The organism is Bacteroides graminisolvens DSM 19988 = JCM 15093, assembly GCF_000428125.1.
Taxonomy (GTDB): domain Bacteria; phylum Bacteroidota; class Bacteroidia; order Bacteroidales; family Bacteroidaceae; genus Bacteroides; species Bacteroides graminisolvens.
Genome location: NZ_ATZI01000001.1, coordinates 57,672 through 980,417, shown reverse-complemented (window position 1 = coordinate 980,417; position 922,746 = coordinate 57,672). Strand labels below are relative to the sequence as shown.

Genomic DNA, 922,746 nt, shown 5'->3' with positions numbered 1-922,746 from the left:
ACAGTAGCTTCAGCCATTTAATGGCTAATAGTTTCCCGCTTTTATTTCTTACGTGGTGTTTATTTTATTTCTATCATTCCATAGCAATCCAGATACTTACTGCCTTATGGATAAGCAGTGGTTGTTTTACTTTCATCATAGGAAGTCCCGGTTGGCATATCGGTGCTAGCGGACTCATTTACGGGTTGATCTTTTTCCTTTTCCTTAGCGGTGTAATCCGCAAGTACCCTCCATTGATTGCCATTTCGCTCCTGATTACATTTCTATATGGCGGCATTGTGTGGAGTATGTTTCCGTTTTTTGTGAAAGCCAATATTTCTTGGGAAGGCCATTTAAGCGGAGGAATAACCGGAATGATACTCGCATTACTTTTCAAGAGCTACGGTCCACAAAAAAGGATCATAACCGATGATGAAGAAAGTAACACTGACATTGAAACGGAAGAAGAAAGTGACCGAAATGAGCAAGACGCTACATGAAATGCATGAAAAAAAGTATCACCAAGTATCACCAACCTTATAACAGATTGACAATCAGAGCATTCCGTGTGACACTTGGCTAAAAAAAAGTGTCACCAAGTATCACCAAGTGTCACCAACTTTTCGGCAGTGATTCCTTACAAGTATATCACTATTTAGCTCTTATATATAAGAGTTTTAATCGGCATGCTTCGGCGATTTATTTTGCAGGTGAGTAATTCTCATCTCCACCCCGGTGTACACAGTTTGTACACCCCCATGTAGAGCCTTTGTACACCCCGGTCTACAAATACCCTACACCCGGGTGTATAAAGAATTTCTTGACGTGGGAAAAAAAAATCTATTTGTTAAGAGCCTCCATAAGCAAGGTTATGTTGGCAGTAAACAGTCTGACAGAGATAGCTAACAAAATAATTCCAAAGAATTTTCGGATAATATAAATACCTCCTTTTCCCAGAAATCGTTCCACCCGGTCAGTCATCTTAACCACAAAATAAACCCAAACCATGTTAAGTATCAAAGCCAGAATGATATTAAAGCTAGCATACTCGGCCCGAAGTGACAAAAGAGTTGTAAATGCACCAGCCCCAGCCAACAAAGGAAAAACCAACGGCACCAATGTTGCTTCTTTAATAGGTCCTTGATTCTTGAAAATCTCTACATCGAGCAACATTTCCAATGACATCAGGAAAATGACGAAAGCACCTGCAACAGCAAACGAGGCAATGTCAACATGAAAAAGCTTCAGCATCATATCTCCCGCATAAAAGAAGCCAAGCAGAAGAAGAAATGATATAACCGTAGCTTTCATGGCATTAACTCCCTTCCCTCTTTGTTTGAGATTAATGATAATAGGAATTGAGCCAATAATATCAATTACGGCGAATAATACAATAAAAGCACTGACAAGCTCCTGAAGATCGAATCCTACAAACATATTACCTCCTTTTTGATTGCAAATATAGGTAATTTTTATGCAGAAACAATACAATATAGCTGCAAACTTAAGAAATGATAAAAAAAACAAAAAACTGAACTTAATAATAACAAAAGGAATCTATTTTACTTACATTTGTCTAAAATAAAAAAAACCTTTATGGAAACAATGTACGACACACTTCTTCAGTTGCCTTTATTTCAAGGCCTTTGCCACAATGACTTTACGGAAATACTTGAAAAAGTAAAGATACACTTTGCCAAATATCAGGCAGGAGACACAATCCTTACTCAAGGTGACGTTTGTGATAAATTGGTTTTCCTGGTAAAGGGAAAAATTTCTTCGAACACTATCTCGGCAGATAAAGTATATACATATATAGAGTATATTGAAGCACCCTACCTTATTGAGCCCCATTCGCTTTTTGGAATGGAAGTGGCGTATAACTCTACTTATATGGCTGAAGGCGAGGTCAATATCATTAGCATTGATAAACCTTTTGTTTTAGAGGAACTTTCAAAATACGAAATATTCCGAATCAATTACCTGAACATAATTAGTAGCAGGGCACAGTTGTATTATAAACGGACTTGGGAATCAAGTGTTAAAAATGTGGCTCAACAGATTTTAGACTTCATTGTAATGCGCTCTGAAAAGATTATGGGCGAGAAGTTATTAAAAATACGCATGGAAGACTTTGCCGAATACATTGATGAAACGAGGTTAAGCGTTTCCAAAGAGCTGAGAAAGTTTGAAGAAGCCGGATTGCTTACCATTGGCAGAGGCACCATTCAGATTTTTGATTTAGAAAAATTGGTCTTATGGGTTGAGGAGCACAAAGACGAGTGATTGAGTACTTGGTAGCAACATAAAAAGAGACCGGATCTTTTCGACATACGAAAGAATCCGGTCTCTTTATTATATTCTATACGTTTTCACTTACTCCCATTCAATGGTTGCAGGTGGTTTTGAACTAATGTCATACGTTACACGATTAACGCCTTTCACCTTATTGATGATGTCATTGGATACTTTCCCCAGAAATTCGTAAGGAAGGTGAGCCCAATCGGCCGTCATAGCATCGGTAGATGTAACTGCACGAAGAGCAACCGCTCTTTCATACGTACGTTCATCGCCCATCACTCCAACTGATTGGACGGGCAATAAAATGACGCCGGCCTGCCATACCTGATCATAAAGGTCCCAATCACGCAAGCCTTGAATGAATATATCATCGGCATCTTGCAAAATACGCACCTTTTCGGGCGTAATATCTCCTAAAATACGTACTGCCAATCCGGGTCCGGGGAACGGATGGCGTTTAATGAGATGCTCCGGCATACCCAACTCACGTCCAACTCTTCTGACCTCGTCCTTAAACAGTAAACGTAAAGGTTCGCATAACTTCAAATTCATCTTCTCGGGCAAACCGCCTACATTGTGGTGGCTTTTAATAACCGTACCGGTTATTGAAAGAGACTCAATGCAATCCGGATAAATGGTACCTTGTGCAAGCCATTTTACATCTTTTATCTTGTGAGCTTCCACATCGAAAACATCGATAAAGCCTTTGCCTATAATCTTTCTCTTCGCTTCAGGCTCGGACACTCCTGCCAATTCACTAAAAAATTTCTCACTGGCATCAACTCCAATTACATTTAGTCCCAGACAATTATAGTCATTCAATACATTAGCATACTCATTCTTACGCAACATACCGTGATCTACGAAGATACAAGTCAGATTACTACCGATGGCTTTATGAAGCAAAACGGCAGCTACGGATGAATCAACACCGCCGCTTAGCCCTAAAACAACTTTATCATCACCTAATTGCGCTTTCAATTCAGCCACTGTGCTTTCAATAAAAGAAGCAGGCGACCAGTCCTGTTTACACCCGCACACATCAACCACAAAGTTTTTTAAGATTTGCGTTCCGTCTTCCGTATGAAAAACCTCGGGATGAAACTGAACTCCCCACACCTTTGCATCGGTTACTTCATAAGCAGCAATAGCAACTTTGTCAGTCGAAGCAATAATTTTGAAATTATCGGGTATGGCAGTAATCGTATCACCGTGACTCATCCAGACTTGTGAATTGTTTCTCACCCCTTTTAACAGAATATTACCGGAATCAAGACTTGCCAAGTGAGCACGACCGTATTCACGTGTTCCGGCAGGCTCTACTTTGCCTCCATTGACGTACGAAATAAATTGCGCGCCGTAGCAAATTCCCAATATAGGGTATTTTCCCCATATCTCTTCCATATTAACTTTAAACGCTGCATCGTCATAAACAGAGAAAGGACTACCCGACAAGATAACCCCTTTTACGCTCGGATCTTCTTTGGGAAACTTATTATAAGGTACAATTTCGCAATAAGTGTCGAGCTCGCGAACCCTGCGTCCAATAAGCTGTGTAGTTTGAGAACCGAAATCAAGTATAATAATTTTTTCTTGCATATAGAAGATATGTTTTGAAGTTTGCGCACAAAAGTACGCAAAATATCACGATTTTACTTCTTTTCTTTCAGTAAATCGCGAATTTCAGTCAACAATAGTTCTTCTTTACTTGGCGCTGGAGGCGGTGGAGGCGTTTGTTCGACCGCTTCCTGTTTGCGTGACATCTTATTTATAAGTTTAATAAACATAAAAATGGAGAATGCGATAATGATAAAATCAAAAGTTGCCTGCAAAAAGTTACCATAGTTTAACGTAACGGCTGCTGCTTCTTTTCCATCGGCACCTATTTCGGCCGCTTTCATTACCCACTTCAAATCTGTAAAGTTAACACCTCCAACCAGCAAACCGATAGGCGGCATAATCACATCTGCAACAACAGAAGATACTATTTTGCCAAATGCACCGCCAATGATTACACCGACTGCCAAATCAATCACATTGCCCTTCATGGCAAAAGATTTAAATTCCTGAAGCAAATTGTTTTTTCCCATTTTTTTTGTTTTTAATATTAATTTGTGCACTAATATAAAAACATTTTTTTAATTTTGCACCGCATTAAGTTGAAATATGAAGTCTTTCTACATATTTTGAATAAATATTATTAGAACCCTTAAAAGTTTAAACAAAATGATTAAAGTAGGTATTAATGGATTTGGCCGTATCGGACGTTTCGTTTTCCGTGCTGCTCAAACAAGAAATGACATTGAAATCGTAGGTATTAATGACCTTTGCCCAGTTGATTACTTGGCTTACATGCTGAAGTACGATACTGTACACGGTCAGTTCAAAGGTACAATCGAAGCTGACGTAGAAAAAAACCAGTTAATCGTTAACGGTAAAGCTATCCGCATCACAGCTGAAAGAAACCCTGCAGATCTGAAATGGAACGAAGTTGCTGCTGAATACGTTGTAGAATCTACTGGTTTATTCTTATCAAAAGAAAAAGCACAGGGTCACATCGATGCAGGTGCAAAATACGTAGTGATGTCTGCTCCTTCAAAAGACGATACCCCTATGTTCGTTTGCGGTGTTAACGAAAAGACTTACGCTGGTGAAACATTCGTTTCTAATGCATCTTGTACTACTAACTGTTTGGCTCCTATCGCTAAAGTATTGAATGACAAATTCGGTATCACAGACGGTTTGATGACTACAGTTCACTCAACTACTGCAACTCAGAAAACAGTTGACGGTCCTTCTTTGAAAGACTGGAGAGGTGGACGTGCTGCTGCTGGCAACATCATCCCTTCATCAACTGGTGCTGCTAAAGCTGTAGGTAAAGTAATTCCTGCTCTTAACGGTAAACTGACAGGTATGTCAATGCGCGTTCCTACTTTGGACGTTTCTGTAGTTGACTTAACTGTAAACTTAGCAAAACCTGCAACTTACGCAGAAATTTGTGCAGCAATGAAAGAAGCTTCTGAAGGCGAATTGAAAGGTATCCTTGGTTACACAGAAGATGCAGTTGTTTCTTCTGACTTCTTAGGCGATCCTCGTACTTCTATCTTCGATGCTAAAGCAGGTATCGCTTTAACTGATACTTTCGTTAAAGTTGTATCTTGGTATGACAATGAAATTGGCTATAGCAACAAAGTTCTTGACTTGGTAGCTTACATGGCTTCAGTTAACAACAAGTAATTATACGCTGTATTACTTATAATGAAACTGCTTCGGAGCTTCCGAAGCAGTTTTTTTTTGCAACTTACCTAATACTTTGTTAAAAAACTATTCTTATCAGCTTAAATAAAGCACAATTTTAGTATGTTTGTATCTTGAAAATAAGTATAAACAATTAATCTACGGATTATATGAGACGAATAGCACTATCTCTTTTTTTATTTTGCACTGTAAATATGATAAATGCCCAAAATCCTTTTTTCGAAAAGTATAATACTCCGCATCAAACCGTACCGTTTGATAAAATAAAAAATGAACATTATGAACCGGCCATGCTCGAAGGAATAAAACTTCATGAAGCAGAGATTGAGGCCATCATCAATAACCCTGAAGCACCCACTTTTGCCAACACAATAGTAGCTTATGAAAAATCCGGAAAATTCCTGGATAGAGTCACTACGGTATTTGGAAATCTTCGTAGCGCTGAAACGAATGATGATTTGCAAAAGATTGCTCAAAAAATGATTCCTTTATTAAGCGAGCACAGCAATAACATCAGCTTGAATGAGAAGTTATTTCTACGCGTAAAAGCGGTTTATAAGCAAAAAAGTAAATTGTCGCTGACCATTGAGCAAGCTAAATTGTTGGATGACATCTACGATGGTTTTGTGCGGCGGGGAGCCAACCTGCAAGGAGAAGCACGCAATAAATACAGAGAGTTAAGTAAAAAACTCAGCACATTAACGCTTCAATTTGGAGAGAACAACCTGAAAGAAACCAACAACTTCCAACTGGTTCTCACACAAAAGGAACAACTAGCCGGATTACCCGAGGGGATTGTTGAAGCAGCCGCACAAACAGCCCGCGAAAAAGGAGTTGAAGGCTGGGTCATCACTCTTCATGCACCTAGCTATGTTCCTTTTATGACTTATGCAAGTAACCGTGAGCTACGAAAAGAACTCTACATGGCATATAATACCAAATGTACTAAAGACAATGAATTCAACACGCTTGAAATCGTTAAAGATTTAGTGAACACACGTATGCAAATAGCCCAATTGCTGGGATATAAAAGCTATGCGGATTATACGTTGAAAGAGCGCATGGCCGAAAACAGTAAGAATGTTTATAAGTTATTGGATCAGCTACTCGATGCCTACACTCCTACAGCTAAGGCAGAATACAACGAAGTACAAGAGTTAGCGCGTAGCACTCAGGGTAAAGAGTTTCGCCTCATGCCTTGGGACTGGTCATACTATTCTGATCAATTAAAAAATAAAAAGTTCAGCCTAAACGACGAGATGCTTCGCCCTTACTTTGAATTGAGTAATGTAAAAGAAGGTGTCTTCGGACTTGCCACTCGATTATATGGTATTACTTTCCGTAAAAATAGCGAAATCCCGGTTTACCATCCGGATGTAGACGCTTACGAGGTATTAGATAAGGACGGAAGTTTCTTAGCTGTTTTATATACTGACTTCCACCCGCGTGCCGGTAAACGTGCCGGTGCATGGATGACCAGCTTTAAGGGTCAATGGATTGATGACCAAACAGGAGAAAACAGTCGTCCGCACATAACATTGGTCATGAATTTCACTAAACCCACCGAAAGTAAACCAGCTTTATTAACATTCGATGAGGTCAATACTTTTCTTCATGAATTCGGCCACGGTTTGCATGGTATCTTTGCCAACACTCATTATGAGAGTCTGAGCGGAACAAGCGTTTATCGTGACTTTGTGGAACTTCCATCGCAAATAATGGAGAACTTTGCAGTTGAAAAGGATTTCTTGAGCACTTTTGCCAAACATTATCAAACTGGCGAGATAATTCCCGACACTTTGGTGCAACGCATTATAGATTCATCTAACTTTAATGTTGCTTACGCTTGTCTGCGCCAAGTTAGTTTCGGCTTACTCGACATGGGCTGGTATACCCGAACTACACCTTTTACCGGCGATGTGAAGGCATACGAACAAAAGGCATGGGAGAAAGCGCAGATTTTACCCGTAGTTGAGGGCACTTGCATGAGCGCCCAGTTCTCACACATATTCGCCGGAGGATACTCTGCCGGGTATTACAGTTACAAATGGGCTGAGGTTCTGGATGCCGATGCTTTCTCTCTTTTTATGCAAAAAGGAATATTTAATCAGGAAGTAGCACAGTCATTCCGTAACAACATTCTATCAAAAGGAGGAACAGAGCATCCGATGACGCTTTACAAGCGATTCCGCGGACAAGAACCTACTATTGACGCTCTCCTGATTAGAAATGGAATAAAGAAATAAAAAAATGAAAAACAGGTGTTTGTTCATATTGTTATGTATACTTCCCATGCTCTGCGGATGCAATGAGAGTGACGATGTAGTCAGAATCTTCACTGGGAAAACCTGGAAGTTAACGGATGTGTTGGATGGTGGCACATATCCAATTATTGGTAATTCGTACGATGCTTCAAGCAACCCCGGTTATTGGAGTAGCAACGAAGCCAAAGAAGCATCTATCAAGTTATTAGAGGCTGAGAATAATTTCACCATAACTTTCACAGGCGTTCTCACAAATAAGACAATAAGTGGTGGTATATCCGGAAGAGCAGCTAGTACTTCTTTTACCGGTTCATGGAGTGCAGACGCTGAAAGCAACTATTTTACTGCTAAACCATCTTCCACTTCAGATAATGATGCACTGGGTAGAGCCTTTTTAAATGGTTTGAACAACGCAACCTCTTACAAAGGTGACGAGAACAACCTGTATATTTATTTTAAGGAAGGACAAAGAACAAGATGCTTATTGTTTCACGTCCAAGAATAAAGTGAGAATACATGGAAGCACCAAACAAACAATTAGAATTAGACATGCGTTATATACGCATGGCCAAAATATGGGCAGAAAACTCTTATTGCGAGCGCCGCAAAGTTGGTGCGCTAATCGTCAAGGATAAAATGATCATATCCGACGGATACAATGGAACTCCGTCGGGTTTTGAAAACATCTGTGAAGACGAAAACAACGTAACCAAACCTTACGTATTGCATGCAGAGGCTAATGCCATAACCAAAATAGCACGTTCAAACAACAGTAGCGATGGTGCTACCATGTACGTGACCGATGCCCCATGCATTGAATGTGCCAAATTAATCATTCAGGCAGGCATCAAAAGACTTGTGTATTCGAAGGAGTACCGGGTAGAAGACGGAATTAATTTATTAAAAAGGGCTGGCATCGAGGTTATTTACCTGAACCCCGATAAAAGTGACTCCATAACCGACTAAGTAATCAGGGACAAACGTTCAAATTATATTAAGGACATGCGTACAAAAAACTCTTCACGGTTTATACCCATTGTAATTGCAATCAGTGTAGTTATTGGAATTCTTATTGGAACTTTCTATGCAAAACATTTTGCCGGAAACCGATTGGGCATCATCAACAGCTCGTCAAACAAACTAAATGCTTTGCTTCGAATCGTTGACGATCAGTATGTTGATACGGTAAACATGACCGATTTGGTTGAGAAAGCACTTCCGCAAATATTAGCAGAACTGGATCCGCACTCTACTTACATACCGGCTAAAGATTTGGCGGAAGTCAACTCCGAATTAGAGGGAAGCTTTAGCGGTATTGGCATTCAATTTACCATTCAGGATGACACCATACATGTAAACAGTGTTATTCAGGGTGGTCCTTCTGAAAAAGTGGGGCTCATGGCAGGCGATCGTATTGTATCTGTGAACGACACGGCATTTGTGGGAAAGAAAGTAACCAATGAACTTGCCATGAGAAAGCTCAAAGGGCCTAAAGGCAGTGAGGTTAAATTGGGTATTAAACGAATGAGCGAAAAAGAGGTTCTTCATTTTTCAATTATCCGCGGAGAGATTCCTCAAAATACAATTGATGCTGCTTATATGATTTCCGATAATTTTGGATACGTGCAAATAAGCAAGTTTGGACGAACCACACACGTTGAACTGTTAAATGCAATAGCCCAACTCAGTCACAAGAACTGTAAAGGACTGATTATTGACTTACGGGGCAATACGGGCGGATACATGGAAGCTGCCATTCGTATGGTGAACGAATTTTTACCTGAAGGACGCTTGATTGTATATACGCAAGGGCGTAAATATCCACGAACCGACGAATATGCTAACGGCACAGGCAGTTGCCAGAAAATGCCTATTGTAGTACTCGTCGATGAAGGTTCTGCTTCTGCCAGTGAGATATTCGCAGGGGCTATTCAGGATAATGACAGAGGGGTTATCATCGGAAGACGCTCTTTTGGTAAAGGATTGGTTCAGCAGCCTATAGATTTCAGTGACGGTTCAGCTATACGCCTTACGATAGCTCGTTATTATACTCCCGCAGGTCGTTGCATACAACGTCCTTATGAAAATGGAAAAGATCAGAATTATGAAATGGATTGGCTAACTCGTTACGAACACGGTGAATTCTTCTCCAGAGACAGTATCAAACTGGATGAGAAATTACGGTATTCAACCACTCTAGGCCGTCCTGTATACGGAGGTGGAGGCATTATGCCCGATATTTTTGTTCCACAAGACACAACAGGGGTCAGCTCTTATTTAACAAGTGTATTGAACAAAGGATTAACCATTCAATTTACCTTCCAGTACACAGATAAGAACAGAGATAAAATGGCCCAATTTGAAGATGAGACAACCTTACTGTCGTATCTTCGTCGCCAAAACATAGTAGAACAATTTGTGCGTTACGCAGAAACGAAAGGGATTAAAAGAAGAAATATCTTGATACAGAAATCCCATAAACTATTGGAAAGAAATATCTATGGCAATATCATTTACAATATGCTAGGAAAAGAATCTTATATTAAGTTCTTCAACAACAGCGATGCAACTGTAAAAAGAGCGATTCAAATTCTTGAAAAGGGAGAATCATTCCCTAAAGCACCAGCTAATGCCAACCAACCAAAAACAAAAAATGAAGGAAAGAAAAAAAGAACTGCGCAAGCTGATAGCAGAGGAGAAAGCCAAGTACTCCGCCTCTATGCTGAAAGATCTTTCTGCTGATATACTTTTGCATCTCGAAAAGCACCCCGCTTTTCGAGATGCAAAAACCGTACTTCTCTATCATTCAATGAAAGACGAAGTATACACTCACAGCTTTATTGACAAATGGACAGATAGCAAACAAATAGTGCTTCCCGTAGTAGTGGGTGACACATTGGAAATACGTCGTTACGAAGGAATTGGTAGCATGAAACCTGGTCCTTACGGCATTCTTGAACCTATAGGTACTGTTTTAGATAATTATTCATCTATCGATTTAGTGGTTGTTCCCGGTGTGGCTTTTGATCGGGAAAAGAATCGTTTAGGGCATGGGAAAGGATATTACGACAAAATACTGCCTCAACTAGCAGCCTATAAAATCGGAATCTGCTTTCCTTTCCAATTGGTAGAGAAAGTACCAGCCGACTCATTTGACGTAAAAATGGACGCTATCATAGTTGGAGCGTCTGAGATATAAAGCTCAAAGGTTTAACGAAAGATGATGTTTGTGATAACAGTTGCCCCTACGTGATTATTTAAATTGCGAATAAGAATTTCCCTCCCCATCATCAACTCCTGGCGAAGTACTGAAGAAGTCAGATGAACATACAATATCTGATTTTTTATAAACAATTCTTTGGTATAGAAATTTATGGTAGGACCCAAAACCTCTTTCCAAGCGGCCATGAGTCGCTGTTCATTCAACGGAGCCTCCAAACTCTCCTGTCTTAGAAACTGCTGAATTAATTTTCCAATCTGTTCTGCGTCATTTCTTTTCATGTCAGTTCTCCTTCATCAATTGAACCTCACCCTTTTCAACTAAAAACATGCTATGATCACTCTCCAAGTTCAAAAGAATTTGATCTAAATGCTCCCGGTTCGTATCTGTTATAAATATTTGTCCAAAACTGTCACCCGATACTAGTTTCACAATTTGTTCCACTCGTGAAGCATCCAGCTTATCGAATATATCATCGAGCAATAATAAGGGAACAGAGCCTCCGGTTCTTTTTAAAAAATCAAACTGAGCCAGTTTCAGAGCCACAAGATATGTTTTATTTTGCCCCTGCGAACCTTCCCGTTTTATAGGAAAATCACCGAGCAACATATTTAGTTCGTCTTTGTGGATACCCTTAAGAGAGTAGCCCATAATTTGGTCTTTCACTCTGCTTTCCTTAATGACTTCTAACAACGAGTTGCCAGAGGCGTGTGAATCATACGACAAACCCACCTTCTCTTTGTCTTGTGAAATAAAAGAATAGAAAGTCTGGAAGATGGGAATAAATTCACGTATAAACTGCTCACGTTTACGACATACCATTTCACCGGCTGTAGCCATTGCTTCTTCCCAAATAAGAAAAAGTTCTTCCTCAACCGGGAATTCACTTTTCAACAACGTGTTACGTTGCGCCATGGCTTTATTATAACGAATCAGATTTTCCAGATAATCTTTGTCATATTGAGAAATAACCACATCCATAAACCTCCGTCTTTCTTCGCTGCCACCAGCTATCAAATCGGCATCGGCAGGCGAAACCATAACCAATGGCACAAATCCAATGTGATCCGACAAACGGGAATACTCCTTTTTATTTCGCTTAAATTGCTTTTTTGATCGTTTCTTCATCCCACAATAAACTTCCTCAGGAGATCCATCTTCGGCTTCATAAAAACCTTGGATAACAAAAAAGTCCTGCTCATGCCGGATGTTCTGTGAATCAACCGGATTAGCGGCACTTTTACAGAAGGATAAAAAATAAATGGCATCGAGCAAGTTGGTCTTCCCCATTCCGTTCTGTCCGAAAAAGCAATTTAGCTTAGCAGAAAAGTTCAACTCAACCTGTTCCAGGTTTTTATAATTTAAGATAGAAATTCGTTTCAAAATCATAAGCAACATAAACTTAGGTTACAAAAGTAGCAAGAATTTCGAGGTTTTAGGTTACTAAAGAAAAAAAGATGGCTCTAAATTTCCTTTATATATATAAAAAAACTACTTTTGCTGACCGAAATATCTGGTTTGAAAAACAACAAAAAAATATTAAAATAAAATGGCAGATAAAAAGAACCACCACGAATCCTTAAATGTAGAAGAGGCATTGAGCGTATCTGAAGCATTTATCGTTAAACACAAAACCGCAATTATTGGCTTTGTTGCAGGCGTTATTATTTTAGTAGCCGGTGCTTTAGCATACAAACACTTATATGCTGAGCCTCGTGAAGAAAAAGCTCAAGCCGCTATTTTCAAGGGTCAGGAGTATTTTGAGCAGGATGCTTATGATATGGCACTGAATGGTGATAGTTTGGGTTACCAAGGTTTCCTAAAAATTGCAGATCAGTTCAGTGGAACATCCACAGCTAATCTGGCCAAAGCCTACGCCGGCATCTGTTACAAGAACTTAGGTAAATATGATGAAGCATTGAAACAATTGGAAAGTTTTGACGGTGATGATCAAATGGTAGCTCCTGCTATTCTTGGTGCAACAGGTAACTGCTATGCCGAACTTGGACAATTAGATAAAGCCTCTTCTATCTTGCTGAAGGCAGCAGATGAGGCAGACAATAACACATTGAGCCCTATTTTCCTTATGCAGGCTGGTGAAATATTGGTTAAACAAGGCAAATTTGATGATGCAGTAACTGCTTATACAAAGATAAAAGATAAATATTTCCAGTCTTATCAGGCTATGGATATTGATAAGTACATTGAACGTGCTAAACTTCTGAAGAAATAAGAAGCAAGTTCCATTACTTATTGTGTAGCGCAGATTTCCGCAGATACTGAATCTACGAAGATCTGCGCTATTTATTTTAAAACATACTCATACAACTAATTAAATTAATATAATTCATATTATGGCAACAGCATATCATAACTTATCAGATTACGACTTTAGCTCGGTACCTGATGCTTCTGAAATGAAATTCGGCATTGTAGTATCCGAATGGAATAGCCAAATAACAGGCGCTCTGTTAAACGGTGCAGTTTCAACACTGAAAAAGCACGGAGTCAAGGAAGATAACATTCTCGTAAAAACAGTACCCGGAAGCTTTGAATTAACTTTTGGCGCCAATCAAATGATTGAGAGCACAGAGGTCGATGCGGTTATTGCTATCGGATGCGTTATTAAAGGAGACACTCCACATTTTGATTATGTTTGCATGGGCGTAACTCAAGGCATTACTCATTTAAACGTAACTGGCGATATACCAGTCATTTACGGATTGATAACGACTAACACCCTAGAGCAAGCTGAAGACAGAAGTGGTGGAAAGCTAGGAAACAAAGGGGATGAATGTGCAATTACTGCAATAAAAATGATCGATTTTGTTTGGAGTTTAAATAAATAATCGTATCTTTGCACCGCATTAGAAAACAAAGGGCAAATACCAGAGTGGCCAAATGGGGCAGACTGTAAATCTGCTGGCTTACGCCTACGGTGGTTCGAATCCATCTTTGCCCACTTCTAATTGCGGAAGTAGCTCAGTTGATAGAGCATTAGCCTTCCAAGCTGAGGGTCGCGGGTTTGAGCCCCGTCTTCCGCTCAAAAGAGAATCTGAAAACAGATTCTCTTTTTTTATATCCACAATTAACGTTTCACGAAGATTCGTCTATCGCTAACCCACTCAAAAGCCAATGGCTTAGATAAAAAGCTTTTCACCTTATCAGCAATTTCCTGACTCAAGTAATCAGTAGTAGTCATACTAAAGGTTAGCGTATCATCTTCTTTATTCAAAGAAGCCTTCATTAAGAATAAGTCAGCTGCATCTCTGGCCTCTGTGTATTCCAACTGTTTAGTAGAATCTGGGTATATAAAGAAATCATCCATAACAGGCAATAGAATAAATTGTGATGCGGGTAGTTCTTGCCAATCAGTTGTATAAAACCTTATTTCACTATCACAAGCCGGTGCGCACGCTGTAGAAATCGCGCAAACAATCTTTGTTGAATCTGTGGTAGTCAACAACTTCATTTGCCAATCACTCTGTTCTGTCATCTTCATACGAATGTAATCAACAGATAGATCTGTCATTTCCGACGTATTACCAAACTTGTTTTTCACCTGCGCTCTCATTTTGCTATCAAGAAAATCAATGCAATCTTCTCTATTCACTTTCGTGAGCAAAGGCATCAGCGAATCGGGCATGTTAATAAAAACAGTTCGTGCATCCTGCGCCTGCGCGAATAAAGCCAGAAACAAAAGAAATGATCCTAGTAAGCTCTTTTTCATATCTATTTTTTATTTTGATCCCAAATATAAGAATATCATACCGATTAGTACCAGTATAAGGTCAACTGCTTTACTTTTTAAATTCTTTTCACGGAAGAACATCGCTCCAAACAAGAAAGATACAACAACGCTTCCACGTCTCACCATGGAAACAATGGAGATCATCGAATCGTCGAAACTAAGCGCATAGAAATAAACGAAATCGGCAGCTGAAAGAAAAATTGAAATAAGCAAGATGGCCCAGTCCCATCTGAACGGAGTGGTTTCCTTTCGTTTAGGCCACCACAATAAAGCCAAAATAGGGCACATAATAAATACCTGATATACATTGTACCAAGACTGCACCACCATCGGATTAAACTGTCTCATCAAAAACTTATCATACAGTCCGCTAATTGCCCCTGTTATGGCAGCCATGACAATAAAGAAGATCCATTTGTTATGTGCAAAATCGATCCCTTCTTTCTTTCCTGATCGACTCAACATAAAAAACGAGAGAATAGCAAGCATCACCCCAACCCATTGATAAAGATTAAGACGTTCACCAAACAGCAGCATGGCGCCCACTAAAACCATTACAGGACGAGTAGCATTAATAGGCCCCACAATGGTAAGTGGCAAATGTTTCATCCCAAAATAACCAAATATCCAGGAAGAAAGTACGATAAACGATTTGATGATTATAAACTTATGCACATCCCAGCCAACTAGCGGTACATGAAACAGGGTACCTTCAAGTATGGAAGGAGCGATGGCGGATAATCCGATAAAAGGCAAGAAGATAAGACTTGAGAATAAAGTATTGAGAAACAAAACCGGCAAAACGGCATTCTCTTTCAGCGAATGTTTTTTAAAGACATCGTAAAAGCCTAGTAGAACAGCCGAAAGAAAGGCAAATAATAACCACATTTTTACTATATTTATTTATATAAAACGAAAATCAGTCAATAAACAAATTTTCAGGATACTCCACATTAACCAAAAAAAGAGCCTGACCGGGAGCTGAAGTGCCCGCTTTACCGCGATCTTGCAGTTCTATTACCTGCTTAAAATCTTGAACGGTCATTTTACCTCTGCCCACTTCAAGCAAAGTGCCCACAATAGCACGAACCATATTACGCAAAAAACGATCGGCCCGAATTGTAAATACCCAAGTCACTTCGTCGACCTGAGTCCACTCAGCCATCGTTATGCGACAAATGTTTGTTTTTACGTCCGTATGCAATTTGCTAAAACTGGTAAAATCGGAGTAGCCAAATAACTCTTGAGCAGCTTCATTCATCCTTTTAAAATCAAGGTTTCCATGAATACGGCAACGATATTGGCGATTAAACGGATTCTTAGAAGTGGTAATATAATACTTATAGGTACGTGCAGTAGCATCAAAACGTGCATGTGCGTCAGATTTCACTCTTCGAACCTGGTAAACTGAAATATCAGGAGGTAATAAACGATTCAGTTTATCTGCAACCAACTCTACATCCAAAGTATCTCCTTCAAAGTCAAAATGTGCAACCATCAGAGTAGCATGTACACCAGCATCCGTTCTTCCGGCACCAATCACCTCAATTTCACGTCGCAGGAAAGTGGCAAGTGCTTTCATTAAACATTCCTGCACACTAATCCCATTAGGCTGAATTTGCCATCCGTGATAGTTTGCTCCATCATACGCCAAATATATAAAATATCTCTGAGTTGCCATTTCTTCAGGTTAAGGAGAATAAATAATCAAGAAAGAACTGTCAGACTCTTATCTGACAGTAATATGAAAACATCCTTGTTTAAGTTCGTACTTTACGTAGCATTTATTGGCTTCGCGCATATCTCTCAATACTTCTGAGAGTACCAATTTTAAGGTATCGGCACTCACATCCTCAGAAGGGCGGCCATCAGTATCCTCCACTTTTCTAAAACGTTTCCAGCTAACGTCAAAAGTAGTTCCATAAAAATGAGCTGAGTTCTCAGATGCATTACCATTACGACGACGTAATTTCTTAACGTCATCTTTAGTTCTTAAAACCGAAGTTACAACTATTTTATTCGGATTTAAGCCTTTTGATTCAAGTGAATCAAGAAAAACAAGACCGATTGAATCGAGTAAGCTGCTAGCACGAGGAACTAAATAAGGCAACGAGTGAGTCAACGAATCAAGTGAATAATGCTCATTGTCTCTTATTTCCATCAATTGGCCTTTTAAATTTTCTGCCTCTTCTCTTGAATTAAGAGGTATTATTCCATGGGTACGCGCAGCAACCAGTTGAATATCATTCAAGTCGCCGAAAGAGCGCTTATAGCTGATTACACCGTGAATATTCCGAGGATTGTTCACCTTTAGTGACATATCTTTTTTCCCACTCGGAAAAACCAACAACGCAATCAGTCCCAAAAACAAAAATAAAAGAAGATAGCCTATCCGGCGATATTTTGGTTTCAATTTTCGCATATCACTATTACTGTTTTCTTAGCGCAAAGATAAGGAAAATGCCATTTATCAGAAATAAGCCGGCAAATTAAATCGATTGTAAATAGATAAAATGTGCCGACGATTGCTTAAATTTGCAGACGTTTTGGCCGAGCATAATCTACAACCCGGCAAATTATTGTTCGCCGAGCAAACAAATCAACCCTTAAACTCATTTAATGATAGAAAAACTAATTGTTCTTGAGGACATTGATCCTGTTATTTTTTACGGTGTGAATAACGCTAACATACAATTGCTAAAGGCGCTCTACCCCAAATTGAGAATCGTTGCCAGAGGAAACGTAATCAAGGTATTGGGAGATGAGCTTGAGATGTGTGCTTTTGAAGAAAACATTCAGGCTCTGGAGAAATATTGTGCAGAGTACAATTCTCTGAAAGAAGAAGTAATCATCGATATTGTTAAAGGTAACGCGCCGCAAGCTGAAAAAACGGGCAATGTCATTGTTTTCAGTGTAACAGGAAAGCCAATTATTCCACGAAGTGAAAACCAATTAAAGCTAGTTGAAGGCTTTGCCAAGAATGACATGATATTTGCAGTAGGGCCAGCCGGGTCAGGCAAAACCTATACAGCAATAGCATTAGCCGTAAGAGCATTAAAAAACAAAGAAATAAAAAAAATAATCCTTAGCAGGCCAGCCGTTGAAGCTGGAGAAAAACTTGGTTTCCTGCCGGGAGATATGAAAGAGAAAATTGATCCGTATTTACAGCCATTGTATGATGCATTACAAGATATGATTCCGGCAGCTAAGCTGAAAGAATATATGGAATTAAATATTATCCAAATAGCACCTTTAGCATTTATGCGCGGACGTACTCTGAATGATGCAGTCGTCATTTTAGATGAAGCACAAAATACAACGGTTCAACAAATCAAAATGTTCCTCACCCGTATGGGGATGAACACTAAAATGATTGTAACAGGTGATATGACGCAGATAGACCTTCCTCCGTCTCAGACTTCCGGTTTGATACAGGCCATGAAGATACTAAAAGGAGTAAAAGGAATCAGCTTTGTTGAATTGGGTAAACGAGACATTGTGCGCCACAAACTAGTAGAGCGTATTGTTGATGCTTATGAGAAATTCGATAAAGAACAAAAAGCTGCGCGGGACAAAAAAAGAGAAGAAGAAAAGAATGATAACCAGAATGGGTAAATCCTAATTGTAATTGAATATGAAAGCATTAGTAAAAACCGATTTCAACTTTCCAGGACAACAAAGTGTATATCACGGTAAGGTACGTGATGTGTATAACATTAATGATGAACTTCTAGTAATGGTAGCAAGTGACCGAATTTCGGCATTTGATGTAATATTACCTAAAGGCATTCCTTTCAAAGGACAGGTTTTAAACCAAATTGCAGCCAAATTTCTTGATGCAACTGCAGATATTGTTCCTAATTGGAAAATAGCGACTCCCGATCCGATGGTTACGGTTGGTATCAAGTGTGAAGGATTCCGCGTAGAGATGATTATTCGCGGTTATTTAACCGGAAGTGCTTGGCGAGAATATGAAGCAGGATGTCGCAATTTATGCGGTGTAGCTCTGCCCGACGGAATGAAAGAGAACCAAAAGTTCCCCACTCCGATTATCACACCAACAACCAAGGCAGATGCCGGACATGATGAAAACATCTCAAAAGAAGAAATAATCAGCCAAGGTTTAGTAAGCAAAGAAGACTATGAGCTTATGGAAAAATACACCTATGCGTTATTTCAACGTGGCACCGAGATGGCTGCAGAAAAAGGATTGATTTTGGTGGACACAAAATATGAATTTGGGAAAAAGGATGATAAAGTTTACCTGATTGACGAGATACATACGCCAGACTCATCACGTTATTTCTACGCAGAAGGCTATGAAGACAAATTCGCGCAAGGAGAGCCTCAAAGACAACTCTCAAAAGAATTTGTTCGCCAATGGTTGATTGAGCGCAACTTCATGGGTAAAGAAGGGCAAGTTGTACCCGAAATGACCGATGAATATGTAGAATCGGTATCTGAACGTTACATTGAGCTTTATGAACACATTGTTGGTGAAAAATTTAATAAAGCCAATGCCGAAGATGTTGCAGCACGTATCGAAAAAAATGTAACTGAGTTCCTGAAAAAATGAATTATCCACAAGAAAACATCAAACCTTACGGAAGCGAAGGCAGAAAAGCTCCGCAAGTAGAGCGCATGTTTGATAACATCGCGCACAAATATGACTTGCTCAATCACATGCTCTCCATGGGCATTGATAAATACTGGAGACGCAAAGCCATAAACTGGCTACAGCCTTTTGCACCAAAACAGATTATGGATGTAGCAACCGGAACAGGTGATTTTGCTATTTTGGCGTATCGCATGCTACAACCGGATAAAGTAATCGGTACTGATATATCCGAAGGAATGATGAATGTGGGTAGAGATAAAGTTGAAAAGTACAATCTTTCGGATAAAATACATTTTATCCGTGAAGATTGTACTTCACTATCATTCGAGTCCGGTAAATTTGACGCTATAACGGTGGCATTTGGTATTCGAAACTTTGAAGATTTAGATAAAGGGTTAAGAGAAATGCAACGAGTACTGTGTCCCGGAGGACATTTGGTGATTCTTGAACTGACAACCCCAGAGCGCTTTCCAATGAAGCAACTATTTGCCATCTATTCTAAAATAGTTATTCCCACTCTGGGTAAACTATTATCAAAAGACAAGAATGCCTATTCTTATCTTCCGCAAACCATAAAAGCTTTCCCACAAGGAGAGGTTATGAAAGAAGCAATTGCTAAAGCGGGTTTCAGCGTTGTTAGTTTTGAGAGACTTACCATGGGAATTTGTACTCTTTACACAGCTACTAAATAATTTATAAAACATATAGTCATGCAAAAATACGGTTTGGTTGGTTATCCATTGAAACATTCCTTCTCAATTGGATATTTTAATGAGAAATTCTCTTCTGAAAAGATTGAAGCAGAATATATTAACTTTGAGATTCCTGATATTAATAATTTTCCGGAAATCATCGAAGCGAACCCAAATTTGCATGGACTAAATGTCACTATACCCTACAAAGAAAAAGTGATTCCCTATCTTGACGAACTGGATAAGCAGACTGCTGCTATCGGGGCTGTTAACGTAATCAAAATCATTCGAAACAAAGGAGGAAAGCCCAAACTGATAGGATACAATTCAGACATTATCGGATTTACTCAATCCATACAACCTCTTCTGCAGTCACACCACAAGAAAGCCTTAATACTGGGAACAGGTGGAGCTTCCAAAGCTGTGTTCCACGGTCTTAAAAACTTAGGTATTGAAGCAAAATTCGTTTCACGAACCGCACGTTTTGGTATGTTGACCTATGAAGAACTTAACGCGGAAATTATCAAAGAATATACCGTCATAGTCAATTGCACTCCTGTGGGCATGTATCCCAAAGTAGATGCCTGCCCTGACATTCCTTATGAAGCTATAACTTCCGAACACTTATTGTATGACCTCCTTTACAATCCCAATATAACTCTTTTCATGAAAAAGGGAGAGGCCAAAGGAGCTGTTACTAAAAACGGATTGGAAATGCTCTTACTACAAGCATTTGCTGCTTGGGAAATCTGGCAAAAATAAACCCAAACAGCCTCGACTATGAAACGCCGCAATATTCTTTTCATACTAAGCGCACTCATCTTACTAATAGTTGGCGGACTAACTTGGGGAAGTTTCTACATGTTAAATTATTCTCTTCGTCCTGATAAAAACAAAGAGACTAAGGAAGAATCTCTCGCATATATGTTCCGTGAGTATCCTTACATAAAACCTTGGATAGATAGCTTACAAGAAGTTGGTGCATTGAGAGATACAAACATTTACAGTCCGGCAAACAATGTCAAACTACACGCTTATTATATAAAAGCCTCAAGGCCTACTACACACACCGCTGTTATTGTACATGGGTATACAGACAACGCCATACGAATTATGCAAATTGGCTATATGTATAACCATGATTTGGGATTCAACATCTTATTACCTGACCTTCAGTACCATGGACAAAGTGAAGGGAACGCCATCCAAATGGGTTGGAAGGATCGCTTAGATGTGCTGCATTGGATGCAAACCGCAGCACATATTTACGGTGATTCCATCCGTATGGTAGTTCATGGAATTTCGATGGGAGCCGCCACAACCATGATGGTATCGGGAGAACCTCAACAAAATTATGTAAAGTGCTTTGTGGAAGATTGCGGATATACAAGTGTATGGGAGCAATTTAGTAAAGAACTTAAAGAACAGTTTAATATACCGGATTTTCCTTTGTTGTATGCAGCTAGTTGGCTTTGTCAGCTAAAGTACGGATGGAGTTTTCAGGAAGCCTCAGCCCTTGATCAAATAAAACATTGTCATCTACCCATGCTTTTTATACACGGTGATGCAGATAAATATGTACCAACCTACATGGTAAACAAACTTTTTGAGAACAAACCTGCCCCCAAAGAATGTTGGATTGTTCCCAACGCTGAACATGCAGTTTCTTATAAAGAAAACAAAGAAGCATACACCAAAAGAGTGAAAGAATTTGTAAGCAAATACATATTCTGATTTTTTATTGGCCTAAACTTCCTGATTACATGTTTTTTGAGTAGGTTTGTGTTATTAAATAAATAAAGATGAAACGACTCTTAATCATTCTTACATTTTTCTGCTTATGGCTGCAAGTTCAGTCACAGGAGAACAAGATATATACAGTAGATAACATCCCCAAAGTGCACTTGCAAAATAAAACAAGGTATGTTTGTAACCCCGAAGGAATACTTTCGGAAGCAGCCGTTGATTCTATTGATCGGATGCTGTATCATTTAGAAGAACAAACCGGTATTGAGTCGGTCGTTGCAGTTTTACCGTCCATCGGTGAAGTTGATTGCTTCGACTTTTCTCATCAATTGCTTAATTCATGGGGTGTAGGAAAAAAAGGAAAAGATAACGGACTCGTTATTTTGCTTGTTACCGATCAACGCTGCATTCAGTTTTATACCGGTTATGGACTGGAGGGAGTGCTACCCGATGCTATCTGCAAAAGAATACAAACCAAAGATATGATTCCGTACCTGAAAGACCAAGATTGGGATAAGGGAATGGTATCAGGCATAAAATCTACCGTATCGCGGTTGGATGGTTCCATGCCTAATGATGCGCAAGAAGAATCTGAAGACGGCGGTGTTTTCTTTTTGTTCATTGCCATTGCCGGTGTGGTACTGGTAGGCGGACTAACTAGCTTATGGGCTATCTGGATTAGTACCAAATGCCCTAAATGCGGAAAACATAAACTTCAGCGAAGCAGTACACAACTCATATCTAAACGTAACGGAGTAAAAACAGAAGATGTTATTTATACTTGCATGAATTGTGGACATAGCATTGTCAGACGTCAACAATCGTATGACGATAACTATCGGGGAGGCGGTGGCAGTGGCGGCCCGTTCATCGGTGGTTTTGGTGGTGGCAGCTTTGGCGGTGGCGGCGGTTTCAGCGGCGGTAGTTTCGGAGGGGGCTCCGGTGGTGGCGGTGGAGCAGGATCACGCTTTTAAAAAATAAATAGTAATAATTAAAACGAGAAGAATATATGAAAAAGTCAGTTATCATTTTAATAGCTGTTATAGCAGTCATTGCCATTTGGGCAGTATCTTCCTATAACGGTATGGTATCCATGGAAGAAAATGTAAGTAACCAATGGGCCAATGTTGAGACACAATATCAACGTCGTTCCGACCTGATTCCTAACTTGGTTAATACAGTAAAGGGATATGCTTCACATGAAAAAGAAACACTGGAAGGAGTTATTGCAGCGCGTTCACAAGCTACGCAAATGAAAGTCGATCCATCGAACCTTACTCCCGAAGCTATAGCTAAATATCAAAAAGCACAAGGAGAGATAGGCGCTGCATTAGGTAAATTATTGGCTATCACCGAGAATTATCCTGATCTAAAAGCCAATCAAAACTTTTTAGAGCTACAAGCACAACTTGAAGGGACAGAGAATCGCATAAATGTAGCCCGTAAAAACTTCAACGATGCTGCTAAAGAGTACAATACGGCCATTCGCAGATTCCCCAAAAACATCTTTGCCGGAATGTTCGGATTTGAAAAGCGTCCCTACTTCGAAGCTGAAGAAGGAGCAGAAAAGGCACCCAAGGTTGAGTTTTAAAAGAATAATCTTTTCTTAAGGTACAAGGAAATGGAGGCCGGTTATTATAATAACCGGCCTCCATTTCCTGCATTTATGCATTCCTAAAATGAGTATCTGACAGAAATAGTTGCCTGTAAACGAAAAATGAAGTAATTTTGCGGCATATACATTAAAAATGTTCCATTCATGAGTAACCAACGATACATGCAACGTGGCGTATCAGCATCTAAAGAAGATGTACACAATGCCATAAAAAACATCGATAAAGGTATTTTTCCTCAAGCTTTTTGCAAAATTATTCCCGACATACTGGGAGGCGATCCCGATTACTGCAACATTATGCATGCCGATGGTGCAGGTACAAAATCAAGTTTAGCCTATCTTTACTGGAAAGAGACCGGTGATCTCTCAGTTTGGAAAGGCATAGCTCAGGATGCCCTTATTATGAACATTGACGATTTACTTTGTGTAGGTGCCGTAGACAATATTCTGGTTTCTTCAACAATTGGCCGCAACAAATTACTAATCCCCGGAGAAGTTATTTCTGCTATCATAAACGGAACGGATGAACTTCTGGCCGAGCTACGCGAAATGGGAGTTGGAGTTTACGCCACCGGAGGTGAAACAGCAGACGTAGGCGACTTAGTTCGAACCATTATAGTTGACAGCACAGTAACGTGCCGCATGAAACGAAGCGACGTTATTGACAACGCTCAAATTCGTCCGGGAGATGTCATTGTTGGTTTAGCTTCGTATGGTCAGGCCACTTATGAAAAGGAATACAACGGTGGTATGGGAAGTAATGGTTTAACTTCAGCCCGTCACGATGTTTTCGCTAAATACCTGGCACAGAAATATCCGGAAAGTTTTGACGCCGGTGTACCCGATGAGTTAATTTATTCTGGAGGGCTCAGGTTAACAGACGAAGTAAGCGGTTCCCCATTAAATGCCGGGAAACTGGTTCTTTCACCAACACGTACCTACGCTCCTGTAGTAAAGCAATTATTGGATCAACTTCGCTCCAAAATACATGGAATGGTACATTGTTCGGGTGGTGCTCAAACTAAAATTCTTCATTTCGTAAACGATGTGAGAGTCATTAAAGATAACCTTTTCCCTGTTCCTCCCCTATTTAAAACGATTCAGGAACAAAGTGGAACCGATTGGGCTGAAATGTACAAGGTATTCAATATGGGACACCGTTTGGAAGTATATCTTTCACCCGAAGATGCTGAGACAGTAATTGATATCTCGAAGTCATTCCGGATAGACGCTCAGATTGTAGGCCGTGTCGAAGAAAGCGATAAAAAAGAGTTAATTATTAGAAGTGAATTCGGCGAATTCAGATATTAAAATATGGCAGGAAATAACAGTTTGCTAGAAAAGCTGGAAGGATTAGTAAGTCGGTTTGAAGAGATTTCTACCCTCATTACAGACCCGGCAGTAATAGCCGACCAGAAAAGATATGTAAAGCTCACCAAAGAGTATAAGGATTTGAATGGTTTAATGAAAGCGAGAAATGAATACATTCAAGCTATCAATACCATTGATGAAGCCAAAGAAATTATATCTAACGAAACAGATCAGGAGTTACGTGACATGGCTCGCGAAGAGTTAGATATATGTCAGAACAGACTTCCGGAGCTTGAGGAAGAAATAAAAATATTGCTTGTACCTGCTGATCCACAAGACGGCAAGAATGCCATACTTGAAATTCGTGGAGGTACAGGAGGTGATGAAGCCGCTATATTTGCAGGCGATCTCTTCCGCATGTACGCAAAATATTGCGAAAACAAAGGATGGAAAATGGAAGTTTCGAGCTGTAACGAAGGAGCAGCTGGCGGTTATAAAGAAGTCATTTGCAGTATTACAGGTGATAATGTATACGGCATCATGAAATATGAATCAGGTGTACATCGCGTACAACGGGTTCCGGCAACAGAAACACAAGGGCGAGTTCATACATCGGCCGCATCGGTAGCCGTCTTACCGGAAGCTGAAGAATTTGATGTAGTCATCAACGAGGGAGAGATCAAATGGGACACTTTCCGTTCGGGAGGTGCTGGTGGACAAAATGTGAATAAAGTAGAGTCGGGCGTACGCCTTCGTTATGTATGGAAGAATCCGAACACCGGCATACCCGAAGAAATTCTAATTGAGTGTACAGAGACGCGTGATCAACCTAAAAACAAAGAAAGAGCATTAGCTCGTCTGCGTACTTTTATATACGACAAAGAACATCAAAAATACCTTGACGACATTGCATCAAAACGCAAAACGATGGTATCAACCGGAGACCGCTCAGCCAAGATTCGTACTTACAACTACCCGCAAGGCCGCATCACCGATCACCGCATTAACTATACCATCTACAACCTCGCAGCATTTATGGAAGGAGATATACAAGACTGTATTGACCATCTAATTGTAGCCGAGAACACAGAACGAATGAAAGAAAGCGAATTATAGGACTATTAAAAGTACAGAGCAATGAATAAACAGCAATTATTTGAAAACATCAAACGTAAACAATCTTTCTTGTGTGTAGGACTAGATACTGACATAAAGAAGATTCCTGAGCACTTATTAAAAGAAGAAGATCCTATTTTTGCTTTTAACAAAGCCATTATTGATGCCACTGCTGATTTGTGCATCGCTTTTAAACCCAATTTAGCTTTTTACGAAAGTATGGGAGTTAAAGGCTGGGTGTCTTTTGAAAAAACAATAAGATACATCAAAGAGAATTATCCCGATCAGTTCATTATTGCTGATGCCAAACGAGGAGATATTGGGAATACAAGTGAAATGTACGCTCGCTCATTCTTCGATGAACTGAATATTGATTCGGTAACCGTAGCTCCTTACATGGGTGAAGACAGCGTAAAACCGTTCCTTATCTATCCGGAAAAATGGGTTATATTGTTAGCGCTGACTTCTAACAAAGGCTCACAAGATTTTCAACTTACGGTAGATAGCAACGGAGAACGACTCTTCGAAAAAGTACTTAAAAAGTCACAAGAATGGGCCAATGACGAGCAAATGATGTATGTAGTGGGTGCCACTCAAGGCGAAATGTTCACTGAAATCCGCAAGTACGCTCCCAACCATTTCTTACTCGTACCCGGCGTTGGTGCACAGGGAGGTTCCTTAGAAGAAGTTTGCAAATACGGCATGAATAATATGTGCGGACTGATAGTCAACTCCTCCAGAGCAATCATCTATGCTGACAAGACAGAGCTTTTTGCAGAAGCAGCCCGAAAAGCCGCAAAAGAAGTGCAGGAACAAATGGCAATAGAGTTGAAACGACTTGTTTGAGCCGTAGTCTCAGATACTTAATCCGAGTAGCAGCATAAAAGACAATGAACAATAAACGAAAGATTATCAACGACCCGGTATTCGGGTTTATAAACATCCCAAAAGGATTGTTGTACGACATTGTGCGACATCCTATTGTGCAACGCCTCAACCGCATCAAGCAAATGGGACTTTCGTTTGTTGTTTATCCGGGCGCCCAACACACACGTTTTCAGCATTCGCTGGGTGCCTATCATTTAATGCAGCAAGCCATCACGCAACTCACTGCAAAAGGAAACTTCATATTCGACAGCGAAGCAGAAGCTGTTAAAATAGCCATTCTCTTACATGACATCGGACACGGTCCCTTTTCTCATGTACTTGAAAACACGTTGGTGCACCATGTTTCTCACGAAAAAATATCTTTGATGCTCATGGAACGCATGAACAAGGAAATGAATGGTCAGCTCAGTTTAGCCATTCAAATATTCAAAGATGAATATCCAAAGAAGTTCCTGCATCAAATGGTTAGCGGGCAACTTGACATGGACCGTCTGGATTATTTAAAACGTGACAGTTTTTACACCGGTGTATCCGAAGGCAGTATCGGTTCTGCACGTATCATTGAGATGCTTCAGGTGAAAGATGATCAGCTTGCTTTAGAAGCCAAAGGAATTTATTCCATTGAGAATTTTCTGACTGCGCGTCGCCTCATGTATTGGCAGGTTTACCTGCACAAAACATCAGTGGCTTATGAACGTATGTTGATTAGCGTACTGCTTCGTGCCAAAGAATTGGCTGCGCAAGGAACTGAACTATTTGCTTCACCGGCCCTTCGTTTTTTCTTGTACAACCATATCGGACCTGAAGAATTTCACAACAACCCCAATTGTCTGGAGCACTTTATTCAGCTCGACGACAATGACATTTGGACCTCTTTAAAGGTATGGGGATCACATCCAGACAAGGTATTGTCAACATTAAGTAACGCCATCATAAATCGGAACATATTCAAAGTGGAAATATCAACCGATCCTATTAGCCCAGAACGCAAAAAGGAATTAACTTATCACATCAGTCAAAAACTAAATATCAGCTTGAAAGAAGCCGGTTATTTTGTCTCTACCCCCAGCATTGAGAATCACATGTACAATCCGGATGATGATAGTATTGATATCATATATCCAGATGGAACGATAAAAAATATAGCAGAAGCATCAGATATGCTCAATTTTTCTATGCTTTCTAAAAAAGTAAAGAAGTATTATATTTGTTACTATCGTTTTGCCTAGGTACTGTAAAATATTCAATGAAGAATAAGGTAATATAAAAAAAAAATCCGTTATTTGCGCCCTGATATGCTGTCGTGAAACAATATGTCTCCGACCCCGAACAGCAAATATAAGGATAGAACTATACAACAAGAAAATATAAAATGGAATTTTCAGCTAAGCAAATAGCAACATTTATACAGGGTGAAATTCTTGGCGACGAGAATGCAACCGTGCATACATTTGCTAAAATTGAAGAAGGAATACCGGGTGCCATTTCTTTTTTGGCTAACCCCAAATATACCTCTTATATATATACAACACAGTCAAGCATTGTGTTAGTAAACAAAGATTTCATCCCCGAACATGAGATAAAAGCTACCTTAATTAAGGTAGATAATGCCTATGAGAGTTTGGCAAAGCTACTTAACATGTATGAAATGAGCAAGCCCAAAAAACAAGGAATACATTCATTGGCATACGTATCATCAACAGCGCAGATAGGCAAAAACGTATACATTGGCCCCTTTGCCTATATTGGTGAAAATTGTATTGTGGGAGACGATACATTAATTTATCCACATGCATATCTTGGCGATGGAGTTACTGTAGGGAACCATTGTACTGTTTACTCCAACGTAAGCATATACCACGATTGTCGCATAGGTAATGCATGCATACTACACTCAGGAGTCGTTATTGGAGCCGACGGATTTGGCTTTGCCCCTACTCCCGATGGATATGAAAAAATCCCTCAAATAGGAATCGTCATTCTGGAAGATAGCGTAGAAATAGGTGCCAATACTTGTGTCGACAGGGCTACCATGGGAGCTACCGTCATTCGCAAAGGAGTCAAACTGGATAACTTAATACAGATTGCTCATAATGACGAGATTGGTTCACATACCGTGATGGCCGCGCAGGCTGGTATAGCCGGTTCAACCAAAGTGGGAGAATGGTGTATGATTGGCGGTCAAGTAGGACTTGCCGGACATGCCAAGATTGGCGATAAAGTAAGTATTGCTGCTCAATCGGGTATACCGGGAAATGTAGCGTCGGGTTCTCAGATAATGGGTTCGCCTGCATTTGATGCCAAAAAGTACTTCAAAGCATCTGTTGCATACAAGAAACTACCTGAAATGTATACAGAAGTCCATGCACTACGCAGAGAATTAGAAGAATTAAAACAACAATTAAATAAGTAAACGATGTTGAAACAAAAAACACTGAAAGATAGCTTTTCGCTAAGTGGAAAAGGTCTTCACACCGGGCTTGAACTCACCGTAACCTTCAACCCTGCTCCAGACAATCATGGGTACAAAATACAACGTGTTGATATGGAGGGGCAACCAATTATAGATGCTGTGGCTGATAATGTTGTGGAAACAACCCGAGGTACAGTATTGGCAAAAGGAGAAGCTAGAGTCAGCACAATAGAGCATGGTATGGCTGCCCTTTATGCTTTAGGCATAGATAACTGCTTGATCCAGGTGAACGGTCCTGAATTTCCTATTCTTGACGGAAGTGCACAATACTACGTACAAGAGATTGATCGCGTAGGAATAGAGGAACAGAATGCGGTGAAAGACTTCTACATCATTAAATCTAAAATAGAGTTCCGTGATGAAGCAACCGGCTCTTCCATCATTGTGCTACCCGATGAGAATTTTAGCTTGAATGTACTTGTTTCATATGATTCAACAATCATTCCTAATCAGTTTGCTACATTAGAAGACATGAGCAAATTCCCTACAGAAATAGCGGCAAGCCGCACTTTTGTTTTTGTTAGAGAAATTGAGCCGTTACTGTCTGCCGGACTGATTAAAGGTGGCGACTTAGATAACGCCATCGTTATCTACGAACGTAAAATGTCTCAGGAAAGTTATGACAAACTGGCCGACGTTATGGGTGTACCCCACATGGATGCCAGTGAGTTAGGATATATCAATCACAAACCACTTGTATGGGCTAATGAATGCGCCCGCCATAAGCTACTCGATGTAATTGGTGACTTGGCACTTATTGGTAAACCCATCAAGGGAAGGATTATTGCCACCCGCCCGGGACACACTGTAAACAACAAGTTTGCACGCCAAATGCGCAAAGAAATCCGCTTGCATGAAATACAGGCTCCAACCTATAATTGCAACGAAGCACCAGTTATGGATGTCAACCGCATACGCGAATTACTGCCCCACCGTTACCCATTCCAATTGGTAGATAAAGTAATCGAAATCGGAGCGAACTATATTGTTGGTGTAAAAGGAGTAACAGTTAACGAGCCCTTCTTCCAGGGACACTTCCCAGAAGAACCTGTTATGCCCGGTGTACTGCAGGTTGAGGCGATGGCGCAGGTTGGAGGACTTCTTGTTCTCAACTCGGTCGATGATCCCGATCGTTACTCTACTTACTTCATGAAGATTGACGGAGTTAAATTCCGCCAGAAAGTAGTTCCCGGTGATACGCTCATCTTCCGTGTTGAGCTTCTGTCACCTATCCGCAGAGGAATTTCTACCATGAAAGGATATGCTTTTGTAGGCGAAAAAGTGGTATGTGAAGCAGAGTTCATGGCACAAATAGTAAAAAACAAATAAAATTATAGCATGATAAGTCCCTTAGCGTATATTCATCCCGAAGCAAAAATCGGTGAAAACGTAGAGATTGGTCCTTTTGTATACGTTGACAAGAATGTGATTATTGGTGACAACAATAAGATTATGCCCAATGTGAACATCTTGTACGGATCTCGAATTGGTAGTGGTAACACCATATTTCCAGGTGCCGTCATTGGTGCAGTACCGCAAGACCTAAAGTTCAAAGGAGAAGAAACAACAGCAGAAATCGGTGACAACAACCTGATTAGAGAAAATGTAACAATCAACAGAGGTACAGCCGCTAAAGGCATTACCAAAGTAGGTAGTGGCAACCTCCTGATGGAAGGCGTACACGTAGCTCATGATGCACAAATCGGAAACGGATGCATTATCGGCAATGCAACTAAAATGGCTGGCGAAATTGTGATTGATGACCATGCCATCATTAGTGCAGCTATTTTAATGCACCAGTTCTGTCACGTAGGAGGTTATGTAATGGTACAAGGCGGAAGTCGCTTTAGCAAAGACATCCCACCCTACATCGTTGCCGGTCGTGATCCTATCGCTTACTGCGGAATTAATATCATTGGCCTTCGTCGCCGTGGTTTTTCAAACGAAATCATAGAGAACATCCACAATACTTACCGTATTATCTATCAAAGCGGTTTGAATATATCGGATGCACTTCAAAAGGTTGAAGCGGAAGTGGAAATGACACCCGAGATTCAATATATTGTTGATTTTGTACGTTCATCAGAAAGAGGAATTATCAAATAATAACAACTATGATATACAGATTTACCATAATATCCGATGAAGCCGATGACTTTGTCAGAGAAATACAGATTGATCCGGAAGCAACGTTTTTCGAATTGCATGAGGCCATACTGAAATCTGTTGATTATAAAGCAGATCAGATGACATCCTTCTTCATCTGTGATGATGATTGGGAAAAAGAAAAGGAAGTCACCCTTGAAGAAATGGATGATAACCCCGAAATCGACAGCTGGGTAATGAAAGAAACCCCGTTGAGTGAACTCATTGAAGATGAAAAGCAGAAACTTCTTTATGTATTCGATTACATGACAGAGCGTTGTTTCTTTATTGAACTTTCTGAAATCATCACAGGAAAAGAAATAAAAGCAGCCAAATGCACAAAGAAAGAAGGAAATCCTCCCAAACAAACGGTGGATTTTGAGGAAATGGCTCTCACCAACAGTTCTATGGACCTGGATGAAAACTTCTACGGTGACCAGGATTTTGACATTGATGAGTTTGATCCGGAAGGATTTGAAGGTTTGAACGGAGATACTGCCGGAGGTTCATTCGAAGAAGATCGTCTTTAATGGCAAAAAACCTGCTTGTTATAATAGGCCCTACAGGTGTCGGGAAAACAGAACTCAGTTTACGTATCGCTGAAAACTTCGGTACCGAAATTGTATCTGCAGATTCCCGGCAGCTGTACGCCAATCTCAAAATAGGTACAGCCGCCCCAACACCTGAGGAGCTGCAACGGGTTCCTCATCATTTTATAGGCACACTGCAATTAACAGACTACTACAGTGCCGCCCAATACGAAGAAGACGCTCTAAAATTACTTGATCATTTATTCCAAACAAAGGATGTAGTCATTCTGACAGGAGGCTCCATGATGTACGTTGATGCCGTTTGCAAAGGTATCGATGACATCCCCACTGTAGATGAAGAAACCCGCAAGACTTTGCTTGAACGATATGAAAAAGAAGGCTTGGAGCAATTGTGCGCCGAGTTAAAATTGCTTGATCCCGATTATTATAAGATTGTAGACCTTAAGAACCACAAGCGCGTTATTCATGCGTTGGAGATATGCTATATGACCGGAAAAACATATACCTCATTCCGCACACAAGAAAAGAAAACACGTCCTTTCCGCATGATAAAGATTGGGCTGACCCGCGATCGTGAAGAACTTTACGCCCGTATCAACCAACGTGTCGACATCATGATGGAACAAGGACTGCTTGATGAAGTCAAACAAGTATACCCCTACCGACAACTTAATTCACTGAACACCGTAGGATACAAAGAGCTATTCAATTACCTTGACGGTGAATGGGCACTCCCTTTTGCCATAGATAAAATCAAGCAAAACTCACGAATCTATTCACGCAAACAGATGACCTGGTTTAAACGCGACGAAGAAATACGCTGGTTTCACCCGAATCAGGAAGAAGACATCCTGACTTACATCAAACAGAAGATTCAATTATAAATCAAACAACTCCTTGTATTTGAGTGCAATAAAATCATCGAGCTCCCTGTACAAGAGAGCCTGATCCGCTGTATCAACGAATCCGTTTTTGCGCCAACCTTCGAGTTTGGTTGCCACCCGTTGAAAAACAGCATCCTCAACTGGCTCCAACAACTGCATATATCCCTTGCCTGCCTTGTTAAAAATCAGTTCCCAATTAAAATAACGTTCGCTTCCCAGACCCTGAGTATATGAAAAAGCCCGATCCCTCAGTGTAACCGCCCTGTCACACAAAGGCGACAGTTTCGTTCCGGCATTACGAGCCAGCAAAGCAGGCAACTGCTCAGAAGCACCTTTTACCCAAACCGGTACCACAACACTAGCCGGCGGATACCCTAAAACCGTCCACATGGTAGTAAGCTCCGCATTCTCGCCAACCTTCACACCTTGAACAACCACCGAACAAGAAGTACTTTTACGTGCAATAAAGTCCTGATCAACAAACCACCCTGAAGTCTTAGGACGGTTAAAATCTCCACTTTTGAGATCAATGCCAAGCAATGAATTAGTAAACGAACGAGCTAATTCTTTAAATATCCACGAAGGCGTTATCTGTTTCGTTGCCGAAGCCGGCATTAATATCTTATCTTCCTGCATGTAACGAACATACCCAGCACCGTTGTTCACCTCGCCGGCAAATGAGAAATTGGTTCGTGCTATGTATCCGTAAGGCGCGTCCTTGGGATTATTCACATCATACATCGTATATTTGTAGTACCCCGTTTCAAACATAGCCGCCCCCCCTTTGGCGTCAATCACCCCAAAATTAGCTTCCGTAAGTGAAGGCTTCTTGATTGAGTCAAGGAAATGTTTAAAATCCTCTACTGTAGCACATACCTCCAATGCCAGTTTCATGATCCGGCCGTTGTCCGATCCTCTATCCTCCCCCTTCTTAACCTTTTCCAGATTGTACGACTGAGTGTTCATAATAGAAAAGCCAGCAGAATTGGTACCAATCCATATATCCCTGGGATTCTTTTCATTGCTGTTTATAATTGCAACAAAAGAGAAACGTTTCCCCGAAAAATACATCACACTGTTTTGTGCCGTATCCGTATCCCTTTGTTTCCACAACAGCGGTCGCCCGTCGGGAGTAATCTTACCGGATATAACAGCCGATGTACATGCCCACGTGTGATTGCATACAAAAGCCAGCAAAATGAAAAAAGCCACAAACAAATTCCGTTTCATAAATAAGCATTTTTAAAAATTAAACGTAGCAGGAAAATTTATTTAAGAAGTCCGGTTACCACCCAGCAGGCAACATCGTTCATCACATAAGCAGGAATAGAATCAGGCTTCATGTATTCGCCGGGCGTTGATTTTCCTACGCCACGCTGGTATAAGTGATTCAGTTCAGGATACGATTTCAGGAAAACATTCCTTCTTTTCTGCAAGGCCGACTTCCATAATGAAAAGTCGTTCATAGTAACCTGATAGTCGCGCTCACCTTGCAACAACAACATCCTTAACCGCAATTTGGCAACCGTTTTAAGCGGATTATAATTGTGAGCAAACACCCAATAACTTTCAGACGCATTCATGGGGCCTCCCAACTCAACATTAAACTTTCTGGTACCCGCCACTTTCACATTATCAACCTGCTTCTTCAGCTGTTGCAGCTTATCAGCCCCGTATTGATCATTCCCCGGCAAAGTCGATAAATAAGTGACCTGTTCCCAAATTAAATCCTCCATCGGACGGGCGGCTGCCGAAAGCATGATAACGCCCGCCAACCGATTGTGAGCTTGTTGAGCAATTAACGGAGCCAAAGTAGCCCCCAGACTATGTCCCAGAATATATACCTTTGTCGAATCAACCGACGCATGCCCTCGTACCCAATCGATAGCCGCCAAAGCATCCTCCACCGTTTCATCCATGAAAGTACCCTTTCCCGCAACCGATTCCCAAGAAGAAGGATAAACCAATGTACGCTTATCGTAGCGCAGCACCGCCACTCCCCTTAACGCCAACTCATGCGCTAACTCCCTGAATGGTTTATTGGGACCTATCGATTCATCCCGATCATTCTGTCCTGAGCCATGCACTAAAATCACCACAGGCACCTTCTTGCCCGCTTTAGGCAAAGTCAACACAGCAGGCAACTTATACTTTCCGGAAATCAGTTCGAAAGAAGACTCCGCCATCTTATCATTGTTGAACAGATTATCGGTAGTGGATTTAGCAGCCGGAGTAGCCGGAACAAACCGAACCGTATTAACCCTACCGTCCTTGTTGAAAACGGTAAAAAATCGCAGAGCCGAACGTTCAAACCGCACATCACAATAATAAACCGTCATGTCGCCGTTCGTGGAAGTGCCCCAAGGACCTTTTGATTGAAACGATCCAAATTGCGCCTCCAGCTGTTTAGGTGTTTCACTAAATACAGCCGGTGCAATTTTAGAACGAATATCTTCCGTCAGACGAACATGCACACTATCCCCTTTGCCATCCATCAAAAAGCGAAACAATTCCTCAGCCTTGGCCTTTCCATCCTGAGCCATGACACAGCCACAACCTCCAATCAGCAAAGCAACCGAGAGCAGCAACCTAAACAAATAGTTTTTTTTCATATACGTCAGAGATTAAACTTAACACCAGAGAAATACAAATATAGAAAAATCAACCAAGAGCCTGCTTTATATCTTCTAATAAATCATCCGGACACTCAAGTCCCACAGAAAGACGAATCGTTTTATCGCTTACATCCATGCTCAGACGTTGTTCGGGCGAGAACGAACCATAAATAGTACTAGCCGGATGAATGGCCAAGGTTTTGTTATCGAATAAGTTCGTTGCCCGGCGAATCAGCTTCAACCGATTCATGAAACGAAAGCAATCCTCACGTGAAGCCAGATCGAACGTAAGCATCGCCCCCGGTAAGCTACCAAACTGCTCTTTGCTGATCAGATAAAAAGGATTCGACTCCAATCCCGTATAGTTAACCGACTCAATACCGTCCAAATCTTGCAAGCCGCGGGCTAGTTGCAAACAAGAACCAGCCTGTCTGGCATACCGCACCTCCATTGTTTCCAATCCCAGCGTTTGCATGTAAGCCACCTGCGGAGTCATATAAGCCCCCAAATTCCGGTGAATTTCCTTTCTTAATTTCGTAGCAAAAGCCGCCTTACCAAAATCACGGCTCATGCCCGCCAATTTCTGCGAACGGCTCCAATCAAATGAGCCATAATCAACAATTAGTCCACCGATGCTGGTCGCCCCACCCGAAATATACTTCGTGCTCGACACAATTTCAATATCTACCCCAAACTTATCGGCCTGAAACACATGAAAAGGCACAACCGTTGTGTCGGCAATCAACGGCACCCCTTTCTCGTGAGCAATGGCAGCCAACTTCTTCAAATCCGCCACTTCCAGTTGAGGATTGGTAATCACCTCCAAAAAAAGAGCACAAGTATGTTCATCTACCTGTGCCCGTACCTCGTCCATATTCGTTAAATCACAACAACGGCATTCTACGCCAAATGCAGCCAATGTATTCTTCAAAAAAGAATACGTATTGCCAAACAAGTGAGACGAAGTAACCACATTGCTTCCTGCATAAGCCACCGTAATAAGCGCATTACTGATGGCTGCCATGCCCGAATTCAGAGCCGTGACCCCTAAAGCCCCCGTTACGCTGCGTATGCAATTCTCAAAATGTTGTACTGTAGGGTTTGTGATGCGTGAATAAGCATGATCTGCCGTACGGCCACAAAAAGCAGCCTCCATAGCCTCAGCTGTTTCAAACTCATAAGCCGCCGTGTTATAAACCGGCATAGCCAATGCTCCATACACATCCTCCCTTTCATAAGAAGTATGTAAAACCCGTGTTTCAAAACCTTGTTTCTTCATTCCGTATAATCATTATTTTTGTCGTTCGTTACAAGCTTTTTCCAATTGTTCCAAAGCCTTCTGCAGCACACTGCGTGGCGTTGCCACATTCAGCCGCATAAAACCGGTACCCTCCTTACCAAATATAGCCCCATCGTTCAATGCCAAATGCGCTCCCTCCACAAAGAGAGAGACTAATTCAGGTTGCGACAAACCCAGTTCCCTGCAATCCAGAAAAACCAGGTAAGAAGCCTGTGGTAATATGGCTTTAATAGCCGGAATACGCTCTTTCAGAAAACGATCCGTGAAGTCAATATTACCCTGAATGTAAGCAATCACCTGGTCAAGCCATTCCGTACCGTTACTGTAAGCCGCCGCCACCCCGATAAAAGAAAACACATTCCCTTCAGCATACTCGCTGCCATTGATGTAAGCCGTAAATGTGCGACGTATCGATTCATTTTCGATAATACAATAAGAGCTTGCCATGCCCGGCATGTTGAACGCCTTACTGGGCGACATAAAGACAATGGAATTGCGCCTTGCCTCCTCAGAAACAGTAGCAAAAGAACAATGCTTGTTGGGAGGTAACGTCAGGTCGGCATGAATTTCATCAGACACCACAATGGTACCGTTTTCATCACAGATGCGGGCCACCTCAATTAATTCCTCTTTTGTCCACACCCTGCCTCCGGGATTGTGCGGGTTGCAAAGAATGAACAGTTTGCACCCCTTTACATCCTCTTTGAAACGCTCCATATCCATACGGAACTGACCGTTTTCAAGCACCAGCGGATTGTACACCACCTCACGGTTATTGTGCTGTGTGATCAGAAAAAACGGATGATACACCGGGGGTTGCACCATCACCTTGTCGCCGGGGCGAGTCAGACTCTGAATCAACATAGCCAATCCCGGCACAATGCCCGGTGTAAAGTTCATCATTTCGCGGGAAACCTTCCAGCCATAACGCTGATTAACCCAATTTATAATGGAATCATACCAGCTATCCGGTTTTACCGTGTAGCCTAATATTTCATTTTCCAGTCTGTCACGCAAAGCTTTGATTATAAACGGAGGCGTACGAAAGTCCATATCCGCCACCCATAAGGGAATCAAATCCGTTCTTCCCCAACGAGGTTGCAATGCCTCCAGCTTCAGCGCATCCGTGTTGCGACGATCAATCACCTCATCAAAATTATATATCATATCCTTATTCTTTTAAAGATTACATTCACAAAGGTAAGATTCATCTCGTTGATAATAAAAACAAATGTTATTTTTTAGACTAAAAAGCCATAAAAATACCATATCTATGGTACTAAGTTCGTATTTTTGCAACAAACGAAAAAGAATAATAATTATGATAAAAGCCCTGTTTTTTGATATCGACGGGACACTTGTTAGTTTTAACACCCATACCATACCGCAATCTACCCTCAACGCCATAGCCGAACTCAGAAAGAAAGGAATCAAACTGTTCATCTCCACCGGCCGCCCCCGGGTAGCTATTAACAATCTGGGCAACCTACAGTTTGACGGTTACATAACCATGAACGGAAGTTATTGCTTTGGCGAAAACGATGAGGTCATTTACAAAAGCCCCATTCCGAAAAGCGATGTAGAAACGATGCTCGGCATACTGAAAAAAGAGAGAAACTGTCCGTGTGTTATTGTGCACGAGAAAGAAATGTCTTTTTGCAATCCCAATGCACAGACGGCATCCTTCATACAAATGTTGAAGTTTCCCGATGTGCCCGAAATCAGTGTGGAAGATGCCGGTAAAAAAGAAATCTTCCAATTATCACCCTTCTTCACGTTGGAAGAGGAAGAAAAATACCTGCCCCTCATGCCCCATTGTGAGTCGAGCCGCTGGTATCCTACCTTTACCGACATCGTTTGTAAAGGCAACAGCAAACAACTCGGCATGGATAAAATCATGGAACGTTTCGGCTTCACGTTAGAAGAAACCATGGCCTTCGGAGACGGAGGAAATGACATCAGCATGCTTCGCCATGCCGGTATCGGAATAGCGATGGGCAACGCCAACGATACCGTAAAAGCCTCGGCCAACTACGTAACCGATTCTGTTGACGAAGACGGCATCTGGAACGCATTGAAACATTTCAACTTAATATAAAAATATCATGGCAGATAACTTAACAGTCGACACCCAAAACCAAGAATTTCAGGACGCACTGAATTTGATTCAGTACACCCGCCAGTCGGTATTCCTTACCGGTAAGGCAGGTACGGGTAAGTCGACTTTCCTAAAATACATCTGCCAAAACACAAAGAAGAAGCACATTGTGTTGGCTCCTACGGGTATTGCCGCCATCAATGCAGGCGGAAGCACCATGCACAGCTTCTTCAAACTACCTTTTTACCCGTTGCTGCCCGACGATCCGAACCTCAGTTTACAGAAAGGACGCATACACGAATTTTTCAAATACGCCAAGCCTCACCGCAAGCTCATTGAACAAGTTGAACTAGTTATTATCGACGAGATTTCCATGGTACGCGCAGATACGATTGATGCCATCGACCGTATTTTGCGGGTATATTCACACAACTTGCGCGAACCCTTTGGCGGCAAACAGATTCTTTTGGTGGGCGATGTGTTTCAGCTGGAGCCCGTAGTTAAAAACGATGAACGCGAAATCATCAACCGTTTCTACCCCACTCCCTATTTCTTCTCGGCACGCGTATTTGCAGAAATAGACCTCGTATCCATTGAGTTGAAGAAGGTGTACCGGCAAACCGACAAAGTTTTTGTGAGCGTATTGGATCACATCCGCACCAATACCGCAGGAGCGGCCGACCTCCAACTACTCAACACGCGTTACGGCACAAGCCTCAAGCAATCAGAAGAAGACATGTACATCACACTCGCCACCCGTCGTGACAGTGTGGACTTCATCAACGATAAAAAACTAGCCGAACTGCCCGGAGATCCCATCACATTCCCCGGCGAAATAACCGGCGAGTTCCCTGAAAGCAGTCTGCCTACCCCCAAAGATCTGGTCCTGAAGCCCGGAGCACAGATCATCTTCATTAAAAACGATTACGAAAAGCGCTGGGTCAACGGTACCATCGGTGTAGTGAGCGGCATTGACGAAGAAGGAACCATTTACGTTTTAACGGATGACGGTAAAGAGTGCGATGTGAAGAAAGACTCGTGGCGAAACATACGTTACCGGTACAACGAAGAAAAGAAACAAATTGAAGAAGAAGAACTGGGAGTATTTGTACAATACCCTATCCGTTTGGCTTGGGCCATCACCGTACATAAAAGTCAGGGCCTTACCTTCAGCCGGGTAGTGATTGACTTTACCGGAGGCGTGTTTGCTGGCGGACAAGCCTACGTGGCACTCAGCCGTTGTACTTCACTGGAAGGTATACAATTGAAGAAGCAAATCAGTAGGGCCGACATCTTTGTGCGCCCCGAGATAGTGAGTTTCTCGGAACGGTTCAACAACCGCGTAGCCATAGACAAAGCCTTGAAGCAAGCTCAGGCCGACGTGCAATATGTAGAGTCGGTGAAAGCTTTCGATGCAGGAAACTTTGCCGCATTTCTAGAGCAATTCTTCAAAGCCATCCATTCTCGTTATGACATTGAAAAGCCTGTTATTCAACGTTTCATCCGCAAGAAGCTGAACATCATCAACCAGCTTCGCGCCGAAAACAAAGAATTGAAGGAGCAGATGGCGCAACAAAAGCAACGGCTGCGCAAGTATGCACAAGAGTACTACCAGATGGGAAATGAATGCATCACCGTGGCTCATGACAATCGCGCCGCATTGGCTAATTACGACAAAGCCCTCGATCTGTACCCCGAATATGTTGATGCATGGGTGCGCAAGGGAATCACTCTTAGCAACGAAGGCAAATACGGCGAAGCAGAAAATTGTTTCAATACTGCCATCAAGCTATCACCAATTGATTTCAAAGCCTTTTATAACAGAGGAAAGTTACGCCTGAAAACAGAAAATAACGACGGCGCTTTGGCCGACCTCGACAAAGCCACCACACTAAAGCCCGAACATCCCGGTGCTCACGAACTCTTTGGCGATGCCTTACTTAAAGCAGGGAAAGAAGATCTTGCCAGTTTGCAATGGCGATTGGCGGAAGAATTAAAGAAAAAGAAGAAGAAAAAATAGCTCCCTTTGAGTAACTAATCTTATTCCAAATCAAAGATTCAAATAAAACAATTTTCCAACTTTAAAGTTGGAAATAAGTCATTATAACAACTTTATTATTAACTTTGCAAAATAAAAACGAATGGTGACAAAAGAAGTTGTAGAAGCATTTCTCAAAGAATTTCATCAAAAGCTAAAAATATTCAGTATTATTTTTAGAGATGATAGAGGAAAAAATGCTCAAACACTTGCAGAATTAGAGATTACACCTAAATATCGAGAAACAGTTATCAAAGAAATTAAGGTTGAAGATTACTGTCAAGGTCCCATAGTTGATACATTAAACCACATGGGAGACATGTGGGTATTTGGCAAAGATATAAAAGGGCAAGAGGTTTATATTAAAATATCACTAGGTCAGGAAAACACTAATACCATTTGTGTATCATTTCATATTGCCGAATATAAAATGAATTATAAATTTAAAGGAGAAAAACAATGAAAAGTCCTTTTACAGGAGGAAATGTTGCCCTCCAACAAGAAAATTCAGAATTGATGTTTCGCAAAGAGAAATTTCAGTATGTTCATCTGTATTATCAATGCGAAGACACTAAGGAGCGTTTCACGACAACGGAGATTGACGAACTCAATCTATCGCAAGTGTACAACCAATATCGCGTAAAGTATGGAATCCCATTTCCCGATGAGATCAAACGTATTCGACAAATGTACGAGCTCTCGGCATCCAAGATGTCTGAGATATTAGGATTTGGTGATAATCAATATCGATTATACGAAAATGGAGATATGCCAAGTGAAGCAAACGGAAAGATACTTAGCTCCATAAAAGAACCATCTATTTTTAAAGTATTTGTTGAAAACGCGAAAAATCAATTTGAAGTCAAAGATTTTGAGAAAATACTTTCTAAACTCAAAAAAGCGATGGAATATGAGGGACCTCACATCAAAGAAGAACTTATTTTTGATTCATATTCTAGAGGAGTATGCAACGGATATGCTACCCAATCATACAGCAAATTAAAAAATATCATACTCTTCTTTATAGAAAAATGCGGTAACACATTTAATACCAAAATGAATAAGCTACTCTTCTATACAGATTTTCTATCATATAAGACATACGGATATGGAATGAGTGGTTTGGCATATAAAGCAATTCAGTTTGGACCAGTCCCGGTAAGATGGGATAGAGTTTATAGTTTAATAGACGATGTCTATCCAGAAATTATTGAATTTACGTCTGGCAATTGTGGAACAAAACTATGTTCTACACTTTCACCTGATTATAATTGCTTTTCGACTGAAGAAATTGCGGTTTTAGAGATGGTACTTGACAAATTTAAAGATTTCTCCGCATCGGAAATATCAGATTTAAGTCACAGAGAAAACGCTTGGATAAAGTTCAATAATAGCAATCAATTAATAGACTATAAGGAGGCATTTACACTTCATGCATTTGATTCCTAACTTTATGTTTAGGCTACCATTTCTTAGATTGGTAGCCTAAATCTAAAGTTGAATATCTCTATTCTTTGATTATCTGCCAATAGCCCGATATGTGTTAATCCAGCTTTAAAATGGTGCTATTCATATTCGTGTTAATTTCGTTGTTAGCACGAGACGTTTTCCGGCCAAAGTCAAAAGTATAAGTTACTTTGACATAGCCACTTTGCTGATAAAGTTTACCCGTAGCCACATTGTGGAAACTGTAAACACTCCGATTCATAGACGATTCCTTTTGACCATGTTTTGAAAAAGGATTCTTCCACCCACCTTCTAACTGCCAGCCGGAATGGCTCCAGCCAATATAGCAACCATATTGAGCCGGTTCAGTGATGTACATCAGGTTATAGTTTAGCGATTTATTCTTCGTTCGGGAAAACACTCCCGCCGAAAAATCATTTAAATAGTAGTCAGCTTGCACCATACCCGAAAAATGACGTAACGTTTCCGGCGTATCTTTATGCCTGATATACAACCAATTACCAACACACTTAACACGAAAATTATCTGTCACCTTCCATCCGCCCGACAGTTGGCTTGAAAGCATTCTACGTTTCCCCTCACTTTGATAACTTCTTATCAATTTATCATTTTCAATGTAAAAACCTTCAGAAGGAACATGATTAATCCCATCATACCACAACTCAGCACCTAGATTAAACCGACCAAATTGTCCGCTGTATGATGCAATGATTTTATAAAGAAAAGCAATCTTTTGATTCAAATTGCCCCGCCTTATCTGCAAAGAATCAATTTGTTGCTCTACTTCATTTAACTCATTAATTTGCAGCTGACTGTTACCTACATGGTATCTTAACTGAAGCTGCTGATTTTTGGCAAAAGAATAAATCAAGCGGGAACGCAAGCGAGGAGTCAACTGGTCTTCTCTGTCACCACCGTGCAAACGATATTGTACGTATGATAAGCCCGGACCAACTTTAAGCGTCACTTTCTTTCCTATTTTCTGGTTATATTCTAGGAATAAAATACTCTCACCATTCCAAAAATGCTGCCAGGAAGGGTTAGTTCCTTTGTAATCCACAGAACTGATTGTTTGAAAATGAAAAGCCTGAGCTGTTAGTGAGCTTTGAGGGTTGAATTCAATGCCATAATTCACATTCACTGAAAAATCGTATAAATCTTCTTTGCTATCGGTTAAAGTCAAATAATTTGGCTCCTTGTATCCATAAGTATACGAGTTATTAGTATAGTTAGCCCCTAGGCTCGTTTCCAAAAACTGATTCTTATTCAAATGAAAATAACCGTATAGTTCCATGTCTGTTTTCCATCCGGACTGATCTGTACTTTTAAAGTTCTCTATCACCTGTTCCGTATCATCATATTTCAATAGGTTTCTGCTAAAATTATCGGGAGCATCATTACGCACCAAAGATAATTTTCCAATAAGTGTACGTTTGGTACTCTCATTTGCAACATTGAACTGAGTATATTGGCTGTTATTCTTTACCCTATTTTCCAACGTGCCCGATTGGCGATCTGTTTCATGATCTGAAAAAACAAAATGCTCACTCGTTTTGTCTTTTGTGCCATCATATTTTTGCATGGCATGCCCGGCAAACAAGGTGTAACTGGTGTTATCGTGCGATAGTTTAGCCACGACATTGTAATCTCCGTTCAAATAACCAATTCGTTGTTCTGCATTTACTGACACGTATCCGCCTGTTTTATATTTCTTGGTAATAAAGTTAACAGCCGCCACATCATTCATATATTTTCCGCTAGGAACATCATAATACTCAACCTTATCAATATCTTTAGGATTCAGGTTTTTCACTTCTTTAGAGTCAACCTTACGTCCGTCAATATAAAGCGTAGCTTCGCCGCCCAAAGTCGATACTTTTCCATCCATTCTGTCTACGTCCAGCTCCGGAATCATCAATCTATAAAGCAAATCATATCCTGAAGATGAGTGCTTCACTTGTTTTTTATCCGGATAGACCAAAAGCTTATCGGCTTGCCGAACAAAGGAAGAAGCCTCAACGGTGACCTCGTTGAGAACCACATTGTCGGTCTCTAAAATGACCGTGGGAAATGTTTTAGTAGTTTGTGCCTGCACTTGCAACAGGTGTGTTTTGTAACCGATGCAGCTTAAGCTCAATAAATAATTCCCTTCGCGTTTCATATCCATTGAGTAAACCCCTAAACTATCAGTATAAGCACCTTGAACGAAAGTTGAATCAGTTTGGAGTAAACGAACTGTTACGTAAGGTAGCGCCTGATGATTAGTATCTAAGACAGTGCCTTTTATTGTTTGTGCTGTAACGTGTTGGATAGACACAATAAATAGTAAAAACAGTATTATTTTTTTCATATACATTGATTTGTTTCATAGTCTTTTGTCGCATAGAAGCAAAAATGTGCTCAATCAGTTCGCCAAAGGTACAATAAAAAGTCACAAAAACAGAAGTAACTTATAAAAATCACTTTATTGGAATTATATAAATAAATTATAAACTATAAGAGAAATAAAATAATACTTTTGTGCTAAAGAAACATCATGCATTAGTTAAGTCAACCGAATATGTTGAAAAAAGGTATATACGAGCATATCATTAATGAGGAGACCGAACGCAATATCCAGAAAACCGAACAACAAGATATGGTTTGTGTTCGCAAGAATATAGATACAGCAGAATCACCACAAATGCTTGCTAACTATTTGGCACAGATTATTCGTGAAAAGTTAGAAGATACTGATAGTCAGCAGGAGCGAATAAATTTAGTCAATAATATATTGCAAGAAGCAGGACTTGTAAAGGACATGCAGATTGTTGAACCTTCTCATCTGTTAGCTGAAGTAATGAGCAAGCAGCAAAATGTATTGCAAACTGAAAGTCATACAGAAACAGTACGTCCTTTATCCGGTTTTCGGGTAAGCAATTTATTTGTAGGGGGCAACAGTCCCATATCTCTAGGTGAAGAAATGCGCCGTGAAATAGCAAGCGCAAATCAAATCTGTTTAATTGTATCTTTCTTAAAGGTATCAGGAGTACGTATTTTGCTAGATGATTTGAGAAAATTCAGTCAAAAGGAAGGAAGTCGCCTACGCATCATTACTACTACTTATTGTGGGGCAACACAAGCAAAAGCTATTGAACAGTTAGCAGCACTTCCAAATACAGAAATACGTATATCGTATAATACTGACATCGAACGTCTACATGCAAAATCTTATATATTTGTACGCAACTCCGGCATGCACACGGCATATATCGGCTCATCTAATCTCTCCAAGTCGGCTCAAACAGAAGGTTTGGAATGGAACATGCGTGTAACAAGCGTTGAAAATCCGCACATCATAAAGACTGCTCTTGACACTTTTGAGATGTATTGGAATAGTCCCAATTTTGAAGATTTCAGCATTGGCGGTATTGAGAAGTTAAATAAGGAGCAGACACATTCATGCAATTATACTAAATCGTAGATACTGCAAAGAAAAATCAAACATCAAGATATAAGAACTTATTGGCAATTACTAAAATGCACGTAGAGGAAAATTCTATACTTAAAAAATAGCCTAAGTAGTTACCAATATATTAAAATTAATCACTATTTTTGCAAATAAAATCATTATAGATATACAAAAAAAATGAATATTACTACTTTCAGACAGTATTACGATTCTTATTATGATCAACTATATCATTTCTTGACATTCTACACCAAAAATTCAATTATCATTGAAGATGTATTACAAGAAATATTTCTCAAATTATGGGAAAATAGAGAAAAAATAGAAGTAAAGTATATTAAAACTTATCTTTTTCACGCTGCCAAAAACAAGGTTCTCAATCATCTAAGAGATGAACAAAGTCGTCATTATCTACTAGAGAATTGGTTTAACCAACAACAATATGAAAGTAAAGGTAAAGACTGTTTTGACTTGGAGCTATTCATCTTACAATTAGACAAAATAGTAAAACAGCTCCCAGAGAGATGTCGCGAAATTTTCTTATTAAGCCGCGAAGAAAAACTAACTTACAAACAAATTGCAGACAAACTAAACCTCTCTGTAAAAACAGTAGAAGTGCAAATGGGAATTGCATTAAAGCGAATAAGGGAATCATTATCTAGCAGCACTTTTTTAGTTTTAATAGCAATGGGGCAAATTATTCATAATTAGATCTTAACATTCCACATAAAAAACAAACTTAAGCACATTATATACATTTAATAAATTAGACTAAAAGTCTTTTATTTATAAAATATTCCCCACAAATATCACAACATAAATATAACAAATTTTAATATTTAGACTAGTTACTATATCTATTAGCATAATTTAAACATAGTAACTAGTATTTTTTCATAATTAGCTTACAGACATATTTAATTCAAAGTAAATTTTGCAAATTTAGTATCTTTTGAGTTTGCTCCACACATCACTAAAAAGTTTCCCGGTTCTACCACAAAGTTCAATTGTGAGTCGTAAAATCCCAAATCATTCATTGAGAGTTTGAAAGAAACACTTTTCTCTTCACCTGGCTGTAACAATACCTGTTCATAGCCACGTAGCTCTTTCACCGGACGAGTAATAGAAGCCACTAAATCACGAATGTAAAGTTGTACCGTCTCCTTGCCTGCATAACTGCCCGTATTCTTCACCTTCACAGTCACCTCAACTACATCGCCCATAGTGTAAGTCTCTTTCGAAAGGACTGGTTCACTGATCTCAAAGGTGGTATAACTCAATCCGTATCCAAAAGGATAAGCCGGTTCAAAATCAATATCTTGATAGCAACAGGTATAGCCTTTGTTCTTACTTTCAGGACGTCCCGTGCTCTTGTAATTGTAATAGACAGGCACTTGTCCTACGTGCAGCGGAAAGCTCATCGGTAATTTACCACTGGGATTATAGTCACCAGCCAATACATCGGCAATTGCATTCCCGGCTTCTGTGCCCAGCCACCAGGTCAGTAAGATAGCATCTGCATAGGGAGTCATCTCATTAAAAATCATAGGTCGTCCACCCATTAACAGCACAATCACCTTTTTACCAGTCTGCTTTAGCTCTTTTACCAATTGTTGGTGCGATTGAGGAATATTTATGTCTGCTCTCGATTTTGCCTCACCACTACTGAAATAGCGTTCGCCTACAGCAACGATCACAACATCGGACTGTGACGCTACACGTAAGGCATCTTGCAACTTCAGTTCGTTTGTTTCTAAATCGTACCCTTCGGCGTAAAGCAAAGAGGTGTCAGGGTATTTGGAAGCAAGTCCCTCACGCACTGTAACCATCTCTTCAACAACCCCTTCATTCGCCCAAAAACCACGCATATCCACTTTCGAATCGGCCAAAGCCCCTACAACTGCTATTCTCTTTGGAGCCTCAGACAAAGGCAAGGCTTGTTTTTCATTCTTTAATAAAACGATGGATTTTACACCTGCTTCTCGTGAAAGATTGCGCAATTCCTCCGACAAAACAGTCTCCTTCTCACGCTGCTCATTACAATAACGGTATGGATCATCGAACAATCCCAGTTCAAACTTCTTTAGCAGCACGCGACGAACAGCATCATCAATATATTTCTCGGAGACTTTACCCGCTTCGACCAGTTCCTTTAGGTGACCTACGTAAGCCCTTGACTCCATATCCATATCACTACCAGCCAGAATAGCACTTTCGGCAGCACCTTTAAGATCGGGCACGTAACCGTGAGCCACCATTTCGCCAATAGATCCCCAGTCGGATACAGTCAGGCCATTAAAGTTCCAGTCACCCTTCAATAGTTGACGTTGAATATATTGATTTCCGGTAGCGGGAATACCATTTATGTCATTGAAACTATTCATAAAAGAAGCAACACCCGCTTCGACCACCGCCTTGAAAGGAGGCAGATACACTTCGTGCAGCGTTTGTTCCGACATGTCCACAGTATTATAGTCTTTACCGGCTATACAAGCCCCATAAGCAGCAAAATGTTTGGCACAAGCCATGACTGTATGCACATCTGCCAGATTATCTCCCTGAAATCCTTGCACACGGGCCACAGCTGCTTGTGTACCATACCAAGTATCCTCTCCGGCTCCCTCCATCACGCGTCCCCAACGGGCATCACGACTGACGTCCATCATGGGAGCAAATGTCCAGTGTACGCCTTGTGCAGCTGCTTCTTTGGCAGCACCGGCTGCTGTGCGTCGCATCAGATTGAGGTCGAAACTGGCAGCTTCACCCAACGGAATAGGATAGATAGTACGAAGTCCATGTATCACATCCAGACCAAAGAGTAAAGGAATGCGCAAACGTGACTGCATCGCATATTCTTGCAATTCACGCGTATTCTTCACTCCCTTTATATTCAGCATGGAGCCTACCAACCCCAGTTTTATTTGTTCTATTTTGGTCGTATCTTCCACCACAGGTCCCGTGGCTTGAAAGTTACCTGTATATTGATTGAGTTGCCCTATCTTCTCATCTAGTGTCATTAGCTTCAATACAGAATCTACCTTCTGAGCATAAAGAGCCTGAATGCTTACTTCCTTCAGGGAATGAAGTGAACCGTTGGAGGAACACCCACACAGGCATCCCACCAACATTCCAAGTATTATTTTGCCTGCTTTCATTGTTTTTTGGTATAAACACGTACATAGTCTATTTCAAAACGGTGAGGCAATAATGTCTCATCCACTCCTCGAGCACCTCCCCAATTGCCGCCAATAGCTAGGTTCAGTAAGAGATGGAAGCGTTTATCAAAAGGCCACTCTTTATAACTAGCCTTTTCGTTCTTGAAAGTGAAGTAATGAATATCATCAATATAAGCACGATACTCATCCGCTTCCCACTCTAATGTATATGTGTGGAAATTCTTGTAAGAATCCGGACAAGCAATACGTGCATTTTTCTGAGTGCCGATGACGTGATTGTAAGTTTGGGTATGTGCTGAAGCAATAATCGTATCGGGATCATAACCTACATTTTCCATGATGTCAATCTCACCACTTGCAGGCCAACCTCCATATTTCCAGTCGGTAGGCAACATCCATATAGCAGGCCATGTGCCGAGACCAGTGGGCAGTTTGGCGCGTATTTCAAAACGGCCATACAGCCAGTCGCCTTTCCCTTTGGTAATGAGTCGCGCCGATGTAAACTCTTTGCCTTCCATTTGTTTTTTGAGGGCGGTGATGGTGAGTATACCGTTACTTACCCAGGCATTGCTCTTGTCGGCTTCGGTATAATATTGCGCTTCATTATTTCCCCATCCTGTAGCGTTGCCTTTGGTATCATAGCTCCATTTTGTAGAGTCGGGTAATCCTTCGTAATCAAATTCTTCATCCCAAACCAATTCCCATGTTCCGGTAGGGGTAGTAATGGTTTGATAAGCAGGTTTCTTGTCTGCACAAGAGACAGCAACTGCTCCTAAAGCCAAAAGGCATAAAATCAAATGTTTCATTGTTTTCAATGTTATTAAATTAATTGTTATTTCAAACTTTCTAAAAAGCCGGCTATATATGCGGCTTGCAACTTACGATATTTGGCAGAATAATGCACGTGATCTATATAAGCGTCCAATGGAAAGCGCAATGAAAAAGAATACATATCTATAATAGGTACTCCTTTGGAAAAGAACAGACTATCGGCTACTGCATTATAACACTGCACGTCCCGATTGTAACGATGAAAAGCAACTCCTTTGCCATTATGAATAGAGTCATTGACAGGAGTGCAATTCACCCAGACTAGCTTGGCCTTCATCTCTTGGGAAAGTCGATAGATCGTGTCCAGATTGTGACGGTATTCTTCCAAAGAGATTTGTTTGTCGCCAGTTATAGGATGAGTTTTCACATCGTGCAGTCCGCAATTTACCAACAATACATCAGTATGAAAACTCCTGTTGGCTGAAAGCTTTTTCAAATACTCTACTACCATACGTGAATCACCGCCATTGGCTCCAATAGGATTATCTAAATCCTCCATAGCCTCGCCTTTGTCTCTTTTCCGATCATATTCATATTTCCCTTCTACATATTGCTTTAAGTAAGGGCCATAGAAGATAGATATGCTATCACCAATAACAAACAGTCTGACTTGACCAGACATGAAAGAAAATAGACATGCAACAACCGCTAAAAGAATGGTCAACCTTATATACTTTTTATTCATCGGGTTACTTTGTTTAAATATTGGTTTATTATTGAAGCTGCCTTTAAAGATCCTTCTTCATTCAAATGTATTCCATCCGAATTCAATCGTAAATAATCCGTAGCAAGCGAATCATGAATATTGAGAAAGAAGCATCGATGCTTCCGCACTATTTTTTCTAAATGGGGAACCAACCTATCCAATCTCTCTTTTCCTCCATGATACTTTGTTTCCAAAAGAGAATCGGCAGCCATTGGAGGAGGTGCTATGAAAATGACCTCTGCTTCCGAAGAATATGTAGACAACTTTATCCGACGAAGTAATTTATCCAGATTATTAGGAACTTCAGCTTGCAAAGAAGAGAAATCAGCTTTACAATCATTCGATCCCAACCAGATGAGTACCTGATCGATTCCTCCCATCTGTTGAACTGCACGAAATAAATAACTGTCTATATTCTTCAGAGTATTCAGAGTGTCATTTTTCAAGTTATCAAATCCAATTGTATTTCCATAAATGGCTAAGTTACAGAACGTATCTTCCGGACGCAATTTCTTTAGTTGCATAACCCACCCTTGCGGGGCTGCTCCATTGGAATCACCTAATACCAATATTCTGTTTCCCTCATGGAAAGAGAAAGAGCAAAACAGGAGGAACAACACGCTGAATAATACTAAAAAGAAAGACTGTGCTCGATACATTATTCGTTCTTTATTTCAAAAATGGTTTTTTCATATTTGTCTGCCGTATAATATGCAGAAGTTATCCGACTCTCTTGACTGAAATAGGGTAGAACTGTTCCATTACAAATAAGGCTATCCACCTTTTTTGCACCATGTACACATATTCTCCAGGTGCGTTTGGGTTGAATGCCATCATAATATCCAAGCATAGGTGCAATCTCAATCTTCTGCGAATTTTTACCTGTTTTGGAGGTAATCTCTGTCTTGGCATAAATACCCTTCAGATAATCGTTGCTACTACCATCGTCTTCTATCAATGTAAACTCCGAGTCGGCTCCCGGATACACATGCAAAGTCAATGTATCGTTGGTTCCCTTCTCAATAGAACGGGCATATGCACGCATCGGAATAATTGCACCTTGACGAACCATTAATGGAATCTGTTCCAACGGAGCTGCTACTTTATGCTTTCTGCCCCCTTCGAGTATCTCTCCCGTCCAAAAATTTACCCAACTGCCTGCAGGCAACTGGAATTCTCTGTCCACAGCCCCCTGCTCATATACAGGAGCTACGAAAAATTCATTACCAAACAAATATTCGTAAACTTGTCCGGCTATCTTGCGCATCATTAGTTTTCCTTCCAAACGTGTCAGGTGTGCATATGAATATATGTAAGGAAAAAGTCCCATACGTAGATGTGAATAGTCACGAAATAGTTTATCTGCTCGTTCCGAATAGCGATAAGGCAGATTTGCCGTAGGGTTTTCCGGCTGGGAAAAGATTTCTACAATGGGGTTGAATTGAGAAAATTGCATCCATCGGATAAAAAGTTCTTCGTCTAGTTGATCAGTAATCCCCATATCAAAACCTCCCAAATCATTGGCAAGGAAAGGTATGTTGCAACTACTTCTACGCATAGTGTCATTGAACATGGCTATATTTTCCTTCAAAGCAACAGCAGGTACCCATGAATTGAAATTCTTGTTAGGTTTCTCAACTGTCCAGTCCGAACGAGTATCATCAGTCCACTTTCCAGGATATCGTTTATACTCTTCTGTCTCCTGACCACCGGTATGAGAGAATAAGAATCCGCGTCCTTTCGTTTCTTTCCCAAATTCTTGTGACATTTCAAACATAACCTTGCAAACTGGGATAGCGGATGTACGATCCAACTTGATAAAGTCGGCTCCCTCCTCAAAGAAATGTTTCATCTGCTGCTTAAAGTAGTTTACAGCTTCGGGATTGTTAAAATCAATATTGCCACACAAAGTACCTTTCTTATTGTCTTTTTCTGTCTGAAACATAGCTGTAGTAGTACTGTTATTGTGCCATGGATTGGACTCTACATACGTATTTCTGAAATATCCCTTTTGCTGAAAATCTTCAAAAGCAGCTTCATTTCCGGTCTGAAAGATACAATCCCATGCCCAAAAACCACCTTTGATGTTACGCTGCTCTAAATGATTCCACATCGCTTTTCTATCCGGATAGCCTATTGTATCTGCTATAAAGTCCATATATCTGTGTGGCCCCTTCCCTTTATCATCATAACTCCAAAACCAGGAATCAATCCAATATGCGTCAATGGGATAATCGTGATCAATGATTTCATCGACACGTTTCATCGTTTCATCTTGGTTGGTATAACCGCCATACATCACACCGAAAGCCCACAACGGGGGTAATACTACGTTTGTATCAGCCTGGGCTGTCAGAGGGTGAACAAAGGTTCGATTATTTGATATCCGGGTGCATTGTGTAAAGAATATGCACAAAAACACCCATAAATATGTTCTATTTATTGTTTTCATTGTTTTTCTTTTCTGAGATAGTTCGAGTGTATTTTTGTCCAAATCGATCAGTTACTACCACTTTTATCTGTGAGTGCTCGTCAGCGGGAACAGCTTTAAACAGATGATTGGTGTGATCGTAACTCAACCATGAGTATTTTTTATTCTTTCCGGGTGCGTAAAGACTCTTTGCCAATGGATCTACTCCCCAATACTGCTCCATATCACCTTTCAGTACATCATTTTCATACCATTCTACCTTCCAAAGCGGATCATAGTTGAATACATTTGCAACAAAAGCCGTAGGATGTTCGGCGTCGGTACCCACTGGATAAATTTTTAATTGTTCATCTTTGTCGATCCCTACACCTTTGAAATACCATTTTATATCGTTACCATCTACTTCATAAACAGTATAGCCCTTAGGAGTTCCATCAAGCCCTACCTCGCCTTGCCACCAAGCTGCAGAAGCTGCAGCATGTGTATGCTCCGTAATTGAGTCATTGATTACAGTATTCCACTGTGTATGGCTATGCCCTGCTAGAATATGCACATTATATCCCTTCAAGCACTCATAAAACGCCTTGTTGTTTATGAGAGAATTCTTTTGTCTCTTCTCCATATTGGGCCGGGTATCAGCATCTGTATACATAGTGGGAATATGCAAGGCAATCATCACTGTTGTACCTTTCGCCACCTGCGCTAAGTCTTTTTTTAGCCATTCTAGCTGCTGACCATCAATATAGCCCATATAATGGTACGCATAGCCGTAGTAGAATACATCGTTTAAAACGATATAATGAATATTTCCTATATTGAAAGAGTAATAGTCGGGACCAAAAGCCTTCTGATACGACCGTCTTGACGACTCATGTGTTTCATTCGAATAGTCCATATCATGATTTCCCAGCACCTGATAGAAAGGAAAGTCAAACCGACCAATAGAATTCTTATAGTTATCAAAAAAGTTCAGTCGGTCAAAAACAATATCCCCGCAACTTATACCATGAAAAGAGGTATTATAAATATCTTGAGTTCCCTTTATATCATCTATTACTTTCTCTAATAACTGAAATTCTTCAGGATCAATGATCTGTGGATCTGCCCAAACTACAAATGTATGTTTATGTTGTTCCCTAACTGATTTCTTTATTTCAAAATCATAGCGATCTACATGGGGGACTATTTCTTTGTAAAATACCGGTATGCCATTTTTTAAAGGCGATTCATAGTGTTTAGGCAGTGAGTAGTAAACATAGCTTTGAGCCCCATCTACAAAAAGTTTATAATAACCTTTCGAATTTGTCTTGGTCACATTCCTGCCATCGGTTACAACAACCTCCGCTATACCTTTATTCTCACAATGAATTCTACCATTAATAAGTTGCTGAGCGTATAGAAAGTTAGCGGTCAAAGAGAGTAATAATAAAGCATATAACTTTTTTCTCATACTTCCATATTGTTTAGGAACTGACTAAAAAGTCTACAGTGATTCTATCAAGGCTACATCAAAGAAAATGGGGGAATTGAAGCAGTCTCAATTAATAACAGTCGACCTTTTAGTCAGTTTTTTTTTCTATTCAGCTTCTATTTAAGAATCCACATTAATTTGTTTACCTCATCATATCCATCAAACTGATTATTCAAAGCTGTCTCCAGATTCTCTCTGTTATAATTGGTTTCAGATGAAGGATAGAGCCATCTCATAGGAATAACAGAGGCATTCTCCAAATTTAGATTCGTATTGGGGTTAATGGGGAAAACAGGATATTTATTTCTACGATATTCAAAATAACTTTCTTCTGCATCTTGCATAAAGTTAAGAATATAGTGTTGAATCCAGATTTGTTTCAACTGTTCACTACTAGTGCTTTTGAAAGCAGCTTCTCCTGTAAAATAGTTGTTGATATAGTCTGCAGTTATTTCCATACCATGAGCATATTTATCGCCTTTAGTATTCATTTGAATGCCCAAAGCCCATTTTACTGCTGATTTATAATAATCTTCTGCACTTCCGGTAGTAATCCATCCATATATACGTGCCTCAGCCAGGATTAGCTGTTGTTCCGCATAACTGATCACCATTCTTGGTTCACTTGAAACATCTTTCAGATACCTGGAATTCAAAAGTGAGTAATCACCTTTTAGATAATTATTTGTCATTTCGGCATAATCCATAGAGACATCTACACCTTCATAGGCATCCATTACCGATTCATTATTACCCGTAGCTATTTTGATACTTGCTGGATCGGCAAAATAAAATAATCTACGATCATTCAGTTTTTTGAGTTCATCAATCAACAATGAGCTAATCACTGTTCGACTTGTGAACAAGTCGTTTGTTCCAGCCATAGGATGCATGTTGACAGAAGTATATACTAATCCTAAATATCCATCCGCTTCGCTCAGTAGCTGACCTGCATTAACAATTTCGGCAAAACGTTCTTTGATTCTCAGAGAAGCATCCCCTTCCTTTTTACTCATACTCATGAGGACTCTCAACGCTAAAGCATTGGTTGCCTTTCTCCACTTTTTAGGGTCTCCGGCAAAAGGGGTAGGGTCACCATCGAACTTAATACCATTTGCGAAATAAGTATCTGCCTCTTTCAGTTCATCGAGTACTCCCAATAATACATCTTTCTGGCTGTCGAATATAGGACGATAACTTCCTGTAGCCCCCTGGTTGGTTTGGCTATAAGGAATGTCACCTACACGCATCGTTGTTTTATAGAACATATAAGCTCTGGAAAACTTAGCAATTCCTCTATAGGAGTTCTCCATTGCTGTACCAGTAGCATACTCTACCATTTTTTCAATATTAGGCAGAATCGTCATTTGTTCGAAACTGCTATTACCAAAGCTGTTGTATTGTTCAGGCATTTGACTCTCGTTGGCAAATCCCAAATATTTTGCAATTGCATTTGGCTGCAAATATGCATGCGAATCTCTTCCGTTGAATTTTACATTACTCAGTACAATATTGGTACAGAGCATAGAAGCACTCGCTTTGGTAATAGAATCAGGATTGGTGTTGATTTCTTCAAAATTATTACAAGCAGATAGGCAAGATAAACAAATAAACCCCGCTGTATATACTATTCGATATATATTTTTCATACAATGTTCTTATTTAACAAGTTAGAAACCTATTTTTACATTAAATCCAAGATAGCGCTGTGACGGATCCGAGAAATTTTCGCTTCCTCCATCAGGGTCGGAATATTTAAAATCTTTTGCCCAAAATAGGACATTCTGCCCAATAGCTGATACAGACAAAGACTGGGCTTTTATCATCGAGCAAACTGTTTTGGGAACATTATAGGTTAATGAGACTTCTCTCAGTTTGAAAAATGTACCGCTTTTAATATCTGATTTTGAAGGAGCGCCCCCCCAAGCTGTACCCTTGTGATATGATTCAATATAAGATTTATAAGTAGTAGCAATATCATTGGGAACAAACACGCGAGTATCAGTGCCTTCTATAATATTGCCATACGTATCATACTGAACGGTACCAGAAACAATCTTCACACCTTGTCCAACATAGTTTTTACTACCTGGGGTTTTCATATCCAAATAACGTTCAGGCGTTACAGATTCGGGGTGCCCACCGGAACGCCACATATACATCTCTGTAATTGATGAGATATTACCACCTACGCGACCATCAAATGACAATCCCAGTTGCCAGCTTTTATACTTCAATGTAGTATTAACACCCCAAATCCAATCGGGACCTTTATTTCCATATTTTGATTGATATTTTGAGTATTCAGGCAAACCTGATGAGTTATGAATAATGCTTCCTTCCGAGTCTCTCAAATAATCATTGAAAACAAAAGCGTCTGCTCTCTCGCCAACTCTCACCCAAGGTTTGTCTGCAGAATATGTAGGATCCAATTTGGTGTAATAGTCAGCATATTTGGACCAGTTGAATGATAGCTCCCAGCGAAGATTTCTAGTTTCAATCGGAGTACCATTAATTGTTAATTCAACACCTTTGCGAGTGATTTCCTCTTGCGTGTTTATAAAGTTAGATGAATAACCTGATGAAGGACTGATGCTGGCACTCTTTATAAAGTCGTAAGCTTTCTTATTATAGTAAGCAAAGTCAAAAGAAAGCCTATTCTTCAGTAGATTGACGGCAGTTCCGAACTCGTAAGTACGGGTAGACTCGGGCAGAATGTCTGTACCGCGTATAGTAGTAGGCAATACAGCCGAACTCAAAGTTCCCCACACACTACTGTTTACACTTAATACAGAATTAATAGCATAAACATCAGCTGCTTTTTTCGAAGTTACCCAAGAGCCTCTCAGCTTCCACAATGATAGCCATTCCCACTCTGGAAGTAATTCGGATACTACAAAACTTCCGGAAAAAGATGGATAAAGATATGAACGGGTTGTCTCTGGAAGTGTAGATACCCAGTCATTACGAAGAGTCATTTCGGCAAATGCCAGACTACGCCAAGATAGGCCTAAACGACCATACAAACTGTTTGTCTGCTTCTTGTACATGCGCGATGCTACCTTAGCGGGGTCAACAGAGGCCTTCAGTGAATAAAATCCAGGTATGGAAAGTCCGCCTTTGGTGCGAGCCTCTATTCCTTCATCCTGAGTATACATAATAGAACCTCCCACAAAGCCATCTACTCCAAAATCTTTATAACGATAGTTGGCTGACGTAATAAAGTCACCATTGATACTATAGCCACGACCAATACCTGTGTTATAAGATCCTTTCTGAGATTCTCCCCATACTTCCTCTCCACCGGATATAACAGTTGAATTACCTCCACCTTGGAAAGAGCCTTTAGAGATTCTGACATCCTGACGATTGCTGTATGTATCGTATCCCAAACGTACTAATGTATTCAGCCACTTGGTAGGCTCATACTTCATTTCAACAGACCCGTTGAAAATATCTTTATTCAATGAATGTAGTCTTTCGTAGCGGTCAAAGTATGGATTGTTGTTTCCTGCTGTATAGCTATTATTTTGCACTTCATTCGGAGTCAACCAATAGTCTTTATAATCTCTCAAATCCCAATCGGGAGAAGCCCAGATAAGCAGACTGTACATAGGATCGTAGCCAGTATAACCACTAAATCCCAAATTGGGTGATTCATGTTTGTTATAAGCTAAGTTTGTAGTGAATGAGAATTTGTCGAACTTAATATCACCACCTAATGTATAAGTATATTTATCGTAAGTAGAATTAGGGTACTGCCCTTTGTTATTGATCCACGTTGCAGAAGCACGAACATTCCCATATTTTCCTTTCTGCGAAATACTTACGTTATTGTTGAGGATATAGCCCTGCTCCAAGAAGTTTCTGAAATTATTCTTTCCTCGTGCAATGTAAGGCATTGCCTTCATTGTTTTAGAAATGGGGTCCCATTGAATCACTTCCTGTCCTTCGAGTGGAGCTCCCCATGAGCCGTCACCAGAGCGTACATATTCCAAAGATCCATCTACATTTTGCTTCACTACACGTCCGTAAGTTGATTGCAATTCTGGAATAGCCAGATAGCCGGCAGAAAACATTGTTCCACTATTAACCGCAATACTAATACCTTCCTTCTCAGCTCCGCGCTTGGTAGTAACCATGATAGCACCACTCTGCCCACGTGAACCATAAAGAGCGGAAGCGGTGGCACCTTTCAATACACTTAGCGATTCAATATCATCCGAAGCCACTTCGCGAAGAGTCATATTGGCATAAGGAATACCATCAATAACCAACAAAGGTTGCTCGCCACGCACTAAGATGCTAGGTCCTTCACCGAATTCACTAGAGTTCAATACATTCACACCTGCAATTTTGCCAGTCAGAGAAGACCCAACATCAATACCCTTCACCGTTTGTAAATGATCGCCTTTTAAATTCTGAACCGCATATCCTAAGGCTTTCTCTTCACGCTTGATACCTAAAGCCGTTACAACAACTTCTTCCAATGCTTTTGCATCTTCCTTCATCACTATCTGAAGTACTTGTTTAGCTCCCACTTTTACCATCAGAGGTGTGTATCCTACAAAAGTTATTTCAAGTTCTCCATTTCCAGGCACCATCAAAGAAAAAGCACCATTTGCATCAGATATAGTACCTGTATTTCCATTCTTAATACGAATACTCGCCCCAATAATAGGCTCACCAACCTCATCAGTAATTGTACCTGCTATTTTTTTTTCTGACAGATTATTTTGCGCTGTCTTTTTTAAAATAATCTGCGTACCTACTATTTCGTAAGCAATCTCCCGCCCATCAAATAGCTGTTTTAAGATAGAATTAATATTCTTGGTTTCACCTTTTATTTGTACTGTTTTATCTAAATTGATTGAGTTGTCAAAAACAAAAGAGTAATCTGTCTGTTTTTCAACTATTTGTATCAGATTCTTAATTGTAATTTGTCCTACTGGAATATTAATATTGCCAGAGTTCTGTGCCCATATTGTAGAGCAAAAAAACAAGCAGAACAAAATAAAAATACTACTTAATATTTGTTTAAGCTTTAACATTGTAAACTCATTTAAGGTTAAATAAAAAACTATTATTATCTTTGTCTGCAAAATGCAAGACTTCCCTATATTACTCGCTTAGCGAATAATATATATATCTCGGGTTTTGTATATAGGACGTAGAAGATAGCCGTCTTCTACGTCCGTTTTTATATATTTATCTACATGTGATGGTAACCTCCTCTCCGTTTATAGAATAATCAATGGGTGTAATACGGTTAATTATCTCAAGCATTTCCCTAAAGGACTCTGTTTTCACAGTCATCCAATAGCGTTTTGTAGTATTAATATTATTTACGGCTATCTTCACACCATACCAACGCTCCATCTTACGTACCAAGTCCGTAAGTTCTTCTCCATCGATTTTCAATTTGCCCAAACGCCAGATGACCTCTTCCTGAGCATTACAATTAGCTAAAATGCATTTATCGGTATCATACAAAGGAATAATGGCTTTCTGATTGGGTTGTAATTTAGCCAACAGTTTATTGGATGAGGAAGAAAACACACTAACACTTCCGGTCAACAAAGTGACGGATATTTCTGCCTTATCTTTATAAGCATTGACGTCAAACGAAGTGCCGTGGACTACCACTTTTAAATTATCTACCATTACATCAAACGGATGATCTTTGTCTTTTGCTACATCAAAGAATGCTTGTCCTTCCAGTTTCACCGAACGTTTGGTGCGGCTATAATCGGTGGAATAAGTAAGTACTGACCCCGAATTAAGTAAGACACTAGTTCCATCAGGCAAACAGACTTCCGCTTTCTGCCCCAATGGCGCTTTAAAACAAACCATCTTATTTTCCTCTTCTCTGGAAAATAACAGAGGGATTGAAATGCCTATTAATAAAGCTACGGTTGCCGCAACAGCAATGGTACGGTAAAGTACAGTACGCGAATACATTTTGATGGGGTGCATACGGTTAATATTGCTTATAATCCTGTTCCATACTTTTTCTTTATTAGAATTGTCAAATAAGAAATCCGTATGAGCCAAACTCCAACTTTCCTTGAGTTCTTGAAGCTCACGTTCATTTTTGGGATCGGACTTACGCCAAGCAGATAACTCTGCTTTATCCTCAGCGGTCGCTTCTCCCGCCAAGTATTTCGATATAAGAGAATATAGTTCCATAATATTGTGTTTTCTATAATAGACACATAAGAAAATAAATACCCCTAAAAAACATTTGCTTTTTCTAAAATAAAACAAGTAGAAATGTATTTAGAATAATAATAAAAGTATTAAATTAAAAGACATGAATGTAATCCTTTTGCATAAGAGATTTTGCTTTATACACTTCTAAGTGCTATCATTTTCGTAATCTCACGAAAATGATCACCTACATTGAATTATTTAGCAAACTATATTCAACCAATTCATGGAGAAAACAAACCGCAAAAGGAAAAATTTTACTACATCAGAGATCATTCACCTCAAACATTTTCCCAAGCGAATAAATAGCCATCTGTTGTTCAACCTGATAAACAGTGTCAGCAACCTCAACTAAAACTCTTTCATGATTATAGTATCAGGATTCTTCGAAAGATTATCTTTCCCACTCTTAATTCTATTTATACGAGTTTCGGACATACCGCTAAAAATACGCAGCAAGTCATAGCCTAATTCTTGTGCGGAAGTAGTTTCGTGCAGTTCTCGTAAACTGGATTCTATAGATTGGTATGATATGGTAGTTTACATGTTTATAATTGAATTTGAAATTATCTGAATTTAAACAAAAATAGACAATTATTCAAAAAAGGAATCTTGTAAAAGAAAAGTTTTTCTAAAAACTTAGCCAAACTTCCTTTTCATAAATAATCAGCCAACAATATTCAAAACATCCGAGGGATGAACCAGTTCATATTTACAAGGTATTTCCTTTTTACCATTGCTCCAGGTAGCCAAAGCGAAGTCAACGTGAGAGTTGGCGGCACAGGCACTATCATACGCGGCATCTCCTATATACAAACAGGTTGACGGAGTAGCACCTGTCTTTTCAAAGTAAGCAAGTATCGGCTCTGCCGAAGGCTTGGGCTTTACAGTATCCGTTACGCAAATGGAAACATCGAAGAGATGAAATATTTCACAGAGAGCATCATCGTTATTCAATTCACTTCGTATTCGTGAAGTAATTAATCCCAATCTGAATTGCCTTTCTTTCAGGGTATTAACAAGTTTATCAATCCCTTCAAACAAAGCTATCTCGCTTCTATATTTTTGGAAATTACGGCTCCATAATTCAAACGCTTTATCCGGATTCTCTATTCCTAACTTCTGCATAGTAGTAACGCCTGGTATGCCTAACACAAAATCCAGTTCCTTTTTCTCGAAATGTTTACCCAGCAACTCTTCAATGGTTTGCTGCCATGTGTTTATTACAGCACTTTCGTTATCAACCAATGTGCCGTCAACATCAAGACATACTAACCCCTTTCAACAGACAAACTAAGCAATTTCTTCTTTATATACAGTTCGTCCCCGCTACCTGTGACGAACGTCCCCGCATGCGGGGCTATGAGTCACTGCATGCGGGGACGAATGGAACGGGTATGCGTGACGAACTAGTTGTCGGCAGAAAAGGACTTAGTATCCGGTAAGCAATGATTTAGGTTGCGGCAGTCAAGTACATGGCACAGCCGTTAGATTATTTATGAATGAATATAACGCTTAGAGGGCCAAATTGCATATTATTGCATTTAGAGCACCTTTCTTCAGAAACAAATCAACTCAAAAACGCATCGAAGCAACCAAGTATGTGCCTAAAATGAAGAGTTATGAGTCCATAAAAGGGCTTTTTTCATCGCGAAAGGCCTCGAATGGGCCAAACATCGACGAATCTATAGTTAATTTATGGTTAACGAATCTATATACTTAGTTAAAAGTGATAGATAGTGAGGGTAAAAATGCTGTTTTAGTGGTAGACATTTTTTACTATCACTCTTCTGTAATTCTTTTCAGCAAGGAGTTTCCGTTCAGTTAGTGAGGGTAAGTGATGGTAAACCACACTTTTTTTTCTCTAGGAGGAGAGCAGCGCATAAACATGCAATTGGCTTTATCTATAAGGAAATTTGTACTCTTATTAAAAAACAGTATATTTGTGTTCGAATAGACGTTGACAACTAACTCACTTAAACTGACTAATTATGAAGAAAGGTCTTAAAATTACCGCAATTACCGTTGGGAGTATCTTGGTTTTGATGCTCCTATTGCCTTTTGCGTTTCAAGGAAAAATGGAGAAAATCATTAAAACGGAGGGAAACAAGATGTTGAATGCTCAGTTCGACTTTGAGAAACTGGGCATTAGTCTTTTCCGCAACTTCCCCAAAGCGTCTGTTACTCTCAATAATTTCTGGCTAAAGGGTACCGGTGAATTCGAAAAGGATACGCTGGTGCAGGCGGGAGAGGTTACCGTTGCTCTCAATTTGTTTTCGCTGTTCGGAAACAGTGGTTACGATATTTCAAAGATTACACTCGAAGATACGAAGTTACATGCCATTGTTCTGCCCAACGGAAAGGTGAACTGGGATGTCATGAAGCCCGACTCGGCTGCAACGGATGCTGCTGCCGCAGAAGAGGCCCCGTTCAAAATGAAGTTACAGGAGCTCACGGCCAGCAACCTGACGATTATTTACGATGACCGCCAGGCGGGTATGTTGGCGCAAATAGATAGTTTGGAGGCTACTTGCTCGGGCGACTTAGGCAGTGACCGCACGCTCTTGAAGGTGGAGGCTAAAACGCCGGGACTTTCTTTCAAGATGGGTAACATTCCGTTCTTAAGCAGGGCGGTGGTGACCACGCGGATGGATTTGGATGCCGACTTGCTCAATAGCCGCTACACGTTCAAGGAGAGTGAGTTCAGCCTGAATGCCATCAAAGCGGGAATCGATGGTTGGGTGGCTATGAAGGATCCGGCCATGGAGATGGATTTGAAATTGAAGACCAGCGAGGTTGGGTTCAAGGAAATTCTTTCTTTGATTCCGGCTATCTACGCGAAAGATTTTGAAAGCATCAAAACCAACGGCAAGGCTACCTTGTCGGCTTTTGCAAAAGGTACGTTGCAGGGCGATACATTGCCGCAGTTTGATGCGACGCTGGATGTGAAAGATGCCATGTTCCGCTACCCATCGTTGCCGGCAGGGGTCGATCAGATCAACGTACATGCCAACATGAAGAACCCGGGCGGCAGTGCCGACCTTACAGAAATTACGGTCAGTCCGTTCAGTTTCCGGTTGGCGGGAAATCCGTTCAGCATCACGGCCGCTGTTAAGACTCCGGTTAGTGATCCGGACGTAAAGGCTTCAGCTAAAGGTACGCTGAATTTGGGCATGATTAAGCAGGTTTATCCGCTGCAAGACATGGAACTCAACGGGGTGGTGAATGCCAATATGGAGATGGCGGGCCGCTTGTCTTATGCCGAGAAGGAGCAGTATGACAAGTTCTACGCAGCAGGTACCATCGGACTGAGCAACATGAAGTTGAAGATGAAGGGGATGGATGATGTGGATATCAAGAAGTCGTTGCTCACTTTCACTCCGAAGTATTTGCAGTTGAGCGAAACAACGGTCAACATCGGTAAGAATGATGTGACTGCCGACAGCCGTTTCGAGAATTACATGGGTTATGCCTTGAAAGATAAAACATTGAAAGGTACGCTCAACATCCGCTCTAATCACCTCAACCTGAACGATTTTATGGGTAGTGCGGACACTACCGCAACAGCAACTCCCGCCGATAGCACGGGAATCATTGTCATTCCCAAGAACATCGATTTCCAGATGGAGGCTAATCTCAAAGAGGTGTTGTTCGATAAAATGGCTTTCAGAAACATGAACGGTAAACTGGCCGTGAAGGAGGGAAAAGCAGACATGAAGAATCTGTCAATGAATACCATGGGCGGACAAGTAGTGATGAATGGATATTATTCTACGCAGAACGCTGAGAAGCCCGAAATGAACGGGGCGTTCAAGTTAACGGGTATTCAGTTTGCGCAGGCGTACAAGGAGCTCGACATGGTGCAGAAGATGGCGCCTATATTCGAGAATTTAAAAGGAAACTTCTCCGGAAATATGGATATACGCACGGAACTCGACCCAACCATGAGTCCGGTAATGGAGACGATGAAGGGGGCGGGAAGCCTCACAACACAGGACATCAGCCTCAGCGGGGTGAAGGCGATCGACGGAATTGCCGACGCTTTGGGTAAGCCGGCACTGAAGGATATGAAAGTGAAGAACTTGAAGGTGGACTTCACCATCGACAAGGGGCGGGTGTTTACCGAACCGTTCGATGTGAAGTTGGGTGAGTACACCATGAATTTATCGGGCAGCACGGGACTGGACCAGAGCATTGCTTACGCCGGTAAGGTGAAGTTACCCGCTTCGGCAGGTAGTTTGGGACAGTTGTCTACACTCGACCTGAAGATTGGCGGTACGTTTACCTCGCCCAAGGTGTCTATCGATACCAAGAGTATGGCTAAGCAGGCAGCGGAATCGGTCAAAGACAAAGCAATTGACAAGTTGGGTGAGAAACTGGGACTCGACTCGGCCACACGTGCCAATACGGATACGTTGAAGAAAAAAGTAACAGAGAAGGCCACCGAGAAGGTATTGGACTTCTTGAAAAAGAAAATAAAATAATGTTGTTGAAGTTATACGAAAAGAATAACAATCCCAATGATTTGCAACGAATTGTGGATGTATTGAATGATGGCGGGTTAATTATTTATCCCACAGATACGATGTATGCCATCGGATGCCACGGTTTGAAGGAGCGGGCTATCGAACGCATCTGCCGGATAAAGGATATTGATTCCAAGAAGAATCATCTTTCCATCATCTGCTATGACATGAGCAGCATCAGTGAGTACGCCAAGTTGGATAACAATACGTTCAAACTGATGAAAAGAAACCTGCCCGGCCCGTTTACATTTATTCTGGGTGCGGGAAGCCGGTTGCCGAAGATATTCAAGAACCGCAAGGAGGTGGGTATCCGCATGCCCGACAATGACATTTCACGGGAGATAGCTCGCATGCTCGATGCTCCCATCATGACCACCACCCTACCCTACAACGTGAAGGATGATGTGGAGTATCTTACTACGCCGGAACTGATTGAGGAGAAATTCGGAAACATGGTCGACTTGGTGGTCGACGGCGGCATTGGTGGTATTGAACCGTCAACCATTGTGTATTGTGTAGACGGTGAGGCGGAGATTACCCGTCAGGGAAAAGGCATCTTACAAGAATTTTAAATAAAAAAGACCGGCTCAGTTACTGAACCGGTCTTTTTTGTATCTGTACGTAAGCCGAAGGCCTTAGTCGGCCAGCAAGGATTCGGGATCCAGGTTGGCTGCTTCAATATCTTTGAAGTAACGGTACGTACCTACTTTCAATTCAAAGGTAGCAGCGTCATCGCAAACAATAATGCCATGCTCATGCATCTGCAAAGCACTGATGGTCCACATTTGTGTAATGGGGCCTTCAACAGCATGATACAAAGCGCGGGCTTTGTTGTGACCGTTCACAATGATAAGCACTTCTTTAGCAGCCATCACGGTTCCTACTCCTACTGTGAGCGAAGTCTTCGGAACTTTGTTCACATCGTTATCAAAGAAACGCGAATTAGCAATAATCGTGTCTGTTGTCAACGTTTTGATGCGTGTACGCGACGAGAGGGAAGAGCCCGGCTCATTGAACGCAATGTGTCCGTCGGGACCAATACCGCCCAAGAACAAGTCAATGCCACCGTAAGAAGTTATCTTAGCCTCGTAATTGGCACATTCTTCTTCCAAGTCGTTTGCATTACCATTGAGAATGTTCACGTTTTCACGCTTCACATCCACATGGCTGAAAAAATTATTCCACATGAAAGAGTAATAGCTTTCCGGATGTTCTTGCGGCAAGCCTACGTACTCGTCCATGTTGAACGTTACTACATTTTTAAAAGATACCAGGCCTTTCTTATTAAGGTCGATTAATTCTTTGTACATGCCCAGCGGAGACGATCCGGTAGGTAAACCAAGTACGAAAGGTTTGTCCGCAGTAGGCTGTGCCTTGCGGATACGGGCTGCCACATAACCGGCTGCCCATTTGGAAATTGCCTGATAATCGGGCTGAATAATGAGTCTCATGTCAGATTGTATTTAAGATGTTAATAAATTGGGGGAATTTCTATACATAGTGTTATCTGTCTTTCTTCAATCTGTCGGCCATGGCTCTACCTAGCTTTTCGCATTGCTCGTAGATGTTGTCGTCGATAGCCATTTTCATGTCCACAGGATCACCTACAATCTCGAACTTGCTCTTTTCGGCAAACTCGGCCAAGCGTTTCACTGCGGCACTCGACCAGCAGAATGATCCGAAGTAACCCAGGTAACGGTCTTTCATGTCACGAGTCAGAATCTTTGAAATCAACGAATCAATTTCAGGGAAAAGGTGATTGCAGTATGTGGTACTACCAATGATGAGACCTTTGTATCTGAATATATCGGCTATGATATACGAATGATGACGTTTGTTGGCATTATGCAAAATGATGTTCTTTATGCCTTGTGCAGAGAGTTCCAACGCAATGGCTTCGGCCATCTGTTCGGTGTTGCCGTACATGGTTCCGTAAACAATAACCACGCCTTCTTCTCCTTCGTAACGGCTCAATTTGTCGTATATGCCAATTACTTTCTCAATCTGATCAATCCATACCGGTCCGTGTGTAGAACAGATAGCTTTGATGGGAAGAGGTGCCAGCTTTTCAAGGGCTTTTTGTACAGCCGAACCATACTTGCCCACAATATTGGCATAGTAGCGTCTCATTTCATCCCAGAAGATTTCCACATTCATGTTGCTGTCTATGAAACCACCGTCGAGCGTACCGAATGCTCCGAACCCATCGCCCGAGAAAAGCAATCCTTCCGTTTCGTCGAATGTCATCATCGTTTCCGGCCAATGTACCATAGGTGTAAGGTAGAACCGGAGTTTGTGATAACCCAAATCGAGCGAATCTCCATTCTTGATAAGCAACTGATGATCCGGCGAGATGTTGTAGAATCCTTCTACCATGCCGAATGTTTGCTTGTTACCCACAATGGTTATGTTGGGATAGTATTTTTTAATCAGCGATATAGAACCTGAATGATCGGGCTCCATGTGGTTAATAATAAGATAATCAACCGGTCTGTCGCCGATAACGGCTTTTATTTTGTGCAGAAATACCTCAAAATAACAAATATCTACCGTGTCTATTAAAGCAACCTTACCATCATCAATCAGATAGGAATTATATGACACACCATAAGGAAGGGGCCACAATCCCTCAAACAAATGTTTGGTGCGGTCGTTTACCCCCACATAATGTACTTTACCCCTGATTATTGTTTTCTGTTTCATACTTCTTTTTTTTTATAAAGCAAAAATAATCCTTTTTTTTCAATCTTTATATAACTTACCCTGATATGAGCCTCTTTCCTGCATCCTTTTCTGAACCCGGGCGGTAAATTCATAGTTCTTCAATCCCCAGTCGGGCGCAATAAGCAACTTCTTGGGCGATTGCGAAATGAAACGTTCCAGTACGATGTCCGGACGAAGGTGTTCTACATAATCAATCACTAAATCAATGTATTCGTCAACTCCGAACAGATGAAACTCTTCGGGGTTCTTGTAATATTCATAAGCCATGCGGGTACCTCGTATGAGTTGCAGCTGATGCAGTTTCAACGTGGTAAGCGGCAAACGCGAAAGGGTGCCGGCCTGCGACACGATTTCTTCCGGACTCTCACCCGGCAGTCCCAATATAACATGACCGCCCGTAAGAATGCCTCTCGAAGCAGTTCGCTCGATGGCATCAACGGTTTCGGCGAACGTATGTCCGCGGTTGATCCGTATCAACGTTTGGTCATTGGTACTTTCAATTCCATATTCAACCAATAAAAAGTGCTGTTTGTTCAATTCCTCCAGATAGTTGAGCAATTCATCGGGCATGCAGTCGGGCCGTGTACCAATAACAAGTCCCACTACATCTTCGGTTTGAAGGGCTTCCAGGTATTTGTTTTTCAACTCCTGCAATTCGCCGTAGGTATTGGTGTAAGCCTGAAAATAGGCCAAATACTTCATATCGGGATATTTATACGAAAAGAATCGTTTCCCTTCTTCCAACTGGGTGCGTACCGACTTGTCGGTGTGGCAGTATTCGGGATTAAAAGTCTGGTTGTTGCAGTAAGTGCAGCCTCCCTGACCTTTGGAACCGTCCCGATTAGGGCAGGTAAACCCGGCATTTATGGATATTTTCTGAACTTTGCAGGTGAAATGCTGCTTCAAGAAGGCAGCAAAATCATTATATAGTGGGTTGTGAACCATCATTCAACTAATTTTAGCTGCAAATTTACGAATTAAGTAATTACAAATTCTTAAATTTGCGGGATAATGCGTAAATCAAAACTATTAAAAGATGAAAAAACTTAGCATACTCTTTCTACTTTGCCTGTTGGTGCAGGTAGTACCGGCACAGGGAAGCAAGGCTCTCGACTTGAAGGAAATCACATCCGGCAAGTTTCGTGCCGAAGGTATTCAGGGTGTAATTCCAATGGCCGACGGAGAACACTATACTCAGATGAATGCCGAAGGTACTCAAATCATTAAATATTCGTTCAGAACCGGGCAGCAAGTGGAAGTTGTATTCGATGTGGCCAAAGCGCGTGAGTGTACCTTCAAACGTTTTGACGGTTACACCTTCTCACCCGACGGCAGTAAGATTCTGATCCGCACGGAAACGCAACCTATTTACAGGCATTCATACAAGGCAGTACATTACCTATACACCATCAAACGGAATATCGTTGAAAAGTTGTCGGAAGGCGGTCCGCAGCAATCGCCCGTGTTCTCGCCCGACGGTAACATGGTGGCTTTTGTCAGAGACAACAACATTTTCCTGGTGAAGATGCTTTACGGTAACAGTGAATCACAGGTGACAGAAGACGGCAAGTTTAATCATGTGCTGAATGGCATACCCGACTGGGTGTATGAAGAGGAGTTTAGTTTCGCTACGGCTTTGGAGTTCAGCCCGGACAACACCATGCTGGCTTTTATCCGCTTCGACGAATCGGAAGTAGCGTCTTTCACGTTCCCTATCTTTGCCGGACAAGCTCCGCACTACAGCGCACTCGAAACCTATCCGGGTGCCTATACATATAAGTATCCCAAAGCAGGTGAAGCCAACTCAAAGGTTTCCGTGCATACATTTGACATCAAGTCGAAAGTAACCCGCAAAATGAAGTTGCCGTTGGATCCCGACGGATATATTCCTCGCATCCGTTTCACGCAAGATGCAGCCAAGTTGGCTATCATGACGCTGAACCGTAACCAGAACCGGTTCGATCTTTATTTTGCCGATCCGCGTTCCACACTCTGCAAGCTGGTGTTGCGTGACGAGAGTCCTTACTACATTAACGAAAGTGTGTTTGACAATATAATGTTCTATCCTCAAAACTTCAGCTTCATCAGCGAGAAAGACGGATACTCACACCTATATTGGTACAGCATGGGTGGTAATCTGATTAAGCAGGTTACGAAAGGTAAGTTTGAGGTGAAACGTTTCATCGGGTGGGATGCTGCTACGAATACATTCTACTTCGAAAGCAATGAAGAAAGTCCTCTACGTACGGCTGTATACAAGACCGACAAGAAGGGCGGACGCATCAAGCTGTCTGAGAAAGCGGGTACCAATTCTGCCATCTTCAGCAGCAATTTGAAGTATTTCATGAACACCTACTCGAACCTGCAAACGCCTGCCGTTATTACGCTGAACGACAATACGGGAAAGGTGCTGAAAACTTTGGTGACTAACCAGAAACTGAAGGAAACGCTGGCGCAGTATCAGCTGCCGAAGAAGGAGTTCTTTACTTTCCGTACTTCGCAAGGCACGGAACTCAATGGATGGATGATTAAGCCGGCCGACTTCAACGAATCGAAAAAATATCCGGTGTTGTTGTATCAATATAGCGGTCCGGGCAGCCAGGAAGTGGTCGACAAATGGGGTATCGGTGGTGATCGCGGTGGCATCGGCTGGGATGCATACATGGCTTCCAAAGGCTATGTGATAGTATGTGTAGACGGTCGCGGAACAGGCGGCCGGGGCGCTGAGTTTGCCAAATGTACGTACCTGAATCTGGGTGTGAAAGAAGCACAAGATCAGGTAGAAACAGCCAAGCACATGGCTGCACAGCCTTATGTGGATAAGAGTCGCATTGGTATCTGGGGATGGAGTTTCGGCGGATACATGACCATCATGAGTATGAGTGAAGGTACGCCGATATTCAAAGCAGGTGCGGCCGTAGCGGCAGTAACCGACTGGAGATTCTACGATACCGTGTATGTAGAAAGATTTATGCGCACACCGCAGCAAAATGCAGAAGGCTACAAAGCAGGATCGGCTTTCACCCGAGCTGCCAACCTAAACGGTCGCTTGCTGTTGGTGCACGGCATGGCCGACGATAACGTACACTTCCAAAACTGCGCGGAATACAGCGAATGCTTGGTGCAAGCCGATAAGCAATTCGACATGCAGGTGTACACCAACCGAAACCACGGTATTTACGGCGGTAACACCCGTTACCACTTATTCACCCGGTTAACGGAGTTTTTCCTAAATAATCTATAAAAAAGGTTGCGGCGGAGGGTTTTACCTTCCGCCGCAACAATAAATATAAAGAGCAATCAGAACTAATTGTGCCATCGGTTGTTTTTAGATGTAGAAACGATAGATTATGCGAAGATGAGTCACCGAAAAATTCTTTCCGTAGCTTTTAATATGTCATTGGGGTATGCCCCCGTTATTTTAACCATATTACTTAGCGAATTAATGGCACAGGATGTTGCGATATACATAGGCATGGCAACAGCTCTCACTTATACATACTTCACCTTGTATATAAACAAGGCGAGGATGCACAATTACATTCTATACCTGTCAACCTTTGTTTTATCGGTACTAGCTCTGGCTACATTGCTTCCTATCGATTACTGTCCGAAAGGAAACTTGCCCATTACATTGGAAATGTCTATTGTAGTTCCGTTACTCATTCTGCATTTGCATCGCAGGCGTTTTGTCAATTACTTCCGACGTAAGAAAGGGGCCTGTGACAAGCCGAACCTGATTCAAAGTGCGGAGTCGACTGTAGTAGCGGGTAAGGTTATTCTTATTTTATCGGGGCTTCAGTTCCTTGCTTTGACGTTAGGCATCTTATTTTGGCATCCACTCGCGGAAAGAACGATGTGGGTGTACTTCAACTTACTGCCGGGACTAATCTTTTTATTCAGTATCTTGCTCAACCAAGTAGTCATCAATTTTTTCAATTCCATGATGGCCTGTTTGGAATACGTTCCCATCGTAAACGAAAGAGGAGATGTGATTGGTAAAAGCTTGAAGGTGGAGGCCATTAGTTATAAAAACACATACATCAATCCGGTTATCCGTATCGCAGTGGTGAGCAACGGACGTTTGTTTCTCTGCAACCGCTCACAAGAGTGTATTCTCGACAAAGGGAAGACGGATATTCCAATGGAATGTTATTTGCGCTACCGCGAAACACTTAAAGAAGGTGTGGCGAGGGTAGTTGGGCATGTATTCCCCAACCTGACCGATATAGAACCGACCTTTAGCATCATGTATCATTTTGAAAATAAAATCACCAACCGTTTGATTTATTTGTTTGTGGTGAACATGGATGACGAATCAGTTCTATGCAATCCCCGATTCAAAAACGGAAAACTGTGGACTCTGCAACAGATGGAGCAGAATTTAAAAGAAAACTTCTTCTGTGAATGTCTGGAGGTAGAATACGAATACCTCAAAGACATTATTTATACAACAGAAAAATACAAGGGATCTTAGACAGATCAGGAACCTTGCCTTTCCATTCACTGATTGCACGTGTTTTAATGTACTCGCCCTCACAAGTGAGATTGGCTGCTATACAGAGTTTAGTCTGCGGACGGCAATTTTGCAGCAGGTCGTCAATCATTTTATGGTTGCGGTAAGGTGTTTCAATAAACAGTTGTGTCTGATTCTCGGAATAGATGCGCTGTTCGAGTTGCTTGATTCTTTTCACCCGTTCACCCGGTTCGATGGGCAGGTATCCGTGAAAAGCAAAACTTTGACCGTTAAAGCCCGAACCCATAACGGAAAGAATAATAGATGACGGCCCCACCAACGGAACTACTTTCAGATTCTTACGCTGCGCGATGGCTACCACATCGGCACCCGGGTCGGCTACTGCCGGACAGCCTGCCTCGGAAATAACTCCCATCGATTGCCCAGCCAACAAAGGTTTCAGATAGCCCGAAATATCCTCGGCAGAAGTGTGCTTGTTCAACGGATAAAAACTAAGTGAGTCAATATCGAACTCGCGATCTACCTTTTTCAGGAAACGGCGTGCCGAACGAACATCCTCTACTATAAAATGTTTGATCCCTTGAATGATCTCTATATTATAAGCCGGCAAAACGGTGTTCAACTCGGTGTCGCCAAGTGTAACCGGCAACAGATAAAGGGCTGTATCCATAAATGATTAAAATTTAAACTTATCTGACGTGTATTGTGATTTGGCTAATACCAAATCATAGTCTGTCGTATTGAGTAATTGTTGGATGGTCACTTTCTTATTGTGTTCGATATAGGAAGAGATAATTTGCATACCTACCCATATACCGATTAGCGGAGGTGAGTCATCTCCAAAATAAACCGGATCGGGTGCCGGCTTTGTATAGTTGCGAATAATTTGAGGGTCGGTTGCATGCAGATGTCCGTTGGCCAACATATATTCCCACACCGTTTTACGATGACTCTCACACCACGCCTTTTCACGCTTGGAATATCCCAAAAGATCTTCAGCTGAAGATATGTTCAAAATCTCCTGTACGATGTAGTTTAGCTTGCCGAAATGAAGAAGCGTATGTAATAAGGTGCGCTTGCTGTTAGCCGGCAAAGGATATTTGCTGAAAAGATAGAAGAAAAAACAATCGGGCACTATGCGTTCAGGCGACATGGAACGACATTGATAATCGTAATAGAATTTTTTGTAAAGTGGGTAATCAGCACCCATATATTTATCAAGACTGATTCCAATCAGACTGTCTTGAACGATAATCGACTCATTGAACGCAGAAATCTGGGTGTACACATGCGGAACAGGTAATTGAGGAACCTCCTTCGTTAACCGGGCAAATCCTTTGTTTATCTGTTTTTCTATTTTCCCAATATCTTCATATTTGGCTTCCACATCAGCCATGAGTTGCAACAAAGTGGTATCTGAGTAGAACTCCTTGAGCTTCTGATGAATGTTATCGTCGTTAACCCGACCGATAGAGAGCACATCTTCTATCAGGATTTTAGTCTCCTGCATGCTCTCGGTATTCATCTTCTGAAGAGCAGAAAAACTATTGAATTTTACATATTCGGTGAGCAGCCTATCATAACGGGTTATGTGAACGGCTGCACTATCTGAACGTTCTAAAGGCTTACTGTCGCCGCCAAATTTACAAGCGGAGAGCAGCAAGCCTATTAGAATAAATATGTAGATTCTCTTCAGACTCATTTAACGATTAACCGTAAATGATATGACCATCTTCATCTTTGTACTCATCAAGTCCTTTTTCGTAGGTAGCCATTGCACGAAGGCTCATGCCCACGCTAGAGAATCCTCCATCATGGAATAAGTTCTGCATCGTCACTTTACGAGTAAGATCGGAGAACATCACAATACAATAGTCAGCACATTCATCGGCAGATGCATTACCCAGTGGTGCCATGCGATCAGCAAAGTCAAACAGCTTATCCATTCCTTTCACTCCCGATCCGGCAGTAGTCATGGTAGGCGACTGAGAAATGGTATTGATACGTACGTTGTGCTCACGACCGTAAATGTATCCAAAGCTGCGAGCGATAGACTCAAGCAATGCTTTGGCATCGGCCATGTCATTGTATCCGAAGAAAGTACGCTGTGCAGCCACATAGCTTAACGCCAATATGGATCCGTATTCTGATATGGCATCTAATTTCTTAGCCACCTGAATCATTTTATGGAAAGAAACAGCTGAAATATCAAGTGTTTTATCCAGCATATCGTAATCAAGATCATCATACGTACGTCTTTTGCGCACATTGGGCGACATACCAATAGAGTGGAGAACAAAGTCTACTTTCCCACCGAAAATTTCCATAGAACGTTTAAATACAGTTTCCAGATCTTCAACGCTGGTAGCATCAGCGGGTATTACCTCACAGTTCAGTTTTTCAGATAAAGCACTTACTTCACCCATTCTAACTGCAATAGGAGTATTTGACAATGTAATGGTTGCACCTTCTTCAACGGCTTTTTCGGCTACTTTCCAAGCTATTGATTGCTCGTTCAACGCACCGAAAATAATGCCCTTTTTTCCTTTTAATAAATTGTAACTCATACCTATATTATAGTTAAATTAGACGGCAAAGATAAGAACTTTCGCAATAAAAGCAGACAATAAGGGCAAAGAAAAACCCTAATCAACAAAAAATCCACCTAAACTAACAAATTGTACACACAGAGATGGATGTTCTGAAATATTTTTGCACTCAGATAGTTAGGAAGTTTTTCCCGATATTTTTAAAGTTTAAAAATTAGGTTAACATGAATCCTATTACCATCTTCGCAGGCCGCTTGCGAGAGTAGCCTGCGAATGGGTAATAGCTTCCGCAACTGCTATAATCCCGAGTGAATTACCATATTATATAATCTTAGAATATTCATAGCGAATGAACACACTTGCAAAAAGGCTTTTATTGGTAGCTACACTTTGTTTGCCCCTAACGGCAAATTTAGTGCAGGCACAACACAGAGAGGTAATAGACAATAGTATCTATAACGACGTTCCTTTTGAAATGCCAAAGGTACAACAACCCAGCTTCCCTGCTTTGTCGGTCAACATCAAAGACTTCGGAGCAAAAGGTGATGGTGTAACTCTCAATACCCAAGCTATCAACGATGCTATTAAAGAAGTAAACTCAAAAGGCGGAGGAACCGTTGTTATTCCCGAAGGCTTATGGTTAAGCGGTCCGATTGAGTTATTAAGTAACGTCAATTTGTATACCGAGCGTAACTCATTGGTCTTATTTACCGATGATTTCGATGCATACCCCATCATAAGCACTTCTTTTGAAGGTTTGGAGACCCGTCGTTGTCAGTCGCCTATTTGGGCACGCAACGCTGAAAACATAGCAATAACCGGCTACGGTGCCTTTGATGGTGCCGGCGACAGCTGGCGTCCAGTCAAAAAAGAGAAGCTAACAGCATCTCAATGGAGCAAGCTGGTGAAGTCGGGCGGAGTACTCGATGAAGCCAAGAAGATATGGTATCCCACTGCCGGCTCATTAAAAGGAGCATTAGCATGCAAAAACTTCAATAACCCCGAAGGCATTGAAACGGACGAAGAATGGAACGAAATCAAACCATGGCTCAGACCGGTACTTCTTAACATTGTTAAAAGCAAGAAAGTATTGCTGGAGGGAGTAACCTTTAAGAACTCGCCCAGCTGGTGTTTGCATCCGCTATCATGCGAAGACATCACAATCAATAATGTAAAGGTGTTTAACCCATGGTACTCGCAAAACGGTGATGCACTTGATTTGGAATCTTGCAAAAACGCATTGATCATCAACAACATATTCGATGCCGGTGATGATGCTATCTGCATCAAATCGGGTAAGGATGAAGACGGAAGAAGAAGAGGTGAACCTTGTCAAAACGTACTTGTAAAGAACAACGTGGTATTACACGGACACGGAGGTTTTGTGGTAGGAAGTGAAATGTCCGGAGGTGTGAAAAACATCTATGTGGCAGATTGTACATTCCTCGGAACCGATGTAGGTCTTCGTTTCAAAAGCACACGCGGTCGCGGCGGTGTAGTTGAAAACATCTTCATCAACAACATCAACATGATCAACATACCGAACGAGCCGCTCCTGTTCGACTTATTCTATGGTGGTAAAGCACCCGACGAGCTGACTGAAGCAGATAAGAACAGAAAACCGGCGCTTATGCCTGTGACCATTGAAACTCCTGCTTTCAGAAACATTCATATATCTAACGTTACCTGTAAAGGTGCAGGAAGAGCTATGTTCTTCAACGGACTTCCGGAAATGCCTATTCAGAATGTAACCGTGAAAGACGTAGTGATTACTGATGCTGCCGAAGGTGCTGTCATATCACAAGCAGACGGTGTAACATTAGAGAACATACACATTCAGGCAGCCAAAGGTGCAACTGTAGAGCTGAAAAGCGCAAAGAATATCAAGGTAGAAGGTGTTTTTTATAAAGAGATTGATGCAAAAGGAAAATCGATTAACAAGAAATAAACATTCGGATTCTTTCAATTAATCGATAAGCTTGCAAATTTCGGGCAGTATTTACCACCTGAAGTTTGCAAGCATTGTTTTATACCCGAGCCGCCTTTCAGGGTTATACCAAGTTCTTGTTCAGCATCAAAACAAAGAAGCTAGTGATTCAATCAAATTGTGTATCAGAAATAGGCTCAATTAACCTATATTTGTATCAAATATAAATAGACCAATTCCATGAAAAAAGTAGTAGCAAGCATTTTCCTTCTTTCCATTTGTACGACAGCACTTATGGGAGCAGTAAAAGCATCGACCAAAAGTGTGGTTGTAGAAGTAGAAAATAACTGGAACAAAGCAAAAAGCGACGAACCGGTAGTACTGAAGATAAGCGATCTGAAAACCGGCTTCGTAGTTAAATCAGCCACCGTATGGGATGGTGAGAAAGAAATCCCGTCACAGCTCGATGACCTCAATTCAGACAGAAAAGCCGATGAGCTGGCATTTTTGATCAACATCGATCCTCAAACAAAGAAAACATTCAAGGTGGTTCTGTCCGACCAAAAGTCAGACAAGAAATATCCTTCGCGCGTTTTTGCCGAGATGTTAGTAAGCGACAAGAAAGGAAAGCACGTGCCCATTCATTCACTCACCATTCCGGGTACCAGCAACATTTACAATCAATTACATCATCACGGTCCGGCATTCGAATCGGAGCTGGTAGCTTACCGACTATACTTTGATCAGAAGCAAACGGTAGATATCTACGGCAAATTCAACAAAGGATTTGAAATCGAAGCCTGTCAGTTCTACCCCAACGACGACCAGCTGGCCAAAGGGTTCGGTGATGACGTACTTCGAGTGAGTGGAAGTTGTGGCCTGGGTGCATTGAAAGGATGGAACGGCAAAAAAGCAACGCACATAGAACCCGTACTGCAAAGAACAGAACGGATATTGGCCTACGGTCCGGTAAGAACAATCTGCGAAATTGAGGTGAATGATTGGGAGTATCAAGGTTCGGCCTTAAACATGATCAACCGCTATACACTTTACGGCGGACACAGAGATGCCATCGTGGAAACTTTCTTTGAAGAGCCTCTGAAGAATGAGCTATTTTGCACCGGAGTGCAAGACGTAAAAGGATCCATTTCTTATTCGGATCACAAAGGACTGATTGGATGTTGGGGTACCGACTGGCCTGTTAACGACACCGTTAAATACGCCAAAGAGACAGTGGGGTTAGCGACTTACATTCCTCAGAAATACGTAAAAGCGGAAGTGAAAGACAATGCCAACTATTTATACACCATCGGTGCTGAAGGACAAGCTTACATCCGCTATAACATCATGTTCACTTCCCTGAAAGAAACCTTTGGGTACAAAACACCCGAAGCATGGTTTGCTTACATGCGTGAGTGGAAAGAGGAAATTGACCATCCCGTACTAGTCAAAATATTATAATTATTCACCAATCAATATTACATGAAAAAGTTAGCACTAATTATTGGTTTAAGCTTATTCGTTACATCATCAGTAACAGCACAGAAAAACTATGTTTCTGAAGTGTGGGTAGCCGACAAAGGTGATGGTACCTACCGCAACCCCATTATTCATGCAGACTATTCTGATCCCGACGCATGCCGTGTAGGAGATGACTACTACATGACCTCTTCCAGTTTCAACTGTTTACCTGCCTTACAGATTTTGCATTCAAAAGATTTGGTAAACTGGACCATTATTGGAGCTGCCGTACCTTACAAATTATCGCCCGTTGAGTTTCCCGAGAAACCTCAGCACGGTAGCAGAGTATGGGCGCCAAGCATTCGTTATCACAAAGGAGAATTCTATATTTTCTGGGGAGATCCGGATCAAGGAGCTTTCATGACGAAAGCCAAAGACCCCAAAGGACCTTGGAGTGAGCCCGTGCTGGTGAAAGCCGGTAAGGGAATTATCGATACAACCCCGCTGTGGGATGAAGACGGTAAAGTCTACATGGTTCACGGATATGCCGGAAGCCGTTCGGGCATTAAGAGCTTATTGGGAATTTGCGAACTGAATGCAGATGCTACCAAAGCAATCACACAGTCGCGCATCATCTTTGACGGTCACGATGAGCACCCCACTGCAGAAGGACCCAAATTCTATAAACGCAACGGTTATTACTATATCTTTGCTCCTGCCGGAGGTGTTGCTACCGGATGGCAGCTGGTGCTTCGTTCTAAAAACGTATACGGACCTTACGAAGAAAAAGTAGTTCTCAGCCAAGGAAAAACAAATGTAAACGGACCTCATCAAGGTGCGTGGGTTGACACTACTACCGGTGAAGATTGGTTCTTGCACTTCCAAGACGTAGGTGCTTACGGCCGCTTGGTACACTTGCAACCGATGAAGTGGGTGAACGACTGGCCTGTTATCGGCGTTGATAAAGACGGCGACGGATGTGGCGAGCCTGTTTTAAGCTACAAGAAACCCAACGTGGGCAAGAATTACCCCATCTGCACTCCGCAGGAAAGTGATGAGTTTGATGGCTACACCTTGTCGCCTCAATGGCAATGGCATGCCAACATCAACGAAAAATGGGCTTACTTTGCCGGCCACAAAGGTTATGCAAGGCTTTACTCCTATCCGGTAGTAAAAGAATATAAGAACTTATGGAACGTGCCCAACCTGATGTTGCAAAAGGCTCCTGCCGATAACTTTGTTGCTACCATCAAACTCGATTTCAAACCAACAACCAAGTATAAAGGAGAGCGTACCGGTCTGGTTGTCATGGGATTCAGTTATGCCGGTCTCGTATTGGAAAACACGAACGACGGCATTGTGCTTTCACAATTGGAATGTAAGAATGCCGATAAGGGCACTGCGGAACAAATAAACGAAACCACTAAATTAAAGAACGGTGCTATCTATCTTCGTGTTGAGTTCAAAGCCGGCAAGAAGAAGCTAAAGGAAAGCGAAGGCGGATCGGATGTACTGGCCATGTGTAAGTTCAGCTACAGTCTCGATGGCAAGAAATTCAAGTCAATGGGCAATGAATTCCAAGCCAAAGAAGGTATGTGGATCGGCACGAAGGTTGGAACCTTCTGCACTCGTCCGGCTATAACCATTAACGATGGCGGATGGTCTGAAGTCGACTGGTTCAGAATCACTAAGAAATAAAAGAGAATGATATTTCTTTCAGAAAACGTATTTCCCCAAGGAGATACGTTTTTTTTATGTTTAAGCAAAGAACAAAAAGCGTATCTTTGCAGAAACTAAGATACTTAAAAGATGAAAAGACTGATTATATTCGATTTGGACGGAACCTTATTAAACACAATAGCAGACCTGGCTCAAAGTACGAATTATGCATTAAAGGAAGCGGGCTTCCCCACGCATCCTGCCGATGAATATAAATTTATGGTAGGCAACGGCATCAACAAACTCTTTGAACGAGCATTGCCGGAAGGAGAGAAAACAGAAGCCAACATACAACTGATCAGAAAACTATTTGTGCCGTTTTATGATAGTCACAACACCGATTTAAGCACTCCCTACCCCGGGATTACAGAGCTTTTAAACGAGTTGCATCAACAAGGGAAGGTGCTGGCTGTTGCCTCCAACAAATACCAAAGCGCCACAGAAAAGCTTGTCAGTTATTTCTTTCCAAACATTCCTTTTGTTGCCGTATTGGGACAACGGGAGGGTGTCAACGTAAAACCCGATCCGGCTATTGTATATGACATAGTAAAACAAGCAGGAATAAGTCAAGAGGAAACCCTTTATGTAGGTGACTCGGGAGTAGACATGCAGACGGCACACAACAGTGGCGTAGAGGCCTGCGGAGTAACTTGGGGGTTTCGTCCGCGCACGGAACTGGAACAATTCACCCCCAAACACATAGTGGATGTTCCGCAGGAAATCATCCATTTTATCTAATCTAAAAGCGGCAACTTCTTATTCAAAAAGAAATACAATATCAAATTAAATGTTGTAACTTTAGATACATTAACAAGGCATTAACACAGCAAAAAGGGAGGCATACGCCTCCCAAAATCTGACTAAAACCAACCAATTACTAACGGACTATACTACGTGCAACCCTACGGACATATACCGCACTCAAACTTACATTCCGAAACTCAAAAAGAGCTAATTCGTCTATAAACTTCCTATTCGCAACTGCAATGATACCAATCTGTAAACGCTTTAAGCTGAACAGAATGATAATTCGTTGTGCAATGCGCCCAAAGCATATAACAAAAATTACCATCGTAAGAACAAATATTGCACACAGGGCACTTAAACCCGTCTTATTTTTGTATTGATGAATTAACAGAAACGTTATACTTAAAATTTTTTAATCAGTGAACATGCAAAAAATGTCTAACAAGATGAAAAACATGCGCACGGTATTGCTTATGCTTTTTGCAACAATATCGCTTAGTTTATCAGCGCAGAGTGTTACCTTGAGTGGTAATGTGAAAGACAAGACAGGAGAACCGGTAATCGGGGCGTCTGTTGTTGAGAAAGGAACCACCAACGGTACTATTACCGATTTTGACGGAAATTTCAGTCTGAAGGTGTCAGGCAAACATGTTTTGGTTATTTCCTATATTGGAATGAAAACCAAAGAAATAGACGTTAAAGGTAAAAGTAAGTTGGAAGTAACACTGGAAGATGATGCACAGGCATTGGATGAAGTGGTTGTCATTGGTTACGGAACCGTAGCAAAGAAAGACTTGACCGGTTCTGTGGCTTCCGTAAGTGCCAAACAACTAGAGTCAGTTCCTGTGTCAAGTGCTTCTGAAGCATTGCAAGGGAAAATGGCCGGTGTGCAAATCACAACAACCGAAGGCTCTCCTGATGCAGACATCAAAATCAGAGTAAGAGGTGGTGGTTCTCTTTCGCAAGACAACTCGCCCCTTTACATTGTTGACGGATTCCCTGTTTCAAGCATTTCGGATATAGCACCTACGGATATTCAATCTGTTGATGTATTAAAAGACGCTTCTTCTACCGCTATCTATGGTGCCCGCGGTGCCAATGGTGTTATCATCATTACCACCAAATCGGGTAAAGAAGGAAAAACTCAGGTAAATTTCGGAGCTTCGTTCGGTCTAAGGAAAGTAACGAAACAGGTTGGAGTGCTTAACCCTTATGAATACGCACTGTACCAATACGAACTGGATCAGACCGGCACTTCATACGGAGTGTATGACGACTTGGAAATCTACAAATCAGTGAAAGGTACCGATTACCAGGATGAGATATTTGGCCGTACCGGAAACCAGCAATCATACAATGTAAGCGTGAGCGGTGGAGCAAAGTCAACCAAATATAGCGTAAGCTATGCACGCAACGATGAAAAAAGCATTATGAGGGGTTCCGGTTTCTCAAAGAACAACATCAATGCTAAAATCGATACCGAGATCAACAAATGGTTAAACTTGGACTTCAATGCCCGGTTAACTTATCAAACAGTTGATGGTTTAAGTGGCGGAGCCGACAACGAGACGAGTGCTGCTAACTCACTTGTGGCCAAATCGATTGTTTACAAGCCCATCAGTCAGCTCAACGAAGACAGTGAAGACGGCGAAAACACCCTGAATGCTCAGTACTCTCCATTGGAACGTTTGAACGCAACCTACAAAAAACAAACCAAGTTCCAACAAAACTATAACGCCGGACTGAATTGGAAGCCAATGGCAGGACTTACTTTCCGTTCCGAATTCGGTTATGGATGGAAATACCAAGACACGGATCAGGTGTGGGAATATCAGGCTACTTCAAACTCTAAATACGGATATGCCGGATTACCACAAGCCTACATCTCCAAAGTAAATAACAAGAACTGGAGAAACGCCAACACGGTTACTTACGATACAAAACTCTTCAATAAAAGAGACAGGCTGAACGTATTAGTTGGTCAGGAAGTAACTTCCAGTCAGGATACCAAGACCTACCTTACGGCTGTTAACTTTGCCAAAGAAACAACTGTTAACGAGATTTTGGCCGCATTAGGAAATGGAACTTCATTACCTACCACAACTTATATCGGAATCAAAGACAACTTATTGTCATTCTTCGGACGTGTAAACTATACATTGAACGATAAATACCTGTTTACTGCAACAATGCGTGCCGATGGTTCCAGCAAATTTGCAAGCGGAAATCGTTGGGGTTACTTCCCTTCTGCTGCTTTTGCATGGAGAATGTTCGATGAACCTTTTATGGAAGGAACAAAAGACTGGTTATCAAACCTGAAGTTCCGCTTAAGCTATGGTACGGCAGGTAACAACCGTATTCCCGATGGTTCTATGTATACTACTTTCTCTGTAGCAGGAACCGGCGACAAGAGTATTTATTTCGGTGATCAGACAGCTACCGTACTGAAACACGGTGACATTTTATCGAACCCTGAACTGAAATGGGAAACTACCATTTCAAGAAACTTAGGTTTCGACTTTGGCTTTTGGAACAACAGACTGTCGGGTTCTCTCGACTTCTATTGGAATACCACCCAAGACTTGCTCATGAAAACAACCATTGCAGCAAGCTCCGGTTACGGATACCAGTACAAGAACCTGGGACAGACTTCAAACAAAGGTGTTGAGTTACAACTCGACGGAGTTATTTTGGATAAGAAAAACTACGGTCTGAACTTCAACTTCAACATTTCATACAACAAAGGTAAGATTGATAAGCTAGATGGCAATAGCAGCTGGCAAAGCAGTAAGTGGGGAGGTAGCGCAGCAGCCGGACTGGAAGATTTCTTAATTGAAGAAGGCGGACGTCTGGGTGAGGTTTACGGTTACAAGACCGACGGTTTCTATACGGCCGATGATTTTAACTTCAACGAAACTACAGGAACTTACTCACTCAAAAGCGGTATCACAAACAGTGCTTCGCTTACCGGAGGTAATGTGTACCCGGGTAGCATTAAGTTGAAAGCCGATGCTGATGGAAACATCAAGAAAGTACGTTTGGGTAACACCATCGCACCCGTATCGGGAGGATTCGGATTGAACGGACGCTTCAAGAACTTTGATTTCACAGCATTCTTCAACTACAGTTTAGGCAACAAAGTGATCAACGCTACCAAACTGGGTTCTAGTTTCTATAGCGGATCATCAAAGAATTGGAATATCAATGATAACTTCACCATCGATAAAAGATACACATGGATTGATCCGGCTACAGGTAACAGTCTGTTAAGCAGTTCATCCATCAAAACATTGGGAGCCGAGGGAGTGAAGAATCGTTTAAATGAGCTGAATGCCAATGCTTCGATCTGGAATCCGGCAGCAGCAACCGTTATGCCGCTTATTGACTGGGCTGTTGAAGACGGATCATTCCTGCGCGTTAACAACATCAGCATAGGGTATACCTTACCCAAGAACCTGGTTCAAAAGATGCTGATGCAAAACGTCAGACTATATGTTACAGGATATAACCTTTATTGCTTTACAAAATACAAGGGCGCAGACCCCGAGGTTGATAGTGCTACCAGCACACCTATGACTCCGGGTGTAGACTACTCTGCATACCCTAAAAGCCGTTCTTTTGTAGGTGGTATTAATGTTACATTTTAATTTAGAAGCCATATAATGATGAAAAATATATTTAAACTATTTATTCTGGGAACAGGAATAGCAAGTTTAACGGCTTGTTCCGATTTTCTGGATCAGACCTCACCGTCTGAAATGACTGATGAAACAGTCTTCAACTCCGCCGCATACACAGAGAATGCACTCAATAAAGTATATGCAGGCCTAACCCTTGACCACACTTACGGAGCACGTATTCCATTGAACTTCTCAACCAATTCGGACATTGAATTAGTTGACGGACTTGATAACACCGGTTCCGGAAATTCAGTGGCCGTTAACGAAAGAGGTGCAGGTAACTTTAACCCGAGCTCAAGCTGGACTAAGCTGGATGACAATTGGAGCGAATGCTATGAGATCATTGAAAACGCTAATATCGTTGTAGAGGGAATAGAAAACAGCAGTTTGATTGCCGAAGGTAACTCTTCAAGAACCAAGATGCTGAGATACAAAGGTGAGGCATTGGCTCTTCGTGCTATGATCTATTTTGATCTGATAAGAAACTACGGAGACGTACCGATGAAATTCGAAACGACTAAGTCGGACGGATCAAACATTTACCTGCCCAAAACAGATCGTGATGCCATTATGGAGCATCTCATTACCGACTTAGAAGAAGCCATTGATTACTTGCCATGGGCCGGAGAGTCATCATACACAACAGAGCGCATCACCAAAGGTTTTGCTCACGGACTATTGGCTCGTATAGCGATGAGTTACGCCGGATATTCTATTCGCGAATCATCCAAAGCCGGTGAAGGTTACGAAACATTGGCAAACAGTGATGCCACTTACCCTACTCAAAGACCAGGTGCTGCCAAAAGAACGGAGCTTTACACGAAAGCACTGACTCATCTGGACGCTATCATTGCCAGCGGTACGCATCAGTTGAACCCAAGCATTGAAAACGAGTGGTACTTGATTAACCAGCAATCATTGGATCAAACGTACAGAGAAAACATCTTTGAGGTGGCTCACGGATTAAATTATTCAGGTGAAATGGGATACACAGTGGGCGTACGTTTGTCGGGTGTAACCACCACTTACGGATACGGAAACTCATCCGGTAAAATCAAGCTGACCGCACCTTTCTTGTGGTCGTTTGACAAAGACGACTTAAGACGCGACCTGACTTGTGCAACCTATGAAATTAAGCCGGGCAGCAGCAACGAACCCGTTGAAACCATGCAAAGCAACTCACCATTTGCCATCTACGTGGCTAAGTGGGACCCTCGAAAAATGAGCGACTCATGGCGCACGGCATCAAAAGCCGCAACAACTAAGTTTGGTTACGGTATTAACTGGATAGTACTTCGCTATGCCGACGTATTATTGATGTACGCAGAAGCATTGAATGAATTGCAGGGAGCCGACGTGGTTGGTCCTACCTGCGGACTCACCGCCCGTGAAGCCTTGTTGAAAGTTCGTTCCAGATCTTTTGATTCAAGCAAGCAAGCAGCCGTAACGGCTTATGTAAACGCAATAAGCAGCGGAAGTGATTTCTTCAACGCGCTGGTTGATGAAAGAGCATGGGAGCTTGCCGGAGAAGCGGTTCGCAAGTACGACCTGATTCGTTGGGGATTGCTTGACAGCAAAATAACAGAATCAAAAGAGCAATACATGGAATTGATTACCAAAGCACCTGCTTCACTATATTATAAGATGAAGAGCAGTGATGCTAACGCCATCGACATGTCGAGCATCTGCTGGTATGAAGCTCCCGCTAATGTAGCCGATTATAAGAGTGTAACCGGATGGGGAGGCGAAGATCCTACAAACGGTAAAAACGTAGCTTATCTTCCTTACATCAGCTGGGGATTGAACAGAGTGGTTAAGAACAGACATTTATTGCCTCTGGGAGCAACCACCATCTCCGACTCAAAGGGATCACTAAAGAACTCATATGGATTTGAATAATTTATATACAATGAATAGCATAAAGAAATTAAAAAACATAGCAGTCGCGGGAGGATTATTCCTCCTGACTGCATGGGTTAACACATCGTGCGATACCACAAACGACTGGTCGGTTGACGAGAGTTACGACCGCTTATTCCGTACTACTTCCATTAGCGTCGTTCCGACTGCCACTGAGGCCGAAGTAACTTGGGGAACAGGATCGAAAGCCGATTTCTATATCATTGAAATCAGTAAGGATTCTCTTTATCAAGATGACATTCAAACCGGATCTATTGTTTTCGGTGAAGACAAGTCAATCACCAAATCACCGTTTACATTAACCAATCTGGATAGCGATACGAAGTATTACCTGCGTATTAAATCTTGTTCGAACGAAAAGATTAGTTCGAAGTGGGCTTACCATGAAAAGTTCTCGTTTAAAACAAAATCAGAACAAATCATGTCGCCCGTAGCGTCTGAAGACTTGAAAGCCACCTCGGCTACTTTGCGGTGGACAGCCGGCAAAACCGTTACCAACATGGACATTCTGACTCCAGATCTCGCGGTAATTAAGACAATCAATTTAGATGCCAATGCAGTTGCTAACGGATACGTAACCGTTACCGGTTTAACACCTAACACTTCGTACACGGCCAACTTGTATAACGGTACCGTAAAAAGAGGATACATCAGCTTCACAACCTATCCGGAAGTGCCGGAAGCCGATAAGATGATTTACCTGAATGCTAACGACTCAATTAATCAAACTCTATTTGATGACCTGGCCGGTAGCTATTCAACCGTCACATTGGCTATTCCTGCCGGAGCCGTATTTGCAAACAACAATACACTGACTATCCCCAACGGCATGTCGGTGAACTTCTTTGGTTTGCCGGGAGCCAGCAAAGCCGTACTATCAATCAAACAGATTACGTTAAGTGCCAACCACTCCTTCATCAACTTTACAAATGTTGATATAAGCGGATATGTGTACGAGAATGGAGTGGCAACAAGCTCGCTGAACAGTTACCTCTTCAACCAGCAGGCTGCCACTAACGTAGGTGCCATTACGTTTGACAATTGCTTGATTCACGATTTAGCAAATACACCTTTCAGGTTGCAAGGTTCGGAAGCCAAAACCATTGGTACGCTGACATTCAATAATTGTATCGTAACGAATCTGAAGGATAGTTATTACTTTATCAATGCTGATGCCAGCGGTAATGGAGTAATAAGCAACATCAATATTACCAACTCAACCTTCAACACGGTTGGCCGCTTTATTTTGAGTAAGAGTACCAATACAAACAGCATAACGCTGAGCGACTGTACTTTCTATAATATGATTGCAAGCGGAAGATACTTCATTGATTTCGGTTCAACCAGCTACGGTCCGGCCAATGGCATCAGTATCAAGAACTCAATCTTTGCACTGAGTCAGGCTGCTACTGCGAAAGGAATTCGTGCTTCGGGCACAGTGACAGTAGAAAACAGTTATGCTACATCTGACTGGCAGCTAGGTTCACCCTCCATTTCAGGATTGATAAGCTATAGCGGTGCTTCTTCTGCCTTATTTACTTCACCGACGACAGGCGATTTCAGCTTCCTCGACAAAACATTTGCAGGAACAGAAACAGCCGGTGATCCTCGCTGGAGAGAATAATAGTGATGAGGGTATGCTATGCCCAAAATAATTGGCCAAACACTTGACTTTGGTAATATAATGTATTATCTTTGTCAGCATAATCCTATAGTACATTCAAATTAATATAGGCGCAAAGGCAGGAGTTCAAACTCCTGCCTTTTTTGTTTGCTGCCGGTTCATTTTTGATCGGAGACGGTTGCTTATGCCGGTTTGCACGGTAGCAAATGGTCCGCGACAAACCGTCTCTTGGCCGTGAGACGGTTTGTCATGACCCAAGAGACGGTTTCTCTTTTCAAATTGCTCGTTATCTTTTTCCAATCGGCCGTTATGTTTTTCAAAAAGTTGGTTATGTTTTACCCAACTCTTGCCAATCATTCGCCGAAGCCTCCTTACGAGTTAATAATCTATAAAACTGCTCTTGACAAGATTCCACTGAAAAGAGTGTAGAAGTAAAGCTATTTCATGGAAACAGCCAGGTACGTGGGGATAAAAGCCATAGTCCGTTGAGTGAACTGCTCAGCGAACTACAGCTTACACGACTTGCCATACGTGTCGCGATACTCGGTTGGGGTCATGTTAAACCGTTGTTTAAAGCACTTGCTGAAGTAACGCGGGTCATTGATGCCCACCATATAAGAAATCTGCGTCATATTGAACTCGCCCGTCTCAATGAGTTGAGCGGCGCGTTTGATTCGCATCTCTTTAATAAACTCAATAGGTGCAAGCCCCGTAAGTGTCTTCAGCTTTTTGAAGAACACGGAGCGGCTAACGGCCAGCTCGCTGACCAAATCGTCGACAACTAATTCGCCGTTATCCATATTCTTTTCCATGATTTCCACCAGCTTATCCATAAACTTACGGTCGTGCGAAGACATTTCAGGTTGCTCGTCATCCTTACGCTCCTCGTCGGCCTGCATGTTCATCAGGTTGCTGCGATACAAACTCTGCAACTTGGCACGTTGCGCCAGCAGGTTATCCACTCTGGCCTCCAGGTAGGCAGCACTAAAAGGTTTGGTAATATAGTCGTCGGCACCGTATTCCATGCCCTCGAGCTTGCTTTCGATGGAGTTTTTGGCGGTGAGCAATATCACGGGAATGTGGCTGGTTGTCATGTCGGCCCGCAAATCTTTGGTCAGCTCCAATCCGTCTTTCTGAGGCATCATCACATCACTGATAATGATGTCGGGCAGGTACTTCAACGCTTTGTTCCAACCGTCAAGCCCGTCAACGGCCTCAACCACACGGAACTTGGACACGAAGATGGAGCGCAAAAACACTCGCAGCTCCGAGTTGTCTTCAACGATAAGCATCGTTGCCTGCGCCTTTTGCCGAGGAGTGGTTTCCACCGTTCCGTCATCCGGAGCATCTTGCTTCGAATCATCGTGGCGTGCTTCTGCAAATTCGCAAGGCAAAGAAGTTGTGTCTTCGGCCTTGACCGAATCGTCGAGAATAAATTCCACCGTTGCCTCATAGTGTTCTTTTCCTTTCAGGAAGGTCGTTTTGAAACAACTGCCCTCACCCAGTTTGCTGTCAACGGAAATGGTTGCCTGATGCATTTCAACCAACTCCTTTACCAAGGCGAGTCCGATGCCGGTGCTGGCCTGCTGGTTGAAAAGGTTCTTATCTACCAGGTTTTCAAAACGCATGAAGATGGAGTTCTTTTTGTTTTCGGCTATACCGATGCCCTGATCTTGCACACCTATGGAAACCGTATTTTCTTCCTCCCTGATAAACACGGTAATGCTCTTGCCCACGGGCGTGTATTTAAACGCGTTGGAAAGGAGATTAAACAGTATTTTCTCAAACTTATCGGCATCTACCCATAAACACAACTCATCTTTCTCGGTTTCGAAAATGAAGTCTATCTGTTGTTCCTCGGCCAATGACTCGAAGTTATTCATAATGTTTCGGGTGAATGCAACCACGTTGATGCGTTGCACCTGCATCTTCATCTTCTTATTCTGAATCTTTCGGAAATCGAGAATCTGGTTGACCAGCCGAAGCATTCTATTGGTGTTTCTTTCTACCACCAGCAGTTGCTCTCTTACGTCGGCCGACAATTGGTTGTTCTTCAGGATGTAGCCCACCGGACCGGCAATCAGCGTTAACGGTGTGCGCAACTCATGCGATATGTTGGTAAAGAAGCGCAACTTAATATCAGAAACTTGCTGTTCTACGGACACCTCGTGTTTCAACCGGTAGATCGTAAACAAAATGTAAACCGTGATGAGAATGATCAGCAAGATAGCAACCACATAAAGGAAGTAGGCAAAGGGTGTTTCCCAAAAAGAAGGCAGCACTTCAATATCGAGCGTACGCACATTGTCCACCCACACACCGTCACTGTTGGTGGATTTCACCTTAAACACATAGTGTCCTTTCGGCAAATTGGTGTACGTGGCGTTTCTTAGTTTATCGGCATACGTCCACTGCTTCTCAAAGCCTTCCAGTATGTATGCGTACTGAATATTAGCAGGGTTTATGTAATCGAGGGCGGCATACTGAATGGCAAAAACATTTTCCTTGTGAGAAAGAACCAGTTCACGCGTATCGTCAAGAATGACTTTCAGCACCGATTTATCTCCCGGTATAATGTCTTCGTTGGCTATCAGGAGTTTTGAAAACACAATGTGAGGAGTGAAAGTGCTTTTCCTTATCTTCTGCGGATTGAAGTAGAAAATGCCTCCGCTTGCTCCGAAAAAGATTTGTCCGTTCGCTGTTATTTCAGAGGCCGCCTCATTGAAACGCACCCGGAAGGTGAAACTTCTGTCATCATAGTTCTCGAACGTCTCTGTAGAGGGAATGAACTTGCTTATTCCGTTCTCCGTGCTCATCCATAAGTTACCTTGTTTGTCTTCACGAATAGAGAGTAAAATGTCCGACGGCAGCCCGTCGGCCACGCTATAGGCACGAAAAATCGCTTCCTCTCCTTTACCGTAGCCCGTTAACTTGTTCAACCCTCCGCCGAAAGTGGCCAGATACACCTCGCCTTTACGCGTGGCCAGAATCCAATGCACATCGTTGTTACTCAAACTATGAGGATTGGTGGATGATCTTGAATAATGATGGAAATGTATGGCCTCAGGGTTCTTAAAGTTCTCATTGAAGGAGATGGCCCCCGTAGTCGTTCCCACCCAGATGTTTCCTTTCCGGTCGGACGTAATAAAACGAGCCCGGTGACATTTGTCGATGGGGTATCCTTTCAGGTTGTTCCGGTGATTGATAAAAAGCAGCTTACCCGATTTATCTTTTTCAATGTAATTGATGCCTCCGCCGTAAGTTGCTATCCACAACCTACCTTTGCTATCTTCAAACACACTGTACAGGTTGTCGTTACTCAGACTGTAAATGTCGTCGGCACTGTATTTATAACGGGTCAGCAGGTAACGGTCGCCCCGTTTTTCGGCGCGGACCAATCCGTCGCCCTTTGTGGCAATCCACAAAATTCCCTGGCGATCTTGCGTCAAAGCATACGTGCTGCCTTTGAGGGGAGTGCCCGACTGAGCGATGGTTCCTTGTTCGGTGAGGTAACCCAGGTACTGTTGTTTCGAGTTATACACCCTTAGCATTCCGTCTTTTAAGCCTGCCCACAGGTTGCCTTCCTTGTCTTGAAACAACGCACGCACGTCGTTACTCAACGATTCGTAGTTATGCTTAACGGGCGTATTCAGATGAAACTGTGTGGTGAGGAACGTTACTTTTTCCAATCCTTTGGAGTGCGAGCAGAGCCACAAATTACCCTGACGGTCGGAGAAGGCGGCATGCATTTTATTTGAGAACCGCCAATCGGGTGAGTCGAGGTCATCATAAAACGGAATCAGGCTATTGCTTTTGCGATCGAAATAAGAGAATCCGCCGCCGTAAGGGTGCACCCACGTGGTTCCGTGGCTGTCTTCGTGAATGTGAAAAGCCGGATGTCCGCGATAAGCGCTACCGGGCTCCACACGCATCTTCTCAACTTTCAGTATCTTCGAGGAAGGATTGAAATGGGCAACGGTACCTACCAGTTCCTGTTCAAACCACACTTCCGATTTCTTATCAACGTATATGGAGCGCACGGGTACATGAGGGAAATCGCTGCAAACAATGTGCGAATAGTGCGTTGCCTTCTCCGTTTTCAGGTTGTAGGTAAAGAATCCGTCGGTTTCTGTTGCGGCAACCAACTCCGAAGAGTGAACGACTGCTATATCGGCAACAGCCGATTTCGTTGGTAATTCCAGTAAAGTAAAACGTTGCGCTTTCTTATTGTAACGCCACACACGCCCCCTGTCGGATGCGAAAAAGAGTTCGTCCTGACTCTCGGCGAAACCATAAAAGGCCTGATCAGCATGTTCGCGCCCGTCTTTGGCATCAACGAAGTAAGGAGTCATTTTCTTCTCCCCTTTCTTGATCAAGCCCAGACCGTTGTCGGTCAGTATCCATTCGTTGCCGCTTTGATCCAGTTCCGCCTTGTACACCCGGGTTGCAGGAAAGAGTCCCGACTTCACCGAATACGTATCGGTAGAAAGCCGGTAAGTGTCCGCATCCGTGCGAACTCGGATGGCTCCGTCGGCTTCGGTGAGCAGCCACACCACGCCGTTGGGTAGCACCTCAATGGTCAAAACGTTATAAGTACTCGCCTCTCCCGTGGCCGGCACCTGTTCAAACGTCTCGGTGCGCGGGTCGAAACGATGCGCCCGGTTGTCGTAAGTCAGCACCCACAAGTAACCATAACGATCCTCGTACATCCGGTCCACCCGGTTGTTGGTCAGACTGATGAGATTGCCCTGACGGGCTTTGTATGTTTTAAAGGAATAGCCGTTGAACTTATTAATACCATCCCAGGTAGCAAACCACATATTCCCTTTGTGATCTTGCAGAATACTCATTACCGTATTCTGCGACAGTCCATCTTCGGAAGAATAATGGGTAAAGAAACATTTATGTTGAGCAAAAGAAAACAGACTGGTAAAAACTAGTAAGCAAAATAGGCCAAATTTCTTCATATAATAGGTGGCGTTTTTTAATAATAAGGTTCAAATATACGAATTAAAGAGAGATTTTGCTATCTTTGTTACAAATTTTAAAGTTTTCGAACCATGAGAAGATTCGCATTTATATTTGTTTGCATAGCACTATTGCAGTCATTAAACGCTCAAGAAGCAGCAAATGCCTCGTACGAAGTGACAAAAAACATGCCTGTTTTTTATGATCAGATAAAACAGCAGCTCACCTACCCTGAGGCATGGGGAAAATCACCCGTCAAAAAGTTCGCCAAATGGCGCACGGAAGCCCGGAAAACGCTCATGGAATGTATGGAAAATATTCCTCCCACAGCCAAAGCCTACAACATGGTGGTAGTAGGCAGTGAGAAGCGAAAAGGATATGAAGCCCGAAAAATACTATTTAACTTATCGGAATGGAGCCGGGTGCCCGCCTATCTGCTTGTTCCTGAGGGGAAAGGGCCGTTTCCGGCTATCGTCATGCTGCACGACCACGGTGCACCCTTCTCCATTGGAAAGGAAAAAATGATCAGACCCTTTGGTGTGTCTGCCGAAGTAATGGCCGATGCTGATGACTGGGCACAGAAATGTTATGACGGACAGTATACCGGTGATTACTTTGCCGCGCACGGGTATGTCGTTTTATCCATCGATGCTTTGTATTGGGGGGAACGTGGACGAAAAGAAGGGGTTAATTATGAGGGCCAGCAGGCATTGGCTTCCAATCTGCTGCAAATGGGAACCTCCTGGGGGGCTTTGATCACCATGGATGATGCGTATAGTGTTGACTTTCTGTCGACTTTACCCGAGGTTGACTCGGAGAGAATCGGTACGCTCGGCTTTTCAATGGGTGCATACCGTGCCTGGATGCTTTCTGCTGTGACCGATCGTGTAAAGGCGGCTGCCGCTATTTGTTGGATGAACACAACCGACTCGTTAATGACGCTTACTAATAATCAAAACAAGGGGGGCTCTGCTTACTCCATGATCATACCGGGCATACGGCGGTATCTGGACTATCCGCATGTTGCCTCCATTGCGTGTCCCAAGCCCACGCTGTTTTTCAATGGAACGAAAGACAAGCTCTTCCCTGTTCAAGGGGTGGAAGATGCGTACAAAACCATGCGTGCCGTGTGGAATAGTCAGGGAGCCGACGAGAAACTGGTCACCAAGATATGGGACGAGAAGCATTTTTTCAACCGGGCCATGCAGCAAGAAACGCTTGACTTTTTTGACCGTTGGTTAAAGAAGTAAGGAAGAGCATTAGAGACTGTAATCTAAACTGTGTCAGTAAATTAAAAAAGTATTAACTTTACTAACACTGTTTAGATTACAGTCTCGCACCCTATTTATATTTTTTCATCTTTTCATCTTTTATGTTACATCTCTTTTTCTCTTTTTCGTCTTTATCAATTAGTCTTTTCCAAGAAAATGCAACTATTTTCCATAAGCCTGACAATAATGCAAGTACTAATCCAAGTAAAATCGCTCCGCGTGCAGAACTATTAAAAGAATCAATATACTTAATAAATTTATAAGGATAATTATATTCCCAATCTTCATTTGAAAACATGAGATAAATGCAAAAACATAGAAGTGCACCAATTAACAAAAGCCAATAAGCTTGTTTTTGCCATTTCCGGAAATCCTCGTTGACTTCCTTTGCTATGAGTTTCTCTTTCAACACTTTGTTTTCAGCTTCCTTTTCTGACAACCTACTATTAATTCCGTTCTTATCATCTTTCAACTGATTTATATCCTCTAAAACTTTAGCTTTATGTTCTTCAAAATCTGATGATATCTTTTCTTGCTCTTTGATTAATTTTTCATTCTGCACACTTAACAGTTCAACACGCTCTTCCAGTTCATGTTTAGCATAGTTTTTAGCATTTTCAAATATTTCATTATTGCTAATTCCTTTATGAACAACACCGTTGAATTTATTCTCAATCAAATTATTCAACAAGGTTCTTTGTTGAATAATATCCTCGGTCATTTCACTGATGCCAGCAAGTACAATATGAAGTCTTTCACTTGTGATTAGAACTTCATTGTTTTTTAAGTTGAGAAAATTCACAAAGCTTTTAAAATCATCGTCTGTTCTATCTAAATAACGAAGCAAAATACTTAGCCATTGACTTGGTAATAAGACAGTTGGCACTGAATCTTTTCTCTGATAATCCCATCTTCTTAAACCTTGGTCGGTAGAAATGAGAAAATATTTTGTATCAAAAATATTTTGATTATTACTACCCCTTTTGGCTTCAACCCAAAGAATATTCTCCGCATCAATAGTAGCACTTCCAATAGTTTCGTGACCTTCATTTGCTTTAAAAGAAGAAATTTTTGAAGTATAATCATCTAATACTTCTTTGATATTTTTTCTCTCTACATCATAAGGCATTAAAGTCTCTGTTTCGATTTTAAATTCTTTCTTAAAATTATCATATAGGCTCAATACCTCAGCTAAAAATTTATCAAGGTTATAATTTGATTTACCAATTCTCCACTTGTGATAAAAGTTATAAATATCTTGTTGAACCTTAACTTCCTGATAAACAATTGATTTTATACGAGGCGTATTATACTTGCTAATTTTGTCAATATGCCCTTTTAATCCTTCTTTAAATTCAAAATCTGTTGATTTAGATATTATCAGTTTTTCTCCTGCATCATTGAACTTTTTAAGAAATGTTTGAGACCTCTTTTTTCTGTCCTCACCATTAATTCCTAAAGTCCTATAAATGATATTTGTATCAAGATAAAAACTTTTATTCTTTAAGTTAGTTAAATGAATGGATGAAACTCCGTTTTTATTGGTCAGCATACAATATTCAAGTGCATAACTTGAAATATCAAAGATTGCTTTGTTTTTGTCAGCATTATCCCAAAACAAAAAGTTATTAATTATTTCCTTTTCTTTTTCAGTATAGTTTGTTGATTCAAGATTAATTAAGCCAGTAACACCCTTCTTACTATTAATTAATTTTTGAAAGCTTGATGTGTTTGAGCTAAAAATCTCATACAAGAAGCGATGTATCAATAATCTCGCATCAACATCACCGATTAATTGACTATATTTGTCATGAAATTCAGCAATAAAATAATCAATGTTTCTCGCTTCGATCTTTGAAAGCAAAGTTTGTTTCCTTGATTGAGTTAGACAAACATACAAATTACCATCTCTAAAATCAGTTAGAAACCTATCTTGCTCGTTATTGACAATTTCTTTAATTACTTCTTCTTCAAAAAGAAGATTGTAATTGTCATGAATAAAATCAATTATTTGATGCACTGTACATTCTACTGAATTACTTTCGAGTAAAACCGATTCAATAATCTTCCGATGAATCGTTTTGGGAGTTACTTCATAGTTGTTATCTGCATATAAAACAGCAGCTAATCTAAATAACTGATTTGCATATTCTTCTGACATAATTTCCACTTTCTTTTATATTAAACACTCAGTTCGGATGACATACCAGAAATAACTTCCGATTATTTGACTTATACATATACAATATAACATAAATAATAACCAATTTCAGGGTTCATAAAATTATTTATATCGTCTTTGATCATTAAAAAGAAGCCTTGTAAAATAGAGCAAATCAATTATTATCTATCATTACAATTTCTATCATCATGTATGACATTTAATTCATATTTCCGTTTCAATCTTCCGATCTTTCCACCTAACGATTACGAATGTGAAACGTTCGACAACCCACTTTATATATGATGTTAGACTATGCTAAAAGCGACCAAACTCGAAAGAATGTTTTTTTTTGCTATATCTTTGGATTAATCCTCACTATCTAATTTACAAAATTAGAAAAAAAACGTTATCTCGTATTGAAAGCACCATAAAAATACGGTAAGCTTTAAAATCTTTACTACTTAATAGAACGTAGCATATTGATAAACGTCAGAAACGAAAACACTTTAAGTCATTATAGACGTTGTCTGACCACAATGAACCTCAATTATGAAATCTGTTCTGTTGAGTTAGCGATAGTTTCGAGATTGTCGTCATTAGCTTCAGATTCAAAAGGCAACGCTTCCAAGTTCTTATTTCAAGCATATCCTTTACTGTTTACACTTTGCTTACAAGGTTACTTAGAAGAGAATCTTTTGCCTAAGTTCGCTTTGTTAATCAAAGAACAAGAGACTACGGGTATTCCCAGTGTATCAGAAGTATCCAGAGAAATAGAAATCCTAACACTTACCAAACATAGAATGAACCGATCCTTTACATTATAAATGTTGTGCCACACGAATTGTTAAGCCAACGTATTCAAGCTACCAATCTTGAACGAAGATACCTATATCTTAAATAATAATGGGGAAACCACTACATTGGTGCAATTTTCTCGAAAAGGCGTACGGTGTATTTGACAAGCGTATAGGAAATTTTGTATTGCTAAAAAGTCAGTTCACACGTGCGACGACACACTTATATCACACATTTATGGAGTTGGGATTGTACATTATGAGCCTAAAATATCTTTTGGGATACATTGATATTTAAACCACGTTTATTTACACGTTTCAATCTTGGGAAGACAAATGGCCTTATCTATAATGGAAAGCCATATAAATTAAATAGATTTTCGGCTAGTTAGTTCAACACAGCCTCCAAATGGCTTGAGATGGCCAATTTGAAGGCTGCATTGTTACCTTATCTTTTTATTTCAAACACAGCGTTTCCGTTTTTCACGGGATTCCAGCCATCATCACCTGCCAGTACAGTTGAGATTTCGTATCCCTTTGTCGTTTTCAGCTGATGCGAGAAACCTGCACGTGCTTGGGGATTTGCTCCGGGACCTTTGCTTTGGTATTCAGCATAAAAAGCAGTTTTCTCGTTTTCTTTCTTTCCCCAGTTATTCCAACCCACCGGCAAAATGTGGCTGCCCAGTTCACAGCGAATATATACGGCCTGCGCGTAAGGTCTCCACGGGCGAGATAAATAGACGTTCTTAACGCCTTCATCTGCCGTCAGCTTACAATCATAAAACACATAACCGTACTTTTTCCCCTGATCGGTTGAAGGCGCCGTTACGTATCCGTCACGTTTGCTATGAATAGTACAACGATTAAAGACAACCGTTGACCATCCGAAAATGAAATCAACCGTACCCTCTATGTAGCAGTCCTCGTAATATTGACGACTGTGCTTACCGTAGGTGTAAAGTGTATCTTGAAATCCCAAGAAGCGGCAATGCTTGAAATAAGCCCTGTCTCCGTTTACGAAACAAGCAACAGCTTGTCCCACCGGGCCCGCCGTATTTTCAAAAGTGATGTTCTCCGCGTAGAAATCGGGACCATAAATGTAACAGGTAGAAGAGCCCGATGTGCCCATCTTCTCTCCCAACCGGTTGAGTTTATCGGCATAATCATCGTTGGATATAACTGCACCCTCCTGCCCGATCAACGAAACATTGATTTTGCTTTCGGGAACCACCAACTTCTCTTTGTAAACCCCTTTTCTGATCAGAATGGTAGTGCGTACACCTTTGCGGAAATCGGGAACAGCATCAATAGCCTCTTGTACGGTAAAGAAGTCGCCGCTACCGTCTTTCGCCACTACATAGTCATAGTAACGAACATACCCGGCCAGCGCAGGAACTTCTTTGGCTATGGCCTGCACAGCCAGTTTGGCAACCACCCTCGCACCGTATACATTTAAGTGTGTATTGTCTTCACGTCCTTGAGGAATGGCGGGAACCGTTTGAGGCTGAACCCACATAAACAGTTTCTTTGATTCTACCGGACCCATGCCTTGAACCAGATCATGCGTTATTTTATTCATATCCACGAATGCCACACCCAACTCTTTGGCTACGCGACGAGGCGATTCAAGATACGCTCCGTGCGTGTCATACAGCACATTGCCTTCAACCGGTTTGGTCGCAGCGCCGGGCACCTTTCGGGCATCAACCTTCATATCCTTGTCGTCCGGACTGATAAAGTTGCGACGAACAATGGAATTGAATAGAACAGGGATACCTCCTTTGGCACGAGTTTCGTTGACAAATCGACGAAGATTATCATCAAACGAACCACCGGGAACGGTGTAACGTGTGGAATCCTTCTTCTCGTCGTTGTGTCCAAATTGAATAAAGACATAATCGCCCTTCTTCACTTGGGAAATGACTTTCTCCCAACGTCCCTCATTAATAAAACTTTTTGAGCTTCTGCCATTTTGGGCATGGTTATCAACTACGATGTCTTCGGAAAAGAAGCCGGCAAGTACATGCCCCCAACCTCTTTCGGGATTGCCTCCGTCTAACTTCTTGTTAGCCATGGTCGAATCGCCAATCATGAAAATAGTTATTGCCGGTTTATCTGCTTTAAAAGCCGAAAAAAGGAAAAAGGTTACCAAAAGTAACGCTAATTTATTCTTCATCTTTCTACATATTATGGTTTATACTGCAATATTACAAAGAAACATCCGGTTAGAAGTGCAAAAACAGGTGTAACAAGTGGAAAAATTAATATCTTGTTATTTGGTCTTCTTGCTTTCGAGGAATTGGATGCACTTCATCATATTTGACACATAGACAGCTGTTGATATGCCCATAACGGGCTCTTCACTCGTATAACAAGATGTATCAAATTCGTCGCCTACAAAAGTGGATGCATACTTCGTTTCCTTGCTAGGCTCCATGTCCAGACATTCTTTATAAGGGTTGGAAATTTGTTGTAGTGGAGTAAGCCAGTATCCTTCTTTTGTCAGTGAACGCACAACTTGCATCACATCTCCTCCCTTATCACCGCCCCGAGAAAATATACGCGTATAAAACCGGGGTAATGGAACTTGTTCGGTACTCAGTAGCGGAGAGTCTTTTATTAACTCTTCCACCGGCTTTGTCCGTATCTCGTTGTAAGCCGATTTTAAAGATGCTATATCAATAAAAGCACCCGAACTGTAATGAGCAATCGTATTGGTGATATTCTGATCCGTATAATAATGACCGTTTGCTACATTGCTTCCTACCCTGTGTACATAAAGAGGTTTGCCGGTATCGGGATCAACAAAGCGGGGAACCAATATCCCTTGGCGGCCGTTTCCGGTATGACCGTACTTCCGTGCTTCTTCTGCAGGTAGTTCCATCGATTCCAAATACTGAATAGCAGCCGGTATGCCTGCCAAGAACTTGGTTTCACCCGTCAGCCGATAATAATCCATTAATAAATGAATGGCACGAACTGTGGTTCCGGCATTGATACTTCTGGGTTCGTAAGAGCGTGCATGTGCAGGTTTCATGTCTTCTACGTAGTATTGATCGGCCCAGCCGGCATAAGGAGCACCCTGTTGCAGTACAATAAGCTGATTCATTGCCCTGTAAATGGGTTCTTTCACGTTTTGTAAGCCAATTGCCTGATAACATTGAATCAGAAATTCGATGTTCTCGGGAGTTACATCATCATTCAAGGTTATAAATGACGAATAATCTTTCTTCCCTCTAAATGGATGATCGTGCATCAATGGGAATCTTTGCGGCCACCCTCCCGAAGGATATTGACTCTGCAAAACAAAATGGATTACTTTTTCCAAAGGGTATCGATAAACCGGATCGTCTTTCTCGACATACATGCGAAGTAAGAATTTGGCCGCCTGCATAGTACCCGAATCATCAAAGGTTGCATTCCCGTAATAATGCTGAAACTCTTCCAATCGCCAAGCGTTTTTGCCAATCGTAGCATACCATTGCTTCAATGAATTCTCTCCGGCAAAATCAAAAACGTAGTTCCATCCGCCACAGGGTAGTTGTCCCCAAATCAGAGCGCTGGCCACTTTTTGTGCAGCCTCATAGTAGTATTCATCACCGGTAGCGTGGTAGGCATCCAGAAGCAGATGTCCAACTGTAGGTGTTCCGGGAGGTTGTATCCAGACCATGGTGCGTTTTGCTTCCAATTCGCCCCAACTTCTAGATAGGTCGGGCAAATAACTCCAAACAAATCCTCCATTGTAACTAACAGTTTCCATCATGAATCGGGTGGCTGTTTTCATCACTTCCAAAACTTGCTGTTCATTTTTGGAAGCATGTGCCGGCTGTGTAAAGATTGCAAGAAGCAAACAAGCCAGACACGAAGTCAATTTCAGGGGTAGGTTTCTCATCATTGTGTTGTTGGTATTAGAATTAAATGTGTATATTTGAACTATATAATTACAAAAGAAATAATCAAAATATTGAATTTATGAAAACATGTAGCGAGAAGTTTATTTTTGAAAGTAACAAAGAATGGGAGCCTGCCGGTGAAGGTGTAACACGGCAGATTATGGGGTACGATGGGCAAGTGATGCTTGTCAAGGTTAAGTTTACCCAAGGAGCACAAGGTTACGCACATGCCCACTACCATACACAGACAACCTATGTGGCAAGTGGTAAATTTGAATTTACCGTAGATGGTGAGACACGTGTTGTTGAAGCAGGTGATGGCATTTACATTGCCCCCGATGTAGAACACGGATGTAAATGCCTCGAAGCAGGTGTACTGATTGATTGCTTCAGTCCTATGCGTGCCGATTTTATCGGGAAATAAACTTTGCATACGCTTCAAAAACTTTTTTTGGCCAATATCCATACCAGTCGTATCCGGTACGTCGTTCCGGATCGACATCGGCCAAACGCCATACCTTCTCTCCGGCACGTGTACACATAAACGGTTTATTATTCGTCACTTCGTAAAAGCGAGCCCAAATAGGTTCCGCTTTTAAATCTTTCACCACCACTAAATCATACGGATATTCATGGTTAATGATCTGGTCAGGAGCCAAAGGAACACGCTTCAACTTAACACCCTTAATCTGAACTTGGCGAAGCCATTTCACTCCGCAATGAATAGCCTCAACTACTTCTGGCGATGGGTTCTTAATTCCCATGAGGAAAAGAAGTATCTCGCAACTCTCGTTCGCTGTTATGGCCGGCAGTTCAAAAGTACGGGCCTTGACCGGTTGTAGGGTTATATTGTCATGTTGTTGTGCCCATGCCGTCTTCACCCCTTGCTGACTTACCTGACAGTCGAGCACCATCTTCAAACCTCTTTCAAAAGCAGCATGAATCTGGTGGCGCACGGAATCATTAAGCCAGGCAAAGCTTTTATCACCCTGCACTATATTACGAAACAACTCCAACGCTCCCGTTGTCACATCATCATTAAACGTGATGGCATCTACATCCCAACCTCGCCAGCCACCGTTTTCTTTCTGTGTATTCAGCAAATAAAAGAGTCCTTTCAGGGCAGCCTCTTTGTACGCCGGTTTACGATACAAACAATAAGCATCGGCCAGATACTCTATTTGCGGAAAGGTGTTACGATTATCGAGTGTACTTCGTTTATATGATTCTTTTAGTTTCTGATAAACCGAGTCGGTATTTAACACACCCAGCCAGTCTATGTTTTTAGGCCAACCACCGTCTTTGTTCTGATAAGCCATCAGATTCGAGGCTATCTCGTGTACCTGATCCGGTGTAAAACGTTGATAGGTTCTCTCCCTGTGCTCAAGATTCCAATGGTGAATGCCATCGCTGAATCCGTCCAAAGAAGGACTTTTGAAATCAATCATATTACAAACTAACTTTTGAGCGACCAAACCGGCTGAAGATGGATTCACAATATTACCATAAATATCTAATGTAGAAAAAAGCACCTTTCCTTTGCCCACAGGGATTATTCCCATAGAAGTTCCTAAAGCCATGGGATAAGTATGGTAAGCGCCGACCAAGAGTTCTTCTCCCTCCATCACAATTCCCATGCGTTCAACTCCTGTGTGAATCAACGCCTGATAAGGCCAGTTCAATGCTCCGTCTGCCGGAAGTTCATTGAAAACCGGGTGTGATTTATTAAACATCACCCCTCCCAGCCAATTGGTTCCGACAAAAAATTTGTCTTTAAACACAGCGCGGCTATTCCTAGCAATATACTCCGTCCATTCCTCGGTATTTTCTAATATAAAAATACGCGTTCCGTCATTTTGAGCTCGTTCAAGCAAACGCTGCGGATTGGCTAAATTGTTGTTGGGAACAGCCCATTCCAATCGGCATCTGGCATTACTTCGAGGATGTTTGAATCGAACTTCAATCGTTGCTTCATCAGATGCATTTAAATGTACTTTGCCATTGCCCAAATGAGTTTTATTGGCCAACACTTCATAAACCACCTGGCCGTTGACCAGCAGTTCAATGATACTTCGGTCATTACTTTGAACATGAAAAGTATATTCTCCACTAACGGGAGGTATCACCTTGCCTTTCCACACAATACCATATCCGGCAATAGTAGGAACCGATGGATTGGGAGTAGCTCCTTCAATAGCACTCAGGTTAACCACTTTAGAAGTCTCTCGGTGAACTTCTTGTTGAAAATCCATATCCATATAATAAACTGCCTCCAGACCGTGTTCACCTTGTGGAGTGCGCAAAGATTCTGAGGGAATCATGGTTAACTGTTCTTTTCTGGGAGGGCGGGTAACAATCACCCAGTCGAGCTTACCCAAATCATCACGATATTTTTCTACCGGCTGCGCTGTTCGTCCTTTTAAGAATGAAGTCATAGCGGTTCCATCTTCCCATACGGATCCCTCCCCTTCTAATTTATTCGTTGAAAGATCAACTACCAATACCTCATCATAACCAGTAGTTACCGACGTACCATCTTCGTTGAGTAGTCTGGCAGATATTCGGCACAGGCCTCCCACCGAGGGGAGTTTCAAACAAACACTATCGGCTATTAACTGACCATACGTTTCTCCACCAATCACTTTCACTTGCCGGTTCGTTTCAGCACATACTCCTCCAGCCACACTTTGAAGATTGATAGATAAAACAAAATGGCCTTTCACGTCATTCTCGTTAATCAAATAAAAATCGGTGACCACTGTTTCACCTGCCTTTACGATTTGTTGCCTCGGTTTCACAGCTACGTAAAGAGGTTTATTATACCTCGCTATAATACTAGGGTTTGATTTGGGGTAACGAAAACAATCGACTATACCCGAATAGTTCTCTATCAACTCTGACTCCCAGCCATTTACCACATAAGCATCCGTGTAATTGTTTATGCGAGCCAATTCGATTTTTCGTCCTTGGTGTTCAAAAGAGACAGCCCCCATGGCTACAGTCAATGAATCGACCGACGGATATACCTGCCTCAAACCTTTGTTGTCGACAAAGCGGTTGAACTCATCATACCAGCGCAGATATTCGCGTCCATCCCATCCTTTGTATTCCATTTTGTCGAGTTCTTCCTTGTTCTTAGCTAGTCTGGGTGGGGCTGACAGAGCACCTTCCTCACCAAAAAACACTATTTCTTTGGCATTTGTAGTATTGTTATAATAATCTGCCGGACTTTTATACAATGCTTCATTCCAAACAGCCGGACCGCCCGCATGATGATAGTCGTACCAACCATTCCAATAAACAGTCGTATCATTTGGCCGAATATGGATTTTGGCCTGATCATCTATATCATAGCCTTTAGCCCAAGCCGAAGTGCGAAGAACGTATCGTGAAGGATCCATTTTATGGACATCCTTCATCGTATTTATTTCAATCGCTAACTGCTCAGGAGATGCATCTCCCGATTCATTCATCATATTATAAATGACTAAACTAGGGTGACTGCGGTCACGCCTGACCATTCGCATCACTTTCTCATGCAGATTCTTGTTCAGAAAATCATTACCCGCTTTCACACGAAATCCACCAGGCTCTTCGAAATACAAAAGACCTAGCTCATCGGCATAATTTAAAATATTGGTAGAACCAATAAAGCGATGAAAGTTCAGCATATTTAAACCCAGTTCCTTAGCTATGCGAATTTGTCGCTCGGCCAACTCATCGGATGGGTAAATTCCATTAACCGGCCAAAATCCCCAACTAATAGCCGAACGCAAAACAATTCGTTTGCCATTCAGACGAAAAACTGCATTTTGTCCGATACCTGATACCTCAAACCATCGGAAGCCAAAACGTTGTTCAGCTACATCACGATGATTTTTATTCCCTAATAATTCGACCTTACATACATATAAATTAGGTTGATCTATATCCCATAATTTAGCTGCAGGAGCCGCAATTGAAAGCTTGACATTGTTGAGGCCAGACGATAAATCAACTGACTTTAATTTCTTTTTAAACAAAATTTGCGATGGATTATTCCACTCATATATCGTGAAAAGCACATCTCTTTTGTCTACCCTATTTAATTGATTGTCTATGCTAACAATAGCATTCACCGTAGTTAATTCGGGTGTATTTTGCATGTAAATATCGGCAACATGAACAGCCGGACGTACTTCCATACATACCTTACCAGTTATTCCGCCAAAAGCATGTCCGGGGGGGAGTGTTTTATCGCCCCACCTAATCAAAGCGCCGTCTCTCCAATCATAATTGCCGCCGGCATCGGTAATTCTAACAGCTAATTCTGCCGTAGTGCCTTTCTGTACATAAGGAGTTATGTCAACCTCAAATGGCGTATTATCTACAATCTGATAATCGACCAGCTGCCTGTTAATGAAGATCTCCGCACGCGAGCGGATAGATTCAAACTTCAAATAAACCTTCATTCCCTTATTAAAAGAGGGAATCTGAATCACTCTGCTCCACCAACTAACCCCGTGAATATCGCCCTCCGGCCCCGAGATGGTCTGCAAATATTCTTCGGCAGTACCAGGAACCTCTACTTCAAGCGCATCATTAGTAGAAAAGATATTCCATCCTGAAGAAGGAATAGCCACAGGCAACGTTCTGACATCAAGCGGTGGCATAACTAGAGATTCACTCTTCCAATTGGCCTCTTTGTCGTACCAAAGTTTCCAACCTCTTCCCGAAAGATCTATAGAAATTTTTCCCGACTGAGCATAAAGTGTAAAAGAGAATAATATGCATGCTAGAAACAGCAGTATACTAAGTATATTATGTTTTGGCTTCATGAAGTATAAGATTAAATCAGTGCTTTGAAGGGGTTCATGTGGTAAAGTGTGTGAAAATAAAAAAGGAAGAGGATAGTACTTCGATTATCCCCTTCCTCTTTTTATATCCTCACTACTTACTCTTGCTTAAATCCATAACCGTTGGTAAATCCGCCCGTTGATAAAATATTAGGAGTAAACGGCCATAAATAAATAGGCGCTTTCTTATAATCATAATCGTAGAATAAATACTTATTGTACTCATCTGCAGCGCCCCTCAAATCTGCTCCCCAATTCGTTTTCTGATAGCCTGCAGCTTCGAGCGCTTTGGCTTCATCACTACCCGGGATGATATTCTCAAAGAGTCCCTTGATGGCAAGGTTGGTTTTACCATTGTTACCAGTCAAACCAAGACCTTCCCAATTATCATTTTGTCCACGCCATCCCGGATAAAGTACCGGATCAGTTTCTTTTCCTTCAGGACATTGTGCAGTAAGCCGGAAACCATATTCTGTTTTTGCGTCGACCAACTTCGTCCACACGTAATCAGAAATAATATTTCCATTGTTAAAGCGATAGTATCCATTGGTTTTCAAACCTTCAATCATTTCATTGGTAAGATCCTTAATGCGTTTAATTGCTTCAGGTAAGAATCCCGAACGGATCAGTGTCCAGCGACGGTCTCCCTCACCTGCAAACTCGAAACCACGTTCTTCAATAATCGCTCTCAGCAGACCTCCCTGTGATGTGATGAAAGCATCTGTATTTGCTTTACCAGCAGGGAAGGAACGTTCACGGATAGTTGCTAAATATTGCTTAGCTGTCACCTGATCACCTAATGCAGCACATGCTTCAGCATATCCTAAATAGATTTCGGCAATACGCATGTATGGGCCATTAATACCCGACTTACGTTGCTCAGCTGTCCACGGACTCACTTGACGATTCTCATCCCATTTATTAAGACTCGGGCCACCACCATCAGCTTTTGAATTCGGTTTAAAGGAAATAAGTTTTTCTACACCTTTACCTGTTGAACCGGTTAGTACAACACTCACGTCGCGACGTTTGTCCTGAGGATCGAACACCCCATAATAATAAGCAGGATTGATACGCGCTTGTCCGTAAGCCTTGCAAGGATAAGCTTGCTTGCTACCTCCACTGGAAGGACGGCCCATTGAGTAAGATCGTGCATCGTTACCTCCACTCCGCTGCATAGGATATTCATAAATTGATTCATCTGCATAAACCGCATCATCCATCATCATCTGTTGAAAGAAATACTGATAAGGATTGTTATAGACACGTCCGTTTTCAGCCGAACGCGGATCTGTTAGCACAAGACGTGCAGAACCAGAGTTATCCAATACCTTCTTAAAGTAGTCTTTCGCTATTGTGTATAGACTTTGCCAATCACTGCGTCTGCCATAAACAGCATTATTATTTTCTGTTCCCTTGTTCTCGAAAGTAAGTACATTGCCTTTACCGTCTTTGTAGAAAGACGCCCCAAGATCTGTACGCCTTGTGTGATATCCGCCGGCTTCAAGCGCTATGCGCCCAATCAAGCCTTGTACATAAGTACGTGAAAAATAGTTCTTACTAGCAGCTTTAAATCCCGGAGCTTCACCCACACGATACATTAAAGGCTCTACGCGAATAAGGTCTTCCAACACTTTGTCATAGATTGAATCACGTGGAGCCAATCCTTTAGCAGGTGAGCCAAAAGCAGCCTGATAAGGTACATCACCATAATACCTGATCAGTTCACGATACATAGTGGCCCTCAACGCAATGGCCTCACCATATAATTGTCCTAACTCCGATGGCTGACCAGTGCCAGTGATATCGGCAAAGTTACTGGCATTTTCCATAGCCGTTATAATAGCATTTGCTTTTCCTACAACGCTATACATTTTATTATACGGACCGGTAGCATCATCCTTGTTATAAGAAGTTAGCGTATACTGTGATGCATAAGTTCCATTTTGATAAAAAGTTTCCGGATAATGACGACCGGGTTGGTTAGTAAATGATTCGGGGTGACGCTCTATGTCTGAACCTGCCGCATCAGCAGCATAATATAATCCGTCACCAAACACTTGATTCTGTGCACAATCGCGCCAGGCTTCATAGGCGCCATCCATAGCTGCGCGAGCGGTTCTTGTATTAGAGAATACAAAATCAGCATCCACCACCGATGGAGAACTTGTATCGAGATAATCGCTACATGCTGTGGTAGTAACAAGGCCTACGGCAGCAATTAATAACTTATATTTTTTCATATTGTTTTCCTCCTTTAATATTAGAATGATACGTTAACGCCGAATGTATACGACCGAGTTTTAGGATATGCTTGATAATCATAGTTAGGTGTTGGGAATCCGTTTACACCATCAGTGTCAGTATTGACATCCGGATCAAGACCAGAATAGCCAGTCAAACAGAAAAGATTGCTCCCTGTAAAATAAAGACGTACGCGTTGCATACCGGCTTTCTTTGTCCAATTCTTAGGTAAAGTATACCCCAAAGTTAAAGTCTGTAAGCGTAAATAAGAAGCATCTTCCACAAATTCAGAAACCGTAATACCGTACTCTGAATAATTAAGAGCATATTTAGCATTCTGATTCAAAGCATTCAATGCATTAGGCTCAGTTACCAAGAATAAATCTCCATTGCTATCAACATCATATACTTTATAGCAATCTTTCACAATATTCAAACGATTAGCTCCCAAAGCATTATCTTTATCTCCCATCATGCTGTGCATAGCATTGGCGTTATACACATCTCCGCCAATCTGATAAGTAAAGCCAAGAGAGAAGTCGAAGTTACGATAGTTACCTGTAAAATTAAAACCTCCGGTATGCTCGGGCAATGTTTTACCTATTACAGTTGCATCACCTAAGTCAACAGTCTCACTACCGTCAACATCCTTGAGCTTCAACATACCGGGAAATGCAAGCTGACCGTCGGCGCGTTTAAAACCTGACATGCCTGTGGGGTAATTAACCACATTCTTAATGTCGGGAACTCCTTGTTTTAAAGTATACACACCATTAGCATAATCAAAATCGTCAACAGTATAGAATCCGTCAGACTTGAATCCCTGAATCAACCCCACCGGTTGTCCTTTACGAATAATATAGTCATATTGAGGTAAACGCATAGAAGATCCCCATCCAGTATTGGTATCTGCAAGTGTGTTTTCGTCTAAATCATCAATGTTATTCTTATTAAAGTTATAAGTCAAGTTCATTGACAAATTGAAATCTTTCGAACGAACCAAGTCGGTACCCAATGCCAATTCAATACCTTTATTAGACGTTTGACCTACATTTTGGAATTGATAGCTATATCCGGTAGAAGAGTCTACAGGAACTTTCATTAATAGATCTTTTGTTGTATTCCAATAGAAATCTAAACTACCACGAATGCGGCTATTAAAGAAACCAAAGTCCAAACCAATGTTGCGCGATATCGTTGTTTCCCACTTCAAGTCAGGATTTCCTTTCATTGAGCCCGGTTTATAGATTGTTACTGATTCACCGTCTACCTTGATTAATTCTGTTGTCCAGGTTTCTTTCCACAAAAGCGCATCAATATTATCAGCACCCGTTGATCCATAAGATGCACGTAATTTCAAATTATCTAACCACTCCTTCTGTGCTTCCATGAATGGTTCGTCAGATATTCGCCATGCAACAGCCGCTGCAGGGAAGTATCCCCAATGATGATTGGGTGCAAATTTACTTGAACCATCGGCGCGGAATGTAGCTGTTAACAAATAACGTCCTTTGTATGAATAATTACCACGACCAAACCATGATTGAGTGTGATTAGGAGTACCGATTGTTGACCCAAATTCATCTTTTCCCAAACTAGGAGTTGTCATATTAATCATACCGAATGCATCTTCCTTGGTAAAACCATCAGGATATCCCGACCCGGTGATATAACTTGAATTAGTTTTAGAAGAGAGCACTTCGTTACCAACCATGAACGACAGATTATTGTCAGCTCCCAAACCTTGCACCTCATAGTTCAAGGTCGTAGCCCAACGTATAGCATAACCATTTTTATTAGTCAGTTCCGCCGTGTTGTAACCAGCCTCCAAACCGCCATCCCATTCTTTTGTTTCTTGCCAGTGACGGCTGAGTGACAATTCTGATTTGGCTGTCAAGCCTTTCATTACATTCCACGTTAATCCACCTTTAGCACGGATACGTTGCATCTTGCTATTGTTATCATAATTATTAATAACAGAAACAGGATCTCTTCCTAATTCGACATAAGAGCTACCATTACCAAATGCAGTTGTAAGTTCAGCATCACCCAACGGATTATCTACCGGGCGGTATTTATAAGCAGAAGTAGACACATCATATTTGGTTCCTAAATATTCGGTTTCAGTATAACGCAAGTCAGCATCAAAACTCAATGATTTATTAATCTTCTGATCTATTTTAAAGCTACCGCTCCAACGACTAAATCCTGTATTAATACGAGCGCCTTCTTCATCCGTATAGTTAACAGAGGCATAATACTTGGTCTTATCGTTACCTCCACTCAAAGAAAGGTCATGGTTCCAAGCGCCGGCACTACGCATAATATCGTTAACATAATTATGAGAAGCAACACCTTTATATTCATTTAAATGATTTCCATATTTGGATCCCAGTCCAAAATATTTAGCAATATTATCACCATAAGTACCACCGTAAGCGGTTCCGTAAGCCCAAGTTGAATAAACATAATCATAAGCATTCAGCACATCCAATGTTTCGGGTTTCTCTTTCATCTGGTAATACATGTTGTAATTAACAGAAACCTTTCCTTCTTTACCCGCTTTAGTAGTTACCAAAATAACACCATTTGCACCGCGTGCACCATAAATAGCTGTTGAAGCAGCATCTTTCAACACATCGATACTTTCAATGTTATCGGCTGGAATATCATCAATACCACTCACTTGAACACCATCAACAATAAACAAAGGATCATTGCTTTGAGTTATAGAGCCACCTCCACGTACACGAATAGACATGGTAGCTCCCGGACGACCATCCTGAGATGTCACAGACACACCCGGCAGCTGACCTTGTAGCGCCTGGGCCACATTAGAAACCGGATTTGCAGCCAATTTCTCACCCGAGACAGATGCTACAGCACCTGTTAAATCTCTTCTTTTTACTGTACCATAACCAATTACCACCACTTCATCGAGGTTCTTGGCATCTTCCACCAACTTAACATTGATTTGTTTTTGGGTACCAACTTCAACTGTTTTGCTCAGATAGCCAATAAAAGAAAATTGAAGTTTAGCATTAGATGCTACGGATAGTGAATAGTTTCCATCGATATCGGTTATTGTTCCGTTGGTTGTTCCAACCACAGTAACATTCACTCCAATCATCGGTTCACCATTAGCATCAGTGACCAATCCCGTAACTTGTCGGGTTTGTGCATAAGAAAGCAAACATAGCATACTCATAAACAGAGACGCAATTGCCTTTCTGGCAAGTGTTTTTCGATTCATAGACTTTTGTATTTTTTATAGTTATTAATAGGCGACAAAGGCTAATAAAGACCCGTTATCGAACACAAAGATACGTTTCTTAACGAAACGGCAATGGGATTTATTGATTTTTTATGTGGAAATGTTATTCATTTCGAGGAAACAACTAGTTTCTTATATACATAACACAGGCAGCGGTTAAGCCGCTGCCTGCAGGTAAATAACTGATTATTAAAGAATTAGATGTGATTAATAACCAGTATTTTGCCAGAAACCTTGTCCTTCAGTAGTAGAAAAATTAGTAACCGCGTCAATTTGCGACTGAGGTATTGGACGATAATAATGCATCTCTTTAATCTGGCTAGAAGCTTGCGCATTATATTTAGTCACATGATCAACAAGTTTGTGAGTACGTTTTAAATCAAACCAGCGTTGTTGTTCTCCACATAACTCAATTGCGCGCTCTTCCAGAACGGTCTCTAACGTAGCAGCACCACTCAATGTATTATCTTTACCTGATTTAGCACGTACTTTTCTTAATTCATTGATTGTTGACATAGCCGCATTTCCATTTTCAGTATAAAGCTGACATTCTGCTTTAATTAAGTACATCTCGGCTAAACGGAGCACTATCGCATCTCGGCTCGATATATCATGTGTTGGATAAGCTGAATTAAATACATTATCCAAAAACTTCTTTATGCCCGGATAAGAACACCAACCTCCAATTTTATAGGAATTATACCTCTTGTCGCTATAGACATCTGAGGAAGCTTTTGCAGCTTCAGTAGGTAAAGCCGTAGCTTCAGCTAATGACGTAAATACTGGAATATCACCACCGCTTACAAACTGAATTCTATAACGGTTTTTGGCCCAAGCCTGCATAGCCTTACCTTCGGCAGAAGCACCATCTTTAAAGCAATAATAAATAGCAGTATCTTGCATTAACGGATAATTTGTAGAACTATGCTCCAACCCTTTAGCTATTTTATACGCATCAAGCAAAGTGGCTTCGGTGCGCTGGTCGGTAGCACGATTTTTCTCAAGTAATCTCCATAAATAAAGTGATGGCAAATAACGAGTAAATCCTCTTCCATAAGGAGAATATGAGTCGGCTACATATACTTTTTCCTTAGTTACTGTGTTTGTTACATAATACGTTGATTCTCCTAAAGGACGAACAAAGACTTCTTTTCCATTTCCTCCCAAATCAGTCGCTCCATTATTCCACATTGAGACGAACATCAATAACATCGCACTACCACCACGACTATATCCCGTGCGCGTAATTAACGAATTATATTCAAGCGGATCACCGTCTGAATCTGTTTTATACCGATAAGGTATACAGTTTACATTTGTGCTGATGTCCGAAGAATAAGCAACACCCCAGATAGCTTCTTTATTAGCTGTAACATCTTCGTTATTCATTGACCATGTATCTTCATAATTGTTATAGAAAGAAGCAATTCCACTTCCCATAACAGCATCGGCCTCTGTTTGAGCCAGCGCATATAAATCTTTGCCGGCGTAAGCAGTATTGGTTGTTATACTATTTTTGCCCAACCAAGATGCTGCATACAACAAGACCCTTGACTTTAATGCCCTTGCAGCCCAATAATTAGCACGTCCATCTGTTTTAATTTTATATCCAGCTGTTTCAAAAGCAGCAATTGAACTATCCAAATCAGCCAATATGTTACTATAAATTTGTTCTTCGGGAACTCTGGTAGGGTCGGTTACTATTTGTGTAATCGGAGCATTATTATAAGGTACTGGTCCCCAAATATTTACCATGTGAAAATAATAGAAAGCACGAAGAAAATAGGCTTCTCCCATATATTGTTGACGAGTATTATCACTTATAACACTATTCAAAGGAACGTAATATAGTGCATTGTTACAAACATCAACCGCACTGTAAAATAGCTCCCAATAGTGGTCCAAACAGGCGTTGTCACTGGAGTTTCCATCCAAGCTCTCTGCTGCGATATTATAAGAAGTCAATGATTTTTGCTTATTGTCATAACCGTAGTAAAACAAATCGGTGCCCATTTCCGAAAGTCCCAAACCTGCTTCTTTACCATACCATCCCCTAGCAAAACTATAACAAGATGAAACCAACCCTTGTATACCTGATGAGGTAGAATAAGTCAGGTCGGCAGTTTCACCGACTTTATTTTCTTCATCAAGAAAATCTGAACAAGATGACGTGCTAAAAGTAAAAGCCAAAGCCATCACAAGCAATATATATAATTTATTTTTCATATCCTTATTGAATTAAAATTGAACATTAACACCAAATACGACTTGTTTTGCCAATGGGAAAGCGATAGAACCTCCACGCTCAGAGTCATAATTATCAACGCTACTAAAAGTGAAATAATTCTTCAAAGAACCATACAGTTTAACTTTTTGAATTCCTACTTTTGAAATCAACTTATTGGGTAAATTATAAGCCAGTGTCACATCTTTTATTTTTAAATAATCAGCTTTTTCATACTTTATAGAAGTTGCATAAGTAGAATAGATAGTACTTGCCGCTCCCGGACTTGGAAATTTAGCATCCACATTATCGGGCGTCCAATAATCAAGATCGCCCCAGTTAGCCGTTTCATAGTTAAGCTGAGAGTTCATATCATATGACATATATCCACCTAAACGAGCATATAGAAGAACAGACAAAGAGAAATCCTTATAAGTAAAGGTGTTATTCATGCCTAACAAATGCTTGGGTGAGCGTTTATAAACTTTCTTATCATCATCATCTAATTTACCATCATCGTTACGATCTATTAATTTCATAGTACCCGGAACACCGTAAGCCGACAAATATCCTGTTGATTCACCAGGATGACGTTCTTTCCAAGCGGTAACATACTCGTCATATTCGCCTACATTCCAACAACCATCCGTTTCGTAATCATAAAAGATTGAAACAGGCTGTCCAACTATCTGACCAGTAACACCATTGATATTCCTATCCACACCATCTACTAGTTTGGTAACTTCATCCTTTGATGTTGAATAAGACCAGTTAACATCCCACGAAAAATTCTTAGAACTAACAATTAATGTATTCAAAGCAACCTCTAAGCCACTACCTTTTGTTTCACCAATATTAGCCAATACACTAGGGTATACTGAAGAGGCTGGCGCACTTTTATAGTAAAGTAAATCATAAGTATTACTTATGTAATAGTCAATGCTTCCCGAAATACGGTTATTGAAAAGCCCAAAGTCAATACCAAAATCCAAAGCTGACGTCTTTTCCCAAGTCAGTTCATTATTTCCCATGGTACTTGGGACTTTTCCGGCAAGACTCTGTCCACCCAAATAATAATAAATATTATTTTCACTCAATGCAGTCAACGTGCTGTAAGGATCGATAGCTGCATTACCAGACAATCCCCACGATGCGCGTAGTTTTAAATTAGAAAGCCAATCATGTGTATTCTCCATAAATGCCTCGTCGCTAATTCTCCACGCAGCAGCTACTGATGGGAAATAGCCCCATTTATGTCCCTTAGCCAGAGCAGAAGAACCGTCAGCACGTACAGAAGCAGTCAATAAATATTTTTCATTAAACTTATAGTTTAAACGTCCAAAGAAAGAGAGCATAGACGATTTAATATAGGAGCTAGTAGTAGTGGGATCCGATATTTTCGATAAATCATAGAATGTGCTAGCATAATAATGTTCTTTTCCGCAATCACCAACTGTGGTATTTTGCTCATATACACTCTGATTCATACTATGACCCAACAATGCCGATAAGTCATGTTTACTGCCACCAAAATTGGTATTGTAATTCAGGGTATTCTCCCATGTAAAACCTGTACTATTTTCATATTGAGATGAAATATAACTAGTTCCCGGAGATTGATATCTTGCTACACTCTGATAATCTTGATAAATACCGGTACGCGTATTCTTACGGTCTAGCGCAAACATAGATTTGAAGAACAAATTCTTCATCGGATTAATTTCCATGTACGTATTACCAAAGAAGCGAGTTGTTTCTATGTTCTTCACATAAGCGCCGTCAATCTCGTCTAATAGCGGATTACAATGAGCTGCATACCGAGGATTTGGTGTAGCAATGATGGTCCCATCCTTTGTATAAGGGTGAGTAATAGTTGTCATTTTCAGGGCTTGTGAAAAGACACTTGACTGACGGGCATTGTGATCCTTATAGGTGTAGAGCAAACTAGTTCCTATTTTGAATATTTTATTAATCCGGTGATCAACATTAGCTTTCACATTATAGCGATCCAAGGCATCGTTTTTCAGCAAACCTTCTTCGTATATTGCTCCAAGAGAAAGATTAAAATTAGTTTTTTCATTTCCTCCCGAAACCGAAGCGTCATAATTTTGAGTCAAACCATTTTTAAGTATTATGTCTGCCCAATCTGTATAAGAGCCATCCTGATAGATTTCATATTCCGTAAAATCCTCAAGACTTTCAGTAAGCACATCTTCCGGAGTCAGATTGCTCCCTCCCCAATTGCCCGAAGCCAAATCGGCCTGATAATTGGCTTTATCAATTAAACGCTGCACTTCTTTTCTTCCATACATAACCTGTGGCACATGCGTAGGGGTGTTTGAAGAAACATAAGCATTCAGGTTTACCTGAGTTTTACCAGCTTTTCCACGTTTAGTTGTAATAATGATAACTCCATTAGCGCCTTTTGTTCCGTAGATAGCAGTTGATGAAGCATCTTTCAAAATTTCCATTGATTCAATATCCGAAGCACTTATGTCCAATGTTGATCCGTATTCAATACCGTCTACAAGTATAAGTGGACTGTTAGCAGCAGAAATCGAACGATTTCCGCGTAGAGTCATAGAAATACCGGCACCGGCCTCACCATTAGATTGTTGAATATCTAAACCCGGCACTTTTGCCTGCATAGCCTGAATAGCATTACTTGAAGAAACCTTCGCTATTTCGTCGGCTTTAACAGACGAAACCGATCCAGTCAAATCACGCTTCTTCACAACGCCGTAGCCAATAACCACAACTTCATCAAGTTTCTTTGTATCTTCCAACAAAGTTACATTAATAACAGATTGATTTCCAATAACAATTTCTTGTGTCAGATAACCAATGTATGAAACAACAAGAACTGATTTTTCAGAAACACTAGTTAATTTGTAGTTGCCGTCAATGTCCGTAATTGTTCCATTGGTCGTTCCTTTAATAAGAACATTAACACCAATCATTACTTCTCCTGCATTGTCTTTTACAACGCCAGAGATTGCACGTGTAGTTTGTGAAAAGGAAAAAAGACAATAAAGACTCATAAAAAAAGTCATAATCGCCCCTCTTAGAAGTGTTTTTCGATCCATAAATTTGTATTTTTTATAGTTATAACTTAAGGAATAAAGGTTTATTAAGACCGTTACCGAACACAAAAATATGTATTCTAATCAATTATGTACTGCAAAATTTTAGTTATTTATGTGTGTTTTTTGGTTTTATCGACAAAAAGCCGATAACCTTGCATAAACAATGAATAAGTTTATGCAAATTGTTATCGGCTATGTTGAGCAGACAATATAAGAACCAAAGTTCCTTATATTTTTTACTTATTTAAACGGATACCAGTCCGAACAATTCTTAAATATATTTTCAATAGTATATTTCAAGGCTTCTTTCTTGGTCAACTTATGGCTCCAATTAACGCGGCCAGCTAAGCTTGAACCTTCACCTCTATTATCAAATTCGGCATAGCGGGCTGTTTTCTCATTCTCCGGATTGCGCCAGTTTTCCCAACCAGGTGCACAAATGTGCTTACCCATCTCGCAATTAATAAATGCAGTGGCTGCATAAGGACGCCAAGGACGTCCCAGGTACACCTTGTCAACTCCATCGGCAGCGGTTAGCTTGCAATTTTTAAAAACATAACCATACTCAACATCCTTGGGAGTAGAGGCCGCCGTGATGTATGAATTCCGTTTGCTATGAATAGTGCAATACTCAAAAAGGGCTGTTGAAGGGCCAAAAATAAAATCAGTAGTACCTTCAATGTAGCAATGTGAAAACAACAAACGTGTGCCTTCGGCACCGGTATAAATTGTATCTTGATTACCTAAAAAACGGCAACCAATAAAGATGAGCTTATCACCTTCCGTATGCAGAGCAACTGCCTGCCCCAATTGGGCTGCATTATTTTCTATTGTCAGATTCTTAAAGGTAATGCCACTGCCTTCCACTTTTACCGTATAAGTACGGAAAGTTCCCATCTTATTAATATTAGCATGGTCATCATAGGTAATAATGGTACCTTCAGCACTTTCACCCACAATTTGCACATTTTTAAGCCAAGAAGGAATCACTAATTTTTCCTTGTACAGTCCGTTCTTAATATAAATGGTAACGGTGTAATCCATAAAAGCACGGACAGCCTCCACCGCTTCCTGAATGGTACGGTATTTACCGGTTCCGTCACGCGAAACAACCAACGTATCTTGCTGCTGAGCCAAGATGGAAATGCTAACAGAAGTCAGCATAAATATCGATAAAACAATACGTTTCAACATGCTCATCATTATTTAGCCAGTTTACATCCTAACCGTTGAAGGCGTTCCCACTCCAGACTGGCCATGATAAACGGACCAACAGCCTTGGGATCGTTGCTGCGAATAGTTTCATTTATATAATAGTTATAATCTCCCGAACGGTAATTCTTTCCGCCCAATCCGGCCACTGCACAAGCTTTGGTGATGCTAACCAGTCCGTTCTTGTCAACCTCAATAAAGTTATTCAAAATCCCTTTGTATCCTTTTATTGCCACTTCCAGATAGGAAGGATCAATGTAGCCCATGCGTACAGCTTTAAAGAGTGTATACACAAACATGGTTGAGCATGAAGATTCAAGGTAATTGCCTTTATCACCGCTTCTATCGAGCACCTGATACCACAATCCGGTTTTGGGATCTTGAATTTTCTTCACCTGAGTAGCGATATTATTTAAAATAACAAGCATTGAGTCTCTTCCTGCTTCATGTTTTGGAATAAAATCGAGTGCATCGACAAATGCCATGGCATACCACCCCATTGCCCTACCCCAGCTATGAGCCGATTGTCCGGTAACGGGGTCCGACCATCGTTCTTTTTTGCTCACATCGCAAGCATGGCGGTACAATCCGTTTTTGGGATCGTACGTATGTCGTGCCACGGTAATGAATTGGTTGACTACATCTTTATAATCTTGCGGACGGCTATTTCTGAACGCATACTCAGCGTAGAAAGGTGCTCCCATGTAGAGTCCGTCGAGCCACATTTGGTTAGGATATATTTTTTTGTGCCAAAAACCTCCATCGGCATTCCGTGGATGTGTATCGAGCTGACTTCTAAGTAAATCAATGGCTTTCTGGAATTTCTCTTCTTTTGATTGTTCGAAGATGCGAAATAAAAACTTGCCCGAGTTTAAACGGTCAATGTTATACTCACTTAATTTGTAGGTTTTGATACTCCCGTCGGCCTGAATCATGGTATCGGCGTAGGCATAAGCATAATCATATATCTTCTTGTCACCGTAAGCATCATACACATCAAGCATGGCCTGTAATTCAAGTCCGTGACAATAATCCCACTTCAAACTAGGTTGAAAGTCGAGCTGCCAAGACTCCGGACAACGAATCATTTCCGATTCGGTCATACGCACAGACCACGGAAGCTGTTCGTCAACTTTCTGGGCGCTGACTTGCAAAGAGCTAACCACAGCTCCCATCATAAGTAGGTTACAAATTAGTTTATTCATCTTTTCTTTAAATTAATTAGGTAATAGATTTCTTGCCATTATACAAAGATAATACCTTGTTTATACACATTTGTGTATTTTTCGTTTTAAAAGGTGTATTAATTACATTTTCTCGTGTACGCTAACGATTATCTTCGTTATCGCGAACGATTTTGCACTACTTCGGTCAATTTATACACTAAATTAAGCAATATTTATAGTTGATTTACATCAAATTATAACTAATTTTGGCAACAGATAAAAACTATATAATTTTAAATTAACTATCATGAGTACATTTCAGAAAGTAAATGAAAAAATGACGAACTACAGATGGACCATTTGCGCCATGTTGTTCTTTGCCACTACAGTTAACTACCTGGACCGACAAGTCTTGTCGCTGACATGGAAAGACTTTATCGCCCCCGAGTTCCATTGGACAAATGATGACTATGGTAATATTACGGCTCTTTTTTCAATTTTCTATGCTGCCAGTATGCTTTTTGCAGGTCGCGTAGTCGATTGGTTGGACACAAAAAAAGGCTTCTTATGGGCAATTGGTGTTTGGTCTGTCGGTGCATGTCTTCATGCTTTTTGCGGTATAGCAACGTCTGGTGTTACTACAGGCCAATGGCTCGTAGGTTTTGAAGGCGCCAAAGAAGCGATTGCAACCGTAGGAGATGCTTCCATGGTAGTATCTGTCAGCGTTACACTGTTTATCTTCGCTCGTTTTGTACTTGCTGTGGGTGAAGCCGGTAACTTTCCTGCTGCGATTAAAGCTACTGCCGAGTATTTTCCCAAGAAAGACAGAGCGCTTTCAACCAGTATTTTCAATGCAGGTGCTACCGTAGGTGCTCTTGCTGCACCTGTTACCATTCCGGTTATTGCGGAGCATTTCGGTTGGGAAATGGCTTTCATCATCATTGGTGCATTGGGCTTCATCTGGATGGGATTCTGGGTATTTGTATATAAAAAACCCGAAGATCACCCCAAAGTTAATGCTGCTGAGCTCACTTACATTCAACAAGATAAAGACGATACGCAAGCGGCTTCTGTTAACGGTGAACCGGCTAAGGCACAACGCAAGCTCACTTTTGCCGAATGTTTCAAATTCAAGCAGACATGGGCGTTTGCCTTTGGTAAATTCATGACCGATGGCGTTTGGTGGTTCTTCTTATTCTGGACACCAGCCTACCTGAGCTCGGTATACGGAATGAAATCTTCTGATTTCGAAAGCCAGTTGGCTCTATTTGTTCTATACGCCATCACCTTGCTTTCAATCATTGGCGGATGGTTGCCTACTTACTTCGTTGATAAGAAAGGAATGAACCCCTATGCAGGCCGTATGCGCTCTATGCTTATCTTTGCATTTTTCCCCCTATTGGCTCTTGCAGCACAACCATTGGGACACATTTCTTATTGGTATCCGGTTATCATCATCGGTATTGCAGGTGCAGCCCACCAGGCATGGTCGGCCAACATCTTCTCAACCGTAGGTGATATGTTCCCCAAATCGGCTATTGCTACCATTACAGGCATTGGCGGTATGGCAGGTGGTGTTGGTTCTTTCCTTATCAATAAAGGATCGGGTCTTTTATTTGACCATGCAGAAACAACCAACATGAAATTCATGGGCTTCGAAGGAATTGAGTCGGGCTATTTCATTATTTTCTCTATCTGTGCGGTAGCTTATCTCATTGGATGGATCGTAATGAAAACATTGGTTCCTCACTACAAACCAATCGTGGTAGAATAATACTTCTCCATAAAGAATCATAAAGTCCTCCGGCTATTGCAGTTCGCTGCAAATAGTCGGGGGATTTTTTATTTGCCATATAGCTCCAATAAATTTTGCTGGTTGCAAATCTCAGTGTAGACCCGGGTGTAGGACGCTTGTACACCCGGGTCTACACAATCTATACATGGGGGTGTACAAACTGTGTACATCGGGGTGGAGACGAGAATGGCTCACCAGCAAAATAAATCGCATAAGCAGGCTGATTGAAATCCTTTATGTGAAAGATTTAATTAGTGTTGTACTGTAAAGAATCACTGCAAAAAAGTTGGTGATACTTGGTGATACTTGGTGAGGCTTTTTTTTAGCCAAGTGTCACACGTAATGGTCTTATTTTCAGATCTTTACAAGATTGGTGATACTTGGTGATACTTTTTTTCATACTTTTTATGTAGCGGTATGATTCGGAATGGCATATATCAATAAAAAAGCCCTTTCTCACGAAAGGACTTTTTGAGCCCCCTTCAATCTATGAAAGAAAGAGGAGGCTTAAGGCAAAAAAAAGGGAAGTCTCACGACTTCCACAATTCTTCTAACCTTAAATCTAAATCTCTATGAAAAAAACGTAGTGCAAATATAGAGGTTTTGGCAATACGAAAGTGTTAACAAACCGCATAAAGACAGAATAAAACCTAATTACTCCGTATTTATGTAAAATCTGCTTTCATTTTGATAAAATTGAGCAGCTTTTTATAGATCGGATTCAGAGCCAACAATTGAGGCACGCCCATTATGAACATTTGTTTTCGGGCACGCGTTAAAGCCACATTTAATTTTCTGTCAACCGCTACACCGTCTTCTTCCATCAGGTTCGACAAGAAACGAAGCTGATAGGGTTGATTCACACAGAAAGAATAGATAATAACATCGCGTTCGCTTCCTTGAAATCGTTCTACCGTATCAACCAATATGGAGTTCAGCTGAGGGATGCCCATCAGACAAAGCTCTTTTTTGATTAGTGCAATCTGACTGCGGTAGGGTGTAATAATGCCCAGCGTAAAAGAAGGATTGAATGTGTTTTGATACTGCTCAAACACTTTCCGTGCCAATTGAGCACACAAACGGGCTTCACAGTAGTTCACCTTAACAGATGCTCCTTGTTTATTGGGCTCTGAGGGAAGAAAAGCAACGCGATGAGTTATTAGTGCGTTGAGTTTATCGTCTGTCAGCGTATCGGCCGGCAAAATTTCATCAACTTGATGCGGAAGGCCTATTGAGACCAATTTTCCACCATAAAAAGCCTCGTTCGGAAACAGAGCAACCTCCGGATTCATTCTGCCTTGTCGGCACAGCTGGTCAACCGCCTGCTCCTTTACCGGTGCAGAGAGGCAGGCACGGTGAAGCCGCTCAAACAAAGATTCTTTGAGATTCACAAGTCCGGCCGAACGCAAACTGTCTTCGTGTATTTCGGAGTGAACATCGCTTTGCTGAACCACGGCCGGCAACTGTTTGTAATCGCCTATGAGGATAAATTTGCCAATTGCATTGGAGCCGGCTGCGTTGCGAGCGCACAGTATGCCCAGCAAGTGAGGTTCCAGTATTTGAGTAGCCTCATCAACAATTGCCACGTCAAAGGTTTTAAGGCGGAACAATTCGGGTTTGGCGGCTATGGAAGCCACTGTCCCCACAAATATCCGACAGGATACCATGCGCTCTACTACTTCCGATCGACGGGTGCAAAGCGCCAGCTCATTCTCCATCAGGTGATTTCTGTAAGCGGCATCACAAGATAATTCGCTACCAACACGGATGAAGTCAACAGCAGGTGTGATGGCCGACAAGGCCTTACATATTTCATCAACGGCTCTATTGGTATAAGCCATTAGCAGAATATGTACCTCAGGATTTTCCCGAAAGCGTTCAACCATCAAGCGCAAAGCTCGCGATGTTTTGCCCGTTCCCGGAGGACCAACCAACAGGAAATAATCTTGGGCAGCCAATGCTTTCCACGCAACACGATCAAAGTCGGTCGAGGCATTTACTATCTGTTCATTATAAGCCGTGCTAAACTGAGGCAGGCGCTGAAAGAGAAGCAAGTCACGCCTTTCTTTCGTGGCACGTGCAAAAGCCGACAGTCCCATATACATGCTTCGGAAAGTGGTATCCATGACGTCGTGTTCCAGCGCATAGAGACTATCGGCCGGAATCACCGAAGGATTTTGTTGCGAAGCACGCAGCCGTACTTTCACACAATGTTCGTCAATGTATTCAATATTACCTTTAAAAACCATTTGATTGGTAACCTTATCGGCATCGTTGTTTCGCTGATACAAAACAACAGCATCTCCTTGCCTGAAATTAGGCAACGCCACCTCTGCTTCAACTTCACAGCAGTCGGCTTCGGGAATAGCTAGAGTAAGCGATGCTTTGTGTTCATCGGCAGCATGGTTCTCAACAATAGTTAAACGATGCAGAATTTCGCCTGCTTCCAGCTTCTCAGACAATGAGGCAAGCCACAACGCAGCTGCTCCGGCACGACCTTCGTAATCAATATCACCCGATTTTGCGGTATACTGTTCTTTGGTGATGAAATTATAAACGGTTAGGTAATAAGCTTTTTCGATGGAGGTAAGCTGTTGCAGTTCTCCACGAAAGCCATCAATAGAAGGTGCCAGGTATTGTTCCCAGAACCGACCTGAAAGATGTTTCTCATTCAATGTGTTCGCATTGATTTGCTCCAACAGGTTACCGGTGTATTCTATATTATTATGCAACTGTACACCGAATTCATTCGCAACAATACGGTTTCTCAGGTTAATGGCACGTCGCACCAGCGCCCAGGAGGTACGTGCCGGATAGAGCAACGGATAGCGTGTGTAGAGTAAATAAGGACGCACTTTACGGTGATCTACTCCCATGGAATATTGCAGCACCGCTTGGTATAGCAACATTTGTACCAAGTTATTTTCTTTTGGCTCTATCTTTCCTTTTATAGCATATTCATCGGCCTTGCCCGACTTCATCTCAATAAACGAACGCATATCACGTTGCATATAATCGAGGCGTCCCTGCAGCCCCAAAGCTTCACAAATATAGGCCGGCTCGAGCACAGCATCTTTTTTGTTCAGGTCGTAACCGGGCGAAGCAAACGTATCGGTCACCATGCGGCGAATGTTTTCAAAATGCATCTTGCAATCATCAAAGAATTGACGCTCACGCTCTTTGTCTGTCAACTCACTACAAGCAGCCAATTCAATGGGGTACCGGCGAAACGCCTTTTTCATGCTGCTGATGTAGTCAACCTCTCCATCCGCATGTATCCATTCATCCAGAAAGAGGTTGGCGATATTTCCCAGCAGCAAAGGCCGCGCATTGTCTATGGGTTGAAGTCTGCTTAACAGGTAATTGGCCGGGTGATGACCGTAATCTCGAAAGCATTCTGCCAATGAGCTGATATCTATCAGGTAATCGGGTTCCAAAACAATAAAAGCAGGAAGCAATACGCCATCTTCACCAACACGTACATCCAGCAGATTCAACTGCGCATGCGTCCACAATAACTTGCAGGTTTCAGCAAATTCTTCATTTACCTGCGGCTCATTATAACGCACACGAAGACATTCGTCGGATACTTCATCAACAGGCATCACATACAGAAAAGTGTCATCGGCATATTGAAAACACACCCTCATTCTGCTGAATTGCTTGCGTGTTGAGGTCTGTTTAAAAGAAGCCGGCTGTAGCTTAGGTAAGAGGTTGTAGAGTTTGGATGGAATATCTTGACTCGTCAATTTCCGAAGCAGGTAGCTCAACGTTTTTACATCACGAAGGAAGAGTTCTTTGGTTGGAGCCAATTCATGGTTGAGTATGGCATTGGATGTAAGCCTGAACGTGTGTAGCTTGTTTTGTTCTGCACTATCTAACGACACGCAAGACGACAGAAAACTGATTCGTGCAGCTAAATCGGTCATCTGAAGACTTTCGTCTTTCATGTATAAACGACAAATACGTTCCAGCATGTCACGCAACTGTCGGTAGCGAGCACTCAGCGAAGTTTCCTCTGCCTCACAAAGTGCCAACAATATGTCATAGTATTCTTTTACTTCATCAATCATTTGGCAAAGGTAGCGAATCTTTGTCTTTTATCAACAGAATGCTTAGTTCATATAAAATGATTAGGGGAATAGAAACCACACTCAGGGTAAATGGGTCACCGGTAGGAGTAATAATGGCAGCTACCGCAACAATAATAATAATGGCGTGCTTGCGGTATTTGCGAAGAAAGGTTTTGTTCACTAACCCCAAGAGGGAGAGCAACCAGGTCACAAGTGGCAGTTCAAACGCTAGTCCCATGCACAGCACCAATACCATGAAATTGTCAATGTATGAGTTCAGCGATATTTGGTTTACTATTTCGGCACTCAGCTCATACGTTGTCAGGAAGCGCAACGTCAACGGATAAACCATAAAATAACCCATCAACACGCCAATAAAAAACATCATGGCGCCTAAAATCAATGTTTTGCGCACACCCTTCTGTTCATGGGGATACAGAGCCGGACTAATAAATTTCCAAATTTCCCAGAAAAGATAGGGCATGGCTGTGACAACCGACATCCAGAATGCGGTAGACATGTGGATAAAAAATGGAGCGGCCAGGTTGATGTTAACCAACTTGACGGAGAATTCTTGCGTAAAGAAATCATCCGTCAGGTTAAGCGATTCTCCGATAGACCGTAACAATGAGTAAAAAACAAAATCATTGTGGCAGGGAGCCAGTATCACATGGTCAAACAACCAAGGCATGGCAATGAAATAACCAATTGCCAGAACAAACCAAACTCCCAAGATGCGAAACAGTACTTTCCGCAATTCATCCAAATGATCCCAAAAGGTCATTTCTGCCATTGCTAGTCTTTCTTCTCGTTCGTCGTATCATCAGCCGGTTTCTCAACCTCTTCTTTCGCTTTGTTGATTTCTTCTTTGGCCTCGTTGACTCCTTCTTTGAAACTCTTTACGCCTTTGCCCAATCCCTTCATCAACTCAGGAATTTTTCTTCCTCCAAAGAATAACAAAATCAGCAGTGCCAGAATCAGAAACTCCGACCCACTGGGAATAAAGCCTAAAATCACTAATTCATTAACCATACATTCAGATTATTAGGTAGATACATAAGTTATAATCACACAAAACTAGGTAAAAGCAAGCATGTCACCAAGTTTTTTATTTCCTAAGTTTAACGCCCAGAATATTAATCTTGGAAATAGATTCGTTTCACCCTCGACGACACGCTGGTGAGCACCTCGTACGGAATGGTTTCCAGCAAATCCGAAAGTACCGTTATGGGTAATTCGTCTCCGAATATAATAACCGGATCACCTTCCTTGCAATCAATTCCGGTAACGTCAACCATGCACACATCCATACAGATATTGCCTACATAAGGGGCTTTCTGACCGTTAACAAGGCAATATCCTTTTCCATTTCCCAAATGTCGGTTCAGTCCGTCGGCATAGCCTATCGGAATGGCAGCAATGCGCGAATCACGGGTCAGATGACCTTTACGACTGTAGCCCACCGTATCATCGGCCGGCACGTTGCGTATCTGCAGAATGGTTGTTTTCAATGTGCTTACGTTATTTATAACGGAATTATCGATGGGACTAACGCCATATAAACCGATACCCAAACGCACCATGTCATACTGTGCTTCCGGAAAGCGTTCAATACCGGCTGAATTGCAGATATGACGAAGTATTTTATGCGGAAAGGCATTTTGTAAAAGTGTAGAGGCTTCTTCGAACGCAGCAATTTGTTTACGGGTAAATGCATCAAACTGTTCACTGTCACTGCCCACCATGTGCGAGAAGACAGAACGTGGAATTACAGCATTCTGACCTTTCAAACGTTTAATCAAAGCCGGCACATCCTCCGGAGCAAAACCGAGCCTGTGCATACCGGTATCCAGCTTAATATGTATCGGAAAATTAGTTATACCTTCTTTTTCGGCCTCTTTAATTAGAGCATCGAGCAAATGAAAACTATAAACCTCGGGTTCCAGTTTGTAATCGAACAACGTTTTAAAAGCTGTCATTTCGGGGTTCATAATGATGATTGATCCGGTAATGCCAGCTTTGCGAAGTTCGGAACCTTCGTCGGCTACAGCTACTGCTTGATAATCAACCCTGTGTTCTTGCAAAGTTTTAGCAACTTCGTACGAACCGGCGCCGTAAGCAAATGCTTTAACCATGCAAACTATTTTCGTTTCGGGTTTCAGTTTAGAACGGTAATAGTTTAGATTACCAACCAAGGCATTCAGATTTATTTCCAGAATTGTTTCATGCACCTTCAGTTCTAATCGTTCGGATACGGTGTCAAACTCAAAGTTTCTAGAACCTTTAATCAGAATAATTTCATTACGGAGATTCTTAATTACATCCGAGTGCAACAATGATTCTGTATCCTGAAAGAAATACTTCTCCACATCAAAGCGGTCTGCACACGAAGAGATATCCTCTCCCACACCTATTATCTTTTCTATGCCGCGACTATGAACCAACTGTGCCACCTTACGGTAAAGGGTAGTTACGCTTTGTCCCGTTTCAAGCATATCCGACAAAATCAAGGTACGTTTGAGCCCCTTCGACAAAGAACGTCTATAGACAAAATCAAGTGCAATATCCAGCGAAGCCAAGTCTGAATTGTAACTATCGTTAATCAGCACACAGTTATTCTTTCCTTCCTTTACTTCTAGGCGCATGGCAACAGGTTCGAGCTGTTGCATACGTTCCGTAATTTGTTCGGGAGATAGCATGAGGTATAGACAAACGGCTAAGCAGTTCAGTGAGTTTTCTATTGACGCATCATCAATAAAAGGAATGGTGAAGGTATTATCCATCTCCAGATAACGATAGGAGATAACCGTGCAGTCGGCTTCCTTTTTGATACTACTGATGTAGAGCGGCTTCTCCATGTCCACACATGACCAAGCAATTTCACGGGCAGTAAGCATGGATTTGGCAACACAATTGCTCAACAGTTCATTGTCGCCGTTATAAACAACGACCTCGCAATCTTTAAAAAGCAAGAGCTTCTCCATGCACTTTTCCTGCAACGAGAAGAAGTTTTCCTGATGAGCACCGCCTATATTGGTCAACACTCCTATGGTAGGTCTGATGATATTTTGCAATGCCCGCATCTCTCCTACTTCAGAGATGCCCGCCTCAAAGATTCCCAATTCGGTAGATTCGTTCATCTGCCACACGGAGATGGGTACCCCTATCTGCGAATTATAACTTCGGGGTGATCTCACAATAGTACGTTCCGGACTAAGTAGCTGATGAAGCCACTCTTTCACAATGGTTTTACCATTGCTTCCGGTAATTCCGATAACGGGAACCTGAAATTTCTGGCGGTGTAACTCTGCCAGTTTTTGCAAAGCTTTCAGCGGATTGCTCACTACCAGAAAATTAGAATCCGGGTATTCATCCTTGTTCTCAGGCAGTTTGCTTACTACAAAGTTACGTACTCCACGAGCATACAAATCGGGAATATACTTGGAGCCATCGTTACGTTTCGTTGATAAAGCGAAAAACAAGGTAGTCTCCGGAAAACATAAAGAGCGACTATCGGTAAGTAACCAATCAATGTGTGCCTCGGCATGAACCATGCACTTGGCGTCAATCAGTTTTGCTATTGATTCAATTGTATATAACATTGTTCTAATTCTTTTTTCAAATCTAAGTACGGGTATTTTTCGTTAAGTTGCTCGATTTTTAACACTATTTGTCCTAAAAATCTTTTATACTCTGTCGAATCGGGCTTCAGAGGTCTGTGAGCTAATGCTCGAGCCAGATTGCTACATTCCTTCATTAATTGAAGCGTGTCAGCCGAAAAATACAATTCACAAAAACGCTCCCATATATATTGAATTGCTAATGCAGAAGGATGAACCATATCATCGGCGTAGAAACGATAATCCCTCAGTTCATCCATTACAATTTCATAAGCAGGGAAGTAAGAAATTTGTTCGGGAAACCTTCTTGTTAATTCGTCAACCGCTAAAAGAAGTGTTGCCTTGCTTAATTGATTTTCATGCAAGCCGTCTTTCACATGCCTGATAGGGCTCACCGTAAACAATAGGCGCAGATTAGGAGAACATTGCTGCAGCTTAGCAATCAGCGAAGAATAGTTTTCCACAATGTCGTTTACCGTTAACTTTTCTCTTACAAATTTTTTTGCAGGCATCTTATGGCAATTTGACACAACTTCCCGAGTGCTTTGCAGATAATACACCCATGCTGTGCCAAACGTGATAATAAGCACTTCTGTTTGTGCCAATCGTTGAGATGCTTTGCTCAGACGGGTATTGATAGTATCAAGTACTATTTCCTGATTGGTCGCCGAGAAACTTCCATGGTGCATATAGCTATGGTAACATTCTTGGTGAAAGAACAAATCATCGGGTCCGTAGTGCTTACACGCAATAATATCGTCAAGAGCTTTCGACACAGATAGCGGATTGTATAGAATACCAAACGGATTGACATCGCAGTCGAACTTATTCTCCCTCATCAGGCAACCTATATTTTCGGCAAAACATGAACCCAGTAACAAAGATTTCGACAAGTGACTGATTTTGAAAGGCGCTTTACCGTACTCAACTTTTGTAATTAGTTCCATTCTATAGGCTATTTATCATTTTCGTGTGACAAAAATAAGGCAATAAATTCAGAACAATGCATGAATTCATTTAAAATGCAGGATTAGGAATGACAGTAAGTCACATTGCTATAAAATTATGCCTTAAAAGAGCATACTTCGACTTATTTATACTAATTTTGCAGTAAATTTTGGCCATATAATGGAAAACGAGCAAATACATAACTTGCTAAAATTCATTTCATATCCGGAAGACTTACGTAAACTGACCCTGAATGAGCTTCCTTTGGTATGTGAAGAACTTAGGCAAGACATCATAAAAGAACTGTCCTGTAACCCAGGACATTTTGCAGCCAGCCTGGGAGTCGTAGAACTCACAGTTGCTCTGCATTACGTTTACAATACCCCTTACGACCGCATCGTATGGGATGTTGGGCATCAGGCATACGCACATAAAATTCTAACAGGCCGACGAGAAGTCTTTTCAACTAATCGTAAATTCAAAGGCATTCGTCCTTTCCCCTCACCCGAGGAAAGTGAATATGATACATTTACATGCGGACATGCATCAAACTCTATTTCTGCAGCTCTGGGCATGGCAGTAGCCGCTCAGAAAAAAGGAGATCGTAAACGGCATGTGATTGCTGTTATTGGTGACGGTTCCATGAGCGGCGGACTTGCTTTTGAGGGTCTCAACAATGCTTCATCAACTCCCAACAACTTATTGATTATACTCAATGATAACAATATGTCTATCGACCGCAGTGTTGGAGGGATGAAGGAGTATCTGTTTAACCTCACTACATCCAACCGTTATAATCGGTTACGATTTGAAGCATCTAAGATGTTATTCAAAATGGGGGTTTTGAACGAATCACGAAGAAAAAGCCTCATACGCTTTGCCAACAGCCTCAAGTCTATGTTGGCTCAGCAACAAAACATATTTGAAGGCATGAATATTCGTTATTTCGGTCCTATTAACGGGCACGATGTAAAGAACCTCACCCGGATACTTCATGATATAAAAGACATGCAAGGACCCAAAATATTACACTTGCATACTATTAAAGGAAAAGGATTTGAACCGGCAGAGAAGCAGGCTACTTTATGGCATGCACCCGGCAAGTTTGATCCACAGACGGGAGAACGTTTTGTGGCTAACACAAACGGAATGCCCCCTCTCTTTCAGGAAGTGTTTGGCAATACGTTGGTTGAGCTGGCATCTATGAATGACAAAATCATCGGAGTAACTCCAGCCATGCCTACAGGTTGTTCCATGAATATACTAATGGATAAAATGCCTGATAAAGCATTTGATGTCGGTATAGCCGAGGGACACGCTGTCACTTTCTCAGGAGGAATGGCCAAAGACGGACTAATACCTTTCTGCAACATATATTCTTCGTTCATGCAACGGGCATACGATAATATTATTCACGACGTGGCAATTCAAAAGCTACACGTAATTTTTTGTCTGGATAGAGCGGGACTGGTTGGAGAAGACGGACCTACGCATCACGGCGTGTTCGACATGGCTTACTTAAGACCGATACCCAATTTGACTATTGCATCACCTCTTGATGAACATGAACTCAGAAGAATGATGTACACCGCTCAACTACCCGATAAAGGGCCGTTTGTGATCCGTTATCCGCGAGGAAGAGGATCACTCACTGATTGGGAATGTCCATTGGAAGAGATTCCGGTTGGTAAAGGTCGTAAACTCACAGATGGCAACGAAATTGCCGTCATAACAATCGGTCCAATCGGTAAAGCAGCAGCAGAGGCTATTGATATGGCAACAAAAGAAGGTATTTCAATTGCTCATTACGATTTGAGGTATCTCAAACCACTCGATGAAGAATTGTTGCACGAAGTTGGCCGACAATTCAAGAAAGTAATTACCGTAGAAGATGGAGTGATTAAAGGAGGTATGGGTAGTGCAGTACTTGAATTTATGTCGGACAACAATTATTATCCGCATGTAAAACGCATCGGTATACCGGATCTGTTTATTGAGCACGGAAGTGTACAAGAACTGCATTCGTTGTGCGAAATAGATGCACCCGCTATCTGCAAAGCAATTATACAAATGCACAATCAAGAGGTGTGAACCTCCTGACAATATAAAACAATCGTTTGGAAAACGAATTAAAAGAAAAACAGGTATTGCGATGAAAATTATTATTGCGGGTGCCGGAGCTGTAGGCACACACTTAGCCAAATTACTATCCCGTGAGAAACAGGATATTATTTTGATTGATGACAATGAAGAAAAGTTGAGCGCATTGGGTTCTAACTTCGACCTGATGACTGTATGTGCTTCGCCCTCTTCCATCTCCGGATTGAAAGAAGTAGGTGCCAGTGAAGCTGATTTATTCATTGCAGTTACACCCGATGAAAGCCGCAATATGACGGCTTGCATGATTGCCAGTAATCTGGGGGCTAAAAAGACAGTAGCCCGTATTGATAATTATGAATATCTGCTGCCCAAAAATAAAGAATTCTTCCAAAAATTAGGTGTCGATTCACTCATCTATCCTGAAATGCTTGCTGCAAAAGAAATTGTTTCATCTATGCGAATGAGTTGGATCAGACAATGGTGGGAGTTTTGCGGAGGCGCCTTGATTCTCATTGGAACTAAAATGAGAGAGAGTGCCGAAATATTAAACATTTCGCTTCAACAATTGGGTAGCGGCAACAACCCCTATCACATCGTAGCCATTAAAAGAGGAAACGAAACCATTATCCCACGAGGTAGTGATGTGATAAAGTTACATGATATTGTCTATTTCACCACAACCCGTAAATACATTCCTTATATTCGGAAAATTGCCGGCAAAGAAGATTATGCCGATGTACGCAATGTTATGATCATGGGCGGGGGCCGCATCGCGGTAAGAACGGCTCAATACGTACCCGACTACATGCAGGTCAAAATAGTAGAACAAGACGTCAACCGGTGCAACCGATTAACCGAACTGTTGGATGACAAGGTCATGATCATCAATGGAGACGGAAGAGATCTCGACTTGCTTACTGAGGAAGGATTGAAAAACACAGAAGCATTTGTGGCACTTACCGGTAATTCTGAGACAAATATTCTGGCTTGCCTAGCTGCCAAACGAATGGGTGTAAGCAAAACCGTGGCAGAGGTTGAGAACATTGACTACATCGGAATGGCAGAAAGCCTGGACATCGGTACTGTGATCAATAAAAAAATGATTGCTGCCGGACATATCTATCAAATGATGCTCGATGCTGATGTATCGAACGTGAAAAGTTTAACCTTCGCTAATGCAGATGTTGCCGAATTTACAGTGAAGGCAGACTCTAAAATAACCCGCCATCATGTTAAAGATCTCGGCCTCCCCAAAGGTACTACCATCGGAGGGCTAATCAGAGACGGAGTTGGTATTGTGGTTACCGGTGATACGTTAATACATGCCGGAGATCACGTCGTTGTGTTCTGCCTAAGTATGATGATAAAAAAAATAGAAAAATTCTTCAACTAAAAGACTGTCATGCTTAACACCAAAATGATCTACCGAATCATGGGGTTTCTGATTCTTATTGAAACAGCCATGTTGTTATCGTGCATCGGAGTCTCTCTATATTATCAGGAAGATGATCTGAATAGTTTTCTGCTGACTACAGGTATCACATTTATTACGGGTAATTTATTGCTCTTAATGGGCAGGAACGCCGAAAAAAGTCTTAGCAAGCGAGACGGATATGTAATTGTAAGTATAGTATGGGTTGTCTTTACTATCTTTGGTATGCTACCATTCTACCTAAGCGGTTACATTCCCGATATAACAAATGCATTTTTTGAAACCATGTCGGGCTTCACGACTACGGGAGCAAGTATTCTCGATAACATTGAATCCTTACCCCACGGATTACTATTTTGGAGAAGCATGATTCAATGGATCGGCGGACTTGGTATTGTCTTTTTTACCATAGCTGTGTTACCCATATTTGGGATAGGTAGCATGCAATTATTTGCTGCCGAAGCGACCGGTCCTACGCACGATAAAATTCATCCTCGTATTGGAGTCACGGCAAAACTCTTATGGAGTATCTACTTGGTACTTACCATCAGTGAAACCATTCTGCTGATGTTTGGCGGCATGAGCCTCTTTGATGCAGTTTGCCATTCCTTTACCACAACAGCAACAGGCGGTTTCTCAACCAAGCAAGCCAGTATTGCCTACTATAATTCTGCCTACATAGAATACGTCATTTCTATCTTCATGATTTTATCGGGGCTCAACTTTACACTCTATTTCTTCATGATTAAAGGCAAGGTACGCAAGTTCTTCAGTGATGCTGAAATGAAATGGTTTCTATACTCAATCGGTCTCTGTACGCTTTTCATCACAGTAAAGTTAATACAGAATTCACCAATGGGCATGGAAGAAGCATTCCGAAAAGCACTCTTCCAAGTAGCATCTTTGCATACTACTACCGGATTTGCGACTGCCGATTATATGACTTGGGAACCTATTTTATGGAGTATTCTTGCTTTTACCATGGTAGTAGGAGGTTGTGCCGGATCTACCAGTGGAGGTTTAAAAGATATCCGTTTAGTAGTACTGGCTAAAATTATTAGAAATGAATTTAAGCACTTGATACATCCCAATGCCGTATTACCCATTCGAGTAAATAAACAAGTTATTTCACCGTCAGTTAAAAATTCAGTTTTAGCATTTACCTTTCTATATATATTAGTACTTGTCGTCGGACAGCTTATTATGATGTTACTAGGCGTAGGATTTATTGAGTCATTCGGAACAGTTGTTTCAAGTATGGGAGGCGTAGGACCCGGATTAGGGACTTGTGGACCCGCATATAGTTGGAACCATCTTCCAGACGCAGCCAAATGGCTGTTGTCTTTCCTCATGCTTGCCGGCCGCCTAGAAATATTCACTATCTTGCTGATCTTTACTCCTGGTTTTTGGAAGAAGAATTGATCTGCGACAAAAAAGAGTGCTAAAAAAGCTTTTTTTGATATATAGAGATTACAAAATAGCCAAATTAAGTTCTATATTTGCAGCCGAAAAGGGGTAGCATGAAAAAAATACTTAAATACGGCATCTTTATTTTATTCGTTGTTATGCTTCATTCATTAGTAATGACAGCAGCAAAGGTGTCGTCTTCAGCCCCAACCACTGGCCATGCAGAAGAAGTTGATAGTGCTCAAAGCATGCAAACCGTCTTATTAAGACAGTTTTGTTACCTCTATTCCCATCTAGCATGTGACGCAGCTCATATAGACAAATGCTACACGCTACAGTACAAAGTACTCATACGCTTTGTCAATGGCTATTGTGCTTACAAGCCGGAATCTCTTTTTTCGTGTTATCATCCTCCTCACCCCTCCCTATTCAGCTCAACGAGCCTTAAGACCTACTATGTATTTGGGTTGAGGAAGATACTGATTTAGCACCCAACCTCCCTCTTTTTCGAACAGTATTGTTACACCGGCCAAAGGTCTGTGTAACCTAGCATTATATCATTCAATCTTAAGTACATTGAATTATGAATTTCGTATTATTAGTTGTTGTATTATTAACGGCAATAGCTTTAGTTGCCGTAGCTTTAGGCATAGCAAAAGCCATTTCTCCGCGCTCTTACAACGCACAAAAAGCTGAAGCGTATGAATGCGGTATACCCACACGCGGTAAATCATGGATGCAATTCCGAGTAGGATACTACCTATTTGCTATTCTATTCCTGATGTTCGATGTAGAAACCGTATTCTTATTTCCTTGGGCAGTCATTACCAAAGACTTGGGTGTTGCCGCACTGGTTAGCATCCTATTCTTTTTAGTAATCTTAGTTCTGGGTCTTGCCTATGCCTGGAGGAAAGGAGCATTAGAATGGAAATGAAAAAGCCAAAAATCAAATCGATTCCTTACGAGGATTTCGTTGATAACGAATCATTGGAACAAATGGTCAAAGAGCTCAACGAAGGTGGAGCCAACGTTTTTCTCGGTGCATTGGATGACGTCATTAACTGGGGACGTAGCAATTCATTGTGGCCGCTTACTTTCGCTACCAGCTGTTGCGGTATTGAATTCATGTCATTGGGCGCGGCCCGCTATGACATGGCCCGCTTCGGATTTGAAGTAGCACGCGCCAGTCCGCGACAAGCAGACATGATTATGGTTTGCGGTACCATTACCAACAAGATGGCTCCCGTGCTGAAGCGACTTTACGACCAAATGGCCGACCCCAAATACGTAGTTGCCGTAGGTGGTTGTGCAGTAAGCGGCGGTCCATTCAAGAAGTCCTATCACGTACTGAACGGAGTAGACAAGATACTACCCGTAGATGTATACATACCCGGTTGTCCTCCCCGCCCCGAAGCATTTTATTACGGATTAATGCAATTGCAACGCAAGGTCAAGGTTGAAAAATTCTTTGGTGGTGTTAACAAAAAAGAGAAAAGAGATGAATGAGATCATAGAAATACCTTTGGAGAAGCTACACGATGAAGCTTTAAGATTATACAACGACAAAAAGATGGACTTCCTTGAAAGTCTCACCGGTATGGACTGGGGAGACAGCCTGGGAGTAGTTTATCACCTCGAGTCGACCGTGACAGGTGAAAGAATGACCATCAAAACATTGACTACCGACCGTGAGAATCCGGAAATACCTTCCGTATGTGATATTTGGAAAGCCGCAGAGTTTAACGAACGCGAAGTCTATGATTTCTACGGCATACGCTTCATCGGGCATCCTGATATGCGCCGCCTCTTTTTACGCAATGATTGGGTAGGATATCCCATGCGTAAAGACGACGATCCGATGGATGAACGCAATCCGCTACGAATGGATAACGAAGAAACGATAGATACCACCACCGAATTGGAATTGAACCCCGACGGTAGCATAAAGGACAAAGAAAATATTATTTTCGACGACCGCGAATATGTGGTGAACATAGGACCTCAACACCCCGCAACGCACGGAGTTCTGCGTTTTCGTGTATCGCTAGAAGGCGAGAATATCAAAAAGCTAGATGCTAACTGCGGATACATACACCGAGGTATTGAGAAAATGTGCGAAAGTCTCACTTACCCGCAAACACTGGCATTGACAGACAGACTCGACTACCTTGGTGCACAACAAAACCGCCATGCCCTGTGCATGTGTATTGAGAGAGCTATGGGCGTAGAAGTTTCGGAACGCGTACAGTATATCCGTACCATTATGGATGAGCTGCAACGAATCGACTCCCATTTACTATTCTACTCCTGCCTTTGCATGGACTTGGGAGCTTTAACTGCATTCTTCTACGGTTTCCGTGATCGTGAAAAGATACTCGACATCTTCGAAGAGACCTGTGGTGGCCGCTTGATTATGAACTACAACACCATTGGAGGTGTACAAGACGATATACACCCTAACTTTGTAAAGCGTGTAAAAGAGTTCATCGTCTATCTGAGAGGCATCATACACGAATACCACGATGTATTTACCGGTAATGTGATTGCACAACAGCGTTTGAAAGGTGTCGGCGTGCTCAGTCGTGAAGACGCCATCTCATTCGGTGCTACCGGCGGAACCGGACGTGCATCGGGTTGGGCGTGTGATGTCCGTAAGCGTATGCCATACGGAGTGTACGACAAAGTTGACTTCAAGGAAATAATATACACGGAAGGTGACAGCTTTGCCCGTTACATGGTGCGTATGGATGAAATCATGGAATCGATGCGAATTATCGAGCAACTCATTGATAACATCCCCGAAGGTAACTTCCAAGAAAAGATGAAACCTATTATTCGCGTACCCGAAGGCTCGTATTATACAGCTGTAGAAGGCAGTCGCGGCGAGTTCGGCGTATATCTGGAAAGTCGGGGCGACAAAACACCGTATCGTGTACATTTCCGTAGCACCGGTCTTCCTCTGGTTTCCACTGTCGACACCATCTGTCGCGGAAGCAAGATTGCCGACCTCATTGCTATCGGCGGAACACTCGATTATGTAGTGCCCGATATAGACAGATAATTCATACAGGTAGTAACACAAATCATCAAACGTAAATCAATTATATGTTCGATTTTAGTATAGTAACCAGTTGGATACACCAGACACTTACCTCGCTTATGCCCGAAGGACTGGCTGTGTTCATCGAATGTGTAGCAATAGGCATCTGCATCCTGCTCATGTATGCAGTGCTGGCCGTTATTCTCATATACATGGAGCGTAAAGTCTGCGCTTTTTTCCAATGCCGCTTGGGGCCGAATCGTGTAGGTAAATGGGGAAGCATCCAGGTTTTTGCCGATGTAATCAAAATGCTGATCAAAGAAATTATTGAGTTAAAGCATGCCGATAAGTTCTTGTACGAACTAGCCCCTTTCATGGTCATCATAGCTTCTGTTATGGCATTCTCTTGCATACCTATTAACAAAGGAATGGAGATACTCGACTTTAACGTGGGTGTGTTCTTCCTCTTGGCAGCTTCATCAATCGGCGTGGTAGGTATCTTGCTGGCAGGTTGGGGAAGTAACAACAAATTTTCATTGATCGGAGCTATGCGAAGCGGTGCTCAGATTATCAGTTATGAACTCTCTGTCGGACTGTCCATCCTCACGATGGTAGTACTCACAGGCAGCATGCAGTTTTCGGAAATTGTAGCCAACCAGGCAGACGGATGGTTTATCTTTAAAGGACACATCCCCGCTCTGATTGCATTCGTCATCTACCTCATTGCCGGTAATGCCGAAACCAACCGTGGTCCGTTCGACTTGCCTGAAGCAGAGAGTGAACTCACCGCCGGATACCATACCGAATACAGTGGTATGCATTTCGGATTCTTCTACCTGGCTGAATACCTTAACATGTTTATTGTTGCCTCTGTTGCAACCACTATCTTCTTAGGAGGATGGATGCCTTTCCACGTAGTGGGACTCGACAGCTTTAATGCAATCATGGATTATATACCCGGATTCATCTGGTTCTTCGGCAAGGCATTCTTTGTTGTATTCCTGCTTATGTGGATCAAGTGGACGTTCCCCCGTTTGCGTATTGACCAGATACTCAGTCTGGAGTGGAAATACCTTGTCCCCATCAGCTTGGTCAACCTTATCATCATGGTATTAATCGTAGTCTTCGGGCTGCATTTCTAATAAGGAGGAAAAAGAATGAAGAATGAAAACAGCTATTTCGGAGGCTTGATACAAGGCATCTCATCCTTGTTAGTCGGTATGAAAACCACCATCAAGGTATTCTTTCGTGCCAAAACAACCGAGCAATATCCCGAAAATCGTGCCGAACTGAAAATGTTCGACCGTTTCCGTGGTGAACTGATCATGCCCCACAACGAGAACAACGAACACCGTTGTGTAGCTTGCGGACTCTGTCAAACAGCCTGTCCCAACGACACCATAGAGGTAATCAGTGAAATGATTGAAACAGAAGAAGGGAAAAAGAAGAAAATACTGAAAACCTATCGATATGATTTAGGTTCCTGCATTTTCTGTCAGCTCTGCGTCAATGCTTGTCCGCATGATGCCATAACTTTCGGTCAGTCATTTGAGCATGCAGTCTTTAACCGCGACAAACTTGTTAGAACGCTCAACAACGAGGGTAGTAAAGTAATCGATAAAAAATAAGTTATGGAATTCTTTGAAACAATTATATTCTACGCACTAGCTATATTCATCTCCGTATTCTCGGTGATGACCGTAAGTACCCGGCACATACTCCGTTCGGCTACCTACTTGCTATTCGTGCTATTCGGAACGGCAGGTATCTACTTTTTGCTCGGTTACACTTTTCTGGGTTCCGTTCAAATCATGGTATACGCCGGTGGTATCGTGGTGTTGTACGTGTTCTCCATCCTGCTCACCAGTGGAGAAGGCGACCGCGCCGAACGCCTGAAACGCAGTAAGTTTCTGGCCGGGCTCGTTGCAACTTTGAGCGGTGCAGCCATCGTTCTGTTTATCACCCTGACGCATAAGTTTACTCCAACAACAGACATTGCGCCGGTTGAAACCAGTATCAAAACCATTGGCCACGCACTATTGGGCAGTGACAAGTACGGTTACATATTACCTTTCGAGGCAGTGAGTATTTTACTGTTAGCCTGCATCATAGGCGGATTATTAATTGCACGTAAACGATAAGATTATGAGTATACACATGGAATATTACCTGATAGTATCCGCTATCATGTTTTTTGCCGGCATTTACGGTTTCTTTACCCGCCGCAACACACTTGCCATTCTGATATCCATTGAGTTGATTTTGAACGCAACAGACATAAACTTTGCCGTGTTCAATCGCTTCCTGTTTCCGGCCGGATTGGAAGGACATTTCTTTGCCCTGTTTTCAATCGCCATCTCGGCTGCCGAAACAGCCGTTGCGATTGCCATCATGATCAACATTTACCGAAACATCCGCAACATTCAGGTGAAGAACCTGAACGAGATGAAATGGTAGTTTTAATTGCTAACAGAATAAATTCAGAACAATGGAATTAACAATATTGATACTCATCTTTCCTTTACTCTCATTTCTAATATTGGGAATAGGAGGGAAATGGATGAAACCTGCACATGCAGGACTGTTGGGAACGCTGTCACTATCACTGGTTACCCTGTTGAGCTACGCTACTGCCTGGCTCTACTTTACCAGTCCCCGTACGGCCGAAGGTGTTTATGAAACCCTGCTTCCCTACAACTTTACCTGGTTACCCTTTACGCAAACCCTGCATTTTGATCTGGGTATCTTGCTAGACCCGATCTCTGTTATGATGCTGGTAGTTATCTCTACCGTATCATTGATGGTACACCTGTATTCATTCGGCTACATGAAAGGAGAAAAAGGATTTCAGCGTTACTACGCTTTCCTTTCCCTCTTCACCATGTCGATGTTGGGATTGGTAGTAGCAACCAATATCTTCCAGATGTATCTTTTCTGGGAATTGGTAGGCGTCAGTTCATACCTGCTCATTGGGTTCTACTACACCAAACCTTCGGCTGTAGCAGCCAGCAAGAAAGCCTTCATCGTGACTCGTTTTGCCGACTTGGGCTTTCTGATTGGTATCTTGCTATACGGTTATTACGGTGGTACTTTCGCCTTTACGCCCGACAGTATGACTCTGCTCACCGGTGGAGCAGCCATGTTGCCGCTGGCTTTGGGATTTATGTTTGTGGGTGGTGCCGGTAAAAGTGCCATGTTCCCGCTGCACATCTGGCTGCCCGATGCCATGGAAGGACCAACTCCCGTCAGCGCCCTCATTCACGCCGCAACCATGGTTGTAGCAGGTGTATACTTGGTAGCCCGTATGTTCCCGCTGTTTATCGCCTATGCTCCACAAGTGCTCGAGGTGATCGGTTGGGTAGGTGCATTCACCGCCTTCTTTGCTGCCAGCATTGCCTGTGTGCAGACCGACATCAAACGCGTGCTTGCATTCTCTACCATCTCGCAGATTGGTTTTATGATTGTAGCATTGGGCGTATGTACCGATATGAACCCGCACGAAGGCGGTTTGGGTTACATGGCATCCATGTTCCACCTCTTCACTCACGCCATGTTCAAGGCGCTCTTGTTCTTGGGTGCAGGTAGCATTATCCACGCAGTGCACAGCAACGAAATGAGTGCGATGGGAGGATTGCGAAAATACATGCCCGTTACACACATCACCTTCCTGATAGCGTGTCTGGCCATTGCCGGAATACCTCCTTTCTCCGGATTCTTCTCGAAAGACGAGATACTGGCAGCCTGCTTCCACTACAGTCCGGTAATGGGCTGGGTGATGACAGTGATAGCCGCCATGACAGCCTTTTATATGTTCCGTTTATACTACGGCATCTTCTGGGGAAAAGAGAACAAAGAACTACACGCACACCACACCCCGCATGAAAGTCCGCTGGTAATGACCTTCCCACTGATCTTCCTGGCAGCAGTGACTTGTGTAGCAGGTTTCATACCTTTTGGCACCTTGGTAAGCAGTAACGGTGAAGCCTATCACATCCATCTGGATGCCACAGTAGCGATAACCAGCGTATTGATTGCTATCCTTTCAATAGCTATCGCCACATGGATGTACGCCCGTTCTTCACAACCCGTGGCCGACAAGCTAGGTAAGCGTTTCAAAGGCTTACATACCGCCGCATCACACCGCTTTTACATTGACGAAGTGTATCAGTTTGTAACACACAAAATCATATTCCGTTGCATATCCACCCCTATCGCCTGGTTCGACCGCCACGTCGTTGACGGCTTCTTCGACTTCCTTGCTTGGGGAACCCATGCCACGAGTGATGAGATACGCGACTTCCAGAGCGGACAAGTGCAGCAATATGCTTTTGTGTTCCTGTTGGGAACTCTGGCGCTGATTGTAACCCTTTTATTGACATTCTAAAGTATTAACGATATGAACTTCTTATCTTTATTCGTACTAATCCCTTTAGTCATGCTGGCAGGCCTCTGGTTATCCAAAGGCATTAAAGCCATCCGCGGTGTGATGGTTGCGGGCAGTACGGCATTGCTGGTATTGTCTGTAGTGCTTACCGGCATGTATCTGAGCGAACGCAGCGGGGGCAACACGGCCGAAATGCTCTTCCGGGCAGATGCCGTTTGGTATGCACCGCTCCACATAGCCTACTCGGTAGGTGTAGACGGTATATCGGTAGCCATGCTGCTACTGAGTGCTGTCATTGTATTTACCGGAACATTTGCTTCGTGGCAGATGAAGGTACAAACAAAAGAATACTTCCTCTGGTTTACCCTGCTTAGCATGGGCGTATTCGGCTTCTTCATCTGCATTGACCTCTTCACCATGTTCATGTTCTACGAAATAGCGTTGATTCCGATGTACCTGCTTATCGGAGTATGGGGAAGCGGCCGGAAAGAATATTCGGCCATGAAGCTGACTCTGATGTTAATGGGAGGTTCCGCCTTCTTGCTTATCGGCATTCTGGGAATCTACTTCGGCAGCGGAGCAAGCACCATGAACTTGCTGGAGATTGCAGCTTTGCATAACATCCCCTTCGAACAACAATGCATCTGGTTCCCGCTTACCTTCTTGGGATTCGGTGTATTGGGAGCACTTTTCCCTTTCCACACCTGGAGTCCCGACGGTCATGCTTCGGCACCAACTGCCGTATCTATGTTGCACGCCGGTGTGTTGATGAAACTCGGAGGTTACGGATGTTTCCGCATCGCTATGTACCTGATGCCCGAAGCAGCCAACGAACTAAGCTGGATCTTCCTGATCCTGACCGGTATCAGTGTTGTGTACGGAGCTTTCAGTGCTTGTGTGCAAACCGACTTGAAGTACATCAACGCCTACTCGTCAGTTAGTCACTGCGGACTCGTGTTGTTCGCCATCCTGATGATGAACCAAACCGCCAGCACCGGTGCCGTACTGCAAATGCTCAGTCACGGACTGATGACCGCTCTTTTCTTCGCCCTGATCGGTATGATCTACGGCCGCACACATACGCGTGACGTGCGCCAGTTGGGCGGACTGATGAAAATCATGCCCTTCCTCAGCGTGTGTTACGTCATTGCCGGTTTGGCCAACCTCGGTTTACCCGGACTCAGCGGATTCGTAGCCGAGATGACCATCTTTGTCGGATCGTTCCAGCACTTTGACGCGTTTCACCGCACCATGACCATACTAGCTACCACCTCTATTGTAATCACAGCCGTGTACATCTTGCGACTGGTTGGAAAAATTCTGTATGGCACCCCGGTGAATGAAGAGCACCTCAAGCTTACCGATGCTACGTGGGACGAACGTTTTGCCGTGATCTGCCTCATTGTTGCGGTAGCCGGATTGGGACTCGCTCCGTGGTGGATCAGTAACATGATCGGTGATAGTGTATTACCGGTTGTTTCACAATTAATGCGATAAACAGTCACCGTCTAATCATAAAACAAGCATATGGATTACTCACAATTTTTATATATGAAAGAAGAACTGTCACTCATTGCCGTGATTGTGATTCTTCTGGTAGCAGACTTGTTCATGAGTCCCGACGCACACAAACGCGACGGTAAAATAACACTGAACACCATACTGCCCGTAGCGCTAATGACCATCCACACCCTCATCAACCTGGTGCCGGGTGCGGCAGCCGATGCTTTCGGAGGTATGTATCACTACGTGCCGATGATGACCATTGTCAAGTCGGTACTCAATATCGGAACCCTCCTGGTCTTCCTGTTGGCACATGAATGGCTGGCACGTGAAGACACCGCCATCAAGCAGGGAGAATTCTACGTACTTACCCTGAGCACCTTGCTGGGTATGTATTTCATGATCTCGGCAGGCCACTTCCTGATGTTCTTCATCGGATTGGAAACCGCTTCCATCCCGATGGCTGCATTAGTAGCGTTCGACAAATACCGCCACCACTCCGCCGAAGCCGGAGCCAAGTACATCCTCACCGCCCTATTCTCGAGCGGATTGTTGCTGTACGGCATCTCCTTAATATATGGAACAGTAGGTACACTTTACTTTGACGACATCGTTGCCGGCATCAACGGCAACCCGATGCAAATCATGGCTTTCGTATTCTTCTTCGCCGGCATGGGATTCAAGATATCGCTAGTTCCCTTCCACTTGTGGACAGCCGATGTATACGAAGGAGCACCTACAGCCGTAACCAGCTACCTCAGCGTTATTTCCAAGGGATCGGCCGCATTCGTGCTGATGGCTATTCTCATCAAAGTATTTGCTCCCATTGTAGCACAGTGGCAAGAAGTACTTTACTGGGTGATCATTGCCTCCATCACCATTGCCAACCTCTTTGCCATTCGTCAGCAAAACCTGAAACGCTTCATGGCCTTCTCGGCCATCTCGCAGGCAGGTTACATCATGCTGGGAGTTATTGGCGGCAGTGCCGACGGCATGACCGCACTGGTGTACTACGTACTGGTGTATCTGGCAGCCAACATGGGCGTATTTGCTGTGATCTCTATTATAGAGCAACGCAGCGGAAAGTTGGAGATGGACGACTATAACGGTCTGTACCAAAGCAACCCCAAACTGGCATTCCTCATGACACTGAGTTTGTTCTCACTCGCCGGAATTCCACCGTTTGCAGGTTTCTTTAGTAAGTTCTTCATTTTCATGTCGGCATTCCGCAGCGGCTTCCACCTGTTGGTATTCATTGCGTTGGTCAACACCGTTATATCCTTGTACTACTACCTGCTCATTGTAAAGGCCATGTACATTAACAAAAATGAAACACCTGTTGCGACATTCCGCAGTGATGTGTACAGCAAAGCAGGCATGATTATCTGCCTCATCGGCATCATCGGTTTAGGGATAGCCAGCATTGTTTACGAAACGATAAACCAGTTTAGCTTCGGCATCTAACCACATACAACCAAACCTAAAGTCAGAAGGCCCGGAACAGACAGTACCCCTGTCGGCCGGGCCTTTTTTGTATTCGCACCCTCCTCGTTCTTAACCAAACTGTAACACATCTGTCAATTAAACGTATAAAACCCGTCTTACTGTTGTAATCTCATACCCGCATCTTTGCATCGAAAAAGAAACGCATTATAGTTAAGTATGAAAACAGTTAGAAAAAAAGTTTTATTCATTGTCACATTACTTAGTCTGCTATCCACTCAACTGATGGCAGAAAACATCAAAGGAATTATTCGTGATAAAAGCTCCAAAGAACCCCTCACCGGAGCCACCGTACAAATCGTGGGTACCAACATCGGTGTAATAGCCGACTTAGATGGTAATTACAACTTAGCCGGACTCAAAAACGGAACGTACAATCTGGAAATCAAGTACGTATCTTACAAAACCATCCAGATTAGAAACATTAAAGTATCGGGCAGCACCCCAACCGTTCTGAACTTCGAGATGGAACCCGAGTCACAAGTCTTGGGCGACGTAACCGTTGTGGCACGTAAAAACCTTGAAGGCGAGAAAGCCCTCTTGCAGGAGCGCCAGAAAGCGACGTTGGCCATTGAGAACATGGGAGCGAAAGAAATGAGTTTGAAAGGCGTATCGAGTGTGGCCGACGGTGTGAAGAAAATCACCGGCGTATCACTAGCCAGCGCAGGACAGCTTATTGTTCGCGGATTGGGCGACCGCTACAGCACAACCACCCTCAACGGGCTACCTATTGCTTCACCCAACCCCGACAACAAGCTCATCCCCCTCGACATCTTCCCTACCTCAACCGTAAAAAACATCACCGTGAGTAAGGTGTACGAAGCCGGAGCATTTGCCGATTACTCGGGAGCACACGTTGACATCGGTACGCGTGAAAATACCGGAGAAGACTTCTTCTCTATTTCCATCAATGCCGGAGGAAAGATAAACACACTTTTCAAAGACTTCTACAGCAGTGATCGCAAAGGCTCTTTATTCAGCACAGGCAACCTCAACAAAAGCCTGCTTACCATGAATAAAAGCGAGTTCGAAGACAGCTACGTAAAAAACAACGACCCGTTCGGTACCAACTTCTCCATTTCAAAGAACACCTCACTACCCGTTATCGGCGGATCATTGGGAGTAGGTAAAAGCTGGAAATTGAACAACGGACAAAGACTTAGCCTCTTGGCATCCGTAGGTATCAGCAACGACAGTCAGATTTTGAAAGACGCCTACGTAACCACCCTCACCGCACAAGGCACCAACCTCAACGAATTCAGTTATGACAAATACACATCCGAGTTGAAAATGGCAGGTCTGGCCAGCGTGGGTTACACTTTCCGCAAGGCCGACCGCATCAACTACACCCTGTTCTATGCCCGCAACGCTGTTGACAACTACATGCGTCGTGAAGGCTATGATTCAGAAGGTGTAAACCTCATCGGTAGCAACAGCGTGTTTCACGCCTACACACTGCTCAACAATCAGTTGTTGGGTCACCACGAATTCGGCAAGCAATGGGATTTGAACTGGAGCGCCTCATACGGCGAAACCGGAAGTGACGAACCCGACCGCCGTCAGGTGATGTTCCGCAAAGACGATGCCGGTGCATTGAGCCTCTTCAAGCTCAACAAGCAAGAAACCATGAGATACTATGGTGAGTTGGACGAAAAAGAAGTAGTAGGCGATCTTCGCCTGAACTACAAGTTTGGCGAAAGCAACAAAATCAAGGTGGGCGGAACCTATAAAGACAAAGACCGCGACTTCACCTCTGCTCGCTTCTATTACAACCTCAACGCCATCAACCCTACCATCACCGATATTTATGATACAGACGGCTACCTCAACCAGTCGAACCTGGCCAACGGTACCATCTCCATCACACGAGATTTTCAGCCGAAGTACACCTACTACGCAGGCAGTGAAATAGCAGCCGCCTTTGCTGAGGCCGAATACTACCCCATTCAGTCGCTCTTAGTAAGTCTGGGCGTTCGTTACGAACACTCTACCCAATGGGTACGCTACTGGGACGATGCTTCCAACGAGAAACGTTCCGAACTGAACACGGACGACTTCTTCCCTGCCCTGAATATGAAGTACAACTTCAACCCCGCCAACAGCCTTCGCTTATCGGCTTCCAGAACCGTAACACGTCCCTCATTCATTGAGATGGCACCGTTCCTCTACAAAGAGTCATACGGAAGTTCAGAAATACGCGGTAACGAAAACCTGAAGAACGGATACAACTACAACATCGACCTCCGTTACGAGTTCTTCCCGCAAAACAGCAGCGACATGTTCTCTATCACCGGTTACTACAAGAAATTGGAAAGCCCTATTGAACGCGTACAAGAATCATCGGGCGGATCGGCCGTACACTCCTTCCGCAATGCCGATAACGGTATGGCAGCCGGAGTAGAAATAGAAATCCGCAAAGAAATTATCAAGAACCTTCGCTTCGGCATCAACGGATCATACATGTATACCGACGTGAAACTGCCCGAAGGAGAAGGTATCTACACCGACAGTCAGCGTCAGCTACAGGGAGCATCGCCTTACCTGATCAATGCCGACCTGAGTTACACACCCAGCTTCGGTGAAGAAAGACGCATGTCACTCGCTATGATGTACAACGTGCAAGGTCCCCGCATACATTCAGTGGGTATCTACAACCTGGGAAATGTGGAACAACAAGCCTTGCATACATTCGACTTTGTAGGCAACTACGAATTCAACAAACATTTCAGTGCCAAAGTGCAACTCAAAGACCTGCTGAACAGTACCGTACGCTTCAAGCAAGACGTGCCCAGTACAGGCAAGGTAATTGAGGTAGAATCTTTCAAACCCGGAACAAGTGCTGAGATTGGATTCACTTACAAATTCTAAGCATAGATTATTAAAGTAAAAAATTAAAAAGTAACACTAACTTTTATTCGTATGAAAATGACAAATTGGAAATTAGCAACACTGGCCATGGCAGCCACCCTGTTCGCTTTCACTTCGTGCAGCGATAACGATGAACCCAATAACGGGGGCGGAGTGGATGCAGGATCAACCTTAACCGGCGAACTCACCAAAGACCTCACGCTGAAAAGCGGTAACACCTACTACCTGTCGGGCGGTTACCACGTGAAGAGCGGTACTACACTGACCATTCAGCCGGGCGTAAACATCATAGCTAAAGACGATGACATCGTTGATTACATCCTCATTGAACAAGGAGCTAAAATCGATGCGCAAGGTACTGCCGGTTCACCTATTATCATGACTTCCGAAAAGAAAGAAGCCGGAGCATGGGGCGGTTTGCACATCTGCGGATATGCACATACCAATGCCGGAACCGGAGCCAAATCAGAAATTGGTGACGCTGCTTACGGCGGAAGCGTTGAGAACGACAACTCAGGAACACTTCGCTACATCCGTTTGGAGTACACCGGTTATGCTTTCAGCGAAGAAAAAGAAGCAAACGGCGTATCATTCTACGGTGTAGGTAACGGTACAACTGTTGAATACCTGCAAGCTTACAAAGGTTCTGACGACGGATTTGAATTCTTCGGCGGATCGGTAAACGTGAAATACCTCGTGGCAACCGACTGTAGCGATGACTCATTCGACTGGACAGAAGGCTGGAACGGTTACGGACAATTCTTGGTTGCTTATCAGGGCGACAAAACGACCATCGGTTACGACTGCGACTGTCTCATTGAAGCTGACAACAACGGCAAGAACGCTGCTGCAACTCCTGTTTCAGCACCCGTATTGGCTAACATGACATTGGTGGGTAACTCATCCACAGCCAACAAACGCGGTATCCGTCTGCGTGCCGGTACTCAGGCTAAAATATACAACACGTTGGTAAAAGGAAAAACCAGCTGCTTGACCACTGAAACTGCTGAAACAGAAACGGCATTGGTTAACGGTACTTCCGTGCTCGACTATGTGTATCTGGAAAGCGGTGTAGGCACTAGCGGCAACGGTTATACAGAAGCACTTTTCACCGGCAATACCAACAACGGCATCAGCAAAATTATTTCGTTGACCGGCAACTACATCGGTACCATTGACGGTGGTAAAGACATGAGCACCGTAAACAGCTTCTTCACCAAAGCCACTTATAAAGGAGCCGTAAGCAGCAGCAACGACTGGACAGCCGGTTGGACACTAGCCAGCAACGCCGTGCAACAGTCGGAAACACTGGAAGGTTCACTAACCAGCGGTACCAAAACACTGACAGCCAACAAGGTGTACTACCTCACAGGCGGATATACCGTGAAGAGCGGTGCTACACTTAAAATCGAAGCCGGCGTAACTGTTATTGCCAAAAACGATAATATAGTAGATTACATCCTTATTGAACAAGGCGGTAAAATTGATGCACAGGGAACAGCCAGTTCACCCATCGTGATGACTTCTGAAAAGAAAGAACCCGGAGCATGGGGCGGCATACACATTTGCGGATATGCACACACCAACCTGGGAGCTACCTCAAAATCAGAAATCGGTGACGCAACTTATGGCGGAACCAATGATGCCGACAACTCAGGAACACTTCGCTACATCCGTTTGGAGTACACCGGTTATGCTTTCAGCGAAGAGAAAGAAGCTAACGGCGTATCATTCTACGGCGTGGGTAACGGTACAACCGTTGAATACCTGCAAGCCTACAAAGGATCTGATGACGGATTTGAGTTCTTCGGCGGATCGGTAAACGTGAAATACCTTGTGGCAACCAGCTGTAGCGACGACTCGTTCGACTGGACTGAAGGTTGGAACGGTAAAGGTCAGTTCCTCGTTGCTTACCAGCAACCAAGCACCACACTAGGTTATGAGTGCGACTGTCTGATTGAAGCCGACAACTTGGGAAGCAATGCAGCAGCAACACCTATCTCACAACCCACATTGGCCAACCTCACACTGATTGGTAACGGATCAACAGCCAACACACGCGGCATTCGTTTGCGTGCAGGTACCTATGCTAAGATATATAACGCTTTGGTAACAGGTAAGACCAATAACCTGACCACAGAAACCAAAGAGACTGAAGAAGCATTGGTAGGCGGAACAAAATCAATTTTGAACTACATACATGTAGCCAATGACATCAAGGTAAGCGGTTTAGGCGGATACACATCGGCTTTATTCGCAGCAGCTACCGGCAATGCCATTAATCAGACGCTGACATTTACAGATACGTTCTTCGGAACTGTTGACGGAGGTGCAGACCTGAGCGCCGACAGCTTCTTTACCAAAGCTACTTACAAAGGAGCCATCAGTACAGCTAATAACTGGACAGCAGGTTGGATTCGTTAATCATACAAATTAGTTTGTTGATATCATTATAATAGCGTTTCTTTTCAACTAACTTGCTTAAGCCGATGGTGAACTGTTTCCCATCGGCTTTCGTTATTAAATAAAAACGAGATGAAAAAATGGACTTATGCCATCCTGGCACTTACACTGACTGCCGGCCTTGCCGCCTGCAACGGCAGTAACGACGAAACAGACAACAACATTGTTTTTGGTGATAACCAGATAGGTAACGGTGAACAAGAGTTTATCATTACCCACAACCAGACAATTAAAAAAGGAGTTTACCTGCTCAAAGGCTGGTGCTACGTAGCAGACGGTGCTACACTAGTCATTGAGGCGGGCACCGTTATCAAAGGCGACAACGAAACACGTGCAGCCCTCATTGTGGAGCCGGGCGGACAAATCATAGCCCGCGGAACAGCCGAACTTCCTATTGTATTTACTTCCGAGAAAGCTCCGGGACAACGCAAGCCGGGCGACTGGGGCGGCCTTATTCTCTGTGGCAACGCCCGCAACAACCAAGGCTTTATGCAAGTTGAAGGCGGTCCGCGAACCATGCACGGCGGCATCAAAGACACGGACAACTCGGGCATACTAAGCTACGTACGCATAGAGTTTGCCGGATCACCCCTGCGAACCAACCAAGAAATTAACGGACTAACACTGGGGTCAGTAGGCAGTAACACGCAGATAGACCACATACAAGTATCATACTCCAACGATGACGCCTTCGAATGGTTTGGCGGAACAGTAAGCCCCAACTACCTGGTGGCCTACCACACATGGGACGATGACTTCGATGCCGACAACGGATACCGCGGTACCGCAACCAATCTGCTGGGCATTCGTCACCCACGGATAGCCGATGCCTCCACCTCACATGGTTTTGAGTGCAGCAGTAGCAGCAATGCCGAACCGCAGACGGCCCCTACCTTCAGCAACGTAAACCTGTACGGCCCCTCCTCCACCGATACCGAATTTGAAAACACCACGACCTACATCAACGGAGCCGGATTGCTGCCCGATAATCAGAGTCTGCTAGGTCTTTACGGGGCAGCCATTGCTTTGAGCAGTAACACAGCGGTCAGCTTCAAGAACGCAAACATCAACGGATACCCGCTGAATTGGGAAGGTACTGCCGCTACTCAGGAAAACGTAACCTTTGGCACGGCAACAGTTTCTTTCCCTACCTGGACCAACGGTTGGTGTAACTTTGACCCACAGAATACTGTATATTAATACACCACTTTCCTCCTAAAGAAAAAAAAGTGTGGTTTACCCTCACTTACCCTCACTAACTGGAAAGAAACGGCTTACTGTAAGCAGTTACAGAGGAGTGATAGTAAAATATGTCTACCACTAAAACAGGCATTTTACTATCACTATCTCTCACTTTTAACCATGTATACAGATTCGTTAACTACAATTTAACTATAAATTAGTCGACGTTTTGCTCATTCAAGTCCGTTTTCGATGAAAAACACTCTTTTTTCGCTTCATAACTCTTCATTTTGAGAGCATATTGGGTTGGCTCAACGCTTTTTGGGTTTGATTCGCTATTAGAAAAGACAGGGTAAAGCGTAATAATATGCAATTTAATGGTTTAATATTCTATTCGTTCAGTTGGCAGCAAGTGGGTTAGAAGCAGTTAAGATAAGACAAAGAGTATATTTAGCGGTGATCCTTCGGAGTTGCCGCAAAACATTCTATTCATAGTGAAATAATGAACAACTCATTTGACAGTATTCGCATAATTACTATATTTACATAGTAATTAAGTCCAAAGCATCATGAGAGACAAGCGGGGCTAAAGTAGTCCCCTTGTTCTCTAAATCTAAAATATAGGAGGTTAATATGAAGACAGTAGAAGTGATTGTAGAGCACGTAGGAAAGAACCTGAGTGCTTATATCGAAGGTGCTCCGGTGATTACAGTGGGCAATGATATGAGAGAAATAGAGGATAATATGAAGGAAGCAATCGAATTGTATCTCGAAGATAATTCTAACCCTTGCGAATTGCTGTCAGGAGAGTTTGAATTAAAGTTCAAGATAGATGCAGCTACTTTTATCAACTACTATAGCAGTATCTTCACTAAGGCTGCTTTGAGCCGGATTACAGGAATTAATGAACGCCAGTTGTGGCATTATGCGGCAGGGGTTCATAAACCTCGTAGACAACAGTTGGAAAAGATTCAGAAAGGCATTCAAGCATTAACAAAGGAATTATCTGCAATTAATCTTTTGTAATATGGCAAAAATAGAGTTACATTCGGAAGTACGCAGTTTGTGCCCTAATAATAACCTAATAAAAGAACCACAATGATTTGGAATTGACAGGATAATGTATTATCTTTGTACTTATAATCTTATAGTATATTCAAATTATTATAGGCGCAAAGGCAGGAGTTCGTACTCTTGCCTTTTTTTATGTCTTGACGGTTTATGATTGCATTAGCACGGTGTCTCGCGCCGGTTCGCACGGTAGCAAAAGGTTCCTGAGAAACCGTGTTATGGCCGTAAGACGGTTGCTCATGACCCAAAAGACGGTTTATGATTTAAAATTGCTCGTTATCTTTTTGAAAAAGTCGGTTATGTTTTTCAAAAAGTTGGTTATGTTTTACCAAAGTCTTGCCGCTCTTTGTTGCTTCCCTGTTTACTCGTTAATAATATATAAAACTGCTCTTGACAAGATTCGTCTGATTCATGATGTCAAGGGGTTGATTTGTAAATATGCGCAACTTCACAAGCATAAATCTCTTAACTTTTTAATCCCGCCAACGAGTACTATAAGTGCTTTTAGATCACTGAATTGCAAATTAATAATTTAATATTCATACAGCATGAAAGAAAATAATGATAGCGGTGCAATAGGTACGCTATGGCATCTGTAATTTCCAATTGCAAACGTAGTTGTTTCTTCTATCTTTATACGCTTACACACTTTGTCATCTAATAAGATTTCCATAACTTGCACTGTTTATTAGTCAGGCTATAATACATACGCAAATGAATTTGGAAATTCAAAAGTACATAAAAGAGTATGTGGATAGGATGCAAGCGAAGGGAATAACCCCTACCATAGAGCAGATTAACGCTCATCTTGCCAATCTTATTCACAACATGAACAACGCTCCTAAAGAAGGTTTTGAAGGATACTCCTCCTCGGAAATATCAAAAGTGCTATACGAGCCTTTTGACAGTGATTCTGTATTGCAATTCAATCCGCTCACATCAGAACAGTACAATCAAATGCCGATTTTCAGGCAAGTAAAGTATCTTCTGCAAACACTTGCCGAACATGAAATAAAACTGACGGCGGCCGGCTTCCTGCCTCCTTCCCTGGTAAAGGTACTTTATCCTTTGGGAGTCAGCGAATATCATATTGACAATGGTCTCTCTAAACTATCCAAAGAGGCCGATTCAAACTCGGTCACGTTAGCAAGGTATATAACCACAGCGGCAGGGCTGATAAAAGTTCGTAAAGGGGTTTTATCCCTAACGGCCAATGGTTTCAAGATAATGAATGACGATGCAAAACTGTTCAAGCATATATTCGAAGCTTTCTGTCTCAAATTCAATTGGGGCTACTTCGATGGATATAAGTCAGAACAAATTGGAAGATTCGGCTTTGGCTTTACCTTTATATTACTAAGTAAATATGGAAATTTGAAACGAGAAGATACGTTTTATGCTCAAAAATATTTCAATGCCTTCCCCCTGTTGATGGACGGTATTGATCCCGGCTACGGAACAGTAACCAATTATTGTGAAAGTTGTTATTCGGTACGCACTTTTGAGCGATTCATGCTTCATTTCGCATTAGTAGAGATGCCTCTTGAGAGAAGATATAATATTTCGAAATTCATCACAAAAACGGTTTTGTTCGATAGTCTTATACAAATTCTACCGCATAAGGAGTCCAAATAATACATCAAGAAGATAATAAACATAGTATCTATGAATAAAGAAGCATTATTAATCATCGACATGCAAAATGATTACTTTCCGGGTGGTGCTAACGAACTGGTAGGTGCTGAGAAAGCAAGTCAAAATGCAAAAGCAATTCTTGAACGATTTAGAAGTTGCAACAAACCGGTTGTTCACATTCAACATGTTTCAACCCGACCGGAAGCCACATTTTTCATTCCAAATACGCATGGAGTAGAAATACATTCCAACGTATCTCCGGGCGAGAACGAGCTGGTTATAACGAAAGGCTTTCCCAACAGTTTTATAAATACTCCTTTATTGGAAAAGCTGAAGGAAAAGGGAGTTGACAGTCTCGTTATTGTTGGAATGATGACGCACATGTGTGTTGATGCCACTACGCGAGCTGCAAAAGATTTAGGTTTTACTTGTACCATCATTGGTGATGCATGTGCAACGAAAGATTTGTTCATTCATGATCAATCGGTTAAAGCCCAGGATGTTCAAAATGCTTTTCTTGCTGCTTTAAGTTATTTCTATGCAACCGTTGTTACTACTGAAGAGTATTTAAAATTATAATCCATGAACGTACTTCCTTCTCCGTTACTGGCACCTTACGTAAAGTATTACTGGATAGTGAAAGCGGATGAAACAACAGCCATTCAGACCGTACCGTCGGGATGTATTCATTTGGTGTTTCACAGAGGAGGAAGTATGTACTTTTCTGATGGAGAGCAACAGCCGCAGTCTTTTATCAGAGGACAGCTTTCGGGTCCAGGAGTTCTTCAATCAAAAGGTGGAATAGACATGGTTGCCGTGATTTTCCATCCGCTGGGTTTCAATGTATTCTTTTCATTACCCTTGCAACTTATTTACAATCAATATGTGGATGTTGATTCCATGGAGGATGCCGGACTAAAGTGAGACATTTCAACAGGGAATTTTCTAAATACATAGGCACAAGTCCTAAAGAATATTTGCGCATTGTTCGTTTTCAACGGCTATTGCATCGATTGCAAAACAATCCCGGCACAGAATTAACAGAACTGGCCTATGGTTGCGGGTTCTGCGACTCTTCTCATCTGGTGAAGGAGTTTAGAAGCCTCACCGGATGCACTCCTACTGAATATCTGCAATCAAGAAAGCCACACTCCACTTTCTTTTCTAAAGGAAGCAAGCTCAATATTATTAAGTTACACAGATAACAATACAAAGTCCGATTTTTACAACTCAGATGGCATTAATCGCTTTACTTTTGCAAAAGTATGAATAAGTTAAAGTTGTTGAATCATAAAAAAGAAGACTATGGCAGCGTATATTTTTGAGGATGTTATCAAGGAAATTGAGCAAATGATTGAGAAGGAGGAATTATTCCTGAATGGGTTAGATGAAGAAACAATCTCTACCCGTTTGAATAGTCAGAATCGTTCCATGATTTCCATGCACATGCGACCGTTGTGATAGGGGCATTTCCAGAACCCCGCTTTGTCATCGGTGTGGTTTATGGTGCCATCGGCACGAAGGCTCCAAAACCATTCTCCGTTGACACGGTCAATCAGATGCGATTTGGTAAATTCCCAACAGGCAAGTGCTTTATCAAGTGAAGCCTCATCGGCAAAGTGCTGGTACAAATTAATATATCCTACTACGGTTTCGGCTTGTACCCACCAATGGCGGTCGGCATCAACATGCCCGTTAGTGAGATTGCGTTCGTAAATCATTCCTCCTTCGGGTGTAAATCCTTCGGTAGCAGCCTCAGCAATTTTCTGTACTAACGGCTCAACGTATTGCAATACGGCTGGGTCTTTCAACTCCAGAGCTGCCTCGTGAATCAACCACGATGCTTCAATGTCATGCCCGTAAGATACGATGGAGTATTTACTGTTCCAATCGTCATCAAAGAATAGCTCCAGGTGATGGGTTTCTTTATTGAGTATCTTATCTGTAAAAAGAAAAATGAGATTACGCAACTGGTTCTTCAAGCGTTCGTCTTTCCACACGCGGTACAAATTGGTATAGGGTTCCAATATGTGCAGGTGTGTATTCATGGTCTTTCTTTCGTTGGCATCTTTTTCACTCAAACGCATATCGGCAATCTCGCCCCACTCACGAGTCAGGGCTTCACAATAACCGTTCTTTATCTTGTCAAAGCTATGAGTTTCTATGCTCTCAAAAAGATGAATGGCATAAGTAAGTGCCTCGGCATCTGCCGTGGCACGGTAATATTCGCTCAACCCGTAAATGGCAAAGCCAATAGCGTAGATTTGCTTTTTGGTATCCAACGGGTCGCCCTGGTGGGTAAGCGACCAATAGATTCCTCCGTACGTTTTATCATAAAAAGAGTCTATCATATACCGTTTGGCGCGTGTGGCCATGTCTAGATATTCTTCTTTTTTCAGCAAACGGTAAGCGGCTGAGAAGGTCCACAACATTCGGGCATGGAGTATCGCACCCTTCTCAGCTTCGGGGCGGCACACTTCTGTTCCGTCAATACGGCCGTAAAAGCCACCATAAGTGGTGTCGACCATTTTATTTATCCAATACGGAAGTATGTTTGTGGTAAGTACTTCGGTTACTTCTGCCTTTAAGTGAGTTATCTTTGTTTTCATTGTTGTTTTCTCTTTGCTTCGAGTTCTTCGGTTATGACTTTCATTTTCTTTTCACTGAGGGGATACATGCTAATAAATATAACTGATAACACGGTACCCACAGCCGGTAAGAAACTCAAGAACATTTTAATGCCGTGAATGGCTTCTTCGCTTTGTATTTCGTTGGCCCGGAATCCGAAATAAGCTAATAGCCAACCGGTAAGTGCACTGCCTATGGCCCAACCGAACTTCTGACTCATGGAGGAGGAGGAGAAGATAAGGCCGGTGGCTCTATTGCCTGTTCTCAGTTCTGAATAATCGGCACAATCGGCATACATAGACCACAATAACGGGAAGATGCTGCCGGCACACACACTGATCAGTATCTGGAACACAAAGATCAGCGCAATATCATCTTTATCAAACCAGTAGAAAATAATACTAAGAACGGTGGCAATAACCATGGCGCCCATGTAGGTCATCTTCTTTCCAATGCGATTGCTTAACGGAGCGGCCAGTATGACTCCAACAATGTTGGCCGCTTGCCCCACTGCCAAATACAATCCGCTCAACACAAACGACACGCCAAAAAGGGATACGGTTGCATAGTCGGCTTCAACAACAAAATATTTAAAGTAATACACAGTGGCTCCGTCACGAATGGAGTTGAACACCAGTGCTGCTACGCCGGCACCCAGCAGAATCCACCACGGCCCATTACCAAGCAGGTTTTTAAGGTCTTCTTTCAGCGGACTTTGTTTTTCTTTGATGGGCTTTACCCGTTCGCGTGTTAAGGCAAAGCAGAAGTAAAACAGCACGGCGCACATCACCGCAATCACGACTACTGCCAGCATCCATCCGCGCTGTTCGTGCACCGCGTCTGCTTCGCTGCCTGCAAAGAGATTAGCCATCGGCATAAAGAGCAACAGGGCTATGAAGCTACCGATGTAGGCAAAAGTCATTCGGTAGGTTGAAAGTGTGTTGCGCTCTTTCGGGTCGGGACTCATCACGCCCAGCAAAGATGCATAGGGAACATTGATAGCCGAGTAAACCATCATCATCAATGAGTAGGTGACGTAGGCATAAATCAGTTTTCCGGTATCACTTAGTGCCGGTGTAGTAAAGGTCAGAATGCCGATAAGTGCAAAAGGCACAGCCAGATAGAGCAGGTAAGGACGAAATTTCCCCCAGCGACTATGGGTTCTGTCAGCCACAACTCCTACAATGGGGTCGAAAGCCGAGTCCCAGACGCGGGTAATTAAAAACATAGTACCTACTACCGCAGCCGGTAAACCGAACACGTCTGTATAAAAAATCATTAAGTATGACCCGAAAAGTTTCCAAAACATAGACGAGGCCATATCACCAAAACCGTAACCAATTTTTTCTTTGAGTGATATTCGTTCCTTATCTGCTACTATCTTACTTGCTGTGTTTCCCATCTTATTCATTCATTATAATACAAATCTGCTATTTTTTCAGTGAAAACTGATTAAGTACGGCCAGATTTTTTTCAATCAATTTACTTAATGTGGCTACAGATGCCGAAGAGCTTAAACCGTCTTCCGGCGTATGGAGACAATAATCAACTAATTTGTCGACAGTTGAGGTAGCTACGTGCATGCGTGTGTCTGAGGATGCATAGTAAATAAACACGGTTCCGTCTTCATCGGCAATCCAACCATTGGTGAAAAGAACGTTAGACACATCGCCGATACGTTCTTCTCCCTGGGGTGCCAAAAAGTAACCGGCAGGTGAAGCGATCAATCGGGCCGGGTCTTCCAAAGAGGTCATATACATGTAGAGCACATAACGTAAACCGGCTGCACAACCGCGTACGCCGTGCGCCAAATGCAACCATCCTTTAGGTGTTTTTATGGGATGCGGACCTTCTCCATTCTTCACTTCCTTAATGGTGTGATAGTAACGCGGATCGATTATTTTTTCTTCCTTTACCACCGCATGGGTTATATCGTCAATCAATGCCCAGCCAATACCTCCGCCACTGCCCGCATCAATAAATCCGTCTTGGGGACGGGTGTAAAGAGCATATTTACCGTCAACAAATTCGGGGTGTAACACCACGTTGCGTTGCTGACTCTTGGTCTTTAAATCGGGCAAGCGCTCCCAGTGAAGAAGATCTTTGGTACGTGCAATAGCAGCTGTTGCTGTTGCCGATGACAAGTCGCCCGCCGGAGCATTATCGTCGTGACGCTCTGCACAAAACACTCCGTATACCCAGCCGTCTTCATGGGCTGTAAGCCGCATGTCGTATATATTGGTAGCAGGAATCAGATCCTCGGGCATTTGTACCGGATAGTCCCAGAATCGGAAGTTATCAATTCCGTTAGGACTCTCGGCTACAGCGAAAAATGATTTCCTGTCGGATCCTTCCACACGTACCATCAGTACGTATTTTCCATTCCACTTGATGGCTCCCGAATTCATCGTTGCATTCATCCCGATGCGTTCCATTAAGTACGGATTGGTTGTTTCGTTTAAGTCATATCTCCAGAATACGGGGGTGTGCTCTGCTGTGAGCACAGGGTTCTTGTAACGGGTTACCACACCGTTGTCTACCGCAAGAGGTTCGTTCTTCTGTGATAAAAAAGCTTCGTGGTCAGTCAGTAATTTCGCCACTTTATCTTTAAACAAGCTCATAATTAGGTTATTGATTTCGTTATTGAATTTCGTTAGTCATATAGCTTCTTTATGTCTCGGACGAATAAGGTTTTGGAGTTCTGGTAGAACTTCACAAAATCGGGTGCCGAAACCTGTCCGGGGTACGGAGCGTAATAATGGTTATCTTTCTCACGGGCATTGCGCCACACCAACACGTATGAGATAGGGTATTGACTGATAACGGGCAACAATGTTTCTGTCCACCAAGTTGCATCGGGAATAGTCTCAAACCCTGTTTCGGTAATGGCAATAGGTTTGCCCAGTTTCTTACCAACTTCAGTCAGGATGGTCAGTGATTTGTTTAATTGATCGATGTATTTCTGACGTTCGAATTGATACGTATCGAAACCCACCAAGTCAATGATGTCATTACCCGGATACCGTTCCAAATATTCTTCTACTGTTTGTGGTTCCGTTCCGGGAGAGTATGCATAAAGCAGGTTATTTACTCCCTTTTCCTGCATACGGTCATAAGTCATCTTCCACAAGGCTTTGTACTGGGCAGCCGTGCAAAGATTCTGTCCCCACCAAAACCAACTGCCGCTGTGCTCATGCCAGGGGCGGAAAAGTACAGGAACTTTCACACCTTTGTCGGTAGTAAGCGAATTCATAAAGTCGGCCACCTTATCCAACCAACCCAAAAACTTTTGATGATTAGCGCCGCCGGATAATACAGAGGCCACAACAGTTGTATCACTCACATCCCAAGAGTCCTTACCTGTAAGAGGGTTATCGACATGCCAACTCAATGAAACCATACCACCCCGTGCGTATTGGGCCAGAATTTCTCGCCTAATCTTATCAAAAGGTACTTTATCCAGGTTTTTATCGCCTCCCAATTCTATTCTTCCCAAATCAAAAGACATCACGGCCGGATAATCTCCACATACGCTTTTCACGTCGCTTCTGTCAGCATCACCTTCCCAACCAATGCCGTAAACCGGATCATCGTGGTGACCAAACATAAAACCTTTTTGATGGATTGTCCCTAGGTTTATAAGTAAGTTTTTGGTCTCAACTGTTCGTTCCGATGATTGCATTTTCATTGTATCTTTCTGTCCAAACAGGTTGCAAGAAGATAGCCCCGCAGCAATTAGCATGCTTGCGGTCATAAACTTAATATGTCTCATAAGGCGACTTATTTAAGGATGAATGTTTCTTTTAATAATGATTCGTCGGCAGAGGAAGCACCCGCCATCACCACAAATTCTCCCGGTTCAACTATCCATTTCATCTTTTTATCATAAAATGCCAGTTTATCGGGCGTGATGGTAAAGGTGACGACTTTACTCTCTCCGGCTTTCAGTGCTACCCGCGCAAAATCTTTCAGTTCTTTGACCGGACGAGTTACAGAACTGTATTTGTCTCGTATATACAGTTGTACTATTTCAACTCCATCACGCTGGCCGGTATTGGTTACTTTCACACTTACTTCAACGTTTTGGTTTTGCGACACCTCTTTGGCAGAGAGTTTTAAATCATCGTATTTGTAAGAGGTATATGAAAGCCCATAACCAAACGGCCACAAAGGAGTGCTGGGTTTAACGACATACGGGTGAAAGTATTGCGACGGTTTATGATTGTAAATCATCTGCAATTGACCAACGCTCCGTGGGATAGTGATTGCCAACTTAGCCGATGGATTTACTTTTCCATATAGTATTTCGGCCACTGCCTGACCGGCATACATGCCCGGTGCCCAAGCTTCTACGATGGCCGGAAGATGTTCAGCAGCCCATTCCACACCCAACGGGCGACCGTTGACTAGAATAAGAATTGTAGGTTTTCCCGAAGCAGCAACTTTACGGATCAATTCATTTTGAAGCCCCACAAGATCAAGATCCGAACGATCGGTATCTTCACCGTCGGTACGATCCGTCCAGCGAAAACGCATCATGTATTCTCCGGCAACAACAATATTTAGGTCGGACTCCTTGGCACGTTTCTCAGCCTCAGCCACCTTGGCAGGATCCATATTACGAGGATCCCAACCTTGATCTACAAAATCAAATGCCGTACCCGGTGCCACCTGACGAAGACCTTCCAGTATGGTGGTAACATTTTCTTCTTTCTGCACCGCACTCCAATCGCCCAACACATTCATGTCATTGGCGTTGATGCCTGTAACCAATACTTTTTTATATTTTGAAGCGTCTAAAGGAAGTACGCCTTCATTTTTAAGTAATACGATACCGTTTCGGGCTGCTTCCAAAGCTGTTTCACGATGTTCTTTGGATAAACGCACTTTCATGCTTTTAGAAGTATCGGCAAGAGGTTGTTCGAACAGTCCTAAACGGAATTTGATGTCCAATATCCTACGCACCGACTCGTCGATACGTGATTCGGGAATACGTCCTTCTTTGACTAGTTCAACGACCATCTCATTCCAGTGAATGCCGTGCATGTGCATATCCATGCCAGCCATAATGGATTGATAAAAAGCCTCTTTGATGTTTTCCGCTGTGGCATGTAAGTCATGAATGTGTTCAATATCCATCCAGTCGCTCACCACAAAACCAGGGAACTTCCATTCACCACGAAGCACATCCTGCATCAACCATTCATTGCTGTGACACGGAATGCCGTTGAGCTCATTGTGCGCAGTCATCAATGACATGGCACCGGCTTCTACTCCTGCTTTGAATGGTGGAAAAAACACCTCGCGCAAGGTGCGTTCCGACAGATCTGTCGGTGATCCGTTTGTTCCGTTAATAGGTTCGCTACCGCCAACGAAATGTTTAATGCATGCCAAAACATCTTCTTTGCCGTTTAAAGCTCCTTGATATCCTTTTACAGATTCAACTCCCATCAAAGTTACCAGATAAGGGTCTTCACCATAGGTCTCACCAACTCTTCCCCAGCGGGCATCGCGTGCTACCTCTACATTGGGATTAAACGTCCAGTGCATATTCATAGCCCGCATTTCCTTTGCAGTTTGCCGGGCTATTTTGTAAGCCATGGCTGTATCAAAGGAACAAGCCAGATTTATATTGGTCGGATAAACCGTGTTATCGGGAGCATTTGCATTGCCGTGAATGGCATCGATACCAAAAATAATAGGAATTTGCAGGCGGCTTTTCATTGCCAGTGACTGCAAATGGTTGGCTTCTTCAATGGTAAGCACATGCAGGAAAGAACCGATGAGTCCTTGTGCTGTCCATCGTTCTACATCCTTATCGGTCACTCCCGGATAAAATGCATTTGCGGTATTGTTTTTCAATTCATCCGCAGTCATCACAGCGCTATTTGCTTTGATGTGTTCAATACCAACAAATTGATTCATCTGCCCCACTTTTTCTTCCAAAGTCATCCGACTCAGCAAGTCTTCCACACGATCTTTCACCGGAACTGAAGGATCTTTATACATTTCCTTTTTTTCGGCGGATCCACTTCCCACCGTTGCCGCAATTGCCATTGTCATTAAAAAGTTTTTCATGGTTTATATCAGTTTCAATGTAACGCATCATTCTATTCGACAAAAGTACGAGTGTACGAGGAATCAAACAAATACAATTTTATCCAAAGATAATATTATCTCAAATCTGGCATCTCGTCTCGTGAAAGCACGGCTTCGGTGTTGAGAGCATCGTTTTACTTACGCACTTCAACTTGCACCCTTTTATTAGAAACGATTTCACGTTCTAACTTCCTTGGTTCTATCTTGACAGGGCTATTAGTAAATTCTGGTACGTTATAAGAATACAATAACTTATCATAATAATTCATAGGGTTTTTCTGAGGCAGCAAAAAAGGCTTGCTAACTTTACCTTCCTTATTAATACATGCTAAATAAAGACGAGTATATAAACCATCTTCTCTGCGACTGCTAAAAACGAACCAATGCGAATTACTGCTCCAATTGTGAAAGCTCTCAGTATTATCACTATTAACTTCATGAATAGTACGTAAACTACCATCTTGCAAGTTTAGCAGCCATAAATCTGCTTCTTTGTGCCAAATGGAGAAGTTGCCATAATCAGATAAAGTAAACATGATGTATTTGCCGTCATAAGATGGTCTAGGAAAGGAAATACTTTTTTTCATTTTCTCGGCATCAATCAATGTGTCAATCCGGTTTCCAAACGTTCCCTTTTCTTTATCAAAATCAATACTGCATAAGCTATAACGTATTTCCTTATATTTTTCTGGAATTGGCATTTGTTTTGCCGCACAGAAATATAATTTATTACCGTCTGGTGAGAAAACAGGAAAAGTTTCAAAAACTTCTTTTTTCTTCAATAACGGAGAAAGCAATACTTGATGAGTGGAAGGGTGATATACCAAAACATCTGATTCTAAATCAAGTACTTCCACACGTTCGTCTTTAACCGCATGAAACGACTGACGCGTATTATTAACTGAATATGCTATGTATTTACCACTTGGATGCCAGTATGGATAAACGCATGCTGAAAGAGTAGAGTCTGTTTTGGTATTTAAAAGCTCACGCTCCCCCTCTATTTGCATCAAAGTTGCCCCATGAGCGCCACGAATATGAAGACTCATCTGATTAGAGTTCGTTTTGTTAAAAGAGTGACAATTAACACACATGCCAGGCACCATTGTATTTTCGACCAAAGCGCGTTCGTTGAAAGTAGAAAGATCACGTTCGTAAATACCCATCTTACTATACACTTCATATCCAGGCGCAATTCTACGATACACTAATCCGTAATCAATTGGGTATGAGCTTACATACATTGAAAAAGATCGGTATTGTATCCATTTATTCTTTTTTTGCACACTAAGAGTGAATACAATACTGTCTCCCACATTATCTTGCAACAATTTTTTCCATTCGCTATCAGGAAAGGATATCTTATCATCATTAAGATGGATTTTCCCAGATTTTGATCCAACCACGTTAACATCCAGACATTCATAATCACCCAGATAATTAAAGTTCATAGGCGCAATACCAACAGGTACGGTCACTCCAATATAATCAGGATATATAGCAGGCAATTCGTTGATCTTCTCTGGTGAAGTAACCGGATTATTACAAGCCATTAAATACAATCCAATCCATATAAAAGTAATTATTTTCTTCATATACATTATTTTTTCTTAAACAATAAATAATACCAGAATGTATCACCATACTGCGTGTGCAAAATGGGCTGACTGTTTTGTTGAGACATATAAATTCTAGCAAAATCAGTAACCTCGTGTGCAACATCAGGTGAAATGCTCCAAGGCATTCCATCAAAATTCCGATGTGTCTGAGTCCACACATAGACTAATGCTTCCTGATAACTACGAGGAATATGATCATAGCCTGCATACTTCCCCAGAGGATAGTATTTCATGAAACGTTCCAAATCACGTTCTTGCAAAACATAAGCTAGCATATATTCAAATGCCATTCGGTTTTGATAATTATGTTGGTACAATAGCCCTAGCATCATATCTATTTCACGATCACTAAATAAAAAATCATCAGCATATCTAAGTTTCCTGAGCCACCCCCATTCTTTATGATTACTAATTTTTTTCTCATTATACAAGTAAGTCATGGCTTCTTCTGCCCAATCTTTATAGAATACTGTTTTACGAAGGATTCTTATATATTTTGCCGCTACTTCGTATTGACCATTTATCAGATTTGTTTCAGCTAATCGTTTAAAACATCTGCCACTTTTATTATAATTAGGAATGGCTTCCATCGCTTCAAAGGTAAAACGCTGAGCAGTATTGATCATTCCCAAATAATAAAAAACTTCGCTCGTTGGAAGAGGAGATATAAAGTCTCTCTGAAAATGCGGTAACAAACCCTCTGTTCCATTTTGATAGAATTGAAACATGCGATCACCTAATTGCCCTGTTTTTCCTAAAGCCAGATTTAAGCAAGTCACTCCGAATGGCGAAGTCGGAGATTTAGCCTCTGCCTTTTCTATTATTTTTTGCCATTCTTTATTTCGCACTAACCAATCATACTCCATAGCTTCTTCCTTATTCATGTCGGCACCTGATGAGAGTAACACATATCCACTCATTATCAAAATCAAGCTTTGAAGGATTATAGCAAAATGTACATTCTTCTTAGGAGGAGACAAAGAGGAAATCAAAAACGGAAAGAATAAGAAAAGCGCTTCTACGATGAATACCGTTAATGGTATATAAGAAGGAAAACGGTAGAAATTAATTCCTCCCATTAACCTGAATATAGGATATTGAAGCCATAAGCCAGAGATTAAAGGACATGCTAATCCCATCAATATTAGTGCAGCAATACTTCCCCCAATAGCCAATTTCTTGTTATTTTGGTACAACAGTTTTGCTTCACAAATGATTGCCCAACCTATAAATAGAAAATGTGCTGCACCAGCAAACCAATAGAGTAATGGAGCAAAGAGAACAACACTTAACACACGTCTCCATTGACTGTTTAAACTAACATGCAAATACATGGTTCCAAGCGCAAATAAGATTGAAACAGCAAAAGCAAGCATGGCATTCTCATCTGTCATAAAATACCACATAGAAATTATCGGCAAGAAGCTTAAAAGATAATAAACATCAGCAGCCTTATGTTTTTGAGCCAATAACCATACGAGGAGTTGCAGAACAACAAAAAGTGTCGCTAAAATAGCTGCACCTATCCATCTATGATAATAGAACTGGACTAGGAATTCGGAAATATATTCCGCTAATCCTCCCGGAATAATTAAATGTTCAATCAAATAATCTGTATCAAAGAGAAAAAGCTGTAATTGCTCTTGGTATGATAGATGTGACGGATAAAACCTCCCCCAAAAAAGAAATACACTCAGCCATAAAATGACTGAAAATCCTATTTTCCACCTTCTTTGTGAAAGCATTGTTATTTTTCTTTCCATATTTATATGTATTTTATTCATCTAAAAGAAGTCATCTTGTTTTTATTTGAACTTTTCTGCAACCACTTCATCATATACTCGTTTAACGTCATGTGAATCAAAAGGCATAGGCATCGCTGACAAATCAGGTATATTGTAAGATTTAAGATTTAAATCATCCATTTCAGGATCTTTTTGAGGTAAAACAAAAGGTTTATGTACTTGTCCCATTTCATCAACATAAGCAAAATAAACACGACCGTATTGACCATCTCCCCTCTTGCTTGCAAAAGCAAACCAACGACTATTAGAAGACCAGCTATGATAAGTTTCTGAACGATTAGAATTGACTCTTTCTAGTTTATCGATTTTACCGGTAAGCAAATCAAGCAATTGCAGGTCAGTCTCTCTATGCCAAATAGGGAAGGTTCCACATCGGGCCACAGTAAATAATAAATACCGTCCATCCGGTGAGGCCTTCGGGTGACATACTGAACCTTGCATTAACCTTGCATTCCAAAGTGTATCTACACGAGAACCCCATTTCTGTTGTTCAGCTTCAAAAGCGACACGACACAAAGAATAACGCAATTCATTTATGTTTGATGGTAGGTCAACCAATGGTGCAGAGCAATAAAACACCCACTTACCATCTGCCGAGAAGGTAGGAAACGTTTCTAAAGTTAAAGAATCGGCCAGCAAAGGAGATGCTATCATTTTGTTTCTATCAAAGTCTGCAATAACTAAATCAGAAACAGTGTCATATACTTCCAAACGATGATTACCCTGTGCATGCAATGCCGGAATTATTGTATTAGTAGAGAAAACGGCATAACGTCCATCGGGATGAAAATCCCCGTACACAGCAGCAGAGTTCATTTGAGATGTTTTCAACATTAGTTTACGTAACTTCCCATGACGATTTAACAGAGTTCCTCCCTTGCTTCCTCTTATGTGGAACATGGAACTATTTCCTTTGCCATGAATATGACAATTCATACATTGCCCATTTGTTTGGCTGTTGTCCGCCAAGACCCTTTCATCAAAATTCTCAATACAACGTTCGCGGAGTTGGAGTTTGTTCCAAACCTCATAACCGGGTTCAATCAAGCGATAAGAGACGTAAGCATCCAGACGGTCTGCAACAACTTGCCAAGTAAAAGATCGATATTGTAACCATTCACCGTTTATACGTGCAATCACTTTTATTACAAGTTTATGACCTCTTTCCTTGGCTATAAAAGGTGTCCAGTCTTTCTGTGAAAAAACGGCCTTATTGCCTTTCGCATTAACTTGTAAACAGGTAGAAACACCTTTGACCTCAACAGACACGGCATCAACCCCTTCGTTTCTGATAAGGAAATTAAGAGGGGCCACATTAAACGGAATAGTAACATCCTTATATTCTGGATAAATAACTAACAAATCATTTGTCAGCCTTACATTCTTAGGTGAAGGTGTACATGCTTGAATGATCACCAGAGCACAAAAAAATATAGTTATATTAAAAACTCTCATCTTTCTATTAATGCATTGTGAAAATAATACCAATAAGTGTTTCCAAATGTAGCTTTAAGTAAACCAGCATTTCCATTACTAGTTTGATATAGTTTACTATAGTTCTTGAATTCGTTCAGAATGAAAGGGGAGATTTTCCATTCTTTAATTTCTTCAGCAGAAGTTTTCTTTTCTGCAAGATAAATAAGAAGAGCCTCTGCGTAAATTCCTGATGGAACCATATTCTTTGCAAATTCTTGATAGTGATCCACAAAAGAAGCAATGTCTTTATTTAGTAAATCAAAACAAAGAAGATAGTCTCGCGCCATAAAATTATCTCTGTTGTTATTCAGCAAATGTATTAGGGAAGCTGAAACATCTGTTGATAACCTTAAAGTATCAGTTTGAGAGATTAATTCACGCTTGCGTTTTAGCCATTGCTGCACATCGGGACTCAGGTTTCCCGGAATACGCCGTTCTGCCCAGCGTTTATAGCACAATGTTTTCTGAAGAAGTCGTAAATATTTCAATGCGGCAGCATCATCTCCATTTATTAAATTAATTTCGGCCAAACGTTTAATGGGTCTTGTTCCTTTTTGATATGGAGAAAAAATCATTCCCAATATAGCTGCATGTTCAGCCATAGTCATGTCACCAATAGCAAACCAAGCTTCATTAGCAGCATATATCATAATGTAATTTGAGGAGGGAGAAATAGGTAAGAATAAGACTTGGGAGAGAGGCTGACTATAACTCATTAATTTATCTGGTAGCTGATTTCTTTGGGCATTATATAAATTTCGGTAATAGGTAGACAGCAAACTCGCCTGATTATCTTCATCCAATAGTTTCTGAGCTTTTTGCCAATGTCCAAAATAGAATTCAGAATCTATTGCTAACATTTTTTCTCTTCTTAAATCGGGCGTGTTATACCAAGAACTTGACCAATTTCCATAACCCCAAAGCCAATATCCAAGGCTAATTACAAATACGCTTATAGGTACCCCCCACTTAAGAGGTTTTCTGATAAAAAAACGACAGAGTAAATAAACGAGACCAATACCAATTAATGAAATCGTTCCTGACAAGGGATAATTTAGCCCACATTCTTTTCCCGTCTCCCATATAACAGCCAATATTACCACAAACCATGCCCACCGGCCTAAATAAGGAAAAGATAATTTATACACAACGACTCCCCACGAGACCAATACCACAGCCATAATCAAAGGGCCCGCTCCTTTGTAACAGAAAAATTGAGTTAAGAAATCTCCAGATAGACGAGCTAATCCTCCTGAATTATTAAAATATTGAATTAATTCAATGGGTGAAAATAAAAATAGTATCATCTGCTCTCTATGTAACAGATGGTAAGGTAGTACTTCATAGAAAAAAAAGAAGAGTATCAAACCTCCCATACCAAGAAGTAACCAATTTACAAATTTGCTATTCCATCTTTTCATCCAACTGTTTCTTCTGTTCATTCGTAAGAGATGGTAATATAATTCTCTGCATAAATTGACCTAATGTAGTATTTTTATGATTCATCAACAAAAGGAAATTAGCTTCTTTCTCTTGCACCTTTAGTGTATCAAAAGCTTGAATTAATCTTAATGAATCGTCACCCTTCGCTTCTTTAAGTCCGTCATAAATAAAATGATAAGCAGCTAATCTTTTCTCATGCTGAGCTTTCCATATTTGAAGCGCATCATTTTGAGGAGTTCCACTAACACAGCCTATCGAATCAGCTGTCACTTTAATTACACCTGGCTCGGTTATCACTAATAACTCCTGAACATAATAACGAAGAGCCGGGCGTAACCTAATCACTCTCATCTCTTCACCTTGACCTTCGAATTTAAAAGAAGCATTAGATATCTTGACAGAATCAACTCTTCCTGGAGCATTTTCCATTGGAACTAAAAAAATCCATTCACCATCGTATCTTACAGATGGAACTGTTCCTTCAATAACAAAAGTACGATCTGTTTTGGTACAACCAATTCCTAAGAATATAAATACTAAAAAGAAAAATATGCGTGTTTTCATTTTCTACATTTTTGGAGTTATTGTAAAGCCAAAAATAAAAGTTTATAATCAGTTAAACCAATAGTAGATTAACAAAAGATGATACTTTACAACGCCTTAACAGCCATGCATTCCATTTCCACTAGCCAGCCCGGTCTACAGACAGAAGCTAACGTAATTATTGTAGGAATATTGGGGAAACTTTTTTCAAAGAAACTTTTTATAATAAGATAATCAGCCGTGTCACGTAAATATACAATAATATATTGCAATTCTTCAAAGCATGAATCGGCTTCTTTTAATAATGCTTCAACATTTTCGCACATACGCTCTGCCTGCCGAACAACATCACCAGGAAAAACTATTTCACCATGGTTATTAATACTTGCCGTACCCGAAATAATAATTTGTCGGCGATCTTCAAAATCAACTGCCGTACCTCGTTCAAAACTAACACCATATTCATACGTCGGATTTAAATGAGTACGAGCATATAGATACTTGATTTGATCGGGTTTTATTCCTTCGATAGCATAAGCATCGAGCATAACAAGAACTTTTGGATCTGCATGTCTTCCTTCTATTCCTGTACTGGCAATATAATGAGTCTTTTCGGTCAAATTCTGAGTGGCAAAGACTTCATTACGAGCTTTCACAGCTCCTGCATAATTACAGTCCACGTTTTGAACAAAAATCCATGTACGCAAACAATTTGCTTCCAATGTGCAATTTTCTTCCATTAGTTGCATAACATAATCATTCAGGAGCAAACGCATCTGGTACTCTGAATTTGCAGCTTTATTAGAACAACCTCCTAACCAAAGCTGACGATATTTTCCATACTTTACTTCGAAAAGTCCATTGGGTAACATATTCGTTTTGACATTAGTCAACAGATGTGCCCATAAAGCAATTTTGGTCCCGTCAAGTGGAGGCTGTTGCACCACTGATAGGGCACAATCTGAATCCTCAATCATTCTAGCAAGCAATAAATCAGTTTGATTAGCAGCATCGCTGAGAAAAAAACGTTTGAAGATACTTGACGCACCATGAAGTTCATTTTGTAACAAAGAAGTGTAGATCTTAAAAACAGCCTCCATCTGTTCATAATAAGATAGCATGGGATTAGTAACATGTAACATTATATGGTATTCAGTTACTCCATCTTCTATTATAAAAGCAGAAACCTCAGCACGAACACAGTGATAAGTATATGATGTGTATTTCATAAGTTCGATTTCATAATTGTTTCTCCACAAAGATAGATAATATTCCAGATGAGAAGAGCAAAATAAGAAGAAAAAGTCTAAATCATTCAATCAAAAAGGCAAGTCTCACGACTTGCCTTTCCTTTATTTAACCATTAAACAATTGTACTATAGGTTGTATTTTATTTCTTACGCCCAATGCTACGAACAATTTAATAAATCTCAGTAGCGACAATTGTTTTCCTCAAAATTTCTAATTTATCATTCAGACTTAAAAACCCAGAACCAACCTGTACTCCATGAAGACATGTTAGCATCTTCTGACCAAGATAAAACCATCTTATCATCTGTAAGCGATATTATCTGATATTTTTTAATCTGACTACCTTTGGCTATATACGTTTCATTTAATGCATAACCTCCTAATACACCACAAGAAGAGGTCAGCGTACCATACCAATTTCCAAATACGGCATCTCCTGTACTAAAGTCTAAGGTACCAGTCTTGCCATTGCTTAACTTAATTTGCTTACCTGACATGGTAAATGTCATAGTGGCACTGTTGCCTTCACCGGCAAATTGTCCTTCAACACCATCTGCACCCATAGTCCACCATTGAGGCCCTGCTGCTCCATCATAAAAGCCACCATTACCAAAACATGAACCATCGGCCCATTTCCAGACTTTTTCGCTACCATCAAATAACAAACCATATATTTCGGGCACAGGATATGCCAGTTCTTGAACATTAACGGTAAACTCTTTCGTCACAATTTCCCCGGTTTGATCCATAGCAGTTAATGTAATCTTTTGATTCCCTGTCCCCATTAGCTGAATCTTACCACTGTTTGAAGCGAGTTTACTGATACCATCTGTCCATTGGCAAGTCACAGGACTCTTGCAATTTAAGATTGCCATATTAGCCGCTTTTCCATTAATAATCTCTAATTCACAAGTTGCATCTAGTTCTCCTGAGAATGCTTGTGCTGTAGAACCTTCAATGGTTTCCGGCTCGCATGATGCTAAAATTGCACCAAATGCTATAAGGAATATATATATTATCTTATTCATAATAACTTTTTATTTAAATCAATATAGAAATCCAATTATCTTGGCCAGCCACCATATTCACTATCAGTTGTTCCCCAGCCTTCATTTTGCTTGAACTTATATTGTTCTCCGGCTTGAGCAGACAAAGAAATTTGATCAGTTGGTAATGGTGCAAATCCTTTGGTTTGAGTATAACGACTTCCGTAACCACCATTAATGCTGCTCACGTTATTTTTCCCAGGCGTTCCTGATAAATAAATATTCACATTATTTTGTTTATCAAGTGCTGTTTTAGCATAATCATCACCATAACGACGCAAATCATTCCACCGAACACCTTCAAATGCTAATTCCCATCGTCTTTCATTTCTAAGTGCCTCTACAGAATATGCTACTGCCGGCAAACCAGCACGTGCCCGTACTTTATTCATACCGGTTGCATCACCAGTTAGTTCGGATTGCATTAACAATACTTCAGCAAAGCGAATCAACACCATATCATTTATGCTATTTAACTGGAAGTTATCCTCATTACCACTTGACCATGTAAGGTTAGGGTCCATCGCATTTGAGAATGAAGCCCAAAATGAAGTTCCATCATCTTTACGCGCAACAACTGGCATAATCTTTTTCTGAAGATAATCCGTTTCTTGTGCAAAATCATTCCACCCACCGGCACCATAAGAATAACCCGGAAGATCATTAACTTTCTGAATAGAAGCATCCCTACGTGGATCATTTGGTTCTGCGGCATTCCAATCAGAATACAAATTAGGAGCAACCGGACCTGCTCCCCATCCTTGACCAAATGGGAATGTTTTTGCATAATCCTGTCCACCACGAACACCAAAATGAAGTGCGTAACCATTTACATATCCAATGGTGGTGCTCCAAGACGGTTGCGTATTATACTTCACCATAAACATGGCTTCAGGGTTTGTTCCATAATCGTTCTCAACCCACACCAAGCCCTTGCCTTTATAAGCAGAAAGCTCATCATTAACAGTACAACGATTTGTATAAGCCCATAGATTGTAATAATTAGGAACCAATGAATATCCTGAATTTGCAACACAATCATTAATTTCATCAATTACATTTTGTTTGGTTATTTCTGTTCCATCAGGACATGTTACGGTTTCGTCGTTATAAAAACCTGAATAAAACAAGTATGCGCGACCGAGCAAAGCTTGTGCACAATATTTATCTACGTGGCCAGTTCCCATCTGCGCCTTTGCTGGCATCAACTTAATGGCAGCCATTAAATCTTGTAATATTTGCCCCCAAAGTGGCTCACCAGATATCTGGGGCAATGTAGGGTCAGCTACAGAAGAAACCGGGCAGGGTATGTTGCCAAACATAGAAGCCAATTCATAATAATAGTAAGCTCTCAAGAAATAAGCCTCTCCCTTATACTGATTCAAAGCTTCTTCAGTTACCCCTTTGCAGTTTCCTAATGTTTCTATTGCCATGTTAGCTCTAAAAACACCTTTGTAACGATCTTGATAAAACTGCGTGTACATGGTTGAACCTGTATTCAGCATTAAGTCTTCAGCTTGCATCAATTGGTCATTGAAACCACCACCACCCAAACGGTCGTCTGAGGCTAATTCCGAGTAATAAAAGAAAGAGTATTGCGGATTAGCATTAACAATATTCAAATTGTTATATATTCCCGTAATTACCTGTTCGGCATCTTCAGCTGTTAACGGATAGTTGCCTGTATTCTTCTGAGTATAACTTTCCGAATCAAGAAAATCATTACAAGAAGAAAACATCATGGCCGCAACCACAAAATAAATTATCTTTTTCATACTAAATAATTCTAATTAAAATTTAAGATTAACACCTACCAAAAATGTTCGTGGACTCGGATAGAATCCCAAATCAATACCTGATCCCCATGAATAGTTTGTCTCATCACCAGAAGCACCAACTTCAGGATCCATACCAGAGTACCCTGTTATGGTAAACAAATTCTGAGCAGTTACATAAAGACGTGCCTGTTGAAACGGTGCTCTGGGGAATAGCTTTTTAAAATCATATCCCAAAGTAATATTTTGCAATCTGAAGAAATCAGCATCTTCCATGTAGATATCAGAAATATTAAGGTAATTATAATTATTACCAGGAACTAAACGAGGCAATTTATTGGAAGTTCCTTCTCCGTGCCAAGTATCATAAACATCTGTTGTATAGTTATCATATTGGCCGTCTCCAAATTTACGATATGATTTGGCAATCTGATGACCAAACGCCCCGTAGCCAGCAATAGTCAAATCAAATCCTTTATAACCGAAATTCAAATTCAAACCGGCAGTTACATCTGGGTGTGGATTACCAATATTAGTTTTATCGGCATCAGTAATTGCTTTATCACCATTCAAATCGACAAAAATCAAATCACCCGGAACCGGATTTGATGACATCGTAGCATTTCCTGCAGCTTTCCATGCATCTATTTCAGCTGTATTCTGAAAGACTCCTGCTGTCTTATACCCCCAGAAGTAACCAATAGGTTGACCTACTTCTGCGCGATACATTTCAGTTGTTCCTTGTGATAAAACATTAGATGGACCGTGAAGTATACCTTCAGCATTAGCAATTCGAGTTACCTCATTTTTATTGTACGCCATGTTCACTCCTACAGTGTAAGTAAATTCTTTACCTGCCTTATCATTCCAATTCAATGCTAGTTCAATACCTGTATTTTCAACATCTCCACCATTGATATCCGGGGCTCCAGTTCCATAATGCCCAAGAACAGGCGCATTAACTAACCAATCTTTCGTTGTCTTTTTATACCAATCAAACGCTACGCCCAAACGGCTTCTGAGCAAGCGTGCATCAAAACCGAAGTTTAGCTGTTCAGATGTTTCCCACGTTATATCTGCATTAGGTAGTTTATTAGCGTAACCACCCGTCTGAGGATTATTTACCTGATTATTGAAAGCATAAGCAGCGGTTTTATCAAAAGAAACAGTTGCCAAATATTGGAATCCAGCGACATTACAGTTTCCGTTTTGTCCCCAGCTTGCACGAAGTTTCAAAAAGTCAAGCCAATTGCTTGAATCTTTCATAAACTCTTCATTTGTCATGACCCAACCGGCCGAGAATGAAGGGAATGTACCCCAACGATTACCACTAGCAAAATTTGAAGAACCATCGTGACGAACAATAGCGCTAAACATGTATTTTTCCTTATAATCATAGTTCACACGACCGAAAAAAGAGGCCAAGCCACCTTCACCCCAAGGAGAACCTGTAGCAGAAGCCGTACCAACATCCTTCATGTTATCTAACCAAGCATGATCCCAATCACTCCATAATCCTCCCGAATTTGTAGCTTCCATACTTTCACCCATGCCCCACTTCTCTATAGATGTACCGGCAAGAAGATCAATATTATGGCTAGTGTCTATACTAAACTTATAGTTTAGCGTATTTTCCCATGAATAAGACCATCCCTGGCTAGCTGATTGCTGGGTCCTATCACTTTGGGCTTGTGAATTAACAGAAGGGTTGATCTTATATTTAGGCACATACTGACGATATGAGCTTGAAGACATTTTGTAATTAAATTGGCTTCTCCAAACCAAATTCTTAATAGGTTGAATTTTCAAAGTTGCTGACATATTCAATGCATGACTCTTGGAAGTATTATTTCCGCGGTTGTATATCATGTCTCCAAGAGGATTTCCGGCCCCTGGAATTATTCCAAAAATACCACTAGCCAATAAATCATCGTACGCAAAAATATCACCACTTTCATTATAAGCAGGAGTAATGGGATTAGCACGCAACACATTAGAAATGTCATTCCAATATTGATTGCCAATACCAATACCCGATTTCGTCTTATAATTATATGTCATGTTCTCAGATAACGATATCACATCTAAGTCACCTTTCTTCCAAAGCACGTGATCAGAATTTAGACGAACAGAAGTTCGTTCAAAATCAGATTGAACGGGCTTTCCGTAAATACCTTCTTGAGAGGTGTAAGACACACCCAAAGAGAACTTAGACATATCATTACCACCTACTACATTCAACGCATGGTTGGTGATTGGTGCATCATCATTATGGATCAATTTTAACCAATTCGTTCCTTGATAAGATCCATCCATGATACTATTATATAGTCCAGATGATAATTTCCCTTCCCAGTCAATTGCTTGTCCACCCTGATTGAACATAATCAGGTCCTGCACTTCCATATATTGTTTTGCATTCAGCAGTTCTGGCATCTTGGGTGAATTTTGCCATCCAAAATAGCCATCGTACGTTACTTGTATCTTACCTATTTTTCCTTGTTTCGTTGTTACAAGAATGACACCATTGGCACCGCGAGCACCATAGATAGCACAAGAAGCCGCATCTTTCAACACATCAATACTTTCAATATCAGAAGGGTTTAAAGAGTTGATATCTCCACCGGTAATACCATCAATAACATATAGAGGAGCATAACTGCCTACTGTTCCTAAACCACGGATATTAACCTTAAATCCTTCACCAGGCTGCCCTGAGGATTGAGTGATATTAACACCTGGAGACATGCTTTGCATGGCAGTCAAGGCACTAGTTGTATTTAGCGCTGCTAGTTGTTCTCCCTTTACTTGAACCGTAGCACCAGTTACTAATTTCTTTTTTTGAACGCCATAACCTACTACTACTACTTCTTCAAGAGCTTTAGAGTCTTCAACTAAAACAATTTTAATAGTAGGACCAGTTACTTTTACAGATTGGGTAACATAACCTACAAAAGAGACCTCAAGTGTTGCTCCTCTTGGTACATTTAATACGAAGTTTCCATCAATGTCTGTTATGACACCATTCGTAGTACCTTTTTGAAGTACGTTAGCTCCAATAACGGATTCACCGTATTGGTCAACTACTGTTCCTGTTACTTTACCGTTCTGCTGAGTCGTTTCAACAGCAACAGGTAAGGTTGCAAAAGCCGAAGGAACGCCACCAATCAGGAAAGAAAGACAAATCTTCGCAATTAGTGCTGTTTTTCTAGAATTAAGATTCATGCTTTTAAAAGTATTAAAAGATTAAACGACTATTCATTAAATAATAGTCAAATTACTGATTAGATAATAGTGTCTGTTAGAACTTAGAACAGAAGAGTATCCCCCTACTTCTATTCTACTAAGGAGTTTTCCAACTTTTTTTCATGCATTTAAATTTAAGTTTATAATAACATTAACAAAGGACAATTCATCTACTATTCTCCTAGATTAACTAAGCTAAGAAATATTATTTCTCTTCAAAAAACAAAAATACACAATTATATATAAGTATAACCTTTTTTAAGATTTTTATTCCCTGAATTACTGAAATCAAATATCTAAGAATAGAATAATATCAAAACACCAATATTTATACATAAATACAACAAATATGTCTATTAGATATTAAATAAAAGTAATAGCATGCATCTATCTAAAAAGAAAAATACATATTAATTTGCTTCAATCACAAGACATACATATTTACGATACAAAAGTAAATAAGCTAAAACATCCTAACAAATACAATTTTATCATAAACCAATACTTTATAAACAGTCGATGAGATTAATTCAACCCCATCTGCCTCCAAAGCCATTGGTTCCACTCATCGTATTGTTCCTGATACCAGTAGTGTCCCGTTTCAAGATACGGGTGCAATTCTTTAAATGATGGAACTGAGTTATAAGCAGCATACATAGAACTAGGTGGACAAACATCATCGTTATACCCCCAGCTAAACCAGGCAGGAACTGATAATCGGCTAGCAAAATTAACCGCATCGTAATAGCGACTAACCTCCAATTGATTCTTATCCGGATTGCTTTGTTTATAAAAATAATGTGGCCATCCACAGGCTCTATCATACTGAGCCGCCATAAAGTCGCACATAGCAGGATGCACCGCAGCCAAGCAGGTAACCCGTTTGTCTAGTGCAGCGGTAATGATAGACAAGGCTCCACCTTGACTGGAACCACTTACACCAAGTGCCTTCCCGTTATACTGGGGTAAACTGCAAATGAAGTCGACTGCGCGCAAAGCTCCAACCACAACACGCTTGTAATAAAAGCGGTCCTTATCATTCGCATTCATTTCCCAATAGTTCCACAAAGCTCCATTAAATAACTTATCGTAATAGCTTTGTTCCATGGTTACAGGAATGCCATGAATTCCTATTTCTAATGTAATAGCACCTTTAGAAGCCGTTGTTATATCACCATAATAAGGGCGAATACCGGCACCCGGCACACGTAAAAGTGCCGGATATTTACCACCGGCCTTAGGCATACACAAAATACCGTATGTTCGCGAACCCCATCTTATATTCTGAAAACTTACTTGATACACATCTACCTTATCCGTACATCTTTCGGGTATTAATTCCATAGTAGGCTCTAATGGAACATTCCTAGATTCAGCCAACGCGTTGGCCCAGTATGCATCAAAATCGGCAGGAGCTGTTGTATAAGCTTTTATTTCTTCAGGTGCATAGCCGGCCGTAGCCATTCCCTCATATACACGTTCACCTACATAGGCTTTCACTTTACAACGAAGAAAACCCGGTTTTTTGAGCGAGGAAGAAACTTGTATCTTGCCATCCTTTAATAATATGTTCTTTTTTTGTACATCAGGATACATCTCAGGGCCTAATTCATAATCAATTCGCACATTCTGAAGTAAATTCTGTGCTTTGAATACTTGTATAGTGAATTCACACTTTTCATTCAATGCATAACGCCAATCATTGTGATTGGGAGATACGACCACCCTCACTTCATTTCCTCTGATCTGAGCAAAAGTCGTACTAAATATGACTTGCCCAATCAGTATTGCCAAAACAAATACAATTTTACGAACCATGTTAACTACAATTTATTTTTTCTTTTTGGCGACCGACAAGCGGTACATAACAACGTCATGCCCCGGAATAGTAACCGGCCTTACTTTCTTAGTATCTCCTTCATTTTGGTTGGTCCAAAGATTTCGAATGGTGTAAACTTTCGAATCAAAATCAGTAAAGCGCTTCGAAACCTCATCATACAAATTAAACTTCTGCCAGTCAATGACATACTGTTTATCCGTTGTCGAACGGTTCAAAACACAAAAAGCCCAATCATTATCAGCCAATGGTTTGAACCAAAATTCAAGACCATCTTCCGCAGCAAACTTCAATCCTTGAATACCCAGTTTATCTTGATTTACAGCAATAACCTCTTTATTCATCAAAATATCTTTTGTTTGCTGAGACATGCTGCGAATATCATTTCCCAAAATCAGCGGGGCAGCTAACATACTCCACATAGAGAAATGTGCACGATCTTCATTCACACTTTGTCCGTTACCAACCTCCAACATATCCGGGTCATTCCAATGTCCAGGACCGGCATATTGCCTAAGACCGTTTTGCATATCTAAAATTTGCAATACCCCATAAGCAGCCCATCCCGGGTGCTGATCTACGCAATCGAAGCAATTAAAGATATCACCTGTTGTGCGCCACATGTGACCGGTTTCCTTTGCCCAAGTCCAAGGTTTACTATGTCCCCATTCACACATACTGAAAAGTATAGGACGACCGGCTGCCCGTAAAGCATCCCTCATTAAATTGTAAGCTCCTACCGGATTGATATCTTCCGTTTCACACCAATCATATTTCAAATAGTCAACACCCCATTTGGCATACTGAAGGGCATCCTGATATTCATGACCGAAACTTCCCGGGCGGCCACCACAGGTTTTCCGGCCAGCGTCTGAGTAAATACCAAATTTGAGTCCTTTACTGTGAATGTAATCACCCAGAGCTTTCATGCCAGATGGAAACTTAAGAGGGTCAGCCTGAATAAAGCCTAAAGAATCTCTCTCACCATGCCAGCAGTCGTCCAAGTTAAGATATACATACCCGGCGTCGCGTAAGCCGCTCTCAACCATGGCATCGGCAATGGTTTTAATCAAATTCTCATCAATATTACAAGCAAACTTATTCCAACTATTCCATCCCATGGGAGGTGTCTGGGCCAATCCCTCAAATTTCTGAGCATTTAAAGCTAAGGGCAAGCAGAACAATAAAACTGCTATCCATGTCTTTTTCTTCATCTTTTTTTGTTTATCTGATTATTTCAATTTATTGTTAGCCTCCTTGATTATAGTCACTGTACTGTCCGTTGCGAAAACAGAATTCAGCCCCTGCTCTTCCTGAGCCGGATCGCCCGTGTAATCATCTCCTTTTCTCCAGTTTACATGTTCTGCAGATGGATTAGCAAAACCACCCCAAGCCCAGAAATTACAGCCGGCCAACAGTTTATAAGCTTCCGTTTTATCGGCTACCAGATCAAAAATAAACCGATAATAACTATCACGTGCCCGAGTGGTAACATCCTTTGAAAATTGAAAGCCGTCACGCGGATACCCAAATTCCTCCAGAGCTATGGGCTTATTGTATTTACGAGCTACCACCAAGTGCTCGTCGATGTATTTCTTGGTATTGACTTTGGCTTTTTCCAAATTCTCTTGCAGGCTGTCTTTTGGAGCCCATCCCCAATTATACGGCCAGATATGAATGTTCATATAATCAATATGGGTATCTGCATGAATCTGTTCAAACAACTTTATATCTTGCTCGCAACCGTGCTTTCCTTCGCTGCCGGTTGACACCAGGTGATTGCTGTCAATCGACTTAATGAGCGCAGCGACCTCTGCTATCCATTTAGCAAAAGGTTCCTTGTTTTCCTCGGAAAAAGCGCGCGGTTCGTTGCCAATCTGCCAAGACATGATTGTCGGATCATCTACATATTTTATATGTGTATACCTATTGACTCTCGAAAGGATGTCTTTCACATAATTGGCAAACAAAGCCTTTGCGCTATCCGATTTTTGATATTGTTTCACGTATTCCATATAAGCAGGCCATCCATCGACCGCAGGTACCGGCGCTTTACCATGCCCGGCCCACTGAAGGTATTGTCCATATCCTCCACTCCATTCCCAAGAGTTATTCAGGTAAAGTACTGCTACCATCTTTCGTTTACTCATTTCAGCCAGCAAATAATCCAAACCGGCTAAAATAGTATCATTATACACACCGGGAGCTATTTGTAACGTAGGTTCCACCTTTGCGGTTATTCCTCTTTCACCATCGGATCCTACCAGAATTCTCAGGTTATCCACTCCTATGCTTTTTAAAAAATCGAGTTCTTTGTTCAAACGGTCTCTGTTGCCTCCTTCACCTTCGGATGCTAAAATAGCACCATACCAAAAGTTGGCTCCTACAAAATGATAAGGCTTACCGTCTCTCATAAAATGACCGTCGTTGACTTGAATGAAAGAAGATGCAGATGTTGACTTGCGCGCCATGCACCCTGTGAATAGAAATAGCAGAGAAATAAAGAGTGAAATAAATTTCGCCATAATATCAGATTTTTTGTTTCATGGCAAAAGTAATACTCTTACGTTAAAGTATCTTGTATTATTTTATCTATTCATTGTACAAATAACTATATTTGTCGCATAGTAACCCCAAAAGTATTTTTAATATGATGACAGACACTGTGTACTCAGCCAGTCCGGAACGTTATAGTAGCGGCATGAAATACCGTCGTTGCGGACAAAGTGGTATCTTGCTTCCCGAAATCTCATTGGGATTGTGGCACAATTTCGGGAGTGTCGATACATTTGACAACAGTCAGAAAATGGCGCATTACGCATTCGATAACGGTATTATTCACTTCGATCTGGCCAATAATTACGGTCCGGTTTATGGTTCAGCCGAGGAAACATTCGGGCAAATCATGAAAAAATCATTCGCTCCCTATCGTGACGAACTATTCATTTCAACCAAAGCCGGACATGAAATGTGGCAAGGTCCTTATGGTGAGTGGGGTTCGCGCAAATACCTCATGAGCAGTCTGGACCAGAGTCTAAAGCGGATGAATCTCGATTACGTTGATATCTTCTATTCTCATCGTTTTGATCCGAATACTCCGTTGGAAGAAACACTCCAAGCGCTGGTCGATATCGTACGCCAGGGCAAAGCTCTTTATGTGGGTATATCAAAATACCCGTATGAAGCAGCTCGGTTTGCCTATCATTACCTTAAGCAGAGAGATGTACGTTGCCTACTATACCAAGGGCGATACAATATTTTCAACCGTGAACCCGAGCAAGAACAGATTTTGCAGCAGGCAAAAGAAAACGGAAGCGGATTCATTGCCTTTTCACCTTTGGCACAAGGCTTGCTCACCAACCGTTATTTACAAGGTATTCCAGACGATTCACGCATAGCGCGGGGCGGATTCTTGAAGAAAGAGCAACTAACCAATGATGTTCTCCAAAAGATTGAGCAACTCAATAAAATGGCGCTCGAACGCGGACAAACGCTAGCTGAAATGGCATTGGCCTGGGTGTTGAAAGATGATTTGGTAACCTCTGTCATCATTGGAGCAAGCTCCGTTCAACAGATGAAAGACAACCTTAAGGGTCTTGAAAATTGTCAATTTACGGCCGAAGAGCTACGTTTGATCAATCGGATAATTCTTTAGTAAACCACAATTCACAGAAAATAAGTACGGCTGCATGTATTCGTTAGGAATATGCAGCCGTACCTGTTTCTTGCAGAATCAAATTAATTTCTTTTTCTTTCTATAGTTATCGCGAAACTCTTTGGGAGAGCATTCTTTCTTTTTCTTGAATATCCGGTTGAAGTTCGACAAATTATTAAATCCGCATTCATAACAAATCTCAGCAACCGACATGGTTGAGTCCACCAGCAAGCGCGCCGCATAGCCCAAACGAATATCAATAATGTAGTCAGACAAGTTCTTTCCTGTTCGTAACTTAAAGAAACGGCTAAAAGAAACAGATGTCATTCCAACCATATCGGCAAGCTGATTCAGTCTGATTTCCTCTTTGTAATGCGCATTAATAAACTCCTGCACCTTTTGAACCCGGCGGCTGTCAGAGTGAATGCCTATCTTAGCAAAAGAAGAACTTGACAGCGTGCGGGCTTCATCACTGTGCAGAGACAATTCATACAAGATAGTGAGAAACTTGATCACAGCGTAAAACCCCTGTTTTTCAGAGGCCAATGTATCCAATAACGGATAAACCTTCATAATAGCCTGCATGGGAAAGCAAAGTCCTTTCTGAGCACGGTCCAGCATGGACCTGATGGAATCAAACTGGTTTTTATTGATGAAGCTCTTGAAAAACAGATCGGAAGAGAACTGAATGGTTATTTCACGAATCTCTTTCGAACAACAGTCGTGTTGCTCCCACACATGTTCCAAATCCTTTCCGGTGATCAGCACCAAGTCATAATCACTGATAATCTCAGCCGAATCGCCAACGATGCGACGCACTCCGGCTGCTTTCTCAGTAAAGTTCAATTCGAATTCAGCATGGCTGTGCATCGGATAAGTAAATTCCGTTTTATACCGCTCCGCGATGTAAAAACAATCTTTGTCCGATAAAGGGGTAATTTCACGAATAATCTGGTTTTGTGCTACATTCATATCGATAGAAGGTTAATATAGTATTATCGTCACAAATATAGCACATTATTTTAAATCTGGTGTCAAGCAATACTTTTTTATCAATTAGTGCGTAATTCCCTGAAATCACTTCCCGTAGGATTTTGAAAAACACGTAGTTCAAATTCAGGTATGATAGCTAACACATGATCAAACACATCAGCCTGAATACTTTCATAAACCACCCACTCTTTGATAGCAGAAAAAAAGTATAACTCAATCGGTATGCCCTGCTCCGTTGGTTGCAATTGTCGCACCATGCAAGTCATCTCCTGATTCACCGCATCCAGGTTTTTCAGATAATTATTCAGGTAAGCTCTGAAAACCCCTAAGTTAGTCTGCCTCCTTCCGTTGACCAGCAGACTGTTATCGATGTGGTGCGTTTCATTGTATTCGGATACAACCCGTTCCGTTTCATCAATGTAGTCAGCAAGCAGATGTATTTTACGGTATTTATCAAGCATTTCAGGCGTGCAGAATTTAACACTGTTCATATCAATCCGGATAGAACGCTTCACTCGTCGGCCACCCGATTCCTGCATGCCCCGCCAGTTTTGAAACGAATCGCTCACCAAAGCATAGGGCGGAATGGTCGTAATGGTATTATCCCAATTACGAACTTTAACCGTATTGAGTGTCACCTCAATCACCGTACCGTCGGCTCCATATTTGGACATCACAATCCAATCGCCCACACGCAACATATTGTTGGCCGACAACTGAATGCCCGACACAAATCCCATGATACTATCCTTGAACACCAACATCAGGATGGCTGCCGATGCACCCAGTCCGGTAAGCAACACCGCAGGCGATTTATTCATCAGGATACTGACAATAGCGATACCCCCGATAAAGAACAGAGTAACCTGAGCCGTTTGCAGCAGTCCCTTTAGCGGACGATCTTTAAACTGCTCCTTTTCGCTATAGACATGGTAAATAGCCAGAAGGAAAACATTGATAAACCGCAAGAAAGTGGCAATGATGTAAATCATGCAAAGGCGCTGCAAAAAAGAAACGACATCCGGTTCACGCGGGAAAACCACCGGAAGCAACACATAAATCAGTACCGGAGCCACCATTCGGCTAAGGTTGACCAATACTTTTTTATCAAACAGAACATCATCCCACGTTACTTTCGTATTCTTCACCAACTTAGTCACCACATGCAGCAGCACAGTGCGACAGATAAAGTTAGCCGAGAATGCCAGCAGCAACAGCAAGCCTACGGCAATAAATTGGTCCAGACTATCGGCCAAGCTCTGTCCCGTTCCTAAAGTTACCAGATATTCATTAATGTTTTCTACAATTCTGTAATCACTCAACATTTCCTTTGTCATACACACCTATTTATTTTTCCTTCATAAACTCCCTTACATCATCACGGAGCCATTTATACAAATAAAGTTCCTTGTAACTCTGCGCCCTGCGCAACATCACCTCTACGTTGACCTGACTATTTTCATAGCTCGTCAGTTCGTTCCGGTATTGTTCCTCGTGTTCAGCCAGTCGTTTAATCTCCTCTTCCCTTTCCCGCCTCAACACGGCACAGACAGGATTCAGAATCTTCATCACCACATTATCCATGATGTGGTGCCCCTGAATATACAGATAAGTAGTTTCCGGATTCAGTCCCAGCTTCTGCAAATCCTCGCCTAGTTTCTCCACCTCAGGCGTGAATTGCCCGAAACGCTTTTTCAGTTGAAACAACTTAGCACTTACCTCCTTCTGCATTCTTTCCAAAGCCACTTCCGGATGATGAAAGTTCAAGTCGCGCACCCGTACACAAGCGTGAAACTCATTCATCGGAAACGAGTGCGTATCATACTGCCGGTAAAAGAAAACCGTCCACAAGAAAAGCGGATAAGCTATTTCCGAGTACCTCTTCATGAAAGCATTAAAATCAAAGAGACGCTTGTCATTCAAAGTCGACTGCACACATACCTCGTGCAAACCATCGGCATAACAATGATAATTTTCAATGGCATAAGCATACGTTTGAAACACATACTTGTTTTCGTTCAGCTTGCGCGAAGTAGCCGTAGCTCCTTGCAACAAGAAATCGAAATCACTGTCCACACAAGCAATGAGACTCTTGCCCAGTTCCTCCACCCGAAGCGTATTCATGAGTACCATCTTCTTGCCTTTCGACAAAGACGTGTTCGAAGGCAGCATCACTTCAAAATAATACTCCTCCGTTTCGAACTCCTCCAGCAGATTTCGCCAAAAAGCAATGTCATCATAACTCTCCACATACGCCACAATCTTTTTTCGGGTTTTCTTCGGATAAAGCTGTTGTGCCGCACCGATATATGACGAACTCAGGTTGTCAACCAATCTTTTCCCCATATCTATTTCGCGTGCACCAAGGTCGATATATCACTTACTTCAGTCACCGCATCGAGCCAGCCTTCCATAATCACCGCGGGCGAGTGAGTGGTGAGCACAATCTGCACATTCGGGTTGAGCTCCCTGATCATCGAAATCAGCTTTTGCTGCCATTCAATGTGCAACGAAGCCTCCGGTTCATCCATGAACAGCACATAATGCCGGTTATCCTGCACCAATGTAGTCAACAAGATAACAAGCATCTGCTTCTCACCCGACGATAGTTTGTACGGGTGCAGCAGCTCATCGTCCTGATAAAAAGCAATATCATTACGCTTACGATCAATCTTTTTACGCGTATAGCTAAACAAATGATCAATTAAGTCCTGAAACCTCTTCTTGGGACAAGAAAGTGTGGAAGCTTTGCTTCGTAACTCCTCATCATCACTAGCCAACATCTCAATCATCCGGTTGCCAATGTTCACCTGATAGTCCAGGTACCTGCGTTGCAACAGATAAAGTTGCCAGTCGAGCTCAGACTTCACATTCTTATCTGCCATGTGCGCGGTAAAATCGCCCATAATAAGCGGCCGGTCATAACTTCTAATCACATCATAAGGAATAAAAGTAGCTTCAGGGTCATCAAAGAAAACACGTACCCCGTTCTTCTCATCACTCTTCATCTCACCCGACAATCTTTCGAGATAGCTCACCGAACGATTCAGAATAGTTGTTTTCCCCACTCCATTGATGCCGGAAAGAATATTCACATCCGGCCTGAGATCCCAGGCAATGTTGAAGCGTCCCCAGAGACCATCCAGTTCAATCCGCTTGATATAATTCGCTTGCTTTTCCATCTTGTTTCTATTTAATTCGGATAGCATTCCGTACCACAAAGATAAAAATATTCTTCATTAACCCGTAACGACATACTTTTTTTCTACCTTTGCAACAGGTTTTATTTAAGGATAACAGGATGACAAACGATAAAAATATTTGGGGACACGCAGCCATGTTCACTGCCAACCTCATGTGGGGACTAAATGCCCCTATCGGAAAAGCCGTTTTGGCAGAGTTCACACCCATGTCGGTAACCACCTTCCGTATGGTGGGTGCCGCTGTAGCCTTCTGGGCACTTTCATTTTTCTGTAAAAAGGAAAATGTAGAGAACAAAGACCTCTTGAAACTTTTCTTTGCCGCTTTGTTTGGCGTTGTGTTTAATCAGGGAGCCTTCATCTTCGGCTTGTCACTCACCTCACCCATCGATGCCTCCATTGTGACCACCACCTCGCCCATCGTTACCATGATTGTGGCGGCTATCTACCTCAAAGAACCGATAACGAATAAGAAAGTGCTGGGTATATTCATCGGAGCATTGGGGGCGCTCACACTGATTTTGAGTGGTCAGGCCGCTGCCAGCGGTCGTCCCGGCAGCATGTTGGGCGACCTGTTTTGCATGATTGCACAGTTCAGTTTCGCCATTTACCTTACCGTATTTAAAGACCTCATTACCAAATATTCGGCCGTGACCATCAGCAAATGGCTGTTTATCTATGCGTCTATGTGCTTCATTCCCTTCTCTTACCATGACGTAGCCGCCATTGATTTTACCAGCATCCCGTTTGATATGATACTAAAGATAGGCTATGTCGTATTCTTTGCCACCTTCCTGGCATACATACTCACTACCTCTTCACAGCGCGTGCTTCGCCCTACGTTAGTAAGTATGTACAACTACGTGCAACCCATTGTAGCCTCCTTTGTGGCCGTAGCCATCGGCATGGATACATTTGGCTGGCAAAAAGCCATAGCCATAGTCCTGGTATTCTTGGGGGTATTCATTGTGACACAAAGCAAGTCGAAGGCACAGTTGGAGGCAGAAAAACAGCGGAACCCTTGAAAAGAGTTCCGCTACTATGATTATTTTTTCAACTCGGCAAAATAAGCATCCAGTAAATTTCGTGCAGCGACAAAAGAAGTCAGGTTCGCTTCCAGCACCTGCCGCTCTTTGTCGGCCAGCATAGACTTCACCACTTCGTTGTTATAAAAGCTATCGCGCAAATGTTCGTTGATAGCCTCGTACATCCAGTACTTGCTCTGTTCGTTGCGGCGATAGTCAAAATACCCGTTCTCCTTTACAAAAGCAATGTACTCATCAATCATGTCCCATATCTCTTTCACACCCAAGTTATAAAAGCCGGAGTAAGTCAGCACGCGAGGTGTCCAGCCCGAATCCGGAGCAGGAAACAGATGCAAGGCATTGCGAAATTGCGTAGCAGCCAGCTGCGCTTTATCTACGTTGCTGCCGTCGGCCTTATTGATCACAATACCGTCGGCCATTTCCATGATCCCCCGTTTGATGCCTTGCAGCTCATCACCCGTACCGGCCAGCTGAATCAGTAAGAAGAAATCCACCATGGAGTGAACCGCCGTTTCACTCTGACCTACCCCCACCGTTTCTACAAAAATCTTATCGAAACCGGCCGCTTCACACAGAATAATAGTTTCCCGCGTTTTGCGGGCTACCCCTCCCAATGATCCGGCCGAGGGACTAGGGCGTATAAAAGAATCAGGGTGAACGGATAGTTGCTCCATGCGGGTTTTGTCGCCCAGAATACTTCCTTTGCTGCGTTCACTGCTGGGATCAATGGCCAACACAGCCAGTTTGCCTCCCTTTTGCAACTCATGCAAGCCAAACACATCTATCGAAGTACTCTTCCCGGCGCCCGGCACCCCACTGATGCCCACCCGCACAGAATTGCCCGAATACGGAAGGCACTTTTCAATCACCTCCTGCGCAATGGACTGATGTTCGGGTTTTACACTTTCTACCAGCGTAACAGCCTGACTGAGTATGGTGACATTACCCTGCAAAATACCTTCCACAAATTCGGCAACCGACAACGTACGCCTTTTGGCCTTGCGTTGCGCTTTCAGGTAAGGGTTAACAGATGCAGGTTGTTCGATGCCCCGGTTCACTGCCAGGCCTTTATATTCTTGATTGTTTTCAGGATGTTCCATGTTTCATTCGTTTCGTTTAAGCCACCGCGTCAGTTGGCCTTCAGATTGATTTCCACCTTGGGCTGCACGGGGTCGTTGGTTATCATTAATATGCGTAAATGTTTCTTCTTGTTGAGCCCTTTGCGCGTCAACGTAATGGTCAGGCGCGTTTGCTCACCGGGCAGAAGCACCGTTTTCTTCAAACTCACACCCACCGCCGGGTTAAAGACTTGAAGCTTGCCGATGGTGAGAGGTGATTTACCCGTATTGGTGATAACAACCGCATGAGTCGCTTTGTTCTTCTTCAGCAGATGAGGAACAAAATCAACCTCCGTTTGCGACAAGCGAATGACAGGAGCCTTGGCTTTTTCCTGCGCGCTCATTTTAGAGAAGTCGGGCAAAAGTACGGCCGATACCGGAATCTCATTCTCCTCACTCACCTTATCGCCCGCAAAGCGAGCCAGGTACACCGAACTTTGCGTCAACCCGAAATCATTCAGTTTTTTAGAATCCAGTGTCAGCTTGATGGTACCCTTCTTACCCTTCAACAGCACATTGGGACTCTTTTCCATACGCAGGTAAGGCGGCAAATGCATCAAGACCGGTTCGTACGGACGGTCCGACAAGTTCACCACACCGATGGTAATTTCGGGACGATCACCCGCATTCACATCCGGAAAATCAATGGTATTTCTATCCAAACGAATCTGACCGATCTGGTACGGATGCGAAGTCGTGAAATCCTTCACCTCACGCACCACCTCCCCTTTGAAGGTGAGATACACCAGTGACGGATCCGCGTTACTGTAAATGCCCACCGTCTTCTCAAAGTGTCCCAGCGCCTGAGCGTCAAACGTAGCCGTTACCGTTCCCTTCTCACCCGGTGCAATGGGCTGTTTGGTCCACTCGGCTACCGCACATCCGCATGAGGTAGTCACATTGCTCAGCACCAACGGTTTATTACCGGTATTGGTAATGGTATAATCCACCGTTACCGGCTTTTTCCATTCAATCTGGCCGAAGTTATGCGTTTCCTTATTCGAAGAAATGTGCGATTGCGCATAAGCCGACAAGCTGAAGGCCAACAAAGAAAAGAGAGCAGTCATATTGCGTTTCATCCGTATCTATTTTTAATCATTACAAATTAAGCTGCACAAAAATAGCCCTTTTTCATGAATTAAGGAACATGAAACAGCGGTTAATTTGCAACCTCCAGTGTGGTCGATGCCGAATGTGCCGAGTACTCGGGCGTGTAAGCCCCCTGTACAGTGGCAATTCCCGCTTCATACGTACCGGGGCGACTCACCACATACGTGTTCTCCCACACATGCACACCCTTACTCATCGAACTAAAAAACATCTGCGTAGAAGCATCTTTCACCTCCACATAGCAGCCACCCCCGGCCGACCACCGGTAACCCGAAACAGGGTTGAGCGGTTCCATGCAAGCAGCCAAACGATCCTTGATCTGCACAAAATCCATGTCACGATCCAAACGGATGGTCAGGCGCACCACTACCCGGTCGCCCACCTGTAGCGGATTAGCCGTCGTAACCAGTTGCAACTGCTTCTTACCGTCCGCCACGCGTTCAGCATAAATCACCTTGTCGACCGATAAGCCGGCCGTACCGTAGCGAGTAATCTTTCCGAATTCCTCATTAAACTGAGCATACACGCCACCCCACGCCAAGCCTTTCCCCTGCTTGCTCACGCGGATGTTTTTGGCACGCTTTACCGTTGCGGCATCGGTTATCACCTCTTTTCGGTACCCCATTACATTGGTGACCGACGAGCCGACGCTCCACTCCTTGCCCCCTACCTTCACGTTCAGTGAAGCATCCGCAGTCAGCACATCCTTACCGCGAAGCAACAAAGCATAAATAGCATCAACGGTAGCCACCGGCGAATCCCACTGCTGCGTGCGCTTTTGATTCAGCACCCACACCTTCATTTCATCCGTCAACACCGTATCGTTTGATAAGGTTTCAAAAGCCTCAATGGCAGCCACCTGCGTAGCCATGCGGCGCATATTCCACGTTTGGGGAGCCGATCCGAATGCAAAGAAGCGCCCCTCTGCCGGTCTGTACACCGTGTGCTCCTTCAAAGAAGCCAAAGCCTCTGCCGATGCCTTTTCCTTACCGGCCGCATGCAACACCAGTGCAGCCCGAGCCTTGTCGGCCAGCGACAAACCCGCTACCGAACGCGATAATTTTTGCAGGAAATACCCATACGCCTTTTGGTTGGCAGCAGGTACCCCCTTGCCCCACAAATACACCAGATACAAATACTCCGTCTGCCCATACGTGATGCCCGGTTCCGTTTGCCCCTTCTTCAGAGCCTCCTGTTCAAGCTGATACACCTTCAGCATCTCCGCATGCAGATAATTCAGCGCACCGACCACCATCTCTTCAGTTTCAGCAGGAAGCTTCACCTCCTGATTCCTGCCGAGGCGGAGCAACGTTTCCAACACATACGTTGTGATGTATCGGCTGCCCGACATGCCGTTGTACCAGCTCCACGAGCCATCGGGCAACTGCAAAGCCTTCAACTTCTGCTGAGCCACAGCCAATTTATTATTCATGTTATTGAGATCAAACAACGTAGCCAAGCGCTCCATCTGTGCCGTTTCACTCTGCGCCTCGAGCAACCAGGGCGATTCCTCTGCCAACAGATCCTTCAGTTCCTGATTCTTCAGCAAGTTACTTACCCACGTATCCTTGTCGCCCCCCATCATCTTCCAGGCATCCATTGCCTGACGAATACAAGGCTGCTGCTCCACGAGGTAAGACGCCATGGCATTGGCATAATACGCCGTTGCCCACGAAATGGCATTATCCGACTCCGGGTTGCTCACCGAAGGCAACGCCTGAATGGCATACCAAGCCGGGTTAGAAGAAAACTCCACCGTCAGCTTGCGCGAAGTAGCTGTTTGGCTACCCTTGTTAAACAAATCCGCCAAACTATATTCTTGTTCCTTGCCAGGCAGCACCGTAATGGGCAACGCCTCGGTCACATACTCCTTATTGGGAAGCACCGGAATCACATGCTGTTCACCGTCGCTAAAATCCTCACTCTCGGCCACCAGGCGACAGCCCAGCAAGTCATACCGATCCGTTGCCGTGAAGGCGAACTGCACCGCCACACTCTGCTTGGCTTCCGTGGCAAACGGCTTCTTCTGCGTAGCAACCACCTCATTCGTTAACGGGTTGAACCAAGTCAGCGTCACCACGCCCGCCAGTGCACGCTCCGTACGGTTGTCCACCGTAGCTGCCAACATCGTATGGTCACCCACCCGCACAAAACGCGGTAAGTTAGGCGTCAGCATAAAATCCTTGCTGGTAACTACCTCTTCGTCCAGCTCCGCCAGCAACATATCTTTCGTGTGCGCATACCCCCTGAAGTTCCAGGTCGTGAGACTCTCGGGCATGGTAAAGCTAAACACAACCTCCCCTTTCTCGTTGGTCAGTAACTGCGGATAGAAGAAAGCCGTTTCCGCGAAGTTCGTGCGCACCTGTCCGGAACCAACCGTTTGCACACTGCCGCTAGTTTTCGATTCAGCCGCATCACTAGCCGCATACCCCACAACGGCCACCTCCCCAAGAAGTTCCTCCGAGTTCTTGGTCATAATCCCTGCCGCTTTGCTCGCCATGCCACGTATCATAATGGGCGACCTTTCTTCAAAACTATAAAAGATCCGATCCCCATCGGCTACTCCATATAACGAGTCGAAAATCAATTCAGGAACCTTGATGGCCCGCTGCGGAAAACTGAACGAGCCGAAAACCCCTTGCATATAAGGAGAATACCACTGCACAGTAGGGATCAAACGATTATAATAAAGATTCCACTCCTGCTCATTGTCCCATATCTTATCGAGTGACGCATCATACATGGTTGCCAGCATCTCCGCATTCGCCGGCTTACCCTGAGGCGTAGTCAGCGTGAGCCTCCATTCCTCCTTCTTGCCCGGTTGCAACTTATCTCTGAACACCTGCCATTTTGCTTTTAGCCATTTCTCCGGTTGCTTCTTCGTCAGCCTCACACTCTGCTGATACACCTGCCCGTTCTTCACGAAGCAGAACTGCACATTCACCCCGTCACCGTATTTCTCCAGATACGGAAGGCGGAACGTCTGTACAGAGTCCGACCAATGCAACAACCGGCTTTCGGGCTTTTGATCACCGTAAAGCACATCCATCAGTACATACGCATCAGCATGCGAAGTACCTACCACAAACACAGCCGGGTGCGTGGCATCAAACTCCGTATTCACCGGATGATACCATAAATCAGTTGTTTCAGCCGGACGCGTGTCACGGAGCGAGAACAGCACCACCTTCGTTGAGAAAGTCACCTCCCTGCCCTTTGCATCGTGCGCCTGCAATACCAACTTGTAAGCCCCCGACGGCAAAGCCTGCCAATCAGCCAAGAACATCTTTTCATTGGCAACAAACGATCCCTGCGCCACAGCGACAGAGTCCACTCGATCCGCCTTCACATCCGTGTAGCGCAGCAACCGGTACACCCCGTTCACCGCCACCTGCTTATCCGAAAGATTGCGAGCCTCAAACGTAGTCCAAATAGAATCATCGCGACACACCATCTCTTTGAGAGTCGTACTTAAAACCAGCGACCGCTCACCCGCATGGATATCAAACGTTTCCGTTTGCGTTTCGCCCGCATCACTAGTCACCGCCGCCTCCACGGCATACCTGTAATAACGCCCCTGAGGCATATCCTCCTTGCCGGGCGTTAACTTCACGGGCACTAGAAAACTGCCGTCTGCCGCCGTTTCCGTTTCACCGCTCCCGATAACCTCCGATTGCATACGCCCCATGCGCCACCAACCACCAGCCTGGCGAGTCACCGTGTAACGAACCTTCGCCTTCATCAGCGGCACCGCACTATAGGTACGAACAGTGCCCCTCACCCCGACCGAATCATTGAGCTGAAACTCATCCTTCACCTCATCAAATGCCACAAAGAACGTAGGTCGCTTGTACTCCTCCACCCTGAAACGACACTCCGTATCATCAACAGACAGCCTGTACACCCCATTCAATCCCGATGCCGGTAACACAAACTCCAGATGAAAAGAACCAAATTCATTCGTAGGTAACCTGCGTGTATCTATTCTTTGCCCGTTGGCACCAAACAGCCTCACCTCATACGTCTTGTCGGCCACCACCCGGCTGCTGTCCTCCATCTGCTCATACGCCACCCCCTTTACATACACCGTTTGTCCCGGCCGGTAAATGGTTCGATCCGTAAACAATTGCACCACCTCCTTGTATCGGGCCACTTCCTGATAATAATATCCCGCTTGCCAATGCTGATAAGGCATGGACTCATCGCCCGCAGCACTCACCCTAAAAAAGCGGAACGTAGCATCCCAGGGAAACACCACCTTGCCCTGCTCATCCGTAGTCAAAGCCTTTGCCAACTTCGTATCTTCCTTTTCCTGATTGTACAGCAACACCTGCGCACCCGCTACCGGATGCCCGCTTTGCGCATCGACCACCACCACTTCGCAATCCTTACCCGGCAGCCGGCGCGACAACGTCTTCAACTTACTCACATAAACCAGTGAAGACCGATCCTGCACCCCCGACCCATGCGATGCCGTGATCAAGTACACCCCTTCGGCAGGCATCTTCACCCGCAAAGTCGTGTCGGCCTCCACATAATCCGCAGTGCGCTTCAACACCAAGTCCTTAGTCAACACCCGGGTACCGTGTCTCTTGATGAAATCCGCATCCAAACGCTCCTTCAATAACGCAGATGTAGCCGGAACATTCAGCTTGTAAAACTGCAACCGGAAACCGTCCACATTGCGGTGATTCACCTTTACCGACACCTCCGCCCCCGGGTACACCACCTCGTTCAGGCTGAAAGACAACGAAGACGCCAGAATCTCTTGGCGCACCTCCTTCAATGCATTGATGCGATTGTATTTGGGATAACGAGCGATGCCCTCGTTGCACAGCGCCAACGCCTTCACCCTTTGATTCATGCTCCGTGCCCGGTTGGCCTGCTGCAAATAAATCTCCGCTGCCACGGCACTCTTGCCGTACTGCTGCAACAACCCGTTAAGCGCCAGCACATAAGCATCCTTCTCAAAGCCCTCCGTCGTTTTTTGCTCCTCGTCAATGCCACCATTCACTTCCGTGTAATGCCAGTTCAGGCTGTCGAGCGTCGCCAGCACCACCCCGTCTATATTCTTTTGTACTTTGTACGCCTTTATCAGGTTGGCATACAGCTGCCTTATCTTCGGTCGAAAAAACTCCCCATGGAGCTGACCATCCACCTGCTTCATCACCTGCATATTACACATCACCAGCAGATGATACAAGTTATGCCCATACAGCGCACTGGTACTACCCGGTTCCACAAACGGCACATAGCTGCGTGCCGATGTAGCCAGCAAGAGCGCCGAGTCACGTAGCGCTTGCTCCACGTGGCTGTTCACCTTCTCTTTAAAGAGGTTGGCCCCCCACTCGTCCATATCATCGGGCACTACCCCCGGTTCCGTTTCCGTTCGTTGATTGATGTTCCAACTCTTGGCGGACACATACCGGTTGTAAGCCTGAGCCATCAGTGTGTGCAGCACGGCCCTGTCTGTTGGTTTCTGGGCGCGCTGCGTCCATTGCTCCAGCTCGGCGAGACACACCCGGACACTATCGGGTGCCTTTCGTTGCAGGTAATTCATTCGCCAAACAAACGCCTTGAGCATCTGTGGAGAATTCTTCTCGGCTTCCGCCTTGGTAAAAATACTTTTTGAAATGGACAGTGCTGTTTGCGGTAAGCTTTTCTGCTCTGCCGTTTTCAGGTTCTTCCAATAGGTGTTATACGTTTGTGCGCTAGCCGGTATCAGCGTAACGCAAGCCAGTAACAAGGTGAGAATCAATGCATTCTTTTTCATACTTGTGGGTTTAAGTCTGAGTTGAATGGCAAAGTAAAGAAATTATTTGTGATTTTTGTATGGGTTGGAGGGGAATTATATAAAAATAAAAATTATCTTTGTTGCGATATAACCAATTTATAATTATTTAAATTAATCCTATGAAGAAAACACGGCTCGTCCTTGTGGGAGCATTGGCATGCTTTCTCTTCTTTTCTTGTGTGAATGAAATTAGTGATAACAACGACAAAAGTAGTAAAACTGTAATTAAGATTACATCGAGTATTACAGGTCCTCAAACTAGAGTAAAAAACAATGATTTTGAATTTAAAGATTCCGTCGGGCTCTTTGTTTTAATCCAACCCAACCTTTTTTCCGAAGAAAGATGTATTAACAACGTCTGTTTTTACTACTCTTCAAATTCTGAATTTATGTCTGAGAAAGAACAATACTATCCTACAGGAGATTACAAATGTGACTTCATCAGCTACTACCCCTATCAAAAAGTTGGAATCAAAGCAGGAAAATCAGAAATTGGAGTATCTGTTAATAAAGATCAGACAAGTACAGGAAGTTTTTCCTCTTCAGATTTCTTGGTTGCTTCTCAAAAAAACATAATAACCAGCACTGCACCGGTAGATCTAAATTACAAACATATTTTTTGCAAAATAAAAATAAAACTGAAATTAAGTGGAAACGATAGCCCCTCATCAATACTAACTAAAAGCCCGATTATTCAGATTAATCATCTAAATACTAAAAGTAGTTACAATTTTGAGACAATGAACTTAGGAGTATCTTCGTCTCCTCAAACAATGATTCCAAATGGTAGTTGGAATATATCCGGTGAATATTTAGTAGGAAAAGAGATGATTGTTATTCCACAAACAATTAATTCAAGCATTGACAATATTACAGTAAAAATAGGAGATAAGATATTCTATGGATCAATAAATACTATTTCATTAACATCGGGAAAAGCTGAAGAACTAATTATTACATGTAATGAATCAACAAATTCACTAACGTCTAGTTTCAGTCACAGCATTACTCCATGGGAAGAAAACACTCCTACAGAGATACCTGCTGCTGAAATAACTAATTTATTAGATCTTTCAACTATTTCTTTTGAAGAATCATCCGTATATAAAGTCTATTCAAATGGAGTAGAAATTGGGCAATTATGCAAAGAATACCTTTTATCAGACAACATTAATTCTCAAGCTATTGTTTATTATCCGGTCTCAGACAACAAAGTGAACTTTGCTGCAGGAAAGGTCATGAGGCTGATGGATTGCACAGAAAGCGTACATGGAGGAACTGCAAAATGGGACACATCTACAAATACCTTAAGCTATATAACAGGGAGTTGGACAGACACAAACAAGTTTTATATTAACGCGAATAACCAACTAGTCCAAACAGGGGCATCAAATTATCCCAAGATATCCATTTCGGCTGATGTATTATCTGATAAAAGAGGGGATGAAAACATTGCTTACCCAATTATAAAAGTAGGTACTCAATATTGGCTCAGAAGCAATTTTAAAGCAACCTTTTATAATGACGGAACTCCTATTACTCTTAAAACTGACTTCTCTACCGAAAGTGCTGGATATGGAAAACCAACTTCTACCTACTGTTTTTACAATCAGAAAGTTGTAACAAGCGGGAAAATAGCACCAAACGGATGGGCCATTCCGTCATCTCAAGATTGGCAAAAGCTTATTACGTACATTCAGAATGATGCATCAGTACTTAAAGGTGGCAGTACATCATGGACTGAATCTGAGTATCTTGTAAGCAATTTAAGCGGCTTCTATGCTGTGGGTGCAGGTTACTTTGATAGTACTTATATATACAGAAAAGAACAAGTTAGATTCTGGATGGCAGGAGACACACAGACCAGCGTGGCCGATAAGGTTGTTTGTTTACAACACTATTCAAATAAGGTGACAGAAGAATTTCATAAAACAACAAACGCTCTTTCATTACGAATGGTAAGAAAATAAATAAAATAGCTTCCTGCTAATTCATTCCAAGATGAACGGGCAGGAAGCTATTCGTTATTTACAAGAGAAGCTTACTCTTTGAACGCATCGAGCGCCACAGTTGGCTTTCCGGTGTTGTCAAAAGCACCTAGTGTATAAGCATTCCATCCGCTGTATGCTTGTGGCTCCCAATAAAAGATGCCCAGGCATTGATCTATGTCTTTGGTCTTTGCCAATAAATCAGACAGAAAGTTCTTGCAGCTCTCTGCATCATCCCAGGGCATGCCTACTTCGCACAGCATGATTTCTGAACCGTAACGGCTGATCATGTCTTGTATATTAGCCACGCATTGGGTATTCATGGTTTGCCAGGTATCGGCCTGCGGATAGAGTGACATGCCAATGACATCCCACTTTCCACCGTTTGTCTTCAGTCCGTCGAAAAGCCAGCGGAACAAGTCGTTTTTGTTTCCTTCCTGAAGGTGTACAATGACTTTGGCATTGCTGAAGACTGATTTCACGGCATCGTAACCGGCATTGTTCAGAGCTGCATATTGTGCCATGTTATCAGAAGCCTTGCCTTCGTCCCATAGCATGCCGTTTCCTGTTTCATTGCCCACTTGCACCCATTCGGGGGTAATGCCTTTGTCTTTCAGGGCATTCAGCACCTCTTTGGTATGGTTGGCAACAGCCACTTTTAACTCATCCATTGTATAATCGGCCCAAGCTGCCGGCTTGGTTTGTTGAGAGGGGTCTGCCCATGAATCGCTGTAATGAAAGTCAATCATAAGGCGCATGCCCAGTTGGTGTGCCCGCCAGGCCTTGGCAACGACATCGCTTTTATTGCACCAACCGTTGGCGGGGTTTACCCATACTCGTAACCGGATGGAGTTAACTCCCAAGTCGCGAAGGAGGGTCATACACTCGCTTTCTTTGCCGTCGGCATTGTAGAATTTGCTGCCCGACTTTTCCATCTCTGTTAACCAGCTTACATCGGCTCCTTTGGCGAAACCGCTCATGTCATACTGGGGCTTCTCCGGGAATTGTGGCTTGTCGTCATTGCTGCAGGCTGCCGTGATACCCATCAGGAGGCAGCCCATTAATATTGCTTTTATTTTCATTGTATTCATTATTTGGTAAGAGCATAAGTTCCGTTTATCAGATCAACCGTGAGGGTGTATGTGCCGGGCGACAAGGTAGCATCGTCTGTTATGTTGCTGCCTTTGTAGCTTAGTTTGCCGTTGCTTCCCCCGTATTTATAGGTCCACGCAGCATCGAGAATAATCTGAAATCCCCATTCGGATGCTTTCTCAATGGTAACGCTACCGCTGAAAACTCCTTTGGTGGCTGTGGCATTCAGATCGTGCAGGTCCCAGTTGTCATTGACACCCGAATAGTAAATCTTGTTCTCTAGGGTCACTAGCTTATAAGTAAGTGCCTTGAGCGATACATCGAAGAAATAAAGTCCCGTGGCAGGTGCTTTCAGGTTACCGCCCTGTCCTTTTAACTCCATTGTTCCCTGATAGGCGTCGCCACTCGCAAAGGTGTACTTATCGTCCCAGTTATCTGCTTCCAGGAAGATGTTGTATCCCCACTCCGAGGAAGCATAAGCTACTCCGGCGTACGCTTGGTTATCTTCATCGTAAAGGTACAGTTTATTATTAAAATTCCAGTTTCCGGTGATTAAATCATCAATGCCCGATAAATAAATCTGTTGTCTGACTTCGGTAGGTGTATCGCTACCTCCCACTACCTTAGCGACCCATTGCTGCGGATTGCTTAAGTCGATTACCAGCGTGTTGGTACCGGTGGATGTTACCTGAACCGTAATGTTTCCGCTTTGTTGACCAAACGCCAGTGACTCTCCGTTTTGCGTAAAGCCTACAGCGGTAGTTTTGGCCGCATCATCGGTGGTACCCGTTGAATAGTCATATTGCTTACCACTACCCGACACTTGCAAGGTGATATTTCCTGTTTGAGTGGCGTTGAACACCAACGTCCATTTCAAGTTGGGACGATCGAATGTAAGGGTGCCCGTGAGGTCTCCGCTTACCGTGAGTTCCGGAATGTAAAGTGCCGACCATACTTTCTTGGTAGTGTTCAGGTTTACAAAATAACATCCGCCGAACTGCGGGAACCACATGTTCCATTTGGTATCTTCGGAAGAGATTAGGAACGGACTGCCATCTACTCCGTCATTTCCCCAGATGGTGCCGTCGCCCTCTCTCAAATAGTAGTTGTACCAGCCTGTAGCTCCCATGAACCCCGTATACACCCCATCGGATGCTGCCGAATAGAGTTTGGCACCCGTTTCAGCCTGTTTGCTGTCGAGTACATAGCCGATGCTCATGTCAATGAAATACGAGGTGATTTGAACGGTTACGGTATTGGTGTAGACGGGCTCCATGTTGTTCCCGGTTACTGATTTTAACCGGAAATAGACCGGAACCGCTACGTCGGGAGTTAAACCCAGGTTTTTGGCAAGGGTGTTGAGCTCGCTGCCGGTATAAGCTTTTGATAAAGAGGTTTCTACCGATTCAAGCACATTCTCGGCAAATGTTTCCGAGGTGGATGCCTGCAACGTGGCAGATACCAGATTGGGGGCCTGCATGCTGGGGTCGCTAACCGACAAGTCACTGTTGTTCCAGGCTAGGGACAGAACTATTTGTTTACTGTTTGCCATGGATAGAGCCACTTCACTTTCGGACGAAACGAGTTCTCCTTCTTCCAGGCTGCTCAGGTATATTTTATCTCCTTGTTTCTCGCAGGCGGTGATGCACAGTATGGCTGCCAGTAGCAGGAGTTTATTTATGATTGCTTTCATGGAATGTTCTTTTAATGTTCAACTTAATAATTCTCGTTATACAAGTTCGGATTTGCAGTCAGGTCAGTAGTGGGAATGGGGTACACGTTGTACTTGCTGTTGACTGCCGCTCCTGCTTTGACTCCGCCTTTCCATTGCCAGAGATAATTGGCTGTTGTAAACTTGTCGTAACGAATGAGGTCGGTGCGGCGGGTACACTCCCAATATAATTCACGAGCACGTTCATCGAGAATGAAGTCGGGTGTCATTTCTCCGTCTTGTATATTGCCCGAATCATTGCCAAAAGCCCGCTGACGTAACAGATTGACATATCCCAATGCTGTTGCGCGGTCACTTCCTTGTCCGCCACGTACCACAGATTCTGCCAGCATCAGGTACACATCAGCCAGTCTGAATAGGGGGAAATCAGTATCAACGCCACCGTCAACCGTGTTTGAGGCTGCCTCTCCGGCATCGGTCAGGTTGGTCCACTTCTCAACGAAGTAGCCGTTGCTTTGGTCGTCGATAACATCCAGATACTGTGACTGTCCTTCGGTAAAGAACATGGCACGCCCGTCTGCCGTTTCAAAAAGGGCAGGCACCTCGCCTCGGATGCGGAACATGCCCCATCCCTGAGTTACACCGTATGCTTCGGGCTTTTGATAATCGGACGTATTACTTACCTCTCCGCAGATGATGTAAGTGGTTGCTCCCCATGAAACCGTGTGTTCCGCATCTACAGTGAGCGGCAATATGATTTCGTTGGTGCGCTTATGATTGTCGGCATTGAACAGTTTGGCGTACTCCGGTTCTAGGGTATATCCTTGGGCAATTACCTTTTTACAATACGTAATGCAATCGGTGTATCGTTCCGTGCCGGTGTAAACCTTTGCATTGAGGTACAGTTTGGCCAGCAAGGTATAAGCAGCAGCCTGCGACACGCGGCCGTATTCTGCTTCACTGCGAGAAGGTAACACTTCTTCAATAGCAGTCAGTTCCGATTCAATGTAGCTGAACACTTCTGTTCCTGTGTAACGCGGTGGTATGAACGAACCTACCGGATCATTTTCGGTAACAAAAGGAATGTTCCGGAACAAGTCGAGTGCATGGTAATAGGCCAATGCTCTCAGGAAGCGAGCTTCTGCACGGTATGTACGTATATCAGCCTGATCGCTCTCTGCAAACTTGCTGATCTGCTCATCGCCTGCATTACGCAGAAACTCGTTACACAAGGCAATGGTATAATAGATGTGGTAATACATGTCAGACACCCATGTGTCGTTAGCATCCCAGCTCAGGTAGGTTAAGTCGCCCACCTTGTCACCCTCTAACCAGGTAGAAGCTAGTTCATCTGTTCCACACTCCTGAAGGTTGAAGTAGCAACGCATGTAATCTTGTCCGTTGTTGCTGCTCAGGTCGGCATTGCCGCCGCCCTTTTCTTGTCCGTTAATAACAAACGAAGCATACAGCTTAGCCAGTACCTGTTTGTAGTTGGCCGGTTCATTGTACACGTTAGCCGAGGTTGTTTCAATGTGAGGAATTTGGTTTAACTCATCCGTACACGATGAAAACACGAACGTACCGGCTAGCAAAAGTGTATATAGTATTCTTTTCATATTCGTAAATCTTTAAATAATTAGAATTCAAGTCCCACGCTAACAGAGAAAGTACGCGGACGCGGATAGAACGATACGTCCATGCCGTTGGGCACTTCAGGATCTACCCCCTTGTATTGGGTGATACAGAACACATTTTGTACCATGGCACTGGCATTCAGATTGAAACAGTTAAGTACCCGTCCGAAGTTATAACCCAGCGTGAGGTTGTCCATTTTCAGGAAAGAAGCATTCTCTACGTAGTAGTCCGACAGATATTGGCGGTTCTTGAATCCGGTATTCAGGAAACTGTGGTTGAGGTTATTCAGCTGATACGAGTTGTAGCTCACGGTGCTCCATGCACCTGTGTTCATTGCCATACCGTTGTACACGTAGTTGCCCACGTTGGCACGGAAGCTCATTCCCAAATTCCATTTTTTGTAGCGCAGTGAAGTGCTTAGTCCGAAGATATAGTCGGGTGCGGGAGAGTTGTACCGGTATAGATCCGACGAATTGATTTGTCCGTCTTTGTTCAAATCAGCATACGCTCCTTCTACGGGTTTACCTGTTTTTTCATCATACAATTGGTGGTACACGTAAAACATATAAGGCTCATACCCTTCACTCAACACCTGAAATTGATACCCGTCAATACTAGGTCCTACCAACGTGTTGGTTTTAGCGCTGCTTTCTACGAGCGACAGGTTTTTCACCTTCATCTTCTGCCAAGTCATGTTGTAACTGATGTCCCATGTCCAGTCTTTAGTTTGAATGGGCGTAGCGTTTAGTGTGAACTCTATACCGTTGTTGTCTACATTACCCACGTTGGTGGTGATGGTTTTGTTGAAAGTGGTTCCGGCTGGAGCAGGAACGGTAGCAATCAAATCTTTTGTTTGCCGCGTATAGTAGTCGAAACTACCGGTGATACGGTCTTTCAGAAAGCCGAAATCGAATCCGATGTTATATGCTGTTGTTGTTTCCCATTTCAACAGTTTGTTGTACGACTGCGGACGGTATGTATAATAATATTCGTTGCCGAACTGATACTGTGCACCGTCCTGTCCAATGGTGTAAACAGGCAGATGACCGTAATTACCGATACCGTCTTGTTGTCCAGTGATACCGAAGCTGGCACGGATCTTCAGGTTACTTAGCACGGCATTGTCTTTCAGGAATGACTCTTCCGTTACCCGCCATCCAAGCGCTACCGACGGGAAGGTACCCCAACGGGTCGACGCATCGAAACGCGAGGTTCCGTCACGACGGATGGTGGCGGTGAGCATATAGCGTGAATCGTATGTGTAGTTCAAACGAGCATAGTATGATAACAGAGTGTGGCGCTGATCGGATGCAGCAATACTGGTCTGTGTCTCTCCCAATGTGTTCAGCTCAGCGTAAGCCGGACTGGTACTCTTCCAATACTGATAATCGTAACCTACCGTGGCATCTATGTTACTTTTCAAACCTTCCAGGTATTTGTTGTAGTTCAGGTAAGCCGTGAGCAGTCGGTTCGTATTTTTTTGCGGACCATACTCGTAATTGCGGCCGGCCGTTGTGTAGTACTGCATGGCTTCTGCGGGCACATAAATCTTTCCTTCGCCCTCGGCATAATCAACTCCCAGAGTTGTGTGGAATTTCAATTCGGGCAGAAAGTGCATTTTGTAATCAATGTCGGCATTACCGATGAAACGTTGTACCTTACTGGTCGACTTGTTTTGTTTCACCCTTCCCAGCGGATTAAGAACGGCGGCATTCACCGGTGCACCCGTATTATCGAGTGTTTCATAATATCCGCCAAAATTAGTGTTTCCCGAATAAACGGGCAAAGTAGGGTTGAATGTAGATGCAGCCCAGATGGCTCCCGTTTCTGCAAAACGGTTGTTGTTAACAGACCCTTTCGCATTCAAATTAATTTTCAGGTAGCCGTCAAAGAACGAAGGACTTACTGATAAGCTACCGGTAAAACGCTCGGCTTTGTCGGTCTTCAAAATACCTTTCTGGTTGTAATATCCCAGTGAAGCTCTGATCGGAAAATCTTTGGCTATTTTTCCCGATAGACTGAGGTTATTATCTGTGCCGAACGCCGATTGGTAAATCTGATCGTTCCAGTCGGTACTCTCATTCCCCAGCAATGACTTCTGAGCAGAAGTTCCGTACGTGTTAATCACATCCACAAACTCATCACGCGAAAGCATATCGGCTAGTTTGGTACGTGTTTGTATGGAATTGGTAGTGTTGAAACTCACTTTGATTTTCTCATTGCTTCCTTTCTTGGTGGTAATGATGATTACACCGTTGGACGCACGCGAACCGTAGATAGCTGTTGAAGAAGCATCCTTCAGAATAGTCATGCTCTCAATATCGCTCGGGTTAATCAGACTGAGGAAGTTACCGCTGTTGCCGCTTATTCCCCCTGTTTCCAACGGAACACCATCGAGCACAATCAACGGATCGTTGCTGGCGTTGAGCGACGCTCCTCCACGAATGCGGATGGTACTTCCCGCTGTGGGTGAACCACTGGCCGACATAATCTGTACGCCCGATACCTTTCCGTTAATCAACTGTTCCGGAGAAGAAATCAGTCCGGCGTTAAACTCCTTGCTGCTTACGTTTGATACCGAACCCGTCAAGTCACTTTTGCGGGTAGTACCATATCCGATAACCACCACATCACTCAGCACCTGAGCATCGTCACTCAACTGAACGTTGACCACCTTCGTTGTGGCAGGAACGGTGATTGTTTTTGATTTGTATCCAACGTAAGAGAACTCCAGTGCGATGGCACCCGTGGGGACCGACAACACAAAATTGCCGTCAAAATCCGTTATGGTTCCAACCGTGGTTCCCTTTACAACAACACTGGCGCCAATTAACGGCTCCTTTGCTTCATCTGTAACCAGACCGGTAATGGTTCTTGTTCTTGTTTGCTGTGCCAAGGCCGGAAACATGCTCCCCAGCGCACACAGTAGTAACAACATCATCCAAATACGCGGATTTAATTTTTTGCTGTTCATAATTTCTGTTTTTATGGTATTATTGGTTATTTGTTATTCTATCCATGCTTTTTCGAGCACCAGATTCTCGGTGAGATGAGAAACCTCCAGCGATTCAATCTGCTGCACTTCGAACGGAATATTCGTAGTAGGCTTAAACTGTTTATCCAGAAAAACGGGATAAGCATGAGGAAGCAATGTGGTGGCCGTTTGCTGCAAGGCCGACAAAGGTAACCTGAGTATTCCCTCTTGCGAAGTGTTTCCTTTGGCTTTGTACGTAAATCCATCGGATGTGATGAATCCGGCTTCCACTCCGTTGACCTTTCCTTTTAATTGCACGCAAAGGTACTGCACTTGTTGCAGCTTGCTTTCACGTCCTGCCACCTCATCGCGGATGTACTTCCGTAAGAAACAAGCACCCCCTTCCTGTGGAACGGTGTACTGTTCCACACCGTTCCACTGCGAAGAAACGGAAGGAGCAACCAACGATATTTCGGCTGATGGATTGACAACACGGGTTTCCCAATATTGGTCCCCAATGTAATCCCAGTCGAGCGGTGTACCCTCCATTCCTCCGGGGAATGTTTGTCGCTTTCCTTTGTTGAATGCAACGATGTTATACCTGAAAATGCCCTCTTTCACCTCCGCGGCAGGCACAGCTACTTCGTAAATAGCACCCTGCTTCCGCGTCATCTTTTTATATGGATTGTGTTCGTTCCAAAATGAAATCTGATCTGTGTACACAATCAGCGAATCGGGTTGTTCCCATCCCGCCAACTGTACTTTCAAGGTCAGCTCCTTACCTGCTTCGTAAATCTTGGGAGTATAGTTAACCATGCGGTAAGAGTCGCACTTCTTCTCTGCCGGAGCAACAAATTCTCCCAGTTTGATGTTCTTCCATCTTTTTTCGGCTGTCCAGTTGTCCGAAGGTTTGGTGTCTTTTCTCACCAGCAAGTAAACACCCGGTGTGAGATTACTCAATGTACCGTTGGTCGCAGTGAACGAACGCGTATTTCCGGCATTCAACGCTTGTGCACTAAAGCGCTCGCTCAAATCGGGCAGACTCAGTTTCATATCCCAGGCACGGCTTATCACCGCCACGACCTCCTTCTTCAATGAAGGTTTGGCAAAAGGGTCACTGACCTGTACGGCATCTGGCATAACCTCCAGTCGCCAAACACCCTCTTCCAGCTTGTCGAGGAAATAAGCGCCTGTTCCTTCGTAGCTCACCACCGGCGAACTACCGCATCCGGCAACAGCCTGTAGCTCACGAGGAGCAACCGGTTGTGTTTGGGTGTTGTTGGAATAAAAGAAAGCAGTAGGTCGGTTCAGTTCACTTAAATCTTGTGAATAGCTAACCCGGAAATCTTTAAATAGCGTGTCGGCAGGATAAGACCCGAAAGAGTCGCCCTTGCGCACATTTTGTGCAACCTCGGCGGCAATCTTCATGCTGATAGCCTTACCCGGCGTATAAGCCAGATTCAGGAAATGAGTCTGGTATTCCGTGTTGGCATACGCCATGTCAATAGGATCATAGGCGAACTGCGTAATCCATTGAAAACCGGTGGAGCGCAACGTGCGGCTCACGGCCGGATACAGATGCGAATACATCACATCGGCCGGATCAAATTCGTATATCATCAATGCTTTCTTTCCGAAATTCCGAACGTTGGAAAACGGAATGTGATACGCATCTACATGAGGCAGGAAATTCCCTTTGCGAGTGTGCCCCGCTACCAGTCCGGTAGGATACCATTGATAGGTTGTTCCCTGAACAGCCGTGTCATAATACGCCTCAACCACGTGCTGGTTGTGACTTACGTTGTAGAACACCGGCTTTTTATTGCCCGCTTTCTTGAGCGCACCGAGCATTCGGTTGATGTAACTCTTTGTCTGCTCTTTTGTGCCGGGGTGACAAGGCTCGTTGTTAATCTCAAACCCGATGATGTAAGGATCGTCTTTGTAACTCACCCCCGTGTACGGATTCACATGATTTACCAGCGCAGCGATGTACTTCTCTTGCGCGGCAATGGCTTTGGGATTTTGGTGAACATCGCACTTATCGTAATCATAAGAATAACCACCCGTGGGCTGATTCCGTTCCGGGTAACCATTGCCGAAATTGGTTTGTGCTGTCACAACAATGCGTATTCCCCGCTCACGCAAACGCATGAACAAGTAATCCAGTAAACGGAGGTGATCGTTCTCTTTCAGGTTTCCGATGGAATCGCTGATTTCAACATCCCACACATGAATACGGTATGCATTGAAGCCCAGACGGGCAAAGTGATACACATCACGGTCTATAGCCTTTTTATGATCTATTCCCAAATAATTCATTCCCCTGTAGGCGTGCGCAAAAGGCAGCGTGTAATTGACTCCGTAGAAAACGGCTTCCTTACGACTGTCACTCCACCTCATGGTTCCTTTGGAATCAATGAAAACGGTAGGTGTTTTTTGTGCAAAGCCCTGAGCGGCGAATAGGGTAATAAACAAGGTAAGAAAATGCTTCCTCATAATATATAAATTCTTTCGGTTTATAACGAGGACAAAAGTAAAGATGCGTTTTCTTACCTCAAAGTAGAAATCGGACATAAAAGGACAAAAGTAGGACAATGCCCTGTTTTGTCGGTTAACAGGCGGTTTTTAACTCTTTTCCATGTACTGTTTGGGAGTTACACCGAACTCACTTTGGAAACATTTGGAGAAGTATGATGAGCTGGAGAATCCAACCATGTACATCACCTCGGCAATGGAGAATTTTTGTTGTTCAAGCAACATGGCAGCTTTCTTCATGCGGATGTTTTTGATATACTCCACAGGCGACAAGCCGGTTAGTTGTTTTATTTTGCGGTACATTTGTTTGTTGCTGATGTCTGATAACTGACAGAGCATGTTCACATTCAACCCTGCATCATCCATGTGATCCTCAATCATTCGCGTTACATCCGCCAAGAACTTCTCATCAAAAGAAACCGCATCCGATTTCTGAGGAACCGACAGCGTTTCAATACGCGTTTGAGCTTCCAGAATCTGTTTCTTGCTCAAGAGCTGTTCCACCCGTGAGAGCAGCATGCTGGCTTCGAAAGGTTTGGTGATGAAGGAGTCAATGTGATGCCGTATGCTTTCCAGCTCCGTTTCCTTGTTGCTTACGCCGGTCAGCATGATAATTGGAATGGCACTGGTGGGCAGGTATTTCTTGATGTGGTTACACATCTCCATGCCATTCATCAGCGGCATCATGAAGTCGGTAATAACCAAGTCGGGCACCTCCTCGATGCAATGTTTCAATCCCTCTTTTCCGTTAGATGCTTCGCTGTACCGGTATCGGTTACCTAGCACCTCTTTAATCATCCGGCAGATTTCCGGTTCATCTTCAACGATGAGGATTAACGGTTGCAAAGCCCCTTCGTCGGTTGCCGGTCCGCCGGTTGCATCCGGTAAGCCGGAGGAAGCAGGAACAACCCCGCTTGTTTCGGTATCTGCTGTTATTGGCATGGTGAGTGTCACGGTAGTTCCTTTGTCTTCCTCAGAAGCAACCGTTATGTTCACCCCGTGCAATTCTGCATACCTTTTTACCAGATAAAGTCCGATACCCGTTCCTTCTTTCTTCCCTTTGGTTCTGGACGATTGGAAGAAACGCTGGAAGATGTACGGTACGTCTTGTTGCGAGATGCCGATACCCGTGTCGCTCACACTGATGGCAAGCTCCTGTTCAGTTTCCTTGTAGTTCAGCGAAAGAGAGATGCTGCCACCGGCCGGTGTATACTTCAGTGCATTGGAAAGCAGGTTGTGAAGTATGGACTCCCACTTGATGATATCAATGTTGACAAACAACTCCTCCCGGTTTGTTTCGTAACGAAGCGTGATGTTCTTCTCTTTGGCCAGTTCTTCGTAAGATTGAAACTGGTTGCGTGTGAAAGATACCATTTCCGTGTGCGACAAAATGAGAAACGTGTTAGCGTTGCCGTCAATTCTGCTGAAGTCGAGCACCTGATGCACCAAAGAGTTGATCTTCATGGCATTGCGCTGAATACCCTCCAATACCTTCTTCTCCTGCGGATTGCTGATTTCGGGCAACAGCCTGCTTACCGGAGCAATGATGAGGCTGAGCGGAGTTTTGAAGTCATGTGACAGGTTGGTAAAGAAGTCAATCTTCTGTCGGGACTGCTCCATGATTTTGGCTTTCTCCATTCGTTCCATCCGCAGACGGTTCTTCATGCGGAAGAAATTAACAGCCCACAAAATGAGTCCCACGCCCAGCAGGAAATAAAACAATTTAGCCCATGTGGTGTAATACCACGGCGGACTGACGTGAACGTTCAGCGTGTAAGCCTGTTCGGCCGGATTTCCGTTGGCATCAATCTTGCTGATGTGCAGCACATAACTGCCCGGGTTGAGGTTGTTGTAGGTAATCCGGTTGCTGTTAGGATCAAGCAAATGCCAACCGGCATCGACCCCTTTCAGCTGGTAAACAAACTTATTCTTCTCTTCGAGTGAAAAAGGAAGATCGGAAAACTCAATAGCCAGGTTATTCTGTTGATGATTGAGACTGATGTTACGTGCATAACGAATGCTTCCTTCGCCGGTTTGCTCGCTGAGAAGCCCGTTGATATAAAGCGCGGTGGCTACAATGGAACGAGTCGTGGGGTGCATGTTAAGCACATCGGGCGAAGTAATGGCTATTCCGTCAACATCTCCCAAATAGATTTGCCGCAGTTCCCGATCATAAAACATACTGGTGAAACGTCTGCTCGTAAAGTCGAGCCGGCGCGGGGCCAGTGTTTTCTTGTTAACCACCCAAAAACCATTGGATGCCGAAATCCAGATGTTATTCTCCACCTCGAGCATCGACAAAATCTCGTTGTTACTGAAACTACCCAGATACACCGGCTGAATCTCGTTGCTACGCGGATTCATGCGAAGCACGCCACCCCGAAAGCCCGCCCAGATATGACCCTCTTTGTCGGCCAGCAGATAATTCGGTTTATTATTTCTGGTAGGCAAGTCCGTTTTTACATGCGTAATTTGACGAGTCCGGATATTGATTTTGTCAATTCCGTTGTTGTATAACAAAGCCCATACATTTCCTTCTTTATCGGGCAAAAGCTGATTGATGAACATGCCCGATAACCCGTCTTTGGTGGTGAAGTTATATTCGGCTACGTACGTTTCCGACTGACTTTTCATCAGCTTCTCTTTGTTGACAATGAAAATACCTCCCAGACAAGTGGCAACCCACAAGTTACCCTGCCCATCTTCCATCAGGTGATACGCCCAGTTGGCATTGTACTTGCCCGTTTTATCGGTTATGTTATAATGAATAAATCTTTTCTGCCGGTAATCATAGCGGTTGATGCTACCGTCTGTTGCAATCCACAAGTCGTTACTGCTGTCCTGATAGATGTGCCTGATGCGGTTGTGCGGCAGGTGATAAAGCGCATCGCCCATGTTATACCAGATGGCATCCGGTAGGTTGTCGGCCGGACTCTTGGTACGGATAATTCCGTTGCTTCCCCCCAGCCAATACCAACCCTGCACATCTTTGTAGAGTGAAAAAAACTGGTTCCCTTCTCCCGTACCGGTTATTTGAGCGATGGGAATGTATTGGAACGCACTGTTGTTGCGTGACAGCGATATGCCGTAATTGGTGCCCAACCAAATGTTATGCTCCCGGTCGGCAAAGATGTTCCAAACAATATTATCGGCCAATGACTGCCTGTTGCGCGAATCATGCAAGGCATGCAGCACAGCCTTCTTTTCGTGGTACACATACAGTCCGTTGTCCGTTCCGATGAGCAAATCTTTTTTGGCATCGAGCGCAAGTGATTTGATGGAATTGGCATGCACACTCTCAATTTGCTCCGCCTGCCCGTTACTTGGTGAATATTTAAACAGACTGCCTTCCGTGCCAATCCAGATACACTGACGAGACACATCTTCCAGCAACGAATTGATAAACAGATTCTTTTTGCCCGGAGCTGCCGGAAGATTCACCGGTTCAAAACGATCCTCGGCAACAATGTAGCGCGACAGACCGTTGTACGTGCCCACGTAGATGTGATTATCGGTGGTATGTATAATCGAATAAACGGCCGAGTGCGTGAGCCCTTTGTACCTCTTTGTATCAAACTGCTTCAACGTATGATTCCTGATGTGATACACAAACAGTCCGTTGAGCGTGCCAATCCAGAGATGATCGCCCTGCAGTGCCATGCTTCGGAAATCTTTCGGGAAAGAGATGGCAGGCGTTTCATACTGGTCGGTTTTGTAGTTATAAATAAGCATGCCGTTGTCGGTTCCCAGATACAGATACGTTTGGTCGATGATGACCCCGCAATATATCCATGCATTGTTGGCCTTCCCCGCCCCCAGATGAGCCTGTACGGAATAACCATCGTAACTGAATAAACCTTTGTTGGACCCAATCCAGATAATGCCCTGCCGGTCTTGCAGAAAACAGTTCGTGACAGATGCCTCCGGTCCCAAACCGATGTTTTCAAACAGCTGGTAACTGTTTCTTTGCCCGTGCAGATGGGGCAGAAGCATGAAGCAGAGCAGAAACAATATGTAATAACCCTTTTTATTCATAAGCAGTGCATATTCCTAGTACCACACAAAGATACATTTATTTTGGAAATATGCTTTTTCCCTCATAAAATGATAGAAATAAAGTATCACCAAGTATCACCAATCTTGCAATGAATTGATTATCAGTTTTTTATGTGTGACACTTGGCTAAAAAAAAGCCTCACCAAGTATCACCAAGTATCACCAACTTTTTTGGCGATGTTTCCTTATAAGCATATATCTGTTTATTGTTTGTATATAGGGATTTTTGTTGGTTCCTTTATGTATTTATTTTGCGGATTGGCTATTTTCGTTACATTCGAAACACCACGGTTTGTGCCCTAATAATAACCTGATAAAAGGACCACAATGATTTGGAATTGACAGTATAATGTATTATCTTTGTACTTATAACCTTATAGTATATTCAAATTATTATAGGCGCAAAGGCAGGAGTTCATATTCTTGCCTTTTTTTATGTCTTAACGGTTTATGATTGCATTAACACGGTGTCTTGCACCGGTTCGCACGGTAGCAAAAGGTTCCTGAGCAACCGTGTGATGGCCGTAAGACGGTTGCTCATGACCCAAAAGACGGTTTATGATTTAAAATTGCTCGTTATCTTTTTGAAAAAGTTGGTTATGTTTTTCTAAAAGTTGGTTATGTTTTACCAAAGTCTTGCCGCTCCTTGTTGCTTCCCAGTTTATTAGTTAATAATGCATAAATCTGCTCTTGACAGGATTTGTCTGATTCATGATCTCAAGGGATAAATTTGTAAAATTAGTTCTACTACGTGACCATAAGCATACTCTAGTCACATATCCGCCCATTGTGCGTGGGAAATCGAAAGCTGATGAAAGATATGGGAATTGAGGGCATGGGGAAGCCATTGGGTAGGCCGCCCAAAGAATTGACAACGGGGGAGTATCAAGTTCTCAAGGGACTTCTTTGTATCCTGTTTGGGATGCTGGAATTAATAGCAAATCCCGGCAGTTATTAGAGAAAGTGTCTGCCGATGCCGAGATTTGCCAGCTGAGCAACTTTGCCCGATTGATTTATTCAGGGAATCCTATTTAAGCAAAAGATCTATTAAGTATATAATATTTTTCATCGATACGCTTGTTATATTAGAAATATGAGTTACTTCACTGATAGATATAAAATGATAATCCGTAGATATGTCGGGAAAGAATAAACTAAAACGATAAAAGATATGAAAAAGTATATATTAATTTTTTGGATTTTACTCCCATGTTGCTCAGCTAAGATAGAAAATCACAATCCTAAAACAAATAAAGTTCATGAGATTTTTCAAGTTATTTCGGGCAAGATGCAAGCTCATAATGATTACATGGAGAAGAACAGATTGTTTGAAGAACTTATAGGACATACTATGCATTTCTTTAAAGTCGTCAACACAGTAGCACCTCAATTTCTGACAGATACTAAATTATATAAAGACGACATTTTGAATCTATTAACAGATAAATCTTTTAAAAGGTATGACTTAATTGATTATGACATTCCATATCTCTTATATAATTTACATATTGATGATTATGTTGATTTGTTATACTCTGTAGTGCCATTATTTAAAAATGGCGATATAGACCAAGAAATTTTTGAACGATTTATCTTCCCGGATGACTTTGTATCAACCTCTTTATATAAAAACTATCAAAATGAGAAATTACAACTTTTCTTAAAAAATCTATTAAAAGATCAGGATTTGATTTCAAAAGTAAAAATTCAAAAACCATATCAGAATGATTCTTTTTCAGAAAGAATATTGTCTTTAAAAAATGGAACTATGTGGGAGGGAAATAGTGAATATATGGGATTAAAAAAAATGTACGCAAATGGAGCTGCAATATTGGATGGTTTAAAAGCAAAGATGGGATATTAGTTCAATCAAAAAAGAGGGATACCGCATGGTATCCCTCCATATTGAAAATATAACATGTGGGTAACTATACTTAGAAAGTTGAGATATGAGACACACAATAATCTGGAGCATGCATTTATAGGAAAAACTATGGCATAAATATAAAGAAAGCCTAGTCTTTAATAATACTCCAAAAACTCTTTGCTATTTCGAACTGTTATTTATTGTGACATAACAATCTGATATGATATTTCTGAAGGTAAATTGATAATAATAACTGAAGCATGTAATGAATCGTTTTATTATAAACATTTTATAGATATTTGAATCTTTTTCTTAATACTGTGGAACAATAGAAGCAGTGCTTGCAAAGTTAATAAAAATGCTGTTGGTCATGTATTTTCAGGATTAATGCTTAGGAACTTCATTTATTTCAGATAGCTTTGTAAAAATACAAATAAGATTATAAACCTTTAATCTGAAATATATAAATAACATGAATCATATTAAGAGCCTGTTAGGTCTGTTATTACTTTTGGTTTTGGAAAGCTGTGCGAATAGTACAAAAACAGAAATATATCAAAAAGAACGTGATGTTATTACCAATGTACATTCATTAGGCACAGAGATCCAGACAGATCCTGTTTTAATAGGTTCTATTGCCAGACCTTGTGTTTTGGGGAACTATGTAATTATTGCTGATTTTAATTCTCCTGATAGGTTGATACACCTATTTAGAAAAGATAATTTTAAGTATTTGGTTAGTACGGCGTATGCGGGTCAGGGACCTGGTGAAATTACAAGAATTGGACATATTGGTACGGATGAGAATAGGCATAAATTCTATGTATCCGATCATGGGAAGCAGAAAATATTTAGTTATGACATAGATAGTGTCTTATCATTTCCCAATTATATGCCAACGGTTAAGATTGAAATGAATACGGTTCAGTTTCCTAGTGAGTATCAATATGTAAATGATACATTATCTTTTGCTTTGGCGATAGAACCCACAAGTACATCTACATTTAAACAATATATTGCAAAATGGAATATGCAATCCGGGCAGTTTGCGCGCATGAAATACCAGCATCCCGATATAACAAAAAAAAGGATAAGTTTCGCTGTCTCTATTGAAAATGATATATATGTTGAATGCTATACATTTCATGACTTGATGTCTATTTGTAACCTAAACGGAGATTTGATTTGCAATGTTTATGGGCCTTCATGGGACAGTAAAGAGTCAAACAGAGTTCATCATTACGGAGATGTAATATTTTGCAAAGATAAGATACTAGCTTCGTATTCTGGTGGCGCTAATTTTTCTGATGAATACAATCCTACAAAGATATTGGTTTTTGATTTACATGGTGACTATTTGAAAACGTTAGATGTTGGTTATAAAATAGTAGACTTCTGTTATGATGATGATAATAATAGAATCATAATGAATTTGAATGATGAAATTCAATTTGCTTATTTAAGCTTAGAAGGATTAATTTAATTATAATGAAATAGCTAACTTTGTCCAGACATTGAGTTAAGCATAAAAGTTTAACGCTATCAAATAAAAAGCCCTAAACATAAAAAATAGGAGGAAAACAACGCAGCTTTCCTCCTATTTATGTTATAATTTATCTCCTTCTTACTTCAAAGGTACTTGTTCCAAAGTGGCTACCAAGAACTCATAGAACTTGGGAACAGAAGGAATATAAGCTCTTTCGTCAGGTGAATGAGGTGAGCGCAATGTAGGACCAAAAGAAATCATGTCGAGCCCCGGCACGTTAGCCCCAATAATGCCACACTCAAGTCCGGCATGAATCACTTTTACCGCCGGCTCTACACCAAACTGCTGTTGGTAAGAAGCTTTCATCGCATGAAGAATAGGGGAGTCAACATCGGGTTGCCAACCGGAATAACCACCGGAAAGCACCACCTTCATTCCTGCGATGGAGAAACATGACTCCAAGCTGGTAACGAGATACTCTTTCATGCTGTCACTAGAGCTACGGGCAAGTATTTTCACTTCGGCTTTCCCGTCTTTAATGCTAATAATAGCCAGGTTGGAAGAGGTTTCCACCGTATCGGGTACGGAAGGAATCATACGCATCACGCCGTTTTGACAAGCAAAGATAGCTCCAATAAGGTTGTCTTGAATTTCCTCGGGTACTTCTCCTTGTGGTAGTTCAACACGCTCGGCGGTGAAGCTTATTGGGGTTTCGATAACTGAATATTCTTCGTTAAAGAGGTCTTCGCAGTATTTGACCAGCTCCAGAAGTTCTTCTTCGTTTTCGGCTGGGATAGTAACTACCGCATGGGCTTCGCGAGGAATGGCGTTGCGCATATTTCCACCTTCCCAGCTAGCTAAACGGGCTTCGTAGCTGGCAACGGCTTCGCGGAGGAAGCGTACCAGTAATTTATTGGCATTGGCACGGCCTTCATTGATTTCCAAACCGGAATGACCGCCTCTGAGACCTTTTAAAGTCACTTTAACGGCTACATCTCCTTCTTCGGGAGTTACTTCTTTGTACTCCAGACTGGCGGTAACATCCATACCTCCGGCGCAACCGATGTATAATTCACCTTCGTCTTCGGAGTCAAGATTCAGCAGAATGGTACCCTGCAAGGTGCCGGCTTTCAAACCGAATGCACCGTACATGCCGGTTTCTTCGTCTTTGGTGATAAGTGCTTCCAGTGGACCGTGTTTCAGAGTGTTGTCTTCCAAAATGGCAAGTATGGCTGCTACTCCCAAACCGTTGTCGGCTCCCAATGTGGTGCCGCGAGCGCGTAGCCAGTCGCCGTCAACATAGGTTTCAATGGGGTCTTTCTCAAAATCATGAACGGTGTCGTTATTCTTCTGAGGCACCATGTCCATGTGGGCCTGAAGAATGACTCCTTTTCTGTTCTCCATTCCGGCTGTAGCCGGTTTGCGAATAATAACATTGCCTACCTCGTCAGTAAATGATTCCAAACCTAACTTCTTACCGAAGTTGAGCAAGAAATCTGTTACGGGCTGCATGTAACCCGAAGGACGGGGTATTTGAGTCAATGAATAGAAATGCTTCCACACGTTTTGTGGCGCTAATGACTGAATTGTTTTCATACGTTTTGCTTTTTATTTGTAAACGGCAAAGCCGCCATACCATATACTCCTAACAAAACTACTAAAAAAGTTTGAATACCATGTACTAACAAGGCAAATATTCCCGCATTTGTGGCATCGACTCCGTAAAGCATCATCATGGAAATAACGGCGAAATGCCACGGTCCGGCTCCGTTGGGGGTGGGAACAATAACGGCAAAGCTACCGCCCACAAACATAACCAGTCCTGCCAGAATACCTAAATCGGCGGTAAAGTCAAAGCAGTAAAAGGCTACATAGAATTGCATGAAGTAGCAAAACCAAATCAAAAAGGTATAAAGAATGAATAATGGGATGTTTTTTACATGTCGCAAAGACAGAATACCTTCCCATACATTGAGAACGATGCCTTTTACTTTCTCAAAAAAAGAAAGGGTGCGTACCAGATAGTATAACAAAACGGCAATTCCTATGAGACAAAAAAGTATGATATACAAATGCACGGAGGTAAAAAGTTCTCCGATGGAATCCATATTGGTACCTGTTTCTTCAAAAAAACGTTTGAAAACAGGGAGCTGGAGCATGAAGGTTACAGCGGTAATCAAAATAACACATAAAGAGTCAATGAGCCGCTCCGTAACAACAGTACCCAACGATTTGGAAAAGGATACTCCGTCATATTTAGACAGTACACCGCAACGTGACACTTCGCCTACTCTTGGCAAAACCAAATTGGCTGCGTAAGAAATAAAGATGGCATTAACGCAGTTGCTTGTCTTGGGATAGGCTCCCAACGGTGCTAAGGTTTGTTTCCAGCGCCAGCCACGAAAAACATGACTGAATACGCCGAATATAAGAGAAACGAGCATCCACCACCAGTTCATTTCAAAAATTAGTACATTACCTGCTCTGGCAAAATCAAAATCACGGTATACCCAGAAGAGTATGAACCCTCCCAAAAGAAGCGGTAAAATCAGCTTCAGGCTCTTTTTTATCAGTTTATTCATTCTTAGCTTTCAATTCTTCATTTAAAAGAATTACCTTTGTCGGCTGCAAAGATAGTACTTATCTGCAAACCCGGTATGAATAAACATTAAAATGTGAAGGAATGAGATTAGTCAAACCCAAAAAGTTCTTAGGACAACATTTTTTGAAAGATTTAAAAGTAGCGCAAGACATTGCCGACACAGTTGATTCACAACCGGAACTTCCTATTCTTGAAGTAGGACCGGGAATGGGAGTGTTGACCCAGTTTCTGGTAAAGAAAGAACGAACTGTAAAAGTTGTGGAGGTTGATTATGAATCGGTAGCATACCTGCGCGAAGCATTCCCCAGTTTGGAAGATCACATCATTGAAGATGATTTTCTGAAAATGAACCTCAACAGAACTTTTGATGGGAATCCGTTTGTCCTGACGGGCAATTATCCTTATAATATATCCAGCCAGATTTTCTTTAAAATGCTAGATAACAAGGAGTTGATTCCTTGTTGTACCGGTATGATTCAAAAAGAGGTGGCCGAACGAATTGCTGCCGGACCGGGAAGTAAGACTTATGGTATATTAAGCGTTCTGATACAGGCTTGGTACGAGGTGGAGTATCTGTTCACCGTGAGCGAACATGTCTTTAATCCGCCTCCCAAAGTGAAAAGTGCTGTTGTCAGAATGACCAGAAACCAAACCCGCGATTTGGGATGCAATGAAAAACTTTTCAAACAAGTGGTTAAAACGACTTTCAACCAACGACGCAAAACGTTACGTAACTCCATAAAACCCATTCTAGGGAAGGAAAGCTCGATTTTGCAAGATGAAATATTCAACAAACGTCCAGAACAACTTTCCGTACAACAGTTTGTTGAATTAACCAATATGGTTGAAAATGAGTTGGTTTTAATGAACAGCCAACAACATTAAGCAAAGAAAACTTGTTTATCAAAAGTAGTAATTCAAGCAAGCGTGAACGAGGAATACATTGATAAAGTAAAATCTCTTATTGAACAGAAAGAGGCTGATCAGGTAAGGGAATCGTTACTCGGTCTTCATCCGGCCGACATTGCCGAGTTATGCAACGAACTGAGCCTTGACAATGCGCGTTTTATTTATCGGTTGCTCGATAACGAAACGGCTGCCGATGTATTAATTGAAATGGACGAGGAGGCTCGTAAGGAGTTTCTTGAAATTCTGCCTTCTGAAACCATTGCCAAAAGGTTTGTTGATTACATGGATACGGATGATGCTGTCGACATCATGCGTGATCTGGATGAAGATAAACAGGAAGAAATTCTGTCGCACATTGAAGATATTGAGCAGGCGGGTGATATTGTCGATCTGCTTAAATATGACAAGGATACGGCCGGTGGATTGATGGGTACCGAAATGGTTACCGTTAACGAAAACTGGAGTATGCCCGAATGTCTCAAAGAGATGAGGCAACAGGCTGAAGACTTGGATGAAATATATTACGTGTATGTCATTGATGACGATGAACGTCTCAGGGGGGTATTTCCACTGAAGAAGATGATAACATCGCCTTCTGTCTCCAAAGTGAAACACGTTATGAAAAAAGACCCTATCTCTGTAAGGGTTGACACGGCGATAGACGATGTGGTTCAGACGATTGAAAAGTATGACTTGGTGGCTGTTCCTGTTGTCGATAGCATAGGGCGATTGGTGGGACAAATTACTGTTGACGACGTTATGGACGAGGTACGTGAACAGTCAGAACGTGATTATCAGTTGGCTTCCGGACTTTCTCAGGATGTGGAAACGGACGATAATGTGTTGCGGCAAACAACCGCGCGACTTCCGTGGCTACTTATCGGCATGTTGGGTGGTATTGGGAATTCCATGATACTTGGAAACTTTGGTACTACCTTTGCTGCTCACCCGGAGATGGCATTATACATTCCTCTAATTGGAGGTACGGGGGGAAATGTGGGAACTCAATCGTCAGCATTGGTTGTACAAGGATTGGCCAACAGTTCGCTCGATACCAAAGATACATTTAAACAAATATTAAAAGAAACAGTAGTTGCCTCTATCAATGCCACCATCATTTCATTGTTGGTTTATTTGTATAACTTCATTCGCTTCGGAGCAACTGCCACGGTGACCTATTCGGTTTCTATCAGTTTGTTTGCAGTGGTTATGTTTGCATCAATCTTCGGTACGTTTGTACCCATGACGTTGGAGAAACTCAAAATAGATCCGGCTATTGCAACCGGGCCTTTCATCTCCATAACCAATGACATCATTGGCATGATGTTGTACATGGGAATCACTGTTCTTTTATCATAAAATCGGGCTGCAACAAAAAAATATCTCAAAAAAGTATGAAGTGATTGTTTTATTTCATTAATTTGTGTCGTAATGTAACCATAGGGTAAAATCCTGTTCCTAAATGAAATATACAATGATGGACTCTCATGACACTAATCTGCCTTTAAATCAAGGCGATCCCGAGGAAATAAAAGATGTAACCGAGGTATCTGATAAAACTGCTGAAGATGCAACGACTGATACTACATTGGAAAAGCAAAGTGAACCGGTTGAGAAACCAACCAAAGAAAGCGTGCTTAAACGTCTGAATGATTTAGCAAAAGATCCTGAAAATGCAAGTAAACTTGAACTTGACACGCTCAAACAATCATTCTATAAATTACATAATATAGAGTTAGAAGCACTCAAAAAAGAGTTTGTTGATAATGGTGGCAAGGAAGAAGACTTTGTGCCACAAAACGATGAACTTGAAAATGAGTTCAAGAATGTCATGTCTGTTATCAAAGAAAAAAGGAACTCTTTACTCGCTGAGGTAGAAAAACAAAAAGAGCATAATCTGACACTTAAGCTTGGTATATTAGACAAGCTGAAAGAGTTGACCGAATCACCCGATAATGCTAACAAATCATATAACGATTTCAAGAAACTTCAGCAGGAATGGAACGAAATAAAACAGGTTCCGCAAGCTAAAGCCAATGAAATATGGAAAACGTATCAACTGTATGTTGAAAAGTTTTATGATATTCTGAAGCTAAACAATGAGTTTCGCGATTATGATTTTAAGAAGAATCTGGAAATAAAAACTCGTTTGTGCGAAGCTGCTGAAAGGCTAACAGAAGAATCGGATGTTGTTTCAGCGTTCCATCAGCTGCAAAAATTACATCAGGAATTCAGGGATACAGGACCTGTTTCGAGAGAACTTCGTGATGAAATATGGGCTCGGTTCAAAGCTGCGTCTACCGTAGTTAATAGAAATCATCAGCAACACTTTGAGGAATTAAAGGAGGTTGAACAACACAACCTTGACCAGAAAACAGTGATTTGCGAAATTGTTGAGGCCATTGAATATAACGAACTGACAACGTTTGCCGGATGGGAGAACAAGACGCAGGAGGTTATTGCACTTCAAAATAAATGGAAAACCATTGGTTTTGCTCCTCAAAAGATGAACGTCAAAATATTTGAGAGATTCAGAAAATCTTGTGATGACTTCTTTAAAAAGAAGAGCGAGTTTTACAAGCAACTGAAAGATAATATGGTGCAAAATCTTGAAAAGAAAAAGGTTTTATGCGAAAAAGCCGAAGCTTTGAAAGATAGCACCGATTGGAAAGAAACGGCTGACGCTTTAGCTAAATTGCAAAAAGAGTGGAAGGCTATAGGACCCGTATCCAAAAAACATTCTGATATGATTTGGAATCGTTTCATTTCTGCATGTGATTATTTTTTTGAGCAGAAGATGAAAGCCACTTCTTCTCAACGCTCGGAAGAAGTTGAAAACTTGGAGAAGAAAAGAGCAATTATCAATCAATTGGCAGAATTAAAGGGCACTGAGAATACTGAAGACGCAGAAAAGAAATTGCGTGATTTGATGCAGGAATGGAACTCTATAGGACATGTTCCTTTCAAAGAGAAAGATAAAATATACAAGCAATATCATACTGCTGTAGATGGTATCTTTGACAACCTGAATACAAATGCGTCTAATAAGAAACTGAATAACTTCAAATTTGCTATCAACTCAATGCAAGGAGGTAATCAGTCTTTGTATAGAGAAAGAGAGAAACTTTCTCGTCAATACGAAAACATGAAAAATGAACTATTGACCTACGAAAACAACTTGGGTTTTTTAAGCTCATCTTCTCAAAAGGGAAATAGCTTACTCACCGAAATTAACCGTAAAGTTGATAAGTTGAAAACGGATTTAGAAGTGGTATTACAGAAAATTAAAATGATTGACGAATCACTTCAACATGAAGAATAAAATATAAAAAAAGAAAGGATGACAGGCATTAGGCTAGTCATCCTTTTTTTTATGGAATTACAATCTTTACTCTTGTTTATATCAAATAAAAAAGCAAAGAACGTTAAAATACGTCTTTGCTTTTTTTAGTTGGGCTACCAGGATTCGAACCTGGAAAGTCAGGACCAGAATCTGAAGTGTTACCATTACACCATAGCCCAATCATTTCGGGTGCAAAGATAGAAAATATTTGTATATTCAAAGCTATTTAGCTTTTTTTTCTTCTTTTCGATAAGAAAAAAAATAGGTTATAGCCCTCATTATCCCTAAAAAAACACAAAAAAAAGAGGAGAAATAGCAGCCTATCTTCATTCATATTATAATTCGGTGTATATTTGTAAAATATATCGAGATTTCGATGCAAAACAAAGATTGTGTATTTCTTGTTATAGTTACAAAATAGAAACAAAATATTAAATTCATTGATAAATGAACGAAACCAAATTATTATTAGAAAAAATTAAAGAGGGAATTCAAGAAAAAAAAGGTAAGAATATTGTTATTGCTGATTTAACGGGAATCAGAGATACTATATGCAACTATTTTGTTATTTGCCAGGGAAACTCCCCTAGTCAGGTTGGTGCAATTGTTGACTCGGTCAAAGAGTTTGCCCGTAAAGGAGCGAATGTTAAGCCTTCTGCTGTTGACGGATTGAATAACGCAGAGTGGGTAGCGATGGATTACGCTGATGTGTTGGTTCATGTTTTCTTACCGGAAGCCAGAAATTTCTACAACTTGGAGCACTTGTGGGCTGACGCTCAACTTATTAACATCCCAGATATTGACTAATTAACAATATGGAGAACAAAAAGAAACCTAATAAAGTAAATATGCCCCGCTTTAACATGAGCTGGATGTATATGATTATTGCATTGATGCTTTTGGGACTGTACTTTACCAATGAAAGCGGCTCAGTCAACAAAGAAACTTCGTATGATCAGTTTCAGCAATACGTGAAAAGCGGCTATGTCAGTAAGGTAATTGGCTATGATGACAATTCCGTAGAAGCTTATATCAAGCCTTATTTTGTGAAAGATGTATTCAAACAGGATTCCAATCGCGTTGGTAAGAACCCCATGATTACAACGGAAGCTCCATCCAGAGAAAGCTTGGGCGAGTTTCTGCAAAAAGAAAGGGATGAAGCGCATTTCGACGGTGCCGTTAGTTACGAGAAGAAAAAGGATTACTTCAGTGTTATTCTTTGGAACGTACTCCCTATCGTATTCCTGATAGGTTTGTGGATGTTCTTTATGAGAAGAATGAGTGGTGGCGGCGGATCTGCCGGTAATGTGTTTAGCGTTGGAAAATCAAAAGCACAACTTTTTGAAAAAGGCGGATCTATTAAGGTGACGTTTAAAGATGTGGCCGGTCTTGCTGAAGCCAAACAAGAAGTAGAGGAAATTGTGGAGTTTCTGAGAGAACCGCAAAAATATACTGATTTAGGAGGAAAAATACCTAAGGGCGCATTGTTGGTAGGCCCTCCGGGTACGGGTAAAACGTTATTGGCTAAAGCTGTTGCAGGGGAAGCTGACGTTCCTTTTTTCTCGTTGGCAGGATCAGATTTCGTTGAAATGTTCGTTGGCGTAGGTGCTTCACGAGTTAGAGATCTTTTCAAACAGGCCAAAGAGAAAGCTCCTTGTATTGTGTTTATTGACGAAATTGATGCTGTAGGTAGAGCCAGAGGTAAAAACCCAAGCATGGGAGGCAATGACGAAAGAGAAAATACACTCAATCAGCTTCTCACCGAAATGGATGGTTTCGGTTCCAATAGCGGCGTTATCATTTTAGCTGCGACTAACCGGGTGGATGTACTTGACAAGGCGCTGTTAAGAGCCGGACGTTTTGATCGTCAGATTCATGTTGACTTGCCTGACTTAAATGAAAGAAAAGAGGTTTTTGGGGTACACTTGCGCCCTATTAAAATAGACGAATCTGTTGATGTTGATTTATTAGCGCGTCAAACTCCGGGTTTTTCGGGCGCTGATATAGCCAATGTATGTAACGAAGCGGCTCTTATTGCGGCACGCCATGGCAAGAAATTTGTCAATAAGCAAGATTTTCTGGATGCTGTTGATAGAATTATCGGCGGATTAGAGAAGAAAACAAAAATTACGACCGAGCAAGAGCGTAGAACAATTGCGCTGCATGAAGCCGGACACGCCAGTTTGTCTTGGCTGTTGGAACATGCCAACCCTCTGATTAAAGTAACCATTGTACCCAGAGGACGCGCGTTAGGTGCAGCATGGTATCTGCCCGAAGAAAGACAAATTACTACAAAGGAACAAATGCTCGACGAAATGTGTGCTACATTGGGCGGAAGGGCTGCTGAAGATTTGTTTGTGGGTAAGATTTCAACCGGTGCAATGAATGATTTGGAACGGGTTACCAAACAAGCGTATGGCATGACTGCGTACTTGGGCATGAGTGAAAAGTTGCCCAACTTGTGCTATTATAATAATGATGAATATTCGTTCAACAGACCTTATAGTGAGCGCACGGCAGAAGTGATTGACGACGAGGTGAAAACAATGGTAAACGAACAGTACGACAGAGCCAAACAAATTTTATCTGAGTATAGTTCGCAACATAATCAGTTAGCAGATTTGCTTATTGAAAAAGAAGTTATATTTGCAGAAGACGTAGAACGGATATTCGGTAAACGTCCATGGGCTTCACGTTCTGAAGAAATCATGGCTGCCGAATCTAAAAAGAAGACTGATTCAAATGATGTTCCTGAAGTTCAATCGTCCGAGTCTGAGGTTTCAGACCAACCATTGGAAGCAGAAGTTGCGAGCAATTAATTTTTTAGACATTGAAAAGTAATTTTATCAAAAGAGCAATAACAGGAGTATTCTTTGTTATTATATTATTGGGTTGTATTTTATACAGCCCAATATCATTCGGTATTCTTTTTTCGATCATCAGCATGATGACAATCAAGGAATTTGCCACTCTCTTTAATCAATCGGGAACCGACATACACATAAACAAACACATTTGTATGCTTGGGGGAATGTATCTATTCCTATCCATTATGATTTATTGCATGGACATGGCAGATGCCAAAGTTTTCATTCCTTATTTAGTTCTGTTGATATATCTAATGATCAGTGAACTTTATTTGCAGAGAAAAAGTCCTTTAAATAATTGGGCTTACGCCATGTTTAGTCAGCTATACATCGGTTTGCCTTTTGCCATGCTTAATGTTCTGGCGTTTCAAACTAACTCCTTAACAAATAGTGCAGAATACAATCCAATATTGCCTCTGTCTATTTTTATATTTATCTGGCTAAATGACACGGGAGCCTATTGTGTTGGAAGCTTATTTGGTAAACATCGCTTGTTTGAACGGATTTCTCCTAAGAAATCATGGGAAGGATCTTTGGGTGGCGGAACAATCGCAATAGGATCTTCTATTGCAATGGCATCGTACTTTACTTTTTTGAATACCGTTGAGTGGATAGGACTTTCGCTGGTCGTTGTTGTATTTGCAACCTGGGGGGATTTAACAGAGTCTTTGTTAAAGAGACAGCTGGGAGTTAAAGATTCCGGCCAAATTTTGCCCGGTCATGGAGGTATGCTCGATCGGTTTGATAGTGCACTGATGGCGATTCCTGCTGCGGTAGTCTATCTTTATCTGATAGAGTTAGTCTAAAAAATATAAAAGCCAGGTTTAGAATTCAAATTCGCCTGGCTTTATTTTTTCTCATTCTACAAGTTTATTCATCCTTTCCGACTAAGCAACTCAATCATAATGCGGGCGGCATGATTGGGTGCTCCGGCACCACCTAACTGATCATTCACCTCTTGATAACCGGCTAGCATATTCTGCCTGTAGGCTTCATTGCTGGTAATGGCTTTCAACTCGGCTTTCATATTGTCAACGGTCATGGTATCTGCTACCAGTTCACGCACAATTTCTTTATCTGCAATGAGATTGACCAAAGAGATAAAGCGTACCTTGAGCAAATGTTTCTTTAAAAATGCGATGAACTTGGCCAACGGGGTGTGATAACACACCACTTGCGGGGTATCGAATAAAGCGGTCTCCAAAGTGGCAGTGCCCGAGGTGACCAAAGCGGCTTTGGCATGAAACAACAAAGGATAGGTTTGCCCGGAAACAAGTTTCACGGGGGTTCCACCAATGAATTGCTCGTAATGGGAGGTATGGATACCGGGTGCTCCAGCCAGCACTAACTGATAATCGGCAAAGGCCGAAGCTGCAGAAATCATATCGGGCAGGTTGTCTTTTATTTCTTGCTTACGACTACCGGCCAAAAGGGCGATTATGGGTTTGTTCTCGAGATTATTGCGCTTGCAGAATTCTTCCTGCGTTTCGCTGTAATGAGATTTGAAAGAGGTAACCTCGTCTAAGGTAGGGTTGCCAACGTAATGAATGTGGTAGTTGTGCTTGCGAAAGAACTCTACCTCAAACGGAAGAATTGAAAATAGTTCGTTCACATCTCGCTTTATATTTTTAATCCGATACTCTTTCCATGCCCATATTTTAGGAGAAATATAGTAATAAACAGGTATGTCTGAGTTTTTATGGATATACTTGGCTATATTCAGATTGAACCCCGGATAATCAACCAGAATAAGAACATCAGGACTCCACTGCATGATGTCTTTCTTGCACAGTTTCATGTTCGACAAGATGGTAGGCAAATGGAGTAAAACGGGAACAAAACCCATGTAGGCGAGCTCTTTATAATGTTTAACGATCTCTCCTCCCTCACCTTTCATTAAATCGCCTCCCCAAAAACGAAACTCTGCATGGACATCTTGTTCTTTCAGTGCACGCATTAAATGAGATGCGTGCAGATCTCCGGATGCTTCTCCTGCTATTACGTAATATTTCATAATCTGCAATTTGTTTTATTGAACGATTATTCTGCAGCAAGCGTTGTCTTCAACTGATTGATGTAATGGTATGCAGTCACATCAACTGTTGTAGGCGTAACCGCCACATAGCCGTTTCTAAGGGCCCAATTATCGCTATTCACATTGTCGGAATCTACAATGGTAAATTCACCTGTAAGCCAAAAATATTTCTTCCCGTTTTCTCTGGGACATGTTTCCCACTCTTTCTGCCAAAATCCTTTGGCTTGCTCGCACACTTTGATTCCTTTATAAGATGGCATGTCGGGGAAGTTGACATTCAAACAAACCAGCTCTGGCAAACCGTCTTTCAACACAGCCGAAACAATTTGCTGAACATAACGGTGGGCAGGAGAGAAATCGGCATCCGCCTGATGGTTACACAAAGAAAAGCCGATTGACGGAATGCCATTGAGACAACCTTCTATTACCACTCCCATAGTGCCCGAGTAATGAACGCTTGTAGCTGAATTATCTCCGTGATTAATTCCTCCAATCACTAAATCAGGATTTCTCTCAAGAATTGCATTTCTGGCTAATTTGATGCAATCCGCAGGTGTGCCCGAACATTTATAAACGGTGAGGCCAACCTCTTTCCGAACCAGTTGATAATGAATTGGAGTGGTCACTGTCAGCGCGCAACCACTACCGGATCTGGGAGCATCGGGAGCTACAACCACAATTTCACCCAAGGGGCGAAGAAACTTAATAAGCTCACTAATACCTTTTGCCGTAAAGCCATCGTCGTTAGAAACCAGAATAAGGGGTCTTTTATTTTCCATTCAAAAATCTTTCTTAATATTGATACCACAAAAATAGCAAAAAACATAGGAATAATGAAACTCTGGTTCATAACTGCTTACTGATAATTACAATTAAGGTTTAGTAACCCATATCTATAATAATAAGGGTATAAGCCGTTTATAAATCTTAATGTTCTGCAAGTGAGTAAAAAAAAGACTGTTAATTCAACTAAAATATTTATATTTGCGTGCTTAATGAGTACTAAAGAAAAATGTGAGTAACAGAAGTTATTAACAGAAACAACGTTTTATCAACAGTTTGAGAAAAGTTTCATTTTTTTAGTAGGCTCTCTGAGTTTTTATGATTTATTTCGCTGCCATAAATTAAAGGCATATGGGAAAAATAATTGCTTTGGCTAACCAAAAAGGTGGCGTTGGAAAAACGACCACTACGATAAATCTTGCAGCATCGCTCGCCACACTTGAGAAGAGAGTTTTGGTTGTTGATGCCGATCCGCAGGCTAATGCTTCTTCCGGATTGGGAGTTGATATCAAACAATCTGAATATACTATCTATGAGTGTATAATTGACCGGACTGATGTAAGAAAGGCCATTCATGATACTGAGATCGAATCATTAAAAGTGATATCTTCGCATATAAATCTGGTTGGAGCTGAGATTGAAATGTTGAATCTTAAAAACAGAGAGAAAATATTGAAGGAGGTATTAGAACCTTTAAAGAGTCAGTATGACTATATACTGATTGATTGTTCTCCTTCATTGGGATTAATTACAATCAATGCGCTCACAGCCGCCGATTCGGTCATTATTCCGGTACAGGCAGAGTATTTTGCATTGGAAGGAATCAGCAAACTCCTTAATACGATTAAAATTATAAAGTCAAAACTGAATCCGACTTTAGAAATTGAAGGATTTCTATTGACCATGTATGACTCGAGGTTACGACAGGCTAACCAAATATATGATGAGGTGAAGAAACACTTTCAGGAACTTGTCTTTAAAACGGTTATTCAACGTAACGTAAAATTAAGCGAAGCACCCAGTTATGGTTTGCCCACAATTTTGTATGATGCAGAATCAACCGGTGCAAAGAACCATTTGTCATTAGCAAAAGAACTTATAAGCAAAAACAAAAATAAATAGTATGGTACAAAGAAGAAATGCGCTAGGAAGAGGACTCGATGCCTTACTATCTATGGATGAGGTGCAAACCGAAGGTTCTTCTTCTATCAATGAAATTGAATTATCGAAAATATCCGTAAATCCCAATCAGCCGCGTCGTGAATTCGACGAAACAGCATTAAGTGAGCTGGCCGACTCTATTTCAGAAATAGGAATTATTCAGCCTATCACTCTACGTAAGATCAACGAAGACGAATATCAGATAATTGCCGGAGAAAGACGTTATCGCGCTTCTTTGAAAGCAGGACTCAAATCAATACCTGCTTACATCCGTACCGCTGATGATGAGAATGTCATGGAAATGGCATTGATAGAAAACATTCAACGTGAAGATCTTAACTCTGTTGAAATAGCATTGGCTTATCAACATTTGATTGAGCAATATGACTTAACACAAGAACGCCTTAGCGAAAGAGTAGGTAAAAAACGTACTACTATAGCCAACTACCTGCGTTTGTTAAAACTGCCCGCACCTATACAAATGGCCCTTCAAAACAAACAGATAGATATGGGGCATGCACGCGCTCTGATCACATTGACTGATCCTAAACTACAGATTAAAGTGTTTGAGGAGATTATTCAGCATGCTTATTCTGTTCGTAAGGTTGAGGAAATCGTTAAGTCGTTAAGTGAAGGAGAGACCATTACAAGTGGGAATAAAAAAATAGTGCCTAAAAGAAAGAAACTACCGGAAGAATTCAACTTACTAAAAAAACATCTTTCGGGTTTCTTTAATACGAAGGTCCAATTAACCTGCTCCGAAAAGGGTAAAGGCAAAATAAGCATTCCTTTTAATAACGAAGAAGAACTAGAACGTATTATGGGAAAGCTTGATTCATTAAAGAAGTAAATGATAATTAAGAATCAAAAATATTACTGGAAAATAATATGTCTGCTTGTTTGCTTAACGCACACCGGGGTAGGTTGCGTATATGCACAGGAAGCTGCTGCTCGAAGAAAAAGATTATCAATCAACGAAGTCTCGGAAACGGATATTCGCAGAAATGATTCGATAGCCATCTCGGATAGTTTGGCACTAGCAAACCAGCGCAATATTAAGAAGTTGTCTTCACCGGTGTTACTGGCAGACAGCCTGAAAAATGACAGTGTTAATTTTGCGAAGAACAAAAAACAATGGATACCCAATTCGGGCAAAGCAACCTGGTTGGCTGTTATTTTTCCGGGAGGAGGACAGATATACAACAAGAAATATTGGAAACTCCCCATTATATACGGAGGCTTTGCCGGATGTGCCTATGCGTTGAGCTGGAATAATAAGATGTATAAGGATTATTCACAGGCGTATATGGATTTAATGGATGACAATGAAAATACAAACAGTTATTTGGATTTATTGCCTCCCAATGCTAACTATACCGATAGTCAGCTACAATCTGTACTAAAGAAAAGGAAAGATATGTATAGGCGTTATCGGGATATGAGCATCTTTGCATTTATTGGCGTGTATCTTGTGTCAATCATTGATGCCTATGTTGATGCAGAATTATCAAGCTTCGACATCACACCGGATTTAAGCATGAAGGTAGAACCAACTATAATTAACAACCGGACTCAAGCGGGCAAATCAGTCGGATTGCAATGTAGTTTCCGTTTCTAAAAAAAGTAAATATGAAGAATAAAAACATGATAAGCGAACTTCTCAAAACAGTTAATGGGGGTGTATACAGAATTCTGTTTCTGGTTATTACGGTAACCGTAGCAGAGAATTTAAATGCACAAAGCGTTGACGTTGTGGTTCGTGACAACGGAGTAGAGAGACAGGAAAGTATTGACTTACCCAAAAGTATGACTTACCCGATAGACAGTCTACTGAATGACTGGAAGGCTAAAACGTATCTCCAATTGGGTAAGGATTGCAATACCTCCGAAGAGAATCCGTACTTCAGTGATTCCATATATGTAGACCGGCTTTCAAGGATTCCCAGTGTGATGGAAATGCCTTACAATGACGTCGTAAGGAAGTTCATTGATATGTATGCTTCACGTTTGCGCGAACAAGTATCCTTCATGCTCAGCGCTTCAAATTTTTACATCCCTATCTTTGAAGAAGCTTTAGATGCTTATAACCTGCCTTTGGAACTCAAATATTTACCCGTTATCGAATCGGCTTTAAACCCGTCGGCAGTGTCACGTGCAGGTGCTTCGGGATTATGGCAATTTATGATAGGCACCGGTAAAATATACGGTTTAGAGGTTAACAGCCTCGTTGATGAAAGAAGGGATCCTATCAAAGCAACATGGGCAGCAGCCAGATACTTAAAAGACTTGTATGAGATATACCAAGATTGGAATTTAGTGATTGCAGCCTATAACTGCGGACCGGGAAATATCAATAAGGCTATACGTCGCTCAGGGGGCAAGAATGATTATTGGAGCATTTATAATTTGTTGCCGAAAGAGACCAGAGGCTATGTTCCTGCTTTCATTGCCGCTAATTATTTAATGACGTATTATTGTGATCATAATATCTGCCCCATGGAGACAGATATTCCTGCTAATACAGATACCGTGCAAGTAACGAAAGCACTGCATTTTGAACAAATAGCCGATATCTGCGGTATCAGTATGGAGCAAATTAAAAGCTTAAATCCACAATACAGAAAGAATATTATTCCCGGCAACATAAAGCCATATACCCTCAGATTGCCCTACAATCAGGTCAGCACGTTCATTGATAGCCAGGACACTATTTACAAACATCGTGCTGAAGAACTTTTCAGCGACAGAAAGATCGTCGAGGTAAAAAACGAACCTGCTACTGTACGTAAATCAACTCCCCGAGGTACAGCTACGTATCATAAAATAAGAAGTGGAGAGACTTTATCTACTATTGCTGAGAGATACAATGTGCGTATCAGTGATCTCAGGAAATGGAATAACATTCGAAATAATAGGATTACTGCAGGAAAGCGTTTGAAAATATATAAATAAGAGGCAGTCGGATCGTATTTTCGAAAAAAAAGTTTTATATTTCCGCATATTAGATTGAAAGTAGAATCAACCTAATATGCGGAAATATTGTTGTATTTACAATATGATAAGAAAAGGGTGCACAGTGCTTGTATGCTCTTGATTTTTGATTATTTTTGCAAACCAACGAACAAAAAAGTGCATGATGGAGAATGTGATATATAACGAGATGTCTGATGAAGAGATGATTGACCAATCATTTCAGGAACTTCTGAATGACTATTTGGCGACTAAGCATCGTAAGCGTGTTGAAGTAATCACCAAAGCATTCAATTTTGCTAATCAGGCGCATAAAGGAGTAAAACGTCAATCAGGAGAGCCCTACATTATGCACCCGTTAGCTGTTGCAAAGATTGTATGCAATGAAATTGGCTTAGGTTCCACATCAATCTGTTCTGCACTGCTGCATGATGTGGTTGAAGATACCGATTACACGGTTGAAGATATTGAAAACATATTCGGTCCCAAGATTGCTCATATTGTTGACGGGCTGACAAAAATATCGGGCGGCATTTTTGGTGATAAAGCATCGGCTCAAGCCGAGAACTTCAAGAAACTGCTTCTCACCATGTCTGACGATATACGGGTGATTCTTATTAAAATAGCCGACCGCTTGCACAATATGAGAACACTCGGTTCCTTGCTACCCAATAAGCAATATAAAATAGCCGGAGAAACACTATACATCTATGCCCCTTTGGCTAATAGGCTGGGCCTGAACAGAATAAAGACCGAGCTCGAAAACCTGAGTTTCAAATACGAACACCCCGAAGAGTACCAGGAGATTGAAGAAAAGCTGGCAGCTAGTGCCGCTGAACGCGAAGAAGCCTTCCAATCTTTCACCGCTCCTATCAGAGTACAACTTGATAAAATGGGGCTTAAATATAGAATTATAGCACGCGTCAAGTCCATTTACTCCATCTGGAACAAGATGCAAACCAAACACGTTCCTTTCGAAGAGATCTTTGATTTACTCGCTGTGCGTATTATTTTTGATCCTCGAAATGAGGAAGAAGAATTGAACGACTGTTTCGACATATATGTATCCATATCCAAGATATACAAACCGCATCCCGACAGATTGCGCGATTGGGTAAGCCACCCCAAAGCCAATGGCTATCAGGCCCTTCATGTTACGTTGATGGGAAACAACGGCCAATGGGTTGAAGTGCAGATACGTAGCGAAAGAATGAATGATGTAGCCGAGCAAGGATTTGCCGCACATTGGAAATACAAAGAAGGAGGAGGCAGCGAAGATGAAGGGGAACTTGAAAAATGGTTGCGTACCATTAAAGAAATACTAGACGACCCCCAACCGGATGCCATCGATTTTCTTGATACCATTAAGCTAAATCTTTTTGCTTCTGAGATATTTGTATTCACCCCTAAAGGTGAAATAAAAACCATGCCTCAAAATTCAACCGCGCTTGATTTTGCTTTTTCGTTGCACACAGATTTAGGAAGTCATTGCATTGGTGCCAAAGTAAACCACAAACTGGTTCCCCTTAGCCATAAATTAGAGAGTGGTGACCAGGTTGAAATCCTGACTTCCAAATCTCAACGCGTACAACCTTCATGGGAAGTGTTTGCTACAACAGCCAAAGCAAGAGCTAAAATTGCAGCTATACTGAAGAAAGAACAAAAGAGCTTTCAAAAGGAGGGCGAACGTATCTTACATGACTTCTTGCTCGAAGAAGAGCTTCAGGCGGATGAGTCAAATATAGAAAAACTCTGTAAGCTTCACAATATGAAGACTGCTGATGATCTGTACATGGCTATTGGCAGTAAGAATGTTATATTAGGAGACACGGATAGAAATGAATTAAAAGAGAAAGCCAGCAACTGGAAGAAATATCTGACGTTCTCTTTTGGTACCAACAAAGAGAACAAAGACCGTCCAGAAGAGAAAGCCAGTCAAGAGAAGATTAATCCTAAACAGATACTCAAACTCACAGATGATAGTATTCAAAAGAACTATGCAATAGCCGATTGTTGTCAGCCAATACCGGGTGATGATGTATTGGGTTACATGGATGAAAATGAAAAAATTACCATTCACAAAAGACAATGCCCGGTTGCTGTTAAACTAAAAAGTAGCTTTGGTAATCGTATCATCGCTACCACGTGGGATACCCACAAAGCACTATCCTTTCTTGTTTATATCTACATTAAAGGAATTGACAGTGTAGGTTTGCTCAACGAAATCACTCAGGTTATTTCACGTGAATTGAATGTGAACATCCGCAAACTAAACATTGAAACGAACGATGGCATTTTTGAAGGAAAGATTCAATTGTACGTTCACGATGTTGACGATGTGAAAAAGATATGCAATAACCTTCGTAAGATCAATCAGATTAAAGCAGTTACCCGTGTCGAATCATAAGCGGGTAACAGCTGTTTAAATCTCGTCGAGCTCCTTTTTCATGGCCAACAGTTCCTCCTTTATTGATTTTAAATGCTCCACAATCTCAAAATTGCGGATTGTATTTTCTTTATTGTCTTTCAACTTTTGTCGCGCTCCGGGTAAAGTCATTCCTTTTTCTTTCACCAAATGATAGATGAGCTTAATGGTCTCAATATCCTCCTTCCGATACTGCCGGGTGCCACCCGACGTTTTACGCGGTTTGATCTGAGGAAATTCCTTCTCCCAAAAACGTAGTAAAGACTCGTTTACATCAAACATCTCTGCAACCTCGCTAATTGAATAATATAATTTCAATTCTTTATTCGTATTAAGAGCCATATTCATTAAAAGCTAACTAATTAATTTAATCAAATACTTTACCATGATTCGCTGCTATTTGAATCATTTTGTCATAATCTTCAGCACTTAAATCCATGAAGTAATAGTTGACCGGATTCACTCTTTGGCCTTTTACATGCACCTCATAGTGCAAATGCGGCCCCGTACTTCTTCCTGTACTACCCACACCCCCAATCACTTCACCTCTTACCACTTTCTTACGGAGCTTCGTCCTAAAATCTTTCAGGTGTGCATACACTGTTTTGTATCCGAAACCGTGATCAATAATAATTGTATTACCATAAGCACCATCCCAGCCCATTTTAACGACTACCCCGTCGCCCGTTGCGTACACATCCGTTCCCGGATGAGCCGAGAAATCCATTCCCCCGTGAAACTTAGCACTACCATAAATCGGATCAATGCGCACCCCATATCCCGATGCCGTCTGCCGCAGTTTCTTGTTAGCCACCGGTTGAATGGCAGGAATACACTTTAACATCTCATCATGATTCTTGCACATGGCAACCACATCATCAAAAGAGCGTGACTGCACATAAAGTTGTCTGCGCAGAAGGTCCATTTTCTTTGTTGTACTCACCACCAGTTCAGCATTCGCCATTTCCATTAGCTCTTCATAGCGATTGGTTCCACCGTAGCCAGCCTTCCTTATCACCTCGGAAATAGGATCAGCCTGAAAAATAACCCGGTAAAGATTATCATCACGTTGTTGAATATCCTGCATGACCCCCAGCGCTTCATCCAATCTTTTTGAAAGCACATGATACTGCGCAGTGAGCTGACTGTTCTCCATTCTAAGCTCCTTTTCAGACGGTGATCCAAAAATGATAAGTAAAAGAATAAAAGCGCCCGCACCCAGTCCCATACCAATAAAAAGTCTGCGGGCTATACTCAAAGCTCGTTGACGAACGGTGGGATAAATGCGGTCATACGTCTGTGTCCGTGGGTTATAAATATAGTAAACTTTACGCATCAGGCAAAAATATTTCACGTAATAATAGGGCAAAAATAATAAAACGAGCTATCTTTGCACATCTTTTTTTAGAATATTAACCTCAAAGATTCCAAGTTGCATAGATCAATATATTTGAGGCGATTGATGAATCTGAATAATATAAGCGAATAAATAGTATGTTAACTGCAAAAGAGATTAGAGAATCATTCAAGAATTTTTTCGAATCGAAAGGACATCAAATTGTTCCTTCGGCTCCAATGGTGATTAAAGATGACCCTACGCTCATGTTTACGAATGCGGGGATGAACCAATTTAAAGATATTATTTTAGGTAATCATCCGGCAAAGTATAAGAGAGTAGCCGATTCACAGAAATGTCTTCGTGTAAGTGGTAAGCATAACGACTTGGAAGAAGTAGGTCATGATACCTACCATCACACCATGTTTGAGATGCTAGGTAACTGGTCATTTGGAGACTATTTCAAGAAAGATGCCATAGAGTGGGCCTGGGAATACTTGGTTGAAGTATTGAAGCTGGATCCTAATCGTTTGTATGCAACTGTATTCGAAGGCAATCCGCAGGAAAATCTGGAGCGCGACAATGAAGCCGCTGCTATCTGGGGACAATTTCTGCCGGCCGACAGAATTATCAACGGAAACAAGCACGATAACTTCTGGGAGATGGGTGATACCGGTCCCTGCGGTCCCTGTTCGGAGATTCATATCGACTTGCGTAGTGATGCCGAGCGTGAGGCAGTTAGCGGACTGACACTTGTTAACCAAAGCCATCCGCAGGTTATTGAAATATGGAACCTTGTTTTCATGCAATACAACCGCAAAGCCGACGGTAGTCTGGAAGGCCTCCCTGCCAAAGTGATAGACACCGGTATGGGCTTCGAACGCCTTTGCATGGCTCTGCAACAGAAAACATCAAACTATGATACCGATGTTTTCCAGCCCATTATTAAAGAAATAGCCCAAATGGCAGGAATCCAGTACGGAGCCGATGCGCAAAGCGACATTGCCATGCGCGTTATTGCCGACCACATACGTACCATTTCATTCTCCATAACAGACGGACAGCTGCCCTCGAATGCCAAAGCCGGATACGTAATCCGCCGCATTCTGAGACGCGCGGTGCGTTACGGATATACCTTCCTCAATCAGAAGCAAGCGTTCATGTACAAGCTCTTACCCGTGCTTATCAGCAACATGGGCGATGCCTACCCCGAGTTGGTGTCACAAAAAGGACTGATTGAGAAAGTAATCAAAGAAGAAGAAGAATCCTTCCTTCGTACGTTGGAAACAGGTATTCGTTTGCTCGATAAAACGATGAGCGATGCCAAGGCCGCAGGTCAAAACGTGATTAATGGTAAAGACGTGTTTACCCTATATGACACGTTTGGATTTCCGCTTGACCTCACCGAGCTCATTCTGAGAGAAAATGGAATGACTCCGGATATTGAAGAGTTCCATGCCGAAATGCAGAAGCAAAAAGAGAGAGCCCGTAATGCAGCAGCCGTTGAAACGGGCGACTGGATTGTGCTCAAAGAAGGAACCACCACATTTGTTGGTTATGATTACACCGAGTACGAAGTATCCATTCTGCGCTATCGTCAGGTAAAACAAAAAAGCCAAACCCTGTACCAGTTGGTGCTTGACTACACCCCATTCTATGCAGAGAGCGGAGGTCAGGTAGGAGATACCGGTGTGATAGTAAGTGAGTTCGAAACCCTTGAAATAATAGATACCAAGAAAGAAAACAACCTGCCGGTACACATTGCCAAAAAACTGCCCGAGCAACTAGATGCTCCCATGATGGCATGTGTTGATACCGATAAGCGTGCAGCTTGTGCAGCCAACCACTCGGCAACCCACCTGCTCGATGAAGCATTGCGTGAAGTATTGGGCGACCACGTAGAGCAAAAAGGCTCCTTGGTCACTCCGGATTCGTTGCGTTTTGACTTCTCACACTTCCAGAAAGTAACCGATAAAGAAATTCGCGAAGTAGAACACCTGGTAAATGCCAAAATACGTCAGAACATACCGTTAACAGAATACCGCAACATCCCCATAGCCGAAGCCAAAGAGCTGGGCGCCATTGCCCTTTTCGGTGAAAAATACGGTGATGAAGTGCGCGTCATTCAATTTGGCAAGTCCGTAGAGTTCTGCGGAGGCACACACGTGAAGGCAACCGGTCACATCGGCATGATGAAGATCGTATCAGAAAGCTCAGTAGCAGCAGGTGTACGCCGTATAGAGGCCTATACCGGTGCACGTGTGGAAGAGATGCTTGACACCATTCAAGATACGCTGACCGATTTGAAAGCCCTTTTCAACAATGCTCCCGATCTGGCTAATGCCATCAGAAAGTACATTGACGAAAATGCCGGATTGAAGAAGCAAGTCGATGAGTTTATGAAAGAGAAAGAAGCTCAGATCAAGCAAACCCTTCTGAAGAACATCCAAGAGATTAACGGCATCAAAGTGATAAAAACCTGCATGCCCATACCAGCCGAAGCCATTAAGAATATAGCCTTCCAGTTGCGTGGTGAAATAACAGAGAACCTATTCTTTGTTGCAGGTACTGTTGACGCTCAGAAGCCGTTGCTTACCGTTATGCTCAGCGACAACCTGGTAGCCGGCGGACTCAATGCCGGTAAGCTGGTTAAAGATGCTGCGAAGCTTATTCAGGGCGGTGGCGGCGGACAAGCCCATTTCGCTACGGCAGGAGGCAAGAACGTTGACGGTTTGCATGCAGCTGTTGATAAAGTGATAGAGCTAGCCGGCATTTAATATATTCGGTATTTGAATAGCCGAAGTTATTTAGGCTTGTGTAACACAATGAGGGGCTGTCCTGGAAGTAGGATAGCCCCTTTTTTGCTTTACTAATTTCCACAGGACGGCAATAAATTTTATTATCAGGCATAAAAGTATTATCTTTGTCCACAACATAATCTAAGATTCTACAATTATGCTCGAAACACTTCTTCAATCATCTTACTTCTCACTCTTTTTAATTATTGCACTGGGCTTTATGCTGGGCAGAGTTAAAATTATGGGACTTTCGCTGGATGTATCGGCGGTCATCTTTATCGCTCTTTTATTCGGTCATTTGGGAGTAGTCATTCCCAAAGAATTGGGAAATATCGGTTTGGTACTGTTCATCTTTACCATCGGTATACAAGCCGGACCGGGTTTCTTTCAGTCGTTTCGCTCCAAAGGTAAAACCTTAATCATACTCACCTCTATATTGGTGGGATCAGCATCATTAATAGCTGTTATCGCTAAATATATCCTAGATATTGATACGCCTAGTGTCGTGGGACTTATTTCCGGTGCGCTGACCAGTACCCCGGGACTGGCGGTAGCCATTGATACGACCAATTCGCCCGCGGCTTCCATTGCCTACGGAATTGCTTATCCTTTTGGAGTTATCGGTGTTATTCTATTCATTAAACTACTTCCGAAAATGATGCGGATTGACATACAAAAAGAAGCACAATTGGTGGAGGAACAAAGAAGAGATATGCATCCCAAACTATCAACGGCTTCATTCCGCGTAAGCAATGCCAATGTATTCGGCAAAAGTCTGGCACAACTCAACGTACGCAGCATGACGGGAGCTGTTGTGTCCAGAGTCAAAAGCGGCAACAAAACCATTATTCCGGTAGCCTCAACCGTTTTGCTGGAAGGCGATCTGATTAAGGCCGTGGGCAATGAGCAGTCGCTGGAACAACTTGCCATATTAATGGGCGAACGCGTTGATATTGACTTGCCATTGGGAACTACACAGGAGCTACAATCTTTGTTGCTTACAAATAAAGAAATAATCAACAATACACTAGGTTTCTTAAATCTTCAAGGAACATTTGGCTGCACCGTGACACGAGTTCGCCGAAGCGGTATTGATCTTTCTCCGGAACCAAATCTGGTACTCAAATTCGGCGATAAACTGATGGTAGCCGGAGAACGTGAAAGCGTAAAACAACTGGGACATTTCATTGGTAACGATGAGAAACGATTGTCGGATACAGACTTCTTCCCCATTGCCGCCGGCATTGTTTTAGGCATTTTATTCGGCAAGCTGAGCCTCTCCTTTTCCGATTCATTCAGCTTCTCTTTCGGCCTAACGGGAGGCATCTTGATGGTTGCCTTGATTCTGAGTGCCATCGGCAAAACAGGTCCCATAGTATGGACCATGTCGGGTGCAGGCAATCAATTGTTGCGCCAACTGGGACTGCTTCTCTTCTTAGCCGAAGTAGGGACATCGGCCGGCGTTAATTTGGTTTCTACTTTTCAGGAAAGTGGCTTAACCTTGTTTGGCGTAGGTATTGCTGTCACCTTACTACCCATGATTATAGCAACATTAGTTGGACATTTTATCTTCAAAATTAATATCCTCGACTTGATAGGAACCTTAGCCGGAGGAATGACCAGCACCCCCGGACTGGCAGCAGCCGATTCGATGTCGGACAGTTCGGCACCGAGTGTGGCTTACGCCACGGTCTACCCCATCGCCATGGTTATCCTGATTCTTTTCATTCAACTGATTGCCAATGTGGTTTATTAGTACTTACATGCTATACGTATGTACACTCACCCCTTGTGCCGAAGGCAGGTAGTTAATACCATACCAAGCCATTTGCAGTAAAAGAAAAGAGATAAGTAGCATGATCAGTGCAATTGAATATGAAGTCTTGCGATGTAACCGATAATGAATATAACTTAGGTAACAAAACCAAGTAATGGCCGCCCAGGTTTCTTTGGGATCCCAGCTCCAATAATGTCCCCAAGCCTCTTTTGCCCATAACGCACCGGATAAAAGTCCTAACGTCATAAAGGAGAATCCTATCTGCACCAAGTTATCACACATATCCATTTCCATTGCTGCCGGACGTTTGTTTTTTCTCAAAAGCAGGTACAGCGCCATAACAGTAGCCGCACCCAGCATCGCATAGGCAAACATATAAACAATTACATGAGGCACAAACCAAGGACTTTGCAAAGCAGGCATCAAAGTCTTGTTATGGATATCGGGTTTTAACAAATTCACGCCAATAAAAACCAGTGCCAGCACAGTGCTGAAGGAAAGAATCCATTTATACCTCCAGCGCAGGTACGTCATAAGACCCACCAAAGGAAGAAAAAAAGAATACCACAAACGGGTCTCACCCATCGTACGCATGGGAGGACGTTCCAATGACACCCACAATCCGATGATAAATGCCGCAAAAATCAATAAACCCGCCAAGGTAAATCCACAGGCCTTCGCAATCCTATTTCCTCGCCAGGCAAACCATGCACCCGCCAGCCAGCAACAGAAAGCCGGTAAGGCAAACATCCAAAAATCAGTCCAGCTTATCATGAACACCCTCCTTCCTTTTTTGAAAAACAAACAAAGCCAGTGCACCGGCAATCATCATGAGTATACCCGTATACACCACGGGCAACCATGGATCTCTCACCAGCTGAAACACACTGACATCACTCCAGCGCCCTTTACTTTCATCATAACCCAATTGATAAATCTTCCATCCGTCTACCTGTACGGGCTTATTGACTTCAATCACTTCACGAATGGTTTTGCCCGATTCCGTGTAGACCGTCACATCCGAATAAAAACGCTTAGGCTCAGGTTCCGGCATTACCAAACTGACTTTATCATTTAAACGCATGGCTTTATAGGGAAACATATAATTACCGCAACTAACCCATCCTTCATGTGTATCGCCTGTTTTTCTATGACTCACCCGAATATACAAAGCCATTGTGGCCCCCACAGAATGAAACTCCACGTATTTCAACGTATCACCCGTAGGCACACCAGCCGCCATGGGCAGTTTAGTAATAACTGCCACATCCCAGTCGAGAAGCTTTCCTACAGCAGCACTATCTTCTACCAAAAAATGATCCGGCTTCCCCTTGGGTAACATATCGCCGGTTTCATTGTCTATCAGCATCAGCTTAGGCGGATATTCTTCTATGGAAAACTCATGTAATTCAATAGCCAAAGGTAGTTCCAACACATCCCCCCGTTCATTAGTTGCCATCCACTGGGGACGCCCCACTAACGTATTCATCTCAAGTTGTTGAATATCTGCGCTGCCCAAAACCGCACCGGTAAGGGCAATAAGCAACCCCAAGTGATTAAGTACAAAAGGGATGTCCTTCCATTGGGCAGAGAAAAGCCGTAGAAAAACAGTCATGCCCAACACCGCAATGAACCAAACGAATAGAAATGCAAAAGCCCAGTTAGATAACATCTGTGCAAAGCCGGGCCAGGCATCTCCTTCGTGCATGTAACCGGGTAGTTGTTTCACTAATCCCATAACCAAGGTCAGTAAAGCCAAAGAAGAAATGGAAGAGATGGCAGCCTGATAACTGCTCAGCCATCGCAAAGCAGCAAACTTTCTTCGAAAAAAGTGCAACAGAAGTAACAAGAGAAAAAAGACAACGGCAGCCAATAAATTGATCGGATAAGCCAGTGTTTCGAGGTGAAAGCCTCCTACGGCAGCCTGCAATGACAAACCAGTCAGAAATAGTCCTCCACAAATGACGTAACCTTCTTTATACCCCCAGGGTTGTTTCCACATACTATCAGATATTTAATTAAGAACCACCGTCACGACGCGGGCAACGGTGGTTCTGCAAACATAGCTATTTTTATTATATCTGTGCCAATCTTCCTTTGGCTTTTGCTTTTTCAAGCCATTTGGGAACAGTCACTTTCAGGAATTGTTCTTTTTCCTGATGTTCCTTTTTCATATCCAATCCGATGTATTGCTGTGCCTTCTCTTTGGTTGAAATATCGGGCATCGGCACATCACCGGTGAAACCGTTTTTAGCTAGTACTTTGGCAATAGACAAGCGAGCCTGTAATGCCCTGTCTAAACCATGTCCCAGAATACGTTGTATTTCCTGAGGAGCATGGAAAGAAGCCCCATGCGAAGCAACGGAGAAATCCCAGCGCCACTGTGCCTGACGAATCAGCTTGAGTACATCCTTCATTTGTGCTTCGGTAGCACCTTTGTCCCAAGCGAATTTGGCTTCTATGTGAGCTTTAGCCAGTTCTTGCTCCAACCTGTTACGAGCCTCATTGGCTTTACGCTGACGTTCGTACACATTGTTACGCAATGTCTCTTCACTTTCTCTGTGGCACACCAGACAAGTGCGGTCAATCTTAGCCAGCGGACTTTGCACATGGTGATCGCTGTACTTAATGCCTCCTTCCGCCATATAAGGCATGTGGCAATCGGCACAGGAAACGCCCCGTTGTCCGTGAATACCCATCTGAGCAATTTCAAAATCAGGGTGTTGCGCTTTGATGACAGGCGTCTGACTCAACGCATGCTTATAATCATAAAATTCGGCCTCATCGTAATACTCTTCAATTTTCTCGGCGGTAATACCTTTATCCCACGGGAAAGTCAGGTAATTGTCACTTTTACGAAAATAATATTCTACGTGACATTGAGCACACACCAGTGAGCGCATCTCCTGCGGAGTAGCCTCATCGATATTCTTTCCCTGACGGGCAAATGCCTCACGCAGAGCCGGTCGACTGATATGCAGATTCATCGTTTCCGAATCGTGACAGTCGGAACAACCGATAGGGTTCACGATTTCGCTTCCCCAAAACGCCCATTTCTTGTTATAAAAAGAATCAACTCCTACAGCCTCCATCATCCGTGGTACGTCCGGACTTTTGCAAGTCCAGCAGGTAGCCGGTTGCGGACCATCATGATCACCAGTAGGTGCACCGGTACGGAGCGTGCGATGCACATCCTCAATGGCATGCATGTGTCCGCGAGGCGTTGTGTAGTCTTTAGAAAAAGCATATCCGGCCCATAGAATGACCATTTCCGGTCGTTGAGCCAGCACATCAACAGCTTCGCTGCCGTTGAACTCGCTTTTAAAGTCAGTCTCTGCAGTACGCAGCCACGTGGCATATTCTCTGGGATAATTATCCTTGAATATTTCATTGCGCGGTTCAATGCCTTTAATATCCACCTTCTTGTTATTAAAGACACTTGCCACCTCAGCTCTGTGTTCCAGCATAGAGGCAACTACCAGACCAAGTACAAATACAACAACCATTGTTCCGGCGAACAACAGCCACCCTTGCCAGGTTTTGAGTTTTCTTTCCATATCCGCTATATTATTTTTTCATTATTTTCTTCAACCATTGAGGTACCGGTGATTCCGGGTAAGGAACCAACGCATTGGGAGTTGTCGAAAGACTCACCTTGCCATGCCCAACTTCCTTGTGACAATCCCAACAAGCCTTGCCCTCACCAACCTGAGTCTGCATGTAAGAAAGGCGTCCGTCTTTTACAAATTCAGTATTCAGCTGAGTATGGCAACGGATGCAGTTGTTCATAATAACCTCTGAACTTTGAGGAATTGCCTGAATAACCTGAGGTTCCGTATTCGTAAGGAACACAGCAGTATGGCGCGTACCGTCCATCGCCTTGAACAAATACTTCCGAAACATATTTTCATGAGGAACATGGCAATCATTGCATGTGGTGTTACGACCGTGTGAACCGTGTGCCCACGTATCATAGTAAGCGCCCATGAGGTGACAGTTAACGCAGGCCGACGGATCATCTCCCAAGTAGGTATGAGCCCTTAGCAGATACAGGAAAAGAAAACCACCACCGAAAATGAATCCTGCGGAAACAACAAGAAACAGCTTCAACCTGTATGAAAGAGTTATAGGTACTTTTTTCATAAAACTATTAGATTCCGTAACGGTGCTAAAATAAAAAATCTATTCCGTAAAAACAAGTAAAGAGTAAAAAAAATAATTAGTTTTGCAAAGAATCCACAAAAAAGGACACTATGCACCTCTACCCTATTATTCTTGTTGCCATAAGTTGCTTATACTGCCAACCAACCCGGAGGCAGTCAGCAACACCCCGTGTAATCATTACAGCTCCACAAGGTTATGCCCAACGGTTGGAAAAAGCACTGCAAGAAAAGGATATTGCAACTTATTCTTGTCCCATGATAGAAACAAAAGTACTACCTGAAGAAGCCAAGATGAATCAATTCCTGAAAGAGATGCAGAACTATGACTACATCGCCTTCTCGAGCCGCAAAGCCATTGAATCTTTCTCCATTGCATTGGCAAAACATCCGGAGGCTAAACTGTATTTGCAACAAATAACGCTCTGCGCCATTGGTAAAGATGCCGAATATCTTAAAAAGGAATTGGAAATAAGCGATGTATTATTACCCGACGAAGCCAGTCCCATGGGCATCGTTGCCAAACTAAAAACCCGGCCGGACATCAGCGGAAAGCGAATAGCCGTATTGGCTCCTTGGGTAAAAGACATACCCGAACCCGATGTGGTACCCGATTTTATGCGTGCACTCGAAGCCATTCAAATGCAAGTAACACGCATTGACGCTTACACAACCTGTGCCAGCGAAGAGAACATACAAAACCGGTTTGCCGAACTGATCCGGACAAAGACAGCAAGCTGCCTTGTGTTTACCAGCGGAGCCGAAATTGAGGTCGCCTTGCAAACGTGCAAGAAGCACCACCTTTCAACCGACAGCCTTGAGATTGCCTGTTTCGGCCCTTACACAGCCGCATACGCAAGAAAAAAAGGGCTCAAAGTAAGCATTGTAGCGCAAGACTTTAGTGCTTTTACAGGATTGGCAACGGCCATCCATCAATATTATCAGAATAAAAAGTAGACTTATTTATCCAGATACTCCCTTTTATAAATATCAAAACAGAGAATAAACACCGAGATCAGAAGCGGGCCAAAGATAACTCCCATAAAACCAAACAGCGGTAAACCGATGACCACACCGAACACAGTTATAAGCGGATGAATGTTGGCCATTTTCTTTTGCAGCATGAAACGAATAAGGTTATCAACATTGGTGATGATAATCAACGCGTAGGCAGCCAGTCCGGCAGCATTTACCCAATCGCCCAACAGCGCCATGTATACAACAAGGGGCAGCCAGATAAGAGCAGTACCAACCAGCGGAATAACAGTAGCGAAACAGGTTAGGAAACCAAAGAGCAGTGCATTGGGTGCCCCGAAAATAAAGTAACCCGCCATAGCAATTCCTCCTTGAATAACAGCCAGCAAAGGAATTCCGATAGCGTTGGAAGTCACTATACGATTCATTTCCTTGAGAACCGATTTCCTGTCGGCTTCTCCAAAAGGAAGAATGCTGTACACATACTCCTCCATTTTAGAACTACCTATGAGCATAAAGAAAAGGATAAAGACCAATACAAAAAGATTCATGATCAGTCCACTGACATTGCCTAGAAACGATTGAGCCAGCTTCGTAAAAAACGATGCAGCGGCCGACATATTTTCTTCTTTGAACAGTTCATAACCTGTTTTTTCACGAATAACCTGCACGGCATCTTCTACAGAAGACATGAGTACGGCAGGATCCAGATTCAACGTCTGCAACTCACCAATGAGAAGCCAGACAAAAAGAGACAACGGAATCAGGAAAAACAAAACAGTTTCGCCAATCAATAAAATGGCAGCCAAACTGCGTTTCATCTTTTTCTTTTCGGAAAGATATTTCATCTGTCCCCTTAACAGCGCATAAATGGTTACCGCACCCAGAATGCCACTCAGAAAGGGAATCAGACGAACGAAAAGAATTCCTCCCAGTAAAAGGATAATAATGATTAGTGAATATTTCGTATAGCGTTCTTTCTCATTCATAGAATCAAGTTTTTAGTTTCACAAATTTATAAATTATCACTTTATTCGTATCAATACCATCCGATTATTTTAAAAAGCTTCGATTTTATTCCTATTTTTGCAAACAGATTCATTTATTACCAAACTGAAATTATGCGCTACAAACTTTCTGCGCCTTTGCAACCGAAGGCCGTCATAGAACTCCCCGCTTCAAAAAGTATCAGTAACCGAGCACTTATTATTCATGCGCTGGGACGCGGAACAACTGTGCCGGCTAACTTGTCGGATTGTGACGATACCCGGGTAATGATTCAGGCACTCACAGAGAATCACGATGTAATTGACATCTTGGCGGCGGGAACGGCCATGCGGTTTCTTACGGCTTACCTCTGCGTAACGCCTGGTACACGCGTCATCACCGGTACGGCGCGGATGCAGCAACGCCCCATTCAGATATTGGTAAATGCTCTTCGCGAATTGGGTGCGCAGATTGAGTATGCCGGCAACGAAGGGTTTCCGCCTTTACGCATTACGGGCGGTGAACTAAACGGCCAAGAGGTTACGCTGAAAGGAGATGTCAGTTCACAATATATTTCGGCTTTGCTGATGATAGGACCTGTGCTGAAAAACGGACTCACGCTTCATTTAACCGGAGAGATTATTTCTCGTCCTTACATCAACCTGACGTTGCAACTCATGACCGACTTTGGCGCAAAGGCTGAATGGATCTCGGAGAACTGCATTCGCGTGGCTCCTCATCCTTATTCGGATACGGCTTTCCGGGTGGAAAGCGATTGGAGTGCAGCCTCTTATTGGTACCAGATTGCAGCGTTGAGTTCGCAGTCGTCCATTAAGCTAAAGGGACTTTTCGAAAAGAGTTATCAGGGCGACAGCCGAGGAGCAGCGGTGTTTGCCAAATTGGGCATCGCAACGGAATTTACCGACGGAGACGTCATACTCCGCCAAACCAGTGAATATCCCGAACGACTGGACGAAGATTTTATCGACATACCCGACTTAGCACAAACGTTCGTGGTAACGTGCGCCTTGCTCAATATTCCTTTCCGCTTTACAGGCTTGCAAAGTCTGAAGATAAAGGAGACCGACCGCATTGCTGCCCTCATAACCGAAATGGCTAAGCTAGGTTATGTTCTGCGCCACGAAAACAATTCCGTATTGATATGGAATGGTGAACGATGCGAACCGCATGCCACAGCTGTTATCAGCACATACGAAGACCATCGCATGGCCATGGCATTCGCTCCTGCAAGCATTGTCTTTCCGCAGATACGCATAGACGAACCTCATGTGGTAAGCAAATCGTATCCCAACTATTGGAACGATCTTCGTCTGGCCGGTTTCGGAATAGAAGAAGAGTAAAATCAAAAAAATGAAAGACAAACGTTACACAGTAAATTGGAGTCGCTCTGTAAAGGCACTAACCATAACATTGAGCATTATATTCGTGTTAACGGAGTTATTTCTCCTGATTGCTTCTTTCAATTTTACTGATGATTGGCATGATAGAGCTTGGTGTTTGTTTACCTTCATCGTTATACTTTCTGTTAGTGCGTACACGATGGCACTAACACCGTTATCCATATCATTAACTCCAGCTGAACTGATTCTTTATAGACCAATCGGTAAAAAGATGTTTCCGATAGATTGCATTCAGCATATCGATGTATACAATGAAGAAGCAGGAATCAGGATATTTGGGAGTGGTGGTTTTTGGGGATTCGTCGGCTTGTTCTACTCTAAACAACTAGGCAAACATTCCGCTTATGTAGGTGATTACCATGAAGCTTTTTATATCATTTTAAATTCAGGAAAGAAGGTGGTTTTAAGTTGTGAAAACAGAGATTTCATTATCTCTTCAATAACCAAACGCAACGCACCTAATAGTCCCAAACAACCCACTAACTAAGTCATTTGCTACTTATGACTATTTCGTCACAGGTACCTATGCCATTCGTCCCCGCATGCGGTGATTTACGTCCCCGCATGCGGGGCCATTCGTCACAGGTAGCGGGGACGAACTGTTTATAAAGAAGAATGACCTTAGTATACAGGCACTTTGGCCTTATATACAGGTCATTCTGATGTTAGCATATACAGAAGCCGGGGATTGACCGGCGGCTTTTATTTTTTGCGTGCAATTTGCAAGTTCGACTGGCGTGCGTATCCTATGCGGAAGTTCAGCGGTTTGGGATCGGCTTGCTCGTAGGCTTCACGCAATTCGGGTTGTGCATATTTGCCAAACATCGAAATGGGTTTCTCAAAAGTACCGTAAAGTGTTACGTCCCACTTCTCTGTATCGTAAAATGGTAAAGGAATTCCGGAATCATCTTGAAGTACAGCCGAAGTATGGTTCAGTATGCCTTCACGAATTCCCGAGAAATAAGTCATGTGCATCAGGTAAGAGGCCGATTTGATAAACGTAACCGTTGTGCCTGCATCAAACTGATTAACATAAGCCGTAAGCGCTTTGTTGCGGGGGAAACCACCGTTGCTCAAATCTGCCTTGAGGTAATAAAGCGTTTGCAGTTTGTTGGTTCCGTGACGAAAGTACTTAAACTCAACCATATCGCTTTGTTCGATGGGCTGTCCGTCTTCTTTCGTATCAGTGATTGCGCCTTGTTCGGTGAGGCGCACATTACGGATGCTTACAATTTCCCTGCCCGAGCGCACCATCAGCACAGAGATAATAGGTATTACTCCGTCAATGGTGTCGTTAAACAGTTCTTGTTTCATGTCGTCCGTGCGGAAGAAGCTGAGATTCAGAATGTCCGATACGGCATTTTGGTAGAGCTTATAAGTTTCTTTAGAAGGTTTTTCTATTTTTGTCGGCGAACCGGTTTTCTCCAGTCCGATCAGGAAATAGGTATTCATCTCGGGGAAAAAGGTGTTGGGAAAGAGGTAATCCGGACCGCCAAAGGGATAAAATACCGTACGGCAGTTTTCATTGATGTCACTCAACTCCTTCTCCGTGAAAGCAATGAGCCGTGGGGCAGTTTGCTGAAAAGCATTCCATATCTGCTCCATGTTACGGGCGTGAGCCTTCCACGTATCCGATTGCGAGAGTTCATATAAACGACCCGTTTCGTTACGCACCGGCAATCCGGCAACAAAACGCGCAGCATCAGTCAGAGCCTCATCGGCAACTAATTTGGTTGTGTCCGCAGGCAGCGTATCGGTCTGCTCAACCGATGCACTCACCGGCACAGCAGGTTTCTTTTGTCCGCAGGCTGCCACAAGCAGCAAGGCGAAACTCCATGTTAAATAGTTCAGCGTAGATTTCATATATACGTATTGTTTTACTGTTTTTTATAATGTACTATCAATTGATTCATCACGTAAACCATCATTCCCGAAAGCAAAGTGCCGGCGCTCATCAAACTCATCCACATCACCGTTTGCGTATGCTCCACAAACGTATTGTAGTAATCTTCATGAATCAGGTACACAACCGACCAGAGAATGAGCGCAATGAAAAGAAGCGGCACTACCGGATAGCCCCATGTGCGGTACGGGCGAACCACGTGAGGGAAACGATGACGATGAACAAAGAGTCCGGCTACCGTCATCAAAGCAAAGAACGACAAGGTAACGCCGGTATATTTGGTAACCAATTCAAAAGAATCGGTAATGATAAGTAATGCACTGATGCCATACTGTACCCAAATGGCGACAAAAGGCGTACCACCTGCCGATTTACGGGCCAAGGAACGTAGAATATACGTATCTTCTCCCATGACTTGCGACACCCTGGGCCCCAGAAAAGCCATGGAGCTGATGCTCGACACCAGCAGCAAAGCAATGAGCAATCCCATCAGGTTGCCACCCCATTCGCCAAAGATATAACGAGCGGCAATCAGTCCCACTTCCACTTGTCCTTGCATCGCCTCCACCGGAGCGGCAAACAAAAACACGGCGTTGAGCAGCAGATACAAAATGGTAACAATAACCGTACTGATAAACAGAGAGCGGGGAATGGTACGTTGGGGTTCGCGAATTTCGTTAGCCATGTAAGCTGAGGCGTTCCAGCCCGAATAAGCGTAATAAACCCAGATGAGCGACACGGCAAATCCTGTTGAAAAGACATCGTCGAAAGAGAACGTTGCCGCAGAGAAACCGTCGACTTGTCCGTGAGGCGGCAAACAAAAACCGCAAATAATAAAGACGATGATGATGAGTATCTTGAAGAAGGTAAACACCCGTTGCAGGGTCCCTCCCATTTTTACATCGTAAGCATGAATCAGTGTTACCGCGGTGAGCACAGTGATTGCCGTTGCCAACGGGTCAAAAGCCGGAAACATTTTATGCAGATAAGTGCTTAATGCCATGCACGCCAGAGCAACCGGAGCAGCGAAGCCCACAATCAGTGAGGCCCAACCCGACATGAATCCCAAAAGCGGGTGATAAATTTCGCGCAGATAATGGTACTCTCCTCCCGAGCGAGGCATCACCGCACCCAGTTCTCCGTATACCAGCGCGCCGCACAAGGCAATGATGCCACCAAGCAGCCACAACAACATCAACGAAAAGAAGTTCGTGGTGCCCAACAGTTGAAATCCCAACGAGGTAAATACACCGGTACCAATCATATTGGCAATAACAAAAGCCGATGCCGTAACCAATCCGAACTTATATGTGCCGTATTTGTTCTTATTCATGTTTTAACTCTGACAAGGTGCAAAAATACAATTAAATAAGTAACTTTGCAGAAATTTCTTGATTAATTATGTGGATACTGATCATTGGTTTACTGGTACTTGCCATCGTAGCGATGACTGCCGGCTATATACGTAACAGAAACATACAAAAAAAAATAGAAAAAGGTGAGCTGAACGACTTCCCCGATATTGTGGAAGCAGATGCCGAATGTTGCGGTCAGCACGAAATATGTGAAAAGGATAGCTTACTGGCTGCTGTAAGCACACAGATTGAATATTATGATGACGAAGACCTGGACAAATACATCGGCAAGGATCCCGATAGTTATTATCCGTATCAGGTAGATCAGTTTCGTGATATTTTTTACACCATGCAAGATATCGACGTGGCCGGCTGGGTAAGGAGTCTTCAGTTGAGAGGAATCAACTTGCCCACGGAACTGAAAGACGAGATTTTTTTAATCATTGGTGAAAGAAGACACTAATCACTGTATATGACAGAGCTGATTCAATATACTTTTTTTCAACATGCTTTGCTGGGCGGACTCCTGGCAAGCATTGCCTGCGGCATCATTGGTACTTACATCGTGACCCGCCGATTGGTTTTTATTAGTGGCGGCATCACGCATGCTTCGTTTGGCGGCATCGGAATCGGTTTGTTCACCGGAATTTCTCCGCTGCTCTCTGCCGCTGTTTTCTCTGTCTTATCGGCCTTTGGTGTAGAGTGGCTCAGCAAGCGCAAAGACATGCGTGAGGACTCGGCCATTGCTGTGTTCTGGACACTCGGCATGGCGCTGGGTGTTATGTTTAGTTTTCTTTCGCCCGGCTTCGCACCCGATCTTTCGGCTTATCTCTTTGGGAATATCTTAACCATTACCGTAACCGATCTGGCTATACTAGGCGTTTTGGCATTGGTGCTCATCGTGTTTTTCACTCTGTTCATTCATCCCATCATTCATGTGGCTTTCGACAGGGAATTTGCACGTTCTCAAGGTTTGCCCGTGGCATTCTTTGAATACACTCTCATGCTTTTCATCGCATTGACTATAGTAGCCTGTTTACGAATGGTAGGCATTGTGCTTGCCATATCGCTGCTCACCATACCGCAAATGACGGCCAATCTATTTACTTATAAGTTTAAACGAATTATCTGGCTATCGGTTATCATTGGTTTTCTGAGTTGCATGGGCGGTCTTTTCATTTCTTACTTTCTGAATGTGCCTTCGGGAGCTTCCATCATTTTCTTTTCTATTCTGATTTACGCTGTCTGCAAGGTAGCAAAAAGCATTTCAACCAGAATACAGAGAGAAGAAAACAAGAAGTTATAAACAGGACTAAAGGAAGTTATTAACAAGAATCCAACAGTTATCAACAAGCAATAAACATTAAAAGCATCATATATGGAAATAAAGATTCAATCACTCGATCAGATACATGAGGCAGCCAAAGAATTTATCGCTGCAATGGGCGAGAACACTGTATTTGCTCTTTACGGTAAGATGGGAGCCGGTAAAACAACGTTTGTAAAGGCTGTATGCGAAGAGCTGGGCGTAACGGATGTGATTACCTCGCCAACCTTTGCCATTGTCAATGAATACCGTTCTGAAGATACGGCAGAATTAATTTATCATTTCGATTTCTACCGCATCAACAAGCTGGAAGAGGTTTACGACATGGGTTACGAGGATTATTTCTACAGCGGTGCGCTTTGCTTTATTGAGTGGCCTGAGTTGGTTGAAGAACTACTTCCGGGAAACACCATTAAGGTAAGCATTGAAGAGCAGAAAGACGGAACCAGGACTGTTACGCTGAACCAATTATGAGCCCGCAATATTTTGTTCAGGGTTTGTTTGCCTTAGCCGGCATCGTATCTATCCTAGCTGCTGTTTTGAATTGGGACTGGTTTTTCAATACACAGAACGTGCAGTTTATTGTAAAGAACGTAGGGCGCAAACGCGCCCGACTGTTCTATGGCATACTGGGATTGATACTAGTTGCCACGGCCATATTTTTCTTTTTTCAGAAAGAGTCTATCTGATCCGTCACCTTTATTTCCTGAGACTTTACCGAAGCATGTCCAAATTGATAGCCCATTCCGCTATATATAAATAGGAGTCCGATAGCCTGTCCGAAGAACAGAAACAATGCCATGAAGCCTGATAGAATGTTGAAGCCGACACTCGCAGACTCTGTCGCTGCGTTTTCACTTAACGAAAACACATATTCCACCATGGTAACAATATACCAGGGAGCACTGGCAGCCAACTGTATCAAACCGGCTATGATTGCCATCACCAAAAGGACTGCAAAAACGCCACCCCAGGTAATGAAACCCATGCGGTATGACGAGGCAAGTGTTTTGAAGAAGGATTGTTTCTCGAGCATATAAGCCGGCATAAGCAAAGCAAGAGGCAACATAAATATAAATAAGAAAGGTATAAAAGCCAATACAACCCAAGGAGAAATACCGGCCAAAAGCCCCATAAGCAAGGCTATAACAAGACCCAGTAAGATATGAAACGCGAACAAACGCAGTCCCTTAAACACATTGCTTACGTAAAGAGGTTTCAGTTCTTGGAAACGAAGTCCGGCCAATCCGCCTTCTCTTTCGTGATTCAACTTCAACAGTGAGAAAAACAAAGCGATAAGACAGGTACCGGCACCAACAGAGACCAGCATCATGCCTCCGTACAAAAGCAGGTGTTTTACACCCAGCAGACCGGCTATTGCAACCACGTCAGTAGAATCAGCGATGGCGGCAAAATCAATTAAAGCTCCCGAAAGCATCCACATTAGGATGGCTTGAATAACATTCCAGGGTAATATAAGCAGTGCCATGAACTTCAACAGACACTTCAGGTTGTTTTTCACAAAATCTACAGAGTAATTCAGCGTATCACCCAACGAACGTTTGGCGTAGAAAAGTCTTGCAGTTTCTTTTTTTTCCATGTTTTTAAAATATAAGTAAAGGTTAGTATAAGAAAAAAGGGAGAAATAACCTTTAGCTTACACTAAAAGTAATTCTCCCTTTATTATTCGTAATCTGTGAAACCGGATTATTCCACCTGCCCCAATGATTCACCAAACTCCATCTCTCCCTGAACGACAAAGAGGATTTCTTCGGGATCATATTCTCCCATTTCATCTTTCTTTGCTTCAGCAACAATGTAGTTGGCTACTGCTTCAAGATCAATTTCCACGTAACCGTCAGCATCGGGTTCTCCTTCGAGGACTCCGCTTTCAATGTAATACTCGTCAATCAGGTCAATGAAATAATGCAATTCATCGTCCGAGAATTTAGCTTTCAATTCTTGCGGTAAATACGCCTTGATAAATTCAATAGTTTCTTCATCATCTGCGTATTCCGGCAGAATGTCTTCTTCCTGTTTCATGTTCTTTTTATTAAATTAATGCTTTGATTTTTGCATCGAAAACTGCTTTACTCACAGCACCTACCTGCTTATCGACAATTTCGCCGTTCTTAAAAAACAAAACGGTAGGAATGTTACGAATACCATATTCCGCGGGCAAATCTGCATTCTCGTCTACATCACATTTACCAATAACAACCTGTCCTTCATATTCCTTTGCCAGTTCTTCAATGATTGGGCCAACCATTTTACAAGGACCACACCAAGGAGCCCAAAAGTCAATCACAACAGGTTTTCCCTCAGATAACACGCTTTTTGCATTAGCGTCTGTAATTTCTAAAGCCATATTCTTATAAATTATATTAGTTAAAATAGTATTCTTTCATCAATAGCATAACACCGATAAAGTTACTAAAGTTTCGAGAACCGTGTAATAATACACATAAAAAAATCAATTTATGCTAAAACTTAATTCCGGATTCTCCTCCAGATACAACACCAGCTCTTTGCCAACCGACAGTTTAACCGGGCGCGATAGAAACTCTACGTGCGAACGATTTTCCGGATCGGTTACCTTGAAATATAACTCCGTATTACCCGGATGTTCCTTGGTCAGCACACTCAAATCGGCAATCATTTGTTTGTTTAACTCGGGCAACGGAATGGTAATCGTTATCTTATCAATGAGCCTTTCCTTTACATCGGGCAACAACTCCATGGATGTGATCTTTAATTCCAGCTCTTCCTGACGCCATTGTTTGGGCTGGCAACGAGCTTTCATGTAAAGAAACGTACCTTCATTCAGATATCCCTGATAGGTTATCCAGTCGTTACCGAAGAACGGTATTTCAGTTGAGCCCGAATAGTCTTCTATCCGTGCAATGCCGTAAGGATTGCCGTTTTTACTGGTTCCCCGCCGCACACTAGTCACAATGCCTCCCATCGTAATTTCTCGTCCGGCTAGTGCTGGTTTATTATCCAATTCGTCCATGTGCGTATTACATACATGCTTCAAAACAATGGCATATTCATCCAGCGGGTGAGCCGACAAGTAGATGCCCACCAACTCTCTTTCCTTGTTCAGTCTCTCCAAATCATTCCAACGAGGAGCCAACGGAATTTCGGGAGTGGCTACGTCTACCACATTATCTCCGCCGAAAAGCGAATTAGTAGCTGTTTCTTTGTCAACGTTATTATGGTTTTGGTAGTTCCTTATCGGTTGAATCAACACTTTTGGCCTGCTGTTTTTAGTCCATTTGTTCTCGCGCTTTATTTGGTTGAAATTCTTTTTGCCCCCTTCTGCGGTCAGTTTTTGTTTGTTCTTTTTTTTGCAGGCCTTGCGGTTGGCTTGTTTTCCAGAATTGCGTGTCCCTTTGGTGGGGTTGTTATCTTTGCGTTTCTCAACAATATTTTTCACCGCCCCTTTGGCCACTTTCTTTATGGCTTCCTTTCCTTCCGGTATGTTGTCCACTTCTTTTTTTTTATTTTTTTTCTTAGTCTTGTTTTTCTGCGTTCGTTCTACTTTTCTTTTGATTGCCTTTCATTCTTTTGTCAGGTTAGTGGTTTTTGTGTTGTTTGCCTTTTTGTGCTTCTTGTCTGTGGTTCTATACTTGGCCTTGTAATTTTCTTTGAGGTCTGTTGTTTGTTGTGCCACCGATGCGTGTTTGGTGTTTTGGTTTTTTTTTTTTTTTTAAGGAGCAATGTTCTTCCCTTCTTCTGCTATCTTTTTAATTCCCTTTGGTTTTTGTTTGTTGTTTTGTTCGCGTTCCGTCTTCTTCGGTTTTTTTTGTTTTAGCTTATCTCTTTCCTTGTTTTGTATTTTTTTTTTTAGTGCTTCCGTTTCGGCATGTGTAAAGTTTGCCGCCTTTCGGGTGTAGTTCATGTTCTGTTCCTGCTCCCCCGTTCTTCCGTTTGTTTTTTTTTGTTTGTTCTCCATGTCGGTTCTGTTGTTTTCTTTTTTCTTCTTTCTGTGTTTAGGCTCCGTTTTGTTTTGGCTTTTTTCGCTTGGACCCGGTTTGTTCTATTGATTCCTTTCTTTTCGGTCCTGATCATTTTTGGTCTCTTTTTTTTTTAGATTTTTTTTCTTAGTAGCCGATTTAGCGTTTTTGTTACCGTTGGTTGGAGCTTTCCTTTACAACTTTTATGTAGGCGGGTCTGTTGTGTTCATTGTTTTTATATCGATTGTTCTGTCTTTTTTCTTGTTATTTTTCTCGTCTTCTTGTTTTATCTCTGTTTGTGTTTTCAGCCCCTGAAGGTCTGTTTTGCTCATTGTCTTATCTTCCATGTCGGGACTTTCTTCGTGGGTTGGGAGCGTGTTTTCGTGCTTTTCGTTGTCGTCTGCCGTATTTGCAGGCAGCGGTTGCGTAATGTTGTGGCTTGAGTTTATTTTTCCTCAGTTCTTTTGAGCCTTGCTCTTCCCGTTTCCTTCCAGTGTTTTGGTTTATTTAATTGTTTCGGGTGCTTGCGGGTTTGGCGGCATTTGAGCCGCTTTTAGTTGGGGTGCCTACGCGCTGTCGTTCTTTATTTTTAATTTTTGGTTGGGAATCTTCTCTGGCACTCACTTTGGTAACCTTTCGGTTTTTGGGGGTGGACGTTTGTTCTCTTTCGTGGGATCCTTGATGGGTAGCTTGGGTGTTTTGGTTTGATCCTTCGTTTTTTGCGCCAGGTTTTGCTTTTGCTCTTTTTCCGTTGTCCATCGCTTCTCCTCTTCTTGGGCGTCATCTTCCGTGTCTTTGTGATTATGAGGCACTTTATTACGGTCTGGGTTCAGTGATTGCTGATTCGTTGCCTGATATTTGGTGGGGTTCTTTTTTTTAGTTCTTGCTGCGTGATCCTCATCTGTTCCCGCTGCCGATGCGTGTGGTGGTCCCCCTTTCTTTTCTTTGTTGTGGGGCGCTGGGATGATTTGCTTCTGTGTCTGGTCGTAACTTGGGGGATCCCTTTTTTTTTTGGTTTGCTGTTCAGACGTTGTCTGCTTTTTCCCATCATGTTCTAAAGGATCGGGATGTCTTTTTTTTGCTTCGTGAAAAGTTCGTTTTTTGGGGTGGTTTGGTTCTGATTTGCTCCTGTCCGGGTTGTCATCGCCTCCTGGCTTTTGTGTCTTTTCTTCCGGGGCCTGGTGTGGTTGTTTTAGGTTTCGGTTTTCTTCCGGGGTGATTTCATTATTATGTTCTTCCTTAGGATGGTTTTTCGTGTTGTCTTTCTGCGTTCTTGGGTTCTGTGTATTATCGAATGTGGGTGTATTCGGTGCTTGATCTGTTGCCTTCTTCTTTACGTTCTTATGTTTGTGTACCGTATTTCTTTATGCTTCGGTTCGATCGGGAAGGATATGAGCCATTTCTTCCGGGGTTTTTGTCGGCTCTTTTTTGGTGTAGTGCTTGCTGTTCGGATCTTTTTTGTGTTTTTCGGTGGTTTAGTCTTTCTTGTGGTGATGGTCGTCCGCATTTTCTTCGCTTGGTTTTTGTTGTTCGTTGGTGTAATTTAGCTTGCCATTCTATTTTTTTGTCCTTTTGCTTGAATGTTTGTTGTCTTTGTCGTTTATCTGCTGGGTTTGATTTTTGGTATTGGGTTGAGTTGCTTTGTGGTGTTTCTTTTCCCGGTCGTTCTTTTCCCCTAACCGGTTCTTGTGCCGCTTTTTTTCTTGTTGGTTTTGGTCGTGTTGGCCCTGATTTCTCTTTTTGGGATTTTCTTGTCTTGATTGATCCGTTTTACCACTCCGTTGTTCATTTTGTTTCTCCTGTTCGCTCCTTTCGGTTTGCTGGCGCGTTTATTATCCTTCTTTCGGGGGATTTTATACCAGTTTTGTCCTTTTTTTGTTTCTTTCTTTTTTGTTGGCACGCTCCTTTCTTTGATTATCATTGTTTTTGTGTTTTTCTTCCTTTTTCTTGATCGTGGTGCGTGCTAGTTTCTTTTCCTTGTTTTTAGTCGTTTTGAAGTTTTTGCTTTTAGGTTTTTCTTGTTTCGCTTTTGCTTCTGCATTTGGTTTTTGTTTTTCGGCACTATCTTCTTCTTTCTCCAGTGTTGTCGTCTGTTTTTTCTGTTTTTTGATTTCACGATTGTGGGGATCCTTCTTTTTGTTCTCGTAGTTTCTTCCCTCTTTGGTGGGATCCTTTTTTCTGTGATCCGTCCGCTCTATTCCCTTCGTACGTTTGTCTTTTTCCTTGTTGGTTATTGCTGTTACTTTGGCTTGGTCGTCGGGCCTTGTATCTTGCGTGTTGGTTTGCAATTGTACAAAGTTTCTCATCTGTTATTGTTCTCGTATATAGGGTTCTTCAGTGTTAATTTCCTTTGTTTTTTCGTGCTATGCTGCACATTTGTTTTCATGTTATGCTCCCGTTTGTTTTCTGTGCTTATTTACTTTCTTGTTTTTTAGGATAGGGATGCTTTTGCGCTTTGTTTTTTTTGTTTGCGTAGGTTGTTCTTTTGATCTGGGTTCCTCTGCTTTGTTTATTGGTTTTAGGTCCGCATCTTCTAATTTGTTGGTTTCTGGTCTTGTTGGGGGTGTTTTCCGCTTTCTACTATTTTTTTGGGTTTCTACTACTATTTTGTTTGGTTTTTTCTCTTTGCGTTATTTTCTAGTTGTTGGTTGTGCTCTTCTTGTTTTGTCCCTTATGTCTTTTTGGTCTTTTACCCGCTTTCTTCTTTGTTGCGCCTGCTGGTGGCACTCTTGTTGCTCTTGACTCGTTGTATTCCCGTGGGTATTTCGAATTTTATGGTTTCCTGGTTTTTTTTTTCGTGTGGCTCCTTGGTGTTGTTGCGATTTGGTCTGCTGTAGTTTTTCCTGTTCCTTTGGTAGGCTGTTTAAATGGTTGTTTTGTGGTTGCTTGGTTGCGTCAGGCCTGTAGTGTGTATTTACGCTCTACGCTTTTTATTGACTCTCTTTCTTGAACGTACGTGTTTGCCCTTCCGGTTTCTGGTGGTGTGTCCTGTCGCATCGTGCCTTCTTGCTAGGCTGGTTTGGTATGGTCTCTCGTTGATGCGATTTTTTTCATCTATTTGGTGTGGTGTGTTTTTTTTTTTCTGCCGTTGTCTTTTGTGCTGTTTGTTCGTGTGTGGCTTTTCCTCTCTTGTATGGTTTCTTTTCTAGCTAGTTTTGCGTGGTATCTCTCTGTCCAGTGTCTTCGTTTGGTCTTTTTTGTTGTTCGTACTCTTTCTGAGCTTCTTCTTCGGCTTTGTTGCGCGTGTTCTGTCTTTTGCTGTTCCCTTTGATTTTTCCCTCTTGTTTGTCATTTTTTGCGTCGTCTTTGCTTTTTTTGATTGTATGCTGGGATGTGTGTTGAAAGCTCTGTGGCTTCTCGGTTCGTTTCTTGCTTCTCTGGCTGACGTTGTCGTTTTTTTCGTCGTTCGGGCTTTCATGTTGTTTTGACTTCTTTTTGTCCTGCCGTTTCCCGATTTTTTGTTTTGCCTTTCTCTTTTTGTTCCTTACGTCGCTTTTTTTGTCTGTGTTTTCTTTGTTTTGTTGTTGGCTATATTCTTTGTTGTCTATATTTGGACTTTGTCTTTGGTTGGTTTTTTGTCTCTTGCCGCTGCTTTTTTTTTGTTCGCCGTGATTGTAAGCGAGCGTGGCTATGTCCCTTCCGGTCTTACGGGTGTGTTCTTTGTGATTTTAGTTTTTCTGTTGTTTTCTTGTTTGCTGATTGGTTAATTCCCTATTTTCTCGCTCGGCTTGGTGCTCCTCTGATTTTTCGTTAATAACTTCCGTTTTCTTTTCGTTATTGTTGTCGCTCTGTTCTTTTTGTTTTTTGGCTTTTGTGGTTTCTGTGTCTTTTTTGTGTGGTTCATTGTTTTGTCTTTCTTCTTTGGCCTTTTGAAGTCCTGTTTCTTTTTGGTCCTCTTCTTGCTTGGCGCAGTATTGACCCAGTTGGTATTTGTATATATTTTTCTTTTTATTTATCCTCGTGTTTTTCATTCTTGTTCTGTGTTTGTGTATTGTCTTTCGTGTTGTAGGATTCATTTTTTTTTTCTGTAGTGTCATCTTTTCGTGCATTAATCATTTTTTTGAATGATCGTATTATTTTTTGCCGTTTGCGGTTTGATGGGCTTGCGCCTATCTTCTTCATCTTTTCTGCGAAGTTGCAGGCTAGTAGGTTTTTTCGGTTTGTTTAGTATCTACGTAATTTTTTTTTTTTTGTTTTTCAAATTGCTTTCATCTGTGCTGTTTCTTGTTCCTCTTTTATTTTCTTTCCCCCTTTTGTTTTCGTTTTTCACGCCTTAGCTGCTTGTTGGTTCTTTTCTCTTTTTTGATCCTGCTTGCGATTGACTCGGTTTCCCGTTTGATCTCCTGGTTTGGCTCGTGCGCTTCTGGTTCATGGTTGCGCGGTTACCTTTCTCGTTCTTTTTTTCCTTTCTTTGTTTCGCGTGACTTTTGGGGCTGCTGTTTTCTTGTGGCTTTGGGCCTGCGTGGTGGCATTTTTCCGCGTCTGGGTTTGGTTGTGGGTTTGTTCCGTGCTGCGCGGGTGTTTGACCGGCTTCTTTTGCTGAGGTACCTGTTGTCTTTTGTCAGGGTTATTTGGTTCTCGCATCTCTTGTTTGTTGGCTTTTGTTTCGTTCATCTCGTTTTTTCTTGTCTCTTCTCTTGTTTTTTGTCGAATGTTTGTTCTTCTTTTTCCATTTTCTTTTGTTTTAGCTTGAGCCTTGTTTCGCGGTCCGCATGCGATTTTTTGCTTTTCTTGTATTTTTGCGGCTATTTGTCAGCACTGCTCTTTTCTTCGTGGCTTTGCGACCGGGTGCTATGCTGTGTACGTTTGTTTTCGTGTGGTTTTGTTTTTCCGTCGTTTTTTTGTCTCTTTCTCCTATTGTTTGTTTGATTACTTTTCTTTTTTTTGTTTGATCGCCTTTCATTAGTTCTTTTTCATTCACCCACCCTGGCTGCTCTTTGTATTTTGGGTAATGTGGTGTACGTTGCGGCTTTTGGGTCTCTAGTTTGCCATGTCTTCATCATTCGTTGCCGTGCTTTTGGCGTGTGCGGTGTGGCAGTCGGGCTGGTTTGTTTTACTTGGTTTGGGTTGGTTGTATTGGCCGTTAGGCCTCGCGGGTATCCCGGTTTTTTTCTTTCGGCAGCTGTTGTTTCTATTCGGCGGCTACGTCGTAGCGTTTCGGCTGCGGCTGCTTGCCTACGTTTTTTTCGGTTGGATCGTCTTGTTTGGTTTGGTATTCTTCCTGTTGTTTTAGCGACAGGCCATTTCTGCCTTGTTCTTGTTCGGTTAGGCTTTTTTTCCCTTCTGTGTTGAAGCTATTGACCGTTTTGTCTTGTTCCTGGTCGCGTTTCTTGTTTGCCTCATAGAGGGGCTGCTGGATGTTTCTCTTTTTTGTTATCTGCTCTTGTTTTGCCTGTCATGGACGGCGTTTTTGCTTTTCTTTCTTTTGGAGGTCGTTCCTCTATTTTTTTGTGTTTTGCTCCGGTGTGTTCTGTTTCACTTTGTGGATGATGCGCGGTTTTTGGTGGTGGCGGGCCTTTTGTTCCACAATGCTGGATTCGGTTTTGTTTCCCGATTGCTGTTGGTGTTTTGCTGTTTATTCCTGTTTTTGCTCATTCCGTTTCATCGGTTCTTCAATCGTTTCCGCTTTTATTGTTCGTTGGATGTTAGGCCATGGGTTTGTTTTGGTCCTTTTATAATTAGGTGTGTTTGTGCGGTTGACTTTACTGATCTGTTCCTTTTTTCTTGGTGTTGCGAGGGTGCTGTTGGCTTGTTTGCTTCTGTTTTAGCCTGTTTTCTGTTGTGTGGCTTTTTGGTGCGTTTTGTTTAGTTGGATTCGGTTGCCTGCGTTGGTTTCCTTTTTTTGCTTGTGGTTTTTTGTTTATTCGTTGTGGTGTAGCTGTGTTTTCTGTTTTTATTTCTCATTTTGGTGGCCGTCTTTGATTTTTTTGTCAGTTTTTCGGTCGTCTTTTCTCTCAAATGGCGCGTTGAGCTTTTTCTCTGTGGTTTTCTTTTCGTCTGCATTCTTTTTTATGCGGCTTTGGGTGTCGTTATGTTTCTTCTTTTCATTGTTGGCTCCGGCTTTAATCTTTCTCACGATGCTTTTGTCCGTTTTGCGGCTTTTCTTCTTTCCCTCATGGGAATAGCTGGACGCGTTGACGTTCTGTATGTGTTCGTGCTTGCTGTGATGCTTCGCTTCCTGGAGTTGTATCTTTATTTGGGCTGGGTAGAGCCAGTGTGAGTATTTTCGTGGTATCTTTTTTCCCTCTTCATTTTTAGAGGGATGCATACGTGTTTCGCTGCTTGTGTAGGATTCCAATGGGGAATCTTTTCTGTTAGTCCGGTTGGTTATTTTTGTTTTCATGCTGTCTTGTTTGCTTTTATTACTTTGGTTTTTAAAGAGGTGCAATGTTTTCTTTCCATTCTGTTTGACCTGTGTCTAAAGAGCCCGATCCCTTATCGGTTAGCGGTCTTTTCTTGTTCCTATTTTTTTTTCAGCGTCTTCTGTGCCTCCGCCGAGTTATGCTTACGCCATGCATTTTGCTTTTGCTCTTTCGTTTTGTGATGGTTACTTGGATCCTCTGCTTGGTTTGGATTTCGGTGAGGTGGGTCTTGTTTGCGTGTAGGTGTTGTTATTTTCTGGAGGTTTGTTTTTCTCTTTTGTTTTTCTTTTTCTTGTTCTTGTTCATCGTGTTTCCCTATGCTTTTATTGTGTGGCGGGTTGTCACGCTGTTGTTCCAATGTTTGCTCTTCCAGGCGCTGCTCTTTTTGTTCTTTTGCTTGCATCATTTGCTTGTGGTCGCCAGCGTTTGGGTGCTTTGCTTTGTTAGTTTGCCGTTGGTTTAGTTCTTTGTGATAGTGAGAGTGCTTCTGGTAATTCGTTGTTTTTTTTTGATTTGGATCGTTCTTTTTAGCCTAGCGATTTCGATTAGCGCTGCTTTTTTTTACTTGCTTTTTTTCTTATTTGTCCGGTTTTATATTTTTGGGCTTATTCGTTTTTGCGTGTCGTTTTGCGTCCCTATGCCATTTGTTTTTTTTTCTTTCCGTTTTTCCTTGGGCTGATTACTCTCCCCCTGTCTGTTCTTTCGTGGTTGGCGTTAAGAGTGTTTTTGGAAATTTCCATGTTGAGGTTTTGCTTATGTTGGGGATGTTTTGTGTTCCTTTTGTGTTAGTGTTCTGGTTAAAAATTGTCGTTTTGCACAATGTAATACTTTTTAATGGTCTGGCTATTTGTATTGGAATTTTATTACGGTTGAGTTGCGTGGGCCTCTTGTGTGCAAATTCGTATGGCGTTGCTGATAGTTGGTTGATGGGGTTCGCTGAGCGTTTCAGGGAGTTTTGCGCTCTGTGCGTTTGAATGTGTCTCGTTCTTGGTGGTGGGTGCCTCTTTCGCGGTCTTTTTTGTGCCCGCAAAGGTTTGGATCGTGTTTAATGCGAGCGGTTGGGTCTGTTTTCCAGTGTTATTTTCCGTTTTGCCTTCAGTTGGGCATTTTGCTGTGCCGGAGTTTTTTGACATGTTCTCAGTGGTGTTCGTTTTGAGCGCCTTGGAGAATTTTACTGCCGATGGACAGCCATTGATTGTTTGGAAAATTGCTTCTTCGTAATTGTTTGGGCAGGTACCTGAAGTGCTTTTTTCATTTCTTGTCCCGTTTCGTCTCTTCGCTGCTTTGGCATTGTTGCCTTGGTTTTGTTTCAGGTCTTCCGGTTAGTCGTTCTCTATACTGGTTTGCGCGAGATAGGGACTTGTGCGACCATTTTCGCCTTGATCTCTTTCGATTGACTTTATCTCTTTTGATTGAATTTTCTGGGCTTGATTGCTCCCTTTTTGTGTCCAGCTTAGACCTTGCCTATTGTTTTTTTCGAGTTGGCCGCTCTTTGCGGTTTTCAAAAGGTTATGGAGGTTGCAGCTATTGTTTCTTTATTGTTTTTTTCACGGCTTACTCTTGGCCATGCGCGGCAGGCTATTTTCTTTTTTTCTAACTTGGGTATTGTTCGGTTGTTTGTGGATTTTTGTTATCTGCTCGTGGTTATTTGCTGTATCTTCGTCTCGCAATTGATTATTGATTTGGGGATTTTGTCTCTGTCTTATTCTCTTTTGCATTTCCGTGCCGGTTTCGCTAGTGCCTGCCTTGTTTTGGGTATCTTTGTAGACTGTTAGTTGGGTATGGTGCGCCTCATCCGTGTGGCTGCCTTCTGGACCTGCGAGGCTTTTTCCCTCACGATCCGCTTATTGGCCAGGTATTTGTTTGTCGCGATTGTATTAGCCCTTTTTTGTTCTTTTTTGGGTCTTCTGCCCGAATTCTTGGGTGCGTTTATCCGTTTGTTTATTCTGCCGCGTACAGAAGCCCGACGCGCTCAGTTGGTGTATCAATGCTTTGGCGGTTGGTGCGTTGTTGAACTTTTTATTCGTTATGCACGTTGGTTTTGTCTTGACGGGCTGGTGCTTGGCTTTGCCGACGGTTTGCTCTACGTCGCCGTTAGGTGTGCGGTTGGTCAACTCCAGATGGTCTACTCCATGTTTATCAAGCATGTTGTATGTATTGTTTTTTTGACGGAGTAGGGGCTGCTGTCCTTATGCTTGTTGGCGGATTTTTCCTTGATAGTATCGTAGGCTGGTATTCGGTAGTGTCCGGTTACGGTCGGTTCGTTTAATGTATTATCTATGTTACTTTGGGTTTGGGGGGTCTCGTTGGTCTTTGCCCTGTTTGTGTTTGGTCTTCTGTACCCGTCTTCTTCGGTGAGTTTTGTCCGTCTTTGATCTGTTTAGTATCTGCGCGGCGTCATTAGTTGATCGGTTGCTTTTCATATTTTTTTGGACAATCGCTCCTATTGGCTGCTTGCTTCTTGCAATGCTTGTTTGTTTTCTGGGTGCATTCTCGGTTGTCCTCCAGGATTTTTTTTTTTTGCTTTTTTGCTTTGGCCGTTTGATGCAGAGTTCGAGTTACCATCTTTTTTTATAAAGCTTATCTTTATCATTAGGAGTGATTTGCTTATCTTTTGTCATTAGTTTGCCTTTTTGATCGTCTTGTTTGTCCTTGTTTTTGATTATTCTGCTTGTTTGTTGGTGTTTTTTCTCCGGTAGGTGTCGCTTTTGTTTTACTTGTTCCTCTTTTCTGCTGTTTTTCGGGTTTTTGCGTTTTCATTTTTTTCCTTCGTATTTTGCCTTTGTCTTGGGTCTGATCCGCTGCTATGTCTTTTTATGATGTATCTTGTATGGTCCTTTGTATCTTTTCTGAGCTGTTTCGGGTATATGGTAATGGTTTTGTTCTTGAGGGATTGGGTTTCTTGGGGTTTGGTCCTTTTTGTATGGTGTTGTTAGAGTTTGGGCATTATTTCCTTGCGCTTTTCTGTGGTTCAGGTCATTGGCTTTACCACCACTTTTCTTTCTGGGATGCTTCGGGCTGTGCAGTGTTGCAAGCCATAGGGGAATGTTCGTTGAGTGAATCTCGTTCTTCTTTTTTTGTATGTCTGCTTTGTTAGTTGTGCGTTTTTCAGTATCTTGTTTCTTCTTATTGAAGGCTTGTTTTGCATCATTTTTGTCTTCTCGTTTTCTTACTTTTTTCTTATTTTGCCTTTGTTTTCGTTGAGCGTGAGGTTATTTATCTTGATTCATTTGCCTTCGAGTTCTTGGTCTGCCTGGCTCTCAATTTGGTCGTCGGTTTTTTCCATCCTGTTGTAGCTGTCTGTATTTCCGTTATTTTATTGCTTTATTTGTTTACTTTAGGTGGATGTTCTTGATCCATTTCCATGCTTTTGGAGTTCAGTGCTGTCGAGTACATTGTGTTTTTGGTTTGCTCTACAGGCGATATCGGGCGTACAGTTTTTCTTGGGGCTCTCCGCATTGTGCTTTCTTAGTTGGTCTGTCTGTACACTTTGTTTATGGCCTCTTGTTACAAGCCATTGGTCATTTGGGGTTTTGCATTCCTGTTTTAGTTTGTCTTCGCCTCTGGTTGATGGTTTCTTTTTTATCCTCGTTCTTCAGGTTATTTCTCTTTGCTGGCTTGTGTCTACTACGCTGTTGTTTCTGTGTTTCTATTCGTTCTTTCTTTATTCGCGCAGGCTTTGCCTTGCTCTTTTTTGCCTGAGAATCTGGTTGATACTTCTGGTAGATTTTTTGCTTTGTGCATTGTTTGTGTTCTTCGTTGACAGTTGCCCGTCAGCGGTTCATTTGCTGTGTGGTTTGCGTCTCTTTTTGTTTTTCCTCTTTTGGCGTCTTCTGCTCGCGCCTATGCTTTACCTTCTTTTCGCGGTTCTGGTTGGTTGCTCCTTGTTTTGTTTGTCTTGTTTTTACCTAAGCCATTTGCTGCGCTTATGATTGCTGTTTATGGAGTTTTCGGCTGGTTTTTTCTGGCCACTCTTTTGGGATTTGTTTGCGCGTTGTTTCGCGACGGCGACGGCTGTATTTTTTCCCGTCTGGTGTGTTGCTTTTCTTTCGATCCCTTGTGTGCCCGTTTTTGTGGTTTGGTAGCTTTCTTTTCTTTTTTCTTTGATTGCTCCGGTGTGTCTTTTTCCTGCGTATGCAATATGGTATAGGTTTGTGTCGTTGGTTTCCGTTGGTCCAGCGTTTTTGGTAGTTCTTTGATTCGTTATTCTGTGCTGTTTGCTGAGATTCATCGTTTCTCGTTTCTGTGTTTATCTCCTTTTTGTGTGGCGTCTTTTCGGGTATTTGGCTCTTTTTTTTTATTTCTTTGTTTTTTTGGTTGCATTCTCCCGTTATGGAGACGTGTTTCATCTGTTTGGGGCCGTCGTTTCTTTTGTGATTAATCCGGGTGAGTGCGGGTTTATTTTTCTCTTCCCTTTTCTCGCTGTTTTCTGTTGTTTGTTTCGGCTCGTCTGCCGCTTCAGTGTTCTTGATATTGTTCTGAGTCCGGCTCGCAGCGGTATCTCCATTGCTTCTCTTGTATTTATCAGCTTGTTTCTTGCGAGCTTCCTTTTGCTGCTGCGTAGTTTTTCCCTTGGGGCGCGTTGTGATGCTACCGGTATTGCTTTGGTGCTGATCGTTGTACGACTGGCTCGGTGTTTCCTTTTTTGTTTCCGTGGAATTGTCAGCCGTGGTTTTCGGTGTCTTGGTCGGAGGTTTGTTTTCCATAGTCTGATTCTTCTTTTACTGTGGCATATGTTCTCCTTTGTTTAGTCGTTCTTTTATTTTTGCGTGAGTTATTTTACTTCCTACATTGTTTTTTCTTTTGGGTGATGCACTCTTTGCTACCGTATATTTTGGTTTGTCTTTCCGTCTCTTATCTCTTTGTTGGTTTGGGTTGTTTTTTTCTTCTTTTCGTTGGCCCGCTTTGTTCTTTTTTTGCGTAGTATTTTTTTCTTGATTTTTTTTTGTCTTTTCTCCCCAGATGGCATGTTTATTGCTTTTTCACTTATTGTTCCGGTTGGGTGAGCCAGTACCTCGGATTTGTGCTGGACTAGAGGTCGTTTGACGGTGCAGACGGATAATTCGGTTATCGTGTGCAACCTGTTTGTGGTCGGCCTGGGTGGCTTATCCGCTGTTCTTTGCTTCCAGTAATATTTTCTTTTGGCTTTTTTCATGATGGAGCGCTTTTTCTCCTTGATTTTCCTGTGTGGGTGGTGATTGTTCATTCTTGGCTTTATCCCCTTTTATTTTTTTGAGGTTTGTTTCGGCGGGAGTATTGCTGCTGGCCTTTGTTGTGTTATGCTTTGGACCATTTGTTGTGGCTTGTGTTTTGGTGTTTTCGTTTTGTTTCGGCATGGGTGTGTTGGGTTTTATGTAGGCCTTTTTTTCGTTAATTATTTCTGTTTTGTTGGCAGGTCTTTTTTTCTTTGTCGTTCTGTTGAATTTATGTTCGGGCTTGTTTCTCGCATAGAAATGAGTCTTTGCTTGTAGGTTTCCGCCGGTTTTCTTGTTATTTTTTGTGTTCTTAGTTACTTTTTGAGAGTAATTGAGCTTTTGTTCTGTTTATGTTTTATATTTATTTTTTGCTAGAGTTTTTTCGTCGCAGCCCTTTGTGTTTTTGTTTTGGCCTTTTTTTTCTACGATTTTTTCCTTACCGGTTTGTTGGCTACACGGTTGGTTGCCGTTTGTTGCATCTTTGGCGTTGCTGGTGAATTTGTTGGGCACCTATTTCTCATTTTTACTGGTTTGGTGGTCCTTCTAGCTCTTAGCTACGTTCTTTTGGTGTTCTTGGTGCTTGAGGTATGGTACGTTGGGGCCTGCGGTGTTTTTGTTTTGCGTATTCCCTTTTGTCTGGGCTTTTTGAATTTGTTTTTCTTTGAGTTCACTTACCGCGTCATAGTCCTTTTTCTGGGATTGGTAGTCGGTAGTCTTTTTTCCCGTGGGTTAGGGGTCCTGTTCCTTATTGGGTTTTGTTGTTATATCTTTGATTTCTTGTTTCATGTTTGTTTGTGTGGCCACGTTATCTGTTTCGCTGCCGTATACATATTATTGCTTGCTAGTAATTCCTCCTTTCTTTTGGTTGAGGTTTGTTTTTTTCTTAATTATTTGATTTCTTTATGCCGTTTTCTTTTTCATTTGTTTTAGCCCAGTTGTTACACTGGGTTTTGTTTCCAATTTATGGCGTGCGTGCTTGCCGTGGCTGTTGTTCTGTTGCTGAGTTGCTTCGGGGCGACAGCCTGTCTTGGGTGATTGCGATCGGTCTTTGCGTGCGTGATCTTACGGCTTTCTTTCTGGTTCTTTACCAGACTCCTTTGTTTGCTGCAGCATCGGCATCCGGTGCGGCGGGTTTCTTTTTTTTGTTTCTTGTGGATGGTTCTGTTGTATTTTTTTCTGTGGCCGTGTGCTTTCATTCGTGTCCTATTTCCTGTGTTTCTTTTCACATTGCGGGTTGCTTTTTTTCGTGGTGTTGGTTTTTCTGTGTTTGATGTTGCGCACCCTTTTCTCTTTTTTACTTTTTGGTGCACTTTTTCTTTTTAGATCCTCCGTCTGACTTTGTCCGATTTCTTTTTTGTGTTTCTTTGTTTGTTTTGTTTGTTCTTTATTCCGAACTTTATGGGCTTTTTGAGGTTTGGTGATGTCGTTTGCCGCTAATTTATGTCTGGCCTTTTTTTGTTTTTTGTTACGCCCTTTTTCGTTTGGATTCTTTTTTTTCGCCGTTTTTTATTTGTGGTGTTGTTGTGTTTGGCTCGTGCCCCTTTTCCGGTCCTTCTTTTCCGCATTTCCTTTGGGCTTTTTTTTTCTTTTTTCCGGGCTCATCTTATTGTGATTAATGCAGTCTTTCTTTTTATCGTTCTTTGGTTTTTTTTGTTTAGGCTGTTTCTGTTCATCGCGTTTTTTTCCTTGTCTTCGGTTGTTAATTCCCTTCCGTAGGTGCGTGGTTTTTCCTTGTTCTTTGAGGTGTTTAGAGGTATGATTCTCTGTCTCGGCATGATTCCCTTGGCTGCGTTTTTCATGCGAGGAGGCTGCTGTCTTTGCCGTCCCCGGGATGTGAGAATTTTGTGTTTTTTTCTTTCCACGCTGCCTGGTTTCTTGTTGATTTGGTCCCGGTTTCTTCATGTGATTACTTTTGTTATCGGGCGTGTCTTTCTTCGTAAGCTTAATCCTTTTTGTTCTGTGGGCGGTCTCTTTCTGTTGATTCTCTGTCGACGGCCCTGCTTTTATATCAGTTGGCTTTTCGTTCTTCTCTTGACTGTTACTGACGGTCGGAGAATCTTCTTCAGTCTTTTTGTGTTCGTTCTTACTCTCGTGTTCCATGAATGTAGTGCTTATCTTGTTACCATCCTCTCCTTTAGAGTTTTCTGCTATGGTAGAGTCCTCTCTATTTTGTTTGTGTCCAGTGTGTACCGGCGTGGTTTCTTTGCTATTGCTATTCGCGTTTTTCTTCCGTCGGTTCCTTTCTATGCGGGCGCGGTCGCCCGCTTTTCCATTCTTCGTTGCTGCTTTATTAGGATTCATTTGCTGGTTCCGTTTATACCCTGTCTCTGCTTCTTGCTTTTTTGTATAGTTCTCCGTATTCTGTCTCTTGCGGTTATCCTTTTGGGGATGGTGTTGCTACCTGGTCATTATCTTAGCCTTTTGAGGTGTCTATTTATTTTTATTTGGTACTTCATTCCCTTCTGTTTGTTTGATCTTTTCGATTTCCGCGCTCTTTCTATACTTCGCATCTTTGTCGTCCTCAATTGTATCAGCGTTGTGTTTCTTTGGTTCTTCGCCACTATCATAATTGTTCCTTTCTTTCTGGCTTTTTTGCATGTCACAGTTCTCAGCCTGAGTTTCCTTTTTTCGATTCTCTTGTTTCCGTCCCTCATGTTTTTTGTTTCCTCCGGGTAGTGGGATATGCGTGTTTTTCTTGCTTAGTTTTACTAGCTGTGGGGAGCGTTTATTTTGTGCTTTTTTCGTCTCTAGCTGTTCTGTCGGCTCAGTTTTTCCTGTTTTGTGTGTCCGACAGTCCTGCGTTTTCTTTTTAAGGACTTCATGTTTTGTCTGTTTTGGATTCTTTTTTTTTCTATTTCGTTGTTTTTTTTGTATGTTTTGTTGTTCAAGTCGTTGTGTGTGTTGTGTTGCTTGTGTTTTGTTTTCCTTCTGTTTTTTTTTTTGCTTTTGAAGTTCTCGATTTTGCTTTTTTTTGGCGCGGAGATATAAATACACTTTTCTTCGCTCTTCGCTCTTTACTTATTCATTCGTTCTTCTCGTTTTCAGTTTTCTTTGTTTCTTGGGGTAAGGTCGTCGGTATTTTTTTCTTTTTCCGTTTAAGGTTTCATTTTTTTCATTTTAAGTTTTCATGTTTTCTGTTTGCCTTTTCTTTCTTCGAGTGTTTTGTTCATCATTTCCATTTGTTTTTCGAATCTTTTGTGGTAGATGTTTACGTTTTTTAGGGATATCTCTGGTTGTTTGCCTTCGTCCATCGTCTCTTTTGGGGTCTCTACCAGTTGTGTTGGCTTTTTGGGTATGTATCTTCTCTTATCTGTGGGCTTGACGGGGAAGTTTTTCATTTTCACTTTTCGGACTGTTGTTTTCTGTGTGGTTATTAGTTTCTTCTGCGTAAGCTCGTGGCTCTTTGCGATTGTTTTGTTCATGGTCGACTTCTCTTTGTTGGTATTTCTCCCGCATTTTATTCGTTTTCTCTTGTGCTTGTTCTTGTGTTGCTTCGCCTTTTTCTTTTGCCTGTCTGTGAGTTTCTTTTTGTGGAGATATTTCCTTTCTAGAATGTTGCTGGGGTTCATTTGGTGGTGCGTTTCGTGCGGTGCGCGTAGTTTCACTGACCGTCCCTTTCCGCTTCCTGATCTTGGCCCTTTCTTTTCCAGGTGCTTTCCCTATCTCGTCATTCTTGGCTCCTTCTTCTTCTGTTTCTTTATTTGCTCTTGTGTTTTGGTCTGCGCCGTTTGCGGGCGTCTGTTTGTTGTATGCTTCTTCAGCGACTTGGGTTCTTGTATTTTCTTCTTTAGTTGTGCTTCTATGTTTCTCCTCTTTTTTGTCTATGGTTTATCGTCTATGATTTTTTTTTTTGCTTTTTTTTTCTTTAGATGTTCTTTTTTCTCCTTCAGCTTTCTCTTTCCTACGTGCTTTACGGAGTTTGTCATTTTTCGTCTGTTGGTGCCCTTCTTCATCGCTTCCGTTCGGGCTGTCTCTGTCAGAATTGGCTTTTCGTTGTGATCTTGGTTTGTTTTTCGCTCCTCGTGTGTTTGCGTGTTTTATGCTCGCAATTTTGTGTTGTTTGCTTGTGCTTTGTTAGTTACTGATTGTTTGATATATAGTTCCTAGTCTTTTTTTATTAATGGGAGCACATTTAGTTGTTTTTTTGCTAGTGTGATCTTCCTTCTCTCTTTGCTATGGCATTGTATGTAGAGGAGGTCTTCCTCTGTCTGTTATCTCTGCTTATTTCCATTTGTTTTTGGATTTTTCGGTAGTTTTATTCATTGCTCCTGTTTTGGTGCACACAACTGTAGTGCTTTGTATAGCGGATTTGTGCGGTTCTTTTGCCGGTTTTCTTTTCCGTGCTTTGGCTTTGGTGTTTTCTGTAATGGTTTTTTGGTTTTCGCCCGTGTCTGCGGTTTTTCCTCTTTTCGTTTCTTGATGCGATATACCTCTGGTCGTATACACCTTGTTGCTTTTGTTTGCACATGTTTTTTTGGGCTTGTTTTAGTTATGTTTTTGGAGCTTGGTTCTTTCGTTTTCTTGTCCGTCATTACTAGGATATTGCCATTTCCGATTTGTTATCCTTATTTTCTTCTCGTTTCTCTTTGGGTTATTGCCTTGGCTCCTGGCATCTCAGGTTTTTTCTTTAGTGTCGGTCTTTTTCTTGTGATTTACTTTATAGGTGTTCGCCTTACCGTGTAATTGAGGGATTTTTTCAAGGAATCTTTTGGTGGTTTCGGTAGTCTGTTTTCTGTTTTGTGCTTTAGTACGGAGACATCCTGCACGTGTTTTTAATGCTGTAGCTTTGCTTTTGTCTTTGCAGGGTATGTTATTGCGCTTTACGGCTTCTTTTCTTTTTTTGCCTTTTCCGCTTAGTTTATCTTTCGTCCCTTGGGCTTTCCTTGTAGGTTATGGCGTACTCGCGCTGATTTTCTTTAAGGCTTTGTTTTGTTATATGTCCTTTATTTCTGTTCGCTCTGTATTTTCACGGACTTCATTAATAATGCTACTGTCCTTCCCACATTTTGTTGCGTGATTTGTCCCGTTTGCCGTTTCAGCTCCTCTCTTTTTGCCCTGTTTAAGTACCTGCCAGAGCTTCTTTCTGGTTTTCACTGTAGTTTTATTCTTATTGATTTTTTATTTTTTCTATTTTTGTTTTTTAAACCGTTTGTTGTTTTCCTCAATGTTTGATTTTTGGCTTATTCAGAACTTAATATATTGTTCTTTTGGTCTTCCCGTCGACCGGTGCACTTTGGCCATTCGGGTCGTTTGCCATGCGTTTTTTTCTTGGTATCTTGTTTTCCTCCAACCCGCCTCTTCTCATTATTCTTGATATTTCCTTTTTTTTTTGGTGCCTATACTATCAAGCTTTTTGAGTTTTGCTAGGGGCTATTTTTGGATTTCGAAATCTATTAGTTGGAATTCTGGCATATATCGTGATTTTTTCATTAAGAGTTTCGTGGGCTCCCATTGCTTGTCACATCCTTTTAATACTGCTAGTCTTCTGGATTTTTGGGTTTACGCTGTGTATCATGATGGCCCCCACCACTCTTCTTTTTGTGCGTAATATCTGTTACAGTTTTTTTGCGTTGCTCGCCTTTGTTGTTTTTATCCTCGTACTTTCCCTTAGCTTTTTTGTTTTTGTTGTGTTAGTTTGTTCTTGACTTTGCAGTTGTCTTCTCATATGTGGAGTTGGATGTTAGCTGTGTGGTCTGCTTAATAACGGCCTGTATTGCTTGTTGGTAGCTGGTCGTTTTTCTTGTCTTTTCTTTTGGCTTGCTGTCATCTTTAGTCTATCCTTCGTGATTGTGTGTATTGCCCTGTATGTTCAACACAACACTGGCTGGTCCATTTCGGAATGATTTCTTGTTTGCGTGATTTCCGATGTGTCAATGTTTTGTGTTAACACTGGAGCAATTGCTTTTTTTTCTTTACCTAAGTTTGCCTTGCTTGTTTCTTTGTTTGTGTTCACTATATTTGTAGGTAAGGGCTTTTTTGCTGTTTGGGTCAATGTCTTTCCTTTTTCTATTTATTCTAGTTTTATTCGGATGGTTACTAAGTTGTCTTCTATCTTTTGTTTCACTATTGATCAGTTTTTCCCTCGCTTGCTGTTTGATTGTGTCTTTTTTCGTGTTGTGCGGTTTCTTTGTTTTTTTGTGGTTCCGGAATGCCTTTGTTATTATTGGTTTCTGTTTGAGGTATATGTATTGGCTTGTGACTGTGTTTTGTTTTGATCTTCTTTTTGATTGTTTGAGGCAATTTCTATTCTTTCTTCTTATGCTATCGCACAACAGGTTTGCCTGGTCGGCTGCTGTTTGGTCTGGAGAGACGTTTTTCCCCTTTTTCTACTCTTTTTTTTCTCTTTTTTTCATTTTGATGTGTTTTCGGTTCATTTGGTTTGCTTGTATCTTCGGGGTTTCGCTTTGCTTTTGCTGCGCTTTTCAGGTTCTTTTTTGCTTCTGCGATTTTACCTTGCATTGGCACGGTTTTCACCCGAATTTTGAGTATTTGTTTTGTTCTTATTCTGCCGCATTTTTCTTCTTTTTTGGTCTTTTCCGGGCGCCCTTGTTGCGGATGTTTCTTCTTTGTTTATTGGTTTTATTCCTCTTTTAGTTCGGTCCTTGTCGGTTTTGTTCTCGCTTCAGTTGTAATCCCTTTCCACCTTTTCGCCTCTTGATTTGAGGAGTTTGAATTTTCTTCCTTCTGCGTTTTTTTTTTTACTTGTTTTGTCGGTCTTTTATTTTCCGGTATTATCTTCATTTCGTTTTTCGAGCTTATGCTTGTGGTCTACTTTTCACGTGTATTTGATGCTAGTTTTGTTTGTCAACTTTGATATTTCTGGGTAAGGTTTTCCTTTTTTATATTTTTCCCCCCTTTCTGTTTAGCGTGAGTTGTCTCGTTGTACTGCGTTTGCGCTGCTTTCTTTTTGTGTTGGTACGTCTTTGGCGTCTTTGCTTTTTCTGCTTCTCGTGCTTGTTCTGGCGCGTTTTTCATGTGTATTTTTGCACGTGCCCGTTGCGTATTGGTCTTTTGTTGGTTTCTTTCTGTTTTTGCTCTTCTGTTATTGCTTTCCAGTCTTCTTCTTGTCGCATGTTGCTCTTTCATTTTTTGTTGCTGAGCCTCCTTTTGTTTCGCGCGGGTTTTTTTTGCAGGGTCGTCCGCCCTTCATTAGTTCAGTACCTTCGGTAGGTATTTCTTATCCTTCTTGCCTTTCTCTTTCGCCTGCTTGTGCGGCTTGTCCTTTACGTAATCTACTTTGCTAGGTGCTTTCTTTTGAGTTAGGTGCAGTTTAGGTCTTGGTTTCTTGTTTTCCGGCTCGTTTGATTTTCTTTCTTTTTTTGGTATTTTGCTCTGATTCTTTTGGATGGCGGATCTCGTGTTGTGTTTAGGTTATTTTTGGATTCTGTGCGTATTTTTTCTATTTTTTTTCGTTCTGTTGTCTTTATTCTTTTCTCTGCTCTTGTCGGTGGCTTTCTGATGTTTAGTTAGGCATGCTGTTGGGTGCCCTGCATCCTGCTGTCTTTTCTTTGTCGCCGCCACAAGACCGACTTGATTTGGTCTCCCAGGCATCTTGCGTTTTGGCTCTGGGTTGATGTTCTCTGGTATTGCGGTTGGTATTTGTTGTTTTTGCTCTTTGGTTATTTTCTGAGATTGCGGCATAGTGTTTATATTGCTCGACGAAATTGTCTTTTTGCTTTTTATCCTCCATTTCTTTTGTTTCTTTTTTCGTTTCATACTGCGTTGTTATTTGTTATTCCGGTGTGAGTTTTTCGCGTTTAGCTGTATCACGCTTTTTAGAATGTTTGATCTTGTTTGCACCCGTAGTCGTATTAGCTCTACGTTGTGCTTTCCTTGGATGTGATTTTTTATGAGCCGCGGACAGGTCCAGTTTATTTCCTTCATCGTTCTTTCTTATTTTGCTGCTTGCCTTCTTGGTTCGCACCTCTTTATTGTGCGTATTTCTCTATATTTTAGTCTTTGGAGTCGGCTCTTCTGCATTCGTTAGGAGCCGTTTTTTTTGATTTTGTTTTTGTTCTTTTGTTTGTGCCTGGCGCGGATGGTTCGTATTTCTATTCTGATTAGTTGCCTGTTTTGAAATCTCTTTCTGGGCATTCTGTCCTGTATTTTCAGCATTCTTTCTTCTTGCTTTGTGTGAACCATCTTTTATTTTTTTCCTTTCTTGGTAGGTGTTCTGTTTATTATGTTTTTCTGTGTTTCCAGTATTCTCTGTTGCATACGTTGTGTCTATCTTTTTTGTTTTAGTTCCTATTTTAGTTTTTTTATCTTTAGACTAATCTGTAGTTGTCTTGTCTTTTTTTTTTGATTGGTCTAGATACTATGGTGCTTTTCCTTTTTCAGTTTTCATTTCTTCTTTTTTACGCATGTCTGTCTCTTGCTTTGTTGCTTTTTTTTTTTAGATTTTATTGTTTCGTTTGCTCCCTGTTTTTTTTACCTTTTTGTCTGGATCTACTTTTTCATTTTTCTACTGTTTCTCTTTATAATTATTTGTGCTATTTTTTTTTTTGTTTTTCTTTATTATTGCTTTTCTCTCTAGTTCCTGACTTTTTTTTTTTATATCATGTATTTTTCTTGGTTTTGTAGATTCGGTTTGTGTAATCGGCTTTGTCTTTTTTTTTAGCCACTCATCTGTTTTTCTCTTTGCATATTGTTTTGTTCTATTTATTGTGCGCCGGGGTGTGTCATAATTCGCCCTCTCTTTCTCTGATTATTCCTTTTCCTTCGTTTTCTTTTTCTTCCCCTTTTATGTTTCTTTTGTTGTTGTTCTCTTGCGATTTTTTTCTACCCTTTTTTTATTTTGATGAGTCTGTGCCGTGGACTAATGACCGTCCGTTTTTCTCTGCTTTCGTTGGTGTTTTTCCTTTCCTTGTGTTCTTTTTGTAGCTTTTTGTTTTATTGTATCGTTCCTTTTGATTTTTTTCTTATGTTTCTCTCTCGTTATTCTCTGAGCCGCGCTTACTTTTTTCCATTCTTTTCATCTGTTTTGTGGTTGCATATTTGAGGGTGCTTCCTTGTGTTAATCCGCACTTTCGTGTTCTTTCTTCTTGTTGTCTTATTGTGTGTGCGCCTTATCTCCTTGCGTTTTCTGGTTCTTTGTGCGTGGCTCCTCTTTCGGTGTTGTTTTTACCGGATTGCTTAGGTCTCCATCCCCCGGTTTATCGATTATTGTGTTCGTTCGGTTTTTTTCTTGCATTTTCACCGCGTGATTCTCGTAGCCTTTCATGGTCTTTATGTTATGTTGTTGCGTTATTTTTTTTTTTTGGTTTGCTTTGGTTTGTTTTTTTTCCTTTGATTTATTGTAGTTTGTGTCTGTCTGCGTGCTTTTGTTACTTGCTTTGCTGCCATCAATTTGGTTTTTTGAAGAGTTCTGTCGATTCTTCGTAACGTTTGCACCTCATTTTGCTGTATTCGTTTAGCTGTTCCTTGTTTTTCTTATTTGTTGCGGTTTGTTCTTCTTGTCCTCTTTTTCCTTTTTTTCCTGTTGATGTTTGGCTGTGATAGTTGTGTTTTTCTTCTTCGTACACGCAGGGGTCGCGTTAGTGCTTTTTGCTCTATCGTTATATGTCGTCTTTCCGCTAGAATGTACGTTTCTTGTTCCATGTTTTTTTCTCAGATGCTTTGGCTTACTTTGCGCGCTGTTCTTTCTTTGATGGGGTAGGTTGCTATTTGTTCCCTGTTTCGTTGGTGTATTAGATTTGGTCTTATGGTTTGTATATGGTACTTTCGGTTCTAGTTTCAGCCTCGTTTTTTGTTGGTCCTCCGCCTTTTCTCGTTTCGTCTATTGGGTTGTTTGAGGGCGCTTCCTTAGTCCTTACTGCTCCTGTTGTGTGGTAGGTGTGTGCTTGTTTCGTTTGTTTGTCGTTTCGGTACCTGATCTTTTATTCTTTTGCCTGCGGTTCTTATTTTTGCATCGTTTGTCCTACCTATCCTCCGGTTTGTTTTTATTGGTTCTGTCTGTTTATGGTATTTTTGGTTTCGAATTTAGTTTTGGTTCTTTCTCAGTTCTTTTTTGTTCTTGCGGGATCGTTTTCATCTTTTCTGCTGCTGCACGATTTCCTGATTCGAGCAGCGCGTGTGTGTGAATTTTTTGTTGTTTTGATGTATTGGTTTTATTTTCCGGTTTTGTATTCTATTGCGTTTTTTGTCAGTTTTGCTACTTTGTCGTGGTATTTTTCCTTCGATGCTTGTTTGGCGTTGGTCTAGCGTTTGTGGCCTCTTTTGCCTCTACTTTTGCTGCTTCCTCTTTAGCCTTCGGCTTGTTCTTTGTTTTCCGCGTTAGGCCCTTCGCTCCCCTTGCCCCGTTCATCGCCTTCGTGGTTGGTTCTTTATGCTTCGTTTTTGTCTTAGTCTCCGCAGTCTTTATCGATGTGCTATTTTGCTGTACTGTTGTTGGTTCGGTAGCCTGTATCGGATGTTTAGTTGTTTTTCTTTTTCCCGTTGTTCGTCGTCGAATTGTTGTAGAGGGTGTGGGAGTTGTGTTTTTGGTTGTTGCCTTTCCATGCGCCGCCTGTTCTTTCACTGGATTTTTCTGATTGTCCCCAGCGGTTTTTTGTGTTTTTTCCGTTTTTGGTAGCGCCGCAGTTGGTGTCATTGTAGGTTTCTTCGCTGTTCCGTAGGCGGTTCCTGCCATTTTTTTAAGGGTTTTTGCTTTTGCCTTATGCACTGCTTTCTGCGTGGGTTTGCTTTTCGCTTTTTTCCTTTTTGTCGCTGTCTCTGTCTTTTTGCGGATTTTAGCTGATGATTTTGTGTTTGCTCAGGTCTACTTTTCCTGTCTGTCCGTCTTGGTATGTGCTGTAGTGCGTTTTGGTAACATTGTTGCTCCTCCTGGTTGCCGCTTGTTTTTCTTCGGTATTTCGTTCCTTTTCTGTCTCTGCGTTTGCTCCGTCTCCGGCGCTCTGTGTATCGGTCGGGATGTTCGTTACCGTATTAGTTTTGTTTTCGTTGTTTTTTTCTTCAGTTTATTTTATAGGATTACTTAATTTCTTTGCCTGTCTGGATGTGTGTATTTCGATGTTTCCTGTGGAAGTTTTATTGTGCTTTACCGTATTTTTGATCTTGGCTTATTTTGGCACTGGTATGGTTATGGTTCGTTTAGGCTGTTCGATCACTTCTGTATATGTGTCATTCAGTTTGCAGGTTCGTCTCCGTGTTTCTTCGTGCTTGTTTTTGACTTTATTTTTTAGGTATACGTTTTCATTATTCACTTTTATGCCTTTTGGTATTGTTATTTTTAGCACATTGCCTGTTTTTTCATATTCTTTGGCACCTTCGGGTTTTTTGATATCGGTGCCTTTCTTTGTATCAGTTTGTTATATTTCGGGTTCTGTTTCTGTTATGGTCTTGTTGGTCCGGTGTTTTACTCTCCTATTGGTGTTTTTCTGTTTAACGGCTTTAGGCCTTGTGTCTTTGTCCTTTTTCGGTTCGGGTGTATTATCATGGCTGCATCCCGGGATTGTTTGCATTTTTACGTTTCTCATTTGACTCAGTTTTTGTTTCTTCTGTTTTGTTTTCCTAGTGGTGTTTTTTTTTTGGTGTTACCTGTTCCCCTTTTTGTGCGTCTTATTCCCGTTTTTGGCACTCATCTGTGCCTTTTTCATAGGGATATCTTGGTTTTTTTTTTTATTGACCGTGTTTTTGTTGTTGATGGTGCGTTTTGCGGTTTTTTCGGGGTTTCTCTTGTTCCTTTTGTTGGCGTGTTCACCGGCTCTTGCCAGGTTGTTGATTCGTTCTGATTGTGGTTCTTTTTTTAGGCTGTTTTTAGGGTTCAGCCCTTTGTGTTTTTCTTGTTGTGAGTAGGTCTCCTTCTCGGGCTGAATGTTTAAAGGTACTCCCTATTCGCTTTCTTCGTCGGCAATCATGGGTTTCCTTTTTTTGGGGCGTTTTCGTCCTTCGTTTTTGTGGTTGTTGGTTTTGGTTGTTGGTGCTTTTTTTTGTTGGATTGTTGCTTCTGCAGGCTTGATCATTACGTTCTTGTAGGGTTGTTGGTTCTTGTTGATTGTTGTTTTTCTCCATTTTCTGTTTGTCCGGTGGTGTTTTTTCTGTTCTATCTTGTTTTTTTGGTTTACGTTGTTTCCGTCATGTGTTTTTTTACGAGTTGCGTTGGTTGTGTGCTTTATCTTGTAGTTTTTTTTGTGTTTGTCAGTGCCTTGTGGTCTGGTTATTTTGGGTTCGCGGCTTTGGTCAGTCTTATGTGATTGTTTCTTGTCCTCCTTCTTGTTTGAGGGGTCCAGGTGGGGTTTTTCGTTGGCGTGTTTCCTGACTGCGTTCTCTTGGTTCTGGCTCGGTTTTTTGAAGTCGCCATCACTGTCTGTCGCTTGCGTCTTGTTGGGTTGAATTTGGCGGTAGGCGTTGTTCCAGTTGTCGTTGTTGTTATGGTGGTTCATGTATTCTTGCATTTCTTTGGGGTGTTGTATCCGTTTTTTTTTTTTTGGTTTCGGGTGGAAGTTGTTGTGGGTGTCGGTTTGTGGCCCGTTTTCGTCTGCCGCCCTGATGGTCTTGTGCGTGTATTGCACTCGTTTCTTGTTGTGTTGTTTGTTGGTTCTTTTGCCTTCGTGGTTGTCTGCCTTTTCCTTCTGATTGGTTTTGTGCTGGTTGGTGTTTGCCTGATGGGCCGCTTCTGCGTCTTTGTTGGGTTGATCTTTGTGTTCCTTTTTTTCGGGCGTGTTTTGGTCATTCAGCGGGAACTCGTCTGGCGTTTGTTGCCGGTCTTCGTCCTTGTTTTTATTCTTGTTTGTGAGATAGTTGTATTCTTGGTGTGCTCATTTGGGTTCGTTGTCCCGGGTGTTTTTCTTGTCCGGTTGTTTCTTTACTTCATGTGCATGTGTACGTAGTTATCTCCTTTCGGCAATTCTTTGGTGTTTGAGTTGCTAGGTGTGTTCTTCCCCTTGTTGTCCTTGTTGCGTGTGTGTGTTGTTGCGTGGTGTTTGGTTGTCGCTTCTGTGCGTTTTGTGTCTGGTTTTCCCTGTTTTGTTGTTCGTACCTTGCTCTGTGTCCAGTGGTTGTTATTCATCTCCGTCTTCTTTACTGTTTCCGCGTTTTTCAGCGTCTTCTGAGCGTTCGTTTTCGTTTTGGTTGGAGACGGATGCGTTGCTGTCTTCGTGGGTTTTTCTTGTTGCGTAAGCGTTTTTGCTTTGGTTTTCTTTTTCTGCGTGGTTTTTTCTTTGTTGGTTGTTGGTGGTTTCCTTGGTTCGTTGATCTTCTGGATGGTTGTTTTCTTTGCCGCCCGTTCGTGCTGGACCTCTTCTTTGTGTTTATTTTTGGTTTTTCGTTCGTCTGTGATTTTTTTGTTCGCTTTCTTCATTTGTGCCGAATTTTTTTTTTTTTTGTTTGGGGTAGCCTTCGTTTTCGTTTTCTGTGTCTTGTTCTGTTCCTTTGTTTTTGTTGTTGGTTCATTCTTTGTGTGCATTTGGTTTTTGGCGGAGGCGGTCTTTTTTGTTCTTGTTGGTCTTTGTTTTTGGACCGTTGTTTCGGCGGTGTTTATTTGGTGGCTTCCTTCCTGAACTTTTTTGAATGTACTCATTGTCTCGTCGCTTTTTGTTTTTTGTTTTGTTGCTTGGCTCTGGAGTGATTGTTTTTTTGGTGTTGGTTGTTGGTTGTTTCTTGCTTTGTTGTTTCCCTTTGTTCAGGATGCTGCTGTTGTGTTTACTCCTACTGTCTTTTTCTTTCTTTTTGTTTTTGCTTTTGTTTATTCCGTTATTTTTTTTCGTGTATTTGTTGTGGTCTAATTTCTTTTTTTCCAGGTGGCTGTTTTGCGGTTAGGTGTTGTCTGGTTTGGTCTCATGTGTCTCTTGTTGTTTTTTCTTGTTGTTTTTGCCTTTGTGGTGCAGGTGGCGCCTGCGGTTCCGGCCTGTTCTGTTCCCTTCCTTGGTTGCGTGTTTTTCACTCTCTTTGTGTTGTTTGATGATGGCGTCTGGTACGTGGTTCATTTGTGAGCGATTTTCGTTTCGTCTTGCGTTTTTTCTTCTGTTGCCTCCGACCTTCCCATTGGCTGCTTTTGTTGTGTGCCGTTTTGTCCTTTCGTTCCGGTACGTGTGTATTTTGGCCTTGCGGTCATTCTTCATTCCTACTGTTGTTTGCTTACTCTCGTCGCGCTTCAGTTCCCGGCTCGGGTTTTTCCTTTGTCCCGGCTTGCTCGATTGGCTGCTTCGTTTGCCCTTCTTTTCTTTTCTTGCCATCTGTCTCTAGCTTTTTGTTTTCTTTTTGTTTATGGTGTGGCTTGATGGGTTTCTTTATTTTTTGATGCTTGAGCAGTCTAGGCGCTGTTTGTTTTTTGTGGTTGTTTCTCATTTGATGTTCTTTTTGCCCCTTTGTTTCGGTTTGGGTCCTGTCTTCCGGATTTTGTCGCGGTTTGTTCCGTCCATGTCGTTTTCCGTTGTGTTTGTTTGTTCTCGTGTTTCTTTCTCACCTTCGTTGGGTCGGTCAGTGTTTTTTCGTGCCATTTTTGATCTTTGGTGGTTGCTGGTTTTGTTCTTTGTTCCTCGGCCTTTGAGGTCGTCTCTCGATGTGGGGCTGTTTCTTTCCTTTTCTCGGTTTCGGCGCCGTCCCGTTGTGTCGGAAGGGGATGTGTCTTGTTGGTTCTTCTTGCCTTTCGGTGGCTTCCCGTTGTTTTGTTCTTTTCTGGCGAGCTGATATTTGTCCTTGTTTGTATAATTGGTTTTTCCGGAGCAAGAACCTCTTGAGTCACCTTCGGCTGAGCTGTTTGCTTGGGTTGTACCGGAACCGGCTTTTGGCCTGCTGTTTTTTGTGGTGTGGCTGGTATTTTCTTCTTTATTTGTTGCGCCATTGCTTTCGTGTTCGCGTTTCTCTTGCGTATGGTCCGTGGTGTCACGTCTTTGTTTGGCGATTTCGGGTTTGTCTGTATGGTTTGTATTCGATATTTCTTTTGTTTTGTGTTGTTTTTTGTCTTCTTCGGTATTGTTTTCATTTGTTTTTTTTCTTTGGGTGATGGGGTAGGTGTAGATGTGTTTTGTTTTTTGTTCTTTTTCCGCTCCGAAGGTTGTTCTTTTTTTGGCTCCTTTTAAGGGATTTTGATTTGTTTCTGTTTTCGGAAGCTTAGGTCCGTGAGTCTAGCGTTTGTGGGAGTTTTGATGTAGTCTTGGGCTGGGTTTTTTGCGGTCAGGGTGTCGACCTCCTGGGCCGGTTTATTCTCGCTTGGTATGCTAAACCGGGGGTTGAGGTTTTCATTGCGGTCCTTTCTGTGGGCTTCTGGGCGGTGCCTGTGGTTTCGCATTACGGTTCTGGGTTTGCTTTTCTCCTGTTTTCTTGTTTTTCCCGTTTTGTTTTTTTTCCTTGTTCATTCGGTGTTGTGGGCGTTGACGGTGGCTGTTTTTTTTGCTACGTATTTTTTTATGTTTGCCCTGTGTTGGGCAAGAAGGTCGTTTTTGTGATCCTTTGCTTACTTGTCCTTTGTTTTGCTGGTTAATCTTTGTGCGGGTTGTTTGGTCTTTGTGGTCTTTCTGGGGAGGTGTCTCAGTTTTGTGGGATTTGCGTTATTTGGGGATGGTTTTGTTGTTTCTTTGAGGGTACCGTTTTGCGTGGTAACCCGGTTTTTCTTTGTGACCCCGTGGATTGGTATTGGGTTTGTGGCCTTTGTTTTCGTCGGGCTGTCGCATGGGATGAGCATATTCTTTTGCCTTTCGTACTTTGCTCTTGTTGGTATTCATGTTCGCGGGTTTCGTAGTGTTGGTGTTGATCTTTGTCTTCCTTTTTTTCCTTTTGTTGTTGGTGGTGCTGCTGAGCGGGTTTGTGGTGCGGTTCTTCTTTGTTTGGGTCGTTGCTTCGTTGTTCTATCCCTTGGTTGATTTCTTTTCATTTCCGTTCAGTTTGTGCATCCGCGTTTTGTTCGTTTTTGCTTCATTTGTCTCTATAGGTTCCTTGTTGTTCGGTGTTGCCTTCCTGCTGGTTCGTCCTGTGGTGTTTGCGTTTGGCTTCGTGTCGGCTGTGCTGTTGATGTCCTTTACTGGTGCTTTGAATGCTTTCATTGTATTTTTTTCCTTTTGTTTGTTCATTTGATCGATTCTTGCTGCGGATGTCGTTCCGGTCCTGTTTGGTTTGGGTTGCGTGGTGTAGCTTGTTACTACCATTTTGTGTAAGCTCTGGGCTTTTTTTTCTGATTCGATCTTTTTTGTGTTTTTGCTCTTTGCGTTGTTTGTTTTGCTGCTTTTTTTTGTGTTGGTTCTTTTCGCCTCTTGGTTTATAGCTGACGTTTGTTTTCCCTTGTTGTCGGTAATCTTCCGGTTGTTCGTGGGGTTTTTTTTCATTGCCGTTGCACCAGTGATGGGTTCTTCTTTCGTTTTAGAGGCCTTTTTGGCATTTTGTGTCGGCCTTTTGTTCTGTATCGGTTTTCTGCTGATAGCTTTCCGTGTGGCTATTGGTTTTTTTTTCTTGCTTTGTGTATTTTAGCTTTTTCTTTATCTTGAGTTTCTTGGTTTCCTTCCCGCTCTTTTCTTTGCCATTTTGTATTGTGGTGCGGTTGTAGCACAGTTTTGGGTGTTCTTGGTTCTGGGGTTAGTTTTTTTCGGCGTTTTGCTTTTCCTTGGATTCGGTTTGTTGGTTCGGTGGTTCCTGTTAAGGGTTGCCGGATTAATTTGCGCCGTCTTCTTCTTATGTTTTTCCATTTGGTTATGTTTTTTGGGGTTGCTCGGTATTCTGTTTTTGCTCCCCATAGTGGGTTTTGTCCTTTGGTATTGTCGTGGTTATATTCTTTGACGTGTATAAGAAATTTTTTCACTTATGGGATTCTTTGTTCATGTTCATTTATTTGTTTATCCTTTAATGTTAATGTTGTTTTTCTGCGTCAAATTCTTTCATTTAAAAGCAAATTCCCTGTTTTTTTTCCCGGTTAAGGGGCATAGCTGTTTGATTGGCTAGCTCTGTAGTTAGCGCATAAGACTTTTCATTTTTGTTTCTTTGGTTCGTTCCTTTGGCGGTTCATTGAAGGCAGTGATTTCTTTTTTGCGCTCCTTTTTTTTTTTTTCTTTACTTTTACTTGTTTTTGTCTTCTACTTTTTTTAGTTCAGGCACTTTCATTTTTTTGCATTGGCTTATGCCAGCGGTCATTTTATTTCTCTCTCTTTTTTTTTCAATCTTATATGTTGTTCCTTTTTGTTTTAATGTTTCTGCTTTTTTGTTTTTTGTATTGGTCAGAACTATTGCAGTCCGCCCTCAATTTTTAAGTCTTATAGTGGAGTTTGTTATTAACCTGGATAGGGAATTGTGCCGTTTTAGTTCTTAAGAGAATATTTTTTTCGTGCTCTTTAGGTTATTTGCCGTCTTTCGTTTGTACGATTCTGCTTCTTTTGTTTTTTATTGCAAGGAGGGGTTTGCATTTGTCATCCCCATAGATTTATGTTCCCGCATAGATGATAGCCTGTTTGATATGGCCGGTCTCTTGGGCTTAGTTGTTATGTGCGTAGGTGGAATTGGCATGTTAAGTTTTTTTCATGTGTTTCTCCTGGCAGGCTACCTTCCTTCTTCTTATTTGCATTTCGATGGCGTACTGTTTTGTTTGTTGGCCTCTTATGCCTTTACTTCTCTATTGGAAGCATTATATATTGTGTACGGTGATTTTTACTGTGTTTTTTTTTTTTTGGTCCATAATATTGCTGGCTTGTTTTTTTTCGTTATCCGATTGGTTCGGTAGAATGTTCATGTTGTTTTTACTGGTTCTATTGCTCTGCTTTTAAGTTGTGTGCTGCGTACTTTTTTCGCTGGGCGGTATTTTGCCATATTGGTTTATCCTTTTTCGTTTTCTTATTTCTTCCGTTACGGCACGGTAGATGTGAAGGATTTTTTGATTCTGTGTGTAGTCTTCGACATGGCATCCTTTGTCGGGTATTTTGTTTCCTTAGGTTTTCTTGCGTTGTTTGTGTTTTATGATGGTGGTGTTTATATTGCTTGCTTCTTTGTTTCTCTCTTTCTTGATGATGTTGTGTTGTGTTTTGCACTACTATGCATATTCTCATTTCGGCTGCTTTTTCCTCTCATGATCGATACTTTTGGTCAAGAAATTGTCTACTCTGACCTTGCTGTGGTCTTTGGCTTTGTTTCTTTGCGTATTGTTTCTCTTTTTTTTTTCTTTTTGGTGTTCTCTTTTTTTTTATTAGTGATTCGTGTGTTTTCTTTTCGTCGTGAAGTGCTTATCGGCAATGAGCGATTTTATGTGTTTGATGCTGCCTTTATTTCATCGAGTGATGATTTCATGGACGGGCACAACATCGTTTGGGAATTTTCGTATTTTACTTATGTTTATTTCTTGCGATGTATTGATCCTTTTTTTTTTTATGTTTTCTATTTTGGGGAGTACTGTGGTTTTTTTTTTGTAGTTTGTGCGGGGGGTTATGTGGGGGACTTCTTTCAGGTTTTTGTTTCTATTTCTTTTGTAGAAGCTTATCTCCGGTATTTCTCTGCTTTCTTTGACGCTGCCTTTTTTTTATTATTTCCTACTTTTGTGGTGGTTTTCATTTCTGTTTTTAGGGTTATCGAAGAGATTCATTTTACGGTACACGTTCTTTTGATTATGGATTTGCTCCTTTTTTTTTTTTTTGGCTTTGGGGTTACTGATTGCATCGATTTTTCTTTTTTCTTTTGCTTTTCTCTTATTACTATTTGTTATTGCGTTTTTAGATTTTTTTGTAGATCAGCTGGAGGTCGTGTTGTTTTGGTTGTGTACGTCATGCAGCTTGGTAGATGGTAAAGTGTTTTCGTGTGTTGGTGTTGATCTTCCGTTTATTTTGCTGGTACTTTTTTACATGGCATCTGCCGTTGTATCTATTTATGAATCTCGCACTTTCTTGGTCGGTTGTGCTTTTTATCTGTGTTTTTTCATTGTGTCTTTCTGTTTTGGTTGTTGTTATTTGATTTTTTTGGCTTGCTCCTTTTCGTTCTATGTCGTCGAGGGTTTTTCTTTTTTTTTTGTTTATATTGTCTTTGATTTGTTAGTTTTCTGCTTGGGTAGCGAATGTTGTTTGGGTTTGGATTTTTTGTTTTTCTGATGTGCATGCTCCTTGGTGTCGGTCTTTTGGGCTGGCCAGTTGGAGTCTCAGGTTTCGTTGGCTTTTTGTGTTTTTGCACGGTTCTTGGAGGTTGTGTTCTGGATAGGGGCTGCCCTTGCGTTGCCATTATTGGGATATACGTTCGGTTTTGTTTAGTGGTTTCGTTTGATCGTTTTTTTACGTTCTTTTGTGTGTTGTATCGGGGGTTTGATGTACTGGTTTTTGGCGTGCTTGATATTCTTTTTGTTTTTTTGTTTGACCCTGAGTTGCTGGTTGTGTTGGTTGTTTTCGTTTCTGGTTTGCTTGACCCGGTCGTATTCGCATGGGCGATATTTGTTTTCTGCCTTTCGGCTTTCCTTCATGTGTTCAGTCTTGGTGCCTCTATTGTGATTTTGTGTGTGTTTTTTTTTGTTTCGTTTTTCACTGCTGGTGCTTTTGTGCTTAATGGTTGGTTCCTTGTTCATTTGTGTGGTGTGTTCTGCCGTTGTGTGGTTCTTGGTCGTGTTATTGTTGTTGACGTTGTTCTGGGTGTCGTTCTGGTCCTTCTTCATGCTCTTGGCATTGCGATCTTTGCTTTTTTTGATGATGGTGCCGTTTCGGTTGTTTCGTTGTTGCGTGGTTTGCCTGGCTTTCTTTTGCTACGGATTGGGATCTTTTACAAAGATGTCGGAATTCATGCCTGTTTTTGTGGATTTTTTTGTTTTGATTTTATGATGTCCGTTCTGTTTGTTGTGTATGGGCAACTCTACCTTGTTCTTTTTTGTTATTCCCGCGTTGTCTATGTTTTGTTTGGTATTTCGACTTTGCTTGTTGCCGTGCTTGGTGCCGGGTTTTCCCTTGTGCCTTCGGTTCCTCTGATTGGGGGTCATTGATGTTTTGACTATCGCGTTCGTTTTGCTTATGGGGCTTTCATTGTTATCGACTGGTGTTGGGGACTTGGAGCTTATTTCGCGCGTGCTGCTTTGGTTCTTGTTCCTTCTTGCGGATTTTTTGGTTTTCTTGTTGTTCTTTCTGTTGTTTTTGCCTATCGTGCTCTTTGTGTTTGGGTTGTTTTTTGCAGTTCCATTGGTTCTAATGCTACTTCTCTTCTTATTGATCTTGCTGTTTGTTTTTGGTACTTTATTTTTCAGGGACATACGGTATGCTCTGTTTTGTTTTTCTTGTTTTAGGTAGACTTGTGTTCGTTGTAAACGGGGTTCTTTGATTTTGATGTTCCTGGGTCCTTGTTTGTCTTTCGTCTGTTTTTGAGTCATTAGGCGTGCGCTCTATCGTTGTTTATTCTTATTGTTTTTGTCGCTCATCTGTTTGTTATCTTTTCCTTTTGGTTCGGTTCCTTTGGCAGTGCGTTTGCCTTCACTTGTGGTGTTGTTGTTGGCGCTTTTCGGAGCTATTCCATTTTCCTTCAGTCGCTCCTTGGTTGTGTGGGCTATTGTCCGGTTGGCTTTAAGGGTTGTACGGTCGGGGGTTTGTTTTGTTGTTTCTGTCCGTCTTGATGTTTTTCTGGATTGGTTTGTTCTAATGCGGCTTTCTTTGTTGCTGGCTTTGGCTCTGACCTCTTGGGTCTGGTTGGGTATGTCCCAGCTGATGGTGCCTTTTTTCTGGTCGTTTGTTTTCATTTTGCCCACCTCTTTTCTTTTTTGGGTCGTTTGTGTTTTTGTTGTATTGGTGTATCTCTGTTTCCGGCTTGGTTGTGTGGTTTCGTTTTTTCTGCTTTCGGATGCATTGATAGATGGGTTATTTTGTTTGGGGTATGTTCTGGTTTGCGTATCTGGTTTGTCTGATTCGTGAGGGGTGTGGAATTGTTTGCTGGGTTTGGTGTACGTGGCGAGTTTGGGGTGACCTGTATTCAGTCCTTTTGCAGTTCTATTTCGTTGTTTCCGCTGGTCGTTTTTTGCTGTTCTTTTTATCTTGGTGAATATTTCTTGTTTTTGGGGCCTTGTACGCCTGTGTTTCTGGTCTTGCCGTTTTTCGCTGGCGTGAATTGTACTTTTGGTGTTGGTTTTTTGCTGTTGGTTATTCGTGTCTTTGGTTTGTTTGTCTCCTTCGACCTTCGTCGGTTGGGTCTACTCGGTGTTTTTTGAGTTTCTGTTTCTTGTTATCTGTTTGGTCATCGTTTGGTCAGTGTCTGTTGCATGTAGACTTGTTGCTTTTCGTTTGGCCTTAATTGGAGTTCGGTTGGGGTTGGGAGTTTTGGTTTTTTGTTCTGTGTTGTTGGGTTGACTGTTGGTTGTCCCTTCTTATGTTTGGTGCGTTTGCGGTTTGTTGGTCTGGTTTATTTTGTTGTTTGTGGTCCCCATGATCCTTCTGGGTTGCTTGCTTTGTCTGGTTTTGATATCGGTCACCTTGTGGTTAATTTCTTTTTCTTGGAGTTTGCAGGTGTTGTTGCCAGTGGGCTTTGGTTTGTTTCTTCCTTGGATGGTGTTGTTTTTAGGGCTGTTCCATTTATCTGTGGCGTTCTTCATGTCGTGGGATCTGGTTTTCTGACATTTCTCGTATCCCTGAGGTGCTTTTTGGTTTTTGCTCATTTTGATGTGGTTTTGTTCTTTTTTTTTGCTTTTTTGTATGCGATGTTTCCTCTCGTCGTTTTGTATTACGGTTCCTAGTGTTTCGTTGTCGTTGTGCTTACAAACGCTTTTGACTTTCATGCCTCTGTTATTGCGCGTCCGGCGGTTGTCGGTTTTTTTCTTGAACGTTGTGATTCCCTCTTTGTTTTCATTTTGATTGTTGGGTTTTCGTTTGCTACAAAGTTCTGTTTTCTGTGTGTGGTTCTTGTTTGCGGTTCTGTCCCGTCTTTGTTTTTTGTCGCTTTTTTCTGTGGCGTTTTTTTTTGTTCTTCTTTTTTTACCGTCTTGCCCGCTGGTGCGTTTGGTTGCCGTCTGTTTTCTCTGTGGATCCGCCAGTTTGTTCTTTGCTTTTAATTGGGCTTTTGTTTCTTGATGCTTTTCTAGCTGGATGTCGTTCTGCACTTCTGCCATTTTATCTTTTGTTGTGTTTTGGTGCCAGCTTTTTTTCCATTTTGTACAATGTTTGTCGGGAGGTTTTATGATCCGTTTGTTCCGGTAAATTCTTGTGCTGGTATACTGGCTTTGGTCGGCGTCACGTTTGTTCTTTTTGCGCATGGTTATTGGATTGTTTCGTTCTTTGATGTCCTGAGTGATGTTTTGGCTGACCGGTTTATTACCGTTGGGCGTGTTGGCTGGTGGGTGTCTGTTGGGGTTTGGTTCCGTTTGCTTTTTCATCGCTTGGCTGTCGATGTCGTTGCTGGCGGGTTTGTCTGGTATGTTTGTTTGTTTGGGATTCTGTGCGCTTCCTCTGTGCTGGTAGCTTTTAGCACTCTTTCGCGTGGTCGATTTGTGTTCTTTGACGGAGCATTTGTTTGGTTGTGGGCGTTTTGTCGTTTTCTTGTTGTCTGGTTCTGTGTGCGTTTGCTTGGTGTCTTCCGCCATGTTCCATTGGCCGTGTTCTTTAATTAGTTTTGTCTGTCTTCTTGTGGCCTGGTGGTTCCTCGGGCTGTCTTTGATTTTATCGGCTCTGAGCTGGGCGATAGCGTCGGGTTGTTTCTTCCTAAAGGTTTATTTGTAGGTTATGGCTTTCGTTAGTGCCACTTGCGTCGTGTCGTAGCCGCGGCTGTCTTGGTATGTCTTTACCTTCGTTGCGGTTCTTATTTTGGGTAGTAGTATTATTTTTGTTTTGTTTTGTCTGCGCTTTCTATTGTTGATGTGTTTTATTGAGCTTTTCGGTTTTGTGCGACATGTTGTTCTCTTTTTTTTTGGCCTGATGACCTTTGTGATGAGGTGATTTTTGGCTTTTGCGGCTGTGCGGTTTATTGATTTTGGTATTATTGCGGTGATATTTGTTGGTGGTGTGTCGGTTCTCGTTCCCGTTTTTCTTTGGCTTATGGGTTGGCTGGAGCGTTTGTTCCTGTTTTCTATTATGGTGGATTGCCCCTTTAGGCTCTTAGGGGCTATGTGTATGGTTGTTTTTTTGTTCTGCGTGTGCCGCGTTTCTGTAGGTCTCGTGACTCTGTGCGTCTGCACCTTTCTCCGTCTTTTGGTTATGTCTAGCGTTCGGGCTTTTTCTTGTGTTGTTCTTTTGAGTGTCGGGATTGTAATGGGCAAATTCGTAAGATTTGTTCTCCTCACCGTGCTTATTCTCTTTGCTTTGGTGTTGCTGTGGGCCATTTTGTTGGTCTGGTTGCGGTTCTTTGGTGCGTACGTCAGGCTTGTCATCTGATTTTGGGTGTTTCTAGTTCGTGTTTGCGTTTTTGCGTTTCTTCTTTTTGTTGCGTTGCTGTCCCTGAGCAGATGCAGTCGGGTTGTAGTGTGCTGCGTGTTGCTTGGTTTGTTTGTTGTCTTTCTTAGTGTTATTTCCGTACTGGCCATGTGGTTGCTGCTGCCGTATTGTTGCGTTTGGTGCGTTGCGGGGTTTATGTGCTTTGTCGTTGTTCCGGGCATCTTTATGCTCTTGGTGGTTAGTTCCACTTGTTCGCTCTTGACTTGCTTGCTGGTTGTGGTGGTGTTTTTTTTTCGGTGATCTGTGTTTGACTGGATTTGCTTGGTTTTGGTAAGTTTGCTCCCGGTCGTTGGTGTGTTAAGTGTGGTGATCCTGATACTCGTGGTGTGATTTTGGCCCTCTGCCGTGTGGTGTTGATTGTTTGTTGTTATTTGTTTCCTGTTCCGGGTTCTTGTTACTGATTCGTTTTTTATTTTTACTTCTTAATTGCTTGGCTGGTTTGAGACCATTATGTTGTTTTTTGCGGCTGGTCCTGTTGTTTGTTGGTTTGCTGGTTGGTTGTTGTTCTGGGGTGCGTGATTTGTTTGTTATTGCAGTGGCTTTTCCTTTTTCGGCTGAACCCCTTTCTATGTTGGGGGGTGCTATTGCTGGTGGGTTGCCTTTTGGTTTCCCTGCTTCATTTTCTGCCTCGCAGGGCGATTCTTTGGTTTTTTCTTTTGCTGGGGTTCTGTATTTCGGTGCATTGGCCTGTGCGTTGCAATCCGGTGCTTGGGGAGGTGTATTTGTGTTGCCGGTTTGTCCCGGGTGCATCCTATCTACCTTTTGAATTGTTGCCACTGTTTTTTGCTTTGTTCCTGGCGTTTCTCTGGCCGGTGCGTGGTCAGTGGAAGCTGCAGGTAGGTATAAGTTGGTTTTTTATCTTCGCTATTTTTTTTTCTTTTTCCCTTCTTTCAGTGAATTGTCTGGGTTTTTCTGGGTAGTTTCCGCTATGGTGTTTTGATTGATCTCTTTCTGGCTTCTTTTAGTGGGGGTTTTGTTGCCTTTTCCGGCTCGCGATGGTCATTTTATTCGAAGGTGTTGGGGTGCGCTGTTCTGGATTTTTTTTGAATGTTTTTCTCTTCTTGCTAGGTTTGTTTTGGTTTTTCGTTTTATACGGATTGTTGGTTGTTTTATTGGTGTTTTCTGGGACTACGGTTCTGTTGTGATTTGTGCTGTTGGTTGTATTTTTCTTGCCGTTATGGTTTGTCCGGCGGGGTAGGTTATCGATTCTATGGTTTTCTGGAGTCATTTTTTCGCTTCTTTGAGTGCTTATGTCTTTGGGAAGTTCATTACCTTTGGTGTGTACTTTAGTCCGATTTGGCTTTTTCGTTCCGTGTTTGAGGGGGGTTGGTGGGTTTAGGTCATCTTTGTTTTCGTTGCACGGCTTGTCGTCGATCAGTGCTTTATCGGCGTCTTTTATTGTGTGGTTATTGCTTGTTAGTTTGGGTTGCTTTTGGTTTTCGGGTCTTTTTGTCTTTTGCTTATTCTTGTTTCGGTTTATTTGTGCCTAGTTTTTTTTGGGTGTTTTGAGCGTGTCTGTTGTTTTTCTATTTTTGTCGCGTTGTTTTGTTGGATTCTGTGCGAAGTGGTCTTTGCCTTCTTTTTCAGTTTGGTCATTCTTAATTGTTTTCGCCTTGGAGCGTTTGGCATCCCTTGTTTTGATATGATTCTTGTCCGGATTGGTTGCTTTGGCTGCGGCTGGGCTTTTGTCTTTGTCGGTACCCGGGGTGTTGGGGGTTACGATTGGCCGGCTTCTGCCCATGTCTTTGGTTTGTTTATAGGGTTTTTTGATCTCGCATCGCGCTTCTTTGTTGTTTTGGGCGTTGATTTTCTGTGTATGACTGCAATGGGCCATGCTTTCGTATTGTTTTTTGTCTTTTCCCTTCTGGTGTTTGGTGTTTGTGTCTTCGCTTTTTTCGTGCTGTATGTTAGCCTTGGGGAGGATGCCTGGGTTTGTTCGACTAGTGGCCTTGTCGATTTGAGTTGTGTCGGTTTCTCTGCGTTGCGGCTGTCTGGTGGTGTCCTCCGTCGGGTCTTTTTCCGTTGGCTCGTCTAGTTTTTCGGTTGTAGTTGGTTTGTTGGCCTTTTTCTTTTTGGGGATGTTGCGTTCGTCTATACTGTTTATTTTTCCAAGGTTTTTGGCTTGTTTGCTATTCATGTTGGCACTTTGGGGTTTTTGTTGGGCGATGAGTCGTTTGTTTTTATTTTTATTGAGTATTGCGTGTTGTTTTCTCCTTTTTGTTGCAATATTGTCTGTCTAGATACCTTTCTGTGGGTTTTTTCATGGTTTCGTGATATTTTCTTTGGTTTTTCGAATTCCCTGGTAATGAGCTGTTGTGATCTATCGGCTTTTATTTTTTGTGGTGTTTCTCTTGGTGATTTTCTTGGTGCTCTTCTTTGTCAGTTTCCAGAAATTTTCTATCTGTGACGGGCCGTGTTAAGTAGTTGCTTTGTGGGGTGCGGTGGGAGACGCTTTAGCTTCTTCTTCAGTGTGTCTGTATTTGTGCGTGTTTTCTTGTTGTTTGACATTGTCGTCGCGAGGATTTTCTCATGACGATATGGTTATTTTGGCACAGGGTTGGGATATAATGATTGACTGTTTGGTAAGAGATTTGAATTTTTATTGCTTTGCCATTATGTGTGTGGGCGGATTTGTTTCTGTTATCGCTTCCGTTGCTTTGTGCTTCATGCTTGGTTCTGGCTGTGTGGGTTTGGGGTCCCTTGTGGCATAATGTGTGGTTGTAGGAGTGTTCTTTGGCGTTTACGACAGTCGGCTTTTGGTGTTTGGCCCCGATTTTTTGGTTATTGTGTGACCTGCTTTAAGTTTTTTTGAGTTGAAGTATGAGGCGTGTTCCGCCTAGGTTGTCGATCCGGGTGTGTAGTTTCTTTTGTTCTGTTTGGTTGTGGGGCGAGGCATGTGGTTTCTGGTTTCTTTTGCGTGTTTTTTCTTATTTTTCTTCGCGGTGTGCGTGTTGTTGCTCTTTGTGGCCTTTTTTAGGTTGTGTGTTGTTTTTTCCGTCTGCTTTTTGGGTGTTGTGTGGAGATTTTCTGTGCGGTCCGTGTTCTTATAGTTGTTGCCCTTTTTCTGCGCGTTCGTCCAATCGTGGTGGGTGTTCCCTTTATTGGTTTTGTCTTTCTTTTTTGACGTTGCGTCATTGTTGAGATCTTTCGGGCGTATGTTACGCGTTTTTGCCTTTGCTTGTGACGGGTTTTGGTGTTCATTTTTGTGTGCCGGTAGCTGTGTCTTATTTTGTTCCTGGCCCTCGGGCATGTATCTGTTTGATGGTTTCATTTCTTGGTCGTCTTTGTTCGGGCTTATGTGGTTTGTTTTGGATGGTGCCTTCTTTCTCGTTCCCTCGTTTGTTAGTTTTGCAGCCTTGTTTTTTGTTGTTTCTTTGTTCTTGCTGGCGTTTTGGCCGGTTTCTTTGGCCGTTCTGTCTTTCCCGTTAGGGGTTAGTTTGCAATTCTTTGCTTTTGTGGTGCTGCTTTTTCTGGTTACGTGTCTGTTTGTTTTTGGATCATTTTCATCCAGTATTTTCTGTTTAGCATATCGCATTTGGTGTGGTTTGTTGTGATATGGTTCTTGGGTTGTCTGTCTTTTCGATTTCGGTAGTTTCGTATCAAGTCGGTGTTTGTAGTTTTCTGCTTTGTGTCTTTTCGGTGTTTTGTTGGTGCGTGATTTGTTTGTTGATGCTGTTGGAGGTTGCTGGTCTGTTTTGAATGTGGCATTTTCGGTTTCTGGTTGTGTGATTTTAGGGGTGTTTGAAGTGGTTTGGTTATGTGCGCGTCTTCGTTTTTTTCTTATTTTAGGATTTTCGAGGTCTTTTTGTCGTTCTTTGTTTTTTTTGTCTTTTTTATGGCCTGCTGTTTGGCGGGAAGGGCTGAAGGTGTTTTTTTTCCGTTTGGGAAGCTTAGGCTGACCTTCGGCGTGGCGGGGAGCGGTCTGGTTGTCTCTGTTGTGGTCTTTATGCATCACGCTGTGATTATGCGCGGGCAGCTTGTTGTGGCTGTTGTTGCTGTGTGCCTTTTGCTTGATGGTTTCTGGCTGATCTTCCTGTCAGTTTTCGGGTTTGTTTGGAGTTTGCTCCCGGTCTGGGGTGAGCCTATATTTATCGGCACGTTTTGTTGTGAATTGCTGGTTGGTGTTGAGCTTGTGGTTTTCCGCCGTTTTTTTCATGTCCGTTTCCGTGTTTGTGCCGTTGGAGTCGGTTTCTTCTGTGATTTTGCGCGACAGATTGCTCTGGTTTGTTTTGTCGTGCTGGTCGATTTTACGTTGTTTGGTATGTTTGTTTCTTCTGCGGCTTTGTGGATTTCTGGCGATTTTGGTACGCAGGACTATTCTTTTCACTGGTGTTACTTGTCTGTAATGCTTGGTTTTTTGTCGGTAGTCATGACTGTGCGTGTTTGCCCGTGTGCTTTCTGGCCGCGGGTTGTGTGTTTGTTTCTTGTGTTGACGGGCGTGGTTGTTTTCTTTATTATCTTGCCTTTGTGATTTTTGGTGGACTATTGGTGTATTCGGCTGCATCTTGATGGCGCTTCCTTTGTTTTTGGGTGTTTGCTCCCTTGCTTTGCCCCGGGGGGTAATGTGTACCTGCATTTTCCCTTCTTTGTTGCGTGTGTTTTGGTTATTGTGGGTGACGTTGCTCTTGTCCTTCTGGCGTCCATCTTGTTGTTGATTCTTACGGATCTTTGCTAATCTGCGGTTATTTCGTGGCTTTTCGTTTTGACCTGCATTGGTTTATGGTTGGTTTTGATTGCGGGCTGTTTTCTTTGGGCCTTTATTTTCGCCGTTCGTTCCTTGTGCTTGGGTGATATTTTCTTTACTGTTGTGCACCGGTGTGGGTTTTTTCTTGGTATTACGTGTTTTGTGAAGTTTTTCATTTTCTTTGGCGTTTGCCATGTTTTTGTTCCTGTTTTTGTGGAAGGCTGGGGTATTGGTTGGGTTGACTGGTTTGGTCCTCGTTGGTCCTTTTTTTTTGGTTTTCTTGGTTCTTCTGTTTGTTTCGCGTTTACGGTAGTTAGTGGGTGTGGACGCTTCTTTGGTGTCCTTCTTTTGTTGCATCTCGCTGCTTTTTCTTCGGTTCGTATTTCTGCCCGTCGTCTTGCCGTGGCCTATCTATTGCTGATCGCTTCTGTTTACGGTGGTTTCACCAGTGGTTACGTCTTTGGTTTGTTTCCGCGTTGCGCGCCTCCTTATGGCCTGTGGTTGGTTTACTTTTCCCTGTATTGCGTCCCTGGCGTTGCCGGTTGTAGTCTTATTGTTTTTGTGTCTGTTTCTGTTCGTCCTTGAGGTGTTTGGGTCGCTTTTCTTAATTTCATCGTCACTGATTCCGCCCGCGTCATCGAGTACTTCGGTTTTTTCTTTCGTCGCCCCTTTGATAGTGGTATTTTTGTTTTTTGCTGTTTGTTGGGTTTCCTAGTGGATTATTGTCCGTGGCTGTTTGCGATTTTTATGAGTGTTTTTTATCGAATCATCGCTGTCTATTTTGGTACTCGTTTGGTTCGCCGTTTCTTTTTTTTGTTTTGTTTTTCCTGTCTGTTGTTGTTTGTTGGCGGTTTACGTGACTATTCCTTTTGCTTTATTGTTGGTTTCCCTTTTCTTAGAGATGTGGCCGTGGATTGTGATTATGGTTCGTCTCTTGTAGTTGACGCTTTTAATTTTATTATTTTTGTTCGTTCGGCGGAAGTAGCTTAGCCCTGGTTTGTTGGGTGTCCTAGTAGCGCTTGTAGTTATCCTTCCGTTTTGCATTTTGTTTTTCTCGATTCTGCTTAGCAGTCTGTCGGCTCGATTTCTGCTTCTGCCACTGATGCTCATTATCGAATTTTTCCGGTTGCGTATTGTTTTCTGCAGGGCATGTTTACTTCTTCCACTCTTTTTCAGTTTGATAGCTTTTCCTGTTGCGGTTCTTGTTTTTGTCTGCTTCCAGTTCCAGCGGATTTTCCATTTAGAGGATTTGAGGATTTGTTCGGTCTTGTCTAATTCGTGTAGGTTTTGTCGTTGCGCTTTTTGTCTAGTCGATCTTTATTTTCGTACGGTCTGTATTGTTTTTAGTATTGATCCATTGTTTCTTTCTTTTTGTTTCTATTTTTTGTGGAATGGGGTCTATTGTGTCTGGTATTTGTTGCTTGTTTTGTGTATTCGCCTTTGTCATTTCTTTGAATGTTATTTCTTCTTTTACGTTGGCTTGGTTGTGTCCCTTTGTTTTTTCCTTTTCTTGTTCCTTCGTTTGTTTGCTTTTTTTTTTATTGTGTATTTCCATCTTTATTGGTGAGTATTTTTTCTTCTGAGGTTATGACTGCATTTCTGTATTTGCTTTTTGGCTATAGTTGTTGTTTTTGTGTTTGTCTTCGCTTTTTTGTTTAATAATTTTGGGGTCACTCATTATGTTCTTCTTAGTTTGGTTAGCCGTTTGGGTTTCTGCTGAATTCTTGGTTGCACGGTGGTTGTTGGCCGCTTCTTTGCTACGGGTCGTTTGTCTGGTGTTCTTACCTGCGTTATGCTTTGGTTTTCTGGTTGGCGTATGTTGTTTCAGTACCTTCGGCACGGTTATTTTCTGTTTGGTGTCTTCTGTTTTTTGATCATTCGCTCTGCTTGTTGCTTGATTTATCTTCTTGGTTTGGTGATTGGGTTGCGTGCCTTTGTGGAGTGCCCGGTCGTGGTAAATATCTTGTGTGGGGTTGATCTTTGTGTCCGTTTTTCTTGAGCTCGTGTTATTGTTATTTTGTGGCGTTGTGCCTTTGGGTTTTTCATCGTTTTTTTCCATCGTTTTCTCTATGTCTTTTGAGCCGTCACGTCGGCCCAGATCGGTGAGTGTTATTTTTTTGGTATCTTTATCATCTGTTTTGTTTTTGTGTTTGTTTGCCTTGTTAGTGTATTCCTTGGTTTCTTGCTTTTTGTCATGACTGTGCTTCAGCTTGATTGTTTTTTTCATCTTGTTGTGGTTCTTTTCCGGCTTTGTCGATTGAGTATCGTCTTTATGTTTATCCGTCCTTGTACTTTTGCACTTTCTGCCTGCTCCTTTCTTGTTATGTTCGTTTGCGAGCGGTTTATTTTTGTTCTTCCGGTGTTCATTGGTATCCGCATCGTCCTGGGTGGCGCCGTTGTCTCTTATTGTTAGCCCTGCACTTGCCCCGGCCGTCTAGTCGTTCAATTGATGGTTCTTCTTTTGTGTTTTTTTTGGGGTTTTCTCCTTCGGTTTGTTTCTTTTGTTGTTTTTTGCCTTCCCCGATTTTTTTTTTTGGTTTATTTGTTGCATATTTATTCTTTCCGGGTCTTGTCCTTGTTCCTTTCTCGTGCGTTTGTATTTTCTGTATTTATTGATGCTCTCTTTATTCTCCTTCGCTTACTGCTTTCTTTGTATTTTTTCTGCAGTTTCTTCTTGCTGTGTTTTCTGATGAGCCGGTTGTGTGGCATTTTGTTTTGCTTGCTCCTTCTTGTTGCTGTGCATCGTTATTTCGTTGTGTTTTTGGTCATCAGGGTTGGTTTTTCGAATGCTGTTGTGTTCTGTCTTGTTCGCGAGATTTAAGTTTTTTTGTGGTTTTGGTCCGGTGGTGGTCTTTATCCGTTGGTCGTTCTAGGTTTTATCCTTTATTTTGATGTGGTAGTAGAGTCCGGGGGCTGCCTTGCGTTTACTTTCGTGGTCTGGCTGGTTGCTGCTGCTGTGGCCTCTGTTTTTTTGGTAGGGACTTAGTGTGCCGTCCTGAGTGCGTGTGATTCCTGCATCGTCATCTTGCTGATCTTCAGTCATGATGGCCCCAAGGTGTGTTGTTTTATTTGCGGTTTTTTTATCGAGTTTGTTTCTGCTTTTGCGGTGACTGTCTGTCTTTTTCTTTATTGTTTTGGTGTTGTTTGTTTCATTGCCTGCTCCGGTTGCTTCATCGCTTTTACTTCGCGTACCGTTCGTGGTGTTGTTTTCGTCTAGTTTTTTTCGTTCGCTGCTTTTGGTAACGGACTTCTTTAGATGGTTCGGGTTCATTGCGTCTTCCGTTTGGTTTCCCTTATCTTTGCGAGTGCCGTACTCTTTATGGGTACGTCTGATGGTTTCGTGGTGTTTGGTTGTCATGACGTTACCTGTCTCTTCGGCGACCTTAGTGGCAAGGTGTTGGTCTTCATTGATCCGGGTTTGGCCTTTTTCTGTCCAGAGATAGTTTGTTTTGTTGCGCTAAAGGATTTCGAGAATCTTGTTTTATGCTTTTTGGTTGATGTTACCGAGATGTGTGTTGCCCCGTTTTGGATAGGTGTGGCGTTCGTCGTTGTTGCTTTTTTTGCGTTATTTCACGGTCTGTTTGCTTTGAGTGTATTGGTTTCTTTTCACTTTTTTACGGTCGTGTTTGGCGATTGTGGTCTCTGCCGTTCCGTTCTGTGGTGTCTGCTTCATGTTTCGTTCGAGTTTATATGTATTGTCTCTTGTGGCGGTGTTATCGGTTTTGTCAGTCATGAGTTTCTTCTTTTCAGTTGTTATGGTTTTTTTTTTCTTTTTTCGTTTCATTGCCTTATTTCTTTTGGCGTTGGACTTGGTTTGGTTGTTTTTACCGACGGTACCATTTGGGTTGTTGGCGTTGTCGGAGGCGTTAATTTGTTTGAGGTCGTTTTGCGTGTTGCGGTTTTGAATTTTACCGCTTTCCGTTTCCTTGCCATCGTAGTTGATTGTGTGCTTTGTTGGTCGAAGGGGGGAGTTTTGTTTGGTTTTTTTAATTGATGTGTATCTTTTTGCAGCCCGAGGGGTCGGCGAATACGTCCTATCTTTCCCAAAGCTGAATCCTATACAGGTGTTTGTTCCTTTTTCGTTTAGTTTAGCTGTTTTTTGTGTACTGGTACTCGCTAAGTCTTTTCCCTGTTTTTTTTGGGTTGGGTTTCTGTCTTAGTGCGTTCTTGTGTTTTGTCTTTTCTGGCGGGTTGTGTTCTATCGTATTTTTCGGTTTTTATTTGGGTGGTTTTTTTTTTTCGTGTGTTGTTGGTTTACTTTGCTAGGCTGTCTTCTCTGAAGCTGTTGAACTTATTGGTTTTGTTTTCTTCAACCCCCGTGTATTTGATTTGTCAGTCCCGGTCGGTTTTATTGTGTGTCTGTATCGGTTAAGTGTTATTGTGCTTTTCCTGGGTCTCTCGCTTTAATTCTTCATTTTTCTTTCGGGTGAACGGGTTGTCTGTTTCTCTTTTGTGATCGGTTTGTGGTTGTTGTTCTGGCGGTTTCTGTTTCTGGATGGTGCGCGGCTTCAGTTGTTTTCTTTCTTGCTCCTCCTTGTTCTGTTGTTCTGTGTATTGCTTCTATTTCTTCTTGGTTAGCTTCAGCCGTTGTATCATTTTGCGCGTGTGGTGTGTCTCTTTGTTTTTTTGCTCCTTCTTCTGTCTGTGTTTCTTCATGCGGGTAGAGGTACTGAAATGCAGCGTTTTTCCGTGTGTATTGGTGGGCTGTGTGGCAATATTCTCTTTGTTGTTCTTTCTTAGTTTCGGGGCTTTGTTTTTAGTTAACTTGTTGCCAGCGGTCTAGTTACCGTATCGACTGTCGTGGTTCACGATGTGTTTTAGTTTTTCGGTGTCGGTTTTCGTTCCTCGGGTGGCATGTGCGTGCATGCTGGCAGTGTTTTGCGGCGTGTTTTGCAGATTTTTTGTGCTTTTGTGTGTCGGGTTTGTTACTTTTCCGCCCTGAGCTTTTTTCTTTTTGGTCTCTATGCGTATGTGTGATGAAGGATGGTTGGTGGGTGTTACTTGCTTTCGATTCGCGCTTGCTTTTCCTTTGTGGGTTTTCTGGTGGGCCGGATCGCTGTCTCTTTGTTTGGCTTTTGGTTTTTTTTTGTTCATGGTTTTTTTCTTTGTTTCGTGGTTTGGCGCTGCTGTTTTCTGCCGAATAGCGACACCTTTTGCCTTCCAATTACGTTCTGTGGCTGTCGATCGTTTCCGCTTTTATGCCTCGTTGCGGGATGTGTTGCTTACTTGTTTATCTTTTCTATTGTTTTCGCTTGCCGTTCTTTTGCAGCGCCGCATGTTTTCTTTGGGAGCTGCTTAGTTGCTATCCTTTCTTGGCCGGGGTGGTGTGAGGTTTTTATATTTTCTGTGTTCCGTTTTGTGGTTTGGAAGGATGTGATTCCAGGTTGCGAGTTTGTGTTTTTGGGCATATCGGGTTTCTGGGTTGGTTCTGTGAATATGTTTGGTCTACTTCGACTTGTTTTTGGTTTTGCGTGTCTCTGTCCGCTTGCTGTTGTTGGTGGAGTCTGTGCTTGTTTCTTTTGTTGGAGAGTTCTTGCGACTTGTGTTGGCGCCTCTGGTTTGTGACGGTTTTCCGTTCACGGTGTCCGGGTCGATTGCGCTTGGAGTATGCTCTTTTTCATGTGGCGTCAGTTCGTCTATGGGTTTTTGGGTAATTGCTTTTGGTCCTTGCGTATTGGGCTGCGTGTTGTCACGTCTCTTTTGCCGCTGTTATCTGGGAGTAGGGAGTTTTTTGTGATCGGGTCGTTTGGTCGGGTTCTTGTTGTTTTTATGTTTGGTAATTGTTTATGCATGGGCAATTCCCTTTTTGATTCCTCCCTGCTCGTTGCGTAGTTTTTGTTTTATTTTTTTCTCAGTCAATGGTTATGTGATGTTATTAGCTGCTTCCTTGAACTCAAGGGAGGGTTTTTTTGTCTGTTCGTTTCTTCAGTAGAGGGAGGCATCACGCAGTCCGGCGTCTATTTTATTAGTATTCTAGGACGGTGCCGATGTCCGAAATTATGTTGCTGAGTTTTTTGTTTTGAGCTTTGAGGTGCTCTTGTCGGTTTGCGGGAGTCGGGGCATGTAAGCGTTGTTGCGCTGGGTCTGCTTTTTCTTGTTTTCCTCTGTACTTTTGGCGGTCTTGGCCGTCATGTATTTGTTCCGTTTGCTACACTCTTCTTTGCCGGTCGGCGCGTTGCTCGTTATGTTTGTGAGTTCCTGCGCTCCGCTTTGCGCGTCCGAGGCATGCTATTTTGTATGGGTTTTTTCTTTCGTCACCAGGCCTTTTTGCTTGCGTTTGTTGGGTAGCAGGCTTTCCCATTTGTTGTGCTCCCGTGTCTTATTGTTCGAATCTTTCGGTTTTTTAGGGGGCCCATTGGGTGATGTTGCATCTGTTGTAGGCCATTCGTTGGCTTAGATCTTCTCTTGTTTTATACTTGGGGTTGACCTCCTGATAGAGGCAGGTCTTTCCTTAGTTTTCTTCTTCATGGGTTTTTTTGTCGTTTATTTTTTCTTGGTTGTCTCTACCTTCTACTTCAGCATGACCTTTTTTATCGGACTTTGTTTTTCTGCTTTTGTTCGTAAGCTGATGATGTAGCACTGTGAGGGGTTTCTTCTCGGCGGCTTCTTTTCCTTTTTGTTTTTCGCGTTGACGGTTGGCTTGCGTGATGTGTTTTATTTCTGGGTATGTTTTTCGGTCGAGTTTCTTGTTTTTTCTTCGGAGTGTATTGAGACGTTGGACTGATTTTCATTGCCCTATTCTTTTTTTTAGGTTTTGAAAGTCGGCTCGTTCTTTTTGTTCTTTTCTTCCGAGGTTTCACCTGGCTTCTTTCGTTTTACTACTGTGCTCTTGTCTTCGTCGTCTTTTTGCTTTTGCCAGGTGGCTGGTTTGGCCATGGTCTTCTTCCAGTGGAAATGCGTCGTGGTTTTGACAGTGATGACTAGCTGTTTCGTGGCTCTTTTTGTTTCCGTTTCTGAGATGGTCACTTGAGGCATCCCTTCTTTGATTTCGGGCCTTTTATCGGCTTTATTTTGTTGCATCATGTCCTCTTTTCTCCTGTTGGGGGCTTCTTTCGGGTTCAGAGTTTGAGTATTTCTTTTCGTGTATCATGCTTTCTCTTTTACGTTTTTGCTTTTGTCCCTTCTGTTATTTTATTTTTTATTGAGGCGGGCTCTTTTTAGTCTGTTTATCTGGCCTTTTGCTGGTGCTTCCCTTGTTTGTTCGTTTAACTGTTGCTTTTCCGTCTCCGGATAGTTTTCGTTTTCTTTTCTTACTGGGTTATTTCGTTTTGTTTTTGGTCCATTTTTTTATTGTGCCCTGCTTTTCTTGCTTGTGTGCCGCAGCCGTCTGGTGTTGGTTTTTCTCTTTTTGGTTTACTTGTATTTCTTTGGGAGTCGGGTTGTTGTCAGTTCGTTCGTTGTACTCTTTCGCCTTGATGGGTTCTGTTTTTTGGGGTCTCGGTCCCTTTCCGTAATCTTTCTAGGGGCGAGTTTCGCTACTGGCTTCTTTTTTGCCTGTCATCCTCTTTGGGATGTCTTTTATTCTTGCTTCTTCTTTTTCCTTAGTTGTGCGCTGTGCGCTTGAGGGTCGCTTCCGTAGCAAGTTTGGTTTTTTTGTCCGGCTTTCCCCTTATTCTTTCCTTCCATCTGGTGCGTGTTTTTGGCGGTGTCTTTGGTCTGTTGAGGTATTCTCGTGCCCTCGATCATTTTCTTCGCTTGGTTGGCTCTTCTTTTCTCGGTTCTTGTCTGGTGCTCGCTGTTGCGCTTCCTGGACTGTCGGTTTCCGGTTCTGGCTTTCTTATCTTTTGGCCCCCGTGTGTGCGTGGGTTCGTTGTTTATTTGTAGCCTTGTTTTGATTTTATTCTTTATCTGCGGTTTTTTGGCTGGCATGTTTCACCGGGTGGGCAGGGGTTTCTGTTAGTTCTCGCTGACTGCAATTTTTTTTGTGGCGGTTGCTGGCGTGGGGTTTACGATTTTTAGTGTTTTTGATGTAGTCTTTTTTGGGCTGGGAATCACTATTTTGTCGTGCTCCTTTTTGATGCGTGCTTCCGTCACTCGTTCTTGTTTTTCTTAGCGGATTGTTTTGTTCCTCGTATTCTTGCTGCTCTTATGCTTCCCGTGCTTTTGCTTTCCCTTCGGTTTTGGTCCGGGTTCCTTCATCTGGTCTGTCTGGCTTTTGTTGTAATTTGTCGTACCGGTTTGATGGTTGTTATTCCATGCATTCTTGTTCGGCTTGGGGCTTTATGTCTGGGGGCAGTTGTTCTTTTTGTGGATTTTTCTTTTGTTCTTCTTGAATCTCTGTTTTGGTACCGTTGTTTCCGGCATTGCCGGTTTGTTATTTGTTGTTTCTTCTTTCGGTGTTGTTGTGTTGTTTTTGTGAGGTTCTTCTGTTCTGTGCGTTTTTTTTTTTGTGTATGGCCTTCGCCTTCTCCGTATTCGTTTTTTCTGGTTTAATCTGGGGTTTGGTTTCTTTGTATTTTATTTCTGACGGTTTGCCCTTGTGCTCCTGGTGATATTTGTCTTCGTTTGATGCTTCTTTGTGTAGCGCATTTGTTTTGTGGTGTTCCGTTTGTTGTTTGTTTTGTTGCCTCTGGTTCGCCGTATTTTCCATTTTTGCGTTCCGGGACTTTTTTGTGATTTTGTTCTTTTTTTTCGTTTGGCGAGTCTGTTTTCATTTTTGTTGTGTCATCTTTTTCTCTTTCTTCGATCTCGGATCCTTATCGTTGTGTGCTCTTGTTATTTTTGCAAGTTATAAGTGTGTGTTAGCTAATATTCGTTGTTTTTTTTTTATGGTATTTTTCTTTTATCTGTTTTTTTTTTTTGTATTTTTGCAGGATATGAAGCAGGACAAGCTGATGGTAGTATCTCGGCGCTCTTCTTTATTTTTTTTTTGATTTTATTTCTTATAATGTCTTCATGACTATGCTTAATGGGCTTTCGACTCTGAAGATATTTACTCGTACTTTGATATTTGTGAGCGGTGTTTTTTTTTTTGATTTGCCTTGCTCTCGTTTATTGTCTAGTTGCACCTGTTGGTTCTTCTTTTCGTGTTTGTCTTTGTCGCGGCTTATTGTAATTTTCTCGATATACTGTTTGTTTTTTCCTGTTTTTTTTGTGTTCTGGTAGGGGTTGTTTATTTTTCATTATTCTTGGGGTACGTCGATTTCCATCCTTATCTTTTTTACCTTCTCTTCTCATTTACATCTTATAGTTCTGTTTGTCACTTGGATTTTGTTGATTTTTATCTGCCTCTTTCTGCTTATGATGCGTTCGCCTCACTCATTTTGGATGCTTGGAATTTTTGTCTCGAGCTTGCTTCTTTTGCGTTTTAGTTGTTCCTTGTTTTCTGTTTGTTCGGGCTGCCCTTCATCTTGTATGTCTGTCTTTCGGCTCCTCTCTGCTTTGATCACTCTCCGACGGTTTTTGTCTCCTTTCTCGACGACTCGCTGCTTATTTTTTCGTTTCCAGTTGGTTCTGGGGGTCTTGTTTACGATCTGGTCGTTGTTTTTCTTTCTGTATGATCGTCTGAGCTTGTTTTGTTTGACATTCGGTTCCTTCTATTTCTTTGTTTTATTCGGTTTCACATCTATCGACCTTTGTACATTGTGCCTTTTGCAGATTTGTTTTGTTTATTAATGGCTCATTTTATTTGTGTTTTGCTTCGAGTAGTAGTTCTTACTCTTTTGTACTCTCTCTATCGTAAGGTTCTTGTTGGGGTCTAGCTTGTTTTCTTGCCGGAGTACGTATTGGTGAAGGTTTTGTTGTACTTATTGTCGTATTAATATGGTTCCTTTTTTCACATTTTTTTTTCATATCTAATTGGTTTTGCACCACCCTAGTTTTGTGTGGTGTATCATTTATACCGGTTTCTGTGTTTTTTTTGATCGTTTTTTTTAGGCGCTGCTCCATTCTCGTTTTCGTGGGCGCTTTTGGTGAATTTTTTCTCGCAGTTCCTTTTTGTCGTTTTTCTGAGGTCCTTTTTTTTAAGTTTGATCTATTCGGCTTCTTTTTTTCTGGCCTCTCTTTTTCTGTTTCTTTTGGCCTTTTTTTTCTGTGAATTTTTTATCTTGTTGCTGATCTATTTTTTTTCTCTGTTTTGGTTTGGTACCTCTCCGTGTCAGGGGTTGGTTTGAGTTCCTCAGTTTTGCTTTGATTGATTCCTTCTTTCGGATAGCGTTGTCCGTTTCTGTTATTTCCATTTCTTGGTGTTCTTTTGTCAGGCTTATGTTCACGGTTTGTTGTTTAGGTGTTAGGTTTTTTGTTTTTGAGAATACCTTTCTTTATCTTGTTTGTTCTTTGTTGAGATCCGGACTTATCCGATGTTTTTGTGGCACTTTCTATTGCATTTGCCTCTGTTTTTTTTTTTGCTGTGATTTTCTTTTTTCAGTTTTTGTTTGATGTGCTTCTTGGTGCTTTTGTCGTTTGGGAGTAGCGGTCTGTTTTCCTTTTTTCGGATGCGCCCAAAGATGAAGGTCTTTTTGTAGTTTGTAGTTTTTTTATTTTGTTTGATTGCTGTCCGTTTTCGTTTTTTTTAGATTTTGTTCGTTATCGTCGTCTTGCTTCTGAGGCTCTTTTTCTGTGGATCCGGTTGATTCATCTGTGGGATTTTTCTGGTCTTGTTCTTTTTTTGGAAATTATTTCTTTTTAGCTGTATTGTCTTGCTTCGTCCTCTTTTTTTTTTTGTTATTGTTTATCTATGTTTTTTGCATTTTTTTTTTTTTTTTTGTTCACTCAGGTTTGTAGTTATTCGTCTGGTGTTTTCTTAATCTCTTCGATTTTTTGTGAGTTTTTTTCTTGTTTGTTTTTTTATTTCTCATGTTCCGTCCTGTTTCTTTTTTTGTCTAGGGTTGCGGTTCTGTGGTGATGTTGTTGTTTTTTGCTTTTTGTGGATGTGTTCTGTGGGTTTTATCAGTGCTTTTCTTCGTCACTGGTTCATGAATCTGTTTTTTGTATCGCGGATTTATTAACTCTTTTTGCTATGGGCTGGTTTACCTCTCTTCTTTCGCTTTGTTGGGCGATTATACTGTGCTTTTTATTGTGTAGTTCGCTGTATAACTTGATTGATTTTCAGCTGAATCGATTTGGGTCTTTTCTTCCCCTTGTTTAAGTGGCTTTCTGTTTGGGTATTTTTTCCTTTTTTTTTATTGTTATTGTTTCCCTTTTTGTTTAGTGGGTTCTGTAATGCATAGCTGTGGTGCATGTTGTTTCTTTGTGGATTGCTCAACTACGGATTGCGCTTGCCTTGTGTCGATTTCTGTCTCCCGGCGAGTTTGTCTTTGTTTTGGATCTTTGCGTGGTTCGTTTTCGGGTTTTGCACCAAGTCCTGCAACTTTTAGTACAGGCTGCTTTCAATTCCTTTTATTTCCGCCTTTCTGGTGTGAGTATAGTCCATCCGTTTGGAGGCATGTGGATTGGCCCGTCGGCTGATAACGGTCCTTGTGTTTTTGTCCATGCTATCGGATCGTCTTTTTCGCGCGCTGTGGTGATCTTCATTAGTTCGGCCGGCTGTTGGTGTGTTGTTTTTTATTTTTATATGTGTGTGGTCTTTTCGGTATATTTCATTGGGTTGATTTTGGGTGTTTGCCGAATGTTTCTGTTTTGCTTGGCTTGTTTTTTTCTGTGTTTTCCGGAGATTTCCCATTTGGTTCCGGGTTTTCTGGATGAGATGTTTTTTAATCTGTTCTGGTTACTGAGTATGCTCGAGCGTTTGGTTGGCTGTGTGTATCCCAGCTTGTCTATTCCCTTTTTGTAAGTGTTTTTTAAATTGTTTGCTTTCAGTCATACTTGCTACGTGTTGGATTTATTGGTTTCGGTTTCGTTTTATTTTGGTGCTGTTATGTCACAGTTTTGATGTCTTTTTGCCGCTTTTCAGTATGTTTCTGCAGGCTTTTCGGATCGTGTTTTGCAGGCTTTTATGTATGCTTTTTTTTGGGCTCGAGCGCATTTTGATGGCTTTTGCCGACGAAACGAATTAATCGGATTGTGGGTTGCCGCTATTTATACGTGGTTGTATGGTTCTTTTCTTTTTTCTGATGTGTTTTTCTGGTGGGCCTCTGTGTTTTCCCTCTGTGTTTGATACTGTGATTTTTTGTGATTGGGGCTGTGTTCTGCATGTCCGGCGTTTGCCGTTCCTTGTTGGGTTTCCGTTTTTGTAGTGTTACTCTTTATTTGGTTCTCTTGTGGTTTCTCTGTTATTGCTTCGGTTGTTTTCTGATCGTGGGTCCTTGTTTTGTGCTTGCTTGCTTCTTTTGGGTCTTCATTGTGCTGTGTTGCGGATTTTTTTTTTTTTTTTTCTTTCTGTAGCAAATCCGCTTTCTTTTTCTGTGGCAGTTTATCGTTTTTTTTTGCTGCTGAGGGGTTGTTTTTGTTTCGGGGGTGTGTTTTCACGGGTATTTGCGACTATTTATGTCCCGGCTTTCGTATTTTGTGTTCTTTGCTGGGGCGGCTTTCTTCTTTTTCCTGTTTCGTTACTGTTTTGGTGATACAGAGCCTGATTCCCTTAGCTCCCTGTTTATCGGCTTGTGGTTTTGTTATTTCTGTTCTTCGTGGTTTGTTGGTGGGCTGTTCTCTTGTTGGGTAACAGGCTACGGTGTTAGTAAATTTTGCCTCAAATTCTTGAGACTACTGTTCTTTTTCCCCCGGGGTGTCGTCTGCATCCAAGGCAATTGCTTTTATTTGGTCTGTTTTTCTTTCTGCTTTGTTTTCTTTATTTGTTGGCATATTGGTCGATCGATTAGAGCTGTTCTTACGTGACTGATGTCCTTATATTCTCTTTGCTTGTTTTAGGTATTATCTTAGTTTCGCTTCTAGGCTCGGTTTCCGCAGCTGTGTTTTTCTTTACTTTTTTGTTGAACATGTATTTATTATGTGTTTTCATCTTCGTTTTCTGGCTGCTCCTTCTGCCTGTTTTGGTAGTACCTTTGGGTCTGGTTAAATTTTTGTTTTTCGAATCAACGTGTTTTGCGTTGGTTTTTTTTTTCCTAGGTTTTTGCGATTTAGTCTGTTCATTAGTTGGTATTGGGTTTTTTGTCTGTTTATGTAATTTTCAGGCAGTAGCCTTTGTTGGTGCCTCTTGTTTCTTGTCTTTGTGTTTTTCTTCTTTTCTATCACAGGCTCGCGTATTTATCGATGTTATTTTGGGTGAACTAGTTTTCCTGTTTTTTTCAATTTGTCTGAGTGCTTCTTTTCGTCTTGTATCTTCTGCTACGTCTTTATTTGTTTCGCTGCTTGCTTTTCCGATCTCTGTATTCCTTGTGTTGTTCAGTTTAGCGATGGTTTTTTTCTTAGGCTTTGCCTTTATGAGTCTGTTCATTTTTTTGTTTTCCTAGTTCGACTATGTCTTTTTATTAGTTTTTTATACAATTTGAACCACTGTCGTCCATACTTTTCCAGTCCTTTGTTTACGGTATGTTTTTGTTGACTCCCGTTTTTTTTATCGATATTTATTGTCGTTTTATTCTTTTCTTAAACATTTATTCGTTTCTATTTTGTTCCTCATTAATTCGTTTTTTGAATAGAGCTTTGTATTTTTTCGTGTTTTACTGGTGTCTGCATTATTGCTGTGTGGTTCACGATGGTACTGTTTACGAATCTTTTGTGATAACCAAGTTCTGTTGCCCACGTAGTAGAACTAATTTTACAAATTCGCCCTTTTGCATCATGAATCAGAGGAATCTTGTCAAGAGCAGTTTTATATATTATTAACGGGTAAACTGGGGAGCAACAAGGAGCGGCAAGACTTTGGTAAAACATAACCAACTTTTTCAAAAACATAACCGACTTTTTCAAAAAGATAACGAGCAATTTTAAATCATAAACCGTCTTTTGAGTCATGAGAAACCGTCTCTTCGCCGTAAGACGGTTTCTCAGGAGCCTTTTGCTACCGTGCAAACTGGCGCGAGACACCGTGTAAATGCAATCATAAACCGCTAAGACATAAAAAAAGGCAAGAGTATGAGCTCCTGCCTTTGCGCCTATAATAATTTGAATATACTATAAGATTATAGGTACAAAGATAATACATTATCCTGTCAATTCCAAATCATTGTGGTTATTTTATCAGGTTATTATTAGGGCACAAACTGCGGAGTTTCGACGAGTTATGAAGTCGCTTTCTGCCGTTTTTAATCAAAAAGCACTCGGAATAGCTCAAACGTCGTCGCTTTTTTAGTTAAATTGGAGTTAATGAATCTATAGTCTTAGTTAAAAGTGATAGATAGTGAGGGTAATACTGCCTATTTAGTGGTAGACATATTTTACTATCACTACCCCGAAACGCCTTTCAGCAAATAGTTTTAGCAAGTTAGTGAGGGTAAGTGAGGGTAAACCACACTTTTTTATCTCTGGGAGAAGGGCTTAGAAATACACAAAGGAAATCTCTACGCTTTTTAAAACGAGGCAAACAATCAATATTCTGTATAACAAAAAACAGAAGTGGCCGCGTTACCACAACGCAGCCACCATCCAACAAAAACTAATTAAGAATAATGCAATTTATTTGGAGAATAGCAGTTCCCTGTATTTAGGCAACGGCCATATCTCATCGTCGACTTCAAGTTCCAGATGATCCACATGATCACGGATTTGCTCAAAGTACGGTCTGACGTTCTCTTCATAAGAAAAAGCTTTTTCTTCCTGACTGCTCAAATGATTGGCTGTTTTACGAGCTTCAATCATTTCACGAACCAGTCTTTTTATTTCGGTTACCCTGCGTGATATTTCACGAATCAACTCCTTGCGGTCGTGGCTCAACTCGTTGAACTCTTCCTCGGAGAATACTTCTTTCATTCCGCGCAGGTTATCTAGTAATCTGTTTTGATAGGTAATAGCAGTTGGCACAATGTGGTTGATGGCCAAATCGCCCAACACGCGGCTTTCTATCTGTACTTTCATGGTGTACTTTTCCAATTCCACTTCTACCCTGCTTGCCAACTCGTTTTCGTTGAACACTTTCTCACCGAGCAATACTTTGCGGGCTTGTTCGTCGTTGTACTTCATCAACGCTTCGGGCACATGGCAGATGTTGGTCAATCCGCGACGGGCAGCTTCCTGCTTCCATTCATCCGAATAGCCATCACCTTCAAAGCGGATCGCTTTTGAAGCCAGAATATTTTCTTTCAGTATGCGGAAGATGGCCTCATCACGTCCCACTCCGGCATCAATCAGCTTGTCTACCGCTGCTTTAAACTCATTCAGTTGATGAGCCATTGCGGCGTTAATGGCAATCATGGCAGCCGCACAGTTCGACGAAGAGCCTGCCGCACGGAACTCGAAACGGTTTCCGGTGAAGGCGAAAGGCGAAGTGCGGTTACGGTCGGTATTGTCGAGCAAAATCTCGGGAATACGACCGATGCCTAGTTTAAGAATCGTCTTTTCTTCGGGTGTCATCTTGGTATTGCCGGCTTGTTCAACCTGCTCAACCAACTCATCGAGCTTATTGGTAAGGTGCTTCCCTAAGAAAATGGAAAGAATGGCGGGCGGTGCTTCATTGGCTCCCAAGCGATAGCAGTTGCTGGCACTGGAGATTGACGCACGAAGCAGGTCTTGATTCTTATAAACCATCATCAGCACGTTGACAATAAAGGTAATGAAAAGCATATTGCCTTTCGGATTTTTACCGGGTGCAAAGAGGTTGATGCCGTTGTCTGTACAAAGCGACCAGTTGCAGTGCTTACCGGAACCGTTAATGCCGCTGAAAGGCTTTTCGTGAAACAATACGTTAAATTTGTGTTTCTGAGCAATGCGTTTCATCAAATCCATGACCAACTGGTTATGGTCATTCGCTATGTTGGCATTCTCAAAGATGGGCGCCAACTCAAACTGATTGGGCGCTACTTCGTTGTGGCGGGTTTTAACCGGAATACCTAATTTGTGGCACTCCAGTTCCAGTTCTTTCATAAAGGCGGTTACGCGGGGTGGTATAGAACCAAAATAATGATCTTCCAACTGCTGATCCTTAGCCGACGAGTGTCCCATCAGCGTTCTGCCGGTCAGACAAAGGTCGGGACGGGCGTTAAACAGGGCACTGTCTACCAAGAAATATTCTTGTTCCCAACCCAAGTTGGTATAAACACGGGCTATGTTTTTATCGAATAGCTGACATACATCGGTTGCCGCCTTATCAACAGCTGCCAAAGCCTTAAGCAGTGGTGTTTTATAATCGAGTGCATCACCCGTATACGATATAAATACGGTAGGAATACACAAAGTAGAATCAACAATAAATGCCGGAGAAGAGACGTCCCAAGCGGTGTAGCCACGCGCTTCGAATGTATTTCGTATTCCTCCGTTTGGAAAGGAAGAAGCATCGGGTTCTTGCTGAATAAGCAGCTTGCCCGAGAAGCGTTCAATCACTTCGGTGTCATCACCAAACTCAATAAAACCGTCATGTTTTTCGGCTGTTCCGTCGGTTAGTGGCTGAAACCAGTGTGTGTAGTGAGTTACATTGAAACTTTTAGCCCAGCTTTTCATGCCGTTAGCAATCAAGTCGGCCATTTCACGACTAATGGGGGTACCTTTCTCTACAGCATTCAGCACGGCGTTGAACGCTTCACGAGGAAGGTATTCCTGCATCTTTTTACGGTCGAACACGTGTGACGCATAGTAGTCAGACAGTTTGTTCGATGGATTGGTTACCTCTGCGGGTTTTCTGTTTGCCAGCTCTTGAAGAGCAAAAAAACGCATTTTAGACATATAGGGTCTCTTTTTTATTGGTTGTTGCCGCAAAATTATATGTTTTTCCCAATACACCCCTAATTTTTAGGGGGTTATTTTTATAAATACATAAATTTAATAGAGAACACCCCCTAAAAACAACCCACGACATCTCATTGACATATAAATATGTAATTACCATGCTTGGGGAACTATTTATCATCATAAAATAACTTTTTATGTTTTTTTAGTTGGATATAATGAATCTATCTTCTATCTTTGGCCGAAACATATAATTATTTTTGTTTAACCTATTGCATGTCATTGTAGTATGAAAAAAATAGCTCTCATACTTTTACTTCTCGCCGGCGGATGGAAACTATCCGCTCAAGAGCCGTCTGGCAATGGGTTAGTAGCTGCAAGTGGTTTCAAGAGTTCCTTCCTGATTATTGGCAATACTCCCAATGAGAATATGGCAGAAACCGGTGCTGATATTCGAATTTATTCCAATCCTAAAACTGATCGTATCTGCATAAAAGCCGAATCTTGTATTAAATCCATCTACATATCCGACACAAACGGACGTTTGGTACTGGTTAACAAGCCCATGGTAGCGGGCGAAATTACCATACCGATGAACGGCCTCAAGAACGGAGTCTATCTGGTTCGCGTTAACTCAGAAAAAGGATGCATGGCTTATACATTCAACAAGTTATAAGGATGTTGAATCGTTAAAATTGCAGTTACATAGAACCATTCTAACTTAAAAGCGTTACTTTTGCAGTAGATTTCAATAAGAGGGGTGCCTTAATAAAACGGGCTGAGATCATACCCATTAACCTGATCCGGATAATGCCGGCGGAGGGATAAAATAGAAAAGTCCCCTTTTCTGTTTAATTTAATTTTTTATTTAAAATGAAAAAGAGAGCTTTAATGCTGGTCGGGATAGCTATTTCCGGCTCCATGAGTTTTGCACAGAAAGTACAAAACGACAGTCTCAAACAAGTGAACCTCCAGGAAGTGGAGATTGTATCAACGCGTGCCACCGCCAAAACACCGATGGCTTTTACAAACATCAGTAAAGACCAAATAAGTAAGCAGAACTCGGGTGTAGATATTCCCTATCTGCTGAGTCTGACACCTTCCGTTCTTACCACCTCGGATGCAGGAGCGGGTATCGGGTATACATCGTTACGTATTCGCGGAACGGACGGTACACGTATCAACGTAACGGCCAACGGTATTCCCATGAATGACGCCGAGAGCCACACCGTGTTTTGGGTGAACATGCCCGACTTTGCATCTTCACTTAAAGATATTCAGGTGCAACGTGGTGCCGGATCGTCAACAAACGGTGCCGGAGCTTTTGGCGGTAGTGTAAGCATGCAAACCGAAGGGGTTTCCATGCAGCCGTATGCGGAATTTAATGGTGCGTATGGTTCATTCAATACGCACAAGGAAACCGTAAAAGTGGGCACGGGACTAATCAATAAGCATTTTGCTTTCGATGCACGTTTATCGAACATCGGAACCGATGGCTACATTGATAGAGCTTCGGTGGATTTGTATTCGTACTTCCTTCAGGGAGCATATTTCACTGATAACACGTTAATCAAACTGATTACTTTCAGCGGATTGGAGAAAACATATCATGCTTGGTATTATGCTTCGAAAGAGGATATGAAGAAATACGGACGCCGCTACAATCCTGCCGGAGCTTATACAGATGCCAATGGTAAAGCGGCTTATTATGATGATCAGACCGACAATTATCATCAAACGCATTACCAGTTATTGGTTAATCACACGATTTCTCCTTCGTGGAGTTTGAACGGAGGTTTGCATTACACTCCCGGTAATGGGTATTATCAGGAATACAAAACCGGACGAAAGTTAGTTGAATACGGACTGAAGCCATACATCGTAGATGGAGTAACAATAGAAAAAAGCGATTTGATACGTCAAAAGAAGATGGACAATGACTTTTACGGGGCTATCTTTTCGCTCAATTATAAAACGGATCAGCTGAATGCTGTTCTTGGCGGAGGATGGAATAAGTATGACGGTGATCACTTCGGAAAGGTTACTTGGGTAAGGAACTACGTCGGTGCATTGGACCCGGAACAGGAGTATTATCGTAATAACGGGAAAAAGACCGACGGGAATCTGTATTTGAAGGCTGATTACAGTCTCAATAAACACCTCAGCTTGTATGGTGACGTACAGTATCGTCACATCAATTACCAGATAAAAGGAGCAAATGATAACTGGGATTGGAATACGGCAGCAATGCAGAAACTAAATGTTGATGAAACATTCGATTTCTTGAACCCAAAAGCTGGTATCAACTGGCAAATCAATCAGAACAACCGGGCTTATGCTTCATTCTCTGTTGCTCAGAAGGAGCCAACCCGTAACAATTATACGGATGGTAAAGCAGCTGAACATCCCCAAGCGGAACGTTTGCTCGATTATGAATTGGGATACACCTTTGCTAACAGCTGGCTCACCGCAGGTGCTAACTTGTACTACATGGATTACAAGGATCAGTTGGTACTGACCGGCGAACAGAATGAGATAGGAGAACCAATGGCAGCCAATGTACCCAACAGTTACCGAATGGGTGTTGAGCTAATGCTGGGAGTGAAATTAGGTAAATATCTACGATGGGACATCAACGGAACGTTAAGCAAAAACCGGGTACAAAACTTTACCGAGCTATTGTACGAAAACGAAGAAAAGAATCCTATTGAGATAAAACACGGCGATACACCAATTGCCTTTTCACCTGATTTGATTCTAAATAATTTGTTCAGCTTCAACTATAAGAACCTGGAAGCCGGTTTGCAATCACAATACGTGAGCAAACAATACATGAGTAATGCCAAACAGGATGAGCACATTCTTGATGCCTATTTTGTAAGTAACCTGAATGTGGCTTATCGTTTCAAACTGGCTCACACCAAATCGGCCAGTGTAGGTTTTACCATCTACAACTTATTCAACGAAGAGTATGAAAACAATGGGTATGCAGGTAGCGGATATTATATGGATAACAACCAAGCCATACGTTACAACTACGCAGGTTATGCAGCTCAGGCGGGTACTAACGTAATGGCCAACTTAACTCTTCGTTTTTAATGGACTACCTTGAAATAGCAGGAACGGTTATCGGCTTACTCTACTTATGGCTGGAGTATAAAGCCAGTATTTATTTATGGATAGCAGGCGTCATCATGCCTGCTATCTATATCTTTGTTTATTACGAGGCGGGACTGTATGCCGACTCAGGCATTAATGTGTATTACTTGCTGGCAGCTGTTTACGGATGGATTATCTGGCAACAGGGCGGAGGTAATAAAAAAGAGCTACCTGTAACGTATACACCGCTACGTGTGTACTTACCACTTGCATTGGTTTTTGTAGTAGCATTCTGGGTTATCGGATGGATTTTGGTGAATTTCACTGACAGCACGGTTCCCTGGCTGGATAGTTTCACCACCGCACTCAGCATTGTAGGCATGTGGCTGCTGGCAAGAAAGTATGTGGAACAATGGTTGGCTTGGATTGCTGTTGATGTGGTAAGCTGTGGATTGTACGTTTACAAAGGACTTGATTTTACGGCTTTTCTGTACGGTCTTTACGCAGTTATAGCTATCTTTGGCTACTTTAAATGGAAGAAAATGATTTTAGCATGAAATACTATCCTTTACTTCGTAGCCATTCAGCCATTGAAACAGTTATTCTGGCCAATGGCGAGTATCCTTCTCATCCGCTTCCGGTCGGATTGTTGCAGCAGGCAAGCTTTGTAGTTTGTTGTGACGGTGCAGCGGACGACTATATCTGCCGTGGCAACACCCCCTCTATTATAATTGGAGACGGTGATTCCATATCGCCCGAAAATCGTGAACGGTTCAAAGAGATACTTATCACGAGTGCTGACCAGGAAACAAATGATCAGACAAAGGCGGTCGCTTATTGCCTGCAACAGCAAAGGAATCATCTTCTGATTCTTGGAGCTACCGGCAAGCGCGAAGATCACACGCTAGGAAACATCAGTCTGCTAATGGATTACATGCATTTGGGGGCGGATGTACAAATGGCTACCGATTACGGTGTATTCACCCCGGTTCAGGGTGATGCTTGTTTTGAGTGTGTACCCGGTGAGCAGATCTCTCTCATTAACTTTGGCGCAACAGGCATTAAAGGTGAAGGATTGGTATACCCGCTCAGCGATTTCAGTAACTGGTGGCAAGGAACTTTGAACCAAACAACTGGCGATAGCTTTACCATACAGGCTAAAGGGGAATATCTTATTTTCCGCACCTATTAAGCAGACTATTTAAAGGCTACAATGGTTTTCCTAAAACCAGCATGGAACGGAAAGCGAATGATAGCAGTCCGATAAGACAAAGCAGAAGGCCTGAAATGATAAACATATTACTCAATCCGATGGCATCTGCTATGGCTCCGGCAGCCACCAGCCCGATCATGGATGGCAATAGAGCCAGACTGAGGTAAACGGAGAAAATCCGTCCGAGTATATGGGGTGGTATTTGTATCTGAATAACAGTAATAAAGCATGCGTTATAGATGCTACCCGCTACTCCGCCTGCCAAAGTAAGGAACACAAACGTCCAGAAACCGCTTTCGGGTAATATGCCTGAAAAGTAAAAGCTTAACCCGATCAGTACATACATCAGATTGATAAGGATGACTTTATTTGTTTTAATAGAGAATACGCCCATCACCGCACCACCCAACAACATACCTGCACCCCAAGCAACCTCAACGACACTCATCTGAAAAGCATCTCCCGAAAAGTGCTTCAATGTCATCAAAGGGAAAAGGACTGCTACCGGCATAATGACAAAGGTAGATAAGACCGAAAACAGTACCAGTGGTGTGATGCCTTTTATCTTTTTTACGATGTGTAGTGCTTCTTTTAATTCGATCCAGATACCGGTGCGTTTATTTTCGTCCTGCTCGGGATTGGGCATGCGGACGAAAAGGAGTGATAAGCATGCCATCAAAGCTCCTCCTACATCCAACAACAAAATATAGCTAATGTCCATCAGTCCGATAAACAAAGCTCCCAAAGCCGGACCGGCAATGTTACACACCGATTCGAGCATCTGGTTTATACCGGCAATACGGCCCAGCTGATCGGCAGGTGCCAATAGAGGAATAGAGGCTTGCATAGCAGGCATGTGAAAAGCTGATCCGACAGAACGCAAAGCCAACAGTACATAGATATGCCAGATTTCGGCCATATTCAGGAAGAAAAGCATCGCAAGAAGGAGTGTACAAAATGCAATGAAAGAATCGGCTGCAATCATGGTTCGTTTCCTGTCCCACCGATCAATATAGACTCCCGCAACCAAACCAATAACCGATTGGGGAAGCAAGGCGGCCAAAGCTGATAAAGCCAATACTTCAGCTGAACCTGTTTCAAAGCTTAGCCATAAAATTAATGCAAAACTAACGATAGAGCTACTTAGAATGGAGAATAATTGCCCCGTCCATATAATGCCAAATACATTTTTCCAGTTACTCATACCTGCTAGTCATAAAAAAATCTCGCCCGGCAATATGCCGAACGAGATTCCAAAGATATTTGATTTGTGCTTAAAGTTTCAATAAATAAGCTTTAAAATCTGCAAATTCTTTACTCAACGGCAAGCTTTGCTTTTCTCCTTTCATAAATTCCTGCAACTTGGCGGGAATAGTTACCTTGTCGGCAATGATGTCCTCTACTGTTTCAAGGAACTTGGCCGGATGAGCTGTTTCCAGAAATACGCCGACTTCTCCTTCCTTTAATCCCTCTTTCAAAGCACGGAAGCCACATGCTCCGTGCGGATCAAGTAAATAACCCGTTTGCAGATAAGTGGTTTTCACCGTTTCACGAATTTGCTCATCAGTATAGGTGGTTCCCGAAATATCACGGCAGATAGCTTCGTGAGATTCTTGATACAGATCGAGTACACGAGCAAAGTTACTGGGATCACCCACATCCATTGCATTGGCTATCGTAGCAACCGACGGACGAGGGTTGTATTTTCCGGTTTGCAGATACTGGTAGAATATATCGTTCTTGTTGTTGGCTGCAATGAAGCGAGACACAGGCAAGCCCATCTGCTTTCCAAACAAGCCGGCCGTAATATTACCAAAGTTACCACTTGGCACACATACCACAACCTTTTTATTGTCTGCTTGTCCCATCTTTTTCAGTTGCGCATAAGCATAGAAATAGTAGAATGCCTGCGGTAGGAAGCGAGCCACATTGATGGAGTTGGCCGAGGTAAGCAACAAGTGATCGTTCAGTTCTTTATCCATAAAAGCCGATTTCACCAGTGCCTGGCAATCGTCAAACGTACCGTCAACTTCCAGAGCAGTGATATTTTGTCCCAATGTAGTAAACTGCTTCTCTTGTATTTCACTTACTTTTCCTTTGGGGTAAAGCACGTAAACGTGAATGCCTTCTACACCGAGGAAGCCATTAGCCACTGCACTGCCGGTATCTCCCGAAGTGGCAACCAATACGTTCACATCTTTCTGACCTTCTTTGCGGATAAAGTAGCTCAATAACCGGGCCATAAAACGACCGCCAACATCCTTGAAAGCAAGAGTGGGTCCGTGAAACAACTCAAGCGAATAGATGTTTTCTTCCACCTTCACCAAAGGAACATCAAAATTGAGCGTATCGTACACAATGTCCTTCAATGTGTCTGCCGGAATGTCTTCACCAAAAAAGGCATCAGCTACACGATAGGCTATCTCCTGAAAAGACAGGTCTTCAATGTGATCGTAGAAACTTGATGGAAGAGCTTTGATCGCTTCGGGCATGAAAAGTCCGCGGTCTGAAGCCAATCCTTTCACTACCGCTTCTTGCAAGGAAACCGACTGACTTTGTTTATTTGTACTGTAATATTTCATAGCTGTTATTTGTTTGCAAGCATAAACGTTTTCATAAATTCATCCTCCTTCAACAATCCGTAGCTTCCTTCACAAGCAGCCACTTCATCATAAGTCTGCACGCTGTCGGCTTCAATTCCCGGATACCAAATCAAGAAAGGAATCGGATCTTTAGTGTGTGTTCTAAGTTCGCAGGGAGTAGGGTGATCGGGTAAGACGGCAATCACAACAGGTTCATCCCAGTCTTTAACAGCTTCGTAAATGGGTCCGACTGCCCGACTATCCAAATTCTCAATCGTTTTAATTTTCAAGTCCACATCTCCTTCGTGGCCGGCCTCATCACTGGCCTCAATGTGAAGATAAACAAAGTCGTCCTTTTTCAAAGCATCCAGTGCAGCAGCCACTTTGTTTTCGTAGTTTGTATCGTACAAACCGGTTGCCCCTTCTACCTCCAATCGGCGAAGTCCGGCATAATAACCAATCCCCCGAATCAGGTCGACCGCCGAGATAACCGCTCCCGACTTTATACCGGGAAAAGTGTCCGACAATGTTTCCATTTGAGGACGGTAACCCGGCGACCATGGCCAGATACTGTTAGCCGGATCCTTGCCATCCGCTATTCGTTTCTGGTTGATCGGGTGGCTTTTCAAAAGTTCCTGAGACTTCAAGATCAGCTCGTTAATCAACGAAGCCGTATCTTCAGCCTCTGCCTGCAAAGGTTTTACCAGTAGCGGGCGGAACGGTTGCAACGGCACATCATGAGGCGGTGTGCAGTCTAACTGCTTATTTCCACCTTTGATAACCAATAGATGCCTGTAAGAGACTCCGGTATGAAAGCACACCTTGTCACTCCCCAACTCTTCCTGCAAATATTGAATAAGCACATCAGCCTCTTCCGTCGAAATATGACCGGAAGAGTGGTTTTTAATAACCTCTCCATCTATGCAGATCAGGTTACAGCGCATGGCCATCTCTCCCGGTTTGAGATCAATACCAATACTTGCCGCTTCAAGTGCTCCCCTGCCCTCGTACACTTTAGGCAGGTTGTAACCCAGAACTGATAAGTTAGCCACTTCGCTGCCCGGATGGAAGCCATCGGCTACGGTTTGCAGCCTACCGTTGCGTCCCATCCGGGCGAGCATGTCCATATAAGGCGTCTTCGCATATTGCAGGAGCGTCTTGTCTCCCAGAGACTTCACAGGCCAGTCGGCCATGCCATCTCCCAATATAATAATATGTTTCATCTCATTAAACATTAGCTATACTCATAATATCTGCAAATACGCCGGCCGCTGTAACGCCTGCACCGGCACCATATCCGCGAATCATCATCGGATATTCTTTATATCTTTCCGTTGTCAGTAAGATGATGTTGTTGCTTCCCTCCAGTCCGTAGAACGGATGAGAAGCATCGACTTCCTGCAAACCAACAGACGCTTTGCCATCTTCCAAACGGGCTACGAAACACCAATGTTTCTTCTCGCTTTCAAGCAACTTGCGTTGTGCTTCAAAGTTGGCGTCAAGCGTGGAAACCCGTTTCCAAAAGTCATCCAGCGAGCCTTCAAAATATTCGGCAGGTACAAACAGGTGTTTTTCCACATCCTCCTGTTCCAAACGATAACCCGCCTCACGCCCTAAGATCACTAATTTGCGAATAACATCTTTACCGCTCAAATCAATGCGGGGATCGGGTTCGGAGTAGCCTTCTTCTTTCGCCATCTGAATGGCTTTGCTGAAAGGAATATCAGCACTGATCTTATTAAAGATGTAGTTGAGTGTACCCGAAAGAACCGCCTCAATCTTTAATATTTTATCACCGCTATTGATTAAATCATTGATCGTATTGATAATAGGCAATCCGGCTCCCACATTGGTTTCGAAAAGGAACTTTACTCCCCTGTGACGTGCCACTTGCTTAAGTTCACGGTAATTGTCATATTTCGAAGAAGCCGCAATTTTATTAGCAGCCACCACCGATATATTGTGTTGCAGGAAGTCTTTGTATAAAGCTGCAACTTCAGCATTAGCCGTACAATCAACAAATACCGAATTGAAAATATTCATTTTTATCACCTCATCGTGAAATATCTTGGGAGAGTTCTTGATACCCTTCTCTTTCAGTTCAACACGATAATTGGAAAGGTCTAGCCCTTCTCGGCGAAACATAGCAAATGAACTATTGGCTATACCCACCACATTCAGTTTCAACCCGTTTTCCTGCATCAACTTCTGTTGCTGGCAACGTATTTGTTCGATAAGACTATCACCTACAGTACCTATTCCACAGATAAACAGGTTCAAAACCTGATATTCGGAAAGGAAAAAAGAATCATGAATCACATTCAGTGATTTGCGCAGCGATTTGGATTCGACTACGAACGAAATATTGGTTTCCGAGGCTCCTTGTGCACAAGCAATCACATTGATACCGTTACGTCCTAACGTACCAAATAGTTTACCCGCAATACCGGGGGTGTGTTTCATATTCTCACCGACAATGGCTACGGTAGCCAAATCTTTCTCAGCGCATACGTGACCAATTTCGCCCATTTCAATTTCTTTGGCAAACTCTTCGTTTAATACCTCACAAGCTAAATCGGCATCGGCATTTCGCACACCGATAGAGGTACTATTCTCCGAAGAGGCCTGAGATACCAGAAACACACTGATTCCACTCTTTGCGAGAACTTTGAAGATGCGATAGTTTACACCGATCACTCCAACCATTCCCAAGCCTTGCACAGTAATAAGACTTGTATCGTTAATGGAAGAAATACCCTTAATGGCCTTACCTAGCGGACTGCTCACTTGTTGTTTGATGATAGTACCAACTGCTTCGGGGTTGAATGTATTCTTTATCAGAATAGGAATGTTTTTGTGACAAACCGGATAAATTGTTGGTGGATAAACCACTTTGGCTCCGAAGTTACACAGTTCGGTTGCCTCCACATAACTCAGTTCGGTTATTGTATAGGCAGTACTGATCACGCGAGGGTCGGCAGTCATGAAGCCGTCAACGTCTGTCCATATCTCCAGACCCGAAGCGTCAAGCGCAGCAGCAATGATAGCAGCCGTATAATCAGAACCTCCACGTCCTAAGTTAGTTACATCACCAGTCACCTTGTCGGACGAGATAAAGCCGGGAACCAATGACACGTTGGGTAATACTTTAAACGTTTCTTTAATCAATTTATTGGTAAGTTCCGCATCAAGCATGTGTCGTGCATGTTTTCTTTCGGTTTTAACGAAGCTACGCGAATCAAACCATACCGCATCCTGAATTAATGCTGCCACTATAATAGAAGAAAGCCTCTCACCGTAGCTGACAATCATATCAGAAGTTTTCGGAGAGAGGTCTTTTATAAGGTAGATACCCTGAAAGATATCTTTTAATTCATTAAGAAGTTCACCCACACGGCGCTGCAAATCCTGCTGCTGCTCTCCGGACGGAATAACGGCTTTTATCATTTCCACATGGCGGAATACAATTTCGCGGAACTCTCCTTCATAACGAGAATCACCGGCAGAAGCCATTTTAGAAGTATTGATTAATTGGTCGGTCACACCACCCAATGCTGAAACGATCACGATTACAGGCTCTTCTGCTGCCTCTACTATTTTCTTTACGCTTAAAATGCTGTTCACGGAACCTACGGATGTTCCGCCGAATTTCATTACTTTCATGAAGATGCTAATTTAAGTACACTAATTCCCTCAAAAGGAAATTCAATGACGATTAAAATAAGATTTATTGAAATTGCCTGCTATTGCAAGCGTGTATCACGTAGAAACACAAATACTATCCCTAACCCCTAAGGGTTGTGGTGCACATGGATGTGGTTGTATGTGGATAGTAATGAACCATTCTCTTTGTTTCTATTATCGTTTTTGATAAGTGTTGCAAAAGTAAGAATAAAAACAATCAATTTATAACTTTTTGCCTTATTTTTCTTATAAAATAATTTTAGCTTTACAAAATGTCATTAATAACAAGAATAATACTATATTTGCAAGCCAGAAAACAGTACAATTATGCAAGAAAAAGCACAAAATACTTCCGTATTGCTAATTTACACCGGTGGAACCATCGGTATGATTGAAAATGAAAAAACCGGAGCACTCGAAAATTTCAACTTCGAGCAGCTCAGACATCATATTCCTGAGTTGAAACAACTCAATTTCACCATCGATTCTTTGCAGTTTAATCCTCCTATGGACTCATCCGACATGGACCCGGAGATCTGGAAAAAACTGGCACAGATCATTGGCGAGAACTATGACAACTATTTCGGTTTTGTGATTCTTCACGGTACGGATACAATGGCTTATACGGCATCGGCATTGAGTTTTATGCTGGAAGGGCTCAATAAGCCTATCATTTTCACCGGTTCACAGCTTCCCATAGGCGTACTGCGTACGGATGGCAAAGAAAATCTAATGACCAGCATTGAAATTGCAGCCGCACATGATGCCGAAGGCAATCCCATTGTACCCGAAGTATGCATCTTTTTTGAAAATCACCTGATGCGTGGTAACCGTACCACCAAGATGAATGCCGAAAACTTCAATGCATTTCGTTCTTCCAACTACCCCATACTGGCCGAAGCAGGTATTCATATCCGTTTCCACCGCATGCATATTCATCAATACGAAGAAGGCAGGCAGTTAAAGGTGCATACCTGGCTCAACAGTAACATCGCCGTATTGAAACTCTTTCCGGGCATACAAGAAAACGTAATGGCGGCTACCTTGGCTATCGACGGACTAAAAGCATTGGTACTGGAGACTTACGGATCGGGTAATGCTCCCAGCAAACCGTGGTTTATCCGGTGCCTGAGTGAAGCCTGCGCCAAAGGCATTGTCATAGTCAACGTAACGCAATGCAACGCCGGCACGGTGGAAATGGAACGCTACAATACCGGTTACCAATTATTGCAGGCAGGGGTTGTTAGTGGATATGACAGCACCACAGAATCGGCCGTAACTAAACTGATGTTTCTAATCGGACACGGATACTCTCCCGAGGAAATCAGAGAACGAATGAATCACTCGCTAGCAGGTGAAATCACAGTTTAACAGATTCAAGGCAAGTACCCATCTTCATTCTGATTATTTTCATTACTTTTGTCATTGTTCTACAAATAAAGAAATTGAATGGCAAAGGAAAAGAGCGTTTATGTGTGCAGCAACTGCGGACAGGAATCACCTAAGTGGATTGGGAAATGTCCCGGTTGTGGAGAATGGAATACGTATGTGGAAGAAATCATCCGCAAAGAAAGCGGACCGAAAAAGGTTTCAACCGGTATGGAAAGCGTAAAAACCCGCCCCATTACGCTCAACGAAATCGAAGCGGCCGATGAGCCTCGTATTGATATGTACGACGAGGAGTTGAACAGGGTTTTGGGAGGCGGACTGGTGCAAGGTTCGCTGGTGTTGATAGGTGGTGAACCGGGCATCGGAAAATCGACCTTGGTTTTACAAACCGTGCTTCGCATCCCCGAAAAACGCATTCTGTACGTATCCGGTGAAGAAAGCGCGCGTCAGCTTAAGCTCAGAGCCGACCGTTTAGGAAGTGCTTCGGGTGAATGCCTCATTGTTTGCGAAACATCACTGGAGCAAATATATGTTCACATTAAGAATACGCGTCCCGACCTTGTTATTATCGACTCCATACAAACCATTTCGACAGAGATACTTGAATCTTCGCCCGGGAGTGTAGCGCAGGTTCGTGAATGCTCCGCGTCCATTCTCCGCTTCGCCAAAGAGAGTCATACACCCGTTATCCTGATCGGGCACATCAATAAGGAAGGAAGCATTGCCGGTCCCAAAGTGCTGGAACACATAGTCGATGCGGTCCTTCAATTTGAAGGAGATCAGCATTACATGTATCGTATTCTCAGAAGCATCAAAAACCGATTTGGCAGTACGGCCGAGCTAGGCATTTATGAAATGCGGCAAGACGGGCTCCGACAAGTAAACAATCCTTCCGAATTATTGTTATCACAAGATCACGAAGGGATGAGCGGCGTAGCCATTGCATCTGCTATTGAGGGCGTTAGGCCTTTTCTGATAGAAACACAAGCTCTTGTTAGTTCGGCTGTTTATGGGAACCCGCAACGATCGGCAACAGGCTTTGATCTGCGAAGGATGAATATGCTATTGGCCGTTCTTGAAAAGCGGGTGGGCTTTAAACTGGCTCAGAAAGATGTATTTTTAAACATTGCCGGAGGTATAAAGGTGAATGATCCGGCCATTGACCTGGCAGTTATTAGCGCCATACTGTCTTCCAACATGGATACAGGGATAGAGAGTGGCATGTGCATGGCCGGTGAGATAGGATTATCAGGAGAGATAAGACCCGTAAACCGTATTGAACAACGCATTGCTGAAGCCGAAAAATTAGGTTTCCGTCAGTTTGTTCTTCCCAAATATAATTTGCAGGGCATTGACACCAAACGGATTAAGATTGAGCTTATTCCTGTTAGAAAAGTAGAGGAAGCATTCCGGGCTTTATTTGGATAAACCGGAATTTTATTTCATATATAAATTTAGAATGATACAAGAATACCAACTTAGAATTCTGCCAGAGCAGGCAGCCAACGAGCAGGTACTGAAGCAGTACATTGCCCGTGAAAAGGGTGTGAAACCAGATACGATTTATGCCATTCGCATACTAAAGAGAAGCATCGATGCCCGACAACGAACCATCTACCTCAATCTGGGTGTACGTGTTTACATCAACGAAATGCCTTCGGGGGATGAATTTCAAATAACCGAATACCGAAGTGTCGAGAATAAACCGCAAGTGATCGTAGTAGGTGCAGGACCCGGCGGACTCTTTGCAGCGCTGCGTCTTATTGAGCTAGGGTTGCGTCCTATCGTAGTGGAACGGGGAAAGAGTGTACGCGACCGGAAATCGGATATAGCCCTTATCAGTAGGGAGCACATCGTTAACCCTGAATCGAATTATAGCTTTGGAGAAGGCGGTGCCGGTGCGTTCTCGGACGGAAAGCTCTACACCCGCAGCAAGAAACGAGGTAATGTTGATAAAATATTAAATGTGTTCTGCCAACACGGAGCCAATCCTGCTATCCTGGCCGATGCACATCCGCATATTGGGACTGACAAGTTACCCAAAGTCATTGAAAACATGCGTAACACCATTCTGACCAACGGAGGTGAAGTGCACTTCGAAACACGTATGGATGCACTGATTATTAAGAATAACAGAGTGGAAGGGATTGAAACCAATACCGGCCAAACATTTCTCGGACCGGTTATACTGGCTACCGGACATTCAGCGCGCGACGTATATCGCTGGTTAGCCGAAAACAACGTTCCCATTGAAACCAAAGGACTGGCAGTAGGTGTTCGCTTGGAGCATCCTTCCGAACTGATAGATCAGATTCAATACCATCGGAGAGAAGGCCGCGGCTCATATCTTCCGGCTGCCGAGTACAGTTTTGTCACCCAAGTAAAGGAAAGAGGTGTATATAGTTTCTGCATGTGTCCGGGTGGCTTCGTTGTACCGGCCGCAAGCGGTCCCGAACAAGTTGTTGTCAATGGCATGTCGCCCTCCAACCGAGGTTCTAAATGGAGTAACTCGGGAATGGTGGTTGAAATACGACCCGAAGATACAGAGGTAGACCAATGGCTCGTGGCCAATGGCAAGGCCGATAAAGTAGAAAGTGTTTTAAAACTGATGCACTTTCAGGAAGAATTGGAAAGGCAAAGCTGGCTGCAAGGAGGCATGAAGCAAACGGCACCGGCGCAACGTATGGTCGACTTCACCAACCGCAAATTGGGAGTCGATTTGCCGAAGTCTTCGTATAGCCCCGGCTTACTTGCCTCACCGCTTCATTTCTGGTTGCCCGATTTCATCTCAAAAAGGTTGGCACAAGGATTTTTGCAGTTCGGAAAAAGCTGTCATGGCTTTTTAACCAACGAAGCTGTAATGATGGGTGTTGAAACACGAACTTCATCACCCATACGAATTGTGCGCGATAAAGAAACGATGCAACACATCACTATTGCAGGCCTATTCCCTTGCGGAGAGGGTGCGGGATACGCAGGAGGTATCGTATCTGCGGGCATGGATGGGGAACGATGTGCAGAAGCCGTTGCTGCCTTCCTGAACAATCCGGCTTAAATAGAATGCTCTTATGGAAATAGCAATCATCAACCCCGATACATTATCGGCTATCGGACTCAAAAAGTTGCTCAGTGAAATAAGCGAGGAATTTATTATCCGTACGTTTGCCGACTACGGTACATTTGCCGATGATACCCCTGATATGTATACGTGGTACTTTGTTTCTTCGCAAACCTACGTACTGTATAATTCATTTTTTCTCCCTCGCAAAGAAAAAACGGTTATTCTGATGCACGGCATAGGACTCAATACCGCATCGGGCGGAAATCATATATTGAATATTTTCCTTCCGGAGAAAATGATGAAAGCTGAATTAAGCAAATTCTTCTCCGATAGCATTCCACTCCCTCCTCCGCACGAGGAGGCTGAGCTATCGGCACGCGAAATAGAAGTGCTTGTTCTCATCACCAAAGGGTATATAAACAAAGAGATAGCCGATAAGCTGAACATCAGTCTCACGACGGTTATCACTCACCGCAAAAACATCACTGAAAAGTTGGGAATCAAATCGGTTTCCGGACTTACGATGTATGCCGTGATGAACGGATATGTAGAAGCAGACCGTATATAATCCTCATAAATTAGGATTGTATAGCCCAAATATAAACTGTTTCTTTGCCCTCGTTACAATCAATACGGCGTTTCCCGGTCCCGGTCATACAGAAAAAGGATCCAAGGATGCTGTATTCACTAAATTCTGGTTTATTATGAAGAAAAATAAATTTCTATTAAGCCTGGCGTTGCTGGGCTGTGTTCCAGTTTGGGCCGAAGATTTGCCCAAAGATACTGTTCGAGTGATTGATGTAGAAGAAGTGGTCGTCATTGCTACGCCTAAAGAAAGCCGAAAGCTACGTCAACAACCCTCTGCCTCAACTATTTTGTCACAAAGAGACATGCAGAATAGTCAGGTCACCTCTCTGAAAGGCCTTTCAGCACTCGTGCCAAACCTCTTCATTCCCGATTATGGTTCTAAGCTGACTTCAGCCATTTATATACGAGGCACCGGCTCGCGTATTAACAACCCTTCTGTAGGTTTGTATGTTGACAATGTACCTTTTATGGACAAATCGGCATTCGATTTCAACTATGCTGATATTGAGCGAATTGACGTATTGCGTGGACCTCAGGCTACTCTATACGGCCGCAGTGCCATGGGCGGACTGATCCGTGTATTCACCAAATCGCCGTTTAGCTATCAGGGTACTGATCTCCGTGTGAGTGCCGGAACTTATAATCAGTATAATACATCAGTTACGCATTATCATCGTGTATCCGATAAATTTGCATTTTCGGCAGGGGGGTTCTATGAATATGCAGGTGGCTTCTTTGAGAACAAGGCACTCGACAAAAACATCGATCACATCCATTCAACCGGAGGCCGTATCCGTAGTATATTCTTGCCTACGGCTAATTTAAAGTTAGACTTGAATGTGAATTACGAATACAACGATCAGGGCGGATATCCTTATGGGTTATATGATAAAAGTACGGGGAAAACAGCCGATCCGGCTTACAATTTGGAGTCGACCTACCATCGCAACTTGGTTAATACCAGCCTGAATACCGAATACAACGCCAGAAACTTCACGTTAACATCTGTAACCGGTTTCCAGTATTTGAAAGACAGACTGATGATGGATCAGGATTTCTCTGTAGCCGATAAATATAGCATCATGCAGAAACAGAAACAGCAAACCTTCAGCGAAGAGCTAACGCTCAAAAGCAAAAACAACAAACGTTGGGAGTGGCTGTTTGGAGGATTTGCTTTCTACCAGGCATTGGATACCGAGGCACCTGTTACCTTCATGGCCGACGGAATGGCAATGCTTCAAGGATACATGGACGCAGCCATGGCATCCAGTCCGGTAAAAGTAAAATTGCTAGATCAAACCATGCCGGTTTACGGATTCTACGACACCCCTACTTTGGGAGCAGCTTTATTTCATGAAAGCACGTTTAATGACCTGTTGTGGAAAGGTCTGAGCCTGACCGTAGGTTTACGTGCCGATTATGAAAAAATGGATATTACACATGACACGCACACCACCATGAGAGCACAAGCCTATATGATGGGCAACCCTATGGGAGGTGTTGTGTCAAACACCTACAGTGTTGATGGTAAGGAAGACGATGATTATTGGATTCTGCTACCTAAGTTTGCGTTGAAATATAGTTTCGATCCTAAAAACAATCTGTACGCAACCGTGAGCCGCGGATACCGCAGTGGAGGGTACAACATTCAAATGTTCTCGGATATTATTCAGGCTCAAATGATGAGAACCGGAGGCAATACGACCGATATCAGCAAGGTGATAAGCTACAAACCCGAATATGCATGGAACTATGAATTAGGAAGTCACCTTACCCTACTCGACGGTACCTTGTGGGCCGATTTGGCAGCCTTTTACATGGATACGAAAGACCAACAGATTGCTCAGTTTTCCGGCAGTGAAATGGGTAGAATGATGGTCAACGCAGGCAAAAGTCGCAGTTATGGAGCGGAAGCAGCCATACGGGCCAACGTAACCGATGAGCTTATGCTAACAGCCAACTACGGTTACACCCATGCTAGCTTTGCCGACTTTAACGACGGGAAAGCCGATTACAAAGATAACTTCGTTCCCTTCATTCCTCGTCACACACTGAATATAGGCGCTCAATACACTGTAAAATGTGACAAAAACTCTTTGTTTGACGAAGTGCGTTTCGTGGCCAATTATTCGGGAGCAGGCAAGATATACTGGACGGAAAAGAATGACGTGGCACAGAATTTCTATGGCACTGTAAACTGGAAAATATGTACTTCCATTGGTCGTGCGGAGATTGATTTGTGGTCACGCAATTTCCTTAACAAACGCTATAACACCTTCTACTTCGAGTCATCGGGTAACGGCTACGCTCAGTTGGCACGCCCCATGCAGTTTGGTGTAGACATGCGTTGTCGCTTCTAAGAAATCATTGATTGATAGCACCGCAGTATGGGCACTCCCCTTTCTCTTTTATCTTTCGGCCGCAATTACCGCATCGATATCTATAACCCATACTGTGGCGCATTCGTTGGAAACAAATGCCCGTAAAGACAGCCAAGAAAAGATAGCCCACATAAAAATGAGTTGTCAGAATAAAAAAGAAATAGCAGAAAATACAGCAAGACATCAGCCCCAGCAAATAAAAGACCGCAGCTGAAGGCGTTAATTGCCTGAACAAATCATCAAGTACCGCTAAAAATACAATTATAAACACCCAGATACTGAGTAAAAAGACTGATAGAATAACCGGTACATTGAAAGGTGATAGAGTGGGATTGAAATAATAATATTGCCAGGTTTCGGGAACAAATACCTGCATTGATTCATAAAGAGTGGCACTATAGGCCATTAATAAACAGAGAAACAAAGGATATACGCTATCAATATCATTAAAATAAACCAGTTGAAGCTGTTTCTTACGGAACACCCTAAAAAGCCATACTCCTACAAACACGAAGAAAATAATGACAAAGTAAGAAGCGTGTGTATCACTGAAAAAATGAATGAATTGCGATATGCTGTCGGACGGTACAAAGTTCTGAACCAATTCGCTCTGCCGAATCCAGCCCTGCACTTCCTGTGAATGAGCCACTTTCACCCAAATGCTGTCAACGCTGTCGGTAGCATGTACATTTAATTCTGCAACCACTACCCTATCGCCTTTATGTAAGTAAGTAAACGAGTTTTTTACCGGTAACCGTTCCAGTGCAACCGAATCAGCAAACACCTCCAAATTGGTGTTCTCTTTCAATGCACTTATCTGCCCCTCTTCCCGGGGATACCGACAAGAAACCAACAATAAGAGAAGAACGAGTAAACCAAGCAAGTTTTTCATACGGCACTTACCTTCATCTGACAGTTTTTACAATCAAAACTTAAACGGAATCGTTTTCCATCGGAAGAGACCAGGTAATACGGTTCCTTATAAGGTGAACGGCCTTTTTGATGTACCGGACACCAGCCCATGCTAAAGCGCAGGCAATGCTTGCAGAACATCAATACCGCATCTTCAACCGGTTGTTTTTCAAACGCCGGAGCAATATTCTTCACCCCGTGAGCCGCATAGAAAGAATGCGCTTTGGAGTTCATGACATTACCCAAATACGTAAGTTCCGTTTGCGGATAGGCATGTGAGGTCGATTTCCATACAGATACCTCGCGCTTATAATTGATGCTGCGTAGGGTTAACAATTCGTCCACCGCTTTACGACGTAAATCGGCTAAAGCAGACACCGGGATAAACCAGTTATCGGAGAAGCGAACCTCTACCTTAATTGCCTCAAAAGGTGTATTGCCTAACTTGGCCAACTGTTCCTCCAGATTCTTAGTTTGTGGCGAACGAGCCAATTCTTTGTCACGGGGCAAAGCCAATGTCACCAAGTTACGATCCTCATCCGTTAGCGCAAGGGAGAATCCGAAAACATGATCCTCTAAAAGCAATTCAACCGCTATTTTTCGCTTGGCCGATTCACGTGACAGTATTTTTTCAAACTCCTGATCATAGTTACGATACAAAACAGTTCGTTGTTTAATTTCGGGCATCTCCTGCAAAAACAATTTATTGCCATCCACCCTGTTAATTCGGAACCCTTGCAAGGTTCCTTTTTCATCAAGATAACAAACCCCGTCGCCGTTGTTAAATGACTTCAAACCGGCTACAGTCAAGTAATTGCCTCTTATCTCTTTCACTGTTCCCATCTCCTCGCCCAGTGATTTAGGCGTATCAAAAGAAGCGATATCACGATCACGTCCATTCACAAAATAATGAGTAAAACCTCTGCTGAAACTCTTATCCAGCTGGGGTTTAAAGTCAAAGTAGCAAGTCCCCGAGGAAGCTCTTATCAGGTCGGGCCGGCGATTCAGTATTTCATCCAGTTTCTGGCGATAAGCCGCTGTTACATTCTTCACATACGAAACATCCTTCAACCGTCCCTCAATCTTAAAGGAAGACACACCGGCATCGATTAACGCCTCCAGCTGGTTTGACTGGTTCATATCTTTTAATGACAACAAATGCTTGTTACTCACCATGACCTGATTATCGGCATCGACCATGTTGAAAGAAAGACGGCAAAACTGAGCACATTCGCCCCGGTTTGCGCTTCTACCGAAACAAGCCTCACTAACGTAGCACTGACCGCTGTAACTAACACAAAGAGCACCGTGTACAAAGGCTTCCAAAGCCACATCGGGATTTTCGCGATGAATGCGGTCAATCTCCTTCAAAGACAGTTCACGCGCTAACACTACCTGACGAAAACCTGCATTAGCTAGAAATTTGACTTTATCAGATGTTCTATTATCGGTTTGCGTACTAGCATGCAAAGGAATGGGAGGCAGGTTCAAACCCGTTATGCCCATGTCTTGTACGATGAGAGCATCTACACCCATGCCATATAGCTCCCAAATCATCTTTTCGGTTTCTAACAATTCTTCTTCTTTCAAGATTGTGTTTACCGTTACATAAATGCGGGCATTATACAGATGTGCGTGCTTCACCAGCGTTTGTATGTCGTCAAGTGAGTTGCCTGCTGCCGAACGGGCACCAAACTTGGGTGCGCCAATATATACGGCGTCGGCACCGTGATTAATAGCTTCCAAGCCACACTCCAGATTCTTAGCCGGTGCCAGCAACTCTATGTTACGCAGTTTCCTCATTATTTAATATCTTCTATATTGTAAGGCGTTTCTTGGTATACGAAATAGTTCAGCCAATTGGAGAACAAGAGATTGGCGTGTCCTCTCCAACGCACAAGCGGTTCTTTGGTCGGGTCATTATCTCTGTAGTAGTTTTGAGGCAACTCTATGGGCAAGCCTTTTTCTTTGTCTCTGCGGTACTCCACATCTAAGGTGAAAGGAGAATACTCTGAATGCCCGGTCACGAAAAACTCTCTGCCTTCACGACCTTCTACCATGTACACACCCGCGCCTTCAGATTCAGAAAGCAACTTCAGCTGGGGCACATTCAATATATCTTCTTTTCTCACTTCCGTATGGCGACTATGAGGAACGTAAAACACATCATCGAAACCACGAAATATAGGATGAAGCGGGTCGAGTGCCAAATGCTCGTAAACGCCAAACTTCTTTTTCTCGAGCGGGTACTTCGGAATTCCATAATGATGGTACAACCCTGCTTGTGCCGCCCAACAAATATAAAAAGTGGAAGTAACGTGCGTGCGTGCCCAGTCGAATATTTCGGTAATTTCGTTCCAGTAACTAACTTCTTCATAATCCATCAGTTCCACCGGAGCACCGGTTATAATCATACCATCGAACTTCTGATGACGCATTTCATCAAAATCATTATAAAAAGTCTGCATGTGCTCTATGGGTGTATTCTTAGAGGTGTGGCTTTTTATTTTCATGAATGAAATTTCCAACTGAAGCGGTGTGTTTGAAAGTAAACGCACCAGATCTGTTTCCGTTGTGATTTTAAGCGGCATCAGGTTCAACACCACCATGCGTAGTGGACGAATGTCCTGTTGATTGGCACGCGAAGAATCAATAACGAAAATATTTTCTCCTTTCAAAATTTCTATTGCAGGAAGCTTATCGGGTAAGTTTAATGGCATAATATCCTCCGTTGTTACTTGTTTCGGCTGCAAAAATAGCAAAAAAAGAAGTTAGTAAGCACAGAATCAGCGACAAAGCTTGTTTATGTCAAAGCATTTAACGATTGTTCTTATTTAGAAAAGATACAAATTAAAACAAATTAAAGGGCAAACATGGGTGACTAATCAATAAAACTCTTATTTTTGCGCAACTAATTAGTACTAATATTTAAAATTTTGACAAAATGGCTTACGTAATTACTGATGACTGTATTGCTTGCGGAACTTGTATTGACGAGTGTCCGGTAGAAGCTATCTCTGAAGGAGATATCTATTCAATCAACCCTGACGTATGTACTGATTGCGGTACTTGCGCAGATGTTTGTCCTTCTGAAGCAATTCACCCTGCAGAATAATTCCTGTAAGGTAGAATATAAAAAAAGACTGTCTCCACAAGAGGCGGTCTTTTTTTATATATACTCTCCCCCCATTTCCTGCCCAGCAATTTAAAATTGCAGACCAACTTTTTAAAATTATAGGCGTAGAAATAAAAATCGCAGACCAACAATCTCGCTTTTGTCTAAAGAGAAGTCTTTAGCCCTACAGTCATGTCAACTATTGCAACTGAAACCATATTAACAAAATAAAAAACAGCTCATCTATCTCTTAAAAACAGTACATTGTTCTCCTAAGAACAAATACCCAAACCTTGGGAGAAATGTCCACTTACCACACATCAGAAACAGCTCTACCACTCTCAAAAAAACGACAGTTCAAAGGAACAAATCGCCTTACTAAGAGAAATCATGACAGTGCAATCGCAAAACTCACCCAAAACTCAACCCAAATCTTCTTATCTATATTTTTAATATAATATTAATATATTGGGGTGAAAAGAGAGGTGAAAACGATTTTTCATTACACCCACAACGAGCTGATTTTCAATAAATTAAAAGCATAATTTTAGGGGTGAAAAGAGGGGTGAATAAATTTCGGTTATTTATTTCAACAAACGAAAGAACCCGCCAAACACCGCTTATTCAAGGTGTTAACCGCCAACTAAAGGCTGCAAATACAGGGCATCAAACTCAAATCACCGGAGCTTAAACCAATAAAATCACAGCCTTGCAACAGGCAAGTAGTTAAGAACTGTTTTAGGCACAAACACAACACCATGCAATTTAGGCTTTAAATCTCTTCTATTGAAAAATAACACAAAAACCAAAGCCGAGTACGCCAAGATAACTAAAACATAACAGAGAGCCTTAAAAAGACATCCTTGAGCATTTAACAAACAAGAAGCAACCATACTTTTGCAAATAAAGCAATTATGAGGAGATGAATTGATTCGAGCGCATCTGGTAACACATTGAGGAAATTTAGTCAGAGAAAGGTCGTTAACAATCAATTTGATAACTATACACAAGACCAATAGAGAGTTTCCACAAACACTTGTATGTATTTAAGAATAAAACAATAACTTCCTGCCTGCCAAACAAAAAAGGAGTCGGGCTTGTCGCCTGACTCCTTTTTCTTTGCTCAGCAAATGTCGGGGTGAGAAGATTCGAACTTCCGACCACACGCCCCCCAGACGCGTACTCTAACCGGGCTGAGCTACACCCCGAATTCGGAGCACAAAGTTACAACTTCATTTTTAAAGTCCAAACTTTGGGCGCTCTTTTTTTTAGCTTTTGGCGTTTTTCAGGTTCTCATCAAGAGCCCATGCACTCTCTGTAGAAGTCGAGCATCTCGAAGATTTCGTCCTTAGTGGCTGATTGATTGATACTTACGTCGCCTACCTCTTTCAACAGGGTGAAATTAATGATGCCCGAAGAATTTTTCTTATCATGCAGCATGTATTCGTATAACCGGTCGTAGGTTTTACAATCAATAAAGAACGTTCCGTAGTTTTCTTTAATGAACTGAATGGTTTGACGCATCTTATCAGTAGGGAACCCGGCTTTGACGTTCGACAGGTAGAGCTCGCACACCACTCCCCAAGCCACGGCATAGCCGTGTAGCACATGGCGGTTTTCTGCCAATGCCAGACTCTCAAAGGCGTGACCTACCGTATGCCCCAGGTTAAGGGCCTTGCGGATGCCGTGCTCAAACGGATCTTGCTGCACAATGTCCTCCTTCACTTGCACAGACCGACCTACCAGCTGTTTCAGTTCGCTGTAGTCAATGTGCTCAGTGTTGAAGGTAAGCAGCTCGCTCCAATGGGCAGGGGTACTTATTAATCCGTGTTTCAGCATTTCAGCATAACCCGACAGGAAGTTGTAGCGGTCAAGGCTGCGCAGGAATTCGGTTTCAATCAGTACGCTGGAAGCAGGAAAGAAGGAACCTATTTCATTCTTCAATCCGTTGAAGTTAATTCCGGTCTTCCCTCCTACCGAGGCATCGACCATAGCCAACAAGGTAGTGGGAATATTTATATAGGCTATGCCTCGCTTGAATGTAGCTGCCGCGAAGCCGCCCAGATCGGTCACCATGCCTCCGCCTACATTGATCAGCAGGGAATGACGACTGGCTCCTTTTTCACTCAATGCCTGCCACACGCTGGCAAGGGTATCGAGGGTTTTATGGGTATCTTCGGCACCAATAACTATTTCAACAGCATTTTTTAGCGGACTTAGTTCACGAAGTGCGGGCATGCACAAGGAGGTGGTATGCTCGTCGGTTAACACAAACAGCTTGTCGTGCGGACACTTTTCAATGGCTTGCTCCAGACTGTGTTCCAGACTTTCGCACAGAATGACATCTTGTTTACTCATATTGCAAAAGGGTTTCTTTACGATGCAAAGATAGGACTTCCGCACACAACTGAAAGCGCAGAACTTAAAAAAGTGAAATCAAGGGGCACTTAACGGGTGGTTTCACCATGTGTTTAGGCAAAATTGGTATCTTTGTACGAAACTATATAATGTGATTTGTATTATGAAAGCCATGTTGCCTTTATTTTGTCGTCCGTTGGGCTACGTAATTTTACTTGTGTCGTTGTTTTTACCCTTTATGATGGTGATGCAGGGCGCTATTACGGATAGTAATTTGTTGTTTTACAAAGAATGCATCAAACTGCTGATGATGGTGGGTGCATTGATGATTTTAATGGCGCTGACCAAAAATGAATCGGAAGAGACAGAAGCCATACGGATAAAAGCTATGCGCAACGCTGTTTTTATCACCATAGCGGTTATCTTCGGAACCATGTTGTATCGTGTTTCTAAAGGCGATTTGGTTACGGTCGATACGTCTTCTTTTCTTTCGTTTTTAATTATTCATGTGATTTGTTTGGAGTTTGGTCTTAAAAAAGCGGCTGTTGATCGATTTTTCAAAAGATAAGTTGCATTTTGATTAAACCTTTTGGGCTGTAGCTTGTCAAAAAGGCATTGTTATCACTCAATGCAACACTAATGAAAAAAATTCTGATTGGGATGACCATGCTTTTTGTTGGCTTGTTATCCGTCTATGCGCAAAACAAAAACATTACAGTATCGGGAATTGTCGTAGAGGCCGAAACAAAGGAACCGATCTTGCAGGCTACTGTAAGATTGCTCTCTTTACCCGACAGTACGTACGTTGCCGGTGCGGCTACGCTGGCAAAGGGTGCTTTTACGCTTCCTAAGGTGAGCGCGGGCAAATATGTATTGTCCGTTTCTTACATCGGGTTCAAAACCCGAAACGTTCCCGTACAGTTATCTTCGGCCAACACAAGCAAAAACGTGGGTACGGTGGCGTTGAAAACCGATGCTATATTATTAAAAGAGGCTGTAGTCACAGCCGAAGCTCCTCAGGTAACAGTAGCGGAAGACACGTTAGTTTATAATTCGTCTGCTTACAGGGTGCCGCAAGGGGCCATGTTGGAGGAGTTGGTTAAGAAATTGCCCGGCGCACAGATAGCCGACGATGGTTCTATCACCATCAACGGCAAGACAATTAAAAAGATCATGGTGAACGGCAAGGAGTTCTTTTCGCAGGACACGAAAGTGGCCATGAAGAATCTGCCCGTTGAAATGATTGAGAAGGTGAAATCGTATGATAAGAAGTCCGACTTGGCACGTATCACTGGTATTGAAGATGGTGAGGAGGAAACGGTTCTCGACTTGTCGGTCAAAAAAGGCATGAATCAGGGTTGGTTCGGTAACATGGACCTGGGCTATGGTAGCGAAGAAAGGTACATCGGCAAGGCTATGTTGAACCGTTTTGCCGACGGTGACCAGTTTAGCGTCGTGGCCAATGCCAACAACATCAACGACCAGGGATTTCCCGGCGGCGGTGGCTTCCGCATGGGCGGAGGATCAAACAACGGGGTGAATGCACTCAAGACTACGGGTCTTAACTTTGCGACAGAATCGAGTAAACTAGAACTTGGTGGCGATGTGACTTATAGTTATTCGGACAAAGACATTCAGACAAAGAGTTTGTCGGAGAGCTTCTTACAAAACACTTCTTCTTTTTCCAAAAGCCTGAGGTCGCAAATTAATAAATCGGAAACGGTCAACGCTGATTTTCGTTTGGAATGGAAACCGGATAGCATGACGAATATCATTTTCCGCCCGTCGATGTCGTACTCTTCCGGCGACAATTTTTCGAACTCTCTTTCTCTCACTTCCGACGCCGATAATCTGGCTCAGTATATGCTGTCTGATAATCTATTTCAGGATGACTTAGACGATGTGAATCTGGTTAACTACAACATGCGCAAAACATCAAATCTGAGCAAAGGATTCTCTACCGATGGCAATTTGCAGATTAACCGCAAGCTGAATAGCAAAGGGAGAAATATTACCTTAAGGCTTACTTACGGATACAACGATGACGACTCCGACCAGTATGCTGAATCGAAGGTACGCTATTTTAAAAAAGATTCCACTTCACTCACCAATCAGTATATTGAAAATGTAGGTAGCGGCTACAATTACCGGATTCAAACAACGTATAGTGAGCCGGTCTTCACAAACCGTTTTTTGCAGTTCAGCTATAGCTATCAGCATAGGTACCAGAAGACGGATAAGGACACGTATGACTACATGAACCCGGACGATTACATGAATAATAGGCTGGACTCGCTAAGTAAGTTTTATGAAAATAAGTACAATACGCACGAGTTCAACGTGTCGTTAAGAACGATCAGGGAGAAGTATCAATACAACATTGGGTTCAGCGTTCAACCGCAGCAATCGACAACCAGTTATGAGCAAGGAACCATCAAAGTAGATACCACACGCAACGTGGTGAATTTCTCTCCTACTTTTGACTATCGTTACCGTTTCAACAAACAGAGTATGTTACGAATCAATTACCGGGGACGTACTTCGCAACCCAGTATGACTGATTTGTTACCTATAACCGACACGTCAGATCCGTTGAATATCAGCAAGGGTAATCCTTCACTGAAGCCTTCGTACACCAATAGTTTCATGTTGTTTTATAATACTTTCTTGCCTGAGAAGCAACAGAGTATGATGGCTCGACTGACATTCTCGAATACCATAAACAGTGTAAGCAACACGGTGACTTATGATGAAGAAACAGGCGCACGCATTACGCAGCCTAAAAATATTAACGGCAACTGGTCGGCCAGCGGAGGTTTTGTTTTTAACACGCCGCTGAAAAACAAAAAGTTCACCGTCTCTACTTTCTCAGACGGATCGTATAATAATATGGTTGGATTTACAAGTTTGTCGGGACAAACTGATTCGCAGAAGAACACAACACGTAGCCTGAACTTATCGGAAAGACTCAATGGTACATTCCGAAACGATTGGTTTGAGTTTGGTTTGAATGGAGGTATCCGTTACAATGTGTCCAAGAGTACATTGCAGCCTCAAAGCGACAAGGAAACGTTTGATTATTCGTTTGGAGCCAGCAGCAATGTAACACTGCCATGGGATGTAACTGTATCTACAGATGCTTCTTATAGCATGAAACGAGGATATAGTGAAGGACTCGACAGAAACGAACTGATTTGGAATGCACAAATTGCCAAAAACTTCCTCAAAAAGAAACAGGCTACCATCAGTTTGCAGATTTATGACATCCTGAAAGAGCAGAGCAATTTATCAAGAAGCATCTCTGCCAGCATGAGACAGGATACTGAATACAATGCTATAAACAGTTATTTTATGGTGCATTTTGTGTACCGACTGAATGCGTTTGGCAAAGGAAACTCCAGAGGAGGATTTGACGGACCTCGCCCGGGCGGACGCGGCGGTCGTGGTGGCTTCGGAGGAGGTCGTCCGTTTTAAAAACGAACAAACCAGTTAATTCAATAGATAAATGCCTACGGGCGTTTATTAAGTTCCAACACGGGCAAACTGTGTTGGAACTTTTTTTATCATGACTGCTTATTGTTTTATTCGTATTGTTTTTTGTATATTTGTTTGAAGAACATAAATCATACGTATTCCATCATGGCCGACTTGAATTTATTTGCCGGAGAAATAGCCGGAGTGATCTTTAAACTGATCTACTTCGGAGCAATTATCGGAACCATCACTGTGGTGATTCTGGATAATAGAAATCCTGTGAAAACAATGGCCTGGATACTGATTCTGATGTTCTTGCCTCTTGTGGGACTTGTCTTTTATTTCTTCTTTGGCAGAAGCACTCGCCGAGAACGCATCATCAGTAAAAAAACTTATAACCGTTTAATGAAGAAGCCTATTGCCGAATACCTGGCGCAAGAGAATTCTTCATATCCGCAAATGTATGCTCGACTCATTGAGCTTTTCAAAGAGACTAATCAGGCGCTTCCCTTTGAAGGCAATCGAATGGAGATATTTACCGAAGGCTATGCTAAGTTGCAGGCATTGATACAGCAGCTCTATCGGGCTAAGCACCACATACACATGGAATATTACATCATTGAAGATGATGCGGTAGGCCGCTTAATTCGCGATGTGCTCATTGATAAAGCACGCGAGGGAGTTGAGGTGAGAGTGGTATATGATGATGTGGGGTGCTGGCATGTACCGGGTAGCTTTTTCGAAGAGATGAAGAATGCAGGCATTGAGGTTCGGGCCTTTCTTAAAGTTCGTTTCCCTCTGTTTACAAGCAAAGTAAACTATAGGAATCACAGAAAGATAGTGGTGATTGACGGCCGAATAGGTTTTGTGGGTGGAATGAATCTTGCTGAAAGGTATCTGAGGGGATTTGCTTGGGGAGAATGGCGTGATACGCACATCATGATAGAAGGTAAGGCCGTGCATGGTTTGCAAACAGCTTTTCTGCTCGACTGGTATTTTGTAGACAGTACCTTAATCACTTCTTCACGTTATTTCCCACGTATCGAGTCTTGTGGAGACTCCATGGCACAGATTGTAACCAGTGACCCCATCGGTCCCTGGAAAGAAATTATGCAAGGGCTTGTGATGGCTATATCGCAAGCTCAGAAATACTTTTATATACAGACTCCGTATTTTTTGCCTACAGAACCCATTTTGGCTGCCTTGCAAACAGCGGCATTGTCGGGCGTGGATGTACGTTTAATGTTACCTGCTCAAGCCGATAACCGAATTACGCATCTGGGGTCATTCTCTTATTTGAAAGATGTGATGAGCGCGGGAGTCAAGGTTTATTTTTACAGAAGAGGGTTCCTACATTCCAAATTAATGGTTGCCGATGATTATCTTGCAACGGTAGGATCTACCAATGTCGATTTTCGTAGTTTTGAGCACAACTTTGAAGTGAATGCTTTTGTGTACGACACACAAACGGCATTGGCCATGAAGGAGGTTTTCCTCAATGACCAGCGCAAATGCAGTCAGGTGTTTCTGAAAAACTGGATCAAACGTCCACTAAAACAGCGGGCTGCCGAATCAGTCGTCCGACTTCTCGCTCCGTTGCTCTGAAGAGAAAAAGGAAAAATTCACACTTCCGTAAACTCTCTTTTCAATGAAATGTGGATGGTCTTCAAAATGGCTGGTCTTTCCATGCTCTAAAACAAACAGGCCGTCTTCCTTTAAGAGGTTATTCTGAAAGATAAGATCCGGCAAGGTTTCCAATTCACGCAAGTCATAAGGAGGATCGGCAAAGATAAAGTCGAATTGTTCTTTGCTTTTGCTCACAAACTTAAATACGTCTCCCCGGATAGGTATGCATCTGTCTGTTTTGACTTCCTGCATCACCTTACAGATAAAGCTATAATGCGCACTTTCTTTTTCGATCGAGATGACTTTGTCACATCCTCTGGATACAAGCTCCAGACTGATACTTCCGGTACCTGCAAAAAGATCGAGTGCGGTTACACCATCCTCGAAATCAATATAATTACTTAATACGTTAAACAGGTTTTCTTTTGCAAAATCAGTCGTAGGCCTTGCTTTGAATGTATGTGGAACGTCAAATCTTCTTCTTTTGTAAATGCCGCTTATAACTCGCATGATATGAGTGTTTGAATGTCTGTGAATGTACTTTGGGGAATAATAAAGACATGGGTTAAGAAACGTCTGAGCTCAAGCGCAAAACGTTCTTTATCTCTGATAGTTCCGGTCAGATGGAGTTCGTCTCTTTCCTGACTGAAATTAAGCTGTTGCCAAATGTGCAACAAATAATAAATAAGGTCTTCGGACAGCTTGTAATCGAAAGAATTAGCAAGCAAGAGCTGTCCTCGTTCAAAGCAATAGATATCCACACTCTGCTGACGAACGGTTGCATACATCTTTTTGCTGTTACCCAACTTACTCTTGGCAGAAAAATATTCTGTCATCGGAGAGGTCTGCGAATAGAATTTACCCTCGGGGAACTGCTCTGTCAGAAACAGGTGTGCGCTTTTATCCATACCGAAGATGATTACAATATTATTTTTCTTCAGTACGTTATAAAGAACCACTTCGTTTTCTTTGGGAGTGTGGTTATGATAGAAAAAGGCTTCAGCCTGTTCGTCTTCGAAAAGTTCGAGCGGAACGGTCGTGAATCTTTTACTTGTTATAATTAGGTTGACCCGTTTATAGGCATGCTTCAGCAATTCCGACTCCTGAAAGACTCTTTTCAAATTGGCTGTTAGTGAAAGCGATGTTTCAATAGACCATTCTGATAAGAAAGATTCTCCTTCCTGAAGCGGATTATATACAGAAAAAGAAAATCCATCCGTACTAAGACGGATGGATAGTGTGTACTGTTCTGTATTAGTGAAATCTATATTTTCAATTGCACCTTCGGGCATGATAATACGATTATTTATTCCCAGTTTCCTGCGTTGTTATTTGGCGTTTCAAGTGAACCGACCATTAAACCCGGATATTTATTCAACTTAATTTGAAGGTCTTTCATGTTAGCAATTTCTTGCTGGTCAAGGCCATTCAAATATACATCATACGGAGTTTTTACTTCTAACAAGTAGATAGGAGCTCCAGATTTTGTGGTACTGTTCTTTGTGGCCATTTCAAACTGAGCGCCATTACCGAAAGGTACATATCTCAATGAATCAGCATCGAAACCTTTTGGGAAGATGGTATCCATGATAGCAACCCACATGGTGTCGCGTTTGAAGTTTTCCAGACCAGCAGCCTTAGCTTCCGCCCAGTTTCCGGTTTTTCTGGCTTTGTTAACAATAGCCATAGCTTTTCTTTCGTTTAACCCATCTTCCAATTGCTTGTCATTCAAAACTCCTTCTTTCATGATAAAAGGAATTTTCTGTGTTTTAACAAACTCAATCAAAGTGTCAAAGCTGGCAGTATACTTGCCTTCATTGCGCATACGATACTCCTGTTGTGCTTTACGGATATCCATAAGGCGCGCAATAACCTTTTTTTCTCTAAACTTTTGTTCTTGCTCAAATTCAATAGGACCCATGATGCTGGCATAGCAAATATATACTAATGCGCAAACGCAAAGGCCTAATAAGATATTAATTACAGCTTTCATGATAAATATGTTTTTTTTAGTTTATATTCGTAGCGCAAAAATAAAATAAATAAATCTAATTAGCCATAGTTAAGGAGACTTTTTTCTTATAACGAAATGATAAATAACTATTTAGAAAGACAAATTAAGGAAAATTTCCCTTATGAACTGACTTTTGAGCAGAATAAAACAGTTGAATTATTATCCGTTTTTTTATTATCGGGTAAAAAGGACACCGTTTTTGTGCTCAGAGGGTTTGCCGGTACAGGTAAAACATCACTGATAGGAGCTTTGGTAAAAGCGATGACTGCCTTGCAGCAAAAAGTAGTTTTGCTGGCTCCTACCGGGAGAGCCGCAAAGGTATTTTCTGGGTATGCCGGACATCCGGCCTATACCATACATAAAAAAATATATCGTCAGCAATCTTTCTCAAATGAAGTATCGAACTTTGTCGTCAACGATAATTTGAATACACAAACGTTGTTCATTGTCGATGAGTCTTCTATGATAGCCAATGAAGGGCTCTCGGGCTCAATGTTCGGCACGGGGCGTTTACTCGATGACTTGATTCAATTTGTTTATTCAGGCGTGCAATGCAGCTTATTGTTAATGGGAGACACCGCACAGTTGCCTCCAATAGGTGAGAATGAGGCTCCTGCCCTTATTTCCGACGTACTGAAAGGGTACGGTCTGGAGGTTGATGAGGCTGATTTGACTCAAGTGGTCAGACAGGAGATGAACTCGGGAATATTATTTAATGCCACCCGACTCCGTCAGTATATTACCGACGAAGGTCCTTTGTCTTTACCTAAAATCAGAGTAACGGGTTTTGCAGACATACAGGCTGTTCCCGGGGATGAGCTGATTGACAAGATAACAGCATGCTATAGCAACGACGGTATGGGTGAGACTATCGTTATTTGCCGTTCGAACAAGAGGGCTAATATTTATAATAAAGGAATTAGGAATACCATATTATATAGAGAGGATGAACTCAACTCCGGCGATTATTTAATGGTAGCCCGCAATAATTATTTCTGGACGGAGAAGTATAAAGAAATGGATTTTATAGCAAATGGGGAAATTGTTTGTGTTCGAAGGGTTCGACGAACGCGTGAACTATATGGTTTCCGCTTTGCCGATGTGGTTCTGTCTTTACCCGACCGCGATGATTTTGAAATGGAAGCCAGTGTCTTGCTTGACACACTACATGCCGACGCACCTGCTTTGCCAAAGGCCGACAATGATAGATTGTTCTATGCAGTTTTGGAAGATTATGCGGAGATTAGCATGAAGCGTGAAAGGATGAAAAAAATGAAGCAGGATCCTCATTACAATGCTTTGCAAGTGAAATATGCGTATGCGGTTACTTGTCATAAAGCACAAGGTGGGCAATGGAAAAATGTGTTCCTAGATCAGGGCTATGTGAATGAGGAGCAATTAACGCCCGAATATTTCAAATGGCTTTATACGGCTTTCACACGAGCTACTCATACGTTGTATCTGGTAAATTACCCAAAGGAACAGACTGAATAGCCGTAACAATAAAACAACGGTTTTGCCTTTTATAACATAAAAAAGGCTGCACAGAGTTGTGCAACCTTTTTTATGTGTGCTAATATATTAATCTTAAGCCAGCTTGCTTAAAGCTTCTTTTATTCTACGCATCGCCTCAACGATGTTTTCATCTGAGGTAGCATAACTCATACGAATGCAATCGGGTGCACCAAATGCCGCTCCGCCTACACAAGCCACATGACCCACCTCGAGCAGATACATAGCTAACTCGCCTGAATCGGTCACCTTTCGGCCTTCTGCAGTAGACTTTCCAAAATAAGAATCACATTTTGGGAAAAGATAGAAAGCACCTTGGGGTACATTCACTTCAAATCCGGGAATCTCTTTAGCCAACTTAACAATCAAGTCCCTTCTACGTTCAAAAGCCTGACGCATGTCTTCCACCGGCTGTTGATCACCTACATAAGCAGCTTCTGCTGCCTTTTGAGAAACCGAACAAGGTCCCGAAGTATACTGTCCCTGTAACTTATTGCAAGCAGAAACAATCCATTGTGGACCAGCAATGAAACCAATTCTCCAACCCGTCATGGCATAAGCCTTAGAGACGCCGTTTACAATTACCACTCTATCACGCACTTCCGGAAATTGAGCAATACTTTCATGTTGACCAATGTAATTAATATGTTCATAAATTTCATCAGCAATAATCACTACTTGCGGATATTTGGCCAACACTGCAGCCAAACCGGCTAGTTCCTCTTTACTGTACACAGAACCGGTAGGATTAGAAGGCGAACAAAGAATCAATGCTTTTGTCCTAGGTGTAATAGCTGCCTCAAGTTGAGCAGGAGTGATTTTAAAATCTTGTTCTATTCCTGCAGAAACAATTACGTTAGTGCCTTCGGCCAGCTTTACCATCTCGGGATAGCTCACCCAATAAGGAGCAGGGATAATCACTTCATCACCCGGACCAATAAGTGCCATCAAGACATTACACACAGATTGTTTTGCACCATTCGAGCAAAGAATCTGAGCCGGCGTATAATCCAGACCATTTTCTTTTTTAAGTTTGGCTACAATAGCATCACGAAGAGCAGGATATCCCGGTACTGGTGAGTAACGAGAAAAATTATCATCAACGGCCTTCTTCGCAGCTTCTTTAATGTGATCAGGAGTATTAAAGTCGGGTTCTCCAACACTCATGTTAATAACATCAATGCCCTGAGCCTTCAGCTCATTACTTTTTTGCGACATCGCAAGTGTCTCTGAGGGAGACAAACTGTTCAAACGGTCTGATAATTGATTCATTTCGTATCTCTTTTATTGTTGTTGAGTAAATATCGTTGCAAAATAAACGATAATATTTGATATATGAAAACAAAAAGACAGTTTACTTATTAAAATGTAGCGTATGACCCATTCTATCTTTCTTGGTTTTCAAATAACGTACGTTATATTGATTAGGCGTAACCTCAATGGGTACATTTTCTGTAATTTGTAAGCCGTAAGCTTCGAGACCTATTCTTTTAACAGGATTGTTCGACATCAGTTTCATTTTAGTCACCCCTACCTCACGAAGAATCTGAGCACCCACACCATAATCGCGTTCATCAGCATCAAATCCTAAGTGGATATTGGCATCAACCGTGTCATAACCCTCTTCTTGCAATTTGTATGCAGCAATTTTAGCCATCAAACCAATACCTCTTCCCTCTTGATTCATGTAAACGATAACCCCTTTACCGGCTGCTTCAATCATTTCCATGGCTTTTTGCAACTGCTCGCCACATTCGCAACGGCAAGAACCAAAAATATCGCCCGTCATACAAGAAGAATGTACCCGTACCAAAACTGGTTCATCTTTCTCCCACGTACCTTTGATTAAAGCCACATGTTCCAGTCCGTTTGACTTCTGACGGAAAGGAATGAGGCGAAAATGTCCGTGATGGGTAGGCATGTCAACTTCCACACCCTTATCAACAATCGATTCCATTTGAGCACGATACGCAATAAGATCTTTAATAGAAATGATCTTGAGATCGAATTTTTTTGCGATTTCCACCAATTGAGGCAAACGCGCCATGGTGCCGTCTTCATTGATTATTTCAATCAACGCACCGGCCGGATACAGTCCTGCAAGTTTGGCTAAGTCGACAGTTGCCTCTGTGTGACCGGCACGACGAAGTACACCTCTGGAGCGCGCACGCAAAGGATTTACATGTCCGGGACGTCCTAAATCGGTTGGCTTCGTATGGGGATCTGCTAACGCGCGAATAGTTGCTGCACGGTCATGCATAGACACTCCCGTAGTACATCCTTCCAACAAGTCAACCGTGACGGTAAAGGGAGTTTCGTAAATTGATGTATTAGCGGAAACCTGCATATTTAAGTCTAACTCTTCACAACGTTCTTCGGTAATAGGTGCACAAAGTACGCCCCTACCGTGTGTAAGCATGAAGTTCACCTTTTCGGGAGTAATTTTCTCAGCAGCTATGATAAAGTCGCCTTCGTTTTCACGATCTTCATCGTCGACCACAATCACAAACTTACCCTCTTTGAAGTCGGCAATTGCCTCTTCAATCGTATTCAGTTTAATATCTTCCATACCTTATTATTTATTATTCTTTATAATGGTAGTAATTTCTTCACTTGTTTTAATAATCTTATCAATATCCTTCTGCAGACGAATTCTGAAAGCCCATATCCTGAAATAGAAGAATAGCCCTACAGGAACAAATAAACCGGCGAGTATGTTCAGCCAATAAATGTCAAACGGGCGCACGTGTGCATGCACCGGAATAAGGGGATAATTATTCAGCTGATTAAGTAAAACGATAGAGCGTGTATTAGATAACTCATCAACCAGCGCCTCCATCCGATCATTTAATTGCTCAATTTCATGATCATTCTTATTCACCATCCATAGCGTAAAATAGTTGGGTGCTTTCGTCAGCTTTTTCTTTTGAGCATAAGCCTGACAGTCGGCAGATAATTTCTCCAAATCGCCCACAATCCTTTCATAATCGGGATCAACAATGATAACTTCTTTACGGAACATGTGGCGAACGCTCCTTATTCCAGCCACTTTTTTAAACCAATCAACATAAGCATCGGCATTGAGCACCACAGAATCATTATTTGATTTATAAGTAAGAAACGCGCCTAACGGAGCCAACACGGCTGTACTGGTCCACATACCCATCCACACAACCCAGTTGCCGTCACGCGCCATTTTATAGCCCGTATTGTTAATGATGTAATAAATAATAAAGATAAGAACTGAAGCGATAACCGGCATTCCCAATCCACCTTTTCGAATAATACCTCCCAGAGGAGCACCTATAAAAAAGAAGATAAGACAAGCGAGCGACAACGTAATTTTGTTATGCCATTCCGTTTGATGCTTCCTTATATCCTGATCATTCTGCTTAATATTAAAGCTTTTAAAATTCCAGTCATTGGCCAAATTCCCTACCGTACTAGATGCCGAAGAGATGATTCGTTGTTTTTGCATCAATGTGGAGGACTGAAAAAGACTATCAACGTTGTAGCCTCGGGGATTCTCAGCCTGCATTTTTACCGTATCTTGTTTGGTTAATGATGGAGTTAACCGATAAGTTCCTATATTATTCACTTCCCGGTAATAAGATCGCCCCACACTATCGCTAATGGCAGTCATGGAGTCGACAGATGCCTGTAACTTCTTCATATCTTTACTACGTGACTGGTTACTCATGATACTGGCATCCACCATACTGAAGTCAGAGTTAAACTCAATAATAGTATGTTTTTCTCGGAAAGTTTCTCTTCTGTACGGAACATTTTCCGCGCTCATGCTTTGCGCCTTTAGATTCTCGAACATTTCACCGTGATACAGATGAAGGAAAAGATGTTTCTTATCCGCTGTCATTTCCAACTTTCCGGAATCGGCTACAATAATATGTGCATTCTCAAATCCATCGGAAAAATTATAAATCATCACATTATAGAGTACACCGGTTTCTCTGTTCTTCTTTTTAACGTAAAGATTATACCCATCAATGGCATCATAAAAAACACCTTCCGGAATATCCAATTCTGGTGATTTTTGTTTCATTGAAATAAGTAAGGTCCATAGCTTGACCTCAGCTTTGGGACCTATTACATTTTGAAAATAGAAGGAAATTCCGCATACAAAAGCGATAAAAACGATGAGCGGTCGCATGATTTTGAGCAGTGAAATGCCTGCAGCCTTCATGGCAAGCAATTCATAGCGTTCACCAAAATTGCCGAAAGTTATGAGCGAAGCCAATAAAACAGCGAGAGGTAAGGATGCCGGAACTAAGCTTACTGCCGAATAGAAGAAGAATTGCACCAACACTTCCATTTCCAGACCTTTACCCACCAGTTCGTCTACATACTTCCACAGAAACTGCATCATAAAGATGAAAAGGCAGATAAAGAAAGTGCCTAGGAAAAGCATTAGGAAGCTCCTAATAACAAAAATATCTAATCTTTTTATGCGTAGCATCTCAATATGTAATATAATTAAGACACAAAATTAGCACAAAAAAAGCACAGCAAAAAATTTTTAGGCATTAGAATCCGCACGTCCTTCTGAGCGTCTCTATCTGAGAATCCCACAATTCTTTGAAGTCGTCAACCTCATCGTGATAAGCAAAGTCAGTAATCTCTAAAACATAATCATTAGTTAGTTCATTATTTGTCATCTTTAATTCAAAATAATCACGATCATCATTGTCATCTTTCCATCGGAAACGGATATACGAAAAAGCTCTTATTGCAATTATTTCGGCTTCTCTTTTTTCTTCTTTTCCCCAATAAAAAGATACTGTTTTGTCGTTTGAAACTACTCTATCGGCAAACCATCCTTCCAGTCCGCTAGGCGTACTGATTGCCGACCAAATTATATTCCTGGAAGTTGCATTCAGAAGATACTCTAAATGTATTTTCTCCTTTTTCATAGCTATCGTATTAAATTGCGTGCGCCAAGATAAACACTTTTTTTTAAATGCGCTATGCTTTTAACTCTCTTTATCTATGTACTTCATTTTGAGATCAAAGTTTAGTCGACAAAACTACTTTTCGAGGTATCTGAGGTAGGATCACTACAAAAAGTTTAATTTTGCCGACCATAATTTTGGAGTTTTCAGAAAAAGCTCTATCTTTGCACCCGCAATCAAGAAATGATGGCGCGATAGCTCAGCCGGTTAGAGCGCATGATTCATAATCATGAGGTCCCCAGTTCAATCCTGGGTCGCGCTACTTCTTAAAGAATAAGCATTTGGGAGGCTTCCACTCTCGGGTGCTTTTTTTTATGTCCATCAGTATTCAATGTGCACAGTTGCTTTCTTTTTGAGAACAAGATTCAATTCAGCCTCTTCGTCGGTAGGCTCCCAATGCACCACACGCAAGCTATCAGCCGAGACGCGACCACCTTTGTTTCTGCCCGAACAATGAATCGTATTCATGGTTGAGTGCTCCGTCGCCCATTGCTCAACAAAGTCTAAATTCAAATACGCATCTTCAATTTGACTCTTTATAATCTTCACATTCGTATAACAGGCATCCTTTCCGGTAAACGAAGCTTTTTCGAAACGACAAGAGTCAACCAAAATTACATCTTTTCCGCTAAAACAAATATCCTTCTGAACAATTCCCTTAGCGTGTATTGACAAGCCACCCACATAGCTCAACACATCTTTCAATGCAGAATCGGCAACCAAGATCATCGTCACCTTATCGACGAAAATGTCTCTGGTATTACTCTCTGCCTGAGCCTTTCCTTTCGTAAAATCAACCTCAACAAATAGTGTATCCTTCCTGATTGTATGTTTTATGTAGCCTTCCAAATCTTTAGGATAGTAAAGCGTATTGGGTTTATGTTGAGCATCCGGTGCCACCACCTGCAAAGTGCCAAAAGCATAAACTCTATGAGGAGTGTTGGCCTGCATTAAAGCAAGAGCACGAACCCCGGCTACGGACAGCTCTTTGTATTCAGCAGACAATTCTACCGCGTATTTCTTTGTTTTGCTCCGTTGCACAACGAAAAAAATGCTCGATAACAATGCGAAGAGAGTCAGCGTCAACATGGCGATAATAATATAGGTAGTACGTTTCATTGTATGTCTTGTTTATGATTATTAGTAATATATTCGTTGTACATGGCCGACAGCTCAACGACAGAAACATTCATGCTGCAAAGCTGTTTGAAGAAATACTCCAATTCATCTTTAAGAAACATCTCTTTTCTAAGCTTTAAGATAGCCCCTTTGGCACCAACAGCCACAAAATACCCGATACCACGTTTATTATATATGACTTGTAGCGACTGCAAATAATCAAATGCCCGCATCGCTGTGTTAGCATTTACCTCCACTACCGAGGCGTACTCTCTGACAGAAGGAATTCGTTCTTCTTCGCCATACGTACCCAGAAGAATTTCATCGCAGATTCTGTCTGCTATTTGCAAATAAATTGCCTTGTAATTCTTAAAATCCATAATTACATACGGTTAATGATTTCTGATTCCTTGAAACGAAAATAAGCCAAGATCCAATTGAACAAGGCTAAAACAAAGAAGATACACGAAGCCACGTAGGCATTCTCGGCATCAAGTAAGTTGAAATTCCAATTTACATTTGTACTTCCTTGCATCAATGCTTTAACTAATAAGGTACTTATAAATAGGAACGTAAAAAACAATCCCAGTCCGGTGGCAAATGTTTTTAGAAACGCGTTCTTAGGCCAAACAGTACTTCCCAAAACGAAAAACGACTGCAAGAACAAGTACGAACAAACAGAGATCAGCACGTCCGATGCCGACTGATAAACGATTTCATTTCCGTCATTCCATAAGAAAAGAAGTCTCAAACTAGTAGGAGTTATGCCTTTAACATCGGGAAAAGATAGCGAACAAACAACTACCCGCGTGTAATCAGCCAATTCAAAAGCAACCAGATAAGCCACTACAAACACCACAGTGAACACCAACCAGCGGGCAACGTACTTTTCAAAAGAAGTAGCCGGAAGCATTAAAAACGAAAAACGTCCTGCTTTGGTCTTCATTCGCTCCATTATCAAAGATGCGCTGATGCAGCCATAGATACAGCCTGCCACCAGAAAGACTCTCAATGACCCTTCCACAACCGGATCCTTCATCAATGTTGTTGCTCTTTCATAATCGATAAATCCCATAAAGATAAAGAACACGGTAAGCGCTCCATACATTAACAACATGCGAAGTAAATTCACTTTCCAACCTTCTACCATCTCTTTGCGGCAAAGATTGATAAACCGATGTAAATCGAAAAAAGTATTCTTGCTCATCATTTATCGTTTTTTAGAAACAACTCAATCAACAGCTTGGGCTGTGACAAAGTAGCGTTAAACAAAAGTTCCAGGTTGATATCCGACTCTTCGTCTTTCAAATTGCGCAGCATCAAGCTGTGCCCCTGTACACTGGGCAAAGAATAAATAGCATTTGCCAGCAGACTTGCATCATCAGTTTCTTTAAATAGCAAACACTTCTGTATGTTCACAGTGGACTCGTTGAGCAACACCCTACTGTTGTCCATTATCAAAACATGATCTAAAATACGATCAACATCTCTTACCTGATGAGTCGATATGATAATGATCTTATCCTCGCTCATTTCCGAAGCAATAAATTTACGGAACTGGCTCTTTCCGGGTATATCGAGCCCGTTAGTAGGTTCATCCATCAGCAACACTGAAGTGTTTGAAGCCAAAGCAAAGCTCATGAACACTTTCTTCTTCTGTCCCATGGAAAGCGTTTTCAGATTGAGGTCCATATCCATCTCAAAATAATGCAGATACCTCATCATATCTTCCTTGCTGAATTTGGGATAGAAAGGACTATTCAACTCGATAAAGCTGACTAAGGAAACAGGAGGCAATTCAAACTCTTCGGGCACCAGGAAGATGTCCTGCATGGTAACAGGCAAACGTTTTCTAACATCTGTTTCTTCAAACAGCACACGTCCGCTGCGAGGCGTGAGTAATCCCGTCATCAAGTAAAGCAACGTAGATTTCCCCACGCCGTTTTTGCCAAGCAGTCCATAAACTTTTCCCCTTTCCAGATTCAAAGAAAAGTTCTGGATAACTGCCGGCTTCGAGCGCTTGTAAGCGAACGACAAATTATCAATTTCAATCATAGTTTGAGCAAATAAATAGATTCAACATATAAAACAAAGTGTATTATTGTACTAGTACACTGCAAATATATGTATCTTTCTTAAAGAAACAACTATGAAAGAAAAAAAATAATTTATTTATTTAATTCATTCTTCAGAATGTTTGTTATAACACTTGATCCTTCGAAACCTGTCTTGGAATACACTTGTTCTCCTTTCTTATTAATAATTAGGTAAGAAGGCACTCCCCGATAATTGAATTTCTTTTTTAACTCATCAAATTGAGAAGGTGTTAACCGGTAATGTTCGCCGGGAATATTAGAAATCATGTTTTGCCATGCGTTGATTGGAGAAGACTCATCGGTAAGGTAAACAAAGACCACTCCCTTTTCTTTTAATCCTTTCTTGGCTTCTTCAAATGATTTGATAGCCGAACGGCAAGGAGAACACCAGGTAGCCCAGAAATCAATCATCACAACCTTTCCTTCAAACGGTTTCATGATGTCGGCAAGTAGTTGTTCGCCTTTTGTTTGAGGAACTTCGTGAATGGTATACCCACCTTTAAGCTTGTTCTTCTCGTTGATAGCAACTATTTCTTTGCTTTTATCCGATAAATAAGTGTAGAAAAAAGGATCTTTTAGTTCGGACACAAAATTCAATTCTTCTTCGGTAAGTGGAGTAAACTCTTGAAATTTACCGGCAAACGATTGGGCCGTCATCAAGTCAAACAATATACCCTCCGAGCTACCAACTAAATCGGCCACAAAAAGTTTGATTCTTTCATTTAGCGCTTGCATCATCTTGAAAAGTTCCAGCTGATCTTTGTATTTATTATAGAAGGGTTGCAGGTTGGCAACTGCAGATTGAGGCAACGTATCGTTCTGAGCAAGCCCCTGATTGAATATCACTTGTGAGACTAATTTATCTAGGTAATCATTGGTATATCTTTTGGAGATAGCAAATGCTGCCTGAAAATTCACTCGTTCTTCAATGACATCTTTGATTTTAGACTCAGGAGAAAGACATAAACCCATTGCTTTTTGGGCAGCCACACTATCTTCCTTTGTTAGAGACAAAGAATCAATCAACAACTGTACAACATTGGCTTCGTACAATTTGCGAGAAGCAACCAATTCTTTGCTCCAGTTCTCCATGCAATTTTTTTTCAGAAACTGAGCGATAACAAGTTCCTCGGCAGTGAGCTGTCCCGAATCAATCAGCTTTTGATACGCTTCTGCAGGAGGATCACTCAAAGTCACCGGCTTGCTATGGTGCACGGCGTATTTGCAAGAATTAATGTTGTTATAATACATATTATCATAAAGCGATAAAGCGTTATTCACCCCCATCTCTTTGACTAAAGAATAATACTCTTTATTAATAATAGGCGCCTTATAACCGGTTAACGGTGCATCCCAATTCAATTTGTTCGCTGTACGATATGCATTTTCAAGATAGTAATCTGCAGACAGAAGATAATAGCACGCCATTCCCCGCAACCTAATACCAGCAAACTGCTGTACCTTTTGCGATAGTCCCAATGAAGCCAAAGAACTGATTCCTTTGTCTAGTTCACCTAATATATAAGCCTTGTATTGTAAAGCTGTCATGCCTGCCACTTCATTAGTTAGCTTATTCTGAGTAAAAACGCCTTCCATGCATTTAGTAACTTCAGGAAGGAGCATTTGATTGTTAATTTCCGCATTCGCTCCCTCGAAGAAGATAAACTGTTCGTCCGGACGTTTTATGGCGCTATTAACGGTTTTCTGACTACTCATTTGCTGCATATCAACATAGATCGATGTTTCCTTACCGGGAGACAACAACATGTAATCGTTAAAGAACTGAGTCCTAAACAGAACAGATTGAAAAGTAGTAACCAACGGAATCTCTAATTCAAAAGTCCCATCATCCTTTATTTTGGTATTATATTCTTCCTGAGTTCCTATTACCGGGTTATTGACATACACATCTATACCTCTATTCATGTCTGTTCTGAAAGCCAAAAACTTCCCTTTCAGCAGTGCCTTGCCCGATTTAAATGCCGGAATCTCCAGCGATTTTCCGTCGTCTTTCACCTTTGCCTGTTTGCGGATATGCGCCGGCACATCCTGACGATCGGTGAGGTTCTTAGACTGTAATTCAACGCCCCATATTTTAAAGCAGTCTTCACAGTCACTCTCTATAAAATCAAGGCGTTCAGTCTTGGGGTCTATTGAAGGAAACGTCAAAACGAAATAGGTTTTATTCGTTTGATCAGAAAAAACTTCTTTATCCAGTTCAATGCCTTCGGATGAGAGCACAATGAATTTGCTGTCGCCAACCCGAATGTAAGTTTCTGAACTGATACGCATCCAGTGTCGGGGACTGTGCATCATCATCATGTGAAGTTTTGTTGACTGTGGAGTGATTTCAACTTTTTCAATAATCACATTGTTATGAGAAGCAACGCTAAACGAAGGATTCTCTACCACTTTTTCCTGAGATTTTACTCCAATTGAAGTAAAGACAATACAAATAAATAAAATAAGGTTTTTCATGGAACATTAGGAGTTTGGTATATAATACGAACATGTTAGGCATTCATACAAGCAACTAATAACAGAAGCCAATACACGTTTTTAAAGACTGATTTTTGTGTCATAATATAGTTTTATAAAATTAATGCAATATCTATTTAATAATAACTACAGGGAAACGTTCATCAGTATCTGACTTTTCCCAAATCAACTTATCATTAAAGAATATCTTCATGAGTAGGCAAGAAGCATTTCCATACAAGACATCACCTTTCTGCACATCATTCTTATGTATGTAAATCTGATAATGCGCTTTCAGCACATTCCGATCCTTCTTTCCCAAATTGAGATAAGTATGAGTAACGCACTCAACAATTTCATCGGTAGGTATGTTTACTGCATTATTTGGAAGCTCCAATAAAAGTGATAAAGCAGTTTCACCCTGAGCCTCTTCAACAGAGAATGCATCCCTCGGTTTTGAAATATAGTTTCTAAAAGAAGGATGTTCATATTCTATGGAAATATTGCTCTCTTCTACAAAATTAGGCGTAGAAGAATCCAATAAATTATTACCATCTTTATCTTTTAAGATAAGCTGTAAATGATTTCCATTGTTATACGAACCGAAGAAAGCCGAATAATTTTCGGTTTCAGTGTCTTTATCGCAAGCACTAAATAATAGTAAGAAAGCTGCTGCTATTGTAGATATATATTTTTTCATATTTAAATATTTATAGTGAAACGCATGAAAGGGTCTTATTGAGATTTCAAATTTACATTAGTAAAACAATGTTTCTATAATTCTGTAGAGGATCACTAAATAGAGTATAGCACTTTTCTAGAAATGCAAATAACAAACAGATTACCGACGAACGTGTATTTCCCATTATATTCAAATTATTTTTCCGTAAATCTAGGTATTAATATCAGTAAAAGCCATTTTTATTTGTTTCAAAAATATGTTATCATGTTACATCTTTCTGTCAAAAACTCATCAAAATGCCGTAACACCACACGTTTCCATTCATGCGATGCATATTCGTATTCCATCAGAGCAACGGTTGTTGTATGTCAACAACCCACACAGACTAACACGTTTCAATAAACAAACTAAGTAATTTCTTCTTTATAAACAGTTCGTCCCCGCTACCTGTGACGAATGGCACTGCATGCGGGGACATGAGGCACAGCATGCGGGGACGAATGGCACCCATATTGGTGACGAACTATTTCCCCTTAAGAAATGACTTAGCATCAGGTAATGAACAGCTAAGGTATCGCACCATTTATAGTTAAATAGTAGTTAACGAGAGGAGATAGACTAGTATATAAAACATTTCTTTCCTACATTTGTTATTTCCATTAGAAACTATTTATATCTTAAAATAAAGGAGTAGAATGAAGATTGTAATTATTGGAGGCGTAGCCGGTGGAGCAACCACGGCAGCACGCATCCGCAGAGTAGACGAAACAGCAGAAATTGTTTTGCTGGAAAGGGGTAAGTACATTTCTTATGCGAACTGTGGGTTACCTTATTATATTGGGAACACAATTAAAGAGCGCGAAAAACTTTTCGTGCAAACTCCCGAGGCGTTTTCAAAGCGCTTCATGGTGGATGTAAGAACGGAAAACGAAGTAGTGGCTATCGACAAAGAGCAAAAGCAGGTGATCATCAAAAGAAAAGATGGCAGCCAGTACAACGAAACGTATGACCGACTGGTCATTTCTACCGGTGCTGCCCCTGTGCGTCCACCCTTACAAGGTATCGACTCGGAAGGTATTTTCACTTTGCGCAACGTAAACGATACCGATAAGATCAAAGCTTTCATTGATTCGCACGAAGTGAAACGCGCCGTTGTTGTGGGCGCCGGGTTTATCGGTTTGGAAATGGCCGAGAACTTGCATGCTTTGGGTGCATCGGTTTCTATCGTCGAAATGGCCAATCAGGTAATGGCGCCTATTGATTTTTCAATGGCGGCATTGGTGCACCAGCACTTGATGGAGAAAAAAGTAAATCTTTACCTCGAAAAAGCTGTAGCATCGTTTCGCAAAACAGCCAAAGGCATCGAGGTCGTTTTTGCCGACGGACAAGTTATTGAGGCCGATGTGGTGATTCTTTCCATTGGTGTTCGGCCGGAAACGTCTTTGGCGCAGGCTGCCGGACTCACCATCGGTAAAGCCGGAGGTATCTATGTAAACGAGTTCCTGCAAACATCCGACGAGCATATATATGCCATCGGTGATGTAATTGAGTTCCCCCACCCCATAACCGGAAAGCCTTGGCTCAACTACCTGGCCGGACCGGCTAACCGACAAGGGCGCATCGTGGCCGAAAACTTGTTGTATGGTAACCAAAAGGTTTACGAAGGTTCTATCGGAACATCCATAGCCAAAGTGTTTGACATGACGGTGGCTTCAACCGGCTTGCCGGCAAAGAAACTAAAGCAAGAGGGCATTGTTTTTCTCTCATCCACCACGCATCCGTCTTCTCACGCGGGGTACTACCCCAACGCCTTGCCCATGAGCATTAAGATCACCTTCGATCCGCAAACGGGCCGATTGTATGGCGCACAGATTGTGGGATATGACGGAGTCGACAAACGCATTGACGAAATGGCGCTCGTGATCAAGAAGAATGGCACTGTTTATGATTTGACGGAAGTAGAACAGGCGTATGCACCACCTTTCTCTTCGGCAAAAGACCCCGTGGCGCTGGCCGGCTATGTGGCTGAGAATATATTAAAAGACAAAGTGAAACCGGCTTATTGGCGTGATGTGCAGAACGCAGATCCAAATACTTCTTTCTTGCTCGACGTCAGAACAGTCGATGAGTATTCGCTCGGTTCCATTCCGGGGGCGGTGAACATTCCGCTCGATGAGCTTCGTGAACACCTCAGTGAAGTACCGACAGATAAAACGGTGTACATTTTTTGTGCCGTGGGTCTACGCGGATATTTGGCGTATCGCATTCTGGCACAACACGGTTTCACTAACATTCGCAATGTGTCGGGCGGATACAAAACATATCTCGCAGCCACTTCACCGGTCACGTTGCAGAAGCAAACAATAAAAGAGGTGAATGATGACGGTTCGGCAAGAGCCGCCTTTAAAGTGGTGCAGGTCGATGCGTGCGGATTGCAGTGTCCCGGTCCTATTTTAAAGATGAAGAAGGTGGTCGACAAGCTGACTCCGGGCGAACAAGTGGAGATTATTGCCACTGATCCGGGCTTTTTACGCGATGCCGCAGCTTGGTGTAACTCAACGGGCAACCGACTGGTTTCTCAGGAGTCAAGCGGTGGCAAATCGGTCACAGTCATTCAAAAGGAAGAAGCCAAAGCGTGCAAGCTGGTTAGCTCGCAAGACAGCAAAGGGAAAACTTTTATCATGTTCAGTGATGATCTTGACAAAGCTTTAGCTACCTTTGTATTAGCAAACGGCGCTGCGGCTACCGGACAAAAAGTGACCATATTCTTCACTTTCTGGGGCTTGAACGTGATTAAAAAGCTTCATAAACCTCAGGTTGAGAAAGATATATTTGGCAAAATGTTCGGCATGATGCTACCGGGAAGTTCCATGAGTTTGAAGCTTTCAAAGATGAGTATGGGTGGCATAGGCGGCCGAATGATGCGTTACATTATGCATCGCAAAGGCATTGACTCGCTGGAATCTCTTCGCGATCAGGCATTGGAAAACGGAGTGGAGTTCATCGCCTGCCAAATGTCTATGGACGTGATGGGAGTTAAACGCGAGGAATTGCTCGACGAGGTGACGGTAGGTGGCGTTGCGACTTACATGGAACGTGCCGATAATGCCAACATTAATTTATTCATTTAAAACAAGAGAAAGATGAAATCAATATGCACCATGCGAGACATATACAAAGCCATCTCCACTTTCGAGGAGGAGTTTGAAGGCGTATATGGCATTTCGCTCAATGAGGCAATGGTTCTTTGCACCCTTCACGATGCAGGGAAACCTTTAAGTTCAACAGAAATAGCGGAACGTACCCAGATGAAAACATCACATACATCGAAAGTTATCCGCACTGTAGAAGAAAAAGGTCTGATTGAACGGGCATTGGGTGAGGTTGATAAAAGACAGATGTTTTTCTCACTCACTGCAGCAGGCGGCAAGCGTTTAGAGGAGTTACAGTGCGACAAGGTGGTTATTCCCGAATTGCTCAAGCCTTTATTCGTTTCATAAACTCATCTGCGGTTGAATGTTATAAAAGTAATTCCCGGTTTGCCATTGCAAGCGCGGGAATTACTCTTATATATAAGGACACTATTCAACGGGAGCCGGTTGCATCAATGCCCTGTAAAGCGTTTCTTGTATATGCTCGCGAATCTCTAGATTGGAGAGTTTATTGACCCACGCATCGGGATAGGTGCGGTTGCTAAGGAATACATACACCAATCCGTTGTCGGGATCAGTCCACGCACACGTGCCCGTAAAGCCGGTATGACCGTAAACGGAAGCAGGTGCCGACGGGGCACATGGACTGCTGCCCACATCTTCCGCATCGGGTTTATCAAAACCGAGTCCGCGACGACTGATCTTGGATGTCTCGGTGGTAAATAGCTGACAGGTTTCTTTGCTCAAGTAACGCTGCCCTTCGTATTCGCCTCCGTTAAGCAGCATCTGGTATACTTGCGATACTTCATAGGCGGTAGAAAAGAGTCCGGCATTACCCGAAATACCACCTAAGAAAGCAGCCGATTCGTCGTGCACAAATCCTTGCAACGTTTCTTTTCTCAGGAAACGATCAACGGATGAAGGAACGATGTTTTCCTTTCGGAAATACCGAAGTGGCAAATAGGCTGTGCGAGACAAATTCATGGGGCGATAAAATTCGTGCGTCAGGAACTCATCCATCGGCACGCCTGCTAACTGTTCAACAAGCTGTTGCAACAAAATAAAGTTCAGACAACTGTACACGTATTTCTTTCCTTTCAGTGGCGCATCGGCAATTTTCTTAAGCATCACATCGCGGAACGATTTATGCAACCACAAACTGTCGGCCACATGAAGGGTATAGTCACCTCCGCCAACCGCTGAGGTTAATCCTTCTTTGAACCGGAAACCGGGTTGTGCAAAAGTCTTCGGTCCTATCTGCACCGTATGCAGCGCATCTTTTGATCCTTTAAAGAGGCTCCCTTTGTAGCTCTTCTTATCAATGGCATCCTGATAAAACACCAAGCCCGACGGCAGTCCCGATTGATGCAACAGCAACTCGCGGATAGTGATTTTAGCTTTATTCGTTCCTTTAAGGAAAGGCAGATAATCACCTATCGGATCAGAGAGATTAAAACGTCCGTTATCATATAATTTCATCACCGCCAATAAAGTTCCGGTTGTCTTCGACAAGGAGGCAAGGTCATATATATCATTGGTACTTACAGCCTTTTCATCTTCATAGGTAAAGGTGCCGAAACTCTTATTATACATGGTTCTGCCATTTTTAAGAACCACAATCTCACAACCCGGATAGGCTCCGGCGTGAATGCCCCGCATAGCAATGGTGTCTATGCTTTGAAGAACTTCGGAACGCATGCCATACTCTTCGGGCACAAAGTGATAAGGGGTGGATGTTGTAACCGTCAATCCTGCGCCTGCACGGAACAATCCGCCTATCCCGGCAGAGAGTCGTCCGTTGGCCGCTGCCTTGCCAAACAATAAAGCAGCGATCTGTTCTTGCACCTCATCACTATCTGTATGCCCCAACACAACGGAAGAGGCATTGGAGATAGCCCGATGTATTTGCAACATCAGTTTGGCCGGAGTAAAGAAAGCGTAAACCACCGGAACCTGAGGGGTGAATTTAGCAAAGAATGACTGATAGGGCGCCAAACGGATTTCGTTAACCGGAACAATGATACGACGATAGGCAGAAAGTGAATCGCGTAACTTCTGCTGCAAGGAATCGGGCATTTGTTTTCCCAGCTCAAAAGTATGAACCTCTACGTACTTTTTTAATTCATTCGTAAAAGCTTCCAGCTCTTTGGCCTTACCAACAGTCAGCACGGCTACTTTTTTCACATCAGGGTGAATGGGAAGAACACCTTTTTCATTATTTAAAACCGTAACAGCTGCTAGGTTGAGCCGGCGTATCAAATCACGCGTATGCGGCGTATTAATACGTCTTTCAAGTCCCGAAAGACGAACAACCGGTTTACGGTTCAGCCCCATAGCATATTTAAAAAGAAGTACTTTGCGACAACGTTCGTCAATTTCCTCCTCACTGAACTCACCCTTTTTAACCGCTTCGACAACATAATCAATTTCTTTCTTCACATCACGCGGTGCCAATACCACATCATTGCCGGCTTTCAACGCTTGCAAACAGACTTTCTGAGCAGACGAAACACCTTTCATGGCTAAAGCATCAGTAAAAATGAGTCCTTTGAAAGCCATTTTCTCGGTGAGAAGTGTGTAAACTACGTTGCGGGAAAGCGAAGAAGGCAGTTTACCGACCGGCTCAAAGACGGGTACTTGCAGATGACCTACCATGACACCGCCCAAGCCGGCATGAATCAATTTTCTAAAAGGATAAAGCTCTACGCTGTCTAATCGTTCGCGCGTAAATGGAAGTACCGGCAATGCTTTGTGCGAGTCAACATCCGTATCACCGTGACCGGGAAAGTGCTTAGCAACAGAAAGCACCCGTCCGCTTTCCAATCCGGAGGCATAAGCAATGACTTTATCGGCTACCAACAACGGATTCTCACCGAAGGAACGCACATTGATAACCGGATTTTGGGGATTGATATTGACATCGGCAACCGGAGCAAAGTTAACCTGCACACCCAGTTCCCTACATTGGCGTGCCATCTCCTGTCCGTATTCATAAATCAAACGATCATCTTGAATACAACCTAGTACCATGTTTTTCGGAAAAACAGGCGTGCCGCGCAAACGCATGGATAACCCCCACTCTCCATCAAAGGTGATCATCAGCGGAACATCAGCCATTTTTTGTGCCTGATTCGTTAATAAAGCCTGATTATCGAGTTTTCCGCCCGAGAAAAGCAATCCTCCCACTTTGTGGGTATGTACTACATTCTTCAGTAAAGCCAAGTTGCGTTTACTACGATCGGGCGCAATGGTATAGATAAACAGCTGACCTATTTTCTCTCTCAGGTTCATTTGTTTCATTTGTGACTCCACCCAGCGGTTGCAAGCCTCATCACGACTAATTTTATAGGTAAAAAGAGGTTCTACCTGAGCCCTTGCTTGTAACCCCATGCCACACATCAACCAACCTGTAAGCAGGTAAACCAGTTGTTTCTTCATCACGCTCAAAACTTATATCCGATCCATTTATTTTTTAAATTTCAAATCCATTCTCCCTACGTAAGCTCCGTTCTTCCACATCTGAGAAACGGGAACATCCTTGCCTACTGCATTCTTGTAAATCACAGGTTCTTTAAGGAAGGTATGAGAGTGACCTCCCAGAATTACATCTATATTGGATGTTTCTTTTGCAAGCCTTACGTCACACGAAGTATCTTCCTTGGAAGAAGGAGTATATCCTAGGTGCGACAAACAAATAACGGCATCGCACTTTTCCTGATTCTTCAAGTAAGCCGCCACTTTATCGGCAGCGCGAATCGGGTCGTTATAAATAATACCCTCACATTTATTGGCCTGTACCAGTCCTTCCAACTTAGGCCCTAGCCCAAAGACCCCAATCTTCAGTCCATTGCGATTCAGTATAACGTACGGCTTAACCAATCCTTCAAGCACGGTTCCTTTCACGTCATAATTAGCACAAACAATGGGGAATTTAGCCATTTTGAACAAACGAGCCATATTATCCAGGCCGAAATCGAACTCGTGATTGCCAATAGTTCCTACATCATAACCCATCGTATTCATGAGCCTAATCTCCACTTCCCCTTTAAACAAATTGTAATAAGGAGTTCCCTGTGAGAAGTCGCCACAATCAAATAACAACAAATTCGGAATTTGCTGACGCACCTCGTTTATATAAGTAGCCCTCCTTACATAACCGCCTTTATCTGCTAAGTCTTTATCAGGAGAATTGATTTCTACCGGTTCAATGCGACTATGCGTGTCATTTGTATGCAGAATAGTTATGGTTTTGACCGACTGTGCAACGACCGGCGATAAAAAAGCCGGCTGGCCCAAAGCACATAGCAATAAAACAAAGAGTGTATAACTATTTATTCTTTTCATCTTTTTATTTTTTCGTTATTGATCCTATTAAATACAGTTCTCACTTCACAACAATGCGCCCCTCTATCGAAGAGGTTATCTCCTTGCCCGCCGCTGTTTGCTGTTTTACGTATTCCAGAAAGATGTCACGCATGGTTGCACCCTCCGGACAGATTTTCTTTTGTCCTTTCAGGAAAGCGACCATTTTGTCGTTTCCTTCGGCCAGATAGTCAAGTGTAGCAACTTCATATGTTTTATCCGGATCAATCGATTTCCCATCAACAAAAGCACTTAACAATTTCCCGTCTTTGGTTATTTCCAGTCTGGCATTGCTGACTCCTTCCCCCCGCGCCAAGGCTATATTTTCCATTAAACTTTGCAGGTCACTGCCCTTCAGGGTAACAATGCAAAGAGAGTTTTCAAAAGGTAGTATCTGATACACATCGCTAAAGGTAATATTTCCTTTGCTAAGTGAACTACGCAAGCCTCCCACATTAGTTACCGCCATGTCGGCCGGTTTGCCGATATAGTTGGAAGCTGCCTGACGCAGCACATCGGCCACAAGATTGGATAACAGACTTTCGGGTCTGTCGGCCTTCATGTCCATGGCACTCTTGCCGATAACCGGAGTCATAATACTATCTATTTGTGCTTTATAAGGTGCCAACACACTTATCGCCTCTTCATTGGGGTTACGGTCCCACTTCGATGAGATTTCCGTTTTACTGCCTTCAACTGCTACCAAACGATACGCCGATTTACATCCCGAAAAGAGCAATACGGCAGCCAGCATGGTAGCAGAAAGACCATTTACAAAATACTTCTTATTCATAATCCTCATTTATATTGCTACAAATATAATATTTATGAACTTAAATCATTTGGTCATATCATAAAAAATTCGTTCCTTTGCACCGCTTTCGCGCAATCGCTGTCACAGAAGAGTTACTTGATATGTTGCGTTGTATCGATGAAACAATTTAATAATAACAACAATGGATTTAATTAAAATTGCAGAAGAAGCATTTGCTACCGGCAAACAACACCCAAGCTTTAAAGCTGGTGATACTGTAACAGTAGCATATCGTATCACTGAAGGTAACAAAGAACGTGTACAGTTGTACCGTGGTGTTGTTATCAAGATTTCAGGCCATGGAGAAAAGAAACGTTTTACAGTTCGTAAAATGTCTGGAACAGTTGGAGTAGAAAGAATTTTCCCAATCGAATCACCTGCTATTGATAGCATCGAAGTGAACAAAGTGGGTAAAGTACGTCGTGCTAAACTGTACTACCTTCGCGCTCTTACTGGTAAGAAAGCTAGAATCAAAGAAAAAAGAGTTATCAAGTAAATTTCGATTTAACGACCTCTTATTCGAGATAAAAAAAGGAAATGCAAATGCATTTCCTTTTTTTATTTGATTTATTTAATTTCTTTCAACTCCCAAGCCAAAGCGCTAGCGCCAAGAACCGCCGCATCCGAATCTTTTAATTCAGAAACAAGTAGTTTGGTTTTTCCTTTGAAAATAGTCAGAACATTTGCATCCAAAGCTTTTTGAATAGGATTCATAATGTAATCACCCGATTTAGCCAGACCTCCAAAGAGCACAATAGCTTCCGGACTGGAGAATGCCACAAAGTCAGCCAAAGCTTCTCCCAACAAAGTTCCCGTGAAATTAAAGATTTCCTGCGCCAACATATCTCCTTGCACAGCCGCATCATATACGTCTTTTGAAGTGATACTTTCTGCAGGAATATTACGAAGCAAACTTGAGTCTGTACGCGCAGCCAATAATTCTCGGGCCGTACGTGCAACACCTGTTGCCGAACAATAAGCCTCTAAACATCCGTGACGACCGCAACCGCAGACACGACCATTATCACGACGCATAATAACGTGTCCCAATTCACCCGCAAAACCATCATGACCATAAACAACCTGTCCATTAATAACGATTCCGCTACCCACACCGGTTCCTAAAGTAATCATGATAAAATCTTTCATACCACGTGCAGCCCCGTAGGTCATCTCTCCCACAGCTGCGGCATTCGCATCATTGGTCAATGCAGTAGGAATACCCAGCTTTTCTTCAAACATAGCAGCCAAAGGAATAATTCCTTTCCACGGAAGATTGGGCGCAAACTCAATGGTTCCGCTATAATAATTGCCGTTCGGTGCTCCAATACCAATACCTTTGATTTTTTCGATACCTCCTTGCGCAATAATAAGTGGGAGCAGGTTTTTGCATACTTCGTCCACATATTCGGTAGCCGTAGCATACGTTTGTGTCTTCACTGCTCCGCTCGAAAGAATTGTTCCTCGTGTATCAACAATGCCGAAAACAGTGTTCGTTCCGCCAATGTCAATTCCTACTACGTAGGGCTTTTCCATTCCTAAATTCATGATAATATATTAAAAGGGTTAGTTAATTAAACGTTTATAGCACACAAATTACGCAAAGAAGATTGAGTTCACAAAATCTTTTTTTAAAAAAGTTTGTGTACTCTGCAACTTTTAGCCAATAGCTTGCGTCTAATAGATTAATAATACGAGAAACAAAAATTTAAAAGCTACACAAGTGATACATTTAAAAGACATTAACAAGACCTATTACAACGGGGCGCCGCTGCATGTGCTCAAGGGTATCAATCTAGATATCAATAAAGGTGAGTTCGTATCCATCATGGGTGCTTCCGGATCGGGAAAATCAACCATGCTTAACATCCTTGGTATTCTGGATAATTACGATACAGGGGAGTATTTCTTAAACGATGTGCTTATTAAAAACCTGAGTGAAACCAAAGCAGCCGAGTACAGAAACCGTATGATTGGATTTATATTTCAATCATTCAACCTGATTTCATTCAAGAACGCTATGGAGAATGTAGCTCTGCCTCTCTTCTATCAAGGAATAAGTCGAAGAAAAAGAAATGTGTTAGCAATGGAATATCTGGATCGTCTGGGATTGAAAGATTGGGCTCACCACATGCCCAATGAAATGAGTGGAGGTCAGAAACAACGCGTTGCCATTGCAAGAGCACTGATTTCTCAACCTCAAATTATTCTGGCCGATGAACCTACCGGCGCACTCGACAGTAAAACATCTGTTGAAGTAATGAATATCCTTAAACAACTGAACGAGGATGGAATGACTATTGTTGTGGTGACTCACGAAAGTGGAGTTGCCAACCAAACAAACAAGATCATACGCCTCAAAGACGGTATCATTGAGCGAATAGAAGAAAATCATAATCATGATGCATCTCCGTTCGGACAAAACGGCTTCATGAAATAAACACAATATTACTTTTATGATAGATATTTGGCAAGAAATATACGGAACGATCAGGCGAAACAAACTGCGTACTTTTCTCACAGGCTTTGCAGTGGCATGGGGGATTTTTATGCTGATTGTGCTGCTGGGTGCAGGCAATGGTCTTATCCATGCATTCGAAGCTTCTTCTTCGGACATGGCAATGAATTCCATCAAGATATTCCCGGGTCGTACCAGTAAATCATACGATGGTTTAAAAGAAGGCAGAAGAATCAGACTCAACAATGAAGATGTGGACATCACTGCTAAAAACTTCCGTAAAAACGTAATCACAGCAGGTGCTACCGTTGAACAGGGAAGTGTAAACATCAGTCATGGAAAGGAGTATGTGAATGTAACCTTGAACGGTGTTTACCCTGATTATACAGAGGTAGAAAGAGTTAAATCGGCCGGCGGTCGATTCATAAATCACATTGACATTCAGGAAAGAAGAAAAGTGATTGTTATCAATAAGAAAACAGCCGATATTCTATTTCCTCGAGGACAGCAAGCAATGGGACAGTTCATAAACGGCAACGGAACTGCTTATCAGATAGTAGGTTTATATGAAAATAAAGAAGATCGAGACACCCGTGAAGCGTATGTACCTTTCACTACTTTACAACTTATATATAACAAAGGCGATACCCTGAACGATATTATTTTCACGACCAAAGAGCTAAACACGGAAGAGGCTAACGAAACATTCGAAAAAGATTATAGAAAGGCAATTGGAGCACACCACCGTTTTGACGCTACAGACGACGGTGCTATTTGGATATGGAATCGCTTTACGCAATACCTGCAACAACAAAAGGGAATGAACATTCTGCGTACCGCTATCTGGATCATTGGTATTTTTACATTGCTCAGCGGTATTGTTGGAGTAAGTAATATTATGCTTATTACTGTAAAAGAGCGCACTAGGGAATTTGGAATTCGAAAAGCTCTAGGGGCTAAACCATCTTCTATCTTATGGCTCATCATCATTGAGAGTGTTGTTATTACAACTCTGTTCGGATACATTGGCATGGTGGCGGGTATCGGAGCAACCGAATATATGAATATGGTAGCAGGAAGTCAGACCATGGATACAGGAATGTGGACTGAAACTGTATTTCTAGATCCCACCGTTGACGTAAAGATTGCTATTCAAGCAACTCTGACACTTATCATAGCCGGTACTCTTGCCGGATTTTTCCCGGCAAAGAAAGCAGTCAGCATAAGCCCCATTGAGGCGTTAAGAGCTGAATAAACATGTAATAACAAACAATTCTGAATAGTTATGAAATATGATATAGATACGTGGGAGGAGATCTTTCTCACCATTACCCGAAACAAAACCCGAAGCTTATTAACAGCCTTCGGGGTATTCTGGGGCATTTTCATGCTTATCGCATTGATTGGCGGTGGAAACGGAATGCAAGACATGATGAAGGCTAACTTCGAAGGATTTGCAACCAACTCGTGTTTTGTTTGGCCCCAACAAACCGGAGAGGCTTACAAAGGTTTCCGAAAAGGCCGCTGGTGGAGCATGGACAATAATGATGTATTACGATTACGTCGTGAAGTAGAAGGAATAGAAGTCATAACTCCGACCATCAACAAATGGGGAGCCTCTGCAGTGTACGGCGACAAGAGCAGCTCGTGCATTGTCAAAGGATTATACCCGGAATATGACAAGATCGAAGTGCAAGAGATGTTATACGGACGTTTTATAAATGATGTTGACATTGCTGAAGGACGCAAGGTCTGTACCATTGGTAAACGTATATTCGAAGAACTGTTTCCTAAAAAAGAGAATCCGTGCGGACAGTATGTGCGGGTAAACGGTATTTATTACCGAATCATAGGCGTTTGTGTTTCAGAAGGGAATATTAATATCAACGGACGTGCATCCGAAAGTGTAGTTTTGCCCTTTACAACCATGCAGCAAGCTTATAATTTCGGTAAAAACATAGATATGGCTTGTATTACAGCTAAACCCGGAGTGAAAATAACTGATTTGCAAGACCAAGTTGAGAAAATTATAAAAGAAGCACATTATATCAATCCCGATGACAAACAGGCAGTAATGCTATTAAATGCTGAAGCGATGTTTTCCATGATTGATAATTTATTTGCAGGAATTCGCATGTTAATCTGGATGGTTGGTCTCGGTACATTGTTAGCAGGTGCTATTGGGGTAAGTAATATCATGATGGTGACAGTTAAAGAACGTACTACTGAAATAGGAATCCGCCGTGCGATAGGCGCTCGTCCTAAAGACATACTTCAGCAAATTTTGTCTGAGAGTATGGTGCTCACTTCTATTGCAGGAATGGCGGGTATATCATTTGGTGTACTGGTATTACAGGTAGCCGAAATTGGGATTAACGCTTCCGGTGAAAATCATGCGCATTTCCAGATTAGTTTCTGGTTGGCCATCGGAACCTGCTTACTATTACTCACTTTAGGCATGCTTGCCGGACTAGCGCCTGCATACCGGGCCATGTCAATCAAACCGATTGAAGCCATACGTGATGAATAACATAAGACCTTAAAAACGAAGCAAAACAGGCGTTTATGTTTGCACAAACAATGAAAAATAATTAATAGAATAAGTACAATGAAAAAGTATGTAAAAATTGCATTAGTAGTGGTGGTAGCAGCCATCTTCGTGGGAACATTTGCTTTTTTGTATAGCAAATCAAAACCCCAAATCAAACAATATGAAATTGTGACTCCCGAGATAACTGATTTGGAGAAGACAACAGTTGCCACGGGAAAGGTTGAACCACGTGATGAAATCCTTATTAAACCACAGATTTCGGGTATTGTTGATGAAGTGTACAAAGAAGCCGGACAAACAGTAAAGAAGGGTGAAGTCATAGCTAAAGTAAAAGTCATACCGGAACTGGGACAGTTAAACAGTGCTGAAAACCGTTTACGCCTTGCCGAAATTAACTCTAAACAAGCTGAGACGGAATTTGCCCGTATGAAAAAACTGTATCAGGACAAACTGATCAGCAAAGAAGAATATGAGAAAAGCGAAGTAAGTGTTAAGCAGGCCAGGGAAGAGAAAGCCACTTCCAAAGATGCTCTCGACATCATTAAGGAAGGTATCACAAAGAAAAGTGCTTCTTATAGCAATACAATGATTCGTTCTACCATTGACGGCCTTATATTAGACGTTCCCGTGAAAGCAGGTAATTCAGTGATTATGAGTAACACATTCAACGACGGTACTACCATTGCAACAGTTGCCAATATGAATGACCTCATTTTCCGTGGTAACATTGATGAAACGGAAGTAGGACGTATTCACGAAGGCATGCCTATCAAGCTGACGATCGGTGCTTTACAGAACCTGACCTTTGATGCTACATTAGAATATATCTCTCCTAAAGGAGTTGAACAGAACGGTGCCAATCAATTCGAAATTAAAGCAGCAATTAAGGTTCCCGATTCTGTTAATATCCGGTCAGGCTACTCAGCCAATGCAGAGATTGTACTCGACAAAGCATCAAAAGTTCTTGCTATACCCGAAAGCACAATTGAATTCAGTGGCGACAGCACATTTGTATGGGTGCTAACAGACAGTGTGCCTGAACAGAAGTTCATCCGCCGTCAAGTTACTACCGGTTTGAGTAACGGTATCAAACTGGAGATCAAGAAAGGTTTGACAATGAAAGAAAAAGTACGCGGTGCGGAGAAAACCGACAAGAAGAAATAAAAGCAAAAGGAACAGAATATGAAGAAAAAAATAATAACTCTTTGGATGGCTGTCGGTGTAATACCATTAGGTAGCATGGCGCAAGAGAGCTGGACACTCCGCCAATGCATCGACTACGCCATCAGCCACAACATCAGCGTGAAACAAAGCGAGAACGCAGCTGAACAGAGCAATGTGGATGTAAACACTGCCAAATGGGCTCGTTTACCGAATCTGAACGCCGGAGCAGAGCAAAGTTTTAATTGGGGACGTACCAGCAGACCGGTACAAGATACCGTCACAAAGGTATATAGCAGCGTATATGAAAATGCTAGTAGTAGAGGAACTAATTTTTCATTAAGCACCAACGTACCGTTGTTTACAGGTTTCAGTATACCCAACCAATATACTTTAGCCAAGTTAAACCTAAAAGCAGCCACTGCTGACTTAGAAAAAGCGAAGGAAGATTTAGCTGTAAATGTAGCATCTGCCTATGTACAAGTTTTGTATAATCAAGAGCTAAGTAAGGTTGCAGAAGAACAAGTGCTATTAAGCAAAGAGCAACTTTCACGCATTGAGAAAATGAATGAAGTAGGAAAAGCATCTCCGGCAGAGGTTGCAGAAGCCAGATCTAGAGTGGCACAAGACCAGATGAGCGCTGTACAAGCAAAAAACAATTACCAGCTATCACTTCTGGAGTTAACCCAATTACTTGAACTTTCCACCATGGAAGGTTTCAGTATTGCTGCGCCCGATGTGCAACCAAAGTTTGAGGTATTAACACCTCCAGATGAGATTTTTCTCACAGCAGCTAGTAATAAGCCCAGTGTAATGGCAGCTCAGTACCGGTTGGAAGGAAGCAAAAACAATATAAAGATTGCTCAAAGCGGATACTATCCCAAACTATCGTTAAACGGGAGTTTAGGTACAAACTATTATTCAACCATAACAAGCAGCTTCAGCAAGCAGATGGAAGATAATTTCAGCAAATATATCGGACTTAGCCTAAACATTCCTTTATTTGATCGTTTCGAGACTCGCAACAGGGTACGCGCAGCCAGGCTGCAACAACAGAATTATTCTTTGCAACTGGACAATGCAAAAAAAGTGCTTTACAAAGAAATTCAGCAGGCATGGTATAATGCTTTGGCTGCAGAAAGCAAATATCAATCCAGTGATGTAGCCGTTTCTGCTAATGAAGAAGCATTCAAGCTGATGACACAAAAGTTTGAGAACGGCAAAGCCACTGCCATTGAATTTAATGAGTCAAAACTAAACTTAATGAAGTCTGTATCTGATCGTATACAAGCCAAGTACGAATATATGTTCCGTACTAAAATACTTGATTTCTACAAAGGAAAACCAATCGAGTAACAGTTTCTATAAATTAAATGTGTGTCAATTAGTAACCGGCGATCGATAGAATTTATCATCGCCGGTTTTTTATTTCACATGAGGCCTCTGCTAAAATGAAAATAAGTAAATTTGTACCGCTTTGAAGAAACAATAAAAAAGAAATGAATACTGCACTCAAGAAAAAATTGATAAAAACCATTGGAATAATTTCCGTGCTACTTGTTTTAACTGTATGCGGATTATACATAGCAAGAAACAGTCTGCTCAAAATATCAATGGATAGAAGAATTGCCAAAGCCAAAAGAGAACAAGGTCTTTCCATCAGCTATCAATCACTTGAGTTAAAGGGGGTATCGCATATAGAAATGAATGGACTGACAATCATTCCTGAGCAGCGCGACACGCTACTCCAGCTGCAAACACTCCGTTTGGAGTTTAACTTCTGGAAGCTTTTCGGCGGACACCTGGAAGTACAAGATGTACAACTCGACAAATTGAAGATCCAACTCATCAAAAGAGATTCCATTGCCAATTATGACTTTCTCTTCCAGAAAGAGAAAAAAGAAACTCCTTCAAAAAAAGAAGAATACAATTATGCCAAACAAGCTGATGAATTATTGGAATTAGTATTCGATTTATTACCCGAAAACGGAGAGATACGTCATCTGTCAGTCACTCATCAGCGCGATACAAACCTTATTGAGGTAAAAGTGCCACTACTGACAATCAAGAACAATCAGTTTTCATCAGAAATCACTGTTCGAGAAGAGAACCAGTACCAGCGATGGACAACCCGCGGAGAACTGAATCGTTCAAGCCATACCATAAAAGCTGAATTATACAGTCAAAAGAAACAGAAAGTATACTTACCTTATCTAAAGAAGCATTTTGAAGCAGAAGTCATGTTTGATTCGCTCTCCTATAGCCTTACCAAAACCAACATCGGTAGTGGTCAGATTGCATTAAGCGGAGTTGCTGCCATTACAGGGTTGCAAGTTTTGCACCACGCATTATCTCCCGATAGGATCAATCTTGACAGAGGCAAATTCAGCTATCACATCCACATGGGGAGCAATTTCGCAGAGCTTGACAGTAGTAGCCATGTACAGTTCAACAAATTAGAGTTTCATCCTTATTTATATATAGAAAAGAAACACGACAAGTGGCATATCAAATCCACCATTAACAAACCGTGGTTCCCTGCAAACGAGCTATTCGGTTCACTTCCCAAAGGGCTGTTCAGCAATTTAGAAGGAATACAGACCAAAGGAATGTTATCTTATCATTTCTTGTTCGATCTTGATTTCTCACAATTAGACAGTTTAAAACTAGAATCCGAATTAAATCACAAGGATTTTCATATCATAAAATACGGAGCTACCAACCTGGCAAAAATGTCGGAAGAATTTAGTTATACAGCCTACGAAAAGGAACAACCTGTAAAAACATTCAATGTAGGTCCTTCTTATGAACATTTTACTCCGCTCGATAGTATATCACCTCTGCTACAGATGTCTGTGCTACAAAGTGAGGACGGAGCATTTTTCTATCACAAAGGTTTTTTACCTGACGCACTACGCGAAGCACTGATATATGATTTGAAAGTCAAACGCTTTGCACGTGGAGGCAGTACAATCACCATGCAACTGGTAAAAAACGTATTCTTAAATCGCAAAAAGAATATTGCCCGCAAGCTTGAAGAAGCCCTTATTGTCTGGTTGATTGAAACAAAGTGTCTCACCTCTAAACAGCGTATGTATGAAGTATACCTCAATATAGCAGAATGGGGACCCATGGTATACGGCATCTATGAAGCCGCCGACTATTACTTCAGCAAACGTCCTTCGGAATTAACCACAGAAGAAAGTATTTTTTTAGCCTCTATCATACCCAAACCGAAACATTATAAAAGCTCCTTTACTACCGAAGGTCAGTTAAAAGACTATATGAAAGGTTACTACCATCTGATAGCCAATCGTTTAAAGGTAAAAGGACTTATCAGCGAGTTAGATGCCGATAGCATCAAGCCCGAAATCACTATCAAAGGAGCGGCATTGAACCATCTTAGAGCGAAACACGACAGCATACAGACTGTTCCTGTTGAATAGAAAACAAACATCTATCACTTAATATAGGTATTTTGAACTTCATTATGATTATTTGTGGTTATTGTGGGCGGCAATAGGTGTATCTACCTTTGCCGCATCATATTTAACCAAGTTTGAAACACGTAAACATTTAATCGATGAAGCAAAAATCAGGATTCGCTAAACGGCTTTGGTTGTTAGCGCTTATAACACTATGCAGTGCTACTTACATGTATGCCCAAACAGGCAAGATAACAGGGAAAGTCGTATCACAAGACGATGGATCACCAGTGGATGCAGTGGCTGTTAGTATTAAAGGGAAAAGTACCGGGAGTTACACCAATGAAAAAGGAGAATTTTCCTTTAACGCCAACCCGGGTAACTATATTATCCTCTTCTCGTACATGGGAAGTAAACCGATAGAGAAAGCAGTTAATCTGGCCTCAAATCAAACAGCTAACCTAGGTACTATAAGAATAGATGTATCTGCACAAATGCTTGAAGAAGTTGTTGTTGACGGAATGATAAAGAAGTTTGCACAAAAGAAATCAGACTTCGTAGCCAGAATGCCTATAAAAAATCTGGAAAATCCACAAGCATATACCGTTGTACCTAAAGAGCTGTTTACCGAACAAGTGGCCGTTGATTTTCAAAGCGCACTTATGTCATCACCAGGAGTTGGGAATGTCTCACAAGGGCCCGGTTCTGGCGGAATCGGTTTGGGTATTCGCATGCGCGGCTTTTCAAGTTTGAATGGTGCCGGAGCCATCAGAAACGGTATGGCTACCAATTTTGTTTCGTTATCAGATCCGGCAAACCTTGAAAGCCTCGAAATCATCAAAGGACCTTCAGCTACTTTGTTCGGGTCAACACTCATATCATACGGAGGCCTAGTTAATCGTGTCACTAAAAAAGCATTTGCCGGCAAGGCAGGTGAAGCAGGATTAACAACCGGCGCAGGTGGTTTGGGGCGCTTAACTTTTGATTATAACACACCATTGAATGATGATAAAACGTTCATGGTACGCTTAAACACTGCAATACATAGAGAAAAGAGCTTCCAAGACTATGGAATTAATCGTTCCATTATGATTGCTCCCACGTTCACATACATTGTAAACGACAAACTAACCGTAGATGTAGATTTTGAATATTTCCAGACTGAAAGAACAGCAACATACGTAAGAGTTGGATCTGCTGCAGGTATCACCAATATTGATCAACTGAATTGGGACTTCAAGAAATCATATACATCAAACGAATTGTTGTGTGAATCTAAAGTATTCAATGTTTTTGGTAAGGCAACTTATAAATTATCAGATAGCTGGACTTCTCAAACTCAGTATTCATATGCTAATACGGAAAACAATGCCAACTATCTGTTCCTTACAGTGAATAAGAAAGACACCATTACTCCAAGCATCATGAATATTCCAAGCACATTTACAACCAATCAGGTACAGCAAAATTTCATTGGTGATTTTAAGATAGGCAACATCCGCAATCGTCTTCTGTTGGGCGTTGATTATACACAACTAGTCAACACAAACGATAGAGCTACGGTAGCTTACAGCAATATTCCTGTTAGCGGCACTTTTGCCATTAACATTTACAAATATCAGCAATCATTGGCTAGTGCAAAACGTGCCCAAGCCCTACGTTCAGAACGGACAGTCAGCGCCTACGCCTCCGATGTAGTTAACCTTTCGGACCGTTTTACATTCATGGCAAGCTTGAGGGTAGACAGATTTCATGATGTAGCCAATGATTATACTCAAACGACGCTCTCCCCTAAAATGGGACTCGTATATCAACTCCTCAAAGATAAAGTTTCCGTTTTCGGTAATTTTATGGATGGTTTCCAAAACGTAGCCCCTGCTTTATCAGAAGATAACCCCGATAAGCCAACTAGCTTTAAGCCCGAGCACGCGAATCAATGGGAAGGTGGTTTGAAAGTTGAACTGTTTGATGGCAAATTGAATGGAACACTAAGCTATTACGACATAAACGTGAAAGACAGAGTCCGAACCGTTGCAGGAACCGATGGAGTAACATACAGCATTCAGGACGGAACTCAAAGAAGTAAAGGTTTTGAAGCGGATCTTATAGCCAATCCTATCAAAGGCATGCACATTATTTTAGGATATGGATACAATGACAGCAAATACACAAAAGGAGATCCGTCTATTGTAGGTAAGCATCCTTACGCAATACCTCATCATATCGCCAACTTCTGGGTGAGTCACAAATTCCAGCATGGTGTGATAAATGGTTTCGGATTAGGATTAGGTGGTAACTACTCGAGTGATCATTTTCTTGACTCTGACAACAAGATAACTGTACCGGGATATTTCAAACTTGATGCAACAGCATTCTATGAACAAACCAAGTATCGTATCAGTCTTAAACTGAATAATTTAACTGATAAGGAATATTGGACATCGAGCTTTAATGCAACACCGCAAGCGACTCGTCAGTTTATTGCCAATGTAACTTATCGCTTCTAAATAACCAAACTCATACATTTTTACAAGGTGTGTCGATGAAATATTTATCGACACACTTTTTATTATCCTAAAAACAATGAAGCATATTTTATCTCTATTCATAGTTATCTTTCCTTTGCTCATTTCAGCACAAGAAAGTATTGTAATAGGTCACAAAGAAAAGCTGTATTCTGAAACATTAAACGAAGAGCGCAATTACTGGATTTATTTGCCTCCTTCTTATCAGAATAATAATTATGGTAAAGCCTCGTATCCGGTTATTTATCTACTTGACGGCGACACACATTTTATAACAGCTGTAGCTATCCAAAAAACATTCACTAGAGGAATGTACAACAACATGCCCGAATGTATTATTGTTGGCATACTCAACACCGATAGATCAAGAGATCTCACACCGTCAAAATCATCTTTCAAGCATAACGGCAAAGTTCTTTCTGAAAATAGCGGCGGTGCTAATCAGTTCAGCACTTTTATACAACAAGAACTTCGGCATCAAATTGATTCCCTCTACCGGACTAACGGATACAACATACTAATAGGACACTCTTTTGGCGGGCTATTTACCATAAACACTTTATTGGACCACCCTCTTTCTTTCAATGCATATATAGCTATTGATCCCAGTTTGTGGTGGAACAACAGTGAGACATATATAAAGGCTGAATCAAAATGGAAAGAGACCCAATTTTTAAATCGTTTTTTATATATAGCAATGGCCCAGGAAGACCAAGCAGAAGACAAACAGCAACATTCCAGTACCATTAAGCAATTTTGTACTCATTTGATAGATTCTAAACAGACAAACAATTTAACGGCAGCATGGAAATATTATGCCACCGAAAATCATGGAACGGTAATCATGCCGGGCATATTTTATGGATTGAAAACATTATTCGAAGGTATGGAACTACCGGTAAAAGAAATTCCAAACAACCCAAAACTAATAGAGGAACAATATAGAAAACTATCCCGGAAACTTCACTTTAACTTTATACCCGATGAAATATTAATAGAAAATCTTGCTAAATACGCTATATCAGTAGATCGTAAAGACAGTGCGTTAGAACTTTACGAGTATAACTGTAAGAACTATCCGGATAGTCATAACGCTCAAAAAAATAAATCCAAAATCACTTCACCACTAACGACTAAGTAATTGAAAGTACAAAAACAGAGAGCACCCTGATTTTCACAAACCGGGGTACTCTCTTGGCTTTGCTAAAATATTCAGTTAAGCCTCAATAAAAAATGCTCAAATTAAATTAGAGAGAATAGTTAAGTTAAGGGTAAGTGAACAATCAAAACGATTGTAGATTACCAACTATTTTTATTTACCTTAAAAAAAACTGTTATCTTCTTTCTGATCGTGAGCTCCGGCTATCTCTTTCGTTATCGGAGGAACTTCTTCTTGATGAATTACCTGCAGAACTACGGCTTTCACTTCTTGTATTCGAAGGTGCGGAGATACTGCGAGTCTCGTTATTACGACCGGAATTCTCAGTGCGAACGTTTGATGGAGCAGAAGGACGATTCATGTTTGCACGTCTGCCAGAAGAAGATGACTCACTTCTAACACCCTCACTCCTACCCTCATTAATGGAGGGACGACTATCAGACCGAGATTCAATTGTACGTCTGCTGGATTCACTGCGGACCTCTTTCACCGGAGTGAAGCGAATGGAACTACCGTTTGAACGTACCTCCGGAGCATTATGGCGTCGGCTGTTATCACGTTCCCGGTTCTCTGTTTCAATTCTTCTGCTATCCTCACGACGAACATTCTCGTTTCTGCGGCTATTATCATTCTCTGTACGGCCAGTTGTTACATTGGCACCTTCAATCCGAATTCGGTTCTCTACAGAAACGTTGTTTCTTCTTGATGAGTTACCCTTACGATTTGAATAAAGATCATCCATATTGCGGTGTTCAGGACGTCTGTGTGAATCAGAGCGGAAAGTAACCTTGCCAAAATCTGAACGTCTGTGTGAGTAATACACTCTGTCATTGCGTACACTATGAACTCCTACAAACACGTTATGATGGTAACGTCCACGATAGAAACTAACGTCGCCGTAATAAACCCTACAATGAGAACCCGTATAAGTATGATAATGAACCGGTAAGCCGAAATAGAACAAGGTTGGATTCGAGTAATTCAGATATATTCTGAAAGACCATCCACCGCGATCAGCGTAAATGGGGCGATAAAAATATTCCCGGCTCATAAAGCTACGATATTGCCAATCATTCAACACCCAGCGCAAGTCATCATTTCTTAAATCAAGATAGTAATAATAATCGTCGAGTGCCCATTCTTCACCTCGAGTAACATCATCCAAGATATTCCGGACAGCATACAAGAAGTCGAAGTTTATTTCATAAGCATCATTATACTGACGTGTATTGAGATTTAGCTCGTAAGCCATTTTATCTGTGAGAAAACGAGTTTCTTTGCGGACTCTGCTCGTGCTCATGGCCATACTTGTGCTGCTCATGGCAACCATTCCGATGGCAAATAAAGTAATCATCATTCGTTTCATAATTCAAGTCCTTTAGTGGTTTAACATATAGCGTCTATTCAATCTCTTAATCTTATGCAACAAAAATAGGGCAAGGAAATTCCCTGCCCTAGTGATTCTATCTATTCCTTTATAGGATTTTTCCTATTCTTAAAGGGGATTCTCCGCCAGCCCGGTTTCAGGCAAGCTTTAATCCGTTGTCAGTCAGCACAATCAAATGTTTCTTATACAAATCGCCAACTGCTTTTTTGAAGGTTTTCTTGCTCACACCAAAGATCTGATAGATATCATCGGCCGGAGTTTTATCGTTTAATTTCACTGCTCCTCCATGTTCCTTTATATAATCGAGTAAAGAAGATGCAAAATCATCTACTTTTGCAGCGCCCGGTTTTTGAAGAATCAAATCAATTTTCCCATCAGGACGCACTTGTTTCACAAAAGCTTTCAATGTCATTCCCGTGCGTAAAGACTGAAAAATTTCACTATCATATAATAAGCCGGGGAACTGTTGATCAATAATTGCTTTGAAGCCCAGATCCGTTTTCTGCCAAATCAAAATATCCACTTCTGCGCCCGCCTGATATGTAGGTGTTTCTTTAGACAGATAACGTTCAATTTTGGCAGAAGCAACGATTCGATAACTTTCCTCATCAATATGAGCATGAACCACATAGCTCTTGCCAACCTGCATTTTCATCTTCTGTTCCCTGAAAGGCACAAACAAATCTTTCATGAGTCCCCAGTTAAGAAATGCTCCGAACTCATTGACCCATGCCACTTCCAGACAAGCGAATTCGCCTACTTGCACTAAGGGAGTAAGCGTAGTCGCAATTAGTCTCTCTTCATTATCCAGATACAAGAATACATTTAAGAGATCGCCCGGCACACAATTTTCTGGAACATAACGAGTGGGGAGTAATATTTCTCCTTCTTCCTTTCCGTCCAGATAAACGCCGAAATCTACAGTTTTAACCACCTCCAGGGTGTTGAATTTGCCTAACTCAATGCTCATACTTTTGTATATTAGTATGCAAAGATAGAGAAAAACAGCGTATATTTGCCCTTGGATAGATAGAAATGTATATACAACCCAAACAAGTCCGCATTAGGCAAACAAAAATGAAGAACTTTTGGTATCACACCATGGCCCTGATAACCGTTATTATATGGGGAACAACCTTTGTTTCCACAAAAATACTGTTACAGCAAGGCCTCAGTCCGACTGAAATATTGCTATATCGTTTCATCCTTGCTTATGTAAGTATATGGTTCTTTTGTCCGCGAAAAATATGGGCAGACACCAAACGCGATGAACTTTTATTGCTTGCTTCGGGCGTATGTGGAGGCTCCCTCTATTTCATTGCTGAGAATACAGCATTACAATACACATTGGCATCCAACGTATCACTTATTCTATGCACCACTCCTATACTAACCGCCTTTGTGTCTCGTGTTTGGGGTGATAAACAAAAGCTGAGGTCCCGACTTTATTACGGTTCTTTAGTGGCACTCATCGGCGTTGCACTGGTTGTCTTCAACGGCAATTTCATACTTAAGTTAAGTCCGGCCGGCGATCTGCTCACCATAGCGGCAGCATTGATGTGGGCTTTCTATGGAACGATACTAAAGAAACTAGATAGCAAATATGGTGTACTTTTCATTACCCGAAAAATATTCTTTTACGGCATTGTCACCATGTTGCCAGTCTTTGCATTTGATCCGTCACAACTACATGTAACAACTATAACAGATCCCATTGTATTAAGCAATCTCGTCTTTCTGGGACTCATTGCCTCTATGCTTTGTTACATTATGTGGAACCTCACAGTCAAACAACTGGGTGTGGTCCGAACAACCAACTACATCTACATCATTCCCCTTATCACCCTGGTAACCTCGGCTATGGTTATTGATGAAATAATTACTCCCGTAGCATTGGCCGGCTCCGTATTCATCCTTTTTGGAGTGTACTTCGCTGAACAGGGAGGCGATTTGCAGAAACAGCTGGCAAATATCCGAAGAAGAAAACAAAGGTTATAACAAGAAATTTGTGTTGCCATGAAATTACTTATAATAGAAGATGAACATGATTTATCACAAAGCATAGCCGATTTCCTGAAATCAGAAGATTATCTTTGTGAACAAGCATTCAATTATCAGGAGGCGCTGATGAAGCTTGATTTATATAGTTATGACTGCATTTTGCTCGATTTAATGTTACCGGGTGGAAATGGACTTGACATTCTACGTAAAATTAAAGACCAAAACAATCCGGCAGGTGTTATCATTATTTCAGCTAAAGATTCCTTAGATGATAAAGTACAGGGATTGAAAATAGGTGCCGATGATTACCTTGCCAAACCGTTCCATCTCCCTGAATTAAGTATGCGCATCTACGCATTGGTACGCCGACGACAATTTTCCGGAGGCAATGTGCTACACAGCAACGGCATAGAGATTGACCTGCTAAGTAAAGAAGTCACCGCTGGTAATAAATCGGTGATACTAACCAAGACAGAGTACGATTTACTTCTCTATTTCATTGGCAATAAAAACAAAGTAGTATCCAAAGGAGCGTTAGCCGAACATTTGAACGGAGACCTAGCCGATATGTTCGATAACTACGACTTCCTTTACTCGCACATTAAAAACTTGCGTGCCAAATTATTTGAGGCTACATCGTGTGACTATATCAAAACAATTTACGGAATCGGTTATAAATGGCCCGAATGAAAAGTTTACTATATAAAAGTCAACTACAGTTTATTCTGTGTACTGTGATCATATTCACATTAGCAACGCCGGTGTTTTATTTTCTCACCGAGCACTATTACGCAGAAGATTTAATTGAAATAACCAATGCTATCAAGCAGAACAAACCGTTACCTACACTCGATTTGGAAGAAGATGTACTTCAGGGAGTAATGTTACAGTTTCTTGTTATTTCTTTTATTCTCAGCATATCATCCATCTTCGTGATGTTCTTCATTTCAAGAAAGCTGTGGACACCCTTTGATGACACACTAAAGAAGATAGAACGATTTAATCTGGAAGGAGGAGCATTGCCTCAATTCTCAGAATCTGATATAAAAGAGTTTAAACGACTCAATAACTCACTGACACATCTCATAGAGAATAATTTAAAGAGTTACAGATTGCAAAAGGAATTCACAGAGAATGCCTCTCATGAATTACAGACCCCGCTTGCCGTCATACAATCCAAGCTGGATATGTTATTACAGCTTCCGGAACTAAATGAAAAACAATCTCAAATCGTTCAGTCGTTGTACACCGTATCCAAACGAATGTCGCATCTAAACAAAAATCTTTTATTGCTTTCTAAAATAGACAATAATCAATATGAGGAAAAAGCATCTGTAAACGTAACCACAACAGTGGACAATGTTCTTCAAACATTAAGCGCCATGACAGCTTCTCTGCGTATAAAAAAAATATACGAAGAGAAAGAAGTTTGCGTGCATGCCAATCGCTTCCTGTTAGAAAGTCTCATCAACAATCTGATCGTGAACGCTATCCGGCATAACATACCCGACGGAGAAATTAGTGTATCGGTTTCGCCGGATCGACTGATTGTGTCCAATAGTTCCAACGAAAAACCGATGAATGAAAACATTCTTTACAAACGGTTTCAAAGCAAAGCAGGGAAGCAGGAAAGTAACGGACTGGGACTGTCCATTGTCAAATCAATTTGTGACTACCACCACTGGAGAATCAACTATCGCCACGAGAACAACAAGCATGTTTTTATCGTTTCATTTGCGTGACATCTAAAGGCTCAAGCTACAATAAATACAATATTTCTACAAAAACATGTTTTTACTTTGTGCCTAAACAAAAAATAGGTTATGCTTGAATCAATTTTAAATTCAGACTCCAGATTATTGCTGTTTCTTAATCAATTTCATTCCCATTTTTGGGACCATTTCATGTGGTTAGTTGCTAATAAATGGACATGGATTCCTTTGTACATACTGATACTGTACATCATGCAAAGAGGGCAAGGATGGAAAAAAGCCGCCATTGCATTGGTGGCATTCGCACTAGTTATAGCATGTACGGATCAGTTGTGCGGCTCCGTATTAAGACCTTTTTTCCATCGGTACAGACCTTCGCAAGTGCAAAGCGGAATTTCCTCTCTATTACACTTGATTGACGGTTATAAAGGGGGTAAATACGGATTTCCCTCATGCCATGCCGCCAATTCTTTTGGACTGGCATTCTTTTTAGTTTTGTATTTCAAAAGTCGGATATTAAGTATTTTCATTATGGTATGGGCCGTATTAGTGTCCTATTCACGCATCTATATGGGAGTTCATTATCCGTCAGACATTGTTGTAGGAATGTTGGTGGGCTTTGCCGTTTCCACTCTTATTTACTTCACCTTGAAATGGCTGTATGCATCCAGACTTCAAATCGCTGCTCAATATAACATCATACATCCGTGTTGCACGCAACAGCACATGCTTTTTCTATCGTTTGGAGGCATACTCCTGATCTTCGCCATGCTGGTAACCTGCTTCTTCATTTAGAACGCATGAATAGTATACACCTCCCTTGAAATGTCTTTCCAAATGCTCATTCAAACGAGTATGTTCCATTTCTTTATTCTCTTAGTGAATAACAATTTCCTGCACAAACACCCCTTCATCAACGGCAGTGACGGTCAGCTTGCACTCTCGTTTCTTGTTATGAAGAGGCAACTTTACCATACGACTGGCATAATTAGACAACACATTCCGTTTCCACTCTTCACTACGTCCCTCGGTGTGGAAGTCAAGCTCAATGGGCTGTTCGTTGTCCAACTGCAAGCGATAGCGAACAACATTTCCGTTCGTGGGATGAACCGGTAACGTACGTATTTCCACCACTAACGAGTCGGCATTGGCCGTTTCAACCAAACAACTGATGTCCTTACCGGGCAACAACTCAGTACCGATGCACAAATCACTTTGAAAAACCAACTTCCCATTGGTGCGGGCAGTTAGCGGAGCATCAACGTATTCCTCTTTCACAGGAGCAAAAACAGGCAAGTTACGCGGTTGCCAACTCATAATGCCCTCCCACTTACCATCTTTCAAAGCATTGTATTTCTCCGTCAATGTCACAATGCGGTTAAACGCCTCCAGCGGTTTGTCCCAGTTAGCCAGACGATGGCGCGCCAACTGTGCACCCAACATCTTTTCATTCATGGCAGCCATAGCCGACAACGGATATTCCACCAACTGAAACCAAGCATCCAGTCTGGTTTGAGGAACCCGCTTTTCCAATCGGTTCATGGCATCAATCATCTCCCGGCATTGTGAAAGCCTTTCCGTGATTTCCTTTTCATTCATCGGAACATCACTCACCAATTTATATTTCGGGTCTTTCTCCTCCGTTCTGGTCCCGCCAAGAAATTCGGGACGAAGTTTGAACGAAAGATCATAATATGTTTCCCATAGCGGTAAGAGCTCCTTGCCTTCCATGCCCAACTGCTCTTCATACCAACGCGCCATGTAGGCACCGAGTTTGTCCTTCCCAAACCTACTGCCCTCCCAAGCCATATCAACAAACAAAGAGATGAGGTACTCGGCCGGTTTTATATCACCTACATTCAGCACCCATACCTTATCTACACCGTGGCGATAAGCACGCTGCATCTCAGCATGAATCAGTTCGGGGGGAGTAGTAGCCAGCCATAAATAATCGTGCGGTCGGCCCCAGTAACTGGCATGGTAATACATACCGTGACCACCCTTGCGGGTTCTCTCCTGCTCGGTTGGGAAATGGCGGATGTATCCATAATTGTCGTCGCACCAGATGAGAGTCACATCATCCGGAACCTGTAAGCCCGAGTGATAGCAATCCAGCACCTCTTTGTAAGGGATGAACTGCTGCGGAACCTTATCGACTTGCGCATTAACATGCATGGCGAGCAGATCACGTTGCACCTTCAACACATCCGTGAGCACCTTCACCTGTTCGGGTATGGTTTTAGCACCCTCCATAGCACTGTCGTGCACACCGCGCATGCCCAACGTATACAGACAATCCGATCCCGATAACTCTTTCACCCGTTCCTCCCAGAAATGAACAACCTGCTTTGCGTTCGTCACAAAATTATAATCACCTAGTCCGGCTTTTCTCCATTCACCATTGGTATTACGCATCATGGGTTCGCAATGCGAAGTACTAATCAAGATACCATATTTATCGGCCACCTCTTTATTGCCTTTGATCAGATAAAAAGGCACCGTGCATTCGTGCATAGCCGGCCAAAAGATATTAGCACGCAAACGAAGCAATAATTCAAAGATACGCTCGTGCGTATAAGGGCCTATCTCACCGTTTCGCGGAGTAGAATCCTCACCGTTTCGTTGTCTCATCTTAGGTTCGTAGTTATTGCTGCTCCACGGATTCAGACCCCAATCTTCGTCATTGATAAAGATTCCCCGATAAGCCACCGAAGGAACTTCCAACCTTTCAAAGTCGGCCTCAAGCTGAAACACCTCCCTCGGTGTCGGTTCACAATCAGCCCACCACTGCCACGGAGAAACTCCCATCATACGCACAAGAGTCATCAGCCCGTAGGCCGTTCCGCGTTTATCGCTACCCAACACAGCCAACCGGTATTTATTCCCCACGCCCAAAACCTTCAGCAGAAACCCCTCGTGCTTTCCTTGCAAACGATCCAAACAGATGCCTTGTTCGGCAGCCCAAGCTACAATTTCAGGATTGTCGATCGTTCCCACCACAATCCGCGCCTTTTTCAATGATTCCGTTCGAGGCGATGCCGCCAGCACTTTTACGTAATCTTGTCTGAACAAATTCAAGGCCGTTTGCACAACCAAGGCTTCGTTCTTATGGCAATAAAGGGTGACTGCATCATTTTTCGTGAGCAGAAATGCTTTAGCATCCTTCGCTTGCATCGCCGTGGCAAGGAAAAGTAAGTAGATGAAAATAAAAAGCTGTTTCATGTGTTTCTGGTATATCTGATTGAAAGCAAAAGTAATTGTTTAGGGCGGGATATTCAAATTTTATCATATATTTGCATTTAGTAAACTTAATAGAATGAAGCTATGATTACTAACAAACAGCTCCCATGTATCAAACGAATGAGTGCGATACTGATGCTCCTGCCTCTATGTCTCTCAGGCTATTCGCAGTTTTTGCGAACTTCTTATTTTATGGAAGGTGTTACCTATCGACTTCAACTCAATCCGGCTTTAACTCCCACTCGTGGATACTTCAATTTCCCGGTTGCAGGAGCCATCAATGCGGCTGCATCTTCTAATTCGCTGGGTTACAATGACATTGTTGATGTCATTGATAATTCGGACGATAACTTTTACTCCGATGAAAAATTCAGGAGTCGCTTGTCGGATCAGAATCGGATAAACGTAACGGCCCATACCGATATTTTGTCTTTCGGATGGTATAAGGGCAAGAATTTCTGGTCTGTCAATGTAGGTGCACGAGTGGATTTAGGGGCGGAGGTTCCCAAAAGTATGTTCGATTTCCTGCGTGACATGGATCAGCAAGATGCCGTTGACTATCAAAACATGGACTACCTGATAAAGCATGAAAATCTTGAAATTAACTCTTATACCGAGCTGGGACTGGGTTATGCCCGCCCCATTAACGAACGCTTAACCGTGGGAGGAAAATTCAAAATTCTGCTTGGCGCAGGCAATCTGAAGTTGCGGGTAAATGAAATTCAGGTTCGGTCGAGCATTAACGATGATCCCGATGTACCCTACACTTGGTTAAACAGCACCGCTTCCATTCGTGTTGATGCCAACCTTGAAAGTTCATATAAAGGAATGAAGCTGCGCGAAAACGAAGAAGGCTATATTGACGAATTCGACTTTAACGGCTTCGGCATTGCCGGTTACGGAGCGGCTGTTGATATGGGCGTATCTTATCGATTGCTTCCTAAGCTCACGTTTTCGGCTTCCGTACTCGATTTGGGATTTATTTCTTGGACAAAAGGGAGTACCAATTACGCCCGTTCTGAGACTAACAGAACGTACTATTACACTAATTATCATGAGTTTGAAGACATCGTGCAATCAGGCGATGTGCTTAATTATGACTTATTGGGACTTAAGATTGACGACTCTCAAAGCAAGTCGCGCACCACCTCTCTGCATTCAACGTTGGTATTTGGCGCAGAGTATAGTCTGCTGAACAATTGGTTGGTTTTGGGCGCTCTTTCAACAACACGAATGGTGGAACCGAAAACCCAAAGTGAGCTAACACTGTCGGCCAATATTCGTCCTCGAAACTGGTTTAACCTAGCTGCCAGTTATTCCATTATCCAGAGTGCCGGCAAATCATTTGGTTTAGCGATGAAGCTAGGCCCTTTGTTTGTGGGAACAGACTACATGTTTTTAGGATCGAACACCAAAAGTGTGAATGCATTTTTAGGGATTTCGTTTCCGCTAGGCAAGAAAAAAGCATCAGGAACTTAGCCCTTTCGGCCTACATAAAATGTATGAAATAAAGTATCACCAAGTATCACCAACCTTATAACAACTTGATAATCAGACCATTTCGCGTGACACTTGGCTAAAAAAAAGCCTCACCAAGTATCACCAAGTGTCACCAACTTTTTTGCAGCTATTTATTACAATTACATTTTAAAAACATAAGTAATAAAAAGACAAAATAGACACGTTTGTGCATTTAGTTTGATGGTGTACAAAACCCATATACACCCGGGTGTACAGAGCCTATACATGGGGGTGTACGTGATTTGTACATCCAGGTGTACACCACTTATAGACCCGGGTGTACACAAACATCGTTCACCTAGAAATTAAAATACATACAGTACGTTATTAATATGGATGTTATTCGTACAATACTCTTTTTTAGAGAGCAACAGAAAAGAGCAAATATTATGGTGTATTTTGTTTGATTATGACCATTTTCTTTATAACTTGCCGTCGTTTATCAGTAACATTACAAAACTCAAAACAAATTCTATAATCTGCTTATGAAAACAACGCTTTATCGGTTCTTTTGGACTTCTTATAAAAATAGACGCTCCCCGGCTTGCGCATAAGCCAACTACCAATATGCAGTTCAAAGGGGAAACCGACCGATACATTCCTTTACTTCACTACGCATTCAAAGATTGTCCTAGCTTGAATGCCCAAATAGATCAAGCCAAATTCAATCGAAAGGACCTCATAAATATCACTAAGAAATATCATGAAGAGATGTGTACCAGCCAAATGGACTGTATTGAATTTGAAACCCACGAAGCCAAACGCTCCATACAACTGGATGTAACTCCTTACATAGGCATTATACAATATAAGATACCATCTGGAAGTTCAATAGGGCTATACAGCTCACCCGATTTATCTTTTCTGGCGGGCGTCACATTTGCTATAACCAATAAACGTTGGATGAGTGCATTCAGCGGATGCTTCGATGTTTCGCTTTCGCGTATCACATCGTCTGCCCAATCACTAAATGAAGACAACTCGATCAATGTATTCAAGCACAGCGGAACAATGCTTTCGGGTAAACTGGGAATTCGCTATACTTACCCCAAAGGAATGATACGACCATTCGCCGAACTTGGAATAGATATCAGTAGCATACTCAATGGCAAAGAAAAACGAAACGAGCGAAGTGAGAAATGGATGGATGGTATATTTCCTGGATATTACGCAAATGCAGGGATAAACTTCAAACTTTCAAGAAAGAACAAACAGATGATATCTGTCCGTGCTCAATTCAAAAGTCTGAGAGACGTTGTGGAAAAATGCAGTTTCTTAGACGGTTGGTCTAGTGTGATAGGGTACACTTTTTAATAAAGAAATCAATATAGAGATAAAAAAATCCTCCGTAAACAGTTAGTTTACAGAGGACTAATCGTACTCGAAGCGGGACTTGAACCCGCACAGCTGCAATAGCCAAAGGATTTTAAGTCCTTCGTGTCTACCATTCCACCATTCGAGCAACAATTCAAAGATCATTGGAGCGAAAGACGGGACTCGAACCCGCGACCCTAACCTTGGCAAGGTTATGCTCTACCAACTGAGCTACTTTCGCGTTTTTTCAACGGGTGCAAAGATAATAGCTTTTACCGTATCTGCCAAACTTTTTTATACCAAAATTAGCAGGCAACAAACATTTATTAAGCAACACCCGTCTATCAGCCTCACTTTCAGAGGGTTTATTCTCCCGTAGCCAACAAAGCTTTCTCGGCCTCAGCCATGGAACAGAAGTTAAACCCTTCAATGACTTCCTGCATCAGCAAGTTAATGCGATCGTTGCAAAGGTTTCCTATGCTACCCTCGTGTGTGTGGTGCACCTCTTTGCTATGGGTAAACTTACCGGCCTCAATATCCAAGCCAACTTTCTTATATGCGTCACGAAAAGGCATTCCTTCGCGCGCCAGGCGGTTCACCTCTTCCACGCTAAAGATAAGCAGGTAACGATCATCATCCAGAATGTGCTCGTTGACTTTGATCTCATTCATGATGTAAGTAGTCATTCGCAAACAGTCCTTCAGCTCATCAAAAGCCGGGAGGAAGACTTCCTTAATAATCTGCAAATCGCGGAAATAACCCGATGGCAGGTTATTGGCAATCATCATAATCTGTTGCGGAAGTGATTGTATTTTATTGCATTTGGCTCGCGTAAGTTCAAATACATCGGGATTCTTTTTGTGGGGCATGATGCTGGATCCTGTGGTACATTCGTCGGGCAATTTAACGAAACCAAAGTTTTGGCTGTTAAACAAACAAGCATCGAAAGCCAATTTCGACAGGGTTCCGGCTATGCTGGCAAGTGCAAATGCCACGTTACGTTCCACCTTTCCGCGTCCCATCTGTGCATATACCACATTGTAATTCATAGAATCAAAACCCAACAGACCGGTGGTCAGGCTACGGTTTAGCGGGAAAGAGGAGCCATAGCCGGCAGCCGAACCCAACGGATTTCGGTTGCACATCTTAAAAGCCGCCTGAAGAAACATCATATCGTCCACCAAACTCTCGGCATAGGCACCAAACCAAAGACCAAAGGAAGAGGGCATGGCAATCTGAAGGTGGGTGTACCCCGGCATCAGTATGTTTTTAAACTTTTCGCTTTGATTGATGAGTACATAAAAGAGTTGCTCAGTGAGTTCGGCTACTTCTTTAAGCTGAGCACGGGTAAAAAGCTTCAGATCAAGCAGAACCTGATCGTTACGGGAGCGTCCGCTATGTATTTTCTTACCTACATCGCCCAAACTCCGAGTCAGCATCAATTCAACCTGCGAATGAACATCTTCAACTCCTTCTTCAATCACAAAATTGCCTTGTTCTACCTGAGCATGTATCTTTCTCAACTCAGTCAATAATTGTTTCAACTCATCTTCAGTGAGCAGGCCGATGCTTTGCAGCATGGTAATGTGCGCCATCGAGCCTAACACATCATGTTTGGCTAGATATAAGTCCATTTCACGGTCACGACCTACGGTAAATCGTTCAATTTCCTTGTTTACCTGAACTGATTTTTCCCAAAGTTTCTGCGCCATAGCTATGTTGATTAGTTGTTAATTACCTGTTGATTTCTTGTTAATACTGTATCATAGCCAACATGTCGGCCATCTTCTCAATGCCTTCTTGCAAAGGCTTTTGAACCATTGCTTTCATAAACGGATTGATATCAACACGGATGGTTAATTTCATTTTGCACCCCTGTTCAGAGTCGGGCACTAACTGAATCCACAAATTAAAAGGTAGTGGCGACTGTGTTGTTTCAAATTTAATACATTTGAACGGCTCGCGTTCTATAACTTGAAGGGTAATCTTACCAACCGGGTCCACGCTAAAGGTAAGCGTATCCGAGTCAAAGCTAATGTCTTTCACTTTGTCTTGAGGAATACGGTCTTTCATCGACTCCAGATTACTTAAATCGGATAACTTGGCATACACGCGTTCCTGACTGAAAGGTATCTGCTTCACGCTGCTTTCGAATTGACTCATTGCTTTTGTTGATTTAGGATGATAAAAAATAATTCAGACACTCTCGCGCCCGAATTACATATTTTATTCTTAGTTACGGGAATACTCCCGAAGTTCAATTATTTAGGCTCCCAATGAGAAGGGTCTTTGCGCCATTCTTCAAGCACAGCCACATCGGGTTCGTCAATATACTCCGTACGAAGAGCCGCTTCAATCACTGCTTCATAATTTGTCAAAGTAACCAAAGGAACCTTGGCATCTTTGAATGCTTTAACCGCTACATCAAATCCGTAAGTAAAAGCGGCAATCATTCCTATGACTTCACATCCGTCGCGACGAATTGCTTCAACCGCTTTAAGACTGCTACCTCCTGTTGAAATCAAATCTTCAACAACCACAACCTTCATTCCGGGTCGCAATTCTCCTTCAATCAAATTCTCCAACCCATGATCTTTGGGAGTTGAACGCACATAGACAAAAGGTAAGTTCAGTGCATCAGCAACCAAAGCCCCTTGCGGAATGGCACCGGTTGCCACGCCTGCTATAGCGTCTACCTGCCCAAAACGTTCAAGTATGAGGCGGGTAATTTCAATCTTAACAAAATTACGGAGAGAAGGATAAGAAAGCGTTTTACGGTTATCGCAGTAAAACGGAGATTTCCAACCTGAAGCCCACGTAAAAGGATTGGCGGGCTGTAGTTTAACTGCCTTGATCTTTAGCAATTTCTCTGCAAATAGTCTCTCTAACGTTTTCATAACTAATAGCTACTATAATTATATGGCACAAAAATAAGGAAACTCAATGAGAATGAAAAGAAGAATTCAAATATTTTTGGATAAAATACAGAAATCACTCAAAAAACTCATCATCTTGTTTGCCTACACACTGGTAAATATCTTTTAAATGAAAGCCTCTACTCAAAGCAAACCGTATGAGCTTGCCCTGTATTTGATACTCATTACCGCCTTTAATCGTTCTCTTTTTTTCGGCAATAAGATGGCGCAACATCGCTTTATATTCATCTTCATCAATCTGCAACAAATACTTCTGAATAATTTCATCATCTATTTTCTTCAGGGATAATGCCCTTGATATTTTCATTTTACCCCACTTGGCAAAGTTTATTTTATCGGCAACAAAAGCGCGGCAGTATCTGTCATCATCCACGTATCTTTCTGACTCTAGTTTTTGCAGTATCCGCCCAATGGCTTGTTCGTCGAGCGACCATTTTCTCAATTTCTCTTCTACTTCGTAACGGCAATGTTCGGCAGAAGAACAATAGAAAGCCACACGGCTCAAGGCTTCACTTTCCGTTATTGTTTTCATATACAGGCTTTAACAAATCTCTTATTGTTAAACATATCTTTTATTAAACGCACACGGCTGTAACCCATATCATTCAACATCTCACAAACCTCTTTACCGTAGGCTTGGTTTACCTCAAAATACAATTTGCCTTCGGAAGAGAGTAGAAAGAATCCGAGTTCTGCTATACAAGAATAGAATAACAGCGGATCATCATCGGGAACAAACAGTGCAGTAGCCGGTTCCCACTCCAGCACATTCGGATCCATTCCTGCTTTCTCGGACTCGGTTATATAAGGTGGATTGCTAACTATCACATCCAGATTAAGCATTTCCTCCAGATTGGCCGGAAATTTGTATTTCAAAATGTTTTGCTTTTCAAAACAAACAGATGCACCTAAGCGCTTGTTGTTCCGGCGGGCAACCTTCAAGGCTTCGGCCGAAATATCACAGGCCCTTACCTCACAATCAGGCAGTTTTTTAGACAATGAGATAGCAATGCAGCCGCTCCCGGTACCCATATCAAAAATCAACTTCGCTTTGGGGTTTTCCTTGGCAATGAGTTCAACAAGTTCTTCCGTTTCCGGACGGGGAATCAGTACATGTTGATTGACCTCAAAAGAATGACCGCAGAAGGGAGTATGCCCTACTATATACTGAATTGGTTCGTGATTGATTAATCTGTGAAGAATTGTTTCGAGCTCTTTCTGTTTATTTTCAGATAAATGAATATCTTTGCGAACATAAAAGTCGAGCTCACTGATTTCCAACAGGTCGCAACAGATTATTTTCGTCAGGCTTTTTAATTCGGCAGGCGGGAAATGACTCTCGAGCGTTTTTTTAATATACGAAAGAAGATGATTCATGCTTTAAATTTTTAGTGTGCAAAAGTACTAATTATATTGTTACAAGCCTAAGAGATGACAGAAGAAAAATACATGAGGCGATGCATTCAGTTGGCCAAAAACGGCCATGCCAATGTTTCGCCCAACCCCATGGTAGGAGCAGTAATAGTATGTGATGACAAAATCATAGGTGAAGGCTACCACATACGTTACGGAGAGGCACATGCCGAAGTTAATGCCATTCGATCCGTAAGAGACGAATCACTCCTGAAACGGTCAACCATTTATGTAAGTCTGGAGCCTTGTTCACATTACGGAAAAACACCTCCCTGTGCTGATCTGATCATTTCCAAAGGTATTCCACGAGTTGTTGTAGGCTGCGAGGATCCGTTTGTTGAGGTTGCCGGTCGCGGCATACGCCGCCTAAGAAATGCCGGTTGCGAAGTTATAGTGGGCATGCTCCAAGAAGAATGTAAAAAGCTCATCAAACCTTTTACCACGTTCAATCTATTGAAACGACCTTACATCATTCTTAAATGGGCCGAATCTGCCGATGGTTTTATTGATTTGAACCGCACGGAAGGAACACCCGCTATCTTATCTACGGAGCTAACTTCCATGCTTGTACATAAAAGAAGAGCAGAAGCAGACGCCATTATGATAGGAACACGTACGGCAAAATTAGACAATCCGTTCCTCACCGTGCGCAATTGGGAAGGCAAACACCCTACACGCGTGGTGTTGGACCGTCACCTCACGTTACCCGATGACTTGCATCTTTTTGACGGAACAGTATCTACGCTGGTCTTCACAGCCAAAGAAAGAAAATCAACTTCCGGTGTAGAATTCATCACGCTGGATTACACAGAAGATATCCTCCCGCAAATTTTAACGGCTTTATACAAAAAGAAAATCGAATCGTTATTTGTCGAAGGAGGCAGCCAACTGCTACAGTCATTCATTGACAGTGGTTTATGGGATGAAATTTATATAGAGAAAAGTCGTAAGCAATTGGGTTCGGGGGTAAAATCTCCGGAAATAGACGAGAGAATAAGCCATTCCGTCGATAAAAAGTTTGGCATACCCATCTGGCATTTCATTCGTAATAGACAACAAACTCAGAAAAAAGATGATTTATAAAGCTTTTAAAAAGAGGGCGATTATCTATAATTTTATATAAAACTTGCCCAAGATGTTCAATATAGAGAAATTTGTTTCTATTTTTGCAATTTGTAAATAAACACCAAGCTCCAAATGAAAATAAAGTTTTTATCAGTAATTCTTTGCTCCTTTGCTACGGCTATTATTGTCAGTTCATGTTTGAGCTCCGACGAAAAGAACATTGAATACAGTTCAGACGACACAATTCACGCATTTGCCATTGATACGATATATGGCGAAAACTACGCTTTTACTATTGACAACGCCAATAATAAGATATATAACGTTGACTCGCTCCCGGTAAGTTCCGATACGATTATTAACAAGGTATTGATTAAAACGTTGACGGTATCCGGTTATGTGACTTCAGCCGACACCCTGTTTAATGTGGCCGACTCTCTGGATCTGTCTAAGACCATGGAGAAGCCACTCGAATTAACCGTTCACTCGGCCGATGGTAAATACACTCGCAAGTATAGCGTGGAAGTACGCAGACACAAGCAAGATCCTGATTCTTTGAATTGGAACAAAATGACTGATTCTTTCTCTGCCGGAGAAATTACCGGAACACAAAAATCAGTTGTACTCAATAATCGCATCTGGACATACGGAAGTTATTCTGTTGCTTTCAGTGCATCTGTGAACGATGGCAAATCGTGGACGAAAAGCGCTGTTACCGGTCTGCCCGCCGATACTAAGATGCATTCTTTAATGGTGTTTGGCAGCAAAATATTTGCAGCAACGCAAAGCGGAAAATTGTTCTACAGTGAAAATGGGACCAGCTGGTCGGAATGGACTGCATTAAGTGGCCATGTGGTTGCACTGACAGCTGCATTCCCCAATAGCTTGGCTGCTGTTGTTGAAGCAAACGGAAAGAATCTATTTGCCATTTCAGACAACGCTCTAACTTCTTGGCAAACAGGTGTAGAAGTCCCTGCAGCATTCCCGCTTGAAAACATTTCGACCACGGTATTCACCAGCAGAACTCAAATGACAACTGCATTCATTGCCGGAAAATCAACGACTAAAACCACTCCTTGGTTCTCTTTTGACGGATTGGAATGGAGTGATTCCGAAACGACTTCATCTTATGCTTTGCCGGCTATGACAAGCCCGCACATCATGAGATACAGTAATAAATTCTATGCTTTCGGAGGTGACTTCAGTGCCTTGTATGTATCAGAAGAAGGCATCGTATGGAAACCTGCCGAAACCAAAACGCTCTTGCCTTCTCAATTTAAGGGAAGACAAAACTGCTCCGCAGTTGTAGATGCAAACAATTACATCTGGATTATGTGGAGTAAAACAGCTGGCGCAACAGATGAAGTTTGGCGCGGGCGAATTAATAAACTAGGTTTTATAATCAACAATGATTGAATATAGCATGCTGATAAGGCGTGCCTAAGTATACTTAAACAGTTACAGTAATGGACAATAAAGAGCAAATAGATATTAACCGGATACCCGAACATGTGGCTATAATCATGGACGGAAACGGACGATGGGCTAAGCTCCGCAACAAGGAGCGTAGTTACGGCCATCAGGTTGGTGCAGAGACTGTCCATGTCATTACTGAAGAAGCAGCCAGGTTGGGCATTAAATTTCTCACGCTGTACACCTTCTCTACAGAGAACTGGAACAGACCCACAGATGAAATCGCCGCCCTCATGAGCTTGCTCATTGACTCCGTAGAAGAGGAAACTTTCATGAAGAACAACATCAGTTTCCGAATCATCGGTGATATAGAAAAGCTACCGGCCAGCGTGCGAGAGCGCTTACAACAATGCGTTTCACATACGGCCAACAATACGGGTATGTGTTTGGTACTTGCTCTCAGCTACTCTTCGCGCTGGGAACTAACAGATGCCATGAAGAAGATAGCCGCACAGGTGCAAAAAGGGGAATTGAAACCCGAGGACATTGATTGCGACTGCATAAACAGGCACCTAAGTACACACTTCATGCCCGACCCCGATTTACTCATACGTACCGGAGGAGAAATACGTTTAAGCAATTACCTGCTGTGGCAATCTGCCTATTCGGAACTCTATTTTTGCGATACCTTCTGGCCTGATTTCAGGAAGGAAGAATTTCATAAGGCAATTCTCGACTATCAACAAAGAGAACGCCGCTTCGGAAAAACCAGTGAGCAAATCAGTTAACTTTAGAACAATAACTCAAAATAAATAAGTAAATGCACAATCGTATTTCTGCTATACTCATCGCGTTTGTAGGCTTATGTAGCCTAACAACTTCAGGTTACGCACAAAATGTAAGCACAGACGACTCCTCAAAGCCGGTGATTCTTTATTCGGGTACTCCCAAAAAATATGAAATTGGCGGTATTGAGGTTACCGGTGTAAAAAACTACGAAGATTACGTTCTGATTGGTCTTTCCGGACTATCCGTTGGCCAAACCATTACCGTACCGGGTGATGATATAACAGGGGCTATTAAGCGATATTGGCGGCATGGACTTTTCTCTAACGTGGCCATTACTGCCGAGAAGATAGAGAATAATAAGATATATCTGAAAATATCTCTGACACAACGTCCGCGTATCTCTGAAATTCACTATTATGGAGTGAAGAAATCTGAGAAAGAAGACTTGGAAGCCAAGTTGGGCTTGGTGAAGGGTAGTCAGATTACACCTAACTTGGTTGACCGCGCCAAAACCCTCATCAAAAGATACTTCGATGACAAAGGCTTTAAGAATGCCGATGTAATCATTGGACAACGAGATGATGCTTCGGCCGAGAATCAAGTTATTGTTGATGTTAAAATTGACAAGAAGGAAAAAGTAAAAGTGCATAAAATAACCATCGTGGGTAACGAGGCTCTTAAAGCGTCCAAGTTGAAAAGAGTCATGAAGAAGACCAACGAGAAGAATAAACTGCTGAATTTGTTCCGGACCAAAAAGTTTGTAAACGAGAATTATGAGGCCGACAAGCAGTTGATCATTGACAAGTACAACGAGTTAGGCTACCGTGATGCACGCATTGTGGAAGATAGCATCAGTCCGTATGATCAAAAAACAGTGAACGTGTTCATGCGTATTGATGAAGGTCAAAAATACTTCTTACGTAACGTTACTTGGGTGGGTAACACTTTGTATCCGTCCGAACAGCTCAACTTCCTGTTGAGAATGAAAAAAGGCGATGTTTATAACCAGAAGTTGCTCAACGAACGTGTTACTACTGACGATGACGCTATTGGTAACTTGTATTACAACAACGGTTATTTGTTCTACAACCTAGAACCCGTTGAAGTAAATATTGAAAACGACTCCATCGATTTGGAAATGCGTATTTACGAAGGTCGTCAGGCTACAATCAGCAAAATAAAAATCAACGGTAACGACCGCGTGTATGAAAACGTTGTAAGACGTGAGTTGCGTACTCGTCCGGGACAATTGTTCAGCAAGGAAGACCTGATGCGTTCTATGCGTGAAATTCAGCAAATGGGCCATTTTGACCCTGAAAATATCAAGCCAGACATTCAACCTGATCAGGTAAACGGTACGGTTGACATTGCTTATGACCTCGTATCAAAGGCCAATGACCAGGTAGAATTCTCTGCCGGCTGGGGACAAACGGGTGTCATCGGTAAGCTTAGTTTGAAGTTCACTAACTTCTCACTGCCTAACTTATTGAAACCGGGAGAAAACTACCGTGGTATTTTGCCGCAGGGCGACGGTCAGACACTGACCATCAGCGGACAAACCAATGCTAAGTATTACCAGTCATACAGTGTGTCTTTCTTTGATCCCTGGTTTGGCGGAAAACGCCCTAATTCATTCTCTGTTTCAGCTTTCTATTCTGTGCAAACAGATATCAGTAGCAGCTATTACAACACCGGCTACATGAACAACTATTACAATAGCCTTTACGGTGGCGGATATGGCAATTACAACTATAATAACTACGAAAATTACCTTGACCCCGACAAATCGATCAAGATGTATGGTCTTTCTGTAGGTTGGGGTAAGCGTTTAAGCTGGCCGGATGACTACTTTACTTTGTCGGCCGAGCTTTCTTACCAACGCTATATCTTGAAAGAGTGGCAGTATTTCCCTGTAACAAACGGTAGATGTAACAACATCAGCCTGAACCTTACACTGGCTCGTAACTCTACTGATAACCCCATCTACCCACGTCAGGGATCTGATTTCTCACTATCTGTACAGGTTACACCGCCTTACTCTCTGTTTGACGGAGTTGATTACGGTTCATACAATCTGAGCAACCAAGACGATGTAAACAAGATGCATAAATGGGTTGAATACCACAAATGGAAGCTGAAATCAAAAACATATACCGCCTTCACCAGCGGTGCCAAAGCTCCGGTATTGATGACGCGTGCCGAGTTCGGTATCTTGGGTCATTTCAACAAAAACAAGAAATCTCCTTTCGAGACATTCGATATGGGAGGTGACGGTATGACCGGATATTCAAGCTACGCCACTGAAAGTGTTGCACTTCGTGGTTACGAAAACAGCTCACTGACTCCTTACAGAGGAATGGAAGGATATGCCTACACACGTTTGGGACTGGAATTAAGATACCCGTTAATGCTTGAAACAAGTACCAGCATCTATGCATTAGGATTCCTCGAAGCAGGTAACGCATGGAACGACATCAAAGACTTCAACCCGTTTGAGCTAAAACGCTCTGCCGGTGTGGGTGTACGTATCTTCCTGCCTATGATTGGTATGATGGGTATCGACTGGGCATACGGATTTGATAAGATATTAGGTTCCAAACAATACGGTGGCAGTCAGTTCCACTTTATTTTGGGGCAAGAATTCTAACTTATGTATAATCATTTAAAGCTAAACGTCATGAGAAGATCTGTTCTGTTATTTGTTTTGCTGCTCACAACAGCTGTTGCAGCCAATGCACAAAAGTTTGCATTAATTGATATGGAATATATTTTAAAGAATATTCCATCGTATGAGAGAGCCAACGATCAGTTGAATCAGGCTACCACCAAGTGGCAGTCGGAGATTGAAAACTTATCGAAAGAGGCACAGAACATGTATAAAAGTTATCAGGCAGATGCCAAAACATTATCTGAAGCTCAAAAAATAAAAAGAGAGGAAGATATTGTAGCCAAAGAAAAACAGGCATCCGAACTGAAACGCGCATATTTTGGTCCGGAAGGGGAAGCCATCAAACTCAGAGAGAAACTGATTAAGCCCATTCAAGACCAAATCTATGAAGCAGTTAAGCAAGTGGCTGAGTTGAAAGGATATTCTGCTATAGTTGACAGAGCGTCGGCAAATAGCATAATATATGCTAATCCACGTATCGATATCAGCAATGAAGTATTGGCGAAATTAGGATTTTCAAATTAATTTCATACATTTGCATCCAAGAAAAAATAATTATTTAAATAAAGAATAGAATTATGCTTAAAAAAATTGCAATTGCTCTTATGCTTATCTTACCGATGGGTGTAGCTGCTCAAACCTTGAAATTCGGTCACGTTACATCGAATGAAATCATCATGGCTATGCCTGAATTCACAAAAGCTCAGACCGACTTACAGGCTCTTGAGAAAAAATACACGGACGAAATCAAAAGAACCAACGACGAGTTCAACAAAAAGTACCAAGAGTTTCAACAAGCTATGGCGAAAGATTCTTTGCCACAAAATATCGCTGAAAGAAGACAAAAGGAATTGCAGGATATGATGCAAAGAAGCGAGCAATTCCAACAAGAAGCTGCTCAGAACATGCAAAAAGCGCAAACAGAACTGATGGCTCCTATCAGCAAGAAGGTAGAAGATGCAATCAAGGCTGTGGGTGAAGCTGAAAATCTGGTTTACATCTTTGATTTGGCCAGAACTTCTATTCCTTTCGTTAATGAAAAACTTAGCGTAAATGTAACACCGCTGGTTAAAGCAAAACTGGGGTTGAAATAATAACAATATTGTTAACGCGGATAACGCGGATGAAGCGCCAATTCGCTTCATCCGCGTTTTTTTTAGTATAACTCTTATGATGAAGAAACAGTTACCCGAAGCACCAGGCCCCATCGGAGTGTTCGATTCCGGTTACGGGGGACTAACCATTCTGCAACAAATCAGAAAAACTTTGCCCCAATATGATTATATCTATCTGGGCGACAACGCACGTACTCCTTACGGTACGCGTTCTTTCGAAGTTGTATATGAGTTTACCCGGCAAGCAGTGACCAAATTGTTTGAGATGGGTTGCCATCTAGTCATTCTGGCTTGTAACACAGCATCGGCCAAGGCTCTTCGTAGCATACAAACCAATGACTTGCCTCAATTGGATTCATCGAGAAGAGTTCTTGGAGTTATCCGCCCCACGGTAGAAAGGATTGGCGAAATGACTCGTAGCCGGCACATTGGAGTGGTTGCAACAGCCGGAACCATCAAGTCAGAGTCTTACCCGCTCGAGATTCGCAAGCTGTTTCCGGATATCACCGTGACCGGAGAAGCTTGTCCCATGTGGGTGCCTCTTGTTGAGAACAACGAGGCAACGGGTGACGGGGCCGACTTCTTCATTCGCAAGAACCTCAACAGTCTACTCGGTAAAGATCCTCAAATAGATGCGATCATTTTGGGCTGCACCCACTATCCACTCTTACTTCCTAAAATAAATCAATACGTACCTCAAGGAGTACAAATCATCACACAAGGTGAATTCGTGGCTGTCAGTTTGCAAGATTATCTTAAAAGACACCCCGAGATAGCCGATAAATGTACGCAGAACGGAGTTACCCATTTCTATACCACAGAAGCAGAAGAGAAATTCTCGGAATCGGCCAAACTTTTCCTGAATGAGGAAATTGAAGTGAAGAGAATATCACTGGAATAAAACTTCATTCGTCGTTAACTTTTCGCCGGTTTACTTTGTTCTATCATAAAGAAACAACTAAAGAGAAATACCATGAAAGAGAATGATGCCAATAAATTAACGGAAGTTTTTGTCGGAACGCCTTGGCAAGCCGAACTAGTCAAAGGGTTATTAGAGAGCAACGGAATACAAGCAGCGCTCAAAGACGGAATCATGGGAACCTTGGCGCCTTACATAAGCCCGGAAGTAGCGGTTTTTGTAAGCGAAGAGAACTATGAATCGGCTGTGACCCTGATCAATGAAAACGAAGATAAAAAAACCGACTAAAGTTGTTTTAAGAACCGCTCCAAGCGGTCAAGCCCTTCCTTGATATTCTCCAGCGAGTTGGCATACGAAAACCGGATGAAACCTTCGCCACAAGTCCCGAAGTCGATACCGGGAGTGACACCTACTTGTGCCTCCTCCAAGATTCGGAATGCAAACTGATAGGAATCTTTCGTGAATTTACGGGCATCGGCAAAGACATAAAAGGCTCCCATCGGTTCCACATCGATACCAAAACCCATCGCTCTGAGGCGTTCAATCATGTACAATCGTCGCTCATTGTAGATGCTACACATATTCTCCACATCGGGAGCCGCTTCACGCAAAGCAGCTATCCCCGCAGCCTGAGCCATAGACGGAGCACAGATAAACAAGTTTTGCTGCAACGTTTGCAAAGCGCGCATGTAGGGCTTGGGCGCAATAAGATACCCCAAACGAAAACCGGTCATGGCAAAACGTTTGGAAAATCCGTTGACCACGAAAGCCTTGTCGGTAAACTCCAATATGCTTCTTGCTTTACCGTCATAAACCAGTCCGTGATATATTTCATCCGATATAACGGGCACTCCCAAAGAAGCTATTTCTTTCAAAAAAGAGTCGGGCAACAAGTTTCCCGTGGGGTTCATGGGTGAGTTTATAAAGACAGCCCGTGTGCGCGATGAAATGGACTTACGGATGTCGTCCATGTGGTACTCCATTCCTTTGCGCAACGGTACCAATACCGGATTGGCCTGAACAGCCAGCAGGAAATTACGGTAACAGGCATAACCCGGGTTCGAAAGAATAACCTCACAATCGGCCTCGCAGAGTAACATTAAAGCCAGTAAAATGGCAGGTGAAGAGCCCGAAGTTACCACAATGCATTCGGGGTCGACCGTCACATCGTATTCATCTTTGTAAAACCGGGCAATTTCTTTCCTGAGCTGCACATCGCCCAAAGAATGGGTGTAATGTGTGCACTGATTATCCAACGACAACTTAGCCGCTTGTAACACACAAGCAGGCGTGTCAAAGTCGGGTTCCCCCACTTCCAAATGAATAATGGAAACTCCTTCACGTTCAAGTTCTTTGGCTCTTTCGAGTACATCCATTACAATAAAAGGAGTCATTTGCTCCACCTGGGGATTGATATGCTTCATGAATTATTTTGTATTAAAAGGATGCGCAAAAGTACAAAAAAGAGTGCGAAAACGTATCAACAAAATCAAGAAAGCAGAGCGGTAAAATACTATTTGATGACTTTTAATGGGCTCCTAGCTTACAGATTAGCAAAAATAGGCTATATTTGTAATTCAAATCGTAATAGAAATGGAGCATCAGTTTACACGCATCGCTGTTAAAATAGGGAGCAATGTGCTTACACGAAAGGATGGCACACTGGACGTCACACGCATGTCGGCCCTGACCGACCAGATTGCCGGGTTACACAAAGCGGGAATCGAAGTGATTCTCATCTCTTCGGGGGCGGTTGCCTCGGGAAGAAGTGAGGTGAAAACCAACAAGAAGCTCGACAGTGTGGACCAACGACAGCTTTTCTCGGCTGTGGGACAAGCCAAATTGATTAACCGTTACTACGAATTATTTCGCGAACACGGCATTGCGGTGGGACAAGTTCTTACCACGAAGGAGAATTTCGGAACCCGCAGGCATTATCTCAATCAGAAGAACTGCATGAGTGTGATGCTGGAGAACAAGGTGATTCCCATTGTAAACGAAAACGATACCATCTCGGTCAGCGAACTTATGTTTACCGACAACGATGAGCTATCGGGCCTTATCGCTTCGATGATGAATGCTCAGGCATTGATTATCCTCAGTAACATCGACGGTATCTACAACGGGGTACCAAGCGACCCTTCGGCCTCAGTAATCAGAGAAATAGATCGGGGGAAAGACTTGTCGAACTACATTCAGACGAGCAAGTCAAGTTTCGGACGGGGTGGTATGCTTACCAAGACCAACATTGCCCGTAAAGTGGCCGATGAAGGTATTACCGTTATCATTGCCAACGGCAAACGAGACGACATATTGACCAACCTCATCAATCATCCCGACACCACCTTGTGCACTCGTTTCCTGCCCTCCGAGCAGCCGGTATCCAGCATCAAAAAATGGATTGCTCACAGCGAAGGTTTTGCCAAAGGAGAAATACACATCAACGAGCAAGCCACTCAGGTACTTACATCCGACAAAGCAGTAAGCATACTGCCCATCGGCATTACCCGTGTGGAAGGAGAATTTGAAAAAGATGATATTGTGCGTATCATCGACAACCAGGGAAACGCCATCGGAGTGGGTAAAGTAAACTGCACCTCCCGACAGGTAATCGAAGCACTAGGCAAGCACGGAAAAAAAGCCGTAGTACATTATGATTACTTATACTTGGAATAACGCTTAAAACAAAAATATGATGGAACAGTTAAACGACACGTTTGCTGCCGTACAAGCGGCCAGCAGAAAACTGGCATTGTTAACCGATGACCAAATTAACAGTGTGTTACTGGCCGTTGCCGATGCAGCAGTGGAACATACCGCATTCATTCTGTCAGAGAACCAAAAAGATCTGGAAAGAATGGATCCGGCAGACCCGAAGTTCGACCGGTTGAAGCTGACTGAACAACGAATCAAAGACATTGCAGCCGACATACGCAACGTGGCTTCCCTACCCTCTCCGTTGGGAAGGATATTGGCAGAGACAGTGAGGCCCAACGGCATGAAGCTCACCAAAGTCAGTGTGCCCTTCGGCGTGATCGGTATCATCTACGAAGCTCGCCCCAACGTGAGCTTCGACGTATTTTCCCTTTGTTTTAAGAGTGGAAATGCTTGTCTGCTGAAAGGCGGAAGTGATGCCGAATTCTCCAACAAAGCCATTGTAAGCGTTATTCACAGCATATTGAAACAACATCAGCTCGACACACATATAGCTGAACTGCTGCCGGCAGACCGTGAAGCAACCAACGCCTTGCTTCACGCCGTGGGTTATGTAGATCTTATCATACCTCGCGGCAGTTGCGGACTTATTAATTTCGTCCGCCAAAATGCGTCTATCCCCGTTATTGAAACCGGTGCAGGTATTTGCCATACCTATTTCGATGAAGACGGCGACTTGGAAAAAGGAACCCGCATTGTGAACAATGCCAAGACCAGACGTGTAAGCGTATGTAATGCGCTCGACTGTCTGGTGGTTCACCGCAAACGCCTGGCCGACTTACCTACCTTGTGTCAACTGCTTCCAGCCAGTAACGTACTGGTTTACGCGGATACCGAGGCTTACAACGCACTACAAGGACATTACCCTGCCGAGTTACTGAAACATGCTACAGATGAAAGTTTCGGTACCGAATTCCTGTCGTATGCCATGGCTGTGAAAACAGTTGGCAGTCTGCCGGAGGCATTGGAACACATACACATGTACAGTTCCAAGCACAGCGAATGCATCATCACTGAAAACAAAGAATCAGCAATCCTTTTTACCAAAGTGGTTGATGCGGCTTGTGTGTACACCAACGTATCCACGGCCTTTACCGACGGTGCTCAATTCGGATTGGGTGCTGAGATCGGCATCAGCACGCAGAAACTGCATGCTCGGGGACCTATGGGACTGGAAGAGATTACTTCCTATAAATGGATTGTTGAAGGCGACGGGCAAATAAGAGTATAAACCAACTAAATAAAGTGAACATGAAACAATTTACATGTGTACATGACTTGGGCGATTTGAAAAGTGCCCTCGATGAAGCTTTTGAAATAAAGAAAGATAAATTCAAATACGTGGAGCTGGGTCGTAACAAAACCCTGATGATGATATTCTTCAACTCCAGTCTGCGCACCCGTTTAAGTACGCACAAAGCCGCAATGAACCTGGGCATGAACGTCATGGTACTTGACATCAACCAGGGAGCCTGGAAACTGGAAACAGAACGAGGCGTGATTATGGATGGTGATAAGCCCGAGCATTTGCTCGAAGCCATACCCGTCATGGGATGTTATTGCGACATCATCGGCGTACGTTCTTTTGCCCGTTTTGAAGATCGCGAATATGATTACAACGAAGTAATCATCAATCAGTTCATTGAACATTCCGGTCGCCCGGTCTTTTCTATGGAAGCAGCCACACGCCACCCCCTGCAAAGCTTTGCCGACCTTATTACCATTGAAGAGTATAAGAAAACGGCACGTCCCAAGGTAGTAATGACTTGGGCACCTCATCCTCGCGCACTTCCTCAGGCAGTGCCCAACTCATTTGCCGAATGGATGAACGCAACCGACTATGAATTCGTCATCACACACCCCGAAGGTTACGAGCTTGCTCCCGAATTTGTGGGCAATGCGCGGGTAGAATATGACCAGATGAAAGCCTTTGAAGGAGCCGACTTCATATATGCCAAGAACTGGGCTGCCTACACAGGCGACAATTACGGCAGAGTTCTGAGTAAAGATATGGACTGGACCGTGAGCAACAAACACATGTCTGTTACCAACAACGCCTATTTCATGCACTGCTTACCGGTACGTAGAAATATGATTGTTACTGACAGCGTGATTGAGGGTCCTCAATCTATTGTTATTCCCGAAGCTGCCAACCGCGAAATATCGGCTACCGTTGTATTGAAAAGAATGATTGAAGGGTTGAAATAAAAACCTTTCCCCTATAAGTAAAAGAGCTGCAACCCTGAAAGAAGTTGCAGCTCTTTTGTCATTTATCTACCGGTTTACCAGCCTGTTGCCAACCGTTGAATCCTTCAGCCAGTTCGTAAACCTGAAAGCCTTGCTTTGCCAAAATAGAGGCAGCCTTTTTGCTGCGATGCCCGCTGCGACAATAAAGCGCTACCGGCACATCCTTCTGCAACAGCGAATCGGCTATGGCCTGAAAAGATCCGTCGAGCACATTGATATTAATGGATTTGGCAATGTGGCCTTCCGAGAATTCGAGTGGTGTGCGCACATCAAGACGTTGCACAGACTCCTCTTTAATCAGCGATTCGAACTCATTAGTGGGAAGAGTTGTATAGTTTTTTGGCTGCTGACAACCAAACAAAGACGACAATATAAACATGGTAGTTACAACTAAGTGATACATTTGGTCAATTATTAAAGTTAAACTAATTCGACGAAGGCGCAAATTCGTACCGATAGGTCTTCACCCCTTCATCGTACGTGTTAACGCTAAAATAAACAACCACCCCATTCGTATTGTTTAGAAGATACCCGTTCAAAGGCACAGAAACATAAGCCCGGCGGGTAAACGCCTGCAAGTCGTCCCCATCATCGTGATACAGTTTGAGGTACACTACCGTTCTTCCCTCACCGTCAATAGCAAGCGCCTCCTCCACAAAGTGAAACAGGTGTTTGGCACTGTGCATTTTTACCAGCAGCACAGCATTCAGGTAAGCATTTCCTTTCCACACACTCTGTATGGCCACCGGATCAGTGAATACCCCATTCTTAAAGGCAGAAGCCGGTTCGGGCTTCGGTGAAATGGCTTGCAGTAAAGCATAAATCTTCACCCGGGGTACTCCATTCTGACTCACCTCTTTCGTTTCATAATTGGCTACCAAACGCAACGTATCACCCGGCGATGCCGTGGTGGCCGATGCATCCTCCGCTACCTCCAACAACTGTCCGTTGTCTCTGGTTAACGTAGCCAAACTCCCATTGACTCCTGCTCTTCCGGTCAGAAATTCCAGTTGAACCGAAGGATAAACATAATCGTCATCTTCCTCACAAGAAGACAGACAGCAGATGCTCAGTAGACTGATTAGAAAGAGTCGGAACGGTTTCATCGACTTGCGGCCAGGTAATTAATTACAGGATTGGCATACATTACTAATAACTTCTCACGCAAAAACTCCACATCTTTATTGGGAATAGAAATTTTGTCGAGCTGTCCTGCAATATAATCCTCGAATGTTTGCTTCTCTTCAGCCGAATAATTACCGGCAAAAGTGGTCGTTCCATCGAGTAAATCACACGCCACATAATTGCCGGGATACAAACGATAATTGGCATGAATCTTCCGGTCAATCAAAGCTGAGACACAAGCAAAAAGTTCCGTTTTCGGCAAAGAAGCATCCAGTTTCAAGAGGTCGTCGTTGATCAGCTCCGCCACTTGGAAGTGAACCCTTCCCTTGAAACCGAATAACCCGGTTTTCATGTTCAGCAAATCATCCTGAGTTGATTTCTTGTAACCCTCAACATCTCTTTTCAGTTGAAATTCCTGCGCTTTGAGGTAATCACACGGATCATACTCATACGAAAGAGACAGCGGTGCGATGTTCATCTCCGCCAGTCGCTCCAGCACAGAACCCTCACCACCCATGGCCAACATCTTGAGTACACTATCTTGCGTGCGGTCGTTGGAATCTTTTGCACGTCCCTCGCGCTGCGCAATCCAGATAGATTGTTTCTTGTCGCGAATGGTGTAATGCATGTAGTTCGACATCAGTGCCGATGCTTCCAACATCTGGCGCATGGTGAGCGCCCGTTGCACAATAAATGATTTGTTGATGCGCACCACCTTTTTTATCCACGGATAAATCAGCAGATTGTCGCCAATGGCAATCTCCACCGTACTCATACCCAAATCGAGCAACAAGATCGACAAGAAACCCGAGTCGAGAATAATATCGCGGTGATTGGAAATGTACGTATACGGCTTCTCCTTATCGGGCAAAGCAGAGTGGTCAATGGTAAGTCCGCTGGCACACTCCTTTACGATATTCCAAAGTAAACCATAACAAAAAGCCTTCTGAAACTCCAGCTTAGTACGGCAAGAACGCATTTTCTGCGCAATAGCCTCGAAAGGCACCCCCGGCATAATAGACGAAACAGCCTTTTGAAAGGCAGGATCGGCAATCAGCTCCTCATAAACGGCAGGAAGCTCCTCGTCATGATAAGGTCGGATGTCATCAAAAGCAGTCGGATTCATAATTTATCTTCAATAATATCAGTCATTACATCTTTAATATCCAGTCCGGCAGCACTAATCTGCTGTGGAATAAAGCTGGTTGGTGTCATTCCGGGCGTGGTGTTAATCTCGAGCAGATTAATTTTTTGCGACTCGGTAATGATATAGTCAATGCGTATAATACCCGAACAGCCCAAGATATCATAAATGGCCGAAGTGAGCAGTTGCACCCGTTCGGTCAACTCGTCAGGCAAACGTGCAGGCGTAATTTCCTCCACCTGTCCGTTATACTTCGCATCATAATCAAAGAATTCATTTTTAGTAACTACCTCCGTAATAGGAAACACTACCTCTTTTGATTTTGTTTTGTAACATCCGCAGGTAATTTCTATTCCGTCCATAAACGCCTCAACAATTACCTCATCGGCTTCGCTAAATGCTTTCTCAAGAGCCGGTTGAATTTGCGATTCCTCCTTCACCTTCGTCACGCCGAAGCTAGAGCCACCCAAGTTGGGCTTAATGAAACAAGGTAATCCCACCTTGCCGGTAATCTCCTGATTGAGCACCTCGTGCCCTTTGCGAATCATGAGAGATTCTGCCACCCGTATGCCAAACCCTTTGAGGTACTGGTTGCAGGTAAACTTGTTGAATGTAATAGCGGCAGGCAATACCCCACAGCACGAATACGGAACGCGTAACATATCGAAATAGCCTTGTAGCAGACCGTTTTCACCGGGTGTACCGTGAATGGTGATATAGGCAAAATCAAACTTCACCTTATCCGTTCCGTTGTGGAAGCTAAAATCGTTACGGTCAACAGCAGCCTTTTCGCCACCGGGCAGTTGCACTTCCCAGCGAAGTCCCTGCATTTCAACAATGTACAAATCATATTTTTCCTTATCTATAAAGGAATAAAGCCCCTGGGCGCTGCGAAGGGAAACAGGCAGTTCAGAAGAATCTCCACCTGCTACAATGGCAACAATTGGTTTCATACTAAATCTCTATTACTAATATAGCCTCTCCATCTGTCGATAAGCTGCGTCATGTCATCGGGCATTTCAGAGGTAAAATACACCTCCTCACCGGTGTGAGGGTGTACAAAACCCAATGTCATGGCATGAAGCGCCTGTCGGGGACAAATATCAAAGCAGTTGTTTACAAATTGTTTGTATTTACTAAAGTGAGTTCCTTTGAGAATTTCGTGTCCGCCGTAGCGTTCATCATTAAACAGCACGTGCCCAATGTGTTTCATGTGCACGCGTATTTGGTGTGTTCTTCCGGTTTCGAGCACACACTCCACCAGCGTAACATAGCCCAGCCTCTCCAGCACCCGGTAATGCGTAACGGCATGTTTGCCTATCTCCGGGTCTTCGAAAACCGCCATCTGCATGCGGTCTCTGGGGTTACGGGCGATGTTTCCAACGACTGTGCCCTCGTTTTCCTCAACAATACCCCACACCAGCGCGCGGTATTTGCGTTTGGTTGTTTTATTAAAGAATTGCAATCCCAGATGCGTCTTGGCATCGGGAGTTTTGGCTATAACCAGCAAACCCGACGTGTCCTTGTCAATGCGGTGCACCAGTCCCACTCTCGGGTCATTGGCATCGTAATCGGGATCATCCTTCAGGTGCCAAGCCAAAGCGTTGACCAGTGTACCGTGATAATTACCGTGCCCCGGATGCACTACCAGTCCGGCAGGTTTATTCACCACCATCAGATACTTATCCTCGTACACAATGTTGAGCGGAATATCCTCGGGCACCACCTCATTTTCGTAACGCGGACGGTCCATCATGACCGTGATTACGTCCAGCGGCTTCACCTTGTAGCTGCACTTCACCGGCTTACCGTTTACCATGACGAATCCCGCCTCAGCTGCCTTTTGAATGCGGTTGCGCGAAGCATTGACAATGCGGTCGAACAAATACTTGTCAACCCTTACGAGCGCCTGCCCTTTGTCGGCCACCACCCGGAAATGTTCGTAAAGCTGAGCCTCGTCGCCAATGGCTTCTATCTCATCAATATCGTTATCTTCTATCTCTTCTGAAAAGTTTTCTATCATCTGACACTCAAAAACGGATGAATTATTTAGAACCAGCTATCCTCAGATTTCGAGGGCGCCTGCTCCGCCCCGGTGTCATCACCGCTATCGTCGGCACCGATGCTGTCGGTACCCATATCCAGACTCTCCTCCGTTCCATCGCCCACCATGAGAGTAAGCGTTGAACCGGCCGGAACCTTCTCGTCGGCCATCAAGCGTCTGCCGCGGTACTTCACTCCATACACCCAGTCCTTCTCACCGCTCACATATTCGTTCTCGGTGAGTTTGAATCCTACAGCCGACAAGCGTGCCTCCGCCTGACGTACCGAACTGTTATCGGCCACATCGGGCACCGGTTTCAGCGGCACGTTCAACGTGTTTATGGTCAGATAAATGGTTCTGCCCTCCTTCACCTTTTGTCCGGCAGCCGGAGTATAATCGAGGATACACCCCGCAGCTTTATGTTTATCGTAACTAGAGTCCGTTACCATGCAAAGCAAACCCCTGTCAGCAAAGATTTTGGCAGCCTGCTGCACCGTCATGTTGCGCACATCGGGCACGGCAACCGATTCACCGTGGCGCGTGTAGAGATCAACTCCCGTGAGTGCACCGAATACGAGCACCCCGGCTACAACCACCATCACAATGATGTTTACCCAAAAGTATTTATTCTCCCTGAAAGAAAAAAAATCTTTTATTGTCATAATTACCAGTCATTATTTGGGGCCAAAGATAGTATATTTAGTTGATAAGATGCATACGCTTTCGGAAGAATCGGTTATTTGAGGTGACAATTCCGTACAAATAATCCGTTTTAATAACTGATTTTGATTCCGGCAAAATAGCTTCGAGGCATCGAAGGACCGTAAATGTAGCCTGAGTCTCGCTTCCTGCCTTTATCGAAATCATTCTGATAAGCATTAAACAGATTCTGCACACCTGCATTCAACTGTAACTTTGTTGTTTTATAAACATCAAAATCATAAGCCAGCTTGATGCCCAAATCTAAGAAGTCACGGGTAGTAACCGCAACATCCTTTTCCACATAGCCGGCCATGTGCTGAACCAGCATGGAGCCCGTGTAAGTGCCCGTATCTTCGAGTACAAATACATCGGCTAACTTGGTATAGAAACCTTCCACCAAGAAATTAGTTTGAAAAGCGCCAAACCGGTGATATCAATCGGCCGAGGCACTGAAACTTTGTGATTTCTCCTCTTTCAAATCAGAAGCCAGTTCGATCATGGAAACAGTTCCCCCCCACATTATCAATATGCAAATCTTCATCAAAAGCCTGCGGAGCGCGGAAGCCGGAAGCATAACTCAGTCGGAAGTTCAGGTTCTCCGTGGGGTTGAAGCGCAAATTAGCCCGCGGACTCACAACGGCATCATCCATCAGGTTATGCTTGTCGATACGAGCCCCAATCAGTATTCCCCACTTGGCCGTTTTCCATTCGTTTTGCAAAAAAGCACTGGCTATGTTGATGGTCTGTTTCGTGTACCTGTTGTAGCCCCACATATTATCTTCCAGACCGTCACGGTTATACTCCACGCCCGACGTCAAATCAGACGGCATAAACAACAATAGATCAAACCGGTACACATACTGCGCACCCGCCATAAAGGTAAGATCGGTTGTTTTTCCATAAGCATTCAAGTCCTTTCCACCACCATAATAACTGTCCCTGTCGGTATGCTGAGCTGAAGAAAACACACTCAGGCGATGCTTCTCATCGGGAGAAAAATAGTCGAACTTCAGTCCACCGCCATTGATGGAATGCTCCAATTGTTCAGCAATATCAGCTTCGTGCGGCGGGCGATTGAGCAAGTTGCCCCCTCTGCGAAACTCCTGCATGTGGTGGTATTCAAAAGTCAGCTTGGTATACGTACTCGTCTTGAAGTACGAACGGAAGCCTACCGTTTGATTCTTCAGTTTAGGCATTTCCGTGTAGCCGTCGTCGTCGTGGTCATAACCCGAACGATAGCGGTTCTGACCAAACACATACAATCCTGCCCGCTGATCATCCGTCACCAACGAAGCATTCAAGGTCGTATTATTATCGAAAGCCGACGCATCGCCCACAGCAGTCAGCGTATGCGCTAGCTGGCCGGAGTTTCTCAGCGGCTCCTTGGTGATGATATTGATGGTACCTGCAATGGCCGAAGAGCCGAATAAAGCTGAGCCACCGCCACGCATCACCTCCACCCTTTCAATCATATTGGCCGGTATTTGTTCCAAGCCGTACACACCCGACAAAGCACTGAATATGGGGCGCGAATCTATTAATATCTGCGTATAAGGTCCGTCGAGTCCATTAATACGTACCTGCTGGAAGCCACAATTCTGGCAATTCGTTTCCACCCTCACACCCGGCTGAAAATTAAGTCCCTGCGACAGCGTGGCCGAGTTGGTCGTTTCAAACATCTTAAAATCAACCACGTTGACCAGCGTAGGCGCCATTCGGCGGGTCGTTTCACTACGGTTAGCCGAAATAACCACCCCGTCGAGCGCCACCAAGTCTTCCTCAATCTCAAAATCTTCTTCCAACGTACGTCCCTTCTTGAGACTTACATTTCGTTTAACCGTTTTGTAGCCCACCGCGCTAACCTCAAGCACAAAATTTCCTTCGGGTAAGTTCTTCAAGAAGTAATGCCCCGTAGCATCTGTTACAGTACCAATGGTAGTGCCTTTTAGCGCCAGTGTGATGTAGGGTAAATGTTCTTTGGTTGCTTTATCGAGCACATGGCCGATTATGTTTGCATCTGATTTTTTTAATTCCGGTACCTCCGGAGAGACAGCCTGTGCCGACAAATAAAAACAGCACAAAGCGACTATGGATAATATATATTTCATTTTGCTTTTAATTTTAATACGTGAAACACATGCGTTGCTCCTCATGGGGCAAAGCACATCAATGCCTTCCGCTCTATACTATAGCAGAAGGGTAGAAAACTCTATTCTCAAATCAATCAAGAAATATCAAAGAGAGTAAGAAGGAGGTGCACGCAACTGAATGCCTGTTAGCCTGGAAGACACAATGACTTGCAAGCGAGCATCAGGCAGCAGTTCTAAAAAGAAAAGCAGTAATGGGGTTACCAACAAGGAAAGAACAATGGCTCCGGTAACCCAAATTTGCGACAGATGATTTATCAGCTGAAACTCTGCAGAAGAGTGCGTATGCTCTACATCCTTATTGAACGGATGGGAATGCACAATTGTGACTCCGTTCACCACATGCGAGTGAACAAATAAACTGACCAGCCCTACGTAAGATATAAACAAGGCCGGCAAGAAATATTTGAGTATGCGAAGCAACAATCGTTTCATGTTTCACTGATTAACCGCAAAAAATAGGTTTATAATCGACTACCCCTAATTAAACATCTTAACACCAAAAACATGAAGATTGTTTTTATAATTATAACTTACCTCCCATCCATGCATGATGCATATTTGTTGAACAATGGCTAATCCAAGGCCATTACCTTTCTTCTGTTCCGAAGAGCGGCTAAATCGCCTGAATACCTTGTCTTGATCAAGCGCATGATCTATCCCAGTATTTGAAACCTTAAAACAATTGCTGTCTACTTTTATATTAATAATTCCCTCTTTTACATTATGGCGAATCGCATTCACCACCATATTATTTATCAGACTTTCAACAAGCAATTTATTGGCCTTTAGGTTAAGCGAGTTCCCTGTTTCTACATGAACAGTGAGACCTTCACTCTCTGCCAGCTCACGTAAATACATTAGTTGATCGTGTAGTATTTTCACAAAATCAACAACTTCCATATTTGACAATTGAGCATTATCTATGCGTGCCAGAAACAGCAAATTCTTATTTAAGCGGGTCATCCTAGCCGATACTGCATACAAAGATCGTATTATTTCCGTATTTGACTGTGTCAATCCTGGTTGCTGCAAAAGAATATCCAATTGCGATTTAAAGACAGCCAATGGTGTTTGAAGTTCGTGAGAAGCATTTTCTATAAACTCCTTTTGCTGTTTATAAATAGTAATATTGTCAACCATCAACCCGTTCAATTTCTCATTAAGGCGAGAAAATTCAATCGTAGTTGTCTGCTCAAAATCAGGCTTTTGCCCCGATTCCAGCTTAAAACCTTCTATCTTATCTAACGTATCATAAAATGGTTTCCATAGCTTCTTAGACATCATACGTTGAAGTATGGTCAATGACACCAACAAAGCCAAAAACAAAAGACCATATTGCGAACCCATCGTGGCAAGCAGATCTTTGTTTTCTATCATCGGGATGTGTGACATCAAGACAAAAGGTTTTCCTTCAATTTCAATTTTACGATAGAATACCCGGTAATCTACCGGATACCCTTCCGCACTATTAAAAAAGGCTTCTTTCACGGGCTTGTCAAACACATATAAATCACTATACGGCACAATAGCTACATCTTCATTGTATTTATTCCAATGGTCAATATCCTCCTTTGAGAAAGAGGGAAGCCGTTTCGAAATAAATTCATCACTTCTAAAGATAATAAGTTCATCCAGATCTTCCGCATAAAAATGCCTCATTAAAAAAAACAGCAATGGCGCACAACACAACAGTACTAGTGTTGTGTATATAAAAAAGCCTCTGAGATTTTTATCTGCCAGTGTTCTCATTCTACCCATTGATATCCGGTTCCATAAATCGTTTTAATCATACAATCACAACCTTCTTCTGAAAGTTTTGCCTTCAAGTTTTTAATATGAGCATAGACAAAATTATAATTATCAAACATATCAGCCATGTCACCCGAGAGGTGTTCTGCTATAGAATCTTTAGATACAATTCGTTTCTTGTTTCCTATGAGAAATAATAGAAGATCATATTCTGACCTGGTAAGATTAATAATCCGATCTTTTACTTTTGCGGTTTTTGAAAGCAAGTCAATTTCCAGATTTCCAGAAGTTAGCAGATTACTATGTGAGAACTGTTGACGTCGCATAAGCGCATAGATCCGAATGCTTAATTCGGAAAGAGAAAAAGGTTTTGAGAGATAATCGTCAGCGCCTATTTTCAAGCCCTCAATCTTATCATCCAGAGAGCCTCGGGCTGACAAGATAATAACGCCACTATTTATATGCCGAATCTTTATTTCTTTGAGTACCTCAATGCCATCGCCACCGGGAAGGTTTAAGTCAAGCAAAATACAATCATAGGTGTACAAAGAGATTTTTTCTATTGCACTATCAAAGTCATAAGCCTGTTCGCAGAGATAATTATCATCTGAAAGAAACTTTGCTATGTTATTCGATAATTCTTTTTCGTCCTCAATAATCAATATTTTCATGTCACTTCCATGTCTTTTGGTTATTAACAAAATAACGGTATGTTTTTATTGCCCACCTTTAGCCCATTTAGCATTTTTTCTTCTTTGAGTGTATTTGTAAATTTCAAACCACGTAATCGTTGCCGCTCCGGACACCACTGAGACAAGGATTTCCCAAAGATTGATAGATGAAAACTGAAACAACCGTTGTAAAAATGGTACAGTAAGTGCAAGGGTTATAAATAAGGTAGCTCCTCCTGCAACCCATTTCACTGTAGAATTGGGAGTCCGTAAGATGGTAATGATAGACTCTGTCCACGAACGATTAGTCAGAATGGTAAATATATTAGCCGTAATAAGCGCCACAAAAATCATGGTACGCACTTCGGCCGTGGGATACCCCAACGCCAATGTAATAAAGTAAACCGCCAGCATAGCAATCAGTATCCAGAATCCTTGAAAACACCCCACAAATAATTTTCCGGAGCCGAAGAAAGGCTCATTTACACTTCTTGGAGGGCGAGTCATAACACCTTTCTCAGCACTCTCAGCTTCAAAAATAACAGAGCAGGCAGGATCAATAATCAGTTCCATAAAAACAACGTGCACCGGCCACAGTATGAGAGGAAAATCGACAAAGAGCACCGGTATCAGTGATAAGCCCGCAATTGGCATGTGAATGGCGAAAATATAGCCCAAGGCCTTTTGCAGATTGTCGAATATTCTGCGTCCCATTTCTATAGCTCCCACAATAGAGCCAAAGTTGTCATCCATCAAGACCAATGCCGAAGCCTCGCGCGCTACATCCGTACCTTTCTCACCCATAGCTATACCTATGTTGGCCGCTTTAAGCGCGGGAGCATCGTTCACCCCGTCGCCGGTCATCGCAACGATATCTCCATTCCTCTTCAGAGCATTCACAATTTTGAGTTTTTGTTCCGGAATAACTCGTGCAAAGACATCCGTATACTTAATTTTACTTTGCAGTTCCTCTTCACTCATCTCGGCAAGTTCTTGTCCGGTAATGCAGTTATTATAGTGTGTCAAGCCTATTTCCCGTGCAATATTCTGTGCCGTAACAGGATAATCTCCGGTTATCATGATTACCCGTATCCCGGCCTGATGGCACTTATGAACCGCATCGGGAACTTGTCGGCGGATAGGATCAGATAATCCAATCAGTCCTACGAATTCAAAGTCAAAATCATGTTGACCGGAAGGTAGCACATTTCCGGTAATGTACGCTTTCGCCACTCCAAGCACCCTCAGTCCAGCAGCAGCCATCTGTTGGGTAGCCGAAGCGTAATCAGTAATCTGTTCTTTTGAAAGGTGGCAGAGATCAAAGATGGCCTCGGGTGCTCCTTTAGCCGCAATCACCCTATTTTCGTTTTCCCGGTTTTTAAATGCTCGAGACATGGCTAACATTTCACGGGAAAGAGGATACTCCTTTACCATTTCCCAACTTGTGTGAATATGTTCCGTGTTAGCAAGATAATCTACTCCCAGCTTATTGATGGCTTTTTCCATCGGATCGAAGGGGTTTGTCTGGCTAGACAAAATGGCATATTCAATGATATCGTGATATTCCTCCGGAAATTCCGTTTTATCTTTGGCAGTCCAAAAATCGCTTTTGTTATATAGCTGAGTCACCACCATTTTATTTTCCGTCAGTGTACCTGTTTTGTCCGTACAAAGAACAGTAGCCGAACCCAAAGTTTCTATTGCCGACGGTTTGCGGGTCAGTACATTCCTTCGTGAGATACGCCAAGCACCAATTGCCATAAAGATAGTCAGCACTACCGGAAACTCTTCTGGTAACATGGCCATGGCCAATGTTATTCCGGCTAAGAATCCTTGTAATAAATCGCCACGCGTTAAGGTATAAACGATGACAACAGAAGTACACAAGATCCCGCCAATAATCGTAAATAGTTTAACGAGCTTACTGATTTCTGCCTTCAGTTTAGTGGGTGTCTCTTTGACCTCTTCCAGTGCCTTACCAATTTTTCCAATTTGAGTACCCATACCAATACTCGTAACTCGGGCCAAACCATTGCCTTGAACAACGAGTGATCCGGAATACACAAACGGAAGATCATCTCCTCCGGGCTGCAAATCAGTAGTCTCACCTTCATATTCATGTTTGCGCACAGGTACTGACTCTCCGGTAAGCAAGGATTCATCAACAAGTAAGCTCACACATTTTAAAATTGTAGCATCAGCCGGAATGCGATCGCCCTCTTGCAATACAATGATGTCATCACAAACCACTTCGCGCCCCGGAATACGTATTTCTTGGCCTTCCCGAATAACAAGGGCTCTTGGACTTGCCATGTCTTTCAATGCCTCCAATGCCTTCTCGCTTTTCCGTTCCTGATAAAACTCAATACCCATCACAACAAAAACAAAACTCAGTAACATGATGCCTTCCTCTGTGTCACCCAATATCATATACAAAGCGCCACAAGCCACTAATAAAAGGAACATAGGTTCTTTTATCACTCCCAGCATAATGGTATAAAAATTGCGCGAGTTACTTCCATGCAACTCGTTATACCCTTCTCTCAGTAACCTATCCTGAGCTTCTTGCTGAGTCAATCCATTGAATTTATCCGTTGATTCCATACCGATGCTATTTCTTATGATTGTATAATTTATCCAGTAGTGAAACGAACTGTGCCTGTTCTTCGACAGTGAGTGATTTTATAATTCTTTCAGCTAAATATTCATGGGCATATTCATGTCGTTGATTCACCTGATTGCCAATATCAGTAAGATGAAGATGCGAACTTCGCCTATCGGCATCGGAACTGGTTTTATAGATGCACCCCTTTGTTATAAGTCTCTCAACGGCTACGGTTACCGAGGGCTTTTTCACACCAAGAGCCTGAGACAATTCCGTGATGCTGGGATTGCCCAATTCATTGATCGTTTCAAGATAATTAATTTGTGAAGAAGATAAATCTTTCACATCGCAAAGTTCTTTTGCCTTCGATTCAGCTTCCGTAATAAAACGCGAGAAACGAGATATGGCCAATTTTATTTGTTCTTTCATGTCTACTTATGTTTTATTAAAATAAATGCTGCAAATATAATTAGTTAGACCTAACTAACAAAATAGATTGCATTTTATTTTTTGATATAAGTACTTATTATTCATTACCACGTGCAGGAAGATGAACAAGCTTATCGGTATTCTTTTGTTCAATCAGATACCAGCTATATTCGTCAGTTTTTCCAACCGGCGAATATCTGCCTATCCACTTTATAAGCTCTTCATCATGCAACAATTCTTTCTTACGCACAAATAATATCGTCTTGTTCCAGTGATGCGCCATGGAATCTAATTGAGATACAGTCTCCGTTTGCTGAAGTTCTGAGTTCAGGTACACATCCATATTAGATGCTGTATTGAACTTATAACAAGCGTAATGAACCACCTTTTTTTTCTTCGCCAAAACTAATGCAGAACTTGCCATTTCTCTAAAACCAATATACTTATTTACAGACGGTATGATAAATGATCCGATAAAGACCAATCCTATTATTGCGAAACTAATCACACAAATGGCTCTAAGAGTTTGCTTTTTATGCAACAGTATAATGGCTACAACGCCTCCGAAAGTCAGCATGGTGCATGCAGCCAATAGAAGAATAGGGTTGTTGAGTATAGCAAAAATTTTATGACTGAATACAATTATGGCAGGCAAAATAAGGGCAAACAATAGGGCCGGTACCGTAATAGCCATTTTCACGAATTTATTATTAAGGTTATCCATCAGAATAATGGAACACAGATAAACAATAAAAGGATATTCGGGCAACAGATAAATATCGAGTTTAGAACTAATAGCCGACAATAAGATAAGGCTTGTGCTTATAACAATGAGAAAGAACTTTTTCAAGTCGTCATTGATTGTTTTTTGCTGAATGCCCTTCCATAGTAAAACGACATAAAGCAATGACCAAGGAGCAAATGACCATATCATTCGGGGCACATAAAACCAAAAGGGTTCTTTATGATGAAACGAGTTAACTCCTCTGCCGATAGTCTGTTTGAAAAGTATATTATAAAGATAATCTCTTCCTCCTTCAACGTAAATCAAAGCAAACCATAACGTGCATAACCCGGCAAGTATGGCCCATTGCTGCCAACCTAAATAACGACCAATGGTACGAATTTGCTTTTTGAGCACCAAAAATGAGATAATAGATACTACCGGTATTAGCAAGCCTATAGGACCTTTAGTAAACAAAGCCAAAAAGATAAAAACCGGTAAAACATGCCTTCCAATACGCGCATGCTCGTCGTTCTTATAAATAGTCCAAAAAATATAAAGTGAAACGACAATAAAGAAAGTCATAAGCATATCCATACGAACAACCAAAGCCGAACCAAGAAACATACCGGTGGTAAGCAACAACGCATTACTCACCAACGGATTACTGGCGATACCTTCTTTCCTCACCCACCGGTCCATCACAGCCATTATACCAATGGTAGGTAGCAGACTGAATAAACCTATGAGCCACATGTTATAGGTACCTGTTATCAGTTTAATCAGCATAATAAGCCAGAAAAACAAAGGAGGTTTATCTGCGTAGACTGCGCCATGATTATAGAAGGTAAACCATGTGCCATTCTTTAATGCTTCGTCAATAATGCTGATATACTTTAATTCATTAGTTGGCGTATAATCCCTAAAAAGGAAAGCAGGAATCAGCAATAATATGTAATATAAATATCGATAACGCATTTTCAGTTGTTTTGCTTGAGCCTCCAAAATAGAAGAGCAATTTTGTAGAAAAATAGAATTATCACTATTTATGACGATATTTCAGGATTAATAAAATTTGAGATAATAAAATGAGAAATATTCTTTTTGGATAGAATCCGGCGTTTTTAAAAGGGATAGACTAATTCAAATATACTCCTTTCTCAGATTGCTCCCCAACAATTAAAAATCCTAGGCCAACTTTTTAAAATCCTAGGCGTAGAAATAAAATTTGCAGGCGAACAATAGGCAGCCTATCGGAACATTAATACATAAAAGGCCATGATATGAAAATATGTAAATCTCTGAACTGCGAGAACATTGTTACGTAATTATTATTCTTTAAAAAAACCATAAAAAAAACAGTCTTAATGTAGCCTATTATAACTAGAACAATCTTGTTACTAACCTTATTCAGCCTAACCCGAAGCAAGCAGCACTTCTTTTCGATAAATGAGGCAGTTCGAACCGAAGTAGCGAAAATAGAGGACAAACAATCAAGACAACACACGAAAACACAAGGAAAATCTCCTAATTTTTATTTATTAATTATATATTCTTTTTATATCATGGCTGAATCAATGGCTGAGTCTCTTTTCGTCAAACCTTGTAAAACCCTCAAATTCAAAACATTACAAACTCAAAATAATGGCTGAATCAATGGCTGAAAATTATTGGTTATTTTTGTATACAAATACAAAAGGTTTAAATAGCTGATTAGCAATCAGGCTCTCAATCGATTGTCGCTATGGTTTAGCCTGTCCTACAACAGCAACAGAAGGCGATAGCATGCCGATGATATATTCCAGAATTGAATCACAGAAACGAACCTGCCAACAACTTGTACTGCAACTAAAACCAAGGCGCTACTTAAACTAATTATTATGCCCGCTATTTTAAATAAACACAAAAGACGAGGTGCTACCCATCCGAGGAGATAAAACTAAACAGAGAGGCTTAAAACGGCACCAGCGAGCGTCCAAATAACAACAAGGCATAACACCAACAACAAAGAAGCCAATTATGGCCCCCGATATGCTCCACAATCAGCCTTACCTTGCGACGGGTGAAATCGTGGACAATGAAGAGAATTCCAGTTAAAAGTCTGTTTACGAGTGGCAACAGAAACACAAATACTCGCCACCTGATTTATACATATTTAGGAACACGGTCATTTAATCAGAATGTAATTATAATCAAACAAATAGATTCAATCTCGTACTTATTGAAGCACCTTGTTTTTAGTATTTCAACTTTCAATTTAAGAAGTTGCAGTTCGAGGTTTTTGCGTTGACGCTTCATCTCGGGCACCAGGTCCTCTCTTTTTTACGGAGGTCAATTTTACCACTGTTGCAAAGATAACAAAGAAAAGAAGTGCAACTTGCGGAAAGATATTGTAGGCATGAGGAGATTAAGAGGCTACTGCACAAAAAAAAAGAAGGCATCTTTAAAAAGATACCTTCTTTTTTATTTCGTTCACACGGATCTTACTTTGTTCCGTTGTATTCGTCAGAGACAGATAATTTCTTTCTGCCTTTTGCACGACGTGCTGCCAATACTCTACGACCATTGGCACTAGCCATTCTTTCACGGAAACCGTGTTTGTTCTTTCTCTTTCTGTTAGAGGGTTGAAATGTCCTTTTCATTACTGTATATTGCTTTTATTTGTTATAACTCATGGGAAATCGGGTTGCAAAAATAGGTACTTTTTTTAAATTAACCAAGAGTTCCGTCATTTTTAGTCAAAACCTTTTGTGTTTTTTACCTATTTAGATTACTTTTGCGCTCGGAAACGACTGCAAGACAGGTAGTAATCTAATAAACAGTATAATAACAAATTATTTTATGATCAATTCACAAGACATCAAGAACGGAACCTGCATCCGTTTAGACGGAAAGCTCTATTTCTGCATCGAGTTTTTACACGTAAAACCCGGTAAAGGAAATACTTTTATGCGTACCAAATTGAAAGATGTAATTAACGGATACGTGATAGAGCGCCGTTTCAACATCGGCGAGAAACTGGAAGATGTACGCGTAGAGCGTCGTCCTCACCAATACTTGTACAAAGAAGGAGATCACTATATATTCATGAATCAGGAATCTTTTGACCAAATTCCTATTGCACACGATTTGATTAACGGTGTTGACTTCCTATTGGAGGGCATGATTGCCGAAGTTGTATCGGATGCTTCTACTGAAACCGTTCTGTATGCCGACCTGCCTGTTAAGGTGCAAATGAAGGTTACGTATACCGAACCGGGCATGAAGGGTGATACCGCTACTAACACATTGAAACCTGCAACTGTGGAATCGGGTGCGGAAGTTCGCGTACCGTTGTTCATCACTGAAGGTGAAACCATTGAAATTGATACGCGCGACGGTTCTTACCAAGGACGCGTAAAAGCATAATTTTCCCGAAAGGGTAACCCCATTATAACCATTTGCTATTTACTGCTCTTCTTCGAGGGGAAAACGGTAAATGGTAAGTGGTTATTTAGTATCTATGCCTATGTTTTATTCCGTAATTATTCCGGTGTACAACCGACCCGATGAGGTAGATGAACTGCTTCAAAGTCTTACGAGTCAAAGTTTTAAGAACTTTGAGGTGATTATTGTGGAAGACGGATCGTCTGTTCCCTGTGAGACAGTCACGCAAAAGTATGCCGAGCTACTGCAAATAAGCTATTATAGCAAACCGAACTCGGGACCGGGGCAGACGCGTAATTACGGGGCGGAAAGGGCATCGGGCGATTACCTTATTATACTGGATTCCGATTGCATCTTACCCGAAGATTACTTCAAGGAGGTGGAGCAGGAGTTGACGGCATCACCTGCCGATGCTTTTGGTGGTCCCGACAGGGCGCACGCGTCTTTCAGTGACATGCAGAAGGCCATTAATTATTCCATGACTTCGTTTTTCACCACCGGGGGCATTCGCGGGGGCAAAAAGAAGATGGATAAGTTTTACCCGCGCAGCTTCAACATGGGGGTGCGCACGGAGGTGTACCGAACTTTGCAAGGTTTCTCGAAGATGCGTTTCGGTGAGGACATTGATTTCAGCATACGGATTTTCCAACACAACTACGTGTGCAGGCTTTTTCCGGGTGCATGGGTATATCACAAAAGGCGCACGGATTTGAAGAAGTTCTTCAAACAAGTGCATAACTCGGGCATTGCACGCATCAACCTGTACAAGAAGTATCCTGATTCTCTGAAGCTGGTGCATCTGTTGCCGGGTGTGTTTACACTAGGTGTAGCGGTGTTGTTGCTTGCTGCGTTACTGTGGCCCGTAGCTCTGATACCGCTGGCGGTTTATGCCTTGCTGGTGGGTACGGATGCAGCGGTGCAAAACAGAAGTTTGCGCATCGGCTTGTATGCCGTAGCGGCTTCGTACACACAGCTAACGGGTTACGGCACGGGCTTTTGGCGAGCCTGGTGGCAACGGTGTGTCCGCGGAAAAGATGAGTTCTCTGCTTTCAGCAAGAACTTCTATAAGTAACCGAAGCCCGAAAGGGCGAATAACTTAATACTATGAAAAAGACATGGAAAATAAACCAAAACTCAATATCTCTGAATGGGCGGAGGAAGACCGTCCACGTGAAAAGATGATGCTGAAGGGTTCCGGAGCACTAAGCGACGCGGAACTGCTGGCCATCTTAATCGGTTCGGGCAATACCGAAGAGAGTGCCGTTGAACTGATGCGTCGCATCATGCAGGCGTGCAACAACAACCTGAATGAGTTGGCTAAGTGGGACGTGAATCGTTTTGCCGGATTCAAAGGAATGGGACCAGCCAAAAGTATCAGCATCATGGCGGCTCTGGAAATTGGTAAACGCCGCAAACTGCAAGACGTGGAGGAGCGCACGCAGATTACTTGTTCCACGGATGTGTATCGCATCTTGCACCCGCTATTGTGTGATTTGCCGCAGGAGGAGTTTTGGATTGTTTTGCTCAATCAGTCGAACAAGGTGATAGCCACCACGCGTATCAGCTCGGGAGGGATTGACGGTACGTATGCCGATGTGCGAACCATTCTGCGCGAGGCGCTGATGCAAAGGGCCACGGGGGTAATCTTGTCGCACAACCATCCTTCGGGTAATCCCAACCCCAGCAACGAGGATAAAAAACTGACCGCACAAATTCAACAGGCGGCTCGTACCATGAACATTCGTGTTGCCGACCATGTTATTATTTGCGACGGCAGGTATTACAGTTTTGCCGATAACGGTGAGATGGTATAGCCGAATTTAGCTATCTTTGCAGAAATAACAATTACAAGTATGGACAAATTTGAAACTGAAGTTAAAATCGTTGAGATACTCAAAACAGTATACGACCCTGAAATTCCGGTTAACATATATGACCTGGGACTGATTTACCGCATAGACGTAAACGAGGATGCCAGCGTGAATGTAGACATGACGCTGACGGCTCCAAGCTGTCCGGCTGCCGACTTTATCATGGAGGATGTGCAGCAGAAGGTGGAATCTGTTGAAGGGGTGAAGAGTGTAAACATCAATCTGGTCTTTGAACCGCAATGGGACAAGGATATGATGAGTGAAGAAGCTAAATTGGAATTGGGTTTCTTATGAAAAAGGTATATTTCCTCTCCGACGCGCATTTGGGGTCACGTGCCATTGAGCATGGACGCATGCAGGAGCGCAGGCTGGTCAACTTTTTAGATAGCATCAAGCATCAGGCTGAAGCTGTTTATCTGTTGGGCGACTTGTTCGACTTCTGGTTTGAGTTCCGCACGGTGGTGCCCAAGGGTTATACTCGTTTTCTCGGGAAGATTTCCGAGCTGACGGATATGGGAGTGGAAGTGCATTTCTTTATTGGTAATCATGACATTTGGTGTGGCGATTATCTCACACAAGAGTGTGGGGTAATTATGCACACTCAACCGCTGACCACGGAGATTTTCGGGAAAGAGTTCTTTCTAGCGCACGGCGACGGACTAGGTGATCCGGATCCTAAATTCAAATTGCTGCGTTCCATGTTTCACAACCGCACGTTGCAGCGGATGTTTGCCGCCATTCATCCGCGTTGGAGCATGGACTTGGGGCTAACTTGGGCCAAGCACAGCCGCATGAAGCGTGTTGACGGCAAAGAACCCGATTACATGGGCGAGAACAAGGAGTTTCTGGTTCTCTTCAGCAAACAGTATCTCAAAGAGCATCCCGACATCAATTACTTTATTTACGGTCACCGGCACATTATGCTGGATCTGATGTTATCAAGTTCGGCACGTGTCACCATTCTGGGTGACTGGATCAGTTATTTCTCTTATGCTGTTTTCGACGGGGAGAATTTGTTGCTGGATCAGTATATTGAGGGCGAAGACCTCAATAATGAATAGATTGAGGATGTGCAACGTAAAAAGGCCGGCAACGAGTGCCGACCTTCAGAGAACTGATTATTAAATCAGTTCTTTTTTATTTGTATCCGCCTGCTTTGGCTATGCGTTTGGGGATTTCAATATTGTCCATCTTACCGTTGAACAGTTCCGCTCCGGCACCGATAGCAAACACGGGCACGTAACCGGCACTGTGATTACCGCTTGCCCAGGCAACATGAGCGATCTCATTCACCACTTCTTTGGCACGGGCTGCCAACGGTTCGCTAATGGCGTACTCTGTCTTCTCAAAAGCCTGCACATTCTTCACGAAAGAGTTTTCGTATTCGTCACGCAGTTTCTTTTCTTGTTCCCAGCTAACGGGGAGTTCTTTCCAAAGTCCCATTTTATCGGCCAGCAGCGCCTTCACTTCTTCCCAAGACACCTTGTGGTTCTTTTCTTTGCGCAACTTATTAATGGCTACAGAAAGGTATTCCTGAGATATTTTCTGGTATTGCAGAGCTTTGAGGTTGAGATCCATGCTTCCTGTTCCCAGACCGATACCTCCCGTTTCATGGTCGGCAGTAATCACAATCAGGGTTTCTTTGGGATGTTTTTTGTAGAATTCATAAGCTACCTTAATAGCATTATCGAAGTCAATCACTTCATTGAAAGCAGTAGCTGCATCATTGTTATGACAAGCCCAGTCAATCTTTCCTCCTTCAAGCATCACGAAGAAACCTTTGTTTTTCTCTTTGGTCAGAAAGCTGATGGCTGCATCCGTGATTTCAGCCAAGGTTAAATCACCTTGTTTTGAATCAATGGCATAAGGAACCGCATCGGGAATGGAATTATCTTTTTGTACCAGAATCAATTTCTTGGCACGAGGATATTCTGCCTTAAATGCATCATAGCCCTTTACGAGAGAATAACCTGCCTGTTCGAAAAGGGGATAGATGCTGGGGGCCTCTTTCTTGTCGTACGTTTTGTCGGGACTCAGGAAACCGGAGCCTGCATAGAAATCGAAACCGGCTTTAGGAAGATCGGTTGCTATTTCGTAGTACATTTTACGGCTTGCCTGGTGTGCATAGAAAGCTGCCGGAGTAGCATGGTCAATGCTCACGGTAGTGGCAACTCCTACTCGTTTACCCGAACGTTTGGCACGCTCGGCAACGGTAACAAGTTGCTTCTTATCTTTGTCGAGCCCGATGGCTCCGTTATACGTTTTTACGCCTGTAGACAACGCAGTACCCGCAGCAGAAGAGTCTGTTACAGAGTTGGTGCTCGAGAAGGTCGTGGCGACCCCTGCAACGGGAAACTGAGTGAACAGAAGTGATTCGGTTCCTATCTTTCCATTCTTTTCGGCCAGATACATTTCGGTTCCGTTCACTTGGTTCACACCCATGCCGTCACCGATGAAATAGAACACATATTTGGCTTTACCTTGTGCAAAGACCGCACAGGCAAGGAGTAAGAAGATTAAAACATTAAAGGTTCGTTTCATGACTTTTTATTTAAAATTATTCTAATTAATGACACAAAGATAAAACCTTTACTTTTTCATGCAACCATCGGAGTGTTAATAAATGAATATCAGGGACAAACAAAGTCGATTGGCACGGCCTGTGCCCGCTGTTCACTTAGACGCATTACAATCACATGAACAATGTGAGAAAAAAAACAGCGTGCACTGCAAGAAGCAACACACGCTGTTATTATATAGGTGAAAACAAATTTCTATTTCAAGATGGTCATCGTATCCGAAGCAATCATAAACTCTTCGTCGGTAGGTATTACCACTACTTTCACTTTAGAGTCGGCAGTACTGATGATTGTTTCCTTACCGCGGATGGTAGCGTTATATGGTTCGTCAATTTTCACGCCCATGTATTCCAGTCCCTGACATACGCCTGCACGGCAGGTTGCCTGATTCTCGCCTACCCCACCGGTAAACACGATAATATCAACACCACCCAATGCAGCAGCATAAGCACCGATGTATTTTTTAATGCGGTAGAAGTACATGTTCTCAGCCAGCTGAGCGCGTTCTTCGCCACGAGCCACAGCATCTTCCAGTTCGCGCATGTCCGAAGAAACTTCGAATATACCCAAAACACCACTCTTCTTGTTCACCAAGTCCGACAGACCGGTTGCATCCAGTCCTTCTTTTTCCATGATGAACGTAAGTGCGCCTGCATCAATGTCGCCCACACGAGTACCCATCATCAAACCTTCTACCGGAGTAAGTCCCATAGAGGTATCAATTGATTTGCCGTCTTTCACTGCAGTAATAGAGCCACCGTTGCCGATGTGGCAGGTGATGATGCGCTGTCCTTCGGGTTTCACTCCCAAGAATTCACATGCACGTGCCGAAACATAACGGTGACTGGTTCCGTGGAATCCGTAACGACGCACGCCGTATTTGGTGTACATTTCGTATGGAAGCGGATACATATAAGCGTAATCGGGCATGGTTTGATGGAAAGCCGTATCGAACACGCCTACTTGAGGAACATTAGGAAGCAATTTTGAAATGGTATAAATACCCTTCAGGTTGGCCGGATTGTGAAGCGGCGCCAATTCTGAGCATTGCACCATTTGGTCAACCACATCCTGAGTAATCAACACAGAAGAGTTGAACTTCTCACCTCCGTGTACCACGCGGTGGCCTACTGCCGTAATATCATCCAACGAGCTGATGCAACCGTATTTTTCACCGGTCAGTGTTTCCAGAACGAACTCAATACCTACGGTATGTTCAGGAATTTCACGTTCAAGAATAACCTTTTCGCCGTTGGGTAATGCAAACTTAAGGAATGAACCTTGTAAACCGATTCTCTCAATACCACCTTGAGCCATCACTTCCTTGCTGTCCATATCGAACAGTTTGTACTTGATTGATGAGCTACCACAGTTTAAAACTAAAATTTTCATAATCTCCGTATTTTATTTTGCGTTGCTAGCTGCGATTGCCTGATTGGCTGTAATTGCAATCATTTTGTACACGTCGTCCACCGAACATCCTCTTGAAAGGTCGTTAACAGGACGGGCGATTCCTTGAAGAATGGGTCCGATAGCATCAACATTGCCTAAGCGTTGAGCAATCTTATAACCAATATTACCTACTTCCAAATTAGGAACAACCAATACATTGGCATGTCCAGCAATCTCAGAACCGGGAGCTTTGCTGGCACCGATTGAAGGAACCAAAGCAGCATCGGCCTGTAATTCACCGTCTATTTTCAAAGCGGGATCAAGCTGTTGAGCGATCTTGAAAGCCTCAACGACCTTGTCTACATTTTCATGTTTGGCAGAGCCTTTTGTTGAGAAGCTCAGCATAGCCACACGGGGTTCGTCAATACCGGCAACGGCTGTGGCGGTACGGGCTGTAGAAACAGCGATTTCGGCAAGTTGTTGTGCATCGGGAACCGGAGTAACTGCAACGTCACCCATCACCAACACACCATTCTTACCGTATTGAGTATTTTTTGAAATAAGTAGCATGGCACCGGAAACGCAGCTGATACCGGGCACTGTTTTGATAATCTGCAAAGCAGGACGCAAAACATTGCCGGTTGTGTTACGAGCACCGGCCAACTGACCATCGGCATCGTTATTCTTCACCATCAAACAACCCAGATACAACGGATCGAGAACCAACTTTCTGGCATCTTCCATTGTCATTCCCTTCTTCTTACGGAGTTCAAAAAGAAGTTCTGCATATTCTTCTTTTTTAGGCTGATTTTCGGGGTCAACAATCGTTGCCTGATCAATGTGCTTCAAGCTCCACTGAGCTGCCAAGTCTTTGATTTCGGCGGGATTGCCAATCAGTATCAAATCGGCTACACCATCTGCCAATACCTGGTCGGCAGCCTTTAGAGTGCGCTCCTCCGTTCCCTCGGGAAGAACTATGCGCTGGCGGTTCGCCTTCGCCCGCGCAACAATTTCGCTAATTAAATCCATGAATATATTTTAAATTGTACTATAACTGAGGAAAGTATTTTAAAAATACGATGCAAAATTACACATAATTGCAATATCTACATTGCAATTTCTGGTATTTTTGAGTCATAAAACACAATTATTGTAATATTTAACATTAGCGAATAACAACGAAAAACGCTAATGTGAATTGTTCCGTACCCAAGCGGGGCAAATGGCTCAGATACAAGTTTTCACATAATATGAACCGAAGGGGCAACTTTGCTGTTTTTTTTTAGTAATTTTGCAACGTTTTCAAAAAGGTATATAGGTATGATACGTCAATGCGCCATTCTGTTCGGTTGCCTGGCCTTAGGTGAATTAATCGTCTTCCTCACAGGTATCAAACTTCCTTCCAGCATTATTGGAATGTTATTACTCACGTTGTTTTTAAAATTGGGGTGGGTCAAATTACACTGGGTTCAGGGTATGTCTGACTTTCTGGTTGCTAACCTGGGATTCTTTTTCATTCCACCAGGTGTAGCGCTGATGCTCTATTTTGATATTATCCGGGCTGAATTCTGGCCCATAGTGATTGCTACATTAGTCAGCACCGCCTTGGTGTTGATCGTAACGGGTTGGGTACATCAATTAACAAGGAAAATAAAATGAGTTACCTCGAGAATAAATTCTTTCTGCTGGCCATTACGTTTGGTATTTATTTCTTTGCCAAACTGCTGCAGAAAAAAACAGGAATCGTCTTGTTGAATCCCATACTGCTGGCTATTGCCGCCATCATTGTCTTTCTGAAGACATTCAACATCAGCTATGACACGTACAACGAAGGCGGACAACTCATTGAGTTCTGGCTGAAACCGGCTGTAGTGGCATTGGGAGTTCCTTTGTATCTGCAACTGGAAACCATCAAGAAGCAATTGATGCCTATTATTTTGTCGCAACTGGCCGGCTGTGTAGTAGGAGTCGTTTCTGTGGTTGTGATAGCCAAGCTGATGGGTGCCAGTCAGGCCGTCATTTTGTCACTTGCCCCCAAATCGGTTACCACGCCCATTGCCATGGAAGTGACCAAAACCATTGAAGGCATACCTTCACTCACCGCTGCCGTGGTAGTATGTGTGGGATTGCTGGGAGCTATACTGGGTTTCAAAACATTAAAGCTGCTCAGGGTAAACAGTCCTATAGCCCAAGGGCTTTCCATGGGGACGGCTGCTCATGCCGTAGGTACTTCCACAGCAATGGATGTAAGTGGTAAATATGGTGCTTACGCCAGTCTGGGACTGACCCTCAACGGCATCTTCACCGCTTTGCTGACTCCCACAATTTTACGTTTATTGGGGTTCCTATAACAAAATGCGCACTTTTTTGTTATGTATGATGGATTTAATCAAACATAAGGAATCAATATGATAGAATTTAAAGATATCACTGTAGAAGACAAAGACACAATCACCTCTTTTACAATGAATAGTTGCCGTCGCAATTGCGACCTCTCGTTCTCCAATTTGTGTAGCTGGAGATTCATGTACAACACAAAATTTGCGGTCATTGACAACTTTCTGGTTTTCAAGTTCTGGCTACACGGCAGAGTTTCTTATATGATGCCTGTGGGACAAGGTGACCCGGAGAAAGAACTCATAGAAAAGCTGATTGAGGATTCCCAACTCGAAGGCGAACCGCTTCGGCTAATGGGTGTGTGCCAGGGCATGAAAAAACGCCTCAACGACATACTTCCGGGAAAGTTTGAGTTTACGACAAATAGAGATTATTCGGATTACATTTACCTGCGAAGCGATTTGGCTACTCTGACAGGCAAGAAGTTTCAGTCGAAAAGAAACCATATCAACCGATTTAAGAAAGAATATACATATAAATATGTGCCCATTACGCCCGATCGTGTACAGGAATGTCTATATTTGGAGGCTGAATGGTGCAAAGCGAATGATTGCGATAAGCAAGACGGCACCGGCAACGAGCGCCAGGCCATTGTCTTTGCACTGGAACACTTCGAGGAATTAGGATTGAGTGGAGGTATCTTGTATGCCAACGACAAGATAGTGGCTTTCACATTCGGTATGCCAATAAACAAAGAGACCTTTGGTGTGCACGTTGAGAAGGCCGACACAACAGTAGACGGCGCTTATGCAATGATTAATTTTGAGTTCGCCAACCACATACCCGAAACATTCACCTACATCAACCGCGAGGAAGATTTAGGTATTGAAGGACTCAGAAAAGCCAAGCTGTCTTACCAGCCGGAAACCATTCTGGAGAAGTTTGTGGCACATTATAAAGGATAAATAACCGCCGTGAGGCAAATAAACGTATGGCATGTTCAAACAACAGATAAAAGAATTATGGAGATTGTGCTTTAATGATAGTGAAGCATTTACCGAACTGTATTTCACACACAGATATAACAACGAGGTGAATATCTGCATACAAAGTGGTGAGATGGTGATTTCGGCTATGCAAACATTGCCTTATCCCATGACCTTTTGCAACAATACCATTCCTACCGCTTATGTTTCGGGCGCATGTACGCACCCCGATTACCAGGGGCGAGGAGTGATGCGTGAACTGTTGTCACAAGCCTTTGGGCGCATGCAAAGTCAGGGAGTATTACTCAGCACGCTGATACCGGCTACTGATCATCTCTTTGACTACTACAAAAAAAGCGGTTACGCGGCTGTGTTCGATTACATGGTTGAAACGCTTCTGCCGGAGGACTTAAGCTACGGAAAGAAAGACCTGAAAATTACTTCTTCTGCCGACTTTCAGGAAGATGTGTACGCCTATCTGGCAGCTAAGATGGAGGAACGTTCTTGCTGCATACAACATACGGCAGCCGACTTTAAAGTGGTACTTGCCGATTTAACCCTGAGTGGCGGTGAGGTGTTTGTAGCCACCAGCGGAAAATCCATTTGCGGCATTGCCGTTGCATACTCCAAAGAACAGACTCTTCAGGTGAATGAACTGCTGACCGATAGTAACGAAGTGGAGCAAGCGCTTTTGCTGGCTGCCTGCGAACGGTGGAACTGCCGGAAACTTTCGGTAATTCGTCCGTATAAACAAGAGGCCAATCGGAGGCGTTTGGGCATGGTACGCATCATTGATGCCAAAAAAGTGTTGCAGCTTTATGCCGCAGCCAATCCGCAAGTAGAGATGAACATGGAACTAACCGACTCATTGCTGGCTGTCAACAACGGGTACTTCTATATCAACAACGGCAAATGCATGAAGAGTGAAGAACGATTGCCGGGATCACATGAGCGCCTCAGCATTGAGGCGCTGGCCCTGAAAATCTTCTTACCGCTAAAGCCGTACATGAGCTTGATGCTCAATTAACAAAACAAACAAAGCCACCTGTCAAAGGGTGGCTTTTATTTTATATGCTTGTTTGAACGGCTGTTTACAATCCGCTAAAATCAACTCCGTCGAATACCAGCGAAGGGATTCTCCACGATGACGACAAGCGGGGATCGTTACCTGTTTCAACCAACGAGTTCCAAAGCGAAAGCATGTTGCCTGTAATATTCATTTCGGAAACAGGCACAGTCAGCTTGCCATTCTCAATAAGGAACCCTTCGATACCGTAAGAGAAATCACCCGTGGAACTGTTGCAGTTACCACCGTTGAAGCCGGTTACCAGAATACCGTTGCTAACACCTGCTGTTAGTCCGTCGAGGTCTTTGCTGCCGGTCTTCATCACCAACAAAGAGGGAGAGCTGATGGTAGGCTCCACGTTCATCTTCTTGGCGTTGTATGTATCAATGAAATACGTATTCAGCACACCATTCTCAAAGATAGCTCTACGCTGAGTGGCCACGCCCTCGTTATCGAAATAGCGCGCACCCGAAGCTTGCGGCAGATGCGGTTCATCCGTCAGTGTCATCTTAGCGGCAGCCACTTGTGTGCCCAGCTTGTTCAGCATAAACGAGTTCTTCTGCTGAAGAGCGGAGCCATACAAAGCCTGTATCATGGGCGAAACTAATCGGCCGGAGTTCAGCGGGTCAACCACCATAGTGTACTTGCCCGACTTCACTTTGGTTTGTCCCAGTTTGCGCAAGACTCTTTCAAATGCTTTTTTACCGATGTCATTGCGTATCAGCTTGTCGAAGAACAAGGAAGACTCATACCAGTAAGACGAAGGACGCGCCTCCCCCTCTCCTTTTACGCTGACGCTGGCCGACAAAGAGTACCAGGAGTTTTGCGTTTCGCCTTCGAAGCCATTGCTGGCAAGCAAATAGCCAAAGTTTACCCCGTCACTGTACGACGACTCCACGGAGATAATCCGTTTGTCGGTTCCATACACCTCTTCGGCAATGGCACGAGCCAATCCCACCTTTTCATCTGGTTGAACCGAATCGAACTTCCCGTCGAGCATTTGCAAGTCGGGCGCCCCCCCCTTATAATAGCGGCTACTATCCGGCAAAGAGCGGAAAGCATCTTCCGCCAAATATTTGGTTGATTCAATACCATTGGTAATGAACCGTTCCAGCTCCTTCTTGTCTAACCTGTTGGTTGAGAAAGAACCGTATCTGTTATTAACAAAAAGCGTGATAGACAAGCCGTTTTCAGAAGCCTGCTGCAATTTATCCATTTTGGCATCCCGGAGTTCGAACGAACTGTTCGAGCCCGAATTAAGATTCACCCTTGCTGCCTGGCACCCGTTCTTCAAAGCAAAGTCCATTGCCCATTGTGCCAGTTTCTTGTTACTGTCTGATATCATGATAAGAATTCTTATTCGTTACTAAAATCAGTTACTGCCACCCACCGTGAGCTTGCTCACCAAGGCAGAAGGCATTCCACAAGTTACCGGACACGACTGTCCGTCTTTTCCGCACGTCCAGGTTCCGTTGTCAATCTTGGCATTATCCGCCACCATGGTGATATCCGCCAATGCCTTGGGACCGTTACCGATGATATTGATATCCTTAATCGGTTGAGTCAATTTGCCGTCTTCAATGAGGTAACCCGACTTCACAAAGAACGTAAAGTCGCCCGCACCGATCTGCACCTGACCGTTGGTAAACTGATCGACAAAGATTCCCTTCTTAACCGAAGCAATAATATCTTCCTCCTTCACGTTGCCCGGATCCATATACGTGGCACGCATACGCGGCATAGGCATGCAGCGGAACGATTCCCTGCGGCCGTTGCCCGTTGACGGAATGCCGTAATGCTTGGCACTGATGCGGTCGTGCAGGTAACTGGTGAGCACACCCTCCTTCACGATATACGTTTTTTGTCCGGCAGACCCTTCATCATCCATATTCACCGACCCGCGGTTGAAAGGAATGGTACCGTCGTCAATCACACTGATGTGTTCATTGCATATTTTCTTGTTCAACTGATCAGAGAAGATAGAGACATTCTTACGGTTGAAGTCGGCCTCAAAAGCATGACCGATAGCCTCGTGCAACAAAATGCCTGAACCACCGGCACCCATTACCACCGGCATTTCGCCCCCTTTAGGCTTCACTGCCTGGAAAAGAATGGATGTTTTAGCTACAGCCTCCTGTGCCAGCAGTTCCACAACGTCATCGTTCAGGAACTCAAAGCCCATGCGGTAAGCTCTGGCCGCATAACCGTTCTCCACCTTGCCGTTTTCCTCCATGATACAAACAGCACCCAGCGTAACCATGGGACGGTAATCATAATACATCACTCCCTCGGAATTGCAGAAAAGAATGTGCGATGTGGTATCCGTAAGCGAAGCCGAAACCTTGTGCACCCTTTTGTCGAGTGCAAATATACGGTCGTTGAGTCGTTGCAGGTAAGGCATTTTACTTTTCAGAATCACCTCTTCCCAAGGCATCTTAACCGAATAATAGTTTGTCTTGATGGGTTTATCGGTCAGCGCCACAGGCAACGTAGCCTTTCCGCCTGTAGCAATGCGAGCCGCCGTACGGGCAGCATTGAGCATCTCTTTAAGAGTTACATTCTCCACATAAGCATAACCGGTTTGGTCGCCGGCAAGCACCCTGATTCCCACTCCAAAATCAATGTTCGAATTGCAGCGGTTCACAGCACCGTCTTGCAATCCCACATAATTATTAAAGGTATGTTCAAAGAAAAGGTCGGCATAATCGCCACCTTTCTCCAGAGCTGCGGCGAGCACCTTTTTCATATCTTCGTGCGAAACACCGAAATGATTCAGGGCAGAAGAGATACCCGATGCATCGTGAGCACCTTTCAGACTTTCGGCACGTAGAACAGATGAAGCGGCCATAGAGCCCAGCACCACCATGCCTCCTGTTTTTAAAAAGTTACGTCTATCCATAACGCGTAGGTTACTGTTAATGAACTATTTTAGTTTACTGTCACTCGTCTTTTGTGAGCAAGCTCTCAAGCTCTTCCGCACTGAGGCGAAGGTAGAACTGCCCTCTGTAAGCCACCGAGATGGCTCCTGTTTCTTCGGACACAATGATGGCATGTGCATCCGATTGTTGAGAAATTCCCATGGCAGCCCGATGGCGTAACCCCAGTTCCTTAGGAATATCGAGGTTGTGCGACACAGGCAGAATGCATCCGGCTGCCCGAATTCTTCCCTTACCGATAACCACCGCACCATCGTGCAGCGGACTGTTCTTAAAGAATATGTTCTCCAGCAATCGCTGGTTGACATCCGCATTGATCACCTCGCCCGATTGCAATACCTCATCGAGCGGCAGGTTGTGTTCCATGACAATGAGTGCCCCCACCCGCTGCTTGCTCATACTGATGCAAGCCATAACGATGGGCATAATATCGTCATGTTCCAGAGATTCTTTCTTGTTGCCGGTGAGAAAACGTACCAATCCGCTAGCCCTTTGGTGCGACCCCAGAGTAAGCAGAAAGCGGCGTATCTCATCCTGAAAAAGAACAATGAGCGCCAGCACGCCTACGCTGACCAGCTTGTCGAATATAGATCCGAGCAAACGCATCTCCAATACCTGAGACACCACCAGCCAAATAAGAATAAACACCAGAATACCGGTGAAAATATTGATGGAACCCGAAGCCTTCATCAGCTTGTATGTGTAATACAGCAAGAAAGCAACAAGCAGTATGTCTATAAAATCTTTTATTCCAAACTCAAAAAACATGCATCCGTTATTTTATGTTATTCATAGCTCTGTACTTTGGTAACCAGTTTCACGGCTTCGACGGCAGCCTTCACATCGTGCACCCGCAGGATGTCGGCCCCTTTCATGAGCGAAACAGCATGAAGCACCGTGGTGCCGTTCAGCGCCTCATCCGCCGTGATGCCCAGCAATTTGGTAATCATCGACTTGCGCGACACACCTACCAACAGCGGCAGTTCAAAGATGCGGAAGTCGGCCAGGTAAGCCATCAGCTCATAATTATGATCCACCGTTTTGCCAAAACCAAATCCCGGGTCAAGAATCATATCTTTCACCCCCATGGCACGCAATTGTTCCACCTTTCGGGCAAAGTAAAGAAAGACTTCCTTCACCAGGTTATCGTAATGCGGGTTCTTCTGCATGTTCTGCGGCGTACCCTTCATGTGCATCATGATGTAAGGCACGTTGAGTCGCGCCACTGTTTGAAACATCTGGTCATCCATCTCGCCACCGGCTATGTCATTGATAATGGCCACGCCGTATTCGGTGACACACATTTCGGCCACATCGGCACGGAAAGTATCAACAGAGATGATGGCATCGGGATGGTTGCGTCTGATAATCTCCAACCCCGTGCGCAGGCGACTCATTTCCTCGGCCGCGCTGATGTGTTGTGCGTCGGGTCTGGAAGAATAAGCGCCAATGTCAATGATGCACGCCCCTTCGTCAAGTATTTGCCGGGCACGCGTGGCTATATCCGTCTCCGTTTGCTGGCGACTGCCTGCATAAAAAGAATCGGGTGTGACATTGAGAATTCCCATGACCCGGGGTACCGACAAGTCGAGCAAATGACCGTTTACATTGATATATTTCGAGAAAGTTGATTCCATTTGAACAAATTTGAAGTTTGGTTCTTGCAAAAATAAAGAATTATCTGGCATTATTTCATTAAAGATGCAATTAAAATACAATAAAAAACGCAACAACCGCAGCAAATACCTATGGGGCAACAGTAGGCCGGCAAAGAATCCGGCTCTTTTTGCTCGTTTTCATCCCCAAAAAAGTTCAGGCAAAAAGAATATCGTGTATATTTGTTGCGTCTTTAAACATACAGTTAAAATGGAAACATCAGTTCTATATAGTATCTTTCTGCAATGCAGCAGCGTAACGACCGACAGCAGAAATTGTCCCGCAGGCTCTTTATTCATTGCCTTAAAAGGCGATTCGTTTAACGGCAACGCCTTTGCCGCTCAAGCATTGGCAACGGGCAGCGCCTATGCGGTGATTGACGAACCCGAGTTTGCTCCGGCCAACGACCCGCGTTACCTGGTGGTCGACAACTGCCTGCATGCTTTGCAACAGCTGGCCAATTACCATCGCAAACAATTACAGACACAGGTAATAGGCATTACGGGTACCAACGGGAAAACAACGACCAAAGAACTGATAGCTGCCGTGCTATCAACAACATACAACGTGCACTACACCAAAGGAAATCTCAACAACCACATCGGGGTGCCTCTTACCTTGCTTCAACTGAAACCCGAGCATGAAATAGCAGTTATCGAGATGGGCGCTAACCACCCGGGTGAAATAGAAGCGTTGGTCCACATAGCCGAACCCGATTACGGCATCATTACCAATGTAGGCAAAGCACATCTCGAAGGATTCGGCTCGTTCGAAGGGGTTATCAAAACCAAGGGGGAGTTGTATGACTTCTTACGCGAAAAGGAAAACTCGGTGGTCTTTATTCACCACGACAATCCGTATTTGAAGAAGATGGCCACTAACCTGCAACTGATTCCTTACGGTGAGGAAGCCGACTTGTTTGTGAACGGGCATGTAACCGATAACTCTCCTTATCTTTGCTTCGAATGGAAAAAAGGAACCGACGGTGAGATGCAGCAAGTGCGCACGCAACTTATTGGCGAATATAACTTTCCCAACGCATTGGCTGCGGTTACCATCGGAACTTTCTTTGACGTGCTGCCCCAACGCATCAACGAGGCTTTATCGGACTACACACCGCAAAACAACCGGTCGCAGTTGAAGCAGACAGCCCATAACACGCTGATTATTGATGCATATAACGCAAACCCTACCAGCATGATGGCAGCATTGGAGAACTTCCGCAACATGAAAGCCGACTGCAAGGTGTTGCTCTTGGGAGATATGCTGGAACTGGGAGCCGATAGTTTAAAGGAACATCAGAAGATAGTAGATTTCATTGACGGCTGCTCCTTCCACTCTGTTATATTGGTGGGCCAACAGTTTGCCGCCACACGCAACAATTATGCTTGCTACCCCACTGCTGCCGACGTGATGGAGGCTTTTCAAAAAGAGAAACCCCAAGGATGCACTGTGCTCATTAAAGGTTCCAACGGTACCAAACTGAGCACGTTGGTAGATGCTTTATAGCACCAACTTGGCAATACGGTTTGCAGCGTTTACATTGCTACGCAGCAATTGGTTGAAATGAACGCCTGAAAAGTTTCTATACACCCGGGTGTATAACCCTTGTACACCCCGGTGTAGGGACATTGTACACCCGGGTGTACAGACCCTGTACATGGGGGTGTACACGAAGTTTGTTCACCGGCAATTTGTTTTCCATATACGTGGACGAATAACCAGATACACGAAGACGGAACCCAGCAAAGACCCTGTTGCATTTGCCAGCAGATCGAGCCAGTCGCCACCGCGGTAAGTGGTGCAATACTCCTGCAGCAATTCCACACACCCACTGAACAAGACAGGACACAACAAGCCTCCTACCCATGCGTGCCACAACGGGGCCTGAAATTTCCGGTGATTACGTAGAAACTCAAGCCATAGCATGCCCGACATGCCGGCGTACATGCACACATGCACCACTTTGTCGAGGTAAGGAATTTCATTCAAATCTGTGGAAGGCGGTCTGAAGAACGACAAGTAGATAACACTAGAAATAACAAGCAGTGAAAACGGATACCTTTTTATATAGCGTAACATTATTCAATCTATTAACTGTTAAGGCACAAAAATAAGAAACATTTTCTATATTTGCACCGAAATAAAACAGTTTAGTACTAATTACGAGATAATACTTACAAAATGAATAAAAACGATAGAGCAAACTTCGGTAGCAAACTGGGTGTTATATTGGCCTCTGCGGGCTCGGCCGTCGGACTGGGAAACATTTGGCGTTTTCCCTATGAAACGGGCAACCACGGCGGAGCGGCCTTTATCATTATATACTTGGGGTGTATTCTGTTGCTGGGACTTCCCATCATGATTTCCGAGTTTCTCATCGGCCGGCATTCGCGCGCCAACACGGCTGCCGCTTATCAAATACTGGCACCGAAAACCCACTGGAGATGGGTGGGCAGAATGGGAGTCCTGGCGGGATTGCTCATCCTCAGCTATTATTCCGTTGTGGCCGGATGGACGCTCGAGTATATCACCGAGGCGCTCACCAACAGCTTCTCCGGAAAAAGTTCGGCCGATTTCATCGCTTCCTTCCAAGGTTTTTCTTCCAATCCGTGGAAGCCGGTGCTGTGGCTCATTGTTTTCTTGCTGGCTACTCACTTCATCATTGTAAAGGGAGTGGAAAAGGGCATCGAGAAATCATCGAAGATTATGATGCCGATGCTGTTCATCATCATATTGGTGTTGGTGGTTTGCTCGGTTACGCTACCCGGTGCCCAAAGTGGTATTGAGTTTTTGTTGAAACCTGATTTCAGTAAGGTAGACGGTAGTGTGTTTCTGGGTGCTATGGGGCAGGCTTTCTTCTCGCTCAGTTTAGGCATGGGTTGCCTTTGCACGTACGCCTCTTATTTCGGGAAGGATACCAACCTCACCAAAACAGCTTTCAGCGTAGGAGTCATTGATACGGTTGTTGCCGTACTGGCAGGATTTATCATTTTCCCGGCTGCCTTTTCCGTAGGCATCAAGCCCGACGCAGGTCCCAGCTTGGTATTTATCACCTTGCCCAACGTGTTTCAACAAGCTTTCGGAAGTATTCCTGTGCTGGCATACGTTTTCTCCGTTATGTTTTATGTGCTGCTGGCCGTAGCGGCACTGACTTCTACCATTTCCCTGCACGAAGTGGTTACGGCTTATCTGCACGAAGAGTTTAAGTTTACCCGCGGCAAAGCAGCCAAGATTGTAACCGGCAGTTGCATCTTCTTCGGTATTTTCTGCTCTCTTTCATTGGGCGTGGGAAAGGAATACACGCTCTTCGGACTGGGATTGTTTGACCTGTTCGACTTTGTAACGGCGAAAATAATGCTTCCGTTGGGCGGACTACTCATTTCTTTGTTTACCGGCTGGTATCTCGACAAGAAAATTGTATGGGAAGAGGTTAGTAACCAGGGAACCTTGAGAATGCCTCTTTACAAGGTTTTTATCTTCATCTTGAAATTCATTGCGCCGATAGCCATATCCTTCATTTTCATCAATGAACTTGGGTTGCTGCGCTAATCATGTGGAAGGATTATTTTTATTTCACCCGAAACGAACAACAGGGGATTATCATACTGATAATAGGTATCGTCTGCGTGGCGGGCGGTCTTTACTTTTGGCCGAAAGAGGCACGGCAGCAGGAGAAAACCAAACAGGAACTGCAACACGAAGAGGCTGAGTTCGCGGCTTCTCTGCAACGGAAGAAGAAAGAATACGACTACAAGCGTTACCGCACCTTTGAACAAACGCCAATACATCTGGCTCCGTTTGATCCCAACAAGACAGACTCTGCCGGGTTTGTGAGGCTTGGGCTGCGCCCTTGGATGGCTCACAACATCATGCGTTATCGTTCAAAAGGAGGACGCTTTCGCAAGCCCGAAGACTTTAAAAGGGTGTACGGCCTCACTGCTCAACAGTTTCAGTCATTGCTTCCTTATATAACGGTTGAAGAGCGTGCCGTCAACAGAGACAGTTCTCTGTACACGGCGTTGAAACGTGATTCGGTTAAGCCGTTTAAATATGCGGCTGGGGTTACGATTGATTTAAACACCACCGATACAACCGAACTTAAGAAGATTCCCGGCGTGGGAGGCAGCATTGCCCGCATGATTGTTGGCTACAGGCAAAAGTTGGGCGGCTTTTACGATGTGTGCCAACTGGATGACATCAGGTTAAACGTTGAGAAGCTGAGAGGCTGGTTTTATGCAGATGCCAGCAAGACACAACGCATCAACCTCAACAAAGCAAGTGTTGAACGGTTGAAAGCGCACCCTTACCTGAATTTCTATCAGGCAAAAGTGATTGTGGAGCACCGCAGCAGATACGGTGCAATCAGTAATTTAAACCAATTGTCGCTCTACAACGAATTTACGCCGCACGACATACAGCGTATTTCGCACTATGTTTGTTTCTAATCAATACTGAATCATTCCGTCGATCATGTGCACCGTGCGGTCGGTTATCTTCGACAAGCTTTCATCGTGCGTAACAATGACGAACGTTTGCCCGAACTTGTTACGCAAATCAAAAAACAACTGGTGCAGTTCTTCTTTATTGTGCGAATCTAGGCTACCCGAGGGTTCGTCGGCCAAGATGACAGCCGGATTGTTGATCAGTGCTCTGGCTACTGCTACCCGCTGCTTTTCTCCACCCGATAATTCATTGGGTTTATGAGAAGCACGCTCCTTTAACCCCATGAAATCGAGAATTTCCGAAGCACGGGTCAACGCTTCGCGATTGCTCACACCCGCTATAAATGCCGGTATCATGATGTTTTCAATGGCCGTGAACTCAGGGAGCAACTGGTGAAACTGGAAAACAAAACCAATGTGTTTGTTTCTAAAAGCAGAAAGTTCTTTCTGTTTCATCCGGCTCAGATTGGTACCGTCAATACTAACAGTTCCTGCATCGGGATCATCGAGCGTACCCATAATTTGCAGAAGGGTCGTTTTACCCGCTCCGCTGGGACCTACAATGCTCACCACTTCGCCACTGTTTATCTCCAAATCAATTCCCTTCAGCACTTGCAGAGAACCAAAACTTTTTGTTATTCCTTCGAGTTGAATCATACGGATTTGCTTTTGTTACATTAACTTTTCTTGAACCATTTATAGAACCATCTGCCTACTGCTTCGTAATGCTGCGATTCGTTGTGATGCCCCAGATCTGAGAACGAAAGTGTGTCTTGCGGGTCGCCGTATTGGTCGGGGTATAGCACCAGCAGACTATTGTTATTGAAATACTTGGAAATCTGCATGGGCAGCTTCTCAAACAACGGCGAATACGAGATAGAACCGCGGCGTGCACTGACTATCACCAACAGATGGTCGTAGTTAACCTGTCCGGTAAGCAGCAACAAGTCTTCCCAATTGGGAAATGCGGTAAACTCCGTACGCACGTTCTTATGTTTTTTCCTCACATAAGATTCCAGGTAACGAAGTGTTTCGGGATGCGCAAAGAAATGAATGCGACAACCCAGTTGTCCGCCCATGCGGCACAAACGGTCTATCCACTTCAAGAAGCCTGCTTCATACTCAGCCTTTACGGGAACGGCAACAATGATGCGCCTCAACGTGTTGGCAGGCATAAGGCATTTCACAATCATGACCTGACGGTGCATTCCTTTGAGCAGGTTCTCGGCAAGCGCACCGAAGAACGAATCCACAATCGTAGCCTTGCGGTGCAAACCAATAACAACTTCGGTGGCATTGTATTCCTTCACCGCATGTATGATACCTGAAACAGTACTCTGATCAAAACGGGTAGCTGTAGCAACTTTAACATCTACTGCTGCCGCCACCATCGCGGTGCGCTCCAATGATTTACGGCCTCTGGCCAGTACGCTTTCGGATGCATTATTATCATTGATCACGTTTAAGGCTACCAGTCCGTCGTTTCTTTTAGGATCTTTCATAAGCAATGCCATGCCCATCAAACCTTCAATGGTTTCGGGGTTCGACACAGGTATCAGTATTTTTTCTTCTTCTTTTGTCTTCTCATCGGGTAATATGAAATCGTCCCCCAGCGTTATCTGACGGGAAGCTCTTTCAGTTACCACCGAACTAATAATGCAAGTAAACAAGATCATGACAACTGTTCCATTGAGCACATCATCATTCAGTAACGGAACGCCCGGTGATATCTCAATCTTATTTCCAATGAGCACAGCTGCCAAGGTTGCTGCCGCCTGAGCGTTACTGAGTCCGAAAATCATAGCACGTTCATGTTTGTGCATTCGGAAGGTTTTTTGTGTAAACCAGGCAGCAAGCCACTTGCTCAAGGTGGCAACAATGGTCATCACTACGGCTACCTTCAAGGCTTCGCCTTGCGCAAAAAGAGAGCGCACGTTGATAATCATACCGACTCCAATCAGGAAATAGGGAATAAACAAGGCGTTACCCACAAACTCGAGCCGATTCATCAGGGGCGAAACGTGTGGTATCAAACGGTTTAATACGAGACCTACCATGAAGGCCCCCAGAATACCTTCCAGCCCGGCTAGTTCAAGCATTCCTCCTCCGAGGAAAACCATGGCAAGTACAAAGATGAACTGCATGATGTTGTCTTCATACTTCCTGAAAAACCAGCGGCCGATACGGGGAAAGAAATAAATAATCAGGAAAACTACGGCAATGACTTTCAACGTAAGCCACATCCAGAAGAAGCCGTCAATCGTACCACTGTATCCACCGGCAATAACGGCCAAAATGATCAATGCCAACGTCACGGTAATGGCGGTTCCGGCAATGGTGATGCTTACGCTGCGCAGTCGGCCCAAGCCGTATCGGCTCACAATAGGATAAGCTATCAGTGTATGTGAAGCATACATACTGGCCAGCAAAATGGCCGTTGTCATGTTGTAACCCAATATAGTCATGCCACTCCAAATACCCAATGCCATAGGAATAATAAAGGTATAAATACCAAAGACCAGACCTTTTAAACGGTTTTTCTTGAAGTCTTCCATGTCCATCTCCAAACCGGCAAGGAACATGATATAATAAAGGCCTACTTTCCCAAACAGCTCGAAACTGCTATCTCGCTCCAGCACGTTAAATCCATAATCGCCGATAACAACTCCGGCCAAAATCATACCTATAATATGAGGTATACGCAAACGATTAAGCAAGATAGGGGCGAATAGAATGATGGTTAACACCAAAAAGAACACCCACGTGGGGTTCGTGATAGGGAGCTGAAAATCGAGATTAAGCCAATCCATCGTTATTTATTTAAATTCCTATGCAAAATAACAAAAAAGATACCAGATTGTCAATCGGAATGACCGGTAGATTACCAGTTGATGCTAATTTATCAGACAAAGAGTCCGTTTTTGTATAATTCCCAAGTAATTAATAGCTTATATACAGCAAATTATTATAAATTTGCAACCGATTAGCAGTCTCGTTGGCAGACTGGTTTGAATAATTTATTCACATAAAACAAAAGAAAAAAATGAAAGTAGCTATTGTTGGCGTAAGCGGAGCTGTAGGACAAGAGTTCCTTCGTGTGCTCGATGAAAGAAATTTCCCGTTGGACGAGTTAGTTTTATTCGGTTCTAAACGCAGTGCGGGAACCACATATACTTTCCGCGGTAAACAGATCGAGGTCAAACTTCTGCAACACAACGATGACTTTAAAGGTGTTGATATTGCTTTCACTTCAGCCGGTGCAGGTACCTCTAAGGAATTTGCCGAAACCATCACGAAGTATGGCGCAGTGATGATTGACAACTCAAGTGCTTTCCGTATGGACGCTGATGTGCCTTTGGTAGTTCCCGAAGTAAATGCAGCCGATGCTAAAGATCGCCCCAGAGGTGTCATTGCAAACCCTAACTGTACCACCATTCAAATGGTAGTAGCTTTAAAGGCAATTGAAAACCTTTCTCACATAAAGACCGTTCATGTTTCAACTTATCAGGCTGCCAGCGGTGCAGGTGCTGCTGCTATGGACGAGCTATACGAACAATATCGTCAGCTCCTGGCCGGCGAGCCCGTTACAGTTGAAAAATTTGCTTATCAACTGGCGTTCAATCTCATTCCTCAAGTTGACGTTTTCACTGAAAACGGATATACAAAAGAAGAGATGAAGATGTTTAACGAGACCCGTAAAATTATGCACTCCGATGTGAAAGTTAGTGCAACCTGCGTACGTGTACCAGCTTTACGTGCACACTCGGAAAGTATATGGATTGAAACCGAACGTCCTGTTTCGATAGAAGAAGCTCGCGAAGCATTTGCCAATGCAGAGGGAGTTATCTTGCAAGACAACCCCGCTGAAAAGGATTATCCGATGCCTTTGTTTATTGCCGGAAAAGATCCTGTTTATGTGGGCCGTATCCGCAAAGATTTAACTAACGATTGCGGATTGACATTCTGGGCTGTAGGCGATCAAATCAAAAAAGGCGCAGCTCTTAATGCCGTTCAGATAGCAGAATACCTCATTAAAGAAGGCGATATTAAGTAATTTGCTTCAAATTCTGATATAATAACTCCTATACTTCTTATCATGCGAAGTATAGGAGTTTTTTATTTACCTTAAATCTGTACAAAAAGACCATTAGTCGATAGATTTATACTTTTTAGCAGTAAATCAATAATTAAATACAGTTTAAAAAGGACAGTATTAAAAAAAGCTATATATTTGTATCGAAATACAAAAAACTACAAAATGAAGCTTATTGCAGAAAGTGGTTCTACTAGAACAGAGTGGGCATTAGTTGAAGACTGCCACATTGTTCAACGTGTCTTCACGGAAGGGTTAAATCCTTATTTTCAAACGAGAAGAGAAATTAGCAGGAGTGTCCGCTTAGGATTGCCTGAGTTATTTTTTAAAAAGAAACTGGAACAAGTATATTACTATGGTGCTGGATGCACGACCAATGAAAAGAAAAATATATTAGGAGCCTCCCTCGTGGCCCAATTTAAAACACCAATACAAGTAGAAAGCGATTTACTTGCAGCGGCGCGCGGACTGTTTCAGTGCGAAGCCGGAATTGCTTGCATCCTCGGAACAGGATCAAACTCTTGCCTATACGACGGCAAAATAATCATTAAAAACGTAAGAGCCGGTGGTTACATATTGGGAGATGAAGGCAGTGGAGCCGTTCTCGGAAAAATGTTTTTATCTGACGCGTTAAAAGGCATTGCACCTAAAGAATTAGTGAACGACTTCTATGAAAAGTTTCGCATCTCTGCCAATGATGTAATGGAGTCCGTTTACAACCGTCCATTTCCCAACCGTTTCTTATCAACCATTTCTTATTTTCTGGCTGATTATCTGGATAGTGATTATGTTTACCACATGCTAACCGGCAATTTGCGCAACTTCTTTGTTCGTAACGTATGCCAATACGATTACCAAAATTACCCCATACGATTTGTAGGCTCTGTAGCTTACTCATACGCTGATATACTCAGAGATGTAGCAGAAGAATTCGGGGTAACACTTGAGACTATTGAAGAAACTCCCATGCCGGGATTGATAGAATTCCATGCGCTTAATATAGAAGAAGTATAAGAAACAAAAAGCAATAACTGTTTTTCCGTTCTTAACAGGTAGTCTTTTCTTAAAATACAGGTTGTTTTAATCTATCAAATAGTCAAATCGCAACCTTGCTGTTTATAAAGCAGCGAGAAAATCGTTTATATTCGTTAATACAGAGAGCAAAACGCTAATAAAGAAGCGTTCTGTGCAAAAAAGAATATTTGATTCTAAATAAATGCAAATAAATGTTCGTAACTTGAAAACAATCTCTATATTTGCAAAAGAAGACATAACCTAATGGTACACTGCCTTTGTTAACAACCTATTGATCTCTTAAAACAACCAACGAGCAGAGATAATGATCCCCTGTCGAATATATAAAGACAGTCTAACTTATATAATATATAAACGTTAAGAGATAATATTCAATTTTTAAGCCTATGAGACAAAAACCCCCGATAATCAGGCTATCAGCTTATTATCAACTCAAAACTGAGAATTCATCCTTAAGTTACCTAACAATTAAAATCAATCTTTTATGAACGAAGATCGAAAAAGAAGGAGTGTAAAATCATACAAACTCCTGACGACTTTAGCATTCGTGTTACTGATAGGTAACACTGAATCTTTTGCAGAAACAACGACCTTAAGCACAGTTAACACATCAAGCGAACAACAACAGGCACAGCAAATACAAGGAAAAATTGTAGATGCTAAAGGCGAACCTGTTATTGGAGCCAGTGTACTTGAAAAAGGTACAACTAACGGAACCATTACTGATATAGATGGAAATTTCACGATTCATTGCAAAACAGGCAGCCTCTTGGTCATATCCTATATAGGTTATAAGACTCAAGAAATAAGAGCTTCTAAGAATGTAAAAATCACATTGACTGAAGATACCGAGCTTCTTGACGAAGTTGTGGTAGTAGGTTATGGAGCGCAGAAGAAGGTCAACCTGACAGGAGCGGTATCAAACGTCAACGTACAAGAAGCTATAGCAAGCAGACCTGTTACTGATGTCGCCAAAGCTCTACAAGGAATAACGCCGGGACTTACTATAACAAACAAGGTAGGAGGAATAGGGACAGAGTCAACGATCAAACTACGCGGATCAGTAGGATCATTAAGCGCCAGTTCAGGAACAGCTCCACTTATCTTGGTTGACAATGTTGAAGTACCAAGTATAAACTTGGTGAACCCAGATGACATTGAAACAATTTCTGTACTCAAAGATGCAGCGTCAGCATCCATTTACGGAACACGTGCAGCATGGGGGGTTATATTAATCACAACCAAGCAAGGGAAAAAAAGCAATAAAGTGAAGGTTAGCTACTCAAATAACTATGCATGGAGTACACCAACTACTATGGCAGAATTAGCTTCTGCTTCCGACAATGCAGAGTATATAATGACTATACTTGAACGTTTAGGACAAACTTCAATTACCAACATCGGTTACACGATAGATGCAACTGCAGTTGAAAAAATAAAAGAATGGGAACAAAAGTATGGCAATATGTCTCAATCTGCATTGGGCGAAATGCAAGAAGGTCGAGACTTTGAAATAAGAGGAGGTAAGACCTATTTTTATCGCTCCTTTGATCCGATAGAAGAATTCACCAGAAATTGGACACCACAACAAAATCACAATCTATCTGTAAATGGAGGTAATGATAAAACCACTTATAATATTAGTTTGGGTTATTTGCAGCAAGAAGGTGTAATGAAGTTCAACTCAGATCAATATGACAGATATACATTAAACTCAAGCATTACAACAAACATTAAGGATTGGTGGAAGGTTAAGGCAAACGTATTATTCACTCGTTCTATAAACGATCAACCCTACAAATATACATCAGGGCAATACGATGCTTGGTTTTATTTGATGAGATGGCCTAGATGGTACCCTTATACAACATACGACGGCAAAGAATTCCGTTCGGCTGTTACAGATATAAAAGCTGGAAATCGGGAATCATTAACTTCTAACTATATACGAACAAATCTAGGAACCGAAATAAGCCCCATTAAGGACCTGACAATTAACTTTGACTACACATTTTCCATGTTAATTGATGCCCAGAAAAGAAATGGAGGAACCATAATGGCTTATAATATGTTCTCAGCTTCCCCATTTGACAACTATAGCGATATTTATGGTTCATCTCACAACCGGGTTACACAGTCAAGTAAATACACGATGGCCAATATATTCAAAGCGTATGCTACTTACAACTTTAAACTTAAAGATAAACATGAATTTAAAGTCATGGCTGGTATGGATGCAGAGACTCGTGAAAGATTGTCTCATTACTCAGAAAGAAGAGGCTTAATCAGTACTATATTGCCCGAAATAGCACTAGCAACAGGAGATCAATACTCTTATAACTCATCAGACAGTTATCACAATGATTTTGCAGCCGCCGGGTTCTTTGGACGTATCAATTACAACTACCTACAAAAATACCTGCTGGAAATAAATGCGCGTTATGACGGTTCTTCTAAATTCCCTAAAGGAGAAAAATGGGCTTTATTCCCATCAGTATCTGCAGGCTGGAGAGCCTCTGAGGAAACATTTATGGAATGGGCTAAACCTGCTTTAAGTAATTTGAAAATCAGAGGTTCTTGGGGTACAATTGGTAACCAAGATGTTGCCTCTAATTCATTTATATCGACCATGACTTCTGGAAACTCAGGATGGGTAGTTAATGGACTCAACCAATTATATCTTGGTTCTCCATCAGTCGTGTCAAGTTCATTAACATGGGAACGTGTTACCACCTTTGATCTTGGTTTAGACGCAAGATTCTTCAATGACGAGCTTGGATTCACTTTCGATTGGTATCGAAGAGTTACTTCTGATATGCACTGCGCCGGCGAAACTCTTCCGGCAACATTTGGTTCCTCTTCACCCAAAATCAATTACGGTGAAATCACTGGAAACGGATTTGAACTTGGTATGGATTATAATCACAGGTTTGCTACAGGACTTGGGTTAAATGTAAAAGCTTCCATCTCACACATCAGAGAAAAGATAACAAAGTTCAACGGAACCAACAACAATATATATGGCAATTATGAAGGTAAAGTATTAGGGGAAATCTGGGGATATGAAACAGACAGGTTATTTCAAGAAGATGATTTCAATGCAGACGGAACGCTTAAAAGTGGTATCCCATCACAATCATTGTACGAAACCGGTTCTTTCAAATTTGGTCCTGGAGATGTTAAATACAGAAATCTAGACAATGACGATAAAATCAGTTATGGAAAAAATACGGTTGAAGATCATGGCGATCTAAAGGTTATTGGAAACTCTTTGCCCGATTACGAATACAGTTTTTCACTTGGATTTGACTATAAAGGTTTTGATCTTAGTACTTTCTTCCAAGGAGTAGGGAAACGTGACTATTGGGGATACGGCAGTGTTGCAATACCATCAGGAGGCTCTAGCTATGCTGATGCAGCATACGCACATCAGATGAATTATTGGACTCCGGAAAACAAGAATGCCTTTTATCCACGACCCTCAAATAACGCATGGGTTAGCAATGCTCAAAACTTTCTAAGACAAACGAGATATTTATCAGATATGTCCTATTTACGTTGTAAAAACATAACAGTTGGATATACTCTACCAAAAGAATGGATGAAAAAGATTTATTTTGAGAGCGCACGGTTCTACGTAAGTGCCGAGAATTTATTTGAGTTTGATAACATGAAAATACCTGTTGACCCAGAATCTACAGCATATAAAACGGGTTACGGCGATGAGTCATGGTCATTCGGAAGAAGCTATCCATACTCAAGAACAATCTCATTTGGTATACAGGTTAATCTATAATCACATAAAATTAAGATAATTATGAAATCTAAAATATTTTCCTTACTAATTATCATACTGACCCTAAGCTCATGTGATGATTTTCTAACGCGTGACCCAATGGATACGGTTACTGATACTCCAACTTTTTGGAACAGTGAAGATAATATAAGAACTTCACTCTACGCATTTTACGATGTCTATTTTGAAGGTTATAGAACCGGTTGGGAACGTTCAGACTGGTATTCAGAAACAAATGTAGCAGATTGGACTGATGACAATGCGCAAAAATCAGCAACCTATTTTACTAAAGTTGCTCCTGCTGCAGAAACAGATGTTACATCTACAAAAAAAGATGAACGTAATTGGACTTTTAGCTATGTTAGACAGTTAAACATCATAATAAACAGAATTGGCAGTTCTTCATTAACCAGTGAAGCTAAATATCATTGGTTAGGCGTTGCGCGTTTTTTACGTGCAATGGAGTACAGTAAATTAGTTTCAAAGTTTGGCGATGTGCCATGGTACAGCAATGCATTAGAGAACACTGATTATGAAAGTTTATATAAAGAAAAAGATTCCAGAACTTTAGTGATGGATAGTGTTTTAAATGATTTAACTTATGCATGTGCAAATATACGTAAATCAGATGGAACGGCCGGGCTAACTATCAATAAAGCGGTAGCTTATGCATTTACGTCTAGGCTCATGTTGTTTGAAGGCACATGGCAAAAATATCGTGCAAATAACAATGAATATGCAATTAAATACCTTCAAGCGGCAAAAAATGCAGCTAATGAATTATTAAGTTGGAATGACTATAGCCTTGCAGACAACTATAAATCATTAACTACATCTGCAGATTTAGCTAATAACAAGGAAATCATCTTGTACCGTTCTTACGTCGAAGGTGTTATTACACATAGTTTAATGACATTTCAAGTTACTGAGGCTGAGATTAACAGCCCGTCAAAAGGATTAGTTGATTCATATTTATCAGCAAACGGGCTCCCTATCAACCAAGCAGAAAATGCTCTCTATAAAGGAGATCAATGGTTCTTTGATGAAATTTCAAATAGAGACCCGCGTCTGTATGCCAATATTGACACAACAGGATTGAAATTGGATGGGGTAGAAAAAGTATACGCTATTTCAGGATACTTTGGTAATCGTTTTGTGAACGAATCTTTAAAAACTTCAGCAGGAGGAACAAGTAATACTTGTATCACAGACGCTCCAATTATGAAGTTAAATGAGGTCATGATGAACTATATTGAGGCCGCTGTCGAATTGTCTCAGCTAGGAGCATATTCATTGACACAAGTCGACTTGGATAAAACAATTAATACTCTACGCGATAGAAAAAGCACGAAAATGCCTCATATAACTCTTGAGGGGAACAATTTATCGGTGAATGGCATTACAATCAACGACCCTCTGCGAGACACAGATGTACCTTCATTAATCTGGGAAATACGTCGTGAACGTAGAATTGAACTCGTATACGAAGGGATTAGATTCAACGACTTACGGCGCTGGAACAAACTAAAGTATGCTGATATGTCACTCAATCCCAAATTAAATCTTGGAGCATGGCTTGACAAAGAGAAGTATATTGTATGGTATAATAACAAATACAAGCCATCTACCCCAATAACTCTACAGACTCTAAAATCAATAAATTTAGATCGAAATGGTAATGCTGGATACATAGTGCCAATTACTGATAATAATATGCTAAGAAAGTATCAGGAGAAAGATTATTTGTACCCAATACCTTTAGATCAAATTACTTTATACGAAACAAAAGGTAAAGAGCTGAAACAAAACACTGGATGGTAAAATATTGAATAATGAGGAGATGATTGATTATATCGTCTCCTCATCAATAAAGTTTTTTCATCTTAAAAGATAGTCCTAATAATGATTAACTATATTTATTAGCTAAAACTTTTCAATCTCATCAAGTTATACTTAATTTAGCTTGTGAATAAACAAAACAATAATGAGAACAGCCGTTATTACATCTCTACTTTTCTGCATAACTCTTTGCACAAATGCCCAAAAGACAAATAACAGCCGTATTGCGGTTGGAGCAGAACAAACCTCTGAATATTTTCCCATTCTTAAAAATAAGAAAATAGCAGTTTTCTCAAATCATACAGGAATGATTGGAAACAAACATACTGTTGATGTATTAATTGAGAATAAGCTAAATGTAGTTGCTATATTTTCCCCCGAGCATGGCTTCAGAGGAGATGCAGATGCCGGAGAACATGTTTCCAGTTCGGTAGACAGTAAAACCGGAGTTCCTATTCTTTCTTTATATGATGGGAAAGCTGGTAGACCGAGCGAAGAATCCATGCGTAAGTTCGATGTATTGCTAGTCGATATACAAGATGTGGGGTTACGCTTCTATACGTACTATATTTCTATGGTAAAACTCATGGATGCTTGTGCCGAATACAATCGCAAGATGATCATTCTTGATCGTCCCAATCCCAACGGGCATTATGTTGACGGTCCTATACTTGATATGAAATATAAATCGGGAGTTGGCTGGTTGCCTATTCCTGTGGTACACGGAATGACGTTAGGTGAACTAGCACTTATGGTCAACGGAGAAAAATGGCTTCCAGCGTCGAAGGAATGTGATGTTACTGTTATTAAATGCAAGAACTATACACATCACTCTTTGTATCAGCTTCCCGTTGCCCCATCACCTAATTTACCAAACATGAAGGCCATCTACCTCTATCCTTCTACATGTTATTTTGAAGCAACTCCGGTAAGTCTGGGCAGAGGAACATCTCTACCTTTCCAGATATACGGGCATCCCAACATGAGAGGCTATGACTATTCCTTTACTCCCAAAAGTGTTCCTGGAGCAAAAAATCCGCCTCAATTAGATAAACTATGCTACGGCAAAGATTTAAGTGGGCTCTCAGACAAAGAGATACGGGAAAAAGGTGTAGATTTGAGCTATGTCATTGACGCTTATACAAACCTCAACATGGGAGAACATTTCTTCAGGCCTTTCTTTGAGTTACTAATCGGAACGGATTACGTACGCAAAATGATTATCCAAGGGAAAAGTGCTGATGAAATTAAGGCCATGTGGAAAGATGACGTGGAGAAATTCAAAGTACAACGCAAACCTTATTTACTCTATGCAGAATAAAATAACGGAGTAGCGAATCAACTAATTATAACAGTTATAAAAAACAATTTATGAGTCCTGTACTAGTCCTTATTACCATTGCAGCCTATTTTGCTATCCTATTTACAATATCATATATTGCCGGAAGAAAGGCAGATAACGCTGGTTTCTTCGTAGGAAATAGAAAATCAACGTGGTATGTTGTAGCCTTTGCTATGATAGGTTCGAGTATCTCGGGCGTAACTTTTGTATCGGTACCCGGTATGGTTGCAACGAGTAACTTCTCATATCTGCAGATGGTGTTGGGCTTTGTTGCCGGGCAGTTCATCATTGCTTTTCTATTAATACCACTGTTCTACAAAATGAATTTGGTCTCTATCTACGAATATCTTGAAAACAGGTTTGGACTTTCTTCGTATAGAACAGGTGCGTGGTTCTTTTTTATATCCAAAATGCTAGGAGCAGCTGTCAGACTGTTTTTGGTTTGTCTTACTTTACAACTTCTGGTATTCGACCCATTAAAGCTACCTTTTATTCTAAACGTTATCGCAACAGTGGCACTGGTTTGGCTATATACTTTCCGAGGTGGAGTTAAATCATTGATATGGACCGATTCTTTGAAGACTTTCTGTCTGGTAGTATCTGTTGTTTTGTGCATCTATTACATTGCTTCCGATTTGAATCTAAGTTTTACCGGTATGGTGAATACCGTCGTTGACAGTGATTTTTCTCGTTTCTTTTTCTTTGATGATGTAAACGATAAACGATATTTCTTTAAGCAATTCCTGGCAGGCGTCTTCACCATGATTGCTATGACAGGGCTCGATCAAGATATGATGCAACGAAATTTGAGTTGCAAGAACTTCAAAGATTCGCAGAAGAATATGATTACTAGTGGAATTTCGCAATTCTTCGTTATTCTACTCTTCCTCATGTTGGGTGTTCTTTTGTATACATTTACAGTGCAGAACGGAATTACGAACCCAGCAAAAAGTGATGAATTGTTCCCTATGGTTGCCACGGGAGGGTATTTCCCTGTAATTGTTGGAATCCTTTTTATAGTAGGGCTCATATCTTCCGCCTATTCAGCAGCCGGTTCGGCATTAACGGCCTTAACAACTTCTTTCACCGTAGACATCCTAGGAACTAAAGGAAAAAGTGAACAAGAAGTTGTAACCATAAGGAAGCGGGTGCACATTGGAATGGCTATTGTTATGGGAATTGTCATTTTCATATTCAACATACTTAATAATACCAGTGTGATAGACGCCGTATACATCTTGGCAAGCTACACATACGGCCCTATTCTGGGATTATTTGCATTTGGCATGCTTACCAAAAAACAAGTGCGCGACAAATACATTCCACTTGTAGCCATTCTCTCTCCTATACTGTGTTTCATCCTACAGAAGAACTCGGAAGTCTGGTTTAACGGTTATGCATTCAGTTATGAACTCTTAATATTCAATGCATTTTTTACCTTCATCGGGTTATGCCTGCTGACTGTAAATGAGAAGAAATAAATAAATCGCAAGATCCATTTATAAACTTAACACAATGATGTTTATCAAAAAAATCACTTTCTCGGCGATATTCGCTTTAGCAACAATTCAGGGCAGTATTGCACAAGAACTTTCCCCCGAAGTTCGAGTGCAAATTGCTACTGTCCTGAATGAAGTTGCACGCAAGGAGATATCCATCGGCAAGATAACGATTGATTCTGCCAAATTGCAAAAGGACGAGTTAATCTTGTTTGCCAATACAAACTGTTCGTATATTCCTTTCCGCGAAAATAACGTATTGGAGATCTACAGTAGGGTACGTACACTTCTTACGCCTGATTTTAGCAACTGTAAAGTGAAAATATACGCGGATAAAAAGGCAATTGAAGACTTGATACCCACAGCTCTTAGAAGTCGAAAAGAGAAGGGTACAATCAGCTTCACCCATAAATCGACCAAACCTTTAACTACCAGGTTATCAAATCCTTTTGCCCCCACAAAAGGTTTGGTTAACCGACACATTGCCTTGTGGCAAAGTCACGGCTACTATTACGAGGCTAAACTTTCAAGATGGGAATGGCAACGGGCAAGGGTTTTCCAAACCGTAGAAGATCTGTTTACACAAAGCTATGTTCTGCCTTACTTAGTACCGATGCTCGAAAATGCAGGAGCCAATGTACTTGTTCCTCGTGAAAGAGACACACAAGTAGCCGAAGTTATCATTGACAATGATAACAACCGTGACACGTCAATTTATAGTGAGATCAATACAGACAAAGAATGGCAAACAGGAAGTTCTCCAGGTTTTGCTCACTTCCGTAATCACTATGTTGACTTTGAAAATCCGTTTAAAGAAGGGACTTACCGTTTCACCCAAACCGTCAAAAAAGGAAAGGAAAACTTGGCAGAGTGGATTCCTTCTATTCCTGAAACCGGCAAGTATGCTGTATATGTATCTTATCAAACGGTGGATAACAGCACAGACGATGCACTGTACACGATATATCATAAGGGTGGGGTCTCGCGGTTTAAGGTGAACCAAACAATGGGTGGCGGTACTTGGATATACTTGGGACATTTCAGTTTTGATAAAGGCAAAAACCCATCTGGGAAAGTGGTATTAAGTAATAGGTCATCGAAATCCGGTCGCATCGTTACTGCTGACGCGGTTAAGATAGGAGGCGGCTATGGAAATATTGCCCGCAGAGTTTCACCGCGTGGAATAGTCACCGAAAACAGGAAAAGCTCTGATGCCAATGCCCCTGCTGTCAGCACAAAATTGCCGCAAATAGATTATCCTTACGAAACAAGCGGTTATCCCAGATTTACTGAAGCGGCAAGATATTGGATGCAATGGGCCGGTATTCCCGACAGCATTTATTCAGAAAGCCACGGGCAAAACGATTACACGGATGACTATAAATCACGTGGGCTATGGGTTAATTATTTGGCCGGAGGTTCTGCAGCAGCCCCAAATGATAAAGGACTAAATATCCCTGTAGATATGGCTTTTGCATTTCATTCTGACGCAGGTACAACACCAAACGATTCTATTATAGGAACATTGGGTATTTTCCAAACTGCTGCCAATGATGGTATCTTTGCTAACGGTACATCTCGGTATGCATCAAGAGATTTAACTGATTTAATCCAATCTCATATCGTTAATGACATCCGACGCTTGTACGAGCCTAACTGGACAAGGCGCGGCATGTGGAATCAATCTTATTACGAAGCAAGGGTACCCAAAGTTCCAACCATGCTATTGGAACTTCTTTCACATCAAAACTTTGCAGATATGAGATACGGTTTGGATCCGCGTTTCAGGTTTACTGTGAGCCGGGCTATATACAAAGGAATGTTACAGTTCCTTGCCAATCAGTATAAACAAGACTATGTTGTTCAACCTTTACCAATTGATCACATGAGTGCACGTTTTACAAAAGACACAGAAGTGGAGTTAACATGGCAACCCGTTGATGATCCGCTTGAACCCACTGCCAAAGCCGAGCAATACATCGTATACACTCGAATAGGAGAAGGAGATTTCGACAATGGTATTCTTGTTAACAAAAACAGTTATCGAACCAACATCCCTTCGGGCGTTATTTGCAGTTATAAAGTAACAGCCGTCAATAAAGGCGGAGAAAGCTTTCCCTCTGAAATCCTTTCCGTGGGCAAAGCCATACAAACCAAAGGTACAGTTTTAGTCATCAATGGATTTGACCGCATAAGTGCACCGGCCGATTTTGTAGCTCCTCAGGATAGCATTGCCGGTTTTCTAGACCAGTTAGATCATGGAGTGCCTTACAAAACGGACATAAGCTACATTGGCAGTATGAAAGAGTTTCGTCGGAATATTCCATGGATGGACGATGATGCCTCTGGATTTGGTGACAGCTACAGCAACTATGAAACAAAAGTGATAGCGGGTAACTCATTTGACTACCCAGCCATTCACGGAAAAGCCATTCTGAAAGCCGGATATTCCTTTGTTTCTTGTAGTGACGAGGTCATTGAAAACGGATCTGTAGAGTTACAAGATTACCCATTTGTTGATTTAATTCTGGGCAAAGAGAAACAAACTAAAATGGGAAGAGGTGCAATGGCATTGGAATTTAAAACATTCACTCCCAGTATGCAGCAAGCTCTGACTGATTATTGCCAAAAAGGAGGAAGTCTATTTATATCGGGTGCCTACGTTGGCTCAGACTTATGGGATAATCCGATGGCTAATCAAACCGACAAGGACTTTGCTACCGAAGTATTGAAATACAAATGGAGGGCAGGGCAAGCTGCTATAGAAGGAAAGGTGAAATCCGTAACCTCTCCCTACTCTGTTTTAGGTATTCAGTATACTTATTACAACGAATTAAATGCAGAGTCATACGTGGTTGAATCACCAGATGCCATTGAACCAGCTACTAACGAGGCCTTTACCATATTGAGATATAGCGAAAACAACCTCAGTGCAGGTATTGCTTACAAAGGGAAGTATAAAACCTTTGTAACCGGTTTCCCGTTTGAATCACTTCGCAGTGAGTCGGAACGTGAATCCCTGATGAAATCTGTACTAGATTTTTTTGATAGTCCAACCGAGTAATAAATTGTGCAGATGAAAAAGATACATTACATATTATTCTTTCTATTGTGTCAGTTATCACAATTGAATGCGCAAGACTTTCGTTTTGCATTAATTACCGATACACACATTGCCGATAATACTTCAGCAGCAGAAGACCTAAAGAATTCAATTGAGCAGATTAACGCAACCCCTAACCTTGATTTCGTATTGGTAACGGGTGACATCTCTGAAAATGGAGATCGTAAAAGTCTGCAAATAGCTCATGATCTATTGTCTCAATTAAAATTAAGGTATTACATTATCCCCGGTAACCATGAAACCAAATGGAGTGAATCAGGTGTCACAGCTTTCAGCCAGCTGTTTGGCTCTGAACGTTTTACATTTGAGCATAAAGGTTTTCTCTTTCTGGGTTTCAATAGCGGGCCGCTTATGCGTATGGCCGACGGCCATGTTGCGCCGCAAGATATCACATGGCTGAAAAAACAGTTAAGCAAAGTCGGCAAGAAAAAGCCCGTCATATTAGTTACACACTATCCCTTACAGGAAGGAGATGTAGATAATTGGTTCGATGTTACGGACGCTGTGAGAGCCTATAATATACGCGTTGTATTGGGAGGACATTATCACAGCAATAAATTCTTGTCTTATGATGGTATACCCGGTATTCTAAATCGTTCCAACCTTCGGGCTAAGAGTGCGGTAGGAGGTTATTCAGTTTATGACATAACCAAAGATTCCCTATTAGTATACGAACACAACATTGATTCGCCAATGAAGAAGTGGGCCTCATTATCTCTAAGCAAGCAATATTTTCAAGAGAAAGGTTCGTCTCAAAAGTATCCCGACTTCAAGGTAAACAACGAATACCCGCAGGTTAAGAAGGTATGGCTCATTCAATCGGGCGTTGGCATTTACAGTTCACCTGCATACGATGGGAAAAATATATTTGTAGGAGACGACATGGGGTATTTAACATGCTACGATGTCCGTAACGGTAAGAAGAGATGGCGGTTCAAGTCCGGCAGTCGCATCGTTGGAACACCCGCAGTTGCAAACAATACAATTGTATTTGGCTCAGCCGACCAATATATTTACGGAGTGAATGCAGGTAACGGCAAACTGAGTTGGAAAGTAAAAGCCTCAAGTCCGGTGCTCGGAGCTGTTGCCATTGAAAACAACATAGCTTATATAGGAGCAAGTGACCATACGTTCAGAGCCATCAATATACAGAACGGAACAATTATCTGGGAATATAACCAGGTGAAAGGATATATTGAAACTCGTCCGTTGCTTACCGATCACAAAGTCATATTCGGAGCATGGGACAATACGTTGTATGCTCTTGATAAACAAACCGGTAGAGAAGTCTGGAAATGGACCGGCGGACTTACGCGGATGCATTTTTCGCCAGCAGCAGTATGGCCGGTTGCAGCCGATGGCAAGGTCTTTATAACAGATCCGGAACGTGCCATGACAGCCATTGACTTAGAAACAGGAGAAACGATATGGCGTACCAAACGCTCCATGGTTAGAGAAACAATTGGACTATCCGAGGACCAAAAGAGAATTTACAGCAAAACGATGAACGACAGCATTGTATGCTACTCGACCCAAGGTAACCGCCCCACACCAATATGGGCAACCAATGTCGGCTTCGGATACGAGCATGCCCCTTCTATGCCGGTTGAGAAAGGCAAAGTTGTTTTCGGAAGCACCAAAAGCGGAATCATGTTTGGGCTGGATGCTTATTCAGGTAACGTATTGTGGAAACACAAAGTTGGGAATTCATTGATCAATACATTGGTTCCCCTCAACAGAAATCAGGTTCTATTCACAGCTTCCGGAGGTGAGATCGGATTATTAGAGTGGCAAGAAAAATATAATAAATAATATAAAACAAAGAATATGAGAACAACAATCGACTGCTTTATTCCTTTCTCGGGAGTAACACAAGTGCAACAAACCATAAAAGGATTACTGGAAACAGACCTTATCAATAAAATATATCTGTTGGCTACCGAAGATACTCACGAAGAGGTAAATGGTTGTGAAACAATTGTAGTGTCATCTCTTAACTCGAGTGCAGCTATGCATGCCATTGCTGCACGATCAACTGCAACATTTACACTATTATATACCAAATACACCACGCTTGAGTTTGGTCTCCATGCACTCGAAAGAATGACACGCTTATCAACAGATGCGAATGCCGGTATGGTTTATGCTGATCATTATCAAGTTTCAGGAGAGACAAAGACAAACAATCCGGTTATTGACTACCAATTCGGAAGTTTACGTGATGACTTTAACTTTGGTTCCGTACTCTTATATAAAACCGATACTTTCAAAAAAGCAGTATCAAAGATGAAAGTCGACTATCAGTTTGCCGGACTTTATGATTTGCGTCTCAAATTATCACAAACAGAAACGTTGGTGCACATCAACGAATACCTCTATTCGGAAATAGAGAATGACACGCGTAAGAGTGGCGAAAAGATATTTGATTATGTAGACCCCAAAAACAGAGGGGTACAAATTGAGATGGAAAACGCTTGTACGGAGCACCTCAAAGAAATTGGAGGTTATTTGGCACCCAAATTCAAAGACATTGAATTCAATGATGGAAACTTTGAGTACGAGGCCTCCGTTATCATCCCGGTAAGAAATCGCATCCGCACCATTGAAGATGCCATTCTATCCACCCTGAATCAAAAAACAAAATTCAAATACAATGTGATTATCATTGATAATCATTCAACAGACGGTACTACCGAAGCAATAGACAAATACAACACCGATGAACGTATAATTCATATTGTTCCCGAGCGTAAAGATCTAGGCATTGGCGGTTGCTGGAATGTGGGTGCACACCATCCCAAATGCGGTAAGTTCGCTATTCAGCTCGATAGTGATGACGTTTACAAAGACGAGAACACCATACAAAAAGTGGTTGACGCCTTTTATACTCAGAAGTGCGGCATGGTAGTGGGTACCTATATGATAACCGATTTTAATTTGAATATGATTGCTCCCGGTGTTATTGACCACAAAGAGTGGACTCCCGATAACGGACGCAACAATGCCATGCGCATCAATGGTTTAGGAGCTCCACGTGCTTTTTACACTCCGCTTTTACGCGACATAAAGATTCCGAATACCAGTTACGGGGAAGATTATGCTACTGCATTGAATATCTCGCGAAACTATCAGATAGGTCGTATCTATGATGTGCTATACTATTGCCGCCGTTGGGACGACAATTCAGATGCTTCGCTCGATGTCGTGAAAATGAATGGCCATAACACCTACAAAGACAGAATTCGCACTTGGGAATTGCAAGCACGAATTGCCTTGAATAAAAACAAATAAGCATGAAGGAAGCTGTTGAAAACTTATACAGAAAGCAGTTGAACAACTGGGAACTTGCAGCTAACAACTACAAAGCCTTAGCTTTGGTCAAAACCAAACAGGTTGATGTAGATGGCTGGAAATACTTGGTACAATTCAATCCGGCACGTATCGTTTCGTCGAGTGCAAAGATTGATCCTCAATCAATAAAAGAAAGAAAATGCTTTCTTTGCCGCGAACATTTGCCGGCACAACAAGAGGGGCTATCTTTTGGAGAACATTATACCATTCTCGTTAATCCGTTTCCCATTTTTCCGAAACACCTGACTATTCCTGATAACAGGCATCTGCCTCAACGCATTAACGGGCGCATAGGTGATATGATTGATCTGGCCAAAGAACTAGATGATTATATACTCTTCTACAATGGGCCGAAATGCGGAGCATCAGCTCCTGATCACATGCATTTCCAAGCTGGAAGCAAAGGATTTCTAACCTTGGAGTCCGAATGGAAATTCAAGAAGGCAGGAACCATCGTTGCTTATAAGGAGGCTATATTAACCTACCTGAATGACACTTCCCGCGCCACATTGGTCATTGAAAGTACACAAAGAGAGGACGCTATCACTCTTTTCGGAACGGTGTATGATGCCTTGCCTTCAACAGAAGGAGAAGAAGAACCCATGATGAATATCTTAACCTGGTACGAAGCCGGGAAATGGATTATCTGTGTATTCCCTCGAAAGAAGCATCGTCCCGCCTGCTATTTTGCAGAAGGAGAGGAAAACATCCTGCTTAGTCCGGCTTCCGTTGATATGGGTGGTGTATTTATCACTCCACTTGAGAAAGATTTTATAAAGATCACAGCAGAGAATGTGAAAGAAATCATGAAAGAGGTCAGCCTCAGCAACGAAGAGTTTCACGAAGTAAGACAATTAATAAAAGAGCGTTTATGAAAGAGCCTAAAGTACAAGTCGGCATTCTGTTCGAACCACAGATAGAGTTTATTCTAAACGGTCAATACGTGGTTAACGGTATCCATGTTACCGGACGACAAGTAGCCACCTATGACGAAAATCAGATTCTTTGGCAAGGGCGGTTGTACAACGAACTGATCTTTGAACCGACACAGGAACAAGCGTGCTCGTTCGACCTGATTGATGTAACCATTGGCATCAACTTTCATTGGGAGCGAAAAGAAGATCAACGTTTCTTAGGCGCTTTAAAACTGATTGTCGAGAATAAAAAACTCACAGGCATCAATGTCATTTCAATTGAAGACTACCTCACTAGCGTCATATCTTCTGAAATGAGCGCTACCGCCTCTTTAGAGTTGTTGAAGGCTCATGCCGTCATTTCACGCAGTTGGTTGCTAGCCCAGATACAGAAAAACAAGGAAATTACAGATACTCAGAGCTGCTACTCTGCCTTTACGGAAACAGCCGATGAACTCATCAGATGGTACGACCGCGAAGATCATACGAACTTTGATGTGTGTGCAGACGATCATTGTCAGCGGTATCAGGGGATTACCCGTGCGTCGACTGAAATCGTGCAACAATCCATCCAGGCCACTCGCGGTCAAGTATTGTTATACGGAGATAAAATATGCGATGCCCGTTTCTCCAAATGTTGCGGAGGAGCTTTCGAAGAATTTCAATACTGTTGGGAGGATGTGAACTATCCGTATTTGGTTAAGCAGCGAGACAGTAAAACCATTCAGGAGTTACCCGACCTGCGTATCGAAACGGAAGCTGAACAATGGATTCGCACCTCCCCTGAAGCCTTCTGTAACACTACAGATAAAAAGGTTCTGTCGCAGGTACTTAATAACTACGATCAGGAAACAACCGACTTTTTCCGATGGAAGGTAACCTACCAACAAGAAGAATTATCCGAACTGATAACCAAACGTTCGGGCATAGATTACGGTCAGATACTAGACCTGATTCCCATGGAACGCGGTACATCGGGACGACTTACCAAACTCAAGATCGTAGGAACCAAACGTACTCTTACCATTGGCAAAGAACTGGAAATTCGTCGTACCCTGTCCACGTCACACTTATACAGTTCAGCCTTTGTAGTCGACAAAAAACATATTGAAAATGGCGTCCCCTCCTCTTTTACATTAACAGGTGCCGGTTGGGGACATGGCGTAGGACTCTGCCAAATCGGTGCTGCTGTTATGGGAGAACAAGGATATAAATACAATGATATCTTGCTGCACTACTACATTGGTGCCAGCATTGACAAACTCTATTAACCAATGAGGATGAAAGATCGTAAAACATCACCGTGGGCATGGATTCCCACATTATATTTCGCACAAGGATTACCCTATGTAGCTGTCATGACTATCTCGGTAATCATGTATAAGAAACTGGGCATATCAAATACCGACATTGCTCTTTATACCAGTTGGCTCTATCTGCCCTGGGTCATCAAGCCCTTCTGGAGTCCATTTATCGACCTGCTTAAAACCAAACGTTGGTGGGTAGTTACCATGCAGCTCCTTGTGGGCGCCGGCTTGGCCGGTATTGCCTTAACCATACCCATGCCTAATTTCTTTCGAATCACATTAGCCGTTTTTTGGTTGGTGGCATTCAGCTCTGCCACGCATGACATAGCAGCCGACGGCTTCTATATGTTGGCATTGAATGTGAAAGACCAGGCTTTGTACGTGGGAATAAGAAGTACCTTTTACCGCATTGCTACCATTGCAGGACAAGGACTACTTATTATGCTGGCCGGCGGGCTGGAAATATGGAGCGGAAACATTAAATATGCTTGGAGCATTACCTTCTTTATTTTGGCCGGGTTATTCTTGGCATTCTCCCTTTACCATAAATACATACTTCCGGCGCCGGGTTCAGATAAATCGGTGGTTGGCCAAAACAACGCCAGCTCCATCATGGAAGGATTTATAGAGACCTTTGCTTCCTTTTTTCGGAAGAAACAGGCCGGAGTGGCCATCCTCTTCATGTTGTTTTATCGATTTCCCGAAGCACAACTTGTTAAGTTGATTAATCCGTTCCTGCTAGACCCTATTGAGAAGGGAGGTCTGGGACTTACTACTGCTGAAGTGGGACTGGTTTACGGTACCATTGGAATCATTGGTCTTACGCTGGGAGGTATTATAGGAGGCATTTGTGCCGCGAAAGGAGGACTGCAAAAATGGTTGTGGCCTATGGCATGGAGTATTTCACTTACCTGCGTTACGTTTGTGTATCTCGGTTACGTTCAGCCACAAGACCTGCTCACAATCAATATCTGCGTATTTATAGAACAGTTCGGCTACGGCTTCGGTTTCACAGCCTATATGCTCTACCTCATTTACTACTCGGACGGAGAGCACAAAACGGCACATTATGCCATTTGCACAGCCTTTATGGCATTGGGAATGATGTTGCCCGGAATGGCTGCCGGATGGTTACAAGATCACATCGGATACGAGAACTTCTTTATATGGGTCATGATTTGTTGCGCTGCCACCATCACAGTCTGCGCCTTCATTAAGATTGATCCCGATTATGGTAAAGAAGAAAGCCGAAAACAAGAAATAGAAAAATAACCAACGATTCGATATAGGATGAAAACGATCAAACTTATTTTGCTTAACACGCTTTGCTTCCTTTCACTCAGTGCGCATGCTCAGAAGATAAAGATCCGAACGGGCATTGAAGTCTTGAAAGAGCAAAAATTCAAGTGCCTTGAGGGAAAACGGGTAGGACTCATCACCAACCCCACAGGTGTTGACAACAACCTGAAATCAACCATCGACATTTTGCACGAAGCCCCCAACGTGCAACTTGTCGCCCTCTTCGGCCCTGAACACGGTGTACGCGGAGACGTACATGCCGGTGACAAAGTCGACAATTCCGCCGATGCTTCCACCGGTCTGCCCGTATATTCTCTTTACGGTAAAACCCGGAAAGCAACCCCGGACATGTTAAAAGGCATTGATGTATTGGTGTACGACATACAAGACATCGGTTGTCGGTCATTCACTTACATCAGCACAATGGGTCTGGCCATGGAAGCCGCTGCCGAAAACAACATTGAGTTTGTTGTGCTCGACAGGCCCAATCCGGTGGGAGGATTAAAGATTGAAGGTAATTTAGTTGAAGATAATTACATATCTTTTGTCAGCCAATTTAAAATTCCATACCTTTACGGTCTCACCTGCGGAGAACTGGCCCTGATGTTGAACGGTGAGAAGATGTTAAACAAACAATGCAAACTACACATCGTCAAAATGAAGAAATGGAAACGCGATATGGACTATTCGCAAACCGGTTTACAATGGATTCCATCCTCACCGCATATCCCCCACCCTCATTCCGCTATATTCTATCCTGTTAGCGGCATATTGGGAGAGCTGGGCTACCTGTCAATCGGCGTAGGTTACACCATTCCTTTCCAAATGTTTGCAGCCTCGTGGATCAAAGCCGACGAGCTAGCCGGTAAGCTCAATCAGCTTAACCTGCCCGGAGTTACCTTCAGACCTATGCACCTCAAGCCATTCTATTCCGTTGGCAAAGGCGAACACCTGCAAGGAGTACAAGTACACATTACAAACTTCCGAAAGGCCGCATTGAGTGACATACAGTTCTATGTCATGCAAGAGATAGCCACACTTTACCCGGAACACAAAGTCTTCGAACAGGCTGATAAAGGCCGGTTCGATATGTTCGACAAGGTAAGTGGAAGCAAAGAGATCAGAGAACGTTTCAGTAAAAACAATCGTTGGGAAGACGTCCGTGACTATTGGTATAAAGATGTTGAAGCCTTCCGCAAACTGTCCAAACAATACTATCTATATAAATGAGCGTTACAAAGAAATACATCGATTTCTTGCGAGACATATCCACATTCATCCCACAAGAAAGAATCTACACCGATGAACTCCGTCGGCTAGCTTGGGGAACAGACGCTGGTTTCTATCGCCTGATTCCTCAGGTGGTGATCCGTTCCGATAATGAAAAAGAAGTGTCCGAACTGCTGAAGTGCGCCAACAAGCACCTGCTTCCCGTTACTTTCCGGGCGGCAGGTACCAGTTTGTCGGGCCAGGCCATCAGCGACTCTATATTGATTGTTGCCGGAAAGCATTGGGAAAAATACACAGTCAGTCCGGACGCCACACAAATTACTTTGCAGCCGGGCATCATCGGTCAGCGAGTGAATGAAATACTCAAGCCCTACGGCCGCAAATTTTCGCCCGATCCGGCTTCGGTCAAAAGCGCCATGGTAGGTGGCATCGTCATGAACAATGCATCGGGCATGAACTGCGGTACCCATGCCAATAGCGACAAAGTACTTCATTCAGCCCGAATGGTCTTTGCTGACGGTACTATATTGAACACCGGCGATGCCGAAAGCCGACGCAACTTCACGTTGCAAAAGCCCGAGTTCATTCGCCAGATAGAATCCATGCGCGATTTAGTTCGAAACGATCATCAGCTGACCGAAAGAATTCGCTATAAATACTCCATCAAGAATGTAACGGGACTGAACCTGCTTCCCTTTATCACCTTTGATGATCCGTTTGATATCATAGCACATCTGCTGGTCGGTTCGGAAGGCACACTGGCTTTCTTATCCGAAGTAACCATGCAGACAGAATACGATTATCCGTTCAAAGCCAGTGCCATGCTCTACTTTTATGATATAAAAGAAGCATGCCGGGCCGTGGTTGCCATGAAGAAACTGACCACAGAGAACGGAGAAACAGTAGTCAAAGGTGCCGAATTGCTCGACTGCAAATCACTGGCTTCCGTAAACGACCCAACAGGCTACGGGCTCACCGCCGTGTTAACGGAAACCAAAGCCTCAACAGCCAAAGAGTTAGCAGGCAACATACAGATTGTTGAAGAAGCATTGAAAAACTTCAAGACCCATACACCGGTTCACTTTACCGACGAGGAAAGCGAGTACGCCGCATACTGGGCTATACGCGCGGGTATTTTCCCATCCGTAGGAGGAACACGTAAACCGGGAACTACCTGCTTGATTGAAGACGTGGCTTTTCACATTGAAGATTTGCCCGAAGCGACAGCCGAACTGCAACAACTTCTTGCACACCACGGTTATGATGATGCCTGCATTTACGGACATGCACTTGAAGGTAACTACCACTTTATTATCAACCAATCATTCTCCAGCGAAGCCGAAGTAGAGCGTTACGAGGCGCTCATGAATGAGGTGAAAATGCTAGTGGTCGACAAATACGACGGTTCGCTCAAAGCAGAACACGGCACGGGACGCAACATGGCTCCCTTCGTGCAATACGAATGGGGAGAAACCGCCTTTGAACTGATGCGCGCGGTGAAACAACTCTTTGATCCCAAAGGGTTGCTTAACCCCGGCGTTATCTTCAATGATGATCCGAAGTGTCACATCCGCAACTTCAAACCACTGACACTGACCAACGCACACGTAGACAAATGCATCGAGTGCGGATTTTGCGAAGTAAACTGTCTGACGTGTGGATTCACCCTATCGTCTCGTCAACGCATTGTGATTCAACGTGAAATATCACGTTTGAAAACATCTCCGGAAGTAGCCGACCAAAAGAGGTTGCTCACCTTGGAAAAGCAATACCAATACCTGGGCAACCAGACCTGTGCCGGCGACGGACTCTGTTCTTTGTCGTGCCCCATGGGCATCAACACGGGCGACCTGACACACGACCTCAGACAAGAACAGCTTCCGGCTAACAGTATGGGTTACCGTATGGGAGTCTTTGCAGCCAATCATTTCTCGGAAATAAAAAATGTGCTTCGTCCTGTGCTCACGCTGGCCGACACCGCACATGCTTTGCTGGGTAGCGGAGTTATGTCAACGCTAACGAAAAGCATGCACCATGTCATAGGCGTTCCCCAATGGACACCCGCCATGCCCAAAGCCTACAACCCCGAGAGCGTAAAGAAAGAGATCATTCAGAAAAGCACTCAGCCACAACCGGAGAATTTAAAGGTAGTGTACTTTCCCAGTTGCATTAACCAAACAATGGGATTAGCCAGAAAATCGCCCGAAGAACAGCCTTTGGTCAATAAAATGGTTTCGCTCCTGCACAAAGCCGGCTACGAAATCATCTTCCCCGACAAGATGGAGAATCTATGTTGCGGTACCATTTGGGAAAGCAAAGGCATGCCCGATGTGGCCGACAGCAAAGCAGCCGAACTGGAAACGGCATTGCTCCAAGCCAGTGAGAACGGAAAATATCCGGTATTGTGCGACCAAAGCCCCTGTTTGTATCGCATGCGTCACACCATCAAGCAACTCAGATTGTACGAGCCGGCCGAATTCATCTATACTTTTCTGCAAGACAAGTTGGAATTTAGACCAACCGACAAGCCCATTGCCTTGCACATCACCTGCTCCATGAAGAAAATGGGACTGGGCGATCAGATCACGGCATTGGCCCGTCTTTGTTCGAACAACGTGTTCATACCCGAAGAAGTGGGATGTTGTGGCTTTGCGGGCGACAAAGGTTTCACCCATCCCGAAGTAAACGCTTACGCATTGAGGAAACTAAAGCCACAAATAGAAAAAAAGCACATAGATATAGGATACTCTAACAGTCGTACCTGCGAAATCGGGCTTACTACGAATTCGGGCATCGCCTATGTATCTATTGTCTATTTGGTTGATCAGTGTACCCTTAAAAAAGAAAAGATATGAATACCAACAAAGAAAATATAACTCTGCAAAGAGACACCAAAGCATCACAGCGCCTATTAGCACTGGATGTGCTGAGAGGTATTACCATTGCCGGAATGATTCTGGTCAATAACCCCGGCAGTTGGGGCAAAATATACGCCCCCTTGAGCCATGCCGAGTGGAACGGACTTACGCCAACCGACTTAGTATTTCCCTTTTTCATGTTCATCATGGGTATCTCTACTTACATCTCATTAAAGAAATACAACTTTGAACTCAACGCACAGGCGGTTTGGAAAATACTCAAACGCACGGTCGTTATATTTGCTATCGGACTAGGCATTGCTTATTTCTCCCTTTTGTGCCGCACGCACAACCCGTTGCCTTTCGAAAACATCCGTATTCTGGGAGTCATGCAACGCCTGGCACTGAGTTACGGCGTTACCGCCATAGTGGCATTGCTAATGAGCCACAAGCACATTCCTTATCTTATTTTTGTATTGCTGGCCGGTTACTTCGGCATTTTATTCTTTGGCAACGGATACGAATACAACGAAACAAACATACTCTCGGTGGTAGATCGTGCCATACTGGGCACCAACCACATGTACAAGGACAACGGCATTGACCCCGAAGGCCTGCTGAGCACACTGCCTGCTATTGCACATGTGCTGATAGGCTTTTGTTGCGGTAAATTGCTGATGGAAGTGAAAGACATCCATGAAAAGATTGAACGGCTGTTCATTATAGGCACCGTACTTACCTTCGCAGGATTCCTGCTGAGCTACGGTTGCCCGATCAATAAAAAGATATGGTCGCCCACCTTTGTACTCACCACTTGCGGCTTGGCATCAAGCTTTCTGGCATTGCTGGTGTGGTTCATCGATGTGAAAGGCTATAAGAAATGGAGCCGTTTCTTTGAATCCTTTGGAGTTAACCCGCTTTTTATTTATGTGACAGCCGCTGTATTGTCCATTCTGTTAAGCAACATAAAGTTCCCCTATGCCGAAGACGTAATCAGTTTGCACGGCTACGCCTACACGGTGATATTGCAGCCTGCCTTGGGCGATTACGCCGGTTCGCTGGCTTTCGCCCTGCTCTTTGTGGCACTTAACTGGGTTATCGGACATGTATTGTACAAAAAGAAAATATATATAAAGATATGATATTAATAGCAGATAGTGGATCTACTAAAACCGATTGGAGTTTGGTAGATAAGGGACAGCTCGTCCAACAGGTTTACACGAAAGGAACGAATCCTTTCTTTCAGTCAGAAGAAGAAATCAGTACCGAAATTGGTGAAGTGCTCTTGCCCCAATTGGGTAACCGCACCGTAGAAGCCGTTTACTTCTACGGAGCCGGATGCGGTTTCCCCGACAAGATAGCATTGGTAACCCGGGCCATTGCCCAACACATTTCCGCACACATCGAGGTGGCAACCGACATGCTTGCTGCCGCTCGCGGACTGTGTGGTCATAATCCCGGCATTGCCTGCATCCTGGGAACAGGTTCAAACTCGTGCTACTACAACGGGAAGGACATTGTTGACAACGTTTCTCCGCTGGGCTTCATCCTAGGCGACGAAGGAAGCGGTGCCGTACTGGGCAAATTACTGGTGGGTGATGTCTTGAAGAATCAAACATCACCGGCACTGAAAGAGAAGTTTCTTTCCGAAGTGAACCTCACCCCGGGTGAAATTATCGACCGCGTGTACCGTCAACCCTTCCCCAACCGTTTCTTGGCAAGCTTGTCGCCTTTCCTGGTGGCCAACCTGCACGAACCGGAAATTCATGAACTGATATTAAACAGCTTCATGGCTTTCTTTAAACGCAACGTGATGCAGTATGACTACCGCAACAATCCGGTACACATCATCGGATCGGTGGCTTATCACTACAGAGAGATACTGACAGAAGCTGCCCAGAAAAGCGGCATCACACTAGGCACAATCATACAAAGCCCCATGGAAGGACTTATTGCATACCATCAATAATCATCAGCAGAAACAACAATGAATAATCAGAAGGAAACCAACAACGGTGCTTTCATTAAGATATCAGAGCAACCGTCACTGTACAACAACCTCGAAAAGAAGTCGGTACGCGAAATACTTGACGAGATCAATACCGAAGACCAAAAGGTGGCACTAGCCGTTCAACGTGCCATTCCGCAAATAGAGAAGCTGGTCAACCAAATTGTGCCCCGCATGAAACAAGGCGGTCGCATCTTTTACATGGGAGCAGGCACCAGCGGCCGATTAGGAGTGCTCGATGCATCGGAAATACCCCCTACATTCGGCATGCCCAACACACTCATCATCGGATTGATTGCCGGTGGTGACACCGCACTGCGCAACCCCGTAGAAAATGCCGAAGACGACATGGAGCGCGGTTGGCAGGAACTGCAAGAACGCAACATCTGCGATAAGGATACTGTGATCGGCATTGCCGCATCGGGCACCACGCCTTACGTTATCGGTGCTATGCGTGAAGCACGAAGCCACGGCATATTAACAGGATGCATCACCAGTAACCCCAACTCGCCCATGGCAGCAGAAGCCGATGTGCCTATTGAAATGGTAGTAGGACCGGAATACGTAACGGGAAGCTCGCGCATGAAATCGGGTACGGGACAGAAAATGATTCTGAACATGATTTCCACTTCGGTCATGATTCAGCTGGGTCGTGTAAAAGGCAACAAGATGGTCAACATGCAACTCAGCAACAAGAAGCTGGTTGACCGCGGTACCAAGATGATTGTTGAGGAACTCGGACTCGATTACGAGCAAGCCAAATCACTCTTGCTGATGCACGGTTCCGTTAAGAAGGCAATTGATGCCTACAAAGCCAAGTAAGTATAACCACAAATAATGAGAAGATGAGACGAACATTTTATCTGCTTGCAACCCTTTTCATAGCGTTGCAGGCAACCGCACAACCTTTGCCGCGTGTAACTCCCGAGCAGGTGGGAATGGACACACAAAGACTGAAGTACGCTGACCAAGCCATTCAAAAGGCTGTTGATAACAAAGAAATTCCCGGCGCCGTACTTGCTGTTGTGAAGGACGGTAAAATGGCTTATCTCAAAGCATACGGCAACAAGCAGGTTTACCCCAAGGTTATTGCCATGGATACCAACACCGTGTTCGACATGGCTTCGGTCAGCAAGTCCATGTCGACCGCCATTTGCGCCATGATGCTTATTGAACGTGGACAACTGCGCCTGCAAGACAAGGTTAGTCTGTACGTTCCCGGCTTCAAACCGTGGCAAGATAGTGACGGCAAGAAGACCGACATACGTGTGGCCGACCTGATGACGCACACTTCCGGCCTACCACCTTACGCACCGGTGGACTCGCTTAAAAAGAAGTACGGCGCCCCTAACCCAGACGGTGTCATTGAATACATCAGCAACTGCAAGCGCGACTTTGCACCGCGGACCGACTTTCAATACAGTTGCCTCAATTACATTACGTTGCAACGCATCATTGAAACCATTTCGGGACAAACGCTGCAACAGTTTGCCAAGGAGAATCTGTTTGATGTACTGGGAATGAAACACACCGATTACTGCCCCACGGGCGAAACATTGGCCCGCTGTGCCCCAACGGAGAAGCAAGCCGACGGAAGTGTTCTGAAAGGAATGGTTCACGATCCGCTTGCCCGTATCATGAACGGAGGCATTTCAGGCAATGCCGGCGTGTTCTCTTCGGCAGACGATGTGGCCATTTTGGCGGCCGCCCTGCTGAACGACGGCGAATATAACGGGCACCGCATACTGAGTCCGGCAGCCGTCAAAACCATGCGCACCGTACCTCGTTACGTGGCCGGACTGGGACGCACCCCTGGTTGGGATGTTTTTTCACCCTACGCCTCGAACAACGGCGATCTCTTCGGACCTAATACCTACGGACATACCGGCTACACAGGAACTTCATTGATACTTGACCCCGACAGCCACACCGCAGTTATTCTGCTTACCAACCGAGTACATCCTTCCGATAAAGGAGAAGTAGTGAGATTGCGTTCGGTGGTTGCTAATGCCGTAGCGGGAGCCATACTGAAATAGAACAAACCCTATCAAACTAAAAAAGGTATCTTTAAAAGATACCTTTTTTAGTTTGATAACAGCTGCTACCTAGTTAAGCAAGTTCGGATTAGCCTCAACAGCTTCTGTAGGGAAAGGTAAGATATACCTTGCATCATTTTTCTGCAATACAAATGATTCACCGTTGAATGTCTTTGTGATAGACGGCTGCCCAAAGAATTTCAGGTCATACCAACGGAAGCCCTGGCAAGCCAGTTCACGGAATCTTTCTTCCTGCACCCTTTGCAGAAATGCATCCTTACCCATTCCGTCTATAGAAGCAGCCTCCGTTGCATAGAAAGCAGCCTTCAGACGTTTAGACAACAGCTCTTTCAGATAAGTTTTCGCCGTTTCCTGATTACCACCCGACACCTGCGCTTCAGAAGCAGCCAAAAGGAGATAAAATTCCGAAGTGCGCATCGATACTTTATTGTCTATCTTATAACCAAGAGAGCATTTGTAATTAGAACCCGAGCGCTCAAAGTACTTGCCAAACCTCAAATCGTTTTCCTTATCAAATGCATTCAATAGATTATCCGAAATAGTAAAACGAGATTTGAGCAATGACACGAATGTTTGTTCCATCGCTAAAACATTTTCGGTCGAAGCATAGTTAACGGGAAGCAAAGCAGTAGAACTATTCATATCAACCAATGTATGGTTGATATCGTAAGCCTTTTTGGCATATTCGTGCGCCTTTTCCCAGTTACCGACATAAGCATACACACGAGCTGCAAAGCCATACGCCGAAACCTTTGAGAAGCGATAATTAAGTCCTTTGGATTGTTCATCCACATTTAATAACTTGATACCACTTTCCAGATCACTAAAAATCTGTTCGTAAACTTCACCAACGGTATTACGTTCATAGTTCTTCCAAACATCAATGGTAGTGGCCAGTGGAATGGCCTTTTTATTCAGATTGGCACTGTTATACGTATCTGCAAACAAGCTTACCAGACCAAAATGCATGTAAGCTCTCATTAAGAAAGCTTCCCCTCTTAGTTGATCAATTCCGGCTTGAGTTCCGTCTGTCGCACCTTCGGCCGACAAGATAACTTGGTTAGCGTTGAGAATTGCCTTATAATAATGTTGCCAAGAAAAGCTATTGGTATTTTGATCCGTATTGACATCATTCCATATAAAGATATTATAATAAGGAATATAATCACCCCAATCATCATAAATCAGTTGCAATTCATCACCCCTGACTGTGCTCAACGAGCGGTCAGAAGATACTGTTGAGTACGCATAAGTCATCACGTCACGGTAATCGTCCAAAGAAGTAGGTATTACTTTACCTACAGGTTTTATATCCAAATAGCTGTCACACGAAGTAAAGACGACTGCTAACAAGGATAATATATATAAATTTGTTATTTTCATACGTTCATATAATATAAGTTAGAAACTAACGTTCAATCCAAAAGTGATAGATTTAGGCATGGGCTGTGCATAAATGTTCCCCACGGTTTCGGGATCAAAATAGCCCGAGTAATTAGTAGCAATTACAAACGGATTTCTTGATTCGATATTAACCTTAGCCGATGCTATGCCTAGCTTAGCCAATGCACTTTTCGGTATATCATACGCCAATCGAATGCTGTTAACACGCAAATAGCTGACCTCTTTGTACCAAATATCCAAATCACGGAATACGTTATTGGCCAACACATAACCCGTGTTGAACGCCATATAATCGCCCATGCGCGAACCACCTTCCGTGTATGCACCAATCATGCGCGGATAGGTGCCCGAAGTGTTATCGGGAGTCCATACCTGACTCATTTTCTTTGAACGGTTTACTCCGCGATCCATTTCAATCAAGTCATAGAAAGGTTCTGTTTTTACCCACTGTCCCAAGTTAAATGCACAAGAAACATTCAAGGTAAATCTGCCTAGCTCAAAGTTATTAATCAAACCGCCCGATAGTTTAGGGTCCGTATTGCCTACGTGGGTATACAATCCTCGTATCTGTTCATTAGTCAATGTACTTTGATACATACCCCATCCACTTGGGTCTTCTAAGCCGAAGAACTCTGTCGCCGTAACCTTTTGGTCACCCTTTTGGAAAAGCGGATACCCTTGCTCATCCAATCCGGCCGTTTTAAATGCAAATAAAGCATTGACTGAGTAGCCTTTGAGTGAAGGAGTAACCTGATTATTAGGAACATGAATTTCGTCAACCTTATTCAGGTTCTTCGAAACATTAATAGTCGTATTCCATTTGAAAGAAGGAGTCTGAATGTTACGAGTTACCAAATTCAACTCGAAGCCTTTGTTGGTCAACGCAGCAAAGTTAGTCGTTACAGTACTCATACCATTCTCTAATGGAACCGTACGTACTCCAATCAAGTCTGTTGATTTACGGTGATAGAAGTCTGCACTAAAGTAAATACGGTTATTAAGCATAGCTATGTCAAACCCAGTGTTCCATGTGGCCGTCTTCTCCCAACGTAAACGATCATTGGGTAAATTAGTGGGCACAATAGTCGCCTCTGTTTGTCCAGGTAACAAAGTCGCCGTTTTGCGCTCACCAATTATATATCTGGAAGTACCTTTGTCAATGTTGCCTTGCAACCCGTATGAGATTCTCAATTTCAAATCATTTAACCAAGAAGCTTCTTTTAAGAAAGACTCCTCCTTCACTCTCCATGCGGCAGAGGCAGCCCAAAGAGGTAGGTAACGATACTTAGGATCCACACCAAAAAGATCAGAACCGTCTATACGCGCACTACCAAAGAACGTATACTTCTTATTAAAGGTATACCCTAATGTAGCAAAGAAAGAAGCAAATGCATTTTCAATATACGTTTTTCTGAACAGAGGGAAAGTCGATGCATACGAAGCATCGGGAAATATAATGGTTTCAGTCGTTAAGGTTTCCTTGTTAAAACCGTATCCAGCCGAGAACACACCCTCTTCCTTTGTGCGTCTCAACTCGTTTCCTATCATGAAGTCAAACTCATGCTTATCGGCCAATGACAAATTGTATTCCAACACGGTTTTAAGATTCCATTGTGAAAATGAGTTTTTCCACTCTTTAATCACACCACCTTCGGGGATAAAGAAAGAATTGCCTACCTCACTCATGGCTCTTTCGCGCCGTGCGAAGTAACTGTTCTTGCCTCCATACTGCTCTGTATCCTTATGGTCACGTTGTAACCCCAACTGAGAGCGAAGTGTTAGTTTCGGTAGAATTTTCCAATCGACATCAAACACCGCATTCAACGATTGAGTCTTTAGTACATTCGAGGTATTATTTCTTTCCTCAATGATATTGTAGTTTATGGTATTACCATTATACAAAGGCACATCGGGGTCATACACATAATTGCCACCTTCATCGTAAATAGACAGATAAGGATTGGCATTCCTTGAGTATCTTGACGGATTTGTTATCGAACCTGTACCGGTAAGGTAAGACTTCTGCTTACGCTCGCTCGAATAGAGTGCAACGCCCAATTTAAAGTTATCCCACAACTTATAATCACCCTTGAGGGTAAAGTTAAGCCTGTTGAGCGAAGCGCCCACCGTAGCACCCAGTTCATCATAATAACCGGCTGAGAAATAGTAAGTAGAACGCTCGGTACCTCCGTTAATGTTAACACTATAATCTTGATTTACTGCTGTACGATACAGTTCATCTCCCCAGTTGGTATTAACACTTCTCAACCGGCTTATTTCACTTTGTACTTCTTGCGGCAGGGCTTGCACACCGCCTCCGCGATAAGTGTCCCACAAATTGTTTGCTTCAAACAAGCGGCCGATGGCACCTTTCTTTGTTACATAGTTATACGAGTCCAAGTCATCATACTTAGCCATCATCAGCTCCATGTCAATTTTCTCCGAAGCATTCATCAAATTGAGCTTATCCATATTGGGACGAGTCACAAAAGACAGCTTAGAAGAGAACAGCACCAACGGTTTGCCCTCTTTCCCTTTTTTCGTTGTAATAAGGATAACCCCATTGGCTGCTCTAGCTCCATAAATAGCCGTAGCAGCAGCATCTTTCAATATAGTAATGTCTTCAATATCCGAAGGATTGATGCCCGCAATAGATGAAGAGAACAACTCATCGACATTGGTGTCGCTCATATCGGGCAAGTCAGTACCTTCCAAAGGCATGCCGTCGAGCACCCAAAGTGGGTCTTGCGTTCCATTGAGTGATGCCGTACCACGAATACGAATCTTAGCCGGAGCACCCGGGGCACCGCTAACAGCAGTAGTCTGCACACCGGCAACCTGTCCACTCAACATCATATCGACACTAGACACGCCCGCTTGCAAGATGCTTGCTGCCTTCACATTTGATACGGCAGAGGTCAGCTTCCTCTTTTCAATCTTTTGATATCCTGTTACCACCACTTCGCCTAAAGTACTTTCGGCTTCCTGCAAAGTAACCGTAACGAAAGATTTATTCTTTATATTGACTTGTTGTGCTTCATACCCGATGAAGCTGCAAGTTAACCGTTCCACTCCTTTCGGCACCGAAAAAGAGAAAACACCATTTATATCAGTAGTAGTTCCCAAACTGTAATTGGCCACTACTCCTTCAATAGACATCTTCTCGCCGATTGTGCCTTTCTCCACATACACAGATGCTCCGGGTAGCGGACTGCCATCTGCGGCTACAACTTTTCCTTTAATCTGGATTGTTTCCTGCGCAAACAACATTGCAGGAAGCAAACAAAGGAATAATAATACTTTTAATCTCATTACCTAACTTTTTACGCTTTTTACTTATACTAATTCTCTCTATCTCAATGATTTGTCGATACGCAGCAGCATATCTTCATAATGATATTTTGTTGCCTGGTCGGCACTGTTCTTCTTTCCTTTCAGCAGTTGCTCGATGCGAAGCAACACCCCGCGTTTCACAGAAACAGCTTCAGAGGCCCGTTGCGGACCCGAGAAGATTTGCTCCGAAGCAAAATTCGTATCGGCACTTGCCAGGCCTTTCTTCTCTTTGCTTACCTCGTTCCTGTCGGCCGCAATAATCAGTGCATCGATAAATGCCTTTTGCGTGGCCCTTTGTTCTATAGTCAACGAACGACCGGTCATTGTATCTGCAAATATAGCATTGAACAAATCATCCATCATTTCAGTTGCGGAATACGCCTTCTTACCATTTTGTACTTCATTGGCAATCATTCGATCCATGCGGTCGTTATTCAAAAGATCCCAAAAGATATACGACTGAATGTTTTTGTACGTGGCAAAAGGACTGTACTCACGATATCCGGTAGGCGCTTCTTTAACGGGATAAACATAGTTATACACCTCATTCTTAAACAACCATTCGGGGAAAGTGACCACTTGATCTATCAGGAACTTCACCGATTTCTTTTGCATCGACTTGGGAACAAAAACATAACTCTGTGCGGCTTCTCCGTAAACGGTATTGTTGAGGTATATGCCGCCCACATTGGTTAGTACATGATAAGCATACATGTTCCACTGACCGATGATATCGTTTACCAATTTGCCAGCGTTGAGGTAATCATCTCCTTCACGCGTGGTCCAATCGAGTACAAGAGGCATGATGCGCTTTAAGTTCATGATACCATATTCGCTTGCTTTTACGGCATCATCGCCCAAGTCTTCACTTTGCGCTCTGGGGTCAACACCCGTTCGCATGTCTTGCTGAGGCAAGTAATGACAGTTGGGGTTTTCGTAAGCCTTGGCTACCATTTTCTTCAAAGTGCTCAATTCTTTGTGAGCATCTTCTTCGGGATAATAACGATACGCCCATTCAATGGCAAACTTGTCGTACTCACCAATCTTGGGTGTGATAGACTTTACATGATCGCCCGGCTGTGCCACATAATTGAACCGCGCATAATCCATGATGGAAGGAGCGGTAGCCATGTGAGCACAAAAGTGTTCGGAGCGCAACGAGTCGACCGGATACGCAAAAGAGGCGCCCATGTTATGTTTTAAGCCCAAGGTATGACCTATTTCGTGAGAAGAAATAAAACGAATGGCTTCGCCCATGTGTTCATCACTAAACTTGTTGCCTCTTGATTTGCTATCGACACTTCCTGTTTGCACACGCATCCAGGCATGAACGGCCGACATGACATTGTGCCACCAAATAACATCCGATTCCAGAATCTCTCCCGAACGCGGGTCATAAACAGACGGTCCCATGGCATTGGCCCTGTCGGATGCAACGTAAGTCACCACCGAATAGCGCACATCATCAATATCGAAATCTTTATCGTCGGCACTCACTTCTTTGGCTTGTATGGCGTTCTTAAATCCGGCCTTTTCAAATGTAGCCTGCCAGTCATTGATTCCTTCCATGATGTACTGACGCCATTGTTTAGGAGTGGCGGGATCAATATAAAACACAATCGGTTTGACCGGTTCGGTGAGTTCACCACGCAGATAAGCTTCCTTGTCCTTGGGTTCCAAACGCCAGCGGGTTACCACATTTCTCTTTTCTAATTCGTGTTGTTGGTCATTGAAGTACCAGCGAGGCGTGGTGAAGTATCCTACGCGCGTGTCTTCAAAGCGAGGAGTCATGGGCTGCTCCGGCAATAATACCAGATTAGACGTGACCTCAACCGTTAAGTTCGCTTCCGTTTGTGCTCCGGGAATGCGGGTTGTTTGCAATGCCTTGACCACAATGTTATGCGGAAAACTTTTGGCCGACGTCACGTATGAGTAATCACCGATGGGTGAACTGCCCAAACCCGTCATACCAAATACATTGTTAAAGCTGGTTTTTGTTCCGTCGTACACCTTATTGACTTTAACCAGAACCGCAGTACTGTCGGCATTATAGGCTTCAATGTCAAATGATTCCAGAATGGACTTGGCAAAGTTGCTGGTCACACTCTCTTGTATGTACGATGAAGCAGGCACAGAGACAAACGGTTTGTATTGCAGTGCATATACCTTTTTCTGTTCCTTATTAATTTGAAACTGAATGACCAGGTTCTCGTAGTTCATTCCTTTATTAATACCTGCATCATTGAAGTTTGCCGGAACCTGAGAAATCTTGTTGACTATCAGGAAGTCGCGCTTGGTAAGGCTATCGGGTATGAGGAAATAATAATCTTTGTTCTTCTTGTACACAGAGAAAACGCCTTTATCACAAGCCGCACTATCTACAAGCTGATTAAACTTGCTAACCTTTTCAACCTTTTCAGGTTTCTCTTTTTTTTTCTTTTTTCCAAAAATAGGAATCGTTGCGTTGGCACTAACGGAGCAAAGCAATAATCCTACTATCAATAAATGCTTCATAAAACGTAACTTTTCCGCAAAAATGGCAGAAAAGATTATTATATAAAAGAAATATGTAATGAGTTGGGCAATATGAGTAGTGAAGTTGATATTTTAAAGAATCTATTCCATTATAAGCAGCGGTATTTTTGCCACATACGTGCCGTTAATGACACCAAAATGAAGCTGCCTGTCGGTGAGGAACGAATATCTTTTAATCAGGTTCTCAATACCTTTACCCGAATTTTCAGCGTCTGATGAAACTCTGGGACTATAATTATTCTCAACAACAAGCATATCGTTTTCTACGAAGATACGAATAAATAAGGGTTCGCTGTCGGATATCCGGGTATGTTTGATGCAGTTTTCAACGAGCAGTTGCAAGGAAAGCGGAGGAACGCGCCTTTGCAGGTAATCATCGGGAATGATAATTTCTGTTTGGAGCTTCTTGTCAAAACGAATCTTTTGCAGACTGATGTAGTTACGGGTAAAGACCAATTCATCATCTAGCGCCACTAAATTCTGGTTTTCTTGCTTCAACAGGTAACGGTACAGGTTAGACAAGTTAATGGCAAAGTCTTTTGCCACATCCGGATTGAGGCCAACCAATACCCTGAGACTGCTGAGTGAATTGAACAAAAAGTGAGGATTCAGTCCGCTCTTCAACCGTTCCAGTTCGGTGGTCACCATCATTTGTTTACGCTTCTCGTCTTTCAGCAACAGGTTTAGGTTTTGCTGCTCTATTTCCTGGCGGCGGACGAACTCTTTTCGCCAACGAATAACGCCTAGGCTGAACACGGCTATGAAAGAGAACATGGCCAGCAGGGAAATGATGAAAAAGTTCATGCCGGTTTTGCGGAACGATTCACTGAGTCCGATGTTGGGCATGCTGGCGGTAAACACCCACCGTTGTCCGCTTACTTGCTGCGGATGATAATAGCGACTCACAGGAATATTCAGATAATCGGAATGTATTTTTTCAACGAACCGGTTGCCCGATGCTGCCAGACGCTCGTTCATCAAGTCTTGTTCGCCCAGAGAAGTGCCAATCTTATGTTCGTCGGGATGATACAGGTACACACCTCCGCAAGTGATGGTGACGTATGCATAATTGAGCCCCTCCATGCCGGCAATGCGTTGATGAAAACCCATAAGATCAACAGTCAGGCAGAGCTTTCCGTACGGATAAAAGGGCAAAGAGTAAGTTAATGTTCCGCCGCCTTTTCGGAGTTGATAGGTTCTGTGTACCGCAGAACTATCGGCGGGACTGCCGTTGAACGGTTCCACATACAAGGCACAAATGGAAGAATCACGTTGATGCATTTGTTCAAAAACAGCTTCCAACTTACTTCTTTGATCGGTGTTTAAGACAGATTGTACCGAACGTAGCTGTTCTTCATAACCGTTGAGCAGGCTGGTTATCAGATACACATTGTTGATTGCCACGTCTTCCGTAATGGCATTGACCCTATCAACTGTCTCCTTCTCAATGAGGTTATTGACATACCATATTGCAGTAAAGAACAAAAGCAGAACCAGTATGCTGATTCTGAAGTGAATACTTTTAAAGACCCCTTCGGTTACCTTACCAACCATTTCTTGAATTCTTTTACTTTGTCGGCGCTGACAATGATTTCTTCTTCAGCCTGAGGTATCAGCTTCACCTTCACTCTGCTTTTTGAGTAATGCGTAAAGTAAGCCACACTCGAGAAGTTGACGATGTATTTCCTATTTAGCCGGAAAAACATACGCGTATCAAGTTCTTCTTCAAGCTTATAGAGAGTACCGTCGCAGAAGTATTTATCACCTTTACGGTCAACGGCATACAGATACCTGCCGTTAGCCAGGAAATAAGCTATTTCATCCACATTCATAGCCATCTGCGCTTTGCCGGTGCTAAGCATAATGCGACTGATGGGTGCTTTTTCTTCCCCCGTAGGTTTGCCCAAATAATTGAGTAAGTTATCGAGGTCGGCCCGAAAGAGGCTACGCATTTGTTTGTATTTAAGCAGTGCTTTCCGGAGGTCTTCCTCATCAATGGGTTTCAGCAGGTAGCCTATGCTGTTCACCTCAAAGGCTTTGATGGCATAGTGATCGTAAGCTGTGGTAAATATAACGGGGCACTTTACTTCTACCCGGTCGAAAATAGAAAAAGAAAGCCCGTCACTCAAATGTACATCCAGAAACATCAGGTCGCACTCATGATGCTGTAACCATTCCACGGTCGACAAGATGCTATCCGTTCGGCCGGCAATTTCTATTTCTTTATCCAGACTAGCCAGCCTATCGGCCAATTCCAAGGCCAACAAGTATTCATCTTCAACTATTAACACCCTCATAGCAGTCATTCTTTAGACAACAACACTCTAGATGGGGCGCAAGTTAAGAATAATTCTTTGTGCAACCAAATTAGTGCCGGTTTCTGTGATGCAGAACACCGGCTCAGTATCCGGCTTATCGCCCAATAGCAAACCCAATCCCCACACTCACATTCAAGGCGCGGCCGCCGGTAATGGTCTTATAAGAGAGACGTTCCGTCTCTACATCGTTGTCCATTCGCACCAGTTCCCCGCTTGATTTCTGCAAAGGCTGCACGAAGTTGGTGCTGAGAAACAAGTACTTGCGTGAGGAAAAATAGTAATTGGCCGATACGCCCATGTTCAATGTCAACGATGAAGCCCGTTGTTTGTACTCCACGGTATGGAGAACCTCATCGGAGCCGGTAGAACTTTTAATAAACCCCCTGTCGCGCAAATGATACACGTAACCCACACCGAAAGAAGGATATATTCTCCATTTCTGTTGTTCAAAGCGGTAGACTAAACCGGCATCAACAGAGGGACGCATAATAGAAACCGGCCAGAAGAGAGCATCAGCAAGATTCTCGGTAAAACTGCCTAGAAAGCCCTGATCCACGGCCTCAGCCTGTTTGTCTTTATAGAAGTTCATTTGTATATTGGCATACCACCCTACTCTTTTCGAGAACAGATGCGTGAACTTAATGCCCAACAGAGGTGCCACATCGGGGCGGGTACCTAATAAACCGGCATTGGGACTGGAGCCGGAATGACTCAAATCAAAATTGGCGCCGGCGTATAAATCAATAAGCGCATACTTACTATAAGGCTTTAATTCATTGTTTATACTAATAAATTTGTTTTGTGAATAACTCAATGCGGAAGTTAGCAACAGAGAAACAAGTAGTAATTTAGTCTTCATGGTTTATTAAATTTAGTCAATCATAAGAATAGCCGGTTAAGTCCGGTTGAGAATACAAAAGTAATAAAAATAATGGGTTAAATACTTGACTTTGGTAATATAATGTATTATCTTTGTCAAAGTAATCCTATAGTACATTCAAATTAATATAGGGGTAAAGGCAGGAGTTCCAACTCTTGCCTTTTTTGTTTTCTGTCGGTTCAATTTCTCACTGAGACGGTAGCTCATGCCGGTTTGCACGGTAGCAAATGGTCCGCGACAAACCGTCTCTTGGCCGTAAGACGGTTGCTCATGCCCCAAAAGACGGTTTCTCTTTTCAAATTGCTCGTTATCTTTTTCAAATCGGCCGTTATGTTTTTCAAAAAGTTGGTTATGTTTTGCTCAACTTTTGCCGATGGGTAGTGGAGGTCTCTTCGTTCGTTAATAATATATAAACCTGCTCTTGACAAGAATCCACTGAAAAGCGTGTGTGAGTAAGGTTATTTCCATGAAACGGTAGTCAGAGAATCTCCGGTTCGCAAAGGTACTTACCAAAAAAGGCCGCCCGAAGGCAGCCTTTAGCATATAATCAAAAGAATTATTTCTTTATGATACTGACCAAATTAAGATCAAAGATCAACGTCGAATAAGCGGGAGCAGCGCTCACTGAAGAGCCGTATCCTTGCTGCCAGGGAATATAAATCTCCCAACGCTCACCAACCTTCATGCGTTGCAGTACTTCGGTCCAGCCGGCTACCACACCGTTAACGAAAAACGTCGTTGGCGATTCAAACGCGTTAGGCTCTTCTCCTTCAAAGTTCTTATCGAACACATCCAGCGACTGATAGAGTTTGGTATAGTAACGCGGAGTTGTTGCGGCACCAAACACGGCTTCGTTAATCAACATACCTCTATAAAATGCAGTTACCGAGTCAGTGTAAAGCGGGGTTTCACCACTGGTTACCGTCTTCAGCTTTTTGGCATAAATAGGATAGTTCTTCTCTGCATAAGGAATGATCTGAATTAACTCAGGATCCGTCTTTGCATCATACACTCTCTTTAATGAATCAATGAAAGCCTCGTTACGATTGCGCCAATCAGCGTACTTATTCACTTCCTCTGTTTCATCACAGGAAGTAAACAGCAGCAAGCATTGGGTGAACAGCAGGCTCAACAGAATATATTTCTTCATTTAAATTAAGGTTTTAAGTAGCGTAGTAAGACTTACGCGGTCTGCAATAATATTGTTTAGTTCCGAGATAGCAACTCTTTCCTGCTGCATGGTATCTCTGTTACGCAATGTAACACAGTTGTCTTCCAGTGTCTGGTGGTCAATGGTCACACAGTAAGGTGTACCAATGGCGTCTTGGCGTCTGTAACGTTTACCAATACTGTCTTTTTCGTCATACTGACAGTTGAAGTGGAACTTCAGCTCGTCAATGATTTCGCGTGCTTTCTCGGGCAATCCGTCTTTCTTAACCAAAGGCATCACAGCCAGTTTCACCGGTGCAAGTGCGGCAGGCAGTTTCAAAACAACGCGGCTTTCACCGTTTTCGAGTTGCTCTTCGCAGTAAGAAGCCGACATGATGCTGAGGAACATACGGTCAACACCAATCGATGTTTCAATAACATACGGAGTATATGACTCGTTCAGTTCGGGATCGAAGTACTTGATGCTCTTTCCGCAATACTTCTCGTGCTGGCTCAGGTCAAAGTTTGTTCTGGAATGGATTCCTTCCACTTCTTTGAAACCAAAGGGCATTAAGAACTCAATGTCTGTTGCCGCATTGGCGTAATGGGCCAATTTATCGTGATCGTGGTAACGGTATTGTGAATCGCCGAAGCCTAGCGCTTTGTGCCATTTCAAACGAATGGCTTTCCACTTGGCAAACCAATCCAGTTCTTCACCGGGGCGAACAAAGAATTGCATCTCCATCTGTTCGAACTCGCGCATGCGGAAAATGAACTGACGGGCTACAATCTCATTACGGAAGGCTTTACCGATCTGTGCAATACCGAAAGGAATCTTCATACGACCTGTCTTCTGCACATTGAGGTAGTTAACAAAAATACCTTGCGCCGTTTCCGGACGAAGATATACTTTCATCGCTCCATCCGAAGTAGAACCCATCTCGGTAGAGAACATCAGGTTGAACTGACGAACTTCCGTCCAGTTCTTTGTGCCCGAAATGGGACAAACGATTTCTTCGTCAATGATGATCTGACGTAATTCTTCGAGGTTACCGTCGTTCAACGCTTGGGCAAAGCGCGTGTGCAAAGCGTCACGTTTAGCATGATGCTCAAGCACGCGGCCGTTGGTCGTGCGGAACTGCTCCTCGTCAAACGATTCGCCGAACTTCTTAGCGGCTTTGGCTACCTCTTTGTTGATTTTATCATCGTATTTGGCAAGTTGGTCTTCAATCAGTACATCGGCACGATAACGTTTCTTGGAGTCTTTGTTGTCAATCAACGGATCGTTAAATGCATCAACGTGGCCCGAAGCTTTCCAGATAGTTGGGTGCATAAAGATAGCAGAATCAATGCCCACAATGTTTTCATGCAACAAGACCATACTGTCCCACCAGTACTTCTTGATATTGTTCTTTAACTCAACTCCCATCTGACCGTAATCATACACCGCACCAAGCCCGTCATAGATGTCGCTTGAGGGGAATACAAAACCATACTCTTTACAGTGTGATACTAATTTCTTAAAAACATCTTCCTGTGCCATCTTTCTGTTTACAATTTATGCGTTTACTTTTAATCTTCTGTGCATTTACCCGTTACAGGTTACTGAAATAAAGTGCAAAGTAAATGATTTTTTTCAATTAAATTCGTATTTTTGCCTGCACATCATCCAAATAATGATGTAAAAAAGATAATTTGTTGTTAAAACAAGATAGAATAGATTAGAGGACCAGTTATTTATGAGCGACGAGATTAACGAGATTACGGAAGGACATTCTGATTACAGACCGGCCGACACACACGACCAAAGCATAAAACACCAACTGTCTGGCATGTACCAGAACTGGTTTCTGGATTATGCTTCTTACGTTATATTAGAACGTGCCGTGCCTCATATTAACGACGGATTAAAGCCCGTACAACGACGCATTCTCCATTCCATGAAACGAATGGACGACGGACGCTACAATAAGGTGGCCAACATTGTGGGGCACACCATGCAGTTTCACCCTCACGGCGACGCTTCCATAGGCGACGCGTTGGTACAGCTGGGGCAAAAGGACTTGTTGGTTGACTGCCAGGGAAACTGGGGTAATATATTAACAGGCGATGGTGCCGCTGCTCCCCGTTACATTGAAGCGCGTTTGTCTAAGTTCGGACTGGAGGTTGTATTCAACCCCAAAACAACCGAATGGAAACTTTCATACGACGGCCGTAACAAAGAACCGGTTACCTTGCCGGTGAAGTTCCCGTTACTGCTGGCACAGGGTGTGGAAGGTATTGCAGTGGGACTTTCGTCAAAGATTCTGCCTCATAATTTCAACGAGCTGTGCGATGCTGCGGTTGAGTATCTTCACCAAAGGGAGTTCAGACTTTACCCGGATTTTCAGACGGGCGGTTCCATTGATGTATCCAGATACAATGACGGTGAACGAGGAGGCGTAGTCAAAGTCAGAGCCAAAATAAACAAGATTGATAACAAAACGCTGGCCATCACCGAGATTCCTTACGGTAAAACAACGACCAGTGTCATTGAATCCATACTGAAAGCGGTCGACAAAGGGAAGATCAAAGTCCGCAAGGTTGACGATAACACGTCGGCTCAGGTCGAGATATTAATTCACTTGGCACCGGGCGTTTCGTCCGACAAAACGATTGATGCGCTTTATGCCTTTACGGATTGTGAAGTGAGCATATCGCCCAACTGTTGCGTCATTGACGAAAGCAAACCTCACTTCCTGACAGTGAGCGACGTACTGAAGAAATCGGTCGATAACACCCTGGCTCTTTTACGTCTCGAACTGGAGATTCACAAAAACGAGCTGCAGGAGAGTCTGCACTTTGCATCGCTCGAAAAGATATTCATCGAAGAGCGTATATATAAGGATAAGGAGTTTGAACAAGCCAAAGACATGGATGCTGCCTGCGCGCACATTGATGATAGGCTGACTCCCTTTTATCCGACGTTCATTCGTGAGGTGACCAAAGAGGATATTCTCAAGCTCATGGAAATAAAGATGGGACGTATCTTGAAATTCAATTCGGACAAAGCGGAAGATTTCATTGCACGAACCAAAGAAGAGATTGAAACCATCAACAATCACTTGGCCAACATCGTGGAGTACACCACCAACTGGTTCAAGATGCTGAAAGAGAAATACGGAAAAGGATTTCCCCGACGCACGGAGTTACGCAACTTTGATACCATTGAAGCAGCCAAAGTGGTGGAAGCCAACGAGAAGTTATACATTAACCGCGACGAAGGATTCATTGGTACGGCACTGAAGAAGGATGAGTTTATTGCCAACTGTTCGGATTTGGATGATGTGATTATTTTCTATCGCGACGGAAGGTATCTCATTACGCCGGTTGCCGAGAAGAAGTTTATCGGTAAGAACATTCTCTATATCAACATCTTTAAGAAGAACGACAAACGAACCATTTACAACGCCGTGTACCGCGACGGGAAAGACGGCATTCATTATATGAAGCGTTTTGCCGTAACTTCTGTTACCCGCGACCGTGAATATGACTTGACACAGGGAACACCCGGATCGCGCGTGGTTTATTTCACAGCAAACCCCAACGGAGAGGCTGAGGTTATCAAAGTAACCCTGAAACCAAACCCGCGCATACGCAAAATCATATTTGAGAAAGACTTTAGTGAGATTGCCATCAAGGGAAGGCAGGCCATGGGAGTTATTCTTTCTAAATATGATGTGCACAAAATTGCACTCAAACAAAAAGGAGGCTCTACGCTGGGCGGACGAAAGGTTTGGTTTGACCGTGATGTGCTCCGCCTCAATTATGATGGCAGAGGGGAATATCTGGGCGAATTCCAAAGCGAAGACAGCATATTGGTAATTCTCAATAACGGAGAGTTCTACACAACCAACTTCGACCTGAGCAATCATTACGAAGACAATGTGCAGATTGTAGAGAAGTACGACCCGAATAAGGTGTGGAGTGCTGCTTTGTATGATGCCGACCAACAGAATTATCCGTACCTGAAACGTTTCTGTTTTGAAGCCGGATCACGCAAACAGAATTACCTGGGCGACAACAAAGAGAGCAAGCTCATTCTCCTGACGGATGAATATTACCCCCGTCTGGAGGTTATCTTCGGAGGACACGACAGTTTCCGCGAAAAACTAATCATTGATGCCGATGAGTTTATTGCCGTCAAAGGATTCAAGGCGAAAGGGAAAAGAATTTCGACTTTTAACATAGAGGCCATCAATGAATTGGAGCCGGTACGCTTCCCTGAAGAAAAGCAGGAGGCAAATGAAGGTGACGATGAAACGGAGGAAATAGAGAACCTAGACCCTGACAACGGTAAGAGTGAAGACGATATTATTGATGAAATAACAGGGCAAATGAAGCTCTTTTAAGTCAGATATGAAATGACACATAAAGCCATGATAAAACGTATGTCCCAAACCATAAAGAGATTATTTATGGTTTGGGGCATTTGTGTATTTGCACAGACTGCATTGCAAGCACAAGAAGATTCGCTAAAAGCTAGCAGGTACCTGATGCGTGCCACTCTTTACGGAGTAGGATACTCTAATGTGTATGACACGTATCTTTCTCCGCAGGAATATAAGGGGATGGACTTCAGGGTAACTCGCGAAACCATGCGGATGACCACGCTATTTGACGGGAATGTATCTGCGCAAAACTTTTTTCAGGCTAACTTGTCGTACACGCACAACAGAGCCGACAATAACAATACGTTTGCCGGATTAGTGAACTGGAATTATGGTTTGCATTATCAATTCAGGATAACGGAAAACTTCAAATTGCTGGCAGGTGGACTAGCCGACTTTAACGGTGGCTTTGTATATAATCTGCGTAATACAAACAATCCGGCTTCTGCCAAGGCTTATATCAATCTCGACGCTTCGGGCATGGCAATCTGGCACGTCAAAGTGAAAAATGTGCCCTTAACGCTGCGCTATCAGCTCAATGTTCCGGTAGCGGGTGTGCTGTTTTCGCCCAACTACGGACAGTCTTACTACGAAATATTTACGTTGGGTAACAGTGACGGGGTAGTGCGGTTTACTTCTTTGCACAACCAACCGTCATTCCGGCAGATGCTTTCGGTGGACTTCCCGGTGGGGAGTTCCAAAGTAAGAATGAGCTATGTGTGCGACATACAGCAATCTGATGTCAACGAGATACAGACACATATTTACTCGCATGTGTTTATGGTGGGATTCGTTAAAGACCTCTATCGCATTAAGAATAAAAAAGGAGCTCCTTTGCCGCCTTCCGTGCGGGCATATTAAAGAAAGACAGAAATGAAACGACATATCAAATACTTGATTCTGCTCACTGTTGTGTTGTTCTCTTCCTGCATAGGAGAAGAAGAATACGATAACTCTCCGCAAGGTAACTTCGATGCCTTATGGACTATCATTGATGAGAAATATTGTTTCCTTGATTACAAAGGAATAAATTGGGATAGCATCTACACCGTTTATCAGAAGAAACTGACTCCTACCATGAGTGACGAGAATCTTTTTGAGGTATTGGGCGATATGCTCGATGAACTAAAAGACGGGCACGTGAACCTTTACTCTTCCAGCGACGTGGCGCGCTACTGGAATTGGTACGAGGATTATCCGAGGAATTTTAATGAAGCCATTGTTGAAAAATACCTGGAAACCGACTATCGCATTGCGGGAGGAGCCAAATACACTATTTTAGATGACAACGTGGGTTACATCTATTACGAGAGTTTCAGTAATCCGATAGGCAATGGAAACTTAAATGAAATATTGCAATACATGGCCATTTGCGACGGAATCATCATTGATGTTCGCAATAATGGAGGAGGAAATTTAAGCAATTCGTCTACTCTGGCATCGCGCTTTACCAACGAAAAAGTACTGACCGGTTACATCAGACACAAAACGGGGAAAGGGCATAGTGATTTCTCTGATCCGGAACCTATTTATCTGGAGTCTTCCAAACAGATCAGGTGGCAAAAGAAGGTGGTGGTGCTGACCAACCGTCATGCATACAGTGCGACCAATGATTTCGTCAACTCCATGAGATACCTGCCTTTGGTAACTACTGTAGGCGATCAAACCGGAGGCGGATCGGGCATGCCTTTCTCTTCGGAATTGCCCAACGGATGGTCGGTACGCTACTCGGCCAGTCCGCATTTTGACGCGGAAATGAACCAGATTGAATTTGGTATTGATCCCGATGTTACTGTTAATATGGAAAAGAATGACGAAGATAAAGGGATTGATACAATCATTGAAACAGCCCGGAAACTAATAAAAAATTAACTTTATAAGCAAATTGTTTGCGAAACCGGAAAAAGTACTTATCTTTGCACCGCAAAACAAGGTAACTATTGCCTGCATGAGCGGATGTGGCGTAATTGGTAGCCGCGCCAGACTTAGGATCTGGTGTCGTGAGACGTGTAGGTTCGAGTCCTATCATCCGCACATAAAAAGAGGTTTGTCACAAGTGGCAAACCTCTTTTTGTATATACATACTTCTGCAACTACTGCTGCAGCGTTATACTCATTAAGCCTATCACCACATCGTTTGAGAGGGTTTCCAAAGTAAGATGACTTAATGTTTTCTTGGGATTCAAGGGCATATCGAGCAATACGCCTGCTCCACCGGGAATTTCACGACCATACACGCCTTTAATAGTCAAATCCTTCTCTAGGTTGTTGCTTACCAACCCCGAAAGCAAATGCACCCGATAAGGGCGTGGCGCCTTGATACTGAAAGCAACGTTATCAACGAAAAAGTCTTGCTCAATAGGACACCAGTTTTCCGGATTAATCAATTCCAAAGAATCGCAACTGCCATCTGTATAATGTACCTTTACAATTCCGTTAACGATGTGGCATTGCATGTGATTGGTACTGCCCGCCATTAATAAGTAAGCATGCGATGCACTACCCGTAAGCGGCACCCGAATGCTATCGGGATAATTATCCCACAAAGAAGTAAATGCAATGTTGTTTCCCTCCGACGGTGTTCGGAAGTTGACCCCGAACGGTGTAGCAAACAACTGGTTTCGCACTTTCTTCCGAAGTCCCGAATCGTCTATCACCGCTGTAGTTTTAGGATGACACCACTCACCTATTCCTTGTTTGGGCAATTGCAATGTTGTATACGGAGAGCGGGGAGTTAAATATTCATTCTTAAAAATGGCAGTAACCGGTGCGTTCCACAAACTATCCATGTTGACCGGTCGGCAATGTGCAGACACTACCTTCGAGAAGGCTGCCGCAGCGTCTTTACTCTCCTCCTCCACTTGTATTTCTATGGGTAACCACCAAGACAGATCACCTTGCCGCACGCGTGCAAAGGCTGTTCGCCCTCCGGGAGCACCGGTAACCACTGCCACAAACTCTTTGGGATTGATGGGAATACGAGTTTTCAAGAAAACGTTTTGAGGATCATATAGTTCCTCCATAGTCAATGATTGGAAGGAGATTTTGGCTACGTCACCTTTTTTGTATGCCTTGCCCGTTTGCAACAAACCGGCCTCAACAGGACGACCTGCCCATTCAATTTTTATTTCCGCGGTTTTAGCCGAAGGAATTTCAATAAGCAAGCAAGGATAGCCAACGGACGTTTCATTTTGTTTCCACTGAGTTTTTTTGCCATTCACCGTAACAGTTACCACACGATCCATACGGGCACGACATTGCAACTCAATGGTTAACGGTTTATCAAAGCGGGTGGACACCCGGTACACGTCACTTGGGCCTTCTTGTTGGTAAACAAATGAAATGTCAGGCGTTTCGAGCGAAGCGTAAGGCCATTCAACCGGGAATCCCGGGCGAAGCAGCAAACGGTTATTCAACAAGTCGGGAACAATGCCGTAAAGTCCTTGAATCAAAGCACGTGAGGCAACTCCTATGGGATCGCCGAAATCTCGGTAACACTCACCGCGTGCCGCATCATAAAAGCTAACCTGACCAAAATTACCCGGGCTTCCTCCCAAGTACATACCATCGAGAACGGAGCTTTTAAGAAGTTTAAAAGCCTCATCATTGCGTCCGGCCTGCCAATAAGCCAACGAGGTGTGCATCACTTCGGCAAATGCCACATTATTGATACTCCATGAATAAGGCAACCAATTCGTAGTAGAGATCGTTTCGAACTGCTCATCTTTAAGCCCTTCGGCACGGACGGGAATATGGGGAATAGCTGTATCTACATACCGAGTAGCCTGATACGCCTGAAAAGGATCGGCCGTTTCACTATCAATAGCATGATAAACAGTCCAGACCGCTGCACTTTCATGCACCCGTTTATGCCCCATGAAGTCTTTGTATTCTGCCCAATGTCCTTTGGATGGTATCCAAAGTTGTTCGTTCATGGCCTTGAGTATTTGGGCAGCCTCCGAAGCATAAGGTGACGGGTCTTCGCCAATGAGCCGGGCTATCTCGGCAGCCATCTTATTCGCTCGATAGTTGTAGGCCGACGAATGTGTTACTGCACCCGAATTATAATAGAGTGCGTCACTGGCCCATATACAAGCGTAAGCATCATACAATCCATCGTTATCGGGATCGAAATTGCGTTTCTCCCAGTCAAGATGACGAACCAAAACGGGCCACATCTTGCGAGCATAAGCCAAATCGCCCGTCCAATTGAAATGCCACAGCAATTCATCTGTATAACATAAGTTCATGTCGTAGTGATGCATCTGATCATTGCGGTTTGGGTTCCGGCAAATGTATCCGTTACTATACTGCGGTGTACCCCACTCTTTGATGGAACGGGCCAGATTCATCTCTGGATCTTGCGCGGGATGCTGTTTAACCTGTGGTTTATGGGTGACCTGACTCGCCGCATACGCATCAAAATGCTTTCGTGCCCGGTCGTGCCAGCCCAGAACATCGCCTGTGTAAGCTGCGCGCCAACCGCTCAAAGGCATGCGCCAGCCTATGGCTCCGTGTAACCAGACTTCACCATCCCATATACCGTCGGCCGCAACGCTTAACGCGCCTCCCAAGGTATTAAAATAAGGATCAGGAGTTGAAATACGAATGCGCTCGGCCAAGGTACGACGAGTCCTTTCTGCTTTATCAAACAAAGCGGAAAGAATCACGGGAGAATCGGACGGTTCTCCGGAATGCAACAGAAAGTACTGTTCTTTTTGGAGTAGCACACTTCCGTGTAAACGAGGTAATTCATCGGTGGTAAGCTTGGATCCGGAAGGGAATAACCCACTCAGTACACGAGCACCCGTTTTGGATTTTTGTCCGAAAGTAACTTGGAACTGATTGTTTTTGATGGCATATACATTGCCCGAACAATATTCGGGCTTCAAGTCGAAACAATCAGCAGGATCTACTCCCATATCGCCTTCCCGACTGAAACGTTTGTCGGCCGCACCTCCAAATAACCAAGTCAACTCAATACCCGAAGGAATATTCTTACTCTCAATTTTCCAGATAGCTCCATCGGTATCGGGTAATGCCAGCGCAGTAATGACAAGAACACCGTTTTTACCCAATATCGGATCGGTTATCTTATATATACGACTTCCCGCCCGATAACGAGATTCAATACGCGATGCATGATTGAGTGACAGAACACGGTTTTTCAATCGCAGTCCTAAAGTCAGATTTCCTCCCATGCGGGGTAAATACAATGCGAATTCAGGCACATCACTTGTCTCCAGGCGGAAACCGGAATGACTGCCATATAAGGCACGGTTAAACTTGCGATCGCCATTAACGATTACAAAGTCTTCCCCATCCGGATGGTAACGCAACTTTCGGGCAGACGTATGTTTTCCTTCGTTCAATGAAGCAAGAGGCTGGCCCAATGCTTCACTGGAAAGAATACACAACAGAATGAAAAGGGTACAAAGCGCAGTAATCTTTCTTTTTCTCATAATAGTTTCCAAACAAAAGAATTAAGGCATGGGATTAAGGCCTTCCCATCGCACGTTCCACTTTCCGTCTTTCGGGAAACCGGGGGTCTGCTCTTTGCAACCGTCCCAACCTGCACACATCATAGCCACAGCCGTAAGCAGACCGCCATTGCCGGGTAGATAAACTCTGAGACGCCCGTCCTGGTAATTATGTCCGTTTACCAAATACGTATTTGTTCGTTTCTCCATCAGTAAGGCTCCCACTGCTTTTTCAGGTTCTCCTAAACGAGCGGCGTTCATTGCGGTCATAGGATAATCCCATCCCCAAGTTTTACCCCAGTTCCAATTATCCCAAATCCAATGAAGCGTATTCTTCATATAGTCTTCCCGAATCAATTTGCACATGGGCAAAACACCGACAGAGCCAAGCACCGCCATGTGGTCTGAAGTAAAACGGATATCTTTATAGGTATCGACAGCTGTTTCAGCTGCCAAGTATAACTTATCTTCATTGTAAGCCAAAGGAGAGAGTTTATCAATCATCTCATCCCACTGCAGGTTACGCTTTTCTCCGGAACGTTCGCGCCATTTTTGTGCCGTTTCCATGGCAAAATGCCAATAAGAAAGTTCAAAAGGAGGGTTCACTGTCTCGGCCGCACGCAATGTTTCTTGAGCCGGGATAGCTCCTTTAAGCACAAAGCGACCTTCCAACTCATCGTACGTGGCAAAAGAATACATGAACTTAGCTGTTTCCTGCACCAAACGATTGTATTTCTTAATCACTTCTTCACTGGGGTTGGCACGATAAATCAGTTCGGCCAAATAAATAAGGTGAGGTTGCTGCCAGATAAGAAAGCTTCCTACCTTTGATGGCGCTTCCAATGCTCCGGGATCAGTCATCTTCATCCATCGAACTCCTTGAAACCCTTGGCGTCTTGCTATTTCACGGGCTATGGGTTCAGCCTTTTCATACCATCCGAGAGTACGGTCAAGCAAGTCAGCTCGGTTCCAAAGCGCAAACTGTGCCTGATGCCACCAAATCATTTCTAAATGGAACTTGCCAAACCACGAATTGTAAGTCAGCCCTGTTTCCTGCGGCGGGGTGGTCCCTGCGCACTGGATAGCCAATAGATACTGGCTAAGTACCACGCGACGTTCCAGTTCTTTGGCACGGGAATCTGTGCACAATGAGAAGTCAACCGCACCTCCTTTTTTCCAGAAGGAAACCCAATATTCAGCAGCGGCAGACAGGGTTTGGTCCACATTTACTTTCTCCTTAGATGGAGCGTCAGAAGTAAACTCGCAAGTAAAGGCCAAAGAATCACCTTGAGGAGTCAAAACGAAATAGTTCTTTTCCTTCTCTTTTATAGTTGCATTGCCTTCCCAACGGATAGTCACGTAATAGGTGGTAGCATCCAAAACTCGTTTCAATACGGCCGATTGTGCATCTTGAGCGATGATTGTCGTTGAATGTTTATCATTCACATTCCATAAACAGGCATCATCACAATGGCCTCCGGTAGGATAAGGGAAGTGAAACTTAACACCCGAATGCCCGGTACTAGTGATACGCGCAGCAATCAGGTCTGCCTTAGGATGAACGGCTGTCTCTACTTCATAGGGAACACCTGCTATCTTGTAACTACTGTGAATAACCCCTTTCCACATATCCAGTGTCTGGTGAATATCTGTAAAATCAGTCGGGGTTACTCTCTCTGATAGTTCTAAGCCAACAATACCCAAATGCAGACGATGTGGGTTTACTCGAAACCAATTGGCTGCATCTTGCTGACGACCTTTTTCATTAAATTGAGTAGAATAGGGTTCCAAGCGCCCACGACCGAAATCATAATTCTTAAGAGTTTCTTCGTGACGATATCCTTCAGGGTTGGCGAATGCATGCCATCCCCACTGACTTTGAGTTCCAAGGGGCACGCCATTGGAATACATGGCCGGAAAAGTTTGTAACCCAGTTGCATCAACTGTATAGGCAAACTCTCCGTTGCCAACAGAAAGTGAAGCCAAAGAATCAAAGGAACTAACCTGAGGATTATTCCTTGTAACAAGGGCCTCTCTGTCAATAGGAGATTGCTTGCCCGCACCACATGCTCCGAGGATCAGAGCAGCCAATGAATAAAATAGTTTTTTCATGGTATTATCATTCGAATTATTTATTTCTAAAATCAAAGTATAAGTTCAAACGTATGCCTTCGTCTCCTTTCTTAATACGGATATTTCCGGGCTGGCTCTGAGGCCCATGCTGAGAAACCGGCTTAAAGGAACGTATGGCAGGAATATCAAACAAAAAAGAAATATCGCCGGCTGGGAAGTCGGGCATGGTATTCACACCATCTTGTCTGCCTTTAGGCTCTTCCGGTGTAAAAAGGCGGAGGAAAACTCCATCGCTAGCCGAATAAACAGTAAAAGGAGTTTCTTTATTCTCTATAGTCGCCCAATATAAATTAGCATGATAGCCTTTAAACTCGGGATAGACGAGATTTTCAAAGGATTCACCGGTAATTGTATTGTTGTAATCCTTATGCCATATTCCATAATTCGTTCCCGGAACACGATTCTTCCAAACTCTGTAAGGGCCTCGGCCAAACCAACGCATGCCCGTACACTACTTTTCCGGATATGAGAAGGTCAATCCCAAATTATAGACTTGCTCATCCATAAACGCATCATCGAAACCACCTCCCCCAGAGGCACGATTAAGCAGTACCGCATTCATATTAAGGAGGCCGTCGGCCGACATACGCCACACGATGGAGTCAACACCGCCTACATAATTGACACAAAACACCGCATCGGTACCATCCATCCTGCAAGTTGAACGTATTGGCTTCATTTTCATTCCAACAGCAACCGGTCCTTCTTTGAAAGGGACTTGTTTATTTAAAGAGTTCAACACGCTGATAATCTTCCCATCTTGCTTTGTAAATGTAACAGTTACATGCTTAGCAGACAAAGTGACCGTGGAGTCTGATTCAGTTAAAAGAGCCGTTTCATCAGAAGAAATTAGGGCACGCTGCTTCTGAAAATAATCAGCCGCATAATGTATGGGCCACGTCCAGTTACAAATGCTTTTGCCTGTAGCATCAAATGCCTCTAGTTGAAGAACATCTCCTTCGAAGAAATTTTCAGGAACTTGCATCACAGCACGTCCGGTCTCACCCGGATGAAGCGAAGGTAATACAACCTCTCCAGATGCAAGCAAAGATTGTTGCCCCCCTTTTAAAGGAGACGGAGCCGCATATATTTGATACTTCATAGTACACTGACTTAAGTTCGTAAACAAATAGTTGTTGCTCAACATGAATTCACCTTTGAATGAAGATGTTATGTATTGTTTCTTGATTTGGATAGGCGACCATACCTCGCGTACAGTATAATAGCTTCCCTCTTTCTCACGATAGGGTCCCAGAATTCCATCTGGTGCATTAAAAGTTTCAGAGTCAAGTATTCCCCCTTTGTCAGCACGCTTCACTGCATTATCGCAAAAATCCCACATGAAACCGCCTGCAAACAATGGATGACGAGTATAGTTGTCCCAAAAATCTTGCAAACCGGCTCCGTGTCCCTGATCATATTGACCATGCATGAATTCGGTTGGCATAAATACATTATACCCGTTAGTAAAACGAGCCACACCTGTTAAATAGGCCGGATAGTGGTGCGTATCAAGTTGGTTGAAATCAGCCCAAGGGTGTATGACGTGTCTTTTTTGTATATCATAATCAGCAAAATGCTGATCTAGAGCATTGTTCCAACCTCCCTCGTTACCATTACTCCATAAAACAATGGAAGGATGATTTACGTCACGAAGCAACATCTCACGCTGCAATTTAAGTCCGGTAGAAGTATCATAGGAATTCTGCCAACCAGCCAGTTCGTCGATGACAAACAATCCTAACGAATCGCACATCTCTAAAAAATGAGTATCGGGAGGATAATGAAAACGAACCGCATTCATATTCATTTCTTTTATGAGAAGTGCATCCTGCAAACTTATTTCCCTGTTTGTAGTCCTTCCGCCATCGGGATGAAAAGAATGTCGGTTAATACCTTTCATGGTCACTTTCGTGCCATTCACATAAAGACCGTCTTTAGGTTTGAACTCTACCGTTCTGAAACCAATGCGTTCCTGATAAGTATGTATCATTTCGCCTTTTTCATTAAGTAAGCTCAGTGTCATCAGATAAAGATTAGGAGTCTCCGGAGTCCATGTTTTAACCCCCTTCCAATTCACCGATATTCGCTGCACAGAAACAGTGTCTTGCAGAGATATGGATTGTGGAAGAAAGGTACCTCTGTCAGTCCCTACAGGAGCAATTAAAGCAACGAGATGGCATCCTTTCTTCAGGTTATTAAATTGTATTTTGGCTGAAAGAATTCCCTGCGAAGAAGCATCAACAGCAACGTGCTGAATGTGTGAGGTTGGTTTCGCTTCGAGCCACACCGGACGATAAATACCTCCGAAAGTCCACCAGTCAGCCATTCGCTCTGCAGCATTGACGCTTTTATTTAGAGAGTGCTTGCGAACAAAAACCTCCAATTGATTTTTTGCACCATATTTTATTTTATCTGTTATATCGTATGAGAAACGGTAAAACCCTCCTTGATGCGTATCTCCGGCAGACATTCCATTGATCTTCACATCTGTGTCGGTCATCACTCCATCAAAATAAATGCGGATAATTTTGCCCTTCCATGCTGCAGGAACCTTAAAAGAATAACGATATAAACCTGTTTCCATACTTGGCACAGCACCTTTTGTCTTGTACCATCTACCATAAGTATATTCACCAAACCCTTGAAGTTCCCATTGAGAAGGGACCTCAATCTTACTCCATTTACCGCTTTTGTGACCATTAGAGCAGAAAAAATTCCATGTAATTGTATTACCTAGACCTTTACCTGATAAATAGAGTGTCTCTGTCTTTTGAGCGTACACACAGAGTGAAAAGAAAAGAAGAAAGCATGCGCTTACAAATTTCATGATATTAGCATTATAGTTTCAAAGTTCATAAAGCGTAAAGATCATGAATATAAAAGAGAAATAAGGTAATTAAAATGTCATAATCATTAGTAATAATGACGTTTTAAGAAGATTTTCGGTTTATTCTTCACCACCTCTTGCATACGTACGGTATTCTAGAGGAGTAAAACCGGTACGTTTCTTGAAAAGAGAGAAGAAGTGTTCTGTCGATTTATAATCAAGCATGAAAGAAATTTCTTTCACTGATTGAGATGTGCCGGCAAGTAACTGCTTGGCCTTTCGAAGCTTCAATTCTTGAAAATATTTGGCCGGAGCGTAGCCTGTATAGTCCTTAAAAACTTTTCGAAACCATGAATAGCTTATATTAAGTCGCATAGCTAGTTCCTCAGGATCAATGTTTTTAAAAACGTTTTCGTTCATTATAATTTTAGCCTGCTCTATTTTTTGATCAACATCTCCCATCTCAAATATCTTATTTTTGGAGATAGAAAGAATTAAACCAATCATGTGAAGTACAATTCCCGAAAGATACTGCTGTGCCGAGATCTTATCAGATTCTGCAATTTCTATTGCTCGGGTAAATAGAGAAACTAATTCTTCATTAAGACCGACCTCCAAGACTTGATTTTCACGGGTAATGAATGAGTTTTTAATTATGTTATCAATGATTGTCCCTTCGAAACCGATATAATATTCGTTCCAACCTGTCTGTTGAAGAGGATGATAGGTATGCCACTGATCTGGAAACAGAATCATCAGCCTTCCCTTACAGACTTGCCGCTCGGGAGTGGAGTCAGAAGCAAATAATCCGCGCCCTTTGGTTATATAAACAATTTGATATTCAGGCAGGATACGGCCTTTCGATGCATTAAAAAAATATCCAGAGGGGTGATCCTTGAGGGGATAAGGAGAGTTGGGTTGTATTGCTTGATAGCCGACCGTGTTTACCCAAAGACCAAACTGGTGATCTTTGTCATTTACAATAAGGTACTTGAATTCTACTCCTAAATCATTAAAACTCTTAGTCATATCCGAAAAGTCACATTGGTCTAAGGAGCAAAAATAAACATTAAATCCTATAAACTAGTATATTACAATAAAAAAAACATCTTCTTTTAAATCGATAAAAAGCAAGAGTATGGTAGAGAAACGAGAAAACACTTCATATATAACCTTGCAAATACAAAGTATTTTCTCGCATCGCTATGCAAATAACATCATTTTTTCATAACAATTTTATCATATTGCTCTTCGGCTTTGATTTCACTGTATTTAGGCGCATCAATCATTTCAACAAGAGCACGTAATACCGGTCCCTCTCCCATTGGATCATTTTCTTGCACCGGACGATTATAATAATATGCCAATGAAGGCATGATGCCCGTACCAACACATATACCTTTTACATCGCCCTGATCAGAGATGAGGCGCATCATTCCTTTAAGGCCTTGTTCTGCAACATAAATAAAGTCTGGATGTAACCAACCTTCTTTAACCCCCTTGGCTATTCCAAAAACAAACATGGCCGTGCCGGTTATCTCTTCATAAGAATCTTCTTTATCCAATAATTGATGCCACAAACCATTTTTCCCTTGATACCGAGCTACACCACTTGCCTGTTGACGAAAGTTCCGAAGCAACTCTTCGCGTAGAGGATGCTCTTTGGGTAACACAGCCAACAAATCCGCTTGCGCCATAAAAACCCAACCATTTGCTCTGCTCCAGTGAGCAACTCCATGTTCCTTATTGTCTGTATGATAACAATGATAATAAATGCTTTTCTCCGGACACCACAGATAACGAGTATAATTAAGAACTTGATTGGCAGCATCGTCATAATATTTACTGTCAGCAGTCAATTTGCCCATTCTAGAAAGAAAAGAGATCGCCATGAAGGCATCATCTGCCCATATAGTATTCTCGTGAGGCCAAATGCGAGCGATTGTACCATCTACCAAACGCGGTTCAGCGTAATTCAAATGGCTGGCTGTTTCATTTATATAGTTCAAGAATGATTTATGAGGGTATTTCAACTGTAATTCAATCAAACTAGCTCCCATCGGACCATTATCATCTAGACGTTTAGCACGAAAAATCATGTGCCAACTTAATTTGCGTATGGCTTCCCATCCTCCATCTTTAAATGCCTGATCATATTGCTTACGGAAGAATTCAAGATTTCCTTCATTAAAAACAAAATTCATATTTTTAAGTACATACTTTTCATACTTAAGGTCGCCCAGTTTATTCCCTAATTCCATCAGAGCCATGTTAGTCACCCCATTTGTATAATGCCACTGTGTGTATTTTGACACCACTTTCACATCTTGATTAACGGGAATACCCTTCACCGAATTGTATTCTTCACCTGTTTTGACGTTTTTAAAGTCATAAGTAGTAGTATTTAATATACGATCGGCTATCTTCATGGCCACTTCTTTTGGAGACATATTAGTCTGGGCACTAAGCGACAGGTGTAAAAGAGGAAATATGCTAAGGAACAAGCATTTATTGACTTTCATAATTATCAGATTTTTAAACTTAACAATGTAGATTCGTAGAAATAATAAGTGTGCCATATGTACAGCACACTTATTATAAAATGGTATATAAGAAAAGATATTCTTATTTGGGCAAATTAAAGGCTACTTTAAGCTCTTCCATTAAAGCTTCAGACATTCCATCGGGTTCAAAACCCATAGATTTTGCAGTCAGGTAGATTTGAGCGGATTTTGAAAGCGTATCAATCATGTCAAAAGCCTCCATGACATTTTCACCAACAGCGCAAACACCATGTTTCTCCCACATAACAACGTCATACTCTGCCAATTCCTTAACTGTAGCTTCTGCTAATTCAACTGAACTTGGCAGAGCGTAGGGAATGATACCTAAACCTCGGGGGCAGAAAGCTCTTGTTTCAGGAATCATACTCCAAAGAAGTTTTGTCAATACATCTTTCTTGAGGAAGGCCGGATTGTGAGTCATTGCAACTAAATCAATCGGGTGAGTATGAACAGCCGCTTTATAAGTAGAACCACTTCCAATAAGATAATTATGCATAGACAAATGAGATGCCAACTCTGAAGTCGGTTTCACCGGATTGTCCGCTATGATTACATAACTTGCACAGTCATCATTAATACGTATAACAGAACCGTTTTCCATTGGCCATCTGGCCAAGTCACGCATTCTTTTATTAGTGCCTTTGCAAAAGAAATAGCAGCCTTTGAGATGCGGCAAAGTAGTTCCTATCTGCATAATATCACTAATAGGTTCCATTCCTTTGATTTCATCATCTACAAATTCTGTAACGTTGATGGTGATATTTCCACCATTGCGTTCAGCCCATCCTTTTTGCCACAGATATCCGGCAACCTCAGCTACATTAGCAACCTGTCTTGCCAGTTCAGGACGATTATCTAAAATTGATTTCATAATAAATCTGTATTTTTTAAGCTTGCGCCATTGCCACAACAATAATAGAAGAGACCAATACCACCAAACCGGAAAGTAAGACCATAATCGTGAATTTGTTAGCGCCCTTCCATTCTTTTAATATCATACCCCATACGTTACTAAATGTAACATTGAGAGACATCAAAATACTCCATGAAAAAGCGAGTAAAACCGGACTTTCTTCAAGAAAGCTTTTACCCATTTCCAATCCAAAAAACTGAGAATACCAAAGACCACCCGCCAAAGCACAGAACAATACATTATTAATCCATGTTGAACGACTCACACTAAAGTATTCTTTACCTGTTTTATTCTTAATGTTCTGTTGCAAACAATATGCTGCATTGGTCATAAAACCACCAAACGTGACTAGAAAAATAACAGGCAAACCTGCATATAGTCCTTCTACTCCTGCAGATATGGCAGCTTCTTTAATAGGGGTTCCAGCTTCAAGTCCTAAAGCGAAACATGCACTCATTACGCCTGCAAGAAGCGCCACAAGCAAGCCTTTAGTTAAAGCAAAATCTTTAACAGCAGCTTTTCTTTCCTCTTCAGTCATGTTCTTGGAACGCAGACTTCCTGCATAACCTATGATTGCTATACCGGCCAAGGTAATACAGACACCAATTAATAGCATCAATCCTTCACCTTGAAACAGATCTTTTCCAGAAAATATGGCAGGAAATAAGGTACCGAACCCGGCACAAGTACCCAATGCAATACTTTGTCCCAATGCCACACCTAAATAACGCATACTAAGTCCAAAAGTCAATCCTCCGACTCCCCATAGTACACCATAAATAATAGATGGCAAGGCTCCACCTGAAGCCCACAATTGGAACAAATCACTTCCGGCGGGAACTCCTAATAGTGCTCCTAAGAAAGGAAAAACTAACCAAGCGAATACTCCTTGTACTAGCCAAAAGTTTTCCCAACTCCATTGTTTCACTTTATTAATAGGAACATAGGAACTGCTTTGCCCAAAACTGCCTATAGCAATAATAAAAAGTCCGATAAGTGTGTTCATGATATGTATTGTTGTTTAAATAACGCTCGTCAATTTATCTTTTTGAAGTAACTTCTTGTTCGTATTTCTGTATCTCAGAAATAAATGTTTCCCCAACCGGAACATTATTTTTCAAACAGAACATATCCCAAACAGCATTCCAAGGTAAAGTCTTTGATTCTTCAAGAAGTGCCAGACGCTCAAACAACTGATCGTTTGCTTCATATTCACGCAATTTAGCAATCGGTTCAAGTAGTCCCTGCAAGAAACATTTTTGCGTAGCACGACTACCAACTACGTATGCACCAATACGGTTGATACTTGCGTCAAAGTAATCAAGTCCGATGTGTACTTTATCTAAAGCACCACAACGTACAATTTCTTTTGCCAAGTCCAATGTATCATCGTTCATGATTGTTACGTGGTCACTATCCCAACGAATTGGACGACTCACATGCAACATGATTTCAGGAGTGAAAAGCAGCAGCGAAGAAATTTTATCCGCAATGCTTTCTGTCAGATGGAAATGGCCTGTATCAAGCGTTACCATCTTGTTATTCTTTGAACCATAACCTAAATAGAAATCATATGAGCCAACGGTGTAGCTTTCTGCTCCGATACCAAATAATTTGGCTTCGATACAGTCTTTCATATTATCATATTTAGTCGCAAAAATTTCATCTAACGATTGTTTTAAAAGTTCGCGATAGCGTAAACGATTTACGGTTTGATCCTTACTTCCGTCATGAATCCAAAGATTCATAATACAAGGATCTCCTTGAAACTGCCCCATCGCTTCTGCTATAGCACGACTACGTTTGGTATGCTCAATCCAGAAATTGCGTATGTCATTATCAGGATTGCCTAAGGTAAGACTTCCACTTTTGGGGTGAGAAAAAGAAGTAGAGTTAAAATCAAGTTTCATTCCATTCTCCTTAGCCCACTCCATCCAACTTTGGAAATGCTTCGGTTCAATTTCGTCGCGATCAACAAACTTTCCTCCGAAATCGCCATATGTTGCATGCAAATTCAAACGGTGAGTTCCAGGAATATAGCTTGCAGCCTTCAATATGTCTTGACGTAGCTCCTCTATATTCCTTGCTTTACCCGGATGATTACCTGTAGCTTGGATTCCGCCAGACAACTGTCCATCAGGGTTTTCAAAACCTGTAACATCATCAGCTTGCCAGCAATGAAGTGACAACGAAATCTTTTGTAATTTTTCAATAGCCTCATTGGCATCTACACCTACAGCAGCATAGCGTTCAAGAGCTATATCATAGGCTTTCTTTACTAATTCTTCTTTCATAACACAAATTCTTTTTATGTAAATAAACTATTTTTTTAGATCAATAATCTGCAAAAACCTCTTATATGCGCAATTCCATTCTTCTGTATCCTGAGGGGCAAATATTGTCAAAGGAATCGATGAATTTATTAATTTTCTCATTTCATCCATGCCGGATGACTTTTCGGCTGCCATTGCCTGAACCATTATATTCCCGATTGCCGTAGCCTCCGACGGGCCTGCGACAACTGTAATGCCGGTAGAATTTGCTGTAAATTGATTCAATAAGTCATTACGACTTCCACCACCAATCACGTGAAGTACTTCTATCGGACGGGGAGAAAGAGCTATCAGTGAGTCGAGAACATGTCGATAGCGCAATGCAAGACTTTCAAAAATACAGCGTACAACACGCGCACGAGTATCTGGAATTGGCTGATTGGTTAAAGCACAATACTCGCAGATTGCACTTTCCATGTTTGAAGGATTACTAAACAGTGCATCATCTGGATTAATAATGCTCCGGAAAGCCTCCGATTTCTGTGCTTCAGAAATTAATTCAGGGTAAGATGTTTCCTCCCACTCGCTTCTGCAGCGCTCAAGCAGCCACATACCACAAATGTTTTTAAGCAAACGAATAGTACCCTCAACACCACCTTCATTTGTAAAGTTAAATAATTCAGTTTGTGCGTTAATAACAGGCTTATCTATTTCAATTCCCATAAGTGACCAAGTTCCACTGCTTAAATAAGCAAAATTCTTAGTCAATGCTGGGACTGCAGCCACAGCAGAACCTGTATCATGGCCAGCCACAGCTACCACAGGAATAGCGCCGAGACCAGTTAACTTTTGTACTTCAGCAGTTAAGGTTCCAATCAATTCTCCAGGGTATACGAAACGGCCAAAATTATCTTCTGTCAAGCCCAAAGAAGACAGCAATTCTGGCTCTAACTTACGAGTGTGAGCATTCACCAACTGAGCTGTAGATGCGATGGTATACTCAGTTACCATTTTACCGGACAACATATACGATAAAGCATCAGGGATAAACAAGATTTTATCTGCAGACTCCAACGAACTATCATTATTCCGGCGTAGAGTATCTAGTTGAAATAACGAGTTAAAATTCATCACTTGAATGCCCGTAAGTTCATACACCCTAGTCCTTGAAATCCTATTAAAATAGGTTTCAGGAGCACCGATAGTATGGGGATCACGGTATGCATAAGGCTGACGAAGTATATGACCATCTTTACCAATACAAACAAAATCTACCCCCCAAGTATCAATACCGATTGAAGTGATTTCTATTTGCTTTTGAGCCGCGATTTTCAGTCCTTCAATGATGTGCTGATACAAAGCATTTATATCCCAATAAACATGACCACTAACTTCAATCAAATGATTTGGAAAACGATTAACCTCTTCCAATTCGAACCCTTTATCTGTAAAAGCTCCCAATATGGTGCGTCCACTCGTAGCTCCAAGGTCAACTGCAAAAAAACACTGTTTCATAATACGTGTTGTGATGAATTATTGTTAGAATAAGAAATTTACTCTGAATACTAGTCGTTTAACATAGCATATTACAAAACTAACAAGAATATAAATAATCGTTTATGTGTATTTTGATGGAAAAGATAGCATATTTGGCAATAACTTATTGTCCATATCAAATAAATAAAGTGTGTACAAAGAATATAGATTCCGTACACACTTTTATTTATTAGCAAAAACTGGTAAACTTCTAAATTTCAATAATATCTTAGTGAATTTTATCGCAGAAACGACTTGTTATTTTCTCACCCTTTTTATTATGTATATTAACATTCTTGAGTGTTATATTTTTGCTGTAAACAAATTCGGCTCCGTAGGTTGATGTAATATCAATATTCTGTAGTGTGATACCATCTATAGGCATCTCAGGAATACCATTAAAGAATAATGCTCTACGCGCGCCTGAACACACCAAGTTATCAATATAAATATTCTTAAAAACCGGTGTAGTTTCATCAACAGACATAGGCGTAACCTCATCGGGTTGCTTTATTCCACTTTCAAGTAGCTCCACTGCTGAAAGACCGCCATAATACAAATTAAATGTAACTGGTTCGGTAGCAATATCCATCATCGAAACATTTTTAACCCATATATTTTCTACAACTCCCCCACGACCTCGTTTACTTTTAAACCGCAGTCCCACATCTGTGCCAAGAAACTGACAATTAGCGACTGATATATTACGAACACCTCCACTCATTTCACTTCCTACAACAAAGCCTCCATGCCCTTTAAAAACAGTACAACCATCAACAATAACATTTTCCGTGGGACACCCACGCTTACGTCCATCTTCATCCTTCCCACTTTTAATACAAATACCATCATCCCCCACATCGAAAGTCGAATTTATAATGAGTACATTCTTACACGATTCCAAATCTAAACCGTCTCCATTTTGTGCATAACTAGGGTTACGGACTTGTATATCATCAATTATTATGTTCTCGCACATCAATGGATGTAGATTCCAAGCTGGAGAATTTTGAAATATCACTCCCTCAAGCAAGACATTTTTGCAATCAATAAGGCTTAACATCACAGGGCGTAAGAAATGGCGTATACTCTGCCATTCCTCTTCTGTTTTCAAATTACGCGGAACATTCATATCACTAATGCTATCACCTTTCAAAGACTCGGGATATGGAAACCAATAAGTAGGACGTTTAAAAACACCACCTCTAGATATTGTCTCTTTCCAAGTACTTTCATTTACTTTTTCGCGTTTCAACGGACGCCAAAAATGACCATTTCCGTCAATTGCTCCATGACCGGTAATAGCTACGTTCATTAAAGCCCTACCCGATATAGGTGATTGGCAACGCCGAGTATCCAAACCTTCAAAAGAAGTTTCAACCAATGGGTATAAATCGACATCTGGTGAGAACAGAATAACTGCTCCCTTCTCCAGATGCAGGTTAATATTGCTTTTAAGAATGATGGGACCCGTAAACCAAACTCCAGCAGGGACAATCAATTTACCACCCCCTTTATCAACCAAAGCATCAATAGCCTGGGCAAATGACTCGGTACAGAGATGTTCTCCATTTCCAATAGCTCCATAGTCTTTCAAGTTAACCTCATTAGCAGCGAAAACGGGTTCCTTCACACGAGGCATATCAAAAGGCAGATTTTTATATAAATATTCGTACTTATACGGTTCCGAATGCTGACAAGAAAACAATCCTATCAACATACCGCATAGCACGAGACTAGTATTCAGCAATTTCATAAGTTATTATTTGAAGATTATATATTCATGTGAGATAATCAATGCGTTATTGGTTCCATAGGAATAAGTCTTACTGGAGTCAGAAGACCACTTGGTACTGATTCCCAGTTTGCATATCCAGTTTTATTATAGTTCCGATCCACCATATTGATTTCTTTAAAGACACGCCATTCCTTACCTCTCCTGTCCAGATCGGCAATTCTATTGGCTGGAAGATTAGTGACTTCAATCTCAATTGTATTGATACCCGATTTCAAATATTTGCCTATCATACAACGAAATGGAACAGCCCATAATGTCGCAACAGATTTGTTATTAATAATAACCTTTGCACTTTCTCTGACATCACCCAAGTCAAGCATCCATTCAGGCGCTGAAAGGGGATTGATTACAAAAGTTGTTTTATAAACACCTGTTCCCATAGTATTTTTCACCTCCGGCAAATTATAATTAGTCCACGTTCCTACTTGTACCTGTTTCAATGTTCCATGGACCTCCGGCAGCGATGTGGAAAAGCAAAAGTCAAATTTGTCTATTCCAATTGAAATCCCCTCTCGAGACGTCTTGAAATATTTCCATGCTTTAACATCAACATCATATGCTGAAAATGTTTTTAGAATAATTGAAGATCCTGAAGACAGTTGCATATAAACTTCTGTCTGTCCGTTTACATTTCGCAAAGCAGCCTTACCTTGTTCACCAGTCATTGGGTCAAAGAAGAGTGCCGATTTAGCTTTCACTCCCAACGGAATCCATCCCTCCGTATCTTCGCTTTTCAAAGCCGATATAAAATAATGATAACCATCTTCATTACAACGCCTGATACAACTTAGTCCCCAATCCCTCTTCATTATTTCAGGCCGTACACCTGTCTGTCTCAAAGTCTCGGCATAATCATGACCAAACAAAATACGCTCTTTATTTTGCGACTTGAGTTTTTCTAACCATTGATTAAAATTCTCCCTACGCAAATCTAAGGCATTATAACCTGGAACATCCTCAGGAAAACGGTCTAGAAAAACAAGGGTCGCTCCTTCACTGGCCAATTTCACTAACTTAGCAAGCACATCATCTGGCATCAATTTCACACCGGGGATAATTAAAGCTTTGAAAGAAATTCCACCGCTCGTAACGATCTTACCGTCTACACATTGTGCATTACGTATAAAATTATCAGAAATATAATCCACATCATATCCTGCATTATATATCCGGTGCACTGCTTCAATAAAACGAGGGGCTCTCTGAGACATTTTATGAATGTCGAACATTAATAATCGGCCGTCTTGTTCTTGCCACATATCATATATCGGAAGATATAACAAAAAGTCATTATCCGGTGCACCCATCTGCAGAAAACTTTGACAACGAGATATATAGTCAAAAAAGGAAGGTGCATCTTTCCAAATACTATTAGTAGGGCTCATGTCTATAGACGCATAAAACTTCCAACCAGGCCACTCGGCCTCTTTAGGTGAATAAGTACAACCGTGAAAATAAGCATGATTTACTCCCGATACGAACATTAAATCGATATCAGGTTTACACTGCGACAATGAAGTGCGAAAATGTTCGGTAAGCCAGGTAAAGGTTTCAGACGAGATATAGGGTTTTCCCGCAATATGCGCAGCAGACGAAGCATATTTAAGCATTGACAGGTCTGAATCATTAGAACGAGTAAGCGAATCTTTTCTCAAGCCTTTAATATTAAAATCTGAGATACCAAAACCTTCACATTCAGGAACATCAACAGTTGCATACAAATCAATTAAGTTACCTGGCGAACCATGTGCTTGGTTACGAGTCTTAGCACCATGGCTATGAGCCCATTCCGTCCACTGTTTTGTAAAATTCTCCTGCAACAGTTCAGCCATCGTTTCTCTATAATCAGAAATAATACGAGCTGTATTATCAGAACGCACTTCCGACAGAAATTCGGGCAAATGTTCTTCTAATTTATATCCTCTTCTTAATGCAAACTCTTCAAAGAAGCCGGGTGTCCAATCAGCCTTATAGACTTCATAAGAATCATTAAAAAAATTATGAGGGTAAGAGACTTTACTATTCGAGAAAGCTTTATCAAAACGAGCCAGATAGTTTTCTACTGATTTTTCAGAAAAGTGGTCCATCACATATCCTTCTCCACCTGGAGCTGCTCTTTTTACCTTTTGAAGTGTTTTGCCGGTAAAAGCTGCAATAAGCCGCCAGTTTTCCTTGGAAGCCTTCCAATTCAGCATCCCTTTGCTATCCACCTTTAATGTTAAATCCAAACAAATCCCTTTATCAGAAAAACCCATCAGACGGCTTAAAACAGCATGTGCTTTTTGAGTCTTATCTCCCGGCTCTACTTTCACCCTTAAACGCTCACCACCCTTTAGCTTATATTCGCTAATAATCAAGCAAGATGCAGCATCTTCAAGACTAACTTCAGGGCTGCCAAAAGGCCAACCGGTACCCGTATTCATATCAATTTGCATTCCGTTCCTATGCGCTTCGCTCTGGGTATGGCGCAACATCTCCATCCATTGTGGTGAGAGAAACGGAATCTCATTGGCATCATTTCCTTGAACTCCATATATAGGAGTTATTTCCAAAGTACCCATACCAGCTTCTGCATAACTCTTAATATTACGAGTTAAATTCTCTTTATCTACCGCACTACCCATCCACCACCAGCGAGTTGCAGGTTTAGCTTCCACATTTATATTCGGCCAGCTTGTCACTTGAGCATAAGAACGCACACATGATATCACAAAAGCTATTACTAAAAGCCACTTATTACGATTCATAGGTTATCAAATTGCATTTTTCATTTCATTATTTTGCTAATTCAAGACACCCCATAATAAAAGGTCCTGTTGCTTTAGCATCGTTATCTCTCATTTTCTCACCTATATAATATTCAAAACTCCCGTCGCGGTAGGGATTACCACCTAATCCTCCAACTTGACAACAACGAGTCAAGGTCAATGTGCCATCAGCATTCTCAACTAAAAGCTTTTCTTTAAGTCCTTTGAAAGCCTTTTCCGCATAAACTTTATACTTTTTATCAACATAACCTTTGTTTACTGCTTTGGCATAAGCATACATAAACTGTGTAGTGACTGATGCCTCAGGGAAATTACCTTCACGCATTGGCTGATCAAGAACTTGATACCACAAACCATCATTATCCTGATATTTAGGTAATACTTCTGCCAAGTTTTGAATCCAAATAATCATGTCAGCTCTTCCCTGATGGGTCTGAGGTATATAATCGAGTGCATCCACCAATGCCATAAACCACCAACCGATACTTCTTCCCCAGAAGTTAGGAGAATGCCCTGTTTTAGGATCGGCCCAACGCTGACTTTTACTCTCATCCCATGCATGGTGATACAAACCTGTTTTGCCATCATAAGTATGTTTATGACATAAAGTAAACTGCTTTACTGCTTCATCAATCCACTCGGGTTTATTGAACTCTGCACCATATTGAGCCAAAAAGGGAGAAGCCATATACAAACCGTCTAACCATATTTGATGCTGGTAAATGAGTTTATGCCAATATGCACCTTCAAGGGTACGTGGGTGATTTTTCATTTGTTTAACAAGTAGATCCATCGCCAATTTATACTTATCTTTATGGGTCTCACGATACAAATCAAACAAGACTTTACCTGAATTAACATAATCGATATTATACGTTTCAACACGATATAAATGGATATCACCTTTATCATCTATCAACGAATCTGCCCACTTTTCAACATAATCAAAATATCGTTTATCTCCGGTAGATTTCCACATTTGCAACATTGCACAACAACCTACTCCTTGAGCATAACCAAAAAACGGAGCTTTCCCATGATCCAACTGCCACGCTTCGGGAAAGCGCTGCATTTCAGAATCAGCAAACCACTGAGCATACCTTTCGGGTACAGATGTTTTTTTCTTTTTGTCACTCGAAGATAAAGCGCTTTCTTTTCGAATATCTCGGTGTACCATATCATAAGGGTTCAACTTAGCATGAACAGATACTAATGTAACAAATAAAAAGACAAAGAGGATTTCAATAAGTTTTCTCATTATGAATGTGCTTTTATGGTTTAAAAAATAAAGAATGATTCATTTTACAAAAATAACAATAAAACTTTTTATTCGAGGTTGATTTTTTGACTGTTATCTTATAGTTTTTGTCGTTTTATTCTTGTTTTAGCATAAATGAATAAAAAAATGACGCATTTATGCATCTTATCACCAAAATAATGCATACTTTTGCAAAGTCTCTAGAATAATTATACAAGATGAAGAAGAAAGCAAGCAGATTAGATGCCATTAAGATGATTATTTCCAGCAAAGAAATAGGTTCACAAGATGAACTCTTGCAGGAACTTAACAGCGAAGGTTTTGAATTGACTCAAGCCACACTCTCCCGTGACTTGAAACAACTTAAGGTAGCCAAGGCAGCAAGCATGAATGGAAAGTATGTCTATGTTTTACCCAATGACATCATGTACAAACGCCAAACTGACCAAAAGGCTTCCGAAATGCTATCTAATAATGGTTTCGTTTCACTACAGTTTTCGGCTAATATAGCAGTTATCAAAACACGCCCAGGATATGCCAGCAGTATTGCATATGACATAGACAACCGTGAAGGTATTGATATATTAGGTACCATTGCCGGAGACGATACAATTATGCTGGTTCTTCGCGAAGGAGCTGTTCACAATGATGTGCGTAAGTTTTTATCATCAATTATTCCGATACAAAAGAAAGAGTAAACAAAGAGCTTAGCAACCTAAACTCAAAAAATAGAATCAGAATTTAATTTTAAAGCTTAAAGCTTATTTCAGGAAATGGACAATCAAATTGAAGTCATGGTAGCCGACGCATCCCATGAGGTTTACGTTGACACTATATTAGAAACAATTACGACCGCCGCAAAAGTAAGAGGCACGGGAATTGCAAAGCGTTCGCATGAATATGTAGCGCAAAAGATGCGTGAAGGAAAAGCGATCATTGCCCTCTGCGGTAATGAATTTGCAGGTTTTTGCTATATTGAGTCATGGGGAAACAAACAATATGTAGCTAATTCTGGGCTTATTGTTGTTGAAAAATTCCGTGGTCAAGGGCTAGCTAAGCGAATAAAAAAAGCTGCATTTCAGCTTTCACGCCTCCGATGGCCTAATGCCAAGTTGTTCGGATTAACTAGTGGAGGAGCTGTAATGAAGATCAACACCGAACTAGGTTATGTACCGGTTCCTTTCTCTGAACTAACAACCGACGATGCCTTTTGGAAAGGTTGTGAAGGATGTTGTAATCATGACATATTAGAACGTACAGGTAGAAAATACTGTATCTGCACTGCTATGCTTTATGATCCTACAAAACATCAAAAGGACGGCGAACAAAATGATATTGAAGATATCAAATAAACAAATTCAAAAAAGGTCATCTACCAAAATAAAATAATTATGAAAAAGAAAGTTGTTTTAGCATTCAGCGGTGGTTTGGACACCTCGTTTTGTGCTATGTATTTATCAAAGGAAAAGGGATACGAAATATACACTGCTATTGCAAATACCGGTGGATTCAGTGAAGAAGATTTAAAAACTATTGAAGATAAAGCATACAAACTAGGAGCAGTTAAGCATGCTACATTAGATGTTACTCAAGATTACTATAATAAGAGCATCAAATATATGATATTTGGAAATGTATTGCGAAACGGAACCTATCCGATTTCAGTCAGCTCTGAACGCATTTTCCAAGCAATTGCTATAGCTAACTATGCTCGTGAGATAGGAGCTGATGCCATCGCTCATGGAAGTACCGGCGCAGGGAACGACCAAATTCGTTTTGACCTTACATTTGATGTGCTTGCACCGGGAATTGAGATTATTACCCCTACACGTGACATGGTACTGACTCGTGAATACGAAATAAACTATCTTCGTGAACACGGATTTGTTGCCGATTTCGTAAAAATGGAATACTCTATCAATAAAGGTCTATGGGGAACAAGCATCGGAGGAAAAGAGACATTGCAAAGCAATCAAACTCTTCCCGAATCAGCATACCCTAGCCAAGTAAGTACTACAGACAATCAGACACTCAAACTCGAGTTTAAAGAAGGAGAGCTTCATGCAGTTAATGGAGAAGTCTTTTCAGACAAAGTAAAAGCTATTAATAAAGTAGAAGAAATTGGAAGCAAGTACGGCATCGGACGAGACATGCACATCGGAGATACAATCATTGGTATCAAAGGTCGAGTAGGATTCGAAGCTGCTGCTCCTATGCTAATTATCAATGCACATAAAATGCTTGAAAAACATACCCTAAGTAAATGGCAGCAATATTGGAAAGATCAGGTTGGCACATGGTATGGCATGTTTCTGCACGAAGCTCAATACCTTGAGCCTGTTATGCGCGATATTGAAGCAATGCTTGAGAGTTCACAACGTAATGTGAACGGAACAGTTAGTATTATTCTTCGTCCTTATAGCTACACTCTTGTTGGAGTAGAATCAACTTATGATCTTGTTAAAACGGACTTCGGCGAATATGGTGAAGTACAAAAAGGATGGACAGCAGAGGATGCTAAAGGTTTTACCAAAATACTTTCAACTCCATTACGCGTATATTATGCCAACCAAAAAAAGAACGGCAAAGAAATTAAATAATATCCAACACAATTAAGTATGATTAGAGCAGGAATTATAGGTGGGGCAGGTTATACAGCAGGTGAACTTATTCGTCTACTAGTCAACCATCCTGAAGCAGAAATTGTATTTGTCAATAGCAGCAGTAATGCAGGGAATAGAATAACCGATGTACATGGAGGTTTGTATGGTGAATGCGATTTGGTCTTCACAGATGAATTACCATTGGACAAAATCGATGTATTATTCTTCTGTACTGCCCACGGAGATACACGGAAGTTTATGGAAAGCCACAACATTCCCGAAAGTCTGAAGATCATTGACCTATCAATGGACTATCGCATAGCAAGCAGTGAGCACAACTTTCTTTATGGACTTCCTGAGCTTAACCGCCGGGCTATCTGCAAAGCCAGCCGGGTGGCTAATCCCGGTTGTTTTGCCACATGCATTGAGTTAGGATTGCTTCCGTTAGCCAAACACCTAATGCTTAACTCAGACATCAGTGTAAATGCTATTACGGGTAGCACAGGTGCTGGTGTAAAACCAAGTTCAACCAGTCATTTTAGCTGGCGCAACAATAACATGAGTATATATAAAGCATTTGATCATCAGCATATTCCTGAAATTAAGCAATCATTAACACAATTACAAACCAGTTTCAATGCTGAAATTGACTTTATCCCATATCGTGGAGATTTTCCTCGAGGAATCTTTGCGACATTGGTAGTAAAAACGAAAGTCGATCTCCATGAAATTACCCGTATTTACGAAGAATATTACGAAAGAGATTCATTTGTACACATTGTCGACAAAAACATTGATCTTAAACAAGTTGTAAACACCAACAAATGTCTTATTCACCTAGAGAAACATGGTGATAAATTACTCATAATCTCCTGCATCGACAACTTGCTAAAGGGAGCATCAGGACAAGCCGTTCACAATATGAACCTCATGTTTAATCTTGAAGAGACAGTTGGTCTTCGACTGAAGCCAGCTGCTTTTTAAGAATTATATTAATATTAAAACAAATAGTTATTAATCACCTGCCTCCTGTTTCCAGAATATCAGGCAGGTGCAAAGGAGGATTTTATCATGAAATTATTCGATGTTTATCCGTTATTTAACATCAACATTGTAAAAGGAGAAGGTTGTTACGTATGGGATGAAACCGGTACTAAATACCTCGATCTCTATGGCGGACATGCAGTTATATCCATCGGACATAGTCATCCCCATTATGTGGATATGATAACAAAGCAAGTCGCCCAGTTGGGATTCTATTCAAACTCTGTGATTAACAAATTACAGCAAGAAGTTGCAACTCGACTAGGAGTTCTGTCCGGTTACGACGATTATTCACTCTTTTTGATCAACACAGGTGCAGAAGCAAATGAAAATGCCTTAAAACTGGCATCTTTTCATAACGGAAGAACACGAATCATTTCTTTTTCCAAATCTTTTCACGGACGCACCTCTTTGGCTGTTGAGGCTACAGATAATCCTAAAATTATCGCTCCAATCAACAATAATGCTCATACCACCTACTTGCCGCTTAACGACATAGAGGTAGTCAAAGCAGAACTGTCTATGAATGATGTATGCGCTGTCATTATAGAAGGTATACAGGGAGTAGGAGGTATTAAATTACCCGACAATGATTTTTTAAAAGAACTTCGTGAAGCATGTACTGCCACAAATACCGTGTTAATTCTTGATGAAATACAAAGCGGCTACGGACGAAGTGGCAAGTTTTTTGCACATCAATATGCCGGAATCAAGCCCGACATAATCACTGTTGCTAAAGGAATTGGCAACGGATTTCCAATTGCGGGAGTACTTATATCACCTATATTTAAACCGGTTTACGGCATGTTGGGAACAACGTTTGGAGGCAACCATTTAGCTTGTGCAGCTGCTTTAGCGGTAATAGATGTCATTGAAAAAGATCATTTAACAGAAAACGCAGCACAAGTGGGGCAATACCTGCTACAACAACTTAAAAGCTTCCCACAAATCAAAGACGTGAGAGGTCGTGGGTTAATGATAGGATTAGAATTTGAGGAACCGGTAAAAGAAATCCGCAACAAACTTCTTTATGAAGAGAAAGTCTTTACGGGAGTGAGTGGAACCAATGTAATTCGCTTGTTGCCACCGCTTTGCTTGAGCATAGAACAGGCAGATGAATTCTTACAACGATTCAAAAAAGTTTTAGGCTGAGAAGCTGATTTTTTTTGCTGCAAAGTTATCATTTGCACATAAATCTTGTAACTTTGCCGCTATGGCAGTAATAAATGACAGATGTGTCAATGGTCATCATCTTGCTATTGCAGCATGGCTATTGGCACATTCTTCATAAAGAACATGTTGGAACTAAAATTTAAATACATGAAAGTAGCAATTATCGGCGCAGGAAATATGGGTGGTGCCATAGCAAGAGGAATGGCGCAAGGCAGCCTTATTCGGCCCGTAGATATCACCGTTTCAAATCCATCGGAAGGCAAACTACGCGCTATCAAGGAATTCAATCCACAAATTAAAACCACCTGCAATAACCAGGAGGCAATCAATGAAGCCGATCTTATAATTCTAGCAGTCAAGCCATGGTTCATAAAAGAAGTCATTGAAGGACTAACTCTACAAACCGAAAAACAGATTATCGCTTCCGTTGCAGCAGGAATACCTTTCGCTGAATACGAGCAATGGATCGGAGAAAAGGCTACAATCTTCCGTATCATACCGAACACGGCAATATCACAGATGCAAAGTATGACCCTATTGGCTTCACACAATGCAAGCAAAGAACAAGAAGCACTACTTGCCAACATCTTCAATGAAATGGGAGTAGCCATGCTTATTGATGAAAAACAAATGGGCGCAGCCACGGCTCTAACATCTTGCGGCATTGCTTATGTATTAAAATATATACAGGCAGCGATGCAAGCCGGAGTAGAAATGGGTATTTATCCGAAAGACGCCGCTCGCATGGTAGCCCAATCTGTAAAAGGAGCGGCAGAACTGATTCTTACCAATGAAAGCCATCCGTCAGTTGAGATAGATAAAGTTACCACACCGGGCGGACTCACTATAAAGGGAATTAACGAGCTTGAGCATGGAGGATTCACATCGGCCATTATCAATGCAATGAAAGCTAGTTTAAAATAAAACAATCAAACCATGGATGAACAAATTAAACAGATAGCAGAACGTCTTCGCGGGTTGCGAGATGTGCTGGAGCTAAGTGTAGACACTCTCGTAGAAGAATGCGAATTAACTAAAGAAGAATACCTTCATGCAGAAAGCGGACAATATGATATATCGGTAAGTATGCTCCAAAAAATAGCCCGCCGATATAATATTGCTCTTGAGGCACTCATGTTTGGTGAGGAACCCAAAATGAGCACCTATTTTATTACCAGAAGTGGCAAAGGAACATCTATTGAACGCCGTAAGGCATACAAATACCAATCTCTTGCTGCAGGATTTATGAATCGCCATGCCGATCCGTTTATCGTCACCGTAGAACCTAAAAATGATGACGAACCGATGCAACAGAACAGCCATAACGGACAAGAATTTAATCTTGTACTTAAAGGTAGTATGCTTTTTTGTATAGGAGGAAAAGAGCTTATCCTAAATGAAGGTGACAGCATCTATTTTGACTCAAAGATACCTCACGGAATGAAAGCCCTCAATCAACAAACCGTAAAATTCTTGGCAGTTATCATGTAAATAACTTCCGATAATCCAAACAATCAATCATTATGATAGAAAAGTTCTTATCAAAAACCTCCTTTACTTCACAGGAAGACTTTATTGAGAATCTTAAAATCAATGTGCCTGACTCTTTTAACTTCGGTTACGATATAGTGGATGCATGGGCTACCGAACAGCCTGAAAAACCCGCATTGATGTGGACCAACGATAAGGGTGAACACCGTCAATTCACATTCGGCGAAATGAAGCATTATACAGACCAAACTGCATCATATTTTCAAAGCTTAGGCATTGGACACGGCGATATGGTTATGTTGATTCTGAAAAGACGCTATGAGTTTTGGTTTAGCATAGTAGCTCTGCATAAACTTGGCGCTGTGGTAATTCCAGCAACTCATCTGCTCACTAAAAAGGATATTGCGTATCGTTGCAACGCTGCAAGTATCAAGATGATTGTTGCAGCAGGTGAAGAAAGCGTTACCAAACACATTGTCGATGCCATGCCTGACTCACCAACCGTTCAAAAGTTGGTTAGTGTAGGTCCCGAAATACCAGAAGGTTTTCTTGATTTTCATGAAGGAATTGAAAAAGCTACTCTTTTCACCCGCCCTAAAGAAGCAAACAAGAATGATGATATCTCTTTAATGTACTTCACCTCAGGAACAACCGGCCAGCCCAAAATGGTAGCACACGACTTCACTTATCCATTGGGGCATATTGTTACGGCAAGTTTTTGGCACAATCTCAACGAACAAAGTTTACACCTAACGATAGCCGATACAGGATGGGGAAAAGCCGTTTGGGGGAAACTCTACGGACAATGGATAGCAGGAGCCAATGTATTCGTTTACGATCATGAGAAATTCACACCAGCGGAAATACTCAAAAAGATACACGATTACCACATCACATCACTCTGTGCACCTCCCACCATATTTCGTTTTCTCATTCGCGAAGATCTTACCAAATATGATCTGTCGTCGCTCAAATATTGCACCATTGCTGGTGAAGCATTAAACCCTGCTGTGTACGAGACTTTTAAGAACCTAACAGGAATTAAGCTGATGGAAGGTTTCGGACAAACAGAAACGACACTCACCATTGGAACATTCCCTTGGATGGAACCTAAGCCTGGAAGTATGGGAGTACCAAATCCTCAGTACGAAATGGATTTGATTGATGCAGAAGGCCGTTCAGTAGAAGCCGGTGAACAAGGAGAGATTGTAATCCGCACCGATAAAGGAAAGCCTTTGGGATTATTTAAAGAGTATTACCGCGATGCAAAACGTACACAAGAAGCTTGGCATGATCATATCTATTATACGGGAGACGTGGCATGGAAAGACGAAGACGGTTATTATTGGTTTGTAGGCCGTGCCGATGATGTGATTAAGAGTTCAGGATACCGAATTGGTCCTTTTGAAGTAGAAAGCGCTTTAATGACACATCCGGCAGTAGTTGAATGCGCTATTACGGGTGTACCTGATGACATCCGCGGACAAGTAGTAAAAGCGACTATTGTTTTGGCGCATGATTATAAGCATCTTGCCGGAGAAGATTTAATTAAGGAATTGCAAGATCACGTAAAAAAAGTAACTGCACCCTATAAATACCCGCGGGTCATTGAGTTTGTAAACGAACTTCCCAAAACGATTAGCGGTAAAATAAGACGAGTTGAAATCCGAGAGAACGATGTGAAATAAAAACATACTGTCGGCAATTAGCCCTATCTCAAGGCTGCAAATACTTAAAAATAGTAATTTGCAGCCTTTTATTGTTAAAATATGTAGCAAAACGATGTTTCGGTAACGTTTGCACTACATTTTTGTTTCAGAATATAAAACGGATTTATTTGCAGTACAAAAAAAACATCTATATTTGCAGCCGTAACTAAGTCAGCATTAAAACAATGGTAACAAATAAAAAAAAGTCTTTAGTAGATGTTTTTGCAGGTAGCCCTTGGGAAGTAAACTCAGTCATTGAGTTACTCACTGCATCCTATATAAAAGTATCCATAAAAGACAAAGACCTCAACAGCATACGTCTTTCTGTTCCATACGACCAATACACCGCAGCCATTCAGTTGATTGACGGGAAAAAAATATTCTAAGACAGACAAGAGAGAAGAAGTCTACATGAATGCTCACAACTAAAAGTGAGAAAAAGGTGCCAGTTTACTGACACCTTTTTATTTATCTATATGAATGTTCTAAATCAAGCATCCGAAAAACCGCTTCCGAATAATTGGCTCCCCATAAATCATAACGATCAAACTGAGTTTGAAGTTTCTGTGTAAACCGAACCCAGTCTTTATCAAAGCTCCACAACCGCTCAGCGAGAGCAGACATACGGGGAAACAAAGCAAATTCCAACTCTGCAGGAGTAGAAACATATTCAGTCCACATACACCCCTGTCCACCCAGCACTCTACTTTTCTGTTCATCAGACAAACTATCGGGTAATATAGGCAAATCATATACTTTTTCTAGTGGAAGAAAGCCCGGAAAGCCTAACTCCTTCTGACGGCGTGACTCTTTTATATTAAGATAAGTATAAGCCGATGGAGTAACAATTACCTGATGCCCATTCTTCAAAGCTTTAACAGCTTGGGCCGACTTTCTCCAATTCATCACAACACAATCTGCTGACACACCTCCTTCAAGTATTTCATCCCATCCAACCAATGTTTTGCCTTTGGCATTTACCACCTCCTGAACATAATGAATAAAATAGCGATGCAATTCTTTTTCATTCTTTAAACGATGAGCACGCATGAAAGACTGAGTTTCGTCAGATTCTTTCCACCATCGAACAGCACACTCATCACCACCCACATGGATATAAGGCGAAGGGAATAAACTGCATAATTCAGAAAAGACACCCTTCAAAAAGCTGAACACCTCTGATTTGGGAGCCAGTACATTATTAAATTTATTATATATACCCCATGTTAATGCACACTCCTTTGATGCATCGTTTACAGTACCAAATTCAGGATAAGCGGCCAACACTGACATACAATGACCCGGTATGTCAATTTCGGGTATGATCGTTATAAAACGTTCGGCGGCATAAGCTATAACTTCCTTAATCTCCTCTTGTGTGTAAAAGCCACCATAAGGCAATTCCTTATATAAACCAGGATATATTCCCTCTATTTCCCCTTTTCGATAAGCCCCGATCTGGGTCAGCTTAGGATAAGACTTCATTTCAATACGCCAACCCTGGTCATCAGTCAAATGCCAATGAAAATAATTCATTTTATGTAGTGCCATGTAATCAATATAACGTTTGATATAGGCAATTGGAAAGAAATGTCTTACCACATCCAAGTGCATTCCCCGATACGCAAAACGAGGTTCATCATGTATCGTTACGAGTGGAATGTCAGCCAACACGCCAGCTTTCACAGGCAATAATTGAATTAATGTCTGCACTCCATAAAATACCCCCGCCGCATCATTTCCTTTAATGACAATACCCTCGTTGGTAACCTCCAGCTGATAACCTCCCGAAACCCTTCCATTATTTAGATTTTGCAAAACAATGGCTTTACGGATCGAATCAATCTCTTTACTCTTTACTTTTCGAGCAGACAGTGAAAGCCCTAGCAAATCAGTAGTATACTTGCAAAAATAATCTGCAACCGATAGCAACTCTTTCTGCCCCGTAACGACGAATGTTTCGCGGGTTACTCGAAACGTTCCATGAGCCACCGACATTTCCCGAGGCTGCGGAATGATATGAACATTTGAAAGAACTTGTGCAGACAAACCGATATTACACACAAAAGAAATCATAATTAAAAGTTTACGTAACATATTATCACAGGGGCTCTGAATAACACACATGACTATAACTCGGCAGAGCCCATAAACCTTGCCATAAGTCATTAAAAACAAATCCCCCCATGAAATAAAATCAAGCAAACATTCCAATTACGAATGTCAGCATATTAAGAAAAACTAATTATAAGACCAAAGATTCACCTTCGGGTATGCCATGCAATGGAAGCGTAAAGATAAAAGAGCTCCCCTTGCCTAATTGACTCTCAACCCTTAATGAACCACCGTTTCTTTTAACAAAGTCACTACAAAGCATTAAACCCAATCCCGAACCTTTTTCATTATTCGTGCCATAAGTAGAATGATAATGATCGCGTTCAAACAACTTTTCAACTACCTCCTGCGACATTCCCACTCCACTATCTTTCACGGTAACCGCTACCCATTCATCATCATGAGTCAGTAACACCTCAATAATGCCTCCCTGCGGAGTAAATTTTATAGCATTTGAAAGCAAATTACGCAAAATAAGATTCACCATATTGTAATCAGCAAAAGCATTCACGTAAACTTCTGTATCAAATTTCAGGATGATATCCTTTTGCAATGCTGTACCTTTTAGCAAAGAAATGTTCTCGGTTACCACATCATTCACTAGTATCATGCGCGGCGCATACTCAATTTCACTTCGCTGCGAACGCGACCAGTTGAGCAAATTCTCAAGCAAATAATAAGTATTGCGCGACATACTTTTCAGTTCATTCAACAATTCAGCCTGCATTTCCGGAGCAATCTCCACGTCGCTGGTCAACAATTCAATTACTTGCATGAAACTACCTATTGGTCCCCTCAAATCATGAGAAATGATAGAGAAAAGCTTATCCTTAGTAGTAAGCAACTCTTGAAGCTTGTGTTCTGTTTCTTTCTGTTGAGTCATGTCAATATGCGTTCCAACAGCCCGTGTAGGTACCCCGTTAGTATCGCTTTCAACAATCTTACCATGGTCAAGTATCCACTTCCATCCCCCATCTTTGGTCCTTACCCGAAATACAATCTCGTAGAATTCAGTACCACCCAACCGATGTTCTGCAAAAGCTTTTTGTGCCAGCGGCCAATCATCTGGGTGCACCAATTCATTCCAATGACGGCTTGTAGGCTCCACCTCACCGGCATCAAATCCCAACATGGTGAAACAACTATCCGTAAAATAGACTTCATCGGTTATAAGATTCCAATCCCACATACCCTCCTTAGCACCGGCTAAAGCCATCCGCAAGCGTAGTTCACTGTTTTTATACTGTTCAATATACGCCTTTCTGTCGAGAGCACTGGCAATGTTACTAGAAATAACATGCATCAGATGGCGTTCTTCGGGCTGCCACACTTTGCATCTCACACAATCGTCAAAAGCTATAAATCCCCAAAATATGTTTTGTACATAAAGCGGATAGGCTAATACTGATTTTACCCCTATTTGTTGCAGAAAAGATTTCAAATCATCAGAGATATCAGTCACATTCTTAAAGTCAATCAAGACACTACCCAACTCTGATAGTTGCTTGCTCCAATCTGGAATTGAATCAACAGAAACTCGTTTTGTCAACTCTATTAAAGGACTAATTCCTTCGGCACACCATTCATAAATAGTAGAATAGTACTTTCCGTCATCAATGACCTTTGTTATATTAATCCGACTAACTCCGGAATGCATTCCTACCAAATGGAGCACTTTATTTATCGTATCATTGAAATCAACAGTTGTATTAAATAACTGCGCAACATCTGCTAACAGCTTTTGTCGGTAGAGAAGATAGCGCATCTTAGTTTCCACCTGCTTCCTTCCGGTAATATCTGTTGCAACAGCAAACAGATAGTCTTTATCACTAATCTTAATATTTTCAATGGAAAAGAGACAAGTCATTAACTCACCCGATTTGGTTTTTACAGTCGCCTCCCCTTTTGCCGTACCCGTCTTCACATACCTAGTCATAATTCTGTGGAAACGTTCTTCATTCAGAAACAAACCAATATCCGTCAGTTCCTGACCAGACAACTCTTCAATAGTATAACCGCTAGCCTTACGAAAAGTTTGATTGGCATTATAGATGTATCTGCCATCGGTTGAAGTCAGAACCATCATTATTTCTGCCGAATTAAAGATGTGATAAAAGACCTCCTGAGTAAAGTGGTGAGCCGAAAGGTTAGTCGCTACAGCAACCAATACATTTTCTTCATTCCACCATCCCACGTAGAATTTGGTATCAACCGGCACCACACCTCGTCCTTTTTTCTGCAATGGAAACGGACAATGTTCCACATCACCTTTGGCCGCCAACGGAAACATGACTCCCACTTCCTCACGATGTTGCGGTAGATACAATGATATGAAATTACAACCCACTATTTCATTACCATAACCCAGCAAAGAATGTGTAGCAATATTGGTAAAGAGTATTTTTCCGTCCATATCCATGATAAAGAGGAAATCAAGTTCGTCAGCCATTAGCTGATTTAACCGTTCTTCGGAAATAAAGTTCATATTATGTGGACCGCTAAGTTGCAAAATAACCTGTCTGATTGTTTGAGCTTTAAGATATAACAAATGATACACGCAAATGTATGCATATTCACTTAAAAAACAATTAAATAGAGACACAAAGAATATGCTACATAATAAAATAAGGCCTAATTCATTGAGAACCAGACCTTATATGTCGGAATGAGGCGACTCGAACGCCCGACCCCTACGTCCCGAACGTAGTGCGCTACCAACTGCGCTACATTCCGATCAATTGCGGGCACAAAGGTAAATCAAAAAATTAAATAGGCAAAGAATCGACTAAATTTCTTGCAAAAAATCCACGCAGATATTGCAGTATTAAAAAATATATCTATCTTTGCACCCGCAATCACGCAAGGTGCCATAGCTCAGTTGGTAGAGCAAAGGACTGAAAATCCTTGTGTCCCCGGTTCGATTCCTGGTGGCACCACCTTACAAATCAAGCAGTTACAACAAGTAACTGCTTTTTTTGTGCCATAAAATGATCTTTTTATGGCTCTGGACAAAATCACCAAACGGACTAGTAATGACCTAATCTCTACATAAAAAGTATGAAAAAAAGTATCACCAAGTATCACCAACCTTATAACACACTGATAATCAAACCATTTCGTGTGACACTTGGCTAAAAAAAAGCCTCACCAAGTATCACCAAGTATCACCAACTTTTCTGCAGTGATTCCTTACAAGCATATAGCTATTTATCTCTTATATATAAGGTTTTCCATCAGCACGATTCTGCGATTTATTTTGCAGGTGAGCAAATTTCGTCTCCACCCAGATGTACACAGTTTGTACACCCCCATGTACACGGTCTGTAGACCCGGGTGTACCAATGCCCTACACCCGGGTCTACAAGAAGTTTTGCAACCAGCTGTAAACTGTTTACTCAGATAAAGTAAGGAGCTAAGCCTCCTTCAGCAGTGGAGAAGCCACTGATAAAGAGACCGAGAACAAACACTTTATCGGTTTAATATAAACTTTTCAGCACGTCCGGGAGTAAACAGCTCCCATAAGGAAGCGACTGTCCAACCCGGGGCAAATATATTATTATAGTACCCTTTGCCATTGCGTCCATAATCCCAGTTGGTATGTTGAACAACTTCAGGATAGTAACCTACTTTAGCAATGCCGCACATATGACCTTCGTAAGGCAACAACTGACGCATAGAAGTTGAAATAACAGCGGCAAACTCACCAAATCGAGGTTCGTTGCATTCTTTGGAAAGCCAGCGCAGCACATCGGCAAATTCAAAAACAAACACATCAATATGATTATTCTCCACAGAAACATTGCCCCAGCCGCGCGTCTTCAGTCCTATGTCACCCAACATCTGTCCTTCAGCAAAAGGAACATCCCAGGTGTAATACCATGAAAGCGCAAAATAAGTGGCTTTTTTAGCTAATTCAGTATAATGCAACCGTTCGGTTCCTTTAGTAGCCAAAGCCAGATAATAAGCCGCAGTAGCGGCATACAAGGAGGCCTCTTTGTCTTCACAATTGGCATCAAGAGTCGATGAAAAATAATCGGCTTTCGATATCAATTCCTTTTCCAAATAATCGACCGTACGTTTGGCGCTGGCTAAATAGCGTTTATCTTTGAAATACTTGTATCCCAAAACCAATGGTAACGTGGCCGATGGTGTGCTGCCACCACTTTCATCAACTATAGAGAAATCATCTTTGAATTTACGTGGAAAACTTCCATCGACATTTTGTAAACGTAAAAAACTATCAAGCATTGCTTTTACGCGTTTTTCCCACTCAAGATGTTTGCGTTTGTGTTGTTTTTCGTAATTCAGGTAATGCAGCACTGCATATACCCCCTCGGACTGACGACGAATGCTGTGATTACTTTCTATATTACCGCGTTTGTAGTGAACTACTTCGTTAAAAAAGCCCGCAGCAGAAAAACCATTTTGCAAATAGGTATTGAATATATTCACAGCATTATTAATTAAGTCGGCACGATTCTGCAGCTCGCCGTATTCCAACGCATTATAAGCATTAAGCAAGGTGCGTCCCACAAAGCCAACTTCGGCAACGTCTGTATTAGCGCAAGTAGAAGTTTCTAGTTCAACGCCTGAATAATAATGAGTCGGAGTTTCCCCCACATAGCTTTCCACAAAAAAATTACTCATAACTTCTTTCATGCGGTCAACGGAAAATAGAGTTTCAACAGGCTTCGGACGGTTAGTGTCATAGCTATATTCCCAAGTATGCTGAACAAATTCGGAAAAATCAGCAGACTCACCATGAGCCAGTTCCCACGTTAATTGAACGCTTTCACCTTTTTTTAGTAATTGAAAAGCTTCAACGGCAGGAGCTAGTGTTAATTTACGAATGTAAGTTTTAGGAGCCTCTTTATAAGGAAAACCGTAAGAAAGCACTGTCATGCCATTCAGATTCTGGAATCCTGTGTAACCAATAGAGGTTGCGCCCGACAGAATAATTTCGCCTTCTTTATGAGTTGTAAGTGCCTCTTTATTGAATGCATCTATGCGAATAACCGAAGCCGACTTCCCATTTGTTGTATTATAGACAGCCGTAAGCGGTGTACTTAAACGATCCTCCCGAACCAGCCAACTGTCCGAAGAATGAAAAGAAGGTGCTTCTTTAGGAGAACGTAAGTTGCGGCGATACCAAAACCCAGGCATATAAAATTGGCAATCAGTATGATTATAGCCCGTTTTAAGTTGTTCACCGTAATTAAAATACACATTATCCAACGCTTTGATAACAACAGTGATACGCTGTCGGCCATTCATATCAAACACCTGACGACTAATGATCAGCGGCAATTTCTCAGGCAACTGGCAAATATACGAACCATCAGGTTGCTTCAAAAGAGACAGCGAATAATGCCGGGCATCATTACCCGGCGTTTTTAGGGAAACGGAAGCCGAAACACCTTCCTGAGCATAAGCAAGAACTTCTGTATTAGTAATACCTACCAGAAGCATAAATCCCCAGAACAATCTTTTTACTCTCATTTTTATTTTTATTTTATGTAATTATTAAAATACCGGTTTGTTGGATGTTGTTGAAGGAGATCCTCCGGATACTACGGGCCAGCCGTCTTTCCATTCTACCCGGTCCATCATCAGTACGCGTCCTTCGGGATTCTTTGTACTTACTGCATGATAAAACATCCAGTCATCCCCAACTTTATCAGTCACAATCTCTGAATTATGCCCGGCACCAACGAAAGTGTTATTTTTCTGAATCAATATTTCGTATTTGTTGTTCATCATGCTCGCCCCGCTTTTGTTCACGTAAGGGCCTAAGAGGCTTTCTGATCGTCCAACAACCGTGGTGTAGGTGCTTTTGAGACCTTCGCAACAAGTTCCGATAGAAGCAAAAAGGTAATAATAACCGTTTTTCTTATGAATATAAGTCCCTTCGTAAGCCGTTCCGGCTATTTGTTGCGGAACAGCATCTTTCTGAAGAGCCAACCCGTCATCCGAAAGTTCAATGGCATATATACCACTGAAACTACCCCAAAAGAGGTACTTTTTACCACCTTCCTCTATATAAAAAGGATCGATGGAATTTTGCACATTTATTTCATTGCTACGAAACATTTTACCGTGATCAGTAAAGGGACCTTCAGGTTTATCGGCAGTAGCACACCCGATGCCGCAAGTCCATTCCCCGCCCCATACCGACATAGAATAATATAGTACATACAGATTGCCTATTTTATTAATATCAGGTGCCCACAGTCCTCCTTTAGGTTCAAAGGAAGGACGAGTACTTTCAGTAAAAGCAGTTCCAACAAACTCCCAATCAACAAGATTTTTAGATCGATGAATGGGCAGGTTACGAATATTCTCGGTCGCATACAAATAGTAATAACCATCGTCGCCTTGTATGACCGAAGGATCTGGCAAGCTATAATTTACAACAGGGTTTTTATAATAATCCCCTTTTTCTTCTGGCCGTTCATCTTGTGCCGATGACGAACAGGATGCCAAACAAAAACAAGCCAATACGAATAAATCTTTTTTCATTTTATTAATTTAGGGGTTATGTATTCATGACTGATTCTCATACGGTCAACTCCATTCACATTATCAAAAAACACTTCGCCAATGTACATAGCACGCGGATGGATATTGTTTTTATCTTTATGAGCATGATAAACAATGCGTAATTTCCCCGATTTATCAGTAAACAAGGCACTATGACCCACTCCTGTTAAATCTCCTGGTTTCTGCAACAAAGGATTTTCCTCATATTTGCTCCAATTACCCATAAGATTTGCAGCAGTAGCACACCCAACACCATAGAAGGGACTTTCATAACTATTGGCAGAATAGGTCAGGTAATAAAGACCTTTATGTTTGATGATAAAGGAACCTTCATTTACCCGGGGCCATACTTCCTCCCACGACTGAGAAACGTGAATGCATGGGTGCATCGTCTCCTTTTTCAGCGTTACCAAATCGTTGTCTAATTCAGCAATCCACACATTATTGCCATCATTAAATCGAACAAAAGAGAGATAAGGAGTCCCGTCTTCATCTATAAACAAAGAATTATCTATGCACTTTTCATCAGCAATCATTGGTTCTTGTTTTGCTTGCACAAAAGGTCCGGCCGGTGAATCTGCCGTAGCAACACAAATATGCTCATCTGCAGAATAATACATATAAAACTTCCCGTTTACAGCATAAACTTCCGGTGCCCAAAACCAGCGATCGGCATATGAATTCTTTTTATCAAGAGCCATCCCACTGTATTTCCAAGTCAACAAATCATTGGAGGTATACACCTCTATTCCATCGGCAGCATGCGTTCCGTAAGCATAATAAATACCTTCATGCAACAATATAAACGGATCACCCAAAGGGACAGGAAGTTCTACTTCATCAACAATAACATCGTCAATGTTCGTATATTCAGAGGCGCACGAGTGGCAAGGAGTTAGTGTTCCCAAAGCCAACAGATAAATAAAAATCAAATGTTTTTTCATGTGGTTTATTTTTCTATGTGATAATATAATATTCCGTTATAAGTAACCGGTGTCTTTCCTGTGCAAAGACCAATACGTGATGCCGGATATTGAATCTCAATTTCATCAATTTCTTTTCCATCAACAAATAAATAGAGTTTGTCATTTCGCCTCACTGCACGAAAATTATAAGAGTCTTTAAATTGTTGATGAACTCGCAACTTATAAATGTGCCTTTGAATGTCTTCTGCGTTTTTATTTGTGAAACGAATGCCCTCTGCTTTTACTGGCTCTACTGACAAACGATTAAAAGCCGGATGAGCTGCAATCTCCACCAGTTGATTCTTAATGGGCAGCCATTTACCTTCTTGTAAATATTCAATTGTAAATAAGCTGAACATATCATCAACGAATGTCGATTTATGATCTGCATCATGACGATTTAAATAAAGGGTATCAATTAAACAAGGAGATGAGAAACGATAGTTCTTCTCTATAAAATCAGTATACTTCACATCAGGATAAACTGTTTGTATACAACTTAGAGAATATTTTTTGTGCCACAAACTCTGTCCTTTCTTTACAGCAGTCACTTCAAACATCCGGGTGGAGCCATTAAAAAATGCTTTCACATAATTGTCCTTATCAACATATATCGGATATGAACCCGAAACAGATTGTTCGGATAAACCGGACAGTTGAAAACTCAATTCGTATTGGCAAAGCAATTCTCCTTTCAGTATCTCTCTTTCGGCAGGTAGTGCAACCTCTTCGTCGTCGAAGCCGATGGTGTAAGTTACGCCTTCAAAAGTCGCATTTCCCGACTCATCAAACACTCCGGGAACTCCGGGAGTTAAAGCTGGAATTATATCTGAAAAAAGATGTTTTTGTGGGGTCGGTATTTCATCAAGCCAGACCTTCAATATTCCCATATTTCTCTCCACACGAAAATGATGATATACACCCCAACGAAAATCGGTAGGTAAGGGGAAAGTTTGTGTGGACTTAGAACCACCCATGCATGTTTGTAAATACCAGCACTGACTGCCAGCATCTAAACCGACCCGCGCATAATGATTTTCATCCTGCCACCAAGCAACCACACCTGCGTTTCTGGTAGTTTTAATGGCAGTTTCGAACAAATAGGCATTTGATGGTTTTAATTGTTTCAGTACACCAAACGAGGTTGTTTCCATATTCATTGAGAACGTTGGCAAAGAAGGTGTGGGATGATATCCGGCTGTCTGAGGACCGGTTATTCCGTCAACATACATGGTTTTATCAAAGAACTGAACGCGATTAATGTATTGCCCTCTTTGGTCGTTGTTCTTATTTGCCATGTAAACCAGCCACCATTCAAAGCCATTGGGTCCTCTGAGAATATTAGGTTGTCCGGGTGTCATGAGAATATCATCAGCTTTATCATTTCTCATGTCAAACAAAGAAACGTCAAAAAACGGCGAATGCCCTCTTTGGGTTTCAATAGCTAATAGATTATTGCCCTCTTTGAGAATAGCGCATTGCTTGGGTTCTAAATTTACAATGCAATAATTGCTACCCCCTTTTTCATAAATCAATAGTCCATTCAAATAAACTTTAGTATCACCCGTGTGCAACACACGCAAAGCCAAATTTCTGGTTTGCTGTGCTGTAAAGTTCTTCCGAAGCCATAAAAAAGAAGAGTCCCACTTGGTCCCAAATTTTCGGGTGGTCGACCCTGCTATTTCTTCTGCAGCAAATCCTCCTTCTCCTTGTTTCCAATCAGAATCCTTGTAAACAGGGAGCGTCCAACCTCCCAATGGTTTTGTTTCTGTATAAGCAAAAAAAGGATTATACTTACCATCATATCTCAAAACATCTACGTAATTTTCTTCCAGAATAGATTGGTTACTTTCTACAACCGGATAACTATATTTGTTACCATTTTGAAAACTTAAAGGTGAGTCGGCCTCAGCCACTCCCAGTTGATAATTACCCCAATGTGTTGAGGTATGATTTGCATTGTACATCATGTAGTAGCGTTGTCTATACTTGATTACCCAAGGGCCTTCTGCCACTCTGTTATCTATTGTTTCCCACGTATTGGGTAATGATGCAAATAAACATACAGGGTCACCGGCAAACTGTGAAGGGTTTTTCATTTTGCGTGCCCAGATGGTATTTCCATCAGTAAACCGCACCATATACATATAAAGTTGCCCATCATCATCCTTAAATAACTTGGGATCTATGCGATTGTCCATCCAACTTTTTTTATCGGGTTCCACGTAGGGTCCCAATACATGCTGACTTTGTGCATGTACAATATGGACGGCATGCTTGTCTTTGCCCCAATAATTAACCGACCAATATAAATGGAACTGCCCATTTAAATACAGCATGTCATTTGCATGAATCTGACTATTGTCTGCCCCAGTGTTTTGACTCCAATCGTTGTTCATTGACACAACATGAATGGGTTTACTCCAATGGGTCAAATCTTTAGATACATAGAAATCTCCGTTTGTACGAACTCCTCCAAGGTAATACTTGCCATTATATTTCATTACTCCGGCATCTGCAACTCCCGTGAGTACAGGGTTCTGAATGTTCTGGGCAAATAAAGAGTTACAACAAGCAAATAAAAAAGGCAATATTGCTTTTCGACTAACAAACATAAATGTATTTGTTTATATATACGGAGACTATGCCCAAAAGCATTCAAAGTATTCTTGGCATAGTCTCCATTTATGATTTAGTAACTTGGATTTTGAGTAAGCTGTGGTTCACCGTTTACTTTACTGATATCCACCTCTTTCTGAGGAATAGGCATACGTTTATGTTTGCCTATAACGAAATTAGTAAAGTCTTTGTCTCGAACTTTCAGTTCATCAATACTGGCTTGCGTATCAAGTAATCCCCATCTTTTAATATCAGCCCATCGCCAACCTTCAAAACAAAGTTCTAAGGTTCGTTCTGTCTGAAGGCGCTTCATAAAGGATTCTTTAGAGTTCAAGCTTTCTTTCCAAGGACTATCTTTCAGTTTAGATAAGCCAGCTCGTTCTCTCACTTTATCAACATACACTGCCGCATCGGTCACACTACTGCCTGTTTCAACAAGGCATTCTGCGTAGTTCATTAAAATGTCGGCATAGCGCATGATGCGATAGTTGTTTCGTGCAAAATAATCTTCTCTTTCACGATAGTAAGAGGTGTTGTATTTACGGATATAACAATCCTGAGAATCTTGTCCCCAGCCGGCGGGCCAGCTAGAAGCCTGATAGTTGTAATATTTGGCCGACTGATCAGGGAAATCAGCTGCAAAACCTTTATAAAGAATACTATTATATAAACGTAAATCATTCTTGCCATCTGCCCTTTTCTCTTTGAGGAACTCATCAACTAACCAACGACGGGCCTTACCGTCGCCCCAACCAATTCCACTGGGTGCATAGAATTGAGTACGTTGAAAACCAAAGGCCATGCTTGCATCATTACCTGTACCCCCTTTGTTCAGGTCCGAGAACTGAATTTCAAAGATACCTTCCTTGTTGTTTTCGTTTAGATCAGTAAAATTATCTTCCCGATTAGACAATAGTCCATACAAAGAACCTTCTTTATCAACAAGCCATTTCAATTCTTCTTTTGCAAGATCAAATTTGTGTTGTTGCATGTATGCTTTTCCAAGCAACGCTTTAGCAGCACCCTTAGTTGCTCTTCCTAAATTAGCAGCATCCCATGACTCGGGTAATTTGCTTGCTGCAAAAACCAGGTCCTTCTCTATTTGATCCCATATTTCTTGTTCAGAAGCATCTTTGGGTACGTAATTAGCATCTTGAGGTTCTAGTACCAACGTCCCTTTTTCCCACAAGAGATTTATCTGGAAATACCATAAAGCCCTTAAAAAAGAGGCCTCAGCCAATACCTGATTCTTCTCGGTCTCATCCATCTCAATACCGGGAACATTGGCCAATACTTGGTTACAGCGGAAAATACCGACATAGAAATGTTCCCAATGTACTACATTCCCTTCGTAAAAATTATAATTTGTATAAAGGAAACGGGTCCAATCGCCCAATTCTATCCAGGGAGAAGAACTCCATCCTTCATCAGACGCCAAGTCATAGCGAAAAGACAACCAGCGCATCCAAGTACCTTCTTTATACAAGAAGCTATAGCAAGCATTAACTCCAGTCTCAGCATCTGAAGCTGATTTCCAGAAAGTAGGAATTGTTGTTTCATTGGGATTTTCAATATCCAGCAGGCTGGAGCTACATCCGGTACACAAAGACAATGCACCGACAATCAATAATCCATATATTTTCTTCATAATATTAAGCTAAATTGATAAGTTAAAAAGTCAAATCAAGACCGAACATAACAGAACGAGTATTAGGATATGAAAAACTATCTGTTCCACTATTCCATATATTCGTATTAACGAAATCAGGGTCGAGACCTGAATATCCGGTAAATGTTATCAGGTTACTTCCGGTTGCAAACAGGCGTAGTTTCTCAATCCCCAAGTTAGTAAGCCACTCTTTCTTGAAATTATAACCCACAGAAACATTCTTCATTCTGAGATAAGAACCATTTTCAAGGAACCGGTCGGCATCCATAGAATTACGCTGATCTCCGTAAATGATACGAGGTGTATTTGAATTGGGATTGACCTGATACGGTTCTTCTCCTTTCTTAAAGCGAATGTAATTGGAATTATCAGAGAATAAACGTCCCTGCCATTGGGCTACATTATAAATTTTATTTCCGAATTGCCCATTCCACATCATACTAAAATCAAAGTTTCTCCACTCAGCATTAAGTACAAGTGATAGTTGCATCTTCGCCCACGGACTTCCACAGAATTGACGATCCTCAGCAGTTATCTGGCCATTATCATCTTCATCCATATATTTCACATCTCCAAGCTGAGGACGTTTACCATTAATAAGTATTGGTTGCCCTCCCGAAGTGATGTAATTATCAATATCCTCTTGTGACTTAAAAATGCCATCAGTCTTGTATAAATAAAACTCTGCTAAAGATTGTCCAAGAACGGTTCTGGCTTGCCCTGAGTCGACTTGTCCTTTTCCGTAACCTAAATCAATGACCTTATTGCTTAAGGTGGTAACATTCATTATTGCACTATATTTAAGATCTCCTATTTGATCTCTCCAACCAAGACTCAATTCGAAGCCCTGATTCTTAAGGCTAGCAGCATTGGCTTTCGGAGCTCCTCCTTGGTTACCAGTAGATATTGCTATTGGCATATCTGTCAGTACATCTTTCGTCTTTGAATGATAATATTCAGCACTAAGTGTAAGACGCTGTTTCAGAAAACTAGCATCAAAACCGATATTGACGGTTTCTTTTGTTTCCCAAACAAGTCCACTATTTACTATTTTCACTTGAGTAGACCCAGGAACCACCGCTCCGCCAAAGACAGTTACAATACTTTGGTTTATGGTTCCCAAATAATCCCAGTCACCAATGGAGGAACTTCCTAAACGGCCCCAGTTTCCTCTTATTTTTAAATCATTCACCCAAGGTAAGTTGAAAAATTTCTCTTTTGATATTCTCCAGGCAGCAGAAAAAGAAGGAAATGTTCCCCAACGATTTTCCTTGGTTAAACGTGAAGTTCCATCGCGCCGAAAAGTTGCAGTCAGATAGTACTTATCATCGTAATTATAATTGGCACGCCCCAAATAAGATATCATAGCATTCTTGCTAATACTGTTTGAATTTTGTTGATTACTTTGTCCGGCATTCAAAACTTCAAGATAGCTACCATCACCTAAAAGAGGAAAGTTCAAACGAGAAGCCCACAAGCCTTCCCACTCGTGCTTTTGATATGTTGTACCTAATACAGCATCAACATGATGTTTTCCAAAATCTTTATTGAAATTCAACGTGTGCTCCACTAACATATTATAAGTATTGTCACGAGCTTTTTGCCCTTCAGGGTCACGATGTTCCTGATTCTGAGTCCAGTTTCCTTCTCCCCGGAACCATGAGTTTTCATAGAAGTAAAGATCAACTCCTCCATTAAACTTATAAGACAGAAAATCGAAAGGTTTGAATTCCAACCACAAAGAGCCATTCAGTCGGTTTTGTCTGATATGACGTTCTTCCAGGTTCTCACGCGCAATAGGGTTTGTTCCAAATGTATTATACTTAGCAGCATCACCGTAGCCATATCCTCCGGGATTATTTTCATCATACAAGGGAATAGTAGGCATCATGCGCAGGAAATCATTATATGTATTTGTCTGATTAGGATCTGTATTTGTAAGCGAATAAGCCATATTTTCGCCAAAAGAGAACCAGCCTTTTTTCCCTTGCGTGTTTACACGGAAACTGTATCGATCAAAGGTGTTTCCATAAGAAACGCCATCATTATTATAGTATCCTGCCGACACGAAATAGCTTCCCGAATCACCACCACCAGAGAGCGACACGTTATAATCCTGAACCAAAGCCGTTTTCAAAACTTCATCCTGCCAGTTAGTGTCATAAGATGAATGTTGTTGAGTAGTAGTAACAGAAGCAATACCATCTTTAATTGCTTCTTTATAAGCAATGTCATTATACTTAATGTATTCTGCCGCATTCATCAAATCATATTTCGGACTCCATTCAAATGTTTCCTTGGCACTTACATTCACTTTCATCGGGCCTTTCGTCCCTTTCTTAGTAGTAACAATGATTACTCCATTAGCAGCTCTTGAACCGTAAATTGCAGCAGCCGAAGCATCTTTTAGAATTTGAATAGACTCTACATCCGAAGGATTGAAGTCCACACCCGGATCTGTTATCATTCCGTCAACGACCCATAAAGGAGAGTTGTTGCTTAAAGATCCTATACCACGGATTTCAATGGAGGCATCTGCACCCGCTCTACCGGTACTGCGTACATTCACTCCACTAGCCAAACCTTGCAACTGACTTACAATTGTTCCTGCTGCACTCTTCTTCATTTCCTTGGTGTCGACAACAGCTACAGCTCCTGTCAAATCTGACTTTTTCACGGTTTGATATCCAATAACGACAACTTCCTCTAATGTCTTTGCATCGTCTTTCATCACAACACGCATTGGACTGCCTTTGTAGGGTAGTTCGCTATTAAGCATACCGATATAGGAGAAAACAAGTATGCTGCCCTTCTTTCCATTAAGGGAGAAATTCCCCTCAACATCAGTAATAGCACCCATCGTAGTACCTTTGACAATGACATTTACACCTGTCAAAGGCTCGTTATTTACATCTGTTACAGTACCCGTAATCGTCACTTCTTGTGCGTAGACTGTAACTGCGGAAACAACAAATAATAAGAATAAAATTTTCCTGATCATCTTTATAGAATTAGATTTTGAACTATGCGGAAAACAGATTCCGCTTTGGGTTACAATTTTGAGAAAAGAATCCTGTCTTTATAATTTAGTTAGAGACAGGTACTTGATTGGAATTTTACGTCATAGGCTTCTGGTTCATAGTATCACAATTTGATTGGTTTTTCGGATTCAAAGATATCTTCATCTAATAAAACAAGATGCAAATATCTTATCAATCTATACAACTATAAATCCAAAAAACGCCTCTTGTCGGGCATACTACGATATGTGACTCAATTGTTCTATCTTTGTAATCAATCCGTTTGTTATTTCACAAAATCTTTAGGTAAGACACCGAACTGTTTTTGAAAACATTTAGTAAAATAAGACGGTGTATTAAATCCGGTCATGTAGCACACTTCATTAATCTTGCACTCACCTTCATTCAAAAGCTGGGCCGCTTTTTTGAGACGTTCAAGACGAATATAATCATTAGGAGTCATATCTAAAATACCTTTTATTTTTCTGTTTAAGCTTGATCGGCTCATATTTAGCAGACTAGACATATCATCTAAACAGAAATCGGGATTTTGCAAGTTAGCAATAACTATTTCGTTTAATGTTTTTAGGAAAGCTTCATCAGCTTTGGTCATGGCCATACTATTAGTTTGCACAAAAGGAGAATGCAAAAATGAAGCCCGGAGTTTCTCCCGATTATTTAAAAGATTAGAGACACAAACTTTTAGGTACTCAACTGAAAATGGTTTTTCTATATAAGCATCAGCACCTAGTTTCATCCCTTCAATCTTTGCCTGAAGAGTTGTTTTAGCAGTAAGCAGAATAATTGGGATATGACTGTAATCAAGTTCGGACTTCAAACGCTCACACAGCTCTAGTCCATCCATCTCAGGCATCATAATATCTGATATAACAAGATTGATCGTATTTTCTTCTAAAATTGTCAACGCTTCTACACCATTTTCTGCCGTCAACACCTGATACTCAGAAGATAATTGTTTGACTATAAAAGCCTGCATTTCAAGACTGTCCTCAACGACCAACAATGTATAACGGAACATTCCGGTCTGAACTTGTAATGCGTATTCTTTCAAATTATCTTCATCTGATTCTGTTTTATTGATCTTGAGATTCATTGAATGAACATGCTCAAGCGGAAGCATCAACAAAAAACAATTATTATCTAAAGAATTATTCATGTGAAGCGTTCCTCCGTGTAATTCAGCCAAAGAGCGCGCCAAAGCCAATCCGATGCCAGTACCAGAAGCCGTATTCAGCACTCCCGCTTTATATTGTATAAATGGCTTAAAGATTTCATCACGCATTTCCAACGGTACTATATTCCCATCATTACACATCGATAAATATAGTTCACTGTTTTCAGCATAAAGCTTAATCCATATTTGCTTATCAGAGTACTTAATAGCATTAGTAAGCAAATTACTAATTATTTTAGTCAGAGCCTCCTCATCAACAGAAGCAAATAATGTTTCGGGAGAATCAACAGTAAGTTCAAGACCTTTCTGTCTTGCCATAGGTTTGAATCGCCTATATGTTTTCTGCAAAATATCAGGAATATTACACTCTATAAGGTTTAATTGAAAACCTTGTGTCTCTGTTTTACGGAAGTCAAGCAACTGATTTACTAGATCAAGCAGGCGATTAGTATTAAGATCCATTATTTCAAGATCATCCTTTATATCCTCAGAAATAGAACGAGAAGTCAAAACATTTTCTAATGGACTTTTAATTAATGTAAGTGGAGTACGAATTTCATGAGCTACATTCGTAAAAAAGTCAATCTTTGCGGTGTATAATTCTCTCTCCTTTTCACGTTCAAACCTCTCCATTGTTTGAACATGTTTTTGCCGTGTTCTTTTTCTAAAAAACACAATAAGACTCAACAAAGAGCAAAGAGTAAGTATAATGTAAACAGCATAAGCCCACGGCGATAAATAAAATGGCGGGCGAATACGTATATTTAAAATTTTCTCTACCGCATTCCACTTTCCATCACTATTAGAGCCTTTGATGTGAAGTACATAAGTTCCGTAAGGCAGGTTTGAATAATTAATAATAGAATTGCGTCCAACAGCATACCATTCACGGTCAAACCCTTCCAATTTATATTCTAAACGATTCATTTCAGGAGCCTGATAGCTTAGTGCAGCAACTTGAAGAGAAAATGAATTCTGATTAGCGTCAAGTTCTATTTCGTCCAAATATGTAATGCTGCCTTTCAGAGGAGAGTCTGGACTCTCTACTGAAAGACGTTTATTAAACAAATAAAAATCAGTAATAACGATAGGAGGAAGAAAACTATTTTCGACAAATGTCTCAGGATCAAAAACAATAAATCCATTTATGCTTCCTAAGTAAATGCGTCCTTTTTTATCTCGAAATGCCGATTGAAAATTGAATTGATTACTTAACAAGCCATTTGCAGTTGTATATACTCGTTTAGTATCTGCTTCCGGGTTAAAACAGACTAAGCCATTATTTGTTGTAATCCATAAATTCCCTTTGTTGTCATCAATCATTTCATAAATGGTATTACTAGGAAATCCTTGCGACATATTGTAGCGGGTAAAATTGTCTGTCTGAGGGTTATATCGGCAAAAACCTTCGCCTAAAGTCATAAACCATAAACGTTTCTTATTATCTTCATAAATACCTATAACCTTATTATAAGGCAATGAAGAAGGATTATTCTTATCAAATTGATAATTTTTCCATCTACGGTTACGTACATTATAACAAAATACACCATTAGAGAAAGTAGCAAACCAAAGATTACCATTGAAATCTTCTAATATATCATAAGTAAACATGTTTCTAAGTTGAGGAATGCGCATAAAATCATCTGTACTTCGATTGTATTTTAGTAAGCCTGAGGTTGTTCCTATCCAAATATCTTTTGAGGCTGTTTTACAAATTGTAAAAGCATCGTTAGCCATCATTGAGTTTTCAGTATCACCTTTGGAATAGTGTTTAACTTGCTTTGTTCGTAAATTCACTCTATTCAAGCCCCCCGAGAAAGTTCCAACCCATAGTTCATCTTCATCTAAGCAGAGTCCATGTACGTTTTTATAAATCGCAGGATGTTCGAAAGGTTCAATCTTACCTGTCATTGGATTAAAGTTAAACAAACCTTTATCTTCTGTTCCAATCCACAATGTCCCATCATTACTTTCACAAATTTCTCGAACTCTACGACCAAAATGTTTCAAATCATCTCTGGGATAAAACTTCTCAAAATAAGTCCATTGATAGGGATAGTAGTTGACTCCTCCAAAGTATGAACCAATCCACATACCGTTTTCCTTGTCACGGCAAAGAGAATAAATGGCATTATCAGATAATGCATAAGAATCATCTTGATTGGGAACCGTCACATGAGTTAACACATCTCTTGTTAAGTTATAAATGTATAAGCCGGTTTCTGTTCCTGCCCACAACTCATCATCTGATTTAAACTGTAGCGTACGAACGTATGCATTCAATAGCCTTCTGGTTTTACCGCTTGTCTGATTTATTTCAGTTAAGCCATTGACTGAAGCAACGTAAACACAATTATGCGGTCCATTTACTTGCCAATTTATTATGTCACCTTTAAATATTTCTTCCCCTTCAGAATTTCTAAATGGTTTTAAAGCTGTTTTAAAATTATCTTTTGAATAGTAAAGATTATCAGCATATAAAGCTAGCCAACAGGTCTTTCCACTAAGCCAAAAACGAGTCACATTGGCTAAACCTGAATTCCCCAAATAATTAGTCAACTCCTTACCAACATCACGATAGGAAAATAGGCCTTGATTTTCTACTGATATCCAAATATTATTGTGTTCATCACCTCCTATCATAGTCACAAAATCCTTTATACATATTCCGCTGTTACTAACTTGATTGAAAGCTGAAAAAGAATCTAATTTTGGGTTATAGATATAAACTCCCCCATCAGTACCCACCCAAATATTCCCTTTATGGTCCTCATAAAGTGCCGTGATAAAATTCTTTCCTAAGGTTGAATTTTCCTTCTTATAAACCCGAAAAGAAAGGCCGTCATATCTATTCAAACCATCTTTGGTCCCTACCCACATGAAACCATTTTTATCTTGTAGAATCTGATAAACAGTATTTTGAGAGAGCCCGTTTCTTATATCTAAAGTTCTAAAATAATAATGAATATTATTTTGCGCATAGGAAGGCAATGAAGCCATTATGCACAAAAAAAGGAATAATCTTACCATTTTTGATATCATATAGTCATTTTCAAAAAATTATTTTTCTAACGCATTACAAATACGAGAATTCACTCTTTTAATCCGTTCTTCATCCAGTTTTATTACTTTACGATCATATGTCATTAAGCCATTCACTTCAACTTCAACATCGGTTATTTGGGTGTAAACGGCAGCAGAAAAACCTTTCTCAATAAGTCGATAAAGCTTTTCAGCATACTTTATATATTCATCAGTTGCTTCTGTTGAAGAATTAAACTGCACGTATCCCCAGTTTCTATCAGGTTCCCAAACATGATCTTTTAAAACTAAACCTATACCTCCGTATTCGCCAAGTACAGTTGCCCTTTGAGCGTCATAAAGATACAATTCAGGTGCCGGATAATTGTGAAGATCAAGAATATCTCCACAAGTATAATGATTCCCTCCGCTGGCCGGATTTACTAAACGGGTGGGGTCATATTGTTTCGTCCAGTCCGCAACTTCAGCTGTTTTGAACTGTCCCCATGCTTCATTAAATGGTACCCAAGTACTAATACAAGGGTATGAATATAGACAGTCTATTATTTCTTTCCATTCTTTACGATAAATAGCCTCAGATGATAATGAACGTTTCATTTCAATGCCATCAAAATACTTTCGATTTTGCCATTGAGGATTGCTATCACCGCTAGGCATATCTTGCCAAACTATAATACCAAGTCTGTCACAATGTGTATACCAGCGAGCAGGTTCTACTTTAATATGCTTTCGAATCATATTAAATCCAAAATCTTTTGTTTTTTTTATATCATACAACATGGCATCATCTGTTGGTGCTGTATAAAGTCCATCGGGCCACCAACCTTGATCTAAAGTTCCAAATTGGAATAATGCTTTATTATTCAACTCCAGACGAACAATACCATGAGAGTCACGACGTACAGAATACTTGCGCATCGCTGCATAACTCTCAACAGCATCTAGTATTTCGTTACCCTTCTTCAAACGAATCTTCAATTTATAAAGGAATGGTGAATCCGGACTCCATAACTTTACATTTTGAGGCATTACAATCTCTACGGGCTGAGAATAAATACTTTTCTCTGTTAATATCAAGTTCTCATCATCATAAACTTCTACTTCTATTACATCAGCATTAATGCTTCCTTCCAACTCTGTCTTTACAATAAGCAAGTGATTATCAATATCAGGAGTGATATGTAAACTTTCGATGTATGCATTAGAAACAGGTTCTATCCATACTGTTTGCCAAATACCAGTAACAGGCGTATACCAAATTCCCTCTGGCTTACTCACCTGTTTACCTCGTGGTTGAGATGATTTATCTGTAGGATCCCAAACTTTAACCACAACACAATTCTTGCCTTTTGCTAAAATGGCAGATGTGATATTGAATGAAAATGGGGTAAAGCCACCAGTATGACTGCCCACTTTAATATTGTTAACCCATACATCAGCCTTCCAGTCAACAGCGCCAAAATGTAGTAAAATAGATTTTCCTTTCCAAGATGAAGGTATCTCAAAATATCGTTGGTAAACAAGCTCCTGCTGTTCTGTAATTAGTTTTCCAACTCCCGATAATGAAGATTCTATAGCAAAAGGTACAAGAATCTCTCCTTCAAATTTAATAGGTAGAGATTCGCCTTTATTAATGATTGCATAGTTCCATAAACCATTTAAATTTTTCCATTTATCCCGTTCCATGATGGGTCTAGGATATTCAGAAAGAACATTTGAAGGATCAACCTGAGAAGACCATTCCGTTTTAATTCTACTTCCTACAGCTTTCCATTGCGCAAAGGTTTCAATAATAGCGAACATAAAAAATAATAGAAAAACAATAAATCTTCTCATAGTATTACAATAAATTAGTTTTAGATAAAGCAAATATATAGCGATTCCACTATATAAAATAGAATTATACAACCAATAAATAGAACTTTAGCATTATATTCAATAAAACCAGGATTATTACTTCATTTTTTTTATAAATTGCGTGGCAAAAACATAAAACGGCATCATTATATGACCTTACCCAATGCTATACCCGAGTATAATTTCCACAAAACAAAGTATGGAGCAGAGCTACTTATTGATATTGTGGCGCTGAAGAATATCAAAAAATACCTGCCTCAAAAGCTTTTGCACCGGCTCACCTATTACGACATAACATTCATTACCGAAGGAGAAGGACATTTTTCTATTAACGAACAAGAATACCCAGTTAAGACCCGCGACGTGATTTTTACCCGCCCCGGAGATTACAGACAATGGGATGTAAAGGGAATTAAAGACGGGGTGGCACTGATATTCGAAGAAGAATTTCTGCTGACGTTTTTTAACGATATGAATTTTCTAAAGAATATTGCTTTCTTCAATGCGCAGGGAAATCGGGCATCGCTTTCACTCAACGAGGAAGAATATCTACTCATCTACCAGCTATTGGGGCAAATTAAAAAGGAAATCAGTAATTATCAACATAAAGACAAGCACCTACTCCGCGCTATTCTGTATCAGGTACTTAAATATCTGGACAGAATCTATTCTGAAAAAATACCTTGTCAGCCCAATCATATAGCAACAAGCTGTACAAACCGTTTCATGGAGCTATTATCCATAGAAGGCAGGGTACATCATTCAACTAGTTTCTATGCCAACAAACTGTGCATTACACCCAATTATCTCAACGAACGGGTTAAAAACGACACAGGCATTCCGGTTACCAAACACATTCAGCATGCTCTGCTGATTGAAGCAAAGAAGCTATTATTGTACACGGATCACAGCATTAACGAAATCGGCATGACACTTGGCTTCGAGGATACTTCTTACTTCATTCGTTTCTTCCGAAAACTGACAAAGAAAACACCTGGAGAGTTCCGTAGAAAAGAAAAACCATAAAAAGTACCATTTTTGCCATTATTATGTCAGTTATTTAAAATCTTCGGGACTGTATCTTTGTTGCATCACTAAAAAACGAAGTATTATGAATTTACGAAAGTTATTATTTTTATGTTTATTGCTACCTGCCGGAAACAAGATTGCAGCCGACAATAAACCTGTTGAAGAAACAATTATAGCACTCGAAAGAGCTGCTATGGATCGATGGGCAAAAGGAGATCCCGATGGATTCATTGAGTTATCTACCGATGATGTTGTGTACATAGATCCTTTCTTGGAACAAAAATTTGAAGGTATTGACCAATTAAAGGAGCTTTACGAGACCATCAGAGGCAAAGTTGAAATTGACCGATATGAGTTTATACGTCCGGTTGTGCAGGCCGCAGGCGGCTGTGCCGTTTTAACCTACAATTTCATTTCTTACTACAAGGAAGAGGTGCACAAATGGAATTGCACGGAAGTCTACCGTTTGGAGACTTCCGGCAAATGGAAAATCATTCACACACATTGGTCACTAGTAAAGCCCTTGAAATAGCACTTTACTAATTCTCGCCGCCTCCACCTTCGGAGCTACCGCCACCTTTCACGTCATCGTTATTGATGGTTCTTGCTGCTTTTTTCACGCTGGCTTTCAACTCGCCAATGCGGTAGCTCACACTGAACCCGTAACGCATGCGCGAATAGCTGCTGTTGGTATTTTGCAAAAAACTGGCCGAACTGATTGAATTGGAATAATCAGTGTATCTTTTAAGGAAGTTATAAGCAAATGCACTTAGCGTCAATCTTTTGTCAATAAAAGAACGATTCAAACTCAATCCGTAGTCGTAATAACTGCTGCCTCTTCCTTGAATGCTAATGTAAGGAGTAGAACCCATCAGGTTCAGACTTAAACGGATATCGAGTGGAAAAGTGTGCTGCGCGCCTCCGTATGCAAAAGCATACCAACCATTATTTTTCAGATTCTGAGAAGGGCTTCTGTAATCGGAATAATTGCCGCTGGCATTCACATAAATACGTGTTTTAGGTGAAGCATTCCAATTGATGTATGCACTCATGCCGGTAGTGCGACTCTTACCAATGTTAGCATAAGTTGAGTTCAGGATACCATCTTTTATGAAACTATAATTTTCTATGCTATTGTTGTTAAAGCTATGGCGTAGCGAAAGGTTTACACTGAGCTTAGCCGTAAAATTACTGTAAGACAGATTAAAAGCATGACTTTTCTCACTTTTCAACTCCGAATTACCATAGCTAATGGCACTCGGATTACTATCATCAACATACGGATTAAGGAAATAAATACTGGGGCGCCAAATGCGCATATTGTAACCGAGACTTAGATTTTGAGTCTGACCTATTTTTAAGCCCATACTAGCCGAAGGAACCCAATCACTCAAATAAGAATTAAAATCGCTCCCGGTACCTACTAGGTAATTCACTTCCTGACTGGTATACTCATAACGAAGTCCGGCTTTGGCCGACAATGTCTTGTATTTAAAGGAATAGCCCCCGTAAAGAGCCAGAATATTGTTTAAGTGCTCGTAATGACTGCTCTTTTTTTCGTTGTAAGTATAATTATCCGTTCCGCTCTGTGCCAGAGAAACGTTATTTTCACTCACATTATTACGTATAATGTACTTCGCACCGGTTTCAAGCGTATGTATCTTGCCTAAAGGCGTAGTATAGTCAGTCTGGAAAGTATGTTCTGTGGTATTGGTCTCTCCGTCCGAACGACGGTTTTCAAGCGCCAAACGCTGCTTCCACTCATCTGGTATCTCCATGTCCGAGTAGTAAGCATAAGAATCTGAACTCTCTGGTTCCGTATTAATTTTATAAGAAAAGGTCAGCATACGATCCTTCACAGAAAACATACGTTGGTAATCTATATTTCCGCGGATGGAATACCAAGAGCCGTCCGACTTATTTCTAGCTACATATTTATACACAGGCAATCCTGCATCCGTTGTCATTTGCGTAAAACCATCGCCTTTAGTATCATTACCACCTCCGTACAATCCAAAAGACATGGAAAGCAGGCGTAGTGTATCAATTTCATAGCTAGCTTCAAGATTACTGTATTGAAAACTGCCATCGTAGTCATTGGTATTATCGGTTGTGAGTCTTGTCTTTCCGGTATAATCTTCACGAAGAACAGAATTATAATTTTTAGGAGAATTATTAAGGCTGTAGTTATAATTTCCCGTCACGGTAAGTTTGTTCTTTTTCACCGTTCCGTATACACTACCTCCAACACCTGTATTTCGGGCACTCCCACTCAGTGTCACGGTATACCCTTCCACTCCACGGTTGTCTATGGTTACAATATTGAGGATACCTCCCACTCCTTCGGCATCATATTTTGCGCCCGGATTGGTAATAACTTCAATGTATTTGATGGAGTTCGCAGGCATGCTTTTCAACACCTCCTTCGGATTACTACTCATCATGGTATTGGGTTTGCCGTTTACGTGTATCTTAAAGTTGCTACTTCCGTTTACCTGAATGTTATCTTCTCCGTCAACCGTTACCAGAGGAACTTTTCGAAGCATTTCTATGACCGTATTCGTTTTGGAATCGGGGTCATCTTGTATGTTGTATTCAATTTTATCAATATCGACTTTCACCAGTGGCTTTTGCGCCACAACTTCTATTCCTTTTAGTTCGTTTGTAGCGTCGCTCACAAAGAGTGTTCCTAAATCGATGGTTTTCGACTCTTCAGTGAATGTAAATTCTTTCTGCACGGTTGCTTTCCCTACCGAACTGATTGTAAGAATGTAAGTAGATGGTTCTGATAGTTTTTCAGAGAATTTACCATTCAAATCGGTCACAGCCATCTTTACAGCCTTTTGAGGAGAGTTTTTTTTGGCAATCTTCAAGGTTGCATACGGCTCGGCTTCTTTAGTGATGGAATCCAGCAGTAGACCTTTGACTATAAAAAGAGGATTTTTGGGTGCTTGCGCCCGTGAAACAGATGATACAAGAAGTATCAGCAATAGTAAGAAAGTCTTGTTTTTCATAAGTATCTTTTTTATTTTAACAATGCGCAAAAGTACATGATAACCAACACCTTACAACAGTTTGCTCGTTAATTAAACGAAACTTATTCCTTTTTAATGTTAAATAAGCAGATTTTATATCTTACCAGATAAAGTAAAAAATAACTAGCAGTAGGAGATTGATGCTTATTACAGTTCCGAAACCTCCCAGAATTCGGGGGATGAGGTCTTTGCGTGCACCCGAAAAGAAGATAGCATAACACATATTAACCACAATGTTACTGATAATCGCTTGCATGCTACAAGCCGCTATCACCAAAGTAGCCACCCCACCGGTGCCTTGCAATAAGTTCAAAATGAAGGGTGTAATGTCACTCAAGCCGGTAATAAACGAAAGAAGATTCAATCCGTCGGTTCCGGCGTAAAGCAAGGTATAATGAGTAAGCAACGTGAATACAACAAATAGAATAGCAAAGATCAACGCAACTTTAAATTCGAGGGGGTTGCTGCTACTCTCTTCTTCACTGGTTGGCTGGCCTGCTTTCTGGCGATGCTTGTCACGTGCATAAGTTAACCAGGCAGATGCTGCTGCCGCAACGGCCATTATAAGCAAATAGGGATATACAATGGAAAAAACATCTTTACTGAATATCAGGATAAGAATGAGGAAACGCAAAAACATCATGCTCACAGCCAGCAACATAGCCGCTACGTATTCGGATATTTCATTAAGTTGGGCGGTTCTGCTTTTGCGGGCCAGCACGGAAATGGTAGCTGTACTGCTATACAATCCTCCTATCACGCCTGATACCAATACGCCCGATTCGCGAAAAACATAACGGCGCAACAGGTAAGAAAGGTATGATATGCCCGACACAACTACTGTTGCTAACCAGATACTATAAGGGGTAAGATTCACTTCGGGAATGATATTCTCGTTGGGAAGCATGGGGAGTATAATACCACTGATGGCAAGGAACTTGGCCAAAGTGGCTATCTCGTCATTTTCCATCTGTTGTGCAATTTCCGTAAACGTGCGCTTCATTTCGGTAAAGAGCAACACGGTTACAACTACCATGACATAGAACCAAGACGGCTGGGTAGATACAATCGGTGCCAGGCAGTATGTAATCAGTGCAATGATAATGGTAGTAACTCCAAACACATGAAACTGGGCTTGCTTCACGTAGTAGTTGATACCCAGCAACAGCCCCAAAATAAGTCCGCCACCCATAAAAAGACGCATTTCGGCGGGATCTAATATATAAAGTAGGTACCCTAATATACCAATAAAGGTAAAGGTTCTGTCTGTTCCGAAAAGGGTAGTCTCCCCTTCACGTTTCAGACTGATTTTTCGTTGATTCAGTCCGATTAGAAGAGAAAAAAGGGTAACCAACACAAAGGTAACCAATTCTGCCGGGAAGTAGTTGTAGAGTTTCTCCATGAAGCGCGCTTAGATGTTAGTATGTTGATAACAGTTGTGAAGTGGTATTGTTCGAAACAAAACAATTCACCAACTTTTAAAGGGCTTTTTCATTAACTGTGAGTTATAATAACGAATATCTCCGGTGACTTCCTCTCCGATGAAATGGGGCTTTACAAACGATTCGTTTTCCTGGGACAATTCCACTTCGGCCATAACAAGTCCTTCATTATCACCATAGAATTCATCAATTTCAAAGACATGATCACCCGACTTAACGAGATAGCGTGTCTTATCAATCACACCGGGTTCACAAAGTGTCATTAGTTCACGGGCCTCATCAAGCGGAATTTCCTTCTCCCACTCATAACGACTCATTCCGGCAGTATCCGAAGCTCCTTTGATCGTTAAATAACCCTTTTCATCGCGAATACGCACGCGAACAGTGCGTCCACGCGCACTGCTGATATAGCCTTGAACAATGTGGCTGTGGGCGTATGCATACGACTTGTACTCTCCCTGAACCAAAAACTTACGTTCTATCTCTTGCGCCATATATCATTTCCTTTGAATGGTTCAATGCTTAGAAGTTCAACTGCATGCGAAGTCCCAGAATTCCGTAAGCATTTCCTCCTTTTCCGCTGTTTTCATCGACTTTTTCGCCGTCGTAAACCTTTTCACCGGAACTGTTGTAGCCCACTGCCGCGCTGTTAAAAGCATCAGCATATTTATCATTATCAACGTATGAGTAATTGAGTTGCAACTTCAGGTTACGGGTAGCGTAATAGTTTAATCCCAGAGTCAGCCCGTTGGCCGAGCCTCCTTTTACCTGAGTTCCGTTCAGGTCGATACGGTCAAAACGAGCAGCTAGTTCCAAATCGCCCCAACTTTTGCCGGGCGTAGGTTGCGTAAACGCTCCTCTGGAAGTACTGTATTTCTGTTGTCCCCCAAAGAGCAGGTAGCCTGCTTGTATATAAAAGCCGTTGAATTTCTCCGTACTCAAATCGCCACTACGATGGGTATGGTTCAGAATATACTCGCCTTGCATGCGAAACTGTCTATGGAATGCCGCCAGTTCTAAACCTGCCAGCAAATCATTGTCAACATTCGTAATAGGTGCAGTGTCTAAAAACTTAATCTTATTAATGTATGATAATGAAGTAGTGCTATAACGAACTGTGTTGGGCATTAGTGAACCCACTGTTGTTTTCGGGGTGCGATACGAGAGCGCACCGCCCAAATGAAATCCTCTGGTCTTGTCTTGGGAAAGGGGCATCCATACGGCACGCGCCGTATATGATATGCCTTCGTCCTGGCCTGCTTTATTATTGGTTTCGGAATAGTCTTTTTCTTTGCTACCGTTTATTCTTCTAAAGTAAACTCCGGCCGCTGTCATAAATGAGCCTGACCTCCACTCTCCTTGCACTCCCATGTGATATTCGGGGGCGAAGGCAGATACCACATTCGCCTTCTCCATAAACATCAAATCGCCCGATGAGGTCATGGCTGACATAGCAAAGCTTTCCTTAAAATTGCCGGCTTTGACACTGAGGCTATGTGGCAGGTCGTATTTCACAAAACAATCTTTCAGCGAAAAGCTGCCATCGGTAAAGTCAACTTCCATCTTGCCGGAAAGGTGATCACCAAAAGTTGCGGTAGCTCCCAGTCGCACTCTACGAAAGCCCACCCCGTTGCCCAAAGGCTGGTAGTCCTCACCCACAAAAACAGCGCCATCGGCCTGTATCCGTCCACCAAATGACAATTTGAACTTTTCATCGGCCGACTGTACCGATAAGGATTTACTAATTAAAGAATTTTCGGGCTCAGCCGACTGTAGTTTCATGGCAGCAGCCAGCATAAGTAATGTGGAAAAAGCAATAAACTGTTTTTTCATTGTAAATGTTGTTATAAAAATCTTCATACTGACAAGCGTTTGTAGTTTCATGCAAGCTTGTCAGCATGAAAACTAGCCGGTCAATCAGGCAAAAAATGAGAAGCTAACTAACAGGACAAGTGCTAAAATGAATAATGCCAGAAATAGCATCTTCAAAACGCGGTTGGCCTGCATCTCTTCTTGTTTGGTGTGCTTTAGTTTACGACTTCTGTTCATAGTGATGATTTATATTAAGTTCAACAAAACCAGCAAACTGTCTTTGCTTTGTTGTTCCAAATATACTAACTAATTTAGAAAAAGCAACACCTTAAAAAAGAAAACTTCCTACCGCCCAAACAGGCAGCAGGAAGTTTCGTTATTAGTTCTCTCCTTCCGAGGAAAACTCCATCAGATAGGCTTTGATAAAATCGTCAATCTTTCCGTCCATCACTCCGTTTACATCAGAGGTTTGGTAGTTTGTACGATGGTCTTTCACACGGCGGTCGTCAAAAACATAGCTCCGGATTTGCGATCCCCATTCAATTTTTTTCTTTCCAGCCTCAATCTTCCGTTGCTCAGCCAAGCGTTTTTGCAACTCTCTATCATATAGTTGTGAACGCAAAAGCCGCATGGCATTCTCACGGTTATCGAGTTGAGAACGAGTCTCTGTGTTTTCAATAAGAATTTCTTCTTCCTCACCCGTTTCAGGATCTTTGTATTTGTAACGCAAACGCACACCGGTTTCCACCTTGTTCACGTTCTGTCCACCAGCACCGCCTGATCGGAATAAATCCCAGGTAATAGCGGCTTGGTTTATCTGAACTTCAATGGTATCATCAACCAAAGGAGAAACAAATACGGATGCAAACGAAGTCATTCTTTTACCCTGAGCATTGTACGGAGAAACACGCACCAACCGATGAACTCCGTTTTCTCCTTTCAGATAACCGTAGGCATAATCGCCTTCTACCTGAATGGTGCAGGTTTTTATTCCGGCCTCATCTCCTTCTTGTAAGTTCGATATGCTGGCTTTGTAGCCATTACTTTCTGCCCAACGCAAGTACATACGCATCAGCATAGAAGCCCAATCCTGACTTTCAGTTCCACCTGCGCCCGAATTGATTTTAAGCACACAGCCCATCTGGTCAGCTTCTTCACGAAGCATATTTTTCAGTTCCAGATTCTCGATAGCCTCCAGAGCTTTGGCATAGGCCTGGTCTACTTCTTCTTCTGTTACCAGCTCGTCTTTATAAAAATCAAAAGATAACTCCAACTCATCACTCAGTGTTTTGACTTCCTGATAGCCGTCAATCCACTTTTGCAAACCTTTCACCAATTTCATCTGGGCTTCAGCTTTTTTCTGATCATCCCAAAATCCGGGAGCTTGAGTCCTGAGTTGTTCTTCTTCTACTTGTATTTTCTTGCCATCGACGTCAAAGGTACCTCCTCAGCGCATCAGTGCGCTCTTTCACGTCTTTAAGTTGCTCAATTGTAATCATAAATAAAATTTAATTGTTTATTCTCGCTGCAAATATAACTATTTTTTTAGCAGCATAAAAACAGCATTTCTATGAATTAATAAATATCTTTGTCGTAACAACTTAATTTACAATATATTTTATGAAGAAAAGTATCAAACTATTCTGCTTGCTGGTTGCACTATTGTGCTTTACCGGCTATAGTAGCGCCAATCAAAAAGATTATCGCTACGTGACTGTTCCAAATGACCCGATGAATGCGCGTATTTACACTCTCGATAACGGATTGAAGGTGTACATGACTGTATTCAAAGAGACACCACGTATCCAAACGTTTATTGCAGTCCGCGTAGGCGGAAAAAATGATCCGGCAGAAACGACCGGACTCGCTCATTATTTTGAGCACCTGATGTTTAAGGGTACCGAGAAATTTGGAACACAAAATTATGCCGCCGAGAAACCACTACTTGATGCCATAGAGCAACAATTTGAGGTGTATCGCAAAACGAAAGACGAAGCGCAGCGTAAAGCCATCTATCACACAATTGACAGCTTGTCATACGAGGCTTCAAAATACGCTATACCCAATGAGTACGACAAACTAATGGCGGCTATCGGAGCAAATGGGACCAATGCATATACCGGTTTTGATATGACGGTTTACACTGAAGACATACCTTCCAATCAAATTGAAAACTGGGCTAAGATACAAGCCGATCGTTTCGAAAACAATGTAATACGCGGTTTCCACACTGAGTTAGAAACGGTTTACGAAGAGAAAAACATGTCGCTCACCCGCGATCCGAGAAAAGTATACGAGGCCGTTTTGGCTTCTTTATTCCCTCACCACCCGTATGGGACGCAAACTGTTTTAGGTACACAAGAGGATTTGAAGAACCCATCCATCACTAACATAAAGAATTACAAAAAAACTTGGTATGTACCTAACAATATAGCAATCTGTCTGTCGGGCGACTTTGATCCGGACAAGATGATTGTCACCATTGATAAGTATTTCGGGCACATGACGCCTAACATGAGCTTACCCAAGCTGAATTTAGCTAAGGAAGAGGCGCTAACCGCTCCGGTTGTCAAAGAGATACTAGGTCCGGATGCTGAAAATATCACGCTGGCATGGCGTTTCCCCGGAGCTGCCAGCAAGGAATACGAAACGTTACAGATTGTTTCTCAGATATTATACAATGACAAAGCCGGATTGATTGACCTGAACATTAATCAGCAACAAAAGGCCTTGTCGGCTTATTGCTATCCGCTCGACATGGCCGATTATAGCGTGCTTTTAATGCAGGGTCGTCCTAAACAGGGACAAACACTCGATGAGGTGAAAGGCTTGCTGCTAGAGGAAATTAAAAAGTTGCGTGCCGGTGACTTCGATGAAAAAATGCTCGAAGCTAACATCAACAATTTCAAGCTGGGCTTAATGCAACAGCTCGAGAAAAATGAATCACGTGCTCAAATGTTTGTTAATTCATTTATCAACGGTAGTAATTGGGCTGATGAAGTGACTGCTTTAGAACGCATGTCAAAACTTACTAAGTCTGAAATTGTTGCTTTTGCCAATAAGTACTTGAACGAGAATAATTGCGCTGTCATTTACAAGAAACGCGGACAGGATCCGAATGAAAAGAAAATGTCGAAACCTGCCATCACACCGATAGTAATGAATCGCGATGCCGTAAGCCCCTTCTTGAAAGAGATACAAGAAAGTAAAGTAGAACCAATGAGCCCGGTCTTCTTAAACTTCACAACGGATTTAAAACAGTTGAAAGCTAAAACGGGTATTCCTGTACTATACAAACAAAACACAAGCAATGATCTTTTCCAATTGCTCTACTTGTTTGACATGGGCAATAACAATGATAAGGCTCTAGGTATTGCATTCCAATACATGTCTTACTTGGGCACTCCGGATATGACAGCGGAGCAGATAAAAAGTGAGTTTTATCGTTTAGCTTGTACATTCAGAGTTATGCCGGGCAACGAACGTACGTATGTTGTACTATCAGGTCTGAATGAGAACCTACCTGAGGCTATGGCTCTTTTTGAAAAGTTAATGGCCAACGCACAAGTAAACAAGGATACTTACAAAAACCTGAGTGCAGACATCATCAAAGCCCGTAAAGATGCCAAATTAAACCAAGCGCAAAACTTCAACCGATTGGTAAATTATGGTATTTGGGGAGCTAAATCACCTGCTACTAATCTGCTTTCAGAGGCAGAATTGTTAGCCATGGATCCGCAAGAGCTCATTAACAGAATACACCAACAAAACAGTTACGAGCATCGTATTTTGTATTACGGACCAAGTGGCGAAAAAGAATTGCTTGCTACCATCAACAAGCTTCACAATACTCCCCGAAAATTGACAAAAATTGTACCCAACGATCAGTTTCAGATGGAATTGACCAATCAGACCAAGGTGTTTATTGCTCCTTATGAGGCTAAACAGATATACATGAGCCAGATTTCAAACAGAGGAGAGAAGTTTGACCCAAGTATGGAACCGGTATTGAACCTTTATAACGAATATTTCGGTGGAGGTATGAATTCCATTGTTTTCCAAGAAATGCGCGAAAGCAGGGGACTTGCTTATTCTGCCAACGCTAGGATCATACAACCCTCGTACTTAAAGTATCCTTATATGTTCCGTACTCAGATTGCAACTCAGAATGACAAGATGATTGACGCAATCAAGGTATTTAACGATATTATCAACGAAATGCCTGAGTCGGAAGCGGCATTTAAATTGGCAAAAGACGGACTGATAGCTCGTTTAAGAACTGAACGTATTATTAAGGACGAAGTATTGTGGTCTTTTATTGCTGCGCAAGACCTTGGCGTGAAAGAAGACAGTCGCATTAAATTGTATAATGACGTGCAGACTATGACACTAAAAGACATAGTTAATTTCCAGAATAAATGGATCAAGAATCGCACCTATACTTACTGTATTCTTGGCGATGAGAAAGAGCTTGATTTGGAGAAACTGAAAGAAGTAGGACCCATCATCAGACTGACCCCGGAAGATATATTCGGTTATTAATCAGTATGTAACTTCATAAAAATAAAAAACGGCTGTTTCATTTAGCAGCCGTTTTTTTATTTCTATTATTCTTCGTACATTTTATCTATCTGTTCTTTATAATTTCGGGAGATAACTGCCCTGCGAAGTTTAAGCGTATTGGTCAATTCTCCGCGCTCCATGCTGAATGGTTCCGGCAACAAAGTAAAGCGTTTAATTTGTTCGTAGTGTGCAAACAGCTGCTGCAAAGTATCAATACGACCTTTGAACAAGTTAATTATTTCGGGCTTTTCAAGCAAGTCGGCCCGACTTTGATAAGCAATGCCTTTTTGTTTGGCATACTCCTCTACAAAACCGTACACGGGAACAATGAGAGCCGATACAAATTTGCGTTGATCGGCAACAATGGCTATTTGATCAATATAGCGATCAACAACAAGTTTCGTTTCCAATGCCTGAGGGGCTATGTACTTACCGTTAGATGTCTTAAACAAATCTTTCAAGCGTTCGGTAAGATACAATTGGCCATCTTTGAAATAGCCGGCATCGCCCGTATGAAACCAACCTTCGGCGTCAATTGCAGCGGCCGTGGCTTCACTTTTCTTATAATATCCTTTCGTGATGGTCTTACCACGAAGAAGAATTTCGTTCTCGTCGCCAATTTTCACTTCTAATCCAGGCATCACATCCCCCACGGAACCTATCTCGTAACCGGTTTTCCATGTACAAGATACAGTGGCAGTCGACTCGGTCAATCCATAGCCGGTAAGCATATCAATCCCAACCGAATGTACAAACTCGCATATTTCATCCGAGATAGCAGCACCGGCTGTAGGAAAGAAATTACCATTTTCTATTCCAATGGTTTTTTTCAGCAACAAATAGATGGTTTTCTCGTAGAATTTATATTTCATCTGAACAAGTAAAGGAGGAGTCTTACCTACTCGTAGATAGTCTACATTGTGAATTTTACCTATTTTAATCGCATCAAGCATCAAAGATTTCTTCAAACCAGTTGTTTCAGCTATTTTTTCTTGTACTCCTGCATATACTTTCTCCCAAAAACGAGGAACACTGCACATTAATGTGGGACGAATCTCTTTGATGGTAGTCTGTATGTCTGCCGGACGAAGGTTCACACAAATCTGCACACCTTTATGTATGCACAAGTAGCACCAGGCTTTTTCAAAAATATGAGTTAACGGAAGAAAGTTCATCGAGATGTCCTGATCAGTCATTGTCTTCAGGCGCTCATCATGGGTGCGAAATACCTCCATGTAACAAGAATGATGAATCATCACTCCTTTAGGTTCTCCCGTTGTACCGGATGTATAAAGAATATTAGCCAAGTCATCTTCAGAGGCTCGCTTCGTACGTTCTTCCACCGTATCATAATGAGTTAGCCCTTCTCCTGTCTGAATAAATTCATCGAAATAGACAGAGGCAATATCTCTGGGGTCTTTCACCACTGATCGGTCAAATATAACTATCTTCTGCAACGAAGGACACAATGAAAGGATGCTGAAAGCCACATCATATTGAAGCTGTTCTCCAACAAAAAGGAAACGAATTTCGGCATCATTTACAATGTATTGTGCCTGAGAAGACGAACTGGTTGCATAAAGTGGAACGGTAACAGCTCTATTTGCAAACGCTCCGAAGTCAACATAAAAACATTCAGGTTTGTTTTGAGAAAAGATAGCAACATTTTCTTCCTCTCTAATACCCAACGCTACAAAAGCATCGGCTGTTTTCTTGATGATATCCGAGAAGTTGCTCCAACTAACAGATACCCATTGTGCCGTATCGTAATCACGATATTTCAAGGCTATTTTTTCTCCGTACTTTTCTGCTTGATGATGAACCAGAGCAGACAGATGATGATTAGTCATACCTTTTCTCTTTTAAAATTGAGACACAAAGGTATAGTTTAATTTGGAATTAAATGTTAATACTACAATACATTTAATTATCTTTGCAACAAAACAAGTAACAATGACAACAGATTACGCAACCATGACAGCAGAAGCTGTAAGCTTCTTGAAGTCTATAATCAGCATTCCCGCTATTAGCAGAGAAGAAAATCAAGTAGCCGATTTTGTGCAAAAATATATAGAAGAAGTTGGCATGCAAACTGGTCGTAAAGGCAACAATGTTTGGTGTTTAAGCCCTATGTTCAAAATAGAAAAGCCCACTTTATTGCTCAATTCTCATATTGATACGGTTAAACCGGTAAACGGATGGAGAAAAGATCCTTTCACCCCCCGCGAGGAAAATGGGAAATTATACGGTTTGGGGAGTAATGACGCAGGAGCAAGTGTGGCAACATTACTACAGGTGTTTCTGGATCTTTGCCGTAAAGAGCAACCCTATAATCTGATTTTCTTGGCATCCTGTGAAGAGGAAATCTCTGGAAAAGATGGCATTGAAAGCATATTACCGGCTCTGCCTCCTATTTCTTTAGCTATTGTAGGAGAACCAACGGAGATGCATCCGGCTATAGCCGAGAAAGGTTTGATGGTAATTGATGTAACGGCAAAAGGCAAAGCCGGACATGCCGCCCGCAATGAGGGAGACAATGCCATATACAAGGTATTGAATGACATAGCTTGGTTTCGTGACTTCCACTTTCCCCAAGAATCACCTCTGCTAGGTCCGGTCAAAATGAGTGTGACACAAATTAATGCAGGGACACAACACAACGTCATACCCGATCTATGTACATTCGTCGTCGATGTAAGGAGTAATGAACTTTATTCAAATGAGGAAATATTCAGGATTATTGAGAGGAGTATTTCTTGTGAAGCTAAAGCGCGCTCTTTCAGGTTAAATTCTTCGCGTATTGACATGGCGCACCCTTTCATTCAAAGAGCCATCCAACTCCGCAGAGTTCCTTTTGGTTCTCCAACGTTATCTGACCAAGCATTAATGAATTTCCCATCGGTAAAAATGGGACCGGGTAAATCATCTCGTTCGCATACTGCTGATGAATATATCATGATAAAAGAAATGGAAGAAGCCATAGAGATATACCATCGGCTACTCGATGGCTTCCGCCTATAACATTTATCGGTTCAGCCACGGTTCAGGATTAAGTTTCTCCTTTTCACGCCTTAACTGGAAGTGCAAAACCGTGCGACCGCTATCACTCATATCAGAAAAGACTTGTCCGATGCTCTGTTTGGTACTCACATTATCGCCTTGCTTAACAGAAGCTGACGACAAGTTGCAATATACCGAAATGTAATTGCCGTGACGAATTAGAACATTAAACAGTCCGTTCAGCTGGAATACCGCGGCTACCTTGCCATCAAAGATGGCACGAGCTTGCGCCCCAGGCCTCCCTTGAATATCAATACCTTTGTTATCAAGCTTCACATTCCGCAATCCCTCAACAGCATATTCGCCATAATGACTCGTGATGATGTATGATCCAGAAATAGGCATCGGCAAACGTCCTCTGTTATTTGCAAAATTGCCTGACAACTCTCTATCTTCGCGACTCATGGAATAAGATTCCATGGGTTTCTCCGCAGCACGTTTACGACTTGAACTAGATTTCCGGGAATCAGACTTTTTTGCTTCCGACTCTTTGGAAGTAGACTTCGCTTCTGCTGCTTTCCTTCTAGCCTCGGCTTCACGACGAGCTTCTTCTTCAGCCCGCTTACGAGCTTTCTCAATTTCTTCTGCAATCAAACGATCAATACGTGCATTCAAACGATTAGCCTCTGTCTTTTTACGACGGATTTCACTTTGAAGTCCTTGTTGTTTTTTCTTCAGATTGGCTACCAAAGTACGCTTTTCCTTTTCCTGAACTTCCAATTTGGCTTTCTCGGACTCACGCTCTTTCAAAAGTGACTCTTTAGCAGCCTTTACCTGTTGAAGTTCGGCTCTTTTTCGATTGATTTGTTCTTGCTTTTTTAATATCTCTTCGCCTTGCAGACGTTGATAAGTAGCATATTCACGAACATAACGTAACCTTCTATACATTTTGGTGAGGTTATCTGCTGAGAAAATAAACATTAATTTCTCTTCAATGGATTTATTCTTATAAAGATATTGAACAGATGATTCATATTTCTTTTTTTTATCAGCCAAATCTTTACGCAACACGCCTAGTTGTCTTTCTAGTTTATAGAGTTCATCGCCAATGGCATCTACATCCTTGTTGATCGAATTAATATAGCGTTTTCGTTCTTCTATCTGTCCGGAAAGGGCCGCCAATCCATTCAGCTGACTGCCCACATCTTTCTTGGTTGTCTTCAACAACGACTCAGTCTCCGCTATCTGTTTTTGCAAAGCTCCTCTCTTGCTTTCAAGTTCTTTAATCAGCTTGTTAGATTGCGCTAAAAGAGTCGTTGAAGTACCAAGTAATAAAATAATAGCGATTAAAAAGTATCTCATAAATCAAAAAGGAGTTTTATCAGATCATTGAATTCAACTTGTGCGTATTTAGAAGAGACCTCAGTTGCCGTAACATTCATTTCATCGGATGAAAAATCATATAATTGGATTTTTGCTTCAGCCATTGAAGAAGTCAAACCGATTTCTTTGCCTGTAAGCACATTTTTACCACCCGGTTTTGAAGCATCCATAAGGCGTTTCTGTAATTTCTCAAAATCACTCCCTTTAGGCAAGAATGGAGTCATCTCAGCACGGGTCGCTTTAACAAAACGTTTATTCATACGATCAACGAACAACACTTCCTCCGGTGTTATATCAATACGTACCACTTCTGTCCGGATAACTGGTAACTGCACGGAAAGCTGGATACGTTCGTTTTGCTTCATTTTCATAGTACCGCCCATAGACATTTTATCACCTTTATAGGGAAATGTTAGTTGCATTTTCGATGACAAATAAGGGTTTGATGGTTCACCCGATGGTAACATTCCAATCTGCTTAGAGCTTTTACAGGAAGTAAAAAGCATTACCAAAGTAAGTATGCCACAGAATATATAAATTGATCTTTTCATTCTGTTATGTATTTTTTCTGTTCAATTTTCTTTTTTATTGTAGCCGACTTACTGCCCATTTCCAATGCTTTCTTCCAAAATTTAAGTGCATTTTCTACGTCTCCGGTCATGTAATAAATATCGCCACTATGTTCAACAATCACATCACTTTGTTCGCCGCCATTTTTAAGGGCCTCATCGATATAAATACGAGCTTCAGCATAGTTACCTTTCTCAAAAAGAATCCAAGCATAAGTATCTAAATATGTTGAATTTTTAGGCTCTGCTTTAACTGTTTTGAAACTCATTTCTTCAGCTTTATCCAACTCCCTTCTTTCAACAGATAAGTAATAAGCATAGTTATTCAATGCTCCAATATTTGAAGGGTTGTATACCAAAGCAGAGTCGTAGGCTGCATAAGCCTCTGCCATTTTATCTTTTGAGTGATAAATATCACCCATCATACTATAAAAGTCAGATACGACTTCTTTCTTACTATCAGCAGTAACATGTTGCAACGCTCTTTGATATATTGCAAGCGCATCATCTAACCTTTCAGCCTGATAATATGCAATTCCCAAATAATAATAAAACTCTAATGATTCCGGATTGGCTTCAATACCAGGCTCACAAAGACCTATTACCTCTTGAAAATCATTTTTACGGATAGCCGATCCCAACAAAGTCATTCGTGCAGCCGTATTAGTAGGGTCTATTTGCAATACCAGCTTTAGCACCGGAATAGATTCCTTTTCCATTCCTTTAGACAATAAATATTGAGCATAAAGCATCGGTACTTGGTCATCATCGGGATCTTGACGTAACATCCGATCAAACATAGCGATGACGCGCGTACTGTCTTTGGATTCTTGCTCTGCCTGCACGATAAATTCCCGCATAACATTCACTCGGGTTTCGGAAGGAACTTGATTATTGAGCAGCAACGTATCAATCTGTTGCTGATAAAGTTCTTTCTGACCAGTTTGCTCATAATAGGAAGCTAAAGCAAACATGGCCATTGCATTATCTGGTTCTATGGAAAGTACTTTTTGGTAAGTGCTATAAGCCTCCTGCTTTTTGCCGTTTTGAAGATACAAATCACCCAATAAAGTAAGGTAACGCATATCCATGGGATATTCCTCCGCAAGCTTCTCTATTTCTTGAAAAGCTTTCTTATCATCTTCCATTTGGAGATAAATGCGGAACTTCTCCATGCTGAGCTGTTCATTCTTACCAATGATTTGCTCAAGCCTGTCAAGCGTATGAATGACATTCTTATAATCTTTTGTTTGATTATACAGATCGACCAGATTGAACAGGGATTCTCTTCTTTCCGGAAAACGCTGATACATGTCTTCGAGGAGATTTATGGCTTTTTCTTTCTGCCCCTGTTGTTGGTAAAGATTTGATAAACCTTGGGAATACCAATAATTCTGAGGATCATTTTCTACTGCTTTTTCAAGTGCCTCTTGTCCCTGAGGAACTTGTTTCAAATACAAATAGAATTGAGATATTTCATACAAAGCAGAAGGAGCATCTGGTTGAATTGCCAAACAATGTTTATATAAATCAAAAGCAGCATCGTACTGTCCTTTTGCTTTGAGGCGGGCAGCCTCAAGAAAATAATAATTATATTTACGCTGCATATCCAAAGAAAGCACACTTGTTTGAGTGAGGGATTCCGATCTCCGACCTTTAATTTTCCCAGCCGGCGAACAAGCATTAAGAAAACAAGAGAGCAGTACCAGACAACTCAGTGATAGAAAACTATTTCGTATCAGTCCGGCCATGCCACGACTTCTTTTTCCTCGGAAATACATCATAATTATTATTTTTTACTTTAGTAAAAGCAAAACAGTTAAATCAGTCTTTGCCTGTATGCCCAAATCCGCCACTGCCACGTTCTGTCTCATCCAGTGTTTGTACTTCAGTCCACTCAGCTTGTTCGTGGCGGGCTATCACCATCTGAGCAATACGTTCACCATCTTCAATCACAAACGGCTCAGCAGAAAGGTTAACCAAAATAATACAGATTTCACCACGATAATCGGCATCAATCGTTCCAGGCGAATTGAGTACAGTGATTCCTTTTTTAATAGCCAACCCGCTTCTAGGGCGTATTTGCGCTTCATATCCTTTTGGTAAAGCTATATATAAACCCGTTGAAATAAGACATCTTTCAAGTGGTTTAAGGGTTACTGAAGCTGATAAATTGGCGCGAATATCCATTCCTGCCGAAAGTTCTGTGGCGTATGCGGGCAACGGATGCTTTGATTTATTGATGACTTGTATATTCATATTCATCCTTGTTTACTTTTTAATTTGCGAAATTAGGTAATTTGGGGCTATTTTTCATACATTTGCAGTTAATAACGGTTAATGATTAATTTATTACGCAAGATATGGAATGGAAGAAATTAATTTCCGCCAAACGATTTGGGATGGAAGAATTTCACGAGGAAAGACAGGAGAACAGAAGCGAATTTCAACGAGACTATGACCGATTGGTCTTCTCTGCTCCTTTCAGAAGGTTACAAAATAAAACTCAGGTTTTCCCTCTTCCCGGAAGTGTATTTGTACACAACCGACTAACACATAGTTTGGAAGTTTCTTGTGTAGGCCGCTCATTAGGAAATGACTCTGCCAAAGCAATTATCAGCAAAAACCCCCAATTGAGTGATACTTTTTTACCCGAAATAGGATCGATCGTATCAGCTGCATGCCTTGCTCACGATCTGGGAAATCCACCTTTCGGACACTCCGGCGAAAAAGCCATCTCTACCTATTTCTCCGAAGGACCGGGCATTCGATTAAAAGAACTCTTAAAGCCTGAGGAATGGGAAGACTTAATTCACTTTGAAGGAAATGCTAATGCGTTCCGCCTATTAACTCATCAATTTGAGGGCCGACGAAAAGGAGGCTTTGCCATGACCTACTCTACATTGGCCTCCATCATAAAATACCCATATTCTTCCAGACTAGCCGGCAATAAGCCAAAATTTGGCTTTTTCGTTTCAGAGCAAGATGATTTTCAGCTTATAGCGAATGAATTAGGCATGCATCAACTTCAAGCTTCTCCATTGAAGTATGCACGTTATCCACTTGTTTACTTAGTTGAATCCGCCGATGACATATGCTACCAAATGATGGACATTGAAGATGCTCACAAACTCAAAATACTTTCTACAGAAGAAACAATCGGCTTACTTATGGCCTATTTTGACGATGAAAGACAGAACCATCTTATGAGAACATTCAAAATCGTTAAAGACCGCAATGAACAGATAGCTTATCTCCGATCTTCAGTTATCGGATTATTAATAAAAGAATGCACCAACGTCTTTGTCGAAAATGAAAAAGTCATTTTAAGCGGAGAGTTTAATAGTACCTTAATAAAGGAAATAGCTCAACGACCAGCTTGTGCATATAAGAATTGTTCAGAATTATCATTTGAAAGAATATATCGTTCCAGGGATGTATTAGACATCGAACTAGCAGGATTCAGAGTAATAACGACTCTACTTGACCTCATGATCAATGCGGTAATGGAACCGGAAAAAGCTTATTCAAAACTTTTAATAAATAGGGTATCCGAACAATATAACATAAAAGCGCCTGCGCTCATTGACAGAGTGCAGGCTGTTCTAGATTATATATCGGGCATGACTGATGTGTTCGCTCTTGATCTTTATAGAAAAATCAATGGAAACAGTCTGCCTGCGGTATAAACTTACTTCGCAGAGGGAGGACTGAAAAACACTTTATTTGCACCCGAGGTGAGTTTACAGCCATTAGGATCTTTTTCAATAAAGGACTGAATATGACGCATTCTTTTTTCTTCTAGAATTTCATCTACAGCAATAAGAATTCCAGTCTCTTCTACATCACCAAAACCATAATTAATGGCCGTTCCGAACATCCTCATCGTTGGGCTCAAACTCATGTATGCATTAACCAAAGGAGGTATATTGTAACCGAGTTTACGAACCTCGGCATTGAGAATTTTATAGTCTTCTTTAAAAGTATCTTTGTCAAATAAGCATTCTAATTCATGCATATTTGTTTCTATCTGTAAAGGTTTCATCGGAGTTATCAAGCCTTCTTTGTCTCCAAAATGTTTTCTCAAAAAATAAAGAATCATATCACGCCCCTGACGATGAAAACTAGGATACATAGTCACCTTTCCGAAAAAATATTTAACTTCAGGCATAACCACAGTCAATGCGCCTAAACCATCCCATAAGTTATCTAAAGCAAATAATCCTTTGCTACCAGCACGAGTTGACTGATACTCTAGCGTAACAAATGAACGCCCTAGTTCAATGGTAGTAGGAAGATACTCTTTCAAAAACTTCTCGGAAAAGTTAAACATATGTGAAGTGGCAAGAATAGGATGTCCATGCTGATCAAATTCAACATCCGTACCTCGTATATAACGATAGCCACCAAGTATCTCTTCAGCTTCTGGGTTCCAAACGATCAATTGTTTATAAGCATTCTCCATGGTATCGTACTCATCAATATCCATTGACAGACCACAACCCCCACCTGCAGCACGAAAAGCGATTTCACGCAAACGGCCGATTTCTCTCATTAAATTCGGCGAATCATGATGAGTGATAATATAAATCTGATTATTACTCTTGTTCGTCATGCGCAAGCGCTTGTCGTCGGTTAATTCAGCTATAAGCAGCTTCTTACTTACAGGTTTAATAATTTCTTCCATATCTTTCGTCAGTAGTGTCTTTATTTCTTAGAGTTTATAAACAATGTCTTTTACATATTGCGCCCATTGAGCAGGCGTTTTAGACTTATCAAACGTTTGCCATGGAATAGGTTTTCCAAATGTAACGGTAAAAGTCTTATGGCGATTTCTAAACATTTCGTCTGCCAAATATAGCATAGCGATATTAAACTTAATGCCCAACATCTTGCAAACAGTGGCCAGATTATAGAAAAAATTCGAGTTGCGTCCATTAAAATGAACCGGTACAACATCTCGTTGAAACTGTACACTTTTGGCCACAAAAGTTTTCCTCCATTCAAGATCTTTGATAATTCCATTTTGTCTTCTGGAACACAGACCTGCCGGAAACATGATGAGTTGATTGTCTGATTTAAAACCAGCTTCAACCAATTGCGGGAAATCTTTGGCTTGTTTTCCGGTTTTGTTAATGGGAATGCACAACGGAGCTAATCCGCGCAAATTCATCAACAAGTCGTTGACGAGATACTTCACTTTACCATTATAATGTTTACCTAAGACATAACCTAAAGCAACGCCATCTTGCCCTCCCAATGGATGATTACACACAAATGTATAGAGACCGTCCTCCGGTAAATTCTCAGCGCCTTTTATTTCAATTTTCACATCAAGAAACTGCAATGAAGCCTCTAAAAAATCAACTCCCACTTTGTTTCGTGATTCAAATAAGAAGACGTTGAGTTCTTCCTGATGAACAATCTTCTTCAGGTAAGAAACAACAAAGGATGGTATGTATTTATAGTACTTACGCGCTTTTTCGCGTAGTATCTTTTCGACATCAATCAAGAACAAACTCTCTTCTGCCATTCTTTTTAAATAAAAAACAATAGCGCAAAATTAACGCATCTTTTTAATTAATTGTAATAAATGGCAAGAAAATACTAACTTTTAAAGCATCAAGCCCATAATAAGCAGCTATTTTTAGCATTTCAATGAACTTAAGCTACGATTTATATCTCAGCTAAAGGCGAGTAATCCAGACTATTCAACCCTGCTTTTTAACCATTAAAAAAGCTGTTGAAAACTTATTAAAAAAATATTCGTGGAATATTGTGGGGAATTGTGGGGAAATGCCTATTTTTACCGTCGCTTATTTATAATAATGTGCATGGTACGTTTTTTAGGCAATATTGAGGCTAAAATGGATGCGAAAGGGCGACTTTTCATCCCCGCACAATTCAGAAGACAGTTACAATCCGCTTCCGAAGAAAGACTTATTATGCGCAAAGATGTCTTCCAAGATTGCTTAGTTCTCTATCCGGAAAGAGTTTGGGAGGATGAACTAAACGAGTTAAAAACCAAATTGAACAAGTGGAATCCGGCGCACCAAAATATTTTTCGCCAATTTGTGAGCGATGTAGAGATATTAATACCCGACAGCAACGGACGTATCCTCATTCCTAAAAGATATCTTCAACTTGTAGATATCACCACCGATGTACGTTTTATCGGAATAGATACAAAAATTGAAATTTGGTCAAAAGAAAAAACGGATAATCTTTTTCTCACGGCAGAAGCATTTAGCTCCGCTTTAGAGAAGATCATGAAAAGCAATAACGAATAATTTATAAACAAAAATGGCAAACGAAGGAAATATATATCACATACCTGTTCTTCTCAAAGAAAGTGTTGATGCGATGAACATATCACCCAGCGGCATTTATGTTGACATGACTTTTGGAGGTGGTGGACATTCTAAAGAAATTTTGTCTCGCCTAGATGAAAATGGTCGCTTATTGGGATTTGATCAGGACGAGGATGCTGAAAGTAACATTCCAAGCGACAAGCGCTTTATCTTTGTACGCAGTAACTTCCGCTACCTGCATAACTTCCTTCGTTATCATAACATCGACAAAGTTGATGCCATATTAGCAGATCTTGGCGTTTCTTCTCACCACTTTGATGATAGTGAAAGAGGTTTCTCGTTCCGATTCAGCGGAGCACTTGATATGAGAATGAATAAACGATCGGGCATTACGGCTGCAGAAGTAATCAACAACTACGACGAAGAAAAACTTGCTGATCTTTTTTATCTTTATGGTGAGCTAAAGAACAGCAGGAAACTAGCTTCGGTAATTGTAAAGGCACGTAAAAGCAAAACCATAGAAACCATTGATGATTTTTTGAATCTGATTAAACCATTATTCGGCAGAGAAAGGGAGAAAAAGGAGTTAGCAAAAGTATTCCAGGCGTTACGAATAGAGGTTAACCAAGAGATGGAGGCACTAAAAGAGATGCTTGAAGCAGCCACTCAATCTCTCAAACCGGGAGGCCGGTTAGTAGTTATCACCTATCACTCTTTGGAGGATAGGATGGTAAAGAACATCATGAAAGCTGGGAATGTAGAAGGAAAAATAGTGCAGGACTTCTTTGGGAAAGTGCAAAATTCCTTTAAACTCGTAAATAACAAAGTGATCGTTCCCGCTGAAGATGAGATACAAAGAAATCCACGTTCAAGAAGTGCAAAATTGAGAATTGCAGAAAAAAAATAAGGATACACGGATATGGCAAATAAAGCAGAAGATAAAAAAAGAAGTCCCTCCGTAAAAAGCATCTTAGGAGGTGATATTTTGGCGAATGATTTTTTCAGGCGTCAGACCAAACTTCTCATCTTAATGATGATCTTCATCTTATTCTACATTCATAACCGGTACGCCAGTCAACAGCAGCAAATTGAAATTGACAAACTTAAAAAAGAATTGATTGACATCAAATATGATGCATTGACAAGAAGCTCGGAATTAATGGAGAAAAGTCGCCAGTCACGCATTGAAGAATACGTATCAGAAGAACAAAGTGATTTGCAAACATCAACAAATCCACCTTATGTAATTAAGAAAGATTAGGTATGGCTGTTAATAAGAAAAATATAATGACCCGATATTTCTTCGTGATCCTGCTAATGGGCATGGTCGGAGTATCTATTGTCATCAAGGCAGGAATTACCATGTTCGCCGAAAGACAATATTGGCAGGACGTTGCAGATCGTTTTATAAAAGAAAATGTAACAGTAAAGCCAAGCAGAGGTAACATTATATCATCTGACGGACGACTAATGGCCAGCTCTTTACCTGAATATCGTATTTATATGGATTTCAAAGCAGGTGGGGAAACAAAAGACACAATGCTTATCAATCACATAGATGAAATATGTGAAGGACTTCACCAAATATTCCCCGACAAAAGTGCTTCTGAATTCAAAACTCATATCAAAAATGGTAGAAAAAGAGGTAGTCGGAATTACCTTTTATATCCCAAACGGATATCTTACATTCAATACAAAGAGGTGAAACAATTACCTGTATTTAATTTGAATAAATACAAAGGAGGGTTCCACGAACAAGCATATAACAGAAGAAAAAAACCTTTCGGATCGCTCGCTACAAGAACGTTGGGAGATCTATATGCAGATACTGCAAAAGGAGCAAAAAATGGTCTTGAACTGTCTTTTGATAGTATCTTAAGAGGTAAAGATGGAGTTACTCATCGCCAGAAAGTGATGAACAAATACCTGAATATAGTTGACATACCACCCGTTGACGGTTGTGATGTGATTGCCAGCATAGATGTAAGCATGCAAGATATATGTGAAAAAGCTCTTGTTGACAAACTTAAGGAGATTAACGCCAGCGTAGGTGTTGCCGTACTTATGGAAGTAGCAACAGGAGAGATAAAGGCGATCGTAAACATGACAAAATGTGAAGACGGCATTTACCGCGAAATCAGGAACAATGCTATCAGCGACATGATGGAACCCGGCTCAACATTCAAGACAGCTTCAATTATGGTAGCTCTAGAAGATGGAATGATTACACCTCAAGATGGAGTAGATACGGGCAATGGCGTAATGAAAATGCATGGCAGAGATATGAAAGACCATAATTGGAGAAGAGGAGGATATCAATACCTTACTGTTCCTGAAATTTTAATGGTTTCATCTAATATTGGAGTGTCCTATCTCATTGATAAACATTATGGAAAGAATCCCCAGAAGTTCGTTGATGGTTTAAAAAGGATGAGCATCAATGAGCCACTGCATTTGCAAGTTCCCGGAGAAGGGAAACCAAACATCAAAGGTCCCAAAGAAAGGTATTTCGCAAAAACAACCTTGCCATGGATGAGTATTGGTTATGAAACGCAAGTACCTCCCATGAACATTCTTACGTTTTACAATGCTATTGCCAATAACGGTATCATGGTACGACCTAAATTCGTAAAGGCCATATCTAAAAACGGAGAAATAATAAAAGAATATCCTACAGAGGTTATTAACCCTTCTATCTGCTCACCACGCACTTTAACTCAAATACGGGAAATCTTACAACGGGTAGTATCTGAAGGTTTGGCAAAACCCGCTGGATCCAAACAATTTCATGTTTCAGGAAAGACAGGTACAGCACAGATATCTCAAGGAGTAGCCGGTTACAAAAGCGGTACAGTGAATTACCTCGTCAGTTTCTGCGGATTTTTCCCTTCAGAAGCGCCCAAATATAGTTGCATTGTTTCTATTCAAAAGCCTGGGCTTCCTGCTTCGGGAGGATTAATGGCTGGTAGTGTCTTTGGGAAAATAGCAGAAAGGGTATACGCCAAAAACTTGGCTCTTGACCTGAAAAATGCAATTGACACCAATCGCATTATCATTCCTGAAGTAAAAGCGGGCGAGATGAATGAGACTAAGCGTGTACTAGATGCCTTGAAGATACAAGCTCAAACAGAATTCAGCACTACCGGAAAACAGATATGGGGGAACAGCTATTCAACGGCAAAATCGGTTGTATTACAAAACAACCATACACTCAAAGGGTTTATCCCCAGCGTAATTGGTATGGGAGCTAAGGATGCTGTTTTTATATTGGAAAGTAAAGGATTAAAGGTACAACTCAATGGTATAGGTAAAGTGGTCAATCAATCCATACCTCAAGGTACGTTAGTCCGAAAAAACGAGAAAATCATCCTCACATTAAAATGATAATAAATAAGAAAGCTATATGAAATTAGGAGAATTAATTAAGCCAATTCGGATAATACAGGTTATAGGAACTTGTGAAACTGAAATCAAAGCAGTGAATATTGATTCACGACAAGTTGAAACTGGAGACTTGTTTATGGCTATGAAAGGTACGCAAACAGATGGTCATGCGTATATCTCAATTGCTATAGAGAAAGGGGCAGTTGCTATTCTATGTGAAGTTCTTCCTGAAACGCTTTCGGATAAAATAACCTATATCCAGGTTGCCGACAGTGAAGATGCTGTAGGAAAGGTTGCAACCAGATTCTTTGGGGATCCTACCTCAAAATTAAAGTTGGTAGGAGTAACTGGAACAAATGGGAAAACAACTATTGCCACCTTATTATATAATACATTTCGATATTTCGGATATAAAACAGGGCTTATATCAACTGTATGCAATTATATAGATGACGAGGCAATACCAACAGAACACACAACCCCTGACCCGATAACTTTAAATAAGTTACTCGGTCGCATGGCCGATGAAGGATGCAAATATGCTTTCATGGAAGTCAGTTCACATTCTATAGATCAGAAGCGTATCAGTGGGCTCACCTTTGCAGGAGGAATTTTCACAAATCTCACCCGCGATCACCTCGACTATCACAAAACAGTTGAGAATTACCTGAAAGCCAAAAAGAAATTCTTTGATGACATGCCTAAAAACGCATTTAGTCTGACCAATGTTGACGATAAGAATGGGCTGGTTATGACTCAAAATACAAAATCGCAGGTACATACCTATTCATTGAGAAGCCTCAGTGATTTTAAAGGCAGAGTCATTGAGTCGCACTTTGAAGGAATGCTGCTTGATTTCAACAACAAGGAACTAGCCGTGCAATTCATCGGACGCTTCAACGCGTCTAATCTTTTAGCTGTATTTGGTGCCGCCGTATTATTGGGTAAAAAAGAAGAAGATGTATTAGTAGCACTCAGTACTTTACATCCTGTAGCCGGACGATTTGACTCAATGAGATCACCTCGTGAATATACCGCAATTGTTGACTATGCACACACTCCCGATGCGCTGATTAATGTATTGAATGCCATACATGACGTACTTGACGGAAGAGGTAATGTTATCACTGTAGTAGGTGCCGGCGGAAACCGTGATAAAGGTAAACGCCCCATCATGGCCAAAGAAGCTGTGCGCTACAGTAATCGTGTCATCATTACATCTGACAATCCTCGTTTTGAAGAGCCTCAAGATATCATCAATGATATGATGGCCGGTTTGGATGCAGATGATAAAAAGAAAACCCTAAGTATTGTCGACCGTAAGGAAGCCATCCGCACCGCATGTATGTTGGCGCAAAAGGGAGATGTCATTTTAGTTGCCGGTAAAGGGCACGAGAACTACCAGGAAATCAAAGGAGTCAAGCACCATTTTGATGATAAAGAAGTTCTAAAAGATATATTTGATAACGAATAAAAGGATTTAAAACAACCCATTTAAAATAGAGCGCTTATGTTATACTATTTATTCCAATGGTTAGACAAATATGATTTGCCGGGTGCGGGAATGTTCGGATACATTTCTTTCCGTTCGCTAATGGCAATCATTCTGGCACTGCTCATCTCCAGTATATTTGGTAATAAGTTCATCAATCTACTCAAAAAGAAGCAAATTACAGAAGTTCAGCGTGATGCCAGCATAGATCCATTTGGTGTAAACAAAGTCGGAGTCCCCAGTATGGGTGGAGTCATTATTATAGTGGCAATCATGATTCCTTGTTTGTTGCTAGGCAAATTGCACAACATATATATGATTCTGATGCTGATCACTACCATGTGGTTAGGTTCTTTAGGATTTGCCGATGACTACATAAAGATATTTAAAAAAGACAAGGAAGGATTACACGGAAAGTTTAAAATAATAGGTCAGGTAGGTCTCGGATTAATTGTAGGGCTAACGCTTTATTTAAGCCCCCATGTAGTTATCAAAGAAAATATTGAAATACAAAAAAACGGAGAGCAGATAGAAGTAGTTCACGCGACAAAAAATATGAAGTCCACGCAAACTACTATTCCTTTTTTCAAGAGCAACAACCTTGATTACGCCGACTTGGTTTCTTTTATGGGGGAACACGCACAAGCAGCCGGCTGGATTTTATTTGTGATCATCACTATATTTGTAGTGACAGCCGTATCAAACGGAGCCAATCTTAATGATGGTATGGATGGAATGGCAGCAGGCAATTCTGCAATTATCGGACTAACGCTCGGTATATTGGCATACGTTTCAAGTCACATTGAATATGCCAGCTACCTCAACATTATGTACATACCGGGAAGTGAAGAGCTGGTAATATACATCTGTGCATTTATAGGTGCCCTTATCGGTTTCTTGTGGTACAATGCCTTTCCGGCACAAGTATTCATGGGCGATACCGGCAGTCTTACCATAGGTGGTATCATTGCCGTATTTGCCATCATCATACATAAGGAATTACTCATTCCCATTTTATGTGGAGTTTTTCTGGTAGAAAACTTATCTGTTATTCTACAGGTCAACTTCTTCAAAATAGGAAAAAGAAAAGGAATAAGACAACGAATATTTAAACGTACGCCCATACATGATCATTTCAGGACTACCCTATCCCAGCTTGATCCTAATTGCACGTACATGTTCACCAAGCCAAGCAATGTGTATCATGAATCCAAAATTACAGTAAGATTCTGGATTGTAACAATTGTTTTGGCGGCAATCACTATTATAACTTTAAAGATTAGATAAGAATAAATAATATGAAAAGGATTGTAGTATTAGGAGCGGGCGAGAGCGGAGCCGGTGCAGCAGTATTGGCCAAGGTAAAAGGGTTCGACACCTTTGTATCCGACATGTCGAATATATCAGAGAAGTATAAGAATTTACTCAAAAAGCATGATATTTCTTGGGAAGAAGGCAAGCATACGGAAGAGTTGATTCTGAACGCTGACGAAATCATTAAAAGCCCGGGTATACCCAATGAAGCTCCCATAATCCAAAAGTTAAAAGCACAGGGCACCTCTATTATTTCGGAAATAGAGTTTGCTGGCAGATATACCAATGCCAAGATGATATGTATCACCGGCAGTAACGGCAAGACCACTACTACTAGCTTGATATATCACATCTTTAAAAGTGCGGGATTGAATGTTGGCCTGGCCGGTAACATCGGAAAAAGTTTAGCTTTGCAAGTTGCAACCGAACAACACGACTACTATATTATTGAGTTGAGTAGTTTCCAATTGGATGACATGTACAACTTCCGTGCAAACATTGCCGTATTGATGAACATAACGCCCGACCACCTGGATCGTTATGATCACAACATGCAAAACTATATTAACGCTAAGTTTCGGATAGCTCAAAATCAAACGCAAGACGATGCCTTCATCTTCTGGAATGATGATCCTATCATTAAACAAGAACTGAGCAAACATGGCATCAAAGCCCAGCTTTATCCTTTTTCAGCAATTAAAGAAGAAGGAGCCGTTGCCTATGTTGAACAGCATGAAGTGGTTATCAACAAACCTATCGCTTTTAACATGGAGCAAGAGAAATTAGCGTTGACCGGCACGCACAACCTATACAACTCCCTTGCCGCAGGAATCTCGGCTAATTTAGCCGGAATAACCAAAGATGATATTCGCAAAGCACTGTCTGATTTCAAGGGTGTAGAACACAGACTTGAGAAAGTAGCACGCGTAAGAGGCATAGATTTTATCAATGATTCTAAAGCGACCAATGTAAATTCATGTTGGTATGCCTTGCAAAGTATGCCTACAAAAACCATACTTATATTAGGCGGAAAAGATAAAGGAAATGATTATACTGAAATAGAAGATCTGGTTAAAGAGAAATGTAGTGGTTTAGTATATTTGGGATTGCACAACGAAAAACTACACACTTTCTTTGATCGATTCGGCCTGCCCGTAGCAGACGTACAAAGCATGAAAGATGCAGTAGACGCAGCCTACAAAATGGCACAGAAAGGAGAAACCGTGCTCTTGTCACCTTGTTGTGCCAGTTTCGACCTCTTCAAAAGTTACGAAGACAGAGGAGAACAGTTTAAAAAATGCGTTTTAGAATTATAAATTAGCAATTTGTAAACCGATGAATGAATGGATTTAGTTAAAAACATATTTAAAGGAGACAAGGTCATCTGGATTATTTTCCTCTGTCTATGCCTTATTTCCATCATTGAAGTGTTTAGTGCTGCCAGTACCCTTACGTATAAAAGCGGAGATCACTGGGGACCTATTACGCAACACTCAGTCATATTGATGGTAGGTGTAGTAGTGGTGGTATTCATGCACAACATTCCTTATAAATGGTTTCAGGTTTTTCCTGTGTTCTTGATTCCTTTGTCATTGGTTTTACTGGCATTGGTTACCTTAATGGGCGTACTGACCGGTGACCGTGTAAATGGAGCTGCCCGTTGGATGACCTTCTTTGGAGTTCAGTTCCAACCATCAGAACTGGCCAAAATGGCTGTGATTATTGCCGTATCATTTATTCTATCAAAGAAACAAGATGACGAAGGAGCTAATCCGAAAGCTTTTAAGTACATCATGTATATCACAGGGGCTATTTGTATTCTCATCGCACCCGAGAACCTGTCGACAGCCATGTTGTTGTTTGGCGTTGTTTTTTTAATGATGTTTATCGGTCGGGTAGCCATGAAAAAACTACTTTCATTGATTGGTATATTGGCTTTAGGTGCCGGCTTGATGGTAGCAGTGGTATTTGTTGTACCCGAGAATAGCGAGTTACCTTTTTTACATCGTCTCAGTACATGGAAAAGTCGCATCACCAATTTCACAAGTAAAGAAGAAGTCCCGGCTGCCAAATTTGATATTGACAAAGACGCACAAATAGCACATGCCCGCATAGCCATCGCCACCAGCAACGTAGTTGGTAAAGCACCCGGAAATTCAGTTCAGCGTGACTTCCTGAGTCAGGCTTTCTCCGATTTCATATATGCTATTATCGTAGAAGAATTAGGCTTGCTGGGAGGAGGCTTCGTAACTATGCTCTATATTTGGCTACTCATCCGAGCCGGACGTATTGCAAAGAAGTGCGAACGAACGTTTCCGGCTTTTCTGGTCATGGGCATTGCCTTGATGCTGGTATCTCAGGCCTTGCTCAATATGATGGTTGCCGTAGGATTATTCCCCGTTACCGGACAACCCCTACCGCTTATTAGTAAAGGAGGAACCAGTACCTTGATTAATTGCGCCTACATTGGCATGATATTGAGTGTAAGCCGTTACACCGCAAAACTGGATGAAGAAAAAGAGAAGAATAATCAAATTCAGATGGAAATTGTAGCACCCGATGAAGAAGCGGCCGAGCCCACCTCTCAAATGTTGAACAGTGACGCTGAATTTGAAGAATAACAATAAGAATGCAAATGGAAAAGAAAATCAAAGTAATTATAAGCGGAGGAGGAACCGGCGGACATATTTTTCCGGCTGTATCCATTGCAAATGCGGTTAAGGAACAACACCCCAACGCTGAAATTCTTTTTGTGGGTGCTGAAGGCCGAATGGAAATGCAACGTGTTCCGGAAGCTGGTTACAAAATTATCGGATTACCAGTGGCAGGTTTCGACAGAAAACATTTACTGAAGAATATCTCTGTACTGATAAAACTAGCTAAAAGTCAATGGAAAGCCAGAGCTATAATCAAAGAATTTAAACCTGACGTGGCAGTAGGTGTAGGGGGTTATGCAAGCGGTCCTACGTTAAAAGCAGCAGGCATGATGGGAGTTCCCACCCTGATTCAGGAACAGAATTCGTATGCGGGAGTAACCAATAAACTTCTTGCCAAGAAAGCACACAAAATATGTGTTGCTTATGATGGGATGGACAAGTTTTTTCCTTCGAAAAAGATCATCATGACAGGCAATCCTGTACGCCAAGCCCTTCTCAACAATAAGGTAAGCAAAGAAGATGCTCTGGCTTCATTCGGACTCGACAGTCGTAAGAAAACGATTCTTATTTTAGGAGGAAGTCTGGGTGCCCGTACCATCAACCAATGCGTTATGGGAAACCTCGACAAAATCAAAACGTCTGAGGTACAATTTATCTGGCAAACAGGAAAGATTTACATCGACCAGGCACGCAAAGCTGTTGAAGAAGCTGGTGAAAGTGAGAACTTACATGTCACCGATTTCATCAAAGACATGGCAAGTGCTTATGCCGCAGCCGATCTTGTTATCTCCAGAGCCGGTGCCGGATCCATTTCTGAATTTTGCCTGCTGGGCAAACCGGTTATTCTGGTACCCTCACCTAACGTAGCAGAAGATCACCAAACAAAGAATGCAATGGCTCTGGTCAACAAACTTGCAGCAATTTATGTAAAAGACGCCAGCGCTAACGCCGAACTGATTGACAAAGCACTGCAAACGGTGACAGACGAAAAATTATTAAAAGAATTAAGTGATAACATTAGCAAACTAGCTTTACCCGACTCGGCAAACATCATTGCACATGAAGTATGGCAGCTAGCCACTAACAAACAAAGATAAAGATGAATTTAGCAGATATCAAATCAGTATATTTTGTAGGTGCAGGTGGCATTGGTATGAGTGCCTTGGTTCGCTACTTCTTATCCATAGGCAAATTCGTAGCCGGATACGACCGCACTCCCAGCGAACTTACCGAGCAACTCATAGCCGAAGGAGCCGCCATACACTACGAAGAAAACATTGATTTAATTCCACCCATGTGCCTCGACAAAGAGGCTACTTTGGTTGTTCTCACTCCTGCTGTTCCCAACGAGCATGCTGAGTTGTGTTATTTCAAGGAAAACGGTTACACCATTCAGAAGCGGGCACAAGTGTTGGGTACAATCACCCATGCAAGCAAAGGGCTTTGCGTAGCGGGTACACATGGTAAAACAACGACCTCAACCATGACAGCCCACCTGCTGCATCAGTCGCATGTAGGATGCACCGCTTTTCTGGGAGGTATTTCAAAAAACTACGGCACCAATCTTTTGTTGTCAAAAGATAGTCCTTACACAGTCATTGAAGCGGATGAATTCGATCGCTCCTTCCATTGGCTTTCACCCTACATGTCGGTTATCACCTCTACAGACCCCGACCATCTCGACATTTACGGAACGGAAGAGGCTTATTTGCAAAGTTTTGAGAAGTACACTACATTGATACAACCCGGCGGATGCCTTATTATGCGAAAAGGAATTAGTTTGAAACCCCAGGTACAAGTAGGCGTAAAGGTATACACTTATTCAAAAGAAGAAGGCGATTTCCATGCCGAAAACATCCGCATAGGCAATGGTGAGATTCAAATTGATTTTGTTGCACCCTATTGCACGATTAAAGATATCAAACTAGGCGTGCCCGTAAGCATTAACATTGAAAACGGAGTAGCCGCCATGGCATTGGCATATCTTAACGGAGTAACTCCCGAAGAGATTAAAAGAGGAATGGAAAGTTTCCGGGGAGTTGATCGAAGATTCGACTTCAAACTAAAGAATGAAAAGGTTGTCTTCCTGAGTGACTATGCACACCATCCGTCCGAAATCAAGCAAAGCGTGATGTCTATTCGCGAACTTTATGCCGACAGAAAGATTACAGCTATTTTTCAGCCGCACTTGTATAGCCGCACGCGTGACTTCTATAAAGAATTTGCCGACAGCTTGTCTTTGCTCGATGAAGTGATTCTGCTCGACATCTACCCGGCCAGGGAACTTCCCATACCCGGAGTGGACAGCGAATTGATATACAACCATCTCCGTCCGGGGATTGAAAAAACATTGTGCAAGAAAGAAGAGATTCTCGATGTTGTGAAAAACAAGCACATTGAAGTTTTGATTACCCTTGGAGCAGGCGATATTGATAATTACGTACCCGCTATTGAAAAAATACTTGCAGCCCGATGATTAAAAGAATTCTTCTGTCACTTATCATGCTACTACTGATAGCCTATCTGGTAGTAGCCGTAACCGCCTTTAACAAAAGACCGGCAGACAGGATATGCAGTGACATGGAATTAGCGATCAAAGATTCTGTGAATGCCGGATTTATAACCAGACAAGAAATAGCTACGTTAATGCATCGAAAAGGCATCTATCCGGTAGGCAAGAAGATGGATCGTATACACACCAAATCTCTGGAGAGAGAGTTGAATAAGCATCCTCTCATTGACCGTGCCGAATGCTATAAAACTCCCAGCAACAAACTCTGCATAGAAATTACTCAACGTGTACCGGTATTAAGAATAATGAGCAACAATGGCGAAAATTACTACATTGACAACAAAGGCAATATCATGCCGCCCGAGTCAAAATGTGTTGCGCATCTGGCTATTGTAACCGGAGAAGTAGAAAAATCTTTCGCAACGAGGTATTTACATAAGTTTGGTGTATTTTTGCAGCAAAATGATTTCTGGAATGCTCAGGTAGAGCAAATTAACGTATTACCCGGAAAAGAAATAGAATTAGTTCCAAGAGTGGGTAATCATATTGTATATTTGGGAAAAATAGATAACTTTGAGGAAAAACTTTCTCGTCTCAGATTATTTTACGAGAAAGCATTGAATCAGGTAGGGTGGAACAAATATTCTCGTATCAATCTGGAGTTCAATAACCAGATAATATGTACCAAACGAGACAGTACGGATACCGCCCGGCCACAAGTAAAGTTATAGAAACATTTGGTTAATAGTCTAAATAGAAAAATAGATATGGTGTCAACAACAGATTTTATAGCCGCTATCGAGATCGGTTCGTCAAAGATTGCCGGAATGGCAGGCCGCAAAGCGGGTGACGGGAGCATAGAAGTTCTGGCATACGCTGAAGAACAATCGGGTTCATTCATCCGTAAAGGAACCATTTATAATCTGGATAAAACAGCGCAAGCGCTTACATCAATTATCAATACGCTGGAAGGCTCTCTTGGTAACGAGATAGGCAAAGTATATGTCGGCATGGGAGGACAGTCATTACGCACAGTGAGAAATCTGGTGGGCCGCGACTTGAAAGAAGATACAATCATTTCCCAAGAGCTGATTGACTCCATCTGCGACGAGAATCTGGCAATTCCGCTTATCGACATGGATATTCTTGATGTGGCACCACAAGAGTATAAAATAGGTAATAACCTGCAGGCAGATCCTGTGGGAGTTGCATCTAGTCACATTGAAGGAAGATTTTTGAATATTGTGGCTCGCTCCATTGTAAAGAAAAACCTTGAAAGGAGTTTCGAGCAAGCTAAAATTAACATAGCCGATTTATTTATTTCCCCACTTGTTATGGCCGAAGTGGTTCTGACTGAAGGAGAAAAAAGAGCAGGCTGCGCATTAGTCGACTTCGGCGCCGACACAACGACCATCTCTATCTACAAAAATAACATCCTGAGATTCCTTACCGTACTTCCATTAGGAGGCAACGCTATTACACGAGACGTTACAACTTTGCAAATAGAAGAGGAAGATGCCGAGAAACTAAAGAAGCAATTTGGGAATGCTCTCTTTGAAGAAGAGGAAGAGCCCGTTGAATGCCAAACAGAAGATGGAAGTCGCAGTTTCGAATTGCAAACGCTCAATAATATCATTGAAGCAAGAGCTGAAGAGATTGCAGCCAACGTGTGGAACCAGATACAGCTTTCCGGATTTGACGACAAGCTCAACGCAGGTATCATTATCACAGGGGGCGGATCCAATCTCAAAAACATGGACGAGCTGATCAAAAGAAAAAGTAAAGCAGAGAAAGTAAAGGTAGCACGGTTTGTGCGCCATGCTGTTCATGCTTCCACAGAGCTCCTGAAAAAAGACGGAACACAAAACACCATTTTAGGTATCCTCTTTGCCGGAGAGGAAAATTGTTGTCTGGAAGAAAAGCCAGTCATTCAGAAATCTTATACAGAAGCCGCTCCTGCGTCAACCGTAGCACAGAAAGAAATTTTCGAAGAAGACGAGTTCCTCAAACAACAAGAAGAAGAAGCCAAGGCTGCTAAAAAGTTGAGAGATGAGGAAGAAAAGCGGAAGAAAGAAGAAGAAAGACTAAGAAAGATAGAAGAGAAAAAAAGAAAAGAAGCCGAAAAAGCAAATAGACCAGGTTGGTTTAAGAGCACGTTCGACAAGATTTCTAATGAGATATTCTCTGATGACGATATGAAATAACCTGTAACGATAGCAAGATATGGACGAGATAGTACAATTTGATTTCCCAACCGATTCACCAAAGATTATCAAAGTAATAGGAGTTGGAGGTGGCGGCGGTAACGCTGTTAATCACATGTTCAAAGAAGGTATTCACGATGTGACTTTCGTACTTTGCAATACCGACAATCAGGCCCTGGCCGAATCTCCCGTTCCCGTTAAGTTACAACTGGGACGTTCCATAACCGAAGGACTCGGTGCAGGTAACCGCCCCGACAGGGCAAAAGACGCCGCCGAAGAAAGCATTGAAGAAATTAAAGATTTGCTGAACGACGGAACCAAAATGGTGTTCATAACCGCCGGTATGGGTGGCGGAACAGGTACAGGTGCTGCTCCGGTTATTGCCCGCATTGCTAAAGAAATGGATATACTAACCGTAGGTATTGTAACCATTCCTTTCATTTTCGAAGGAGAAAAGAAAATTATTCAGGCGCTGGACGGTGTTGAACGCATTGCACAGCACGTTGATGCCTTGCTGGTCATCAATAACGAACGCCTGCGCGAAATTTATTCTGATCTGACCTTCATGAATGCTTTCGGAAAAGCCGATGATACACTCTCCATTGCCGCCAAAAGTATTGCAGAGATTATCACCATGAGAGGAACCGTGAACCTCGACTTTGCCGACGTGAAAACCATCTTGAAAGATGGTGGCGTAGCCATCATGAGTACAGGCTTCGGCGAAGGCGAAAGCCGTGTGACCAAAGCCATTGATGACGCCCTGCATTCACCGTTGCTCAACAACAACGATATATTCAACGCCAAGAAGGTAATGCTCAACGTCTCATTCTGTGATAAGTCAGAATTGATGATGGAAGAAATGAACGAAATACACGAGTTCATGAGCAAGTTCCGTGAAGGCGTGGAAGTGATTTGGGGTGTTGCAATGGATAATTCGCTCGATATGAAAGTGAAAATCACTGTACTTGCTACCGGATTCGGCATGGAAGATGTTCCCGGTATGGACAGTGTGCTTCAGAAACGCAGCCAAGAAGAAGAAGAGCGTCAGATGTTGCTGGAAGAAGAAAAGGAAAAGAATAAAGAGCGTATTCGCAAAGCTTACGGAGAAAGTGCCAACAGCATCGGAAGCAAGAACTTTCGCAAGCGCAGACACATTTATCTGTTCAGCGCAGAAGATCTTGACAATGACGATATCATCTCGATTGTTGAAGAATCACCAACGTACCTCAGAGACAAGACAACCCTGAGCAAAATCAAGAATAAGGCCATAGCCGACGAAGAGCAACAAATTCAAGAAACAACAGAAGAAAGTGGAGTTATCACATTCTAATTAGTAACAAACTAATAATTTCATTATATAATGGATCTATTTGATAAAGTCAGCGAAGACATTAAAAACGCAATGAAGGCAAAAGACAAGGTTGCCCTCGAAACTTTGAGAAACGTAAAGAAATTCTTTATTGAAGCCAAAACAGCTCCGGGAGCCAACGATACGCTAGCCGATGCCGATGCACTTAAAATACTGCAGAAGCTTGCTAAACAAGGAAAAGACTCTGCCGACATCTACCTGCAACAAAACCGCCAGGATTTAGCCGATGCAGAGCTTGCTCAAGTGAAAGTAATCGAGTCATACCTTCCCAAACAACTCAGTGTAGAAGAACTCGAAGCGGCTTTAAAAGAGATTATTGCAGAAGTAGGCGCTACAGATGCCAAAGACATGGGCAAAGTAATGGGAGTAGCTTCTAAAAAGTTGGCAGGAATTGCAGAAGGACGCGCCATTTCGGCCAAAGTAAAAGAGTTGCTCGGATAAAGACACCCGGTGCAGGTGAAGTAACGCTACATAAAATGCATGAAAAAAGTATCACCAAGTATCACCAACTCATCAACTAACTGATAACCAGTTTATTATGGGTGATACTTTCCTGAAAAAAAGCCTCACCAAGTATCACCAAGTATCACCAACTTTTTTGCAGGTGAACAATTCTAGTCACCACCCGGATGTACACACCTTGTACACCTGGGTTTAGGCAATCTGCAGACCCGGATGTATAACATGTGTACACCCGGGTCTACAAGAAAAATGGCCACGAGCAAATCTTTCTTAACCGAAAAGCTCTTGCAAGACCGACAACGACTTTAGCACCGGGAACTCGGGTATATGAAGCCGGTAATACTCATTTAAGATAACCAGACACCTCATTCTCTCCACTCTATTCATACTAAAAAGATGCATCGTTTCATAATTCATACGCATCAATTGCTTAATTCGGGCAGCCTCATCGGGTCCTACATAAAATACATGATGCGATGGTTTAGTTGCAACAAAACAAGCATTCAACAAATCAAAATAATCACCTTCCGCATAGTCATCAAGATTGGGATACAACCCTATAAAGCGTGAAAAGCGCATCAGAAAAACAAGATGAAAGTTCGCAAAATCAGACTGGCATTCATCAAGCCAAGTGATAGAATGCTTTAAATAAGCAAAAAGCGACTCATTTTCAGTTTCCTCACGCACACCACGATAGAGAAATTCGGCTAAAAACAAAGCAATGGCCGATTTATATGGATCATAAGGAATCGTTGTATAAGGAAGGTAAGAACGAGCCTCCTTGATGCGATGCAAGGAACTACCCGGTCTCCAGTCAGAGTCAAACTCAATCATAGCCAACGGCTGAAACAACACTGATTTCAACGCATTCTTGCGCGAACGAGGAACAGTGACCAGGTACGAAGTCCTGCCCGAATGCTCGGTATACATATCAACAATGTTCGAAGAATCATTGTATTTCAGCACATGAAGTACTATTCCTACTGTTTTTTGCAACATAAAAACCACATTATATTAAGCGCAGAAGCATAGCAAAACTACAAAATTAGAACCTGAAAGACAAGCACAAAAATTAAATCAAAAAAATATTGGTAAATAAGAAGAAAAAAATCATCACATTAAAAAGGCTTATTATCAGCATATAAGGCACGAATATACACTTAAAAATGAAAACTATTTTAAAACTTCATAGAATAAACATTTTGCCAATTCAAAAATAGTCCCTACATTTGCATCCGCAATCGGGAACAAAGCCTGACAGGCAAGCAGAAATGCTTCTACGATGGCCCATTCGTCTATCGGTTAGGACGCAAGATTTTCATTCTTGAAAGAGGGGTTCGACTCCCCTATGGGCTACAATTAAAGAAATATAACGAATTTAAAAAGATTAGTCGAAATGGCAAATCATAAATCATCAATCAAGAGAATAAGACAAGAAGAGAAAAGAAGACTTCATAACAGATATTATGGCAAGACCATGAGAAACGCTGTTAGAAAACTTCGCTCGACTACTGAGAAGGCAGCAGCTGTTGCAATGTTCCCTAGTGTAGCTAAGGTTATTGATAAATTAGCTAAAACTAATGTTATACACAAGAACAAGGCAAGCAACCTGAAGTCTAAGCTAGCTCTTCACATCAATAAGCTCGCTTAATCTAGGTAGCAATCTACTTGTATAGACAATATACAGGCCGAACTTTTTAGTTCGGCCTTATCTGTTTTTAGTCATCACACACACCATAAAACTAAATCGTCCAACTTTATCTTAAATTCTATATTTTTCACTACATAATACTTCCCCAACTGATATCTTTTCACTATATTTGCTCTGTTATTACAATTAGAAAACATATTATGACTGAAGAACAAATTGCTACCAATAACGGCGCGTATTCTGCCGATAGTATCCAGGTACTTGAAGGGCTTGAAGCTGTAAGAAAACGCCCTGCGATGTATATTGGCGACACTGGCTTGAAAGGATTGCACCACTTGGTATATGAAGTCGTAGATAACTCTATTGACGAAGCACTGGCAGGCTATTGCGACCGCATCGATGTGACAATCAACGAAGATAATTCAATTACGGTTCAGGACAACGGACGTGGAATTCCGGTTGACTACCATAAGAAGGAACAGAAATCGGCTTTGGAAGTGGCAATGACTATACTTCACGCCGGTGGTAAGTTCAACAAAGGTTCTTACAAAGTCTCGGGCGGTTTGCATGGTGTAGGTGTTTCGTGCGTAAATGCACTTTCTACTCACATGACCACACAGGTAGAAAGAGACGGAATACTCTACCAACAAGAGTATGAATGCGGAAAACCCCTCTACAGCGTTAAAGAAGTAGGTCCGGCAACCGGCAATGGAACTCGTCAAACTTTCTTGCCTGACGCTTCCATATTCACTGAAACAGTTTACAAATATGAAATATTGGCAACCCGCATGCGCGAGCTTGCCTACCTTAATGCAGGTATCACCATTGTACTGACCGACCGCAGGGTTGTCAACGAAGAGGGTAAGGTTAAGAGCGAAAAATTCTTCTCAGAAAACGGTCTGAAAGAGTTTGTTCGTTTCATTGATTCATCGCGTGAGCATCTGATTAATGATGTAATCTACCTGAATACCGAAAAACAAGGTATCCCCATTGAAGTGGCTATCATGTATAACACTTCATTTTCAGAAAACATACACTCTTACGTAAACAACATCAATACCATTGAAGGAGGTACGCACTTGGCCGGATTCCGCCGTGCACTGACTCGTACACTGAAGAAGTACGCTGAAGACTCCAAAATGCTTGAGAAAGTGAAGATAGAGATTGCCGGAGACGACTTCCGCGAGGGGTTAACAGCTGTTATATCCATCAAAGTAGCAGAACCTCAGTTCGAAGGACAAACCAAAACTAAATTGGGTAACAATGAGGTAATGGGAGCCGTTGACCAAGCTGTAGGCGAAGCGTTGACTTATTACTTAGAGGAGCATCCGAAAGAAGCCAAAATGATTGTAGACAAAGTAATTTTGGCTGCAACAGCACGTCACGCAGCACGAAAAGCACGTGAAATGGTGCAACGCAAATCGCCGATGTCTGGTGGCGGATTGCCCGGTAAACTAGCCGACTGCTCGGACCGTGATGCTGATCGTTGCGAATTATTCCTTGTCGAGGGTGACTCGGCAGGTGGAACTGCCAAGCAAGGACGTAACCGTATGTTCCAAGCCATTCTTCCACTACGTGGTAAGATTTTGAATGTGGAGAAAGCCATGTACCACAAGGCACTCGAAAGCGAAGAAATACGTAATATATACACCGCGTTGGGCGTTACTATCGGAACCGAAGAAGACAGTAAAGCGGCTAACATCGAGAAGTTGAGATACAAAAAGATCATCATCATGACCGATGCCGACGTCGATGGTTCTCACATCGACACATTGATCATGACTTTCTTCTTCCGTTATATGCCCGAAATCATTCAGAACGGTTACCTGTACATCGCTACTCCCCCGCTCTACCTTTGCAAGAAAGGAAAAACAGAAGAGTACTGCTGGACCGACGCACAACGTCAGAAATTCATTGAGCTTTACGGTGCAGGAGAAGAAAAAGCCGTGCACACTCAGCGATACAAAGGTTTGGGAGAGATGAACGCACAACAGCTTTGGGAAACAACCATGGATCCTGAAAACCGTATGCTGAAGCAGGTGAATATTGAAAATGCTGCTGAAGCAGATTATATTTTCTCCATGTTGATGGGTGAAGACGTAGGCCCCAGAAGGGAATTCATTGAAGAGAATGCAACTTATGCCAATATTGACGCATAAGGCACAATCACAGTCAACCTCATAACGAAAAGCGCCGGACGAAAGAAATTCTTTCAATCCGGCGCTTTTCTTGTTCTTACACTAGAACAAACTATTCACACATTAAATGTGATTACTTTTGCGTAATTCTTCGGCTACAGACTCCATTTCGTTGTACCATGCTTCACCAAACTTACGTATTAAAGGTTCTTTCAGGAACTTGTAAACCGGAACATTCTCTTTCTGACCCAGAATCACAGCAGCTTTGCAAACATCCCAACGATGGTAATTAACGGCTTTATAAGGACCATAGTTACCCACACGAATGGGATATAAATGACACGAAACCGGTTTGTAGAAATCAACTTTCCCATCGCGGTAAGCCTTCTCTATGGCGCAATAACAACAACCTTTCTCGTCATAACAAGTAAACACACAATCCTTACCATTGACGATTGATGTTACCAAGTCACCATCCTGATCCGTGTAACACACTCCTTGCCTGTCTATAATCTCGCGAGCCTGTGGTGAAAGTTGATCCCAAATAACCGGAAGAACCTTCTCCAATTCAGCCACCTCCTCCTCTTCCAGAGGCGCACCGGCATCGCCCTCAATGCAACATTGTCCTTTGCAAGCATCCAGATTACAAATAAATTTCTCCCGAAAAACATCGAGCGAAACAACTACATCATCAATTTGTACCATACATATACAACATAAAAAAACGGGAGAATGAATCTCCCGTTATAATTACTCAAGAGAAATTTCTTATTTCACTAAAACCTTTCCAGTCATCTCTTTAGGAGCTTCCAAGCCCATCAGTTTCAAGATAGTTGGAGCCACATCCGCCAAACGTCCGTTTTCAACCACTGCATTCGTGTTCTCAGAAACATAAACACAAGGAACGGGATTGAGCGAGTGAGCTGTGTTAGGGCTGCCATCTTCGTTAACCGCATTATCAGCATTTCCGTGATCGGCAATGATGATAGCCTCATAGCCTTGCGCTTTAGCCGCCTCAATGGTTTCTTTTACACAAGTGTCAACAGCAGTTACAGCCTTTTCAATTGCTTCATATACACCGGTGTGACCAACCATGTCACCGTTTGCATAGTTTACAACAATAAAATCGAATTTATTTTCATTGATAGCAGCTACCAACTTATCTTTCACTTCATAAGCACTCATCTCTGGCTTTAAGTCGTAAGTAGCAACCTTAGGTGATGCTACCAAGATACGTTCTTCTCCTTCGTAAGGAGTTTCACGACCACCATTGAAGAAGAAAGTTACGTGTGCATACTTTTCAGTTTCTGCAATGTGCAACTGAGATTTACCTTGTTTAGACAGATATTCGCCCAATGTATTTTCTACATTGTCTTTATCGAACAATACGTGCACATTTTTAAATGAAGCATCGTAAGGAGTCATACAGTAATACTGAAGTCCCGGCACTGTTTGCATTCCGGCTTCCGGCATATCTTGCTGAGTTAAAACAACGGTCAGCTCTTTAGCACGGTCGTTACGGTAATTAAAGAAAATAACCACGTCACCTTCTTTAATTCTTCCGTCGAAGTTAGCGTTTACAATAGGCTTAATAAACTCGTCAGTAACACCTTCATCATAAGACTCCTGTACAGCCTCAACCATGCAGGTTGCTTTTTTACCGGTTCCGTTTACCAACAAATCATAAGCTTCTTTCACACGTTCCCAACGTTTGTCACGGTCCATAGCATAATAACGGCCTATGATGGAAGCAATCTTGCCGGCAGAAGCCTGGCAGTATGCATCCAGCTGCTCAATAAAGCCTTTTCCGCTTTTAGGGTCTGTATCACGACCATCCATAAAACAGTGAACAAATGCATTCTCAATACCATATTCTTTGGCTATATCACAAAGCTTAAACAAATGATCGAGAGAGCTATGTACTCCACCGTCAGAAGTCAACCCCATGAAATGAATATTTTTGCCATTCTCTTTGGCATACGTAAAAGCCGCAACGACTCCAGGGTTTTGCATAATGCTATTGTCGCGACAAGCCAGGTTAATCTTCACCAAGTCCTGATAAACCACACGGCCCGCACCGATGTTGAGGTGACCGACCTCAGAATTTCCCATTTGACCATCGGGCAAACCTACATTTTCGCCACTGGCCTGTAGTTGTGAATTGGGATAGGTTTTTACTAAATAATCCCAATAAGGAGTAGGAGTATTGAAAATAACATCAGCTTTTCCGTGATTTCCGATTCCCCAACCGTCGAGAATCATTAAAAGGGCTTTTTTACTCATAATTATGTTAGTTTATAGATTCCTTATTTTTTCGGAGGCAAAGTTACAAAAAAAGGCCGTTAACGAGCTTTAATTCAAATGATTTATCTACTTTTGTGCTGCAAAAAATCATAAATAAAAATATGGACGATTCAAACCCGCGAACGTGCAAAGATAATATGAACTAAAGCGAACAGAGTCACACTCATGCTGTCTCTGCTCGACCAACTAACGAAAGGAGGCAATAATGAGAACCTATCTTTATTGTGAGGCCGGCTTTGTCGAAAAGCCGAACTGGCAGCCTAACTGCTGGATTAACGTAGTTTGTCCCGACGAAGGCGATTTTCAATTTCTACTCAATAAACTGGGAGTACCCGAGTCTTTTCTTAGAGATATTGCCGATACAGATGAGCGCCCAAGAACCGAGACAGAAGAGAACTGGCTGCTAACCATCATCCGCATCCCCATGCAGAGTCCCCAAAATGGTATTCCGTTTACAACCGTGCCTATTGGTATTATTACAAACAACGAAATTACCATTTCAGTATGCTATCATCATACTGAAATTATTCCTGATTTTATAAGCTACACACGTCGCAAGAACCTCATCGTACGCAATAAGTTCGATCTTATATTACGTCTTATTTACTCTTCAGCTGTATGGTTTCTAAAATACCTGAAGCAAATAAACAACGATGTGACAAGTGCGGAAAAGGAACTTGAACGGAGCATTCGTAACGAAGACTTGCTTCGTCTTATGAAACTTCAAAAGACATTGGTCTATTTCAACACCTCCATTCGCGGCAACGAAATCATGATCGGTAAGTTAAAAAGTATCTTTCAAGAACCAGAGTACTTGGACGAGGAGCTGATGGAAGACGTTATCACCGAACTCAGGCAGGCGTATAACACAGTAAATATATACAGTGACATTTTAACGGGAACAATGGATGCTTTTGCATCCATCATATCAAACAACGTGAATACCATCATGAAACGAATGACCAGTATTTCAATTATCCTGATGGTTCCCACACTCATTGCCAGTTTTTACGGGATGAATGTTGATATTCATTTGGATACCATACCACATGCATTTGCCATCATTGTATTATCATCCGTGTTTCTGTCTGCCCTTGCATTCGTTATTTTCAAAAGAATCAAATGGTTTTAAAACAGTTCCAGTTGCGCGTCACCCAGTAGGTTATAACTCAACCGATGATAAGGCGAAGGGCCATTAACCGCAATTGCGGCACGGTGCTTCTTAGTAGGATAACCCTTGTTGTGATCCCAATCATAGCAAGGGAATTCTTCGTGCAAACCATTCATGTAATCGTCACGGTATGTTTTTGCCAAAATAGAGGCTGCTGCAATAGAAAGATACTTGCCATCGCCTTTGATCACAGTAGTATGAGGAATGGAAGGATATGCTTTGAATCGGTTTCCGTCAATAATTAAATGTTCCGGCCGGATCTTTAATTGATCGACAGCCCGATGCATAGCCAGAAAAGAAGCATTCAATATGTTGATTTTATCTATTTCCTGAGGCGTAACAACGCCGACGGCCCATGCAATAGATTCTTTCTCTACCACTTCGCGGAGCAAATAACGTTGTTTTTCGGTCAGTTGTTTGGAATCGTTCAATAATTCATTCTTGAAGTCGGGAGGTAATATAACCGCTGCCGCGTAAACTGATCCGGCCAAACATCCGCGTCCGGCTTCATCACAACCGGCTTCAATCAGTCCTTTATTCAAATAGGGTAATAGCATACAAAAAGATTTTGCGGACAAAGATACAATTCTTCTCTTCAAAGAAATACAAGCTATCAGAAAAAGAACCATCTTAGTCCGCAAAACAACGATCAGAATAAACTCCAGGCAACGGTGAGTCCCGCCATAACAATAGCTACCATGCTCATTAACTTAATAAGAATGTTCAAGCTGGGGCCCGAGGTATCTTTAAAAGGATCGCCAACGGTATCACCAACCACAGTAGCCTTGTGAACTTCTCCACCTTTACCGCCTAAGTTACCTTCTTCAACAAACTTCTTGGCATTATCCCATGCACCACCGGCATTGGCCATAAAGATGGCAAGAACAAAGCCACTACTTAATCCTCCGATAAGCAACCCCAACACACCGGGCACACCAAATATCAATCCGGTTGCTATGGGAGCAATAATAGCCAGAATAGAAGGAAGCACCATTTCCTTTTGTGCACCTTTGGTAGAGATAGCTACACAACGTTCATAATCAGGTTCTGTTTCTCCGGTGAGAATCCCCTTGATTTCTCTAAACTGCCTGCGCACCTCATCGACCATGTGTCCGGCCGCACGGCCTACAGCATTCATCGTTAATCCGCAAAACAGGAACGCCATCATCGATCCGATAAACATTCCCGAGAGAACTTTCGGATTCATCAGTGTTACATTATAATAATCCATGAAATCGACAAAAGTAGCATCGGCAGTTTTAATAGCTCCCCCATGCGGCAACGCTATTTCCATTGTACCCAAACGGGTAAGTCCGATACGGATTTCTTCCACATAAGAAGCCAGCAAAGCCAAACCCGTCAGCGCAGCCGAACCAATAGCAAACCCTTTCCCCGTAGCGGCAGTCGTATTACCCAACGAGTCGAGAGCATCTGTTCGCTTTCTTACCTCTTCGCCCAAAGCCGACATCTCGGCATTGCCTCCTGCATTGTCGGCTATAGGGCCATAAGCATCAGTAGCCAGCGTAATACCCAAAGTTGAAAGCATCCCTACTGCCGCAATACCTATGCCATACAACCCCATGCCCACGTTGGCAAAATCAAAGCCGGAAGCAAACAAGTAGGAAGCAATAATGCCCACTACAACAGCCAAGACAGGAATTGCAGTCGACAACATACCCAATCCAATACCTGAAATAATGACCGTAGCCGGTCCTGTTTTGCCGCTCTCAGCTAGATACCTGGTGGGCTTATATGACTGTGAAGTATAATATTCCGTAGAGCGTCCGATAATAATTCCAACAATCAGCCCTACAACCACCGAACAAGAAATATACATCCAGTTATCAATCTGTAGTAACCAGAGAATAAAGAAAGTAGCAGCCACAATTAGCACAGAACTTAAGTTGGTTCCAAACGCCAGGGAATTCAGCAAATCTTTCATGGTGGCATTCTCTTTGGTACGAACTGAGAATATTCCGGCAATAGAAAGCAATATGCCCACGGCAGCAATCAACATAGGCGCTATGACAGCTTTGAACTGCATTGCCGCGTCGGCCGTATGAATAAAAGCAGCGGCCCCTAACGCCGCAGTGGCTAAGATAGAGCCACAGTATGATTCGTACAAATCGGCTCCCATTCCGGCCACATCACCCACATTATCACCTACATTATCTGCTATGGTAGCAGGATTTCGCGGATCGTCTTCGGGGATCCCGGCTTCCACCTTACCCACCAAATCGGCCCCTACATCGGCCGCTTTGGTATAAATACCACCACCAACACGAGCAAACAAAGCTTGTGTGCTGGCTCCCATACCAAATGTCAGCATGGTTGTTGTAATGATACACAACTTATGTGTAGGTGAAAACACATCGGCAGGAATTACTGCATTTAACAGCAAATACCAGAAAGCGATATCAAGCAGTCCCAAGCCAACAACGACGAGCCCCATCACCGCACCGCTTCGGAAAGCAATACGCAAACCGGCATTCAGAGAAGTACGTGCGGCATTCGCTGTACGAGCAGAAGCATAAGTCGCCGTTTTCATTCCCAAAAAGCCCGATAAGCCGGAAAAGAAACCGCCTGTTAGAAAAGCCACAGGCACCCATGGGTTCTGTACCTGAAATCCGTAAGCCATGATGGAGAACAAGATAACCAATCCCAAAAAGACAAAAGCAACAACTTTATATTGCTGCTTCAGGTAAGACATCGCCCCTTTACGTACTGCAGCCGCTATTTTTACCATCTGAGGAGTGCCTTCACTCTCCTTCATCATCTGTTTATGAAAATAATAGGCAAAACACAGGGCTGCAAAAGCCGACAGGGGAATCATCAAAAAAAGTAAGCTATCCATAGAATATTAATTTAGAGGTTCAATGGCTTAAAAATATTCATTATCAATGAGATAAACAATGAAATATTTCATAAAAAAACATTCGGATGAATTATTCCGAAAAAAAAGACTGTTCCCTTTAGGTAAAGCAACAAACTGTTTACACTTTTTTATGCTTGAGAGCGAAATCAGCCGGAGCTACTACTCGAGATTCAGGCTAACGACTATAAAGCAAGGCGTTTCCTGACTGAGAGACGTATAGCCGACCTGACATCTTCAGAAGGAGAATTACAAAAAATCATGCTGTGCAATGGTAAAGAACCTCGCTGCGGTGTGATTTTTCACTGCGAACGGTAAAAAGATTAAAGAAAAGGATATTGTCTTGCTTTTACCTGAAAGTAAGTACGTAACTTTGGGCAGAACAGCCATTGGCGACTGGCCGTATAGCGGTTTTCTTCATTCATTGAAAGTGTATGCAGGCGTTATACAAGAAGAAGAGGTGTTGCAACACTACCAAATGAGCAAACCAGGCAAAAAACAACAATTAAAAAGTAACTAATAATAAAGAATACCATGAAAAAGAGTCTATTTACCATCATTCTAGCCTCGGCTACTGTGTTAGCAAATGCTCAGAAGAAGCATGAACAGACAGGATATCCGGTCAATCCGGTGCCTTTTACCGCTGTGAAAGTGACCGATTCATTTTGGGGGCAACGCCTTAATGCCAGTCGTGAAGTAACCATACCGCTGGCATTCAGCAAATGTGAAGAGACAGGGCGCTACCTGAACTTTGTCAGGGCAGCACATCCTAGTGACACCATTACCGTAGGTGGATTGGCTTTTGATGATACCGACGTGTATAAAACCATTGAAGGAGCCAGTTACTCAATGCAAACGTATCCCAATAAGAAGCTGGATAAATACATTGACAGCGTTTTGGTTATTGTAGCTGCCGCGCAAGAACCGGATGGTTACCTTTACACCGCACGTACGCAAAATCCCAAACACCCACACGAATGGGCAGGAAGCAAACGATGGGAAAAGGTTGAAGACTTAAGCCATGAATTTTATAATTTGGGGCACATGGTTGAGGGTGCCATTGCACATTATCAAGCTACAGGAAAACGCAATTTCCTTGACATTGCGATTAAGTATGCCGACTGCGTATGTCGGGAAATTGGAGACAAGCCGGGACAAACCGTAGCAGTTCCCGGTCACCAGATTGCCGAAATGGCATTGGCTAAACTATACTTGGTAACCGGTGACAAGAAGTACTTGAATCAAGCCAAGTTCTTCCTTGATAAAAGAGGATACACCACCCGCACCGATGAATATAGTCAGGCTCACAAACCGGTTGTTCAGCAAGACGAGGCCGTGGGGCATGCTGTGCGTGCCGCCTATATGTATTCGGGCATGGCAGATGTAGCCGCACTTACCGGAGACACAGCCTACATTCATGCCATAGATAAGATATGGGATAATATAGTGACCAAAAAGCTCTATGTTACGGGCGGAATTGGTGCCACCAGTCACGGCGAAGCATTCGGAAAGAATTACGAGCTGCCCAACATGTCGGCCTATTGCGAAACCTGTGCCGCTATTGGTAACGTATACCTTAATCACAGATTGTTCTTGTTACACGGTGAATCAAAGTATTACGATGTGCTGGAGCGCACACTCTACAACGGACTAATCTCCGGTGTATCTCTTGATGGAGGCGGCTTCTTCTACCCTAACCCGCTTGAGTCTATTGGTCAGCACCAACGTCAGCCCTGGTTTGGTTGCGCCTGCTGTCCGTCCAACATCTGTCGCTTTATCCCCTCCGTTCCGGGATACGTATACGCCGTTCACAACAACGATGTTTACGTAAACCTCTTCATGGGCAACAGCGCCGATGTAAAAGTGAATGGTAAAACAGTACACTTACAACAAGAAACAAACTACCCCTGGTCGGGCAACATTCAATTGAACGTATCACCTAAAGGCAAACAAACGTTCAATCTGAAAATCCGCATCCCCGGATGGGTTAAGAACAGTGCAGTACCGGGCAACTTATACAGCTATACAGATAAGAAAAACCTTCATTACAGCATCAAAGTCAACGGAAAAGCCGTTGAGGCAACTGAAGAAAAAGGATACTTTACCATTCAGCGAAGCTGGAAAAAGGGCGACTCAGTAGAGATACATTTTGATATGGAAGCCCGTACCGTTAAAGCTCACCCGCTGGTGGAAGCCGACAGAGGTAAAATTGCCATTGAAAGAGGTCCGCTGGTTTACTGTGCTGAGTGGCCCGATAACGACTTTAGCGTGCTAAGCATTCTGTTGAACAAGAAGCCACAGTTCGAAGTCCTCTCCAAACCCGAACTATTATACGGCATAAACATGCTGCAAACAGATGCACAAACACTGAGCTACGATGCCAACGGCCGCTTAGTGGCCAAAGATGTGAGGCTCAACCTGATTCCTTACTATGCATGGTCGCACCGTGGTAGCGGTGAAATGGCGGTATGGTTACCCGTTGACCTCAATGCCACTCGTCCGGCTATGCCCCCTACTGTTGCATCAGAAAGCAAAGTTTCTGCTTCGCACATGGTCAAAGCCATCAATGCCATCAACGACGGACTGCTGCCGAGAGACGAGTTTGACCGCTCCGCTCCTTACTACCATTGGTGGCCTAAAGAAGGAACAACAGAATGGATTTCGTACTCCTTCAACTCTCCCAAAACCCTTTCGCGTTCAACCGTATACTGGTATGACGATGCTCCCTGGGGTGGATGTCGCGTTCCGGAATGGTGGAAGCTATACTACAAAAACAGCGCAAACCAATGGGTTGAGGTTGAGTCGGCAAACCAATACGGAACAGAGAAAGGTGTGGGCAATGAAGTGATCTTCGCACCCGTTACCACTCAAGAGATGAAATTGGAAGTAAAGCTTCCCGCCGGTAATGCCTCCGGACTTTTTGAATGGGAAGTAGAATAACAAAAAACGCACAAATGAAACCTTTTATAAAACAATTCATAAGCTACACCGGTGCATGGCTATTATTGGTCGTGCAGCCGGTGGGCACTCTCTCCGCACAAGGCACGGCAGATGATTACCGCAGAGCATACGCACTACGTAAAGAGTTCAGCAACAAAGTTTATTACGGAGATGTTCGTCCGCAGTGGATTGGCAACACTCACAAATGCTGGTACACCAACCATACGCCCGAAGGGAAACAGTACGTATTGGTTGATGCCCAAGCTAAAAGTAAGAAAGCTCTGTTCAATCAATCCAAACTGGCTGCATTGCTGTCGAAGCATAGTGCTACAAAAGTAGAAGCCAACAACTTGCCCATTCAGCAATTAACGGTCAACGCCTCCTTAGATACATTGAAATTCATCTTCAACAACCATAGATGGAGTTACGCTGAAAAGAAAAGCAGTTTGAAAGATGAAGGCGTTCCCGAAAAACCAAGTAACCGATATTGGGCAGAAGCTGCCGACGAACAAACCGGAGAACCGGTGGTATCGCCCGACGGTAAGCAAACTGCCTTTATCAAAAACAGCAATGTATATGTAAAGGACAATAAAACAGGAATCGAAAAGCCCATGAGTTTCGACGGTTCCCCGGGAGAATTCTACTCTGCTTACCTGCAATGGTCGCCCGATTCTAAAAAAATAGCCGCAATGAAAGTCCGTCCCGCCGAAAAACGATTCATTTACTTCGTTGAATCTTCACCGGCCGACCAACTTCAACCCAAGTTGCATAAGCGAGAATATACCAAACCGGGAGACGCACTACCTTTCAGACGCCCTTGCATCTTCCATACGGAAACAGGTAAAGCTTGCATTCCGGATACAAAGCTATTCGACAAACAGTTTGATGTACACGGTTTGGACTGGGATGCTCAAAGCCGGACCATTCTGTTTGAGTACAATGAACGGGGGCATCAAACCTATCGGGTGTTGGAATTATCGGCAGAAACCGGACAGGTGCAAACGATTATTGAAGAGAAAAGCCCCACTTTCGTGAACTACACCCGTTATTTCCGTAAGGACTTGCAAAACGGCAACGAGATAATCTGGATGAGTGAGCGGGACAATTGGAATCATCTTTATCTGTACGATCGCCACAACGGAAAAGTAATCAATCAAATAACAAAAGGACAATGGTATGTTAGGGAAGTATTGCATGTGGATGAAGAACAACGCGTCATATACTTCTCGGCCAACGGCATGGTGCCCAACGAAGATCCGTATCTGTTGCGTTACTATCGCATTCATTTTGACGGTAGCGGACTGACTTGCCTTACTCCCGAAGAAGGTATGCATCAGGCAACCTTTTCGGCCGACAGGAAATATTTCATCGATGTTTACTCGCTGGCACACAAAGCGCCTGTAGCCATCCTGAAAGAAGCCGAACAAGGGAAAGTGGTTATGCCGTTAGAAACAGCCGACATCTCCGAGCTGACAAAAGCCGGATGGAGAGCTCCGGAAGTATTTTGCGCCAAAGGTCGTGACGGACAAACCGATATGTGGGGAATCATTGTGAGGCCTACAAATTTTGACCCGAACAAGAAATATCCCGTTATTGAATACATCTACGCCGGTCCCGGAAGCCATTATACTCCCAAATCTTTCCTGGCTTACAACTGGAACATGACCAGTTTGGCTGAACTGGGCTTCATTGTGGTACAACTCGATGCCATGGGCACTTCGTTTCGCTCAAAAGCGTTTGAAGATGTGTGCTACAAAAACCTCAAAGATGCCGGTTTCCCCGATCGAATCGCATGGATAAAAGCAGCATCTGCCAAGTATCCGTATATGGATGCCGAGCGAGTGGGCATATTTGGAGCCTCGGCAGGCGGACAAGAATCGACTACCGCCGTGCTCCTCCACCCCGAGTTTTACAAAGCTGCCTACTCCTCCTGCGGATGTCACGACAATCGCATGGATAAAATCTGGTGGAACGAACAATGGATGGGCTACCCCATTGGCAAGGAGTACGAAGAATACTCTAACGTGTACAACGCTCATTTGCTTCAACGCCCGTTAATGCTCGTGGTAGGTGAGATGGACGATAATGTTGACCCGGCCTCAACCCTGCAAGTGGCCAATGCTTTGATTAAAGCAAATAAAGACTTTGAGCTTGTTGTGTTACCCGGAGTAAATCACACCATGGGCGGTGACTATGGAGAGCACAAAAGGTTTGATTTCTTTGTTCGTCACCTGCTAAAGGTAAACCCTCCGGCTTGGGACGAAATTAAATAAACTATTCATTTTTTGATATAATAGGTAGCACCCAATTAAGAGTTTATACTTGTTGGGTGCTACTGCGTTTTATTAGCTATTCTACTTGCAAAGACGTTCTCAAACATATTCATCTCTCGTTTTGCGATACCCAATTGAGCCGCTAACGCTTTCCGGTCATTCATCGCTGCTATTACTTCAGATATTATTTTTGTTGCGACATCATACTGTATCATATAATCTTCACAAGCATTCAGCAGAATATGTAGGTCGGCTTTATTGGAAGAAGACGAAATGAGCAAGCTTTGATACTCATTTAATGTTGGATTCATGTCATAAGCAGGAGAAAGTGTCCAACCTTTAGCTGTGAGGAGGAAACCATGGTTACGAAAATGATCATCAGAGTTACCGATGCAGATGTTAAATGCTACCCGACGAAAAAGCTCTTGAAGATTGGCACTCACGTTGGTGCAGTTTCGTAAAATGAAATCTACGATATCTAAATAACCATGTCCCGTACTAGCATTATCACCATCAACAAAACCTAATAATGTCATAGCCGAAGCAAAGTGTATTCGCTTCCCGGCATCAGTTCTGTCAAAACGTTTGGATAGCAACGTATGATGTTTATCATTGGAGGCTATGAGCTGTGTAGACGCCGCATTAACACCTGCTTTCTTTGCAAGCAAATGACTGAAATGCTCCCACAACCCCATATCATAGTCATCCTTACGTGAAGGGAACTTAGCGATATAAAGAATTTTATCTGCATCAATTACACTTGCTTTGGGACGTGCACCACCCAAAGAAGAGCCCGGTTGAAGCAATTGTGTCAACCATTTCTTTTCCGGTAGTAGATTTTCTTCTTCACTTTTTTCTATCTCATGACTAGCGTGCATGAGTTCACGGATACTTGTTAAAGGTGGAATGCGAAGAGTATTTGTTGTGTTTATATAATCACTTTCAACAGTTTCTTTGAATCGGAAGCCTCCCATGCGTGAGAAGTCATCGATACCCATAAGGTAATCAAAAGAAGACAGGCGTTTAGCCGGACGCCCTTCCTCATTTGCCAAAACTTGCTCCCTTCGGTTCAAAAGGGTACGTCCCCAGCGGTCGGGCAAAGCATCAGAAAAACATCCGAAAATATCTTTCCCCGGCTGTGTATGTTGCATTCCCGGATAGCTATTCAAGTCATCGCTTAGGCACAGATTACCATAATCCTTTAGCCATTCACTATTGAACGTAAAGCTATAGTTATCAGAACCACGCAATGATTCATAGCATAGCTCCCCAATGAGTTGACTTTCTTTTAGCCATTCAAAATCAGCATAAACCAATAACTTCTTCATTATTTACTCCTTTTTGGATGCTCTCTCGCGATTCTTCAAACTCAAATCTTGCAAGGCTTTTCCCAATTGATCCTCCTTAGCAAGCCAAAGAATATCATCATCTAATTGCAATGCGTAAAGCACACGAAGATAAATTCCAATAGCAACGGTAGACGCACCTTTCTCAATACGCCCTACTGTTAGCGGTGAGCATGTAGCCCGTTCGGCAATTTGCGCCACACTGAGGTTACGTCGTAAACGAGCCAGCTTAATTTGCTCACCTACAATCTGCATCTTTTGTTCCAATTTTCGAGGGAGCTTGCTCCCCATTGTAGTCTTCACCATACGCTTAACATATCATATAATATACAAATATAGCTATTAATATTTATTTTATGATATATTGATTCTACTTTAAATACTTTTTGCCACTTTAAATATTGTCTCGAATCCCTCGGACCATTTCTTTTGAGATAGTACATCCTGAAAATTTAAATCGTGATTGTGTTTCTTAAAGATATATACATTCAGGTTCGTCTTATTGCATACATCAAATCTTGATTTTAAATCGGATACACTCTCTACAGGAACATTAGCATCTTCTTCTCCGTGAAATACATAGATAGGGATCTGAATCCTTAAAAGTCGGGTTTTATTGGGCTCCAGTTCAAAGTGAGACTTAAACCAATGGGGAGTAATGTTAAAGTAGCTCGTTTTTATCCATTGATAATTATTGTTCTGAACACATTTCATGAGGTAATCGTGAAAAGGTTCTCTCATCTTTTGAATATCTTTTATATCAATAAAACCATCTGCTACAACGTCTAAAGAATTAAAAGGCATGTTTTGGAATAGATGGCCTCTTTGTTGAGCCAACTGTTCACCCGACGCTTCGTATTCTTCTTTGCTTATTCGTTTATCGCTATCTTTATCGAAAATGGAATTCACCATGATCATCACTCCATGCCCCTGATTCTGCCATTTTATAATGTCGAACATATTATCATGGGCATAGCCATGCAATAATAGAGCGTCGGCTCTCACCTTTTTTCTTTCCGCTACAAGAGGTGCAATAATGGTCCCTTCACTTATTCCGTAGAGTATTATTTTGCAATTCTTGAACCTTCGGTCTTTCACCAGAGAGCTAATCATGACTTCGATATCTTCGGCCTCTTGTAAGGGGCAATATTTTGCATATTTCACGGAATCGACGTCAACAAACAAAGGAGGTGTTTCACTATTTGTGCACCCTCGGCGATTATAAGTAAAGAAAGCCAGCCCTTGTTCACAAAATCCATTAGCCAACTCGTCATAGTAGTTGAAGGTAGTTCTTTTGGTCAGATAGGTACTTGGTCCGGTTCCGGGAACACAGAAAACAATCGTTTTCACGTCAGTGTCGGGCAGACAAAGGCGAGCGGTAATCTCCTCTCCGTCTTTTAATTTAATATTCTTTATTTCAGGTGTAAATGGAAAAGCATTGATGCTCATAAAGCTTGCGGCAAGAAGAAAAAGTAGTTGTTTCATGGTTTGTTGTTTTTATAGTTTATAGTCAGATATATTTTATCAAAACAAATCAAGGCTAAACATTTTCCTAAAACATCAATGCGTTTCATTGCAATATATTACGACTGTTTAATACGCTTTTATTCATCGTGTTAAAGTAAAAACAAGGAAACGAAAAAAAGCGGAACTCCAAGCAAGGAGTTCAACCAAATTTGATATTTACAAAATAGGTGCTATCAGTTAGAAGTAATAGAAAATAACTTTACTTACTCACCCCCTTCACCCCATTAATCAGCCAAATCTCGTCAAGAGCAACTTTATGCATTATTAACTAACGAGAAGTGTCGCATAAGTCGCCAGGAAGAATCAGGCAAAACATAACCAACTTTTTGAAAAACATAACGGCCGATTTGAAAAAGATAACGAGCAATTTAAAAAGAGAAACCGTCTTTTGGGTCATGAGAAACCGTCTCTTGGCCGTGAGACGGTTTCTCGCGGACCTTTTGCTACCGTGCAAATGGTAATAAGCAACCGTCTGAGTGGAAAAATGAACCGTACATAACGAAAAAAGGCAGGAGTTTGAGCTCCTGCCTTTGCGCCTATATTAATTTGAATGTACTATAGGATTATGATGACAAAGATAATATATTATCTTGTCAAAGTCAAGTATCCGACTAATTATTTCGGTGTTCTCATGAAAATAAAACCGAAAAATAGTCTACAACTCGGTTGTTTTTGACGAATACTACTCAATATAAACCGCAGTGCCGCTCGCTGTTACCATCAACATGCTGCCGCTGCCACCAACTGTTTCATAATCAAGGTCAACACCAATAACGGCATTGGCTCCCATACGTGCCGCCTGATCCTGCATTTCACGCAGAGCCGTTTCTTTGGCCTCACGAAGAACTTCCTCATAAGAGCCTGAACGACCGCCTACAATGTCACGAATACTGGCAAATAAGTCACGAAATACATTGGCACCGATAATGGTTTCGCCCGAAACAATGCCGTAATAGTTGGTTATTCGTTTTCCTTCGATAGTGGGTGTGGTAGTAATTAACATCTTCTTTTCGTTTTATAGTTTATAACTTATTAGACGCTTGTGATACTCCAAAAGTTGCAATGATTAGAACATTTTCCTGACCCTGTCGACACCTGCCACCAGTGCATCAATCTCTTCTTTGGTGTTATACATGGCGAATGATGCGCGAACGGTGCCCTCAATGCCCAACCGCCTCATCAACGGTTCGGCACAATGGTGCCCCGTACGCACGGCAATGCCCAAACGATCGAGCAGGGTGCCCATGTCAAACGGATGAATGTTGCCCACCAAGAAAGAAATAACACTGCTTTTGTGGGCAGCTTCGCCCAGAAAGCGCATGCCTTCAATCTCACCAAGTCGTTGCATGGCATAAATGGTCAGTTCGTGTTCGTGAGCCGCGATTTGCTCCAAGCCGATAGCCGAAACGTAATCGAGCGCCTTCGCCAATCCGGTGGTGCCAATGTAATCGGGCGTTCCGGCTTCGAACTTAAAAGGCAGTTCATTGAATGTGGTTTTCTCAAAGCTCACACTTTGAATCATCTCGCCTCCTCCCTGATAGGGGGGCAGTTTATCGAGCCACTCTTCTTTTCCATAAAGAACGCCTACGCCGGTAGGTCCGTACACTTTATGACCGGAGAATGCAAAGAAATCAACGTCGAGGTCTTGCATATCAACTTGCATGTGAGGAATGGATTGCGCACCGTCAACCAGCACAGGAACTCCATGTGCGTGTGCCGTTGCAATCATCTCCTTCACGGGATTGATGGTGCCCAACACATTAGAGATATGGGCGATGCTGACTATACGGGTGCGATCTGAAAAAAGCTTTTCATATTCGTCGAGCAGAAGCTCGCCCCGGTCGTTCATCGGAATAACCTTAATACTGATGCCTTTACGCGCAGCCAATAGTTGCCAGGGAACAATGTTGCTGTGGTGTTCCATGGTCGAAATAATGACCTCATCGCCTTCTTTCATAAATTCTTCTCCGAAAGAGAAGGCCAGCAAGTTAATTGCTTCGGTGGTGCCGCGGGTAAAGATGACTTCGGCAGAAGTACGGGCGTTAATAAACCGGCGTACGGTTTCGCGCGAGCCTTCATGTAGTTCGGTAGCCTGTTGCGACAAGAAGTGCACGCCTCGGTGAACATTAGCGTTCACCGAGTAGTATTCGTCCACAATAGCATCTACTACACAGCGGGGCTTCTGCGTGGTTGCACCGTTATCAAAGTAGATGAGCGGTTTGCCGTACACCTCTCTGGATAGTATCGGGAAATCTGCTCTTATTTTTGTTATATCCATCGTAATCAAGGGGTTATTTGCAGATGGCACATCCTTGGCATTTATTCAATTCCCCGCGGAATCTCTTTTCTACCAACAGGTGCAATCTGTCTTTAAGTGCATCTAAACGCACGGTATCAATTACTTCGTTGACGAAGGCAAACATCAGCAACAAACGGGCTTCCTTTTCGGCTATACCGCGGGCACGCATGTAGAACAAAGCGTTCTCGTCGAGCTGTCCCACCGTTGCTCCGTGACTGCATCGCACATCATCGGCATATATCTCCAGCTGGGGCTGTGTGTACATGCGCGCATTGCGGGTAACACAAAGGTTACGGTTGGTTTGCTGCGAACTGGTGCGTTGGGCATCGGGACGAACCAGTATGGTTCCTGCAAATGCGCCTACGGCACTGTCATCGAGTACATATTTAAAGAGCTCGTTGCTGGTACAGTCGGGCACTGCATGGTCAATAAATGTGTTGTTGTCAACGTGCTGACTCTTGTCGGCTATGGCCATGCCGCACACATTGGTGTCGGCTCCTTTTCCCGAAAGGGTAACGCGGGTTGTGTTGCGCGTTGTTCCGTTATGCAGTGTCATGTTATTCAGAAGAAGACGGCTGTCGGCCTCCTGATTAACAAACATATTGCTTACACGCACCGTGTTGTTATGAGTTTCTTCAAGCTCATACAAATCAAGCTGTGCATTCTTGCCTACGTATACCTCTGCAACCTGTGTTACCAGGAAGTGAACGGGATCCATCGCATGATCACAAACCAGCAGACGCGCTTGTGCATTGTCTTCAAGAATGATCAGCAAACGGCGATTCATCATGAAGTTAACATCGCTACGCAATATGTTCACCAATTGAATGGTTTTATCAACGACTACATTCTTGGGCACGTAAAGCACTACACCGTCTTGCACAAAAGTAGTATTGAAAGCAATAGTGCCATCGGTGGCGTTATCGGCCAGCTTCGCATAATATTTTTCAATAACCTCAGGGTGCTCGGCCGCAAAGTCATTCAAGCTGCTGAACACAACTCCTTCGGGAAGATTTGATTTGGGTAGTTCTTTTTTATAGAATGAATCGTTCACCACAAAGAAGAGTGAAGTACTCATATTGGGTACATCGCACTTAAACACTTCGTACGGGTTTACGGGTATATCCAAACGATTCAGGTTCAATCCGTAATCCATTGCAAAGCTCTTGCTTAGGTCTGTATACTTATACTGCTCTAGCTTTTTAGTAGGAAACCCTAAGCTCTTAAAATGGCTAAAGGCCTCATCCCGAAAAGCGTTAAGCGCCTCTGCACTGTGCTTGCAAATCATAGATTTGCACTGAGTGTAAAGGTCTATATATTGTTGTTCTACGCTCATAACTATTCTCCTAATTCCTTCTTAATCCAGTCGTAACCTTTTTCCTCCAGTTCCAAAGCAAGCTCGGGACCGGCAGTTTTAACAATGCGTCCGTTGTAAAGCACGTGCACTACATCCGGTTTGATGTAATCAAGCAAGCGTTGGTAGTGGGTAATAACGATGCAGCTGTTTTCAGGGCTTTTCAGTTTGTTCACGCCTTCGGCTACAATGCGAAGAGCATCAATGTCTAAGCCTGAATCGGTTTCATCGAGAATGCTCAACTTAGGTTCAAGCATGGCCATCTGAAAAATCTCGTTACGTTTCTTTTCGCCCCCGCTGAAACCTTCGTTTACACTTCGGTTTGCCAACTTGCTGTCGAGTTCAACGATGGCACGTTTTTCACGCATCACCTTCAGGAACTCACTTGCCGACAACGGAGGAAGTTCTTTGTATTTTCTCTGCTCGTTAACCGCTGCACGCATGAAGTTAACCATGCTCACACCGGGAATCTCAACCGGATATTGGAAAGATAGGAAAATACCTTCGTGACTGCGGTCTTCGGGACTCAGTTCCAACAGGTCTTTTCCGCTAAATTCTACGCTTCCTTTAGTAACCTCAAACATGGGGTTACCAACCAATACACTGCTTAACGTGCTCTTTCCGGAACCGTTTGGTCCCATGATAGCATGAATCTCACCGGGTTTCACTGAAAGGTTGATACCCTTTAATATCTCTTTGCCATTGATAGAGGCATGCAAATCTTTTATTTCTAACATTTTATCTGATACTATTAACTATTAACAAGACTATATTAACCTACACTTCCCTCTAACGAGATGGAAAGTAATTTTTGCGCTTCAACGGCAAATTCCATTGGTAGCTTGTTGAGCACCTCTTTGGCATAACCGTTCACGATAAGTCCTACGGCATCTTCCGTATTGATTCCTCGCTGATTGCAATAGAATATCTGATCTTCACTGATTTTGCTGGTAGTAGCTTCGTGTTCAACCACAGCGGTTTCGTTGCGGATATCCATGTAAGGGAATGTGTGTGCCCCGCATTTATCGCCCAGCAACAAAGAGTCGCACTGGCTATAGTTACGGGCATTCTCAGCTTTCTCGGCCACACGAACCAATCCACGGTATGAGTTCTCGCTTCTGCCTGCCGATATTCCTTTGCTCACAATGGTGCTGCGGGTATTACGCCCCAGATGAATCATCTTCGTGCCGGTATCGGCCTGCTGGTAGTTGTTAGTTACGGCCACGCTATAAAACTCTGCGGTAGAGTTGTCGCCCGTTAGTATGCACGATGGATATTTCCATGTAATAGCGCTACCTGTTTCTACTTGTGTCCACGAAAGTTTACTGCCTGCTCCTTTGCAATTGCCGCGTTTGGTAACGAAGTTATAAACACCGCCTTTGCCTTCGGCATCGCCCGGATACCAGTTTTGTACCGTACTGTATTTCACTTCCGCACGATCATGCACGATAATTTCCACTATAGCTGCGTGCAATTGGTTCTCATCACGCATGGGAGCCGTACAACCTTCCAGATAGGAAACATACGAATCATCGTCGGCAACGATAAGTGTTCGTTCAAATTGGCCGGTATTGGCAGCATTGATACGGAAATAGGTAGAAAGTTCCATGGGGCAGCGCACTCCTTTGGGGATGTACACAAAGGATCCGTCAGAGAAAACGGCTGAATTCAACGCTGCAAAGTAATTATCGCGATAGCCCACCACAGATCCCAAGTACTTCTTTATCAGGTCGGGGTGTTCACGAACAGCTTCACTAAAGGAACAGAAAATAATTCCTTTTTCCATCAGCGTATCTTTGAAGGTAGTCTTAACAGACACGGAGTCCATTACCGCATCCACGGCAATGCCGCTCAGCGCCATCTGTTCCTCCAAAGGTATACCTAGCTTATTAAATGTTTTAATTAATTCAGGGTCAACTTCTTCCATACTCTTCGGACCTTCTTTCTTCTTGGTCGGGTCAGCATAATAAGAAATGGACTGATAATCTATTTCCGGAATTCTAAGATGAGGCCAGGTAGGCATTTCCATTGTTAACCAATGACGATAGGCTTTTAGCCTAAACTCTAGTAACCATTCAGGCTCACCCTTTTTGAAGGAGATTAAACGAATTGTATCCTCGTTCAACCCTTTTTCAATAACTTCAGTATGAACTTCTGTTGTAAATCCATACTTATATTTCTCTTGGGTGAGTTCCTTTACATATTTGTTAGGTTCTTCCTGTTGCATAATTCTATTTGAAAATATATTGTTGCGAAACTTGTTTGGCTACAGGGAAAAACACCCCTGCAACACTCCTTATGGGATAATATAACACTGATTCAGCCTTCTTTGTTTGACTGATGAGGTGATTACTCGTGTCTATGAACTCAAGTATGCTGATAAGCAACATAAGCAGAATGAGATTTTTAAGCAGTCCGAGCGCTGCTCCCAGCGACTTATTTACCCAACCAAGCAGAATCACATCCATCGTCTTGGTCAGAAACATACCTACCATACCAAATAACACAGGCACCACAATCCAGATAGCCATAAAAGATATTATCTGGGCAAGCGTCATTGACTCGGTCAATGTTGGGCATAGTCTTTCTGCAAGTGATGCATAAAGCATCTTGGCAGCAATAAGCCCTACTATAAATCCGGCTATGGCAGCTAATTGGTTGATAAAGCCTTTCATAAATCCCTGATAAGCACCTATCCCCAACACAATGAGTATAAACCAATCTATCAATTTCATATCATATAACAAAAAATGTGTCAACATGCCTATTGAAGTGAGCCGATTCAATGAATCGGCTAATAAGCATATTGGCACATTAGCACATTTGTGCTTTTGTATTTATAAAGTCTGCTTCACTTCTACTTCTTCGTATGTTTCGATTACATCGCCTACTTTTAAGTCGTTGAAGTTTACGAGACTAATACCACACTCGTAGTTAAATGCTACTTCCTTCACATCGTCTTTGAAACGTTTCAAAGCATTGATTGAACCCGAGAAGATAACAATACCGTCACGAATAAGGCGAGCCTTGTCTGAACGTTTCACTTTACCTTCCTTAACCATAGCTCCGGCAACTGTACCCACCTTGGTTATGTGGAATACTTCGCGAACTTCGATAGTAGAAGTAACAACTTCTTTCACTACAGGAGCAAGCATTCCTTCCATCGCTGCTTTCACTTCTTCTATAGCATCGTAGATGATTGAGTACATGCGGATATCAACACCTTCTTGCTCAGCATATTTGCGAGCCGAAGCCGAAGGACGTACCTGGAAGCCGATGATAATAGCATCTGAAGCTGCTGCAAGTGTAACATCCGACTCGGAAATTTGTCCAACTGCTTTGTGGATTACGTTCACCTGAATCTGCTCTGTTGAAAGTTTGATCAACGAGTCACTCAACGCCTCAATAGAACCGTCAACGTCACCCTTAACAATTATATTCAACTCTTTAAAGTTACCCAATGCAATACGACGACCCAGCTCATCAAGCGTAAGAATTTTCTGCGTACGCAATCCTTGTTCACGTTGCAACTGCTCGCGCTTATTAGCAATTTCGCGTGCTTCTTGCTCTGTTTCAATAACATGGAATGTATCACCGGCAGTTGGCGCACCGTTCAAGCCCAATATCAACACAGGCTCTGATGGTCCAGCTTCTTTAATTCGCTGATTACGTTCGTTGAACATAGCCTTAACACGTCCAAAATGAGTACCGGCCAAAACTATATCACCCATCTTAAGTGTACCATTCGATACCAATACAGTTGCCACGTAACCACGTCCTTTGTCAAGGGTAGATTCAATAATAGAACCTGTAGCGCGACGAACCGGATTAGCTTTTAGTTCAAGCATCTCAGCCTCGAGCAATACCTTTTCCATAAGTTCCTTGATACCCAGTCCCTGTTTAGCAGAAACGTCTTGCGACTGATATTTACCTCCCCACTCTTCTACAAGATAGTTCATATTGGCTAGTTCTTCCTTTATTCTATCTGGATTAGCAGTTGGCTTATCAACTTTATTGATAGCAAATACAATAGGAACACCAGCAGCCATTGCGTGGTTGATTGCTTCCTTCGTTTGAGGCATCACGTTATCGTCTGCCGCTACAATGATGATAGCAATATCAGTTACCTTAGCACCACGAGCACGCATGGCGGTAAACGCTTCGTGACCCGGAGTATCGAGGAACGTTATCTTACGTCCATCTTCCAACGTTACGTTGTAAGCACCAATATGCTGAGTAATACCACCCGCTTCACCTGCAATAACATTTGCTTTGCGAATGTAGTCAAGCAACGAAGTCTTACCGTGGTCAACGTGTCCCATCACAGTTACGATTGGGGCGCGAGGTCTTAAGTCTTCAGGAGCATCCTCTTCTTCCACAATAGCTTGGGCTAGCTCTGCACTAACATACTCTGTCTTGTAACCGAATTCCTCAGCAACCAGATTAATGGTTTCAGCATCTAAGCGTTGATTGATTGACACCATCATACCGATACTCATACAAGTACCAATAACTTGATTCACAGAAACATCCATCATGCTTGCCAATTCATTGGCCGTAACAAACTCGGTCAATTTCAAGACTCTGCTTTCTGCCATTTCCTGGTCTTCCAGTTCTTGTTGTCTGCTGAAAGCACTGTCTCTTTTTTCCTTGCGGTATTTAGAGGTTTTATTCTTTCCTTTGCTGGTAAGACGTGCCAACGTTTCTTTTACCTGTTTTGCTACATCTTCCTCGCTGACTTCTTGTTTTACAACAGGCTTTTTGAAGCGGTCTTTATTATTACGGCTTTTATTGTTTCCACCGCCACCACCTTGTTGTGGTTGTCCACCTTGTCCTTGGTGTGGAGCACTGCCACCCTTGCCTTTTTCACTATTAGGAATAGGACGAGCAAAATTCGATGCAACATTGTTGATGTCAACTTTTTCTTTATTGATACGATTGCGTTTCTTTTTGTTGGCAGCCGATTCCGCAGTCTCTTTAGGCACTGGTTTATTGACCTTAATATCGTCTTTTCTGATTTCCTTGATGATGGCTTCTTTCATCAATTTCTTTTGATCCTGACGAACTTTATCTTTTTCTTCGCGTTCACGACGCCTTTCGTCTTTTGACTTTTTCTTCGGACGTGTATTCTGGTTCAACGCAGCCAAGTCAATCTGACCAATAACATTGATTTTTGAGACAAACTCAGTTGGTCTGATTTTAAACACATCTTCTTCATTTGAGGCAGCCTGTTCCGTCTGAGAAACTACTTCTTTCTGGTCTTCCACCTTCTTAGTAGGCAATACTTCTTCCACTTTATTTACATCTTGAGGGGTTTCTTTTGCAATCTCAGGTTTAGCAACAGGCACTTCAGCAACAGGATCGGGTGTAATAACAACGGGCTCTTGTTTCAGAACCGGTTCTTCCATCACAACCGTCTCTACTATTTGTACTTTTTCTACAACTGCCTCTTTCGGTTCTACTTTCTGTTCGGCAACAGGTTCTGCAGTTTTTACCTCAACCTTCTTCTCAACTACCACTTCGGGCGTTTTATCTGCTTTTTTATTTAAATTATCCAAATCAATCTTGCCGACAGGTTTAAACTTTGGACGTGCCTCTTCGGGAACAACCGTTTTAATCATGTTGTCCGTCTTAGGCTTCTCGGGTTCAGCTTTATCATAACCCTCTATCGCAACAGAACCTTTGTTGCGGTCTTTAGTCTGTCGCTCTTGAATAAAGCGTTCAGACTCTAGTCTGAGGTTTTTATCTGTGCTGAATTCTTTCACGAGTATAGCATATTGTTCCTCTGTAATTTTAGCATTAGGGCTTGCTTCAATGGCATGCCCTTTTTTCTGCAAGAACTCAACAACTGTCGTGATTCCCACATTCAAATCTCTTGTTACTTTGTTTAACCTTATCGTCATAGTTCAAAATAAAATGAATAATAAAGCGTGAAGTGATATAAAAACTACGAACCGTCTTTATCCCTCTTCAAACTCCGATTTCAAAATACGCAACACCTCGTCCACTGTCTCTTCTTCCAAATCCGTTTTTTCAATCAACATCTCACGAGGAGCACTTAGTACTGCTTTTGCCGTATCAATTCCAATGCTCTTAATTGCATTGATTACCCATCCGTCTATTTCATCACTGAATTCATCCAGATAGATATCTTCGTCCTGTGCGGTTTCATCTAATTCACGGAATACATCAATAGTGTACTCGGTTAACATACTGGCCAGTTTGATATTCAAACCGCCTTTTCCAATAGCCAGCGACACTTCTTCCGGTTTCAGGAAGACCTCAGCCCTGCGTTCTTCTTCATTCAGTTTGATTGAAGAAATCTTTGCCGGGCTTAAAGAGCGCTGAATAAACAATGAAACATTAGAAGTATAATTGATAACATCAATGTTCTCATTTCTCAATTCACGTACAATACCATGGATACGACTACCTTTCACACCCACACAAGCGCCAACCGGGTCAATTCTGTCATCATAAGACTCAACCGCTATCTTAGCACGCTCGCCCGGAATACGGGCTATCTTCTTTATGGTAATCAATCCATCATTAATTTCAGGTACTTCCATTTCAAACAAACGTTGAAGGAATATTGGAGACGTACGTGAAAGAATAATTTTAGGATTGTTGTTTTTATTATCAACACGGGCAACAACAGCACGTGCTGTTTCCCCCTTACGATAGAAGTCGCTGGGTATTTGCTCTGTTTTAGGAAGTAGTAATTCATTGCCTTCGTCATCAAGCAACAGAATTTCTTTCTTCCATATTTGATAAACCTCTGCATTTACAATAGTACCCACTTGGTCAATGTACTTGTTGTAAAGACTATCTTTTTCAAGCTCCAGAATCTTTGAAGCTAATGTCTGGCGAAGATTTAGGATAGCACGACGACCAAATTTCGCGAAAATGACCTCATCCGTAACCTCTTCTCCTACTTCATAAGAAGCATCTATTTTTCTCGCTTCAGAAATAGATATCTGCATATTGGGGTTTGTTAAATCCTCATCAGCTACCACCTCACGGTTACGCCATATTTCAAAGTCTCCTTTATCAGGATTTACAATTACGTCATAATTCTCGTCGGTGCCAAACATTTTCGAAATAACACTACGGAAAGACTCTTCCAGTACGCTTACCATAGTTGTTCTATCGATATTTTTCAGCTCTTTAAATTCCGAAAATGTATCAATCAAACTGATTGTTTCCTCTTTCTTGGCCATAATTATTTAAAACTAATTAAGTATTTAGTGTATTTTATCTGATCATAGGCGAAAGCTTCATCTTCTTCTTCCACTTTCGGACGTTTACTTCCCTCAACCTTTTTCTTCTTTTGTACGCTAACAACAAACTTATCTTCGTCAGCATCCTTAAGAACCCCAATAAGTTTTCGCCCTTCTTTGGTAAGAACCTCAACATCACACCCGATGTGAATACGGTACTGTTGCAAAACCTTAAAAGGTTGACCGATACCTGCTGAACCAACTTCTAGTTCATAATCTTCTTCCTCTCGATTAAGCTTGGATTCAATGAACCTGCTTAAATCAACACAATCTTCTATCCAGACACCTTCTGCGTGGTCAATCTCTACCACAATCTTGTCATCCGGACTAACCGTCACCTCTACCAAAAAGTAGTCTTTTCCTTCAAGCCACTCTTCAACAATCTGACATACAGTTCTTTTTTCTATCATGGAATAATTATATGAGAACAAAAAAAGGAGCCTAATCGCCCCTCCACCTTTCATCCGTTTCGAGCGCAAAGATACAAATAATCCGTTCGATTACAAAATATTAGCAAAAAAAAGTAAGATACAACAAACAAGCCACTCATTTAATGAAATAGCATCGGAACAAATTCGGTCAGATAGATCCGCCAATTTCTCCAGATATGCCCTTCATCTGTTTCATAGTATGTATATTTAAACCCTTTTTCATTAAGCATTTTTCGGTATTCTTCGTTTGCTTTATAAAGAAAATCTGTTTTACCAATTGCAATCCAATAAAGCTTTGGATTCTTATTGAATTGCATCTTCAATTTATTCTCCGTATTGTCATAAACCGAAGACTTAACCTGCTTATCAGGCATTATTGCTGCCGAGAAAAGCCCTACATAATCAAACATATCAGGATATTGTTTTGAAATATGCAATGAATGAAAACCTCCCATCGATAAACCTGCAATGGCTCTACCTGACTTACGTTTTACAGTCCGGTAAGTAGCATCGATAAAATTAACGACATCAGGGAAACTTTCTTCCATTGATCCATCCATCGTTTTAGGTAATTGCATGGTAGGCACAATATAACCCAAAGAAGACTCACCGGGAGCTGCTTCTTGAGACACGTTACCATTCGTCATAACAACGATCATGGGTTTAGCTTTACCCGCTGCAATGAGATTGTCAAGTATCTGACTAGCTCTACCTAATGCCAGCCAAGCTTCTTCATCACCTCCCATACCGTGAAGCAAATAGAATACCGGATATCTCTTATTGCTTTCTTCATAACCTGCCGGGGTATAAACAGCCAACCGTCTATTCATTTTCAGAGAAGGACTCCAATACCAACGGCGTGACACGGTCCCATGGTTTACAGAATTAACTTTATACAAATCAGCTCTTGCGCCTCCTACAATAAACACATTGAAAACTGTAGCTACATCACGAATCAAATAGACATTAGCTGGATCTGTAGTTTTCAATCCATCAACAATAAATGAATAATTGTAAAGTTCTGGCAGTAAAGGAAGTGGGGTGGTATATTCCCAAACACCTTCTTTTCCTTCTTTCAAATCTGCTATTCCGGGAACATCATACTTTCCATATGCTGATTCAGAATGCTGCATAGGTAGAAAATCTCCGGTAATCTGTACTCTGACAGCTTTAGGAGCTCTCATGCGAAAGGTTACAGTATTATCAGAGTGAATTTCAGGAGAAACAATCGGTTTATCTCCCCACAAAGTCTGCTGAGCATAAGCATCAACAAAAACAAAAAACAGCAAGGTTAACAAAAGTCTTTTTATCATCTGCTTTCATATTTAATCATTATCCACAAAAATAGTTATTTCGCACAAATTACTAAATCAATTAACAGAGAATTATTATCTTTACCTCAAAATAGAAATAATAAAGTATCGTTTCATGACCAAACATCTTAATACCAACAAACAATTTATGGTAGGCAATGGCATTTTAGCATTTGCCGTTATCATCGTAGTTGTAATCTTTGTGTACATGAGCATGAAGTTACAACAAGACAAAAAAAACGAGCGTACATTCATGGAGACGTACACATTCGTATTGGTTAAGGGGTTTGCTGGCGACTCTCTTTCTCTGTTTGTAAACGATAGTCTAATCATTAACAAGCAAGTTAAAGAAGAACCTATCACAATTGGAACGGCACGTTTTGCAGACCAAAGTGCACTAATGATTGTTAACAACGCAACAGAAAGTGTTTCAACATTCGACCTCAGTGAAAAAGGAGGTACTTACCGTTTTGAAAAAGATGTTGATGGCATTAAATTGCTACCTCAATAACAATGTATTTGCGCTAAATATCCGTTTTGTACTTTCGTAGTTCTTCACGTAATTCGTGCGCCTGCCCGCTAGTTACACTGTTAAGTATCGACCAAAACTTTTCGCCATGGTTCATTTCACGAGTATGACAAAGTTCATGTAATAACACATAATCTATCAGATGTTGAGGCAAAAGGACTAAAAAATAAGAAAGATTTATCCCTCGTTTGGCCGAACAACTACCCCACCGTCCTTTGCTGGAGTTGATTTTAACACTTTCATAGGTAAAACCATATTTTTGGGCTAACATATAAAGTCTTGGTGGCAGAATGATTTTTGCATTGCGACGAAGAGCTTCCTCAATTACTTTTCGAAGCCAAGTTTGTAATTTATCATCTTGAAAATCAGCGTTAGAAGGACATATTATTTTCATCTGACCCAATTCTGAATGTGCCAGAAACCGATCACGATTTCCGTGTATTAACGACAGCTTAAAAAAGGGCGTATCTAGATTATAACTCAAATCAATACGAGTACGCACTAACTTATTTTTTGCCACTATTAGCTTAGGACGCAACTGTTCAATGGCAGCTGCTACTTCTTTTGTTGAAGTATGGGGAGGTACGGATATAACAATTTCATTATTCTTCGTACGAAAAATAAGACGCCTGGCCCGCGCATTTACATGAACAACTAGACGTCCCAACTCTTTATCTTCAATAACTTTATCCAATGATAATTCTTTTATGTACGGGTATCCGTTAATCGTTAATATAAATTTCGGTTTTTAAAACCAAGTTCCCTATATGGGAAGACCGTCGATCAAATATCAGCATCTTTATGCTTTTAACAAAAAACATAGCATACAAAATAAATTCTTTTTTTGTTTAATCGCAAACCAAATCAGCAATTAAATAAAAGTTTGCACTTACATCTTAAAAAAAATAATTCATGTCTTGCAACTTTTAGGAAGTCTGTTGCGTCTAATAATAAAACATCTAAAAAACTTAGAAAAAATGAAAGCCTCAATCAAATTAATTTTATCAGCCGTCACTATCACCTTGTTGATTAGCAGTTGTACCATTTGGGAAGATGGCATCAGGCCCAGCAAGCATTACATTACCCGCAGCTATAATATTGGCGATTTCAATAAAATAGATGCTTCAACCGTAGCAAGCATCCATTATGTACAGTCGGCCGATAGTAGTACATCTCTGGAGATATATGGCTCAGATAACATCGTTCCGCTTATAAAAGTGTATGTTGAAAACGGCACGCTTTATCTTACTACGAAAAAAAACAAGAAGATCAATAACTCCGGAAAACTTAAGATACAAATAAAAACGCCTGACCTACATGCTATCTACTTTAAAGGAGTAGGTGATATATACGTTGACAGCGGATTAAGAACCCAGTCACTTGAAGTAGAAAGTAAGGGGGTCGGTAACATTAAAATAAAAAACTTAGTTTGCGAATCAGTGAACATCAATTCATTGGGCGTTGGAGATGTCGAAATAGAAGGAACAGCCCAAACAGTAACATTGCGTTCAAAAGGTGTAGGTAACATTGAAGCTGATGAGCTCAAAGCTCAAAACGTAGAAGCCTCATCAATGGGTATTGGTAGCATTTCATGCTTCGCTGCTAATAAATTAAATGCTTCTGTTAAGGGCATAGGTGGAATTAATTACAAAGGGAACCCTGAGCACAAGAATCTAAGCAAAGGAGGAATTGGATCAATTAATGCAATAAACTAAATAAATAATTATCATGAAAAAAGGGATAATACAAGGTACAATATGTGCAGTCATTCTGTTAGCAGCAACTGCTTGCCTACAAGCAAAGAAAGTTATTGGGAACAAGAATTACATAACCAGAGAGATAAAAACAGAGCAATTCGAACATATCAAACTATCAGGTAGTCCGGACGTTATCTACAAACAAATATCGGGTTCACCCAAAGTGCTAATTTATGCCCCCGATAACGTTATTGACTTAATTGAAATCAAAGTGGTCAATAATACTTTAATGATTAAATTCCGCGACAATATAAGTCTCTTAAATTGTGACAAGCTCGAGATTAGGGTAAGTAGTCCCAGTCTGGAAAGCACATCAATTCAAGGGTCGGGTGACATTGTTTTGGCAAATGGTATTAAAAATACGAACAAAGATTTCAAACTATCCATATCAGGATCGGGAGACATTGAAGGAAAGCAGATATATTGCGCCAACCTTGATTTATCAATTAATGGTTCAGGAGACATTGAGTTAGACCATATTGTAGCCAATCATGTAGAAAGTAAGATAACCGGATCAGGAGATATCACACTTGAAGGTAAAGCAAAAACTGCAAATTATGGCATCTCAGGTTCAGGAGATATTGAAGCTAATAAATTAATGGTAAATACAGTGCACGCAAAGATTAGCGGATCTGGTGACATAACATGCTTTGCAACACAGAGTTTGAGCGGTGGAGTTAGCGGTAGCGGTACAGTAAGTTATCGGGGTAATCCTAAGAACATTGAATTCTCAAGAAAAGGACTCAGGAAACTATAACAATAACTACTCTCTTAAATAAACCTGGAAACATACAGGTTGTCAATAGTGTAAAGGAGGGGTTCGTGAGAATACCTCCTAAAATAAAAAGAAGATTACAGCCTCTCGCTGTAACCTTCTTTTTATTTAGTTAGTTATTTACAAAAATTAGAGAGGGGTGAAACTTCACAGTTTCGAATTGTTTTAATAAAGCACACTAACTATATTTAAAGCAAATGAAAATGTTACATCTTTAAGAATGCTTTTGTTTCATAGAACCTGCCAACTTAGAGATAAATTCAGAACTCATTGTCCCCGTAAAATTTATCACTGTAAAGTGAGTATTTTCATGAATAAGCATTACCAATTCTATTATTGCATCGTTTTTCTTTCTGATCATAATCTGACAATTTTCAGATTTGTCACTAAAAGAAAGAAACGGCTCAAATCTATTTGAATTCTTATGCATTACCTTCAATGCATCATCATAGTAATATTTACCTTTCACCTTGGAAGAAAGCATTTGCATACTTTTGAGATTAGCAATAATCTGCAATACATCTTCGTCTTTCTGCTCATCATTCTTCAAAATCTCCTCCATCATTTTGGGGCTAATTGTCACACAAGAGAGATTAGTATCCGATTTGTGTGCTGCCAAAAATCTACTGGCAAAATCTTGAGCCGAAACAAACATCGCTAATAGCGATAAGGTATTTATTAATATAAATCGTTTCATTCTTTAATCATCTCAACTTTAGCATCTACACTATCAGCCAAATGTTGTTCTTGAGATTTATTAATCCCTTCGGATAGCATCATCAATGCAGAGGAAACTTCTTTATAAGCAACTTCCGGATCGTCATATGTATCCTGATATGTTTCATAATTATAATCTAACTGGTCATTTCCAAAGAAAGTATGCTGGGCTACATTTCCCAAAGACACCATCACCGCAATCACAGCCGCAGCTTTAAGAACAGGCATAAAACGACCTATCAGAGTAAGCTTCCGAGCCCTAACCACAGGCTTTTCAACTTCAGCAAGAACCCTTGCATCAAAATCTGTACTCAAACCAACTTCCTGTTGCAATTGTTGATATACAAAAAGATCTCTATACTTGAGCAAATGTGCCGGTATATCCTTATGCATCATAAAGAACGAGCGCAGTTGTTCTTCCTCTATCAAAGAGGTGTCGCAACGCCAATATTGCTCCAAAAGCTGTTCTATATACTTATAATCCATATCCTTCAATCTCCGTATATCTTTGTTTTACTTTTTGTCTTGCTCTAAAGAGGTTTACTTTAACTTGTTCCTCTGTTAAATGCAAAACATCTGCAATTTCTTTGTATGATTCTCCTTCAATATCTCTAAGTTGCATAATAAGACGTTGTTTCTCAGGAAGTTCATTTATAAGACGATGAATTATTGCCATTCGCTCTTGTATAACCAATTGATCATACGGTCCTAATTCATCATTCGCTTCTTCCATTTCCGAAGTCAGTTCCACATGCTGGGCCTCTTTCTTCTGACTGCGATCAATCGCCAAATTCCGAGCAATGACCAAACAGTAAGCTTCAATTGATTCAAACTGAGACCACTCTTCACGCTTATTCCAAACCCGAATCATCGTATCCTGCACAACATCTTCCGCTTCGGCTCTATCCAGAGTTATCCGGAGCGCCAACCGAAAGAGTTTATCTTTCAATGGCAATATGTCGTTACGGAAGCTTATTTCTTGCATCTCTATAATAATGACGGGTTCATAATTGAAAAGTTACACTCCTCTCTACTTTTTTTCGAATTATTTTTTAATTCGAGTTCCATCAGATTCATTAATGGCTGATGCTAAGGTAATTACAACTTGAGAAACACCTGCATCAATGGCACCAAAAGCATTCTCCAGCTTAGGAATCATTCCCCCTTGAATAACTCCTTCTGACACATATTGCTTAAACTCATCTCTATTAATAGAGGAAATTACACTATCATCATCATTTTCATCACGTAAAACACCCTTCTTCTCAAAGCAATAGATAAGAGTCACATCGAAAACAGATGAAAGAGCTTTAGCAACTTCTCCTGCAATGGTATCAGCATTTGTATTCAACATATTCCCATTACCATCATGCGTAAGGGGCGCCATCACAGGCACAACTTCACTCCGAAGTAGCTCTGTTAGAGATACCGCATCCACCTTCTCGACATCGCCCACATATCCATAATCAATGTCTTTGACAGGACGCTTCACCGATCTGATCAAATCCATATCTGCTCCAGTTAGCCCCAATGCATTAACACCTCTGGCTTGCAAACCTGCTACAATAGTCTTGTTTACCAAACCGCCATACACCATTGTCACCACTTTTAAAGTTTCAACATCGGTAATTCGCCGGCCATTCACCATTTGACTTTCAATGCCCAATTGAGAAGCTATTTTTGTCGCTGATCGTCCGCCTCCATGGACCAATACTTTGCACCCTTCTAATTTTGTAAAATCATTCAATAAGGCATTAAGCGAGCTTTCCTCTTCAACCACTTTGCCTCCCACTTTGATCACGGTGAGTTTTTTTTTCATTTTTTCAGGTCATTAAAAGCAAAAACATGCGTTCTGCATCTTCATAATAGTTTTATAAAGTTACAAAACGCATGTGATGCGTCTTTAGATTATTTATTTGTCTTTTAATTATTCAAGATAAGTGTATCCATACAGCCCGGAGCGATAATTCGACAAGAACTCTTTTCCTTCTTCTACTGTAATTCTACCTTCTTTCACAGATTTAGTGACCCATGTTTCCAGTGTACGCACTAATTTTTTAGGGCTATACTGTACATAATCCAATACCTCAGCTACTGTTTCACCATCAATAATCTGCTCAATATTATATCCTTTATCGCTTACCGAAACGTGCACTGCATTGGTGTCACCAAACAAGTTATGCATATCGCCCAGAATTTCTTGATAAGCTCCAACTAAAAAGACACCCATATAATAAGGATCCTTAGATTTTAAGCTATGAACCGGCAAGTAATGCGACACATTTTTAGTTGAGATAAAATTGGCAATCTTGCCATCCGAATCACAAGTTATATCTTGAAGAGTAGCTGCCCTGTCAGGCCGTTCATCCAGTCTATGAATAGGCATAATAGGAAATATCTGATCTATTGCCCATGAATCTGGTAACGACTGAAAAAGCGAGAAGTTACAGAAGTATTTATCAGCCAACAATTTAGACAGTCCCCTAAATTCATCAGGAGCATGTTTCAGCCCCGAAGCTATTTGGTGAATTTCACGTGTGATTGACCAATATAATCTCTCAATTTGTGCACGAGTCTTAAGATCAACAATGCCGTGACTGAATAAGTCAAGTGCTTCTTCTCTGATCTGTTGCGCATCGTGCCATGCCTCAAGCATTTTATTTTGGTTCAATGCATTCCATATACTGTATAATTCTTGAACCAATTCATGATCTTTGTCAGTGATCTCTTCATCTTCATCCCAATCAGGAAGTGAAGTCGTTTCAAGTACCTCAAAGATAAGAACTGAATGATGAGCGGTTAACGCCCTTCCACTTTCTGTTATAATATTTGGGTGAGGGATACCATTCTTATCACTTGCATCAACCAAAGTAGAGATTGAATCGTTTACATATTCCTGAATAGAATAATTCACACTACTTTCACTACTTGACGACCTTGTTCCGTCATAGTCAACGCCTAGTCCACCACCAATATCAACAAACTCCACATTAAATCCCATAGCATGAAGCTGCACATAAAACTGAGAAGCCTCTCTCAATGCAGTTTTAATACGACGGATTTTAGTAACCTGACTACCTATATGAAAATGAATCAACTTCAAGCAGTCTTTCATCTCTTTTTTTTCCATAAAATCGAGTGCCTCCAATAATTCACTGGAAGTTAATCCAAATTTACTTGCATCTCCACCCGATTCTTCCCATTTTCCACTTCCGGAAGAAGCCAACTTTATGCGTATACCAATATTAGGTAAAACATTCAACTGCTTCGCCATTTTTGCTATCAGACGAAGTTCGTTAAGTTTTTCAACGACTAAAAAAATTCGTTTGCCCATTTTCTGAGCAAGCAGTGCAAGCTCAATGTAACTCTCATCTTTGTAACCGTTACATATAATAAGGGAATCAGAATCTGTATTTACAGCTATTACCGCATGTAACTCAGGTTTAGAACCTGCCTCTAGTCCCAAATTGAACTTTTTACCGTGACTGATAATCTCTTCAACTACAGGACGCATTTGATTCACTTTAATCGGATAAATTATAAAGTTTTGCGCTTTATAACCATACTCTTCAGAAGCCTGTTGGAAGCAACGAGCCGTTTTCTCAATACGATTGTCCAAAATATCAGGAAAACGTATCAACATGGGCAAAGCAACATCTCTCAACTGCAACTCGTCAATCAATTCTTTCAAATCAACACCCACCCCGTCTTTACGAGGTGTTACAACAACATGTCCTTTCGAATTAATACCAAAGTACGAAGTACCCCAACCAGTAATGTTATAGAGTTCCTCAGAATCTTCAATACGCCATTTTCTCATTTTCTATTTATCAGTCGTTATTTATGAATAATGGGGCAAAAATACGGATAAATATATAGTATTCAATCAAATACCTTTCGTTTTTTGCATTTTTACGCTAATTAAGAAAGGGAAATGCACTATTATAGCAGTATTAAGCAGACATCTACTAATAAAAATGCAATTCAAATACGATCTATAAAAATATTTATTCCAAACCAATGAGCTTACTCAAGTGGATCACAGAGTTTTCTATCTGATGATAATCTTCCAATTCATCCGCATTGAATATATATTGCGCCTGATTGTAAAAAGAAGCACGATTCTGAAGGGCTGATACAATAAAGGAAGACAATTCATCATCACTCTTACCTTTTAGTATGGGGCGTTGTTGTTTAGCTACCCGTAAACGTTGAAAAAGAATTTCAGCTTTTACATTAAGAAAAACAGTAATTCCGGATTTATTCATGAAATCCATATTATCAAAAAAACAAGGTGCTCCTCCTCCAGTTGAAATAATGACATTTTCGAAGTCGGCAACTTCATGCAACATGTTACGCTCCAGCTCGCGAAAACCATCTTCACCTCTTTCGGCAAAAAGTTCTTGCACTGTTTTATGAAAGCGCTCTTCAATATACCAATCTAAATCAACAAAAGAAAGATTATATTTCTTTGCGAATGCTTTGCCTAAAGTTGTTTTACCGGCTCCCATATAGCCAATTAAAAAAATACGGATCATCATGTTGCACTACATTAAGTTTGTTGCAAAGGTAATCAATTTGAATACATCCTTATATAAAACGAACAGTAAAAGCTAACAAACTTGGCAAAAAGACTGCTCAATCAGCAACACGATGATCCGTATTATCTTATTATTTAAAGACTTTTACCCGAGTCTCCAAGGTTTGAAATTCTTTTGGACCTGGTTCACCCGCGGGAGATCCAAACGGCATTTGAGCTACAAGTTTCCAAGAAGCCGGAAGATGCCAAGTAGCCGCAACTTCTTCATCAATAATAGGGTTATAGTGTTGCAACGAAGCGCCTAAACCGGCATCTTCCAACATCGTCCACACTGCAAGTTGATGCATTGCAGAAGTATGCATGGACCACACCGGGAAGTTAGTAGCATAAGCGGGGAAAGCATCCTGCAGACCTTTTACAACAGAATCGTCCTCAAAAAACAAAACAGTACCATAACCACATGAAAAACAACCATCAATTTTAGCTTCAGACTGAGCATATGCCTCGCTTGAAAGCATCTTCTTCAAAGTATCCTTCACTATACCCCACAACTTTCTATGGTTATCTCCCAGCAGTAGTACCAATCGGGCCGACTGCGAATTAAACGCTGATGGAACATGTTTTACAGCTGTATGTACAATGTGCTCGATCTCCAAATCAGAAATTGGAGTTTCGTTTTTAATGGCGTAATAACTTCTTCTGTTTATCAACGCCTCTTCGAAAGATCTACTCATAATATCTTTATTTAGGTTTTACAGTCTTTTTATTCTCTTTTAAAAACAACTCGAAACAGGGTTTGTTCAACCCCCAAATATACTTTTATAACCTAAAGTAGCAAATCTCGTCCGATATTAATTGGAGAAATATTCCGACGGAGTTTTTCCTGTGTATTGTTTAAAATTTCTAAGAGCAGTAGCGCGCGAACGAAAACCAACATCGTAAAAAATATCCTGATAATTTGTAGACTCTTTGCTACGAACCCGTTGAATAAACTCTTCAATACGTAATGAATTAATATAAGCGCTAAAGCTCACATATCCCAATTCATGCAAAGCGCAAGACAGTGTGGTGCGGTTAGTGCAAAGTGAAGCAGCCAACATATTCAGAGAAATATCAGGGTCCCTATAATCACAAGTCAATTTCATGTGAAGAGTTATCTTTTCACATAACGAATTCTTTCTCACAAAGAAGATTTGCATCGGGGTTAAATTGTTTATCTCATTTTTTTCGTTCCTTTGTATACAAATAAAGCTATAATCAACTACCGAATTCACATGGGCAAACAAAAATATTATGTAGTTTGGAGCGGTGGCACACCGGGTATCTACAAAACGTGGAATGAGTGCCAGCTTCATACGAAAGGATATGAGGGGGCAAAATACAAATCATTCGACTCCTTGGAGGAAGCCGAACGCGCCTTGGGCTCATCACCTTACGCCTATATAGGACAAAAGAAGAAGTTAGCAGCAACAAGATCAGCATCTTTGCCTGAAGCCGTTAACGATAATGCCCTTGCAGTTGACGCAGCCTGTAGTGGCAACCCTGGTCCTATGGAATACAGAGGCGTTCACATTGCAAGCCGACAAGAAGTCTTTCATTTTGGACCGCTAAAAGGAACCAATAACATTGGTGAGTTTTTAGCCATTGTGCACGGACTAGCATTAATTAAACAAAAAGGATACAATATGCCTCTGTACAGTGACAGTGCCAATGCCATTAGTTGGGTGAAACAAAAAAAGTGCAAAACAAAACTGCCACGCACATCAGAAACTGAGTATCTTTTTGAGCTCATAGAACGCGCCGAAAAATGGCTCAAAGAAAACAAGTATTCCACCCCTATCCTAAAATGGGAAACCAAAGAATGGGGAGAAATACCTGCTGATTTCGGAAGGAAATAAAAAACCCGTTTACAGACTTTGCATATCGTTTAGCTTTTTATAATATCCGTCCAATGCCAAAAGCTCTTCGTGCTTACCACGTTCTACAATTTCACCTTCATAAACCACGCAGATTTCATCAGCATTCTTAATGGTTGAAAGACGGTGAGCAATTGCAATAGTCGTTCTGGTTTTCATCAACCTTTCCAGTGCTTCCTGAACCAAACGTTCAGACTCCGTATCGAGCGCAGAGGTGGCTTCATCGAGAATTAATATAGGCGGATTTTTCAAAATAGCTCGGGCAATACTGATGCGTTGACGCTGTCCTCCCGAAAGTTTGCTTCCTCTATCGCCTATATTAGTATTGTATCCGTCTTCTTTTTCCATAATAAAATCATGCGCATTAGCAATCTTCGCCGCTTCAATAACCTGTTCCATTGTTGCATGCTCCACACCAAAAGCAATATTATTAAAGAAAGTATCATTAAATAAAATAGCCTCTTGATTAACATTACCTATCAATCCTCGTAAATCACCAATCCGCACATCTTTAATATCAACACTATCAATTGTAACACATCCTTCTTGCACATCGTGATAACGTGGTAACAGATCAACCAAAGTCGATTTCCCGGAGCCCGATTGTCCAACCAAAGCAACTGTTTTCCCTTTGGGTATAGTCAGGTTCACCTTTTTAAGCACCTCTCTATTATTGTCATAACTAAAAGAAACCTCCTTGAACTCAATCTGTTCTTTCAACTCATTCAGTGGTTTTGGGTGAATGGGCTCCAATATCTTATTCTCGGCTTTCAAGATTTTATCTACCCTCTCCATAGAAGCAAGTCCTTTGGGAATATTATAGCCCGCCTTTGCAAAATCTTTCAGAGGATTAATAACACTATATAAAATAACCATGTAAAAGATAAAAGCCGGAGCATCGATAGGAGAATTTTGGCTCAAAATTAATGAGCCTCCAAACCAAAGAACCATAACAATCAATATTGTACCCAGCAATTCACTCATCGGGTGAGCCAGAGCTTGCCTCATAGCCACTTTATTAATAGCATCACGGAACTCATTACTGCATTTGGTGAAGCGATCTGTCATCTTTTTTTCTGCCACAAATGCCTTAATAATACGAAGTCCACCTAAGGTTTCTTCTAATTGCGACATCGTATCACTCCACTTTGCTTGTGCCTCAAGAGATTGTCTTTTTAACTTTTTGCCAACTGTTCCCATGATCCATCCCATCGCAGGTAATACAATCAGGGTAAAAAGAGTCAATTGCCAGCTCGTAACCACCAGTGTACCAAAATACATCAAAATTAATATCGGATTTTTGATAAGCATATCGAGGGAACTCGTTATAGAGTTTTCCACCTCGCCTACGTCACCGCTCATTCGAGCCATGATATCACCTTTGCGCTCTTCCGAGAAGAAACCTAACGGCAAACTCATTACTTTTGAATACACCAAAATACGAATATCACGCACTACACCAGTACGCAAGGGAATCATTACAGCTGATGATGCAAAGTAACAAGACGTTTTCAACATCGTCATAAACGCCAGAAACAAACCTAGATAAAACAAGGTAAGTGAAGGACCATTCTCAATGATCAGATTAGTAACGTAGTAATAAAAGTTATTAATTGCGATCTCTTTTAGTCCAACTGCCGCATCCCAAGGTATAAATTCATATACCTTATTATCCATCTTGAAAAGAATCTGCAAAATAGGAATCAACAAGGTAAAAGAGAAAATATTGAATATAGCCGAAAGCAAATTTAAAAAAACTGCCCAACCTATATATCTCTTATAAGGTGAAACGAAACGTTTCATTAACTGAAAAAACTCCTTCATATAGTTATAATTATTATTTTTGAGACACGAACAAACTATCAAACAAGCATAGCCAGGAGAGTCCGACTGCTTCTGTTGAATATTTCTTTGATTTTTGAATCACATTCATCTGCATTTCTTTTATCCTTGAGGGATTATTTAATAATGCAACAAGTGATCGGGCATATTTTCTAATAGAAAACGGAGGAATAATGTACCCGTTGACTCCCGATGGCGACAATATTTCTTTTACGCCCGCAGAACAGCCAAACGCAAATGGAATAACCCCATGTGCCTGAGCCTCTGTAAGACATAACCCCCACCCTTCAAATGTGGATGTCAAACATAACACCGTGGCTTGACTGTAATACTCTCCAACTTTGTTTGAGTATCCTTCAAACGAAATCCGGGGCAACTCCATCTCAACAGCTTTTTGCTGTAAAGTAGCACGTTCGGGACCATCTCCCACCAATACCAGCTCCCAATCGGGTAAATCAGAACAAGCCAGTTCCCATATCTTCAGTAACCGGTCAATTCTCTTATCCGCATAAGTCATTCTACCTACAAACAGAATTTGTTTCTTCTTATTTAGATTCACCTCTGTAACAGGCCTTTCCGAATTATGAATCACCCGTATTTTATTATTTTCAGATTGTACTCCCAGTTTAGAGATCAGCTTCTTTTTATACTCATCACACAAAACCGTATAAGCATCAACCGTATCATATATCTTACGATATTTCTCCAAGTACTTCTTTTCAAACTTGCCTAGCAGTTTGTATTTAGGATAACGTAATAAATGCCACTCCAGCTTTTTCGGAAAGTTTCGTGCAGATTTTCTTTTCATAATTGAAAGCTCATTCTCAACCTCCCAAAGCGGCACGCCATGATGTGCAAAAACAATTTTGCAATGTGTACGGCTACGAATGTAACTTAACGTAACTAACTCATAATGAGGCAAAATAAAAATATCAATCTCATTCTTATCTAAAGAATAAATGATAAAATCAGCATTCTCAACAGAATCAACGTTCGTTGAATCGGGTAGCAATAAAGGCTTAAAACTATTTACAGACTCAGTCGGTAATTTTTCCGATTCTAAATTACAAGTGAAAATATATGATTCGTAGTTAAAAGAAGAGATATAATTTATTATATCCATCGTTATCCTTTCGGCTCCTCCGTCAGGGAAAGAAACATGCAAAAAAGCAACTTTTCTTTTCTTCATTATCGGGTTTTATTATTGAGTAAAATCAGCGATTTTTGAGGATCAGTGATGATTTGGTTGATATCCGATGCTGTAAGAACCTTCTTACGTTTTAATTTGCATGCCCTTAAAAACAGATACCAGTAATATCTGATGTAATAATGAGCAGAAACCACAACAGGTACAACATGACAATTATACTCCCTTGCCAATTGAACATATCTTTTTCTGAACGGACTATCACAATTATGCACCCAAGGTTTCCTCCTTCCTGTAAAATGTACTATGGCCGGTTTCTCAAAAGCGGCACACAGATCATTCAGCCTTCTCTTCTGAATATCGAGTTTGGTAAAAAGGAAAAAATCCATCAGATTCCAACGAATCGGAAGAAGTTTCTTTTTATCGTAAAGCAAAGCATTGAGTACATCTTGATCATGCAACTCTATTTTATCGAAGTTCTCAGAAATATATTCCTGACACGCTTTTGATAATTGAAGCTTTCTCCAATATTTGAGATTAATAAGCATTACTCCCGAGTTAAAATACGAATAAGACTCCGGATAGCCAAGGGTACGAGGCGACTCTACATCAAACGGAGGCCTCTCTTCCACAGCCGCCACAGCAAACTCTTCTAAATCGATATTCCATAAATCGGCAATTGAGTCCATGATCAATAAATCACAATCCAGATAAAGCACTTTGTCTACAGTTTGAGGCAACAAATCAGAAATAAAAATGCGCAAATAAGCCGCCAGACTTAAATGATCTTGTTCTTTAATAGGATAATTTTCAATAAAAGAATATGGAACTTCACAAAAGACTATGTCAACACGAAAAGTTGATTCCAGTTCCTTAATTTTTTTATTTGCCGACTCTTTAACCTGGGTTTCAATGACATATACAGTAAACTCTTCATCCGGATTATTTTTAAATAATCCCAGAAGCATCAGTTTACAAAAGTCCACATAGGTATCATCTATGTTACAAACGATGTTAATCATATATAGTTTAAATACTTTTTGCCAAATTCATTCCTTTATTTATTCCGTTGGCACACCATGCCGTGCGTTGAATAATTACCTTTCTCAAAACCATGTTGTGGTACATCAATCGTTCTCTGGAAGCTTTTGTATGATACAAGTGATACTGTACTCCTCCCATTTTCAAGAATTTCTTCTTCACTCCGGAATGAATTAAACGATAAGCCATCACAGTATCTTCCTGCCCCCACATGGTCAAATCTTCGTTATACCCGTTCACCTTCAGTAAGTCGTCTCGCCAAAAAGCCATATTGCACCCTCTTAAACGAGATATTTTATTCTGTCCATACCGTTTAGCCAAGTAATTCCGAAGCATTTTGGACCTTAATCCATTGAGTGCAAAACGCAAATCTTCTTTAAAACATGACGGTTGCATTATATCCCCTTTTAAAATTTGGTCAGTAGTCTCTTCACGTAGCCACACCCTGCTGCCGCAGACAAAGTATCCCCTTTCTGCCAATTCCAAATGATCTGCAATAAAATACTTATGGAGAATGACATCTCCGTCAATTTGAATAATATAGTCACCCTTAGCCATTTCAATGGCTCTATTACGAATAGCAGCCACACGAAACCCTTTGTCTTGATGCCAAACGTGTATGATGGGTATTTGGGTTTGAAGTTTCATTTCTCGAATCATTTCCTTAGTACCATCTTGTGAACCATCATCGGCAATAAGAATTTCATCAGGTAATATGCTTTGATTAAAAACACTTTGCAGACAGGCTTTTAGGGCCTCTTTCCAGTTATAAGTAGATATTAATAAGCTCGTATGCATAGTATGAAAATTGTTATTAGATATATAAAGTTAAATACAATATTTTTGAGATACTGCATTCATGCTTATGCTATTTTATGTATAATCAGTTTATGAACGGCATATTTAGTATACTGAAATTTTCTGGTTCTTCGTCACTTTAGGTGCAACTTTATCCCGATTCATATAATACTTTGGCTCTGAGCAGGCTTATGCCTGCTCTATTATACATTTGCCTTTTTATTCCTTTTATTTTATTGACGGTCCCCTCTGCCCGTCCATTGCTTAATGGAATATCTATGGCTGCCTGTATGGCCTCTTTTTCTTTTGCAATACCATATGCAAAGTTCCTCAAGGCCTTATTAGGTGATTTTTTGGTTTTTAGAATCCACTTCTCCAAATCATTCACCTGACCTTTTCCGTTTATGATGCTTCTGAACTCTCTGCATAAATCAACTAATGCTTTGATCTGAATGGATGGTTGATCTTCTTGTCTGAGTGTATTGCTGCTGTCCCCTAATAGAAGCTTTCTTATCTGGGCTTTTGATAGTTTACAGCTTTCATTTTCATCTTTTACTTTCCGGTTTGTTTGACGCACCTGCCTTCTGTTGTCTTTATATTTTTTACGCAAGGTACACGTTATTTTGGCAATAAGAGCAGTTCCTAATACTCCTTTCATCTGCTTGGCAATGGCATACACATCAATGTACCCGTTACTGATGATCCCTGCAAGTTCTTGTGTATGCTTCAGAGCCAGTTTCTGATCAGGATTCATGTAAGAAGATAACTTTCTATTGTGCATTATCAAATAGATCTGTCGGGTTGTTTTCCCTAATTCATTGGCTATTTCTAATATGGTATATCCCAAGGATTTGAGTTTTAAACTTTTCTGATACGTTTGAAGTTTATTTCTGTGTTGGGCCTTACCCATATGAAAGATAGCCTCCAAGATCATATCTTCTGCTTCTTCTTTTGTTGGGTATTGATGATATAAGCACTTGGATGGTTTCTTTAACAAGGCAGCAACTTGGAGGGTTGCTGTGTCTATCATGTTCTTTATTAAATGAAAACGGTCGCAAATTTGGGTAGCATTGGGAATGGACCGATTGATAGCTTCAATAAAAGATGGTCCGCGATCCCGGGTGATATATTGAATCTGGGGGTTCTTACTAAACCATTGTTCTACCGTTTCACCACCACGTTCATTCAATACCGCAACAGGTTTGCCCGTCAAGTGATCCACCACTACACTCATATAAATGTGACCTTTCTTCCAAGCAAAATCATCAATACCCACATAAGTACTCTGGCAACAGGGGTTCTCTTTTCCCTGACGGTGAAGGAGTCTTAAGCAGCTCGAAGCACTGGAGGTGATGTGCAAAAGCCCAAGCAGCGAAGAGGCTCGCAAGGCGGAGGAGTTAAGCGAAACCCATAGGATCTGTTTCTCTGCAGAAAGGGTATTACGAGCATAAGGATGACAAATATCCGGTAATCTTTCTGCAAATATCTTACGTTCACAGCCGGAATTCCCGCAACGGTATTTGCCTACTTGAACTTCTAATAGCAGGGTGCGATCATAGACAGGTATATCTTGGAGATGACGAATATAGTGGCTATGTTTATGCTTGCTGTACCGGTGGCAATACGGACATTGGGCCCTACTTGTATTAGAATGCAGTTTTACCCTGATAAAAGAGTGAAATTCCTCTATCAGGCCTACTTTTAAACCCGGAACGTTTATCGTGAATCGGAAGGATTTAAATAAAGAGCTTCCAAAAATTTTGTTATTTACTTGCTTTGATTTATATTTGAATGTTGTAGATATGCTCTTGTCCATGTCATCTTTAGGATTGGTACTCATAAAGATACAAAAAACAAGGCGTATCTGCAACTTATTTTATCATAATAAACTACTGATAATCAGATAAATACAAGAAAAATAAAGCTTCAAAAACTGCACCTAAAGTGACGAAGAACCAATTTTCTCATCTTCCTTCCAATTATAGTCTAGCGCTGCCTCACGCTGTAAAGCCGCCTGAACAATCTGATTGGTGCATTCGATAATACATTTCTTAATACTGGTTGTGCTAACGCCCGGTGTATAAGGGAAATAAATTACCTTTTTGTCAGGCTGTGATTTCATCCATTCCAAGCCTTCAAGATATTTATGTTCCCAATCATCACCAATAGTCACAATGTCTATCTGTTCTTTTTTTAATTGAGCTATTTCAGTGAGCTTCACTTGTTTAACCACTTTAGTGACACACCTTAGTGAAGATATTATCCGAAAGCGTTGTTCAAAAGGAATGACGGGGTTCATCCCTTTATATTGTTCTATAAGTTCGTCTGTACTGACCCCAACGATTAGTTCATCGCCCAGGGCAGCTGATTTTTCAAGAATATTTAAATGCCCCACATGAAACAAGTCGAAGCTTCCCGATGTAAATACTCTTATTTTTTTATTTTCATTATCCATTATCAGAAGTTCATTTGTTCAATTACTTTAATTCGTCTAGCCAAATCATCGAGTTCTTCAACAGATTGCAAACCAATATGCGAAACCCTAAAATAATGAGGTGTTCCTCCTGGCATAATATAAATATCTTGCTTCAGAAGTTCTTCAAACAGATGATCGCCATTGTGATGGACGAAAAAACCTGTAATGCAGTTCGAAGGAACTTCAACCGGCATTTCCCAGCCGTTTTGGGCACAAAGCGACCTGAAATATTGAGCTTTTTGCTTACGGCTCTCAATTAGCTGCTCCACTCCTATTTGTACATACATGTTTAAGCGAGCACGCAACTGCATAAACAGGCTTGTAGCAGGACTATACGGTGTTTGTCCTCTCTTTAAGTTAGTCAGATTTTCATTAAAATCAAGATAGAATCCTTTATGAACAAATTCTTGATGCAGCATCCGTTCGGAAAGAATCACAAACGACAAGCCGGGTACTATATTCAACCCTTTCTGGCTGCTAGTAATACATACATCAATACCCAGTTCATCCATATTGAGCGGATCCGTCAAGAAAGAACTGATAACATCAACTATTAAAAAGACTTCGTACTTTTTACAAATAGCTGATATGTTGGATAAATTATATAACATACCCGTTGACGTTTCATGATGCTGACACAACAACACCTCGGGTTGCGAAACCCTTATTGCCTCCTCCAAAGCATTATAATCAATATCCTTAGCAAAGTCAACATGAAAAACATCGGCAGGACACTGATAGTAATCACACAAGTTTTTCCAGCGCATGCCAAACGACCCGCCGGCAATGACAAAAGCCTTTTGCTTGGTTGAAACAAAATTAGCAACAACAGCCTCCATAGCGGCTGTTCCCGAGGCTGTATACGGAATAACCCGACCATTTGGGCAACCTATTAACGATAATAACATCTGCTCTGAGTCTTTTACCAACTCAGAAAAAAGCCTAGTTCGCATATACGGAAACGGTTGTCCGCTGATTCGGAGTATATCTTCTTCAATATCTCCGGGAAATACATAAGATTTCATAGTACGTATTTTTATTTTTTTAACAACAACTTATAACTTGTCTCAGTATCAAACAAAAGAGCACCATGTAAAGTGGGTGCCTGAACTGGAGTCATATACTCTCCAAAATCAATCCGCAGAATTCTATCATAGTCTTTAGGCACAGGAATCAATATATGCTCAAAAGGCAAAAGCAAAGTCTCATCATAAAAAGATTTATTTTTTATTCTAACTTTATAGCTCAACGAGAGATGCGCAATAAGTTCTGTGTTCGCAATCGGATACTCTTTTAATACGTTCTCATATCGGCTATAAAGCTTCCTTTCCCAAGAAATATTACGATATACATTTTCAGGTAACTTCATCAATAATTTAATTGATGCTTTAACCATTTGTTTGTAAAAATTAGCTTTAAAAAGTTGCTTCTTAAGCAGACGAGGAGTATCACATACACCATCATACACAAAAATATCAATAAAGATACCTTGATTAAATTTAAAACGGCTATTAGTGATCGCTGATGTTGACGAGTTTCTTATTTGCGCATGCCGGTTTCCATAGTATTTATCAGTATAAATTGTCTGAAAAAAATAGGGTTCTTTAAATTCTTCACCAGCTACTTCACAGAGTTTGTCGTAATCATCTCTAAACATAACCATATCAATATCATCATCCCACGGAATAAAACCTTTATGCCTAACAGTACCTAATAAGGTTCCTGAATCAGCCCAGCATTTCAAATTATATTTCTCACAAACTTTAAGTAGCAGATTTAAAAGATCAAGCTCGCAGGCCCAAACTCTTTTCATTTTCTCTGAAACTAAATATCCATCTCTTAGTTCTTCTTTGAAAAACTCGGGATCTTGCATGTTGAATTGATTCTTCATTTCTTTATTCTTCCAAACGTTTTAATGCTGGTATATTTACGCCATATATTCAACTTTCGTTCTCGGGGTACCCCGTGTTGTTCAATATAGCGAGCAGCTGCATCAAGCATACGACGGCAAACTTGTCCGTCTGTATATGGATCATAATTTTGCATGACCCACTTCCTTTTGTCAGCAATTTCTTTATTGTCAATATTTTGATAGGCATCGATTAGCAAAGACGGATCTTCAATATTATTCCAATAGATATCCTTTGCAATGGTACGTAAAGTTATGACCGGCTTATCAAGCAGAAGGAACTCATACACAGTAGATGAAGTGTCGCTGATCATCACATCGGCCATAAGCTGCGCCTTTGTTACATCAAAATCATCAAGCCACACAATATGCTCTTCCTGAGTTGCCAGTTGCTTATACTCATCCACCCATTCCTGCTTGGTTAACGGATGCAATTTGATTAACAAAACCACATCTTCTTGATGTACCAGATTGACTAATTCGGTCTTTATATGAGGCAAAGAAGTTAAAGATTTAGAGAAAGTAGGTGCATATAACAACAGTTTGCCTCTTTTATGATTAGCCAAAAGCTCCTTTTTCTCCACATCAAAATCATTACGATGCTTTTGAATCCAGTCTTGTTTAGACCAGCCGGTTTCAACCACAGAGAAATCTTTGTACTTTTGAGACAATTCAGTAAACTTTCTTGTAAAAAAAGGACCTTGAGTAAGGTATAAATCAAAGTACCTCCTGATTACCCAATGATCTTTTTTCTCGGCTGCATATCCGTGAAATATTTGAATTTTTACTCCAGGCAAGTAATAAGGAACGATGTTTCCGGGAACAAAAATCACATCCGGAGAGAAATCATAAACATCCTGAATAGAAGTTGTGTAACGGAGTTCATCATCTAACGGAAAGTGGGATATTTTAGGCGCATGCACATACCACAAAACAGAAGTGCTATCCATCAACAATGCTTCTTTATGTATAGGCATCAGAATATCAATAGCGTATAGGTTTTCACAAAAAAGGACAATCTTCATTTTCTAAACATTATATAGTTTAACTTCGTACACAATTCATAACTACAATGGTGATAAAAGCCTAAACCAGAATAAACTAATGTAATTATTAAATAAAGAAATAATGTAAACAGACACATAACATATCATTATAGTATATCTAAGTTCAGCATTCTCCATAAAAATAATAAGATTTGCATTTTCGTTAAATTATGGGCACAAAGGTATATAAAAAAAATAAACGCCATAGCATATTTGGAATTATATTCACGATAACAGCTCCTTATTAGGTATATCTAAAATTCTAATTTGTATTTAATTCGGTGCTTACTGGCAAATCTTTTCCAGAATTTCTTTCTGTATGCAAGAATTAAACGTGTACATTCTGCTTCATCGGCTCCCCTTGCCAATGCATATTCTTTTGCCAAATACTCAAAGAAAGGAATTTGCCCCCACAAACGGGCAAAATTAGCACATCCTTTACGTATATCAACGACTCCAAAACTCATTCTGTTTATATCAACCAGTGAAAATTGGTATTCACCATCTATTTTATCAAAAAGTATATTACCGGGAGAGTAATCGCGATGTAAAATGCCCGCTTCATGCAAACGAGCTGTATACTGAGCAAATGCCTTTACCACATCTTTACACTCTTCAATATCGGCATCACCAAACTCATAAAATTTGCGTTTATACGGACATTGAATACTTACAAAATAAGAATGCTTAATCAAACCAAAACTTTCTTCTTCTACATAAGCTACCGGGTGGGGAGTCTGAAAGCCTTTTGCTAACAACATTTGTGGATAAGTAAAAGCTCTAAACCCTTTGGAAGGCCGAAAATAAGAATAAATAATCCGATTAAATAAAGACGGCACCCCGTATCGTTTTACGTTAATGAGCAAGTCACCGGTACTAAAAACTTTGATTTGGTTCCGACCTGAATAAATAAGTTTACCTTCCTGATCGAAAGAACAGGGTAGCTTTTCGATGAAAGAACGTAAATATTCAAACTTCGGATTGATAGTGACTTTCATATAACTAATATTTTGATGTATAATTCATTAAGAAATTAGTTGAACTGCCTGATTGAGTGCTTCTTTTAAAAACGCTCCACTCATCAGTTTATCATTTACCATACGTACCTTCTCCTTCATTTGCGCATACTCATCCTCTGAAATATTCGATAAAATATCATCCAAATGACGCAATGAAGACACACAGATTCCTATTTGATGTTGAGAAACAAATGAAGCTAAAGCCGCTTTTTCCCAAATAATAACAGGTAAACCACATCGGATGTAAAGAGAAGTTTTATGGGGGTTATTATATCGAAGGTATTCTCCGAAATTACCTGAACATTCATCTACGGAGTCTCCATCCCACACCAGTCCAAAATCACCCTGAGCGGAAGCAATGAGCGAATCCGAAGGAATAAATCCTTTATATTCAAAAAACGCTTTATGCTGAATCTTATCAGCTTCAAAACCATTTCCATAAAGGACAAAAGAATATGATTTGATATATTTCTCTACTTCATATAAAAAATTATTTTTGCGAGAGGCCAAACCACCTGCATATAACACCTTATATGGAGCACCCGAGGAGCGTTTTTGCCACGTTGCCTGTGTTTGCGACAAGTAATCAAATAACTGCAACGAACCCATCTGAGCCTTGCATCCTTTTTCGACTAACCAGTTTAACATAGACGAATTGTGGGCTATGACATAATCGGAATGATTGAGCCGTTTTATTTCTTGCTCAACTGTTAGTTTTTGTCTTCGAAAACTGCCTAAATCGTGTATTATAGTTATAACCTTGCAGCCCTTAACATGAGCTATGCAACAAACCAACGTATAATATTTCTTTAACGGATATTGCAAAACAAGATAATCTCCTCTATGCAATGAGAAAAAAGATTTTAATACCCCTACCAAAGTCACGACGAAGGATAAAATGCTATTTGTATACGTGCTTTGAGGAAGACCAACATTGCGATAGCCTAAATCGGACATGATTTTTTCAATATCCGTTTTCGCTTTGTTTCCGGCACTATGGGTACCTTTGTAATTTTTCGACAAATAACATATCATAGCTATCCTTCTTTTTTTAAATTAGTTTACACTCCTCTTTTGCCATCAAAAGTGCCGCATTTACTGTATCATCCATATCAAAATAAGCATATTGAGCCAGACGTCCGCCAAATAAAACATGCTTTTCTTGATTAGCCATATCCCTATATGCCTTGTATAATGTAGAGTTTAAGTCATCATTCACCGGATAATAAGGTTCGTTCTTACCGGTAAAGTCAGCGGGGTATTCACGAGTAATAACCGTATGAGACTGCGTTCCAAATTCAAAATGTTTATGTTCAATGATTCGTGTAAAAGGGATTTCCTTTTCATTGTAATTCACCACAGCATTGCCCTGAAAATCAGGTATGGATAAACACTCGTGTTCGAAAACCAGGCTTCTATATTCCAACTTCCCCAGTTGATAATCAAAATATTCATCAATGCAACCGGTAAACAATACTTTATCTGCCAAGTCACTTAAGGCCGTTCTGTCCGAAAAAAAATCGGTATTAAGTCTAATATCAGAGCCATCAATCAATGCTGCAATCAGACTATTATATCCGCCATGAGGAATTCCTTGAAACGGATCATTAAAATAATTATTATCGTAAGTAAAGCGGAAAGGAATTCTTTTAATGATAAAAGCGGGTAATTCAGTGGCCAACCGACCCCATTGTTTCTCCGTATAACCTTTGATAAATGTATAGTAAATATCAGTTCCGCACAGTTTGAGTGCTTGTTCTTCTAAATTTGCCGGGTTCTCAATATGAGCAAATTCAGCACATTGCTCTTCTACTTTCTTTTTAGCTTCCTGGGGGGTATTAACGCCCCAAAGTTTGTTGAAAGTATTCATGTTGAAAGGTAAATTATACAAGGAACCTTTGTAAAATGCCAAAGGAGAATTGGTGAATCTGTTAAATTCAACAAAGCGATTCACGTAACTCCAAACGTCTCTATTGTCTGTGTGAAAAATGTGCGCTCCATACTTATGAACATGTATGCCATCAACATCTTCACAAGAGATATTTCCACCTATATGGTTACGTTTATCTATTATGAGGCAACGTTTACCGGCATCCATCATCTGGCGAGCGAAGACTGCTCCATACAGACCGGCACCCACAATTAAATAGTCATATTCCTTTCTCATAATCAAATTACAATAAACAAGAGAATAAATAAAGTATCAAAAAATAATTCCTTCAATCTTCTCAATCACCTTCTCGGGTTTAATATCATTCAAACAAGCATAATCACCTCGATAACAAGGCTTTTGTCCAAATACGGAACAAGGACGACAGGGCATATCGAGCTGAATGGCATTTGTGGGCAACTGCTTCCAACCCATAAAACCTGCATACGGATGTGTTGCGCCCCAGACGGATACAACAGGTATATTAACCAATGAAGCGAGGTGCATATTGGCCGAATCCATTGACAGCATCACATCCAGATGACTCATCAGAGCCAGTTCGGTAGACATGTTTAACTTTCCCGCTAAAGATACTACCGCAGGATATTTATTCACCCATTCGACAAAACAGTTCTCCTCTTCTTTACCGCCTCCAAATAAGAAAACCCTTACTTCAGGGTTCGCAGCAAAGTGTGCAACAACCTTTTCTTGCAGCTCTAAAGGGTATATTTTGCCTTTATGTTTTGCGAACGGAGCTATTCCAATCCATTTCTGAGTTCCTTTTTGTCCAACGATGTGTTGAACAGCCTCTAGATTTCCTTTGCTATCTCCGTACAACGAAGTGAAATTCAGCAAAACCGGATAGCCTGCTTTCTCAAAAACTTCTGCATAACGTGTAAAAGAGCTTTTTTGATTAACCAATATCTTATTGCGCTTACGCACAAGCTTCCTCTTGGCCCACCGACCTTTATTAATAGAGCAAACTTTAGTTCCCGCCAAACGAAACAAAAAAGCAAGAGCTTTACTTCTTAAAACATGATGCAGGTCAGCAACCACATCAAATTTCATCTGTTGCAACTCTTTAAAAAGTGTGTACAACCCCCCAATACCTTTGTGCTTACCTTTTAAATCGGCATTATAAAAAGATACATTCTTCGGTAATTCTGTAAAAAGAGGGGCTAATGAAGGTCTGCTTAAAAAAACAATCTGATGTTGAGGGTATTGACTGGCCCATGAATGAATCACGGGCACAGACATGGCAACATCTCCTATAGCAGAGAAACGGATAACAAGAATCTTTGCCATTGATTATTTTTTACCATAAAGAACCGGATTCAGAGCCGGATCATTATACATCTTCATCTGTTTATATACCTTCATGTATTTCTTTCCGTTCTCTATATCTTCAATCAGCTGATCAATAGCCGATGAAAGATCTTTTCTTTGCTCAAGCAGAATGTTCAGTTTGGTTTTACACTGATTTAAGTGTTCTTCCGTAACATCTGCGCGATCAACCTCCTGTTGCATGTGATATATTTTCAGCGCAAGGATAGAAAGGCGGTCAACAGCCCAAGCGGGACTTTCCGTGTTGATGGTGGCATCTGCCAAGGGTTCAACTGATTTGTATTTATCTAGGAAATAACTATCAATAAGCTCTACGAGGTCAGTACGATCCTGATTTGATTTATCAATTCTACGTTTTAAAGATAAAGCCTCAACCGGATCAATTTGCGGGTCGCGGATGATATCTTCAAAGTGCCATTGCACGGCATCAATCCAATTCTTTAGATAAAGATAATACTCAATGGTTTTCAGTTCGTACGGGTTATTCATTGGTGCATCCACACTATCAGTCACATGATAATCTGTCGTTGCCTTCCAGAATATCTCATTGCAAAGCTTACTAAATGTCATAATATCAACTTATTTATATAAATACATCGGGCAAAACTATAGAATATTTCCCATACAACCAACCCTTTACTGTTTTTTATAACACAATGAGGATAATCTGCTTGGCAAATTCTATATTTTAAAGCCAAACATTGCCTTAATCTGTTTCCACGTGGAGAAATTCAGGGTAGACCCGGGTGTAGGGTATTCGTACACCCAGGTCTACAGACCGTGTACATGGGGATGTACAAACTGTGTACATCCGGGTGGAGACGAAAATAGCTCACCTGCAAAATAAATTGCATAAGCATGCTTATTATAAAGCTTATATATAGAAGATAAATAGTGATATACTTGTAAGGAATAGGTGCAAAAAAGTTGGTGATACTTGGTGATACTTGGTGAGGCTTTTTTTTAGTAAAGTATCACACATAAAAATCTGGTAATCAGAGTATTGCAAGGTTGGTGATACTTGGTGATACTTTTTTTCATGCATTTCATGAGCGATTTAATCGAAAAACAACTAAAAAGGCCTATTTTTGTACCTATCGTTTGCAACCCAACATAATATATAGTCATCTTGTTATGAAAGTAATTGTCGATAATAAAATACCCTATATCAGTCCTGCCATTGAACAACTTGCCAACGAAGTGGTGTATGTGGAAGGCAACTTGTTTACCCCCGAATTAGTTCGCAACGCCGACGCTTTAATTATACGTACCCGAACCCATTGCAACAGAGAGTTACTGGAAGGAAGCAACGTGAAGTTTATAGCTACAGCAACCATTGGCTTTGACCATATAGACACGGCGTACTGCAAAGAGAAGGGAATTACCTGGACCAATGCGCCGGGATGCAACTCCGGTTCGGTTGCCCAATACATAGAGTCGGCCCTTTTGTTATTGGAAAAGGAGAAAGGATTAGAACTCTCAAAGATGACTCTAGGAATTGTGGGAGTGGGTAATGTAGGCAGTAAAGTAGAGACCGTTGCCAGAAAGCTGGGTCTGAAAGTGCTGCTCAACGATCTGCCCCGACAAGAAAAAGAAGAAGAAACAGCCTTCTCTTGTTTGCAACAATTAGCCGAGGAATGTGATGTGATTACATTCCATACTCCTTTATATAATGAAGGTGCATACAAAACATATCACCTGGCAGGTGCCGACTTCTTTCAATCATTAAAAAAGAGTCCTGTTATAATAAATACATCCAGAGGAGAAGTGGTTGACACCAACGCACTGCTTCATGCCATGAACCAAGGGATAGTAAGTGATGCAATTATTGATGTTTGGGAGAATGAACCTCACATCAACCTCGAATTAATGAACCGGGCTTTTATTGCAACCCCTCACATAGCAGGATACTCTGCCGACGGCAAGGCAAACGCCACGCGTATGTCTCTGGACGCTCTATGCAAGTTCTTCAACCTGAAAGGTACTTATCAAATCAACCCGCCTGCACCCGAGAACAATATTATGGTTGCCAACACCTATTCAGAAGCTATATTGAAAATATACAATCCGCAAAGAGACAGCATGACGCTGAAAGCTAATCCCGAAGATTTTGAGAAGCAAAGAGGACACTATCCTTTCAGAAGAGAGCCGGATGCTTACCGTATAGAAACAACCTCTTCTATAATAAGAGGATAATGAGCGTACTCTAATGCATGAACCTTAGCCGCCACATCAGAAGGGGTATCTTCTTTAGATACGGCACAAGTAGCCTGAAATATAACCGCACCTTCATCATAGTGCTCATTCACGTAATGCACGGTGATGCCGCTCGTCTCTTCACCTGCCGCCACTACGGCTTCATGAACCCGATCACCGTACATCCCCTTTCCGCCATACTTGGGCAACAAAGAAGGGTGAATATTTATAATTTTGTTTGGATAAGCATGCAATAAAACATCGGGCACACGGATTAAGAAGCCTGCCAACACCACAAAGTCTATTTCAAGCTCCTTTAATAAAGCAAGAATTGCTTCACCGCCGGCCCATTGATCCTTCAGAAATACCTTGGAAGGTACTCCTAAGCTCTCTGCACGCCTTAAAACATAGGCATCCTCCTTATTAGAGAGCACCAATTTGATGCAAACCGACGTGCTTTTACTAAAATAACGGATTATATTCTCGGCATTAGTACCCGAACCGGAGGCTAAAATAGCTATATTTCTCTTCATAATCAAGCTGTTTCTGCACACAATAGTGAAAATTGTGCAAAAGATTGCATTTATTTAATCAAATATTTGCTTAGAACAATAAATATTTATTCCTTTGCACCGCAAATTTAAAGAAATAAAACTAATTATTAATTAAAAACTTAAAGTTATGTCTGAAATTGCATCAAGAGTGAAAGCGATTATCGTTGATAAATTAGGCGTTGAAGAATCAGAAGTTACAATCGAAGCTAGCTTCACTAACGACTTAGGAGCTGATTCTCTTGACACTGTTGAACTTATCATGGAATTCGAAAAAGAATTTGGTATCTCTATTCCAGATGATCAAGCAGAAAAGATCGGAACTGTAGGTGACGCTGTGTCTTACATCGAAGAACACGCTAAGTAATCTGTTTTTCATAATATGGAATTAAAAAGAGTCGTAGTAACAGGTCTTGGCGCCATTACTCCCATTGGCAATAACGTTCCGGAATTCTGGGAGAATCTTGTGAACGGGGTTAGTGGAGCAGGGCCTATTACTCATTTCGATGCATCGCTATTCAAGACTCAGTTTGCCTGCGAAGTGAAGAACTTCGATGCAACTCAGTACATGGACCGCAAAGAAGCAAGGAAGATGGACCTGTACACACAGTATGCCATTGCAGTTGCTAAAGAAGCTGTTACTGACTCTGGTCTTGATGTTGAAAAGGAAGACTTAAACAAAATCGGTGTTATTTTTGGCGCCGGTATTGGAGGAATCACTACGTTTGAAGAAGAAATAGGTAATTATTATACGAACAAAGACAAAGGACCAAGATTCAATCCTTTCTTTATTCCCAAAATGATTTCCGACATTGCCGCAGGGCAGATTTCTATCTTGTACGGATTCCACGGTCCTAACTACGCAACATGTTCTGCATGTGCAACATCAACCAATGCAATAGCCGATGCTTTCAATCTGATCCGTCTGGGCAAAGCCAACATTATAGTAGGTGGCGGTGCCGAAGCTGCAATAACTCCCGGTGGAGTTGGTGGTTTCAGTGCAATGCACGCCATATCTAGTCGTAATGATTCTCCCGAAACTGCTTCACGTCCTTTCAGCGCTTCACGCGATGGATTTGTGATGGGAGAAGGTGGCGGTTGCCTTATTCTGGAAGAACTTGAACATGCCAAAGCGCGTGGTGCAAAAATATATGCAGAGCTGGTGGGTGCCGGTATGTCTGCCGATGCTTATCACCTTACCGCTTCTCATCCCGAAGGTTTGGGAGCAAAGTTGGTAATGAAGAATGCATTGGAAGACGCAGAGATGCAGCCCGAAGAAGTTGATTACATCAACGTTCACGGAACATCTACTCCGGTTGGTGATATATCAGAATCTAAAGCCATCAAAGAAGTATTCGGCGAACAGGCTTTCAAACTGAATATCAGTTCTACCAAATCTATGACCGGTCACTTATTGGGTGCTGCCGGCGCAGTAGAAGCTATTGCCAGTATCCTTGCCATTAAGAATGGCATTGTGCCTCCAACCATCAACTTTACTGAAGGCGATAACGACGCTGAGATTGATTACAATCTGAACTTCACATTTGGCCAAGCGCAAAAGCGTGAAGTAAACGTTGCTTTATCTAACACCTTTGGTTTCGGTGGTCATAACGCATGTGTTATTTTCAAGAAATACGCTGAATAAATCGTGTTACGCAATGAAATAGATAAGATAAGGCTCCTGTTCAATAAGAACAGAGAGTCTTATTTTTGTTTCTACCGAATACTCGGATTCTTTCCGCGTGACATACAAATTTACGAACAAGCACTTCTCCATAAATCAACTAGTCTACGATCTGACAAAGGAAAGCCCATAAACAATGAGCGTCTGGAGTTTTTAGGAGATGCTATTCTTGATGCCGTTGTGGCCGATATTGTATATCTTCATTTCGAAGGGAAGCGAGAAGGCTTTCTCACCAATACCCGTTCAAAGATTGTGCAGCGGGAAACTCTCAACAAACTAGCCGTTGAGATAGGACTCGACAAGCTAATCAAATCATCAACCCGAACTTCTTCGCACAACAGTTACATGTACGGCAATGCGTTCGAAGCATTTGTTGGTGCTATCTACATTGATCAGGGGTATGATAAGTGCAAGATGTTTCTGGAAGAGAAAATCATCAAACGGTACATCGACCTCGATAAACTGTCGCGCAAGGAGGTTAACTTCAAGTCAAAGCTGATTGAATGGAGCCAAAAGAGCAAGATGGAAGTATCGTTTGAGCTTATTGAACAGTTCCTCGACCAAGACTCCAATCCGGTATTTCAAACGGAAATCATGATTGAAGGATTATCTGCCGGCACCGGCACCGGCTATTCCAAGAAAGAGTCGCAACAGAATGCCGCTCAAATGGCTTTAAAGAAGATAAAGACCAATCCGGAGTTTATCAGTTCCATAGAAAACATAAAGATAGACCGCACCACTCTTACCGGTACTCCCGAAGCAAGCACAGCAGACAACACCCTTGCTCAGCCTATCGAGTCGGATACGGAACGTGAACCGGCGCAATTATCCGAAGCAGACACCCATTCTTCGTCCCTGAACGACTAAGTCGTGCTCTTCAGTTACCAGCTTTAGCTTACCGGCTACCTCCTCTAAAGGTATAGAAGATATCTCACTTCCTACTAACGTAATCATGCGTCCGTATTCACCATTGGCAATAAGTTCGGTGGCGTGTCCCCCCATTCGGGTCGACAAATTACGGTCGAACGGTGTTGGCGATCCTCCCCGTTGAATGTAACCCAGCACGGTTTCACGAGTTTCCAACCCTGTTTCACGCTCTATTTCCTGAGCTATGAACTCGGCCGCACGCCTGTTGCCGTCCGTTTGAATGCCTTCGGCTACCACAACGATGGAATAAGGCTTACCTCTTTTGATGCGGTTCATAATGGTTTCGCGAATATTCTCCAGTTTATAAGGAATTTCGGGAAGCAAGATAACGTCACCTCCTCCGGCCATGCCCGAATAAAGAGCAATCCACCCGGCTTTGTGCCCCATTACTTCAATGACCATAACACGCTTGTGCGAACTGGCCGTTGAGTGCAGACGGTCAATGGCATCTGTAGCAATGGTCACAGCCGTATCAAAGCCAAAAGAGGAATCCGTACCCCAAATATCGTTATCAATCGTTTTGGGAACAGACACAATATTTACGCCCATGGCAGCAAACTTAGCAGCGGTTTTCTGCGTACCATTACCACCAATGCACACCACACAATCAATACCCAGCTCACGGATATGCTGCTGAATAAGGGCAGGCTTGTTTACATCGGCAGGAACGCCCTTCTTTTTGAAAGGTTTTTCACGCGAAGTACCCAAAACAGTACCGCCCTGATTTAGTAAGCCCGACAACGATTTATCGGTAAAAACCTCCACATCTTTATCGAGTAAGCCCTGAAAACCACTGTGTATGCCCAGCACTTCCATACCATAATGATGAATGGCCGTCTTGCACACACCACGAATGGTGGCATTGATACCCGGACAATCTCCACCTGAAGTCAATATACCTATTCTCATATAGTTTTAACGATATTTTCGTGGTAAAGATAGAAAAAAAAGATAAATAAGCTTACTTTTGTACATTCAAACGTTATTTTACAAAAATAAGTAATGAATAGCACTAAGATAATAAGAAAACTTTTTGATTCACGACTAAAAGAAATAGATCTTTATGCCACACAAGCGGGTGAGATACAAAGCAGGGTGCTTACCCGGCTAATTAAAGAAGCTCAAAACACCGAGTGGGGCAAGAAGTACGATTACAAAAGTATTACCAGTTACGATGAATTCAGAAGACGTCTGCCTGTTCAGACCTATGAAGAGGTGAAGCCTTACGTAGAACGTTTGCGTGCCGGAGAGAAGAACCTCATCTGGCCTTCTGAGATACGCTGGTTTGCCAAGTCGTCGGGCACCACCAATGACAAAAGCAAGTTTCTTCCTGTCAGCAAAGAAGCTCTTAAAGATATTCATTACAAGGGAGGCGCCGATGCCGTGGCCCTTTACTTACGGATGAACCCCGAAAGCCGTTTCTTCTCAGGCAAAGGAGTGATCTTAGGTGGCAGTCACAGTCCCAACCATAATTCCCGACACAGTTTAGTAGGCGACTTATCGGCCATCCTGATACAGAATGTCAGTCCGCTGGTAAACCTCATCCGTGTTCCTAAAAAGGAAATAGCGCTGATGAGTGAATGGGAAAGTAAGATAGAAGCCATTGCCAACAGCACGATTCAAACCAATGTGACGAGTCTTTCGGGAGTTCCCTCCTGGTTTCTGGTACTCATCAAACGCATACTCGAAAAAACCGGAAAGCAGCATTTGGAAGAAGTGTGGCCCAATCTGGAAGTCTTTTTCCATGGAGGCGTAAGCTTCACCCCTTACCGCGACCAATACCACCAAGTGATTCAATCGCCCAACATGCACTATGTGGAAACTTATAACGCCTCAGAAGGTTACTTCGGTACACAGAATGATCCGGCAGACCCTTCCATGTTGTTGATGATTGACTACGGCATATTCTACGAATTCATTCCACTGGAAGAAGTCGGCAAAGAAAACCCCAAAGTGTTTTGTCTGGAAGAGGTGGAACTCCATAAAAACTACGCGCTGGTTATCACTACCTCGTGCGGATTATGGCGATACATGATTGGTGACACGGTGAAGTTCACCAATAACAAGCCTTATAAGTTTGTCATCACGGGCCGCACCAAGCATTTCATCAATGCCTTTGGCGAAGAGCTAATCATTGATAATGCCGAAAAAGGACTTGCCAAGGCATGCTCCGTAACAGGCGCTCAGGTGAGTGAGTATACCGCCGCCCCCGTATTCATGGATGCCAATGCCAAGTGTAGACATCAATGGGTTATTGAATTTGCCCAAACGCCCGATTCCATTGAGCATTTTGCTTCCGTACTTGACAGTACCCTGAAAGAGCTGAACTCTGATTACGAAGCGAAACGCTGGAAAGACATCGCTCTGCAACCGCTGGAGGTAATACCTGCACGCAAAGGATTGTTTCACGACTGGCTGAAGGAAAAAGGCAAACTGGGCGGGCAGCACAAAGTGCCCCGTTTAAGCAACAACAGGCAGTACATTGACGAGATGCTCTCTCTCAACAACGCATAAACACAACGACTTGCTCCTCACAAGAGCCAAACACCTTAAAAAGACTACATGAAACAAACTATTCCATCTGCAGAAATAGTTATTGTTCTGGCGCAACATCCGGTATTGGGACATCTATTGCTCCCCTATACCGTAGCGCGGAGGGACAATGAAATGGTACAACTTGCCGAACAGGCTTTCCATGCGCCTGAAGGTTTGATTGACCGTCTTTCGGCCCCGGAGCGTAAAGCCATAGATATTGCCGCGCACTACACCGAGAAGTATCTCACAGCAGTCTACTCCAAAGAAAAGAGCAGCAGTGTGTTTTTGCATAAACTTACCGAGAAGAAGTACAAGGAGCAAGTGCGACCGTACATTGAGAAGAAACTACTCGAAATGATCAAGCTCATTGTAAAGTACAAACTGCCCCTATATGAGAAACAAGCCGGCAGCAACCTGCTTTACGAACACCATCGTTATGAGGTAAATGAGCAATCGAGCAGCCTCTCGTTTCACTTTACCCTGACCAAAAAGCTATTTAGCTATGCCATTAAATGTTCCCGAAATGGCGATGAGGTAAGTTTGCCCGACAAGAAGCCGGTTATCGTGCTCAGCTCCTCGCCTGCCGTGCTCATGCTAGGCAGAGAGCTTCACGTATTTAACCACATTGAGGCTTCGCGAATACTTCCTTTTACCCATAAAGCGCAGGTTAGCGTGGATGCTTCTCTAAGCGAAAAGTACATGGAGAACATCGTGTTGCCGGCCATGCGTTATCATCACGTTACGGCTTCGGGGTTCGACATTGTAGAAGAGCAGGTTTCATGCGAACCGCATCTCACCGTAAACCTGACTCCCGGGCTAGACTGGGGTATCCGGTTGCATTTTACATACGGTGATCAGGAGTTTACGCACGATGCTTGCGCCACAGCCAAGATAGCCCGGTTGGACAATACCACGGAGAACATCCGCATTGTCTATTTTGAGCGTGACATTGCCAGGGAAAACGAAGCATACGAATTCCTGAAAGCATCGGGATTGAAACAGGTAAGCGACAAGCTATTTGTTCCCAAGAACACCCATTCCAATGATTCTTCTCCCCTCGTAAGCTGGTTGTACCAAAACAAAGAGTTGCTCCACAAACGGTTCGTTATCACCAATGAAACCGTCGAAGCCGAATATTGTTTGGAAGACATACGCATTGAGCAATTTTATAAGGAAGATGACCGCGACTGGTTTGAACTGAACATCCAGGTGATGATTGACGGCATGGTACTGCCCTTTACTCACTTCAGAAAGCATATACTGGAGGGGAATCGTGAGTTTGTGCTGCCCAGCGGGAAAATCATGCTGCTGCCCGAAGACTGGTTCAGTAAGTACAGCGGTTTGCTACAAGCAGCCACGGTAAAGGAAGACAAAACGATTCGCGTCAGACGGTCGCTCGTGGGATTGGTGCAATCGGCTTTTTCGGAAGACGGGAAGAAGACGGGGCCGTATCAACCCAAGCGTTTATTAGATGCTCCCGAAGGTTTCCGCGCCCAGTTAAGGCATTACCAGCAAGCGGGATTGTCATGGATGGTGCATCTTTACGAGCACCGTTTTAACGGCTGCCTGGCCGATGACATGGGATTGGGTAAAACCATTCAGACTTTAGCGCTTCTGCAATACGTGTACAACGCCAAAGCCAAACATGCCTCACTCATTGTGGTTCCTACGTCTCTTTTGCACAACTGGGCCAAAGAAGGGCAACGCTTTACCAACCTGTCCATCGGACAATATGAAGGTAATGGCGTAGGCAAAAAGGGCATTACGCCCAAAGAGTTCAATCAGTATCACATAGTACTTACCAGTTACGGCATTATGCGTAACAACATCAGCGAGCTGAGCAAATACGTGTTCGAGTATGTTATTCTGGACGAAAGTCAGAGCATCAAAAACAGCGACTCATTCACCTTCAAGGCAGCCGTAACATTGAAGGGTAATCACCGGTTGGTACTTACCGGCACACCAATAGAGAATTCACTGAAAGACCTTTGGGCGCAGTTTTGTTTCCTGCAACCCGATTTACTGGGCAGTGAGAGGCACTTCACCAAGAACTTTATTCTTCCCATCAGGCAAGGCAACGAGGTGAAGGAAAGTGAACTGAAACGGTTGCTGGAACCTTTTATTCTACGCCGCAGCAAATCCGATGTTGCTCCGGAACTACCATCATTAACCGAAGAGGTTCTTTATTGTGGCATGACGGAACAGCAGGAGGAACTTTATAAGGACGAAAGAAACCGCTTGCGTAGCATCTTACTCCATGAACTTGAGGTTGAGAGTGAAAAAAGAAATTTCACCATCATCAACGGCATCATGAGGTTGCGCCAACTGGCTTGTCACCCCAGATTGACGCTGAAAGACTTTCGCGAGGAGTCGGGCAAGATGGAGGAAATTGTAGGCACCTTCGAAACATTGCGAAGTGAAGGCCACAAGGTTCTTATCTTTTCATCTTTCGTACAGCACCTCGAACTGGTGGCCAAAGCATTTACCAAACGGAAATGGAAGTATGCCATGCTCACGGGCAGCACCACCAACCGCGAAGAAGAAATTACCCGCTTCACGGACGATGAAAACATACAGGCGTTCCTGATTTCGCTCAAGGCGGGGGGCGTGGGACTAAACCTCACCCAAGCCGACTATATCTTTATCATCGACCCGTGGTGGAATCCGGCGGCGGAGATGCAAGCCATCGGGCGGGCACACCGCATCGGGCAACAAAAGCAGGTCATGGCCTATCGTTTTATCACCCAAGACAGCATTGAAGAGAAGATGATGCAGCTGCAGGCAGAAAAAAGGAAGCTGGCCGAGTCGTTCATCACCGACAACAACCCGCTCGATTCACTGACCGACAGCGAATGGGAAATGCTGCTTACTTGATCATTGATCAATGGCATTTTCGGCATCCACCCCGTAGTATCCGGGCAGGGGCACATAAATGGGCTGCATGCGCAATCCGATGTTCTTGATTTTACCCTCAGCAATTAATCGGCGAAGATGATTCATTGCCGTATTTCTAAGCAAGCCGCAGCCTTTCTGAAAATCGGCACGGGTCATGAAACGATGCGTGCTGAAGTACTCCGTGAGATACCTATCTATTTCTTCCGGTGACAATCGCGAAGAGTGCTCGTTGTGCTTCACATGTTGCACCTTCACCTCACCAATCGAGCTATTCAGCTTCTTATCGGCTCTGAATTTAATGCTTTTCAAACGCACCTTGGCATTCTTCTGCTTCGTATCTTCCTTGATTATTTCCGTGCAAGTCAGCGTGGGATGAAAATACCCTATCCCGTCCAGGTGCACCTGCCGGCCATCTGCCAGCTCCTCGCCCATCACGCGAGACAACGCATCGAGAACTGCCACTACATCGGTCTCCGACAGCGTGCAACGTTCTTGTATTTTTTTCCGCAGCTGAGCCGTATCTGTTTTCCCGTTAAAACTAATGCGCGCATGCAGCGTCTTCTCTTCCGGCTGATGCGGTGCCACCGGTGTTTCGTACCATTCAAAATGAATTGCCATTCCTATTACATTATAAAGTTTATACAAAGGTGTATGCTCTCCGAAGCCTGACAAACACCCACAAAGGCATTTATCAAATAAGCGGCTAACCTTGGTTAGCTGATTTACCAACCTAGGTTAGCCGATATGCCCACCATGGTTGTTCAGTCGTCCAACCATGGTTAGCCGCTTTTCTTCTCACTACAAAAATACAACTCTACGGGCAGAAAAGCAATGAAATGGTTATCTTTTAGTGGGTAAAGTCCATCTAAATAAACAATTTATTATAACTTTGTAGTTCTTAAAAATAAATCAAAGCGTTATGGAACACCAACTGACGATTTACAACACCTTAAGCAGGAAAAAGGAACAGTTTATACCGCTGCATGCACCTCACGTAGGCATGTACGTATGCGGACCAACCGTTTACGGCGATGCACATTTGGGGCACGCACGTCCGGCCATTACTTTCGATATATTATTCCGTTATCTTACTCACCTGGGGTATAAAGTACGCTATGTGCGCAACATTACCGATGTGGGACACCTGGAGCACGATGCTGACGAAGGGGAAGACAAGGTAGCAAAGAAGGCTCGGTTGGAGCAATTGGAGCCTATGGAAGTGGTGCAATATTACGTGAACCGTTACCACAAATCAATGGAAGCACTCAACGTTTTGCCGCCAAGCATCGAACCACACGCTTCGGGACACATCATTGAACAGATTGAATTGGTAAAAGAAATTTTGAACAATGGCTATGCTTACGAGAGTGAAGGTTCTGTGTACTTCGACGTAGCTAAATACAATAAAGATCATCACTACGGTAAGTTGTCGGGACGTAATCTGGACGATGTACTGAACACCACCCGCGAACTCGACGGACAGAGTGAGAAGCGCAATCCGGCCGACTTTGCTTTGTGGAAGTGTGCACAACCGGAGCACATCATGCGCTGGCCATCGCCTTGGAGCAATGGTTTCCCCGGATGGCATTGCGAATGTACCGCCATGGGACGTAAGTATCTGGGCGAGCATTTTGATATTCACGGAGGCGGCATGGATCTTGTTTTCCCTCACCACGAATGCGAAATAGCACAATCCGTGGCATCGCAGGGTGACGACATGGTTCACTACTGGATGCACAACAACATGATTACCGTTAACGGAACGAAAATGGGTAAATCATTGGGTAATTTCATTACGCTTGATGAGTTCTTCAATGGCTCTCATGCCATGCTGACTCAGGCATACAGCCCCATGACCATTCGTTTCTTTATCCTTCAGGCGCACTACCGCAGCACGGTTGACTTCAGCAATGAGGCGCTGCAAGCTTCTGAAAAGGGACTACAAAGACTTTTGGAAGCGGTCGACGGACTTGATCGCATCAAAACATCGGCGGCATCGGATGTAGAGGTGCAAAGCATACGCACCAAATGCCACGAGGCAATGAATGATGACCTGAATTCTCCCATTGTTATCTCGCACCTCTTCGAGGCTGCCAGAATTGTGAACAATGTATTGGCGGGAAACAATAAGCTTTCTGAGGCCGACTTAAAGGAGTTGAAAGACACATTCCACTTGTTCTTGTTTGATATACTGGGCTTGAAAGAAGAAACAGGCTCGTCTGACGGTCGCGAAGCGGCTTACGGCAAGGTAGTCGATATGTTACTGGAGCAAAGAATGCAAGCCAAAGCCAATAAAGACTGGGCTATGTCTGATAAGATACGAAACGAGCTCACAGCCTTGGGATTCGAGATTAAAGATACCAAAGACGGCTTCGAGTGGAAGCTCAATAAGTAGCAACCAGAACAGTGAACTGATTGCTACATTCAACGCAAGTGTTTATCGAAAAGAGATACCGTTAGGTTTTACTTTGTAACGATAGATGTAAGCGGGTGCCTGTTGCCCCGCACGCTACTTAAGAAGGCTTTTGCCGAACCAAAATTGAGGTACAAATCCAAACGAACCGGGAGGTGATTTTTATCGTCTGTAATATAGAAGGTAATCACCTCCTTTTCTTTTCCTTTCTTATACTCCACCAAAGAAAAAACCAAGCAACGATAGGTTGTGTCATTCTCGGCAGTAAAGCTTTTCCTTCCTCTGAAGATGAGGGTTTGCTCCTCAACCTTACGACCGGTGGTCATGGGAAATTGAATGCGCTGCCCCACTTTATAATCGGTAGGGTCAAATGAACGTGCCTGCGCCAGAATGCTCAGCATATCATAAATGCAACGGCTATCACTGTACTCCGAACGCTCAATCTTTCCGTCCTTCGTTCGGGACTGCTTTACGTGACACAAGCCATTGCTATAAGAAAAGCGAGCCTCATCAATGGTATAACGTTTACCTTCTTCGGCGGCCTTCTTGAAATAATAAGGTTCCAGGCGATTTCCGATGATACAAGTAACCGTATCACGCATTTTAAAGAAGAAATCGGCCTTCTTACTTCCTATGGCCAGCAGGTTAATGCGGTAAGCCGGTTTGGCCTGATAGATGGTTTCATTGGTAGTAAGACTGGCCAGTCCTGCTTTCGTCCAGATGAACTTCCAGTTGAAAAACAAATCATACATCACGTGTTCGCCCGACTTAAAAGCATCGTTCTTAGCCTCGCACTGTGCACTTGCCGGCATGGCAAATAAGCTCAATGTTATAACGAGCAGCAACAACCTGCAACTAGTAACTACGCCTCGACGAGCTATTCTGCTTATTGGCAGCATTGTTCTTTTTCTTTTTGTCTTCATCCGGTTTTTGTTTTTTAAGTTCATCTAGTTTTTGTTTATCAAGGGGTTTAGATAGCACATTCCAGTCTTGCTCCAACTCCCAAAGAGCTTTTAACTCTACCAATTGGGGGTAATAATAAACCATTTCGGGCTGAAGCTTCTTTTCATAGTTGCCCGTATCCCATTTATAATTACCATTCGTATCTTCAATAAGTCGTGCGGTATATTTACCGGGGTTCAGGTAATAGAAATCGGCCTGCCCATTGAGCACCGGTAGCTTTCTGACCACCTTATCCTGCCCATCGAGCAACTCAACGAAAGCAGCAGTTTTAATACCGGACACATTGAAGTAAATGGCTCCGTATTCCTCCAACGAACGAACCTTGAAGTTCTGCTTTATCTTATTGGAATGCAATCCGTATAAACCGACAAAAGCCATTGAATCAACCTCCAGTTCATATTCCGTTCCGGGTTCCCAATTACTGAATAGATTATAACGACGCAGTTCAACAGAATCGGGCGCAAAGGCAAAAGGCGCCTCTTTCCAAAGAGAATCGACCTTCTGTTTCAGGTGAATGGCACCGCCTATGTAATGATCCAAAGGCTCATCAAACACAAAACTGATACTATCATATACATTCATAGAAGCCGGAATGGTAGGCGTCACAGCAATAAAGCGCGTTGGCTCCGGTTCATTCTCCTTCCCTTTTTTCTTTTTCTTCTCGGGTTGGCGGTCATCGGGTGCTCCTTTTGCCTTTTTAACAATCAGATTCAACGTATCGGTACGAGGAACCAGTTGGTTGAGCGTATCGGTATACAAATAGCTAAGACTCATGCTTAGCGTATCTTTTTTATAGATCAGCGAATCTTTTACCCAATAATGTATGGTGTCATTCTTATGATTCTTTTCAATAAGGAACGCATCTTTCTCGTCAAAGTTAAGTCCCTTCAAAATCGGTAACGTATCGGCTTTAGCCACAAAATACAAAGAAAACTTACGATCCAGCGTACGCTCGCTCTTAGCCAGATACTGCGAGAAGAGTTCTTCTTTGAAAGTACGCAATATCAGGTTATCGGGCAGATAGTGCGTGTATTTACGTGGCACGATGGTGTCGATGGTCAGTGAATCTTTCCAGGTAGTATCATTCCGAAGGCGTTCTTCAAAACCGGGAATCACTAACGAGTCATTGAAAGCGAGTACTTCACTTTTTTGAGAATAGATAAAATTCTGATCGGCATCCTGCAAAGCGTAAATGCGATATTTGCCGGGCGCTATACCCCGAATGGAAAAATGTCCGCGACTGTCTGTCCGTGCTACCCTGTCGAACGGTTGCTTCACAAACGCCGAATCTTGTAAATTAGCGTGCAAGCCTACCAATATGCCTTTAACCGGTTCCAGGTTCGATGCGTCGAGTACGGTACCCGAAACAACCATGCTATCAATGGCGCTACCTGTCGAGAAGGTAAAAGCAAAATTACCCAGCGGATTACCTTCGTTGTTATCAACAATGGCATCGGAGAAGTCAATGGTATAAGTGGTATTGGCTTTGAGGGAATCGAGCAGGTTTATAGACACCTTCTTCCCTGTCGTTTTAATTTCAGGCTGCTGCACCTGAGGAGGCGAAACAACGACTTTTTCGTTAGCCTTTTCGAGCTTGACGAATTCATCGAATTCAATCAGTATTTTTGTTCTTTTATTGTTTAAGGCACCCGCCTGAGGGGTACTCCCTATTACTTTGGGAGGCGTTTCATCAATAGGACCTCCTTCGGGACGACCCACGTTGGCACAAGAGTAAAAAACTCCTACCATGGCGGTAGCAGCCAATGCATACCGGGCAAAACGCTTCGTGTTATGATACTTTCCGTTTAACATGCTGCAAAAATAAGGGTTCTGCCTGAATTAGCACTATCTTTTACACATATTTATAAAAAATAAGAGTGCAGGAAAGCAATCGCCTGCACTCTGTTGTTTACGGATGTACCTCTTCAAATGCCTTGTTTTCTTCCTGAACCTGCGAAATAGTTTCTTTCAGGTCGGCAATGGGAAGGTCAAAACTATACCACGCTGTATAGCAATCTGTTACATACCAGTTACCGTCAATCAATTCAAAGACAACACGAAGGTCAACTTCCGATTCCTCATAACCGGCCTCGAATTCTTTGTGAGTAGGCTCATTCACCACAAACCGCGACACATAAACTCCGCCTTCATCTTGAACGATGCGTTCTTCCTTCAGCGTTTCTTCATCGAGCAACGGCCATTTCTCTTTGGTGAAAGGAAATGTTTTCTCACTGTTTCCATCATCAGACATGAGCGTAATGGGAGTTTTCAACGGAAACTTAACGCGAGTGTACTGAAAAGCGGCACTCGAAGTAAATTTAGTCAGAAACGCCTCAAAGCTGTCGTCTTTTTGTGCAGTACCGGGAGTCACATCTTTCCCCGATGAATCTTTCGCCGATGTGTTACCACAAGAGATAAAACACACGCTAGCCAGCATAGTTACCATCAATAAACAGAGCGCAAATCTTTTTGCATTCATAGCCATAAAACATTAAATTGTTGAAGCTCAAAATTCAGCAGGCAAATATAGTATAAGTTCGGAAAATAGAATCAAAAGTGCAGACTTATTTATGCTTGAGGTACTCGTAACCAAAACGGCAACGAAGACAATCCTTTTTATCACAATATTCTTTCTGCAACTGTAGTATGGCTTGTGAGTCGGCTGCCGATTCCACTTCAATGCCTGCCGCCTGCCACAAACGGATCACGTGGTTATTCTCTGCCTTCAATAACTCCAGATAGCTGCCTGCCCTTTGGCACAATTTGTCATCGCCTTTATGTAATCCGTAAGCATACAAGAACGGAACCACTGTATTAATAAGAATAAGATTGAGTGAATCTTCACTCAAGTGCTTCTGCCGGCGGGGCGACGGCTTGCTAAAAATGAAGTGTACCTCCCAATAAGCTGATGTTTGCGTCAAAAGCAATTTCTTTACTTGTTCCATAGAAGCAGCTTCCACGACCTTGGAAAGGAGTGCGCAGGTAGAGTGATAAAGATAGGCCAGTTGGGCAATCCTGACATGCGGAAAGTTACCGGGTCGTAACCGAAGAAAGCGCCACAGAGAGGCATCCATCTCATTCAGACTGAATTTGTGTTTCAGATACAGATATTCTTTCCGCAAAGACAAGTAATACTCATCTCCTTCTTCCTCTGTCAAAAGTCCGGCTTGTCCAAAGAAGATAGCCTCAACCTGAAATAAGTTATCGCGATGCTTATCCAACGCCCTGAAAGAAACCAGATTAGCCCAAGTTTCAAAAGCATCTCCATTCAGCCCGAACCCATAATTACGGGCCAGCGTCATAAAGAAAGTATCCTCCCAATGCTGATTGGTGCGTTGAAGGCGTTGCCTGATCAGGGCCGTTTTCTGCTCAAACCGTTCCGACTGAAGTGCCGACATCCACGAATGTACAGCCAGTTTAGGTAAACCAGACAAGATAGAGTAACAATAAGGTTTCACCTCAGAACGATGCAATTGCTCGTAATTAGCCTGAATATGGTCGGGGCAAACCAGTTGCAGCTGCGGTATGGATTCACCCGTGGAACGATGCACTTCACAATCGGCATGGGTAATAATATGCATAATAACAGAATCGTATGTCTTATCGTGATTATGCCCATGACGCATCCAGTCCGACGAAGACTGGTGTACTTCCACATTGCCTACCCAAAGTGTTCCGTCAATTTTAAGTTTCGCATTGAAAAAGTCGGGTCCCGAATTACTGTTTTGTAAACCGGTATCAATCACCTCGACCGGTAGTCCTGTCGTAGTTCTTAACTCTTTTAAAGGGAAAATTTTGTGTTTCCATACGTAATGCAGTAGTTGTTCCATTGTTAACAAGGCGTTAATATGCGGCAAAAGTAATAACTTACCATCAAAATAATTATCTTTGCGTCAATTATTTCTACAAAACATATAGAACAATGAAGATTGCATTGATTGGTTATGGAAAAATGGGCAAAGAGATAGAAAGAATTGCCTTAAACCGCGGACACGAAATAGTGTGTATTATAGATCTCAACAATCAGCAGGACTTTGAATCGGAGGCTTTCCGCTCTGCCGATGTTGCGATTGAGTTTACCAACCCCATGGTGGCTTATTCAAATTACATGAAAGCATTTGCCGCAGGTGTGAAAGTGGTTTCGGGAAGTACCGGCTGGATGGATGAGCACGGAGAAGAGATCAGGCAACTTTGCAGCACAGGAGGAAAAACATTATTCTGGGCATCTAACTTCAGCCTGGGTGTTGTGATCTTCTCGGCAGTTAATAAACACCTCGCCAAAATCATGAATCAATTCCCTGCGTATGACGTAACCATGAGCGAAACGCATCACATTCATAAGCTAGATGCTCCGAGTGGCACAGCCATTACCTTGGCTGAGGGCGTGCTTGAAAACCTGGATCGTAAAAGTCACTGGGTAAAAGAAGATGCACAACAAGCCGATGAGCTGCCTATCCATTCAATCAGAGAAGGTGAGGTATTCGGTATACATACCATTCGATATGATTCGGAGGCCGACAGCATTAGCATTACGCATGATGCTAAAAACCGTAAAGGTTTTGCATTGGGAGCCGTACTTGCCGCTGAGTATACGGCGGGCAAACAAGGCTATCTGGGCATGTCCGATCTATTTCCCTTTCTTAACGAATAAAAAAACTAAAAGCAATTCACCATGGATAAACGTACACCCCGTCAATGGCTAAAGTGCTGCATAGCAATTGTACTTTACCTTCTGTTTCTTATTTGGGTTAAAAGCTGGTGGGGACTTCTTTTCGTTCCTTTCATCTTTGACATATACATTACCAAAAAGATTCCTTGGACATTCTGGCGGAATTCTAAGAATGAAATGGTACGCAGCATCATGAGCTGGGTAGATGCCATCGTTTTCGCTTTAGTAGCCGTTTACTTTGTGAATAATTACATATTCCAAAATTACCAAATTCCATCGTCTTCTCTGGAGAAGTCATTGTTAGTAGGCGATTTTCTGTATGTAAGCAAAGTCAGCTACGGACCGCGAGTACCCAACACGCCCCTATCCATGCCTTTGGCTCAGCATACGTTGCCCATATTGAATTGCAAATCGTACATTGAATGGCCTCAATGGTCATATAAAAGGGTGAAAGGTTTAGGCAAAGTGAAACACAATGATATTGTGGTATTTAACTTTCCTGCCGGAGATACCGTTGCACTGAATTACCAGCAAACTGATTTCTACACGCTGGCTTATCAGGAAGGCAAGAGCATGTACCCGGCCAATGTAAACATGGACAGTATCTCTTTCAAAGAGCAATCCATGATTTATGATCTGTATTATGCTGCCGGACGTAAAATGATACTCTCCAATCCGGCCAAGTACGGTGAGGTTGTGATCCGACCGGTAGACCGCCGAGAGAATTACGTAAAACGTTGCCTCGGCTTACCGGGTGATACACTGAAGATAGTGAACGGTCAGGTTTACATCAACAACAAGATATCTCCCGATCCCGAAGGTGTGCAGTTTAACTACTTTGTGCAAACCACAGGCTCATACATATCCGATGATATGTTGCGCGAAATGGGTATCAGCAAAGACGATCAGGTTATGTTCAACATTGATCAGGCTTCTGAGCCCGCACTGGTTGCTATGGGACTGGACGGCAGAACTGCCGAAGGACGCCTTTGTCCGGTTTATCATTTCCCGCTAACCAAACAAATGTTCAACACATTTGCGGCTAACAAGAAGCTGATTCATAAAATAATCATGGAGTCAGAAGATTATGCCGGACAGCTGTACCCATTGAACATGAACACCAAGTGGAACAGAAACAATTACGGACCGATATGGATACCGGCAAAAGGAACAAGCATTACACTGACCGAAAAGAATCTGCCTATTTACGAACGATGCATTGTAGCTTATGAAGGCAACAAGCTGGAGAAGAAGGCAGACGGACTTTACATCAATGGAGTTAAAACCAACCGGTATACCTTTAAAATGGATTACTACTGGATGATGGGCGACAATCGTCATAATTCGGCCGACTCACGCTATTGGGGCTTTGTTCCCGAAGATCATGTGGTTGGTAAGCCCATTGTAGTATGGCTTTCATTAGACAAGGACCGTGGATGGTTCGATGGAAAGATACGATGGAACAGAATATTTAAGTGGGTTCATTAACAGCAAGATGAAACTAAAGGGAGGAAAGTGGATACTAGCATTTGCGGGAGCAATAATCGCCGTATTGTTGTTCCGGACCTTTGTGTTCGGTTCCTTCCTTATTCCCTCTTCGGGCATGGAGAACGCCCTCTATCAAGGAGATCACATTCTTGTTAATAAGTGGAGTTACGGATTGCGTATGCCATTCATGCAATGGTTTTCTTATAACCGCATACTCGAGAAGCCTATTGCCGTAGGCGACTTTGTAGTATTCAACAATCCGGCTCAGCCCCAAGAAAAAGTATGGAGTAACAGAAAGGTTTTCATCAATCGCTGTGTCGGAATACCAGGTGATACCCTGCTACTTGATTCCTTCTTTCACCCTATCAGGACAAGTCAGGGAGTCATACCCGATGAGAAGTTGCTATATGCTTATCCGCCCGAGAAAGAAAATGCGATGGATTCGCTGATTTCGGTCTTATCAATTGCCCCCAACAAGTTATTAGGGCAAAGCAAGAAGATGCACGTAAGAAGCTTCAGCCGATACGAATACTATCTTTTGGGACAAGCTATCAGCGGAACCAACTGGGTGCGTCCGCTGGCAAGCAATGAAGACAGTCATCAACTAACCTACCGGCTACCCATACCCCGAAAAGGGTCTGTTATTAAAGTTACCCGATGGAATGCCGTATTATTGCGCAACACGCTGGTTCTGCATGAAGGCAAACAAGTGGATATAAAAGGAGACACCCTTTACATTAACGGCAAACCCACACAGCATTGCTACTTCACAAAAGATTATTATTGGATGGCAAGCAATAACTCCATCAACCTCGAAGATTCACGTATGTTTGGTTTCGTACCGAAAGATCACGTTATTGGAAAGGCATCGTTCATCTGGTTTTCCAAAGAAAAGGGAAAGGGCTTATTCAAAGGATACCGGTGGAATCGGATTTTTTCGGCAGTGAGGTAATCGTAAAACAAGCATCATGAAAACAATATATCTTAGTTCAGCCTATTTGGCACCCGTAGAATATTACAGCAAACTGAAAGCGTACGATAAGATCTACATAGAGCAGCACGATCATTACGTCAAACAAACCTATAGGAACCGGTGCAACATTGCAGGTCCCGAAGGGGTATTGTCGTTGTCGGTGCCTATCATAAGACCCGACACGCCCAAGTGCGCCATGAAAGATATCCGCATATCCGATCACGGTAACTGGCGGCATTTGCATTGGAATGCCATAGAATCGGCCTATAACAACACCCCTTTCTTTGAATACTATAAAGATGATTTGCGCCCGTTTTACGAGAACAAATATACTTTTTTAGCTGATTTCAACGAAGAATTACGCTGTAAGATCTGTGAGCTAATGGATATCAGTCCTGTAGTAGAGCACACCGCTTCTTACCATACCGACTTTCTACCGGATGAGGCCGACTACAGAGAAGTGATTCATCCGAAGAAAGACTATACGGAAGTTGACAAGGACTTCCTTCCCAAACCTTACTATCAGGTATTTGAAAGCAGGCACGGTTTTTTGCCTAACCTGAGCGTTATCGACTTATTATTTAATATGGGACCGGAGAGTGTTTTGGTTCTGTAACCTATAAATGAATTAAAAATCAATTAACTATATTATCAAATCATGGCAAATTTATTTAGTGTAAAAGACAGAGTTGTAGTGATTACCGGAGGAACCGGAGTTCTGGGAAAAGCTATAGCTAACCATTTAGCCGAAGAAGGGGCTAAAGTAGTTATTTTAGGACGCAAAGCCGAAGTAGGCAACCAAATTGTAAACGAGATTAAAGCCCAAGGTGGTGAAGCCATGTTTCTAGTAACCGATGTATTGAATCGTGAAGTCTTGGAACAAAATCTCGCTGATATTTTAAAAGCATACGGACGGGTAGACGCACTGCTTAATGCAGCCGGTGGCAACATTGCCGGAGCAGTTATTGCACCCGATGCCACATTCTTTGATCTTAAAATAGATGAATTCCAGAAGGTGGTTGACCTCAACCTCACTGGAACTGTGCTTCCAACACAAGTATTCCTCAAACCCATGGTTGAGCAAAAAGCCGGATGCATCGTTAACTTTGCTTCCATGGCCTCATTCCGCCCTATCACTCGTGTTGCAGGATACGCAGCTGCCAAAGCAGGCATCTCAAACTTTACGCAATTTATGGCCACTGAGGTTGCAGTAAAATTCGGCGAAGGAATACGCGTAAACGCTATTGCTCCGGGCTTCTTCCTGACCGAACAAAACAGAAACCTGCTAACTAACCCCGATGGTAGCTATACTGCCCGCGGAGAAGCGGTAATTCGTCAAACTCCTTACGGCCGCATGGGACGTGCGGAAGAATTGTGCGGAACCATACAATACCTCATCAGCGATGCATCGAACTTCGTAACAGGAACAGTAGCTGTTGTTGACGGAGGATTCAATGCTTTTGCTATGTAAATTCAATAACAAGGAAAGAAATGGAAAACAAAAAACAATTATACCTGAGCGAACAAACATGGCGCTGGTACGGTCCGAATGACCCCGTTAGCCTGTGGGACATTAAGCAAGCCGGTGCAACGGGAATTGTTACGGCCTTGCATCACATTCGCAACGGTGAAGTGTGGACGGTAGAGGAAATTACCAAACGAAAGGAACTCATTGAATCGGTAGGCCTGGTATGGTCTGTTGTTGAAAGCGTTCCCGTGCACGAGCACATAAAAACTCAGACAGGTAATTTTAAGACCTATATAGAGAATTACAAGGAAAGCATACGCAATCTCGGTAAGTGCGGCATCAACATTGTAACGTACAACTTCATGCCTGTACTCGACTGGACACGTACAGACTTAGCCTACGAATTACCCGACGGCTCGCGTGCACTTCGTTTTGAACTGGCTGCATTCGTGGCTTTTGATCTTTTCCTGCTGAAGCGTCCCGGTGCAGAAGCCGACTACAGCGATGCCGAAAAGGCTAAAGCCAAAGCTCGTTTGGAACAAATGACGGAGGATGACAAACAACTGCTCATCCGAAACATGATCGCAGGCTTACCCGGTTCTGAAGAAAGCTTCACGCTGGAACAGTTTCAGCAAGAGCTCGACAGATACAAAGACATTGACGCAACGCAACTGCGGTCCAATCTCATTCATTTCTTAAAAGAGGTAGCTCCTGTAGCCGACGAGGCCGGAGTTAAGCTGGTTATTCACCCCGACGATCCTCCTTGTTCAATACTTGGATTACCCCGTATCATGAGCTCGGCAAATGATTTTCAGGCGTTGATTGATGCAGTACCCAATGCATCCAACGGACTATGCCTTTGCACAGGTTCTTTAGGAGTAAGCAGCAGCAATGACTTGGAAGGCATGATGAAGACTTTCGGAGACCGGATTAACTTCGTGCATTTCCGCAGTACACAACGCGATGAAGAAGGAAACTTCTTCGAAGCCAACCACCTGGAAGGTGATGTTGACATGTACCATGTCATGAAAGCATTCCTGGAGCTTCAGCAGCGCAGACAAGTATCCATCCCCATGCGTCCGGATCACGGGCACCAAATGGTTGATGACTTAAAGAAGAAAACCAATCCGGGTTATTCTTGTATCGGAAGACTCAGAGGACTTGCTGAACTCAGAGGTTTAGAAATGGGTATTGCCAAATCGACTTTACTATAATCGATAGACAACGAGTAACAGCGTAGTATAAAAAAAGAACTTGTCACATCCATTACGGAAGATGACAAGTTCTTTTTTGTTTTATATCGTTTTTCCAAGCGTAAGCATCCAATGCCCTACATCACGCCATTCATCAAACTTACGTCCGACTTCCTTCATGGTGGAAACCTGAACAAACCCAAATTTCTCGTGCAAACGTACACTACCGTCGTTGGGTATACAGATTCCTGCTATTAATACATGCGTTTGTTCAGGATCAATCTGCTGTAACATGTGCTCATAAAGTAGGGACCCTAACCCTTTTCCCACATACTCTTTATCCAAATACACCGTTACCTCTTTGGTTGACGAATACGCACATCTGTTTTTCCATTTATGAACATAATAGTAGCCCACCACTCTACCCTCAACTTCAAGCACGAAGTACGGTAAATTTTCATTTTGCACCTCAAGGATGCGTTGCCCCATTTCTGCTTCCGACACCGGATCCGTTTCGAACGTTACAGCCGTATGCACTACATAATGATTATAAATACGACATAAAGCATTCGCATCATCCGGGTTCGCTTTCCTTATTACCATAATGACAACCTAATTTAATGAATAACATAAAGATTGTCACAAAGATAAGGGATTTAAGATCATAAAGAAACAAATAAGCTTTATAATGTCAGAGACAATCTGCCAAATACATAACGACCGTTGAAACCAAACTGCTGGCCGGTACGGGAATAGATAAAATACCCGGCTCCCACATTACTTCCTTTGTTTTTATCAGGATACACATCAAACAGATTATTAGCACCTACAGTCACCCTTAAGCTCTTTGTAAAAGCATAGCTAGTACTTAAATCGGTAATAATCTTAGGATCGTACGTTTGATAATCGGCAACCGTATTGGTGGCAGCTTCGACCTCACCAAAATACACATTTCTCAAGAACACATTCCAGCGGCCCAGGTTATAATTCAATGAAAGATTGGCTTTGACCCGAGGCGTAACAGACTCAATATACACCCTGCTGGCATGATCCAGATAAATAGATTCTTTGCCAGCCAGCAAATCAGAAGTGTGTGCATCACCTATAATGGCTGTTTTAACGTACGAACCCGATAAATCAGAACGGAGTGTACCGCCGAATAAGGAAGTCTGATGCGAAAGCACTACATCTACCCCCTTAGTCTCCGTATCAATGGCATTGGCAAAGAAACGAGCCGTTGAAGCTCCCGCCTGATCCAGCAAGTTATAAATTTCGCGATCCTGATCCGTAGCATCGGCAGCATTGCTTCCTTTAAACTGACCGGTGTAAATAACACGATTATCAATCTTAATATAATAACCATCAACGGTCAGCTTAAATGCTCCCAAACTACCGGTAAAACCCAAACTGTAGTTCTGCGAAGTTTCCTCTTTCAGTGCGGGAATACCTAACAATTTAGCCACACGACTGTCGTTACGGAAGGTACCCGATTGTATGATCTCCCCGTCAGTAAACACACTCGAAGTGGCACTAAAATAACGCTGGTGAAGAGAAGGCGCACGGAATCCGGTACTCGCAGCACCGCGCAGAGCCCAGTTATCATTTAACTTATAGCGCAAAGAAGTTTTCCAGTTGAGGGTTGAACCAAAATCAGAGTAATTTTCAAACCGAAGCGCACCGGTAAGCAACCATGAATCAGAAAAGTTCAGCTCAGCATCCGTATAAACCGCCACCGATGAACGTGTAGCATTAACAGCATTCTCCGGTCGGAAACCGGGAAAAGCCTGTGCCCCACCGGCGTATGCCTTCCCGTTAGCAGCAAATAAAGTAGAAACATTTCCGTTTACGTCGGGCAAGAGTATATCATCACCATTAGCATCCTCTCCAATCACCAGCGCCCTTCCATAATCACGATACGAATCCTCCGTACCGGCTACAATCTGATACTTCTCGTAACGATGTTCGGCACCAAAAGCTAAGTTAATGCCACTCCACACATCAAAAACTCTGTTGACATCAAAATTGGTTGTATTCTGGAGGAAACGATATCCGCCAGCCTCAAAAGACGTTGGAGAAGCCGCAAGCAGCGAAGCATTCAGCGAGTTTGTTGTCTTGAAATCAATGGCATTCTGTCCGAGCGTATTAGAGAAATCAATATTCCACTTGCCTCGTTTCCCACGAATACCAGCCGACAACGAGCGATCCGAATTATCCGTATTGATCAAAGGCAAAAAGCCATCGGGATAGATGCTTGCAATGTTTTGCGTAAGCTGAGCCGGCTGACGACGGAATGCCGCAGACTCACCGTTCCGGAAATTAAGTCCCCCAAAGAAATAGACCTCCGCATTTTCGGCTACAGGCAAAACACTATTCACAAACAAGGCACCTCCCCTGTTCTTCGATTGCCCAACGCGAGATACATAATCGGCACGCGTTTTGCCCTGTCTGACCAGTTCCTCCTGGGTAATATCAACTCCCGTAGGATTAGGATACAAATCGGGGCGGTTGTAATCGAGGAATATAGATCCGGTAAACTCCTTCTGTCGGTTTGTGGGATTACGGAAATCATACGAACCCGCCAGATTGATAAAGCCCCCCTTCTTTCCAACGGGCAATCCGAAGTTCACATTAGCCTGTACAGACTCCCCGTCGACCGTGTTCTCAGAGTTCTTTGATAGATACCCGCCCGTAGTAAGATTAGAACGGAGCTGTTCCGTATTATCTTCCAATATAATATTAATAACACCCGCTATAGCATCAGAACCATATTGTGCAGCCGCCCCATCGCGCAGAATTTCGATACGCTTGATGGCAGAAGTCGGTATGGCATTCAAATCGGTTCCAACAGAACCCTTACCAGCCGTTCCGTTTATATTAATCAGTGACGTGGTATGCCTTCTTTTCCCATTGATAAGAACCAACACCTGATCGGGGCCTAGCCCCCTTAACGAAGCCGGATCAATGTGGTCTGTTCCGTCACTTATCGTCTGCGTACTTGAATTAAAAGAAGGCGCCAGGTAATGCAAAATCTGGTTTAAATTCACTTGCGGTATATCCTTCAGCACTTTCGTATCGATTACATCAACAGCTACAGCCGTCTCCAGTCTGGACCGCGGCGCGGCGCGTGAACCCAGCACAACCACTTCATCCAGTTCCAGTAACTCATTGAGAACAAAGTCTACCTTCAAAGGCTTTCCTGCCAGTACCTGAATGGTTTTCTTTTGTGTTGAATAACCCACAAAACTTGCTCTTAATGTATATTTACCTGGGTTCAGGGAGAGTTGAAATTCACCGTCGGCATTTGTTATTCCACCGGTCGCCGTTCCCTCAACCAACACAGAGCCACCTACTAAGGAGCCATTGGCATCAGATACCTTCCCTTGCACCTTTACTTGCTGCGCTTTTGCAGTGCCGATGCCTATCCCCAGAAAAAACAGAGCTGCTAATAGAAGCACTCTTCCCAATCTTACATTCCTTTTTTTCATAATCCTTTTACCTTTACTGAATATCATTAATTACTTATCAACTTTCCATGTTGCAAAAGTAAAAGGTATACCATAAAGCATCTATAACATGTTTATGGTAATTTTATAACATGTTAATAGTATTTAATAGGGAAAAAGGAGCAATCCCAACGCCGATCCGCCAATAACCAGCCATGCACTATTCACTTTTTTAAAGAAGAAAACAACCAGAAGTCCTAGCAAAAAGATAAGAGTAGTTCGCCAGTCGGTAACCGCCTCAAAGCCCATTTGCAAGCAAACCGCCAGAATAACAGCCACGGAGCCCACGTTGACTCCATCGAGAAAGGCCGATACCGGTTTCCATTTCCTCATTCGGGGAATCAAAGGATTGAGCAAAGCAACCAACAAGAAAGAAGGGAGGAAAATACCGATTGTAGCTAATAAGGCCCCCTCAGGCCCTTGAAGAATCCAACCCACAAAAGTAGCGGTCGATAAGACCGGCCCGGGGGTAAATTGCCCTACGGCCACCGCATCCATCAACTCAGTTCGGCTCATCAAACCGGTAGCCACCAATTCCGCATCAAGAAAGGCAAACAACACATAGCCACTGCCATACAGCAAAGCACCCACTTTCAGAAAGATCAGAAACACACGCAAGCTGTCGGCAGTAACTCCCCCGGTAGTCAACGGCATCAGTAAAACAGTAAAAACGCCGCTGCTTCGTTGCCTGAAAAGATAAAGCAATAAAGCCAGAACACCAGTTAAGAACAAAGCCAAGATTTCATTGACACCCACTAATGATAACACCACACACAAAGTCCCCAGTACATACAATTCTTTAGTCTTTAAAGCCTTTTTGCCTAAAGTGATAACTGCCGAAGCGATAATTGCCACAACCGCCGGTTTAATGCCATAGATAAACGGTTCTGCCTCAGGAAGCTGTCCATAAGTAACGTACAGCCAGGCAAATAGCGAAGTGATTAAAACTGCCGGAAAAATAAACGCCCCTCCCGCCACAACAAGCCCCCTCAAGCCGGCACGTTCGTGTCCGCAATGCATGGCCATCTCTGTGGAGTTAGGACCCGGAATCAAATTGGTAGCACCAATCAGATTAAGAAAATGATCAGCATCCATCCACTTACGCTTCTTCACAACTTCCGCTTCCATCATTGCGATGTGAGCAGCAGGTCCGCCAAATGAAAGGAACCCCAGTTTAAGAAACAAACCGGCTATTTCTCTTAGTCGTCCTTTATCAGATACCTTATCCATAGATTGCAAAACACAACGTTATGACTATAACAACATGTGATAACGATTGATTGTTTGAATCACCTCCGCCTCATAAAATGCATGAAAAAAAGTATCACCAAGTATCATCAACCTTGCAATACTCTGATTATCAAACTTTTATGTGTGATACTTTGCTAAAAAAAAGCCTCACCAAGTATCACCAAGTGTCACCAACTTTTTTGGTAGTGATTCCTTACGAATATAACACTATTATCTCCTATATATAAGCTTTATAATCAGCATGCTTATGCGATTTATTTTGCAGGTGAGCAATTTTCGTCTCTACCCGGATGTACACAGTTTGTACACCCCCATGTACACGGTCTGTAGATCCGGGTGTACAAATGCCCTACACCCGGGTCTACAAAAAGTTTTGCAACCAGCAATTATAATAAAGCAAGGGGCTATCCAATGTTTCGGATAGCCCCTTCATCATTATCTGCGTGGCAGATTATCTCAATTCAAAAGAAACGGTACTTCTTATATCATCCGATGAAGCCCCAACAAAAGCTTCGAAAGCACCCGGTTCGGCAACCCATCTATTTTGAGTATCATCGTAATAGCTAAGGTCGGTTTTATCTATTGTAAAGCTGACCATCTTCTCTTCGCCCGGGGCAAGCTTCACCTTACTAAAGCCTTTTAGCTCCTTGATGGGGCGAGGTAAAGTCGATTTCTTATCACCAATATACAACTGAACGACTTCAGAACCTTCACGGCTACCGGTGTTCTTTACCGGAACAGTGAATGTAATTGTTTCATCAGCAGTAAGTGATTTTTTAGTGGCAGTAGCTTTACCGTATGCAAAGGTGGTATAACTCAATCCATGGCCAAATGCGAACAGCGGCTTGGTCTTTTTCTGCTTATCAGCCCAACGGTAGCCAACAAAAATACTTTCATTGTACTTCACGTTTATGCTGTCGCCGGGATGCTCACCCAATGCATGTGCACCATTGTCTTCCAGTCTCGCAGGGAAAGTAAAAGGTAACTTACCCGATGGATTGACATCACCAAACAGAATAGATGCCAATGCATTACCCGCTTCAGTGCCACTATACCAAGCCTCAACAATTGCAGGAACTTGTTTTACCCAAGGCATGGCAACAGCATTGCCCGATATGATAACAACTACGGTGTTAGGATTTGCTTTTGCCAACTCGGCAATCAGTTGATCTTGCTCGTAGGGTAAACTCAGCGAACTCCGGTCGTTGCCTTCGCAGTCTTGACCATCATTCTTGTTTAAACCACCCACAAAGAAGACTACATCTGCATCTTTGGCCCATTTCACCGCATCATTTCGCAATGCATCGGCGTCAATTTCCATTTTATCAGGCTCTTCTGCTCCTAACACATCTTGTTCTTTCACTGCCGGAGACGCATATCCCGGCGAATAAATAACTTCCGCTCCATCTCCCAAACGAGCCTTGATGCCTTCGAGCGGAGAAACTTCGTATTTTGCCTTAAGCGAAGAGGAGCCACCGCCCACAGTCATCCGTTTCACTGCATTCTCGCCAACAACCAGCACTCGCTTCACTTTCGACGCATCAACAGGCAGCACATTTTTCTTGTTTTGCAAGAGTACAATACCTTGTTGAGCAATGGTACGTCCGGCTAAGGCATGTTCTTCGGTACCGAAAGAGCCAAAATGACGTTCCTTAGCCATATTGGTTCTGAATACCAACCTAAGAATGCGGCGGACCTTATCATTCAGTTCTTTTTCGGTGACTTCGCCCTTTTTAATCAAATTCAAATAAGGATGGGCCAGGTAATAATTATCGTAGGCATTGCTTTGCCCCCAGTTCAAACCATTGGTCCAACTTCCAAATTCCATATCGAGCCCATTAAAAATAGCTTCTTTGGTATCATGCACACCGCCCCAATCGGACACCACTACCCCGTCAAAACCCCAATCGCGCTTCAACAAATCATTGAGCAGGTACTGATTGTGACAGCAGTGTTCGTCTTTGTATTTATTGTAAGACCCCATGATAGCCCACGCTTGTCCTTCATGCACAGCTGCTTTAAATGCAGGCAGATAAATTTCGTGAAGAGCGCGGTCGTCAACCTGCACATTGATATGTCCTCTGTATATCTCTTGATTATTGAGCGCAAAGTGTTTCACACAAGCGGCAACGCCGTTTTTCTGAACTTCAAGGATATAGGGAACCACCATCTTTGAAGCAAGATAAGGATCTTCCCCCATGTATTCGAAATTACGACCGTTAAGTGGTGTACGGTATATGTTTACACCCGGCCCCAACAGCACGTTCTTATTGCGATATCGGGCCTCTTCACCGATACTTTTCCCATAAAGAGCCGACATCTCGGTATCCCATGTAGCCGCCAAACAAGTCAAGGCCGGAAAGGCGATGCAAGAATCATTTGTCCAGTTGGCACCATACCATTCATCCCAAAGTACTTCGGCTCGGATACCATGCGGCCCGTCGGTCATCCAATTCTCGGGAATTCCCAAGCGGGGAACTCCCGGCGAACTGAACTTAGACTGTGCATGTGTCATGGCCACTTTTTCTTCCAGTGTCATCCGCCTCAACGCGTCTTCCACTCTTACTTCAATAGGCTTGTCAACATCCAGATACGCTGGCTTCTGCTGTGCAAAAACAGGCAGCGCGAAGAGTGAAACACCCCAAAAAAAACTTTTTATCTTTTTCATAAACTAATACGTTAATAGTTCTATTATTACACAGTTCTTTCTATTTGCTATCCTCCCAGTTGTCCGTTCGGAAAGGGGCTGCAGGCAATCCGTCTTTATTATATAAGTTCACATCCGGATTATTAGACCATGCATAGCGTACTGCTATGGGATGAGTAATATGAGTGGAAGAAACAACCACTTTGTCGCCATCTAAATAAGCCTGTGCCCATTCAAACTGCTGATTGGCACCAGCAATAGAAAACCCTTCAATATAGCCATACTTATTCTTCACACACAAGCCCTTCCCTATTTGATCATATTCAATATAAACCTTATTACCTATAACGTTCATTGACTTGAAAACAGGGCCGGAACATGTCATCTCTTCCATTCCGTATGTCTTATTCAAAGCAATTAGTGCCAGACGAAATCCTACGTCCTGCTTGTTTCGAGGGTGAAGATCATCACCATCTCCAATATCCGTAATGACAGCTTGTCCTGTTTGCGGCAGTAGCAATGTCATTGTCTGGGCTTCACGTAGTTCGGCCCATTCACTTCTTTGCGGTTTCACATCTTTAGCCATATAATTGGCTAGTTGCACCCAATAAAAAGGCAACTCACGGCCCCACTTGGAACGCCAGGAATTAATCATGGCAGGAAATAGAGTGCGATAGTCATAAGCATATCCCACATTGCTTTCTCCTTGATACCAAATAACCCCCTGAATAGGGAATGATATGAATGGATGAATCATGGCATTGTAAAGCAGTCCGTAAAGCATGTTGGGTGAAACCGTCACATAGTTGAATGCTTTGTTAGTAACAGAGGATTTATACACCCATTCTCCTGCTAATGAATAGCGTCCTTTGGCGGTTTTTATATACATGTCATCGGCATTGCCATACATGCCACCACCTCCTGAATAATCGGATACCTTCACTACGATTGTATTTTCTCCTTCTTTAAGAAGTTCAGACGGGACTTCATAAATCCTATTTATTGCATAGCCTTTGCTTTCTCCTATCTTAACCCCATTCAGCCAAGTTTCATCATCATCATCAATAGGGCCTAGTTGTATCACCGTGTCTTTGCCCGAATCCTCTTTAGGCAAAGTAAATGTTCGCCTGAACCACACAATACCGTCTACATTACCCAATACATTTTCCCAAACTTGAGGAAGCAGCATCTTTTCCCACAATGAAACATCCGTTGAAGGATTGTACCACTGTTCCTTTACGCCAGGATCACGATCCATCGCTTTCTGATATAAACTCTTATTGATTTCGTTTTCTTTCAAAAAAGAATCAAAGTCGGCCATATCAACAGCTTCGTATTTATCATTGAACCTTCCGGGCAGAGCCTTGTAAGCATCGGGGGTAATCCATGATTCTATTTCGGTTCCTCCCCATGATGAGTTAATAATGCCGATGGGAATATTCAACTCCTGATTAAGTTTCCTGGCAAAGAAATAAGCAACTGCCGAAAAATCCGCCACCTGATCAGGAGAACAGACCATCCACATTCCTTCGCTATCATTGCGGGGCTGTGCGTCCATTCCTTTTGTCACATTGAACGTTCTGATGAGAGGATAGTCCGCATTCTTAATTTCTTCCTGATAATTATCAACGGAACTCCAACCATGAACAGGCATCTCCATATTCGACTGTCCCGAACAAAGCCATACATCTCCTACATAAATATCCTTCAATGTAATATGATTACTTCGGCCTTTTATCTGCATGCTATATGGACCGCCAAAAGCCATCTTATCAAGAGATAATGCCCAATTTCCGTTTTTATCTGCTTTGACTTTCTTGCTCTGGCTGCCAAAAACAACTTCTATAGTTTCGTTCTTATCCGCCCATCCCCATATTTTGACCGGCTGATCTCGCTGTATAACCATGTGATCCGAAAACAAGTGGGGAAGTCTCACAGTAGCACTCACATTTGTTAAGAACAAACTGAAACAGCATAAGAGAATTAATTTTATCTTTTCCATTCTTTGTCTATACAAGCATTCATTGTACCTTAAAAAAAACTAATACCTATTCCTAACGGTTCTTTATTTTTCCGTGATGGTCAGCTTACAACCCACAAGTCCGGCAGGAGCCTCAATTTCAAAAACATAGGTTTTACCTTCGGTGAGGCTTTTGTCTTTTATCAAGGCTAAGTTACCATTGTCAACACCGTTTACATTCTGACCTTCTCCAATCAAGATAAGATCACTCACCACCTCCAGTGTTCTGTCACCACCCGAAACAGTTTGAGAGCCTTTAAAGCCGGTGCCCCAGTCTTTCTGATGAATAAACACGAAATTGATGTTGCTTGCACTAATCATTTCACCCGCAACAAAGCTAGCCCGGTATTTGCCATTGCCCATGGGAGCCATACAAATTCCCATAGATGGGTTCCAACTTGGGGCATATTTTAAAGCAGGTTTACCAACACCGTCGCCAACAATCCATATAGCACCGGTACCGTCTTCTTTCAGACTGGCCGGAGCAGTGCCCGACATCACCTCCACTTTCAAATATCTGCGTACAAAGTCGGCAATAATACGGTAGTCGCCATCAATCGGTTTAAAGGTTAGTTTATCTCCATCTTGTGTGAAGAAATCAGGGTCTATCCACCATTCATTAAAATCATCTATCCCTTCAACACGCACTTCATCTCCTTGCTTCAATGCCAAATCGCGTTTATAACGATCTTCCGTATCACCTTCAGCTAATTTCTCCATCTTCACCCCGTTAACTACATACGCTACGATAAACGGTGCCGCAGAGTAATCCTGTGTATTGAACGAAATGGTGTATTCACCTGCAGTTAAATTAGAGAAAGTAATAGGCTCGGTTGAACCAAAAGCAATCGCACCGCTTTCCCAACCGAAAGTAAGCTCATTGCCATTGGAGGTTGTTTTGGGAGCTTTTATGTAGCCTTTTATTTTCTGAGGGAGTGTTTCTGTTAATTCATAATTGTGACCACTCTTGTGAAGCATTTTATACTCTTTACTAGCTGTCACAAAAGTTAAGTAAGGAAACACCGGACGCGTCACTGTTAAATCATACGTTTTATTAGTCAACGTAAAATTGATGTTTTGTAACGTGAACTCCAGTTTAGCCTTTCCATCGGGGGTATCTTTAAAGAATGGAACATAAATTTTACCGGAATAAGAACCATTGGTTTTGGTTCTGATCACTACTTCGGAAACCTTTTCTTCTCCGTAATAAATTCGGGCCTTTAATGTAGATAGGGGAACCTCATCGGTTACACTGACAGTAAAAGGCAAACTATCACCATACATGGCATTAGTGAATTCAGACTTGATATCCATCACGGGATTTCCCGCTGCTTTCTCATCATCGTCAGAACATGATGCCAACAAGATGACAGAGAACAAAAAAAGGAGTTTATATGTAAGTAATTTCATAATTAGAATTTTTATTTGTTAGTTAACCATCGGTAAGAAACAACAGCTTTAGCAGGCACTTCATGCACAAAGCTCTTTTCGCCATCATATAAGTTTATTTTTTTAGGCATTGACGATTTGTTAAGCACGATGAACGCATAACTGTTATCCGCATTCCTAAAAGCAGAATAAACCAATTCCTTGTCTGTGTATCCGGAAGTTCCAATACGAACAGCTCCGGGTTTTACAACAGAAGATAAATGTCCGATAATAAAATAATGAGAGTTGCAAATAATGGTTTTATAAGTTGCTTTATCAATATCTACTGCACCAAAGCAAGAATTGCATCCGCCGGGTCTGAAAGGGCCTTTTTCTGAATCCAACATTAAATTCCAGACAATGACAGCCTTGCACCAATTGTTTACCGTACCCAGTGCCACTTCTTCCATATCTTCTATCAAGCGCTTTTCAAAGTTCCTACCGTCATTCCACTCTCCGATAGATGTTTCGGTAAAGATCAACTCTTTATCAGGATTGGCATTATGAATAGTGAGTAACTCCGATTTATCGCCTCCATAATTATGATAAGCTGCGCCTGCAACAAAGGTTGCCGTTTGGGCATCTGCGTAAATATGTAACGGATACTGCATCTGATCCTTGGTCTCTTCTTTATGATTATCATAATCATAATTGTGGTCATACAAGTAAATCTTGGTATTGATTCCCTCTTGTTTGAATTTCGGGCCAAGTGCATTTTTAATAAAAGCATTCTGTTCTTCCCATCCCATATACATAGATGCCGAATTTCCCCTATTCAACGGTTCATTCTGAGGAGTAACCGAATAGATAGGAATACCATGTTCCTCCATCGCTTTAATCCATTTCACAAAATAAGTGGCATAATCCTGATAGTAAGCAGGATTTAACTGGCCACTTGTCCATGATTCAAAAGGCTTCAAATCTTTGAGGTTATTAACCTTCATCCAGGTGGGGGGAGTCCAAGGCGTACCCATGATTTTTAGTTGAGGATTGATTGCTAATATCTCTTTCAATACAGGAATAATGTATTTCAATTCTTCTTCTTGCAAAGCAAAATGCTCAATACCTTTTTGATCACAGCAAGTATATTCACTAAGAGAAAAGTCGGAACAGCCGATAGCTATTCTTACATAGCTCTGCCCCATACCGTCTGATTCAGAGAAGGTTCTCTTCAAAAAAGCATTTCTGTCAGAAGACGACATCTTCAATAAATTGAAAGCTGAAGAGCCGGTAATAGCAGTTCCGAAGCCGTCCATCGTCTGATATTTCTTACCGGAAACAAGTGTAATGGTAAAGGGCGACATATTGTCTACTCTATCACTAAAAGATATTTCTTTGGGGACAAATTCAGATGAGCGGGTCGCGGTAGTAACATAAGCTGTTACTACCTCTCCCTTTACGATTTCTTGGTCAGGATCTAATGTATTACCTTTACCGGTACTGCATCCTGTCATAATGAGAAACAATAATGCAAACCATCTTATACTTTTTAGCTTATTCATGCTTGTCAGTAGTTAATTATTGGCTAATAGCCTTTATTTTGAACCATATTTGAATTCGCTTGCAGTACCCTTAACGGTATGGGCAAGCGATAAGAATTCTCAGTAAAGGCTTCTTGGCGTGCTCTTCTTCCAGAATCCTTGGAATAAACAGCATTCATCACGCTTTCCACTTTATCTAATCTGACCAAATCAAACCAACGTTGCCCTTCGAAAGCCAATTCCATGCGTCGTTCTTTCAACAAAGCATTAAGCATGTCTTCCTTATTTCCCTTGATACTAGCCGGTAATTTGGGCAATTTGCGTTTGGTACGTATCTCATCAATAATATTTGCTGCTGCTGTTAAATCGGGAGATGAACGCATGATCAGTCCTTCAGCCTTAAGCAAAAGAATATCAGCATAACGCATCCAAATAATACTACTTTGCGACGAACGACATTTGTACATGAAAGGGTAATGATCTTTAGGATAATAAAGAGACCATCCACATTCATAATAAACAATCGACTCTTGGAAACGTTCCACATCTCCTTCCGATTCATAAAGTTTTATTAAATCACGCGAAGGTGTAACCCACTTATTCCAACTGAAATTTTCGTCCCAATTCAGAAGATTACGACCAAACATCATGTAGCACCAGTTATTGTCGCCCGCCACAAACTGAGCCTCCAATAGGGACTCGCTAGTATTACGGGCTTTTGCATCAATGTAATTGCCTTTTTCATCCTTCTTCATACCAAAAAGCACACTGAAATCGTCTACAAGTTGAGGGCCGTCTTTGGCAACATCATCTGCGTATTTAATCACTTTTTCATAATCTCTCAGCGGCTTTTCGGCGTACAATTTGGCTAGTAATGCGCGAGCTACAGTTTTGGTCATCACTCTTTTATCTGCCGGATTGTAATCGGGCGCATTTTGTACTGCAAATAACAAATCCGATTCTATTTGCTTATAAGTATCTATTTCAGGAGTTTGCAAAGGAAAATATAGCGGATATACTTCGTCGAAATTTTCACTGGTAATATTAGGAGCAACTTTCGTTACGACCGGAATATTTCCCCAGAGACGAACCATATCAAAGTAAATCAACGAGCGAAATATCATTCCTTGTGCCTGATAGCTCTTCACCTCCGCGTCACTCAACGATTTATCGGCAACACTATCTGCATAAATTACCAACTTATTAGCAAGTCCTATTTGACTCAAATAACGATTCCAATCTCTTTCCAATACACTGTTTGTTGCATCGAGCGAGTTGTCTTCATAAGGCAATACCTCGGCATTAAATGCACCTGCATAAGCATTGTCAGAGTGACTTTCAGCCATCAGCATTTTATCAATATACCATTCTTGGTTTCTCAATTCTGTGTAGAGGAGTTTTAAATGTTCTTCTACAGATTTTTTATCTTTAAAAACCACCTCTTTCCCTGTCTCAGATATTCCTTCTGTGACATCGGAATAATCAGATATCGGATCGAAGTCCAACGAACAGGATGCAACAGCCAAAGTAATGGCTCCACCCAATATAATCTTTCCTATATTATTTCGTTTCATCTTTTTCATCAAATTAAAAATTAAAAGTCAACATTAATACCGAACACAAATGATTTGCTGTGAGGGTAAGTGCCCCAATCTATACCTTGTACTGCACCACTATTTCCCCATTGATTAACCTCCGGATCCATGCCGGAATAACTAGTCAGTGTCAGCAGATTATTGGCCGTGAAATAAGGTTGCAAACGTGTAATCCCAGCTCTTGTCAGGAACTTACTTTTGATGTTATAGGATAACGTAACGGTTTTTACACGCAAATAACTTCCGTCTTCCACAAAATAAGTAGAATTCTTGATGTTAAAACCGGCTCTAGGTACACTCGTTATTTGTCCGGGTATTTTCCATCTATCGAGTACAACAGTCGTTTGATTCTTTGCATCAAACATACCTTCTGTTTCCATGCGTGATGCATTATACACATCATTACCATAAGAACCTTGAAGGAAAATGTTCAGGTTGAAATTTTTCCAAGAGAGATTATTAGTCATACCAAATGTAAAATCCGGATTAGGGTCCCCAATAAATGTCTGATCGCCTGGATTTCCACCTTTACCGTTATTATCCAAATCGCGATATATAAGATTACCGGTTTCAGGATCTACACCGTCACTTATGTAACCATAGAAACTACCTAACGGACGTCCGGGTTGATTACGAACAACTTTGGCGTTTACATGATCACTAGTCAAAGCATCTTCATACATGGGTGTATACATCAACTTGGTTAACTTATTCTTATTGAATGAGATATTAAAGTCGGTATCCCACGCAAAAGCTCCTTGGAAATTCTTGGTTGCAACAGCTATCTCAAATCCTTTGTTCTCCATGGCACCCTCATTACGTTGAATGGTAGAAATGGAGCTAGCTCCGGTTGAAGGCATGGTCACATTCATCAACATATCTGTTGTTTTCTTGAAATAATAATCCAATGTAATATTCAACCTACTACTAAAAGCTGTAAAGTCAAGACCAATATTCGTTTGTGTAGTTGTTTCCCATTTCAGGTCTGTTGCTCTTAGGTTAGCAGGAGAAATAGTAGAAAGAACATTCTCTTTTCCTTCTTCAAACCATGCCAAACGCTGTATGTTATATCTTTGCAAATAAGCATAATCATGAATACCCGACTGGTTTCCTGTTTTACCCCAACCAGCACGTATTTTCAAATCATCAATCCAAGAAAAACTTTCCATGAATTTTTCAGAAGAAATTCTCCAGCCGGCCGACATAGAGGGAAATGTTCCCCAACGACTATCTGGATGCAATCTGGATGATCCGTCACGACGCATGTTGATCGTAAGCAGATATTTACTATCATAATTATAGGCAACACGACCAAAATAAGACATAATTCCCCACTCTGAACCGGCAGTACCTGTATTATACCAATCTATCTTATTCGCCGCATTAAGCGTTTCAATATCACTTGATCTGTAATTTGTTCCGTTTATCCAACTATTTAAGTATTCCGATTTGGTATATGAAGTTCCCAACATGGCTTCAAAAGCATGTTTAGCAATACGTTTATTAAACGTAGCCACATTATCTATCGTTATAACAGTATTTCTGTTTCTTTCATCACTTCCAATACCGAAATGCTGTCTTCCCCAACTAGTTTTCTGAGGATCAAGGAAGTTTGTATCAAGTCCATTTCTACGATCTAAGCTAAAAGAAGATTTGAAATTCAGCTCCGGCATAAAAGTTATCAATGCACTTCCAGATAGAATTATACGATCTTCCTTCTGTTTATTGTTTCTACTACGCTCCATATTCTCTAACGGATGAGTAAGATTTGCACCGTAAAAGTTATCGTTATATTGTTCCGGATTGCTCGGATTCCATATAGGTGCATAGGTCGGTGTGTTGATAACGGAGAGCACAACACCACCACGGTTTGAACCTTGACCCGTGATTAAATCATTCTTTATGGTACTAGAATAAGAAATATTAGCTGATAATTTTAACCATTTTCTTACATCATTTTCTATATTACCTCTGAAGTTATAACGTTTGAAAAAAGCTGCATCTAAAGTGCCTTTTTGATCCAAATAACCTCCGGACAGAAAGTACTTTAACCGATCTGTGCCATCAGAAACTGAAGCTTGATAGCTCTGGGTATGACCTATCTGATAAGCCTCATCGAACCAATCTGTTTGATCAGTTAAGCCATCGGGTAAAGAGGTATTTCCAAGTTCTCTTTGTAATTCTACGTATTCTTGTGTATTCAGTACTTTGACATTATCAATCACTTTGTCGATACCATATTGCACATTCAAGGACACCTTAGCAGCTCCTTTTTGTCCGGTTTTAGTTGTAATAAGAACGACTCCATTCGCTGCACGCGAACCATAGATAGCAGCCGATGAAGCATCTTTCATTACCTGCATGCTGGCAATATCATTGGGAGATAGAAAGTCTATCTTATCTACAGGCACACCGTCAACCACATACAAGGGGTCATTACTACCATTAAAGGAAGTCGTTCCTCGGACACGAATGGATAACTCTCCACCAGGCATACCACTAGGTTGAATAACAGAGATACCAGCCACTTTGCCTTGGATGGCTTGTCCGGCAGAGGTGATTGGTCTTTCTATCAAATCTTTTGTAGATACTGTAGAAATAGCAGTCGTTACATCTTTACGTTGTACTGTTCCATAACCAATAACAACTACTTCCTCAAGCATCTCAGCGTCTTCTTGAAGTGTGACTGACATTTGTGAAGTGACTTTTTTCTCCATCGTCTTGTAGCCGACATAAGAGAAAACTAAAACTGCATTTTCTTTTGTATTCAAGGAAAAACGCCCCTCTATGTCGGTAATTGTACCATTGGAAGTTCCTTTTTCAAGAACACTTACCCCGATAAGGGGTTCTTTCGAAGTATCAGACACAAGTCCGGATACACTTAACTGTTGGGCGAATGCCCCCAATGAGAAGAATATTGCCGAGAAAGCAATAAAAAACTTTCGAGCTATAAAGCGGCAGCTCCGCTTACTCTTTTTCATAAGCATTAATTTAAGTTTGAAAATCAAAGTTTACTTTAACCCGCTAGCATGATGTATGCCAAGCGAATCAATCGACACAAAACTAAGCAAAAAGAGAGAGGTGCTTTGGTTCGATGAAAGAAATAGTGGATACAGCCAGAGCATAAAAAGCTGATTATAAGCTAATTATAAAATAAAAACAGGCTTAAAAAGTGGATGAAATACAAAGATATTAGCGAATATTACGAACCATATTTTCAAAGTCATCACGCGAAACCTGGGCTTTATTCTTCACTTTAGCGCGATAATTATAAATGGTATTGACCGAATAACGCAAGAACTCGGCTATCTGCGAACTATCTTCAATACCTAGGCGAACAAGAGCAAAAATACGTAATTCCGTGTTAAGCAATTCTCCTTTTTTAGGTAGGATAGCAGCATCGGGTTGCAACAATTCATTGAATCGTTTCACAAAATCAGGAAACAATTGCAAGAAAGCAGAGTCAAAGTTATCATATAGTTCTTTCAACTCCAAGTCGAGTGTATCTTGAGAGCGTGCAATGCGCAAAAGTTCAGCAGTCTGGCCGCCCGATATTTTCTTACTGACCATGCGACGATAAGCATCCAACTTGTCTATGTAAGTAGAGCATAACTTGATAAAACGGCCAATGTACTCTTCTTTAATTTGGTTGGACTCGGAAAGTTCTATATTGGTTGACTGCAAGCAGCCATTGATTTGTTTCAGTTCCTCATTTAATGCCTTAAGTTGTTCGTTAACTTGCTGCAGGTTATTCCTTGCTACCGAAAGCTTTTTCATCTGACAATAAATGTATGCTAAAGCAACAAATAACAGAATAACCAATGCACTAATCAGCATCAGGTAATTCTCTAACTGCCTATTCTGTCGTTCTATTTTTGCCTGATACGTTTTATCTATAAGAGATAGAATACCTGCACTTTGCAAGCTTCTCAAACGCGCATTATAGAAATTTGTTTCATCCCAGGAAAAGCGTATGTAATGATAAGCCCGCTCCACGTCTCCGTCTTCATAAAGTAACTGCGCCAGCATCCATAAGGAAGCATGGTCTTTTATAGCCGATTGAATATCTGAAAGAGCCGAAAGAGCCAGAAATTTCTTTTCTTGATTCCGATCACCATTTTGTTGAAAAGCCAGGGCTCTATGAAATGTTATCAAAGCATACTCCGGTGTTCCAGACTTAACTTTGGAGAGCCGCATATCATTTACTTGAAGTGCTTCGGCAAATTCACTATTGTCTCTATAGGCTGTTTCTTTCATTGACAGATACAAATCCGTAGAATGATCAACCACATGGAAAAGAGAATCTTTGTACGCATCAGATATTTTTCGGTAACCTGCAGAACTAACCTTGTCTTGCGTATAAAAGGCCAATTCACCGTACACATGATCGAAGCAAGAATAATAATCTGTAAGAAACCGAGCGTTTATAGTACCACGATCAATACTTTCGAGAATATCTACGGCCTCTTTATACATCCCTGAAGACGCCAGCTGATAGGACAGCAAAAGCTTACTTTCATCTTGCTTCATGCGATCGTTCATTTTACCGGCTAACTCAATATTCTTATTTAGATAATGAATGGCAGAATCACAAATATAAGCCCTATACTCTTTATAAAGCTTCCTATTCCTCTCATACAAAGATGTAAGGGAAGTAGCAGGTGGGGTATTCCTTTTAAGTTCATCAATACGCACTTCTTTCTTCATACTGAAAGAACGATGAACTGCAATAATTTTATCGAGTTCATTCAGCAGGGAATCGACCTCATTACCTGCACATATATAGGAGGGAGTAAACACCAAAAAGGCAAAAAAGAGCCTTGTTTTCATTTTAAACATCTTTGTTTTCATACTATACAAGATAGGTATAGGGCAAATATAGTAACATTTGTCTGTTCTGAGACCAAATTCAGTGATTTTATCTGGGGCACCCATTCAACAAAGCGATTCTTCAATTTGTTTATGTATTGAAAGACAAGCATTTACGGATTATTGACCTTTAAATCATTCCACCATGAAAATGTCTGTAAACTCCTCCATTATCCTCTTCATCGTTTTTCTATTCAGTTTAACGAATCACTCTATACGTGCCCAAGAGAATGAGGATGTATTTGTAATCAGCGGAATCGTAAAAAGCCAAAAGAATAAACGTCCGCTCGAATACGTAAACGTTTCTGTGCCCGGAAGTAATGTGGGTACCATTACAAACTCTGATGGAGCCTTTACGCTGAAAGTAAAGAAAAGCTTGCATGCGCATCTTATAGAGATATCACACATCGGTTACGAAACGAGCACTATTCATATCAATCAGAAAGATGTAGATGATAGGGTGATTTATATTACGCCGAATACTGTGGTGTTAAATGAGGTGGTAGTAAAGCCGGTAGATGCACGCAAAATCGTTGAACAGGCATTGGAGCGTATCCCGGAAAATTACAACGATAAGCCTGCCATGTACACTGGATTTTACAGAGAAACTTCTCAAAAAAGAAAAAAATACATCAGTATCTGTGAAGCGGTAATCAACGTCTACAAATCGGCCTACACGGAAGATATCAGCAAAGATAGAGTGAAAGTCTTCAAAGGAAGACGGTTGTTAAGTCCCCACGAAGGAGATACTCTTGCCATTAAACTATTGGGAGGCCCCACACAGGCAATCTTTATCGATATGGTTAAAAATCCGGATGTGTTGCTCAGCAAGGATTGTTTGATGTATTACAATTATACATTCAATGATTACGTAAACATTGACAACAGACCACATTATGCTATCCGTTTTGAACCGCGTATGATGCTGGATGAACCATTGTATCAGGGTACACTGTATATTGATAGGGAAACTCAGGCCATTACACGCATGGAGTTTGCACTCGACATGCGTGATAAGATCAAGGCCACGTCTCTTATTCTACGAAGTAAGCCGGCTGGACTCCGATTTAAACCCGAAAACTTATCTTATCTGGTTACTTACAGACAAATGGGCGGACGCACTTACTTGAATTATGTGCGTACTGAAATAAAATTCAAATGTGACTGGAAGCGTAAACTCTTCTCGACGGGATACACGGTTATCTCTGAAATGGTAATGACTGACCGGATCGACAATGCTGCATCTACCATCACTTATAGGGAAAGTTTCAAGGCCAATCAAGTTCTTTCAGAGAAGGTATTGAATTTTTATGATGAAGATTTCTGGGAAAGCTACAACATTATTGAGCCGACTGAATCATTGGAAAATGCAGTCAACAAGCTCAAAAAAAGCTATAAATAGTTGATTTTGTGTTGGTGATTCTCTCTTGTGAATCTCTGAGAAGATGAATGTGAATTATCTTTTCAGAGATTCATTTTATTACGCAACTCAACAGACTTTGGTTTTACTTATAAATGAGTGTTGAAAGCTGCTCCTCCCCAAACAACTCATTAGCAATTTCAAGCAATTCTGATGAAGTAATGCTTTCTATTCGTTTATAGACGGCCTCGGATGCTTCGTATCTGTTATAATGAAGGAAGGTCTTTGCCATTCCCAAAGCGTTATTCTCGTTATTATCGGAGGCCACTCCGATTTGCCCAATCAATTGCTTTTTGGACGCTGCAAGTTGAGAAGGTGTCAATTTCAAATCACATAACTTCTTCAATTCCTTGTACGTGAGGGTCAAACACCGGTCAACATCATTGGGATCTGTACCAAAATAAATGCAGAAAATACCTGTATCCGTGTACGAAGTCAAATTAGATTCCACACTGTAAACAAGGCCTTTACGCTCACGCAAAGAAACATTCAAACGGCTATTCATGCCGGGACCTCCAAGCATGTTATTCAATAAATATAAACCCGTACGCTTGTTGTTATGCGCATCATATCCTCGGTTGCCAACCATTACATGAGCCTGATGTGTCTCTTTATGGATCAATTTATGCTGAGGAACATAAAGGGGCGGCATAATGCGTTCGGAAATCCGATCGCTCAATGTCAAGTGCCCCGTATACTTCTCTGCCAAACGTATTACTTTCTTGAAATCAACATTTCCAAGAACAAAAAAGACCATATTGGATGGTTGATAATAATTGCTCCAGAAACGTATAATATCTTCACGCGTTATCTGGTTCAGCGATTGAGGGTTTCCTAGAATGTTACGCCCTAAGGAATGATCCTTGAAAATCATGTCTTCGAAGTCATCGAAAATAAGTTCGGAAGGATTATCTTCGTACGATTGAATCTCATCTAAAATGACCTCTTTTTCTTTATCAAGTTCATGATCGGGAAAGGTTGAGTGAAACACCATATCACTCATAAGCTCTACCGCTCGATCCAAATCTTCTGTCAGGAACGATGCGTAAAGGACTGTTTCTTCTTTGTTGGTATATGCATTCAAATCTCCTCCTACATTTTCCATGCGGTTTAAGATATGCCATGCGCGCCGGTGAGTAGTACCTTTAAAAATAAGATGCTCAACCAAATGGGCCATTCCCTGCTCAGAGGAGTTTTCATCGCGGGTACCGGCATCTACAGCAAAGCCGGCATAAGTTACTTTTGAGACCGACGATTCATGAATGATGCGAAGACCATTGGGCAATGTATACTGATTATAATTCATTGTTTTCTAATTGGTTATTGGTACAAGAGCACAAAAATACAACAAAACTTATTGCCATTTATAGGAAATTGCAGATATTTGCAGGCTATAATACATCAAGCTTAATGGAAAAGATAGGAATATTTTGCTCTGCATCCAACAGATTACCATCTGTATATGTGGAAATTACGCGTCAACTTGGCGAGTGGTTAGGTAAAGAAAAAAAGACAATTATATACGGAGGAGCAAATTTAGGATTGATGGAGGACATTGCTTCGGCAGCTAAGGCAAACGGAGCTACACTCATAGGAGTTGTTCCTAAGATACTCGAAAAGAATGGCAAAGTAAGTACTCTTCCCGACAGACTGATACACACAGTTAACCTGAGTGACCGAAAAGACGTTATTGTTGAAGAGTCTGATATACTTGTAGCTCTTCCGGGTGGAATTGGTACGTTAGACGAGGTTTTCCATGTAATGGCAGCCTCAACCATAGGATACCATCACAAAAAAGTCATCTTTTATAATGTAAACGGCTTTTATGATACTTTACTGAAAGCTTTGCAGCAGATGGCTCAAGCCCAATTTATTCGTGGGTTAGAAAAGAATGAGTACTACTTGGTAGCAAATTCATTCAACGAACTGATAAACATCTTGAAAAAACCTAATTTAACTGATAATAATGATTGAATCGATTCAAACTCTCTTGCAGAAAGAGGCAAACGCCGTTCTTAACATTCCGGTAACTGATGCATACGAAAAAGCGGTTGAACTTATTGTAGAGCAAATACACCGAAAGAAAGGAAAGTTAGTCACTTCAGGTATGGGTAAGGCCGGTCAAATTGCCATGAACATTGCCACAACTTTCTGCTCCACAGGAGTTCCTTCTGTTTTTTTGCACCCTAGCGAGGCACAGCACGGTGATTTGGGCATTTTGCAAGAAAACGACTTGCTGTTACTTATATCTAACTCAGGCAAAACAAGGGAGATTGTTGAACTCACCCAATTGGCACATAATCTGAATCGTAATCTGAAGTTTATTGTCATTACCGGAAATGCCGACAGTCCACTTGCCAAAGAGTCGGACGTATGCCTTTGTACCGGTAAACCCGATGAAGTTTGCACATTGGGCATGACTCCAACCACGTCAACAACTGTGATGACTGTAATAGGAGATATATTGGTTGTTCAGACTATGAAGCAAACAAAATTCACAATCGAAGAATATTCCAAACGTCATCATGGAGGTTATTTAGGTGAAAAATCAAGAGAACTATGCGTAAAGTAATCGGAATAGGAGAAACCATTCTCGACATCATTTTCAAAAAAGACAAGCCATCGGCTGCTGTTCCGGGAGGTTCCGTCTTCAACGGCATGATTTCCTTGGGGAGAATGGGTGTGGATGTACGTTTTATAAGCGAAACTGGCAATGACCGGGTTGGAAGAACCATTCTTGATTTTATGCAGGAAAACGGGATATCAACTGATCACGTAAATGTGTTTCCTGACGGTAAATCACCAGTATCTTTAGCATTTCTAAACGATAAAAGTGATGCGGAGTACATTTTTTATAAAGAATATCCCAAACAACGATTGGATGTAATTTTTCCACAAATTAATGAAGATGATATTGTTGTTTTCGGCTCTTTTTATGCCTTAAACCCGGTTCTTCGAGATAAGATGACCGAGCTACTTGAGTTAGCAAAAGAACGAAAAGCCATTATCTACTATGATCCTAATTTCAGGAGCACACATAAAGATGAAGCCATGAAACTGGCTCCTACCCTTATAGAAAATTTAGAATATGCTCATATTGTCAGAGGCTCATCAGAAGACTTCTTCTATATGTATGGACTGCAAGATGTTGATAAAGTATACAAGGACAAAATAAAATTTTATTGCCCTAACTTTATCTGCACATCGGGCGCAAACAATATTACATTACGTACCAATTGTTTATCAAAAGAGTATTCTGTAACTCCATTGCAAGCTGTGAGTACAATTGGAGCTGGAGACAACTTTAATGCGGGTCTTATTTACGGACTGCTCAAATATGATGTCAGATTACGAGATCTGGACAATCTTGATGATGCTCAGTGGGACAGGGTTATAGCTTGTGGGAAAGATTTTTCAGCCGAAGTTTGCAAAAGCTTCAACAACAGCATCTCTGTTGAGTTTGCAGAAGCCTACAAAAAATAAAAGAGAAACCGTATGCGTGTTTCATACGGTTCTCTTTTTCTAACTGTTATTTCGTAAACCTCCAATAATCAAAATACATAATGTTGCTGGCAGCTCTTCCTTTAAAAACAAAGAAAACATCATGAATTCCAGTTATAGGAGTAACATGGGTCTCAATCAAAGCCCATCGATCACTGCCTCCGGTACATGGAACCTTTATTGTACCAACTAAGGGCCCATCTATCTTATCTAACCGAATTTCCATTTCAACGTTGCCATTGTGGGTTGTCCCTACTCTGGCTATGAAGCTTCTAGCAGCAGTCTTCTGAAAATCTACGTTCCTTACTTTCGTGTAACTACCGTTTGTTGTTGCAGTAACAAAGACTCCCACACGCTGATCATGTCCGGACTTAACGCCCTCGGACCAAGCAATCGTTTCCGCTTCTGTCTTCACATAAGGATTCAGTGTTCCCAAAGGTTTCGAAACACCATTCGTCATCTTTAGTTGAGGTAATGACTTATCTTTGTTTATTGCGAGTTCTTCAACACATACTGAACGAGTAAACCCGCTTCCACCGGGTAGAGCCCCATTGTGATAAAAAAGATAAGTGTTGCCTTTAAAATCAATTATCCCGGGATGATTGGTAAAACTACGTCCCTCAGCAGGCATTAATACTCCACCGTATTTCCAAGGACCAGTTGGGCTGTTACTAGTTGCGTAGCCTAAATGCTCGGGAATTGGGCCGGCAGCAAATAAAAGATAATACAATCCATTGCGCTTGTAAAGCCAAGGTCCTTCTTCGTAAAGCGTAGCTCTTTCTGGATTTCCTTCGCGCTTGCCAAAAGACTCTACTGTCATGGGGACACTTACAATATCTCCTTTATACGAAATCATATCCTCATTCAGTTTGACGTAATAACAGTTTGGATTTCCCCAATAGAGATACGCTTGACCATCATCATCGATAAATACAGTAGGATCAATATCACCTTTCCCGCTTTTAACAAGTGGTTTACCCAACGGATCTATAAAAGGACCATAAGGACTATCGGCAACTGCCACACCAATAGCACCTTGGTTGTCTTGTCCCGTTAACGGAACATACATGTAAAAACGGCCGTTGCGTTCTATGCATTGGGCAGCCCAGGCGTTTGCTTTCCCCCAGCTAAAATCCGTATATTTTAAAACAGTTCCGTGATCAGTCCAGTTTACCATATCTGTTGTTGTGTAAAGTCGCCAATCATTCATTGTAAACCAAGTGGAACCATCTTCATCGTGAGTCGTATATAGATAAACCTTATCGTTATATACCATAGGAGCCGGATCGGCCGTATATAATGTTTGAATGATAGGATTCTGAGAAAAACCTTTTAATGCAAACATCAATAAAAACAATAATAAGAAAGATTTGTGTTTCATTTCGATAACTTTAAATATGCATATCAATTATTTGAATTCCCAATAATCGAGTTTGAATAAATCATTTGCCTTTTTGCCTTTAAAGCATAGGTATAGATCGTGTATCTGTTTGGCTCCTTTTATGGAACATGACATCAGTTCATATATATCAGAACTACCAGTAGGTTTCACTTTAACCGTTCCAACTAATGGTCCGTCAGCACCATCCAAACGAATTTCAATAAGACCTTCCATGCTATCACATGCAGCGTTAACTATAAATTCCTTAGCACCTTTCGCTCCAAAATCAACACCACGAACGCACAGATATTCATTGTTATCAATATGAGTGAGGTACATTTTATTATTTGCTGATTCTTCCGTTTTTAGTCCATAGCCCCAAGCCATAGTCACAGCCTGTACTTTCCGATAAGGATTGAAAAAGCCTATTTGTTCGAGCTTCGTTTCTGACCAATAAGGAACTTCATTGATTGTTCCGTCCGGATTATAAGTCATTTTAGCAACTGAAACAGAACGCCGTTCACGATGTTCAGGCGTTTCTCTTCGAAGCAAGTCATAATTTAACCCAAATACATAAGAATTCCCTTTATAATCAATGATTCCTGGATGATTGCCTCTGGATTTTTCTGTAGGCCGCATAATGTATCCTTTGGTTTCCCAAGGACCGGTAGGTGTATTACTCATTGCATAACCAATCCCCTCGGGACAACAAGTAGAAGCAAAAGCCATGTAATAATGCCCGTTACGTTTATATGTCCAGGGACCTTCCTGATAATGTTTCGGGCGTTCGCTCAATTTAACAATATCACCTGAGTAGGAAATCATGTCCTCGTTGAGCTTTACATAATAAACATTGGGATTTCCCCAATACATATAAGCCTGACCATCATCATCAATGAACACTGTAGGATCAATATCATCCCAATGTTCTTTTTGCCATACCAAAGGTTTATTTAGAGGATCTTTAAATGGACCATAAGGACTATCAGCAACCAAGACCCCTATTCCATTGCCGTGTATGGGGCAATACATGTAGAACTTGCCATTGCGTTCAATAACTTGTTCTGCCCAAGCGCCGTTATCTCGTTTCACCCATTCAAAGCTTTTCAAAGATGCCACAGTTCCGTGATCTGTCCAGTTAACCATATCCGTAGAGGTGTAAAGCAACCAATCAAGCATCTTAAATCCTTCGGCATCATCCTCATCGTGAGTTGTATATAGAAAAACCGTGTCATTATAAACCATAGGAGCCGGATCTGCCGTGTACTTCGTTTGAATAATGGGATTCTGAGCAATTCCCGTTGTGGCAGTCAAAGCCAATAGCAATGACAAGCCTGATAAAAATAACTTCTTCATTCGGTATTAATATAGGTTGATTTTATTTATAATTTCACTGCCAATTTACGGCCGTTATATTCAATACATTGTTCCTTAGCAGTTTCTATTATCCCAACTCCGGAACCTTTGCCAACCTTTACCAATCGTAATTTACGGGAGGTTGGCATCCCTGGAAACGTACCATTACGATCAGAAACTGTTAATGTATTCTGTTTGTCGTTCCAGTCTAAGCGATAGGTAGAACAGGAACCTTGTTCATACTTGTAATTATCACCTTCGTCTTCATATACAGTAAACGAACCATCGGCACCCGGATAAATGCGTATTTCCCATTCGCCATCCTTTTTTTCAGATGTATATTGCATAACTGGTCCCATAGGAATAATTGCCCCCTGCCTTACAAACAAAGGGATTTTATCAATAGTAGCGTCAGCTTTAACCCATTGCCCCCCTTTTAAAGCTGTTCCCGTCCAGAAATCAATCCAATCTGCACCTAAAGGCAAATAAACACGACGACTCTTATCTGCATTCTCCAGAGGAGTAGAATTAGTAGTGAAATACATTGGGTTCGTAACCGGAGCAACTAAGAAGGAAGGTCCAAACATAAATTCGTCTTTCAAATCAGCGACACCTGCATCTGAAGAAAAATCAAAAGACAAGGCCCGTGTCATTGTATAACTTTCACAATACACCTTTCCGGCTAAAGAATAAATATACGGAAGCATGCGATACCGCAAGTGAAGCATACTTATCAAACTATCGTAGAAAGGCTCGCCCGGCTTACCAAAGCGCCATACTTCACGAGGTGTATCAGTTCCATGGCTTCTGAAAACCGGAAGAAATGCTCCAAACTGAAACATTCGTGTATATAATTCGCGATATCCCATATCATCCACTCCTTTGTCATAATCACCTTTCCAAAACCATTGAGGTCCCTTTTTAACAAAAAAGGCACCAATATCTATTGACCAATAGGGGCAACCGGTAGCCATAAAATTCAGTCCGGCAGGAATCATTTGTGCAAAAGACTTCCATGTGGCATGTGTATCTCCATTCCAAGTAATGGTTGAAAAGCGTTGCTGCCCCGCATAGCTAGACCGAGTGAGATTAACAACTCGCTTGGATGCATTTGTGGCACGTTGATTTTCATAAATACCCATGGCGTGATACAAAGAATACAACTGACTACGCTCCGCTCCTAAAGCATCACTCAATATTTCTGTATTCAGTTTCCAACGCCTCTCATGACTGTCCGGGCCATAACTGGCATCCATAAATTTCCAATCAGCGTCCAATGGTTCAGACGAGTCACACCACCAAGCGTCAAAGCCATTACTAAAGAATTCCTTGTTTGCATAGTTCCAATACAAGTCTCTTCCCAAAGGATTAAATGCATCATAAACAGTTGTGCCGTTGAAAAGCAGTCCTTTCTGTTTAAAATCATCAGTTTGAGGACTATTCACCGCATTAGGCCAAATTGAAATCATCAATTTAGCATTCATCGCATGAATTTCGTCGGCCAGCTTCTTTTTATCAGGATAAAAGGTCGGGTTCATGCTCATACGCCCCCACTGACCATCAGGCCAATAATTCCAATCCTGAACAATCATATCAACAGGAATCTGTTTTTGACGAAACAGCTTTAACGTGTTTATTAAATCATCCGAACTCACATACCGTTCTTTTGATTGAATATAGCCAAAAAGATAAAGAGGCATCATGGGCGATTTACCCGTTAGCAGACGATAATTGGCAATCACAGCATCCATTGTCTTTCCCTTCATAAAATAATAGTCTATCTGCTTGGCAGCCTCCAGTTCCACATAGCCCACCTCTTCTGTATCTCGAAACAGCATACTGCATCCGGCATCAAACAATAATCCGTAACCGGCTGTTGAGTTGATCACCGGAACCATCGCTTTGAGATTATGTTGGCACAGATACAGTTCTTTTCCTTTCAGATTCATATAATCTTCCATGTGTGATCCCAGACCGTAAAGTGCTTCCGAAGGCATCCAGCGAAAGTTCATCTTGTACTTCCAACTAGCCCCCACTGTGTCGCGAGTCAATACCGTTTTAACCTCTATATCGCCATTAGCTGTTTTTTCTACTCGCTTTGACGCCTCATCATAAGTAACTCGCTCCGTGAACACTTTAGTGCCGACTCTTGGAATCATAGCATCTTCACGCAACAAAGCTGAACCGTTTGTATCAAAATACGAAATAGCCCCTGTCCGAATATCTATCTTGACAATTAAACTATCCGACTTTAACCAAAAATGTTGCGCCTCTTTTCGATGAGAAAAGCGAACCCTCTCCTGGTTACGAGGGACACAAACATCTGTTCCGTTACCAACAAATTTAGCCTCTTTGGTGTATTGCACCCTTACTATATCCGGAGTCACAAAATCAACCTGCAACATTCCTTCTTTTAAAGTACAAAAGATGCCATTAGCAGAAAATGTTGATTGAATGACTTGGGAAGAAAGGCTTGTTACACTTGTTAGCCCTAGTAACACGACAGTCGATCTTAGTATGAAAGTTCGAATTAACAACTTCTTCATTGATCTTATAATTTAGAAATTAACACGCAGACAACAAGCCTCAAGTCAAAATGAAACCGTCACTTTTTTCCCGTTATAATGAACTATTTTCTGTTTTCCATCTTGTAGAACAACCTTAAAAGTTCTATTCTTTAGCATACCGGGATAGCTCCCTTTAGTGTCTCCAATGGTTAACTTACGACCAGAATCATGCCATTTCATGGGGATTTCAATATATGCTCCTTTTTCGTAGTTATAATTATCGAATTCATCTTCATAAAGGGTAAAAGAGCCATCAGCACCAGTGTAAACACGTAGTTCGAGCTGATCCCACGATTTTTCAGTAGCATATTGCACATCGGGGCCCATCGGAATAATACTACCTGCCTTTACAAATAATGGAATGGCATCAAGGCTTGTTTCTTTCGTTATTTCCTGACCACCCACCTGTTTCTGATTTGTCCAAAAGTCATACCAAACAGCACCAGCCGGAAGATATATCTTAGTCGTTTTTGTTTCAGCAAAGTTAGTTAGGGTATTATTACCAACCTTCTTTGCTGAGTCTCTGTTCCAGCCCTCTTCTTCGGAAACTTTGACTGCCTTTTCAGGCGTATATTGTGGATGAACAATAGGAGCTACAAGTAGTGACTTACCAAACATATATTGATCATTAATATCCCATACCTTTTTATCGTCAACAAAATCCATGACCAATGCCCGCATAAAAGTCGACTGATTGTTTGTAACGTCCCATGAGGTAGAATAAATATAAGGCAACAATGAATATCTCAATTTTATCATCTTTTCAATGGCATCATACACAGGCTCACCTTTCACACCGAAATTATAAATTTCTCTCGGCACATCTGTACCGTGTGAACGCATCATGGGTGTAAATGCACCAAATTGCAACCAACGCACATACAACTCCTGAAACATGGGGTTTTTAGAACCTGACCCATCATTCCATGATTTGTTATAATGTCCGGCAAAAAAACCGCCAATATCACTATTCCAATGCGGCATACCACAAAGAGAGAAGTTCAGTCCTGCCGGTATCTGGTTACGAAGACTCTCCCAAGTAGAAGCCACATCACCTGTCCATACGTTTGCTCCATAACGCTGTTGGCCTACGAAACCTGAACGCGTAAGTATAAACACACGTTTATCATTTGACACCGCACGCTGATGAGTATACACTCCTCCAACCGTCATTAGAGGATAGATATTCCGTACTTTACGAAAAGAACCTAAAAAAGTTTTAGTATCCATATCTTCAGGCTTCCAGTCGAGATGATCAGGTTCTGTTGAGTCCATCCACCAACCATCCATTCCTTTTTGGAAGATACCTTCATTCAGATACTTCCAATAGATATTGCGAGCCTCGGGATTATAAGCATCATATACGCGTACTCCGGAAGGGTAATCCATCTCGGGCGGCCAAGTCTCAAGACCCGATTGAGGCCAAGTTGAAATATTAAACAACATGCCCCTCTTATCCATTTCTTTGTAAGGCTTGGTCATTGGACCGAATGAAGACCATATGGAAATAACCATGTGAGCATTCATGTTATGCACCTCGTTAATCATTCTTTGAGGATCACTGAATGAGGGATTTTTAAACTCCATTGCATTCCAAAGATAATTATTCCCCCAATATTGCCAATCTTGTATGATTCCATCAAGAGGCACTCCTAATTCACGGTATTTTTTAACAACACCTACAGTCTCCTCTTGACTTTTGTATCTCTCTTTGCTTTGCCAAAACCCGTATGTCCATAACGGAAACATAGGCACCTCTCCAGTCAGGTAGCGCATTTGTGCAATTACCCCATCGGCATTGGCGCCATACATAAAATAATAATCAATACAATCAGCTACCTCAGAACGGAAAGATGTTTCAGACTCATTATCAGTAAAAAGCGTGGGAGAATAGTTATCCCAAAAAAGCCCATAGCCTTTTGTTGACTGAAAGAAAGGAGATACATCTTCAACATTCCCTTGAATTAGATTCTTGGTCATGTTGCGCTGAATCATTTTACCGTTTTGCAACTGTCCCAAACCATAAATGCCCTCTTCTTTATCTAGCAAAAAAGGTTGGTAAGCAGTATATGTTTTTACTCCTGCATCGTTGAAGTCAATAAACTTTGGACCTGTTTCTTTTTCCGTCAATAAAATTTCACCCTTACTAGTCTGGTAAGTTATTGCCCCTGTTTGAGTATTCACACAAACCTTAATAGATCCGGAACTCAATATAATTTGGTAATCTTTCGCTGTCGTTTGGAAATTAACCTTTTGAGGTTTAGCTATTACAGAGACGCTCTCTTTAGTGTACACATGACCTTGCGGAGCTTTCACTACTCTTACAACAGATGGTGTAATAAATTGCAATTCCAGATCAATACCTCCTTGAGAAGTTTTGACACCTGATGATGTCTTTTGGTAATCTTGCGCCAACAGAGTTGACACTCCCAAACACAAAATAAGAAATAAGCTACATGTTCTCATCGTATTATGATTAATCTATTTTACAATCAAAACTCCACCGTTACAAGGTATTGATAACTGAACTTCCTGTTTTTTATTCATTTTGACTTGCTTTGTACTACCTTCCAACTGCAAGTTATCGGTATAGATCTGTACAGATTCGCCGGCTGATATCATTGGCAAATGAACTTTAACATTCAGTGTTTCCTTTTGGGCATTAACCCCCGCAATATACCATTTATCGGCATGGCGACGTGCTAAAATGATATATTTTCCAGGATAACCGTCAATGTAACGTACTTCATCCCATGTAGTAGGAACTTGCTTCATAAAGTCAATGGCCCATGAAGGTGCATCTGTCAAGTTATTAGGCGCCAAGGCAAAATGCTGGACCGGACTCTGGAACAAAACAGCAGTAGCCAATGCAAAAACATCGGAAGTCACCCTACGGCTACCTCTTGGGGCGTTGTTTGCATTATAATATTTATTTAAGGCACTTCCTCCAAAGTCCATACTGCCCACAGTGTTTCTAATAAAAGGATGCAGGCAGGCGTTAAACGCTTCATTGTCACAACTTCCTTGAGAGAAATGAAGATTTTCACTGGCTAGTACCGCTTCGGCAGACGCAAAATTAGGATACATTTTTTCCCAGCCCCGAGGTAAAGTACATCCATGGAACACAACAAGCAGTCCATACTCATTGGCATCAGCCAAAATATCTTCATACAGTTGCATGGTATGCTGTTTGTCGCCACCAAAGAAATCAACTTTTATGCCCCTAATCCCAATACTTTGCATCCATTTCATCTCTTTGCGTCGCGCAATGGCATTGTCCATAAAGCCACGAGGCGACTGAGGAGCATCATTCCAATAGCCATTAGAATTATACCACAAATAAAGAGCTACTCCTTTACTTGCAGCGTATTGCGCTAGTTTTGCAATTTTATCACGCCCTATTTGTGTATCCCAAAGTGCATCAATCAATACCGATTGGAATTTCATTGCTGCAGAAAAATCAATATAACGAATTTGCTCATCGTAAACAGTGCTACCATCCATTCCAATAATCCAACTCCACGAGCCACCGCCGTATACATATTCCTTTGAAGCGTCATACAACGGACTTAATACATCAAAAGGAACTGTGGTTTCCACAATAGGAGCCAATGTTTCGCCTACTGTAATTGTTCGCCAGGGAGTTTCGCCCGGCAATGCAACACCCGGTGCAACAGTGCCGTTACCATTGCACTCGCCTGTTTGAGGAAAACCTATGGTGTATAATCCATCAGTCTTTCCAAGTAAACGACTTCCGCAATAACTGCCGTTCACTCCTGTTTCAGAGATCAAAACCCATCCCTTATTACCATTCTTGAAAAGGCATGGGAACGTATAACCTTCACCCCAGCCATTTTTGCCCAAAGCATCATCTACCGTATAAGGAGTTTCGTAACTGGGAGATGTACGAGCAAATCCACCCATTGGTTTACTTTGAGGGCAAAGGAAAGTTGTTGTGCCTTCAGGAAGAACAAATCCGGTAACTTCTTCTTGAACGACACAACTATGGGTTTCACCTTGAGAGAATATCTTATATTTAAAAGCTACATCCTTATTACTGATACGAAATACAACATCAAATATACGTTTCCCTTGTTGCATAAATGAGCAAACAGCTTCTGTAGCGGTATAATGAACCTTACTTTGTTTAATGTTGCGCAACTGATAAGTTTCATCAATAGCCGACGTCTTTACATCTCCGGAAAAATACATGTTATGAGAAAAATCACCGATATTTGTTCGTAATCCTAACGGAGACGGTTTCAGGAAAAGGATACCATTGTAGTTAACTGAATATGACGGGGAACCATTTTCGTCGGAAACCACCACTAATAATCTGCCGTCAGGGCTTTTAAACTCTTTCTTCTCAGCATTACAAATTGTAAACACCTGAAGCAATGTCATCACTAAAAATAGCTTTTTCATACTGTTGTTTTTCATTATACTAAAAATAGAGAGACAAATATAGTAGCTATTTGAAGAGTAAGTCCAAAGAGGTGTTACATGTTTCTTTTGTGACGTTACGAGATTCCGTCTAAATGCACCTTTTCCGATAAATATTCCCCTAATTTATGATTTTCGCAGTCTATTTTTGCACCTTGAAGTTATCTCAAGAATACTATGAATAGACAAGTAAATAGCCCGATACAAACTTTTTCGGATAAATATCTCATCCAAATACTCTTTCTATTATTGATATGGGGAGGCGTGTGTAAAGCTACCGCATCTAACTTAGTTGCTTTTCCCGGTGCAGAAGGCTTTGGTAGATATGCCACTGGTGGACGCGGTGGAAAAGTGTATCATGTCACTACACTACAAGATGGACTAGAAAAAGGCACTTTACGTCATGCAGTTATGCAGAAAGGAGCACGTACAATCGTCTTTGATATTGCTGGAACAATCTTTCTAAATAACAATTTAAGAATTGTAAGTGGTGATTTAACCATTGCCGGACAAACGGCACCCGGACAAGGAATTTGCATTGCACGCTATCCGGTTACCATTCAGGCTGATAATATTATAGTTCGCTATCTACGTTTTCGTGTTGGCAACGAAGGAGGAGGTGAACCTGACGGACTAGGCAGTACGGATTGTAAAAACGTAATTATTGACCATTGCTCCATTAGTTGGTCTGTAGACGAATGCTGTTCTGTTTACGGAGGAGAAAATCTAACAGTACAGTGGTGTTTGATTTCTGAAAGTCTTCGCACAGCGGGACATGCTAAGGGAAGACATGGTTACGGCGCAATATGGGGAGGAGATAAAGCGTCTTTCCACCATAACTTACTAGCTCACCACGAAAGTCGGGTACCCCGACTCGGACCACGCCCAAGCACCCAACAACGTGAACATGTAGATATGCGCAATAATGTATTCTACAACTGGGCGGGTAACGGATGTTATGGAGGAGAAGGAATGAAAGTGAATATCGTTAACAACTATTACAAACCCGGTCCGGCTACACCCAAAAATCAACCAATTCGCTATCGCATAGCCTCAATAGGAGTTCGTACAACAAAATACTGTCATCGAGCAGATGGAAGTCCTAACGTCTGGCACCCTATGGAACACGTTTGGGGAAAATTTTATGTAACAGGAAATGTTATTGAGGGACACCCCGAAGTCAGTCGTGACAATTGGACAAAAGGTATTTACGAACAAATAGACAAGAATGCTTGCGACAACACCTTTACAGATCAAGTAAAACAAGACATGCGTTTATCAGAGCCATTGTTTGCAGACGTCATTACGACTCATGGGGCAGAAGAAGCATATAATCTCGTATTAAAAAAAGCCGGTTGTTCCATCCAACGTGACCTCATAGACAAAAGAATTATTCGTGAAACCCAAACGGGTACAGCACAGTACATAGGAAGTGTGACTCCAAATGCAAAAGATTCTCCAGGGCTGATAGATATGCCCTCTGATGCAACACCCGAAGGAACAACCAATCCCTGGCCGGTACTAACAAACGGGGGAACTACCGCAGCTAATATAAAAGACACTGACGAAGATGGAATATCCGACAGCTGGGAAATGAAGCACGGTTTAAATAGTAAAGATGCTTCAGATGGGTATAAAACGAATCTAAATAAAGAAGGATATACAAACCTCGAAGTATACATAAATAGTTTAGTCAGTGAATAATTAACGAGTAAACAGAAATCTATTTAACAAGTTGAAAATAATTAATTGTTTAACCAAAGTAATGCTATCATGAAACAAAAAAATGAAAAGTTGAGAAGCAAATTACTTCTTTTGTTTGTACTATTATTAATGGTACCCATTGGAGTATTTGCTCAAAACATGACGGTAAAAGGTTCGGTGGTTGACTCACAGGGTGAACCTATCATCGGAGCTTCAGTAGTAGAGAAAGGCAATAATTCAAACGGTGTAATCACCGATTTGGAAGGGCAGTTTTCTCTTACCCTCCGCAAAGGAAAGCGAGTCGTCATTTCCTACGTAGGAATGGAGACACAAGAAGTAGATGCTGTAGCCGGCAAAACACTAAAAGTTATTCTCAAAGATGACTCACAAGCAATCGAAGAGATCGTTGTTATTGGTTACGGCAGTAAGGCACGAAAAGACTTAACAGGTTCTGTTGGTTCTATTTCCGGAGCCAAACTAGCAGCGGTACCTGTCACATCTGCAGCTGTAGCTTTGCAAGGAAAAATAGCCGGCGTGCAAGTGACTACCGTGGATGGTGCACCGGGAGCAGACATCAATATTCGCGTACGTGGAGGAACGTCCGTTACCCAAAGCAACGAACCACTTTATATTGTTGATGGTTTTCAAACTGACAACATAAATGATATCCCCCCCGCAGATATTGCTTCGATAGATGTTTTAAAAGATGCATCTTTGACTGCTATTTACGGTGCAAAAGGTGGTAACGGTGTAGTTGTTGTTACTACAAAATCAGCCCAACAAGGTAAAGTATCAGTTGGATTCAATGCACAAATGTCAATTAGCAAATTAGCGAAAAAGCTTGATCTAATGGACACATATGATTTTGTACGTTATCAATATGATTGGGCTGCAGCAAACGGAACACGTAGTTCAAATGCAAAATATTATCGAGCTAATTTCGGTAACCCTCTTGATCTTGACATCTATCAACGAGCCACAACACGCGATTGGCAAGACGAAGTTATGAGCGAAACACCATTTAATTATTCCACCAACTTTACCGTAGGAGGAGGCACCGAAAAATTCCGTTTCAATGCATCTTTAACCAACTCAGAAGACAACGGTATTATTATGGGTTCAGGCGTTCGTCGTACAAATTTGAATATCAAAATGAATATTCAGTTGACTAGAAATCTAACCCTGACAATCAATCCAAGATTAACATACCGACGCGACACCGGAGCTGGTGGCGATAAAATAGGCAGTGGAGGTATCATCGACGTTCTACGCTATCGCCCAACCAACGGTCTGCGCGAATTTGCTTTTTGGGATCCGGCTACAGTCGACCCGGATGATGAAGCTGTATTCGAATATACTAACCCGAAAAGCGACATTGACCAAAATACATTAAAAAAACATTCTTATGCCTATACCAATCAGTTTAGTTTGGATTGGAAACCCATTGAAGGACTCACATTACGTACAGAAGGAGCACATTTTATCTCATTCAACGACGAAAACCGTTTTTTTGGTGCTATGACCGATGAAGGTCAGAATAATAAGAAACTACCTGTAGCAGCCATCACAGATAAGCGTACTGAAAAATACACTTGGACCAATACTGCTTCTTATGGGTTTGATATTGACAATTTGCATAATTTTTCTTTCCTATTAGGACAGGAAATTCAACACAATCAAACCAAACAAAGCTTTATAAAAAATCGCTATTTCCCTCGCAGTATTTCTGCGGATAGAGCACTCAATAACATGGGATTGGGAACACCTTGGGAATCGACGTCTTCTTTATCCACTCCCGAACGCACTGCTTCATTCTTTGGACAGACAAGTTATAACTACGACCATAAATATTTAGCTTCTATTACATTCCGTGCTGACGGTTCCACCAAATTCTCTCCGGGAGAACAATGGGGATACTTTCCATCTATTTCAGGTGCTTGGGTACTTTCTAAAGAAAGCTTTTTGGAAAATAATCCTATTATAAGCAACCTAAAATTAAGAGCAGCAATAGGTTTGGCGGGTAATAATCGAATTGATAACGACATGTGGCGCTATCTTTATTCCGTAAATACAACAGGCGGACCTGGTTTTGGTGAAGTTACTGAGAATGGAGAAAAATGGTATGGAAATGCCAGTGGAAGCACTTTTGCCAATACTAAAATTAAATGGGAAACAACACTAACGCGTAATTTAGCCTTTGATCTTGGCCTGTTTGGCGATCGGCTCACTATTACACCTGAAGTTTATTGGAATACCACTAAAGATTTGCTCTATAAATCGGACGTACCATCAACAACGGGATACACGCAACAAATGCAGAATATCGGTCAGGTAACTAATAAAGGGTTTGAATTAACGATTAGTGGTGATATCCTTCGTGGAAAAGATTACGTATTGAGTGGTAACCTCACATTTGGCTCCAACAAAATGAAAGTAGATAAACTGAATGATACAGATAACGTTATTTGGGATCAGAATGACCGTTGGAAATCCAGCTATAATGATTATTGTCTAAAAGTGGGCGACCAAGTCGGCTTAATTTACGGATTTGTTTATGATGGATTGTACGGTTTCGATGAATTCGATTTTGACCCAAATCAAAATTTCCTTGCCGTACCTAAAGAAGGTACTATTATCAATAACGTTTTTAATGACAGTAATTCGGGTAAAGCAACACTACCCGGTAAAATCAAATTCAAAGATATCAGTGGTCCGAACGGCAAACCCGATGGACAAATAACAGAAGACGACCGAACCATCATTGGTAATACAAACCCCAAAGTACAAGGAGGATTTGGCTTGAGCGGACAGTGGAAAGGGATCGACTTCACAGCCAATTTCAACTATATGTATGACTTTGACGTAAATAATGCCACCGCATATCAACTTTCATCATCAGAAAGCAACAGCAAAAACTTTTTCAACGTACTGACTAAGTTCAATAATCGGTGGACCTACGTACGTGAAGATGGCGAATGCTTGTACAAAAACACCTACCTTGAAAATTCGGTAGAGCTCTACAAAGAATTGAATGCAGGTAAAACATTGTGGAACCCAACAGATGTAACCAACAAGGTAACTCATTCTTATTTCATTGAGGATGGATCATTCCTTCGTTGCCAAGACATCACCATAGGTTATACTCTTCCAAAACAGCTTACAAATAAATGGGGAATGTCAAGATTGCGCTTCTACGTAAGTGGATCTAATCTCTTCATTATTACAGGCTACTCTGGCTACGACCCCGAAGTCGACGTACAAACCGGCTTAACAAGTGGTATGGACTACAACAGATATCCACGCAGCCGCAGTTTCGTATTTGGAGCAAACATCACTTTCTAATACATAAAAACGGATTACATATGAAAATAAAAAATATTCTTATTGCTGGTCTGGTTGCAGTTGGCTTTTCTTCATGCAATGATTTCTTGAAGGTTGATGCCATCTCGAAATACGACACTGAGTATGTTTTCAGCGACAAGACTGAAATTAATCGCGCTTTAAATGGCGTTTACGCACAACTATTGAACAGTAGCACCTATGGTAGCGCCTACATGAGTACCTTCTGTCTAAATAGCGATGTAGATATGTCTATATCTACCAGCGAGGTAGCTACAGATAATAACTACCGTCGCTTTGATTGCAACAGCATGGGAGGAGATATCAATAAATACTGGATTGCCGCTTTCCAAGGAGTGGAATATGCCAATAATTTCATTTACGGTTTGGAAAACAGTCCGCTTTTTAGCGCATCAGACGCCGAATTAATGCAACAGTTAGGTGAAGCAAAAGTGATTCGTGCCATGTTTTATCATGACCTGGTAGTCCTGTTTGGCGATATACCATTCTCACTAACTCCTAACTTCGAATCAGATGATTTTGTCATGCCTGTAGTTGATCGTGAAGAAATTCATAAAGCATTAATCGAAGACTTGAAAGGCATTGCACCTTACATGTCATTCGCTCGTGATCTGAGTGATGGTGTAGAACGTGTTTCAAAAGAGTTCTGTTGGGGAATGATTGCTCGCATGGCTCTGACCTGCGGTGGATACTCTCTTCGTCCTGACAAGAACAATGCAACCAGTTATGGCACCATGCAACGCCCTTCAAACTACAAAGATTACTATCAAATAACCCAAGCCTATTGCGATTCAGTTGTTTCATCCGGGACTCACTCACTACGCCTACCCTATCGGCAAGTATTTATTGACCAATGTAATTACATTGTAAACAACAATGACGATTCGATGTTTGAAATACCTTTTGCGAAAAACTCAAGTGGTAGCATCGGTTATATTCAAGGACCAAAGGGTGAGAATTACGAAGGCGCTACATCCGGAAAAAATGTTTGGGGAAAGAGTGACGGAAACGCCCGTTTAAACGCCTTTTATCGTTACTCTTTTGACGATGAAGACGCGCGTCGCGACTATGTCAACGGAATGTGGTATTATTTATACGACGGCACCCCATCCATTCTTACTGACTACACTGTATTCAATAATAAATGGTCTAAATTCTGGGCTAATTCTGCTAATACATTAGGAGCTGGCAGCACTGGAAACACTGGTATCAATTATCCTTATATGCGCTATGCCGATGTATTATTGATGTATGCAGAAGCCGTAAATGAGTTGGAAGATGGAGTGAGTGGCACCAATGGTGCGAAAGCTATTGAAGCCCTCAGACAGGTACGTGCCCGTGCATTTACCAATTCTGATAAAATCGATGCATACATCGCTTCGGCTTCCGGTTCTAAAACAGATTTCCTAAAAGCAATACTCAACGAACGCAAATGGGAATTTGCCGGTGAGAACATGCGCTGGAAAGACCTGGTTCGTAATAATTTATATGGAGAAGTACTCTATTATAGCTTCTTACGATACTACGCAGTGGCTGAAAACGCAGCAGGAACTTCTGACTATATTGAAGCGGTAGAGCAATACGACGGTAAACCCGGATATTTGGAATTAACCCTGCCTTACACCATATATTATAAAATAACAAATAATCCGAATAACACCTATATTTATCCCAATACGACATTAGATGTACTAGAACTGTATAATCCATACAAATCTGAGAAATATCCGGGTTCCGAATGGACAGCAGGAGATTATTACGGATGGTGGAATGACACCGACGGATGTCCTAAAGACCAGTGCTTATTCTCATTCTACGGATTTATTCGTGGTGACCGGGGAGGCAATGTGTATTTAATAAAAGATGGTGAGATTTATGCTCAAACCGGTGCATCAAGCCTACCTGTAGTACGCTATATTTTACCTTACCCCAATGCAGCAATACAGCGTAGTGCTGGTCAATATAAGAACTATTATGGTTATATTAAGTAATCAAATTGAAAAGAATACAATATGAAAAATAAATTAAGTTACATACTGATACTCCTCATGTCTGCATCCATCTTTTCTTGTAAAGACGATGAGGTGGTGAGCAGTGATGGCTACTCTTCCGATAGAGAGTTTATGACCATGTTCCGCAAAGACGATAATACCGGCAAGGGTGATTCAGATCCCTATAGATGTCAGGCGGTTAACCTGAATGACATCCAACTTTACTGGTATGGAGTGAAAGACTGTGCTGGTTATGAAGTCAAAATGGCTTTACAACCCAACGTATCTTCGGGTTTAGCTAAAGATTGGGAAAATCCTGATTACATCTTATTTGATACGATTGTAGGTCCCGATGTAACAGATCTTTTGATTAAAGATCTACAGTATAGCACTGACTACCGCTTTGCCATACGAACACTCTCGAAAAAAGGAGAAGCCTACCATTCTAAGTGGTATGGCTATGGAAACGGACGCCAGTGGGCCGACTATTTAGGGATTACAACGGGAGACAGATACAATGTTCCCGAAGTCATTGTTGTCAATCAAGTAACTAAGACAACTTTTCGCATCAACATTGATCGCGCTTATGCAACATCTGGTGACGACGGAACCTTCAAAACGAACTTTGAAGTCGATGAAAATGGTAATTTTGTGATGCATGTCATTACTATCGAGGCTTCTCCAACTAATCCACAAGCAACAGTGCCCGAGAAATGGCAGAAATACAGCCTTACTTCTGCCGACTTCCAACGTGGTTACATAGACATTGACGGATTACAGGAAAACAGTGTATATGTAATTAACGCAGAAAACAAAAACATACCAGTTCGTTGGGATGCTATCTACAACACTTGCGTGATACGTATGGACGGAGATCCCGGAGATCCAATTCTGATAAAACATTTCTGTGACCCGAATGATACCATTGCAGGAGCTACCACATACAATGCTTCACGACTTGATACCATCTTATCAAACTACAATAGTGATGCATCACTAGCAGAAGGTACTATATTTGAACTGGAAGGTGGAAAAACCTACTACCTAGCCAACAACGTATCATTGTGCAAAGGACTAACTTTACGCACCAAAGCAGGAACCGGCAGGGCCAAAGTGTTAATGAATGGTATGTCAACCGTTAATGGAGCAGCACAAGCGATGAACTTCATGTTTGGTCGTCAACCACAATCAGGAGAACTTGGTGGCATCAATATCAAATCACTTATTTTTGAAGATATCGACTTTGACTGTCCGTTAGCTAAAAACTATGGTGACGGTAGTGTTACAGGAAACTATTTCATCAATATGTACTCCAATGGTATGGCGGTAACACTTCAATCATTTGAACTTAAAAACTGTACATTCCAGCGAATGATTCGCGGTTTCGTCCGAGTTCAGGGAACAAACCGTAAGAATTTTGAGAAATTTATCGTAGAGAACTGCCTGTTCTACAATTGCGGTTACTATGATAATAACGGACGCGGTTATGCATGGATTGCCGGTGACGGTACCCCAGATACAGGTAAGTCTAACATTTACGCTAATATGATATTCCGTAACAATACATTCTATGACTCACCCCGTACTTGCTTCTTCACAGACAATGGTAAAAATTTGCCGTGGCCAAGTAATATCCAATATAATATTACATTAGAGAACAATACGTTTGTCAATTACAGTACCCGTTCATCCGGCCGTAAGATATTTGACCTGCGATACTTACCAGGTGGAAGTAAGATTACGGTGAAGAAAAACCTCTTTATCCTGACAAAGAAAGATGGAGATGCCCGTAATTTATACATGGAAGGTATGGATATTCGTCAAGTTAATGGCTCTGGTGAAATCACATTTGATGTGGCACAGAATTATTCAACCAATACAAATCTGACCAGCGGAAACATATTCTCTGCATCAGCATTTAGCGCTAGTAAAAATAGTGCAGGATTCTGGTCAGACTATAACCTCTCCGGTAAGGCAGAACTGGAAGTTCATTTAGGCCAGAATGGAATTTCGCCAACAGACCTGATGACAAATCCTAACCCACCTTATGCAAGTCCGGATGCGAATATGCACGAAGTAGATAACCTTGATGGTCTTTACTACAAGAACACCGATGCAGTTCGCAACCACGAAATTTACAAATTGGGTATCGGTGACCCGAGATGGGCTAAAACCGTCATGCCTTAAAAGATAAGGCAATAGGAAGTCGGGAGACTTCATCAGACATTTTTTGCAAAAGGGTGTATTGTACACAAATACGATACACCCTTTTTATTTCAGAATTACATTAATGACTATCATACAAACTAAAGGAACCATGATTAAACAGAAATTAATCTACTTGCTGCCTCTTTTTCTATTGTCAAGTTGCAGCCATCAAACTTACAAGAGTACATCTCTATCTCCTGATGAAAGAGCTAAGCTTTTGTTGCAGGAACTAACATTGGAAGAAAAAGTAATGTTAATGATGGATAGTTCAAAACCCATAGAACGATTAGGAATCAAACCTTACAACTGGTGGAACGAAGCTTTACACGGAGTAGCCCGTGCCGGTTTAGCTACAGTGTTTCCTCAACCCATAGGTATGGCAGCTTCGTTTGCACCTAACGATGTGTTTGAAGTATTCACCGCAGTATCCGACGAAGCTCGTGCCAAAAATACATATTACACATCAAAAGGAAGTTATGAGCGATATCAAGGACTAACCATGTGGACACCAACAGTTAACATCTATCGGGATCCTCGTTGGGGCAGAGGGATTGAAACATATGGAGAAGATCCCTATCTTACCAGTCAAATGGGTGTTATGGTAGTTAAAGGACTGCAAGGTGAAAGCAATGGAAAATATGACAAACTCCACGCTTGCGCCAAACATTTCGCTGTTCACTCCGGACCAGAATGGAATCGCCACGAATTTAATGCAGACAACATCAGACCACGCGATTTATATGAAACCTACCTGCCTCCTTTCGAGGCATTGGTGAAAGAAGCAAAAGTAAAAGAAGTAATGTGTGCTTATAATCGTTTCGAAGGAGAACCATGCTGTGGCAGTGATCGTCTACTCATGCAGATACTGCGCAAAGAATGGGGATACAAAGGTATTGTCCTTTCTGACTGCGGTGCAATAGCAGATTTTTACAACGATCGCGGCCATAAAACCCATTCGGATGCCGAGTCGGCTTCAGCCTCAGCAGTACTTAGTGGAACAGATTTAGAATGTGGTTCCAGCTACCAAGCACTAGTCAACGCCGTTAAGCAAGGAAAGATTAACGAAAGTGCCATTGATGAAGCCGTTCAACGTTTGTTGGCCGCCCGTTTTTCCTTAGGCGAGATGGACAATCCAGAAAATGTATCGTGGACAAAAATCCCTCTTTCAGTGGTTGCCTCTGCTAAGCATGATTCCTTGTCACTTGACATTGCTCTCAAGTCAATGACCTTACTTTTGAATAAAAATAATATACTACCATTAAAACGTGGCGAACTTACCCTTGCCGTTATGGGACCTAACGCCAATGATTCTGTTATGCAATGGGGAAATTATAACGGTATGCCTTCACAAACAGTTACCATATTGGAGGGCATACGGAGAATGTTAGGACATACGGACAAACTAATTTATGAACAAGGTTGTGGGCTAGTAGAGCGAACACTGATACACAGCGCCTTTAACCTATGCAAATCTTCAACCGGAAACGGATTTAGCGCCCGTTATTGGAACAATACCACCCGCAAAGGAGAACCTGTTACACGTAATCAGGTTACTACCCCCTTTCAATTCTGCACATCGGGTGCAACAGTATTTGCCCCCGGAGTTAATCTGACCGATTTTTCGGCAACCTACAACAGTATATTTACTCCAAAGCAATCCGGCGAAGTACTATTTGAAATTTACGCCTATGGCTCAGGACGTTTGCGTATAAACCAAGAAGAAGTAAAAAGCTTCTCCAACAAACATGGTGCACGAAAAGCAACTTACGCACTACAAGTACAGGCAGGAAAACCTTACCATATTGAACTTGATTTTGAATATCTTAGAAGCGATGCACAACTCAATTTTGATCTGGGATTCAAAAAAGAAGTTGATATAATGCAATCAGTAGACAAAGTGAAAGATGCGGATATTGTTGTTTTTGCAGGTGGCATCTCACCCAGTCTTGAAGGAGAAGAGATGGGAATAAACTTGCCCGGATTCAAAAAGGGTGATCGTACCGACATAGAACTACCTGCCGTTCAGAGAGAACTCATTGCGGCATTACATAAAGCTGGTAAAAAAGTTATTCTAGTAAACTGTTCCGGATCGCCAATTGGTTTAGAACCCGAAACAAAAGAGTGTGAAGCCATATTACAAGCATGGTACCCCGGTCAATCGGGCGGAACTGCTGTAGCCCAAGTCTTGTTCGGCGATTATAACCCCGCAGGCAGATTGCCGGTAACCTTTTATAAAAGCGTCTCACAGTTGCCCGATTTTGAAGATTACAATATGACAGGGAGAACCTATCGTTACATGAAGCAGACTCCCCTCTTCCATTTCGGTTACGGATTAAGCTATACCACTTTTGAATACGGTCAAATGGCTTTGGACAAAAGTAAAATTAAAGCAGGAGAATCATTAAATTTCTCCGTACCGATAACCAATACAGGCAAAGTTAACGGAGAAGAAGTTGTTCAGGTATATTTGAGAAAGCACCATGATTCGGAAGGGCCAAACAAAACATTGCGCGCTTTTAAACGTGTAAATATACCTACTGGAAAAACCATAAATGTTGATTTTAGTTTAACCGATAAGCAATTGGAATGGTGGGACACAGGCTCCAACACCATGAAAGTTTGCACCGGCAACTACGACATCATGATAGGTAGCAGCTCACAAACAGAAGACCTGCTACAACACTCTTTTACCATCGAATAAATTAGCTTTTTATCATACGGAAATCATTTGATTTCCGTATGATAAACAAAAAAACTAATCATTTTGCTTTCTCTCTTTTCCATATTCGGATGGAGACATTCCAAACTGTTTTTTAAAGCACTTACTAAAGTATTTAGGATCATTAAAACCAGTCATATAGGCTACTGAAGAAACATTATATTCGCCACTTTCCATCAATTGCTTGGCCCGTTTAATGCGCATCTCGCGAATAAAGTCAACTGGCGAAAGACCTATAATTGCTTTCAGCTTTTGATAAAAAACAGTTCGCCCCATAGCCAGCTCTTGCGCAAACCGATCTACTGTCAGCTCCGAATTATCCATTTGCTTTTCCATCACCTCCATAACCTGTTGCATAAATAGCTCATCGAAACAAACAATTTCCGGTTGAGGAGGTTCAATAGGTACAACCGGTATCGAATGCCCCAGTTTCCTTTCCGACCATTGTTTTAAATAAAGTTCCTGCAACTGCTTACGTTGATTTAGTAATGACTTAATACGAGCCTTCAAATAAGTAGAACTAAAGGGTTTAGTCACATAATCATCAATACCTTGCTCTAATCCACTGATACGATCATCCAGAGAAGACTTTGCAGAAAGCAAAATAATGGGAATATGACATATATCGCGATTGCATTTTATCGCTTTAACCATGTCGAGACCATCCATCATAGGCATCATTATGTCACTGATGACAAAATCGGGCATATACTGTACGGCCTGTTGTAACCCCTCTTGCCCATTGGTAGCTTCAATAACTTTATAAGTTTCCGATAAGATATCATAAAGAAAAGTTCTTAATTCAGAGTTGTCTTCCACAATTAATACAGACACGAGCTCTTTTTCCTGATCATCAACTTCTGTACACGTATCGGGACAAGCTTCAGCTGCTTCCTGTTGCTCAGTTGACAGAGAGTCATTAACAATAAATTCCGTATTCTCCTTCCCCTCATAAGCCCTATGACTCAATGGTAGAGTAACAAGGAATTCACTACCAACGTCCGGTTGGCTGTTCACTTCAATACTCCCTTGATGCAACTCAACCAATTCCCTCACAAGAGATAAACCAATGCCCGATGAAGGCTGTAGAATATTATAACGTACCAATGTTTCAAACCGCTGGAATAAACTCTGTTGTTTCTTAAGATCGATACCAATACCCTCATCTTTAACCGAAAGTACCAACGTCTCATCCTTTACGCTGACCCAAACTGCAATCGATTTATGATCGGGCGTATATTTAAATGCATTCGATATCAGGTTAAACATCACCTTTTCAAACTTATCCTGATCAATCCATCCTGAGATATTATCCGTTTGAGAATGCAAACGAAAATCAATATGCTTCTCTTCGGCTATCAGTCGAAAGTTATCCATAACTCGTTCCAATAGAATAATAACATCCGTTCTCTCCAGTAATAGCTTCATCTTTCGGTTTTCTATTTTGCGGAAATCTAGAATCTGATTAACAAGGCGCAGCATTCGCTCTGTGTTTTTGTGTACCAATGTAAGATGCTTACGCGCTGTTGGTGAAAGAGATTCATGCTCCAGCACCTCAGTCACCGGACTACTTATAAGAGTAAGTGGTGTACGAAGTTCATGTGATATATCCGTAAAAAATCTTAGTTTAATATTTGAAAGCTGATGTTCAAGATTAATTTGATTGTGTAATCTATAAATATAAAGAATAGTATATACAATAGCTGTTGTAAACAAGATAAACAAAAAAACATACAATGCCCATGCCCAATAAGTTTCCCAAAAGGTAGGAATAACAACTACCGAAAGCGTACGCATATTATCCGTCCACACTCCATCACTATTTGTTGACCTTATCTGTAATTCATACTCCCCGGGAGGGAGATTTATGTAGTTGGCAGAACGATTATTATCAACCTCATTCCATTGTTCTTCTAACCCTTTAAGCCTGTATGCATACTGAATGGCACTAGGATCAATGTAATCCAGAGCTGCAAACTGAAATGTCACATTACGCTGAGAAGGCTGTAACTCCAACTCTTTGAGATCATCAATATCCAGCGATTCCTGAACACCCTGTATTTTCAAACCAGTAAAAGCTATTCGAGGAATATACTTACTTTTGCTCAATAAGGCAGGATTCATCTCCATTACCCCTCCTTCAGTTCCCAACATTAAATGACCGTGCCACACAACCGGTATAGCCTCACTAAAATAAACCTCCTTTTGCAAATATCGCTTATCATAATTATCAAAGGTTCCATTCGCAGCATTAAACTTTGAGAGAGCATCCTCGGAAATAACCCATAAGTTTCTTTGAGGATCTTCAACCATAGACAACACCAAATCCGAGAACAAACCATTTTGCCTGGTATATGTTTTAAATTGAATATTATTGGTCAATAAATTTCGAGACACAATCTGATTAACTCCGCCGGTAAATGTCAAAACAAACGTCTGACCTCTGCTATCAGTATATATGGAAGTAACATCATTACTACAAAGGCTAGAAGTTATATTCTGCCGGCGAATATTCTGATAAAAATTAATCTTTTGAGCATCTTTGAATTCAGTGCACATACTGAGTAATCCTTCTGTTGTGCCTACTAGTAGAGCCTTATCAACCTCTTTAATAATCCGCACTTTAGTATATTTGTTTTGAGGATAGTTTTTCAATAAATTGCCGCTATGTATAAATCTCACCTCACCATCTTTGTTTTCCTCCAACAAATTGAGTCCTCCACCATACGTTCCAATCCAAATACGCTGATTGCTATCTTGGAATATGGAATAAACACTATTATTACTTAAGCTAAACGGGTTATCGGCCTTGTGTGAAAACTGTTGTACTATAAATCGATTATTTCCTGTTTTTTTGAGTCTAAAAACACCATCCCATTTGGTTCCCATCCAGATTCCTCCTTGTTTATCCTCCATGAAGCAATAAATATTCCTGGCAAAAGATACCGTTTGTTCAGTGATGCTACCAGATGGAGTCAAATATCCCTTAAAACTCCCATCTTCATTAAAGATTCGTATAAACCCCTTTTTATTGGCCATCCAAAAATTATTATTGCTATCTTTCAGGAAAGCTCGTGTTTCATATCCCGAATCTAAAGGTCTTACAACACAAGCACTGGGAAAGAAAGAAATCTTGCCCATTTCATAATTATTAGTATACCAAAAATTCTTCTGATTGTCTAATAAATACCTCAATACAATGGGAGTAAATTTAGATTTCGGATCATTATAATCAGTATAATAAGGTTTTAATTGTTTGCTTTTTCGGTCATAATAGCTCAAACAACCCATTTGAGGAATTACCCATAATCTGCCTTGAGCGTCCTCAAATACACCTTCATTGCTTTGTCGTTCAGCATTTGGCATATCCTCAGCAGGAGTTTGGTAATATTCAATTTCGCCGGTACGAAGATTATATCGGTTAACACCAGTTGCATCCGAAAATATCCATAATTCTCCATGACTGTCTCTAAAGATGTTTTGTACGTTGGAGTTTTCTGCTGCAAAGTGAACAGCTACATACTTAAAATTCTTCTTCCTTACATCAAATAAAATAATACCATTCTCGGCCCCTAGTCCGATAGTATCTTTTCCCAGATTCTGTATGCTATTTAAGCGGATATCATCATAAGGTATTTTCAAAAACTTCAATTGTTCAGTACGCAAATCATAAACAGCCAACCGGTTATTGGCAGACAACAAATACATATTATTGCCATTTTCGCAAGCGTTTTTAAACGAAGTGTTACCCGGCATCGTTTTCTTTCCAACTATCTGAATGCCTTTATCAGTAAAAATCCATTCATCACCATCTTTATCCTGAAGCACTCTCACAACATCCTTTCCGGGTAAATTTCCGGCTTTGCTACTGTAAAGTGTAACACCTTTACTTTCGCCTTTTTTATACTCCCCTTCGTTTACCCGAAAAGCTCCGTAATCGAACACAATCCAAGCCACACCTTTAGCTAAAGCATAGATTTGACGAATACTATAGTTTACATTATTTTGAGTTTCAAATGGTTTTAAAACATCAATAAACTTCTCGCGCCGGCTATCGAATAAATAGATACGACTATCATAAGTTTGGCACCAAATATCACCATGTTGATTGGCGGTAATAGAATACAATCGATTAGAAGTAAGGGTACATCCATCTCCCGGATAGGCCTTGTAGTTTTTGAATGAATAGCCATCAAACTTGCTTAATCCGTTCCATGTAGAAAGCCAGATAAACCCTTTACCATCTTGCACAATATTAACCACAGTACGTTGAGGCAATCCGCTATAGGTTGAATAATGCTGTATTTGACATACTGGTTGCGCCTGAGCTATCTCAGATAAAAAAAAGAAGATACAAGCATAAAATAAGGTGTACTTGAAAAGTGTTTTCATGGCATCAGACTTTTATTCTGCAAACTTACATAAAAAATGCACTTTTCAAGCAAGAAAGTACAATAAGAATACAATATTCAACAAGAAGCTTTACATATAAGTTGCCAAATGATCACCCCTAATTACCTCCTTCCATTCGGGCACCTTTCACAGTTTCTTCTTCAATGCCTTTATGAACAGATTTTGTTGATGCCGATTTTCCAAAAGAATATGAGAGAGACAAGCCTATATTCATGGCACGGCAGTGCAGATCCGTCTTCCTTCTATAAAACTTATTTTCTTCGCGAAGCTTATACTTCTTATAGTCCCAGAAAACATTATCTAGATTCAAAGAAACAGCCAAGTTATCATCTAAAAAGCTTTTGCTGAGCCTCATCTTGCACGAATAAAAATTGAACGATTTCCCTTGCAAGGTTATATCGGGCAACTTAAACAAACCGGCAACAGATAAGGAGAAATTACAAGGCAAATTAATAAAAAGGTTAGAAGAAATATTACCAGCCACCCCATCATTCGCTTCTTCACTGGATCTTAAAGCCGAATAACTTCCCGATGCATTCAATACCAAACGGGCAAAAGAAGCCAAGGGAAGTTTCATATAGCTGGTTGCAAAACTTTTTGTAGACCCGGGTGTAGGGCATTTGTACACCCGGATCTACAGACCGTGTACATGGGGGTGTACAAACTGTGTACATCCGGGTAGAGACGAAAATTGCTCACCTGCAAAATAAATCGCAGAAGCATGCTGATTATAAAGCTTATATATAGGAGATAATAGTGTTATACTCGTAAGGAATCACTACCAAAAAAGTTGGTGACACTTGGTGATACTTGGTGAGGCTTTTTTTTTAGCAAAGTATCACACATAAAAATCTGATAATCAGAGTATTGCAAGGTTGGTGATACTTGGTGATACTTTTTTTCATTCATTTTATGAGGAGCGGGGTGGCATTTCGTTAAAAGAATAATACTTTGGCTAATTTTCGCTAAGTTATTATGTCGAATAAGCAGATTATTTATCTTTGCACTAAAGCAAACTCTCAAAAGTTCATTTTTAATGGTTCAAAGCAAGTATACATATCTGTTAGGTTGGCTAAATTTTATATTGGTCTGCACCTCCTGTTCAGACAATTCACCCAGCATATCTGTTGTCTGCGAAGAAAACAGCGTGGGAAATTGCATCATCAAATGGGAAACAGCACCTGTTATGGAAGGGAAAGTGAAAATATACTCTTCAACCAATCCCGACTCCATTGCCGAAAACTTACCGATAGCCATGGCCGACATATCGGCTCAAAGAATAACGATAGTAACCGATAACCCCAAGAAGCGATATTATTATATGATGGTCTTTAACGATCGCTACCGGGTGAAGGTTGCCACACGGAACATTAACGTTCCGGGCATTCAGAATTTCCGTGATTTAGGCGGCTACAAAGTAGCGCAGGGAAAGAGCGTACGTTGGGGAATGATTTATCGATCGGCTGAAATCGACAGTCTCGAGAAGTGCTCTTGCAAGGAGTTGCAAAACATCGGTGTGAAAACAATCATCGACCTGAGAACCGCACAAGAAAAAGGAGGATCGTGTTCTCTGAAAAACAACTTCAACGTGATTAACATCCCCATTGCCACCGGCAATATGGAGGGCGTGCTCAAGGCGCTGCAGCAAAATAAAATCAAAACAGATACGATTTACCGCATGGTTGAACAAATGAATCGAGACCTGATTATCAAAAACCGGGCAGAATTCAAACTGTTATTTCATGCATTGCTGAACAAAGAAAACTACCCGGTGGTGATTCACTGTTCCTCGGGCAAAGGACGGACCGGTATTTCTGTAGCCTTGATATTAACGGCTTTAGGGGTCAATTCAGATGATATTATGCAAGACTATCGTTTGAGCAACGTGTACTTCAATATTCCCAAAGCAACAAGGTATGCTTATAAGTTGCCGGTGCAATCGCAAGAGGCCATTACAACGCTTTTCTCGGCTCAAGAGGGTTTCTTAAATGCTGCGTTCAACGAAATTGAACGAAACTACGGTGATGCAAAGACCTATCTGAAGCAAGGTGTGGGACTTTCAAAGGAAGATATGCAGCAGCTAAAGAACATTTTGCTGGAACCCGGAAATTAATTCGATGCTAACCTGCTTTATATCAAATATTTAGGGCTTCACATTCTTTATTATATACTTTGAGTGTAAAAACCAATAATTATAATTAACTTTGCGCCCGAATATAAAGATATACTAAAGAATTAATGAAGAATTTTGAAGAGTTAGGCGTTTCCCCGGAAATACTTAAAGCAATTAAAGAAATGGGATATGAGAATCCCATGCCCGTTCAGGAAGAAGTAATACCGTATTTGTTGGGAGAAGGCAATGATGTAGTAGCTCTTGCACAGACAGGCACAGGAAAGACCGCTGCTTTCGGTCTGCCAATCATACAAAAAATTGACGTTAACAAACGTGTTCCACAATCGCTGGTTCTATGCCCTACCCGCGAACTCTGCCTCCAGATTGCAGGAGATTTAAATGATTATTCTAAATACATTGACGGACTTAAGGTACTGCCGGTTTATGGCGGTTCGTCCATTGACAGCCAAATAAGAAGCTTAAAGAAGGGCGTGCACATTATTGTAGCCACTCCGGGACGTTTGCTGGACCTCATGGAACGCAAAACGGTATCGCTTGCCACCATTGGCAATGTGATTATGGATGAAGCTGACGAGATGCTGAACATGGGTTTCACCGATAGCATCAACGCCATTCTGGCCGATGTTCCTGAAGAAAGAAACACGCTGCTGTTCTCGGCTACCATGTCGCCCGAAATTGCAAGAATAGCCAAAAACTATCTTCGCAATGCCAAGGAAATAACCATCGGACGCAAGAACGAAAGTAACAACAACGTAAAGCATGTGGTGTATACCGTACATGCCAAAGACAAATATGCTGCGCTTAAACGCGTCGTTGACTATTACCCGCAAATATACGGTATCATTTTCTGCCGCACACGTAAAGAAACACAGGAGATTGCCGATAAACTGATGCAAGAGGGCTACAACGCCGATTCTCTGCACGGTGAGTTGTCTCAGGTGCAACGCGATACGGTCATGCAAAAGTTCCGCATCAGAAACATACAGATTCTGGTAGCTACCGATGTGGCTGCTCGCGGATTGGATGTAGATGACCTTACTCACGTAATTAACTATGGTTTGCCCGATGACACGGAAAGCTATACGCACCGTAGCGGAAGAACAGGTCGTGCCGGAAAAACAGGTACTTCCATCGCCATCATTAACATGCGCGAAAAAGGTAAACTACGTGAAATAGAGCGTATCATTGCCAAAAAATTCGTTGCAGGTGAAATGCCTACCGGAAAGCAAATCTGCGAGAAGCAGCTCATCAAGGTTATTGATGACATCGAGAAGATCAAGGTTAACGAGGAAGAGATTGAGGACTTTATGCCCGCTATTTACCGTAAACTGGAATGGTTAAGCAAGGAAGATGTCATTAAACGCATGGTTTCCATTGAGTTTAACCGCTTCCTGGAGTATTACCGTGACAGAGAGGAAATTGAAGCACCTACCGATGGCAGGGGTACCGACAGAAGAGAAGGCGGCAGAAGCCGTGCCGCTACTTCGGGCTATACTCGTCTGTTCATCAATTTGGGTAAAACAGATAATTTCTTTGCCGGTCAATTGATTGAGCTGGTTAACAAGAATACGCACAAAAGAGTTGAGATAGGACGAATTGACTTGATGAAGAACTTTTCTTTCTTCGAGGTTGAGAATAGTTTGGCTGAATCGGTTATCGGCTCTCTGAATAAATCAACTTACAACGGACGCAAGGTATCTGTAGAAATTGCAGGTGATGAAAAACCGGCCGGTAACACTGGCGGTGGCGGAGGATACGCTAAGAAGAAGTATGGCAATTCGTCAAACTATTCCGGTGCTCCCAGAGATCAGAAAAAGAGCGGTAAAAGCCGTGAAGAAAGAGGTTATGCTACAGCTCGTGGTCCTAAAAAGAAAGACGACTGGCAACAGCTTATCACAGGCGACTCAAACGACGAGGGATGGGCACGCAGAAAAGGCAAAAAAAGTAAATAAACAGATCATTCTGCCTTAAACGCATAAAAAGCCATGCAGTTTTCAGGATTATTCCTGTAACTGCATGGCTTTATTAATTATATTCGCCTTACTACTTGGAGAGTTGCTCCTTTAAAATCAAAGGTACTTCAGAAGGTTCTTGCGCCACCCTAACTCCGGCAGATATAAGTGCCTGCACCTTTTCCTGGGCAGTTCCGGAACCGCTGGATATAATGGCACCGGCATGCCCCATTTGCTTGCCCGGAGGAGCCGATTGTCCGGCGATGAATGCTATCACCGGTTTGGTAATGTGCTTACTGATGTGTAGGGCCGCGAGTTCTTCGGCATTGCCTCCTATCTCACCAATCATCACAATGGCATCTGTTTGCGGATCGTTTTGGAACATGTCCAGCAAGTCAATGTAATAAAGTCCCACAACAGGATCGCCACCCATACCCACAGCGGTGGACTGGCCGAATCCGGCAGTCGTAAGCTGGTACACAATTTCGTAGGTTAAGGTGCCGCTCCGACTAATGACGCCTATGTTGCCCGGACGGAAAATACTTCCGGGAAGTATGCCGACCAATGATTCCTCAGGGGTAATCAACCCGGGGCAATTGGGACCTATCAACCGGGCACCCTTGAGTTTAGCATAATGGTAGGCTTTGATAACATCTTGGGTAGGAATGCCTTCGGTTATGCAAATAATAAGAGAAATGCCTGCATCGGCAGCCTCCATGATACAATCGGCCGCAAAACGAGCCGGAACGAAAATGATGGAGGTATTCGCCTTTGTCTGTTGAACAGCTTTGTGCACGGTATTGAAAACCGGAACACCCTGAACGTTCGTGCCTCCTTTACCGGGAGAAACGCCTCCCACAACCTGAGTGCCGTAAGCAATCATCTTACGGGTATGAAATTCACCGTCTCTACCGGTTATACCTTGTACAATGACCCGGGTAGTTTTATCTATCAATATACTCATAGTCTGCTGATTTTAATAAGATTTTGAAGCAATATCCACGGCTTTACGAGTGGCTTCGCACATGGTTTGCGCAACCAAAAAACGACTGCCTTTCAACAGTTCTCGCCCTTCATTTTCATTGGTCCCCGTTAGTCTTACAATCACAGGAATATCGGATTCTATCTCGTTGAATGCAGCCAATAATCCGGTAGCCACGTCATCACATCGGGTAATTCCGCCGAAGATATTAATCAGTACAACCTTTACGCGGGAATCACTAAGCAGCAGTTTCATCGCTTCTATCACTTTCCGCGGATTGGAGCTACCGCCTATATCGAGGAAGTTAGCAGGGGTACCCCCTTGGAGCTTAATCATATCCATAGTGGCCATTGCCAGTCCTGCCCCATTGACCATGCAGCCTATTTCACCGTTTAAGGAGACGTAACTGAATCCTTTTGCCTTAGCCGAGGCTTCTACCTGTTCTTCTTCCGAAAGTTCCGCCAGGGGCTCTATTTCCGGTTGCCTGAACATAGCGTTGTCGTCGAATGTCATTTTAGCATCAATAGCCACCAATTTTCCGGTCGGCGTAAGTACCAACGGGTTAACTTCAACTAGAGAAGCATCTTTTTCGACAAAGAGTTTATAGAGTTTTTGGAGGATGACAGCCAACTGATTGGCTTCATCAATCTGCGAGAAGAGACAGAAGGCGTACCGGCGGGCAAGAAAGTCGGGTAAACCGATTAAAGGGTCGATGGAATGGCGGTGTATCTTCTCTGGGGCTTCCCAAGCAACAGACTCAATTTCCACCCCTCCTTCGGTACTCATGATAAGCACAACGGATTTTTGATTGCGGTCAACGACAAAGCTGACATAAAATTCTGCAGAAATATCTTCCGCTTCACAAAGCAAAATCTTTTGAACGGGATAATCTTTGATAGTCATGCCCAAAATTTGTCGTGCTTTGTTTTCTACTTCTTCAACTGTATTGGCTAGCTTGATTCCACCTGCCTTTCCGCGGCCTCCGGTAAGCACCTGCGCCTTTAGAACTACTTCTTCGGCACCCATGCTACGATAGGCTTCTACGGCTTCATGAGCAGTTTGGCAGAGTCTGTGGCTTTTCACGGGTATGCCATAAGCTGCAAAAAGTTCTTTTGCCTGATATTCATGAACTTTCATAGATAGCATTATTAAAGGATTAAACATCATTATAACAACCGAAATGAACTTTCAATTGTTGCAACAAAGGGCATGTTTTTAATCACTTATTTTAGGGAAGGCTGCAATTCCTGAATCAAATTGGATGCGTTAGCGTATTTGTCGATAACAAAAAGAATATATCTGATATCTACTCCCACACAGCGCTGTAGCTTGGGTTCGAACAGAATATCACCACTCATGGCTTCCCAGTTTCCATCAAAAGCCAATCCCAACAGTTCTCCTTTAGCATTGAACATAGCACTACCCGAACTACCACCGGTAATATCGTTATCGGAGATGAAGCAGACTTTCATTTCTCCCTTTTCATCGGCATATTTACCGTAGTTTTGTTCTTTGAGCAACGAAATCAAATTAGCTCCTAAAGCAAAGTCAGGATCGGGATGGTGTGTGCGTGCCTTTTCAAGTATGCCTTTAGCTGTGGTATAATAGGAATAATCAACCCCATCCATCGGTGAATAGCCTTTCACGGTACCAAAGCTTAAACGCATGGTTGAATTAGCGTCCGGATAGAAATTACGATCAGCATACATGCGCCTGATAGCAGCATTGTACAGACGTTCGCCTTTCTCTATATTCTGAGAGGCTTCGTTTATGGATTGATTCATCTCAAAATACTTCACGATAAGATCTATTCCCAAGGAGATGGCTGGATCGTCCATCAGGTTATAAGTGGTATCTCGCTCGAAAAATCGCTGCAGGCCACGTGGAGAGGTAATTTCAGAGCGGGCATAAAGTGAATCAACGTATACTTTATAATCACCACCGTACTCTTTGGCAATGGTGTTATACATTTCGGGCAAATAAACGGAGTCAACGTGTTGAGGGTATTCCCGAAGCATGGCAGTAAAGACTTCTTTATCAATATCCAAATCCAGATTGGCATATTTCTCCATGATGTCTTTAATCTTGGATACAACCACTTTTTCTTCGGCTTCAAAATCAAAATTCAAGATTTCAAGAGCTAGTTGTACTAGCTCGGGACCGTTCATAAACGATTCTCCCAAATAGGCCATAGCCCGGTTGGTTTGTTTCCTGTTTTTATAGTTTAACTCAAGCGTTGAAAGCAATTGAATGGACAGTGAATCCGCACCGGGTGCCTGTTGAATCCATTGCTTCAGACTGCTTTCCATTTCTCGCTTCTTTTCAAGCACTTTAAGGTCCTTTATCGCTTTGTTCGTACCAATACTGTTTTTCCAATAATTAGTGCTTTCATCGTATTTGGAGGCGTACTTAATACGAATATCTTGTCTCTTATTCATTTCTCGTTTCCAAATGGCTTGCTTCACTCCTCTTACATCAATCATGGCTTGATTCATGCCTTCCACCATTTCCTGCACTCCAAAAGAGGAAAGGTATCTTTCAGTACTTCCGGGGTAGCCCAATGTCATGCAAAAGGAACCTTCCTGATATCCCTGCGTGGAGATAGGCGCCACATATTGGGGTTTGTAAGGCACATTATCGGGCGAATAATCGGCCGGTTGGTTGTTTTTATCAGCATAAATGCGAAAGACTGAAAAGTCTCCCGTGTGCCTGGGCCACATCCAGTTATCAGTATCCCAACCAAATTTTCCGATGAAGGATGGAGGTGAGAAAACCAGGCGTACGTCATTAAAATCTCTGTAAACAGACAGCCAAAACTCGTTTCCACCATAATAGGCATCGACTACACCCACTACTGAAGAATCTTTTGTGTGTACCTCTTCTTGTATAGCTAACATCACAGAGTCAATCACCGAACGCCTGTCGGCCTCCGACATATTCGGTGAAACGGAGCCTAAAACGCGCTGGGTTACATCTTCCGTGCGAATAAGAAAGCGTACATATAATTCAGGGTTGGGCAACTCCTCTTCCTTGGAACGAGCCACAAAGCCATCCTTTAAATAGTCTTTCTGCACAGTACTATGCTGTTGTATTGCCCCAAAACCACAATGATGGTTCGTAAACACTAGCCCATCCGTTGAAACAACCACTCCCGAACAGAATCCGCCAAAACTGACCACGGCATCTTTTAACGTGGCTTTGTTGGGATGATAGAGTTTATCTGCCGGTAGTTTGAGCCCCAGTTCTTTCATGGATTGAGTTGTTTGCTTATTTAAGCGACCTAACATCCACATACCCTCATGAGCACAAACGGTTAGATTGACACTTAACAGCAACAAAATGGCTAATTGTTTTCTTATTTTTTTTAGGCTCATGGTATTGTGATTTTATCAGTTAAGGAGGTTATTATTCTACAATCAATCGAAGTTCTTTTGCTTTAATACGGGCCTTAAGCCATTGTCGTATCTTGTTCTGTTCTGCACTACCGGGCTTAGGCGAAAACTTGGCTACAGCAAAGGTTACGGTGTCTGAACGCAGCGAATCTACACGCGTCTCAACCGCTCTGTTTAATGACAGTGTTTGAATAGAAGGATAAAGCACCTTCAATTCTTGAACTATATTTCGGCCCGTTTCATCGAATGTTTTATAGGAAGTTAATGCTTTTTCCAGCTGAACAATCTTTTTTTGTTGCTCTTTAATTTGCTCTTCGCTGTTTTTATAAAAATCTTCCATAACCATGGCGCGGATGGAGGTGACATCCACTCCAGAGTTATTCATGCCTTGTACAACCGTTAAGCGGGTGTTATTCAGTTTATAATCTTTTAGCTTGCGCTGCGCTATTTCCAAAGAAGCAACCGGGACATCTTCTCCAATCAGAACCACTCTAATTTCCGTGCTGTCTCCTTTATGAATAACCTTTTTATCGAGTATCTGAGTTTTATCAAAGCTAAGTTCTTCAGTTACGAAACGGTTTACTGTTCTTTCATAGAAACTATCTTTAATAATATGATAAGTCAGATAAATAGCCGGACACATGGTAGCTACGACCAAAAACACAATTGTTCTGCGAACAGTTCTCTCTCGGGTAACATCAACAAACTCTTTTTTATGAAAGTGCATTACTCGTACACCAATAAATGTGGCTACACTAATAAAAACGGAGTTAATAAAATACAGGTAAAATGCTCCCATAAAATAAACCAGATTACCTGTAGCCAATCCAAACCCGGCCGTGCACAAGGGTGGCATCAGTGCTGTAGCAATAGCAACACCCGGTATAACGTTCCCTTTTTCTTTGGTAGAGAACGCTACAACGCCCGCTAAACCACCGAACAAAGCAATCAGTACATCATAGATAGTTGGCGAAGTACGTGCCAGCAACTCCGATTGGGCTTCGTCAATAGGCGATATCAAAAAGAAAAAGGTGGAAGTTGCTACGCTGAATGCTGTAGCAACCAGAAAGCTCTTGAAAGAGCGCTTCATCAATTCAAAATCATTCAAGCCAACCGATAAACCAATGCCCATAATAGGCCCCATGAGGGGTGATATCAACATAGCACCGATAATAACGGCGGTAGAATTGACATTGAGCCCCAAAGAAGCCATGAAAATAGCGAAAATAAGAATCCATAAATTGGCTCCTTTGAACTCTACTCCTTTTCGAATGGATTCAACGGTTGCCAGTTCGTTGTCTTTGTCTTTTCTCAAATCAAGGTATTCCTTTAGAAATCCCTTGAAAGCAAATAGATTTCGGTTCGGTGTTTTCATGATCGTTTATTTTATAAAATGATTTAGCAACGGAATTTGTTTTAATGGCAGGTCTTTTTTCACAATAAATGCAATAAAAACAAATAACAAGCCTGTGCGAAACAACAAACGGAACACCACATTCTCGGGTACAATGAATACGGACGCAACGTACAGAACTGCTGCTAATAACACGTACAGCCCTATTCCCTTGAGATCATAATTAATAGGGTATTTCTTTTGCCCCACGAAATATGAAAGAATGGTTACCGTGAAGTAACCAGCTAAACCGGCCCACGCACAAGCGATATAACCATATACAGGAACGAAAATAATATTTAAAAGCACAATAATAACACAACCGATCAAAGAGAAATAGGCTCCCCAACGGGTTTCATCAATCAACTTGTACCAAAATGAAAGGTTGAAATAAACTCCCATAAACATTTCGGCAGCCATAACAATAGGTACTACCTTTAAACCCGGCCAGTAATCGGGGGTAATAATGTAACGCAGTATATCCATATAAAACATCACCGCCAGAAAGGCTAGCAATGTAAAGATAACAAAGAATTTCATTGCCGATGCATAAGTCTGCCGGCTGTCTCCATCCTTTTCTTTTCCAAAGACAAAGGGTTCATACGCATACCTAAAGGCCTGCGTAAACATTGCCATAACCATGGCGATCTTACTAGCTGCCCCGTATATGCCTAATTGTACGCGTGCCTCATTAGCATTATCAAGTAAGAAAGGAAAGATAATCTTATCTACCGTTTGATTCAGAATACCTGCCAAACCCAATATAAGAATAGGAAATGAATAGGAGAACATCCGTTTAATCAGGGCTTTATCGAGTACATATTGAAAACCTCTCAATTCATTCACGAAGAAAAGCATTTGCAAGGAAGTGCAGATTAAATTGGCCAGAAAGACGTAACCGACTCCGTAACCAGAATCATAGAACCAAGAAATAGCTTGAGGTGAATGCGCATTTAACCAAGGACAAAGAACCAAAAAGAAAAGGTTTAATAGAATGTTGGAGACTACAAACATCATCTTTATTCCAGCAAACTTAATGGGTCTTTTGCGGTATCTCAAATAAGCAAAAGGAATGCACTGGAAAGCATCTAAAGCTACAACTATAGCCATCATGGCAATATATTCCGGATGGTCTGCATATCCAAGAAATCCAGCTATGGGTTCTATGAATACCAAACAAAAGAGAACGAATAAGACAGAGGAACCTCCAACTGTAATGAGCGTACTCGAATAGACTTTGAGCGGATCTTCATCTTTCTTATTGGCAAACCGGAAGAAGCCAGTTTCCATTCCATAAGTCAGAACGACCAAAAGAAGGGCTGTCATAGCATATATGTTCGTAACGACCCCATAACCACCCGATGCCGCAGACAATTTAATTGTGTACAGGGGTACAAGCAAATAATTCAAGAAACGGCCTATTATACTACTCAGTCCATATATTGCAGTATCTTTTGCCAACGATTTTAATCCAGCCATATGTTGTATGTCAATTAATCAAATAATGTTTTACTCTTACCCCCATAAAGGCTTCGACCTAAATGTTTGTAAGCTAATTCTGTGACTTCACGTCCTCGTGGTGTCCGCTTTAAAAATCCTTCTTTTATGAGGAAAGGCTCATATACCTCCTCAATGGTACCCGAATCTTCTCCCAAAGCAGTTGCTATTGTTGTAATACCAACGGGGCCTCCATTGAACTTATCAATGATGATGCAAAGTATCTTGTTGTCAATTTCATCAAGACCATATTTATCAATATTAAGTGCTTCGAGTGCAAAATTGGCTATTTCTGTATCTATTTGCCCCGAACCTTTTACTTGAGCAAAATCACGAACACGGCGTAATAAGGCATTCGCAATACGAGGTGTGCCTCGACTTCTGGACGCAATCTCTCCTGCAGCCGGAAAAGAACATGGCACATCCAATATACCGGCTGAACGCCTAATTATATTGGAGAGAATATCATCATCATAGTACTCCAAATGAAGGTTGATGCCAAAGCGAGCACGTAAAGGAGCAGTCAACAATCCACTTCGGGTAGTTGCTCCCACCAAAGTAAATGGGCTCAAATCAATCTGAATGCTTCTGGCCGATGGTCCTTTATCAATCATGATATCAATTCGGTAATCTTCCATAGCCGAATAAAGATACTCCTCCACAACTGGAGATAAGCGATGAATTTCATCAATGAAAAGCACATCATTGGGTTCGAGGCTGGTAAGCACACCTGCCAAATCTCCAGGCTTGTCGAGCACCGGCCCTGATGTGACTTTAAACCCCACTCCTAGCTCATTAGCAATAATATTCGACAAGGTGGTTTTACCCAATCCGGGAGGGCCATGCAACAAAACATGGTCCAATGCTTCACCCCGTAAACGGGCGGCCTTTACAAATATTCGTAAATTATCTACGACCTTGTCCTGTCCGCTAAAATCATTAAAGCTAAGTGGCCTGAGCGCATTTTCATACTCACGTTCTTTATTCGTAAGCTGATTGTCGCGTATATCAAAATCTTCTTCCATATTCCTATTCATGAATGGAAAGCAAAAATACATGTTTATTTTCAGATAAATGAAAACATATTCCTACTTTTGTGCAATTTTGAATAAGCTAGCTATGGTTTTAAATTACATTTGGGTTGCTTTCTTTGTAATCGCTTTTATTGTTGCTTTAGGTAAACTGTTTTTTTTAGGAGACACGGAGATTTTTACGGAAATAATTAACTCCACTTTTGACTCTTCCAGAACAGCTTTTGAGATATCTTTGGGACTCACTGGCATTCTGTCTTTGTGGCTAGGAATTATGAAGATTGGAGAAAATAGTGGCCTAATCAATGCCTTATCTCGCTTTTTGAGTCCCGTGTTTTGCAAATTGTTTCCTGAAATACCCAAAGGGCATCCTGTTATGGGTTCCATCTTCATGAATTTATCCGCTAACATGCTGGGACTTGATAATGCTGCCACTCCCATGGGGCTAAAGGCTATGAAAGAGCTTCAAGATCTAAATCCACGAAAAGACACTGCCACCAACTCCATGATCATGTTTCTTGTACTTAATACTTCTGGACTAATGCTTATTCCAATCAGTATTATGGTTTACAGAGCACAAATGGGGGCCAGCCAGCCAACTGATATTTTCATTCCCATCCTGCTTAGCACATTTATATCTACATTAACCGGAGTTATAGTAGTAAGTATCTCACAACGCATTAACTTGATAAACAAAGCGATGCTAATTTTCTTGGGAGGATTAAGTTGTATATTCGGCCTTATTATCTACAGTTTTGCAACTTTAACTCGAGATGACATGGGTACTTATTCTACTTTAACAGCTAATATAATTCTTTTTGGAGTGATTGTATTATTTATTGCCAACGGAATAAGAAAGAAGATTAATGTATACGATTCTTTTGTAGAAGGAGCAAAAGAAGGATTCAATACGGCCGTTAGAATAATACCCTATCTAGTAGCCTTTCTAGTTGGGATAGCCGTTTTTCGAACCTCGGGAGCAATGGATATTCTAGTTGATAGCATTGGATATATGTTCAATTCTGCAGGGCTGGATACCAGTTTTGTAGGTGCTTTACCAACAGCATTAATGAAATCTCTAAGTGGTAGTGGAGCCAATGGATTAATGATTGACACCATGAAGCAATTCGGTGCTGACTCATTTGTTGCCAGAACTAGCTGTGTAGTACGCGGAGCTTCGGATACCACATTTTATATCTTAGCGGTTTATTTTGGTAGCGTAGGCATTAGCAAAACAAGAAATGCTGTTACTTGTGGCTTAATCGCTGACTTCGCGGGTATTATTGCCGCCATTTTATTTAGCTACTTATTCTTTTTTTAATTGTTTAAATACATATTTTTATGAGCATAACATATCATACAGAGGGCGTTAACATGCCTAATATTAAGAGACAAGCTACTTCACAGTGGATTAAATCAGTAGCTGCTTCATATGGGAAAAAAGTCGGTGAAATCGCTTATATTTTCTGTTCTGACAAAAAAATACTTGAAGTTAACCGACAATATCTAGAACATGATTATTATACGGATATAATTACCTTTGATTATACAGAGGAGAATAAAATAGCCGGGGATATATTTATTAGCCTAGATACAGTAAAAACTAATTCTGAGCAATTTAATACCAATTATAACGAAGAGTTACATCGAACCATTATACATGGCATTCTTCATCTATGTGGAATCAACGACAAAGGGCCGGGCGAACGTGAAATAATGGAAGCCGCAGAAAACAAAGCTTTGAGCTGTCTTAAAATTGATGAGATACAAAAAGAATAAAGGAACTGACTTTTAGACAGCTCCTTTATCTAGCAAATAGTATTATCATAGAGATTTATGAAGGTCAGAAGGTATACTAAGAGTCTAGGTCAGTAATAAAACAAACATAACCAAATGCAATTCAATGATATACAAAGATATCTATTATCCATGTAAGCAAGAAAATTTTCTGATAACAATAAGAATGAAAAAAGTACTGATTATCAGTACTTTACAACACAACACAATAACATCTGCAGTTTTGCTTGTGAATTTAGAAGGAAATTTATATCGCTTGTAGAATACATCTGATTATGTATTTATAGAAGTAGAAAGACTTATAGTTGAACTATTCCTCAATAATCATTTTGGCCTTTAGTCTATATCGACGTTGATTAACAATCTGTTTACTGGCATTTCCAAAACAAAGTGCAATAGCAAAAGTATCAAGACCAGTCTGATCCAAACAAGAATAAAGCAAATCATCTTCGGTTAGTTTCGGAAATTTCTCCTGTAATTCTGCTACCGATTCTTCATATATCTGAAATATTGTTTTCCTTAATTCAATCTGCTCCGCCTGCGTTAATACCTTTATTGATTTGTTATCTGATCTATCCTGTTTGGATAGTTTCTGAATTTTAGTGTAAGACGAAGTCTGCTGAAATAGAGCATTTCGTAACTTGTTTTTTTGTTTTGCTAATTCTTGAACTTCACGCATCTTTTCCTCAATTTTAAAATCCCAATCCAATTGCTCCTTTTCTAAGCATTGAATTTGAAGATTGTTCTGATCAATACGTGTTTGTAAATTGGCTATCTCCATTAACATTTTCTCACTGCGCTGTTTATATAACAATTTAGCAATGGTCTTCTTCTTATTTAGACGTTGCAAAACCAAAAGCAACATGAGAACAATAATAATTGAAACAAAAACAATTGCAATAATGGTTAGCCTCATGGAAGCCTTATGGCTAGCAACCTTCGCCTCTATTTCATATTTATAGCCCATTTGTTCTATCTGGGAAGACTTATCAACCATATAGAGAGAATCTATTACCTCTGAAAAAACAGTTAAGTGTTCAAAAGCTTCTTGGAAATTTCCTTGGCCCTTTTCCAAATCAGACAAATAACCGTGAGTTAAAGCATGGTCCTTAACTGTTCCATCCTCAAAACTTTTATTTAAATAATATCTAGCCGAATCAATCTCACTATTCAACAGTTTCAAGTTACCTATAGATAAATAAATAGGAGATTTCTTGACATTAAATGGTCGATAAGATAGAGCTAAAAAGGCATATTGTAAAGCAGAATCAATTTTATTTAAAGACTCATAAGTCATACTGTAATTATTACAAGTATTACTTATCACAAGTGAGTCTTTTGTTTCAAAAGCAAGCTTAATTGCTTGAGTCATCACTCTTATTTCATCTTTATTTTTGTTTTGAATAGCGTATACCCGACTGATGAAGCCCAGAGCATTAACAATCGCTTTTTTATCATTTATAGACATGTAATCATTACATGCCAAATTAAACTTATCTAATGCTTCATTATAGAGGGATTGGCTGTAGTATACCCTGCCTAAATCTTCATAAATCATACCTCTAATCCTAATTTCGGATTTACCGTTCTTTAACTCAGGCAATGCTTTATAGAAAAAGTCAATTGCCTCTCTTTCCATGCCCATTTCAACTAACAATCTGCCTTTATAAAGATATGATTTTCCTTTGTTTAGACCACTATAGAAATATTCTGTACAAACATTAATAAGAGAATCGCAAGGTAGTAATGAGAGGTAATTTTTATCTGTAGCCTGCACCAATAAAAGGCTGTAATATGCCTTTTCATAATTTGAATGAAGCTTAGATATATCAATCTGCTTGAGTTTTTGAAGTGCTTTTTCCGGTGAAATAGCCAATAAAGAATCAGCTTCGACCAATAATGGCGAAGACGTACTCTCTTGACAACATGAAAATATCACCAAACAAGATATATAGACGAAGGCTAAAAAGGTCTTCCTTAATCCCATACTAAACTAATTAGTGCGATGCAAATATAGCATTTACAAAATTAATTATTGCATTAAAAACCATTTTGAATAATTTTAAAGAATAGAGCCTATATATTTAGAGTGTAGAAAATGCAAAAATTCTATCGAAATCAGATAAAGCCATCGTCAACGGAGAATGAATATCAAAAGGATTGCATAAAATTCGTGAAAAACAAACAATTAGATTTAGAGAATTGTTTCGTTTTTACTTTTCATTATAGTTATACTAAAATAAACATGTAAATTTGCACCTATAAATAAATTTTAAATTGATGGAATTTAAATATGACGTAATAGTGATTGGCGCAGGCCATGCTGGCTGTGAAGCTGCTGCTGCCGCTGCAAACATGGGCTCAAAAACCTGTCTGATCACAATGGATATGAATAAAGTAGCTCAAATGAGTTGCAATCCCGCCGTTGGAGGTATTGCCAAAGGTCAAATAGTTCGAGAGATAGACGCTCTAGGAGGATACATGGGACTTGTTACAGATAAAACTGCAATTCAGTTTCGAATTCTAAATCGTTCCAAAGGACCAGCCATGTGGAGTCCTAGAGCACAGTGTGACCGAAATAAGTTTATTTGGACGTGGAGAGAAATTTTAGAAAACATTCCGAATCTAAGTATTTGGCAAGATACTGTCAAAGAAATAATCGTTGAAAACGGAGAAATTACAGGATTAAAAACATTTTGGGATGTTACCTTTCATGCGAAGTGTGTTGTTATTACTGCCGGTACGTTTCTTAACGGAATGATGCATGTAGGAAAAACACAACTAGCAGGAGGAAGAATGGCTGAACCACCTTCACTACAATTAACCGAATCAATTACTAAATTCGGCATACGATCCGGTAGGATGAAAACAGGGACTCCGGTGAGAATCGACGGTAGAAGCGTTAATTTTCAACTTATGGCAACACAAGATGGAGAAAATGATCATCATAAATTTTCATTTATGAATACCAGCCTTAGACATTTGAAACAGCTTCAATGCTGGACATGCTATACAAACGAAGAGGTACATCGTGTTTTGAGAGAAGGTCTAAATGAATCGCCATTATATAATGGTCAGATCCAAAGTATTGGACCTCGCTATTGTCCTAGTATTGAAACTAAAATAGTAACATTCCCCGATAAAAACCAGCACCAATTATTCTTAGAGCCTGAAGGAGAAACGACTCAAGAGCTATATTTAAATGGATTTTCATCTTCTTTACCTATGGACATTCAGATACAAGCACTAAGAAAAATTCCGGCTTTTAGTAATATAGAGATATATCGCCCCGGATATGCCATTGAGTATGATTATTTTGACCCAACACAATTAAAACATTCTCTCGAGTCGAAAATAATTAAAAATCTATTTTTTGCAGGACAAGTAAACGGTACTACCGGATATGAAGAAGCAGGAGGACAAGGCCTAATAGCTGGAATCAATGCGCACATTAATTGTCATGGCGGAGAACCATTTACTCTTGCTAGAGATGAAGCATATATTGGCGTTTTAATCGATGATTTAGTAACAAAGGGAGTCGATGAGCCCTATCGTATGTTCACATCTAGAGCAGAATATAGAATATTGCTCAGAATGGATGACGCGGATATGCGACTAACTGAAAAAGGTTGGAAGTTAGGTTTAGTGAAAGCCGATCGCTATGAGTTATATAGAAATAAAAAGGATATTGTTAATGAAATCATTAATTTCACCCGAACTTATTCAATCAAGCCATCATTAATTAATGAAACGCTTGAGTCCTATAACACCGCACCTCTTAAACATGGTTGCAAATTAATTGATTTAATCAACAGACCTCAAATAACAATTGAGAACATAGCATTGCATATTCCTTCATTCAAGAGAGTATTGGATGAAATAAAAGATTCAAGAAAAGAAGAAATTATTGAGGCTGCAGAAATCCAAATAAAATATGAAGGATATATTGCAAGAGAAAGAATGATAGCAGCCAAACTCTCTAGGCTTGAAAGTATTAAAATCAAAGGAAAATTCAATTATACCGATATTCAGTCACTTTCAACAGAAGCAAGACAGAAGTTGATTAAGATTGATCCAGAGACAATTGCTCAAGCAAGTAGAATACCAGGTGTTTCACCAAGCGACATCAACGTTCTTCTAGTTCTAGCAGGGCGTTAGACACCCCGTTTCACGTGAAACAAAACATTTAAATAAAAAATATAAAAGATTGATTATGAGGAGAGAAAAGCTAATCAGCAACATTAGAAATGTACCAGACTTCCCAATTCCAGGGATTCAATTCAAAGATGTGACCACTCTATTTAAGGACTCTGAGTGCTTACAAATTCTTTCAGATATCATGTATGAAATGTACAAAGATAAAGGAATAACAAAAGTAGTAGGAATAGAATCGAGAGGTTTTATTATGGGGCCTATATTAGCAACTCGTTTGAATGCAGGATTTATACCAATAAGAAAGCCAGGAAAGTTACCAGCCGAGACAATTGAGGAGACTTACGACAAAGAATATGGTACGGACACAGTTCAAATCCACAAAGATGCACTAGATGCCAACGATATAATCCTCCTTCATGATGATCTTTTGGCTACTGGTGGAACCATGAAAGCCGCATGCGATTTAGTGAAGAGGCTTCACCCAAAAGCAATCTATGTTAATTTCATAATTGAGCTAAAAGATTTAAATGGGAAAGACATATTCGATCCGAACATTGAGATACAATCAGTACTGAGTCTTTAAGACTATCTGCTCTTTGCTTGTACAAAGAGCAGATTTTTTGGGGACTTCTAAATTAATTAAAGATATATGGATAATTCTGATTTGAACGCAAATGAATACCTCAGAGGTATTGTTTTGAATTTACCAGAGAAGCCCGGTATCTATCAATATCTAAACTCTGAAGGAACAATTATATATGTTGGCAAAGCAAAAAACTTAAAGAAGAGAGTTTATTCTTATTTCAATAAAAACCATGAACCAGGAAAAACGAGAGTGCTTGTCAGCAAAATTGTCGATATAAGATATATTGTGGTTAATTCAGAAGAAGATGCTTTACTCCTTGAGAATAATCTAATCAAGAAATACAAACCCCGATACAACGTTCTATTAAAAGACGACAAGACATACCCCTCCATCTGTGTTCAAAACGAATATTTTCCTAGAGTGTTTAAAACTAGAAAAATAATTCGAAATGGCTCCTCATATTATGGTCCGTATAGCCACTTACCATCAATGTACGCACTGCTTGACCTTATAAAACACCTATACCCTATTCGAACATGCAGCCTTAATCTTAGCCCTGAAAACATTAAAATTGGAAAATATAATGTTTGTTTGGAATACCATATAAAAAATTGTGCAGGACCTTGTATTGGACTACAAACGCATGATGAATATATGAGAAACATAGCAGAAATAAAAGAAATACTAAAAGGAAATACAAGTGAGATCAGCAAAGCAATCTTTCAGAAAATGAATGAGCTAGCAACTGAACTTAAATTTGAAGAAGCTCAAATTCTCAAAAGGAAATATGATTTAATTGAGAATTACCGCTCCAAATCAGAAGTTGTAAGCTCAACACTACACAATGTAGATGTATTTTCTATTGAAGAAGATGGAGAGCGAGCTGCATTCATTAATTATCTACACATTACAAACGGTGCTATAAATCAGGCATTTACTTTTGAATACAAGAAAAGGTTAGGAGAAACAAAAGAAGAACTTTTAGAGCTTGGAATTATAGAAATGAGAGAAAGATACAAAAGTTTGTCTCCGGAAATAATAATTCCATTCAAAATTGAAATGAATTTAAATAATGTACTTTTCACCATACCGCAACGTGGAGATAAGAAAAAACTATTGGACTTATCAATTTTAAACGTAAAACAATACAAAGTAGATAGGATGAAGCAGGCTGAAAAATTAAATCCAGAACAAAGAAGCTTGAAACTAATGAAAGAAATTCAGTTATTACTTAAATTAGACAGGCCTCCTCTTCATATCGAGTGCTTTGACAACTCAAACATCCAAGGCTCAGACGCAGTTGCGGCATGTGTTGTATTTAAGAGAATTAAGCCATCAAAAAAGGAATATAGAAAATATATAATTAAAACAGTTGAGGGAGCAGATGATTATGCATCAATGAAAGAGGTTGTGAAAAGAAGATACGAACGCCTCAGAGAAGAAAACACTTCACTACCTGACCTCATAATCACTGATGGAGGGAAAGGACAAATGGAGGCTGTGAGGAAGGCTTTAGAAGAAATAAATATTAGGATACCTATTGCAGGATTAGCAAAAGATAAAAAGCACAGAACATCAGAATTTTTATATGGATTTCCAGTGCAAACTATAGGATTAAAACAAGGCACTCCATTGTTTAAATTATTTGAACAAATACAAGATGAAGTACATAGGTTTGCTATTACTTTTCATCGTCAAAAACGTAGTAAAAGACAGTTGGCATCTACCCTTGACGATATAAAGGGAATCGGACAGAAAACAAAACAACTTTTACTTGTAAATTTAAAAAGTGTTAAACGGATAAAGGAGTCAACACTAGAAGAATTAATACCCATTATAGGTAAAGCAAAAGCTGAAATAGTATTCAACTATTTTAATCAAGAAACTCTAGCGAATAAATAATTGTAAAATTTAGCAAATTCAATCTATATTATTTCGTAAATTTGTCTTTTGAGTTAATATAATATTAAAATGAGGGTAATAATACAACGCGTCTTGAGTGCTTCAGTAACTATAAATGGCAACTATAAATCAATTATAGAAAAAGGTTTGCTTATCTTAGTAGGGATTGAAAATCTTGATGACAAGCAAGATGTAGAATGGTTATGTAATAAAATACTAAATTTGCGCATATTTGATGATGAAAAAGGAATTATGAACAAGTCAGTCCTAGATATTGAAGGAAATATAATGGTTGTAAGTCAATTTACTTTGCATGCATCAACAAAAAAAGGAAATAGGCCATCTTATATCAAAGCGGCCAAACATGAAGTCGCTATACCACTCTATCATTGTTTCTGCGAGAAGTTAAGTCAATTATTAGGTAAATCAGTAGCCACAGGTGAATTTGGAGCAGATATGAAAGTGCAACTAATAAATGACGGACCTGTTACTATATATATGGATACGAAAAACAAAGAATAATGACAATAGAAGAAGCTCAAAAAGAAGTAGACCAGTGGATTAACACATATGGAGTTCGTTATTTTAACGAACTAACCAATATGACCATACTAACTGAGGAGGTAGGTGAATTAGCACGTGTAATGGCTAGAAAATATGGTGACCAATCTTTCAAGGAGGGCGAGAAAGATAATATTGCTGACGAATTGACTGATATATTATGGGTGTTACTTTGTATAGCAAATCAAACAGGGGTTGATTTAACTAAATCTTTTAAGGACAATCTAGTAAAGAAGACCCAAAGAGACAATAAAAGACATATTAGTAATCACAAATTAAATAGTAATAAAGATGAGCAATAGTAGTAAATACAAATCGGCGTTAGAGAAGTATAACATCAACCTCAATGATGCTGAAATAAAGAAAGAGGTTGATTTACTAATAAAAACAAAGGTAGTAGAAAACGACACAATAGATGTCAAAAAGGCTCTTTTTAGTTTCATCGATTTAACGACTTTAAACAGTACCGATAACGATGAAAGTGTGATGAAATTCACTGAAAAAGTAAATAGGTTCGACTCTGAATTTGCAGATTTGAAAAATGTTGCTGCTATTTGTGTATATCCAAACTTCGCACAAGTAGTTAAAGATACTTTAGAAGTAGAAAATGTAAATATAGCCTGTGTATCAGGTGGATTTCCTTCATCACAAACTTTTATAGAAGTTAAGATTGCTGAAACTGCTATGGCTATTATGGAAGGAGCTGATGAGATTGACATTGTCATTTCAGTTGGTCATTTCTTAAATGAAAATTATGAAGAAATGTGTGATGAGATAGAAGAACTCAAAAATACATGTAAGGACAAACACTTGAAAGTAATACTAGAAACAGGTGCTTTACAGACCTCTTCAAACATTAAGAAAGCCTCTATCCTATCCATGTATTCAGGAGCTGATTTTATTAAAACATCAACAGGGAAACAGCAACCCGCAGCTACTCCTGAAGCAGCATTGGTAATGTGTCAAGCAATAAAAGAATACTATGATATAACAGGTAATAAAATTGGATTCAAGCCAGCAGGCGGAATCAACACTGTAAATGACGCACTTATATACTATACGATTGTGAAAGAAATATTGGGAGAAGAATGGTTAACTAACAAATTATTCCGTATTGGGACAAGTAGACTAGCCAACCTATTATTATCAGAAATAAGAGGAGAAGAAGTTAAGTTCTTCTAGATATTTTATACTACAATTTAATATCGTGCTCTTTGGAAATCTCCATCAGCACGATATTATTTATGCCTATCAACAACATAATCTAAATATAACCTCAAGGATTCTTTTACTTCAGTATCAGGCATTAATGACAATAGGTCTAACGCTTTTTCTTTATATTTAGTCATTTCTTTCTGGGCATAAAGAATACCACCGTTATCTTTAGTAAATGAAACAAGATCTGATATCTCCTGATGCGAAGCCAACCTTTGTTTTACTTTGATTGCAAGCCGCTTAATCTCCTCTCCGGCTCCATTATTAAGAACAAAAAGAACAGGAAGAGTTAATTTCCCCTCAAACATATCATTGCCTGTTGGTTTCCCTATATCTGCATTATCAAAATAGTCAAATATATCATCTTTTATCTGAAAACAAATGCCGATATATTCACCAAAAAGTCTTGCAAGCTCTACCTTTTCATTATCTACTTGAGCCGACAAAGCAGCAGCTTTAGTGCAGGAAGCAAACAATGCCGCTGTTTTTTTATTAATAACATCAAAATATACAGACTCAGAAAATTCAGTATTATTAATATTAGATAATTGAAGCAGTTCACCTTCAGCTAAATCCTGCCCTAACTTAGATACAACATCAATTATACCATGATTTTTAGTTTTAGAAGCCTGTACCAAGCAAGTTGCCAATAAAAAATCTCCTGTAAGCACTGCAACCTTATTATTAAAAATAGCATTGACAGAAAGTTGCCCACGCCGTTCGGCACTCTCATCAACTACATCATCGTGAACTAAACTAGCAGTATGTAGTAATTCGAGAGAAACAGCAGCATGTAGCGTCTGTGTGCTTACTTTGCCGTATAATTTAGCTATTAACAAGACAAGAATCGGACGCATCATCTTGCCATTCCTTTGCTGTAAATGCACAATTACATCGGTAAGTAAAGGATTAGAGCTGGAAAGGGAGTGATCAAAAAGATTTTTGAAATCTTCCAGTTCATCAATTATGGGAGACTTTATAAGAGATAAAACATCCATATGAACATGATTTGTCTACAAAAGTAATAATAAAACGATTAATACCGTATTTTTTTGTATTTTTACCATTAAAAAAATAATAAAAATGGAACCAAATAATAAATTGATCCTTCTTGACGCATACGCACTCATATACAGAGCATACTATGCATTCATTAAGAATCCCAGAATTAACTCAAAAGGATTTAATACATCTGCAATATTAGGCTTTGTAAATACATTGGAGGAAGTCCTCAAAAATCAAGCACCAACACACATCGGTATAGCATTTGATCCGGCCGGACCAACATTCAGACATGAAATATATGAAAAGTATAAAGCACAAAGAGAAGAAACCCCTGAAGCCATACGTTTATCAATACCCATAATAAAGGAAATTATTAGCGCCTACAATATTCCGATTTTAGAAGTCGCAGGATATGAGGCAGACGATGTTATTGGAACATTAGCTACAAAAGCATCTCTAAAGAGTATTGAAACCTATATGATGACTCCTGATAAGGATTATGGGCAATTAGTAAATGATAATGTGTTCATTTACAAACCTAAATACGGAGATAAGGAATTCGAAATAATGGGTATTGAAGCTGTAAAAGCAAAATTCAATATTGAATCGCCAACTCAAGTTATTGACATATTAGGATTAATGGGAGACGCTTCGGATAACATTCCCGGCTGTCCGGGTGTAGGAGAGAAAACTGCCCAAAAACTTATTTCAGAATTTGGTAGTATAGAAAACCTTTTGGAAAATACTGAAAAATTAAAAGGAGCAATCAAAACTAAGATTGAAGCCAATAAAGAACTAATCGTCTTTTCTAAGTTTTTAGCAACCATAAAAACAGATGTTCCCATTGAACTCGATATGGATTCTTTAAAAAGACAAGAACCGGACGAGAATAAATTACGAACTATTTTTGAAGAGATGGAATTCAGGACACTGATTGAAAGAGTCCTCAAAAACGATAAAACAAAAAATGATAGCAAGAAGGAAATTCTAAGCTTACCTTTTGAAGAAAATAAAAGTCCGATTCAAGGCAATCTCTTTGAAGAATTTACGGGCACAACATCGAATAGCGAATTTAAAACGAATCTAATGCGTTTAGATATTTCAATTCAATGCTACCAACTTGCTGATAATCAACACGAAAGAGGTCAATTAATTCAAAAGTTAGTTACATCGAAAATCATCACAATAGATACGGAGACAACTGGTACTGATCCAATAGAGGCAGAAATAGTAGGAATGAGCTTTTCAATCAAAGAGAATGAAGCCTATTATGTTCCCGTACCGGCAGAGAAAAGCGAAGCGTTAAAAATACTAAATGAGTTCAAATATATATTTGAAAGCGAAGAAATCATCAAGATCGGGCAAAATATCAAGTATGACATGCTCATACTAAAAAAATACGGAATCAATGTCAAAGGAAAGATATTCGATACAATGGTGGCACACTATGTACTACAGCCCGAACTAAGACATGGCATGGATTATTTAGCCGAGATCTATTTAAACTATCAAACCATTCATATAGATGAGCTGATTGGCCCAAAAGGAAAAAGCCAGAAAAGTATGAGAGAGCTACCCCCCGAAGACGTGTATCTTTATGCGTGCGAGGATGCAGATATAACTCTAAAACTCAAAAACATTCTCGAGAAAAAATTGAAAGAGAATGACGCTGAAAAACTTTTTTATGAAATAGAAATGCCTCTTATTCCTGTATTAGTTGAGATTGAGAGTAATGGAGTGCGCCTTGATACAAATGCCTTAAAACAATCGTCATTGCAATTTACCGAACAATTAATAGCTATTGAAAAGGAAATATATGAATTAGCTGAAGGAATAGAATTTAATATTGCATCCCCTAAACAAGTGGGAGAGATTTTATTTGATAAACTAAAAATCATACAGAAAGCTAAGAAAACCAAGACTGGGCAATATGTGACCTCTGAAGATGTTTTGGAGAGCCTGCGTCATAAACATCAGATTGTCGAGAAAATATTAGAGTACAGAGGCTTAAAGAAACTGCTCAATACTTATATAGATGCATTGCCATTATTAATAAATCCGCAAACCGGAAAGGTTCATACGTCCTTTAATCAAACTATAACTGCCACAGGAAGATTGAGTTCCAGCAATCCCAATTTGCAAAACATCCCCATACGAGATGAAAATGGTAAAGAGATTAGAAAAGCATTTATCCCTGATGATGGTTGCCTTTTCTTCTCGGCAGACTACTCGCAAATCGAGTTAAGAATAATGGCTCATTTGAGCGAAGACAAAAATATGATTGATGCTTTCTTAAGCGGACATGACATTCATGCTGCAACTGCTGCCAAAATTTATAAAGTAGATATTAACGAAGTTGACAGCAACATGCGCAGAAAAGCAAAAACCGCTAATTTTGGAATTATATATGGGATATCTGTATTTGGGCTAGCAGAAAGATTGAGTATAGACCGTAAAGAGGCAAAAGAACTTATTGATGGGTATTTTGAAACGTATCCACAGGTGAAAATATATATGGAAAAGAGCATAGAATCTGCTAGAGAAAAAGGCTATGTAGAAACGATTTTTAATCGAAAAAGATTTCTACCAGATATTAATTCCAGAAATGCTGTGGTAAGAGGATACGCAGAAAGGAATGCCATTAATGCGCCCATACAAGGTAGTGCGGCTGATATAATAAAAGTAGCCATGGCACGGATTTACAACCGATTTGAAAAAGAAAAAATCAGTGCTAAAATGATTCTTCAAGTACACGATGAATTAAATTTCAGTGTACCCAGAAAGGAGAAAGAAATTGTTCAGCAAATAGTAATTGAGGAGATGGAAAATGCTTATAAGATGCATGTTCCCCTTAAAGCTGACTGTGGCTGGGGAAACAACTGGTTAGAAGCACACTAAGTACTACAAACTGAACTTTACCTGATCAAGAATGAGCCAAAGCATATATAATATATGCTTTGGCTCATTCTTTTTTATTCCCCACATTCATATAACTATATTTAACTATAATTCAATTTGATACAAAAGAAAAGAAACAAATTAATAAGTGTTGTTTTAAAGTCCAATAAACTCCAAATTTGAATATAAAATGCATTAATATTATCAATTTGAATAAGGGACAGAAAAGGTACAATTATCATATAGATATTTTTTATATTCGAAAAAGGAATAATGTCAGATATATATCTATATTTGCAGTGTATTACAATACAAATAATAGAAATATGATATTATCAACCTTAACAGCAAGAACATCATGAAAACAAAATTATTTTTTAAAACCATTGCATTGTTTGTATTTGCATTTATTGGAACAATGAACATAAATGCTAAGAGTGACAACAATTTAGTATATAATTATGAGCAGAAAGACGGTATGATGGTAGCACAAACCGTGTATAAGCAAGAAGGAGGCAGTTTATCGAACTACCTTAAGTACAATTACAAGTACGACGACCAGAAAAGAATGGTTGAAAGCGAAACTGTGAAATGGAATAACATAAAAAACAGATGGGATAATGATATGTGCATTCGCTATACATACGAAGGCAAAACAGTCACCACTGAATATTATAAATGGAATGGCAAAAAAGCACAATATGTTTTAGTTCCTGAAATGACTGTAACAGTTGATGCACCTGTCATGTAACAACATTACCTACAAATAAATTCTCTCTAATATCTAACAAACAAATCTCAATCATAGCTCTGGGGGAGCAGCGACTGCTCCCCTATCCTATTGCAGAAAACTTTAGCATAAGGCTGTCTTTTAAAAAGATGGCCTTATTTTATATACACCCGTATTCTTTTCTGAAAGAAAGAGAATAGTAATTTCTATCTTTTTGCTGTCTCACGTGGAACAATCAACAATGAAGTTATCCACATTCTTTGTAATGCAGTGAATAATTAGTACTTTTGCCCAATTAATTGCTTAATACAAAAGAATAATAATAGAATAATGGCTTTACAATGTGGTATAGTTGGGCTTCCTAATGTAGGCAAGTCAACACTTTTCAATTGTTTGTCGAATGCCAAAGCGCAGGCAGCAAACTTCCCTTTTTGCACTATTGAACCTAATGTAGGAGTAATTACAGTTCCTGATGAACGCTTAAACAAGCTCTCAGAATTGGTTAATCCGCAACGAATAGTGCCTACTACCGTTGAGATTGTTGATATAGCCGGCCTAGTAAAAGGAGCAAGCAAAGGTGAAGGCCTTGGAAATAAATTCCTGGCAAATATTCGTGAAACAGATGCAATTCTTCATGTTCTTCGTTGCTTTGATGACGAAAACGTTACCCATGTTGACGGTAGTGTAAATCCTGTAAGAGACAAAGAAATAATTGATTACGAATTGCAATTAAAGGATTTAGAGACAATAGAAAGCAGGATACAAAAGGTACAGAAGCAAGCCCAGACAGGGGGCGACAAACTGGCTAAAATGACATACGACATATTGCTTAAATATAAAGATGCATTGGAGCAAGGCAAATCTGCACGTTCAGTTCAGTTTGAGACCAAAGATGAGCAGAAGATAGCCAAAGAATTATTCCTGCTTACCAGCAAACCCGTTCTTTATGTATGTAATGTTGACGAAAAGAGTGCAGTAAAGGGCAATAAATATGTAGAAATGGTTCGCGAAGCTGTTAAAGATGAGAATGCAGATATACTTATTGTAGCAGCTAAAATTGAATCGGAAATAGCAGAATTTGAAACCTACGAAGAACGTCAGATGTTTTTGAATGAGATAGGCTTAACAGAATCGGGTGTGGCCCGTCTCATAAAGTCGGCCTACCAATTGCTTAATCTGGAAACTTATTTCACAGCAGGTGTACAAGAAGTACGCGCCTGGACTTACCTGAAAGGAAGTAAAGCACCTCAATGTGCCGGTGTTATTCACACTGATTTTGAGAAAGGCTTCATCCGTGCCGAGGTTATAAAATATGCTGATTTTATTAAATACGGTTCAGAAGCCGCAGTACGCGATGCCGGGAAACTAAATGTTGAAGGAAAAGAATACATTGTTGAAGACGGTGATATAATGCATTTCCGTTTCAATGTATAAAATGCAATGCTAAGAAACATCTCCTGCCGATAATTTTCATTCAATTTTATCCGTTACAATTTGTTATGCAGATTAATAATCCATAGATTTGTAACACTTGCAATAAAATGCAAGCGAATGATAGTAACGACAAAATAAAAAAGGAAAAATGGAAAAGGCGAATAATAATAAACCTTGTTCAGAATGCGGAAGCACACAAAAACAAGGATTAGAATATCTCGTAGTAGGTACAGGAGGTGTAGGTGGAAATATAGCAGCTTTTCTATGGCTAGCCGACAAGAAAGTTACTTGTATTGCCAGAGGGGAACATCTAAATGCCATAATCAATGAAGGGTTAAAATTAAAGTCAACCTTGAAAGGGCAACATAATATCCCCATCCATGCTTGTAATGCAGAAGATTATTCAGGGAAAGCCGATGTCATTTTTGTGTGCGTAAAAGGGTACTCCATTGATTCTATTACTGAATTAATAAAGAAAGCCGCACACAAAAATACCATCGTTATTCCCATTTTGAACGTGTACGGAACAGGTCCAAAATTACAAAAAATGATTCCTGACGTAACCGTACTTGACGGATGCATTTACATCGTAGGGTTTGTTTCCGACTTAGGCGAAATAACCCAAATGGGTAAAATCTTCCGTTTGGTATTCGGGACTCATCAGGGTACGGAGGTTTCACAAGAACTTTTGGCAAACGTACAAACCGATTTATTGGAAAGCGGCATCAAAGCCAATCTATCTGATGACATCAATCGGGATACCTTCATTAAATGGTCATTCATCTCTGCCATGGCGTGTACAGGAGCCTATTACAATGTTCCAATGGGTGAAGTACAAAAAACCGGTCCAATCAGAAATACATTTATAGGTTTATCGCAAGAAACGGCCGAACTAGGCAATAAGCTCGGCATCATATTTAAAGAAGATTTAGTGCAATATAACCTCAAAGTACTTGATAAACTAGCACCAGAAAGTACCGCATCTTTGCAAAAAGATTTGGAAAAAGGACACAACTCCGAAGTCCAGGGATTGCTTTTCGATGTAATTCAATTAGGAGAAGAAAAGGGCATCGATATGCAAACATACCAAACCGTCGCTGCCAAATTTAAATAACTAAATGCAGATGAATAAAGTAGAAACAGAGAAAGAAAGGATGTTTGCCGGAAAGCCATACAACGCTCATTCCGATGAGATGGTTGCCATTCGCATCCGTACCAAACGAATATTACACAAGCTTAACGTAACAGAGTATTATACAGATAAATTTCAAGATGTTATTCGTGAACTCTGTCCAAACGCTGCAAAAAACTTCCATGTAGAACCTCCTTTCCATTGTGACTACGGTGACCACATCTATGCTGGAGATAGCGTTTTCATTAATTTCGGAGCTGTTATCCTCGATGGAGCCAAAGTAACCATCGGTGCCCACACCATGATTGCACCGGGCGTACATATATACACCGCTCAGCACCCGCTTGATGCTGATGAAAGAGACCAATGGGAAGACTGCAAACCAGTCACCATCGGCGAACGATGCTGGATAGGCGGTCATGCAACGATCTGTCCGGGAGTAACCATAGGCGACCGAACAGTTATTGGAGCCGGTTCGGTAGTAACCAAAGATATCCCGGCCGATTGCCTTGCTGTAGGAAATCCGGCTCGAGTTATCAGAAAACTAAATCAACAGAAAGAGAAATAATTATGAATCATCTTCTCGCAACCATTCACTGGAACCCCAATCCAGAGCTATTTAATTTATTGGGCATATCCATAAGATATTACGGATTGCTTTGGGCAGTAGGCATTTTATTTGCATACCTTGTGGTACATTATCAGTACCGTGATAAGAAAATTGGTGAAGACAAATTTGAGCCTCTTTTCTTTTACTGTTTTTTTGGTATTGTGCTAGGAGCACGACTGGGACACTGCTTGTTCTACCAGCCGGAGTACTACCTCACTCGTCCGGTTGAGATGTTGCTTCCCATCAAAATGCTTCCGGGCGGTGGATGGAAATTTACAGGTTACGAAGGTTTGGCAAGCCACGGAGGAACCTTAGGACTTATGATCGCCCTGTGGCTCTATGTCCGCAAAACAAAGCTCAATTACATTGACGTAGTCGACATGATAGCTGTAGCTACCCCCATCACAGCCTGCTTTATCCGTTTGGCCAACCTGATGAATTCCGAAATCATAGGTAAAGTGACTGATGTGCCTTGGGCATTTGTATTTGAACGTGAAGACATGCAACCCCGACATCCGGCTCAGCTGTACGAAGCCATAGCTTATTTTATATTCTTCCTTATACACATTTATCTGTATAAGAAATATAGCAAAAAGCTTCACAGGGGCTTCTTCTTCGGTCTCTGCCTGACGTTGATATTCACTTTCCGCTTCTTTATAGAATTCCTGAAAGAGAATCAGGTGAGCTTTGAAGACGGTATGTCATTGAATATGGGACAATGGTTAAGCATACCATTTGTCATCATAGGACTTGCCGTTATCTTCAACGGAAAGAAACTGGATCAGATGGGTAAAAGCTATACTTTAAAGAAATAAAGCTCTTCTTCCTGCTTATAATATTCAAATCGTAAGAGGTAAATCACTTACCTCTTACGATTTTTTTAATGTCACTCAACTTATTCAACGCCTCAAGCGGAGTGAGGTTGTTGACGTCGATATTCAGTATTTCATCTCGTATCTGACACAGCACCGGATCATCAAGCTGGAAGAAATTAAGCTGCACCCCTTCCCTTTTCTCACTGACCTCAGCCAACGGTTTGCCCGAAATACCCTGTTTGCGGTTATCGCTCTCCAACTGATGTAAAATATCATCGGCCCGCTTCACAATACTCTTGGGCATTCCGGCCATTTTAGCCACGTGAATACCAAAAGAGTGCTCACTCCCACCCCGCTCCAGCTTGCGCAGAAAAATCACTCTGTTATCAACTTCCTTCACGGAAACATTGTAATTCTTAATTCGTTTGAATGATTTTTCCATCTCATTCAATTCGTGATAATGGGTGGCAAAAAGCGTGCGAGCCTTAGCCTTAGGGTGTTCATGAATATACTCCACAATAGCCCAGGCAATGGAAATACCGTCGTAGGTGGAAGTTCCCCTACCCAGCTCATCAAATAAAACCAAACTGCGTGACGACACATTATTCAATATATCGGCCGCTTCATTCATTTCAACCATGAACGTAGACTCTCCCACCGAGATATTATCGCTAGCCCCCACACGCGTGAATATTTTATCAACCAGACCAATGTGAGCACTTTCCGCCGGAACAAAAGAACCTATTTGAGCCAACAACGTAATCAGCGCCGTCTGCCTCAGTAAGGCCGATTTACCAGCCATGTTAGGACCGGTAATAATAATGATCTGCTGCGATTGCGAATCAAGCATCACATCATTGGCTATGTATTTTTCACCCAAAGGAAGCTGCTTTTCAATAACGGGATGCCTTCCCTGATGGATGTCGAGCACATCATTGTCTTCAATCACCGGACGAATATAGTTATTCATCTTCGCCACATTGGCAAATGAGAGCAAACAATCCAGTCGCGCAATCTGATTGGCATTGATTTGTATAGCCGGAATAAACTCCGCCAAAGCCAAAACCAGTTCATTGTACAACTTAGTTTCCAACACAAGAATCTTGTCTTCGGCACCCAATATCTTCTCTTCGTACTCCTTCAACTCTTGCGTGATGTAGCGTTCTGCATTAACCAAGGTTTGCTTTCTGATCCACTCCTGAGGCACCTTATCTTTGTGAATGTTACGTACCTCAATGTAGTAACCAAATACACTATTAAAGGCTATCTTCAAGCTGGGTATACCCGTCAGCTCACTCTCACGCTGCTGAATTTGCAGCAGGTAATCCTTACCCGAATAAGCTATTTTACGCAACTCATCCAGTTGAGGGTCAACGCCTTCTTTCACCACACCCCCTTTATTGATTAACAAAGGAGGATCATTATTTATTTCCTTATCAATTCTGCTACGAATAGACAAACACAAATTCAGTTGCTCGCCAATGCTGTTCAAGCTGGCATTGTCGGCTTCCAGACAAGCATTTTTAATGGGTTCAATAGCCTGAAGAGCAATTTTTAACTGCACTACTTCACGAGGAGAAACACGCCCCACGGCCACTTTAGAAATAATACGTTCCAAATCGCCCACCAAGTGAAGCTGCTCCTCAACCAATTCTTTGAATTCCGGCTGTCGGAAGAAATATTCAACCACGTTCAGGCGGTCGTTTATGGGCTTCTCGTCTTTTAAAGGAAAAACCAACCACCGTTTCAGCAAGCGCGCTCCCATAGGACTGATTGTTTTATCAATCACATGAAGCAAACTGCTTCCGCCGTCGTTCATACTTGAAATAAGTTCCAAGCTACGCACCGTGAACTTATCCAAGCGAACATATTTATCTTCTTCAATTCTGGCAAGCGAAGTAATGTGCCCTATTTGCGTATGCTGCGTCATCTCCAGATACTGCAAAATAGCACCTGCTGCTATGATACCGTTCTTGAGATGTTCCACACCAAAACCCTTCAGATTCTTGGTTTCGAAATGCTTTAAAAGCTTTTCACGCGCAGCAGTATCTGTAAACACCCAGTCGTCTAGCTCAAACGTAAAAAACCGGCTACCGAAATTACCTTCAAACATCGGTCGTTTGCCTCGTTCAAATAAAATTTCCTTGGGTCCGAAGTTATTCAATAATTTATCAATGTAATCAAACGGACCTTCTGCCGTCAGAAATTCGCCGGTCGATATATCCAAGAAAGCCACTCCGCAAGAAGGCTTTCCGAAATGCACAGCCGCCAGGAAGTTATTCTCTTTGTAATTCAGTATGTTATCATTGATGGAAACACCGGGAGTCACCAGCTCTGTGATACCTCTTTTCACCAACTTCTTGGTCGTTTTAGGATCTTCCAGCTGATCGCAAATAGCCACCCTCTTCCCTGCCCTGATCAACTTAGGCAAATAAGTATCCAGCGCATGATGGGGGAAGCCTGCCATTTCAATGGTTTTGCCTTTTCCGTTGGCACGTTTTGTCAGGGTAATGCCCAAAATATCAGATGCAATAACCGCATCTGTCGAATAAGTTTCATAAAAGTCACCGCACCTGAATAACATCACAGCATCCGGATGTTTGGCTTTTAAATCCAGAAACTGTTTCATCATGGGGGTCAATTCAATATCTTGATTCACAATTGTCCTCCTTTACGTAATTAGTAATCACTAACAAAGTTAGGTATTTATCTTTGTATTCTTTCAACCTCTTATCATCTTTTAAAAAAAAACTAAATAAGCGAGCAACCTTGTTATCTGAAAATAAACGTGTAAATTTGCCACCTACAATAAGAAACATTGAAAATATAAATCAATATCACACTATAAAGTTAGATAGCTATGGACTATAATTTCAGGGAGATTGAAAAGAAGTGGCAGAAAAGATGGGTAGAACAAAAAACCTATCAAGTAACAGAAGATGAATCGAAGAAGAAATTTTATGTATTGAACATGTTCCCCTACCCTTCCGGCGCAGGATTACATGTGGGACACCCGCTGGGGTACATTGCTTCGGATATTTACGCTCGTTACAAACGACTGCAGGGCTTCAACGTTCTCAATCCCATGGGATACGATGCTTACGGTTTGCCCGCCGAACAATACGCCATACAAACCGGTCAGCATCCGGCTATCACAACCGTCAACAACATCAACCGATACAGAGAACAGCTTGATAAAATAGGATTCTCGTTCGATTGGAACCGCGAAATACGCACCTGTGACCCGGAATATTACCAGTGGACGCAATGGGCTTTTATTCGTATGTTCAACAGTTTCTATTGCAACGACGAGAAGAAAGCCATGCCTATAGGCGAATTGGTGAAAGCTTTTGAAGCAAACGGAAGCCAAGGCTTAAACGTAGCTTGCAGCGAAGAGCTCCACTTTACCGCCGATGAATGGAAACAGATGGGCGAAAAAGAGCAGCAAGAAGTACTCATGAACTACCGCATTGCTTACCTGGGCAATACCATGGTTAACTGGTGCCCGGCATTGGGAACCGTATTGGCCAATGACGAGGTAGTTGATGGCGTTTCGGAACGTGGCGGACACCCTGTTATTCAGAAGGTTATGCGTCAATGGTGCTTGCGCGTATCTGCCTATGCACAAAGGTTACTCGACGGACTGGACGGCATCGACTGGACCGACTCACTCAAAGAAACTCAGCGTAATTGGATAGGTCGCTCTGAAGGTGCTGAGATGCGCTTCAAGGTGAAAGACAGCGATCTTGAATTTACCATATTCACGACCCGTGCCGACACCGTATTTGGTGTCACCTTCATGGTACTTGCTCCCGAAAGCGAGTTAGTAGCTCAACTCACTACACCAGAGCAAAAGGCTGAAGTAGATGCATACTTGGAACGTACCAAAAAACGTACGGAACGTGAGCGCATTGCCGACCGCAGCGTTAGCGGTGTCTTCTCGGGAAGTTATGCCATTAACCCGTTAACAAACGAAGCCATACCGGTATGGATCAGTGATTACGTATTGGCCGGTTACGGTACGGGAGCCATCATGGCGGTACCCGCGCATGATAGCCGCGACTATGCCTTTGCCAAACATTTCAATTTAGAAATTCGCCCGCTTATTGAGGGCTGTGATATCAGTGAAGAGAGCTTTGACGCCAAGGAAGGAATCATGATCAATTCACCCAAAGAAGGCGCTGCGGCAGGCGGACTCGTTTTAAACGGACTCACGGTGAAAGAGGCGATTGCTAAGACCAAAGAATATATCCGATCAACCGGCTTGGGAAGAGTCAAGGTAAACTTCCGCTTACGCGATGCCATCTTCTCTCGTCAACGCTATTGGGGCGAGCCTTTCCCTGTTTACTACAAGAACAACATGCCTTACATGATCGATGAAAGTAAACTGCCGTTGGAATTACCCGAGGTATCTAAGTTCCTCCCTACCGAAACAGGTGAACCGCCGTTGGGTAACGCTACTCAATGGGCTTGGGATGAGGTTAACCAGACCGTAGTCGGAGTTGAAAGAATAGATCACACCACCATTTTCCCGCTGGAGTTAAATACCATGCCGGGCTTTGCCGGATCATCGGCATACTATTTGCGTTACATGGATCCGCGCAACCATTCTTGTTTGGTTGATCCTCAGGTAAACGGTTATTGGCAGAATGTAGACTTATACGTGGGCGGAACGGAACATGCCACCGGTCACCTCATCTACTCTCGTTTCTGGAATAAGTTCTTGTTCGACTTGGGCGTAACGGTAAAGGAGGAGCCTTTCCAAAAGCTGGTTAACCAAGGTATGATACAAGGACGCAGTAACTTTGTGTATCGCATTAAAGACACCAATACGTTTGTTTCATTGAATTTGAAGAACCAGTATGACACCACTCCTATTCACGTTGATGTGAATATTGTGTCGAATGACGTACTTGATCTGGAAGCATTCAAAGCCTGGCGTCCGGAATTTGCCACAGCCGAGTTTATTCTTGAAGACGGCAAATACGTTTGCGGATGGGCAGTTGAAAAGATGAGTAAATCAATGTTCAACGTGGTAAACCCTGACATGATTGTAGAGAAATACGGTGCCGACACGCTTCGTATGTACGAAATGTTCCTCGGTCCGGTTGAGCAGTCAAAGCCATGGGATACAAACGGTATTGACGGTGTCTACCGTTTCCTAAAGAAGTTCTGGACGTTATTCTACAACAGAGACGGTGAATTTATTGTGAACCAGGAAGCAGCAACCAAAGAAGAACTTAAATCGTTGCACAAGCTCATCAAGAAAGTGACATCGGATATAGAGCAATTCTCTTATAATACTTCCGTTAGTGCTTTCATGATCTGTATCAATGAACTATATACTTTAAAATGCAACAAAAAAGAGGTGCTTTCTCCCCTACTCGTTGTTCTGGCTCCCTTCGCACCACACGTTTGCGAAGAGCTATGGGAAGCCATAGGCAATCAAAGTTCTGTTTGTGATGCACAATGGCCTTCATGGAATGAAGATTACCTGAAAGAAGACGTAGTTAATTACACCATTTCTTTCAATGGAAAAGCACGTTTCAATATGGAATTTGCTGCTGACGCTACCAGTGAATCCATTCAGGAAACTGTGTTGGCCGACGAACGCTCTTTGAAGTGGACGGAAGGAAAAACGCCTAAAAAGGTGATTGTTGTTCCGAAGAAAATAGTTAATATTGTTGTTTAATATCATCTTTAATAATTTATAGAATGATCAAGCTCTCCAAATCAGACGTACTGATAGAGTTAAGAGATTATTTTCTTATTACCATCGGGCTTATTTGCTACGCATTCGGGTGGTCGGCCTTCTTACTCCCCTATCAAATAACCACAGGTGGAGTAACCGGTGTATCGGCCATCATCTACTATGCCAGCGGTGTGCCCATTCAGTATAGCTATTTCATTATAAATGCTATACTGATGACTGCCGCTATTAAGATTCTGGGTCCCAAGTTCAGCATTAAAACGACATACGCCATCTTTATGCTGACTTTCTTGCTGTGGTTTTTCCAACAATTAATTGGGAATACACAAATTATTGGAGTGGGACAAGATTTTATGGCCTGCATTATCGGTGCAACCATGTGCGGTGCCGGACTAGGCATTGTCTTTATCAACAACGGAAGCACGGGTGGCACCGACATCATTGCCGCAGTGGTAAACAAATACCGTGATGTAACGTTTGGCCGCATGATACTGTATTGCGACATCGTTATTATATCATCCTGCTATTTCGTATTCAACGACTGGCGAAGAGTGGTATTCGGGTTCGTAACCCTGGTTGTTATCAGCTATGTGCTCGATTTGATAGTGAATAGCGCCCGTCAGTCGGTTCAATTTCTTATCTTTTCGAAAGAATACCAGCAAATAGCCGATCGCATCATTGCCGATACACATCGTGGAGTAACCGTTTTAAATGGCACCGGATGGTACAGCAAAAATGATGTAAAAGTACTCGTTGTACTGGCAAAGAAGAGTCAATCGATAGAAATATTCCGTTTGGTGAAAGACATTGATCCCAATGCCTTTATTTCGCAAAGCTCCGTTATTGGTGTATATGGTGAAGGCTTTGATCGTATTAAAGTAAAGTAAACATGAAGAGAAAACTGGTTTTTGCAACCAACAACGCACATAAACTCGAAGAAGTATCACACATACTAAGTCATAAAATAGAGCTTCTAAGCCTGAAAGACATAGCGTGTGACACAGATATACCCGAGACAGCCGATACGCTCGAAGGCAACGCTCATTTAAAGTCTGAGTACATTTACAACCATTACCACATGGATTGTTTTGCCGATGATACCGGACTTGAAATAGCTGCTCTTAACAATGAACCGGGTGTATACTCGGCTCGTTACGCAGGAGAAGATAAGAATTCGCAGGCCAATATGGAGAAAGTACTTCGCCTGATGAAAGACAAGCAAGATCGTAGTGCACAATTTCGTACCGCCATATCGCTTATTTTAGACGGTAAGAAATACCTTTTTGAAGGAATCATCCGCGGCCAAATAACGACCGAGAAGAGGGGAGAAGCAGGCTTCGGCTACGATCCTATCTTTATGCCCGAAGGTTACCACCAAACCTTCGCAGAATTGGGCAGCGAAGTGAAAAACAAAATAAGCCACCGTGCTCTGGCGGTCGACAAGCTTTGTGAATTCTTGGCTAGCCTAACCGATACCAACGTCTAAAATAGTAATCACATACTTTATTACCCTTTACTTACTACGTTATAGCTGTATACTCTTATAGCTACAACGTAGTGTGCTTTTTAGCGTCCAACCATGGTTAGCCGACTTGCTAACCATGGTTATTCAACTTACCAACCTTGGTTGGCTGATCGGCTAACCAAGGTTAGCCGCCTTTTTTTCTTAAACAGAAATGTAATACCTCCACGTCGTTATGCCTCATTAAGCAGTATGGATTCAATGTGCAGCAACTAAATCACATCTTTCCCTCAACAAATATTATTTTTCATGGCATTGTTTACATTGAAATAAATATATTTGCAAAAAACTTTTTAAATTATGAATACTAGAAAAACTGCAACAGCAATCTTATTGCTATTCGTCACAATCGCTCTCTCTGCTCAAGAAGCAAAGTATGAAATGAAATCGGCTATCATCAAAAAGAAGACCGAATTTTCCGGACAAGTACTTGAATCGACTACTTTCATTGATGATTACGGTAAGAAGGAAGCAACGGAAATTATTTTTAAAAACGGTATGGGCCCCGGTGTCGATAAGTCTATGATGACCATCATGGATAGCACTTCTGTTATTACGGTCGATATGGATACCAAAGTGGCTAACCGTGTCAATCTACCCACAAAACCTATTAATTACCTTCAGATTAGTGACGAAATACGAGATCAATATAAATTAAAGGAGGCCGGAGAAGAGGCGATAGGAGATAAGACCTGTAAAATTTACACGCTCGAAATATCACAAATGGGACAAACCCTGCAATTAAAGGTCTGGGTCTGGAAAGGAATTGCTTTGAAGTCCGAAACATCGGCTGGTGGCACGCTACTTGCCACAGAAACAACCACAGATATACAAGAAAATGCGGCCGTGCTGCAAGATAAATTCAGCCTTCCTGCGGGAGTTACTATTCAATAAATAATTGATTCGCACATTATAATTCTTACGGGGCGGGTATTAAGGTACCCACCCCGTAATCGTTTTTCCTCCTTTATTTTTCGTTTTTCACCCCCTGTCAACAAGGAAAGCCTTATATTTGGCCTCAAATGTTAACACTATGAAGAAGTTACTAAGTATATGTATGATGTGCTGGCTTACGGGTCAGCTACTTGCTAATCCTGTAGCAGGAATGTTGGAGCGAATCGACAAAGGTGCTTCCAAGAAATTTTCCATTGAAATAAAAAGTATAGGCAACGAAGATTATTTTGAACTCGATCAGAAAGGTAATCGGGTAGTGGTTCGTGCCAACAATTACGTAAGCGCCGCTTCGGGAGTAAACTGGTATCTTAAATATTATGCGGGAGTGCATTTGTCGTGGAATGGCATGACGGCCAAACTACCGGATGTTTTGCCTCAAGTAACAAAGAAGGAGCGTCATCAAACCACTCTGAAACTCCGTTATAACTTCAATTATTGTACATTCTCTTACTCCATGGCTTTCTGGGACTGGAAGCGTTGGGAACAAGAGATTGACTGGATGGCATTGCATAGCATTAACTTGCCGCTGGCTGTGGTAGGTGAGGAGTGTATATGGTTTAATATGCTCAAAAAGCTGGGCTACTCCAAAGAAGAAATAAATAAGTTCATATCCGGACCGGCTTTCATGGCTTGGTGGGAAATGAATAACCTGGAAGGTTGGGGAGGACCGAATCCTGATTCATGTCAATAGATCAAGTTTCCATGATCAATAGAGCTTATTGGAATAATGATGGTTTTGATATAATTGATTGTCATAATGTAAAGATTACCCGATGTAAGATCAATTCTGCAGACGATGGCATTTGCTTGAAGTCTTATCATCCCGATGCCAATAACGATAGCATTTACATTGCTGACTGCGAAGTACGTAGTAGTGCAAGCGCTATAAAATTCGGAACTGCTTCATGGGGAGGCTTTAAAAATATAACGATTGATGATATTCGTGTATTTGATACTTTTCGTTCGGCTATTGCCATTGAATCTGTTGATGGAGGCCATATTGAAAATATCAATATAAATAACATTATAGCAAAGAATACAGGTAATGCCCTATTTATTCGTTTGGGACACAGAGCAGGTGAACGCCCGGGAACCATAAAAAATATATCCATAAAAAACATGACTGTAGAAATTCCGTTTGGAAGGCCAGATATTAACTATGATTTAAGAGGACCGGAAGTCGATTTTTTCCATAATCCGTTTCCTTCATCTATAACAGGTATACCGGGATATTATATAGAAGGTATTCATCTTGAAAATATAGAAATAACCTATCCGGGAAGAGCAACCAAAGGAATGGCTTATATACCTTTAAATCGTTTAAACCAAGTACCGGAACATATCAATAAATATCCAGAATTCAGTATGTTTGGTGAACTACCTTCGTGGGGATTTTATATTCGTCACGCCAAGAATATAAAATTGAAAAATGTAAAATTGAAGTTGACAGAACCAGACTATCGTCCGGCAATTATTATGGACGATGTGAAAGGAGAATCACTTGAACAACTGTTTTTTCCATTAGATAAAAGAGAACAAATTATAATAGTTAATAACTAATAAGAGAATATGATGAGACTAAAATTTTTATTAGCCCTTCTTGGATTAGGATTTATGATGTCCTGCCATACAAAAAAAACAGATTTTGATATCCGTGATTATGGAGCAAAAGGAGACAGTGTTACCGATAATGCCAAAGCCATTCAGGAAGCCATTGATGATTGCAACAAAGCAGGAGGAGGACGAGTTATTATTCCAGGAGACGGAGTGTATATGACCGGTCCCTTTACAGTAGCATCTTACGTAGACCTGCACCTGGAAGCAAATGCTAAATTATTGGCTAATCCGGATGAGAAGGTGTATAATAAAAGTGCTTTTCGCGATAATAAAGGTGAAGGTATGATGTGGATTAGTGGTACTAACATTGTGCAATTTTCTATTAGTGGAAAAGGTAAAATTGATGGCAATGGCGTTTCGTTTATGGGTAAAGAATTAGAAGATTCTTATGAATTAAAACCTGTACACGAATTTGATCCCCGTCCGCATGTACTTACTTTAATTAATGGTAAAGAAATCCGTATCAAAGATGTTATTATAGGCAATTCGGCTTACTGGACAGTGCACCTCGTAGGTTGTAATGATGTTGTTATTGATGGAATAAGTATTCTAAATAACCTGAAAATTCGCAATGGAGACGGTATCGATGTGGATCATTCAAAAAATGTGCGTATCAGCAACTGTTTCATTGAATCAGGAGACGATTGTATCTGTTTGAAAAATCGTCGTGAATATCAAGATTTAGGACCCTGTGAAAACATCCTGGTAACTAATTGTACCATGACTTCTCGTTCATGCGCTATTAAAATAGGTTCCGAAAATATGGACCGTATCAGTCACGTCGTTGTAAACAACTGTATTATCAGAGACAGTAACCGCGGCATTGGTATTCAAAACCGTGACGAAGGCACAGTAGAAAATATTATCTTTTCTAACATTGTAATTGATTGTAAGTTCTTCTCTAACGTTTGGTGGGGAAAAGCCGAACCTATTTATGTAACAGCCTACACCCGTAAAGCAGGTGATCATAAAGATGCAGGCTGGCGCTTTCCAAAAGGAATGGCCGATTATGAAGTTGGAACAGTTACTGATATCAGTTTCAATAACATAAAGTGCGAAAGTGAAAATGGAGTATTCCTCAGTGCAGAATCAAAAGACAAAATTCAGAATATATATTTTGATGAAGTAGATCTGATGATTTGTAAACGTACCAATTACGAAGGCGGTATATATGATAAACGTCCAAGTAAAGGTGATGATTTTGTGAAAGGGAAAACATACGGATTTTATCTTGATAATGCATCAAATGTAAATATCCGGAATTCTACCGTACGTTGGGGAGATACCCGTCCGTCTTATTTTGCCGACACCCTGTTTAGTCAGAACATTGACGGGTTACAAACGTTTAATCTAAAATAATTTAGCATAGAAAGAAAAAGCTAGGGTTTTATAACCCTAGCTTTTCTGATATATCAAGCATTCGTTTAATGGGAAGAACTGCTTTCTTAGCTACTTCACTATCAACTTCAATCTCCGGAAACTCATATTTCAAACAGTTATAGAGCTTCTCCATTGTATTTAAACGCATAAAGCTACACTCATTACATGCACAGGTGCTATCATTGGGTGGAGCAGGAATAAATGTCTTCTGCGGGCATTTCTTTTGCATCTCATGTAAGATACCCGATTCTGTTGCCACAATAAAACATTGCGCATCACTTTGAACCGCATGTTTCAGCAAGGCTGCTGTTGATCCTACAAAATCAGCCAGCTTTAAAACCACACTTTTACATTCAGGATGTGCCAACACCACTGCATCAGGGTATTGTGCTTTTAACTCCACAATCTTTTCAACAGAGAATTGTTCATGAACATGACATGCACCATCCCAAAGCAACATGTTGCGATTGGTAATTGAATTAATGTAATTACCCAGATTCCTATCGGGACCGAAGATAATCTTTTCATCTTTAGGGAAACTTTCAACAATCTGTTTGGCATTCGTTGAAGTAACCACTACATCAGTAACAGCTTTCACAGCAGCAGTAGTGTTTACATAAGATATAACCGTGTAACCGGGATGCTCATTGACAAAACGTGCAAAGTCATCGGCCGGACAACTGTCGGCCAGCGAACAACCGGCATTCAAATCGGGTACCAATACTTTCTTATCAGGACAAAGAATCTTGGCTGTTTCACCCATGAAATGAACTCCACACAACACAATGATGTCGGCTGTTGTTTTAGCAGCCCATTGAGCGAGTGCCAGACTATCACCTACAAAGTCGGCTATATCCTGTATCTCACCCTGCTGATAGTAGTGTCCCAATATCACAGCATTCTTTTCTTTCTTAAGTTCGTTGATTGCTTTTTTAAGATCAATGCTTTTATCCACAGGTTCATCAGCAAAACCCTTTATTAACCATTTCTCTTTATTCATTATAATCTAATTATTTAATCTCTAATCTTTTAAAAATATATGTTAGTGATAATAGGTTGTTAATAGTGTTAGCAAATAGTTTACTTTCTATTTGGATAATAAGTTATTAGTCTTTGACCTTGACTTATTGCATCCTTATTAACAACTAAAACAGGCTTTAAGTCTTGATAATAAGTGATATATATATTTAATTAACAACCTGTTGAAAGGTTGCAAAGTTAAAAACTAAAAGAGAAAAATTGAAGAAACACGGTTTAAAAATGTGTTTATGTAAGCTTTGAAAGTTTTTATTAACTTATTTGGATTGTTTATTTATGGGTATCCATATATGTTTTAATGAATAAAGCAACTTATTTTTTGAAAAAGTATTTATGAGGTATTGACAACTTATAAACGAGTATTAACCGATTAGTTAACTGATAAATGGGAGCATAAAATAGAAATGATTAATTTTGCAGCATTATACTTAGAAGAGATCATTATGAGCATGAGAAAGTTAAAAATCACCGAGTTAAATAGAATCAGTACGGAAGAATTCAAAGAAGCGAAGAAATTGCCTTTGGTAGTAGTACTTGATGATATACGTAGTTTGCACAACATAGGTTCTGTGTTCAGAACTTCGGATGCTTTTCGTATTGAGCATATTTATCTGTGTGGTATTACGGCTGTTCCTCCGCATGCTGAAATACATAAAACGGCTTTAGGTGCTGAGTTTTCAGTAGAGTGGACGTATGTTCATAACGCTGTTGAAGCTGTTGATAACTTAAAAAGCAATGGGTATATAGTCTATTCTATTGAGCAGGCTGAAGGAAGTATTATGCTCGACGACCTTCAACTGGACAAGCAGCAGAAATATGCCGTAGTACTGGGTAATGAAGTAAAAGGAGTAGGGCAGGAGGTAATAAACCATTCTCACGGTTGCATAGAGATTCCGCAATACGGAACAAAACATTCACTCAATGTATCGGTTACTGCAGGTATAGTGATCTGGGATCTCTTTAAAAAACTCACTGCATTTTAAAGTTAATAACTTGCTGATAACTTATAACTGACCGTTTTGTACTTGTAGAACAATTCGTTCAATCATTCTATCTTCGCCTTCGGGATCATATTGTTTTTTAAGACTGGCACCGAATAAACCGGCAAATGTTTGGTATAAACCGGCTTTAAAAGGTCCCATAAAAGCTTTAACCAGTTCATAAGAAGTCTGGTTTGACTGCCTGTCAACCAGCTTAATTAAAAGCTTCCCTTGAGCGAAAGAAAGCTTTTTCATGCGTGCGGTATATTGTTCTTTCAACCCTTTTTCTACTCTCTTAATGTGTTTCTGTCGGATTTTCTCATTGGGTAGTGTTTCCAGATACTCGTATGTTTCTATAATGGTTCGGTTAATTTCCTGTGAAATAGGAAAGGTTTTTTTTACGTTATAAACCAACCGGTAATATTCTTTCCTCTCTTTGTCATTCCTGAACTTTAGTGGTTTGAATATGTACACATCCGGAAGTGTTATAGAAGGAATCGTATCTCCTTTGTAAATACATACAGGCACAAGATATCCTCCGGCTGACTTATTTTCTTGCGCATTGCTTTGTATGGCAATCAAAGAAAGCAGCAAGAACCCGGTTAATATATTGAACCTTTTTTTCATGCAGCAAAAATACTATTATTTCCTGTTAATGTGTTGCTGTTTATCTAATTTAAATTATCTTCGCAAACCGATAATTATTTATACTTAATCTGAAATCTCAATGAACAAACACACAGCTATTCTATTCGTTCTTTTTATGCTCTTTTTTAATGTGACTGTTTTTTCTCAAGATCCCATAGTGAATGAATGGGAAAGTGTCATGGAACAAATTGCCGTTACCGACGAATATACTGATGTTAATTGGGATCATGAACTGGAAGAATTAACTAACCGCCTCGATCAACCCCTTAATTTAAATGAAGTAACTAAGGAAAAACTGCTTATCTTTCCTTTCCTCACTGAATTGCAAATTGAAGATTTATTGGCTTACCTTTACATCAACGGTCCCATGCAGTCTGTTTATGAGTTACAATTGGTTGAATCAATGGACAAGCAGAGCATTGAATTGTTAATACCTTATGTTTGTGTCAAACCGGTTGAAAAGTCGCCAACATTTCCTTCTCTAAAGAACATCTTGACCAAGGGAAGACACGAGTTAATGACCCGTATTGATATTCCGTTTTATAAAAGAAAAGGATACGAAGATTCGTATTTGGGTCCTCCCGTTTATCACTCAACGAGGTATGGCTTTCGATACAAAGACCATGTTTATGCCGGTATCACTGCCGAAAAAGATGCCGGTGAACCTTTTCTGGCATTACATAATACAAAAGGGTATGATCATTATTCATTTTATTTTTTACTTAAAGACATTCGTCGCATTAAAACATTGGCATTAGGAAATTATCGTCTTAGTTTTGGACAAGGACTGGTTATGAGCAATGATTTTATTATGGGGAAAAGCACATCGCTTTATACGCTCGGAAACCGTGCCGAAGGAATTAAAAAACATGCTTCCACAGATGAATTTAATTACCAACAAGGGGCAGCGGTTGCTGTTAATTGGAAAAAGATATGTTTATCGGCCTTTTACTCACACCGGTCGCTTGATGGTATTGTCAAAGAAGAACAAATAACTTCTATTAATAAGAGCGGACTGCATCGTACTCAAAAGGAGGCGGAACGAAGTAATTTGTTTGCCTTACAACTCATGGGAGGTAATGTGGCGTATACAACCAATCGTTTAAAAATGGGCGTTACAGGTATTTATTATTTTTTCGACAAACCTTATGAACCTGCACTCAGAGAGTATGCTAAATATAACATCAGAGGCAATCATTTTTATAATTTGGGTGTTGACTATAAATACAGATGGAATCGTTTCTTGCTCTCGGGGGAGGCAGCCATTGGCAAGTCGGGTGGCTATGCTTTGTTGAATACTCTCTCTTATTCCAAGGCCAATAATTATACGGTTTCGTTGGTCCACAGATTGTATACACATGATTATTGGGCCATGTATGCTAGTTCCTTTTCTGAAGGCGGACATGTTCAGAATGAAAACGGATGGTATTTGGCTGTTGAGGCGAATCCGTTCCGGTATTGGAAATATTTTGTTTCTCTTGATTTCTTTTCATTTCCATGGTTAAAGTACGGTATCGACAGAGCTTCATCGGGTGTGGATGTGCAGTTTCAATCAACTTATGCACCTTCTTCCAAGCTTTCCATGTTTATAAGATACAGATACAAGAAGAAAGATAAAAATTACACGAATGAAGAGAAAGTAAAGTCGGTACTTCCTTTGCATCAACATCGATTGAAATACCAGTTCAACTACAAAGCAAATGCGTTTTTGGCCTTTAAATCCGTTGCAGATTACACACATCTTCATCAACCCGGTGTTCAAGGGAGTGAAGGCTATCAATTGGCACAAGTTTGCACGTATGCTTTTCGCAAATGGCCTTTGAAATGCGAGTTGCAAGGTTCGTGGTTTCATACTGACGATTACTTTTCAAGAGTGTATTCGTACGAAAAGGGTATGATGTATTCTTTTTCTGTACCTTCATATTACGGTATTGGAACGCGAATAGCTTTTCACATGAAATATGATGTGTCTCAAAGATTGATGATTATGGCTAAAGTGGGCCAGACACGCTACCATGACCGTGATGAAATAGGATCCGGACTTGATCTGATAAGGGGAAATAAAAAGGCAGACGCTCAATTGCAAGTAAGGTATAAGTTATAACCTATTCATCTTTTATGTAACTTTGCGAACCAAAACGGAAAATAAATAAAAAAGAAATGTCGACTATAATCTATCCATCACCTATATTTGGTCCGGTTCATTCTCGCAGACTGGGAGTCTCTTTGGGTATCAACCTTCTGCCTGCCGACGGAAAAGTTTGTTCTTTTGATTGTGTTTATTGTGAATGCGGACTGAATGCCGATTATAGAGCCAAAACCCCGATGCCTACTTATGAAAAGGTAATCAAAGCTCTTGAGAAGAAATTGATTGATATGAAAGCTAATGGGCCACAACCCGATGTGCTTACTTTTGCCGGTAACGGTGAGCCTACTTGTCATCCTGATTTTGCCCGGATTATTCATGATACACTGCTTCTTCGTAATCGTTATTTTCCCAATGCCAAGGTTAGCGTACTGAGTAATTCTACTTTTATTAAACGCCCCGATGTATTCGAAGCACTGAAGAAGGTCGACAACAACATTATGAAACTGGATACGGTTGATGAAGCGTATATCCGTATGCTTGACCGTCCTGTGGGGAATTATTCGGTTGCCGATATTGTCGATACGCTGAAAGAGTTTAAGGGCGACTGCATTATTCAAACCATGTTCCTTAAAGGCAGTTACAAAGGGAAAAGCATGGACAATACCACCGATGAGTATGTTCTGCCGTGGATTGAAGCTGTGAAAAGCATTGCACCCCGACAGGTCATGATCTATACGATCGACAGAGATACACCGGGACACGAATTGCAGAAAGCAACACCCGATGAACTTGACCGGATTGTTGACTTGCTATCTAAAGAGCATATTTTCGCAACAGCATCTTACTAACTAAATAAGGTTCGGGAAATTCCCGAACCTTATTTAGTTAGATATGTAGCGGCATTTATTTCTGTATAATCTGATTAGCCCTGTCAATTGCTACATTGATATTCTCACAAATATTCTCTTCGCCCAGTAATTCGTAAAAGCCCGATTTCTCTAACACATGATGTACTTTTTCGTTCACTCCGGAAAGCACAATGGTAATGCGTTCTTTTTTAGACATCTTACACAAGTTAGTCAGGTTATGAATACCGGTTGAGTCAATGAAAGGAACTTTTCTCATGCGTATGATACGCACTTTGGGACGGTCGCCCAGCTGTACCATCTGTTCTTCAAATTTGTTGGCAATACCAAAAAAATACGGACCGTTAATTTCATAAACTTCCACCCCTTTGGGAACCATCAAACTTTCTTCATTAACAGCTATGTCAAGCTCTTCGTTGGGGTTTATCTCATCAGTGATAACAGATATTTCTGTTGTCTCGGCTACCCGTCGCATAAAAAGCAGACAAGCAATAACCAGTCCTACTTCAATGGCTACGGTTAAATCAAAAATAACGGTGAGGAAGAAGGTTATCAACAGTACGGTAATATCCGATTTGGGATTTTTTAATAAAGCACGAAAGGTTCGCCATTCACTCATGTTATAAGACACAACGACCAATACACCGGCCAAGCAAGCCATGGGGATGTATTGTGCCAGCGGCATTAGAAACAAAAGAATCAGAAACAATACCACGGCATGAATGAGCCCGGCTACCGGAGTTTTTCCCCCGTTATTGATGTTGGTCATTGTACGTGCTATGGCTCCTGTTGCCGGAATACCTCCGAACAGCGGCGTAATGATATTGGCCGTTCCTTGTGCAATCAACTCCGTGTTCGAATCGTGTTTGTCGCCTATCACACCATCGGCAACAGTAGCAGATAAAAGAGATTCTATTGCCCCCAGTACGGCAATGGTAATAGCGGCAGGGAGCAAACCTTTCATTGCTTCCCAATTCAGTGTGGGCACCTCTGCACCCGGCAATTGCGCTTTTATACTGAAACGATCACCAATAGTATCAATGGAGTCAACCCCTACATACGTTTTAAGCACATACACCAATAAGGTGATGGCGATGATTGCTATAAGTGATCCCGGAATCTTTTTGGAGAACTTAGGAGTCATTGCAATGATAATGATACTGGCAATGCTGATTATCGTATTCCACCAGTTAATGGTATCAAAATGATTGAAATACATGATCCATTTGCCGATAAAGTCGCCCGGAATTTTTTCTCCTCCAAAAGAAAGTCCGAATATGTCGGCAATCTGCGTGGTGAATATCGTAACGGCAATACCACTGGTAAATCCTACGATGATAGGGTAGGGAATAAATTTAATGATAGCACCCAATTTGAATACCCCTAATAAGATAAGCAATACACCGGCCATGAGAGTGGCAACGATGAGTCCGGCTTCACCGTATTGTTGTATAATTCCATATACGATAACGATAAAAGCACCTGTAGGCCCCCCAATTTGTACTTTACTACCCCCCATCATTGAAATGATGAATCCTGCTATGATAGCTGTAATAATACCTTTCTCCGGAGAAACACCCGAAGCAATACCAAATGCAATGGCCAGCGGTAAAGCAACGATACCCACAATGATACCGGCCATCAAATCGGCCATGAACAATTCTTTTGAATAATTCTTCAAAGCAAGGAACAGCTTTGGCTTGAATTCAAATGCTTTCATTTTAATCTTACTTTTTGAGTTGATTGTATAATAAATATTTTATAGTAGTCTGTTACAGACTGCAAAATTACATAAAATAATGGTTGAAACATGTTATAGAACACTTTATTTATATTTGCGTGGCATTTCCTAGTATATTTCACTTTCAAAAAGACATTTTATATTCTTTATTAATCCATATTTTTATTATTTTTGTGCAGAATCAATGTGCCGGAATTTATAATTTACTCAATTAAAATATAAGTAATATGATGACTAAAAGTATTAAAGGTACGCAAACCGAAAAGAATTTAATGCATTCATTTGCCGGCGAATCTCAAGCCAGAATGCGTTATACTTATTTTGCCAGTGCGGCTAAAAAAGAAGGTTATGAACAAATTGCGGCTATTTTTACCGAAACAGCCGATCAGGAAAAAGAGCATGCGAAAAGAATGTTCAAGTATCTGGAAGGCGGAATGGTTGAAATTACAGCCAGTTTCCCAGCCGGCGTAATTGGTACAACTTTAGAAAATCTTCAGGCAGCCGCAGCCGGCGAACATGAAGAATGGTCGTTAGATTATCCTCATTTTGCCGATGTTGCAGAACAAGAAGGCTTCCGTGAAATAGCTAATATGTATCGCAACATTGCTAAGGCTGAAAAAGCACATGAAGAAAGATACCTGGCCTTCGTTAAAAACATTGAATCAGCTTCGGTATTCGCTAAAGAAGGAGAAGTTCTTTGGCAATGTCGTAATTGCGGATTTATTCACTCAGGCAAGAATGCTCCTAAGTCTTGTCCTGCTTGCTTGCATCCTCAGTCATACTTCGAGGTGATGAAGCAGAATTATTAAATTCGGCACATTCATAGAAAAGGCTCTTTACTCTCATTTGATGGAGAAGTAAAGAGCTTTTTTTATGTCGTTTAACATAAGGAAACATTCCATACTCTTTCAGATAACATTCTTATCCCTTTAGTTAACGCTCTATCCCTATAGCATTAACATCCTTGTGTACCTTGGTAGGTGGTAAAAACTAATTTTGTACTGATTCACTATGCTCTCTAATATAGAGGCAGGTGGGTTAACATCAGATATATAATTAACCATTAAACAATGTACCATGAGAAAACCATTTTATGAAAAATGCGTATCCGTGCATTTATTCAGTATTCTGCTGGCTCTTTTACTCATCTTGCCGGCAACTAACAGCCTCAGGGCTAATCCCAATCAGGATCGATCCCTATCGGGAATGGTCACCTCCGCTTCGGATGGAGAGCCGCTCATCGGAGTAAGTGTTATCGTTAAGGGCACTACCAATGGTACCGTGACTGATTTCGATGGAAAGTATTCGTTGAAAGTAAATCAGGGTCAGACTCTTATTTTCTCTTACATAGGTTATGTAAGTCAGGAAATAAAATATGCCGGTCAAACTACTATCAATATCGTATTAAAGGAAGACACAGAACTTCTCGATGAGGTAGTGGTGATTGGATACGGCGTTCAGAAAAAGAAGTTGGTTACGGGTGCAACAGTTCAGGTGAAGGGTGACAATCTTCAGAAGATGAACACCACGAATGCACTGCAGGCCCTTCAGGGACAAACGCCCGGTGTTAGTATAGCTTCTACTTCCGGACAGCCCGGGGCTGAAATGAAAGTTACCGTTCGTGGTTTAGGAACGGTAGGTAAATCGGGTCCGCTCTATATCATTGACGGTGTTGAAGGAGATATTACTGCGGTAAGTCCATCCGATATCGAATCAATCGACGTGTTGAAAGATGCGGCATCTGCTGCAATTTACGGAGCTCAATCGGCCAATGGTGTGGTTCTTGTCACCACTAAATCAGGAAAAGAAGGAAAAGCGCAGGTTACTTTTGATGCTTATTACGGCATTCAGAATGTAGCCAGAAAAGCCGATATGCTTAATGCCCAGGAATATATGTCGATCATGAATGAGCAGGCATTGAATTCGGGCTCTTCTGTATATGACTTCTCCAAAACAGCCCGCCCCGGTATTTATAATGCAGACGGAACCGTTATTGACACCGACTGGATAGACCAAATGTTCAAAGACAATGCCAAAACACAGAGTTACAGTTTAGGTATCAACGGAGGTTCTGCTACTTCCAACTACTCTATTTCTTTGGGTTATCTTTCACAGGAAGGTATTGTAGGCGGAAAGGATGTGTCGAACTATGAGCGCTATAATTTCAGAATAAACACTGAACATAAGTTATATAAAGACGTCCTTAAAGTAGGTCAGCATGCCAGCTTTGTGTATGTTAAGAATACAGGAATAGGTGTTGGAAACCAATACAACAACACCCTTCGCGGGGCTTTCTCTACTTCTCCATTGTCACCGGTTTACAGCGATAACAACAAGTACGACAGTCCTTATAATGACACCACAAACTCTGACTGGTTTAATGTGGACAGTAACCCTTACGGCGTTATGATGACAAACAACAATAACTTAAGTGACAATCAGAAATGGATTGCAGATGTGTATGCTGAATTTCAACCGATTAAAAACTTAAAGATCAAGTCTGTTTTTGGTATAAACTACTACGCATCAGAGTACAGAAGCTACACTCCGTTGTATCGTTTTTCCATTTACTCGTATAACGAAGCTCACACTTCCGTTTCTCAAAACATGAGTAAAGGACATACCATGACGTGGACCAATACAGCCGGTTACGATTTCAACATCAACGATCATGCCATTAGTACCATGATTGGTATGGAGGCAGTTCGCTTCCAGGGAACTTACCTCAGCGCAGGCAACTGGGATTTGAAGTCCGTATTCAATGATTGGCAACACGCTTATATTGATAATACCGAAAACACCGACTCAGACGGTAAAACACTGTCGGGTAAGCCGGAAGACAATTACAGAAGAGTGTCTTACTTCGGTCGTGTGGGCTACAATTATAAAGAGAAATACTTGTTTAATGCTACTTTACGTGCCGATGCTTCATCGAAATTTGCAAAAGGTAATCGTTGGGGATATTTCCCATCGGTATCTGCCGGATGGCTTGTATCGGGTGAAGATTTTATGAGGCCTGTAGCTAATGTAATGGATTATTTGAAGGTACGCGCCAGCTGGGGTCAAGTAGGTAACCAAAATATAGATAATTTCCAGTATGCCGCACCTATAAAGACCTCCACAACCAATTATATCTTTGGTAATCAAGGATTGGGAGCCGATTACAACCAATGGGGAGCGTATCCGAGCCGTTTGGCAAATGCCAACGTTAAATGGGAAACATCAGAACAGGTTAATATCGGTTTTGATGCCCGTTTCTTCAGTAAGCTGAATGCTAATTTTGATTTTTACGTTAAAACGACCAAAGATTGGTTGGTGAAAGCTCCTATATTGGGAACAGCTGGTACAGGTGCTCCTTTTATTAATGGTGGTGATGTGAAAAATACCGGTGTGGAATTGGCTCTTACTTGGAATGATCGCATTGGCAAACTGAATTACAACATCGGTATCAACGGTGCTTATAATAAAAATAAAGTAGGTGCCATACCCAATGCAGATGGAATAATTCATGGCTTGACCAATATGCTTTATGATAACTCCGAAGAGTTTTACAGAGCAGAGAACGGTCATGCCATCGGATACTTCTGGGGTTACGAAACAGCGGGCTTGTTCCAAAACACACAAGAGATTGCCGATTGGAAAGCAGCAAAGAATGGTATCTTGCAGACCAACGTGAGGCCCGGTGATGTGAGGTATGTTGATCAGGATCACAACGGTGTGATTGATGAAAACGACAAAGTAGACCTCGGCAACGGTATGCCCGATTTTACTTTTGGCTTTAATCTGGGATTCGATTATAAGGGATTTGATTTTTCAGTGAATGCCAACGGAATGGCAGGAAATAAGATCGTTCAATCTTACCGTAATCACGGCGGAAACTCCAAATCCAATTACACATCAGCCATACTTGCCCGTTGGACAGGTGAAGGAACTTCCAACCACATTCCTCGTGTTACGGAAACAAACATAAATTGGCAATTTTCCGATTTATACGTTCACGATGGCGATTTCCTCAGAATCAGCAACATTACTTTGGGGTATGATTTTTCTAAATTGATCAATTGGAAATACATCAGCCAGTTGAGAATTTACGCTCAGGTTCAAAATGCTTTCACTTTTACCAAATATGACGGAATGGATCCTGAAATTGGTTATGGTACCGAAGACAATGGTTGGGTATCAGGAATTGATTTGGGTTATTATCCACGACCCAGAACATTCTTGGTAGGTGCTAACATTAAATTTTAAACTCACCCGCAAATAATAAGAATCTATGAATAAGTTAAAACTAAATATATTATCTCTCGGACTGTTATGTTTCGGAATAACAGGATGTTCGGAGAGCTATCTGGACGTAGAATCTACGACCAATGTGACCACCGAAAATTATTATAAAACAATTGATGACGCCGATAGAGCACTTATCGGTTGCTATGACGGTTGGCAATGCACTACCTCGAATGGAAGTCTTAGCATATATGTGGCTTCGCAAGTCATGTCCGACGAATGTTTTGGAGGAACCGGAAATACCGATGGCAAAGGCTATCAGGCTATCGACCGTTTTGACATATCAGTCTCTTCTTCCGATGCTAATTTATTTAATGGCACCTGGAATGATTATTATGCAGGCATTTTCCGCTGCAATACACTGCTGCAGAAGCTCGACCAGATTGACTGGAAAGGTGATGATCAGATTCGTAAAAGGGTAGAAGGCGAGACGCGTGCGCTGCGTGCCATCATGTACTTTGACCTGGCCCGTCTGTTTGGTTCCGTTCCTCTTCTGACCGGTCCTACTGCCGAGAATCTGCCACAGGCAGAACCCGCTGAGATATACAAACTCATTGCGGAAGATTTAAAATTCGCTGCAGATAATATACCGACAAATGCTTATCCTAAAGCCAATGCTTCAACAAATGACGGCCGCATAACCTGCTACGCTGCCAAAGCATTATTGGCAAGGGTCTATCTGTTTTACACAGGTTACTATGGCGCTTCTGACTTGGTTGGTGTTGTTACAAAAGAACAGGCCTTGGCAGGGTTGGAAGATGTTATCTCCAGCAAAGAATATGATTTGGTGCCCGAGTTCAAGAATCTGTGGCCGGCAGCTTCCTCAACACCGGTTCAGGGTAAGTTTGAGTTCGTCTCTACTTACGCCGGCGACGGAAACATCGAAACCGTGCTCTCCATGAAGTTTAATACGACTCAAGATTACAACGGTAATCAGGACGGTAACCGCTGGTTGGTGATGATGGGTATGCGTAATACCAATTGGTCACCCTACGGCAAAGGTTGGGGAGCTTGTACCGTGCATCCTAAAGTGTGGAACGCTTTCGAATCGGGTGATAAACGTAAAACAGCTTCAATTATTGATCTGGTAGGCGAAGGCATTGAATCGTCATTCGACCTCAAAGATCAGCGTGAATATACCGGCTACACGGTTAAAAAATACACTCCGATGGCTTTTGCTGACGGAACTTCTGCTTCGAAAGCCGACGGTTCAGGCGATTTCCAAACATCTCAGCACCAAGACTTTGTTGTAGTGAGATACGCAGACGTGCTGTTGATGGCAGCTGAACTAGGCAGCAGCAACGCACAACTTTATTTCGATAAGGTTAGAAGCCGTGCCGGTTTAACCACCAAAGAACCCTCACAAGAAAATATCATGAAAGAACGTTTTGTTGAATTCGCTTTTGAAGGACAACGCTACTGGGATTTGCTTCGTCAAGGCATAGATGTTGCTTCATCGACCATTGCCGAAAGTGGCATTGAGCTTAAAAGCGGTGGCAATCCTGATGTGATAACCATAACAGCCGATAAAATCAAAACAACAAAGGGGTTCTGTCAGATTCCTTCTACGCAGATTACATTATCAGACAATGTACTTAAACAAAATGCAGGATGGTAAAAACTATTAATTTGATTATTATGAATTATTTAAATAAAATATTTTTGTTTTTATTCATCGGAACAATGATGTTGCTTGCTTCTTGTTCACCGGATGAATATGCTCTGGGTAATACGGATGTAAAACCGGGTGATCTAGTTGAAGGCATTGCTTATAAGATTGAGCACGATGCTGCGAATCCTAATATTGTTTACCTGAAGAGTTTAATGGGTAGCAAATATACCCCGTTGTGGAGTCACCCGCAAGGAAGAAGCCAGGAGCAAACCGTGACGTTAAAGATGCCTTTTGCCGGCACTTATAACGTTGTTTTCGGAGTGGAAACCCGTGGCGGTGTTGTGTATGGCGATACGGCAACGTTCAAGATTGATGACATGTACGCCGAATTTGTGAGCGATCCGATGTGGACCAAGGTAGCCGGTGGAGCCGGTAAATCAAAGACTTGGTACCTTGACCTCGACGCCGATGCCACCAGTCGTTATTTCCTCGGTCCTATTTACTTCTTCACCAATACCTATACATGGGATAACCTTCACAATGCTGCCGGTGACAACTACCTGGATGCTGATGCCTGGGATGCCACAAAAGCCATTACTCCCAACTTGTCTGAGACAGGAACTGCTACCTGGTACTGGCTGGCCGATTATCCGGGTAACTCATGGATGTGTGATGCGGCCGACTTTGGAAGCATGACCTTTGATCTAATCGGAGGAGCCAACATAACCGTAGATCAGGAGGCTTATGGCTTAGGTAAAAGTACCGGTTCGTATATGCTCGATGTAGACAAACATACAATCACCTTCTCTGATGCTTATCCGGTGCATGATAGCAACCGGGATGCCGAAATGAAAGCAGCAACCGAGTTCCGCATTCTGTATCTGACCGATGATGCCATGCAAATCATGGTAGTACCTTCCGGTGCATGTTATAACTTCATTTCTAAAGAGTATAAAGACAACTGGGTACCGGGCGAAGTTGCCGATCCGGAACCTGCTTTACCAGACGGTTGGCAAGATGACATTTCACAAACGGTGAACAAATCGATCACATGGAAGCTTTCGGAAACTAATCCGCTCGATTGGTGCAACCTGGATGGTACACGCATGAACGGATGGAATTCACCGGCTGATTATCCTAGCTGGTTGGGCACGTTGGATGCTTCGGTTTACAAAAACTTCAGCATGACGCTGAATTCAGATGATTTGACTGCTAATTTTGTGGCTCCCGATGGAACCAAAACAGCTTGTACCTATACGCTGGATGAAAAAGGTATCTATACATTCAGTACTGAAATTCCTTCTTTTGCTGTAATCGGTTGGGCTAATTTCAGTGCCGATAGTAACAAACAGCTCCGAATCATGAGCATTGAAAAAGATGCAAGCGGAGCGGTTACGGGAATGTGGCTCGGAGCCAAAGATGCTGTTAAACCCGAATATACGGGTTATCATTTAGTACCTTCCGCAAGTGGCAGCGCCACTGCAGACCCGCTGAAAGCATGGAAAACGGCTCTGATAGGTAAAACATTCACGCCGGATACGGGCTGGTTTATTGATTGGTTGAACTTTGATTTAACCGGCGGATGGACAAGCGCATCGACCTTTGGTACTGATTTCACCTCTAATAGCTGGGTTTGGGATGAAGCAACAAGTAACATCGCAAAAAGCGCCACCTTGAAGTTTGAGGCCGACGGCGACGGTATGAAAGTAACGTTGATTCAGAACCTCACCGATGCCGAAGGTAACGTAACCAATGGCTATACCGTAACGGGTAAAGTAACGATCAATCCGGATGCACCATCCATGAAGTTTGAATTCCCTCTTGTTAACTATACCGGAGGTGCCGGTGCATGGTTAAACTCTGCAAACCCCAAAGGGGCACATTGGACGACGGCCTTGTCTGAATACGAATGGATTTTCGTCTCGCACGGAGGATCTAACCTGAGCAATATCAATACCAATGGATTCTGGTTGGGAGCTGTAGCCAATGCAACAGCGGCGGGCGATTCAAAAGATGAGGTGCTTGCTTTCCATTATATACTGAAGCAATAAGCCAACAGTGTCATTTATGAGAGTACCTATTTATTGCATCGTATTCTTTTCGTGCTTGCTTTGGGCTTGTAACAGTCCTTCTTCCAAGGAAGAAGGACTGAAAAAGGAGTGCGAAGAAGCTTACGATGCCATGGATCGTATTCAGGAGAAAGCATTGGAAGACAGTAATTTTATGCACAGTGATCAATATAGAAAAGAGATGGAGCGGGCTGCTATTGAGGCTTCTAAAAGAACAAACGGCCTGCGCGCAAATGAAAAATTGCTCTTAGAATATGAAACTGCCGTCAAATTACTAAAAGAATATGCTGAAAAAGCAGCAAAGGACGCATCGCTTTACCAAGATGCGTCCTTCTCCGAAAAACTGAAAGTGCGCTCCGACCGAGTACGAGAGATATATGTAAAACTGAAAAAAGCAAATCTTAATCCGTTGGAAAAACGTAAATTTGATTTGTTATCTAAAAACTGATTATAAATGTTGATATGATGAATAACCTGAAATTATTATCTATTGTTGTGTGCTTTCTCGGCATCAGTCTTTTTTCCTGTTCCAGTGATGATAGTAAAGTGGAGGCCGAACTCGTTGTTGCCAAAGAATCCCTGTCATTTGGAAACGGAGCCGAGATGCAGAAGCTGGCCATTAAATCGAATGTCGATTGGCAGATGTCCTCTTCTGAATCCTGGTGCGTTCTTTCTGCCTCTTCGGGAAAATCGGGTACTCATCAGATAGAAGTGAATGTAACAGCCAATGCGACCAATGATACCCGGCAGGCTGTTGTGACTATTATAGCAGGAAGCGTAAAAAAAGCGTTAATTATTGCTCAGGAAGGAAATGTTGACAATATTCCGGCCGACCAAACCGGCATGTCGAGTGACGCCAAGACGTTGGCTGCCAAAATGAAATTAGGATGGAACCTGGGCAACACCCTGGAAGTGCCTTTCACCAGTGGCGGTGAAACCGGTTGGGGAAATGAGAAAACCACCGAGGCGTTGATTAAAGCGGTGAAAGCTGCCGGTTTCAATGCCATTCGCATACCTTGTGCGTGGGACAGTTACATTGAAGATCCATCTAACTATACCATCAAAGCCTCCTGGCTGGCTCGTGTCAAAGAGGTGGTTGACTATTGTGTATCGAATGATGTGTACGCTATTCTGAACATCCATTGGGACGGTGGCTGGCTTGAAACCAATCCGACTTATGCTAAGCAGGAAGTGGTAAACAAGAAGCAGGCTGCTCTCTGGACACAAATAGCGGTGCAGTTCCGCAATTACGACGAACATCTGTTGTTTGCCGGAACCAATGAAGTTCACGTGGAGAATGTCTATACTGAACCAACTACCGAGAACAATACGGTGCAACAGTCCTACAACCAGACATTTGTAGATGCTGTACGTGCTACGGGCGGTAAAAATGCCTATCGAAACCTGATTGTTCAAACGTACAACACCAATATCGGTTACGGTGTGAAATTCATGAAGATGCCAACCGATAACGTGTCCAACCGGATGTTTGTTGAAGTGCATTATTACGATCCGTATGATTTTACACTCAAAGAAGAAGGCGGACTCAATTATTGGGGCGAACCGTATAAGCAGTATGGTGCAGTGGGCAGTTGGGGACAAGAAGCCGATTTGGACGCAGCATTCGCATCGGTGAAGACCAATTTTGTTGATAAAGGCTACCCCGCTATTTTAGGAGAGTTTGGTGCCATAAAACGTGCTACCCTCACAGGCGATGCTTTAACGCATCATTTGGAGTCACGCGCTTATTATGTCAAACAAGTAGTTTCTACTGCCAAGAAATATGGTGTAGTACCTTTCTATTGGGACAATGGGCCGAGTGGAAATAACGCCATGGGTATCTTTAACCGTGCTACGGGCGCTGTTTCCGATCAACAGATACTCAATGGGCTTGTTGAAGGTTCGGCGGTGAACTACCCGTTTTAATTGCAGACTTCTTTTTAATAGGTTGATATTATAGGTTTGAAAAGAGAGAAGGCTATCTCCGTGTGGAGACGGCCTTCTCTTCTTTATGCATTCACTCATTTGTGGTATGCAAATCACTTAAACGTGTCATGTTGAGGTTCATTCAAAAAGATTACTTTTGTACCCACATATTACACTATAAAACTTATGATAAAGAAAATACTTTCCAGCCTTATTTTTCAACTGCTATTGGCAGTTGTGGCGGGTCTCGTCATCGGTTCGTTGGCCGATGCATCGGTTATGAAGATTGCTTTGGCCGTGAAGCAAGTGGGCGGACAAGTCATCTTCTTCCTTGTACCCCTTATTATATTCGGTTTTGTGTCACTCTCCATTGCCCGTTTAAACAGCAATGCCTCCAAAGTACTGCTGTTTACCTTCGCACTGGCCTACATCTCCTCTATTGGAGCGGCATTCTTTGGTATGGCCGTAGGGTACGAGTTCCTGCCCCAGTTGAGCATAACCTCCCAACTTCAAAACCTGCGTGAACTACCCGAGCTTCCGTTTACCTTGAAGATCCCCCCTGTGATGGACGTGATGACTGCCCTGGTCTTGTCAATCTTTGTGGGCTTGTCGGCCGCTTGGGTCAAAAGCAAGGAAATTGTCAACCTGCTCGACTCCTTTCAGCAGATGGTTATTTTGTTGGTACAACGCATTCTGTTGCCCGTTCTTCCATTTTTCATTGCCGCCAACTTCAGCGTATTGAGCTACGAGGGAGCAATCACCACCCAGTTGCCCGTATTCGCAGCCGTTATTCTCATTGCGATAGTCTGTCACTACGTGTGGCTCTTTGTTCTGTACACCGCCGCCTCCCTATATGCCCGTAAAAATGGTTGGGAAGTGTTGAAACACTACGGTCCGGCATACGTAACGGCGCTGGGAACCATGTCATCGGCCGCTACATTGGGCGTTGCCCTTCAGTGCGTGCGTAAAAACTCTCTTGTCAGGAAAGAAATCAGCGACTTCTCCATTCCGTTGTTTGCCAACATACACCTGTGCGGTTCCGTGCTCACCGAAGTTTTTCTGGTGATGACCGTTTCCCAGATTCTTTACGGCACGCTACCCGATCTTTCGAGTATGATTCTGTTTATTTTGCTTTTGGGCATCTTTGCCATAGGAGCGCCCGGTGTGCCCGGAGGCACGGTGCTGGCCTCATTGGGCATTGTTATTTCCGTTCTGGGATTCGATGAAGCGGGCACCGCCTTGCTGATAACCATTTTTGCTTTGCAAGATAGCTTTGGTACTGCCTGCAACGTAACCGGTGATGGCGCATTGGCACTCATTGTCAACCGGTTTGTAAAGGGGGAGGCTCCTGATAACGTGAGCTCTATATAAAGCCTGTTTTTTGTACTTCTTTTGTATGCAAATAAGGAATGCTGATTCGTATTGAACCAGCATTCCTTATTTAGTCTTTATCCAAAACCTCGCTCCCCTCAAAACAAGGGCACTGCTTCACCCACTCCTCCGGTTCAACTTCGCCGTTGTGGTTCAGATCCGGACTTAAATCCCGATGCCCGCATACCCGGCTGAGCGGATAATCAATCAACAACGTGCGCACCAATACCCGCAGCGAATGCTTCTGATGACAGGTTCGTGTGTCTTTGGGCATGCCCCGGCTGTCGAGCCCTCCCTCGTAGCAGATGCCGATGCTGTTGGCGTTGTAACCCCGCGCATGCGCACCTACCTGCTCCAGCGGACGAGTGGTGACTATCTTACCGTCCTTGCGAACGTAAAAGTGATAACCCGCACCCTTGAAGCCCCGGCGACGGTGATCCGTATCCAGATCATGCTCGGAATAGGTGCGGTCTTCGCGCGTGGCCGAACAGTGAATCACAATCAGGTCAATGTGTCTCATGCCGCCTACATTCTGGATGAACACTCCTTGGCCGCACACTGCTGCGCCAGCGCTGCCGCCAGCTGCGTTTTCAAGGCGAATAGCTCGGTGTGCATCTCACGCACCTTTTCACTGGTCTCAAAGTAATCTTTGAGCACCTTCTCCAGCTGAGCCACCAGGAACTCGTACTGCCCCTTGATGAGGTCGCTAAACTCCTTGCTGTCCTTTTTATTCGTTTTTACGAAAAACGGAAGAATCACCTTGATACACTCCAAAACTTTAAAAATAATGGTTTTCATATTCAATTATCCTTATAGATTAAACAAAATACGTATATTCTTAAATACAGACAAGTAAGTAACGGACGTTTGCACATCCGCTACTATTGGTTAACAAATTATCCATTAGGATCATCATCATCACCCGTATTGCCTCCGGTGTTTCCTCCGGTATTGCCACCCGTATTCTCACCCGGCAACTCATTCTCGGCTACCACCTTGCCCACTGTCTTCTTCTTGAAGGTCAGCGTCTTGATCATCTCCGTGAGGTCAATACCCGGACGGAAAATGATGTGCGCGCCCTTCACCTGATTGGCACTGAAATCATCCTTCTTTTCCACTCCCGTGCTGCTTACCCCTACCTGGAAGCTGCCGAAGTCGCCGAAGCGCACAATCTCTCCTTTGGCCAGGCTCTTCATCATGCTATCGATCAGTGCGTAGAGCACTGCTGCGATATCGGCACGCATCACCGTGCAGCCTTCAGAGGCATCTTTGCACAAACTGCGGAAATTCATTTCGCCCGCCGCCTGGGCCATGGCATAAAACTTTTCGGGCTCGTTCTGCTTGGCAGGATTTTTTCGGGCCACTACTGTAACAGGTACACTCATGTTGTAATAAATTAAATGATTAATACTCTTTTCCGAAACGCGGATCCGGGCTGCTTGCCAACCCTGTTTCCCGCTCCGGTACAACAAAGATACAACCTGCTCAAAAGCCTTTTTACCGTACTTTACCACTTAAACCGTGCATTGTTTTTATTTGATGAAAAGCCTTAGTTTTCAGTCCAAAAACTTGTTTTTATGCCCGTAAATATGTAAATTTACAGGAGTAAACCAATAAGATAAACTGATGAAAGAAGACGAACCGTTCAGGGTGCGAGCCTACCACAAAGGCATCTTGGCCCATTTGTACAATCCGGGGTTGCCCGTGGAGTCGGCCATGCGCAAACTGCGTAACTGGATACGCAAAAACGAAGACTTGTATGATGCGCTTTACAGCGGCAGAGAAGGGAAAAACGACCACTATTTCACCCGTCGCCAGGTGGAGCTGATTGTGGAACATTTAGGGGAACCGTAATTGGCTCCCCTTTTTTGTGATGTAATACATCCCTTTTCTTTAAATGCCCGCTAAAGCTGTTTTAAGCCCCGCTGTGCTACTTTACTCCTTTTTCGCAATCTGCCTACTGTTTCTTTGCATCCATTCAATAGGCGGCACGTAATCACCGATACACGTCATGCTGGGGTTGTGACCGAAATATACGTTGCCTGTTTGCCCGTTACGGTGCTTGGCAACGATGACAATGCCCAACCCGTCGGACGGATAACCGCTCTCTTTATCGGTTGGTAACTGCGCCATAGCCGGGCGAAACAACAACATCACCAAATCCGCATCCTGCTCAATGGCACCACTCTCCCGAAGATCCGATAACATCGGCTTGCGCCCCGGGCGATTCTCCGATTCCCGGTTCAGCTGACTGAGCAAAACCACCGGAATGTTCAGCTCACGCGCCAGCATCTTGGCCTTGTGAGCCGCCTGCGCCACCTCCTGTTCGCGGTTGCGGGTGTACTTGTCGGCCTTCATCTGGCACAACTGCAAATAATCGATGAACACAATGTCGCACAACCCCTTGCTGTGCAGCATGCGCGCGCTGGTCCGGATGTAATCCATGCCCGCCGAACCGGTATCGTCCACCCGCATGGGTAACTGCGACAAGTTGCTGACCGCCGCTTGCGCCACACCCAGTTCCTGTTCGTTGAGCTGTCCCGTTTTCCACTGGTCGGCCCCGATCTGCGCATGCGATAGAATCAACCGGTCGCCCAATCGTTCGCCTGCCATCTCGATGCTATACACCACCGTTTGCGAACCCGAAAGCGCTGCCGCCTTGGCCATGTGCAGGGCAACGGCTGTTTTTCCTACCGACGGACGAGCGGCTATGATGTTCAGATCCCCCTTTTGCCATCCGGCAGTTATCTTGTCGAGCTCCGACAAGCCGGTGGGGATTCCCGTAATTCCGTTCCGGTTGTTGCTGATACGCCCTTGCGCCTCCCGCATGGTGTCGGACATCAGCACATCCATCTCCCTCAAATGCGACTTGCATCCGAACTCACTCTCGATGCTGTCGAGCAGTTCATGCGCTTCCCGCATGGTTTCGTCCAGATCCATCGTGTCGTCGGCCGCCAGGGCAAAGAGCTTGTTGAAGCCCAGAATCATCTGCCGCCTCACAAACTTCTCGTGCACCACGTTGACGTGGTAGGCCAAGTGAGCCGAACTGGCCACGTGCGAACTGAGCTGCACCACGAAGTATGCGCCGCCTATCTCGTCAATCTGCCCCCTTTTGCGAAGCTCTTCGGTTACGGTGAGAATGTCTATGGCCGTGCCGGCGGCGTACATGTGCTGCAAAGCCTCGAACACCTTCTGGTGTTTGGGATCGTAGAACATCTCTGCACGGAGTTTGTTACTGACCATCGACATAGCCGTGGTTTCAATGAGGCATGCGCTTAGCACAGCCTCTTCCATTTCAATGGATTGAGGTTGATTCATGATACTAAATTTTTAGATTGAAAATGAATATTGATTCAGAGGAAGTCATCGGGTCTTGCCCGTTTGTTTAGTCTTCGTCTAAAAACGTTTTGTCTTTGAGGTAATTGACCGCCTGCTTGCAATAGCGGGTGTCGGTGAGGTAGTAGAAGTACGTGTCGATCTCCTCCACTGCCAGCTCCTTCTCCTGCGGGGTGAGCAACGCCCATTCCCGCTTTGCCCGTGCCACATTGGTCTTGCGCATCTGCGTGGTTTCGTGGTACTTGTCCCAGAACTCCTGAAACTGCGCATCGTCTTGTTCGGCACTTATCCCCGCGGGCTTGTTCCACTGAGGATAATGCAGCAAGCGGATGTGAAACAGGTTGCGATGGGGCACAATGGCAATCAGTTGCAAATCCACCAGCTTCTTGAAGAAGTAGCGGGTTTTGCCCAATGGCCAATTGAATACTTTGGCCCAACTGCTTTTGCTGAGGACCGATTCGCCCCTTCTGCAGAGCACCTTTTGACGATTGATCTCGAGGATCTCGTCTTTGTAGTTGGCCTTGAAAAACATGACGAAGGAGGCCTCCCGCTCGGTGAGCGGTTTGTCGCTGAGCTTTCTAAGCACTTCGAGCAACTCTTTTTGAAAAAGCAGGTAGCCCTTGGCGGGCTCTTTGCTGTCGATAGAATCCATAGATAGAGATTTTAAATGTGTTAAGGGCTGAATCAGGCTGTACAAGCGGGTTTCCGCATGCCTAATTTTGTTGAAATAAATAACCGAAAATTTTCAGCCTCTCTTTCAGCCCCTCAAAATATGCTTTTAATCAATTGAATATCAGTGATTTATGAATGTAATTAAAATTCATTTCAGCCTCTCTTTCAGCCACAATATATTAATATTATATTAAAAATATAGATAAGAAGATTCGGGTTGAGTTTTGGTTGAGTCGACAAATCACGCTGTAATGATTTCTCTTACGAATCAATGTACCGCCAATCGCTGATGACGATCAGGGCGTTTTTGAGATATAGGTGAGATGCTTTTTGAAGCTTAACAGATGGACGGTCTGAAATAGTTTTAGAGTCCGTTTTTCTTAGAGTCATGCACAGTATTTTATGAGATTAACAATAACGCTTTTCATTTGTTAATGCAAATGTAGATATAATAATTGACATAAATACTATAAATGCAATTTATTTTAGCAAGAAAAATATTGCTATACTGATATTTTATCAAAAAACGATGATTTTACACATTATATATGCAACGTGTTATTTATGTTTTATATAATTACCATAAATATTTTATTGTTCGCCTACGATTTTTATTTCTACGCCTAGAATTTTAAAAAGTTGGTGTAGGATTTTTAATTGTTGGGGAGGAAATAATATGGTGATTTGTTGTCTTGATAGCTTGTTGTAATTTGCAGCTAGTTTAGTTACGTTTCCTTTATTTAGCTTTGCAAATTAATCACCTTTCAATGATTTGTTCTGTTGAAAATATAAATCTTAGTTTTGCAAACTTATAAAAAAACAAGGACCGTTGCCGGTCCCGTAACTCCTTTAACACTTGGTTAATGAGATGGTGTAAAAATAGAAGTTTTGAATGAGAATAAGAAATTTAAATTGATAATTTATTTATTTCCTTTTATTCATATACCTTCTATATTTCCTTGTTGCTATATTTTGTGCAAATGTTGAAATGTGGATTGGTTTTTCGGCGAGTACAGATTATGAATATTCGATTTAATCCAGTATATTTGTCCATACATAAATTTAAAACATTAAAATGAATTACGATATATCTGAGATTGATAATAACGTAGAAAATAAATTGAAGGAACAAATTCCAATTATTTTTAATATGCCGAGTCAGAAATTAATAGAAGGCAAGGATTTGAATGTCGTGTCTCTTTTTTCCGGCTGTGGAGGGATGGATCTTGGATTTGAGGGTGGCTTCAATGTTTTTAAAGAAATGATACCGTCGGGTTCGTCTTATATAGAAAAAGAGGTCGATGATTATTTCGTAAAATTAAAATCTACTCGTTTTCATACTGTATTTGCCAATGATATTTTAAATGAGGCATATGTTGCATGGTCATCATATTTCTCTAAAAAGGGTTATAGCAATCATGTTTTTCGTAAAGAAAGCATTGTTGAATTAGTGAAAATGCATAAATCAGGGGTTCCAATATTTCCTGAAAATGTTGATATTGTAACAGGGGGATTCCCATGTCAAGATTTTAGTGTAGCAGGAAAGAGGAATGGCTTCAATTCGCACAAGGACCATAAAGGTAAAATCATTACTCATGAAATAGCGAGTGAGGAAACAAGGGGGAAATTATATTATTGGATGAAAGAGGTTGTTGAAATCACTAAACCTAAAATATTTATTGCAGAAAATGTAAAAGGACTAACCAATCTGGAAGGAGTTAAGGAGATCATACAAAAAGACTTTTCTTCTGCAGATGGGAATGGATATATTGTTCTTTCTCCAAAAGTTCTTCATGCGGCTAATTATGGTGTTCCCCAAACAAGAGAGAGAGTGATTTTTATAGGCATAAGAAAAGATGCTCTCTCCAAGGATGCTTTAAAAGCGCTTACTCAAGATGTTATTCCTGATGAGTACAATCCATACCCCAAGCCAACCCATGCTTATACAGCTGTTGGGGCAGATCTAGTTCAACCGGTAAAGTTGAAGGATGTTTTTAGGCTGTTGGATGAGCCAGAGAAAACGAAAGACTATTCTCAAAGATTTTTTTCTAAAGCGAAATTTATGGGAATACATTGTCAAGGACAAAAAGAGATTAATCTTAATGGATTGGGACCAACAATAAGATCTGAACATCACGGAAATATTGAATTCAGAAGACTTTCTACGGAGCATGGAGGAGTCTATGTTGATGATTTGCGTAATGGTTTTAGTGAAAGAAGGCTTACGCCTAGGGAGTGCGCTATTATTCAAACATTCCCTCTAGACTATGATTTTGTGATACCTAGCGATAAAAAAAGATTGCGTTTTTTGTTAAGTGCTTCAGCTGCTTATAAAATTATAGGCAATGCTGTTCCTCCTTTACTTGCATATCATATTGCAAAGAGATTAGAGCTTTTATGGAATATTTATTTTGATTGATTATGGTAGTATTAGAAAATCCGGTTCCTCCAATAGAAGATTTTCAGTTTTTGATATCTCAAATGACGGAAACTCTTAGGTCTAATTCTAAAAAAGATCCCTGTAAGTACCTTGATTTAGGAGGCACGAAGCTCGAGGATGTGACGGTTGATATTCTTAAAGATCATGCTCGAGGTACATGTTTTGACGGATCCATTGTAAAATGGTCGGGTGGACGGTTTCCGGATATTGTCGCTAAAGACTACTACGGTATAGAAGTAAAAACATCAAAGTCTCCAAACTGGACTTCAACCGGTAGTAGCGTGGCGGAAGGTACTCGAGTGGCTGGTGTTGAACGTATTTTCATGTTGTTTGGAAAATTATGTGATCCTATTGACTTTATATGTAAACCTTATGAAGAGTGCCTGTCTGACGTAGTTGTGACTCATTCTCCACGTTATCTAATAAACATGCAATTAGAGGCTGGAGAGACTATTTTTGATAAAATGAAAATACCCTATGATGAGATGAGAATTGATAACCCGATACAAAAGGTATTAGACTATTATCGCAAAATACAAAAAGATGGTCAAAGACCGTGGTGGTTAGGAGGAGAAGATGAACGTTCTAATTTTTTCATTACAGATTTTTCTCAAATAAATGTGGATGAAAAGAAAAGAATAATGAGTGAGTCATTTTGCCTTTTCCCTGAGCTATTGGGTGGAAATGGGGATAAATATAAAAGGTTAATGCTATATTTGGTCTCTAAAGGTTATGTCTCAGCCAGTTTAAGAGATCATTTTTCTGCAGGGGGAACTGTTCTACTTAATTTTGAAGGTAAGGAATATAGCGGAGTGCCTCAAGTTGTGAAAAGAATAGCGGATCTCATGGATTTAATACCGAATGTATTAATGAACGAATTAACAGAAGCAGAGTTGTCTTATTATTGGGAAACATCTATTAATTCAGATCGATTTTCTCAATGGTTAGATCTGATAGATATAGCATCTAAAAAGTACATAGGAGGGTTTCCCTTAAAAAACTATTTAGAATGGATATATGGACAAAGGGGAAAAGGTCAGAGGTAATGGCCAAGATTAGAGGCAAGAATACAAAACCAGAATTGTTGGTTCGTCGTTTTTTGTTCTCAAAAGGATATAGATACCGAATACATGTTAAGCATCTTCCAGGAACTCCCGACATTGTTCTTCCTAAATATAATGTTGTAATATTTGTGCATGGCTGTTTTTGGCATGGACATGCGGTAGATGGACGTTTGCCTCACTCTAATTTGGAGTTTTGGGCAAGCAAAATCAAACATAATAAAGAAAGGGATTTTAAGAATACACAGAAACTGTTATCGATGGGTTGGAAGGTAATAACAATTTGGGAATGTCAACTCAAACCTCACGAAAAAGAATCAACACTTTTAGCTTTAGATAATCTATTGAATAAGCTTTTCTTAGATAAATATCGAGTGGAGCCATCTTCTAATAATAATCCTTAGTTCTTAATCATAATTCTGCCTTCAAGTGATTGGTAAGTAAGCCTGTTATATAGTTTAACTTAGCACTTATCATTCATTTGTCGTATCATCAGTAATAAATCATGTAACAAGACTAAGGCATTTTTTATTTGTAAATACCTACTTTTGATCTTGCTATTTAATTTATAGGCATAGAAAAACGTTATATTTATGGAAAAGCATGTTGATCATGAGAGTAAGCGAGATCTGTTATACGTAATCGTAATAATCATATTAGCAATTATTTACGCATTGCTATTTACGCTGGATCCGCTAGAGAAGAATTATAGCCAGGTTATGGTAATGGCTATATTAACTGGGTTATTGATTATTGGTCAATTGCCATTTATCAAACGAAGAATAAAGCACATTTTGTACTTGTTATTGATTCTTGCTATACAGATTGTAATATACCTTATCATTTGAATAGAATAAGGTATTGAAGCCGTGATCATTCGTCACGGCTTCAATATGCTTGTGGTTGATGGGTTAACCCTTATTTTTTAGCATGAGGATAATCAATGGTGTAGTGCAATCCCCTGCTTTCTTTGCGTTCAATGGCCTGTCTCATAATCAAATAGCCTACATTGATTACATTTCTTAGCTCGCAAATTTCTTTAGATACCAAGCTGCGTTTAAAAAGGCTTTCGGTTTCCTCGTAAATGATATCCAGTCGGTCCCATGCTCGTTTTAAACGTAAATCAGACCGCACAATGCCCACGTAGGCGCTCATTATTTGATTCACCTCTTTCATGCTTTGGGTGATCAGCACCATCTCTTCGGGCGAACGGGTACCTTCGTCGTTCCATTCGGGAATCCGGGTGTTGTAGGTGTATTCGTCTATCGTGTTGAGGCTATGCTGTGCTGCTGCATCTGCATAGACTACGGCTTCAATCAGTGAGTTGGATGCCAAACGATTGCCTCCGTGCAAGCCGGTGCAGGCGCATTCGCCTACGGCATAAAGTCTCTCGATGGATGACTGGCTGTTGAGGTCTACCTGAATTCCTCCGCAAAGGTAATGGGCGGCAGGGGCTACGGGAATAAATTCTTTCGTTATATCGATGCCCAGGCTCATGCACTTTTCATAGATGTTGGGGAAGTGCTTCCGGGTTTCTTCTGCATCCTTGTGTGTCACGTCCAGATACACGTGGTCGTCTCCCCGGTTCTTCATCTCATTGTCTATGGCGCGGGCCACAATGTCGCGTGGAGCCAACGATAAACGAGAGTCGTACTTCTGCATGAATTCTTTGCCGTCTTTGGTACGTAGTATGCCTCCGTAACCGCGCATGGCTTCTGTGATCAGGAACGACGGACGGTCGCCCGGATGGAAGAGGGCGGTAGGGTGGAACTGTACGAATTCCATGTCTTTAACGGTACCTTTGGCACGATACACCATAGCAATACCGTCTCCTGTGGCAACAAGCGGGTTGGTGGTTGTTTGGTAAACAGCTCCCACGCCTCCGGTGGCCATGAGGGTTATTTTGGATAAATAGGTATCTACTTTGCCGCTCTTCAGATCGAGTATGTAGGCACCGTAACATTGAATATCGGGCGTTTGCCGGGTTACTTCAATGCCCAGATGGTGCTGGGTTAATATTTCAATGGCGAAATGATTTTCAAACACCGTGATGTTTGGATGGTTTTTAATGGCATTGATCAAACTATCTTGTATCTCGGCACCGGTATTGTCTTTGTGATGGAGTATTCTGAATTCGGAGTGGCCGCCTTCTCGGTGTAAGTCGAACTCTCCTTTATCATTTTTATCGAAGTTAACGCCCCAGTTTATGAGCTCGTTGATTTGAGCAGGCGCTTCACGAACTACTTTCTCAACGGCGGCACGATCACTGATCCAGTCGCCCGCGATCATCGTGTCTTCAATATGTTTCTCAAAATTATCTACTAACGTATTGGTAACCGAAGCGACACCTCCTTGAGCGTAGTACGTGTTAGCTTCTTCCAGCTCGGTTTTGCAAATAAGCGCTACTTTACCCTTATGCGCCACTTTCAGCGCAAAACTCATACCGGCAATTCCGGAACCGATTACCAGAAAATCGAATTTCTTAATCATGATCTTACAAGTTGTTGGTTGAAGGTTATTGTATCAGAAGCAGACAGACGGAGCATCTGCCTTTGCCCGGCATTAGCCATCAACAATTGTTTATTGTGTTGCAAAACTACTAAAATAGTCTATTCATTGTGCTTTTCGTTGGCATTAATTCATAATTTGGTTAACTTGCCGGCAAAAATAAGCTTATGAATCGTGTTTTTCATGCCCGCATTACCTGGTATCATCTGCTTTTTCTGGTTTTGGTATCTGTTTGTACGGTTTATCTGGTTTGGCATAAACAGGCGCTTGGGGCGTTGCTCTTTTCGCTTGTGCTGCTGGTATTGATTGAATGTGTGATACACACTACTTATACCGTTACGGCGGAGGGGCTGTTGGTGATAGCAAAGGGGCGGTTCTACAAAAAAAGAACCATTCCTATCGAGGAGATTCTTTCCATAGAGCGCAAACGTTCCATGACTGTGTTCAACTGTTCGGTGACTCATTTTGTGCTCATTCGTTGGGGGTATGATAAGTATGTGGCGCTGATCCCGGTGAAGGAGAAGGAGTTTATTCAACTGATACGCGAACGAATTGTTCAATCATAAATCTTATAATCTATGAAGTATGATGTGATTATTATAGGCGGCGGACCGGCAGGGTATACTGCTGCGGAGAAACTGGCTGCAGGTGGTTTGCAGGTTCTGTTATTTGAGAAGCGTAATTTGGGCGGGGTATGCTTGAATGAGGGGTGTATTCCGACGAAAACATTGTTATATTCGGCAAAGCTGTATGACTCGGGGCGACAGGCGTCCAAGTACGGAGTGGAGTTCGGCACGGCTTCTTTTGATTTAGGCAAGATGGTGGCGCGTAAGTCGAAAGTGGTTCGTAAATTGGTGCTGGGTATCAAGTCGAGGTTGGCACAGGCGGGTGTTGAGGTAATAAACGGTGAGGCATTCATTATTGATAAAAACAGGGTGCGGTGCGGGGAAGTGGTGTACGAATCGGAGCATCTGCTTGTTTGCACGGGATCCGAAACGTTCGTTCCTCCCATTCCGGGTGTCGACCGGGTTCCTTACTGGATCCACAAGGAGGCGCTGGAGGTGAAAGAGCTGCCCCGCTCGCTGACTATTTTAGGCGGTGGGGTCATTGGCGTGGAGTTTGCTTCTTATTTCAACTCGCTGGGCGTGAAGGTTACGGTGGTTGAAATGATGGATGAAATATTGAGCGGCATGGATCGGGAACTGGCGGCGTTGTTGAGGGAAGAGTACTCCAAGAAAGGGGTTTCTTTCTTGCTGAGCCGTAAGGTTGTAGCGGTGAAAGAGGCCGACGGGGAAGTGGTGGTTGAGTTCGAAGAGGACGGTGTTCAGCCGGTTGCTTCGGAAAAGCTGTTGCTGAGCGTGGGCAGGCGGCCTGTTGTTAAGGGGTTCGGTTTGGAGAATCTGAATCTGGAGGTGACGAAGCAAGGGTATCCGCTGGTGAATCCTTGCATGCAGACGAGCATTCCTTCTGTGTATGTTTGTGGCGACTTAACCGGCTTTTCTCTTTTGGCGCATACGGCTGTTCGCGAAGCGGAGGTGGCTGCTCATAGCTTATTGGGGAAGTCGCACAGCATGTCGTACCGGGCCATACCGGGAGTGGTGTATTCGAATCCTGAATTTGCGGGTGTGGGTTACACGGAAGAGGCTGCCATGAAAGCAGGAATTGATTATGTGGTTAGGAAGATGCCCATGACGTATTCCGGCCGGTTTGTTGCTGAGAACGAGGCGGTAAGCGGTTTGTGCAAACTGATTCTGTCCTCCGACGGTAGTGTGTTGGGAGCGCACTTGTTGGGAAACCCTGCTTCGGAGCTGATTGCGTTGGCTGCAATGGCTATTCAAATGGGGTTAAAAGCCGATGAATGGAAGAGGGTGGTGTTTCCTCACCCTACGGTGAGCGAAATCTTTAAGGAGGTTTTAATGTAGGTATTGTTTGGTTGATTGATAGGGAATGAAAAGAAAGAGGTCTTTTTTGGTGTTTGTTTTCTGGCTGTGCCTTTCTTCGTTGGGTGCGCAGCAAACGCTGACCGCGCAGATGGAGCAGTTGCTTCAGGATGATTTGTTGAAGGTATCTGATGTTGGAATTGCGGTGTTTGATTTGACTGACAGCGTGTCGCTCTACACGTATAGGGAACAGAAAACGGCTCGTCCGGCTTCCACGCTGAAGCTGATTACGTCCATCACGCACCTGGCACGCATGAATACGTCTGCCCGCTTTGCCACGTCTGTGTACGGACAGGGGGAGCTTGATGACGATGGTGTTTTACACGGCAATATGTTTGTGAAGGGGCGCTTTGATTCTGAATTCATGGATGCGGATATGGATGAGCTGGTTGCATCGCTCAAAGCCAGGGGGGTGAGAAAGGTGAAGGGAAAACTTTACGGGGATGTTTCTTTCTCGGACTCGTTGTTCTATGGTGAGGGTTGGTGCTGGGACGATGCTCCTTATGACTTTCAGCCGATGCTTTCTCCGCTTATGTTTCACAAGGGATGCGTGGATGTGTCTGTTGTTCCTTATAAGAAAGGAGTGAATCATGTTACTGTGGTTCCTCGTTCTTCTTTCTACACGGTGGAGAACCTGACAACTAATTCGGAGACCGGCAAGTTCTCTGTCTCCCGCGATTGGATGAATGGAAAGAATGACTTGGTCATACAGGGGGGCTCGCTGAATGCTTTGAACGAGAAAATGACGATATCTCGCCCGGCCGACTTTTTTATGCACACGTTTCGTGAGCGGGCTCATGATCAGGATATGACTATAAAGCGGTTGGGTGGCTTTAAAGTGACTCCACCGGATGCTTTCTTGCTGGTTGAGAAAGCGCATGCTACCACTGATGTGCTGCACCGGGCTCTCAAGGAGAGTGACAACTTAGCGGCTGAGGCTTTGTTTTATCATCTGGGTGCTTGGCAAAAGGGGTGTGACACGTGCCGTACCACAGCGAAAGAGTCGGTGCAGGTTATCCGTGATTTGATCAGGGAATTGGGGTATCGGCCCGAACAATATGAAATTCACGATGGATCGGGTGTGTCTTTGTATAATTATGTGAGCCCTGAGTTAATGCTGGCGTTTCTGAAATATGCTCATTCCAAACCGGAGATATATAAGGAGGTCTTTGATGCGCTGCCCATTGCCGGGGTGGATGGTACGCTGAAATACAGAATGAAAGGTGGGAAGGCTTACGGTAATGTTCGTGCTAAAACGGGAACGGTGTCGGGTGTCAGTACCCTGGCCGGCTATTTGAAAGCCGATAACGGCCATGAGATAGCTTTCGTGATTATGAATCAACAGGTTTTGAATGGAAAGGCTGCGCGGAGCTTCCAGGATAAGCTGTGTGAGCTGCTTTGTTCGCTCAAATAAATTCGGGCGGCTCTTACTTTGAAGTTACAAAGCAAGGAGCCGCCCGAAGTGTGTGTGCTTAACTTTTTATTTATTTGGCAAAGTCAGCCCAATTTACATTTTTCATATCGCCCGTGCGATTGAGTGCTGCATGCATGCCCAAAGCGGCCTGTACGCAGTGAGGAGTTTGTCCTTTGCCCGATAGCTTCATGTAATCCCAAAGAATTTCTTTGTAATCGGGGTGAGCACAGTTCTCAATGATGGCTTGAGCTCTTTCAACAGGGCTCTTACCGCGGAGGTCGGCAACTCCTTGTTCGGTAATTAAGATGTTTACTGAGTGCTCGCTGTGGTCTTGGTGAGAAACCATAGGAACAATGGAGCTGATCTTTCCGTCTTTTGCAACAGAAGGACATGTGAAGATGGAAATGAAGGCGTTACGAGTGAAATCGCCCGAACCGCCAATTCCGTTCATCATCTTGGTTCCACCGATATGGGTAGAATTGATATTGCCATATATGTCGGCTTCGATAGCTGTGTTGATTGAGATAAGTCCCAAACGTCTTACTACTTCCGGATTGTTTGATATTTCAGACGGACGAAGAATCAGTTTGTCGCGGAAGAAGTCGATATCATCATAAATGCCTTGCAGACAGTCGTTGGTTACTGTCAATGAGCAGGTACTTCCAAATTTGATGCGGCCTTCTCTCATCAGTGCAATCACTGAATCTTGAATAACTTCTGTGTACATTTCGAATGCAGGGATGGTTTTGTCTCTTCCCAATGCACCTAAAACAGCGTTTGCGATGTTGCCTACACCCGACTGTAAAGGAAGGAATGTAGAAGGGATCACGCCACGTTTCATGTCGGCTGCCAGGAAGTCGGCTACATTCTGGCCGATTTTGTCCGTCAAAGGATCGGCTGCCGCGAATGATCTGGCTTCGTCGGGTTTGTTCACTTCAACCACGCCGATAATCTTTTTCGGATCAACCTGAATGTATGGCAGTCCGATTCGATCGCTGGGTTTATAAATAGGGATTTCACGACGGTAAGGAGGGTCAAGCGGCTCGTAAACGTCGTGCATGCCCATCATGTTTTTGCTGTGAGCGCTGTTTAATTCAACAATAATTTGATCGGCCAGGCGACAAACTGTAGGAGCAATACCTCCGGCAGCTGTAAGGTAGATCTTTCCGTCGGCAGTCACTTCGCAAGCTTCAATGATAGCCACGTTGACTTTTCCCATGAAGCCGTAACGTACTTCTTGTGCCATCTGCGACAAGTGAATGTCGTTGTAGGCTATCTCACCGTTGTTGACCGCAGTTCTAAAATCTTTATTTGTTGTGTAAGGGGCACGGTAACGAATTGCCTTAACTCGAGAAAGTACTCCGTCACAAGAATCACCGGTAGATGCTCCTGTGAAAATCCCAATTTGAAAGGGATTACCTTTTGCGTGTTCCTCTTCTGCTATTTTTGCTATTTCTGCCGTAACGGCTTTGGGCGTACCAGCGGGAGTAAATCCGCTTAGCCCGATGTTGTAGCCATGTTTTACAAGGCTTGCAGCTTCAGCTGCGCTAATAAAGTTAAATGACATAAATAATAGTATATTTTCTTTGTTTAAATTATTTTTTAATATTTCCTTCGAAGTATTTCTGACCAGATAATAGCTTTTCTCGCATCTTCTGCGGAATTAAGGCTAAAATCGTTCTCCCCGATTTCCGGTTGCCGGGAGACTTCTTGAATTTCATCAATTCTTTTTTCAGGAGGTGGTGAAGTGGATTGCTTAAAAGTTTTTTGCTTTTTCATTTTGCTCACTTTTATTTCTGATGATTCTGTTCTGTGAGCAGGAAATGTTTGTGTGGGGAACCACTGTTCTCCATTAGTGGGGAATATAGGACGAGTTTCCATTGTCTCTTTTTCTTGGCCCGAAGGGATACGTGGAGTCGCATCAGGTTGTTTGCCAGCCTTGTTTTTGTTGGCCTGCCTGATGATTCCAATAACTATAACGCCTATGATCACTAGAAATTGTAGGAAATCTTCCATAACGATTTTTCTAAATACGCGCCAAAGGTAGGCATTTAATCTGATTATTACCAATGTTTTAGCATGAAAAAAGGGCAGCTTCACAGCTCCCCTTAGTTTTTTTAACCTAAACCTTAACTATGAAAAAATCTAATGTTTCTTTCATCTCACAAAAATGTAAATTTGAATTATAAAAAGCAAGTATTTTAATGAAAAGATAGTATTTGATTAACATTAATTATAATCTGTAACAAGAAATAGGGCTTTTACTATTCGTTAGACAAATAGATCATGCGAATTTTTGTAGGCTTGCGCATGTCTGTTTCGTTCAAAAAATATGTTATCTTTGCAGCCTCACATTAAAATACATAAAATTATGAACGAATTGACGGGAGCAGACTTTAAATCTGCAACTGTAGAAGACAACAAAAAGTTGTTTATTGAGACTTATGGCTGTCAAATGAATGTGGCCGATAGCGAGGTGATTGCTTCTGTAATGCAGATGGCGGGTTATTCGGTTGCCGAATCGCTCGATGAGGCCGATGCGGTGTTTATGAACACGTGCTCGATTCGCGATAATGCAGAGCAGAAAATTTTAAATCGCCTGGAACACTTCTATGCATTGAAGAAGAAAAAAAAGCACTTGATAGTAGGTGTTTTGGGTTGTATGGCGGAACGTGTGAAGGATGAACTGATTGAAAAACATCATGTTGATTTGGTGGTGGGTCCTGATGCGTATTTAACCCTGCCCGATTTAGTGGCTGCTGTTGAAACGGGTGAGAAGGCTATCAATGTTGAGCTTTCTACTACGGAGACTTATCGGGAGGTTATTCCTTCGCGTATTTGTGGCAATCACATCTCCGGCTTTGTGTCTATTATGAGGGGCTGCAATAATTTTTGTACGTATTGCATTGTTCCTTACACAAGAGGTCGCGAACGAAGCAGGGATGTTTCCAGTATCTTGAATGAGGTTCGGGATTTAATAACAAAAGGGTATAAAGAAATTACACTGCTGGGCCAGAATGTGAATTCTTATCAGTTTGAGGATGGTGAGCGCACCGTGACATTCCCCATGTTATTACGTATCGTAGCAGAAGCTGCTCCCGGTGCGCGCATTCGCTTCACGACTTCGCATCCCAAAGATATGAGTGACGAAACGTTACAGGTGATAGCCGATGTGCCCAACGTATGTAAGCACATTCATTTGCCTGTGCAAAGCGGTAGTTCACGCATCCTGAAACTGATGAATCGTAAATATACGCGCGAGTGGTACCTGGAACGTGTTCAGGCTATTAAAAGAATCATTCCGGATTGTGGACTGACTACCGATATTTTCTCCGGTTTCCATTCTGAAACGGATGAAGATCACCGGCTTTCTCTTTCACTGATGGAAGAATGCGGGTACGATTCTGCTTTCATGTTTAAATATTCCGAACGGCCCGGAACGTATGCTTCGAAGAAGTTGGTCGATGATGTACCTGAGGAAATCAAGGTGGCCCGGTTGAATGAGATCATTGCTCTGCAAAACCGTTTGTCGCTCGAAGCCAATCAAAAGTGTGTAGGCAAAACGTATGAAGTACTGGTTGAAGGGGTTTCAAAGCGTTCGCGCGAACAGTTGTTTGGCCGTACGGAACAAAACAAGGTGGTTGTGTTCGACAGAGCCAATCATAAAATAGGCGATTTTGTTCAAGTCGTTATAACAGAAGCCAGTTCAGCCACGCTCAAAGGTGAGCCTTTGGCTGTGTAATACTCGGTTGGATAACATAAAACGGGGCTATCTCATTTGTTGTAAGTGAGATAGCCCTCGTTGTAATGTCTTATTTCCGGTAATTTTCAGGCATTATAATCCACAAGATGATGTAAATAATTCCTCCTGCAAAGGCTGTAAAAATAGTAAGCAGAGCATAGATGAGCCGTGTCACGGTATAATCCATTCCAAAATATTCAGCTAATCCGCCGCACACGCCGGCAATAACCTTGTTGCTCGATTTTGTTAGTGACTTGTTCATGATATATTTGTATGTTAGGTGATGTTAATTTCCAAATGTATAGATAAAATGTCTTTTTTAAAGGCTTTATAATATTAAAAGACCTTAACGAATGCCGATAAGGTCATATTTTATTTGTTTATTTGCACCAAATTAGGGTGTATTGTAGCTTATAGTCAAGGGTTACTTTCAAATTTGATATAAAACTAATGAATAAAGTCAGAATAAATGCTTGTCCGCTGTGCGGAAGCACAAACATAAATCACTTCAAGAATTGTACTGATTTTTATGCCTCTTCTGAATCGTTCGATTTAGGCAGGTGTGAACAGTGCGGTTTTATTTTTACTCATGAATTTCCCGATGAGAAAGAGATTGGGAGATATTATGAAACCCCGGATTATATTTCGCATACAGATACCCGAAAAGGATTTATGAACCGTATATATCATTATGTACGTTCTTATATGCTTTCTAAGAAAGCGCAACTGGTGATGAAAGAATCGCACCGACGCTCGGGACGAATCTTAGATATCGGTACGGGTACCGGTTATTTTGCCAATGCCATGTATCTGCGTGGCTGGCAAGTGGAAGCCGTTGAAAAAAGTCCGTCGGCTCGTTCATTTGCCAAAGAGCATTTTAATCTGGATGTAAAAAGCGAAGAGGCTTTACTCGATTTTCCGGATGCGAGTTTTGATGTGATTACACTTTGGCACGTCATGGAGCATTTGCAGAATTTACAAAATACGTGGGAGCGCTTGTCTGATTTGCTTTCTGAGCGTGGCATACTTGTGGTCGCGGTTCCCAATTGTGATTCTTATGATGCGAAGAAGTATGGCGAACATTGGGCGGCGTATGATGTTCCGCGTCATTTATGGCATTTTACACCGGCCACCATGCAGCAATGGGGTGCGAAAAACGGCTTTATTCTGGCTGCCCGCCACCCGATGCCTTTCGATGCTTTCTATGTGTCCATGCTTAGTGAAAAGAACAAAGGTAATTCGATGCCTTTTGTAAGAGGATTGCTGACGGGTACCATGGCTTGGTTTAGTTCGTTGGCAAAAAAAGAGAGAAGTAGTTCCATGATATATATTTTCAGGAAGAAAAGATAATGAAGAGTAAAAGCAAAAATAATTCGATTCCATTTTTCGATATGCAGTTTGTAACATCCAGCATCAGTACTATGTTGGTGTTGTTATTGTTAGGGTTAGTTGTTTTCTTTGTATTGGCTGCCAACAATCTATCGGTTTATGTTCGTGAAAACATAAACTTTTCTGTGTTGGTAAGCGATGAGATGAAGGAGTCGGATATATTGAAACTGCAGAAGCGTTTGAATGAGGAGCCTTTTGTGAAGGAGTCTGTTTATATATCAAAGAAGCAGGCTTTGAAGGAGCAGTCCGAAGCGATGGGAACCAATCCGGAAGAGTTTCTGGGCTATAATCCTTTTACTGCTTCTATCGAGATTAAGTTGCACTCGGATTATGCCAATTCCGACAGTATTGCAAAAATTGAAAAGGTGATAAAGAAAAATACGAATATTCAGGAAGTGCTTTACCAGAAAGATCTGATAGATGCGGTGAATGAAAACATCAAAAACATAAGTCTGGTTCTTCTTGCGTTGGCTGTTGTGCTTACCTTTATATCTTTTGCATTAATCAATAACACCATACGTCTGGCTATCTATTCCAAACGATTCCTTATTCACACGATGAAGCTGGTAGGAGCAAGCTGGGCATTTATACGTAAACCCTTTTTGCTTCGAAACATTTGGAGCGGGATACTTGCGGCAATCATTGCCGATTCTATTTTAATGGGAACAGCGTATTGGTTAGTTTCTTATGAGCCCGAATTGATACGGGTCATAACTCCCAATGTGATGGTATTGGTGGCTCTTTCTGTGTTGGTTTTTGGGGTGCTTATCACTTTCTTCTGTGCTTATTTGTCTATTAATAAGTACCTGAGAATGAAAGCCGGTTCATTGTACTACATTTAATAAAACGATAATAAAATGGCGGATAAACAAAAATTTGCTTTCGACAAAACCAATTTCATTCTGTTGGCTGTCGGCATGGTGGTTGTTATTCTTGGATTTCTGTTGATGACAGGTCCTTCTTCCACAGAATCGGCTTTTGAGCCTGATATTTTTAGTGTTCGAAGAATTAAGGTAGCACCCGTTGTCTGCTTCCTGGGTTTTATTTTTATGATCTACGCTGTGTTGCGTAAGCCTAAAATAAAAGAATAAGGAATGGGTGATTTGACTATTTTACAGACTATTATTATAGCTATTGTAGAAGGATTGACTGAATTTTTGCCGGTTTCGTCGACCGGTCACATGATTATAGCCCAAAATATGCTGGGGGTACAAAGCACTGAATTTGTGAAGGCATTTACTGTAATTATTCAGTTTGGTGCTATTTTATCAGTTGTGTGTCTTTATTGGAAGCGTTTTTTCAAACTGAATACGTGTACTGTCTTTGATAATGAGGGAGTAAGCGGACTGTCGGCAACGCAAAAAATGCTGGTTTACGGAAAGCGCATATTGTATAAATTTGATTTCTACTGGAAGCTGCTGGTTGCTTTTCTTCCTGCTGCCTTTTTCGGCTTGCTTTTCAGTGATAAGATTGACGAGATGTTGGAGAGTGTGGCTGTTGTTGCGGTAATGCTTGTCTTGGGTGGAATATTCATGCTTTTCTGCGATCAGATTTTTGTGAATCAGGAAGAGCAGACAGAACTAACAGAGAAACGAGCTTTCAAAATTGGTTTGTTTCAATGTGTCGCCATGATACCGGGAGTGTCTCGTTCCATGGCTACCATAGTGGGAGGGATGACACAAAAAATGACGCGCAAAGCGGCAGCAGAGTTCTCTTTCTTTCTGGCCGTTCCAACGATGTTTGCCGCCACTGCTTACAAGGTCTATAAGTTATTTACTACAGGAGGTATGCAGATTCTGGCTGATAATATGGGAGCATTGATTATTGGGAACATCGTGGCATTTGTTGTGGCATTGTTGGCCATCAAGTTTTTTATCAGCTTTGTAACCAAATATGGATTCAAAGCTTTTGGCTACTATCGTATTATAGTGGGAGGAATTATTTTAGTGATGTTGATGTTTGGTTATAATTTAGAAATTGTTTGATGAATTTTACAGAAGGAGAAGTACTTTATTTTAATAAGCCATTAAGGTGGACGTCATTCAATCTGGTTGCGAGAGTACGCACTCAGTTGAGTAGAAAAATAAAAGTGAAGAAATTAAAAGTGGGGCACGCCGGTACTCTTGATCCGTTGGCAACGGGTGTGATGATTATCTGTACCGGGAAGGCGACCAAAAGAATAGAGGAGTTTCAATATCAGACTAAAGAGTATATTGCAACGATATGCTTGGGAGCAACAACGCCTTCGTATGATTTAGAGAAAGAAATCGATGCTACTTACCCAACGGAACACATAACTCCGGAGATGGTTGCAGAAACTCTTTCTCGGTTTTTGGGTGAGATTCAACAGATACCACCGGCTTTCTCGGCTTGTAAAGTTGATGGGGCCAGAGCTTACGAACTGGCGCGAAAAGGGAAAGAAGTGGAGCTCAAGCCCAAAACATTGGTTATTGATGAAATTGAGTTGCTGGAGTGTAATTTGCCCGAAATTAAAATCAGGGTTGTATGTAGCAAAGGTACTTACATTCGTGCTTTGGCCAGGGATATAGGAGAAGCGCTTCAGAGCGGTGCGCATCTTACCGGACTTATTCGTACCCGGGTAGGTGAGGTCACGCTAGAACATTGTTTGGACCCTGAGTGTTTTGTAGAATGGCTTGAGCAACAGAGTATTGATGAAGAAAATAAAAATGACTAAAAAGCGTATATATGAAACTGTCACAATTTAAATTTAAGCTGCCTGAGGAGAAGATTGCTTTGTATCCTGCAAAGTATAGAGATGAGTCACGCCTGATGGTGTTACATAAAACTACAGGTGAGATTGAGCACAAAGTGTTTAAAGATATTTTGGGCTATTTTGATGATAAAGATGTGTTCATCTTTAATGATACCAAAGTGTTCCCGGCCCGGTTGTACGGAAACAAGGAGAAGACGGGAGCTCGCATTGAAGTGTTCTTATTGCGTGAACTAAACGAAGAGCTTAGATTGTGGGATGTATTGGTTGATCCGGCACGTAAAATACGCATCGGTAACAAACTTTATTTCGGTGAAGATGATTCAATGGTGGCTGAGGTGATAGATAATACAACGTCACGCGGGCGTACGCTTCGCTTTTTGTATGACGGTCCCCACGAGGAGTTCAAAAAGGCACTTTATGCATTAGGAGAAACTCCGCTTCCGCACACCATTATCAAACGTCCCGTTGAAGAAGAAGATGCGGAACGTTTTCAGTCTATATTTGCACGTAAAGAAGGGGCCGTAACTGCTCCAACAGCTAACTTGCACTTTAGTCGTGAGTTGATGAAACGCCTTGAAATCAAGGGGATTGATTTTGCGTTCGTTACGATGCATGCCGGACTGGGTAACTTCCGTGACATTGACGTGGAGGATCTTACCAAACATAAGATGGATTCTGAACAGATGCAGGTAGGCGAGGAGGCAGTTGCCATAGTGAATCGTGCTAAAGATGAAGGTCGAAGAGTTTGTGCTGTCGGTACTACAGTGATGCGTGCAGTTGAAAGTGCTGTTAGTACGGATGGACACTTGAAGGTTTTTGAAGGCTGGACCAATAAATTCATCTTCCCTCCTTATGATTTTACTGTGGCTAATAGTATGGTCTCTAATTTTCATATGCCGCTTTCTACTTTGCTGATGATTGTAGCTGCATTTGGAGGTTATGATCAGGTAATGGAGGCTTACCACGTAGCATTGAAAGAAGATTATCGTTTTGGTACGTATGGGGATGCCATGCTTATCATTGATTGATATGAGCTTGTTATGGCGAAAGTATATTTGGGCTTGGGCACTAATTTAGGCGACAAAGAACAAAATCTTCATTCCGCCATACTGTACATTGAAAAGCAGATAGGGAGTGTTGTGTCCTTGTCTGCTTTTTATAATTCTGAACCTTGGGGGTTTGAGTCGGTCAATAGTTTCCTGAATGCGGTGTTGTGTGTGGAGACTGATTTGCTGCCACTCGATTTACTTCACCAAACTAAACAGATTGAGGTCTGTATGGGGCGAACTGCTAAGTCTTCAGACGGCATATACAGTGATCGTATTATGGATATTGATTTATTGCTCTATGACGCTTTAATAATGGAAACCCCTCAGCTTGTACTTCCGCATCCACTTATGAATCAGCGTGTTTTTGTAATGGAACCTTTGGCTCAAATTGCTCCCGACTTGAAGCATCCTGTTCTGCATTCTACCATGGCGGAATTACTCAAAAAGATATCCTGACGCTTATCCCTCTGTTATTTATTCTTCTTTTTTGGATTTATTATAAATAAGATATATGATTGTTTAGTTATAATCTTTATCTTTGCAACCTGAAATGAAATGTGGAAAGATTTGAGTAGCTTGCAACCACAGAAAAAAATGCTAAACAACATTCCTCTGCTTTTGCACTTCTACTCTTCCTTGTCACCATTTCAAAGATTATCATTATCAATTCATAAATTTGTTATGGGATATTTATTCACATCCGAATCGGTGTCTGAAGGGCACCCCGACAAAGTGGCCGATCAAATATCGGACGCTGTACTTGATGAGCTGTTGGCTTATGACGCCAGTTCAAAAGTAGCTTGCGAAACCTTGGTTACTACCGGACAGGTAGTGCTGGCGGGAGAAGTGAAATCTGAAGCATATGTGGATCTGCAGGAAGTGGCCAGAAATGTGATCAATCGCATTGGTTACACCAAAGGAGAATATATGTTTGAAGGAAACTCATGTGGTGTATTCTCTGCTATTCATGAGCAGAGCGCAGATATAAATCGTGGCGTAGAACGCGAAGACCCAATGAATCAGGGGGCGGGTGACCAAGGAATGATGTTTGGTTACGCAACAAACGAAACTGAGAATTACATGCCTTTGTCGCTTGATTTGGCTCATCGCATACTTCAAGTATTGGCTGATGTACGTCGTGAGGGTAAAGAAATGACTTATCTTCGTCCGGATTCTAAGAGCCAGGTTACGATTGAATATAATGACAACGGACAACCTGTTAGGATTGATACCATTGTTGTTTCAACTCAGCATGACGACTTTGTACAGCCTGTTGATGCTTCTGCTGAAGCTCAGTTGAAAGCTGATGAAGAGATGCTTGCTGTGATACGTAAAGATGTGATTGAGGTGCTGATGCCTCGTGTTATTGCTTCTATCAACAACGAAAAGATATTGGCCTTATTCAATGAGGATATTACGTATCATGTGAACCCTACCGGTAAATTTGTTATTGGTGGCCCTCACGGTGATACGGGATTGACAGGTAGAAAAATCATCGTTGATACGTATGGTGGTAAAGGTGCTCATGGTGGTGGTGCTTTTTCTGGTAAAGACCCAAGTAAGGTGGATCGCAGTGCTGCTTATGCTGCCCGTCACATTGCTAAGAATTTAGTGGCTGCCGGTGTTTCCGATGAGGTACTTGTTCAGGTTTCTTATGCCATTGGTGTGGCTCGCCCAATCAATATCTATGTCAATACATACGGACGCAGTAATGTAAAAATGACCGATGGTGATATTGCTAGAAAAGTTGACGAGTTATTTGACCTCCGTCCTAAGGCTATTGAAGATCGTTTGAAACTTCGTAACCCTATCTACAGTGAAACTGCTGCTTATGGGCACATGGGACGCGAACCACAAATGGTTACCAAACATTTCCATTCCCGCTATCTGTCAGATAAAGTAATGGAAGTTGAATTGTTTACGTGGGAGAAACTCGATTACGTAGATAAAATCAAAGCCGCTTTCGGATTGTAATCAGCGTAGCTTTACAGCTATTTATTTATAGGAAGGTTGTTCAACCTGTTGTTTTATATAACAGTGTGGATGACCTTCCGTCTTTTTAATGATGGAAATAAATAAAGTTTCTCTATTTTTGTAGTCGATTTAGCTTAATATCTCTGGTTGATGAATAAGATACATTCCGTTTGTGTGTATAGCGCCTCAAGTACTCAGATTGATCCTGTTTACTTTGAAGCGGCTCAAGAACTTGGTCGCTTATTGGCCAAGGAAGAAATCCGTTTGGTTAATGGTGCAGGAAGCATTGGACTGATGCGCTCGGTAGCCGATGCGGTGCTTTCGGCCGGAGGGGCTGTAACGGGTGTTATCCCTAATTTTATGGTTGAGCAGGGGTGGCATCACACCGGACTCACAGAGTTGATCAAGGTTGATAGCATGCATGAGCGTAAACAGTTGATGGCGGATTTAAGTGATGCTGTTATAGCTTTACCCGGAGGATGCGGAACGCTGGAGGAGCTCCTTGAGATTATTACTTGGAAGCAGCTGGGGCTTTACTTAAATCCGATTGTTATTTTGAATATAAATGGCTTTTATGACCCGTTGTTGACAATGCTGCAAAAAGCCATTGAAGAGCGATTTATGCGTTCCCGTCATGGTGAAATATGGACTGTGGTCAATACGCCTCAGATGGCGCTGGAAAAGATACATAGTGTGCCTGTTTGGGATTCTTCTATTCGGAAATTTGCGGCCATATGAACGTGAGGGATACAATAACTACCCCATTGCCGGTTGATACTGTTCATGCGGAGAAGGCTCTGCCGTGTTTTGTGTTGAAACCAGATACGGCCCGTATTTCGGAGGCTGAAAAGGCGGATACATTAACTCTTTATTATCAAGAACAATTTGTATCGGCCGACTCAACGTGTCTTACCACCTATCATTCGGAGCGTGAATTTGCCAGTGGCATTGAAGGAGAACGTGTTTCTTATAACACCCGTTCCGACGATGTAATTGTTGGGGTTATATTGGCTTGTTTCTTTGCTTCTGCTTATGTGCTCTCAAGGAGTAAGAAGTTTCTGATACAACAGCTAAAAGAGTTTATGGCTCACAGGGATCGTTCTAGTCTTTTTGATACTTCAACGGCTGCAGATGTACGCCATCTGGTGATGCTGGGCATACAAACCTGTGTGTTGTCTGGGGTGTGTTTGTTCGATTATTTTAGTGCGGATATACCATTGCTCACGGAAAAAATAAATCCTCATTTGTTACTTGCCGGATATGTAGGATTATGTGTGTCATATCTGATTTTTAAATGGATGATTTATGCTTTTCTGGGTTGGGTGTTCTTTGATAAAAAAAAGACAAGCATTTGGCTGGAGTCGTATTTTACCATTATATATTATGCCGGATTTACACTTTTCCTTTATGCTCTTTTCTTTATTTATTTCGATCTTAGTCTAGTTTACATGACAGCAATAAGTTTACTTTTGATAATTTCAGCTAAAATATTGATATTGTATAAGTGGATAAAGCTTTTTTTTAATAATGTTTATGGTCTTCTGCTTTTAATTTTGTACTTTTGTGCGCTCGAAATCCTCCCCTGTTTTATTGCTTATGAGGGGTTGGTTCAGATTAATAACTTATTGCTAATAAAATTTTAGGACGTTGAAAATAAAAAAAGTACTTGTGTCGCAGCCGAAACCTGCTTCAGAGAAATCTCCTTATTACGATATTGCAGAGAAGTATGGAGTGAAAATAGACTTCCGCCCGTTCATTAAAGTAGAAAGCCTTTCTGCCAAGGAATTCAGGCTACAAAAAGTGTCTATATTAGATCATACTGCTGTAATTTTTACCTCTCGTCATGCAATAGACCATTTCTTCGGACTTTGCACTGAGATGCGTATTGCAATTCCTGAAACAATGAAATATTTCTGTGTTACCGAAGCAGTAGCTCTTTATATACAGAAATATATTCAATATCGTAAAAGAAAGATTTTCTTTGGTAATACGGGAAAAATAGAAGACTTGGTGCCTTCTATTGTGAAGCATAATAGTGAGAAATACTTCGTTCCGATGTCTGACGTGCATACTGACGAAATCAAAAATCTGCTTGATAAAAATAAAATTACTCATACTGAGGCGGTTATGTATCGTACAGTGAGCAATGATTTTCAAGAAGGAGAGGCTTTTGATTACGATATGCTTTTGTTCTTTAGTCCGGCAGGAGTTTCTTCACTGAAGAAAAACTTTCCTAACTTTGATCAGAAAGAGATTAAGATAGGAACTTTTGGTTCAACAACAGCACAGGCCGTTCGTGATGCCGGCCTGCGTCTTGATTTGGAAGCTCCCACTGTGCAGGCGCCTTCTATGACTGCTGCATTGGAGATGTTTATCAAAGAGACGAATAAGGGAAAATAAAAACAAAAAATTGCGGTCGGCAGATTGGTTGCCTGAGAGTTGTTGCCCTGTTGGCAGAGTTTCACTCTCCGGAAGTCAATTGTCGACCGTTTATTGTATACAATGGGTACACATACATTCTCAAAACCGGAGCGATTAAGTAGTAAAATTGCAATTGATGAGTTGTTTGCAGGAGGTGCCAAATCCTTTTCTGCATTTCCGCTTCGTGTGGTTTATTTGCCTATTGTAAAGCGTGAGGGAATGGCTGCTGTATCTTTGCTTATTAGCGTTCCCAAAAAAAGATTTAAACGGGCGGTTAAGCGCAATCGGGTGAAGCGGCAAATACGCGAAGCCTATCGCAAGCACAAAGAGCTTTTGTTGAACGTGTACCAAAATGAAGAACAAAATTTAATGCTCGCTGTTATCTATTTGTCGGATCGCTTGGTTGACTCTTCTGAAATAGAAGAGAAACTTGCCTCGCTGTTGGTTCGTATATTAGATAACAAAGAATGAAACGGCTGTTGTCATACATATTACTCATCCCTATTTACTTCTATCGGGCGTGTATCTCTCCGCTAAAACCTCCTTCATGCAGGTTTACTCCTACTTGCTCTCAATATGCTATTGAGGCCATCAAGAAGCATGGACCATTTTATGGTTTGTATCTGTCTGTTCGTCGAATATTGCGTTGTCATCCATGGGGTGGATCTGGTTATGATCCTGTTCCTTGATATTTTATCTGATGGAATTGCTCGATGTACATACGCATCATTTGTCCACGTATCCCGGTCGGAGTATTCTTAATCTTATGCCAGGTGATTTGTGTCCGACAGGAGAAGTGTATTGTTCTGTGGGTATTCATCCATGGCAGATTGACGAGTATGAAGAAGAAGTGATCTGGGAGCAACTCTTACTGTCTTTGAAAGATCCTTGTGTTATAGCTATAGGTGAGGCTGGCATTGATAAATTGATTTCAGTTTCTCTTGTCAAACAGCTTGCTGTTTTTGAAAAGCAGATAGTACTTTCTGAAGAAAAACAGCTTCCGCTTATTATACATTGTGTTCACGCTGTGAATGAAATTATTCAGCTTAAAAAGAAATATGCTCCGCGTATGCCTTGGGTGATACATGGCTTTCGGGGAAAGAAAGAGTTGGCTTTGCAATGCGTTAATCACCATATATTTCTCTCTTTTGGTGAGAAATATAACGAAGAAGCATTAAAAGGTATTCCACTATCTTCTATCCTGATGGAGACAGATGAAAGTAAGGCAGATATCACTTGTTTATACGAAAAGGCAGCTAAGTTACTTTCCCTATCTGCAGATGATCTCAAGCTACAGATACAACAAAATATAAACCGTGTTTTTTTCGATCACTAATCCTTCCGTTTACTTCTGGAAGGCTCTTTTTTAGATAAGAAGAGTTGTTTCTTCAAATAAAGAGTCGTACTTTTGTAGGCATAATCATTAACATACTATCATTCGATGAATTTTGTAGAAGAATTAAAATGGCGTGGAATGGTGCACGATATGATGCCCGGCACGGAAGAGTTATTGGCTAAAGAGCAGGTTACTGCGTACTTGGGAATTGACCCAACAGCCGATTCGTTACACATTGGACACTTATGCGGCGTGATGATGTTACGACACTTCCAACGTTGCGGTCATAAGCCGTTAGCTCTCATTGGAGGCGCAACCGGGATGATTGGTGATCCATCGGGTAAATCGGCAGAAAGAAATTTGCTGGATGAAGAGACCTTGCGTCACAATCAGGCATGCATTAAAAAGCAGTTGGCTAAGTTTCTCGATTTTGAGTCGGATGCTACCAATAAAGCCGAGTTGGTGAATAACTACGATTGGATGAAAGATTTTACATTTCTTGATTTTGCCAGAGAAGTAGGTAAGCATATTACGGTAAACTACATGATGGCTAAAGATTCTGTTAAGAAAAGACTAAACGGTGAATCGAGAGACGGACTTTCATTCACTGAATTTACTTATCAACTGTTGCAAGGGTATGATTTTCTTCATTTGAATGAAACTAAAGGTTGTAAGTTGCAGATGGGTGGCTCTGATCAATGGGGTAACATTACTACGGGGACTGAATTGATTCGTCGTACAAATGGTGGTGAGGCTTATGCGCTGACCTGTCCGCTTATAACTAAAGCAGATGGAGGGAAGTTTGGTAAAACAGAATCGGGTAATGTGTGGCTCGATGCACGATATACATCTCCTTATAAATTTTATCAGTTCTGGCTCAATGTAAGTGATGATGATGCGGCGCGGTACATCAAGATTTTCACTTCGCTTAGTAAAGATGAAATAGACCAATTGATTACTGAACATGCTGAAGCTCCCCATTTGCGTACATTGCAAAAACGTTTGGCTAAAGAAGTAACCATCATGGTTCATTCTGAAGAAGACTACAATGCAGCCGTGGAAGCTTCGGATATTTTGTTTGGCAATGCAACCTCAGCTGCTTTGAAGAAACTTGATGAGGATACTTTATTGGCTGTGTTTGAAGGTGTACCCCGTTTTGAAGTAGCCAAATCAGTATTAGACGAAGGCGTTAAAGCGGTTGACCTTTTTGTTGACAATGCAGCCGTGTTTGCGTCGAAAGGAGAAATGAGAAAGCTGGTGCAAGGTGGTGGAGTATCTTTGAATAAAGAAAAACTGTCAGCTTTCGATCAGGTAATTACTTCTGCAGACCTGTTGGATAGCAAATACTTACTAGTGCAACGTGGTAAGAAAAACTATTTCCTTATCATAGCAAAATAAAAAAATGCGGCTGAATATTTGCATATTTAGCCGCATTGTCTTATCTTTGCATCGCTTTTTGAAAGAAAGCCCATTGCTTGTCCTATGGTGTAATGGTAGCACAACAGTTTTTGGTTCTGTTTGTCTAAGTTCGAATCTTGGTAGGACAACCAAATAAGCCTTGAAAGAGAAATCTTTCGAGGCTTATTTGGTTTTAGTTAGTTTCTTAATGTCTCGGAACTTGCGATTCCTTATCATGAGTTTGTTAAACAAATCAAATCCTACCCCATTACAGTCAAAAAAGACACATAATAGGAATTAGATTATTCTTTTTTGATGGTTTCTTTTGTTATCTTTGCATTGTGTGCGCAAACGATACAACAATTAATAATATAAAGTAGTATGAAAACGAACTATGAGATCCGTTATGCTGCGCATCCAGAGGATGCAAAAAGCTATGACACCAAGAGAATTCGCAGAGACTTTCTCATTGAAACAGTCTTTTCAGTTAATGAAGTAAATATGGTTTATTCCATGTACGACCGTATGGTAGTAGGTGGTGCTATGCCCGTTGGAGAAGTGCTGATGCTTGAAGCTATTGATCCTTTGAAAGCTCCGTTTTTTCTTACTCGCCGTGAAATCGGTATATTTAATGTCGGAGGCCCCGGTGTAGTAAAAGTGGGAGACGCGGTTTTTGAACTTGATTATAAAGAAGCACTTTACATTGGATCGGGTAATAGAGAGGTTACTTTTGAAAGTAAAAACGCACAAAATCCAGCTAAATTTTACTTCAACTCAACAACTGCACATAGAAATTACCCAGATAAGAAAGTCACTAAAAAAGATGCAGTAGTAGCTGAAATGGGTTCATTAGAGGGCTCTAATCATCGCAATATTAATAAAATGTTGGTGAATCAGGTATTGCCTACCTGCCAGTTACAGATGGGAATGACCGAACTGGCTCCCGGTAGCGTGTGGAATACAATGCCAGCCCATGTACATTCTCGCAGAATGGAAGCCTATTTTTATTTTGAAGTGCCTGCTGACCACTCCGTTTGTCACTTCATGGGAGAAGTTGATGAAACTCGTCACCTATGGATGAAAGGTGATCAGGCGGTACTATCACCAGAATGGTCAATCCACTCTGCTGCAGCAACTCATAACTATACTTTCATTTGGGGTATGGGTGGTGAGAATCTCGATTACGGTGATCAGGACTTCTCTTTGATTACTGATTTGAAATAACATTGGGTCTTAAATAAGTAAACAGATAAAACGAAATGGTAAATTTTTCATTAGAAGGTAAGATCGCACTTGTAACAGGTGCTTCTTACGGCATTGGTTTTTCTATTGCAACCGGATTTGCTAAAGCAGGGGCAACAATTGTGTTTAATGATATTAAACAAGAATTGGTAGACAAAGGTGTTGCGGCTTATGCGGCAGAAGGAATCAAAGCACACGGTTACGTTTGTGACGTAACTGATGAAGCCGGAGTTAACACCATGGTAGCTCAAATTGAGAAGGAAGTTGGTGTTATTGATATCTTAGTTAATAACGCAGGTATTATCAAACGTATTCCAATGATTGAAATGAGTGCGGCCGATTTCCGTCAGGTAATTGATATTGATCTTAATGGTCCTTTCATCGTATCAAAAGCAGTACTTCCTTCAATGATCAAAAAAGGCCATGGCAAGATTATCAATATTTGCTCAATGATGAGTGAACTTGGTCGTGAAACTGTTTCTGCCTATGCTGCGGCTAAAGGTGGTTTGAAAATGTTAACACGTAATATTGCGTCAGAATATGGTGAATATAATATTCAGTGTAACGGTATTGGCCCGGGTTATATTGCTACACCACAAACGGCTCCTTTGAGGGAGGTACAGGCTGATGGTTCTCGTCATCCGTTCGATTCGTTTATTATTGCCAAAACGCCGGCTGCCCGTTGGGGTACTCCTGAAGATTTGATGGGACCAGCTGTGTTCCTTGCATCAGACGCTTCAAACTTTGTAAACGGTCATGTGCTCTATGTTGACGGTGGTATTTTAGCTTATATTGGTAAACAGCCTAAATAATCACAACAAGTTGAGCATGAAAAAACTTATATATTTACTAGTTGCAGGATTTCTTATTGCATCGTGTGCCGAGAGTAAAACGGTAACGGTGACGGTAACAAATTCAACTTCTTCCGATCGCATGAACGAGATGGTTGAAGTAGCTATGAATGAGGTAGCAAGTAAGTTGAAACTGGCAGATACGGCTCAAATTGTAGTACTTGATGCGGATGGACAACAAGTACCGTATCAAATTACTTATGATGAGAAAATTATTTTTCAAGTCAGCGTAAAGGGCAATGGGACGGCTGCCTACACCATACAATCTGGTACTCCCGATGTGTTTAATGTTAAGGCTTGCGGTAAATATTATCCTGAACGTTTGGATGATGTAGCTTGGGAAAATGATTTAGTGGCGTTTCGTACTTATGGACCCGCACTGCAAGCGAAAGGTGAACAAGCATTTGGCTATGATGTGTGGACTAAACGCGATACAACTGATCCGGTTGTAGAAGCTCGTTATGCTATGGAGTTAAATCCGGAGACTCTTGCAAAGATTGATAGCCTTACCAAAACGAATCCTGAAGCTGCTAAGGAGCTTCGTGCTGCGACTTCTTATCACGTAGATCATGGTAACGGTCTTGATTGTTATAAAGTAGGTCCTACTTTAGGTGGTGGAACTGCCGCTTTAATGGTAGGAGATACTATTATTTACCCGTATTGCTATAAAACACAAGAAATCCTTGACAATGGCCCCTTGCGTTTTACTGTGAAATTAGTTTATAATCCGCTTACAGTAAAAGGTGATGCATCTGTTGTTGAAACGCGTGTTATTACTTTGGATTCAGGTTCTCATATGAATAAAACAGTTGTTTCTTATTCAAATCTGAAAGAATCAATTTCGGTAGCAGTAGGTATCGTGTTGCACGAACCAAATGGTGAAGTGTTAGCTAATGCACAAAAAGGATACATCACTTATGTTGATCCTACTGATAATATAAATAATAACAACGGTAAGATATTTGTGGGTGCTGCTTTTCCTGCTAATGTAAAAGAAGCTAAATCAGTTCTTTTTTCTGCTAAAGAAAAAGAGCAGAGAGGCGGAGCCGATGGTCATGTACTTGCTATTAGTGATTACATCCCTGGTTCAGATTATACTTACTACTGGGGAGCTGCATGGAGTAAGGCAAATATCAAAGATGCTGCTCAATGGAATGAATATTTAGCAAACTTTACTGTAAAAATACGTAATCCGTTAACTGTTACTATTAAATAATTTTGAATGTAATTAGAATCTACATTTATATGGTAATGCAGGCACATTTCTTTTATGGAAAGTGCCTGCATTTTTTATGCCTTATTCTGACTAGATGATTATTTAGCTGTAAAAAAGTACCTTTCTCCTGCTTTTGTTTCTATATCGTAAACGTATAGCTTTTTAGTTTCTGGCCGACCTATACAATTTTCTTTGTTTGCAAGAGGCTCTTTTATTGTTTGTGGCTTAAGCAAGATATTCTCCGATGTAGTATGGGTTACTTGATTTAGCTCCCTTCCATTCAATAATAAGGGTACTGCAGTTCTTAAATGGAGTATGCCTCCTATGGAAGAATATATTTCTGCTTTGTGCAGACTACCATTTTTCCAATTCAGCTCGTTCAAAATAAACCCTCCTCTGCATCGTAACCCTTTGACTATCCCTTTGTCCCAAGCATCGGGTAAAGCAGGTAATAAGTGTACAGCACCAGCATGACTTTGTACCAACATTTCAGCTATACCTGCTGTACATCCAAAATTACCGTCAATTTGAAAGGGTGGGTGTGCATCGAAAAGATTGGGATAAGTACCACCGTTTTGACCCGATTCCTCTGTTGTTGGATGTAATTGTTCGGTAATCAATTTATAGGCGTGATTACCATCTTCCAATCGTGCCCAGAAACATACTTTCCATCCCATAGACCATCCTGTTGAATGATCTCCACGGGCCTTTAGCGTCTCTTTAGCTGCATTAATCAACTCTGGATACTGATAATAAGTGATTTGTCTGCCTGGATATAATCCCCATAAATGTGACGTATGCCGATGTTTGTCGGATGGGCTATCCCAATCGTCCATCCATTCTTGTAATTGTCCCCAGCGTCCAATTTGCATGGGAGCAAGATTAGTTAGTATGTTTTTTAGACTATCTGTAAAAGTTGTTGTTTCTTTGAGTAAGTTGGCGGCTTCTAGTGTGTTACTGAATAGGTCATGTATCATTTGATTGTCCATAGTAGCCCCTGCTACAATAACGAAATCCCTTTTCCCATTTACAGTAGGTTTGTTTTCGGGTGAATATGAAGGCGCTACTACAAGCCAATTATTTCGAGGTTCTCTGATAAGAAAATCGAGGAAAAATTCACATGCTCCTTTCATTATGGGATATGCTTCTTTGAGGTAGTCGCTATCTCCTGAGAATAAATATCGGTCCCATAGATGCTGGCAAAACCAAGCATTACAGGTTGGCCATATTCCGTATGCTGGACCATCGACAGCTCCTGTTGAACGCCAGATATCAGTGTTATGATGTAATGTCCATCCTCTACAGCCATACATGGCTGCACTCTCTTTTCCTTTATCAGCTGTTTCTTTGATTAGCTTTATAAATGGTTCATGCATTTCTGATAAATTGGTTACCTCAGCCGGCCAATAGTTCATTTCAACATTGATATCAGTAGTGTATTTTCCATCCCATGGCGCTCTGAGTTTATAATTCCAAATTCCTTGTAAATTAGCAGCTTGCCCTCCTGGTTGTGAGCTGCAAATCAGCAGATAACGTCCAAATTGGAAATACAGTGCGCTCATTTGAGGATCAAATTGAGTACTGAACTCTTTCACTCTCACATCGGTGGGCTTCAATGCTTGTTCATTGTTCCCTAAATCAAGAGATACTCTGTTGAACAAATTAGAGTAAAAGCGAGTATGTTCTTTTTTCGCTTTTTCAAATGGCTTGTACGAATTTTGCATATAGTTTCGGGCAGAAATAAGTGAATTACCCGATACATCTTTGTAATTAACAAAGTTTGTTCCGATTGAGACATATAAGATTACGCTATTAGCATTTTTGATGGTAACTAACGAATCTCCAACCATTGTTTTCTTTCCTCCATCGTGTTCTATTCGAGTGAGAGCAGTGAATCGCACTTTACCTTCTATGCCTTCGTGGTCATTTGCTTTTCCGTCAAGTTGTAACTCTTGATTTGATGAAATACTTTTCTTTATGTCCATTGGTTTGTATGGACTTGTATATCGTGCCGAAAAAGAGATTTTTCCTTTTTGAGAGGCGTTTAACTTGATGACAAGCAGTTGATCAGTGAAAGAAGTAAAAGCTTCGCGGGTATAGGTCACATGATTTACTGTGAAGCGAGTAGTAGCTATTGCCTGTTCAATATCAAGATCGCGATAATAATTTGTAGCGTTTTCCATGCCTTCAAAGTCTAAGTGTAATGACCCTACTGTTTGATAAGGCATTCCGTTAGCTGATTGCGAACAAATGGTTGGTCCACACAATTCTTGGGCTTCTTTATTCTTTCCTTCAAATATAAGTTGACGTATTTTTGGCAAAGCCTCTTTGGCTTTTGGATTCGTATTGTTGTGTGGTGATCCTCCCCAAATTGTTTCTTCGTTTAGTTGAAATTCTTCCCTTGAAGGATCTCCAAATACCATGGCACCTAGGCGACCATTACCTAGTGGTAATGCCTCTACCCAACGGGTAGCGGGCTGATTATACCATAGTTTCCATTCGTTCTCATTTTTTTGTGCTTGTATGAATGTACATACTAGCAGTAGTAATCCTGCGAAATTCCATTTTTTATTCATATTCTTTTTGTGATATTGATTTAAAGTGCAAGGTACACTTTTTAATTTTACCAAAGAATACCATCTTGTTACAGACAAAAAAATGCCACTATTTCTAATAAATAATCCTCCTTTTAGCTTTAGTATTATAGCTAAAAGGAGGAATGATGCAGCGTCGCTAAATCTGATTTTATTTAACTTTGATGCTACAGCCAATGGCCTTGGTGAAATCTACAGGAACTTTTTGCCCTGATAGCAAAGCCTCAACAACATTAGCGACATAATGGGTTTTAACAGCTGAAGAGTCCTCGTAGTTGTCATCAATAGCACCTATGTATTTAACAATGTTGCCTTTTGCTGTTTTTTGAAGGACATAAACGTGAGGTGTGCGTGTCGCTCCATAAAGTGGGTATATTTTCTGTCCCTCGTCAAGTAAATATGGGAAAGTAAAGCCGGCTTCTTGGGCACGCTTTTGCATCTCTTCGAAGCCATCAGCAGGAACTGCAACTGGATCATTGGGATTAATTGCTATAACTGGGTAGCCTTTGGTTTTATACTTTTTGTCAAGTGCAACTAACCTTTCCTCATAGGCTTTCGCATAAGGGCAATGATTGCAGGTAAACACAATGATAAATCCTTTTGCATTTGAAAAATCAGATAAAGATACATATTTGTTATCTACATTCTTTAGTTTGAAATCAGTGGCAGAATCACCAACCTTATATCCTTGTGCCTGCAAACCTGCTAAAGCACACAATATGAATACGATAAAAAGAATATTACGTTTCATGGGGTTAAAAATTTAGTTGTTAATAATTCAAGTTCATTGTAAGTAAATGTTTTTTCGTTGAATTCCCTTTTATTGCCCTTAACAATAAGTGTAGCCGGCAAGGAGCCGCTCCATTGGGGATTTATTTTGTTTATCCAGCTATTTGCATCAGGGTCGCTTAGTAGAATGACTGATGATTTTAACTGATGTTTTTTTATGAATGGTATAACTTGTGTGGTTATTTTTGATTTAAAGTCCATGCTGATAAGTATCACTTTTACTTTTTGATCAGCAAAATCTTTCCCAATCTGTTCAAAGTGGGGGAGTTCCTTAATACAGGGTACGCAGTATGTAGCCCAAAAATTAAAAATGTAAGTTGTGTCATTTGACTCTGCAGGATGAAGCATTGGCTCTAGCTGAGTATAGTTGTAAACGGGAATGCTTATATCATGATGATGAACAACCTGCTGAGCTTGTGCTGATATAGGAATTAAGAAGATACAGCATATTAATACCTTCAAATAAAAAGTTATGCATTTATTCATATTTCTATCTGCTAGTTATTACTAATAACAAAGTAGATCATTGAAATTGTTGTGCTATACTACTTAAAAGAAATTAATTTTTCTAGATTAATCAGGATTAGCTCCTGAATTATTAGGATATCCAGCTGCTTCAATATTCCTAACTAGTCCACTATATTTGGCTCTTTTAACTGCACTTCCTTTGAATAATTTGCGATATGTTTCTTCACTTAGGTTGTGCCATTCTTCTCTAGTCATTTGCATGAATTCTGGTGCTGGTTGTAATTCGGTTGTTTGACAAGGAATTGCGAAACGTGTCCATGGACAAACACGCTGACATTCATCGCAACCATAGATTCGATTTCCCATTTTTTTACGCAATTCAATAGGGATGTCTTCTCTACTTTCGATAGTAACATAGGAAAGGCATTTTCTTGCATCTAGTTTATGAGGAGCTTCAAAAGCCTGAGTCGGACAAGCTTGTTGGCAGCGGTTGCAGTTTCCGCAACGATCTTTCAGTGGAGTATCATATGCCAATTCAATATCGATGAAAAGTTCTCCCAAAAAGAATGATGATCCGGCTTTAGGAATAATAAGTTGAGTATTCTTTCCGATCCATCCTAGTCCGGCGCGCCATGCCCAGTAGCGGTCCAAAACCGGCGCAGTATCACAGAATACTCTTCCATTGACAATGGCTATTTCTCGGTTAATGTACTCCATTAATTCATTCATCTTTTTACGCATGATATCGTGGTAGTCTTTACCGTAGGCATACCATGCAAACTGGTACTGAGAGTCATCAAGTAGTTGTTGCGGATAATAATTCAGTGCTACCGAAACAATGCTTTTTGTACCTTCAACGAGTAAGTTAGGATCACTGCGCTTCTCAAGGTTATTGGCCATATAATCCATACTACCTTGATAACCGTTAACTAGCCATTCTTTGAGGAACATTTTGTTTTCTGCATTTATTTCTTCAGCGGGGGCAATGCCGCAAGCAGAAAAGCCGAGGCGCAAGGCTTCGGCTTTTATCATGTTGCTGTAACTGATCTTTGCTTCTACAGAAAATGATTGTTTTTGATTGAAATTATTATGCGTCATAAAAGCTTGAATTCATAGCCTTCTTCTAACAAAAACTCTATAGATCTGGGTAATGCATACTGTATGTTTTCCCAAGACTTAATTGAATCGTGGAATGTAATAATGGAGCCATTACGTGCGTATCGCATTACATTAGCTAGTACTTGCGGACCGCGTAGTTTCTTACTATAATCACGTGTTACCAAATCCCACATTACTATTTTATAACGATGCTTCAGAGCCATGTATTGCATCCAGCGCATGTGACCATGAGGAGGACGAAACAAATCTGTCTTCAATAATTCGTTTGCTTTCTCAGCATTAGCCATATAATTTGGAGTCAGAAATTCGAATCCACGGATATGGTTAAATGTGTGATTTCCAATACGATGGCCTCTTTCAACTACCATTTTATATTCTTCCGGATGTTTTCGTACGTTGTCGCCCACCATAAAAAAGGTTGCTTTTATCTGGTATTTATCCAGCAAGTCAAGCACCCAAGGAGTTATTTCGGGAATGGGCCCATCATCGAAGGTCAGATATACCGCCTTCTCGTTTGGGTCCATTCGCCATAATGCTTGAGGATACAATGCCCGGATAAATCGGGGTGGTTGTTCTATAAACATTTTATTGTTGTGCTTTGGTTCTGGAAGCGTACATACTATAGAGCTCTTCAAGCTTGCCAGCGTAGTGAGACGCTTGTTTTGACTTATATTTCTCCATTATCTTAATTTCCTCATCAAGCAAATAAATATGATACATAAACTCTTGACCTGATATAGTCAGTTGCTGATTACTCATACTTAGATACCATATAAGATATTCCATTGACTTATTTGCCAATGCATCCATAATCTTATCTCCTTTTGCTTTTTGCCCCAACAAATAATAGGCTTCAGCCATACTTTGAGCACTGTTTTGGTAATCATAAGGAACATTAGATGCAGGAATCATTTTTTCGCAATATTCTAATGCTTTGAGTGCTTTGTCTTTTTTACCTTCTTTCAGCAATTGTGTTATTAACTGAGTAAAGATACGACGGTGTGTGTAACACATACGCATGGTGTTCTCATCAATATAAATACCTGCTTTGTTTATTCCACCGAATTTAAACTTATTCATTAGGTTGTCGTACATCTTTTCACTGTCAATAGTTGCTCCCAATGCTTGTGCATCAAAGGGGGTGAAACGATATGCCAAACCTTCTTGAACAAAATGATTATCCATATTCAAGCGATTTTCTCCTCCAACAGTGATAGCCATATATATAGGACGTTCCCAATTGGCGTTGGCAAGCATTTCGAGCATCATTAATTCACTTTTATAAAGTGCGCGTTTACCTTTTAATGAGATGTGCATGTATTCGGGTATTGAATCTCCCAATGCTTCAGGTATTGTCATTCCTGAACGTTTTACTGCTTCCTTGTCAATTTTAACAACAATACTATCAGTTGGTATAACACGCAGTCCTTCTTTATCAGAACGCACCCAATATTTAAGGATGTTTTTTAGTTCGTAAGGGTTGTCGCCAAACTCTTTGCGGACGTCTATTTTTGATTCAGGATTACTGCTGGAATCAGCTTGAGCGTACAATGCGTCAATCTGATTTTTTATTTCCGGACGAATAGAAATGTATTCGTTGGTTCCTTCTACATATTCAACTCGATCCCAGGTAATTGGTAAAGACGGAGAATCATAAGCGGGTCGTTTCATTTGGTCAATATACCAATCTGTTTGCAAGTAACTCAAATTACATGTTCGTGCATCTGTACGGAATCCTTCCGTTTCTTGATTGTACCATAACGGGAATGTATCGTTATCTCCATTTGTAAATATGATAGGATTACCGCTTTCCTGTAATGACATCAAATAGTTTTGTCCAAAATCGCGACAAACGTATCTGTCTGACCGATCGTGATCATCCCATGTTTGTCCTGCCATCTGAATGGGAACCATTAAACATGCAACAGAAGTTATAATGGCTGCCGGAAGCTCCTTCATCTTTCCATATTCTTGTAGTAGACGCACTATACCGGCAACTCCCATACCTACCCAAATAGCGAAGGCATAGAAGGAGGCGGCATATGCATAGTCGCGTTCACGAGGCTGACTAGGCGTTTGGTTCAGGTAAAGAACAATAGCAATACCTGTCATAAAGAATAAGAAAAATACAACCCAGAATTGCTGAACGCCTCTCTGGCCACGATACGCCTGCCACAAAAGACCAATGATACCTAGCAGAAGAGGAAGACAATAAAATACATTGTGCCCTTTGTTATTTTTCAAATCTTGTGGCATTAAGTCTTGGTTGCCAACAAGCAAGTTGTCTATAAATTTAAAACCTGTAATCCAGTTACCATGCTCAATCTCGCCACTTCCCTGAATGTCATTTTGTCTACCGGCAAAATTCCACATGAAATAGCGCCAATACATGAAATTAAGTTGATAGGAGAAGAAGAACTTTATATTTTCCCACTGATTGGGCATATTGACCATCACCATCTCTCCACATTGATCATAGGCTACATCATAGCCCTTGATATCCATCCATTGTTTGTATTGATTGGCATGTTGGCTGCTATACATACGTGGAAATATCATGTTCTGTGCATACTCATATTCCACGCGGCCGGGAATCTCAACGTATGAGTCTTTTTCTTCAGCTGATTTCTTTTCTTTTCGTACATATTTGGTTGTGCTTTCAGCTTCGCGGGGAACACAATAACCATCCTCTTTGTCAAGAGCTACGCGTGAAGAGAAAGCTGGTCCGTAAAATAATGGCCGGGTACCGTATTGTTCACGTCCCAGGTATTCTCCTAACGTAAAAATGTCTTCAGGAGAATTCTGATCCATCGGCGTGTTGGCTGTAGAACGTATAACAATCAGTGCATACGATGAATATCCAATCATGATCATCATGATGCTTAACAAAGCGGTATTCATGGTTCGTGAGCTAATCTGATATTTTGTATTGAGCTTGCTGGCAAACAAATAGGCTGCTAAGGCTGCAAGAACTACCAATCCAATGAGAATGCTACTAATTCCATGCCCGTAAAAAGGAATGCCAAGCAGTGCTACGGTTAAGAGAAAAGAAAGATTCATGCGTTTACGACTTCTTTCAGTGTAACTTTCGTAAACACCCCATATAATTGCTGCTGCGAGAATTATGATATAGAAAATAACGCCTGTGTTAAATGGCATTCCCATGCTATTGACAAAAAGCAATTCAAACCATCCACCCACTTTTACTACTCCGGGTACAATTCCATAAAGAACTGCAGCTACCAATAGGCCAGATCCAAGTAATGCTAAAAGACTTCCTTTGGCATTGGCTTGAGGATTCTTTTTGTAATAATATACTAGTACAATGGCAGGTAAGCAAAGTAAATTAAGTAAGTGCACACCAATGCTTAAACCAGTGAGATAAGCTATTAATATAATCCAACGATCAGAATGAGGTTGGTCGGCCACATCTTCCCATTTCAAAATAAGCCAGAAGACCAGGGCTGTGAACAGAGATGAAAAAGCATACACTTCACCTTCTACGGCACTAAACCAAAACGTGTCGCTGAATGTGTATACCAATGCTCCTACTAACCCTGAACCTATGATTGTTATTAATTGGCTGGTAGTAATATTTTCTTCGTCTTTAACTACTAGTTTACGAACCAGATGGGTAATACTCCAAAAAAGGAAAAGTATACAGGCAGCGCTCATAAGAGCACTCATGTAATTAACCATCTTGGCTACTTGGGCAGGATCACTGACAAACTGAGTGAATAAGTTGGCTGTGAGCATGAAAAAGGGGGCGCCGGGCGGGTGTCCCACTTCAAGCTTGTAGCCTGTAGTAATAAACTCGGGACAATCCCAAAAACTTGCAGTTGGCTCTATTGTTAGGCAATAGACAGTTGCAGCGATCAAGAATGTAATCCATCCCGCTAGGTTATTGACGGTTTTGTACTGTTTCATTAAACTGAAGATGTTTGTTAATTAACATGTTACAAGTGGCAAAGATAGTGATTTAAGTGAACAATGAACAATGATGCGTAAAGAATTAGGTGTTTCATTGTCTAATTAAGAAACTCTAACTTCTCAGTGTTCGTGTTTTCCAAGCACTCGATGCGGTAATGTGCCATGTCCCACAATCTCTATCGGACAATGAAAATTACGTTCTAGCCACTCGGTTGTAATTCCGGTATCGGGATGATAATCTACTGTTTCATTCACACAAGCAATAGACTTTACATTCTGAAGAACGGTACCAATATCATGGCTTACCAGAATGATAGCACATTCTTGATTAATTTCATTGAGCAATTCATATAGACGGGCTTCAAACTGTTTATCAATATATGTACTGGGCTCATCTAAGATAACTAACTGGGGATCTGAGACAATGGCTCTGCCTAATAATGCACGTTGTAACTGTCCACCACTTAATTGACCGATGGCTCTTTTTTCAAGACCTTGTAATCCCATTCGTTTAACGACTGTGTGTACTTTGGCATGATGTTCACGGCTAAATTTACCGATAAGTGCTTTTTTTCCACTTAAACCTGATAATATAACCTCTTCTACGGAAATGGGGAACTTTCGGTCAATGCTGTTATACTGAGGTAGATACCCCATGGTAATTGATTCTGCAGGCTGGCCATTTCTGTAAAACTGTATATTTCCCATAACAGGTTTGATCAGTCCCAATATGGTTTTTATTAAAGTTGTTTTACCACCACCATTGGGGCCAATGATACCCAAAAAATCTTTCTCATAGATTGATAGATTGACATCGCGTAATACTGTCCGATTCTCGTAAGCAGCAGACAACGACTCAATCTGAATCATGATTGGCTGATTTTCGTTCATTTGCATAATGAATTAGCAATGTGAATCATTTCTTTTTCCCAATTGTACGACAAAGGATTAACATCTACGATGTTGGTATTTGTCTGTTTGGCAATTATTTCAGCATTGCGACGGTCAAACTCTGGCTGTACAAATATAATTCGCACCTCTTCTTCCTTGCAAATTTCTATTAAATCACGTAGATGTGCAGGTGAGGGTTCTTTACCTTCTTCTTCGATGCAGATTTGATGCAACCCGTAGTCACGTGCAAAGTAGGAAAGAGCCGGATGATAAATCATGAAAGCATGATCGGCTTTACGTGTTTGGAAGATGTTATTAATAACACTATCAGTACGGTTGATTACTTTGCATAATGAGTCATAACGATGCAAGTAGTAATTTTCATTTGTCTTATCGAGTGTTATTAGCGCTTGAAAAGTATTCTTTGCAATAATGCGGGCATTTGAAATAGAATTCCAAATATGAGGATCTACTCCTCCTGCATGGAAATGATCACCGTGATTATGACCTTCTCCATGAATCAGTTCTACTCCTTTCGAAGTGTCAAAAATTTGCATGTGTGGCGCATTGTCGGTAAGTCTATCCATCCACGATTGCTCAAATCCAATATGCCCTATCCTTAGGTAAGCTTCACTTTTACTCAACCGGGTAAGCTGCTGTGGAGCAGGGTCGTAAGTTTCCGGGCTACTTCCTTTGGGCACCATACTCTCTACCAGAAATTTATCTCCGGCTATGGCTTCTGTGAAGTAACGTTGAGGCTCCATTGTTACCATGATTAAACGTTTATTTTCTTCTTTTTGTGAAGACTTACCGTTGCATGCCGATAAAAGAACCAGCAACAATACATAAAAAAGTGTTAGATATCTTTTCATCACTTTAGTTGTTATTATTCTGAGGCTACTAAAATTTTGTAGCTCTTAATATTTCTCGTTTTCCCTCGGGGGGGCCAGGCAGACGCTCAACTATAAAACCAACCGACTGTAACATACGACGCACCATCCCTTTTGCACAATACGTAGTTAGAACTCCCCCTTTGTTCATATTAACATATAAAAGCTTGAATAGTTGATCGTTCCACATTTCAGGTTGTTTTTCTGGAGCAAATGCATCAAAATAAATTAAGTCGAACGGCCCCTTTTCTTTAAGTCCGATAACAAAATCATCCTTGGTAAAATCAACCTCCCATTTGTATAAGTGGAATTTTTCTTTTATCGCAACTTGTTTGTTCCACTCACAGATATGCAAGGCTCGAAAATCGGCCTCTTCGCTGTAATTAAGTGCTTTTACCGTTTCCCACGAAAGAGGGTAAAGTTCTATGCTATAATAGTTTACCTTTTTTTGCTTTTCTTCAGCCGTACGCAGTGTAAGATAAGCATTCAATCCTGTGCCAAATCCTATTTCCAAGACTTTAATAGTATCTTGTTTGCATTGATTGAATCCCATCTCAAGGAAAATGTGCCGGGATTCAGTCTCCGCACCTTTAATAGAATGATAATGTTCATCCATCTCGGTTATATATAAAGTCTTACTTCCGTCGGCAGTAACTTCGGTTTTTCTTTGATATGTTATTTGATCTTTACACATTATTGTTCACCAAGCTAAATAAACATTTCGTATGCACTATTCAGGATATATAATATAACGAGGTAACGTACAAGTTTACCAATAAACATTGAAGCAACGGTCAGCCATACATTGCTTCGCATATAGCCCAATGCGATTGATATAACTTCTCCGAAAAAGGGTAAAAAGGCAAAGAATGCCATCAGTGCACCTTTTCCATGAAGGAATTGCTGCATCTTGTCAATCTTTTCTTTTTTAACTTTCATATATTTCTCTATCCATTCAATTTTACCTAAATGGCCTAACAGATAACACGTCATTCCACCGACTGTATTTCCTGTTGTTGCGGCAATGATACAGCCTATAGGGTTAAGACCAGCGTGAATTACTGCAAAAAGAACAAGCTCAGAACTGAATGGTAAAACGCTACCGGCTAACAGAGCAGATATAAATAACCCGCTGTACCCCCAATCGATTAGTATTTGTGTAACACTGTCTATAATAGCATCCATGTATTCAAAATGTATAGTGCAACCATTGCTATTGATGTAAAGATGAAAAACAGATTTGAAAGTCTGTTGTTTGTCAATGCGAACAAATGTCCGGCTAATATGCTTGACCCCGTAAGTAACAAGGATAATAGGCACAAGAAATGCGATGGCTGGAGAAGAATAAATATGAAAATAAAAAAATTCAGAAGAATAAAGAAACGCAAATATGATCGAGTGCGTATTTTATCTTGGTAACTAGTGGCAAAACTATTAATAGAGCTTACCACATAAAGCAGAAACATAAAACCTGTAACAATCACGTTGGTAAGTGGAACTTCTTTATAATTTACTGGCTGAAAAGTAATCATGTCATGAAATGGTTTGTAAAACAGGCTCATTTCATTATGGTAGTAAGCATGCCCTAATAGAAACCAGAAAGGAAGACTCCAGCCAATGATAGCGGCAAAAAAGCTTCTTATATTCAAAGACTGAAAGTTGTATGCACTAATGAACCAAACGGGAATAAAGAATGTGAGTTGTGGGAAAGCAAGACTTCCTATTCCAAGAAATGCGAATGAATGAAAGATCTGTGCCGATGAATAGTGATTCTGGTAGCTCTTAAACAAAAAATAAATAGAAATGAGTGTTGCAAGAGCTGCTATATCGCCGGCATGAAATTGATGTAAGCCTGGTATAACAGCTGTAAATAAGAAATAAAATGAAGTTTGCACAGAGGCCCGCATGCGTATAATACCAAATGCATTATTAAGAATAATCAGCGAATATCCTATAAAAGCAAAAATAAATAAGCTTAAAGCCAAAGCTATGTTTTCAGAAAGGTGGTTAACCTTCAGATAACTTAATAAGGAGTATTCAGCTTCTGGTTTTGGTAAATCAGGCAACAGAATAGATGTCATTGTCCAGCAGACAATGGATATAATAATGGCGACGGGTAAGGTAAACCTTCCCGCCGTCACTCTTTTTTGTAGATAGTTTTTTCTCACTATAAATCGAATCCGATGTCGCGTCGGTAGTTTTTCTTTTCAAAACTAATCATATCAGCTACTTTGTAGCATTTTTCCAAGGCTTCTTCTTTTGAATCCCCATAAGAAGAGATAGCAATAACACGACCACCATCAGTTACAATGCGTCCCTCTTTTACAGTTGTTCCAGCATGGAAAAGTAAGCTGTCTGTTGTTTCGGCCAAGTTGAATCCAGTTATCGGGTATCCTTTGCGGTACTCTTCGGGATATCCACCACTTACCAGCATAACACAAGCCGCTGTGCGAGGGTCAATAATTAGTTCTTTCGTATCAAGATTTACCCGGTATACGCCTTCGAACAAGTCAATGATGTCACTTTGTATTCTTAACATGACACTCTCTGTTTCAGGATCACCCATGCGAACATTATATTCTATCACCATGGGTTCGCCTTCCACGTTGATCAGTCCGATAAAGATGAAGCCTTTATAAAGAATGCCTTCTTCCCTCAGACCATCAATAGTAGGTTCGATGATGCGTTCGCGAACTTTCTCCATGAAGACTTCATCGGCAAATGGTACAGGAGAAACACTGCCCATGCCTCCGGTATTAAGTCCTTTGTCTCCTTCGCCAATTCGTTTGTAGTCTTTAGCTACGGGTAATATTTTATAATGTTCACTATCAGTCAGAACAAATACAGAACACTCGATGCCACTTAAAAATTCCTCAATAACAACGGTATTACTTGCTTGTCCAAACATGCCACTTAACATGTTTTGTAGTTCACTTTTAGCTTCCTCCAGTGTTGACAGGATAAGTACCCCCTTGCCGGCGCAAAGTCCGTCTGCTTTGAGTACATACGGAGCAGTCAATGTTTCCAGAAACTCGAATCCTTCTTCAAGCGTTTCTGTAGTAATACTTTTATAACGGGCCGTAGGGATGTTATGACGTTCCATGAATCCTTTGGCAAACTCTTTGCTGCCTTCTAGTTGTGCTCCCTTCATAGAAGGACCTATTATCGCAATGTGTTGCAAGGCTATGTCTCCTTTAAAGAAATCAAATATTCCTTGTACCAACGGATCTTCGGGACCCACTACAATCATATTGACCTCCCTTTCAAGGGCAAAAACCTTCAATGCTTCGAAGTCGGTTGCTTTAATGTTAACGTTTTCTCCAACCGTTGCTGTTCCCGCGTTTCCAGGTGCAATGTAGAGCTTCTTCACTCTGGGGCTTTGGGCTATTTTCCATGCCATTGCATGTTCCCTACCTCCTGAACCTAATAATAACACTTTCATAATTAGCTGTTTATTTGTTGTTAATTTTACAGGTTGTCTTCAAAATATCGTGTAATTTTCTCATGTAAGTGAACGCGATCTCTACCGGCAACATTATGTTTGTGGCCGGGATAAATAAACAAATCCGGATAAGTACGTGCGTCGATGCATGCTTTCATGAATGAAAGGGTATGCTGCGGCACGCAAGTATCATCATGGTCATCGTGTATAATCAATAAATGTCCTTTCAGATTGCCTGCCAGATTTTTCAAGTTGCAAGTTTGGTAACCCTCAGGATTGCTGTCGGGCGTATCCATATATCTTTCACCGTACATTACTTCGTAATACGACCAATCAATAACGGGACCACCGGCCACGCCTGTTTTGAATATATCTGGGTAACGAAGGAGCAGGGCGGTAGTCATGTGTCCTCCGAAACTCCACCCATGCGCTCCAATGCGGTTACCGTCTATATAGGGCAGGCTTTTCAGGAATTGAACTCCTTTCACCTGATCTTTTCCCTCTTCAATGCCTAAGTGGCGGAATGTACAATTTTCAAATTCCAGTCCCCGGTTATCACTGCCTCGGTTATCAAGCGTGAACACAATGTAGCCTTTGTTTGCCATATAAATATCCCATCCCCTGGCACTGTTTTGCCAAGCATTAGTGATCATTTGCGCATGCGGTCCTCCGTACACATATACAATTACCGGATATTTTAATGACGGATCAAAATTACTTGGTTTGACCATGCGGTAATACAAATCAGTCTGCTCGTCAGCAGCTTTAATAGTACCGACTTCAATGGTTGGCATCACAAATCCTTCGAATGGATTGGCCGCTGTAAGCAGGTTGATGCTTTTATTAGTTTTGATATCGATCAGGTTGATGCTTCTTGGAACCGATGTTGATGAATAGCGGTCAATCAAGTACTTGCCCGAGCGACTGACTGTGGCAGCATGCACTCCTTCTTTATTGCCAATCAGTATGCGCTTTCCGCTTTTGACGTCCAAACGATAAATGTTTTCTTGTAGCGGAGATAGTTCAGTACTGGTGAAGAATACATATTTATTTGTCTCATCAAATCCTATCAGTTCTTTAACCAGCCATTTACCGGAAGTGAGTTGTTTTAGCTGTTTCCCTTGTCTGTTGTACAAATACAAGTGGTTAAAGCCGTCTTTTTGACTTTGATAAATAAACTCGTTGCTATTCCAAGGCAGAAAAACAATGGGATGCTGAGGCTCAACGTACTTAGGATGTCTCTCTTCGAAAAGCGTTTGAATGAGCGCGCCCGTTTGTGCGTTGTACTCGCAAAGTTTGGCGTGGTTTTGATCCCGGTTAAGCTCAATTAAATAAAGACTTTTTTCGTCGGGCGACCAACTGATGTTTGTGAAATATCGATTAGTAGGGTCGCCTGTCTGGAGGTAAATACTTTTATCCGTTTGAGGATTGTAAATACCAACGGTTACCTGATGGCTGGTCATTCCTGCCATGGGATAACGTACGTTGTTGACTGTACCCACTCGTGCGGTAATGTCGACCAGCGGATACTCTGTCACCATGCGTTCATCCATGCGGTAAAATGCCAGCAGACTACCTTTAGGACTCCAAAACGTTCCTTTGCTGATGCCAAACTCATTGCGGTGTACAGACTGTCCGCAAACAATTCCTTTTTCTTCTTTAGTTACAGCTCTGGTGCTGCCATCGGCAGTAGTAACGTACAGATTGTTGTCTAAAGTATAGGCAAGTGACCTGCTTTGTTTCTCCCAATCCTCGTTACTTGCATTTTCCTTTCGTGGCTGGCTCCATTTAATTTCCTTGCTATTTATGTCTACTAAAACACGATAACCGGAGGTTGTAACCAGCATATAGGAACTCAACTCTTTATGATCGGAATAAGGAAATTCAATGTTATAAAAATGTTGAATCTTTCCCAACTGCATTGATTCAAGCAGTTGGTTGACTTCTGTTTTAGTAGCAATTACAACTTCCTTTCCGTTATTGGGTGAAACCACTTTCAGGTTTTCAATATCCGGTAGAACACAAAGGTCACCCTTCCATTGCACACCGTAAATATTTTCCGGGTAGCGGTAAGTTGCTCCTCCCGGAATTAAATCCTCTAAAGTAGGTTTCGGATTATTTTGTGCCGTCATGAAAGAAGTAAAAAATAAAGTTTGCAAAACCAGTAGTAACCTTACATACGTACCGGCATTTTTCAATAAACAGGCCATATAATCTTATCTTTCTTTGTTTCTACGGAAAGTATGTGAGCCTTGTTTCTCATTGCTTTCCTTCTTGAACTCCTTGTATTTACCTCCAAATATCTGGTATTTTCTGAATTCGCATTCTAATGCTCCATTGAAAAGAGGTACTTTACGACTGGGTTTTAACCCGATTTGGTCGAAACACTCTTCACGGTAACTTAATATCCATGCGTCGTTGTCACAGAAAGCATGTTTCAGACGTTCGCCAATCATTTGATACAACCCTAATAAATCCTTGGTTGAGATACGTTCACCATAAGGAGGGTTCATTATGATCATCGACTTCTCTTTAGGTTGCTCAAACTGCTGAAAAGGCTGTAGCTTTAATACCACGTCTTTCGAAACTCCCGCAGCCTTTACGTTGTGTATCGCTATGTCATGAGCATTCGGATTGTTATCATATCCATATATCTTATGGTTGAACTCACGCTCCTGGCTATCATCGTTGTATATTGAGTCAAACAAATCCTGATCGAAATCCACCCATTTTTCAAAGGCAAACTCTTTTCTAAAAACGCCCGGTGCAATGTTACGGGCTATTAGTGCAGCTTCAATGGGAATGGTGCCCGAGCCGCACATAGGGTCTATTAAATCGCATTCCCCTTTCCAACCACTCATCAATACCATTCCGGCAGCCAATACCTCATTCAACGGAGCTTCAACAGCCTCTTGGCGGTATCCTCTTCTGTGAAGCGATTCGCCCGATGAGTCAAGAGAAAGCGTGCAATGTGATTGTGCAATATGAATGTTAATCAATACGTCGGGTTTGTTAATACGTACAGAAGGTCTCTTTCCGTTTAAGTCACGGAAATAATCTACTATTGCATCTTTTACCTTATAGGAAACGAATTTAGAATGGCGAAACTCATCGCTGAAGACTACTGCATCAACAGCAAAGGTTTTGTTTTCATCTAAAATATCTTTCCAAGGGAAGCCCTTAACCTGTTCGTACACCTCGTCTGCATTCTTGGCGGTGAAGCTTTTGATAGGTTTTAAAATTCGGATGGCTGTACGTAAGCAAAAATTAGCTTTATAAAGCATTTCTTTGTTACCGCTGAAAGACACCATACGTCGTCCGATTGCTACGTCGTTTGCTCCTAGTGCTGTTAACTCTTCTGCCAGTACCTCTTCCAGACCCTGGAAAGTTTTAGCAATCATTTCAAAGGATTCGCTCATTAGTGATATTTACGTTGTTACTAAAATTATAAATATAAGAACTGTTCGTCAGCGAACAATTACTTTTTTGCTTTTGTTTGTACGATTCTTGATCTGGGAGGTACATCTTCCGTTACCCATATATTTCCTCCCACGGTAGCATCACGTCCCACGGTAATACGCCCTAATATTGTTGCGTTGGAATAAACAATAACATTGTCTTCCAGAATCGGATGGCGGGGGATTCCCTTGATGGGCTTTCCCTCTTCATCCAGCGGAAAGCTTTTGGCACCTAAAGTCACCCCTTGGTATAGTTTTACATTGTTTCCGATGATACTAGTTGCCCCTATCACAACACCGGTGCCGTGATCTATGGCAAAATGGTCACCAATTTCGGCAGCCGGATGAATGTCTATTCCGGTTTCGCTATGAGCCATTTCAGTTATGATTCGGGGAATTAAAGGAACCCCTAAGAGCAACAGTTCATGAGCAATGCGGTAATTGCTGATTGCTTTAATGGCCGGATAGCAGAAAATAACTTCACCAAAACTATGCGCAGCAGGGTCGCCGTTGTACGCTGCTTCAACATCCGTTGCCAGTTTCTTCCTCAAGTAAGGTAGTCTGCTTATGAATTTGGCCGCCATGCGCGATGCGTCTTCACGTTGTTTAGTTGTGCATCCATGACAATCATCCCCTCCCTCAAAGCATAATCCAGCCAGAATTTGCTCCGATAGAAGATCAAAAAGCTTTTCTGTGTTTACCCCGATGTGGTACTTTAAAGTGCGGCTATTTACTGTAGAATTTCCATAATAACCCGGAAAAAGGATGGAGCGGGCCAATTCAATGATATCACACAATACGCGTGCTGAAGGCAATGGCTCGCCGTCCTTGTGCTGGTGAAACAGTCCTTGGTATGACTCGCTTTCCGAAAGCTCATCGACTGCCTGTGTCAGGATGTGGGTGAAGTTTAATGGACTCATTATGATATCCTCGGTTAATGTTATCGGCAAAGGTAAGAATTATTGGGGATATTACAATTAAACTATGTGCATATATTTATAGCGAGCTGTTTCTTATCGCATTTTTATAGTATAAATTTACCATACTTGTGGTATTTATGATGTATTAAATAACTCATATCTTTGTATCAACATTAAAAGATAAAAATTTAAATAATGATAGATATGGGAAAGATTGCGAAAAAATTGACTGACTTAGTAGGAAATACTCCTTTGTTAGAGATTGGAAATTACAGTGCCAGTAAAGGTCTGAAGGCCAAGTTAGTAGTGAAACTCGAGAGCTTCAATCCGGTAGGCTGTGTGAAAGAACGTATTGCTTTGGCCATGATTGAAGATGCTGAAGCCAAAGGTATTTTAAAACCCGGCGTGACAATCATTGAACCTACCAGTGGCAATACCGGAATCGGACTGGCTTTTGCATCGGCTGCAAAAGGATACAAGCTTATCTTGACGATGCCCGATACCATGAGCGTGGAGCGACGTAATCTTCTAAAAGCATTTGGCGCCCATTTAGTGCTCACGCCCGGTGCCAATGGCATGAAAGGTGCTATTGCCAGGGCAGAAGAACTTCGTGAGGAAACTCCCGATTCAATTATTCTGCAACAGTTTGAGAACCCTGCCAACCCCGCCATTCATGAAAAAACAACCGGTGAAGAGATATGGAATGATACCGACGGTCTGGTTGATGTGTTTGTGGCTGGTGTAGGTACAGGAGGTACTGTTAGCGGCGTAGGAGCGGCTTTGAAGCGACACAACCCGGCTGTGCAGATTGTTGCTGTTGAACCGGCCGACTCTCCTGTGCTTTCAGGAGGAAATCCCGGACCGCATAAAATACAGGGAATAGGTGCGGGCTTTGTTCCCAAGACTTATAACCCGGCAGTGGTTGATTTAATCAAACAAGTTCAGAATGATGATGCCATTCGTACCAGTCGCGAGCTAGCTGCAAAAGAAGGATTATTAGTTGGAATCTCTTCCGGAGCTGCTGTATGGGCGGCAGCCGAGTTGGCTAAACTGCCTGAATATGAAGGTAAAACGATTGTTGCTTTATTGCCTGATACTGGCGAACGTTACTTATCAACTATTCTTTACGCATTCGAGGAATATCCATTATAGTATTTAGTTCTTTTTTCCTCTTTATTTGTTTGTTGGTTTTACGAGCCCCTCTGTTTGAAGAGAGGCTCGTATTTTAATTTGAGCGGGGTACGTCCAACCAGCCTGCTTATGCGATTTATTTTGCTGGTGAACAATTCTCGTCTCCACCCGGGTGTACACACTTTGTACACCCCCATGTACAGATACTATACATCCGGGTGTACAACATCTGTACACCCGGGTGTATATGAAGTTTTGCAACGAGCAAAATAAAATAAAGCCGGTTTGCTATTGCTTATAATGCGGAACCGCATATTCTTTAGCACTGACCTGATCAATAGGAATCTCCCATATTTTGACGTTTTTAACGGCAGGATCGGAGTAGATGAACTCACGGTCTATGTAATGCTTCATGATGATATCCAACGCCTGTCGCTTTTCATCTAGGTCTTCAATAAAGCCCACCTTTCCTCTGCATATCACACTCTTTGCTTTCATCCGGTAGCTACAAGCTACTTGCGGATGTTGAAATACCAATTCGTGATCAATGCTGAAAGTGATACATACCTTATTATTTTTGTTGAGCATATCAATGGAGCTGCCGGTAGGCCCCGAATGGAGATAGATAACCCCATCCTGATACCCGAAATTCATCGGGATAACGTACGGATCACCTTCCAGGTCGGTAATACCCACATAGCAAATGTCACAGCGTGAAATAATCTCTTCAACTCTTTCTTTGTCTTCAATAATAATTGTCTTCATTATCTCTTTTCTTCTACCAATGCAAAATCCAACTGCTTTTTCTCCAAATTGGCACGGGCAACTTTCACTGTTATGGCATCGCCCAAGCTGTACATACGGTTCTTCCTTCTTCCTCGCAAACAGTAGTTCTTTTCATCAAACTCATAGTAATCATCGTCCAGATCGCGCATAGGGATCATTCCTTCGCATTTGTTTTCGTTGAGTTCCACGTAGAGTCCCCATTCGGTAACTCCCGAAATAACTCCGTCGAAGATTTGTCCCAAACGTTCACTCATGAACTCTACTTGTTTGTATTTAATAGATGCTCGTTCGGCATTGGCAGCAATTTGTTCCATGTTTGAACTATGTTCACACAGATCTTCGTATTTGCTTTCTAATACGCTTCTTCCACCTTCTGCATATTTCGTTAACAGGCGGTGCACCATCATATCCGGAAAACGACGGATGGGAGAGGTGAAATGAGTATAGTATTCAAATGCCAGTCCGTAATGCCCAATGTTATGGGTAGAATAGCGAGCCTTCTGCATGGCTCTGATAGAAACTGTCTCTATTAAGTTCTCCTCCTTTTTTCCTTGAATGTCATCCAACAGATGATTAATTGATTTCGACACATCGCTTTTGCTTCCTGATGTGCGTAGTTTGTAACCAAAACGGGCGATAAACTGTGCTAGGTTGTCCAGCTTTTCAGGGTCGGGAAGATCGTGAATTCGATAGGGAAAGACTTTTGCTTTTTTATTTCTGGGTACTTTTCCTATTTCTTCTGCTACGGTTTTGTTGGCGAGCAACATGAACTCCTCAACCAGTTTATTGGCATCTTTTGACTCTTTGAAGTAAACGCTTACCGGTTTTCCTTTATCATCTATTTCGAATTTAACCTCATAACGGTCAAAATTAATAGCTCCCGATGAGAATCGTTTATCCCTCAGCGCTTTGGCAATCTTGTCGAGCATCAGCACTTCTTCTTTAAAATCGCCCTCTTTGGTTTCGATAATTTGCTGTGCCTCTTCGTACGTAAAGCGGCGGTCAGAGTTAATAACGGTGTGAACGATTCTGGAGTTCTTCACCTCGCCTTTTTCGGTGATATCGAATATAACAGAATACGATAACTTTTCTTCGTTAGGTCTCAACGAGCAGATGAAGTTACAAAGACGCTCCGGTAACATGGGAATTGTGCGGTCAACCAAATACACCGAAGTGGCTCTTTTTTCTGCTTCTTTGTCGATGATGCTTCCTTCCTGAACATAATGGGTTACATCGGCAATGTGCACTCCCACTTCCCATAATCCCTCTTTGATGGAGCGTATGGATAGTGCATCGTCAAAGTCTTTGGCGTCTTTGGGGTCTATGGTGAAGGTAGTTACCTTCCTGAAATCTTCTCTTCGGGCAATTTCTTCTTCCGAGATTTCGGCAGGAATTTTGTCTGCTGCTTTTTCAACAGCCTCCGGATATACGTATGGCAGTCCGAATTCAGCTAAGATGGCGTGCATCTCGGTGGTATTATCACCGGCTTTTCCCAAGATGTCAATGACTTGTCCTATGGGGTTCTTGGCTTTGTCTGGCCACTCAACTATCTTAACAACAGCTTTGTCGCCGGTCTTTCCGCCTTTCAACTTTTCTTTCGGAATGAAGATGTCGTTGGCTAATGTGCGGTTTTCGGTAACAAGGAATGCATAAGAGTTGGCAACCTCCAATGTTCCTACAAATGTATCGTTGGCACGTTCGAGTATTTCAACCACCTCACCCTCTGCGTCATGGTTTTTGCGCTTGGCATAAAAAACGATTTTTACTTTGTCGTTATTCATGGCGTGGGCCGAATTTCGTTCGGCTATGAATATCGGATCGCCTCCTTCATCGGGTATGAACGAGTTCTTACCATTGCTTTTGCGTTGAAAAGTACCGGTCAGTTCTTTGCCGTGATCATTTAGCCGGAATTTGTTTTTGTCAACCTCGGTTATGTAGTCGCCGTCTTTCAACTCGTTTAATATATCAATGCAGAGCATTTTAAGGGGATGAGTAGTCATTTTAAGCTCTGAGAAAATAAATTTCAGACTCAGTGCTTCCGTCGGTTTGCTATGAAAAAAGTTCATCAGTATGTTCACCAGATCTTTTTTCTTCATTCGTTTACCGGCTTTTTTCTCTTTATTTTTTGCCATGTGTAAATCTTTTAAATAACTTGCTTGTACAAAGTAAACAAAATATTGTTTTCGATGGTTCTGAATTGAACTAAAACTTGCCGTTTTCTCTCAAAATAGGGGGAAAACGGCCCAATAATTTGATTAATGTTTATCTTTGTAAGCGTTTTTATTAAAAGAATCGGTTGATGAAGAATATTTTGATTACAGGAGCGAGCGGTTTCATCGGTAGTTTTATTGTGGAAGAAGCTCTGAAAAAAGGCTTGTCTGTATGGGCAGGTGTGAGACCCACAAGCAGTAAGGCCTATTTGAAACAGGAGGAATTGCATTTTATCTCGTTTGATTTTGATGATTCTGACAAGCTCAGAGAGCAGCTTCTTTTGTTTAAGCAACAGGAAGGCGGATTTGATTATATTGTTCATTGTGCCGGTGTAACCAAATGTGTTCATCAGTCTGACTTTGACCGGGTGAATTATTGGCAAACCAAGCGGTTTGTTGATTTGCTTTGTGAGCTGCAAATGGTTCCTACACAGTTCATACATATCAGTACGCTGAGTGTATTTGGTCCTATTCACGAAGAAACGTACCAGCCTATTGTGGAACAAGATAGGCCCCAACCCAATACGGCTTACGGAATGAGTAAGCTGAAGGCGGAACAACACTTGCAGCAATTACCCGATTTTCCTTACGTCATTTTACGCCCAACGGGTGTGTACGGTCCGCGCGAGAGAGATTATTTCATGATGGCCCAATCCATTAAAAAACATCTTGACTTTTCGGTGGGCTATAAGAAGCAGGATCTGACTTTTATATATGTGAAAGACATAGTGCAGGCTGTTTTTCTGACTATTGAGAAGGGTGTTAAGCAACGAAGCTATTTTTTATCGGACGGCAAGGTGTACAGTAGTCGCACTTTTTCCGAATTAATTCAGAAAGAATTATGTATTTCTTTTGTAATACGTATTAAATGTCCATTAATAATTTTAAAAGTTATATCTTTGCTCGCTGAATTTTTTGCAGGCATCTCTGGCAAGAGTAGTACGCTTAATTCGGACAAATTTAAAATAATGAAACAAAGGAACTGGCAATGTGATATTACTCCGCTGGTTAATGAACTGGGTTACAAACCCGAGTTCGATTTACAGAAAGGTGTCAAAGAGACAATTGCTTGGTATAAGAAAGAAGGATGGCTTTAAACTTATTTACTAGGGTAAACTCCCGCAAAGGGTTGTTTGCTGTTGAGAAGGTTACACTGATCTATAATCTGCTAACCTCCGTTTTGATACTTTTCATCTTCCAAAGAATGGACCACCCGCTTGTTATGTTAACCGAAAGAGCTGTCATAGCAGGAGTAACCTTTTTGCTGATGTATCTTTACAGGCTGGCTCCTTGTAAGATGACAGCTTTCATCCGAATGGCTGTACAAATGAGCTTGCTGTCTTATTGGTATCCTGATACCTTTGAGTTCAACAGGGTGTTTCCTAACCTGGATCATCTGTTTGCCTCTGCAGAACAATGGTTGTTTGGTTGTCAGCCGGCTGTGATGTTTAATTATTACCTGCCCCAGATGTGGGTGAGCGAACCTTTTAATATGGGATACTTCGCTTATTATCCCATGATTTTAATTGTAGCGATGTACTATTTTGTTTTTCGTTTTGAGTTATTCGAAAAGCTTTCGTTTGTTCTGGTGACATCGTTTTTTGTCTATTACCTTATTTATATATTTGTGCCGGTGGCCGGTCCGCAATTTTATTTCCCGGCTATTGGTGCCGACAATGTAGCTAAAGGCATTTTCCCTTCCATTGGCGACTATTTTAATCATCACGTAGAGTTGCTTCCGGGACCGGGCTATGAACACGGCTTTTTCTATAATCTGGTTGAAGCTTCTCAGCAAGTGGGCGAGCGTCCAACAGCGGCCTTTCCCAGTTCGCATGTGGGAATTTCTACCATCCTGATGATTATGTCCTGGCGTGCCAGCAAGAAACTATTTGGCTTCCTGTTGCCTTTCTATGTATTACTTTGCGGAGCTACAGTGTATATTCAGGCTCATTATCTCATCGATTCTATAGCAGGTTTCGTTTCTGCCTTTATGCTATATATATTGGTAACCAAGATGTTTAAGAAGTGGTTTGCCGTTCCAATGTTCAAGTATCAGCCGCGCCACATAGCACCTGAACCTCAATAACAATAGATGTAAAGCCCCATAACCTATATTCTATCTTGCATAAGAATATAGGTTATGGGGACTTCAATACATCGTTTACTCGCTTACTTCGGCGGGTTTTATCGTTTCAAAGATCTCGAAAAGTTCTTTTACCGATTCGGTGCGTAGCATGGCAATGCGTGTTTCCCTGAAGTTGGGTATGCCTTTAAATAAAGGAGTCGCTGCCAGGTGTCGACGAATGTGAACAATGCCTCTTCTTTCATCCAAACGTTCCACGCTGTTTAATACTTCTTCACGCAAAACCTGCATTTTCCATTCGAAAGATAAAGACGTGAGCTCTTCGCCGGTTTCCAGGTAATGCTTTATTTCCTTGAATATCCACGGACGCCCAATGCTGCCACGACCAATCATGACGGCATCTACTCCATATTTATCGAAGCATTCCTTGGCACGTTGCGGCGTGGTTACGTCACCATTTCCTATAATGGGAATGTGCATACGAGGGTTGTTCTTCACGTCACCTATCAAGGTCCAGTCGGCCTCACCCGTATACATCTGTGCCCGCGTGCGTCCGTGAATGGTTAAGGCTGCAATGCCACAATCTTGAAGTCTTTCGGCAAGATCAACAATGATCTTACTGTTGGCATCCCATCCCAAACGCGTTTTTACGGTAACCGGAACCTTAACGGATTCGACTACAGCGCGGGTTATTTCCAACATTTTAGGTACGTTTTGCAACATGCCCGATCCGGCTCCCTTTCCGGCTACCTTTTTGACCGGACAGCCAAAGTTAATATCCAGAATATCGGGACAAGCCGCTTCGGCAATTTGGGCTGCGCCAACCATTGCGTCCGTTTCTCTACCGTATATTTGTATAGCCACCGGTCTCTCTTCATCACAAATGGAGAGCTTTTGAGTGGTTTTGTTGACTAATCGTATCAATGCATCGCTTGATATGAACTCGGTATACACCATATCTGCACCAAATTTTTTGCACATCAAACGGAAGGCCGGATCGGTAACATCTTCCATCGGAGCAAGAAATATGGGACGGTCGCCTAGTTCTATGTTTCCAATTTTCATAATCTACTATTGTTTAGGCTGCAAAAATAAGGAAAAAAAGGCTACCTTTGTGCCCTTAACCTTTAAGTTTTATATGAGTGAGGGGCTGTTTAACTACCTCTAACAAGCTGCAAACGACTTAATAGGACTTGGGTGCATAGTAATTTAATGATATTAAAATGATAAAAGACTTCGAAATAATGGCTCCTGTAGGATCACGGGAGTCTCTTTCCGCTGCCATTCAGGCAGGAGCAGATTCTATTTACTTCGGTATAGAGAACCTGAATATGCGTTCGCGCTCGGCCAGCGCTTTTACGATTGATGATTTGCGTGAAATAGCCGGTGTGTGCAACGATCATGGCATGAAGAGTTACCTGACGGTGAACGTGATTATTTATGATAATGATATGGAGCAGATGCGCACCATTGTGCGGGCGGCCAAAGAAGCGGGCATTTCGGCTGTCATTGCCAGTGATGTATCTGTCATGAACTTTGCCAGAAGCATCGGTCAGGAGGTGCATTTATCTACTCAGCTTAACATTACGAATATTGAGTCGCTGAAATTCTATGCTTTATTTGCGGATGTTGTTGTCTTGGCTCGTGAGTTGAATCTGGATCAGGTTGCCGAAATTTATCGTCAGATAAAGGAGGAGAATATATGTGGCCCCAACGGGGAGCTGATTCGTATTGAAATGTTCTGTCACGGCGCTTTGTGCATGGCTGTGTCTGGTAAATGTTATCTTTCTTTGCATGAGATGAACAGTTCTGCCAATCGGGGTGCTTGCATGCAGGTGTGTCGCAGAGGCTACACGGTGCGCGACAAAGATACTGATGTGGAGCTGGAAATAGATAACGAATACATCATGTCGCCCAAAGATCTTAAAACGATTCATTTCATGAACAAGATGATGGATGCGGGGGTGAAGGTGTTTAAGATTGAGGGCAGGGCGCGCGGTCCCGAATACGTTAAAACGGTAGTTGAATGTTATAAAGAGGCCATTCAGGCATGTGTTGACGGGCAATTTACCGACGAGAAAATCGCGGCTTGGGACGAACGTTTACGCACAGTGTTTAACCGTGGGTTCTGGGACGGATACTACTTGGGGCAAAGGTTAGGCGAATGGAGCAAAAATTATGGGTCCGAAGCTACCGAGAAGAAAGTCTACGTAGGTAAGGGTATTAAATATTTTAGTAACATAGGCGTTGCCGAGTTTCAGGTTGAAGCTGCCGAATTGAAAGTGGGAGATAAAATCTTGATTACCGGTCCAACAACCGGTGCGGTTTATGCCATGCTTGATGAGGCCAGAGTGGATTTGAAACCTGTTGATACGGTGAAGCAGGGCGAGCGTTTCTCATTTAAGATTGCCGATAAAATAAGACCGAGTGATAAGCTTTTCAAATTAATTCCGACGGAGGAGCTGAAGGCTGCTAAGAAAAGAAAGGAACAATAATTCTCATCAATCAGAATCTCAATACTATGAACAAATACATTTATGAACTGACTTTGAAGGTGCGTGATTACGAGTGCGATTTACAAGGTATTGTGAATAATGCAAATTATCAGCATTACTTAGAGCATACCCGTCATGAGTTTCTCTTGTCGGCTGGTGTGTCATTTGCCGATTTGCATACTCAAGGCATCGATCCGGTTGTAGCGCGCATTACGATTTCTTTTAAAACTCCATTGAAGAGTGGCGATCAGTTTGTTTCTAAACTCTATCTGAAGAAAGAAGGAATCAAATACGTCTTTTATCAGGATATATTTCGAAAAGAAGATAACAAAATAGTCGTAAAAGCCGTAGTCGATACGGTTTGTGTGGTGAATGGTCGTCTCACACAGAGTGAGGTGTTCGATAAGTTATTTGCTCCTTATTTGAGGAACGATGACTGATCAGGAACGGATTTGTAGCATCGCTTTGACTCAGATAGCAGGCATCGGACCTGTTTGGGCGCGTAACCTGATTCAGGCAATGGGAAGTGCGGTTGATGTTTTTGACCGCCGCAAAGAGGTTCCCGAAGTCATGAAAGGGGTTGCAGGTGCCCGGGTGGTTGAAGCCTTGAATTGTCCGCAAGCGCTGACTAGGGCTGAAGCGGAATATGAGTTCGTGGTGAAAAACCACTTGAAGTGTATCACAATGGGGGAAGAAGAGTATCCGTCTCGCTTGCGTGAGTGCGATGATGCTCCTATTGTACTTTATTATAAAGGAAATGCCTCGTTGAATCCGGCGCATGCTGTTAGCTTGGTTGGTACCCGGCATGCAACAGATTATGGTAAAAATCTATGTTTGCGTTTCATGCGTGATTTGGTGGAGATGGTTCCCGATGTACTGATTGTAAGCGGATTGGCTTATGGCATTGATATTCATGCTCACCGAGCAGCGCTGGAATACAACTTGTCTACCATTGGGGTCTTGGCTCACGGATTAGATCGTATCTATCCGTCGGTGCACCGCAAAACAGCTGTCGATATGATTGCTCGGGGCGGACTGCTCACTGAGTTTATGAGTGGAACGACTCCCGACCGATATAATTTTGTTAGTCGCAACCGAATTGTTGCAGGGATTTGTGATGCAACCATCGTGGTTGAGTCGGCAGCAAAAGGTGGATCGCTGATCACGGCAGACATAGCCGAAAGTTATCACCGTGATTGTTTTGCTTTTCCGGGAAGAAGTGAAGATGAATATTCAAAAGGTTGTAATCAGCTGATTCGAGATAATAAGGCTACTTTGATACAATCTGCCGAGGACTTTGTACGTGCCATGTGTTGGGATGTGAAAGCTACTCCCAGTCCGGAAGCTATTCAGCGTACTTTGTTTCCCGATCTTTCCGCTGATGAATGTGCTATTGTGTCTAAGCTGGAAGAGGGAAGCCAGCAAATCAACTCGCTTGTTGTAGCCACCGATATTCCGGTTAATCGAATGAATTCTCTTTTATTTGAAATGGAAATGAAAGGGATTATCTCGCTCCAAGCCGGTGGAATATATAAACTGCTCACATGATTATAAAAAAATAGGAAGAGAACATTCAAGCTCTCTTCCTATTATCATTTATGATTTCGCTACTAGAGCTTAATCCTTAAGTTTGGCAGAAATAAATTCACGATTCAACCGTGCAATATTACTGATAGAGATGTTTTTCGGGCATTCAGCCTCACAAGCACGCGTGTTTGTGCAGTTACCAAATCCTAATTCATCCATTTTAGAAACCATGGCTTTTGCACGGCGAGCTGCTTCTACTTTTCCTTGAGGAAGTAAAGCCAGCTGACTTACCTTAGCCGAAAGGAACAGCATGGCCGAACCATTCTTGCAAGCAGCAACGCAAGCACCACAACCTATACATGAAGCAGAATCCATCGCTTCGTCGGCTATTTCCTTTGATATAAGTATAGCATTGGCATCTTGAGGAGCACCGGTATTGATATTCACATATCCTCCGGCTTGCATAATTTTGTCGAACGCTGTGCGGTCAACCATCAAATCACGGATAACAGGGAATCCTGCAGAACGCCAAGGTTCAACAGTGATTGTGTCTCCGTCTTCGAAACGACGCATGTACATCTGACAAGTGGTAGCACCGGTTGCAGGACCGTGAGGATGTCCGTTGATGTATAAAGAACACATACCGCAAATACCTTCGCGACAGTCGTGATCAAATACAATAGGTTCTTTTCCCTCGTTAATCAGGTCTTCATTTAAGATATCTAGCATTTCAAGAAATGAAGTATCTCCCGGGATATCTTTCATTTGATATGTTTCAAAAGCACCTTTTGCTTTAGGGCCTTTCTGACGCCATACCTTGAGCGTAAATGATATATTTTTTTCCATTGTATGTTATGCTTTATAGTTACGGGTTTGTACCTTCACAAACTGATAGTTAAGATCTTCCTTGATTAATTCAGGAGCAGAATCTTCGCCGGTGTATTTCCAGCAAGATACATAAGAGAAGTTTGCGTCATCACGAAGAGCCTCACCTTCGGGTGTTTGGAATTCTTCACGGAAGTGACCACCGCAAGATTCTTCACGATTCAAGGCGTCTGTAGCCATCAGCATTCCAACTTCTATAAAGTCTGACAGGCGGAGAGCTTTTTCAAGTTCAATGTTTAACTCATTTACATCTCCGGGGATGCGTACGTTAGCCCAGAAGTCTTTTTTAACCTCTTTGATTCCGTCCAATGCTTTCTGCAAAGATTCTTTTGTACGAGCCATACCTACGAAATCCCACATAATGTGACCTAGTTTCTTGTGGATTGAGTCAACAGAATGCTTGCCGTTAACAGCTTTAATCTTATTGATTTTCTCAACAACAGCTTTTTCTGTTTCAACAAACTCAGGAAGATCAGTAGAGAAACGTGGAACCTGAATCTGATCTGCCAAATAGTTCTGTATAGTATATGGAAGTACAAAATAACCATCAGCCAAACCTTGCATTAATGCAGAAGCTCCCAAACGGTTTGCACCGTGATCTGAGAAGTTACATTCACCGATAGCGAAAAGTCCGGGAATAGAAGTCATTAATTCGTAATCAACCCAGATACCACCCATTGTATAGTGAATAGCAGGGAAAATCATCATCGGAGTTTTATATGGGTTCTCGTCAGTGATTTCTTCATACATATCGAAAAGATTACCATAACGAGCACGAACCACGTCTTCACCCAAACGGTCAATAGCATACTTGAAATCAAGGTATACAGCCAAGCCTGTATTGTTTACACCGAAACCAGCGTCACAACGTTCTTTGGCAGCACGGGAAGCTACATCACGTGGAACCAAGTTTCCGAATGCGGGATAACGACGTTCCAAATAGAAATCGCGGTCTTCGTCAGGAATATCTGTTGCTTTTTTGGTTCCAGCCTGAAGAGCTTTGGCATCTTCCAGCTTTTTGGGAACCCAGATACGTCCGTCGTTACGAAGTGATTCTGACATTAACGTCAGCTTTGATTGTTTGTCGCCGTGTACGGGGATACAAGTAGGGTGAATCTGTGCGTAACAAGGGTTAGCAAAGTAAGCTCCCTTTTTGTAACATTGAATGGCAACCGAACCGTTAGATCCCATCGCATTTGTTGAAAGGAAGAAAGCGTTTCCATAACCTCCGGTGCCAATAACAACAGCGTGAGCAGAGAATCTTTCAATCTCTCCCGTAACCAAGTTACGAGCTATGATTCCGCGGGCACGACCCTCAATAACTACCAAATCAAGCATTTCATAGCGGGTGAAAAGCTTCACGTTGCCTTTGTGTACCTGACGGCTTAATGCAGAATAAGCACCTAACAACAACTGTTGTCCGGTCTGACCTTTTGCATAAAACGTACGCGAAACCTGAGCTCCACCGAAAGAGCGGTTGTCAAGTGTGCCACCGTAATCACGTGCAAAGGGAACTCCTTGAGCCACACATTGGTCAATGATGGCATTCGAAACCTCTGCCAGACGGTAAACGTTAGCTTCGCGAGCGCGGTAATCACCTCCTTTTATCGTATCGTAAAATAAACGGTAAACAGAGTCACCGTCGTTCTGATAATTCTTAGCAGCATTGATACCACCTTGCGCTGCAATTGAGTGAGCACGACGTGGTGAATCTTGAATGCAAAAGTTGAAAACCTTGAATCCCATTTCGCCTAAAGAAGCTGCTGCCGATGCACCTGCAAGTCCTGTACCAACAACGATAATGTCCAGACGACGCTTGTTAGCCGGGTTTACAAGTTTTTGATGAGCTTTATAGTTACTCCATTTCTCAGCCAATTGGCCTTCAGGAATTTTTGAATCTATCTTAGTCATAATGCTTTAACAATTTAATGATTTACAATTTGTATTACTAACAAGCTCCGCACATCAGCGATTTCAAGAAAAACACCACAACAACAAGTGCGAATCCGCCAACAATGATAGTTGAATAGATGTTTGAAACAAGCTTCCAGCGTTCAAACCAAACTTTGTTGTTCCAACCCATTGTTTGAAGTGAGCTCCAGAAACCATGAGTCAGATGGAACCACAATGCGCCTAACCACAACAAATAAAGAACTACAAACACAGGAGAACTGAATGTCTCTTTGATAAGCGCAGCTCCGTCGTGAGGATCAACTCCGGGTAGCACACCTGTGATTTCATTAAATTGCATTTTGTACCAGAAGTTAGCCAAGTGAAGTGCTAAGCCCAAAATGACAATAATACCCAGAACAAGCATGTTTTGAGAAGCCCATTCTACTGATTTTGGCTTTTCAACAACAGCATAGCGTTCACTACCACGTGCATTGCGATTCTGAATGGTTAACCAGAATGCATAAACAATGTGGATTACGAAAAGAGCAGCCAGTCCCATAGTAGCTACTAATGCGTACCAATTAGCTCCCAGGAACTTACAAACCACGTTGTAAGCATCACCACTGATGATTGCAACGAGATTCATCGCCATGTGAAATGTCAGAAACAGGATAAGGGCGAGCCCAGTGATACTCATCACCACTTTCCTTCCTACAGATGAATTACTTAACCACATAAATGATTGATTTTAAATTATTTAATTGTTAGAACTATATATTCATAATTACCTGTCTGTTTGAACCGCAAAAGTACGTGAAATACCTTGATTTAGCAAGCAATTAAAGAAATAATTCCTTAATAATGAGGGCTTGTTACCTGATTTGTATCTTTTCGCCCTGTGCTGTACGGGTTCTTAGTTCGCGAGGTGAATAACCAAAGGAAGATTTACAAAAATGAGCGAAATGCGACAAGCTATCGAAACCGTAGTTTTTGCTTACTTCGCCAACCTTTTGATTGGTGTTCTGTAGCTCATCTAAAATGGCTTTTTTCTTTTGGTTCAGTATCCATTCATAAACCGGTTCGCCGTACATATTCTTAAATAATCGTCTGAACGTGGTAGTAGAATATCCACCCAAATGTGCAAATTCTTCCACGGTTTTAACTTTGTGGTAGTTTTGCATGACGAAAACATGAAAATGCTCAATGTATTTACTGATGGGGTAGAAAAAAGCTTTCAATTGATGAATGGGGTAGTAGCAAGTAATGACAAATACCAGTTCCTGACTTTTCAAATTGATAATCTGATCGCAGGGATTGTGTTCTTCCAAGTACTCGGTTATTTGGGTCAACAAACGAGTTAACTTGTCGTTAATCTTTAATGCAGAATATGTTATGGGTGCTTCAGAATTGGTTATTATTTCATGGTAACGCTCTTCGCAAACTACCGGAAGTTTATTGAACCAGAAAACAATATATTCAACATCAGTGAGCGCTAATAATTCTATTTTTGAGTTGATTGCCTGAAGTATAAAGTCTCCCTTTTTAAGATTTGTTCCCGGATACTCGTCGCTGTTGACAAGTAGTTCGCCTTTTAAAATGAAAATCATACAATTCTGAACGCACTTCTCTGCAGGGAAATGTTTTCCTCTGATAAAGCTCCGATGAACAAGTATATCATTGGTTGCCTTTTTACACGCAGAGCAATTAGATAATCGTGCGCAGATCGAATTTGTCGGCATAAATCGCTGATGTTTCTTTTACTTTCTAAACAAAGATACATTTTTTGCGTGGTTCAATTCATAATTTTAGCATATCTTTGCCAAAAACGTATATTATAGAATAAAAATGAAAGCTTTTTTTGTATTTCTATTCTGCTTTGTATGTGTAGAAAACAGTTGTTCTCAGAACTGGGATATCAACACTTTACATAAGATAAATAGCTTGGATAGCAAATTTATCCGTCATTCATCAAAATTTATTGCCGGTTCAACTCCTTATATTGTGGTTGGATTACCCACTTGTATGGCTATATATGCGGGTCTCAACAAAGATTGCGGTCTGTTTGAAGATGCCGTGTATATCGGGACAAGTGTTATAGAGGCTTTCGCTGTTTCTTATGGCAGTAAAATATTAATTGACAGGAAACGTCCGTTTGAAAAATATCCTGATAGGGTGGATGAACAAGAACGCCCGGGTGATCCTTCATTTCCTTCCATACATACAGCTTCGGCTTTCTCACTGGCCACCTCGTTGAGTATAAAATACCCGAAATGGTATGTTATTGCACCTTCTGCCTTATGGGCTTGTTCTGTGGGTTTTTCCCGGATGAATCAAGGAGTACATTATCCGTCGGACGTATTAGCGGGGGCAGTATTGGGTACGGGTTGCGCTTTTGCAAATGTGTATATCAATAAGTGGCTAAAAAAATGGTTACTTCCGTCGGTGAAGAAGGAAATAACCATTTGTTATTAAAGCCGCAGATGACAAAGGAAATCAGAGTCTCTTTCCGGATTTTAATATATTCTCATATTCTGTTGAGCTCAGAATTTCCAGCGCACGCTGAACACTTGGGTTGCTTTGGTTGATGACCCTGAAATACTCAGTCATATCCCATAAGTCACGGGCAATAAGTGCTTTGAGCTGTGCCTTGATTAATGGGAGTGATTGCTGATATTGTTTCTCATCAAATGTTATCTTCTCTTTATCGGCCATTTCCCTCATCTCCTTGAGTATGTCCTCACTGATTGTGAAATCCTTCTCATAGGTTTCAAATTTGTTGTATTTAGCTAAAAGAGATTTCCTATTGTTCTCAATGAATTTCATTGTTGTCTTAAGGATCACCCCTTTCGCTGCTATGTTTTGATGATACACCGTGTACTGAGTGGTATCAACAGGCACAAAGTAATCGGGCATGATTCCTCCGCCTGCGTAAACTACTCTTTTCAGTTTCTTAGTCAGGCACTTCAATGAATCGGGGAAATGAATGCTATCTGCACTAGTCATTTCTCCATTGTTATACCGATGGATCAGGTCTTGGTTGTAAGACGTGAAACTTCCGTCTTCACTTTCTTTCTCACCGGCTTTGTATGGCTTTTGAATACAACGTCCGGCCGGAGTGTAATACCGTGCAACGGTCAGGCGTATCATCGAACCATCGGGTAAGTCAATGGGGCGTTGCACCAATCCTTTTCCGAATGACCTGCGTCCTACCACAACACCACGATCCCAATCTTGGATTGCCCCGGTTACAATCTCACTGGCTGAGGCTGAGAACTCGTCAACGAGCACAATCAGTTTTCCTTTCTTGAAATCTCCGGTACCTTTAGCAAAGAACTCACTCCGTTGGGAGTTACGCCCTTCAGTATACACTATTAATTCTTTTTGTTCCAAGAATTCATTTGCTAAATCAATGGCTGCGTTCAGATAACCACCGCCATTACCTTGTAAATCAAGAATCAAATCTTTCATCCCTTTCTTCTGAAGTTCTTTGAGCGATTTATTGAATTCTTCCGCTGTAGTAGCTCCAAAACGATTGATGCGTATATAACCTGTTTTAGGTTGTATCATGTAACTTGCATCCAAACTGTAAATAGGAATTTTATCTCGTACTACCTTGAAATGCAAGGGATCTTTGATGCCTCTTCTAACAATGGTCAGGTTGACTTTTGAATCTTTAGGACCACGCAAACGACTCATAATATCCTCCGTACTCATTTTAACTCCTGCTATAGCCGTATCGTTAACAGCTACAATACGGTCTCCAGCTAAGATACCTACTTTCTCGGACGGTCCGTTACTCACCGGTTGAATGACGAATAACGTATCTTCTACCATGTTAAACTGAACGCCTATTCCTTCAAAATTTCCAACGAGCGGTTCGTTCATCTTCTTCACTTCTTGCGCGTCAGAATAGGTTGAATGCGGATCCAGTTGAGCCAGCATTTTAATAATTGCCTCTTCAACCAGCTTGTTTTCATCGACTTTATCTACATAAAGATTGGTGATGGCAAATTGCGCCATTTGCAATTTGCGCGATGCATCCGTCCCAAAGTTCTGGCCACTGGCCGTTTGAGCAGAGATAACTCCCCCAATGATAGCAATAAAAAAAAGAGCCTTATCAAGCGCAAGGCTCTTTATGATGTTTTTCTGTTTCATGTCCTACAATTTACAATTCCAGTCCTTCGGGAATGAAGGCGCTTATATCTTTGTCATAACTTAATAATTCGCGTACAATGGTTGAGCTTATACAAGTCAGTTCCGGTTCGGTAAATAATAAGATTGTTTCAATGCCTGCCAGTTTTCTGTTGATGTCGGCTATGGTCTCTTCGTATTCGAAATCTTTTACCGTTCGTATACCTCTCACAATAAATTTAGCTTCCACTTTCTGGGCGAAGTCAATGGTCAGGCAGTCGTATGTCATTACTTTGATTCGAGGTTCTGCTTTATAGAATTTCTGAATCATGTCTAACCTTTTTTGTATGGGGAAATAAGTGTTTTTATTTTCATTGATACCAATGCCAATAACCACTTCATCCATAAAGGTAAGCGCTCTTCTCACAACGGAATAATGTCCGATAGTAAAGGGATCAAATGTTCCCGGAAATATGGCTCTGTTCATTCTTATGCTATATCTTCTTCAATAACCAGATTATCGATGATAAAGTTTTGTCTTTCCATCGTATTCTTACCCATATAAAACTCCAGCAGTTCTTTTACTAAGTCATTTTTACGCAACGAAACCTGCTCCAAACGAATGTCTTTGCCGATAAAATGCTGAAACTCGTCGGGCGAAATTTCACCAAGTCCCTTAAAACGAGTAATTTCAGGATTGGGACCTAATTCATTGACCGCATTCAGTCGTTCTTCTTCGTTGTAGCAATAAATGGTTTTCTTCTTGTTTCTTACTCTGAACAAAGGAGTTTGCAGAATGTACACATGTCCTTTTTTAATTAAATCAGGGAAGAACTGCAAAAAGAAAGTGATGAGCAATAAGCGGATATGCATGCCATCCACATCGGCATCGGTGGCAACAATTACCTTGTTGTAACGGAGTCCTTCGATACCATCTTCTATGTTCAGTGCTGCCTGAAGCAGGTTGAACTCTTCGTTCTCGTATACAATTTTTTTAGTCAATCCGTAAGAGTTAAGCGGCTTACCGCGTAAGCTGAATACCGCTTGCGTATTTACATCCCGACTTTTGGTGATAGACCCGCTGGCAGAATCACCCTCGGTAATGAAAATGCTCGATTCCTCCAGGTCTTTTCCTTTGGTATCGTTTAAATGCACTCTGCAATCGCGCAGTTTACGGTTATGCAGATTGGCTTTTTTGGCTCTTTCTCGTGCCAGTTTGGTTACTCCGGCTATTGCCTTGCGTTCTTTCTCGGAATCCTGAATCTTTTGAAGCATGATTTCGGATGTTTCGTGATTGATGTGCAGGAAGTTATCCAGCTCCTTTTTCACGAAATCGCCGATGAATTTACTAACAGAAGGACCATCCGGGCCCATGTCTTTGGAGCCTAGCTTGGTCTTTGTTTGTGATTCGAAAACAGGTTCTTCTACTTTAATGCTGATTGCTCCAACCATCCCGCTTCTTATATCGGCATAGTCAAAGTTCTTGTTATAATACTCCTTGATTGTTCTTCCCAGTGCTTCACGAAAAGCGGTGAGGTGCGTACCCCCCTGAGTGGTATGCTGACCGTTTACGAAAGAATAATACTCTTCGCCGTATTGGTTGCTATGCGTAATAACGACTTCAATATCCTCTCCTTTAAGATGAATGATGGGGTAAAGAGGATCCGTAGTCATGTTTTCATTCAGCAAATCAACCAATCCGTTGCGAGAATGAAACTTCTTTCCGTTGAATACAATGGTAAGTCCTGAGTTAAGGAACACGTAGTTCTTTAACAACGGTTCTATATGTTCTTTAAGGTATTGATAGTCCTTGAAAATGCTTTTATCCGGAATGAACTCGGTCAGCGTACCATTATCCTCATTTGTTTTTGAAATGGGACAATCAACTACTATATTGCCTTGTTCAAACTCGGCACATTTCATCTCTCCATCACGGAAACTGCATACTTTAAAGTAACTGGATAGAGCGTTGACAGCTTTAATACCCACACCGTTTAAGCCCACTGACTTTTTAAACGCTTTGGAATCATATTTTCCGCCGGTGTTCATTTTAGAAGAAACATCCACTACTTTTCCTAACGGAATACCTCGTCCGTGGTCTCGTACAGATACTTTTCCGTCAACAACAGTAACCTCTATGGTTTTGCCGTATCCCATCATGTATTCATCGATGGAGTTATCCATCGCTTCTTTCAGGAGAACATAAATACCATCATCGGAATGCGAACCGTCACCCAACTTACCAATGTACATACCGGGACGGCGACGGATGTGTTCTTTCCAGTCGAGCGTTCTGATATTGTCCTCGGTATAAGAAATTTCTTGTTGCTTTTCTTCGTAGATTTCTTCCATATTCAAAATTAATCAATCTTTTTCACGAACGCGCGTCGGCGTTTGTGTTGTTCTGTTTTGAAGTATTCCCATTGAGCTTGTACCTTTCCGTTCATCTCAAGTTCGGGGTTGCTTTCTGCAAATATAAAACCTAATTTCTGATAAATGGGAATTAAATCAGAAAATAACAAGGCGTTAACACCTTTATTCTGATATTCAGGTTTCACGGCAACCAGCAACAGATCGAGCATTTTGGCACGTCTCTTCATGAAAAGAGCCTTCAGCAAATAGTACCATCCAAAGGGGAGCATTCTTCCTTTTGCTTTTTGCAAAGCCTCTGATAATGAGGGCATAGAAATACCTACGGCAATCAACTTATCGTCGGCATCTGTAATCAATGTCACCATTCTTAAATCAACAATGGGCAAATACATTTTTACGTATTGATCAATCTGTCCTTGCGACAAAGGTGAGTAACCGTATAACGGACTGTAAGCCTCGTTCATCAATTCAAAAATAGCCTGTCCGTAATCTCGTGCTATTTTCTTGGCAGAGGTATATTTCTTAACCTTCAGGTTGTATTTGCGCTGTATCAGTTCCGAAATACGTTGATGCTTCTCGGGAATGGCATCGGGTATGTATATCTTGAATTCAACCCAGTCGGCATCCTTCCCAAAACCTAACCGCTCCATGTGCTCCGGATAATACGGATAGTTATAAGTGGTAGCCATGGTACTAAGCTGATCAAAGCCTTCAACCAACATCCCTTCCGCATCGAAATCAGTAAACCCCAGCGGTCCCTGAATATATTCCATGCCTCTTTCTTTTCCCCACTCTTCTACAGCCTTTATTAAAGCGCCAGAAACCTCCTGATCGTCAATAAAATCAATCCATCCGAAACGCACCTCCTTCTTGTTCCACACACTGTTCGCTTTGTGGTTGATGATGGCGGCTACTCTGCCAACTAGTTCGTTGTCTTTGTACGCCAGGAAATAATCGGCATCACAGAACTCGAATGCTGCATTTTTCTTCTTGTTGAAGGTATTCAACATATCGTCATACAGGTCGGGTACGGAGTATGGGTTGTTTTTATAAAGCTCGTAATTTAAACGGATGAATTTCTTTAATTCACTTTTATTCGTTACTTTCTTGATTGTTATTGCCATAATTGTATTCTATTGTAGTAGGGGCGCAAAGTTACGCTTTTTTTGTTTACGCCATGTAAATGAGTACCGACGTGTATGCGATGTAGCATAAAATAAGTATGCTTCCCTCGATACGTGTTATGGTTCGTTTGGCAAAGAACAAGCCAAAAAGCCAAAGCAATATTCCCGAGGCAACCATTACTGCCAGGTCAAAGTTCGTGATTCCACTCATGCGTAAAGGCGTAATGCTTGCACTACAACCCAATACGAAGAATATGTTGAAGAGATTGCTGCCTATTACATTTCCGATGGCTATTTCGGGATTCTTTTTCAATGCCGCAACGACAGAAGTCGCTAACTCGGGCAACGAAGTTCCGCCTGCCACCAAAGTCAATCCGATAATTGATTCGCTTACGCCCAGATTTCGTGCTATGCCACTGGCACCTTCAACAAACCACTGTCCGCCGAATATGAGTCCGCACAATCCGCCAACAATGTATAAAACCGATTTCCATACCGGTAATGTTTTAATCTCTTCTGTCTCCTCACTGTTTTCTCCGCTTTTGTTGGAAGCAATGGCAAACGTATAGCCCAAGAAAATAACAAAGAAGCAGAGTAATAACAAACCATCGGTTATGCTTAGCGTATTTGCGTCTGCTTTATCAAACAACATATCATTGGCACAAATAAATAGTGCTACAGATGCCAAAACACACAATGGTATTTCCTTTCTCAGTGTATTTCGGGTGATAACTATCGGAGCAAACAAGGCAGTGCAGCCTACTATCATCAGCGTGTTGAATATGTTGCTACCCACCACATTACCGATTGATATATCGGCACTTCCCTTTAAAGCCGAAGAAACGCTGACGGTAAGTTCGGGTGTTGAAGTCCCGAAAGCCACTATTGTGAGCCCGATAACAATTGAGGGAATGTTAAACCGTTTGGCAATTGACGAAGCACCATCCGTTAATCCGTTGGCACCCAATAAAATGAGTACCAGTCCTCCAATAAGAAGTAGTATGTTCATAGTTTCTTTATTTTGTGTGCAAATATAATGATTCTTAAAAACAAAAGCGGCAAATTGCAATTTGTTTTAAAAAGACAAGGGCACCCCTTCCGTCTCGAAGAGATGCCCCTTTATTGAGTTAAATTCAAGAGTTGAGTTATTTTTGTCGGCTTACGGTGTGAAGTATGTTGCCTTTTTTATCAATCATTCGGAGATCCAATGTGTTTTTGGTTGCAGTGCATACGGCAAAACCCGGTTCCGGACTGCAGAAAAGCGTACCTTCCACAGGTTTAACTTTGCGGGCCAGAGAACCGGCCGAATTCACCACATAATCGATGTTGCTTCCATTCATTCGTATGTGCTGAAAGTTATGGATGTGTCCGCATACATACATGTCAACTTTATGTTTCCTGAGAATCGGGTCCAAACGGTTTTGCAGGTCACTCCGCTCCGAGTCATCTTTGGATGTTTCAGCGTAGATGGGATGATGTCCCACAACAATAATCCAATCCTCTTTCGCTTTAGTCAGCACGTCATCTATCCAGGCCAGTTGCTTCTTCATGTCTTGTTTGCAAGCATCCGGATACGTTTGCGTGTCGTTACGGTACTTGTCTATGAGCGGAGCCGTATCTATCCAGACAATGCGCACCGTAACTCCTTCTTCGTTGAAGCTTTTGGTGTAGTATCGCGCCGGCATACTCCAGCGTCGGCTCACGTTTGTATAATCTAACACAGCTTGTGTATTACCGCGGTATTCGTGGTTACCCAGAATAGGGTACCAGTCAATCATTAATTCGGGGTGACTATAAATTAATTCATAGTTTGTCATCCACAAAGGGTCGTTCACGCTGCGTACACCCTCAAAATGATGGATGTCACCGGCTGCAACCACAAACTCCGGTCCTATTTCCTCGCCCATCTTCCCCATTAACTCTGCTATGGGTTTCTGGTCGTAATAACCGTTTCGCCCCAAATCATTGGCAATGTAGAAGTTGAATTTATCTTCAAATATGGAATAGTCTGTAATCTGCGCTCTTGCGCTAGTGAGCGCCAGTGTCAGAAACAGCAGTAGAAAATTTATCTTTCTCATTTGTACTTACTTTGTTAGAAGTTTATTTTAAATCCGGCGTTCATCTTAACCCCGTAGTATTCAACCTGGGCAGTCAAGTCCTTGGAACCCTGATAATAGCGTAACGGCTGATTCAATAAATTGTTTGCTTCAACATAGAAAGTATAATGCTTGGCAAACGTATAGCTCGCATTCAGGTCGAGGTAATTAACAGCATCATAGTAACGATCTTCAAACTTTGTTTTACCCATTTCATCAATAAAGGCAGAAGCATAATTGTAAGACAACCTCACGTTTAGTCCGTTACGTTCATAATAAAGAGAAGCGTTGGCCGTATTTTTAGGCGAGCCGGGCAGTCTGAGGCCGCTTTCGTTTTCGCGTCCTTCAAAATTGAAATCACTTACGCGAGTGTATGTATAAGTATAGTTACCATAAAAACCAAAGTGCTTAAGAGCCGGAGCAATAAACCCAAAATCACGTTGATAGCCTAACTCTACGCCTAACAAGTCGGCGTTACCCGCATTTTTAGGCTGTGTGAATTTCTGGTACGTTTCACCGTTGTATACATAGTCGCTGATGCGCTGGTCAACAATAAAATCATTGATTCTTTTGTAAAACACACCTGCACTTACCAAACCGATGCTTTTGAAGTAATAATCAGCGCTTAAGTCGAGGTTGTAAGAGATGGTAGCATCCAGGTCGGGGTTACCCATTGAAATTTCATCGTCTTTGGTGATGTTCACATTGGGAATCAATGCCGAGTATTTAGGGCGTGAAATGGTGTTGGTGAAAGAAGCACGAACTTTCAATTCATCGTTGGCATCATATTTAACGAGTAAAGAAGGAAGCACATTCAGGTATGACTTCTTTGATTCTGCCGTGTGAGTCAGTTCATCTTTATTGGCATCATAATTCATTCCCGAATACTTAATGTGCGTGTTCTCCAAACGAACACCCGCCATCATCTTCCATTTCTTGCCCAAGTTTTGATCAAAACGCAAGTATCCCGCTGTTACTGTTTCTTTGGCGTTGAAGCCGACTGCTATTTCATCTAAATTCTGCGTCTTCTTAAATAGCGAACTGTTATTCAGATCTAAGTTTCCTAAATAATCCTTGCTGATGAAACTACCCGCTTTGTACTTATCGCCGGGCATGAACCCATCACGGTTCTGGCTCACAATATTCGTAAAAGAACTGCTGTCAAAGCCGTCTTCATTAAGCGGCTCGTATCCGTAGTGGTCTTTTTCTTTATCTTTGCTTTTGGCTACTAATTTTCCGCCAAACTTCAGCTTGTTGCCGAATTCTCCTTTTCGGAGCGGAAGTTCCAAATTCAAGTTCAGTTTGAAATCTTTCTCTTGAATGTCCTCTTGTTCCTCAGTTACTTCTTTGAGGCTGAAGGTGTTGTCGAGTGTCATGCTGTATCCGCTTTGAGGCGAATAATAAGGCTTGCGTAAGTCGCTCAAATCAGGGGTAAACTTTTGTTTCTTCAAAACATAGTCAATGTAGCGTTCGTTGGGTCTTTCCTCGCTGGCTTTGGCATAAGAAACATTCCAGTCGACAGACACTTTTCCCAAAAGATGCTCACCACCTAAGGTAAAGTCCATGGTACGCTGTTGTTCTAAACGCGCATTTTTGTTGTCGGGCGTACCTCCTTTGGTTTGTATGCGCACGTCGGCCGTGTTATTAACAGATTCTTTATTCAAATCCTTCAAAGTTGTGCGGTATCTGTTTTCCCAGTCATTGCGGTTATTAAATATACCTTTGAAAAATAACTTATGGTTAGAAGTAATATCCCAGTTCAGTGCCGCTGAATAACTCTGTCGTTCGCGAGTTACGTAGTACTGCCTTATTTCGTAATTCTTAAGATACAGCTCGCCTGCATCCGTTTGTTTCCATTCAAATTCCGTGTTATCAGAACCCGAAGGTGCATATTGATAAGAAGCAGAGACAATCAGTCCCAGCTTGTCGTTGAAAAACTTGTCGCCATACGTAAAGCCCAAGTTTGTTTGCGCCTTTTCGCTGACCTTGTTCCAACCCGAACCTGCCGTGGCCGATATGAGGCGTTTGTAAGGAGAGTTTTTGGTTACTAAATTGATGGAACCGCCTATGGCATCGGCATCCATATCAGGAGTGATTACCTTGTTGACCTCAATGGTTTGAACCATATCGGCCGGAATCAAATCGAGCTGCACATTACGCGTATCTCCTTCCGCTGAAGGTACACGGTTTCCGTTGATGGTTACCGAACTCAAATCGGCCGAAGTACCACGCACCTGTCCGAAACGCGCTTCGCCCTGATCGTATTGTACGTTAATGCCCGATATGCGTTTCAACGCATCACCTATGTTTGAATCGGGAAATTTACCCACCTGATCGGCAGAGACAATGTTGGTAATTCCCAGATTACTCTTTTGTGCATTGATAGCACGGTTTTGTCCTTGCAAAGCGCCACCTATAACAACCTCCTGCAACTCAACCCCCTCTTTCATGACAACGTCTTTTTCCAACGTTTTCCCTTCGGGAATGGTGATGTTAATCAGAACCGGATCATAGCCCACATAACTTACCTTCAGCGTATACGTGCCCGGATCCAGATTGGGTAATGTATAGAACCCGTTAATGTCACTGGTCACCCCGGTGTGCAACTTGTCAATGTAGATAGAAGCTCCGGGAAGAATCTGTTTGGAGCCGTCGACTATACGTCCGCGAACGGTTCCTTGTTTGTTGATAACCACTTTTTGTTCGGCCAAGATGCTGCCTGTGGCACTTGAAAATAAAAGGATAAATGACACCAGTCTGATTACTCGTTTCATATTTTTTATCTTGCGTTAATAATAATTGCAAAAGTAGACACGCTTCGTTGCGGTCACTTTACAATTGTTTTAACGTTGAATGACAAATATGATACGATTCTGTTACGGCTTACACTTTGTAACACTCCAGCAAAACCTTATCGCCCGAGTTTAGTGTGGTGGCAAACAGATACACATCGCCCCCGTCTTTTAGTTTGGTACGTTTCCTTAACTCATCAACCGTCGACGGGAAATTGCGTATGCTGATGTTGGCCTTGCTTATGTTGCCGAGCAAGTCCTTCATCTCCTTCTTATTAAAGGAGTAAGACTTTTCGATGCGGAACACCCGTCCGGGGAAATCAGCTACCAGCTCGTCCGACGTGTACAGGTGACTATTTGGGTGCAACTTCTTCATGCAGTAGGCAGCAGAAAGCACTTTAAACCCGCCTGCTTTTAAGATGGAAGCATTGGGTTCATACAAATACAACGCTGTGTCATCGGCGTAGGTGCATGTAGCCTCCTGCTCTTGCGAACGGGTAAAGGAAAAACATTGTTTCCCGTTATGGGTAAGGTTCACGCAATGAATTTCAGGTTCTGCTGTTTGTACCCCTGCGGCAAGAATGAGTAGCAACTCCTTGCATTCGTTGTTGACAGACACAATATGCACTTCACAAGTACTGTGCATGGTTTGCAAAGTGAGCGCCAAGTCGAGCATGGGCGACAGCTTAATCATTACACGCTGAGCTTTGTGGGTCAATAAACACTGCAAAGCCCCTACGTCCGGTGTGCAGTCGGCAATTGCAACCGTCTTACCGCCGTGTTCATTACGCCTGGCAGGATCCATGAAAATACAATCAACCGGCTCCATCTTTTCCAGATAAGCAACCCCGTCTTCATTGACCACCTTAATGTGATTCAACCCCAGCACCCCATAATTGTTTGCCGCCAGTTCACACAACGAAGACTGTTGTTCCACGTATGTAACCTGCTTGAAACCGGCCGAGAGAAAAGCACAGTCTACACCGAACCCGCCGGTCAGGTCACACAAAGTGTCTCCACTCAGTAGCTCCGCCTTGTAGCGAGCAGTTACCTCCGATGAACACTGCTCCATAGACAAATGTTGCGGATAGAGAATCTCCTTGACCAACTGCCATGACGGTATCTTGATGGCTGCTATTTGTCTGCCTGCAATTTGTGTCAGAGCCGCCGTAAGATCAACTTGCGGCAACTTTCCGGCTTTTAAAGCAAGTGCTCGTACATCATCATTCAGATGCTCTTCTATAAATGCGATGGTTTCCCTGTTGAGTTGCATACGCCTATTTAATCAATTTATATTTTTGTTTGGCCACCTGCCGGCTGCAGAAATTGAAGTGCCACCATTCAGTGGGCAAGGTTCTGAATCCCGCATGCTTCATCACGGTGCGCAGCAATACCCTGTTGGCCCTCTGCTGAGCTGTTATCACCCCTTTTTGAATCAAAGCATCTTCGGCGTTGATGTGTGCGGCATAACCCAGATGGTCAACCTCAGTTCCCATTGGCAAAGGCTTTCCGGTAGGATCAACCAGACTGACATCGACTGCCAGACCGTAATTGTGCAGTCCGCCGCCACGTGCCGGATTAGAAACATAGATGTTCTTGGCTGTACCCTTCACCACGTCCCACATTTTTTGCTGAACCGACATCGGTCTTGTTGCATCGTAAACGATGAGGCTATAGCCCGGCTTTCTTTTCCGTAACTCCTTCTGTGCCGCAGCCAGTGCCTTAGCGGCATCCGGATGCAGATAGCCCTCTTTGAGATTATCGTATAATACCCGACCCGTAAAGTTGTGAGGCGAGGCATACATTAAATCTACCCGTATGGTAGAGTCAACATCCGCAATATTAGTCAGCCCCAACGAATCGAAGTGCATGGCCGTGGCGCTCTTAGCCGGAAGAGTATCAGTCTGCAATACCGGCAGAGAGCGAGTAGGAGGCTCTGTGAGACTTGGCAAAAGAAATACGTATATTAATAACAGCTTGTACATCATATATCCATTTAGCGTTTACAAATATAGTCCATTAGACTTGTATTTTGGTTGTTCCTCACTCTCCCAGAGAAAAAAAAGTGTGGTTTACCATCACTTACCCTCACTAACTTGCTAAAACCACTTGCTGAAAGGCGTTTCAGGGCAGTGATGGTAAAAGATGTCTACCACTAAAACGACTGTTTTACCCTCACTATCTATCACTTTTAACTAAGACTATAGATTCATTAACTCCAATTTAACTAAAAAGACGACGACGTTTAGGCTATTTTGAGTGCTTTTTGATGAAAAAAGGCAAAAACACGTTCAGTCTCTGTTGGTTTGAATAGCATGGATTGGATAACAGCTAATTGTGTGATTGTTGCAAACAAATAAAAGACCGAATTACTTGGAATTGACAGTATAATGTATTATCTTTGTACCTATAATCTTATAGTATATTCAAATTATTATAGGCGCAAAGGCAGGAGCTCAAACTCCTGCCTTTTTTCGTTATGTGCCGTTCATTTTTTCGCTGAGACGGTTGCTTATTGCCATTTGCACGGTAGCAAAAGGTCCGCGAGAAACCGTCTTACGGCCAAGAGACGGTTTCTCATGACCCAAAAGACGGTTTATCTTTTCAAATTGCTCGTTATCTTTTTAAAATCGGCGGTTATGTTTTTCAAAAAGTTGGTTATGTTTTGCTTGATTCTTCCTGGTGGCCAATGCGACACTTCTCGTTAGTTAATAATGCATAAATCTGCTCTTGACAAGATTTGGCTAATTAAAGAGATAAAGGGAGGGATTTGTAAAATTAGTTCTGCTATATGGCTAACTGTAATAACCTAATATAGGTTGACTAAACGCTTTACTCAATTGATTGTTTCCTATCACAAAAAGGTAAAGCGTTATGGTGAATGACCGATTGTTTTAATTGTTTCGTTTTTACATCATACTCTTATAATCGTTATTCTAATTTATGCTTTTAGGAAAATATATTATATTTGTAAATGTAAATGTGTAATTACAATGAATTAACTTGTTGACGATGATGATGCGAAAATTTATATTATTGTTTGTTCAAATAGTAGCTTTTAATGTATTGTCATCTCATGCTCAGATGGCACAAAAATATGAAAACAGTGCCATCATGAATTCAAGTGATTATCAAGATGGTAACAACTATCAAAAAGATTTTCTTTTAATGACTGAACTGTTAAGAGAGGTGCATCCGGCTTTCTCGTCTGGCCTACCAGCTCCGTTTAATATGGATAGTTTAAGGATAGTAGGATATAGAGAAATGCGAACGTGTACCTCAATTACAGCGTTTAGAAGTTATTTACAGGCCATTTTAAGTCGATTAAATGATGGGCATACAGCGCTGTTGCCCGTTGTAAATGAATCCTTGATCTACCCATTCATGCTTTATATGGATACTGATAAAGTGTACTTGAGAGGCGTTAACAAAGAATACGAAGGAGCTTTGGGCAATGAAATCTTAGAAATAAATAATCAACCAGCATTTAAAGTTATTGATAGTTTTAAAGCGTCTATTAGTTCTGATAATGAAATCTATTTTTACGATAAGGTGGGTGGCTTTATGCAATTATATTCTGTTTGGGAAAATAATGCGTACTGCTTGCCCGATTCAATGCTGAAGTTTAGGTTTTCTGACGGAACATCCATTTCTCTTCGTCCTACTTTTAAACAAGAAATCAATATGGCTTTTATGCCTAATAACCTTACAACTAATTCAATCAGGAAAAACAGTAAGTCTCCTTTTCTTTATAAGATATTGCCTGAAAAAAGTATTTGTTATCTTCAATTTAATACTTGTGTTGATCAATGTTCTTTGCGTTCTCAATACGACATGACGAAATCTAGTGCTGGATTATCTCCTGAATCTTTGGAGAAGCGACTGTCTCAGATTCCAAGATTTGATGAGTTTTTAGAACTAATGTTTCAAGAAATGAGAAATGCCAAGATACAGACGCTAGTTGTTGATGTTAGGAATAATTCAGGAGGAAATAGTAGGCTTTGCGATGTCTTACTTTCTTGGATAAAGCCATATCAACAGATTAAAAGATATAGCTCTGCTATTCGTTTTTCAAAATTATGGGAAGTTACTTATCCCTTATTGGCAGATAAATATAAACAGGCCTTTTTAGATAACCATCAATCGTTTGAATGGGGGAAACTATATCAAAGCTCCTTTCTGCCTTCATTAGATAAAGGAACTCAGAGGGATGAAAAAACGAAAGGGTATTTCCGGTTAAACAAAGATACCGCTTTGGTCTTTAACGGCAACTTGATTGTTATTCAAAACGCGAAGACCTACAGTAGCGCCGGACTATTGGTCTCGACTATTGTTGATAATAACTTGGGCATTGTTATAGGAGAAAAAAGCTCGTATAAGCCTTGTAACTACGGTGACTTGTTATACTGGATGTTGCCCAATACCAATGTAAAAGGCTGCATTAGTCATAAAATATTTATTCGCCCGGATGCTGCTAAGTGTGGGGAGACGACTTTACTCCCTACTGTACAGTTAGAGTCAACTTGGAAGGATGTAGTAAGCGGTGCAGATGTTTGTTGGGAGTGGGTTTTGTCTCATTAAAAAACTAGCGGGAGAACAATTCCTAATATGATTATAACTGTAACCTGCATTTATCTTGAATGAAGCCTATATAAGAATTTGATCTGAAAGATATTTAAGGTTTTTAGGATATGTTCAAGTGCCTTTCCAAATTAAATTTTAAATCATTTTTTACCATGAAAGACTTTTATTTTATTGGGATTGATGTGAGTAAAAAGCACTTGGATTGCTGTTTGTTATTTAACAGTTCAGTTGTCAGACAAGATGTAATTTCAAATCATCAAAAGAGTATCGAGAATTATTTATCAATACTTTGTTCTGAAGAAAATATTGATATAGAACAAATTGTGATATGTGCCGAATATACTGGATTGTATATTTATCCTTTAGTTATTGCTTGTCAAAACAATAGCTATAAACTATGGTTAGAAGACCCAACTCAAATAAAATATAGCTCTGGGTTGCAACGAGGTAAAAACGATGCAATAGATGCGAAGCGAATAGCACTGTATGCTTCTCGCTATATAGACCGGATCAAAATATATAAGAAACCCTCAGTAGGCATTGAATCAATCAAATTATTATCTGCTGAATTAAATATGTTGTGCGTAGATAAAGCTAAATATCAAGCACAGATATCCGACCAAAAGGAATATATGCCTAATGACATGTATAAAATCAAATCAAAACGGCTAACTCTATTGATAAAGGAGTTGGATAAAGCTATAAATGAGATTGAAAACGAGATTGAAAATATTGTAAAGAATGATGTTTTGTTGTCCCGCCAAATGGAGCTATTGCTTAGTATTGAGGGAGTTGGTAAAAAGACTTCTCTAAAAATGATATTAGAAACGCAAGCTTTTACGAAATTTACCGATAGTAGAAAATTTTGTTGTCATGCAGGAGTTGCTCCGTTCAGTTACGTCTCCGGAAGTAGCCAACATTCAAAAAACAAAGTTTCTCAAAGAGCTAATAAAAGTATCAAAACACTTCTTCATCTGGCAGCCTTATCAGCCATTCAGAAAAAGAATAGTGAATTGAGGGTCTATTATGAAAGAAAAATTGCCGATGGGAAAAATAAAATGTCTGTTTTAAATGCTATAAGAGCCAAACTTATATATCGCATATTTGCCGTCATTAAGAATGACCAATCGTATGATCTCAATCACATAAGTCAATATACAAATTAAATATCATTCGTAAACTTGCGAATTGAAAAACTATTCGTATATTTGCGAACGATAAAAACATATAGATATGTCAAAGAAAGAACTTACAGCCGAACAAGAACAGCTTGCACGCTTCGCTAAAGCATTGGGGCATCCTATTCGTATAGCGATACTTAAAATGCTTGCCAATCAATCATGTTGTTATCATGGCGATATGTCGGAGATACTGCCTATTGCTAAAAGCACTCTTTCACAACACTTAAATGAATTGAAAGATGCAGGGCTGATACAAGGCACAATTACACCCCCAACTGTAAAATATTGCATCCATAAAGAGAATTGGGAAAAAGCAAAAGAACTTTTCACAGCTATGTTTAAAATGAACATATTGCAGGATTCATGTACGGTCAGTTAAAAATTTTGATTTATATATTCGTTAATTCACGAACTACGAACAGATAAATATGATAATAAGAACAGTAACATTGGATGATGCCAAAGGCATCTGTGATATTTATAATTACTATGTAGAAAATACAGCCGTCACCTTTGAAACCGTAGCCGTAAGCGAAAGCGAAATGCAACAACGGATTAAAGGCTTTTTAGACGCAGGCTTTCCTTACTATGTTGTAGAGATAAACGGTAAGATCGCAGGCTATTGTTACCTGCATAACTGGAATAACCGTTGCGCCTATTCATCCACAAAAGAAGTGACTATATATCTGGGTAAACACCAAAAAGGAAAAGGACTTGGTACAATCTTGTATCAGCATCTTTTCAAAGAAATATATAAAAACGATATACACGCCCTGATAGCTGGAATATGTATTTCCAACGAAAGCAGTGTCCACCTGCATGAAAAATTCGGATTCAAACAGGCATCGCACATGAAAGAAATAGGTTGGAAGTTCGACCAATGGCGTGACGTAGAACATTGGCAACTTATTATTAAACAAATACCACCTAAAATCCTGATCCTTTGCACAGGCAATAGCTGTCGTAGCCAAATGGCACACGGTTTCTTACAATCTTTCGATCCTAAACTATTAGTCTATTCCGCAGGAACAAAAGCAAGCGGAGAGGTAAACCCCAAAGCAATAGAGGTAATGCAGGATGCAGGGGTGGATATTTCGCACCATACGTCCGACAGCATTGGGCAATATATAGGTGATGATTGGGATTATGTGATTACCGTTTGCGGTGGCGCAAACGAAAGCTGTCCTACATTTTCGGGAAACGTAAAGAACCGTTTGCATATTGGATTCGATGATCCTTCCGAAGCCACAGGAACGCCCGAATATGTTCAATCCGAGTATATCCGCGTAAGGGATGAGATTAAAAAAGCATTTTACGAACTATATACAAATAAGATAAAAGGCTATGAATAAAAGGAAAATGAGGTTCTTAGATAAGAACTTAACCCTCTGGATATTCCTTGCAATGGCAATCGGTGTGGGATTGGGATACTTTATCCCCTCTTTCAGTAGCCATATCGATTCCATGTCGAGCGGAACAACAAACATGCCACTGGCTATCGGTCTAATCCTGATGATGTACCCTCCATTGGCAAAAGTAGATTATAAGCAACTGCCGAAGGTTTTCAAGGACGTAAAAATATTATCAGTTTCGTTAATCCTGAATTGGATTATCGGACCGATATTAATGTTTTTACTCGCTATACTCTTTTTGCACGATTACCCGGAATACATGGTCGGCGTAATCCTTATTGGGTTGGCGCGGTGCATAGCGATGGTTCTTGTGTGGAACGACCTGGCAAAGGGTAATACCGAATACGGCGCAGGACTTGTCGCCTTGAACAGTATCTTTCAGGTGTTCTTTTACAGTTTCTATGCTTGGCTGTTTGTTACGAAACTTCCGCCTTTATTTGGATTTGAAGGGGCTATCATTGATATATCCATCGGAACGATTGCCAAAACAGTCGCCATCTACTTAGGTATTCCTTTCTTGATGGGAATATTAAGCCGGCTTATATTAGTGAAATTGAAAGGTGAACAATGGTATAAGGAAAAGTTCATCCCCAAAATATCCCCTATCACCTTAATTGCACTATTATTTACAATAGTCCTTATGTTCAGCTTGAAAGGTGAACTGATTGTGCAGATACCTTTTGATGTGGTTCGTATAGCTATACCGCTATTTATCTATTTCGTAGTCATGTTCCTGCTTAGTTTCTTTGCCGGCAGGTGGATGGGGGCTTCTTATGACAAAAATGCTTCGATAGCATTCACTGCAACCGGAAACAATTTTGAACTGGCTATTGCTGTTGCTATCGGTGTATTCGGATTGCATAGCGGACAAGCCTTTGCCGGAGTAGTCGGACCATTGGTCGAAGTCCCGGTATTAATCCTGTTGGTAAACTTAGCCTTTTGGCTGAAACGGAAATATTACAAACAGTAATTCATAATTTAATCATTCATTTTATTTAATTTTACAACATGAAATATCTATCCTTCATATTTTCTGTATATGTATTACTGCTATCGGTAATACCTGGCTGTTTAGAGGATAAATGTTTATTTTCTAACATTGAAACTGTAGAAGTAGGTGATGATATTCCTAATAGTTGCGATGACTGTTCAGATAACAATTGTTGTTCCCCTTTTCTTCACTGTAATACCTGTGCCGGGTTTCCGGAAGCCCGTGTCGTTAACCTTATCAGGGTATCTATCGACTTAATTTCTGAATGCAAGTCGGAATACAATTGTTCAGGAAATATTCCTGATTTTATATCTTCAATCTGGCACCCCCCACGAGTATAAATCTTAGTTAGTTTATATAGGTCATAATCAGTATGTCCTTCATCTCTATGGTACTACATTGATGTAATGCCGTAATAACTATATTTTATCAAATTGAAGATTTAAAACAAGAATTAAAATGAAAACAAAATTTATACTCGTGCTATTTCTGGCATTCAGCATTTCAACAATTTTCGCACAAAATACATTAACTGTCAAACTTATAGATTGTGATACAAAAGAGCCTTTAATCGGCGCTAATATCGTGCTGCAAAATACGACAAACGGTGCATCTACTGATACCGAAGGATTGGCGGTACTCTCCGATATTCCCGACGGAAAACAAAGATTTGAAATTACTTATGTGGGTTATGAAAAGACCATAAAAGAATTTACATTTCCACTCTCTTCGGATGAACCTGTTGTAATCAGGGTGGAAGCCGATGAAGAAACATTGCAGGAAGTAGTTGTTTCTTCGACAAGGGGAACACGTACATTTAAAGACATACCTACCCGTATTGAATTTATAAATGCCGAAGAATTAGGTGAAAAGGGAGTAATGAAGCCCGGTGATATACGTATGTTACTAAACGAAAGTACAGGTATTATGACACAACAAACCTCTGCCATATCGGGTAATTCATCTATCCGCATACAAGGTTTGGACGGTAGATATACCCAAATATTAAAAGACGGTTTTCCCGTGTTTTCGGGTGCTGCAAGCGGTTTGGGTTTATTACAGACACCTCCGCTCGACTTAAAGCAGGTAGAAATAATAAAAGGTTCTTCATCTACCTTATACGGCGGTGGTGCGATTGCGGGATTGGTTAACCTCATATCCAAAACACCCGAAAACGAAAGGGATTTCTCAATCCACCTGAACGGAACAACAGGCAAGGAACTTGATATAAACAGCTTTTTCGGGCAGAAATTCGGCAATGTGGGTACTACCGTATTTGCATCTTATAACCGCAACTGGGCTTATGATCCGTCTGACGTGGGCTTCACCGTCATACCGAAATTTGACAGGTTTGTTTTCAATCCCAAGCTATTCCTTTATTTATCTGAAAATACTGATTTCAGCTTTGGTATAAACTCTATGATTGAAAACCGTTTGGGCGGCGATATGAAGTATGTAGAGGGTAAAGGAGATGAAGAACATTCTTATTTTGAAAGAAATAAGACGCAAAGGCATTCAAGCCAACTTACATTTGAACACCGTTTTGATAATCAAAACCGATTAAATGTTAAAAACAGCATTACTTATTTCAGCCGTAAGATTGAAATTCCCGACTTTGAATTTGACGGCAATCAGTTATCATCTTTCTCGGAAGTGTCTTATATTCATACCAAAGAAAAAACCGAATGGGTAACAGGTGCGAATGTGTGGACGGATAAGTTTACTGAAAAGAAACTGACCGACTTTCCTGTGCGTGATTACAATATGACTACTTTCGGCTTGTTTGTACAAAACAATACGAAGATAACAGATTGGATGAATCTTGAAACCGGGCTGCGTACTGACTATATTACCGACTACGGTTTTGCCGTTCTCCCCCGTATATCCTCACATTTTAAGATAACAGAAAAGTTTTCATCACGCATCGGTGGCGGATTCGGTTATAAAGCACCTACGATTTTCTCCGAAGACAGTGAACGCATCCAGTTTCAAAATGTTCTGCCGATAGATGATGATATAAACAAGCTGGAAAGAAGCTACGGGGCAAATGTGGATTTTACTTACAAAACAGGTTTATTCAACGATCAGGTATTTTTAAGCATAAATCAGTTATTCTTTTACACTTACCTGAAAAATCCTCTTGAACTGCAAAGTGCCGATAATAATCGTTGGCAATTTAATAACATAGACGGACACGTAGACAGTAAAGGTGCTGAAACCAATATGAAAATAAAATATAAAGACTTCGGTTTATTCGTTGGATATACCTATACAGACGCTAACGTAAAGGAAGACGGCAGAAGCTACCGCAAAACACTTACCCCCAAACATAAAGTAAACTCCGTACTGATGTATGAGGTTGAAGACAAATGGAAAATAGGACTGGAAGCCTATTATACGGGAAAACAAAAACTCAATGACGGCAGAACAGGGAAAGATTATCTGATCTGCGGGTTAATGATGCAACGGATTTGGGAAAAATTCTCAATATATGCTAATTTTGAGAACTTTACCGACAGAAGGCAAACAAGATTCGATACCATTCATACAGGTTCGATGACGAATCCCGAATTTAGGGATATTTACGCACCGTTGGACGGTTTTGTATTGAATACGGGTATCATAATTAAATTATAAAATGAAAAAGACAATATTTAAAATTGAGCAAATGGATTGTCCGAGTGAGGAAAACCTCATTCGGATGAAACTCCAGAACATAGAGGGCATTGCAAAGCAAGAGTTTGACCTTAAAGGCAGGGTTTTAACCGTTTACCACACGGGGGATTACAAGGTAATAGAGCATCAGCTTGCTACTTTAAATCTCGGTTCTCGCTTTATAGAAAGTTTGGCAGCAGGAGATTTTCACGCCGAAGAAGATAATAGACAGCGAAAAGTGCTATGGATTGTATTGGCTATCAATTTCGGCTTTTTCCTGATTGAAATGTCAACAGGTATCCTATCTAAATCTATGGGACTGGTTGCCGATAGCCTTGATATGCTTGCTGATGCTTTTGTGTATGGATTAAGCCTGTTTGCGGTGGGAGCAGCCGTTAGCCGGAAAAAACGTGTTGCTTTGATTTGTGGATATTTCCAGATTCTATTAGCTGCCATTGGCTTTATTGAAGTAATCAGGCGTTTTATAGGGGCAGAAGAAATGCCTGTTTTTCAGACGATGATAAGTATATCCATACTGGCTTTAATAGCGAATGTTATATGTTTACTTTTGCTTCAACGGACAAAAAGCAATGATGCCCACATTCAGGCAAGTATTATATTCTCATCCAACGATGTGATAATAAATGCAGGTGTTATTCTTGCCGGATTCTTAGTATGGCAATTGGATAATCAGATACCTGATCTTGTGATAGGTAGCATCGTATTTGCCATTGTTGTAAGGGGTGCTTTACGTATTTTGAAATTAGCGAAGAATTAATTCAATTAATAATTACAAATTAGGAATTAGGGATTTTAAAACAATTCCTAATTCTTAATTTCAAATTTCAAATTAAATAAAGACATGTTAGATTTAAAGTTAGATACCCGAAAAAAGTAAAGATATACGACCCTGGACTATGTTGCCCCACAGGATTGTGCGGTGTAAACATAGCCCCCGAACTCATGCGCATCGCCGTAGTGATGAAACCCTGAAAAAGAAAGGAATCGCTATCGAACGCTTTAACCTGCGCGACCATCCATAGGTATATGTAGATAACAAGATAATTAATGAATACCTGATGAAAGAATCAGTCCAAGTCCTGCCTATCACTACGTTGGACGATGAAGTGGTATTTAAAAAGCAATATCCGTCGAACGCACAGATAGCCGAATGGATGAACGTAAAAGAGGAAGAACTTACCCTAAAAAGTAAACCGATAACATCCTTTATTTGCTTCTATGTATTCCGTCTGTAACGGGTGGAAAAGGTAAATCATCAATGATATTATCTACGGCCTGAAAATCGGATATTATCAATACCCGTCATGTTGTAGGAACGAAGCGGAACGTTCGTATTGATTTCCTTTTGGCTTTGTCTGTCCCTGAATATTGCTATTGAGCTACCATTGCAGACAGCATCGCCAGAGGGCTGGCAAAGAACCGACCCCGCCACCATTTATCGTTTCCCTTGCCTTATCCAGTACGTTCTTCTGATAGGCTGCCAGTACCGATTTTTCGTCTATATGGCTAACGGTGATGCCCTCTACTTTTGTTTCGATAAACAATTGGCGATGCCGATTTAAGCTACATAGAGGAAGATATACGCTCACCCTGTACACAGGAAATTGCCGCATCTAACGCCTTTGCCGAAATTGTAGCAAAAGCCGATAACCAAGTCGTGGCAATAGACACCGCACCCACAGGGCATACCTTGCTCTTACGGGACTCTACCCAAAGCTACCATAAGGAAGTCGAAAGGACACAGGGAAATATCACACCTGCCGTTCAGAACTTACTGCCACGCCTGCGCAACGAAAAAGATATGACGTTTGTAATATTGTGCACATATTTTTTGCATAAATTCTCTTGATTTTATTAAAGCTTTCCAATAAAGCAAATAGTGAAAAGATATTGAGGTTTGGGGAATTTGTAAATTCGCTTCTTGAATAACAAATCTTAAGGATGGCTGTAATATGGTGCAGTTACAAAAAAAGAAAAGATTGAATAGTAAGGTAACACATGAATAGTATCAAGTTATGAGTTTTATTTGGTGTCAATTGAAATTATCCCCTCCACACTCCAAGGTAATTCCAATTATCAGGAAATCCCATATCTTTTAGAGATAATAATCTTCCTCCATCTGCAATCAAAGCCTTTAGATTCTTATGAAAATCATTATTGGGGCTAATAATATCTAATATGTATTTGACACAACATAAATAAGCAAAGAATTTGTTTTGCTATAGTTTTTTTTGTCGTCTTTATTCAATAACTCATATAAAGGACTCAATGTACCAAGAGAAATCACTTCCAAAGCCATACATGCTGGAGGCGTTTTGGGAATAAGGTATTTGCTTTTATAATGCTTTATAAGGTATATAAACTCGAAGACCTCCCCGGGTGCGCTGTTCAAATGGGAAGCGTGGGAGGTCATATTGCTTGCAAATATAAGGTTTTTCCTTGAATTGATAAATGTAATTGAAATTAAATCTTTGATTATATAGTCTTTTAACAATAAAAATGAGAAAAAATAGAGTAAAGAGCTAAAAAAAAGTAGGAGAAAGCCATTACGGCTTTCTCCTACTTTCATTGCGGTGGGCCATCTAGGGCTTGAACCTAGGACCTCCAGATTATGAGTCTGTTGCTCTAACCAACTGAGCTAAAAGCCCGCACTAGTACAATTCTCTTGAATTGTGGGGCAAAATTAATGCATTTTGCCGATATATGCAAGAGTTACACGCAGTAAGTTTATCGGGAACCTTAAAATTTGTAAGTACGCTTGGGGTTTTTAGGGAACCAACCCTTCTTCACCCGGTCTTCCTGCTCGAATACTTCTTTGATTGTCCAGAACGAAGAAAAGGCAAATACCCCCAATAAAGAAGATATAAGAATGTTCTCTACGTATAATGAGGCAATAGTGCCTGCAATTCCCAGCACTAGAAATATCCACCAGGATTTGGTACCCCAATAATATTCTGCCTTTACTACCACCGGATGAAACAACCCGATGATAAGAAAGGTGCAGATACCTATAAAAAGTCCCGCAAGATGGTATTCATTCAGAAAATCCATGCTTTATTATTTATCTATGCGGATAGGAATCTCTTTCTTGATGCTTTGTTCCAGAGAAATCAAAGTTTCGGTAGCAGTTACTCCCGGAATTTCCTGCATTCTGTTATTGAGCAATTCCATTAAATGTTCGTTGTCACAAGCATATACTTTGGTTAACATGGTATACGGACCGGTGGTAAAGTGACATTCCACTATTTCAGGAATCTTTTGAAGTTCGGCCACTACGGTTTTATACATTGAACCTCTTTCCAGTTTAATACCGACATAGGTGCATGTTCTGTAACCTAAGCTTTTAGGGTTTACATGATAGCCCGAGCCTACAATTACTCCCATATCAATGAGTCTTTGCACACGCTGATGAATGGCTGCTCTTGAAACACCACATTGGGCGGCAACGTCTTTGAATGGAATACGCGCATTCTGCGAAATGATCTCCAGAATCTGCTTGTCTAAATTGTCGATTTTCTCCATAATTATGAGTTATTAATTCCACTTCTTATCAAAAAGTAAGCAAATATAGAGAATTATTTTTATTTCAATGGAAAAAAGGATGTAAAATCATTCATTTAGTGTACTTTTTGCTCTTCGTTTCTGTATATACAAATAAAAAGAGAGGTGAAATATGATACTTCACCTCTCTTTTTATTATACATTGAGAAAAAGTAATTCTTTATTTTTCAATGCCAAGAAGTTCAACCTCGAAAATCAATGTTGAGTAAGGTTTGATTTGTCCGGCTTCTCTTGCACCGTAAGCAAGTTCTTGAGGAACATAGATTTCCCATTTTGAACCTACAGGCATCATAGTAAGAGCTTCTGTCCAACCTTTAATTACTTGGTTAGCGCGGAAAGTAGTAGGCTCGTTACGTTTGTATGAGCTATCAAACTCTGTTCCGTCAATCAAAGTACCTTTGTAGTTAACCTTCACGCTGCTTGTATCAGCAGGAATAGCACCGGTTCCTTTAGTGATAACTTTGTATTGCAATCCGCTAGGAGTAGTAACTACACCTGCTTTTTTCTTGTTTTCTTCAAGGAATTTAACTCCGGCAGCTTTGTTTTCAGCGAATTTAGATTCCATCAATTTAGCTTTGATAGCTTCCATTCTGGTTTGAGTAAATTGCTGTGCTTGCTCCATAGTCATCACACCACCTTTCTGAAGAGTTCCTGAAACGAAACCTGCTAAGAAGTTTTCTTTGCTGATGGTTTTAGTTGAGTCTTCACCGAAAAGTTCTTGGTTGATGCCCTTCACCATTTGGTTGCTGATTTGCTGACCAATTTGAAGACCTGCTAAGTAAGCGATATCTTTTTTGCTGGTTTTAGTTGCACCTTCATTCAAACCTTTGATGAATTCATCCATGTATGCAGTATCAACGTCCATTCTTCCTACCAAATAGTCTTTCAAACCTTGAGTTTGAGCCATACCGATAGAGTATGATAAAGAATCGATGTCTGTTTTAAGATCTGCCTTTGGGCTTTGTGCTGTACAAGAAGCAAGGCTGGTTGCGGCTGCAATAGCCATAAATAAACTAACTTTTTTCATTTTACTTTGTTTTTTATTATAGTACTTGAATTAATTCAACTTCAAAGATAAGTGCGCTGTGTGGAGGAATCAGTTCTCCTGCTCCTTGTGCACCGTATGCCAAGTCAGAAGGAATATATAGTTTCCATTTGGCTCCTTCGGACATTAGCTGAAGCGCTTCTACCCATCCCGGAATAACTTGGTTTACACCGAAAACGGCGGGCTGTCCGCGCTTAACAGAACTGTCAAAAAGCGTTCCGTCAATCAATGTGCCTTCGTAGTGACATTTAACTTGATCCGTAGCCTGTGCTTTCTTGCCTGTACCTTCGGTTATTACTTCATATTGTAGTCCGCTAGGAAGAGTGATAACTCCTTCTTTCTTCTTATTCTCTTCCAAAAAGCTATTTCCTTGTTCTATGCTGGCAGCGTTCATTTTAGCCTCTAATTCAGCAAAATAGGTATTCACTATATCGCGTGCTTCATTGTGACTAATGGCTGTTTCGTTACCTTCGAGCACGTCTTTGATGGCTTGTGCGAAATCTTCTACTGAGATGCTTTTGGCACCCATTCCCAATAAGTTTTGACCAATTCCCAGGCCAATTGCATAGCTAAATTTATCCATAATTTTTTTGTTGTTAGCCGTCAGTGTCTTTTCTTTATAACATCTTTAGGCTGTTAAGCAAATAATGGAGGCAAAAGTACGTGTTTTATTTGAATCATTATGTTTTTGAGTATTTAATTTTTCTTATTCTTATATCTTTATGATTAATTATTTAGCCAATTGTTGCTACCTTTGTTAGATCATTGACAGATTTAAACAAATATCGGGAGATTACTTATGAAGAAATTGGTTGTATTGTCGGGTGCGGGAATGAGTGCCGAAAGTGGCTTAAGCACTTTTCGTGATGCCGGTGGTTTATGGGATAAATACCCGGTTGAACAAGTCGCTACACCGGAGGGTTATCGCGAAAATCCGGCTCTGGTGACTCAATTCTACAATGAAAGAAGAAAGCAACTGCTAACTGTAGCGCCCAACAGGGGGCATGAGTTATTGGCAGAAATGGAGAAAGAGTTTGATGTGACAATCGTTACACAGAATGTGGATAACTTGCACGAGCGGGCAGGTAGCAATCGGATTATTCATCTGCACGGTGAGCTTACAAAGGTTTGTTCCAGTTATGCGCCTTACGATTTACGTTATGTGAAAGAGCTTAAACCGGATGAGTACGAAGTTAAACTGGGTGACTTGGCAGGCGACGGCTCGCAATTACGCCCCTTTATCGTTTGGTTTGGTGAAGCGGTTCCTCAAATTGAAACAGCGGTAACATTTGTGGAACAGGCTGATGTGTTTGTGATTATAGGCACTTCGATGAATGTGTATCCGGCGGCGGGCTTGCTCAACTATGTGCCGAAACAGGCTGCTGTTTACCTGATTGACCCTCATGAGGTACAGGTTAATTCGTACAGACACATTGAAGTGATCCGAAAAGGTGCTTCTGAAGGGGTTGTCGAATTATTGTCCCGGCTTAAGCAAAAGGCGTAGAACAAACCATATATGATGAAGAACGGTGCTTATGTATCCGTAATGTTTGGCCATAATCCGGAAACGTTCTTTTAAGGATGCTTTCCGGTTTTTAGTTGTCATGCCTTCATCCAGATAATCAATCAGGTTGAGGCGTGTGTTGTGCAGGAGAGATGCTTTTTTCATTACCCGAATGCACCAGTCGAAGTCTGCCGAAAACCGATAATTCAAGTCGTAAGTTTCGGCAAGGGCGCGTTTGGCAATAAACGCCTGATGGCACACCAGCATTCCTTGACGGAAACTTTTCCAGTTTAATGTATCGGGTGTTTGCAGGCGGCGCATCCGAACAAAGTGTCTTTGTGCATCGACCAATGCGGTTTCACCATATATGACATCGGGCAGTACGTTGCTTTTGTTCAGCTGATGAACAATGAGCTGCAGGGTATCATCTTCGTGAAAAGTGTCGCCGGCATTGAGAAAACATACGTACTCTCCTTTTGCCATTTTTAATCCTTTGTTCATGGCATCGTATAACCCTTTGTCGGGCTCACTCACTACTGCTTGAATTTTATCTCTGTATTTGTTCACGATAGAAAGAGTGCGATCTTTGGATGCTCCGTCAACAATAATATATTCTATGTTGTGGTAGGTTTGCGACACAACACTCAATATCGTTTCTTCCAACACGCTTTCTGCATGGTAGGTAACGGTTATTATTGAAAACAAAGGGGTGATATGGCTATGCATTTTTTCCTGTTATCTTGTTATATAAATCAATGTATTTCTTGGCAATAATACTTTCTGAGTAGTTAGCAACAACCTTTCGGCAAGCTTCTTCCGATAATCTGTGGTATTCCTCCGGATCGCTCAGCACCCAATGAATACCGTTGGCAAAATCGGCCGACGATTTGTATTGTGCCACATAGCCGTTGTGCAAATGATCTATCATTTCGGGTATTCCACCCACGTGAAAGCCTACACAGGGTGTTCCGCAAGCCATGGCTTCCATGATGGTGTTGGGCAGATTTTCTTCTAAGGAAGGGGTCACAAATATATCAACCGCATTGTATATATCTACTAAGCGATGTTCATCTCTGACATAATTGAGCGGATATACTTTAAAAGGCAACAGGTTTTCAAGGTGGCCCGACTGGTTACCAAATACGACCACGCCCAGCTTGTCAACATAATCGGGATGTTTTTCGGCAAGTATTTTGCATGCTTCAATCAGGTAGTCAATGCCTTTTCTTTTATCAGTTATTTTAACCGAACCGAATAGAATCAACTGTTTGTCTTGCGGTAGCATGCACCGTTCTCTTGCTTCTTCCTTATCAGCGGGTTTGAATAGATTGGTGTTAATAGGGTTGGGTATGCTTAAAATCTTTTTGCCTGTCAACAAGTTGCTTTTCCGTGCCCTCTCTTCTAGCCAATGGCTGCAAGTAACAAATGCCATGGAATGGTCTTTGTATATCTTTTGTTTTTTGCGATAGGTGCGGTACGAAAGGTCTTTCTTGCTTCCACCTCCGTAGATGAACGGACAATCGTGGCAACCTTCCTCATAATTGGTGCATTCACGTGCGTGGTGGCAAATGCCAGTGCATGGCCACATGTCATGCATAGTCCACACAACCGGTTTGCCTGATCTTAGAATTTTATCAATTCCTTTTAATGAAAGCATTCCTTGATTGATCCAATGCAAGTGAATGACATCTGCTTCATTGAATTCGGGCAGTGAAGTAATGTCTGTCCCGGTATTGGCTATGTCGACCGCGAACAGATTGTGTTTCTTAAAATGATTGGCTCGCCAAATGGTGATACGCTCCCGTACAAATTTCCAAATATGCAGCCAGGAACGTTCCAGCCCTACCACACTGATTTGTTCGGTTTGCTTATCGCGTACCAATAGTTTGGCTTTTATGCCGTTATTCTTCAATGATTCCATGAGGCGGCTTGCGGCAACGGCGGCCCCGCCAATTCGTTCGGAAGTGTTGATTAATAGTACTCTCATAAGCTGAATGTTTTGACAAAAGTAGTGCTTTTACCGCTTTCTATCTATAAATTCGTTTATTTTTTAGTGTAAAAAACGGTAAAGTATCTATCTTTGCCGGATATAAGCAAAATAGTATATGGGAGATAAATGGATGAAACGGATGGAACAAGGTTGGCAAAGCTTGTTAAGCGTAGTGAAAATAGTACTTCAGTCGCGCTTAAACACTACGTTGCCTACCTCTTTCTGTAATGCAGATGAGTTACTGATTCTGGCTAACGGACCTTCACTTAACAAAACGGTGCAAGAAGCAGCCGGGTTTATAAAAGGAAAAACATTGTTGGCAGTGAACTTTTGTGTTTCTTCTCCTATGTTTGAGGAATTGAAACCGGAGTTGTATCTGATTGCAGATCCTCTTTTCTGGATAGTGCCCGAGAAACGTGTTCAACTTTTTGAAACAATGGCTCGGAAAACAGTGTGGCCCATGTGCCTCTTTATTCCTGTAAGGGCTTACAAAAATAAAGATTGGCAACCCATGCTTGCTGCAAATCCCCATATTAAAGTGTATGCATATAACACAACGCCGATAGAGGGATTTCAGAATATATGTGACTTTATTTTTGATAGGGGATGGGGAGTGCCGCGTCCTCACAATGTATTGATTCCTTCTATTGCAATGGGGTTGCGACTTCCTTTTAAGAAGATATATCTGGCGGGAGCCGATCATTCGTGGTTGCCCGAGATTACGGTGACCGATGACAATGAAGTATTAATGCATCAAAAGCATTTTTATGATCAGAATCAGTCTCAGGCGGCCAAAGTACAGAAAGAAGATTTGAACTCGGCTCATCTTTATACGATTCTGTATCACATGTATGTGGCTTTCAAGTCTTATTTTGTATTGGATGCTTATGCTCGTAAAAAAGGGAAGGAAGTGATTAACGTCACGCCCGGATCATACATTGATGCTTTCAGGAGGATGAAAATATGAAAGATGGAATAGTTATTCAGGCTCGTACGGGCTCTACTCGGTTGCATAACAAGATTTTGCTGCCGTTTGATGGAGAAAGATGCATTCTTGATATTTTGATAGGAAATATAAAGGCGGCTTTTCCGGAAATGTGTATTGTACTGGCTACTACGGTAAGAAAGCATGATGATGCGCTGGAAGAGACTGCCCGTAAACTGGGCATTCATTGTTTTCGTGGCGATGAGGATAATGTGTTAGATCGCTTTATTAAAGCGGGAGAAGCTTTTGGACTGGACAGAATGGTGCGTGTGTGTTCGGATAATCCGTTTCTGCAGCCGGACAGCTTTAAAACATTGCTAAATGCACATGATGAATTGCCGGCTGATTACGTGGCGTTTGGCTTTGAAGACGGAAGGCCTACCATTAAATCGCATCTGGGATTGTTTGCGGAAGTCACTACGCTGGATGCCTTGAAACGAATAGCAAAGGTTACGCAGCAGAAACTTTATGTGGAGCATGTTACAATTTACATGTACACTCATCCCGAAGAGTTTTCCGTTCGATTGTTGCCGTTACCCGATTATCTGGAAGGAAGGTTTGATCTGCGTTTCACGCTCGATACAATGGACGATTTTATGTTGCTCCAGAATTTGTATGCTGATTTTAAGGCTATCAATGGAGGCGGAGTGAGTGAATTGCTACAGTTAGTAAAGCAGCATCCGGACTATCGTGCGAAGATGCTGGAGAATATTGCAAAAAATGAAAAATAATAGGTGATGAAGAGTACTTATATAATAGGTGAAATAGGACAGAATCATAATGGATCGGTTGACATCGCTAAACTTATTGTTGATTTAGTATCGCGTCCTGTAAAGGAGGAGGTCTTTGGTTTGGACTTGTGTCCTATGGATGCGGTGAAAATGACTAAACGTGATTTGAATGAGGAACTTACTGATTCTCAGATGAATAGGTTGTATGACTCTCCGCATTCTTTTGGACGGACTTATGGAGAGCATCGTGCTTTCTTAGAGCTTACCGATGAAGAACACTTTGAAGTATATAAACACGCTAAGTCTTTAGGGCTCGATTTTGTGGAGACTCTTTGTTCAAGAGGTTGCATGTCTTTGCTCAAACTGTTTACTCCTGACTTCTTAAAGGTGGCGAGCCGTGACTTGACGAACTTGCCTTTGTTGGAAATTATGGCGGAAACGAAAATACCCATCATCTTATCAACGGGTATGGCGGGTAAAAAAGAGTTGGATGAGGCACTGGCTGTGATTACGCGATATCATTCTGAGATATCCATTTTGCACTGTGTCTCTCAATATCCTACTTATCCGGATAACCTGAATTTGAAAACCATTACTTATCTGAAAAAGCATTACGGACAATATCGTATTGGTTTCTCGGATCATACCATTGGCATTTCTGCTCCGGTTGTGGCTGTAGGTATGGGTGCTGAAATCATTGAAAAGCACATCACGATTGATCGGCACATGAAAGGAACCGACCAATTGGGCTCTTTAGGGCCTGAGGGGGTAAACCGCATGATTAGAGATATACGAATAGCCGAGAGGTGGTTAGGCGAAGAGGAACTTTATATTGATGAGAGTGTGGCTGGTGCCAAAGTAAAACTTGAACGCTCAATAGCTACTAGGCAGGAATTATTACCCGGTCATGTTATTACGGAAGATGATATTCATTTGTTAAGTCCGGGCGATGGCTACAAATGGGTCGACAAAGATAGGGTTGTCGGTAAAAAGGTGAAGGCAACCATTAAGCGTAACGAAATAATTTATCCCAAAGATATAGAATAGAAGATATGGCTTTACCCAAATTGGTGATTACAGATATTGATGGTGTGTGGACAGACGGTGGCATGTATTATACGGCCGATGGTGATGTCATGAAACGTTTTTCAGTTAAAGATGGCTGGGGTGTGCTTTTCCTCCGTGAATTTGGTATTCCGGTTGCCATTATGACCGGCGAGAATACGCAGATTGTACAGAAACGTGCGGCTAAATTGAAGATAGAACGTTGTTATCTGGGAGTTAATGATAAATTGGCTAAGGCGCGTGAATTATGCGAGGAAATGGGTATTACTCTCGCCGATGTGGCTTTTATTGGTGATGATATCAATGACATCCGTCTTCTCAGAGAGGTTGGCTTTAGTGCCTCTCCGGCTAATACTCCAGTTTATATCAAAAAGGAAGTTCATTATGTCACGTCTGCTCACGGTGGCTTTGGTGCCTTTAGGGAATTTGTAGAGAAGATATTGGTCAATAATGGCATGCTGGAAGAGGCCTTACGTCGTGTCATGTAGCTTTTATCGAACTCCGGGCAGAGGCATTAATCGTGATACCAAAACTCTGCCCTGTTTCATGCAGTGCATAACCGACTGTCGCAAGCGTTGTTTCAGAGTTAATGAGGTATCTGCGGCTTCTTTTTGCAGTTGTTGTCTCTCTATTCCCGGGTTGTATGTGAGAATTCTGTCTTCTACAACTGTTACCATGTTGGTATCTCCTTTCTGCATATAATACCTGATCAGGTTTAATGAGATGGATTTATGGGACTGTCTGAGCCCTTGAAGAATTTCTACTTGATCTTTGAAGTAATCCATTAAGAGCTCTCTGACATGTAATGTTATGGCTAGCTTTTTATCGGTATCTCTCTCGCTCCATATTCCTTTGCTGTGTTTGCGGTATACTGCCATGGGACGTTTGAAATAGTATATCTTTCCATGTTGTGCGTTCAGCATGTGCATGGCATAATCACATAGGTTAATCTGACCAAACCATTCGGGCACTTGTGGGTAGTAACTCCGCCTGAAAAGTGAAGATGAGTTGGTTATGTAATTCCCTCTGGCAAGGTCTCTGATATCTGTAATTTGTTTCTGCCCACCGTTTGATAAACTTTTACTTCCGTCTTCTTCGTAGTAATTAATGACACGATGGAAACAGATGGCGAAATCAGGATGTTTGTCCATGAAATCGGTCATGCGTTGTAGTTTCTTCCGGTCTATCCAATAATCATCTCCATCACAAATTGCGATGTATTCACCGGTGCAATGTTCGTGTGCCGACATGAAATTCCGTTGTAATCCCCTGTTTTTTTCGTGTGCTACCAATGTAATTATATCAGGATACAATTCTTTGTAACGGGTACATATTTCCAATGTGTTGTCTGTGCTGCAATCTTCGGCAATTACGAGTTGTATCTGGTAATTGGTTTTTTGTTGCACAACTCCTTTTATGGCAGTTTCAATATACCGACCTATGTTGTATGCCAACATAATGATACTTACTTTTACTGATGGAGAGTTCATGTTATTTGGATTTTTGTTTAAAGAGTATTTCAACGGCTTCCCGAAGTATTTGTGATCCTAAGTACTTATTGGTTATGTAATAGAAAAGGATGCCAATCGTCATTTTAGTCAGAAGCAACGCGTAATAGGAACCTATGTAATATTCAGGTATCACTAGCAGTCCCCACATCAAAACTGAAATCACTGTATAGGGAAGTATGTCCTTGAGTTGTTTCGTCCATGAATATTCAATAGAGTGGCCAATATAGATTATGCTGATCAGGTAGATAATTGCCTGAATGAGTGTTTGAATGCCAATCATGACTAAGGCGCTTTCTTTTAATGAAACCAAGAGGCCAAGAATAATAAGAACGGTACGGACTATTTCTAATTTGAATATAACGTCAGACCGACCATATACTTTAATGAAATTTTGGTTGATGGATGTTAGTATGGTAAAGATACCGGCTATACAGGTGAGCTGAAAGAAGGGTATACAGCCCGCCCATTCCTTTTTCAGAAGAATAGAAATCAACGGTTCGGCTATGGAAACAAGTCCAATCATTAACGGAAAGGTAAGGAATGCAGTAAAACGTATGGTTTTTCTGTAAGACCGGATGCTTCTTTCTTTGTCGTCTTGAATGCTCGAAAAAATAGGATATGTGGCAGCTTGCAGACTGGAATAGATGGAACTGATAACCATCAGGCTGATCTTGTTACCCTGAGAATAATAGCCCAGATCTTTGGTAGGATACAACTTACCGATGGCTACTGAATAGATGTTTGTAAAAATAGAATTGATGAGGCTGGCAAGCAACAGAGATGAAGCAAAACCAAACAAACTCTGGATGTTAGAGAGTTTAAAGATCAGCTTCGGTCGCCATTTGTTTGACATCCAAAGCAGGGCAGATTTGCTAAACGACAAGATAACCGGCTGCCATGCCAATGTCCATACACCCATTCCGTTATAGGCCATAGCCAGTGAGCAGCCACCTGATATCAACAAGGATATAAAGTTTATCTTTGCAAGCCTTTTGAACTCTATCTTCTTGTTCAGAAGGGTGTTTTGTATTAAGCTTAGCGAGTTGAACGGCAGGCTTAGAAAGATGATCCGGGTAAGATCTGTCAATAACGGTTGATTATAGAACTGAGCAATGTAAGGGGCGGCAAAGAAAAGGATGGCATATAGTACTACGCTAATAGAAAGATTGAAGTAAAAAACGGAACTATAATCTTCTTCGGTAGCGTCTTGCTTCCGAATTAAAGCGGAGCTGAAACCACTGTCGAGCACAATATTGGCAATAGCGGTAAAGATAGCAAGCATCCCCACCAATGAGTAATCCTCTACGGAGAGGATGTTGGCAACGATGATGCCTACAATAAACAACAGAACTTGTTGTCCCATACGGTCCAACAAGTTCCAGAGCAGAGCTCCGACTGTTTTTTGTTTTAGCGATTGCTCTTTCATTATGCTAATAGCTTAAAAAAAAGCGTCTATTTAACTTCGCTTCCCGGCTTAACCTCTTTTTGGGGCATGATAACAGCCAAGCTTCCATCATTGTTTTCCGCAGAAAGAATCATTCCTTCACTAACAATCCCTTTGAGCTTACGTGGAGCTAAGTTGGCTATGAAGCAAACTTGTTTCCCTACCAATTCTTCGGGTTGGTAATGCTGGGCGATGCCCGATACAATGGTTCTTTGTTCCAAGCCGTCGTCAATACGGAATTGCAACAGTTTATCTGCTTTGGGCACTTTCTGGCATTCCAAAACGGTACCAACGCGTATGTCGAGCTTCATGAAATCGTCGAATTCAATATTAGCACGGATGGGGTTGGCCTTGTAGTTGGCTTCTTCGTTTGCTTTTTTGGTATCGAGTAATTTTTGCACCTGAGCTTCAATGGTGCTGTCTTCAATCTTCTCGAATAGTAATTCGGGTGTGTTGAGTGCATGACCGGCTTGTAATAGATCTGTTTGTCCCAGATTGGCCCAGTCAAAACTCTCCATATTGAGCATTCTACGTAATTTCTCAGAGCTGAACGGCAAGAAAGGCTCAAAGGCTATAGCTAAGTTGGCCACTAACTGCAAGCTGATGTTCAGGATGGTAGCTACTCTGTCCATATCTGTTTTAGCCAGTTTCCAGGGCTCAGTGTCGGCCAGGTATTTGTTTCCGATACGGGCAAGGTTCATTGCTTCTTTTTGTGCATCGCGGAATTTGAATACATTGAGTAGTTTTTCAACTTCCGTTTTAACATCAGCAAATTCCTTCAATGTTTCTTTGTCGTATTCAGTCAGTTCGCCTGCTTGCGGAACCTTTCCTTCAAAATACTTTTGAGTAAGTACCAGAGCGCGGTTAACAAAGTTACCGTAAACAGCTACTAATTCATTATTATTGCGCGCCTGAAAATCTTTCCATGTGAAATCATTGTCTTTCGTTTCCGGAGCATTGGCGGTCAACACATAGCGAAGAACGTCTTGTTTTCCGGGAAATTCTTCCAGATATTCATGTAACCATACTGCCCAATTGCGCGAAGTTGATATTTTATCACCTTCCAAATTCAGGAATTCATTACTAGGTACATTATCGGGCAATATATAGCTTCCTTCTGCTTTCAACATAGCAGGGAATACGATGCAATGGAATACAATGTTGTCTTTTCCGATGAAGTGTACCAAACGGGTTTCTTCATCCTTCCACCAGGTTTCCCACGTATCAGGCAGTAGCTCTTTGGTATTTGAAATATATCCGATGGGTGCATCGAACCATACATAAAGTACTTTTCCTTCTGCACCTTCAACCGGTACAGGGATTCCCCAATCAAGGTCACGGCTCACCGCACGAGGCTGTAAGCCCATGTCGAGCCAGCTTTTACACTGTCCGTACACATTGGGACGCCACTCTTTATGATCCTCCAGAATCCATTGGCGCAACCACCCTTCATGCTTGTCCAAAGGCAAGTACCAATGCTTTGTCTCTTTCACCACGGGTTTGCTTCCGCTAATAGCGCTTTTGGGGTTAATCAGATCAGTGGGAGAAAGTGAGGTTCCGCACTTTTCACATTGATCGCCGTAAGCTCCTTCGGAGTGGCAATGCGGACATTCACCGGTAATGTAACGGTCGGCCAGAAACTGATGTGCCGTTTCGTCGTAATATTGTTCGGACGTTTTTTCTACAAACTCTCCTTTGTCGTACAAGGTACGGAAAAAGTCTGAAGCCAGTTTGTGATGTGTCTCAGATGATGTACGCGAATAAATATCAAATGAAATACCAAAGTCTTCAAATGATTTTTTAATGATTGAGTGATAACGATCAACTACGTCTTGAGGGGTGATTCCTTCTTTTTTAGCACGGATGGTAATGGGTACTCCGTGTTCATCAGATCCACCGACAAACAAAACGTCTTGTTTTTTCAACCTTAAATAGCGCACGTAAATATCTGCGGGTACATAAACACCTGCCAAGTGGCCAATATGAACCGGACCATTTGCGTAAGGAAGTGCTGAGGTCACGGTTGTTCTTTTGAACTTTTTATCCATATCTTGAGTTTTTATTATCTTTTTGCAACGTGCAAAGATAATGGTTTTATACCGTTATTTTATTGCAAAAAGACAATAAAAACATCTATGTAGACTTATTTTCTGGTTATCTCGGCATCATCGGTTACATAAAGGGGTCTGCCGTCGGGCTTTTCAAAATGGAAGTTGACATTCTCAAAATGAATGTTCCTAGCATGTCTAACGTAAAAACCTGAAGCGGGAATCGTGCCAAACATCCAAGGCTCCGGATACGCTTTTTCCTGTTCGGGTGGCGTTCTCTTGGCGTCTTCTTCCGTATAACCCCCTTGAAAATAGATATGAATGTCTTGAAAAGAGACATCCTCTATCCGTGCCCCGGGAATGCCGCTTATGATACACGAGTACCTCGAATCGGCATTAAAAACATTCACATGGCTTATCCGTATGCGCTTCATCGTTCCTATTGCCGTTCCTTCCGGACTACGCATACGGGCTCCTAATCTTAAGAAAATAGGGGCATTCACTATATCGCGCATGGTAATGTTGGATATAACAACATCTTCCAGATGACCACCGTCAACGGTCTCCAATGCCAGTCCCCTACAACGTTCAAAAATACAATTACTAATGGCTATATTCTTAAGGCCTCCACTTGATTCGGTTCCCAACTTAATTCTTCCGGTTACAAATCCATGGTCGGGTGCCTGCGGATGCAGCCGTTCGTATGTACCCGATATCATGGTGCCTTTATCAAATCCGGATACGTAACAACCGTTAATGGTAACGTTTTCGGTGTCACGAAAAAAACCTAGTGCATACGATGCTTTGAGCACGATGGCATCGTCCCAGGGAGAGTTCACACTACAATCGGATATTCGTACGTTCCGACAGCAATCAATATCAAATCCGTCGCGATTGGTATCTACTTTAAGATTATGAATGGTCAGATTATCTACACCGGTAGCCAACAAAGCGAAATGCCCGCAGTGTAACATGGAGAAATCTTTTAGAATTACATTCTTACATAATTTGAGACTGATGGCCTTATTGCCCACACCGGGTAATCTGCTTTCTTCACGGGTTAATCCTTTACCATTGATAAGCCCCGGTCCGCAGATGGTGACGTCTTCCAGACCGATGCCCCACATCAGTGAATTCTTCCAATGACTATGTCCGAAATCCTGATACAGGTTATGAGGGTTTTCCTCTGCTTCGTCATAACCTTCTGTCTGCGTAGGGAATGCTGCTATAATTTCAGCACCTGCTTCCAGATAAATGGTCAGGTGGCTTTTTAACCGAATGGAGTAGCAAGCGTATTTTCCTGTTGGAATATAGACGGTGCCTCCGCCGTTTTGAGCTGCTGCTTCAATAGCAGCATTTATGGCCGGAGAATCGATGTGCTTGCCATCTCCTGTGGCGCCATATTCTTTGATATTGTGTGTGGCTGCAACAAGATCGACAGTTGTCAGGCTAAGAAAAAACAGCAAACAGAGGATGTGTTTCATGGCTTTTTATTTTTAATGAGAGGCATTAAACGCATTTTCAAAAGATAATCGGCATTGCCATACATGGTATGCTCCGACGAGAGGTTCCAGAACCCGTCTTTATTTTGCGGATCGGCATCATAATCAATGACGGCCCAGCACAAACCTACGTATTTGTTCTCTTGTAGAATCGTTGGCTTTGACTTTTGCGGACCGGCAGCATCTGCATGATCAAAGGGAGTAATGTAAAACTCCAGTGTCAACTTTCCGGGTTTGCCCTCTTTGAAATGGTATTTATATGCGTAATCTGCGTAAGGTTTTTCTTTGAGCCAAACCTGTGGTCCCCACAACATACACCAGTCTTCTTTGTGCGGCGGGGTGAAAATGTGGTAGTTTTGTGCATGACAACCGTGAAAATTAAACCAACTTTGCCATACGTCAGTCTTTTTGCCGGGAAAGAATCTGTCTATAAAAGGGCCGCCTGAGCAGTTGCCATCTACTACCACCTCAAATATGTCAGTATTTAAACTGTTCTCGCTAAATCGCCAATAATTATCATAGGCTTCGTAAAGAAAATACAACCGATTGATTCCGGCGCACCAAGCCACCTTGACCCGAACATCCAAAGTTGACTTCTTGGCGCTGGTGTATCTCCCTTCATCTTCTTTCATCCGATCAATGCTGATCACGAATGAGTCGGGAACAGCTTCCCAATCTGCTGCGTTGCCGTCTATTTTAGGCAATTGTTCGGGGGTAAACTGCCATATCTTATACTCTTGAGCCATGCTGTTAACCGGCATAGCCAGAATCAGAATGAACAACCACCATTTTTTTAAATAAGCCTTCATTGGTATTGCTATTTATTGTATTCGTATTCAAAGAGATCTCGCAGCATGTAATAATTATAATCGGCTTGCTTGTTCTGTTTGTAAATACAGAGATAAAGTTTTTCTCCGTTTTTCAGAGGCGTGCGTCCCGATAAGGCCGGCGCACCTTGCCGGTATGTCTCTGATAGCTTTAGTTCAGAACTGAGAGGAGCTATTCCCTGAATAACTCGTAGCTTCATGCTTTCTCCGTAGTAACAGGTAAATGCATTCCCTTCTATGCTGAACACATTGTCTTTGCAATACGAGGGTTTTAAATGACTGTCTGTTTTATCGGCCAGTTCTACGCCGTAACACCCTCCGAAAGACCAAGTTAAATAAGTTTCGGCAGGTAAGTTAATGATTTCCGCTTCTAATATAATTCCATCTGTGTGAGATAGGTTTGTGACACGAATAATCAGTTCTGCCTTTGCTATAAACTCATCTTTGATCTTATAAATAATCTTCTGCTTGCTCTCTTTCGTCTTTATTTGAGTAAAATCTTTCAGCCATTTATTTTTGCCTTGGTTTTCTATACCGAAATGAAGATTTCCGGCCATTTCAGGTAAGTGAAATGAAAACTCAGGATGATCACAAGCTAAAATTCTGGAGCTCTTAACATCACCACCTATTACTCTTTGAAAATCCTTCTTGTCTTGAGCAAAAACCGGTACGGAAATTAAGAATACGCCCAGTAAATAACTGATAGTAAGCAATTTACTCATAACGAATGTTCTTTTTTAGCTGACTGTTCTTGTTAAATTCAATTTGGCTATTGTCGCTAATCTTTAGCTTGATATCTGTTAACCTGAATTTCTTTGTATGAGCTACGATACCGGCCTTTTCTGCCTCAACATCGAGGTTGTATAACGTAAAATCATTCAACGTGAGTGAATCATTCCATCCCGATGCAGAAATAAACTGTTTGGCATTGGTGGCTTTTACATTGGCCAAATATACATGATTAAAATGAGGATACCCTTTTTCAACGGGCTCAACTTTTTGCAGCATTACGTTCCAATGCTCAGGTACTTCCTTTCCTTCATATTCTGCCGGCAGTTCGGAGTAACTGTAGCTGGGGTTCCAGTTCAAATCAGCAGCCAGCACATTTTGTACGCCATCGGCAATCACGTCGGTCATGTATATGTATTCAACAGTTCCTCCCCGATTCAAAGCCGATTTCAGCCTGAGTGTAGAAGAAGTACCGTATGCCTGAAGATTATACCCCAATACATACCTGATATCTCCGGATGTTTCGCTTCCGCAAGTAATCAGTCCGGCTCCTTTTCGTGCAATGCAATTACGAACCACTACATATTCGGTGGGGCGGTTAACCCGTAATCCGTCGGCATCCCTTCCTGCCTTCAGACAGATGTTATCGTCATTACAGTCAATGTCACAACCATCAATAAGCACGTAAGTAGAAGAATCGATATCAATGCCGTCGGTACTAGGTCCGTGCCCGCCAATATTGTTGTTTACAGTGAGTTTGTGCAATGTACAATGGTTGGAGTACAATATTTGTATTCCCCAAAAGCCTGTTCGCATCAGCGTAAAATCCTTTAACGTGATATCAGAACATCCTGAAACAAGAATGCCCCGAACCCGTTTGCAGTCATAGTCAACAATCCACCTAAGACCTTTTTGGACGTACTCTTTCCGCATCTCCCAATACTTGTCCCAAAAGACTTTACCTCTGCAGTCAATTGTACCTGCTCCCGTTATACCAGCATGCTGCGTATCAATGATATTGATTACAGCCGATGGCCATACCATTTCGATACCTGCAATTCTAGACCTGAATTCGGGATACTGATTGATGTCTGTGCTTGCCAGTAAAGTGGTTCCGGTGTCAATGTGTAAGTAAACACCTTTTTTGACGAACAATGCTCCGGTCTGATAATATCCCGGCTCAAAAAGCACTTTACCTCCTCCTGCATTGCTACAGGCATCAATTGCTTTCTGTATAGCCTGCGTACTCAGGTAATTGCTGTCGTTCTGTGCTCCGAAATCTTTTACCTTAAATGTGTTTGTACTTTGGTTATCCTCTACTCTGCTACCCACTTCCGCTGCCCACGACAGATCTATTTGTTTGCCCGTGGTTCCCCATTGAAATGTTGGTACTTCACCTCTTTTCTGGGCATGTGTGTGTAGGCTTATTGTGACAAAGATCGCAAGAGTATTTATAATAATTTTCCTCATAAATGTAATCGTTATGCTTTATATTTACTTAGTTGCCGTCAGGTTTCTCTATTTCAGCAAAAGGACTCAGGTTCCAGTGAAATAAATGGATGTCGTCGGGATGATGAGGGTCGTACCTTTTAAAATCCTTTCTTATGTATTTCTGCAAAGGCATTTTCTGATCAATTATACCCTGCAAGATGCATTGTGCGATTTGATATGCTCCGTAAGGATTAAAGTGTGTATTGTCTTCCAATGCTTTTGTTTGCCCCGGATACGTATTGGCAGGATAATGAACGAATGCTTTCTTGGAATTTTCAACACCCATTGCTTCATAAAGTACACGGGTCATTGAATTGAGATCAATGAGAGGCACGTTTTCTTTGTGTGCCAGCCACTTCATGGCTTCGGGATAATCTTCGTGTGTATCTTTAATCTTTCCTCTCTCATCGAAACTTCTCCTTTGGGTTGGGGTTACCAGAATGGGGTGTGCACCACGTGCTCTAGCTTCGTCAATAAAGGTTTTCAGACTGGTCATAAAGGAATAGTACGCACCTTTTCCGGGCCCTTTTTGTTTTTGATCATTGTGTCCGAATTCCATAAAAAGGTAATCACCCGCTTTCATTTGGCTGAGTGCTTTCTTCAATCGTCCGGCAGCAATAAATGTATTGGCCGATTCACCCGATTCGGCGTAATTGGCAACACAAACCTGGTCGTCAAAGAAACGAGTGATCATTTGTCCCCAGCTAGCCCAAGGCTCGTTGTCCTGATCTACTACAGTAGAGTTGCCACACAAAAAGATAGTGGGTACATCACTGACTTTCTCGATGGTAAGAGCGGAAAGCAGGGGAGCATCTCCGTTGAACTCCAGCGTTAGTTTATTATCCCAATTCAACTTGCTCTTTTCGCGAACTTTTATTTTCACGTATTCACCCGGAGCAATTTCTGTATTGCGTTTATTGACTACAAATGACTGTTGCACGAATTCTCCTTTTCGTGTAGGCAGATTTTCAATGAATAACCTGCGTGATTCTGCTCGCACTGTGGTTACTCCGGCCGACTTCTTTGAACCTAACGTAACTGTTACACGGTAATTGCCATCGGGAACCGCCACGGAAAAATAGAAAGGCTTGTTTGCTTTCAAATCAGGTGCCGACTGTAAGTCGTATCCGTACCCCGTTTGTTCACTAAACACTTGTTGTTTAGTAATTTGCAATGCCTTTTCATCTTTCTTGTTTCCATCAAAACAAAATGAAAAACTTGTTTGCTGGGCGTAGCCGGTAACACTAAGCCATAATGCAGCCAGTAATGTGTATCTGTTCATAATTAGTAGATTATTTATATGCCTTTATTGCCTTTCACCGGTTTCAGCTCATCGGGTGAATCTTTTGTAAAAGAGTCAATTTTAGGCGCTTTTTTTATGAATAAATTCCGAATGATTTCGATGTCGACTTGTTCTGCCGGACGGAAACTATCTGAGTTCATGTAATCCAGAACAGACTTGTACATCTGTCGGGCAACCACTCTTTGGTCAAGGCGACTGGTCAGATCCATACTTGTCATTATCAATTTCCCTTTCAGAACGTTAGCTTCGAACAACATTCCTATTTTTCGGCTCACAAACCAGGTATCAATGCTTTGTATCAATGGCTGGAAATGATCCGGAAATTCTGTAAACTGCATTACCTGAGCTTTATTGAGTAATTCCCACCATTGTAAGTTGCTGTGAAACTCAGTGGGGAAGTTCTTGAACAACGGATGTTTGTCGTTTACCAATATACCGGTGGTATGCGGAGGACGCATCTTAAACCAAGAAGTATTCCAGAACACAGGAGTGAAGTATTGAACCACCTCTTTACCGTATGAAATTTTTCCCGCTGCTGTTATCAATACATTGCCGCCCTGTTCAAGTATCTGTTGTGCTTTACTATCTAGAGAGTCTGTTACATAAACCTCTCCCTGATTCATTTCTACCTTTTCGGGGTATACCCAGAAGTCCCAGTCATTAACAGCATCTGTACCTTCTATCCTTACCTCCAGATTTAGTTGTACAGGCTCAGTAATGTCTTTTAAATCGCAGCTAACTAGTCCCAGTTCAAAGCAATTCCCAACTGGGATGTCTTTGGTACATACGGTTCCGTTGCTAAATAATTTGCCCCACTTATCTTTGATTGTATACGTAACCAGCGCATTTTTGAGGGGATTCTTATGAAAATGAGCCACTTCTATGTTAGCCTTGAAAATTTCATTGTTGGTGTAAACGAATTTATCGATTCGAGCCAATGGAACAGTGGAACTGCAAAAACGACGAACCTGTTCGGATGTTACGTAGCCCTTCTCTTCAAAGAAAACATCCAGTAGTCCTACCAAAGCAGTACCTTGTCCGGAATAATCATTCAGGGCTAATAACTGAAAACCTGCATAATCGGGTGTACGGAGCGTCTTCTCAATTTCGTGTTTATAACACAACGCTTGCAACTTTCCAGATGCCATCATAAAGTCATGTGCTTTATCACCCATTTTGCCGTCATTCAACAGATCACGAAATATTTCAAAGTTTTTGGCTTTGTTGACTCCCGTATATTTCTTTATTTCATTGAAATTGGGGAAAGCACACCACTGCCCCGTTTCATGAGAAACATAAGGCTGTTTCACGGAGTCAATTCGCTGCCTGTAATCCGAATTCGATTCAGGCATGGAACCCACCCAGCTTAATCCCCTGGCTCCTGCTTTTACATGGTATTCGTTACGCGGTTGCCATTGCCAGCTTCCGCCTACAGAAGCACCTGTATAAACTCTTCTTGAATCTGCTTTTTTCCAGTAATCAACAAAGTCACTAACCCAAGCTACCCATCTTCCCGAAGGTTCGTTTCCACACGCCAGCATGCAGTATGAGGCATAATTACCGTATTCTTTGGTGAGTCTGATCGTCTCTTCCATCAGATACTTATCAATGGGTTGTCCCAGTCCCAGCTTCGGACCGTGATTGGGCCAGCTAGGTCCTTCAGGTTGTAGGTAAAATCCTACCAGATCTGCAGCAATGAATGCTGCTTCCGGAGGACAGAATGAGTGGAATCTCATGTGGTTTAAACCGTATTTGCGACAGATCCTGAATACCCGTTCCCATTCTTTGATACTCATCGGTGCATACCCGGTTAGTGGGAAATCACAGTTTTCTACAGTACCCCGAAGCATTGTTTTATTACCGTTTACATAAAACCATTTACCTTCAATCTTAAACTCACGCATACCAAACTGTACTGTTTTACTCTCTTTTCCGTGCTTGCTGATCAATTCGGCTTGTAATTTATATAACGCCGGATCAAACTCATCCCAAGTTAGCATATTCTCGCCCATGGGCAGATCCATCTGGCATTCAAGAACTCCTTCTTTGATGATGAAATCCTTTGATACGGACGGAACAACATGCTGTTTTCCTGTATTGAAACTTTTAGCCGAGAGTCTTATTTGAACGTTATCCTGATTAAATCCAGTTACCAGTTTAATCTTTACGTTTGCTTTTTTGTTTTGGAGGTCGGGGTATATTTGAATGTCATCAAAGTGAGTCACTGGGGTAGCTTGTAGCTCCATTCTCCCCACAATTCCATTCCAGTTGCCTTGTGTCTGGTCGGTTATACTGTGAGAATCCGGTCCCACATTGATTTCTTTAATGCGGTTGTCAATCCTGATGGAAACGCGACATTTCCCCTTAGATACCCATTGGGTGATGTCATAAACATGAGGCACACAGAGACTGTTTTGTGTGCCCACTTCCTTATTATTGATCCATAAGGTGGTTTCAATATGCGGACGCTCCAAGAACAAGAGTATTCGTTTGTTTTTCCAGTTTGAAGGAATGGTCACTTCTTTCTGATACCAAGCTACGCCCACATAGTGCTTATCGGGTGTTAGAAAGAAAGGCAGCTTTACGTTTCCTTCAACACGGTATTTTTCCATGTAAGGGTTGTAGTAGTATGAGCTATCATACAAACTACCTGTCCACTTGGTGTGAACGGTCACATCGTCTCCTTTTAATTTTTCGGGCATAGAGCCGGGCAGGTTGATTTCATCCTGCAACGTTTTTGCAAACCACTTTTCTCTTATCCCCATATCATTTCTGTCTATTTGGAACTTCCATTTGCCACTAATATCGGTGGCATTTTGGGCAACGATGTTTGTTATGATTGCGAAAAGCAATAAAGCTGTAAAAAAGATTTTTTGCATAATAAGCGCATTTGAAATTAACGGAATGCTAAAATATGCAGTTTTACTCTTTGCGCTAATAGAAAGATGTACATAATGATAGAAATTCGTATGAAAAGGGATGTTATTATATTCATTTGTACGATATTACAGTATTTTCAATCAATATGAATGGCTTTTAAGGAGTCCGTATTTTTGCTTTCTAACAGATTAAGCTATATTTGTATGGTTGATGTATGTATAAATTTTAATGACCATATTATGAAAAGGAAGAGTGTTTTATTGTGTTTTTTGTTTTTATGCGGGATCTCTATGTGGGGACAGAAGAATGCTTATTTGTTTTCCTATTTTATTAATGATAGTAAAGACGGACTGCATTTGGCTTATAGCAATGACGGGTTGAAGTGGACAGCCTTGAATAACGGGAAGTCTTTTTTGACACCTCAGGTGGGAAAAGATAAACTGATGAGAGACCCGAGTATCTGTGAAGCACCCGATGGAACCTTCCACATGGTTTGGACTTCGAGCTGGACAGATCGTATCATTGGATATGCTTCTTCCAAAGACCTGATACATTGGTCTGAACAGCGAGCAATACCCGTTATGATGCATGAACCGGGTGCTCACAATTGCTGGGCTCCCGAACTGTTTTACGATAAGCCTTCCAAAACCTTTTATATATTCTGGGCAACCACCTTGCCGGGAAGACACAAGGAAATACCTACCAGTGAAAGTGAAAAGGGACTGAATCACCGCATCTATTATGTTACAACGAAAGACTTCAGGGAATTTTCCGAAACCAAAATGTTTTTCAATCCCGACTTCAGTGTTATTGATGCTGCTATTCTTAAAGATAAGAACGGTGAACTACTTATGGTTGTGAAGAATGAAAATTCCAATCCTCCGGAAAAGAATTTGCGTATTACTACTTGTAGTAAAATAGAAGACGGTTTCCCAATAGAAGTGTCCGCACCCATTACCGGTAAATACTGGGCTGAAGGTCCGGCTCCTTTACTTGTAGGCAACGATGTGTATGTGTATTTTGATAAGTACCGTGAACATAAGTATGGAGCGGTACGCTCAAAAGACCGTCAAAACTGGGAAGACATTTCAGACTTGGTTACCTTTCCCAAAGGTACCCGACACGGAACAGCTTTCAAGGTAAAGAAGAGTGTTTTAAAGAAATTGAAGAGCTACCAAAGTGAATAAATAATCTCAAAAATAATACGTATGAAACATTTTTTATTGTCATCCTTCGTAGCACTACTCGTTGGCACTTCCCTGTGCCAGGCAGCGAGGCAGGCAGGGGGTAAATGGTTCAAAGAGAAAGATCTTACTTTGACCGGCGTGTATTATTACCCGGAGCATTGGAACCCGGAACAATGGGAACGTGACTTCAAACAAATGCACGAACTGGGGTTTGAATTTACTCATTTTGCTGAATTTGCTTGGGCCCAGTTAGAACCTGAAGAAGGTAAGTATGACTTTGCCTGGTTGGATAAAGCTGTGGCTTTGGCAGCCAAATATGACTTGAAGGTTATTATGTGTACCTCAACCGCTACTCCTCCGGTATGGCTGAGCCGTAAGTACCCGGAAATTCTGTTAAAGCAGGAAAACGGCATGATACTCGATCATGGTGCTCGTCAACACGCCTCTTTTGCGTCTCCCATATACAGAGAGTTAGCCTACAAAATGATTGAGCAATTGGCTAAGCATTACGGAAACGACTCTCGGATAGTAGGTTGGCAACTCGATAACGAGCCTGCGGTGCAGTTTGATTATAACCTGAAGGCTGAAATTGCTTTTCGTGATTTCCTCCGACAAAAGTATCAGAACTCCATCCGAAGACTGAACGAGGCCTGGGGTACTTCATTCTGGAGTCAGAATTATAAATCTTTTGATGAAATAACACTGCCTAAAATGAGCCAGATGTTTATGAATCACCATCAGATTTTGGATTACAGACGCTTTGCAGCTTTCCAAACCAATGATTTCCTGAATCAACAATGTCGGTTGATTAAGAAATATGCTCAAAACCAGTGGGTAACCACCAACTACATTCCCAATTACGATGAAGGGCATATTGGCGGCAGCAAAGATCTGGATTTTGTTTCATACACCCGATACATGGTTTATGGAGATAATGAAGGCATCGGCCGCAGAGGCTATCGGGTGGGTAATCCGTTGAGAATAGCTTGGGCAAATGACTTTTTCCGTCCGCTTAATGGTACCTATGGAGTAATGGAACTTCAACCCGGACAAGTGAACTGGGGAAGTATTAACCCGCAACCTCTACCCGGAGCTGTGCGGCTTTGGTTGTGGAGTGTTTTTGCCGGTGGCAGTGACTTTGTGTGCACCTATCGTTACCGTCAGCCGTTGTATGGGACGGAGCAATATCATTATGGCATAGTAGGTACAGATGGGGTAACGGTGACTCCCGGTGGAAGAGAATACGAGCAATTTATCAATGAAATCAGGTTGCTTCGTAAAGAAGCTACAGCGTATAATAATAAACCGTCGGATTATGTGGCACGTAGCACAGCTATCTTGTTCAATCACGAAAATGCATGGAGCATTGAAAGGCAAAAGCAGAATGCCACATGGAATACCATGGCTCACATTGAAAAGTACTACCGTACATTGAAATCGTTTGGTGCACCGGTTGATTTTATAACAGAAGAGAAAAATTTTAACCGCTATCCGGTCATGATTGTACCGGCCTATCAGTTGGCCGACGAGCCACTCGTTAGTCGCTGGGTAGACTATGTTCGTAAGGGCGGAAATTTAGTGGTGACATGTCGCACAGCCCAGAAAGACCGCTACGGTCGTTTGCCGGAAGCTGCGTTTGGCTCTTTGATTAATGGTCTGACGGGAAACAAGATGGACTTTTATGATTTGCTGCTTCCCGGTGACCCCGGTCTGGTAAAGATGGACGGTAAAGAATACCAATGGAATACATGGGGTGAGATACTCATTCCCGGAGAAACATCAGAAGTATGGGCTACCTACCAGAAAGAATTCTACGATGGCAAACCGGCTGTAACACACTATAAATTAGGAAAAGGTTCAGTCACCTATGTAGGAGTTGATTCTTTTGATGGTAAATTGGAAGCCGAGATACTTAAGAAATTATACGCCCGTTTGGGAATTGGCGTTCAGAGTTTACCTTATGGAGTAACGATGGAATATAGAAATGGCTTGGGGATAGTGCTTAATTATTCAGACCAGCCTTATCAGTTTACTCTGCCTAAAGGAGCCAAAGTCTTGATTGGCAATACCTTGATATCAACCGCAGGTGTTTTGGTTTTTAAACTAAACAATTAAAAAAGTACGCAGGTGAACTGATGGACCAATGCCATAGCTCACCTGCGTTTCTTTAACCAGTTAAAACATAACTATTTGAGCTTGTATATCTCTGTTCCTGCCAGCAGGAAACAACCTATACCGTAATCTTCAAAATCGGGAATGTTTGTATAGGTAACAGGCTGGCCGTCTTTAGGCTCCTTTCCCGTTCCTTGAACGTATCCCAAAAAGCCGTTTTCGTGAACTGCTTCTTTCACCATCGCATCCCATGCCTTTAGTGCGATCGGCAGATATTCTGCCTTATTTAATATACCGTTGTTGATGCCCCAAGCCATTCCATACACAAACAAGGCCGTTCCGCTTGTCTCTTTCCCTCCAAAGTTGGAAGGATCGTGCAGACTAACGTTCCAGAAACCATCTGAGCGCTGGCAAGCTTTTAATGCTTTGCTCATGGTAATGAAATCCTTGATGTAATCTGCCCGGTGCTTTTCATTCTTTGGAATCTCATTTACTACCCTGACTAAAGCAGCATATACCCAACCGTTTCCTCTTGACCAATAACAATCTTCACCGTTTGGCTCTTTGTAAGGTGCCACAAAATCGGCATCTCTCCACCACAAACCATCTTTCAGGTTAAAAAGTCCGCCTCCGTGCGTATTACGACTGTAGGCGTACATATCCCACATCTTGTCGAAATAGGCTGTATTACCGGTTAGCTTTCCTAGTTTGGCAAGCACAGGCATTCCCATCTGTATGGCATCAATCCATGTCCAGTCATCTACCTGAGGTGTATTTACCAGCATATCCATACAAGCCTTGATGTCTTTCAACATAGCAGGTGAAGTTGGGCAAATGTTATAAAGATCAATATACGTTTGTCCGCAACATTGGTCATCTGCATTGCGGGTAGTAGTTCCGTTGCGCATGCCCCATTTATGAAAATCAGACCATCCGTAGGCATACTGATAGTACTCCTCTTTGGGGAATATTTTATATAGTTCCATCAATCCTTCGTAATACACTCCTCTGGTCCATATATTACTGGGGCGTACTCTGTCTGTTTTAGAAGGCAAGGTGTAATCAGCGTATTTCTTCATAAAATAGCCATTTACAAGCGTGAGCGTTTTTAAAGTCTCCTGTTTGCTAGGCAATACCTGAGCCATTGCGCTCGATATAGCCATGCCTGCCAATACGATGAATGAAAATAGAATTTTGTTCTTCATGATTTTATTGTTTACTAGTTATATTTTGAGGCTTTATTCGTTTATCAATGTCCTTGAGGGCAAAGATAATGTTTAGCGGGCGATAGGGAGAATGGAAAATCATACGTTTGCATTTAATTTGGTTCAAATTGAGCTGTAGCTCTTCATAAAAAGTATGAAAAAAAGTATCACCAAGTATCACCAACGCCTTAATCGGTTGATATACAGAATCTTCTGTGTGATACTTGCCTCAAAAAAAGCCTCACCAAGTATCACCAAGTATCACCAACTTTTTCGCAGTGATTCCTTACAAGTTTATAGCTGTTTATTACTTATTTATAAGGATTTTCATCAGTACCCTTATGCGATTTATTTTGCAGGTGAGCAAATTTCGTCTCCACCCGGATGTACACAGTTTGTACACCCCCATGTACACGATCTGTAGATCCGGGTGTACGAATACCCTACACCCGGGTATACGAAAGATTTTAATAGGAGGAAAATATAATTGATGTTTGGGATTTAAAGTAGAATGCTTATTTTATTTATATGCTTATGCTATATAAAAATCAAATTAAATAGTATTCAGTCAAATTGAATAGTATTATTTGATGTACAAATAGGAATTTCTATGCATCTGTACATTTCTCCATTTGCTTTTATTTAGAAAAGAGGGAACTTTGCAACACTATTTAATATGGCGTTACATACAAGGATGTGTGAACAAACCGACAAATAAATATTTGCATAAATCATATTAAAAACATTGTTTAACTTAATAACTATGGTATGAAAGACAGAAGAAAACTAAGTCTGTTGTGTTACCCCGGGATGCCTCGGTGGCTATTAAAAGGAATGCATCAATTTCCAGCTTCCTTATTCTGCTTTATTCTTTTCTTTTCGCTGTTTGGGTTTCCTCAAGCGGTGAAGGCTTCAGTAGATGCTGTTCAGCAACAAAGAAATATTAGCATTAGTGGTGTTGTTGAGGACTCAAAAGGAGAACCTATCATCGGAGCTAACGTAAAGGTGAGCGGTGGAACCATTGGTACGATAACTGATTTGGATGGAGTCTTTAAACTAACAGTTCCTGCCGGAAGCAAATTAGTAATCTCTTTTATCGGTTACGACACAAAGACGGTTGAGGCAAAGAACAACATGAAAGTTATTCTGGAAGAAAGTGCTCTAGCATTAGGCGAAGTAGAAATCGTTGCTTACGGTGCTCAGAAAAAGGTTACTGTAACGGGAGCCATTTCCAGTGTAAAAGGAGGCGAACTAACAAAGACACCTACCGGCTCCGTATCAAATATGCTGTCGGGTCAGTTGACAGGGCTTACTACAGTACAGTACTCTGGTGAACCGGGTAAAGATGCTGCTACTATTTTTGTACGTGGGCAAGCAACATGGAGAGATTCAGGGCCTTTAATTCAGGTTGACGGAGTGGAAAGAAGCTTTAATGAAATTGACCCTAATGAAATTGAGAGTATCACTGTATTGAAAGATGCTTCAGCTACGGCTGTTTTTGGTGTACGTGGAGCTAATGGAGTTGTTTTAATTACAACCAAACGTGGTCAGGAAGGGAAAGCAAAAATATCAATTACAACTTCAGCTAGTATTATAACTCCTACCGAGACTATTGATAAGGCAAATGCTTATGATTATGCGTTATTCTACAATAAAATGCAGAAGAATGATGATCCCAATGCAGCTCCTATGTTTTCTGATGAGGTGATTCAGAAATTCAAAGATCATTCGGACCCTATTCGTTTTCCTGATACTGACTGGGTAGAATACTGTTTGAAAGATGCTGCTATTCAAACACAGCACAATATTAATATAACTGGTGGAACACAGTCTGTGCGTTATTTTATCTCGGCTGGTGCATACACTCAGAATGGCTTGTTTAAGCAATTTGATCTGCCATACGACTTAAGTTATCAGTATAATAGGTTTAACTATCGTTCAAACTTAGATATTGATGTTACTAAGTCGACTACTATCTCTTTGAACTTAGGAGGTAGTGTTGATAACTCTTATAAACCTTATACCGGACAAGGTTCCGAAGGTATGCTGAAAAATATGTATTGGGCTACTCCTTTCTCAAGTCCGGGGTTAGTGGACGGAAAGATGGTTTATGCTACTACAGAATATGGTTTGCCTTTCGTAGGAGGATCGGGTATGACTTATTACGGTGGCGGCTTTATGAGTACAAGCGTAAACAAGTTGACTTCGGATATTATTCTGAACCAAAAACTCGATTTTGTAACCAAAGGACTTTCATTTAAAGTGAAAGGCTCTTATAATGGTAGCTTTACAAATTATAAAAATGGTGTAGCAAGTATTGCTACCTATACTCCTGTTTTGAGAAGTGACGGCTCTATTGCTTATAAAAAGAGTGGAGAAAACTCTCAGGTTAGTTACAAAGAAGAGGAGAGTGGCAAAGCTCGTAACTGGTACATGGAGACCGGATTCAATTACGATCGTACGTTTGGTGAACACCATGTTTCCGGGCTTGTACTTTATAACCAATCAAAAATATATTATCCTAGTACATACTCAGATATTCCCGCAGGATATGTAGGTTTAGTAGGCCGTGCTACCTATGATTGGAAAAGCCGTTATATGGTTGAATTCAACATTGGATATAACGGATCTGAAAATTTTGCACCCGATAAACGTTTTGGTACGTTCCCCGCTGGCTCTATTGGATGGGTTATCAGTGAAGAAGATTTTTGGAAACCAATAAAACCCATTATTAACTATATGAAGTTCCGTGTATCAATGGGACTTGTTGGTAATGATAAAATAGGTGGTTCTCGATTTATGTATCAACCGGATCCCTATGGTATAAACAATGAAACAGCTCCTAACCGATTGGGATATGGCTATTTCTTTGGTATTAATAACGGAACTATTAGCAAAGGTGCCTATGAACAAGCAAGAAACAATGCCGATGTTACCTGGGAGAAAGCCTTCAAGCAGAACTATGGTGTTGATTTTAGCCTTTTGAATGACCGCCTAAAAACAGGATTCGATTATTATAAAGAACATCGTAAAGACATCTTGTTGTCAGATGGTACAGCTCCAAGCGTATTAGGATTCACTTTACCTCCTGCAAATCTTGGTATTGTTGACAGTTGGGGATGGGAAGTGTCTTTGAAATGGAACGATAATATAGGGAAAGATTTTAGATATTATTTGGGATTAAACCTTTCTTATAACCAAAACGAAATTGTGGAACAAAAAGAGGCTCCACTGAATAACGCATATCAATATGCAAAAGGACATCGCATCGGCGCGCGTTCGTTGTATAAATTCTTTGAGTATTATAATGAGAATACGCCTCAGCGTTATAAAGAGGTCTTTGGACAAGAATTCCCAACTCAGCTGCAAACATTGCAAAATGGAGATTGCGTGTATGTGGATCTTGATAACAACGGAAAGATTGATACGAATGATATGTCAAGAGAGTTTGGTTATACCGATGACCCTGAATATCTTGCCGGTATCAATATGGGATTCAGCTGGAAGAACTTTGACGTAACACTTCAATGGACGGGTGCATGGAATGTATCTCGGGTAATTGATGATTTGTTCCGTCGTCCGTTTGTAAGTGGCAGCACAAATAACCAAGGAGGTTTGTTGCAGTATCATGTAGACAATACGTGGAATGCTGAGAATCCTTCTCAGAGTGCAGCTTATCCCAGAGCAACTTGGGTTAATGCCACAAACAATTATGCAGCATCAACTTTATATGAAAAAGATGCTAGTTATCTTCGCTTGAAGAGCTTGCAAGTTGCCTATAATTTCAACTTCCCTTTCATGAAGAAGATAAAACTAAATACTTGCCAGTTGGCACTTAGTGGTTATAATCTTCTTACTATCTCAGATTATATGTGGGGCGATCCGGAATCGAGAGCTACTGGCTCACCTACTTATCCGTTGACCAAGACCTATTCCTTAAGTCTGAAGCTTGGTTTTTAATTTAAAATGCTATGACGATGAAAATAAGAAATAAATCGATACTCGTAATGGCTACCTGCATGTCAATAAGCGCTTTGTTTTCATGCGTGGATGATGTGAAATTTGGTGATGCTTTCCTTGAGAAAGCTCCCGGAGGTAGCGTAACAAAAGATACTGTCTTCAATAATGCAGAATATACTCGTCAATTCTTAACGAGTTTGTATTCTTACCAATATTATGGACTACCTTATTATAATGGTTCGGGAGATTTTCCGGAAGCAAATAACCCTTATGTGGGAAAATGTGAAGTCTTATCTGATTGTTGGCATGCCAATTGGTCGGGTTCAGCTATGTATAACCGTTATTATTCAGGTTCTCACACAGCAGGTTATGGTCGTCTTGCCGACAAATGGCATTATATAACCAATAGAGTTTGGCAGGCAGTTCGTGCAGGATGGTTATTGATAGAGAACGTTGACGGCGTTCCCGGATTAAGCAACGAAGAAAAACTATCAATTAAAGCTGAAGCAAAATGTATCATTGCAGCCCGCTATTTTGATACGTTCAGGCATTACGGTGGAATACCTATTATTAAAGCTTCTTTCAGTGGGACAGATGCTTCTTACGATATGCCGCGAGGAAGCGTGGAGGAAACTGTTAATTTTATGGTAGGTTTACTTGATGAAGCAGCAGCTTCTTTACCTTGGAATGTAGATGAGAGTGAAGCATCTAATGAAGAAGGTCACTGGACCAAGGCAGCAGCAATGGCTCTGAAATGTAGAATATTACTGTTTGCTGCTTCTCCACTTTTTAATGATACAGAACCCTATCATACAGATGGAACCAATAATCCGGCAGTGTGGTATGGTGCTTATAAGCCTGAGCTTTGGACGCGCTGTAAAGATGCATGTGCTGAATTCTTTACTGAACTGAACAAGAATGGGCACTATGAGTTAGTTCAGGCTACGGGAGTTCGTCCGCAAGATTACAGATTGGCATATCGTAAAGGGTATGCGACTATGGGTAGTAGCGAGATTTTATTGAGAGTTAGTGTCACAACTACTGATGCTTTCAAATCGGGTTATTATAGCTGGCACCAATGGAGTGATCCTTTGATGAGTGTGCAGCGAACTTCTTATTGTCCAACTCAGGAATATGTTGAAATGTTCCCGTGGGCTGATGGTACTCCTTTTGATTGGGATAAAACGGCAGCTGATGGCAAATTGGACCAAATGTTTCTTACTGGTACCGTTGCAAAAGGAAACATAACACTTACTCGCGACCCTCGTTTGTATGAAGAAGCCATTGTTAATGGACAACAGAAAACACTCGATTGGACAACTGGTAACATGAGTGGTCAAAGTTTTGAAATGTGGGTTGGCGGTACAGATGCTCAGTTGAGACCTGAAACTCAATCGGGCGCTTATGGAACAGGTTATGCACCTATTAAGTTCCTGATGGGAGATGATATGCTCCGTCAATATACGGAATGGCCTTATCTGAGACTCTCGGAAATGTATCTTACTTATGCTGAAGCTCTTTTGCAGACTGGTGATTTGGCTGGTGCAATCAAACAAGTAGATGTTGTACGTTCGCGTGTTGGCTTAGGTGGGCTTGCAGAATGCAACCCTACCAAGAATTTGAAGTCAGATAAGAGTGCATTACTTCAGGAAATACTTCGGGAGCGTGTTTGTGAATTAGGCATGGAGGACTGTCGTTTCTTTGATATGATTCGCTATAAAATGAAGGATCGTTTTGAAAAGCAATTGCATGGACTTCGCATTTACCGTTTGGATGCATCTGGCAACAGAGTTAAAACAGCTTGGTATAATGGAGATAGGAAAAATGGTGTTGAAATGCCTACTACGTTTGAATACGAAAGATTTGAAATTTCAGCTCCAACACGTTATTGGTGGACCAACGGATTTGATCCGAAGTGGTATCTGTCACCATTCCCTCAGACAGAAGTAAATAAAGGATACGGGTTGATACAAAATCCCGGATGGTGATGAGAAAACTGTATTCAATTTGTAAATTGAAAGTTATTATGAAAAAAAAGAATATAATTATTCCAGCATTTCTTGCTGTTGTTAGTTTGCAAGGATTTGCACAGGAAGCTAATGATAGTATTTTGGGGAAATCAACATCTTTTTCCAATCAACCTGTTCACGTTGGTTATAATAGTACCCAAAGATTAGAAGAATCAACTTCATCTGCTTCCATCATTTATGGAGATCAGATTAATAAAAGAGGGGCCAAAAACGTGACCACTTCTCTGTATGGCCAAGGCTTGGGGCTTACTGCTTTGCAAGAGTCGGGTTCATACACCAAGCAAAGTTCGGCATTGTATATTAGAGGCCTTCAAAGCTTGTCGGGTAGCACTCCTCTTATTTTGGTTGATGGTATTGAACGTGACCTTGATTTTATTACCCCTGAGGAGGTTGAATCAGTTACTATATTGAAAGATGCGGCAGCAGTTGCTCTGTATGGTTACAAAGGTATCAATGGTGTTTTGCATGTAGTTACAAAACGTGGAAAATACAATTCAAAAGAAATAAATGTTTCTTATGATCATGTAATCAACTGGCAAGCCAGACGCCCCAAATTTGCTGACGCATACACGTATGGGAGTGCAATAAATGAGGCTTTGAAGAATGATGGACAGGCTATTCGTTATTCTGATGATGAATTAAACGCCTTTCGTTCAGGTAAATATCCTTATCTGTATCCTAATGTTGATTGGGTAAAGGAGACTTTTAAAGATACCGGCGCTTCTAACATCTACAATGTAAGCTTTCGTGGGGGAGGTAGTAAATTCCGTTACTATGCTTTGGCAAATCTCACTAATAACAGCGGTTTTATTGCTAATCCTAATATGAATGATGGATACTCTACCCAAGATATGTACTCAAAAGCTAATTTGAGAACAAATTTGGATATTGATTTGACCCCTAAAACGAAGCTGATTGTTAATCTGTTGGGTACTTTAAGCGAATCAAGAGTTCCTGGGCATAACGAGGATAGCGATTCGAAAAAAAATACAGACTTATGGAATATGATCTATTCCTTACCTTCAGCGGCAATACCTGCTAGATTAGAAGATGGAACATGGGGCGGTAGCTCTATCTGGCCCGGAACTAGTAATCCGGTAGCGATGTCGCAAGCTGCTGCTTACTCAAAAGGGCATAACTATTCTTTGTTTGCTGATATGAAACTGTCTCAAGATTTATCTTCTATTACTCCAGGCTTGAGAGCACATGTTCTTATGGCTTATGATAATATTTCCAATTATTGGGAAAATCATTCAAAAACTTTTGTCTATGGCAGTAATGCGGTAACAGGTTGGGCGAACGGTGAACCCACTACTACTCAATACTATAAAGGTGGAGCAGATACGGGTATGGGAACAGAATCTAACATCATTGGATGGAATAGAGCTCTTAATTTGGCCGGTAGCGTGGATTACACAAATAATTTTGGTGATCACAGTCTTTACTCTCAACTGAAGTGGGATTACGAATATAGAAACACCAAAGGATTAAATCACACTTGGTATCGTCAGAATGCATCTTTGTATGCCCATTATGGATACAAAGCTCGTTATTATGCTGACGTGACTTTGGTTGCTTCGCAGTCCAATAAATTGGCTCCCGGACATAAATGGGCTTACTCTCCCACCATATCTGCGGCATGGGTAATGAGCAAGGAAGATTTTATGAAGGATATTTCTTTCATTGATTTCTTGAAAGTTAGGGCATCATTTGGTATTATCAATGTTGACAAACTTCCTATTAGCGATGATACAGAACAGGAAGGTTATTGGGAACAAGTTTATACAGGAGGATCATACTACCCCTTTGATACCGGTTATTCTGTAGGAACAAGCAGTTGGACTCTAGGCCGTTTGGCCTCATTAAATTCTACGCATGAAAAGGCCTATAAATATAACTTTGGTGTTGATGCCACCCTCTTTAATGGATTAAATCTGATGATTGATGGCTATTACCAACGTCGTAGTGATATTTGGGTATCTTCAAGTGGACAATATTCTTCTGTATTAGGGTTTACTGCTCCTTTTGAAAATGGAGGAGTTGTTGATAGCTGGGGAGTTGAAGTGGGTGCCGATTATACTAAAAATATTGGTGAAGTAGCTTTTAATATAGGTGCAAATTTTACATATAACAAAAACAAGGTAATAGAAATGATGGAGGAACCTCGTCTCTATTCAAACTTGAAGCAAACGGGTAACGCTCTAAATCAAATTTATGGATTGAAAGCTATTGGTTTCTTTAAAGATCAGGCCGATATTGATGCCAGTCCGGTTCAACAGTTTGGAACGGTTAAGCCCGGAGATATTAAATACCAAGATATTAATGGAGACCAAAAGATTGATGAAAATGATAAATGTGATTTAGCTTACAGTAATGTGGTTCCTGAAATTTATTATTCATTCCGATTGGGCGCTGAGTGGAAAGGTGTTGGCTTTAACGCTTTGTTCCAAGGAACAGGTAATTATTCTGCTATCCTGAACACAAAAAGTGTCTATTGGCCCTTGATTAATAATACAACTATTTCTCAGCATTATTATGATAACAGATGGACGGAGAATAATATGAATGCAAAATATCCTCGTCTGACATCTCAGAGCAACGAGAATAACTACCAAAATAACAGTGTTTGGGTAGAAGATCGTTCTTTTCTGAAACTACGTACGGTTGAACTTTATTATAATTTGCCAGCGTCATTGTTGAGTAAGACAAAGATTATGAAAGGTGCAAAAGTATATGTGAGAGGTACTGATTTACTTTGCTTTGATCATATAAAAATTGCCGATCCTGAATCTTATGGAGCTACTAGCCCTTTAACAAGAAGTGTGTTGGCTGGACTGGCCGTGGAGTTTTAATTTGTAGAACAAATTAATTTGAATGAATTATGAAATTTAAAACGATAATTAGCTGTGCCGTTTGTGTGTTAACAGTAGCCTCTTGTGATAAAATGGATTATCGCGAATACACAAATTATGGCAAAGATTATATGGAACTTTCCTATGATAATGTTAGTGGGCTGATAACGAACATTTATACCAAATTAGATTATGATTTTGGCCAAAGCTACTCAGGAGGAATGCTAGCATCTGCTTGTGATGAGGCCGAATACGCATACAATTCAAACGCAGTGTGTGATTTTTACAATGGTTCATGGAGTCCTGCAAATGCCAAAGAAAGCACTTGGACAAACAGTTATGCCGCCATTCAAATGTGTAATCATTATCTTGATGGATTCCAAGGGCTGACTTTCCCTGAGTTGGAATTGAATCAAGATTATGATGCTAAAATGAATAGCTATAATAACTATGCTCATGAAGCAAGGTTTTTAAGAGCCTATTTCTATTTTAATCTGGTACGTCAATATGGAGGTGTTCCTCTGGTTACTCATGTACCGACTACTCAGGAAGTGAATAAACTAACTCGTGCTTCTTCTGAAGATATTTTTAAATTTATTGAAACGGAATGTGATGATATAACAAATAAAATTATTGCTGACTATACGGCATTGGGATCATTGGCATTGAGTACTCCTGAAACAGCCAGAGCAAATCGATTAACCGTTTTAGCATTGAAAGCTCGTGCAGCTCTTTATGCTGCCAGCCCCCTATTTAATACAACTGATTCTAAAGAACTATGGAAAAAAGCTGCGTTGGCAAATAAAGCAGTCTTGGACTCTGCCGTAGTTTATAAAAAATATCTTGTTAAATATTCAGAGCTGTGGGGTGAAACAAACTGGACAAAAGATGAAATGATCTTTATGCGTAGAATGTATCCGGATGCAACAAATACATTGGAAGGATATAACTTTCCAATTGGTGTTGAAGGAGGAAAATCAGGAAATTGCCCTACTCAAACTTTAGTTGACGCTTATGAAATGAAAGCGACAGGCAAATTGTGGAACGAAACAGGTAGCGGTTATGATCCCACCAAACCATACGTAGGGCGTGATCCTCGTTTTGAACTGACTATTGCTAAAAATGGTGATACCAAATGGCCTACTTATAATACACTGGCACTACAAACTTACTATGGAGGAGCCAATGGTGAGCCTATTACTGGAGCAACGCCCACAGGATATTACTTGAAGAAATATTGTGATGCTTCTGTTAACTTAACAGCTGGTAAAACTAATACCAAACGTCACACTTGGATCACTTATCGTTTAGGAGAATTTTATTTAAATTATGCGGAGGCTGTATTCAAATATTTGGGTTCGGCAGATGCTACATCTCCAGAGTTTCCTCTGTCTGCCCGTGAGGCGGTAAATATGATTCGTAATCGTGCTGATGTGAAAATGCCGTTACTATCAGCAGGTCTTAGTAGTGAGGACTTTTGGAAAAAATATGAAAATGAACGCATGGTAGAGCTTGCATTCGAAGGACATCGCTTTTGGGATATTAGAAGATGGAAAGAAGGTGATAAGCTGAAGAGTATCGTTCAAATGAAGATTACAAAGAACGATGATGGGACGTTTACTTATACTCGTAAAATTGTAAACAGGAGCTGGGATGATAAGATGTACTTATTCCCAATTCCACAATCAGAGAGAATGAAGAATCCCAATTTAACTCAAAACCCTGGCTGGGAGTAGTTAGATTTATTTAAATGAATAAAAGGAGTTAAAATGAATCTGTTTTAACTCCTTTTTATATAAACACTAAGTAATAATATGAAACATAGTTATATATGGAGCGCTTTTTCATTTACATTATTAGGCTCTGCCTCTGTAAATGCTGAGGCACATGATGCAAATGAGAAGAAAGAAGCTGAGCGTCCTAATATTATTTTTATTTTGGCAGACGACATGGGTTATGGGGATTTATCATGCTATGGCAATAAAGACATTGAAACGCCCCATATTGACAAGTTGGCTCAGACAGGAACTCGTTTTACACAGTGCTATGCCGGTTCAGCTATTAGCTCTCCTTCCCGATGTGCATTGATGACCGGTAAGAATACGGGTAATACAACTATCCGTGATAATTTTTGTGAAGCAGGTGGCATAGAAGGTTTAAAGGGACAAAATATGATTCGCAGAATGCATCTGTTGCCCAATGACACTACCATCGCTACCGTGCTTAGCGCGGCAGGATATAAAACCTGTTTAGTGAACAAATGGCATCTGGATGGCTTTAACCCAGAAGCGACTCCTCTAAACAGAGGCTTTCAAGAGTTTTACGGGTGGTTGATAAGTACACCTTACTCGAACGATCCTTATTATTATCCTTATTGGCGCTTCAATAATTCGCAATTGGAGAATATTGAGGAAAATAAAAATGATCAGCATATTAAGCACAATACTGATATATCTACAGAAGATGCTATTCGTTTTATTCGCCGGAATAAAGAAAACCCTTTCTTTCTGTATCTTGCCTATGATGCACCTCACGAACCTTATGTGATTGATGAGACAAGCTGGTATGATGACAAAGCATGGGAAGGCAATACCAAACGTTACGCTTCACTTATTACACACATGGATAGAGCCATCGGCAGGTTAATTAATGAACTGGAGCAATTGGGAATACGCGATAATACGCTAATTGTTTTTGCATCCGACAATGGCGCAGCTGTACAAGCTCCTCTGGCAGAACTCAAATGCAACGGTTCATTAAGAGGAAGGAAAGGACAGCTGTACGAGGGTGGCATTAGAGTTCCCTTCATTGTGAATCAACCCGGTAAGGTAAAAGTGCAGGAACTTGATAACCTGATTTATTTTCCGGATGTGATGCCTACATTGGCTAATTTAGCCCGGGCAACGGATAAGCTTCCTCAAAAAATAAATGGAATGAACATACTTCCTTTATTCTATGGGCATCAGGTTGAAACGAATAATAGGTTGTTGTATTGGGAGTTTACCGGAAAGCAACGGGCGGCAAGAAGAGGTGACTGGAAGGTTGTCTCCGTCAAGAAAGACGCACCTTTGGAGCTTTATCATATAAGCAAGGATATGACAGAATCAACGAATTTAGCTCAGGATCATCCTGAAATAGTAAAGGAGTTTGAACAAGAAATGAATAAAATGCGTACTCCTTCACCAAACTGGCCTCTGCCGAATGAATAGAATTACTTGAATAAAAACTTTAAAAGATTATTTATGAAAAACCTTTTTTATTTTGCAATTGTAATTTGGATGTACTTGTTTACTTCCTGCTCTGATAAAAATATAACAACACACGAAGAACTAAAACCTGACTCGGATCCAGTTGTTGTTACGGTGAATAAAAGTAGAGCAATGTGGGTTAGTTATGATCCTATTGCACGATCATCAAAAGGACATACTTCAGGTTATAAACATGCGCTTATTAGTTGGAGAATATTACCAACAGATCCTGCCGGAATAGCTTTTGACATATATAAGAGTGAAGATGGATCAACAGAAGTAAAATTGAATACAGAACCAATACTTAATTCCTCAAATTGGGCTGATTCACAAATTAATCCTAATATTTCAACGGTTTATCGGGTTACTATCTCTGGAAAGCGAGAAACGCTGTGTGAATATAACTTTACTCCGGAAATGGGCAAAACATTTTATAGAGCTATTTTATTGAATAAAAATGTTCCAGATGCTTCATTGACGTATGAAGCGAACGATGCGCAAGTCGCTGATCTCGATGGAGACGGAGAAATGGAAATTATACTAAAAAGACAACCTTACGATGGAGCTAATCAGGGTGGCTGGCATGATGGTACAACTTTATTGGAAGCGTACGAACTTGATGGTACGTTTTTATGGCAGATTGATATGGGAATTAATATTCGGTCAGGCTCTCATTACACCTCATTTGTCGTTTATGATTTTGATGGAGATGGTAAGTGTGAGATTGCTTTCCGTACGTCTGAAGGTACTCGTTTCGGAGATGGAAAACAAATTACTGATGTTACAGGGAAAGTAAATGATTACCGACAGAAAGATTCTGATGGTAAAGGCTGGTATTCGGGCAAATCATTATATTCTACAACTGGCTTGATATTTGATGGACCAGAGTATATCTCAGTTGTAAATGGAGTTAATGGTTCTGAGATGGCGCGTACAAATAATATTCCACGAGGAGGAACTGGTAGTAATTATGAAAGAGCAAAATTTTGGTTCGATTATTGGGGAGATGATTATGGAAATAGAATGGATAGGTTCTTTATAGGGGTAGCCTATTTAGACGCCATCCCGGAAAATGGCATTCGTAAAGCAAACCCTAGTTTGATTATTACTAGAGGAATATATAAGAATTGGCAGGTATGGGCGCTTGATTTAAAAGGAGGTAATTTGAATATTCGTTGGAAATTTGATACTAAAGAAACCGGAAATATTGCTTGTGTGGCAATGGGATCTCATAGCTTTCGTGTGGCTGATTTAAATGGTGATCATAAGGATGAAATATTATATGGATCTGCAGCGATAAGTTCTGGAGGTAAACTTTTGTATTGTACGGGCAATGGGCACGGTGATGCCTTGCATGTCGGAAAATTTGCTCCTAATCGTAGTGGCTTACAAGTTGTTGCTTGTTTTGAGGAGGAGGATACTTATACAGGAACAGGTCACGGATATGCTTGTGAGATGTTCGATGCCGCAACAGGTCAACATCTTTTTGGACATGGTGCTGGTAAGAATGGAGATGTTGGCAGATGTTTGGTCGCTGACATTGCTTCTGATAGCCCTGGTTGTGAATATTGGTCATCTTTGGGGACAGGAATTTACAGTTGTGAAACGGGAACTTTGGTTAGCACCGTGCTACCAACATATAAAGGTGGAGGCAATAGCTATAACAATGCGATTTTTTGGACAGGTGTCTTAACTCGTCAAATGCTTGATGATGTGATGATTCAGAGTTATGAACCTTCCGCTCCTTGGTGTCCAGAGCTTAGTGCCAGTTGGACTCGTGTACTTACTTTATCTTACTATGGCGGCGGTGTTTCTTCTAATAATGGAACAAAATCGAATCCCTGCTATTACGGAGACTTTTTAGGAGATTATAGAGAAGAAGTAATTTATCGTAGTAAAGATAATGCTTCAATCTATCTGTTCTCAACTAACCATCCGACTGAACACCGATTGGTACATTTGATGGAAGATCACACTTATGATATGTCTCAAGCGATGCAGAATGTCGGCTATAATCAACCTACTCATTTGGGCTATTATGTGGGACTAGCATTAAATGAATAGTACGCTGAATTAAAATATTTAATAATGAGGTAAAGCTAATCTGCTTCTTTTGTATTTTTGCAAAATCACTAAAGTTATTATACTATGAAAAAGGTTTTATCGCTTTTATTATTTTTATTGTTTGTCCTAACGAGGCTATCGGCGCAGGAAACGAAGATTAAAGTTGCTTGTATAGGCAATAGCATTACTTTCGGGGCTGGTATTAAAGATCGGGCCAACCATAGTTATCCCAGTATTTTGGGAAGAATGTTGGGCAAGGATTATGAGGTACAAAATTTTGGTGTCAGCGCTCGAACGCTTTTAAACAAGGGTGACCATCCCTATATGAAAGAAGTGCAGTTTCAAGATGCCCTGAATTATCAACCCGATATAGTGGTCATAAAACTGGGAACGAATGACACCAAACCTCAGAATTGGGAATATAAAAATGAGTATCAATCTGATATGGAGCAGATGGTAAACGCTTTCCACTCTCTTCCTTCTCATCCGCGAGTGTATCTGTGTTACCCGGCCACTGCTTATTCAATTAAATGGGGTATAAATGACAGTATAATAGTGCATGATGTGATACCTATGATTGATGCTGTAGCTCGCAAATTAAGTCTGGAAGTGATTGATTTGCATTCGCCTACGGCTAATAAAAAAGAGTTATTTCCTGATGATATACATCCTAATCCCGAAGGTGCAGCTATCTTGGCCAATGAAGTTTATAAGGCTATCACAAAGAAAAAAACTGGTAGTCGTATCCTCTTTATAGGTGACTCTATTACTGACGGGAATTGGGGTGGTGGAGGAGCAAAACCTTCGTCAGAACGTAATCATTGGGATCAGAACCATATTTTTGGGAGTGGTTACATGTATCTCTGTGCAGCGCATTATCAGGGACTATATCCCGAAAGAGAGTATCGCTTTTTGAATCGTGGTATTAGTGGGCATAAGCTGGAAGACCTGAAGGGACGTTGGGAAGTAGATGTTTTGAAAGAATCGCCCGATGTGTTATCTGTTCTAATTGGGACAAATGATATTGATCAGTTTATGAGCAGTAAGGAGAAAACTTTTGATTTTGAACGCTGGGCAAACAATTACAAGGCGTTGATTGATGCCTCACTGAAGCAGAACCCACATTTAAAACTGATTCTTTGTTCTCCTTTTGTTGTTAACTCGGGCGGCATGAAGTCGAAGGCCGATTTTGCACTACGTGATAGTTTGATACGGGAGGCAGGTCAGGTGGTTGAAAAAATAGCGGCTGATTGCGGAGCAGTATTTATTAATTATCAGCAGTTATTTGATGAACTTTATTATAAATATCCTGCATTACCGGATACATATTGGTTGTGGGACGGTATTCATCCGACTCCTGCAGGTCATCAAAAGATGGCTGAACGTTGGGTAGAGCAGGCTGGTGACTTCTAATTACCACAGAGTTTAGTATAACTTTAAAGAAAAGAGCTGTCTGTACTTTCGCTATCAGACAGCTCTTTTTTTGTTATTTGTTTATCTTCACATTCTTACATGTAAAAGGCTTGATAAAGTGGGCGTCATAGTCGCCTTTTCGGGCTTTGATCGTTAAGTTTTCAAAAGTGAAGTTTGTAAGCACATATTGATCGGATGGACTGACATTAAAGAATGTTTCGCATTCAAAATCAATGTTACGCATAGTTAGGTGATCAGAATATGAAAGAGGAATATCCTTACGATCCTTCAGGTCGAAGAATTGTGTCCAAGGCTTGATGTATAAGAAATGGTTGGCATTGCCGGTAATGTCTTCCACTAAAATGTATTCATATTTTTGTGGTGTATCAGGACGCATCTTAAGCCAGAGCAAACGATTCGCTTCGTTCACTTTGCAACGACGAAGAATAATGTTACGGTCGTATATTGATTCGCTACCAAATGTTAGTGCGCTGTGACAGAAGCCATAATTGCAATCTTCGATGATGATGTTATAATTGCCTCCGTTGCTTTCATCTTTATCCGCCCAAGGTCCTTTGCCACCTTTTAATGCTACAGCGTCATCATTTACTGAGATGTAACAGTTCTTAATGAGCACATTGGCGCATACGTCGATGTCAACGCCGTCTGTGCTAGGAGCCTTTACCGGTGCTTCGGGTGAAGTGATTCGCAGGTTTAGTAATTTTACATGATTGCTTTTATATAAATGCGTTGTCCAAAATGGAGAATTCATTAAGTGTACCCCTTCAATTTGTACATTGTCGCAATTGGAAATGTAAACCAGTCGGGGGCGCAGTTCATCCATATTGGTACATTTTGGGTTTACAGCCCGGCGTAACCAGAATGATTTCCAATAACGTAAACCGTTACCGTTGATTGTACCTTTGCCCGATATGGTAAATCCCTTCAAGTTATCAGCATTGATTAATGCAGTGAAATATTTCAATGTCTGACCCTCCATCCGGGTCATTTGAATTGGAAAATTGTTTATGTCATCACTTCCTTTAATAACTCCTCCTTCTTCCAGGTAAAGGTGTGTTTGAGGTTTAAAGAAGAGTGCTCCGCTTAGAAAGGTACCTTTGGGAACCACTACCACTCCGCCACCATTTTGATGAGCCAGATCGATAACTGCTTGGATTTTCTCAGTCTGAAGCAAGGTACTGTCGTTCAATACACGATAATCGGTAAGAACATACTTTTTTCCTAATGCGTCTATTCTGACTGTTTCATTTTTACGAAACCATTCGGGTATCGGTGTACCATCGGGGAATTTTTCTTGGCCGAAGAGTTGAACGCATAGAAGCGTAGTGAACAATAATGTAAGGATTCTCATGGTTTAATGATATTAGTATATAAATAATTGTTTTTCACTGAATGGTACGTTGACCAAAAGTAGATAAAAATAATCTTTAAGCCAACTTGCAACCCTTCTCTTGCACGTTTTTACATGCAATTGTACAGACGTATAGGTAGAAGTACAACTGAAAAGGCTAATTTTGTTGAGCAAATTAATCTTACTGATAATATATAAGAATGAAAAAACTAATAGGAACTACTTTGGCTTTGTTTGTTTGCTGGCTTGGATTTGCACAGCCGGCTTACGACTTCAGCAAAATGCAACGTGAAAAATTGGGTAGAGGCGTAGTGGCGCTTCGACAAGATGCTCAAACGGTTTTTATAAGCTGGCGTTATCTGTCGGCCGATCCGCTCGATGTTTCTTTTAATGTTTATCGCAACGGCAAGAAAATTAATCAGAAACCGGTGAGTGAAAGCACTTGCTTTTATGATCATCGGGAAGAAACTACAGAGGCTGTTTACACGATAAAAGCTATTTCTCAAAGTACTAAAACGGCATTGCCCGAAGGACGTTACAAGTTGTCCGCCAATGCACCGGCAGGATACCTGAATATTCCTCTGAATCGTCCTCAAGGCGGGGTTACTCCTTCCGGAGAAACCTATACGTATATACCTAATGATGCAAGCATAGGTGACGTTGATGGCGATGGCGAATACGAAATTATTTTGAAGTGGGATCCTTCCAATGCGCATGATAATGCTCACAACGGCTATACAGGTCCGGTATTGTTCGACTGTTATCGTTTGGACGGCAAACATTTATGGCGTATAAACCTGGGACGAAACATACGGGCGGGAGCACATTACACACAATTTATGGTATTTGACTTCGACGGTGATCATCGTGCTGAAGTGGTAATGAAAACATCAGACGGTACCGTTGATGGGAAAGGAAAGGTTATAGGAGATGCTGCGGCCGATTATCGGGCAGAAAGCGGTAGAATATTAACGGGCAATGAGTATCTTACTGTGTTCAGTGGGGCGACTGGCGAGGCGCTTTATACCACAAACTATGTTCCTGAAAGAGGCGATTTGATGGGTTGGGGCGATGATCATGCCAACCGAAGCGATCGTTATCTGGCTTGTGTCGCTTACCTGGATGGTGTTCATCCCAGTGTTGTAATGTGCAGAGGATATTACACCAGAACGGTGTTGGCTGCATTCGACTGGAATGGTAAGGAACTTAAGCAACGATGGGTGTTCGACAGCAATCAACCCGAATGGAGTAACTACGCGGGCCAAGGAAACCACAATTTGCGCGTGGGCGATGTGGATGGAGATGGTTGTGATGAAATTATGTATGGCTCGTGTGCCATTGATCATAACGGTAAAGGGCTTTATTCTACAGGCATGGGACACGGCGACGCTATGCACCTTACTCAGTTTGATCCGTCCAATCCTAAATTACAAGTATGGGATTGTCACGAGAACAAACGGGATGGATCTTCCTTCCGTGACGCAGCTACTGGAAAAGTCTTGTGGCAAGTGAAGAGCTCTATTGATGTGGGACGTGCCATGGCAGCCGATATTGATCCAACCAATCCGGGAGTGGAGATGTGGTCTCTTGCTTCGGGCGGTATCCGTAACTTCAAAGGTGAGGTCATAAATCCCGATATTCGTACGCTTCCGGTTAATATGGCTGTGTGGTGGGACGGTGATTTACTTCGTGAGATGCTGAATAAAAATGTAGTGAGTAAGTATGACTGGAAAACTAAAAAGTGTTCTCCTTTGGTTATTTTCGAGGGAGCGATGTCAAACAACGGAACCAAATCGACTCCTTGCCTTCAAGGCGACTTGGTGGGCGACTGGCGTGAGGAGGTATTACTCAGAACAGAGGATAATTCGGCGTTACGCCTCTACGTGTCAACCTTGCCAACCGATTACCGGTTCCATACTTTCCTCGAAGATCCTGTTTACCGCATCAGCATAGCGACACAGAATGTGGCTTACAACCAGCCCACACAACCCGGATTTTATTTCGGTCCCGACATAAAGAAAGGGCTGTTTCGCGGGTATCAGTTTAAAGAGAAAGAAGCAGCCAATGACATGAACTCTCCGTTGCATTTATTAGCACCTGAATACAAAGTGCCTTACGGAGAACTCTCTATTCAGGAGGTTAAGTCTGATATGGATCGCGTATTGCAGTTTTTAGAAGAGTCAACACCGGCCAAAGTCATTAACAAACAAACGGGTAAGCAGATAACCGATTACAAGGAAATGGATGGCGATGCTACGTTGGAAAGAGGACTGTTCCGACTGGCCAGCTATGAATGGGGAGTAACCTATGCGGCGATGTTGGCTGCCGGTGATGCAACGGGTGATGCCCGTTACAAAGACTATACATTGAGCCGTTTTCGTTTCTTCACTGAAATTGTGCCCCACTTTAAACGGTTGATGAGTAACTACGGAGTGATTGATGCACAAATGAAACAGATGCTAACTCCACATGCGCTAGACGATGCGGGTGCCATGTGTGCAGCTATGATTAAAGCAGAACTTACCGATGAAAAGTTAAATCTTCGTCCCATGATCGATAATTACATGGACTATATCATGAATAAGGAATACCGCCTTTCCGATGGAACTTTTGCAAGAAACCGCCCACAACATAACACACTTTGGCTCGACGACATGTTTATGTCTGTTCCCGCTATTGCCCAAATGGGGAAGTTAACGGGAGACAGTAAGTATTACGATGAGGCTGTTCGCCAAATTCTTCAATTCTCTAAAAGAATGTTTGTACCCGAAAAGGGCCTCTATCGCCACGGCTGGGTTGAAGGGATGAGTGATCATCCTGCCTTTCACTGGGGTAGAGCCAATGGCTGGGCGATACTCACCATGACGGAAGTATTGGATGTATTGCCCCTTAACCACCCCGGTTATGAACAAGTGATGAATCAATACAAGGCACACATACGCGGACTGGCTGCCTGCCAGGGCGGCGATGGTTTTTGGCATCAGCTGCTCGATCGCAATGACTCTTATGAAGAGACATCGGCTACCGCTATTTATGTTTACTGCCTGGCTCACGCCATCAACAAAGGTTGGATTGATGCGCTGGCGTATGGCCCGGTTGTACAGCTAGGCTGGCATGCTGTTTCTACAAAGATCAACACCAAAGGAGAAGTGGAAGGTACTTGTGTGGGAACAGGCATGGGATTCGATCCGGCTTTCTATTATTACCGTCCGGTCAATGTGTACGCTGCGCACGGTTATGGTCCGGTACTCTGGGCAGGAGCCGAAATGATAAACTTATTAAGAACGCAGCATCCTAAAATGAACGATAGTGCCGTTCAGTATTATCATACGGAGCAAACCACGAACGAACCGATTTTCAGTGTGCCGGTCGAATAGGATCCAGATTATATTATCAAGTTAAATAAATTACTTAACAAAAAGAAAAACACAATGAAAAGAGAAGCATTTAAAATGTTCTTGAAACCGGGTTGTGAAGCCGAATACGAAAAAAGGCACAACGCCATCTGGCCGGAACTGAAAAAACTTTTGTCGGAAAATGGAGTTTGCGATTATTCCATCTATTGGGATAAAGACACTAATATCTTATTTGCCAGTCAAAAGGTACAAGGTGAAGAGTCCTCGCAAGACATGGGAAGTAACCCCATCGTGCAAAAATGGTGGGCTTACATGGCAGACATCATGGAGACAAATCCCGATAATTCCCCCGTCTCAATTCCGCTAAAAGAAGTTTTTAGGATGGAGTAGACTGTTTTTAGGGCTTGTTTACGGAAAAATTCCCCTTACGAGGCAAGAATAAGCATACTTTCTGCTATTTTTGCCTCGTAATTGTAATCTGTAAACCCTGGAGAACATGAGAAAAAGTCTGATAACTCTTCTCTTCTTATCACTTTTCGCGGCTACTATTTCCGCATCTATTGAAATTCGATCTAAGCAATTGACTATTGCCGATGGATTACCCAATAATTCCGTTCGATATTTGTTACAAGACAGCAAGGGCTTTATGTGGTTGGGCACACTCAACGGACTAAGTCGTTACGACGGAAATTCTTTTCTTTCTTTTTATCCTTCCTCCTCTTTCAATACGGTCTCTTTATTAGACAGGCGGGTTTTCGATATGGCCGAAGATAATAAAGGCTTTCTTTGGATTTCTTTTTCCTCGGAGCAGTTTAGTTGCTACGACTTGAAAAGAGCTTGTTTCGTAGACTTTACCGGAAACGGGGAATATAAACAGCAGTACTCCAAAAGAATGTTTGCAAGCAATGGTGATGTGTGGCTGTGGCATGAAGGTAACGGCTGTAGGCATATTACCTACAACAATGGTTTTTCTTCGGTGACTTTTACGAAGGCAAACGGCAAATTACCCGATGATGATGTTCAATTTGTAAATGAAGCAGAGCCGGGAACTTTATGGATAGGTAGCAAGAAAGGGCTGACTCGTGTAACGGGTAATCGTGCTACAATCGTGAATAGGGATATTGCTTTTTATCAAATGATTTATGCGGGTGGACAACCTTACTTCCTGACTTCCGATAATAAGGTGTATACTGTTCAGAAAAATGGCGCAGGACTTAAACTTCTGGCTAATGGAATGATTCCCGGTATAGTAATTTCGGGTACTTTTCAACTCAATAACCAATGGATCATCCTGACTTCGGCCGGTTGTTTCTCGTTCCATTTACAAAACAAAAAGATGGAGTCGGCCGCTGCACTTTTCGGTGAAGACATTCAGTTAGGTAATGTGTTACTCGATAATAAAAACAACTTTTGGGTTTACAACCACAGTGGTCGGGTTTGGTATATCCGGGCAGAAAACGGGGCAACAAAAGAGTTCCGTCTTATTCCTGCCGAGAAGATGGGATACATCGACTTTGAAAGGTATCACGTGGTGCATGACTCCCGTAACATTATTTGGATTTCAACTTACGGCAACGGACTGTACGCTTATGACACGACCAAAGATGAGTTGAATCATTTCACGGCAGGTATGGGTGGGCTCAGCCACATTGCTTCTGATTACCTGCTTAATATTACCGAAGATCGTTCGGGCGAGGTTTGGGTAAGTTCCGAATTCTCGGGCATATCACGCATATCGGTTATCAATGAAGGCTCTTACCGTTATTTCCCCGAAGACAAGTCGTTACTCGACCGCTCTAATACGATCCGCATGGTTTCGCGGCTCGACGATGGGACTATTTGGATGGGTACCCGTAAAGGTGGACTCTATTTATACGATGAAAACTTTCAGTTGAAATACGTGAAGAAAGATTTTCACTCAAACATTTATGCCATGCGCAAAGATGCCGAAGGTAAGATATGGATGGGAACCCGCGGCGACGGACTGATGATTGACAATGTGTGGTACAAACATCAGGATGGTGATGCTTCTTCTTTGGCTAATGACAATATATTCTGTATCTACAGGGACAAAAAAGACCGTATGTGGATAGGAACTTTCGGCGGCGGACTTGATTTGGCTATCAAAACAGATAAGGGTTATCGGTTTAAACACTTCTTAAACGGTTCGTACGGACAGCGGCAGATACGTGTGATTTGCGAAGATAAGAACGGAATGATGTGGGTGGGCACCAGTGAGGGTGTGTATGTGTTTAACCCCGATTTATTAATTCAAAATCCAGGGAAATATTATTTGTATAATTACGTAAACCGAAAGCTGAAGAGTAACGAAGTAAGGTGTATCCTTCCGGGTTCAAAAGGTCGTATGTGGATCGGTACAGCCGGTGCCGGTTTCAGCATGTGTGAGGTCAAAGGTGATTATCGTTCGTTAAACTTTAAGTGCTACTCAACACATGACGGACTGTCGAACGACATGGTACAGTCCATGGCAGAAGATAAAAAAGGAAATATATGGTTGGCTACGGAGTATGGAGTATCTAAGTTTGTAACAGAATCGAGCACATTTGAGAATTATTTCTTCTCTGCTTATTCGCAGGGAAACGTGTATACGGAGAATTCAAGTTGTGTGTGTCGCAACGGGAACATACTTTTTGGGTCTAATCACGGCTTTGTTATTATTGATCCCAACGTTGTGAAACGCAGTAATGCCTCGTTCCCTCCGGTGTTTACCAACCTGAGTGTGAACGGTATTAACATGATGCCTAGTGATAAAGACTCTCCGTTGACTGTTTCCATGCCTTATTCTAAGGAGATAAGACTGAGTCACAGCCAGAATTCCTTTGTCGTTGAATTTTCATCTTTCAATTATTCGGATGCCGGACAAACCAAATATTCCTATCGCTTGGTGAATTATGATAAAGATTGGAGCGCACCCTCTTCACTGAACTTTGCTGCTTATAAACAGCTGCCTTACGGCGAGTACGAACTTCAGGTGAAAGCGTGCAACAGTTCGGGTATCTGGGATGAAGATATAGCCACTTTGCACATAGTGGTTGATCCGCCTTTTTATCTTTCCGCATGGGCTTTTCTTATTTATGCTATTTTGCTGATTACCATTGCCTACTTTGCTTTCCGCATTGCTCGTAACTTCAACCGTTTGCACAATAAAATAGAGATTGAAAAACAGCTGACTGAATACAAGCTGGTGTTTTTTACCAATATTTCGCATGAGTTTCGTACCCCGCTTACCCTTATTCAAGGTGCGTTGGAGCGTGTTCAACGGCTGGATGTGAATACCAAAGAGTTGGCGCATCCGTTGCAAACCATGCAAAAAAGTACCAACCGCTTGTTGAGGCTTATTGACCAACTACTTGAATTCAGGAAGATGCAGAATGATAAGTTGGCACTTTCGTTGGAAGAGACAGATGTGGTTGCCATGATTTATGAGATATTTCTGAGCTTTGGAGATATGGCAGAGTCGAAGAACATGGACTTTCAATTTGCGCCCTCGGTGAGCCGATACAAAATGTTTGTCGACAAAGGAAAACTGGATAAGATGGTGTACAACCTCTTGTCGAATGCATTTAAATATACTCCTCAAAGGGGCAAGGTTACGTTGCATGTGATGGTTGACGAAGAGAGCGGACTACTTCGTATTAAAGTAAGTGATACGGGAGTCGGCATTCCGAAAGAGAAGCGGAATCAGCTGTTTAACCGGTTTATGCAAAGCAACTTCTCGGGAGACAGTGTGGGCATAGGGCTTCATCTGACTCATGAATTGGTACAAGTGCACAAGGGTAGCATTTGGTATGAAGAGAATGAAGGAGGTGGTTCGGTGTTTGTGATCAGTCTGCCCCTGAAGACGGATTCTTACGAGGAGAAAGACTTCTTGATTCCCAATAATGCTTTGATGCGTGAACAGCACACGGCTGTTTTACCCGATGATGGTGAGCAGGCAGTTGCCGAAGCCGTTGCATCGACTACGTTGCCATTGAACCAACAAAAAATATTAGTGATTGAAGACGATGTAGATGTGCGCAAATACCTGAAAGAGGAGCTGGGCGCTTATTTCCAAGTTGTAACGGCCGACAACGGAGTGACGGGATTTGAGATGGCGAGCAGCGAGGACCCTTGCCTGATAGTGTGCGACGTACTGATGCCCGGCATGAACGGCTTTGAAGTAACCCGCAAATTGAAGTCTGAGTTTGACACGAGTCACATTCCGGTGATTTTGCTTACAGCGCTTACGCTTCCCGAAAATCATTTAGAAGGAATTGAGAGCGGAGCAGATGCGTATCTGTCCAAACCATTTAGCATTAAACTGCTGTTGGCTCGTATTATTAAATTGCTGGAGCAACGTGAGAAGTTGAAAGCCAAGTTCTCAGAAGAACCGGGAATTGTCCGCTCGGCTATTTATGCGTCGGAGCGCGACAAGGAATTTGTGGACGAACTTCACCGCGTATTGGAAGAAAACTTGGCTAATGCCCGCTTTTCAGTTGATGATTTTGCCGCACAGATGAATGTAGGCCGCACCGTTTTTTATAAAAAGGTGAAAGGAGTTACGGGCTACTCTCCCAATGAATATATACGTATTATGCGCATGAAAAAGGCAGCTGAGTTACTATTAGGCGGTAAATTCACTGTGGCCGAAGTGTCATATAAAGTGGGGATTGATGATCCTTTTTACTTCAGTAAGTGTTTTAAATCACAGTTTGGCGTTGCACCTTCCGTTTACCAGAAGGGCAAAGCCTGAGACCAAAAAGTTGAAGTATGATAACAAAACAATTGATCTGTCCGAAGAGTATCGTAGTTGTCGGTGCTTCGAACAATGTACATAAACCGGGTGGGGCTATTCTGCGCAACCTCATTGAAGGAAGTTTCAAAGGAGAATTACGCGCAGTGAACCCCAAAGAAAAAGAAGTATTGGGTGTTGCTTGTTTCGCATCAGTAGCCGATGTCCCACCAACCGACCTGGCTGTTCTGGCCATCCCGGCCAATTTATGTCCCGAGGCGGTTGAGATATTGGCTTCTCAGAAAGAAACCCGTGCATTCATCATTCTTTCTGCCGGCTTTGGCGAGGAGACACACGAAGGCGCTTTACTCGAAAATAAAATATTAGAAACAGTGAATCAGTACGGTGCTTCACTGATTGGGCCTAACTGCATCGGTTTGCTCAACACTTGTCACCACAGTGTTTTCACTCAACCTATTCCGAATTTGAATCCCCAAGGAGTAGACCTTATTTCTAGTTCGGGAGCTACGGCGGTCTTCATCATGGAGTCTGCCTTGGTAAAAGGGTTGCAGTTTAACTCGGCTTGGTCGGTAGGTAATGCCAAACAGATAGGGGTAGAAGATGTGTTGCAATATATGGATGAGAACTTTGATTCAGACAGAGATTCCCGCATCAAGCTCCTTTACATGGAAAGCATCAAAGACCCCGATCGTTTGTTGCTTCATGCTTCTTCGTTAATAGAAAAGGGGTGCCGCATTGCCGCCATTAAAGCAGGAAGTTCCGAAAGCGGCAGTCGCGCTGCCTCTTCGCATACAGGAGCCATGGCCAGTCCCGATTCCGCTGTCGAAGCTCTTTTTAGAAAAGCAGGCATTGTGCGGTGTTACTCCCGTGAAGAACTCACCACAGTAGGCTGTGTCTTTACGCTTCCCGAACTGAAAGGACGTAATTTCGCCATTGTAACCCACGCCGGAGGTCCCGGAGTTATGTTGACAGATGCTCTTTGTAAAGGCGGATTGAATGTCCCGAAACTGGAAGGTCCGAAGTTGGATGAGTTGAAAGAAAAGCTACTTCCCGGCGCTTCTATTGCCAATCCTATTGATGTATTGGCCACCGGCACACCGGAGCACTTGGATATTGCCATTGATTATTGCGAAAAAGAATTTGAAAACATTGATGCTATTATGGCTATTTTCGGAACACCCGGACTGGTTACCATGTTCGATATGTACGAAATGCTGCATCAAAAGATAAGACATTGCCGTAAACCCCTGTTCCCTGTGTTACCTTCCATACATACGGCAGGAAAAGAAGTGGAACAGTTCCTGGCGAAAGGTCACGTAAACTTCTCCGATGAAGTAACGCTAGGCACGGCTCTTTCACGGATCATGAATGCTCCCCGTCCTGCGGGCAATAAGGTGGAACTTTATGGGGTCGACGTACCGGCTATCCGCCGGATTATTGATTCCATTCCCCACGATGGTTACATTGCTCCTCACTTTGTACAAGCACTTTTGCATGCGGCAGGCATTTCTGTGGTCGACGAATTTGTGTCCGGCAATAAAGAGGAAGTGCTTGCATTTGCACGCCGAACAAGTTTTCCGGTGGTGGCCAAAGTAGTGGGACCGGTGCATAAGTCGGATGTAGGCGGTGTTACGCTTAACATCAAAGGAGAACAACACCTGGCTTTGGAGTTTGAACGAATGATGCGCCTTCCCGATGCGACAGCCGTGATGGTGCAGCCCATGTTGAAAGGTACTGAACTTTTTATCGGAGCCAAATACGAAGAGAAATTCGGCCATGTGGTGCTTTGCGGACTGGGCGGTATCTTTGTGGAAGTGTTGAAGGATGTGTCGTCCGGACTGGCGCCGTTATCTTACGAAGAGGCATACTCTATGATTCATTCGCTTCGGGCATATAAAATTATTCAAGGCACACGCGGACAAAAAGGAGTGAACGAAGACAAGTTTGCCGAAATCATTGTCCGCCTTTCTACCTTGTTACGTTTCGCTACCGAGATTAAAGAAATGGATATCAACCCTTTGTTGGCCACGGAAAAGTCGGTTATTGCTGTTGATGCCCGTATACGGATAAAAAAATAAATAAAAACGTGCAATATTCTGAGGGATGTTGTATTTATTAAAGTATATAACTGAACTCTAATCTTTTTAGTATGAAAAAAGTGAAAAATGTATGGCTTCGTTGTTCGGCTTGGCTGCTGAATTCTATCCTTTTGTTGCTGGGCTTTTCTTCTTGCGATGGTGATGACAATGGCAACGTAGGCGAGCAGTTGTTGATGTACGGCATGCCTTACGCTACTTACAGCCTGAAAGGAAAGGTGGTTGATGCACAAAAACAACCTATTCCGGATATAGAAGTGAAAATAAAGATAGGTAACGGCAACGTTTACTATAATCAAATTGCCCCATTGAAAACAAATTCTTCAGGAGAGTTCTCTTTTAAAGAGAACCTTACCTCTGAAGGAAAGTTCAGACTGGTAGCTCGTGATGCAGACGGTGCCGCAAATGGTTCTTTCAAATCAGACTCGATAGAAATAACAATGGACAAGCCATCTGGTGGAGATGGAAGTTGGTTTCAAGGTTCCGCTTCGAAGGAAGATATTGTAATCACTCTTCAAAAGGATGAGGCTAAATGAGTGGGGTTTCTATATCACTAAGAAAACGCATCGGACTGGAACTGGCCCGAAAGATCAGAGAAAATCGTAAGAAACAGCATGCATTGCGGCAATTGTTCTGGGAGTGTACGCACCGTTGCAATTTGTCGTGCAAGCATTGCGGAAGCGACTGCAAACAAAGTGCTGTTCACAAAGATATGCCGGCGGAAGATTTCCTTGCTGTCATTGATTCCATCGCTCCGTTTGTAGAGATGCACAAAGTCAGTATCATTATTACCGGCGGCGAACCATTGGTTCGTCAAGATTTGGAGACTGTGGGGATGGAACTTTACAAACGTGAGTTCCCGTGGGGCATTGTGTCTAACGGGCTACTTCTCACTCGCCGGCGGCTAGACTCTCTGTTGGCTGCGGGCATGCACGCCATCACGATTAGTTTGGACGGTTTTGAAGAGGCGCACAATTGGCTTCGCGGACATCCGCAAAGTTTCACTCGCGCCAGTGAAGCCATCCGTATGTTGTCCGGAGAAAAGGAATTGCGTTGGGATGTGGTGACTTGTGTGAACGGGCGTAACTTCAAAGACTTGCCTCGCTTTAAAGAATACCTCATAGAGTTGGGCGTAAAAGAATGGAGAATATTCACCATCTTCCCTGTTGGACGGGCGGCCGAGCACCCGGAACTTCAATTGAGCGATGCCGACTTTACAGCTTTGCTGGAATTTATAAAACAAACACGTCAGGAGAAAACCATTCGACTGAACTTCGCCTGCGAAGGATTTCTAGGCGGTTACGAAGCCGAAGTACGCGATTCTTTTTATAGCTGCAATGCCGGTATTAGCGTGGCCTCGGTATTAGTCGACGGCTCTATCAGTGCTTGTCCCAGTATTCGCAGTAACTTTTCGCAGGGAAACATCTACAAAGATAATTTCATGGATGTATGGGAAAACGGTTATCGGACGTTTAGAAAACGTGAGTGGCTGCGTTCGGGACAGTGCGCGCAATGCTCTCTTTTCCGTTATTGTGAGGGCAACGGCATGCATCTGCACGATGAAACAGGCAAGTTACTGGTTTGCCATTATCAGCGGATGGTGAAATAGATTCTATTTCGTCAGATATTTTTCTGTATTGTCAGCACCAATGCAGAAACTCTTCTTATAAAGAAGAGTTTCTGATAAACACAAGCCGGTTACCGGTTCCTTTTATTTCCAGCAAGCCATCGGTTACAAACTTACGCAACTCTGCCAATGCTCTATTTTTTAATAAGCCGGTGAGATGTGTGTATTGCACTCGAGTAATGAAAAAGTTGGCTTCCAGATAATGAAGTAAGCGCCGCAGACGTTCTTCTTCACCTACTTGTGCCGACTGCCGGAAGCCGTTGGTGCTGCGCTGCAGGTCTCCCCGCAGGTTTCTCCTCAGTTTCTTGTTGGCACGGAAGTTGACGCTTTTAAAAGTAATAGACGTAGAACGAATGTCTTTCTTGTTTTTAACTCCTCGTCCCTTGATGGAAGGTGAGAAATATCCTATTTCTCCCAGCTCAACCGTATAACCGTCTTTCAGGTATTCCGTCAACGAATGAGTAAACTCCTGCAAGGCCCCTTTCAGGTCGCCCGGCGTGAATGTGGACGATTGCGATATACGTTCAATAAGTGTTTCTGTGTCGATGGTTCCGCTCGACACGATGCGGGGGTAAAGTAACTCTTCTTTTTCTTCATTGCTCCCTGTAGGAACTTTTACTAGATCGTACTGTGCTGACATAATTTATATATTGGTTTCTTGATTTTGGTATATATGTTAGTTTCAAACTGTGTGCAACTTAATGGAATGTATGCTACAAACTAAGCCATTTCTTCTTTAATTACAGTTCGTCCCGGGTAGCGGTGACGAATGGCCCCGCATGCTGTGCCATCAGTCTCCGCATGCGGGGACGAATGGCATCGTATGCTGTGACGAACTGTTTCTGCTTACAAAAGTGCTTAGTCTCCATTGGTAAATGAGTTAATGAGTGTGTTACGTGCAATTAGCCTGCCCAGTTCTCTCTGTCGAGGTTACGGTAACCGATGGCTTCGGCCAGGTGAGGCGACTGTATGGTTGGGCTTCCTTCCAAATCGGCAATGGTACGGGCTACTTTGAGTATGCGGTCGTAGGCGCGGGCCGACAGGTTCAGTCGGTGCATGGCGTGCTTGAGTAATTCCAATCCTTTGTCGTCGGGACGAGCGTATCGGGCTAGTAGCCGACTGTTCATTTGGGCATTGCAATGCACGCCCGGGTGTTCTTTGAACCGATCTTCCTGAACTTTTCGGGCGTTTTTTACGCGCTGGCGAATAACGTGGCTGGGCTCGGCTGCCTGACTGCTTGATATTTTATCAAAAGGTACGGGGACTATTTCGATTTGAATGTCAATGCGATCGAGCAACGGGCCGGAAATGCGGTTCAAGTACTTTTGTACTTGTCCGGGGTTACAGACGCACGCTTTCGTGGGGTGGTTATAGTAGCCGCAAGGGCAGGGGTTCATGGAGGCAATCAGCATGAAACTTGCCGGATATTCTACACTCCATTTGATGCGCGAGATGCTGATCTTCCTGTCTTCCAGCGGTTGTCGGAGTACCTCAAGTGCGTTCCTGCTGAATTCAGGAAGCTCGTCGAGGAACAAAATTCCGTGGTGCGCCAGACTGATTTCTCCCGGTTGTGGGGTGCTTCCGCCGCCTACGAGGGCTACCTGCGAAATGGTGTGGTGAGGCGCGCGAAACGGTCTGCACGAAATGAGCGACGAGTTTTTGCTTAACTTCCCGGCTACCGAATGTATCTTGGTCGTTTCTAAACTTTCTTTTAGCGTGAGGGCGGGTAGTATGGATGGTAAACATTTGGCCATCATGGACTTACCACTGCCCGGAGCACCGATCATAATGGCGTTGTGACCGCCCGCCGATGCTACTTCGAGGGCGCGTTTTACGTTCTCTTGTCCTTTCACATCGGCAAAATCGGCTTCGTAAATTTCCTGCTGGTTGTAGAACTCGGTGCGGGTATCTACCATGGTAGGCGTGAGCTCTCGTTTTCCGCTGAAAAATTCAATGACTTCTTTGATATGCGTTACGCCGTACACGTTGAGGTTGTTCACCACTGCCGCTTCGCGGGCGTTTTGTGCCGGAACAATAAGTCCTTCGAAAGATTCCTCGCGTGCTTTGATGGCAATGGGCAATGCTCCTTTCATGGGCTGGATGCTTCCGTCCAGACTGAGCTCGCCCATGATGAGAAAACGAGAAAGTTTCTCGTCCGAAATGGTTTCACTGGCTGCAAGCATGCCCACGGCCAAGGGCAAATCGTAAGCAGAACCTTCCTTGCGGATGTCGGCCGGTGCCATGTTGATAACGATATTGCTGGTGGGCATTTTGTAACCGCTTACTTGCAAAGCCGAGATGATGCGCTGGTGACTCTCCTTCACTGCCGAGTCGGGCAATCCCACTAAATAGAACATGCAGCCTCGGCTACTGTTCACTTCGATGGTTATGATGGTGGCATCTATCCCTTGAACAGCGGCCCCGAATAGTTTTACTAGCATGATTTGTCGTTTTTGATGATTAGATTCAAGTGTTTTGAAATAATTACTTGGTAAGTAGCTCTTTCAGTTTGGCCTCTACCGCACTGCTTTTATTGCTTTGCAGCACAATCTTGCCATCGGGAGCAAGGAGGTAGTAAGTGGGTAATGCCCGTACCATGAATTGTTTAACCGTGGGCGACTCCCATCCGCCCAAGTCGCACAGTTGTTGCCAGTTGAGCGTGTCGGCTTTCACGGCCAGCTTCCAGGTTTCTTTATCCACATCGACCGAGATTCCTATTTGTGTAAAGTTGCTTTTGGAACCGTATGTTTTGTGCAGCTTCCTGAGGGAAGCATACTCTTTGCGGCTGTGACCACTCCAAGATGCCCAGAAGTTGAGCAGAATATACTTGTCCTTGATGTCCGATCTCGCTACTCTTTTTCCGTTTACATCGGGCAGACTGAAGTAAGGTGCCACGTTGCCTACGGCCAGCTGACTTTGTTTGTCGATCTGTTCGGACAATGAATAGATG

694 protein-coding genes, 13 tRNA genes, 20 pseudogenes and 1 riboswitch (2 of these 728 running past the window's edge) are annotated in these 922,746 nt (G+C 41.8%); of the genes and pseudogenes, 338 read left to right on the top strand and 389 right to left on the bottom strand.

What is annotated here, in order from left to right:
- A protein-coding gene (locus C511_RS0104045; protein WP_024996271.1) for a rhomboid family intramembrane serine protease crosses the window boundary here: on the top strand, positions 1-479 show its 3' portion. 175 nt of this gene lie to the left of the window's left edge; only the last 479 of its 654 coding nucleotides appear in the window; its start codon lies off the left edge, out of view; its stop codon occupies positions 477-479.
- A gap of 340 nt (positions 480-819) precedes the next feature.
- Here the strand turns inward: C511_RS0104045 and C511_RS0104040 are convergent, their stop codons facing one another.
- Positions 820-1,416, bottom strand: a complete 597-nt coding sequence (locus tag C511_RS0104040; protein WP_024996272.1) for a MarC family protein — start codon at positions 1,414-1,416, stop codon at positions 820-822.
- Between the two features lie 159 nt (positions 1,417-1,575).
- Here C511_RS0104040 and C511_RS0104035 point away from each other — a divergent pair, with 159 nt between their 5' ends.
- Positions 1,576-2,265: a Crp/Fnr family transcriptional regulator gene (locus C511_RS0104035; RefSeq protein WP_024996273.1), complete on the top strand. Its 690-nt coding sequence runs from the start codon at positions 1,576-1,578 to the stop codon at positions 2,263-2,265.
- A 90-nt stretch (positions 2,266-2,355) separates the two neighbouring features.
- On the opposite strand, the gene guaA is transcribed toward C511_RS0104035, so the two are convergent.
- Both guaA and mscL read right to left on the bottom strand, forming a co-directional pair.
- Positions 2,356-3,879, bottom strand: coding sequence for a glutamine-hydrolyzing GMP synthase (gene guaA, locus C511_RS0104030; protein WP_024996274.1), 1,524 nt, complete (start codon positions 3,877-3,879; stop codon positions 2,356-2,358).
- 53 nt (positions 3,880-3,932) lie between these two features.
- Positions 3,933-4,370 (bottom strand): large-conductance mechanosensitive channel protein MscL, encoded by a 438-nt coding sequence (mscL, locus tag C511_RS0104025; protein WP_024996275.1) that lies wholly within the window; start codon positions 4,368-4,370, stop codon positions 3,933-3,935.
- A 136-nt stretch (positions 4,371-4,506) separates the two neighbouring features.
- On the opposite strand from mscL, the gene gap reads away from it, so the two are divergent.
- The 6 genes from gap (at position 4,507) to C511_RS0103995 (ending at position 11,001) form a co-directional block, all read left to right on the top strand.
- Complete coding sequence (gene gap / locus C511_RS0104020) at positions 4,507-5,517, top strand: type I glyceraldehyde-3-phosphate dehydrogenase (protein ID WP_024996276.1); 1,011 nt, start codon at positions 4,507-4,509, stop codon at positions 5,515-5,517.
- 170 nt (positions 5,518-5,687) lie between these two features.
- Positions 5,688-7,784, top strand: coding sequence for a M3 family metallopeptidase (locus C511_RS0104015; RefSeq protein ID WP_024996277.1), 2,097 nt, complete (start codon positions 5,688-5,690; stop codon positions 7,782-7,784).
- Positions 7,785-7,788: 4 nt separating this feature from the next.
- A complete protein-coding gene (locus C511_RS0104010; protein WP_024996278.1) occupies positions 7,789-8,307 on the top strand; it encodes a DUF4847 family protein in 519 nt (172 codons plus the stop codon).
- An 11-nt stretch (positions 8,308-8,318) separates the two neighbouring features.
- A complete protein-coding gene (locus C511_RS0104005; protein WP_024996279.1) occupies positions 8,319-8,768 on the top strand; it encodes a deoxycytidylate deaminase in 450 nt (149 codons plus the stop codon).
- A gap of 36 nt (positions 8,769-8,804) precedes the next feature.
- A complete protein-coding gene (locus C511_RS0104000; RefSeq protein WP_024996280.1) occupies positions 8,805-10,544 on the top strand; it encodes a S41 family peptidase in 1,740 nt (579 codons plus the stop codon).
- Positions 10,456-11,001, top strand: coding sequence for a 5-formyltetrahydrofolate cyclo-ligase (locus C511_RS0103995; RefSeq protein WP_051260443.1), 546 nt, complete (start codon positions 10,456-10,458; stop codon positions 10,999-11,001). The genes C511_RS0104000 and C511_RS0103995 overlap by 89 nt, the downstream gene beginning before the upstream one ends.
- Positions 11,002-11,012: 11 nt before the next feature.
- Here the strand turns inward: C511_RS0103995 and C511_RS0103990 are convergent, their stop codons facing one another.
- Together C511_RS0103990 and recF are read right to left on the bottom strand one after the other, a co-directional pair.
- Positions 11,013-11,303, bottom strand: coding sequence for a DUF721 domain-containing protein (locus tag C511_RS0103990; RefSeq protein ID WP_024996282.1), 291 nt, complete (start codon positions 11,301-11,303; stop codon positions 11,013-11,015).
- A 1-nt stretch (position 11,304) separates the two neighbouring features.
- Positions 11,305-12,411 carry a DNA replication/repair protein RecF gene (gene recF / locus C511_RS0103985; RefSeq protein ID WP_024996283.1) on the bottom strand — a complete coding sequence of 369 codons (1,107 nt, stop codon included), beginning with the start codon at positions 12,409-12,411 and terminating at the stop codon, positions 11,305-11,307.
- 160 nt (positions 12,412-12,571) lie between these two features.
- Between recF and C511_RS0103980 the strand changes: the two genes are divergently transcribed.
- From C511_RS0103980 to C511_RS0103965, 4 genes are all read left to right on the top strand, one after another.
- Entirely contained in the window at positions 12,572-13,255 is a 684-nt protein-coding gene (locus C511_RS0103980) for a tetratricopeptide repeat protein (protein ID WP_024996284.1), read from the top strand.
- Positions 13,256-13,376: 121 nt separating this feature from the next.
- Positions 13,377-13,871, top strand: coding sequence for a 6,7-dimethyl-8-ribityllumazine synthase (gene ribH / locus C511_RS0103975; RefSeq protein ID WP_024996285.1), 495 nt, complete (start codon positions 13,377-13,379; stop codon positions 13,869-13,871).
- A 30-nt stretch (positions 13,872-13,901) separates the two neighbouring features.
- A tRNA-Tyr gene (locus tag C511_RS0103970) sits at positions 13,902-13,984 on the top strand.
- Positions 13,985-13,993: 9 nt separating this feature from the next.
- Positions 13,994-14,066, top strand: a tRNA-Gly gene (locus C511_RS0103965).
- Positions 14,067-14,110: 44 nt separating this feature from the next.
- On the opposite strand, the gene C511_RS0103960 is transcribed toward C511_RS0103965, so the two are convergent.
- Genes C511_RS0103960 through C511_RS0103945 form a run of 4 tightly spaced genes read right to left on the bottom strand, consistent with a single transcriptional unit; the run spans position 14,111 to position 17,093 of the window.
- Positions 14,111-14,752: a DUF3256 family protein gene (locus tag C511_RS0103960; RefSeq protein ID WP_024996286.1), complete on the bottom strand. Its 642-nt coding sequence runs from the start codon at positions 14,750-14,752 to the stop codon at positions 14,111-14,113.
- 9 nt (positions 14,753-14,761) lie between these two features.
- Positions 14,762-15,661, bottom strand: a complete 900-nt coding sequence (locus tag C511_RS0103955) for a DMT family transporter (RefSeq protein ID WP_024996287.1) — start codon at positions 15,659-15,661, stop codon at positions 14,762-14,764.
- A gap of 31 nt (positions 15,662-15,692) precedes the next feature.
- Positions 15,693-16,454, bottom strand: a complete 762-nt coding sequence (truA, locus tag C511_RS0103950) for a tRNA pseudouridine(38-40) synthase TruA (protein ID WP_024996288.1) — start codon at positions 16,452-16,454, stop codon at positions 15,693-15,695.
- 48 nt (positions 16,455-16,502) lie between these two features.
- Positions 16,503-17,093, bottom strand: coding sequence for a DUF5715 family protein (locus C511_RS0103945; RefSeq protein WP_226992472.1), 591 nt, complete (start codon positions 17,091-17,093; stop codon positions 16,503-16,505).
- Positions 17,094-17,392: 299 nt separating this feature from the next.
- Here C511_RS0103945 and C511_RS0103940 point away from each other — a divergent pair, with 299 nt between their 5' ends.
- The 16 genes from C511_RS0103940 (at position 17,393) to miaA (ending at position 32,812) form a co-directional block, all read left to right on the top strand.
- Positions 17,393-18,388, top strand: coding sequence for a PhoH family protein (locus tag C511_RS0103940; protein WP_024996290.1), 996 nt, complete (start codon positions 17,393-17,395; stop codon positions 18,386-18,388).
- 19 nt (positions 18,389-18,407) lie between these two features.
- A complete protein-coding gene (locus C511_RS0103935) occupies positions 18,408-19,349 on the top strand; it encodes a phosphoribosylaminoimidazolesuccinocarboxamide synthase (protein WP_024996291.1) in 942 nt (313 codons plus the stop codon).
- The gene (gene ubiE, locus C511_RS0103930) at positions 19,346-20,083 is read left to right on the top strand and encodes a bifunctional demethylmenaquinone methyltransferase/2-methoxy-6-polyprenyl-1,4-benzoquinol methylase UbiE (protein ID WP_024996292.1); all 738 of its coding nucleotides are present in this window, start codon (positions 19,346-19,348) and stop codon (positions 20,081-20,083) included. Before C511_RS0103935 ends, ubiE begins: the two co-directional genes overlap by 4 nt.
- An 18-nt stretch (positions 20,084-20,101) precedes the next feature.
- Positions 20,102-20,845 carry a shikimate dehydrogenase family protein gene (locus C511_RS0103925; protein WP_024996293.1) on the top strand — a complete coding sequence of 248 codons (744 nt, stop codon included), beginning with the start codon at positions 20,102-20,104 and terminating at the stop codon, positions 20,843-20,845.
- A gap of 18 nt (positions 20,846-20,863) precedes the next feature.
- Positions 20,864-21,817 (top strand): alpha/beta hydrolase, encoded by a 954-nt coding sequence (locus C511_RS0103920; protein WP_024996294.1) that lies wholly within the window; start codon positions 20,864-20,866, stop codon positions 21,815-21,817.
- Positions 21,818-21,885: 68 nt separating this feature from the next.
- Complete coding sequence (locus C511_RS0103915) at positions 21,886-22,803, top strand: TPM domain-containing protein (RefSeq protein WP_024996295.1); 918 nt, start codon at positions 21,886-21,888, stop codon at positions 22,801-22,803.
- A 35-nt stretch (positions 22,804-22,838) separates the two neighbouring features.
- The gene (locus C511_RS0103910) at positions 22,839-23,420 is read left to right on the top strand and encodes a LemA family protein (protein WP_024996296.1); all 582 of its coding nucleotides are present in this window, start codon (positions 22,839-22,841) and stop codon (positions 23,418-23,420) included.
- Between the two features lie 168 nt (positions 23,421-23,588).
- A complete protein-coding gene (locus C511_RS0103905) occupies positions 23,589-24,755 on the top strand; it encodes an AIR synthase-related protein (protein ID WP_024996297.1) in 1,167 nt (388 codons plus the stop codon).
- A gap of 3 nt (positions 24,756-24,758) precedes the next feature.
- Entirely contained in the window at positions 24,759-25,871 is a 1,113-nt protein-coding gene (prfA, locus tag C511_RS0103900) for a peptide chain release factor 1 (RefSeq protein WP_024996298.1), read from the top strand.
- 21 nt (positions 25,872-25,892) lie between these two features.
- Positions 25,893-26,717: an orotidine-5'-phosphate decarboxylase gene (pyrF, locus tag C511_RS0103895; RefSeq protein WP_024996299.1), complete on the top strand. Its 825-nt coding sequence runs from the start codon at positions 25,893-25,895 to the stop codon at positions 26,715-26,717.
- Positions 26,718-26,761: 44 nt separating this feature from the next.
- Positions 26,762-27,988 (top strand): HD domain-containing protein, encoded by a 1,227-nt coding sequence (locus C511_RS0103890; protein ID WP_024996300.1) that lies wholly within the window; start codon positions 26,762-26,764, stop codon positions 27,986-27,988.
- A gap of 143 nt (positions 27,989-28,131) precedes the next feature.
- The gene (lpxD, locus tag C511_RS0103885) at positions 28,132-29,172 is read left to right on the top strand and encodes a UDP-3-O-(3-hydroxymyristoyl)glucosamine N-acyltransferase (RefSeq protein ID WP_024996301.1); all 1,041 of its coding nucleotides are present in this window, start codon (positions 28,132-28,134) and stop codon (positions 29,170-29,172) included.
- A gap of 3 nt (positions 29,173-29,175) precedes the next feature.
- Positions 29,176-30,561 carry a bifunctional UDP-3-O-[3-hydroxymyristoyl] N-acetylglucosamine deacetylase/3-hydroxyacyl-ACP dehydratase gene (locus tag C511_RS0103880; RefSeq protein ID WP_027317848.1) on the top strand — a complete coding sequence of 462 codons (1,386 nt, stop codon included), beginning with the start codon at positions 29,176-29,178 and terminating at the stop codon, positions 30,559-30,561.
- 9 nt (positions 30,562-30,570) lie between these two features.
- A complete protein-coding gene (lpxA, locus tag C511_RS0103875; protein ID WP_027317847.1) occupies positions 30,571-31,338 on the top strand; it encodes an acyl-ACP--UDP-N-acetylglucosamine O-acyltransferase in 768 nt (255 codons plus the stop codon).
- 8 nt (positions 31,339-31,346) lie between these two features.
- Entirely contained in the window at positions 31,347-31,907 is a 561-nt protein-coding gene (locus C511_RS0103870; protein WP_024996302.1) for an IS1096 element passenger TnpR family protein, read from the top strand.
- A complete protein-coding gene (gene miaA / locus C511_RS0103865; protein ID WP_024996303.1) occupies positions 31,907-32,812 on the top strand; it encodes a tRNA (adenosine(37)-N6)-dimethylallyltransferase MiaA in 906 nt (301 codons plus the stop codon). The genes C511_RS0103870 and miaA overlap by 1 nt, the downstream gene beginning before the upstream one ends.
- Here miaA and C511_RS0103860 read toward each other — a convergent pair.
- The 4 genes from C511_RS0103860 to C511_RS0103845 are packed head-to-tail and all read right to left on the bottom strand — an operon-like array spanning position 32,807 to position 37,894.
- The gene (locus C511_RS0103860) at positions 32,807-34,042 is read right to left on the bottom strand and encodes a carcinine hydrolase/isopenicillin-N N-acyltransferase family protein (protein ID WP_024996304.1); all 1,236 of its coding nucleotides are present in this window, start codon (positions 34,040-34,042) and stop codon (positions 32,807-32,809) included. The two genes, miaA and C511_RS0103860, sit on opposite strands and share 6 nt — an antisense overlap.
- Before the next feature lie 38 nt (positions 34,043-34,080).
- Positions 34,081-35,424 (bottom strand): alpha/beta fold hydrolase, encoded by a 1,344-nt coding sequence (locus C511_RS0103855; RefSeq protein ID WP_024996305.1) that lies wholly within the window; start codon positions 35,422-35,424, stop codon positions 34,081-34,083.
- Between the two features lie 49 nt (positions 35,425-35,473).
- Positions 35,474-36,706, bottom strand: coding sequence for a PLP-dependent transferase (locus tag C511_RS0103850; RefSeq protein ID WP_027317845.1), 1,233 nt, complete (start codon positions 36,704-36,706; stop codon positions 35,474-35,476).
- A gap of 12 nt (positions 36,707-36,718) precedes the next feature.
- Positions 36,719-37,894 carry a MalY/PatB family protein gene (locus C511_RS0103845; protein WP_024996306.1) on the bottom strand — a complete coding sequence of 392 codons (1,176 nt, stop codon included), beginning with the start codon at positions 37,892-37,894 and terminating at the stop codon, positions 36,719-36,721.
- Positions 37,895-38,048: 154 nt separating this feature from the next.
- Between C511_RS0103845 and C511_RS0103840 the strand changes: the two genes are divergently transcribed.
- The 4 genes from C511_RS0103840 to C511_RS0103825 all read left to right on the top strand — a co-directional run bounded on the left by C511_RS0103840 (position 38,049) and on the right by C511_RS0103825 (position 42,312).
- The gene (locus C511_RS0103840; RefSeq protein WP_024996307.1) at positions 38,049-38,825 is read left to right on the top strand and encodes a Cof-type HAD-IIB family hydrolase; all 777 of its coding nucleotides are present in this window, start codon (positions 38,049-38,051) and stop codon (positions 38,823-38,825) included.
- 7 nt (positions 38,826-38,832) lie between these two features.
- On the top strand, positions 38,833-40,845 hold the full coding sequence (locus C511_RS0103835; RefSeq protein WP_024996308.1) for a tetratricopeptide repeat protein: 2,013 nt from the start codon (positions 38,833-38,835) through the stop codon (positions 40,843-40,845).
- Between the two features lie 121 nt (positions 40,846-40,966).
- Positions 40,967-41,326, top strand: coding sequence for a type II toxin-antitoxin system MqsR family toxin (locus C511_RS0103830; protein ID WP_024996309.1), 360 nt, complete (start codon positions 40,967-40,969; stop codon positions 41,324-41,326).
- Positions 41,323-42,312: a type II toxin-antitoxin system antitoxin SocA domain-containing protein gene (locus C511_RS0103825; protein WP_024996310.1), complete on the top strand. Its 990-nt coding sequence runs from the start codon at positions 41,323-41,325 to the stop codon at positions 42,310-42,312. The genes C511_RS0103830 and C511_RS0103825 overlap by 4 nt, the downstream gene beginning before the upstream one ends.
- A gap of 94 nt (positions 42,313-42,406) precedes the next feature.
- Here C511_RS0103825 and C511_RS0103820 read toward each other — a convergent pair whose 3' ends face one another.
- On the bottom strand, positions 42,407-44,680 hold the full coding sequence (locus C511_RS0103820) for a carboxypeptidase-like regulatory domain-containing protein (protein WP_161625894.1): 2,274 nt from the start codon (positions 44,678-44,680) through the stop codon (positions 42,407-42,409).
- 210 nt (positions 44,681-44,890) lie between these two features.
- Here C511_RS0103820 and C511_RS0103815 point away from each other — a divergent pair.
- Both C511_RS0103815 and C511_RS0103810 read left to right on the top strand, forming a co-directional pair.
- Positions 44,891-45,760, top strand: a pseudogene (locus C511_RS0103815) (phospholipase D-like domain-containing protein); the annotation flags it as partial.
- Positions 45,761-45,958: 198 nt separating this feature from the next.
- Positions 45,959-46,492: an RNA polymerase sigma-70 factor gene (locus C511_RS0103810; RefSeq protein ID WP_024996312.1), complete on the top strand. Its 534-nt coding sequence runs from the start codon at positions 45,959-45,961 to the stop codon at positions 46,490-46,492.
- Positions 46,493-46,698: 206 nt separating this feature from the next.
- On the opposite strand, the gene C511_RS0103805 is transcribed toward C511_RS0103810, so the two are convergent.
- The 10 genes and pseudogenes from C511_RS0103805 to C511_RS16145 all read right to left on the bottom strand — a co-directional run.
- Positions 46,699-48,936, bottom strand: coding sequence for a glycoside hydrolase family 3 N-terminal domain-containing protein (locus C511_RS0103805; protein WP_024996313.1), 2,238 nt, complete (start codon positions 48,934-48,936; stop codon positions 46,699-46,701).
- The gene (locus C511_RS0103800; RefSeq protein WP_051260442.1) at positions 48,933-49,763 is read right to left on the bottom strand and encodes a glycoside hydrolase family 16 protein; all 831 of its coding nucleotides are present in this window, start codon (positions 49,761-49,763) and stop codon (positions 48,933-48,935) included. Before C511_RS0103800 ends, C511_RS0103805 begins: the two co-directional genes overlap by 4 nt.
- 26 nt (positions 49,764-49,789) lie before the next feature.
- Positions 49,790-50,473, bottom strand: coding sequence for an SGNH/GDSL hydrolase family protein (locus tag C511_RS0103795; protein WP_081698255.1), 684 nt, complete (start codon positions 50,471-50,473; stop codon positions 49,790-49,792).
- Positions 50,470-51,153: an SGNH/GDSL hydrolase family protein gene (locus tag C511_RS0103790; protein ID WP_027317842.1), complete on the bottom strand. Its 684-nt coding sequence runs from the start codon at positions 51,151-51,153 to the stop codon at positions 50,470-50,472. The genes C511_RS0103795 and C511_RS0103790 overlap by 4 nt, the downstream gene beginning before the upstream one ends.
- A complete protein-coding gene (locus tag C511_RS0103785; protein WP_034781387.1) occupies positions 51,153-52,946 on the bottom strand; it encodes a glycoside hydrolase family 31 protein in 1,794 nt (597 codons plus the stop codon). The genes C511_RS0103790 and C511_RS0103785 overlap by 1 nt, the downstream gene beginning before the upstream one ends.
- Positions 52,930-54,375: a calcineurin-like phosphoesterase C-terminal domain-containing protein gene (locus tag C511_RS0103780; protein WP_024996318.1), complete on the bottom strand. Its 1,446-nt coding sequence runs from the start codon at positions 54,373-54,375 to the stop codon at positions 52,930-52,932. Before C511_RS0103780 ends, C511_RS0103785 begins: the two co-directional genes overlap by 17 nt.
- A gap of 137 nt (positions 54,376-54,512) precedes the next feature.
- Complete coding sequence (locus C511_RS0103775) at positions 54,513-56,045, bottom strand: SusD/RagB family nutrient-binding outer membrane lipoprotein (protein WP_024996319.1); 1,533 nt, start codon at positions 56,043-56,045, stop codon at positions 54,513-54,515.
- A gap of 21 nt (positions 56,046-56,066) precedes the next feature.
- A complete protein-coding gene (locus C511_RS0103770; RefSeq protein ID WP_051260441.1) occupies positions 56,067-59,447 on the bottom strand; it encodes a SusC/RagA family TonB-linked outer membrane protein in 3,381 nt (1,126 codons plus the stop codon).
- A 157-nt stretch (positions 59,448-59,604) separates the two neighbouring features.
- A complete protein-coding gene (locus C511_RS0103765) occupies positions 59,605-60,585 on the bottom strand; it encodes a FecR family protein (protein ID WP_034781383.1) in 981 nt (326 codons plus the stop codon).
- Positions 60,586-61,272: 687 nt separating this feature from the next.
- A pseudogene (locus C511_RS16145) lies at positions 61,273-61,869 on the bottom strand (HAD family hydrolase); the annotation flags it as partial.
- A 728-nt stretch (positions 61,870-62,597) separates the two neighbouring features.
- Between C511_RS16145 and C511_RS0103755 the strand changes: the two are divergent.
- Together C511_RS0103755 and C511_RS0103750 are read left to right on the top strand one after the other, a co-directional pair.
- Entirely contained in the window at positions 62,598-65,090 is a 2,493-nt protein-coding gene (locus C511_RS0103755) for an AsmA family protein (RefSeq protein ID WP_024996323.1), read from the top strand.
- Positions 65,090-65,704, top strand: a complete 615-nt coding sequence (locus tag C511_RS0103750; protein WP_024996324.1) for an L-threonylcarbamoyladenylate synthase — start codon at positions 65,090-65,092, stop codon at positions 65,702-65,704. Before C511_RS0103755 ends, C511_RS0103750 begins: the two co-directional genes overlap by 1 nt.
- 63 nt (positions 65,705-65,767) lie before the next feature.
- Here C511_RS0103750 and nagB read toward each other — a convergent pair whose 3' ends face one another.
- From nagB to C511_RS0103735, 3 genes are read right to left on the bottom strand one after another with little or no spacing between them, the layout of a single operon-like run.
- Positions 65,768-66,583, bottom strand: a complete 816-nt coding sequence (gene nagB / locus C511_RS0103745) for a glucosamine-6-phosphate deaminase (RefSeq protein WP_024996325.1) — start codon at positions 66,581-66,583, stop codon at positions 65,768-65,770.
- Positions 66,584-66,635: 52 nt separating this feature from the next.
- On the bottom strand, positions 66,636-67,835 hold the full coding sequence (locus C511_RS0103740) for an FprA family A-type flavoprotein (protein ID WP_024996326.1): 1,200 nt from the start codon (positions 67,833-67,835) through the stop codon (positions 66,636-66,638).
- Between the two features lie 39 nt (positions 67,836-67,874).
- Positions 67,875-68,801 (bottom strand): TIGR01212 family radical SAM protein, encoded by a 927-nt coding sequence (locus C511_RS0103735; RefSeq protein ID WP_027317841.1) that lies wholly within the window; start codon positions 68,799-68,801, stop codon positions 67,875-67,877.
- 91 nt (positions 68,802-68,892) lie between these two features.
- Here C511_RS0103735 and C511_RS0103730 point away from each other — a divergent pair, with 91 nt between their 5' ends.
- Both C511_RS0103730 and C511_RS0103725 read left to right on the top strand, forming a co-directional pair.
- Positions 68,893-71,100: a S9 family peptidase gene (locus tag C511_RS0103730; RefSeq protein ID WP_024996327.1), complete on the top strand. Its 2,208-nt coding sequence runs from the start codon at positions 68,893-68,895 to the stop codon at positions 71,098-71,100.
- Between the two features lie 114 nt (positions 71,101-71,214).
- Complete coding sequence (locus tag C511_RS0103725) at positions 71,215-72,333, top strand: hypothetical protein (RefSeq protein ID WP_024996328.1); 1,119 nt, start codon at positions 71,215-71,217, stop codon at positions 72,331-72,333.
- Here C511_RS0103725 and C511_RS0103720 read toward each other — a convergent pair.
- Genes C511_RS0103720 through C511_RS0103710 form a run of 3 tightly spaced genes read right to left on the bottom strand, consistent with a single transcriptional unit; the run spans position 72,299 to position 74,900 of the window.
- Positions 72,299-73,003 (bottom strand): SAM-dependent methyltransferase, encoded by a 705-nt coding sequence (locus C511_RS0103720; RefSeq protein WP_024996329.1) that lies wholly within the window; start codon positions 73,001-73,003, stop codon positions 72,299-72,301. The two genes, C511_RS0103725 and C511_RS0103720, sit on opposite strands and share 35 nt — an antisense overlap.
- A 6-nt stretch (positions 73,004-73,009) precedes the next feature.
- Positions 73,010-74,035 carry a gliding motility protein GldB-related protein gene (locus C511_RS0103715; protein ID WP_024996330.1) on the bottom strand — a complete coding sequence of 342 codons (1,026 nt, stop codon included), beginning with the start codon at positions 74,033-74,035 and terminating at the stop codon, positions 73,010-73,012.
- 7 nt (positions 74,036-74,042) lie between these two features.
- Positions 74,043-74,900 (bottom strand): enoyl-ACP reductase FabI, encoded by an 858-nt coding sequence (locus C511_RS0103710; protein WP_027317840.1) that lies wholly within the window; start codon positions 74,898-74,900, stop codon positions 74,043-74,045.
- A 331-nt stretch (positions 74,901-75,231) separates the two neighbouring features.
- Between C511_RS0103710 and C511_RS0103705 the strand changes: the two genes are divergently transcribed.
- From C511_RS0103705 to C511_RS0103670, 7 genes are all read left to right on the top strand, one after another.
- Positions 75,232-76,830, top strand: a complete 1,599-nt coding sequence (locus C511_RS0103705) for a glycoside hydrolase family 28 protein (RefSeq protein ID WP_024996331.1) — start codon at positions 75,232-75,234, stop codon at positions 76,828-76,830.
- A 219-nt stretch (positions 76,831-77,049) separates the two neighbouring features.
- The gene (locus tag C511_RS0103700) at positions 77,050-78,270 is read left to right on the top strand and encodes a DUF4861 domain-containing protein (protein WP_024996332.1); all 1,221 of its coding nucleotides are present in this window, start codon (positions 77,050-77,052) and stop codon (positions 78,268-78,270) included.
- Positions 78,271-78,291: 21 nt separating this feature from the next.
- A complete protein-coding gene (locus C511_RS0103695) occupies positions 78,292-79,968 on the top strand; it encodes a glycoside hydrolase family 43 protein (RefSeq protein ID WP_024996333.1) in 1,677 nt (558 codons plus the stop codon).
- Positions 79,969-80,079: 111 nt separating this feature from the next.
- Entirely contained in the window at positions 80,080-80,727 is a 648-nt protein-coding gene (locus tag C511_RS0103690) for an HAD family hydrolase (protein WP_024996334.1), read from the top strand.
- A gap of 443 nt (positions 80,728-81,170) precedes the next feature.
- Complete coding sequence (locus tag C511_RS0103680) at positions 81,171-84,383, top strand: SusC/RagA family TonB-linked outer membrane protein (protein WP_027317839.1); 3,213 nt, start codon at positions 81,171-81,173, stop codon at positions 84,381-84,383.
- Positions 84,384-84,401: 18 nt separating this feature from the next.
- The gene (locus C511_RS0103675; protein WP_024996336.1) at positions 84,402-86,315 is read left to right on the top strand and encodes a RagB/SusD family nutrient uptake outer membrane protein; all 1,914 of its coding nucleotides are present in this window, start codon (positions 84,402-84,404) and stop codon (positions 86,313-86,315) included.
- 10 nt (positions 86,316-86,325) lie between these two features.
- Positions 86,326-87,960: a DUF5123 domain-containing protein gene (locus C511_RS0103670; protein WP_024996337.1), complete on the top strand. Its 1,635-nt coding sequence runs from the start codon at positions 86,326-86,328 to the stop codon at positions 87,958-87,960.
- Positions 87,961-88,466: 506 nt separating this feature from the next.
- Here C511_RS0103670 and C511_RS0103660 read toward each other — a convergent pair.
- Positions 88,467-92,927 (bottom strand): hybrid sensor histidine kinase/response regulator transcription factor, encoded by a 4,461-nt coding sequence (locus tag C511_RS0103660; RefSeq protein WP_027317837.1) that lies wholly within the window; start codon positions 92,925-92,927, stop codon positions 88,467-88,469.
- A gap of 93 nt (positions 92,928-93,020) precedes the next feature.
- Between C511_RS0103660 and C511_RS0103655 the strand changes: the two genes are divergently transcribed.
- Positions 93,021-94,178 carry a dienelactone hydrolase family protein gene (locus tag C511_RS0103655; RefSeq protein WP_051260440.1) on the top strand — a complete coding sequence of 386 codons (1,158 nt, stop codon included), beginning with the start codon at positions 93,021-93,023 and terminating at the stop codon, positions 94,176-94,178.
- A 91-nt stretch (positions 94,179-94,269) separates the two neighbouring features.
- On the opposite strand, the gene C511_RS0103650 is transcribed toward C511_RS0103655, so the two are convergent.
- The 3 genes from C511_RS0103650 to C511_RS0103640 all read right to left on the bottom strand — a co-directional run bounded on the left by C511_RS0103650 (position 94,270) and on the right by C511_RS0103640 (position 101,052).
- Entirely contained in the window at positions 94,270-96,360 is a 2,091-nt protein-coding gene (locus tag C511_RS0103650) for a hypothetical protein (protein WP_024996339.1), read from the bottom strand.
- Between the two features lie 1,245 nt (positions 96,361-97,605).
- Complete coding sequence (locus tag C511_RS0103645; RefSeq protein WP_024996340.1) at positions 97,606-99,333, bottom strand: pectinesterase family protein; 1,728 nt, start codon at positions 99,331-99,333, stop codon at positions 97,606-97,608.
- A gap of 96 nt (positions 99,334-99,429) precedes the next feature.
- The gene (locus C511_RS0103640; RefSeq protein WP_024996341.1) at positions 99,430-101,052 is read right to left on the bottom strand and encodes a pectate lyase; all 1,623 of its coding nucleotides are present in this window, start codon (positions 101,050-101,052) and stop codon (positions 99,430-99,432) included.
- A 77-nt stretch (positions 101,053-101,129) separates the two neighbouring features.
- Between C511_RS0103640 and C511_RS0103635 the strand changes: the two genes are divergently transcribed.
- Positions 101,130-101,474: a cupin domain-containing protein gene (locus C511_RS0103635; protein ID WP_024996342.1), complete on the top strand. Its 345-nt coding sequence runs from the start codon at positions 101,130-101,132 to the stop codon at positions 101,472-101,474.
- On the opposite strand, the gene pelA is transcribed toward C511_RS0103635, so the two are convergent.
- From pelA to C511_RS0103600, 7 genes are all read right to left on the bottom strand, one after another.
- Entirely contained in the window at positions 101,461-105,867 is a 4,407-nt protein-coding gene (gene pelA, locus C511_RS16130) for a pectate lyase (protein WP_244877218.1), read from the bottom strand. The genes C511_RS0103635 and pelA overlap by 14 nt on opposite strands.
- A 116-nt stretch (positions 105,868-105,983) precedes the next feature.
- Positions 105,984-108,128 carry a RagB/SusD family nutrient uptake outer membrane protein gene (locus tag C511_RS0103625; RefSeq protein ID WP_027317835.1) on the bottom strand — a complete coding sequence of 715 codons (2,145 nt, stop codon included), beginning with the start codon at positions 108,126-108,128 and terminating at the stop codon, positions 105,984-105,986.
- A gap of 20 nt (positions 108,129-108,148) precedes the next feature.
- Positions 108,149-111,382: a SusC/RagA family TonB-linked outer membrane protein gene (locus C511_RS0103620; RefSeq protein ID WP_027317834.1), complete on the bottom strand. Its 3,234-nt coding sequence runs from the start codon at positions 111,380-111,382 to the stop codon at positions 108,149-108,151.
- A 228-nt stretch (positions 111,383-111,610) separates the two neighbouring features.
- On the bottom strand, positions 111,611-113,629 hold the full coding sequence (locus C511_RS0103615) for a RagB/SusD family nutrient uptake outer membrane protein (protein WP_024995949.1): 2,019 nt from the start codon (positions 113,627-113,629) through the stop codon (positions 111,611-111,613).
- A 12-nt stretch (positions 113,630-113,641) separates the two neighbouring features.
- Positions 113,642-116,713 carry a SusC/RagA family TonB-linked outer membrane protein gene (locus C511_RS0103610; RefSeq protein WP_034781359.1) on the bottom strand — a complete coding sequence of 1,024 codons (3,072 nt, stop codon included), beginning with the start codon at positions 116,711-116,713 and terminating at the stop codon, positions 113,642-113,644.
- 240 nt (positions 116,714-116,953) lie between these two features.
- Positions 116,954-117,907, bottom strand: coding sequence for a pectinesterase family protein (locus tag C511_RS0103605; RefSeq protein WP_394356825.1), 954 nt, complete (start codon positions 117,905-117,907; stop codon positions 116,954-116,956).
- Positions 117,908-117,915: 8 nt separating this feature from the next.
- Positions 117,916-119,130 carry a glycoside hydrolase family 88/105 protein gene (locus tag C511_RS0103600; RefSeq protein WP_027317832.1) on the bottom strand — a complete coding sequence of 405 codons (1,215 nt, stop codon included), beginning with the start codon at positions 119,128-119,130 and terminating at the stop codon, positions 117,916-117,918.
- Positions 119,131-119,398: 268 nt separating this feature from the next.
- On the opposite strand from C511_RS0103600, the gene C511_RS0103595 reads away from it, so the two are divergent.
- Positions 119,399-120,865 (top strand): MFS transporter, encoded by a 1,467-nt coding sequence (locus C511_RS0103595; RefSeq protein ID WP_024995947.1) that lies wholly within the window; start codon positions 119,399-119,401, stop codon positions 120,863-120,865.
- Between the two features lie 686 nt (positions 120,866-121,551).
- Here C511_RS0103595 and C511_RS0103590 read toward each other — a convergent pair.
- The 5 genes from C511_RS0103590 to C511_RS0103570 all read right to left on the bottom strand — a co-directional run bounded on the left by C511_RS0103590 (position 121,552) and on the right by C511_RS0103570 (position 129,526).
- Positions 121,552-124,959 (bottom strand): DEAD/DEAH box helicase, encoded by a 3,408-nt coding sequence (locus C511_RS0103590; protein WP_024995946.1) that lies wholly within the window; start codon positions 124,957-124,959, stop codon positions 121,552-121,554.
- Positions 124,952-125,752: a twin-arginine translocase subunit TatC gene (gene tatC, locus C511_RS0103585; RefSeq protein WP_024995945.1), complete on the bottom strand. Its 801-nt coding sequence runs from the start codon at positions 125,750-125,752 to the stop codon at positions 124,952-124,954. The genes C511_RS0103590 and tatC overlap by 8 nt, the downstream gene beginning before the upstream one ends.
- Positions 125,753-125,754: 2 nt before the next feature.
- Entirely contained in the window at positions 125,755-125,991 is a 237-nt protein-coding gene (locus C511_RS0103580; RefSeq protein WP_024995944.1) for a Sec-independent protein translocase subunit TatA/TatB, read from the bottom strand.
- 104 nt (positions 125,992-126,095) lie between these two features.
- Positions 126,096-128,561 carry a bifunctional UDP-N-acetylmuramoyl-tripeptide:D-alanyl-D-alanine ligase/alanine racemase gene (locus C511_RS0103575; RefSeq protein ID WP_027317831.1) on the bottom strand — a complete coding sequence of 822 codons (2,466 nt, stop codon included), beginning with the start codon at positions 128,559-128,561 and terminating at the stop codon, positions 126,096-126,098.
- Entirely contained in the window at positions 128,537-129,526 is a 990-nt protein-coding gene (locus C511_RS0103570; protein ID WP_024995943.1) for a GSCFA domain-containing protein, read from the bottom strand. Before C511_RS0103570 ends, C511_RS0103575 begins: the two co-directional genes overlap by 25 nt.
- 181 nt (positions 129,527-129,707) lie before the next feature.
- Here C511_RS0103570 and dxs point away from each other — a divergent pair, with 181 nt between their 5' ends.
- The 22 genes from dxs to C511_RS17765 all read left to right on the top strand — a co-directional run bounded on the left by dxs (position 129,708) and on the right by C511_RS17765 (position 155,576).
- A complete protein-coding gene (dxs, locus tag C511_RS0103565) occupies positions 129,708-131,618 on the top strand; it encodes a 1-deoxy-D-xylulose-5-phosphate synthase (RefSeq protein WP_024995942.1) in 1,911 nt (636 codons plus the stop codon).
- A 61-nt stretch (positions 131,619-131,679) separates the two neighbouring features.
- Positions 131,680-133,020, top strand: coding sequence for a Trk system potassium transporter TrkA (trkA, locus tag C511_RS0103560; protein WP_024995941.1), 1,341 nt, complete (start codon positions 131,680-131,682; stop codon positions 133,018-133,020).
- Between the two features lie 9 nt (positions 133,021-133,029).
- Positions 133,030-134,481 (top strand): TrkH family potassium uptake protein, encoded by a 1,452-nt coding sequence (locus C511_RS0103555; RefSeq protein ID WP_024995940.1) that lies wholly within the window; start codon positions 133,030-133,032, stop codon positions 134,479-134,481.
- A 568-nt stretch (positions 134,482-135,049) separates the two neighbouring features.
- Entirely contained in the window at positions 135,050-135,400 is a 351-nt protein-coding gene (locus C511_RS0103550; protein ID WP_024995939.1) for an NADH-quinone oxidoreductase subunit A, read from the top strand.
- A complete protein-coding gene (locus tag C511_RS0103545; RefSeq protein WP_024995938.1) occupies positions 135,391-135,972 on the top strand; it encodes an NADH-quinone oxidoreductase subunit B in 582 nt (193 codons plus the stop codon). Before C511_RS0103550 ends, C511_RS0103545 begins: the two co-directional genes overlap by 10 nt.
- A complete protein-coding gene (locus C511_RS0103540; protein ID WP_024995937.1) occupies positions 135,965-137,527 on the top strand; it encodes an NADH-quinone oxidoreductase subunit D in 1,563 nt (520 codons plus the stop codon). The genes C511_RS0103545 and C511_RS0103540 overlap by 8 nt, the downstream gene beginning before the upstream one ends.
- A 44-nt stretch (positions 137,528-137,571) precedes the next feature.
- The gene (nuoH, locus tag C511_RS0103535) at positions 137,572-138,648 is read left to right on the top strand and encodes an NADH-quinone oxidoreductase subunit NuoH (protein ID WP_024995936.1); all 1,077 of its coding nucleotides are present in this window, start codon (positions 137,572-137,574) and stop codon (positions 138,646-138,648) included.
- Between the two features lie 15 nt (positions 138,649-138,663).
- A complete protein-coding gene (locus C511_RS0103530; RefSeq protein WP_024995935.1) occupies positions 138,664-139,134 on the top strand; it encodes a NuoI/complex I 23 kDa subunit family protein in 471 nt (156 codons plus the stop codon).
- Positions 139,135-139,137: 3 nt separating this feature from the next.
- Positions 139,138-139,647 carry an NADH-quinone oxidoreductase subunit J family protein gene (locus tag C511_RS0103525; RefSeq protein WP_024995934.1) on the top strand — a complete coding sequence of 170 codons (510 nt, stop codon included), beginning with the start codon at positions 139,138-139,140 and terminating at the stop codon, positions 139,645-139,647.
- 4 nt (positions 139,648-139,651) lie between these two features.
- Entirely contained in the window at positions 139,652-139,963 is a 312-nt protein-coding gene (gene nuoK, locus C511_RS0103520; RefSeq protein WP_024995933.1) for an NADH-quinone oxidoreductase subunit NuoK, read from the top strand.
- A gap of 31 nt (positions 139,964-139,994) precedes the next feature.
- Entirely contained in the window at positions 139,995-141,890 is a 1,896-nt protein-coding gene (gene nuoL / locus C511_RS0103515; protein ID WP_024995932.1) for an NADH-quinone oxidoreductase subunit L, read from the top strand.
- Positions 141,891-141,902: 12 nt separating this feature from the next.
- Positions 141,903-143,387, top strand: coding sequence for a complex I subunit 4 family protein (locus tag C511_RS0103510; protein WP_024995931.1), 1,485 nt, complete (start codon positions 141,903-141,905; stop codon positions 143,385-143,387).
- Positions 143,388-143,417: 30 nt separating this feature from the next.
- Complete coding sequence (locus C511_RS0103505; protein ID WP_024995930.1) at positions 143,418-144,857, top strand: NADH-quinone oxidoreductase subunit N; 1,440 nt, start codon at positions 143,418-143,420, stop codon at positions 144,855-144,857.
- A 198-nt stretch (positions 144,858-145,055) separates the two neighbouring features.
- Entirely contained in the window at positions 145,056-147,764 is a 2,709-nt protein-coding gene (locus tag C511_RS0103500; protein ID WP_024995929.1) for a TonB-dependent receptor, read from the top strand.
- Between the two features lie 1,191 nt (positions 147,765-148,955).
- Entirely contained in the window at positions 148,956-150,188 is a 1,233-nt protein-coding gene (locus tag C511_RS18255; RefSeq protein ID WP_226992450.1) for a hypothetical protein, read from the top strand.
- 111 nt (positions 150,189-150,299) lie between these two features.
- On the top strand, positions 150,300-151,427 hold the full coding sequence (locus C511_RS0103490) for a hypothetical protein (protein ID WP_024995927.1): 1,128 nt from the start codon (positions 150,300-150,302) through the stop codon (positions 151,425-151,427).
- Between the two features lie 615 nt (positions 151,428-152,042).
- Positions 152,043-152,435: an antitoxin HicB gene (locus C511_RS0103485; RefSeq protein WP_024995926.1), complete on the top strand. Its 393-nt coding sequence runs from the start codon at positions 152,043-152,045 to the stop codon at positions 152,433-152,435.
- Between the two features lie 759 nt (positions 152,436-153,194).
- Positions 153,195-154,115, top strand: coding sequence for a hypothetical protein (locus tag C511_RS16125; RefSeq protein ID WP_051260439.1), 921 nt, complete (start codon positions 153,195-153,197; stop codon positions 154,113-154,115).
- A 30-nt stretch (positions 154,116-154,145) separates the two neighbouring features.
- The gene (locus C511_RS0103470; RefSeq protein ID WP_024995922.1) at positions 154,146-154,694 is read left to right on the top strand and encodes a cysteine hydrolase family protein; all 549 of its coding nucleotides are present in this window, start codon (positions 154,146-154,148) and stop codon (positions 154,692-154,694) included.
- Between the two features lie 3 nt (positions 154,695-154,697).
- Positions 154,698-155,039: a DUF6597 domain-containing transcriptional factor gene (locus C511_RS18250; protein WP_051260438.1), complete on the top strand. Its 342-nt coding sequence runs from the start codon at positions 154,698-154,700 to the stop codon at positions 155,037-155,039.
- The gene (locus C511_RS18245; protein WP_226992444.1) at positions 155,036-155,320 is read left to right on the top strand and encodes a helix-turn-helix domain-containing protein; all 285 of its coding nucleotides are present in this window, start codon (positions 155,036-155,038) and stop codon (positions 155,318-155,320) included. Before C511_RS18250 ends, C511_RS18245 begins: the two co-directional genes overlap by 4 nt.
- A gap of 100 nt (positions 155,321-155,420) precedes the next feature.
- Positions 155,421-155,576, top strand: a complete 156-nt coding sequence (locus C511_RS17765; RefSeq protein ID WP_154657473.1) for a hypothetical protein — start codon at positions 155,421-155,423, stop codon at positions 155,574-155,576.
- Here the strand turns inward: C511_RS17765 and C511_RS0103460 are convergent.
- From C511_RS0103460 to C511_RS0103380, 17 genes are all read right to left on the bottom strand, one after another.
- Positions 155,534-156,724, bottom strand: coding sequence for an AGE family epimerase/isomerase (locus C511_RS0103460; protein ID WP_024995921.1), 1,191 nt, complete (start codon positions 156,722-156,724; stop codon positions 155,534-155,536). The two genes, C511_RS17765 and C511_RS0103460, sit on opposite strands and share 43 nt — an antisense overlap.
- Positions 156,721-158,145 carry an MFS transporter gene (locus tag C511_RS0103455; RefSeq protein ID WP_051260450.1) on the bottom strand — a complete coding sequence of 475 codons (1,425 nt, stop codon included), beginning with the start codon at positions 158,143-158,145 and terminating at the stop codon, positions 156,721-156,723. Before C511_RS0103455 ends, C511_RS0103460 begins: the two co-directional genes overlap by 4 nt.
- A 28-nt stretch (positions 158,146-158,173) precedes the next feature.
- Positions 158,174-159,364 carry a glycoside hydrolase family 130 protein gene (locus C511_RS0103450; RefSeq protein ID WP_024995919.1) on the bottom strand — a complete coding sequence of 397 codons (1,191 nt, stop codon included), beginning with the start codon at positions 159,362-159,364 and terminating at the stop codon, positions 158,174-158,176.
- 32 nt (positions 159,365-159,396) lie between these two features.
- A complete protein-coding gene (locus tag C511_RS0103445; RefSeq protein WP_081698254.1) occupies positions 159,397-160,515 on the bottom strand; it encodes a glycoside hydrolase family 26 protein in 1,119 nt (372 codons plus the stop codon).
- Positions 160,516-160,523: 8 nt separating this feature from the next.
- On the bottom strand, positions 160,524-162,821 hold the full coding sequence (locus C511_RS0103440) for a glycoside hydrolase family 3 N-terminal domain-containing protein (protein ID WP_024995918.1): 2,298 nt from the start codon (positions 162,819-162,821) through the stop codon (positions 160,524-160,526).
- A gap of 155 nt (positions 162,822-162,976) precedes the next feature.
- Complete coding sequence (locus C511_RS0103435; protein WP_024995917.1) at positions 162,977-164,437, bottom strand: TolB family protein; 1,461 nt, start codon at positions 164,435-164,437, stop codon at positions 162,977-162,979.
- Between the two features lie 5 nt (positions 164,438-164,442).
- Entirely contained in the window at positions 164,443-166,224 is a 1,782-nt protein-coding gene (locus C511_RS0103430; protein WP_244877217.1) for a DUF6057 family protein, read from the bottom strand.
- Between the two features lie 42 nt (positions 166,225-166,266).
- The gene (locus C511_RS0103425) at positions 166,267-167,721 is read right to left on the bottom strand and encodes a TolB family protein (RefSeq protein WP_034781351.1); all 1,455 of its coding nucleotides are present in this window, start codon (positions 167,719-167,721) and stop codon (positions 166,267-166,269) included.
- Positions 167,718-169,163, bottom strand: a complete 1,446-nt coding sequence (locus tag C511_RS0103420; protein WP_024995915.1) for a DUF6057 family protein — start codon at positions 169,161-169,163, stop codon at positions 167,718-167,720. Before C511_RS0103420 ends, C511_RS0103425 begins: the two co-directional genes overlap by 4 nt.
- Positions 169,147-169,749: a DUF4369 domain-containing protein gene (locus C511_RS0103415; RefSeq protein ID WP_024995914.1), complete on the bottom strand. Its 603-nt coding sequence runs from the start codon at positions 169,747-169,749 to the stop codon at positions 169,147-169,149. The genes C511_RS0103420 and C511_RS0103415 overlap by 17 nt, the downstream gene beginning before the upstream one ends.
- 86 nt (positions 169,750-169,835) lie before the next feature.
- Complete coding sequence (locus C511_RS0103410) at positions 169,836-170,957, bottom strand: Rid family hydrolase (RefSeq protein WP_027317824.1); 1,122 nt, start codon at positions 170,955-170,957, stop codon at positions 169,836-169,838.
- Positions 170,958-171,197: 240 nt separating this feature from the next.
- The gene (locus tag C511_RS0103405) at positions 171,198-172,007 is read right to left on the bottom strand and encodes a hypothetical protein (protein WP_024995912.1); all 810 of its coding nucleotides are present in this window, start codon (positions 172,005-172,007) and stop codon (positions 171,198-171,200) included.
- 35 nt (positions 172,008-172,042) lie between these two features.
- Positions 172,043-173,800, bottom strand: coding sequence for a RagB/SusD family nutrient uptake outer membrane protein (locus tag C511_RS0103400; RefSeq protein ID WP_024995911.1), 1,758 nt, complete (start codon positions 173,798-173,800; stop codon positions 172,043-172,045).
- Positions 173,801-173,815: 15 nt separating this feature from the next.
- The gene (locus tag C511_RS0103395) at positions 173,816-177,025 is read right to left on the bottom strand and encodes a SusC/RagA family TonB-linked outer membrane protein (protein WP_024995910.1); all 3,210 of its coding nucleotides are present in this window, start codon (positions 177,023-177,025) and stop codon (positions 173,816-173,818) included.
- A 546-nt stretch (positions 177,026-177,571) separates the two neighbouring features.
- Positions 177,572-178,864: an acetylxylan esterase gene (locus C511_RS0103390; RefSeq protein ID WP_024995909.1), complete on the bottom strand. Its 1,293-nt coding sequence runs from the start codon at positions 178,862-178,864 to the stop codon at positions 177,572-177,574.
- 12 nt (positions 178,865-178,876) lie between these two features.
- Positions 178,877-180,097 (bottom strand): glycoside hydrolase family 27 protein, encoded by a 1,221-nt coding sequence (locus C511_RS0103385; protein WP_024995908.1) that lies wholly within the window; start codon positions 180,095-180,097, stop codon positions 178,877-178,879.
- 18 nt (positions 180,098-180,115) lie between these two features.
- The gene (locus C511_RS0103380; RefSeq protein WP_024995907.1) at positions 180,116-181,408 is read right to left on the bottom strand and encodes a glycoside hydrolase 5 family protein; all 1,293 of its coding nucleotides are present in this window, start codon (positions 181,406-181,408) and stop codon (positions 180,116-180,118) included.
- A gap of 128 nt (positions 181,409-181,536) precedes the next feature.
- Here C511_RS0103380 and C511_RS0103375 point away from each other — a divergent pair, with 128 nt between their 5' ends.
- The gene (locus C511_RS0103375) at positions 181,537-182,538 is read left to right on the top strand and encodes an aldo/keto reductase (RefSeq protein ID WP_024995906.1); all 1,002 of its coding nucleotides are present in this window, start codon (positions 181,537-181,539) and stop codon (positions 182,536-182,538) included.
- Between the two features lie 78 nt (positions 182,539-182,616).
- Here C511_RS0103375 and C511_RS0103370 read toward each other — a convergent pair whose 3' ends face one another.
- From C511_RS0103370 to C511_RS0103355, 4 genes are all read right to left on the bottom strand, one after another.
- Positions 182,617-183,510 (bottom strand): AraC family transcriptional regulator, encoded by an 894-nt coding sequence (locus tag C511_RS0103370; protein WP_024995905.1) that lies wholly within the window; start codon positions 183,508-183,510, stop codon positions 182,617-182,619.
- 80 nt (positions 183,511-183,590) lie between these two features.
- Positions 183,591-184,868: a mechanosensitive ion channel family protein gene (locus tag C511_RS0103365; protein WP_027317822.1), complete on the bottom strand. Its 1,278-nt coding sequence runs from the start codon at positions 184,866-184,868 to the stop codon at positions 183,591-183,593.
- 10 nt (positions 184,869-184,878) lie between these two features.
- Entirely contained in the window at positions 184,879-185,877 is a 999-nt protein-coding gene (locus tag C511_RS0103360) for a DUF4435 domain-containing protein (protein WP_024995903.1), read from the bottom strand.
- A gap of 2 nt (positions 185,878-185,879) precedes the next feature.
- Positions 185,880-186,713 (bottom strand): AAA family ATPase, encoded by an 834-nt coding sequence (locus C511_RS0103355; protein ID WP_024995902.1) that lies wholly within the window; start codon positions 186,711-186,713, stop codon positions 185,880-185,882.
- 119 nt (positions 186,714-186,832) lie between these two features.
- On the opposite strand from C511_RS0103355, the gene C511_RS0103350 reads away from it, so the two are divergent.
- Positions 186,833-187,756, top strand: coding sequence for a DMT family transporter (locus C511_RS0103350; protein ID WP_024995901.1), 924 nt, complete (start codon positions 186,833-186,835; stop codon positions 187,754-187,756).
- 20 nt (positions 187,757-187,776) lie between these two features.
- On the opposite strand, the gene meaB is transcribed toward C511_RS0103350, so the two are convergent.
- From meaB to C511_RS0103335, 3 genes are all read right to left on the bottom strand, one after another.
- Entirely contained in the window at positions 187,777-188,877 is a 1,101-nt protein-coding gene (gene meaB / locus C511_RS0103345) for a methylmalonyl Co-A mutase-associated GTPase MeaB (protein WP_024995900.1), read from the bottom strand.
- A 29-nt stretch (positions 188,878-188,906) separates the two neighbouring features.
- Positions 188,907-189,974, bottom strand: a complete 1,068-nt coding sequence (locus C511_RS0103340) for a DUF1573 domain-containing protein (RefSeq protein ID WP_024995899.1) — start codon at positions 189,972-189,974, stop codon at positions 188,907-188,909.
- 80 nt (positions 189,975-190,054) lie between these two features.
- Complete coding sequence (locus C511_RS0103335) at positions 190,055-195,778, bottom strand: alpha-2-macroglobulin family protein (protein ID WP_027317821.1); 5,724 nt, start codon at positions 195,776-195,778, stop codon at positions 190,055-190,057.
- Positions 195,779-195,918: 140 nt separating this feature from the next.
- Between C511_RS0103335 and C511_RS0103330 the strand changes: the two genes are divergently transcribed.
- A complete protein-coding gene (locus C511_RS0103330; RefSeq protein WP_027317820.1) occupies positions 195,919-197,769 on the top strand; it encodes a fimbrillin family protein in 1,851 nt (616 codons plus the stop codon).
- Positions 197,770-197,840: 71 nt separating this feature from the next.
- On the opposite strand, the gene C511_RS0103325 is transcribed toward C511_RS0103330, so the two are convergent.
- From C511_RS0103325 to C511_RS0103300, 6 genes are all read right to left on the bottom strand, one after another.
- Positions 197,841-198,869 carry a glycoside hydrolase family 53 protein gene (locus C511_RS0103325; RefSeq protein ID WP_024995896.1) on the bottom strand — a complete coding sequence of 343 codons (1,029 nt, stop codon included), beginning with the start codon at positions 198,867-198,869 and terminating at the stop codon, positions 197,841-197,843.
- A gap of 8 nt (positions 198,870-198,877) precedes the next feature.
- Positions 198,878-200,572 (bottom strand): DUF5114 domain-containing protein, encoded by a 1,695-nt coding sequence (locus C511_RS0103320; RefSeq protein WP_027317819.1) that lies wholly within the window; start codon positions 200,570-200,572, stop codon positions 198,878-198,880.
- Between the two features lie 23 nt (positions 200,573-200,595).
- Entirely contained in the window at positions 200,596-202,167 is a 1,572-nt protein-coding gene (locus tag C511_RS0103315) for a RagB/SusD family nutrient uptake outer membrane protein (RefSeq protein ID WP_024995895.1), read from the bottom strand.
- Between the two features lie 20 nt (positions 202,168-202,187).
- Positions 202,188-205,160, bottom strand: a complete 2,973-nt coding sequence (locus tag C511_RS0103310; RefSeq protein ID WP_024995894.1) for a SusC/RagA family TonB-linked outer membrane protein — start codon at positions 205,158-205,160, stop codon at positions 202,188-202,190.
- 33 nt (positions 205,161-205,193) lie between these two features.
- On the bottom strand, positions 205,194-207,656 hold the full coding sequence (locus C511_RS0103305; RefSeq protein WP_027317818.1) for a glycoside hydrolase 5 family protein: 2,463 nt from the start codon (positions 207,654-207,656) through the stop codon (positions 205,194-205,196).
- A 129-nt stretch (positions 207,657-207,785) separates the two neighbouring features.
- The gene (locus C511_RS0103300; RefSeq protein WP_024995892.1) at positions 207,786-211,730 is read right to left on the bottom strand and encodes a hybrid sensor histidine kinase/response regulator transcription factor; all 3,945 of its coding nucleotides are present in this window, start codon (positions 211,728-211,730) and stop codon (positions 207,786-207,788) included.
- An 814-nt stretch (positions 211,731-212,544) separates the two neighbouring features.
- Between C511_RS0103300 and C511_RS17760 the strand changes: the two genes are divergently transcribed.
- From C511_RS17760 to C511_RS0103285, 3 genes are all read left to right on the top strand, one after another.
- Complete coding sequence (locus tag C511_RS17760; protein WP_154657472.1) at positions 212,545-212,709, top strand: hypothetical protein; 165 nt, start codon at positions 212,545-212,547, stop codon at positions 212,707-212,709.
- A 213-nt stretch (positions 212,710-212,922) separates the two neighbouring features.
- On the top strand, positions 212,923-213,615 hold the full coding sequence (locus tag C511_RS0103290; protein WP_024995891.1) for a hypothetical protein: 693 nt from the start codon (positions 212,923-212,925) through the stop codon (positions 213,613-213,615).
- Positions 213,616-214,090: 475 nt separating this feature from the next.
- The gene (locus C511_RS0103285; RefSeq protein WP_027317817.1) at positions 214,091-215,101 is read left to right on the top strand and encodes a 6-bladed beta-propeller; all 1,011 of its coding nucleotides are present in this window, start codon (positions 214,091-214,093) and stop codon (positions 215,099-215,101) included.
- Between the two features lie 141 nt (positions 215,102-215,242).
- Here the strand turns inward: C511_RS0103285 and C511_RS0103280 are convergent, their stop codons facing one another.
- Both C511_RS0103280 and C511_RS0103275 read right to left on the bottom strand, forming a co-directional pair.
- The gene (locus tag C511_RS0103280; RefSeq protein WP_024995889.1) at positions 215,243-216,700 is read right to left on the bottom strand and encodes an aminoacyl-histidine dipeptidase; all 1,458 of its coding nucleotides are present in this window, start codon (positions 216,698-216,700) and stop codon (positions 215,243-215,245) included.
- Positions 216,697-217,686 (bottom strand): lysylphosphatidylglycerol synthase transmembrane domain-containing protein, encoded by a 990-nt coding sequence (locus C511_RS0103275; protein WP_024995888.1) that lies wholly within the window; start codon positions 217,684-217,686, stop codon positions 216,697-216,699. Before C511_RS0103275 ends, C511_RS0103280 begins: the two co-directional genes overlap by 4 nt.
- Before the next feature lie 101 nt (positions 217,687-217,787).
- Here C511_RS0103275 and rsmA point away from each other — a divergent pair, with 101 nt between their 5' ends.
- The 3 genes from rsmA (at position 217,788) to C511_RS0103260 (ending at position 221,937) form a co-directional block, all read left to right on the top strand.
- Entirely contained in the window at positions 217,788-218,591 is an 804-nt protein-coding gene (gene rsmA / locus C511_RS0103270) for a 16S rRNA (adenine(1518)-N(6)/adenine(1519)-N(6))-dimethyltransferase RsmA (RefSeq protein WP_027317816.1), read from the top strand.
- A gap of 42 nt (positions 218,592-218,633) precedes the next feature.
- On the top strand, positions 218,634-219,974 hold the full coding sequence (mgtE, locus tag C511_RS0103265; RefSeq protein ID WP_024995887.1) for a magnesium transporter: 1,341 nt from the start codon (positions 218,634-218,636) through the stop codon (positions 219,972-219,974).
- 115 nt (positions 219,975-220,089) lie between these two features.
- Positions 220,090-221,937 (top strand): DUF349 domain-containing protein, encoded by a 1,848-nt coding sequence (locus tag C511_RS0103260; RefSeq protein WP_024995886.1) that lies wholly within the window; start codon positions 220,090-220,092, stop codon positions 221,935-221,937.
- Positions 221,938-222,066: 129 nt separating this feature from the next.
- Here C511_RS0103260 and C511_RS0103255 read toward each other — a convergent pair.
- Positions 222,067-222,137 (bottom strand) — tRNA-Gln (locus C511_RS0103255).
- A 268-nt stretch (positions 222,138-222,405) separates the two neighbouring features.
- Here C511_RS0103255 and rsfS point away from each other — a divergent pair.
- From rsfS to C511_RS0103240, 3 genes are read left to right on the top strand one after another with little or no spacing between them, the layout of a single operon-like run.
- Positions 222,406-222,765 carry a ribosome silencing factor gene (rsfS, locus tag C511_RS0103250; RefSeq protein WP_024995885.1) on the top strand — a complete coding sequence of 120 codons (360 nt, stop codon included), beginning with the start codon at positions 222,406-222,408 and terminating at the stop codon, positions 222,763-222,765.
- A gap of 8 nt (positions 222,766-222,773) precedes the next feature.
- Entirely contained in the window at positions 222,774-224,777 is a 2,004-nt protein-coding gene (gene ftsH, locus C511_RS0103245) for an ATP-dependent zinc metalloprotease FtsH (RefSeq protein WP_027317815.1), read from the top strand.
- Positions 224,778-224,788: 11 nt separating this feature from the next.
- Entirely contained in the window at positions 224,789-225,631 is an 843-nt protein-coding gene (locus C511_RS0103240) for a phosphatidate cytidylyltransferase (RefSeq protein ID WP_024995883.1), read from the top strand.
- 68 nt (positions 225,632-225,699) lie between these two features.
- On the opposite strand, the gene lpxB is transcribed toward C511_RS0103240, so the two are convergent.
- Both lpxB and surE read right to left on the bottom strand, forming a co-directional pair.
- The gene (lpxB, locus tag C511_RS0103235; RefSeq protein WP_024995882.1) at positions 225,700-226,839 is read right to left on the bottom strand and encodes a lipid-A-disaccharide synthase; all 1,140 of its coding nucleotides are present in this window, start codon (positions 226,837-226,839) and stop codon (positions 225,700-225,702) included.
- Positions 226,840-226,865: 26 nt separating this feature from the next.
- The gene (surE, locus tag C511_RS0103230) at positions 226,866-227,639 is read right to left on the bottom strand and encodes a 5'/3'-nucleotidase SurE (RefSeq protein ID WP_027317814.1); all 774 of its coding nucleotides are present in this window, start codon (positions 227,637-227,639) and stop codon (positions 226,866-226,868) included.
- A gap of 355 nt (positions 227,640-227,994) precedes the next feature.
- Here surE and C511_RS0103225 point away from each other — a divergent pair, with 355 nt between their 5' ends.
- The 5 genes from C511_RS0103225 to C511_RS0103205 all read left to right on the top strand — a co-directional run bounded on the left by C511_RS0103225 (position 227,995) and on the right by C511_RS0103205 (position 234,181).
- Complete coding sequence (locus C511_RS0103225) at positions 227,995-228,765, top strand: ParA family protein (RefSeq protein WP_024995881.1); 771 nt, start codon at positions 227,995-227,997, stop codon at positions 228,763-228,765.
- 1 nt (position 228,766) lies between these two features.
- Entirely contained in the window at positions 228,767-229,654 is an 888-nt protein-coding gene (locus tag C511_RS0103220) for a ParB/RepB/Spo0J family partition protein (RefSeq protein ID WP_024995880.1), read from the top strand.
- The gene (locus tag C511_RS0103215; protein WP_027317813.1) at positions 229,655-230,422 is read left to right on the top strand and encodes a DUF5683 domain-containing protein; all 768 of its coding nucleotides are present in this window, start codon (positions 229,655-229,657) and stop codon (positions 230,420-230,422) included. It begins immediately after the preceding gene.
- A gap of 11 nt (positions 230,423-230,433) precedes the next feature.
- On the top strand, positions 230,434-231,756 hold the full coding sequence (locus C511_RS0103210; protein WP_024995879.1) for a lytic transglycosylase domain-containing protein: 1,323 nt from the start codon (positions 230,434-230,436) through the stop codon (positions 231,754-231,756).
- Between the two features lie 184 nt (positions 231,757-231,940).
- Positions 231,941-234,181, top strand: coding sequence for a RelA/SpoT family protein (locus C511_RS0103205; protein WP_024995878.1), 2,241 nt, complete (start codon positions 231,941-231,943; stop codon positions 234,179-234,181).
- Between the two features lie 15 nt (positions 234,182-234,196).
- Here the strand turns inward: C511_RS0103205 and C511_RS0103200 are convergent, their stop codons facing one another.
- Positions 234,197-234,541 (bottom strand): MerR family transcriptional regulator, encoded by a 345-nt coding sequence (locus tag C511_RS0103200; RefSeq protein ID WP_024995877.1) that lies wholly within the window; start codon positions 234,539-234,541, stop codon positions 234,197-234,199.
- A gap of 25 nt (positions 234,542-234,566) precedes the next feature.
- Complete coding sequence (locus C511_RS0103195) at positions 234,567-235,535, bottom strand: M23 family metallopeptidase (protein ID WP_024995876.1); 969 nt, start codon at positions 235,533-235,535, stop codon at positions 234,567-234,569.
- 158 nt (positions 235,536-235,693) lie between these two features.
- On the opposite strand from C511_RS0103195, the gene alaS reads away from it, so the two are divergent.
- Positions 235,694-238,312 carry an alanine--tRNA ligase gene (gene alaS, locus C511_RS0103190; protein WP_024995875.1) on the top strand — a complete coding sequence of 873 codons (2,619 nt, stop codon included), beginning with the start codon at positions 235,694-235,696 and terminating at the stop codon, positions 238,310-238,312.
- A gap of 178 nt (positions 238,313-238,490) precedes the next feature.
- Positions 238,491-240,089 carry an aspartate:alanine exchanger family transporter gene (locus C511_RS0103185; RefSeq protein ID WP_024995874.1) on the top strand — a complete coding sequence of 533 codons (1,599 nt, stop codon included), beginning with the start codon at positions 238,491-238,493 and terminating at the stop codon, positions 240,087-240,089.
- Between the two features lie 3 nt (positions 240,090-240,092).
- Here the strand turns inward: C511_RS0103185 and C511_RS0103180 are convergent, their stop codons facing one another.
- The 4 genes from C511_RS0103180 to nrfH form a co-directional block, all read right to left on the bottom strand.
- Entirely contained in the window at positions 240,093-240,881 is a 789-nt protein-coding gene (locus C511_RS0103180; RefSeq protein WP_027317811.1) for a cytochrome c biogenesis protein, read from the bottom strand.
- Positions 240,868-242,112 carry a cytochrome c biogenesis protein ResB gene (locus C511_RS0103175; protein WP_027317810.1) on the bottom strand — a complete coding sequence of 415 codons (1,245 nt, stop codon included), beginning with the start codon at positions 242,110-242,112 and terminating at the stop codon, positions 240,868-240,870. Before C511_RS0103175 ends, C511_RS0103180 begins: the two co-directional genes overlap by 14 nt.
- A 73-nt stretch (positions 242,113-242,185) precedes the next feature.
- Entirely contained in the window at positions 242,186-243,667 is a 1,482-nt protein-coding gene (nrfA, locus tag C511_RS0103170) for an ammonia-forming cytochrome c nitrite reductase (RefSeq protein WP_024995873.1), read from the bottom strand.
- Positions 243,668-243,677: 10 nt separating this feature from the next.
- The gene (gene nrfH / locus C511_RS0103165) at positions 243,678-244,253 is read right to left on the bottom strand and encodes a cytochrome c nitrite reductase small subunit (protein ID WP_024995872.1); all 576 of its coding nucleotides are present in this window, start codon (positions 244,251-244,253) and stop codon (positions 243,678-243,680) included.
- Positions 244,254-244,363: 110 nt separating this feature from the next.
- Between nrfH and C511_RS16115 the strand changes: the two genes are divergently transcribed.
- Positions 244,364-245,227, top strand: coding sequence for a uroporphyrinogen-III synthase (locus C511_RS16115; RefSeq protein WP_024995871.1), 864 nt, complete (start codon positions 244,364-244,366; stop codon positions 245,225-245,227).
- Between the two features lie 2 nt (positions 245,228-245,229).
- Here the strand turns inward: C511_RS16115 and C511_RS0103155 are convergent, their stop codons facing one another.
- Entirely contained in the window at positions 245,230-246,234 is a 1,005-nt protein-coding gene (locus C511_RS0103155) for an AI-2E family transporter (RefSeq protein WP_024995870.1), read from the bottom strand.
- A 132-nt stretch (positions 246,235-246,366) separates the two neighbouring features.
- On the opposite strand from C511_RS0103155, the gene C511_RS0103150 reads away from it, so the two are divergent.
- Both C511_RS0103150 and C511_RS0103145 read left to right on the top strand, forming a co-directional pair.
- Positions 246,367-247,593 carry a 3-phosphoshikimate 1-carboxyvinyltransferase gene (locus C511_RS0103150; RefSeq protein WP_027317809.1) on the top strand — a complete coding sequence of 409 codons (1,227 nt, stop codon included), beginning with the start codon at positions 246,367-246,369 and terminating at the stop codon, positions 247,591-247,593.
- Positions 247,594-247,603: 10 nt separating this feature from the next.
- Positions 247,604-248,140 carry a PH domain-containing protein gene (locus C511_RS0103145; RefSeq protein ID WP_027317808.1) on the top strand — a complete coding sequence of 179 codons (537 nt, stop codon included), beginning with the start codon at positions 247,604-247,606 and terminating at the stop codon, positions 248,138-248,140.
- Positions 248,141-248,355: 215 nt separating this feature from the next.
- Here the strand turns inward: C511_RS0103145 and C511_RS16110 are convergent, their stop codons facing one another.
- Both C511_RS16110 and C511_RS0103135 read right to left on the bottom strand, forming a co-directional pair.
- Entirely contained in the window at positions 248,356-249,516 is a 1,161-nt protein-coding gene (locus C511_RS16110; RefSeq protein ID WP_024995868.1) for a hypothetical protein, read from the bottom strand.
- Positions 249,517-249,530: 14 nt separating this feature from the next.
- Positions 249,531-250,889 carry an APC family permease gene (locus C511_RS0103135; RefSeq protein ID WP_027317807.1) on the bottom strand — a complete coding sequence of 453 codons (1,359 nt, stop codon included), beginning with the start codon at positions 250,887-250,889 and terminating at the stop codon, positions 249,531-249,533.
- Between the two features lie 68 nt (positions 250,890-250,957).
- On the opposite strand from C511_RS0103135, the gene C511_RS0103130 reads away from it, so the two are divergent.
- The 4 genes from C511_RS0103130 to C511_RS0103115 all read left to right on the top strand — a co-directional run bounded on the left by C511_RS0103130 (position 250,958) and on the right by C511_RS0103115 (position 252,927).
- Positions 250,958-251,374: a hypothetical protein gene (locus C511_RS0103130; RefSeq protein ID WP_024995867.1), complete on the top strand. Its 417-nt coding sequence runs from the start codon at positions 250,958-250,960 to the stop codon at positions 251,372-251,374.
- Positions 251,375-251,383: 9 nt separating this feature from the next.
- Positions 251,384-252,217 carry a metal ABC transporter permease gene (locus tag C511_RS0103125; protein ID WP_024995866.1) on the top strand — a complete coding sequence of 278 codons (834 nt, stop codon included), beginning with the start codon at positions 251,384-251,386 and terminating at the stop codon, positions 252,215-252,217.
- 72 nt (positions 252,218-252,289) lie between these two features.
- Positions 252,290-252,712 carry a tRNA (adenosine(37)-N6)-threonylcarbamoyltransferase complex ATPase subunit type 1 TsaE gene (gene tsaE, locus C511_RS0103120; protein WP_024995865.1) on the top strand — a complete coding sequence of 141 codons (423 nt, stop codon included), beginning with the start codon at positions 252,290-252,292 and terminating at the stop codon, positions 252,710-252,712.
- Positions 252,709-252,927: an immunity 17 family protein gene (locus C511_RS0103115; RefSeq protein WP_024995864.1), complete on the top strand. Its 219-nt coding sequence runs from the start codon at positions 252,709-252,711 to the stop codon at positions 252,925-252,927. The genes tsaE and C511_RS0103115 overlap by 4 nt, the downstream gene beginning before the upstream one ends.
- Here the strand turns inward: C511_RS0103115 and C511_RS0103110 are convergent.
- The 16 genes and pseudogenes from C511_RS0103110 to C511_RS17735 all read right to left on the bottom strand — a co-directional run bounded on the left by C511_RS0103110 (position 252,909) and on the right by C511_RS17735 (position 265,319).
- Positions 252,909-253,838 carry a hypothetical protein gene (locus C511_RS0103110; protein WP_024995863.1) on the bottom strand — a complete coding sequence of 310 codons (930 nt, stop codon included), beginning with the start codon at positions 253,836-253,838 and terminating at the stop codon, positions 252,909-252,911. The genes C511_RS0103115 and C511_RS0103110 overlap by 19 nt on opposite strands.
- Before the next feature lie 107 nt (positions 253,839-253,945).
- A complete protein-coding gene (locus C511_RS0103105; RefSeq protein WP_024995862.1) occupies positions 253,946-254,281 on the bottom strand; it encodes a hypothetical protein in 336 nt (111 codons plus the stop codon).
- A gap of 10 nt (positions 254,282-254,291) precedes the next feature.
- A complete protein-coding gene (gene trxA / locus C511_RS0103100; protein WP_304523492.1) occupies positions 254,292-254,618 on the bottom strand; it encodes a thioredoxin in 327 nt (108 codons plus the stop codon).
- Positions 254,619-254,711: 93 nt separating this feature from the next.
- Positions 254,712-255,677, bottom strand: a pseudogene (locus C511_RS17170) (OB-fold nucleic acid binding domain-containing protein); the annotation flags it as partial.
- A 273-nt stretch (positions 255,678-255,950) separates the two neighbouring features.
- Positions 255,951-256,265: pseudogene (locus C511_RS17165) on the bottom strand (hypothetical protein); the annotation flags it as partial.
- Positions 256,266-256,400: 135 nt separating this feature from the next.
- The gene (locus C511_RS17755; RefSeq protein ID WP_154657471.1) at positions 256,401-256,544 is read right to left on the bottom strand and encodes a hypothetical protein; all 144 of its coding nucleotides are present in this window, start codon (positions 256,542-256,544) and stop codon (positions 256,401-256,403) included.
- A 160-nt stretch (positions 256,545-256,704) separates the two neighbouring features.
- On the bottom strand, positions 256,705-256,956 hold the full coding sequence (locus C511_RS17750; RefSeq protein ID WP_154657470.1) for a hypothetical protein: 252 nt from the start codon (positions 256,954-256,956) through the stop codon (positions 256,705-256,707).
- 1,094 nt (positions 256,957-258,050) lie between these two features.
- The gene (locus tag C511_RS17155; protein ID WP_051260436.1) at positions 258,051-258,503 is read right to left on the bottom strand and encodes a hypothetical protein; all 453 of its coding nucleotides are present in this window, start codon (positions 258,501-258,503) and stop codon (positions 258,051-258,053) included.
- A 1,362-nt stretch (positions 258,504-259,865) separates the two neighbouring features.
- Positions 259,866-260,234 carry a hypothetical protein gene (locus C511_RS16095; RefSeq protein ID WP_154657469.1) on the bottom strand — a complete coding sequence of 123 codons (369 nt, stop codon included), beginning with the start codon at positions 260,232-260,234 and terminating at the stop codon, positions 259,866-259,868.
- 331 nt (positions 260,235-260,565) lie between these two features.
- The gene (locus C511_RS0103055; protein ID WP_027317799.1) at positions 260,566-260,811 is read right to left on the bottom strand and encodes a hypothetical protein; all 246 of its coding nucleotides are present in this window, start codon (positions 260,809-260,811) and stop codon (positions 260,566-260,568) included.
- A gap of 70 nt (positions 260,812-260,881) precedes the next feature.
- A complete protein-coding gene (locus C511_RS0103050) occupies positions 260,882-261,100 on the bottom strand; it encodes a hypothetical protein (RefSeq protein WP_034781334.1) in 219 nt (72 codons plus the stop codon).
- Between the two features lie 990 nt (positions 261,101-262,090).
- The gene (locus C511_RS0103040) at positions 262,091-262,540 is read right to left on the bottom strand and encodes a hypothetical protein (RefSeq protein WP_027317796.1); all 450 of its coding nucleotides are present in this window, start codon (positions 262,538-262,540) and stop codon (positions 262,091-262,093) included.
- Between the two features lie 119 nt (positions 262,541-262,659).
- Positions 262,660-262,965: a hypothetical protein gene (locus tag C511_RS0103035; protein WP_034781329.1), complete on the bottom strand. Its 306-nt coding sequence runs from the start codon at positions 262,963-262,965 to the stop codon at positions 262,660-262,662.
- A 1,471-nt stretch (positions 262,966-264,436) separates the two neighbouring features.
- On the bottom strand, positions 264,437-264,706 hold the full coding sequence (locus tag C511_RS18160; protein WP_154657468.1) for a hypothetical protein: 270 nt from the start codon (positions 264,704-264,706) through the stop codon (positions 264,437-264,439).
- A gap of 296 nt (positions 264,707-265,002) precedes the next feature.
- Entirely contained in the window at positions 265,003-265,152 is a 150-nt protein-coding gene (locus C511_RS17740; RefSeq protein WP_154657467.1) for a hypothetical protein, read from the bottom strand.
- Between the two features lie 14 nt (positions 265,153-265,166).
- Positions 265,167-265,319: a hypothetical protein gene (locus C511_RS17735; RefSeq protein WP_154657466.1), complete on the bottom strand. Its 153-nt coding sequence runs from the start codon at positions 265,317-265,319 to the stop codon at positions 265,167-265,169.
- Between the two features lie 1,030 nt (positions 265,320-266,349).
- On the opposite strand from C511_RS17735, the gene C511_RS18520 reads away from it, so the two are divergent.
- Positions 266,350-266,709 carry a pectate lyase gene (locus tag C511_RS18520; RefSeq protein WP_394356828.1) on the top strand — a complete coding sequence of 120 codons (360 nt, stop codon included), beginning with the start codon at positions 266,350-266,352 and terminating at the stop codon, positions 266,707-266,709.
- A gap of 672 nt (positions 266,710-267,381) precedes the next feature.
- Here C511_RS18520 and C511_RS17725 read toward each other — a convergent pair.
- The 16 genes and pseudogenes from C511_RS17725 to C511_RS0102875 form a co-directional block, all read right to left on the bottom strand.
- Positions 267,382-267,714: a hypothetical protein gene (locus C511_RS17725; protein WP_154657464.1), complete on the bottom strand. Its 333-nt coding sequence runs from the start codon at positions 267,712-267,714 to the stop codon at positions 267,382-267,384.
- A complete protein-coding gene (locus C511_RS0102995) occupies positions 267,665-267,895 on the bottom strand; it encodes a hypothetical protein (protein ID WP_027317789.1) in 231 nt (76 codons plus the stop codon). Before C511_RS0102995 ends, C511_RS17725 begins: the two co-directional genes overlap by 50 nt.
- A 1,365-nt stretch (positions 267,896-269,260) precedes the next feature.
- Positions 269,261-270,748 (bottom strand): annotated as a pseudogene (locus C511_RS18515) (DUF4954 family protein).
- Between the two features lie 131 nt (positions 270,749-270,879).
- Positions 270,880-271,359, bottom strand: coding sequence for a P-loop NTPase family protein (locus tag C511_RS17140; protein ID WP_154657463.1), 480 nt, complete (start codon positions 271,357-271,359; stop codon positions 270,880-270,882).
- 2,656 nt (positions 271,360-274,015) lie between these two features.
- The gene (locus tag C511_RS0102955; protein WP_027317783.1) at positions 274,016-274,213 is read right to left on the bottom strand and encodes a hypothetical protein; all 198 of its coding nucleotides are present in this window, start codon (positions 274,211-274,213) and stop codon (positions 274,016-274,018) included.
- Positions 274,214-274,558: 345 nt separating this feature from the next.
- Positions 274,559-274,840 carry a hypothetical protein gene (locus C511_RS0102950; RefSeq protein ID WP_027317782.1) on the bottom strand — a complete coding sequence of 94 codons (282 nt, stop codon included), beginning with the start codon at positions 274,838-274,840 and terminating at the stop codon, positions 274,559-274,561.
- A gap of 285 nt (positions 274,841-275,125) precedes the next feature.
- On the bottom strand, positions 275,126-275,470 hold the full coding sequence (locus tag C511_RS0102945) for a hypothetical protein (protein WP_027317781.1): 345 nt from the start codon (positions 275,468-275,470) through the stop codon (positions 275,126-275,128).
- A 1,628-nt stretch (positions 275,471-277,098) separates the two neighbouring features.
- Positions 277,099-277,278 (bottom strand): hypothetical protein, encoded by a 180-nt coding sequence (locus C511_RS0102930; RefSeq protein ID WP_027317780.1) that lies wholly within the window; start codon positions 277,276-277,278, stop codon positions 277,099-277,101.
- A gap of 629 nt (positions 277,279-277,907) precedes the next feature.
- Positions 277,908-278,384, bottom strand: a complete 477-nt coding sequence (locus tag C511_RS18235; RefSeq protein WP_027317779.1) for a hypothetical protein — start codon at positions 278,382-278,384, stop codon at positions 277,908-277,910.
- 1,201 nt (positions 278,385-279,585) lie between these two features.
- Positions 279,586-280,149 (bottom strand): hypothetical protein, encoded by a 564-nt coding sequence (locus tag C511_RS0102910; RefSeq protein WP_154657461.1) that lies wholly within the window; start codon positions 280,147-280,149, stop codon positions 279,586-279,588.
- A gap of 410 nt (positions 280,150-280,559) precedes the next feature.
- Positions 280,560-281,054: a hypothetical protein gene (locus C511_RS0102905; RefSeq protein WP_154657460.1), complete on the bottom strand. Its 495-nt coding sequence runs from the start codon at positions 281,052-281,054 to the stop codon at positions 280,560-280,562.
- Between the two features lie 454 nt (positions 281,055-281,508).
- Positions 281,509-281,928, bottom strand: coding sequence for a hypothetical protein (locus tag C511_RS16075; protein ID WP_027317774.1), 420 nt, complete (start codon positions 281,926-281,928; stop codon positions 281,509-281,511).
- A gap of 77 nt (positions 281,929-282,005) precedes the next feature.
- Entirely contained in the window at positions 282,006-282,677 is a 672-nt protein-coding gene (locus C511_RS0102895) for a hypothetical protein (protein WP_027317773.1), read from the bottom strand.
- Positions 282,678-283,242: 565 nt separating this feature from the next.
- Positions 283,243-283,416, bottom strand: coding sequence for a hypothetical protein (locus C511_RS17710; protein WP_154657459.1), 174 nt, complete (start codon positions 283,414-283,416; stop codon positions 283,243-283,245).
- Positions 283,417-283,539: 123 nt separating this feature from the next.
- Positions 283,540-283,734 carry a hypothetical protein gene (locus tag C511_RS18155; RefSeq protein ID WP_211227681.1) on the bottom strand — a complete coding sequence of 65 codons (195 nt, stop codon included), beginning with the start codon at positions 283,732-283,734 and terminating at the stop codon, positions 283,540-283,542.
- A gap of 386 nt (positions 283,735-284,120) precedes the next feature.
- Positions 284,121-284,483: a hypothetical protein gene (locus C511_RS0102875; protein ID WP_027317769.1), complete on the bottom strand. Its 363-nt coding sequence runs from the start codon at positions 284,481-284,483 to the stop codon at positions 284,121-284,123.
- Between the two features lie 1,086 nt (positions 284,484-285,569).
- Here C511_RS0102875 and C511_RS0102865 point away from each other — a divergent pair.
- Positions 285,570-286,448, top strand: coding sequence for a hypothetical protein (locus tag C511_RS0102865; RefSeq protein WP_154657458.1), 879 nt, complete (start codon positions 285,570-285,572; stop codon positions 286,446-286,448).
- Between the two features lie 264 nt (positions 286,449-286,712).
- A complete protein-coding gene (locus C511_RS17705) occupies positions 286,713-287,618 on the top strand; it encodes a hypothetical protein (protein ID WP_161625892.1) in 906 nt (301 codons plus the stop codon).
- 393 nt (positions 287,619-288,011) lie between these two features.
- Here C511_RS17705 and C511_RS0102840 read toward each other — a convergent pair whose 3' ends face one another.
- A complete protein-coding gene (locus C511_RS0102840; RefSeq protein ID WP_034781307.1) occupies positions 288,012-288,362 on the bottom strand; it encodes a hypothetical protein in 351 nt (116 codons plus the stop codon).
- 177 nt (positions 288,363-288,539) lie between these two features.
- On the opposite strand from C511_RS0102840, the gene C511_RS17700 reads away from it, so the two are divergent.
- A complete protein-coding gene (locus C511_RS17700; protein WP_154657456.1) occupies positions 288,540-288,827 on the top strand; it encodes a hypothetical protein in 288 nt (95 codons plus the stop codon).
- Between the two features lie 156 nt (positions 288,828-288,983).
- Here the strand turns inward: C511_RS17700 and C511_RS0102835 are convergent, their stop codons facing one another.
- The 7 genes from C511_RS0102835 to C511_RS17685 form a co-directional block, all read right to left on the bottom strand.
- Positions 288,984-290,192 carry a hypothetical protein gene (locus tag C511_RS0102835; RefSeq protein ID WP_027317762.1) on the bottom strand — a complete coding sequence of 403 codons (1,209 nt, stop codon included), beginning with the start codon at positions 290,190-290,192 and terminating at the stop codon, positions 288,984-288,986.
- 126 nt (positions 290,193-290,318) lie between these two features.
- Complete coding sequence (locus C511_RS16055; protein ID WP_154657455.1) at positions 290,319-291,227, bottom strand: hypothetical protein; 909 nt, start codon at positions 291,225-291,227, stop codon at positions 290,319-290,321.
- Positions 291,228-291,336: 109 nt separating this feature from the next.
- A complete protein-coding gene (locus tag C511_RS17695) occupies positions 291,337-291,816 on the bottom strand; it encodes a hypothetical protein (RefSeq protein WP_154657454.1) in 480 nt (159 codons plus the stop codon).
- Between the two features lie 709 nt (positions 291,817-292,525).
- On the bottom strand, positions 292,526-293,176 hold the full coding sequence (locus tag C511_RS0102815) for a hypothetical protein (protein ID WP_027317759.1): 651 nt from the start codon (positions 293,174-293,176) through the stop codon (positions 292,526-292,528).
- 699 nt (positions 293,177-293,875) lie between these two features.
- On the bottom strand, positions 293,876-294,991 hold the full coding sequence (locus C511_RS0102805) for a hypothetical protein (protein WP_027317758.1): 1,116 nt from the start codon (positions 294,989-294,991) through the stop codon (positions 293,876-293,878).
- Between the two features lie 84 nt (positions 294,992-295,075).
- On the bottom strand, positions 295,076-295,615 hold the full coding sequence (locus C511_RS17690) for a hypothetical protein (protein WP_154657453.1): 540 nt from the start codon (positions 295,613-295,615) through the stop codon (positions 295,076-295,078).
- 141 nt (positions 295,616-295,756) lie between these two features.
- Positions 295,757-295,918 carry a hypothetical protein gene (locus C511_RS17685; RefSeq protein ID WP_154657452.1) on the bottom strand — a complete coding sequence of 54 codons (162 nt, stop codon included), beginning with the start codon at positions 295,916-295,918 and terminating at the stop codon, positions 295,757-295,759.
- Between the two features lie 18 nt (positions 295,919-295,936).
- Here C511_RS17685 and C511_RS17680 point away from each other — a divergent pair, with 18 nt between their 5' ends.
- Positions 295,937-296,308 (top strand): hypothetical protein, encoded by a 372-nt coding sequence (locus C511_RS17680; protein ID WP_154657451.1) that lies wholly within the window; start codon positions 295,937-295,939, stop codon positions 296,306-296,308.
- 721 nt (positions 296,309-297,029) lie between these two features.
- Here the strand turns inward: C511_RS17680 and C511_RS0102780 are convergent.
- The 14 genes and pseudogenes from C511_RS0102780 to C511_RS0102690 all read right to left on the bottom strand — a co-directional run bounded on the left by C511_RS0102780 (position 297,030) and on the right by C511_RS0102690 (position 312,394).
- A complete protein-coding gene (locus C511_RS0102780) occupies positions 297,030-297,278 on the bottom strand; it encodes a hypothetical protein (protein ID WP_027317754.1) in 249 nt (82 codons plus the stop codon).
- Between the two features lie 30 nt (positions 297,279-297,308).
- A complete protein-coding gene (locus C511_RS0102775; RefSeq protein ID WP_027317753.1) occupies positions 297,309-297,950 on the bottom strand; it encodes a hypothetical protein in 642 nt (213 codons plus the stop codon).
- A 642-nt stretch (positions 297,951-298,592) separates the two neighbouring features.
- Positions 298,593-299,168 (bottom strand): annotated as a pseudogene (locus C511_RS0102765) (glycosyl hydrolase 115 family protein); the annotation flags it as partial.
- 120 nt (positions 299,169-299,288) lie between these two features.
- A complete protein-coding gene (locus C511_RS16050; RefSeq protein WP_034781283.1) occupies positions 299,289-299,507 on the bottom strand; it encodes a hypothetical protein in 219 nt (72 codons plus the stop codon).
- A gap of 995 nt (positions 299,508-300,502) precedes the next feature.
- The gene (locus C511_RS0102755) at positions 300,503-300,817 is read right to left on the bottom strand and encodes a hypothetical protein (RefSeq protein ID WP_027317750.1); all 315 of its coding nucleotides are present in this window, start codon (positions 300,815-300,817) and stop codon (positions 300,503-300,505) included.
- Between the two features lie 1,653 nt (positions 300,818-302,470).
- Entirely contained in the window at positions 302,471-302,746 is a 276-nt protein-coding gene (locus C511_RS0102740) for a hypothetical protein (RefSeq protein ID WP_027317747.1), read from the bottom strand.
- A gap of 495 nt (positions 302,747-303,241) precedes the next feature.
- Complete coding sequence (locus C511_RS0102735) at positions 303,242-303,592, bottom strand: hypothetical protein (protein WP_027317746.1); 351 nt, start codon at positions 303,590-303,592, stop codon at positions 303,242-303,244.
- A 560-nt stretch (positions 303,593-304,152) separates the two neighbouring features.
- Entirely contained in the window at positions 304,153-304,377 is a 225-nt protein-coding gene (locus C511_RS17675; RefSeq protein ID WP_154657450.1) for a hypothetical protein, read from the bottom strand.
- A gap of 337 nt (positions 304,378-304,714) precedes the next feature.
- Entirely contained in the window at positions 304,715-304,900 is a 186-nt protein-coding gene (locus tag C511_RS16040) for a hypothetical protein (protein ID WP_034781276.1), read from the bottom strand.
- A 785-nt stretch (positions 304,901-305,685) separates the two neighbouring features.
- Entirely contained in the window at positions 305,686-305,901 is a 216-nt protein-coding gene (locus C511_RS0102720) for a hypothetical protein (protein WP_034781273.1), read from the bottom strand.
- Positions 305,902-307,060: 1,159 nt separating this feature from the next.
- Complete coding sequence (locus C511_RS18405) at positions 307,061-307,195, bottom strand: hypothetical protein (protein ID WP_262482317.1); 135 nt, start codon at positions 307,193-307,195, stop codon at positions 307,061-307,063.
- Between the two features lie 504 nt (positions 307,196-307,699).
- A complete protein-coding gene (locus C511_RS0102705) occupies positions 307,700-308,008 on the bottom strand; it encodes a hypothetical protein (RefSeq protein ID WP_154657449.1) in 309 nt (102 codons plus the stop codon).
- 739 nt (positions 308,009-308,747) lie between these two features.
- Positions 308,748-309,014, bottom strand: coding sequence for a hypothetical protein (locus C511_RS0102700; protein WP_027317740.1), 267 nt, complete (start codon positions 309,012-309,014; stop codon positions 308,748-308,750).
- Between the two features lie 1,181 nt (positions 309,015-310,195).
- Positions 310,196-312,394 carry a glutamine synthetase III family protein gene (locus C511_RS0102690; RefSeq protein WP_024995822.1) on the bottom strand — a complete coding sequence of 733 codons (2,199 nt, stop codon included), beginning with the start codon at positions 312,392-312,394 and terminating at the stop codon, positions 310,196-310,198.
- 292 nt (positions 312,395-312,686) lie between these two features.
- Here C511_RS0102690 and C511_RS0102685 point away from each other — a divergent pair, with 292 nt between their 5' ends.
- From C511_RS0102685 to C511_RS0102670, 4 genes are all read left to right on the top strand, one after another.
- Positions 312,687-313,073 (top strand): T9SS type A sorting domain-containing protein, encoded by a 387-nt coding sequence (locus tag C511_RS0102685; RefSeq protein WP_024995821.1) that lies wholly within the window; start codon positions 312,687-312,689, stop codon positions 313,071-313,073.
- Positions 313,074-313,143: 70 nt separating this feature from the next.
- A riboswitch (TPP riboswitch) is annotated at positions 313,144-313,239 on the top strand.
- 31 nt (positions 313,240-313,270) lie between these two features.
- Entirely contained in the window at positions 313,271-315,496 is a 2,226-nt protein-coding gene (locus tag C511_RS0102680) for a TonB-dependent receptor (RefSeq protein WP_024995820.1), read from the top strand.
- Positions 315,496-316,053, top strand: coding sequence for a nicotinamide riboside transporter PnuC (gene pnuC / locus C511_RS0102675; RefSeq protein ID WP_024995819.1), 558 nt, complete (start codon positions 315,496-315,498; stop codon positions 316,051-316,053). Before C511_RS0102680 ends, pnuC begins: the two co-directional genes overlap by 1 nt.
- Entirely contained in the window at positions 316,050-316,688 is a 639-nt protein-coding gene (locus C511_RS0102670; protein ID WP_226992440.1) for a thiamine diphosphokinase, read from the top strand. The genes pnuC and C511_RS0102670 overlap by 4 nt, the downstream gene beginning before the upstream one ends.
- Positions 316,689-316,704: 16 nt before the next feature.
- Here C511_RS0102670 and C511_RS0102665 read toward each other — a convergent pair whose 3' ends face one another.
- The 4 genes from C511_RS0102665 to thrA form a co-directional block, all read right to left on the bottom strand.
- Positions 316,705-317,913, bottom strand: a complete 1,209-nt coding sequence (locus C511_RS0102665; RefSeq protein WP_024995817.1) for an MFS transporter — start codon at positions 317,911-317,913, stop codon at positions 316,705-316,707.
- Positions 317,914-317,983: 70 nt separating this feature from the next.
- On the bottom strand, positions 317,984-319,291 hold the full coding sequence (gene thrC / locus C511_RS0102660) for a threonine synthase (RefSeq protein WP_027317737.1): 1,308 nt from the start codon (positions 319,289-319,291) through the stop codon (positions 317,984-317,986).
- A 5-nt stretch (positions 319,292-319,296) separates the two neighbouring features.
- Entirely contained in the window at positions 319,297-320,514 is a 1,218-nt protein-coding gene (locus tag C511_RS0102655) for a cofactor-independent phosphoglycerate mutase (protein ID WP_024995816.1), read from the bottom strand.
- Positions 320,515-320,518: 4 nt separating this feature from the next.
- Positions 320,519-322,954, bottom strand: a complete 2,436-nt coding sequence (gene thrA / locus C511_RS0102650; RefSeq protein ID WP_024995815.1) for a bifunctional aspartate kinase/homoserine dehydrogenase I — start codon at positions 322,952-322,954, stop codon at positions 320,519-320,521.
- Positions 322,955-323,302: 348 nt separating this feature from the next.
- Here thrA and C511_RS0102645 point away from each other — a divergent pair, with 348 nt between their 5' ends.
- From C511_RS0102645 to C511_RS0102625, 5 genes are all read left to right on the top strand, one after another.
- Positions 323,303-324,346, top strand: coding sequence for an asparaginase (locus C511_RS0102645; RefSeq protein ID WP_024995814.1), 1,044 nt, complete (start codon positions 323,303-323,305; stop codon positions 324,344-324,346).
- 78 nt (positions 324,347-324,424) lie between these two features.
- Positions 324,425-325,792, top strand: coding sequence for a DNA repair protein RadA (gene radA / locus C511_RS0102640; protein WP_027317736.1), 1,368 nt, complete (start codon positions 324,425-324,427; stop codon positions 325,790-325,792).
- Between the two features lie 31 nt (positions 325,793-325,823).
- On the top strand, positions 325,824-327,419 hold the full coding sequence (locus C511_RS0102635) for an NAD(P)/FAD-dependent oxidoreductase (RefSeq protein ID WP_024995813.1): 1,596 nt from the start codon (positions 325,824-325,826) through the stop codon (positions 327,417-327,419).
- Between the two features lie 13 nt (positions 327,420-327,432).
- Positions 327,433-327,993, top strand: a complete 561-nt coding sequence (locus C511_RS0102630) for a response regulator transcription factor (RefSeq protein ID WP_024995812.1) — start codon at positions 327,433-327,435, stop codon at positions 327,991-327,993.
- Positions 327,994-328,129: 136 nt separating this feature from the next.
- The gene (locus tag C511_RS0102625; RefSeq protein WP_024995811.1) at positions 328,130-330,373 is read left to right on the top strand and encodes a TonB-dependent receptor; all 2,244 of its coding nucleotides are present in this window, start codon (positions 328,130-328,132) and stop codon (positions 330,371-330,373) included.
- Between the two features lie 4 nt (positions 330,374-330,377).
- Here the strand turns inward: C511_RS0102625 and C511_RS0102620 are convergent, their stop codons facing one another.
- The 3 genes from C511_RS0102620 to metA are packed head-to-tail and all read right to left on the bottom strand — an operon-like array spanning position 330,378 to position 334,026.
- Complete coding sequence (locus C511_RS0102620; protein WP_024995810.1) at positions 330,378-331,286, bottom strand: hypothetical protein; 909 nt, start codon at positions 331,284-331,286, stop codon at positions 330,378-330,380.
- Complete coding sequence (locus tag C511_RS0102615; RefSeq protein ID WP_024995809.1) at positions 331,283-333,109, bottom strand: peptidase U32 family protein; 1,827 nt, start codon at positions 333,107-333,109, stop codon at positions 331,283-331,285. The genes C511_RS0102620 and C511_RS0102615 overlap by 4 nt, the downstream gene beginning before the upstream one ends.
- A complete protein-coding gene (gene metA / locus C511_RS0102610) occupies positions 333,109-334,026 on the bottom strand; it encodes a homoserine O-acetyltransferase MetA (protein WP_024995808.1) in 918 nt (305 codons plus the stop codon). The genes C511_RS0102615 and metA overlap by 1 nt, the downstream gene beginning before the upstream one ends.
- Before the next feature lie 224 nt (positions 334,027-334,250).
- Between metA and C511_RS0102605 the strand changes: the two genes are divergently transcribed.
- Complete coding sequence (locus C511_RS0102605; RefSeq protein ID WP_024995807.1) at positions 334,251-334,421, top strand: DUF362 domain-containing protein; 171 nt, start codon at positions 334,251-334,253, stop codon at positions 334,419-334,421.
- A gap of 1,133 nt (positions 334,422-335,554) precedes the next feature.
- Here C511_RS0102605 and C511_RS0102595 read toward each other — a convergent pair.
- Positions 335,555-335,629 (bottom strand) — tRNA-Pro (locus C511_RS0102595).
- An 88-nt stretch (positions 335,630-335,717) separates the two neighbouring features.
- A complete protein-coding gene (gene aroB / locus C511_RS0102590) occupies positions 335,718-336,779 on the bottom strand; it encodes a 3-dehydroquinate synthase (RefSeq protein ID WP_024995238.1) in 1,062 nt (353 codons plus the stop codon).
- A gap of 163 nt (positions 336,780-336,942) precedes the next feature.
- Here aroB and C511_RS0102585 point away from each other — a divergent pair, with 163 nt between their 5' ends.
- From C511_RS0102585 to cls, 3 genes are all read left to right on the top strand, one after another.
- Positions 336,943-337,347, top strand: a complete 405-nt coding sequence (locus C511_RS0102585; protein WP_024995239.1) for a hypothetical protein — start codon at positions 336,943-336,945, stop codon at positions 337,345-337,347.
- A gap of 71 nt (positions 337,348-337,418) precedes the next feature.
- The gene (locus C511_RS0102580) at positions 337,419-340,253 is read left to right on the top strand and encodes a TonB-dependent receptor (RefSeq protein ID WP_027317735.1); all 2,835 of its coding nucleotides are present in this window, start codon (positions 337,419-337,421) and stop codon (positions 340,251-340,253) included.
- A gap of 165 nt (positions 340,254-340,418) precedes the next feature.
- Complete coding sequence (cls, locus tag C511_RS0102575; RefSeq protein ID WP_024995240.1) at positions 340,419-341,858, top strand: cardiolipin synthase; 1,440 nt, start codon at positions 340,419-340,421, stop codon at positions 341,856-341,858.
- Here the strand turns inward: cls and rsmD are convergent.
- The 3 genes from rsmD to C511_RS0102560 are packed head-to-tail and all read right to left on the bottom strand — an operon-like array spanning position 341,826 to position 343,872.
- Positions 341,826-342,389: a 16S rRNA (guanine(966)-N(2))-methyltransferase RsmD gene (gene rsmD / locus C511_RS0102570; protein WP_024995241.1), complete on the bottom strand. Its 564-nt coding sequence runs from the start codon at positions 342,387-342,389 to the stop codon at positions 341,826-341,828. The two genes, cls and rsmD, sit on opposite strands and share 33 nt — an antisense overlap.
- A complete protein-coding gene (locus C511_RS0102565; protein ID WP_027317734.1) occupies positions 342,377-343,171 on the bottom strand; it encodes a DUF3822 family protein in 795 nt (264 codons plus the stop codon). The genes rsmD and C511_RS0102565 overlap by 13 nt, the downstream gene beginning before the upstream one ends.
- Before the next feature lie 14 nt (positions 343,172-343,185).
- A complete protein-coding gene (locus C511_RS0102560; protein ID WP_027317733.1) occupies positions 343,186-343,872 on the bottom strand; it encodes a hypothetical protein in 687 nt (228 codons plus the stop codon).
- Between the two features lie 96 nt (positions 343,873-343,968).
- Between C511_RS0102560 and C511_RS0102555 the strand changes: the two genes are divergently transcribed.
- A complete protein-coding gene (locus C511_RS0102555) occupies positions 343,969-345,387 on the top strand; it encodes an ATP-dependent DNA helicase (RefSeq protein ID WP_024995242.1) in 1,419 nt (472 codons plus the stop codon).
- 93 nt (positions 345,388-345,480) lie between these two features.
- Here the strand turns inward: C511_RS0102555 and C511_RS0102550 are convergent, their stop codons facing one another.
- The 4 genes from C511_RS0102550 to C511_RS0102535 all read right to left on the bottom strand — a co-directional run bounded on the left by C511_RS0102550 (position 345,481) and on the right by C511_RS0102535 (position 350,333).
- The gene (locus C511_RS0102550; protein ID WP_024995243.1) at positions 345,481-346,677 is read right to left on the bottom strand and encodes a pyridoxal phosphate-dependent aminotransferase; all 1,197 of its coding nucleotides are present in this window, start codon (positions 346,675-346,677) and stop codon (positions 345,481-345,483) included.
- An 82-nt stretch (positions 346,678-346,759) separates the two neighbouring features.
- Positions 346,760-347,974 carry a bifunctional 3,4-dihydroxy-2-butanone-4-phosphate synthase/GTP cyclohydrolase II gene (locus C511_RS0102545; RefSeq protein ID WP_024995244.1) on the bottom strand — a complete coding sequence of 405 codons (1,215 nt, stop codon included), beginning with the start codon at positions 347,972-347,974 and terminating at the stop codon, positions 346,760-346,762.
- A gap of 6 nt (positions 347,975-347,980) precedes the next feature.
- Positions 347,981-349,879, bottom strand: a complete 1,899-nt coding sequence (locus C511_RS0102540) for an LptF/LptG family permease (protein WP_024995245.1) — start codon at positions 349,877-349,879, stop codon at positions 347,981-347,983.
- Positions 349,880-349,946: 67 nt separating this feature from the next.
- Positions 349,947-350,333 carry an START-like domain-containing protein gene (locus C511_RS0102535; RefSeq protein WP_024995246.1) on the bottom strand — a complete coding sequence of 129 codons (387 nt, stop codon included), beginning with the start codon at positions 350,331-350,333 and terminating at the stop codon, positions 349,947-349,949.
- A 227-nt stretch (positions 350,334-350,560) separates the two neighbouring features.
- Here C511_RS0102535 and C511_RS0102530 point away from each other — a divergent pair.
- A tRNA-Met gene (locus tag C511_RS0102530) sits at positions 350,561-350,634 on the top strand.
- Positions 350,635-350,693: 59 nt separating this feature from the next.
- Here C511_RS0102530 and C511_RS0102525 read toward each other — a convergent pair.
- From C511_RS0102525 to C511_RS0102500, 6 genes are all read right to left on the bottom strand, one after another.
- Positions 350,694-351,491, bottom strand: a complete 798-nt coding sequence (locus C511_RS0102525; RefSeq protein WP_024995247.1) for a hypothetical protein — start codon at positions 351,489-351,491, stop codon at positions 350,694-350,696.
- Positions 351,488-351,871 carry a GntR family transcriptional regulator gene (locus C511_RS0102520; RefSeq protein WP_024995248.1) on the bottom strand — a complete coding sequence of 128 codons (384 nt, stop codon included), beginning with the start codon at positions 351,869-351,871 and terminating at the stop codon, positions 351,488-351,490. Before C511_RS0102520 ends, C511_RS0102525 begins: the two co-directional genes overlap by 4 nt.
- Before the next feature lie 2 nt (positions 351,872-351,873).
- Positions 351,874-352,698 carry a hypothetical protein gene (locus C511_RS0102515; RefSeq protein ID WP_024995249.1) on the bottom strand — a complete coding sequence of 275 codons (825 nt, stop codon included), beginning with the start codon at positions 352,696-352,698 and terminating at the stop codon, positions 351,874-351,876.
- Positions 352,698-353,546 carry an ABC transporter ATP-binding protein gene (locus C511_RS0102510; RefSeq protein WP_024995250.1) on the bottom strand — a complete coding sequence of 283 codons (849 nt, stop codon included), beginning with the start codon at positions 353,544-353,546 and terminating at the stop codon, positions 352,698-352,700. The genes C511_RS0102515 and C511_RS0102510 overlap by 1 nt, the downstream gene beginning before the upstream one ends.
- A 113-nt stretch (positions 353,547-353,659) precedes the next feature.
- Complete coding sequence (locus C511_RS0102505; protein WP_027317732.1) at positions 353,660-356,065, bottom strand: TlpA family protein disulfide reductase; 2,406 nt, start codon at positions 356,063-356,065, stop codon at positions 353,660-353,662.
- A 133-nt stretch (positions 356,066-356,198) separates the two neighbouring features.
- A complete protein-coding gene (locus C511_RS0102500; protein ID WP_024995253.1) occupies positions 356,199-356,765 on the bottom strand; it encodes a hypothetical protein in 567 nt (188 codons plus the stop codon).
- Positions 356,766-357,442: 677 nt separating this feature from the next.
- On the opposite strand from C511_RS0102500, the gene C511_RS0102495 reads away from it, so the two are divergent.
- Positions 357,443-359,878 carry an FAD-dependent oxidoreductase gene (locus C511_RS0102495; RefSeq protein ID WP_024995254.1) on the top strand — a complete coding sequence of 812 codons (2,436 nt, stop codon included), beginning with the start codon at positions 357,443-357,445 and terminating at the stop codon, positions 359,876-359,878.
- A 12-nt stretch (positions 359,879-359,890) separates the two neighbouring features.
- On the top strand, positions 359,891-360,247 hold the full coding sequence (locus C511_RS0102490) for a winged helix DNA-binding protein (protein WP_024995255.1): 357 nt from the start codon (positions 359,891-359,893) through the stop codon (positions 360,245-360,247).
- Between the two features lie 81 nt (positions 360,248-360,328).
- Here C511_RS0102490 and C511_RS0102485 read toward each other — a convergent pair whose 3' ends face one another.
- The 3 genes from C511_RS0102485 to C511_RS0102475 all read right to left on the bottom strand — a co-directional run bounded on the left by C511_RS0102485 (position 360,329) and on the right by C511_RS0102475 (position 365,054).
- Positions 360,329-363,298 (bottom strand): glycoside hydrolase family 3 N-terminal domain-containing protein, encoded by a 2,970-nt coding sequence (locus C511_RS0102485; protein WP_244877220.1) that lies wholly within the window; start codon positions 363,296-363,298, stop codon positions 360,329-360,331.
- A 66-nt stretch (positions 363,299-363,364) separates the two neighbouring features.
- Complete coding sequence (locus C511_RS0102480; RefSeq protein WP_024995256.1) at positions 363,365-364,243, bottom strand: bifunctional metallophosphatase/5'-nucleotidase; 879 nt, start codon at positions 364,241-364,243, stop codon at positions 363,365-363,367.
- 40 nt (positions 364,244-364,283) lie between these two features.
- Positions 364,284-365,054, bottom strand: a complete 771-nt coding sequence (locus tag C511_RS0102475) for a 5'-nucleotidase C-terminal domain-containing protein (RefSeq protein WP_024995257.1) — start codon at positions 365,052-365,054, stop codon at positions 364,284-364,286.
- Positions 365,055-365,217: 163 nt separating this feature from the next.
- Between C511_RS0102475 and rplS the strand changes: the two genes are divergently transcribed.
- Positions 365,218-365,571, top strand: coding sequence for a 50S ribosomal protein L19 (rplS, locus tag C511_RS0102470; protein WP_024995258.1), 354 nt, complete (start codon positions 365,218-365,220; stop codon positions 365,569-365,571).
- 71 nt (positions 365,572-365,642) lie between these two features.
- Here the strand turns inward: rplS and C511_RS0102465 are convergent, their stop codons facing one another.
- Positions 365,643-366,623, bottom strand: coding sequence for an ROK family protein (locus C511_RS0102465; RefSeq protein WP_024995259.1), 981 nt, complete (start codon positions 366,621-366,623; stop codon positions 365,643-365,645).
- A gap of 175 nt (positions 366,624-366,798) precedes the next feature.
- Here C511_RS0102465 and C511_RS0102460 point away from each other — a divergent pair, with 175 nt between their 5' ends.
- The 8 genes from C511_RS0102460 to C511_RS16035 all read left to right on the top strand — a co-directional run bounded on the left by C511_RS0102460 (position 366,799) and on the right by C511_RS16035 (position 378,336).
- Entirely contained in the window at positions 366,799-367,515 is a 717-nt protein-coding gene (locus tag C511_RS0102460; protein WP_024995260.1) for an ABC transporter ATP-binding protein, read from the top strand.
- A gap of 16 nt (positions 367,516-367,531) precedes the next feature.
- Positions 367,532-368,788: an ABC transporter permease gene (locus C511_RS0102455; protein ID WP_024995261.1), complete on the top strand. Its 1,257-nt coding sequence runs from the start codon at positions 367,532-367,534 to the stop codon at positions 368,786-368,788.
- Positions 368,789-368,818: 30 nt separating this feature from the next.
- Positions 368,819-370,063: an ABC transporter permease gene (locus tag C511_RS0102450; RefSeq protein WP_027317730.1), complete on the top strand. Its 1,245-nt coding sequence runs from the start codon at positions 368,819-368,821 to the stop codon at positions 370,061-370,063.
- Positions 370,064-370,141: 78 nt separating this feature from the next.
- Positions 370,142-371,248, top strand: a complete 1,107-nt coding sequence (locus tag C511_RS0102445) for an efflux RND transporter periplasmic adaptor subunit (RefSeq protein WP_024995262.1) — start codon at positions 370,142-370,144, stop codon at positions 371,246-371,248.
- Positions 371,249-371,266: 18 nt separating this feature from the next.
- Positions 371,267-372,601 (top strand): TolC family protein, encoded by a 1,335-nt coding sequence (locus C511_RS0102440; RefSeq protein WP_027317729.1) that lies wholly within the window; start codon positions 371,267-371,269, stop codon positions 372,599-372,601.
- A 143-nt stretch (positions 372,602-372,744) separates the two neighbouring features.
- Positions 372,745-374,691, top strand: coding sequence for a transglycosylase domain-containing protein (locus tag C511_RS0102435; protein WP_034781249.1), 1,947 nt, complete (start codon positions 372,745-372,747; stop codon positions 374,689-374,691).
- Positions 374,692-374,828: 137 nt separating this feature from the next.
- Positions 374,829-377,177, top strand: a complete 2,349-nt coding sequence (locus C511_RS0102430; RefSeq protein WP_024995263.1) for a TonB-dependent receptor — start codon at positions 374,829-374,831, stop codon at positions 377,175-377,177.
- Positions 377,178-377,253: 76 nt separating this feature from the next.
- Complete coding sequence (locus tag C511_RS16035) at positions 377,254-378,336, top strand: alpha/beta hydrolase (RefSeq protein ID WP_024995264.1); 1,083 nt, start codon at positions 377,254-377,256, stop codon at positions 378,334-378,336.
- Positions 378,337-378,529: 193 nt separating this feature from the next.
- Here the strand turns inward: C511_RS16035 and C511_RS0102420 are convergent, their stop codons facing one another.
- Together C511_RS0102420 and C511_RS0102415 are read right to left on the bottom strand one after the other, a co-directional pair.
- The gene (locus C511_RS0102420) at positions 378,530-379,720 is read right to left on the bottom strand and encodes a hypothetical protein (protein ID WP_024995265.1); all 1,191 of its coding nucleotides are present in this window, start codon (positions 379,718-379,720) and stop codon (positions 378,530-378,532) included.
- Between the two features lie 157 nt (positions 379,721-379,877).
- A complete protein-coding gene (locus C511_RS0102415; protein ID WP_024995266.1) occupies positions 379,878-380,711 on the bottom strand; it encodes a CvfB family protein in 834 nt (277 codons plus the stop codon).
- Between the two features lie 107 nt (positions 380,712-380,818).
- Between C511_RS0102415 and C511_RS0102410 the strand changes: the two genes are divergently transcribed.
- From C511_RS0102410 to C511_RS16030, 4 genes are all read left to right on the top strand, one after another.
- Positions 380,819-381,739, top strand: a complete 921-nt coding sequence (locus tag C511_RS0102410; RefSeq protein ID WP_034781550.1) for a DMT family transporter — start codon at positions 380,819-380,821, stop codon at positions 381,737-381,739.
- Positions 381,740-381,757: 18 nt separating this feature from the next.
- Positions 381,758-382,432 carry a response regulator transcription factor gene (locus C511_RS0102405; protein WP_024995268.1) on the top strand — a complete coding sequence of 225 codons (675 nt, stop codon included), beginning with the start codon at positions 381,758-381,760 and terminating at the stop codon, positions 382,430-382,432.
- Positions 382,429-383,484: a sensor histidine kinase gene (locus tag C511_RS0102400; protein ID WP_034781245.1), complete on the top strand. Its 1,056-nt coding sequence runs from the start codon at positions 382,429-382,431 to the stop codon at positions 383,482-383,484. Before C511_RS0102405 ends, C511_RS0102400 begins: the two co-directional genes overlap by 4 nt.
- Before the next feature lie 81 nt (positions 383,485-383,565).
- Positions 383,566-384,249 carry a phosphatase PAP2 family protein gene (locus C511_RS16030; protein ID WP_024995270.1) on the top strand — a complete coding sequence of 228 codons (684 nt, stop codon included), beginning with the start codon at positions 383,566-383,568 and terminating at the stop codon, positions 384,247-384,249.
- 81 nt (positions 384,250-384,330) lie between these two features.
- On the opposite strand, the gene C511_RS0102390 is transcribed toward C511_RS16030, so the two are convergent.
- Entirely contained in the window at positions 384,331-386,676 is a 2,346-nt protein-coding gene (locus C511_RS0102390; protein WP_024995271.1) for a glycosyl hydrolase 115 family protein, read from the bottom strand.
- Positions 386,677-386,778: 102 nt separating this feature from the next.
- Between C511_RS0102390 and C511_RS0102385 the strand changes: the two genes are divergently transcribed.
- Both C511_RS0102385 and C511_RS16025 read left to right on the top strand, forming a co-directional pair.
- Positions 386,779-388,173 carry a DUF5723 family protein gene (locus C511_RS0102385; protein ID WP_024995272.1) on the top strand — a complete coding sequence of 465 codons (1,395 nt, stop codon included), beginning with the start codon at positions 386,779-386,781 and terminating at the stop codon, positions 388,171-388,173.
- A gap of 609 nt (positions 388,174-388,782) precedes the next feature.
- On the top strand, positions 388,783-389,529 hold the full coding sequence (locus C511_RS16025) for a hypothetical protein (protein ID WP_024995273.1): 747 nt from the start codon (positions 388,783-388,785) through the stop codon (positions 389,527-389,529).
- A gap of 64 nt (positions 389,530-389,593) precedes the next feature.
- On the opposite strand, the gene C511_RS0102375 is transcribed toward C511_RS16025, so the two are convergent.
- From C511_RS0102375 to prmC, 7 genes are all read right to left on the bottom strand, one after another.
- A tRNA-Leu gene (locus C511_RS0102375) sits at positions 389,594-389,677 on the bottom strand.
- A gap of 17 nt (positions 389,678-389,694) precedes the next feature.
- Positions 389,695-389,770, bottom strand: a tRNA-Gly gene (locus C511_RS0102370).
- Positions 389,771-389,894: 124 nt separating this feature from the next.
- A complete protein-coding gene (argH, locus tag C511_RS0102365) occupies positions 389,895-391,241 on the bottom strand; it encodes an argininosuccinate lyase (protein ID WP_024995274.1) in 1,347 nt (448 codons plus the stop codon).
- A gap of 40 nt (positions 391,242-391,281) precedes the next feature.
- Positions 391,282-391,692, bottom strand: coding sequence for an SRPBCC family protein (locus C511_RS0102360; RefSeq protein ID WP_024995275.1), 411 nt, complete (start codon positions 391,690-391,692; stop codon positions 391,282-391,284).
- A 98-nt stretch (positions 391,693-391,790) separates the two neighbouring features.
- Complete coding sequence (pyrE, locus tag C511_RS0102355) at positions 391,791-392,426, bottom strand: orotate phosphoribosyltransferase (protein ID WP_027317727.1); 636 nt, start codon at positions 392,424-392,426, stop codon at positions 391,791-391,793.
- 94 nt (positions 392,427-392,520) lie between these two features.
- Positions 392,521-392,997, bottom strand: a complete 477-nt coding sequence (locus C511_RS0102350) for a regulatory protein RecX (RefSeq protein ID WP_024995276.1) — start codon at positions 392,995-392,997, stop codon at positions 392,521-392,523.
- Entirely contained in the window at positions 392,994-393,842 is an 849-nt protein-coding gene (gene prmC, locus C511_RS0102345; RefSeq protein ID WP_024995277.1) for a peptide chain release factor N(5)-glutamine methyltransferase, read from the bottom strand. Before prmC ends, C511_RS0102350 begins: the two co-directional genes overlap by 4 nt.
- A gap of 54 nt (positions 393,843-393,896) precedes the next feature.
- Here prmC and ribD point away from each other — a divergent pair, with 54 nt between their 5' ends.
- From ribD to C511_RS0102305, 8 genes are all read left to right on the top strand, one after another.
- Entirely contained in the window at positions 393,897-394,961 is a 1,065-nt protein-coding gene (gene ribD, locus C511_RS16020) for a bifunctional diaminohydroxyphosphoribosylaminopyrimidine deaminase/5-amino-6-(5-phosphoribosylamino)uracil reductase RibD (protein WP_024995278.1), read from the top strand.
- A gap of 114 nt (positions 394,962-395,075) precedes the next feature.
- Positions 395,076-396,359, top strand: a complete 1,284-nt coding sequence (locus C511_RS0102335) for a DUF6242 domain-containing protein (RefSeq protein ID WP_024995279.1) — start codon at positions 395,076-395,078, stop codon at positions 396,357-396,359.
- A gap of 50 nt (positions 396,360-396,409) precedes the next feature.
- Positions 396,410-397,144, top strand: coding sequence for an isoprenyl transferase (locus C511_RS0102330; RefSeq protein ID WP_024995280.1), 735 nt, complete (start codon positions 396,410-396,412; stop codon positions 397,142-397,144).
- Positions 397,145-397,176: 32 nt separating this feature from the next.
- Positions 397,177-399,792, top strand: coding sequence for an outer membrane protein assembly factor BamA (gene bamA / locus C511_RS0102325; protein WP_027317726.1), 2,616 nt, complete (start codon positions 397,177-397,179; stop codon positions 399,790-399,792).
- A 30-nt stretch (positions 399,793-399,822) separates the two neighbouring features.
- On the top strand, positions 399,823-400,338 hold the full coding sequence (locus C511_RS0102320) for an OmpH family outer membrane protein (protein WP_024995281.1): 516 nt from the start codon (positions 399,823-399,825) through the stop codon (positions 400,336-400,338).
- 53 nt (positions 400,339-400,391) lie between these two features.
- Positions 400,392-400,907, top strand: a complete 516-nt coding sequence (locus C511_RS0102315) for an OmpH family outer membrane protein (RefSeq protein ID WP_024995282.1) — start codon at positions 400,392-400,394, stop codon at positions 400,905-400,907.
- A 79-nt stretch (positions 400,908-400,986) separates the two neighbouring features.
- Positions 400,987-401,829, top strand: a complete 843-nt coding sequence (gene murI / locus C511_RS0102310; protein ID WP_024995283.1) for a glutamate racemase — start codon at positions 400,987-400,989, stop codon at positions 401,827-401,829.
- 72 nt (positions 401,830-401,901) lie between these two features.
- Entirely contained in the window at positions 401,902-402,135 is a 234-nt protein-coding gene (locus C511_RS0102305) for a DUF2007-related protein (protein ID WP_024995284.1), read from the top strand.
- Here C511_RS0102305 and C511_RS0102300 read toward each other — a convergent pair.
- Positions 402,132-403,271: a pyridoxal phosphate-dependent aminotransferase gene (locus C511_RS0102300; protein ID WP_024995285.1), complete on the bottom strand. Its 1,140-nt coding sequence runs from the start codon at positions 403,269-403,271 to the stop codon at positions 402,132-402,134. The genes C511_RS0102305 and C511_RS0102300 overlap by 4 nt on opposite strands.
- Before the next feature lie 169 nt (positions 403,272-403,440).
- On the opposite strand from C511_RS0102300, the gene proB reads away from it, so the two are divergent.
- The 3 genes from proB to C511_RS0102280 are packed head-to-tail and all read left to right on the top strand — an operon-like array spanning position 403,441 to position 406,770.
- Entirely contained in the window at positions 403,441-404,523 is a 1,083-nt protein-coding gene (gene proB, locus C511_RS0102290) for a glutamate 5-kinase (RefSeq protein WP_027317725.1), read from the top strand.
- Between the two features lie 16 nt (positions 404,524-404,539).
- Positions 404,540-405,793 (top strand): glutamate-5-semialdehyde dehydrogenase, encoded by a 1,254-nt coding sequence (locus C511_RS0102285; protein ID WP_027317724.1) that lies wholly within the window; start codon positions 404,540-404,542, stop codon positions 405,791-405,793.
- 20 nt (positions 405,794-405,813) lie between these two features.
- The gene (locus tag C511_RS0102280; RefSeq protein ID WP_024995286.1) at positions 405,814-406,770 is read left to right on the top strand and encodes a Rossmann-fold NAD(P)-binding domain-containing protein; all 957 of its coding nucleotides are present in this window, start codon (positions 405,814-405,816) and stop codon (positions 406,768-406,770) included.
- Between the two features lie 58 nt (positions 406,771-406,828).
- Here C511_RS0102280 and C511_RS0102275 read toward each other — a convergent pair whose 3' ends face one another.
- From C511_RS0102275 to rpmH, 14 genes and pseudogenes are all read right to left on the bottom strand, one after another.
- A complete protein-coding gene (locus tag C511_RS0102275) occupies positions 406,829-407,212 on the bottom strand; it encodes a rhodanese-like domain-containing protein (protein ID WP_154657448.1) in 384 nt (127 codons plus the stop codon).
- A 22-nt stretch (positions 407,213-407,234) separates the two neighbouring features.
- Positions 407,235-407,915 (bottom strand): NigD1/NigD2 family lipoprotein, encoded by a 681-nt coding sequence (locus tag C511_RS0102270; RefSeq protein WP_024995288.1) that lies wholly within the window; start codon positions 407,913-407,915, stop codon positions 407,235-407,237.
- The gene (locus tag C511_RS0102265) at positions 407,912-409,060 is read right to left on the bottom strand and encodes a hypothetical protein (protein WP_027317722.1); all 1,149 of its coding nucleotides are present in this window, start codon (positions 409,058-409,060) and stop codon (positions 407,912-407,914) included. The genes C511_RS0102270 and C511_RS0102265 overlap by 4 nt, the downstream gene beginning before the upstream one ends.
- Entirely contained in the window at positions 409,057-410,031 is a 975-nt protein-coding gene (locus tag C511_RS0102260) for a D-alanine--D-alanine ligase (protein WP_024995289.1), read from the bottom strand. The genes C511_RS0102265 and C511_RS0102260 overlap by 4 nt, the downstream gene beginning before the upstream one ends.
- Positions 410,028-411,101, bottom strand: coding sequence for an RluA family pseudouridine synthase (locus C511_RS0102255; RefSeq protein ID WP_027317721.1), 1,074 nt, complete (start codon positions 411,099-411,101; stop codon positions 410,028-410,030). Before C511_RS0102255 ends, C511_RS0102260 begins: the two co-directional genes overlap by 4 nt.
- Positions 411,102-411,127: 26 nt before the next feature.
- Positions 411,128-411,784, bottom strand: a complete 657-nt coding sequence (locus C511_RS0102250) for a PASTA domain-containing protein (RefSeq protein WP_027317720.1) — start codon at positions 411,782-411,784, stop codon at positions 411,128-411,130.
- Positions 411,785-411,894: 110 nt separating this feature from the next.
- Positions 411,895-413,932, bottom strand: a pseudogene (locus C511_RS16015) (TonB-dependent receptor).
- A 126-nt stretch (positions 413,933-414,058) separates the two neighbouring features.
- Positions 414,059-414,406: a hypothetical protein gene (locus C511_RS0102240; protein WP_024995290.1), complete on the bottom strand. Its 348-nt coding sequence runs from the start codon at positions 414,404-414,406 to the stop codon at positions 414,059-414,061.
- 45 nt (positions 414,407-414,451) lie between these two features.
- Positions 414,452-415,723 (bottom strand): PorY family sensor histidine kinase, encoded by a 1,272-nt coding sequence (locus C511_RS0102235; protein WP_024995291.1) that lies wholly within the window; start codon positions 415,721-415,723, stop codon positions 414,452-414,454.
- Positions 415,720-416,394: a response regulator transcription factor gene (locus C511_RS0102230; protein WP_024995292.1), complete on the bottom strand. Its 675-nt coding sequence runs from the start codon at positions 416,392-416,394 to the stop codon at positions 415,720-415,722. Before C511_RS0102230 ends, C511_RS0102235 begins: the two co-directional genes overlap by 4 nt.
- 45 nt (positions 416,395-416,439) lie before the next feature.
- A complete protein-coding gene (locus C511_RS0102225; RefSeq protein ID WP_027317719.1) occupies positions 416,440-418,998 on the bottom strand; it encodes a cation-translocating P-type ATPase in 2,559 nt (852 codons plus the stop codon).
- 7 nt (positions 418,999-419,005) lie between these two features.
- Positions 419,006-419,428, bottom strand: a complete 423-nt coding sequence (locus C511_RS0102220) for a MarR family winged helix-turn-helix transcriptional regulator (RefSeq protein ID WP_024995293.1) — start codon at positions 419,426-419,428, stop codon at positions 419,006-419,008.
- A 97-nt stretch (positions 419,429-419,525) separates the two neighbouring features.
- Entirely contained in the window at positions 419,526-421,130 is a 1,605-nt protein-coding gene (locus C511_RS16010) for an ArnT family glycosyltransferase (protein ID WP_154657447.1), read from the bottom strand.
- A gap of 1,505 nt (positions 421,131-422,635) precedes the next feature.
- Positions 422,636-422,794, bottom strand: a complete 159-nt coding sequence (gene rpmH, locus C511_RS17400; RefSeq protein ID WP_081698251.1) for a 50S ribosomal protein L34 — start codon at positions 422,792-422,794, stop codon at positions 422,636-422,638.
- A 199-nt stretch (positions 422,795-422,993) separates the two neighbouring features.
- Between rpmH and efp the strand changes: the two genes are divergently transcribed.
- The 5 genes from efp to C511_RS0102190 all read left to right on the top strand — a co-directional run bounded on the left by efp (position 422,994) and on the right by C511_RS0102190 (position 426,510).
- The gene (efp, locus tag C511_RS0102210; protein WP_024995296.1) at positions 422,994-423,560 is read left to right on the top strand and encodes an elongation factor P; all 567 of its coding nucleotides are present in this window, start codon (positions 422,994-422,996) and stop codon (positions 423,558-423,560) included.
- A 100-nt stretch (positions 423,561-423,660) separates the two neighbouring features.
- Positions 423,661-424,650: a glycosyltransferase gene (locus C511_RS0102205; RefSeq protein WP_024995297.1), complete on the top strand. Its 990-nt coding sequence runs from the start codon at positions 423,661-423,663 to the stop codon at positions 424,648-424,650.
- A gap of 43 nt (positions 424,651-424,693) precedes the next feature.
- Positions 424,694-425,392: a RadC family protein gene (radC, locus tag C511_RS0102200; protein ID WP_024995298.1), complete on the top strand. Its 699-nt coding sequence runs from the start codon at positions 424,694-424,696 to the stop codon at positions 425,390-425,392.
- 39 nt (positions 425,393-425,431) lie between these two features.
- The gene (locus C511_RS0102195) at positions 425,432-425,743 is read left to right on the top strand and encodes a metal-sulfur cluster assembly factor (protein ID WP_024995299.1); all 312 of its coding nucleotides are present in this window, start codon (positions 425,432-425,434) and stop codon (positions 425,741-425,743) included.
- Complete coding sequence (locus C511_RS0102190; protein ID WP_024995300.1) at positions 425,740-426,510, top strand: UDP-2,3-diacylglucosamine diphosphatase; 771 nt, start codon at positions 425,740-425,742, stop codon at positions 426,508-426,510. Before C511_RS0102195 ends, C511_RS0102190 begins: the two co-directional genes overlap by 4 nt.
- 76 nt (positions 426,511-426,586) lie before the next feature.
- On the opposite strand, the gene C511_RS0102185 is transcribed toward C511_RS0102190, so the two are convergent.
- The 3 genes from C511_RS0102185 to pta form a co-directional block, all read right to left on the bottom strand.
- The gene (locus tag C511_RS0102185) at positions 426,587-427,990 is read right to left on the bottom strand and encodes an alkaline phosphatase (RefSeq protein WP_024995301.1); all 1,404 of its coding nucleotides are present in this window, start codon (positions 427,988-427,990) and stop codon (positions 426,587-426,589) included.
- A 233-nt stretch (positions 427,991-428,223) separates the two neighbouring features.
- The gene (locus C511_RS0102180; protein WP_024995302.1) at positions 428,224-429,420 is read right to left on the bottom strand and encodes an acetate kinase; all 1,197 of its coding nucleotides are present in this window, start codon (positions 429,418-429,420) and stop codon (positions 428,224-428,226) included.
- Positions 429,421-429,432: 12 nt separating this feature from the next.
- On the bottom strand, positions 429,433-430,449 hold the full coding sequence (gene pta, locus C511_RS0102175) for a phosphate acetyltransferase (RefSeq protein WP_024995303.1): 1,017 nt from the start codon (positions 430,447-430,449) through the stop codon (positions 429,433-429,435).
- A 291-nt stretch (positions 430,450-430,740) separates the two neighbouring features.
- Here pta and C511_RS0102170 point away from each other — a divergent pair, with 291 nt between their 5' ends.
- The 4 genes from C511_RS0102170 to C511_RS0102155 are packed head-to-tail and all read left to right on the top strand — an operon-like array spanning position 430,741 to position 433,770.
- Positions 430,741-431,079, top strand: a complete 339-nt coding sequence (locus C511_RS0102170; RefSeq protein WP_024995304.1) for a CidA/LrgA family protein — start codon at positions 430,741-430,743, stop codon at positions 431,077-431,079.
- Complete coding sequence (locus C511_RS0102165) at positions 431,076-431,771, top strand: LrgB family protein (protein ID WP_024995305.1); 696 nt, start codon at positions 431,076-431,078, stop codon at positions 431,769-431,771. Before C511_RS0102170 ends, C511_RS0102165 begins: the two co-directional genes overlap by 4 nt.
- 57 nt (positions 431,772-431,828) lie before the next feature.
- Entirely contained in the window at positions 431,829-432,722 is an 894-nt protein-coding gene (locus C511_RS0102160; protein ID WP_027317718.1) for a DUF2156 domain-containing protein, read from the top strand.
- Between the two features lie 31 nt (positions 432,723-432,753).
- Positions 432,754-433,770, top strand: a complete 1,017-nt coding sequence (locus tag C511_RS0102155; protein ID WP_024995306.1) for a GNAT family N-acetyltransferase — start codon at positions 432,754-432,756, stop codon at positions 433,768-433,770.
- A 64-nt stretch (positions 433,771-433,834) separates the two neighbouring features.
- On the opposite strand, the gene C511_RS0102150 is transcribed toward C511_RS0102155, so the two are convergent.
- Genes C511_RS0102150 through folP form a run of 4 tightly spaced genes read right to left on the bottom strand, consistent with a single transcriptional unit; the run spans position 433,835 to position 438,382 of the window.
- On the bottom strand, positions 433,835-435,154 hold the full coding sequence (locus C511_RS0102150) for a TldD/PmbA family protein (RefSeq protein ID WP_027317717.1): 1,320 nt from the start codon (positions 435,152-435,154) through the stop codon (positions 433,835-433,837).
- Between the two features lie 27 nt (positions 435,155-435,181).
- Positions 435,182-436,708 carry a TldD/PmbA family protein gene (locus tag C511_RS0102145; RefSeq protein WP_024995307.1) on the bottom strand — a complete coding sequence of 509 codons (1,527 nt, stop codon included), beginning with the start codon at positions 436,706-436,708 and terminating at the stop codon, positions 435,182-435,184.
- A gap of 40 nt (positions 436,709-436,748) precedes the next feature.
- A complete protein-coding gene (gene cdaA / locus C511_RS0102140) occupies positions 436,749-437,513 on the bottom strand; it encodes a diadenylate cyclase CdaA (RefSeq protein ID WP_024995308.1) in 765 nt (254 codons plus the stop codon).
- Between the two features lie 17 nt (positions 437,514-437,530).
- A complete protein-coding gene (gene folP / locus C511_RS0102135) occupies positions 437,531-438,382 on the bottom strand; it encodes a dihydropteroate synthase (RefSeq protein ID WP_024995309.1) in 852 nt (283 codons plus the stop codon).
- A gap of 229 nt (positions 438,383-438,611) precedes the next feature.
- Here folP and C511_RS0102130 point away from each other — a divergent pair, with 229 nt between their 5' ends.
- The gene (locus tag C511_RS0102130) at positions 438,612-439,910 is read left to right on the top strand and encodes a UDP-N-acetylmuramoyl-tripeptide--D-alanyl-D-alanine ligase (protein ID WP_024995310.1); all 1,299 of its coding nucleotides are present in this window, start codon (positions 438,612-438,614) and stop codon (positions 439,908-439,910) included.
- Positions 439,911-440,084: 174 nt separating this feature from the next.
- Here the strand turns inward: C511_RS0102130 and C511_RS0102125 are convergent, their stop codons facing one another.
- Positions 440,085-440,483 (bottom strand): VanZ family protein, encoded by a 399-nt coding sequence (locus C511_RS0102125; protein ID WP_024995311.1) that lies wholly within the window; start codon positions 440,481-440,483, stop codon positions 440,085-440,087.
- A gap of 102 nt (positions 440,484-440,585) precedes the next feature.
- On the opposite strand from C511_RS0102125, the gene C511_RS0102120 reads away from it, so the two are divergent.
- Both C511_RS0102120 and C511_RS0102115 read left to right on the top strand, forming a co-directional pair.
- Complete coding sequence (locus C511_RS0102120; protein ID WP_024995312.1) at positions 440,586-441,953, top strand: sodium-dependent transporter; 1,368 nt, start codon at positions 440,586-440,588, stop codon at positions 441,951-441,953.
- 2 nt (positions 441,954-441,955) lie between these two features.
- Positions 441,956-442,849: a helix-hairpin-helix domain-containing protein gene (locus tag C511_RS0102115; RefSeq protein WP_024995313.1), complete on the top strand. Its 894-nt coding sequence runs from the start codon at positions 441,956-441,958 to the stop codon at positions 442,847-442,849.
- On the opposite strand, the gene C511_RS0102110 is transcribed toward C511_RS0102115, so the two are convergent.
- Together C511_RS0102110 and C511_RS0102105 are read right to left on the bottom strand one after the other, a co-directional pair.
- On the bottom strand, positions 442,850-443,503 hold the full coding sequence (locus C511_RS0102110; protein WP_024995314.1) for an ABC transporter ATP-binding protein: 654 nt from the start codon (positions 443,501-443,503) through the stop codon (positions 442,850-442,852).
- A gap of 20 nt (positions 443,504-443,523) precedes the next feature.
- Entirely contained in the window at positions 443,524-445,656 is a 2,133-nt protein-coding gene (locus C511_RS0102105) for a cation:proton antiporter (protein WP_024995315.1), read from the bottom strand.
- Positions 445,657-445,889: 233 nt separating this feature from the next.
- Between C511_RS0102105 and C511_RS0102100 the strand changes: the two genes are divergently transcribed.
- The 18 genes and pseudogenes from C511_RS0102100 to C511_RS16005 form a co-directional block, all read left to right on the top strand.
- On the top strand, positions 445,890-446,900 hold the full coding sequence (locus tag C511_RS0102100; RefSeq protein ID WP_024995316.1) for an aspartate-semialdehyde dehydrogenase: 1,011 nt from the start codon (positions 445,890-445,892) through the stop codon (positions 446,898-446,900).
- 204 nt (positions 446,901-447,104) lie between these two features.
- Positions 447,105-447,953, top strand: a complete 849-nt coding sequence (locus C511_RS0102095; RefSeq protein WP_024995317.1) for a hypothetical protein — start codon at positions 447,105-447,107, stop codon at positions 447,951-447,953.
- 505 nt (positions 447,954-448,458) lie between these two features.
- The gene (locus tag C511_RS0102090; RefSeq protein ID WP_024995318.1) at positions 448,459-451,770 is read left to right on the top strand and encodes a SusC/RagA family TonB-linked outer membrane protein; all 3,312 of its coding nucleotides are present in this window, start codon (positions 448,459-448,461) and stop codon (positions 451,768-451,770) included.
- 21 nt (positions 451,771-451,791) lie between these two features.
- Positions 451,792-453,591, top strand: a complete 1,800-nt coding sequence (locus C511_RS0102085) for a RagB/SusD family nutrient uptake outer membrane protein (protein WP_024995319.1) — start codon at positions 451,792-451,794, stop codon at positions 453,589-453,591.
- Positions 453,592-453,754: 163 nt separating this feature from the next.
- Complete coding sequence (locus C511_RS0102080) at positions 453,755-454,930, top strand: exo-beta-N-acetylmuramidase NamZ family protein (RefSeq protein ID WP_024995320.1); 1,176 nt, start codon at positions 453,755-453,757, stop codon at positions 454,928-454,930.
- A gap of 50 nt (positions 454,931-454,980) precedes the next feature.
- Positions 454,981-456,432 (top strand): sodium:solute symporter, encoded by a 1,452-nt coding sequence (locus C511_RS0102075; RefSeq protein WP_024995321.1) that lies wholly within the window; start codon positions 454,981-454,983, stop codon positions 456,430-456,432.
- 43 nt (positions 456,433-456,475) lie between these two features.
- The gene (locus C511_RS0102070) at positions 456,476-459,514 is read left to right on the top strand and encodes a golvesin C-terminal-like domain-containing protein (protein ID WP_439709025.1); all 3,039 of its coding nucleotides are present in this window, start codon (positions 456,476-456,478) and stop codon (positions 459,512-459,514) included.
- Between the two features lie 12 nt (positions 459,515-459,526).
- Positions 459,527-461,386 carry an outer membrane protein assembly factor BamB family protein gene (locus C511_RS0102065; RefSeq protein ID WP_024995323.1) on the top strand — a complete coding sequence of 620 codons (1,860 nt, stop codon included), beginning with the start codon at positions 459,527-459,529 and terminating at the stop codon, positions 461,384-461,386.
- A 15-nt stretch (positions 461,387-461,401) separates the two neighbouring features.
- On the top strand, positions 461,402-462,865 hold the full coding sequence (locus C511_RS0102060) for a glycosyltransferase family 2 protein (RefSeq protein ID WP_024995324.1): 1,464 nt from the start codon (positions 461,402-461,404) through the stop codon (positions 462,863-462,865).
- A gap of 2 nt (positions 462,866-462,867) precedes the next feature.
- Positions 462,868-463,800, top strand: a complete 933-nt coding sequence (locus tag C511_RS0102055) for a DUF4922 domain-containing protein (protein ID WP_024995325.1) — start codon at positions 462,868-462,870, stop codon at positions 463,798-463,800.
- Positions 463,797-465,110 carry a SpoIID/LytB domain-containing protein gene (locus C511_RS0102050; RefSeq protein ID WP_024995326.1) on the top strand — a complete coding sequence of 438 codons (1,314 nt, stop codon included), beginning with the start codon at positions 463,797-463,799 and terminating at the stop codon, positions 465,108-465,110. The genes C511_RS0102055 and C511_RS0102050 overlap by 4 nt, the downstream gene beginning before the upstream one ends.
- A gap of 9 nt (positions 465,111-465,119) precedes the next feature.
- Positions 465,120-466,418 carry an MFS transporter gene (locus tag C511_RS0102045; protein WP_027317715.1) on the top strand — a complete coding sequence of 433 codons (1,299 nt, stop codon included), beginning with the start codon at positions 465,120-465,122 and terminating at the stop codon, positions 466,416-466,418.
- An 18-nt stretch (positions 466,419-466,436) separates the two neighbouring features.
- Positions 466,437-467,675: an exo-beta-N-acetylmuramidase NamZ family protein gene (locus C511_RS0102040; RefSeq protein ID WP_027317714.1), complete on the top strand. Its 1,239-nt coding sequence runs from the start codon at positions 466,437-466,439 to the stop codon at positions 467,673-467,675.
- Complete coding sequence (locus C511_RS0102035; protein WP_027317713.1) at positions 467,672-470,530, top strand: FAD-binding and (Fe-S)-binding domain-containing protein; 2,859 nt, start codon at positions 467,672-467,674, stop codon at positions 470,528-470,530. The genes C511_RS0102040 and C511_RS0102035 overlap by 4 nt, the downstream gene beginning before the upstream one ends.
- Positions 470,527-471,675: an acyltransferase family protein gene (locus tag C511_RS0102030; protein WP_024995327.1), complete on the top strand. Its 1,149-nt coding sequence runs from the start codon at positions 470,527-470,529 to the stop codon at positions 471,673-471,675. Before C511_RS0102035 ends, C511_RS0102030 begins: the two co-directional genes overlap by 4 nt.
- Positions 471,672-472,502 carry a BadF/BadG/BcrA/BcrD ATPase family protein gene (locus C511_RS0102025; protein ID WP_024995328.1) on the top strand — a complete coding sequence of 277 codons (831 nt, stop codon included), beginning with the start codon at positions 471,672-471,674 and terminating at the stop codon, positions 472,500-472,502. Before C511_RS0102030 ends, C511_RS0102025 begins: the two co-directional genes overlap by 4 nt.
- An 18-nt stretch (positions 472,503-472,520) precedes the next feature.
- Positions 472,521-473,363: an N-acetylmuramic acid 6-phosphate etherase gene (murQ, locus tag C511_RS0102020; protein WP_024995329.1), complete on the top strand. Its 843-nt coding sequence runs from the start codon at positions 472,521-472,523 to the stop codon at positions 473,361-473,363.
- Positions 473,364-473,386: 23 nt separating this feature from the next.
- A pseudogene (locus C511_RS16005) lies at positions 473,387-474,568 on the top strand (serine hydrolase domain-containing protein); the annotation flags it as partial.
- Between the two features lie 78 nt (positions 474,569-474,646).
- On the opposite strand, the gene C511_RS0102010 reads toward C511_RS16005, so the two are convergent.
- From C511_RS0102010 to C511_RS0101970, 8 genes are all read right to left on the bottom strand, one after another.
- Positions 474,647-475,981, bottom strand: coding sequence for a RagB/SusD family nutrient uptake outer membrane protein (locus tag C511_RS0102010; protein ID WP_027317711.1), 1,335 nt, complete (start codon positions 475,979-475,981; stop codon positions 474,647-474,649).
- Positions 475,982-475,999: 18 nt separating this feature from the next.
- Entirely contained in the window at positions 476,000-479,314 is a 3,315-nt protein-coding gene (locus C511_RS0102005; RefSeq protein ID WP_027317710.1) for a SusC/RagA family TonB-linked outer membrane protein, read from the bottom strand.
- 39 nt (positions 479,315-479,353) lie between these two features.
- Positions 479,354-481,849 carry a zinc-dependent metalloprotease gene (locus tag C511_RS0102000; protein WP_024995331.1) on the bottom strand — a complete coding sequence of 832 codons (2,496 nt, stop codon included), beginning with the start codon at positions 481,847-481,849 and terminating at the stop codon, positions 479,354-479,356.
- Positions 481,850-481,951: 102 nt separating this feature from the next.
- Positions 481,952-483,424 (bottom strand): sensor histidine kinase, encoded by a 1,473-nt coding sequence (locus tag C511_RS17135; protein WP_051260429.1) that lies wholly within the window; start codon positions 483,422-483,424, stop codon positions 481,952-481,954.
- On the bottom strand, positions 483,409-484,167 hold the full coding sequence (locus C511_RS0101990) for a LytR/AlgR family response regulator transcription factor (protein ID WP_024995334.1): 759 nt from the start codon (positions 484,165-484,167) through the stop codon (positions 483,409-483,411). Before C511_RS0101990 ends, C511_RS17135 begins: the two co-directional genes overlap by 16 nt.
- Positions 484,168-484,282: 115 nt before the next feature.
- On the bottom strand, positions 484,283-485,047 hold the full coding sequence (locus tag C511_RS0101985) for a hypothetical protein (RefSeq protein ID WP_027317709.1): 765 nt from the start codon (positions 485,045-485,047) through the stop codon (positions 484,283-484,285).
- Positions 485,048-485,624: 577 nt separating this feature from the next.
- Positions 485,625-486,218 carry an FKBP-type peptidyl-prolyl cis-trans isomerase gene (locus tag C511_RS0101975; protein ID WP_024995338.1) on the bottom strand — a complete coding sequence of 198 codons (594 nt, stop codon included), beginning with the start codon at positions 486,216-486,218 and terminating at the stop codon, positions 485,625-485,627.
- Complete coding sequence (locus C511_RS0101970) at positions 486,219-487,760, bottom strand: glycine--tRNA ligase (protein WP_024995339.1); 1,542 nt, start codon at positions 487,758-487,760, stop codon at positions 486,219-486,221.
- Between the two features lie 196 nt (positions 487,761-487,956).
- Between C511_RS0101970 and C511_RS0101965 the strand changes: the two genes are divergently transcribed.
- The 4 genes from C511_RS0101965 to C511_RS0101950 all read left to right on the top strand — a co-directional run bounded on the left by C511_RS0101965 (position 487,957) and on the right by C511_RS0101950 (position 492,681).
- On the top strand, positions 487,957-490,608 hold the full coding sequence (locus tag C511_RS0101965; protein ID WP_024995340.1) for a DNA gyrase/topoisomerase IV subunit A: 2,652 nt from the start codon (positions 487,957-487,959) through the stop codon (positions 490,606-490,608).
- Positions 490,609-490,674: 66 nt separating this feature from the next.
- Positions 490,675-491,508, top strand: coding sequence for a DUF3316 domain-containing protein (locus C511_RS0101960; RefSeq protein ID WP_244877219.1), 834 nt, complete (start codon positions 490,675-490,677; stop codon positions 491,506-491,508).
- A 12-nt stretch (positions 491,509-491,520) separates the two neighbouring features.
- Complete coding sequence (locus C511_RS0101955) at positions 491,521-492,519, top strand: S41 family peptidase (RefSeq protein WP_027317707.1); 999 nt, start codon at positions 491,521-491,523, stop codon at positions 492,517-492,519.
- Positions 492,520-492,599: 80 nt separating this feature from the next.
- Positions 492,600-492,681: transfer RNA gene (locus C511_RS0101950), tRNA-Leu, on the top strand.
- A gap of 59 nt (positions 492,682-492,740) precedes the next feature.
- Here the strand turns inward: C511_RS0101950 and C511_RS0101945 are convergent.
- The 12 genes and pseudogenes from C511_RS0101945 to C511_RS15990 all read right to left on the bottom strand — a co-directional run.
- Positions 492,741-496,109, bottom strand: a complete 3,369-nt coding sequence (locus C511_RS0101945; protein WP_027317706.1) for a DUF4450 domain-containing protein — start codon at positions 496,107-496,109, stop codon at positions 492,741-492,743.
- 21 nt (positions 496,110-496,130) lie between these two features.
- Positions 496,131-498,239, bottom strand: a complete 2,109-nt coding sequence (locus tag C511_RS0101940) for a hypothetical protein (RefSeq protein WP_024995341.1) — start codon at positions 498,237-498,239, stop codon at positions 496,131-496,133.
- 16 nt (positions 498,240-498,255) lie between these two features.
- Positions 498,256-501,090: pseudogene (locus tag C511_RS15995) on the bottom strand (glycoside hydrolase family 2 TIM barrel-domain containing protein).
- Between the two features lie 120 nt (positions 501,091-501,210).
- Positions 501,211-502,119, bottom strand: coding sequence for an AraC family transcriptional regulator (locus C511_RS0101930; protein WP_024995342.1), 909 nt, complete (start codon positions 502,117-502,119; stop codon positions 501,211-501,213).
- A gap of 188 nt (positions 502,120-502,307) precedes the next feature.
- Positions 502,308-503,615, bottom strand: a complete 1,308-nt coding sequence (locus C511_RS0101925; protein ID WP_027317705.1) for a glycoside hydrolase family 88/105 protein — start codon at positions 503,613-503,615, stop codon at positions 502,308-502,310.
- 100 nt (positions 503,616-503,715) lie between these two features.
- Positions 503,716-504,525, bottom strand: a complete 810-nt coding sequence (gene rhaD / locus C511_RS0101920; RefSeq protein WP_027317704.1) for a rhamnulose-1-phosphate aldolase — start codon at positions 504,523-504,525, stop codon at positions 503,716-503,718.
- A gap of 16 nt (positions 504,526-504,541) precedes the next feature.
- Positions 504,542-505,573 carry an L-rhamnose/proton symporter RhaT gene (gene rhaT, locus C511_RS0101915; protein ID WP_024995343.1) on the bottom strand — a complete coding sequence of 344 codons (1,032 nt, stop codon included), beginning with the start codon at positions 505,571-505,573 and terminating at the stop codon, positions 504,542-504,544.
- Between the two features lie 34 nt (positions 505,574-505,607).
- Positions 505,608-506,861, bottom strand: coding sequence for an L-rhamnose isomerase (locus C511_RS0101910; protein WP_024995344.1), 1,254 nt, complete (start codon positions 506,859-506,861; stop codon positions 505,608-505,610).
- 27 nt (positions 506,862-506,888) lie between these two features.
- Positions 506,889-508,355, bottom strand: a complete 1,467-nt coding sequence (gene rhaB / locus C511_RS0101905; protein WP_024995345.1) for a rhamnulokinase — start codon at positions 508,353-508,355, stop codon at positions 506,889-506,891.
- 250 nt (positions 508,356-508,605) lie between these two features.
- Complete coding sequence (locus tag C511_RS0101900; RefSeq protein ID WP_394356827.1) at positions 508,606-510,096, bottom strand: glycoside hydrolase family 28 protein; 1,491 nt, start codon at positions 510,094-510,096, stop codon at positions 508,606-508,608.
- Between the two features lie 74 nt (positions 510,097-510,170).
- Positions 510,171-512,921, bottom strand: coding sequence for an alpha-L-rhamnosidase (locus C511_RS0101895; RefSeq protein ID WP_027317703.1), 2,751 nt, complete (start codon positions 512,919-512,921; stop codon positions 510,171-510,173).
- A gap of 28 nt (positions 512,922-512,949) precedes the next feature.
- Positions 512,950-514,050, bottom strand: a pseudogene (locus C511_RS15990) (glycoside hydrolase family 88/105 protein); the annotation flags it as partial.
- Between the two features lie 368 nt (positions 514,051-514,418).
- Here C511_RS15990 and C511_RS0101885 point away from each other — a divergent pair.
- The 9 genes from C511_RS0101885 (at position 514,419) to C511_RS0101845 (ending at position 522,606) form a co-directional block, all read left to right on the top strand.
- Positions 514,419-514,898, top strand: coding sequence for an arginine repressor (locus tag C511_RS0101885; RefSeq protein WP_024995347.1), 480 nt, complete (start codon positions 514,419-514,421; stop codon positions 514,896-514,898).
- 75 nt (positions 514,899-514,973) lie between these two features.
- The gene (locus tag C511_RS0101880; RefSeq protein ID WP_024995348.1) at positions 514,974-515,552 is read left to right on the top strand and encodes a GNAT family N-acetyltransferase; all 579 of its coding nucleotides are present in this window, start codon (positions 514,974-514,976) and stop codon (positions 515,550-515,552) included.
- Positions 515,553-515,591: 39 nt separating this feature from the next.
- Complete coding sequence (locus tag C511_RS0101875; protein ID WP_034781202.1) at positions 515,592-516,800, top strand: argininosuccinate synthase; 1,209 nt, start codon at positions 515,592-515,594, stop codon at positions 516,798-516,800.
- A gap of 18 nt (positions 516,801-516,818) precedes the next feature.
- The gene (gene argC, locus C511_RS0101870; protein ID WP_024995350.1) at positions 516,819-517,787 is read left to right on the top strand and encodes an N-acetyl-gamma-glutamyl-phosphate reductase; all 969 of its coding nucleotides are present in this window, start codon (positions 516,819-516,821) and stop codon (positions 517,785-517,787) included.
- Between the two features lie 87 nt (positions 517,788-517,874).
- Positions 517,875-518,999, top strand: coding sequence for an aspartate aminotransferase family protein (locus C511_RS0101865; protein ID WP_024995351.1), 1,125 nt, complete (start codon positions 517,875-517,877; stop codon positions 518,997-518,999).
- A gap of 168 nt (positions 519,000-519,167) precedes the next feature.
- Positions 519,168-519,944: a pyrroline-5-carboxylate reductase gene (proC, locus tag C511_RS0101860; RefSeq protein WP_024995352.1), complete on the top strand. Its 777-nt coding sequence runs from the start codon at positions 519,168-519,170 to the stop codon at positions 519,942-519,944.
- A 12-nt stretch (positions 519,945-519,956) separates the two neighbouring features.
- A complete protein-coding gene (locus C511_RS0101855) occupies positions 519,957-520,511 on the top strand; it encodes a helix-turn-helix domain-containing protein (protein ID WP_024995353.1) in 555 nt (184 codons plus the stop codon).
- 32 nt (positions 520,512-520,543) lie between these two features.
- Positions 520,544-522,199, top strand: coding sequence for an AMP-binding protein (locus tag C511_RS0101850; protein ID WP_024995354.1), 1,656 nt, complete (start codon positions 520,544-520,546; stop codon positions 522,197-522,199).
- A gap of 206 nt (positions 522,200-522,405) precedes the next feature.
- Positions 522,406-522,606: a DUF2007-related protein gene (locus C511_RS0101845; protein ID WP_024995355.1), complete on the top strand. Its 201-nt coding sequence runs from the start codon at positions 522,406-522,408 to the stop codon at positions 522,604-522,606.
- Positions 522,607-522,688: 82 nt separating this feature from the next.
- On the opposite strand, the gene C511_RS0101840 is transcribed toward C511_RS0101845, so the two are convergent.
- From C511_RS0101840 to C511_RS0101830, 3 genes are all read right to left on the bottom strand, one after another.
- Positions 522,689-524,296: a beta-N-acetylhexosaminidase gene (locus C511_RS0101840; RefSeq protein ID WP_226992416.1), complete on the bottom strand. Its 1,608-nt coding sequence runs from the start codon at positions 524,294-524,296 to the stop codon at positions 522,689-522,691.
- 169 nt (positions 524,297-524,465) lie between these two features.
- Positions 524,466-526,820, bottom strand: a complete 2,355-nt coding sequence (locus C511_RS17130) for a PAS domain S-box protein (protein ID WP_024995357.1) — start codon at positions 526,818-526,820, stop codon at positions 524,466-524,468.
- A 175-nt stretch (positions 526,821-526,995) separates the two neighbouring features.
- Positions 526,996-527,068, bottom strand: a tRNA-Pro gene (locus tag C511_RS0101830).
- A gap of 130 nt (positions 527,069-527,198) precedes the next feature.
- Here C511_RS0101830 and C511_RS0101825 point away from each other — a divergent pair.
- Positions 527,199-527,271 (top strand) — tRNA-Phe (locus C511_RS0101825).
- Between the two features lie 532 nt (positions 527,272-527,803).
- On the opposite strand, the gene C511_RS0101820 is transcribed toward C511_RS0101825, so the two are convergent.
- The 8 genes from C511_RS0101820 to C511_RS0101785 all read right to left on the bottom strand — a co-directional run bounded on the left by C511_RS0101820 (position 527,804) and on the right by C511_RS0101785 (position 545,224).
- Positions 527,804-529,834 (bottom strand): hypothetical protein, encoded by a 2,031-nt coding sequence (locus tag C511_RS0101820; protein WP_027317701.1) that lies wholly within the window; start codon positions 529,832-529,834, stop codon positions 527,804-527,806.
- A gap of 24 nt (positions 529,835-529,858) precedes the next feature.
- Positions 529,859-530,854 (bottom strand): family 43 glycosylhydrolase, encoded by a 996-nt coding sequence (locus tag C511_RS0101815; RefSeq protein WP_024995358.1) that lies wholly within the window; start codon positions 530,852-530,854, stop codon positions 529,859-529,861.
- Entirely contained in the window at positions 530,851-531,819 is a 969-nt protein-coding gene (locus tag C511_RS0101810) for a glycoside hydrolase family 43 protein (protein ID WP_027317700.1), read from the bottom strand. The genes C511_RS0101815 and C511_RS0101810 overlap by 4 nt, the downstream gene beginning before the upstream one ends.
- Positions 531,820-531,824: 5 nt before the next feature.
- Positions 531,825-534,455: a family 43 glycosylhydrolase gene (locus C511_RS0101805; RefSeq protein WP_027317699.1), complete on the bottom strand. Its 2,631-nt coding sequence runs from the start codon at positions 534,453-534,455 to the stop codon at positions 531,825-531,827.
- A 77-nt stretch (positions 534,456-534,532) separates the two neighbouring features.
- Positions 534,533-536,107, bottom strand: a complete 1,575-nt coding sequence (locus tag C511_RS0101800; RefSeq protein WP_024995359.1) for a RagB/SusD family nutrient uptake outer membrane protein — start codon at positions 536,105-536,107, stop codon at positions 534,533-534,535.
- 22 nt (positions 536,108-536,129) lie between these two features.
- On the bottom strand, positions 536,130-539,129 hold the full coding sequence (locus tag C511_RS0101795; protein WP_024995360.1) for a SusC/RagA family TonB-linked outer membrane protein: 3,000 nt from the start codon (positions 539,127-539,129) through the stop codon (positions 536,130-536,132).
- Between the two features lie 305 nt (positions 539,130-539,434).
- Positions 539,435-543,376, bottom strand: a complete 3,942-nt coding sequence (locus tag C511_RS0101790) for a two-component regulator propeller domain-containing protein (protein WP_374048554.1) — start codon at positions 543,374-543,376, stop codon at positions 539,435-539,437.
- 30 nt (positions 543,377-543,406) lie between these two features.
- On the bottom strand, positions 543,407-545,224 hold the full coding sequence (locus C511_RS0101785; protein WP_024995361.1) for a glycoside hydrolase family 2 protein: 1,818 nt from the start codon (positions 545,222-545,224) through the stop codon (positions 543,407-543,409).
- 171 nt (positions 545,225-545,395) lie between these two features.
- On the opposite strand from C511_RS0101785, the gene C511_RS0101780 reads away from it, so the two are divergent.
- The gene (locus C511_RS0101780; RefSeq protein ID WP_024995362.1) at positions 545,396-546,271 is read left to right on the top strand and encodes a helix-turn-helix transcriptional regulator; all 876 of its coding nucleotides are present in this window, start codon (positions 545,396-545,398) and stop codon (positions 546,269-546,271) included.
- An 85-nt stretch (positions 546,272-546,356) separates the two neighbouring features.
- Positions 546,357-546,806, top strand: coding sequence for a YybH family protein (locus tag C511_RS0101775; protein WP_024995363.1), 450 nt, complete (start codon positions 546,357-546,359; stop codon positions 546,804-546,806).
- A 7-nt stretch (positions 546,807-546,813) separates the two neighbouring features.
- Here the strand turns inward: C511_RS0101775 and C511_RS0101770 are convergent, their stop codons facing one another.
- The 5 genes from C511_RS0101770 to prfB all read right to left on the bottom strand — a co-directional run bounded on the left by C511_RS0101770 (position 546,814) and on the right by prfB (position 554,062).
- Positions 546,814-549,288 (bottom strand): outer membrane beta-barrel family protein, encoded by a 2,475-nt coding sequence (locus C511_RS0101770; protein ID WP_024995364.1) that lies wholly within the window; start codon positions 549,286-549,288, stop codon positions 546,814-546,816.
- Positions 549,289-549,409: 121 nt separating this feature from the next.
- The gene (locus C511_RS0101765) at positions 549,410-550,711 is read right to left on the bottom strand and encodes an MgtC/SapB family protein (protein WP_024995365.1); all 1,302 of its coding nucleotides are present in this window, start codon (positions 550,709-550,711) and stop codon (positions 549,410-549,412) included.
- Positions 550,712-550,777: 66 nt separating this feature from the next.
- Entirely contained in the window at positions 550,778-551,245 is a 468-nt protein-coding gene (locus tag C511_RS0101760) for a CYTH domain-containing protein (RefSeq protein ID WP_024995366.1), read from the bottom strand.
- A gap of 28 nt (positions 551,246-551,273) precedes the next feature.
- Positions 551,274-552,584: an OprO/OprP family phosphate-selective porin gene (locus C511_RS0101755; RefSeq protein WP_024995367.1), complete on the bottom strand. Its 1,311-nt coding sequence runs from the start codon at positions 552,582-552,584 to the stop codon at positions 551,274-551,276.
- 358 nt (positions 552,585-552,942) lie between these two features.
- Positions 552,943-554,062, bottom strand: a protein-coding gene (gene prfB / locus C511_RS0101745; RefSeq protein WP_154657445.1) for a peptide chain release factor 2 whose coding sequence is annotated in 2 segments (ribosomal slippage) — positions 552,943-553,998 and positions 554,000-554,062 — 1,119 coding nt in all. Because the reading frame shifts where the segments join, the coding sequence is not laid out codon by codon here.
- 121 nt (positions 554,063-554,183) lie between these two features.
- Here prfB and C511_RS0101740 point away from each other — a divergent pair.
- The gene (locus C511_RS0101740; protein ID WP_024995370.1) at positions 554,184-557,105 is read left to right on the top strand and encodes a M16 family metallopeptidase; all 2,922 of its coding nucleotides are present in this window, start codon (positions 554,184-554,186) and stop codon (positions 557,103-557,105) included.
- A 65-nt stretch (positions 557,106-557,170) separates the two neighbouring features.
- Here the strand turns inward: C511_RS0101740 and C511_RS0101735 are convergent, their stop codons facing one another.
- Positions 557,171-558,976, bottom strand: a complete 1,806-nt coding sequence (locus tag C511_RS0101735; protein ID WP_024995371.1) for an AMP-dependent synthetase/ligase — start codon at positions 558,974-558,976, stop codon at positions 557,171-557,173.
- Between the two features lie 103 nt (positions 558,977-559,079).
- Between C511_RS0101735 and C511_RS0101730 the strand changes: the two genes are divergently transcribed.
- Complete coding sequence (locus C511_RS0101730) at positions 559,080-560,147, top strand: M20 family metallo-hydrolase (RefSeq protein WP_027317695.1); 1,068 nt, start codon at positions 559,080-559,082, stop codon at positions 560,145-560,147.
- Between the two features lie 3 nt (positions 560,148-560,150).
- Here C511_RS0101730 and C511_RS18510 read toward each other — a convergent pair.
- The 5 genes and pseudogenes from C511_RS18510 to dut all read right to left on the bottom strand — a co-directional run.
- A pseudogene (locus C511_RS18510) lies at positions 560,151-560,621 on the bottom strand (murein hydrolase activator EnvC family protein); the annotation flags it as partial.
- Positions 560,622-560,698: 77 nt separating this feature from the next.
- Positions 560,699-561,488: pseudogene (locus C511_RS18505) on the bottom strand (murein hydrolase activator EnvC family protein); the annotation flags it as partial.
- On the bottom strand, positions 561,485-562,060 hold the full coding sequence (locus tag C511_RS0101720) for a DUF4292 domain-containing protein (RefSeq protein ID WP_024995374.1): 576 nt from the start codon (positions 562,058-562,060) through the stop codon (positions 561,485-561,487). The pseudogene C511_RS18505 and the gene C511_RS0101720, both read right to left, overlap by 4 nt.
- Complete coding sequence (locus tag C511_RS0101715) at positions 562,057-563,862, bottom strand: tetratricopeptide repeat protein (RefSeq protein ID WP_394356817.1); 1,806 nt, start codon at positions 563,860-563,862, stop codon at positions 562,057-562,059. Before C511_RS0101715 ends, C511_RS0101720 begins: the two co-directional genes overlap by 4 nt.
- A gap of 40 nt (positions 563,863-563,902) precedes the next feature.
- Positions 563,903-564,337 carry a dUTP diphosphatase gene (gene dut, locus C511_RS0101710; RefSeq protein ID WP_027317694.1) on the bottom strand — a complete coding sequence of 145 codons (435 nt, stop codon included), beginning with the start codon at positions 564,335-564,337 and terminating at the stop codon, positions 563,903-563,905.
- 104 nt (positions 564,338-564,441) lie between these two features.
- Between dut and dgt the strand changes: the two genes are divergently transcribed.
- Positions 564,442-565,767 (top strand): dGTP triphosphohydrolase, encoded by a 1,326-nt coding sequence (dgt, locus tag C511_RS0101705; RefSeq protein ID WP_024995376.1) that lies wholly within the window; start codon positions 564,442-564,444, stop codon positions 565,765-565,767.
- A gap of 2 nt (positions 565,768-565,769) precedes the next feature.
- Here dgt and C511_RS0101700 read toward each other — a convergent pair whose 3' ends face one another.
- Together C511_RS0101700 and C511_RS0101695 are read right to left on the bottom strand one after the other, a co-directional pair.
- On the bottom strand, positions 565,770-566,765 hold the full coding sequence (locus tag C511_RS0101700; RefSeq protein WP_024995377.1) for a GNAT family N-acetyltransferase: 996 nt from the start codon (positions 566,763-566,765) through the stop codon (positions 565,770-565,772).
- Between the two features lie 27 nt (positions 566,766-566,792).
- On the bottom strand, positions 566,793-567,611 hold the full coding sequence (locus tag C511_RS0101695; protein ID WP_024995378.1) for a 1-acyl-sn-glycerol-3-phosphate acyltransferase: 819 nt from the start codon (positions 567,609-567,611) through the stop codon (positions 566,793-566,795).
- A 301-nt stretch (positions 567,612-567,912) separates the two neighbouring features.
- Here C511_RS0101695 and mraZ point away from each other — a divergent pair, with 301 nt between their 5' ends.
- Genes mraZ through C511_RS0101625 form a run of 14 tightly spaced genes read left to right on the top strand, consistent with a single transcriptional unit; the run spans position 567,913 to position 583,762 of the window.
- Positions 567,913-568,368, top strand: a complete 456-nt coding sequence (mraZ, locus tag C511_RS0101690; RefSeq protein WP_024995379.1) for a division/cell wall cluster transcriptional repressor MraZ — start codon at positions 567,913-567,915, stop codon at positions 568,366-568,368.
- A gap of 13 nt (positions 568,369-568,381) precedes the next feature.
- On the top strand, positions 568,382-569,296 hold the full coding sequence (gene rsmH / locus C511_RS0101685) for a 16S rRNA (cytosine(1402)-N(4))-methyltransferase RsmH (RefSeq protein WP_024995380.1): 915 nt from the start codon (positions 568,382-568,384) through the stop codon (positions 569,294-569,296).
- Positions 569,297-569,308: 12 nt separating this feature from the next.
- Positions 569,309-569,650, top strand: coding sequence for an FtsL-like putative cell division protein (locus C511_RS0101680; RefSeq protein WP_024995381.1), 342 nt, complete (start codon positions 569,309-569,311; stop codon positions 569,648-569,650).
- 2 nt (positions 569,651-569,652) lie between these two features.
- On the top strand, positions 569,653-571,773 hold the full coding sequence (locus tag C511_RS0101675) for a penicillin-binding protein (protein WP_024995382.1): 2,121 nt from the start codon (positions 569,653-569,655) through the stop codon (positions 571,771-571,773).
- A gap of 19 nt (positions 571,774-571,792) precedes the next feature.
- A complete protein-coding gene (locus C511_RS0101670; protein ID WP_024995383.1) occupies positions 571,793-573,247 on the top strand; it encodes a UDP-N-acetylmuramoyl-L-alanyl-D-glutamate--2,6-diaminopimelate ligase in 1,455 nt (484 codons plus the stop codon).
- A 36-nt stretch (positions 573,248-573,283) separates the two neighbouring features.
- Positions 573,284-574,552, top strand: coding sequence for a phospho-N-acetylmuramoyl-pentapeptide-transferase (locus C511_RS0101665; RefSeq protein WP_024995384.1), 1,269 nt, complete (start codon positions 573,284-573,286; stop codon positions 574,550-574,552).
- A gap of 11 nt (positions 574,553-574,563) precedes the next feature.
- Complete coding sequence (gene murD, locus C511_RS0101660) at positions 574,564-575,895, top strand: UDP-N-acetylmuramoyl-L-alanine--D-glutamate ligase (RefSeq protein ID WP_024995385.1); 1,332 nt, start codon at positions 574,564-574,566, stop codon at positions 575,893-575,895.
- 27 nt (positions 575,896-575,922) lie between these two features.
- Positions 575,923-577,200 carry an FtsW/RodA/SpoVE family cell cycle protein gene (locus C511_RS0101655; protein ID WP_024995386.1) on the top strand — a complete coding sequence of 426 codons (1,278 nt, stop codon included), beginning with the start codon at positions 575,923-575,925 and terminating at the stop codon, positions 577,198-577,200.
- A gap of 14 nt (positions 577,201-577,214) precedes the next feature.
- Complete coding sequence (gene murG / locus C511_RS0101650; RefSeq protein ID WP_024995387.1) at positions 577,215-578,333, top strand: undecaprenyldiphospho-muramoylpentapeptide beta-N-acetylglucosaminyltransferase; 1,119 nt, start codon at positions 577,215-577,217, stop codon at positions 578,331-578,333.
- Between the two features lie 2 nt (positions 578,334-578,335).
- A complete protein-coding gene (gene murC, locus C511_RS0101645; RefSeq protein WP_027317693.1) occupies positions 578,336-579,712 on the top strand; it encodes a UDP-N-acetylmuramate--L-alanine ligase in 1,377 nt (458 codons plus the stop codon).
- Complete coding sequence (locus C511_RS0101640; RefSeq protein ID WP_024995388.1) at positions 579,709-580,479, top strand: cell division protein FtsQ/DivIB; 771 nt, start codon at positions 579,709-579,711, stop codon at positions 580,477-580,479. The genes murC and C511_RS0101640 overlap by 4 nt, the downstream gene beginning before the upstream one ends.
- A gap of 39 nt (positions 580,480-580,518) precedes the next feature.
- Positions 580,519-581,952, top strand: a complete 1,434-nt coding sequence (gene ftsA / locus C511_RS0101635) for a cell division protein FtsA (protein ID WP_024995389.1) — start codon at positions 580,519-580,521, stop codon at positions 581,950-581,952.
- A 19-nt stretch (positions 581,953-581,971) separates the two neighbouring features.
- Positions 581,972-583,282 carry a cell division protein FtsZ gene (gene ftsZ / locus C511_RS0101630; RefSeq protein ID WP_027317692.1) on the top strand — a complete coding sequence of 437 codons (1,311 nt, stop codon included), beginning with the start codon at positions 581,972-581,974 and terminating at the stop codon, positions 583,280-583,282.
- Positions 583,283-583,312: 30 nt separating this feature from the next.
- Positions 583,313-583,762, top strand: a complete 450-nt coding sequence (locus C511_RS0101625; RefSeq protein ID WP_024995390.1) for a GatB/YqeY domain-containing protein — start codon at positions 583,313-583,315, stop codon at positions 583,760-583,762.
- 291 nt (positions 583,763-584,053) lie between these two features.
- Here C511_RS0101625 and recO read toward each other — a convergent pair whose 3' ends face one another.
- Complete coding sequence (recO, locus tag C511_RS0101620) at positions 584,054-584,782, bottom strand: DNA repair protein RecO (RefSeq protein WP_024995391.1); 729 nt, start codon at positions 584,780-584,782, stop codon at positions 584,054-584,056.
- A gap of 285 nt (positions 584,783-585,067) precedes the next feature.
- On the opposite strand from recO, the gene C511_RS0101615 reads away from it, so the two are divergent.
- From C511_RS0101615 to gyrB, 3 genes are all read left to right on the top strand, one after another.
- Positions 585,068-585,139, top strand: a tRNA-Glu gene (locus C511_RS0101615).
- A gap of 40 nt (positions 585,140-585,179) precedes the next feature.
- Positions 585,180-585,434 (top strand): 30S ribosomal protein S20, encoded by a 255-nt coding sequence (gene rpsT / locus C511_RS0101610; RefSeq protein WP_024995392.1) that lies wholly within the window; start codon positions 585,180-585,182, stop codon positions 585,432-585,434.
- A gap of 200 nt (positions 585,435-585,634) precedes the next feature.
- Positions 585,635-587,593: a DNA topoisomerase (ATP-hydrolyzing) subunit B gene (gene gyrB, locus C511_RS0101605; protein WP_024995393.1), complete on the top strand. Its 1,959-nt coding sequence runs from the start codon at positions 585,635-585,637 to the stop codon at positions 587,591-587,593.
- Positions 587,594-587,695: 102 nt separating this feature from the next.
- Here the strand turns inward: gyrB and C511_RS0101600 are convergent, their stop codons facing one another.
- Together C511_RS0101600 and gpmI are read right to left on the bottom strand one after the other, a co-directional pair.
- Positions 587,696-588,277 (bottom strand): DUF3109 family protein, encoded by a 582-nt coding sequence (locus C511_RS0101600; RefSeq protein ID WP_024995394.1) that lies wholly within the window; start codon positions 588,275-588,277, stop codon positions 587,696-587,698.
- Between the two features lie 63 nt (positions 588,278-588,340).
- Complete coding sequence (gpmI, locus tag C511_RS0101595; RefSeq protein ID WP_024995395.1) at positions 588,341-589,855, bottom strand: 2,3-bisphosphoglycerate-independent phosphoglycerate mutase; 1,515 nt, start codon at positions 589,853-589,855, stop codon at positions 588,341-588,343.
- A gap of 226 nt (positions 589,856-590,081) precedes the next feature.
- Between gpmI and C511_RS0101590 the strand changes: the two genes are divergently transcribed.
- Entirely contained in the window at positions 590,082-591,008 is a 927-nt protein-coding gene (locus C511_RS0101590) for a magnesium transporter CorA family protein (RefSeq protein WP_024995396.1), read from the top strand.
- On the opposite strand, the gene C511_RS0101585 is transcribed toward C511_RS0101590, so the two are convergent.
- Positions 591,005-591,604, bottom strand: a complete 600-nt coding sequence (locus C511_RS0101585) for a ribonuclease HII (protein ID WP_024995397.1) — start codon at positions 591,602-591,604, stop codon at positions 591,005-591,007. The genes C511_RS0101590 and C511_RS0101585 overlap by 4 nt on opposite strands.
- Positions 591,605-591,696: 92 nt before the next feature.
- Complete coding sequence (locus C511_RS0101580; protein ID WP_027317691.1) at positions 591,697-593,901, bottom strand: sodium-translocating pyrophosphatase; 2,205 nt, start codon at positions 593,899-593,901, stop codon at positions 591,697-591,699.
- A gap of 361 nt (positions 593,902-594,262) precedes the next feature.
- Between C511_RS0101580 and C511_RS17670 the strand changes: the two genes are divergently transcribed.
- The 3 genes from C511_RS17670 to C511_RS0101565 are packed head-to-tail and all read left to right on the top strand — an operon-like array spanning position 594,263 to position 599,132.
- Positions 594,263-594,439, top strand: a complete 177-nt coding sequence (locus C511_RS17670; RefSeq protein ID WP_154657444.1) for a hypothetical protein — start codon at positions 594,263-594,265, stop codon at positions 594,437-594,439.
- A 14-nt stretch (positions 594,440-594,453) separates the two neighbouring features.
- Positions 594,454-596,859 carry a glycoside hydrolase family 127 protein gene (locus C511_RS0101570; protein WP_024995398.1) on the top strand — a complete coding sequence of 802 codons (2,406 nt, stop codon included), beginning with the start codon at positions 594,454-594,456 and terminating at the stop codon, positions 596,857-596,859.
- Between the two features lie 14 nt (positions 596,860-596,873).
- Positions 596,874-599,132, top strand: coding sequence for a S9 family peptidase (locus C511_RS0101565; RefSeq protein WP_051260427.1), 2,259 nt, complete (start codon positions 596,874-596,876; stop codon positions 599,130-599,132).
- A gap of 59 nt (positions 599,133-599,191) precedes the next feature.
- On the opposite strand, the gene C511_RS0101560 is transcribed toward C511_RS0101565, so the two are convergent.
- The 13 genes from C511_RS0101560 to C511_RS0101495 form a co-directional block, all read right to left on the bottom strand.
- A complete protein-coding gene (locus C511_RS0101560; RefSeq protein WP_024995399.1) occupies positions 599,192-600,460 on the bottom strand; it encodes a type II toxin-antitoxin system HipA family toxin in 1,269 nt (422 codons plus the stop codon).
- A gap of 3 nt (positions 600,461-600,463) precedes the next feature.
- Complete coding sequence (locus C511_RS0101555) at positions 600,464-600,784, bottom strand: helix-turn-helix domain-containing protein (RefSeq protein ID WP_081698248.1); 321 nt, start codon at positions 600,782-600,784, stop codon at positions 600,464-600,466.
- A 69-nt stretch (positions 600,785-600,853) separates the two neighbouring features.
- A complete protein-coding gene (locus tag C511_RS0101550; protein ID WP_148297671.1) occupies positions 600,854-601,963 on the bottom strand; it encodes a lysophospholipase in 1,110 nt (369 codons plus the stop codon).
- 724 nt (positions 601,964-602,687) lie between these two features.
- Positions 602,688-603,008, bottom strand: a complete 321-nt coding sequence (locus C511_RS0101540) for a heavy metal-binding domain-containing protein (protein ID WP_024995402.1) — start codon at positions 603,006-603,008, stop codon at positions 602,688-602,690.
- 63 nt (positions 603,009-603,071) lie between these two features.
- Positions 603,072-604,283 carry an aminotransferase class V-fold PLP-dependent enzyme gene (locus C511_RS0101535; protein ID WP_027317689.1) on the bottom strand — a complete coding sequence of 404 codons (1,212 nt, stop codon included), beginning with the start codon at positions 604,281-604,283 and terminating at the stop codon, positions 603,072-603,074.
- 13 nt (positions 604,284-604,296) lie between these two features.
- Positions 604,297-605,640, bottom strand: a complete 1,344-nt coding sequence (gene sufD, locus C511_RS0101530; RefSeq protein WP_024995403.1) for a Fe-S cluster assembly protein SufD — start codon at positions 605,638-605,640, stop codon at positions 604,297-604,299.
- 2 nt (positions 605,641-605,642) lie between these two features.
- Positions 605,643-606,395, bottom strand: a complete 753-nt coding sequence (gene sufC, locus C511_RS0101525) for a Fe-S cluster assembly ATPase SufC (protein WP_024995404.1) — start codon at positions 606,393-606,395, stop codon at positions 605,643-605,645.
- A 35-nt stretch (positions 606,396-606,430) separates the two neighbouring features.
- Positions 606,431-607,885 carry a Fe-S cluster assembly protein SufB gene (sufB, locus tag C511_RS0101520; RefSeq protein WP_024995405.1) on the bottom strand — a complete coding sequence of 485 codons (1,455 nt, stop codon included), beginning with the start codon at positions 607,883-607,885 and terminating at the stop codon, positions 606,431-606,433.
- Between the two features lie 4 nt (positions 607,886-607,889).
- Positions 607,890-608,393 (bottom strand): CvpA family protein, encoded by a 504-nt coding sequence (locus C511_RS0101515; protein ID WP_027317688.1) that lies wholly within the window; start codon positions 608,391-608,393, stop codon positions 607,890-607,892.
- A 102-nt stretch (positions 608,394-608,495) separates the two neighbouring features.
- Positions 608,496-611,561 carry a translation initiation factor IF-2 gene (gene infB / locus C511_RS0101510; RefSeq protein WP_024995406.1) on the bottom strand — a complete coding sequence of 1,022 codons (3,066 nt, stop codon included), beginning with the start codon at positions 611,559-611,561 and terminating at the stop codon, positions 608,496-608,498.
- A 57-nt stretch (positions 611,562-611,618) separates the two neighbouring features.
- Positions 611,619-612,878, bottom strand: a complete 1,260-nt coding sequence (gene nusA / locus C511_RS0101505; RefSeq protein WP_024995407.1) for a transcription termination factor NusA — start codon at positions 612,876-612,878, stop codon at positions 611,619-611,621.
- A 2-nt stretch (positions 612,879-612,880) separates the two neighbouring features.
- Positions 612,881-613,348, bottom strand: a complete 468-nt coding sequence (gene rimP, locus C511_RS0101500; RefSeq protein ID WP_024995408.1) for a ribosome assembly cofactor RimP — start codon at positions 613,346-613,348, stop codon at positions 612,881-612,883.
- 140 nt (positions 613,349-613,488) lie between these two features.
- Positions 613,489-614,682 (bottom strand): esterase, encoded by a 1,194-nt coding sequence (locus C511_RS0101495; RefSeq protein WP_394356816.1) that lies wholly within the window; start codon positions 614,680-614,682, stop codon positions 613,489-613,491.
- A gap of 115 nt (positions 614,683-614,797) precedes the next feature.
- Between C511_RS0101495 and C511_RS0101490 the strand changes: the two genes are divergently transcribed.
- On the top strand, positions 614,798-615,193 hold the full coding sequence (locus C511_RS0101490) for a hypothetical protein (RefSeq protein WP_024995410.1): 396 nt from the start codon (positions 614,798-614,800) through the stop codon (positions 615,191-615,193).
- A gap of 13 nt (positions 615,194-615,206) precedes the next feature.
- On the opposite strand, the gene C511_RS0101485 is transcribed toward C511_RS0101490, so the two are convergent.
- A complete protein-coding gene (locus tag C511_RS0101485; protein WP_024995411.1) occupies positions 615,207-615,905 on the bottom strand; it encodes a YgjP family zinc-dependent metalloprotease in 699 nt (232 codons plus the stop codon).
- 283 nt (positions 615,906-616,188) lie between these two features.
- Here C511_RS0101485 and C511_RS0101480 point away from each other — a divergent pair, with 283 nt between their 5' ends.
- Together C511_RS0101480 and C511_RS0101475 are read left to right on the top strand one after the other, a co-directional pair.
- Positions 616,189-616,926 carry a head GIN domain-containing protein gene (locus C511_RS0101480; protein ID WP_024995412.1) on the top strand — a complete coding sequence of 246 codons (738 nt, stop codon included), beginning with the start codon at positions 616,189-616,191 and terminating at the stop codon, positions 616,924-616,926.
- 13 nt (positions 616,927-616,939) lie between these two features.
- Positions 616,940-617,725, top strand: coding sequence for a head GIN domain-containing protein (locus C511_RS0101475; RefSeq protein ID WP_024995413.1), 786 nt, complete (start codon positions 616,940-616,942; stop codon positions 617,723-617,725).
- 232 nt (positions 617,726-617,957) lie between these two features.
- On the opposite strand, the gene C511_RS0101470 is transcribed toward C511_RS0101475, so the two are convergent.
- The 8 genes from C511_RS0101470 to C511_RS0101435 all read right to left on the bottom strand — a co-directional run bounded on the left by C511_RS0101470 (position 617,958) and on the right by C511_RS0101435 (position 624,145).
- Complete coding sequence (locus tag C511_RS0101470) at positions 617,958-618,440, bottom strand: DUF4252 domain-containing protein (RefSeq protein WP_024995414.1); 483 nt, start codon at positions 618,438-618,440, stop codon at positions 617,958-617,960.
- Positions 618,437-618,946, bottom strand: coding sequence for a hypothetical protein (locus tag C511_RS0101465; RefSeq protein WP_024995415.1), 510 nt, complete (start codon positions 618,944-618,946; stop codon positions 618,437-618,439). The genes C511_RS0101470 and C511_RS0101465 overlap by 4 nt, the downstream gene beginning before the upstream one ends.
- Positions 618,936-619,445, bottom strand: a complete 510-nt coding sequence (locus C511_RS0101460) for an RNA polymerase sigma factor (protein ID WP_024995416.1) — start codon at positions 619,443-619,445, stop codon at positions 618,936-618,938. Before C511_RS0101460 ends, C511_RS0101465 begins: the two co-directional genes overlap by 11 nt.
- A 60-nt stretch (positions 619,446-619,505) precedes the next feature.
- A complete protein-coding gene (argB, locus tag C511_RS0101455) occupies positions 619,506-620,279 on the bottom strand; it encodes an acetylglutamate kinase (protein WP_024995417.1) in 774 nt (257 codons plus the stop codon).
- Positions 620,280-620,387: 108 nt separating this feature from the next.
- Positions 620,388-622,280: a biosynthetic arginine decarboxylase gene (speA, locus tag C511_RS0101450; RefSeq protein ID WP_024995418.1), complete on the bottom strand. Its 1,893-nt coding sequence runs from the start codon at positions 622,278-622,280 to the stop codon at positions 620,388-620,390.
- 187 nt (positions 622,281-622,467) lie between these two features.
- Entirely contained in the window at positions 622,468-622,998 is a 531-nt protein-coding gene (locus C511_RS0101445; protein ID WP_024995419.1) for a shikimate kinase, read from the bottom strand.
- Between the two features lie 133 nt (positions 622,999-623,131).
- Positions 623,132-623,734 (bottom strand): nitroreductase family protein, encoded by a 603-nt coding sequence (locus tag C511_RS0101440; protein WP_024995420.1) that lies wholly within the window; start codon positions 623,732-623,734, stop codon positions 623,132-623,134.
- A gap of 117 nt (positions 623,735-623,851) precedes the next feature.
- Entirely contained in the window at positions 623,852-624,145 is a 294-nt protein-coding gene (locus C511_RS0101435; RefSeq protein ID WP_226992419.1) for a helix-turn-helix domain-containing protein, read from the bottom strand.
- Positions 624,146-624,274: 129 nt separating this feature from the next.
- Between C511_RS0101435 and C511_RS0101430 the strand changes: the two genes are divergently transcribed.
- On the top strand, positions 624,275-624,898 hold the full coding sequence (locus C511_RS0101430) for a ribonuclease H1 domain-containing protein (protein WP_024995422.1): 624 nt from the start codon (positions 624,275-624,277) through the stop codon (positions 624,896-624,898).
- Between the two features lie 9 nt (positions 624,899-624,907).
- Here the strand turns inward: C511_RS0101430 and C511_RS0101425 are convergent, their stop codons facing one another.
- From C511_RS0101425 to C511_RS0101360, 14 genes are all read right to left on the bottom strand, one after another.
- On the bottom strand, positions 624,908-626,740 hold the full coding sequence (locus tag C511_RS0101425) for an ABC transporter ATP-binding protein (protein WP_024995423.1): 1,833 nt from the start codon (positions 626,738-626,740) through the stop codon (positions 624,908-624,910).
- Positions 626,741-626,753: 13 nt separating this feature from the next.
- Entirely contained in the window at positions 626,754-627,947 is a 1,194-nt protein-coding gene (locus tag C511_RS0101420; protein WP_024995424.1) for a glycosyltransferase, read from the bottom strand.
- The gene (locus C511_RS15980; protein WP_024995425.1) at positions 627,947-628,927 is read right to left on the bottom strand and encodes a glycosyltransferase family 8 protein; all 981 of its coding nucleotides are present in this window, start codon (positions 628,925-628,927) and stop codon (positions 627,947-627,949) included. The genes C511_RS0101420 and C511_RS15980 overlap by 1 nt, the downstream gene beginning before the upstream one ends.
- A gap of 7 nt (positions 628,928-628,934) precedes the next feature.
- Positions 628,935-629,744 carry a glycosyltransferase family 2 protein gene (locus C511_RS0101410; RefSeq protein ID WP_024995426.1) on the bottom strand — a complete coding sequence of 270 codons (810 nt, stop codon included), beginning with the start codon at positions 629,742-629,744 and terminating at the stop codon, positions 628,935-628,937.
- A gap of 151 nt (positions 629,745-629,895) precedes the next feature.
- Positions 629,896-631,584, bottom strand: a complete 1,689-nt coding sequence (locus C511_RS0101405; protein WP_051260426.1) for an ISL3 family transposase — start codon at positions 631,582-631,584, stop codon at positions 629,896-629,898.
- 99 nt (positions 631,585-631,683) lie between these two features.
- Positions 631,684-632,199 carry an adenylyltransferase/cytidyltransferase family protein gene (locus C511_RS0101400; protein ID WP_024995428.1) on the bottom strand — a complete coding sequence of 172 codons (516 nt, stop codon included), beginning with the start codon at positions 632,197-632,199 and terminating at the stop codon, positions 631,684-631,686.
- Between the two features lie 2 nt (positions 632,200-632,201).
- Positions 632,202-633,245, bottom strand: coding sequence for a pyridoxal-phosphate-dependent aminotransferase family protein (locus C511_RS0101395; RefSeq protein ID WP_024995429.1), 1,044 nt, complete (start codon positions 633,243-633,245; stop codon positions 632,202-632,204).
- Positions 633,246-633,256: 11 nt separating this feature from the next.
- Positions 633,257-634,111: a LicD family protein gene (locus C511_RS0101390; RefSeq protein ID WP_024995430.1), complete on the bottom strand. Its 855-nt coding sequence runs from the start codon at positions 634,109-634,111 to the stop codon at positions 633,257-633,259.
- Positions 634,108-635,154, bottom strand: coding sequence for a CDP-glycerol glycerophosphotransferase family protein (locus C511_RS0101385; RefSeq protein WP_027317684.1), 1,047 nt, complete (start codon positions 635,152-635,154; stop codon positions 634,108-634,110). The genes C511_RS0101390 and C511_RS0101385 overlap by 4 nt, the downstream gene beginning before the upstream one ends.
- A gap of 275 nt (positions 635,155-635,429) precedes the next feature.
- Complete coding sequence (locus C511_RS0101380) at positions 635,430-636,173, bottom strand: lipopolysaccharide kinase InaA family protein (RefSeq protein WP_024995431.1); 744 nt, start codon at positions 636,171-636,173, stop codon at positions 635,430-635,432.
- A 27-nt stretch (positions 636,174-636,200) separates the two neighbouring features.
- On the bottom strand, positions 636,201-637,229 hold the full coding sequence (locus C511_RS0101375) for a galactofuranosyltransferase (RefSeq protein WP_024995432.1): 1,029 nt from the start codon (positions 637,227-637,229) through the stop codon (positions 636,201-636,203).
- Between the two features lie 16 nt (positions 637,230-637,245).
- Complete coding sequence (gene glf / locus C511_RS0101370; RefSeq protein ID WP_034781186.1) at positions 637,246-638,361, bottom strand: UDP-galactopyranose mutase; 1,116 nt, start codon at positions 638,359-638,361, stop codon at positions 637,246-637,248.
- 36 nt (positions 638,362-638,397) lie between these two features.
- On the bottom strand, positions 638,398-639,429 hold the full coding sequence (locus C511_RS0101365) for a glycosyltransferase family 9 protein (protein WP_024995433.1): 1,032 nt from the start codon (positions 639,427-639,429) through the stop codon (positions 638,398-638,400).
- A gap of 3 nt (positions 639,430-639,432) precedes the next feature.
- Positions 639,433-640,038 carry a DUF4254 domain-containing protein gene (locus C511_RS0101360; protein ID WP_024995434.1) on the bottom strand — a complete coding sequence of 202 codons (606 nt, stop codon included), beginning with the start codon at positions 640,036-640,038 and terminating at the stop codon, positions 639,433-639,435.
- 564 nt (positions 640,039-640,602) lie between these two features.
- On the opposite strand from C511_RS0101360, the gene pdxB reads away from it, so the two are divergent.
- Positions 640,603-641,664 carry a 4-phosphoerythronate dehydrogenase PdxB gene (gene pdxB, locus C511_RS0101355; RefSeq protein WP_024995435.1) on the top strand — a complete coding sequence of 354 codons (1,062 nt, stop codon included), beginning with the start codon at positions 640,603-640,605 and terminating at the stop codon, positions 641,662-641,664.
- On the opposite strand, the pseudogene purN reads toward pdxB, so the two are convergent.
- A pseudogene (purN, locus tag C511_RS0101350) lies at positions 641,625-642,247 on the bottom strand (phosphoribosylglycinamide formyltransferase). The gene pdxB and the pseudogene purN sit on opposite strands and share 40 nt — an antisense overlap.
- Before the next feature lie 98 nt (positions 642,248-642,345).
- On the opposite strand from purN, the gene C511_RS0101345 reads away from it, so the two are divergent.
- The 3 genes and pseudogenes from C511_RS0101345 (at position 642,346) to rnc (ending at position 644,766) form a co-directional block, all read left to right on the top strand.
- On the top strand, positions 642,346-642,582 hold the full coding sequence (locus tag C511_RS0101345) for an acyl carrier protein (RefSeq protein ID WP_024995436.1): 237 nt from the start codon (positions 642,346-642,348) through the stop codon (positions 642,580-642,582).
- 15 nt (positions 642,583-642,597) lie between these two features.
- The gene (gene fabF, locus C511_RS0101340; RefSeq protein WP_024995437.1) at positions 642,598-643,860 is read left to right on the top strand and encodes a beta-ketoacyl-ACP synthase II; all 1,263 of its coding nucleotides are present in this window, start codon (positions 642,598-642,600) and stop codon (positions 643,858-643,860) included.
- Positions 643,817-644,766 (top strand): annotated as a pseudogene (rnc, locus tag C511_RS0101335) (ribonuclease III). Before fabF ends, rnc begins: the two are co-directional and overlap by 44 nt.
- Here the strand turns inward: rnc and C511_RS0101330 are convergent.
- Positions 644,725-645,735 carry an ATP-dependent 6-phosphofructokinase gene (locus C511_RS0101330; protein ID WP_024995438.1) on the bottom strand — a complete coding sequence of 337 codons (1,011 nt, stop codon included), beginning with the start codon at positions 645,733-645,735 and terminating at the stop codon, positions 644,725-644,727. The pseudogene rnc and the gene C511_RS0101330 overlap by 42 nt on opposite strands.
- 93 nt (positions 645,736-645,828) lie before the next feature.
- On the opposite strand from C511_RS0101330, the gene C511_RS0101325 reads away from it, so the two are divergent.
- A complete protein-coding gene (locus tag C511_RS0101325) occupies positions 645,829-647,340 on the top strand; it encodes a GH3 auxin-responsive promoter family protein (RefSeq protein ID WP_024995439.1) in 1,512 nt (503 codons plus the stop codon).
- Positions 647,341-647,388: 48 nt separating this feature from the next.
- Positions 647,389-650,235 carry a DEAD/DEAH box helicase gene (locus C511_RS0101320; RefSeq protein ID WP_024995440.1) on the top strand — a complete coding sequence of 949 codons (2,847 nt, stop codon included), beginning with the start codon at positions 647,389-647,391 and terminating at the stop codon, positions 650,233-650,235.
- Here C511_RS0101320 and C511_RS0101315 read toward each other — a convergent pair whose 3' ends face one another.
- Positions 650,236-650,874: an HU family DNA-binding protein gene (locus C511_RS0101315; protein WP_024995441.1), complete on the bottom strand. Its 639-nt coding sequence runs from the start codon at positions 650,872-650,874 to the stop codon at positions 650,236-650,238.
- Between the two features lie 301 nt (positions 650,875-651,175).
- Here C511_RS0101315 and cysS point away from each other — a divergent pair, with 301 nt between their 5' ends.
- Complete coding sequence (gene cysS, locus C511_RS0101310; protein WP_024995442.1) at positions 651,176-652,651, top strand: cysteine--tRNA ligase; 1,476 nt, start codon at positions 651,176-651,178, stop codon at positions 652,649-652,651.
- 68 nt (positions 652,652-652,719) lie between these two features.
- On the opposite strand, the gene C511_RS0101305 is transcribed toward cysS, so the two are convergent.
- The 4 genes from C511_RS0101305 to C511_RS0101290 all read right to left on the bottom strand — a co-directional run bounded on the left by C511_RS0101305 (position 652,720) and on the right by C511_RS0101290 (position 657,462).
- Positions 652,720-653,481, bottom strand: coding sequence for a DUF3108 domain-containing protein (locus C511_RS0101305; protein WP_374048564.1), 762 nt, complete (start codon positions 653,479-653,481; stop codon positions 652,720-652,722).
- A gap of 43 nt (positions 653,482-653,524) precedes the next feature.
- Positions 653,525-655,444 (bottom strand): Ig-like domain-containing protein, encoded by a 1,920-nt coding sequence (locus C511_RS0101300; RefSeq protein WP_024995444.1) that lies wholly within the window; start codon positions 655,442-655,444, stop codon positions 653,525-653,527.
- A gap of 97 nt (positions 655,445-655,541) precedes the next feature.
- Positions 655,542-656,111: a DUF4348 domain-containing protein gene (locus C511_RS0101295; protein ID WP_024995445.1), complete on the bottom strand. Its 570-nt coding sequence runs from the start codon at positions 656,109-656,111 to the stop codon at positions 655,542-655,544.
- Positions 656,112-656,196: 85 nt separating this feature from the next.
- Complete coding sequence (locus tag C511_RS0101290) at positions 656,197-657,462, bottom strand: DUF2851 family protein (RefSeq protein ID WP_024995446.1); 1,266 nt, start codon at positions 657,460-657,462, stop codon at positions 656,197-656,199.
- 92 nt (positions 657,463-657,554) lie between these two features.
- Between C511_RS0101290 and dapB the strand changes: the two genes are divergently transcribed.
- The 6 genes from dapB to uxuA are packed head-to-tail and all read left to right on the top strand — an operon-like array spanning position 657,555 to position 663,444.
- Positions 657,555-658,283: a 4-hydroxy-tetrahydrodipicolinate reductase gene (dapB, locus tag C511_RS0101285; protein WP_024995447.1), complete on the top strand. Its 729-nt coding sequence runs from the start codon at positions 657,555-657,557 to the stop codon at positions 658,281-658,283.
- Positions 658,284-658,304: 21 nt separating this feature from the next.
- A complete protein-coding gene (locus tag C511_RS0101280; protein ID WP_024995448.1) occupies positions 658,305-659,789 on the top strand; it encodes a S26 family signal peptidase in 1,485 nt (494 codons plus the stop codon).
- A 7-nt stretch (positions 659,790-659,796) separates the two neighbouring features.
- Positions 659,797-660,741 carry a signal peptidase I gene (gene lepB / locus C511_RS0101275; protein WP_024995449.1) on the top strand — a complete coding sequence of 315 codons (945 nt, stop codon included), beginning with the start codon at positions 659,797-659,799 and terminating at the stop codon, positions 660,739-660,741.
- A 16-nt stretch (positions 660,742-660,757) separates the two neighbouring features.
- A complete protein-coding gene (locus C511_RS0101270; protein ID WP_024995450.1) occupies positions 660,758-661,378 on the top strand; it encodes a WbqC family protein in 621 nt (206 codons plus the stop codon).
- 42 nt (positions 661,379-661,420) lie between these two features.
- A complete protein-coding gene (locus C511_RS0101265) occupies positions 661,421-662,233 on the top strand; it encodes an SDR family oxidoreductase (RefSeq protein WP_024995451.1) in 813 nt (270 codons plus the stop codon).
- A gap of 20 nt (positions 662,234-662,253) precedes the next feature.
- Entirely contained in the window at positions 662,254-663,444 is a 1,191-nt protein-coding gene (gene uxuA, locus C511_RS0101260) for a mannonate dehydratase (RefSeq protein WP_034781181.1), read from the top strand.
- Positions 663,445-663,525: 81 nt separating this feature from the next.
- Here uxuA and C511_RS0101255 read toward each other — a convergent pair whose 3' ends face one another.
- From C511_RS0101255 to C511_RS0101210, 10 genes are all read right to left on the bottom strand, one after another.
- Complete coding sequence (locus C511_RS0101255) at positions 663,526-664,026, bottom strand: GNAT family N-acetyltransferase (RefSeq protein WP_024995453.1); 501 nt, start codon at positions 664,024-664,026, stop codon at positions 663,526-663,528.
- Between the two features lie 80 nt (positions 664,027-664,106).
- The gene (locus tag C511_RS0101250; RefSeq protein WP_027317679.1) at positions 664,107-666,908 is read right to left on the bottom strand and encodes a TonB-dependent receptor; all 2,802 of its coding nucleotides are present in this window, start codon (positions 666,906-666,908) and stop codon (positions 664,107-664,109) included.
- 123 nt (positions 666,909-667,031) lie between these two features.
- Positions 667,032-668,156, bottom strand: coding sequence for a chromate efflux transporter (gene chrA / locus C511_RS0101245; RefSeq protein WP_027317678.1), 1,125 nt, complete (start codon positions 668,154-668,156; stop codon positions 667,032-667,034).
- Positions 668,157-668,628: 472 nt separating this feature from the next.
- Complete coding sequence (locus C511_RS0101240; RefSeq protein ID WP_024995456.1) at positions 668,629-670,845, bottom strand: glycoside hydrolase family 3 C-terminal domain-containing protein; 2,217 nt, start codon at positions 670,843-670,845, stop codon at positions 668,629-668,631.
- A gap of 40 nt (positions 670,846-670,885) precedes the next feature.
- The gene (locus C511_RS0101235; protein ID WP_024995457.1) at positions 670,886-672,826 is read right to left on the bottom strand and encodes a sialate O-acetylesterase; all 1,941 of its coding nucleotides are present in this window, start codon (positions 672,824-672,826) and stop codon (positions 670,886-670,888) included.
- Between the two features lie 63 nt (positions 672,827-672,889).
- A complete protein-coding gene (locus C511_RS0101230; protein ID WP_024995458.1) occupies positions 672,890-674,254 on the bottom strand; it encodes a DUF5125 domain-containing protein in 1,365 nt (454 codons plus the stop codon).
- An 11-nt stretch (positions 674,255-674,265) separates the two neighbouring features.
- On the bottom strand, positions 674,266-675,774 hold the full coding sequence (locus tag C511_RS0101225) for a glycoside hydrolase family 30 protein (RefSeq protein WP_081698247.1): 1,509 nt from the start codon (positions 675,772-675,774) through the stop codon (positions 674,266-674,268).
- 23 nt (positions 675,775-675,797) lie between these two features.
- Positions 675,798-677,327: a RagB/SusD family nutrient uptake outer membrane protein gene (locus C511_RS0101220; protein WP_024995460.1), complete on the bottom strand. Its 1,530-nt coding sequence runs from the start codon at positions 677,325-677,327 to the stop codon at positions 675,798-675,800.
- A 20-nt stretch (positions 677,328-677,347) separates the two neighbouring features.
- On the bottom strand, positions 677,348-680,329 hold the full coding sequence (locus C511_RS0101215; RefSeq protein ID WP_024995461.1) for a SusC/RagA family TonB-linked outer membrane protein: 2,982 nt from the start codon (positions 680,327-680,329) through the stop codon (positions 677,348-677,350).
- 211 nt (positions 680,330-680,540) lie between these two features.
- Positions 680,541-682,178: a DUF6377 domain-containing protein gene (locus C511_RS0101210; protein ID WP_034781513.1), complete on the bottom strand. Its 1,638-nt coding sequence runs from the start codon at positions 682,176-682,178 to the stop codon at positions 680,541-680,543.
- Between the two features lie 184 nt (positions 682,179-682,362).
- On the opposite strand from C511_RS0101210, the gene C511_RS0101205 reads away from it, so the two are divergent.
- Complete coding sequence (locus tag C511_RS0101205; RefSeq protein ID WP_024995462.1) at positions 682,363-683,619, top strand: carboxypeptidase-like regulatory domain-containing protein; 1,257 nt, start codon at positions 682,363-682,365, stop codon at positions 683,617-683,619.
- 103 nt (positions 683,620-683,722) lie between these two features.
- Here the strand turns inward: C511_RS0101205 and C511_RS0101200 are convergent, their stop codons facing one another.
- Positions 683,723-684,943: a M16 family metallopeptidase gene (locus tag C511_RS0101200; RefSeq protein ID WP_024995463.1), complete on the bottom strand. Its 1,221-nt coding sequence runs from the start codon at positions 684,941-684,943 to the stop codon at positions 683,723-683,725.
- 104 nt (positions 684,944-685,047) lie between these two features.
- Here C511_RS0101200 and C511_RS0101195 point away from each other — a divergent pair, with 104 nt between their 5' ends.
- Genes C511_RS0101195 through C511_RS0101185 form a run of 3 tightly spaced genes read left to right on the top strand, consistent with a single transcriptional unit; the run spans position 685,048 to position 687,120 of the window.
- Positions 685,048-685,611 (top strand): LOG family protein, encoded by a 564-nt coding sequence (locus tag C511_RS0101195; protein WP_024995464.1) that lies wholly within the window; start codon positions 685,048-685,050, stop codon positions 685,609-685,611.
- Positions 685,604-686,209 carry an SIS domain-containing protein gene (locus C511_RS0101190; protein ID WP_024995465.1) on the top strand — a complete coding sequence of 202 codons (606 nt, stop codon included), beginning with the start codon at positions 685,604-685,606 and terminating at the stop codon, positions 686,207-686,209. The genes C511_RS0101195 and C511_RS0101190 overlap by 8 nt, the downstream gene beginning before the upstream one ends.
- Entirely contained in the window at positions 686,197-687,120 is a 924-nt protein-coding gene (locus C511_RS0101185; protein ID WP_024995466.1) for a carbohydrate kinase family protein, read from the top strand. Before C511_RS0101190 ends, C511_RS0101185 begins: the two co-directional genes overlap by 13 nt.
- 46 nt (positions 687,121-687,166) lie before the next feature.
- Here C511_RS0101185 and C511_RS0101180 read toward each other — a convergent pair whose 3' ends face one another.
- From C511_RS0101180 to C511_RS0101160, 5 genes are read right to left on the bottom strand one after another with little or no spacing between them, the layout of a single operon-like run.
- Positions 687,167-688,519 (bottom strand): glycoside hydrolase family 43 protein, encoded by a 1,353-nt coding sequence (locus tag C511_RS0101180; protein WP_027317675.1) that lies wholly within the window; start codon positions 688,517-688,519, stop codon positions 687,167-687,169.
- A 27-nt stretch (positions 688,520-688,546) separates the two neighbouring features.
- Entirely contained in the window at positions 688,547-689,875 is a 1,329-nt protein-coding gene (locus C511_RS0101175; RefSeq protein WP_027317674.1) for a glycoside hydrolase family 43 protein, read from the bottom strand.
- Positions 689,876-689,901: 26 nt separating this feature from the next.
- Positions 689,902-692,421: a glycoside hydrolase family 31 protein gene (locus tag C511_RS0101170; protein ID WP_024995468.1), complete on the bottom strand. Its 2,520-nt coding sequence runs from the start codon at positions 692,419-692,421 to the stop codon at positions 689,902-689,904.
- Positions 692,422-692,466: 45 nt separating this feature from the next.
- On the bottom strand, positions 692,467-694,908 hold the full coding sequence (locus tag C511_RS0101165) for a glycoside hydrolase family 31 protein (RefSeq protein ID WP_024995469.1): 2,442 nt from the start codon (positions 694,906-694,908) through the stop codon (positions 692,467-692,469).
- Positions 694,909-694,923: 15 nt separating this feature from the next.
- Entirely contained in the window at positions 694,924-696,867 is a 1,944-nt protein-coding gene (locus tag C511_RS0101160) for a glycoside hydrolase family 97 protein (protein ID WP_024995470.1), read from the bottom strand.
- Between the two features lie 195 nt (positions 696,868-697,062).
- Here C511_RS0101160 and C511_RS0101155 point away from each other — a divergent pair, with 195 nt between their 5' ends.
- The 5 genes from C511_RS0101155 to xyl3A all read left to right on the top strand — a co-directional run bounded on the left by C511_RS0101155 (position 697,063) and on the right by xyl3A (position 708,849).
- Complete coding sequence (locus C511_RS0101155; protein ID WP_051260425.1) at positions 697,063-698,589, top strand: polysaccharide lyase domain-containing protein; 1,527 nt, start codon at positions 697,063-697,065, stop codon at positions 698,587-698,589.
- A gap of 69 nt (positions 698,590-698,658) precedes the next feature.
- On the top strand, positions 698,659-701,931 hold the full coding sequence (locus tag C511_RS0101150) for a SusC/RagA family TonB-linked outer membrane protein (RefSeq protein WP_024995471.1): 3,273 nt from the start codon (positions 698,659-698,661) through the stop codon (positions 701,929-701,931).
- Between the two features lie 20 nt (positions 701,932-701,951).
- Positions 701,952-703,940 carry a RagB/SusD family nutrient uptake outer membrane protein gene (locus C511_RS0101145; RefSeq protein WP_024995472.1) on the top strand — a complete coding sequence of 663 codons (1,989 nt, stop codon included), beginning with the start codon at positions 701,952-701,954 and terminating at the stop codon, positions 703,938-703,940.
- Between the two features lie 21 nt (positions 703,941-703,961).
- Positions 703,962-706,127, top strand: coding sequence for a DUF4957 domain-containing protein (locus C511_RS0101140; protein WP_024995473.1), 2,166 nt, complete (start codon positions 703,962-703,964; stop codon positions 706,125-706,127).
- 130 nt (positions 706,128-706,257) lie between these two features.
- Complete coding sequence (gene xyl3A, locus C511_RS0101135; protein WP_394356814.1) at positions 706,258-708,849, top strand: xylan 1,4-beta-xylosidase; 2,592 nt, start codon at positions 706,258-706,260, stop codon at positions 708,847-708,849.
- 54 nt (positions 708,850-708,903) lie between these two features.
- Here the strand turns inward: xyl3A and C511_RS0101130 are convergent, their stop codons facing one another.
- A complete protein-coding gene (locus C511_RS0101130) occupies positions 708,904-713,259 on the bottom strand; it encodes a hybrid sensor histidine kinase/response regulator transcription factor (RefSeq protein WP_027317670.1) in 4,356 nt (1,451 codons plus the stop codon).
- A gap of 118 nt (positions 713,260-713,377) precedes the next feature.
- Complete coding sequence (locus C511_RS0101125) at positions 713,378-713,908, bottom strand: outer membrane beta-barrel protein (RefSeq protein ID WP_394356813.1); 531 nt, start codon at positions 713,906-713,908, stop codon at positions 713,378-713,380.
- Between the two features lie 408 nt (positions 713,909-714,316).
- Here C511_RS0101125 and C511_RS0101120 point away from each other — a divergent pair, with 408 nt between their 5' ends.
- Positions 714,317-715,393: a tyrosine-protein phosphatase gene (locus C511_RS0101120; RefSeq protein ID WP_024995475.1), complete on the top strand. Its 1,077-nt coding sequence runs from the start codon at positions 714,317-714,319 to the stop codon at positions 715,391-715,393.
- Positions 715,394-715,518: 125 nt separating this feature from the next.
- Positions 715,519-717,366: a DEAD/DEAH box helicase gene (locus C511_RS0101115; protein ID WP_027317668.1), complete on the top strand. Its 1,848-nt coding sequence runs from the start codon at positions 715,519-715,521 to the stop codon at positions 717,364-717,366.
- A 91-nt stretch (positions 717,367-717,457) separates the two neighbouring features.
- On the opposite strand, the gene sucD is transcribed toward C511_RS0101115, so the two are convergent.
- The 6 genes from sucD to ruvB all read right to left on the bottom strand — a co-directional run bounded on the left by sucD (position 717,458) and on the right by ruvB (position 725,655).
- Positions 717,458-718,330, bottom strand: a complete 873-nt coding sequence (sucD, locus tag C511_RS0101110; protein ID WP_027317667.1) for a succinate--CoA ligase subunit alpha — start codon at positions 718,328-718,330, stop codon at positions 717,458-717,460.
- A gap of 12 nt (positions 718,331-718,342) precedes the next feature.
- The gene (gene sucC / locus C511_RS0101105; RefSeq protein ID WP_024995476.1) at positions 718,343-719,485 is read right to left on the bottom strand and encodes an ADP-forming succinate--CoA ligase subunit beta; all 1,143 of its coding nucleotides are present in this window, start codon (positions 719,483-719,485) and stop codon (positions 718,343-718,345) included.
- Between the two features lie 86 nt (positions 719,486-719,571).
- Positions 719,572-721,641, bottom strand: coding sequence for a S46 family peptidase (locus tag C511_RS0101100; protein ID WP_394356826.1), 2,070 nt, complete (start codon positions 721,639-721,641; stop codon positions 719,572-719,574).
- A gap of 112 nt (positions 721,642-721,753) precedes the next feature.
- On the bottom strand, positions 721,754-723,115 hold the full coding sequence (locus C511_RS0101095) for a TIGR00341 family protein (RefSeq protein ID WP_027317665.1): 1,362 nt from the start codon (positions 723,113-723,115) through the stop codon (positions 721,754-721,756).
- A gap of 6 nt (positions 723,116-723,121) precedes the next feature.
- On the bottom strand, positions 723,122-724,612 hold the full coding sequence (locus tag C511_RS0101090) for an oligosaccharide flippase family protein (RefSeq protein WP_024995478.1): 1,491 nt from the start codon (positions 724,610-724,612) through the stop codon (positions 723,122-723,124).
- A gap of 14 nt (positions 724,613-724,626) precedes the next feature.
- Positions 724,627-725,655: a Holliday junction branch migration DNA helicase RuvB gene (gene ruvB / locus C511_RS0101085; RefSeq protein WP_027317664.1), complete on the bottom strand. Its 1,029-nt coding sequence runs from the start codon at positions 725,653-725,655 to the stop codon at positions 724,627-724,629.
- 94 nt (positions 725,656-725,749) lie between these two features.
- Between ruvB and C511_RS0101080 the strand changes: the two genes are divergently transcribed.
- On the top strand, positions 725,750-726,982 hold the full coding sequence (locus C511_RS0101080) for a nucleoside recognition domain-containing protein (RefSeq protein WP_024995479.1): 1,233 nt from the start codon (positions 725,750-725,752) through the stop codon (positions 726,980-726,982).
- Between the two features lie 20 nt (positions 726,983-727,002).
- Complete coding sequence (gene ybeY, locus C511_RS0101075) at positions 727,003-727,440, top strand: rRNA maturation RNase YbeY (RefSeq protein ID WP_027317663.1); 438 nt, start codon at positions 727,003-727,005, stop codon at positions 727,438-727,440.
- A 328-nt stretch (positions 727,441-727,768) separates the two neighbouring features.
- Here ybeY and C511_RS0101070 read toward each other — a convergent pair whose 3' ends face one another.
- Positions 727,769-729,445: a tetratricopeptide repeat protein gene (locus C511_RS0101070; protein ID WP_024995481.1), complete on the bottom strand. Its 1,677-nt coding sequence runs from the start codon at positions 729,443-729,445 to the stop codon at positions 727,769-727,771.
- Between the two features lie 293 nt (positions 729,446-729,738).
- Between C511_RS0101070 and mnmG the strand changes: the two genes are divergently transcribed.
- The 6 genes from mnmG (at position 729,739) to deoC (ending at position 735,844) form a co-directional block, all read left to right on the top strand.
- Complete coding sequence (gene mnmG / locus C511_RS0101065) at positions 729,739-731,616, top strand: tRNA uridine-5-carboxymethylaminomethyl(34) synthesis enzyme MnmG (RefSeq protein WP_027317662.1); 1,878 nt, start codon at positions 729,739-729,741, stop codon at positions 731,614-731,616.
- A gap of 55 nt (positions 731,617-731,671) precedes the next feature.
- Positions 731,672-732,196, top strand: coding sequence for an adenine phosphoribosyltransferase (locus C511_RS0101060; RefSeq protein WP_024995482.1), 525 nt, complete (start codon positions 731,672-731,674; stop codon positions 732,194-732,196).
- Between the two features lie 66 nt (positions 732,197-732,262).
- A complete protein-coding gene (gene uvrC, locus C511_RS0101055) occupies positions 732,263-734,101 on the top strand; it encodes an excinuclease ABC subunit UvrC (protein ID WP_024995483.1) in 1,839 nt (612 codons plus the stop codon).
- A 69-nt stretch (positions 734,102-734,170) separates the two neighbouring features.
- Positions 734,171-734,623 (top strand): D-aminoacyl-tRNA deacylase, encoded by a 453-nt coding sequence (gene dtd, locus C511_RS0101050; protein WP_024995484.1) that lies wholly within the window; start codon positions 734,171-734,173, stop codon positions 734,621-734,623.
- Positions 734,623-734,964 (top strand): nucleotide pyrophosphohydrolase, encoded by a 342-nt coding sequence (locus tag C511_RS0101045; protein ID WP_024995485.1) that lies wholly within the window; start codon positions 734,623-734,625, stop codon positions 734,962-734,964. Before dtd ends, C511_RS0101045 begins: the two co-directional genes overlap by 1 nt.
- Positions 734,954-735,844, top strand: coding sequence for a deoxyribose-phosphate aldolase (deoC, locus tag C511_RS0101040; protein ID WP_034781159.1), 891 nt, complete (start codon positions 734,954-734,956; stop codon positions 735,842-735,844). The genes C511_RS0101045 and deoC overlap by 11 nt, the downstream gene beginning before the upstream one ends.
- Positions 735,845-735,900: 56 nt before the next feature.
- Here deoC and C511_RS0101035 read toward each other — a convergent pair whose 3' ends face one another.
- Complete coding sequence (locus C511_RS0101035) at positions 735,901-736,875, bottom strand: polyprenyl synthetase family protein (RefSeq protein ID WP_024995487.1); 975 nt, start codon at positions 736,873-736,875, stop codon at positions 735,901-735,903.
- 85 nt (positions 736,876-736,960) lie between these two features.
- Between C511_RS0101035 and polA the strand changes: the two genes are divergently transcribed.
- The 6 genes from polA to lgt all read left to right on the top strand — a co-directional run bounded on the left by polA (position 736,961) and on the right by lgt (position 744,501).
- Positions 736,961-739,780 carry a DNA polymerase I gene (gene polA, locus C511_RS0101030; RefSeq protein ID WP_027317661.1) on the top strand — a complete coding sequence of 940 codons (2,820 nt, stop codon included), beginning with the start codon at positions 736,961-736,963 and terminating at the stop codon, positions 739,778-739,780.
- A 358-nt stretch (positions 739,781-740,138) separates the two neighbouring features.
- Complete coding sequence (locus C511_RS0101025) at positions 740,139-740,531, top strand: DUF3836 domain-containing protein (RefSeq protein WP_024995488.1); 393 nt, start codon at positions 740,139-740,141, stop codon at positions 740,529-740,531.
- 309 nt (positions 740,532-740,840) lie between these two features.
- Complete coding sequence (gene ychF / locus C511_RS0101020) at positions 740,841-741,944, top strand: redox-regulated ATPase YchF (protein WP_024995489.1); 1,104 nt, start codon at positions 740,841-740,843, stop codon at positions 741,942-741,944.
- Positions 741,945-742,092: 148 nt separating this feature from the next.
- The gene (locus tag C511_RS15975; protein WP_024995490.1) at positions 742,093-743,058 is read left to right on the top strand and encodes a ketopantoate reductase family protein; all 966 of its coding nucleotides are present in this window, start codon (positions 742,093-742,095) and stop codon (positions 743,056-743,058) included.
- A 10-nt stretch (positions 743,059-743,068) separates the two neighbouring features.
- Positions 743,069-743,644, top strand: a complete 576-nt coding sequence (locus C511_RS0101010; RefSeq protein ID WP_024995491.1) for a sugar O-acetyltransferase — start codon at positions 743,069-743,071, stop codon at positions 743,642-743,644.
- Between the two features lie 2 nt (positions 743,645-743,646).
- The gene (lgt, locus tag C511_RS0101005; protein ID WP_024995492.1) at positions 743,647-744,501 is read left to right on the top strand and encodes a prolipoprotein diacylglyceryl transferase; all 855 of its coding nucleotides are present in this window, start codon (positions 743,647-743,649) and stop codon (positions 744,499-744,501) included.
- A 43-nt stretch (positions 744,502-744,544) separates the two neighbouring features.
- Here lgt and mutS read toward each other — a convergent pair whose 3' ends face one another.
- Positions 744,545-747,133, bottom strand: coding sequence for a DNA mismatch repair protein MutS (gene mutS / locus C511_RS0101000; protein WP_051260424.1), 2,589 nt, complete (start codon positions 747,131-747,133; stop codon positions 744,545-744,547).
- A gap of 228 nt (positions 747,134-747,361) precedes the next feature.
- Between mutS and leuS the strand changes: the two genes are divergently transcribed.
- The 7 genes and pseudogenes from leuS (at position 747,362) to C511_RS0100960 (ending at position 755,663) form a co-directional block, all read left to right on the top strand.
- Entirely contained in the window at positions 747,362-750,193 is a 2,832-nt protein-coding gene (gene leuS, locus C511_RS0100990) for a leucine--tRNA ligase (protein WP_024995493.1), read from the top strand.
- Positions 750,194-750,216: 23 nt separating this feature from the next.
- Positions 750,217-751,098, top strand: a complete 882-nt coding sequence (locus C511_RS0100985) for a YitT family protein (protein WP_024995494.1) — start codon at positions 750,217-750,219, stop codon at positions 751,096-751,098.
- A gap of 2 nt (positions 751,099-751,100) precedes the next feature.
- On the top strand, positions 751,101-751,697 hold the full coding sequence (locus C511_RS0100980; protein ID WP_024995495.1) for a non-canonical purine NTP diphosphatase: 597 nt from the start codon (positions 751,101-751,103) through the stop codon (positions 751,695-751,697).
- A 336-nt stretch (positions 751,698-752,033) separates the two neighbouring features.
- Positions 752,034-752,627 (top strand): hypothetical protein, encoded by a 594-nt coding sequence (locus C511_RS0100975; RefSeq protein WP_024995496.1) that lies wholly within the window; start codon positions 752,034-752,036, stop codon positions 752,625-752,627.
- A 139-nt stretch (positions 752,628-752,766) separates the two neighbouring features.
- Positions 752,767-753,369, top strand: a pseudogene (locus C511_RS0100970) (alpha-N-acetylglucosaminidase TIM-barrel domain-containing protein); the annotation flags it as partial.
- Positions 753,369-754,247, top strand: a complete 879-nt coding sequence (locus C511_RS15970; RefSeq protein ID WP_024995499.1) for a glycosyl hydrolase family 28 protein — start codon at positions 753,369-753,371, stop codon at positions 754,245-754,247. The pseudogene C511_RS0100970 and the gene C511_RS15970, both read left to right, overlap by 1 nt.
- 12 nt (positions 754,248-754,259) lie before the next feature.
- Positions 754,260-755,663, top strand: a complete 1,404-nt coding sequence (locus C511_RS0100960) for a glycoside hydrolase family 28 protein (protein ID WP_024995500.1) — start codon at positions 754,260-754,262, stop codon at positions 755,661-755,663.
- A gap of 28 nt (positions 755,664-755,691) precedes the next feature.
- Here C511_RS0100960 and nadA read toward each other — a convergent pair whose 3' ends face one another.
- Entirely contained in the window at positions 755,692-756,684 is a 993-nt protein-coding gene (gene nadA / locus C511_RS0100955) for a quinolinate synthase NadA (protein ID WP_024995501.1), read from the bottom strand.
- Between the two features lie 487 nt (positions 756,685-757,171).
- Between nadA and C511_RS0100950 the strand changes: the two genes are divergently transcribed.
- Positions 757,172-757,705 (top strand): RNA methyltransferase, encoded by a 534-nt coding sequence (locus C511_RS0100950; RefSeq protein WP_024995502.1) that lies wholly within the window; start codon positions 757,172-757,174, stop codon positions 757,703-757,705.
- Positions 757,706-757,726: 21 nt separating this feature from the next.
- Here the strand turns inward: C511_RS0100950 and C511_RS0100945 are convergent, their stop codons facing one another.
- Entirely contained in the window at positions 757,727-758,329 is a 603-nt protein-coding gene (locus tag C511_RS0100945) for a DUF4294 domain-containing protein (RefSeq protein ID WP_024995503.1), read from the bottom strand.
- A 100-nt stretch (positions 758,330-758,429) separates the two neighbouring features.
- Here C511_RS0100945 and C511_RS0100940 point away from each other — a divergent pair, with 100 nt between their 5' ends.
- A complete protein-coding gene (locus tag C511_RS0100940) occupies positions 758,430-760,454 on the top strand; it encodes a helix-hairpin-helix domain-containing protein (RefSeq protein WP_024995504.1) in 2,025 nt (674 codons plus the stop codon).
- Positions 760,455-760,510: 56 nt separating this feature from the next.
- Positions 760,511-761,287 (top strand): radical SAM protein, encoded by a 777-nt coding sequence (locus C511_RS0100935; protein WP_024995505.1) that lies wholly within the window; start codon positions 760,511-760,513, stop codon positions 761,285-761,287.
- Between the two features lie 55 nt (positions 761,288-761,342).
- Here the strand turns inward: C511_RS0100935 and C511_RS0100930 are convergent, their stop codons facing one another.
- Positions 761,343-763,025: a SulP family inorganic anion transporter gene (locus tag C511_RS0100930; protein WP_024995506.1), complete on the bottom strand. Its 1,683-nt coding sequence runs from the start codon at positions 763,023-763,025 to the stop codon at positions 761,343-761,345.
- 251 nt (positions 763,026-763,276) lie between these two features.
- Here C511_RS0100930 and rbr point away from each other — a divergent pair, with 251 nt between their 5' ends.
- The 7 genes from rbr to C511_RS0100895 all read left to right on the top strand — a co-directional run bounded on the left by rbr (position 763,277) and on the right by C511_RS0100895 (position 774,311).
- Complete coding sequence (rbr, locus tag C511_RS0100925; protein WP_024995507.1) at positions 763,277-763,855, top strand: rubrerythrin; 579 nt, start codon at positions 763,277-763,279, stop codon at positions 763,853-763,855.
- 268 nt (positions 763,856-764,123) lie between these two features.
- Entirely contained in the window at positions 764,124-767,294 is a 3,171-nt protein-coding gene (locus C511_RS0100920) for a SusC/RagA family TonB-linked outer membrane protein (protein ID WP_027317656.1), read from the top strand.
- Positions 767,295-767,319: 25 nt separating this feature from the next.
- The gene (locus C511_RS0100915; protein ID WP_024995508.1) at positions 767,320-768,951 is read left to right on the top strand and encodes a RagB/SusD family nutrient uptake outer membrane protein; all 1,632 of its coding nucleotides are present in this window, start codon (positions 767,320-767,322) and stop codon (positions 768,949-768,951) included.
- A gap of 20 nt (positions 768,952-768,971) precedes the next feature.
- Positions 768,972-770,996 (top strand): hypothetical protein, encoded by a 2,025-nt coding sequence (locus C511_RS0100910; RefSeq protein ID WP_027317655.1) that lies wholly within the window; start codon positions 768,972-768,974, stop codon positions 770,994-770,996.
- A 16-nt stretch (positions 770,997-771,012) separates the two neighbouring features.
- On the top strand, positions 771,013-771,462 hold the full coding sequence (locus tag C511_RS0100905; protein ID WP_148297673.1) for a hypothetical protein: 450 nt from the start codon (positions 771,013-771,015) through the stop codon (positions 771,460-771,462).
- Between the two features lie 14 nt (positions 771,463-771,476).
- A complete protein-coding gene (locus C511_RS0100900) occupies positions 771,477-772,940 on the top strand; it encodes a cellulase family glycosylhydrolase (RefSeq protein ID WP_024995511.1) in 1,464 nt (487 codons plus the stop codon).
- A 186-nt stretch (positions 772,941-773,126) separates the two neighbouring features.
- A complete protein-coding gene (locus C511_RS0100895) occupies positions 773,127-774,311 on the top strand; it encodes a dicarboxylate/amino acid:cation symporter (protein ID WP_034781131.1) in 1,185 nt (394 codons plus the stop codon).
- Positions 774,312-774,381: 70 nt separating this feature from the next.
- On the opposite strand, the gene C511_RS0100890 is transcribed toward C511_RS0100895, so the two are convergent.
- The 3 genes from C511_RS0100890 to C511_RS15965 form a co-directional block, all read right to left on the bottom strand.
- On the bottom strand, positions 774,382-774,831 hold the full coding sequence (locus C511_RS0100890; RefSeq protein WP_024995513.1) for an N-acetylmuramoyl-L-alanine amidase: 450 nt from the start codon (positions 774,829-774,831) through the stop codon (positions 774,382-774,384).
- Between the two features lie 5 nt (positions 774,832-774,836).
- On the bottom strand, positions 774,837-775,109 hold the full coding sequence (locus C511_RS0100885; protein WP_034781127.1) for a hypothetical protein: 273 nt from the start codon (positions 775,107-775,109) through the stop codon (positions 774,837-774,839).
- Positions 775,110-775,207: 98 nt separating this feature from the next.
- A complete protein-coding gene (locus tag C511_RS15965; protein WP_024995515.1) occupies positions 775,208-775,696 on the bottom strand; it encodes an HU family DNA-binding protein in 489 nt (162 codons plus the stop codon).
- 241 nt (positions 775,697-775,937) lie between these two features.
- Here C511_RS15965 and C511_RS0100875 point away from each other — a divergent pair, with 241 nt between their 5' ends.
- On the top strand, positions 775,938-776,165 hold the full coding sequence (locus tag C511_RS0100875; RefSeq protein ID WP_027317654.1) for a DUF4248 domain-containing protein: 228 nt from the start codon (positions 775,938-775,940) through the stop codon (positions 776,163-776,165).
- Between the two features lie 81 nt (positions 776,166-776,246).
- On the opposite strand, the gene dnaB is transcribed toward C511_RS0100875, so the two are convergent.
- Positions 776,247-777,629 carry a replicative DNA helicase gene (dnaB, locus tag C511_RS0100870; protein WP_024995517.1) on the bottom strand — a complete coding sequence of 461 codons (1,383 nt, stop codon included), beginning with the start codon at positions 777,627-777,629 and terminating at the stop codon, positions 776,247-776,249.
- A gap of 67 nt (positions 777,630-777,696) precedes the next feature.
- Positions 777,697-778,299 (bottom strand): hypothetical protein, encoded by a 603-nt coding sequence (locus C511_RS0100865; RefSeq protein ID WP_024995518.1) that lies wholly within the window; start codon positions 778,297-778,299, stop codon positions 777,697-777,699.
- A gap of 1,095 nt (positions 778,300-779,394) precedes the next feature.
- On the opposite strand from C511_RS0100865, the gene C511_RS0100860 reads away from it, so the two are divergent.
- From C511_RS0100860 to C511_RS15955, 3 genes are read left to right on the top strand one after another with little or no spacing between them, the layout of a single operon-like run.
- Complete coding sequence (locus C511_RS0100860) at positions 779,395-780,738, top strand: DNA cytosine methyltransferase (protein ID WP_226992452.1); 1,344 nt, start codon at positions 779,395-779,397, stop codon at positions 780,736-780,738.
- A gap of 2 nt (positions 780,739-780,740) precedes the next feature.
- On the top strand, positions 780,741-781,805 hold the full coding sequence (locus C511_RS15960; RefSeq protein WP_154657443.1) for a hypothetical protein: 1,065 nt from the start codon (positions 780,741-780,743) through the stop codon (positions 781,803-781,805).
- Positions 781,769-782,224, top strand: a complete 456-nt coding sequence (locus tag C511_RS15955; protein WP_024995952.1) for a very short patch repair endonuclease — start codon at positions 781,769-781,771, stop codon at positions 782,222-782,224. Before C511_RS15960 ends, C511_RS15955 begins: the two co-directional genes overlap by 37 nt.
- Before the next feature lie 514 nt (positions 782,225-782,738).
- Here the strand turns inward: C511_RS15955 and nadB are convergent.
- Positions 782,739-784,310 carry an L-aspartate oxidase gene (nadB, locus tag C511_RS0100840; RefSeq protein ID WP_027317653.1) on the bottom strand — a complete coding sequence of 524 codons (1,572 nt, stop codon included), beginning with the start codon at positions 784,308-784,310 and terminating at the stop codon, positions 782,739-782,741.
- Positions 784,311-784,495: 185 nt separating this feature from the next.
- Between nadB and C511_RS0100835 the strand changes: the two genes are divergently transcribed.
- From C511_RS0100835 to dacB, 3 genes are read left to right on the top strand one after another with little or no spacing between them, the layout of a single operon-like run.
- A complete protein-coding gene (locus C511_RS0100835; protein ID WP_027317652.1) occupies positions 784,496-784,894 on the top strand; it encodes a PH domain-containing protein in 399 nt (132 codons plus the stop codon).
- A 12-nt stretch (positions 784,895-784,906) separates the two neighbouring features.
- Positions 784,907-786,250, top strand: a complete 1,344-nt coding sequence (gene lpdA / locus C511_RS0100830) for a dihydrolipoyl dehydrogenase (RefSeq protein WP_024995955.1) — start codon at positions 784,907-784,909, stop codon at positions 786,248-786,250.
- Positions 786,251-786,275: 25 nt separating this feature from the next.
- On the top strand, positions 786,276-787,682 hold the full coding sequence (gene dacB, locus C511_RS0100825) for a D-alanyl-D-alanine carboxypeptidase/D-alanyl-D-alanine endopeptidase (RefSeq protein ID WP_024995956.1): 1,407 nt from the start codon (positions 786,276-786,278) through the stop codon (positions 787,680-787,682).
- A 70-nt stretch (positions 787,683-787,752) separates the two neighbouring features.
- Here dacB and C511_RS0100820 read toward each other — a convergent pair whose 3' ends face one another.
- Together C511_RS0100820 and C511_RS0100815 are read right to left on the bottom strand one after the other, a co-directional pair.
- Entirely contained in the window at positions 787,753-789,249 is a 1,497-nt protein-coding gene (locus C511_RS0100820) for an acetyl-CoA hydrolase/transferase family protein (protein ID WP_024995957.1), read from the bottom strand.
- A gap of 35 nt (positions 789,250-789,284) precedes the next feature.
- The gene (locus C511_RS0100815; RefSeq protein ID WP_027317651.1) at positions 789,285-789,698 is read right to left on the bottom strand and encodes a hypothetical protein; all 414 of its coding nucleotides are present in this window, start codon (positions 789,696-789,698) and stop codon (positions 789,285-789,287) included.
- Between the two features lie 355 nt (positions 789,699-790,053).
- On the opposite strand from C511_RS0100815, the gene miaB reads away from it, so the two are divergent.
- Positions 790,054-791,424: a tRNA (N6-isopentenyl adenosine(37)-C2)-methylthiotransferase MiaB gene (miaB, locus tag C511_RS0100810; protein WP_024995959.1), complete on the top strand. Its 1,371-nt coding sequence runs from the start codon at positions 790,054-790,056 to the stop codon at positions 791,422-791,424.
- A 70-nt stretch (positions 791,425-791,494) separates the two neighbouring features.
- Here miaB and C511_RS15950 read toward each other — a convergent pair whose 3' ends face one another.
- Entirely contained in the window at positions 791,495-791,686 is a 192-nt protein-coding gene (locus tag C511_RS15950; RefSeq protein ID WP_034781116.1) for a PspC domain-containing protein, read from the bottom strand.
- Between the two features lie 188 nt (positions 791,687-791,874).
- On the opposite strand from C511_RS15950, the gene C511_RS0100800 reads away from it, so the two are divergent.
- The 19 genes from C511_RS0100800 to C511_RS0100715 all read left to right on the top strand — a co-directional run bounded on the left by C511_RS0100800 (position 791,875) and on the right by C511_RS0100715 (position 807,034).
- The gene (locus C511_RS0100800) at positions 791,875-792,774 is read left to right on the top strand and encodes a class I SAM-dependent methyltransferase (protein ID WP_024995961.1); all 900 of its coding nucleotides are present in this window, start codon (positions 791,875-791,877) and stop codon (positions 792,772-792,774) included.
- Positions 792,774-793,655, top strand: a complete 882-nt coding sequence (locus C511_RS0100795) for a cell division protein FtsX (RefSeq protein WP_024995962.1) — start codon at positions 792,774-792,776, stop codon at positions 793,653-793,655. The genes C511_RS0100800 and C511_RS0100795 overlap by 1 nt, the downstream gene beginning before the upstream one ends.
- A 15-nt stretch (positions 793,656-793,670) precedes the next feature.
- Positions 793,671-793,904 carry a DUF3098 domain-containing protein gene (locus tag C511_RS0100790; protein ID WP_024995963.1) on the top strand — a complete coding sequence of 78 codons (234 nt, stop codon included), beginning with the start codon at positions 793,671-793,673 and terminating at the stop codon, positions 793,902-793,904.
- A gap of 3 nt (positions 793,905-793,907) precedes the next feature.
- A complete protein-coding gene (locus C511_RS0100785; protein WP_024995964.1) occupies positions 793,908-794,798 on the top strand; it encodes an undecaprenyl-diphosphate phosphatase in 891 nt (296 codons plus the stop codon).
- A complete protein-coding gene (gene truB / locus C511_RS0100780; RefSeq protein ID WP_024995965.1) occupies positions 794,798-795,508 on the top strand; it encodes a tRNA pseudouridine(55) synthase TruB in 711 nt (236 codons plus the stop codon). The genes C511_RS0100785 and truB overlap by 1 nt, the downstream gene beginning before the upstream one ends.
- Before the next feature lie 11 nt (positions 795,509-795,519).
- Positions 795,520-796,575 carry a tRNA preQ1(34) S-adenosylmethionine ribosyltransferase-isomerase QueA gene (queA, locus tag C511_RS0100775; protein ID WP_024995966.1) on the top strand — a complete coding sequence of 352 codons (1,056 nt, stop codon included), beginning with the start codon at positions 795,520-795,522 and terminating at the stop codon, positions 796,573-796,575.
- Between the two features lie 12 nt (positions 796,576-796,587).
- Positions 796,588-797,052, top strand: a complete 465-nt coding sequence (gene folK, locus C511_RS0100770; RefSeq protein ID WP_024995967.1) for a 2-amino-4-hydroxy-6-hydroxymethyldihydropteridine diphosphokinase — start codon at positions 796,588-796,590, stop codon at positions 797,050-797,052.
- A gap of 225 nt (positions 797,053-797,277) precedes the next feature.
- Positions 797,278-798,570, top strand: coding sequence for a methionine adenosyltransferase (gene metK / locus C511_RS0100765; protein ID WP_024995968.1), 1,293 nt, complete (start codon positions 797,278-797,280; stop codon positions 798,568-798,570).
- Between the two features lie 150 nt (positions 798,571-798,720).
- Positions 798,721-799,308 carry an LOG family protein gene (locus C511_RS0100760; RefSeq protein ID WP_024995969.1) on the top strand — a complete coding sequence of 196 codons (588 nt, stop codon included), beginning with the start codon at positions 798,721-798,723 and terminating at the stop codon, positions 799,306-799,308.
- Positions 799,305-800,213, top strand: coding sequence for a DUF4271 domain-containing protein (locus C511_RS0100755; protein WP_024995970.1), 909 nt, complete (start codon positions 799,305-799,307; stop codon positions 800,211-800,213). The genes C511_RS0100760 and C511_RS0100755 overlap by 4 nt, the downstream gene beginning before the upstream one ends.
- 4 nt (positions 800,214-800,217) lie before the next feature.
- Complete coding sequence (locus tag C511_RS0100750; protein WP_027317649.1) at positions 800,218-800,970, top strand: uroporphyrinogen-III synthase; 753 nt, start codon at positions 800,218-800,220, stop codon at positions 800,968-800,970.
- 102 nt (positions 800,971-801,072) lie between these two features.
- Positions 801,073-801,462, top strand: a complete 390-nt coding sequence (gene rnpA / locus C511_RS0100745) for a ribonuclease P protein component (protein WP_024995972.1) — start codon at positions 801,073-801,075, stop codon at positions 801,460-801,462.
- Complete coding sequence (gene yidD, locus C511_RS17395; protein WP_081698245.1) at positions 801,459-801,680, top strand: membrane protein insertion efficiency factor YidD; 222 nt, start codon at positions 801,459-801,461, stop codon at positions 801,678-801,680. Before rnpA ends, yidD begins: the two co-directional genes overlap by 4 nt.
- An 11-nt stretch (positions 801,681-801,691) precedes the next feature.
- The gene (locus C511_RS0100740) at positions 801,692-802,327 is read left to right on the top strand and encodes a TatD family hydrolase (protein WP_024995973.1); all 636 of its coding nucleotides are present in this window, start codon (positions 801,692-801,694) and stop codon (positions 802,325-802,327) included.
- 105 nt (positions 802,328-802,432) lie between these two features.
- Positions 802,433-803,725, top strand: a complete 1,293-nt coding sequence (gene tyrS, locus C511_RS0100735) for a tyrosine--tRNA ligase (protein WP_024995974.1) — start codon at positions 802,433-802,435, stop codon at positions 803,723-803,725.
- A gap of 78 nt (positions 803,726-803,803) precedes the next feature.
- Positions 803,804-803,877, top strand: a tRNA-Gln gene (locus C511_RS0100730).
- A gap of 229 nt (positions 803,878-804,106) precedes the next feature.
- Positions 804,107-804,949, top strand: coding sequence for a 5-dehydro-4-deoxy-D-glucuronate isomerase (kduI, locus tag C511_RS0100725; RefSeq protein WP_024995975.1), 843 nt, complete (start codon positions 804,107-804,109; stop codon positions 804,947-804,949).
- Positions 804,950-804,984: 35 nt separating this feature from the next.
- A complete protein-coding gene (locus C511_RS0100720) occupies positions 804,985-805,779 on the top strand; it encodes a gluconate 5-dehydrogenase (protein WP_027317648.1) in 795 nt (264 codons plus the stop codon).
- A gap of 16 nt (positions 805,780-805,795) precedes the next feature.
- Entirely contained in the window at positions 805,796-807,034 is a 1,239-nt protein-coding gene (locus C511_RS0100715) for a DUF4861 domain-containing protein (RefSeq protein WP_024995976.1), read from the top strand.
- Between the two features lie 98 nt (positions 807,035-807,132).
- On the opposite strand, the gene C511_RS0100710 is transcribed toward C511_RS0100715, so the two are convergent.
- The 15 genes from C511_RS0100710 to epsC all read right to left on the bottom strand — a co-directional run bounded on the left by C511_RS0100710 (position 807,133) and on the right by epsC (position 825,535).
- Entirely contained in the window at positions 807,133-809,610 is a 2,478-nt protein-coding gene (locus C511_RS0100710) for a glycoside hydrolase family 95 protein (protein ID WP_024995977.1), read from the bottom strand.
- A 169-nt stretch (positions 809,611-809,779) separates the two neighbouring features.
- Positions 809,780-810,379, bottom strand: a complete 600-nt coding sequence (locus C511_RS0100705; RefSeq protein WP_024995978.1) for a thioredoxin family protein — start codon at positions 810,377-810,379, stop codon at positions 809,780-809,782.
- Positions 810,376-810,903, bottom strand: coding sequence for a TlpA disulfide reductase family protein (locus C511_RS0100700; RefSeq protein ID WP_024995979.1), 528 nt, complete (start codon positions 810,901-810,903; stop codon positions 810,376-810,378). Before C511_RS0100700 ends, C511_RS0100705 begins: the two co-directional genes overlap by 4 nt.
- An 87-nt stretch (positions 810,904-810,990) precedes the next feature.
- Positions 810,991-811,983, bottom strand: a complete 993-nt coding sequence (gene queG / locus C511_RS15945) for a tRNA epoxyqueuosine(34) reductase QueG (RefSeq protein WP_024995980.1) — start codon at positions 811,981-811,983, stop codon at positions 810,991-810,993.
- The gene (locus C511_RS0100690; RefSeq protein WP_027317647.1) at positions 811,980-812,588 is read right to left on the bottom strand and encodes a polysaccharide deacetylase family protein; all 609 of its coding nucleotides are present in this window, start codon (positions 812,586-812,588) and stop codon (positions 811,980-811,982) included. Before C511_RS0100690 ends, queG begins: the two co-directional genes overlap by 4 nt.
- Position 812,589: 1 nt before the next feature.
- On the bottom strand, positions 812,590-815,931 hold the full coding sequence (locus C511_RS0100685) for a glycosyltransferase family 117 protein (RefSeq protein WP_024995981.1): 3,342 nt from the start codon (positions 815,929-815,931) through the stop codon (positions 812,590-812,592).
- Positions 815,932-816,054: 123 nt separating this feature from the next.
- Positions 816,055-816,804 (bottom strand): metal ABC transporter ATP-binding protein, encoded by a 750-nt coding sequence (locus C511_RS0100680; protein WP_226992454.1) that lies wholly within the window; start codon positions 816,802-816,804, stop codon positions 816,055-816,057.
- A 17-nt stretch (positions 816,805-816,821) separates the two neighbouring features.
- A complete protein-coding gene (locus C511_RS0100675) occupies positions 816,822-817,697 on the bottom strand; it encodes a metal ABC transporter solute-binding protein, Zn/Mn family (RefSeq protein WP_024995983.1) in 876 nt (291 codons plus the stop codon).
- Between the two features lie 28 nt (positions 817,698-817,725).
- Positions 817,726-818,331 carry a tRNA (5-methylaminomethyl-2-thiouridine)(34)-methyltransferase MnmD gene (gene mnmD / locus C511_RS0100670; RefSeq protein ID WP_244877215.1) on the bottom strand — a complete coding sequence of 202 codons (606 nt, stop codon included), beginning with the start codon at positions 818,329-818,331 and terminating at the stop codon, positions 817,726-817,728.
- 92 nt (positions 818,332-818,423) lie between these two features.
- Positions 818,424-818,900 (bottom strand): YqaA family protein, encoded by a 477-nt coding sequence (locus C511_RS0100665; RefSeq protein ID WP_024995984.1) that lies wholly within the window; start codon positions 818,898-818,900, stop codon positions 818,424-818,426.
- Positions 818,885-819,883 carry a hypothetical protein gene (locus C511_RS0100660; RefSeq protein ID WP_024995985.1) on the bottom strand — a complete coding sequence of 333 codons (999 nt, stop codon included), beginning with the start codon at positions 819,881-819,883 and terminating at the stop codon, positions 818,885-818,887. Before C511_RS0100660 ends, C511_RS0100665 begins: the two co-directional genes overlap by 16 nt.
- Complete coding sequence (gene purD, locus C511_RS0100655) at positions 819,883-821,157, bottom strand: phosphoribosylamine--glycine ligase (protein WP_024995986.1); 1,275 nt, start codon at positions 821,155-821,157, stop codon at positions 819,883-819,885. Before purD ends, C511_RS0100660 begins: the two co-directional genes overlap by 1 nt.
- A 26-nt stretch (positions 821,158-821,183) precedes the next feature.
- Entirely contained in the window at positions 821,184-823,367 is a 2,184-nt protein-coding gene (locus C511_RS0100650; RefSeq protein WP_034781106.1) for a S9 family peptidase, read from the bottom strand.
- Positions 823,368-823,373: 6 nt separating this feature from the next.
- Positions 823,374-824,576: a THUMP domain-containing class I SAM-dependent RNA methyltransferase gene (locus C511_RS15940; protein WP_081698244.1), complete on the bottom strand. Its 1,203-nt coding sequence runs from the start codon at positions 824,574-824,576 to the stop codon at positions 823,374-823,376.
- Positions 824,577-824,635: 59 nt separating this feature from the next.
- Complete coding sequence (gene epsC, locus C511_RS0100640) at positions 824,636-825,535, bottom strand: serine O-acetyltransferase EpsC (RefSeq protein ID WP_024995987.1); 900 nt, start codon at positions 825,533-825,535, stop codon at positions 824,636-824,638.
- Positions 825,536-825,739: 204 nt separating this feature from the next.
- On the opposite strand from epsC, the gene cysK reads away from it, so the two are divergent.
- Complete coding sequence (cysK, locus tag C511_RS0100635; protein ID WP_024995988.1) at positions 825,740-826,687, top strand: cysteine synthase A; 948 nt, start codon at positions 825,740-825,742, stop codon at positions 826,685-826,687.
- Between the two features lie 267 nt (positions 826,688-826,954).
- On the opposite strand, the gene C511_RS0100630 is transcribed toward cysK, so the two are convergent.
- The gene (locus tag C511_RS0100630) at positions 826,955-827,431 is read right to left on the bottom strand and encodes a pyridoxamine 5'-phosphate oxidase family protein (protein WP_024995989.1); all 477 of its coding nucleotides are present in this window, start codon (positions 827,429-827,431) and stop codon (positions 826,955-826,957) included.
- The gene (gene rnr, locus C511_RS0100625; protein WP_024995990.1) at positions 827,431-829,584 is read right to left on the bottom strand and encodes a ribonuclease R; all 2,154 of its coding nucleotides are present in this window, start codon (positions 829,582-829,584) and stop codon (positions 827,431-827,433) included. Before rnr ends, C511_RS0100630 begins: the two co-directional genes overlap by 1 nt.
- 167 nt (positions 829,585-829,751) lie before the next feature.
- Between rnr and C511_RS0100620 the strand changes: the two genes are divergently transcribed.
- Together C511_RS0100620 and C511_RS15935 are read left to right on the top strand one after the other, a co-directional pair.
- Entirely contained in the window at positions 829,752-830,759 is a 1,008-nt protein-coding gene (locus C511_RS0100620; RefSeq protein ID WP_024995991.1) for an NAD-dependent epimerase/dehydratase family protein, read from the top strand.
- Positions 830,750-831,748, top strand: a complete 999-nt coding sequence (locus C511_RS15935) for a phosphatase PAP2 family protein (protein ID WP_051260420.1) — start codon at positions 830,750-830,752, stop codon at positions 831,746-831,748. The genes C511_RS0100620 and C511_RS15935 overlap by 10 nt, the downstream gene beginning before the upstream one ends.
- A 75-nt stretch (positions 831,749-831,823) precedes the next feature.
- Here the strand turns inward: C511_RS15935 and dusB are convergent, their stop codons facing one another.
- Complete coding sequence (dusB, locus tag C511_RS0100610; protein ID WP_024995992.1) at positions 831,824-832,810, bottom strand: tRNA dihydrouridine synthase DusB; 987 nt, start codon at positions 832,808-832,810, stop codon at positions 831,824-831,826.
- Positions 832,811-832,968: 158 nt separating this feature from the next.
- On the opposite strand from dusB, the gene C511_RS0100605 reads away from it, so the two are divergent.
- From C511_RS0100605 to dprA, 3 genes are read left to right on the top strand one after another with little or no spacing between them, the layout of a single operon-like run.
- Positions 832,969-834,240 (top strand): peptidase U32 family protein, encoded by a 1,272-nt coding sequence (locus C511_RS0100605; RefSeq protein ID WP_051260419.1) that lies wholly within the window; start codon positions 832,969-832,971, stop codon positions 834,238-834,240.
- A gap of 26 nt (positions 834,241-834,266) precedes the next feature.
- Positions 834,267-834,680 carry an acyl-CoA thioesterase gene (locus tag C511_RS0100600; protein WP_024995994.1) on the top strand — a complete coding sequence of 138 codons (414 nt, stop codon included), beginning with the start codon at positions 834,267-834,269 and terminating at the stop codon, positions 834,678-834,680.
- Positions 834,673-835,788 (top strand): DNA-processing protein DprA, encoded by a 1,116-nt coding sequence (gene dprA / locus C511_RS0100595; RefSeq protein WP_027317643.1) that lies wholly within the window; start codon positions 834,673-834,675, stop codon positions 835,786-835,788. Before C511_RS0100600 ends, dprA begins: the two co-directional genes overlap by 8 nt.
- A gap of 69 nt (positions 835,789-835,857) precedes the next feature.
- On the opposite strand, the gene C511_RS0100590 is transcribed toward dprA, so the two are convergent.
- The 4 genes from C511_RS0100590 to C511_RS0100575 form a co-directional block, all read right to left on the bottom strand.
- Complete coding sequence (locus C511_RS0100590) at positions 835,858-836,613, bottom strand: succinate dehydrogenase/fumarate reductase iron-sulfur subunit (protein ID WP_024995995.1); 756 nt, start codon at positions 836,611-836,613, stop codon at positions 835,858-835,860.
- Positions 836,614-836,619: 6 nt separating this feature from the next.
- Positions 836,620-838,563 (bottom strand): fumarate reductase/succinate dehydrogenase flavoprotein subunit, encoded by a 1,944-nt coding sequence (locus tag C511_RS0100585; RefSeq protein WP_027317642.1) that lies wholly within the window; start codon positions 838,561-838,563, stop codon positions 836,620-836,622.
- Positions 838,564-838,600: 37 nt separating this feature from the next.
- A complete protein-coding gene (locus tag C511_RS0100580; protein WP_024995996.1) occupies positions 838,601-839,281 on the bottom strand; it encodes a fumarate reductase in 681 nt (226 codons plus the stop codon).
- A gap of 136 nt (positions 839,282-839,417) precedes the next feature.
- The gene (locus C511_RS0100575) at positions 839,418-840,284 is read right to left on the bottom strand and encodes a helix-turn-helix transcriptional regulator (RefSeq protein ID WP_024995997.1); all 867 of its coding nucleotides are present in this window, start codon (positions 840,282-840,284) and stop codon (positions 839,418-839,420) included.
- 106 nt (positions 840,285-840,390) lie between these two features.
- Here C511_RS0100575 and C511_RS0100570 point away from each other — a divergent pair, with 106 nt between their 5' ends.
- Positions 840,391-841,017: a phosphatase PAP2 family protein gene (locus C511_RS0100570; protein WP_027317641.1), complete on the top strand. Its 627-nt coding sequence runs from the start codon at positions 840,391-840,393 to the stop codon at positions 841,015-841,017.
- Positions 841,018-841,038: 21 nt separating this feature from the next.
- Here C511_RS0100570 and C511_RS0100565 read toward each other — a convergent pair whose 3' ends face one another.
- The 9 genes from C511_RS0100565 to C511_RS0100525 all read right to left on the bottom strand — a co-directional run bounded on the left by C511_RS0100565 (position 841,039) and on the right by C511_RS0100525 (position 853,046).
- The gene (locus C511_RS0100565; protein ID WP_051260418.1) at positions 841,039-842,700 is read right to left on the bottom strand and encodes a S41 family peptidase; all 1,662 of its coding nucleotides are present in this window, start codon (positions 842,698-842,700) and stop codon (positions 841,039-841,041) included.
- A 10-nt stretch (positions 842,701-842,710) separates the two neighbouring features.
- The gene (gene coaD / locus C511_RS0100560; protein WP_024996000.1) at positions 842,711-843,163 is read right to left on the bottom strand and encodes a pantetheine-phosphate adenylyltransferase; all 453 of its coding nucleotides are present in this window, start codon (positions 843,161-843,163) and stop codon (positions 842,711-842,713) included.
- Between the two features lie 2 nt (positions 843,164-843,165).
- On the bottom strand, positions 843,166-845,028 hold the full coding sequence (locus C511_RS0100555) for a DNA topoisomerase IV subunit B (RefSeq protein WP_024996001.1): 1,863 nt from the start codon (positions 845,026-845,028) through the stop codon (positions 843,166-843,168).
- An 8-nt stretch (positions 845,029-845,036) separates the two neighbouring features.
- The gene (locus C511_RS0100550) at positions 845,037-846,173 is read right to left on the bottom strand and encodes a hypothetical protein (protein WP_024996002.1); all 1,137 of its coding nucleotides are present in this window, start codon (positions 846,171-846,173) and stop codon (positions 845,037-845,039) included.
- A 46-nt stretch (positions 846,174-846,219) separates the two neighbouring features.
- Positions 846,220-847,182: a calcium/sodium antiporter gene (locus tag C511_RS0100545; RefSeq protein ID WP_024996003.1), complete on the bottom strand. Its 963-nt coding sequence runs from the start codon at positions 847,180-847,182 to the stop codon at positions 846,220-846,222.
- Positions 847,183-847,318: 136 nt separating this feature from the next.
- Complete coding sequence (locus C511_RS0100540; RefSeq protein WP_024996004.1) at positions 847,319-848,251, bottom strand: metallophosphoesterase; 933 nt, start codon at positions 848,249-848,251, stop codon at positions 847,319-847,321.
- Positions 848,252-848,265: 14 nt separating this feature from the next.
- Positions 848,266-851,043 (bottom strand): TonB-dependent receptor, encoded by a 2,778-nt coding sequence (locus C511_RS0100535; protein ID WP_027317639.1) that lies wholly within the window; start codon positions 851,041-851,043, stop codon positions 848,266-848,268.
- 109 nt (positions 851,044-851,152) lie between these two features.
- Complete coding sequence (locus tag C511_RS0100530; RefSeq protein WP_027317638.1) at positions 851,153-852,334, bottom strand: class I SAM-dependent methyltransferase; 1,182 nt, start codon at positions 852,332-852,334, stop codon at positions 851,153-851,155.
- Between the two features lie 4 nt (positions 852,335-852,338).
- Positions 852,339-853,046, bottom strand: a complete 708-nt coding sequence (locus C511_RS0100525) for a M15 family metallopeptidase (RefSeq protein WP_024996005.1) — start codon at positions 853,044-853,046, stop codon at positions 852,339-852,341.
- Positions 853,047-854,073: 1,027 nt separating this feature from the next.
- Here C511_RS0100525 and C511_RS0100520 point away from each other — a divergent pair.
- The 10 genes and pseudogenes from C511_RS0100520 to C511_RS17385 all read left to right on the top strand — a co-directional run.
- Complete coding sequence (locus C511_RS0100520; protein ID WP_034781101.1) at positions 854,074-855,642, top strand: S41 family peptidase; 1,569 nt, start codon at positions 854,074-854,076, stop codon at positions 855,640-855,642.
- A gap of 155 nt (positions 855,643-855,797) precedes the next feature.
- A complete protein-coding gene (locus C511_RS0100515) occupies positions 855,798-856,811 on the top strand; it encodes an IS110 family RNA-guided transposase (protein ID WP_024996007.1) in 1,014 nt (337 codons plus the stop codon).
- Positions 856,812-856,878: 67 nt separating this feature from the next.
- Positions 856,879-857,205, top strand: coding sequence for an ArsR/SmtB family transcription factor (locus C511_RS0100510; protein ID WP_024996008.1), 327 nt, complete (start codon positions 856,879-856,881; stop codon positions 857,203-857,205).
- A 49-nt stretch (positions 857,206-857,254) separates the two neighbouring features.
- Positions 857,255-857,704 (top strand): annotated as a pseudogene (locus tag C511_RS18230) (N-acetyltransferase family protein); the annotation flags it as partial.
- A 42-nt stretch (positions 857,705-857,746) separates the two neighbouring features.
- The gene (locus tag C511_RS18225; RefSeq protein ID WP_034781473.1) at positions 857,747-858,178 is read left to right on the top strand and encodes an arsenate reductase ArsC; all 432 of its coding nucleotides are present in this window, start codon (positions 857,747-857,749) and stop codon (positions 858,176-858,178) included.
- A complete protein-coding gene (gene arsB, locus C511_RS0100500; protein WP_024996010.1) occupies positions 858,171-859,208 on the top strand; it encodes an ACR3 family arsenite efflux transporter in 1,038 nt (345 codons plus the stop codon). The genes C511_RS18225 and arsB overlap by 8 nt, the downstream gene beginning before the upstream one ends.
- A 480-nt stretch (positions 859,209-859,688) precedes the next feature.
- A complete protein-coding gene (locus tag C511_RS0100495; protein ID WP_027317634.1) occupies positions 859,689-861,866 on the top strand; it encodes a TonB-dependent receptor in 2,178 nt (725 codons plus the stop codon).
- Between the two features lies 1 nt (position 861,867).
- A complete protein-coding gene (locus C511_RS0100490; RefSeq protein ID WP_024996011.1) occupies positions 861,868-862,662 on the top strand; it encodes a cation transporter in 795 nt (264 codons plus the stop codon).
- A gap of 122 nt (positions 862,663-862,784) precedes the next feature.
- Positions 862,785-863,140, top strand: a pseudogene (arsD, locus tag C511_RS15930) (arsenite efflux transporter metallochaperone ArsD).
- 305 nt (positions 863,141-863,445) lie between these two features.
- Positions 863,446-863,724, top strand: a pseudogene (locus C511_RS17385) (ArsA-related P-loop ATPase); the annotation flags it as partial.
- Positions 863,725-864,078: 354 nt separating this feature from the next.
- Here C511_RS17385 and C511_RS18500 read toward each other — a convergent pair.
- The 6 genes from C511_RS18500 to C511_RS0100450 form a co-directional block, all read right to left on the bottom strand.
- Positions 864,079-864,318, bottom strand: coding sequence for an Abi family protein (locus tag C511_RS18500; RefSeq protein WP_226992459.1), 240 nt, complete (start codon positions 864,316-864,318; stop codon positions 864,079-864,081).
- A 161-nt stretch (positions 864,319-864,479) separates the two neighbouring features.
- Positions 864,480-864,553, bottom strand: a tRNA-Ile gene (locus tag C511_RS0100470).
- Positions 864,554-864,644: 91 nt separating this feature from the next.
- Complete coding sequence (locus C511_RS0100465; protein WP_024996013.1) at positions 864,645-864,956, bottom strand: DUF4491 family protein; 312 nt, start codon at positions 864,954-864,956, stop codon at positions 864,645-864,647.
- Between the two features lie 6 nt (positions 864,957-864,962).
- On the bottom strand, positions 864,963-865,427 hold the full coding sequence (locus C511_RS0100460; RefSeq protein ID WP_024996014.1) for an Lrp/AsnC family transcriptional regulator: 465 nt from the start codon (positions 865,425-865,427) through the stop codon (positions 864,963-864,965).
- 199 nt (positions 865,428-865,626) lie between these two features.
- The gene (locus tag C511_RS0100455; RefSeq protein WP_024996015.1) at positions 865,627-866,493 is read right to left on the bottom strand and encodes an FKBP-type peptidyl-prolyl cis-trans isomerase; all 867 of its coding nucleotides are present in this window, start codon (positions 866,491-866,493) and stop codon (positions 865,627-865,629) included.
- Between the two features lie 16 nt (positions 866,494-866,509).
- The gene (locus tag C511_RS0100450) at positions 866,510-867,094 is read right to left on the bottom strand and encodes an FKBP-type peptidyl-prolyl cis-trans isomerase (RefSeq protein WP_024996016.1); all 585 of its coding nucleotides are present in this window, start codon (positions 867,092-867,094) and stop codon (positions 866,510-866,512) included.
- 216 nt (positions 867,095-867,310) lie between these two features.
- Here C511_RS0100450 and C511_RS0100445 point away from each other — a divergent pair, with 216 nt between their 5' ends.
- Positions 867,311-868,015 (top strand): SIR2 family NAD-dependent protein deacylase, encoded by a 705-nt coding sequence (locus tag C511_RS0100445; RefSeq protein ID WP_024996017.1) that lies wholly within the window; start codon positions 867,311-867,313, stop codon positions 868,013-868,015.
- On the opposite strand, the gene C511_RS0100440 is transcribed toward C511_RS0100445, so the two are convergent.
- Positions 867,986-868,741: a glycosyltransferase family 2 protein gene (locus C511_RS0100440; protein WP_024996018.1), complete on the bottom strand. Its 756-nt coding sequence runs from the start codon at positions 868,739-868,741 to the stop codon at positions 867,986-867,988. The genes C511_RS0100445 and C511_RS0100440 overlap by 30 nt on opposite strands.
- A complete protein-coding gene (locus C511_RS0100435; RefSeq protein ID WP_027317632.1) occupies positions 868,734-870,002 on the bottom strand; it encodes a glycosyltransferase family 4 protein in 1,269 nt (422 codons plus the stop codon). The genes C511_RS0100440 and C511_RS0100435 overlap by 8 nt, the downstream gene beginning before the upstream one ends.
- Positions 870,003-870,120: 118 nt before the next feature.
- On the opposite strand from C511_RS0100435, the gene C511_RS0100430 reads away from it, so the two are divergent.
- From C511_RS0100430 to C511_RS0100415, 4 genes are read left to right on the top strand one after another with little or no spacing between them, the layout of a single operon-like run.
- Entirely contained in the window at positions 870,121-870,972 is an 852-nt protein-coding gene (locus tag C511_RS0100430) for a hypothetical protein (RefSeq protein ID WP_024996019.1), read from the top strand.
- On the top strand, positions 870,969-871,721 hold the full coding sequence (locus C511_RS0100425) for a cytidylyltransferase domain-containing protein (RefSeq protein WP_024996020.1): 753 nt from the start codon (positions 870,969-870,971) through the stop codon (positions 871,719-871,721). The genes C511_RS0100430 and C511_RS0100425 overlap by 4 nt, the downstream gene beginning before the upstream one ends.
- Before the next feature lie 6 nt (positions 871,722-871,727).
- The gene (locus C511_RS0100420; RefSeq protein ID WP_024996021.1) at positions 871,728-872,768 is read left to right on the top strand and encodes an N-acetylneuraminate synthase family protein; all 1,041 of its coding nucleotides are present in this window, start codon (positions 871,728-871,730) and stop codon (positions 872,766-872,768) included.
- 5 nt (positions 872,769-872,773) lie between these two features.
- Positions 872,774-873,274, top strand: coding sequence for a KdsC family phosphatase (locus tag C511_RS0100415; protein ID WP_024996022.1), 501 nt, complete (start codon positions 872,774-872,776; stop codon positions 873,272-873,274).
- 3 nt (positions 873,275-873,277) lie between these two features.
- On the opposite strand, the gene C511_RS0100410 is transcribed toward C511_RS0100415, so the two are convergent.
- The 9 genes from C511_RS0100410 to C511_RS0100370 all read right to left on the bottom strand — a co-directional run bounded on the left by C511_RS0100410 (position 873,278) and on the right by C511_RS0100370 (position 886,520).
- Positions 873,278-874,276, bottom strand: coding sequence for a glycosyltransferase (locus tag C511_RS0100410; protein ID WP_024996023.1), 999 nt, complete (start codon positions 874,274-874,276; stop codon positions 873,278-873,280).
- Between the two features lies 1 nt (position 874,277).
- Positions 874,278-875,723, bottom strand: a complete 1,446-nt coding sequence (locus C511_RS0100405; RefSeq protein ID WP_024996024.1) for a lipopolysaccharide biosynthesis protein — start codon at positions 875,721-875,723, stop codon at positions 874,278-874,280.
- Between the two features lie 26 nt (positions 875,724-875,749).
- Positions 875,750-877,789: a methionine--tRNA ligase gene (gene metG, locus C511_RS0100400; protein ID WP_024996025.1), complete on the bottom strand. Its 2,040-nt coding sequence runs from the start codon at positions 877,787-877,789 to the stop codon at positions 875,750-875,752.
- 95 nt (positions 877,790-877,884) lie between these two features.
- On the bottom strand, positions 877,885-879,273 hold the full coding sequence (locus C511_RS0100395) for a rhamnogalacturonidase (protein ID WP_027317630.1): 1,389 nt from the start codon (positions 879,271-879,273) through the stop codon (positions 877,885-877,887).
- The gene (locus tag C511_RS0100390; RefSeq protein WP_024996026.1) at positions 879,270-880,100 is read right to left on the bottom strand and encodes a hypothetical protein; all 831 of its coding nucleotides are present in this window, start codon (positions 880,098-880,100) and stop codon (positions 879,270-879,272) included. Before C511_RS0100390 ends, C511_RS0100395 begins: the two co-directional genes overlap by 4 nt.
- Before the next feature lie 8 nt (positions 880,101-880,108).
- On the bottom strand, positions 880,109-880,840 hold the full coding sequence (locus C511_RS17125; RefSeq protein ID WP_024996027.1) for a DUF4450 domain-containing protein: 732 nt from the start codon (positions 880,838-880,840) through the stop codon (positions 880,109-880,111).
- Positions 880,833-882,317, bottom strand: a complete 1,485-nt coding sequence (locus C511_RS0100380) for a glycoside hydrolase family 28 protein (protein WP_024996028.1) — start codon at positions 882,315-882,317, stop codon at positions 880,833-880,835. The genes C511_RS17125 and C511_RS0100380 overlap by 8 nt, the downstream gene beginning before the upstream one ends.
- A gap of 28 nt (positions 882,318-882,345) precedes the next feature.
- A complete protein-coding gene (locus C511_RS0100375) occupies positions 882,346-883,620 on the bottom strand; it encodes a rhamnogalacturonan acetylesterase (RefSeq protein WP_024996029.1) in 1,275 nt (424 codons plus the stop codon).
- A 14-nt stretch (positions 883,621-883,634) separates the two neighbouring features.
- Positions 883,635-886,520 (bottom strand): exo-beta-1,4-galactosidase, encoded by a 2,886-nt coding sequence (locus tag C511_RS0100370; protein ID WP_027317629.1) that lies wholly within the window; start codon positions 886,518-886,520, stop codon positions 883,635-883,637.
- Between the two features lie 291 nt (positions 886,521-886,811).
- Between C511_RS0100370 and C511_RS18220 the strand changes: the two are divergent.
- Both C511_RS18220 and C511_RS0100360 read left to right on the top strand, forming a co-directional pair.
- Positions 886,812-887,687: pseudogene (locus tag C511_RS18220) on the top strand (glycoside hydrolase family 43 protein); the annotation flags it as partial.
- A 42-nt stretch (positions 887,688-887,729) separates the two neighbouring features.
- Complete coding sequence (locus C511_RS0100360) at positions 887,730-889,823, top strand: beta-galactosidase (protein WP_024996031.1); 2,094 nt, start codon at positions 887,730-887,732, stop codon at positions 889,821-889,823.
- A 71-nt stretch (positions 889,824-889,894) separates the two neighbouring features.
- Here the strand turns inward: C511_RS0100360 and C511_RS0100355 are convergent, their stop codons facing one another.
- Entirely contained in the window at positions 889,895-891,025 is a 1,131-nt protein-coding gene (locus tag C511_RS0100355) for a glycoside hydrolase family 88/105 protein (protein WP_024996032.1), read from the bottom strand.
- A gap of 768 nt (positions 891,026-891,793) precedes the next feature.
- Between C511_RS0100355 and C511_RS0100350 the strand changes: the two genes are divergently transcribed.
- From C511_RS0100350 to C511_RS18045, 7 genes are all read left to right on the top strand, one after another.
- Positions 891,794-894,985 carry a SusC/RagA family TonB-linked outer membrane protein gene (locus tag C511_RS0100350; RefSeq protein WP_024996033.1) on the top strand — a complete coding sequence of 1,064 codons (3,192 nt, stop codon included), beginning with the start codon at positions 891,794-891,796 and terminating at the stop codon, positions 894,983-894,985.
- A gap of 17 nt (positions 894,986-895,002) precedes the next feature.
- On the top strand, positions 895,003-896,973 hold the full coding sequence (locus tag C511_RS0100345) for a RagB/SusD family nutrient uptake outer membrane protein (protein WP_027317628.1): 1,971 nt from the start codon (positions 895,003-895,005) through the stop codon (positions 896,971-896,973).
- 38 nt (positions 896,974-897,011) lie between these two features.
- Entirely contained in the window at positions 897,012-899,867 is a 2,856-nt protein-coding gene (locus tag C511_RS0100340; RefSeq protein ID WP_027317627.1) for a SusC/RagA family TonB-linked outer membrane protein, read from the top strand.
- A gap of 29 nt (positions 899,868-899,896) precedes the next feature.
- Positions 899,897-901,603 (top strand): RagB/SusD family nutrient uptake outer membrane protein, encoded by a 1,707-nt coding sequence (locus tag C511_RS0100335; RefSeq protein WP_027317626.1) that lies wholly within the window; start codon positions 899,897-899,899, stop codon positions 901,601-901,603.
- 78 nt (positions 901,604-901,681) lie between these two features.
- Positions 901,682-903,076, top strand: a complete 1,395-nt coding sequence (locus tag C511_RS0100330) for a sulfatase-like hydrolase/transferase (RefSeq protein ID WP_024996034.1) — start codon at positions 901,682-901,684, stop codon at positions 903,074-903,076.
- A 33-nt stretch (positions 903,077-903,109) separates the two neighbouring features.
- The gene (locus tag C511_RS0100325; protein ID WP_024996035.1) at positions 903,110-905,179 is read left to right on the top strand and encodes a rhamnogalacturonan lyase family protein; all 2,070 of its coding nucleotides are present in this window, start codon (positions 903,110-903,112) and stop codon (positions 905,177-905,179) included.
- An 84-nt stretch (positions 905,180-905,263) separates the two neighbouring features.
- Positions 905,264-906,592, top strand: coding sequence for a DUF459 domain-containing protein (locus C511_RS18045; RefSeq protein WP_024996036.1), 1,329 nt, complete (start codon positions 905,264-905,266; stop codon positions 906,590-906,592).
- A 73-nt stretch (positions 906,593-906,665) separates the two neighbouring features.
- Here C511_RS18045 and C511_RS0100310 read toward each other — a convergent pair whose 3' ends face one another.
- Positions 906,666-907,964: a rhamnogalacturonidase gene (locus C511_RS0100310; RefSeq protein WP_024996037.1), complete on the bottom strand. Its 1,299-nt coding sequence runs from the start codon at positions 907,962-907,964 to the stop codon at positions 906,666-906,668.
- A 200-nt stretch (positions 907,965-908,164) separates the two neighbouring features.
- Here C511_RS0100310 and C511_RS18495 point away from each other — a divergent pair.
- The 7 genes and pseudogenes from C511_RS18495 to C511_RS0100280 all read left to right on the top strand — a co-directional run.
- Positions 908,165-909,973: pseudogene (locus C511_RS18495) on the top strand (rhamnogalacturonan lyase); the annotation flags it as partial.
- Between the two features lie 3 nt (positions 909,974-909,976).
- Positions 909,977-911,341: a glycoside hydrolase family 88/105 protein gene (locus C511_RS18210; protein WP_034783137.1), complete on the top strand. Its 1,365-nt coding sequence runs from the start codon at positions 909,977-909,979 to the stop codon at positions 911,339-911,341.
- 54 nt (positions 911,342-911,395) lie between these two features.
- Complete coding sequence (gene rhaM, locus C511_RS0100300) at positions 911,396-911,710, top strand: L-rhamnose mutarotase (RefSeq protein WP_024996038.1); 315 nt, start codon at positions 911,396-911,398, stop codon at positions 911,708-911,710.
- A 106-nt stretch (positions 911,711-911,816) separates the two neighbouring features.
- On the top strand, positions 911,817-916,073 hold the full coding sequence (locus tag C511_RS0100295; RefSeq protein WP_027317625.1) for a hybrid sensor histidine kinase/response regulator: 4,257 nt from the start codon (positions 911,817-911,819) through the stop codon (positions 916,071-916,073).
- Between the two features lie 17 nt (positions 916,074-916,090).
- Positions 916,091-918,151 (top strand): acetate--CoA ligase family protein, encoded by a 2,061-nt coding sequence (locus C511_RS0100290; protein ID WP_024996039.1) that lies wholly within the window; start codon positions 916,091-916,093, stop codon positions 918,149-918,151.
- 71 nt (positions 918,152-918,222) lie between these two features.
- Positions 918,223-918,705: a radical SAM-associated putative lipoprotein gene (locus tag C511_RS15900; protein ID WP_024996040.1), complete on the top strand. Its 483-nt coding sequence runs from the start codon at positions 918,223-918,225 to the stop codon at positions 918,703-918,705.
- Entirely contained in the window at positions 918,702-919,778 is a 1,077-nt protein-coding gene (locus C511_RS0100280) for a TIGR04133 family radical SAM/SPASM protein (RefSeq protein ID WP_024996041.1), read from the top strand. The genes C511_RS15900 and C511_RS0100280 overlap by 4 nt, the downstream gene beginning before the upstream one ends.
- 55 nt (positions 919,779-919,833) lie before the next feature.
- Here C511_RS0100280 and C511_RS0100275 read toward each other — a convergent pair whose 3' ends face one another.
- The 3 genes from C511_RS0100275 to C511_RS0100265 all read right to left on the bottom strand — a co-directional run.
- Complete coding sequence (locus C511_RS0100275; RefSeq protein WP_024996042.1) at positions 919,834-920,436, bottom strand: HU family DNA-binding protein; 603 nt, start codon at positions 920,434-920,436, stop codon at positions 919,834-919,836.
- A gap of 262 nt (positions 920,437-920,698) precedes the next feature.
- Positions 920,699-922,237, bottom strand: coding sequence for a YifB family Mg chelatase-like AAA ATPase (locus C511_RS0100270; RefSeq protein ID WP_024996043.1), 1,539 nt, complete (start codon positions 922,235-922,237; stop codon positions 920,699-920,701).
- A 43-nt stretch (positions 922,238-922,280) separates the two neighbouring features.
- Positions 922,281-922,746, bottom strand: partial view of a TlpA disulfide reductase family protein gene (locus C511_RS0100265; protein WP_027317624.1) — the end only. 545 nt of this gene lie beyond the right edge of the window; the window shows 466 of its 1,011 coding nt (coding positions 546-1,011); its start codon lies beyond the right edge, outside the window; its stop codon occupies positions 922,281-922,283.

Excerpts from the sequence above, each read along its gene's own strand:
- C511_RS0103530 (WP_024995935.1), top strand. The coding sequence starts at position 138,664 with ATGAAGAATGAAAACAGCTATTTCGGAGGCTTGATACAAGGCATCTCA.
- C511_RS0103800 (WP_051260442.1), bottom strand. The coding sequence starts at position 49,763 with ATGAAACATTTGATTTTATGCCTTTTGGCTTTAGGAGCAGTTGCTGTC.
- C511_RS0102255 (WP_027317721.1), bottom strand. The coding sequence starts at position 411,101 with ATGATAGAAAACTTTTCAGAAGAGATAGAAGATAACGATATTGATGAG.
- C511_RS0102905 (WP_154657460.1), bottom strand. The coding sequence starts at position 281,054 with ATGAAGAAAGCGAACAAAAAAATCACAGACGAACGAAAAACCAAAAAT.
- sucD (WP_027317667.1), bottom strand. The coding sequence starts at position 718,330 with ATGAGTATATTGATAGATAAAACTACCCGGGTCATTGTACAAGGTATA.
- argB (WP_024995417.1), bottom strand. The coding sequence starts at position 620,279 with ATGAAAAAAAAACTCACCGTGATCAAAGTGGGAGGCAAAGTGGTTGAA.
- tatC (WP_024995945.1), bottom strand. The coding sequence starts at position 125,752 with ATGGCAGAAATGACCTTTTGGGATCATTTGGATGAATTGCGGAAAGTA.
- pdxB (WP_024995435.1), top strand. The coding sequence starts at position 640,603 with ATGAAAGTAATTGTCGATAATAAAATACCCTATATCAGTCCTGCCATT.
- C511_RS0103780 (WP_024996318.1), bottom strand. The coding sequence starts at position 54,375 with ATGAGAAAAAAGTTATATGCTTTATTATTACTCTCTTTGACCGCTAAC.
- C511_RS0100435 (WP_027317632.1), bottom strand. The coding sequence starts at position 870,002 with ATGAGAGTACTATTAATCAACACTTCCGAACGAATTGGCGGGGCCGCC.
- C511_RS0102515 (WP_024995249.1), bottom strand. The coding sequence starts at position 352,698 with ATGAGCAAGAATACTTTTTTCGATTTACATCGGTTTATCAATCTTTGC.
- C511_RS16035 (WP_024995264.1), top strand. The coding sequence starts at position 377,254 with ATGAAGCATATTTTATCTCTATTCATAGTTATCTTTCCTTTGCTCATT.
- C511_RS0101320 (WP_024995440.1), top strand. The coding sequence starts at position 647,389 with ATGAAACAAACTATTCCATCTGCAGAAATAGTTATTGTTCTGGCGCAA.
- C511_RS0103540 (WP_024995937.1), top strand. The coding sequence starts at position 135,965 with ATGAATGAGATCATAGAAATACCTTTGGAGAAGCTACACGATGAAGCT.
- C511_RS0101665 (WP_024995384.1), top strand. The coding sequence starts at position 573,284 with ATGTTATACTATTTATTCCAATGGTTAGACAAATATGATTTGCCGGGT.
- C511_RS0103325 (WP_024995896.1), bottom strand. The coding sequence starts at position 198,869 with ATGAAAATAAAAGCAATATTAATGGGCTGCCTCCTGATGGGTATCACG.
- nadA (WP_024995501.1), bottom strand. The coding sequence starts at position 756,684 with ATGAATAAAGAGAAATGGTTAATAAAGGGTTTTGCTGATGAACCTGTG.
- C511_RS0102040 (WP_027317714.1), top strand. The coding sequence starts at position 466,437 with ATGAAAACGATCAAACTTATTTTGCTTAACACGCTTTGCTTCCTTTCA.
- C511_RS0101435 (WP_226992419.1), bottom strand. The coding sequence starts at position 624,145 with ATGAAATTGACTTGTGATTATAGGGACCCTGATATTTCTCTGAATATG.
- C511_RS0101280 (WP_024995448.1), top strand. The coding sequence starts at position 658,305 with ATGGATAAACGTACACCCCGTCAATGGCTAAAGTGCTGCATAGCAATT.
- C511_RS0102620 (WP_024995810.1), bottom strand. The coding sequence starts at position 331,286 with ATGAAAAACTTGCTTGGTTTACTCGTTCTTCTCTTATTGTTGGTTTCT.
- C511_RS0104015 (WP_024996277.1), top strand. The coding sequence starts at position 5,688 with ATGAGACGAATAGCACTATCTCTTTTTTTATTTTGCACTGTAAATATG.
- C511_RS0101425 (WP_024995423.1), bottom strand. The coding sequence starts at position 626,740 with ATGAAGGAGTTTTTTCAGTTAATGAAACGTTTCGTTTCACCTTATAAG.
- C511_RS0102085 (WP_024995319.1), top strand. The coding sequence starts at position 451,792 with ATGAAATCTAAAATATTTTCCTTACTAATTATCATACTGACCCTAAGC.
- C511_RS0101045 (WP_024995485.1), top strand. The coding sequence starts at position 734,623 with ATGACAATAGAAGAAGCTCAAAAAGAAGTAGACCAGTGGATTAACACA.
- mnmG (WP_027317662.1), top strand. The coding sequence starts at position 729,739 with ATGGAATTTAAATATGACGTAATAGTGATTGGCGCAGGCCATGCTGGC.
- C511_RS0102560 (WP_027317733.1), bottom strand. The coding sequence starts at position 343,872 with ATGAAAGCTGTAATTAATATCTTATTAGGCCTTTGCGTTTGCGCATTA.
- C511_RS0103115 (WP_024995864.1), top strand. The coding sequence starts at position 252,709 with ATGAGCCCGCAATATTTTGTTCAGGGTTTGTTTGCCTTAGCCGGCATC.
- C511_RS0101755 (WP_024995367.1), bottom strand. The coding sequence starts at position 552,584 with ATGAAAAAACAGTTTATTGCTTTTTCCACATTACTTATGCTGGCTGCT.
- C511_RS0100620 (WP_024995991.1), top strand. The coding sequence starts at position 829,752 with ATGAAGAATATTTTGATTACAGGAGCGAGCGGTTTCATCGGTAGTTTT.
- C511_RS0102390 (WP_024995271.1), bottom strand. The coding sequence starts at position 386,676 with ATGAAACAGCTTTTTATTTTCATCTACTTACTTTTCCTTGCCACGGCG.
- ftsH (WP_027317815.1), top strand. The coding sequence starts at position 222,774 with ATGGAGAACAAAAAGAAACCTAATAAAGTAAATATGCCCCGCTTTAAC.
- C511_RS0100350 (WP_024996033.1), top strand. The coding sequence starts at position 891,794 with ATGAAAGACAGAAGAAAACTAAGTCTGTTGTGTTACCCCGGGATGCCT.
- C511_RS0101895 (WP_027317703.1), bottom strand. The coding sequence starts at position 512,921 with ATGAATCGTAATAAGTGGCTTTTAGTAATAGCTTTTGTGATATCATGT.
- C511_RS0103210 (WP_024995879.1), top strand. The coding sequence starts at position 230,434 with ATGAAGAATAAAAACATGATAAGCGAACTTCTCAAAACAGTTAATGGG.
- C511_RS0101585 (WP_024995397.1), bottom strand. The coding sequence starts at position 591,604 with ATGCTATTACCCTATTTGAATAAAGGACTGATTGAAGCCGGTTGTGAT.
- C511_RS0100380 (WP_024996028.1), bottom strand. The coding sequence starts at position 882,317 with ATGAGGAAAATTATTATAAATACTCTTGCGATCTTTGTCACAATAAGC.
- C511_RS0101235 (WP_024995457.1), bottom strand. The coding sequence starts at position 672,826 with ATGGAAAAGATAAAATTAATTCTCTTATGCTGTTTCAGTTTGTTCTTA.
- C511_RS0102545 (WP_024995244.1), bottom strand. The coding sequence starts at position 347,974 with ATGGAAGATATTAAACTGAATACGATTGAAGAGGCAATTGCCGACTTC.
- gap (WP_024996276.1), top strand. The coding sequence starts at position 4,507 with ATGATTAAAGTAGGTATTAATGGATTTGGCCGTATCGGACGTTTCGTT.
- C511_RS0101295 (WP_024995445.1), bottom strand. The coding sequence starts at position 656,111 with ATGAATGCAAAAAGATTTGCGCTCTGTTTATTGATGGTAACTATGCTG.
- deoC (WP_034781159.1), top strand. The coding sequence starts at position 734,954 with ATGAGCAATAGTAGTAAATACAAATCGGCGTTAGAGAAGTATAACATC.
- C511_RS0102165 (WP_024995305.1), top strand. The coding sequence starts at position 431,076 with ATGAGTTACCTCGAGAATAAATTCTTTCTGCTGGCCATTACGTTTGGT.
- alaS (WP_024995875.1), top strand. The coding sequence starts at position 235,694 with ATGTTAACTGCAAAAGAGATTAGAGAATCATTCAAGAATTTTTTCGAA.
- C511_RS0101200 (WP_024995463.1), bottom strand. The coding sequence starts at position 684,943 with ATGAATTATAATCAGTATACATTGCCCAATGGTCTTCGCATCATTCAT.
- C511_RS0100455 (WP_024996015.1), bottom strand. The coding sequence starts at position 866,493 with ATGAAAAAAGTTAGTTTATTTATGGCTATTGCAGCCGCAACCAGCCTT.
- lpxD (WP_024996301.1), top strand. The coding sequence starts at position 28,132 with ATGGAATTTTCAGCTAAGCAAATAGCAACATTTATACAGGGTGAAATT.
- C511_RS0103625 (WP_027317835.1), bottom strand. The coding sequence starts at position 108,128 with ATGAAAAAATATAAGTTATTAATTGCTGCCGTAGGCCTTGTTACTACC.
- C511_RS0102740 (WP_027317747.1), bottom strand. The coding sequence starts at position 302,746 with ATGATGCAACAAAATAAAGCCGATAAAAGGCCCGAAATCAAAGAAGGG.
- C511_RS0103260 (WP_024995886.1), top strand. The coding sequence starts at position 220,090 with ATGATGGACTCTCATGACACTAATCTGCCTTTAAATCAAGGCGATCCC.
- C511_RS0100690 (WP_027317647.1), bottom strand. The coding sequence starts at position 812,588 with ATGTTTATAGAACAACCACCCCGATTTATCCGGGCATTGTATCCTCAA.
- C511_RS0102005 (WP_027317710.1), bottom strand. The coding sequence starts at position 479,314 with ATGAGATTAAAAGTATTATTATTCCTTTGTTTGCTTCCTGCAATGTTG.
- trkA (WP_024995941.1), top strand. The coding sequence starts at position 131,680 with ATGAAAATTATTATTGCGGGTGCCGGAGCTGTAGGCACACACTTAGCC.
- C511_RS0101060 (WP_024995482.1), top strand. The coding sequence starts at position 731,672 with ATGAGGAGAGAAAAGCTAATCAGCAACATTAGAAATGTACCAGACTTC.
- nusA (WP_024995407.1), bottom strand. The coding sequence starts at position 612,878 with ATGGCCAAGAAAGAGGAAACAATCAGTTTGATTGATACATTTTCGGAA.
- C511_RS0102170 (WP_024995304.1), top strand. The coding sequence starts at position 430,741 with ATGATACGTCAATGCGCCATTCTGTTCGGTTGCCTGGCCTTAGGTGAA.
- C511_RS0100675 (WP_024995983.1), bottom strand. The coding sequence starts at position 817,697 with ATGAAAAGATATCTAACACTTTTTTATGTATTGTTGCTGGTTCTTTTA.
- bamA (WP_027317726.1), top strand. The coding sequence starts at position 397,177 with ATGCACAATCGTATTTCTGCTATACTCATCGCGTTTGTAGGCTTATGT.
- pnuC (WP_024995819.1), top strand. The coding sequence starts at position 315,496 with ATGGACTACCTTGAAATAGCAGGAACGGTTATCGGCTTACTCTACTTA.
- C511_RS0102320 (WP_024995281.1), top strand. The coding sequence starts at position 399,823 with ATGAGAAGATCTGTTCTGTTATTTGTTTTGCTGCTCACAACAGCTGTT.
- C511_RS0102335 (WP_024995279.1), top strand. The coding sequence starts at position 395,076 with ATGAAAATAAAGTTTTTATCAGTAATTCTTTGCTCCTTTGCTACGGCT.
- murQ (WP_024995329.1), top strand. The coding sequence starts at position 472,521 with ATGAATAATCAGAAGGAAACCAACAACGGTGCTTTCATTAAGATATCA.
- C511_RS0101195 (WP_024995464.1), top strand. The coding sequence starts at position 685,048 with ATGGAAAAGATAGGAATATTTTGCTCTGCATCCAACAGATTACCATCT.
- gpmI (WP_024995395.1), bottom strand. The coding sequence starts at position 589,855 with ATGAGTAAAAAAGCCCTTTTAATGATTCTCGACGGTTGGGGAATCGGA.
- C511_RS0103285 (WP_027317817.1), top strand. The coding sequence starts at position 214,091 with ATGAATCATATTAAGAGCCTGTTAGGTCTGTTATTACTTTTGGTTTTG.
- C511_RS0100715 (WP_024995976.1), top strand. The coding sequence starts at position 805,796 with ATGAAAAAACTTATATATTTACTAGTTGCAGGATTTCTTATTGCATCG.
- C511_RS15960 (WP_154657443.1), top strand. The coding sequence starts at position 780,741 with ATGGTAGTATTAGAAAATCCGGTTCCTCCAATAGAAGATTTTCAGTTT.
- C511_RS0101330 (WP_024995438.1), bottom strand. The coding sequence starts at position 645,735 with ATGAGAATAGGTATATTGACTTCAGGTGGAGATTGTCCGGGTATCAAT.
- C511_RS0103220 (WP_024995880.1), top strand. The coding sequence starts at position 228,767 with ATGGTACAAAGAAGAAATGCGCTAGGAAGAGGACTCGATGCCTTACTA.
- C511_RS0101780 (WP_024995362.1), top strand. The coding sequence starts at position 545,396 with ATGACCTTACCCAATGCTATACCCGAGTATAATTTCCACAAAACAAAG.
- C511_RS0103935 (WP_024996291.1), top strand. The coding sequence starts at position 18,408 with ATGAAAGCATTAGTAAAAACCGATTTCAACTTTCCAGGACAACAAAGT.
- C511_RS0102350 (WP_024995276.1), bottom strand. The coding sequence starts at position 392,997 with ATGAAAACAATAACGGAAAGTGAAGCCTTGAGCCGTGTGGCTTTCTAT.
- C511_RS0100700 (WP_024995979.1), bottom strand. The coding sequence starts at position 810,903 with ATGAATAAATGCATAACTTTTTATTTGAAGGTATTAATATGCTGTATC.
- C511_RS16075 (WP_027317774.1), bottom strand. The coding sequence starts at position 281,928 with ATGGCAAGAAAAGAAAAGAAGGGCAAACGAAGCAGCCAATCGAGCAAG.
- C511_RS0101035 (WP_024995487.1), bottom strand. The coding sequence starts at position 736,875 with ATGGATGTTTTATCTCTTATAAAGTCTCCCATAATTGATGAACTGGAA.
- guaA (WP_024996274.1), bottom strand. The coding sequence starts at position 3,879 with ATGCAAGAAAAAATTATTATACTTGATTTCGGTTCTCAAACTACACAG.
- rpsT (WP_024995392.1), top strand. The coding sequence starts at position 585,180 with ATGGCAAATCATAAATCATCAATCAAGAGAATAAGACAAGAAGAGAAA.
- C511_RS0103040 (WP_027317796.1), bottom strand. The coding sequence starts at position 262,540 with ATGAAAACAAAAATAACCAACCGGACTAACAGAAAAGATTCCCCATTG.
- C511_RS0100290 (WP_024996039.1), top strand. The coding sequence starts at position 916,091 with ATGATAACAAAACAATTGATCTGTCCGAAGAGTATCGTAGTTGTCGGT.
- C511_RS0103915 (WP_024996295.1), top strand. The coding sequence starts at position 21,886 with ATGAAACGACTCTTAATCATTCTTACATTTTTCTGCTTATGGCTGCAA.
- C511_RS0103405 (WP_024995912.1), bottom strand. The coding sequence starts at position 172,007 with ATGAATAAGATAATATATATATTCCTTATAGCATTTGGTGCAATTTTA.
- C511_RS0103110 (WP_024995863.1), bottom strand. The coding sequence starts at position 253,838 with ATGGAAAAAAAAGAAACTGCAAGACTTTTCTACGCCAAACGTTCGTTG.
- yidD (WP_081698245.1), top strand. The coding sequence starts at position 801,459 with ATGAAACGGCTGTTGTCATACATATTACTCATCCCTATTTACTTCTAT.
- C511_RS0103430 (WP_244877217.1), bottom strand. The coding sequence starts at position 166,224 with ATGGAAAGAAAAATAACAATGCTTTCACAAAGAAGGTGGAAAATAGGA.
- C511_RS0101565 (WP_051260427.1), top strand. The coding sequence starts at position 596,874 with ATGAAACCTTTTATAAAACAATTCATAAGCTACACCGGTGCATGGCTA.
- C511_RS0101570 (WP_024995398.1), top strand. The coding sequence starts at position 594,454 with ATGAAAAAGAGTCTATTTACCATCATTCTAGCCTCGGCTACTGTGTTA.
- C511_RS0102525 (WP_024995247.1), bottom strand. The coding sequence starts at position 351,491 with ATGAAACGTACTACCTATATTATTATCGCCATGTTGACGCTGACTCTC.
- C511_RS0100945 (WP_024995503.1), bottom strand. The coding sequence starts at position 758,329 with ATGAAAAAAAGGTTCAATATATTAACCGGGTTCTTGCTGCTTTCTTTG.
- dacB (WP_024995956.1), top strand. The coding sequence starts at position 786,276 with ATGAAAAGAAAGAGGTCTTTTTTGGTGTTTGTTTTCTGGCTGTGCCTT.
- C511_RS0101375 (WP_024995432.1), bottom strand. The coding sequence starts at position 637,229 with ATGATATGTTATTTGTCGAAAAATTACAAAGGTACCCATAGTGCCGGA.
- C511_RS0103570 (WP_024995943.1), bottom strand. The coding sequence starts at position 129,526 with ATGGAACTAATTACAAAAGTTGAGTACGGTAAAGCGCCTTTCAAAATC.
- C511_RS0101405 (WP_051260426.1), bottom strand. The coding sequence starts at position 631,584 with ATGAGTACCAATCCTAAAGATGACATGGACAAGAGCATATCTACAACA.
- lpxA (WP_027317847.1), top strand. The coding sequence starts at position 30,571 with ATGATAAGTCCCTTAGCGTATATTCATCCCGAAGCAAAAATCGGTGAA.
- C511_RS0100430 (WP_024996019.1), top strand. The coding sequence starts at position 870,121 with ATGGGAGATAAATGGATGAAACGGATGGAACAAGGTTGGCAAAGCTTG.
- C511_RS0102455 (WP_024995261.1), top strand. The coding sequence starts at position 367,532 with ATGATAGATATTTGGCAAGAAATATACGGAACGATCAGGCGAAACAAA.
- C511_RS0102625 (WP_024995811.1), top strand. The coding sequence starts at position 328,130 with ATGAAGAAAAATAAATTTCTATTAAGCCTGGCGTTGCTGGGCTGTGTT.
- C511_RS0103415 (WP_024995914.1), bottom strand. The coding sequence starts at position 169,749 with ATGAAAACACGCATATTTTTCTTTTTAGTATTTATATTCTTAGGAATT.
- C511_RS0103650 (WP_024996339.1), bottom strand. The coding sequence starts at position 96,360 with ATGTCAGAAGAATATGCAAATCAGTTATTTAGATTAGCTGCTGTTTTA.
- C511_RS0101080 (WP_024995479.1), top strand. The coding sequence starts at position 725,750 with ATGGTTTTAAATTACATTTGGGTTGCTTTCTTTGTAATCGCTTTTATT.
- C511_RS0100890 (WP_024995513.1), bottom strand. The coding sequence starts at position 774,831 with ATGAGACACATTGACCTGATTGTGATTCACTGTTCGGCCACGCGCGAA.
- C511_RS0102485 (WP_244877220.1), bottom strand. The coding sequence starts at position 363,298 with ATGTGTGGCATGGGGTTACAAGCAAGGGCTCAGGTAGAACCTCTTTTT.
- C511_RS0101975 (WP_024995338.1), bottom strand. The coding sequence starts at position 486,218 with ATGAAGAAATATATTCTGTTGAGCCTGCTGTTCACCCAATGCTTGCTG.
- C511_RS0101730 (WP_027317695.1), top strand. The coding sequence starts at position 559,080 with ATGACAACAGATTACGCAACCATGACAGCAGAAGCTGTAAGCTTCTTG.
- C511_RS0101385 (WP_027317684.1), bottom strand. The coding sequence starts at position 635,154 with ATGAAGATTGTCCTTTTTTGTGAAAACCTATACGCTATTGATATTCTG.
- C511_RS0103960 (WP_024996286.1), bottom strand. The coding sequence starts at position 14,752 with ATGAAAAAGAGCTTACTAGGATCATTTCTTTTGTTTCTGGCTTTATTC.
- C511_RS0103440 (WP_024995918.1), bottom strand. The coding sequence starts at position 162,821 with ATGAAAAACTTTTTAATGACAATGGCAATTGCGGCAACGGTGGGAAGT.
- C511_RS0100390 (WP_024996026.1), bottom strand. The coding sequence starts at position 880,100 with ATGAAGGCTTATTTAAAAAAATGGTGGTTGTTCATTCTGATTCTGGCT.
- C511_RS0100530 (WP_027317638.1), bottom strand. The coding sequence starts at position 852,334 with ATGCAACTCAACAGGGAAACCATCGCATTTATAGAAGAGCATCTGAAT.
- C511_RS0103860 (WP_024996304.1), bottom strand. The coding sequence starts at position 34,042 with ATGAAACGGAATTTGTTTGTGGCTTTTTTCATTTTGCTGGCTTTTGTA.
- C511_RS15955 (WP_024995952.1), top strand. The coding sequence starts at position 781,769 with ATGGATATATGGACAAAGGGGAAAAGGTCAGAGGTAATGGCCAAGATT.
- C511_RS0102700 (WP_027317740.1), bottom strand. The coding sequence starts at position 309,014 with ATGAACAGACTCATAAAGGCAAAGCCTAAGAAAAAAACCATCGCTAAA.
- C511_RS15965 (WP_024995515.1), bottom strand. The coding sequence starts at position 775,696 with ATGAGTGTACCTGTTACAGTAGTGGCCCGAAAAAATCCTGCCAAGCAG.
- C511_RS0103820 (WP_161625894.1), bottom strand. The coding sequence starts at position 44,680 with ATGAAAAAAATAATACTGTTTTTACTATTTATTGTGTCTATCCAACAC.
- C511_RS0103770 (WP_051260441.1), bottom strand. The coding sequence starts at position 59,447 with ATGTTAAAGCTTAAACAAATATTAAGTAGTATTTTTATTTTGTTCTGC.
- C511_RS0103500 (WP_024995929.1), top strand. The coding sequence starts at position 145,056 with ATGAAAACAGTTAGAAAAAAAGTTTTATTCATTGTCACATTACTTAGT.
- C511_RS0102080 (WP_024995320.1), top strand. The coding sequence starts at position 453,755 with ATGAGAACAGCCGTTATTACATCTCTACTTTTCTGCATAACTCTTTGC.
- C511_RS0102735 (WP_027317746.1), bottom strand. The coding sequence starts at position 303,592 with ATGCCAGCCAAAAAACCGCAGATAAAGAATAAAATCAAAACAAGGCTA.
- coaD (WP_024996000.1), bottom strand. The coding sequence starts at position 843,163 with ATGAACAGAGCCATATTTCCGGGAACATTTGATCCCTTTACTATCGGA.
- C511_RS0102720 (WP_034781273.1), bottom strand. The coding sequence starts at position 305,901 with ATGGAAATAACAGAAACGGACAACGCTATCCGAAAGAAGGAATCAATC.
- C511_RS17755 (WP_154657471.1), bottom strand. The coding sequence starts at position 256,544 with ATGGAAGATAAGACAATGAGCAAAACAGACCTTCAGGGGCTGAAAACA.
- metG (WP_024996025.1), bottom strand. The coding sequence starts at position 877,789 with ATGGATAAAAAGTTCAAAAGAACAACCGTGACCTCAGCACTTCCTTAC.
- C511_RS0102655 (WP_024995816.1), bottom strand. The coding sequence starts at position 320,514 with ATGAAACATATTATTATATTGGGAGATGGCATGGCCGACTGGCCTGTG.
- C511_RS0102360 (WP_024995275.1), bottom strand. The coding sequence starts at position 391,692 with ATGAGTCAATTCGAAAGCAGCGTGAAGCAGATACCTTTCAGTCAGGAA.
- proB (WP_027317725.1), top strand. The coding sequence starts at position 403,441 with ATGGAGCATCAGTTTACACGCATCGCTGTTAAAATAGGGAGCAATGTG.
- C511_RS0103310 (WP_024995894.1), bottom strand. The coding sequence starts at position 205,160 with ATGAACAGCAAAAAATTAAATCCGCGTATTTGGATGATGTTGTTACTA.
- C511_RS0101590 (WP_024995396.1), top strand. The coding sequence starts at position 590,082 with ATGAGAACCTATCTTTATTGTGAGGCCGGCTTTGTCGAAAAGCCGAAC.
- rhaD (WP_027317704.1), bottom strand. The coding sequence starts at position 504,525 with ATGAAATCAATTTTAGATAATCGTCCTGAACTGGCAAGACAGGTTGCT.
- C511_RS0102105 (WP_024995315.1), bottom strand. The coding sequence starts at position 445,656 with ATGGATTGGCTTAATCTCGATTTTCAGCTCCCTATCACGAACCCCACG.
- C511_RS0101875 (WP_034781202.1), top strand. The coding sequence starts at position 515,592 with ATGAAAAAGAAAGTTGTTTTAGCATTCAGCGGTGGTTTGGACACCTCG.
- rsfS (WP_024995885.1), top strand. The coding sequence starts at position 222,406 with ATGAACGAAACCAAATTATTATTAGAAAAAATTAAAGAGGGAATTCAA.
- C511_RS0103470 (WP_024995922.1), top strand. The coding sequence starts at position 154,146 with ATGAATAAAGAAGCATTATTAATCATCGACATGCAAAATGATTACTTT.
- C511_RS0101270 (WP_024995450.1), top strand. The coding sequence starts at position 660,758 with ATGAAAACAATATATCTTAGTTCAGCCTATTTGGCACCCGTAGAATAT.
- uvrC (WP_024995483.1), top strand. The coding sequence starts at position 732,263 with ATGGATAATTCTGATTTGAACGCAAATGAATACCTCAGAGGTATTGTT.
- C511_RS0103225 (WP_024995881.1), top strand. The coding sequence starts at position 227,995 with ATGGGAAAAATAATTGCTTTGGCTAACCAAAAAGGTGGCGTTGGAAAA.
- C511_RS0102195 (WP_024995299.1), top strand. The coding sequence starts at position 425,432 with ATGGACAAATTTGAAACTGAAGTTAAAATCGTTGAGATACTCAAAACA.
- C511_RS0102665 (WP_024995817.1), bottom strand. The coding sequence starts at position 317,913 with ATGAGTAACTGGAAAAATGTATTTGGCATTATATGGACGGGGCAATTA.
- C511_RS0101215 (WP_024995461.1), bottom strand. The coding sequence starts at position 680,329 with ATGAAAAAGAGTAAGCGGAGCTGCCGCTTTATAGCTCGAAAGTTTTTT.
- C511_RS0102260 (WP_024995289.1), bottom strand. The coding sequence starts at position 410,031 with ATGAAACCAATTGTTGCCATTGTAGCAGGTGGAGATTCTTCTGAACTG.
- ruvB (WP_027317664.1), bottom strand. The coding sequence starts at position 725,655 with ATGGAAGAAGATTTTGATATACGCGACAATCAGCTTACGAATAAAGAA.
- C511_RS0100415 (WP_024996022.1), top strand. The coding sequence starts at position 872,774 with ATGGCTTTACCCAAATTGGTGATTACAGATATTGATGGTGTGTGGACA.
- C511_RS0101855 (WP_024995353.1), top strand. The coding sequence starts at position 519,957 with ATGGATGAACAAATTAAACAGATAGCAGAACGTCTTCGCGGGTTGCGA.
- C511_RS0102630 (WP_024995812.1), top strand. The coding sequence starts at position 327,433 with ATGGAAATAGCAATCATCAACCCCGATACATTATCGGCTATCGGACTC.
- C511_RS0103980 (WP_024996284.1), top strand. The coding sequence starts at position 12,572 with ATGGCAGATAAAAAGAACCACCACGAATCCTTAAATGTAGAAGAGGCA.
- C511_RS0103155 (WP_024995870.1), bottom strand. The coding sequence starts at position 246,234 with ATGAATGAGAAAGAACGCTATACGAAATATTCACTAATCATTATTATC.
- C511_RS0102510 (WP_024995250.1), bottom strand. The coding sequence starts at position 353,546 with ATGATTGAAATTGATAATTTGTCGTTCGCTTACAAGCGCTCGAAGCCG.
- C511_RS0100600 (WP_024995994.1), top strand. The coding sequence starts at position 834,267 with ATGAACAAATACATTTATGAACTGACTTTGAAGGTGCGTGATTACGAG.
- C511_RS15900 (WP_024996040.1), top strand. The coding sequence starts at position 918,223 with ATGAAAAAAGTGAAAAATGTATGGCTTCGTTGTTCGGCTTGGCTGCTG.
- C511_RS0101095 (WP_027317665.1), bottom strand. The coding sequence starts at position 723,115 with ATGAAAACACCGAACCGAAATCTATTTGCTTTCAAGGGATTTCTAAAG.
- C511_RS0101360 (WP_024995434.1), bottom strand. The coding sequence starts at position 640,038 with ATGACATTTAGTAAGCTTTGCAATGAGATATTCTGGAAGGCAACGACA.
- C511_RS0102505 (WP_027317732.1), bottom strand. The coding sequence starts at position 356,065 with ATGAAAAACCTTATTTTATTTATTTGTATTGTCTTTACTTCAATTGGA.
- nrfH (WP_024995872.1), bottom strand. The coding sequence starts at position 244,253 with ATGAAAAAAGTACCTATAACTCTTTCATACAGGTTGAAGCTGTTTCTT.
- C511_RS0101170 (WP_024995468.1), bottom strand. The coding sequence starts at position 692,421 with ATGAAGAAGTTGTTAATTCGAACTTTCATACTAAGATCGACTGTCGTG.
- C511_RS0101790 (WP_374048554.1), bottom strand. The coding sequence starts at position 543,376 with ATGGTAAGATTATTCCTTTTTTTGTGCATAATGGCTTCATTGCCTTCC.
- rhaB (WP_024995345.1), bottom strand. The coding sequence starts at position 508,355 with ATGAAACAGTGTTTTTTTGCAGTTGACCTTGGAGCTACGAGTGGACGC.
- aroB (WP_024995238.1), bottom strand. The coding sequence starts at position 336,779 with ATGAGTAAACAAGATGTCATTCTGTGCGAAAGTCTGGAACACAGTCTG.
- C511_RS0101325 (WP_024995439.1), top strand. The coding sequence starts at position 645,829 with ATGAATAGCACTAAGATAATAAGAAAACTTTTTGATTCACGACTAAAA.
- C511_RS0102275 (WP_154657448.1), bottom strand. The coding sequence starts at position 407,212 with ATGTATCACTTAGTTGTAACTACCATGTTTATATTGTCGTCTTTGTTT.
- C511_RS0103810 (WP_024996312.1), top strand. The coding sequence starts at position 45,959 with ATGAATATTACTACTTTCAGACAGTATTACGATTCTTATTATGATCAA.
- C511_RS0100535 (WP_027317639.1), bottom strand. The coding sequence starts at position 851,043 with ATGAAACGAGTAATCAGACTGGTGTCATTTATCCTTTTATTTTCAAGT.
- argH (WP_024995274.1), bottom strand. The coding sequence starts at position 391,241 with ATGGCGCAGAAACTTTGGGAAAAATCAGTTCAGGTAAACAAGGAAATT.
- C511_RS17685 (WP_154657452.1), bottom strand. The coding sequence starts at position 295,918 with ATGGCAAACGCCAAAGAAAATGAAAAACTTCACAAAACACGTAATACC.
- C511_RS0103380 (WP_024995907.1), bottom strand. The coding sequence starts at position 181,408 with ATGGCGAAATTTATTTCACTCTTTATTTCTCTGCTATTTCTATTCACA.
- C511_RS0101480 (WP_024995412.1), top strand. The coding sequence starts at position 616,189 with ATGAAAGCCTCAATCAAATTAATTTTATCAGCCGTCACTATCACCTTG.
- C511_RS0100875 (WP_027317654.1), top strand. The coding sequence starts at position 775,938 with ATGAAAGAAGACGAACCGTTCAGGGTGCGAGCCTACCACAAAGGCATC.
- C511_RS0101910 (WP_024995344.1), bottom strand. The coding sequence starts at position 506,861 with ATGAAAGAAGAATTAGTAAAGAAAGCCTATGATATAGCTCTTGAACGC.
- prfA (WP_024996298.1), top strand. The coding sequence starts at position 24,759 with ATGGCAGGAAATAACAGTTTGCTAGAAAAGCTGGAAGGATTAGTAAGT.
- C511_RS0102840 (WP_034781307.1), bottom strand. The coding sequence starts at position 288,362 with ATGAAAACAAACGACCAGAAAAAAGGCACCATCAGCTGGGACATACCC.
- C511_RS0103945 (WP_226992472.1), bottom strand. The coding sequence starts at position 17,093 with ATGTCACTAAAGGTGAACAATCCTCGGAATATTCACGGTGTAATCAGC.
- C511_RS0103330 (WP_027317820.1), top strand. The coding sequence starts at position 195,919 with ATGAAGAAAACACGGCTCGTCCTTGTGGGAGCATTGGCATGCTTTCTC.
- C511_RS0100270 (WP_024996043.1), bottom strand. The coding sequence starts at position 922,237 with ATGCTAGTAAAACTATTCGGGGCCGCTGTTCAAGGGATAGATGCCACC.
- C511_RS0103720 (WP_024996329.1), bottom strand. The coding sequence starts at position 73,003 with ATGGATACAGCCCTTTATCTGTTGCCGGTTACACTTGGCGACACCGAG.
- C511_RS0100895 (WP_034781131.1), top strand. The coding sequence starts at position 773,127 with ATGATAAAGAAAATACTTTCCAGCCTTATTTTTCAACTGCTATTGGCA.
- C511_RS0102450 (WP_027317730.1), top strand. The coding sequence starts at position 368,819 with ATGAAATATGATATAGATACGTGGGAGGAGATCTTTCTCACCATTACC.
- C511_RS18160 (WP_154657468.1), bottom strand. The coding sequence starts at position 264,706 with ATGCTTGATAAACATGGAGTAGACCATCTGGAGTTGACCAACCGCACA.
- C511_RS0104010 (WP_024996278.1), top strand. The coding sequence starts at position 7,789 with ATGAAAAACAGGTGTTTGTTCATATTGTTATGTATACTTCCCATGCTC.
- C511_RS0101490 (WP_024995410.1), top strand. The coding sequence starts at position 614,798 with ATGACCAAACATCTTAATACCAACAAACAATTTATGGTAGGCAATGGC.
- miaA (WP_024996303.1), top strand. The coding sequence starts at position 31,907 with ATGGCAAAAAACCTGCTTGTTATAATAGGCCCTACAGGTGTCGGGAAA.
- C511_RS0102160 (WP_027317718.1), top strand. The coding sequence starts at position 431,829 with ATGATAGAATTTAAAGATATCACTGTAGAAGACAAAGACACAATCACC.
- C511_RS0103855 (WP_024996305.1), bottom strand. The coding sequence starts at position 35,424 with ATGAAAAAAAACTATTTGTTTAGGTTGCTGCTCTCGGTTGCTTTGCTG.
- C511_RS0102115 (WP_024995313.1), top strand. The coding sequence starts at position 441,956 with ATGTGGAAGGATTATTTTTATTTCACCCGAAACGAACAACAGGGGATT.
- C511_RS0101805 (WP_027317699.1), bottom strand. The coding sequence starts at position 534,455 with ATGTTTGTTAGTCGAAAAGCAATATTGCCTTTTTTATTTGCTTGTTGT.
- C511_RS0102075 (WP_024995321.1), top strand. The coding sequence starts at position 454,981 with ATGAGTCCTGTACTAGTCCTTATTACCATTGCAGCCTATTTTGCTATC.
- C511_RS0101670 (WP_024995383.1), top strand. The coding sequence starts at position 571,793 with ATGAAATTAGGAGAATTAATTAAGCCAATTCGGATAATACAGGTTATA.
- C511_RS0103660 (WP_027317837.1), bottom strand. The coding sequence starts at position 92,927 with ATGAAGAAATTTGGCCTATTTTGCTTACTAGTTTTTACCAGTCTGTTT.
- lpxB (WP_024995882.1), bottom strand. The coding sequence starts at position 226,839 with ATGAAATATTACGTAATAGCAGGAGAAGCATCCGGAGATCTGCACGCA.
- C511_RS0100555 (WP_024996001.1), bottom strand. The coding sequence starts at position 845,028 with ATGGAAGAAATCTACGAAGAAAAGCAACAAGAAATTTCTTATACCGAG.
- C511_RS16095 (WP_154657469.1), bottom strand. The coding sequence starts at position 260,234 with ATGACACTACAGAAAAAAAAAATGAATCCTACAACACGAAAGACAATA.
- C511_RS0100525 (WP_024996005.1), bottom strand. The coding sequence starts at position 853,046 with ATGTACAAGCTGTTATTAATATACGTATTTCTTTTGCCAAGTCTCACA.
- C511_RS0101960 (WP_244877219.1), top strand. The coding sequence starts at position 490,675 with ATGGTTTGGGGCATTTGTGTATTTGCACAGACTGCATTGCAAGCACAA.
- C511_RS0100605 (WP_051260419.1), top strand. The coding sequence starts at position 832,969 with ATGATAAAAGACTTCGAAATAATGGCTCCTGTAGGATCACGGGAGTCT.
- recF (WP_024996283.1), bottom strand. The coding sequence starts at position 12,411 with ATGATTTTGAAACGAATTTCTATCTTAAATTATAAAAACCTGGAACAG.
- dxs (WP_024995942.1), top strand. The coding sequence starts at position 129,708 with ATGGAAAACGAGCAAATACATAACTTGCTAAAATTCATTTCATATCCG.
- C511_RS0101845 (WP_024995355.1), top strand. The coding sequence starts at position 522,406 with ATGGTAACAAATAAAAAAAAGTCTTTAGTAGATGTTTTTGCAGGTAGC.
- C511_RS0102780 (WP_027317754.1), bottom strand. The coding sequence starts at position 297,278 with ATGGAAATACACAATAAAAAAAAAAGCAAACAAACGAAGGAACAAGAA.
- C511_RS0101625 (WP_024995390.1), top strand. The coding sequence starts at position 583,313 with ATGGATCTATTTGATAAAGTCAGCGAAGACATTAAAAACGCAATGAAG.
- C511_RS16115 (WP_024995871.1), top strand. The coding sequence starts at position 244,364 with ATGCACCTCTACCCTATTATTCTTGTTGCCATAAGTTGCTTATACTGC.
- C511_RS0101550 (WP_148297671.1), bottom strand. The coding sequence starts at position 601,963 with ATGAAACAACTACTTTTTCTTCTTGCCGCAAGCTTTATGAGCATCAAT.
- C511_RS0102635 (WP_024995813.1), top strand. The coding sequence starts at position 325,824 with ATGATACAAGAATACCAACTTAGAATTCTGCCAGAGCAGGCAGCCAAC.
- C511_RS0103035 (WP_034781329.1), bottom strand. The coding sequence starts at position 262,965 with ATGATGCAAGCAAAAGAACAAAAAGAGCAGCGCCTGGAAGAGCAAACA.
- C511_RS0100420 (WP_024996021.1), top strand. The coding sequence starts at position 871,728 with ATGAAGAGTACTTATATAATAGGTGAAATAGGACAGAATCATAATGGA.
- C511_RS0102950 (WP_027317782.1), bottom strand. The coding sequence starts at position 274,840 with ATGAAAGAGCAACATGCGACAAGAAGAAGACTGGAAAGCAATAACAGA.
- mscL (WP_024996275.1), bottom strand. The coding sequence starts at position 4,370 with ATGGGAAAAAACAATTTGCTTCAGGAATTTAAATCTTTTGCCATGAAG.
- C511_RS0102125 (WP_024995311.1), bottom strand. The coding sequence starts at position 440,483 with ATGTTACGCTATATAAAAAGGTATCCGTTTTCACTGCTTGTTATTTCT.
- lpdA (WP_024995955.1), top strand. The coding sequence starts at position 784,907 with ATGAAGTATGATGTGATTATTATAGGCGGCGGACCGGCAGGGTATACT.
- C511_RS0101315 (WP_024995441.1), bottom strand. The coding sequence starts at position 650,874 with ATGGCAATTCATTTTGAATGGTACGAAACACCGGTGGCACCGCATCAG.
- dgt (WP_024995376.1), top strand. The coding sequence starts at position 564,442 with ATGGAATGGAAGAAATTAATTTCCGCCAAACGATTTGGGATGGAAGAA.
- C511_RS0101175 (WP_027317674.1), bottom strand. The coding sequence starts at position 689,875 with ATGAAGAAGTTATTTTTATCAGGCTTGTCATTGCTATTGGCTTTGACT.
- C511_RS0101815 (WP_024995358.1), bottom strand. The coding sequence starts at position 530,854 with ATGAAAAAAGATTTATTCGTATTGGCTTGTTTTTGTTTGGCATCCTGT.
- cysS (WP_024995442.1), top strand. The coding sequence starts at position 651,176 with ATGGAACACCAACTGACGATTTACAACACCTTAAGCAGGAAAAAGGAA.
- C511_RS0103695 (WP_024996333.1), top strand. The coding sequence starts at position 78,292 with ATGAAAAAGTTAGCACTAATTATTGGTTTAAGCTTATTCGTTACATCA.
- rsmH (WP_024995380.1), top strand. The coding sequence starts at position 568,382 with ATGGCAAACGAAGGAAATATATATCACATACCTGTTCTTCTCAAAGAA.
- C511_RS0101150 (WP_024995471.1), top strand. The coding sequence starts at position 698,659 with ATGAAACAAAAAAATGAAAAGTTGAGAAGCAAATTACTTCTTTTGTTT.
- C511_RS0101305 (WP_374048564.1), bottom strand. The coding sequence starts at position 653,481 with ATGCCGGCAAGTGCACAGTGCGAGGCTAAGAACGATGCTTTTAAGTCG.
- murG (WP_024995387.1), top strand. The coding sequence starts at position 577,215 with ATGGAAAAGAAAATCAAAGTAATTATAAGCGGAGGAGGAACCGGCGGA.
- C511_RS0101795 (WP_024995360.1), bottom strand. The coding sequence starts at position 539,129 with ATGATCAGGAAAATTTTATTCTTATTATTTGTTGTTTCCGCAGTTACA.
- C511_RS0100405 (WP_024996024.1), bottom strand. The coding sequence starts at position 875,723 with ATGAAAGAGCAATCGCTAAAACAAAAAACAGTCGGAGCTCTGCTCTGG.
- C511_RS0101800 (WP_024995359.1), bottom strand. The coding sequence starts at position 536,107 with ATGAAGAAAATATATGGATTATTGATTGTCGGTGCATTGTCTTTGTGT.
- C511_RS0102095 (WP_024995317.1), top strand. The coding sequence starts at position 447,105 with ATGAAGCTTATTGCAGAAAGTGGTTCTACTAGAACAGAGTGGGCATTA.
- C511_RS17675 (WP_154657450.1), bottom strand. The coding sequence starts at position 304,377 with ATGAAAACAGACTCGCCAAACGAAAAAAAAGAACAAAATCACAAAAAA.
- C511_RS0102435 (WP_034781249.1), top strand. The coding sequence starts at position 372,745 with ATGAATACTGCACTCAAGAAAAAATTGATAAAAACCATTGGAATAATT.
- argC (WP_024995350.1), top strand. The coding sequence starts at position 516,819 with ATGATTAGAGCAGGAATTATAGGTGGGGCAGGTTATACAGCAGGTGAA.
- C511_RS0103575 (WP_027317831.1), bottom strand. The coding sequence starts at position 128,561 with ATGTTATATACAATTGAATCAATAGCAAAACTGATTGACGCCAAGTGC.
- rimP (WP_024995408.1), bottom strand. The coding sequence starts at position 613,348 with ATGATAGAAAAAAGAACTGTATGTCAGATTGTTGAAGAGTGGCTTGAA.
- C511_RS0102680 (WP_024995820.1), top strand. The coding sequence starts at position 313,271 with ATGAAAAAGAGAGCTTTAATGCTGGTCGGGATAGCTATTTCCGGCTCC.
- C511_RS0101600 (WP_024995394.1), bottom strand. The coding sequence starts at position 588,277 with ATGGTACAAATTGATGATGTAGTTGTTTCGCTCGATGTTTTTCGGGAG.
- lepB (WP_024995449.1), top strand. The coding sequence starts at position 659,797 with ATGAAACTAAAGGGAGGAAAGTGGATACTAGCATTTGCGGGAGCAATA.
- cls (WP_024995240.1), top strand. The coding sequence starts at position 340,419 with ATGGCCGACTTGAATTTATTTGCCGGAGAAATAGCCGGAGTGATCTTT.
- C511_RS0100565 (WP_051260418.1), bottom strand. The coding sequence starts at position 842,700 with ATGAAACAGAAAAACATCATAAAGAGCCTTGCGCTTGATAAGGCTCTT.
- C511_RS0101265 (WP_024995451.1), top strand. The coding sequence starts at position 661,421 with ATGGCAAATTTATTTAGTGTAAAAGACAGAGTTGTAGTGATTACCGGA.
- C511_RS0100860 (WP_226992452.1), top strand. The coding sequence starts at position 779,395 with ATGAATTACGATATATCTGAGATTGATAATAACGTAGAAAATAAATTG.
- C511_RS0101290 (WP_024995446.1), bottom strand. The coding sequence starts at position 657,462 with ATGGAACAACTACTGCATTACGTATGGAAACACAAAATTTTCCCTTTA.
- C511_RS0101155 (WP_051260425.1), top strand. The coding sequence starts at position 697,063 with ATGAATAGACAAGTAAATAGCCCGATACAAACTTTTTCGGATAAATAT.
- epsC (WP_024995987.1), bottom strand. The coding sequence starts at position 825,535 with ATGAGTCCATTAAACTTCACCCACATCCTGACACAGGCAGTCGATGAG.
- C511_RS0100280 (WP_024996041.1), top strand. The coding sequence starts at position 918,702 with ATGAGTGGGGTTTCTATATCACTAAGAAAACGCATCGGACTGGAACTG.
- C511_RS16010 (WP_154657447.1), bottom strand. The coding sequence starts at position 421,130 with ATGCGTTATCGATATTTATATTACATATTATTGCTGATTCCTGCTTTC.
- efp (WP_024995296.1), top strand. The coding sequence starts at position 422,994 with ATGATCAATTCACAAGACATCAAGAACGGAACCTGCATCCGTTTAGAC.
- C511_RS0103315 (WP_024995895.1), bottom strand. The coding sequence starts at position 202,167 with ATGAAAAGAATACTATATACACTTTTGCTAGCCGGTACGTTCGTGTTT.
- C511_RS0103450 (WP_024995919.1), bottom strand. The coding sequence starts at position 159,364 with ATGAGCTTGTTTAAAGATAAAGTGGCGAAATTACTGACTGACCACGAA.
- C511_RS0102385 (WP_024995272.1), top strand. The coding sequence starts at position 386,779 with ATGATTACTAACAAACAGCTCCCATGTATCAAACGAATGAGTGCGATA.
- C511_RS0100785 (WP_024995964.1), top strand. The coding sequence starts at position 793,908 with ATGGGTGATTTGACTATTTTACAGACTATTATTATAGCTATTGTAGAA.
- C511_RS0101115 (WP_027317668.1), top strand. The coding sequence starts at position 715,519 with ATGAAGAATTTTGAAGAGTTAGGCGTTTCCCCGGAAATACTTAAAGCA.
- C511_RS0103510 (WP_024995931.1), top strand. The coding sequence starts at position 141,903 with ATGAACTTCTTATCTTTATTCGTACTAATCCCTTTAGTCATGCTGGCA.
- C511_RS0100815 (WP_027317651.1), bottom strand. The coding sequence starts at position 789,698 with ATGGAAGATTTCCTACAATTTCTAGTGATCATAGGCGTTATAGTTATT.
- C511_RS0100950 (WP_024995502.1), top strand. The coding sequence starts at position 757,172 with ATGAGAAAGTTAAAAATCACCGAGTTAAATAGAATCAGTACGGAAGAA.
- C511_RS0103710 (WP_027317840.1), bottom strand. The coding sequence starts at position 74,900 with ATGAGTTACAATTTATTAAAAGGAAAAAAGGGCATTATTTTCGGTGCG.
- C511_RS0103805 (WP_024996313.1), bottom strand. The coding sequence starts at position 48,936 with ATGAAAGCAGGCAAAATAATACTTGGAATGTTGGTGGGATGCCTGTGT.
- C511_RS0100940 (WP_024995504.1), top strand. The coding sequence starts at position 758,430 with ATGAACAAACACACAGCTATTCTATTCGTTCTTTTTATGCTCTTTTTT.
- C511_RS0103360 (WP_024995903.1), bottom strand. The coding sequence starts at position 185,877 with ATGGGGAAAAGATTGGTTGACAACCTGAGTTCGTCATATATCGGTGCG.
- C511_RS0103505 (WP_024995930.1), top strand. The coding sequence starts at position 143,418 with ATGGATTACTCACAATTTTTATATATGAAAGAAGAACTGTCACTCATT.
- C511_RS0103205 (WP_024995878.1), top strand. The coding sequence starts at position 231,941 with ATGGAGAATGTGATATATAACGAGATGTCTGATGAAGAGATGATTGAC.
- C511_RS0103750 (WP_024996324.1), top strand. The coding sequence starts at position 65,090 with ATGTTGTTGAAGTTATACGAAAAGAATAACAATCCCAATGATTTGCAA.
- C511_RS0104035 (WP_024996273.1), top strand. The coding sequence starts at position 1,576 with ATGGAAACAATGTACGACACACTTCTTCAGTTGCCTTTATTTCAAGGC.
- C511_RS18155 (WP_211227681.1), bottom strand. The coding sequence starts at position 283,734 with ATGAAAGCATTCAAAGCACCAGTAAAGGACATCAACAGCACAGCCGAC.
- C511_RS0103920 (WP_024996294.1), top strand. The coding sequence starts at position 20,864 with ATGAAACGCCGCAATATTCTTTTCATACTAAGCGCACTCATCTTACTA.
- C511_RS0101760 (WP_024995366.1), bottom strand. The coding sequence starts at position 551,245 with ATGGCGCAAGAGATAGAACGTAAGTTTTTGGTTCAGGGAGAGTACAAG.
- fabF (WP_024995437.1), top strand. The coding sequence starts at position 642,598 with ATGGAATTAAAAAGAGTCGTAGTAACAGGTCTTGGCGCCATTACTCCC.
- C511_RS0103335 (WP_027317821.1), bottom strand. The coding sequence starts at position 195,778 with ATGAAAAAGAATGCATTGATTCTCACCTTGTTACTGGCTTGCGTTACG.
- C511_RS0100820 (WP_024995957.1), bottom strand. The coding sequence starts at position 789,249 with ATGTCATTTAACTTTATTAGCGCAGCTGAAGCTGCAAGCCTTGTAAAA.
- C511_RS0102100 (WP_024995316.1), top strand. The coding sequence starts at position 445,890 with ATGAAAGTAGCTATTGTTGGCGTAAGCGGAGCTGTAGGACAAGAGTTC.
- ychF (WP_024995489.1), top strand. The coding sequence starts at position 740,841 with ATGGCTTTACAATGTGGTATAGTTGGGCTTCCTAATGTAGGCAAGTCA.
- arsB (WP_024996010.1), top strand. The coding sequence starts at position 858,171 with ATGAATAAAAGGAAAATGAGGTTCTTAGATAAGAACTTAACCCTCTGG.
- C511_RS0103755 (WP_024996323.1), top strand. The coding sequence starts at position 62,598 with ATGAAGAAAGGTCTTAAAATTACCGCAATTACCGTTGGGAGTATCTTG.
- C511_RS0103370 (WP_024995905.1), bottom strand. The coding sequence starts at position 183,510 with ATGAATGTAGCACAAAACCAGATTATTCGTGAAATTACCCCTTTATCG.
- C511_RS0100325 (WP_024996035.1), top strand. The coding sequence starts at position 903,110 with ATGAAAAACCTTTTTTATTTTGCAATTGTAATTTGGATGTACTTGTTT.
- C511_RS0103825 (WP_024996310.1), top strand. The coding sequence starts at position 41,323 with ATGAAAAGTCCTTTTACAGGAGGAAATGTTGCCCTCCAACAAGAAAAT.
- C511_RS0102690 (WP_024995822.1), bottom strand. The coding sequence starts at position 312,394 with ATGTCTAAAATGCGTTTTTTTGCTCTTCAAGAGCTGGCAAACAGAAAA.
- C511_RS0100960 (WP_024995500.1), top strand. The coding sequence starts at position 754,260 with ATGAGACTAAAATTTTTATTAGCCCTTCTTGGATTAGGATTTATGATG.
- C511_RS0103485 (WP_024995926.1), top strand. The coding sequence starts at position 152,043 with ATGAAGACAGTAGAAGTGATTGTAGAGCACGTAGGAAAGAACCTGAGT.
- C511_RS17155 (WP_051260436.1), bottom strand. The coding sequence starts at position 258,503 with ATGAGAAACTTTGTACAATTGCAAACCAACACGCAAGATACAAGGCCC.
- C511_RS0102540 (WP_024995245.1), bottom strand. The coding sequence starts at position 349,879 with ATGCTACGCATAAAAAGATTAGATATTTTTGTTATTAGGAGCTTCCTA.
- C511_RS0103995 (WP_051260443.1), top strand. The coding sequence starts at position 10,456 with ATGAAGGAAAGAAAAAAAGAACTGCGCAAGCTGATAGCAGAGGAGAAA.
- mutS (WP_051260424.1), bottom strand. The coding sequence starts at position 747,133 with ATGATGAAACAGTTTCTGGATTTAAAAGCCAAACATCCGGATGCTGTG.
- C511_RS0100835 (WP_027317652.1), top strand. The coding sequence starts at position 784,496 with ATGAATCGTGTTTTTCATGCCCGCATTACCTGGTATCATCTGCTTTTT.
- C511_RS0101420 (WP_024995424.1), bottom strand. The coding sequence starts at position 627,947 with ATGAAGAAAAGAAAAGTTGCTTTTTTGCATGTTTCTTTCCCTGACGGA.
- C511_RS0103600 (WP_027317832.1), bottom strand. The coding sequence starts at position 119,130 with ATGAATAAACTAATTTGTAACCTACTTATGATGGGAGCTGTGGTTAGC.
- C511_RS0101225 (WP_081698247.1), bottom strand. The coding sequence starts at position 675,774 with ATGAATAAGCTAAAAAGTATAAGATGGTTTGCATTATTGTTTCTCATT.
- C511_RS0101655 (WP_024995386.1), top strand. The coding sequence starts at position 575,923 with ATGGATTTAGTTAAAAACATATTTAAAGGAGACAAGGTCATCTGGATT.
- C511_RS0101010 (WP_024995491.1), top strand. The coding sequence starts at position 743,069 with ATGAATAAAGTAGAAACAGAGAAAGAAAGGATGTTTGCCGGAAAGCCA.
- C511_RS0102550 (WP_024995243.1), bottom strand. The coding sequence starts at position 346,677 with ATGAATCAATTATCAGACCGTTTGAACAGTTTGTCTCCCTCAGAGACA.
- C511_RS0103555 (WP_024995940.1), top strand. The coding sequence starts at position 133,030 with ATGCTTAACACCAAAATGATCTACCGAATCATGGGGTTTCTGATTCTT.
- C511_RS0103595 (WP_024995947.1), top strand. The coding sequence starts at position 119,399 with ATGAGTACATTTCAGAAAGTAAATGAAAAAATGACGAACTACAGATGG.
- C511_RS0102010 (WP_027317711.1), bottom strand. The coding sequence starts at position 475,981 with ATGAAAATAACAAATTTATATATATTATCCTTGTTAGCAGTCGTCTTT.
- C511_RS0100520 (WP_034781101.1), top strand. The coding sequence starts at position 854,074 with ATGATGATGCGAAAATTTATATTATTGTTTGTTCAAATAGTAGCTTTT.
- C511_RS0100450 (WP_024996016.1), bottom strand. The coding sequence starts at position 867,094 with ATGGATAAATTTAGCTATGCAATTGGCCTGGGAATTGGTCAAAACTTA.
- C511_RS0103395 (WP_024995910.1), bottom strand. The coding sequence starts at position 177,025 with ATGAATCTTAATTCTAGAAAAACAGCACTAATTGCGAAGATTTGTCTT.
- C511_RS0101770 (WP_024995364.1), bottom strand. The coding sequence starts at position 549,288 with ATGAAAAACAAGACTTTCTTACTATTGCTGATACTTCTTGTATCATCT.
- C511_RS0103700 (WP_024996332.1), top strand. The coding sequence starts at position 77,050 with ATGAAAAAAGTAGTAGCAAGCATTTTCCTTCTTTCCATTTGTACGACA.
- C511_RS0103350 (WP_024995901.1), top strand. The coding sequence starts at position 186,833 with ATGACAAACGATAAAAATATTTGGGGACACGCAGCCATGTTCACTGCC.
- C511_RS0100345 (WP_027317628.1), top strand. The coding sequence starts at position 895,003 with ATGAAAATAAGAAATAAATCGATACTCGTAATGGCTACCTGCATGTCA.
- C511_RS0101720 (WP_024995374.1), bottom strand. The coding sequence starts at position 562,060 with ATGAAAAGATCAATTTATATATTCTGTGGCATACTTACTTTGGTAATG.
- C511_RS0103525 (WP_024995934.1), top strand. The coding sequence starts at position 139,138 with ATGGAATTCTTTGAAACAATTATATTCTACGCACTAGCTATATTCATC.
- C511_RS0101495 (WP_394356816.1), bottom strand. The coding sequence starts at position 614,682 with ATGATAAAAAGACTTTTGTTAACCTTGCTGTTTTTTGTTTTTGTTGAT.
- nagB (WP_024996325.1), bottom strand. The coding sequence starts at position 66,583 with ATGAGACTCATTATTCAGCCCGATTATCAGGCAATTTCCAAATGGGCA.
- C511_RS0101410 (WP_024995426.1), bottom strand. The coding sequence starts at position 629,744 with ATGCATACGAGCTTATTAATATCTACTTATAACTGGAAAGAGGCCCTA.
- C511_RS0103830 (WP_024996309.1), top strand. The coding sequence starts at position 40,967 with ATGGTGACAAAAGAAGTTGTAGAAGCATTTCTCAAAGAATTTCATCAA.
- C511_RS0103280 (WP_024995889.1), bottom strand. The coding sequence starts at position 216,700 with ATGAAAACAATTCAGTCATTAGCGCCACAAAACGTGTGGAAGCATTTC.
- ubiE (WP_024996292.1), top strand. The coding sequence starts at position 19,346 with ATGAATTATCCACAAGAAAACATCAAACCTTACGGAAGCGAAGGCAGA.
- C511_RS0100585 (WP_027317642.1), bottom strand. The coding sequence starts at position 838,563 with ATGACTAAGATAGATTCAAAAATTCCTGAAGGCCAATTGGCTGAGAAA.
- rplS (WP_024995258.1), top strand. The coding sequence starts at position 365,218 with ATGGATTTAATTAAAATTGCAGAAGAAGCATTTGCTACCGGCAAACAA.
- C511_RS0103850 (WP_027317845.1), bottom strand. The coding sequence starts at position 36,706 with ATGAAGAAACAAGGTTTTGAAACACGGGTTTTACATACTTCTTATGAA.
- rnpA (WP_024995972.1), top strand. The coding sequence starts at position 801,073 with ATGGGTACACATACATTCTCAAAACCGGAGCGATTAAGTAGTAAAATT.
- C511_RS0103580 (WP_024995944.1), bottom strand. The coding sequence starts at position 125,991 with ATGGTTAATGAATTAGTGATTTTAGGCTTTATTCCCAGTGGGTCGGAG.
- C511_RS0100335 (WP_027317626.1), top strand. The coding sequence starts at position 899,897 with ATGAAATTTAAAACGATAATTAGCTGTGCCGTTTGTGTGTTAACAGTA.
- C511_RS0103675 (WP_024996336.1), top strand. The coding sequence starts at position 84,402 with ATGAAAAATATATTTAAACTATTTATTCTGGGAACAGGAATAGCAAGT.
- C511_RS0103990 (WP_024996282.1), bottom strand. The coding sequence starts at position 11,303 with ATGAAAAGAAATGACGCAGAACAGATTGGAAAATTAATTCAGCAGTTT.
- C511_RS0102895 (WP_027317773.1), bottom strand. The coding sequence starts at position 282,677 with ATGAAAACAATACCGAAGAAGACAAAAAACAACACAAAACAAAAGAAA.
- nuoH (WP_024995936.1), top strand. The coding sequence starts at position 137,572 with ATGTTCGATTTTAGTATAGTAACCAGTTGGATACACCAGACACTTACC.
- C511_RS0100935 (WP_024995505.1), top strand. The coding sequence starts at position 760,511 with ATGTCGACTATAATCTATCCATCACCTATATTTGGTCCGGTTCATTCT.
- C511_RS0102445 (WP_024995262.1), top strand. The coding sequence starts at position 370,142 with ATGAAAAAGTATGTAAAAATTGCATTAGTAGTGGTGGTAGCAGCCATC.
- C511_RS0102065 (WP_024995323.1), top strand. The coding sequence starts at position 459,527 with ATGAAAAAGATACATTACATATTATTCTTTCTATTGTGTCAGTTATCA.
- C511_RS17710 (WP_154657459.1), bottom strand. The coding sequence starts at position 283,416 with ATGAATACCAACAAGAGCAAAGTACGAAAGGCAAAAGAATATGCTCAT.
- truB (WP_024995965.1), top strand. The coding sequence starts at position 794,798 with ATGAATTTTACAGAAGGAGAAGTACTTTATTTTAATAAGCCATTAAGG.
- C511_RS0102330 (WP_024995280.1), top strand. The coding sequence starts at position 396,410 with ATGGACAATAAAGAGCAAATAGATATTAACCGGATACCCGAACATGTG.
- C511_RS0100330 (WP_024996034.1), top strand. The coding sequence starts at position 901,682 with ATGAAACATAGTTATATATGGAGCGCTTTTTCATTTACATTATTAGGC.
- C511_RS0101380 (WP_024995431.1), bottom strand. The coding sequence starts at position 636,173 with ATGAAAGTCACTATCAATCCGAAGTTTGAATATTTACGTTCTTTCATC.
- C511_RS0101470 (WP_024995414.1), bottom strand. The coding sequence starts at position 618,440 with ATGAAACGATTTATATTAATAAATACCTTATCGCTATTAGCGATGTTT.
- C511_RS0102055 (WP_024995325.1), top strand. The coding sequence starts at position 462,868 with ATGAAGGAAGCTGTTGAAAACTTATACAGAAAGCAGTTGAACAACTGG.
- pelA (WP_244877218.1), bottom strand. The coding sequence starts at position 105,867 with ATGAAGCCAAAACATAATATACTTAGTATACTGCTGTTTCTAGCATGC.
- C511_RS0101165 (WP_024995469.1), bottom strand. The coding sequence starts at position 694,908 with ATGAGAACATGTAGCTTATTTCTTATTTTGTGTTTGGGAGTGTCAACT.
- C511_RS0100310 (WP_024996037.1), bottom strand. The coding sequence starts at position 907,964 with ATGAGAATCCTTACATTATTGTTCACTACGCTTCTATGCGTTCAACTC.
- C511_RS0103785 (WP_034781387.1), bottom strand. The coding sequence starts at position 52,946 with ATGAAAACAATAAATAGAACATATTTATGGGTGTTTTTGTGCATATTC.
- C511_RS16125 (WP_051260439.1), top strand. The coding sequence starts at position 153,195 with ATGAATTTGGAAATTCAAAAGTACATAAAAGAGTATGTGGATAGGATG.
- C511_RS0103940 (WP_024996290.1), top strand. The coding sequence starts at position 17,393 with ATGATAGAAAAACTAATTGTTCTTGAGGACATTGATCCTGTTATTTTT.
- nadB (WP_027317653.1), bottom strand. The coding sequence starts at position 784,310 with ATGATTAAGAAATTCGATTTTCTGGTAATCGGTTCCGGAATTGCCGGT.
- radC (WP_024995298.1), top strand. The coding sequence starts at position 424,694 with ATGGAAAATAAACCAAAACTCAATATCTCTGAATGGGCGGAGGAAGAC.
- C511_RS0101970 (WP_024995339.1), bottom strand. The coding sequence starts at position 487,760 with ATGGCACAGGAAGATGTTTTTAAGAAATTAGTATCACACTGTAAAGAG.
- C511_RS0103765 (WP_034781383.1), bottom strand. The coding sequence starts at position 60,585 with ATGGAACTATATTCTCTTATATCGAAATACTTGGCGGGAGAAGCGACC.
- C511_RS0101100 (WP_394356826.1), bottom strand. The coding sequence starts at position 721,641 with ATGTGGATGTTAGGTCGCTTAAATAAGCAAACAACTCAATCCATGAAA.
- C511_RS0100665 (WP_024995984.1), bottom strand. The coding sequence starts at position 818,900 with ATGGATGCTATTATAGACAGTGTTACACAAATACTAATCGATTGGGGG.
- C511_RS0102500 (WP_024995253.1), bottom strand. The coding sequence starts at position 356,765 with ATGAAAAAATATATATCTACAATAGCAGCAGCTTTCTTACTATTATTT.
- gyrB (WP_024995393.1), top strand. The coding sequence starts at position 585,635 with ATGACTGAAGAACAAATTGCTACCAATAACGGCGCGTATTCTGCCGAT.
- rsmD (WP_024995241.1), bottom strand. The coding sequence starts at position 342,389 with ATGCGAGTTATAAGCGGCATTTACAAAAGAAGAAGATTTGACGTTCCA.
- C511_RS0100370 (WP_027317629.1), bottom strand. The coding sequence starts at position 886,520 with ATGCAAAAAATCTTTTTTACAGCTTTATTGCTTTTCGCAATCATAACA.
- C511_RS0101430 (WP_024995422.1), top strand. The coding sequence starts at position 624,275 with ATGGGCAAACAAAAATATTATGTAGTTTGGAGCGGTGGCACACCGGGT.
- C511_RS0102440 (WP_027317729.1), top strand. The coding sequence starts at position 371,267 with ATGAAGAAAAAAATAATAACTCTTTGGATGGCTGTCGGTGTAATACCA.
- C511_RS0100720 (WP_027317648.1), top strand. The coding sequence starts at position 804,985 with ATGGTAAATTTTTCATTAGAAGGTAAGATCGCACTTGTAACAGGTGCT.
- C511_RS0100885 (WP_034781127.1), bottom strand. The coding sequence starts at position 775,109 with ATGAAAACCATTATTTTTAAAGTTTTGGAGTGTATCAAGGTGATTCTT.
- C511_RS0102060 (WP_024995324.1), top strand. The coding sequence starts at position 461,402 with ATGAGAACAACAATCGACTGCTTTATTCCTTTCTCGGGAGTAACACAA.
- sucC (WP_024995476.1), bottom strand. The coding sequence starts at position 719,485 with ATGAAAGTTCATGAATATCAGGCAAAAGAACTTTTTGCAGCTTATGGC.
- C511_RS0103200 (WP_024995877.1), bottom strand. The coding sequence starts at position 234,541 with ATGGCTCTTAATACGAATAAAGAATTGAAATTATATTATTCAATTAGC.
- C511_RS0102865 (WP_154657458.1), top strand. The coding sequence starts at position 285,570 with ATGGCATCCTTTGTCGGGTATTTTGTTTCCTTAGGTTTTCTTGCGTTG.
- C511_RS0102225 (WP_027317719.1), bottom strand. The coding sequence starts at position 418,998 with ATGGAATCAACGGATAAATTCAATGGATTGACTCAGCAAGAAGCTCAG.
- C511_RS0103490 (WP_024995927.1), top strand. The coding sequence starts at position 150,300 with ATGAAAAAATGGACTTATGCCATCCTGGCACTTACACTGACTGCCGGC.
- C511_RS0101220 (WP_024995460.1), bottom strand. The coding sequence starts at position 677,327 with ATGAAACGAAATAATATAGGAAAGATTATATTGGGTGGAGCCATTACT.
- C511_RS0102000 (WP_024995331.1), bottom strand. The coding sequence starts at position 481,849 with ATGAAGCATTTATTGATAGTAGGATTATTGCTTTGCTCCGTTAGTGCC.
- C511_RS0102045 (WP_027317715.1), top strand. The coding sequence starts at position 465,120 with ATGAAAGATCGTAAAACATCACCGTGGGCATGGATTCCCACATTATAT.
- purD (WP_024995986.1), bottom strand. The coding sequence starts at position 821,157 with ATGAAAGTGTTATTATTAGGTTCAGGAGGTAGGGAACATGCAATGGCA.
- C511_RS0100905 (WP_148297673.1), top strand. The coding sequence starts at position 771,013 with ATGAGAGTACCTATTTATTGCATCGTATTCTTTTCGTGCTTGCTTTGG.
- C511_RS0101955 (WP_027317707.1), top strand. The coding sequence starts at position 491,521 with ATGAAACGACATATCAAATACTTGATTCTGCTCACTGTTGTGTTGTTC.
- C511_RS0101820 (WP_027317701.1), bottom strand. The coding sequence starts at position 529,834 with ATGAGAGTAAAAAGATTGTTCTGGGGATTTATGCTTCTGGTAGGTATT.
- C511_RS17725 (WP_154657464.1), bottom strand. The coding sequence starts at position 267,714 with ATGAAAAAAGCCAAAAGAAAATATTACTGGAAGCAAAGAACAGCGGAT.
- C511_RS0102150 (WP_027317717.1), bottom strand. The coding sequence starts at position 435,154 with ATGATATCAGACAGTAACAAGAAACTGGCACAATGGGCAATGGACTTT.
- C511_RS0102755 (WP_027317750.1), bottom strand. The coding sequence starts at position 300,817 with ATGAACAAAAAAAAACCAAAAGCCAAACAAAGAGACAGCGATCCGGCC.
- C511_RS0103390 (WP_024995909.1), bottom strand. The coding sequence starts at position 178,864 with ATGGTTCGTAAAATTGTATTTGTTTTGGCAATACTGATTGGGCAAGTC.
- C511_RS0100920 (WP_027317656.1), top strand. The coding sequence starts at position 764,124 with ATGAGAAAACCATTTTATGAAAAATGCGTATCCGTGCATTTATTCAGT.
- C511_RS0101840 (WP_226992416.1), bottom strand. The coding sequence starts at position 524,296 with ATGATTTCTTTTGTGTGTAATATCGGTTTGTCTGCACAAGTTCTTTCA.
- C511_RS0103835 (WP_024996308.1), top strand. The coding sequence starts at position 38,833 with ATGGCAGATAACTTAACAGTCGACACCCAAAACCAAGAATTTCAGGAC.
- C511_RS0101965 (WP_024995340.1), top strand. The coding sequence starts at position 487,957 with ATGAGCGACGAGATTAACGAGATTACGGAAGGACATTCTGATTACAGA.
- C511_RS0101140 (WP_024995473.1), top strand. The coding sequence starts at position 703,962 with ATGAAAAATAAATTAAGTTACATACTGATACTCCTCATGTCTGCATCC.
- dtd (WP_024995484.1), top strand. The coding sequence starts at position 734,171 with ATGAGGGTAATAATACAACGCGTCTTGAGTGCTTCAGTAACTATAAAT.
- C511_RS0102305 (WP_024995284.1), top strand. The coding sequence starts at position 401,902 with ATGAAAGAGAATGATGCCAATAAATTAACGGAAGTTTTTGTCGGAACG.
- C511_RS0103185 (WP_024995874.1), top strand. The coding sequence starts at position 238,491 with ATGCTCGAAACACTTCTTCAATCATCTTACTTCTCACTCTTTTTAATT.
- C511_RS0100510 (WP_024996008.1), top strand. The coding sequence starts at position 856,879 with ATGTCAAAGAAAGAACTTACAGCCGAACAAGAACAGCTTGCACGCTTC.
- C511_RS0100515 (WP_024996007.1), top strand. The coding sequence starts at position 855,798 with ATGAAAGACTTTTATTTTATTGGGATTGATGTGAGTAAAAAGCACTTG.
- C511_RS0101715 (WP_394356817.1), bottom strand. The coding sequence starts at position 563,862 with ATGATGTATTTCCGAGGAAAAAGAAGTCGTGGCATGGCCGGACTGATA.
- dnaB (WP_024995517.1), bottom strand. The coding sequence starts at position 777,629 with ATGAATCAACCTCAATCCATTGAAATGGAAGAGGCTGTGCTAAGCGCA.
- C511_RS0103195 (WP_024995876.1), bottom strand. The coding sequence starts at position 235,535 with ATGCGTAAAGTTTACTATATTTATAACCCACGGACACAGACGTATGAC.
- C511_RS16050 (WP_034781283.1), bottom strand. The coding sequence starts at position 299,507 with ATGAAACGAAAAAAGAAAAAAAAAACCATAACAACTGAAAAGAAGAAA.
- C511_RS0101070 (WP_024995481.1), bottom strand. The coding sequence starts at position 729,445 with ATGGGATTAAGGAAGACCTTTTTAGCCTTCGTCTATATATCTTGTTTG.
- C511_RS0100705 (WP_024995978.1), bottom strand. The coding sequence starts at position 810,379 with ATGAAACGTAATATTCTTTTTATCGTATTCATATTGTGTGCTTTAGCA.
- rhaM (WP_024996038.1), top strand. The coding sequence starts at position 911,396 with ATGAAAAGAGAAGCATTTAAAATGTTCTTGAAACCGGGTTGTGAAGCC.
- leuS (WP_024995493.1), top strand. The coding sequence starts at position 747,362 with ATGGACTATAATTTCAGGGAGATTGAAAAGAAGTGGCAGAAAAGATGG.
- C511_RS0101695 (WP_024995378.1), bottom strand. The coding sequence starts at position 567,611 with ATGGCAGAAGAGAGTTTGTTCTTGATTGATGTCGAAAAGATACTACGC.
- C511_RS0100710 (WP_024995977.1), bottom strand. The coding sequence starts at position 809,610 with ATGAATAAAAAATGGAATTTCGCAGGATTACTACTGCTAGTATGTACA.
- C511_RS0100910 (WP_027317655.1), top strand. The coding sequence starts at position 768,972 with ATGAATTATTTAAATAAAATATTTTTGTTTTTATTCATCGGAACAATG.
- C511_RS0103150 (WP_027317809.1), top strand. The coding sequence starts at position 246,367 with ATGCGCTACAAACTTTCTGCGCCTTTGCAACCGAAGGCCGTCATAGAA.
- C511_RS0103910 (WP_024996296.1), top strand. The coding sequence starts at position 22,839 with ATGAAAAAGTCAGTTATCATTTTAATAGCTGTTATAGCAGTCATTGCC.
- C511_RS18500 (WP_226992459.1), bottom strand. The coding sequence starts at position 864,318 with ATGACCTCCCACGCTTCCCATTTGAACAGCGCACCCGGGGAGGTCTTC.
- rnr (WP_024995990.1), bottom strand. The coding sequence starts at position 829,584 with ATGGCAAAAAATAAAGAGAAAAAAGCCGGTAAACGAATGAAGAAAAAA.
- tsaE (WP_024995865.1), top strand. The coding sequence starts at position 252,290 with ATGGAAATAAAGATTCAATCACTCGATCAGATACATGAGGCAGCCAAA.
- C511_RS0101160 (WP_024995470.1), bottom strand. The coding sequence starts at position 696,867 with ATGAAAAAGCTATTTTTAGTGATGACATTGCTTCAGGTGTTTACAATT.
- mraZ (WP_024995379.1), top strand. The coding sequence starts at position 567,913 with ATGGTACGTTTTTTAGGCAATATTGAGGCTAAAATGGATGCGAAAGGG.
- C511_RS0102190 (WP_024995300.1), top strand. The coding sequence starts at position 425,740 with ATGAAAAAGGTATATTTCCTCTCCGACGCGCATTTGGGGTCACGTGCC.
- C511_RS0102465 (WP_024995259.1), bottom strand. The coding sequence starts at position 366,623 with ATGAATTTAGGAATGGAAAAGCCCTACGTAGTAGGAATTGACATTGGC.
- C511_RS0103550 (WP_024995939.1), top strand. The coding sequence starts at position 135,050 with ATGAATTTCGTATTATTAGTTGTTGTATTATTAACGGCAATAGCTTTA.
- C511_RS0100295 (WP_027317625.1), top strand. The coding sequence starts at position 911,817 with ATGAGAAAAAGTCTGATAACTCTTCTCTTCTTATCACTTTTCGCGGCT.
- C511_RS0101090 (WP_024995478.1), bottom strand. The coding sequence starts at position 724,612 with ATGGCTGGATTAAAATCGTTGGCAAAAGATACTGCAATATATGGACTG.
- C511_RS0102130 (WP_024995310.1), top strand. The coding sequence starts at position 438,612 with ATGGAAACATCAGTTCTATATAGTATCTTTCTGCAATGCAGCAGCGTA.
- C511_RS0100975 (WP_024995496.1), top strand. The coding sequence starts at position 752,034 with ATGAATACTAGAAAAACTGCAACAGCAATCTTATTGCTATTCGTCACA.
- mnmD (WP_244877215.1), bottom strand. The coding sequence starts at position 818,331 with ATGGATGAACATTATCATTCTATTAAAGGTGCGGAGACTGAATCCCGG.
- C511_RS0102285 (WP_027317724.1), top strand. The coding sequence starts at position 404,540 with ATGATGGAACAGTTAAACGACACGTTTGCTGCCGTACAAGCGGCCAGC.
- C511_RS0104005 (WP_024996279.1), top strand. The coding sequence starts at position 8,319 with ATGGAAGCACCAAACAAACAATTAGAATTAGACATGCGTTATATACGC.
- C511_RS0101440 (WP_024995420.1), bottom strand. The coding sequence starts at position 623,734 with ATGAGTAGATCTTTCGAAGAGGCGTTGATAAACAGAAGAAGTTATTAC.
- C511_RS0102585 (WP_024995239.1), top strand. The coding sequence starts at position 336,943 with ATGAAAGCCATGTTGCCTTTATTTTGTCGTCCGTTGGGCTACGTAATT.
- C511_RS0103680 (WP_027317839.1), top strand. The coding sequence starts at position 81,171 with ATGTCTAACAAGATGAAAAACATGCGCACGGTATTGCTTATGCTTTTT.
- C511_RS0102995 (WP_027317789.1), bottom strand. The coding sequence starts at position 267,895 with ATGCCGAAACAAAACGAAAACACCAAAACACAAGCCACAACAAATGGT.
- murD (WP_024995385.1), top strand. The coding sequence starts at position 574,564 with ATGAAAAGGATTGTAGTATTAGGAGCGGGCGAGAGCGGAGCCGGTGCA.
- C511_RS0102220 (WP_024995293.1), bottom strand. The coding sequence starts at position 419,428 with ATGAAAGAACAAATAAAATTGGCCATATCTCGTTTCTCGCGTTTTATT.
- C511_RS0100580 (WP_024995996.1), bottom strand. The coding sequence starts at position 839,281 with ATGTGGTTAAGTAATTCATCTGTAGGAAGGAAAGTGGTGATGAGTATC.
- C511_RS0103145 (WP_027317808.1), top strand. The coding sequence starts at position 247,604 with ATGAAAGACAAACGTTACACAGTAAATTGGAGTCGCTCTGTAAAGGCA.
- C511_RS0100395 (WP_027317630.1), bottom strand. The coding sequence starts at position 879,273 with ATGAAACACATCCTCTGTTTGCTGTTTTTTCTTAGCCTGACAACTGTC.
- C511_RS0102945 (WP_027317781.1), bottom strand. The coding sequence starts at position 275,470 with ATGAAACGAAAAAAGAAACAAAAGAAATGGAGGATAAAAAGCAAAAAG.
- C511_RS0100650 (WP_034781106.1), bottom strand. The coding sequence starts at position 823,367 with ATGGCCTGTTTATTGAAAAATGCCGGTACGTATGTAAGGTTACTACTG.
- C511_RS0101985 (WP_027317709.1), bottom strand. The coding sequence starts at position 485,047 with ATGAAGACTAAATTACTACTTGTTTCTCTGTTGCTAACTTCCGCATTG.
- C511_RS17750 (WP_154657470.1), bottom strand. The coding sequence starts at position 256,956 with ATGGACAACGGAAAAAGAGCAAAAGCAAAACCTGGCGCAAAAAACGAA.
- C511_RS0100915 (WP_024995508.1), top strand. The coding sequence starts at position 767,320 with ATGAATAAGTTAAAACTAAATATATTATCTCTCGGACTGTTATGTTTC.
- C511_RS0100425 (WP_024996020.1), top strand. The coding sequence starts at position 870,969 with ATGAAAGATGGAATAGTTATTCAGGCTCGTACGGGCTCTACTCGGTTG.
- C511_RS0103050 (WP_034781334.1), bottom strand. The coding sequence starts at position 261,100 with ATGAAAGGCGATCAAACAAAAAAAAGAAAAGTAATCAAACAAACAATA.
- dprA (WP_027317643.1), top strand. The coding sequence starts at position 834,673 with ATGACTGATCAGGAACGGATTTGTAGCATCGCTTTGACTCAGATAGCA.
- C511_RS0101205 (WP_024995462.1), top strand. The coding sequence starts at position 682,363 with ATGAAAATGTCTGTAAACTCCTCCATTATCCTCTTCATCGTTTTTCTA.
- thrA (WP_024995815.1), bottom strand. The coding sequence starts at position 322,954 with ATGAAAGTAATGAAATTCGGCGGAACATCCGTAGGTTCCGTGAACAGC.
- C511_RS18250 (WP_051260438.1), top strand. The coding sequence starts at position 154,698 with ATGAACGTACTTCCTTCTCCGTTACTGGCACCTTACGTAAAGTATTAC.
- radA (WP_027317736.1), top strand. The coding sequence starts at position 324,425 with ATGGCAAAGGAAAAGAGCGTTTATGTGTGCAGCAACTGCGGACAGGAA.
- sufB (WP_024995405.1), bottom strand. The coding sequence starts at position 607,885 with ATGCAACAGGAAGAACCTAACAAATATGTAAAGGAACTCACCCAAGAG.
- C511_RS0101180 (WP_027317675.1), bottom strand. The coding sequence starts at position 688,519 with ATGAAACACAAATCTTTCTTATTATTGTTTTTATTGATGTTTGCATTA.
- C511_RS0103870 (WP_024996302.1), top strand. The coding sequence starts at position 31,347 with ATGATATACAGATTTACCATAATATCCGATGAAGCCGATGACTTTGTC.
- C511_RS0102110 (WP_024995314.1), bottom strand. The coding sequence starts at position 443,503 with ATGATTCAACTCGAAGGAATAACAAAAAGTTTTGGTTCTCTGCAAGTG.
- pyrF (WP_024996299.1), top strand. The coding sequence starts at position 25,893 with ATGAATAAACAGCAATTATTTGAAAACATCAAACGTAAACAATCTTTC.
- C511_RS0102430 (WP_024995263.1), top strand. The coding sequence starts at position 374,829 with ATGAAGCAAAAATCAGGATTCGCTAAACGGCTTTGGTTGTTAGCGCTT.
- C511_RS0101190 (WP_024995465.1), top strand. The coding sequence starts at position 685,604 with ATGATTGAATCGATTCAAACTCTCTTGCAGAAAGAGGCAAACGCCGTT.
- queA (WP_024995966.1), top strand. The coding sequence starts at position 795,520 with ATGAAACTGTCACAATTTAAATTTAAGCTGCCTGAGGAGAAGATTGCT.
- metA (WP_024995808.1), bottom strand. The coding sequence starts at position 334,026 with ATGCCATTAAACTTACCCGATAAGCTTCCTGCAATAGAAATTTTGAAA.
- recO (WP_024995391.1), bottom strand. The coding sequence starts at position 584,782 with ATGTTGCAAAAAACAGTAGGAATAGTACTTCATGTGCTGAAATACAAT.
- C511_RS0102155 (WP_024995306.1), top strand. The coding sequence starts at position 432,754 with ATGTTCAAACAACAGATAAAAGAATTATGGAGATTGTGCTTTAATGAT.
- C511_RS0103655 (WP_051260440.1), top strand. The coding sequence starts at position 93,021 with ATGAGAAGATTCGCATTTATATTTGTTTGCATAGCACTATTGCAGTCA.
- C511_RS16110 (WP_024995868.1), bottom strand. The coding sequence starts at position 249,516 with ATGAAATCTACGCTGAACTATTTAACATGGAGTTTCGCCTTGCTGCTT.
- C511_RS0101785 (WP_024995361.1), bottom strand. The coding sequence starts at position 545,224 with ATGAGAAGATTTATTGTTTTTCTATTATTTTTTATGTTCGCTATTATT.
- C511_RS0103135 (WP_027317807.1), bottom strand. The coding sequence starts at position 250,889 with ATGAATAAGAACAAATACGGCACATATAAGTTCGGATTGGTTACGGCA.
- C511_RS0102035 (WP_027317713.1), top strand. The coding sequence starts at position 467,672 with ATGAGCGTTACAAAGAAATACATCGATTTCTTGCGAGACATATCCACA.
- C511_RS18255 (WP_226992450.1), top strand. The coding sequence starts at position 148,956 with ATGAGCACCGTAAACAGCTTCTTCACCAAAGCCACTTATAAAGGAGCC.
- C511_RS0100790 (WP_024995963.1), top strand. The coding sequence starts at position 793,671 with ATGGCGGATAAACAAAAATTTGCTTTCGACAAAACCAATTTCATTCTG.
- truA (WP_024996288.1), bottom strand. The coding sequence starts at position 16,454 with ATGGCAACTCAGAGATATTTTATATATTTGGCGTATGATGGAGCAAAC.
- C511_RS0103425 (WP_034781351.1), bottom strand. The coding sequence starts at position 167,721 with ATGAGAGTTTTTAATATAACTATATTTTTTTGTGCTCTGGTGATCATT.
- C511_RS0103215 (WP_027317813.1), top strand. The coding sequence starts at position 229,655 with ATGATAATTAAGAATCAAAAATATTACTGGAAAATAATATGTCTGCTT.
- C511_RS0100795 (WP_024995962.1), top strand. The coding sequence starts at position 792,774 with ATGAAGAGTAAAAGCAAAAATAATTCGATTCCATTTTTCGATATGCAG.
- C511_RS0101025 (WP_024995488.1), top strand. The coding sequence starts at position 740,139 with ATGAAAACAAAATTATTTTTTAAAACCATTGCATTGTTTGTATTTGCA.
- C511_RS0103735 (WP_027317841.1), bottom strand. The coding sequence starts at position 68,801 with ATGGTTCACAACCCACTATATAATGATTTTGCTGCCTTCTTGAAGCAG.
- C511_RS0102205 (WP_024995297.1), top strand. The coding sequence starts at position 423,661 with ATGTTTTATTCCGTAATTATTCCGGTGTACAACCGACCCGATGAGGTA.
- C511_RS0101300 (WP_024995444.1), bottom strand. The coding sequence starts at position 655,444 with ATGTTAAACGGAAAGTATCATAACACGAAGCGTTTTGCCCGGTATGCA.
- C511_RS0100355 (WP_024996032.1), bottom strand. The coding sequence starts at position 891,025 with ATGAAGAACAAAATTCTATTTTCATTCATCGTATTGGCAGGCATGGCT.
- C511_RS0103300 (WP_024995892.1), bottom strand. The coding sequence starts at position 211,730 with ATGAATAAAAAGGGTTATTACATATTGTTTCTGCTCTGCTTCATGCTT.
- chrA (WP_027317678.1), bottom strand. The coding sequence starts at position 668,156 with ATGGATAAGGTATCTGATAAAGGACGACTAAGAGAAATAGCCGGTTTG.
- C511_RS0100930 (WP_024995506.1), bottom strand. The coding sequence starts at position 763,025 with ATGAAAGCATTTGAATTCAAGCCAAAGCTGTTCCTTGCTTTGAAGAAT.
- C511_RS0100460 (WP_024996014.1), bottom strand. The coding sequence starts at position 865,427 with ATGGAGAAAATCGACAATTTAGACAAGCAGATTCTGGAGATCATTTCG.
- C511_RS0101735 (WP_024995371.1), bottom strand. The coding sequence starts at position 558,976 with ATGACTAATCATCATCTGTCTGCTCTGGTTCATCATCAAGCAGAAAAG.
- C511_RS0103445 (WP_081698254.1), bottom strand. The coding sequence starts at position 160,515 with ATGAGACATATTAAGTTTATGACCGCAAGCATGCTAATTGCTGCGGGG.
- C511_RS0100375 (WP_024996029.1), bottom strand. The coding sequence starts at position 883,620 with ATGAACAGATACACATTACTGGCTGCATTATGGCTTAGTGTTACCGGC.
- sufD (WP_024995403.1), bottom strand. The coding sequence starts at position 605,640 with ATGAGCGTAGAACAACAATATATAGACCTTTACACTCAGTGCAAATCT.
- C511_RS15975 (WP_024995490.1), top strand. The coding sequence starts at position 742,093 with ATGGAAAAGGCGAATAATAATAAACCTTGTTCAGAATGCGGAAGCACA.
- C511_RS0103715 (WP_024996330.1), bottom strand. The coding sequence starts at position 74,035 with ATGAGTCTGAAGAGAATCTACATATTTATTCTAATAGGCTTGCTGCTC.
- C511_RS0103420 (WP_024995915.1), bottom strand. The coding sequence starts at position 169,163 with ATGAAAAGATGGAATAGCAAATTTGTAAATTGGTTACTTCTTGGTATG.
- dut (WP_027317694.1), bottom strand. The coding sequence starts at position 564,337 with ATGAATATACAAGTCATCAATAAATCAAAGCATCCGTTGCCCGCATAC.
- C511_RS0103455 (WP_051260450.1), bottom strand. The coding sequence starts at position 158,145 with ATGGGAAACACAGCAAGTAAGATAGTAGCAGATAAGGAACGAATATCA.
- C511_RS18045 (WP_024996036.1), top strand. The coding sequence starts at position 905,264 with ATGAAAAAGGTTTTATCGCTTTTATTATTTTTATTGTTTGTCCTAACG.
- C511_RS0102230 (WP_024995292.1), bottom strand. The coding sequence starts at position 416,394 with ATGAAAATATTGATTATTGAGGACGAAAAAGAATTATCGAATAACATA.
- rbr (WP_024995507.1), top strand. The coding sequence starts at position 763,277 with ATGACTAAAAGTATTAAAGGTACGCAAACCGAAAAGAATTTAATGCAT.
- C511_RS0102240 (WP_024995290.1), bottom strand. The coding sequence starts at position 414,406 with ATGAAACGATTGTTGCTTCGCATACTCAAATATTTCTTGCCGGCCTTG.
- C511_RS0103925 (WP_024996293.1), top strand. The coding sequence starts at position 20,102 with ATGCAAAAATACGGTTTGGTTGGTTATCCATTGAAACATTCCTTCTCA.
- C511_RS0103105 (WP_024995862.1), bottom strand. The coding sequence starts at position 254,281 with ATGAAACAGGAAGAAGACATTCTGCCGGAATACGCAGATGATGAAGAA.
- C511_RS0103290 (WP_024995891.1), top strand. The coding sequence starts at position 212,923 with ATGAAAAAGTATATATTAATTTTTTGGATTTTACTCCCATGTTGCTCA.
- C511_RS17705 (WP_161625892.1), top strand. The coding sequence starts at position 286,713 with ATGTTGTTTGGGTTTGGATTTTTTGTTTTTCTGATGTGCATGCTCCTT.
- C511_RS0103355 (WP_024995902.1), bottom strand. The coding sequence starts at position 186,713 with ATGGAAAAGCAAGCGAATTATATCAAGCGGATTGAACTGGATGGTCTC.
- C511_RS0103125 (WP_024995866.1), top strand. The coding sequence starts at position 251,384 with ATGACAGAGCTGATTCAATATACTTTTTTTCAACATGCTTTGCTGGGC.
- C511_RS0100340 (WP_027317627.1), top strand. The coding sequence starts at position 897,012 with ATGAAAAAAAAGAATATAATTATTCCAGCATTTCTTGCTGTTGTTAGT.
- C511_RS0102270 (WP_024995288.1), bottom strand. The coding sequence starts at position 407,915 with ATGAAACCGTTCCGACTCTTTCTAATCAGTCTACTGAGCATCTGCTGT.
- C511_RS0101675 (WP_024995382.1), top strand. The coding sequence starts at position 569,653 with ATGGCTGTTAATAAGAAAAATATAATGACCCGATATTTCTTCGTGATC.
- ribH (WP_024996285.1), top strand. The coding sequence starts at position 13,377 with ATGGCAACAGCATATCATAACTTATCAGATTACGACTTTAGCTCGGTA.
- C511_RS0102250 (WP_027317720.1), bottom strand. The coding sequence starts at position 411,784 with ATGACAATAAAAGATTTTTTTTCTTTCAGGGAGAATAAATACTTTTGG.
- C511_RS17740 (WP_154657467.1), bottom strand. The coding sequence starts at position 265,152 with ATGATAAAGATAAGCTTTATAAAAAAAGATGGTAACTCGAACTCTGCA.
- C511_RS0102535 (WP_024995246.1), bottom strand. The coding sequence starts at position 350,333 with ATGAAAAAGGAGAAAATACATTTAGAGTATCTTCTGAATGCAACTTCC.
- C511_RS0102910 (WP_154657461.1), bottom strand. The coding sequence starts at position 280,149 with ATGCAAGAATACATGAACCACCATAACAACAACGACAACTGGAACAAC.
- infB (WP_024995406.1), bottom strand. The coding sequence starts at position 611,561 with ATGACGATAAGGTTAAACAAAGTAACAAGAGATTTGAATGTGGGAATC.
- C511_RS0102565 (WP_027317734.1), bottom strand. The coding sequence starts at position 343,171 with ATGCCCGAAGGTGCAATTGAAAATATAGATTTCACTAATACAGAACAG.
- C511_RS0104040 (WP_024996272.1), bottom strand. The coding sequence starts at position 1,416 with ATGTTTGTAGGATTCGATCTTCAGGAGCTTGTCAGTGCTTTTATTGTA.
- C511_RS0102030 (WP_024995327.1), top strand. The coding sequence starts at position 470,527 with ATGAATACCAACAAAGAAAATATAACTCTGCAAAGAGACACCAAAGCA.
- C511_RS0103670 (WP_024996337.1), top strand. The coding sequence starts at position 86,326 with ATGAATAGCATAAAGAAATTAAAAAACATAGCAGTCGCGGGAGGATTA.
- C511_RS0100980 (WP_024995495.1), top strand. The coding sequence starts at position 751,101 with ATGAAGAGAAAACTGGTTTTTGCAACCAACAACGCACATAAACTCGAA.
- C511_RS0101535 (WP_027317689.1), bottom strand. The coding sequence starts at position 604,283 with ATGGATATAACAAAAATAAGAGCAGATTTCCCGATACTATCCAGAGAG.
- C511_RS0100465 (WP_024996013.1), bottom strand. The coding sequence starts at position 864,956 with ATGGATTTTCTGAATGAATACCATCTTGCGGGACTTTTTATAGGTATC.
- rhaT (WP_024995343.1), bottom strand. The coding sequence starts at position 505,573 with ATGAACACACTTATCGGACTTTTTATTATTGCTATAGGCAGTTTTGGG.
- C511_RS15935 (WP_051260420.1), top strand. The coding sequence starts at position 830,750 with ATGGCTTTAAACTTATTTACTAGGGTAAACTCCCGCAAAGGGTTGTTT.
- C511_RS0102685 (WP_024995821.1), top strand. The coding sequence starts at position 312,687 with ATGAAAAAAATAGCTCTCATACTTTTACTTCTCGCCGGCGGATGGAAA.
- C511_RS0100550 (WP_024996002.1), bottom strand. The coding sequence starts at position 846,173 with ATGGCAATAACAATCAAGAAAGTAACGAATAAAAGTGAATTAAAGAAA.
- C511_RS0103590 (WP_024995946.1), bottom strand. The coding sequence starts at position 124,959 with ATGATTGATGAAGTAAAAGAATACTATGACATATTGTTGGCACTTTGT.
- C511_RS0103460 (WP_024995921.1), bottom strand. The coding sequence starts at position 156,724 with ATGAAAACAAAGATAACTCACTTAAAGGCAGAAGTAACCGAAGTACTT.
- sufC (WP_024995404.1), bottom strand. The coding sequence starts at position 606,395 with ATGTTAGAAATAAAAGATTTGCATGCCTCTATCAATGGCAAAGAGATA.
- nrfA (WP_024995873.1), bottom strand. The coding sequence starts at position 243,667 with ATGGAAAGAAAACTCAAAACCTGGCAAGGGTGGCTGTTGTTCGCCGGA.
- C511_RS0103905 (WP_024996297.1), top strand. The coding sequence starts at position 23,589 with ATGAGTAACCAACGATACATGCAACGTGGCGTATCAGCATCTAAAGAA.
- C511_RS0103615 (WP_024995949.1), bottom strand. The coding sequence starts at position 113,629 with ATGAAAAATAAATTATATATATTGCTTGTGATGGCTTTGGCTTTTACT.
- C511_RS0101460 (WP_024995416.1), bottom strand. The coding sequence starts at position 619,445 with ATGCAAGAAATAAGCTTCCGTAACGACATATTGCCATTGAAAGATAAA.
- pyrE (WP_027317727.1), bottom strand. The coding sequence starts at position 392,426 with ATGAAAACGTTAGAGAGACTATTTGCAGAGAAATTGCTAAAGATCAAG.
- C511_RS0100630 (WP_024995989.1), bottom strand. The coding sequence starts at position 827,431 with ATGAAGACAATTATTATTGAAGACAAAGAAAGAGTTGAAGAGATTATT.
- metK (WP_024995968.1), top strand. The coding sequence starts at position 797,278 with ATGGGATATTTATTCACATCCGAATCGGTGTCTGAAGGGCACCCCGAC.
- C511_RS0102280 (WP_024995286.1), top strand. The coding sequence starts at position 405,814 with ATGAAACAATTTACATGTGTACATGACTTGGGCGATTTGAAAAGTGCC.
- C511_RS0103705 (WP_024996331.1), top strand. The coding sequence starts at position 75,232 with ATGAACACACTTGCAAAAAGGCTTTTATTGGTAGCTACACTTTGTTTG.
- cdaA (WP_024995308.1), bottom strand. The coding sequence starts at position 437,513 with ATGTTTTTTGAGTTTGGAATAAAAGATTTTATAGACATACTGCTTGTT.
- cysK (WP_024995988.1), top strand. The coding sequence starts at position 825,740 with ATGGGAAAGATTGCGAAAAAATTGACTGACTTAGTAGGAAATACTCCT.
- C511_RS0102555 (WP_024995242.1), top strand. The coding sequence starts at position 343,969 with ATGATAAATAACTATTTAGAAAGACAAATTAAGGAAAATTTCCCTTAT.
- C511_RS17735 (WP_154657466.1), bottom strand. The coding sequence starts at position 265,319 with ATGAAAACGCAAAAACCCGAAAAACAGCAGAAAAGAGGAACAAGTAAA.
- C511_RS0100740 (WP_024995973.1), top strand. The coding sequence starts at position 801,692 with ATGGAATTGCTCGATGTACATACGCATCATTTGTCCACGTATCCCGGT.
- C511_RS0100275 (WP_024996042.1), bottom strand. The coding sequence starts at position 920,436 with ATGTCAGCACAGTACGATCTAGTAAAAGTTCCTACAGGGAGCAATGAA.
- C511_RS0101475 (WP_024995413.1), top strand. The coding sequence starts at position 616,940 with ATGAAAAAAGGGATAATACAAGGTACAATATGTGCAGTCATTCTGTTA.
- C511_RS15980 (WP_024995425.1), bottom strand. The coding sequence starts at position 628,927 with ATGATTAACATCGTTTGTAACATAGATGATACCTATGTGGACTTTTGT.
- C511_RS0102475 (WP_024995257.1), bottom strand. The coding sequence starts at position 365,054 with ATGAATAAGAAGTATTTTGTAAATGGTCTTTCTGCTACCATGCTGGCT.
- C511_RS0101240 (WP_024995456.1), bottom strand. The coding sequence starts at position 670,845 with ATGAAAAAGATAAAAAGTTTTTTTTGGGGTGTTTCACTCTTCGCGCTG.
- C511_RS0103740 (WP_024996326.1), bottom strand. The coding sequence starts at position 67,835 with ATGAAACAGAAAACAATAATCAGGGGTAAAGTACATTATGTGGGGGTA.
- C511_RS18235 (WP_027317779.1), bottom strand. The coding sequence starts at position 278,384 with ATGGCAGGAACCGCCTACGGAACAGCGAAGAAACCTACAATGACACCA.
- C511_RS0101395 (WP_024995429.1), bottom strand. The coding sequence starts at position 633,245 with ATGAAATCTTATGTATTTCCCGGAGATATTGAAGAAGATATACTCCGA.
- C511_RS0101560 (WP_024995399.1), bottom strand. The coding sequence starts at position 600,460 with ATGAAGAAGTTATTGGTTTATGCTGATTTTGAATGGCTAAAAGAAAGT.
- C511_RS0102235 (WP_024995291.1), bottom strand. The coding sequence starts at position 415,723 with ATGAGAACACTGGCAGATAAAAATCTCAGAGGCTTTTTTATATACACA.
- C511_RS0102410 (WP_034781550.1), top strand. The coding sequence starts at position 380,819 with ATGAAGAACTTTTGGTATCACACCATGGCCCTGATAACCGTTATTATA.
- C511_RS0103610 (WP_034781359.1), bottom strand. The coding sequence starts at position 116,713 with ATGGATCGAAAAACACTTCTAAGAGGGGCGATTATGACTTTTTTTATG.
- rsmA (WP_027317816.1), top strand. The coding sequence starts at position 217,788 with ATGAGATTAGTCAAACCCAAAAAGTTCTTAGGACAACATTTTTTGAAA.
- C511_RS0101640 (WP_024995388.1), top strand. The coding sequence starts at position 579,709 with ATGATTAAAAGAATTCTTCTGTCACTTATCATGCTACTACTGATAGCC.
- C511_RS0102415 (WP_024995266.1), bottom strand. The coding sequence starts at position 380,711 with ATGAGCATTGAGTTAGGCAAATTCAACACCCTGGAGGTGGTTAAAACT.
- C511_RS0102400 (WP_034781245.1), top strand. The coding sequence starts at position 382,429 with ATGAAAAGTTTACTATATAAAAGTCAACTACAGTTTATTCTGTGTACT.
- C511_RS0101865 (WP_024995351.1), top strand. The coding sequence starts at position 517,875 with ATGAAATTATTCGATGTTTATCCGTTATTTAACATCAACATTGTAAAA.
- C511_RS0103305 (WP_027317818.1), bottom strand. The coding sequence starts at position 207,656 with ATGAGGAAGCATTTTCTTACCTTGTTTATTACCCTATTCGCCGCTCAG.
- C511_RS0103645 (WP_024996340.1), bottom strand. The coding sequence starts at position 99,333 with ATGAAGAATAAATTAGCGTTACTTTTGGTAACCTTTTTCCTTTTTTCG.
- C511_RS0101250 (WP_027317679.1), bottom strand. The coding sequence starts at position 666,908 with ATGAAAAAAAGGAATGTAAGATTGGGAAGAGTGCTTCTATTAGCAGCT.
- C511_RS0102090 (WP_024995318.1), top strand. The coding sequence starts at position 448,459 with ATGAACGAAGATCGAAAAAGAAGGAGTGTAAAATCATACAAACTCCTG.
- C511_RS0103175 (WP_027317810.1), bottom strand. The coding sequence starts at position 242,112 with ATGTGGAAACAACCCTGGGGGTATAAAGAAGGTTACGTCATTTGTGGA.
- C511_RS0102145 (WP_024995307.1), bottom strand. The coding sequence starts at position 436,708 with ATGGATAGACGTAACTTTTTAAAAACAGGAGGCATGGTGGTGCTGGGC.
- ybeY (WP_027317663.1), top strand. The coding sequence starts at position 727,003 with ATGAGCATAACATATCATACAGAGGGCGTTAACATGCCTAATATTAAG.
- C511_RS0102815 (WP_027317759.1), bottom strand. The coding sequence starts at position 293,176 with ATGAATAGCAAACAAGCCAAAAACCTTGGAAAAATAAACAGTATAGAC.
- C511_RS0100760 (WP_024995969.1), top strand. The coding sequence starts at position 798,721 with ATGAATAAGATACATTCCGTTTGTGTGTATAGCGCCTCAAGTACTCAG.
- C511_RS0100545 (WP_024996003.1), bottom strand. The coding sequence starts at position 847,182 with ATGAACATACTACTTCTTATTGGAGGACTGGTACTCATTTTATTGGGT.
- C511_RS0100900 (WP_024995511.1), top strand. The coding sequence starts at position 771,477 with ATGATGAATAACCTGAAATTATTATCTATTGTTGTGTGCTTTCTCGGC.
- C511_RS0103400 (WP_024995911.1), bottom strand. The coding sequence starts at position 173,800 with ATGAAAAAGATAATTTATTTTGTGGTTGCGGCCATGATGTTTTCTTCT.
- C511_RS0100865 (WP_024995518.1), bottom strand. The coding sequence starts at position 778,299 with ATGGATTCTATCGACAGCAAAGAGCCCGCCAAGGGCTACCTGCTTTTT.
- C511_RS17690 (WP_154657453.1), bottom strand. The coding sequence starts at position 295,615 with ATGCAGGTACACATTACCCCCCGGGGCAAAGCAAGGGAGCAAACACCC.
- C511_RS0100755 (WP_024995970.1), top strand. The coding sequence starts at position 799,305 with ATGAACGTGAGGGATACAATAACTACCCCATTGCCGGTTGATACTGTT.
- C511_RS17125 (WP_024996027.1), bottom strand. The coding sequence starts at position 880,840 with ATGAGTAAATTGCTTACTATCAGTTATTTACTGGGCGTATTCTTAATT.
- C511_RS0100575 (WP_024995997.1), bottom strand. The coding sequence starts at position 840,284 with ATGCCGACAAATTCGATCTGCGCACGATTATCTAATTGCTCTGCGTGT.
- C511_RS0102025 (WP_024995328.1), top strand. The coding sequence starts at position 471,672 with ATGATATTAATAGCAGATAGTGGATCTACTAAAACCGATTGGAGTTTG.
- murI (WP_024995283.1), top strand. The coding sequence starts at position 400,987 with ATGAAGAAACAGTTACCCGAAGCACCAGGCCCCATCGGAGTGTTCGAT.
- C511_RS0101555 (WP_081698248.1), bottom strand. The coding sequence starts at position 600,784 with ATGGTGAAGACTACAATGGGGAGCAAGCTCCCTCGAAAATTGGAACAA.
- C511_RS0101775 (WP_024995363.1), top strand. The coding sequence starts at position 546,357 with ATGAATTTACGAAAGTTATTATTTTTATGTTTATTGCTACCTGCCGGA.
- C511_RS0102670 (WP_226992440.1), top strand. The coding sequence starts at position 316,050 with ATGAAATACTATCCTTTACTTCGTAGCCATTCAGCCATTGAAACAGTT.
- C511_RS0101365 (WP_024995433.1), bottom strand. The coding sequence starts at position 639,429 with ATGGCAAAGATTCTTGTTATCCGTTTCTCTGCTATAGGAGATGTTGCC.
- C511_RS15950 (WP_034781116.1), bottom strand. The coding sequence starts at position 791,686 with ATGAACAAGTCACTAACAAAATCGAGCAACAAGGTTATTGCCGGCGTG.
- C511_RS0101400 (WP_024995428.1), bottom strand. The coding sequence starts at position 632,199 with ATGGATAATGAAAATAAAAAAATAAGAGTATTTACATCGGGAAGCTTC.
- surE (WP_027317814.1), bottom strand. The coding sequence starts at position 227,639 with ATGGAAAATAAAAGACCCCTTATTCTGGTTTCTAACGACGATGGCTTT.
- C511_RS0102265 (WP_027317722.1), bottom strand. The coding sequence starts at position 409,060 with ATGAATCCGACTGCTTTTGATGACATCCGACCTTATCATGACGAGGAG.
- C511_RS0101945 (WP_027317706.1), bottom strand. The coding sequence starts at position 496,109 with ATGAGAAAAAGAAAGATTACTGCGCTTTGTACCCTTTTCATTCTGTTG.
- ftsZ (WP_027317692.1), top strand. The coding sequence starts at position 581,972 with ATGGACGAGATAGTACAATTTGATTTCCCAACCGATTCACCAAAGATT.
- dusB (WP_024995992.1), bottom strand. The coding sequence starts at position 832,810 with ATGAAAATTGGAAACATAGAACTAGGCGACCGTCCCATATTTCTTGCT.
- C511_RS0101130 (WP_027317670.1), bottom strand. The coding sequence starts at position 713,259 with ATGAAAACACTTTTCAAGTACACCTTATTTTATGCTTGTATCTTCTTT.
- C511_RS18405 (WP_262482317.1), bottom strand. The coding sequence starts at position 307,195 with ATGAAGATCACCACAGCGCGCGAAAAAGACGATCCGATAGCATGGACA.
- C511_RS0101540 (WP_024995402.1), bottom strand. The coding sequence starts at position 603,008 with ATGTTAATTACTACCACACCCACTATCGAAGGAAAACGAATAACCAAC.
- C511_RS0100800 (WP_024995961.1), top strand. The coding sequence starts at position 791,875 with ATGAATAAAGTCAGAATAAATGCTTGTCCGCTGTGCGGAAGCACAAAC.
- C511_RS0102605 (WP_024995807.1), top strand. The coding sequence starts at position 334,251 with ATGGCTTACGTAATTACTGATGACTGTATTGCTTGCGGAACTTGTATT.
- murC (WP_027317693.1), top strand. The coding sequence starts at position 578,336 with ATGAATTTAGCAGATATCAAATCAGTATATTTTGTAGGTGCAGGTGGC.
- C511_RS0103320 (WP_027317819.1), bottom strand. The coding sequence starts at position 200,572 with ATGAAAGCAATCATAAATAAACTCCTGCTACTGGCAGCCATACTGTGC.
- C511_RS16040 (WP_034781276.1), bottom strand. The coding sequence starts at position 304,900 with ATGAGAAGAGAAGGTAAAAAAGATAAGGATGGAAATCGACGTACCCCA.
- C511_RS0102050 (WP_024995326.1), top strand. The coding sequence starts at position 463,797 with ATGAAAGAGCCTAAAGTACAAGTCGGCATTCTGTTCGAACCACAGATA.
- C511_RS0101465 (WP_024995415.1), bottom strand. The coding sequence starts at position 618,946 with ATGGATTATAAGTATATAGAACAGCTTTTGGAGCAATATTGGCGTTGC.
- C511_RS0100490 (WP_024996011.1), top strand. The coding sequence starts at position 861,868 with ATGAAAAAGACAATATTTAAAATTGAGCAAATGGATTGTCCGAGTGAG.
- C511_RS0104000 (WP_024996280.1), top strand. The coding sequence starts at position 8,805 with ATGCGTACAAAAAACTCTTCACGGTTTATACCCATTGTAATTGCAATC.
- C511_RS0102405 (WP_024995268.1), top strand. The coding sequence starts at position 381,758 with ATGAAATTACTTATAATAGAAGATGAACATGATTTATCACAAAGCATA.
- C511_RS15940 (WP_081698244.1), bottom strand. The coding sequence starts at position 824,576 with ATGAGCGAATCCTTTGAAATGATTGCTAAAACTTTCCAGGGTCTGGAA.
- C511_RS17130 (WP_024995357.1), bottom strand. The coding sequence starts at position 526,820 with ATGAACTTTATTTCCGAAGAACGGTTAAATCAGCTAATGGCTGACGAA.
- C511_RS0101740 (WP_024995370.1), top strand. The coding sequence starts at position 554,184 with ATGAAGAAAAGTATCAAACTATTCTGCTTGCTGGTTGCACTATTGTGC.
- C511_RS0103605 (WP_394356825.1), bottom strand. The coding sequence starts at position 117,907 with ATGTTGAAACGTATTGTTTTATCGATATTTATGCTGACTTCTGTTAGC.
- C511_RS0100680 (WP_226992454.1), bottom strand. The coding sequence starts at position 816,804 with ATGATTCAGATTGAGTCGTTGTCTGCTGCTTACGAGAATCGGACAGTA.
- C511_RS0103275 (WP_024995888.1), bottom strand. The coding sequence starts at position 217,686 with ATGAATAAACTGATAAAAAAGAGCCTGAAGCTGATTTTACCGCTTCTT.
- nuoK (WP_024995933.1), top strand. The coding sequence starts at position 139,652 with ATGAGTATACACATGGAATATTACCTGATAGTATCCGCTATCATGTTT.
- tyrS (WP_024995974.1), top strand. The coding sequence starts at position 802,433 with ATGAATTTTGTAGAAGAATTAAAATGGCGTGGAATGGTGCACGATATG.
- C511_RS0102480 (WP_024995256.1), bottom strand. The coding sequence starts at position 364,243 with ATGAAAAGAATAAATAGTTATACACTCTTTGTTTTATTGCTATGTGCT.
- C511_RS0101230 (WP_024995458.1), bottom strand. The coding sequence starts at position 674,254 with ATGAAATTACTTACATATAAACTCCTTTTTTTGTTCTCTGTCATCTTG.
- C511_RS0101120 (WP_024995475.1), top strand. The coding sequence starts at position 714,317 with ATGGTTCAAAGCAAGTATACATATCTGTTAGGTTGGCTAAATTTTATA.
- C511_RS0102615 (WP_024995809.1), bottom strand. The coding sequence starts at position 333,109 with ATGAGGAAACTGCGTAACATAGAGTTGCTGGCACCGGCTAAGAATCTG.
- C511_RS0102420 (WP_024995265.1), bottom strand. The coding sequence starts at position 379,720 with ATGAAACGAATGATGATTACTTTATTTGCCATCGGAATGGTTGCCATG.
- C511_RS0101880 (WP_024995348.1), top strand. The coding sequence starts at position 514,974 with ATGGACAATCAAATTGAAGTCATGGTAGCCGACGCATCCCATGAGGTT.
- C511_RS0102805 (WP_027317758.1), bottom strand. The coding sequence starts at position 294,991 with ATGCATAAAGACCACAACAGAGACAACCAGACCGCTCCCCGCCACGCC.
- C511_RS0103130 (WP_024995867.1), top strand. The coding sequence starts at position 250,958 with ATGTGGATACTGATCATTGGTTTACTGGTACTTGCCATCGTAGCGATG.
- C511_RS0103375 (WP_024995906.1), top strand. The coding sequence starts at position 181,537 with ATGACAGACACTGTGTACTCAGCCAGTCCGGAACGTTATAGTAGCGGC.
- meaB (WP_024995900.1), bottom strand. The coding sequence starts at position 188,877 with ATGGAACATCCTGAAAACAATCAAGAATATAAAGGCCTGGCAGTGAAC.
- C511_RS0103410 (WP_027317824.1), bottom strand. The coding sequence starts at position 170,957 with ATGAAATACACATCATATACTTATCACTGTGTTCGTGCTGAGGTTTCT.
- thrC (WP_027317737.1), bottom strand. The coding sequence starts at position 319,291 with ATGAAATATTACAGTACAAATAAACAAAGTCAGTCGGTTTCCTTGCAA.
- C511_RS0100570 (WP_027317641.1), top strand. The coding sequence starts at position 840,391 with ATGAAAGCTTTTTTTGTATTTCTATTCTGCTTTGTATGTGTAGAAAAC.
- C511_RS0101515 (WP_027317688.1), bottom strand. The coding sequence starts at position 608,393 with ATGAAATTGATAGATTGGTTTATACTCATTGTGTTGGGGATAGGTGCT.
- C511_RS0101255 (WP_024995453.1), bottom strand. The coding sequence starts at position 664,026 with ATGGTAATAAGGAAAGCGAACCCGGATGATGCGAATGCTTTATGTCGT.
- nuoL (WP_024995932.1), top strand. The coding sequence starts at position 139,995 with ATGGAATTAACAATATTGATACTCATCTTTCCTTTACTCTCATTTCTA.
- C511_RS0102495 (WP_024995254.1), top strand. The coding sequence starts at position 357,443 with ATGAAGATTGTAATTATTGGAGGCGTAGCCGGTGGAGCAACCACGGCA.
- C511_RS0101990 (WP_024995334.1), bottom strand. The coding sequence starts at position 484,167 with ATGAGGGTGTTAATAGTTGAAGATGAATACTTGTTGGCCTTGGAATTG.
- C511_RS0103640 (WP_024996341.1), bottom strand. The coding sequence starts at position 101,052 with ATGATGAGAAACCTACCCCTGAAATTGACTTCGTGTCTGGCTTGTTTG.
- C511_RS0103635 (WP_024996342.1), top strand. The coding sequence starts at position 101,130 with ATGAAAACATGTAGCGAGAAGTTTATTTTTGAAAGTAACAAAGAATGG.
- C511_RS0101580 (WP_027317691.1), bottom strand. The coding sequence starts at position 593,901 with ATGGATAGCTTACTTTTTTTGATGATTCCCCTGTCGGCTTTTGCAGCC.
- C511_RS0103435 (WP_024995917.1), bottom strand. The coding sequence starts at position 164,437 with ATGAAGAAAATAATTACTTTTATATGGATTGGATTGTATTTAATGGCT.
- C511_RS0103725 (WP_024996328.1), top strand. The coding sequence starts at position 71,215 with ATGAGTCACCGAAAAATTCTTTCCGTAGCTTTTAATATGTCATTGGGG.
- C511_RS0103385 (WP_024995908.1), bottom strand. The coding sequence starts at position 180,097 with ATGAAGAAAAAGACATGGATAGCAGTTTTATTGTTCTGCTTGCCCTTA.
- C511_RS0100590 (WP_024995995.1), bottom strand. The coding sequence starts at position 836,613 with ATGGAAAAAAATATATCATTTACGCTCAAGGTATGGCGTCAGAAAGGC.
- kduI (WP_024995975.1), top strand. The coding sequence starts at position 804,107 with ATGAAAACGAACTATGAGATCCGTTATGCTGCGCATCCAGAGGATGCA.
- C511_RS0103845 (WP_024996306.1), bottom strand. The coding sequence starts at position 37,894 with ATGATATATAATTTTGATGAGGTGATTGATCGTCGCAACACGGATGCG.
- C511_RS0102835 (WP_027317762.1), bottom strand. The coding sequence starts at position 290,192 with ATGGCGGAAGACACCAAGCAAACGCACACAGAACCAGACAACAAGAAA.
- C511_RS0101345 (WP_024995436.1), top strand. The coding sequence starts at position 642,346 with ATGTCTGAAATTGCATCAAGAGTGAAAGCGATTATCGTTGATAAATTA.
- C511_RS0101145 (WP_024995472.1), top strand. The coding sequence starts at position 701,952 with ATGAAAATAAAAAATATTCTTATTGCTGGTCTGGTTGCAGTTGGCTTT.
- C511_RS16025 (WP_024995273.1), top strand. The coding sequence starts at position 388,783 with ATGCAGTTCAAAGGGGAAACCGACCGATACATTCCTTTACTTCACTAC.
- C511_RS0103795 (WP_081698255.1), bottom strand. The coding sequence starts at position 50,473 with ATGAATAAAAAGTATATAAGGTTGACCATTCTTTTAGCGGTTGTTGCA.
- C511_RS0103790 (WP_027317842.1), bottom strand. The coding sequence starts at position 51,153 with ATGTATCGAGCACAGTCTTTCTTTTTAGTATTATTCAGCGTGTTGTTC.
- C511_RS0100685 (WP_024995981.1), bottom strand. The coding sequence starts at position 815,931 with ATGAAACAGTACAAAACCGTCAATAACCTAGCGGGATGGATTACATTC.
- C511_RS0103690 (WP_024996334.1), top strand. The coding sequence starts at position 80,080 with ATGAAAAGACTGATTATATTCGATTTGGACGGAACCTTATTAAACACA.
- C511_RS0102955 (WP_027317783.1), bottom strand. The coding sequence starts at position 274,213 with ATGCAAGGTAAAATCGCAGAAGCAAAAAAGAACCTGAAAAGCGCAGCA.
- C511_RS0102645 (WP_024995814.1), top strand. The coding sequence starts at position 323,303 with ATGCAAGAAAAAGCACAAAATACTTCCGTATTGCTAATTTACACCGGT.
- C511_RS0100985 (WP_024995494.1), top strand. The coding sequence starts at position 750,217 with ATGATCAAGCTCTCCAAATCAGACGTACTGATAGAGTTAAGAGATTAT.
- uxuA (WP_034781181.1), top strand. The coding sequence starts at position 662,254 with ATGGAAAACAAAAAACAATTATACCTGAGCGAACAAACATGGCGCTGG.
- C511_RS0100495 (WP_027317634.1), top strand. The coding sequence starts at position 859,689 with ATGAAAACAAAATTTATACTCGTGCTATTTCTGGCATTCAGCATTTCA.
- pta (WP_024995303.1), bottom strand. The coding sequence starts at position 430,449 with ATGGATTTAATTAGCGAAATTGTTGCGCGGGCGAAGGCGAACCGCCAG.
- C511_RS0101765 (WP_024995365.1), bottom strand. The coding sequence starts at position 550,711 with ATGGAGAAACTCTACAACTACTTCCCGGCAGAATTGGTTACCTTTGTG.
- polA (WP_027317661.1), top strand. The coding sequence starts at position 736,961 with ATGGAACCAAATAATAAATTGATCCTTCTTGACGCATACGCACTCATA.
- C511_RS0102300 (WP_024995285.1), bottom strand. The coding sequence starts at position 403,271 with ATGAAGCATATCAATCCCCAGGTGGAGCAAATGACTCCTTTTATTGTA.
- C511_RS0101210 (WP_034781513.1), bottom strand. The coding sequence starts at position 682,178 with ATGAAAACAAGGCTCTTTTTTGCCTTTTTGGTGTTTACTCCCTCCTAT.
- C511_RS16030 (WP_024995270.1), top strand. The coding sequence starts at position 383,566 with ATGCTTGAATCAATTTTAAATTCAGACTCCAGATTATTGCTGTTTCTT.
- C511_RS0100440 (WP_024996018.1), bottom strand. The coding sequence starts at position 868,741 with ATGCATAGCCATATCACCCCTTTGTTTTCAATAATAACCGTTACCTAC.
- folK (WP_024995967.1), top strand. The coding sequence starts at position 796,588 with ATGGCGAAAGTATATTTGGGCTTGGGCACTAATTTAGGCGACAAAGAA.
- C511_RS17135 (WP_051260429.1), bottom strand. The coding sequence starts at position 483,424 with ATGGTTGGTAAGGTAACCGAAGGGGTCTTTAAAAGTATTCACTTCAGA.
- glf (WP_034781186.1), bottom strand. The coding sequence starts at position 638,361 with ATGAGAAAGGAATATGACTATTTAATTGTGGGTGCCGGTCTGTATGGA.
- C511_RS0102580 (WP_027317735.1), top strand. The coding sequence starts at position 337,419 with ATGAAAAAAATTCTGATTGGGATGACCATGCTTTTTGTTGGCTTGTTA.
- rpmH (WP_081698251.1), bottom strand. The coding sequence starts at position 422,794 with ATGAAAAGGACATTTCAACCCTCTAACAGAAAGAGAAAGAACAAACAC.
- C511_RS0103055 (WP_027317799.1), bottom strand. The coding sequence starts at position 260,811 with ATGAACGAAACAAAAGCCAACAAACAAGAGATGCGAGAACCAAATAAC.
- C511_RS0103955 (WP_024996287.1), bottom strand. The coding sequence starts at position 15,661 with ATGTGGTTATTATTTGCCTTTCTTTCGGCTGTTCTACTAGGCTTTTAC.
- C511_RS0101680 (WP_024995381.1), top strand. The coding sequence starts at position 569,309 with ATGGCAAATAAAGCAGAAGATAAAAAAAGAAGTCCCTCCGTAAAAAGC.
- C511_RS0103840 (WP_024996307.1), top strand. The coding sequence starts at position 38,049 with ATGATAAAAGCCCTGTTTTTTGATATCGACGGGACACTTGTTAGTTTT.
- dapB (WP_024995447.1), top strand. The coding sequence starts at position 657,555 with ATGAAGATTGCATTGATTGGTTATGGAAAAATGGGCAAAGAGATAGAA.
- C511_RS0103340 (WP_024995899.1), bottom strand. The coding sequence starts at position 189,974 with ATGAAACGCAATATGACTGCTCTCTTTTCTTTGTTGGCCTTCAGCTTG.
- C511_RS0101390 (WP_024995430.1), bottom strand. The coding sequence starts at position 634,111 with ATGAAGAATCAATTCAACATGCAAGATCCCGAGTTTTTCAAAGAAGAA.
- C511_RS0101940 (WP_024995341.1), bottom strand. The coding sequence starts at position 498,239 with ATGAAAAAACTATTTTATTCATTGGCTGCTCTGATCCTCGGAGCATGT.
- C511_RS0101885 (WP_024995347.1), top strand. The coding sequence starts at position 514,419 with ATGAAGAAGAAAGCAAGCAGATTAGATGCCATTAAGATGATTATTTCC.
- C511_RS0100445 (WP_024996017.1), top strand. The coding sequence starts at position 867,311 with ATGAAGAAATTGGTTGTATTGTCGGGTGCGGGAATGAGTGCCGAAAGT.
- lgt (WP_024995492.1), top strand. The coding sequence starts at position 743,647 with ATGAATCATCTTCTCGCAACCATTCACTGGAACCCCAATCCAGAGCTA.
- C511_RS0101810 (WP_027317700.1), bottom strand. The coding sequence starts at position 531,819 with ATGAAAAAACATTTGATTTTTATTTATCTGTTGGCTTTGGGAACACTA.
- queG (WP_024995980.1), bottom strand. The coding sequence starts at position 811,983 with ATGACGCATAATAATTTCAATCAAAAACAATCATTTTCTGTAGAAGCA.
- C511_RS0102180 (WP_024995302.1), bottom strand. The coding sequence starts at position 429,420 with ATGAAAATTTTAGTTTTAAACTGTGGTAGCTCATCAATCAAGTACAAA.
- C511_RS0103775 (WP_024996319.1), bottom strand. The coding sequence starts at position 56,045 with ATGAAAAATATATATCGAATAGTATATACAGCGGGGTTTATTTGTTTA.
- C511_RS0102490 (WP_024995255.1), top strand. The coding sequence starts at position 359,891 with ATGAAATCAATATGCACCATGCGAGACATATACAAAGCCATCTCCACT.
- C511_RS0101850 (WP_024995354.1), top strand. The coding sequence starts at position 520,544 with ATGATAGAAAAGTTCTTATCAAAAACCTCCTTTACTTCACAGGAAGAC.
- C511_RS0101700 (WP_024995377.1), bottom strand. The coding sequence starts at position 566,765 with ATGGAAGAAATTATTAAACCTGTAAGTAAGAAGCTGCTTATAGCTGAA.
- C511_RS0100540 (WP_024996004.1), bottom strand. The coding sequence starts at position 848,251 with ATGAGAAAGATAAATTTTCTACTGCTGTTTCTGACACTGGCGCTCACT.
- C511_RS0103545 (WP_024995938.1), top strand. The coding sequence starts at position 135,391 with ATGGAAATGAAAAAGCCAAAAATCAAATCGATTCCTTACGAGGATTTC.
- C511_RS0102315 (WP_024995282.1), top strand. The coding sequence starts at position 400,392 with ATGCTTAAAAAAATTGCAATTGCTCTTATGCTTATCTTACCGATGGGT.
- C511_RS0102775 (WP_027317753.1), bottom strand. The coding sequence starts at position 297,950 with ATGAAAAAAACAATCAAGCTGAAGCACAGTCATGACAAAAAGCAAGAA.
- proC (WP_024995352.1), top strand. The coding sequence starts at position 519,168 with ATGAAAGTAGCAATTATCGGCGCAGGAAATATGGGTGGTGCCATAGCA.
- C511_RS15970 (WP_024995499.1), top strand. The coding sequence starts at position 753,369 with ATGTCAATAGATCAAGTTTCCATGATCAATAGAGCTTATTGGAATAAT.
- miaB (WP_024995959.1), top strand. The coding sequence starts at position 790,054 with ATGAACGAATTGACGGGAGCAGACTTTAAATCTGCAACTGTAGAAGAC.
- C511_RS0103365 (WP_027317822.1), bottom strand. The coding sequence starts at position 184,868 with ATGACAAAGGAAATGTTGAGTGATTACAGAATTGTAGAAAACATTAAT.
- C511_RS0102120 (WP_024995312.1), top strand. The coding sequence starts at position 440,586 with ATGAATAAAAACGATAGAGCAAACTTCGGTAGCAAACTGGGTGTTATA.
- prmC (WP_024995277.1), bottom strand. The coding sequence starts at position 393,842 with ATGAATCATCTTCTTTCGTATATTAAAAAAACGCTCGAGAGTCATTTC.
- C511_RS0100410 (WP_024996023.1), bottom strand. The coding sequence starts at position 874,276 with ATGAACTCTCCATCAGTAAAAGTAAGTATCATTATGTTGGCATACAAC.
- C511_RS0103880 (WP_027317848.1), top strand. The coding sequence starts at position 29,176 with ATGTTGAAACAAAAAACACTGAAAGATAGCTTTTCGCTAAGTGGAAAA.
- ribD (WP_024995278.1), top strand. The coding sequence starts at position 393,897 with ATGACAGAAGAAAAATACATGAGGCGATGCATTCAGTTGGCCAAAAAC.
- C511_RS0101900 (WP_394356827.1), bottom strand. The coding sequence starts at position 510,096 with ATGTTGATAGGATTGTTTTCTTGTCAGCATTCGGAACCGTATAAGTAC.
- C511_RS0100360 (WP_024996031.1), top strand. The coding sequence starts at position 887,730 with ATGAAACATTTTTTATTGTCATCCTTCGTAGCACTACTCGTTGGCACT.
- C511_RS0101445 (WP_024995419.1), bottom strand. The coding sequence starts at position 622,998 with ATGATCCGTATTTTTTTAATTGGCTATATGGGAGCCGGTAAAACAACT.
- speA (WP_024995418.1), bottom strand. The coding sequence starts at position 622,280 with ATGAGAAAATGGCGTATTGAAGATTCTGAGGAACTCTATAACATTACT.
- C511_RS0101185 (WP_024995466.1), top strand. The coding sequence starts at position 686,197 with ATGCGTAAAGTAATCGGAATAGGAGAAACCATTCTCGACATCATTTTC.
- folP (WP_024995309.1), bottom strand. The coding sequence starts at position 438,382 with ATGGAATCAACTTTCTCGAAATATATCAATGTAAACGGTCATTTGCTC.
- C511_RS0101930 (WP_024995342.1), bottom strand. The coding sequence starts at position 502,119 with ATGACTAAGAGTTTTAATGATTTAGGAGTAGAATTCAAGTACCTTATT.
- C511_RS0102185 (WP_024995301.1), bottom strand. The coding sequence starts at position 427,990 with ATGAAACGAACCTTTAATGTTTTAATCTTCTTACTCCTTGCCTGTGCG.
- C511_RS0102520 (WP_024995248.1), bottom strand. The coding sequence starts at position 351,871 with ATGGATTTTAAGAATTACAAGGCAATTTATTTGCAAATAGCAGACAGA.
- C511_RS0103890 (WP_024996300.1), top strand. The coding sequence starts at position 26,762 with ATGAACAATAAACGAAAGATTATCAACGACCCGGTATTCGGGTTTATA.
- C511_RS17765 (WP_154657473.1), top strand. The coding sequence starts at position 155,421 with ATGGCAGCGTATATTTTTGAGGATGTTATCAAGGAAATTGAGCAAATG.
- C511_RS0103620 (WP_027317834.1), bottom strand. The coding sequence starts at position 111,382 with ATGAATCGAAAAACACTTGCCAGAAAGGCAATTGCGTCTCTGTTTATG.
- C511_RS0103730 (WP_024996327.1), top strand. The coding sequence starts at position 68,893 with ATGAAAAAACTTAGCATACTCTTTCTACTTTGCCTGTTGGTGCAGGTA.
- xyl3A (WP_394356814.1), top strand. The coding sequence starts at position 706,258 with ATGATTAAACAGAAATTAATCTACTTGCTGCCTCTTTTTCTATTGTCA.